The sequence below is a fragment of the Streptomyces coerulescens genome (assembly GCF_042657965.1).
Taxonomy (GTDB): domain Bacteria; phylum Actinomycetota; class Actinomycetes; order Streptomycetales; family Streptomycetaceae; genus Streptomyces; species Streptomyces coerulescens.
Genome location: NZ_JBHSKM010000008.1, coordinates 1 through 816,018, shown reverse-complemented (window position 1 = coordinate 816,018; position 816,018 = coordinate 1). Strand labels below are relative to the sequence as shown.

Annotated in this window: 748 protein-coding genes, 4 tRNA genes, 3 pseudogenes and 3 riboswitches; of the genes and pseudogenes, 480 read left to right on the top strand and 275 right to left on the bottom strand. The window is 70.5% G+C overall.

Going from position 1 to position 816,018, the window contains the following annotated elements; all coding sequences use genetic code 11:
• The first annotated feature begins 113 nt into the window (after nucleotides 1-113).
• The 9 genes from ACFPQ9_RS18075 to ACFPQ9_RS18035 all read left to right on the top strand — a co-directional run bounded on the left by ACFPQ9_RS18075 (nucleotide 114) and on the right by ACFPQ9_RS18035 (nucleotide 8,006).
• Complete coding sequence (locus ACFPQ9_RS18075; protein WP_380853886.1) at nucleotides 114-758, top strand: HAD family hydrolase; 645 nt, start codon at nucleotides 114-116, stop codon at nucleotides 756-758.
• 93 nt (nucleotides 759-851) lie between these two features.
• Entirely contained in the window at nucleotides 852-1,634 is a 783-nt protein-coding gene (locus ACFPQ9_RS18070; protein WP_380853884.1) for a VC0807 family protein, read from the top strand.
• A 66-nt stretch (nucleotides 1,635-1,700) separates the two neighbouring features.
• Nucleotides 1,701-2,924, top strand: coding sequence for an MFS transporter (locus tag ACFPQ9_RS18065; protein ID WP_380853882.1), 1,224 nt, complete (start codon nucleotides 1,701-1,703; stop codon nucleotides 2,922-2,924).
• Nucleotides 2,875-4,047: an acetoin utilization protein AcuC gene (locus tag ACFPQ9_RS18060; RefSeq protein WP_380853880.1), complete on the top strand. Its 1,173-nt coding sequence runs from the start codon at nucleotides 2,875-2,877 to the stop codon at nucleotides 4,045-4,047. Before ACFPQ9_RS18065 ends, ACFPQ9_RS18060 begins: the two co-directional genes overlap by 50 nt.
• Before the next feature lie 165 nt (nucleotides 4,048-4,212).
• Entirely contained in the window at nucleotides 4,213-5,028 is an 816-nt protein-coding gene (locus tag ACFPQ9_RS18055) for a phosphatase (protein WP_380853955.1), read from the top strand.
• A gap of 129 nt (nucleotides 5,029-5,157) precedes the next feature.
• Nucleotides 5,158-5,370, top strand: a complete 213-nt coding sequence (locus tag ACFPQ9_RS18050) for a helix-turn-helix domain-containing protein (RefSeq protein ID WP_004984898.1) — start codon at nucleotides 5,158-5,160, stop codon at nucleotides 5,368-5,370.
• A 157-nt stretch (nucleotides 5,371-5,527) separates the two neighbouring features.
• Nucleotides 5,528-5,626, top strand: a complete 99-nt coding sequence (locus ACFPQ9_RS18045; protein ID WP_003948845.1) for a 30S ribosomal protein bS22 — start codon at nucleotides 5,528-5,530, stop codon at nucleotides 5,624-5,626.
• A gap of 251 nt (nucleotides 5,627-5,877) precedes the next feature.
• Complete coding sequence (locus ACFPQ9_RS18040) at nucleotides 5,878-6,939, top strand: NAD-dependent epimerase/dehydratase family protein (protein WP_380853878.1); 1,062 nt, start codon at nucleotides 5,878-5,880, stop codon at nucleotides 6,937-6,939.
• A 14-nt stretch (nucleotides 6,940-6,953) separates the two neighbouring features.
• The gene (locus tag ACFPQ9_RS18035; RefSeq protein ID WP_380853876.1) at nucleotides 6,954-8,006 is read left to right on the top strand and encodes a lysophospholipid acyltransferase family protein; all 1,053 of its coding nucleotides are present in this window, start codon (nucleotides 6,954-6,956) and stop codon (nucleotides 8,004-8,006) included.
• A gap of 114 nt (nucleotides 8,007-8,120) precedes the next feature.
• On the opposite strand, the gene ACFPQ9_RS18030 is transcribed toward ACFPQ9_RS18035, so the two are convergent.
• The 3 genes from ACFPQ9_RS18030 to ACFPQ9_RS18020 all read right to left on the bottom strand — a co-directional run bounded on the left by ACFPQ9_RS18030 (nucleotide 8,121) and on the right by ACFPQ9_RS18020 (nucleotide 12,139).
• Nucleotides 8,121-9,368 carry a DUF5667 domain-containing protein gene (locus tag ACFPQ9_RS18030; protein ID WP_380853874.1) on the bottom strand — a complete coding sequence of 416 codons (1,248 nt, stop codon included), beginning with the start codon at nucleotides 9,366-9,368 and terminating at the stop codon, nucleotides 8,121-8,123.
• A gap of 251 nt (nucleotides 9,369-9,619) precedes the next feature.
• On the bottom strand, nucleotides 9,620-10,393 hold the full coding sequence (locus ACFPQ9_RS18025) for an ECF subfamily RNA polymerase sigma factor, BldN family (RefSeq protein WP_380853872.1): 774 nt from the start codon (nucleotides 10,391-10,393) through the stop codon (nucleotides 9,620-9,622).
• A gap of 816 nt (nucleotides 10,394-11,209) precedes the next feature.
• Nucleotides 11,210-12,139 (bottom strand): HAD family hydrolase, encoded by a 930-nt coding sequence (locus tag ACFPQ9_RS18020; RefSeq protein ID WP_380853870.1) that lies wholly within the window; start codon nucleotides 12,137-12,139, stop codon nucleotides 11,210-11,212.
• A gap of 131 nt (nucleotides 12,140-12,270) precedes the next feature.
• Between ACFPQ9_RS18020 and ACFPQ9_RS18015 the strand changes: the two genes are divergently transcribed.
• From ACFPQ9_RS18015 to ACFPQ9_RS17995, 5 genes are all read left to right on the top strand, one after another.
• Complete coding sequence (locus ACFPQ9_RS18015) at nucleotides 12,271-12,558, top strand: glutaredoxin family protein (protein WP_380853868.1); 288 nt, start codon at nucleotides 12,271-12,273, stop codon at nucleotides 12,556-12,558.
• 281 nt (nucleotides 12,559-12,839) lie between these two features.
• The gene (locus ACFPQ9_RS18010) at nucleotides 12,840-13,610 is read left to right on the top strand and encodes a redox-sensing transcriptional repressor Rex (protein ID WP_380853866.1); all 771 of its coding nucleotides are present in this window, start codon (nucleotides 12,840-12,842) and stop codon (nucleotides 13,608-13,610) included.
• Nucleotides 13,607-15,346 (top strand): glutamyl-tRNA reductase, encoded by a 1,740-nt coding sequence (locus tag ACFPQ9_RS18005; RefSeq protein ID WP_380853864.1) that lies wholly within the window; start codon nucleotides 13,607-13,609, stop codon nucleotides 15,344-15,346. Before ACFPQ9_RS18010 ends, ACFPQ9_RS18005 begins: the two co-directional genes overlap by 4 nt.
• Nucleotides 15,343-16,302, top strand: coding sequence for a hydroxymethylbilane synthase (gene hemC / locus ACFPQ9_RS18000; RefSeq protein ID WP_380853862.1), 960 nt, complete (start codon nucleotides 15,343-15,345; stop codon nucleotides 16,300-16,302). Before ACFPQ9_RS18005 ends, hemC begins: the two co-directional genes overlap by 4 nt.
• Nucleotides 16,299-18,005: a bifunctional uroporphyrinogen-III C-methyltransferase/uroporphyrinogen-III synthase gene (locus tag ACFPQ9_RS17995; RefSeq protein ID WP_380853860.1), complete on the top strand. Its 1,707-nt coding sequence runs from the start codon at nucleotides 16,299-16,301 to the stop codon at nucleotides 18,003-18,005. Before hemC ends, ACFPQ9_RS17995 begins: the two co-directional genes overlap by 4 nt.
• A gap of 71 nt (nucleotides 18,006-18,076) precedes the next feature.
• Here ACFPQ9_RS17995 and ACFPQ9_RS17990 read toward each other — a convergent pair whose 3' ends face one another.
• Nucleotides 18,077-19,465, bottom strand: a complete 1,389-nt coding sequence (locus ACFPQ9_RS17990; RefSeq protein WP_380853858.1) for an FAD-binding oxidoreductase — start codon at nucleotides 19,463-19,465, stop codon at nucleotides 18,077-18,079.
• A gap of 168 nt (nucleotides 19,466-19,633) precedes the next feature.
• Here ACFPQ9_RS17990 and hemB point away from each other — a divergent pair, with 168 nt between their 5' ends.
• A complete protein-coding gene (hemB, locus tag ACFPQ9_RS17985; RefSeq protein ID WP_380853856.1) occupies nucleotides 19,634-20,632 on the top strand; it encodes a porphobilinogen synthase in 999 nt (332 codons plus the stop codon).
• Nucleotides 20,633-20,653: 21 nt separating this feature from the next.
• On the opposite strand, the gene ACFPQ9_RS17980 is transcribed toward hemB, so the two are convergent.
• Entirely contained in the window at nucleotides 20,654-20,839 is a 186-nt protein-coding gene (locus ACFPQ9_RS17980) for a hypothetical protein (RefSeq protein WP_380853854.1), read from the bottom strand.
• A 305-nt stretch (nucleotides 20,840-21,144) separates the two neighbouring features.
• On the opposite strand from ACFPQ9_RS17980, the gene ACFPQ9_RS17975 reads away from it, so the two are divergent.
• The 3 genes from ACFPQ9_RS17975 to ACFPQ9_RS17965 all read left to right on the top strand — a co-directional run bounded on the left by ACFPQ9_RS17975 (nucleotide 21,145) and on the right by ACFPQ9_RS17965 (nucleotide 22,953).
• Nucleotides 21,145-22,353, top strand: a complete 1,209-nt coding sequence (locus tag ACFPQ9_RS17975) for an aminotransferase-like domain-containing protein (protein WP_380853852.1) — start codon at nucleotides 21,145-21,147, stop codon at nucleotides 22,351-22,353.
• Between the two features lie 79 nt (nucleotides 22,354-22,432).
• Nucleotides 22,433-22,648, top strand: a complete 216-nt coding sequence (locus ACFPQ9_RS17970; RefSeq protein ID WP_380853850.1) for a hypothetical protein — start codon at nucleotides 22,433-22,435, stop codon at nucleotides 22,646-22,648.
• A complete protein-coding gene (locus ACFPQ9_RS17965; RefSeq protein WP_380853848.1) occupies nucleotides 22,636-22,953 on the top strand; it encodes a type II toxin-antitoxin system PemK/MazF family toxin in 318 nt (105 codons plus the stop codon). The genes ACFPQ9_RS17970 and ACFPQ9_RS17965 overlap by 13 nt, the downstream gene beginning before the upstream one ends.
• A gap of 124 nt (nucleotides 22,954-23,077) precedes the next feature.
• Here ACFPQ9_RS17965 and ACFPQ9_RS17960 read toward each other — a convergent pair whose 3' ends face one another.
• From ACFPQ9_RS17960 to ACFPQ9_RS17950, 3 genes are all read right to left on the bottom strand, one after another.
• Nucleotides 23,078-23,899, bottom strand: a complete 822-nt coding sequence (locus tag ACFPQ9_RS17960; protein WP_380853846.1) for a DUF4253 domain-containing protein — start codon at nucleotides 23,897-23,899, stop codon at nucleotides 23,078-23,080.
• 323 nt (nucleotides 23,900-24,222) lie between these two features.
• Complete coding sequence (locus ACFPQ9_RS17955; protein ID WP_380853844.1) at nucleotides 24,223-25,155, bottom strand: helix-turn-helix domain-containing protein; 933 nt, start codon at nucleotides 25,153-25,155, stop codon at nucleotides 24,223-24,225.
• Nucleotides 25,152-26,054: a peptidoglycan-binding protein gene (locus ACFPQ9_RS17950; RefSeq protein ID WP_380853842.1), complete on the bottom strand. Its 903-nt coding sequence runs from the start codon at nucleotides 26,052-26,054 to the stop codon at nucleotides 25,152-25,154. The genes ACFPQ9_RS17955 and ACFPQ9_RS17950 overlap by 4 nt, the downstream gene beginning before the upstream one ends.
• 320 nt (nucleotides 26,055-26,374) lie before the next feature.
• Between ACFPQ9_RS17950 and ACFPQ9_RS17945 the strand changes: the two genes are divergently transcribed.
• Nucleotides 26,375-26,830, top strand: coding sequence for a peptidoglycan-binding domain-containing protein (locus tag ACFPQ9_RS17945; protein WP_380853840.1), 456 nt, complete (start codon nucleotides 26,375-26,377; stop codon nucleotides 26,828-26,830).
• A 74-nt stretch (nucleotides 26,831-26,904) separates the two neighbouring features.
• Here ACFPQ9_RS17945 and argS read toward each other — a convergent pair whose 3' ends face one another.
• Nucleotides 26,905-28,659: an arginine--tRNA ligase gene (gene argS, locus ACFPQ9_RS17940; RefSeq protein ID WP_380853951.1), complete on the bottom strand. Its 1,755-nt coding sequence runs from the start codon at nucleotides 28,657-28,659 to the stop codon at nucleotides 26,905-26,907.
• Between the two features lie 144 nt (nucleotides 28,660-28,803).
• On the opposite strand from argS, the gene lysS reads away from it, so the two are divergent.
• Entirely contained in the window at nucleotides 28,804-30,546 is a 1,743-nt protein-coding gene (gene lysS, locus ACFPQ9_RS17935; RefSeq protein ID WP_380853949.1) for a lysine--tRNA ligase, read from the top strand.
• A gap of 52 nt (nucleotides 30,547-30,598) precedes the next feature.
• Here the strand turns inward: lysS and ACFPQ9_RS17930 are convergent, their stop codons facing one another.
• The 3 genes from ACFPQ9_RS17930 to ACFPQ9_RS17920 all read right to left on the bottom strand — a co-directional run bounded on the left by ACFPQ9_RS17930 (nucleotide 30,599) and on the right by ACFPQ9_RS17920 (nucleotide 33,967).
• Nucleotides 30,599-31,903 (bottom strand): DUF2637 domain-containing protein, encoded by a 1,305-nt coding sequence (locus ACFPQ9_RS17930; protein ID WP_380853838.1) that lies wholly within the window; start codon nucleotides 31,901-31,903, stop codon nucleotides 30,599-30,601.
• 167 nt (nucleotides 31,904-32,070) lie between these two features.
• Nucleotides 32,071-32,970: a DUF3558 family protein gene (locus ACFPQ9_RS17925; RefSeq protein ID WP_380853836.1), complete on the bottom strand. Its 900-nt coding sequence runs from the start codon at nucleotides 32,968-32,970 to the stop codon at nucleotides 32,071-32,073.
• Between the two features lie 121 nt (nucleotides 32,971-33,091).
• Nucleotides 33,092-33,967: a DUF3558 domain-containing protein gene (locus ACFPQ9_RS17920; RefSeq protein ID WP_380853834.1), complete on the bottom strand. Its 876-nt coding sequence runs from the start codon at nucleotides 33,965-33,967 to the stop codon at nucleotides 33,092-33,094.
• Nucleotides 33,968-34,183: 216 nt separating this feature from the next.
• Between ACFPQ9_RS17920 and ACFPQ9_RS17915 the strand changes: the two genes are divergently transcribed.
• Nucleotides 34,184-35,377, top strand: a complete 1,194-nt coding sequence (locus ACFPQ9_RS17915; RefSeq protein WP_380853832.1) for an RtcB family protein — start codon at nucleotides 34,184-34,186, stop codon at nucleotides 35,375-35,377.
• Between the two features lie 54 nt (nucleotides 35,378-35,431).
• Here the strand turns inward: ACFPQ9_RS17915 and ACFPQ9_RS44690 are convergent, their stop codons facing one another.
• Nucleotides 35,432-35,665 carry a hypothetical protein gene (locus tag ACFPQ9_RS44690; RefSeq protein WP_465269576.1) on the bottom strand — a complete coding sequence of 78 codons (234 nt, stop codon included), beginning with the start codon at nucleotides 35,663-35,665 and terminating at the stop codon, nucleotides 35,432-35,434.
• Nucleotides 35,569-36,345, bottom strand: a complete 777-nt coding sequence (locus tag ACFPQ9_RS17905; protein WP_380853828.1) for an SDR family NAD(P)-dependent oxidoreductase — start codon at nucleotides 36,343-36,345, stop codon at nucleotides 35,569-35,571. The genes ACFPQ9_RS44690 and ACFPQ9_RS17905 overlap by 97 nt, the downstream gene beginning before the upstream one ends.
• Before the next feature lie 119 nt (nucleotides 36,346-36,464).
• Between ACFPQ9_RS17905 and ACFPQ9_RS17900 the strand changes: the two genes are divergently transcribed.
• Nucleotides 36,465-36,899, top strand: a complete 435-nt coding sequence (locus tag ACFPQ9_RS17900; protein WP_380853826.1) for an ester cyclase — start codon at nucleotides 36,465-36,467, stop codon at nucleotides 36,897-36,899.
• 27 nt (nucleotides 36,900-36,926) lie between these two features.
• Here the strand turns inward: ACFPQ9_RS17900 and ACFPQ9_RS17895 are convergent, their stop codons facing one another.
• Nucleotides 36,927-37,262, bottom strand: coding sequence for a YnfA family protein (locus ACFPQ9_RS17895; RefSeq protein ID WP_380853824.1), 336 nt, complete (start codon nucleotides 37,260-37,262; stop codon nucleotides 36,927-36,929).
• Between the two features lie 122 nt (nucleotides 37,263-37,384).
• Here ACFPQ9_RS17895 and ACFPQ9_RS17890 point away from each other — a divergent pair, with 122 nt between their 5' ends.
• Nucleotides 37,385-37,915: a hypothetical protein gene (locus ACFPQ9_RS17890; protein WP_380853822.1), complete on the top strand. Its 531-nt coding sequence runs from the start codon at nucleotides 37,385-37,387 to the stop codon at nucleotides 37,913-37,915.
• Between the two features lie 5 nt (nucleotides 37,916-37,920).
• On the opposite strand, the gene ACFPQ9_RS17885 is transcribed toward ACFPQ9_RS17890, so the two are convergent.
• Nucleotides 37,921-38,328, bottom strand: a complete 408-nt coding sequence (locus ACFPQ9_RS17885) for a winged helix-turn-helix transcriptional regulator (protein WP_380853820.1) — start codon at nucleotides 38,326-38,328, stop codon at nucleotides 37,921-37,923.
• Between the two features lie 129 nt (nucleotides 38,329-38,457).
• On the opposite strand from ACFPQ9_RS17885, the gene ACFPQ9_RS17880 reads away from it, so the two are divergent.
• The gene (locus ACFPQ9_RS17880; protein WP_380853818.1) at nucleotides 38,458-39,348 is read left to right on the top strand and encodes an NADP-dependent oxidoreductase; all 891 of its coding nucleotides are present in this window, start codon (nucleotides 38,458-38,460) and stop codon (nucleotides 39,346-39,348) included.
• Between the two features lie 139 nt (nucleotides 39,349-39,487).
• Here the strand turns inward: ACFPQ9_RS17880 and ACFPQ9_RS17875 are convergent, their stop codons facing one another.
• Nucleotides 39,488-40,309 carry a DUF6597 domain-containing transcriptional factor gene (locus ACFPQ9_RS17875; protein ID WP_380853816.1) on the bottom strand — a complete coding sequence of 274 codons (822 nt, stop codon included), beginning with the start codon at nucleotides 40,307-40,309 and terminating at the stop codon, nucleotides 39,488-39,490.
• A gap of 62 nt (nucleotides 40,310-40,371) precedes the next feature.
• Between ACFPQ9_RS17875 and ACFPQ9_RS17870 the strand changes: the two genes are divergently transcribed.
• The 8 genes from ACFPQ9_RS17870 to ACFPQ9_RS17835 all read left to right on the top strand — a co-directional run bounded on the left by ACFPQ9_RS17870 (nucleotide 40,372) and on the right by ACFPQ9_RS17835 (nucleotide 49,277).
• The gene (locus ACFPQ9_RS17870; protein ID WP_380853814.1) at nucleotides 40,372-40,962 is read left to right on the top strand and encodes a TIGR03086 family metal-binding protein; all 591 of its coding nucleotides are present in this window, start codon (nucleotides 40,372-40,374) and stop codon (nucleotides 40,960-40,962) included.
• A gap of 129 nt (nucleotides 40,963-41,091) precedes the next feature.
• On the top strand, nucleotides 41,092-42,186 hold the full coding sequence (locus ACFPQ9_RS17865) for an LLM class flavin-dependent oxidoreductase (RefSeq protein ID WP_380853812.1): 1,095 nt from the start codon (nucleotides 41,092-41,094) through the stop codon (nucleotides 42,184-42,186).
• Nucleotides 42,183-42,785 carry a CE1759 family FMN reductase gene (locus ACFPQ9_RS17860; RefSeq protein WP_380853810.1) on the top strand — a complete coding sequence of 201 codons (603 nt, stop codon included), beginning with the start codon at nucleotides 42,183-42,185 and terminating at the stop codon, nucleotides 42,783-42,785. Before ACFPQ9_RS17865 ends, ACFPQ9_RS17860 begins: the two co-directional genes overlap by 4 nt.
• Before the next feature lie 142 nt (nucleotides 42,786-42,927).
• Nucleotides 42,928-43,650: a response regulator transcription factor gene (locus ACFPQ9_RS17855; RefSeq protein WP_380853808.1), complete on the top strand. Its 723-nt coding sequence runs from the start codon at nucleotides 42,928-42,930 to the stop codon at nucleotides 43,648-43,650.
• Nucleotides 43,651-45,084, top strand: coding sequence for a sensor histidine kinase (locus ACFPQ9_RS17850; protein WP_380853806.1), 1,434 nt, complete (start codon nucleotides 43,651-43,653; stop codon nucleotides 45,082-45,084). It begins immediately after the preceding gene.
• 69 nt (nucleotides 45,085-45,153) lie between these two features.
• Nucleotides 45,154-46,419, top strand: a complete 1,266-nt coding sequence (locus ACFPQ9_RS17845; RefSeq protein WP_380853804.1) for an ArgE/DapE family deacylase — start codon at nucleotides 45,154-45,156, stop codon at nucleotides 46,417-46,419.
• Between the two features lie 111 nt (nucleotides 46,420-46,530).
• On the top strand, nucleotides 46,531-48,450 hold the full coding sequence (locus ACFPQ9_RS17840) for a serine/threonine-protein kinase (RefSeq protein WP_380853802.1): 1,920 nt from the start codon (nucleotides 46,531-46,533) through the stop codon (nucleotides 48,448-48,450).
• Nucleotides 48,447-49,277, top strand: coding sequence for an FHA domain-containing protein (locus tag ACFPQ9_RS17835; RefSeq protein ID WP_380853800.1), 831 nt, complete (start codon nucleotides 48,447-48,449; stop codon nucleotides 49,275-49,277). Before ACFPQ9_RS17840 ends, ACFPQ9_RS17835 begins: the two co-directional genes overlap by 4 nt.
• 89 nt (nucleotides 49,278-49,366) lie before the next feature.
• On the opposite strand, the gene ACFPQ9_RS17830 is transcribed toward ACFPQ9_RS17835, so the two are convergent.
• From ACFPQ9_RS17830 to ACFPQ9_RS17815, 4 genes are read right to left on the bottom strand one after another with little or no spacing between them, the layout of a single operon-like run.
• Complete coding sequence (locus ACFPQ9_RS17830; RefSeq protein WP_380853798.1) at nucleotides 49,367-51,010, bottom strand: glycoside hydrolase family 13 protein; 1,644 nt, start codon at nucleotides 51,008-51,010, stop codon at nucleotides 49,367-49,369.
• A gap of 50 nt (nucleotides 51,011-51,060) precedes the next feature.
• Nucleotides 51,061-51,897 (bottom strand): carbohydrate ABC transporter permease, encoded by an 837-nt coding sequence (locus ACFPQ9_RS17825; protein ID WP_380853796.1) that lies wholly within the window; start codon nucleotides 51,895-51,897, stop codon nucleotides 51,061-51,063.
• Nucleotides 51,894-52,940, bottom strand: a complete 1,047-nt coding sequence (locus tag ACFPQ9_RS17820; RefSeq protein WP_380853794.1) for a carbohydrate ABC transporter permease — start codon at nucleotides 52,938-52,940, stop codon at nucleotides 51,894-51,896. The genes ACFPQ9_RS17825 and ACFPQ9_RS17820 overlap by 4 nt, the downstream gene beginning before the upstream one ends.
• A gap of 13 nt (nucleotides 52,941-52,953) precedes the next feature.
• On the bottom strand, nucleotides 52,954-54,249 hold the full coding sequence (locus ACFPQ9_RS17815) for an ABC transporter substrate-binding protein (RefSeq protein WP_380853792.1): 1,296 nt from the start codon (nucleotides 54,247-54,249) through the stop codon (nucleotides 52,954-52,956).
• 312 nt (nucleotides 54,250-54,561) lie between these two features.
• Here ACFPQ9_RS17815 and ACFPQ9_RS17810 point away from each other — a divergent pair, with 312 nt between their 5' ends.
• Complete coding sequence (locus ACFPQ9_RS17810; protein WP_380853790.1) at nucleotides 54,562-55,635, top strand: LacI family DNA-binding transcriptional regulator; 1,074 nt, start codon at nucleotides 54,562-54,564, stop codon at nucleotides 55,633-55,635.
• A 326-nt stretch (nucleotides 55,636-55,961) separates the two neighbouring features.
• On the opposite strand, the gene ACFPQ9_RS17805 is transcribed toward ACFPQ9_RS17810, so the two are convergent.
• Complete coding sequence (locus ACFPQ9_RS17805; protein WP_380853788.1) at nucleotides 55,962-56,477, bottom strand: DUF4760 domain-containing protein; 516 nt, start codon at nucleotides 56,475-56,477, stop codon at nucleotides 55,962-55,964.
• A gap of 134 nt (nucleotides 56,478-56,611) precedes the next feature.
• Nucleotides 56,612-60,106 carry a type ISP restriction/modification enzyme gene (locus tag ACFPQ9_RS17800; RefSeq protein ID WP_380853947.1) on the bottom strand — a complete coding sequence of 1,165 codons (3,495 nt, stop codon included), beginning with the start codon at nucleotides 60,104-60,106 and terminating at the stop codon, nucleotides 56,612-56,614.
• Nucleotides 60,107-60,210: 104 nt separating this feature from the next.
• On the opposite strand from ACFPQ9_RS17800, the pseudogene ACFPQ9_RS17795 reads away from it, so the two are divergent.
• Both ACFPQ9_RS17795 and ACFPQ9_RS17790 read left to right on the top strand, forming a co-directional pair.
• Nucleotides 60,211-60,543 (top strand): annotated as a pseudogene (locus ACFPQ9_RS17795) (YdcF family protein); the annotation flags it as partial.
• The gene (locus ACFPQ9_RS17790; protein WP_380853786.1) at nucleotides 60,479-61,117 is read left to right on the top strand and encodes a WbqC family protein; all 639 of its coding nucleotides are present in this window, start codon (nucleotides 60,479-60,481) and stop codon (nucleotides 61,115-61,117) included. The pseudogene ACFPQ9_RS17795 and the gene ACFPQ9_RS17790, both read left to right, overlap by 65 nt.
• Here ACFPQ9_RS17790 and ACFPQ9_RS17785 read toward each other — a convergent pair.
• Nucleotides 61,062-61,499 (bottom strand): hypothetical protein, encoded by a 438-nt coding sequence (locus ACFPQ9_RS17785; RefSeq protein ID WP_003974483.1) that lies wholly within the window; start codon nucleotides 61,497-61,499, stop codon nucleotides 61,062-61,064. The two genes, ACFPQ9_RS17790 and ACFPQ9_RS17785, sit on opposite strands and share 56 nt — an antisense overlap.
• A gap of 605 nt (nucleotides 61,500-62,104) precedes the next feature.
• On the opposite strand from ACFPQ9_RS17785, the gene hemL reads away from it, so the two are divergent.
• The 10 genes from hemL (at nucleotide 62,105) to ACFPQ9_RS17735 (ending at nucleotide 71,979) form a co-directional block, all read left to right on the top strand.
• A complete protein-coding gene (hemL, locus tag ACFPQ9_RS17780) occupies nucleotides 62,105-63,439 on the top strand; it encodes a glutamate-1-semialdehyde 2,1-aminomutase (protein WP_380853784.1) in 1,335 nt (444 codons plus the stop codon).
• Entirely contained in the window at nucleotides 63,436-64,149 is a 714-nt protein-coding gene (locus ACFPQ9_RS17775) for a histidine phosphatase family protein (protein ID WP_380853782.1), read from the top strand. The genes hemL and ACFPQ9_RS17775 overlap by 4 nt, the downstream gene beginning before the upstream one ends.
• Before the next feature lie 195 nt (nucleotides 64,150-64,344).
• Nucleotides 64,345-65,646, top strand: a complete 1,302-nt coding sequence (locus ACFPQ9_RS17770; RefSeq protein ID WP_380853780.1) for a polysaccharide deacetylase family protein — start codon at nucleotides 64,345-64,347, stop codon at nucleotides 65,644-65,646.
• A 66-nt stretch (nucleotides 65,647-65,712) separates the two neighbouring features.
• On the top strand, nucleotides 65,713-66,318 hold the full coding sequence (locus ACFPQ9_RS17765) for a TlpA family protein disulfide reductase (RefSeq protein ID WP_380853778.1): 606 nt from the start codon (nucleotides 65,713-65,715) through the stop codon (nucleotides 66,316-66,318).
• Nucleotide 66,319: 1 nt separating this feature from the next.
• Nucleotides 66,320-67,093, top strand: a complete 774-nt coding sequence (locus ACFPQ9_RS17760) for a cytochrome c biogenesis CcdA family protein (RefSeq protein WP_380853776.1) — start codon at nucleotides 66,320-66,322, stop codon at nucleotides 67,091-67,093.
• A gap of 3 nt (nucleotides 67,094-67,096) precedes the next feature.
• Complete coding sequence (gene resB / locus ACFPQ9_RS17755; protein WP_380853774.1) at nucleotides 67,097-68,821, top strand: cytochrome c biogenesis protein ResB; 1,725 nt, start codon at nucleotides 67,097-67,099, stop codon at nucleotides 68,819-68,821.
• Entirely contained in the window at nucleotides 68,818-69,927 is a 1,110-nt protein-coding gene (gene ccsB / locus ACFPQ9_RS17750; protein ID WP_380853772.1) for a c-type cytochrome biogenesis protein CcsB, read from the top strand. Before resB ends, ccsB begins: the two co-directional genes overlap by 4 nt.
• A 77-nt stretch (nucleotides 69,928-70,004) precedes the next feature.
• Nucleotides 70,005-70,610, top strand: a complete 606-nt coding sequence (locus tag ACFPQ9_RS17745) for an RNA polymerase sigma factor (protein ID WP_380853770.1) — start codon at nucleotides 70,005-70,007, stop codon at nucleotides 70,608-70,610.
• Complete coding sequence (locus ACFPQ9_RS17740) at nucleotides 70,607-71,539, top strand: CU044_5270 family protein (protein ID WP_380853768.1); 933 nt, start codon at nucleotides 70,607-70,609, stop codon at nucleotides 71,537-71,539. Before ACFPQ9_RS17745 ends, ACFPQ9_RS17740 begins: the two co-directional genes overlap by 4 nt.
• Before the next feature lie 38 nt (nucleotides 71,540-71,577).
• Entirely contained in the window at nucleotides 71,578-71,979 is a 402-nt protein-coding gene (locus ACFPQ9_RS17735) for an SRPBCC family protein (RefSeq protein WP_380853766.1), read from the top strand.
• A gap of 13 nt (nucleotides 71,980-71,992) precedes the next feature.
• Here the strand turns inward: ACFPQ9_RS17735 and ACFPQ9_RS17730 are convergent, their stop codons facing one another.
• The 3 genes from ACFPQ9_RS17730 to ACFPQ9_RS17720 all read right to left on the bottom strand — a co-directional run bounded on the left by ACFPQ9_RS17730 (nucleotide 71,993) and on the right by ACFPQ9_RS17720 (nucleotide 74,951).
• The gene (locus ACFPQ9_RS17730; protein ID WP_380853764.1) at nucleotides 71,993-73,393 is read right to left on the bottom strand and encodes a condensation domain-containing protein; all 1,401 of its coding nucleotides are present in this window, start codon (nucleotides 73,391-73,393) and stop codon (nucleotides 71,993-71,995) included.
• Between the two features lie 120 nt (nucleotides 73,394-73,513).
• Nucleotides 73,514-74,509: an isopenicillin N synthase family dioxygenase gene (locus ACFPQ9_RS17725; protein WP_380853762.1), complete on the bottom strand. Its 996-nt coding sequence runs from the start codon at nucleotides 74,507-74,509 to the stop codon at nucleotides 73,514-73,516.
• Nucleotides 74,502-74,951, bottom strand: coding sequence for a nucleoside deaminase (locus ACFPQ9_RS17720; protein ID WP_380853760.1), 450 nt, complete (start codon nucleotides 74,949-74,951; stop codon nucleotides 74,502-74,504). Before ACFPQ9_RS17720 ends, ACFPQ9_RS17725 begins: the two co-directional genes overlap by 8 nt.
• A gap of 768 nt (nucleotides 74,952-75,719) precedes the next feature.
• Here ACFPQ9_RS17720 and ACFPQ9_RS17715 point away from each other — a divergent pair.
• Nucleotides 75,720-76,241: a hypothetical protein gene (locus tag ACFPQ9_RS17715; protein ID WP_380853758.1), complete on the top strand. Its 522-nt coding sequence runs from the start codon at nucleotides 75,720-75,722 to the stop codon at nucleotides 76,239-76,241.
• 52 nt (nucleotides 76,242-76,293) lie between these two features.
• Here ACFPQ9_RS17715 and ACFPQ9_RS17710 read toward each other — a convergent pair whose 3' ends face one another.
• Complete coding sequence (locus ACFPQ9_RS17710; protein ID WP_380853756.1) at nucleotides 76,294-76,626, bottom strand: PLD nuclease N-terminal domain-containing protein; 333 nt, start codon at nucleotides 76,624-76,626, stop codon at nucleotides 76,294-76,296.
• An 86-nt stretch (nucleotides 76,627-76,712) separates the two neighbouring features.
• Between ACFPQ9_RS17710 and ACFPQ9_RS17705 the strand changes: the two genes are divergently transcribed.
• Both ACFPQ9_RS17705 and mqnP read left to right on the top strand, forming a co-directional pair.
• On the top strand, nucleotides 76,713-78,170 hold the full coding sequence (locus tag ACFPQ9_RS17705; RefSeq protein ID WP_369171522.1) for a menaquinone biosynthesis decarboxylase: 1,458 nt from the start codon (nucleotides 76,713-76,715) through the stop codon (nucleotides 78,168-78,170).
• Nucleotides 78,167-79,069, top strand: a complete 903-nt coding sequence (gene mqnP, locus ACFPQ9_RS17700; RefSeq protein ID WP_380853754.1) for a menaquinone biosynthesis prenyltransferase MqnP — start codon at nucleotides 78,167-78,169, stop codon at nucleotides 79,067-79,069. Before ACFPQ9_RS17705 ends, mqnP begins: the two co-directional genes overlap by 4 nt.
• Before the next feature lie 80 nt (nucleotides 79,070-79,149).
• On the opposite strand, the gene ACFPQ9_RS17695 is transcribed toward mqnP, so the two are convergent.
• Entirely contained in the window at nucleotides 79,150-79,773 is a 624-nt protein-coding gene (locus ACFPQ9_RS17695) for a rhomboid family intramembrane serine protease (protein WP_380853752.1), read from the bottom strand.
• A 143-nt stretch (nucleotides 79,774-79,916) separates the two neighbouring features.
• On the opposite strand from ACFPQ9_RS17695, the gene ACFPQ9_RS17690 reads away from it, so the two are divergent.
• From ACFPQ9_RS17690 to ACFPQ9_RS17650, 9 genes are all read left to right on the top strand, one after another.
• Nucleotides 79,917-80,549 carry a UbiX family flavin prenyltransferase gene (locus tag ACFPQ9_RS17690; RefSeq protein ID WP_380853750.1) on the top strand — a complete coding sequence of 211 codons (633 nt, stop codon included), beginning with the start codon at nucleotides 79,917-79,919 and terminating at the stop codon, nucleotides 80,547-80,549.
• A gap of 101 nt (nucleotides 80,550-80,650) precedes the next feature.
• Nucleotides 80,651-81,106: an Lrp/AsnC family transcriptional regulator gene (locus ACFPQ9_RS17685; protein ID WP_030944826.1), complete on the top strand. Its 456-nt coding sequence runs from the start codon at nucleotides 80,651-80,653 to the stop codon at nucleotides 81,104-81,106.
• Nucleotides 81,107-81,153: 47 nt separating this feature from the next.
• Nucleotides 81,154-82,317, top strand: a complete 1,164-nt coding sequence (mqnE, locus tag ACFPQ9_RS17680) for an aminofutalosine synthase MqnE (protein ID WP_030944829.1) — start codon at nucleotides 81,154-81,156, stop codon at nucleotides 82,315-82,317.
• 103 nt (nucleotides 82,318-82,420) lie between these two features.
• Nucleotides 82,421-83,080, top strand: a complete 660-nt coding sequence (locus tag ACFPQ9_RS17675; protein WP_380853747.1) for a UdgX family uracil-DNA binding protein — start codon at nucleotides 82,421-82,423, stop codon at nucleotides 83,078-83,080.
• A gap of 16 nt (nucleotides 83,081-83,096) precedes the next feature.
• The gene (locus ACFPQ9_RS17670; protein WP_380853745.1) at nucleotides 83,097-83,633 is read left to right on the top strand and encodes a GNAT family N-acetyltransferase; all 537 of its coding nucleotides are present in this window, start codon (nucleotides 83,097-83,099) and stop codon (nucleotides 83,631-83,633) included.
• 75 nt (nucleotides 83,634-83,708) lie between these two features.
• On the top strand, nucleotides 83,709-84,020 hold the full coding sequence (locus ACFPQ9_RS17665) for a DUF4229 domain-containing protein (protein WP_380853743.1): 312 nt from the start codon (nucleotides 83,709-83,711) through the stop codon (nucleotides 84,018-84,020).
• Nucleotides 84,021-84,194: 174 nt separating this feature from the next.
• Nucleotides 84,195-85,877 carry an SPFH domain-containing protein gene (locus ACFPQ9_RS17660; protein WP_380853741.1) on the top strand — a complete coding sequence of 561 codons (1,683 nt, stop codon included), beginning with the start codon at nucleotides 84,195-84,197 and terminating at the stop codon, nucleotides 85,875-85,877.
• Nucleotides 85,874-87,214: an SPFH domain-containing protein gene (locus ACFPQ9_RS17655; protein ID WP_380853740.1), complete on the top strand. Its 1,341-nt coding sequence runs from the start codon at nucleotides 85,874-85,876 to the stop codon at nucleotides 87,212-87,214. The genes ACFPQ9_RS17660 and ACFPQ9_RS17655 overlap by 4 nt, the downstream gene beginning before the upstream one ends.
• A 57-nt stretch (nucleotides 87,215-87,271) precedes the next feature.
• A complete protein-coding gene (locus ACFPQ9_RS17650; RefSeq protein WP_380853739.1) occupies nucleotides 87,272-87,934 on the top strand; it encodes a TetR/AcrR family transcriptional regulator in 663 nt (220 codons plus the stop codon).
• On the opposite strand, the gene ACFPQ9_RS17645 is transcribed toward ACFPQ9_RS17650, so the two are convergent.
• Nucleotides 87,916-88,773, bottom strand: a complete 858-nt coding sequence (locus ACFPQ9_RS17645; protein ID WP_380853736.1) for a MaoC family dehydratase — start codon at nucleotides 88,771-88,773, stop codon at nucleotides 87,916-87,918. The two genes, ACFPQ9_RS17650 and ACFPQ9_RS17645, sit on opposite strands and share 19 nt — an antisense overlap.
• Nucleotides 88,773-90,068 (bottom strand): 3-oxoacyl-ACP reductase, encoded by a 1,296-nt coding sequence (locus ACFPQ9_RS17640; protein ID WP_380853734.1) that lies wholly within the window; start codon nucleotides 90,066-90,068, stop codon nucleotides 88,773-88,775. Before ACFPQ9_RS17640 ends, ACFPQ9_RS17645 begins: the two co-directional genes overlap by 1 nt.
• A gap of 157 nt (nucleotides 90,069-90,225) precedes the next feature.
• On the opposite strand from ACFPQ9_RS17640, the gene ACFPQ9_RS17635 reads away from it, so the two are divergent.
• The 3 genes from ACFPQ9_RS17635 (at nucleotide 90,226) to ACFPQ9_RS17625 (ending at nucleotide 94,962) form a co-directional block, all read left to right on the top strand.
• Nucleotides 90,226-91,536: an acetyl-CoA C-acetyltransferase gene (locus tag ACFPQ9_RS17635; protein WP_380853944.1), complete on the top strand. Its 1,311-nt coding sequence runs from the start codon at nucleotides 90,226-90,228 to the stop codon at nucleotides 91,534-91,536.
• Nucleotides 91,537-91,772: 236 nt separating this feature from the next.
• The gene (locus ACFPQ9_RS17630; RefSeq protein ID WP_380853732.1) at nucleotides 91,773-93,701 is read left to right on the top strand and encodes an AMP-dependent synthetase/ligase; all 1,929 of its coding nucleotides are present in this window, start codon (nucleotides 91,773-91,775) and stop codon (nucleotides 93,699-93,701) included.
• Between the two features lie 169 nt (nucleotides 93,702-93,870).
• Complete coding sequence (locus tag ACFPQ9_RS17625; RefSeq protein WP_380853942.1) at nucleotides 93,871-94,962, top strand: sugar ABC transporter substrate-binding protein; 1,092 nt, start codon at nucleotides 93,871-93,873, stop codon at nucleotides 94,960-94,962.
• Here ACFPQ9_RS17625 and ACFPQ9_RS17620 read toward each other — a convergent pair whose 3' ends face one another.
• Nucleotides 94,963-95,853 (bottom strand): LysR family transcriptional regulator, encoded by an 891-nt coding sequence (locus tag ACFPQ9_RS17620; protein ID WP_380853730.1) that lies wholly within the window; start codon nucleotides 95,851-95,853, stop codon nucleotides 94,963-94,965. It abuts the gene before it with no gap.
• A 282-nt stretch (nucleotides 95,854-96,135) separates the two neighbouring features.
• On the opposite strand from ACFPQ9_RS17620, the gene kstD reads away from it, so the two are divergent.
• Nucleotides 96,136-97,893 carry a 3-oxosteroid 1-dehydrogenase gene (kstD, locus tag ACFPQ9_RS17615; RefSeq protein WP_380853728.1) on the top strand — a complete coding sequence of 586 codons (1,758 nt, stop codon included), beginning with the start codon at nucleotides 96,136-96,138 and terminating at the stop codon, nucleotides 97,891-97,893.
• A gap of 6 nt (nucleotides 97,894-97,899) precedes the next feature.
• On the opposite strand, the gene ACFPQ9_RS17610 is transcribed toward kstD, so the two are convergent.
• The 4 genes from ACFPQ9_RS17610 to ACFPQ9_RS17595 form a co-directional block, all read right to left on the bottom strand.
• The gene (locus ACFPQ9_RS17610) at nucleotides 97,900-98,547 is read right to left on the bottom strand and encodes a class I SAM-dependent DNA methyltransferase (RefSeq protein ID WP_380853726.1); all 648 of its coding nucleotides are present in this window, start codon (nucleotides 98,545-98,547) and stop codon (nucleotides 97,900-97,902) included.
• A gap of 68 nt (nucleotides 98,548-98,615) precedes the next feature.
• Nucleotides 98,616-98,864: a glycine zipper domain-containing protein gene (locus tag ACFPQ9_RS17605; protein ID WP_380853724.1), complete on the bottom strand. Its 249-nt coding sequence runs from the start codon at nucleotides 98,862-98,864 to the stop codon at nucleotides 98,616-98,618.
• Between the two features lie 23 nt (nucleotides 98,865-98,887).
• A complete protein-coding gene (locus tag ACFPQ9_RS17600) occupies nucleotides 98,888-99,241 on the bottom strand; it encodes an AzlD domain-containing protein (protein ID WP_380853722.1) in 354 nt (117 codons plus the stop codon).
• Nucleotides 99,238-99,924: an AzlC family ABC transporter permease gene (locus ACFPQ9_RS17595; RefSeq protein WP_380853720.1), complete on the bottom strand. Its 687-nt coding sequence runs from the start codon at nucleotides 99,922-99,924 to the stop codon at nucleotides 99,238-99,240. Before ACFPQ9_RS17595 ends, ACFPQ9_RS17600 begins: the two co-directional genes overlap by 4 nt.
• Before the next feature lie 82 nt (nucleotides 99,925-100,006).
• Here ACFPQ9_RS17595 and ACFPQ9_RS17590 point away from each other — a divergent pair, with 82 nt between their 5' ends.
• A complete protein-coding gene (locus tag ACFPQ9_RS17590; RefSeq protein WP_380853718.1) occupies nucleotides 100,007-100,555 on the top strand; it encodes a helix-turn-helix domain-containing protein in 549 nt (182 codons plus the stop codon).
• Nucleotides 100,556-100,639: 84 nt separating this feature from the next.
• Here ACFPQ9_RS17590 and ACFPQ9_RS17585 read toward each other — a convergent pair whose 3' ends face one another.
• Nucleotides 100,640-100,843 carry a cold-shock protein gene (locus ACFPQ9_RS17585; protein WP_043442843.1) on the bottom strand — a complete coding sequence of 68 codons (204 nt, stop codon included), beginning with the start codon at nucleotides 100,841-100,843 and terminating at the stop codon, nucleotides 100,640-100,642.
• A gap of 356 nt (nucleotides 100,844-101,199) precedes the next feature.
• Here ACFPQ9_RS17585 and ACFPQ9_RS17580 point away from each other — a divergent pair, with 356 nt between their 5' ends.
• From ACFPQ9_RS17580 to ACFPQ9_RS17560, 5 genes are all read left to right on the top strand, one after another.
• Nucleotides 101,200-102,048 carry a menaquinone biosynthetic enzyme MqnA/MqnD family protein gene (locus ACFPQ9_RS17580; protein WP_380853716.1) on the top strand — a complete coding sequence of 283 codons (849 nt, stop codon included), beginning with the start codon at nucleotides 101,200-101,202 and terminating at the stop codon, nucleotides 102,046-102,048.
• A 60-nt stretch (nucleotides 102,049-102,108) separates the two neighbouring features.
• Nucleotides 102,109-103,938 carry a serine/threonine-protein kinase gene (locus ACFPQ9_RS17575; protein ID WP_380853714.1) on the top strand — a complete coding sequence of 610 codons (1,830 nt, stop codon included), beginning with the start codon at nucleotides 102,109-102,111 and terminating at the stop codon, nucleotides 103,936-103,938.
• A gap of 13 nt (nucleotides 103,939-103,951) precedes the next feature.
• The gene (locus ACFPQ9_RS17570; RefSeq protein ID WP_380853712.1) at nucleotides 103,952-104,683 is read left to right on the top strand and encodes a prepilin peptidase; all 732 of its coding nucleotides are present in this window, start codon (nucleotides 103,952-103,954) and stop codon (nucleotides 104,681-104,683) included.
• Between the two features lie 92 nt (nucleotides 104,684-104,775).
• Nucleotides 104,776-105,975 (top strand): cyclic dehypoxanthinyl futalosine synthase, encoded by a 1,200-nt coding sequence (gene mqnC / locus ACFPQ9_RS17565; protein WP_380853710.1) that lies wholly within the window; start codon nucleotides 104,776-104,778, stop codon nucleotides 105,973-105,975.
• 7 nt (nucleotides 105,976-105,982) lie between these two features.
• Entirely contained in the window at nucleotides 105,983-106,588 is a 606-nt protein-coding gene (locus ACFPQ9_RS17560) for a hypothetical protein (protein ID WP_380853708.1), read from the top strand.
• An 18-nt stretch (nucleotides 106,589-106,606) separates the two neighbouring features.
• Here the strand turns inward: ACFPQ9_RS17560 and ACFPQ9_RS17555 are convergent, their stop codons facing one another.
• Nucleotides 106,607-107,575: a chitinase gene (locus ACFPQ9_RS17555; RefSeq protein WP_380853706.1), complete on the bottom strand. Its 969-nt coding sequence runs from the start codon at nucleotides 107,573-107,575 to the stop codon at nucleotides 106,607-106,609.
• Nucleotides 107,576-107,708: 133 nt separating this feature from the next.
• Here ACFPQ9_RS17555 and ACFPQ9_RS17550 point away from each other — a divergent pair, with 133 nt between their 5' ends.
• From ACFPQ9_RS17550 to ACFPQ9_RS17535, 4 genes are read left to right on the top strand one after another with little or no spacing between them, the layout of a single operon-like run.
• A complete protein-coding gene (locus ACFPQ9_RS17550) occupies nucleotides 107,709-108,107 on the top strand; it encodes a hypothetical protein (RefSeq protein ID WP_380853704.1) in 399 nt (132 codons plus the stop codon).
• Between the two features lie 19 nt (nucleotides 108,108-108,126).
• Nucleotides 108,127-110,412, top strand: coding sequence for a bifunctional polysaccharide deacetylase/glycosyltransferase family 2 protein (locus tag ACFPQ9_RS17545; RefSeq protein ID WP_380853702.1), 2,286 nt, complete (start codon nucleotides 108,127-108,129; stop codon nucleotides 110,410-110,412).
• Nucleotides 110,409-111,647, top strand: coding sequence for an acyltransferase family protein (locus ACFPQ9_RS17540; protein ID WP_380853700.1), 1,239 nt, complete (start codon nucleotides 110,409-110,411; stop codon nucleotides 111,645-111,647). Before ACFPQ9_RS17545 ends, ACFPQ9_RS17540 begins: the two co-directional genes overlap by 4 nt.
• On the top strand, nucleotides 111,644-112,339 hold the full coding sequence (locus ACFPQ9_RS17535) for a demethylmenaquinone methyltransferase (protein ID WP_380853698.1): 696 nt from the start codon (nucleotides 111,644-111,646) through the stop codon (nucleotides 112,337-112,339). The genes ACFPQ9_RS17540 and ACFPQ9_RS17535 overlap by 4 nt, the downstream gene beginning before the upstream one ends.
• Here ACFPQ9_RS17535 and ACFPQ9_RS17530 read toward each other — a convergent pair.
• Both ACFPQ9_RS17530 and ACFPQ9_RS17525 read right to left on the bottom strand, forming a co-directional pair.
• Entirely contained in the window at nucleotides 112,326-112,640 is a 315-nt protein-coding gene (locus ACFPQ9_RS17530; RefSeq protein ID WP_380853696.1) for a PASTA domain-containing protein, read from the bottom strand. The two genes, ACFPQ9_RS17535 and ACFPQ9_RS17530, sit on opposite strands and share 14 nt — an antisense overlap.
• 155 nt (nucleotides 112,641-112,795) lie before the next feature.
• Complete coding sequence (locus ACFPQ9_RS17525) at nucleotides 112,796-113,329, bottom strand: GNAT family N-acetyltransferase (protein WP_380853694.1); 534 nt, start codon at nucleotides 113,327-113,329, stop codon at nucleotides 112,796-112,798.
• A gap of 71 nt (nucleotides 113,330-113,400) precedes the next feature.
• Between ACFPQ9_RS17525 and ACFPQ9_RS17520 the strand changes: the two genes are divergently transcribed.
• Nucleotides 113,401-114,705 carry a geranylgeranyl reductase family protein gene (locus ACFPQ9_RS17520; RefSeq protein ID WP_380853692.1) on the top strand — a complete coding sequence of 435 codons (1,305 nt, stop codon included), beginning with the start codon at nucleotides 113,401-113,403 and terminating at the stop codon, nucleotides 114,703-114,705.
• Nucleotide 114,706: 1 nt separating this feature from the next.
• Here the strand turns inward: ACFPQ9_RS17520 and def are convergent, their stop codons facing one another.
• Nucleotides 114,707-115,333: a peptide deformylase gene (def, locus tag ACFPQ9_RS17515; protein ID WP_380853690.1), complete on the bottom strand. Its 627-nt coding sequence runs from the start codon at nucleotides 115,331-115,333 to the stop codon at nucleotides 114,707-114,709.
• Between the two features lie 108 nt (nucleotides 115,334-115,441).
• On the opposite strand from def, the gene ACFPQ9_RS17510 reads away from it, so the two are divergent.
• Nucleotides 115,442-117,268 (top strand): FAD-dependent oxidoreductase, encoded by a 1,827-nt coding sequence (locus ACFPQ9_RS17510; protein ID WP_380853688.1) that lies wholly within the window; start codon nucleotides 115,442-115,444, stop codon nucleotides 117,266-117,268.
• A gap of 90 nt (nucleotides 117,269-117,358) precedes the next feature.
• Here ACFPQ9_RS17510 and ACFPQ9_RS17505 read toward each other — a convergent pair whose 3' ends face one another.
• On the bottom strand, nucleotides 117,359-118,192 hold the full coding sequence (locus tag ACFPQ9_RS17505) for a C40 family peptidase (RefSeq protein WP_380853686.1): 834 nt from the start codon (nucleotides 118,190-118,192) through the stop codon (nucleotides 117,359-117,361).
• Between the two features lie 713 nt (nucleotides 118,193-118,905).
• On the opposite strand from ACFPQ9_RS17505, the gene ACFPQ9_RS17500 reads away from it, so the two are divergent.
• From ACFPQ9_RS17500 to recQ, 15 genes are all read left to right on the top strand, one after another.
• The gene (locus tag ACFPQ9_RS17500; RefSeq protein ID WP_030950624.1) at nucleotides 118,906-119,265 is read left to right on the top strand and encodes an NADH-quinone oxidoreductase subunit A; all 360 of its coding nucleotides are present in this window, start codon (nucleotides 118,906-118,908) and stop codon (nucleotides 119,263-119,265) included.
• A 15-nt stretch (nucleotides 119,266-119,280) separates the two neighbouring features.
• The gene (locus tag ACFPQ9_RS17495) at nucleotides 119,281-119,835 is read left to right on the top strand and encodes a NuoB/complex I 20 kDa subunit family protein (protein ID WP_018528252.1); all 555 of its coding nucleotides are present in this window, start codon (nucleotides 119,281-119,283) and stop codon (nucleotides 119,833-119,835) included.
• Entirely contained in the window at nucleotides 119,832-120,593 is a 762-nt protein-coding gene (locus ACFPQ9_RS17490) for an NADH-quinone oxidoreductase subunit C (RefSeq protein ID WP_380853683.1), read from the top strand. The genes ACFPQ9_RS17495 and ACFPQ9_RS17490 overlap by 4 nt, the downstream gene beginning before the upstream one ends.
• Nucleotides 120,590-121,912, top strand: coding sequence for an NADH-quinone oxidoreductase subunit D (locus tag ACFPQ9_RS17485; RefSeq protein WP_380853681.1), 1,323 nt, complete (start codon nucleotides 120,590-120,592; stop codon nucleotides 121,910-121,912). The genes ACFPQ9_RS17490 and ACFPQ9_RS17485 overlap by 4 nt, the downstream gene beginning before the upstream one ends.
• Nucleotides 121,909-122,781, top strand: a complete 873-nt coding sequence (gene nuoE, locus ACFPQ9_RS17480; RefSeq protein WP_380853679.1) for an NADH-quinone oxidoreductase subunit NuoE — start codon at nucleotides 121,909-121,911, stop codon at nucleotides 122,779-122,781. Before ACFPQ9_RS17485 ends, nuoE begins: the two co-directional genes overlap by 4 nt.
• A complete protein-coding gene (gene nuoF, locus ACFPQ9_RS17475) occupies nucleotides 122,781-124,130 on the top strand; it encodes an NADH-quinone oxidoreductase subunit NuoF (protein ID WP_380853677.1) in 1,350 nt (449 codons plus the stop codon). Before nuoE ends, nuoF begins: the two co-directional genes overlap by 1 nt.
• Entirely contained in the window at nucleotides 124,127-126,631 is a 2,505-nt protein-coding gene (locus ACFPQ9_RS17470; RefSeq protein WP_380853675.1) for an NADH-quinone oxidoreductase subunit G, read from the top strand. The genes nuoF and ACFPQ9_RS17470 overlap by 4 nt, the downstream gene beginning before the upstream one ends.
• Nucleotides 126,628-128,004 (top strand): NADH-quinone oxidoreductase subunit NuoH, encoded by a 1,377-nt coding sequence (nuoH, locus tag ACFPQ9_RS17465; RefSeq protein WP_380853673.1) that lies wholly within the window; start codon nucleotides 126,628-126,630, stop codon nucleotides 128,002-128,004. The genes ACFPQ9_RS17470 and nuoH overlap by 4 nt, the downstream gene beginning before the upstream one ends.
• A complete protein-coding gene (gene nuoI, locus ACFPQ9_RS17460) occupies nucleotides 127,997-128,599 on the top strand; it encodes an NADH-quinone oxidoreductase subunit NuoI (protein ID WP_380853671.1) in 603 nt (200 codons plus the stop codon). The genes nuoH and nuoI overlap by 8 nt, the downstream gene beginning before the upstream one ends.
• Entirely contained in the window at nucleotides 128,596-129,438 is an 843-nt protein-coding gene (locus ACFPQ9_RS17455; protein WP_380853669.1) for an NADH-quinone oxidoreductase subunit J, read from the top strand. Before nuoI ends, ACFPQ9_RS17455 begins: the two co-directional genes overlap by 4 nt.
• Complete coding sequence (nuoK, locus tag ACFPQ9_RS17450; protein ID WP_107904232.1) at nucleotides 129,435-129,734, top strand: NADH-quinone oxidoreductase subunit NuoK; 300 nt, start codon at nucleotides 129,435-129,437, stop codon at nucleotides 129,732-129,734. The genes ACFPQ9_RS17455 and nuoK (ACFPQ9_RS17450) overlap by 4 nt, the downstream gene beginning before the upstream one ends.
• A 15-nt stretch (nucleotides 129,735-129,749) precedes the next feature.
• On the top strand, nucleotides 129,750-131,663 hold the full coding sequence (nuoL, locus tag ACFPQ9_RS17445) for an NADH-quinone oxidoreductase subunit L (RefSeq protein ID WP_380853666.1): 1,914 nt from the start codon (nucleotides 129,750-129,752) through the stop codon (nucleotides 131,661-131,663).
• A 5-nt stretch (nucleotides 131,664-131,668) separates the two neighbouring features.
• Nucleotides 131,669-133,240 carry an NADH-quinone oxidoreductase subunit M gene (locus tag ACFPQ9_RS17440; RefSeq protein WP_380853664.1) on the top strand — a complete coding sequence of 524 codons (1,572 nt, stop codon included), beginning with the start codon at nucleotides 131,669-131,671 and terminating at the stop codon, nucleotides 133,238-133,240.
• A complete protein-coding gene (nuoN, locus tag ACFPQ9_RS17435) occupies nucleotides 133,237-134,886 on the top strand; it encodes an NADH-quinone oxidoreductase subunit NuoN (protein ID WP_380853662.1) in 1,650 nt (549 codons plus the stop codon). The genes ACFPQ9_RS17440 and nuoN overlap by 4 nt, the downstream gene beginning before the upstream one ends.
• Nucleotides 134,887-135,052: 166 nt before the next feature.
• Nucleotides 135,053-137,095 carry a DNA helicase RecQ gene (gene recQ, locus ACFPQ9_RS17430; RefSeq protein WP_380853940.1) on the top strand — a complete coding sequence of 681 codons (2,043 nt, stop codon included), beginning with the start codon at nucleotides 135,053-135,055 and terminating at the stop codon, nucleotides 137,093-137,095.
• Here recQ and ACFPQ9_RS44620 read toward each other — a convergent pair.
• Together ACFPQ9_RS44620 and ACFPQ9_RS44615 are read right to left on the bottom strand one after the other, a co-directional pair.
• Nucleotides 137,092-137,532: a transposase gene (locus tag ACFPQ9_RS44620; protein ID WP_417803642.1), complete on the bottom strand. Its 441-nt coding sequence runs from the start codon at nucleotides 137,530-137,532 to the stop codon at nucleotides 137,092-137,094. The two genes, recQ and ACFPQ9_RS44620, sit on opposite strands and share 4 nt — an antisense overlap.
• Nucleotides 137,533-137,605: 73 nt before the next feature.
• Nucleotides 137,606-137,863, bottom strand: a pseudogene (locus tag ACFPQ9_RS44615) (maleylpyruvate isomerase N-terminal domain-containing protein); the annotation flags it as partial.
• A gap of 170 nt (nucleotides 137,864-138,033) precedes the next feature.
• Between ACFPQ9_RS44615 and ACFPQ9_RS17420 the strand changes: the two are divergent.
• The 3 genes from ACFPQ9_RS17420 to ACFPQ9_RS17410 all read left to right on the top strand — a co-directional run bounded on the left by ACFPQ9_RS17420 (nucleotide 138,034) and on the right by ACFPQ9_RS17410 (nucleotide 139,674).
• Nucleotides 138,034-138,936, top strand: coding sequence for a hypothetical protein (locus tag ACFPQ9_RS17420; protein ID WP_380853660.1), 903 nt, complete (start codon nucleotides 138,034-138,036; stop codon nucleotides 138,934-138,936).
• Between the two features lie 89 nt (nucleotides 138,937-139,025).
• Complete coding sequence (locus ACFPQ9_RS17415; protein WP_380853658.1) at nucleotides 139,026-139,184, top strand: hypothetical protein; 159 nt, start codon at nucleotides 139,026-139,028, stop codon at nucleotides 139,182-139,184.
• A gap of 16 nt (nucleotides 139,185-139,200) precedes the next feature.
• Nucleotides 139,201-139,674 carry an IS630 family transposase gene (locus tag ACFPQ9_RS17410; RefSeq protein WP_380853656.1) on the top strand — a complete coding sequence of 158 codons (474 nt, stop codon included), beginning with the start codon at nucleotides 139,201-139,203 and terminating at the stop codon, nucleotides 139,672-139,674.
• Between the two features lie 133 nt (nucleotides 139,675-139,807).
• Here ACFPQ9_RS17410 and ACFPQ9_RS17405 read toward each other — a convergent pair whose 3' ends face one another.
• Both ACFPQ9_RS17405 and fahA read right to left on the bottom strand, forming a co-directional pair.
• Nucleotides 139,808-140,746 (bottom strand): M56 family metallopeptidase, encoded by a 939-nt coding sequence (locus tag ACFPQ9_RS17405; RefSeq protein WP_380853654.1) that lies wholly within the window; start codon nucleotides 140,744-140,746, stop codon nucleotides 139,808-139,810.
• Nucleotides 140,747-141,145: 399 nt separating this feature from the next.
• Nucleotides 141,146-142,366: a fumarylacetoacetase gene (gene fahA, locus ACFPQ9_RS17400; RefSeq protein WP_380853652.1), complete on the bottom strand. Its 1,221-nt coding sequence runs from the start codon at nucleotides 142,364-142,366 to the stop codon at nucleotides 141,146-141,148.
• A 308-nt stretch (nucleotides 142,367-142,674) separates the two neighbouring features.
• On the opposite strand from fahA, the gene ACFPQ9_RS17395 reads away from it, so the two are divergent.
• Nucleotides 142,675-143,505, top strand: coding sequence for an HAD family hydrolase (locus ACFPQ9_RS17395; RefSeq protein ID WP_380853650.1), 831 nt, complete (start codon nucleotides 142,675-142,677; stop codon nucleotides 143,503-143,505).
• A 34-nt stretch (nucleotides 143,506-143,539) separates the two neighbouring features.
• Here the strand turns inward: ACFPQ9_RS17395 and ACFPQ9_RS17390 are convergent, their stop codons facing one another.
• Nucleotides 143,540-144,268, bottom strand: a complete 729-nt coding sequence (locus tag ACFPQ9_RS17390) for a LysM peptidoglycan-binding domain-containing protein (protein ID WP_380853648.1) — start codon at nucleotides 144,266-144,268, stop codon at nucleotides 143,540-143,542.
• Between the two features lie 5 nt (nucleotides 144,269-144,273).
• A riboswitch (cyclic di-AMP (ydaO/yuaA leader) is annotated at nucleotides 144,274-144,448 on the bottom strand.
• Between the two features lie 741 nt (nucleotides 144,449-145,189).
• Between ACFPQ9_RS17390 and ACFPQ9_RS17385 the strand changes: the two genes are divergently transcribed.
• The 5 genes from ACFPQ9_RS17385 to ACFPQ9_RS17365 all read left to right on the top strand — a co-directional run bounded on the left by ACFPQ9_RS17385 (nucleotide 145,190) and on the right by ACFPQ9_RS17365 (nucleotide 151,084).
• Nucleotides 145,190-146,200 carry a polyprenyl synthetase family protein gene (locus tag ACFPQ9_RS17385; protein WP_380853646.1) on the top strand — a complete coding sequence of 337 codons (1,011 nt, stop codon included), beginning with the start codon at nucleotides 145,190-145,192 and terminating at the stop codon, nucleotides 146,198-146,200.
• 195 nt (nucleotides 146,201-146,395) lie between these two features.
• The gene (locus tag ACFPQ9_RS17380) at nucleotides 146,396-147,421 is read left to right on the top strand and encodes a CHRD domain-containing protein (RefSeq protein ID WP_380853644.1); all 1,026 of its coding nucleotides are present in this window, start codon (nucleotides 146,396-146,398) and stop codon (nucleotides 147,419-147,421) included.
• A 328-nt stretch (nucleotides 147,422-147,749) separates the two neighbouring features.
• Nucleotides 147,750-149,018 (top strand): LolA family protein, encoded by a 1,269-nt coding sequence (locus tag ACFPQ9_RS17375; protein WP_380853642.1) that lies wholly within the window; start codon nucleotides 147,750-147,752, stop codon nucleotides 149,016-149,018.
• Nucleotides 149,019-149,070: 52 nt separating this feature from the next.
• On the top strand, nucleotides 149,071-150,147 hold the full coding sequence (locus tag ACFPQ9_RS17370) for an ABC transporter ATP-binding protein (protein WP_380853640.1): 1,077 nt from the start codon (nucleotides 149,071-149,073) through the stop codon (nucleotides 150,145-150,147).
• A complete protein-coding gene (locus ACFPQ9_RS17365; RefSeq protein ID WP_380853638.1) occupies nucleotides 150,134-151,084 on the top strand; it encodes an ABC transporter permease in 951 nt (316 codons plus the stop codon). The genes ACFPQ9_RS17370 and ACFPQ9_RS17365 overlap by 14 nt, the downstream gene beginning before the upstream one ends.
• A 3-nt stretch (nucleotides 151,085-151,087) precedes the next feature.
• On the opposite strand, the gene ACFPQ9_RS17360 is transcribed toward ACFPQ9_RS17365, so the two are convergent.
• From ACFPQ9_RS17360 to ACFPQ9_RS17350, 3 genes are all read right to left on the bottom strand, one after another.
• Nucleotides 151,088-151,672: a flavodoxin family protein gene (locus ACFPQ9_RS17360; RefSeq protein WP_380853636.1), complete on the bottom strand. Its 585-nt coding sequence runs from the start codon at nucleotides 151,670-151,672 to the stop codon at nucleotides 151,088-151,090.
• Nucleotides 151,673-151,940: 268 nt separating this feature from the next.
• Nucleotides 151,941-153,224 (bottom strand): amidase, encoded by a 1,284-nt coding sequence (locus ACFPQ9_RS17355; RefSeq protein ID WP_380853634.1) that lies wholly within the window; start codon nucleotides 153,222-153,224, stop codon nucleotides 151,941-151,943.
• A 295-nt stretch (nucleotides 153,225-153,519) separates the two neighbouring features.
• Entirely contained in the window at nucleotides 153,520-154,059 is a 540-nt protein-coding gene (locus ACFPQ9_RS17350) for a DUF6668 family protein (protein ID WP_380853938.1), read from the bottom strand.
• 282 nt (nucleotides 154,060-154,341) lie between these two features.
• On the opposite strand from ACFPQ9_RS17350, the gene ACFPQ9_RS17345 reads away from it, so the two are divergent.
• Nucleotides 154,342-155,859 (top strand): tetratricopeptide repeat protein, encoded by a 1,518-nt coding sequence (locus tag ACFPQ9_RS17345; protein WP_380853632.1) that lies wholly within the window; start codon nucleotides 154,342-154,344, stop codon nucleotides 155,857-155,859.
• 89 nt (nucleotides 155,860-155,948) lie between these two features.
• On the opposite strand, the gene ACFPQ9_RS17340 is transcribed toward ACFPQ9_RS17345, so the two are convergent.
• The 4 genes from ACFPQ9_RS17340 to ACFPQ9_RS17325 all read right to left on the bottom strand — a co-directional run bounded on the left by ACFPQ9_RS17340 (nucleotide 155,949) and on the right by ACFPQ9_RS17325 (nucleotide 158,959).
• Nucleotides 155,949-156,896 carry a M28 family metallopeptidase gene (locus tag ACFPQ9_RS17340; protein ID WP_380853631.1) on the bottom strand — a complete coding sequence of 316 codons (948 nt, stop codon included), beginning with the start codon at nucleotides 156,894-156,896 and terminating at the stop codon, nucleotides 155,949-155,951.
• 218 nt (nucleotides 156,897-157,114) lie between these two features.
• Nucleotides 157,115-157,591, bottom strand: coding sequence for a VOC family protein (locus ACFPQ9_RS17335; protein WP_380853629.1), 477 nt, complete (start codon nucleotides 157,589-157,591; stop codon nucleotides 157,115-157,117).
• Nucleotides 157,592-157,741: 150 nt separating this feature from the next.
• Entirely contained in the window at nucleotides 157,742-158,323 is a 582-nt protein-coding gene (locus tag ACFPQ9_RS17330; protein ID WP_380853627.1) for a DUF6082 family protein, read from the bottom strand.
• Nucleotides 158,324-158,551: 228 nt separating this feature from the next.
• On the bottom strand, nucleotides 158,552-158,959 hold the full coding sequence (locus ACFPQ9_RS17325) for a winged helix-turn-helix transcriptional regulator (protein WP_380853625.1): 408 nt from the start codon (nucleotides 158,957-158,959) through the stop codon (nucleotides 158,552-158,554).
• Nucleotides 158,960-159,048: 89 nt separating this feature from the next.
• Between ACFPQ9_RS17325 and ACFPQ9_RS17320 the strand changes: the two genes are divergently transcribed.
• From ACFPQ9_RS17320 to ACFPQ9_RS17310, 3 genes are all read left to right on the top strand, one after another.
• Nucleotides 159,049-159,903, top strand: a complete 855-nt coding sequence (locus tag ACFPQ9_RS17320; RefSeq protein WP_380853623.1) for an SDR family oxidoreductase — start codon at nucleotides 159,049-159,051, stop codon at nucleotides 159,901-159,903.
• A 237-nt stretch (nucleotides 159,904-160,140) separates the two neighbouring features.
• Nucleotides 160,141-161,094, top strand: a complete 954-nt coding sequence (gene rarD / locus ACFPQ9_RS17315; RefSeq protein WP_380853621.1) for an EamA family transporter RarD — start codon at nucleotides 160,141-160,143, stop codon at nucleotides 161,092-161,094.
• A 243-nt stretch (nucleotides 161,095-161,337) separates the two neighbouring features.
• Entirely contained in the window at nucleotides 161,338-161,520 is a 183-nt protein-coding gene (locus ACFPQ9_RS17310; protein WP_380853619.1) for a hypothetical protein, read from the top strand.
• Between the two features lie 78 nt (nucleotides 161,521-161,598).
• Here ACFPQ9_RS17310 and ACFPQ9_RS17305 read toward each other — a convergent pair whose 3' ends face one another.
• The 5 genes from ACFPQ9_RS17305 to ACFPQ9_RS17285 form a co-directional block, all read right to left on the bottom strand.
• Complete coding sequence (locus tag ACFPQ9_RS17305; RefSeq protein ID WP_380853617.1) at nucleotides 161,599-162,678, bottom strand: 2-oxoacid:ferredoxin oxidoreductase subunit beta; 1,080 nt, start codon at nucleotides 162,676-162,678, stop codon at nucleotides 161,599-161,601.
• Nucleotides 162,671-164,599 (bottom strand): 2-oxoacid:acceptor oxidoreductase subunit alpha, encoded by a 1,929-nt coding sequence (locus ACFPQ9_RS17300; protein ID WP_380853615.1) that lies wholly within the window; start codon nucleotides 164,597-164,599, stop codon nucleotides 162,671-162,673. Before ACFPQ9_RS17300 ends, ACFPQ9_RS17305 begins: the two co-directional genes overlap by 8 nt.
• Nucleotides 164,600-164,872: 273 nt before the next feature.
• The gene (locus tag ACFPQ9_RS17295) at nucleotides 164,873-165,532 is read right to left on the bottom strand and encodes a response regulator transcription factor (protein ID WP_280116610.1); all 660 of its coding nucleotides are present in this window, start codon (nucleotides 165,530-165,532) and stop codon (nucleotides 164,873-164,875) included.
• Between the two features lie 318 nt (nucleotides 165,533-165,850).
• Nucleotides 165,851-167,215 (bottom strand): sensor histidine kinase, encoded by a 1,365-nt coding sequence (locus tag ACFPQ9_RS17290; RefSeq protein ID WP_380853613.1) that lies wholly within the window; start codon nucleotides 167,213-167,215, stop codon nucleotides 165,851-165,853.
• Between the two features lie 130 nt (nucleotides 167,216-167,345).
• Entirely contained in the window at nucleotides 167,346-168,554 is a 1,209-nt protein-coding gene (locus ACFPQ9_RS17285; protein WP_380853611.1) for a sensor histidine kinase, read from the bottom strand.
• 367 nt (nucleotides 168,555-168,921) lie between these two features.
• Here ACFPQ9_RS17285 and ACFPQ9_RS17280 point away from each other — a divergent pair, with 367 nt between their 5' ends.
• From ACFPQ9_RS17280 to ACFPQ9_RS17220, 13 genes are all read left to right on the top strand, one after another.
• Nucleotides 168,922-169,344 carry an NADH-quinone oxidoreductase subunit A gene (locus tag ACFPQ9_RS17280; protein WP_107904177.1) on the top strand — a complete coding sequence of 141 codons (423 nt, stop codon included), beginning with the start codon at nucleotides 168,922-168,924 and terminating at the stop codon, nucleotides 169,342-169,344.
• Nucleotides 169,335-170,099, top strand: coding sequence for an NADH-quinone oxidoreductase subunit B (locus tag ACFPQ9_RS17275; protein ID WP_380853609.1), 765 nt, complete (start codon nucleotides 169,335-169,337; stop codon nucleotides 170,097-170,099). Before ACFPQ9_RS17280 ends, ACFPQ9_RS17275 begins: the two co-directional genes overlap by 10 nt.
• Nucleotides 170,096-171,736: an NADH-quinone oxidoreductase subunit C gene (locus tag ACFPQ9_RS17270; protein ID WP_380853607.1), complete on the top strand. Its 1,641-nt coding sequence runs from the start codon at nucleotides 170,096-170,098 to the stop codon at nucleotides 171,734-171,736. Before ACFPQ9_RS17275 ends, ACFPQ9_RS17270 begins: the two co-directional genes overlap by 4 nt.
• On the top strand, nucleotides 171,733-172,701 hold the full coding sequence (locus ACFPQ9_RS17265) for a complex I subunit 1/NuoH family protein (protein ID WP_030947592.1): 969 nt from the start codon (nucleotides 171,733-171,735) through the stop codon (nucleotides 172,699-172,701). Before ACFPQ9_RS17270 ends, ACFPQ9_RS17265 begins: the two co-directional genes overlap by 4 nt.
• A 2-nt stretch (nucleotides 172,702-172,703) precedes the next feature.
• Nucleotides 172,704-173,255: a NuoI/complex I 23 kDa subunit family protein gene (locus tag ACFPQ9_RS17260; RefSeq protein WP_380853605.1), complete on the top strand. Its 552-nt coding sequence runs from the start codon at nucleotides 172,704-172,706 to the stop codon at nucleotides 173,253-173,255.
• Nucleotides 173,252-173,977, top strand: a complete 726-nt coding sequence (locus ACFPQ9_RS17255; protein WP_380853603.1) for an NADH-quinone oxidoreductase subunit J family protein — start codon at nucleotides 173,252-173,254, stop codon at nucleotides 173,975-173,977. The genes ACFPQ9_RS17260 and ACFPQ9_RS17255 overlap by 4 nt, the downstream gene beginning before the upstream one ends.
• Entirely contained in the window at nucleotides 173,977-174,366 is a 390-nt protein-coding gene (gene nuoK, locus ACFPQ9_RS17250; protein WP_030947598.1) for an NADH-quinone oxidoreductase subunit NuoK, read from the top strand. The genes ACFPQ9_RS17255 and nuoK (ACFPQ9_RS17250) overlap by 1 nt, the downstream gene beginning before the upstream one ends.
• Nucleotides 174,363-176,357 carry an NADH-quinone oxidoreductase subunit 5 family protein gene (locus ACFPQ9_RS17245; RefSeq protein WP_380853601.1) on the top strand — a complete coding sequence of 665 codons (1,995 nt, stop codon included), beginning with the start codon at nucleotides 174,363-174,365 and terminating at the stop codon, nucleotides 176,355-176,357. The genes nuoK (ACFPQ9_RS17250) and ACFPQ9_RS17245 overlap by 4 nt, the downstream gene beginning before the upstream one ends.
• Nucleotides 176,358-176,363: 6 nt before the next feature.
• The gene (locus ACFPQ9_RS17240) at nucleotides 176,364-177,938 is read left to right on the top strand and encodes a complex I subunit 4 family protein (protein WP_380853599.1); all 1,575 of its coding nucleotides are present in this window, start codon (nucleotides 176,364-176,366) and stop codon (nucleotides 177,936-177,938) included.
• Entirely contained in the window at nucleotides 177,935-179,458 is a 1,524-nt protein-coding gene (locus ACFPQ9_RS17235) for an NADH-quinone oxidoreductase subunit N (protein ID WP_380853597.1), read from the top strand. The genes ACFPQ9_RS17240 and ACFPQ9_RS17235 overlap by 4 nt, the downstream gene beginning before the upstream one ends.
• 242 nt (nucleotides 179,459-179,700) lie before the next feature.
• Nucleotides 179,701-180,561: a zinc metalloprotease HtpX gene (gene htpX / locus ACFPQ9_RS17230; RefSeq protein WP_030947608.1), complete on the top strand. Its 861-nt coding sequence runs from the start codon at nucleotides 179,701-179,703 to the stop codon at nucleotides 180,559-180,561.
• Nucleotides 180,558-180,953, top strand: coding sequence for a YccF domain-containing protein (locus ACFPQ9_RS17225; RefSeq protein ID WP_380853594.1), 396 nt, complete (start codon nucleotides 180,558-180,560; stop codon nucleotides 180,951-180,953). The genes htpX and ACFPQ9_RS17225 overlap by 4 nt, the downstream gene beginning before the upstream one ends.
• Nucleotides 180,954-181,070: 117 nt before the next feature.
• A complete protein-coding gene (locus ACFPQ9_RS17220; RefSeq protein WP_380853592.1) occupies nucleotides 181,071-181,637 on the top strand; it encodes an SMI1/KNR4 family protein in 567 nt (188 codons plus the stop codon).
• Between the two features lie 12 nt (nucleotides 181,638-181,649).
• Here ACFPQ9_RS17220 and ACFPQ9_RS17215 read toward each other — a convergent pair whose 3' ends face one another.
• Nucleotides 181,650-182,921 (bottom strand): APC family permease, encoded by a 1,272-nt coding sequence (locus ACFPQ9_RS17215; RefSeq protein ID WP_380853590.1) that lies wholly within the window; start codon nucleotides 182,919-182,921, stop codon nucleotides 181,650-181,652.
• A 136-nt stretch (nucleotides 182,922-183,057) separates the two neighbouring features.
• On the opposite strand from ACFPQ9_RS17215, the gene ACFPQ9_RS17210 reads away from it, so the two are divergent.
• Entirely contained in the window at nucleotides 183,058-183,324 is a 267-nt protein-coding gene (locus ACFPQ9_RS17210) for a GlsB/YeaQ/YmgE family stress response membrane protein (RefSeq protein WP_030947618.1), read from the top strand.
• Nucleotides 183,325-183,441: 117 nt separating this feature from the next.
• Here ACFPQ9_RS17210 and ACFPQ9_RS17205 read toward each other — a convergent pair whose 3' ends face one another.
• Nucleotides 183,442-183,930 (bottom strand): YajQ family cyclic di-GMP-binding protein, encoded by a 489-nt coding sequence (locus tag ACFPQ9_RS17205; protein ID WP_380853588.1) that lies wholly within the window; start codon nucleotides 183,928-183,930, stop codon nucleotides 183,442-183,444.
• Nucleotides 183,931-184,155: 225 nt separating this feature from the next.
• Here ACFPQ9_RS17205 and ACFPQ9_RS17200 point away from each other — a divergent pair.
• Both ACFPQ9_RS17200 and ACFPQ9_RS17195 read left to right on the top strand, forming a co-directional pair.
• Nucleotides 184,156-184,237: transfer RNA gene (locus ACFPQ9_RS17200), tRNA-Tyr, on the top strand.
• Between the two features lie 86 nt (nucleotides 184,238-184,323).
• On the top strand, nucleotides 184,324-184,536 hold the full coding sequence (locus tag ACFPQ9_RS17195) for a hypothetical protein (RefSeq protein WP_380853586.1): 213 nt from the start codon (nucleotides 184,324-184,326) through the stop codon (nucleotides 184,534-184,536).
• A gap of 294 nt (nucleotides 184,537-184,830) precedes the next feature.
• Here the strand turns inward: ACFPQ9_RS17195 and ACFPQ9_RS17190 are convergent, their stop codons facing one another.
• The gene (locus ACFPQ9_RS17190) at nucleotides 184,831-185,487 is read right to left on the bottom strand and encodes an SDR family oxidoreductase (protein ID WP_380853584.1); all 657 of its coding nucleotides are present in this window, start codon (nucleotides 185,485-185,487) and stop codon (nucleotides 184,831-184,833) included.
• A gap of 201 nt (nucleotides 185,488-185,688) precedes the next feature.
• Nucleotides 185,689-186,951, bottom strand: a complete 1,263-nt coding sequence (locus ACFPQ9_RS17185; protein ID WP_380853582.1) for an amidohydrolase family protein — start codon at nucleotides 186,949-186,951, stop codon at nucleotides 185,689-185,691.
• A gap of 229 nt (nucleotides 186,952-187,180) precedes the next feature.
• On the opposite strand from ACFPQ9_RS17185, the gene ACFPQ9_RS17180 reads away from it, so the two are divergent.
• From ACFPQ9_RS17180 to ACFPQ9_RS17140, 9 genes are all read left to right on the top strand, one after another.
• Nucleotides 187,181-187,253, top strand: a tRNA-Thr gene (locus ACFPQ9_RS17180).
• A gap of 46 nt (nucleotides 187,254-187,299) precedes the next feature.
• Nucleotides 187,300-187,372 (top strand) — tRNA-Met (locus ACFPQ9_RS17175).
• Nucleotides 187,373-187,461: 89 nt separating this feature from the next.
• Nucleotides 187,462-187,626, top strand: coding sequence for a 50S ribosomal protein L33 (gene rpmG / locus ACFPQ9_RS17170; protein ID WP_003948671.1), 165 nt, complete (start codon nucleotides 187,462-187,464; stop codon nucleotides 187,624-187,626).
• Between the two features lie 161 nt (nucleotides 187,627-187,787).
• A complete protein-coding gene (locus tag ACFPQ9_RS17165; RefSeq protein WP_380853580.1) occupies nucleotides 187,788-188,252 on the top strand; it encodes an FAS1-like dehydratase domain-containing protein in 465 nt (154 codons plus the stop codon).
• Between the two features lie 3 nt (nucleotides 188,253-188,255).
• Entirely contained in the window at nucleotides 188,256-188,684 is a 429-nt protein-coding gene (locus ACFPQ9_RS17160; RefSeq protein ID WP_380853578.1) for a MaoC family dehydratase, read from the top strand.
• A gap of 112 nt (nucleotides 188,685-188,796) precedes the next feature.
• Nucleotides 188,797-189,360, top strand: coding sequence for a TetR/AcrR family transcriptional regulator (locus tag ACFPQ9_RS17155; protein WP_380853576.1), 564 nt, complete (start codon nucleotides 188,797-188,799; stop codon nucleotides 189,358-189,360).
• Nucleotides 189,361-189,461: 101 nt separating this feature from the next.
• Nucleotides 189,462-190,922 carry an MFS transporter gene (locus tag ACFPQ9_RS17150; RefSeq protein ID WP_380853574.1) on the top strand — a complete coding sequence of 487 codons (1,461 nt, stop codon included), beginning with the start codon at nucleotides 189,462-189,464 and terminating at the stop codon, nucleotides 190,920-190,922.
• Nucleotides 190,923-190,993: 71 nt separating this feature from the next.
• Complete coding sequence (locus ACFPQ9_RS17145) at nucleotides 190,994-191,374, top strand: DUF3291 domain-containing protein (protein WP_380853572.1); 381 nt, start codon at nucleotides 190,994-190,996, stop codon at nucleotides 191,372-191,374.
• 86 nt (nucleotides 191,375-191,460) lie between these two features.
• Nucleotides 191,461-192,516 (top strand): UDP-N-acetylmuramate dehydrogenase, encoded by a 1,056-nt coding sequence (locus ACFPQ9_RS17140; RefSeq protein ID WP_380853570.1) that lies wholly within the window; start codon nucleotides 191,461-191,463, stop codon nucleotides 192,514-192,516.
• 22 nt (nucleotides 192,517-192,538) lie between these two features.
• On the opposite strand, the gene ACFPQ9_RS17135 is transcribed toward ACFPQ9_RS17140, so the two are convergent.
• Nucleotides 192,539-193,171, bottom strand: a complete 633-nt coding sequence (locus tag ACFPQ9_RS17135) for an NAD(P)-dependent oxidoreductase (protein ID WP_380853568.1) — start codon at nucleotides 193,169-193,171, stop codon at nucleotides 192,539-192,541.
• A 117-nt stretch (nucleotides 193,172-193,288) separates the two neighbouring features.
• Between ACFPQ9_RS17135 and ACFPQ9_RS17130 the strand changes: the two genes are divergently transcribed.
• A complete protein-coding gene (locus ACFPQ9_RS17130; RefSeq protein ID WP_380853566.1) occupies nucleotides 193,289-193,885 on the top strand; it encodes a TetR/AcrR family transcriptional regulator in 597 nt (198 codons plus the stop codon).
• Between the two features lie 40 nt (nucleotides 193,886-193,925).
• On the opposite strand, the gene ACFPQ9_RS17125 is transcribed toward ACFPQ9_RS17130, so the two are convergent.
• Together ACFPQ9_RS17125 and ACFPQ9_RS17120 are read right to left on the bottom strand one after the other, a co-directional pair.
• Nucleotides 193,926-194,954, bottom strand: a complete 1,029-nt coding sequence (locus ACFPQ9_RS17125; RefSeq protein ID WP_380853564.1) for an adenosine deaminase — start codon at nucleotides 194,952-194,954, stop codon at nucleotides 193,926-193,928.
• Between the two features lie 123 nt (nucleotides 194,955-195,077).
• On the bottom strand, nucleotides 195,078-196,304 hold the full coding sequence (locus ACFPQ9_RS17120; RefSeq protein WP_380853562.1) for a pyridoxal phosphate-dependent aminotransferase: 1,227 nt from the start codon (nucleotides 196,302-196,304) through the stop codon (nucleotides 195,078-195,080).
• 284 nt (nucleotides 196,305-196,588) lie between these two features.
• Between ACFPQ9_RS17120 and ACFPQ9_RS17115 the strand changes: the two genes are divergently transcribed.
• The 54 genes from ACFPQ9_RS17115 (at nucleotide 196,589) to truA (ending at nucleotide 240,693) form a co-directional block, all read left to right on the top strand.
• Nucleotides 196,589-196,661 (top strand) — tRNA-Trp (locus tag ACFPQ9_RS17115).
• Nucleotides 196,662-196,769: 108 nt separating this feature from the next.
• Nucleotides 196,770-197,054, top strand: coding sequence for a preprotein translocase subunit SecE (gene secE, locus ACFPQ9_RS17110; RefSeq protein ID WP_380853560.1), 285 nt, complete (start codon nucleotides 196,770-196,772; stop codon nucleotides 197,052-197,054).
• An 81-nt stretch (nucleotides 197,055-197,135) separates the two neighbouring features.
• Nucleotides 197,136-197,954 (top strand): transcription termination/antitermination protein NusG, encoded by an 819-nt coding sequence (nusG, locus tag ACFPQ9_RS17105; RefSeq protein WP_030955319.1) that lies wholly within the window; start codon nucleotides 197,136-197,138, stop codon nucleotides 197,952-197,954.
• A 288-nt stretch (nucleotides 197,955-198,242) separates the two neighbouring features.
• Nucleotides 198,243-198,770, top strand: coding sequence for a hypothetical protein (locus ACFPQ9_RS17100; protein ID WP_380853557.1), 528 nt, complete (start codon nucleotides 198,243-198,245; stop codon nucleotides 198,768-198,770).
• A 259-nt stretch (nucleotides 198,771-199,029) separates the two neighbouring features.
• Complete coding sequence (gene rplK / locus ACFPQ9_RS17095; RefSeq protein WP_016645192.1) at nucleotides 199,030-199,464, top strand: 50S ribosomal protein L11; 435 nt, start codon at nucleotides 199,030-199,032, stop codon at nucleotides 199,462-199,464.
• Nucleotides 199,465-199,543: 79 nt separating this feature from the next.
• Nucleotides 199,544-200,269: a 50S ribosomal protein L1 gene (rplA, locus tag ACFPQ9_RS17090; protein WP_380853555.1), complete on the top strand. Its 726-nt coding sequence runs from the start codon at nucleotides 199,544-199,546 to the stop codon at nucleotides 200,267-200,269.
• Between the two features lie 131 nt (nucleotides 200,270-200,400).
• On the top strand, nucleotides 200,401-201,216 hold the full coding sequence (locus ACFPQ9_RS17085; RefSeq protein ID WP_380853553.1) for an SCO4651 family lipoprotein: 816 nt from the start codon (nucleotides 200,401-200,403) through the stop codon (nucleotides 201,214-201,216).
• A gap of 107 nt (nucleotides 201,217-201,323) precedes the next feature.
• On the top strand, nucleotides 201,324-202,175 hold the full coding sequence (locus tag ACFPQ9_RS17080; RefSeq protein ID WP_380853551.1) for an SCO4651 family lipoprotein: 852 nt from the start codon (nucleotides 201,324-201,326) through the stop codon (nucleotides 202,173-202,175).
• Nucleotides 202,176-202,459: 284 nt separating this feature from the next.
• Entirely contained in the window at nucleotides 202,460-202,990 is a 531-nt protein-coding gene (rplJ, locus tag ACFPQ9_RS17075) for a 50S ribosomal protein L10 (RefSeq protein WP_380853549.1), read from the top strand.
• Between the two features lie 122 nt (nucleotides 202,991-203,112).
• Entirely contained in the window at nucleotides 203,113-203,499 is a 387-nt protein-coding gene (gene rplL, locus ACFPQ9_RS17070; protein WP_380853936.1) for a 50S ribosomal protein L7/L12, read from the top strand.
• Between the two features lie 580 nt (nucleotides 203,500-204,079).
• On the top strand, nucleotides 204,080-207,565 hold the full coding sequence (gene rpoB / locus ACFPQ9_RS17065) for a DNA-directed RNA polymerase subunit beta (RefSeq protein ID WP_380853547.1): 3,486 nt from the start codon (nucleotides 204,080-204,082) through the stop codon (nucleotides 207,563-207,565).
• A 97-nt stretch (nucleotides 207,566-207,662) separates the two neighbouring features.
• A complete protein-coding gene (locus tag ACFPQ9_RS17060) occupies nucleotides 207,663-211,562 on the top strand; it encodes a DNA-directed RNA polymerase subunit beta' (RefSeq protein ID WP_380853545.1) in 3,900 nt (1,299 codons plus the stop codon).
• Nucleotides 211,563-211,737: 175 nt separating this feature from the next.
• Entirely contained in the window at nucleotides 211,738-212,355 is a 618-nt protein-coding gene (locus ACFPQ9_RS17055; protein WP_380853543.1) for a DUF1707 and DUF4190 domain-containing protein, read from the top strand.
• Between the two features lie 395 nt (nucleotides 212,356-212,750).
• Nucleotides 212,751-213,122: a 30S ribosomal protein S12 gene (gene rpsL / locus ACFPQ9_RS17050; protein ID WP_003948652.1), complete on the top strand. Its 372-nt coding sequence runs from the start codon at nucleotides 212,751-212,753 to the stop codon at nucleotides 213,120-213,122.
• Nucleotides 213,123-213,124: 2 nt separating this feature from the next.
• Nucleotides 213,125-213,595 (top strand): 30S ribosomal protein S7, encoded by a 471-nt coding sequence (gene rpsG, locus ACFPQ9_RS17045; protein ID WP_003992340.1) that lies wholly within the window; start codon nucleotides 213,125-213,127, stop codon nucleotides 213,593-213,595.
• A 39-nt stretch (nucleotides 213,596-213,634) separates the two neighbouring features.
• Nucleotides 213,635-215,761, top strand: a complete 2,127-nt coding sequence (gene fusA / locus ACFPQ9_RS17040) for an elongation factor G (RefSeq protein ID WP_380853540.1) — start codon at nucleotides 213,635-213,637, stop codon at nucleotides 215,759-215,761.
• Nucleotides 215,762-215,915: 154 nt separating this feature from the next.
• Nucleotides 215,916-217,109 carry an elongation factor Tu gene (tuf, locus tag ACFPQ9_RS17035; RefSeq protein WP_272112651.1) on the top strand — a complete coding sequence of 398 codons (1,194 nt, stop codon included), beginning with the start codon at nucleotides 215,916-215,918 and terminating at the stop codon, nucleotides 217,107-217,109.
• A gap of 198 nt (nucleotides 217,110-217,307) precedes the next feature.
• Nucleotides 217,308-219,509: a PQQ-dependent sugar dehydrogenase gene (locus tag ACFPQ9_RS17030; protein WP_380853538.1), complete on the top strand. Its 2,202-nt coding sequence runs from the start codon at nucleotides 217,308-217,310 to the stop codon at nucleotides 219,507-219,509.
• Between the two features lie 49 nt (nucleotides 219,510-219,558).
• Complete coding sequence (gene pqqA / locus ACFPQ9_RS17025; RefSeq protein WP_380853536.1) at nucleotides 219,559-219,699, top strand: pyrroloquinoline quinone precursor peptide PqqA; 141 nt, start codon at nucleotides 219,559-219,561, stop codon at nucleotides 219,697-219,699.
• 8 nt (nucleotides 219,700-219,707) lie between these two features.
• Nucleotides 219,708-220,607: a pyrroloquinoline quinone biosynthesis protein PqqB gene (gene pqqB, locus ACFPQ9_RS17020; protein WP_380853534.1), complete on the top strand. Its 900-nt coding sequence runs from the start codon at nucleotides 219,708-219,710 to the stop codon at nucleotides 220,605-220,607.
• Entirely contained in the window at nucleotides 220,604-221,341 is a 738-nt protein-coding gene (pqqC, locus tag ACFPQ9_RS17015; protein WP_380853532.1) for a pyrroloquinoline-quinone synthase PqqC, read from the top strand. The genes pqqB and pqqC overlap by 4 nt, the downstream gene beginning before the upstream one ends.
• A complete protein-coding gene (gene pqqD / locus ACFPQ9_RS17010) occupies nucleotides 221,338-221,610 on the top strand; it encodes a pyrroloquinoline quinone biosynthesis peptide chaperone PqqD (protein WP_380853530.1) in 273 nt (90 codons plus the stop codon). Before pqqC ends, pqqD begins: the two co-directional genes overlap by 4 nt.
• Nucleotides 221,607-222,743, top strand: a complete 1,137-nt coding sequence (gene pqqE, locus ACFPQ9_RS17005) for a pyrroloquinoline quinone biosynthesis protein PqqE (protein WP_380853528.1) — start codon at nucleotides 221,607-221,609, stop codon at nucleotides 222,741-222,743. The genes pqqD and pqqE overlap by 4 nt, the downstream gene beginning before the upstream one ends.
• 407 nt (nucleotides 222,744-223,150) lie before the next feature.
• Nucleotides 223,151-223,459, top strand: a complete 309-nt coding sequence (gene rpsJ, locus ACFPQ9_RS17000; protein ID WP_003948644.1) for a 30S ribosomal protein S10 — start codon at nucleotides 223,151-223,153, stop codon at nucleotides 223,457-223,459.
• Between the two features lie 17 nt (nucleotides 223,460-223,476).
• The gene (rplC, locus tag ACFPQ9_RS16995) at nucleotides 223,477-224,121 is read left to right on the top strand and encodes a 50S ribosomal protein L3 (protein WP_380853526.1); all 645 of its coding nucleotides are present in this window, start codon (nucleotides 223,477-223,479) and stop codon (nucleotides 224,119-224,121) included.
• Between the two features lie 8 nt (nucleotides 224,122-224,129).
• A complete protein-coding gene (gene rplD, locus ACFPQ9_RS16990; RefSeq protein ID WP_272112660.1) occupies nucleotides 224,130-224,786 on the top strand; it encodes a 50S ribosomal protein L4 in 657 nt (218 codons plus the stop codon).
• On the top strand, nucleotides 224,786-225,205 hold the full coding sequence (gene rplW, locus ACFPQ9_RS16985; RefSeq protein ID WP_380853524.1) for a 50S ribosomal protein L23: 420 nt from the start codon (nucleotides 224,786-224,788) through the stop codon (nucleotides 225,203-225,205). The genes rplD and rplW overlap by 1 nt, the downstream gene beginning before the upstream one ends.
• 40 nt (nucleotides 225,206-225,245) lie before the next feature.
• On the top strand, nucleotides 225,246-226,082 hold the full coding sequence (gene rplB, locus ACFPQ9_RS16980; protein WP_059192905.1) for a 50S ribosomal protein L2: 837 nt from the start codon (nucleotides 225,246-225,248) through the stop codon (nucleotides 226,080-226,082).
• Nucleotides 226,083-226,094: 12 nt separating this feature from the next.
• Entirely contained in the window at nucleotides 226,095-226,376 is a 282-nt protein-coding gene (gene rpsS, locus ACFPQ9_RS16975; RefSeq protein ID WP_019753092.1) for a 30S ribosomal protein S19, read from the top strand.
• A 44-nt stretch (nucleotides 226,377-226,420) separates the two neighbouring features.
• The gene (rplV, locus tag ACFPQ9_RS16970; RefSeq protein ID WP_053759515.1) at nucleotides 226,421-226,768 is read left to right on the top strand and encodes a 50S ribosomal protein L22; all 348 of its coding nucleotides are present in this window, start codon (nucleotides 226,421-226,423) and stop codon (nucleotides 226,766-226,768) included.
• The gene (gene rpsC / locus ACFPQ9_RS16965; protein ID WP_380853521.1) at nucleotides 226,768-227,589 is read left to right on the top strand and encodes a 30S ribosomal protein S3; all 822 of its coding nucleotides are present in this window, start codon (nucleotides 226,768-226,770) and stop codon (nucleotides 227,587-227,589) included. The genes rplV and rpsC overlap by 1 nt, the downstream gene beginning before the upstream one ends.
• A 5-nt stretch (nucleotides 227,590-227,594) precedes the next feature.
• Nucleotides 227,595-228,014, top strand: a complete 420-nt coding sequence (rplP, locus tag ACFPQ9_RS16960; RefSeq protein WP_009327094.1) for a 50S ribosomal protein L16 — start codon at nucleotides 227,595-227,597, stop codon at nucleotides 228,012-228,014.
• A complete protein-coding gene (gene rpmC / locus ACFPQ9_RS16955) occupies nucleotides 228,014-228,238 on the top strand; it encodes a 50S ribosomal protein L29 (RefSeq protein ID WP_007494763.1) in 225 nt (74 codons plus the stop codon). The genes rplP and rpmC overlap by 1 nt, the downstream gene beginning before the upstream one ends.
• Nucleotides 228,238-228,522, top strand: coding sequence for a 30S ribosomal protein S17 (rpsQ, locus tag ACFPQ9_RS16950; protein ID WP_018543912.1), 285 nt, complete (start codon nucleotides 228,238-228,240; stop codon nucleotides 228,520-228,522). The genes rpmC and rpsQ overlap by 1 nt, the downstream gene beginning before the upstream one ends.
• A gap of 101 nt (nucleotides 228,523-228,623) precedes the next feature.
• Nucleotides 228,624-228,992: a 50S ribosomal protein L14 gene (gene rplN, locus ACFPQ9_RS16945; protein WP_003998823.1), complete on the top strand. Its 369-nt coding sequence runs from the start codon at nucleotides 228,624-228,626 to the stop codon at nucleotides 228,990-228,992.
• 2 nt (nucleotides 228,993-228,994) lie between these two features.
• Complete coding sequence (gene rplX, locus ACFPQ9_RS16940; RefSeq protein ID WP_053674523.1) at nucleotides 228,995-229,318, top strand: 50S ribosomal protein L24; 324 nt, start codon at nucleotides 228,995-228,997, stop codon at nucleotides 229,316-229,318.
• Nucleotides 229,318-229,875 carry a 50S ribosomal protein L5 gene (gene rplE, locus ACFPQ9_RS16935; RefSeq protein ID WP_114254780.1) on the top strand — a complete coding sequence of 186 codons (558 nt, stop codon included), beginning with the start codon at nucleotides 229,318-229,320 and terminating at the stop codon, nucleotides 229,873-229,875. The genes rplX and rplE overlap by 1 nt, the downstream gene beginning before the upstream one ends.
• A gap of 5 nt (nucleotides 229,876-229,880) precedes the next feature.
• A complete protein-coding gene (locus tag ACFPQ9_RS16930) occupies nucleotides 229,881-230,066 on the top strand; it encodes a type Z 30S ribosomal protein S14 (protein ID WP_003948630.1) in 186 nt (61 codons plus the stop codon).
• A 212-nt stretch (nucleotides 230,067-230,278) separates the two neighbouring features.
• Entirely contained in the window at nucleotides 230,279-230,677 is a 399-nt protein-coding gene (gene rpsH / locus ACFPQ9_RS16925) for a 30S ribosomal protein S8 (protein WP_004984520.1), read from the top strand.
• A 24-nt stretch (nucleotides 230,678-230,701) separates the two neighbouring features.
• Nucleotides 230,702-231,241 (top strand): 50S ribosomal protein L6, encoded by a 540-nt coding sequence (gene rplF / locus ACFPQ9_RS16920; RefSeq protein ID WP_380853516.1) that lies wholly within the window; start codon nucleotides 230,702-230,704, stop codon nucleotides 231,239-231,241.
• Nucleotides 231,242-231,244: 3 nt separating this feature from the next.
• Nucleotides 231,245-231,628, top strand: a complete 384-nt coding sequence (rplR, locus tag ACFPQ9_RS16915) for a 50S ribosomal protein L18 (RefSeq protein WP_071364959.1) — start codon at nucleotides 231,245-231,247, stop codon at nucleotides 231,626-231,628.
• A 41-nt stretch (nucleotides 231,629-231,669) separates the two neighbouring features.
• Nucleotides 231,670-232,275, top strand: coding sequence for a 30S ribosomal protein S5 (gene rpsE / locus ACFPQ9_RS16910; RefSeq protein WP_015658456.1), 606 nt, complete (start codon nucleotides 231,670-231,672; stop codon nucleotides 232,273-232,275).
• A 2-nt stretch (nucleotides 232,276-232,277) separates the two neighbouring features.
• On the top strand, nucleotides 232,278-232,460 hold the full coding sequence (gene rpmD / locus ACFPQ9_RS16905; protein WP_003974250.1) for a 50S ribosomal protein L30: 183 nt from the start codon (nucleotides 232,278-232,280) through the stop codon (nucleotides 232,458-232,460).
• A 2-nt stretch (nucleotides 232,461-232,462) separates the two neighbouring features.
• Nucleotides 232,463-232,918, top strand: coding sequence for a 50S ribosomal protein L15 (gene rplO / locus ACFPQ9_RS16900; RefSeq protein WP_023547373.1), 456 nt, complete (start codon nucleotides 232,463-232,465; stop codon nucleotides 232,916-232,918).
• Between the two features lie 244 nt (nucleotides 232,919-233,162).
• On the top strand, nucleotides 233,163-234,476 hold the full coding sequence (secY, locus tag ACFPQ9_RS16895; protein ID WP_380853512.1) for a preprotein translocase subunit SecY: 1,314 nt from the start codon (nucleotides 233,163-233,165) through the stop codon (nucleotides 234,474-234,476).
• The gene (locus tag ACFPQ9_RS16890) at nucleotides 234,476-235,138 is read left to right on the top strand and encodes an adenylate kinase (protein ID WP_380853510.1); all 663 of its coding nucleotides are present in this window, start codon (nucleotides 234,476-234,478) and stop codon (nucleotides 235,136-235,138) included. Before secY ends, ACFPQ9_RS16890 begins: the two co-directional genes overlap by 1 nt.
• Before the next feature lie 138 nt (nucleotides 235,139-235,276).
• Nucleotides 235,277-236,113 (top strand): type I methionyl aminopeptidase, encoded by an 837-nt coding sequence (map, locus tag ACFPQ9_RS16885; protein ID WP_380853508.1) that lies wholly within the window; start codon nucleotides 235,277-235,279, stop codon nucleotides 236,111-236,113.
• Nucleotides 236,114-236,306: 193 nt separating this feature from the next.
• On the top strand, nucleotides 236,307-236,528 hold the full coding sequence (infA, locus tag ACFPQ9_RS16880; protein WP_003948620.1) for a translation initiation factor IF-1: 222 nt from the start codon (nucleotides 236,307-236,309) through the stop codon (nucleotides 236,526-236,528).
• A gap of 59 nt (nucleotides 236,529-236,587) precedes the next feature.
• The gene (gene rpmJ / locus ACFPQ9_RS16875) at nucleotides 236,588-236,701 is read left to right on the top strand and encodes a 50S ribosomal protein L36 (RefSeq protein WP_003998809.1); all 114 of its coding nucleotides are present in this window, start codon (nucleotides 236,588-236,590) and stop codon (nucleotides 236,699-236,701) included.
• 190 nt (nucleotides 236,702-236,891) lie between these two features.
• Nucleotides 236,892-237,272, top strand: a complete 381-nt coding sequence (gene rpsM, locus ACFPQ9_RS16870; RefSeq protein WP_020135802.1) for a 30S ribosomal protein S13 — start codon at nucleotides 236,892-236,894, stop codon at nucleotides 237,270-237,272.
• A gap of 70 nt (nucleotides 237,273-237,342) precedes the next feature.
• Nucleotides 237,343-237,747, top strand: a complete 405-nt coding sequence (rpsK, locus tag ACFPQ9_RS16865; protein WP_003956432.1) for a 30S ribosomal protein S11 — start codon at nucleotides 237,343-237,345, stop codon at nucleotides 237,745-237,747.
• Nucleotides 237,748-238,001: 254 nt separating this feature from the next.
• The gene (locus ACFPQ9_RS16860; protein ID WP_003966937.1) at nucleotides 238,002-239,024 is read left to right on the top strand and encodes a DNA-directed RNA polymerase subunit alpha; all 1,023 of its coding nucleotides are present in this window, start codon (nucleotides 238,002-238,004) and stop codon (nucleotides 239,022-239,024) included.
• A gap of 179 nt (nucleotides 239,025-239,203) precedes the next feature.
• Nucleotides 239,204-239,692: a 50S ribosomal protein L17 gene (rplQ, locus tag ACFPQ9_RS16855; protein WP_380853501.1), complete on the top strand. Its 489-nt coding sequence runs from the start codon at nucleotides 239,204-239,206 to the stop codon at nucleotides 239,690-239,692.
• Nucleotides 239,693-239,832: 140 nt separating this feature from the next.
• Nucleotides 239,833-240,693 carry a tRNA pseudouridine(38-40) synthase TruA gene (truA, locus tag ACFPQ9_RS16850; protein WP_380853499.1) on the top strand — a complete coding sequence of 287 codons (861 nt, stop codon included), beginning with the start codon at nucleotides 239,833-239,835 and terminating at the stop codon, nucleotides 240,691-240,693.
• 3 nt (nucleotides 240,694-240,696) lie between these two features.
• Here the strand turns inward: truA and ACFPQ9_RS16845 are convergent, their stop codons facing one another.
• Entirely contained in the window at nucleotides 240,697-241,575 is an 879-nt protein-coding gene (locus ACFPQ9_RS16845; protein ID WP_380853497.1) for a hypothetical protein, read from the bottom strand.
• A 137-nt stretch (nucleotides 241,576-241,712) separates the two neighbouring features.
• Here ACFPQ9_RS16845 and ACFPQ9_RS16840 point away from each other — a divergent pair, with 137 nt between their 5' ends.
• The 5 genes from ACFPQ9_RS16840 (at nucleotide 241,713) to ACFPQ9_RS16820 (ending at nucleotide 248,559) form a co-directional block, all read left to right on the top strand.
• Nucleotides 241,713-242,879 (top strand): CapA family protein, encoded by a 1,167-nt coding sequence (locus tag ACFPQ9_RS16840; protein WP_380853495.1) that lies wholly within the window; start codon nucleotides 241,713-241,715, stop codon nucleotides 242,877-242,879.
• Between the two features lie 211 nt (nucleotides 242,880-243,090).
• On the top strand, nucleotides 243,091-245,325 hold the full coding sequence (locus tag ACFPQ9_RS16835) for a HAMP domain-containing protein (RefSeq protein WP_380853493.1): 2,235 nt from the start codon (nucleotides 243,091-243,093) through the stop codon (nucleotides 245,323-245,325).
• Between the two features lie 7 nt (nucleotides 245,326-245,332).
• Nucleotides 245,333-246,922, top strand: coding sequence for a poly-gamma-glutamate synthase PgsB (gene pgsB, locus ACFPQ9_RS16830; protein WP_380853491.1), 1,590 nt, complete (start codon nucleotides 245,333-245,335; stop codon nucleotides 246,920-246,922).
• Nucleotides 246,923-246,985: 63 nt separating this feature from the next.
• Entirely contained in the window at nucleotides 246,986-247,468 is a 483-nt protein-coding gene (locus ACFPQ9_RS16825; RefSeq protein ID WP_019753111.1) for a poly-gamma-glutamate biosynthesis protein PgsC/CapC, read from the top strand.
• 17 nt (nucleotides 247,469-247,485) lie between these two features.
• On the top strand, nucleotides 247,486-248,559 hold the full coding sequence (locus tag ACFPQ9_RS16820) for a C40 family peptidase (protein ID WP_380853488.1): 1,074 nt from the start codon (nucleotides 247,486-247,488) through the stop codon (nucleotides 248,557-248,559).
• Between the two features lie 45 nt (nucleotides 248,560-248,604).
• Here ACFPQ9_RS16820 and ACFPQ9_RS16815 read toward each other — a convergent pair whose 3' ends face one another.
• Nucleotides 248,605-249,489 (bottom strand): hypothetical protein, encoded by an 885-nt coding sequence (locus ACFPQ9_RS16815; RefSeq protein ID WP_380853486.1) that lies wholly within the window; start codon nucleotides 249,487-249,489, stop codon nucleotides 248,605-248,607.
• 73 nt (nucleotides 249,490-249,562) lie between these two features.
• Between ACFPQ9_RS16815 and ACFPQ9_RS16810 the strand changes: the two genes are divergently transcribed.
• The 5 genes from ACFPQ9_RS16810 to ACFPQ9_RS16790 all read left to right on the top strand — a co-directional run bounded on the left by ACFPQ9_RS16810 (nucleotide 249,563) and on the right by ACFPQ9_RS16790 (nucleotide 254,299).
• On the top strand, nucleotides 249,563-250,843 hold the full coding sequence (locus ACFPQ9_RS16810; protein WP_380853484.1) for a glycosyltransferase family 87 protein: 1,281 nt from the start codon (nucleotides 249,563-249,565) through the stop codon (nucleotides 250,841-250,843).
• A 196-nt stretch (nucleotides 250,844-251,039) separates the two neighbouring features.
• Nucleotides 251,040-251,483, top strand: coding sequence for a 50S ribosomal protein L13 (gene rplM, locus ACFPQ9_RS16805; protein ID WP_356583574.1), 444 nt, complete (start codon nucleotides 251,040-251,042; stop codon nucleotides 251,481-251,483).
• A 42-nt stretch (nucleotides 251,484-251,525) separates the two neighbouring features.
• A complete protein-coding gene (rpsI, locus tag ACFPQ9_RS16800; protein ID WP_019754544.1) occupies nucleotides 251,526-252,038 on the top strand; it encodes a 30S ribosomal protein S9 in 513 nt (170 codons plus the stop codon).
• A gap of 235 nt (nucleotides 252,039-252,273) precedes the next feature.
• Nucleotides 252,274-253,632, top strand: coding sequence for a phosphoglucosamine mutase (gene glmM / locus ACFPQ9_RS16795; RefSeq protein ID WP_380853481.1), 1,359 nt, complete (start codon nucleotides 252,274-252,276; stop codon nucleotides 253,630-253,632).
• A 139-nt stretch (nucleotides 253,633-253,771) separates the two neighbouring features.
• Entirely contained in the window at nucleotides 253,772-254,299 is a 528-nt protein-coding gene (locus ACFPQ9_RS16790) for a hypothetical protein (RefSeq protein ID WP_380853479.1), read from the top strand.
• Here ACFPQ9_RS16790 and ACFPQ9_RS16785 read toward each other — a convergent pair.
• Complete coding sequence (locus ACFPQ9_RS16785; RefSeq protein ID WP_380853477.1) at nucleotides 254,296-255,243, bottom strand: DUF389 domain-containing protein; 948 nt, start codon at nucleotides 255,241-255,243, stop codon at nucleotides 254,296-254,298. The two genes, ACFPQ9_RS16790 and ACFPQ9_RS16785, sit on opposite strands and share 4 nt — an antisense overlap.
• 16 nt (nucleotides 255,244-255,259) lie before the next feature.
• Entirely contained in the window at nucleotides 255,260-256,228 is a 969-nt protein-coding gene (gene coaA / locus ACFPQ9_RS16780) for a type I pantothenate kinase (protein ID WP_380853475.1), read from the bottom strand.
• Between the two features lie 180 nt (nucleotides 256,229-256,408).
• Here coaA and ACFPQ9_RS16775 point away from each other — a divergent pair, with 180 nt between their 5' ends.
• From ACFPQ9_RS16775 to glmS, 3 genes are all read left to right on the top strand, one after another.
• Entirely contained in the window at nucleotides 256,409-257,422 is a 1,014-nt protein-coding gene (locus ACFPQ9_RS16775) for an ATP-binding cassette domain-containing protein (protein ID WP_380853473.1), read from the top strand.
• Nucleotides 257,419-258,228, top strand: coding sequence for an ABC transporter permease (locus ACFPQ9_RS16770; RefSeq protein ID WP_380853471.1), 810 nt, complete (start codon nucleotides 257,419-257,421; stop codon nucleotides 258,226-258,228). The genes ACFPQ9_RS16775 and ACFPQ9_RS16770 overlap by 4 nt, the downstream gene beginning before the upstream one ends.
• A 116-nt stretch (nucleotides 258,229-258,344) precedes the next feature.
• Complete coding sequence (gene glmS / locus ACFPQ9_RS16765) at nucleotides 258,345-260,192, top strand: glutamine--fructose-6-phosphate transaminase (isomerizing) (protein WP_380853469.1); 1,848 nt, start codon at nucleotides 258,345-258,347, stop codon at nucleotides 260,190-260,192.
• A 6-nt stretch (nucleotides 260,193-260,198) separates the two neighbouring features.
• Here glmS and ACFPQ9_RS16760 read toward each other — a convergent pair whose 3' ends face one another.
• The 3 genes from ACFPQ9_RS16760 to ACFPQ9_RS16750 form a co-directional block, all read right to left on the bottom strand.
• Entirely contained in the window at nucleotides 260,199-261,380 is a 1,182-nt protein-coding gene (locus tag ACFPQ9_RS16760; protein ID WP_380853467.1) for an FAD-dependent monooxygenase, read from the bottom strand.
• A 223-nt stretch (nucleotides 261,381-261,603) separates the two neighbouring features.
• Nucleotides 261,604-263,040 (bottom strand): NAD(P)H-hydrate dehydratase, encoded by a 1,437-nt coding sequence (locus tag ACFPQ9_RS16755; RefSeq protein ID WP_380853465.1) that lies wholly within the window; start codon nucleotides 263,038-263,040, stop codon nucleotides 261,604-261,606.
• 75 nt (nucleotides 263,041-263,115) lie between these two features.
• Nucleotides 263,116-263,487 carry a holo-ACP synthase gene (locus tag ACFPQ9_RS16750; RefSeq protein ID WP_380853463.1) on the bottom strand — a complete coding sequence of 124 codons (372 nt, stop codon included), beginning with the start codon at nucleotides 263,485-263,487 and terminating at the stop codon, nucleotides 263,116-263,118.
• Nucleotides 263,488-263,585: 98 nt separating this feature from the next.
• Between ACFPQ9_RS16750 and ACFPQ9_RS16745 the strand changes: the two genes are divergently transcribed.
• The 5 genes from ACFPQ9_RS16745 (at nucleotide 263,586) to ACFPQ9_RS16725 (ending at nucleotide 267,944) form a co-directional block, all read left to right on the top strand.
• A complete protein-coding gene (locus ACFPQ9_RS16745; protein ID WP_380853461.1) occupies nucleotides 263,586-264,494 on the top strand; it encodes a L,D-transpeptidase family protein in 909 nt (302 codons plus the stop codon).
• A gap of 56 nt (nucleotides 264,495-264,550) precedes the next feature.
• Nucleotides 264,551-265,717 carry an alanine racemase gene (gene alr / locus ACFPQ9_RS16740; protein WP_380853459.1) on the top strand — a complete coding sequence of 389 codons (1,167 nt, stop codon included), beginning with the start codon at nucleotides 264,551-264,553 and terminating at the stop codon, nucleotides 265,715-265,717.
• Nucleotides 265,718-265,880: 163 nt separating this feature from the next.
• Nucleotides 265,881-267,122: an alpha/beta fold hydrolase gene (locus ACFPQ9_RS16735; RefSeq protein WP_380853457.1), complete on the top strand. Its 1,242-nt coding sequence runs from the start codon at nucleotides 265,881-265,883 to the stop codon at nucleotides 267,120-267,122.
• Entirely contained in the window at nucleotides 267,088-267,630 is a 543-nt protein-coding gene (gene tsaE, locus ACFPQ9_RS16730; RefSeq protein ID WP_380853455.1) for a tRNA (adenosine(37)-N6)-threonylcarbamoyltransferase complex ATPase subunit type 1 TsaE, read from the top strand. The genes ACFPQ9_RS16735 and tsaE overlap by 35 nt, the downstream gene beginning before the upstream one ends.
• A 128-nt stretch (nucleotides 267,631-267,758) precedes the next feature.
• On the top strand, nucleotides 267,759-267,944 hold the full coding sequence (locus ACFPQ9_RS16725; protein ID WP_380853453.1) for a hypothetical protein: 186 nt from the start codon (nucleotides 267,759-267,761) through the stop codon (nucleotides 267,942-267,944).
• Here ACFPQ9_RS16725 and ACFPQ9_RS16720 read toward each other — a convergent pair.
• Nucleotides 267,941-268,495, bottom strand: coding sequence for a hypothetical protein (locus ACFPQ9_RS16720; protein WP_380853451.1), 555 nt, complete (start codon nucleotides 268,493-268,495; stop codon nucleotides 267,941-267,943). The genes ACFPQ9_RS16725 and ACFPQ9_RS16720 overlap by 4 nt on opposite strands.
• A 126-nt stretch (nucleotides 268,496-268,621) precedes the next feature.
• Between ACFPQ9_RS16720 and tsaB the strand changes: the two genes are divergently transcribed.
• From tsaB to ACFPQ9_RS16695, 5 genes are all read left to right on the top strand, one after another.
• Nucleotides 268,622-269,278, top strand: a complete 657-nt coding sequence (gene tsaB / locus ACFPQ9_RS16715) for a tRNA (adenosine(37)-N6)-threonylcarbamoyltransferase complex dimerization subunit type 1 TsaB (RefSeq protein WP_380853449.1) — start codon at nucleotides 268,622-268,624, stop codon at nucleotides 269,276-269,278.
• A gap of 26 nt (nucleotides 269,279-269,304) precedes the next feature.
• The gene (gene rimI, locus ACFPQ9_RS16710; protein WP_380853933.1) at nucleotides 269,305-269,778 is read left to right on the top strand and encodes a ribosomal protein S18-alanine N-acetyltransferase; all 474 of its coding nucleotides are present in this window, start codon (nucleotides 269,305-269,307) and stop codon (nucleotides 269,776-269,778) included.
• A complete protein-coding gene (gene tsaD / locus ACFPQ9_RS16705; RefSeq protein WP_380853447.1) occupies nucleotides 269,771-270,892 on the top strand; it encodes a tRNA (adenosine(37)-N6)-threonylcarbamoyltransferase complex transferase subunit TsaD in 1,122 nt (373 codons plus the stop codon). The genes rimI and tsaD overlap by 8 nt, the downstream gene beginning before the upstream one ends.
• Before the next feature lie 288 nt (nucleotides 270,893-271,180).
• A complete protein-coding gene (gene iscB, locus ACFPQ9_RS16700) occupies nucleotides 271,181-272,539 on the top strand; it encodes an RNA-guided endonuclease IscB (RefSeq protein WP_380853931.1) in 1,359 nt (452 codons plus the stop codon).
• The gene (locus ACFPQ9_RS16695; RefSeq protein ID WP_380853445.1) at nucleotides 272,536-272,820 is read left to right on the top strand and encodes a hypothetical protein; all 285 of its coding nucleotides are present in this window, start codon (nucleotides 272,536-272,538) and stop codon (nucleotides 272,818-272,820) included. Before iscB ends, ACFPQ9_RS16695 begins: the two co-directional genes overlap by 4 nt.
• A gap of 15 nt (nucleotides 272,821-272,835) precedes the next feature.
• Here ACFPQ9_RS16695 and ACFPQ9_RS16690 read toward each other — a convergent pair whose 3' ends face one another.
• Nucleotides 272,836-275,157, bottom strand: a complete 2,322-nt coding sequence (locus ACFPQ9_RS16690) for a beta-xylosidase/alpha-l-arabinosidase (RefSeq protein WP_380853443.1) — start codon at nucleotides 275,155-275,157, stop codon at nucleotides 272,836-272,838.
• Between the two features lie 121 nt (nucleotides 275,158-275,278).
• On the opposite strand from ACFPQ9_RS16690, the gene ACFPQ9_RS16685 reads away from it, so the two are divergent.
• The 4 genes from ACFPQ9_RS16685 to ACFPQ9_RS16670 all read left to right on the top strand — a co-directional run bounded on the left by ACFPQ9_RS16685 (nucleotide 275,279) and on the right by ACFPQ9_RS16670 (nucleotide 279,445).
• Nucleotides 275,279-276,412 (top strand): LacI family DNA-binding transcriptional regulator, encoded by a 1,134-nt coding sequence (locus ACFPQ9_RS16685; RefSeq protein WP_380853441.1) that lies wholly within the window; start codon nucleotides 275,279-275,281, stop codon nucleotides 276,410-276,412.
• Between the two features lie 140 nt (nucleotides 276,413-276,552).
• Nucleotides 276,553-277,617, top strand: coding sequence for an LCP family protein (locus ACFPQ9_RS16680; protein WP_380853439.1), 1,065 nt, complete (start codon nucleotides 276,553-276,555; stop codon nucleotides 277,615-277,617).
• 135 nt (nucleotides 277,618-277,752) lie between these two features.
• Entirely contained in the window at nucleotides 277,753-278,109 is a 357-nt protein-coding gene (locus ACFPQ9_RS16675; RefSeq protein WP_380853437.1) for a YciI family protein, read from the top strand.
• A gap of 46 nt (nucleotides 278,110-278,155) precedes the next feature.
• The gene (locus ACFPQ9_RS16670; RefSeq protein ID WP_380853435.1) at nucleotides 278,156-279,445 is read left to right on the top strand and encodes an RNA polymerase sigma factor; all 1,290 of its coding nucleotides are present in this window, start codon (nucleotides 278,156-278,158) and stop codon (nucleotides 279,443-279,445) included.
• Here the strand turns inward: ACFPQ9_RS16670 and ACFPQ9_RS16665 are convergent, their stop codons facing one another.
• Nucleotides 279,446-280,618 (bottom strand): THUMP-like domain-containing protein, encoded by a 1,173-nt coding sequence (locus ACFPQ9_RS16665; RefSeq protein WP_380853433.1) that lies wholly within the window; start codon nucleotides 280,616-280,618, stop codon nucleotides 279,446-279,448.
• A 112-nt stretch (nucleotides 280,619-280,730) separates the two neighbouring features.
• On the opposite strand from ACFPQ9_RS16665, the gene ACFPQ9_RS16660 reads away from it, so the two are divergent.
• The 4 genes from ACFPQ9_RS16660 to groL all read left to right on the top strand — a co-directional run bounded on the left by ACFPQ9_RS16660 (nucleotide 280,731) and on the right by groL (nucleotide 284,803).
• Nucleotides 280,731-281,741 carry a polysaccharide deacetylase family protein gene (locus tag ACFPQ9_RS16660; RefSeq protein WP_380853431.1) on the top strand — a complete coding sequence of 337 codons (1,011 nt, stop codon included), beginning with the start codon at nucleotides 280,731-280,733 and terminating at the stop codon, nucleotides 281,739-281,741.
• Complete coding sequence (locus tag ACFPQ9_RS16655; protein ID WP_380853429.1) at nucleotides 281,738-282,544, top strand: polysaccharide deacetylase family protein; 807 nt, start codon at nucleotides 281,738-281,740, stop codon at nucleotides 282,542-282,544. Before ACFPQ9_RS16660 ends, ACFPQ9_RS16655 begins: the two co-directional genes overlap by 4 nt.
• A gap of 206 nt (nucleotides 282,545-282,750) precedes the next feature.
• A complete protein-coding gene (groES, locus tag ACFPQ9_RS16650) occupies nucleotides 282,751-283,059 on the top strand; it encodes a co-chaperone GroES (RefSeq protein ID WP_003998759.1) in 309 nt (102 codons plus the stop codon).
• A 118-nt stretch (nucleotides 283,060-283,177) separates the two neighbouring features.
• Entirely contained in the window at nucleotides 283,178-284,803 is a 1,626-nt protein-coding gene (groL, locus tag ACFPQ9_RS16645; protein WP_380853427.1) for a chaperonin GroEL, read from the top strand.
• Between the two features lie 70 nt (nucleotides 284,804-284,873).
• Here the strand turns inward: groL and ACFPQ9_RS16640 are convergent, their stop codons facing one another.
• Nucleotides 284,874-285,566: an ester cyclase gene (locus tag ACFPQ9_RS16640; RefSeq protein WP_380853425.1), complete on the bottom strand. Its 693-nt coding sequence runs from the start codon at nucleotides 285,564-285,566 to the stop codon at nucleotides 284,874-284,876.
• A gap of 99 nt (nucleotides 285,567-285,665) precedes the next feature.
• On the opposite strand from ACFPQ9_RS16640, the gene ACFPQ9_RS16635 reads away from it, so the two are divergent.
• Nucleotides 285,666-289,328, top strand: a complete 3,663-nt coding sequence (locus ACFPQ9_RS16635) for a hypothetical protein (RefSeq protein ID WP_380853423.1) — start codon at nucleotides 285,666-285,668, stop codon at nucleotides 289,326-289,328.
• On the opposite strand, the gene ACFPQ9_RS16630 is transcribed toward ACFPQ9_RS16635, so the two are convergent.
• Both ACFPQ9_RS16630 and ACFPQ9_RS16625 read right to left on the bottom strand, forming a co-directional pair.
• Entirely contained in the window at nucleotides 289,291-290,064 is a 774-nt protein-coding gene (locus ACFPQ9_RS16630) for an SDR family NAD(P)-dependent oxidoreductase (protein ID WP_380853421.1), read from the bottom strand. The genes ACFPQ9_RS16635 and ACFPQ9_RS16630 overlap by 38 nt on opposite strands.
• Nucleotides 290,065-290,209: 145 nt before the next feature.
• Entirely contained in the window at nucleotides 290,210-290,878 is a 669-nt protein-coding gene (locus tag ACFPQ9_RS16625) for an MOSC domain-containing protein (protein ID WP_380853419.1), read from the bottom strand.
• A 79-nt stretch (nucleotides 290,879-290,957) separates the two neighbouring features.
• Between ACFPQ9_RS16625 and ACFPQ9_RS16620 the strand changes: the two genes are divergently transcribed.
• Nucleotides 290,958-291,854: a LysR family transcriptional regulator gene (locus ACFPQ9_RS16620; protein WP_380853417.1), complete on the top strand. Its 897-nt coding sequence runs from the start codon at nucleotides 290,958-290,960 to the stop codon at nucleotides 291,852-291,854.
• 85 nt (nucleotides 291,855-291,939) lie between these two features.
• Here ACFPQ9_RS16620 and ACFPQ9_RS16615 read toward each other — a convergent pair whose 3' ends face one another.
• Nucleotides 291,940-292,269, bottom strand: coding sequence for a WhiB family transcriptional regulator (locus tag ACFPQ9_RS16615; RefSeq protein ID WP_150500306.1), 330 nt, complete (start codon nucleotides 292,267-292,269; stop codon nucleotides 291,940-291,942).
• A 381-nt stretch (nucleotides 292,270-292,650) separates the two neighbouring features.
• On the opposite strand from ACFPQ9_RS16615, the gene ACFPQ9_RS16610 reads away from it, so the two are divergent.
• The 4 genes from ACFPQ9_RS16610 (at nucleotide 292,651) to ACFPQ9_RS16595 (ending at nucleotide 297,033) form a co-directional block, all read left to right on the top strand.
• The gene (locus ACFPQ9_RS16610; RefSeq protein WP_003948568.1) at nucleotides 292,651-293,262 is read left to right on the top strand and encodes a response regulator transcription factor; all 612 of its coding nucleotides are present in this window, start codon (nucleotides 292,651-292,653) and stop codon (nucleotides 293,260-293,262) included.
• Between the two features lie 294 nt (nucleotides 293,263-293,556).
• The gene (locus ACFPQ9_RS16605; RefSeq protein WP_190072542.1) at nucleotides 293,557-294,144 is read left to right on the top strand and encodes a sigma-70 family RNA polymerase sigma factor; all 588 of its coding nucleotides are present in this window, start codon (nucleotides 293,557-293,559) and stop codon (nucleotides 294,142-294,144) included.
• Between the two features lie 154 nt (nucleotides 294,145-294,298).
• A complete protein-coding gene (gene guaB / locus ACFPQ9_RS16600) occupies nucleotides 294,299-295,804 on the top strand; it encodes an IMP dehydrogenase (RefSeq protein ID WP_380853414.1) in 1,506 nt (501 codons plus the stop codon).
• Between the two features lie 104 nt (nucleotides 295,805-295,908).
• A complete protein-coding gene (locus ACFPQ9_RS16595; RefSeq protein ID WP_380853412.1) occupies nucleotides 295,909-297,033 on the top strand; it encodes a GuaB3 family IMP dehydrogenase-related protein in 1,125 nt (374 codons plus the stop codon).
• A gap of 553 nt (nucleotides 297,034-297,586) precedes the next feature.
• On the opposite strand, the gene ACFPQ9_RS16590 is transcribed toward ACFPQ9_RS16595, so the two are convergent.
• Nucleotides 297,587-298,795, bottom strand: coding sequence for a nucleotide sugar dehydrogenase (locus ACFPQ9_RS16590; protein WP_380853410.1), 1,209 nt, complete (start codon nucleotides 298,793-298,795; stop codon nucleotides 297,587-297,589).
• 262 nt (nucleotides 298,796-299,057) lie between these two features.
• Here ACFPQ9_RS16590 and ACFPQ9_RS16585 point away from each other — a divergent pair, with 262 nt between their 5' ends.
• Complete coding sequence (locus tag ACFPQ9_RS16585; protein ID WP_380853408.1) at nucleotides 299,058-300,764, top strand: glycerol-3-phosphate dehydrogenase/oxidase; 1,707 nt, start codon at nucleotides 299,058-299,060, stop codon at nucleotides 300,762-300,764.
• 73 nt (nucleotides 300,765-300,837) lie between these two features.
• Here the strand turns inward: ACFPQ9_RS16585 and ACFPQ9_RS16580 are convergent, their stop codons facing one another.
• Nucleotides 300,838-301,923, bottom strand: coding sequence for a serine hydrolase domain-containing protein (locus ACFPQ9_RS16580; protein ID WP_380853929.1), 1,086 nt, complete (start codon nucleotides 301,921-301,923; stop codon nucleotides 300,838-300,840).
• Nucleotides 301,924-302,132: 209 nt separating this feature from the next.
• Here ACFPQ9_RS16580 and ACFPQ9_RS16575 point away from each other — a divergent pair, with 209 nt between their 5' ends.
• From ACFPQ9_RS16575 to ACFPQ9_RS16540, 8 genes are all read left to right on the top strand, one after another.
• Nucleotides 302,133-304,334: a serine/threonine-protein kinase gene (locus ACFPQ9_RS16575; protein WP_380853406.1), complete on the top strand. Its 2,202-nt coding sequence runs from the start codon at nucleotides 302,133-302,135 to the stop codon at nucleotides 304,332-304,334.
• Between the two features lie 185 nt (nucleotides 304,335-304,519).
• Complete coding sequence (locus ACFPQ9_RS16570; protein WP_380853404.1) at nucleotides 304,520-307,534, top strand: protein kinase; 3,015 nt, start codon at nucleotides 304,520-304,522, stop codon at nucleotides 307,532-307,534.
• A gap of 152 nt (nucleotides 307,535-307,686) precedes the next feature.
• Nucleotides 307,687-309,309: a serine/threonine-protein kinase gene (locus ACFPQ9_RS16565; RefSeq protein ID WP_380853401.1), complete on the top strand. Its 1,623-nt coding sequence runs from the start codon at nucleotides 307,687-307,689 to the stop codon at nucleotides 309,307-309,309.
• A 173-nt stretch (nucleotides 309,310-309,482) separates the two neighbouring features.
• On the top strand, nucleotides 309,483-310,664 hold the full coding sequence (locus tag ACFPQ9_RS16560; protein ID WP_380853399.1) for a serine/threonine-protein kinase: 1,182 nt from the start codon (nucleotides 309,483-309,485) through the stop codon (nucleotides 310,662-310,664).
• A gap of 92 nt (nucleotides 310,665-310,756) precedes the next feature.
• On the top strand, nucleotides 310,757-312,433 hold the full coding sequence (locus ACFPQ9_RS16555; protein WP_380853397.1) for a serine/threonine-protein kinase: 1,677 nt from the start codon (nucleotides 310,757-310,759) through the stop codon (nucleotides 312,431-312,433).
• Nucleotides 312,434-312,471: 38 nt separating this feature from the next.
• Nucleotides 312,472-314,163: a serine/threonine-protein kinase gene (locus ACFPQ9_RS16550; RefSeq protein ID WP_380853395.1), complete on the top strand. Its 1,692-nt coding sequence runs from the start codon at nucleotides 312,472-312,474 to the stop codon at nucleotides 314,161-314,163.
• 131 nt (nucleotides 314,164-314,294) lie between these two features.
• Nucleotides 314,295-315,908, top strand: coding sequence for a succinic semialdehyde dehydrogenase (locus ACFPQ9_RS16545; RefSeq protein WP_380853393.1), 1,614 nt, complete (start codon nucleotides 314,295-314,297; stop codon nucleotides 315,906-315,908).
• 40 nt (nucleotides 315,909-315,948) lie between these two features.
• Entirely contained in the window at nucleotides 315,949-317,727 is a 1,779-nt protein-coding gene (locus tag ACFPQ9_RS16540) for a GMC family oxidoreductase N-terminal domain-containing protein (RefSeq protein ID WP_380853391.1), read from the top strand.
• Nucleotides 317,728-317,812: 85 nt separating this feature from the next.
• Here the strand turns inward: ACFPQ9_RS16540 and ACFPQ9_RS16535 are convergent, their stop codons facing one another.
• Complete coding sequence (locus ACFPQ9_RS16535; RefSeq protein WP_380853389.1) at nucleotides 317,813-318,817, bottom strand: LAETG motif-containing sortase-dependent surface protein; 1,005 nt, start codon at nucleotides 318,815-318,817, stop codon at nucleotides 317,813-317,815.
• Between the two features lie 246 nt (nucleotides 318,818-319,063).
• Between ACFPQ9_RS16535 and ACFPQ9_RS16530 the strand changes: the two genes are divergently transcribed.
• On the top strand, nucleotides 319,064-320,185 hold the full coding sequence (locus ACFPQ9_RS16530) for a hypothetical protein (RefSeq protein ID WP_380853387.1): 1,122 nt from the start codon (nucleotides 319,064-319,066) through the stop codon (nucleotides 320,183-320,185).
• A 504-nt stretch (nucleotides 320,186-320,689) separates the two neighbouring features.
• Here the strand turns inward: ACFPQ9_RS16530 and ACFPQ9_RS16525 are convergent.
• Nucleotides 320,690-321,109: a chorismate mutase gene (locus ACFPQ9_RS16525; RefSeq protein ID WP_380853928.1), complete on the bottom strand. Its 420-nt coding sequence runs from the start codon at nucleotides 321,107-321,109 to the stop codon at nucleotides 320,690-320,692.
• A gap of 191 nt (nucleotides 321,110-321,300) precedes the next feature.
• Between ACFPQ9_RS16525 and guaA the strand changes: the two genes are divergently transcribed.
• A complete protein-coding gene (gene guaA / locus ACFPQ9_RS16520; RefSeq protein WP_380853385.1) occupies nucleotides 321,301-322,875 on the top strand; it encodes a glutamine-hydrolyzing GMP synthase in 1,575 nt (524 codons plus the stop codon).
• Nucleotides 322,876-322,897: 22 nt separating this feature from the next.
• On the opposite strand, the gene ACFPQ9_RS16515 is transcribed toward guaA, so the two are convergent.
• Nucleotides 322,898-323,380 (bottom strand): pyridoxamine 5'-phosphate oxidase family protein, encoded by a 483-nt coding sequence (locus tag ACFPQ9_RS16515; protein ID WP_380853383.1) that lies wholly within the window; start codon nucleotides 323,378-323,380, stop codon nucleotides 322,898-322,900.
• A gap of 142 nt (nucleotides 323,381-323,522) precedes the next feature.
• Between ACFPQ9_RS16515 and ACFPQ9_RS16510 the strand changes: the two genes are divergently transcribed.
• Nucleotides 323,523-324,329: a class II aldolase/adducin family protein gene (locus ACFPQ9_RS16510; protein WP_380853381.1), complete on the top strand. Its 807-nt coding sequence runs from the start codon at nucleotides 323,523-323,525 to the stop codon at nucleotides 324,327-324,329.
• Nucleotides 324,330-324,343: 14 nt separating this feature from the next.
• Here ACFPQ9_RS16510 and ACFPQ9_RS16505 read toward each other — a convergent pair whose 3' ends face one another.
• Complete coding sequence (locus tag ACFPQ9_RS16505) at nucleotides 324,344-325,228, bottom strand: DUF4429 domain-containing protein (RefSeq protein ID WP_380853379.1); 885 nt, start codon at nucleotides 325,226-325,228, stop codon at nucleotides 324,344-324,346.
• Between the two features lie 329 nt (nucleotides 325,229-325,557).
• Between ACFPQ9_RS16505 and ACFPQ9_RS16500 the strand changes: the two genes are divergently transcribed.
• Nucleotides 325,558-326,838, top strand: a complete 1,281-nt coding sequence (locus ACFPQ9_RS16500) for a hypothetical protein (RefSeq protein ID WP_380853377.1) — start codon at nucleotides 325,558-325,560, stop codon at nucleotides 326,836-326,838.
• A 336-nt stretch (nucleotides 326,839-327,174) separates the two neighbouring features.
• Here the strand turns inward: ACFPQ9_RS16500 and ACFPQ9_RS16495 are convergent, their stop codons facing one another.
• Nucleotides 327,175-327,558, bottom strand: a complete 384-nt coding sequence (locus tag ACFPQ9_RS16495; RefSeq protein WP_380853375.1) for a VOC family protein — start codon at nucleotides 327,556-327,558, stop codon at nucleotides 327,175-327,177.
• A 235-nt stretch (nucleotides 327,559-327,793) separates the two neighbouring features.
• Between ACFPQ9_RS16495 and ACFPQ9_RS16490 the strand changes: the two genes are divergently transcribed.
• Entirely contained in the window at nucleotides 327,794-328,330 is a 537-nt protein-coding gene (locus ACFPQ9_RS16490; RefSeq protein WP_380853373.1) for a DoxX family protein, read from the top strand.
• 6 nt (nucleotides 328,331-328,336) lie between these two features.
• On the opposite strand, the gene ACFPQ9_RS16485 is transcribed toward ACFPQ9_RS16490, so the two are convergent.
• Both ACFPQ9_RS16485 and ACFPQ9_RS16480 read right to left on the bottom strand, forming a co-directional pair.
• Nucleotides 328,337-328,564 (bottom strand): hypothetical protein, encoded by a 228-nt coding sequence (locus tag ACFPQ9_RS16485; protein ID WP_380853371.1) that lies wholly within the window; start codon nucleotides 328,562-328,564, stop codon nucleotides 328,337-328,339.
• Nucleotides 328,551-329,984 carry a PspC domain-containing protein gene (locus ACFPQ9_RS16480; protein ID WP_380853369.1) on the bottom strand — a complete coding sequence of 478 codons (1,434 nt, stop codon included), beginning with the start codon at nucleotides 329,982-329,984 and terminating at the stop codon, nucleotides 328,551-328,553. Before ACFPQ9_RS16480 ends, ACFPQ9_RS16485 begins: the two co-directional genes overlap by 14 nt.
• A 180-nt stretch (nucleotides 329,985-330,164) precedes the next feature.
• On the opposite strand from ACFPQ9_RS16480, the gene ACFPQ9_RS16475 reads away from it, so the two are divergent.
• A complete protein-coding gene (locus ACFPQ9_RS16475; protein WP_380853367.1) occupies nucleotides 330,165-331,454 on the top strand; it encodes an ATP-binding protein in 1,290 nt (429 codons plus the stop codon).
• The gene (locus ACFPQ9_RS16470) at nucleotides 331,451-332,170 is read left to right on the top strand and encodes a LuxR C-terminal-related transcriptional regulator (RefSeq protein ID WP_380853365.1); all 720 of its coding nucleotides are present in this window, start codon (nucleotides 331,451-331,453) and stop codon (nucleotides 332,168-332,170) included. The genes ACFPQ9_RS16475 and ACFPQ9_RS16470 overlap by 4 nt, the downstream gene beginning before the upstream one ends.
• 29 nt (nucleotides 332,171-332,199) lie before the next feature.
• On the opposite strand, the gene ACFPQ9_RS16465 is transcribed toward ACFPQ9_RS16470, so the two are convergent.
• Nucleotides 332,200-333,255: a C40 family peptidase gene (locus ACFPQ9_RS16465; RefSeq protein WP_380853363.1), complete on the bottom strand. Its 1,056-nt coding sequence runs from the start codon at nucleotides 333,253-333,255 to the stop codon at nucleotides 332,200-332,202.
• 582 nt (nucleotides 333,256-333,837) lie between these two features.
• Here ACFPQ9_RS16465 and ACFPQ9_RS16460 point away from each other — a divergent pair.
• The gene (locus ACFPQ9_RS16460; protein WP_380853361.1) at nucleotides 333,838-334,191 is read left to right on the top strand and encodes a hypothetical protein; all 354 of its coding nucleotides are present in this window, start codon (nucleotides 333,838-333,840) and stop codon (nucleotides 334,189-334,191) included.
• Here ACFPQ9_RS16460 and ACFPQ9_RS16455 read toward each other — a convergent pair.
• The gene (locus ACFPQ9_RS16455; protein WP_380853359.1) at nucleotides 334,169-335,206 is read right to left on the bottom strand and encodes a tellurite resistance/C4-dicarboxylate transporter family protein; all 1,038 of its coding nucleotides are present in this window, start codon (nucleotides 335,204-335,206) and stop codon (nucleotides 334,169-334,171) included. The genes ACFPQ9_RS16460 and ACFPQ9_RS16455 overlap by 23 nt on opposite strands.
• 379 nt (nucleotides 335,207-335,585) lie before the next feature.
• The gene (locus ACFPQ9_RS16450; protein ID WP_380853357.1) at nucleotides 335,586-336,764 is read right to left on the bottom strand and encodes a C40 family peptidase; all 1,179 of its coding nucleotides are present in this window, start codon (nucleotides 336,762-336,764) and stop codon (nucleotides 335,586-335,588) included.
• A gap of 8 nt (nucleotides 336,765-336,772) precedes the next feature.
• A riboswitch (cyclic di-AMP (ydaO/yuaA leader) is annotated at nucleotides 336,773-336,942 on the bottom strand.
• A gap of 362 nt (nucleotides 336,943-337,304) precedes the next feature.
• On the opposite strand from ACFPQ9_RS16450, the gene pcrA reads away from it, so the two are divergent.
• Nucleotides 337,305-339,791, top strand: a complete 2,487-nt coding sequence (pcrA, locus tag ACFPQ9_RS16445) for a DNA helicase PcrA (RefSeq protein ID WP_380853355.1) — start codon at nucleotides 337,305-337,307, stop codon at nucleotides 339,789-339,791.
• 73 nt (nucleotides 339,792-339,864) lie between these two features.
• Here the strand turns inward: pcrA and ACFPQ9_RS16440 are convergent, their stop codons facing one another.
• Together ACFPQ9_RS16440 and ACFPQ9_RS16435 are read right to left on the bottom strand one after the other, a co-directional pair.
• Nucleotides 339,865-341,418 carry a M23 family metallopeptidase gene (locus ACFPQ9_RS16440; RefSeq protein ID WP_380853353.1) on the bottom strand — a complete coding sequence of 518 codons (1,554 nt, stop codon included), beginning with the start codon at nucleotides 341,416-341,418 and terminating at the stop codon, nucleotides 339,865-339,867.
• 270 nt (nucleotides 341,419-341,688) lie between these two features.
• Nucleotides 341,689-342,549 carry a lipase family alpha/beta hydrolase gene (locus tag ACFPQ9_RS16435; protein WP_380853351.1) on the bottom strand — a complete coding sequence of 287 codons (861 nt, stop codon included), beginning with the start codon at nucleotides 342,547-342,549 and terminating at the stop codon, nucleotides 341,689-341,691.
• 648 nt (nucleotides 342,550-343,197) lie between these two features.
• Here ACFPQ9_RS16435 and ACFPQ9_RS16430 point away from each other — a divergent pair.
• Complete coding sequence (locus ACFPQ9_RS16430) at nucleotides 343,198-343,620, top strand: cobalamin B12-binding domain-containing protein (RefSeq protein ID WP_380853349.1); 423 nt, start codon at nucleotides 343,198-343,200, stop codon at nucleotides 343,618-343,620.
• Nucleotides 343,621-343,706: 86 nt separating this feature from the next.
• Here the strand turns inward: ACFPQ9_RS16430 and ACFPQ9_RS16425 are convergent, their stop codons facing one another.
• Complete coding sequence (locus ACFPQ9_RS16425; RefSeq protein WP_380853347.1) at nucleotides 343,707-345,344, bottom strand: DUF5691 domain-containing protein; 1,638 nt, start codon at nucleotides 345,342-345,344, stop codon at nucleotides 343,707-343,709.
• Between the two features lie 105 nt (nucleotides 345,345-345,449).
• Nucleotides 345,450-346,808, bottom strand: a complete 1,359-nt coding sequence (locus ACFPQ9_RS16420) for an SWIM zinc finger family protein (RefSeq protein WP_380853345.1) — start codon at nucleotides 346,806-346,808, stop codon at nucleotides 345,450-345,452.
• A 166-nt stretch (nucleotides 346,809-346,974) separates the two neighbouring features.
• On the opposite strand from ACFPQ9_RS16420, the gene ACFPQ9_RS16415 reads away from it, so the two are divergent.
• The 8 genes from ACFPQ9_RS16415 to sucD all read left to right on the top strand — a co-directional run bounded on the left by ACFPQ9_RS16415 (nucleotide 346,975) and on the right by sucD (nucleotide 359,026).
• Nucleotides 346,975-348,105 carry an ATP-binding protein gene (locus ACFPQ9_RS16415; protein ID WP_380853343.1) on the top strand — a complete coding sequence of 377 codons (1,131 nt, stop codon included), beginning with the start codon at nucleotides 346,975-346,977 and terminating at the stop codon, nucleotides 348,103-348,105.
• Between the two features lie 351 nt (nucleotides 348,106-348,456).
• On the top strand, nucleotides 348,457-350,931 hold the full coding sequence (locus tag ACFPQ9_RS16410) for a DUF5682 family protein (protein WP_380853926.1): 2,475 nt from the start codon (nucleotides 348,457-348,459) through the stop codon (nucleotides 350,929-350,931).
• The gene (locus tag ACFPQ9_RS16405; RefSeq protein ID WP_380853341.1) at nucleotides 350,928-351,089 is read left to right on the top strand and encodes a hypothetical protein; all 162 of its coding nucleotides are present in this window, start codon (nucleotides 350,928-350,930) and stop codon (nucleotides 351,087-351,089) included. Before ACFPQ9_RS16410 ends, ACFPQ9_RS16405 begins: the two co-directional genes overlap by 4 nt.
• Nucleotides 351,086-352,279 (top strand): VWA domain-containing protein, encoded by a 1,194-nt coding sequence (locus ACFPQ9_RS16400; protein ID WP_380853339.1) that lies wholly within the window; start codon nucleotides 351,086-351,088, stop codon nucleotides 352,277-352,279. The genes ACFPQ9_RS16405 and ACFPQ9_RS16400 overlap by 4 nt, the downstream gene beginning before the upstream one ends.
• Before the next feature lie 291 nt (nucleotides 352,280-352,570).
• Nucleotides 352,571-353,779 (top strand): hypothetical protein, encoded by a 1,209-nt coding sequence (locus ACFPQ9_RS16395; RefSeq protein WP_380853337.1) that lies wholly within the window; start codon nucleotides 352,571-352,573, stop codon nucleotides 353,777-353,779.
• Nucleotides 353,780-354,086: 307 nt separating this feature from the next.
• Nucleotides 354,087-356,333: a hypothetical protein gene (locus ACFPQ9_RS16390; protein ID WP_380853335.1), complete on the top strand. Its 2,247-nt coding sequence runs from the start codon at nucleotides 354,087-354,089 to the stop codon at nucleotides 356,331-356,333.
• 599 nt (nucleotides 356,334-356,932) lie between these two features.
• On the top strand, nucleotides 356,933-358,114 hold the full coding sequence (gene sucC, locus ACFPQ9_RS16385; protein ID WP_380853327.1) for an ADP-forming succinate--CoA ligase subunit beta: 1,182 nt from the start codon (nucleotides 356,933-356,935) through the stop codon (nucleotides 358,112-358,114).
• A 27-nt stretch (nucleotides 358,115-358,141) separates the two neighbouring features.
• Nucleotides 358,142-359,026: a succinate--CoA ligase subunit alpha gene (gene sucD, locus ACFPQ9_RS16380; protein WP_030955580.1), complete on the top strand. Its 885-nt coding sequence runs from the start codon at nucleotides 358,142-358,144 to the stop codon at nucleotides 359,024-359,026.
• Nucleotides 359,027-359,148: 122 nt separating this feature from the next.
• Here the strand turns inward: sucD and ACFPQ9_RS16375 are convergent, their stop codons facing one another.
• The gene (locus tag ACFPQ9_RS16375; protein ID WP_380853325.1) at nucleotides 359,149-360,219 is read right to left on the bottom strand and encodes a sigma factor-like helix-turn-helix DNA-binding protein; all 1,071 of its coding nucleotides are present in this window, start codon (nucleotides 360,217-360,219) and stop codon (nucleotides 359,149-359,151) included.
• A gap of 147 nt (nucleotides 360,220-360,366) precedes the next feature.
• Here ACFPQ9_RS16375 and ACFPQ9_RS44685 point away from each other — a divergent pair, with 147 nt between their 5' ends.
• Nucleotides 360,367-362,643, top strand: coding sequence for a cell division protein PerM (locus tag ACFPQ9_RS44685; RefSeq protein WP_465269575.1), 2,277 nt, complete (start codon nucleotides 360,367-360,369; stop codon nucleotides 362,641-362,643).
• Nucleotides 362,644-362,676: 33 nt separating this feature from the next.
• On the opposite strand, the gene ACFPQ9_RS16360 is transcribed toward ACFPQ9_RS44685, so the two are convergent.
• Nucleotides 362,677-363,468: a hypothetical protein gene (locus ACFPQ9_RS16360; RefSeq protein ID WP_380853323.1), complete on the bottom strand. Its 792-nt coding sequence runs from the start codon at nucleotides 363,466-363,468 to the stop codon at nucleotides 362,677-362,679.
• Between the two features lie 283 nt (nucleotides 363,469-363,751).
• Here ACFPQ9_RS16360 and purN point away from each other — a divergent pair, with 283 nt between their 5' ends.
• Both purN and purH read left to right on the top strand, forming a co-directional pair.
• On the top strand, nucleotides 363,752-364,381 hold the full coding sequence (gene purN, locus ACFPQ9_RS16355; protein WP_380853321.1) for a phosphoribosylglycinamide formyltransferase: 630 nt from the start codon (nucleotides 363,752-363,754) through the stop codon (nucleotides 364,379-364,381).
• Nucleotides 364,378-365,967 carry a bifunctional phosphoribosylaminoimidazolecarboxamide formyltransferase/IMP cyclohydrolase gene (purH, locus tag ACFPQ9_RS16350; protein ID WP_380853319.1) on the top strand — a complete coding sequence of 530 codons (1,590 nt, stop codon included), beginning with the start codon at nucleotides 364,378-364,380 and terminating at the stop codon, nucleotides 365,965-365,967. Before purN ends, purH begins: the two co-directional genes overlap by 4 nt.
• Before the next feature lie 48 nt (nucleotides 365,968-366,015).
• Here purH and ACFPQ9_RS16345 read toward each other — a convergent pair whose 3' ends face one another.
• The 5 genes from ACFPQ9_RS16345 to ACFPQ9_RS16325 all read right to left on the bottom strand — a co-directional run bounded on the left by ACFPQ9_RS16345 (nucleotide 366,016) and on the right by ACFPQ9_RS16325 (nucleotide 371,961).
• Nucleotides 366,016-367,839 (bottom strand): protein kinase domain-containing protein, encoded by a 1,824-nt coding sequence (locus tag ACFPQ9_RS16345; protein WP_380853317.1) that lies wholly within the window; start codon nucleotides 367,837-367,839, stop codon nucleotides 366,016-366,018.
• 265 nt (nucleotides 367,840-368,104) lie between these two features.
• The gene (locus ACFPQ9_RS16340; protein ID WP_380853315.1) at nucleotides 368,105-368,710 is read right to left on the bottom strand and encodes an ALF repeat-containing protein; all 606 of its coding nucleotides are present in this window, start codon (nucleotides 368,708-368,710) and stop codon (nucleotides 368,105-368,107) included.
• Between the two features lie 179 nt (nucleotides 368,711-368,889).
• Nucleotides 368,890-370,449, bottom strand: coding sequence for a protein kinase domain-containing protein (locus tag ACFPQ9_RS16335; RefSeq protein WP_380853313.1), 1,560 nt, complete (start codon nucleotides 370,447-370,449; stop codon nucleotides 368,890-368,892).
• Nucleotides 370,446-371,195 (bottom strand): FHA domain-containing protein, encoded by a 750-nt coding sequence (locus ACFPQ9_RS16330; RefSeq protein ID WP_380853311.1) that lies wholly within the window; start codon nucleotides 371,193-371,195, stop codon nucleotides 370,446-370,448. The genes ACFPQ9_RS16335 and ACFPQ9_RS16330 overlap by 4 nt, the downstream gene beginning before the upstream one ends.
• A 154-nt stretch (nucleotides 371,196-371,349) precedes the next feature.
• Nucleotides 371,350-371,961 (bottom strand): hypothetical protein, encoded by a 612-nt coding sequence (locus ACFPQ9_RS16325; RefSeq protein ID WP_380853309.1) that lies wholly within the window; start codon nucleotides 371,959-371,961, stop codon nucleotides 371,350-371,352.
• Nucleotides 371,962-372,229: 268 nt separating this feature from the next.
• Between ACFPQ9_RS16325 and ACFPQ9_RS16320 the strand changes: the two genes are divergently transcribed.
• The 5 genes from ACFPQ9_RS16320 to ACFPQ9_RS16300 all read left to right on the top strand — a co-directional run bounded on the left by ACFPQ9_RS16320 (nucleotide 372,230) and on the right by ACFPQ9_RS16300 (nucleotide 377,349).
• A complete protein-coding gene (locus ACFPQ9_RS16320; RefSeq protein WP_380853307.1) occupies nucleotides 372,230-373,084 on the top strand; it encodes a bifunctional methylenetetrahydrofolate dehydrogenase/methenyltetrahydrofolate cyclohydrolase in 855 nt (284 codons plus the stop codon).
• Complete coding sequence (locus tag ACFPQ9_RS16315) at nucleotides 373,074-373,577, top strand: DUF3017 domain-containing protein (protein WP_380853305.1); 504 nt, start codon at nucleotides 373,074-373,076, stop codon at nucleotides 373,575-373,577. Before ACFPQ9_RS16320 ends, ACFPQ9_RS16315 begins: the two co-directional genes overlap by 11 nt.
• 209 nt (nucleotides 373,578-373,786) lie before the next feature.
• A complete protein-coding gene (locus tag ACFPQ9_RS16310; protein WP_380853303.1) occupies nucleotides 373,787-374,287 on the top strand; it encodes a helix-turn-helix domain-containing protein in 501 nt (166 codons plus the stop codon).
• Nucleotides 374,288-374,726: 439 nt separating this feature from the next.
• Nucleotides 374,727-375,980: a helix-turn-helix domain-containing protein gene (locus tag ACFPQ9_RS16305; RefSeq protein WP_380853301.1), complete on the top strand. Its 1,254-nt coding sequence runs from the start codon at nucleotides 374,727-374,729 to the stop codon at nucleotides 375,978-375,980.
• A 379-nt stretch (nucleotides 375,981-376,359) separates the two neighbouring features.
• Nucleotides 376,360-377,349: a malate dehydrogenase gene (locus ACFPQ9_RS16300; protein WP_380853299.1), complete on the top strand. Its 990-nt coding sequence runs from the start codon at nucleotides 376,360-376,362 to the stop codon at nucleotides 377,347-377,349.
• A gap of 70 nt (nucleotides 377,350-377,419) precedes the next feature.
• Here the strand turns inward: ACFPQ9_RS16300 and ACFPQ9_RS16295 are convergent, their stop codons facing one another.
• Together ACFPQ9_RS16295 and ACFPQ9_RS44680 are read right to left on the bottom strand one after the other, a co-directional pair.
• The gene (locus tag ACFPQ9_RS16295; protein ID WP_380853922.1) at nucleotides 377,420-377,953 is read right to left on the bottom strand and encodes a tetratricopeptide repeat protein; all 534 of its coding nucleotides are present in this window, start codon (nucleotides 377,951-377,953) and stop codon (nucleotides 377,420-377,422) included.
• Nucleotides 377,928-379,229 (bottom strand): AfsR/SARP family transcriptional regulator, encoded by a 1,302-nt coding sequence (locus ACFPQ9_RS44680; RefSeq protein ID WP_465269574.1) that lies wholly within the window; start codon nucleotides 379,227-379,229, stop codon nucleotides 377,928-377,930. Before ACFPQ9_RS44680 ends, ACFPQ9_RS16295 begins: the two co-directional genes overlap by 26 nt.
• Nucleotides 379,230-379,801: 572 nt before the next feature.
• On the opposite strand from ACFPQ9_RS44680, the gene ACFPQ9_RS16280 reads away from it, so the two are divergent.
• From ACFPQ9_RS16280 to ACFPQ9_RS16235, 10 genes are all read left to right on the top strand, one after another.
• Nucleotides 379,802-380,524 carry a Crp/Fnr family transcriptional regulator gene (locus ACFPQ9_RS16280; protein ID WP_380853297.1) on the top strand — a complete coding sequence of 241 codons (723 nt, stop codon included), beginning with the start codon at nucleotides 379,802-379,804 and terminating at the stop codon, nucleotides 380,522-380,524.
• Nucleotides 380,525-380,711: 187 nt separating this feature from the next.
• On the top strand, nucleotides 380,712-381,542 hold the full coding sequence (locus ACFPQ9_RS16275) for a nucleotidyl cyclase domain-containing protein (protein WP_380853295.1): 831 nt from the start codon (nucleotides 380,712-380,714) through the stop codon (nucleotides 381,540-381,542).
• Between the two features lie 5 nt (nucleotides 381,543-381,547).
• Nucleotides 381,548-384,208: a hypothetical protein gene (locus ACFPQ9_RS16270; RefSeq protein WP_380853293.1), complete on the top strand. Its 2,661-nt coding sequence runs from the start codon at nucleotides 381,548-381,550 to the stop codon at nucleotides 384,206-384,208.
• Nucleotides 384,201-385,901 carry a hypothetical protein gene (locus tag ACFPQ9_RS16265; protein WP_380853291.1) on the top strand — a complete coding sequence of 567 codons (1,701 nt, stop codon included), beginning with the start codon at nucleotides 384,201-384,203 and terminating at the stop codon, nucleotides 385,899-385,901. The genes ACFPQ9_RS16270 and ACFPQ9_RS16265 overlap by 8 nt, the downstream gene beginning before the upstream one ends.
• Entirely contained in the window at nucleotides 385,898-386,452 is a 555-nt protein-coding gene (locus tag ACFPQ9_RS16260) for a Pycsar system effector family protein (protein ID WP_380853289.1), read from the top strand. The genes ACFPQ9_RS16265 and ACFPQ9_RS16260 overlap by 4 nt, the downstream gene beginning before the upstream one ends.
• Before the next feature lie 178 nt (nucleotides 386,453-386,630).
• Nucleotides 386,631-388,931, top strand: coding sequence for a VWA domain-containing protein (locus ACFPQ9_RS16255; protein ID WP_380853287.1), 2,301 nt, complete (start codon nucleotides 386,631-386,633; stop codon nucleotides 388,929-388,931).
• A gap of 147 nt (nucleotides 388,932-389,078) precedes the next feature.
• A complete protein-coding gene (locus ACFPQ9_RS16250) occupies nucleotides 389,079-392,708 on the top strand; it encodes a tubulin-like doman-containing protein (protein WP_380853285.1) in 3,630 nt (1,209 codons plus the stop codon).
• Nucleotides 392,705-395,587 carry a hypothetical protein gene (locus ACFPQ9_RS16245; RefSeq protein ID WP_380853283.1) on the top strand — a complete coding sequence of 961 codons (2,883 nt, stop codon included), beginning with the start codon at nucleotides 392,705-392,707 and terminating at the stop codon, nucleotides 395,585-395,587. The genes ACFPQ9_RS16250 and ACFPQ9_RS16245 overlap by 4 nt, the downstream gene beginning before the upstream one ends.
• On the top strand, nucleotides 395,584-397,752 hold the full coding sequence (locus tag ACFPQ9_RS16240) for a hypothetical protein (protein WP_380853281.1): 2,169 nt from the start codon (nucleotides 395,584-395,586) through the stop codon (nucleotides 397,750-397,752). The genes ACFPQ9_RS16245 and ACFPQ9_RS16240 overlap by 4 nt, the downstream gene beginning before the upstream one ends.
• A complete protein-coding gene (locus ACFPQ9_RS16235; protein ID WP_380853279.1) occupies nucleotides 397,749-399,662 on the top strand; it encodes a hypothetical protein in 1,914 nt (637 codons plus the stop codon). Before ACFPQ9_RS16240 ends, ACFPQ9_RS16235 begins: the two co-directional genes overlap by 4 nt.
• 9 nt (nucleotides 399,663-399,671) lie before the next feature.
• Here ACFPQ9_RS16235 and ACFPQ9_RS16230 read toward each other — a convergent pair whose 3' ends face one another.
• The gene (locus ACFPQ9_RS16230; RefSeq protein ID WP_380853277.1) at nucleotides 399,672-400,559 is read right to left on the bottom strand and encodes a GNAT family N-acetyltransferase; all 888 of its coding nucleotides are present in this window, start codon (nucleotides 400,557-400,559) and stop codon (nucleotides 399,672-399,674) included.
• A 232-nt stretch (nucleotides 400,560-400,791) separates the two neighbouring features.
• Here ACFPQ9_RS16230 and ACFPQ9_RS16225 point away from each other — a divergent pair, with 232 nt between their 5' ends.
• The 5 genes from ACFPQ9_RS16225 (at nucleotide 400,792) to ACFPQ9_RS16205 (ending at nucleotide 407,992) form a co-directional block, all read left to right on the top strand.
• On the top strand, nucleotides 400,792-402,318 hold the full coding sequence (locus ACFPQ9_RS16225; protein ID WP_380853275.1) for an aldehyde dehydrogenase family protein: 1,527 nt from the start codon (nucleotides 400,792-400,794) through the stop codon (nucleotides 402,316-402,318).
• Between the two features lie 134 nt (nucleotides 402,319-402,452).
• Complete coding sequence (locus ACFPQ9_RS16220; RefSeq protein WP_380853273.1) at nucleotides 402,453-403,982, top strand: GMC family oxidoreductase; 1,530 nt, start codon at nucleotides 402,453-402,455, stop codon at nucleotides 403,980-403,982.
• Complete coding sequence (locus tag ACFPQ9_RS16215) at nucleotides 403,982-405,082, top strand: quaternary amine ABC transporter ATP-binding protein (protein WP_380853271.1); 1,101 nt, start codon at nucleotides 403,982-403,984, stop codon at nucleotides 405,080-405,082. The genes ACFPQ9_RS16220 and ACFPQ9_RS16215 overlap by 1 nt, the downstream gene beginning before the upstream one ends.
• A complete protein-coding gene (locus ACFPQ9_RS16210) occupies nucleotides 405,082-407,031 on the top strand; it encodes an ABC transporter permease (protein WP_380853269.1) in 1,950 nt (649 codons plus the stop codon). Before ACFPQ9_RS16215 ends, ACFPQ9_RS16210 begins: the two co-directional genes overlap by 1 nt.
• 1 nt (nucleotide 407,032) lies before the next feature.
• Nucleotides 407,033-407,992 (top strand): ABC transporter substrate-binding protein, encoded by a 960-nt coding sequence (locus ACFPQ9_RS16205; RefSeq protein WP_380853267.1) that lies wholly within the window; start codon nucleotides 407,033-407,035, stop codon nucleotides 407,990-407,992.
• A gap of 10 nt (nucleotides 407,993-408,002) precedes the next feature.
• Here ACFPQ9_RS16205 and ACFPQ9_RS16200 read toward each other — a convergent pair whose 3' ends face one another.
• The 9 genes from ACFPQ9_RS16200 to ACFPQ9_RS16160 form a co-directional block, all read right to left on the bottom strand.
• A complete protein-coding gene (locus tag ACFPQ9_RS16200) occupies nucleotides 408,003-408,737 on the bottom strand; it encodes an isocitrate lyase/PEP mutase family protein (RefSeq protein ID WP_380853265.1) in 735 nt (244 codons plus the stop codon).
• Nucleotides 408,734-409,246 carry a carboxymuconolactone decarboxylase family protein gene (locus ACFPQ9_RS16195; RefSeq protein ID WP_380853263.1) on the bottom strand — a complete coding sequence of 171 codons (513 nt, stop codon included), beginning with the start codon at nucleotides 409,244-409,246 and terminating at the stop codon, nucleotides 408,734-408,736. The genes ACFPQ9_RS16200 and ACFPQ9_RS16195 overlap by 4 nt, the downstream gene beginning before the upstream one ends.
• 87 nt (nucleotides 409,247-409,333) lie before the next feature.
• A complete protein-coding gene (locus ACFPQ9_RS16190; protein WP_380853261.1) occupies nucleotides 409,334-410,410 on the bottom strand; it encodes an Nramp family divalent metal transporter in 1,077 nt (358 codons plus the stop codon).
• Nucleotides 410,410-410,598: a hypothetical protein gene (locus ACFPQ9_RS16185; protein ID WP_380853259.1), complete on the bottom strand. Its 189-nt coding sequence runs from the start codon at nucleotides 410,596-410,598 to the stop codon at nucleotides 410,410-410,412. The genes ACFPQ9_RS16190 and ACFPQ9_RS16185 overlap by 1 nt, the downstream gene beginning before the upstream one ends.
• Nucleotides 410,599-410,677: 79 nt before the next feature.
• Nucleotides 410,678-411,661: a VOC family protein gene (locus ACFPQ9_RS16180; protein WP_380853257.1), complete on the bottom strand. Its 984-nt coding sequence runs from the start codon at nucleotides 411,659-411,661 to the stop codon at nucleotides 410,678-410,680.
• A complete protein-coding gene (locus ACFPQ9_RS16175) occupies nucleotides 411,658-411,903 on the bottom strand; it encodes a tautomerase family protein (RefSeq protein WP_380853255.1) in 246 nt (81 codons plus the stop codon). Before ACFPQ9_RS16175 ends, ACFPQ9_RS16180 begins: the two co-directional genes overlap by 4 nt.
• Before the next feature lies 1 nt (nucleotide 411,904).
• Nucleotides 411,905-412,705, bottom strand: a complete 801-nt coding sequence (locus ACFPQ9_RS16170; RefSeq protein WP_380853253.1) for a 2-keto-4-pentenoate hydratase — start codon at nucleotides 412,703-412,705, stop codon at nucleotides 411,905-411,907.
• 69 nt (nucleotides 412,706-412,774) lie between these two features.
• Nucleotides 412,775-413,575: a 2-keto-4-pentenoate hydratase gene (locus tag ACFPQ9_RS16165; protein WP_380853251.1), complete on the bottom strand. Its 801-nt coding sequence runs from the start codon at nucleotides 413,573-413,575 to the stop codon at nucleotides 412,775-412,777.
• Between the two features lie 131 nt (nucleotides 413,576-413,706).
• The gene (locus ACFPQ9_RS16160) at nucleotides 413,707-415,185 is read right to left on the bottom strand and encodes an aldehyde dehydrogenase (protein ID WP_380853249.1); all 1,479 of its coding nucleotides are present in this window, start codon (nucleotides 415,183-415,185) and stop codon (nucleotides 413,707-413,709) included.
• Between the two features lie 285 nt (nucleotides 415,186-415,470).
• On the opposite strand from ACFPQ9_RS16160, the gene ACFPQ9_RS16155 reads away from it, so the two are divergent.
• The 8 genes from ACFPQ9_RS16155 (at nucleotide 415,471) to ACFPQ9_RS16120 (ending at nucleotide 425,498) form a co-directional block, all read left to right on the top strand.
• The gene (locus ACFPQ9_RS16155) at nucleotides 415,471-417,033 is read left to right on the top strand and encodes an FAD/NAD(P)-binding protein (RefSeq protein WP_380853247.1); all 1,563 of its coding nucleotides are present in this window, start codon (nucleotides 415,471-415,473) and stop codon (nucleotides 417,031-417,033) included.
• A gap of 26 nt (nucleotides 417,034-417,059) precedes the next feature.
• On the top strand, nucleotides 417,060-418,622 hold the full coding sequence (locus ACFPQ9_RS16150; RefSeq protein ID WP_380853245.1) for a 4-hydroxyphenylacetate 3-hydroxylase family protein: 1,563 nt from the start codon (nucleotides 417,060-417,062) through the stop codon (nucleotides 418,620-418,622).
• Nucleotides 418,619-419,230, top strand: a complete 612-nt coding sequence (locus tag ACFPQ9_RS16145; RefSeq protein ID WP_380853243.1) for a flavin reductase family protein — start codon at nucleotides 418,619-418,621, stop codon at nucleotides 419,228-419,230. The genes ACFPQ9_RS16150 and ACFPQ9_RS16145 overlap by 4 nt, the downstream gene beginning before the upstream one ends.
• Nucleotides 419,220-420,455 (top strand): aminotransferase-like domain-containing protein, encoded by a 1,236-nt coding sequence (locus tag ACFPQ9_RS16140; RefSeq protein ID WP_380853241.1) that lies wholly within the window; start codon nucleotides 419,220-419,222, stop codon nucleotides 420,453-420,455. Before ACFPQ9_RS16145 ends, ACFPQ9_RS16140 begins: the two co-directional genes overlap by 11 nt.
• Nucleotides 420,456-420,485: 30 nt before the next feature.
• Nucleotides 420,486-421,166 (top strand): RraA family protein, encoded by a 681-nt coding sequence (locus ACFPQ9_RS16135; protein WP_380853239.1) that lies wholly within the window; start codon nucleotides 420,486-420,488, stop codon nucleotides 421,164-421,166.
• A 128-nt stretch (nucleotides 421,167-421,294) separates the two neighbouring features.
• A complete protein-coding gene (ahcY, locus tag ACFPQ9_RS16130; RefSeq protein WP_380853237.1) occupies nucleotides 421,295-422,764 on the top strand; it encodes an adenosylhomocysteinase in 1,470 nt (489 codons plus the stop codon).
• 130 nt (nucleotides 422,765-422,894) lie between these two features.
• The gene (locus tag ACFPQ9_RS16125) at nucleotides 422,895-424,181 is read left to right on the top strand and encodes an ATP-grasp domain-containing protein (protein ID WP_380853235.1); all 1,287 of its coding nucleotides are present in this window, start codon (nucleotides 422,895-422,897) and stop codon (nucleotides 424,179-424,181) included.
• A 63-nt stretch (nucleotides 424,182-424,244) separates the two neighbouring features.
• A complete protein-coding gene (locus ACFPQ9_RS16120; RefSeq protein WP_380853233.1) occupies nucleotides 424,245-425,498 on the top strand; it encodes an MFS transporter in 1,254 nt (417 codons plus the stop codon).
• 45 nt (nucleotides 425,499-425,543) lie between these two features.
• Here ACFPQ9_RS16120 and ACFPQ9_RS16115 read toward each other — a convergent pair whose 3' ends face one another.
• The 3 genes from ACFPQ9_RS16115 to ACFPQ9_RS16105 all read right to left on the bottom strand — a co-directional run bounded on the left by ACFPQ9_RS16115 (nucleotide 425,544) and on the right by ACFPQ9_RS16105 (nucleotide 428,746).
• The gene (locus ACFPQ9_RS16115; RefSeq protein WP_380853232.1) at nucleotides 425,544-426,800 is read right to left on the bottom strand and encodes an MFS transporter; all 1,257 of its coding nucleotides are present in this window, start codon (nucleotides 426,798-426,800) and stop codon (nucleotides 425,544-425,546) included.
• Complete coding sequence (locus tag ACFPQ9_RS16110; protein WP_380853230.1) at nucleotides 426,797-427,582, bottom strand: hypothetical protein; 786 nt, start codon at nucleotides 427,580-427,582, stop codon at nucleotides 426,797-426,799. The genes ACFPQ9_RS16115 and ACFPQ9_RS16110 overlap by 4 nt, the downstream gene beginning before the upstream one ends.
• 111 nt (nucleotides 427,583-427,693) lie before the next feature.
• Entirely contained in the window at nucleotides 427,694-428,746 is a 1,053-nt protein-coding gene (locus tag ACFPQ9_RS16105; protein WP_380853228.1) for an alkaline phosphatase family protein, read from the bottom strand.
• Between the two features lie 266 nt (nucleotides 428,747-429,012).
• Here ACFPQ9_RS16105 and metX point away from each other — a divergent pair, with 266 nt between their 5' ends.
• The 3 genes from metX to ACFPQ9_RS16090 are packed head-to-tail and all read left to right on the top strand — an operon-like array spanning nucleotide 429,013 to nucleotide 432,859.
• The gene (gene metX, locus ACFPQ9_RS16100; RefSeq protein WP_380853226.1) at nucleotides 429,013-430,182 is read left to right on the top strand and encodes a homoserine O-acetyltransferase MetX; all 1,170 of its coding nucleotides are present in this window, start codon (nucleotides 429,013-429,015) and stop codon (nucleotides 430,180-430,182) included.
• A 32-nt stretch (nucleotides 430,183-430,214) separates the two neighbouring features.
• The gene (locus tag ACFPQ9_RS16095) at nucleotides 430,215-431,603 is read left to right on the top strand and encodes an O-acetylhomoserine aminocarboxypropyltransferase/cysteine synthase family protein (RefSeq protein ID WP_380853224.1); all 1,389 of its coding nucleotides are present in this window, start codon (nucleotides 430,215-430,217) and stop codon (nucleotides 431,601-431,603) included.
• A complete protein-coding gene (locus ACFPQ9_RS16090) occupies nucleotides 431,600-432,859 on the top strand; it encodes an ATP-grasp domain-containing protein (protein WP_380853222.1) in 1,260 nt (419 codons plus the stop codon). The genes ACFPQ9_RS16095 and ACFPQ9_RS16090 overlap by 4 nt, the downstream gene beginning before the upstream one ends.
• A gap of 24 nt (nucleotides 432,860-432,883) precedes the next feature.
• On the opposite strand, the gene ACFPQ9_RS16085 is transcribed toward ACFPQ9_RS16090, so the two are convergent.
• The 10 genes from ACFPQ9_RS16085 to ACFPQ9_RS16040 form a co-directional block, all read right to left on the bottom strand.
• Nucleotides 432,884-434,137, bottom strand: a complete 1,254-nt coding sequence (locus ACFPQ9_RS16085; RefSeq protein ID WP_380853220.1) for an ATP-grasp domain-containing protein — start codon at nucleotides 434,135-434,137, stop codon at nucleotides 432,884-432,886.
• The gene (locus ACFPQ9_RS16080) at nucleotides 434,134-435,414 is read right to left on the bottom strand and encodes an ATP-grasp domain-containing protein (RefSeq protein ID WP_380853218.1); all 1,281 of its coding nucleotides are present in this window, start codon (nucleotides 435,412-435,414) and stop codon (nucleotides 434,134-434,136) included. Before ACFPQ9_RS16080 ends, ACFPQ9_RS16085 begins: the two co-directional genes overlap by 4 nt.
• Before the next feature lie 17 nt (nucleotides 435,415-435,431).
• On the bottom strand, nucleotides 435,432-436,763 hold the full coding sequence (locus ACFPQ9_RS16075; RefSeq protein ID WP_380853216.1) for an MFS transporter: 1,332 nt from the start codon (nucleotides 436,761-436,763) through the stop codon (nucleotides 435,432-435,434).
• A complete protein-coding gene (locus ACFPQ9_RS16070; RefSeq protein WP_380853214.1) occupies nucleotides 436,756-438,519 on the bottom strand; it encodes an AMP-binding protein in 1,764 nt (587 codons plus the stop codon). Before ACFPQ9_RS16070 ends, ACFPQ9_RS16075 begins: the two co-directional genes overlap by 8 nt.
• A gap of 32 nt (nucleotides 438,520-438,551) precedes the next feature.
• The gene (locus ACFPQ9_RS16065; protein ID WP_380853212.1) at nucleotides 438,552-440,465 is read right to left on the bottom strand and encodes an FAD/NAD(P)-binding protein; all 1,914 of its coding nucleotides are present in this window, start codon (nucleotides 440,463-440,465) and stop codon (nucleotides 438,552-438,554) included.
• A gap of 29 nt (nucleotides 440,466-440,494) precedes the next feature.
• Nucleotides 440,495-441,544: a helix-turn-helix transcriptional regulator gene (locus ACFPQ9_RS16060; protein WP_380853210.1), complete on the bottom strand. Its 1,050-nt coding sequence runs from the start codon at nucleotides 441,542-441,544 to the stop codon at nucleotides 440,495-440,497.
• A gap of 260 nt (nucleotides 441,545-441,804) precedes the next feature.
• Nucleotides 441,805-442,281 (bottom strand): transposase, encoded by a 477-nt coding sequence (locus ACFPQ9_RS16055; RefSeq protein WP_380853208.1) that lies wholly within the window; start codon nucleotides 442,279-442,281, stop codon nucleotides 441,805-441,807.
• 119 nt (nucleotides 442,282-442,400) lie between these two features.
• A complete protein-coding gene (dhaL, locus tag ACFPQ9_RS16050) occupies nucleotides 442,401-443,042 on the bottom strand; it encodes a dihydroxyacetone kinase subunit DhaL (RefSeq protein WP_380853206.1) in 642 nt (213 codons plus the stop codon).
• A 42-nt stretch (nucleotides 443,043-443,084) separates the two neighbouring features.
• Nucleotides 443,085-444,074 carry a dihydroxyacetone kinase subunit DhaK gene (dhaK, locus tag ACFPQ9_RS16045; RefSeq protein ID WP_380853204.1) on the bottom strand — a complete coding sequence of 330 codons (990 nt, stop codon included), beginning with the start codon at nucleotides 444,072-444,074 and terminating at the stop codon, nucleotides 443,085-443,087.
• 389 nt (nucleotides 444,075-444,463) lie between these two features.
• Complete coding sequence (locus ACFPQ9_RS16040) at nucleotides 444,464-445,240, bottom strand: IclR family transcriptional regulator (protein WP_380853202.1); 777 nt, start codon at nucleotides 445,238-445,240, stop codon at nucleotides 444,464-444,466.
• A 56-nt stretch (nucleotides 445,241-445,296) separates the two neighbouring features.
• Here ACFPQ9_RS16040 and dhaM point away from each other — a divergent pair, with 56 nt between their 5' ends.
• Complete coding sequence (dhaM, locus tag ACFPQ9_RS16035; protein WP_380853200.1) at nucleotides 445,297-445,689, top strand: dihydroxyacetone kinase phosphoryl donor subunit DhaM; 393 nt, start codon at nucleotides 445,297-445,299, stop codon at nucleotides 445,687-445,689.
• Nucleotides 445,673-445,951, top strand: a complete 279-nt coding sequence (locus ACFPQ9_RS16030; RefSeq protein ID WP_380853199.1) for an HPr family phosphocarrier protein — start codon at nucleotides 445,673-445,675, stop codon at nucleotides 445,949-445,951. The genes dhaM and ACFPQ9_RS16030 overlap by 17 nt, the downstream gene beginning before the upstream one ends.
• A gap of 28 nt (nucleotides 445,952-445,979) precedes the next feature.
• On the opposite strand, the gene ACFPQ9_RS16025 is transcribed toward ACFPQ9_RS16030, so the two are convergent.
• Nucleotides 445,980-447,044 (bottom strand): aminotransferase class I/II-fold pyridoxal phosphate-dependent enzyme, encoded by a 1,065-nt coding sequence (locus ACFPQ9_RS16025; RefSeq protein ID WP_380853197.1) that lies wholly within the window; start codon nucleotides 447,042-447,044, stop codon nucleotides 445,980-445,982.
• A gap of 1 nt (nucleotide 447,045) precedes the next feature.
• Nucleotides 447,046-448,326 carry a phosphopyruvate hydratase gene (gene eno, locus ACFPQ9_RS16020; RefSeq protein WP_380853195.1) on the bottom strand — a complete coding sequence of 427 codons (1,281 nt, stop codon included), beginning with the start codon at nucleotides 448,324-448,326 and terminating at the stop codon, nucleotides 447,046-447,048.
• Between the two features lie 191 nt (nucleotides 448,327-448,517).
• On the opposite strand from eno, the gene clpX reads away from it, so the two are divergent.
• Nucleotides 448,518-449,798, top strand: coding sequence for an ATP-dependent Clp protease ATP-binding subunit ClpX (clpX, locus tag ACFPQ9_RS16015; RefSeq protein ID WP_380853193.1), 1,281 nt, complete (start codon nucleotides 448,518-448,520; stop codon nucleotides 449,796-449,798).
• 22 nt (nucleotides 449,799-449,820) lie between these two features.
• Here clpX and ACFPQ9_RS16010 read toward each other — a convergent pair whose 3' ends face one another.
• The 5 genes from ACFPQ9_RS16010 to ACFPQ9_RS15990 all read right to left on the bottom strand — a co-directional run bounded on the left by ACFPQ9_RS16010 (nucleotide 449,821) and on the right by ACFPQ9_RS15990 (nucleotide 454,525).
• A complete protein-coding gene (locus ACFPQ9_RS16010; protein ID WP_380853191.1) occupies nucleotides 449,821-450,879 on the bottom strand; it encodes a diiron oxygenase in 1,059 nt (352 codons plus the stop codon).
• Nucleotides 450,880-450,923: 44 nt separating this feature from the next.
• On the bottom strand, nucleotides 450,924-451,208 hold the full coding sequence (locus ACFPQ9_RS16005; RefSeq protein ID WP_380853189.1) for a PqqD family protein: 285 nt from the start codon (nucleotides 451,206-451,208) through the stop codon (nucleotides 450,924-450,926).
• Entirely contained in the window at nucleotides 451,208-452,074 is an 867-nt protein-coding gene (locus ACFPQ9_RS16000) for a hypothetical protein (protein WP_380853187.1), read from the bottom strand. The genes ACFPQ9_RS16005 and ACFPQ9_RS16000 overlap by 1 nt, the downstream gene beginning before the upstream one ends.
• 14 nt (nucleotides 452,075-452,088) lie before the next feature.
• The gene (gene asnB, locus ACFPQ9_RS15995; protein WP_380853185.1) at nucleotides 452,089-454,281 is read right to left on the bottom strand and encodes an asparagine synthase (glutamine-hydrolyzing); all 2,193 of its coding nucleotides are present in this window, start codon (nucleotides 454,279-454,281) and stop codon (nucleotides 452,089-452,091) included.
• 115 nt (nucleotides 454,282-454,396) lie between these two features.
• Nucleotides 454,397-454,525: a hypothetical protein gene (locus ACFPQ9_RS15990; protein WP_380853183.1), complete on the bottom strand. Its 129-nt coding sequence runs from the start codon at nucleotides 454,523-454,525 to the stop codon at nucleotides 454,397-454,399.
• A 265-nt stretch (nucleotides 454,526-454,790) separates the two neighbouring features.
• On the opposite strand from ACFPQ9_RS15990, the gene ACFPQ9_RS15985 reads away from it, so the two are divergent.
• Nucleotides 454,791-456,602, top strand: coding sequence for a M28 family peptidase (locus ACFPQ9_RS15985; RefSeq protein WP_380853181.1), 1,812 nt, complete (start codon nucleotides 454,791-454,793; stop codon nucleotides 456,600-456,602).
• Here ACFPQ9_RS15985 and ACFPQ9_RS15980 read toward each other — a convergent pair.
• The 6 genes from ACFPQ9_RS15980 to ACFPQ9_RS15955 form a co-directional block, all read right to left on the bottom strand.
• Nucleotides 456,502-457,998 carry an amidase gene (locus ACFPQ9_RS15980; protein ID WP_380853179.1) on the bottom strand — a complete coding sequence of 499 codons (1,497 nt, stop codon included), beginning with the start codon at nucleotides 457,996-457,998 and terminating at the stop codon, nucleotides 456,502-456,504. The genes ACFPQ9_RS15985 and ACFPQ9_RS15980 overlap by 101 nt on opposite strands.
• Nucleotides 457,991-458,239, bottom strand: coding sequence for a hypothetical protein (locus tag ACFPQ9_RS15975; protein ID WP_380853177.1), 249 nt, complete (start codon nucleotides 458,237-458,239; stop codon nucleotides 457,991-457,993). Before ACFPQ9_RS15975 ends, ACFPQ9_RS15980 begins: the two co-directional genes overlap by 8 nt.
• Before the next feature lie 8 nt (nucleotides 458,240-458,247).
• Nucleotides 458,248-459,555 carry an LLM class flavin-dependent oxidoreductase gene (locus ACFPQ9_RS15970; protein ID WP_380853175.1) on the bottom strand — a complete coding sequence of 436 codons (1,308 nt, stop codon included), beginning with the start codon at nucleotides 459,553-459,555 and terminating at the stop codon, nucleotides 458,248-458,250.
• A 14-nt stretch (nucleotides 459,556-459,569) separates the two neighbouring features.
• On the bottom strand, nucleotides 459,570-461,627 hold the full coding sequence (locus tag ACFPQ9_RS15965; RefSeq protein WP_380853173.1) for an FAD/NAD(P)-binding protein: 2,058 nt from the start codon (nucleotides 461,625-461,627) through the stop codon (nucleotides 459,570-459,572).
• Between the two features lie 18 nt (nucleotides 461,628-461,645).
• Nucleotides 461,646-462,878, bottom strand: a complete 1,233-nt coding sequence (locus ACFPQ9_RS15960) for a tRNA lysidine(34) synthetase (RefSeq protein ID WP_380853171.1) — start codon at nucleotides 462,876-462,878, stop codon at nucleotides 461,646-461,648.
• 84 nt (nucleotides 462,879-462,962) lie between these two features.
• Complete coding sequence (locus tag ACFPQ9_RS15955) at nucleotides 462,963-463,175, bottom strand: hypothetical protein (RefSeq protein ID WP_380853169.1); 213 nt, start codon at nucleotides 463,173-463,175, stop codon at nucleotides 462,963-462,965.
• Between the two features lie 345 nt (nucleotides 463,176-463,520).
• Here ACFPQ9_RS15955 and ACFPQ9_RS15950 point away from each other — a divergent pair, with 345 nt between their 5' ends.
• From ACFPQ9_RS15950 to pdxR, 3 genes are all read left to right on the top strand, one after another.
• Nucleotides 463,521-464,471 carry a nucleoside-diphosphate kinase gene (locus ACFPQ9_RS15950; protein ID WP_380853167.1) on the top strand — a complete coding sequence of 317 codons (951 nt, stop codon included), beginning with the start codon at nucleotides 463,521-463,523 and terminating at the stop codon, nucleotides 464,469-464,471.
• 306 nt (nucleotides 464,472-464,777) lie between these two features.
• Nucleotides 464,778-465,779, top strand: coding sequence for a hypothetical protein (locus ACFPQ9_RS15945; protein ID WP_380853165.1), 1,002 nt, complete (start codon nucleotides 464,778-464,780; stop codon nucleotides 465,777-465,779).
• Nucleotides 465,780-466,337: 558 nt separating this feature from the next.
• Nucleotides 466,338-467,756 (top strand): MocR-like pyridoxine biosynthesis transcription factor PdxR, encoded by a 1,419-nt coding sequence (pdxR, locus tag ACFPQ9_RS15940; protein WP_380853163.1) that lies wholly within the window; start codon nucleotides 466,338-466,340, stop codon nucleotides 467,754-467,756.
• 300 nt (nucleotides 467,757-468,056) lie between these two features.
• Here the strand turns inward: pdxR and ACFPQ9_RS15935 are convergent, their stop codons facing one another.
• Complete coding sequence (locus ACFPQ9_RS15935) at nucleotides 468,057-468,884, bottom strand: hypothetical protein (protein ID WP_380853920.1); 828 nt, start codon at nucleotides 468,882-468,884, stop codon at nucleotides 468,057-468,059.
• A gap of 149 nt (nucleotides 468,885-469,033) precedes the next feature.
• Between ACFPQ9_RS15935 and ACFPQ9_RS15930 the strand changes: the two genes are divergently transcribed.
• Nucleotides 469,034-469,387 carry a hypothetical protein gene (locus ACFPQ9_RS15930; protein ID WP_380853161.1) on the top strand — a complete coding sequence of 118 codons (354 nt, stop codon included), beginning with the start codon at nucleotides 469,034-469,036 and terminating at the stop codon, nucleotides 469,385-469,387.
• 16 nt (nucleotides 469,388-469,403) lie between these two features.
• The gene (locus tag ACFPQ9_RS15925) at nucleotides 469,404-470,588 is read left to right on the top strand and encodes a glutathionylspermidine synthase family protein (protein WP_380853159.1); all 1,185 of its coding nucleotides are present in this window, start codon (nucleotides 469,404-469,406) and stop codon (nucleotides 470,586-470,588) included.
• 93 nt (nucleotides 470,589-470,681) lie between these two features.
• Here ACFPQ9_RS15925 and rocD read toward each other — a convergent pair whose 3' ends face one another.
• Nucleotides 470,682-471,896: an ornithine--oxo-acid transaminase gene (gene rocD / locus ACFPQ9_RS15920; RefSeq protein WP_380853157.1), complete on the bottom strand. Its 1,215-nt coding sequence runs from the start codon at nucleotides 471,894-471,896 to the stop codon at nucleotides 470,682-470,684.
• Between the two features lie 161 nt (nucleotides 471,897-472,057).
• A riboswitch (ZMP/ZTP riboswitch) is annotated at nucleotides 472,058-472,155 on the top strand.
• Between the two features lie 31 nt (nucleotides 472,156-472,186).
• On the opposite strand from rocD, the gene ACFPQ9_RS15915 reads away from it, so the two are divergent.
• Nucleotides 472,187-473,635 carry a glycine hydroxymethyltransferase gene (locus tag ACFPQ9_RS15915; protein ID WP_380853155.1) on the top strand — a complete coding sequence of 483 codons (1,449 nt, stop codon included), beginning with the start codon at nucleotides 472,187-472,189 and terminating at the stop codon, nucleotides 473,633-473,635.
• A 23-nt stretch (nucleotides 473,636-473,658) separates the two neighbouring features.
• Here ACFPQ9_RS15915 and ACFPQ9_RS15910 read toward each other — a convergent pair whose 3' ends face one another.
• From ACFPQ9_RS15910 to ACFPQ9_RS15895, 4 genes are all read right to left on the bottom strand, one after another.
• A complete protein-coding gene (locus ACFPQ9_RS15910) occupies nucleotides 473,659-474,384 on the bottom strand; it encodes a hypothetical protein (protein ID WP_380853153.1) in 726 nt (241 codons plus the stop codon).
• A complete protein-coding gene (locus ACFPQ9_RS15905) occupies nucleotides 474,381-475,145 on the bottom strand; it encodes a hypothetical protein (RefSeq protein ID WP_380853151.1) in 765 nt (254 codons plus the stop codon). The genes ACFPQ9_RS15910 and ACFPQ9_RS15905 overlap by 4 nt, the downstream gene beginning before the upstream one ends.
• Nucleotides 475,146-475,339: 194 nt before the next feature.
• Nucleotides 475,340-476,218: a hypothetical protein gene (locus ACFPQ9_RS15900; protein WP_380853918.1), complete on the bottom strand. Its 879-nt coding sequence runs from the start codon at nucleotides 476,216-476,218 to the stop codon at nucleotides 475,340-475,342.
• A 343-nt stretch (nucleotides 476,219-476,561) separates the two neighbouring features.
• Nucleotides 476,562-477,164 carry an RNA polymerase sigma factor gene (locus tag ACFPQ9_RS15895; protein ID WP_380853149.1) on the bottom strand — a complete coding sequence of 201 codons (603 nt, stop codon included), beginning with the start codon at nucleotides 477,162-477,164 and terminating at the stop codon, nucleotides 476,562-476,564.
• A gap of 89 nt (nucleotides 477,165-477,253) precedes the next feature.
• Between ACFPQ9_RS15895 and trpS the strand changes: the two genes are divergently transcribed.
• The gene (trpS, locus tag ACFPQ9_RS15890; protein ID WP_380853148.1) at nucleotides 477,254-478,267 is read left to right on the top strand and encodes a tryptophan--tRNA ligase; all 1,014 of its coding nucleotides are present in this window, start codon (nucleotides 477,254-477,256) and stop codon (nucleotides 478,265-478,267) included.
• A 182-nt stretch (nucleotides 478,268-478,449) separates the two neighbouring features.
• Nucleotides 478,450-479,028, top strand: coding sequence for a 2'-5' RNA ligase family protein (locus tag ACFPQ9_RS15885; protein WP_380853147.1), 579 nt, complete (start codon nucleotides 478,450-478,452; stop codon nucleotides 479,026-479,028).
• Nucleotides 479,029-479,194: 166 nt separating this feature from the next.
• Here ACFPQ9_RS15885 and ACFPQ9_RS15880 read toward each other — a convergent pair whose 3' ends face one another.
• Together ACFPQ9_RS15880 and ACFPQ9_RS15875 are read right to left on the bottom strand one after the other, a co-directional pair.
• The gene (locus tag ACFPQ9_RS15880) at nucleotides 479,195-479,950 is read right to left on the bottom strand and encodes a decaprenylphospho-beta-D-erythro-pentofuranosid-2-ulose 2-reductase (protein ID WP_380853146.1); all 756 of its coding nucleotides are present in this window, start codon (nucleotides 479,948-479,950) and stop codon (nucleotides 479,195-479,197) included.
• 80 nt (nucleotides 479,951-480,030) lie between these two features.
• Complete coding sequence (locus ACFPQ9_RS15875; protein WP_380853145.1) at nucleotides 480,031-481,386, bottom strand: FAD-binding oxidoreductase; 1,356 nt, start codon at nucleotides 481,384-481,386, stop codon at nucleotides 480,031-480,033.
• 133 nt (nucleotides 481,387-481,519) lie between these two features.
• Here ACFPQ9_RS15875 and ACFPQ9_RS15870 point away from each other — a divergent pair, with 133 nt between their 5' ends.
• The 4 genes from ACFPQ9_RS15870 to ACFPQ9_RS15855 are packed head-to-tail and all read left to right on the top strand — an operon-like array spanning nucleotide 481,520 to nucleotide 484,623.
• Nucleotides 481,520-482,062, top strand: coding sequence for a phosphatase PAP2 family protein (locus ACFPQ9_RS15870; protein WP_380853144.1), 543 nt, complete (start codon nucleotides 481,520-481,522; stop codon nucleotides 482,060-482,062).
• The gene (locus ACFPQ9_RS15865) at nucleotides 482,055-483,047 is read left to right on the top strand and encodes a decaprenyl-phosphate phosphoribosyltransferase (RefSeq protein WP_380853143.1); all 993 of its coding nucleotides are present in this window, start codon (nucleotides 482,055-482,057) and stop codon (nucleotides 483,045-483,047) included. The genes ACFPQ9_RS15870 and ACFPQ9_RS15865 overlap by 8 nt, the downstream gene beginning before the upstream one ends.
• On the top strand, nucleotides 483,041-483,535 hold the full coding sequence (locus ACFPQ9_RS15860; RefSeq protein WP_380853142.1) for a GtrA family protein: 495 nt from the start codon (nucleotides 483,041-483,043) through the stop codon (nucleotides 483,533-483,535). The genes ACFPQ9_RS15865 and ACFPQ9_RS15860 overlap by 7 nt, the downstream gene beginning before the upstream one ends.
• Nucleotides 483,523-484,623 (top strand): YhjD/YihY/BrkB family envelope integrity protein, encoded by a 1,101-nt coding sequence (locus ACFPQ9_RS15855; protein ID WP_380853140.1) that lies wholly within the window; start codon nucleotides 483,523-483,525, stop codon nucleotides 484,621-484,623. The genes ACFPQ9_RS15860 and ACFPQ9_RS15855 overlap by 13 nt, the downstream gene beginning before the upstream one ends.
• On the opposite strand, the gene ACFPQ9_RS15850 is transcribed toward ACFPQ9_RS15855, so the two are convergent.
• Nucleotides 484,571-485,854 carry a D-alanyl-D-alanine carboxypeptidase family protein gene (locus ACFPQ9_RS15850; protein ID WP_380853138.1) on the bottom strand — a complete coding sequence of 428 codons (1,284 nt, stop codon included), beginning with the start codon at nucleotides 485,852-485,854 and terminating at the stop codon, nucleotides 484,571-484,573. The two genes, ACFPQ9_RS15855 and ACFPQ9_RS15850, sit on opposite strands and share 53 nt — an antisense overlap.
• 91 nt (nucleotides 485,855-485,945) lie before the next feature.
• Between ACFPQ9_RS15850 and ACFPQ9_RS15845 the strand changes: the two genes are divergently transcribed.
• The 4 genes from ACFPQ9_RS15845 to ACFPQ9_RS15830 all read left to right on the top strand — a co-directional run bounded on the left by ACFPQ9_RS15845 (nucleotide 485,946) and on the right by ACFPQ9_RS15830 (nucleotide 489,827).
• Nucleotides 485,946-486,185, top strand: coding sequence for an SCO4848 family membrane protein (locus tag ACFPQ9_RS15845; RefSeq protein ID WP_380853136.1), 240 nt, complete (start codon nucleotides 485,946-485,948; stop codon nucleotides 486,183-486,185).
• 57 nt (nucleotides 486,186-486,242) lie between these two features.
• On the top strand, nucleotides 486,243-487,535 hold the full coding sequence (locus tag ACFPQ9_RS15840; protein ID WP_380853134.1) for a metallophosphoesterase: 1,293 nt from the start codon (nucleotides 486,243-486,245) through the stop codon (nucleotides 487,533-487,535).
• A 192-nt stretch (nucleotides 487,536-487,727) separates the two neighbouring features.
• Entirely contained in the window at nucleotides 487,728-489,278 is a 1,551-nt protein-coding gene (locus ACFPQ9_RS15835; RefSeq protein WP_380853132.1) for an ABC transporter substrate-binding protein, read from the top strand.
• A 96-nt stretch (nucleotides 489,279-489,374) separates the two neighbouring features.
• Nucleotides 489,375-489,827, top strand: a complete 453-nt coding sequence (locus ACFPQ9_RS15830) for an ATP-binding protein (protein WP_380853130.1) — start codon at nucleotides 489,375-489,377, stop codon at nucleotides 489,825-489,827.
• Between the two features lie 3 nt (nucleotides 489,828-489,830).
• On the opposite strand, the gene ACFPQ9_RS15825 is transcribed toward ACFPQ9_RS15830, so the two are convergent.
• Together ACFPQ9_RS15825 and ACFPQ9_RS15820 are read right to left on the bottom strand one after the other, a co-directional pair.
• Nucleotides 489,831-491,303, bottom strand: a complete 1,473-nt coding sequence (locus tag ACFPQ9_RS15825) for a sensor histidine kinase (RefSeq protein WP_380853128.1) — start codon at nucleotides 491,301-491,303, stop codon at nucleotides 489,831-489,833.
• On the bottom strand, nucleotides 491,300-491,989 hold the full coding sequence (locus ACFPQ9_RS15820) for a response regulator transcription factor (protein WP_380853126.1): 690 nt from the start codon (nucleotides 491,987-491,989) through the stop codon (nucleotides 491,300-491,302). The genes ACFPQ9_RS15825 and ACFPQ9_RS15820 overlap by 4 nt, the downstream gene beginning before the upstream one ends.
• Before the next feature lie 164 nt (nucleotides 491,990-492,153).
• On the opposite strand from ACFPQ9_RS15820, the gene ACFPQ9_RS15815 reads away from it, so the two are divergent.
• Nucleotides 492,154-494,565: an MMPL family transporter gene (locus ACFPQ9_RS15815; RefSeq protein WP_380853917.1), complete on the top strand. Its 2,412-nt coding sequence runs from the start codon at nucleotides 492,154-492,156 to the stop codon at nucleotides 494,563-494,565.
• Nucleotides 494,566-494,583: 18 nt separating this feature from the next.
• Here the strand turns inward: ACFPQ9_RS15815 and ACFPQ9_RS15810 are convergent, their stop codons facing one another.
• The 10 genes from ACFPQ9_RS15810 to ACFPQ9_RS15765 all read right to left on the bottom strand — a co-directional run bounded on the left by ACFPQ9_RS15810 (nucleotide 494,584) and on the right by ACFPQ9_RS15765 (nucleotide 502,395).
• The gene (locus ACFPQ9_RS15810) at nucleotides 494,584-495,372 is read right to left on the bottom strand and encodes a TetR/AcrR family transcriptional regulator (RefSeq protein ID WP_380853124.1); all 789 of its coding nucleotides are present in this window, start codon (nucleotides 495,370-495,372) and stop codon (nucleotides 494,584-494,586) included.
• A gap of 37 nt (nucleotides 495,373-495,409) precedes the next feature.
• Complete coding sequence (locus ACFPQ9_RS15805) at nucleotides 495,410-496,435, bottom strand: trypsin-like serine peptidase (protein WP_380853122.1); 1,026 nt, start codon at nucleotides 496,433-496,435, stop codon at nucleotides 495,410-495,412.
• Between the two features lie 189 nt (nucleotides 496,436-496,624).
• Complete coding sequence (locus ACFPQ9_RS15800) at nucleotides 496,625-497,146, bottom strand: thiol-disulfide oxidoreductase DCC family protein (protein ID WP_380853121.1); 522 nt, start codon at nucleotides 497,144-497,146, stop codon at nucleotides 496,625-496,627.
• Nucleotides 497,147-497,158: 12 nt separating this feature from the next.
• A complete protein-coding gene (locus ACFPQ9_RS15795) occupies nucleotides 497,159-497,566 on the bottom strand; it encodes a hypothetical protein (RefSeq protein WP_380853119.1) in 408 nt (135 codons plus the stop codon).
• Nucleotides 497,567-497,684: 118 nt separating this feature from the next.
• Nucleotides 497,685-498,095 carry a VOC family protein gene (locus ACFPQ9_RS15790; RefSeq protein ID WP_380853117.1) on the bottom strand — a complete coding sequence of 137 codons (411 nt, stop codon included), beginning with the start codon at nucleotides 498,093-498,095 and terminating at the stop codon, nucleotides 497,685-497,687.
• Nucleotides 498,096-498,224: 129 nt separating this feature from the next.
• The gene (locus ACFPQ9_RS15785) at nucleotides 498,225-498,986 is read right to left on the bottom strand and encodes a succinate dehydrogenase iron-sulfur subunit (protein ID WP_380853115.1); all 762 of its coding nucleotides are present in this window, start codon (nucleotides 498,984-498,986) and stop codon (nucleotides 498,225-498,227) included.
• Nucleotides 498,986-500,740, bottom strand: coding sequence for a succinate dehydrogenase flavoprotein subunit (gene sdhA / locus ACFPQ9_RS15780; RefSeq protein ID WP_380853113.1), 1,755 nt, complete (start codon nucleotides 500,738-500,740; stop codon nucleotides 498,986-498,988). The genes ACFPQ9_RS15785 and sdhA overlap by 1 nt, the downstream gene beginning before the upstream one ends.
• 22 nt (nucleotides 500,741-500,762) lie before the next feature.
• Nucleotides 500,763-501,245, bottom strand: coding sequence for a succinate dehydrogenase hydrophobic membrane anchor subunit (locus ACFPQ9_RS15775; RefSeq protein ID WP_380853111.1), 483 nt, complete (start codon nucleotides 501,243-501,245; stop codon nucleotides 500,763-500,765).
• A gap of 5 nt (nucleotides 501,246-501,250) precedes the next feature.
• The gene (sdhC, locus tag ACFPQ9_RS15770) at nucleotides 501,251-501,631 is read right to left on the bottom strand and encodes a succinate dehydrogenase, cytochrome b556 subunit (protein ID WP_380853109.1); all 381 of its coding nucleotides are present in this window, start codon (nucleotides 501,629-501,631) and stop codon (nucleotides 501,251-501,253) included.
• A 251-nt stretch (nucleotides 501,632-501,882) separates the two neighbouring features.
• Entirely contained in the window at nucleotides 501,883-502,395 is a 513-nt protein-coding gene (locus ACFPQ9_RS15765; RefSeq protein ID WP_380853107.1) for a 2-oxo-4-hydroxy-4-carboxy-5-ureidoimidazoline decarboxylase, read from the bottom strand.
• A 200-nt stretch (nucleotides 502,396-502,595) separates the two neighbouring features.
• On the opposite strand from ACFPQ9_RS15765, the gene ACFPQ9_RS15760 reads away from it, so the two are divergent.
• The 3 genes from ACFPQ9_RS15760 (at nucleotide 502,596) to ACFPQ9_RS15750 (ending at nucleotide 505,537) form a co-directional block, all read left to right on the top strand.
• On the top strand, nucleotides 502,596-504,215 hold the full coding sequence (locus ACFPQ9_RS15760; RefSeq protein ID WP_380853916.1) for a family 20 glycosylhydrolase: 1,620 nt from the start codon (nucleotides 502,596-502,598) through the stop codon (nucleotides 504,213-504,215).
• An 88-nt stretch (nucleotides 504,216-504,303) separates the two neighbouring features.
• A complete protein-coding gene (locus ACFPQ9_RS15755; protein ID WP_380853105.1) occupies nucleotides 504,304-504,807 on the top strand; it encodes a hypothetical protein in 504 nt (167 codons plus the stop codon).
• Nucleotides 504,808-504,925: 118 nt separating this feature from the next.
• On the top strand, nucleotides 504,926-505,537 hold the full coding sequence (locus ACFPQ9_RS15750; protein WP_380853103.1) for a hypothetical protein: 612 nt from the start codon (nucleotides 504,926-504,928) through the stop codon (nucleotides 505,535-505,537).
• Nucleotides 505,538-505,560: 23 nt separating this feature from the next.
• On the opposite strand, the gene ACFPQ9_RS15745 is transcribed toward ACFPQ9_RS15750, so the two are convergent.
• A complete protein-coding gene (locus ACFPQ9_RS15745; RefSeq protein WP_380853101.1) occupies nucleotides 505,561-506,091 on the bottom strand; it encodes a DUF1877 family protein in 531 nt (176 codons plus the stop codon).
• Between the two features lie 130 nt (nucleotides 506,092-506,221).
• Here ACFPQ9_RS15745 and ACFPQ9_RS15740 point away from each other — a divergent pair, with 130 nt between their 5' ends.
• Together ACFPQ9_RS15740 and ACFPQ9_RS15735 are read left to right on the top strand one after the other, a co-directional pair.
• Nucleotides 506,222-506,614, top strand: a complete 393-nt coding sequence (locus tag ACFPQ9_RS15740; protein ID WP_380853099.1) for a hypothetical protein — start codon at nucleotides 506,222-506,224, stop codon at nucleotides 506,612-506,614.
• Between the two features lie 40 nt (nucleotides 506,615-506,654).
• Nucleotides 506,655-507,107, top strand: a complete 453-nt coding sequence (locus ACFPQ9_RS15735; protein WP_380853097.1) for a DUF5959 family protein — start codon at nucleotides 506,655-506,657, stop codon at nucleotides 507,105-507,107.
• 55 nt (nucleotides 507,108-507,162) lie between these two features.
• On the opposite strand, the gene ACFPQ9_RS15730 is transcribed toward ACFPQ9_RS15735, so the two are convergent.
• On the bottom strand, nucleotides 507,163-509,823 hold the full coding sequence (locus tag ACFPQ9_RS15730; protein WP_380853915.1) for an FG-GAP-like repeat-containing protein: 2,661 nt from the start codon (nucleotides 509,821-509,823) through the stop codon (nucleotides 507,163-507,165).
• A gap of 240 nt (nucleotides 509,824-510,063) precedes the next feature.
• Nucleotides 510,064-510,954, bottom strand: a complete 891-nt coding sequence (locus ACFPQ9_RS15725) for a septum formation family protein (protein ID WP_380853096.1) — start codon at nucleotides 510,952-510,954, stop codon at nucleotides 510,064-510,066.
• A 276-nt stretch (nucleotides 510,955-511,230) separates the two neighbouring features.
• Here ACFPQ9_RS15725 and ACFPQ9_RS15720 point away from each other — a divergent pair, with 276 nt between their 5' ends.
• From ACFPQ9_RS15720 to ACFPQ9_RS15705, 4 genes are all read left to right on the top strand, one after another.
• On the top strand, nucleotides 511,231-511,848 hold the full coding sequence (locus tag ACFPQ9_RS15720) for an RNA polymerase sigma factor (RefSeq protein ID WP_380853094.1): 618 nt from the start codon (nucleotides 511,231-511,233) through the stop codon (nucleotides 511,846-511,848).
• 266 nt (nucleotides 511,849-512,114) lie between these two features.
• Entirely contained in the window at nucleotides 512,115-512,876 is a 762-nt protein-coding gene (locus tag ACFPQ9_RS15715; protein WP_380853092.1) for a hypothetical protein, read from the top strand.
• Between the two features lie 479 nt (nucleotides 512,877-513,355).
• Nucleotides 513,356-514,018 carry an RNA polymerase sigma factor gene (locus tag ACFPQ9_RS15710; protein WP_380853090.1) on the top strand — a complete coding sequence of 221 codons (663 nt, stop codon included), beginning with the start codon at nucleotides 513,356-513,358 and terminating at the stop codon, nucleotides 514,016-514,018.
• Nucleotides 514,018-515,118 carry a hypothetical protein gene (locus ACFPQ9_RS15705; RefSeq protein ID WP_380853088.1) on the top strand — a complete coding sequence of 367 codons (1,101 nt, stop codon included), beginning with the start codon at nucleotides 514,018-514,020 and terminating at the stop codon, nucleotides 515,116-515,118. The genes ACFPQ9_RS15710 and ACFPQ9_RS15705 overlap by 1 nt, the downstream gene beginning before the upstream one ends.
• A gap of 226 nt (nucleotides 515,119-515,344) precedes the next feature.
• Here ACFPQ9_RS15705 and ACFPQ9_RS15700 read toward each other — a convergent pair whose 3' ends face one another.
• Complete coding sequence (locus ACFPQ9_RS15700) at nucleotides 515,345-516,199, bottom strand: L,D-transpeptidase family protein (RefSeq protein ID WP_380853086.1); 855 nt, start codon at nucleotides 516,197-516,199, stop codon at nucleotides 515,345-515,347.
• Between the two features lie 213 nt (nucleotides 516,200-516,412).
• Here ACFPQ9_RS15700 and ACFPQ9_RS15695 point away from each other — a divergent pair, with 213 nt between their 5' ends.
• Together ACFPQ9_RS15695 and ACFPQ9_RS15690 are read left to right on the top strand one after the other, a co-directional pair.
• Nucleotides 516,413-517,993, top strand: a complete 1,581-nt coding sequence (locus ACFPQ9_RS15695; protein ID WP_380853085.1) for an acyl-CoA mutase large subunit family protein — start codon at nucleotides 516,413-516,415, stop codon at nucleotides 517,991-517,993.
• 91 nt (nucleotides 517,994-518,084) lie between these two features.
• Nucleotides 518,085-518,666 carry a Uma2 family endonuclease gene (locus ACFPQ9_RS15690; RefSeq protein WP_380853083.1) on the top strand — a complete coding sequence of 194 codons (582 nt, stop codon included), beginning with the start codon at nucleotides 518,085-518,087 and terminating at the stop codon, nucleotides 518,664-518,666.
• Here the strand turns inward: ACFPQ9_RS15690 and ACFPQ9_RS15685 are convergent.
• Entirely contained in the window at nucleotides 518,663-520,063 is a 1,401-nt protein-coding gene (locus tag ACFPQ9_RS15685; RefSeq protein WP_380853914.1) for an FAD-dependent oxidoreductase, read from the bottom strand. The two genes, ACFPQ9_RS15690 and ACFPQ9_RS15685, sit on opposite strands and share 4 nt — an antisense overlap.
• Nucleotides 520,064-520,149: 86 nt before the next feature.
• Between ACFPQ9_RS15685 and ACFPQ9_RS15680 the strand changes: the two genes are divergently transcribed.
• From ACFPQ9_RS15680 to ACFPQ9_RS15670, 3 genes are all read left to right on the top strand, one after another.
• Nucleotides 520,150-520,797 carry a TetR/AcrR family transcriptional regulator gene (locus tag ACFPQ9_RS15680; protein ID WP_380853081.1) on the top strand — a complete coding sequence of 216 codons (648 nt, stop codon included), beginning with the start codon at nucleotides 520,150-520,152 and terminating at the stop codon, nucleotides 520,795-520,797.
• Nucleotides 520,798-520,936: 139 nt separating this feature from the next.
• Nucleotides 520,937-521,920, top strand: a complete 984-nt coding sequence (locus ACFPQ9_RS15675) for a glycosyltransferase family 2 protein (protein WP_380853079.1) — start codon at nucleotides 520,937-520,939, stop codon at nucleotides 521,918-521,920.
• A complete protein-coding gene (locus ACFPQ9_RS15670; RefSeq protein ID WP_380853077.1) occupies nucleotides 521,917-523,260 on the top strand; it encodes an alpha-2,8-polysialyltransferase family protein in 1,344 nt (447 codons plus the stop codon). The genes ACFPQ9_RS15675 and ACFPQ9_RS15670 overlap by 4 nt, the downstream gene beginning before the upstream one ends.
• Before the next feature lie 65 nt (nucleotides 523,261-523,325).
• Here ACFPQ9_RS15670 and ACFPQ9_RS15665 read toward each other — a convergent pair whose 3' ends face one another.
• The 3 genes from ACFPQ9_RS15665 to ACFPQ9_RS15655 form a co-directional block, all read right to left on the bottom strand.
• Entirely contained in the window at nucleotides 523,326-524,474 is a 1,149-nt protein-coding gene (locus tag ACFPQ9_RS15665) for an acyltransferase family protein (RefSeq protein WP_380853075.1), read from the bottom strand.
• Between the two features lie 171 nt (nucleotides 524,475-524,645).
• Entirely contained in the window at nucleotides 524,646-526,004 is a 1,359-nt protein-coding gene (locus ACFPQ9_RS15660) for a polysialyltransferase family glycosyltransferase (protein WP_380853073.1), read from the bottom strand.
• On the bottom strand, nucleotides 526,004-526,984 hold the full coding sequence (locus ACFPQ9_RS15655; protein WP_380853071.1) for a glycosyltransferase family 2 protein: 981 nt from the start codon (nucleotides 526,982-526,984) through the stop codon (nucleotides 526,004-526,006). The genes ACFPQ9_RS15660 and ACFPQ9_RS15655 overlap by 1 nt, the downstream gene beginning before the upstream one ends.
• A gap of 198 nt (nucleotides 526,985-527,182) precedes the next feature.
• Here ACFPQ9_RS15655 and ACFPQ9_RS15650 point away from each other — a divergent pair, with 198 nt between their 5' ends.
• From ACFPQ9_RS15650 to ACFPQ9_RS15635, 4 genes are all read left to right on the top strand, one after another.
• Nucleotides 527,183-528,496, top strand: a complete 1,314-nt coding sequence (locus ACFPQ9_RS15650; RefSeq protein ID WP_380853069.1) for a DUF6716 putative glycosyltransferase — start codon at nucleotides 527,183-527,185, stop codon at nucleotides 528,494-528,496.
• 80 nt (nucleotides 528,497-528,576) lie between these two features.
• Nucleotides 528,577-529,836: a cytidylyltransferase domain-containing protein gene (locus tag ACFPQ9_RS15645; RefSeq protein ID WP_380853067.1), complete on the top strand. Its 1,260-nt coding sequence runs from the start codon at nucleotides 528,577-528,579 to the stop codon at nucleotides 529,834-529,836.
• A gap of 13 nt (nucleotides 529,837-529,849) precedes the next feature.
• Nucleotides 529,850-530,788 carry an N-acetylneuraminate synthase family protein gene (locus tag ACFPQ9_RS15640; protein ID WP_380853065.1) on the top strand — a complete coding sequence of 313 codons (939 nt, stop codon included), beginning with the start codon at nucleotides 529,850-529,852 and terminating at the stop codon, nucleotides 530,786-530,788.
• Between the two features lie 145 nt (nucleotides 530,789-530,933).
• Nucleotides 530,934-532,013 carry a hypothetical protein gene (locus ACFPQ9_RS15635; protein ID WP_380853913.1) on the top strand — a complete coding sequence of 360 codons (1,080 nt, stop codon included), beginning with the start codon at nucleotides 530,934-530,936 and terminating at the stop codon, nucleotides 532,011-532,013.
• Nucleotides 532,014-532,040: 27 nt separating this feature from the next.
• Here the strand turns inward: ACFPQ9_RS15635 and ACFPQ9_RS15630 are convergent, their stop codons facing one another.
• The 3 genes from ACFPQ9_RS15630 to ACFPQ9_RS15620 form a co-directional block, all read right to left on the bottom strand.
• Complete coding sequence (locus ACFPQ9_RS15630) at nucleotides 532,041-532,730, bottom strand: class I SAM-dependent methyltransferase (RefSeq protein ID WP_380853063.1); 690 nt, start codon at nucleotides 532,728-532,730, stop codon at nucleotides 532,041-532,043.
• Between the two features lie 74 nt (nucleotides 532,731-532,804).
• The gene (locus ACFPQ9_RS15625) at nucleotides 532,805-533,008 is read right to left on the bottom strand and encodes a DUF397 domain-containing protein (protein ID WP_380853061.1); all 204 of its coding nucleotides are present in this window, start codon (nucleotides 533,006-533,008) and stop codon (nucleotides 532,805-532,807) included.
• A gap of 8 nt (nucleotides 533,009-533,016) precedes the next feature.
• Nucleotides 533,017-533,868, bottom strand: a complete 852-nt coding sequence (locus tag ACFPQ9_RS15620; protein WP_380853059.1) for a helix-turn-helix domain-containing protein — start codon at nucleotides 533,866-533,868, stop codon at nucleotides 533,017-533,019.
• A 223-nt stretch (nucleotides 533,869-534,091) separates the two neighbouring features.
• On the opposite strand from ACFPQ9_RS15620, the gene ACFPQ9_RS15615 reads away from it, so the two are divergent.
• The 11 genes from ACFPQ9_RS15615 to ACFPQ9_RS15565 all read left to right on the top strand — a co-directional run bounded on the left by ACFPQ9_RS15615 (nucleotide 534,092) and on the right by ACFPQ9_RS15565 (nucleotide 547,891).
• Nucleotides 534,092-534,499, top strand: coding sequence for an ATP-binding protein (locus tag ACFPQ9_RS15615; protein WP_380853057.1), 408 nt, complete (start codon nucleotides 534,092-534,094; stop codon nucleotides 534,497-534,499).
• 307 nt (nucleotides 534,500-534,806) lie between these two features.
• On the top strand, nucleotides 534,807-536,027 hold the full coding sequence (locus ACFPQ9_RS15610) for a M20 family metallopeptidase (RefSeq protein WP_380853055.1): 1,221 nt from the start codon (nucleotides 534,807-534,809) through the stop codon (nucleotides 536,025-536,027).
• A gap of 371 nt (nucleotides 536,028-536,398) precedes the next feature.
• Complete coding sequence (locus tag ACFPQ9_RS15605) at nucleotides 536,399-537,451, top strand: BMP family lipoprotein (protein ID WP_380853053.1); 1,053 nt, start codon at nucleotides 536,399-536,401, stop codon at nucleotides 537,449-537,451.
• Nucleotides 537,452-537,661: 210 nt separating this feature from the next.
• Nucleotides 537,662-538,714 (top strand): BMP family lipoprotein, encoded by a 1,053-nt coding sequence (locus ACFPQ9_RS15600; RefSeq protein WP_380853051.1) that lies wholly within the window; start codon nucleotides 537,662-537,664, stop codon nucleotides 538,712-538,714.
• A 223-nt stretch (nucleotides 538,715-538,937) separates the two neighbouring features.
• The gene (locus ACFPQ9_RS15595) at nucleotides 538,938-540,503 is read left to right on the top strand and encodes an ABC transporter ATP-binding protein (RefSeq protein WP_380853049.1); all 1,566 of its coding nucleotides are present in this window, start codon (nucleotides 538,938-538,940) and stop codon (nucleotides 540,501-540,503) included.
• Nucleotides 540,503-541,627: an ABC transporter permease gene (locus ACFPQ9_RS15590; RefSeq protein ID WP_380853047.1), complete on the top strand. Its 1,125-nt coding sequence runs from the start codon at nucleotides 540,503-540,505 to the stop codon at nucleotides 541,625-541,627. The genes ACFPQ9_RS15595 and ACFPQ9_RS15590 overlap by 1 nt, the downstream gene beginning before the upstream one ends.
• Nucleotides 541,624-542,898, top strand: coding sequence for an ABC transporter permease (locus tag ACFPQ9_RS15585; RefSeq protein ID WP_380853045.1), 1,275 nt, complete (start codon nucleotides 541,624-541,626; stop codon nucleotides 542,896-542,898). Before ACFPQ9_RS15590 ends, ACFPQ9_RS15585 begins: the two co-directional genes overlap by 4 nt.
• Entirely contained in the window at nucleotides 542,895-543,302 is a 408-nt protein-coding gene (locus ACFPQ9_RS15580) for a cytidine deaminase (RefSeq protein ID WP_380853043.1), read from the top strand. The genes ACFPQ9_RS15585 and ACFPQ9_RS15580 overlap by 4 nt, the downstream gene beginning before the upstream one ends.
• 102 nt (nucleotides 543,303-543,404) lie before the next feature.
• Nucleotides 543,405-544,682: a thymidine phosphorylase gene (locus ACFPQ9_RS15575; RefSeq protein ID WP_380853912.1), complete on the top strand. Its 1,278-nt coding sequence runs from the start codon at nucleotides 543,405-543,407 to the stop codon at nucleotides 544,680-544,682.
• Nucleotides 544,683-545,430: 748 nt separating this feature from the next.
• Nucleotides 545,431-547,215, top strand: coding sequence for a group II intron reverse transcriptase/maturase (gene ltrA / locus ACFPQ9_RS15570; protein ID WP_380853041.1), 1,785 nt, complete (start codon nucleotides 545,431-545,433; stop codon nucleotides 547,213-547,215).
• A 91-nt stretch (nucleotides 547,216-547,306) separates the two neighbouring features.
• Nucleotides 547,307-547,891, top strand: a complete 585-nt coding sequence (locus ACFPQ9_RS15565) for a Uma2 family endonuclease (RefSeq protein ID WP_380853910.1) — start codon at nucleotides 547,307-547,309, stop codon at nucleotides 547,889-547,891.
• A 3-nt stretch (nucleotides 547,892-547,894) separates the two neighbouring features.
• Here the strand turns inward: ACFPQ9_RS15565 and ACFPQ9_RS15560 are convergent, their stop codons facing one another.
• Entirely contained in the window at nucleotides 547,895-548,815 is a 921-nt protein-coding gene (locus tag ACFPQ9_RS15560) for an AEC family transporter (protein ID WP_380853039.1), read from the bottom strand.
• A gap of 161 nt (nucleotides 548,816-548,976) precedes the next feature.
• Between ACFPQ9_RS15560 and ACFPQ9_RS15555 the strand changes: the two genes are divergently transcribed.
• A complete protein-coding gene (locus ACFPQ9_RS15555) occupies nucleotides 548,977-549,363 on the top strand; it encodes an STAS domain-containing protein (protein WP_380853037.1) in 387 nt (128 codons plus the stop codon).
• On the opposite strand, the gene ACFPQ9_RS15550 is transcribed toward ACFPQ9_RS15555, so the two are convergent.
• Both ACFPQ9_RS15550 and ACFPQ9_RS15545 read right to left on the bottom strand, forming a co-directional pair.
• Entirely contained in the window at nucleotides 549,247-550,266 is a 1,020-nt protein-coding gene (locus tag ACFPQ9_RS15550) for a sigma-70 family RNA polymerase sigma factor (RefSeq protein WP_380853035.1), read from the bottom strand. The genes ACFPQ9_RS15555 and ACFPQ9_RS15550 overlap by 117 nt on opposite strands.
• A 174-nt stretch (nucleotides 550,267-550,440) precedes the next feature.
• Nucleotides 550,441-551,709 carry an MFS transporter gene (locus tag ACFPQ9_RS15545; RefSeq protein ID WP_380853034.1) on the bottom strand — a complete coding sequence of 423 codons (1,269 nt, stop codon included), beginning with the start codon at nucleotides 551,707-551,709 and terminating at the stop codon, nucleotides 550,441-550,443.
• A 63-nt stretch (nucleotides 551,710-551,772) separates the two neighbouring features.
• Between ACFPQ9_RS15545 and ACFPQ9_RS15540 the strand changes: the two genes are divergently transcribed.
• Nucleotides 551,773-552,726, top strand: a complete 954-nt coding sequence (locus tag ACFPQ9_RS15540; RefSeq protein ID WP_380853032.1) for a LysR family transcriptional regulator — start codon at nucleotides 551,773-551,775, stop codon at nucleotides 552,724-552,726.
• A gap of 85 nt (nucleotides 552,727-552,811) precedes the next feature.
• Here the strand turns inward: ACFPQ9_RS15540 and ACFPQ9_RS15535 are convergent, their stop codons facing one another.
• Nucleotides 552,812-553,573 (bottom strand): alpha/beta hydrolase, encoded by a 762-nt coding sequence (locus ACFPQ9_RS15535; protein ID WP_380853031.1) that lies wholly within the window; start codon nucleotides 553,571-553,573, stop codon nucleotides 552,812-552,814.
• Nucleotides 553,574-553,707: 134 nt separating this feature from the next.
• Here ACFPQ9_RS15535 and ACFPQ9_RS15530 point away from each other — a divergent pair, with 134 nt between their 5' ends.
• Together ACFPQ9_RS15530 and ACFPQ9_RS15525 are read left to right on the top strand one after the other, a co-directional pair.
• Complete coding sequence (locus ACFPQ9_RS15530) at nucleotides 553,708-554,871, top strand: adenosine deaminase (RefSeq protein ID WP_380853029.1); 1,164 nt, start codon at nucleotides 553,708-553,710, stop codon at nucleotides 554,869-554,871.
• Between the two features lie 138 nt (nucleotides 554,872-555,009).
• Entirely contained in the window at nucleotides 555,010-555,414 is a 405-nt protein-coding gene (locus tag ACFPQ9_RS15525; RefSeq protein WP_380853027.1) for an ATP-binding protein, read from the top strand.
• Nucleotides 555,415-555,547: 133 nt separating this feature from the next.
• Here ACFPQ9_RS15525 and ACFPQ9_RS15520 read toward each other — a convergent pair whose 3' ends face one another.
• The 5 genes from ACFPQ9_RS15520 to afsQ1 form a co-directional block, all read right to left on the bottom strand.
• On the bottom strand, nucleotides 555,548-555,748 hold the full coding sequence (locus ACFPQ9_RS15520) for a PspC domain-containing protein (RefSeq protein ID WP_380853025.1): 201 nt from the start codon (nucleotides 555,746-555,748) through the stop codon (nucleotides 555,548-555,550).
• A gap of 109 nt (nucleotides 555,749-555,857) precedes the next feature.
• Nucleotides 555,858-556,409 carry a VanZ family protein gene (locus tag ACFPQ9_RS15515; protein WP_380853023.1) on the bottom strand — a complete coding sequence of 184 codons (552 nt, stop codon included), beginning with the start codon at nucleotides 556,407-556,409 and terminating at the stop codon, nucleotides 555,858-555,860.
• 437 nt (nucleotides 556,410-556,846) lie between these two features.
• A complete protein-coding gene (locus tag ACFPQ9_RS15510; RefSeq protein WP_380853021.1) occupies nucleotides 556,847-557,452 on the bottom strand; it encodes a hypothetical protein in 606 nt (201 codons plus the stop codon).
• Nucleotides 557,452-558,999 carry an ATP-binding protein gene (locus tag ACFPQ9_RS15505; protein ID WP_380853019.1) on the bottom strand — a complete coding sequence of 516 codons (1,548 nt, stop codon included), beginning with the start codon at nucleotides 558,997-558,999 and terminating at the stop codon, nucleotides 557,452-557,454. The genes ACFPQ9_RS15510 and ACFPQ9_RS15505 overlap by 1 nt, the downstream gene beginning before the upstream one ends.
• The gene (afsQ1, locus tag ACFPQ9_RS15500) at nucleotides 558,996-559,673 is read right to left on the bottom strand and encodes a two-component system response regulator AfsQ1 (RefSeq protein ID WP_041819431.1); all 678 of its coding nucleotides are present in this window, start codon (nucleotides 559,671-559,673) and stop codon (nucleotides 558,996-558,998) included. The genes ACFPQ9_RS15505 and afsQ1 overlap by 4 nt, the downstream gene beginning before the upstream one ends.
• Nucleotides 559,674-559,940: 267 nt before the next feature.
• On the opposite strand from afsQ1, the gene ACFPQ9_RS15495 reads away from it, so the two are divergent.
• On the top strand, nucleotides 559,941-560,687 hold the full coding sequence (locus ACFPQ9_RS15495; RefSeq protein ID WP_272112889.1) for a SigE family RNA polymerase sigma factor: 747 nt from the start codon (nucleotides 559,941-559,943) through the stop codon (nucleotides 560,685-560,687).
• Between the two features lie 193 nt (nucleotides 560,688-560,880).
• On the opposite strand, the gene ACFPQ9_RS15490 is transcribed toward ACFPQ9_RS15495, so the two are convergent.
• The 5 genes from ACFPQ9_RS15490 to deoC form a co-directional block, all read right to left on the bottom strand.
• Nucleotides 560,881-561,276 carry a DUF6281 family protein gene (locus ACFPQ9_RS15490; protein ID WP_380853016.1) on the bottom strand — a complete coding sequence of 132 codons (396 nt, stop codon included), beginning with the start codon at nucleotides 561,274-561,276 and terminating at the stop codon, nucleotides 560,881-560,883.
• Nucleotides 561,277-561,307: 31 nt separating this feature from the next.
• Nucleotides 561,308-561,943, bottom strand: a complete 636-nt coding sequence (locus tag ACFPQ9_RS15485; RefSeq protein WP_380853014.1) for a uridine kinase family protein — start codon at nucleotides 561,941-561,943, stop codon at nucleotides 561,308-561,310.
• A gap of 178 nt (nucleotides 561,944-562,121) precedes the next feature.
• Nucleotides 562,122-563,012 carry an aldehyde dehydrogenase family protein gene (locus tag ACFPQ9_RS15480; RefSeq protein ID WP_380853012.1) on the bottom strand — a complete coding sequence of 297 codons (891 nt, stop codon included), beginning with the start codon at nucleotides 563,010-563,012 and terminating at the stop codon, nucleotides 562,122-562,124.
• A complete protein-coding gene (locus ACFPQ9_RS15475; RefSeq protein ID WP_380853010.1) occupies nucleotides 563,005-564,441 on the bottom strand; it encodes an aldehyde dehydrogenase family protein in 1,437 nt (478 codons plus the stop codon). The genes ACFPQ9_RS15480 and ACFPQ9_RS15475 overlap by 8 nt, the downstream gene beginning before the upstream one ends.
• Before the next feature lie 5 nt (nucleotides 564,442-564,446).
• A complete protein-coding gene (deoC, locus tag ACFPQ9_RS15470) occupies nucleotides 564,447-565,406 on the bottom strand; it encodes a deoxyribose-phosphate aldolase (RefSeq protein ID WP_380853908.1) in 960 nt (319 codons plus the stop codon).
• A gap of 205 nt (nucleotides 565,407-565,611) precedes the next feature.
• On the opposite strand from deoC, the gene ACFPQ9_RS15465 reads away from it, so the two are divergent.
• Nucleotides 565,612-566,298 carry a PH domain-containing protein gene (locus ACFPQ9_RS15465; protein WP_380853008.1) on the top strand — a complete coding sequence of 229 codons (687 nt, stop codon included), beginning with the start codon at nucleotides 565,612-565,614 and terminating at the stop codon, nucleotides 566,296-566,298.
• 50 nt (nucleotides 566,299-566,348) lie between these two features.
• On the opposite strand, the gene ACFPQ9_RS15460 is transcribed toward ACFPQ9_RS15465, so the two are convergent.
• The 4 genes from ACFPQ9_RS15460 to ACFPQ9_RS15445 form a co-directional block, all read right to left on the bottom strand.
• Nucleotides 566,349-567,536, bottom strand: a complete 1,188-nt coding sequence (locus ACFPQ9_RS15460; RefSeq protein WP_380853006.1) for a hypothetical protein — start codon at nucleotides 567,534-567,536, stop codon at nucleotides 566,349-566,351.
• Between the two features lie 193 nt (nucleotides 567,537-567,729).
• Entirely contained in the window at nucleotides 567,730-569,361 is a 1,632-nt protein-coding gene (locus ACFPQ9_RS15455) for a phospho-sugar mutase (RefSeq protein ID WP_380853004.1), read from the bottom strand.
• 410 nt (nucleotides 569,362-569,771) lie between these two features.
• Nucleotides 569,772-570,596, bottom strand: a complete 825-nt coding sequence (locus tag ACFPQ9_RS15450) for a purine-nucleoside phosphorylase (RefSeq protein WP_380853002.1) — start codon at nucleotides 570,594-570,596, stop codon at nucleotides 569,772-569,774.
• A gap of 131 nt (nucleotides 570,597-570,727) precedes the next feature.
• Complete coding sequence (locus ACFPQ9_RS15445; RefSeq protein WP_380853000.1) at nucleotides 570,728-571,165, bottom strand: gamma-glutamylcyclotransferase family protein; 438 nt, start codon at nucleotides 571,163-571,165, stop codon at nucleotides 570,728-570,730.
• Nucleotides 571,166-571,261: 96 nt separating this feature from the next.
• Here ACFPQ9_RS15445 and ACFPQ9_RS15440 point away from each other — a divergent pair, with 96 nt between their 5' ends.
• Together ACFPQ9_RS15440 and ACFPQ9_RS15435 are read left to right on the top strand one after the other, a co-directional pair.
• The gene (locus tag ACFPQ9_RS15440; protein WP_380852998.1) at nucleotides 571,262-572,710 is read left to right on the top strand and encodes an NAD(P)H-quinone dehydrogenase; all 1,449 of its coding nucleotides are present in this window, start codon (nucleotides 571,262-571,264) and stop codon (nucleotides 572,708-572,710) included.
• Between the two features lie 166 nt (nucleotides 572,711-572,876).
• A complete protein-coding gene (locus ACFPQ9_RS15435) occupies nucleotides 572,877-573,833 on the top strand; it encodes a DeoR/GlpR family DNA-binding transcription regulator (RefSeq protein WP_380852996.1) in 957 nt (318 codons plus the stop codon).
• A 104-nt stretch (nucleotides 573,834-573,937) separates the two neighbouring features.
• Here the strand turns inward: ACFPQ9_RS15435 and ACFPQ9_RS15430 are convergent, their stop codons facing one another.
• Nucleotides 573,938-574,486 carry a TetR/AcrR family transcriptional regulator gene (locus ACFPQ9_RS15430; protein WP_380852994.1) on the bottom strand — a complete coding sequence of 183 codons (549 nt, stop codon included), beginning with the start codon at nucleotides 574,484-574,486 and terminating at the stop codon, nucleotides 573,938-573,940.
• 188 nt (nucleotides 574,487-574,674) lie between these two features.
• Complete coding sequence (locus ACFPQ9_RS15425) at nucleotides 574,675-576,447, bottom strand: acetyl/propionyl/methylcrotonyl-CoA carboxylase subunit alpha (RefSeq protein WP_380852992.1); 1,773 nt, start codon at nucleotides 576,445-576,447, stop codon at nucleotides 574,675-574,677.
• 361 nt (nucleotides 576,448-576,808) lie between these two features.
• Between ACFPQ9_RS15425 and ACFPQ9_RS15420 the strand changes: the two genes are divergently transcribed.
• Complete coding sequence (locus tag ACFPQ9_RS15420; protein WP_380852990.1) at nucleotides 576,809-577,315, top strand: hypothetical protein; 507 nt, start codon at nucleotides 576,809-576,811, stop codon at nucleotides 577,313-577,315.
• Here the strand turns inward: ACFPQ9_RS15420 and ACFPQ9_RS15415 are convergent.
• The gene (locus tag ACFPQ9_RS15415; RefSeq protein ID WP_380852988.1) at nucleotides 577,284-577,904 is read right to left on the bottom strand and encodes a Maf family protein; all 621 of its coding nucleotides are present in this window, start codon (nucleotides 577,902-577,904) and stop codon (nucleotides 577,284-577,286) included. The two genes, ACFPQ9_RS15420 and ACFPQ9_RS15415, sit on opposite strands and share 32 nt — an antisense overlap.
• 31 nt (nucleotides 577,905-577,935) lie before the next feature.
• Nucleotides 577,936-578,064, bottom strand: coding sequence for a morphogenic membrane protein MmpB (gene mmpB / locus ACFPQ9_RS15410; RefSeq protein ID WP_093747104.1), 129 nt, complete (start codon nucleotides 578,062-578,064; stop codon nucleotides 577,936-577,938).
• A gap of 129 nt (nucleotides 578,065-578,193) precedes the next feature.
• On the opposite strand from mmpB, the gene ACFPQ9_RS15405 reads away from it, so the two are divergent.
• A complete protein-coding gene (locus ACFPQ9_RS15405) occupies nucleotides 578,194-579,324 on the top strand; it encodes an SGNH/GDSL hydrolase family protein (protein ID WP_380852986.1) in 1,131 nt (376 codons plus the stop codon).
• Here ACFPQ9_RS15405 and ACFPQ9_RS15400 read toward each other — a convergent pair.
• Both ACFPQ9_RS15400 and ACFPQ9_RS15395 read right to left on the bottom strand, forming a co-directional pair.
• Entirely contained in the window at nucleotides 579,321-579,530 is a 210-nt protein-coding gene (locus tag ACFPQ9_RS15400) for an acyl-CoA carboxylase epsilon subunit (protein ID WP_380852984.1), read from the bottom strand. The two genes, ACFPQ9_RS15405 and ACFPQ9_RS15400, sit on opposite strands and share 4 nt — an antisense overlap.
• Before the next feature lie 17 nt (nucleotides 579,531-579,547).
• Nucleotides 579,548-581,170 carry an acyl-CoA carboxylase subunit beta gene (locus ACFPQ9_RS15395; RefSeq protein WP_380852982.1) on the bottom strand — a complete coding sequence of 541 codons (1,623 nt, stop codon included), beginning with the start codon at nucleotides 581,168-581,170 and terminating at the stop codon, nucleotides 579,548-579,550.
• Between the two features lie 110 nt (nucleotides 581,171-581,280).
• On the opposite strand from ACFPQ9_RS15395, the gene ACFPQ9_RS15390 reads away from it, so the two are divergent.
• A complete protein-coding gene (locus tag ACFPQ9_RS15390; RefSeq protein WP_380852980.1) occupies nucleotides 581,281-582,141 on the top strand; it encodes a biotin--[acetyl-CoA-carboxylase] ligase in 861 nt (286 codons plus the stop codon).
• 141 nt (nucleotides 582,142-582,282) lie between these two features.
• Nucleotides 582,283-583,413: an adenylate/guanylate cyclase domain-containing protein gene (locus ACFPQ9_RS15385; protein ID WP_380852978.1), complete on the top strand. Its 1,131-nt coding sequence runs from the start codon at nucleotides 582,283-582,285 to the stop codon at nucleotides 583,411-583,413.
• A 120-nt stretch (nucleotides 583,414-583,533) separates the two neighbouring features.
• On the opposite strand, the gene ACFPQ9_RS15380 is transcribed toward ACFPQ9_RS15385, so the two are convergent.
• Nucleotides 583,534-584,133, bottom strand: coding sequence for a hypothetical protein (locus ACFPQ9_RS15380; protein ID WP_380852976.1), 600 nt, complete (start codon nucleotides 584,131-584,133; stop codon nucleotides 583,534-583,536).
• A gap of 386 nt (nucleotides 584,134-584,519) precedes the next feature.
• Here ACFPQ9_RS15380 and ACFPQ9_RS15375 point away from each other — a divergent pair, with 386 nt between their 5' ends.
• The 3 genes from ACFPQ9_RS15375 to hutH all read left to right on the top strand — a co-directional run bounded on the left by ACFPQ9_RS15375 (nucleotide 584,520) and on the right by hutH (nucleotide 588,205).
• Nucleotides 584,520-585,329, top strand: coding sequence for an enoyl-CoA hydratase/isomerase family protein (locus ACFPQ9_RS15375; RefSeq protein WP_380852974.1), 810 nt, complete (start codon nucleotides 584,520-584,522; stop codon nucleotides 585,327-585,329).
• A gap of 92 nt (nucleotides 585,330-585,421) precedes the next feature.
• Nucleotides 585,422-586,570, top strand: coding sequence for a GGDEF domain-containing protein (locus tag ACFPQ9_RS15370; RefSeq protein WP_380852972.1), 1,149 nt, complete (start codon nucleotides 585,422-585,424; stop codon nucleotides 586,568-586,570).
• 96 nt (nucleotides 586,571-586,666) lie between these two features.
• Entirely contained in the window at nucleotides 586,667-588,205 is a 1,539-nt protein-coding gene (gene hutH / locus ACFPQ9_RS15365; protein ID WP_380853906.1) for a histidine ammonia-lyase, read from the top strand.
• 55 nt (nucleotides 588,206-588,260) lie between these two features.
• Here hutH and ACFPQ9_RS15360 read toward each other — a convergent pair whose 3' ends face one another.
• Together ACFPQ9_RS15360 and ACFPQ9_RS15355 are read right to left on the bottom strand one after the other, a co-directional pair.
• On the bottom strand, nucleotides 588,261-589,025 hold the full coding sequence (locus ACFPQ9_RS15360; protein WP_380852970.1) for a hypothetical protein: 765 nt from the start codon (nucleotides 589,023-589,025) through the stop codon (nucleotides 588,261-588,263).
• 42 nt (nucleotides 589,026-589,067) lie between these two features.
• A complete protein-coding gene (locus ACFPQ9_RS15355; RefSeq protein ID WP_380852968.1) occupies nucleotides 589,068-589,406 on the bottom strand; it encodes an LPXTG cell wall anchor domain-containing protein in 339 nt (112 codons plus the stop codon).
• A gap of 109 nt (nucleotides 589,407-589,515) precedes the next feature.
• Between ACFPQ9_RS15355 and ACFPQ9_RS15350 the strand changes: the two genes are divergently transcribed.
• The 5 genes from ACFPQ9_RS15350 to ACFPQ9_RS15330 all read left to right on the top strand — a co-directional run bounded on the left by ACFPQ9_RS15350 (nucleotide 589,516) and on the right by ACFPQ9_RS15330 (nucleotide 597,377).
• Nucleotides 589,516-589,869: a hypothetical protein gene (locus tag ACFPQ9_RS15350; RefSeq protein ID WP_380852966.1), complete on the top strand. Its 354-nt coding sequence runs from the start codon at nucleotides 589,516-589,518 to the stop codon at nucleotides 589,867-589,869.
• A 220-nt stretch (nucleotides 589,870-590,089) separates the two neighbouring features.
• The gene (locus ACFPQ9_RS15345; protein ID WP_380852964.1) at nucleotides 590,090-591,331 is read left to right on the top strand and encodes a L,D-transpeptidase; all 1,242 of its coding nucleotides are present in this window, start codon (nucleotides 590,090-590,092) and stop codon (nucleotides 591,329-591,331) included.
• Between the two features lie 133 nt (nucleotides 591,332-591,464).
• A complete protein-coding gene (locus tag ACFPQ9_RS15340) occupies nucleotides 591,465-592,937 on the top strand; it encodes an ABC transporter permease (RefSeq protein WP_380852962.1) in 1,473 nt (490 codons plus the stop codon).
• A gap of 241 nt (nucleotides 592,938-593,178) precedes the next feature.
• On the top strand, nucleotides 593,179-593,862 hold the full coding sequence (locus ACFPQ9_RS15335) for an ABC transporter ATP-binding protein (protein WP_380852960.1): 684 nt from the start codon (nucleotides 593,179-593,181) through the stop codon (nucleotides 593,860-593,862).
• Nucleotides 593,863-594,071: 209 nt separating this feature from the next.
• Nucleotides 594,072-597,377, top strand: a complete 3,306-nt coding sequence (locus tag ACFPQ9_RS15330; protein ID WP_380852958.1) for a S8 family peptidase — start codon at nucleotides 594,072-594,074, stop codon at nucleotides 597,375-597,377.
• A 24-nt stretch (nucleotides 597,378-597,401) separates the two neighbouring features.
• Here the strand turns inward: ACFPQ9_RS15330 and sigJ are convergent, their stop codons facing one another.
• Nucleotides 597,402-598,322: an RNA polymerase sigma factor SigJ gene (sigJ, locus tag ACFPQ9_RS15325; RefSeq protein WP_380852956.1), complete on the bottom strand. Its 921-nt coding sequence runs from the start codon at nucleotides 598,320-598,322 to the stop codon at nucleotides 597,402-597,404.
• Nucleotides 598,323-598,465: 143 nt separating this feature from the next.
• On the opposite strand from sigJ, the gene ACFPQ9_RS15320 reads away from it, so the two are divergent.
• Together ACFPQ9_RS15320 and ACFPQ9_RS15315 are read left to right on the top strand one after the other, a co-directional pair.
• On the top strand, nucleotides 598,466-599,005 hold the full coding sequence (locus tag ACFPQ9_RS15320) for a YceI family protein (protein WP_380852954.1): 540 nt from the start codon (nucleotides 598,466-598,468) through the stop codon (nucleotides 599,003-599,005).
• Nucleotides 599,006-599,053: 48 nt separating this feature from the next.
• Nucleotides 599,054-599,824: a group II truncated hemoglobin gene (locus ACFPQ9_RS15315; protein WP_380852952.1), complete on the top strand. Its 771-nt coding sequence runs from the start codon at nucleotides 599,054-599,056 to the stop codon at nucleotides 599,822-599,824.
• A gap of 9 nt (nucleotides 599,825-599,833) precedes the next feature.
• Here the strand turns inward: ACFPQ9_RS15315 and ACFPQ9_RS15310 are convergent, their stop codons facing one another.
• The 3 genes from ACFPQ9_RS15310 to ACFPQ9_RS15300 form a co-directional block, all read right to left on the bottom strand.
• Entirely contained in the window at nucleotides 599,834-600,610 is a 777-nt protein-coding gene (locus tag ACFPQ9_RS15310) for an SDR family oxidoreductase (protein ID WP_380852950.1), read from the bottom strand.
• An 88-nt stretch (nucleotides 600,611-600,698) separates the two neighbouring features.
• Nucleotides 600,699-601,082 carry a VOC family protein gene (locus ACFPQ9_RS15305; protein ID WP_380852948.1) on the bottom strand — a complete coding sequence of 128 codons (384 nt, stop codon included), beginning with the start codon at nucleotides 601,080-601,082 and terminating at the stop codon, nucleotides 600,699-600,701.
• Between the two features lie 221 nt (nucleotides 601,083-601,303).
• A complete protein-coding gene (locus ACFPQ9_RS15300; protein WP_380852946.1) occupies nucleotides 601,304-602,344 on the bottom strand; it encodes an NAD(P)-dependent alcohol dehydrogenase in 1,041 nt (346 codons plus the stop codon).
• 184 nt (nucleotides 602,345-602,528) lie between these two features.
• Here ACFPQ9_RS15300 and ACFPQ9_RS15295 point away from each other — a divergent pair, with 184 nt between their 5' ends.
• Complete coding sequence (locus ACFPQ9_RS15295) at nucleotides 602,529-603,461, top strand: helix-turn-helix domain-containing protein (protein WP_380852944.1); 933 nt, start codon at nucleotides 602,529-602,531, stop codon at nucleotides 603,459-603,461.
• 9 nt (nucleotides 603,462-603,470) lie between these two features.
• Here ACFPQ9_RS15295 and ACFPQ9_RS15290 read toward each other — a convergent pair whose 3' ends face one another.
• On the bottom strand, nucleotides 603,471-603,935 hold the full coding sequence (locus ACFPQ9_RS15290; RefSeq protein ID WP_380852942.1) for an SRPBCC family protein: 465 nt from the start codon (nucleotides 603,933-603,935) through the stop codon (nucleotides 603,471-603,473).
• Nucleotides 603,936-604,110: 175 nt separating this feature from the next.
• On the opposite strand from ACFPQ9_RS15290, the gene ACFPQ9_RS15285 reads away from it, so the two are divergent.
• The 7 genes from ACFPQ9_RS15285 (at nucleotide 604,111) to ACFPQ9_RS15255 (ending at nucleotide 608,510) form a co-directional block, all read left to right on the top strand.
• Nucleotides 604,111-604,530 carry a YciI family protein gene (locus ACFPQ9_RS15285; RefSeq protein ID WP_380853904.1) on the top strand — a complete coding sequence of 140 codons (420 nt, stop codon included), beginning with the start codon at nucleotides 604,111-604,113 and terminating at the stop codon, nucleotides 604,528-604,530.
• Between the two features lie 5 nt (nucleotides 604,531-604,535).
• Complete coding sequence (locus ACFPQ9_RS15280) at nucleotides 604,536-605,702, top strand: RNA polymerase sigma factor (protein WP_380853902.1); 1,167 nt, start codon at nucleotides 604,536-604,538, stop codon at nucleotides 605,700-605,702.
• Between the two features lie 69 nt (nucleotides 605,703-605,771).
• Complete coding sequence (locus tag ACFPQ9_RS15275) at nucleotides 605,772-605,990, top strand: hypothetical protein (RefSeq protein WP_380852940.1); 219 nt, start codon at nucleotides 605,772-605,774, stop codon at nucleotides 605,988-605,990.
• A gap of 33 nt (nucleotides 605,991-606,023) precedes the next feature.
• Nucleotides 606,024-606,452: a DUF6233 domain-containing protein gene (locus ACFPQ9_RS15270; protein ID WP_380852938.1), complete on the top strand. Its 429-nt coding sequence runs from the start codon at nucleotides 606,024-606,026 to the stop codon at nucleotides 606,450-606,452.
• 130 nt (nucleotides 606,453-606,582) lie between these two features.
• Nucleotides 606,583-606,945 (top strand): hypothetical protein, encoded by a 363-nt coding sequence (locus ACFPQ9_RS15265; RefSeq protein WP_380852936.1) that lies wholly within the window; start codon nucleotides 606,583-606,585, stop codon nucleotides 606,943-606,945.
• Nucleotides 606,942-607,445 carry a MerR family transcriptional regulator gene (locus tag ACFPQ9_RS15260; protein WP_380852933.1) on the top strand — a complete coding sequence of 168 codons (504 nt, stop codon included), beginning with the start codon at nucleotides 606,942-606,944 and terminating at the stop codon, nucleotides 607,443-607,445. Before ACFPQ9_RS15265 ends, ACFPQ9_RS15260 begins: the two co-directional genes overlap by 4 nt.
• 222 nt (nucleotides 607,446-607,667) lie before the next feature.
• On the top strand, nucleotides 607,668-608,510 hold the full coding sequence (locus tag ACFPQ9_RS15255) for a hypothetical protein (protein ID WP_380852930.1): 843 nt from the start codon (nucleotides 607,668-607,670) through the stop codon (nucleotides 608,508-608,510).
• 55 nt (nucleotides 608,511-608,565) lie between these two features.
• On the opposite strand, the gene ACFPQ9_RS15250 is transcribed toward ACFPQ9_RS15255, so the two are convergent.
• A complete protein-coding gene (locus ACFPQ9_RS15250) occupies nucleotides 608,566-609,087 on the bottom strand; it encodes an AAA family ATPase (RefSeq protein ID WP_380852927.1) in 522 nt (173 codons plus the stop codon).
• 264 nt (nucleotides 609,088-609,351) lie between these two features.
• Between ACFPQ9_RS15250 and ACFPQ9_RS15245 the strand changes: the two genes are divergently transcribed.
• The 4 genes from ACFPQ9_RS15245 (at nucleotide 609,352) to msrA (ending at nucleotide 611,262) form a co-directional block, all read left to right on the top strand.
• Complete coding sequence (locus ACFPQ9_RS15245) at nucleotides 609,352-609,576, top strand: hypothetical protein (RefSeq protein WP_380852924.1); 225 nt, start codon at nucleotides 609,352-609,354, stop codon at nucleotides 609,574-609,576.
• Nucleotides 609,577-609,667: 91 nt separating this feature from the next.
• Nucleotides 609,668-609,940: a hypothetical protein gene (locus ACFPQ9_RS15240; RefSeq protein ID WP_380852921.1), complete on the top strand. Its 273-nt coding sequence runs from the start codon at nucleotides 609,668-609,670 to the stop codon at nucleotides 609,938-609,940.
• 49 nt (nucleotides 609,941-609,989) lie between these two features.
• The gene (locus tag ACFPQ9_RS15235; RefSeq protein ID WP_380852918.1) at nucleotides 609,990-610,385 is read left to right on the top strand and encodes an amphi-Trp domain-containing protein; all 396 of its coding nucleotides are present in this window, start codon (nucleotides 609,990-609,992) and stop codon (nucleotides 610,383-610,385) included.
• Nucleotides 610,386-610,749: 364 nt separating this feature from the next.
• Entirely contained in the window at nucleotides 610,750-611,262 is a 513-nt protein-coding gene (gene msrA, locus ACFPQ9_RS15230; RefSeq protein WP_380852915.1) for a peptide-methionine (S)-S-oxide reductase MsrA, read from the top strand.
• Nucleotides 611,263-611,324: 62 nt separating this feature from the next.
• Here msrA and ACFPQ9_RS15225 read toward each other — a convergent pair whose 3' ends face one another.
• The 3 genes from ACFPQ9_RS15225 to ACFPQ9_RS15215 all read right to left on the bottom strand — a co-directional run bounded on the left by ACFPQ9_RS15225 (nucleotide 611,325) and on the right by ACFPQ9_RS15215 (nucleotide 614,391).
• Nucleotides 611,325-612,323: a MerR family transcriptional regulator gene (locus ACFPQ9_RS15225; protein ID WP_380852912.1), complete on the bottom strand. Its 999-nt coding sequence runs from the start codon at nucleotides 612,321-612,323 to the stop codon at nucleotides 611,325-611,327.
• Nucleotides 612,324-612,326: 3 nt separating this feature from the next.
• A complete protein-coding gene (locus tag ACFPQ9_RS15220) occupies nucleotides 612,327-612,995 on the bottom strand; it encodes a HEAT repeat domain-containing protein (protein WP_380852909.1) in 669 nt (222 codons plus the stop codon).
• 277 nt (nucleotides 612,996-613,272) lie between these two features.
• A complete protein-coding gene (locus ACFPQ9_RS15215; RefSeq protein WP_380852906.1) occupies nucleotides 613,273-614,391 on the bottom strand; it encodes a hypothetical protein in 1,119 nt (372 codons plus the stop codon).
• Nucleotides 614,392-614,545: 154 nt separating this feature from the next.
• On the opposite strand from ACFPQ9_RS15215, the gene ACFPQ9_RS15210 reads away from it, so the two are divergent.
• Nucleotides 614,546-615,700 carry a cystathionine gamma-synthase gene (locus tag ACFPQ9_RS15210; protein ID WP_380852903.1) on the top strand — a complete coding sequence of 385 codons (1,155 nt, stop codon included), beginning with the start codon at nucleotides 614,546-614,548 and terminating at the stop codon, nucleotides 615,698-615,700.
• A 46-nt stretch (nucleotides 615,701-615,746) separates the two neighbouring features.
• Here ACFPQ9_RS15210 and ACFPQ9_RS15205 read toward each other — a convergent pair whose 3' ends face one another.
• From ACFPQ9_RS15205 to ACFPQ9_RS15195, 3 genes are all read right to left on the bottom strand, one after another.
• A complete protein-coding gene (locus ACFPQ9_RS15205; RefSeq protein WP_380852900.1) occupies nucleotides 615,747-615,995 on the bottom strand; it encodes a hypothetical protein in 249 nt (82 codons plus the stop codon).
• On the bottom strand, nucleotides 615,992-616,504 hold the full coding sequence (locus ACFPQ9_RS15200; protein ID WP_380852897.1) for a sigma factor-like helix-turn-helix DNA-binding protein: 513 nt from the start codon (nucleotides 616,502-616,504) through the stop codon (nucleotides 615,992-615,994). Before ACFPQ9_RS15200 ends, ACFPQ9_RS15205 begins: the two co-directional genes overlap by 4 nt.
• A 251-nt stretch (nucleotides 616,505-616,755) precedes the next feature.
• A complete protein-coding gene (locus ACFPQ9_RS15195; protein WP_380853900.1) occupies nucleotides 616,756-617,262 on the bottom strand; it encodes a MarR family winged helix-turn-helix transcriptional regulator in 507 nt (168 codons plus the stop codon).
• A 163-nt stretch (nucleotides 617,263-617,425) separates the two neighbouring features.
• Here ACFPQ9_RS15195 and ilvA point away from each other — a divergent pair, with 163 nt between their 5' ends.
• The 3 genes from ilvA (at nucleotide 617,426) to ACFPQ9_RS15180 (ending at nucleotide 620,668) form a co-directional block, all read left to right on the top strand.
• Complete coding sequence (ilvA, locus tag ACFPQ9_RS15190) at nucleotides 617,426-618,655, top strand: threonine ammonia-lyase (RefSeq protein ID WP_380852894.1); 1,230 nt, start codon at nucleotides 617,426-617,428, stop codon at nucleotides 618,653-618,655.
• Between the two features lie 160 nt (nucleotides 618,656-618,815).
• Entirely contained in the window at nucleotides 618,816-619,814 is a 999-nt protein-coding gene (locus ACFPQ9_RS15185; protein WP_380852891.1) for an ATP-binding cassette domain-containing protein, read from the top strand.
• A complete protein-coding gene (locus ACFPQ9_RS15180; RefSeq protein ID WP_380852889.1) occupies nucleotides 619,811-620,668 on the top strand; it encodes an ABC transporter permease in 858 nt (285 codons plus the stop codon). Before ACFPQ9_RS15185 ends, ACFPQ9_RS15180 begins: the two co-directional genes overlap by 4 nt.
• Before the next feature lie 80 nt (nucleotides 620,669-620,748).
• Here ACFPQ9_RS15180 and greA read toward each other — a convergent pair whose 3' ends face one another.
• Together greA and ACFPQ9_RS15170 are read right to left on the bottom strand one after the other, a co-directional pair.
• A complete protein-coding gene (gene greA, locus ACFPQ9_RS15175) occupies nucleotides 620,749-621,249 on the bottom strand; it encodes a transcription elongation factor GreA (RefSeq protein WP_380852886.1) in 501 nt (166 codons plus the stop codon).
• Between the two features lie 211 nt (nucleotides 621,250-621,460).
• A complete protein-coding gene (locus ACFPQ9_RS15170) occupies nucleotides 621,461-621,859 on the bottom strand; it encodes a DUF4307 domain-containing protein (protein ID WP_380852883.1) in 399 nt (132 codons plus the stop codon).
• Between the two features lie 169 nt (nucleotides 621,860-622,028).
• Here ACFPQ9_RS15170 and mca point away from each other — a divergent pair, with 169 nt between their 5' ends.
• Entirely contained in the window at nucleotides 622,029-622,889 is an 861-nt protein-coding gene (gene mca, locus ACFPQ9_RS15165) for a mycothiol conjugate amidase Mca (protein WP_380853898.1), read from the top strand.
• Nucleotides 622,882-623,139 (top strand): hypothetical protein, encoded by a 258-nt coding sequence (locus tag ACFPQ9_RS15160; RefSeq protein WP_380852880.1) that lies wholly within the window; start codon nucleotides 622,882-622,884, stop codon nucleotides 623,137-623,139. The genes mca and ACFPQ9_RS15160 overlap by 8 nt, the downstream gene beginning before the upstream one ends.
• Nucleotides 623,140-623,161: 22 nt before the next feature.
• Here the strand turns inward: ACFPQ9_RS15160 and ACFPQ9_RS15155 are convergent, their stop codons facing one another.
• Complete coding sequence (locus ACFPQ9_RS15155) at nucleotides 623,162-626,362, bottom strand: tetratricopeptide repeat protein (protein ID WP_380852877.1); 3,201 nt, start codon at nucleotides 626,360-626,362, stop codon at nucleotides 623,162-623,164.
• A 232-nt stretch (nucleotides 626,363-626,594) separates the two neighbouring features.
• On the opposite strand from ACFPQ9_RS15155, the gene ACFPQ9_RS15150 reads away from it, so the two are divergent.
• The 5 genes from ACFPQ9_RS15150 (at nucleotide 626,595) to ACFPQ9_RS15130 (ending at nucleotide 635,365) form a co-directional block, all read left to right on the top strand.
• Complete coding sequence (locus ACFPQ9_RS15150; protein ID WP_380852874.1) at nucleotides 626,595-628,628, top strand: thioredoxin domain-containing protein; 2,034 nt, start codon at nucleotides 626,595-626,597, stop codon at nucleotides 628,626-628,628.
• Between the two features lie 191 nt (nucleotides 628,629-628,819).
• Nucleotides 628,820-630,109, top strand: coding sequence for a glycosyltransferase (locus ACFPQ9_RS15145; RefSeq protein ID WP_380852871.1), 1,290 nt, complete (start codon nucleotides 628,820-628,822; stop codon nucleotides 630,107-630,109).
• Nucleotides 630,106-631,755 carry an ArnT family glycosyltransferase gene (locus tag ACFPQ9_RS15140; protein WP_380852868.1) on the top strand — a complete coding sequence of 550 codons (1,650 nt, stop codon included), beginning with the start codon at nucleotides 630,106-630,108 and terminating at the stop codon, nucleotides 631,753-631,755. The genes ACFPQ9_RS15145 and ACFPQ9_RS15140 overlap by 4 nt, the downstream gene beginning before the upstream one ends.
• Nucleotides 631,752-632,954, top strand: coding sequence for a glycosyltransferase (locus ACFPQ9_RS15135; RefSeq protein ID WP_380852865.1), 1,203 nt, complete (start codon nucleotides 631,752-631,754; stop codon nucleotides 632,952-632,954). Before ACFPQ9_RS15140 ends, ACFPQ9_RS15135 begins: the two co-directional genes overlap by 4 nt.
• The gene (locus tag ACFPQ9_RS15130) at nucleotides 632,951-635,365 is read left to right on the top strand and encodes a galactose oxidase-like domain-containing protein (protein ID WP_380852862.1); all 2,415 of its coding nucleotides are present in this window, start codon (nucleotides 632,951-632,953) and stop codon (nucleotides 635,363-635,365) included. Before ACFPQ9_RS15135 ends, ACFPQ9_RS15130 begins: the two co-directional genes overlap by 4 nt.
• Nucleotides 635,366-635,367: 2 nt before the next feature.
• Here the strand turns inward: ACFPQ9_RS15130 and ACFPQ9_RS15125 are convergent, their stop codons facing one another.
• The 4 genes from ACFPQ9_RS15125 to trhA form a co-directional block, all read right to left on the bottom strand.
• Nucleotides 635,368-636,096, bottom strand: coding sequence for a Mut7-C RNAse domain-containing protein (locus ACFPQ9_RS15125; RefSeq protein ID WP_380852859.1), 729 nt, complete (start codon nucleotides 636,094-636,096; stop codon nucleotides 635,368-635,370).
• A 33-nt stretch (nucleotides 636,097-636,129) separates the two neighbouring features.
• Complete coding sequence (locus ACFPQ9_RS15120; RefSeq protein ID WP_380852856.1) at nucleotides 636,130-636,759, bottom strand: TetR/AcrR family transcriptional regulator; 630 nt, start codon at nucleotides 636,757-636,759, stop codon at nucleotides 636,130-636,132.
• A gap of 5 nt (nucleotides 636,760-636,764) precedes the next feature.
• Nucleotides 636,765-638,306, bottom strand: coding sequence for a DHA2 family efflux MFS transporter permease subunit (locus ACFPQ9_RS15115; protein WP_380852853.1), 1,542 nt, complete (start codon nucleotides 638,304-638,306; stop codon nucleotides 636,765-636,767).
• Nucleotides 638,307-638,417: 111 nt separating this feature from the next.
• The gene (gene trhA / locus ACFPQ9_RS15110; protein ID WP_380852850.1) at nucleotides 638,418-639,164 is read right to left on the bottom strand and encodes a PAQR family membrane homeostasis protein TrhA; all 747 of its coding nucleotides are present in this window, start codon (nucleotides 639,162-639,164) and stop codon (nucleotides 638,418-638,420) included.
• Between the two features lie 343 nt (nucleotides 639,165-639,507).
• On the opposite strand from trhA, the gene ACFPQ9_RS15105 reads away from it, so the two are divergent.
• Nucleotides 639,508-641,331: a phosphoenolpyruvate carboxykinase (GTP) gene (locus tag ACFPQ9_RS15105; protein ID WP_380852847.1), complete on the top strand. Its 1,824-nt coding sequence runs from the start codon at nucleotides 639,508-639,510 to the stop codon at nucleotides 641,329-641,331.
• Between the two features lie 238 nt (nucleotides 641,332-641,569).
• Here the strand turns inward: ACFPQ9_RS15105 and ACFPQ9_RS15100 are convergent, their stop codons facing one another.
• The 6 genes from ACFPQ9_RS15100 to ACFPQ9_RS15075 form a co-directional block, all read right to left on the bottom strand.
• Complete coding sequence (locus ACFPQ9_RS15100; RefSeq protein ID WP_380853896.1) at nucleotides 641,570-642,154, bottom strand: hypothetical protein; 585 nt, start codon at nucleotides 642,152-642,154, stop codon at nucleotides 641,570-641,572.
• A 4-nt stretch (nucleotides 642,155-642,158) separates the two neighbouring features.
• Nucleotides 642,159-643,697 (bottom strand): substrate-binding and vWA domain-containing protein, encoded by a 1,539-nt coding sequence (locus ACFPQ9_RS15095; RefSeq protein WP_380852844.1) that lies wholly within the window; start codon nucleotides 643,695-643,697, stop codon nucleotides 642,159-642,161.
• Entirely contained in the window at nucleotides 643,694-644,863 is a 1,170-nt protein-coding gene (locus ACFPQ9_RS15090; RefSeq protein WP_380852841.1) for a toxic anion resistance protein, read from the bottom strand. Before ACFPQ9_RS15090 ends, ACFPQ9_RS15095 begins: the two co-directional genes overlap by 4 nt.
• Nucleotides 644,864-644,879: 16 nt before the next feature.
• A complete protein-coding gene (locus tag ACFPQ9_RS15085; protein WP_380852838.1) occupies nucleotides 644,880-645,944 on the bottom strand; it encodes a hypothetical protein in 1,065 nt (354 codons plus the stop codon).
• Nucleotides 645,945-646,168: 224 nt separating this feature from the next.
• On the bottom strand, nucleotides 646,169-646,591 hold the full coding sequence (locus ACFPQ9_RS15080; protein WP_380852836.1) for an SCO4983 family protein: 423 nt from the start codon (nucleotides 646,589-646,591) through the stop codon (nucleotides 646,169-646,171).
• 97 nt (nucleotides 646,592-646,688) lie between these two features.
• Nucleotides 646,689-647,900 carry a pyridoxal phosphate-dependent aminotransferase gene (locus ACFPQ9_RS15075; protein ID WP_380852833.1) on the bottom strand — a complete coding sequence of 404 codons (1,212 nt, stop codon included), beginning with the start codon at nucleotides 647,898-647,900 and terminating at the stop codon, nucleotides 646,689-646,691.
• 248 nt (nucleotides 647,901-648,148) lie between these two features.
• Between ACFPQ9_RS15075 and ACFPQ9_RS15070 the strand changes: the two genes are divergently transcribed.
• Both ACFPQ9_RS15070 and ACFPQ9_RS15065 read left to right on the top strand, forming a co-directional pair.
• Nucleotides 648,149-648,808, top strand: a complete 660-nt coding sequence (locus tag ACFPQ9_RS15070; protein ID WP_380852830.1) for a hypothetical protein — start codon at nucleotides 648,149-648,151, stop codon at nucleotides 648,806-648,808.
• Nucleotides 648,809-649,045: 237 nt separating this feature from the next.
• Nucleotides 649,046-649,981 carry a S1 family peptidase gene (locus ACFPQ9_RS15065; protein ID WP_380852827.1) on the top strand — a complete coding sequence of 312 codons (936 nt, stop codon included), beginning with the start codon at nucleotides 649,046-649,048 and terminating at the stop codon, nucleotides 649,979-649,981.
• A gap of 3 nt (nucleotides 649,982-649,984) precedes the next feature.
• On the opposite strand, the gene ACFPQ9_RS15060 is transcribed toward ACFPQ9_RS15065, so the two are convergent.
• Both ACFPQ9_RS15060 and ACFPQ9_RS15055 read right to left on the bottom strand, forming a co-directional pair.
• Nucleotides 649,985-651,598 (bottom strand): N-acyl-D-amino-acid deacylase family protein, encoded by a 1,614-nt coding sequence (locus ACFPQ9_RS15060; protein WP_380852824.1) that lies wholly within the window; start codon nucleotides 651,596-651,598, stop codon nucleotides 649,985-649,987.
• A gap of 18 nt (nucleotides 651,599-651,616) precedes the next feature.
• Nucleotides 651,617-652,888: an amino acid deaminase gene (locus ACFPQ9_RS15055; protein ID WP_380852821.1), complete on the bottom strand. Its 1,272-nt coding sequence runs from the start codon at nucleotides 652,886-652,888 to the stop codon at nucleotides 651,617-651,619.
• 138 nt (nucleotides 652,889-653,026) lie between these two features.
• On the opposite strand from ACFPQ9_RS15055, the gene ACFPQ9_RS15050 reads away from it, so the two are divergent.
• The 5 genes from ACFPQ9_RS15050 (at nucleotide 653,027) to ACFPQ9_RS15030 (ending at nucleotide 657,581) form a co-directional block, all read left to right on the top strand.
• Nucleotides 653,027-654,193, top strand: coding sequence for a sugar kinase (locus ACFPQ9_RS15050; protein ID WP_380852818.1), 1,167 nt, complete (start codon nucleotides 653,027-653,029; stop codon nucleotides 654,191-654,193).
• The gene (locus tag ACFPQ9_RS15045) at nucleotides 654,190-654,951 is read left to right on the top strand and encodes an IclR family transcriptional regulator (protein ID WP_380852816.1); all 762 of its coding nucleotides are present in this window, start codon (nucleotides 654,190-654,192) and stop codon (nucleotides 654,949-654,951) included. Before ACFPQ9_RS15050 ends, ACFPQ9_RS15045 begins: the two co-directional genes overlap by 4 nt.
• The gene (locus ACFPQ9_RS15040) at nucleotides 654,948-655,358 is read left to right on the top strand and encodes a RidA family protein (protein WP_030952013.1); all 411 of its coding nucleotides are present in this window, start codon (nucleotides 654,948-654,950) and stop codon (nucleotides 655,356-655,358) included. Before ACFPQ9_RS15045 ends, ACFPQ9_RS15040 begins: the two co-directional genes overlap by 4 nt.
• Before the next feature lie 114 nt (nucleotides 655,359-655,472).
• A complete protein-coding gene (locus ACFPQ9_RS15035) occupies nucleotides 655,473-656,951 on the top strand; it encodes a GntP family permease (protein ID WP_380852812.1) in 1,479 nt (492 codons plus the stop codon).
• 54 nt (nucleotides 656,952-657,005) lie between these two features.
• Nucleotides 657,006-657,581 carry a hypothetical protein gene (locus ACFPQ9_RS15030; RefSeq protein ID WP_380852809.1) on the top strand — a complete coding sequence of 192 codons (576 nt, stop codon included), beginning with the start codon at nucleotides 657,006-657,008 and terminating at the stop codon, nucleotides 657,579-657,581.
• Here the strand turns inward: ACFPQ9_RS15030 and ACFPQ9_RS15025 are convergent, their stop codons facing one another.
• A complete protein-coding gene (locus ACFPQ9_RS15025) occupies nucleotides 657,582-658,931 on the bottom strand; it encodes a M14 family metallopeptidase (RefSeq protein ID WP_380852806.1) in 1,350 nt (449 codons plus the stop codon). It lies immediately after the preceding gene.
• A 401-nt stretch (nucleotides 658,932-659,332) separates the two neighbouring features.
• Here ACFPQ9_RS15025 and ACFPQ9_RS15020 point away from each other — a divergent pair, with 401 nt between their 5' ends.
• From ACFPQ9_RS15020 to ACFPQ9_RS15000, 5 genes are all read left to right on the top strand, one after another.
• A complete protein-coding gene (locus ACFPQ9_RS15020) occupies nucleotides 659,333-661,720 on the top strand; it encodes an ATP-binding protein (protein WP_380852803.1) in 2,388 nt (795 codons plus the stop codon).
• A 61-nt stretch (nucleotides 661,721-661,781) separates the two neighbouring features.
• Nucleotides 661,782-662,705: an anti-sigma factor RsbA family regulatory protein gene (locus ACFPQ9_RS15015; protein ID WP_380852800.1), complete on the top strand. Its 924-nt coding sequence runs from the start codon at nucleotides 661,782-661,784 to the stop codon at nucleotides 662,703-662,705.
• Between the two features lie 75 nt (nucleotides 662,706-662,780).
• On the top strand, nucleotides 662,781-663,137 hold the full coding sequence (locus tag ACFPQ9_RS15010; protein ID WP_380852797.1) for a hypothetical protein: 357 nt from the start codon (nucleotides 662,781-662,783) through the stop codon (nucleotides 663,135-663,137).
• A gap of 51 nt (nucleotides 663,138-663,188) precedes the next feature.
• Nucleotides 663,189-664,511 carry an Nramp family divalent metal transporter gene (locus ACFPQ9_RS15005; protein WP_380852794.1) on the top strand — a complete coding sequence of 441 codons (1,323 nt, stop codon included), beginning with the start codon at nucleotides 663,189-663,191 and terminating at the stop codon, nucleotides 664,509-664,511.
• 120 nt (nucleotides 664,512-664,631) lie between these two features.
• A complete protein-coding gene (locus ACFPQ9_RS15000; protein ID WP_380852791.1) occupies nucleotides 664,632-665,039 on the top strand; it encodes a hypothetical protein in 408 nt (135 codons plus the stop codon).
• A gap of 1 nt (nucleotide 665,040) precedes the next feature.
• Here the strand turns inward: ACFPQ9_RS15000 and ACFPQ9_RS14995 are convergent, their stop codons facing one another.
• Nucleotides 665,041-666,738, bottom strand: a complete 1,698-nt coding sequence (locus tag ACFPQ9_RS14995; RefSeq protein WP_380852788.1) for a chitinase — start codon at nucleotides 666,736-666,738, stop codon at nucleotides 665,041-665,043.
• 231 nt (nucleotides 666,739-666,969) lie between these two features.
• On the opposite strand from ACFPQ9_RS14995, the gene ACFPQ9_RS14990 reads away from it, so the two are divergent.
• From ACFPQ9_RS14990 to ACFPQ9_RS14915, 16 genes are all read left to right on the top strand, one after another.
• Complete coding sequence (locus tag ACFPQ9_RS14990; protein WP_380853894.1) at nucleotides 666,970-667,779, top strand: hypothetical protein; 810 nt, start codon at nucleotides 666,970-666,972, stop codon at nucleotides 667,777-667,779.
• Nucleotides 667,780-667,839: 60 nt separating this feature from the next.
• On the top strand, nucleotides 667,840-668,547 hold the full coding sequence (gene cpaB / locus ACFPQ9_RS14985) for a Flp pilus assembly protein CpaB (protein ID WP_380852785.1): 708 nt from the start codon (nucleotides 667,840-667,842) through the stop codon (nucleotides 668,545-668,547).
• 9 nt (nucleotides 668,548-668,556) lie between these two features.
• The gene (locus ACFPQ9_RS14980; protein WP_380852782.1) at nucleotides 668,557-669,822 is read left to right on the top strand and encodes a CpaE/TadZ family protein; all 1,266 of its coding nucleotides are present in this window, start codon (nucleotides 668,557-668,559) and stop codon (nucleotides 669,820-669,822) included.
• Nucleotides 669,823-669,872: 50 nt separating this feature from the next.
• On the top strand, nucleotides 669,873-670,196 hold the full coding sequence (locus ACFPQ9_RS14975) for a pilus assembly protein (protein ID WP_380853892.1): 324 nt from the start codon (nucleotides 669,873-669,875) through the stop codon (nucleotides 670,194-670,196).
• Between the two features lies 1 nt (nucleotide 670,197).
• Nucleotides 670,198-670,566, top strand: coding sequence for a TadE/TadG family type IV pilus assembly protein (locus tag ACFPQ9_RS14970; RefSeq protein ID WP_380852779.1), 369 nt, complete (start codon nucleotides 670,198-670,200; stop codon nucleotides 670,564-670,566).
• A gap of 12 nt (nucleotides 670,567-670,578) precedes the next feature.
• Complete coding sequence (locus ACFPQ9_RS14965) at nucleotides 670,579-671,916, top strand: CpaF family protein (RefSeq protein WP_380852776.1); 1,338 nt, start codon at nucleotides 670,579-670,581, stop codon at nucleotides 671,914-671,916.
• Nucleotides 671,917-671,923: 7 nt separating this feature from the next.
• Complete coding sequence (locus ACFPQ9_RS14960) at nucleotides 671,924-672,871, top strand: type II secretion system F family protein (protein ID WP_380852773.1); 948 nt, start codon at nucleotides 671,924-671,926, stop codon at nucleotides 672,869-672,871.
• A 16-nt stretch (nucleotides 672,872-672,887) separates the two neighbouring features.
• Nucleotides 672,888-673,781 (top strand): DUF5936 domain-containing protein, encoded by an 894-nt coding sequence (locus ACFPQ9_RS14955; protein WP_380852770.1) that lies wholly within the window; start codon nucleotides 672,888-672,890, stop codon nucleotides 673,779-673,781.
• Between the two features lie 231 nt (nucleotides 673,782-674,012).
• Nucleotides 674,013-675,218, top strand: coding sequence for a sensor histidine kinase (locus tag ACFPQ9_RS14950; protein ID WP_380852767.1), 1,206 nt, complete (start codon nucleotides 674,013-674,015; stop codon nucleotides 675,216-675,218).
• Nucleotides 675,215-675,964, top strand: coding sequence for a response regulator (locus ACFPQ9_RS14945; protein ID WP_380852764.1), 750 nt, complete (start codon nucleotides 675,215-675,217; stop codon nucleotides 675,962-675,964). The genes ACFPQ9_RS14950 and ACFPQ9_RS14945 overlap by 4 nt, the downstream gene beginning before the upstream one ends.
• A 133-nt stretch (nucleotides 675,965-676,097) precedes the next feature.
• On the top strand, nucleotides 676,098-676,295 hold the full coding sequence (locus tag ACFPQ9_RS14940; RefSeq protein WP_380852761.1) for a Flp family type IVb pilin: 198 nt from the start codon (nucleotides 676,098-676,100) through the stop codon (nucleotides 676,293-676,295).
• The gene (locus ACFPQ9_RS14935; protein WP_380852758.1) at nucleotides 676,292-676,918 is read left to right on the top strand and encodes a pilus assembly protein TadG-related protein; all 627 of its coding nucleotides are present in this window, start codon (nucleotides 676,292-676,294) and stop codon (nucleotides 676,916-676,918) included. The genes ACFPQ9_RS14940 and ACFPQ9_RS14935 overlap by 4 nt, the downstream gene beginning before the upstream one ends.
• 35 nt (nucleotides 676,919-676,953) lie before the next feature.
• Complete coding sequence (locus ACFPQ9_RS14930; protein WP_380852756.1) at nucleotides 676,954-677,532, top strand: hypothetical protein; 579 nt, start codon at nucleotides 676,954-676,956, stop codon at nucleotides 677,530-677,532.
• 8 nt (nucleotides 677,533-677,540) lie between these two features.
• Complete coding sequence (locus tag ACFPQ9_RS14925) at nucleotides 677,541-678,170, top strand: OmpA family protein (protein ID WP_380852753.1); 630 nt, start codon at nucleotides 677,541-677,543, stop codon at nucleotides 678,168-678,170.
• A 150-nt stretch (nucleotides 678,171-678,320) separates the two neighbouring features.
• Entirely contained in the window at nucleotides 678,321-679,271 is a 951-nt protein-coding gene (locus ACFPQ9_RS14920) for a sugar-binding transcriptional regulator (RefSeq protein ID WP_380852750.1), read from the top strand.
• 214 nt (nucleotides 679,272-679,485) lie between these two features.
• On the top strand, nucleotides 679,486-679,914 hold the full coding sequence (locus ACFPQ9_RS14915; protein WP_380852747.1) for an ATP-binding protein: 429 nt from the start codon (nucleotides 679,486-679,488) through the stop codon (nucleotides 679,912-679,914).
• A 43-nt stretch (nucleotides 679,915-679,957) separates the two neighbouring features.
• Here the strand turns inward: ACFPQ9_RS14915 and ACFPQ9_RS14910 are convergent, their stop codons facing one another.
• Nucleotides 679,958-681,184: a TolB family protein gene (locus ACFPQ9_RS14910; protein ID WP_380852744.1), complete on the bottom strand. Its 1,227-nt coding sequence runs from the start codon at nucleotides 681,182-681,184 to the stop codon at nucleotides 679,958-679,960.
• 654 nt (nucleotides 681,185-681,838) lie between these two features.
• Here ACFPQ9_RS14910 and ACFPQ9_RS14905 point away from each other — a divergent pair.
• The 11 genes from ACFPQ9_RS14905 (at nucleotide 681,839) to ACFPQ9_RS14855 (ending at nucleotide 692,791) form a co-directional block, all read left to right on the top strand.
• Nucleotides 681,839-682,429: a hypothetical protein gene (locus tag ACFPQ9_RS14905; RefSeq protein ID WP_380852741.1), complete on the top strand. Its 591-nt coding sequence runs from the start codon at nucleotides 681,839-681,841 to the stop codon at nucleotides 682,427-682,429.
• Nucleotides 682,430-684,273: 1,844 nt separating this feature from the next.
• Complete coding sequence (gene mycP, locus ACFPQ9_RS14900; protein WP_380852738.1) at nucleotides 684,274-685,479, top strand: type VII secretion-associated serine protease mycosin; 1,206 nt, start codon at nucleotides 684,274-684,276, stop codon at nucleotides 685,477-685,479.
• 147 nt (nucleotides 685,480-685,626) lie between these two features.
• Nucleotides 685,627-686,091, top strand: a complete 465-nt coding sequence (locus ACFPQ9_RS14895; RefSeq protein ID WP_380852735.1) for a hypothetical protein — start codon at nucleotides 685,627-685,629, stop codon at nucleotides 686,089-686,091.
• A 9-nt stretch (nucleotides 686,092-686,100) separates the two neighbouring features.
• The gene (locus tag ACFPQ9_RS14890; RefSeq protein WP_380852732.1) at nucleotides 686,101-687,942 is read left to right on the top strand and encodes an alpha/beta hydrolase; all 1,842 of its coding nucleotides are present in this window, start codon (nucleotides 686,101-686,103) and stop codon (nucleotides 687,940-687,942) included.
• A complete protein-coding gene (locus ACFPQ9_RS14885) occupies nucleotides 687,939-688,511 on the top strand; it encodes a hypothetical protein (RefSeq protein WP_380852729.1) in 573 nt (190 codons plus the stop codon). Before ACFPQ9_RS14890 ends, ACFPQ9_RS14885 begins: the two co-directional genes overlap by 4 nt.
• 228 nt (nucleotides 688,512-688,739) lie before the next feature.
• Complete coding sequence (locus ACFPQ9_RS14880; RefSeq protein WP_380852726.1) at nucleotides 688,740-689,114, top strand: WXG100 family type VII secretion target; 375 nt, start codon at nucleotides 688,740-688,742, stop codon at nucleotides 689,112-689,114.
• A 52-nt stretch (nucleotides 689,115-689,166) separates the two neighbouring features.
• Nucleotides 689,167-689,463, top strand: a complete 297-nt coding sequence (locus ACFPQ9_RS14875; RefSeq protein WP_380852723.1) for a WXG100 family type VII secretion target — start codon at nucleotides 689,167-689,169, stop codon at nucleotides 689,461-689,463.
• Nucleotides 689,464-689,655: 192 nt separating this feature from the next.
• On the top strand, nucleotides 689,656-690,795 hold the full coding sequence (locus ACFPQ9_RS14870) for a hypothetical protein (RefSeq protein WP_380852720.1): 1,140 nt from the start codon (nucleotides 689,656-689,658) through the stop codon (nucleotides 690,793-690,795).
• Complete coding sequence (locus ACFPQ9_RS14865; RefSeq protein WP_380852717.1) at nucleotides 690,792-691,970, top strand: hypothetical protein; 1,179 nt, start codon at nucleotides 690,792-690,794, stop codon at nucleotides 691,968-691,970. Before ACFPQ9_RS14870 ends, ACFPQ9_RS14865 begins: the two co-directional genes overlap by 4 nt.
• Nucleotides 691,971-692,051: 81 nt before the next feature.
• Nucleotides 692,052-692,282, top strand: coding sequence for a hypothetical protein (locus tag ACFPQ9_RS14860; RefSeq protein WP_380852714.1), 231 nt, complete (start codon nucleotides 692,052-692,054; stop codon nucleotides 692,280-692,282).
• Nucleotides 692,283-692,419: 137 nt separating this feature from the next.
• Nucleotides 692,420-692,791 carry a hypothetical protein gene (locus ACFPQ9_RS14855; RefSeq protein WP_380852712.1) on the top strand — a complete coding sequence of 124 codons (372 nt, stop codon included), beginning with the start codon at nucleotides 692,420-692,422 and terminating at the stop codon, nucleotides 692,789-692,791.
• Between the two features lie 340 nt (nucleotides 692,792-693,131).
• Here ACFPQ9_RS14855 and ACFPQ9_RS14850 read toward each other — a convergent pair whose 3' ends face one another.
• The 4 genes from ACFPQ9_RS14850 to eccD form a co-directional block, all read right to left on the bottom strand.
• Entirely contained in the window at nucleotides 693,132-693,443 is a 312-nt protein-coding gene (locus ACFPQ9_RS14850) for a hypothetical protein (protein ID WP_380852709.1), read from the bottom strand.
• Between the two features lie 185 nt (nucleotides 693,444-693,628).
• Nucleotides 693,629-694,885, bottom strand: a complete 1,257-nt coding sequence (gene mycP / locus ACFPQ9_RS14845; RefSeq protein WP_380852706.1) for a type VII secretion-associated serine protease mycosin — start codon at nucleotides 694,883-694,885, stop codon at nucleotides 693,629-693,631.
• Between the two features lie 16 nt (nucleotides 694,886-694,901).
• Nucleotides 694,902-696,449 (bottom strand): type VII secretion protein EccB, encoded by a 1,548-nt coding sequence (eccB, locus tag ACFPQ9_RS14840; RefSeq protein ID WP_380852703.1) that lies wholly within the window; start codon nucleotides 696,447-696,449, stop codon nucleotides 694,902-694,904.
• A 41-nt stretch (nucleotides 696,450-696,490) separates the two neighbouring features.
• Nucleotides 696,491-698,170: a type VII secretion integral membrane protein EccD gene (gene eccD / locus ACFPQ9_RS14835; protein ID WP_380852700.1), complete on the bottom strand. Its 1,680-nt coding sequence runs from the start codon at nucleotides 698,168-698,170 to the stop codon at nucleotides 696,491-696,493.
• 145 nt (nucleotides 698,171-698,315) lie between these two features.
• Between eccD and eccCa the strand changes: the two genes are divergently transcribed.
• The gene (gene eccCa, locus ACFPQ9_RS14830) at nucleotides 698,316-702,290 is read left to right on the top strand and encodes a type VII secretion protein EccCa (RefSeq protein ID WP_380852697.1); all 3,975 of its coding nucleotides are present in this window, start codon (nucleotides 698,316-698,318) and stop codon (nucleotides 702,288-702,290) included.
• A gap of 19 nt (nucleotides 702,291-702,309) precedes the next feature.
• On the opposite strand, the gene ACFPQ9_RS14825 is transcribed toward eccCa, so the two are convergent.
• On the bottom strand, nucleotides 702,310-702,693 hold the full coding sequence (locus tag ACFPQ9_RS14825) for a DUF192 domain-containing protein (protein WP_380852694.1): 384 nt from the start codon (nucleotides 702,691-702,693) through the stop codon (nucleotides 702,310-702,312).
• Between the two features lie 59 nt (nucleotides 702,694-702,752).
• Here ACFPQ9_RS14825 and ACFPQ9_RS14820 point away from each other — a divergent pair, with 59 nt between their 5' ends.
• Both ACFPQ9_RS14820 and ACFPQ9_RS14815 read left to right on the top strand, forming a co-directional pair.
• Complete coding sequence (locus tag ACFPQ9_RS14820; RefSeq protein ID WP_380852691.1) at nucleotides 702,753-703,631, top strand: LLM class flavin-dependent oxidoreductase; 879 nt, start codon at nucleotides 702,753-702,755, stop codon at nucleotides 703,629-703,631.
• A gap of 46 nt (nucleotides 703,632-703,677) precedes the next feature.
• On the top strand, nucleotides 703,678-704,154 hold the full coding sequence (locus ACFPQ9_RS14815) for a GNAT family N-acetyltransferase (protein WP_380852688.1): 477 nt from the start codon (nucleotides 703,678-703,680) through the stop codon (nucleotides 704,152-704,154).
• Here the strand turns inward: ACFPQ9_RS14815 and ACFPQ9_RS14810 are convergent.
• Nucleotides 704,139-704,636: a DinB family protein gene (locus ACFPQ9_RS14810; protein ID WP_380852685.1), complete on the bottom strand. Its 498-nt coding sequence runs from the start codon at nucleotides 704,634-704,636 to the stop codon at nucleotides 704,139-704,141. The two genes, ACFPQ9_RS14815 and ACFPQ9_RS14810, sit on opposite strands and share 16 nt — an antisense overlap.
• A gap of 52 nt (nucleotides 704,637-704,688) precedes the next feature.
• On the opposite strand from ACFPQ9_RS14810, the gene ACFPQ9_RS14805 reads away from it, so the two are divergent.
• Nucleotides 704,689-705,477: a methyltransferase domain-containing protein gene (locus ACFPQ9_RS14805; protein ID WP_380852682.1), complete on the top strand. Its 789-nt coding sequence runs from the start codon at nucleotides 704,689-704,691 to the stop codon at nucleotides 705,475-705,477.
• Nucleotides 705,478-705,594: 117 nt separating this feature from the next.
• Here the strand turns inward: ACFPQ9_RS14805 and ACFPQ9_RS14800 are convergent, their stop codons facing one another.
• The gene (locus ACFPQ9_RS14800) at nucleotides 705,595-706,782 is read right to left on the bottom strand and encodes a winged helix DNA-binding domain-containing protein (RefSeq protein WP_380852679.1); all 1,188 of its coding nucleotides are present in this window, start codon (nucleotides 706,780-706,782) and stop codon (nucleotides 705,595-705,597) included.
• Nucleotides 706,783-707,689: 907 nt separating this feature from the next.
• On the opposite strand from ACFPQ9_RS14800, the gene ACFPQ9_RS14795 reads away from it, so the two are divergent.
• The 4 genes from ACFPQ9_RS14795 (at nucleotide 707,690) to ACFPQ9_RS14780 (ending at nucleotide 712,877) form a co-directional block, all read left to right on the top strand.
• A complete protein-coding gene (locus ACFPQ9_RS14795) occupies nucleotides 707,690-708,463 on the top strand; it encodes an isoprenyl transferase (protein WP_380852676.1) in 774 nt (257 codons plus the stop codon).
• A 345-nt stretch (nucleotides 708,464-708,808) separates the two neighbouring features.
• The gene (locus ACFPQ9_RS14790; protein ID WP_380852673.1) at nucleotides 708,809-710,134 is read left to right on the top strand and encodes a PhoH family protein; all 1,326 of its coding nucleotides are present in this window, start codon (nucleotides 708,809-708,811) and stop codon (nucleotides 710,132-710,134) included.
• Between the two features lie 418 nt (nucleotides 710,135-710,552).
• On the top strand, nucleotides 710,553-711,248 hold the full coding sequence (locus ACFPQ9_RS14785) for an aggregation-promoting factor C-terminal-like domain-containing protein (RefSeq protein ID WP_465269570.1): 696 nt from the start codon (nucleotides 710,553-710,555) through the stop codon (nucleotides 711,246-711,248).
• A gap of 225 nt (nucleotides 711,249-711,473) precedes the next feature.
• Entirely contained in the window at nucleotides 711,474-712,877 is a 1,404-nt protein-coding gene (locus tag ACFPQ9_RS14780; protein ID WP_380852667.1) for an AI-2E family transporter, read from the top strand.
• On the opposite strand, the gene ACFPQ9_RS14775 is transcribed toward ACFPQ9_RS14780, so the two are convergent.
• Together ACFPQ9_RS14775 and ACFPQ9_RS14770 are read right to left on the bottom strand one after the other, a co-directional pair.
• Nucleotides 712,823-713,362 (bottom strand): alkyl hydroperoxide reductase, encoded by a 540-nt coding sequence (locus ACFPQ9_RS14775; RefSeq protein WP_380852664.1) that lies wholly within the window; start codon nucleotides 713,360-713,362, stop codon nucleotides 712,823-712,825. The genes ACFPQ9_RS14780 and ACFPQ9_RS14775 overlap by 55 nt on opposite strands.
• Nucleotides 713,363-713,367: 5 nt before the next feature.
• Nucleotides 713,368-713,922, bottom strand: coding sequence for a peroxiredoxin (locus ACFPQ9_RS14770; protein ID WP_272124337.1), 555 nt, complete (start codon nucleotides 713,920-713,922; stop codon nucleotides 713,368-713,370).
• Between the two features lie 152 nt (nucleotides 713,923-714,074).
• Between ACFPQ9_RS14770 and ACFPQ9_RS14765 the strand changes: the two genes are divergently transcribed.
• The 4 genes from ACFPQ9_RS14765 (at nucleotide 714,075) to ACFPQ9_RS14750 (ending at nucleotide 716,878) form a co-directional block, all read left to right on the top strand.
• Nucleotides 714,075-715,016: a LysR substrate-binding domain-containing protein gene (locus tag ACFPQ9_RS14765; RefSeq protein WP_380852661.1), complete on the top strand. Its 942-nt coding sequence runs from the start codon at nucleotides 714,075-714,077 to the stop codon at nucleotides 715,014-715,016.
• Between the two features lie 154 nt (nucleotides 715,017-715,170).
• Nucleotides 715,171-716,004, top strand: a complete 834-nt coding sequence (locus ACFPQ9_RS14760; RefSeq protein WP_380852658.1) for a MarR family transcriptional regulator — start codon at nucleotides 715,171-715,173, stop codon at nucleotides 716,002-716,004.
• Between the two features lie 54 nt (nucleotides 716,005-716,058).
• Nucleotides 716,059-716,445: a roadblock/LC7 domain-containing protein gene (locus ACFPQ9_RS14755; RefSeq protein ID WP_380852655.1), complete on the top strand. Its 387-nt coding sequence runs from the start codon at nucleotides 716,059-716,061 to the stop codon at nucleotides 716,443-716,445.
• Nucleotides 716,446-716,449: 4 nt separating this feature from the next.
• Nucleotides 716,450-716,878, top strand: coding sequence for a hypothetical protein (locus ACFPQ9_RS14750; protein WP_380852652.1), 429 nt, complete (start codon nucleotides 716,450-716,452; stop codon nucleotides 716,876-716,878).
• Nucleotides 716,879-716,934: 56 nt separating this feature from the next.
• Here the strand turns inward: ACFPQ9_RS14750 and ACFPQ9_RS14745 are convergent, their stop codons facing one another.
• The 5 genes from ACFPQ9_RS14745 to ACFPQ9_RS14725 form a co-directional block, all read right to left on the bottom strand.
• Nucleotides 716,935-719,271 carry an ABC transporter permease gene (locus ACFPQ9_RS14745; RefSeq protein WP_380852649.1) on the bottom strand — a complete coding sequence of 779 codons (2,337 nt, stop codon included), beginning with the start codon at nucleotides 719,269-719,271 and terminating at the stop codon, nucleotides 716,935-716,937.
• Nucleotides 719,268-719,957 carry an ABC transporter ATP-binding protein gene (locus tag ACFPQ9_RS14740; RefSeq protein ID WP_380852647.1) on the bottom strand — a complete coding sequence of 230 codons (690 nt, stop codon included), beginning with the start codon at nucleotides 719,955-719,957 and terminating at the stop codon, nucleotides 719,268-719,270. The genes ACFPQ9_RS14745 and ACFPQ9_RS14740 overlap by 4 nt, the downstream gene beginning before the upstream one ends.
• The gene (locus tag ACFPQ9_RS14735) at nucleotides 719,954-720,478 is read right to left on the bottom strand and encodes a PadR family transcriptional regulator (protein ID WP_030952544.1); all 525 of its coding nucleotides are present in this window, start codon (nucleotides 720,476-720,478) and stop codon (nucleotides 719,954-719,956) included. Before ACFPQ9_RS14735 ends, ACFPQ9_RS14740 begins: the two co-directional genes overlap by 4 nt.
• Before the next feature lie 105 nt (nucleotides 720,479-720,583).
• Entirely contained in the window at nucleotides 720,584-720,829 is a 246-nt protein-coding gene (locus tag ACFPQ9_RS14730; protein WP_380852644.1) for a type II toxin-antitoxin system antitoxin, read from the bottom strand.
• On the bottom strand, nucleotides 720,826-721,512 hold the full coding sequence (locus ACFPQ9_RS14725) for an SPFH domain-containing protein (protein ID WP_380852641.1): 687 nt from the start codon (nucleotides 721,510-721,512) through the stop codon (nucleotides 720,826-720,828). Before ACFPQ9_RS14725 ends, ACFPQ9_RS14730 begins: the two co-directional genes overlap by 4 nt.
• 235 nt (nucleotides 721,513-721,747) lie before the next feature.
• Between ACFPQ9_RS14725 and ACFPQ9_RS14720 the strand changes: the two genes are divergently transcribed.
• Nucleotides 721,748-724,138 (top strand): transglycosylase domain-containing protein, encoded by a 2,391-nt coding sequence (locus ACFPQ9_RS14720; protein WP_380852638.1) that lies wholly within the window; start codon nucleotides 721,748-721,750, stop codon nucleotides 724,136-724,138.
• Nucleotides 724,139-724,223: 85 nt separating this feature from the next.
• Here ACFPQ9_RS14720 and ACFPQ9_RS14715 read toward each other — a convergent pair whose 3' ends face one another.
• The 4 genes from ACFPQ9_RS14715 to ACFPQ9_RS14700 all read right to left on the bottom strand — a co-directional run bounded on the left by ACFPQ9_RS14715 (nucleotide 724,224) and on the right by ACFPQ9_RS14700 (nucleotide 730,527).
• Nucleotides 724,224-726,350: a SpoIIE family protein phosphatase gene (locus ACFPQ9_RS14715; protein WP_380852635.1), complete on the bottom strand. Its 2,127-nt coding sequence runs from the start codon at nucleotides 726,348-726,350 to the stop codon at nucleotides 724,224-724,226.
• A 277-nt stretch (nucleotides 726,351-726,627) separates the two neighbouring features.
• Nucleotides 726,628-727,323: a cytidylyl-2-hydroxypropylphosphonate hydrolase gene (gene fomD / locus ACFPQ9_RS14710; RefSeq protein WP_380852632.1), complete on the bottom strand. Its 696-nt coding sequence runs from the start codon at nucleotides 727,321-727,323 to the stop codon at nucleotides 726,628-726,630.
• Nucleotides 727,324-727,395: 72 nt separating this feature from the next.
• Complete coding sequence (locus ACFPQ9_RS14705) at nucleotides 727,396-728,781, bottom strand: class II fumarate hydratase (RefSeq protein WP_380852629.1); 1,386 nt, start codon at nucleotides 728,779-728,781, stop codon at nucleotides 727,396-727,398.
• Between the two features lie 78 nt (nucleotides 728,782-728,859).
• A complete protein-coding gene (locus tag ACFPQ9_RS14700; protein WP_380852626.1) occupies nucleotides 728,860-730,527 on the bottom strand; it encodes a fumarate hydratase in 1,668 nt (555 codons plus the stop codon).
• Between the two features lie 166 nt (nucleotides 730,528-730,693).
• Between ACFPQ9_RS14700 and ACFPQ9_RS14695 the strand changes: the two genes are divergently transcribed.
• Together ACFPQ9_RS14695 and ACFPQ9_RS14690 are read left to right on the top strand one after the other, a co-directional pair.
• Entirely contained in the window at nucleotides 730,694-731,377 is a 684-nt protein-coding gene (locus ACFPQ9_RS14695; protein ID WP_380852623.1) for a DUF1707 SHOCT-like domain-containing protein, read from the top strand.
• Between the two features lie 173 nt (nucleotides 731,378-731,550).
• Nucleotides 731,551-731,928 carry a WhiB family transcriptional regulator gene (locus ACFPQ9_RS14690; protein WP_380852620.1) on the top strand — a complete coding sequence of 126 codons (378 nt, stop codon included), beginning with the start codon at nucleotides 731,551-731,553 and terminating at the stop codon, nucleotides 731,926-731,928.
• Nucleotides 731,929-732,013: 85 nt separating this feature from the next.
• Here ACFPQ9_RS14690 and glpX read toward each other — a convergent pair whose 3' ends face one another.
• A complete protein-coding gene (glpX, locus tag ACFPQ9_RS14685; RefSeq protein ID WP_380852617.1) occupies nucleotides 732,014-733,051 on the bottom strand; it encodes a class II fructose-bisphosphatase in 1,038 nt (345 codons plus the stop codon).
• A gap of 146 nt (nucleotides 733,052-733,197) precedes the next feature.
• On the opposite strand from glpX, the gene ACFPQ9_RS14680 reads away from it, so the two are divergent.
• Nucleotides 733,198-733,719 carry a DUF4245 domain-containing protein gene (locus ACFPQ9_RS14680; RefSeq protein ID WP_380852614.1) on the top strand — a complete coding sequence of 174 codons (522 nt, stop codon included), beginning with the start codon at nucleotides 733,198-733,200 and terminating at the stop codon, nucleotides 733,717-733,719.
• 64 nt (nucleotides 733,720-733,783) lie between these two features.
• On the opposite strand, the gene ACFPQ9_RS14675 is transcribed toward ACFPQ9_RS14680, so the two are convergent.
• The 3 genes from ACFPQ9_RS14675 to xseA all read right to left on the bottom strand — a co-directional run bounded on the left by ACFPQ9_RS14675 (nucleotide 733,784) and on the right by xseA (nucleotide 736,041).
• A complete protein-coding gene (locus tag ACFPQ9_RS14675; protein ID WP_380852611.1) occupies nucleotides 733,784-734,374 on the bottom strand; it encodes a malonic semialdehyde reductase in 591 nt (196 codons plus the stop codon).
• A gap of 179 nt (nucleotides 734,375-734,553) precedes the next feature.
• Complete coding sequence (locus ACFPQ9_RS14670; protein ID WP_380852608.1) at nucleotides 734,554-734,799, bottom strand: exodeoxyribonuclease VII small subunit; 246 nt, start codon at nucleotides 734,797-734,799, stop codon at nucleotides 734,554-734,556.
• A gap of 9 nt (nucleotides 734,800-734,808) precedes the next feature.
• Nucleotides 734,809-736,041 (bottom strand): exodeoxyribonuclease VII large subunit, encoded by a 1,233-nt coding sequence (gene xseA / locus ACFPQ9_RS14665; protein WP_380852605.1) that lies wholly within the window; start codon nucleotides 736,039-736,041, stop codon nucleotides 734,809-734,811.
• 237 nt (nucleotides 736,042-736,278) lie between these two features.
• Between xseA and ACFPQ9_RS14660 the strand changes: the two genes are divergently transcribed.
• Together ACFPQ9_RS14660 and ppgK are read left to right on the top strand one after the other, a co-directional pair.
• Entirely contained in the window at nucleotides 736,279-737,295 is a 1,017-nt protein-coding gene (locus ACFPQ9_RS14660) for a 4-hydroxy-3-methylbut-2-enyl diphosphate reductase (RefSeq protein WP_380852602.1), read from the top strand.
• 29 nt (nucleotides 737,296-737,324) lie between these two features.
• Nucleotides 737,325-738,074, top strand: a complete 750-nt coding sequence (ppgK, locus tag ACFPQ9_RS14655) for a polyphosphate--glucose phosphotransferase (protein ID WP_380852599.1) — start codon at nucleotides 737,325-737,327, stop codon at nucleotides 738,072-738,074.
• On the opposite strand, the gene ACFPQ9_RS14650 is transcribed toward ppgK, so the two are convergent.
• Nucleotides 738,071-738,619, bottom strand: coding sequence for a DUF6542 domain-containing protein (locus tag ACFPQ9_RS14650; RefSeq protein WP_380852596.1), 549 nt, complete (start codon nucleotides 738,617-738,619; stop codon nucleotides 738,071-738,073). The two genes, ppgK and ACFPQ9_RS14650, sit on opposite strands and share 4 nt — an antisense overlap.
• An 803-nt stretch (nucleotides 738,620-739,422) precedes the next feature.
• On the opposite strand from ACFPQ9_RS14650, the gene ychF reads away from it, so the two are divergent.
• The 4 genes from ychF (at nucleotide 739,423) to ACFPQ9_RS14630 (ending at nucleotide 745,556) form a co-directional block, all read left to right on the top strand.
• Complete coding sequence (gene ychF, locus ACFPQ9_RS14645; protein ID WP_380852593.1) at nucleotides 739,423-740,511, top strand: redox-regulated ATPase YchF; 1,089 nt, start codon at nucleotides 739,423-739,425, stop codon at nucleotides 740,509-740,511.
• 137 nt (nucleotides 740,512-740,648) lie between these two features.
• The gene (locus ACFPQ9_RS14640) at nucleotides 740,649-741,470 is read left to right on the top strand and encodes an SDR family NAD(P)-dependent oxidoreductase (protein ID WP_380852590.1); all 822 of its coding nucleotides are present in this window, start codon (nucleotides 740,649-740,651) and stop codon (nucleotides 741,468-741,470) included.
• Between the two features lie 91 nt (nucleotides 741,471-741,561).
• Complete coding sequence (locus tag ACFPQ9_RS14635) at nucleotides 741,562-743,001, top strand: ATP-binding protein (RefSeq protein ID WP_380852587.1); 1,440 nt, start codon at nucleotides 741,562-741,564, stop codon at nucleotides 742,999-743,001.
• A gap of 305 nt (nucleotides 743,002-743,306) precedes the next feature.
• Complete coding sequence (locus ACFPQ9_RS14630) at nucleotides 743,307-745,556, top strand: DEAD/DEAH box helicase (RefSeq protein ID WP_380852584.1); 2,250 nt, start codon at nucleotides 743,307-743,309, stop codon at nucleotides 745,554-745,556.
• 66 nt (nucleotides 745,557-745,622) lie between these two features.
• Here the strand turns inward: ACFPQ9_RS14630 and ACFPQ9_RS14625 are convergent, their stop codons facing one another.
• The gene (locus ACFPQ9_RS14625; protein WP_380852581.1) at nucleotides 745,623-746,534 is read right to left on the bottom strand and encodes a LysR family transcriptional regulator; all 912 of its coding nucleotides are present in this window, start codon (nucleotides 746,532-746,534) and stop codon (nucleotides 745,623-745,625) included.
• 93 nt (nucleotides 746,535-746,627) lie between these two features.
• On the opposite strand from ACFPQ9_RS14625, the gene ACFPQ9_RS14620 reads away from it, so the two are divergent.
• Together ACFPQ9_RS14620 and ACFPQ9_RS14615 are read left to right on the top strand one after the other, a co-directional pair.
• Nucleotides 746,628-747,458 carry an oxidoreductase gene (locus ACFPQ9_RS14620; RefSeq protein WP_380852578.1) on the top strand — a complete coding sequence of 277 codons (831 nt, stop codon included), beginning with the start codon at nucleotides 746,628-746,630 and terminating at the stop codon, nucleotides 747,456-747,458.
• A gap of 173 nt (nucleotides 747,459-747,631) precedes the next feature.
• Nucleotides 747,632-749,209 (top strand): S8 family peptidase, encoded by a 1,578-nt coding sequence (locus ACFPQ9_RS14615; RefSeq protein WP_380852575.1) that lies wholly within the window; start codon nucleotides 747,632-747,634, stop codon nucleotides 749,207-749,209.
• Between the two features lie 90 nt (nucleotides 749,210-749,299).
• Here the strand turns inward: ACFPQ9_RS14615 and ACFPQ9_RS14610 are convergent, their stop codons facing one another.
• Nucleotides 749,300-750,511, bottom strand: a complete 1,212-nt coding sequence (locus ACFPQ9_RS14610; protein ID WP_380852572.1) for a serpin family protein — start codon at nucleotides 750,509-750,511, stop codon at nucleotides 749,300-749,302.
• A gap of 80 nt (nucleotides 750,512-750,591) precedes the next feature.
• On the opposite strand from ACFPQ9_RS14610, the gene ACFPQ9_RS14605 reads away from it, so the two are divergent.
• From ACFPQ9_RS14605 to ACFPQ9_RS14580, 6 genes are all read left to right on the top strand, one after another.
• Complete coding sequence (locus ACFPQ9_RS14605) at nucleotides 750,592-751,755, top strand: DUF4190 domain-containing protein (RefSeq protein WP_380852569.1); 1,164 nt, start codon at nucleotides 750,592-750,594, stop codon at nucleotides 751,753-751,755.
• Nucleotides 751,756-751,914: 159 nt separating this feature from the next.
• Nucleotides 751,915-752,667, top strand: a complete 753-nt coding sequence (locus tag ACFPQ9_RS14600; protein WP_380852566.1) for a GntR family transcriptional regulator — start codon at nucleotides 751,915-751,917, stop codon at nucleotides 752,665-752,667.
• A 375-nt stretch (nucleotides 752,668-753,042) separates the two neighbouring features.
• A complete protein-coding gene (locus ACFPQ9_RS14595) occupies nucleotides 753,043-753,234 on the top strand; it encodes an SPOR domain-containing protein (RefSeq protein ID WP_030967771.1) in 192 nt (63 codons plus the stop codon).
• A 30-nt stretch (nucleotides 753,235-753,264) separates the two neighbouring features.
• Nucleotides 753,265-753,663: a (deoxy)nucleoside triphosphate pyrophosphohydrolase gene (locus ACFPQ9_RS14590; RefSeq protein ID WP_380852563.1), complete on the top strand. Its 399-nt coding sequence runs from the start codon at nucleotides 753,265-753,267 to the stop codon at nucleotides 753,661-753,663.
• Between the two features lie 108 nt (nucleotides 753,664-753,771).
• Nucleotides 753,772-754,203 carry an ATP-binding protein gene (locus ACFPQ9_RS14585; protein ID WP_380852560.1) on the top strand — a complete coding sequence of 144 codons (432 nt, stop codon included), beginning with the start codon at nucleotides 753,772-753,774 and terminating at the stop codon, nucleotides 754,201-754,203.
• A gap of 308 nt (nucleotides 754,204-754,511) precedes the next feature.
• On the top strand, nucleotides 754,512-757,256 hold the full coding sequence (locus tag ACFPQ9_RS14580) for a SpoIIE family protein phosphatase (RefSeq protein WP_380852557.1): 2,745 nt from the start codon (nucleotides 754,512-754,514) through the stop codon (nucleotides 757,254-757,256).
• An 11-nt stretch (nucleotides 757,257-757,267) separates the two neighbouring features.
• On the opposite strand, the gene ACFPQ9_RS14575 is transcribed toward ACFPQ9_RS14580, so the two are convergent.
• Nucleotides 757,268-758,941, bottom strand: a complete 1,674-nt coding sequence (locus ACFPQ9_RS14575) for a hypothetical protein (protein WP_380852554.1) — start codon at nucleotides 758,939-758,941, stop codon at nucleotides 757,268-757,270.
• Nucleotides 758,942-759,037: 96 nt separating this feature from the next.
• On the opposite strand from ACFPQ9_RS14575, the gene ACFPQ9_RS14570 reads away from it, so the two are divergent.
• Complete coding sequence (locus ACFPQ9_RS14570) at nucleotides 759,038-760,174, top strand: glycoside hydrolase family 18 protein (RefSeq protein WP_380852551.1); 1,137 nt, start codon at nucleotides 759,038-759,040, stop codon at nucleotides 760,172-760,174.
• 10 nt (nucleotides 760,175-760,184) lie between these two features.
• On the opposite strand, the gene ACFPQ9_RS14565 is transcribed toward ACFPQ9_RS14570, so the two are convergent.
• Genes ACFPQ9_RS14565 through ACFPQ9_RS14550 form a run of 4 tightly spaced genes read right to left on the bottom strand, consistent with a single transcriptional unit; the run spans nucleotide 760,185 to nucleotide 764,067 of the window.
• Entirely contained in the window at nucleotides 760,185-760,961 is a 777-nt protein-coding gene (locus ACFPQ9_RS14565) for a succinate dehydrogenase/fumarate reductase iron-sulfur subunit (RefSeq protein WP_380852548.1), read from the bottom strand.
• Nucleotides 760,958-762,901, bottom strand: a complete 1,944-nt coding sequence (locus ACFPQ9_RS14560) for a fumarate reductase/succinate dehydrogenase flavoprotein subunit (RefSeq protein WP_380853890.1) — start codon at nucleotides 762,899-762,901, stop codon at nucleotides 760,958-760,960. Before ACFPQ9_RS14560 ends, ACFPQ9_RS14565 begins: the two co-directional genes overlap by 4 nt.
• 22 nt (nucleotides 762,902-762,923) lie before the next feature.
• Nucleotides 762,924-763,745 (bottom strand): hypothetical protein, encoded by an 822-nt coding sequence (locus ACFPQ9_RS14555; protein WP_380852545.1) that lies wholly within the window; start codon nucleotides 763,743-763,745, stop codon nucleotides 762,924-762,926.
• A 31-nt stretch (nucleotides 763,746-763,776) separates the two neighbouring features.
• Nucleotides 763,777-764,067 (bottom strand): hypothetical protein, encoded by a 291-nt coding sequence (locus tag ACFPQ9_RS14550; protein ID WP_380852542.1) that lies wholly within the window; start codon nucleotides 764,065-764,067, stop codon nucleotides 763,777-763,779.
• Between the two features lie 355 nt (nucleotides 764,068-764,422).
• Here ACFPQ9_RS14550 and ACFPQ9_RS14545 point away from each other — a divergent pair, with 355 nt between their 5' ends.
• The 7 genes from ACFPQ9_RS14545 (at nucleotide 764,423) to ACFPQ9_RS14515 (ending at nucleotide 775,332) form a co-directional block, all read left to right on the top strand.
• Nucleotides 764,423-766,639: an ABC transporter family substrate-binding protein gene (locus ACFPQ9_RS14545; RefSeq protein WP_380852539.1), complete on the top strand. Its 2,217-nt coding sequence runs from the start codon at nucleotides 764,423-764,425 to the stop codon at nucleotides 766,637-766,639.
• A 182-nt stretch (nucleotides 766,640-766,821) separates the two neighbouring features.
• A complete protein-coding gene (gene typA, locus ACFPQ9_RS14540; RefSeq protein WP_380852536.1) occupies nucleotides 766,822-768,729 on the top strand; it encodes a translational GTPase TypA in 1,908 nt (635 codons plus the stop codon).
• A 350-nt stretch (nucleotides 768,730-769,079) separates the two neighbouring features.
• Entirely contained in the window at nucleotides 769,080-770,114 is a 1,035-nt protein-coding gene (locus ACFPQ9_RS14535) for an ABC transporter permease (RefSeq protein ID WP_380852533.1), read from the top strand.
• 71 nt (nucleotides 770,115-770,185) lie between these two features.
• On the top strand, nucleotides 770,186-771,994 hold the full coding sequence (locus tag ACFPQ9_RS14530; RefSeq protein ID WP_380852530.1) for an ABC transporter substrate-binding protein: 1,809 nt from the start codon (nucleotides 770,186-770,188) through the stop codon (nucleotides 771,992-771,994).
• 99 nt (nucleotides 771,995-772,093) lie between these two features.
• Nucleotides 772,094-773,074: an ABC transporter permease gene (locus ACFPQ9_RS14525; RefSeq protein ID WP_380852527.1), complete on the top strand. Its 981-nt coding sequence runs from the start codon at nucleotides 772,094-772,096 to the stop codon at nucleotides 773,072-773,074.
• A 33-nt stretch (nucleotides 773,075-773,107) separates the two neighbouring features.
• Nucleotides 773,108-774,169, top strand: coding sequence for an ABC transporter ATP-binding protein (locus ACFPQ9_RS14520; RefSeq protein WP_380852524.1), 1,062 nt, complete (start codon nucleotides 773,108-773,110; stop codon nucleotides 774,167-774,169).
• 38 nt (nucleotides 774,170-774,207) lie between these two features.
• On the top strand, nucleotides 774,208-775,332 hold the full coding sequence (locus tag ACFPQ9_RS14515; protein ID WP_380852521.1) for an ABC transporter ATP-binding protein: 1,125 nt from the start codon (nucleotides 774,208-774,210) through the stop codon (nucleotides 775,330-775,332).
• Here the strand turns inward: ACFPQ9_RS14515 and ACFPQ9_RS14510 are convergent.
• Nucleotides 775,329-776,069, bottom strand: coding sequence for a class I SAM-dependent methyltransferase (locus tag ACFPQ9_RS14510; protein WP_380852518.1), 741 nt, complete (start codon nucleotides 776,067-776,069; stop codon nucleotides 775,329-775,331). The two genes, ACFPQ9_RS14515 and ACFPQ9_RS14510, sit on opposite strands and share 4 nt — an antisense overlap.
• A 50-nt stretch (nucleotides 776,070-776,119) precedes the next feature.
• Between ACFPQ9_RS14510 and ACFPQ9_RS14505 the strand changes: the two genes are divergently transcribed.
• On the top strand, nucleotides 776,120-776,509 hold the full coding sequence (locus ACFPQ9_RS14505) for a VOC family protein (RefSeq protein WP_380852515.1): 390 nt from the start codon (nucleotides 776,120-776,122) through the stop codon (nucleotides 776,507-776,509).
• 24 nt (nucleotides 776,510-776,533) lie between these two features.
• Nucleotides 776,534-777,091: a GNAT family N-acetyltransferase gene (locus ACFPQ9_RS14500; RefSeq protein ID WP_380852512.1), complete on the top strand. Its 558-nt coding sequence runs from the start codon at nucleotides 776,534-776,536 to the stop codon at nucleotides 777,089-777,091.
• A gap of 1 nt (nucleotide 777,092) precedes the next feature.
• Here the strand turns inward: ACFPQ9_RS14500 and ACFPQ9_RS14495 are convergent, their stop codons facing one another.
• Entirely contained in the window at nucleotides 777,093-778,154 is a 1,062-nt protein-coding gene (locus ACFPQ9_RS14495) for an amidohydrolase family protein (RefSeq protein ID WP_380852509.1), read from the bottom strand.
• A gap of 148 nt (nucleotides 778,155-778,302) precedes the next feature.
• Between ACFPQ9_RS14495 and ACFPQ9_RS14490 the strand changes: the two genes are divergently transcribed.
• Nucleotides 778,303-778,560 (top strand): hypothetical protein, encoded by a 258-nt coding sequence (locus ACFPQ9_RS14490; protein WP_380852506.1) that lies wholly within the window; start codon nucleotides 778,303-778,305, stop codon nucleotides 778,558-778,560.
• Nucleotides 778,557-778,937, top strand: a complete 381-nt coding sequence (locus ACFPQ9_RS14485) for a hypothetical protein (RefSeq protein WP_380852503.1) — start codon at nucleotides 778,557-778,559, stop codon at nucleotides 778,935-778,937. The genes ACFPQ9_RS14490 and ACFPQ9_RS14485 overlap by 4 nt, the downstream gene beginning before the upstream one ends.
• A gap of 103 nt (nucleotides 778,938-779,040) precedes the next feature.
• On the opposite strand, the gene ACFPQ9_RS14480 is transcribed toward ACFPQ9_RS14485, so the two are convergent.
• The 5 genes from ACFPQ9_RS14480 to ACFPQ9_RS14460 all read right to left on the bottom strand — a co-directional run bounded on the left by ACFPQ9_RS14480 (nucleotide 779,041) and on the right by ACFPQ9_RS14460 (nucleotide 785,153).
• A complete protein-coding gene (locus ACFPQ9_RS14480; RefSeq protein ID WP_380852500.1) occupies nucleotides 779,041-780,084 on the bottom strand; it encodes an ABC transporter ATP-binding protein in 1,044 nt (347 codons plus the stop codon).
• Nucleotides 780,085-780,114: 30 nt separating this feature from the next.
• Nucleotides 780,115-781,149 carry an ABC transporter ATP-binding protein gene (locus ACFPQ9_RS14475; RefSeq protein WP_380852497.1) on the bottom strand — a complete coding sequence of 345 codons (1,035 nt, stop codon included), beginning with the start codon at nucleotides 781,147-781,149 and terminating at the stop codon, nucleotides 780,115-780,117.
• A 49-nt stretch (nucleotides 781,150-781,198) separates the two neighbouring features.
• Entirely contained in the window at nucleotides 781,199-782,179 is a 981-nt protein-coding gene (locus tag ACFPQ9_RS14470; RefSeq protein ID WP_380852494.1) for an ABC transporter permease, read from the bottom strand.
• A gap of 106 nt (nucleotides 782,180-782,285) precedes the next feature.
• Nucleotides 782,286-784,046: an ABC transporter substrate-binding protein gene (locus ACFPQ9_RS14465; RefSeq protein WP_380852491.1), complete on the bottom strand. Its 1,761-nt coding sequence runs from the start codon at nucleotides 784,044-784,046 to the stop codon at nucleotides 782,286-782,288.
• A gap of 78 nt (nucleotides 784,047-784,124) precedes the next feature.
• Entirely contained in the window at nucleotides 784,125-785,153 is a 1,029-nt protein-coding gene (locus ACFPQ9_RS14460) for an ABC transporter permease (protein WP_380852488.1), read from the bottom strand.
• Between the two features lie 428 nt (nucleotides 785,154-785,581).
• On the opposite strand from ACFPQ9_RS14460, the gene ACFPQ9_RS14455 reads away from it, so the two are divergent.
• The 5 genes from ACFPQ9_RS14455 to ACFPQ9_RS14435 all read left to right on the top strand — a co-directional run bounded on the left by ACFPQ9_RS14455 (nucleotide 785,582) and on the right by ACFPQ9_RS14435 (nucleotide 791,325).
• Nucleotides 785,582-787,207: a peptide ABC transporter substrate-binding protein gene (locus ACFPQ9_RS14455; protein ID WP_380852485.1), complete on the top strand. Its 1,626-nt coding sequence runs from the start codon at nucleotides 785,582-785,584 to the stop codon at nucleotides 787,205-787,207.
• 7 nt (nucleotides 787,208-787,214) lie between these two features.
• Nucleotides 787,215-788,138, top strand: a complete 924-nt coding sequence (locus ACFPQ9_RS14450) for an ABC transporter permease (protein ID WP_380852482.1) — start codon at nucleotides 787,215-787,217, stop codon at nucleotides 788,136-788,138.
• On the top strand, nucleotides 788,131-789,111 hold the full coding sequence (locus ACFPQ9_RS14445; protein WP_380852479.1) for an ABC transporter permease: 981 nt from the start codon (nucleotides 788,131-788,133) through the stop codon (nucleotides 789,109-789,111). Before ACFPQ9_RS14450 ends, ACFPQ9_RS14445 begins: the two co-directional genes overlap by 8 nt.
• Before the next feature lie 212 nt (nucleotides 789,112-789,323).
• Entirely contained in the window at nucleotides 789,324-790,298 is a 975-nt protein-coding gene (locus tag ACFPQ9_RS14440; protein WP_380852476.1) for an ABC transporter ATP-binding protein, read from the top strand.
• A complete protein-coding gene (locus ACFPQ9_RS14435) occupies nucleotides 790,291-791,325 on the top strand; it encodes an ABC transporter ATP-binding protein (RefSeq protein WP_380852473.1) in 1,035 nt (344 codons plus the stop codon). The genes ACFPQ9_RS14440 and ACFPQ9_RS14435 overlap by 8 nt, the downstream gene beginning before the upstream one ends.
• 163 nt (nucleotides 791,326-791,488) lie before the next feature.
• On the opposite strand, the gene ACFPQ9_RS14430 is transcribed toward ACFPQ9_RS14435, so the two are convergent.
• Nucleotides 791,489-793,609, bottom strand: coding sequence for a S9 family peptidase (locus tag ACFPQ9_RS14430; protein WP_380852470.1), 2,121 nt, complete (start codon nucleotides 793,607-793,609; stop codon nucleotides 791,489-791,491).
• A 175-nt stretch (nucleotides 793,610-793,784) separates the two neighbouring features.
• Between ACFPQ9_RS14430 and ACFPQ9_RS14425 the strand changes: the two genes are divergently transcribed.
• From ACFPQ9_RS14425 to ACFPQ9_RS14390, 8 genes are all read left to right on the top strand, one after another.
• A complete protein-coding gene (locus tag ACFPQ9_RS14425) occupies nucleotides 793,785-793,979 on the top strand; it encodes a hypothetical protein (protein WP_019755516.1) in 195 nt (64 codons plus the stop codon).
• Between the two features lie 30 nt (nucleotides 793,980-794,009).
• Entirely contained in the window at nucleotides 794,010-794,873 is an 864-nt protein-coding gene (mshB, locus tag ACFPQ9_RS14420; protein WP_380852466.1) for an N-acetyl-1-D-myo-inositol-2-amino-2-deoxy-alpha-D-glucopyranoside deacetylase, read from the top strand.
• Nucleotides 794,870-795,277 (top strand): DUF6113 family protein, encoded by a 408-nt coding sequence (locus tag ACFPQ9_RS14415; RefSeq protein WP_380852463.1) that lies wholly within the window; start codon nucleotides 794,870-794,872, stop codon nucleotides 795,275-795,277. The genes mshB and ACFPQ9_RS14415 overlap by 4 nt, the downstream gene beginning before the upstream one ends.
• 160 nt (nucleotides 795,278-795,437) lie before the next feature.
• Nucleotides 795,438-797,918, top strand: coding sequence for a hypothetical protein (locus tag ACFPQ9_RS14410; RefSeq protein ID WP_380852460.1), 2,481 nt, complete (start codon nucleotides 795,438-795,440; stop codon nucleotides 797,916-797,918).
• Nucleotides 797,919-798,058: 140 nt separating this feature from the next.
• The gene (locus tag ACFPQ9_RS14405) at nucleotides 798,059-798,967 is read left to right on the top strand and encodes an ABC transporter ATP-binding protein (protein ID WP_380852457.1); all 909 of its coding nucleotides are present in this window, start codon (nucleotides 798,059-798,061) and stop codon (nucleotides 798,965-798,967) included.
• A complete protein-coding gene (locus ACFPQ9_RS14400) occupies nucleotides 798,964-799,704 on the top strand; it encodes an ABC transporter permease (RefSeq protein WP_380852454.1) in 741 nt (246 codons plus the stop codon). Before ACFPQ9_RS14405 ends, ACFPQ9_RS14400 begins: the two co-directional genes overlap by 4 nt.
• A complete protein-coding gene (locus tag ACFPQ9_RS14395) occupies nucleotides 799,701-800,867 on the top strand; it encodes a sensor histidine kinase (protein ID WP_380852451.1) in 1,167 nt (388 codons plus the stop codon). The genes ACFPQ9_RS14400 and ACFPQ9_RS14395 overlap by 4 nt, the downstream gene beginning before the upstream one ends.
• Nucleotides 800,864-801,478: a response regulator transcription factor gene (locus ACFPQ9_RS14390; protein ID WP_380852448.1), complete on the top strand. Its 615-nt coding sequence runs from the start codon at nucleotides 800,864-800,866 to the stop codon at nucleotides 801,476-801,478. The genes ACFPQ9_RS14395 and ACFPQ9_RS14390 overlap by 4 nt, the downstream gene beginning before the upstream one ends.
• 95 nt (nucleotides 801,479-801,573) lie before the next feature.
• Here the strand turns inward: ACFPQ9_RS14390 and ACFPQ9_RS14385 are convergent, their stop codons facing one another.
• Nucleotides 801,574-802,425: a transglutaminase family protein gene (locus ACFPQ9_RS14385; RefSeq protein WP_380852443.1), complete on the bottom strand. Its 852-nt coding sequence runs from the start codon at nucleotides 802,423-802,425 to the stop codon at nucleotides 801,574-801,576.
• A gap of 39 nt (nucleotides 802,426-802,464) precedes the next feature.
• A complete protein-coding gene (locus ACFPQ9_RS14380) occupies nucleotides 802,465-803,457 on the bottom strand; it encodes a GNAT family N-acetyltransferase (RefSeq protein ID WP_380852440.1) in 993 nt (330 codons plus the stop codon).
• Between the two features lie 140 nt (nucleotides 803,458-803,597).
• Here ACFPQ9_RS14380 and fdxA point away from each other — a divergent pair, with 140 nt between their 5' ends.
• Nucleotides 803,598-803,918, top strand: coding sequence for a ferredoxin (gene fdxA, locus ACFPQ9_RS14375; RefSeq protein ID WP_030961637.1), 321 nt, complete (start codon nucleotides 803,598-803,600; stop codon nucleotides 803,916-803,918).
• Between the two features lie 145 nt (nucleotides 803,919-804,063).
• Nucleotides 804,064-805,158, top strand: a complete 1,095-nt coding sequence (locus ACFPQ9_RS14370) for a bifunctional succinyldiaminopimelate transaminase/glutamate-prephenate aminotransferase (protein WP_380852436.1) — start codon at nucleotides 804,064-804,066, stop codon at nucleotides 805,156-805,158.
• Nucleotides 805,159-805,244: 86 nt separating this feature from the next.
• Here the strand turns inward: ACFPQ9_RS14370 and ACFPQ9_RS14365 are convergent, their stop codons facing one another.
• Together ACFPQ9_RS14365 and ACFPQ9_RS14360 are read right to left on the bottom strand one after the other, a co-directional pair.
• On the bottom strand, nucleotides 805,245-805,742 hold the full coding sequence (locus ACFPQ9_RS14365) for an ATP-binding protein (RefSeq protein WP_380852433.1): 498 nt from the start codon (nucleotides 805,740-805,742) through the stop codon (nucleotides 805,245-805,247).
• A gap of 374 nt (nucleotides 805,743-806,116) precedes the next feature.
• Complete coding sequence (locus tag ACFPQ9_RS14360) at nucleotides 806,117-807,064, bottom strand: VldE C-terminal domain-containing protein (RefSeq protein WP_417803481.1); 948 nt, start codon at nucleotides 807,062-807,064, stop codon at nucleotides 806,117-806,119.
• 96 nt (nucleotides 807,065-807,160) lie between these two features.
• Here ACFPQ9_RS14360 and dapE point away from each other — a divergent pair, with 96 nt between their 5' ends.
• Nucleotides 807,161-808,240 carry a succinyl-diaminopimelate desuccinylase gene (gene dapE, locus ACFPQ9_RS14355; RefSeq protein ID WP_380852427.1) on the top strand — a complete coding sequence of 360 codons (1,080 nt, stop codon included), beginning with the start codon at nucleotides 807,161-807,163 and terminating at the stop codon, nucleotides 808,238-808,240.
• Nucleotides 808,241-808,389: 149 nt separating this feature from the next.
• Nucleotides 808,390-809,148 carry an LOG family protein gene (locus ACFPQ9_RS14350; RefSeq protein WP_380852424.1) on the top strand — a complete coding sequence of 253 codons (759 nt, stop codon included), beginning with the start codon at nucleotides 808,390-808,392 and terminating at the stop codon, nucleotides 809,146-809,148.
• A gap of 132 nt (nucleotides 809,149-809,280) precedes the next feature.
• On the opposite strand, the gene folP is transcribed toward ACFPQ9_RS14350, so the two are convergent.
• Nucleotides 809,281-810,141, bottom strand: coding sequence for a dihydropteroate synthase (gene folP / locus ACFPQ9_RS14345; RefSeq protein ID WP_359405284.1), 861 nt, complete (start codon nucleotides 810,139-810,141; stop codon nucleotides 809,281-809,283).
• A 140-nt stretch (nucleotides 810,142-810,281) separates the two neighbouring features.
• Here folP and ACFPQ9_RS14340 point away from each other — a divergent pair, with 140 nt between their 5' ends.
• Both ACFPQ9_RS14340 and ACFPQ9_RS14335 read left to right on the top strand, forming a co-directional pair.
• Entirely contained in the window at nucleotides 810,282-810,638 is a 357-nt protein-coding gene (locus ACFPQ9_RS14340) for a DivIVA domain protein (protein WP_380852421.1), read from the top strand.
• A complete protein-coding gene (locus ACFPQ9_RS14335) occupies nucleotides 810,635-811,222 on the top strand; it encodes a DNA-3-methyladenine glycosylase I (protein ID WP_380852418.1) in 588 nt (195 codons plus the stop codon). The genes ACFPQ9_RS14340 and ACFPQ9_RS14335 overlap by 4 nt, the downstream gene beginning before the upstream one ends.
• A 93-nt stretch (nucleotides 811,223-811,315) precedes the next feature.
• On the opposite strand, the gene chcB is transcribed toward ACFPQ9_RS14335, so the two are convergent.
• Nucleotides 811,316-812,119, bottom strand: a complete 804-nt coding sequence (chcB, locus tag ACFPQ9_RS14330) for a 2-cyclohexenylcarbonyl CoA isomerase (RefSeq protein WP_380852415.1) — start codon at nucleotides 812,117-812,119, stop codon at nucleotides 811,316-811,318.
• Nucleotides 812,120-812,183: 64 nt separating this feature from the next.
• On the opposite strand from chcB, the gene ACFPQ9_RS14325 reads away from it, so the two are divergent.
• Entirely contained in the window at nucleotides 812,184-812,348 is a 165-nt protein-coding gene (locus tag ACFPQ9_RS14325) for a hypothetical protein (RefSeq protein WP_380852412.1), read from the top strand.
• A gap of 146 nt (nucleotides 812,349-812,494) precedes the next feature.
• Nucleotides 812,495-812,662 carry a DUF3117 domain-containing protein gene (locus tag ACFPQ9_RS14320; RefSeq protein WP_003966491.1) on the top strand — a complete coding sequence of 56 codons (168 nt, stop codon included), beginning with the start codon at nucleotides 812,495-812,497 and terminating at the stop codon, nucleotides 812,660-812,662.
• A 96-nt stretch (nucleotides 812,663-812,758) separates the two neighbouring features.
• On the opposite strand, the gene ACFPQ9_RS14315 is transcribed toward ACFPQ9_RS14320, so the two are convergent.
• On the bottom strand, nucleotides 812,759-813,457 hold the full coding sequence (locus ACFPQ9_RS14315; RefSeq protein ID WP_380853888.1) for an O-methyltransferase: 699 nt from the start codon (nucleotides 813,455-813,457) through the stop codon (nucleotides 812,759-812,761).
• Between the two features lie 235 nt (nucleotides 813,458-813,692).
• Between ACFPQ9_RS14315 and sigE the strand changes: the two genes are divergently transcribed.
• From sigE to ACFPQ9_RS14300, 3 genes and pseudogenes are all read left to right on the top strand, one after another.
• Nucleotides 813,693-814,391 carry an RNA polymerase sigma factor SigE gene (gene sigE, locus ACFPQ9_RS14310; RefSeq protein WP_125529651.1) on the top strand — a complete coding sequence of 233 codons (699 nt, stop codon included), beginning with the start codon at nucleotides 813,693-813,695 and terminating at the stop codon, nucleotides 814,389-814,391.
• Entirely contained in the window at nucleotides 814,388-815,359 is a 972-nt protein-coding gene (locus ACFPQ9_RS14305) for an anti-sigma factor family protein (protein ID WP_380852409.1), read from the top strand. Before sigE ends, ACFPQ9_RS14305 begins: the two co-directional genes overlap by 4 nt.
• A 312-nt stretch (nucleotides 815,360-815,671) precedes the next feature.
• A pseudogene (locus ACFPQ9_RS14300) lies at nucleotides 815,672-816,018 on the top strand (hypothetical protein); the annotation flags it as partial.

Sequence of the window (816,018 nt, the reverse complement as noted above, 5' to 3'; positions counted from 1 at the left end):
GCGCCGATGGTACTGCAGGGGGGACCCTGTGGGAGAGTAGGACGCCGCCGAACAAACTTTAGGGAAGGCCCACGCCGTATGGCGTGGGCCTTTCTGCGTTTAAGCTCGGTTGTATGCGCTACGACCTGGTGATCTTCGACAATGACGGTGTGCTCGTCGACAGCGAGCCCATTTCCAACCGACTTCTTGCCGCGTATCTCACCGAGCTGGGGCACCCGACGTCGTACGAGGACTCCATTCGGGACTACATGGGCTCGGCCATGCATCGGATTCATGACCTCGTGCTGGAGCGGACCGGGCAGCGGCTGCCGGAGGACTTTGATGACGTGTTTCATGCGCGGGTGTTCGCCGCGTTCGAGCGGGAGTTGAAGGCCGTGCCCGGTGCCGTGGACGTGCTGGAGAAGCTCGGTGGGGGCGGGGTGCAGTACTGTGTCGCGTCCTCCGGGAGTCATGAGCGGATTCGGGTGGGGCATCGGACGACGGGGCTCGACCGGTTCTTCGATGAGGGGCGGGTGTTCAGCTCGCAGGATGTGGGACGGGGGAAGCCGGCGCCGGATCTCTTCCTGCATGCGGCGGAGCGGATGGGGGCTGCGCCGGCGCGGTGCCTCGTTGTGGAGGACAGTCCGCTGGGGGTGCAGGCGGCCGTCGCCGCGGGGATGGACGTCTATGGGTTCACCGCCATGACGCCCGCCGCGAAGCTCGCCGGGGCCACTCAACTCTTCTCCGACATGGGCGAGTTGGTCGACCTGCTCGTGTGATCCGGGGCGGTGGTGCGGTGCTGACATTTGTCATGCGGAGGCCTGGACGATCGTTTCTACCGGAGACCCGGCGTCTGCCGCGAAGCTGAGGGCATGACGAACACGGGGAACACCAAGGGGAACAGCACCAACAGCACCAACCGTCGCCGCGGGCTGCGGGACTTCGCGCCGCTGCTCATCGATGTCGCGCTGCCGATGGGGGCGTACTACCTCCTGAAGAACGGTTTCGGGACGAGCACGGTGACGGCGCTCGCGGTGAGCAGTGTCGTGCCGGCCGTGCGCACCGGATGGGGCTTGCTGAAGTCGCGTGAGGTGAACGGGATGGCCGCGCTCATCCTCTTCGTGAACGTCGTGTCCCTGCTGCTGAGCTTCGTGGCCGGTGACCCGCGGCTGATGATCGCCAAGGACAGCGCCGTCAGCAGCACCATCGGGATCATCGTCTCCGTGGTGCTGGGCAAGCCGATGATGACTGCCGGTATGAAGCCCTGGGTGGTGAAGGGGGATTCCGGCCGGGAGGCCGCCTGGGCGCGGCTGCACGCCGGGTCGGCGCGGTTCCGGCGGGCCGAGCGGATGTTCTCGCTGGTGTGGGGTGTCGTACTGCTCGCGGAGTGTGTGGTGCGGATCGTGGGGGCCTACACGCTGCCGGTGGACACCATGGTGTGGGCCGGCAATGTGATCATGGTCGTCGCCATGGGCCTGGGCTTCGTGGTCGGCGGCGCGCTGGGCGCCGGTCCGATGGCCGCCATGGTCGTGGCGGAGGCCAAGTCCGAGGCGGAGGAGGGCGGGCGGAGCGGTGAGGTCCGTGCGGCCGGGCTCCCGGACCGCGAGCTCGCCCCCGTCGATCTCGCGCCTGCCGATCTCGCGCCTGCCAACTAAAGCTGAGGGAAATTCATCTTTGGCTGGATCTACCCACCGGTACACCGGGGCCCTACGCTCGCCGCCATGACTGATGTGCTGCGGCGCGGTAGGGCCTCGTTGGCGTTGAGCTTCTTCGCTCAGGGTGTTGCGTTTGCCCTGCTGGTGACGCGGATTCCGGCCATCCAGGACCGGTACGGCGTCTCCGACGCGCTGCTGCCCGCCTTCCTCGCGGCCGTACCCGTCCTCGCGGGCGTCGGCAGTGTCGCCACCGAGCGGCTGGTGAAACGAATACCGCCGAGCCGGGTGCTGCGGTGGTCCCAGCCCGTCGTGCTGCTGGCGCTGCTCGGGGTCGGCGCGGGGCAGACCGTGGTCGAACTGGGGGTGGCGCTGGCCGCGTTCGGGCTGGCCGTGGGGGCGTTGGACGCCTCGATGAACATGCTCGGGGTGAGCCTGCAGCGGTCGTACGGGCGCAGCATCATGCTCAGCTTCCACGCGGCGTACAGCCTGGGCGGGATCGTCGGGGCCTCGCTGGCGTGGGTGGGGGCGCACTGGGATCTGGCGCTGTTCGTGTCGTATCTGCCGGTCGTCGTGGTGCTGTTGCCGGCCGCGCTGGTGGGGAGTCGGTGGTACGTCGACGGCGGTGGCGGTGGCGGTGACGAGGTCGTGCCGGAGGCCCGGGGCGAGCGTGGGCCCGTCGTCTTCAAGGTGCTGCTGCCGCTGTGTCTGGTGATGACGTTCGCGTACATCGGGGATTCCACGGTCTCCAACTGGAGTGCGAAGTATCTCCAGGACGTGCTGGGCAGTTCGGAGCAGTTGGCGACAGTGCCGTACAACGTCTACATGGTGACCACGCTGGTGGGGCGGGCCCTCGGGGACTTCGGGGTGCGGCGGTTCGGGGCCGTGGTGGTCGTGCGGGGCGGGGCGCTGGTGGCGGCGGCCGGGTTCGCGGTGGTCGCCTCGGCGCCGGGGGCCTGGGTCGGGATGCTGGGGTTCACGCTGGTCGGGGTGGGGCTGTGCGTGCTGGTGCCGCAGACCTTCGCCGCGGCCGGGCGGCTGTTCCCCGGGGCTTCGGATACGGCCGTCGCACGACTGAATGTCTTCAATTACGTCGGGTTTTTGATCGGGTCGCCGTTGGTGGGGGCGCTGGGCGACGCCTGGAGTTATCGCGGGGCCATGCTCGTGCCGATGGTGTTGGTGCTGGTGACGCTCGGGTACGCCCGTTCGTTCGCCGCTCAACCGGACCGATACGGTGACGGGCATGAGCGGCCGCGCACAGCTGATGTGGGACGAGGCAGTAACGGGCTATGACTTCGGTCCGGAGCATCCGATGGATCCGGTCCGGCTTGCCCTGACCCGGAGGCTCGTCGAAGCCTTCGGGCTGGACCGGGAGGTGGAGGTCGTCGCGGCCAAGCCCGCCGGGGAGTCGACGCTGCGGCTCGTCCATCGGGAGGACTACATCGAGGCCGTGAAGGCGGCGTCGGCCGAGCCGGGGGCGGCGGACATGTCGTACGGGCTCGGCACGCTGGACGATCCCGCGTTCGCCGGGATGCACGACGTGTCGGCGATGATCGCCGGGCAGTCGGTGGGGGCCGCGGAGGCCGTGTGGCGCGGGGAGGCGCTGCACGCGGTGAACTTCGCGGGCGGGCTGCACCACGCGATGCCGGGCGGCGCCTCGGGCTTCTGCATCTACAACGACGCCTCGCTGGCCATCGCGCGGCTGATGGAGCTCGGGGCCGAGCGGGTCGCGTACATCGATGTCGACGTGCACCACGGGGACGGGGTCCAGGCCGCGTTCTGGGACGATCCGCGGGTGCTGACGATCTCGCTGCACGAGCACCCCCGCACCCTGTTCCCGCAGACCGGGTGGCCGGAGGAGACCGGGGCGCCGAGCGCCGAGGGGTCGGCGGTGAACGTGGCGCTGCCGGCCGGGACCGGGGACGCCGGGTGGGTGCGGGCGTTCCATGCCGTGGTGCCGGAGCTGCTCGCCGAGTTCCGGCCGCAGGTGCTGGTGACGCAGCACGGTGCCGACACGCACTTCGAGGACCCGCTGGCGCACCTGGCGGTGTCGCTGGACGCGCAGCGGGCCGTGCAGGTGGCGTGTCACGACCTGGCGCACGAGTACGCCGACGGCAGGTGGGTGGCTCTGGGCGGCGGCGGTTATGCCGTGGTGGAGGTCGTGCCGCGGTCGTGGACGCATCTCGTGGGCATCGCGGCGGGCCGGCCGATCGAGCCCGAGGCGATGATCCCGGAGAGCTGGCGGCAGGAGGTCTTCGCGCGGACGCGGCAGCTGGCGCCGATGCGGATGACCGACGGACGGTGGCCGGTCTCCTGGGCGGACTGGGAGTCGGGGTACGACCCCGGTGACCGGCTGGATCAGGCCGTACTGGCGGCCCGGCGGGCGGTGTTCCCGCTGCGGGGACTGCTGCCGTAGCGGGAACACCGCTGCGGGCTGCTGCCGTAACGGCGCCTGCGGCGCCGGGGAACGGGGCGTCGGCAGGGTCAGGGGCCGAGGTCCCGCGTGCTGTCGTTACGCCAACTGTGCGGTGTTTCGCCGTTCCGGCGGCGCTGGTCCGGCCATTCGGTCACCATCGCTGACGTGTTGAGCACCGGTGCCCTGCGCGCCCATCTCCTCGCCGCGCGTCTCGCCGGGCCCGTGGCCACTTCCCGTGAGGAGAGCCTCCGCAGTTACCGGCTCTTCGCCGCCCGGGATCCTCGCGTGCTGCTCGGGCTCGACCCCAGGGGGATCTGGGGTCAGCGCGAACTGATTGCGTTGATGGCAGAGAAGTGTGGTGTTTCGGCCGATCCACACCACACTTCCGGCCAGGATGTGATCGATCCTGAGCTGACTCTGACCGCTCTGGATGCCTTTGCGGAACGTCTCGCGGCAGTCGCCCAGCGCAGAGCACCTGTCCTGCTCGGTACCGGACACCCCCATCGACTGCTCGGGTTCTACGCCGCCCTGGCGGACGCCTTGTCGGCGGCGGGATGTGCCGTTCTCACCCCGGCGCATGGCCATAGTGTCGACATAACGACCCGGTTCGGCCTACGCACGTACAACCTTGCCTACGTACGAGGAGTCGCGCTGGTGCGGGAACCCGGCGCCTCTCGCCCCGGTTGTGAGCCCGGCGCACACACGCACTCACCCCTCCCGGTTCGTACCGCCCTGGCAGCGGCGGCCGAGGCCGGCGGGCCCATGCCGGAGTTGGTGATCGGGGATCACGGCTGGGTCTGCGGGGCAGGTCAGCTGGGGTTTGAGGCCATTGGTCCGGCCGATACGAATGACCCCGCGCTCTTTGTGGGGCAGGCCGAGGGGTCCGTGTCCGTCGTCGTTCCACTTGATGACGCTGTGCGGTCTGATTACTACCGACCGCTTACCCGCTACGTACTCAATCGAGCGTGTCTGTCACAGTAAGGCGCCGATGCCATCCCCTCTTCCCCACTCGCATCACCCGCCCCTACATTGGGGAGTGAGCACGCAGCGACGAAGAGTCACCGGAAGGGGAAGCCGGTGGCCGTCGAGTGCGGAAGGTTCAGGTGTGTCATGGCTGCAGCTGGCGAGAGGCCTCTGAACGAGGTTCAGTTCCTTACCGTGGCGGAAGTCGCCTCGGTGATGCGAGTGTCGAAGATGACCGTGTACCGGCTGGTGCACAGCGGTCATCTGCCCGCGATCCGTGTGGGGCGGTCGTTCCGCGTCCCGGAGCAAGCGGTTCACGAATACCTCCGCGAGAGCTACGTGGGGGTGGAAACCGCCTGACGGCAAAGGGCGAGAGGGGATCCTCAGGGCTGTTCCGGATTCCCCCTCGCCTCCTCGATTACGACCTCAGCGCTCGGGCGGGTAGGCTAGCCCCTCGTAGGTCGTGTGGGCCCATGGCGCCCAAACACCGAGTGATGAGAAGTGAGCGAGGGTAGTCGTGGGCTCTGTTATCAAGAAGCGGCGCAAGCGGATGGCCAAGAAGAAGCACCGCAAGCTGCTCAAGCGCACGCGCGTTCAGCGTCGCAACAAGAAGTGAGCGACGCTGCGAAAGCAGCGTGATTGTGGCCCCCCACCACCGGTGGGGGGCCACACGCATATCGGGGGCGATGTGCGAAGGGCCGAACCCTGTACGTATGCCTGGACAAATGACTGACCCGTCCGGTGGTATGCAGAGAATTATCGTCACTTCGTGCATTGGGCGGTCATCACAGCGCAACATCGAACCGCTAAGTTGGCCGCACACGGGGAACTCGGCAGGGGTACGAGTGCTGGAAGGAAGGCGCTGTCTTGGGCAAGGTCGTGCTCGTGACCGGAGTGGCCCGTCAACTGGGGGGCCGTTTCGTACGGCGGATCCAGCGTGACCCCCAGGTGGACCGGGTGGTGGCCGTGGACGCGGTCCCGCCCGAGCATCATCTGGGCGGTGCCGACTTCATCCAGGCCGACATCCGGCAGCCCACCATCGCGCGGGTACTGGCGGAGAGCGGCGCCGACACGGTCGTCCACATGGACGTGACCGGGACCGCGCTGGGCAGCGGCAGCCGGGCCACGGTCAAGGAGACCAACGTCATCGGGACCATGCAGCTGCTCGGCGCCTGCCAGAAGTCCCCCACGGTCAAGCGCCTCGTGGTGAAGTCCAGTACGAACGTCTACGGGTCCGCGCCCCGCGACCCGGCCGTCTTCACGGAGACCACCCCGCCCAAGTCCCTGCCCAGCGGCGGCTTCGCCAAGGACGCCGTCGAGGTCGAGGGGTATGTCCGGGGCTTCGCGCGCCGCAGGCCCGATGTAGCCGTGTGCGTGCTGCGGTTCGCCAACATCCTCGGCCCCTCCGCGGACACACCGCTCGCCTCGTACTTCTCGCTGCCGGTCCTGCCGACCGTGTTCGGCTACGACCCACGGCTGCAGTTCGTGCACGAGGACGACGTGATCGAGGTGCTGCGCATCGCCTCGCACGAGCCGGAGCGGGGCACGCTCAACAGCGGCACCTTCAACATCGCCGGCGACGGCGTCCTGCTGCTCTCGCAGTGCTCCCGGCGGCTGGGCCGGCCCACCGTGCCGCTGCTGCTCCCCGCGGTCACCTGGGCGGGCTCCCTGGTGCGTACGCTGGGTATGTCGGACTTCTCGCCGGAGCAGATCCGGTTGCTCACCCACGGCCGGGTGGTGTCCACGGACCAGATGCGAGAGACGCTCGGATTCAGGCCGAAATACACGACGGCGGAGACCTTCGCGGAGTTCGCACGCAGCCGCGGACCGGGTCTGCTGCCGCCGGAGGCCCTCGCGGGGGCCGTCGACCGGATCGCCGCGCTGCCCGTGCTGGGCGGCGGCCACCTCCCGACGCAGAGCGCCAACTGAGGAGCGCATCAACGATGGCGGACGCCAAGGTCATTCCGTTCGACGACGACCGGTCCCGCGGGAGCGCCGTTCAGCGGCCGTCGCGGCGCCGGAGCGCGGGAAGCCGGCGCAAGAACGGTGAATCCGCGCTGGTACGCGAGGTCCAGCCTCTCCCGGGACGGTCCTTCGCGCAGGATGATGTTCCTGTGACACGTGAGGAACAGCCGCCCCAGCAGCCCCAGGACGACAGCGGCCTGGAGCGGCGCATCGCAAGCGGCCTGGCCTTCCTGCGCCGCCGCCTCACCGGGGACTACGAGGTCGACGACTTCGGGTACGACGAGGAGCTCACCGACCAGGTCCTGATGTCCCTGCTGCGCCCGGTGTACGAGAAGTACTTCCGGGTCGAGGTGAAGGGCGTCGAGAACATCCCGGCCGAGGGCGGCGCGCTGATCGTCGCCAACCACTCGGGCACGCTGCCGCTGGACGGCCTGATGATGCAGGTCGCCGTCCACGACCACCATCCGGCGGGCCGGCACCTCCGACTCCTCGCGGCGGACCTGGTGTTCGTGCTGCCGGTGGTCAACGAACTCGCCCGCAAGCTGGGCCACACCCTGGCCTGTGCCGAGGACGCCGAGCGGCTGCTCGGGAAGGGTGAGCTGGTCGGGGTGATGCCTGAGGGCTTCAAGGGCATCGGAAAGCCCTTCGGCGAGCGCTACAAGCTGCAGCGCTTCGGTCGCGGCGGCTTCGTCTCCACGGCCCTGCGCAAGCGGACCCCGATCATCCCGTGCTCGATCGTCGGGGCCGAGGAGATCTACCCGATGATCGGCAACGCGAAGACGCTGGCCCGCCTCCTGGGCTTCCCGTACTTCCCGCTGACGCCGACCTTCCCGTGGCTCGGCCCGCTCGGCGCGGTGCCGCTGCCGACGAAGTGGACGATCCAGTTCGGCGAACCGATCCCCACGGACGGCTATCCCCCGGAGGCCGCCGAGGACCCGATGCTGATGTTCAACCTGACCGACCAGGTCCGGGAACAGATCCAGCACACGCTGTACAAGCTGCTGGTGCAGCGGCGGTCGGTGTTCTTCTGAACCGGTTCTTCTGGCCGATCCGGTTCTTCTGACCGGAGAAACGTTGGTACGACGACGGGGGCGCCCCTGGTGTGAGGGGCGCCCCCGTCGTCGTACTGCCGATTTCCCGTGGGGCTAGTTCCCGTCCTCGCCCTCGATGCCCAGGCCGGGCAGGAGGCCCGGGAGCAGGGGCGGGAGGGTTACGGCGGGCTCGGTGGTGGGGGTCGGGGTGGAGGACGACGAGCCCGAGCTGCCGGTGTCCTTCGGCGGGTCGAGGAGGCCGCCGGTGTTTCCGCCGAGCAGGCCCTCGCCCTCGCTGCCGGAGTTGTCCGCCGAGTTGCTCGGACGGCTGGAGCGATGGCCGTCGGAGGAACCGCTGCCGCCGGCGCTGGGCCGGGCCGACCGGTCGGAGCCGGACGTACCGGTGGAGGCCGATCCGGAGTCGCCGTGCCGCTTGCCGCCGCCGCTCTGGGCCGGCTGCTCCGGCAGGAGGGACTCCAGCGGGGCGACCTCTTCGTCTATGGCGTCGAACACCGACGACACCTGGTCGCCGACGTCCCCGAGCTGGAGGGGAAGCCGCTCGCGGAGGAGGCCCCACACCGCGCGGTGCGAGCGGGAGAAGGCGGACAGCGCCTGGATGGGGCCCAGGGAGTGCGGGTCGCGCTCATAGGCCTCGCGCAGCAGGCGGTGGCCCTCCGAGGCGTCGTGCCGCATGCCGTGCAGAGTGCGGCGGATCTCCGCCATCGACTCGTGGTCGAGCTGTCCGCCACGGTCGCGCTCCATCAGCCGCCGGGCCTCGCTCAGCCGGGTGGAGGCCTGGTCGAGGTAGCTGCGCCCGCGCTCGTCCTCGCCGTCGGCCAGGACGTTGAGCTTGAAGTCCTCGATGCCGCGCTTGAGGCCGTAGAGGGAGTCGCCGGGGAGGGCGTCGGAGCTCGCGGCGGCCACCCCGCCGAAGGCTCCGGCGGCGACACCGACACTGAGGCCGCCGGCGGTGAGGCCCTTGGCGAGCCGTGAGCGCGGACGCAGTTTGCCCAGTGGGGAAGCCCGGTGAGCCCCTCGTCCCCGTTGCGAACGCTGCCCGGGCAGGGCCGTGCCCGCCTCGGCGCCCGTGGTGCCCTCCTGGAGCATGGCCTCCATGGCGGCCACGAGCTGGGCCCGCTGGACGACCTTGACCTCGGGGTCGAGTTCGGGCCTGGGCAGTTCGGCGAGACTCTCGGTGAGGGCCAACAGGCGGCCCTGCTCGGTGTGTTCCGCAACAGCGTCTGCCGGTGCCGATCCCACGGGCTGCTCGGGCTGCTCGGCCGCCGAGCCCCGGTCGGTCAGCTCGTCCAGGGCCTGGGCGAAGGCGTTCGCCCGCCGGTGTGCCGATACGTTCGCGATCACTGGCGGCACCTCCTCTCGTGATGACGGTCGACTCCCCAGGGGGTCCTGAGGGTTGCACGCCCTGACCACTTGCACACGATCGAGTGATCGAAGTCGGCCAGGGGGTGACCACAGGGAGCCTGCATCCCGCACAACGAGCGGCTTGGCACTTGGGTTACGGACTGCGGATGAACGGACCGCGAAGTCAACAGACTTTCACCGAGGGTGAGTTGGAGGTTGCGGAGAGTGCTGGATCGGTGTCGGTGACGCGCTCAGCGAGCGTCGTCCGGCAGCAGTCGGGCGAGGGTGCGGACGGCCCGGTACTGGAGGGTCTTGATGGCACCCTCGTTCTTCCCCATGACGCGGGCCGTCTCGGCGACGGAGAGGCCCTGGAGGAAGCGGAGGGTGACGCACTCCTGCTGCTGGGGGTTGAGTCGCCGTACGGCTTCGAGGAGGGCGGCGTTGGAGAGGGACTCCAGGACGGAGTCCTCGGGGGAGCGCTCGACCTCGTTGGCGTCGAGCATCTCGCCGGTGGTGACTTCCAGCCGGAAACGGCTGGACTTGAAGTGGTCGGCGACGAGGTTGCGGGCGATGGTGACGAGCCAGGCGCCGAAGTCGCGGCCCTGCCAGGTGAAGGTGCCGATGCGGCGCAGGGCCCGCAGAAAGGTCTCGCTGGTGAGGTCCTCGGCGGTGGCCTTCCCGCCGACGCGGTAGTAGATGTAGCGGTAGACGGTGTCGCTGTACTGGTCGTAGAGCCGGCCGAACGCGTCGGCCTCGCCGGCCTGTGCGCGTTCGACGAGATCCATCATTCGAGCGCTGTCGCTGTCCGCGGCGGGTCGGCGCGCGGTCGTTGCGCCGGCCGAGCGTCCCCGTCTGCCGACTGCGGCGCCGCCGTCGGCGAGCGCGTAGCAAGGGCCTACGGGTGGGGCGGTTACGGCGAGGGCGGGGACGGCGTACGCGGTGGGGACGAAGCCGCGCAACAGGTCTTGGACCGTTGCGCGCAGCGTAGCCAGGCCCGAGGCGTCAACCCCGACGTGTGGGTACACGGGACTCCCAGAGGCAGAGCTTCCATCACGTGCAGTGCGGGACCATTCACCCGTCGTAGCGACGGAGAGGTACCGGTTTGCGTCTGAGGAGAATAACGCTTCGTGCAGGCACTGCTACGCCCAGTTGCTAAAATCACCGATTGCGTCTCTTCTGTAACCGATTGGCGACCCATCAAGTGCCGGAGAGTGACCGGTTGTTGAACGATTGCGTCCGTGTTCGGGCTGACTCCGGGGCGTGTTGTGGCCGTGTGCAGCCAAGGGGACTGGACAGGGAGTTGTGCGGGTATGGGGTGCGGATTGGCCTACGCCCCCGGGCGCGCCCCACCCCCGCATCGGCCTGAACGGCCTCCTCCTCAAGCGCCGGACGGGCTGAGAGCGCCGGACCGGCGTTGAGAGGTGCGGCCCCAGGGGTGGGTGGGGGTTGGGGATGGCGGGGTCTCTGCCTCGAATGCTGGACGCGCCGGGAGGTGTGGGCCGGTGTTGATGAGGCCCCGGCGGGTGGGTGGATGCGCCAGGGAGATGCAGGCTGCCGTACCCCCACGCGCCCGCAGTCGCCCGCGGCGGCAAGGGGCCGTGTCGGGGGTGTCCGCCCGCCGCGGCCGGCGTCAAGGGGCGGGCCTTTCGAGGTGCGGCGCACCGCCGGACCGAGGACGGACACCACCCGGCGCGGACCCGACCCACCCACTGGCGGAAGGCGCTACGCGAACCCCCACCCCGCAGCAACAGGCCGACGGATCAAGGCGGCGGACCCCATCGACGCAGACCCGACCCACGCGCCAGCCGAAGGCACCCCGCGGCAAACAGAACCCGCAAGCGTCAGCGGCGGCGTCGGTGGAGGGCGATTGCTGCTGCTGTGCCGCCGGCCACCGCGCCCACGCCCGCTGCTGCCGGGATGCCGACCTTCGCGGCCTTTCGGCCCGTGCGGTAGTCGCGCAGGCGCCAGTCCAGGCGGCGGGCGTGTTTGCGGAGCTTGGTGTCGGGGTTGATGGCGTAGGGGTGGCCGACCAGGGAGAGCATCGGGATGTCGTTGTGCGAGTCGCTGTACGCCGCGCAGCGCGCGAGGTCCAGGCCCTCCGCCGAGGCCAGGGCGCGCACCGCCTCCGCCTTTGCCGGGCCGTGCAGGGGCTCGCCCACCAGCTTGCCGGTGTAGACGCCGTCCACCGATTCGGCCACCGTGCCCAGCGCGCCGGTCAGGCCCAGGCGGCGGGCGATCACCTGGGCGATCTCCACCGGCGCCGCCGTCACCAGCCAGACCTTCTGCCCGGCGTCCAGGTGGGCCTGCGCCAGCGCCCGCGTGCCCGGCCAGATGCGCTCGGCCATGTACTCGTCGTAGATCTCCTCGCCGATCGACATCAGCTCCGAGACCCGATGGCCCTTGACGATGGACAGCGCGGAGTCGCGGGCGTCCTGCATATGTTCCGGATCCTCGACGCCCGCCAGCCGGAACCACGCCTGCTGCCAGGCGAACTTCGCGAGATCGCGGGTCTCGAAGAACTTCCGCTTGTACAGGCCCCGCCCGAAGTGGAAGAGGGCAGCACCTTGCATCACGGTGTTGTCCAGGTCGAAGAAGGCCGCGGCCTCCTCGTCGCCGAGCACCGGGAACTCCGGCTCGGCCTCCGAGGACTCCGGGACCTCTGTCGCCTCCTGCGAGGACTTGCGCGCGGCCTCCGCCGAGGCCTCGCCAGCCAACACGCTCCGCGCCGTGGCGGAGCGCCTACGGGGAGTGAGCCATCCGAGAGCGGCCATGACCGTGAGCATAGCCAGTTTGTTCGGTGCCTCCACACGCGCGAGGTTTGAACGGTGTGAACTCTCCGCGACCGCGCAGTTAAACAGCGTGGTCGGACGACGCCCGGTCATCCGGGCGCCGGCGCGCGAGAATGGCTGACATGAGCCCCCTCTTTCGTCGCGCCACGGCCAAGTCCCCCGGGGACCGGCTGGTCACCCTCATCGGCAAACCCGACTGCCATCTGTGTGATGACGCACAGAGCGTCGTCGAGAGGGTGTGCGGGGAGATGGGGGTTCCGTGGGAGTGGAGGGACATCACTCAGGACGCCCAACTCCACGACCAGTACTGGGAGCAGATCCCCGTCGTCCTCGTCGACGGAGCCCAGCACACCTTCTGGCGCGTGAACGAGGATCGCCTCCGCAAAGCACTGACCGAGTAGTCCAAAGTCTTCCGGAAACGGCTTAGGATCGACGGCGACTTGGTCTCGGGGGCGGGGATCGTTGAGGAGAGTGTGCGGTTTTGCCCCCAAGAGTTGAGGAACGGTGGTGCGTATGCGCCGGTTCCACACCAGTGCGCCGGGCGTGCGTGAGCCCGGTCACGTTGGGCGGGCAAATCGGACACCATCTTTGTGCACGCGTTCACAAAGACATAGCCTGCTTTCGACGGGGCGGTCTGGGTACGTGTGACCGCCTGCCCCCCGCTCTAACCCGCAGGAGCACCGTGGCAACTGGCCGAACTCACCGACCGGCGACCCGTAGCCGAGGGATTCCCGAGGCCACCGTCGCCCGGCTTCCGCTGTACCTCCGCGCCCTGACCGCACTGTCGGAGCGCTCGGTACCCACGGTCTCCTCCGAGGAGCTCGCGGCCGCGGCGGGGGTCAACTCCGCCAAGCTGCGCAAGGACTTCTCTTACCTCGGGTCGTACGGGACCAGGGGTGTCGGGTACGACGTCGAGTATCTCGTGTACCAGATCTCGCGTGAGCTGGGGCTCACCCAGGACTGGCCGGTTGTCATCGTCGGAATCGGTAACCTCGGCGCCGCCCTCGCCAACTACGGCGGGTTCGCCTCCCGTGGATTCCGGGTCGCGGCCCTCATCGACGCCGATCCGGCCATGGCGGGCAAGCCCGTCGCCGGGATTCCCGTGCAGCACACCGATGACCTGGAAAAGATCATCGACGACAACGGCGTGTCCATCGGCGTCATCGCCACCCCCGCCGGCGCCGCCCAGCAGGTCTGCGACCGTCTCGTGGCCGCCGGTGTCACTTCCATCCTGAACTTCGCGCCGACCGTGCTGACCGTCCCGGACGGCGTCGACGTGCGCAAGGTCGACCTCTCCATCGAGCTGCAGATCCTCGCCTTCCACGAGCAGCGCAAGGCGGGCGAGGAGGCCCACGCCGACGGCGCCGGACCGGCCGCCGTCACCCGTGAGGGGTCCGACGACTCCGCCGATCAGGGGCCCGACGGGGACGTACCCGCCGTGATGCCGGCATGAGTCTTCTCGTCGTCGGGCTGAGCCACCGCAGCGCCCCGGTCAGCGTGCTGGAGCGGGCCGCGCTGGGCGCGGACGCCCAGATCAAGCTGCTGCAGGACACGGTCGCCGCCGAGCCCGCCACCGAGGCCGCGGTGCTCGCCACCTGCAACCGCATCGAGCTGTACGCCGACGTGGACAAGTTCCACGCCGGTGTCGCCGAGCTGTCCACGCTGCTCGCCCAGCACAGCGGAGTGGGGCTGGACGAGCTCACGCCGTATCTGTACGTCCACTACGAGGACCGGGCCGTACATCATCTGTTCTCGGTGGCCTGTGGGCTCGACTCCATGGTCGTCGGGGAAGGCCAGATCCTCGGGCAGATCAAGGACTCCCTCGCCAAGGCGCAGGAGCTGCACAGCGCCGGGCGGCTGCTGAACGACCTGTTCCAGCAGGCCCTGCGGGTCGGCAAGCGGGCGCACTCCGAGACCGGGATCGACCGGGCCGGGCAGTCGCTGGTCACCTTCGGGCTTGAGCAGCTGGCCGAGGGCGCGGACGTCACCGCCTGGGCCCGCGGCAAGAAGGCGCTGGTCATCGGCGCCGGTTCGATGTCCTCGCTGGCCGCGGCGACGCTCGCGCGGGCCGGGGTCGCCGAGATCGTCATCGCCAACCGGACGCAGGACCGCGCCGAGCGGCTCGTGGCCCTGCTCGGAGAGCAATATGGGCAACGTCTGACCGACGGCACGGACGTGCCCGCCCGCTCGGTACCGATGGAGTCGGTGCCGGTCGAGCTGACACGTGCCGACATCGCCGTCTCCTGCACCGGCGCGACCGGCCTCGTCCTCGCGGCCGAGGAGGTCGCCGCCGCGGTGGAGGGCCGTACCGGGCAGCCGGCCGCCTTCACGGACGCGGGCTCGCCCGCCCCCCGGACGGGCGCCGACTCCACCGACGTACGGCAGACCCCGCTGCCGCCCACCAGTGTCGGCACCGACGAGAACTGCCCGCTCGACGTCGCCGCCGTGCAGGGAGGTTTCTCTGTGCTCGGCGAGGCCGCCGTCGCCGGGATGGACGCCGCCACCCTGGAGCAGCACGCGGCATGGGCGGCGGGCAGTGCCGTCGACCGGCGCGAGGCCGCCCGGCGCAGCCCCGAGGCCGACGCCGAGCTGATCACCGCGCTCGCCGCGACCGTGGCCACCGTCGGCCGCATCCCCGAGCGCCGCAAGCCCGAGCCCGTCATGGAGGTGCCCCGGCCCGCGCCGGCGCTGTGCCTGCTCGACCTCGCCATGCCCCGCGACATCGACGCGGCCGTGCACCGGCTGGCCGGGGTGCGGCTGGTGGACATCGAGTCGCTCGCGGAAGCCTCCGCCGACGCTCCGATGGCGGCCGACGTCGACCAGGTCCGCCGGATCGTCTCCGACGAGGTCGCCGCCTTCGGCGCCGCGCTGCGGGCCGCGCACATCACGCCCACCGTCGTCGCGCTGCGGGCGATGGCCGCCGATGTCGTGGCGAGCGAGATCGCCCGTCTCGAGGGCCGTCTGCCGGGCCTCGACGACAAGCACCGCGGTGAGATCACGCAGACCGTGCGGCGCGTGGTCGACAAGCTGCTGCACGCCCCCACCGTGCGGGTCAAGCAGCTGGCGGCCGAGCCCGGCGGCGCCGGGTACGCGGACGCCCTGCGGACCCTGTTCGACCTCGATCAGGAGACGGTGGCCTCCGTCTCCCGCGCCGAGGACAGCACCGAGAAGAACCGAGGCCCACGATGACTCAGCAGCCACTACGGCTCGGCACCAGGCGCAGCAAGCTCGCCATGGCCCAGTCCGGGCAGGTCGCGGACGCCGTGCGTCGGGTGACCGGACGGCCCGTCGAACTCGTCGAGATCACCACGTACGGCGATGTCTCGCGCGAGGCCCTCGCGCAGATCGGCGGCACCGGTGTGTTCGTCACCGCCCTGCGGGACGCGCTCGTCAGGGGCGAGGTCGACTTCGCGGTGCACTCGCTGAAGGACCTGCCGACCACGCAGCCCGAGGAACTGGCCCTGGCGGCCGTCCCCGAGCGTGAGGACCCGCGGGACGTGATCGTCGCCCGGGACGCCCTCAAGCTCACCGACCTGCCGCGCGGCGCGCGCATCGGTACGGGCTCGCCGCGCCGGATGGCCCAGCTGAACGCGTACGCCCGCAGCCACGGGCTGGACTTCGAGACGGTCGCGATCCGCGGCAATGTCGACACCCGGATCCGGTACGTGCGTGACGGCGAGCTGGACGCGGTCGTGCTGGCCGCGGCCGGCCTCAATCGCATCGGCCGTAGCGAGGAAGTGACCGACTTCCTGTCGGTCGACACGGTTTTGCCCGCCCCCGGCCAGGGGGCACTGGCGATCGAGTGCACCGCGGACAACGCGGACCTGATCGCCGCGCTCGGCGAGCTCGACGACCCGTTCACGCGGGTCGCCGTGAGCGCCGAGCGATCACTGCTCGCCGCCCTGGAGGCCGGCTGCTCCGCCCCTGTGGGCGCGCTGGCCGACCTTCTGGCCGACGGGCAGATTGTCAAGGAAATGCGCCTGCGGGGCGTCGTCGGCACGACCGACGGCACTCGCACGGTGCAGCTGTCCACCACCGGTCCCGTGCCCGAGACGCACGACCAAGCGCTGGCGCTCGGTCGCGAACTCGCTACCGAGATGCTTGCCCAGGGCGCGGCCGGTCTGATGGGGGAGCGAGCACATTGAGCCCCACCACCCTTCCCGCCGGCCTTGAACACGGGCACGTCACCTTCCTCGGTGCCGGACCCGGGGATCCGGGGCTGCTGACTCTGCGCGCCGTCGAGGCGCTGGCGAACGCCGACGTACTCGTCGCCGAGCACGAAGTGCTCGACGTCGTGCGCCAGCACGCCAGAGCGGGCGTAGCCGAAGTGCACACGGACACGGGTCCCGACGCGGACGCCGTCCCGGGCACAGGCACGCCTCAACTAGCGGTTGTTGACGGCGCGTCAACGACCGCTGGGCTACCCGCGGTGCGGGATGCCGCACATCTTGTCATGGAGGCCGCGCGCGGCGGCAAGCGGGTCGTGCGTGCGGTGTCCGGGGATCCCGGGCTCGACACCTATGCCACCGAGGAGATGCTCGCGTGCGCCGCGGCCGGTGTGCCGTTCGAGGTCGTACCGGGTGTCGCCGCGGCCGTGGGCGTGCCCGCGTACGCCGGAGTGCCGCTGCGCGACGCGCAGGGCGCGGACGTGCGGTTCGTCGACGCGCTCACCGCGTCCGACCGGTGCTGGACCGAGGTCGGCGCGTCGGACGGGACCGTGGTCGTCTCGACGACGCTGGACTCCGTCGGCGCGGCCGCCGGTGAGCTGGTGTCGGCCGGACGCAAGCCCGACACACCGCTGACGGTCACCGTCGCCGGTACGACGACGCGGCAGCGGACGTGGACCGCGACGCTGGGCACCATCGCCCAGACGCTGAAGCAGGCCAAGGTGCTGCCGTCGCCGGAGGGCGGGCGGCCGGTGATAGCCGTGGTCGGTGAGCGTTCCGCCGCAGCACAGCGCGACCAGTTGTCGTGGTTCGAGTCCAAGCCGCTCTTCGGGTGGCGGGTGCTCGTGCCGCGGACGAAGGAGCAGGCGGCGTCGCTCTCCGACCAGTTGCGGTCGTACGGGGCCGTGCCGCACGAGGTGCCGACGATCGCCGTCGAGCCGCCGCGCACGCCCCAGCAGATGGAGCGGGCCGTGAAGGGGCTCGTGACCGGGCGGTACGAGTGGATCGCCTTCACCTCGGTGAACGCGGTCAAGGCCGTGCGGGAGAAGTTCGAGGAGTACGGGCTCGACGCCCGTGCGTTCGCCGGGATCAAGGTCGCGGCGGTGGGGGAGCAGACCGCGAAGGCGCTCATCGCCTTCGGTGTGAAGCCGGACCTGGTGCCGAGCGGGGAGCAGTCGGCGGCGGGGCTGCTGGAGGACTGGCCCCCGTACGACCCGGTCTTCGACCCGATCGACCGCGTGTTCCTGCCGCGGGCCGACATCGCCACGGAGACCCTGGTGGCCGGGCTCATCGAGCTGGGCTGGGAGGTCGACGACGTCACGGCCTACCGGACCGTGCGGGCGTCGCCGCCTCCGGCGGAGACCCGGGAGGCGATCAAGGGGGGTGGCTTCGACGCCGTTCTCTTCACCTCGTCCTCCACGGTGCGCAACCTCGTCGGGATCGCCGGCAAGCCGCACAACGTCACTGTGATCGCCTGTATCGGTCCCGCCACCGCGAAGACCGCCGAGGAACACGGGCTCCGGGTGGATGTGATGGCTCCGGAGCCGTCCGTGCACAAGCTGGCCGAGGCGCTGGCCGACTTCGGGCTGCGGCGGCGTGCCGCCGCGGTCGAGGCCGGCGATCCGGTCACTCGGCCGAGCGAGCGGCGGCCGGGGGCTCGGCGGCGGCGGTCGACGACCTGAGGAGTGCGGGGAAGGCGGTCAGGGTGCGGGCCCGAGGGCTCTCGCCCCGCCTGCCCTGAACGGCCCCGTCCTCAGACGCCGGTCACCGTGTGGCCGAAGCTGAGCAGGTTGGCCGGGTCGTAGGTCGACTTGTCCTCGCGCAGGCGGTCGTAGACCTCCGGGCTCCAGGCCCGGGCCCGGTCGGACGCGTCGCCGGGCGTGCCATGAATGTTGATCATGGTGCGGCCGGTGCCGTAGGGGGCCATGGCCGTGTGCAGGGCGGCTGTCGTCCGTTCTATGGCCTCGGCCGCCGGTGGGGCGGCCAGGACGCCCACCGTCTCCAGGAGGTAGTTCGCGTCCCTGGAGCAGATCGCGTCCTCCAGGCGTGCGGGGCGTGAGAGGGCGCCGCCCATGTGGCGGAGCTCGACCAGAAGCAGGGGGCAGTCGGCGACCTCCGGGCCGACCTGCGACAGGAACGTGTGGATCGCCTCGGGCGTGAGGTCGCGCAGCAGCGCGCACGACTCCCGGGCGGGAAGCGGGTCCTGCGGCTCCATGTGGATACGGTCGATGGCCGCGTACGGCATCACCTCGACCGTGTCGACGGTCACCGGCGCCGCCGCGCGGATCGGGGCCAGCAGCCGTTCGCCCTCCGCCGGGTCCCCGGGCCAGGCGACCGCGACACGGGCCCAGAAGCCGCCGCGCAGCGGCTCGGGAATCTCCGGGATCGGCGGCAGCCGCAGGAGCGTGAAGGCGCTGCACATGTCGTCCGGGAGGGTGCGGGTCCAGTCGGCCCACGTCTCGAGCAGGGCCTCGGCGTGTTCGCCGGGGCAGTGGACACCGCCGCCGTAGAGCGCGGGGACGGGCAGCAGCTGGCAGACCATGGAGGTCACCACGCCCACGTTGCCCTTGCCGCCGCGCAGCGCCCAGAACAGCTCCGGCTCGTGCTCGGGGTCGCACTCGCGGAGCGTGCCGTCGGGTGTGACCACCTGGAAGGACAGGACCAGGTCGGATGCGTAGCCGTAGGCCCGGCCCAGGACCGGCAGGCCGCCGCCCAGGGTGTAGCCGACCGCGCCGCCGTCCGTGGACGAGCCGCAGAGCGCGGCGAGGCCGTGCGGTGCCGCCGCCTCCAGGACATGCCGCCACTTCGCGCCGGCCGCGACGGTCGCCAGGCGCCGGTCCGGGTCGATGTGGACGTCCGTCATACGTGCCGTGCTGATCAGCAGGCCGTGGTCGATGGGGAAGTTCGCGCCGTGGCCGGTCGCCTGGACCGCGACCGGGGTGCCGGTGGCCGACGCCCAGCGCAGGGCCGTGACGACGTCGTCGACGCCCGTCGCGCCCACGACCACTTCCGGGGTGTGCAGCGCGGCCAGGTTGAAGCCGGTGACCTCGTCGGCGTAGCCGTCGTCGCCGGGGCGCAGGACCGGGCCGTGGATCTCGGAGAGGGCGAACAGGTCGGGGGTGTTGTGCTGGGTCGCGGTCATCGCGTCCTCCCCCGCGGTGGGCGTACGGAGGGTCTGTTCGAGGAATCTCGGTGGTGTTCGAGTGCCTTTCTTCAGGATGGACCCGGCATCGTGGCCCTCGCATGCCGGGGCGCCGTCCCGACGGGACGTCGGCAAAGGTGCTGTCGGGGCGGGCGTAGCGTAGGTGGCATGACGACGTACGGATCCTTCCCCGGTACTCGGCCGCGGCGTCTGCGGACCACTCCCGCCATGCGCCGCATGGTCGCCGAGACCCGGCTGCACCCCGCCGACCTCATCCTCCCGGCCTTCGTGCGCGAGGGCGTCAGCGAGCCGGTGCCGATCGCCGCCATGCCGGGCGTCGTCCAGCACACGCGGGACAGCCTGAAGAAGGCGGCGCTGGAGGCCGTGCAGGCCGGGGTCTCCGGGATCATGCTCTTCGGGGTGCCCGAGGAGGAGAAGAAGGACGCCCTCGGGACGCCGGGCACCGACCCCGACGGGATCCTCCAGGTCGCCATCCGGGACGTGCGCGCCGAGGTGGGCGACGACCTCCTCGTCATGTCCGACCTGTGCCTGGACGAGACCACCGACCACGGGCACTGCGGTGTGCTGGACGCCGAGGGGCGCGTCGACAACGACGCCACCCTGGAGCGCTACGCCGAGATGGCGCAGGTGCAGGCCGACGCCGGCGCCCATGTCGTGGGACCCAGCGGCATGATGGACGGGCAGATCGGCGTCGTCCGTGACGCGCTCGACCAGATCGGGCGGGAGGACGTCGCGATCCTCGCCTACACCGTCAAGTACGCCTCCGCCTTCTACGGGCCCTTCCGGGAGGCCGTCGCCTCCTCGCTGCAGGGCGACCGCAAGACCTATCAGCAGGATCCCGCGAACGTCCGGGAGTCGATGCGCGAGCTCGCCCTCGACCTGGCGGAGGGCGCCGACATGGTGATGGTCAAGCCGGCCGGGCCCTACCTCGACATCCTGGCGCGGGTCGCCGACGCGGTCGACGTGCCGGTCGCCGCCTATCAGATCTCCGGCGAGTACTCGATGATCGAGGCCGCCGCCGAGAAGGGCTGGATCGACCGGGACCGGGCGATCTTCGAGTCGCTCACCGGCATCAGGCGGGCGGGCGCGCGCAACATCCTCACCTACTGGGCGACGGAGGCCGCGCAGAAGCTGGCCCGCCAGTAACCGCTGCCGTACGGGGGAGTGTCACCGTCCGTCGGACGTCGGCGGCGTCGTGGGGGACGTCGCCGAAGGGCTGGTCGGGGTCGACGGACCCTCGTCGCGCAGGCCGTGGCCGTCCTCGCACGCGGTGAGCGCGAGTGCGGCGACCGCGGCCAGCGTGGCGGCGAACAGCCGGGCCCGGGAGCGAGGGGGGTGTGCGGACGCGGACATGGTGCGGCCCTCTCCATGGGTGGGGGTCGGTGTCGGACTACAGCCTGCGTGATCACCCGTCCCGACCGCCAGCATGGGCCGCTGATTCGGGACGCCCGAGCGGTGGGACGGCCGCTGACCTGCGGGGACGACAGAACCTGACGGTCCGGCGTGGGACGCCGGACACCCTTGGAACCAGCGTCCGGACACCCTCCACCGGGTGGTGGGGTCCGCATCCCGGAAAGTCGCTTGTAGAGGGCACGCAGTTCTCTAGGCTGCCCGGCACGAGCCGTCGCCCCTGCCGCCGCAGCCCAAGGAGCCGTGTCATGACCGTCATCGAACCAGCGCCCCGGCCCGCCCCGGCCGCCCTGCCCCCGCTCGCGGCGCGGACCGGTTGCGTCGGCGGTTCGCCCGTGCGGGACATCCTCGCCGTCACCGCCCGGCCCGAGGTCATCAACTTCGCGGGCGGGCTGCCGGCGCCGGAGCTGTTCGACCGCGAGGGCATCGCGGCCGCCTTCCGCGACGTGTTCGCCGAGACACCGGCGCGGGCCCTTCAGTACTCCACCACCGAGGGCGAGCCGGCCCTGCGCACCGGGCTCGCCGCACGCATGTCGGCGCGCGGCCTGGCGACCGACGCCGACGACCTGCTCATCACCACCGGCTCCCAGCAGGGCCTGTCGCTCCTGGCGACCGCGCTGCTGGAACCCGGTGACACGGTCCTGGTCGAAGACCCCTGCTATCTGGCGGCACTTCAGGTCTTCGGCCTCGCGGGAGCCCGCGTCGTGGCCGTGCCCGGCGACCGGGACGGAGTGGACCCCCACGCGCTGGAGGAACTGGTCGCGCGGGAGCGGCCCAAACTCTTCTACACCGTGCCCACCTTCCAGAACCCGACCGGCCGGACCCTGCCCGCCGACCGCCGGGCCGCGGTCGCGCGGGTCGCCGCCCGCCGCGGGGTGTGGATCGTCGAGGACGACCCCTACGGCGAGCTGCGGTACGACGGCGAGCGCGTGCCCTGGATCGCCTCGTACCCGGGCGCCGAGGACCGGACGGTGCTGCTCGGCTCCTTCTCCAAGGTGATGGCCCCCGGGATGCGGCTGGGCTGGCTGCGGGCCCCGGCCGCGCCGCGGCGGGCCTGTGCGGTCGCCAAGCAGGCCGCCGATCTGCACACCCCGACCGTCAACCAGCTCGCCGCGGCCCGCTGTCTCGGCGGCCTCGACGCCCATGTGGCCCGCGTCCGGGACGTCTACCGCGCCCGCCGCGACGCCATGCTGGCCGGCCTGTCGGGGGCCCTGCCGGAGGGCTCGACCTGGGACCGCCCCGAGGGCGGCATGTTCCTGTGGGCCCGTCTGCCGGAGTCCTACGACACGACGGCCCTGCTGCCGCAGGTCGTGCGGCACGACGTCGCCTACGTCCCCGGGGCGCCCTTCTACGCCGGTGAGCCCGACCGGTCGACGCTGCGGCTGTGCTTCGTGACGCAGACGCCGCGGGAGATCGAGGAGGGGCTGCGGAGGCTGGGCGAGGGGCTGCGGGGCTGAGGCGGCGAGTTGCACACCATCGTGTGACGTACGCGGAAGCGTGGGCGCGGAGGGTCCAACCAGTGACACAACAACTGGTATGGCAACCAGTAAGCTCACGGTAAGCGTGCCGGACGACCTTCTACGAGCGGCACGGGACGCCGCTGACGGCAACTTGTCCGCCTATGTGGCCAGAGCCATAAGGGACCAACTCCTGCGCGACGCCATGGCGATGTACGCCGAGGACACTGCGCGGCTCGGCGACGACCTGGACGACCTCTACAGTGCGGCGGAGGACGACCTGTGCGACAGCTGAGGCGCGGGCAGGTGTGGACCGTGCCCACGGTCGGCCGGGACCGCATCGTGGTGATCGTGCAGAACGATCACGTTGCCGAGCTGCACCCTGGCGCTGTCCGCTGCGCCCTGCTCGATACGTCCGGTGACCGGCGCGAGTCGCTGGTCACCGTGCGGGTCACGACACCGGTCCGTGGTGTTGTGCTCGCGCCGGACCTGTACAACTTCCGGCTCACTCGCTTCGAGCAGGGCAAGTACCACGGAGACATCCTCGGCGATGAGATGGAGAGGGTGGACATCGCGTTGAGGGCGGTGCTGAATCTCTGAGGGCTGCAGGAGAAGCCCCGACTTCGACGTCAACGAGAGGCGGAGGCGCGGCGGCTGCTGGACGAGGAGTTCGGGATCGACGCCCCGGAGGGGATGACGCTGCTGCCCGGGTGAGGACGGGCCGTCAGTCCCACCAGAAGTGCCAGGCCGGCCGGCCCAGCAGACGGTTCTCGGCGTAGGCGCGGATGCTGGTGTCGTTGCTCTGGAGGAAGTTGTCCGGGCAGAACGCGAAGTGCTCGGCGGCGACGGCCTCCGCCTCGGCGAGGGTGGTCGGCGGGAACGCGACGGAGACGAGCAGATGGTCGAAGCCGAGCGCCACCACGCGTATGCCGAAGCGGTCCTCCCAGGAGCGGAGCACCGCGCTCAGACGGGCGGTGTCGCCCTCATGGTTCACCGGGCCCGACCAGCCGATCGCCGCCGGGATGTCCGCGCTGCGGCGGGCCGGTACGAGCGCGAGACGCGGCTCCTCCAGCAGGCCGCCGCTGCCCACCAGGTCGTCCGCGATGTCCATCGCCACCGCGTCCGGGTCCTCCGCGGAGCCGGAGCCCGAGCCGGGCTCGGGGTCGGCGGTGGCGTCGGCCAGGCCCGGCCACTCCTGCTGCGTCTCCCCGGCCGCGTACTCCTCCCAGAGGTCCGCCAGCACCTCGTCGGCGTCGTGATCCCCCGGATACGACACCGCGTCGGGCGCCAGCTCCCAGACCTCCGGGCCGCCGTGCCCCCCGCCCGCGTCGACGAGGACCGGCAGCAGGCCGGCCGTCCGCCGGGCCGGGGCCAGCGCGGCCCAGGCGCCGGGCACCGCCATGTCGTCCGCGAGCCACAGCAGAGGCTCGTGCCACTGGCCCTCGTCGGTCGCGTCGACGAGCCGCCCGGGCGGGAGTTGGAGTCCGAGAGCGGCACCCGTGGGGTCGCTCGTGAGCTTCGGCAGCGGATTGGGAAGAGTCGCCATGCCGGTGACTGTAGGGGGCGGCACTGACAACTCACCTCGCCACCCGGCGGCACTGACGTCCGACCTCGCCACCCGGCGGCACTGACGTCCGACCTCGCCACCCGGCGGCACTGACGTCCGACCTCGCCACCCGGCGGCACTGACGTCCGACCTCGCCACCCGGCGGCACTGACATCTGGCCTCGCCACCCGGCGGCACTGACGTCCGACCTCGCCACCCGGCGGCACTGACATCTGGCCTCGCCACCCGGCGGCACTGACATCTGGCCTCGCCACCCGGCGGCACTGACATCTGGCCTCGCCACCCGGCTGCACTGAGACAACTCACCTCGCCACCCGGCTGTCGAAGCACTCCTCCTCGCCGCCGCCGGCCGCCGGGTCGAAGCAGGCCCGGACGACGCTGCCCGGGTCGGCCGCGGTCATGGGGGTGTAGACGTAGGAGTCCGCGTCGACGCCGTTCTGGATCTCGACGCCGCGCACGCGACCGTCTCCGGTGCCGCCCCCGGCGCCTCCGGAGCCCCCGGTCGCCGACATCTCCAGCCGGTCGCCGACCCGCGTCCCCCACATCCGGGCCCAACTCGTCCCGCACTCCTGGCTGTAGCGCAGCTCCAGCGAGGCGCCGGTGGCCGTCCGGTACGAGGCGAGGGTCTGCGGCGCGCCCGCGCACTTCATCCGCATCGGGCTCTTGCCCTCACAGACCTCTCCCCGGCAGCGCGGCCCGGTCGCGGACGGGGGCGGTGACAGTGACGCCCCCGGCTCGCCGTCGCGGCCGGGCAGCAACAGGGCCGCCGCGGCGACGCCTCCGGCGGCCACGGCGGACACCGACGCGAGCACCGCGACGAGCGTGGCGCGGCGGTGGACGGAGCCCTGGTGGGCCGAGTTCTCCCGGCTGCCGTCCTCCCGGCTGTAGTCCTCCCGGCTGTAGTCCTCCCTGCTGCCGTCCTCGGCGGGCGCGGTCTCTTCGGGCGAAGGGCACGGTGGCGGGATCCGCGGCTCCTGCGCCGCCGCCCGTCCGCTCCCCTCCGACTCGGCGATCTCCCACAGCGCCAGACAGCGCCCCTCCGGCTCCCCGGCGAGGCGGCACAGCTCCTGCACCGCGTCGCGCGGCGGGAGCGTCCTGCCGTTGAGATAGCGGTCCCAGGACGACTTGCTGAACGCGGTCTTGGCCGCGAGACCGGCCAGGCTCAGGCCGGTGCGGCCCTTCAACTCCCGCAGCGCGGCGGCCAGTCGGGCGCGTTCCGGCGACGGCGTGGTCATCCGCGCAGTTCCTTCCAGGTGTGCGGCCCGATGATGCCGTCCATCACCAGGCCCGCCCGCCGCTGCACCTGCTTCACGGCGCGTTGCGTCACCGGTCCGAAGATTCCGTCGATACCGCCCGGCGAGAGGCCCGCCCGGCGCAGCAGACACTGCGCCTCGGCGACGTCCGGGCCCGCGTGGCCGGTGGCCAGGATGGCGTCCCGGGTGCGGCTGATGCCCGCGTACCAGTGGCCGTCGATCCGCGCGAGACGGCAGGTGTACACCGGTGCCGAGCGCTCGGCCGACGCGGACGGCGACTCGGCCGCGGACACGGCCGGAGATCGCGATACGCCGGTGGCGACGAGGGGCGCCGTCGGCTGTGCCCGCTCGCCGCCGCTCAGCCGTACGACGAGGAGGACGGCCGTGGCCAGCGCCAGCACCAGCGCCACGGCCCCCGCCACCAGGGCGATGTGCAGCGAACGGCCGGGCGAGCGGGTTCCGGTGTCCTCGGGGGCGAAGAGAATGTCCGGCGCCACGACTCGCTCCGGCACCCCCGGTTCGGGCGCCCCCCGCTCCGGCACCCCGGGTTCCGGCACCTCCCGCCCCGGCACCCCTCGCTCCGGCGCCCCCGGCTCCGCCGCGCCGGCGCGGCCGTTCCGCCAGGCCTCCGCGGCGACCTCGTGCAGTGCCAGCAACCGCGTCGGATCCTCGTCCACGGCCCCGGCCAGGGCCTCTACGGCCTCCCGCGGCGGCAGCGAACGGCCGCCCAGATACCGCTCCCACGACTTCTGGCTGTACCCCGTCCGCGCCGCCAACTGCCGCAGGCTCAGCCCGCTGTGGTCCTTCAGCCGACGTAATCGCACCACCAACTGCCGTACGCGCGGATCCAGTTCCGCGGGCAGCGCTGCCCAACGCGACATGTTCCCCCCAATCGCGTTCACGGTCCGGGCCCGCGGTCCGTGGTCAGCGGCCCCCGCGCCCCCGCCGCATTCTGCATCAGCATCCACGGCCCGCACCGGAAGTTGGTTCCGGCACCGGTACGGAATCGGCCACCGGCCCCGTCACGGGCGTCCCGCCACGTCGTCCGGACCCGAACCGTCCGTGCAGGTCAGCGGGTGGGACATCCCGCGATGACGTCACTTGTGCGGCGGCCCTGGCAACGCTCGCCGCCCGCCGCGCACTCTCGTTTCGCCAGCCGGCGGCATCGGCCGCCACCCGAACCAGAGCGAGAGGGAAACCCATGCGACCGAACATCTGGACGAAGACCCTCGTGAGCGTCGGCGCCGTCGTCGGCCTCGCCGCCGGGAGCCTCGCGACCGCGGGCACCGGCTTCGCCGCCTCGGACACGAAGCCGGCCGTGCGCTCCGAAGCCGGCGTCCTCGCGGTGAACAACCTCGGCCTGAGCACCACCCAGGCCCGCTACGTCCAGTGCTGGATCCAGGACTACTGGGGCTACACCGGTGCCCTCGACGGCCAGCTCGGCACCAACAGCTGGAAGGCGCTCCAGCGCTGGCTCAAGGCGCACTGGGGCTACAACGACAGCATCGACGGGATCGTCGGCCCGAACACCATCAAGGCCCTGCAACGTGACCTGAAGGCGCACCACGGCTACACCGGCGCGATCGACGGCATCGCCGGATCGGGCACCAAGGCCGCGTTCAAGGACTTCGCGGCCGACTCCAAGCAGTACTGCTGAGCCGTCGGCCCGGAACGACCGCGGCCCGTCCTCCCCGCGGGGGAGAGGACGGGCCGCGGTGTCACATCGGATGCTCAGAGGCGCTCGGGCGTCCGGATACCCAGCAGGGCCATGCCCTGGTGCAGCGTCCGGGCCGTCAGGTCGCACAGGAACAGACGGTTCTGCACCTGCTCGGGCGTCCCGGCCTTCAGCACCGGGCACTTGTCGTAGAACGACGTGTACAGCGACGCCAGCTGGTACAGGTACGCCGCCAGCTTGTGCGGGGCGTACTCCGCGGCCGCCTCGAAGACCGTGTCGCCGAACGCGTCCAGGTGCAGGCCGAGCGCCCGCTCCGCCGCGTGCAGTTCCAGCTCCGGGTGCGCGGCCGGCCGTACGTCTCCCGCCTTGCGCAGGATCGACTGGATACGGGCGTACGCGTACTGGAGGTAGACCGACGTGTCGCCGTTCAGCGAGACCATCTGGTCCAGGTCGAACTTGTAGTCCCGGTTGGGGGACGTCGACAGGTCGGCGTACTTCACCGCGCCGATGCCCACCTGTGCGGCCCGTTCCTGGATCTCGTCCTCGGTGAGGTCCTGCGCCTTCTCCCGCACGACCTCGGCGGCCCGCTGCACCGCCTCGTCCAGCAGGTCCTCGAGCCGTACGGTCTCGCCCTCACGCGTCTTGAACGGCTTGCCGTCCGCGCCCAGCACCGTGCCGTAGCCCATGTTGTGCGCGGTGACCTCGTCGGTCAGCCAGCCCGCCCGGCGGGCCGTCTCGAAGACCATCTTGAAGTGGAGGGACTGACGGACGTCCACGACATAGAGCAGGGACGTGGCGTGCAGGTCCTGGACCCGGTTGCGGATCGCGGTCAGGTCGGAGGCCGCGTAGCCGAAGCCGCCGTCGGCCTTCTGCACGATCAGCGGGACCGGCTGGTCGTCCTTGCCGCGGATCTCGTCGAAGAACACCACGAGCGCGCCCTCGGAGCGGACCGCGACGCCCATCTCCTCCAGGAGGCGGGCGGTCTCCGGCATGCCCTCGTTGTACGCGGACTCGCCGACGATCTCGTCGTCGCGGATCTCCATGTCGAGCTTCTCGAAGACCGAGTAGAAGTAGACCTTCGACTCGTCCACGAACTGCTGCCACAGTTCGAGGGTCTCCTTGTCGCCGGACTGCAGGGCGACGACCCGCTTGCGGGCCCGCTCCTTGAACTCCTCGTCCGCGTCGAAGACCGCACGCGAGGCCTTGTACACCCGGTTCAGGTTGCTCATCGCCTGCTCGCCGTCGACGTCGGCCGCGGGGGCCAGCTCGCCCGGGTTCTCGAACAGGTGCTGGATGAGCATGCCGAACTGGGTGCCCCAGTCGCCGATGTGGTGCCGGCCGATCGTCTTCTCGCCGGTGAAGTCGAGCATGCCGCGAAGAGCGTCGCCGATGACCGCGGAGCGCAGGTGGCCGACGTGCATCTCCTTGGCCACGTTCGGCTGGGCGTAGTCGATGACCGTGGTGCCCGCGTTCTCCTTCACCGGCACGCCGAGGCGGTCGCCGTCCGCGTGCCGCGCGGCGAGGTTCTCGGTGATCGCCCGGTCGGCGACGGTGATGTTGAGGAAGCCGGGCCCGGAGACCTCGACGTCCTTGATCACGTCACCGGTGACGATGTTGCCGACGACCTGCGTCGCCAGCTCCCGAGGGTTCGACTTGGCCTTCTTGGCGAGCGCCAGGATCCCGTTGGCCTGGAAGTCGGCCCGGTCGCTACGTCGCAGCAGCGGGTCGGCGTCGGCCTCCGGCTGGGTGGCCGAGAGGGCGTTCGCGAGACGCTGCTGGACTTGAGCGGTGAGCGACGTGACCGAGGTCATGGGATGGATGCCGTTCTCCTCGTGGGACTCGATGGGCACGCTCAGTATCCCATGGGGGGTAAAGCGGTTTTCCCGGGCGCGATGCCTTCTGGGAGAATGGTGCGTCAGCCGTTGACCGTACGGCTGCCCTGGAGAAAGAAGGACGTGCCGATCGTGGCTCAGAGCACCGAGACCACCGACTGGGTCTCCCGTTTCGCGGATGAGGTCATCGAGGAGTCGGAGCGTCGGGCCCCGGGCAAACCGGTCGTCGTCGCGTCCGGGCTGTCCCCCTCGGGACCCATCCACCTGGGCAACCTGCGCGAGGTCATGACCCCGCACCTGGTCGCCGACGAGATCCGGCGGCGCGGGTACCAGGTCCGGCATCTGATCTCCTGGGACGACTACGACCGCTACCGCAAGGTGCCCAAGGGCATCGCCGGCGTCTCCGACGAGAGCCACCTGAAGCACATCGGCAAGCCGCTGACCTCCGTGCCGGCCCCGCAGGGCTCGTCGTACCCGAACTGGGCCGAGCACTTCAAGGCCGCGATGGTCGAGTCGCTCGCCGAGCTCGGCGTGGAGTTCGACGGGATCAGCCAGACCGCGCAGTACACCTCGGGCGTGTACCGGGAGCAGATCCTGCACGCCATGAAGCACCGCGGCGACATCGACGCCGTGCTCGCCCAGTACCGCACCAAGCCCAAGGCCGCCGCCAAGAAGTCGCAGAAGCCTCTCGACGAGGCCGAGCTGGAGGCCGCCGAGGGCTCCGGCGCGGCCGGCGAGGACGACGGCAGCTCCTCCGCCGGGTACTTCCCGTACAAGCCCTACTGCGGCAACTGCGAGAAGGACCTCACCACCGTCACCTCGTACATCGACGACACCACCGAGCTGTCGTACACCTGCAACGAGTGCGGCTTCTCCGAGACCGTCCGGCTCAACGAGTTCAACCGCGGCAAGCTGGTCTGGAAGGTCGACTGGCCCATGCGCTGGGCCTACGAGGGCGTCGTCTTCGAGCCCAGCGGTGTCGACCACTCCTCGCCCGGTTCGAGCTTCCAGGTCGGCGGGCAGATCGTCGGGATCTTCGGCGGCGAGCAGCCCATCGGGCCCATGTACGCCTTCGTCGGCATCAGCGGCATGGCGAAGATGTCCTCCTCGCGCGGTGGGGTGCCCACCCCGGCCGACGCGCTGAAGATCATGGAGCCGCAGATCCTGCGCTGGCTGTACGCCCGCCGCCGGCCCAACCAGTCCTTCAAGATCGCCTTCGATCAGGAGATCCAGCGGCTCTACGACGAGTGGGACAAGCTGGACGCGAAGGTCACGGACGGTTCGGCGCTGCCCGCCGACGTCGCCGCGCACTCCCGTGCCGTGCGCACGGCCACCGGTGAGCTGCCGCGGACGGCACGCCCGCTGCCGTACCGGACGCTGGCCTCCGTCGCCGACATCACCGCCGGACACCAGGACCAGGCGCTGCGGATCCTCTCCGAGCTCGACCCGGAGAACCCGCTGAGCGCGCTCGACGAGGCCCGGCCCCGGTACGACAGGGCCGAGGCGTGGATCAACACGCAGGTGCCCGCCGACCAGCGGACCATCGTGCGCGACGAGCCCGACGGCGAACTGCTGAAGTCGCTCGACGAGGCGTCCCAGCAGTCGCTGCGGCTGCTGCTCGACGGCCTCGCCGAGAACTGGTCGCTCGACGGGCTGACCCACCTCGTGTACGGCGTGCCCAAGGTGCAGGCAGGGTTCTCCGCCGACGCCACGCCCAAGGAGCTGCCGCCGGAGATCAAGACCGCGCAGAGGTCGTTCTTCGCGCTGCTGTACCACCTGCTGGTCGGGCGGGACACGGGACCGCGACTGCCCACGCTGCTGCTGGCGGTGGGGCAGGAGCGGGTGCGGCGCCTGCTCGGGGAGTAAGCGGTGACACGGAAGGGGCCCTCGGATCGAGGGCCCCTTTCATGTGCGCCGGTCAGGCGATGTGCTCGTCCGTCAGTTCCGCGTTGTAGCGGTTGGAGAAGCGGTTCACCATGCGCTTCGCCTCGGACTCGTCGAGCGTGACGCCGTACGTCGCCTCGATGTCGGCGATGAGCCCGCGGTGGGTGGGGGCTCCGTTCCCGCTCTTTATCGACTCACGGAAGACCTGGTAGTAGTCCTCCTCGGTCGGCTCCGGAGGCTCCGGCGGGCCGCCGCCCTCGCCGAGCTGGCGGGTGCGGTTCGCGGTCACCGGGATCGGGAAGGTGCCGGTGTCCTCAGGAGAGGGCTCCTGGACCGGCGGTTCCTCCTGGTACTGGTCCTGGTACTGCTCCGCCCGGACCTGCTCCTGGTACCACTCCTCGTAGTGTCCCTGCGGGTCGTACGAGGCGTTGTAGCCGCCCTGGTACTCGACCTGGCGGGGCGTGTTGAACCAGTCCTGCACATAGTCCTGCTGCCCCGGCCCGGGCGGGCCCGCCGGCTCGGGGCGCTGCTCGCCGACGGGAGCCGTCTGCTGAGGGACGGGCGTCGGGGCGGTGGCGGCCGGCGCGGGCACGTCGGCCGCGGGCGCGGCGTCCAGGGCCGGCTGCGGTGCCGGCGGAAGCAGCGCGGGCTCGATGCCCGCCGCGGCCAGCCCCGCCGGAGCCGTGTTCGCCAGCGGAACGCCGTACCGCGCCAGACGCAGCGGCATCAGCGACTCCACCGGCGCCTTCCTGCGCCACGCGCGGCCGAAGCGGGAGCGCAGCCGGGCCTGGTACACCAGGCGCTCCTGCTCCAGCTTGATGACCTGGTCGTAGGAGCGCAGCTCCCACAGCTTCATCCGGCGCCACAGCAGGAACGTGGGCAGCGGGGAGAGCAGCCAGCGCGTGAGGCGGACGCCCTCCATGTGCTTGTCGGCCGTGATGTCCGCTATGCGGCCGATCGCATGCCGGGCGGCCTCCACGGCCACCACGAACAGGATCGGGATCACCGCGTGCATGCCGACGCCCAGCGGGTCCGGCCACGCCGCCGCGCCGTTGAACGCGATGGTCGCGGCCGTCAGCAGCCAGGCGGTCTGCCGCAGCAGCGGGAACGGTATTCGGATCCAGGTCAGCAGGAGGTCGAGGGCGAGCAGAACACAGATGCCCGCGTCGATGCCGATCGGGAACACATAGCTGAAGTTCCCGAAGCCCTTCTGGATGGCCAGCTCGCGGACGGCCGCGTACGAACCGGCGAAGCCGATGCCGGCGATGATCACGGCGCCGAACACGACCACGCCGATGAGAACGCGGTGCATCCGAGTCAGCTGCGGTGGCGCGGCCACTCGTACTCCCCTCCCATTGCGTGTTGTTGCGCGCAACAGAGTGGCACATCCGTACGGCGTACGTTCTCCGGGTACGGGCACGAGCCCGGACCGTTATCGGGCCGGGCTCGTGCAAAGGGCTTGGCTGAGCTGCGCGTTGTGACGCGGAGGTGGGCCGGGTGTGACGGTCAGCTCTTCTTCGCCGCTGACTTGGACGGGGAGCCGGACGGGGACTTCGAGGAGCTGCCGGACGGGGACTTCGACGCCGACTTCGAAGGGGCTCCGCTCGGCTTGCCCGCATCGCCGCCGTCGTTGGCCTCGGCCACCGCCGCGACGACCTCCTTGATCGCCTTCTGGGCGAGCTTGTTCAGGGTGTCCGCGCTCGGGGTCTTCTCACCGGCCAGACCGGCGCCGTTGTAGTCGAGCGTGACGACGACGTTCTCGGCGCGGGCCACGACCGTCTCCTGCTTGAAGGAACCCTCCTTCTTCTTCAGGTCGTAGCGCACCGCCGTCGCCTCGTCGCCCACCCCGGCGACCGGCTCCGACTTCAGGCTCTTCGCACCGGAGACCGACTTCGCGTCCTGCACCTGCGTCTCGTAGTACCCCTGCGCCAGCTCCGCGCCCGAGCCGCGGGTGACATCGGACTCAAAGCGCAGCAGCGAGACGTTGAGCCAGCGGAACTGCGAGCCCTTCACGCCGTTGTTGTCCAGGCTGCTCCAGGAGCAGGAGGCACGCGTCGACGCGTCGTCCGACGAGCCCTTCTTGCCGGACTTGGCCTTCGGGACCAGGTCCTCCAGGGTGTTCTTGCCCAGCACCTTGCACGCGTCCGGGATCGACTTGTACACCGCCGCCTGCACCGTCGGCGACGGACTGGCGGACGACGACGTCGAGCTCTTCGTGCCGCCGCTGCCGTCGGCGGACTTGTCGCCCGAACCGGAGTCCGAGGAGCAGCCCGCGGCGATCAGCATCACGGGGACTGCGGCCGCGCAGACAACGGCTCGGCGCAGGCCCCTCGCCCGCTGCTCGCGCTGGTCACGCCGGTCATGCTCGTCTCGCTTCACTGCTCGCTGCATGGTTCCTTCACTCATGACTGCCACTGTGGTTCCTGCGGTCGGATCGGGTCCGAGGGGCCACGGTACGCGGTGAAGAAGCTGTGCGGTCTCGTTTCGGTTACGTCGCACAAGGGCGTGGAGGTGTGAAGAACGGGCGCTAGTCCGCCAGCGCGTCCGCCAGTTGCGCGGCCAGTTTCTGGGCCCTGTCCTGCATTTCCTCGCTGTCCGGGACCGCGCCGACGGTCGCGGGCTGCTCCTCGTACTCGATGGTCACGATCACGTTGGACGTGCGGAACGCCACAGTCACCGTGCGCTGCTGAGCCGTCGAGCCGGAACCGGCGAGCTCGTCGTCGAGGAACGCCTCGTCGCCGAGGTCCTCCAGTACGCGGGGCTGGAGTTCGGCGGCCGCGGCATCGGTGGACGAGGATGCGGAAGGGGACGTCGAGGACGAAACGGACGGGGATGCGGAGTTCGAGGCCGAGGAGGAGGGCGAGCCGCTCGGGCTGCCGCCGCCGGCGCCGGCGGACGGATCGGTGCTCGCCCCGCCCTCGTCGCCCGCGGTCCCGCCGTCCGAGCTCACCGGCTCGGGCAGGTCCGCCGCCTCCTGCTTCGTCGCGAAGAGCCGCTCCGCCTCGCTGTCGTCGCTGACCGCGGTGTCGTACGACACGACGCGCTCGAAATTGACGAAGAGGTGATCGGTGGCGTCGGCCGACTCCACCTTCCAACGGCAGCCGATCCTGCGGTCGGTGTCATAGGTGAGCGTCGGGGTGCCCTCGTACGCCTTCTCCTGCTGGTCGGCGTCCGTGATCTCCTGGATGCCGGGCAGCAGCGAGTCGAGAGTGTCCTCGCCGACCACGCCGCACGGTTCGGGGAGCACGCGGTAGCGGCCGGGTTCGACCGTCGTGGCCGCAGTGCCGGAGTCGCCGGGGTTGGAGTCGTCACTCGTCGCGCCGCTGTCGGAGCTGCCGGTGCAGCCGGCCAGCAGCGCCGCGAGGAGTGCGGCGACGCCGGATACGTAGGCCTTCCGCTGCACGGTCAGGCTCCTCTCTACGGTGGCTGTGTGGTCGGTCCGCTGCCGGTCTCTCAGTGTCCCCGCTGGTTATTCGCTTGCCGCGCGGGGGCGCCCACTGGAGACAATGTGTATCGCACGCACTGCTGTGGACGCCGGTCCGTTGTCCCTTTTCATCGACCCTGGCGCCGGTTTTGCGATTTCAGACTTGTGTTTAGTTTCCGGGGGAATGAGGACGATATGTCGTACGTGGAAATGCCGGGCGCGAAGGTTCCCATCCGTATGTGGACCGATCCGGCCACGGTCGAGGACGTGGCGCTGCAGCAGCTGCGGAACGTCGCGACGCTGCCGTGGATCAAGGGCCTGGCCGTGATGCCGGACGTGCATTACGGGAAGGGCGCGACGGTCGGGTCCGTCATCGCGATGCGGGGGGCCGTGTGTCCGGCCGCGGTGGGTGTGGACATCGGTTGCGGAATGTCGGCGGTGAAGACGTCCCTGACGGCGAACGACCTGCCGGGGGATCTCTCGCGGCTGCGGTCGAAGATCGAGCAGGCCATTCCGGTGGGGCGGGGGATGCATGACAGTCCCGTCGAGCCGGGGCGGATGCATGGGTTCGCCACCGCCGGGTGGGACGACTTCTGGGGTCGGTTCGACGGGATCGCGGACGCGGTCAAGTTCCGTCAGGAGCGCGCCGGCAAGCAGATGGGGACGCTGGGAAGCGGCAACCACTTTGTCGAGGTCTGCGTGGACACATCCGGTTCCGTCTGGCTGATGCTGCACTCCGGTTCCCGGAACATCGGCAAGGAGCTGGCCGAGTTCCATATCGGCGTGGCCCAGAAGCTCCCGCACAACCAGGGCCTGGTCGACCGTGACCTCGCTGTCTTCGTGGCGGACACCCCGCAGATGGCGGCGTACCGCAACGACCTGTTCTGGGCGCAGGAGTACGCCAAGTACAACCGCACGATCATGATGGGGCTCCTGAAGGACGTGATCCGCAAGGAGTTCAAGAAGGCCAAGCCGGCCTTCGAGCCCGAGATCAGCGCGCACCACAACTACGTGGCCGAGGAGCGCTACGACGGCATGGACCTGCTCGTCACCCGCAAGGGAGCGATCCGGGCGGGCTCCGGCGAGTACGGCATCATCCCCGGTTCCATGGGGACCGGGTCGTACATCGTCAAGGGCCTCGGCAACGAGAAGGCGTTCAACTCGGCGTCGCACGGCGCGGGTCGGCGCATGAGCCGCAACGCCGCGAAGCGTCGCTTCTCGACGAAGGACCTGGAGGAGCAGACCCGGGGTGTGGAGTGCCGTAAGGACTCCGGCGTCGTGGACGAGATTCCGGGTGCCTACAAGCCGATCGAGCAGGTCATCGATCAGCAGCGGGACCTGGTGGAGGTCGTCGCGAAGCTGAAGCAGGTCGTGTGCGTCAAGGGCTGACGGATGGGTGAAGGCCCCCGGTCGACACCGGGGGCCTTCACCGCCGCACCGCCGCTACTTCGGGGCGTGGGTCACCGCGTAGATCATCACGAAGGCCACGATGTGGATGCCGAAGAGGAAATAGCCGAGCCACCACCACATCTGGCGTTCGTTGTGGGGGTCCTTGCGCCGGCTCTTGTCGCCGTCCGCCATCACAGCTCCCTGTGCACTTTGGTGTTGGACGCCTGGGCGCGGGGGCGGACCACCAGGAGGTCGATGTTGACGTGGCTGGGGCGGGTGACCGCCCAGGTGATGGTGTCGGCGACGTCGTCGGCCGTCAGGGGCTCGGCCACGCCCTCGTAGACCTTCGCCGCCCTGGTCTCGTCGCCGCCGAAGCGGGTCAGCGCGAACTCGTCGGTCCTGACCATGCCGGGCGCGACCTCGATCACCCGGACCGGACGGCCGACGATCTCCAGCCGGAGCGTCTCGGCGAGGACGTGCGCGCCGTGCTTGGCGGCGACATAGCCGCCGCCGCCCTCGTAGGTGCCGTGGCCGGCCGTGGAGGACAGGACGACCACCGTGCCGTCGCCGCTCGCCTCCAGCTTGGGGAGCAGGGCCTGGGTGAGGTTCAGGGTGCCGATGACGTTCGTCTCGTACATCGTGCGCCAGTCGGCCGGGTCGCCGGTGGCGACCGGGTCCGCGCCGAGCGCGCCGCCGGCGTTGTTGACCAGGACACCGATGCTCTTGAAGGCCGTCGCGAACTCGTCCACCGCCGCGCGGTCGGTCACGTCCAGCTGGTACGCCGTCGCGGCGTGGCCGGCCGCGTTGATCTCCTCGGCCAGCGCCTCGATGCGGTCCTTGCGTCGGGCGGTGAGGACCACCCGGTAGCCGGCCCCGGCGAGCCGGCGTGCCGTGGCGGCTCCGATTCCGCTGCTCGCACCGGTGACGACGGCGATGCGGGAGGCGGCGGACGGTGCGGCGGTGGGCATGGCTGCTCCTCGTACGGATCGATGCGGTGCGGGCCGGGTCGGGAGACCTGTTCGGCCAGGATAGGCGCGCGGTGCGGTGGGACAATGAGACGGGTGATCCCTCGGGCAGGAGGTGGATCATGGGACAGGCACGTGAGGTCATGGACCGGCTCACCACGGCGATCACCACCGGGAACTCCGACGCCATCGCCGGTCTCTACGCGCAGGACGCGGTCGCGGTCACCCCGGACGGCGGGGAGCTGCACGGACGCGACGACATCGCCGCGTACTGGCGGCAGATGACCGAGGCGGTTCCGGACGGCTCGTACCAGTCGGTGCACGCCTACGAGGTCGGCAACACCGCCATCGACGAGGGTGTGTTCACGGGTAAGAACACCGGGCCGATCCAGTTGCCGACGGGGGAGACGCTGCCCCCGACGCAGAAGGAGATCAGGATCCGTGGGGTGGACTTCGCCACGGTCGACGACGACGGGCGGATCGTGGACTACCGGCTCTACTTCGACGAGATGGAGTTCCTGGGGCAGCTGGGGCTGCTGCCCGACGAGCCGTCCTGAGCCGGGCCGGACGGATCCGTCCGGCGGTCAGTTCCCTCGCGGCGCGTACATGATCACCGCCATGCCCGCGAGGCAGATCAGTGCGCCCGTGACGTCCCAGCGGTCCGGGCGGTAGCCGTCGGCGACCATTCCCCAGGCCAGCGAACCGGCGACGAAGACACCGCCGTACGCGGCGAGGATCCGGCCGAATTCGGCGTCGGGCTGGAGCGTGGCGATGAAGCCGTACGCGCCGAGGGCCATGACCCCGGCGCCGATCCACAGCCAGCCGCGGTGTTCGCGCACGCCCTGCCAGACCAGCCACGCCCCGCCGATCTCGAAGAGCGCGGCGACGACGAAGAGGGCGGCGGAGCGGAGGATGAGCACGGCGATCAGCTTCGCACGCCCTCGTCGTGGGACCGCGGCCCGGTGTCACCTGTTGGACGGCGCCTGCCGCGCGCCGGGCGGGGGATACATCGCTACGACCACCTGGAGTGAGGAGTGGCGGTATGCGGCGGATGCGGATTGCTGCGCTGTGCGGCGCGGCCGTGGTGACGGCGGTCGGGGTCGGCGGGGTGACTCCGGCGGCCGGGGCGGTGCGCGGTGCCGAGGCGGTGCACAGGGCCGAGGTGCACGGGGCTGAGGCGGCGCACAGGGCCGAGGCCGATCTCGCCTATCACGGCTCCGTGGACATGGTCGGGGGCCAGGTCGACGTACGGTTCACACCGCACAATGAAGGGCCGGGCGCCGTGCCGCAGTCCGTGGTGCGGATCCGCTGGTCGGAGGCGCTGGAGGACGGGCAGACACTGCCCGCGAACTGTGCGCCGGAGGGGGATCGGGCGGTGCGGTGCCGGGTCGGGCCGCTGGGCGCGAACGAGATCGGTGAGCCGATCGTCCTGCGGGTACGGCTGCGCGAGGTGCCGTCGGAGGTGCTGCTGGAGTTCGATCCGGTGGGCAGCGGCGGGGTGGTCGACGAGACCCGGGCGGCGGAGCGGCAGCGGGTGCTGGCGCTGGACACCGGGGACACGTACTACTTCTGACGCCGTCAGTCGTCGGGGTTGCCGGCGTCGTAGGCTGCGCGGGACCGGTGGACCTCGTCGAAGTGGGTCTCCGCCCAGTCCTTCACGGCGGTCAGCAGCAGGGCGAGGTTCTGGCCGAGCGCGGTCAGTTCGTAGTCGACGCGGACCGGGACGGACGGGGTGACGGTGCGGGTGAGCAGGCCGTCGCGTTCGAGGGAGCGCAGGGTCTGGGTCAGCATCTTGGGGCTGACGCCTGCGATCCTGCGGCCGAGGTCGCTGTAGCGCATGGGGCCCGGGGCGAGGGCGGAGACGACGAGGCTGACCCACTTGTCGCTGATGCGGTCCAGGAGCTGGTTGGTCGGGCAGCTCTTGAGGAACGCGTCGTACTCGATCCGGGCCTGTTCGCGTCGCTGGGCCGCCGTCGTGGTCGCCATGGCTCACCTCTGGGGTACGTACGCACTCTCAGGTAACTACTTACCCAGAGATAGTAACTCTTCCTAGGGTTGTTCGCAGTGGACGGGAGATCGTCCCGCCCACACGCTGACGAACCGAGGAGAGTCGCTGTGCGTGCTGTTGTGGTGGATACGGTCGGTGGGCCCGAGGTCGTGCAGGTCGTTCGGACCGACGTACCGGAGCCCGGCGAGCGACAGATACGGATCAAGGTCGCGGCGGCCGCGCTGAACCCGGTGGACGCGGGTGTGCGGGCCGGGGTCTTCGGAGGGGTGGACGTGCGGACCGGGCTCGGCTGGGACGTCGCCGGGACGGTGGACGCGGTCGGGGCCGCCGGCCGGTGGAGCGTGGGCGACGAGGTGGTGGCCCTGCACTACGGCATGGTCAAGCCGCTCGGCACTCACGCGGAGTACGTCGTGGTGGACGCGGACGCCGTCGCCCCGGCGCCGACGACGGCGGACGCCGTGCACGCGGCCTCGCTGCCGCTGAACGCGCTGACCGCCGTGCAGGCCCTGGACCGCCTTGAGCTGACGTCCGGTCGGTCGCTGCTGGTGACGGGGGCGGCGGGCGCGGTCGGTGCGTACGCCGTGCAGCTCGCCGCGCGCCGGGGGATCAAGGTCACCGCCCTGGCCCGGGAGACGGACGAGGAGTTCGTACGGTCGCTGGGTGCCGCCGGTTTCACGGCGGGCGGTGCCGGGGCGGGCAGCTTCGACGCGGTGCTGGACGCGGCGGTCCTGGGCGCGCCGGCGCTGGAGTGGGTGCGGGACGGGGGTGCCTACATCGGCGTCATCCCGCACGCCGAGCCGGGACCGGTGCGCGGAGTGCGCACAGGCGCGGTCGAGGTGAGCCCCGACGGAGCACAGCTCGCCGAACTCGTCCGGCTGGTGGACGAGGGCGCGCTGACCCTCCGGGTGGCGGAGACCTACGCCCTGGACGACGCGGCGAAGGCGCACGCGCGGCTGGCGGAGGGCGGCGTCCGGGGGCGGCTGGTGCTGGTGCCGTGACCGGGTGCGGTGCCGTGACCGGGTGCGGTGCCGTGACCGGGTGCCGCGATGTGTCGTCGGTCGAGTGCGGCGCCGTCGTGGCTGGTCGCGCAGTTCCCCGCGCCCCTTGAGGGCGTTACTGCTCGGCGGCGTCATCGGGCTATCGGGGCTCGGCGCCCCGCGCGTACGCCGTTGGTGGTACCCCCACCGTCGTGGTGAAGTCCCGTACCAGGTGGGCCTGGTCGGCGTAGCCGAGGTCGGCTGCGAGGGTGGCCCAGTCGACGTCCGTGCGGGTGCCGGCGAGTTCCAGGGCCTCGTGGATGCGGTAGCGCAGGATGCACCACTTGGGACTGACGCCGACGTAGGTGGAGAAGAGCCGTTGCAGTGCCCGGACCGACATGCCCTGCGCCTGCGCGAAGTCGCCGACGCGCAGGACCGTGCGGTCGGCGCGGATGCGGCGGACGAGGCCGATCGCGAGGTCGGCCTGGGGGTCGGGGGTGAGGGGGAGCGCGAGGAGGAAGGCGTCCAGGGCGGCCACCCGGGCGCGGTCGTCGGCCCCGGTGACGATCGTGCGGGCGGTGTCGGCCGTGGCGCCCGGGAACACCTCGCCGGCGGGCAGCGCGCGGCCCGTCCACCGGGACACCGGCGCCTCGGGGGCGTACGGGCGGAATCCGCCGGGCCGGAACTTCACCCCGCAGACCCGGCCCCGCCCGGTCAGCTTCCTGGTGAACAGGCCGAGCGCGACGCCCGTGACCTCGGCGTAGGGCCCGCCCTCGTCCTCGTCCCACTGGAAGGTGAGGTTGACGGACGGGTGCGGGACGACGTGCGAGGCGTAGGGCTCGGGCAGGTCCCAGTCGATGAGCCAGTACCACTCGACGTACCGGCGCAGCGGCCCGGCGGGCTCGTGGCGGCGGAACCGCACACGGCTCAGCAGCCCGGACGGGTCGACGATCCCGCGGGTGTCGTGGCGGGGTGCCTCCATGGCCGGATCGTACGTCGCGTTTCTTCAAGAAGGGCAGCCGCCGCAGTCCCTACCGTCGAGGCATGGACACGAACGGTGTGAAGACGTACGGCATCGGTGAGCTGCTGGCGATGGCGCGCGAGCGGGCGGTCGTGGTGGTGCGGGGCATCCCCGACGAGGGGCTCGCCGCACCCACGCCCTGCACGGAGTACGACGTGAAGGCCCTGGTCAACCACCTCTACCAGGTGATCGTGCAGTTCCAGCGGCTGGCCGCGAAGGAGGCGTCCGACTTCGGCGACACCCCGGACCGGGTCACCGGGAACGGCGAGTGGCGCGAGGGTCTTGCCCGGGAGGCGGACCTGCTGGTGGCGGCCTGGTCCGCGCCCGGCGCCGAGGAGGGGCGGACCGGCGGGATGGACATGCCCGCGCGGCTGGTCGGCTCGATGGCGCTGCTCGATCTGACGGTGCATGTGTGGGACCTGGCGCGGGCGACCGGCCAGGACTACCCGGGTGCCGACGAGGCGGTCGTCGCGGAGCTCGCCGGCGCGGTCGACACCCTGGCGCCCACGGCCAGGAAGATGGGGGTGTTCGGGGAGCCGGCCCCGGAGCCGGAGGGCGCGTCACCGTTCGAGCGGCTGCTCGCGCGGACCGGCAGGGACCCCCACTGGGGCTAGCCGGGAAGAGGGCCGGCCGGGAAGCAGGCGGGTCGGGAAGCAGGCTGGTCGCGAGGGGCGGGAATAGTCCGCCCGGGGTCTCCGTTCTCCGGTATAGTTGAACCGTCAACAACCGGAGGGTGAGCGACCATGCAGTTCGGGATCTTCAGCGTCGGCGATGTGACGCCGGACCCCACCACGGGCCGTACGCCGACCGAGCGCGACCGCATCAAGGCCATGGTCGCCATCGCGCTGAAGGCCGAGGAGGTCGGACTCGACGTCTTCGCGACCGGTGAGCACCACAACCCGCCGTTCGTGCCGTCGTCGCCGACGACGATGCTCGGCTACATCGCGGCACAGACGGAGCGGCTGGTGCTCTCCACCTCCACCACGCTCATCACCACCAACGACCCGGTGAAGATCGCCGAGGACTTCGCGATGCTCCAGCATCTGGCCGACGGCCGGATGGACCTGATGATGGGGCGCGGCAACACCGGCCCGGTCTACCCCTGGTTCGGCCAGGACATCCGCCAGGGCATCAACCTCGCCATCGAGAACTACGCCCTGCTGCACCGGCTGTGGCGCGAGGACGTCGTGAACTGGGAGGGCAAGTTCCGTACGCCGCTCCAGGGCTTCACGTCCACGCCCCGCCCCCTGGACGGCGTGGCGCCGTTCGTCTGGCACGGCTCCATCCGCTCCCCGGAGATCGCCGAGCAGGCCGCGTACTACGGCGACGGCTTCTTCCACAACAACATCTTCTGGCCGGCCGACCACACCAAGCGGATGGTCGAGCTGTACCGGAGCCGGTACGCCCACTACGGGCACGGCACGGCCGAGCAGGCGATCGTCGGGCTCGGCGGCCAGGTCTTCATGCGCAAGAACTCCCAGGACGCGATCCGCGAGTTCCGGCCCTACTTCGACGTCGCCCCGGTCTACGGGCACGGCCCGTCGCTGGAGGACTTCATGGACCAGACCCCGCTGACGGTCGGCTCCCCGCAGCAGGTGATCGAGAAGACGCTCGCCTTCCGCGACTACGCCGGTGACTACCAGCGCCAGCTGTTCCTCATGGACCACGCCGGACTGCCCCTGAAGACCGTCCTGGAGCAGATCGACATGCTCGGCGAGGAGGTCGTGCCGGTGCTGCGCAAGGAGTTCGCCGCCGGGCGCCCGGCCGGGGTGCCGGACGCGCCGACCCACGCATCCCTGCTGGCCAAGAAGGAGTCGGAAGAGGTGACCGTCGCATGAAGCTCGTCGTCGTGTCCGCGGGGCTGAGCGTCCCGTCCTCCACCCGGCTCCTCGGCGACCGGCTGGCGGCGGCCGCCGTGGGGCAGGCCGTGGACTCCGTAGAGGTCGAGGTCGTCGAGCTGCGCGACCTCGCCGTGGAGATCGCCCACCACTTCACCAACGGCTTCCCCGGCCGGCAGCTGGCCGCCGCGATCGACGCGGTGACCTCGGCCGACGGACTGATCGTCGTCACGCCGGTGTTCTCCGCGTCGTACAGCGGACTGTTCAAGTCGTTCTTCGACGTGATCGAGAAGGACGCGCTGGCGGGCCTGCCGGTGCTGATCGCCGCGACCGGCGGCACGGCCCGGCACTCGCTGGTCCTGGAGCACGCGCTGCGTCCCCTCTTCGCCCATCTGCGGGCCGTGGTCGTCCCCACCGGCGTCTACGCCGCCTCGGAGGACTGGGGCGCCGAGGGCCTGGACGGACGCATCGGGCGGGCGGCGGGGGAGCTGGCGGGGCTGATGCAGGGCCTGTCGGGAGTCAGGGCTGTCGCGGACGACCTCGCGGTGGTGCCCTTCGCCGAGCAGCTGACCGCGCTGAACAGCCCGTCCGGCGTTTGAGGACGAGGCCGTCCAGGCCGAAACGGGGGTCTGGGGGCGGAGCCCCCAGAGGCGGCCGTGTGAGGGTGTGAGCCCAGTAAGAAGGGCAACAGCAGCGCGGTCCACCCGGCCGAACCGCCGGAGGCCTTGGCAGACTGAACGGGTGTCGCAGACTGTTCTCCTCGCCGAAGACGACCGCGCCATCCGCCACGCCCTGGAGCGCGCGCTGACCCTGGAGGGCTACCGGGTCACCGCGGTCGCCGACGGTGTCGAGGCGCTGGCGCAGGCCCACCGCACGCCCCCGGACGTGCTCGTCCTCGACGTGATGATGCCCGGCATAGACGGCCTCCAGGTCTGTCGGGTGCTGCGCGCCGAGGGCGACCGCACCCCGATCCTGATGCTGACGGCGCTCGTGGAGACCCAGGACCGCATCGCCGGCCTGGACGCGGGCGCCGACGACTACGTGGTCAAGCCCTTCGACGTGGAGGAGGTCTTCGCCCGGCTGCGCGCCCTGCTGCGCCGCACGAGCGAGGCGAACGGCGCCGCCGTCGACGTACCGAAGCAGCCCGCTCCCGAGCCGTCCGCCCGGCTGATCGAGGCGGCCGGGCTGCGGATGGACCCGCAGGCGCGCCGGGCCTGGCGGGGCACGCGGGAGCTGGAGCTGACGCGCACCGAGTTCGAGCTGCTGGAGCTGCTGGCGCGCAATGCCGGCATCGTCCTCGACCACGCCACCATCTACGACCGCATCTGGGGCTACGACTTCGGCCCCGGCTCCAAGAACCTCGCCGTCTACGTCGGCTACCTGCGCCGCAAGCTCGACGAGCCGGGTGCCCCGCAGCTGATCCACACGGTCCGCGGGGTGGGTTACGTGCTGCGGGAGGACTGAGTGGGCGGCCGGGTGCGATGCCGGTTCGCCCGCCTGCTGACCGGACGCCGGCGTACCGGGCTCGTCTCGCTGCGCTCCACCTTCGCCGTGTCCTTCGCGGCCGTCACCGCCGTCGTCACCCTCCTGGTCGGACTGCTGTCGTACACCGCCGCGGCCCGGCTGGTGCGGGTGGACCAGGAGTCCGTGTTCGACGAGGTCGTGCAGGACCTGCGCGGCGAGGTGACACAGCGGCCCATGCGGCCGGACGACTTCTCCTCCTCCGCGCCCGGCCACGATCTCGTACGGCCCGCCCGTACCGATGTGCAGGTGCTGGGCCCGGACGGCGCCGTCGTCGACCCGGGGCGCCCGGGGCTGCCGGTCACGGCCTCCGACCGGCGGATCGCGGCCGACGGGACGGCCGGGCGGATGATCCAGCACAAGGACGTCGACGTCGGCAGCGACGTCTACCGCGTGGCGACCGTCGCGCTCGGCGGCGGCCGGGGCGCGGTGCAGATCGCCCAGGAGTTCAGCGACACCGAGGACCTGCTGCGGGCGCTCCAGCAGCGGACGTTGCTGCTGATGGGGGCCGTGGTGGTCCTCGCGGGACTCTTCGGCTGGTGGCTGGCCCGGCGCATCACCCGCCGCCTGGTCGTGCTCACCGACGCGGCCGAGGATGTCGCGCGCACCCGGCGGCTGGGCGTCCAGGTGCCCGTCACCGGCTACGACGAGGTCGGCCGCCTCGGCCGGGCCTTCGACCGCATGCTGGGGCGGCTGGCCCAGTCGGAGGAGGACCAGCGGCGGCTCGTGCAGGACGCGGGGCACGAGCTGCGCACCCCGCTCACCTCGCTGCGGACGAACATCTCCCTGCTGCGCCGTATCGACGAGCTGCCGCCCGACACCCGTGACGAGCTGGTCGCCGACCTGGGCCAGGAGGCGCGCGAACTGACCGACCTGGTCAACGAGTTGGTCGACCTGGCGGCCGGGCAGTCCGACACCGAGCCGGCCCAGCGGGTGGACCTCGCCGACATCGCCGAGGAGGTCGCGGGGCTCGCCCGGCGCCGTACCGGGCGGCGGATCCTGGTCCGCGCGAGCGGCGATACGACGGTTCAGGGGCGGGCGGGGATGCTGCAGCGGGCGGTCACGAATCTCGTCGAGAACGCGGCGAAGTTCGACCGTGAGGGCAGTGGGCCGATCGAGATCAGTGTGGCCGGGCCCGCGCGGCCCGGGACGGTGCGGGTGGAGGTGCTGGACCGGGGGCCCGGGATTGCCGAGGACGATCTGATCCGGGTCTTCGACCGGTTCTACCGGGCTGCCGACGCGCGGTCCCTGCCGGGGTCGGGCCTGGGGCTGTCGATCGTGCGGGAGGTGGCGCTGGCGCATGCGGGGGCGCCGTTCGCCGTTCGGCGGGAGGGTGGGGGGACGGCGATCGGGTTCACGGTGGGCGGGGCGGGCTGAGGAATGGGCACCGTCGGTTCGCGCGGCGGGGCAGGCGTCGGGCTCGGGGGTCGTGGGGAGGACGTCAGGGTGTTGAGTGATGTGGAGCGTGCCGTACTGGCGGAGATCGACGAGGCCGGGATCGGGCGGACGCTGCTGGAGATGATCTCCGTGCCGAGCGTGACCGGGAGCGCGGCCGAGTCGGAGCTCCAGCATCTGCTGGCCGGGCGGCTGGAGCGGCTCGGACTGGACGTCGACCTGTGGTCCATGGACCTGGACGCGCTGCGCGCGGACCCGGAGTTCCCGGGGACGGAGGCCGAGCGGGCCGAGGCCTGGGGGCTGGTCGGGGTGACCGGGGACGGCGGGGACGGGCCCACCTTCGTCCTGCAGGGGCATGTCGACGTCGTACCGCCCGGGGACCCCGACGCCTGGAACGGCGATCCGTTCGTGCCCAGGGTCGTCAGGGACGTCGTGCACGGGCGCGGTGCCTGTGACATGAAGGCCGGGCTGACGGCCCACCTCGCCGCGCTCACGGCGATCCGGGCCGCGGGAGTGCGGCTGCGCGGACGGGTCGGCGTGCACTTCGTCGTGGGGGAGGAGGACGGCGGTCTCGGCGCCTTCGGCACGCTCAGGCGCGGCCACCGCGGCGACGTCTGCGTCATCACCGAGCCGACGGGCGGCACCCTCGTCACCGCCAACGCCGGCGCGCTGACCTTCCGTATCGCCGTGCCCGGCAGGGCGGCCCACGGCAGCGCACGCGACCAGGGCGTCAGCGCGATCGACGCGTATGTGCCGCTGCACGGGGCACTGGCCCGGCTGGAGGCCGAGCGCAATCGGGACGCGCATCCGCTCATGGCCGGGCATCCCATCCCCTACGCCCTGTCGGTGGGCACCGTGCGCGCCGGGGACTGGGCGAGCAGCGTGCCCGATCTGCTGGTCGCCGAGGGACGGCTGGGCGTACGGCTCGGCGAGGACCCGGCCGAGGCGCGGGCCGCCTTCGAGCGGTGCGTCGCCGAGGCGTGCGCCGCCGACCCGTGGCTGCGCGACCACCCGCCGACGGTGACCTGGCCGGGCGGGCAGTTCGCCAGCGGCCGGCTGCCCGAGGGCCACCCGCTGCCGGAGCTGATACGAGGCGCCCACGCCGACACGGGGGGAGCCGCGGACCCGCGCGAGTGCGGGGCGCCGTACGGCAGCGATCTGCGGCTGTACTCCGGGGCGGGGATACCGACGTTGCAGTACGGGCCGGGCGACATCCGGGTGGCGCACAGCGCGCGGGAACAGGTCGCCGTCGCCGAAGTGGTCGAGGTGGCAAGGACGTTGGCGGTGACGGTGCTGCGGACGGTCGGCACCAGGTGACCCTCCTCGAGAGGGCCCTGTGCTCGTCCCTTGAGAGGGTCCTGTGCTCGTCCGTATGAAGTCCCGTGAAAGCGGTCACTGCCGGGCCGTGGCTCCGTACACTCCGTGACCGTGTTGACGCCGAAGGCCGGGCACGAGGTCGCCGGCCGCTACCTCCTCAGGGAACCCGTCGGCAGGGGCGGGATGGGTGTCGTGTGGCAGGCCTGGGACGAGACGCTGAAGCGGACCGTCGCGGTCAAGTGCGCACGACCGGACGACGAACAGGCCGCCAGGAGACTGAAGAAGGAGGCGCAGTACGCCGCGCGGTTGCACCACCCGAACATCGTGCCGGTCTTCGACTTCGTCGAGGAGACGGACGCGGGATCCGGCGAGGCGACCTGCTGGATCGTCATGGAGTACGTCCCCTCCCGCAGCCTCGCCCAGCTGTTCGAAGCCGAGCTGCTGTCGCCCGAGGACGCCGGTTCCGTCGGCTGCCAGATAGCCGCCGCGCTGGCCAAGTCGCATGCTCTGGGCGTGGTCCACGGCGATGTGACCCCGGAGAACATCCTGGTCACCGAGGACGGTGTCGCCCGGCTCACCGACTTCGGCATCGCACGGGCCCTGTGGAGCGACGTCACCCAGACCCACACGGTCACGACCGGTGTGGTGCGGGGCAAGCCCAAGTACCTCGCGCCCGAGCTGGCCAAGGGGCGGCCCGCGGACGAGAAGGCCGACGTGTTCTCGCTCGGCGCCAGCCTGTTCGCCGCGGTCGAGGGCCACTCGCCGTACGGCCGGGTCGACCATCCGATGGCCTATGTCGCCCGTGCCATCGAGGGCCATCTCGAACCCGCCGAGCGTGCCGGGCTGCTCACCGACCCGCTGGCCGCGCTGCTGGAGCCGGACGCCCGGCGCCGCCCCGACGCCGCCGAGGCGTACCGGCTGCTGACCCGGGCCGCCCCGCCGCCGCCCGAGGTCCAGAGCCAACTGGCCGACCACAACACCCTGCACCTCGCCTCGCTCACCCTGCGACTGCCGCGTGCCGTACGGCGTCGACGGCGCCCCCTGGGCCTCGCGGCGGGGGCGCTGGCCGCGGCGATCGCGATCACGGCCGGGATCATCGGCCTGACGTGGGGCGGCGACGACAAGGGCCGAGAGCCCGACGCGAAGCCGTCCCCCACGGCCACGGTGCACGCCGGTGCGATCGGCGACGTCGTGACGGCCGACCCCTGCAAGCTGCTCGACGCCGCCTCGCTGAGCCGGTTCGGGGACACCGAACTCGACCCGGACTACGGTGAGTTGGACCGCTGCGATGTGCTGGTGCTCAGTGCCGACGGCGACGAACTGGCCGGCGTCGATCTCAACTTCTCCAGCGAGGACCAGGAGTTCGACGGCAGTGTGCCGGTCCGGCGGGTCGGCAACGTCGAGGTGGCGAGCCTGAGCCGCGACGGCGACGACTGCGAGCGGTTCATCTCGACCTCCGACGGCCGCGGCATCTTCGTCGTCGGCACCCGGCGGGAGGCCGCCGCGCCCGATCCCTGCGCTCTGGCCGACGCCGCCACCGACCACGCGGTCACGGTCCTCGACCAGGGGCCCGTGCCCCGGCGCTCGGGCCCCTGGCCCGCCACCTCCCTGGCCCGGCTCAACGCCTGCGATCTGCTCGACACCGCCGCGCTGAAACGGGTCCCGGGCCTGCGGACGAGGCCGTCGGACCACGGTTTCGCGGACTGGGAGTGCGACTGGTCGAGCCCGGACGGCGACCGGGCCTTCGTGCAGCTGTCGTTCACCCGGGACAACCAGCCGGCGGACAACGGGGAGCCGACGGCCGTCGGGGGCACGACGAGCTATGTGTCACCGGAGGAGGACGGCGAACGCAGCTGCGCCGTCTACGTGCCGCACCGCACGTACACCAACTCCGTCGGCGACGGCACGAGCGAGCTGTTCCGGCTGACCGTACGCGGGGAGCGGCCCACCGAGAAGGCGTGCGAGACGGCCGAGGAGCTGTCCGCCAGCGCGCTGAAGAACATCGCCGAGCGACTGCCGGAGGACAAGTGATCGTCGGCCACCGCCCCCACGACCACGCTCGCGACCGCACCCGGCCCGTCCCCGGTGGCGGCCGGGCCCTGCCGCCCACCCACGGCAGCCTCGCCCGCGGCGCCTCCGCGCCCGTACCCGGCACGCTCTTCGCCCTGGCGTTCGGCGGCGGTATGACGCTGGGCCCCGGCGAGGGCCGCGAGGTGCTGTTCGGGCGCAACCGGCCCGAGGTGCACATCTGTCTGGGCGAGGACGATCCCCAGGTCAGCCGCCACCACGGCACCCTCACCCATCTCGCCGGACGCTGGTGGCTGAGCAACAGCGGACGGCTGCCGATCCGGTGCGCCGGCGGCAGGCTGCTGTTCCGGGGTGAGGAGCCACTGCCCCTCGACACGGGCTACACCCCGCTGTTCGCCGGGGGTTCGCGGGGCCGTGAGCATCTGCTGGAGGTCTTCGTCACCGGCTCCGAGGGCGGGCAGCGACCACCCCGGCACGGGGACGTCACCCGGCCGCCCCGGGTGTGGACCCTCACCGACGCCGAGCGGCTCGCCCTGGTCGCCCTCGGCCGGCGCTATCTGCTGCACGAACCCCGCCCGCAGCCCCTGACCTGGCGGGAGACGGCCGCGCAGCTCGCCGATGTGCGGCCCGGGGAGGGCTGGACGGAGAAGCGGGTCGGGCACCTCGTCAACGCCGTACGGCTGCGGCTGTCCCGCGACGGGGTGCCCGGACTGACCCGGGAGGAGGTGGGCGAGCCGGTCGGCAACTCGCTGAACGACCATCTGATCCGGGCCCTGCTGGCCTCGACCACGCTCGTACCGATGGACCTGGTCCTGATCGACGGGGCGTGAGCCCGGGGATCCGTGAGACGGCAGACAGAAGCCCGGCGCGACATCCGAGTCGAGCCGGGCTTCCGGCCTGCGCACCCCAGGTGGGCCCGTCACACCGTCAGCCACACCGCCTGGTCCGGCGCCAGCGCGCCGCCCTCGACGGGGCCGCTCGCCAGCAGGACCGAGGTGTGGGCGGGCAGCGGGTACGGCTCCGCCGAGAGGTTGACCACGCAGACGAAGCCCGGATCGCGGCCGAACGCGAGGACGCCTTCCGGGGCATCCAGCCAGGTCAGGCTGCCGTCACCGAGAGCCGGGTGCTCGCGGCGCAGACGCAGGGCCGTCCGGTAGAGCTCCAGCATCGAGGTCTCGTCGCCGCTCTGGCCCGCCATGGTGCGCGCAGCCCAGTCGGCGGGCTGCGGCAGCCAGGGCGCCGCGCCGGCACCGTCGGGGCTGAAGCCGTACGGGGTGGCCGTGCCGGACCAGGGGATCGGGACCCGGCAGCCGTCGCGGCCGCGGTCGGTGTGGCCGGAGCGTTCCCAGACGGGGTCCTGCAGCACGGCCTCCGGGAGGTCCTCGACCTCGGGCAGGCCGAGTTCCTCGCCCTGGTAGATGTAGGCGCCACCCGGCAGGGAGAGCATCAGCAGGGCGGCGGCGCGGGCGCGCCGGGTGCCCAGTTCCAGGTCGAGGGGGCCCTCGGGTACGTACGTCTCGTTGGCGACCCAGCGCTTGGCGGCCTTGCGGCCGTAGCGGCTGGGATGGCGTACGACGTCGTGGTTGGAGAGCACCCAGGTGGCGGGCGCACCCACCGCGCCGAGCATTTCCAGGGAGCCGTCGATGACCTCGCGCAGGTCTTTCGGGTGCCAACTCGACATCAGGAAGTCGAAGTTGAACGCGGTGTGCAGACCGTCCGGCCGGACGTACGCGGCCAGCCGCTCCGGGGTGTCCGCCCAGGCCTCGGCGACGAAGGACCGGTCGCCGGGGAACTCGTCGGCCACCTTGCGCCAGGCGCGGTAGATGTCGTGGACCTCGTCGCGGTCCCAGTGCGGGTGGTCGACGTGCTGCCAGGGCTGCTCGGTGTCGGGGTCGCGGCGGGGCGGGAGGTCGGGCAGCTCCGGGTGCTTGATCAGGCCGTGGGCGACGTCGATCCGGAAGCCGTCCACGCCCCGGCTGAACCAGAACCGCAGGATCGACTCGAACTCGGCCCGCACCTCGGGGTGCTGCCAGTTCAGATCCGGCTGCTCGGGAGCGAAGAGGTGCAGGTACCACTGCCCGTCGGGCAGCCGCGTCCATGCGGGGCCCCCGAAGCAGGAGACCCAGTCGTTGGGCGGCACGGACCCGTCCTCGCCCCGGCCGTCCCGGAAGACGTAGCGCTCGCGCTCCGGACTGCCGGGACCGGCCGCCAGCGCCGCCCGGAACCAGGCGTGCCGGTCGGAGGTGTGGTTGGGCACGATGTCCGGGATGACGCGGATCCCGTGCGCGTGCGCCTCCTCGATGAGCCGCTCGGCCTCGGCGACCGTGCCGAACAGTGGGTCGATCTCCCGGAAGTCGGCCACGTCGTAACCGTGGTCGGCCATCGGGGACTTGTACCAGGGGTTGATCCAGATGGCGTCCACGCCGAGTGACTTGAGGTACGGCAGCCGGGAGCGGATGCCCGCGATGTCGCCGACGCCGTCGCCGTTCCCGTCGGCGAAGCTGCGGATGTAGACCTGGTAGATGACGGCGCTGCGCCACCAGGGCGCGGTGGTGGGGGACAAGGCTGCAAGCTCCTTGGTTGTCGGGGAGAGTCGATCGAGGAAGGGCGGTGTCACTTCGCCGCTCCCGCCGTGAGTCCGGCGACGATGCGGCGCTGGAAGAGCAGCACCATGACCACCAGCGGGACCGTGACGAGGACACCCGCGGCCATCTGGCTGCCGAACGGCGTCTCGTACGTCGTGGCGCCGGTGAACTTGGAGATGGCGACCGGCGCGGTCTGCATGTCCGGCTTGTTGGTCATCGACAGGGCGATGAGGAACTCGTTCCAGGCGCAGATGAAGGTGATGATCGCCGTGGTGAAGATGCCCGGCGCGGCCAGCGGGACGATGACCCTGCGGAACGCCTGGCCCCGGGTGCAGCCGTCGACCATGGCGGCGTGTTCCAGCTCGTCCGGCATCTGCCGGAAGAACGCGGTCAGGTTCCACACCGCCAGCGGCAGCGCGAAGGACATGCTCGGCACGATCATCGCCTGGTAGCTGTTGATCCAGCCGATGTCCGTGAACAGCTTCAGCAGCGGCACCACGATCGACACCACCGGGAACATGGAGGTGGCGATGATCAGGGTCAGGATCAGCCGCTTGAAGCGGAAGTCGAGCCGGGCCATCGCATACGCCGTGAAGGTCGCCAGCAGCAGCGCCAGGACGGTCGTGATGCCCGCCACGACCAGGCTGTTGAGCAGCGCACGCCCGAACCCCTGCGCGGGGTCGAACACCGCCCGGTAGTTCTCGAAGGACACCGGGGACGGGACGAGCGAGGTGTCGAAGATGTCCGAGGTTCGGCGCAGGCTGGAGACCAGCATCCAGTAGAACGGGGCCAGGCAGTAGGCCACGACCGCGACGACGCCCGCGTACACCAGGCCGCTGCGCCACTTCGCCGTGAGCGACGTCATGCCGTCACCTCCGTACGGCGGCGCAGTGCCGCGATCCGGCTGCCCCTGCGCTTACGGCCGCCCGGGCCGGCGTCTCCGATCAGGTCGGCCCCGAGCAGCCGTACGAAGGCCAGGGCGATGAGGAAGACGTAGAGGAAGAGGAGCACCGAGTACGCCGAGGCCGGTCCGAAGCGGACGTTGGACGCCTCGTTCTGCGCGAGCATCGACAGGGTCTCCACCGAGTGCTTCTGGGCGCCGATGAGGATGTACGGCAGGTCGAACATGCGCAGCGCGTCCATGCAGCGGAACAGCATCGCCACCAGCAGCGCAGGTTTCACCAGCGGCAGGGTGATGTGCCAGAACTGGCGCGGCGGGCTCGCCCCGTCGATGCGGGCGGCCTCGTACACCTCCTTGCCGATGACCTGCAGCCCGGCCAGGACCAGCAGCCCGATGAAGGGCGCCGTCTTCCACACCTCGGCGACGATGACCGCGACCTTGGCGTGGAAGCCCTCGGTGGTCCACAGGACCTGACGGCCGATCAGCGTGTTGGCGATGCCGTCGCTGTTGAAGATCCACCGCCACAGCAGCCCGGAGATGGCCGTGGGCACCGCCCAGGGGATCAGGATGCCCGCCCGGACCAGTCCGCGGCCCCGGAACGCCTTGTGCATGATCAGGGCCATCGCCACGCCGATGACCGTCTCCAGGGCGACCGTGACGACGGTGAAGAAGGTCGTGTTCCAGAAGGCGTTCCAGAACCGCTCCCCGGCCTCGCCGAAGATGTCGGCGTAGTTCCGCAGCCCGACGAACGGCTCCGTCGCGCTGATGAACCCGGTCTCCGGGTCCAGGCCCTTCGCCCCGTACAGCGACTCGTTCAGCGCCATCAGCGTCGGGTAGAGCACGACGATCGTCAGCACCAGCAGCGTCGGGGAGACCAGCAGGGCGGCCATCCGGGCCGTGCCCGCGGTCGCGCGGGACTGCCCTCGCGTACGGCGGTGGCGGCTCGCCGGCTCCCGGGGCTCCGGGTCCACCGCCGGCGCCGGGGGCGGGATCTTGGTGTCGGCCATGACGTCCCGCTCCTCACCGGCCGGTGGACTTCTGCAGGGCTTCCTGCAGGTCCTTCAGCGCCTGGGCGCTGCTCTTGCTCCCGGTCAGGGCGGCGTACGCCTCCCGCTGGACCGCCGCGGTGACGTCGCCGTACTGCACGACGCGCGGGCGGGGCACGGCGCGCAGGATGGACTCCTTGAGCACCGGCAGATACGGGTACTGCCCGATGAGTGCCTTGTCGTCGTACAGGGCGGCGTACGGCGGGGCGAGGGAGGCCTCCTTGAGGAAGGTGGCCGTGTTCTCCTCGCTGCTGAGGAACTTCATGAAGTCCAGCGCCGTGGCCTTGTTCTTCGCGTAGGTCGACAGGGCCAGGTTGTGGCCGCCGAGGCTGGAGGAGCCGGGGCCGTCCAGGCCGGGCAGCGGGGCGACGGCGTACTTGCCCTTGATGTCGCTCTTGCCGGCCAGGGAGTACACATAGGGCCAGTTGCGCAGGAAGATCAGCTTGCCGGACTGGAACGCCTGGCGGCCGTCCTCCTCCAGGTAGGTGATGCCCTCCTTGGGGATCGTCCTGTCCTTGACGGAGTCGACGAGGAAGTCCAGGCCCTTCTTCGCCGCCGCCGTGTCGACGTCCGGCTTGCCGTTCGCGTCGGTGACGACGCCGCCCGCGGAGTTCACGGCCTCGGCGAAGTTGACGGTCAGGCCCTCGTACTTCTGGAACTGCCCGGCGTAGCACGACATGCCCTCGGCCTCGGGCAGCTTCTTCACCTTGGCGCAGTCGGCCTTCAACTCGGCCCAGGTGGTCGGAGGTTGACTGACCCCGGCCTTCTTCAGCAGGTCGGTGCGGTAGTAGAGCATGCCGCCGTCGGAGCTGGCCGGGACCGCGTAGAGACCGTCGCGGTACTTGGCCGTCTCCACGACCGGCTTCAGCATCTTGTCGAGCGGGAACCGCTTCTCGGGCAGCTTGTCGATCCACTGGTGGGCGGCGAACTCCGACGTCCACACGACGTCGAGGGAGAGCACCGTATAGGCGTCGGACTTCGTCTCCGCGTTCTGGATCATCTGCTGGCGCTGCGCGTCCGCGTCCGTCGGCAGCTGGATGAAGGTGACCTTCTCCTTCGGGTGCAGCTTGTTCCAGTGGTCGAGCATCGGCTGCATCGAGCCCGTGGTGTCCTTGCCCGCCACGTAGGTGATGGGGCCGCGGCCCTCGAAGGTCCCCGGCCCGGCCTGCCCGGCGGCGCCCTCGTCGGACGAGCCGCAGGCGGTGAGGAGGAGGGCGCCGGCGGCGAGTGTGCCCACCCACTGAAACGCTCTGGTGGTTGTGCTTTTCACGGTGTCTCCTGGTCGTACGTCGTCGTACGTGGTCGTACGTGCTGGTACCGGTCGGGCTGGCCGTCTGTTCGTGCTCCAAGACCGCGTTGTCGCGGCTGTTGCTGAATGAAATATGCAGGTCAAGCCCGTTTGTGGCGGCTCGGCGGGAGTGGCTCACGGCCCGTCGTGACAACGCTTGCAAGCTAGGGGCGGTATTTGCCGGAAGTCAATGCGTTACTACGGAGTAATGCGTTGCCGAAGGTGCATTACGGTGCATGAAAGCGCTGTCAAAAACTGCCTCGGCGTCCGTGCCGTCTGTGCTACGGTCCGCTCATGCCACCAGCTCAGCGGCACCCCACGATGGCTGACGTAGCCGAACGGGCCGGGGTCTCCACATCCACCGTTTCGCGCACCCTGCGCGGCATGTCCACCGTCTCCGCCGAGGTCCGCGCGCGCGTCGAGCAGGCCGCGCGCGAGCTGAACTTCGCCGTGTCGCGGCAGGCTGCAAGCCTTGTCACGGGCCGGACCGGCAATGTGGCGGTGCTCGTGCCCACGCTCGACGCCTGGTTCATGGGAGCCGCCCTGTCCAGCCTGGCCCCGCTGCTGCGGTCGGCCGGCATGGAGTTGAACGTCTATGTCATCCCCGACATGGCGGAGCGCACGTCGTTCTTCGAACGCCTCCCGGCCCGGCGCAACGCCGACGCGCTGCTGGTGTTCTCGTTCGATCTCACCGAGGCGGAGACCGCGCGGCTGGACAGCCTCGGCATGCCCGTCATCTACGTCAGCCAGCATGTCGACGGCCGGCCCAGCGTCTACGTCGACGATGTCGCCGGCGCCCTGCACGGCACCCGGCATCTGCTCAACCTCGGCCACCGCCGGATCGCCTTCCTGGAGACCGTGGGCGCCAGTGGCTTCTCGTTCAGCTCCAACGAACGGCTGCTCGGCTACCAGCAGGCCCTCACCGAGGCGGGCATCCCCCTCGACGACGACCTGGTGGCCGGGACGACGCCCGGCGACAAACGCGGCACCGCCGAGGCGGTCGGCCGGCTGCTCAGCCTGCGCGAGCCGCCCACCGCGATCTTCGCCGAACAGGACGAGGTCGCGGTCGCGGTCATCCGGACCCTGCGCAGGTCACAGATCGCCGTCCCGGAACGGATCTCCGTCCTCGGCTTCGACGACCAGCCGCTCGCGGACTGGTTCGACCTGTCCACGGTGGCCCAGTCCGCCTCGGCCATCGGCCGCGAGGCGGGCGAACTGGCCCTACGGCTCATCGAGGACTCCCACGCGGAACACAAGCGACACGTGGTCCTGCCGACCCATATGATCCCCCGGGCCACGACGGCCCCAGCGCCTCACCCTCAGGACGAGCAGGAGCCGGGGGCGGCCGGGGGGACGGGGCGGGGGTGAGGGTGGCGCAGGACGAGGGCCCGGCCCAGACCGACAGGAAAGGGCGAGGCCCGAAGACCTCGCCCGACTCGCAAGAAACCCCAGCTCAGGGCTACACAAGGCAATACGGCTGATGTCCCGCCTCATGAAGACGATGGCTGAAGTCCTGCCACTCGTGCAGCAGTTGGGGGTGGGAGGGCGCTGATCTGGGGTTTCGCAAGGAATGTGTGTTGACCTGGTAAGACTCCTCTCGGTCGTTCTCACGGGTCAAAGCGGTTTCCCAGGCGCTCATGTGCCCTCGCGGGGTGGAGCGTTTGGCTAGCCATCACCGGTGCATGGGTCGATAGTCAGTGCTGCGGAAGCCGCCACAGATGCGTTCCTGCACGAGCTCGGTCCGCAGGAGTCTCGCGGACGAGGTGGTACAGGTTCTCGAAGTATTCCTGCCAGCGGTTCGGATCTGGCATGGCGTTCTGCGCCCTTTTCGCACGTTCCGCCTGCACCAGCGGTTGCAAGCTTTCCCAGACCGAGATCACCGAGCCACCGAGGTATCCGGAGACTGGTTCGATGTCCACCACCCCGTGGGCGACCAGAGCCCCGAGATTGTCGTAGAACCAGGCCAGTTCACGGACTAGATGCCGATCGTCCTCAGGCAGCCCAGCCAGTCCGGCTGACAGGTCACAGGCAGGCAGCCGCTCGTGCACGACCTGTCGCGCCTGCGCCAGCCGCACGCTTCGATGTTCGCGGAAGAGATCCACAAGCACCGGAAGAGTGTTGGCATGCTCGGTCAGTCGCAATTGCCGAAACGAGACGGCTCCGGTCACTCCCAGCGCTACCAGCGACACCACTAGGGCTGCGATCTCCAAGATGCCTCCGTTAGCAGTTGTTGTATCCCCGGTCCCAATCCGTGTCGCGTTGAAGCCGAGCGAAGAATCCGATGCAGCATCTGGCGAGGAAGCAGTCGTGGATGCGGTGTGGTACTGGCTGCTGGCGCCATCAATCAGCCCGGGCCGCGACGCCGTCGAGCGCGTGGGCCGGGGTGCACGGGTGAGTGTGGCTTGGGCTGCGTTGCATCCGCGGGGTCGTTCGGGAGAGACAGGGGGTCGACGGGGCCTGGTGGTTGGACATCGACTGTCTCCATGCCAGGCAGAAATGCGTGGTCGGGACCGGTGTGAGCGCGCTGGGCGCGCTCGGGTACCGGGAGGATGCGGCGGCGCGTGAGTTCAGCGATGTCGATTAGGGGCCCGGCGACGATGCGGTTGAGGAGTTCTTCCTGATGAGGTTCTAAGGAAGTGAGATGCCTCAGTACAGCGAGGATTTCGACGAGTTCCCGACTCCAATCGGGCTCCCAGCGCTCGGGGCGCTCCCGGTCGAGATCACTGCTTACTTTGCCGGCGGTGCGGTCGCTTCGGTAAGCGAGCCAGCTGTCGAGTACGTTGCGCCCGCCCGTGGTGTAGTTGCGCATGCGTGGAGTGACACCGGTGAAGATGCCGCCCTCGATGACAAGGTGCTGGCGTTCGCTGTCATAGCTGACGGCCGATGGCAGCGTGTCGGGCGTGACTTCTTGGGCGTACATGATCTCGGGGTATAGGTGCCGCCACCAGTTCGATTTGCCAGCCGGGCGGCCGTCTTCGGGGTTGATGCAGCGTGCGCCGAACGATGAAGCCCATAAGACATGCTGGCCCAGGCCGATGGCCTCGTGCCAGAGGCCACGATCGGCCGTCAGGGGGATACGCACGCCGAGCGAGTTGAGGTCGTCTGCGTAACGCTCAGTGAAGGCGGGATGGGCAGTGACGGCGGCGATATAGGCGAGCAAGTGCTCGGGGAGAACTTGCTGGAGGCCGTAGGAGTTGGCGAGGTGGGGTAACAGCCCTGGGGTGATGTTGGGGGTGCGGTCGGCGTGCATGAGCGGCAGAACGCGCCCGCCGTTTCCATTGAAGTAGTGCATGTCGGGGACGAGGGCCGTGAAGAGCAGTGCCGCGCCGGTCTGTAAGCGCTGGGTGTGCTGTTCGACTACGAAGATTTGTCCGTCGATGTCGGCCCGCCACAGCTCGGGGCGGGAGAAGTCGATGACGCGGCCGTCGGGTATGAGCCACTGGCGGTCCAGGGCTCTGCGGGCGATGCGTATCGGAGTGGGACAGGGGCCTTGCTCGACGCGCAGGAGCGTCGACGGGTGGGGATGTCCCGGGACCTGGAGGGCTTCCTTGTCCAGGGTGCGGTCGCGGGTCTCTTTGAACAGTTCCTGTTTCGTGGCGGGATCGCGTTCTTGGACAAGGCGGTTCCAGCGGCGGCGCAGGACGGCTTTGGAGGGGCTGATGACCCAGTTTCGGTTGGGTTTGATGCCCGGTTTGCACCAGGGCATTAGCTCGGTGAGGGCGGGGAAGGTGTCCCACCCGCTCTGAGAGGCGGGTGTGAAGGGGACGCGCTCAACAGGCCGGGAAGTGCGCCAGCCGGGACCGTTGATGTGCAGGTTGTGAAGTTGCTCCTCTTTGCTCTGGCGGGTGCCGTGAAGGGCCGTGTAGTGGACGGGCGCCAGTTCGTCATGCCGCTCGCCTTGTCGACGGACGAATATGGCGACGGCTAACTCCTGCTGGACTCCGGGGAAGAATCGGCTGTTGAGCGGGGGCCTCTTGGTCTCGGGTGTGAGGTCGATGACCCAGCCCTCCGTGCAGGTGCGCCGCAGGTAGGAGCGCATGCCCTGGAATCCGGCGCCGCGGATGAATCCGCCGGTGCTGACGAAGCAGACGACGCCGTGGCGGTGATCGCCGTGCTGGTCGAAGACTTTGTGCGTGGCCCAGCGCCAGAAGTAGGTGCACAAGCTCTTCAGTTTGTTTTCGTACACGCCTGCTGCACCGCGCAGCCGGAAGTCGTCCAGAGGCGGGGCACCGCGGCCCGTTGAGCCCTTCTCGATCCATCCGCCCTGGCCTTCTGCCTGTTCGCGGTGGGGAGGGTTGCCGATGACGACGGTGATGCGCTCGTTGCGCTGGATGGTGCTGGCCGCCTCGGCGTCGTCACGTAAAGGCCCCCACAAGGCGCCGTAGCGGTCGAAGAGTTCACTGGGCCGCCACGGATCGGCAAGAGTGTCGGCCAGGTGCAGGCGCATATCACGCAGCCGGACCCGGGCATTGAGGTGCCGCAGCATCTGCCCCACGCGCATCTGAGCGACGGCAAAGGCGCCCATCTGCTTTTCAAACCCGATCAGCCGGCTGGCGAGTTCTTGCACGGATTCGGCGCGGAAGCCGTCGTTGCCGCCCTCGGACTGTTTGCGTGCGACGAGGTCGATGATGCCGGTCAGGAAGGTGCCGGTTCCCATCGACGGATCGATGATGGACACGCCAGGGTCGGCGAATCCATCCGTGCAATCCAGCGTGTTGACCAGTACCTCGTCAACAAGGCGGATCATCTCCGTCACCAGCGGGGCCGGGGTGTAGTAGGTGCCGGAGTCCTTGCGTAGGTCGGCGTCGTACTCCTGCAAGAAGTGCTCGTAGAGGTGGATGTGGAATCCGGGTTCGCCGGTGAGGGAAATTCTCCAGTCGATGGCGTCAATGACGCGGACGAGCATGTCCAGGCTGTCGCGGAATTCTCCCTCGACCTGATCGGTGAGGATCTGCAAGGCGCGGCCCATGACGGAGTGCTCTGCCCCAAGGCGTCGGCCTACTTCGTGCAGGCTCATACCGACCAACGTCTTGTCGTTGCTGTCAGCGTTGTCGGAACTGGCCAGCAAGAGAGCGAAGGCGACGGACTGTGCGTAGCGGTCGGCGAAGGTCGCCCGTTTGTCCCGGTCATCTGTGGTCGGGAAGAGGTCAACCTCAAGCGTGGAGGCCAGATCGGTGAACGGGCGCTGGTGGCGTGGGAGGCTCGCTTCGGCATCGAGGCGGTCGTGAACAGCATCACGCAGAAGCGCGCACAGCGGGGCTACCTGGGCGACCACCTCACGCATCGACGTCAGTGGCTTGGGCTGCCAGCCGAAGAACGCGACGAGCATGGCCTCGAAGGCGGTCTCACTGGCGGTCGGCATCCGTAGGCGTGAGCCGGCGCTGCGCAGATCACCTTCGAAGTGGATGGTGTCGCCATACTGCCGACCGGAGCGGTACATGATCCATGTCTGACCGTTCGTGTAGATCAGGTTGGGCAGTTTCGCCATGCCTTCCCATTGCCGGCGGTCGCGCTGGTTCAGACCGCCAGGATGGATCACGCTCTTGTCGGGGCTCTTCAGCTCGACGTAGCCCACGATATTGCGCGGCAACTGTCCAATCCGCACCGCAAGGTCAGGGCGTATCCGATGCTCGGCGATGGCCACCTCAGCGTGTAGGACCGCTTGCAGCCCTAACACCCCTGCTGCGTCGACGAGAAGGGTTTCTACCGCTCGGCGGATCGCGGCTTCCCTTTGCCCGTGCACCAACGCCTGCTTACACGTCGCACCGAATTCGCTGACGATCCTCCGAAACCGGTCCTTGCGCTGCATCCTGCCCCCCAAGGCCAGCACAACCCGCATGTTTCTCAACTCACGGTAAGCGCAACATCACTCCTCGTCGAGAGTGCCGCCCAAGGTGTCGAGTCGAGTGTCCGTTCAACGGCGGCGGCATCGATGGAGGAAGCGCCCGCGAGCTGCTGGCCGACTCCGGCATCACGGTCGAGTCACTGCTGCTGATCTCCAAGCCGTACATGGAACGCCGCTCGTACGCGACCTGCCGCAAGCTGTGGCCCGAGGCGGAGATTGTCTGTGCGTCCGGGCTGCTGGAGTTGGACGACTACATCAAGTCCATCGGCGACGAGAAGCTCGTCGTCGACATGCTCGTTGGCGACCTGCAACGGGTGATCGAGTACCCGAAGCTCGGCTTCGCCGTCGAGCAGGACGTACCGGGGGATGTGTATGGCGCTTACGAGCGTCTCCTGGGCGCCGGCTTCGACAGCCGCCTCATCGGCAGCTGAGTCACCCCGCATCGGGTCACGGGCGGCGTGTGTGCCATCCACCAGCCGAACCCGTTTCCCGCGATCGTCCACGCCGACCAAAGTGCACGCCGCCGACCGGTGGATCGTCCTCGACGATGTCCAGTTCGCCCGACGCGACTACCGGCACCGGGCTCGGTCGGCGGCCCCGGACGAGCCCGTTCGGCCGCAGTGGCTCACGCTCCCGACTCATCTTCTCCACTGGTCGCCCGACGCTGATCGGCCAGGCGCGACTTGCCGACCCGGTCGCTCCCGTCGCACTGTCAGTCTGTTGATTCGGCTGGGCGAGGTACTGGGCAGCAGTTCGATCCCGACCCTAGAAGGCCACTCGGAGCGACTCGCCGACCTCGCTGCGGCCACCAGCGGCACCCACTACTTCTGCGGCACGGGCGGCCGGTACCTCGACACCCGGACGATGCGCAGCGCGAGCCTGACGCCCCTCCCGGCACACGACAAAGGCGGGGTCCGAAAACCCCGCCCGGAACCGGTGAAACCCCAGGTCAGGGCCAGACAAGGCAATACGGCTGATGCCCCGCCTCATGCAAGCGATGGCTGAAGTCCTGCCACTCGTGCAGCAGTTGGTACACATTGAACGCGTCCCGCGGGCCACCCCGGTCCGGCACCGTCGACCAGATGAACGCGGCCGCGCCGACCGCTTCCTCTCCTATGCCCCGCAGCGGGTCGACCACCGTCATCGGCAGCTTGACGACCGCGTAGTCGGGGTGCAGGACGACAAGCTCCAGTGGCGGCACCTTGTGCAGGGGCACGCCTTCGATGCCCGTCAGCACCATCGCCGCCATGGTCTCCGGCTTGATCTTGGTGAACATGCCGTTCATGCCGAGCTCGTCGCCGCCCAGCTCCTCGGGTCGCATCGAGATGGGGACGCGGGCAGCGGTGGCGCCGTCCGGCGCGCCGAAGTACTTGTACGTCACCCCCACCCGACCACCATTCCTGCTCCCCGCCCGAAGACGGTCGACCTGGCCGTCGATCCGCCGGTCGAACGGCTCGTGCTCACTCGGTACACCCGGTACACCCGTTGCGTCTGGCATACCTGGTACAACGTGTCCCTGGCGTGCTTCGTTCGAATCCTCCGCGTCGCGCCGGTGCCTGCCCCGCCGGGCACGTCGAGGACCCAGGTCATCAGTCCCCTCGCCCAGTCCGCCACCGCGATGCATATCTCCACCCGACTGCTTTTCTAGGACGCGCAGGCCCCGCCGCGCAACCCGATCATCGTGTCAGTGACCTCCCCCACGGCCGCCCGCCGAAACGTGCGCTGAAACACCTGTCCGCGGGATCTTTTCAGTCCCCGATCACCACGCCCCGCATGAGCTGTGTGTATCACGACCAGTCTCGCAGATTCCCGGAGAGGTGACGGCGGGTGAAGGGAGGGACGTCAGGGGAAGGAGAGGGCGGGGCGAGCGGTCCCCGCGTCGGTAGCGCCCCGCTGGCGTCGCCGCCCGCTGGCCTACCCTGATGAGGTCACTGGCAACCGGAGTCCGAGATCATCGGAGTAGGTCAGAGAAGGTCGGAGTAGTCGCAGGCCATGAGCGAAGCGCCCTCTTCAGGAACGCCCTATCCATACGATGCGCCTGCCTCGCAGGCTCTGTTCGACCGTGCGGCCGCCGTCACGCCGGGCGGCGTGAACTCCCCGGTGCGTGCCTTCCGCGCCGTGGGCGGTACGCCCCGGTTCATGGTGTCCGGCACCGGTCCGTACCTGACCGACGCCGACGGGCGTGAGTACGTCGACCTCGTCTGCTCCTGGGGACCCATGATCCTCGGGCACTCCCACCCGGACGTGATCGCCGCCGTCCGGGACGCCGTCTCCCGCGGCACATCCTTCGGCACGCCCGGGGAGGGCGAAGTCGCGCTCGCCGAGGAGATCGTCGACCGGATCGAGCCCGTCGATCAGGTGCGGCTGGTCTCCAGCGGCACCGAGGCCACCATGTCCGCCATCCGGCTCGCCCGCGGGTTCACCCGGCGCACCAAGGTGATCAAGTTCGCCGGGTGCTACCACGGGCACGTCGACTCGCTGCTGGCCGCGGCCGGGTCCGGCGTCGCCACCTTCGCACTGCCCGACACGCCCGGCGTCACCGGCGCCCAGGCCGGCGACACCATCGTGCTGCCGTACAACGACCTGGAGTCGGTGCACGAGGCCTTCCACCGTCACCCCGGCGAGATCGCCTGCGTCATCACCGAGGCCTCGCCCGGCAACATGGGCGTCGTCCCGCCGCAGCCGGGCTTCAACGAGGGGCTGCGGGACGCCTGCCACAAGAACGGCGCCCTGTACATCTCCGACGAGGTCATGACCGGCTTCCGCACCAGCCGCGCCGGCTGGTACGGCGTCGACGGGGTCAGGCCCGACCTGATGACGTTCGGCAAGGTGATGGGCGGCGGCTTCCCGGCCGCGGCCTTCGGCGGCCGGGAAGATGTCATGGCCCACCTCGCGCCCGCCGGGCCCGTGTACCAGGCCGGCACTCTGTCCGGGAACCCGATCGCCACCGCCGCGGGCCTGGCCCAGCTGCGGCTGCTCGACCAGGCCGCCTACGACAAGGTCGACGCGGTGTCGCAGACCGTCCAGGGCCTCGTCGCCGAGGCCCTCACCAAGGAAGGCGTCGCCCACCGGCTCCAGAACGCCTCCAACATGTTCTCGGTGTTCTTCACCGACCGCGAGGTCCGCACCTACGAGGACGCCAAGCGGCAGGAGTCCTTCCGCTTCACCGCCTTCTTCCACTCGATGCTGGCGCAGGGCGTCTATCTGCCCCCCTCGTCCTTCGAGTCCTGGTTCGTGTCCACGGCACACGACGAGCAGGCGGTCCAGCGCATCGCCGACGCCCTCCCGGCGGCGGCCCGAGCGGCGGCGGAGGCCACGGCGGAATGAGCAACGACATCAACAAGAGCGACATCAGCAAGAGCGAGAGCGACGTCACCGTCGTCCACCTCATGCGGCACGGCGAGGTCGCCAACCCGGACGGGATCCTCTACGGCCGTCTCGCCGGCTACCACCTCTCCGAGCTCGGGCGGCAGATGGCCGACCGGGTCGCCGAGCACCTCGCGCCCCGGGACGTCACCCATGTGTGCGCCTCCCCGCTGGAGCGGGCGCAGGAGACCGCGACGCCGATCGCCAAGGCGCACGGACTCGACCTCGCCACCGACGAGCGGCTCATCGAGGCCGGCAACGTCTTCCAGGGCAAGACCTTCGGCGTCGGCGACGGCGCGCTGAAGAAGCCGGCGAACTGGAAGCACCTGGTCAACCCGTTCCGGCCGTCCTGGGGTGAGCCGTACGTCGACCAGGTCGTGCGCATGTTGGGCGCGCTGGACGCCGCCAAGGACGCCGCTCGTGGGCACGAGGCCGTGCTGGTCAGCCATCAGCTGCCGATCTGGATCGTGCGCAGCTATGTCGAGCGGCGCCGGCTGTGGCACGACCCGCGCAAGCGGCAGTGCACCCTCGCGTCCCTGACGACCTTCACGTACCAGGGCGACAAGATCGTGTCCGTCGGCTACACCGAGCCCGCCCTCGATCTCGTGCCCGCCCATCTCCGTGCCGGCGCCCAGCCGGTGAAGGGGAAGAGCAAGGCTTTCGGCGCGTAGCCGCTCCGCTGGGAGCGCCGTGATGCGTCTGCGGCTCGGCGGGGGCTGGTCGCGCAGTTCCCCGCGCCCCTTTGGGGTGCTTGATGCACGCCTGTGACATTTGTTGCCGTTTCTCCGTGATCCGGAGGAACCTCCCCGTTCGTCGTGCCCTCTGACTGGGTGACCACCAGAGCAAGCACGACGGACGGGGCAGCAATGCGCAACTTCAGCCGAAGGGGAGCCATCGGACTCGGTGCCGGAGCGGCCGCCGGCCTCTCGCTCGCGGGGTGCGGCACCCTCACCTCGTCAGACGGTTCGAACGGGTCATCGGGTTCCGGGGACGGCTCGGCAAACAAGCCGGGCACCCAGACCGACCGCGCCCGCCCCATAGGCGACGGCTCCACCTCCTTCACCGGCAAGCAGCCCCATCAGCCGGCCAAGCCGGAGCCGTTGGAGCCGGGCCAGGAGCCGCCTCAGTTCGTCATCTTCTCCTGGGACGGTGCCGGCGAGGTCGGTAACGGTCTCTTCCCGCGCTTCCTCGACCTCGCCAAGGAGCACGAGGCGCACATGACCTTCTTCCTCTCGGGGCTGTATCTGCTGCCCGAGAGCAAGAAGCGGCTCTACGACCCGCCGAACAACCCGCGCGGCGCCTCCGACATCGGCTACCTCACCGACGACCACATCAAGCAGACGCTCAAGGGCGTCCGTCGCGCCTGGCTCGAAGGTCATGAGATAGGCACCCACTTCAACGGCCACTTCTGCGGCGGCACCGGCACCGTCGGCAACTGGACCCCGAAGCAGTGGCGCAGCGAGATCGACCAGGCCAAGTCCTTCGTCAAGGAGTGGCGGACGAACTCGGGGTGGACCGATCTGCCCTCGCTGCCCTTCGACTACGACAAGGAGCTCGTCGGCGGCCGCACGCCCTGCCTGCTCGGCCAGGACAACCTGCTGCCCACCGCCAAGGAGCTGGGCTGGCGCTACGACGCCTCCTCGCCCGGCGGCCGTCAGGTGTGGCCGGACAAGAAGCAGGGGCTGTGGGATCTGCCGTTGCAGCAGATACCTTTCCCCGGGCGTTCGTTCGAGGTCCTCTCCATGGACTACAACATGCTCGCCAACCAGTCGGTCAACTCCACGAACGCCCCCAGCCACAACTACCCGGCCTGGCGCGAGCAGTCGGCACAGGCGTACATCCAGGGCTTCAAGCGGGCATACGAGACAAACCGCGCACCCTTCTTCATAGGCAACCACTTCGAGCAGTGGAACGGCGGCATCTACATGGACGCCGTTGAGGAGGCCCTCAAGCACATCGCGCGGGAGAGGGAGAAGGGCGGCGACATCCGACTCGTCTCCTTCCGGCAGTTCGTGGACTGGATGGATGTACAGAAGCCGGACATTCTCGACAAGTTGCGTACTCTGGAAGTCGGCCAGGAGCCCGCGGGGGGCTGGAGCTCCTTTATGAAGACCGGCTCGACGGGCTCCTCCTCGACCTCCCCGACCGGCACCCAAAACGCTGCCTGAAATGCGGTTTTGCGCCCGGGAGGGGGGTGTGCAAGATCCCCGGAACGGGCATGCGAAACTTTTCACATGAGTGCCGCCAGCCGCTCCCGTAGCCGTATCGCCCTGCTCGCCACCACCGGCGCCGCCGCAGCCGCGCTGGTCCTGTCCGCGTGCACTTCGGGCGGTACGTCCGGTGGCGGCGGCGACACCAACTTCGTCACCGGCAACAACGGCGTCGACACCGTCGCCCAGGGCAAGCGCACCGCGGCGCCGGCGCTCTCCGGCGAGACCCTCGACGGCGAGCAGCTCGACACCGCCGACTACAAGGGCAAGATCCTCGTCATCAACGTCTGGGGATCGTGGTGCCCGCCCTGCCGCGCCGAGGCGAAGAACTTCCAGACCGTCTACGAGGACGTCAAGGGCCAGGGTGTCGAGTTCGTCGGCATCAACACCCGGGACACCAGCACCACCCCGGCGAAGGCCTTCGAGAAGGAGTTCGGGGTCACCTACCCGAGCCTGTACGACCCCACGGGCAAGCAGATGCTCCGCTTCGAGAAGGGCACGCTCAACCCGCAGGCGATCCCCTCCACGCTCGTCATCGACCGGGACGGAAAGATCGCCGCGCGGGCGCTGACGCCCCTCGGCGAGGACACCCTGCGCAGCATGATCAAGCCCGTCCTCGCGGAGAAGTGACGTGAGCGCGCTGTCCACGCTCGCCGAGGCCGCGGGCCCCAACCAGACGGTGATGAGCGGCGCTCTGCTGCTCGCCCTGCCCATCGCCCTGCTCGGCGGCCTCGTCTCCTTCTTCTCCCCCTGCGTCCTGCCGCTGGTCCCCGGCTATCTCTCCTACGTCACCGGGGTCACCGGTACGGATCTGGCCGAGGCCCGGCGCGGACGGATGGTCGCGGGCGCCTCCCTGTTCGTGCTCGGCTTCACCGCGGTGTTCGTCTCCAGCGGAGCGCTCTTCGGCTACTTCGGTGACTCGCTGCAGGACCACAAGGAGGTCCTGTCCAAGGTGCTGGGCGTGCTCATGATCCTCATGGGCGTCTTCTTCATGGGCCTGATGCCCTGGATGACCCAGCGCGAGTTCCGCTTCCACAAGCGGCCCGTGACCGGGCTGATCGGCGCGCCCTTCCTCGGCGCGCTGTTCGGCATCGGCTGGACGCCCTGCCTCGGCCCGACACTGACCTCGGTGATCGCGCTGTCCTACAACGAGGCGAGCGCGGGCCGCGGCGCCCTACTCACCGTCGCCTACTGCCTGGGCCTCGGCGTCCCCTTCGTGCTCGCTGCCGTAGCCTTCCGCAAGGCGCTCGGCGCCTTCGCCTGGGTCAAGCGCCACTACGTCTGGGTGATGCGCATCGGCGGCACCATGATGATCGTGACCGGTGTGCTGCTGCTGACCGGCGCCTGGGACCGCATCGTGCAGGAGATGCAGGTCTGGTCCAACGGCTTCACTGTGGGGATCTGATCGATGAGCAACACGACCGACAAGGCCGCCCCGGCCACCGGTGAGGAGGACCTGGGCGCCGCCGGCTCCCAGCTCTCCACCGCCCCCACCGAGGACGCGCCCAACCTGCCGTCCCTCGGCGTCATCGGCTGGGCCCGCTGGTTCTGGCGGCAGCTCACCTCGATGCGGGTCGCGCTGCTGCTGCTCCTGCTGCTGTCGCTCGGCGCGATCCCCGGCTCGCTCATCCCGCAGACCGGCATCGACGAGACGAAGGTCGCCGCGTTCCGCAAGACGCACGAGACGCTCGCGCCGATCTACGACAAGCTCGGCCTCTTCAACGTCTACAGCTCGGTGTGGTTCTCCGCGATCTACATCCTGCTGTTCGTCTCCCTCATCGGCTGCATCGTCCCGCGCACCTGGCAGTTCGTCGGTCAGCTGCGCGGCCGTCCGCCGGGCGCCCCCAAGCGGCTGACCAGGCTGCCCGCCTACACCACCTGGCGCACCGGGGCCGAGCCCGAGCAGGTCCGCGAGGCCGCGCTCGCCCTGCTGAAGAAGCGCCGCTTCCGCACCCACCTCACCGGTGACGCCGTCGCCGCCGAGAAGGGCTATCTGCGCGAGGTCGGCAACCTCGCCTTCCATATCGCGCTGATCGTGATGCTGATCGCCTTCGCCTGGGGCCAGCTGTTCAAGTCCGAGGGCAACAAGCTGATCGTCGAGGGCGACGGGTTCTCCAACACCCTCACCCAGTACGACGACTTCAAGTCCGGCAGCCTCTTCACCCAGGACGACCTGGACCCGTTCAGCTTCAACCTGAAGAACTTCACCGGCACCTACGAGGCGTCCGGCCCCAACAAGGGCACCCCGCGGATCTACAAGGCGGACCTCACCTACAGCGCGGGTGCCGACGGCAAGGATCAGAAGACCACCGTCGAGGTCAACGAGCCGCTGGAGATCGGCGACTCGAAGGTCTATCTCGTCAGCCACGGCTACGCCCCCGTCATCACGATCCGCGACGGCAAGGGCAACGAGGTCTTCCATGACGCCGTGCCCCTCCTTCCTCTCGACGGCAATGTCACCTCCACCGGTGCGATCAAGGTCATGGACGGCTACCGCAACGCCAAGGGCGAGCGGGAGCAGCTCGGCTTCCAGGCCTTCTTCCTGCCCACCTACGTCAAGGGCAACGAGCTGGCCTCGCAGTTCCCCGCGCTGCTGAACCCGGTCATCAACCTGGAGGCCTACCACGGCGACCTCGGGGTCGACGCGGGCATCCCGCAGAGCGTGTACCAGCTCAACAAGAAGAACCTGAAGGGCTTCAAGGACGCCAAGGGCGCCCAGGTCCGGGAGAACCTCAAGCCCGGCGAGTCCATGAAGCTCCCCAACGGCGCCGGCACGGTCACCTTCGAGAAGGAGATCAAGGAGTGGGCCGGGTTCCAGGTCGCCCGCCAGCCCGGCAGCGGCTGGGCCCTCGCCGGTTCCCTCGCCGCGATCTTCGGTCTCGCCGCCTCCCTGTTCATCCAGCGCCGCCGCGTGTGGGTGCGGGCGGTCACGGGCGACGACGGTGTGACGGTCGTCGAGATGGCCGGCCTCGGCCGCAGCGAGTCCGCCAAGGTGCCCGAGGAGCTCGGCGACCTCGCCGGGATCCTGTACGAGCAGGCGCCGGGGGCACCCGACCCCGACGACGACCCCGCAGATTCCGAAGCTTCCCCCGACCCCCAAGTCGCACCCGCCGAAGGGGCTGAGACCAAGTGACTCTCGCCGCCGCGACCGAGCTGGCCGCCGCCACCAACGAAAACCTCGCGAACATCAGCAACACGCTGATCTACTCGTCGATGGCCGTCTACACCCTGGCCTTCTTCGCGTACATCGCCGAATGGCTCCTCGGCAGCCGCAGCAAGGTCGGCCGCACCGCCGCCGCGCTCACCCCGGCGAAGGCCACGAAGGCGTCGAAGACCGCAGCGCCCGCCGTCACCGTGACCAAGGGCGGCTCCACCGCCGTACTGGAACGGCCGAAGGTCGTCGTGCGGGCCACGGCCGGGCAGCGGGACGTGCCGGACGGGCCCGGTGCGCACGGCGGTGACGAGCAGGGCGACCTCTACGGGCGTATCGCCATCTCCCTCACCGTCCTCGCGTTCCTCATCGAGTTCGGCGGTGTGCTCACTCGGGCCCTGTCGGTCGAGCGGGCGCCGTGGGGCAACATGTACGAGTTCAACATCACCTTCTCCACGGTCGCCGTCGGCGTGTACCTCGGGCTGCTCGCGCTGAAGAAGAACGTGCGCTGGCTCGGGCTGTTCCTGGTCACCACGGTCCTCCTCGATCTCGGCCTCGCCGTCACTGTCTTGTACACCGCCAGCGACCAGTTGGTTCCCGCCCTTCACTCGTACTGGCTGTACATCCACGTCTCCACCGCGATCTTCTGCGGCGCGGTGTTCTACGTCGGCGCCGTCTCGACGCTGCTGTACCTCTTCAAGGACAGCTACGAGAACAAGCTGGCGAACGGCGGCACGCCCGGCCGCTTCGCGAACTCCGTCCTGGACCGGCTGCCCGCCTCGGCGTCCCTGGACAAGTTCTCCTACCGCGTCAACGCCGCCGTCTTCCCGCTGTGGACGTTCACGATCATCGCGGGCGCCATCTGGGCGGGCGACGCCTGGGGCCGCTACTGGGGCTGGGACCCCAAGGAGACCTGGTCCTTCATCACCTGGGTCGCCTACGCCTGCTACCTGCACGCCCGCGCCACGGCCGGCTGGAAGGGCCGCAAGGCCGCCTACCTGGCCCTCATCGCCTTCGGCTGCTGGCTGTTCAACTACTACGGCGTCAACATCTTCGTCTCCGGCAAGCACTCGTACGCGGGCGTGTAAGTCCCGTGCCGCGAAGGCCGGTTCCTATGACTCAGGTCACAGGAACCGGCCTTTGTCGTGCGGACAGGTAGAGGGGCGTGGATACGAATCTGCGGAAACGCATCCGCGCGGGGGACCACGGCGCTTTCGGTGAGCTCTTCGACGCGTACGCACGCTCCGTCTACAACCATGCCTTCCGGCTCACGGGACAGTGGCCGGTGGCCGAGGACGTCGTCTCGCTGACCTTCCTGGAGGCCTGGCGGCTGCGTGAGCGGCTGGACGAGGACGGCGGTTCACCGCGCCCGTGGCTGCTCGGCATCGCCACCAACGTCACGCGGAACCTGCGCCGGGCCACCCGAAGACACGCAGCCGCCGTCGCCCGTCTGCCCCGCGACGAGACCGTACGGGACTTCGCCGACGAGGTCGCCGGCCGCGTCGACGACGCCGCGCAGCTGGCCCTCGTACGCACCGCGCTGGCCCGGCTGCGGCGCCCCGAGCGGGAGGTCCTGGCGCTGTGCGTCTGGTCGGGCCTCGACTACCGGGCCGCCGCGGACGCGCTCGGGGTGCCCGTCGGGACCGTACGATCACGGCTCTCCCGCGCCCGGACAAAGCTCGCGAAACATCTGGAACCACCGCAGGGGGGCGGACAGATGAGAGGTGACCGCACCACCGCGGTCAGGCCCCTCAGGGAGGGAAACCGATGAACCAGCTTCCCGAACACGACCTTCCGCCGGGCCGTCACCGACTCCTCAAGGAGCATCTGATGACAGAGATCCGGCGTGAGGACCGGCCCGCGACCCCGCGCGCCCGATGGCTGCGCCCCGCGCTCGCCGCTGCCGCCGTCGCCACCGCCGTGGCCGTCACCTTCGTCGTGCTGCCGTCGTCCGGGGGCGGCGCGAGCGCGCAGCGGCCGCCCGGCACCGCGACCGCGGCGCTGCTGGAGGACATCGCCCTGGCGGCCGAGGACGCCGGCGGCGGATACGGCGAGATCCGTGACGACCAGTTCGTCTACATCGACAGCAAGGTCTCCTACGCCTCCTTCGAGGAGGGGAAGAAGACCGAGATCCAGCCCCTGCACCGCTCCGAGCAGTGGACGTCCGTCGACGGCACCCGCGAGGGCCTGATCCGGGAGGAGGGACGCGGCCGGTGGACCACGGAGGCGGAGCCCGCCCCGGGCAAGCCGGGCTACGACGTCTCGACCAATTACCGGCACCTGTCGACCCTGCCCACCGACCCGGACGAGATGTACGAGTGGCTGCGCGAGGTGGGTCCCGAGAACAGCGGCCAGGTGACCGACCAGGCCATGTTCGTGCTGGTCGGCGATCTGATCCGGGACGCGATCGTGCCGCCTGAGCAGGCCGCTGCCCTCTATCGCGCGGTCGCGCGGATCCCCGGTGTGAAGGTCGTGCAGGACGTCGTGGACGCCGCCGGAAGGCAGGGCGTCGCGATCACCCGGGACGACCCCGACAACCCGACCCGGGACGAGTGGATCTTCGACGCGAAGACCCATGAGTTCCTCGGTGAGCGCTCCGTGGCCACCGAGGACTTCTCGGACATCAAGCGGGGCCAGGTCATCGGAAACACGGCGATCCTGGACAGGGCCGTGGTCGATCGCGCAGCTCAGCGCCCGTAAGGGGTGCACTTCGTCCCTGGCGGGGTCAGGCTGGTGTCATGACCGGTTCCATAGAGCAGGGCATCAGCCAGACCCACGGGAACACCCACATCCTGCACTTCCTGGTGCGGCTTCCCCGGCCCATGGACGCGGTCTGGCCGTGCCTCGCCACCCCGGAGGGGCTCACGTCCTGGTGCACGCCGGTCGACACCCTCGAACCGCGCCTCGGGGGCGAGGCCGACCTGCGTGACTTCGGCCGCGGGCAGATCACCGCCTGGGACGTGGACCGGGTCGCCGAGTACACGGTGGAGGGCGGCCGGATCCGGTTCCATCTGGAACGGGACGGCGAGACGGGCGCCGCGCTCCGCTTCACCCACGAGTTCCAGGGCGAGGCGGAGACGGAGCAGCGCTGGCGGGCCCGCTTCGAGCGGCTGATCGAGGTGCTGGAGGACGGCTCCTGACGGGCCTGCCCGCTTACGGGACGGTCGAGGCGATGACGTCCCGCAGCCGCTCCACGTACAACCGCATGTTCTTCTGCGCCACGTCGGTGTCCGGGTAACGGCCGGCGAACCACAGGCCCTCGTGCAGCCGGGTGACCCAGGCGCACACCTGGTCGCCGTACGACACCCTGATCAGCCCGTACGCCTTCTGCTCGGTCCACTGCCCGGATCCGGCGATGCCGCGGGTGTCGACGTAGGAGACGATCGAGTACAGGTCGGGCGAGGTGGGGCGGAAGTCCGTGCCCAGCAGGTGGAGCACCCGGGCGAGCGGCATACGGGCCAGATGCCGGGCGGCGTGCAGCGCGTCGCGCACCGTCCGCAGGGCACTGGGCAGGTCGTACGCCCGCTCCACGGGGATCTCGATGGGCGCGCCGCCGACGTACCAGCCCACGGAGTCGGTCCAGCGGGACTTCACCCGGGTGTGGAACGGCACCACGGTGCGGTAGACGGTCTGTCCGCCGAGGTCGTGGGCGATGAGGGCGGTGGCGGCGAGGATGCCGACCGAACTGCCGCCGTGGGGACGGCAGTACGTCTCGAAGGCAGCGGCGGTGTCCGGGTCGGTGAGTTCCTCGCGCAGCAGCTTCTGGGTGGGCAGCCCGGCCCCGGGGGCGAGGTCGTCGAGGCCGAGGTCGACGGGGAAGTTGGGCAGCCGGCCGTCGCAGCGGCGGATGAACTCCCGCCAGCGGGCCACGATCTCGTGCCGGTCGTCGATCCGGTCGGCGTCCGTGCGCTCGATCTCGCAGAAGTCGACGTAGCTGCCGGCGTGCGTCGGCTCCGGGGACTCGCCCGCGAGCCGCGCCGCGTACAGCTCGTGGATCTCGGCGGGGATGCGGTGGATGGAGTGGGCGTCGACGTTGCTGTGGTCGAAGGCCAGGTACACGCTGGTGGAGTCGTCCCGGAGGACGGCCGTGTAGATGAGGTTGGGCCAGCGCAGCGCGTCCGCTGTGGCGTCGAAGCGGTCCTGGAGGTGGCGGATCAGGTCGTCCGGGTCGGGGAAGTCGCCGACCACCGTGCGGTGCAGGGACACGGCGTCGGCGCCGAGCGTGAACCGGCGCATCCCGTCGCCGGACGCGCCGGACCAGCGGAAGCCGCTGCGCAGTGTCTCGTGCCTGAGCGTCCAGTCGCGCAGAGCCTCACCCAGTGCGTCGAGGTCGGCCCGGCCCGGGATGTCGAAGGCCGTACCGAGCCAGGTGGGCACGAACAGGCCGCCGTCCCGCACCGACCGGGCGGTCCTGATGTGCGACTCCTGGATGTACGCCGGGGGCCGTGCGTCCTCCGGCAGGTCTGCCGCCGCCGCGACGCTCGCCGGACTGAACGTCCATTCGACGAGCCGTCCGGGCCGGACCTCGCAGCGCTGGATGTCAGTCATTCGCACAGGCGGCTCCATTCGCGGCGGGGGACACACCCGAAAGGGTGGTATCCCGCCCAACGAGGCAACCCTTGCTCGGAAACGGTCCGGCGATCAGTCGGGCAGGCCGGCTGATCATCGGGCTGATCAGCCGGATCGGTCGACGGTGATCGAGTCCAGCTGCTGTCGCAGATACACATGCGAGTCGACCGGCGGGTGGGTCACCCGGCCCACCGGAGCGGGCACGGACTCCACGGTCGTGCCGGGCGTGCACTCCCCGAAGTACACGAGCGACATCAGCTCCTCGGCCGGCGCGTCCGCGGGCGGCGGCAGCACCCGGTGCCGCCCCGAACGCCACCGGTCACCGGTCCAACGGGCCATCAGATCGCCGATGTTGATGGTGAACGCCTCCGGGTCGTAGGGCGCGTCCTCCCAGCCGCCGTCGTCCGTGTAGACCTGCAGACCGCCCTTGCCGGCCTGCCGGTCGAGGATCGTCACCGTGCCGAAGTCGGTGTGCGGTCCGATGCGGAACTGACCCGGCTCCGGCTCCCCGAGGACCTCCCTGCCCGGGTACCAGTTGATGTTGAAGCCGTACGTCGGGTGGTCCATGTGCCGGGTGAAGAAGTCGGGTTCGAGGCCGAGGGCCTCGCCGAGCAGGGCGAGCAGCCGGTTCTCCAGTTCGCCCATCCGTGCGAGGTACTCCTCGACCAGTGGCCGCAGTTCGGGCACCTCGCCGGGCCAGACGTTCGGCGCGTACCACTCGGCGTTGACGACCGGGTCCTCGAAGGGTTCGTGTGTCGCGAAGCTCAGCGACTCCTTCAGGTCCGGCGGGGTCTCGGTGCCCTCCGCGTAGCCGTTGGCCTCCGCGCCCGGCCCGAGCCAGCCGCGTCCGCCGACCTTCACCTCGTACGCCTGCTTGGCCTCGGCGGGAAGCGTGAAGAAGGAGCGCGCGGCGGTGCGGATCCGGGCGCGCAGGTCCGGGTCCACGCCGTGCCCGGTGACCAGGAGGAACCCGGCGGTCCGCAGGGCCTCGTCGACGGTACGGGCGATGGTTCCGCGGGCCTCGGCGTCGCCGGTCAGCCAGGGCCGCAGGTCGACGGTGGGGATGCGGGGGGTGCCGGGGTTACGGCGTGGGTCACTCACCGATGTCCTCGTTCCACAGGTCGGGATGGTGCTGGATGAAGGCGCGCATCATGTCGATGCACTCGGGGTCGTCGAGCAGCACGATCTCCACACCATGCCCGGCCAGCCAGTCCTGCCCGCCCCGGAACGTGACCGCCTCGCCGATCACCACCCGGGAGATGCCGAACTGCCGGACCAGACCCGAGCAGTACCAGCAGGGGGAGAGGGTGGTCACCATGGTCGTGCCGCGGTACGACCGCTGCCGCCCCGCGGCCCGGAACGCGGCCGTCTCCGCGTGCATGGAGGGGTCGCCGTCCTGCACCCTGCGGTTGTGGCCCCGCCCCAGCAGCGTCCCGTCGGCCCCGTACAGCGCGGCACCGATGGGGATGCCGCCCTCGCCGAGCCCGGTGCGGGCCTCCGCGAGCGCGGTGCCGAGCCACTCGCGTGCCTCCGACTGATCCATGCCCTCACTCTCCAGGCACGGCCCCGCGCAGGCAACGGCGGGAAGGGGCGAGCGGGATCGGCGGCGAAGCGTGCCCCGGCTCTCGCCGTTGGAGGGGGCGAGGTGGGTCACTCTGGGCGGGTGCGCGGGTGCGCGGGTGCGAGGGTGCGAGGTGGGTCACCCTGCGTGGAGTGCGCGGGGGCGAGGTGGGTCACCCTGCGTGGAGTGCGCGGGGGCGAGGTGGGTCACCCTGCGTGGAGTGCGCGGGGGCGAGGCAGGTCACCCTGCGCGGGGTGCGCGGGGTGCGCGGGGGCGAGGGGTGTGCGGGTGCGAGGGGTGTGCGGGTGTGCGGGGGGCCGCGGCGCCGGGTGTGCGGAGGTCTGCGGGGGTGCGCGGGTACGCGGGGTGTCGTCCTCGGCGGGCGGCCGCCGTGCCCGCGCGGCGGACCCCTCGCCGCTGACGGCGAGGGAGGCACGGTGACCGCTCGCCTTGCTCGCCAGGGCCTCCGCGCGGCCGCGTCCTGGTTCCGGCTGCAGCGCGGGTTGCGAGGACGTCGCGAGGCCGTCGCGAGCTCGAGGACGGCGCGAGGGAAGCGTCGATGCTCGTGCCCTGAGCGAGTCCGGAACGTGCGTGCCGATGCGGGCCACAACAGGCCGCGCGGGCCACCGAAAAGAGGTCGCGGCCCTCCGCGCCGCCCCGCCCCGGTAATTCGGTGGCGGTGCGACGGCCGGCCCGTGTTGTGTGGCCGGGCCCGGTGATCACCAGGAACGCCGGGGGTGGGGAGGGTCGATGGTGTGGTGGGAGCGGGCTTGGCGGATCGCCGAGCTGCGGCAGCGGGGGGATGTGCTGGCGGCGTTCGTGGCCGCGTGCGGCGGTGCGGAACGGGCGTGGCAGGCACGGGAGTTGGCGGCGGAGGTGTGCGGGCTCGCGTACGCCGGGGGCGACCTCGATGCGGCCGAGGACGCCGTGCGGACGCTTCAGGCGTGGGCGGACGACCTCGCGGACCACCCGTACCGTCCCGGCGAGCCCCGACCGGACGCGGCGGACCGGCTGACGCGCGACCACTTCAAGGACGTGCTGCGCGAGACGCTGACGACCCCGGCCCGCGACTGGATGTCGGGCACCCGGCTCTCCCTGGACGTCCACTACCAGGCCCTGTGCCGGGCGCGTGGCCTGGACCCGCGGATCCGCGAGGACGCCCGCTACCTCTACGGACGCGGCACGATGGCCCTCGACCTCGGCCATCGCGCGGCTGCGCAACGCGAGGCGGCGCGGCTTCGGCAGCTGAGGGAGACCTGCGTCAAGTGGTGACGTCGGACTCCGCGCGTCAAGTGGTGACGTCGGACTCCGCGGCCGGGGCCGGTCAGGGCTCGTCGCGCTTGTTCTTGTCGTCGTCCTCGTCCGGCGACTTGTCGTCGTCGCCCAGGGACTTCAGGAACTCGGGGTTGTCGTCGGGCGCGACCCACTGGCGGCGTCCGCCGCGGTCCCGGACGCCGGACCAGCCCTCCGCGGCCGGGCTGCGCTTCTTGCCCGCGATCAGCCAGGAGATCGAGCCGACCAGCGGGAACACCAGCACGAGGATCGCCCACAGCGGCTTGGGCATATGGCGGATGTCGTCCTCCTTCGTGCTGATGCAGTCGATGAACGCGTACACGCTCAGCGCCAGTGGCACGAGGAACATCAGCACCCGGAGCATGGGCCCTCTCAGCGAAACGGTCGGCGGACCGGGGGCACGGCCCCCGGGGTAAGGGCCAGGGTAGCCGCTCGGGGATACTTGACCCCATGGCTTACGACGATCTTCGTTCCCTGCTCAGGGCGCTGGAACGCGAGGGCGACCTCAAGCGTGTCAAGGCTGAGGTCGATCCGTATCTGGAGGTCGGGGAGATCGTCGACCGGGTGCAGAAGTCCGGCGGTCCCGCGCTGCTCTTCGAGAACGTGAAGGGGTCGTCCATGCCCCTCGCGATGAACGTCTTCGGGACCGACCGACGGCTGCTGAAGGCTCTGGGCCTCAAGTCGTACGGTGACATCTCCGACAAGATCGGCGGGCTGCTGAAGCCCGAGCTGCCGCACGGGTTCGTCGGGGTGCGGGAGGCTTTCGGCAAGCTCGGCGCGATGACGCATGTGCCGCCGAAGAAGGTGAAGTCCGACAGCGCGCCGGTGCAGGAGGTCGTGCTGCACGGCGACGAGGTCGACCTGGACCGGCTGCCGGCCCTGTTCACCTGGCCCAAGGACGGCGGGTCCTTTTTCAACTTGGGGCTCACCCACACCAAGGACCCGGAGAGCGGCGTGCGCAATCTGGGCCTGTACCGGCTCCAGCGCCACGACAAGCGCACGATCGGCATGCACTGGCAGATCCACAAGGACAGCCGCAACCACTACCAGGTGGCGGCGCGCAGGGGCGAGCGGCTGCCGGTCGCCATCGCCTTCGGCTGCCCGCCCGCCGTGACGTACGCCTCCACCGCGCCGCTTCCCGGAGACATCGACGAGTACCTGTTCGCCGGCTTCGTCGCGGGCAAGCGGATCGAGATGGTCGACTGCAAGACCGTCCCGCTCCAGGTCCCCGCGCAGGCCGAGGTCGTGCTGGAGGGGTGGCTGGAGCCGGGGGAGATGCTGCCGGAGGGCCCCTTCGGCGACCACACCGGTTTCTACACCCCGCAGGAGCCCTTCCCCGCGCTGAAGATCGACTGCGTGACGATGCGCCGCCGGCCCCTGCTCCAGTCGATCGTCGTGGGCCGGCCGCCGACGGAGGACGGGCCCCTGGGGCGGGCGACGGAACGCTTCTTCCTGCCGCTGCTGAAGATCATCGTGCCGGACATCGTGGACTACCACCTGCCGGAGTCCGGCGGCTTCCACAACTGCGCGATCGTCTCGATCGACAAGAAGTACCCCAAGCACGCCCAGAAGACGATGCACGCGATCTGGGGCGCGCACATGATGTCCCTGACCAAGCTGATCGTGGTCGTCGACTCCGACTGCGACGTGCACGATCTGCACGAGGTGTCCTGGCGGGCCCTCGGCAACACCGACTACGCCCGTGACCTCACGGTCGTCGAAGGCCCCGTCGACCATCTCGACCACGCCTCCTACCAGCAGTTCTGGGGCGGCAAGGCGGGCATCGACGCGACGAAGAAGTGGCCCGAGGAGGGCTACACCCGTGACGGCGGTTGGCCCGACATGGTCGAGTCCGACCCGGAGACGGCGGCGAAGGTCGACCGCCGCTGGAAGGAGTACGGCCTGTGAGCAGCGCCTCCGCCGCGATTCCGCAGCCAGGACGCACGAAGGCGTTCCTCCGCCTCGTCATGATCGAGCACTCGGTGTTCGCGTTGCCCTTCGCGTACATCGCCGCGCTCACCGCGATGTTCCAGTGGGACAAGAACATCCACTGGGGCCGGCTGCTCCTTGTGACGATCTGCATGGTCGGGCTGCGGACCTTCGCGATGGCCGTCAACCGGATCATCGACCGTGAGATCGACGCGCGGAATCCGCGGACCGCGCACCGTGAGCTGGTCACCGGCGCGATGTCGGTACGGCACGCCTGGACGGGCGCGCTGATCGCCCTGGTGATCTTCCTGGGCTCGGCCGCCCTGCTGAACCCCCTGTGCCTGGCCCTCGCCCCCATCGCGGTGATCCCGATGGTGGTCTACCCCTACGGCAAGCGGTTCACGAACTTCCCGCAGGCCATCCTCGGCCTGGCCCAGGCGATGGGCCCGGTCGGCGGCTGGTTGGCCGTCACCGGTACCTGGTCCTGGGACGCGGTGATCCTCGGCCTCGCCGTCGGCATCTGGATCGGCGGCTTCGACCTGATCTACGCCTGCCAGGACGTCGAGACCGACCGCGAGATCGGCGTCATGTCGGTCCCGGCCCGCTTCGGCATCCCGGCGGCTATCTGGGGCGCGCGCGTCTGCCACGCGGTCACCACGGCCCTGTTCGCCTGGTACGCGTTCGCCACGGACGCCGGCGCCTTCTTCTGGCTGGGTCTGCTGATCGTGGCCGGCGCGTTCGTGTACGAGCACTCGATCGTCCGCCCCCATGACCTGTCCCGCCTGAACCGGGCGTTCTTCAGCGTCAACGGGTTCATCGGGATCGCCCTGTTCGTGTGCGCGCTGCTGGATCTGCTGGTGCGCGGGCTCACGGTCTGACGGAACCGAGGGGCCACAGTGCTCCGGCACTACAGGGGCCGCCAGTGCTCCGGCTTACAGGGCCCGCCAGTGCTCCGGCACTAGGCGATGAGCTCCTGGCCGGAGGCGGAGTCCGTCTTGCGGCGGCGGAACACGAACGCCGCCGCGACGCCCGCCACGAGCCCCAGCAGATGCCCCTGCCAGCTGACGCCGGACTGGGTCGGGGCGAGGCCCGCGAGGATGGAGCCGCCCCAGATCGCGGCCACCAGCAGGCCGGCCAGCACACCGAGCGGGCGCCGCTCGACGAAGCCGGTGACCAGCAGGAAACCGAAGAGGCCGAAGATCAGGCCGGAGGCGCCCGCGGTGTTGGTGCCGGACGGCGATATCAGCCACACCCCCAGCCCGTCCGCGACGACGATCAGCGCACAGACCGCGGCGAACCGGCGTATGCCCCCGAGCGCCGCGAGGAACCCCAGGACCAGCAGCGGCACGCTGTTCGCGGCGACATGGGCGAAGCCGAAGTGGATGAAGGCGGCCGGGACGACGTCCACCAGCTCCGACGGGGTGCGCGGGACGATGCCGAAGTCGTCCAGCGCATGCCCGCTGATCGCGTCAGCCACTTCCAGCAGCCACAGCAGCGCCACCCAGCCCGCCATCAGCTTGGCCGCGGTCAGCGCACGGTCACCCCGCGACACCTCGCGCCGCGCGTCCCACATGTCCGGCATGGCAACCCCCAGTGCCCAACTCGTCCCCAAACGGGAACGCCTGGCACCCCTTGGTCGGTTCCCACCCCGCCACGCCGGATAGGCTCGGTGTCGTGAACCCAGTCAAGCCAGGAGAGACGGCGCGTACGCCTTGGATCGTAGGGGTGTCCGGCGCTTCCGGCACCCCATACGCCGCCGCCGTGCTCCGCGCGCTCCTCTCCGCCGGGGAAAGCGTCGATCTGGTCGTCAGCCGGGCGTCGCGGCTCACCCTCCTCGACGAGACGGGGATCTCCTTCCGTGACGGCCACTGGCAGGACGACCTGCGGGAGTGGCTCGCCCGGGGCGCCGACGGCAAGCCCGGGACCTTCGAGGCGGACATCGAGGACGTCCGGTACTGGAACGCCGGGGACCTCGCCGCCGGGCCGTCCTCGGGGTCGTACGCCACCAAGGGCATGCTGATCGTGCCCGCCTCCACGGCCTGTGTCGCCGGAGTCGCGCTCGGGCTGTCCAAGGATCTGTTGCAGCGGGCGGCGAGCGTGACCCTGAAGGAGGGGCGCGAGCTGGTCGTCGCCGTCCGGGAGACGCCCCTCAACGGGCAGACGCTGCGCCACCTGGTGACACTGGACGACGCGGGCGCGACCGTCGTGCCCGCCTCGCCCGCCTTCTACGCGGGGGCCACGCACATCCAGGACCTGGTGGACTTCGTCGCCGGACGCGTCCTCGACGCGGCGGGCGTCGAGCACCGTCTCTACCGCCGCTGGAAGGGCGAACTGGGCGGCGGCGCCCGTTCCACCTGACCCGGCACACCACCGCATCACGCGGCGGCAGCAGCACTCATCACTTCAAGGCTCAGTTCAGCAAGTACGTCAGACCTCTTCAGCGGAAGGCTTTCAATCGCATGGACGCGGTGGACAGGCAGCTCATCCAGGCCCTGAGGGAGAACGGCCGGGCCTCGTACGCGGAGCTGGGGCGTCTCGTCGGCCTGTCGGGCCCCAGCGTCACCGACCGCATCAACCGGCTGGAGGCGGCCGGCGTCATCACCGGCTACCGCGCCACCGTCGACGCCGCCTCGCTCGGTCTCGGCGTCACCGCGCTGATCGGCATCTCGCTGTCCGACGCCACCGACCACGAGGACGTGGCGAACCGGCTGAGGGACCTCGGCGAGATCGAGGACTGCTGGTTCATCGCGGGCGACGACTCCTACATGCTCAAGGTGCGGGCGGCCGACGTGGACGGTCTGGAGAAGATCATCCGGCGGCTCAGCGGGACCACGGGCGTGTCCCGGACCCGTACCACCATCGTGCTCTCCACGAAGTGGGAGAACCGGGTGGGTGAGCTGCCGGAAGAGGTCTAGGGGGCTGGGCGTACGGTTGACGGAGTCTGATCGAGAGAGGTGCACGCATGGATGTCGGGCTCAAGCGCGAGCTGGAGGAGAAGGTCCGTTCCGGTGAGCGGCTGTCCCGCGAGGACGGCATCGCGCTGTACGAGTCGGACGACTTGGCGTGGCTCGGCGGACTCGCGCACGAGGTGCGCACCCGCAAGAACGGCGACGTGGTCCACTTCAACGTCAACCGCCACCTCAACATGACCAACGTCTGCACGGCCTCCTGCGCGTACTGCTCCTTCCAGCGCAAGCCGGGCGAGAAGGACGCGTACACGATGCGCATCGAGGAGGCCGTGAAGCTGGCCAAGTCGATGGAGGCGGAGAACCTCACGGAACTCCACATCGTCAACGGCCTGCACCCGAACCTGCCGTGGCGCTACTACCCGCGCTCGCTGCGGGAGCTGAAGGCCGCTCTGCCGAACGTCTCCCTGAAGGCGTTCACGGCCACGGAGATCCACCACTTCGAGACGATCAGCGGACTGTCCGCCTCGGAGATCCTCGACGAGCTCATCGACGCCGGTCTGGAGTCGCTGACCGGCGGCGGCGCGGAGATCTTCGACTGGGAGGTCCGTCAGCACATCGTGGACCACCGCACCCACTGGGAGGACTGGTCCCGTATCCACCGCCTGGCGCACGAGAAGGGCCTCAAGACGCCCTCCACCATGCTCTACGGCCACATCGAGGAGCCGCGTCACCGCGTCGACCACGTCCTGCGCCTGCGTGAGCTCCAGGACGAGACGAACGGCTTCCAGGTCTTCATCCCGCTGCGCTACCAGCACGACTTCGTCGACATGAAGGACGGCAAGGTACGCAACCGGCTCCAGGCCCGCACCCAGATGGCCACCGGCGCCGAGGCCCTGAAGACCTTCGCGGTCTCCCGTCTCCTCTTCGACAACGTCCCGCACGTGAAGGTCTTCTGGGTCATGCACGGCGTGCAGACCGCCCAACTGGCCCTCCAGCACGGCGCCGACGACATGGACGGCTCGGTCGTCGAGTACAAGATCACCCATGACGCGGACAACTTCGGCACCCCGAACAAGCTGACCCGCGAGGACCTTCTGGACCTGATCCGGGACGCGGGCTTCCGCCCGGTGGAGCGGAACACCCGGTACGAGATCATCCGGGAGTACGACGGTCCGGACCCGGAGCGCCGCGAGTCCCCGCAGCCGATGCGGGTCTGAGTTCGGCCGGGGGTGCGTGGGGGCCGGTCGCGCACCTCCTCGCGTACCTCCGCGCGCCCCTCGGGGTTGGGACGCTCGCCCCTGTCCGGGGTACCCGTCCGGCATGGTGACCACGAAAGCGCCCGAGGACGCCTACACCGCCGAGCCCTTCGTCCCCGATCGCGGCGGTCTGCCCGCCCTGCGCAAGGCCGCGGCCGACTGCCGCGGCTGCCCGCTGCACCGGGATGCCACGCAAACCGTCTTCGGCGCCGGGAAGGCGGGAGCCCGCGTCATGCTCGTGGGCGAGCAGCCCGGCGACCAGGAGGACCGGCAGGGCACGCCGTTCGTGGGCCCCGCGGGGAAGCTGCTCGACCGGGCCCTCGCGGAGGCCGGCATCGACCCGGGGGACGCCTACGTCACCAATGCCGTCAAGCACTTCAAGTTCATCCGCGCCGAGCCCCGCAAGCGCCGTATCCACAAGGCGCCGACCCTGCGCGAGATGACCGCGTGCGGCCCCTGGCTGGCCGCCGAGCTGGCCGTCGTGGACCCCGAGCTGATCGTGTTGCTGGGTGCGAGCGCGGGCAAGGCGCTGCTGGGGTCGTCGTTCCGGGTCGGCGAGGCGCGTGGGGCGGTGCTGGAGCGCGAGATCCACGGGCGGACGGAGAAACTGGTGGCGACCGTGCATCCGTCCTCGGTCCTGCGGGCCCGGGACGATGCGGACCGCAGGGCCGCGTACGACGGACTGGTCGCCGATCTGAAAGTGGCCGCACGAGCACTGACGTAATAGGTACCATGCTCGCGTGTCCCTTACCTTCACCCTTGACCCCGCCGTCACCCCCGCCCTGCGTGACGGCATCCTCGATCTGTGGACCGATGTCTCCAACCAGGGTGGAGCCGTCGGGTTCGTGCCGCCGGTGGGGCGGGAGGACGTGCGGCCGGAGCTGGTGCGGCACTTCGTGGCGATGGCGGAGGGGCGCAGCCGGCTGCTGGTCGGGCACGACGGGGCGGGCGAGGTCGCCGCGACGGCGTTCTTCACCTTCAACACGCACCGGCTGATGACCCACTGGGTGTGGCTGTACACGGTGATGGTGCATCCGAAGCACCAGGGCAAGGGCTACGGCCGCGACCTGCTGGCCACCGTCGAGCGCTCGGCCCGCGCCTTCGACGGAGTCGACGCGATCCGTCTCACCTGCCGGGGCGGCCTCGGCCTGGAGCGCTTCTACGGCTCCTGCGGCTACAAGGAGGTCGGCCGGATCCCGGACGCCATCCGGGTCGCGGCGGGCGACGACCGGGACGATGTGATCATGCTGCTGCCGCTCGACCGGTCCACCGGCTGACCCCCCTGCAAGATCGGCGGTCCGCCGTGCTTCACTGGGCAGTGGCCCTTTTTGGAATCGGAAGAGTGGATTGAGATGCTCCGCTACACACTGATGCGCCTCGGGATCTTCGTGGGCTGCCTCGTGGTCGTCTGGGGCCTTGTCTACTCCGGCCTCGCCCCGCGCGGCCTCGGCGACTCCAACGGCATGTGGATCGTCCTGCTCGCCCTGGTGCTCTCGGCCCCGATCAGCTTCGTCGTCCTGCGCAAGGAGCGGGACCGCGCCTCCGCCGGGATCGTGCAGCGCGTCGACCGCATGAAGGCCAATCTGGAGGCGAACCGCAGCCAGGAGGACGACGCGGTCGACGAGGCCGCTCGGGCGCAGGGCCAGGCTCCCCAGGCCTCGTAGGCCGCCGTACCGTCCCTTCCGGAACCCGGCAGCGAATACCGATCGGTAACTGTACGGGGCACCCCTTTACCCTTGTCCTGATCATGATGTGGGATGGCTGGAACCACATCGGGCCGACCGGTGTATCAGCAGTAGGACCTGCATCCAACGGGCATCGGAACACAAGGGGGAAGCGTGGCACGAGCGCGCGCGAAACAGGGCGCACGACGCGTCGCCGAGGCCGTGGCCTCCGGCACTGATCCGCGGACGGCCGCGCAGGAGGAACTGCGGCGGCAGGCAGGCGGACGAGGGACGCAGGGCGCGGGCGGCGGGGAGTACGACGCCCAGGGCCAGGGCATCGACCCGGCCGACTTCCCTGCCGCACGGGAACAGGGCGGCTCCACCGCCACCGTCATGCGGCAGAAGACGGTGCCGCTGGACGAGGCCGGGGAGGCGCTCGGCCGCAGCGAGCAGGTCCGCGAGGGCACCGAGACGGTGCACGCCATCTGCCCGATGGTGATCCCCAAGGGCCGCTCGATCATCTCCATGCTGCCGGTGCTGATGCTGCTCCTGCTCGGCGCGGCGGGCGCGGGCATCGTGGGGGCGTCCGGCGCGGACATGTTCACCAACCCCCTGTTCGGCGTGCACTACTGGGTCGTCTCGCTGCTCGCCGTCGCCTTCGTGTGGTGGCGTCAGGGCATGGTCATGGTCCCCGACGGCTGCCAGGCGATGATCACCCGCTTCGGCAAGCTGGAGAAGGTCGTCGGACCGGGCCGGATCGTGCTGCTGAGCCCGTGGAAGCGCGTGTCGTACATCGTCAACACCACGATCGAGTACCCGTTCAACGCCCCGGTGCGCGAGGCACCGACCAAGGGCGGCGTGAAGGCGTCGATCGACCTGTTCATCCAGTTCCGGATCAGCGACCCGACCGAGTTCGTCTACACACTCGGCGCGGTGCGCGGCTTCGAGGAGAAGCTGAGCAACGCGGTGAGCGAGACGATCCGCACCCTCGTCTACGAGCAGGAGGCCGCCGGCATCTACGACATGGTCGGCGAGGACACCGGCCGCCTGCTGGACCTGCTCAACCAGCAGTTCCGTCCGGCCGTCGAACTGACCAACGCCAACATCACCCACGCCGAGCCCTCCGACCAGCGCTACCGCATGGACCTCGCGGCGCCGGAGATGGTCCGCGTGGCCAAGGAGGCGTACACGCACGAGTACGCACTCCAGCTCCGCAAGGAGCAGGACGAGGGCGACCTCACCCGCGAACTCGCCTCCAGCCACGAGACGTTGTCCGCGATCCAGGCCGACATCGCCCAGTACCAGGCGCAGATGGACACGGCCGTGGAGCGCGAGACCAACCGCGCCGAGGCGCTCGCCCGGCAGCGCTACGTCCAGGCCGAGTCGGAGGCCAAGGCCAACGCGGCCCTGCTGGAGGCGCAGGCCCTCGACATCCGCGCGGTGACCGCCGCCGAGGCGCCGGAGATCCTGGAGTACCGCTACCAGCAGCAGGTGCTGGACACGCTGGAGCAGGTCGCCGACCACCTGCCGCGGCTGGTGCGCATCGGCGGCACGACGGACGGCGGCGGCGTCGCCGGCATCGACTTCCTGGAGCTGGCCCGCGAGTTGGTCGGCGAGCGCGGCACGGAACTGTTCACCGACGAGGACATGGCCGCCGTACGGGCGCGTCTGGGCGAGGTGTCCGAGCGGATCGCCGCGCGCGAGGCGGAGATCGGGGCGCTGCTGGCGGCCGAGCGGCCGACGGTGCCGCAGGTTCCCGACCAGCCCGCACCGGCCGACGGCGACGCCGACGACGCCCGCGACGCCGACGACGCCCGCGACGACAGCTCCGCCACCGCCGAGGAGGCCACCCGATGAGCACCGCCCGTTCCCAGCGCAGGTCGGTCATCTCCGAGAAGGTCGCCCCCTGGGCCGACATCGCGCGGCTGCTGCGCGGCGGCGAGGCCGACACCCTGATCCCGGTCATCATCCCCCGCCACCGGCGCCGACTGTGGTGGATGCTGCCGCTGTGGCTCGGCGTGTACGCCCTGTTCATGGGCGTGATGCTGTCCCTGAAGGAGGCGGACGCCGAGTCGGCCGCCGGGGATCTCGCCTACGGCACCCTCGCCGCCCTGTCCTACGCCGGCGGCGTCTTGCTGCTGCTGATGGGCGGGCTGTGGTGGTGGCGCTCCTCGATCGTGGAGATCGAGCAGGGCACCAACGGCGTGCTGACCCGCTACGGCGCCGTCGTGCGCACCCTGGACGCAGGCCGCCACTACCTGTGGCACCCGTGGTCCCGGGTCGACTTCGTCGTCGACACGGCCACCGAAATCCCGTACTCCGCACCGGTGATGGCCTGCCCCACGCAGGAGAACGTGCCGCTGCGGTCGATCGAGTTCTTCCTGAAGTTCCGCATCACCGACGCCGTGCTGTTCGTGCGCACCATCGGCGCGGGCAACTTCGACCTGGTGCTCTCCAGCGCCGTGCAGGACGCCATCCGCCAGCGCGCCCGCAAGATGCGCACCGAGCGGGCGTACGACCTGCGCGGTTCGGACGTGGCCGACATGCAGGAGCTGCTCAACCGCCAGCTGTCCGGCTACGGCGTGCGCATCACCGGCTCCAACATCCCGGACGTGCAGCTGCCGACGCAGTACCAGCAGCACCTGGCCACCCGCGAGCGGGTCGCCAAGGAGCGCACGGCCTACGACCAGGAGTGGGGCCTGATCCGCAAGCGCCGGATCGACCAGCTGGGCATGGACATCGAGCGGGCCAAGAAGGTGCGCGACGCCAGGATCGTCGAGGTCAAGGCGGCGCTGAACCGGGCCCGCGAGGAGGTCGCCCAGCTGCTCGAGCAGCAGGAGACCAACGCCCAGCGCGTGCGGTTCGAGATCGAGACACGGGGCCGCAGCGGTCTGATCGCCGCGGAGAACGAGGCCCGCGCCCAGCGTGCCCTCGCCAAGGCCTACCGCGACAACCGCGCCGTCCTGCAGTACGAACTGGCCCGGCGCCGCCTGGAGGTGGGCGCGAAGCTCGCGGGCCGGGCTCCGCAGCCGGTGGTCGTGCGCACCGACGGCACGAGCGCCGACACCTCGGCCCTGTCGACCCTGCTCACCGCGCAGTTGCTGCCCCGGCTGACGGCTCTGCCGGCCGTCGACGGTCAGGTGCTGACGGACCGGATGGCACGGTTCGCCGACGGGCTGGGCGGCGAGGAGTAGGCAGGCGTTCACGGCGGGCCGGGTGGGATCTCCCTCCCGGCCCGTACGCTAACGGCCATGGGTGCCGTGAAGACCAAACGGATGCCGCGGGCCGTCCGTGAGCAGCAGATGCTGGATGCCGCCGTGCGGACCTTCGGCAGGCGCGGGTACATGGCCGCGTCGATGGACGAGATAGCCGAACTCGCCGGCGTCTCCAAGCCGTTGGTGTATCTGTACCTGAACTCCAAGGAAGACCTCTTCACCGCCTGCATCCGACGCGAGGCCGCCGGGCTGGTCGCGGCCGTGCGCGGCGGCGTCCGGACCGAGCTGCCCGCCGACCGCCAGCTCTGGGACGGGCTGCGGGCGTTCTTCACCCACACCTCGCACTACCCGGACGCCTGGTCCGTGCTGCACCTCCAGGCCCGCACCCATGGCGAGCCGTTCGCGACGGAGGTCGCCGCGATGCGGGCGGAGATCGTCGACTTCGTGACGCAGCTGATCGTCGTGGCGGCCCGCGAGGCCCACCGTGACCCCGACCTCCCGGCGAGCGAGGTCGCCGGGATCGCCGAAGCCCTGGTGGGCGCCGCAGAGTCGCTCGCCGACTGGGCCAACACCACGCCGGGCGTGAGCGCGCGGCAGGCGGCGGCCACGCTGATGAACTTCGCGTGGGCCGGTCTGGGCAACCTCATGGACGGCAGGCCCTGGGCGCCGCCGGAGGCCGCTCATGAGGTGAGCGGATAGACCTCCCCGGTCAGATGGAGGCGGTCGTCGCCGCGCAGTTCGAACCGCCCGCCCTCCGCGGCGTATGTCACCGTCCCCGGTAGCAGCACCGGTGCCCGGAAGTCCGCCCGTACCCGCACCGCGTCCGGTGTGCCGTGGGCGGCGAGGCAACGGGCCACCGTCCACATGCCGTGCGCGATGGCGCGCGGGAAGCCGAACAGGCGGGCGGTGAGGGCGTGCAGGTGGATGGGGTTGCGGTCACCGGATGCGGAGCCGTAGCGGCGCCCGACGTCCCCGGCGATGCGCCACTGGGCGACCGGCGGGAGCGGCTTCGGTTCCTCGGCCGGCCGCGCAGCCGCACGGGCGTCCGTGCGGTGCGTGTGGTGCGTGCGGTGCCGGGCCAGATACCTGCTCGTCGACTCCCACACGACGCTCTCCTCCGACCGCACCTCGGTGACCACCACGGCCTCCGTGCCCCGGCGGTGCGCCATCAGCCGGTCGACGTGCACGGCGATCTCGTAGGCACCGGTCGCGGGCATCGCCGAGTGCCGGGTGATCTCGATGGACGTGTGGACGAGCCCGAGCAGCGGCAGCGGGAACGCCCGCTCGCTCATCAGCCGCATGGCCAGCGGGAAGCCGAGGACATGCGGATAGGTGAGGGGCAGCGCGTCGTCGCCGGTCGCGAATCCGCACACCCGCTCGTATGCCGCGAGCCGCGCCAGGTCGACGTGTACGCCGGGCAGCACGAGGCGGATGCGGGGGAATTCCGCGTCGGGACGCGGCCGTTTGAACGCGGAGAGCACCGCGCCGCGGGCGAGCAGCGCCGGAAGGGAGGGGGCGCCGGTGAGTACGGTCGTCATCAGGCCCCCAGCAGGCTCTGGCCGCACACCCGGACGACCTGGCCGTTGACGGCGCCCGACGCGGGATGCGCCAGCCAGGCGGTCGTCTCGGCGACGTCGGCCGGCAGCCCGCCCTGCGCGAGGGAGTTCATACGCCGGCCCGCCTCCCGGATGAACAGCGGGATCGCCGCGGTCATCGTCGTCTCGATGAACCCGGGCGCGACCGCGTTCACGGTCACCCCGTGCTCGGCCAGCGCCCGCGGCGCAAGTGAGCGGACCAGACCGACCACGCCCGCCTTGCTCGCGCCGTAGTTGGTCTGCCCGGCGTTCCCCGCCAGCCCGGCGATCGACGCCGTCGCCACGATCCGGCCGCCCTCCCGCAGCGTCCCGCTCGCCAGCAGGGCGTCCGTCGTACGCAGCACGCTCGCGAGGTTGACGTCCAGCACCGAACTCCAGCGCTCGGCCGGCATGTTGACCAGCCGCCGGTCCCTGGTGATGCCGGCGTTGTGGACGAGGACGTCCAGTCCGTCGGGCAGCGCGGCCGCGATGCGTGCCCCGGCGTCGTCGGCGGTGATGTCCAGCGCGAGGGCGGTGCCGCCGAGCCGTTCGGCCACGCGCCGCGCGTCCTGCTCGGCCTGTGGCACGTCCAGTACGACGATCCGGGCGCCGTCCCTGGCCAGCGTCTCGGCGACCGCCTCGCCGATGCCGCGGGCGGCGCCGGTGACCAGGGCGGTGCGGCCGGCGAGGGGACGCTCGGGGTCCTCGGGCGCGGTGACGTCCTGCGGGCCGACCTCGACGACCTGGCCGCTGACGTAGGCGGACTTGGGGGAGAGGAGGAAGGCGAGGGTCGACTCGGCGGCACACGCGTCCGTCAGCCGCACCAGGTTCACGGTCCTGCCGCGCCCGATCTCCTTGCCGAGCGAGCGCGTGAAGCCCTCCAGGGCCTGCTGGGCGGCCGCCTGGTGATGGTCGGCCGGGTCGAGGGGCGCGCCGAGGACGACGATCCGGCCGCTGCTCGCCACCGACCGCACGACCGGGTGCAGGGCCGCGTGCACCTCGGCGAGGGTCTCGACGTCCCGCACTCCCGTGGCGTCCAGCAGGACGGCGGCCGGATGATCGGAGGAAGCCGTCAGACCGAGGCCCGTCGCGTCGAGGTCCAGGTCCGACTTCCCGGCCGTGCGCAGCAGCCGGTCGCCCTGGAGCGTCGGCTGCTCGGGCGAGAAGCGTTTCAGTGCCGCGGGCTGGGGCAGCCCCAGACGGCGCGTGAGAAAGCGGCCGGGTGCGGTGCCGGTGAAGCTCAGATAGCGGTCGGCCATGTGCGACTCCCAGTGCGCTCCGGAACTGACTCTGGAGTAAGGTTACCGGAGGTAATCCCATGGTGGACGTGAGGAGTGGGTGGAGATGACCTCCGAGACGGGCTCCGAGAAGGGCTCGGCGGTGAGCTCCGGCGCGAGCCCCAGCACGAGCCCCAGCATGAACTCCAGCACAAGTTCCGGCAGGAACCGCCTGCCCACCCCCTCCGTCCGCCGCGTCGCGGTCATCGGCGGGTCCCGTATCCCCTTCGCCCGCTCCGACGGCCCGTACGCCACGGCCTCCAACCAGGACATGCTCACGGCTGCCCTCGACGGCCTGGTCGAGCGGTACGGGCTCGGCGACCCGGGCGCGGTCGGCGAGTTCGTCGCCGGGGCCATCCTCAAGCACGCGCGTGACTTCAATCTCGCCCGCGAGACCGTCCTCGGCTCGAAGCTGGACGCGCGCACCCCCGCGTACGACATCCAGCAGGCCTGCGGCACCGGTCTCCAGGCCGTCATCGCCGCCGCCAACAAGATCGCGCTCGGTCAGGCCGACGCCGCGATCGCGGGCGGTGCGGACACGGCCAGCGACGCGCCCCTCGGCGTCAACGACCAACTTCGGCGCATCCTGCTGGAGGCCCGGCGGGTCAAGTCGCTCGGCGGCCGGGTCAAGGCACTGGGCCGGGTACGGCCCTCCCATCTCGTCCCGGACATCCCCCGCAACGCCGAGCCGCGCACCAGGCTCTCCATGGGCGAGCACGCCGCCGTCACGGCACGCGCGTGGGGCGTCACCCGCGAGGCTCAGGACGAGCTGGCGGCCACGAGTCACCAGCGGCTCGCGGCGGCGTACGAACGCGGTTTCTTCCAGGACCTGGTCGTGCCCTTCCGGGGGCTGGACCGGGACCAGAACCTGCGCCCCGGTTCGACGCCGGAGAAACTGGCCGCGCTCAAGCCGGTGTTCGGCCTGGACGGGGACGACCCGACGATGACGGCGGGCAATTCGACGCCGCTGACGGACGGGGCGGCGCTGGTGCTGCTGGCGAGCGAGGAGTGGGCGGAGCGCCGGGGGCTGGAGCCGCTGGCCTACCTCACCGCCCACGAGACGGCGGCCGTGGACTTCGTGCACGGCGATGTGGCGGGTGGCGAGGACGGGCTGCTGATGGCACCGGCGTACGCCGTCCCGCGCATGCTGGAGCGGACCGGGCTCGGTATCGCCGACTTCGACCTCGTCGAGATCCACGAGGCCTTCGCCTCCCAGGTGCTGGCCACGCTGGCGGCGTGGGAGAAGCGGGGGCTCGCCCCCGTGGACCGTGCCCGGCTGAACGTCACCGGCTCGTCCCTGGCGACCGGTCACCCCTTCGCGGCGACCGGGGCCCGTATCGTGGCCACGCTGGCCAAGTCGCTTGCGGAGAACGGTGGTTCGGGGCGCGGGCTGATCTCGGTCTGCGCCGCCGGCGGGCAGGGTGTGACGGCGATTCTGGAGCGCGGGTAAGGATCCGGTGAGACGAAGCTGAGTGTCCCTCACATAACCCCCGAGGTTGCACATACCCGGCTCCGGATCATCGCCGAACCCGCACAGTGCCCACACGCGTGAGCCGTACGATCTCCTGCCTAACCAGCGGTAACCCCTTTCCGCCGGCCTCCGCAGGTGAACGCCACGGTGCGCGAGGCACGTACGTCATGCAGCCAGCAGATTTCCTCGCTGCAAGCCCGTCGCAGGAGCCGCCCGTGTCCACCTCGCTTCCGTCCTTCGCCCCCTCGGCCGCCTACGACGACGCCCCGGGACCGACCCTGGTGCAGCCGGAGACGAGGCGGTTGGACGGCGTCGTACGGGAGGCGTACGTACCGCCGTTCGCGCCGCCGGTCACCCATGGCTCCCTCGCGGACCTGCCCTTCGACAACGCGGACCAGGCTCCCGACGCCGTGGTCCTCAGCCGCAAGGGCGCGGACGGGCAGTGGATGAACGTGACGGCCGCGGAGTTCGCCGAGCAGGTGCAGTCGGTGGCGAAGGGGCTGATCGGCGAGGGCCTGGTGCCCGGGGACCGGATCGCCGTCATGGCCCGCACCTGCTACGAGTGGACGCTGCTCGACTTCGCCGCGTGGGCGGCCGGCCTGGTGACGGTCCCCGTCTATCCCACCTCCTCCGTCTTCCAGACCCGCTGGATCCTCCAGGACTCCGGCGCGGTGGCCCTGGTCACCGAGACCGCGGGCCAGGCGGCCGCGCTCGGCCCCGAACTGGACCGGGTGCCCGACCTGCGCCACATGTGGGTGATGGAGAAGGGCCATGTGGACCGGCTGGCGGAGGCCGGGGCCCAGATGCCCGACGGGGAAGTCGCCGTACGGCGGGGCATGCTGGTCCCGGACACGCTGGCGACCCTCATCTACACCTCCGGCACGACCGGCCGCCCCAAGGGCTGCGCGCTGACGCACGGCAACTTCTTCGCCGAGGTCGACAACGCCATCGAGCTGCTCTACCCGATCTTCAAGGCGCGGACCAGCGAAGAGGCGTCGGTGCTGCTCTTCCTGCCGATGTCGCACGTCTTCGGCCGGATGGTGGCGGTGGCCTGCGTACGGGCCAGGGTGCGCCTCGGCCATGCGCCGAGCCTGAAGGCGGAGGACCTGCTGCCGGACCTCGCGGCCTTCCGCCCGACCTGTCTGCTGACCATCCCCTACATGCTGGAGAAGGTCTTCAACTCCGCCCGCGCCAAGGCCGAGACGGGCGGCCGTGGCTCGTCCTTCGACCGCGCGGCGTCGGTCGCCGAACGCTACGGCGAGGCGCTGGAGGCCCGCGCGTCCGGGACCGGCGGCGGCCCGAACACGGCCCTCAAGACCGCCCGCGCCTTCTATGACCCGCTGGTCTACCGCCGTATCCGCAACGCGATGGGTGGCCGGGTGAAGTACGCGATCTGCGGCGGCTCGCCGCTCGGCCGGCGCCTGGCCGCCTTCTACGCCGGGGCGGGCATCGAGATCTACGAGGGCTACGGCCTCACGGAGACGACCGCCGCCGCGACCGTGACCCCGCCGCTCAAGCCCCGTCTTGGCACGGTCGGCTGGCCGCTGCCCGGCACTCGCGTCCGGATCGCCGCCGACGGCGAGATCCTGGTCGCCGGCGACCAGGTGCTGCGCGGCTACTGGGACCCGGCCGCCGGCGGCGTCGTCCCGGCGGCGGCGGACGGCTGGCTGCCGACCGGTGACATCGGCGCCCTGGACGACGACGGCTATCTGACGATCACCGGCCGCAAGAAGGAGCTCCTCATCACCGCCGGCGGCAAGAGCGTGGCCCCGGCACCGCTGGAGAACTGGCTGCGCTCGCACCCGCTGATCTCCCAGTGCATGGTCCTGGGCGACCGCCGCCCCTACGTCTCCGCGCTGATCACCCTCGACATGGACGGCGTCACCCACTGGCGCCGGATGAACGGCAAGCACGCCGTCCCCGCCGAACTCCTCGTGGACGACGCCGAGTTGCGGGCGATCCTGCAACGCGCGATCGACGAGGCCAACAAGCTGGTCTCCCGCCCGGAGTCCATCCGCCGCTTCGCGATCCTGCCGACGGACTTCACGGAGATGGACGGCCATCTGACGCCGTCGATGAAGCTGCGGCGGGACGTGGTGATGCGGGACTTCGCGGGTGAGGTGGAGGGGCTGTACGAGCGGTGACGCACCCGTGAGTAGCCAACGGTTGCCGTCTCGTTACGACAACCGCTTGACGTGACATGCCCTGTCCGCGTTGGCTACGGCCACCCGGGTAGCAACGCCGCTCCTCCGCTCGGAAGGCCCAGTAGTGAACGCTCGCACCCCCCACACCTCCGCCGTACGCCGTACAGGCATGGCCCTCGTCGCCTCCGCCTCGGCGATGTCGCTCGCCGCGTGCGGTGTCATCGACGGCATCGGGGGCGGTGACAGCTCGGCCTCGCCGGAGAAGGGTGACGACATCACGGTGGGGCTGCTGCTGCCCGACAAGGACACCGCCCGCTTCGAGAAGTTCGACTACCCGCTCATCAAGAAGGAAGTCGGCAACCTTACGGACGACAAGGGCAAGGTCGTCTACGCCAACGCCGAGGCGAGCCCGGAAAAGCAGAGCGAGCAGTTCCAGAAGATGATCGACGACGAGGTCGACGTCGTGCTGGTGGACGCGGTGGACGCCAAGGCCATCGCCCCCGAGGTGCAGAAGGCGAAGGACGCGGGCATCCCGGTCATCGCCTACGACCGCCTCGCCGAAGGCCCCATCGACGCCTACGTCTCCCACGACAACGAGCTCGTCGGCGAGGTGCAGGCCCGCTCGCTCGTCGAGGAACTCGGCGACAAGGCCGCGAGCAGCAAGGTCGTCATGATGAACGGCGACCCCGCCGACCCGAACACGGACCGGTTCAAGAAGGGCGCCCTCGCGGAGCTCGACGGCACGGTGAACATCGTCAAGAAGTACGACACGGCGAAGTGGTCGCCCGAGGCGGCCAAGGCCAACATGGAGAAGGCGATCGCCGCCGTCGGGGTCGGCGGCATCAGCGCCGTCTACTCGGCGAACGACGGCATGGCCGGCGCCGTGATCGACGCGCTCAAGGAGGCCGGCGCGAGCACGATCCCGCCGGTGACGGGGCAGGACGCGAACCTGGACGCGGTGCAGCGGATCGTCTCGGGCGAGCAGTTCATGACGGTGTACAAGCCCTTCCTGCTGGAGGCGACCAACGCCGCGAAGATGGCCGTGTACCGGGTGCAGGGCCGTGACCTGGAGTTCGACTCGCTGACCCAGGACTCGGTCGACAGCCCCACCCAGGACGACATCCCGGCCCAGCTGGTGACGGTGATCGCCCTGACGCAGGCCAATATCGAGAAGACGGTGGTCAAGGACGGTGTCTACACCGTCGACCAGATCTGCACCCCCGAGTACGAGGCGGACTGCGACCGGATCGGTCTGAAGTAGTCAAGCCCGGCGGTAGCTCTCCACCAGGTCCGCGAACGCCCTGGCCGGTGGGCTGAGCGCGTCCCACCGGCGCACGGCCCAGCCCACCGGCAGCGGACGCAGCGCGGGCAGCGGGATCAGCCGCAGATCGCCGTCGCCGGGGACCGCCAGCCCCGGCAGCGCGGGCACGACCGCCCGCCCGACCCCCAGCTCGGCCAGCAGCAGCGCCGTGTCCCAGTCGGCGACGCTGGTGTCCTGTGCGAACCGGACGCCCAACTCCGCGCAGGCGGCGTCCAGATGGGCCGCCGACGTGGAGTTCGGCGGCAGCCGGATCAACCGTACGCCCGCCATGTCGGCGTCGGCGTCGATGTACGGCCGCCCGGCCAGCGGATCGTCGGCCCGTACCGCCAGCACCCACGGCAGCTCCACCACCGGCCGCTGCTCGATACCGCGCACCGGCGGGCCGAGGGTGATCCAGGCCAGGTCCAGCGTGCCGTCGGCCAGCGCGTCGAAGCTGCCCCGCCCCGAACTGACCGTACGGAACTCCAGGTCGACGCGGGAATGGCGGCGCCGGTACGCGACCACCGCCTCCGACATGAAGTGCCGTACGGTCGTCGCCCCCGTGGCCACCCGCACGTACCCGCTCTCGCCGTCGAGCAGATCCCGCAGTTGCCGTACCGCCAGATCCAGCCCGGATATGCCTTCCGCGGCCGCCGCCTCCAGCACCCGGCCCGCCTGTGTCGGCACCACTCCCCGGGGCTGGCGCTCCACCAGCGCGACGCCGGTCTCCCGCTCAAGGCGCTTCACATGCTGGCTCACGGCCGACTGGGTGCAGCCCAGCTCCCGCGCCACCGAGCTGAGACTCCCGGCCCGGCACACGGCCACGAACACACGCAGGTCATCCAGAGTCATGAGACCCAAGTTAATGCTTGGGTGCGGCTACAAATCCCAAGGATTGACTGGGCTTTGCCCGATGGGCGACGATCCTGGACGGGCCCGGGCGGCAACCCGCTCCTCGCCCCCGTCGGAGTCCGGACCATGGCGGGGGAGGGAGCGGGTGCCGACCCAAGACGGGCGAGCGAGGGGGTCTCAACTCCCCTGCCCCGCCCTTGACTTCACAAGGCATCCGCGTCACATTCGCATTTCTGACACACCCTCAGAAATCGTGGAGCCGTCCAGGCGGGAGCTGCCCCCATGACCACCAGCGCGCACCCTTCCCGAAGACACGTCCTCGCCGCCGGTGCCGCGGGCACGGTCACGGCCTCCCTCGGGTCCGGCGCCGCCCACGCCGCCGACCTGCCCCTCCTCGGTACGTACGACGTCGTGGTCGTCGGCTCGGGCGCCGCCGGCATGACCGCCGCCCTCACGGCCGCGAGGCAGGGCCTGAGCTGTGTGGTGCTGGAGAAGGCACCCGCCTTCGGCGGATCCGCCGCCCGGTCCGGTGCCGGGATCTGGATCCCCAACAACTCCGTGCTGCTCGCCGCGGGTGTGCCGGACACGCCCGCCAAGGCCGCGGCCTATCTCGCCGCCGTCGTCGGCCCGGACGTGCCCGAGGACCGGCAGCGGGCCTTCCTCGCCCATGGCCCGGCGATGCTCTCCTTCGTCATGGCGAGCAGCCCCCTGCGCTTCCGCTGGATGGAGGGGTACAGCGACTACTACCCGGAGCTGCCCGGGGGCCTGCCGAACGGCCGCTCCGTCGAACCCGACCAGCTCGACGGCAACCTCCTGGGCGCCGAACTGGCGCATCTGAACCCGCCGTACATGGATGTGCCCGCCGGCATGGTCGTCTTCAGCGCCGACTACAAGTGGCTGGCCCTGGCCGCGGTGAACGTCAAGGGCGCGGCGGTGGCCGCGGAGTGTCTCGCGCGGGGCACGGCGGCGGCCCTGCGCGGGGAGAAGCCGCTGACCATGGGGCAGTCGCTGGCGGCCGGGCTGCGGCTGGGACTGCGCTCGGCGGGGGTGCCCGTGTGGCTCGGCACACCGCTGACCGACCTGTATGTCGAGGGCGGTGCCGTGAGCGGAGCGGTCGTCACCCGCAACGGCGCTCCCGGCCTGGTCCGCGCCCGCCGTGGCGTCATCGTCGGCTCGGGCGGCTTCGAGCACAACGCGGCGATGCGGGCGCGGTACCAGCGCCAGCCCATCGGCACGGACTGGACGGTCGGCGCGAAGGAGAACACCGGCGACGGCATCCGGGCCGGGCAGCGTCTCGGTGCCGCCCTCGGCCTCATGGACGACGCCTGGTGGGGCCCGGCGATCCCGGTCCCCGGCGAGCCGTACTTCTGCCTGGCCGAACGCACCCTCCCCGGCGGCCTGCTGATCGACGCCGGCGGCACCCGCTTCGTCAACGAGGCCGCGCCCTACAGCGACGTGGTGCACACCATGTACGACGTCAACGACACCGACCCCGCCATCCCGTCCTGGCTGATCGTCGACCAGCACTACCGCAACCGCTACCTCTTCAAGGACGTCCTGCCGACCCTGCCGCTGCCCGCCGACTGGTACGACTCGGGCGCCGCGCACAAGGCCTGGACCCTGGACGTGCTCGCGCGCTCGATCGGCGTCCCCGGGGCGGCCCTGCGTACCACGATCGACCGCTTCAACTCGCAGGCCCTGAGAGGGAAGGACCCCGACTTCCACCGGGGCGACAGCGCCTACGACCACTACTACACGGACCCGTCCGTGCTGCCCAACTCCTGTCTGGCGCCGCTCTGGCTGCCCCCGTACCACGCCTTCCGTATCGTCCCCGGCGACCTCGGCACCAAGGGCGGCCTCCTCACCGACGCCCGCGCCCGGGTACTGCGGGAGGACGGCTCGGTCATCCGGGGTCTGTACGCGGCGGGCAACGCGAGCGCGGCCGTCATGGGGCACAGCTACGCGGGCGCGGGCTCGACGATCGGCCCGGCGATGACCTTCGGGTACATCGCGGCGAAGGACATCGCCGGGAGCCTGTAGAGGGGGCTATGCGGGCTTTCTGACGATCAGGAACGCCTGCTGCGACGTCTCGTCGAGGGCCGGATCGGGTTCGCGGACGGTCCGGGAGACGAGGGTGAAACCGGCCGCCGTCAGCAGCTCGGCGATGTGCTCGGGCCGTCGTCGCTGGAAGGTCAGCGCGACCGGGTGGCCGAAGGGCCGGTCGTGGTGCCGGTGTTCGTCGCCGGCCTGGAAGGCGACGAGCAGCGGTGCGCCCGGGGCCAGCACCCGGTGGAACTCGGCGAAGAGGGCGGGCAGCCGGTCCACGGGTGTGTGGATGGAGGAGTAGAAGGACAGCGCGCCCGCCAGCGTCCCGTCGGGCAGGTCGAGCTCCAGCATCGAGCCCTGCTCGAACCGCAGCCCCGGGTTCTCACGGCGGGCGATCGCGAGCATCGACTCCGACAGGTCGACCCCGAACACGGGCAGGCCCAGCGCGGCGAGGCGCGCGGTCGTGCGGCCCGGCCCGCATCCCAGGTCCGCCACCGGCCCGTCCCCGACGACGAGTTCGGCGAACACCGCCAGAATCGCCCGCTCCAGGGGCCTGCCGGTGAGCTCGTCCTGGAAGAGCGCCGCGTAGTCCTCGGCGATCGCGTCGTAGAAGGTGCGGGTTGCGGTCAGGAAGTCAGCGTCGGTCATGGCCGGGGACCCTAGCGAAGGGCACTGACAGGGGCGTTGACCTGGGGCGAACCCGCGGAACCCACGGCCTACTCGGCGCCCCGCTCCCCGCCCCCGTCCCCGCCGCGTGTCCCGCCGGCCCCGGTCGCGCTGCCGACAGCGACACCCAGGCACAGGCCCAGGGCGAGCCCGAGGGCCAGATTGTCGAAGACGGTCAGTCCGAACACCAGACCGACGGCCGTGCCGAGGGCCAGGCCGACGGACAGGCCGGTCGCCAGTTTGTTGTCGGCGGAGGGCCCGCCCTCTTCCCCGTGGCTGTTCTCGTCACCGCTGGTCATCCGGCGATCCTCCCACGCGGTCCTCAGGACAGCCCCGCCGCCCGCAGCAGCGCGGTGGCCGCGGCGGCCCCCAGCACCACCACCGGGAACGGCGCCGGCTTCGACCAGACCCTCCGCTTCCCCCGGCCGAGAGGCACCCCCATCGCCAGCACGCCCCCGACCAGCACCCCGGCCGGCCGCGCCCACCCCGAGAAGCCGCCGCCCTCCGTCAGCGCCCCCGTCGCGAGCAGCGCCACCAGCAGCACGACGGCCGCGGCCGACAGCAACTCCTGCACCCGTGCCGGGAGTTCCACCCGTCCGTGCAGCGCCGGGCCGACGAGCCGGAAGGCGTACGTCCCCACCGCCAGTACCAGGATCACGGCGACCGTGGCGTTCACGCCGCCGACTCCTTACGGCCGTACCGGACCAGCCCCGCGAGGGCCAGCAGAACCGGTACCCCCGCGGGGACGGCCGGTGTCACCGCCAGCGCCAGCGCGGCGCCGAGCAGCGCGCACCGGCGGACGCGGGCGTCCGTGCGCAGGGTGGGCAGGACCAGCGCGACCAGGACGGCGGGGAAGGCGGCGTCGAGGCCGTACTTCGCCGTGTCGCCGAGCGCGGTTCCGGCCAGCGCACCGGCCAGGACGCCGGTGTTCCAGGCGGCGAACAGACCGAGCCCGTTCACCCAGAAGGCCGCCCGGCGCCGTACGGGATCGGACTGGGCGAGCGTGAAGGCCACCGTCTCGTCGGTGACGAGGTGGGCGCCGAGGAGGCGGGCGGGCCGACTGCGGCCGCCGAGGACGTCGGCGACGGCGAGGCTGAAGGCGGCCGTACGGGTGTTCAGCAGCAGCCCGGTGGCCGCCGCGGCGAGCGGCCCGCCCCCGGCCAGCAGCACGCCGACCGCGCTGAACTGCGCCGAGCCGGCGTACACGATCAGCGACATCGCCACCGGCACCCAGACCGGCAGTCCGCCGGCCACCGAGATCGCGCCGAAGGAGACGCCGACGACACCGCTCGCCAGCCAGACCAGCGCACTGTCGCGCACCAGAGGTGCCATCATCGGTGTTCGGAGTAGCGAACGCATGTTTCCCAGAATGAACAGATTGATGGCTGTTCGTCAAGCCGAACGAACGTACCTGTAGAGCGAACGACGGGAAGTGAACCGGATGAGCGAGCCCCTGACGTGGATCGCCGTAGCCCTGCGCCGCGAGCGCACCCGGGCCGGGCTGTCGCTGTCGGAGCTGGCCAAGCGGGCGGGGATCGCGAAGTCCACGCTGTCCCAGCTGGAGGCGGGTGGCGGGAACCCGAGTGTGGAGACGCTGTGGGCGCTGGGGGTCGCGCTCGGTGTGCCGTTCAGTGTGCTCGTGGAACCGCCGGCGCCGGCCGTACAGGTGATCCGCGCGGGTGAAGGGCCCACCGTCGCCTCGGAGCGGGCGGACTTCGTGGCCACCCTGCTCTCCGCCAGTCCGCCCGGCGCCCGCCGGGACATCTACCAGCTGCGCGCGGAACCGGGCACGCCCCGCGAGTCGGAGCCGCACATTCCGGGGTCCGTGGAGCACCTGATCGTCAGCACGGGACGGGTGAAGGCGGGCCCGCGGGGCGACGAGGTCGAACTCGGGCCCGGCGACTACCTGTCGTACCGCGGAGACGTGCCGCACTCCTACGAGGCGCTCGCGCCCGGGACGACGTTCTTGCTGGTCATGCAGCACATTTAGGGACTGCAAAGGCAGGAGCCCCGCTGCCTGACGGCGCGGGGCTCCTTGGGTACTGCTCTCAGGTCCGGATCAGAGACGCGTGTCTCAGATGGCGGTGACGTTCTCCGCCTGCGGGCCCTTCGGGCCCTGCGTGACGTCGAAGCTCACCTGCTGGTTCTCTTCGAGCGAACGGAAGCCGTTCGCGTTGATCGCGGAGTAGTGGACGAAGACGTCGGGGCCGCCGCCCTCCTGGGCGATGAAACCAAAGCCCTTTTCGGCGTTGAACCACTTCACGGTTCCGGTAGCCATAAGCCCTCCTTGGGCCCAAAGGGTTGCCCTGCTCCAGAACCTGCAAGTGTGAAAACTGATGCCCGCACATCTGCATACGTCTGAAAACGACTAGAGCCCGCGGTTACATGCTCCGCAGGCTCTGTACTGCAAGGGAAACCAAACTGCAACTTGCGGCGAGCCTAGCACGCGGGCAGGCGAAAGCAATAGAGGTCAAGATCACGTCACTCGGACGTTTGAAGGCCCGTTTCATGTTGACGGGACCGAAGCCCGTAGCGGTGACGGTGCGAATCCGACACTCGGGTGACGGGCGGCTGTGACGAGGGTGTCACGACCCTGAAGGCTGCACGCTACCTCATGGGGTCTAGTCTCGCGATGTGGACAATTCTCGCACTCGGCCGCGCGTAGGCCACATCCAGTTCCTGAACTGCCTGCCCCTTTACTGGGGGCTCGCGAGAACGGGCACCCTGCTCGACTTCGAGCTGACCAAGGACACGCCGGAGAAGCTGAGCGAGCGGCTGGTGCGGGGCGACCTCGACATCGGGCCGATCACCCTCGTCGAGTTCCTGCGCAACGCCGACGACCTGGTCGCCTTTCCCGACATCGCCGTCGGCTGCGACGGCCCGGTGATGTCCTGTGTGATCGTCTCGCAGGTCCCGCTGGACGAACTGGACGGCGCCCGCGTCGCCCTCGGCTCGACCTCGCGCACCTCGGTCCGGCTGGCCCAGCTGCTGCTCGCCGAGCGCTACGGCGTCCAGCCCGACTACTACACCTGCCCGCCCGACCTCAGCCTGATGATGCAGGAGGCGGAGGCCGCCGTGCTCATCGGGGACGCGGCGCTGCGGGCGAACCTGCTGGACGGGCCCCGCTACGGCCTCGAGGTGCACGACCTCGGCGCGCTGTGGAAGGAGTGGACCGGTCTGCCCTTCGTGTTCGCCGTCTGGGCGGCGCGCCGGGACTATCTGGAGCGCGAACCGGTCATCACCCGCCAGGTCCATGAGGCGTTCCTCGACTCCCGCAACCTCTCCCTGGTGGAGGTGAGCAAGGTAGCCGAGCAGGCGGCTCGCTGGGAGGCGTTCGACGAGCGGGTCCTGGAGCGGTACTTCACCACCCTCGATTTCCGGTTCGGCGGCCCGCAGCTGGCGGCGGTCGCGGAGTTCGCGCGAAGGGTGGGGCCGACCACGGGATTTCCGGCGGATGTGAAGGTGGATCTGCTGCAGCCGTAAAGCGCACGCTGATTGCGCACTAATCTGCTGACGGTTCCTACGGGGGAGGAGTGGACGCGGATGCAGCCGCTCGGAGTTGACGAGCCCACGGTCGTCGGGCCGTACCGGCTGCTCGGCCGGCTCGGTTCGGGCGGCATGGGGCGGGTGTACCTGGGGCGCAGCGCGGGCGGCCGCACGGTCGCCGTGAAGATCGTGCATCCGCACTTCGCCCTGGACGAGGAGTTCCGCGCCCGCTTCCGCCGCGAGGTGGAGGCGGCCCGCCGGGTGGGCGGCGCGTGGACGGCACCCGTCCTCGACGCCGATCCGGAGGCACCGGTGCCGTGGGTGGCCACGGCGTATGCGGCGGGTCCGTCGCTGACGTCCGCGGTCGCGGACTCGGGCGCGCTGCCGCCCCATTCGGTACGAGCGCTCGGAGCGGGCCTCGCGGAGGCGCTGGCGGCCGTGCACGAACTGGGCCTGGTGCACCGGGACGTGAAGCCGTCGAACGTCCTGCTGACCCTGGACGGCCCTCTGCTCATCGACTTCGGCATCGCCCGCGCCATGGACGGCACCGCGTCCCTGACCTCGACCGGCGTCTCGATCGGCTCCCCGGGCTACATGTCGCCCGAGCAGATCCTCGGCAAGGGAGCCACGGGAGCGGCGGACGTGTTCTCGCTGGGTGCCGTGCTGGCGTACGCGGCGACCGGGGAGCCGCCGTTCTCCGGGGACTCGTCGGCGGCACTTCTGTACAAGGTCGTCCATGAGGAGCCCGAACTCGACGCGCTGGACGGCGAGTTGCGCGAGCTGGTGGCGGCCTGCCTGGTGAAGCAGCCGGGCGCCCGGCCCGCACCGGGTGAGGTGGCCCGGCGACTGGCTCCGCAGGGTGCGGCCCGTCTGGTCGCGGGCGGCTGGCTGCCCGGGCCGCTGGTCGAGCAGGTCAGCCGCGGTGCCGTGCGCCTGCTGAATCTGGAGGCCGGGGACGACGTCTCGTCGGGGCCGGTGCGATTCGACCTGCCCTCGGTGGGGGCGGTGGACACGACGGCCGGCGGTGAGGCGGCCGGCCGGGCGACGGTGGGGGAGTTCGGCCCGCCGCCGGTGATGGGGGGTCCCGCCACGCCGACGTCGACGCCGCCCGCCGCCACGCCGATGCCGGTGACTCCCGCGCCGATGTCGACGCCGCCCGCTGCCATGTCGACGCCCCCCGCCGCCATGCCCGCTCCGCCCTCGGCCCCACCTTCGTCACCTGCGGGCACGCCCGCGGCCGTGCCCGGACCGCGTGACGCCCCGACCCCGCAGGACGCCGTCCCCGCCTCCGAGCGGCCGCCCGGGAAGTTCGCCGTCTCCGTCGCGGCGGCCTCGACGCCGGGGGAGGGCGGCCGTGGGCGCAGGATGAGCTGCACGGTGGCGCTGGCCGTCGCCGGCGCGCTGGCGGCCGTGACCGTGGGGTCGGTGTTCGTGTTCGAGCTGCTGCCCGGCGGGGAGAGGGACTCCGCGAGCGGGGATTCCGGAGCCGCCTCGTCCCAGGCGCCCCAGCAGTCCGCCGATCCGGCCGGGGACGCCGTACCCGCTCGCTACCTCGGCACCTGGGAGGGCAAGGCCACCGTCCTGGACGGTGCCCTGTCCGCCGGCACCTTCCGGCTCACCGTGCACAAGGCCGACGTCGGCGACGAGGTGGGCACCCTCCGGCAGACCGATCTGCTCGGCGGTGTCTGCAACGACGTACTGACCCTGAAGAAGGCCTCGGCCAAGGAGCTCGTCGTGACGTCGGTGGGCCGCAAGGGCAACCACGCCGGCTGCAACCCGACCCCGCACACCGTACGGATCGCCCCGGCCGGCGACGACCTGGTGTACCGGTCGGAGAGCGACGACGAGGGTAATCCCGAGGCGCGGTTGTCGAAGGTCCAGCGGTGACGGGCCCCTGGGAGTGAGCACGCTCGCCGTGGTCGTCGTCGCCGCGCTCTGGGGTCTCGCCGCGGGCCTCCTCCTGCCCCGGGCCGCCTACCGGTTCTCCGCGCCGGACGAGGAGGGGTGGCGGGAGCACTGCCCCGGCGGGCATCCGATACCGGGATGGCTCGGCCGGGCCCGGTGCGCGCGGTGCGAGGCGGACACCTCGTACGGCTCCGGTACCGCCGCGCTCGCCACCGCCACCGCCCTGGTCTGCGCCGCCCTCGCCGCCGCCACCGGCACCCGCCCCGAACTGGGCGTCTGGCTGCTGCTGGCACCGCTCGGCGTGCTGCTCACGGTGGTCGACCTCCGGGTACGACGGTTGCCCAATCCGCTGACGCTCTCCCTCGCCGGTGCCACGCTCGGGCTGCTCGGCCTGGTCGCCCTCGTCCCCGAGCACGCCGGCGACTGGCCGACTGCCGTGTGGGGCGCGCTCGCGCTGGGCGCCGGGTACTACGCGCTGCACCTGATCAACCCCGGCGGCATGGGCTTCGGCGATGTGAAGCTCGCCTTCGGTGTCGGGGCGGCGCTCGGCTGGTACGGGTGGCCGACGGTGATGCTCGGGACGTTCGCCGGGTTCCTGTTCGGGGCGCTGTACGGCTGGGGGCTCGTCGCGCTGCGGCGGGCCGGACGCAAGTCGGCGATCGCGTTCGGTCCGTTCCTGCTCGGCGGGGCATTCGCAGGACTGCTGATCGGGGCCTACGCGGCCTGACGTCGGTCCGCGGAACCGGCTGGCGTACGCTGGTTCGGTCCGCTGCCCACAAGGTGGATCAGTCCACAACCCTTGACGAAAGGGACGCCCCGGTGACCGAGAAGGCCGACCTTCAGTCCGTCCTCGACCGTGCCGCCGCGGGTGGGCGCATCACACCCGAAGAGGCGCTGGACCTGTACCGCGACGCCCCGCTGCACGCGCTGGGCGCCGCCGCCGACGCCGTACGCCGCCGCCGTTACGCGGGCACCGAGCACATCGCGACGTACATCATCGAGCGCAACATCAACTACACGAACGTGTGCGTCACGGCGTGCAAGTTCTGCGCCTTCTACGCCGCCCCCAAGGACACGGCCAAGGGCTGGACCCGCGACCTGGACGACATCCTGCGGCGCTGCGCGGAGACCGTCGAACTCGGCGGCACCCAGATCATGTTCCAGGGCGGACACCACCCGGACTTCGGCGTCGAGTACTACGAGAAGCACTTCGCGGCCATCAAGAAGGACTTCCCGCAGCTCGTCATCCACAGCCTGGGGGCCAGCGAGGTCGAGCACATGGCCCGGATCTCCGGTGTGTCGGTCGAGGAGGCCATCACCCGGATCCACGAGGCCGGCCTCGACTCCTTCGCGGGCGCCGGCGCCGAGCTGCTCCCGGCCCGTCCCCGCAAGGCCATCGCGCCCCTGAAGGAGAGCGGTGAGCGCTGGCTGGAGATCATGGAGGCCGCGCACCGGCTGGGCGTGGAGTCCACCTCGACCATGCTGATGGGCACCGGCGAGACCAACGCCGAGCGCATCGAGCACCTGCGGATGATCCGTGACGTACAGGACCGGACGGGTGGCTTCCGCGCCTTCATCCCGTACACCTACCAGCCCGAGAACAACCACCTGAAGGGCCGTACGCAGGCCACGCTCTTCGAGTACCTGCGGATGATCGCCATCGCGCGCCTGTTCATGGACAACATCGCCCACATCCAGGGCTCCTGGCTGACCACCGGCAAGGAGATCGGCCAGCTCTCGCTGCACTACGGCGCGGACGACCTCGGCTCGATCATGCTGGAGGAGAACGTCGTCTCCTCGGCCGGAGCCAAGCACCGTTCCAACCGGATGGAGATCATCGACCTCATCCGTAAGGCGGGCCGGGTGCCGGCGCAGCGCGCCACGACGTACGAGCACCTGGTCGTGCACGACGACCCGGCGAACGACCCGGTCGACGAGCGGGTCATGTCCCACATCTCGTCCACGGCGATCGCGGGTGGCACGGCCCACCCCGAGCTGAAGATCCTCGCCTCCAACTGACGTACTCGTGCTGACGATCCACGCGGACTCCAGGGGGCGGGCGCTCGCCGTCAGGGGCGCGTGGATCGCCGACGCCGGGCAGGTGGGGGACCTGGTCGCGGCTCATCCGGGGGCCCGAGTGCGTGAGTGGCCGGGCATCCTCACACCCGGCCTGATCAACCTCCACGGCAACGAGCTGCTGGAGGAGGCCTATCACCCCGATCCGCGCGAGGCCGACGAGCTGGGCACCGAGCCGCTGACCGGCGACGCGCTGGCGGCCCTCGCCATGGACGACGCCCGCTGGGGCGCGAGCGCCCGGCGCGGGGTGCAGCGGATGCTGGCGCACGGCACGGTCCGCGTGGCCTGCGAGGACCTGACCAACCGCGCGGTGCGCGACGCCGTGCACCGATCGGGCCTGGCGGTCATGGGCAGGATCGGCCGCCCGGGCGGAACACCCGCGCTCGACCCGTACGCCGCAGGGATTACGGTGGAGTTCGCCGAGCCGAGGGAGCGTGACTCGGCGGCCAGGTTCGCGGTGTTCGACGTACACGACGAGACCGAGCTGGCAGAGCGAGGGGCGTCGACGTGCGTGGCGACGGTGGTGGACGGCCGGTTGGTGTATCGGAGACGGTGAGGGGCTGCCGCCCCGGGCTCACCCCGAAAAGGCCTCCGCGAACGCCCCGTCCTCCTGATCCACACCACTGCATGTGGTCAGCGCGTCGTCCTCGGAGCCCTCACCACACTGCTGGTCCCGGAACGTCGCCCACATGGAGACCCACCCGATCCCCTTCTCGTCGGCGAACTTCCGCACCTGCGTAGCGTCATCCAGCGTGAACGTCTCGTTGTCGACGTCATTCGTACCGAGCATCGACGTCAACGCCATCGCTTTCCACGTGGCAGCGTCCGACGTACCGAAAATGTCCGTCAGCTGAGAATGCGCGGCCTTCGCCGAAGTGATCGCGTAGCCCCCCATGTCACCGTCATAGGACTCGCCGTAATTCATCGTCATGATGTTCACGGTGGAGACCTGAACGTCGTGCTCATTGGCGGACTGCAGCAGCGCCACACTGCCGTCGTCCAGCCCGGACGGCATCACCGGCAGCGTGAACGAGACCTCCACATCGCCGCGCTCCTTCTGGAGAAGGGCTATCGCCTCCGACCGCAGGTCCACCGAGTCGGAGTCGGTCAACTCGTCGCCCTCGATGTCGAAGTCGGCCTGCGAGGAACCCGCCGCGTCCAGCGCCTTCCCGTACGCCCGCGCCAGTTCGGAGGCGCTGTCGCAGCTCGCCGCCAGCTCCTTGCCGGAAGCCCCGCCGAAGGAGACGCGGACGGTGCCGCCGTCCTGAGTGAGCCCGGAGACACGGGACTTCACGGCGGAGTCGGAGAGGGCGGTGGTGCCGTTCCACTTCGGCGTGCAGTCGCTGCCGTCCGAGATGACGAAGGCCAGGTTGTACGTCACCGGAGAGCCGGCGGAGTCATGGGCGGAGGCCTCGGTGGCGCTGACGTAGGGGGCGTACGACGTGCTCTTCGCAGTGGATTCGGAGCCCGTGGAACACCCCGTGAGGACGAGTACGAACACGCAGGTGAGCCCGGCCGCCGATTTCCCTGAGTACGTATGCATGCCGGCAAATCTCTCATCCTTTCCCGGCCGTCACCGAAAACTCTCAGGCAAAGGACAGAATCAGTCGTTTCTCATATGCGTCTCACATGGAGAGCGAGTTCGGGGCACATAAAGGTTCCCTAGCGTGCGGGGAATGCAATCCGAGAACGCCACCGACATCCGTGCGGACATGCGTGGCCGGCGCCGCAGGCGCGGCAGGGCAGCCGCGGCGGGGCCCGTGTTCGTCGACAACTCCGGGCGCCGCTCCAAGCTGCTGCGGCGCATCGGCATCCTGCTCGGCGTCGCCTGCCTCGGTTACGCGGTGGTGCTGGGCATGGCCTTCATGGGCGTAGGCACCTCGCTCAACCCGTCCCAGCTGCTGCCGTTCGCGAACGGACAGGGCGGCCCCGGCGGGACGGGCCCGGGCGACCAGCCCCAGGGCGGCATCGGTAACCCGGTCTCCCCGCCCAGCGGCACCCCGTCGGCGCCGCCCTCGGGCGCCCCCACCCCATCCGTGTCCGCGGACACGTCCACCGACACGTCCGCCAACTGACCGGAGCGCAGCCCCACTCATGACCACGACGACGCCCTCACGACGCCGCCGTCGCGCCCCCACCCGCATGGAGCGGGTGGCCGGCAAGGCCGCGGCCCTGCAAAGGCCCCGGGTGATCCTCGCCGCGCTGCTGCTGCTCGCACTGACCAGCGTCATGCTGCTCGACGGCTATCTGCGCGCCGAGGTCGGCGGCGACCAGCGGGTGCGCACCGGGGCCAGCGCCGGCAAGGTGCCCGACAAGGTTCTCGACGGCGGTCCGATCCTCACCTTCCGGGGTGGTCAGGCCACCACCGTCTCCGTGCCGGACAAGACGATCGCGCTCACGTTCGACGACGGCCCGAACCCCACCTGGACGCCGCAGGTCCTGGCGATCCTGAAGAAGTACGACATCCCCGCCACGTTCTTCGTGGTCGGCTCGATGGTCTCGCGCTATCCGTCGATCGTCGCGGACATGGTCGACGAGGGAAACGAGGTGGGCATCCACACCTTCACCCATGTCGACCTCTCCTACCAGAGCGACGCCCGCGTCAACCGCGAGATGCAGCAGACACAGCTCGCGCTGGCGGGCGCGGCCGGCATCACGACGACGCTGTTCCGGGCGCCGTACTCGTCGGAGACGGACGCCATCGACAACTACAGCTGGCCCGTCTACAAGAAGCTCGGCGAGGACGGCTACACCAGCGTCTTCGTCGACACCGACAGCGACGACTGGAAGCGGCCGGGCGTCTCGAAGATCGTCAAGTGGGCCACTCCGGAAGACGGTGAGGGCGCGTCCGTCCTCTTCCACGACGCGGGTGGCGAGCGCTCGCAGACGATCAAGGCGCTGCCGACGTACATCGAGAAGATGAAGGCGAAGGGGTACACCTTCACCACGATCAGCGGCGCCATGCGGAAGGAGGGGGAGGCGAGCGGTCGGGCACAGACGGGTCAGGGCGGTCCGAACGGGCAGGTCGGCGCTGTCGGCGCGGCCGACGTCGGGTCCGGGACCTCGAACCTCCAGGCCGCCCACCGTACGGCCACCGGCGCGACCCTCTACGAGGGCAAGGCCCTGATCGGGGCGGTGGCCGTCGCCGAATGGACGGTGCCGGTGCTGTCGGTCGGCCTCCTCGTCGTCGGCGTCGCCGTCATGGGCCGCTTCGGCCTGATGCTGATCCTCGCCCGCCGCCACTACCGGCAGCGCAACAGACGCCGCTTCACCTGGGGACCGCCGGTGTACCGACCGGTGAGCGTGATCGTCCCGGCGTACAACGAGAAGGAGTGCATCGCCAACACCCTTCAGTCGCTGGCCAAGAGCACCCATCCGATCGAGATCATCGTGGTCGACGACGGCTCGACGGACGGCACGTCCGAGATCGCCCGCAACGCGGCCGTGGAACTCGGCATGACCAACGTCCGCGTCATCCGCCAGGAGAACTCCGGCAAGCCCGCCGCGCTCAACAACGGTGTGCGCAGCGCCCGTTACGACATCGTCGTGATGATGGACGGCGACACGGTCTTCGAGCCGGACACCGTACGGCAGCTCGTGCAGCCCTTCGCCGACCCCGAGGTCGGAGCGGTCGCCGGCAACGCCAAGGTCGGCAACCGCAACACGATCATCGGCGCCTGGCAGCACATCGAGTACGTGATGGGCTTCAACCTCGACCGGCGCATGTACGACCTGCTGCGCTGCATGCCGACGATTCCCGGAGCGATCGGAGCGTTCCGGCGGGAAGCGGTGTTGCAGGTGGGCGGCATGAGCGAGGACACCCTCGCCGAGGACACCGACATCACCATCGCCATGCACCGCGCCGGGTGGCGGGTCGTCTACCAGGAGCACGCGCGCGCGTGGACCGAGGCGCCCGGTTCGCTCAAGCAGCTGTGGTCGCAGCGCTACCGGTGGTCGTACGGCACCATGCAGGCGCTGTGGAAGCACCGCAAGTCGCTGACGGACAAGGGTCCTTCGGGGCGCTTCGGCCGGGTCGGTATGCCGCTCGTCGTGGTCTTCCAGATCGTCACGCCGGTCTTCGCCCCGCTGATCGACGTCTTCACCGTCTACTCGATGATCTTCGTCGACTTCACGGCGGCCCTGCTGGCCTGGCTCGCGGTGCTGGCGGTGCAGCTGCTGTGCGCGGCGTACGCCTTCCGCCTGGACCGCGAGAAGTACCGCTACCTGCTGATGATGCCGCTCCAGCAACTCGCCTACCGCCAGATGATGTACCTCGTCCTCATCCACTCCTGCATCACGGCCATGACGGGCGGCCGGCTGCGCTGGCAGAAGCTGAAGCGCACGGGTGAGGTCGGGACGCCGGCGGGGGCGGGCCGATGAGCTGGGAGCGGCAGCCGGGGCATCAGCAGGGGTACGGTCAGTGGTACGGGTACTCGGGTTACACGCATCAGCCGCCCATGCCGGTGGTGCCGCGGGAACCGGTGCCCCCCGCAGCCGCCGAGGCGGAGGAGGAGAAGCCTCCGCCTCGGCTCCCGGGCCGTGACCGCTACTTCGACACCCTCCGCGCCGTCGCCCTGATCCGCGTCGTCACCTACCACACCTTCGGCTGGGCCTGGGCAGGCATGGTCTTCCCCTCGATGGGGATCATGTTCGCCCTGGCCGGCACCCTCATGGCGAAGTCCCTGGAGCGCCCCGCGCTGACGGTGGTGCGCAGCCGGATGCGCCGACTGCTGCCACCGTTCTGGTTCTGGGGCTTCTTCGTGGTCGGGGCGATGCTGATCCACGACTGGATGCCGGGCCGGCAGATCGTCTACTGGATCGTGCCGCTGGGCGACCCGCCGGGCAACGCCTGGGCCGAGCAGGCCTGGGAGATCCTCTGGTACCTGCGGACGTACCTGTGGTTCGTCCTGCTCTCACCGCTGCTGCTACGGGTGTTCCGCCTGGCCCCGGTGCCGGTACTGCTGCTCTCCCTGGCCCCGATCGTCGTCTTCCGATTCGCCTGGCAGCCCCCGGACAATCGCCTCGGCAGCGCGCTGACCGACCTGGCCACCTTCCTGTTCTGCTGGATCCTCGGCTTCGCGCACCGCGACGGGGTGCCGGCCCGGCTGAGGCCGTTCGCCGTGGCCGTCCTGTCGCTCGCCGCGATCGGCTTCGGCGGCTGGTACGCCTTCACGCACCAGGCCGGGACGGGCTCGTACGACCTGGACGACATCCCGCTCGCCCAGGCTTTCTGGTCGGCGGGGTATGTGACGCTCCTGATGTGGGCGAAGTCGTACTTCGGGATCGACTTCGCGTGGCTGACCCGCTTCCGGCGGACCGACCGCATCGTCACGATCTTCAACTCCCGTGCGGTGACGATCTACCTCTGGCACGAGATCGCCCTGATCCTCGCCGTCCCGCTGATCGACCAATTCTGGAACGTGCCCGCGTTCGAGAGGTACCTGCCGCTGGAGAGCCAGTGGTTCCTGTTCGGCATCGGCTGGATCCTGATCGCCGTCTTCGTGCTGCTGTGCGGGTGGGTGGAGGACGTGGCCGGGAAGAAGAAGCCGACGCTTCTGCCGGGGGGAGGCCGTGCTGCGGCTCCGTGCGGCCGTACTGCCACAATGGGCCAGTGACCCGCGCATCCCTGGACAAGCAGCCGCACGAAGTCGCCTCGATGTTCGACAACGTGGCGGAACGGTACGACCTGACCAACGACGTGCTGTCGCTCGGCCAGGACCGCAGATGGCGCAGGGAGGTCGCGAAGGCCGTCGACGCCCGCCCGGCGCAGAAGATCCTCGACCTCGCCGCCGGCACGGCCACCTCCTCGCTGCCCTTCGCACAGACCGGTGCCTATGTCGTCCCGTGCGACTTCTCGCTCGGGATGCTCCAGGTCGGCAAGCGCAAGCACACCTGGCTGCCGTTCACCGCGGGGGACGCGACGAGGCTGCCGTTCAAGGACGACACCTTCGACGCCGTGACGATCTCCTTCGGGCTGCGCAACGTCCAGGACTTCGACGCCGCGCTGCGCGAGATGTACCGGGTGACCAGGCCCGGCGGCAGGGTCGTGATCTGCGAGTTCTCGCACCCGACCTGGGCGCCGTTCCGCACCGTCTACACCGAGTACCTGATGCGCGCCCTGCCCCCGGTCGCGCGCTCGGTGTCCTCGAACCCCGACGCGTACGTCTACCTCGCCGAGTCCATCCGCGCCTGGCCCGACCAGCCCGCCCTGGCGGAGCGCCTGCGCAAGGCCGGCTGGTCGAAGGTGGCGTGGCGGAACCTGACGGGCGGGGTGGTGGCCCTGCACCGGGGCTTCAAGCAGAGCTGACCACGGGGTAGGTGTCCTCTCCGGGCTCGTCCAGCTCGCGTTGCAGTCCACCCGAGGGCGGTCGCGGTATCCGTGGCTCGCGGATGCCTCCGCCGCCCTCGCCCTCGCCGAAGTCGAACCAGATGTAGACCATCGAGTCCCGCGGCACCTCGGCTCCGGGCTGGGGATACTGGCGTACGACGTAGTCGACGACGGTGAGATGGAAGTCCGGCCGGTCCGGGGCGTTGAGGAGAAGGCCGTGCGACTTCGCTGCCTCGCGCGCGTCCATGGCCATCAGTCCGACGAGTTTCGGAACTCGCACCTCGGGCGTTTTGGGTGTTATGCGCACAGATGTCACCCCCAGCGGTACTGGAAGGGTAACCGCCCAGGGGTGTCGTCCGGAAGCTTCAAGTACCTTTCTGTAACAGTCGGTTACTCAGTGTGACGAATCCGGAATTGAGGCTCACGGTTCTGCGGTCACAGGTCGAGCCGATAGCAGTGCGCCGTCCGTCCGGTGTCCGGGCCGGCGAACTCCTCCGCGAGCCGCATCCCCAGCCGCCGTGTCACCGCGATGGACCGTGCGTTGCCGGCGTCGACCATGGCGACCACGTCAGGCACCCCGGCCGCCCGCACCCGCTCCAGCGTCAGCTGTGCGGCGGCGGTGACGTACCCCTGTCCCCAGTGCTCCCGCCCGAGCCGCCAGCCGATCTCTATCTCGCCGGTGGGACCCCACGGGCGCTCCCATGGCTGGGCGCCGGTGAAGCCGAGGACCCGCTCCCGCTCGTCGAGCAGCGTCCACAGACAGAAGCCCCGCTCGGCGTCGTGCCGGCGCTGGCGGGCGGTGAGCTCCTCGTAGACGGACAGTTCGGCGGCCCTGCCGCCGTGGAACTCCATGACGTCCGGGTGGGCGAAGACCCGGTGCCAGGCGATCGCGTCCTCGTCGGTGGGCACCCGCAGCCTTACTACGGGGAGAGCTCGGTTCACAGGGCAGCCCTTCAGCCGGGTGATCAATTCTGCTGCATAGACTGCCCATGTCCAGTGCCGGTCGGCACGCAGATTTCGAACCCTGGGGAGATCCAGCCGTGACCGTCGTGACCGAGCCCCACTCCTCCCCTCTCTCCGAGAACACCGCCGATGTGATCGTCGTGGGCGCGGGGCCGGCCGGCTCCACGACGGCGTACCACCTCGCCAAGTCCGGCCTCGACGTACTCCTGCTGGAGAAGACCGAGTTCCCGAGGGAGAAGGTCTGCGGCGACGGCCTCACCCCGCGCGCCACCAAACAGCTCGTGGCCATGGGCATCGACATCTCCGAGGAGGCCGGCTGGCTGCGCAACAAGGGGCTGCGCATCATCGGCGGCGGCGTCCGCCTCCAGCTGGACTGGCCGGATCTCGCCTCCTTCCCCGACTACGGCCTCGTCCGCAAGCGCGACGACTTCGACGAGCAACTCGCCCGCCAGGCCCAGAAGGCCGGCGCCCGGCTCTACGAGCGCTGCAACGTCGGCGCCCCGATCATCGACGACCGCACCGGCCGGATCACCGGCGTCAACGCCAAGCTCGGCGAGGACAAGCGCGAGGTCACCTTCCACGCGCCCCTGGTGGTCGCCGCCGACGGCAACTCGACGCGGCTGTCGCTGGCGATGGGCCTGCACCGCCGCGAGGACCGCCCGATGGGCGTGGCCGTACGGACGTACTTCACCTCGCCCCGCCATGACGACGACTACCTGGAGTCCTGGCTGGAGCTGTGGGACCGCCGAGGGGCCGAGGACCGCCTGCTGCCCGGCTACGGCTGGATCTTCGGCATGGGCGACGGCACCTCGAACGTCGGCCTGGGCGTCCTCAACACCTCGGACTCCTTCAAGGAGCTGGACTGGCGCGAGGTCCTGAAGGCCTGGTGCGCCTCCATGCCGGAGGACTGGGGCTACACCCCGGACAACATGACCGGCCCGATCCGCGGCGCCGCCCTGCCCATGGCCTTCAACCGCCAGCCCCACTACACCAAGGGCCTGCTGCTGGTCGGCGACGCCGGCGGCCTGGTGAACCCCTTCAACGGCGAAGGCATCGCCTACGCCATGGAGTCCGGCCAGATCGCCGCCGACGTCATCGTCCAGGCCCACGCCCGCCCGACGCCCGCGAGCCGCGAACTCGCCCTCCAGCGCTACCCGCGCGTCCTGAAGGACACCTACGGCGGCTACTACACACTGGGCCGCGCCTTCGTGAAGCTCATCGGCAACCCGAAGGTCATGAAGATCGCGACCCAGCGCGGTCTGACCCACCCGATGCTGATGAAGTTCACGCTGAAGCTGCTCGCGAACCTCACGGACCCGACCGGCGGCGACGCGATGGACCGCATCATCAACGGCCTCAGCAAGGTGGCCCCCAAGGCCTGAACTAGCGGTTCAGCGCCTCGATGTTGGCGGCCCGGCGTGCGAACACCTCGTCGCGCCGGTCCGCCACCTGCCGTAGCGCGTCCTTGCGTTCCCGCTTGGAGAGCCGGTCCAGATAGACCCGGCCGTCGCAGTGATCGGCCTCGTGCGCCAGGCACCGGGCGAAGTACCCGGTGCCCTCGATCACGATCGGCTCGCCGTCCTTGTCGAGGCCGTGCACCACGGCCCGGTCCGGACGCGGTACGTCCATCGTGGCGCCGGGGACCGACAGACAGCCCTCGGCGTCGTCCAGGAGCCTTCTGCCGGCGGCGTCGAGCGGCTCCAGCACGGGGTTCACGACATGCCCGACATGCCGGATCCCGTCGTCGTCCGGGCAGTCGTATACGAACAGCCTCAGGCCCACCCCGACTTGATTCGCCGCGAGTCCCGCCCCGTCGGCGATGTACATCGTCAGGAACATGTCGTCGATGAGCGCGGCGAGATCGGGCCCGAACTCGGTCACGTCCCGGCACGGCTTGTGCAGCGCCTCCTCGCCCACCTCGGTGATCCGCCGCACCGAGCCACGCCGGGCCTCGGGTGCGAGCGGCGGATACGACTCCACGGGCCTGCCTTGCACGAAAACGCTGGGCATCGTCGTTCTCCCTTTCCGTCGTTGTGTCGTCGCGGGTTGTGAGGATGCTGTGGCCGGGCGCGAAACAACCTTCCGGCCTGCGCGGACCCTCCCTACCCTCCGGGTCTCATGACAACAGAACATGCGCACAAGCCCCAGGAGCAGACAGGTCACACACCGTCCGGCCACACCCGCAGACGCTTCCTGGCCGGCGCCGGCTCGGTGGCCGGCGCCGTCGCCTTATGGCCCGCCGGCCCCGCCCGGGCCGCCACGGGCAAACGCGTCGCCGTCCTCGGCGGCGGAGTCTCCGGTCTGAGCGCCGCCCACGAACTCGCCGAACGCGGCTACGCCGTCACCGTCTACGAGTACTACGACGCCCTCGGCGGCAAGGCCCGCTCGATGCCCGTCCCCGGAACAGCGGCCGGCGGCCGCGCCGACCTCCCCGCCGAGCACGGCTTCCGCTTCTTCCCCGGCTTCTACCGGAACCTGCCCGGCACCATGCGCCGCATCCCCGTCCCCGGCAACGCGCACGGCGTCCACGACAACCTCGTCAGCGGCACCGAGGCCCTGTTCGCCCGCTCCGGCGGCCGCGCCGACCTGCACTTCCCGCTGCGCCGCGCCACCACCCCGCCGCGCCCCGGCGACCTCACCCTCGGCTGGATCCGCGACCAGCTCCTGTCGGTGCTTGAGCTCGGCACCCGCCTGCCCTCCCACGAGGTCGCCTACTTCGCCGACCGTCTCCTGGTCCACCTCACCAGTTGCGACGCCCGCCGCGAGGAGCACTGGGAGAAGGTCTCGTGGTGGGACTTCATCCGCGCCGAGGACATGAGCGAGGAGTACCGGACCGTCCTCGGCATCGGCCAGACCCGCAATCTGGTCGCCACGCGCGCGGAGGTCGCCTCCACCCGGACCGTCGGCCGCGTGATCATCGAGGCCCTGCTCCTGTGGGGGCTGCTCGGCCGAGGCATGGACGGCGACGCCGACATCGACCGTGTCCTCGACGCCCCCACCAGCGAGGCCTGGATCGACCCCTGGGAGACCCACCTGCGCTCCCTCGGCGTCGAGTTCGCCCTCGGCACCCAGGTCCGCGAAGTCGGCTACGCCGGCGGCCGCGTCACCGGCGTCCGCGTCTCGGACCGCGACGGCGGCCACGAACGTACCGTCACCGCCGACCACTACGTCTCCGCCCTCCCCGTCGAGCACGCGCGCGGCACCTGGGGCCCCGCCCTTCGCGCGGCCGACCCGCAGCTGGCCCGCTGCGACGCCCTCCAGGCCGACTGGATGACCGGCGTGATGTTCTACCTGCGCACCCCCACCCCGGTCGTGCACGGCCACATCAACTGCCTCGACTCACCCTGGTCGGTGACCGGCGTGGGCCAGGCCCAGTTCTGGGCCGGACGGGACTTCTCCGGCGACTACGGCGACGGACGCGCCCGGGACTGTCTCTCCGCCATCGTCTCGGAGTGGGACAAGCCGGGCATCCTGTACGGCAAGACGGCCAAGGAGTGCACCAAGGAAGAGGTCGTCGCGGAGCTCTGGGCCCAGCTGAAGGACGGCCTCAACGACGCCGGCAAGACGGTGCTCCGGGACGAGGACCGCCTGGGCTGGTTCATGGACCCGGCGGTGACGGGTCTGGGCGGCCCCGACCCGCAGAACCGCGAACAGCTCCTCATTCACCCCACGGGCACGCTCTACAACCGCCCCACGGCCCGCACGAAGGTCCCGAACTTCTTCCTCGCGGGCGACTACGTCCGTACCGACGTCGACCTCGCGACGATGGAGGGCGCCAACGAGTCGGCCCGCCTCGCGGTCAACGCGCTCCTGGACGCGGACAATTCGGATACCGAGCGCTGTGAGATCTGGGAGCTGTACCGGCCCCCGGAGCTGGAGCCCCTCAAGCGGATCGACGAGGTGCGCTACAAGCTGGGCCTGCCCAACACCTTCGACCTCGGATAGCCATCGCGAGGGCGCCACGAACAGGACGGAGGGGCCGCTGCCCCCGAGCGGCTGCGGCCCCTTCCGTACGCCAGTGCTGTACGGCTCGCGTCAGAGCACGCGCACCGCACCCGACGCCGGGTAGCCGGACAGGTCCTGGATGACGACGCCCTTGGAGGGGTTGGCCGCGTCCAGGTACTGGCCGTTACCGATGTAGACGCCCACATGGTAAGCGGAACCCTTGCCGCCCCAGTAGAGGATGTCGCCGACCTGGACCTGCGAGAGCGGAATGTCGGTGCCGGACATCGACTGGTCCTGCGAGACGCGCGGCAGGTCGACACCGACCTGCTTGTACGCGGCCTGGACCAGGCTGGAGCAGTCCCACGCGTTGGGGCCGGTCGCGCCCATGACGTACGCGTCGCCCAGCTGCGCCTTGAGGAAGGCGATGACGGTGCCGACGCTGCCGCTGGCGGGAGCGGACACGTCCGTGCTGGTGCCCGCGGAGGCGGACAGGGTGGTCCGCTCGGAGCTGCGGGAGGCGGCCTCCTCGGCGGCGGCCCTGCGGGCCTCCTCGGCCTTCTTCTTCGCCTCGGCCTTCTTCTTGGCCTCCGCGAGGTCCTTCTTGGCCTCCTTGGCGGCCGCGGCGGCGGCCGCGTCACGCTCGGCGTCGAGCTCGTAGTTCGCCGCTGCCAGCTGCGTGGCGTCGGCGGACTGGGCGAGCTGGTCCGCCAGGTCACCCGTGAGGGTGGGCAGTTCGATGGTCTGCGTCACCGGCTCGGCGGCGTTCGCCGTGGCCGCTGCGCCAGCCGCTGCCATGCTGAGGACGCCACCGGCAACTCCGGCGCGCATCGCGATGGTCGACGTTGCGGTGCGGCGGGGCTTCCGGTGGCTGCGTATGTGAGCGGTGTGGGACATGAGAACAACGGGTATCAGGGGCTCCTCCATACCTTCAAGAAACGTGGGCTGCGCCACAGTTGTTCAATCGGCGGCCCGAAATTCGCCCGCGTCACCCTTTATTGACGCCGTAACGGACATTGCGGGCGCTCGTTTCCTGCCCGTGATCACGGGCTTTCATCATTAAGTCCGAATTGCTCTTCGCCTACCACCTGTTGGGACCGGTGGCCAAGCCCGGTTCTCAGAGGTCTCTCATCGATGTGGCGGAGGTCACGCAACGGTTACGAGTCCGTGCGCGTCCGGTGCGTGAATCGCGACCACCGTCGCTCGTGAACGCGTGCACGCGTCCACATCCGCTCCCGGCTCTCCCTCTGATGTGTGAACGGGGTCCTCTACCAACTCATCCGGTCCAGCACCAATTTGCATGCAAGAGAACTCTCTTGATATGGAGACGCCCCCTCCGAGCTGCACCGACGAGCGAAAATGTCACCTCTGGTGATCACTCGGACGCTTCTCGTGCGAAGATCACCGCTCATCCGTGTTCATGATCCTTCGTCAGGTGGTGGAGATCACAAAGCTTGTGCAATACCCCGTGTCGCAGATCACAGAGCGGCGGGCATAAGATGCGAGGCAGTTGGGCTTGTGACCTGCTTCACATGTTCTCGATCTTCGCCGGGACGAGCGGGGCTCGTGGGACCGGTGGGGCGGCTGTGAGCCCAGTGCAACCGCCAGCAGTCAGTGCCGACTGAGAGGAGCGAGGAGCGGTGAACGCCTATGCGCCCATCCTCGTACTGGGAGCCCTCGGGGCAGGCTTTGCGATCTTCTCCGTGGTCATGGCCACGCTGATCGGTCCGAAGCGGTACAACCGGGCCAAGCTCGAGGCTTATGAGTGCGGTATCGAGCCGACCCCCACGCCGGCCGGTGGCGGGCGCTTCCCGATCAAGTACTACCTGACGGCGATGCTCTTCATCATCTTCGATATCGAGATCGTCTTCCTCTACCCCTGGGCCGTCACCTTCGACTCCCTGGGGATTTTCGGGCTCGTGGAGATGCTGCTCTTCGTGCTCACCGTCTTCGTCGCGTACGCGTACGTATGGCGGCGCGGCGGCCTGGAATGGGACTGAGGGGCCTTTAAAGACATGGGACTCGAAGAAAAGCTGCCGAGCGGATTCCTGCTGACCACCGTCGAGCAGGCCGCGGGCTGGGTGCGCAAGTCGTCCGTCTTCCCGGCCACCTTCGGCCTCGCCTGCTGTGCCATCGAGATGATGACCACCGGCGCCGGCCGCTACGACCTGGCGCGCTTCGGCATGGAGGTCTTCCGCGGATCCCCGCGCCAGGCCGACCTGATGATCGTCGCCGGCCGGGTCAGCCAGAAGATGGCGCCGGTGCTCAGGCAGGTCTACGACCAGATGCCGAACCCCAAGTGGGTGATCTCCATGGGGGTCTGCGCCTCCTCGGGCGGCATGTTCAACAACTACGCGATCGTGCAGGGCGTCGACCACATCGTCCCGGTCGACATCTATCTGCCGGGCTGCCCGCCACGGCCCGAGATGCTGATGGACGCCATCCTCAAGCTCCACCAGAAGATCCAGTCCTCCAAGCTCGGCGTGAACGCCGAAGAAGCGGCCCGTGAGGCGGAGGAAGCGGCGCTCAAGGCCCTGCCCACGATCGAGATGAAGGGGCTGCTGCGGTGAGCGACGCGAACGGCACCAACGGGGCGAACGGGTCCAACGGGGTCAACCCCGAGAAGGACCTCTCCGCCTCCAACCTCCCGGGCCAGCGCGGCCAGGGCGGCGAGGAGATCCGCGTCCAGCGCGGTATGTTCGGCGCCAACAACGGCGGCGACACCTCCGGCTACGGCGGCCTCGTCCGCTCGGTCCGGCTCCCGGGCCCGGCGAGCCGCCCCTACGGCGGCTGGTTCGACGAGGTCGCCGACGAACTCGAGGGCGCGCTGGAGGAACAGGGCCTCCTGCCCGGCAACGCCATCGAGAAGACGGTCGTCGACCGGGACGAGATCACCTTCCACATCGAACGCGAGCACCTGCTCCGCGTCGCCCGCACCCTGCGCGACGACCCGGCCCTGCGCTTCGAACTGTGCACCGGGGTCAGCGGCGTCCACTACCCGAGCGACAAGGGCCGGGAACTGCACGCCGTCTACCACCTGCGCTCGATCACCCACAACCGGCTGATCCGCCTCGAAGTCAGCGCCCCCGACAGCGACCCGCACGTCCCGTCGCTGGTCTCCGTCTATCCGACCAACGACTGGCACGAGCGCGAGACCTACGACTTCTTCGGCATCGTCTTCGACGGTCACCCCGCCCTGACGCGGATCATGATGCCGGACGACTGGCAGGGCCACCCGCAGCGCAAGGACTACCCCCTCGGCGGCATCCCCGTCGAGTACAAGGGCGCCCAGATCCCGGCTCCGGACCAGCGGAGGTCGTACTCGTGAGCACGCAGTCAGCATCCGCCCGTGAGACCACCGAGGGCACCGTATACACGGTCACCGGTGGCGACTGGGACGAGGTCGTCGAGGCCGCGGCCCGTGCCGACGACGAGCGCATCGTCCTCAACATGGGCCCGCAGCACCCCTCCACCCACGGAGTGCTCCGCCTGATCCTGGAGATCGACGGCGAGACCGTCACCGAGGCCCGCTGCGGCATCGGCTACCTCCACACCGGCATCGAGAAGAACCTCGAGTACCGGACCTGGACGCAGGGCACCACGTTCGTGACGCGCATGGATTACCTGACGTCCTTCTTCAACGAGACCGCCTACTGTCTCGCCGTCGAGAAGCTCCTCGGCATCGAGGACCAGATCACCGAGCGCGCCAAGATCATCCGGGTGCTCCTGATGGAGCTGAACCGGCTCTCCTCCCACCTGGTGTGCATCGCCACCGGCGGCATGGAGCTCGGCGCCACCACGATCATGATCTACGGATTCCGTGATCGTGAAATGATTCTCGACATCTACGAGCTGGTCACCGGCCTGCGCATGAACCACGCGTACATCCGGCCCGGCGGACTCGCCCAGGACCTGCCGCCCGGCGCGGTGGACCAGATCCGCGAGTTCGTGAAGAAGATGAAGAAGAACCTCCCGGAGTACGACAAGCTCGCCACCGGGAACCCCATCTTCAAGGCCCGCATGCAGGACGTCGGCTATCTCGACCTGGCCGGCTGCATGGCCCTCGGCGCGACAGGCCCGATCCTGCGCTCCACCGGTCTCCCGCACGACCTGCGCAAGACGCAGCCGTACTGCGACTACGAGACGTACGACTTCGAGGTCCCGACCGCCGACACCTGCGACTCCTACGGGCGCTTCCTGATCCGCCTGGAGGAGATGCGCCAGTCGCTCGGGATCGTCGAGCAGTGCCTGGACCGGCTCCAGCCGGGACCGGTCATGGTCGCCGACAAGAAGATCGCCTGGCCCGCCCAGCTCGCCCTGGGCCCCGACGGACTCGGCAACTCCCTCGACCACATCAAGAAGATCATGGGCACCTCCATGGAGGCCCTGATCCACCACTTCAAGCTGGTCACCGAGGGCTTCCGGGTCCCGGCGGGACAGGCGTACGCGGCCGTCGAGTCGCCCAAGGGCGAGCTCGGTGTGCACGCCGTGTCCGACGGCGGCACCCGCCCCTTCCGGGTCCACTTCCGCGACCCGTCCTTCACCAACCTTCAGGCCATGGCAGCGATGTGCGAGGGCGGCCAGGTCGCCGACGTCATCGTCGCCGTCGCGTCCATCGACCCCGTGATGGGAGGCGTCGACCGGTGACCACCTCTTCTTCCGAGCGGGGCGTCAGCCTGGGCATGCCCGCACTGCCCGCGCCCGCGTACCCGGACGACGTTCGGGAACGACTTGAGCGTGACGCGCGCGAGATCATCGCCCGCTACCCGGACTCCCGTTCCGCCCTCCTGCCGTTGCTGCACCTCGTGCAGGCGGAGGAGGGCCATGTCACGCGCACCGGGATGCAGTTCTGCGCGGACGTACTGGAACTGACCACGGCCGAGGTCACCGCGGTCGCCACCTTCTACACCATGTACCGGCGCAAGCCGAGCGGTGACTACCAGGTCGGCGTCTGCACCAACACGCTGTGCGCGGTCATGGGCGGCGACGCGATCTTCGAGGAGCTCCAGGAGCACCTGGGCATCGGCAACGGCGAGACCACCGGTGACGGCAAGGTCACCCTGGAGCACATCGAGTGCAACGCCGCCTGCGACTTCGCGCCGGTCGTGATGGTCAACTGGGAGTTCTTCGACAACCAGACCCCCGCGAGCGCCAAGCGCCTCGTCGACGACCTGCGCTCGGGGCGGGACGTCGAGCCGACGCGCGGGGCGCGGCTGTGCACCTTCAAGGAGACCGCGCGGATCCTGGCCGGCTTCCCCGACGAGCGGCCCGGGGCCGTCGAGGAGAGCGGCAGTGCGGGACCGGCCTCGCTGGTGGGCCTCCGCCTGGCCAAGGGAGAGACCGCACCCGCGCGCGTGGTCCATCCGCGCGACGGCGGCCCGCACGACGAGCCGCAGGACAGGGCGGTGCACGAGCCCTCGCCGGCCGAGCACCTCAGTTCGCACGACGCGCCGCATGAGACGTCGGCATCCGACCCCGCCCACCCGGCAGGGCCTGTCGCCGAGGAGGGGGAGTGATGACGTTGGCACCAGAGCTGAAGGAAAACAGCCCCGAGAAGCTGCTCGCACCCGTGCTGTCGGCCTTCTGGGACGAGGACAGGTCCTGGACGCTGGACGTCTACCGAAGGCACGAAGGGTACGAGGGGCTCCGCAAGGCGCTCGCCATGTCGCCGGACGACCTGATCGCGTACGTCAAGGACTCCGGTCTGCGCGGGCGCGGCGGCGCGGGATTCCCGACGGGAATGAAATGGCAGTTCATTCCGCAGGGTGATGGAAAACCGCACTATCTAGTTGTCAACGCCGACGAATCGGAGCCCGGGACGTGCAAGGACATCCCGCTCCTCTTCGCGAACCCGCACAGCCTCATCGAGGGCATCGTCATCGCGTGTTACGCCATCAGGTCTTCGCATGCCTTCATCTATCTGCGTGGTGAAGTCGTCCCCGTGTTGCGGCGGTTGCACGAGGCCGTGCGCGAGGCCTACGCGGCGGGCTTCCTCGGCGAGAACATCCTGGGCAGCGGCCTCGATCTCGAGCTCACCGTGCACGCCGGCGCCGGCGCGTACATCTGCGGTGAGGAGACCGCGCTGCTCGACTCGCTCGAAGGCCGCCGTGGACAACCGCGGCTGCGTCCCCCCTTCCCCGCGGTGGCAGGTCTCTACGCCTGCCCGACTGTTGTGAACAACGTCGAGTCGATCGCGTCGGTTCCCGCGATCCTGCACCGGGGCAAAGAATGGTTCCGCTCGATGGGCAGCGAGAAGTCCCCGGGCTTCACGCTCTACTCGCTCAGCGGCCATGTTGCGAACCCCGGTCAGTACGAGGCCCCGCTCGGCATCACGCTGCGCCAGCTCCTCGAAATGAGCGGCGGGATGCGCCCCGGCCACCGCCTGAAGTTCTGGACGCCGGGCGGCTCCTCCACGCCGATGTTCACCGACGAACATCTCGACGTCCCCCTCGACTACGAGGGCGTGGGCGCCGCCGGTTCCATGCTCGGCACCAAGGCGCTGCAGTGCTTCGACGAGACGACCTGCGTCGTGCGGGCCGTCACCCGCTGGACCGAGTTCTACGCCCACGAGTCCTGCGGCAAGTGCACGCCCTGCCGTGAAGGCACGTACTGGCTCGTGCAGTTGCTGCGCGACATCGAGGCCGGCAAGGGCGTCATGAGCGACCTCGACAAGCTGAACGACATCGCCGACAACATCAACGGCAAGTCGTTCTGCGCCCTCGGCGACGGCGCCGCCTCGCCGATCTTCTCCTCGCTGAAGTACTTCCGCGAGGAGTACGAGCAGCACATCACGGGCCGTGGCTGCCCCTTCGACCCGGCCAAGTCGACGGTCTGGGCCGACTCCCGCACGGAGGTGAACGCATGACCGTGACCACCAACGCTCCCTCGGGCGGGGGAGAGGCGGCGGTCCCGCCGGAAGATCTCGTCTCGCTGACCATCGACGGCGTCGAGATCAGCGTGCCCAAGGGCACCCTGGTCATCCGCGCCGCCGAGCAGCTGGGCATCGAGATCCCCCGCTTCTGCGACCACCCCCTCCTCGACCCGGCCGGCGCCTGCCGCCAGTGCATCGTCGAGGTCGAGGGCCAGCGCAAGCCGATGGCGTCCTGCACGATCACGTGCACCGACGGCATGGTCGTCAAGACGCACCTCACCTCGCCGGTCGCGGAGAAGGCCCAGAAGGGTGTGATGGAGCTCCTGCTCATCAACCACCCGCTGGACTGCCCGGTCTGCGACAAGGGCGGCGAGTGCCCTCTGCAGAACCAGGCCATGTCGCACGGACACGCCGAGTCCCGCTTCGAGGGCCGCAAGCGGACGTTCGAGAAGCCCGTCCCGATCTCCACGCAGGTGCTGCTCGACCGCGAACGGTGCGTGCTGTGCGCCCGCTGCACCCGGTTCTCCAACCAGGTCGCAGGCGACCCGATGATCGAACTCCTGGAGCGGGGCGCGCTCCAGCAGGTCGGCACCGGTGAGGGCGACCCCTTCGAGTCGTACTTCTCCGGCAACACCATCCAGATCTGCCCGGTCGGCGCGCTCACCTCGGCGGCGTACCGGTTCCGCTCCCGCCCCTTCGACCTCGTGTCGTCCCCGAGCGTGTGCGAGCACTGCTCCGGCGGCTGCGCCACCCGCACCGACCACCGGCGCGGCAAGGTCATGCGCCGCCTCGCGGCCGACGACCCCGAGGTCAACGAGGAGTGGATCTGCGACAAGGGCCGGTTCGGCTTCCGCTACGCCCAGCAGCGCGACCGGCTCCAGACACCGCTGGTGCGCAACGCGGAGGGCGACCTGGAGCCGGCTTCCTGGCCGGAGGCACTGCAGATCGCCGCGCAGGGCCTGCTCGCCTCCCGCGGCCGCACCGGCGTGCTGACCGGCGGCCGGCTCACCGTCGAGGACGCCTACGCGTACAGCAAGTTCGCGCGCGTGGCGCTCGACACCAACGACATCGACTTCCGCGCGCGTGTGCACAGCGGCGAGGAGGCCGACTTCCTCGCCGCGCGGGTCGCCGGTCACGGCCGCGACCTCGACGGTACGGGTGCCACGTACACCTCCCTGGAGAAGGCACCGGCCGTCCTGCTGGCCGGGTTCGAGGCCGAGGAGGAGGCGCCCGGGATCTTCCTGCGGCTGCGCAAGGCCTGGCGCAAGCACGGCCAGAAGGTCTTCTCGCTCGCCACGCACGCGACACGCGGCCTGGAGAAGGCGGGCGGAACGCTGCTGCCGGCCGCTCCCGGCACCGAGACCGAGTGGCTGGACGCACTCGCGAGCGGCGTCGGCCTGGACGAGGCCGGCGCACAGGCCTCCGAGGCGCTGCGCACCGAGGGCTCGGTGATCGTCGTCGGCGAACGACTGGCGGCCGTCGCGGGCGGGCTCACCGCCGCAGTACGGGCCGCGACCGCGACCGGCGCCGAGCTGGTGTGGATCCCGCGCCGGGCGGGCGAGCGCGGTGCCGTCGAGGCCGGCGCGCTGCCGTCGCTGCTGCCGGGCGGACGTCCCGCGACCGACCCACGCGCGCGTGAGGAGGTCGCCGCCGTCTGGGGCCTGGCCGAACTCCCGCTGCGCTACGGCCGCGACACCGGCCAGATCGTCGAGGCCGCCGCGACCGGCGAACTCCAGGCCCTGCTGGTCGCGGGCGTCGAGGTCGCCGACCTGCCCGACCCGGCACGCGCGCGTGAGGCGCTCGGCGAGGTCGGCTTCGTGGTGTCGCTGGAACTGCGGCCCGGTGAGGTGACCGAACTCGCCGACGTGGTCCTGCCGGTCGCCGCGGTCGCCGAGAAGGCCGGCACCTTCCTCAACTGGGAGGGCAGGGTGCGCTTCTTCGAGGCCGCGCTCAAGCCCGACCAGATGACCCGCCGCCTGGCTCCGACCGACGCGCGCGTGCTGCAGATGCTGGCCGACGCCATGGACGTACACCTGGGCCTGCCCGATCTGCGCACCACGCGCGCGGAGATCGACCGGCTCGGACCCTGGGACGGACCGAGGGCCACCGAGCCCTTCCAGACCGCCGCCCCGTCGCCGCGGCCTGCCGCCGGCGAGGCCGTCCTCGCCGGGCATCGGCTGCTGCTCGACCAGGGCCGTCTCCAGGAGGGCGACGAGGCGCTGGCCGGGACCCGGCACGCCGCCCACGCGCGCGTGTCGGCCGCCACCGCCGCCGAGGCCGGGGTGAAGGACGGCGACGTCCTCGCCGTCACCGGCCCCTCCGGAGCGGTCGAACTGCCGCTGCGGATCACCGAGATGCCCGACCGGGTGGTGTGGCTGCCGCTGAATTCCGTGGGCGGCGGCGTCGCCTCCGACACCGGGGCGCTGCCCGGCTCACTCGTCCGCATCGGCCCGGCGACCCTCGCGTCCGAGGCCCCCGAGGAGGTGGAGGCATGAGCCCTTTCCTCGCCGCTGAAGACCTCTCGATGTTCGGCCGCGACCCCTGGTGGCTGGTCGTCATCAAGGCGGTGTTCTGCTTCGCCTTCCTGATGGTGACCGTGCTGTTCTCCATCGTCTGGGAGCGCAAGGTCGTCGCCTGGATGCAGCTGCGCATCGGGCCCAACCGGCACGGCCCCTGGGGCATGCTCCAGTCGCTCGCCGACGGCATCAAGCTGATGCTGAAGGAAGACGTCATCGTCAAACGCGCGGACAAGGTCGTCTACGTCCTCGCACCGATCGTCGCGGCCATCCCGGCCTTCATGGCGATCGCGGTGATCCCCTTCGGCCCGGCCGGCAACGAGATCTCGATCTTCGGTCAGCGCACCACGATGCAGCTCACCGACCTGCCGATCGCGATGCTCTACATCCTCGCGGTCGCCTCGGTCGGCATCTACGGCATCGTCCTCGCGGGTTGGAGTTCCGGATCCACCTACCCGCTGCTCGGTGGCCTGCGTTCCTGCGCGCAGATGATCTCCTACGAGATCGCGATGGGCGCCGCCTTCGCCTCGGTGTTCCTCTACTCCGGTTCGATGTCGACCTCGGCGATCGTCGAGGCACAGCAGGACCGCTGGTACATCGTGCTGCTGCCGGTGTCCTTCCTGATCTACATCGTGACCATGGTCGGTGAGACCAACCGCGCTCCCTTCGACATGCCGGAGTCCGAGGGCGACCTGGTGGGCGGCTTCAACACCGAGTACTCGTCGATCAAGTTCGCGATGTTCATGCTCGCCGAGTACGTGAACATGGTGACGGTCTCGGCGGTGTCGGTGACGCTCTTCCTGGGCGGCTGGCGCGCGCCGTATCCGGTCAGCACCTTCTGGGAGGGCGCCAACCACGGCTGGTGGCCGCTCCTGTGGTTCGTGATCAAGGTCCAGCTGCTGCTGTTCTTCTTCATCTGGCTGCGCGGCACGCTCCCACGCGTGCGCTACGACCAGCTGATGAAGCTCGGCTGGAAGGTCCTCATCCCGGTCTCCGTCGTCTGGCTGATGCTCGTCGCGACCGTACGGACCCTGCGCAACGAGAACTACGACTTCGCCGACATCGCCCTCTACGTCGGCGGCGGCGTCCTCGCGCTGCTCCTGCTCTCCTTCATCGCCGACATGTTCCGCGAGAAGGCGAAGGGCGCCGAGGGAGCCGCCGAGGAACCGGCCGCGTTCGACGCGATGGCGGGCGGATTCCCCGTACCGCCGCTGCCGGGGCAGGAGTTGCCGCCGGTGCCGCGCCGCCCCTCGCGCCGCGAGCGAGAGCTGATTGTCAGTGGTGGGCCCGATACTCAGAGTGACGGACCTCTGAGTGGTTCTACGGATGGAAAGGAGGCGTCCGATGGCTGAGGAACCCAAGGAGACCAAGCCCGGTTTCATGAACCCCGTCGCAGGCTTCGGCGTGACCTTCAAGGCCATGTTCAAGAAGCGGCTGACCGAGCAGTACCCGGAGCAGCAGAAGACCACCGCTCCCCGCTTCCACGGACGGCACCAGCTCAACCGCCATCCGGACGGCTTGGAGAAGTGCGTCGGCTGCGAGCTGTGCGCCTGGGCCTGCCCCGCCGACGCCATCTATGTAGAGGGCGCCGACAACACCGAAGAGGAGCGCTACTCGCCGGGCGAGCGGTACGGGCGCGTCTACCAGATCAACTACGCCCGCTGCATCCTGTGCGGTCTGTGCATCGAGGCGTGCCCCACGCGCGCGCTCACGATGACCAACGAGTTCGAGCTCGCGGACTCCAGCCGCGCCAACCTCATCTACACCAAGGAGCAGCTGCTCGCCGGTCTCGAGGACGGCATGGTCGACACGCCCCACGCGATCTACCCGGGGACCGACGAACAGGACTACTACCGGGGGCTGGTGACCGAGGCGGCTCCCGGTACGGAGCCCCAGGTCGCCGTCTCCAAGGGAGAGAAGCCCGAGGAACAGGAGGTGGAGGCATGACCGCGCAGCTCGCCGCCTACTCCACCTCCACCGGAGAGGCCGTCCAGTTCTGGATGCTCGGCACCGTGGCCGTCATCGGCGCCCTGTGCACCGTATTCATGAAGAAGGCGGTGCACAGCGCGCTGTGCCTGGCCGGGACCATGATCGTCCTGGCTGTCTTCTACCTCGCCAACGGTGCCTACTTCCTGGGCATCGTGCAGATCGTCGTCTACACCGGCGCGATCATGATGCTGTTCCTGTTCGTGGTGATGCTGGTCGGCGTGACGGCGGCGGACTCCCTGAAGGAGACCATCAAGGGTCAGCGCTGGCTGGCCCTTCTCTGCGGCCTCGGCTTCGGCATCCTGCTGATCGCGGGCATCGGGAACGCCTCCGTCACGGAGTTCAACGGTCTCGCCCAGGCGAACGCGAACGGCAATGTGGAGGGCCTCGCCGCCCTCATCTTCACCAAGTACGTCTTCGCCTTCGAGATCACCGGCGCCCTGCTGATCACGGCCGCCATCGGCGCAATGGTGCTCACGCACCGCGAGCGTACCGAGCGCGCCAAGACCCAGCGGGAGCTGTCCGAGGAGCGCATCCGCGAAGGCAAGCACGTGCCGCCGCTGCCGGCCCCTGGCGTGTACGCCCGGCACAACGCCGTGGACATCGCGGGCCTGCTGCCCGACGGCACCCCCTCCGACCTCACGGTCAGCAAGACGCTGCGCGAGCGCGGCCAGATCCGTGACGTCTCCACCGAGGCGCTCAACGATCTGCGGGCGCTGGAGCAGCGCGCGGAGGAGCGGCTGGAGCGGACCGCGATCGAGCCGTCGACCTTCAAGCGGCCGGAGGAGGCGTCGAAGTGAACCCGGTCAACTACATCTACCTCGCGGCCCTGTTGTTCACGATCGGCGCCACCGGCGTGCTGATCAGGCGCAACGCGATCGTCGTGTTCATGTGCATCGAGCTCATGCTCAACGCCTGCAACCTGACGCTCGTCGCCTTCTCCCGGATGCACGGCAATCTCGACGGCCAGATCATCGCCTTCTTCACGATGGTCGTGGCCGCTGCGGAGGTCGTCGTCGGGCTGGCGATCATCGTGTCGCTGTTCCGTTCCCGCCACTCGGCCTCGGTCGACGACGCCAGCCTGATGAAGCTCTGAGGGGTCGGAAGAAACGTGGAGAACCTGATTGCGCTGCTGATCGCGGCGCCCTTGCTCGGAGCGGCCGTACTGCTGTGCGGCGGCCGGCGTCTGGACGCCGTCGGCCAGTGGCTCGGCACGCTCCTGTCCTTCGTCTCCTTCGCCTTCGGCGTGGTCCTCTTCGCCGACCTGCTGGGCAAGGACCCCGAACAGCGGACCCTGACCCAGCACCTGTTCAGCTGGATCCAGGTCGAGAGCTTCCAGGCGGACGTCGCCTTCCGCCTGGACCAGCTGTCGATGACGTTCGTGCTGCTGATCACCGGCGTCGGCTCGCTGATCCACCTGTACTCGGTCGGGTACATGGAGCACGACGAGCGGCGCCGCCGCTTCTTCGGCTATCTGAACCTGTTCCTCGCGGCGATGCTGCTGCTGGTCCTCGCCGACAACTACCTGCTGCTGTACGTCGGCTGGGAGGGCGTCGGTCTCGCCTCCTACCTGCTGATCGGCTTCTGGCAGCACAAGCCCAGCGCCGCCACCGCCGCGAAGAAGGCCTTCCTGGTCAACCGCGTCGGCGACATGGGCCTGTCCATCGCGATCATGCTGATGTTCCTGTGGTTCGGCACCTTCGCCTTCGGGCCGCTGCTCGGCGGCGAGGGGGAGCCCGGCATGGTCGGGGACGCCAGCGAGGGCAAGCTCACCGCGATCGGCCTGATGCTGCTGCTCGCCGCGTGCGGCAAGTCCGCCCAGGTACCGCTGCAGTCCTGGCTCGGGGACGCGATGGAGGGCCCGACCCCGGTCTCGGCCCTCATCCACGCCGCGACGATGGTGACCGCGGGCGTCTACCTGATCGTCCGCTCCGGCGCCATCTTCAACGCCGCGCCCGACGCACAGCTGGTCGTCACGATCGTCGGCGCCGTCACGCTCCTGTTCGGTGCCATTGTCGGTTGCGCGAAGGATGACATTAAGAAGGCGCTCGCCGGCTCGACCATGTCGCAGATCGGCTACATGGTCCTCGCCGCCGGCCTCGGCCCGATCGGCTACGTCTTCGCGATCATGCACCTGGTGACACACGGCTTCTTCAAGGCCGGGCTGTTCCTCGGCGCCGGTTCGGTCATGCACGGCATGAACGACGAGGTCGACATGCGCAAGTACGGCGGCCTGCGCAAGTACATGCCGGTCACCTTCGTCACCTTCGGCCTCGGCTACCTCGCGATCATCGGCTTCCCCGGTCTGTCCGGCTTCTTCTCCAAGGACAAGATCATCGAGGCGGCGTTCGCCAAGGGCGGCACCGAGGGCTGGATCCTCGGCGGCTGTGCGCTGCTGGGCGCCGCGATCACCGCGTTCTACATGACGCGCGTGATGCTGATGACGTTCTTCGGCGAGAAGCGCTGGCAGCCGGACGAGAACGGCAACGAGCCGCATCCGCACGAGTCGCCCAAGGTCATGACGATCCCCATGATCGTGCTGGCCGTCGGGTCGGTCGCCGCCGGCGCGTTCTTCAGCATCGGCGACCGCTTCATCCACTGGCTGGAGCCGATCACCGGGCACGACCACGGCCACGCGCCGCTCAGCGCGGGAGCCATCACCGGCGCGACCGTCGCGTGCATGGTCATCGGCGTCGCCATCGCCTACGGCCAGTACGGCCGCCGCCCGGTCCCCGCCGTCGCCCCGCGCGGGTCGGTGCTCACCCGGGCCGCCCGGCGCGACCTGTACCAGGACGACTTCAACCACGTCGTCCTCGTCCGTGGCGGCGAGCACCTCACGCGGTCCCTGGTGTACGTCGACCACACCCTGGTCGACGGCGTCGTCAACGGCACGGCGGCCTCCGTCGGCGGCCTGTCCGGACGGATGCGCAGGCTCCAGAACGGCTTCGTGCGGTCGTACGCGGTCTCGATGTTCGGAGGTGTGGCGATCCTCATCGCCGCGACCCTGCTGATGAGGGCGGTCTGATACCGATGTCCTTTCCTCTGCTGACAGCCACGGCGGTGCTCCCGGCGATCGGGGCGATCGCCACGGCCGCCGTACCGGCCGCGCAGCGTACGGCAGCCAAATGGCTGGCGCTGCTCGTCTCGCTCGGCACACTCGCCCTCGCGATCACCGTCCTGGTCCGCTTCGACCCCGACGGCGACCGCTACCAGCTCACCGAATCCCACTCCTGGATCGCGGAGTTCGGGGTCCGCTACGAACTCGGGGTGGACGGCATCGCGGTCGCGCTGATCGCGCTGACCGCGCTGCTGATCCCGTTCATCATCCTCGCGGGCTGGCACGACGCCGACCCGCTGGAGACCGGCAGCAAGCGGTGGCGGCCCACCCAGGGCTTCTTCGCCCTGATCCTGGCCGTCGAGGCGATGGTGATCATCTCCTTCGAGGCCACCGACGTCTTCCTCTTCTACATCTTCTTCGAAGCCATGCTCATCCCGATGTACTTCCTCATCGGCGGCTTCGGGGACCGTGCCCACGAGCACGGCGAGAAGGCGGCGTCGACGCAACGGTCGTACGCGGCGGTGAAGTTCCTGCTCTACAACCTGGTCGGCGGTCTGATCATGCTGGCCGCGGTGATCGGCCTGTACGTGGTCGCCGGGAACTTCAGCCTCCAGGAGATCGCCGAGGCCCGTGCCAACGGCACGCTGGACATGGCGACCAACACCGAACGCTGGCTGTTCCTCGGCTTCTTCTTCGCCTTCGCGGTGAAGGCGCCGCTGTGGCCGCTGCACACCTGGCTGCCGAACGCGATGGGGGAGGCCACCGCTCCGGTCGCCGTCCTCATCACCGCGGTCGTCGACAAGGTGGGCACCTTCGCGATGCTCCGCTTCTGCCTCCAGCTGTTCCCCGAGGCCAGCAAGTGGGCGACGCCCGCGATCCTCGTCCTGGCGCTGATCAGCATCGTCTACGGGGCGCTGCTCGCGGTCGGCCAGCGGGACATGAAGCGCCTGATCGCGTACGCGTCGATCTCGCACTTCGGCTTCATCATCATGGGCATCTTCGCGATGACCAGCCAGGGCCAGTCCGGCGCGACGCTCTACATGGTCAACCACGGGATCTCGACGGCCGCGCTGATGCTGGTGGCGGGCTTCCTGATCTCCCGGCGCGGCTCGCGGCTCATCGCCGACTACGGCGGTGTGCAGAAGGTCGCCCCGGTGCTCGCCGGCACCTTCCTGATCGGCGGCCTCGCGACGCTGTCGCTGCCGGGACTGGCGCCGTTCGTCAGTGAATTCCTGGTCCTGGTCGGCACGTTCACGCGCTACCCGGTGATCGGAATCATCGCCACCTTCGGCATCGTGCTCGCCGCGCTGTACGTCCTCGTCCTCTACCAGCGGACGATGACGGGCCCGGTGAAGCCGGAGGTCTCCGCGATGCCCGACCTCAGGGTGCGCGAGCTGGTGGTCGTCGCCCCGCTGGTCGCACTACTGATCTTCCTGGGCGTCTACCCGAAGCCCCTCACGGACATCGTCAACCCGGCGGTCCAGCAGACCATGTCCGACGTTCAGAAGAAGGATCCTCAGCCCGAGGTGGAGGCGGCCAAGTGAGCACATCAGCCGTCCACAGCCTGTGGACAACCGCGGCCGACCCGATCTTGAAGATCGACACGCCGAAGATCGAGTACGGACAGCTGTCGCCCACCTTGATCGTTGTCGGTGCGGCGGTCGTCGGCGTGCTGATCGAGGCCGTCGTGCCGCGCAAGGCGCGCTACCACTCCCAGGTGTTCGTCTCCGTCGTGGCGCTCGTCGCCGCCTTCGCCGCGGTCGTGGCGCTGGCGGCCGGCGGATACGCCACGACCAAGTCGGGCATCGCCGCGATGGGCGCGATCGCCGTCGACGGACCCGCCCTGTTCCTCCAGGGCACGATCCTGCTGGCGGCCCTGGTCGGCCTGTTCACCTTCGCCGAACGGCGGCTCGATCCGGCGGCGCACGGCAACCGGGTCGACTCCTTCGCCGCGCAGGCGGCGTCCGTGCCGGGCAGCGACAGCGAGAAGGCCGCGGTGAAGGCCGGGTTCACCACCACCGAGGTGTTCCCGCTGCTGATGTTCGCCGTCGCGGGCATGCTGATCTTCCCGGCGGCCAACGATCTGCTGACGCTGTTCATCGCCCTGGAAGTCCTCTCGCTGCCGCTGTACCTGATGTGCGCGCTGGCCCGGCGCAAGCGCCTGATGTCGCAGGAGGCCGCGGTCAAGTACTTCCTGCTGGGTGCCTTCGCCTCCGCGTTCACGCTGTTCGGCATCGCCATGCTGTACGGGTACGCGGGCTCCGTGTCGTACGCGACGATCGCGCAGGTCGTCGACGGCACCGTGCCGGACGTCACCCCGGCGCTCGCGGACACCATGGGCAATGACGCGCTGCTGCTCGTCGGCGCGGCGATGATCGTGATGGGCCTGCTGTTCAAGGTGGGTGCGGTCCCGTTCCACATGTGGACGCCCGACGTCTACCAGGGTGCGCCGACGCCGGTGACCGGGTTCATGGCGGCGGCGACGAAGGTGGCCGCCTTCGGCGCCCTGCTGCGGATCCTGTACGTCGTGCTGCCCGGCCTGCGCTGGGACTGGCGGCCGGTCATGTGGGGCGTCGCGATCGTCACCATGCTGGGCGGTGCGATCGTCGCGATCACACAGACCGACATCAAGCGCCTGCTGGCGTACTCGTCGATCGCGCACGCGGGGTTCATCCTCGCGGGTGTCATCGCGACCACGCCGGACGGGGTGTCGTCCGTCCTCTTCTACCTGGCCGCGTACTCGTTCGTGACGATCGGGGCCTTCGCGGTGGTGACGCTGGTGCGCGACGCCGGCGGTGAGGCGACGCACCTGTCCAACTGGGCCGGTCTGGGACGCCGATCACCATTGGTCGCGGCCGTGTTCGCGGTGTTCCTACTGGCCTTCGCCGGCATCCCGCTGACCTCCGGCTTCGCCGGGAAGTTCGCCGTGTTCAAGGCGGCGGCGGAGGGCGGGGCGGGACCGCTGGTCGTGGTCGGTGTGATCTCGTCCGCGATCGCGGCGTTCTTCTACATCCGCGTGATCGTCCTGATGTTCTTCAGCGAGCCGCGGCCCGAGGGCCCGACGGTCGCCGTTCCGTCGCCGCTGACGATGACGGCCATCGGCGTCGGTGTCGCCGTCACGCTGGTGCTGGGTGTGGCGCCGCAGTACTTCCTGGACCTGGCGAACCAGGCGGGAGTGTTCGTGCGCTGACGCGACACCCACGTGCACGACGGCTGCGGCCCGGCATCCCTTCCGAGGGGTGCCGGGCCGCAGTCCTGCCGAGGGAGGGGCGAGCCTGTGGATAACTCCGGCGCTGTCGGTCCTGGCCCCTATCGTGGATGCAGTGGTCGAGGGACGACGTACGGGGGACATGGCGATGGGTGCGACGGGTGGGATCAGGGAGATGCCAGGGGTGACCGAGACGGCGCAGACCGGTGGCAGTGAGGCGCTGGCCGCGCTGCACCGGGTCTTCGGATACGAGGCCTTCCGCGGAGAGCAGGAAGCCGTCATCGAGCATGTGGTGGCGGGCGGCGACGCCGTCGTGCTCATGCCCACAGGTGGCGGAAAGTCCCTCTGCTACCAGATCCCGTCCCTGGTCAGACCCGGTACGGGCGTGGTCGTCTCCCCGCTCATCGCGCTCATGCAGGATCAGGTGGACGCACTGCGGGCGCTGGGCGTGCGCGCCGGGTTCATCAACTCCACGCAGGACTTCGACGAGCGGAGGGTGGTCGAGGCGGAGTTCCTGACGGGCGAGCTCGACCTGCTCTACCTCGCACCGGAGCGACTGCGGCTCGACTCGACGCTGGAACTGCTCTCCCGCGGCAAGATCTCGGTGTTCGCCATCGACGAGGCGCACTGTGTCTCCCAGTGGGGCCACGACTTCCGGCCCGACTATCTGGCCCTCTCCCTGCTCGGCGAGCGTTGGCCGGACGTACCGAGGGTCGCGCTCACGGCCACGGCCACCCGGGCCACCCACCAGGAGATCACCCAGCGCCTGAACATGCCGGATGCCCGGCACTTCGTGGCGAGCTTCGACCGGCCGAACATCCAGTACCGGATCGTGCCGAAGGCCGATCCGAAGAAGCAGCTGTTGAACTTCCTCAGGGACGAGCACGCGGGCGACGCGGGGATCGTGTACTGCCTGTCGCGCAAGTCCGTGGAGGCCACGGCCGAGTTCCTGTCCCGCAACGGCGTCGAGGCGGTGCCGTACCACGCCGGGCTGGACGCGGGCACACGAGCGGCGCACCAGTCCCGGTTCCTGCGGGAGGACGGCCTGGTCGTGGTGGCGACCATCGCCTTCGGCATGGGCATCGACAAGCCGGACGTGCGCTTCGTCGCCCACCTGGACCTGCCCAAGTCGGTCGAGGGCTACTACCAGGAGACGGGGCGCGCCGGCCGCGACGGCCTCCCCTCCACGGCCTGGATGGCCTACGGCCTCAACGACGTCATACAGCAGCGCAAGCTGATCAACTCGGGCGAAGGCGACGAGGCGTTCCGGCGCCGGGCCGCCTCGCACCTAGACTCGATGCTGGCGCTGTGCGAGACGGCCCAGTGCCGGCGCGGCCAGCTGCTCGCCTACTTCGGCCAGGACCCCGAGCCGGTCGGCTGCGGCAACTGCGACACCTGTGTCACGCCGCCGGAGACGTGGGACGGCACGGTCGCGGCGCAGAAGGTGCTGTCGACGGTGGTGCGGTTGCAGCGCGAGCGGGGACAGAAGTTCGGGGCGGTGCAGATCGTCGACATCCTGCTGGGACGGCGTACCGGCAAGGTGATCCAGTTCGATCACGACCAGCTGTCCGTGTTCGGCATCGGCGAGGACCTCAGCGAGGGTGAATGGCGGGGCGTCGTACGGCAGTTGCTGGCGCAGGGGCTGCTCGCGGTCGAGGGGGAGTACGGGACGCTCGTGCTGACGGAGGCCAGTGGGTCGGTGCTGCGGCGCGAGCGGGAGGTGCCGCTGCGGAAGGAACCGAAGAAGCCGGTGACCTCGCGGTCGGGGTCGGGTTCCGGAGGTTCCGGGCGTGGAGAGCGCAAGGCGAAGGCCGCGGTGGCCGAGCTGCCCGAGGAGCTGGCGCCGGCCTTCGAGGCGCTGCGGGCCTGGCGTGCCGAGCAGGCTCGGGAGCAGGGCGTCCCGGCGTATGTGATCTTCCATGACGCGACGCTGCGGGAGATCGTGACCGTGTGGCCCGCGTCCGTGCGGGAGCTCGGGAGCGTCAGCGGGGTCGGCGAGAAGAAGCTGGCCACGTATGGCGAGGGTGTGCTTGAGGTGCTGGCCTCGGAGCGAGGCGAGTCCGGGCCCGGGTCGCAGGCCGGGGCCGAGTCCGAGTCCGGGGTGGCGGCCGACGCGGCTCCTGAGGCCGATCAAGGGATGGACGACTGGCCCGAGATGGAGCGGGAGCCGGAGCCGGAGGACTGGGCCTAGTGTCCCGGTCCGGAGATCCTGTCGCAGTAGCGGCAGTAGCGGCAGTAGCGGCAGTAGCGGCAGTAGCGGCAGTAGCGGCAGATGCGGTCGATGATCTGATCTGCGGTCTTGGTCCACTTGAAGGGCCGAGCCTGTTCGTTCCAGGTCTTGATCCACTCTTCGAGCCCGGTCTTCAGTTCATCAAGTGAGCAGAACACCCCGCGTTCGAGGCAGCGTCGTTCCAGCTCCGCAAACCACCGCTCGACCTGGTTGATCCAGGACGAGTAGGTCGGGGTGAAGTGCAGGCGGAACCGGGGATGCGCAAGCAGCCACTTCGCGAGATACAGCCCGACAACGTCACGGATCTTGTCGACCAGCAGCGGGTCCGGAGAGATCTTGAAAGTTTCCGTGCGCCAGGGCTGCAGTGGTTGCAGGTCAGGAACGCCTTCGGTCTTCATAGACCTGGAGGCGGGGGTTGGCGACCAGCGCGCGTAGTTCGCGTTTGCCGAGGTAGGTCCCGGCGTGGCGGTCCTCCTCGGCACCGTCGTCGACGAAGGAGCCCGGCGACACCAGCGCCTTCTCCACCAGGACGTGGAAGGCGTCCGTGTCGGTCGCGGCCAGCAGCGCCGAGTGGTCCGTCCAGGCGAGATGCGCGATCTGGTGGGCGACGCTCCAGCCGGGCGCCGGGGTGGCGAGCGCCCACTGCTCGGCGCTCAACTCGGCCACCAGCCGGTCGAGTTCCTCGCTCTCCTCGCGCAGGTCGTCGAACACGGGCGTCGGATCGGACACGGGACGCTCCCCTCGGGCATGGCAGCGCCGAAGAAAACAAGCAAGCATGCTTGCAGAATTGCGGCCGTTCGGTGCACGACCCGGGGCGAGGGCTGCGCGGACCCTGTGTGCTCAATACACTCGGCGATCGCGCCCATCGCGGCGCACACTCGCATATCGGGGGACGAACGATGAGCAACTGGAACCCGGGCGGACAGCCGCCCCAGGGGCCGCAGCCCTACCAGCCGCAGCCACCTCAGCCCTATCCGCACCAGCCCTACGTGCCGCCACAGCCCCAGCCGCCCTACCCGGGGCCTCCGGTGCCGCCGCCGGGCGGGCCGATCACCCGGCTGCGGCGGCGGATCGGCCCCATCCACACCGCACGCAGGGTCTTCACCCCGTCACGGCCGGGCATCGTCTCGGATCCTGAGGTGGCGCGGATGCGGAAGATCAGGACCCTGGTCGGCGTGGGCGCGTTCCTGTGGATGTCCTACGCCTACAAGCTCGCCCCCAAGCTCAGCGATGCGGCGGACGAGCAGGTCGACAAGTCGTGGACCAGCGCCCTCGTGTTGGCGGCGACCCTCCCGGTCGTCGTCGGCGTCCTGTACGGCCTGGCCGCTCCGGCGGCGCGACGGGACCTGCTGCGCCGGGCGGGGCGGTGCTTCGGCGCGATCGTGGCCATGATGGCGGCGGCCTCCGTCTTCCCGACCATCGTGCTCTCAGGGTTCTTCGAGGGCCAGGAACCCCTCGTGGAGGGCCACTTCACCGTGACGAAGGGCCTCATCCTCGCGTTCACCCTCTTCGTCCTCTTCTGGGTGACGCCGTTCGTCGTCTGGGGCGTGGGACTCGCCGTCCAGCACGTGTTCCGCACCGCGGACATCCACGAGACGGTGCCGCCGCTGCTGATCATGGCGTTGGCGTGGGAGATGGCACTGATCGACATGTTCACCGGCGCCCACGAAGGCGTGCCGACGGTGATCCGGTACGTGTTCATCCTGGGCGCCCCGCTCTCCGTCACGGCGGTGGGCCTGTGGGAGCTGCACCGGCTGCGCGTGCACTACGGGCTGGGGATGCGGGGACTGCTGATGCGCTAGAAACGGCGCCTCGGAGGACCGCTACGCCGGGACCTACCTCGGCAAACGCGAACTACGCGCGCTGGTCGCCAACCCCCGCCTCCAGGTCTATGAAGACCGAAGGCGTTCCTGACCTGCAACCACTGCAGCCGTGGCGCACGGAGACCTTCAAGATCTCACCCGACCCGTTCCTGGTCGACAAGATCCGCGATGTCGTCGGCCTTTACCTTGCCCCGCCGGCCAATGCCGTCGTCTTCGCGATGGACTAGAAGCCACAGATCCAGATTGAGCGGACTGCACCGGTCCGTCGACCTGTTCGCCGCACTGAACACCGCCACGGGCAAGATGATCACGAAACTGTCCGCCCAACACCGGGCCGTCGACTTCCTCGACTTCCTCGACGAGATCGACCGCCAGACCGACAAGAGCCTGGCGGTCCACGTCATCTGCGACAACCTCTCCGCCCACAAGGCGCCCGTGGTGCACAAGTGGCTGCTCGCGCACCCCCGCTTCCAGCTCCACTTCACCCCGACCTACTCGTCCTGGATCAACCAGATCGAACGGTGGTTCGCCGAGCTGGAACGACGCTGCCTCACACGCGGAGTGTTCTGCTCACTCGACGACCTCAAGACCGCACTCGAAGAGTGGATCAAGGTCTGGAACGAACAGGCTCGGCCCTTCAAGTGGACCAAGACCGCCGACCAGATCATCGACCGCATCTGCCGCTACTGCGACAGGATCTCCGAACCAGATCACTAGGGGAGGGCGGCCACCCGGCGTCTGCCGGTCACCCGGCGTCTGCCGGTCACCCGGCGTGGGGCAGTCATCCAGTGGCGGTCGACGTCCTCAGTGGTCGGGAGCCCGACGGTCCGGAACCCGGATCATGCCCGGATCACGCCAGTGCCGTCAGCCCGGGTGCGAACGTGATCAGGAGCGGGAGCAGTGGCACCAGTGCCGCCAGCGTCGTCGTGAGCGCGCGGTCGCGACGGCCCAGGCGGGGCGGGGGCTGCAGGAGGCGGTCCACGCGTTCGCCCAGGAGGCGGTGGGTGGAGGCGCAGGACAGGACGCCTCGGTGCTGGTTGAGCTCGATCAGGGCCAGGGCCGTCGTCAGGTGACCGCAGCGACGGGACGCCGTGTCGTCGGCGGCCAGTTCGACCAGGCGGTGGGTCTGGTCGCAGAAGTGGGCGAACAACGGGATGCGGGGGAATCCGGTGGCAAGCGCGGTGGAGAGGTGCAGCAGCCAGTCGTGGTGGGCGCGGGCATGGCCCCGCTCGTGGGTGAGGACGGCGTCGAGCTGGTGGTCGGTGAGGCGGTGCAGGGCACCGGTGGTGACGATCAGCTGGGCCGGGCTGCCCGGCATCCACCAGGCGTCCGGGTACTCGTCCTCCAGCACCAGCAGCGGGCCGCGCGTCGAGCCCAGGCCCGCGGGCAGGTCAGGGGCGCGTTCCCGCAGATGGGCCCTGGCCACGCCACGTCGCCGGCGCGCCTCCACGGTCTCGCGGGCCAGCATCGCGGTCGTCCAGGCCGCACCGCAGGCCAGCAGCAGGGTGAGGGCGGCCGCCCAGACCGGTGCGGCCGAGAGGTCGTACGCCTCCGTCACCGACGGCGGGGCCGGAGCGAAGAGCTGGGCGCGCACCGTGCCGAAGACGGCGGCCGCCCCCAGGGACAGGGCCGTCAGGCAGGACAGCAGGACGGTGGCGACCAGGCACTGCCACACCCAGAGCGCGACCACGGGGTCCCGTTCCGGCCAGGTGGCCCGGGTCAGCGCTCGGGGGACGGGTACGGCGGCCGTCAGGGCGACGATGCTCAACAGGAGCATGCAGACGGTCATGCCTAGGTCTCCGGATCCTGGACAGGAAGGTGCGGGGGCGGCCGTGCTGGGCGGCGGGCCGCGAACACCGGAAACGGCGCGCGTCCCACCGCCAGTCAGTATGACGGTCACCGTCGGCGGAGCCAGGGGGAAAGACGCGACGAATACGCGGTCAGGGCGGCCGACCGCGCCGCTGTCCGGCGCCGACGCCGAGGGCGCGAAACGTCCTGCGGAATCAGCGAGTTGGCCCCGACTAGGACGCCGGACCGGATGCCGGCCCGGACGCCGGTCTGGACGCCGGACCGGATGCCGGCCCGGACGCCGGTCTGGACGCCGGACCGGACGCCGGCCCGGACGCCGGTCTGGATGCCGACCTCGACACCGACCACGCCCCCGGCCGCCCCGCCTCCGGTCCCCGCGTCATCCCGCCACGATGCGCCCCGTGACCTCGCCCAGTCCCACCCGGACCCCGCCGGGCCCCGGTGCCCAGGCGGACAGCGTCACCACGTCGCCGTCCTCCAGGAACGTCCGCTTGCCGTCGGGGAGTTCGAGCGGGTCGCGGCCGTTCCACGTCAGTTCCAGCAGTGAGCCGCGCTCGCGTTCCGTCGGGCCGCTGATCGTGCCGGAGCCGTACAGATCGCCGGTGCGCAGCGAAGCGCCGTTCACGGTCATATGGGCGAGCTGCTGGGCGGCGGTCCAGTACATGGTGGAGAACGGCGGCTCGGAGATCACGTGGCCGTTGACGGTCACCGAGACACGCAGGTCGTAGCCGCCGGGTTCGGTCTCGGAGCCGGAGTCGTCCAGGTACGGCAGCAGGGGGTGGGTGCGCTCAGGCGGTGCCACCCGCGCGTCGTCCAGGGCGTCCAGCGGGGTGATCCACGCCGACACCGACGTGGTGAAGGACTTACCGAGGAAGGGGCCGAGGGGGACGTACTCCCAGGCCTGGATGTCGCGTGCCGACCAGTCGTTGAGCAGGCACAGGCCGAAGACGTGCTCCCGGTAGTCGCCCAGCGCCACCGGCTCACCCATCCGCGACGGCGTGCCGACCACGAAGCCGACTTCGGCCTCGATGTCGAGGCGGACCGACGGTCCGAAGACCGGCGCCGGATCGGTGGGGGCCTTGCGCTGGCCCGACGGGCGTACGACATCCGTGCCGGACACGACCACCGTGCCGGAGCGGCCGTGGTAACCGATCGGCAGGTGCTTCCAGTTGGGCGTCAGGGAGTCCTCGGCGTCGGGGCGGAAGATCTGGCCGACGTTCCGGGCGTGGTTCTCGGAGGCGTAGAAGTCGACGTAGTCGGCGACCTGGAAGGGGAGGTGCAGGGTCACCGAGGACAGGGGGTGGAAGAAGTCGCGGACGGCGTCCTGGTGCGCGGGCACCGTCAGCCATGCCGTCAGCGCGCGCCGCACGTCCGACCAGGTGGTGCGGCCGGCGGCGAGCAGTGGGTTGAGGGAGTCCTGGGCGAGCAGCGGGGCGTACGGCGAGCCGAGTGCGTGGGCCGCCCCGCCCGCGTCGAGGACGTGATCGCCGAGCCGGACGCCGACCCGTCGTGCGGAGTCCGAGCCGGGAAGGGAGAAGACGCCGTACGGAAGGTTGTGCGTGCCGAAGGGGTCGCCCTCGGGGAGATCGAAGGGGGGCATGGGGTGCTGCCTCACTCTCATACGCTCCGTATGCCATGTGGTCGGTCGGGCCACACGTTACGTGTGAGCCGCCTGCCTTGGGCAGTGAGAAAACCCGCGTCGCGAGGACCGGTGGAACGGCAGGCCGTCACCCTCGGCGGGGCCCCGGGCGCACTGCGCGGCCCCGTCGGAGTGAAATCACAGAGGACGGAAGGCAGTTGTGGGCGCAATAGCACAAATGGAACCGGAACAGGTGTCAACACATGTGAACCCAGCAGCCGTCCGGTTCAGGTCGAGTCGATGGGGCTTCCTGTCCGTATTCTCTGATCATGGCCCCACCCATCGCATATTCACTCATCGCCACTGACCTGGACGGGACGCTGCTCCGAGGTGACGACACGCTCTCCGACCGGACCCTCGGCGCGCTCGCGCGGGTGGCGGCGGCCGGTGCTCAGCACCTCGTCGTCACCGGCCGGCCGGCGCCCAGAGTGCGGCCGCTGCTCGACGTCCTGGGCAGTACGGGGCTCGCGGTGTGCGGACAGGGCGCGCAGCTGTACGACGCCGGCGCGGATCGTCTGCTGTGGTCCGTGACGCTGGACCGGGAGCTGGCGGAGACCGCCCTCGGCAAGATCGAGGCCGAGGTGGGGCAGGTGTACGCGGCGGTCGACCAGGACGGCGTCGACGGGCTCACGCTCATCGAGCCCGGCTATCTGATGCCGCACCCCACGCTGCCCGCCGTACGCGTCAGGCGTCGCGACGACCTGTGGTGCGAGCCGATCAGCAAGGTGTTGCTGCGCCATCCGACGCTGTCGGACGACGAGTTGGCGGCGACGGCGCGTTCGGTGGTGGGTTCGCTCGCGACGGTCACCATGTCGGGGCCCGGCACCGTCGAACTCCAGCCATGCGGCATCACCAAGGCGACCGGACTCGCGCTCGCGGCCGAGCATCTCGGCCTCGGTCCGCGCGAGACCATCGCCTTCGGGGACATGCCCAATGACATCCCCATGTTCGACTGGGCCGCCCATGGGGTCGCGATGGCCAACGCGCATCCCGAACTGAAGGCGGTCGCCGACGAGATCACGGAGTCGAACGAGGACGACGGCATCGCCGTCGTCCTCGAGAGACTGTTTGCGGGCACCTTGGCACACATCGTCCGTTAAGGGGTGATATGCGCCAATAGGTGACTTGCTTCGCCTAGTAGGGCCCGTTCACGTTGTCGATCGAGCCGTAGCGCGCGGCCGCGTAGTTGCAGGCGGCCACGATGTTCGCGACCGGGTTGTAGGGGTCGTACACGGTCCCCGGCACGTGGTAGGCCGCGAAGGTGGGGTCGATGACCTGGAGGAGGCCCTTGGACGGGGTGCCGGCCACGGCGTTGGAGTCCCAGTTGTTGATGGCCAGCGGGTTGCCGGACGACTCACGCATGATGTTGCGGTGAATGCCCTCGTACGACCCGGGGATTCCGTTCTGCCCCATGATGTGCAGGGCGTTGCGGATCCAGCCGTCGAGGTTGTCCGGGAACGTCTTCACGGAGGACTGGGTGGCCTGCGCCACGGAGGACTTCTTGGCGGGCGCGGCGGCCTTGTCGGCCGTCTTGCTCGGCGTGCTGACCTTCTTGGTCGCCCGGACCTTGAGGTCGGTGCCCGGGTGGATCAGCCGGGGGTTGTCGCCGACCGCCTTGCGGTTGTCCTTGTAGAGCTGCTTCCAGCCGCCCTGGACGTCGTACCGGTCGGCGATGCCGTAGAGCGTGTCGCCCTTCTTGGTGGTGTACACGACGGACCCGACCTTCGCCGTGGCGGGCTCTGCGGCGCTCGCGGCGGTCGCGCCCAGGAGGGGGAGGGCGAGAGCGGCGGTGCCGGTTCCGGCGATGACGACTCGGTGGGTGAGCGGGGTGGTGCGGGGGCGGCGGTGCTTGCCTCGGGGCATGGCGCTGTTCCTCTCCGACGCCTGCGAGGTGAGCTGTCGGGTTCGGGCGGGAGATGCCCGGCCGGGCCACCGTGCGGCAGCGCGACTTCACCCCTAGCCGGTCCGGTGCGCCATCAAGGCGTCCGGTCCGGCGGCTTACCTGGGTCCCCCGCTCCTGCCGTGCGTGTGTGAGTTACGTGGGTGGATGACTCGGGCAGCGGCAGGATTAGGCGTCCGCCCGACGAGCGGGAACGTATGCGAGAGCACATGCCCGGAACAAGTGCCGAGGGCACCTGTTGCGCAGTTTGACCATGGTCTGGTTCGTTTGGGCCGCTTGATCCTTTGCGGTTGCCAATCCTCAACTTGCTTTCGGGGCAAGGAGGGAAGGGGGTGTGGCGGGCCGGGTGCGCGACCCGGCGTGAGTGACCCAACTCACTGGTGGTCGCAAGAGCGGCAAATCGGGCAATGCCTCCAACTCGCCTTTAACTGCCTGTCCGTGGAGTCTGTTTTTCCCGTGTCCGACGGAAAAGCGCCTGTTCGCCCGCGAGTTCACGGGCTCCGGGTCGAGGCTCGCCGCCGAGTCGTGCGTGGCGTGGGCGGGGGAGGGTGAGGGGTCGCGGAGGGAGGTGGCGGGGGGTGGGAGGAGGCGGGAGGGGGTGGGGTTCGGTCGACATGTCCATGTCAGTGAAGGTGGTGCCGCTCCCCGGGCTGAATGGCGACCTCGGTTCAGGACACGGTCCGCTACTTCCTTATAAGTCGATCGATATCAGGCCTTATCAGGTGATCAAAAACATACCGGCTGTGATCCGATACCGCCCGGGGTGGACGGGTGGGCGGCATCGGTGATCGAAACGCGACCGGATACGCTGACTTGAGTGGTGGCAGCGACCTATCGACAAACCGTGTAACCGCCAGTGGACACCAGCAGACAGGAGACCCCTCGTGACCGTCGTCGGGCCGTTCGGGCTGAGCGTGCGGGACCAGGCTCTGGAGGCCGATGTCCAGGCCGGATTGGCGGCTGTCGAGGAGGGGTTGCTCGAAGCCACCAAGAGTGAGGTCCCCTTCATCACCGAGGCCGCCCAGCACCTGGTGCGGGCGGGTGGGAAGCGGTTCCGGCCGCTGCTGGTGATGCTCGCTTCCCAGTTCGGGGACCCGTATGCGCCGGGGGTCGTCCCGTCGGCCGTCGTGGTCGAGCTCACCCATCTGGCGACGCTGTACCACGACGACGTGATGGACGAGGCCGCGGTGCGGCGCGGGGTCGACAGCGCGAACGCCCGCTGGGGCAACTCGGTCGCCGTACTGACCGGCGACTTCCTCTTCGCGCGTGCCTCGCACATCCTCGCCGACCTCGGGCCCGAGGCGGTACGGGTGCAGGCCGAGGCGTTCGAGCGGCTGGTCACCGGGCAGATCCTGGAGACGGCGGGCCCGCAGGACGGGCGCGACCCCGTGGAGCACTATCTGGACGTGCTCAGCGGGAAGACCGGGTCGCTCGTGGCGGTGTCGTGCCGGTTCGGGGCGATGATGTCGGGCGCCGACGAGACGGTCGTCGATGTGCTGACGCAGTACGGGGAGCGGCTGGGTGTCGCCTTCCAGCTGGCGGACGACGTGCTGGACATCGCGAGTGACTCGCACGAGTCCGGCAAGACGCCGGGGACGGATCTGCGTGAGGGCGTTCCGACCCTGACGGTGCTGCGGCTGCGGGAGCGGGCCGCGCGGTTGGGGCTGGCCGAGGACATCGCGCTGTGCGAGCTGCTGGACTCCGACCTGAGCGACGACGCGCGGTTGGCGGAGGCGGTGGCCGGGCTTCGGGAGCACCCGGCGCTGGAGCAGGCGCGCCGGGACACGGTCCGGTACGCGGAGGATGCGCGGGCCGCGCTGGCGCCGTTGCCGGACATGTATGCCAAGGCCGCGTTGATGGAGCTGTGCGACGCGGTGGTGCATCGGGCCGGCTGAGAACAGGCCGCCCCAAACGAATGGGCCACCCCAAACGAATAAGCCCCCAAAACGAGCAAGCCGCCCCGAACCCGGGCGTGTGATGCACGTCACAAATCTGGACTGAGTCCAAACTAAGATCTCCTCCGTATGAATGCCCAGAAGCTGACGCAGGGGGCGTCAGCCGCATTACGGGGAGAAAACAGAATCATGGGCATGAAGACGACGTTCTCGAAGCGCCGTAAGAGCCTGATCGTCACCGCTGTCGCGGTGGCCGCCGCCGGTGGTGTCGCCGCCGCGGTGATTCCCGCCTTCGCCGCCGGAGGTGACCGCGCCGACCACGCGGGACATGCCGGAAGTGACGCGCAGGGGATCGTGAGCCAGAGCGGGACAGGCGGCGCGGGCGTCCGCGGGGGCATCGGCGGGGGCACGATCCTCGCCGCCAGTCTCCGCGGGGCCAACGAGGTGCCCGTCGAGGGCGGGCCCGCCGTCGGGGACAAGGACGGTGCCGCCCTGGAGTTCGTGAAGGTCAAGGGCGACAAGGTGTCCGTCGCCGTCACCTGGCGCGGCACCGGAAAGCCGACCGCGCTCCACATCCACCAGGGTGCCAAGGGCACCAACGGCGGTATCAAGGTCGACTTCGGCGGCCTGCTCGGCAAGCACAAGGGCCACAGCCTGACCGGCACCGTCCAGGTGAAGGACCCCGTCCTCCTCAACGCCCTCAAGACCGACCCGAGTTCGTTCTACGCCAACCTCCACACGGCGGAGTTCCCGGGCGGGGCGGTGCGGGGGCAGCTCCACAAGGTCACCGTCGCCGCGTTCGACTTCCGGGACGCGCTCGACAACTTCCAGGCGTCCGTCATCAAGGGCAAGCAGATCTACGAGTGCAAGCCCGCCGAGGGTGGTGGGTACGCGTTCGCCCAGCGGGACGTCAGCGCCGTACTCGGCGGCCGTATCGCGCACTCCTTCGTGGCACCCAACTCCGGTACGCCGCAATGGATCGCGCGGGACGGCAGCGCGGTGACCGGGGCCGTCATCTCCAGGACCCCGAACGGCGACAAGAACATCCCTGAGCTCGATCTGAAGGCCACTCAGTCCGGCAAGCGGCACGGCCTGCTCGCCGGCACCGCCGAGATCCTGCGGCTGAACACCGTCGGCGGCGTGGCCCCGGCCGGCTCCTGCACGCCGGGCGCGATCGTCGGTGTGCCGTACCAGGCGGACTACGTGTTCATCAACGGCTGATCCGCGGCCCGGCTGCTGCGGCTACCGCGGCCTTCGCGGGGCTGTCGCGGCCGTCCGGGCGGTGCGTACCCGGCGGCGTCTCCCCCAACCCCTACGGGTCGGGGGAGGCGCCGCCTCCGCGTGTCATACCGGAGGTGTACGTCGAGTTGGCTCCGCAGGCTGACGAATCGCCCTGGCCGATTTGGTCAGATGGAGACCACGGAAAACACCACTCCTCACCGATTCGGGTGAGAATGGCGGCTACGGGGTGGGCGAGTGCGGGGTCTTAGGACTCGCGAGCGAGGAATTGAGACGGACAGCCGCCGCCGACGACGGAGGTAAGGCACACATGGCACCGTACGAATCCGAGGACAGCACGACCGCAGGGGAGGCCGTCGACCTGCGCGCGGGCCGTCGCAAGGCCGCGCGGTACGTCGTTCCGGTCGCGGTCGTGGGCATCGCGGCGGCGACCATCGGGCTCGTCCCGGCGATCGCCGACTCCGGCGACCCCGACCTGCCGGAGATCACCGCGCAGCAACTCATCGAGAAGATCGCCAAGTCGGACGTCGACCAGCTGTCCGGCACCTTCAAGATCACCACCGACCTGGGTCTGCCCGACCTCGGCGGGCTGGGGGCCGGCTTCGCCTCCGGCGCCATGGCGTCGGGTTCGGGTGACGGATCGTCCGCCGACCCCACGGCCAAGCTGACCGAGCTGGCGTCCGGCACGCACACCCTGCGCCTCGCCGTGGACGGCGACGACAAGCAGAAGCTCTCCCTGCTGGAGAACGCCTCCGAGTACAGCCTCATCCACGACGGCAAGGACATCTGGGGCTACGACAGCAAGTCCAACGAGGTCTACCACGGCACCGCCGACGAGGCGCAGGCGGACAAGGGCAAGGGCGAAGAGGTGCCCGCCACGCCCAAGGAGTTCACCGAGGAGGCCCTGAAGGCGGTCGACGACACCACCTCCGTCACCGTCGACGGCACCGCGCAGGTCGCGGGCCGGGACGCCTACCGGCTGCTCATCAAGCCGAAGCAGTCCGGGAGCACGGTCGGCGCGATCACCGTGGCCGTGGACGCCAAGACCGGCATGCCGCTGAAGTTCACGCTGACCCCGTCGAGCGGTGGCGCGGCCGTGATCGACGCCGGCTTCACCCAGGTCAGCTTCGCCAAGCCGGCCGCCTCGACCTTCGACTTCACCCCGCCCAAGGGTGCGACGGTCACCGAGGAGGGCGAGCTGGACAAGGCGGCCGGGGAGCACGGCGGCGCGAAGTCCGAGGACGAGCTGGGCAAGGAGCTCGAGAAGGAGTTCGGCGGCCCGCTGACCGGGGGCGCGCTGGGCAAGGGCGCCGAGGGCGGCCCCGAGGTCATCGGCGAGGGCTGGAACTCCGTGGCCGTCTTCGACACCGGCGGCGAAGGCGTTCCGTCCGGCAGCGAGGTCGGCGGCGACATGGGTGGCTTCCTGGACTCCCTGGGCGACAAGGTCGACGGTAAGTTCGGCTCGGGCACGGTCTTCAAGACGCGCCTGATCAACGCCCTCGTCACGGACGACGGCAAGGTCTACGTCGGCGCGGTCACCAAGGACGCGCTCGTGAAGGCGGCCGACTCGGGCAAGTAGCCCGCCACCGACCGCCCCACCCGCACCACGAACCGAGGAGCCCGAGGCGCCGATGGAGGAACCGCCCGCCGGGAAGACCGACGAGCCGGACCGGACGGATGAGCCGGTGCGGACGGATGAGCCGGTGCGGACGGATGAGCCGGTGCGGACGGATGAGCCGGTGCGGACCGATGAGCCGGATCGGACCGACGACGCCGCCCGTGCCGTGATCGCCACCCACGGGCTCACCAAGCGCTATCGCGGTGGGCAGCTCGCCGTGGACGGCCTCGATCTGGCCGTCCCGGCGGGCAGCGTCTTCGGCTTCCTCGGTCCGAACGGCTCGGGCAAGACCACCACCATCCGCATGCTGATGGGCCTGATCGAGCCCACCTCCGGTACCGCGCGCGTGCTCGGGCAGCCCATGCCCCGGGCCGCGCGCGCCGTACTGCCGCACGTCGGCGCGCTCATCGAGGGGCCGGCCCTGTACGGCTTCCTCTCCGGCCGCGACAACCTCGTGCGGTACGACGCCGCCGACCCCACCGCCGATCCGCGCACCCGGCGCACGCGTGTCGCGGCGGCGCTGGACCGGGTGGGCCTGACGGCCGCCGCCAGCAAGAAGGCCAAGGCGTACTCGCTGGGTATGAAGCAGCGGCTCGGGCTCGCGGCGGCGCTGCTCCAGCCGCGCAGGCTCCTCGTCCTCGACGAGCCGACCAACGGCCTCGACCCACAGGGCATGCGCGAAATACGGTCACTGATCCGGGAGCTGGCCTCCGACGGCACGACCGTCTTCCTCTCCTCCCACCTCCTCGACGAGATCGAGCAGGTCTGCACCCACGCGGCCGTGATGGCCCAGGGCCGGCTGATCACCCAGGGCGCGGTGGCGGAGCTGGCGGCCGGTGCGCGCGGTCGCCTCGTCGTGACCACACCTGACACCGGGGACGCGGCCCGGGTGCTCAAGGAACAGGGTGCGGGCGACGTCGTCGTCACCGACGACCGGGTGACCGCCGAGCCCCCGGACCGTGATCTCGCCGACGTCAACGCGGCGTTGGTGCAGGCCGGGGTCCGCGTCCGCGGCTTCGGTGTCGAACGGGCCTCCCTGGAGGACGCGTTCGTGGCGCTCACGGGGGAGGGGTTCGATGTCGCGGGCTGAAGCCGTCGAGCACGGCGACGCGACCGGAATGGACGCGACCGGAGGCGACGCGGCCGGACGCGATGTGATCGAAGGGGGCCGGAGGCCCAGCCCCCTGTGGACCTTCGGTCTCTTCCGCAGCGAACTCCTCACGACCTTCCGGCGCTGGCGCACCCTCGCACTGCTCGCCGTCCTGGCCGCCGTGCCGATCCTGGTCGGCATCGCCGTGAAGATCGAGACCGGCGACGGTTCGTCGGCGAGCGGCGCCGGACCCGAGCACGGCGGTGGCCCGGCGTTCATCTCGCAGGTCACCAACAACGGCCTGTTCCTGGTCTTCACCGCACTCGCCGCGACGCTCCCCTTCTTCCTGCCGATGGCGATCGGCGTCATCGCGGGCGACGCGATCGCGGGCGAGGCGAACGCCGGCACCCTCCGCTATCTCCTCGTCGCCCCCGCCGGTCGCACCCGCCTGCTGCTCACCAAGTACGCGACCACGATGACGTTCTGCCTGGTGGCCACCCTGGTGGTGGCGGTCTCGGCGCTCACCGTCGGGGCGTTGCTCTTCCCACTCGGCGAGCTGACGACCATCTCTGGCACCCGGATCAGCTTCGGCGAAGGACTGGCAAGGGCCCTGCTGATCGCCCTGGTCGTCGCCGCGTCACTGATCGGCGTGGCGGCGCTCGGCCTGTTCGTCTCGACGCTGACCAACAGCGGCATCGCGGCGATGGCGACGACGGTGGGCCTGCTGATCACCGTGCAGATCCTCGACCAGATCCCCCAGCTCCACGCGCTCCAGCCGTACTTCTTCTCCCACTACTGGCTGTCCTTCGCCGACCTCATGCGCGAACCCGTCTACTGGGACGACCTGGTCAGGAACCTGGGTCTCCAGAGCCTCTACGCGGCGGTGTTCGGCTCGGCGGCGTGGGCGAGGTTCACGGCGAAGGACATCACGGCGTAGAGGTCAGTCGGTCTCGTACGGGAAGCGCGCGAGCGGCGCCTCCTGGGCGAAGAACGTCTTCGCCCGGGCCAGAGCCTCGGTGTCCGCGAGGACGTCGCCGGGCTTGCTGCCGTTGCCGAGCAGCACCCCGCCGAAGCGCATCTTCATGTACGCGGCGGAGTTGCTGAGCGTCCCGACCAGCGGGTCGGCGACCTCCTGCTCCTCGTGCGCGAGCGCGGTGACGCCCCACAGAGTGCGGTCGGCCATGGTCGCCTTGAAGTCGACGCCGGGGGTGCGCAGCCAGCCCGACCAGTAGTCGAGGTAGCGCTTGACGTGAGCGGACACCGAGTACCAGTACAGCGGCGAGACGATCACGATGTCCGTCGCGGCGAGCGTGGCGTCGAACAGCAGGGCCACGTTGCCCTGCGTCGGGCGCACATGGTCGCTGTCGTGACGCAGGTCCTCGAAGTCGGGCAGCGGATGTGCGGCCAGGTCGATCCACTGCTGCTCGACATCCTCGGGCAGCTGCTCGGCGGCCCTGCGGGCCAGGAGCTCGGTGTTGCCGTCGGAACGGCTGCTGCCGAGGACGAACAGGAAGCGGCGGGTCATGGTTCCCCCAAACAGTCGGCCTTCACAAGGGCCAGATGGTCGGCGTACGACAATTAATCGCATCTGCATTATATGCGTACGCATGTAGATGTCCAGGGATCCGGGAGGGGGCCGGGGGCCTGAGGATCCGCGGGGCTTGGGCAGGGCCCGGGGGATCAGGAGCACCAGGGGGATCAAGGAGGCTTGGGGGCGCCAGGGGGATCAAGGGGACAGGGGATCCCGGCGGGCCCGGCGGGCCCGGGGGCCCCGGGGGCCCGGGGTGCTGTGTTCACCAGGGGCCGAGGTGCCTCTCGGCGATGCCCGCGACCCCGAGCAGCAGTGCCTCTTCTCCGTGTGCCGCCACCAACTGGAGCCCGACCGGGCAGCCGTCCGGCCCGAACCCCGCCGGGATGCTGATCGCCGGATGCCCGCTCAGGTTGAACGCCCAGGTGAGCGCGGTGGAGTAGCGCTCGCCGGGACCGTCGTGACCGTGCGGCGGGGTGGGGGCCGTCGGCGTCAGCAGCAGCCGGGCGTCGGCGAAGAGTGCGGCCAGCCGGCTGTCGTTCGCGGCCCGGACGCGGCGGACCTCGGGGATGGGCCCGACACCCGGCGTCCGCAGGGCCAGCCATGCCTGGGCCGGGTCGAGCATCCTGAGCGCGGCTCGCGGACGCGTCAGCCGCAGCACACCGGCCTCGGCGAGCCGGACAGCGGCGGCGTGGGCGACGGCGACGACGTCCGGGTCGGGGGAGTCGAAGCCGAGGTCGGGGGACCATACGGCGGTCGGGCGGGGGTCCGACACGGGGTTGGAGCCCAGGCCGGGGCCCAGGCCGGGGCCCCGGCCTGGGACTGGGTCTGGGTCTGGGACCGGGACCGGGCCTGGGCTGCCGGGCCCCGATGTCGCGGCATCCCGGGACATCACCCGCCAATAAGCCGCCGCATCCCCCACCCGCCGCGCGAGCACTCCCGGCACCATGAGCCCGGTGCGGTCGCTCGACGGAAGCCGCCCGTTGCCGACCTTCAGTCCGACGACACCGCACCACGCCGCCGGGATCCGTACCGACCCGGCCCCGTCGTTCCCGGTCGCGAGCGGCACCAGTCCCGCCGCCACCGCCACCGCGGAACCGGCCGAGGAGCCGCCCGGAGTGCGGTCGTGGCGCCAGGGATTGACCGTGAGCCCGAACCGGCCGAGTCCCCAGGTCTGCCAAACGGTTCCCGGCCCCGGGACGGACGTCGCCCCCACCGCCACGCACCCGGCTTCGAGCAACGGGCCCGCCGTCCCCAGACCGCGCCGCCCCTTGACCGCGATCGGTACGCCGGCCAGCGGCAGCCGCTCGCCGGCGTCCACCCGCGCGTCCACCTCGCCGGCCCGCCGAAGCGCCTCCTCGGCCCACACCTCGATGAAGGCGGACAGAACCGGGTCGGCCCGCTCGATGCGGTCGAGGGCCTCCGCGACGACAGCGACCGCGCGCAGGGACCTCGAGCGCACGGCGGAGGCGATCTCCACGGCTGAGAGGGCGTCAGGATCAGGGGTGGGCGTGGGTTCGGCACCGGGGCGGTCGGGAGTGTGCGTCATACAGCGATTGTCCGGCCGACGGCCCGGACATCGGCCCGCCCGACCCGCACCACCGCCACGCGCGGCCACACCCGACGCTCCCGACCTCCCAGAGAGGGCCCGGTCAGCCGCGCGAGCACGTCTCTGCTCACCGGTACTCGCTGACCACGGACGACCGACGCTCCCGACCTCACCCGAGACGGCACGGTCGGCCGAGCCGGCTCCTGATCGCGACCACCCGCGTTCCCGAGCTCACCGAGGCGGCCCGGTCAGCCGAGCCGGCGTCTGATCACGACCACCCAGGCTCCGACCTCACTCACCGAGACCGCCCGGTCAGCCGCGCCAGCGCCTCCGTCTCCCTCGGCGGCTGTCCGTTCAGATCGCCGAGGCGCCAGGACGGTACCCACGGCACCCGGTACACGTCGATCACCGACTCGATGACCTTGACGCGGTCGGCGAGTGGTCGTGGAAGGCGGCCGGGCGCGTCCGCGACCAGGACGACGGCGTCGAGGTCGAGCCCGTGCGGAGCCTCCCCGCGCCGGAAGACCTCCAGGGCGTTGAGCGCGGCGGTCAGCCCGGCCGCGTGGGTGCGGGCCACGAGCAGTACCGACGGCGGATCGGCGGGCCCGGGCCACTCGCGTCCGCTGTCGTGGCCGCCGTAGACCGAGGCGAGCGTGGAGACACCGGCCCCGCCACACACCCCGACCCAGGAGTAACGCCGGGGCCGGAAGGCGCCGGGGGAGGGCGGGGGTTCCTCCGGCAGGGCCACGGGCCCGCGGATCCAGATCTCCGGCCCGAGCCCGAGCTCGGGCCCCGGCCCCGGCCCCGGCTGTGGCCTGCCCTGCTGTACGTGCATGTCAGTCCGCATGCCCGCACTCCTCCCTCGTCACGCCACCGATCTTCGCGCCAGGTATGAGAACGCTGTGACGTGGCACAAGCTCCTGGAACGAGTCTGTGACGTCACGGTGACGTCCGCACCGTGCGCGGCCGGAGAGACTCGAGAGTACGTGTACGACGTGTCCGACCTGTACGACCGGACCTGGACGCCGGGGAAGCGGAACCCTACGGCGAGAGGGAGCACCATGGATCCCGAACGCGCCGTCCGCGCACTCCCCGACGCATGCGAGTGAGGGAAGCGATGCCTCGACTGAGCCGCGCGAAGAAGCGGGAACAGAAACGCGCCGCCGCCACGGCCCATGTGGCCGCGCCGATTGACGTGCATGTCCCCGTCGCCGGTCCGGGCGCGGGCGGCGCCTCCATCGGCGGCGTCCCCGTCACGGCGGCCCCGGGCGAGGAGATCCAGCACGTCGTCCTGGCCCACCTCCAGCGCATCGCCCTCGCCGGCGGCCACCCCGTGCACGCCACCGTCCACGACGAGCGCATCGGTTACATCGTCCCGCTGCTGGTCGAGGAGGACGGCTCCAGTCGCTTCACCGCAGAGCCCGTACGCACCGGTCCGCCCCCGGCGCCGACAGGGCCGACGGGACCGATGGGGCAGGCGGCGCCGGGGAACGCCGTAGCCGTGGCGCCTCCGGCGGAGCGGCCGGCGCCGCCTGCCCCTCCGGTGAGCGGCGACCCGGCCCCGGCGCCGGGCAGCGAGCCGCACCGTGACAAGCCCACCCATGTCCTACGACCGTTGCCGGGCCCATCGCGGGACGCCTCGTCCACCTTCCCACTGCACGCCCTGCCCGAGCCTGTGCGGGACACCCCACCCGGCACGGTCGCGCCACCGCTCGGGGAGTTCGGCCCGCCGCCAGTCATGGGCCAGCCCACGGACGCACCCACGGCACCCACGAACGCACCCATGGGCCAGCCCACGGACGCACCCGTCGACACGCCGGTGGGCGCCCCCCAGGCCCCGAAACCGGCCCCGAAACCGGAGGAGCCGAAACCGGAACCGGCGGACACGCCACCCCACTCCACCCGTATCCCCGTCTCCGAACCAACCCCTCTACCGGTCCCGACCCCGGCCGCCAAGCCGACCCCGGTCTCCGCCCCGCACGCCCACTTTCACCCCCACCCCCACCTTCACTCCGACCCCCACTCCCTTGTCCAGCCTCATCCCGACCCCGTTTCGGACCCCGTCTCGGACCCCGACCCCGATCCCAAACCCGCCCCGCCCCGCGGCTTCGACGCGGTCGCCGAGGCCGTTCTCGGGGACGCGGTGTCCGAGGCCACCGCCGATGCCTCCCCCTTCGCCGAACCGAGGGGGCGGATCAACGACGCCGTGAAAGCGGGGCGTACGACGGAGGCGGCGGAGCTCGCGGAGCGGACCGTGGCGGAGGCGTCGGCGGTGCTCGGGCCTCAGCACCCCGAGGTGCTCCGGATCCGTGAACTGGCCGCCTACATCGCCTACTTGGCGGGCGACCCGGAGCGGGCCTTCGCTCTCGCCCTGGACGTGGCGCGCCGGCACCACAGCGCCCGCGACGCGGAGGCGGCGTACGGCAGTCTGCACGGCGCGGCCACGGCCTGGCGCGCCGTGCGGGACCCGGCGCAGGGACTGCTCCTGGGCCGGGACCTGCTCGGGCTGTGGGACGAGCTCACGGCCGAGGGCGGTCCGGCCGCCGACGATGTCGAGGAGCTGGAGTCGGCCCGTGCCCGCATGGACCGCCTCACCGCCCGAGCCGCCAAATCGGCCGAACCGCCCAGCAGTTGAACGTCCGCCAGCCGCCAGCCGCCAGCCGCCAGCCGCCAGCCGCCAGCCGCCAGCCGGTGGCATTGGGCCGGTGCCGGCGGACCGGTGTACTACTCCGACAGCTCCCACACCGCGTAGGCGGCGGCGTCGCTGTTGCGGTCGAGGGCGGTGTCGTTGATGTTGGACGTCGTGTCGCAGGACGAGTGGTAGCAGCGGTCGAAGGACTGCCCGGCCGTACCACCCCACTTGGCGACCTGCGCCGCGGTCTTCGTACGGCTGGCGCCCGTGAACAGGCCGCCCACCGGCACGCCGGCGCTCTTGAACGGCGCGTGGTCGGAGCGGCCGTCGCCCTCGGTCTCGATCTCGGTCGCGACGCCGAGGCCGGCGTAGTAGTCCTTGAAGGTCTTCTCGATCGCGGGGTCGTCGTCGTAGACGAAGTAGCCGGGGTTGGGCGAGCCGATCATGTCGAAGTTCAGATAGCCGCTGATCTTCGCGCGGTTGGCGGAGGAGAGGTTGTTGACGTAGTAGCGGGAGCCGACGAGCCCCAGCTCCTCCGCGCCCCACCAGGCGAACCGCAGATGCTTGGTGGGGTGGTAGCCGGCCCGTGACACGGCGAGCGCGGTCTCCAGGACCGCCGCCGAGCCGGAGCCGTTGTCGTTGATGCCGGGGCCGGAGGAGACGCTGTCGAGGTGGGAGCCGGCCATCAGGACCTGGTTGGTGTCGCCGCCGGGCCAGTCGGCGATCAGGTTGTAGCCGGTGCGGCCGGAGGACGTGAACTGCTGGATGGACGTCGTGTATCCGGCGGCGTCCAGCTTGGCCTTCACGTAGTCGAGGGATGCCCTGTAGCCGGGGCGGCCGTGGGCGCGGTTGCCGCCGTTGGCGGTGGCTATGGACTGGAACTGGGTGAGGTGGGCCTTGACGCCGGCCACGGGGATGTCGGGCGCGGCGGCCAGGGCCTCGGCTCTGGGCGCCGCGCCGACTATGGATCCGCTGGTCAGGAGAGTGGCGGTCGCGACGGCGGCTACCGCCGACGCGCGCCAGGAGACGGAGAGCTTCATGGTGGGGGGCTCCGAATTCCTTGGGGAATCACCGGGATTCCTCAGTGAATGGGGTGCCTGGATGGTGAGGGTGAGCTTGACTCTCCGTCAAGAGCGCTATTCGGACGGAATGTTCGTATAGGGAAAACCCTGAGTCCCCGAGCCCCCGAGTCCCTGAGCCCTTGAGTCCTTGAGCCCTTGAGTCCTTGAGTCCTTGAGTTTTTGAGTCCTCCTGGGGTTCAGTGCACGCAGAACTCGTTGCCCTCCGGGTCCGCCATCACCACCCACTCCCCGGACGGCTCCCGCATCTGCCGCAGCACTCTCGCCCCCAGCCCTTCCAGCCGCTGGACCTCGCTCTCGCGTTCCCCGGCGGCCGTGTGCACATCGAGATGCAGCCGGTTCTTGACGGTCTTCTCCTCCGGAACGCGCTGGAACAGCAGCCGCCGCCCCAACCCGGTGCCGCTGTCCTTGTCGTACGGGTCGTCGGGATGCCGTACGGCCACCAGGTCCCGGAAGGCCAGCCGGGCGTGGAACTCGACGACGGCCTCGCGCGGCAGCGCACCGAGCTCCAGCAGCCGGTCGATCAGGGCGTTGTTGTCCTCGACCTCGTAGTGCAGCACGGCGGCCCAGAAGTCGGCCTGGGACTGGGGGTTGGCGCAGTCGATGACGAGCTTCCAGTGCAGGGGCGCCGGTGCGGTCGCGGGTTCCTGAGTCATGCGACCACTCAAATGGGGCGAGGGAGCGGGGCGCAACAGGAATCGCCGGGCGGTGCATCTCGGTCCCAGTCCCAGTCCAGTGCCAGTACCCCGCACGCCGGTTCTGGTATTTCAGCCCGTCAGAGAACGCCTCGCGGAAGGTGACGGCCGTCAGGAGCCGCCCGACCCCCCGGAACGCCCGGACGACGACGGCCCCACGATCCACCACTCCTCCGGATCATCGGCCAACTCCTCGATCATCACGTCGACGACGGCGCCGACACGCGCCTCGATCGACTCCGCGGGCAGAGACCTCCGGTGCTCGACCGTGCGGTCCCAGTACTCGGCGAACAGCTTGTTGCGGCACAGCACACGAAGGTGCCCTTTGAGTTCCTCCCAGTCGTACAGGCCGACCCGGTGAGCCATCAGCAGGCTCCCGTACTCCCGATTGGCGAAGATCATCTGGCGGCGCTTGGCCACCGGGAGGCCGGTCAGCGTGCTCCCCGCGTCGGCCAGCGAGGGGTCGTCGATCGCCCGGTCCATCTGGTCGAGGGTGAGCCGGTACTGCTGAATCAGGTTCGCCCGGTGAATCTCCTCGGTCATCAGCGTGAGCTGCCGGAGCAGGTCCAGCAGGATCTCCTCCTGGCGTCGGCGCCGGGTGCCACGGGCGAAGAAGGCACGCACCAGGCCGAGTCCCGCCACCAGCGCAGAACCGATCCTGCTGGCCCGCGCGGCCGGAATCTGTGTGGCCATGTCAAGTAATCCCCCTGGATCCGGTGACCGCGCACCGAAGGAGGAGCGTGGGCGGGTGCGCGGTTGGGCGTAGCACTCCGCCTCCACATTGCCCGCCGGTCAAAGGTGGCGCGGGAGGCGGAGAGGGGGCGCATGGAAGGACGTGTCTCGCATGTCGACCAACGCCCTGACATATGTGTGCCCCCAGGCGCCGTACACATTCCTGCCGACGAAGCCCGGGGAGTCACATCACCCCTGATCAGAGCCGCCTTTTCGCGCGTCGTACACCTCTCGCGCCTTCTGTACCTCCGCCATCCGCACCTCGGTCCACAGCGCAAGCCCCCGCACCTGTTCCGCCGCCTCACGGCCCAGGTCGGTGAGGGAGTAGTCGACCCTCGGAGGGATCACCGGCTTGGCGTCGCGGTGGACGAAGCCGTCGCGTTCCAGAGTCTGGAGTGTCTGGGTCAGCATTTTCTCGCTGACCCGGCCGATCGCCCGGCGCAGTTCGCTGAAGCGGTAGGGGCGGTCCAGCAGCTCGATCAGGACCAGAACACCCCACCGACTGGTGACGTGCTCCAGCACCAGTCGGTGCGGGCACATCTGCTCACCGGTGTCGTATTTGCTGGCGGTCACGCCCAGCACGTCACTTACTGCCATGTCAGTACCTTACTTCAAAGTGGGTACTTTCGATGAGTTAGCGCACCTCCTAGGGTTAGTGCCACCGCACCCCACAAGGAGTTCTGATCATGAGCATCGTCGTCACCGGAGCCACCGGACACCTGGGCCGCCACGTCGTGGAGCAGCTGCTGGAGAAGGTCCCGGCCGACCAGGTGACCGCCGTCGTCCGCACCCCCGAGAAGGCCGCCGACCTGGCCGAACGCGGCGTGCGCCTCGCCGTCGCCGACTACAGCGCCCCCGAGACCTTCGACGGGCTCTTCGCGGCCGGCGACAAGGTGCTCCTCATATCCGGCAGCGAGGTCGGCAACGACCGCGTCGGCCAGCACAAGGTCGTCATCGACGCCGCCAAGTCCGCCGGCGTCGCCCTGCTCGCCTACACCAGCGCTCCCGGCAGCCTCACGGCCGCCCTCGCCGACGATCACCGGGGTACCGAGAAGGCGCTGCTGGAGTCCGGCCTTCCGTACGCCCTGCTGCGCAACGGCTGGTACCACGAGAACTACACCGAGAACCTCGCCCCGGTCCTGGAGTACAGCGCCGTCACCCACGCCGCCGGCGCGGGCCGTGTCTCCTCCGCCTCCCGCGCCGACTACGCGGCCGCCGCCGTCGCCGTACTGACCGGCGAGGGGCACGAGAACCAGACGTACGAGCTGGGCGGCGACACCGCCTGGAGCTTCGCCGAGTACGCCGCCGAGCTGAGCCGGCAGACCGGCAAGGGGATCGCCGAGAACCCCGTCACCGTCGAGGTCTTCACCGGCATCCTGGCCGGCGCCGGGCTTCCGGAGCCCGTGGCCGCGATCATCGCGGGCGTGGACGCCTCCGTGGAGAAGGGCGAACTGGTCGTCGACAGCGGAGACCTGTCCCGTCTGGCCGGCCGCCCGACGACGCCGATCTCCGAGGCGATCGCAGCCGCGCTGAAGGGCTGACCCAGCCTCTTCCGGACCTCTCCCGGGCCTCCCATCGCGCCGGAATTCACGGCGGAATTCACGGCGGAACTCGCGGCGGATCGGCCCGGGGGAGCCGGCTCCCGCCCCCGCCGGGCGCTCCCACCTCCGCATGTCATGACCGTATGGCGATACGGGCATGACATGCGGGGGCTTTCGGCGTTACCTTCGTGCGAGCCGACGTAGGGACGCGGCCATGTGAGGGGTGAAGGAGGGGCCGTGACCGGAAAGTCCAGGGGCGAGCGGCACATAGGTCTGCTGAACGGCTTCGCGGCGTACGGGATCTGGGGGCTGTTCCCGCTGTTCTGGCCGCTGCTGGAACCCGCTGGATCGGTCGAGATCCTCGCCCATCGGATGGCCTGGTCCCTCGTCTTCGTGACGGCCGTACTCCTCGTCGTTCGTCGCTGGGCCTGGGCGGGTGAGCTGATCCGGCAGCCGCGGCGGCTGGCGCTGGTCGCCGTGGCCTCGGCCGTGATCACCGTCAACTGGGGCGTCTACATCTGGTCCGTGAACTCGGGCCATGTCGTCGAGGCATCGCTCGGATACTTCATCAATCCGCTCGTCACCATCGCCATGGGCGTGCTGCTCCTGAAGGAACGGCTGCGGCCCGTGCAGTGGGCTGCGGTCGGCGTCGGCGTCACCGCGGTGATCGTGCTGACAGTCGGGTACGGCCGGCCGCCGTGGATCTCCCTCGTCCTCGCCTTCTCCTTCGCCACCTACGGGCTCGTGAAGAAGAAGGTCAATCTCGGTGGCGTGGAGTCGCTGGCCGCGGAGACCGCGATCCAATTCCTGCCCGCGGTCGGGTACCTGGCCTGGCTGACGGCGCAGGGGAACTCGACCTTCGCCACCGAGGGGTTCGGGCACGCGGCGCTGCTCGCGGCCGCCGGTGCCGTCACCGCGCTGCCGCTGGTCTGCTTCGGCGCGGCGGCGATCCGAGTGCCGCTCTCGACACTCGGATTGCTGCAGTACCTGGCGCCGGTCTTCCAGTTCCTGATCGGCGTCGTGTACTTCCACGAGGCCATGCCGGCCGAGCGGTGGGCCGGGTTCGCGCTGGTGTGGCTGGCGTTGACGCTGCTCACGGCGGACGCGTGGCGCAACGCGCGGCGCTTGAGGGCCGCCGAGATCAGGGTGCCGAGGGTCGAGAAGCCGGCGCCGACCACGGTGGACGTCTGACCTGGGGCTGCGGGCCCCACACTCCCGCTTCGGTCCTCAACGGGCCTCGTCCTCGAACGCCGGGGATGTTACCCGTTCGGGTGGCCTGTGTGGCGGGACGACGGTGCTTTCCCCCGGGAGGAGTAGCTCGAAATCGCAGACGCCGAGGCCCCGAGCTGAGAGCATGATCCAGTGCCGCGATTCCCCGCTCTCAGCGTCGTCCGTCGTCTCGGAGATCCACCCAAGCTGCGGGGCAGCGGGACCATGGAGACATGTCCGGATATCTTCGAGCTGAGCGACGGAAACTTCGCCGTCATCGGCACCGAGGCCACTGATGACCTGGACGCCCTCCTCCCTCCGGGTGTGACACGGGCCGACGGCGAGCGCATCGTCGTCATCACGCGCGAGACCATCGTCCGCGCCAAGCGGGACATCCCCGAGCACTGACGCGGAAGGCCCTGCGGCGTGCAACGCGGAGGGCCCGGATGCCGTGGCACACCTGGGCCCTCATAGGTCGGTCGGCGGTCAGCCCACGACCGTCCACGTGTCCCCGCCCGCCAGCAACTGCGCCAGGTCCCCTTTGCCGTTCTGCTCGATCGCGGAGTCCAGCTGGTCGGCCATCTGCGTGTCGTACACCGGACGGTCCACCGAGCGGAACACCCCGATCGGGGTGTGGTGCAGGGTGTCCGGGTCGGCCAGGCGGGACAGGGCGAAGGCAGTGGTCGGGGACGCGGAATGGGCGTCGTGGATCACGATCTGCGACTCGTTCTCCGGGGTCACCGTCACGACCCTCAGATCACCCGTCTGCGCATCGCGCACCACACCGCGCGAACCGTCCGTACCGAAGCGGATCGGCTGCCCGTGCTCCAGCCTGATCACCGCTTCCTCGGCCTGCTGTTTGTCCTTGAGGACCTCGAAGGCGCCGTCGTTGAAGATGTTGCAGTTCTGGTAGATCTCGATCAGCGCCGTGCCCCGATGGGCCGCCGCCTCTCGCAGCACCTGCGTGAGGTGCTTGCGGTCGGAGTCGACCGTGCGGGCCACGAAGGACGCCTCGGCGCCGATCGCGAGCGACACCGGGTTGAAGGGCGCGTCCAGGGAACCCATCGGCGTCGACTTGGTGATCTTGCCGACCTCGGAGGTCGGGGAGTACTGGCCCTTCGTCAGGCCGTAGATCCTGTTGTTGAACAGCAGGATCTTGAGGTTGACGTTACGGCGCAGGGCGTGGATCAGGTGATTGCCGCCGATCGACAGCGCGTCGCCGTCACCCGTGACCACCCACACCGACAGATCCCGGCGCGAGGTCGCGAGCCCCGTCGCGATCGCCGGGGCGCGGCCGTGGATGGAGTGCATCCCGTACGTGTTCATGTAGTACGGGAAGCGGGACGAACAGCCGATGCCCGAGACGAAGACGATGTTTTCCTTGGCCAGGCCCAGCTCCGGCATGAAGCCCTGGACCGCCGCGAGGATCGCGTAGTCACCGCAGCCGGGGCACCAGCGCACTTCCTGGTCGGACTTGAAGTCCTTCATGGACTGGCGTGCCTCGGCCTTGGGGATGAGCGAGAGTGCCTCGATCGTGCCCGTGCCTTCCGTGGACGTCTCAGGCATCGATGGCCTCCTTGAGAGCCTTGGCAAGCTGTTCCGCCTTGAACGGCATGCCGTTGACCTGGTTGTACGAGTGGGCGTCCACCAGGTACCTCGCCCGGATCAGAGTGGCGAGCTGGCCGAGGTTCATCTCGGGGATCACCACCTTCTCGTAGCGTCCGAGTACCGCGCCCAGGTTGCGCGGGAACGGGTTCAGATGGCGTAGATGCGCCTGCGCGATCGACTCGCCCGCGGCGCGCAGACGGCGTACGGCGGCGGTGATCGGGCCGTACGTCGATCCCCAGCCCAGCACCAGCGTCTTCGCCTCGTGCGGGTCGTCGACCTCCAGGTCCGGCACCTCGATGCCGTCGATCTTGGCCTGGCGGGTGCGGACCATGAAGTCGTGGTTGGCCGGCGCGTAGGAGATGTTGCCCGTGCCGTCTTCCTTCTCGATGCCGCCGATGCGGTGCTCCAGGCCCGGCGTGCCCGGGATCGCCCACGGCCGGGCGAGGGTCTGCGGGTCGCGCTTGTACGGCCAGAAGACCTCGCTGCCGTCGTCCAGGGTGTGGTTCGGACCCTGCGCGAACTGCACGGTCAGGTCCGGCAGCTCGTCCAGCTCGGGGATCCGCCACGGCTCGGAGCCATTGGCCAGATAGCCGTCCGACAGCAGCATCACCGGTGTGCGGTACGTCAGCGCGATCCGCGCCGCCTCCAGGGCCGCGTCGAAGCAGTCGGCCGGGGTGCGCGGGGCGACGATCGGCACCGGCGCCTCGCCGTTGCGGCCGAACATCGCCTGCAGCAGGTCCGCCTGCTCGGTCTTGGTCGGCAGGCCGGTCGACGGCCCGCCGCGCTGGATGTCGATCACCAGCAGCGGCAGCTCCAGGGAGACCGCGAGGCCGATGGTCTCCGACTTCAGCGCCACACCCGGACCGGACGTCGTCGTCACCGCGAGCGAGCCGCCGAACGCCGCGCCCAGCGCCGCTCCGATGCCCGCGATCTCGTCCTCCGCCTGGAAGGTCCGTACACCGAAGTTCTTGTGCCGGCTCAGCTCGTGCAGGATGTCCGAGGCCGGGGTGATCGGGTAGGAGCCCAGATACAGCGGCAGGTCCGCCTGCCGGGACGCGGCGATCAGTCCGTAGGACAGGGCGAGGTTCCCGGAGATGTTGCGGTAGGTGCCGACCGGGAAGGCCGTCGTCGCCGGTGCGATCTCGTAGGAGACGGCGAAGTCCTCGGTCGTCTCGCCGAAGTTCCAGCCCGCGCGGAAAGCGGCGATGTTGGCCGCCGCGATGTCGGGCTTCTTGGCGAACTTCGACTTCAGGAACTTCTCGGTGCCCTCCGTCGGACGGTGGTACATCCAGCTCAGCAGGCCCAGCGCGAACATGTTCTTGCTGCGCTCGGCCTCCTTGCGCGTGAGGTCGAACTCCTTCAGCGCCTCGACCGTCAGGGTCGTCAGCGGCACCGGGTGGAGGCTGTAGCCGTCGAGCGAGCCGTCCTCCAGAGGCGAGGCGTCATAGCCCACCTTCTGCATCGCCCGTTTGGTGAACTCGTCCGTGTTGACGATGATCTCCGCGCCGCGCGGCACATCGCCGAGGTTGGCCTTCAGGGCCGCCGGATTCATCGCCACCAGCACGTTCGGCGCGTCGCCCGGGGTCAGGATGTCGTGGTCGGCGAAGTGCAGCTGGAAAGAGGACACACCCGGCAGGGTTCCGGCGGGGGCCCGGATCTCGGCGGGGAAGTTCGGCAGCGTCGACAGGTCGTTGCCGAAGGTCGCCGTTTCCGACGTGAAGCGGTCGCCGGTGAGCTGCATACCGTCGCCCGAGTCCCCCGCGAATCGAATGATCACTCGGTCCAGCCGGCGGACGTCCTTCGTCCCTGCCGGTTTGCGCTGCTCTCCCACGACGGCTTCGTCGGCCTGCTCCGATGGGCTACTGACCTGGCTGGTCACTGAACTGGACCTCCTTCGAGGCGGCTGTCTGGGCCGGCCTTCCCGCAAGCCTTCCCAGGATCAACCCTACGTCCGCAAAGGTCGCCCTCCCTGGGCCATTCGCATGACGGACACGGATTTGAGCCGGATGGCCACCCTGATGTGTCACCTCTTACACGCCCCCTGCACTGCTCTTGAAGACGCTCCCTGTTGTTTGTTCGGTTGCCGTGTTCGCGTCCGTCCGGTGGACGCCCGCGGCGCGGTCACCCACTTCACTGACACGGGGTCAGCCCGTCAGGAGTTCAGGTAGGTGAGGACCGCGAGCACGCGCCGGTGGTCCCCGTCGCTCTGGGACAGCCCGAGCTTGAGGAAGATGTTGCTGACGTGCTTCTCCACGGCGCCGTCGCTCACCACCAGCTGCCGGGCGATGGCCGAGTTCGTCCGCCCCTCCGCCATCAGTCCCAGGACCTCCCGCTCCCGTGGGGTGAGCCCCGCGAGCACGTCCTGCTTGCGGCTGCGGCCCAGCAGCTGGGCGACGACCTCCGGATCGAGCGCCGTACCTCCCTGGGCCACCCGCACCACCGCGTCCACGAACTCCCTGACCTCGGCCACGCGGTCCTTCAGCAGATAGCCGACGCCCCGGCTGGAGCCGGCCAGCAGCTCCGTGGCGTACCGCTCCTCCACGTACTGCGACAGGACGAGTACCCCGAGACCGGGGTGTGCCTTCCTCAGCAGCACGGCCGCCCGCACTCCCTCGTCGGTGTGCGTCGGCGGCATCCGTACGTCCGCGACCACCACGTCCGGCAGCTCGCCCTGGCCGTCCAGCTCCGTGATGGTCTTGACCAGCGCCTCGCCGTCTCCGACCCCCGCCACGACCTCATGCCCACGGTCGGTCAACAGCCGGGTCAGCCCCTCCCTGAGCAGCACCGAATCCTCGGCGATGACCACCCGCACCCTGTCCTCCACGATCCTCGGCCCCCCGAGCCTTGGCGTTCGGCCGAGCGCGCCCCGGCCCTGTCGTCCCTAGCGACCTCAGTATCCCGCGATCGGCTCTTCCGTACCGGGCCTGTGGATAACCTGCCCGCCGCGGTTCGGATCGCGTGGGCACAAAGGGGGCGACTTCGGGGCGCGTGCTCCGGGAGTGCTTGCAAACGAACGAAAAACCGGCACACGGAAATCCGGCCCCGAACCAACCGGAGCCGGATCCCACCTCACCGGACGCACGATCAACGGGCGCCCTCCGCAGCAACAGCAGCTGTAACGACTACTCCCTTACACGGTCCGCCAGGGCAGCTCCGCCGTGACCCGGGTCGGCCCCCCGACCGGCGAGTCCACGACGAGGATCCCGTCCACCGCGTCCAGCCGTTCGGCCAGCCCCGACAGGCCCGAGCCGTCGGAGGTGGCCGCGCCGCCTATGCCGTTGTCCACGACCTGCAACATCAGCCGGTTCTCCACTCGCCACACATCCACGGCCGCCCACGTGGCCCGCGCATGCTTGCTGATGTTCTGGAGCAGCTCCGACACCGTGAAGTACGCGATCCCCTCGATCGCCGGAACCGGCCGCTCCGCAAGATCCACCTGGACCTCCACCGGCACCGTGCACCGCGAGGCCACCGCCGACAGGGCCGCGTCAAGACCGCGGTCGGTCAGGACCGCAGGGTGGATGCCGCGCGCAAGATCACGCAGCTCCTGAAGCGCCGTCTTCACCTCGCCGTGCGCCTCGTCGACCATCCGGGCCGCCGCCTGCGGGTCCTCCGCCAGCTTCTCCTTGGCGAGGCCCAGATCCATGGCCAGGGCCACCAGCCGGGCCTGGGCTCCGTCGTGCAGGTCGCGCTCGATGCGCCGCAGGTCGGCAGCGGCCGTATCGACCACGACACCGCGGTCGGACTCCAGCTCCACCACGCGCGTGACGAGCCGGGACGGCCCGAGCAGACCGTGCACCATCAGCCGGTCCACCGTCGTCAGCGCCCGCACGATCCAGGGCGTGGCCAACGTGAACAGCAGGCCCACCAGTGCGGTGACCGTGATCTCGAAGGGGTTGTCGAGGTAGATCTGGTGGGTCTCGTCGCCGAACACCTGAAGGCCGTCCTGACCTGCCCACATCGGGAAGACCCAGAACCACAGCGGATACGTCAGCAGCGCCCAGCCGTACACCCACACGTTCAGGGCGACGACGAACGAGAACACCGCCCACGGGAAGTGCAGCACCGCGTACAGCAGGGACCGCCACGACGCCCCGCTCTTCAGTACGGCGCCCATCCACGCCATGAAGCCGCGCCGGCGCATCCGCAGCGGCTCCGGGTCGGCCACCTCCAGGTCCAGCAGCGCACGCGCGCGTACCCGCTCCAGCGCCCCGAAGCCGCGGCAGCCCGCCAGGCCGGCCGCCAGCACCGGGATGCCGAGGAACGTGACCAGAAGGCCCGCACCCAGCGACACCATCGTGATGGCGTACACGAACAGCAGGATGCTGATCGGCAGGCTCAGCAGCACATAGCCGAACTCGCGCCAGCTGCGTGCCTCGAACGGCGCCCGAAGCCCGGCCGGCAGCCGGTGCCGTCGCTCGCCGTCGTGCTCGGGAAGGCCGCGCTCGGGGAGACCGAGCCCGTGCCCGTAACCCTGTCCGTACTCCGTGGCCATCGGCGTCGTCCGTTCTCCTCGTCCCGTCAGCCCCGGTCGTCGCCGGGGCCGTGCCGTCGTACCTCCACCCTCCTCGACCGCAGGTCGACGGAACATGGAGGCCGTCGGCCTCTTGAACGGGGGGTTTTCCCTACCCCTGCCCGGGGGTGCGGTCCCGCCAGGGCAGCTCGGCCGTCACGGTCGTGGGGCCGCCGCGCGGCGACTCGATGACGAACAGCCCGTCCACCGCGTCCAGCCGGTCGGCGAGCCCGCGCATGCCGGTACCGCCGTCCAGGCTCGCGCCCCCGCGCCCGTCGTCCCACACCTGGATGAGCAGCCGCTCGTCCGACCGCCACACATCCACCGACGCCGACTTCGCCATGCTGTGCTTGCTGACGTTCTGAAGCAGCTCGGAGACCGTGAAATAGGCGATGCCCTCGATGGCCGCGACCGGTCTGGACACCAGATCGACGGTCACCTTCACCGGCACCGTGCAGCGCGAGGCCACGGCCGACAGGGCGGCGTCCAGGCCCCGGTCGGTCAGGACGGCCGGATGGATGCCGCGGGCCAGATCACGCAGTTCCTGGAGCGCGAGCTTCACCTCGCCGTGCGCCTCCTCGACCATCGAGGCCGCCGCGTCGGGGTCCTCCAGGAGCTTCTCCTTGGCCAGACCCAGTCCCATGGCGAGGTTCACCAGCCGGGCCTGCGCGCCGTCGTGCAGATCGCGCTCGATGCGCCGCAGATCGGCGGCCGCCGTGTCCACGACGACCCCCCGGTCCGACTCCAGTTCGGCGATACGGCGCTCCAGCTCGTCGGAGGGCGACAGCAGGCCGCGCACCATCGCCCGGTCCGCGTTCGCCAGGCCCCGCGCGATGAACGGCAGCACCGGCCACAGCACGAACAGCGAGGTCAGCGCGATGACGAAGGTGAGAATGCCCCAGGGCAGGCGAATGAAGTCGTACAGGATCGTGCGCCAGCCGACCGGGTCCTTCAGCGCCAGCCACAGTTGCGAGAAGAAGCCGTCCTTGCCACCGCGCAGCGGCAGCGGGCTCGGCTCTGCCACGTCCACGTTCAGCAGCGCACGCGCGCGTGCCCGCTCCAGCTTGCCCAGCTGCCGCGCGCCCACCAGGCCCGCGGCGAGCAGCGGGAAGCCGATCACCGTCAACGTCAGCAGGGCGCCGGTGAACAACACCACCGCGACATAGGTGAAGCCGAGCAGGGCCACCGGAAGGTTCGCCAGTAGGTGGGCGATCTCCTTCCAGGTCTGCCGGTCATAGGCGAAACGGGCCGGTGGCAGCGGCTGCTGCTCGCGTTCGGACCGCCGGGAGGCGTCCCTCGCAGGGCTGGGGCGTTCGGTCATATGGGCTAGCGTGCCGCGCGGCGGGCCACCGCGCCATGGAGCGGACCGCCGCGATATCCGGGGGAAAACCCCACCCCGGGTCCGACCGGGCGCACCGCTCGCACACCGCTCGCGGACCGCGCCGCAGCGCGTCGCGCGTCTCGACGAGATCTCAAGGCGTGACGGGCTGCTTACGGTCTCTTTAGCAGGGCCTAGACTCCCGTGCGTACAGATCGTCGAACAGTGTCGTTTCACGTGGAACGGGTTCAACGGGAAACACGGGTTCAACGGGAAACAGTGGTGTTCGCGAGATCACATATCGCAGGACACTGGTCCCAGGGCCTGTTCCTGGGGCATCGGTCACGAGGTCAGGGAGCGAGGGGCGGACGTGTCGGATCAGACCGTCGTCGTCGCGGCGGATGCGCACAACGTCGTCGTCTCGGCGGACTACTTCCAGTCCTACTCGGTCGTCGGACTGCTCGCCGTCATCGGCGTGCTGTTCGTCGCCGTCGCCTTCGGGGCGGGCCGCCTGCTGCGGCCCGTGGTCCCCACACCCGAGAAGCTCATGACGTACGAGTGCGGCGTCGACCCGGTCGGCGAGGGCTGGGCCCACACCCAGGTCCGCTACTACGTCTACGCCTTCCTGTACGTGATCTTCGCCATCGACTCGATCTTCCTGTTCCCCTGGGCCACGGTCTTCGCCGACCCGGGCTACGGCGCGACCACGCTCGTCGAGATGTTCGTCTTCCTCGGCTTCCTGGCCGTGGGCCTGCTCTACGCATACAAGAAGGGCGTTCTGGCATGGACGTGACGCCAGACACCGAAGGGCAGCAGCCGGTTCTGCTGCCGGAGCCGAAGCGCCTCGGCGCATTGGCCCGCCTCGCACCGGAGCCGATGAAGGTGATCCTCAACTGGGGACGCCGCTACTCCCTCTGGGTCTTCAACTTCGGCCTCGCCTGCTGCGCGATCGAGTTCATCGCCGCGTCGATGGCCCGCCACGACTTCATCCGCCTCGGCGTGATCCCCTTCGCGCCGGGCCCGCGCCAGGCCGACCTCATGGTCGTCTCGGGCACGGTGACGGACAAAATGGCCCCGGCCGTCAAGCGCCTGTACGAGCAGATGCCCGAGCCGAAGTACGTCATCTCCTTCGGGGCGTGCTCCAACTGCGGCGGCCCGTACTGGGACTCCTACTCCGTCACCAAGGGCGTCGACCAGATCATCCCCGTCGACGTCTACGTCCCCGGCTGCCCGCCACGCCCCGAGGCGCTGCTCCAGGGCATCCTGAAACTCCAGGAGAAGATCGCCCGCGAATCCCTGGGGGAGCGGTACGGCAGCGGGTCGACGCGACCGTCGGCGGCGGCACTGCAGAGCGGGTTGGTGCGCGGGCCGCAGGCGCCGGGGGCCGACGGCGCGGGCGTCGACGGTGCGGGTGCCGACGGTGCAGGTGCCTCCGGGGCTGATACCCCCGGTTCTGATGTCTCCAGTTCTGATGCCTCCAGTTCTGAGGCCGCCGGTCCTGCTGTTTCTGGTCCCGATGACTCCGGCGCGGGGGAGGCCGCCCGATGACGACGATCGGCTGGCTGCCCGCCCCCGTCGAGGACCTCTTCGGCCCCGAGGCCACGGCCGAGGAGTCGTACGAGGTCCTGACGGTCGACGTACCCCCGGCCTCCTGGATCGCCGCCCTCGAGGCGGCCCGCGACGAGCTGGGCTGCACCTATTTCGACTGGCTGAGCGCGGTCGACGAACCGGGCACCGGCTTCCGCGTCGCCGCCCACGTCGCGGCCCTGTCGCCGGTACGGCGCCTGCTGGTCCGTACGACCGTCCCGCACGAGGCGCCGACGCTGCCCTCGGCGGTCGGCGTGTACGCGGGCGCGGCCTGGCACGAGCGCGAGACGCACGAGATGTTCGGCGTGGTCTTCGCCGACCACCCGGCCCTGGACCACCTGCTCCTCCCCGAAAACTTCGAGGGCCACCCCCTCCGCAAGGACTTCGTCCTGGCGGCCCGCGTCGCCAAGGCCTGGCCCGGCGCCAAGGAACCCGGCGAGTCCGAACACGGCGGCCCCAAGCGCCGCCAGATGCTCCCACCGGGCGTCCCCGACCCGAACGAATGGGGCCCCCTGAAGGGCCAACTCCCCCCTGCCCCGGCCCGCCCGGCCCGTGGCGCGTCCCGAGCAGCGGGAGACCGCCCTGCCCGAGCGACGGGGGACCGGCCGACACGAGCGGCCGGAGAGCGACCAGTGCGAGCGGCCGGGGAGCGACCGGTGCGGCGTGCTCGTACGGCGGCGGAGGGCTCGGCCAGCCAGGCGGTGCCCGAGGGCACGGCGGAGGGCGCGGCGGGTGGTGTGGCTCCGGCGCGGCGTGCTCGTACGGCGGCCGAGGGTTCGGCGAGCCAGACGGCTCCGGCGGCTGGAGCGGCGGAGGGCGTGGCTCCGGCGCGACGTGCTCGTACGGCGGCCCAGGGTTCGGTCAGCCAGGATGCTGGTGCTGCCGGGGCCGAGACTTCGGGCGAGGCGGGCGAGTCCGAGGGCTCGGCGCCGCAACGTCCGGCGTCCGGAGCGGCCCCGTCAGGCCCCCGTCGTTCCCGCAGTGCCTCGCAGGGCTCGGCGAGCCAGAGGGCCACGTCGGATGCGGAGGCACCGGAACCTGCCGTGTCTGATGGGCGGGCCGCCGACCGTGCCGTGTCTGACGGCTCGGCATCCGAAGACGCCACCCCCGAGAAGTCGGCGTCCGCCTCCGACGAGTCGGCGCCCCCCAAGGCCCCCCGCAGCTCGGACGCCCCCTGGCACCACGCCCGCCCCGCCTTCGACGAGCCGGAGCCCAAGCGCCGGGCCGAGCCCGAGCGGCAACCGGAGTCCGCGGCCGAGCCGCAACAGGGGTCTGCGGCCGAGCCGCAATCGGAGCCCGCCGCCGAGCCGCAACAGGGGTCCGCGGTCGAGCCGCAATCGGACCCCGCCACTGAGTCGCAGCCGGGGCACGCCCCCGAGCCGCAGCCGGAGTCCGCCCCCGAGTCGTCCGAGCACGGCGAGGCAGCCAGCGCCGCCGAGCCCGCACCCGAAGCCGATCGGGCTGCCACTCCCGATCAGTCCCCGGAACCCGACGGCGACTCGGCAGATCGTGCAGAGCCCGAGACCACGGATCGTACGGACCCGGCAGACCCTGAAGAACCCACAGACCGCCCTGACTCCGCAGGAGGCCCGCAGTGAACGACGCGCTCGACGTCACCCTGCGACTCCTGATCGTCTTCGTCGTCTTCCTGACGTTCCCACTGATCATCGGCCAGACCGAGCACAAGGTGATGGCCCACATGCAGGGCCGCCTCGGCCCGATGTACGCCGGTGGCTTCCACGGCTGGGCCCAGCTCGTCGCCGACGGCGTGAAGTTCGCGCAGAAGGAAGATGTCGTCCCGGCCGGCGCGGACCGCCGTATCTTCCAGCTCGCCCCCGCCGTGGCGCTGCTCCCCTATCTACTCGTCCTCCTCGCCATCCCCATCGGCCCGAGCGAGGGCGCGGTCGGCGAGGTCATCGACGCGGGCATCTTCTTCGTCCTCGCCGTGATGGGCGTCGGCGTCCTCGGCTCGCTCATGGCCGGCTGGGCCTCCGCCAACAAGTTCTCCCTCCTCGGCGGCCTGCGCACCGCGGCCCAGCTCCTCGCCTACGAACTCCCGATGCTGCTCACGGCCGCCTCCGTGGCGATGGCGGCCGGCACCGTCTCCCTCCCCGGCATCCTCGACGCCTTCGAGTGGTGGTGGCTGCCCTGGCAGATCGTCGGCGCGATCGTCTTCTTCGTCGCCGGACTCGCCGAACTCCAGCGTCCGCCCTTCGACATGCCGGTCGCCGACTCGGAGATCATCTTCGGCGCCTACACCGAGTACACCGGTCTGCGCTTCGCCCTCTTCCTCCTCGCCGAGTACGCCGGAATCGTCGTCCTGTGCGGCCTGACCACCGTCCTCTTCCTGGGCGGCTGGCACGGCCCCTGGGGCGCCGACGGCCTCGGCTGGGTCTGGACCCTGCTGAAGACGGCCGTCCTCGCCTTCATCGTGATCTGGCTCCGCGTCACCTATCCCCGACTGCGCGAGGACCAGCTCCAGAAGCTCTCCTGGACCCTCCTCGTCCCCCTCTCCCTCGCCCAGATCGCCCTCACCGGCGTCGTCAAGGTGGTGATCCAGTAACCATGGCCCCCATTCCTGGCAGCGGCCTGGCCAAGGGCCTGGCCGTCACCCTGCGCACGATGACGAAGAAGTCCGTCACCGCGCAGTACCCGGACACCCAGCCCGACCTCCCGCCCCGCACCCGCGGTGTGATCGGCCTGTTCGAGGAGAACTGCACGGTCTGCATGCTGTGCGCCCGCGAGTGCCCTGACTGGTGCATCTACATCGACTCCCACAAGGAGACCGTCCCGGCGGCGACCCCGGGCGGCCGCGAGCGCAGCCGCAACGTCCTCGACCGCTTCGCCATCGACTTCTCCCTGTGCATGTACTGCGGTATCTGCATCGAGGTCTGTCCTTTCGACGCGCTGTTCTGGTCCCCGGAGTTCGAGTACGCCGAGACCGACATCCGCGAACTCACCCACGAGCGCGACAAGCTCCGCGAGTGGATGTGGACGGTCCCGGCCCCGCCCGCCCTTGACCCCGCCGCGGAGGAGCCCAAGGAGATCGCCGCCGCCCGCAAGACCGCCGAGAAGCTGGCGGCCGCCCAGGCGGAACCGCGGGAGGGAGAGTCGTGAGCCTTGCCGCAGCCGCCGCGACGGCACACGCCACGACCACGATCACGACCACCACCGCAGCGGAAGCACACGGCTTCCTCTCACCGACCGGTGTCGAGATCACCTTCCTCCTCGTCGGCCTGGTCACCTTCGGCGCCGCCCTGGTCACGGTCACCACCCGGCAACTGGTGCACGCCGCCCTGTGGCTGGTCGTCGCGCTAGGCGGCCTCGCCGTCGAGTACCTCCTGCTCACCGCCGAGTTCATCGCCTGGGTGCAGGTCCTCATCTACGTCGGTTCGGTCGTCGTCCTCCTTCTCTTCGGCCTGATGCTCACCAAGGCCCCCATCGGCCGCTCCCCGGACGCAGACTCCGGCAACCGCTGGGCCGCCCTGACCGTGGCCGTCGTCGCCGCGGCCACCCTGGTCTGGGTGGTCGTCGACGCCTTCCGCACGACCTGGATCGATCTCGACGGCCCCGCCGCCGGCTCCACCCGCGCCACCGGCGAGAGCCTCTTCCAGAACTGGGTCCTCCCCTTCGAGGCCCTCTCCGTCCTCCTCCTCGCCGCCCTGGTCGGCGCGATCGTCCTGTCCCGCAAGGCGAAGGCGGAGTCGAGCTCTCCCCCTGTGAACTCCCGAGCAGCGACCGGCAGTTCCCCATCCGTCCCGGATTCCCGCAATCACCCGATCGAGGGGAAGGGCCGCGGCGAGGGAACCAGCCCGGCCGAGCAGGAAGGCGCCCGCTGATGCATCTCGCCTATCCCGCCGTACTCTCCGCCCTCCTCTTCTGCACCGGCCTGTACGGCGTCCTCGCCCGCCGCAACGCGATCCTGGTCCTGATGTCGGTCGAGCTGATGCTCAACGCCGTCAACCTCAACCTGGTCGCCTTCGACGTCTGGCTCAGCCGCGCCGCCGAGGAGACCCTGCACTCCGGCCAGGCCCTGACCCTGTTCACCATCACCATCGCCGCCGCCGAGATCGGCATCGGCCTGGCGATCGTGCTCGCCGTCCACCGCAACCGCGGCACCTCGGACATCGACAAGCTCCGCGACACCGCCGAGGGCCACGAGCCCGACGGCCCCGACCACGACGCCCTCACCGCCGGGCAGGCCGAGAAGGCTGAGGCCACCGCGTGACCACGACCACCCTCGCCGTACTCGTCCCCCTCCTTCCCTTTCTCGGCGCCGCGGCCGGCCTGCTCCTGGGCCGTACGGCCCCCGGTTTCGTCCGCCCGCTCGCCGTCCTGCCGACGCTCGCGTCGCTCGTGCTCGCCGCGGTCGTCGCTGTGCGCCAGGGCGGCGGCCAGGCGATCAACTCCGCCACCGAACTCACGCCCACCGGCTCGGTCCCGATCGAACTCGCCCTGCACATCGACGGCTTCGCCGCCCTGGTCGCCGTGCTCGTCGGCGTCGTCGCCACCTGCGTGCAGATCTACTCGACCGGCTACCTGCGCGAGGACCCCCGCTACCCCTCCTACGCCGCGCTCGTCTCCCTGTTCACCTCCGCGATGCTGCTCGTCGTCTACTCCGGCGACCTGATGGTGCTGCTGGTCGGCTGGGAGATCATGGGCATCTGCTCGTACTTCCTGGTCGGCCACTACTGGGAGACCCCGGAGGCCCGCGCCGCCTCCATCAAGGCCTTCCTGGTGACCAAGCTCGGTGACGTCCCCTTCCTCATCGGCCTGTTCGCGCTGGCCACCGACGCCGGGTCCTTCCGCATCACCACGATCCTCGACACCGTCGCGGACGGCGGACTCGACAACCCGACCCTGATCGCCCTGCTCCTTCTCGCGGGTGTGGCGGGCAAGTCGGCGCAGTTCCCGCTGCACACCTGGCTCCCCGACGCGATGGCGGGCCCGACGCCCGTCTCCGCGCTGATCCACGCCGCGACGATGGTCGCCGCCGGTGTCTACTTCGTCGCCCGTCTCCTCCCGGTGTTCGAGGCGTCCCGGGCCGCGATGATCGTCCTCGCCGCGATGGCCGCCGTCACGATGATCGGCTCCGGACTCGCCGCGCTCGCCCAGGACGACATCAAGCGCGTTCTCGCCTACTCGACGATCGGTCAGCTCGGCTACATGACCGGCGCCCTCGCCGTCGCCGACCGCGGTGCCGCCGTCTTCCACCTCCTGTCGCACGGCGCCTTCAAGGCGCTGCTGTTCCTCGCGGCCGGCGTGATCATCCACGCCGCCGGCACCAACTCGCTGGCCGCCATGTCCCGCATGGGCCACCTGCGCGACCGTGTCCCGGACGCCTTCTGGACGATGACCGTGGCGCTTCTCGCGCTCGCCGCGATCCCGCCGTTCAGCGGCTTCTTCTCCAAGGAGTCCGTCCTCGGCGCCGCCGAGCATGTCGCCACCGGCCACACCGAGCACGCCCCCGCCGCCACGGGCTGGCTCGTCCTCGTCTCCGGCCTGGTCACGGCCCTGCTCACCGCCGCTTACGCGATGCGCCTGTGGCTGCTCGCCTTCCGCGGCCACGGTGCCAAGGCCCCCGACCACGGCAGGCAGCCGCTGACCATGACCGTCGTGCTGTGGGTGCTCGCCGTGCCGTCCCTCGCGGTCGGGGCGTTCGCCTACCGTGTGCTGCCCGACTGGTTCGACGGCCGCGACCTCACCCCCACCCTCACCACCTCCGTCCTCGGCACGGGTGTGGCTCTGGTCGGCGGCATCGTCACGTACGCGGCCTGGCGGCACACCACCTCGGTCGCGGCCCGCGTCCCGCTGGGTGCGGTCGCGGCCCACCCGGAGGGCGACGCCGCCCAGGTCGAGGCCGAGGCCATCGCCAGCCACGCGCCCGTGTACGGGGGAGTGGCCTACGCACCGGACCCGGCGGACCCCGGCCGGTTGCTGCTCGGCCCGCTGCACCGACACGCGGCCGTCGGCTTCCACCTCGATGCCGTGTACAGGGCGTTGTTCATCCGCCCGGTCCAGGGCGGCGCGAGTCTCGTCCGGTTCCTCGACCGCGAGGTCGTCGACACCTACGTACGCGGCGCCGGCGCCCTACCCCGCTGGCTCGGCATCGCCGTCCGGCGCGCCCAGACCGGCAATGTGCAGACCTATGTGAGCGCGCTGCTCGCCGGCACCGTCGTCCTCGCGGTCGCCGCCGTCCTCGTCGCCACGGGAGCGTGAGCAGGCGTGATCGATATCAACGAGTCCGTGATGCAGTTCCTTCTGGCGTTCGTCGTCGTCGGCCCGCTTCTCGGTGCCGCCGCCGCTCTGCTGCCCGCCCCGCCCGGGCTGAAGGGGAAGTCGCCCGAGCAGGCCGTGCTTCGGCACGGGGTCACCGTCACCGGTGCCGTGCTCATCGCGGCGATCGTCCTCGCGCTCGGCTTCGACCACGACCAGCCGTCGAAGATGCAGGCCAGCACGGACATCAGCTGGATCCCCGCACTCGACGTGCGCATCCACCTCGGCGTCGACGGCATTTCCCTCCCCCTCGTGGTCCTGACCGCGCTGCTGACCTTCCTCTGCGCGCTCTACAGCTACTTCAAGATGCCCGCGGGCCCGACCCCGAAGGCGTTCGTCGCACTGCTGCTCGTCCTGGAGTCCGGCACCCTCGCCACCTTCGCCGTCCTCGACCTGCTGCTGTTCTTCCTCGCCTTCGAGATGGTCCTGATCCCGATGTACTTCCTCATCGCCCGCTGGGGCGGCGAGGGCAGGACAGCGGCCGCCTGGAAGTTCATCCTCTACACACTGCTCGGCTCCGTGGTCATGCTGCTCGGCCTGCTCCTGATCGGAATCAAGGCGGGCACATTCGACATGGTGGCACTCGCCACTGACAACGGCCGGTCACTGACCACATCCGTGCAGGTCATCGCCGTTCTGGCGATCGGGATCGGGCTCGCCGTCAAGACCCCGATGTGGCCGCTGCACAGCTGGCTGCCCGACGCCCACACCGCCGCCCCGACCGTCGGCTCGGTCCTGCTGGCCGGCGTCCTGCTGAAGATGGGTACGTACGGGTTCGTCCGCATTCTGCTGCCGATCACCCCGGACGGCTTCGCCGACTTCGCGCCCTACCTCGCCGCCTTCGCCGTCGTCGGGATCATCTACGGATCCCTGGCCTGCCTGGCCCTCGCCAAGCAGGGCGCGAAGGGCGACCTCAAGCGCCTCATCGCCTACTCGTCCGTCGGCCACATGGGCTTCGTCCTGCTCGGCATCGCCACGATGACCCCGACCGGTGTGAACGGCGCCCTGTTCGCCAACATCGCCCACGGCCTCATCACCGGCCTGCTGTTCTTCCTGGTCGGCGCCCTGAAGGACCGCACGGGCACCACCGATCTCGACGCCCTCGCCGAGCAGACCGGCGCCGCGCTGTACGGCAAGGCCCCGCGCCTCGGCGGCCTGCTCGCCTTCGCCGCGGTCGCCTCGCTCGGGCTGCCCGGACTCGCCGGGTTCTGGGGCGAGATGCTCGCGCTGTTCGGCGCGTTCGAGCCCGCCCCCGAACTCAGCCGCCCGGCCTTCCTCACCTTCATGGCGATCGGCGCCTTCGGCACTCTGCTCACCGCCGCGTACCTGCTCGTCGTGGTCCGCCGCGTCTGCATGGGCGCCGCACCGCAGGACGCCCCGAAGCTCGCCGATGTCCAGAGCTACGAGTTCGCGGCCTGGACCCCGCTCGTCGCCCTCACCGTCGTCGCCGGACTCTGGCCGAAGACCCTCCTCGGCCTCACCGACCCGGCCGTGCAGCAGCTCCTCTCAGGAGGCACCCGATGAGCTCCCTGGCCCAGCCACTGGCCGCGAACCTCGTCCAGTCCGTCGACTGGCTCGCCATCGCGCCGCCCACCGTCGCGGCGGTCGTCGCCCTCGTGGTCCTCGTCGCCGACCTGTTCATCGCGGAGCACAAAAAGGCGGTGCTCGGCTGGACGTCCGTGGCGGGCCTCGCCGCCTCCGCGCTTCTGCTGCTGCCCCTCCTGGACGGCGACCGCTCCGCCTTCTGCCTGGCAGGCGACGACGCCCTGTGCAGCTACACCGCCGACCGCTTCACCCTCGTCATCCAGTTCCTGGTCCTCGGCGGCGCCCTCCTGGCGGCCCTGCTGTCGGTCACCGCGCTCAAGGACGCCAACAAGGGACTCCCCGAAGGGGAGTTCTGGTTCCTGCTGCTCTCCTCCGCGGCCGGCGCCGCCCTGCTGCCTGCCTCCCGGGACCTCGCGACCCTCATCGTCGCCCTGGAAGTCGCCTCTCTGCCCGCCTTCGCCCTCGTCGGCCTGCGGCACGGCGACCGCAAGTCCTCCGAAGCGGCACTGAAGTTCTTCCTGTCCTCGGTCACCGCGACCGCGGTCAGCCTCATGGGCATCAGCTTCGTCTACGCCTCCACGGGCACCCTCTATCTCACGCAGATCGCCGACCGCATCCAGGACGTCGACGGACAACTCCAGACCCTCGTCCAGACCGGCGTCGTCCTGACGCTGATCGGTTTCGCCTTCAAGACGGCCGCCGTGCCCTTCCACTTCTGGGTGCCGGACACCTATGTAGGGGCGCCATTGCCGGTCGCCGCCTACTTGTCGGTCGTCGGCAAGGCGGTCGGCTTCACCGGACTGATCCTCGTCACGGTCATCGCGCTGCCGTCGTACGCAGACGTCTGGGGCCCGGCCATGGCCGCGCTGGCCGCCCTCACCATGACCGTCGGCAACGTCGGCGCCCTGCGCCAGCAGGCCACGCGCGCGTACAGCGCGGTACGCCTGCTCGCCTGGTCCTCGGTCGGACAGGCCGGCTACCTGCTGGTGCCGATCGCCGCCGCCGCGTACTCCGACGACGCCGAGCGCTCCATCGGCTCCACCGTCGCCTACGCCCTCATGTACGCCGCCGTGAACCTGGGTGCCTTCGCGGTGGCCGCACTCGTCGGCCGTACGAAGAGTCTCAACCGCATCAGCGACTACCGCGGCCTGTACGCGCGCAACCCGCTGTCCGCCCTGGTCCTGGCCTTCTTCCTGCTCTGCCTCGCCGGACTCCCGCCGGGCATCATCGGCCTCTTCGCCAAGGTCACCGTCTTCTCCGCCGCCGTCGACGCCGGGCTCGGCTGGCTGGCGGTGATCATGGCCATTAACGTGGTGATCGCGCTGTTCTACTACCTCCAGTGGACGGCCCTGCTGTTCCGCGCCCCCGAGGGCGAGCCCGTCCGGCACCTGGCCCCCGCACCGGTCACGGCCGCGCTGGCGCTCACCGGAGTCGTCGGCATCGTCCTGTCCGGAGCCCCCCAGCTGATCCTGCGGTTCACCGACACCGGCCTCTTCTGAGCCCAGGGGCGGAGCCTGGGGGGCGTTCCGTACGCGCGCGTGGGACAACCCGTCTCCCACGCGGGCGCGGGCGCGTTCACCCGTACGGCCCACGCCCGCCGCCGCACGCACCAGGGAACCCGTGGCCCTCGCCTGGCGTTGACCAGTACAGAAGGGTCCACTGGACGTGACACCACGGCACCGGTGGCATCGCAGATCGACCAGTAAAGGGTTCCCCTGCCGCACCACTTGGAGGGCGTACCGTGCACCGCCGGCACAACGGGCTCAGGACCGCAGTCCTCCTCGGGGGACTGTCCGCAATCATCATCGTCATCGGCAGTTTCTTCGGCCGCATGGGGCTCGTCATCGCGGTGGTCATCGCGCTGGGCACGAACGCCTACGCGTACTGGAACAGCGACAAGCTGGCGCTACGCGCGATGCGCGCCCGGCCGGTCAGCGAATTCGAGGCCCCCGGGCTGTACCGCATGGTCCGCGACCTCTCCACCCAGGCCCGCCAGCCCATGCCACGCCTGTACATCTCACCGACGGAGGCCCCGAACGCGTTCGCGACGGGCCGCAACCCGCGCAACGCCGCCGTGTGCTGCACCGAAGGGATCCTGCGCATACTCGACGAGCGCGAACTGCGCGGCGTCATCGGCCACGAGTTGAGCCACGTCTACAACCGCGACATCCTGATCTCATCGGTCGCCGGTGCCCTGGCTTCGGTGATCATGTTCCTGGTCAATTTCGCGTGGCTGATCCCGATCGGCCGCTCCGATGACGACGACGGCCCCGGCATCCTGGGCCTGCTGCTGATCATGATCCTCGGGCCGCTCGCCGCCTCGCTCATCCAGCTGGCGATCAGTCGCTCCAGAGAGTACGAGGCCGACGCGTCCGGCGCCCAGCTCACCGGCGACCCCCTCGCTCTCGCCAGCGCGCTGCGTAAGCTCGACGCCGGTACCAAGCAGCTCCCGCTGCCGCCCGAGCCGCGCATCGAGACCGCCAGCCACATGATGATTGCCAACCCGTTCCGCCCAGGTCAGGGGTTCTCCAAGATGTTCTCCACACACCCGCCCATGGCGGACCGAATCGCCCGGCTCGAGAGGATGGCTGGTCCTCGGTGAAAACCATCCTGAACGTCATCTGGCTCGTCCTGAGCGGCTTCTGGCTGTTCCTCGGCTACCTGGCCGCGGGCCTGCTGCTGTGCATCACCATCATCGGCATCCCGTTCGGCATCGCCGCGTTCCGCATCGGCGTCTACGCCCTGTGGCCCTTCGGGTACACGACGGTCGAGCGCCACGACGCGGGAGCCCCGTCCTGCGTCGGCAACGTCCTGTGGCTGGTCCTGGCAGGCTGGTGGCTCGCCCTCGGCCACATCGTCACCGGTCTGCTGCTGTGCGTCACGATCATCGGCATCCCGTTCGGCATCGCCAACTTCAAGCTGATCCCGGTGTCGCTGTTCCCCCTGGGCCGCGAGATCGTCCCGACCGACAGGCCGTTCGCGGCGGGCTGGTAGGCGGACCGGGCGGAGGAGGGGCCGCGCCTGACCCGAGTGGCAGCCGAGGGTTTTCCACAACCCGGCGGTTGTCCACAGGCCGGCCCCATTGTCAGTGGCGGCTTGCATCATGAACGCATGACCGAGAACGAGCAGTTGCTGACGAGGGTGGCGGACAAGGCACGCAACACCCGACCGTGGGGCTGGACTTCACTGCCCGAGCCAGTGGACGGGGCAACCGTGGCCCGTGCCGAGGCCGCCCTCGGCTTCCGTCTGCCGCCGCTCCTCGCCGACCTCTACCTCCGTATAGGAGACGGCGGATTCGGCCCGGAGTACGGCCTGTTGCCCCTGCTCGACAGCCCGCCGTCCGGCGAGCCCGCCGCCGTCACCCAGTACCTCGCCAATCTCAAGAGCGCCCGCAAGGACCCCGACTGGCCCTGGCCCGAGGGCGTCCTGCCGATATCCCACTGGGGCTGCGCGATGTACGCCTGCGTCGACTGCCGCACCCCCGAATCCACCGTCCTGCTCTTCGAACCGAACGCCGACGACTCGGACCACGCCTGGTACGTGGATGCCCCGAGCCTCGCCGACTGGCTGCGCGCCTGGGTCGACGGCACGGGGTGGTACGAGGAGATGAACGAGGAGCTGGAGATGGCCCCTTGGGCCGACTTCCGCATACGCACGGCGCCAGCACCCGCGTCCTGACCCACCGGTCGGCTAACGCCCCCGCGCCCCCGACCGAGCCGTCACCCACCGCCGTACGCCGTACGCGACGACGCCCACCACCAGCACCCCCGCACCCACCGCCACGGAGACCCCTGGAAGGGAGAAGGCAAGCACGACGCACCCGAGCAGCCCAACCGCGGGTACGACGCGTGACGCCGGGGCCGAGTCGAGCGTCCAGGCCGACGCGTTGGCCACCGCGTAGTACGCCAACACGCCGAAGGAGGAGAACCCGATCGCGCCTCGCACGTCCACCGTGGCGGCCAGGACCGCGACCACCGCGCCCACCGCGAGTTCGGCCCGGTGGGGGACCTGGAACCGCGGATGCACGGCCGCCAGAGCGCCGGGCAGATGCCGGTCACGGGCCATGGCCAGCGTCGTCCGTGAGACACCCAGGATCAGCGCGAGCAGCGAGCCGAGCGCGGCGACGGCGGCGCCCACCCGTACGACCGGTGCCAGCCCCGGCACCCCCGCCGCCCGCACCGCGTCGGCCAGCGGCGCGCTCGCCCGCCCGAGGCTCTCCGCCCCCAGAACAGAGAGGACAGCCACCGCCACACACGCGTACACCACCAGCGCGATACCCAGGGCCAGCGGAATCGCCCGAGGGATGGTCCGCGCGGGGTCCCGCACCTCCTCGCCCAGGGTCGCGATCCGCGCGTACCCGGCGAACGCGAAGAACAGCAGCCCCGCCGCCTGAAGCACCCCGCCGAAGCCGTCCGACGCCCCGATGTCAAGCCGCCCGGCATCGGCCTCCCCGGACCCCAGACACACGACCACCACACAAGCGAGGACAGCGAGGACCACCGCCACGATCGCCCGGGTCAGCCAGGCGGACTTCTGGACGCCGCCGTAATTCACCGCGGTCAGCGCCACCACGGCCGCGACCGCCACCGCGTGTGCCTGCTCCGGCCAGACGTAGGCGCCCACGGTGAGCGCCATCGCCGCACAGGAGGCCGTCTTACCGACGACGAACGACCAGCCCGCGAGGTACCCCCAGAACGGGCCGAGCCGTTCGCGCCCATAGACGTACGTGCCACCAGAGGCGGGATACAGGGCTGCAAGGCGTGCCGACGACGTGGCGTTGCAGTACGCGACCACGGCCGCGACCGCCAGCCCGAGCAGCAGCCCGGTGCCGGCCGCGCGTGCGGCGGGTCCCAGCGCGGCGAAGATCCCGGCCCCGATCATCGAGCCGAGTCCGATCACCACGGCGTCCCCGACGCCCAGGGTGCGCCGCAGCTCGGGGGAGCCGGAGCTGGACTGTGTCATGGCCGGAACCCTACTGATCGCTGCAACCGAGGCGTGCCGCTGTGACGTCCTGCTCATCAACAGAGCACGAACAAGCGCGCCCGAGATCACAGTGCCGGGAAAGTGCAGGCACAGCGCGGAAGGGCAGGTTCAGGGCATGACGATCATCAGCTGGATCATTCTGGGGCTGTTGGCCGGAGCCATCGCCAAGTTCCTGCTGCCGGGCCGGGACCCGGGCGGCTTCATCGGTACGACGCTCATCGGCGTCGCGGGCGCGTTCATCGGCGGATGGATCTCGTCCCGCTGGCTGGACCACCCGATCACCAAGGACTTCTACGACGGTGCGACATGGGCCTCGGCGATCGGAGGCTCTCTCGTGCTCCTGATCGCCTATCGCATCCTGTTCGGCCATTCCCGCAGCTGAGCGGGCTCAGCGGCAGCGCGACACATCCGGACCGCAGCCAGCAGGCGAGAAGGGTGGGCACCCACAGCGGGATGCCCACCCTTTCTCGTAGTCCTGAGGACTCACATACTCGAGGACTTACCGGTAGTTCACAAACTGGAGCGCGAAGTCGAAGTCCTTGCCCTTCAGCAAGGCGATGATGGCCTGGAGGTCGTCCCGGCTCTTGGAGCTGACTCGCAGTTCGTCGCCCTGGACCTGGGCCTTGACGCCCTTCGGGCCCTCGTCGCGAATGATCTTCGCCACCTTCTTCGCGTTCTCCTGGGAGATGCCCTCCTGGATCGACGCGAAGATCTTGTACTCCTTGCCCGAGAGCTGGGGCTCGCCCGCGTCCAGGGCCTTCAGGGAGATACCCCGCTTGATCAACTTGGACTGGAAGACGTCGAGGACGGCGTTCACCCGGTCCTCGGAGTTCGCCTCCATCAGGATCTTCTCCCCGGACCACGAGATCGAGGCACCCACGCCCTTGAAGTCGTAGCGCTGGGAGATCTCCTTGGCGGCCTGGTTGAGGGCGTTGTCGACCTCCTGCCGCTCGACCTTCGAGACGATGTCGAAACTGGAGTCGGCCATGTCCTGTGGCTCCTTGTATCGGGGTGCGTGTGGGTGCGATCGGCGGGCGTCGGGGCGGCCGCCGAGCCCGGGGCAGGCCCCGGACCGCATCCGGACAAGCCTAGCCACCCCGCGCCCTCCGGGAGGCGATCAATCGGGTGGCGAAGCACCCCTCGGCATCGGGTATTGTTTACGTCGTTGCCAGGGAGCACCGCCACAAGAGCGGTTCGAACGGCAGCAAACCCCGGCGGTGTGCCCGAGCGGCCAAAGGGAGCAGACTGTAAATCTGCCGGCTCAGCCTTCCCAGGTTCGAATCCTGGCGCCGCCACACTGGGGAAAACCCCTCCAATCCACGGAAACGTGGAGCGGAGGGGTTTTCGCGTTCCCGGGATGTGCCCGGGGCACACTGACCCCATGAGCACGCGTCGCAGAAGTTGCCCCGAGTGCCGGCGGGAGATCGCCGTCGTCGCCGGACGGTTCGCACGGCACGACCCGCCGGGCGCTCGGGAGCACGGAGAGCTCGTGTCGTGCCCCGGATCGCGGCGGCACGCGGAACTCGGGGCAGCCCAGCCCGCGTTGGACGGGTACGTCGTGCCCGACTTCCCCGGCCAGCTTCCGCTGTTCTGAACCCCGGGTCCGCCCGCCCCACGCGGCCGTGAACTGCCGTGCCAGGTAGTCCGGCGGCCCCGTAGCCCAGTAGCCCAGCAGTCCGGCGGCCCCGTAGCCCAGTAGCCCAGCAGTCCGGCGGCCCCGTAGCCCAGTAGCCCAGCAGTCCGGCGGCCCCGTAGCCCAGTAGACCTATAGCCCGGCGGTGGCTCCCAGTAGCCGGTTTGCCCCGTAGCCGCGTACCGACTCCGGGCCCCTGCGGTGGACCCGTTCAGATGTCGCCGGGGTCGCGTCGGGCCCCGGCGGCGTCCATCGTCAGTTCCCCGCCACCGACTTCACGGCAACCGCCACCGGCGCCGAGCCGCTGATGAGTTCGAGTGTCAGGCCGTGCGTGGCCGGAGTGTCGAGCAACTCCGCGAGTACGGCCGCCACGTCGTCGCGCGGGATCGGACCGCGGCCGGTGTGGGCCTCCAGGCGCACCTGGCCGTTTCCGGCGTCGTTCGTCAGCATTCCGGGGCGCAGGATCGTCCAGTCGAGGGCGTCCAGGCCGCGGACGTACTCGTCGGCGGCGCCCTTGGCGCGCAGGTAGACGTCGAAGATCTCGTCACCCTCGTGCTGCGGGTTCGCGCCCATCGACGACACGACCAGGAAGCGCCGTACGCCCGCCTGGACCGCCGCGTCCGCGAACAGGACGGCCGCGCCCTTGTCCACCGTGTCCTTGCGGTCCGTTCCGCTGCCCGGGCCCGCGCCGGCCGCGAAGACCGCCGCGTCCGCGCCCCGGAGATGAGAGGCGACCTCCTCGACCGAGGCCGACTCCAGGTCCAGTACGACGGGTTCGGCACCGGCCGCCCGCAGATCGTCGCCCTGTTCGGCCTTGCGGATGATCCCCGCGACCTCGTCCCCGCGCGCGGCGAGCAGCTTCTCCAGCCGCAGCGCGATCTGACCATGACCACCAGCGATGACAATGCGCATGATTCCGACCGTACGCCCGGACGGCCGCATCCGCCGCACGACTTCAGCCACGCCCCAGTGCTTTCGAGGCTCGCGCATCATGCGTAGGCGCCGGGGGCGCGAGTCGCGGGCGCGTGGATGTGAATCACGCGCCCGACTGTGCGCCCCTCAGTCGGCCCACACCAGCCCGCGCGGGCTCAGTTGTCCTGAGCCCGCGCGGCCTCAGGACAACTCCCCCCGCCCCTGCCGGGGCAGCCCCAACTCCGCGGCCACGGCCGAGTTGCAGTACTCCCGCACCGCGCTCGTCCGCGCCACCACACGCCCGCGATGCACCACGATGCGGCTGTACGCCAGCGACAGCGCACCCGACAGCCGGTTCCCGCGGACCGCCAGCAGTTCGGCCGGGAAGCCCGCCTCCACCCGCACCTCGGGCAACCCCATCACCGCACGCGTCGAGGCGCTGACACAGTCGTAGGCGTCCTCGGGGCGCAGCCCGTGGCGGGAGGCCAGCAGGTACGCGGCCTCCAGTGGGTCCCCGCGGCCGACCGGGTTCGACACGTCCCGCAGGGCGCCGCTGCCGGCCGCGACGCGTACGCCGGCGGAGCGCAGCAGTCGTACGGGCGCCGTCGCTCGCCTTTCCACGCCCCCGCAGCCGCCCTGCGGAAGGCACACGACCGTCACGCCTGCCGCGGCGAGCTGGTCCGCGGCGCGGGAGGCCACCTGGGCGGGCAGCCGCCCCAGACCGCCGCACGGGCCGAGCGTCACGCCCGGGCGCAGTCCGCCCGCCATCGCCGCGACACGCGAGAGCCGCGCCGGGTCGGTGGCGTCGGTGTGCAGGTCGACGGGGCAGCCGTGCTCGGAGGCGACGTCCAGGACGGCCTCCACATAGCCCGTGGGGTCCGGGTCGAGGTCGGGACAGCCGCCGACCACCGATGCGCCCATCTTCACGGCGTCCCGCAGCATCGCGAGCCCCTCGGCCCCGGCCACACCGGTCAGCAGCCGGGGCATCGCCACGGTCGTCAACTCGGTGAGCCCGCGCAGCGAACGCCGTGCCTGGAGTACGGCGGCGAGCGCGTTCAGCTCCTGGATCTCGTCCACGCGCACGTGTGCCCGCAACGCGGTCGCCCCGTGTCCGAGCTGGAGCAGGGCGGCCTCGGTGGCCCGGCGCTGCACGTCATGAGCGTCGTAGGAGACAGGACCGCCCTCGTCGGCGGAGAGCGCGGTGTCGCCGTGGGCGTGCGGTTCGGCCGGGGCCGGCAGGAGCAGATAGCCGCCGAGGTCCACGCGCGTCCCGCACGCGCGTGTGCCGCCCGCCAGGCTGCCGGCCGTGCCGACCGCCTCGATGCGCCCGCCGTCCAGCCGTACGTCCACGGTCCGGCCGTCGGTGAGCCGCGCCCCGCACAGCAGCAGAGCACCCGGGTCGGCCGGTCCGGAGGAGCCCGACGAGGACGACGAATGGGGCGGCTGGGGGTGGCTGTCGGGCATCGCACTCCAGAGGCAAGATCACGCAGAGTGAGTCGAGCCTAGGGTGGTGCGGGGGCACTCGAGCGCAGGAGCGCAATAGTCGTACCGGTGTGGTCCGCCGAACGGGACCGTGTCCGCGGTGCCGCCGTGGCCTGCGAGGCGTCCGTGCGGTCCGCCGATCGGCCGCAGAAGCGGGCCGCGAAACGGATTTGGGTGAACGGCGGCTGAGCGTGTAATGTCTTCATCGCTCGCCCCAATAGCTCAGTCGGTAGAGCGTCTCCATGGTAAGGAGAAGGTCTACGGTTCGATTCCGTATTGGGGCTCTGGTGTGAGAGGTTCCCGCCGCGAGGCGGGAACGGATCACATCACAGCGGTGTAGCTCAGTCGGTAGAGCAAGCGGCTCATAATCGCTGTGTCACCGGTTCAAGTCCGGTCACCGCTACTGACAGTAGCCGATTGCGGGGTCGGTCCTTCGATCGGCTACTCTTCTATGCGTTAAACCATCCCATCCGTTCGTCAAGGAGCACTCACGTGGCTGCCACCGACGTCCGCCCGAAGATCACGCTGGCCTGCGTGGAGTGCAAGGAGCGGAACTACATCACCAAGAAGAACCGGCGTAACAACCCGGACCGTCTTGAGATGAAGAAGCACTGCCCGCGTTGCAACGCGCACACCGCGCACCGCGAGACGCGATAAATCAGGCTCGTACGCGAGGCCGCCCCCCACAGTGGGGGCGGCCTCGCGTCGTTTCGGGCCCAGTTACCGGCCGGTTCCGGTCGGCCCGGACGCGTCAGCCAAGCGCATCAGTCAGGCGAACCAGCAGGTCAACCGCAGCAGACAGCAGGAGGTGCCGAGCCATGGCGCTCGACCAGTCCTTCGTGGGGCGGAGCTACCCGCCCACCGAGCCCTATGAGGTGGGCCGGGAAAAGATCCGTGAGTTCGCGGAAGCCGTGGGGGACATGAACCCGGCGTACATCGACCCGGAGGCCGCCAAGGCGCTCGGCCACCCGGATGTGATCGCCCCGCCGACCTTTGTCTTCTCCATCACCTTCAAGGCGGCGGGACAGGTCATCGAAGACCCCCAGCTGGGGCTGGACTACAGCCGGGTCGTGCACGGCGACCAGAAGTTCGCCTACACGCGGCCGGTACGCGCAGGTGACCGGCTGTCCGTCACCTCGACCATCGAGGCCGTGAAGTCCATGGCCGGCAACGAGATCGTGGACATCCGCGGCGAGGTCCACGACGAGGCGGGGGAGCACGTCGTGACCGCCTGGACGAAGCTCGTGGCCCGTGGGGCGGGCCCCGAAGAAGGGCAGGCCTGAGCGGTGACCGCGAAGATTGCGTACGGCGACGTCGAGGTCGGCACCGAACTGCCCGCCCAGAGCTTCCCCGTGACCCGTGCCACGCTCGTCCAGTACGCGGGCGCCTCCGGGGACTTCAACCCGATCCACTGGAACGAGAAGTTCGCCAAGGAGGTCGGTCTGCCGGACGTCATCGCGCACGGCATGTTCACCATGGCCGAGGCGATCCGTGTGGTCACCGACTGGACCGGCGACCCGGCGGCGGTCGTCGAGTACGGCGTCCGCTTCACCAAGCCCGTCGTCGTACCGAACGACGACAAGGGCGCGATGATCGAGGTCAGCGGCAAGGTCGCGGCTCTGCTCGAGGACAACAGGGTCCGCGTGGACCTGACCGTGGTCAGCGAGGGGCGCAAGGTGCTCGGCATGTCACGGGCGGTCGTACAGCTCGCGTGAACGGCACGCGCGTGCTGTGAGGTAAGGGGCGTTCTCCATGGTGGGGCGCCCCTTACGCGTTTCCGGTCGGCACCCCTTGACCTAGTTAGTGATTGAGTACTAACTTAGCTTCATGGTCAGGATGAGTGCAGAGGAGAGGCGCGAGAGCGTCGTCCGTGCGGCGATGACCGAGTTCGCCCGTGGCGGCTACTACGGCACGTCCACGGAGGCGATCGCCAAGCGGGTCGGTGTCTCGCAGCCGTATCTCTTCCGGCTCTTCCCGGGCAAGAAGGCGATCTTCCTCGCGGCGGCCCAGCGCTGTGTGGAGGACACCATCCGGATGTTCGAAGAGGCGGCCGAAGGGGTGGAGGGCGAGGAGGCCCTGCGCGCCATGGGTGACGCCTACCGGAAGGTCGTCTCGGAAGAGCCCGAGCGGCTGATGCTGCAGATGCAGATGTACCTCGCCGTCGCGGCCGCCGAGCAGGAGGGTGACCACGAGTTCGGCGAGGCGGTGCGGGCCGGCTGGATCCGACTGTGGGACACCGTTCATCTGCCGCTGGGGGCCGACGTCAACGAGACGACGACCTTCATGGCGTACGGGATGCTCATCAACTGTCTGGTGGCCATGGGTTTTCCGCCGGATCACCGGGTCTGGGCGGGGATGGAGCCGGAGGAGCCGGACGAGAAGCGGCCGTAGGGGGTGGGGGTGGCGAGGGTCACCCCTGCCTTTTTATGACCGCCAAAGTTAGTGATCGATAACTATCCATGTAAGCGGAACGCATCACCCCAGGGGGAGCGATGTCACACCACACCGATCAGAACGCGCGGGCGGCCCGCCCGGGCGGGGCCGTATGGGCCCTCGTCATCACCAGCGTCGCCGGGTTCATGGCCGCGCTCGACAACCTCGTCGTCACCACCGCCCTGCCCTCCATCCGCGAGGACCTGGGTGGGGCGCTGCACGACCTGGAGTGGACGGTGAGTGCGTACACACTCACCTTCGCCGTCCTGCTGATGTTCGGCGCGGCCCTCGGTGACCGCTTCGGCCGCCGCCGGCTCTTCCTCGTCGGCATCTCGATCTTCACCGTCGCGTCCGGCGCCGCGGCCCTCGCGCCCGGCATCGACTCCCTGATCGCCGCCCGCGCGGTGCAGGGGGCAGGCGCGGCGATCATGATGCCGTTGACGCTGACCCTGCTGACGGCGGCCGTGCCCGCGGCCAAGCGCGGGATGGCGTACGGCATCTGGGGCGCCGTCAACGGGCTCGCGATCGCGTCCGGGCCGCTCATCGGCGGCAGCCTCACCGAACACATCTCCTGGCAGTGGATCTTCTGGCTGAACGTTCCCCTGGGCATCGCTCTGTTGCCGCTCGCCCGCCTGCGGCTCGCCGAGTCCTACGGCACCGGCGCCCGGCTCGACATCCCCGGCACCCTGCTCGCCAGCGGCGGACTCTTCGGGATCGTGTACGGCCTGGTGCGCGGCCCCGCCGACGGCTGGACCGGACGTCTGGTCCTGACCGGCCTGTTCGCCGGCGGCGCGCTGCTCGTCGGGTTCGTCCTCTACAGCACCCGCGCCAAGAACCCGATGCTGCCGATGCGGCTGTTCCGCAGCCGGGCGTTCTCCGGGATCAACGCCGCGAGCATGCTGATGTTCCTCGGCATGTTCGGGTCGATCTTCCTGCTCAGCCAGTACATGCAGATCGTGCTCGGCTACTCGCCGACCGAGGCGGGGCTGCGGATGCTGCCGTGGACCGGCATGCCGATGCTGGTCGCGCCGATCGCCGGCCTTCTCGCCGACCGCATCGGCGGGCGGCCCGTCGTCGCCACCGGCCTGTTTCTGCAGGCCGCCGGGCTCGCCTACATGGCGTCCGTGGTCACCGCCGACGTCTCCTACGCCGCCCAGCTGCCCGGGCTGATCATCAGCGGCATAGGCATGGCCCTGTTCTTCGCCCCGGCCGCCCACCTGGTCATGTCCAGCGTCCGGGCCTCGGAACAGGGCATCGCGTCCGGTGCCAACAACGCCCTGCGCGAGGTGGGCGGGGCGCTCGGTATCGCGATCATGGGGTCGATCTTCTCCGCGCAGGGCGGCTACGAGACCGGCCAGACCTTCGTCGACGGCCTGCGGCCCGCCCTGGTCACCGGCGCCACCGTCGTCGCCCTGGCCGGCGTCGCGGCCCTGATCATCCCGTCGCGGCGGCGGGGCGAAGCGGCCGTGAGCCCCGCCGAGCAGGCCCCGGAGCGGGTGCTGGAGACGGCCGCCGGCTGAGCCCTCCCGGCCCACCCCACACACGGCACCCGATCCGGAACCACGAGGACCCGAGGACACGAGGAGCAGTCATGCCCACCCTTCCCTGGACCGTCCCCAACCCCGCACCGCCCGGCACCGAAGCGCACGTCTTCGCCTCGCGCTTCGAGACCCGCACCCTCTGGGGAGCGCTCCGCTTCCTGGCTCGCACGCCGGGCGTGTGGTGGCAGGTGAGCCGGGCGCCCGGCGCGTACGGCGCCACCCTGAAGGCCGAGCCCTTCAACCGAACCTTCTGGACGCTGTCCGCCTGGGAGTCGCCCGCGGCGCTGAAGGACTTCGCCCGCTCGGGCACCCATGCCCCCACCTCGCGAGGTCTCGCGGGGCTGATGAAGGATGCGAAGTTCGCCACCTGGCAGGTGCCGAGCGACGATCTCCCGCTCGACTGGACGGAGGCGTTCCGGCGGCTGACGTGAACGGCACGCGCGCGTGGAGCGCGTATCGGCCCCGGCACTCCACAGGGGTGCCGGGGCTGTCGGTGCCGTCTCGTAGTCTTGAGCGCGTGCAGGAACTCCACGACGCCCCCCTCGCCCCCTTCACGACCTTCCGGCTGGGCGGCCCCGCCACCCGTCTGGTCACCGCCACCTCCGACGCCGAGGTGATCGACGTCGTGCGCGAGGCCGACGCCGCCGGGAGGCCGCTGCTGCTCATCGGCGGCGGATCGAACCTGGTCATCGGCGACAAGGGCTTCGCGGGCACCGCGCTCGTCATCGCCACGAAGGGCTTCGAGCTGGACGGCACCACGCTCGAACTGGCCGCCGGCGAGGTGTGGACCGATGCCGTCGCGCGTACCGTCGAGGCCGGGCTCGCCGGAGTCGAGTGCCTCGCCGGAATCCCCGGCTCCGCGGGCGCCACGCCGATCCAGAACGTCGGCGCCTACGGCCAGGAGGTCTCCTCGACGATCACCGAGGTGATCGCGTACGACCGCCGGGCCGGCGAGACGGTCGTCATCCCGAACGCCGACTGCGCGTTCTCCTACCGCCACAGCCGCTTCAAGGCCGACCCCGAGCGCTATGTCGTCCTGCGCGTCCGCTTCCGGCTGGAGGACGCCGACGGGCTCTCCGCGCCGGTGAAGTACGCCGAGACGGCCCGCGCCCTCGGCGTCGAGGTCGGCGACCGCGTGCCCCTGGCCGCCGCCCGCGAGACGGTGCTGAAGCTCCGTACGGGCAAGGGCATGGTCCTGGACCCCGAGGACCACGACACCTGGTCGGCCGGATCGTTCTTCACCAACCCGATCCTCACCGACGAGCAGTTCGCGGCGTTCCACGCGCGCGTGCGCGAGCACCTCGGCGACGGCACCGAGCCCCCCGCCTACCCGGCGGGGGAGGGGCACACCAAGACCTCCGCGGCCTGGCTCATCGACAAGGCGGGCTTCACCAAGGGCTACGGCACCGGCCCCGCCCGTATCTCCACCAAGCACACCCTCGCCCTCACCAACCGCGGTGAGGCGACCACCGAGGACCTTCTCGCGCTCGCCCGCGAGGTCGTCGCCGGTGTCCGCGAGACCTTCGGCATCACGCTGGTCAACGAGCCGGTGACGGTCGGCGTCAGCCTGTAGCGCGTTCGGGGCGCGGCCGGTCTCAGTAGGCGACGCCCACGCCCTGCTTCACCGTGGCCCGGTCGCCGACCGCCGCCAGCATGGCGTGCGCCACGTCGGCGCGTCCCAGGAAACGGCCCCGCACCGGGAATCCGCCCACCACCTTCCGGTACGAGCCGGTGAGCGGCTTGTCCTGGAGGCGGGGCGGCCGTACGGACGTCCAGTCCGTGGCGCTGCGGGCCAACTCGGCCTCCATCTCCCGCAGATCGGTGTAGATGTCCCTGAGGACCGCCGAGACGATGCGGCGCGCCGACCGGTCGACGAAGCCGTCGCCCTCGGGCTCGGGCCCGACCGGTGCCGCGCTCACCACGACCAGCCGCCGCACTCCCTCGGCCTCCAGGGCGCCGAGCACCGTACGCGTCAGACGCGCCGCGATCCCCGCGTCCTTGCGGCTGCGGGCGCCGAGCCCGGACAGCACCGCGTCCCGTCCGGCGACGGCGGGGCGCAGCTCCTGCGGGTCGGTCAGATCCGCGCGGAACACCTCCAGCCGTTCGCCCGTGACGGGGAAGCGCGCGGGGTCCCGTACGACGGCCGTGACCTCGTGACCGACGTCCAGCGCCTGGCGGACGATCTCCTTGCCGGTGCCCCCGGTGGCACCGAAGACGGTGAGTTTCATGAGGTCTCCCGTATGGATGAGGCTCGGTCGGGTCGGGGTGGGTGAGTATTCACTCACCCCTGTCTCCTCTAGCGTGAGTAAGTACTCACCCACCCGTCAAGGGCGATTGGACGATTCATGGAGAACCGACCCACCCGCGTCCGACTGCTCGACGCCGCCCACGACCTGATGCTCAGCGTCGGGCTGGCGCGGGCCACGACGAAGGAGATCGCGCGGGCGGCCGGGTGCTCCGAGGCGGCGCTCTACAAGCACTTCGCCGGCAAGGAGGAGCTCTTCATCCAGGTGCTCACCGAGCGGCTGCCCCCGCTGCGCCCACTGCTGAGCGGCCTCGCGGCCGAGCCCGGCCGGCACTCCCTTCAGGAGAACCTCACCGAGATCGCCCGCCAGGCGGCGCTGTTCTACGAGCAGAGCTTCCCGATCGCGGCGTCGCTGTACGCGCAGACCGAGCTCAAGAAGCGGCACGACGACGCCGTACGGCAGATGGGGGCCGGCCCGCACGTGCCGATCATGGAGCTCGACACCTACCTGCGGGCCGAGCAGGAGCTGGGCCGGGTCCGCACGGACGCGGACACGTTCGCGGCGGCCTCGCTGCTGATGGGGGCGTGCGCGCAGCGGGCGTTCGCCTACGACGCGACGAGGGAGGCGGTACGGCCGCCGGTGGACGAGTTCGCCGCACGGCTGGCACGCACGCTGCTCGCCGGCATCGCCGAGTGACCGCCGGTCGCGAGGGCCGGGCGAACGGGTCCGGCGACGACTAGGCGAGCCAGTCGTCCACCCCCGCCAGCAGCTTGCCCTTCACCTCCTCCGGCGCGGCCGACGCACGCACCGACTGCCGGGCCAGTTCCGCCAACTCCTCGTCCGTGAAGGCGTGGTGGCGGCGCGCGAGGTCGTACTGGGCGGCGAGACGCGAGCCGAAGAGCAGGGGGTCGTCGGCGCCGAGGGCCATCGGCACACCGGCCTCGTACAGAGTCCGCAGCGGGACGTCCTCGGGCTTCTCGTAGACGCCGAGGGCGACGTTCGAGGCGGGGCACACCTCACACGTCACGCCCCGGTCGGCGAGGCGCTTCAGCAGCCGCGGGTCCTCCGCCGCCCGCACCCCGTGCCCGATCCGGTGCGCGTCCAGGTCGTCCAGACAGTCACGGACCGAGGACGGGCCGGTCAGCTCGCCGCCGTGCGGGGCCGACAGCAGGCCGCCCTCGCGGGCGATGTGAAAGGCGCGGTCGAAGTCCCGCGCCATGCCCCGGCGTTCGTCGTTCGACAGCCCGAAGCCGACGATGCCGCGGTCGGCGTAGCGCACCGCGAGCCGCGCCAGGGTGCGGGCGTCCAGGGGGTGCTTCATACGGTTCGCGGCGACCAGGACGCGCATCCCGAGGCCCGTGTCCCGCGACGCCGTCTCCACCGCGTCCAGGATGATCTCCAGCGCCGGGATCAGACCGCCCAGCCGGGGCGCGTACGACGTCGGGTCGACCTGGATCTCCAGCCAGCCCGAGCCGTCCCCGAGGTCCTCCTCCGCGGCCTCCCTGACCAGCCGCTGGATGTCCTCCGGCTGCCGCAGGCAGGAGCGCGCCGCGTCGTACAGACGCTGGAACCGGAACCAGCCGCGCTCGTCCGTAGCCCGCAGTTTCGGGGGTTCCCCACTGGTCAGCGCGTCGGTCAGGGCCTCGGGCAGGCGCACACCGTACTTGTCGGCCAGTTCCAGCACGGTCGTCGGCCGCATCGAGCCGGTGAAGTGCAGGTGCAGATGGGCTTTCGGCAGTTCAGAGACATCACGTACACGCTCCATTCCAGGATCCTGCCGCACGCCCGCGCCGTCCCGGTAGCGGTTTCCCCTTTAGTGGTCTTGCTCGCACAAACAAATGGGGCCACCTCCGAAACCGGAGGTGGCCCCATGGGCGGAAGGCGGACGTCAGTCCCTGGCCTCCGCGAGCAGCTTCTGGATCCGGCTCACGCCCTCGACGAGGTCCTCGTCGCCGAGCGCGTACGACAGCCGCAGATAGCCCGGCGTACCGAACGCCTCACCCGGGACGACCGCGACCTCGGCCTCCTCCAGGATCAGCTCGGCCAGCTCGACGCTGCTCTGCGGGCGCTTGCCGCGGATCTCCTTGCCGAGCACGGCCTTCACCGACGGGTACGCGTAGAAGGCGCCCTCGGGCTCCGGGCAGACCACGCCGTCGATCTCGTTGAGCATCCGCACGATCGTCTTGCGGCGGCGGTCGAAGGCCTCACGCATCTTCGCGACCGCGTCCAGGTCGCCGGAGACGGCGGCGAGAGCGGCCACCTGCGCCACGTTCGAGACGTTCGACGTCGCGTGGGACTGGAGGTTGGTCGCGGCCTTCACCACGTCCTTCGGACCGATGACCCACCCGACCCGCCAGCCCGTCATGGCGTACGTCTTGGCGACACCGTTGACCACGATGCACTTGTCGCGCAGCTCGGGGAACAGCCCCGGCAGGGAGACCGCGGCGGCGTCGCCGTACACCAGGTGCTCGTAGATCTCGTCCGTCAGCACCCACAGGCCGTTGTCGACGGCCCAGCGGCCGATCGCCTCGGTCTCGGCCTCGGTGTAGACGGCGCCGGTCGGGTTGGACGGCGACACGAAGAGGACGACCTTCGTCTTCTCCGTGCGCGCGGCCTCGAGCTGCTCCACGGAGACGCGGTAGCCGGTGGTCTCGTCGGCGACGACCTCGACCGGGACACCGCCCGCGAGGCGGATCGACTCCGGGTACGTCGTCCAGTACGGCGCCGGGACGATGACCTCGTCGCCCGGGTCGAGGATCGCGGCGAAGGCTTCGTAGATGGCCTGCTTGCCGCCGTTGGTGACGAGGATCTGCGAGACGTCGGGCTCGTAGCCGGAGTCGCGCAGCGTCTTCGCGGCGATCGCGGCCTTCAGCTCGGGCAGACCGCCGGCGGGCGTGTAGCGGTGGAACTTCGGGTTCTTGCAGGCCTCGATGGCGGCCTCGACGATGTAGTCCGGCGTCGGGAAGTCGGGCTCACCGGCGCCGAAGCCGATCACCGGACGCCCGGCGGCCTTGAGGGCCTTGGCCTTGGCGTCCACGGCGAGTGTGGCGGACTCGGAGATCGCGCCGACTCGGGCAGAGACCCGGCGCTCGGTCGAAGGGGTTGCAGCGCTCATGGGACCCATCGTTTCAGACAGGAAACGCGCGCGGCACGCGGGTTTCACGGACTGAACATCGGCTGAACATCCGTCCGGATCCCGCCCGCGGCCTGGGCGATCTTGCGTCGACACCCCGCCGAACCCGCGGCGATCTTTCGCCCATCAAGCCCCCATCGGGCGCTTTCTGTTCGACGGCGCGCCCAGGACCACGTACACTCTCACCTCGTTGGCCTTCAGCAGCCCGCAGCCGCACGGTGCACAGCGAGCACTCGACCGGATGCGGTACGTTGGGGAACACACAAAGGGTCGTAGCTCAATTGGTAGAGCACTGGTCTCCAAAACCAGCGGTTGGGGGTTCAAGTCCCTCCGGCCCTGCTACACACACCTTCGCCAGGATGTGTGCGCATGTACGTACAGCATTGCAACGCCGTGCGGCTCAGACCGGGCGCGGCACGGCCACGACCCGGGATCAGGTGAGGACGGATGGCGGACGCCGTGGGCTCCATCGATACGCCTGACGCCCAGGATGAGGCGCAGGAAAAGAAGAAGTCCCGCAAGGGCGGCAAGCGCGCGAAGAAGGGTCCGCTGAAGCGGCTCGCCCTCTTCTACCGCCAGATCGTCGCGGAGCTGCGCAAGGTCGTCTGGCCGACGCGCAATCAGCTGACGTCGTACACCACCGTGGTGATCTTCTTCGTCGCCATCATGATCGCCCTGGTGACCGTGATTGACTATGGGCTCGACCACGCCGCCAAGTACGTCTTCGGCTGAGCCAAGAGCGAAGGGCGCCGTGGTTACCGGCGCCCCTTTTCGCATGTTCCACCCCTATGTATCCAGGAAGAAGCAGCCACCGTGTCTGACCAGAACCTGAACGACGCCGTCGAGCCGGACGAGTCCGTGGAAGACGAGCTCGACATCGTCGAGGGCGCGGACGAGGACCTGGACGAGGTCGAGGTTGCCGACGCCGAGGCGGGCGAGCCGGCCGAGGAGGCCGCGCTGCACGTCGAGGACGCCGAGGACGCGGAAGAGGCCGTCGAGGAGGAGACCGAGCCGGTCGACCCCATCGCCGCCCTGCGCGAGGAACTTCGCACGCTGCCCGGCGAGTGGTACGTCATCCACACCTACGCCGGTTACGAGAACCGCGTGAAGACCAACCTGGAGCAGCGCGCCGTCTCGCTGAACGTCGAGGACTACATCTTCCAGGCCGAGGTGCCGCAGGAAGAGGTCGTCCAGATCAAGAACGGCGACCGCAAGACGATCAAGCAGAACAAGCTGCCGGGTTACGTCCTGGTCCGTATGGACCTCACCAACGAGTCCTGGGGTGTCGTCCGCAACACCCCCGGCGTCACCGGCTTCGTGGGCAACGCCTACGACCCGTACCCGCTGACCCTGGACGAGATCGTCAAGATGCTCGCCCCGGAGGCCGAGGAGAAGGCCGCCCGCGAGGCCGCCGAGGCCGAGGGCAAGCCCGCGCCGCAGCGCAAGGTCGAGGTCCAGGTGCTGGACTTCGAGGTCGGCGACTCGGTCACTGTCACCGACGGCCCGTTCGCCACGCTCCAGGCCACGATCAACGAGATCAACGCCGACTCCAAGAAGGTCAAGGGCCTCGTGGAGATCTTCGGTCGGGAGACGCCGGTCGAGCTCTCCTTCGACCAGATTCAGAAGAACTAGCGGCACAGCAGCTCTGCACGAAGGGCCTCCGACCGGCGGATTCCGCTGGTGGGAGGCCCTTTCGTCGTATGCGCCGGTGTGGATGCCGACCGCGTTCCTGATGCCTCCTCAATAAATGTGTGCTGCACCACAACCATCGGACGCCCCTGCTGGTCTGACTTGATGACCGAAACGCGTGGACAGCGTTCTTCACGGTGATCTCCAACTCTTTGTGGCGGTTTGCCCTGTGCTGCCCGCTGCCCGCTGCTCGCTGCCCGCGCACCGACCGAGAAGTGGGGGAATGTCCTCATGCGCACTCGCACCATCCTGGTCATGGCGGCCGCGTCCGCCTGCGTCCTGCTGCCGACGACCTCCGCGGTCGCCGGCACCGGACCCGCCCCGTCTCCCAACAAGCAGAACCTGAGCGCCCGTTCGGCCGCCCCGTCCGAGGCGGGCAACCCGCTCAGCGCCAAGGCGCAGGCGGCCGGCGTCTGTTCCGACGCCTACCAGATCGGCGCCACCGCCTACATCAACCGCGGTGGCGCGCACGCCGCCTCGGTCAAGCAGTTCTACTCGCCCAGGTGCAAGGCGAACTACGGCTACGTATGGGTCTGGCAGAGCTTCCGCGACAAGATCAAGGACTATGACGTCAGCACCGGCGTCTACAGCTACGCCCGTGACGAGGTCGTCGGCCAGGACTGGTGGAACGCCACCAACAGCCAGGAGTTCTGGTCCTTCCCCGCCGACACGGTCAGCGAGTGCACCTCGGCCATCGGCACGCTGCGGGCCCCCGGCGACCCCGTGCCGGGCCAGGCCACCACGGCCAAGCGCTGCTGAGGCCGCTCTCGCCCCCTTGCGGGCCCCGGCCGACGCGCGGCGGCCGGGGCCCGTTCCTGTCCGGGGCACGGGCCACCGGGGCCGACCGCTGTCAGGGGGCGGGCGACCGGTGGCCTGAGCTGCCGGTTTTGGCCCTGACGCGTTACCCGTTATCGTTGTGCGGTATGCCTCCATCCGGATGATCCGGACGTTCACCGTTCAAGGTGGCCCACGGTACGGATGGCGGCGGAACACCTCTCACTAAGGACCCGGAGAGAGCATGCCTCCCAAGAAGAAGAAGGTCACGGGGCTCATCAAGCTCCAGATCCAGGCCGGTGCGGCCAACCCGGCTCCGCCGGTCGGCCCCGCGCTGGGTCAGCACGGCGTCAACATCATGGAGTTCTGCAAGGCCTACAACGCCGCGACCGAGTCGCAGCGCGGTTGGGTCATCCCGGTGGAGATCACGGTCTACGAGGACCGTTCCTTCACCTTCATCACCAAGACCCCGCCGGCCGCGAAGATGATCCTCAAGGCCGCTGGTGTCGAGAAGGGCTCCGGCGAGCCGCACAAGACCAAGGTCGCCAAGATCACCGAGGCGCAGGTCCGCGAGATCGCCACCACCAAGATGCCCGACCTCAACGCCAATGACCTGGACGCCGCGTCCAAGATCATCGCCGGCACCGCCCGTTCCATGGGCATCACGGTCGAGGGCTGACCTCAACCTCCCCAGCAGAAGTGAGTGGCGGGGCCTGCTCGGCCCGGACCACAACTCCTAAGACAACACAGGAGCAGTAGTGAGCAAGCGCAGCAAGTCTCTCCGCGCTGCGGACGCCAAGGTCGACCGGGACAAGCTCTACGCCCCGCTCGAGGCCGTCCGTCTCGCCAAGGAGACGTCCACGACCAAGTTCGACGGCACCGTCGAGGTCGCCTTCCGCCTGGGTGTCGACCCGCGTAAGGCCGACCAGATGGTCCGTGGCACCGTGAACCTGCCGCACGGCACCGGCAAGACTGCCCGGGTCCTGGTCTTCGCGACCGGTGACCGTGCTGCGGCCGCGGAGGCCGCGGGCGCCGACATCGTCGGCTCCGACGAACTGATCGACGAGGTTTCGAAGGGCCGCCTGGACTTCGACGCCGTCGTCGCCACCCCGGACCTCATGGGCAAGGTCGGCCGCCTCGGCCGTGTCCTCGGCCCGCGTGGTCTGATGCCGAACCCGAAGACCGGCACCGTGACCCCGGACGTGGCCAAGGCCGTGACCGAGATCAAGGGCGGCAAGATCGAGTTCCGCGTCGACAAGCACTCGAACCTGCACTTCATCATCGGCAAGGCGTCCTTCGACGACACCAAGCTGGTGGAGAACTACGGCGCCGCGCTGGAGGAGATCCTCCGTCTGAAGCCGTCCGCCGCCAAGGGTCGCTACATCAAGAAGGCCGCCATCACCACCACGATGGGCCCCGGCATTCCGGTCGACCCGAACCGTACCCGCAACCTCCTCGTCGAGGAGGACCCGGCCGCGGTCTGAGCCACCGGCTCACCAGGCTCGACGACGGGCCCCGCACCCCTTCCCGGGTGCGGGGCCCGTCCCCTTTCCCGCCCCCGTTTGTCAGTGCCCTGGGTTAGCGTTCATTCACGGGATTCGCACAGGGGGGACGAATGACGAGCACGAGGGCGCTCCGGTCGGCGTTCTGGACCGCGCTGCTGACCGCGCTGACGGCCCTGGCCGCCTGCACCTCCGCCGACCGCTCCGAGGAGCGACAGCGCCCCACACCCTCCCGCGCCGTGACGGCCGCGCTGCGCACCGTGGAGCGGTCCACCGACGGTGCCGAGTCCGCGCGCGTGCGCTCCACGACCACGGTCGGCTCGGCCCTGTCCATGAAGGCCCACGGCACCCTCGCCTGGCACGACGGCCTCACCGGCGCCCTGACGATCACCTACACCGGCGGCACCACGGCCGAGACGATGCGCCGCCTCGGCACCACCTCGATGCAGGCCCGCTATCTCCCCGACGCCTACTACGCCCGCATGGGAGAGGCGTTCGCCGAGAAGACCGACGGCAAGCACTGGATCAAGTACGCCTACGACGACCTGGAGCGCCTCGCCGGCAGCTCCGGAGCCGATCTCGCCGACCAGATGCGCGGCACCGCCCCGCACACCTCGGTGAAGCTGCTGCTGTCCTCCCCGGACGTACGCAAGGTCGGCGAGGAGACGGTGAGCGGCGAGCGCACCACGCGCTACTCCGGCACGGTCCGGGCCGCGGGCGTCACCTCGCAGACCGTCGACATATGGGTCGACGACCGGGACCTGCTGGTCAAGAAGGTCGAGAAGGGCCGCACGGCCACGGGGCAGCTGACCCAGACCGCGTACTACAGCGACTACGGCGTGAAGACCGCGGTCGAGAAGCCTCCGGCGGGGGACACCGCGGATCTGGAGGAGCTGCTGAAGGAAGGGACCCTCGGCGGCACCTCGTGAGTCCGCGCGCACAAGTATGCGGAGGACCGTGCGGGTTTCCTGGGCTACGCTCCCGATCTTGCTGTGCGCCCCTCGCGCGCCGGCCAAGCGTTCCTTGGGGGGAACCGATGAGCCTTTCCATACGTGCCGCCGCGCGGACCGCCGTGCCGGCCGCCGTGCTGCTCCTCGCCGGCTGCGGCACCGGAGCGGGCGCCGATCAGGCCGCCGCGGGCTCCTCCGCCGCCGACGCCGTCGCGCGGGCCGTGGAGAAGACCGAGGGCGTCACCTCGCTGCACTACAAGGTGACCGGCCGCTTCCCGGAGCGGGGACGCATAGCCGACGAGGGAACCGTCCGCACGAAGCCGCTGACGGCCGGCCTCACGACGGCCAACCTGAGCGGCGAGGAGCAGGGCGAGACCGAACTGCGCCTGGTCGACGGGGTGCTGTACGGCAGCGCGCCCGGCGACATGGTCGAGAAGATGGGCGGCCGCCACTGGATCAGCTACGGCCCGGCCGCGGACCTCACCACCGACAGCGGCCTGCGCATGGACGTCGGCGCCCTGCGCGACTCGGTCGGCCGTAACCCGGCCCGGGAGGCCGCCTTCCTGGCCGGCGCGCCGGATGTGAGGCGGGTCGGCGAGGAGAAGATCGACGGGGCCGGGACCACGCACTACACGGGCACGGCCGCCGTCGACGAGCTGCGCGCCTCGATCGAGGATGTCGAGGACAAGACCACCCGAGCGGGCCGCGACCGCAGCCTCGACCAGTACGAGAAGGCGGGCGTGGACGAGCTCACCCTGGACGTCTGGGTCGACGGCCACGACCGCGTCAGACGGCTGCGCACCCAGGGCTTCGGCCGGCACGGTGAGCTCGATCTCACCGTCACCTTCCTCGACTACGGCAAGCCGGTGACGATCCGCGCACCCCGTCCGGAGGACACCGCTGACCTGCGGAAGCCGCTGGAGAAGAAGGGGAGCTGACGGCCGTGGGGGACCGATTTGCCTGACGGTGACCGCGTCCCGTACTCTCCTACAGAAGCCAAAGACCGCTGGTCGTTGCCGTGCGCTCGCAAGAGAGCGCGGTGGCCGAAGGATCCGCTGAACCGCGGACGACCCGCGCAGGTGACTGTGGAAGTGCTCCCGGAGTTCGCTGCTCACGTTGCGAATGCCCGGTCGAGCTACGCCCCGTGCGCCTGCGCCGGGGCGTTTCGTTTACCCCAGCCCCTTCCGAGCGGTCCCATCACCCGGAAGGAGGCCGACGCTCTATGGCAAGGCCCGACAAGGCTGCCGCGGTAGCCGAGCTGACGGAGCAGTTCCGCAGCTCGAACGCCGCCGTGCTGACCGAGTACCGGGGTCTCACCGTGGCGCAGCTCAAGACGCTGCGTCGTTCGCTCGGTGAGAACGCCCAGTACGCCGTGGTGAAGAACACGCTGACCAAGATTGCGGCCAACGAGGCCGGGATCAACACGCTCGACGACCTGTTCAACGGTCCGACGGCGGTCGCCTTCGTCACCGGTGACCCGGTGGAGTCGGCGAAGGGTCTTCGTGACTTCGCCAAGGACAACCCGAACCTCGTCATCAAGGGCGGTGTCCTTGACGGCAAGGCGCTGTCCGCCGACGAGATCAAGAAGCTTGCGGACCTCGAGTCCCGCGAGGTTCTGCTCGCCAAGCTGGCGGGCGCCCTGAAGGGCAAGCAGACCCAGGCTGCTCAGGTCTTCCAGGCGCTCCCGTCGAAGCTCGTCCGCACTGTGGACGCGCTTCGCGCCAAGCAGGACGAGCAGGGCGGTGCCGAGTAACTCGGCTCGCGAAATGACCGCCGCCTGAGGCGCTCCGCCGCAGGCAGAGGTCGTAGCGGGCCGAACGTACGCCCGCCAGACATGTACATCCGGCACCAGCCGAAATTAGTGGAAGGAAAGCCATCGTGGCTCTCACCCAGGACGAACTGCTCGCCGAGTTCGAGGGCATGACCCTCATCCAGCTCTCCGAGTTCGTGAAGGCGTTCGAGGAGAAGTTCGACGTCACCGCCGCCGCCGCGGCCGTCGCCGTTGCCGGCCCCGCCGCCGGTGGCCCCGCCGCCCCGGCCGAGGAGGAGAAGGACGAGTTCGACGTCATCCTCACCGGCGCCGGCGACAAGAAGATCCAGGTCATCAAGGTCGTGCGTGAGCTGACCTCCCTGGGTCTGAAGGAGGCCAAGGACCTCGTGGACGGCGCCCCGAAGCCCGTTCTCGAGAAGGTCGCCAAGGACGCCGCCGAGAAGGCCGCCGAGTCCCTCAAGGGCGCCGGCGCCTCCGTCGAGGTCAAGTAACACCTCTCGGCCGAGTACGGCCGTAGCGCTGCAGAATCCGGCCTCCTGAGGCTGTAACGCAGTCGCACCGAAGAGCGATCATCCATTCGGGTGGTCGCTCTTCGGCGTTCCTGGGGGCGCGGCCACGGTTGCCTTGCGCCCGCTACGGCGGGGGGTATGGTGATCTTCGTCGTGTCTCCGGGCCCCCAAGGGTTCGGGCATGGGGGCCTTGACGAACCGCACGCAGCGCGCAATTCTCAGGACGCGTCGCCACAAGGATCCGAATCCGAGGCATGGATCGGCGACGAAGAGGGCAGTATCAACGTGCATTGAGGGCAAGCATGCCGAGGGCGTTGAGAACAACGAGGGTCGCGAAAAACCCGCACTGGACATCAGTGTGCCAAGTGGCTACACTGACCCTTTGCGCTGCCTGTTAGCTGTCCCCTGCCCGTCACCAGGGGCATGCCCTCGCTTGAGCATCGAAGACCGGACCGTCCTTGACCTGGCCATTCTTTGGTCGGAGAAGGAAACACCTGTCTCTGTGCGCCGGTGAGGGGCCGGTACGCGCGTAGTGAGTCCGAGCCCTCGGAAGGACCCCCTCTTGGCCGCCTCGCGCAACGCCTCGACCGCGAATATGAACAACGGCGCCAGCACCGCCCCGCTGCGCATCTCCTTTGCAAAGATCAAGGAGCCCCTCGAGGTTCCCAACCTGCTCGCGCTGCAGACCGAGAGCTTTGACTGGCTGCTCGGCAACACCGCCTGGCAGAGTCGGGTCGAGGAGGCTCTGGAGTCCGGTCAGGACGTCCCCACCAAGTCCGGCCTCGAGGAGATCTTCGAGGAGATCTCCCCGATCGAGGACTTCTCCGGGTCGATGTCGCTGACGTTCCGCGACCACCGCTTCGAGCCGCCGAAGAACTCGATCGACGAGTGCAAGGAGCGCGACTTCACCTACGCCGCCCCGCTCTTCGTGACGGCGGAGTTCACCAACAACGAGACCGGTGAGATCAAGTCCCAGACGGTCTTCATGGGCGACTTCCCGCTCATGACGAACAAGGGCACCTTCGTCATCAACGGCACCGAGCGTGTCGTGGTGTCGCAGCTGGTCCGTTCGCCCGGTGTCTACTTCGACTCCTCCATCGACAAGACGTCCGACAAGGACATCTTCTCGGCCAAGATCATCCCGTCCCGGGGTGCCTGGCTGGAGATGGAGATCGACAAGCGCGACATGGTCGGTGTCCGTATCGACCGCAAGCGCAAGCAGTCCGTGACCGTCCTCCTCAAGGCCCTCGGTTGGACGACCGAGCAGATCCTGGAGGAGTTCGGCGAGTACGAGTCCATGCGCGCCACCCTGGAGAAGGACCACACCCAGGGCCAGGACGACGCGCTGCTCGACATCTACCGCAAGCTGCGTCCGGGCGAGCCCCCCACGCGTGAGGCCGCGCAGACGCTCCTGGAGAACCTGTACTTCAACCCGAAGCGCTACGACCTCGCCAAGGTCGGCCGCTACAAGGTCAACAAGAAGCTGGGTGCGGAGGCTCCGCTCGACGCGGGCGTCCTGACCGTCGAGGACGTCATCTCGACGATCAAGTACCTGGTCAAGCTGCACGCCGGTGAGACCGAGACGGCCGCGGACAACGGCCAGACGATCGTCGTCGAGACCGACGACATCGACCACTTCGGAAACCGTCGTCTGCGCAGCGTCGGCGAGCTCATCCAGAACCAGGTCCGCACCGGTCTGGCTCGTATGGAGCGCGTCGTGCGTGAGCGCATGACGACCCAGGACGTCGAGGCGATCACGCCGCAGACCCTGATCAACATCCGGCCGGTCGTCGCCTCCATCAAGGAGTTCTTCGGCACCAGCCAGCTGTCGCAGTTCATGGACCAGAACAACCCGCTGTCCGGGCTGACGCACAAGCGTCGTCTGTCCGCGCTCGGCCCGGGTGGTCTGTCCCGTGAGCGGGCCGGCTTCGAGGTCCGTGACGTGCACCCGTCGCACTACGGCCGTATGTGCCCGATCGAGACCCCTGAAGGCCCGAACATCGGTCTGATCGGCTCGCTCGCCTCCTACGGCCGGGTCAACGCGTTCGGCTTCGTCGAGACGCCGTACCGCAAGGTCGTCGACGGCCAGGTCACCGACGAGGTGGACTACCTGACCGCCGACGAGGAGGACCGCTTCGTCATCGCGCAGGCCAACGCCACGCTCAACGACGACATGCGGTTCGCCGAGGCGCGCGTCCTGGTCCGCCGCCGTGGTGGCGAGGTCGACTACGTCGGTGGCGAGGACGTCGACTACATGGACGTCTCGCCGCGCCAGATGGTGTCGGTCGCGACCGCCATGATCCCGTTCCTCGAGCACGACGACGCCAACCGTGCCCTCATGGGCGCGAACATGATGCGTCAGGCCGTGCCGCTGATTAAGTCCGAGTCGCCGCTCGTCGGCACCGGCATGGAGTACCGCTCCGCGGTCGACGCCGGCGACGTGGTCAAGGCCGAGAAGGCCGGTGTGGTCCAGGAGGTCTCCGCGGACTACATCACCACCGCCAACGACGACGGCACGTACATCACGTACCGCCTGGCCAAGTTCGCCCGCTCCAACCAGGGCACCTCGGTCAACCAGAAGGTCATCGTCAACGAGGGCGACCGGATCATCGAGGGCCAGGTCCTCGCCGACGGTCCGGCCACCCAGAACGGCGAGATGGCGCTGGGCAAGAACCTGCTCGTGGCGTTCATGCCGTGGGAGGGTCACAACTACGAGGACGCGATCATCCTGTCGCAGCGCCTCGTGCAGGACGACGTCCTCTCCTCGATCCACATCGAGGAGCACGAGGTCGACGCCCGTGACACCAAGCTCGGCCCCGAGGAGATCACCCGGGACATCCCGAACGTCTCCGAGGAGGTCCTCGCCGACCTCGACGAGCGCGGCATCATCCGCATCGGTGCCGAGGTCATCGCCGGCGACATCCTCGTCGGCAAGGTGACCCCGAAGGGTGAGACCGAGCTGACCCCCGAGGAGCGCCTGCTGCGCGCGATCTTCGGTGAGAAGGCCCGTGAGGTCCGTGACACCTCGCTGAAGGTGCCGCACGGCGAGACCGGCAAGGTCATCGGCGTCCGCGTCTTCGACCGCGAGGAGGGCGACGAGCTTCCCCCCGGTGTGAACCAGCTGGTGCGCGTGTACGTGGCGCAGAAGCGCAAGATCACCGACGGTGACAAGCTCGCCGGCCGTCACGGCAACAAGGGTGTCATCTCGAAGATCCTGCCCATCGAGGACATGCCGTTCCTCGAGGACGGAACTCCGGTCGACATCATCCTCAACCCGCTGGGTGTGCCGTCCCGAATGAACCCGGGACAGGTCCTGGAGATCCACCTCGGCTGGCTCGCCAGCCGCGGCTGGGACGTCTCCGGTCTGGCGGAGGAGTGGGCGCAGCGCCTGCAGGTGATCGGCGCCGACAGCGTCGAGCCCGGCACCAACGTCGCCACCCCGGTCTTCGACGGTGCGCGTGAGGACGAGCTCGCGGGTCTGCTCCAGCACACCATCCCGAACCGCGACGGCGAGCGCATGGTGCTCCCGACCGGTAAGGCGCGGCTGTTCGACGGCCGTAGCGGTGAGCCGTTCCCGGACCCGATCTCGGTCGGCTACATGTACATCCTGAAGCTGCACCACCTGGTCGACGACAAGCTGCACGCCCGCTCGACCGGTCCGTACAGCATGATCACCCAGCAGCCGCTGGGTGGTAAGGCCCAGTTCGGTGGCCAGCGGTTCGGCGAGATGGAGGTGTGGGCGCTGGAGGCTTACGGCGCCGCGTACGCCCTCCAGGAGCTGCTGACCATCAAGTCCGACGACGTCACCGGCCGCGTGAAGGTCTACGAGGCCATCGTCAAGGGCGAGAACATCCCCGAGCCCGGCATCCCCGAGTCCTTCAAGGTGCTCATCAAGGAGATGCAGTCGCTCTGCCTGAACGTGGAGGTGCTGTCCAGCGACGGTATGTCCATCGAGATGCGTGACACCGACGAGGACGTCTTCCGCGCTGCGGAGGAGCTCGGCATCGACCTGTCCCGGCGCGAGCCGAGCAGCGTCGAAGAGGTCTGACGGGAGTCCGGCGGGGCCCTCACCCACAGGGCCCCGCCGACCCCCAGGCCCCCGTTTCAGACCAAAGACTCACGACCCTGAGAGGGATTGACGCATAGTGCTCGACGTCAACTTCTTCGACGAGCTCCGGATCGGCCTGGCCACCGCTGACGACATCCGTCAGTGGAGCCACGGTGAGGTCAAGAAGCCCGAGACCATCAACTACCGCACCCTCAAGCCGGAAAAGGACGGGCTCTTCTGCGAGAAGATCTTCGGCCCCACCCGGGACTGGGAGTGCTACTGCGGCAAGTACAAGCGCGTCCGCTTCAAGGGCATCATCTGTGAGCGCTGTGGCGTCGAGGTGACTCGCGCCAAGGTGCGCCGTGAGCGGATGGGCCACATCGAGCTGGCCGCGCCCGTCACGCACATCTGGTACTTCAAGGGTGTCCCGAGCCGGCTGGGCTACCTGCTCGACCTGGCTCCCAAGGACCTCGAGAAGGTCATCTACTTCGCGGCGTACATGATCACGTACGTCGACGAGGAGCGTCGTACCCGCGACCTGCCCTCCCTGGAGGCGCACGTCTCCGTGGAGCGTCAGCAGGTCGAGAACCGCCGGGACGCCGACCTGGAGGCCCGCGCCAAGAAGCTCGAGACCGACCTGGCCGAGCTGGAGGCCGAGGGCGCCAAGGCCGACGTGCGCCGCAAGGTGCGCGAGGGTGCCGAGCGCGAGATGAAGCAGCTGCGTGACCGTGCGCAGCGCGAGATCGACCGCCTGGACGAGGTGTGGACCCGGTTCAAGAACCTCAAGGTCCAGGACCTCGAGGGCGACGAGCTCCTCTACCGCGAGCTGCGTGACCGCTTCGGTACCTACTTCGACGGCTCGATGGGTGCCGCGGCGCTGCAGAAGCGCCTGGAGTCCTTCGACCTCGACGAGGAGGCCGAGAAGCTCCGCGAGATCATCCGCACCGGCAAGGGCCAGAAGAAGACCCGTGCGCTCAAGCGCCTGAAGGTCGTCTCCGCGTTCCTGCAGACCAGCAACAGCCCCAAGGGCATGGTGCTGGACTGCGTGCCGGTCATCCCGCCGGACCTTCGCCCGATGGTGCAGCTGGACGGTGGCCGCTTCGCGACCTCCGACCTGAACGACCTGTACCGCCGTGTGATCAACCGGAACAACCGACTGAAGCGCCTTCTCGACCTCGGTGCGCCCGAGATCATCGTGAACAACGAGAAGCGCATGCTCCAGGAGGCCGTCGACGCGCTGTTCGACAACGGTCGTCGTGGTCGCCCGGTCACCGGTCCCGGTAACCGTCCGCTGAAGTCCCTCAGCGACATGCTGAAGGGTAAGCAGGGTCGATTCCGTCAGAACCTGCTCGGCAAGCGTGTGGACTACTCCGCGCGTTCCGTGATCGTCGTCGGTCCGCAGCTGAAGCTGCACCAGTGCGGTCTGCCCAAGGCAATGGCCCTGGAGCTCTTCAAGCCGTTCGTGATGAAGCGCCTGGTCGACCTGAACCACGCGCAGAACATCAAGAGCGCCAAGCGCATGGTGGAGCGCGGCCGCACGGTCGTGTACGACGTCCTCGAAGAGGTCATCGCCGAGCACCCGGTGCTGCTGAACCGTGCTCCCACCCTGCACCGCCTCGGCATCCAGGCCTTCGAGCCGCAGCTGGTCGAGGGCAAGGCCATCCAGATCCACCCGCTCGTCTGCACCGCGTTCAACGCGGACTTCGACGGTGACCAGATGGCCGTGCACCTGCCGCTGTCCGCGGAGGCGCAGGCCGAGGCCCGCATCCTGATGCTGTCCTCGAACAACATCCTCAAGCCCGCCGACGGTCGTCCGGTGACGATGCCGACCCAGGACATGGTCCTCGGTCTGTTCTTCCTCACCACCGACTCCGAGATGCGCAACGTCAAGGGCGAGGACCGCTCCTTCGCGTCCGTGGCCGAGGCGATCATGGCCTTCGACGCGGGCGAGCTCTCGCTCCAGTCGAAGATCGACATCCGCTTCCCGGTCGGCACCATCCCGCCCCGCGGCTGGATGCCGCCGGCGCAGGAGGAGGGCGAGCCGGAGTGGCAGCAGGGTGACTCGTTCCGGCTGCGGACGACCCTGGGCCGTGCGCTCTTCAACGAGCTGCTGCCCGAGGACTACCCGTTCGTCGACTACGAGGTCGGCAAGAAGCAGCTCTCCGAGATCGTCAACGACCTCGCCGAGCGCTACCCCAAGGTCATCGTGGCGGCGACGCTCGACAACCTGAAGGCGGCCGGCTTCTACTGGGCGACCCGTTCCGGTGTCACCGTCGCCATCTCCGACGTCGTCGTTCCCGAGGCGAAGAAGGAGATCGTCCGCGGCTACGAGGCGCAGGACGAGAAGGTCCAGAAGCAGTACGAGCGCGGTCTGATCACCAAGGACGAGCGCACGCAGGAGCTCATCGCGATCTGGACCAAGGCGACCAACGAGGTCGCCGAGGCGATGAACGACAACTTCCCGAAGACCAACCCGATCTTCATGATGGTGAACTCGGGTGCACGAGGCAACATGATGCAGATGCGTCAGATCGCCGGTATGCGTGGTCTGGTGTCGAACGCGAAGAACGAGACGATCCCGCGTCCGATCAAGGCGTCGTTCCGTGAGGGTCTGTCCGTGCTGGAGTACTTCATCTCCACGCACGGTGCCCGTAAGGGTCTGGCGGACACCGCCCTGCGTACCGCCGACTCGGGTTACCTCACCCGTCGTCTGGTCGACGTCTCCCAGGACGTCATCATCCGCGAGGAGGACTGCGGCACCGAGCGCGGTCTGAAGCTGCGGATCGCCTCGAAGGACGCCAACGGCGTGCTGCAGAAGGCGGACGACGTCGAGACCAGCGTCTACGCCCGCATGCTCGCCGAGGACGTCGTCATCGACGGCAAGGTGATCGCGCCGGCCAACGTGGACCTGGGCGACGTGCTCATCGACCAGCTGGTGCACCACGGTGTCGAGGAGGTCAAGACCCGCTCGATCCTGACCTGCGAGTCCCAGGTCGGCACCTGCGCGATGTGCTACGGCCGCTCCCTGGCCACCGGCAAGCTGGTCGACATCGGTGAGGCGGTCGGCATCATCGCCGCCCAGTCCATCGGTGAGCCCGGCACCCAGCTGACGATGCGTACCTTCCACACCGGTGGTGTGGCCGGTGACGACATCACCCAGGGTCTGCCGCGTGTCGTCGAGCTCTTCGAGGCCCGTACTCCGAAGGGTGTCGCCCCGATCTCCGAGGCCACCGGCCGCGTGCGGATCGAGGAGACCGAGAAGACCAAGAAGCTCGTCGTCACCCCGGACGACGGCAGCGACGAGACGGCGTACCCGATCTCGAAGCGTGCCCGACTCCTGGTCAGCGAGGGCGAGCACGTCGAGGTGGGCCAGAAGCTCACCGTGGGTGCCACCAACCCGCACGACGTGCTGCGCATCCTGGGCCAGCGTGCCGTCCAGGTCCACCTGGTCGGCGAGGTCCAGAAGGTCTACAACTCGCAGGGTGTGTCGATCCACGACAAGCACATCGAGATCATCATCCGGCAGATGCTGCGCCGAGTGACGATCATCGAGTCCGGCGACGCCGAGCTGCTGCCCGGTGAGCTGGTCGAGCGCTCGAAGTTCGAGACCGAGAACCGTCGTGTGGTGCAGGAGGGCGGTCACCCGGCCTCCGGTCGTCCGCAGCTCATGGGTATCACCAAGGCCTCGCTGGCCACGGAGTCCTGGCTGTCGGCGGCGTCCTTCCAGGAGACGACGCGAGTCCTCACAGACGCGGCGATCAACGCCAAGTCCGACTCGCTCATCGGCCTCAAGGAGAACGTCATCATCGGTAAGCTCATCCCGGCCGGTACGGGTCTGTCCCGCTACCGCAACATCCGGGTCGAGCCGACCGAGGAGGCCAAGGCCGCGATGTACTCGGCCGTCGGCTACGACGACATCGACTACTCGCCGTTCGGCACCGGCTCCGGCCAGGCCGTTCCGCTGGAGGACTACGACTACGGTCCGTACAACCAGTAAGCGAGCGTCCGCTTGACGCGCTGAAGGGCGGTCACCTCTCGGGGTGGCCGCCCTTCGGCGTTCTCCGGGGAGCGTCGGGGAGCGTCGGGGTTTTATCGGGGTGGACCCCGATGCCTGGAATGCCGGTTCGGAGCATGATGGAGAGACGCCGACCAGTACGGGGGAGGTGCTCTCCATGGCGCAACCGTCGTGGCAGCCCTGGCAACCGTGGCAGCCGGGGCAGGGGAGCGGCACACCGCGGCCTTGGCACACCGAGGGTGTCCCGCAGCCCTGGCAGGGCGGCGGTCCCGCGCAGCCGTGGCCCGGCCCAGGCTCCGGCGCCGCGGCGATGCTCGCCTCGCACGCCGACCGCGAGCGGGCCGTGGACGTGCTCCGGGCCGGCTATGGCGAAGGACGGCTGGAGCAGCCCGAGTTCGAGAAGCGGGTCACGCGCGCCTACACGGCCCGTACGGTGGGCGAACTGGCCCTGCTCGTCGCCGATCTGCCGCAGGGCCCGATGCCGCTGCCGGCACCCGTGACGCCCGTGCCGCGGACCTTCATGCCCCTCGCCCGGCCGCAGACCAACGGCAAGGCGGTCGGCTCCGCCGTCTGCGGGGTGCTGTGTCTGGTGAGCTTCGGGCTGACCGGCATCCCGGCCGTGGTGCTCGGGCACGCGGCGCGTGCGGAGATACGGCGGACCGGGGAGGGTGGGGACGGGCTCGCGCTGACCGGGCTTGTGCTCGGGTGGCTGTCCAACGTGGCGTGGGGGATCCTGGTGACGTTGATGCTGGTGGCTGCCGCCGTTTCGGCGTAGGCGGGGCCGTTGGTCCGGTGCTGGCCCGTTGTGGCTGGTCGCGCAGTTCCCCGCGCCCCTTCGGGGCGTTGCCGAACCGCTGTCGACTTCGCCGGGAGGCGGATTCGAAGATCAAAACCGCCGCGCGGTCTTGACATCGGCCGTATAGCGATGCGGGCAAGGCCCATTTGTTTTGACCGTAGCGTTTGAGGTAGGTACGCTCAGACCTTGTGCCTGGGGTGTGCCCTGGCTCTCGTGCGTGCCTTCAAACCGCATAGCGAGCTGTGAGCGGCCACCGCAATCTGTGCTCTTTTCGCCTCGCGGCGGGAGTCCGCCGGATTCGACACACCCGACCGCGTGGGTCGGCGACGTTCCAGGTTAGCTTCACCATTCGGCACACAGAAACCGGAGAAGTAGTGCCTACGATCCAGCAGCTGGTCCGCAAGGGCCGGCAGGACAAGGTCGAGAAGAACAAGACGCCCGCACTCGAGGGTTCCCCTCAGCGTCGTGGCGTCTGCACGCGTGTGTTCACGACCACCCCGAAGAAGCCGAACTCGGCCCTGCGTAAGGTCGCGCGTGTGCGTCTGACCAGCGGGATCGAGGTCACCGCTTACATTCCGGGTGAGGGACACAACCTGCAGGAGCACTCCATCGTGCTCGTGCGCGGCGGCCGTGTGAAGGACCTGCCGGGTGTTCGCTACAAGATCATCCGTGGCTCCCTCGACACCCAGGGTGTCAAGAACCGCAAGCAGGCCCGTTCCCGCTACGGCGCCAAGAAGGAGAAGTAAGAATGCCTCGTAAGGGCCCCGCCCCGAAGCGCCCGGTCATCATCGACCCGGTCTACGGTTCTCCTCTGGTCACGTCGCTCATCAACAAGGTGCTGCTGAACGGCAAGCGCTCCACCGCCGAGCGCATCGTCTACGGCGCCATGGAGGGTCTGCGTGAGAAGACGGGCAACGACCCGATCATCACGCTGAAGCGCGCGCTGGAGAACATCAAGCCGACCCTCGAGGTCAAGTCCCGCCGTGTCGGTGGTGCGACGTACCAGGTTCCGATCGAGGTCAAGCCCGGTCGTGCCAACACGCTCGCGCTGCGCTGGCTGGTCGGCTACTCCCGCGCCCGTCGCGAGAAGACCATGACCGAGCGTCTGCTCAACGAGCTTCTCGACGCCTCGAACGGCCTCGGTGCGGCCGTGAAGAAGCGCGAGGACACCCACAAGATGGCCGAGTCCAACAAGGCCTTCGCGCACTACCGCTGGTAGTCGCAGACCCCATCGAGACCGAGAGAAGACTGAAGCCTTATGGCTACCACTTCACTTGACCTGGCCAAGGTCCGCAACATCGGGATCATGGCCCACATCGACGCGGGCAAGACGACCACCACCGAGCGGATCCTCTTCTACACCGGCGTCAGCTACAAGATCGGTGAGGTCCACGACGGCGCTGCCACCATGGACTGGATGGAGCAGGAGCAGGAGCGTGGCATCACGATCACCTCTGCTGCCACCACCTGTCACTGGCCGCTCGAGGACAACGACTACACGATCAACATCATCGACACCCCGGGCCACGTCGACTTCACGGTCGAGGTGGAGCGCTCGCTGCGCGTCCTCGACGGTGCCGTCACGGTGTTCGACGGTGTCGCCGGTGTCGAGCCGCAGTCCGAGACGGTGTGGCGTCAGGCCGACCGTTACGGCGTGCCGCGCATCTGCTTCGTGAACAAGCTGGACCGCACCGGTGCCGAGTTCCACCGCTGCGTCGACATGATCTCGGACCGCCTTGGTGCGCAGCCGCTGGTCATGCAGCTTCCGATCGGTGCCGAGGCCGACTTCAAGGGCGTTGTGGACCTGGTCCGCATGAAGGCGCTCGTGTGGTCCGCCGAGGCCGCCAAGGGCGAGATGTACGACGTCGTCGACATCCCGGCCACGCACACCGAGGCTGCCGAGGAGTACCGCGGCAAGCTGATCGAGGGCGTCGCCGAGAACGACGAAGAGATCATGGAGCTGTACCTGGAGGGCCAGGAGCCCACCGAGGAGCAGCTGTACGCCGCGATCCGTCGCATCACCATCGCGTCCGGCAAGTCCAGCGACACCACGGTCACCCCGGTGTTCTGTGGCACCGCGTTCAAGAACAAGGGCGTCCAGCCCCTGCTCGACGCGGTCGTGCGCTACCTGCCGACCCCGCTCGACGTCGAGGCCATCGAGGGCCACGACGTGAAGGACCCCGAGCTGGTCGTCAAGCGCAAGCCGTCCGACGACGAGCCGCTGTCCGCGCTGGCGTTCAAGATCATGAGCGACCCGCACCTCGGCAAGCTCACCTTCGTCCGGGTCTACTCGGGCCGCCTGGAGTCCGGCACCGCCGTGCTGAACTCCGTCAAGGGCAAGAAGGAGCGCATCGGCAAGATCTACCGCATGCACGCGAACAAGCGTGAGGAGATCGAGTCGGTGGGCGCCGGCGACATCGTCGCCGTCATGGGCCTGAAGCAGACCACCACCGGTGAGACGCTGAGCGACGACAAGAACCCGGTGATCCTGGAGTCCATGGACTTCCCGGCGCCGGTGATCCAGGTCGCCATCGAGCCCAAGTCCAAGGGTGACCAGGAGAAGCTGGGTGTCGCCATCCAGCGTCTCGCGGAGGAGGACCCCTCCTTCCAGGTCCACTCGGACGAGGAGACCGGCCAGACCATCATCGGTGGTATGGGCGAGCTGCACCTCGAGGTGCTGGTCGACCGTATGCGCCGTGAGTTCAAGGTCGAGGCCAACGTCGGCAAGCCGCAGGTGGCCTACCGCGAGACGATCCGCAAGGCCGTCGAGCGCGTCGACTACACGCACAAGAAGCAGACTGGTGGTACCGGCCAGTTCGCCAAGGTGCAGATCGCGATCGAGCCGATCGAGGGCGGCGACGCCTCGTACGAGTTCGTGAACAAGGTCACCGGTGGTCGTATCCCGAAGGAGTACATCCCTTCGGTCGACGCCGGTGCGCAGGAGGCCATGCAGTTCGGCATCCTCGCGGGCTACGAGATGACCGGCGTGCGCGTCACGCTGATCGACGGTGGCTACCACGAGGTCGACTCCTCCGAGCTCGCGTTCAAGATCGCCGGTTCGCAGGCCTTCAAGGAGGCCGCGCGCAAGGCCAGCCCCGTGCTGCTCGAGCCGATGATGGCCGTCGAGGTCACCACGCCCGAGGACTACATGGGTGAGGTCATCGGCGACATCAACTCCCGCCGTGGCCAGATCCAGGCCATGGAGGAGCGGGCGGGTGCTCGCGTCGTGAAGGGCCTCGTGCCCCTCTCGGAGATGTTCGGTTACGTCGGCGACCTGCGCAGCAAGACGTCCGGCCGGGCCAGCTACTCCATGCAGTTCGACTCCTACGCCGAGGTTCCGCGGAACGTCGCCGAGGAGATCATCGCGAAGGCCAAGGGCGAGTAACGCACCGCGTTCACACGCTTTAGGCTTGACTCCGGAGCCTGGAGGGGCATTCACCCGCATTCGTGGGGGAATGCCCTCGGGCCCGGGCTTTCCAGCAAAGATCACCTGGCGCCGATGAAGCAAGGCGTTCAGAACCACTCCACAGGAGGACCTCGTGGCGAAGGCGAAGTTCGAGCGGACTAAGCCCCACGTCAACATCGGCACCATCGGTCACATCGACCACGGTAAGACGACCCTTACGGCCGCCATTACCAAGGTGCTGCACGACGCGTACCCGGACCTGAACGAGGCCTCGGCCTTCGACCAGATCGACAAGGCTCCCGAGGAGCGCCAGCGCGGTATCACCATCTCCATCGCGCACGTCGAGTACCAGACCGAGACGCGTCACTACGCCCACGTCGACTGCCCCGGTCACGCGGACTACATCAAGAACATGATCACCGGTGCTGCCCAGATGGACGGCGCCATCCTCGTGGTCGCCGCCACCGACGGCCCGATGCCGCAGACCAAGGAGCACGTGCTCCTGGCCCGCCAGGTCGGCGTTCCGTACATCGTCGTCGCCCTGAACAAGGCCGACATGGTGGACGACGAGGAGATCCTGGAGCTCGTCGAGCTCGAGGTCCGTGAGCTGCTCTCCGAGTACGAGTTCCCGGGCGACGACGTTCCGGTCGTCAAGGTCTCCGCGCTCAAGGCGCTCGAGGGCGACAAGGAGTGGGGCCAGTCGGTCCTGGACCTGATGTCCGCCGTCGACGAGGCGATCCCGCAGCCCGAGCGTGACGTCGACAAGCCGTTCCTGATGCCGATCGAGGACGTCTTCACGATCACCGGTCGCGGTACGGTCGTCACCGGCCGTATCGAGCGTGGTGTCCTGAAGGTCAACGAGACCGTCGACATCATCGGCATCAAGACCGAGAAGACCACCACCACGGTCACCGGCATCGAGATGTTCCGCAAGCTGCTCGACGAGGGCCAGGCCGGTGAGAACGTCGGTCTGCTGCTCCGTGGCATCAAGCGCGAGGACGTCGAGCGCGGCCAGGTCATCATCAAGCCCGGTTCGGTCACGCCGCACACCGAGTTCGAGGCCCAGGCCTACATCCTGTCCAAGGACGAGGGTGGCCGCCACACGCCGTTCTTCAACAACTACCGTCCGCAGTTCTACTTCCGTACGACGGACGTGACCGGCGTCGTGACCCTCCCCGAGGGCACCGAGATGGTCATGCCGGGTGACAACACCGAGATGAAGGTGGAGCTCATCCAGCCCGTCGCCATGGAAGAGGGCCTGAAGTTCGCCATCCGTGAGGGTGGCCGGACGGTCGGCGCCGGCCAGGTCACCAAGATCAACAAGTAATTGTCGATCTGACCTGGTAGCTCCGAGCGCGAGCTCCTGAAGGGGCCCGTACGACTTCGGTCGTACGGGCCCTTTCGCTGTTTCTGAGGGAGTGTCACAAGTGGTGGGCCGGTCGCGGCCTCACCCTGGCGGCTCACCCGAGTGGCATGCCGATCACGCCTCGCAAAGATTGCTGTGAGGAACAAGAAAGGTGTCGGCATGGCACATTCAGGCCACTGGGTGCGGTATTCGTCCCGGTTCTGCATAACCTCCCTCACCGGCGCGGCCGCCCTGCTGGCCGGCATGGTGCCCGCGACGAACGCCGCGGCCACGGACCTCGTTCCGCGGCCCGCCGTCGACGTGGCCCGGTTCTCCACGGGCTGGTCGAATCCGTGGGCCATCTCCTTCCTGCCGGACGGGCGCTCGGCACTGGTGACGGAGAACGAGAGCGCCCGGGTCTACCGCCTGCGCGACAACGGCGGCAGGACCCTGATCGGCACGGTGCCGAAGGTCGCCGTCCGCCGGCCCGGTGACGCCGCCAAGGGCGGGCTCCTGGGCGTCGCCCCGTCCCCGACCTGGGACGGCAGGAAGGACAAGCAGGTCTTCTTCATGCACACCACGGCGACCGGAAGCCGGGTGGTGCGGATGAACTACGACGGAAAGTCGCTGAGCGGCTACACCGTCGTCCTCGGCGGCCTCAAGCGGGGCTCCAACCACCACGGCGGCAAGATCGCCTTCGGCCCCGACAAGTACCTGTACGTCGCGACGGGCGAGGCCACGTACGCCGGGCTCGCGCAGGACAGGAAGTCGCTCAATGGCAAGATCCTGCGGATCACGAAGTCCGGCAGGCCCGCGCCCGGCAACCCGTTCGGCAACCGCGTGTACAGCTACGGCCACCGCAATCCGCAGGGCCTGGCCTGGGACCGCAAGGGCCGGCTGTGGTCGGTGGAGATCGGGCAGGAGGCCAAGGACGAGCTCAACCTGATCACACGCGGCGCCAACTACGGCTGGCCCACGTGCGAGGGCGTGTGCTCCGCCAAGGGCATGACGAACCCGAAGGCCACCTGGGACCACACCACGGCGCCCGCCCAGGTCGCCGTCGTGGGCGACGATCTCTACGTGTCGTCGCTGCGGGGCTATCAGCTCTGGCGCGTCCCCATCACCGCCGCCCTCCAGGGCAAGGGCGACAGCGCGAAGACCAAGGTCTTCTCGGGCTACGCGCTGCGTGCCCTGGCGAAGGTCCCCGGCAGGAACGAGCTCTGGCTGGGCACCGCGCGACAGGCGGGCGGCGACCGGATCCTGCGCGTGAAAGTCGGCGCGGAGGGGCGGGCGGTTGGACAACGCCCTGAAGGGGCGCGGGGAACTGCGCGATCAGCCACGACGGCGCCGCGGACGAACAACAACATGACCCGGCACTTCCATCCGACCGTGCCCGCCGACGGCGGCGCACCGGCAGGCGCCAAGACGCTGTCGAAGGGGTGGCACACCCCCTGGGGTATCTCGTTCCTGCCGAACGGCCGGACCGCCCTGGTGACCGAGCGCCTGTCCTACCAGGTCTACAGCCTGGACCGGAACGGCACCAAGAAGCGGGTCGGCGAGGTGCCGTACACCGTCCCGGAGCCGTACGCCGAGGGCGCCGGCGGGCTGCTGGGCGTGGCTCCGTCGCCGACGTGGGACGGCAGGAAGGACAAGCAGGTGTTCTTCATGCACACCACGAAGAGCGAGACCCGGGTCGTCAGGATGGACTACGACGGCAGATCGCTGCGCAACTACAAGCCGATCCTCACCGGCATCCGGCGGGGCGGCGATCACAACGGCGGCCGGATCGCGTTCGGACCCGACAAGTACCTGTACGTCGCCACCGGCGAGGCCCTCCGGCCCAAGCTCGCGCAGGACAAGTCCTCGCTCAACGGCAAGATCCTGCGGATCACGAAGTCGGGGAAGCCCGCGCCCGGCAACCCGTTCGGCAACCGTGTCCACAGCTACGGTCACCGCAATCCGCAGGGCCTGGCCTGGGACCGCAAGGGCCGACTGTGGTCGGTCGAGATCGGTGACCAGACCCACGACGAACTGAACCTGATCAAGCGCGGCGCCAACTACGGCTGGCCCACGTGCGAGGGCGTCTGCTCCGCCAAGGGCATGACCGGCCCGAAGGCCGTCTTCAGCCCCGCGAAGGGCGTCCCGGCCCAGCTCGTCGTCGTACGCAACGTGCTGTACGTGTCGTCGCTGCGCGGGCAGCGGCTGTGGCGCGTCCCGATCGACGGCAACAGCGAACGCCTCGGCACGAAGCGCGCCTACTACCCCGGCACCTACGGCCGGCTGCGCGCCCTCGCCAAGGTGCCCGGCGCGAACGAACTGTGGGTCGGCACCAGCGACTTGGGGTACGGCAACGACAAGATCCTCCGTGTCCCGATCAGGTGAACCCGGCCCTTCCCCCTCACGTGACCCCGACAGAAGGGACGTACGACCGATGCACGAGACCAAGGAACCGCTGAAGCCGATCGAGCAGAACCCCTCGACGCAGCCGGACGACACCACCTGGCAGACCCCGTCGTTCGAGGTCGTCGACACGGCCCTGGAGGTCACCGCCTACTCGCTCAGCACCCGCTAGCGGCCGCCATGCTGCTGCTGGTACTCGGCACCGCCGCCGGCGGCGGCATCCCCCAGTGGAACTGCGCGTGCCCCGGGTGCTCCGGGGCACGCGCCCACCCGCACCGGCGCCGCCGGCACGCCTCGCTGGCCGTACGGACCGGCGAGGGCCGCTGGTACGTCGTCAACGCGACCCCCGACATCGGCGACCAGATCGAGGAACGGCCCGAGCTCCACCCGGGGCCCGGCCCCCGCGAGACCCCGCTCGCCGGAGTGATCCTCACCGACGCCGAACTCGACCACACCCTGGGCATCGCCCGGCTGCGCGAGGCCGACGGCTTCCAGGTGCTGGCGACGGCCCCGGTCCGCCGGGCGCTGCTTGACCGCCTGCGTCTCGGCGAGGTCCTGGCGCCGTACACCGACGTGACCTGGCGCGAGCTGCCCTGGCGCGGCGCCGAGCCGCTGGACGGCACGGCCTGCGGTCTGCAGATCAGCGGCATCCCGGTCTCCGGCAAGCGCCCGCGGTACGCCGCCGACGCCCCGGACGACGAGGCCTGGGTCGTCGCGCTCAGGCTGTACGACCCGTCGTCCGGCGCCTCGGTTCTCTACGCCCCGGCGCTGGCCGCCTGGCCGGACCGGCTCCAGCACGCGGCCGCCGAGGCCGACTGCGTCATCGTCGACGGCACCTTCTGGGACGACGAGGAGCCCCGCCGTACCGGCATCTCCTCACGCACCGCCACCGGCATGGGCCATCTGCCCATCGACGGCCCGGGCGGCACCGCCGAGCGGCTGGCCCCCCTCGCCGCCCGGTGCCTGTACACGCACCTCAACAACACCAACCCCCTCGTCGACCCGGCCGCACCCCAGCACAAACGGCTCGCCCGGCTGGGCATCGAGGTGGCGCACGACGGGATGGTGATCGAGCCATGAGCACGGCCGCTGTGAACACGAGCCCGGCCCCTGTCGAGGAGCCCTGGAGCCCTGCGGAGTTCGAGGCACGACTGCGTGCGGTGGGGGAGCAGCGCTACCACCACCTGCACCCCTTCAACATCCGGATGCACGGCGGCGACCTCGGCCCGGAGGAACTGCGCCGCTGGATCGTCAACCGCTTCCACTACCAGCGCCACATCCCTGTCAAGGACGCCCTGATCACCGCCAAGCTGCCCACCTCGGAGCTGCGCCGGATGTGGCTGCGCCGCATCCAGGACCACGACGGGGCGCGGAGCGGCGAGGGCGGCATCGAGCGCTGGCTGCGGCTCGGCGAGGCGGCCGGCCTGGACCGCGAGACGCTGCTGAGCGGCGACTCGGTGCTGCCGGGCGTACGGCTGGCGGTCGACGGATACGTCAACTTCTGCCGGCTGCGCCCGGTCCTCGAAGCCGTCGCCGCCTCCCTCACCGAACTGTCCGCCCCGGATCTGATGCGCATCCGCATCGACGCCTTCGAGCGGCACTACCCGTGGATCGACGCCGACGGCCTCGCCTACTTCCGCACCCGGGTCTCCCAGGGCCGGCGCGACAGCCGCGAGGCGCTCGACCTGGTGCTTCGCTGGGCCGGGACCCGTGACGACCAGGAGCGTGCCGTGGCCGCGCTGCGCTTCAAGTGCGACGTGCTGTGGTCGCTGCTGGACACCGTGGACGCGGCGGGCCGCGGGGAGCGGCAGTGAGCACGCCGCCCGGCACCGACTGGCGGCCCGCCCTGGCCCCCGCCGCCGTGCGCCGCCACGACCCCGTACGGGACGCGGACCTGCTGCTGCTCCCCGAGCGCGTCGGCGTCCTGACCGGCTCGGCCGGTGCGGTGCTCGGCCTGTGCGACGGCACGCGCGGCGTCGGCGACATCGTCGCGGAGCTGACCGCGCGTTTCCCCGACGCGCCGGTGGCCACCGACGTACCCCCGTTCCTGGAGCGGCTGCGCAAGGAGGGCTGGCTGCGATGACCCCGCCCGATCCGCCGCCCGGCCCGGCCCCGGCGCCCGCCCGCCCCTGGGCGCTGCTCGCCGAGCTCACCCACGCCTGCCCGCTGCACTGCGGCTACTGCTCCAACCCCCTTGAACTGACGCGCCGTTCCAGCGAGCTGACCACCGAGCAGTGGACGGACGTACTGCGCCAGGCGGGAGAGCTCGGCGTCGTCCAGGCCCATCTGTCGGGCGGCGAGCCGCTGCTGCGCCGTGACCTGGCGGAGATCGTCGCCGCGGCCGAGACCGCCGGCATCTACACCCAGCTGGTCACCAGCGGCGTGGGCCTGGGCGAGAAACGCCTCGCCGCGCTGGTCTCCGCCGGTCTCAGGAGCGTCCAGCTCTCCGTCCAGCACGCCGACCCGCGCGTCTCCGACCGCATCGCCGGACGCCGGTCGTTCGCCGAGAAGGAGCGGGCCGCCGAGCTGGTGCGGGCCGCGGGACTGCCCCTCGGCCTGAACGTCGTCCTGCACCGTGAGAACCTCGACGTCCTCGACGGCCTCGTCGAGCTGGGCGTGTCCTGGGGCGTGGACCGCATCGAGCTCGCCAACGTCCAGTTCTACGGCTGGGGCCTGCTCAACCGCGCCGCCCTGTTGCCCACCCGGGAGCAGCTCGCCGGGGCGCAGGAGGCGGTGCGGCGGTGGCGCGGGCGGCTCCCGGCCGGGCCCGAGCTGGTCTGGGTCGTCCCCGACTACTTCGACGGCGTCGCCAAGCCCTGCATGGGCGGCTGGGGAGCGGTCTCGCTCACCGTCACCCCCGACGGCACGGTGCTGCCCTGTCCGGCCGCGGCCGCGCTGCCCGACCTGGACCCCCCGAACGTCCGTGATCACCGGCTGGACTGGATCTGGGGCCACTCGAAGGCGTTCACCCGCTACCGCGGCACCGAATGGATGTCCGACCCCTGCCGCAGCTGTTCCCGCCGTGAGCAGGACTTCGGCGGCTGCCGCTGCCAGGCCTACGCGCTCACCGGCGACGCCACCCGTACGGATCCCGCCTGCGGGCTCTCTCCCGACCATGGACTGATCCGAGAGGCGGTCGAGGCCGAACCGGACGGAACGGTACAGATCAGGCGCCGTGTGCCCGGTGGGGTCGAGGGCCCCGCCGCCCGGGTTTGACCTGCGTCACCCTCGGGGTATTCTCTCCGGCTCGATTGGCGGACCCCCTGCCCCATATGGCAGACTGTCCGAGTTGCTCGGTCGAGTGTTGATGCTGCGCGCCTCCCGCCGGGAGGACCGGAAGCGAGTCCCACAGTACTCGTCGCCCTAACTGCCGTAAGGCAGCGCTGGGGCGGACGTACGGGAATCTTCCGGGAAGTGTCAGTGCGGCACCGGCCAGGCACCCGGTGGACCTCCTAGTCCCCGGCTTGCGGTTCCGGAAGGGCCGTGCTCCCAGGCAAGGGATGTTCGAACAAGGGGCATCTGTGTCAGCGAGAGCGCGACACGCCCGACCGCGTGGGTCGGAGAGCAGGAGACAGGAACACCGGGTTCCAGAGCGTTACGAGACAAAGGACTACTGAGTAGCCATGGCGGGACAGAAGATCCGCATCCGGCTCAAGGCCTACGACCACGAGGTCATCGACTCCTCGGCGAAGAAGATCGTCGAGACGGTGACCCGCACTGGTGCGTCGGTCGCGGGCCCGGTGCCGCTGCCCACTGAGAAGAACGTGTACTGCGTCATCAAGTCGCCGCACAAGTACAAGGACTCGCGCGAGCACTTCGAGATGCGCACGCACAAGCGCCTGATCGACATCCTCGACCCCACCCCCAAGACCGTTGACTCTCTGATGCGACTCGACCTCCCGGCCGGTGTCGACATCGAGATCAAGCTCTGAGGGTCGGTGATCTGAGAATGGCTAAGCAGATCAAGGGCATCCTGGGCGAGAAGCTCGGCATGACGCAGGTGTGGGACGCGAACAACCGTGTTGTTCCGGTCACCGTCGTCAAGGCCGGCCCGAACGTCGTCACCCAGGTCCGTACGAACGACGCCGACGGCTACGAGTCCGTCCAGATCGCGTTCGGCGACATCGACCCGCGCAAGGTGAACAAGCCCCTCAAGGGCCACTTCGCGAAGGCCGACGTCACCCCCCGTCGTCACCTCGTCGAGATCCGCACCGCGGACGCCGCCGAGTACACCCTCGGCCAGGAGATCACCGCTGAGGTGTTCGAGGCCGGCGTGAAGGTCGACGTCACCGGCAAGAGCAAGGGCAAGGGCTTCGCCGGTGTCATGAAGCGCCACAACTTCCGTGGCCTCGGCGCCGGACACGGTACCCAGCGCAAGCACCGCTCTCCCGGTTCCATCGGTGGCTGCGCCACCCCGGGCCGTGTGTTCAAGGGCCTCCGCATGGCGGGTCGCATGGGCAACGAGCGGGTCACCACCCAGAACCTGACCGTCCACGCCGTTGACGCGGAGAAGGGTCTGCTGCTCATCAAGGGCGCGGTTCCCGGTCCGAACGGCGGCCTCGTCCTGGTCCGCACCGCGGCCAAGGGGGCCTGAGGTAACCGATGAGCACTGTTGACATCCTTTCGCCGGCGGGCGACAAGGCCGGTTCCGTCGAGCTCCCCGCGGAGATCTTCGACGTAGAGAAGATCAGCGTTCCGCTGCTTCACCAGGTCGTCGTCGCGCAGCTGGCCGCTGCCCGCCAGGGCACGCACAAGACCAAGACGCGTGGCGAGGTCCGCGGTGGTGGCAAGAAGCCTTACCGCCAGAAGGGCACCGGTCGCGCCCGTCAGGGTTCGACCCGCGCGCCGCAGTTCGCCGGTGGTGGCGTCGTGCACGGTCCCGTGCCGCGTGACTACTCGCAGCGGACCCCGAAGAAGATGAAGGCCGCGGCCCTGCGCCACGCCCTCACCGACCGGGCCCGCAACAACCGCATCCACGTCGTCTCCGGCGTCATCGAGGGCGAGACCCCGTCCACGAAGGCCGCCAAGACGCTGTTCGGCAAGATCTCGGAGCGCAAGAACCTGCTCCTGATCGTCGAGCGCGCCGACGAGGCCGCGTGGCTGTCCGCCCGCAACCTGCCCCAGGTCCACATCCTGGAGCCGGGCCAGCTGAACACGTACGACGTTCTCGTCTCGGACGACGTGGTCTTCACCCAGGCCGCTTTCGAGTCCTTCGTGTCTGGCCCCAAGGCCGCTGACACCGAAGGGAGCGAGGCCTGATGGCTACGCGTCACCCGAGCATTGCCTCCAAGGCTGCGAAGGCCGCCAAGGCCGCGCGCGTCGCCAAGGCGCGTCGCCACGCCGCCGAGGGCAAGAACACCGTCGAGACGCCGCTGAGCAAGTCGTACACGGACCCCCGTGACGTCCTGCTGAAGCCGGTCGTGTCGGAGAAGAGCTACGCGCTCCTGGACGAGAACAAGTACACGTTCATCGTCGACCCGAACGCCAACAAGACCCAGATCAAGCAGGCCGTCCAGGCGGTCTTCGACGTCAAGGTCACTGGGGTCAACACGATCAACCGCCAGGGCAAGCGCAAGCGGACCCGCACCGGCTTCGGCCAGCGCGCGGGCACCAAGCGCGCGATCGTGACCCTCGCCGAGGGCGACCGTATCGACATCTTCGGCGGTCCGACCGCCTAAGGGCGGTCCGGATCGTCCGATATCGGACGAGGACTGAGAAATGGGAATCCGCAAGTACAAGCCGACTACGCCGGGCCGTCGTGGCTCCAGCGTCGCCGACTTCGTCGAGGTCACGCGGTCCACGCCGGAGAAGTCGCTGGTCCGCCCGCTGCACAGCAAGGGCGGCCGTAACAACGCCGGTCGTGTGACCGTTCGCCACCAGGGTGGCGGACACAAGCGCGCCTACCGAGTGATCGACTTCCGTCGTCACGACAAGGACGGCGTGCCGGCGAAGGTCGCGCACATCGAGTACGACCCCAACCGCACCGCGCGCATCGCGCTGCTGCACTACGCCGACGGCGAGAAGCGCTACATCCTCGCCCCGCGCAACCTGCAGCAGGGTGACCGCGTCGAGAACGGTCCCGGGGCCGACATCAAGCCGGGCAACAACCTGGCGCTGCGCAACATCCCGGTCGGTACCACGATCCACGCGATCGAGCTCCGTCCCGGTGGCGGTGCCAAGTTCGCCCGCTCCGCCGGTGCCTCCGTGCAGCTGCTCGCGAAGGAGGGCCAGATGGCTCACCTCCGCATGCCCTCCGGTGAGATCCGCCTGGTCGACGTGCGCTGCCGCGCCACCGTCGGCGAGGTCGGCAACGCCGAGCAGAGCAACATCAACTGGGGCAAGGCCGGCCGTAAGCGCTGGCTGGGCGTTCGTCCGACCGTTCGCGGTGTGGCGATGAACCCGGTTGACCACCCCCACGGTGGTGGTGAGGGCAAGACCTCCGGTGGTCGCCACCCGGTCAGCCCCTGGGGTCAGAAGGAGGGTCGTACTCGTTCGCCGAAGAAGGCTTCGAACAAGTACATCGTCCGCCGCCGCAAGACGAACAAGAAGCGCTAGGAGCGGGTTTAGATGCCGCGCAGTCTCAAGAAGGGGCCCTTCGTCGACGACCACCTGATCAAGAAGGTGGAAGCCCAGAACGAAGCCGGCACCAAGAACGTCATCAAGACCTGGTCCCGTCGCTCCATGATCGTGCCGGCCATGCTCGGCCACACGCTCGCGGTGCACAACGGCAAGACCCACATCCCGGTGTTCGTCACCGAGTCGATGGTCGGCCACAAGCTCGGCGAGTTCTCGCCGACGCGCACCTTCCGGGGCCACGTCAAGGACGACCGGAAGTCGAAGCGCCGCTAGTAGCGGATCGCATTCAGACACGTAAGTAACTGAGAGGGACAACCATGGAAGCCAGGGCCCAGGCGCGGTACATCCGCGTTACGCCCATGAAGGCCCGCCGCGTGGTGGACCTTATCCGTGGCATGGATGCCACGGAGGCTCAGGCTGTTCTGCGATTCGCTCCGCAGGCAGCCTCCGTGCCCGTCGGCAAGGTGCTCGACAGCGCCATCGCCAACGCCGCGCACAACTACGACCACCCGGACGCCTCCTCGCTGTTCATCAGCGAGGCGTACGTTGACGAGGGTCCGACCCTGAAGCGGTTCCGTCCGCGTGCCCAGGGCCGTGCCTACCGGATCCGCAAGCGGACCAGCCACATCACCGTGGTCGTCAGCAGCAAGGAAGGAACCCGGTAATGGGCCAGAAGGTTAACCCGCATGGGTTCCGGCTCGGTGTCACCACGGACTTCAAGTCCCGGTGGTACGCCGACAAGCTGTACAAGGACTACGTCAAGGAAGACGTCGCCATCCGTCGGATGATGACGTCCGGCATGGAGCGCGCCGGTATCTCGAAGGTGGAGATCGAGCGCACCCGTGACCGCGTGCGGGTGGACATCCACACCGCTCGTCCGGGCATCGTCATCGGCCGCCGTGGCGCCGAGGCCGACCGCATCCGCGGTGACCTCGAGAAGCTCACGGGCAAGCAGGTCCAGCTGAACATCCTCGAGGTCAAGAACCCCGAGACCGACGCTCAGCTGGTTGCCCAGGCCGTTGCCGAGCAGCTCTCCTCCCGCGTCTCCTTCCGCCGCGCCATGCGTAAGAGCATGCAGTCGGCGATGAAGGCCGGCGCCAAGGGCATCAAGATCCAGTGCGGTGGCCGCCTCGGTGGCGCCGAGATGTCCCGCTCGGAGTTCTACCGCGAGGGCCGCGTGCCCCTGCACACGCTCCGCGCGAACGTGGACTACGGCTTCTTCGAGGCCAAGACGACCTTCGGCCGCATCGGTGTGAAGGTCTGGATCTACAAGGGCGACGTCAAGAACATCGCCGAGGTCCGCGCCGAGAACGCTGCGGCCCGTGCGGGTAACCGCCCGGCCCGTGGTGGTGCCGACCGCCCGGCCCGTGGTGGCCGCGGTGGCGAGCGGCGCGGTCGCAAGCCGCAGCAGGCTGCCGGCGCCGAGGCCCCCAAGGCCGAGGCCCAGGCGTCCGCTCCGGCTGAGAGCACCGGAACGGAGGCCTGACCGACATGCTGATCCCCCGTAGGGTCAAGCACCGCAAGCAGCACCACCCGAAGCGCTCCGGCGCTGCCAAGGGCGGTACGCAGGTTGCGTTCGGCGAGTACGGCATCCAGGCGCTGACCCCGGCGTACGTGACGAACCGTCAGATCGAGGCCGCTCGTATCGCCATGACGCGTCACATCAAGCGTGGTGGCAAGGTCTGGATCAACATCTACCCGGACCGTCCCCTCACCAAGAAGCCTGCCGAGACCCGCATGGGTTCCGGTAAGGGTTCTCCGGAGTGGTGGATCGCCAACGTCAAGCCCGGACGCGTGATGTTCGAGCTGTCGTACCCCAACGAGAAGATCGCCCGTGAGGCTCTGACTCGCGCCGCCCACAAGCTGCCGATGAAGTGCCGGATCGTCAAGCGCGAGGCAGGTGAAGCGTGATGTCGGCCGGTACCAAGGCGTCCGAGCTGCGCGAGCTGGGCAACGAGGAGCTTCTGGCGAAGCTCCGCGAGGCCAAGGAAGAGCTGTTCAACCTCCGCTTCCAGGCGGCGACCGGTCAGCTCGAGAACCACGGCCGTCTGAAGGCGGTCCGCAAGGACATCGCGCGGATCTACACCCTGATGCGCGAGCGTGAGCTGGGCATCGAAACGGTGGAGAACGCCTGATGAGCGAGAAGAACGTGACTGAGAACGCAGAGGCGCGCGGTTTCCGCAAGACCCGTGAGGGTCTCGTCGTCAGCGACAAGATGGACAAGACCGTCGTCGTCGCCGTCGAGGACCGTGTGAAGCACGCGCTGTACGGCAAGGTCATCCGCCGTACGAACAAGCTCAAGGCGCACGACGAGCAGAACGCCGCGGGTGTCGGCGACCGTGTCCTCCTCATGGAGACCCGGCCGCTGTCCGCGACGAAGCGCTGGCGCGTCGTAGAGATCCTCGAGAAGGCCAAGTAATTCCTGCGGGGCACACCCCGCAGGTCAGTTCCGCCAGGCTCCGGGCGGGTGTGTGACGTGCACACCCGCCCGGGGAACCGGCAGACACACAGGAGATAGACGTGATCCAGCAGGAGTCGCGACTGCGCGTCGCCGACAACACTGGTGCGAAGGAAATCCTTTGCATCCGTGTGCTCGGTGGCTCCGGTCGCCGCTACGCGGGCATCGGTGACGTCATCGTCGCCACCGTCAAGGACGCGATCCCCGGCGGCAATGTGAAGAAGGGTGACGTCGTCAAGGCGGTCATCGTTCGCACCGTCAAGGAGCGCCGCCGTCCGGACGGCTCGTACATCCGCTTCGACGAGAACGCCGCCGTCATTCTGAAGAACGACGGCGACCCTCGCGGCACCCGTATCTTCGGCCCCGTCGGCCGTGAGCTGCGCGAGAAGAAGTTCATGAAGATCATCTCGCTCGCGCCGGAGGTGCTGTAAGCATGAAGATCAAGAAGGGCGACCTGGTCCAGGTCATCACCGGTAAGGACAAGGGCAAGCAGGGCAAGGTCATTGCCGCTTACCCGCGCGACGAGCGTGTCCTGGTCGAGGGTGTCAACCGGGTCAAGAAGCACACCAAGGCCGGTCCGACCGCTCGCGGTTCGCAGGCCGGCGGCATCGTCACGACCGAGGCGCCGATCCACGTCTCCAACGTCCAGCTGGTCGTTGAGAAGGACGGCAACAAGGTCGTCACGCGTGTCGGCTACCGCTTCGACGACGAAGGCAACAAGATCCGCGTTGCCAAGCGGACGGGTGAGGACATCTGATGACGACCACCACCACTCCGCGTCTGAAGCAGAAGTACCGCGAGGAGATCGCGGGCAAGCTGCGTGACGAGTTCAAGTACGAGAACGTCATGCAGATCCCCGGCCTCGTCAAGATCGTGGTCAACATGGGTGTGGGCGACGCCGCCCGCGACTCCAAGCTGATCGAGGGCGCCATCCGCGACCTCACCACGATCACCGGTCAGAAGCCGGCCGTCACCAAGGCCCGCAAGTCCATCGCGCAGTTCAAGCTGCGTGAGGGCCAGCCGATCGGTGCCCACGTCACGCTCCGTGGCGACCGCATGTGGGAGTTCCTGGACCGCACCCTGTCGCTCGCGCTCCCGCGCATCCGCGACTTCCGTGGTCTGTCCCCCAAGCAGTTCGACGGCCGTGGCAACTACACCTTCGGTCTCACCGAGCAGGTCATGTTCCACGAGATCGACCAGGACAAGATCGACCGCGTCCGGGGTATGGACATCACCGTGGTCACCACGGCGACCAACGACGCTGAGGGCCGCGCGCTCCTTCGTCACCTCGGCTTCCCCTTCAAGGAGGCGTGAGCGAGATGGCGAAGAAGGCTCTGATCGCTAAGGCTGCTCGCAAGCCCAAGTTCGGTGTGCGTGGCTACACCCGCTGCCAGCGCTGCGGCCGCCCGCACTCCGTGTACCGCAAGTTCGGCCTGTGCCGCGTGTGCCTTCGTGAGATGGCTCACCGTGGCGAGCTGCCGGGCGTGACCAAGAGCTCCTGGTAATCCCCCTAATAAGGGATTCCGGAGTCTCTCGGTAAGCATCTGGGTGGACAGGGGCCCCTCCCCGCATGGCTTAGGCTTGTGGGGTTGGGCGCCTGTCGCGCCCGTACGACTTACTACGCCGTAGGTCCACCGCGCCGCACCCGTCCCGTCTCGGATCGGGGAGAGGGATGGCGCATCAGGAAACCCCGGCGAGAGAGGCCGAAGGCCAATTCATGACCATGACTGATCCGATCGCAGACATGCTTACGCGTCTGCGGAACGCGAACTCGGCGTACCACGACTCCGTGGCGATGCCGCACTCGAAGATCAAGTCGCACATCGCGGAGATCCTCCAGCAGGAGGGCTTCATCACGGGCTGGAAGGTCGAGGACGCCGAGGTCGGCAAGAACCTCGTCCTCGAGCTGAAGTTCGGCCCGAACCGTGAGCGCTCCATCGCGGGCATCAAGCGGATCTCCAAGCCCGGTCTCCGGGTGTACGCGAAGTCCACCAACCTGCCGAAGGTGCTCGGCGGCCTCGGCGTGGCGATCATCTCCACGTCCCACGGGCTCCTCACCGACAAGCAGGCCGGCAAGAAGGGCGTAGGCGGAGAAGTCCTCGCCTACGTCTGGTAGCAGAAGGGAACGGAGGAAACAGCTATGTCGCGCATCGGCAAGCTCCCCATCGCGGTTCCCGCCGGCGTGGACGTCACCATCGACGGCCAGACGGTCTCGGTCAAGGGCCCCAAGGGCACGCTGACCCACACCGTCGTGGCGCCGATCGAGATCGCCAAGGGTGAGGACGGCGTGCTCAGCGTCACCCGCCCCAACGACGAGCGTCAGAACAAGGCCCTGCACGGCCTGTCCCGCACGCTGGTGGCGAACATGATCACCGGCGTGACCCAGGGTTACGTGAAGAAGCTCGAAATCAGCGGTGTCGGTTACCGCGTTGTCGCCAAGGGCTCGAACCTGGAGTTCTCCCTCGGTTACAGCCACCCGATCCTGGTCGAGGCGCCCGAGGGCATCACCTTCAAGGTGGAGGCCCCCACGCGCTTCTCGGTCGAGGGCATCGACAAGCAGAAGGTCGGCGAGGTTGCGGCGAACATCCGCAAGCTGCGCAAGCCCGACCCGTACAAGGCCAAGGGCGTCAAGTACGAGGGCGAAGTCATCCGCCGCAAGGTCGGAAAGGCGGGTAAGTAAGCCATGGCATACGGGCAGAAGATCCTCAAGGGCGACGCCTACAAGCGCGCCGCGATCAAGCGCCGTCACATCCGGATCCGCAAGCGGATCAACGGTACGGCGGAGCGTCCCCGTCTGGTCGTTACCCGTTCTAACCGGCACATCGTGGCCCAGGTGATCGACGACCTCAAGGGTCACACCCTTGCGTCGGCGTCCACCCTGGACACCTCGATCCGCGGTGGCGAGGGCGACAAGTCCGCGCAGGCCAAGCAGGTCGGAGCCCTGGTCGCCGAGCGCGCCAAGGCCGCCGGCGTCGAGGCCGTCGTATTCGACCGTGGTGGCAACCAGTACGCCGGGCGCATCGCCGCCCTGGCGGACGCCGCCCGCGAAGCCGGGCTCAAGTTCTGAGCCGCTTCCGTAGCTAGCGGAAAAAGAGAGAGGTAATTCCAATGGCTGGACCCCAGCGCCGCGGTGGCGGTGCCGGTGGCGGCGAGCGGCGGGACCGGAAGGGCCGTGACGGCGGCGCAGCTGCCGCCGAGAAGACCGCTTACGTTGAGCGCGTTGTCGCGATCAACCGTGTCGCCAAGGTTGTGAAGGGTGGTCGTCGCTTCAGCTTCACCGCGCTGGTCGTGGTGGGCGACGGTGACGGCACCGTGGGTGTCGGTTACGGCAAGGCCAAGGAGGTGCCGGCCGCCATCGCCAAGGGCGTTGAGGAGGCCAAGAAGCACTTCTTCAAGGTCCCCCGTATCCAGGGCACCATCCCGCACCCGATCCAGGGTGAGAAGGCTGCCGGCGTCGTGCTGCTCAAGCCCGCGTCGCCCGGTACCGGTGTTATCGCCGGTGGTCCGGTGCGTGCCGTGCTCGAGTGCGCCGGTATCCACGACATCCTGTCGAAGTCGCTCGGCTCCGACAACGCGATCAACATCGTGCACGCGACCGTGGAGGCCCTCAAGGGCCTGCAGCGTCCCGAGGAGGTCGCGGCCCGCCGCGGTCTGCCGCTCGAGGACGTCGCCCCCGCGGCGCTTCTCCGTGCGCGTGCCGGGGCGGGTGCGTAATCATGGCGCAGCTCAAGATTACGCAGGTCAAGTCCTACATCGGCAGCAAGCAGAACCACCGTGACACCCTGCGCTCCCTTGGTCTCAAGGGCATCAACACGCAGGTCGTCAAGGAGGACCGCCCCGAGTTCCGCGGCATGGTGCACACCGTCCGCCACCTCGTGACGGTCGAGGAGGTCGACTGATCATGGCGGAGCAGAACCCGCTCAAGATCCACAACCTCCGTCCCGCCCCGGGCGCCAAGACCGCCAAGACCCGTGTCGGTCGTGGTGAGGCGTCGAAGGGTAAGACGGCCGGTCGTGGTACCAAGGGCACGAAGGCCCGTTACCAGGTTCCGGAGCGCTTCGAGGGTGGCCAGATGCCGCTCCACATGCGTCTCCCGAAGCTGAAGGGCTTCAAGAACCCGTTCAAGACCGAGTTCCAGGTCGTGAACCTCGACAAGCTGGCCGCGCTCTACCCCGAGGGTGGCGAGGTCACGGTCGAGGGTCTGGTGGCCAAGGGTGCCGTTCGCAAGAACAGCCTCGTCAAGGTCCTCGGCCAGGGCGAGATCTCCGTGGCGCTGCAGGTGACGGTCGACGCCGTCTCCGGCTCCGCCAAGGAGAAGATCACCGCCGCCGGCGGTACCGTCACCGAGCTCGTCTGAACACAACAGGCATCTCGATGACCTGAGCGATCCCGACCGGGGATACCCCACAAAAGGGGTATCCCCGGTTGGTCGTTCCAAGGGGGGCGGTCTCGCCGGTAAGGTGGCCTGCACTGCCCACTTTTACTTAGTGCTTCTTGTGAGGCACTCTGAGCGGCAGTTGACCGTTAGCCAAGCGTTCCTATTAGTCGAACCTCAAGACCGTCACCCTTGACGCAGTTGCGCGGGGGTCGCAGGAGGCACCGTGCTCACCGCGTTCGCCCGGGCGTTCAAGACGCCCGACCTGCGCAAGAAGCTGCTCTTCACTCTCGGCATCATCGTGGTGTACCGGGTTGGTACCCACATTCCGATCCCTGGCGTCGACTACTCGGCCGTCCAGACCTGTATCGACCAGGCGAGCACCAACCAGGGCATCTTCGGCCTGGTCAACATGTTCAGTGGCGGCGCGCTGCTCCAGATCACGATCTTCGCGCTCGGCATCATGCCGTACATCACGGCGAGCATCATCCTGCAGCTGCTGACTGTGGTGATCCCGCGCCTGGAAGCCCTGAAGAAGGAGGGGCAGTCAGGTACGGCGAAGATCACGCAGTACACCCGTTATCTGACGGTGGCGCTCGCCATTCTGCAGGGCACCGGCCTGGTGGCCACCGCCCGCAGCGGCTCGCTGTTCCCGAACTGCCAGGTGGCCGGCCAGATCGTCCCGAACCAGTCGATCTTCACGACCATCACCATGGTCATCACCATGACGGCCGGTACGGCCGTCGTCATGTGGCTGGGTGAGCTCATCACCGACCGCGGCATCGGCAACGGCATGTCGATCCTGATGTTCATCTCGATCGCCGCCACCTTCCCGTCCGCGCTGTGGGCCATCAAGCAGCAGGGTTCCCTGGCGGGCGGCTGGATCGAGTTCGGCACGGTCATTCTCGTCGGCCTGGTCATGGTCGGTCTCGTGGTCTTCGTCGAGCAGGCCCAGCGCCGTATCCCGGTGCAGTACGCGAAGCGCATGATCGGCCGCCGTTCCTACGGCGGTACTTCGACCTACATCCCGCTCAAGGTGAACCAGGCGGGTGTGATTCCCGTCATCTTCGCATCGTCGCTGCTTTACATCCCCGCACTGATCGTGCAGTTCACGAACTCGAATGCGGGATGGTCGACCTGGATCCAGCAGAACCTGGCCAGCCCGTCGGCGCCCGTGCACATCACTCTCTATTTCTTCCTGATTGTCTTCTTCGCGTTCTTCTACGTGGCCATCTCGTTCAACCCCGAGGAAGTCGCGGACAACATGAAGAAGTATGGTGGCTTCATCCCGGGCATCCGGGCTGGCCGACCGACCGCTGAGTACCTTTCCTTTGTGCTCAACCGGATCACTTGGCCGGGCTCGCTGTACTTGGGCCTGATCGCTCTCGTGCCGACGATGGCGTTGGCTGGTTTCGGGGCAGACCAGAACTTCCCGTTCGGCGGGACCAGCATCCTGATCATCGTGGGTGTCGGTCTCGAAACGGTGAAGCAGATCGAGAGCCAGCTCCAGCAGCGCAATTACGAAGGGTTCCTCCGCTGATGCGTATCGTCCTCGTCGGGCCGCCGGGTGCCGGCAAGGGAACGCAGGCCGCGTTCCTCGCCAAGAACCTGTCGATCCCGCACATCTCCACGGGCGACCTGTTCCGCGCCAACATCAGCCAGCAGACGGAGCTCGGGAAGCTCGCGAAGTCCTACATGGACGCGGGCAACCTGGTGCCGGACGAGGTCACCATCGGGATGGCCAAGGACCGTATGGAGAAGCCGGACGCCGAGAACGGCTTCCTGCTGGACGGTTTCCCGCGCAACGTGTCCCAGGCCGAGGCACTGGACGAGATGCTCCAGTCCGAGAGCATGAAGCTGGACGCGGTCCTGGACCTGGAAGTCCCCGAGGAAGAGGTCGTCAAGCGGATCGCCGGGCGGCGGATCTGCCGCAAGGACTCCAGCCACGTCTTCCACGTGACGTACAGCAAGCCGAAGGCGGAGGGCGTCTGCGACGCCTGCGGCGGCGAGCTGTACCAGCGTGACGACGACTCGGAGGAGACGGTCCGCAAGCGCCTCGAGGTCTACCACACGCAGACCGAGCCGATCATCGACTACTACAAGGCGCAGGGGCTGGTCGTCACCATCTCCGCGCTGGGCAAGGTCGAAGAGGTCACGGGGCGTGCCATGGAGGCGCTCAAGCGTGACGGGGACGGCCGGTAGTAGCGTTCTCAGCTCGTACGCAGCACAGGCCGCGGTTCCCTTCGAGGGGACCGCGGCTGCTGCATGGGGCGGGGCGTCACGACTCCGCCCTTATGGTTGAAGCAGTCCCTCCACCCGGCAGGAAAGGCCCCCGTCCCCATGGTGCAGATCAAGACCCCCGAGCAGATCGCCAAGATGCGTGAGGCGGGGCTGGTCGTCGCCGCCATTCACGCGGCCACGCGCGAGGTGGCGGTGCCCGGGGCCAGCACCAAGGATCTGGACGAGGTCGCCCGCAAGGTGCTCGCCGAGCACGGCGCCAAGTCCAACTTCCTCGGCTACGGCGGCTTCCCCGCGACGATCTGCACCTCGGTGAACGACGTGGTCGTCCACGGCATCCCGTCCGAGGACGTCGTCCTGAAGGACGGCGACATCATCTCCATCGACTGCGGCGCCATCATCGACGGCTGGCACGGCGACGCCGCCTACACCGCCTTCGTGGGCTCCGGTCACGCTCCGGAGCTGATCGAGCTCTCCCGGGTGACCGAGGAGTCGATGTGGGCCGGCATCGCGGCCATGAAGCAGGGGAACCGGCTCGTCGACGTCTCGCGTGCCATCGAGACGTACATCCGCCGCCAGCCGAAGCCCGGCGGCGGCCGCTACGGCATCATCGAGGACTACGGCGGCCACGGCATCGGCACCGAGATGCACATGGACCCGCACCTGCTGAACTATGTGGAGCGCCGGCGGGGCAAGGGTCCCAAGCTGGTCCCCGGGTTCTGCCTGGCGATCGAGCCGATGGTGTCGCTCGGCACTCCGAAGACCGAGGTCCTCTCTGACGACTGGACGGTCATCACCACCGACGGCACCTGGTCCTCGCACTGGGAGCACTCCGTCGCGCTGACCGAGGAGGGCCCGCTGGTGCTGACGGCTCCCGACGCGGGCAAGGCGAAGCTGGCCGAGTTCGGCATCGTCGCCGCGCCGGACCCGCTGGCCTGAGCGCCCCCTTCCGCGGACCTGGTGCTTAATGATCTGCCGGGCAGGGCAGGATTCCCCGATTCGTCTTTCCGGGTGCGCTGACGTAGACTGACTCGTCGGCTCTCGTGCACCCGCATGTCCGCATGCGCCTGTAGCTCCAAGAAACAGGAAAGCACAGGAGTCGATCAAGGTAGTCGATTCCGAAGGGCGAAGCGTGGCCAAGAAGCAAGGTGCCATCGAGATCGAGGGCACTGTCGTCGAGTCTCTGCCGAACGCCATGTTCAAGGTCGAGCTCCAGAACGGCCACCAGGTCCTGGCACACATCAGCGGCAAGATGCGTATGCACTACATCCGTATCCTCCCTGACGACCGGGTCGTGGTGGAGCTGTCTCCGTACGACCTGACGCGTGGCCGGATCGTCTACCGCTACAAGTAGATCTTGCCCGCATTCCGCTTCGGCGGGGTGGTGGCACTGACCCGGAGAACCTCAATCCCATGAAGGTCAAGCCGAGCGTCAAGAAGATCTGCGACAAGTGCAGGGTGATCCGCCGTCACGGTCGGGTCATGGTCATCTGCGAGAACCCGCGCCACAAGCAGCGCCAGGGCTGACGCACGACCGATCCCTCTGCACAGATCGCAGAGATTCGCGCGACGCAAGCTGAATATGTTCATACGCAGGACCCAGGCGAACCTTCGCCTGACACCCCCGGTTCGGAGGCCGGGGACTCAGTTCGTACCTCGTACGGCGGCTGGGACTCGGTTCTGCGGAAGACCTCCGAAGATCACCAGGAGCCATTGAATGGCACGCGTTTCCGGTGTTGACATCCCGCGCGAAAAGCGCGTGGAGGTCGCCCTGACCTACGTGTTCGGCATCGGCCGGACGCTCTCCCAGCAGACGCTGGCCGAGACCGGCATCGACCCGAACACGCGCGTTCGCGACCTCTCCGAGGAGCAGCTCGTCGCGATTCGTGAGTACGTCGACAACAACATCAAGACCGAGGGTGACCTCCGTCGCGAGATCCAGGCCGACATCCGCCGCAAGGTCGAGATCGGCTGCTACCAGGGTCTCCGTCACCGTCGCGGTCTGCCCGTCCGCGGTCAGCGCACCAGCACGAACGCCCGTACCCGCAAGGGCCCGCGTCGCGCCATCGCCGGCAAGAAGAAGCCGGGCAAGAAGTAGTCCTCAGCGGACAACGCTTCATCAGCGGTCTTCGCTGTAGGACCGACCACCTCCCCGTAGGAGTTAGTAGATGCCCCCCAAGGGTCGTCAGGGCGCTGCCAAGAAGGTGCGCCGCAAGGAAAAGAAGAACGTCGCTCACGGCCACGCGCACATCAAGAGCACGTTCAACAACACGATCGTCTCCATCACGGACCCGTCCGGCAACGTGATCTCCTGGGCCTCCGCCGGCCACGTCGGCTTCAAGGGCTCCCGGAAGTCCACGCCGTTCGCCGCGCAGATGGCCGCCGAGTCGGCTGCCCGCCGCGCCCAGGAGCACGGCATGCGCAAGGTCGACGTGTTCGTGAAGGGCCCGGGTTCCGGTCGTGAGACCGCGATCCGTTCGCTCCAGGCCACGGGCCTCGAGGTCGGCTCCATCCAGGACGTCACCCCGACCCCGCACAACGGCTGCCGTCCGCCGAAGCGTCGTCGCGTCTGACGCGCCGGTCTACGGCGGCTCGGCTTCCGGCTGGGGGTGTGGGGGTTATCCCCCACATGTCGCAGTACGGCTGCCGTCCGCCGAAGCGTCGTCGCGTCTGACGCACGGCTGCTTCGAGCAGGCTTCGGGTTCGGGCGGTACGGCTCTGTTGGGCCGTATCGCCCTTACCCTTGCAGTACCCGCACTTTTCATGGGTGCGGTTTCCGTCGGACGTCAAATAGCGGGCGTCCACGAAAGAAGGATCTGATCCACACATGCTGATCGCTCAGCGTCCCTCGTTGACCGAAGAGGTCGTCGACGAGTTCCGCTCCCGGTTCGTGATCGAGCCGCTGGAGCCGGGCTTCGGTTACACCCTCGGCAACTCCCTGCGCCGGACCCTCCTGTCCTCGATCCCGGGTGCGGCGGTCACGTCCATCCGTATCGACGGCGTGCTGCACGAGTTCACCACCGTGCCGGGCGTCAAGGAGGACGTCACCGACCTGATCCTCAACATCAAGCAGCTGGTCGTCTCCTCGGAGCACGACGAGCCGGTCGTGATGTACCTGCGCAAGCAGGGCCCGGGTCTGGTCACCGCCGCCGACATCGCGCCCCCGGCCGGTGTCGAGGTGCACAACCCCGACCTGGTCCTCGCCACGCTCAACGGCAAGGGCAAGCTGGAGATGGAGCTCACGGTCGAGCGTGGCCGCGGTTATGTCTCCGCCGTGCAGAACAAGCAGGTGGGCCAGGAGATCGGCCGTATCCCGGTCGACTCCATCTACTCGCCGGTTCTGAAGGTCACGTACAAGGTCGAGGCCACGCGTGTCGAGCAGCGCACCGACTTCGACAAGCTGATCGTCGACGTCGAGACCAAGCAGGCGATGCGTCCGCGTGACGCCATGGCCTCCGCCGGTAAGACCCTGGTCGAGCTGTTCGGTCTCGCGCGCGAGCTGAACATCGACGCCGAGGGCATCGACATGGGCCCGTCCCCCACGGACGCCGCCCTTGCCGCCGATCTGGCGCTGCCGATCGAGGAGCTGGAGCTCACCGTTCGGTCGTACAACTGCCTCAAGCGCGAGGGCATCCACTCCGTGGGTGAGCTCGTGGCTCGTTCCGAGGCCGACCTCCTCGACATTCGTAACTTCGGTGCGAAGTCGATCGACGAGGTCAAGGCGAAGCTGGCCGGCATGGGCCTGGCCCTGAAGGACAGCCCGCCCGGATTCGACCCGACCGCCGCTGCGGACGCCTTCGGCGCCGACGACGACGCGGACGCGGGTTTCGTCGAGACCGAGCAGTACTAAGCGCTCGGGACCGACTGCCGGTTCCTGGCTGCGGGTGCGCTGTGCTTGATCGCGCAGTTCCCCGCGCCCCTTCCGGGGCGCCCCTTCGGGGACGCCCCGGATCTCCGACAGGCGACCGCTTGCTCGGATACTGACCCCGGTACCTGATACGGCCGGGGCAGACACACAGGAGAAGAACAATGCCGAAGCCCACCAAGGGTGCCCGTCTGGGCGGCAGTGCCGCGCACGAGAAGCTGCTTCTCGCGAACCTCGCGAAGGCGCTCTTCGAGCACGGCCGGATCACCACCACCGAGGCGAAGGCCCGCCGTCTGCGGCCCTACGCCGAGCGTCTGGTGACCAAGGCGAAGAAGGGCGACCTTCACAACCGCCGTCAGGTGCTCCAGGTCATCACGGACAAGAGCGTCGTCCACACGCTCTTCACCGAGATCGGCCCGCGCTACGAGAACCGTCCGGGTGGCTACACCCGCATCACCAAGATCGGTAACCGCCGTGGCGACAACGCGCCCATGGCTGTCATCGAGCTGGTCGAGGCGCTGACGGTCGCGCAGCAGGCGACGGGTGAGGCCGAGGCCGCCACCAAGCGTGCTGCCAAGGACGCCGAGGTTGCCGAGAGCACGGTCGACACCACGAAGGCCGATGAGGCTGCCGAGGAGTCGAAGGACGCCTAAGCGTCTGCCGGGGGCTGTTCGGCTTGCGGCTGCGGCTTCGTCGTGGCTTGTCGCGCAGTTCCCCGCGCCCCTTCAGGGCGTTGGCGGGTCCGTTCCTTTCGAGGGGCGGGCCCGCTTTTTGTTGCTGAGAGGATCTCTGTGTGAGTGACGAAGTAGAGCCGGGCCATGTGCGTGTGCGCCTCGATCTGTCCTACGACGGGACCGAGTTCTCCGGGTGGGCCAAGCAGGCCGGTGGGCGGCGGACCGTGCAGGGGGAGATCGAGGACGCGCTGCGGACCGTCACACGGTCGGGGAGTACGACGTACGAGCTGACCGTCGCGGGGCGGACGGATGCCGGGGTGCATGCGCGGGGGCAGGTCGCGCACGTGGATCTGCCCGAGCGGGTCTGGCGCGAGCACCACGAGAAGCTGCTGAAGCGGCTCGCGGGGCGGCTGGCGAGGGATGTGCGGGTGTGGGCGCTGCGGGAGGCGCCCGCCGGGTTCAACGCGCGGTTCTCGGCGGTGTGGCGGCGGTACGCCTATCGCGTCACCGACAACCCCGGCGGCGTGGACCCGCTGCTGCGGGGCCATGTCCTGTGGCACGACTGGCCGCTCGACGTCGATGCCATGAACGAGGCCGCGCGAGCGCTGCTCGGGGAGCACGACTTCGCCGCCTACTGCAAGAAACGGGAGGGCGCCACCACCATCCGCACGCTTCAGGAGCTCAGCCTGGTGCGGGGGGACGACGGGATCGTGACCGCGACCGTGCGTGCCGACGCCTTCTGCCACAACATGGTGCGCTCGCTCATCGGGGCGCTGCTGTTCGTGGGGGACGGGCACCGGCCCGCCGACTGGCCGGGCAAGGTGCTCGCCGCCGGTGTCCGGGACTCCGCCGTGCATGTCGTACGGCCCCATGGGCTGACGCTCGAAGAGGTCGGGTACCCCGCCGACGAGTTGCTGGCCGCGCGCAACAAGGAGGCGCGGAACAGGCGGACGTTGCCGGGCGGCTTCGGCTGCTGCTGAGCCTCAGTCCCGGGACCACGTGCGCAGCAGGTCGCCGAGGGCCTCCTCGGTCTCGTCGGCGTCGCGCCCGTCGTCGCGGGCGTCGGGGGCCAGTTCCACATGCAGGAAGCCGGCGTGCCGGTGCTCGGCCGACCTGCCCTGGACGTTGGTGGTGCCCTCCAGCGGGCAGCGCGCGGACCAGCCCCGGCACACCCGCAGGCCTTCCCCCTCCAGTCGGTCGGCCAGCGCCGACGCCTCGCCCGATGTGCTCTGGGCCGAGCCGCCGGAGACGACGGCCTCGTAGGGGCGCTCGGACGACTCGCCGAAGCCGTGCAGTTGGAGACCGGGCACCCCGCGCTTCTGGAGTTCCACGACGATCGTGTGGAACGCGCTGTCCTCGCGGTGGGCGACGTCGGCGCTGTCCGAGCGGCCCGCCCGGCGGTGGGCCCCGGCGACGACCAGGGAGCCCGAGGGCGTGTTCTCCAGCAGCCGGACGCCGAGTTCCTCGGTGTCGCGGTCGGAGACCGGGTGCGGGACCTGGACGTTCCAGCGCACATCGGAGTCGGCGGTCAGGTAGAGGCGGCCCCAGCGGGCGGCCTCGCCGTTCGGCCGCAGGGCGGCGATCTCGTCGTAGCGGCGGCCGGAGTCGGTGTCGGTGAGGCGGGTGACGCCGAGGCCGAGGGGGGCGAGGACGCGCTCGGCCTCCGCCGCGTCGCCGTCCAGGAGGTGGCCCACTCCGCGCGCCAGTTCCTCGCGCCGGCTGTCGCCGGGCGGGGTGTAGGGGTCGTCGGGTCCGAAGCCGGCGGTGTAGGTGAGGATCCGGTCGCGCAGGTCGACGAGTTCGCGGGCCTGCGGAACCGAATGTTCCGACGCTTCGGGCGATGTCGTGTCACAACCGGCCAACGCGAGGATCAAAACCGTTGGGGCAAGAATGCGAGCGAAACGTGACGTTCTTGTGATGGTAGAGACAGGTGGGGATGTGAGTGGCGTGTGAGTATGTCGCGGTGACATTCCGTAAGTCTCTCCGTATAGGTCGCTCGGTGGCGGTTCTGGGGGCTTTGGCCGGCCTCCTCGCCGGCTGTACCTCCGAGCCGTCCGGGGCCCAGGTGAAGCCTGGTGGGCGCTCGTTCACCGTCGCCGCCGCGGGTGATGTGCTCATCCACCCCGAGCTGGTCGAACAGGCGGCCAAGGACGCCAAGAAGACCGGTGAGGGACAGGCCGGGCTGGACTTCGGACCGCTGATGGCGGGCGTGAAGCCGATCATCAGCAAGGCCGACCTGGCCATCTGTCACATGGAGACGCCGGTCGGAACACCCAAGGGCCCCTTCGAGGGCTACCCGGAGTTCCTTGTTCCACCGCAGATCCTCACGACCCTCAAGGACGTGGGTTACGACACCTGCTCGACGGCCTCCAATCACACCTACGACCACGGCCTCAAGGCCGTGAAGCGCACCCTCGACGCCATGGACAAGGTGGGCCTCGGGCACACCGGGTCCTTCCGCACGCCCGACGAAGCAGAGCAGATCAACATTCGGGACGTCAACGGCGTCAAGGTCGCCCACCTGTCCTTCTCCTGGGAGTCCTTCCTCAATCCCACGCCCGAGAAGGAGCGCTGGGCCTTCAACCGGATCGGTTTCGACGCCGTGAAGAAGGCCGAGTCGCAGGCCCGCAAGAAGGGCGCCGACGTGGTGATCCTCTCGGTCCACTGGGGTCTGGAGCACTACAACGAGGCGAGCGTCCCGCAGCTCCGGCTCGCGGATCGGATCACCAAGGAGACCGGGATCAACCTGGTGATCGGCCACCACTCGCACGTCGTGCAGCCGATCCAGAAACTCAACGGCACCTGGGTCGCCTACAGCCTCGGCAACCAGGTCGCCCGGCACTCCTCGCCGACCGGCCTCACCGAGGAGGGGGCGATCGGCTGGTTCGAGTTCAAGGAGACGACCGACGGCTGGGACGTCAGCGCCCGCTACCGGACCACGCTGGTCGACATCCCGCCGGAGCTCGAGGAGGGCGAGAAGGCACCGGAGGACGCCGTCGAGGACCACCGTGTGGTCGACGTGCAGGAGGCGCTCGACCACCCCGGCGAGCTGTCCGAGGACCGGCTCGCCCGCTACCGGCTGGCCGCCGACCGCACCCGCGGCTTCCTCTACAACCGCGGCGCCCCGGGCGGCGACGGCCTCGAGCAGCTCGATCTCGGGACGTGACGAGGGACACAGGAAGCTGTTGCGCCCCGGAACCCAACCCCGGCGCGTGTCGGCAGTCTTCTAAAGGGACGGCGTCTCATGCCCGCGTCAGCGGTGGCTCCAGCGAGCGCCTGAGTAGTGAAGAGGCGAAGGAAAACCACCGGTGACCCCAACTCAAGGCGCTCGGCGTCCCGCACGGGGCGGACGCAGACGCTCGCGAAGACGCGCGGACATGCCGCTGCTGGGCGGCATCCGTCCGCCGATCGCGCTGCTGTGCCTGCTGATCCTCGCCCTGGCCGGCCTCACGGCCAAGGTGCTGGGCCCGGCCGGCGACCCGGTGGTGCCGAAGGCGGTGCTGGGTTCCCAGCAGCACTTCGCGGAGGACGGCGCGATCGCCCTACGCGCGTCGATCGACGAGCGCGTCACCGACCTGAACCGCACCGCGGCCGCGCTGAACGCCGGTGCGCCGGCCGACCCCGAGCGGGTGCTGTCGGACCTGAGCACCACGTACCAGAAGTGGACCGGCACCACGGTGCTGGACCTGGAGAGCGGCAAGGTGCTCGCCGCACGGGGCGAAACGATTCCTCTGGCCTGGCTGGACAAGGACGTCCTGACCGGAGAGCACGCCCTGACCCCCCGTATGGTCCGCCTGGAGACCGGCGACGTACGGCTGATGACGATGGCCCTCCTCGACTTCGAGGACCGTCCGCAGCAGCTGCTGATCGCCTCCAACAGCCTCTCCGTGCCCGCCATCAACCTGGGCCCGTTCCGCTCGATGGCGGTCGTGGCCCGGGGCGGCGAGGTCCTTGCCACCGCCGGTTTCGAGCAGGCCGAGGCGCTCAACTCGGACGCCGAACGCGACGAGCTGTCCTTCCTGCAGAAGCAGATGACCCGGCTGTCCGAGCGCAGCGCCAAGGAGACCGAGGAGGACCCCGTCAGCGCACGGGAGCCCGGCTCCCGCGGCTACCCGGGCGTCAGCGGCACGCTGCTCGGCGACTCCTACAACGGCCGTATCGCCACCGCCGGATACGCCTCCCTCGCCTCCGCCGACCCCGAGCAGCGCGAGAGCGTCGGCGCGGGCCTCGGGCTGACCGTCGTGGCGATGCTGCCGGTCGTGCAGGAGCACGCCGTCGGGCAGGAGCGGGAGCTGTACGGGCTGATCGCGGCCGGTGTCCTGGTGGTGTTCGGTCTGGTGGCGGCGGCCCTGCTGTGGCGGGCGGTGCAGCGGCCCCTGCTGGCGCTGTTCCTGGAGTCGCGCCGGCTCGCCCGCGGCGATCTGACCCGCCCCGTCGAGGTACCCCGCTGGGGCGAGACCGCCCGCGTCGGCGCCGCCCTGGAGCGGCTGCGGGCGCAGCTGTCCGGTGGGGACGCGGAATCCCACGGCAAGGGCCGCAGGGGCCGGCTCGGACTGCGGGTGCCGCTGGCGCTCACCGCCGTACTGCTGTTGCTGTGGTGTGTGCCGGTCGGGCTGCTGCTCAACCGCACCGACGCTTCGGTGAGCGTGCCCAGCACCATGGTCAACGACCAGCGCGACCGAACCGACCTGGTCGCCGACCGAGTCCGCCGCGCGCTCAACGAGGCCCAGGCCGACCTCGTCTCCATCACCCGGCTGATCGACGCGGACGACCCCGACGCCACCACGGGTGTGCTGGACGACGCGCTGAAGAAGCACACCCGCTACGAGTCCCTGTATGTCGTCGACAAGGGCGGCGACGTCCTGGCCCGTGCCGGAGAGGAGCCGCACGCCGACTGGGGCGGAGGCGACGTCATCCGGGTGGCCGGCGAGGGCGGCAAGAAGCCGGTCGTCCAGGCCGGGGCCGCCGTACCGGAGCACAAGGGCCTGACCCTGGTCGGCGAGATCCGGGTGGAGTTCCTGAACTCGCTGCTGGCCCGGCCCGGTCTCGGTGAGGTCCGTGTGGTCGACACGAAGGCGCGCACCATCGCCGGCAGCAACGGCTTCCTGGCCTTCGAGAGCCTGCCGCGCGAGTCGCTCACCGACCTCGTGCGGGCCGGCGGCGTCAAGGTCGGCGCCGGACCCGTGGAGAACGGGCTGCTCATCCGCGAGGGGCGCTCGGTCACCGTCGCCGCGGCGGCCCCCTTCTCCGGCGGCGGTGTCGCGGCCGACGTCGGCTGGACCGTGATCAGCTGGCAGAACGCCAAGCACTTCGAGATCGCCCCGTACGAGCGCGAGGACCGCAGTGTGCTCGCCGGGATGCTCGGTCTCGCGCTGATCGTGGTGTGCCTCGGCTGGATCCACCTGGTCGTGGTCCGGCCGCTGCGCGCGCTGGCGACCAGCGCGGAGAAGCTGGCCGACGGCGACCTCAAGACCGTGCTGTACCCCCGCTACCACGACGAGGTCGGGGCCGTGGTCCGCAGCCTCGAACTGGTCCGCCAGCAGTTGCAGGCCCGCAGGCAGAACCAGGCGCGCCGGAGTGCCGAGCCCCGGCTCGGCGCCGGAGGAAGGTGACCGGCCCGTGCTCTACCTCTACTTCGTGCTGCTGATCGGCTCGGTGTTCCTGCTGATCGCGGGCATCATCGAGCAGCGCAGGCACTACGCCGCGCTGCACACCATCCCCTCCCGGGTGCTGGTCAACGGCATCCGCGGCAAGTCCTCCATCACCCGGCTGTGCGCCGGTGCCCTGCGCGGCGGTGACCTGGTCACCGTGGCCAAGACGACGGGCACCGCGGCGCGCTTCATCCACCCGGACGCGACCGAGGAGCCGGTCTACCGCAAGTTCGGCATCGCCAACGTGGTGGAGCAGATCGGCATCGTCCGCCGGGCCGCGACCTACCGTCCCGACGCCCTCGTCATCGAGTGCATGGCGGTCATGCCGGCCCTGCAGGAGGTCAACCAGAGCAAGCTGATCCGCTCGACGATCGGCGTGCTGTGCAACGTCCGCGAGGACCACCTCGCCGAGATGGGGCCGACCCTGGACGACGTGGCGCGCTCGCTGTGCCGCTCGATGCCGGAGGACGGCATCTGCGTCACCGCCGAGAAGGAGCGCTTCCACATCCTCCAGGAGGAGGCGGACGCCCGTAACTGCCAGTTGATCTACGCCGATCCGGAGACCGTCACCGACGAGGAGCTGCGCGGCTTCAGCTGGTTCACCTTCAAGGAGAACGTCGCGATCGCGCTGGTCGTGGCCGACCTGCTCGGAGTCGGGCGCGAGGTCGCGCTGCAGGGCATGTACGACGCCCCGCCCGACCCGGGCGTGCTGTCCGTGGAGAAGTACGTCGCCCCCGACGGCCAAAGGCTCGCCTTCGCCAACGTCTTCGCGGCCAACGACCCCGAGTCGACGCTGATGAACATCAACCAGCTGCTCGACCTCGGCGCGATCCGCCGCCCCCTGAACGTCGTGATCAACTGCCGCCCCGACCGGGTGGAGCGCAACGGGCAGATGGGCGAGATCATCCCCGACCTCCGGCCCGACAACGTCTTCGTCATCGGGCACCCCGCCAAGAGTGCCATCGACGCCATCCCCACCGACTGGCGCGACCGCGCGGTCGACCTCGGCGGCGAGCGCCGCTCGGCCGACGAGTTCATGCCGACCCTGCTCGGCCGGATGTCCGACGGGTCCTCGCTGGTCGCCATCGGCAACATCCACGGGCAGGGCGAGGAACTCCTGGAGTACCTGGCCGAGCTCCCGGCGGACGAGAGCGAGCCGGAGGGGGCGGGGGCGGCCGGTGACGCGGTCGCCGCGGCGCCGCACCAGCCGCAGCGCCTGGATCCGTACGCCTCGTACCCCACCGCCTATGAGGAGCGGTACCAGGCGTCGCAGACGCAGGAGATCCCGGTGATCACCATTCCGGCCCCGGTCCAGGCGCCGCAGCGGTACGCCGAGGTGCCCCAGCAGTACCCCGGGAACCAGCAGTACGCCGGGACCCAGCAGTACGCCGAGGTACAGCAGTACGGCCAGGCCCCGGCGCAGTCGCCGCACGGGGCCGGGCAGGCGGAGGTCTCGGCCTGGTTCCGCACCGCGCGACCCGCGGCGCAGCCGTACGGCGAGGACCCCTTCGGCCGGCCGGCGGACGACGACGGAGGGGGACACCCGCCGCGCGCCTGACCCGCCCGCCGGCCATCGCCCACCTCGCCGCCCGCACCTGTATTCCTTCGTCCGGAGACCCCGTTGACCACCGCCGCCCTGACCCCCGAGATGGCTGCCCTCGGCATCGCCATAGGCCTGTTCTTCTCGCTGCTGTGCTATCTCACGACCAACCTGTCGCCCGGCGGCATGATCACCCCCGGTTGGCTCGCGCTCACCCTCATCGAGGACCTCCAGCGCGCGGCCATGGTCGTGGGAGTCACGGCCCTGACCTACGGCGGCACCAAGATCATGCAGCGGCTGGTGATCCTGTACGGCAAGCGGCTGTTCGCCGCGGTGGTGCTGCTGGGCGTGCTGCTCCAGGCCACGGTGATGATCGTGCTCTCGATCGAGTTCCCGCTGCTGTACGGCAACCAGACGCTCGGCTTCATCGTGCCGGGCCTGATCGCCTACCAGATGGTGCGCCAGCCCAAGGGGGCCACGCTGCTGGCCACCGGCACCGTCTCCCTGATGGCCTACATCGTCGTCGCCGCCGGCCTGCTGCTCGGCGTCATGCCGACCGTCTGAGAACCGAGGAGCAAACGATGGCAGGGAAGAAGAAGTCGCGGCCCGTCGTCACCGGCCTGGTGCTGCTGACGCTCGTCGGCGCCTCCGGCTACCTCACGGTGGAACTGCGCAAGCAGGACGAACAGGGTGTCACCGAGGTGCGCAACGTCGGCGTCCTGGAGGGCGGCCGGAGCACCGCCGCCACGGAGAGCGGCAAGGAGACCTGGTCCCGCCTTGAGAACCCGGCGCGGTCCGTGCTGCGCGGCTCCGACGGCCAGATCAAGGCCGTCTTCACGGACGGCGCGCGCACCGCGACGCTGACCGGGCCCGCCCGCACCTTCCAGGAGCCGACCTCGACCGCGTCCAAGGTCAGCACCACGGACTGGGTGCGGCTGATGCCGGAGCCCTGGAAGAAGGGCGCGGAGTCCAAGAAGTGGTTCAAGGACTGGTACGCCGAGTTCAAGGACAGCAAGAAGGACGACATCTTCGCCTTCGCCTTCCAGTACGTGGCGGGCGCACCGGTGAAGAAGGACGCGCAGGGCACCGTCTACGCCGGTGACGCGAACTTCGGTCCGCTGAACACGACCGGGGCCGAGGGCGGCGACCTGCGCCTGGAGCAGTCCGACTTCTACGACTACCTCGGTGTGCAGTACCCGTTCCGGGACGGGACCGTCGGACAGCCGGAGGGCATGCGGGCCCGCTCCGTGGACTGCTCGGGCTTCATCCGCATGGTGCTGGGCTACCGGGCCCGCTACCCCCTGATGTCCTCGGACGCCTCCGGCGACGGACTGCCCCGTACCGCCAACGGCATGGCCCGCTCCAAGGAGGGCGTCGACATCCTGCCGCTGGCCGGTATCTCGGCGCAGGACAGGCCCGCCGCGATCGACCAGCTCCAGCCGGGCGACCTCGTCTTCTTCAAGCTCGACACCCGCACCGGCCAGCGCCTCGACCACGTCGGCATGGTCCTCGGCCACGACACCGAAGGGCATCTGATCTTCGTGTCGAGCCGCGAGGAGGTCAACGGGCCCACCATCGGCGACGTCGGCGGTGTGTCCCGGCTCGACGGCAACGGCTACTACGCCAAGACGCTGCGCAGCGCCAAGCGGCTGTAGGGGACGCCGGGCCCGGGGACACCGGGCCCGGGGGCGGCGTCCGCCCTACTCGCCGGCCGCTGCCGAAGCCTGGATCTGGCCCCGCCTGAGGATCTGCTGGAACGTGAACTCCTCCAGCTCGTCACTGACCTGGAAGGCGGTGGTGTCCTTGTCCGTCATGTCCTTGCCGCTGGTGAAGCCGGTGATGGTGAAGTAGGCGTAGCGGCCGTAGGAGTTGGACGTCGACAGGCAGACGGACGAGGTGCAGAAGTCCTTGACGCCCTTGCCGGACAGCGACCGGATGATGTCCTTCTTGGTGTTCACCTGGCCCTTGACCTTGGTGGCCTGCGCCGCGTTGTCGAAGACCGCCACGCCGACCGTCACCGCGATGCCGTCCTTCACGTACGAGACGCGCATGAAGCGGGTGCAGTCGCTGTTGGTGAGGATCTTCGGCAGGCCGCCCTTGGTGACCGCCGAGCAGCTCTTGGTGTCGTCCGTGGCGCCCTTCTTGTACACCTTGCCGCCGACGGTCAGCTGGGTGCCCGGGAAGAGGGTCTGGACGCCGAGCGGGGCGGTGTCCTTGCTCTTGCTGGAGATGAAGTCCTTCGGATCCAGCGGCGGCGGAGCGCTCGTCGGCGCGAACGACGGCGCGGCGCCCGACTCGCTGGGCAGGTCCGCGGTCCCGGGCAGCGAGGAAGACGGCTTGTTCGACGCGGAGTTGCTGCCGTTCGCGGACACCACGGCCACCGCCACGGCGGCACCGATGGCGACCGTCGCCAGTGCGCCGCCGCCGATGAACAGCAGCCGGCGCCGCTTGTTGCGGGTCTCCGAGGCCTCGGCGAGCGCGGCCCAGTCCGGAGTCTGATCGGCGCCGTCGTTCCACGGCTGCTGGGAATGCGGTTTCCAGGGATCCCACTGGGACTGGGGTCCCCCCTGCTGCCCGTAGCTCATGGGGCGCATCTTAGACGGCCCCGGGGTGTGCCGGTCCGCCCCAAGAGGCGCACAGGCCCCTAGCGTTCAGTCGATGAGCGAGCACAAAAGCGACATCTCCGGGTGGTTGGTACGACGGGCCTCATGGCATCTGTGGGTGGCGCTCGGGGCCGTGCTGGTGGCCCTCGTGGCGCGTACGGCCCGGCTGACCTCGAACGGAGGGATGGACAACGCGATCGTCGTGCGGGCGGCACGGGTGTGGCTGGCCGGTGGATCGCCGTATGACGACCCCCACTTCCTCTATCTGCCGAGCGCGGTCGTCGCCGCGGCTCCGTGGACGGCGGTTCCGCGCGGTGCGCTGAGCGTGCTGGTGCCGCTGATGGTGACCGGGTGTCTGGTCGGGGGCTGGGTCTGCGCGCTGCGGCTGCACGGTGTCCCGCCGCGCAGCCGTTTCGCGGCGCTCGGCCTGATCGGTCTGGCGGTCGGGTTCGCGCCGTTCGCCCATCTCGTGCTGCTGGGGAACTGGACGGCGACCGCGGCGCTCGCGCTGCCGCTCGCGGTGCTGCTGGTGGGGCGCGGGCGCTGGGTGGCGGCGGGGCTGGTGCTCGGAGCGGCGGTCGCGCTGAAGCCGCTGCTGGCGCCGGTGGGGCTGCTGTTCGTGTTCGCGCGGCGGTGGCGGGGCCTGGCGTGGCTGGCCGGGGTACCGGCGGCGACCTCGGCGGGCGCGGCCCTGCTGCTGCCGGATCCGGCCGGGTTCTTCACCCGCACCCTGCCCTTTCTCCTGCGGGGCGACGACGGTTTCGTACGGCTCTATGAGGCGTCGCCGCTCGCGGTGCTGCCGCGGATGGGGGTGCCGGGGGTGTGGGCCGCGCTGCTCGCGTTCGCGATGGCCGCGGCCGGGGTGGCGTGTGCGTATCGGCGGTGGCGGGCCGGGGACGCGGGCCCGCTGCGGCCGGCGGAGACGGCGGCGCTGCTGATGCTCTCGGCGTTCCTGGTGTCCAGGCCGTCGTACGACCACTATCTGCTGGTCGTCGTGCCGCTGCTGCTGGCCGGGGCGCTTCAGGAGGGGGCGGTGACCCGGCGGCCCTGGTTCTGGCTGGCGCTGGTGCCGCAGCTGCGGGGGGTGACCTGGCCGTATCTGGAGGCGGGGGAGCGGCGGGCCTTCCGGGACGCCGTCACGTTGTGTGTACTGGCGATGACGCTGGCGGTGCACTGCCGGAGGGGCGGCGGAGATCGGCCCGTCCGGCGTTCGAGGACGAGGCCCCTCGAAGTCGATGCGGGGGTCCGGGGGTGGCAGCCCCCAGGGCCGCGGGCGGATACCCTGGGTGCAGAGCAGGAGCCGCGGCCCCCGGCGACCCGTTTTGACCCGGCCTAGGCGCCGCAGGTATCCTGCATGTTCGTTGTGTATTGGCTTGCTCATTCTCACGGGACGGGCCCTTACACCGGTCCACCGGGCCGATATGACCAGCGACCCCACGTACGCGGTATGCGTCGCCGCAGTGCGGTCCAGGCTGTCGTGATCGTTTCGGTGACCTGTCAGGACCATTCACTCGAAGCGAAGGCTACGAACCGTGCGTACGTACAGCCCCAAGCCCGGCGATGTGACGCGCCAGTGGCACGTCATTGACGCTCAGGACGTCGTCCTGGGCCGTCTCGCCAGCACCGCCGCCTCCATCCTGCGGGGCAAGCACAAGCCGATCTACGCGCCCCACGTCGACACCGGTGACTTCGTCATCATCATCAACGCCGACAAGGTGCACCTCTCCGGCAACAAGCGGACCCAGAAGATGGCGTACCGCCACTCCGGCTACCCGGGCGGTCTGCGCTCCGTCCGTTACGACGAGCTCCTCGACAAGAACCCCGAGAAGGCCATCGAGAAGGCCGTCAAGGGCATGCTCCCCAAGAACTCCCTGGGCCGTCAGATGCTCTCGAAGCTGAAGGTCTACAAGGGTGACCAGCACCCGCACGGCGCGCAGCAGCCGCAGCCGTACGAGATCACCCAGGTCGCGCAGTAAGTCCGGCCACCCCCTAAGACCGAACAGAATCTGAGGAGAATCGTGGCCGAGACCACTGCCGAGCAGCCGCTCGAAGAGCTTGACATCGACAGCTACACCACCGAGTCCGAGGTTCCGGTGGAGGGTGAGTACACCTCCGAGTCCCTCGCCTCGCGCTTCGGTGAGCCCCAGCCGGCCGCCGGCCTGGGCCGTCGCAAGAACGCCATCGCCCGCGTCCGGATCGTTCCGGGCACCGGCAAGTGGAAGATCAACGGTCGCACCCTCGAGGACTACTTCCCGAACAAGGTGCACCAGCAGGAAGTCAACGAGCCGTTCAAGGTCCTCGAGCTCGAGGGCCGTTACGACGTCGTCGCCCGCATCGCCGGTGGCGGTGTCTCCGGTCAGGCCGGTGCGCTGCGTCTCGGTGTCGCCCGCGCCCTGAACGAGGCCGACGTCGACAACAACCGCGGCCCGCTGAAGAAGGCCGGCTTCCTCAAGCGCGACGACCGTGCGGTCGAGCGCAAGAAGGCCGGTCTCAAGAAGGCCCGCAAGGCCCCGCAGTACAGCAAGCGCTAAGCGCAAGCTGCCTCTGCTCGTACTCCGGTACTCCGAACGCCCCGGCGGCACGCCACCGTGCCGCCGGGGCGTTCGTCTTATCCCCGGGCTCGGGCGTATAACGGCACAAGACGTTCAAAGGCTTGTGTGATCCGATGCCCAGGCATGGAATGCCCGGAAGCGGGAGCCCCCGGCGGTCTGCGCGCGAGCGTGCGCCGGCTCCGCGACCGGAACTGATGTTTCCTCAGGAGGACAAGTGGGACGACTCTTCGGCACGGACGGCGTGCGTGGTGTCGCCAACGCGGATCTGACGGCCGAGATGGCGCTCGGTCTCTCCGTGGCGGCGGCGCACGTACTGGCCGAGGCGGGCACCTTCGAGGGCCACCGGCCGACCGCGGTGGTCGGAAGGGACCCGCGCGCGTCCGGGGAGTTCCTGGAGGCCGCCGTGGTCGCGGGCCTCGCGAGCGCCGGTGTGGACGTCCTGCGGGTCGGCGTTCTGCCGACGCCCGCGGTCGCCCACCTGACCGGCTCGCTCGGCGCCGACCTCGGTGTCATGCTCTCCGCCAGCCACAACGCCATGCCCGACAACGGCATCAAGTTCTTCGCCCGCGGCGGCCACAAGCTCGCCGACGAGCTGGAGGACCGGATCGAGGCGGTGTACGAGTCCCACCGGCACGGCGAGCCGTGGGAGCGGCCGACGGGTTCCGGGGTCGGACGGGTGCGGTCGTACGAGGCCGGGTTCGGCGAGTACGTCACCCACCTCCTGAGCGTGCTGCCCAACCGCCTCGACGGCCTGAAGGTCGTTCTCGACGAGGCGCACGGCGCCGCCGCGGGTGCCTCGCCGGAGGCGTTCACGCGGGCCGGGGCCGAGATCGTCACCATCGGGGCCGAGCCGGACGGGCTCAACATCAACGACGGCTGCGGGTCCACGCACCTGGAGAAGCTGAAGGCCGCGGTCGTGGAGCAGGGGGCCGACCTCGGCATCGCGCACGACGGTGACGCCGACCGCTGCCTCGCCGTGGACCACACCGGTGCGGAAGTCGACGGCGACCAGATCCTCGCCGTGCTCGCGCTCGCGATGCGGGAGCGGTCCGAGCTGCGGTCCGAGACCGTCGTCGCGACCGTGATGTCCAACCTCGGGTTCAAACTCGCCATGGAGCGCGAGGGCATCGCGCTGGTGCAGACCGCGGTCGGTGACCGGTATGTACTGGAGGAGATGAAGGAGCGCGGGTTCGCCCTGGGCGGCGAGCAGTCCGGGCACGTCATCATCCTCGACCACGCCACCACCGGTGACGGCACGCTGACCGGGCTGCTGCTCGCGGCGCGGGTCGCGCAGACCGGTCGTACGCTCAAGGACCTCGCGTCCGTCATGGAGCGGCTGCCGCAGGTGCTGATCAATGTGCCGGACGTGGACAAGTCGCGGGTGAAGACCTCGGCGGAGCTGGCGTCCGCGGTCACCGAGGCCGAGCGGGAACTCGGGTCCACCGGGCGGGTGTTGCTGCGTCCGTCGGGCACGGAGCCGCTGGTGCGGGTGATGGTCGAGGCGGCCGACATCGATCAGGCCCGGTCCGTCGCCGGACGTCTGGCCGATGCGGTGAAGTCGGCGCTGGGGTAAGCCGGCGCGGACGTGCGCGGATCACTCGATCGTACGTCACAAAATGTGCACACTTGATGACTGATTGTTTCACTTTTGTCGAGGGGGGCTCTACGCGGCGTCCCGCCTCGACGAAAGTGAGAGACCCAGCATGAAGATCGTGAGCACCACCCTGAAGCGAGCGGTCGGTCCGGCCCTGGCGGCCGGTCTCGTCGTGACCGCGCTCGCCTCGCCGGCGGCGGCCCAGACCCCCGGCTCCACCGCGTTCCGTCTGTTCGGCACTGCCTTCCTCAACGCGCGTGCCGGTGTGGCGAACCAAATGACGGCCAGTGTCGTCGGAGGTCGTCTGATCTTCGAGGACATGACCGGTGTCGCGGTGGGACCGGGGTGCAGACGACTGACCGCCACGAGCGCCGACTGCGGCGTCGCCACCACCGTCGGAGGGCTTGCGATCCAGATGGGCGACGGCATCGACACCTACCAGGGGCTGGTCGGGATGCGCACCGTCGTCGAAGGCGGTCCGGGCGCCGACACCGTGGAGACCGGCGCCGGCAACGACACGATCGGCGTGAGCGGCGACATGACCGTCGACACGGTGGTCTCCTGTGGCGGCGGCTCCGATGTGGTGTTCCGGGACCCCGGTGACCTCTTCCTCAACCCGGCCACCTGCGAAAGGCGCATCCCCTAGACCCCACCCGCCTTCGCCGGACGCTCGCGCTGCCTGGCCCACAGCCATTTCTGGGTCAGCAGCGTGAGCGTGCCGGCCAGGACGATGCCCAGCAGGTTCAGCAGGAGCTGTTCCGTGGAGCCCCAGGCCTGCTTGTACTCGCTGTAGCTGAAGGCCACCGCCGCGTTCGCGGCCGCCGGGACCGTGGTCACCGAGATGGCGACTCCCACCAGAGCGCCCGACTTGGCCGAGGTCAGGGACAGGGTGCCCGCGCAGCCCGCCAGGACGGCCACGACGAACGAGAACCAGTCGGGCCGGTAGATGAAGTTGGTGTTGGGGCGTTCGGCGTCCAGTTGCCCGGCGCTGAACAGGCCCACCGCGTCCATGAAGTGGCTGAAGCCCACCGTGACCACCATCGCCGCCGCGAAGCCCACCAGCAGCGCGGTCAGCGATCGCAGCGCCAGGCGCGGCGCCCGCTGCACGATCGCCGTGCAGAAGCCCGCCAGCGGCCCGAACTCCGGGCCGACCGCCATCGCGCCCACGATCAGGATCGCGTTGTCGAGCACCACACCGCAGGCCGCGATCATCGTCGCGAGTGTGATGAAGGCGAGGTAGGTGACCGACAGGGTCGACTCCTCGTGCGTCGCGTCCGCCAGATGCTCCCAGAGCACCGCGTCCGCACCCTCACCGGGAGCCTCCGCCTCGGCCTTGTCGGCACGCTTGGACAACGACAGATCGATGTTCTCCACGGCGATGGAGCCGCGCTCCTCGATGCCCAACTGCTGGAGGCCGGTGAGCAGTTCGTCACCGGCCTCCCGCGCCACGTCACACAGCACCAGATCGCCCGCCGGGTTGCGGGCGGCGCCGGGCAGGACGGCGAGATGGGTCGTACCGACCGTCCCCTCGATCAGACGGAGCACGTCGTCCGTCCTGTCGGCCGGTGTGATCAGGCGCAGGTGCAGCATGGCGGCAGACTAGCCGTCACAGCTTGCGCAGGCTCAGCCGCTGCACCTTGTGGTCCGGGCCCTTGCGTACGACGAGGGTGGCCCGGCCGCGGGTGGGGGCGATGTTCTCCACCAGATTGGGCTTGTTGATGGTCCGCCACATCGTGCGGGCGTAGTCGAGAGCCTCGTCCTCCGACACCTGGGTGTACTTGCGGAAGTACGAGGACGGGTTCTGGAAGGCGGTCTCGCGCAGCCGCTTGAAGCGGTTGAGGTACCAGGTCTCGATGTCCTCGGTGCGGGCGTCGACGTACACGCTGAAGTCGAAGTAGTCGGCGAGGCCGACCCGGGTGCGGCCGTCCTTGCCGGGCAGGGCGGGCTGGAGGACGTTCAGGCCCTCGACGATCAGGATGTCCGGGCGGCGGACGGTGAGCCGCTGGTCCGGGACGATGTCGTAGATCAGGTGGGAGTAGACGGGGGCCGTGACCTCGTCCTTGCCCGCCTTGATGTCGGCGACGAAGCGGGTGAGCGCGCGGCGGTCGAAGGACTCGGGGAAACCTTTCCGCGACATCAGGCCGCGGGCCTGGAGCTCCTTGGTGGGCAGCAGGAAGCCGTCGGTGGTGACCAGCTCGACGCGCGGGTGCTCGGGCCAGCGGGAGAGCAGGGCCTGGAGGAGCCGGGCGACCGTGGACTTGCCGACGGCGACGGAGCCGGCGACCCCTATGACGAACGGGGTGCCGGACTGGGAGCCCTGTTCGCCGAGGAAGGTGTTCAGGGCGCCGCGCAGGCCGTCGGTGGCGCCGACGTAGAGGTTGAGCAGGCGGGACAGCGGGAGGTAGATGTCCCGCACCTCGTCGAGGTCGATGACATCGCCGAGACCGCGCAGCTTCTCGACCTCCTCCGCCGTGAGGGGCAGGGGGGTCTTGTCGCGCAGGGCGCTCCACTCGGCGCGGGTGAGGTCGACGTAGGGAGTCGCCTCCGGCCGTTGCCGGTGGGCGCTCCGGGGCATCGAGGAGACCGGAGAGATCACAGTCCATTGTTACGGGAGTACGAACGGACGGCGGGGTGGGATCCGTCACGCGATGGCTTTTGGGGGAAATCCCGACAAGACGCGGAATGTCAGTGGCGTGCGTCACAGTTGTGGAAGAGGTGGGCCCGGGCCGGGTCCACGAACCCCGAGGGGTGGCCCATGACGACGTATGCGATAGAGGCGGAAGGCCTGGTCAAGCGGTTCAGGGAGACCGAGGCGCTGGCCGGGGTCGACCTGGCGGCCCGCAGGGGCTCGGTGCTCGGGCTGCTGGGCCCCAACGGCGCGGGGAAGACGACTGCGGTACGGATCTTCGCGACGCTGCTCCGGCCCGACGGGGGCCGGGCGCAGGTGGCCGGGCACGACGTGGTCCGGGAGGCCGGGGTCGTCCGCGCCATGGTCGGGCTGACCGGGCAGTACGCGGCGGTCGACGAGAACCTGACCGGCACGGAGAACCTGCTGCTCATCGGGCGTCTGCTGGGGCTGCCACGACGGGAGGCGCGGGCCCGGGCCGCCGAGCTCCTTGAGCGGTTCCAGCTCTCGGACGCGGCCGGCCGGGCCACCAAGACGTACTCCGGGGGCATGCGCAGACGCCTGGACCTCGCGGCCAGCCTGGTGGGCCGGCCCAGCATCCTCTTCCTCGACGAGCCGACCACCGGCCTGGACCCGCACAGCCGCGGTGAGCTGTGGGACCTGCTGCGCGGGCTGGTCGCGGACGGGGCGACGGCCCTGCTGACCACGCAGTATCTGAACGAGGCCGATGTGCTGGCCGACGACATCGTGGTGATCGACAAGGGCCGGGTGATCGCCGAGGGCACCCCGGACCAGCTGAAGTCGCAGGTCGGCGGGCAGGTGCTGGAGCTGCGGCCGGTGCAGGCGGACGATCTCGCGCGGGTGCACGCGCTGGTGGCCGAGGCGGCGGGACCGCAGACCCAGATCGAGGGCGAGACGATCACCGCGCCGGTGAAGGACCCCCAGCTGATGCCGGCCGTCGTGCGCACGCTGGACCGCGAGGGGATAGCGGTGGGCGAGCTCGCGCTGCGCCGCTCCTCGCTGGACGAGGTGTTCCTGGCCCTGACCGGGCACCGGGCCGAGCCCGGCGAGCCGGAGGGGGACGGTGGTGCGGCCGTATCGGAGGACGGGAGTGAGCTGGAGAAGGCGGTGAGCCGGTCATGACCGCCGCAGGCATCAGTGTGCCGATCACCAGGTCGGGGCGGGTGCGACCGCTGGACGGACTGCGGCAGACGTTCACGATGGCTTGGCGGAGCCTGGTGGCGGTCAAGCACAACCCGCTCGAACTGGTCGACTACAGCATCACGCCGATCATGTTCGTGTTCCTCTTCACCTATGTGCTGGGCGGGCAGATGGCCGGGTCGCCGGAGGCGTATCTGAAGTACGCGCTGCCGGGGATCATCGTCCAGAACACGCTGTTCATGACGATGTACACGGCCATGGCCCTGAACACCGACCTCACCAAGGGCGTCTTCGACCGTCTGCGCAGCCTGCCGATCGCCCGCTCCGCCCCGCTCATCGGCCGTATCACCGCCGACCTCGCCAAGCACCTCTGGGCGCTGCTGCTGATGATCGGCCTCGGTCTGCTGCTCGGCTTCCGGGTCACCGGCGGGCTGGGCGGGTTCCTGCTCGGGACGCTGCTGGTGATCGTGTTCGCTGCCGCGGTGTCCTGGAGCGCGGTACTGATCGGGATGCTGGCGGGGGACGCGGAGAAGGTGCAGGCCTTCGCGTTCACGATCATCTTCCCGATCACCTTCACCAGCAGCGCGTTCGTGATGGTGGACACGATGCCGGGGTGGCTGCAGGCGTGGAGCGACGTGAATCCGGTGACCCATCTGTCGGACGCGTTCCGGGGGTTGCTGCTGGGCGGGCCGGTCGCCGAGCCGGTGCTGTGGTCGCTGGTGTGGGCCGCGGGGATCGCCGTGGTGTTCTATCCGTTGGCCATGCGGGCGTATCGGGCGAAGACCTGAGGGTCCGTCGACCGGGCGGAAGGTGCCGGTCCGGGCGTTCGTACCACCGTAGGAATTTCCGAAATCGGGCACGCTACGGCCTTTTCTGGACGGAGTTCGGTCGTAGGCTGCCGCGCATGTGCGGAATCGTGGGATACGTGGGGTCGCAGTCGGCGCTCGAGATCGTCACCGCCGGGCTGAAGCGGCTGGAGTACCGGGGATACGACTCGGCGGGGGTCGCCGTGCCGGCGGACGGGGGGCTGGCCGCCGCCAAGAAGGCGGGGAAGCTCGTCAATCTCGAGAAGGAGCTCAAAGAGCGGCCCCTGCCCACCGGGACCACCGGGATCGGGCACACGCGCTGGGCCACTCATGGAGGGCCCACGGACGCGAACGCGCATCCCCATCTCGACAACGCCGGGCGCGTCGCCGTGGTGCACAACGGGATCATCGAGAACTTCGCCGCGCTGCGGGTCGAGTTGGCGGAGCGGGGCCATGAGCTCCGTTCCGAGACCGACACCGAGGTCGTCGCGCATCTGATCGCCGAGGAGTTCTCGGGCTGTGCCGATCTCGCCGAGGCCATGCGGCGCGTCTGCCGGCGGTTGGAGGGTGCCTTCACGCTCGTCGCCGTGCATGCGGACGAGCCCGATGTGGTGGTCGGGGCGCGTCGGAACTCTCCGCTCGTGGTGGGTGTCGGGGAGGGGGAGGCCTTCCTCGCCTCGGACGTCGCCGCGTTCATCGACCACACGCGGTCGGCGATCGAGCTCGGGCAGGACCAGGTCGTGGAACTGCGGCGGGACGGGGTGAGTGTCACCGGGTTCGACGGGCGGCCCGCGGACGTGCGGTCGTACCACGTCGACTGGGACGCCTCGGCCGCCGAGAAGGGCGGCTACGACTACTTCATGCTCAAGGAGATCGCCGAGCAGCCCAAGGCTGTCGCCGACACCTTGCTGGGGCGCATCGACGCCGCCGGGTCCCTGACGCTGGACGAGGTGCGGATCAGCGCCTCGGAGCTGCGCGAGGTCGACAAGGTCGTCATCGTCGCCTGCGGTACGGCCTTCCATGCCGGACTGATCGCCAAGTACGCCATCGAGCACTGGACGCGGATCCCGTGCGAGGTGGAGCTGGCCAGCGAGTTCCGCTACCGGGATCCGATCCTCGACCAGCAGACCCTCGTCATCGCCATCTCCCAGTCCGGCGAGACCATGGACACGCTCATGGCGCTGCGGCACGCCCGTGAGCAGGGCTCCAAGGTGCTGGCGATCTGCAACACCAACGGGTCGACCATCCCGCGCGAGTCCGATGCGGTGCTGTACACCCACGCCGGGCCGGAGGTCGCGGTCGCCTCGACGAAGGCGTTCTTGACGCAACTGGTGGCCTGCTATCTGGTCGCCCTCTATCTCGGGCAGGTGCGGGGCACCAAGTGGGGGGACGAGATCCATGTCGTCATCCGCGATCTGTCGCACATCGGCAGCGATGTCGAGCGGGTCCTGGAGACGATGGAGCCCGTCCGGGCGCTGGCGCGGTCGCTCGCCCACAAGAACACGGTGCTCTTCCTCGGCCGGCACGTGGGGTACCCCGTTGCCCTGGAGGGCGCGCTCAAGCTGAAGGAACTCGCCTACATGCATGCCGAGGGGTTCGCGGCGGGGGAGTTGAAGCACGGGCCGATCGCCCTCATCGAGGACGACCTGCCGGTCGTGGTGGTCGTGCCCTCACCCCGCGGGCGTTCGGTTCTGCACGACAAGATCGTGTCCAACATGCAGGAGATCCGGGCGCGCGGAGCGCGGACCATCGTGATCGCGGAGGAGGGGGACGAGGCGGTGGTGCCGTACGCGGACCATCTGATCCGGATTCCGGCGACTCCTACCCTGCTTCAGCCCATGGTGGCCACGGTGCCGTTGCAGGTCTTCGCCTGCGAGTTGGCCACCGCCCGGGGGAACGAGGTGGATCAGCCGCGGAATCTGGCGAAGTCGGTGACCGTGGAGTGAGGCCGCTCAAAGGTCCGGCTTCGCCTGCCGGACGTCCACCCTCCACGCCGACGCCTGCGGCATGAACCGGTGCGCCGTCGCGTGCCTTGCCATACGGGTGTTGCGGGCCGCCGCCTCCGGCCCGTCCGGGAGGTGGAACTCCCCGCCCGCCCGGGACGAGCGGGACTGCATGCTCGTGGCGGCCGCCAGGCGGCGCCGGACGAAGTCGTCCAGGGCGCCCGGTACTTCGCTCGGCGTCGCCGTGCTGAGCGCGTCGCCCAGTACCGCCGCGTCCAGGATCGCCTGCGCCGCGCCCTGCGCCTGGAACGGGACCATCGCGTGGGCGCTGTCGCCGAGAAGGGCCACTCGGCCGAGGTTCCAGCGGGTGAGCGGGGTGCGGGTGTAGATGCCGTAGCGCAGGACCTGGCCGGCGCGTTCGAGGACCGTACGGACGCGGGGGTCCCAGCCGGTGAACGCGCGCAGCGGTTCGCCGGGTTCCGCCTGCGCCGTCCAGGACTCCTGTGCCGCCGCCTCGGTGGTGAACACGGCCACCACGTTGAGCAGTTCGCCGCGCCGCACCCAGTAGTGGACGAAGTGGCGGTCCGGGCCGAGCCAGGCGGCGAGCGGGGGGAGACCCAGGTCGGCCACCTCGTCGGCGGGGAGCAGGGCACGGTATGCGGCCGTTCCCGAGAACACCGCCTCGTCCCTGCCGAAGAGCCACTGGCGGGCCGAGGAACGGATCCCGTCGGCCGCGACCACGAGGTCCGCCGCCAGGCGCTCACCCGTCGCGGTCGTCACCCGGGCGGCCCCCTCGTCCTGGTCGACGGCGACGACCGTGGTGTCCAGACGCACCGACTCCGGGGGCACCGCCGCGGCCAACGCGCTGTGCAGATCGGCCCGGTGCACCACCAGATACGGCGCCCCGAACTCCTCCTCGGCATCCCGGCCCAGCGCGTACCGGCAGATCTCCGAACCGTCCGACCAGGTACGGAAGCTGACATGCGGCGGGTGGGCGGCCCGTGCGGCGACCACGTCCAGCACACCCAGCCGGCGCAACTCCCGTGTGGCGTTGGGTGCCAGCTGGATTCCGGCGCCGATGTCCGTGAACCGCTGCGCCCGCTCCACCAGCGTCACCTCGACGCCGGCGCGCCGCAGGCTCAGCGCCGCCGCCAGTCCCCCGATGCCCGCCCCCACGACGATCGCCCGCATCCCACGACCTCACTTCGCCGGACCTGCCCGCCCGTTCACGTCAACCTCGCGGAGTGGGGAGCGCGGGTCAAGGGGAGGGTGGTGGCGGCGCGTAACCGTCCGCGGTGGGCGGGGGCTGGTCGCGCCCACGCGGCGGAGCCGCATATTGATACAGCCCCGCGCCCCTGGTCAGTTGCGGGTACGCCGGTTCATCGCCGCGCCGCGTGAGAGTGCTCCCGTCCTCCTAACCCCGCACATCCCGCCAAGCCTGAGGGATCCCTTCTGCCACGTCGTGCGCCCCCAACGGCGCCCCGTCCGCCGCGAATCTCGCCGAGAGGCCGTGGAGGTACGCCGCCACACTTGCTGCGTCGGCCGCCGGGAGTCCTGCCGCCAGCAGTGATCCGCCGAGGCCCGACAGCACATCGCCGCTGCCGGCCGTGGCCAGCCAGCCGGTTCCCGTCGGGTTGACCCGGACCGCACCGGTGCCGCCCGCCCGGGCCACCAGCGTCGTCGAGCCCTTCAGCAGCACGGTCGCCGCATACCGCCGCGCCAACTCCCGTACCGAAGCCAGCCGGGCCCCCTCGACCTCCTCGCGGGAGACACCGAGCAGCGCCGCCGCCTCCCCGGCGTGCGGGGTCATCAGGGTCGGTGCCCCGCGGTCCCGTACCGCCCCGGCGTCCGCCAGTCGCAGCCCGTCCGCGTCCAGCAGCACCGGTACGTCCGTCGCCAGCACCTCCGCCACCGTCGCCGCGTCGTCCCCGGCGCCCGGGCCGACCACCCACGCCTGCACGCGGCCGGCCTTCTTCGGTCCCCGGTCCGACACCAGCGTCTCGGGGAACCGGGCGATCACCGCGTCCGCGGCCGGACCGACGTAGCGAATGGCTCCTGCCCCGCCGCGCAGCGCGCCCGCCACGGCCAGGACCGCCGCGCCCGGGTAGCGGGCCGAGCCCGCCGCGATGCCCACCACGCCCCGCCGGTACTTGTCCGTCTCCGCCGAGGGGAGTGGCAACAGGCGCGCCACGTCCGCGTGCTGGAGTGCCTCCAGCTCCGTCGCGTCCGCCGGCAGCGCCAGTCCGATGTCCACCAACCGGACCACACCGGCGTACTCCCGCGCCGGGTCGATCAGCAGGCCCGGCTTGTGCGTGCCGAAGGTGACGGTGAGGTCGGCCCGGATCGCCGAGCCACGCACCTCACCCGTGTCGGCGTCCACCCCGCTCGGCAGGTCGACGGCGACCACCGCGGCCCGGGACCGGGCCGCCGCGTCGGCCAGCGGCGCCGCGTCCGGCCGTAGCCCGCCCTTGCCACCGATGCCGACGATGCCGTCCACGACCAGGTCCGCGCGCTCGATCAACTCCTCGGCACCGGCGACCCCCACCGACCGGCCGCCCACCCGCCGCAGCGCCGCGAGGCCGCCCGCGTGCGCCCGCTCCGGCGCCACCAGCACCGCCGTGACGCCCGCTCCGCGCCGGGCCAGCCGGGCACCGGCGTACAGGGCGTCGCCGCCGTTGTCGCCGCTGCCGATCAGCAGCACGACCCGGCTGCCGTACACCCGGCCCAGCAGATCCGCGCAGGCCGAGGCGAGTCCGGCCGCCGCCCGCTGCATCAGCGCCCCGTCCGGGAGCCGTGCCATCAGCTCCCGTTCGGCCGCCCTTACCGTCTCCACGCTGTACGCAGTCCGCATGCGATCGAGTCTCCCGCACGGGGCGGGGCGCGTCGCCTCCGTCCCACCCGGCCGGCACCCGCGGACCGCCGTGGCTCAGCCCTCCGCCACCACCACCGCCGAGGCCACCCCGGCGTCGTGGCTCAGCGACACATGCCAGGACCGGACACCGAGTTCCGCGGCACGGGCCGCCACCGTGCCCGTCACCCGCAGGCGGGGCTGGCCGCTGTCCTCCACGCAGACCTCGGCGTCGGTCCAGAGCAGCCCAGCCGGGGCACCCAGCGCCTTCGCGAGGGCCTCCTTCGCGGCGAAGCGGGCGGCCAGTGAGGCGATGCCCCGGCGGCCGCCTCCGGGCAGCAGCAACTCGCGCTCGAGGAAGAGCCGTTCGGCCAGCCCGGGGGTGCGTTCCAGCGCCGCCCCGAATCTGTCGATCTCGGCCACGTCGATGCCGACCCCGATGATGCTCATGCCGAGCACCCTAAGGGCCCCGGGAAATGGTCCTCAAAAAGAGTGACCCCGCCGCGCGGCGTCCGCGCGCGAGCGGGCCCTCACGCTTCTCTGTGCGCATGATCAGCAGACGTATCGCACGCCGGAGCGTCGCCGTGCTGCTCGCCGGGGCGGCCATGCTGCCCGTCGGCGGCGCCTCGGCGGACTCACTGGACTCCGCGGACCCGGTGCCCCCGACGTTTGGACCGCAGGCTGCCAGGCTCGTGCCGGGCATCCCCCTGACCCTGCTTCCGCTCTCGCAGATGGACACACCCGACCAGGCGTTGACGCCGAAGGTGTACAAGCCCAGCCGGCAGGAGGACGCCGTCGAGCCCCGGGACGCCCCGGAGGAGGCGTACGACCTGGTGGAGTACGTCGATCCCATGGACTCCTTCGGGGACGTGACGTGCAGCGAGGAGGACGGGCTGCGGCAGCGCGAGGTCGAGCGGTGGCTGAAGCGACCGGTCGACGGAGAGCAGTCGACCGGAGACTGCCGGGCCATCCGCACCTTCCAGAAGAAGCACGGCATCAAGCCCGCCGTCGGGTACGCCGGTCCGACGACGTGGGCCACCATGCAGCTGGTCTCCGCCCGCAAGAACCCGAACGCCGACAAGAAGTGCCCGGTGCGCAAGTACCGGGTCGCCTGTGTCGACCTCGACCGGCAGCTGGCCTGGGTGCAGCACAACAAGCGCATCGTGTTCCCACCCGTGCCCATCCGGAGCGGCCGGGAGGGGTACGGGACGCGCACCGGATGGCACACGGTCTACTGGCGGCACAAGAACCATGTGTCGACGCTGTACAAGAGCCCCATGCCGTACTCCCAGTTCTTCAGCGGGGGCCAGGCCTTCCACGGCGTCTACGGCAACATCTTCACCCCCATCGGCTCGCGGGGCTGCGTCAACATGACGCTGAGGGACGCGCGGAAGCTGTGGGGGGTGCTGAAGAAGGGCGACCGGGTGTACGTGTGGGGCTACCGGCGAGAGGAATAGTCCGTGGCTCCCGGCGCGGCGGCGGTGTCGGACCCCTCTGAGACACTGGGGGCGCGATGACAGAGACAACAGCCCTGCGGACCGCGCCCCTGCGCGCCCGCGCCGAGATCGATCTGGCCGCCCTGCGGGCCAATGTGCGGACCCTGCGCGCCCACGCACCGGGCGCCGCCCTGATGGCCGTCGTGAAATCGGACGCGTACGGCCACGGGGCGGTCCAATGCGCCCGCGAGGCGGTCGAGGCGGGCGCCACCTGGCTGGGTACGGCGACCCCCGAGGAGGCCCTCGTGCTGCGGGCCGCCGGGCTGCGCGGCATGCGGATGATGTGCTGGCTGTGGACGCCGGGCGGGCCCTGGCGGGAGGCCATCGAGGCCGACCTCGACGTCTCCGTCAGCGGGATGTGGGCCCTGAAGGAGGTCACCGAGGCCGCCCGGCGGGCCGGCGCCCCCGCGCGTGTGCACCTCAAGGCCGACACCGGGCTCGGGCGCGGTGGCTGCCAGCCGGGTGACGACTGGACCGAGCTGGTCCGCGAGGCCCTGCGAGCCGAGGCCGACGGGCTCCTGAGCATCACCGGGCTGTGGTCGCACTTCGCCTGCGCCGACGAGCCCGGGCACCCCTCCATCGCCGCCCAGCTCGCCCGCTTCCGGGAGATGGTGGCGTACGCCGAGGCACAGGGAGCGCGGCCCGAGGTGCGGCACCTCGCGAACTCGCCCGCCACGCTCACCCTCCCGGACAGCCACTTCGACCTGGTGCGCACCGGCATCGCGACGTACGGCATCTCGCCCAGCCCGGAGCTGGGCAGCCCCGCCGACTTCGGGCTGCGGCCCGTGATGACGCTGTCGGCGTCCCTGGCCCTGGTCAAGCATGTGCCGGGCGGCCACGGCGTCTCCTACGGCCATCACTACGTCACCCCCGGCGAGACCACCCTGGGCCTGGTCCCCCTGGGCTACGCCGACGGCGTCCCGCGGCACGCCTCCGGCGCCGGGCCGGTGCTGGTCGGCGGCAAGTGGCGGACGGTCGCGGGACGGATCGCGATGGACCAGTTCGTCGTCGACCTGGGCGGGGACGAACCCGAGCCGGGTGCGCGGGCCGTGCTGTTCGGGCCCGGGGACGGCGGCGAGCCCACCGCCGAGGACTGGGCGCAGGCGGCGGGGACCATCGCGTACGAAATCGTCACCCGGATCGGAACACGCGTTCCACGCGTCTATAGGAATGCGTCCATGTGATGCGGCGCTGTGATGCGGGCTATGTGATGCGTCCATCTGTGTGCGGCTAAGTGAATGTGGAACGAGACGGGTAACCCGTAGCGGGACGCATGATCGAAACACCGGCACCAGCCACCACCCACGTCACAACGGCACCACCAGACCCAGCGAAGAGGAGCGGTACGTGAGCGAGAGCAGTGCGGAGGCCGTCGCGGCCGTCGCCTCCGCCACGGGGGCGGCCGCGAACTGGCGCAGGGCGACCGGTATCGCCGGAGCGGCGATAGGCGTGATCGCGGCGGGCGCCGCGGCCGGCGTCGCCATAGAGCGGATGACCGTGGGCCGCGGCATGCGGCAGAAGGCCAGACTCGCCCTCGACTCGGCGGGACCGTACGGCTCGCTGCGCGGCACACCCGGCAAGGCGTACTCCGACGACGGCACCGAGCTGTACTACGAGGTCGACGACATCGACCCCGAGGCCGCGCCCGCCCTCAGCCCGCGCCGGCGACGGCTCTTCGGGCGCAAGGCACCCGCCCCCGTCACCGTCGTCTTCAGCCACGGCTACTGCCTCAGCCAGGACTCCTGGCACTTCCAGCGGGCCGCGCTGCGGGGCGTCGTCCGCACCGTGCACTGGGACCAGCGCAGCCACGGCCGCTCCGGGCGCGGCGTCGCCCAGACGCAGGAGGGCAGGCACGTCGACATCGAGCAGCTCGGGCGCGACCTGAAGGCCGTCATCGACGCGGCCGCGCCGCAGGGGCCGCTCGTGCTGGTCGGGCACTCCATGGGCGGCATGACCGTCATGGCGCTGGCCGACCAGTACCCGGACCTGATCCGCGACCGGGTCGTCGCCACCGCGCTCGTCGGTACGTCGTCCGGGAAACTCGGCGAGGTCAACTTCGGGCTGCCCGTCGCCGGGGTGAACGCGGTGCGGCGGGTCCTGCCCGGAGTGCTCAAGGCGCTGGGACAGCGGGCCGAGCTGGTGGAGAAGGGGCGGCGGGCCACCGCCGACCTGTTCGCGGGGATCATCAAGCGGTACTCGTTCTCGTCCCGGGACGTCGACCCGGCCGTCGCCCGGTTCGCCGAGCGGATGATCGAGGGCACGCCGATCGACGTGGTCGCGGAGTTCTACCCGGCCTTCGCCGACCACGACAAGACCGAGGCGCTCACCCTCTTCACGGACATGCCGGTGCTCGTCCTGGCCGGCGTGGGCGATCTCGTCACGCCCAGTGAGCACAGCGAGGCCATCGCCGACCATCTGCCCGAGGCCGAACTGGTCCTGGTGCCGGACGCCGGGCACCTGGTCATGCTGGAGCACCCGGAAGTGGTCACCGACCGTCTGGCCGACCTCCTCACCCGGGCGGGTGCCGTACCGGCAGGGGCTACGGTTAGTGGCTATGGAAGCACCAGCAGCACCGCACAACGCCGGTGACCTTCAGCTGACCGTCACCTCTCCCGACCAGATGCGGGAGCTGGGCCGCCGCCTCGCCAAGCTGCTGCGCGCCGGCGACCTGGTGATGCTCAGCGGGGAGCTCGGCGCGGGCAAGACGACGCTGACGCGCGGGCTCGGCGAGGGGATGGGGGTACGGGGCGCGGTCACGTCCCCGACCTTCGTGATCGCCCGTGTGCACCCCTCCCTCGGCGACGGGCCGCCGCTCGTCCACGTCGACGCCTACCGGCTGTCCGGCGGCCTGGACGAGATGGAGGACCTCGATCTCGACGTCTCGCTGCCCGACTCGGTGATCGTCGTGGAGTGGGGCGAGGGCAAGGTCGAGGAGCTGACCGAGGAGCGGCTCCAGATCGTGATCCACCGGACCGTCGGCGCCGGGTCCTCCCAGGGGACCCCCGGGCCCCAGGAGACCGACGAGGTGCGGCAGGTGACCGTGACCGGGCTCGGGGAGCGCTGGGCGGCTGTGGACCTGAGCGTGCTGTCCGCCTGAGCCCGATGAACATTCCGACAAGGCGTCGGCAAAATATTGCGTTCGTGGTCTTGGGCGTGTTCACATGGTACCCAGCCCGTAGTTAGGTGTGCCTAACTACGTCCGCCCCCGGCCCCCAGGAGGCGTCCATGCCGGCATCGGAGAACAAGGCCCAGCAGCGGCCGCAGGCGGTCGCCGGGGTCTCCATGCATGACCTTCTCGCGGCCGGCGCCGCGGCGAGACTGATCTCGACTCCGCCACGCGATCCGGCGGCCGGGCAGCAGGGGGCCGGACGACCCGCGCGCGGGCACCGCGAAGCCGCCCAGGCCGCCTAGCGGATCACCACGATCGCCCGGCCGATCGTCGCGAAGTCCCACATCGCCTCGCCGTCCGCCCGTGACTCACGGATACCGCCCGTCTTCAGGGCCGGGTCGGGATGCGCCGTGGCGCTTCTGACGGTCGCGCTGAAGCCGATGGTGACGTCGTCCACGCTCGCGAACCGCACGACGTGCTCGATGGAGGCGCCGTCGGTGCCGGTGGCCGTGTTGGAGCGGGAGGTGACCGCGTACATGCCCGGCAGGGGGTCGACCGTTCCGGGGTTCACCCGGAACGTGCGCTTGACCTCGCTGCCCTCGTCGACCAGCCACACCCGGTCGTCGTCCACCGAGTACACGACCCGCTCACCCGCACCGGATCCGTCGGGCAGCGCACGGGGGTCGTCGCGGTCGCGGGGCGCCTTGGAGGTGCTCACCCCCGGTGCGTCCCCGATCCGCGGCCTCGCCAGGTCGGCCGGGACGGTGGCCGAGGCCTGGAAGGCGAGGAAGCCGACGGCCGCCAGGGCAGCCGTGGTCAGCCCCGCCACGATTGAGGAGCTGCTGCCTGCCACCCTCGCCCACCTCAGCGTTCGTGTCCCGGATCGTGATCCGGTCCGACCGTAGCAGGCACCCGGTGGGTGAACGGGCCGTGCAACGCGGCGGCACTTCCCGGGGCGCGGGCGCCGTAGGCTGTTTGCGTGCTCTTGCTCGCTCTGGATACCGCCACCCCCGCCGTCACCGTCGCGCTGCACGACGGCACGGACGTCATCGCCTCCTCGAGCCAGGTGGACGCGCGCCGGCACGGCGAGCTGCTGCTGCCGGCCGTCGACCGCGTCCTCGCCGAGGCCGGACTCAAACTCGACGCCGTCACCGGCATCGTCGTGGGCATCGGACCCGGCCCCTACACCGGGCTGCGCGTCGGCCTGATGACCGCCGACACCTTCGGGCTCGCCCTCGGCGTCCCCGTGCACGGCCTGTGCACGCTGGACGGCCTCGCCTACGCGGCCGACATCGAGAAGGGCCCGTTCGTCGTCGCGACCGACGCCCGGCGCAAGGAGGTCTACTGGGCGCGGTACGCCGACTCCCGCACCCGGCTGACCGACCCGGCCGTCGACCGGCCCGCCGATATCGCCGACCGGGTCGCCGGGCTGCCGGCCGTCGGCGCGGGCGCGCTGCTGTACCCCGACACCTTCCCCCGCGCCCATGAGCCCGAGCATGTGTCGGCGGCGGCGCTCGCGGCGCTGGCCGCCGAGAAGCTGGCGGCGGGCGAGGAACTGCCGGCCCCCCGGCCGCTGTATCTGCGCCGGCCCGACGCCCAGGTCCCCAAGAACTACAAGGTGGTCACCCCCAAGTGACACAGGCGACAGTGGTGCTGCGCGAGATGCGCTGGTGGGACATCGACCGCGTGCTGGAGCTGGAGAAGGCCCTGTTCCCCGAGGACGCCTGGTCCCGCGGCATGTTCTGGTCCGAACTGGCCCACTCGCGCGGGCCCGAGGCGACCCGGCGCTATGTCGTCGCCGAGGCGTCCGACCGGGTCGTGGGCTACGCCGGCCTCGCCTCCGCCGGGGACCTCGCCGACGTCCAGACCATCGCGGTCGCCCGTGACCACTGGGGTACGGGCCTCGGCGGCCGTCTCCTCACCGAACTCCTGCGCGCCGCCAGCGACTTCGAGTGCGCCGAAGTGATGCTGGAGTGCCGGGTGGACAACGTCCGCGCACAGAAGCTCTACGAGCGCTTCGGCTTCGAGGCCATCGGCTTCCGACGCGGCTACTACCAGCCGGGGAACGTGGACGCCCTGGTGATGCGACTGACCGCCCCCGAAAACTCCGTACAAGGAACCGAGATCAATGGCTGACTCGCGGGACGAACCCCTCGTCCTCGGTATCGAGACCTCCTGTGACGAGACCGGTGTCGGTATCGTCCGCGGCACCACCCTGCTCGCCGACGCCGTCGCCTCCAGCGTCGACGAACACGCCCGCTTCGGCGGTGTCGTGCCGGAGGTCGCCTCACGGGCGCACCTGGAGGCGATGGTCCCGACCATCGACCGCGCGCTGAAGGAGGCCGGGGTGAGCGCCCGGGATCTGGACGGCATCGCGGTCACCGCCGGTCCGGGCCTGGCCGGCGCGCTGCTGGTGGGTGTGTCGGCGGCGAAGGCGTACGCCTACGCGCTGGGCAAGCCGCTCTACGGCGTCAACCACCTCGCCTCGCACATCTGCGTCGACCAGCTGGAGCACGGCGCGCTGCCGGAGCCGACGATGGCGCTGCTGGTGAGCGGCGGCCACTCCTCCCTCCTGCTCTCGACGGACATCACCTCGGACGTACGGCCGCTCGGCGCGACCATCGACGACGCGGCCGGCGAGGCCTTCGACAAGATCGCCCGGGTGCTGAACCTCGGCTTCCCCGGCGGCCCGGTCATCGACCGCTACGCCCGCGAGGGCGACCCGGGTGCCATCGCCTTCCCGCGCGGACTGACCGGCCCGCGCGACCCGGCGTACGACTTCTCCTTCTCGGGACTGAAGACGGCCGTCGCCCGCTGGATCGAGGCCAAGCGCGCGGCGGGGGAGGAGGTGCCGGTGCGTGACGTTGCGGCCTCCTTCCAGGAGGCGGTCGTGGATGTCCTGACCCGCAAGGCGGTCCGCGCCTGCAAGGACGAGGGCGTCGACCACCTGATGATCGGCGGCGGCGTGGCCGCCAACTCCCGGCTGCGGGCGATGGCGCAGGAGCGGTGCGAGGCGGCCGGTATCCGGCTGCGGGTGCCGCGGCCGAAGCTGTGCACCGACAACGGCGCGATGGTGGCGGCCCTGGGCGCGGAGATGGTGGCAAGGAACCGAACATCGTCGTCGTGGGATCTTTCGGCGGATTCTTCGCTTCCTGTGACGGATACGCATGTGCCGGGGCATCATCGACATGACCACGTACATGAGGTCAGCAAGGAGAACCTGTACTCGTCACCCGCTCCCCGCCTCTAGGGACGGGGGGTTTGTCTGCTGAAAGCACGACGGCCCGTGGGTGACCAGACCCAGCCATCTCCATGAGGAGGTGACCAGATGGCTACGTTTCACGTAGGACAGCAGACCCACCAAGTTGTGCTTCCTCAGCAGCTTGCTCTGGAATTCGCGTCAGCAGACACCCCCGGGAGCAGGGACGAAACGGGGCGCGAAGACCACACCGACGGTGTGGTACCCGGCGTGGAACATGGTCGAGGGGAGACCGGGAAGGGCGTCACCGAGTCCGACCGGCGTCACCCCGGCGCTTCGGTGCCGGGAGAGGGCCTTGCGGCCCGTCTGTCTAATCTGCCTCATCCTGTGGTGTTCGTCCGGGACCGGCATGGACAGCCATTGCAGCCGACTAGCCCTGCCAGGGCACGCAAGCTACTGAAGGTGGGCCGGGCGGTCGTTGCCCGGCACACGCCGTTCGTCATCCGTCTCAAAGACCGTACTGTCGCCGAATCGGTGGTGGACGGCGTGGAGTTGGGCATCGACCCTGGCAGCAGATACACGGGCCTCGCAGTGTTCGCAGCTGCCGAGGACGGCGTACGCCGGGGCCTGTACCATGTCGAACTCCAGCACAGGGGCAGTCAGATCCGCGACAAGCTCACCGCGCGTGCTGCCCACCGGCGCGGACGGCGAACCCGCAACCTGCGCTACCGCGCACCCCGTTTCCACAACCGTGTGCGCCCTGAAGGATGGCTCGCGCCGTCCCTACGCCACCGGGTGGGGACCACCATGACGTGGGCCACTCGGCTGGCCCGTTGGGCGCCGGTCACCGCCGTCCACGTCGAGCTGACGGCATTCGATACTCATCTGCTGGCCTCCGGAGACGCATTGGTGGGGGTCGAGTACCAGCACGGCACCCTCGTGGGCACCGAAGTGCGCGAATACCTCCTCGCCAAGTGGCAGCGGAAATGTGCCTACTGCGGTGCTTCCGGCGTGCCGCTGAACATCGACCACATCGAGCCGCGAAGCCGTGGCGGCTCCGACCGCATCAGTAACCTTGCTGTGGCCTGCATCCCCTGTAACCACGCCAAAGGCAGCACCTCCATTGAGGAATTCCTCAAGCACAAGCCCGCACTGGCTGCGTGCATCCGCGCGCAGGCCAAGAAGCCACTGCGAGATGCTGCTGCGGTCAATGCCACGCGCTGGGCCCTCTGCCGTGCCCTGGATCCAGTCTTTACCCGTGTGCGTATCGCGACGGGCGGACGTACGAAATGGAACAGACAACGTGTGGGTCTTCCCAAGTCACACACGCTGGATGCCCTCTGCGTCGGAGTTCTGAGCACGGTCACCGTGCATCCGCGCAGGGTCTTGACCGTCGCTGCCAGTGGACGTGGCCGGTATCGCCGAACCGACCTCGATCGCCATGGTTTTCCACGCAAGACCAACCCACGCGCCAAGGCCGTCTTCGGTTTCCAGACCGGGGACTGTGCACGTGCCGTGATTCCCACCGGTCGGTATGCAGGGACACACGTGGGCCGGATCGCAGTGCGTACTAGTGGCAGGTTCAACATGCGTACCCGACACGGTCTCATCCAGGGCATCCATCATCGGCATGTGCGACTTCTTCAACGGGCCGACGGTTATGCCTACGCGGCGCGTGACGAGGCGGGAGTTCGATGACTGTTGCGCTGATGTGGGAGGCACGGGCCATCGCGGGGCGCGGCGAGGAACTGCTGGCCTGGGCAAAGAGCCAGGTGCTGGAGCGCGAGCCGGAGCGCCGCGAGACGTTCCGTGCGCCGCAGGACCGAGTCCTCGTCATCACTTGGTGGGAGGCGGCGTACGATGCCGATCTCCCCGAACTCCCGAACCCGGACCCGGGGTTGGTGACTCGCGCCGTGCATCGGTGGCGATTCGAGTCGATGGGGGCCGCCGACCGAACAGGGTGCCGGCCCCTCCCGTAGCGTACCCGACCAACGTCACCCAACCCTTGATACATCCGCCGGGCACAGCAGGCGCCGGTCGGTGCCCAACGTCCGTGCCGGTCCCACGAGGTGCAGGCATGCTGCATGCCGTACGTCCGCGCTCGAAACCCCCAACCGCAACTCCAGCACCCCGGGTTCGACCACCCTCCGCCCCGAGCGGTCCGTGAACGCCGAGAGGTCCGCGTGGAAACGGAAAGTCACCCGCGCCGCCTCTCCCACGTCCAGCTCCACCCGCTGATACCCGATCAGCCGCACGTCCGGCCGCGTGACCGACGCCACCGGATCGTGCAGATACAGCTGGACGACATCGGCGCCCGCCCGCTCGCCCGTGTTGCGGACGGTGAGTGAGAGGTCGTACGTGCCGTCCGTCGTGATCTCCGGGGCCGTCCCCCGGAAGTCCTCCCAGGAGAACTCCGTGTACGTCCCGCCGTGCCCGAAGGCGTACAGCGGTGTCGGATCCAGGTTGCTGACCTCACCCGCCAACCCCAGCGGCGGCTGAAGGTATGTCCAGGGTTGGCCTCCGGGCTCCCGCGGCACGCTCACCGGCAGCCGCCCCGAAGGGTTCACGCGGCCCGACAGGACGCCCGCCACCGCCGGCCCGCCCTCCTCGCCGGGGAAGAAGGTCTGGACGACCGCTGCCAGTCGACCGTCCCAGCGGCCCAGTGCGTACGGGCGGCCCGTCAGGAGGACCAGGACCACCGGGACGCCCGTCGCCACCAGTGCGTCCAAGAGCGCGGCCTGTACGCCGGGCAGCCGCAGGTCGGTCACGTCGCAGCCCTCGCCCGAGGTGCCGCGCCCGAACAGGCCCGCGCGGTCGCCCAGTACCGCCAGGCACACATCGGCCTCGGACGTCCGCGCCACCGCCTCCTCGAAGCCGGCCGTGTCGGGGTCCAGGACGTCGCAGCCCTCCGCGAACGTCACCTTGGCGTCGGGGAGTTCGGTGCGCAGCGACTGAAGGATCGTCGGGATCTCCATGCCCATCGGCACCTCGGGGTGGTGCGTGAGGACGTGGGACGGGAAGGAGTAGCAGCCGAGCATCGCCAGGGCGTCCGTCGCGCGTGGGCCCACCACCGCGATGCGGGCGTCGGGGGACAACGGCAGCACTCCGTCCGGGTTGTCCAGCAACACCACCGACTCCTCGGCCACCCTGCGGGCCAGCGCGCGGTTTTCGGGGGAGTCCAGGTCGATCCGGGACCCCGTCGCCTCCGGGGTCCAGTCCTCGTCCAGGAGGCCCAGCTCGCACTTCTGGCGCAGGACCCGGCGGGCCGCCCGGTCCACCAGTTCCTCCGGGACCTCGCCCGCCCGGACGGCTTCTACCAGCGGCTCTCCGTAGCACTTCAGGGTCGGGAGTTCCACGTCGATGCCCGCCGCCAGCGCCAGGTGCGCCGCCTGTGCCGGGCTGCCCGCCACCCGGTGCAGGGTCTCCAGGAAACCGATGCCGAAGTAGTCGGCGACCACGGTGCCCGTGAAACCCCACTCCTCGCGCAGAAGTTCGGTCAGCAGGCCCGGGTCCGCCGACGCCGGCACCCCGTCCGTCTCGTTGTACGCCGCCATCACCGACCGCGCCCCGCCCTCGCGCAGTGCCATCTCGAACGGGGGGAGCGTGATGTCCGCGAACTCGCGGACGCCCGCCCGCACGGGTGCCAGGTTGCGCGCGCCCGCCGAGGACGCGTACCCGGCGAAGTGCTTGAGCGTCGCGATGACGCCCGCCGACTGAAGGCCCCGGACGTACGCCGTGCCGATCGTGCCGGTCAGATACGGGTCCTCGCCGATCGTCTCCTCGACCCGGCCCCAGCGCGGATCGCGTACGACGTCCAGGACGGGGGCCAGTCCCTGGTGGATGCCGACCGAGCGCAGGTCCTCGCCGATGCGGTGGGCCATCTCCTCGACGAGCGGCGGGTCGAAGGTGGCTCCCCAGGCCAGCGGGACCGGGTAGGCCGTGGCCTGCCACGCCGTGAAGCCCGCCAGGCACTCCTCGTGGGCCACCGCCGGGATGCCGAAGCGGCTCGCCCCGGCGATACGGCGCTGCGCGCGGGCCAGTGCCCGCGCGCCGAGTGCCGGGTCCACGGGGGCGGTGCCGAAGGACCGGGTGAGCTGGCCCAGGCCGAGGGCGATCAGCTCGTTCCAGTCGTAGTCGGCGGTCATGTCGTGCTGGTGCGGGGCGACTCCGTCGGTCCGTGCCTCACCGTCCGTGGCGGCGCCCACCCATACGCCGTACAGCTGGGCGGTCTTCTCCTCCAGGGTCATCCGGGAGAGGAGGTCGTCGACGCGGACGGCGGCGGGCAGGGCGGGGTCGCGCCAGGGGGCGGTGGTCATGAAACTCCTGTCGGGGCGATGGCCCACTCGCGAATGTTTCGTTATTCACCTCGAATGTTCCGGAACCTAGGTGTGGCGAGAAGGGTTCGTCAAGAGGTCGCGCAGGGATACGATCGCCGCCATGACAGCCCGTGAGCCCGCTGAAGCCCGGACGGCAGAGTCGGAAAGCCGGCCGACAACGTCGGAAACCCGGACGACCACGACGACGGCGCCGACGACCGGCCGGTCCACGCAGACCGCGACGCTCGCCGAGATCGCCCGTGAGGCCGGTGTGTCCGCGCCGACTGTTTCGAAGGTCCTCAACGGACGAGCCGACGTCGCCCCGGCCACCCGCACCCGCGTCGAGGAGCTGCTGCGCGCCCACGGCTACCGGCGCCGGCGGGCCGAGGCCGGCCGCTCGCCCCTGATCGACCTGGTCTTCCACGAGTTGGAGAGCGCGTGGGCGATGGAGGTCATCCGGGGCGTGGAGAACGTGGCCCGTGACGCCGGGCTGAGCGTGGTGCTGAGCGAGAGCGCCGGGCGGCTGACCCCGGGCAGGACCTGGGCCGACCAGGTCGCCGCCCGCCGCCCGCACGGCGTGGTCCTCGTACTGTCCGGCCTCGACGAGTCCCAGCGCGCCCTGCTCACCAGCCGCTCGATCCCGTTCGTGGTGATGGACCCGGCGGGCGACCCGGGCGCCGACGTGCCGTCCATCGGCGCCACCAACTGGCAGGGCGGGCTCGCCGCGACCCGGCATCTGGTCGAGCTCGGCCACCGCAGGATCGGCGCGATCACCGGGCCGTCCCGCATGATGTGCAGCCGCGCCCGCCTCGACGGCTACCGCGCGGCGCTGGAGACGGCCGGGCTGCCGGTCGATCAGGACCTGGTCCGGCCCGGCGACTTCCACCACGAGACCGGCTACCGGCAGGGCCTGGAACTGCTGCGTCGCCCGGACCGGCCGACCGCCGTCTTCGCCGGCAACGACCTCCAGGCGCTCGGGCTGTACGAGGCCGCGCGCGAGCTGGGGCTGCGGATCCCCGAGGACCTCAGCGTCGTCGGCTTCGACGATCTGCCGGTCGCCCGCTGGGTCGGCCCGCCGCTGACGACCGTACGGCAGCCGCTGACGGAGATGGCCGAGGCCGCGGCGAGGCTGGTGCTGGATCTGGCGCGGGAGACGGGGACGCCGGCGACCCGGGTGGAGCTGGCGACCAGCCTCGTGGTGCGCAGCAGTACGGCGGAGCCGCCGTCGAACACCGCGCCGAAGCAAGTCGGTTGACGATCCGAAACTTTCGAGTGTTCGGCGGTGGCCATGGCCTGGGCGGGACGGGGCCGGTTCGGTCCGGAAGTCTGAGAATTTCCGAAGAAAAGCGGCCCTGGCGTCCCTGGCCGTAATAATTCGGACGTACGTTCCTGCCTATGACGGGACTTGGCGCGAACGGGCGGGATACGGACGGGGACGACGTCATACACACGGGCCGGCGGTCGACAGCGCTCAAGACCGTCGGCCTCCTCCTCGCCGGTCTGCTGACTTCGGCCGTCGCCGCGGGGAGTTGGGTCTACTGGCACCTCAACGGCAACATCGAGAGCGTCGACATCGACAGCGCGCTCGGCGACAACCGTCCGCCGCGAGCCATGACGACCCCGGCGCCCGCCGCCTCCGCCTCCCCGCTGCCCACGGGCTCCCTGAACGTCCTGGTCCTCGGCTCGGACTCGCGCGCCGGCGAGGAGAACAAGGAACTCGGCGGCGGCAGCAGCACCGGCGCCCGCTCCGACACCGCGATGGTCGTGCACATCGACGCCGGCCGCACCGGGGCGACGGTCGTCAGCATCCCGCGCGACACCCTCGTCACCCGGCCGTCCTGCCCGCTGCCGTCGGGTGGGTCGACGGAGGTGGCCTACAACTCCATGTTCAACAGCGCGTATGCGGTCGGCGGCCCCGTCTGTGCCGTCAAGACCGTCGAGTCGATCACGGGCATCCGCATGGACCACTACATCGAGATCGACTTCTCCGGCTTCGCGAAGCTGGTGGACGCGCTGGGCGGCGTCATCGTCACCACGGACGAGGACATCGACGACGAGGACAGCCATCTGACCCTGGAAGCGGGCACGCACCACCTGGACGGCGAGCAGGCCCTGGCCCTCGCCCGCACCCGGCACGGTATCGGCGACGGCAGCGACCTCGGCCGTATCGACCTTCAGCAGACCCTGGTGAAGGCCCTCCTGGACCAGATCTCCGCCACCTCCCTGCTCACCGACCCCGCCAGGCTCTACCGGGTCGCCGACGCGGTGACGGCCGGCCTGACCACCGACACCGGCCTGGACTCCCTGACCGAACTGGTGAGCCTCGGCCGCAGCCTGAGCGGTCTGACGTCGGACACGGTGCGGACGGTCATGATGCCCGTCGTACCGGCGGCCTCGGACCGCAACCGGGTGGTGGCCGAGGAGCCGGAGGCGGGGGAGCTGTGGGAGTCGCTGCGCTGAGGGGGGCCAGGTGCGGGAAGCGGCCGGAAAAATCCTGGGAGAAAATCCGGGGAGCGTGTCGATCGGGCGGCCCGCCGTTCGACGCAGGGGTGAGAGACCGGGAAGGACCCGGTCCCGTACCACCGAGGAGCCACCATGCCCCGCTACCTGTCGCTCGTGAAGATCGACGAGTCCACCGCCCCCGCCGAGGGCCCGAGCCCCGAGATGATGCAGCGGATGGGCGAGCTCCTGGAGGAGATCACCAAGGCCGGCGTCATGCTCGACACGGCCGGACTGACGCCCTCCGCACAGGGCAGCCGCGTGCACTGGGAGGGCGGCAGCATCTCCGTCACCGACGGGCCGTTCACCGAGTCCAAGGAGGTCGTCGGTGGCTACGCGCTCATGCAGTGCAAGGACATGGCCGAGGCCCTGGAGTGGACCAAGCGGTTCGTCAAGGTGCACGGCGAGGAGTGGACCGTGACCTGCGAGGTGCGGGAGATCGCCGAGGGCTGAGCCGGTTCCTTGGCTCCGTGGCCGTACGGGTGTCTGATGGTGGGCTGTGGAACCACAGCCCCAGCCCACCGCAGCCGCCGGCCGTGCCCCCGCCGGCCCGGCCGCGACCGTCGAGACCGTCTTCCGTATCGAGTCGCCGCGCGTCATCGCCGCCGTCGCCCGCATGGTCCGCGACGTCGGCATCGCCGAGGAACTCGCGCAGGACGCGCTGGTCGCCGCGCTGGAGCAGTGGCCGCGCGACGGCGTGCCCGACAACCCCGGCGCCTGGCTCATGGCCGCCGCCAAGCACCGCGCCGTCGACCTGATCCGCCGCCGCGAGAACTACGCCCGCAAGCTCGCCGAGATCGGCCGCGACCTGGAGACGACGGCACCTCCCGAGGAGCCGTCCGACCCCGACGACATCGACGACGACCTGCTCCGCCTGGTCTTCACCACCTGCCATCCGGTGCTGTCGCCGGACGCCCGCATCGCCCTCACCCTGCGCCTCCTCGGCGGCCTGACCACCCCCGAGATCGCCCGGGCCTTCCTGGTCCCGGAGCCGACGGTCGCCCAGCGCATCGTCCGCGCCAAGCGCACGCTCGCCACCAAGAACGTCGCCTTCGAGGTCCCCTACGGCCCCGACCGCGAGGCCCGCCTCGGCTCCGTCCTGGACGTCATCTACCTGATCTTCAACGAGGGGTACGCCGCCACGGCCGGCGACGACTGGCTGCGCCCGGGGCTGTGCGAGGACGCGCTGCGGCTGGCCCGGGTGCTGTCGGGGCTGATGCCGAAGGAGCCGGAGGTGCACGCCCTGACGTCCCTCCTGGAGTTCCAGGCGTCCCGCGCGGCGGCCCGCACCGGCCCGTCCGGCGAGCCGATCCTGCTGAAGGACCAGAACCGCGGCCGCTGGAACCGCATGCTCATCGCCCGCGGCATCACGGCCCTGTCCCGGGCCGACGCCACAGCCACCGGCGGGCCCGGCCCGTACGCCCTCCAGGCGGCCATCGCCGCATGCCACGCGCACGCCTACACCTACGAGGAGACCGACTGGAAGACCATCGCCACCCTCTACGGCCTCCTCGCCGCCCGAGTGCCCTCCCCGGTCGTCGAGTTGAACCGCGCGGTCGCCGTGTCGATGGCCGAGGGCCCGGAGCCGGCGCTGGAGATCGTGGACTCCCTCGCCGCCGAACCGGCGCTGCGGGACTACCACTTGCTGCCGAGTGTCCGCGGTGACCTGCTCCGGCGCCTGGGCCGTACGGCGGAGGCGCGGGCGGAGTTCGAGCGCGCGGCGACGCTGACCCGCAACGAGCCGGAGCGGGAGATGCTGCTCAGGCGCGCGGCGGACACCGGGGTGTGACTACGCGGGCCGCCCCACCAGCATCGTCGGCGCCCCCGCCACCCGGGTCAGGAACACCGTCGCCGCGTTCGGCCCCTGCGGCTTGACCTTCCTGCGCAGCTCCTCCGGCTCCACGGCGGAGCCGCGCTTCTTGACGGTCAGGACACCCACCTCGCGCTCCCGCAGCAGCGCCTTCAACTTCTTGACGTTGAAGGGGAGCCGGTCGGTGATCTCGTAGGCCGTCGCATACGGCGTCTGCCGCAGCTCGTCGGCCGTGATGTAGGCGATGGTCGCGTCGACGAGCCCGCCGTCCAGGTCCTCGGCGACCTCGGCGACCAGATGGGCTCTGATGACGGCGCCGTCGGGCTCGTACAAGTACCGCCCGACGGGACGGACTTCGGGGTCGGGCAGACCGCGGGAGAGCAGGGTGCGCGGGCCCGGCAGCAGGGTGGCGCGAATCGCTCCGGGGGCGGTGCCGAACCACAGCACGGCCTCCTTCACGTCCCCGCCGTCCGAGATCCACTCGGCCTCGGCGTCGTCGGGGACCGCCTCGTGGGGGATGCCGGGCGCGATCTTCAGAGCGGCGTGCGGGGCCTCGCGTGCCGCGTCGACGGCCCAGGACAGTGGCGGCGAGTACGCCTCGGGGTCGAAGATCCTCCCGCGACCGCCGCGCCGGGCGGGGTCGACGAACACGGCGTCGTAGCCGCCGGTGTCCACCTCGGTGACGTCCGCCTCCCGCACCTCGATGAGGTCGGCGAGCCCGAGGGCCTCGGCGTTCGCCCGCGCCGCTGCCGCCGTCGCCGGATCCCGGTCCACCGCCAGCACCCGGATCCCGGCCCGCGCCAGCGCGAGGGCGTCGCCCCCGATCCCGCAGCACAGGTCGGCGACCGAGCCGATGCCGAGCTCCCGCATCCGCCCCGCCCGGTAGGCGGCCACACTCGCGCGCGTCGACTGCTCGACCCCGTTCGGCGTGAAGAACATCCGCCCCGCGTCCGCCGCCCCGAACTTCGCCACCGCCCGCTGCCGCAGCCGCGCCTGCCCGAGGGCCGCCGACACCAGCTCGGCGGGGTGCTCGCGACGCAGCCGGGTGGCGACGGCGAGTTCGTCGGCGGGGTCGGTGTCCCGGACGACGTCGAGGAGGGCGCGGCCCTCGGGGGTCAGGAGCAAGGAGAGGGAGGCGAGGTGGTCGTTCACCGGGACATTGTCGACCAGGTGCCACCCCGCTATCGGCCAGTCGGTGGATGGTCCGTCGGCTGCCGCGGTGTCGGCGCGGGTTCGGGGCGGGTGCCTGCCAGGATCCGGCTCCATGCGACTAGTAGTACAAAATGACAAAAGCCTCGGAAATGGGGCGGTCGCCGTAGGACGCCGTCAGCGGACGGCCCGGCGTGCGCGCGTCCACGGCGTCATGGCCGTGCTCGTCGCGGCCGCCATCGCCTCCGGCTGTGCGCAGCCCGGCGGATCCGGGACCCCAGCCGTACCCGGGGCGGGAGACGGATCCGAGACCGCGGGCTCCACGACGAGCCGGCCGCCGCTCAAGGCGCCGCCGCCGGCCGTCCACCCGCAGGCCAAGAAGCTCAAGTCGGCTCAGGAGGCCCGCGCCGCCCGGATCGCCGCCGCCCGGCGCTGGCGCCTGGACGGCATCCCGCTCACGCCCCCGCCGCCCCCCGCCAGGAAGCCGCGGATCACCACCCGCGAGGGATTCGAGGTCGACGGCCACGAGGAACTCGGCCTGCCGCCCGTTTTCACCACCATTCCGACCAAGCAGCGGGTCGTCTTCCTCACCATCGACGACGGCGCCGAGAAGGACCCGGCCTTCCTGCGGATGATGAGCGATCTTCAATTGCCGTACACCGCCTTCCTCAGCAACTACGTGATCGAGGACGACTACGGCTACTTCGGGCGGATGCAGCGCTCCGGCGTGGTGCTGAACAACCACACCCTCCACCACCCCTACCTCCCGGCCCTCTCCTACCGCGGCCAGCAGCACGAGATCTGCCGTATGCAGGAGATCATCGAGGAGCGCTACGGCAAGCGCCCGCTGCTCTTCCGCCCGCCCTTCGGCAACTACGACGGGGCCACCCTGCGCGCCGCGAAGTCCTGCGGCATCAAGTACGTCCCGCTGTGGAACGAGGAGGTCTTCGTCGACCACTGGGAGTACCGCGAGTGGGACCGGAAGATCCGACCGGGTGACATCGTGCTCACTCATTTCCGGGGCCGGAACGACTGGAAGGGCACCATGCCCGACATGATCCGCCGGTTCCTGAACAAGGTGACGGCCGAGGGGTACGCCGTGGCCCGGCTGGAGGACTACCTGTGAGGCCGCCGCCGGGGGTGCGGGCGCTCGCGGCCGTGGTCCTGGCGTCCGCCCTTCTCGCCGGCTGTGCGACCGGTCCGGCCGACCCCCGCGAGCAGACGGCACGGTCGGCGAAGAATCCGACGCACACGAGCCGGCCGTACCGCCACTGGGGCCTGACCGCCCCGCTGCCCGCGCCCCCGTCGCCACCCGCCCGCCGGCCACCGCACCCGGCCGGCGGCCCGCTGCCCGTCGTGCACCACGTCCCCACCCGCGACCGGGTCGTCTTCCTCACCTACGACGACGGCGCCGAGAAGGACCCCCGCTTCGTCGACATGGTCCGTGAGCTGCGGCTGCCCGTCAGCATGTTCCTCACGGACAGCGTGGTCGGCCCGGGCTACGGCCACTTCGCCCGGCTGCGCGCGGTGGGCGCGTCGATCCAGAACCACACCCTCGACCACGCCGCCCTGCGCGGCCTGCCGTACGCCGGACAGCGCGCCGAGATCTGCGGCCAGCAGAACAAGCTCCGCGCCCGCTTCGGCATCCGCCCCCGCCTCTTCCGCCCGCCCTACGGCACGTACGACACCACCACGCTCCGGGCGGCGGCCGACTGCGGGGTGACGGCGGTCGTGCTGTGGCGGGCGGCGATGGGGGGCGACGGCGGGCTGACGTATGCGAAGGGCCCGGCCCGGCTGCGGGCCGGCGACATCGTGTCCGTCCCTTCGGGTGAGCCGGCCGGGCTGAGTCTGCGGGAGCGCACGACACGCCTGCTGCGGGAGATTCAGAAGTGTGGCCTGGCGGTGGGGCGCCTGGAGGACTACCTGTAGCGGCACCGCCGCGATACGCCGCGCCGTGGTGAATTAGCAGTCCGCTTGACCGAGTGCTAATCACGGTCATAGTCTCGGGTCTGGCACTCCCCACTGGAGAGTGCCAACTACGCGACGGGCAGGTCCGGCACCCGCGACGACGGATCCACCTGGTCGCCACCTCAGACAGTTAACCCCGTGAGATCTCCGAAGGGGGAGGTCGGATCGTGACGACCACCAGCTCCAAGGTTGCCATCAAGCCGCTTGAGGACCGCATCGTGGTCCAGCCGCTCGACGCCGAGCAGACCACCGCCTCTGGCCTGGTCATCCCGGACACCGCCAAGGAGAAGCCCCAGGAGGGCGTCGTCCTGGCCGTGGGCCCGGGCCGCTTCGAGAACGGCGAGCGCCTGCCGCTCGACGTCAAGACCGGCGACATCGTGCTGTACAGCAAGTACGGCGGCACCGAGGTGAAGTACAACGGCGAGGAGTACCTCGTCCTCTCGGCTCGCGACGTGCTCGCGATCATCGAGAAGTAAGCACCACCTCAGAGTTTTTCCAGCTGCGCCCCTGGCCCCCGCGACCACTTAGAGAAGCCGGGCGCCCGGGGCGCAGTGTCTTTTTGAACCCACAGATTTCGAGAGGGCTCCCGCTGTCATGGCGAAGATCCTGAAGTTCGACGAGGACGCCCGTCGCGCCCTCGAGCGCGGCGTCAACAAGCTGGCCGACACGGTCAAGGTGACGATCGGCCCCAAGGGCCGCAACGTCGTCATCGACAAGAAGTTCGGCGCGCCCACCATCACCAACGACGGTGTCACGATCGCCCGTGAGGTCGAGGTCGAGGACCCGTACGAGAACCTCGGCGCCCAGCTGGTGAAGGAGGTGGCGACCAAGACCAACGACATCGCCGGTGACGGCACCACCACCGCCACCGTGCTGGCCCAGGCGCTGGTCCGTGAGGGCCTGAAGAACGTCGCCGCGGGTGCCTCCCCGGCCGCGCTCAAGAAGGGCATCGACGCGGCCGTGGCCGCCGTCTCCGAGGACCTCCTGGCTTCCGCCCGCCCGATCGACGAGAAGTCCGACATCGCCGCGGTCGCCGCGCTGTCCGCCCAGGACCAGCAGGTCGGCGAGCTCATCGCCGAGGCGATGGACAAGGTCGGCAAGGACGGTGTCATCACCGTCGAGGAGTCCAACACCTTCGGTCTGGAGCTGGACTTCACCGAGGGCATGGCCTTCGACAAGGGCTACCTGTCGCCGTACTTCGTGACGGACCAGGAGCGCATGGAGGCGGTCCTGGAGGACCCCTACATCCTCATCAACCAGGGCAAGATCTCCTCCATCGCGGACCTGCTGCCGCTGCTGGAGAAGGTCATCCAGGCCGGTGCCTCCAAGCCGCTGCTGATCATCGCCGAGGACGTCGACGGCGAGGCGCTGTCGACCCTGGTCGTCAACAAGATCCGCGGCACTTTCAACGCGGTCGCGGTCAAGGCCCCCGGCTTCGGTGACCGCCGCAAGGCGATGCTGCAGGACATGGCGACCCTCACCGGTGCCACGGTCATCTCCGAGGAGGTCGGCCTCAAGCTCGACCAGGTCGGCCTGGACGTCCTGGGCTCCGCCCGCCGCATCACCGTCACCAAGGACGACACCACGATCGTCGACGGCGCCGGCAAGTCCGAGGACGTCCAGGGCCGCGTCGCCCAGATCAAGTCCGAGATCGAGAACACCGACTCCGACTGGGACCGCGAGAAGCTCCAGGAGCGCCTCGCGAAGCTGGCCGGCGGCGTGTGCGTGATCAAGGTCGGCGCCGCCACCGAGGTGGAGCTGAAGGAGAAGAAGCACCGTCTGGAGGACGCCATCTCCGCGACCCGCGCCGCGGTCGAGGAGGGCATCGTCTCCGGTGGTGGCTCCGCGCTGGTCCACGCCGTCAAGGTCCTCGAGGGCAACCTCGACAAGACCGGCGACGAGGCCACCGGTGTCTCCGTGGTCCGCAAGGCCGCCGTCGAGCCGCTGCGCTGGATCGCCGAGAACGCCGGCCTCGAGGGCTACGTCATCGTCTCCAAGGTGGCCGAGCTGGAGAAGGGCAACGGCTACAACGCCGCGACCGGCGAGTACGGCGACCTGGTCAAGGCCGGCGTCATCGACCCGGTCAAGGTGACCCGCTCCGCCCTGGAGAACGCCGCCTCCATCGCCTCCCTGCTTCTGACGACCGAGACCCTGGTCGTCGAGAAGAAGGAAGAGGAGGAGCCGGCGGCCGGTGGCCACGGCCACGGGCACGCCCACTGAGCACTGAGGCCCGCCTCACACGAAGAAGCCCCCGCTGCCACGGCAGTGGGGGCTTCTCCCTTCGCGGGCGTCACTGACCGAGTACCCCGAGCTGCTCCAGCAGCCCGGCCCGGTCGTACATCCAGTGTCCCTCGCAGATCCTGCCGTCCCGGAACCGCTGCCAGGTCATGCCCTGCATGGTCACGTCCTGCCCGGTCGCCGTGATCCCCAGGAACTCACCCGTGTGCCGGGCGCTCCACGTCCAGCGTGTGCACACCTGGTCGTCCTGGGCCAGCTGGTCGTCGATCCGGAACGCGAAGTCGAAGGCGGCACGCCATCCGGCGTACTGCTCCCGGATCCCCTCGACGCCGTGCACCGGCTCCGGATACGACGGATCGTGATCCACGTAGTCGTCGGTGAGATGCCCCCCGATGGCCTCCGGCGCCATCCTCCCCATGTCCTCGAAGAAGCTCCGCGCGGCCAGGCAGTTCAGCTGCTCGTCCCGCACGACGTCGAGATCGGTGAACGTCGGCGTCTCGTCGCAGAGCGCGACCATCTCCTGGAAGATCCGGTCGGTCTCGGGAAGGTTCGAGTTGCGCATCGCGTCCTCGTACGACGCGAACTCCACGATCTCGATGAAGTGTCCCGAGTCGGAGCGGTCCTTCCCGATGACGTCGTGCGTCGCCGTCCGCTTCCCCTTGGTCTGCTCGACCCACCTGTCCATCAGCCGGTTCATCTCGTCGAACCGACTGGTCCTGCAATCGATCAGCTGCACGAAGGTCATGACGTCGTCGCCTCCCGGTACCCCTGGGTGCGGCCGGACACCACCATTGTCCTCGCCCGCGCCGCCCTGTGCCTGTCGGCGCTTTGGCATCATGAGCGCATGCGCTGGTGGGGGAAACAGCGGTCGGTGGCCGCGGGGCAGGACATCGGGCTCGCCGTCACCGGCGACCACAACCGCATCCTGCTCGCCTCGCCGGTGCGCTCCGCCTACTGGGAGCAGGTACGGCGGATCGCCCCGCCGCAACTGGTCGGCAGGGACGACGAGTTGGCGGCACTCGCCGACTTCTGCACCGCCGAATCCGGTCCGGTCTACGCCTGGTGGCGGGCACCGGCGTGGGCGGGGAAGACGGCCCTGATGTCGCGGTTCGCACTGAACCCGCCGCCGGGAGCCCGCATCGTTCCCTTCTTCGTCACGGCCCGCCTCGGCGCCCAGAACGACGTCGTGGCGTACGTCGACGTCGTACTGGAGCAGCTGGCGGAGCTGGCCGGCGAGGACCTCCCCGCCCATCTGACCGAGGCGACCCGCGAAGCCCACCTCCTGCATCTGTACGGGGCGGCCGCGCGGGCCTGCGCGGCGCACGGCGAGCGCTTGATCCTGCTCCTCGACGGCCTCGACGAGGACCGCGGCGTGACCACAGGGCCCGATGCCCACAGCATCGCCGCCCTGCTGCCGGCCCGCCCGGACGCGGGCATGCGCGTCCTGGTCGCGGGCCGCCTGAACCCGCCGCTCCCCGGCGACGTACCCGACAACCATCCGCTGCGCGATCCCGCGATCGTGCGCACCCTGTCCCCGTCGCCGTACGCCCGCGCCGTCCGCACCGAGGCGGAACGGGAACTGAAGCGGCTGATCGAGGCCGGCGGCCTGGAGTACGACCTGCTGGGGCTGGTGACGGCGGCGGGCGGTGGCCTGACCGCCGAGGACCTGGCCGCGCTGACCGGGGCGGTGCCCTACGACGTACGGGATGTGCTGCGCACCCGGGCGGGGCGCACCTTCGGAGTCCGGGCGAGCGTCTATCTGCTGGGCCACGAGGAACTCCAGTCCCAGGCCGAGGAGATGCTGGGTGCGCGGGAACTCGACCGGTACCGGGGAGAGCTGCACGCGTGGGCCGAGGAGTGGCGGGCGCGGGGCTGGCCGGCGGACACACCGGAGTACCTGCTGCGCGGGTACTTCCGGATGCTGCGGGGCCGGCGGGATCTGCCGCGCATGGTCGGCTGTGCCGTGGACGAGACACGGCACGACCGCATGCTCGAGGCCACCGGAGGCGATGCGGCGGCGCTGACCGAGATCCGGACCACCGAGGATCTGCTGGTCGAGTCGGGGACGCCCGATCTCCTTGACGTCACCCGGCTCGCGCTGCGGCGTGAGGAGCTGGAGGGCCGTAACGACCTCCTGACCAGGGCGTTGCCCCGGGCGTGGGCAGCTCTCGGGCGCACCCGTCGGGCGGAGGCGCTGGCGCGCAGCATCCCTGATCCGGGCGAGCGGGTGCACGCGCTGGTCGATGTCGCCGGGGAACTCGCGAACCACGGTGACGCGGACGGCGCCGTGCGGCTCCTGGAGGAGGCGGAGGCCGAGGCCGGGCCCGGCGGCCGGGTCGAGGAGCGCGACCGGCGATGGGTGCTGACGGACACGTTCCGCGGTTGGCTCCACCTCGGGCTGCCCGACCACGCCGACGATCTCTTCCACGCGGAGCCGGAGGCGTTCTCCCTCCCGCGCGCCCATTTCGTGTGCGAACTGGCCCTGTCCTGGGCGCAGTCCGGAGATCTCGACCGGGCCGAGGCCCTGTGCCTGGCGGAGGAGGAGATCAGCGCGCGCGCCCTCGGCGCCGCCGGCGTGGCCTCCGTCTGGGTACGGCTCGACCGGCTCGACCGGGCCGAGTCACTGGCCCGCGCCGCCGGCCCCGGGGCCGAAGCACTGGTGCTGCTCTGGACCGCCCACGCACTGCGGCTGACCGGCCGGGAGGACGACGCCCGAAGGTGCTTGGCGCGTGTGGACGAGACCATGAGCGCGTCGCCCGCGCTGTGGTACCTCGTCCGGGACCTGGTGGACATGGGGGAGTACGCCAGGGCCGAGGCGGCGGCGTCGCTCCTGGAGAGCGACAAGGACCGGGCCTGGAGCCTGTGCCGGGTGGCGGGCGGGTGGGCCGGCGCCGGTGAGATCGACCGTGCCCGGGCGCTCGCCGAGCGTATCGAGCAGCCCGAACCGGGGTCCCTGGACCGGGACGTCAGAGCCGAAGCGCTGCGCGGCGTGGCGAAGGGCCTCGCGGACTCGGGGGCGTACGAGGAACTGGAGCGACTGGTCCGGGACCACCCCGACGGGGCGGAACGGGCGCGGGCCCGTGCCTCGCTGGTCGAGGTGCTGACGGCGGCCGGCGACCTCGACCGGGCCGAGGCCCTGGCACGCGAGGCACCGAACCGGATGTTCGACGGCTACCCCCTGCACGGGGTCATCGAGGCACGGGCCCTGGCGGGGGACTTCGACCGGTCACTGGAGCTGGCGCGGCTGTCCTTCGCCGCGACCGACCGCCATGATTCCGTGAAGGGCTACGAGGCGCTCCTGCGCGGTGCCGTGGCCGCCGCGGCGAACGACTCCGGCACAGCCGAGCGCGTGACGCGTCTGGTCGCAGGGGTGGAGGCCGAACTGCGCAGACCGAGCCGGGGCGGCAGTCTCAAGGCCGCGCTCTCGGTACGGATCCTCGGCCGGCAGGGCGAGACCGCCGCGGCCGAGGCCGTGCTGGCCCAGGTCGAGATCCCGGAGATCCCCGGACCCGACAGCGACGAGGCCCCGGACGACCGCGACCTGGAGTTCCGGGTGGCGGAGGTGGCCGAGGCATTGGCCTGGACGGGGCGGTTCGACGAGGCCGAAGACCTCGTGCGCCGGTTCCGCGCCGCTCCCAGGGACCGTTCCAGGGGCTTCTACTTCTACCCGGAGGAGGTCCTTGTCGAACCGCTCTGTGAGCGCGGGCAGTTCGACAGGGCGACGGCGCTGACGGAGGCGGTGTACGGCGAGACCCGCGACCGCTTGCGTACGACGATCGTCGACAGGGCGCTCCGAGCGGGGGACGCGGCGCGTGCCCGCGCACTTGTCGCCGAGTTGACCCGCGGTCAGTACCGGGCCCGTGCCCATGCCCTGCTCGTGCTGTCCTTGGCGGCCTCGGGTGACGCGGCGGGCGCGGCGCGGGCCCATGCGGACGCCGAGGGGGACTTTCAGCGGGGGACCTACGCGTCGGCGGTCGGTGATGTGCTGCGTGCTTATCTCGCGGTGGGGCAGGACGCGGCCGGTGCGCGGCTGCTGGCTCGCGTGATCGACCGCCCCCGGCACGACCCCGCGGACAGGTGGTCCGTCCTTCGGGGGATGGTGGTCATGAAGCAGTACGACCGTGCTCTGGAACTGGTGCGGACCGAGTCGGGCGACGACGGGTCCGCAAGCCGGCCGCATCTGCTCCGCGCCCTGATCGAAGCCCTGGTGAGCACCGGCGAGCACACCCGAGCCGAGGAACTCGTCCGCACGGCAGAGCGGTCCGGCACCGTCCCGGGCGCCGACCGGGCCCGCTTCTGGCAGCTCCTCGCCCCCGGCACGGATCCCGCCCGCGGCCGGCTGCTTCTCGCCCGGGCTCTGCGGTACCTGTCGCTCCAGGACGTGCTGCCCACCCTGATCCGGGTCGAGCCCGGCACCGTCCCGCTGATCGTCGACGCACTGGCCGGCCGGGCGGCGGCCGGCACCCCGCCTACTGCGGCCCGTACTTCCGCCCGGTCCGGGAGCTGATCCCGCCGAGCATCCCCCGAGGCACCAACTTCGCCGCCCCCAACAGCACCTTGTACCGGGGATCCGGAATCGACACGGCCTTCCCCCGCGCCAGATCCCCCAGCGCCGCCGCCACCAGCTTGTCCGCGTCCAGCCACATCCACCCCGGAATGTTGTCCGTCCCCATTCCGGCCCGCTCATGGAATTCCGTGCGCACGAACCCGGGGCACAGCGCCATCAGCCGCACCCCGCTTCCGGCCAGATCCCGCGCCGCCCCCTGTGTGAACTGCACGATCCACGCCTTGGACGCGCCGTACGTCCCGCGCGGTACGAAGGCGGCGACCGACGCGACGTTGACGACGCCGCCGCGCCCGCGCTCCCGCATCGCCTCGGCCGCCGCCGATGTCAGGCGCAGCACCGCCTCGCAGTGCACCTTGAGCATCTTCAGCTCGTCGGCCATGGAGACGTCGAGGTAGCGGCCCTTGTTGCCGAAGCCGGCGTTGTTGATCAGCAGGTCGACGGGGTTGCGGCGGTCGCCGAGGCGGGCGGCGACCTTCTCGATGCCGGTGTCCTCGGCGAGGTCGGCGGTCAGCACCTCGGCCTCGATGCCGTGCCGGTCGTGCAGTTCGGTCGCCTGCTCGCGCAGCCGCTTGGTGTCCCGGGCCACCAGGACGAGGTCGTGCCCGTCGGCGGCCAGCCGCCGTGCGAACGCGGCGCCGATACCCGCGGTCGATCCCGTAATCAATGCCGTTGTCATGGCGCAAGATTAGTGACCCGGACCACGTGCATCCGTTTGCTGCACAGGCCCTCCCGATCGGTGAAGCCCGGACGAAGACGGCCGTCGAGAGGACCTGTCGGCGGATGCGTGACCGTGAGGTCGCGGGCCATTGAATGACATACCGTCAGGCGCCGTGCTGTGCCACGTACTTGTGCGCCGCCTCCAGCGACTCCGGGTGCAGCGCCTCGCCGGCCGCCAGCAGTCGCGGCAGCAGCCCCCGCTCCGTCGTCACCGCCCGGAACTGAAGAGTCACCGTCACGTCATGGTCGGGACGGTGCACGATCTCCACCGCGTCGCCCGCCCGGATCTCACCCGGCTCGATCACCCGCAGATACGCGCCGGGCGCACCCTTGGCCATGAACCGCTTCACCCACTGTCGCTCACCCACATGGCCCTGGAAGGTGCGACAGGGAATCCGGCCGCTGGTGACCTCCAGCACCACCTCGGACCCGATCCGCCAGCGCTCCCCGATCAGGGCGCCGGACACGTCAAGGCCCGATGTCGTGAGGTTCTCGCCGAAGACGCCGTTCGCCAGCGGGCGCCCCAGCTCGCGCTCCCAGTCGTCGAGGTCCTCGCGCGCGACCGCGTACACGGCCTGGTCGTCACCGCCGTGGTGACGCAGGCTGCACACCTGGTCCCCGGCCACGCCGCTGCCCCCGGTCCCCTTGGGCCCGGGCGCCGCCACCCGCACCGGCCCCTCCACCGGCTGCTTGTCGATCCCGGTCACGCCTTCGGGGTGATCGGTGTAGGGCACGTACTTCCGGTGGCCCAGGTTCACAGACAGAAGCTTCATGACCGCACGGTAAGCGACGGCGATCAAAGCGTCCACGCATAATTCCTCGCCGTGCCCAAGGCTCGCTTATACTCAGGGGGTGATCGAGGCTCGGCATCTCCGTGTGTTGCGCGCTGTCGCCGCCACCGGTTCCTTCTCCGCGGCGGGGCGCGAGCTCGGCTGCACCCAGCCCGCCGTCAGCCAGCAGATGAAGGCCCTGGAGTCGTCCGTCGGCACACCCCTGCTGGTCCGCAGCGGGCGCGAGATGCGGCTGACCCAGGCGGGTGAGGCGCTGGTGCGGCACGCCGCCGGGATCCTCTCGGGGCTCACCGCCGCCGAGGAGGAGGTCGCCGCGATCGCCGGACTGCGCGCCGGGCGGGTACGGCTCGTCTCCTTCCCCAGCGGCAGCTCCACCCTCGTCCCGACCGCCCTCGCCGCCCTGCGCGCCGCGCACCCCGGCACCCGCGTCTCGCTGGAGGAGGCGGAGCCGCCGAAGTCCGTCGAGATGCTGCGCGAGGGCGACTGCGACGTGGCACTCGCCTTCCGCTACGAGGGCGCGCCCCAGGAAGGGGAGTGGGACGACCTCGTCGTACGTCCCCTGCTGACGGACCGTCTCGTCGGCCTCGTACCGGAGCGGCACCGGCTGGCACGCGCGCGGTCCGTCTCCATCGGCGAGCTCGCGGCCGAGCCGTGGATCGCCGGGTGCCCGCGCTGCCGGGGTCAGTTGGTCGAGGTGTGCGAGGGCGCGGGCTTCACGCCCCGCATCGACTTCGCCACCGACGACTATCCGGCGGTCGTCGGCCTGGTGGGCGCCGGTCTGGGCGTGGCCGTCCTGCCGCAGCTGGCCGTCGAGTCCGTACGGCCACGGGGTGCGCGCATGCTCACGCTGGAACCGGCCGTGCGGCGGGAGATCGTCGCGCTCACGCTGAGTGATCTGGCGCAGGTGCCGGCCGTCGCGGCGACGCTGGAGCAGCTGGCGCGCGCCGCGGCCCGCTAGCGCGGCGCACGGCGAGCGGTCGCCCGCCGGCCGGCGCAGAAGGAAGGGCACGCACCCGCGTGCCCTGGTGTGCAGAAACGTTCCTTCAGGTGTGCGGACCGGCGTCGCCGCTGGTCGTCGATGCCGACACCAGCCGGTTGCGGGCCCGCCCCATGAGTTCCTCGCGCTCGTCCTCGGTCAAGCCGCCCCAGACGCCGTACGGTTCGCGTACCGCCAGCGCATGCGCCGCGCACTGCGCGCGCACCGGGCACCTCATGCAGACCTCCTTGGCCGAGTTCTCTCGAGCGCTCCGGGCCGCACCGCGCTCGCCCTCCGGATGAAAGAAGAGCGAGCTGTCCACCCCGCGGCAAGCAGCCAGCAGCTGCCAGTCCCACAGGTCCGCGTTCGGTCCGGGAAGGCGGGAGAAATCTGCCATTGCGTGACCCCTTGTAGCCGTTCTGGGCGGATACGGTGTCTACGACCGTACATCTACGATCTAAGGAGATGAAAATATGACTCATTGCGAATCTAGCTCCAAACGCCAAGAAACGGGAAGAAAAAGGGCTGAATGGGGCATGGGTTGTGATGAAACATTGTGGGTCGGCCCTGCATGTCTGCCCCGTGTCCGTCCCCTCACGTAGAGTGCCGAAGACGGCGCATGCCCCCGTAACTCTTTCGAGTGACCGTCGTTGAGAGGGCGGAGGCGGTTGAAGCAACAAGCGCTCGGGCAGGCGTCCGAGACGGTCGACCGCACAGGTGACGATTTCGTACCAGCCTGGAGGCTCAAGGTGACGTGCATCAGCTGCGGAGGGCGGCCATGACATCCGTCCTCGTCTGCGACGACTCCCCGCTTGCCCGAGAGGCGCTCCGCCGCGCGGTCGCGACCGTGCCCGGCGTCGAGCGCGTGACGACCGCGGCCAACGGCGAGGAAGTCCTCCGCCGCTGGGGCGCGGACCGTTCGGACCTGATCCTGATGGACGTACGCATGCCCGGACTGGGCGGCGTAGAGACCGTGCGGCGGCTGCTGTCCGCCGACCCCGGCGCGCGCATCATCATGCTCACGGTCGCCGAGGACCTGGACGGCGTGGCCCTCGCGGTCGCCGCCGGGGCGCGCGGCTATCTGCACAAGGACGCCTCGCGCGCCGAGTTGCGGGCCACGGTGACCCAGGCGCTGGCCGACCCGACCTGGCGTCTTGCCCCGCGCCGACTGCGCTCCGCAGAGATGGGCGCCGCGCCCACGCTCACGGCGCGTGAGATCCAGGTGCTCGAAGGCATGAGCCACGGCCGCTCCAACGCGGAGATCGGGCGGGAGCTGTTCCTGTCCGAGGACACCGTGAAGACGCACGCCCGGCGACTGTTCAAGAAGCTCGGCGCCTCGGACCGGGCACACGCCGTGGCGCTCGGCTTCCGGTGGGGTCTGGTTCGCTAAGAGCTCGGTCCATCGGTCCGTTGCCGTGTGCGGGTCGTTTGTGGCTGGTCGCGCAGTTCCCCGCGCCCCTTTGGGGGCGCGGCTGCGGGGTCGGTCAAGGGGTCCTGTCGGTGCCCGCTGCTCGTTTCGGCGCGGATGCCGCATCCTTGAGGTGTGGAGTCTCTCGGGGACGAGTCGGTCGAGCGGAAGGGGAGGGCGCAGGGGATGAGTTCCGGCGCACCTGCTCATAACGCTTCGGTGCACAACATCGGGCGCGATGCCACGGAGCACACGGCCGCAAGGCACGATGGACCGATGCGCGACGACGAGGCGGCCAAAGCCGCAGGGGCGATCGGTGCACTCGTCCATCGCGCCGTGGACGGGGACGAGCAGGCCACGCACGATCTGCTCGCGCATGTCCACCCCCTGGCCCTGCGCTACTGCCGCACCAGGCTGTCCCGCCTCCCGGGCGACGCCCGGCACTTCGTCGAGGACCTCGCCCAGGAGGTCTGTGTCGCGGTCCTCCTCGCGCTGCCGCGCTACCGGGACACCGGACGTCCCTTCGAGGCGTTCGTCTTCGCCATCGCCGCACACAAGGTCGCCGACCTGCAGCGGGCGGCGATGCGGCACCCGGGTTCCACCGCGGTCCCCTCGGACGAGATGCCCGAGCGCCCGGACGACTCCCTCGGCCCGGAGGAGCGGGCGCTGCTCAGCAGCGACGCCGAGTGGGCCAAGAAGCTGCTGGCCAACCTGCCCGAGAACCAGCGCGAGCTATTGCTGCTGCGGATCGCCGTGGGGTTGACCGCGGAGGAGACCGGACAGATGTTGGGAATGTCACCCGGAGCAGTCCGGGTGGCGCAGCACCGGGCCCTGAGCCGGCTGCGCGCGCTCGCCGAGCAGTAGTGCTCCCCTGGGCGCGCCCCGAAATGAACGGGCTCCCCTTCGATTCCGTACGAACATACGAAGCCCGGAGCCATACAGAACCGTGGAATTTGCTGGCCACGCTTCCCGTTAGCATGGACATCCGCACCGATCAAGGCCATTTGGGGAAGGTGTCATGACTGCCAACGTCGACGGAGTGCCCGGTAAATTCGCGACTCTCGGGCTGACCTACGACGACGTGCTGCTGCTGCCGGGCTCGTCGGACATGGCACCGGACGAGATCGACACCGCCTCGTACGTCTCCAAGAACGTGCGGGTCAGCATCCCGCTGCTGTCCGCCGCCATGGACAAGGTCACCGAGTCGCGCATGGCGATCGCGATGGCCCGCCAGGGCGGCGTCGGCGTTCTGCACCGCAACCTCTCCATCGAGGACCAGGCCAACCAGGTCGACCTGGTGAAGCGCTCCGAGTCCGGCATGGTGGCCAACCCGATCACCATCCACCCGGACGCCACGCTCGCCGAGGCCGACGCGATGTGCGCCAAGTTCCGCATCAGCGGCATCCCCGTCACCGACCCGGCCGGCAAGCTGCTGGGCATCGTCACCAACCGTGACATGGCCTTCGAGAGCGACCGCAGCCGCCGGGTGCGCGAGGTCATGACGCCGATGCCGCTGGTCACCGGCAAGGTGGGCATCTCCGGCGTCGAGGCCATCGAGCTGCTGCGCAAGCACAAGATCGAGAAGCTGCCGCTGGTCGACGACCACGGCGTCCTCAAGGGCCTGATCACCGTCAAGGACTTCGTCAAGGCGGAGAAGTACCCGAACGCCGCGAAGGACGCCGAGGGCCGTCTGATCGTCGGTGCCGCGGTCGGTGTCGCCGGTGACTCCTTCGAGCGCGCCCAGGCGCTGATCGAGGCGGGCGTCGACTTCATCGTCGTCGACACCGCGCACGGCCACTCCCGCCTGGTCGGCGACATGGTCGCCAAGATCAAGTCGAACTCCTCCGGCGTCGACGTCATCGGCGGCAACATCGCCACCAAGGACGGCGCCCAGGCGCTCATCGACTCCGGCGTGGACGGCATCAAGGTCGGCGTCGGCCCCGGCTCCATCTGTACGACCCGAGTGGTCGCCGGCATCGGTGTCCCGCAGGTCACCGCCATCTACGAGGCCTCCCTCGCCGCCAAGGCGGCCGGCGTCCCGGTCATCGGCGACGGCGGTCTGCAGTACTCCGGCGACATCGCCAAGGCCCTGGTCGCGGGCGCCGACACCGTGATGCTCGGCTCGCTGCTCGCGGGCTGCGAGGAGTCCCCGGGCGAGCTGCTGTTCATCAACGGCAAGCAGTTCAAGTCGTACCGCGGCATGGGCTCGCTCGGCGCCATGCAGACCCGCGGCGACCGCAAGTCGTTCTCCAAGGACCGCTACTTCCAGGAGGGCGTCGCCTCCGACGAGCAGCTGATCCCCGAGGGCATCGAGGGCCAGGTGCCCTACCGCGGCCCGCTGTCCTCCGTCGTCCACCAGCTGGTCGGCGGTCTGCGCCAGTCGATGTTCTACGTCGGCGGCAGCACGGTCCCCGAGCTCCAGGACAAGGGCCAGTTCGTGCGGATCACCTCGGCGGGCCTGAAGGAGAGCCACCCGCACGACATCCAGATGACGGTCGAGGCGCCGAACTACAGCCGTAAGTAGGCAGCACGCCTTATGGGGCGGCTCCGGAAGCATCCGGGGCCGCCCTCGTCGTGCCCGTCGGCGATACTGGAAGACGCTGAACGCATCAGGGAAAGGCCACAGACGTGACTGAGATCGAGATCGGGCGCGGCAAGCGCGGCCGCCGGGCGTACGCCTTCGACGACATCGCCGTCGTCCCCAGCCGCCGTACGCGGGACCCGAAGGAGGTCTCGATCGCCTGGCAGATCGACGCCTACCGCTTCGAGCTGCCCTTCCTGGCCGCCCCCATGGACTCGGTCGTCTCCCCGGCCACCGCGATCCGCATCGGCGAGCTCGGCGGCCTCGGCGTGCTGAACCTCGAAGGACTGTGGACGCGGTACGAGGACCCGCAGCCGCTGCTCGACGAGATCGCCCAGCTGCCCACCGAGGCCGCCACGCGCCGCCTCCAGGAGGTCTACGCCGCTCCCATCAAGGAGGAGCTGATCGGGCAGCGCATCAAGGAGGTGCGCGACTCGGGCGTGGTCACGGCCGCCGCGCTCTCCCCGCAGCGCACGGCCCAGTTCTCCAAGGCGGTCGTCGACGCCGGCGTGGACATCTTCGTCATCCGCGGCACGACGGTCTCCGCCGAGCATGTCTCGTCCTCGCACGAGCCGCTGAACCTGAAGCAGTTCATCTACGAACTCGACGTCCCCGTGATCGTCGGCGGCTGCGCCACGTACACCGCCGCCCTGCACCTGATGCGGACCGGCGCGGCGGGCGTCCTGGTCGGCTTCGGCGGCGGCGCCGCGCACACCACGCGCAATGTCCTGGGCATCCGTGTCCCGATGGCGACGGCGGTGGCCGACGTGGCCGCGGCCCGCCGTGACTACATGGACGAGTCCGGCGGCCGGTACGTCCACGTGATCGCCGACGGCGGCGTCGGCTGGTCCGGCGATCTTCCCAAGGCGATCGCCTGCGGCGCCGACGCCGTGATGATGGGCTCCCCGCTGGCCCGCGCCACGGACGCCCCGGGCAAGGGGAACCACTGGGGCATGGAGGCGGTCAACGAAGATCTGCCGCGCGGCAAGAAGGTCGACCTGGGCACGGTCGGCACCATCGAGGAGGTGCTGACGGGCCCGTCGCACACCCCCGACGGCTCGATGAACTTCTTCGGCGCCCTGCGTCGTGCCATGGCCACGACCGGCTACAGCGAACTGAAGGAGTTCCAGCGGGTCGAGGTGACGGTCGCGGACTCGCAGCACACGCGGTAGTCCCTACGACGCCTTCGTCGAGGAAGGGCCGGTCACCCCGGGTGGGGTGACCGGCCCTTTGTGTACCCAAGTGGGGCTGAGTGGGGGCGCGTTGGGCGGGTGGGGGCGCATGGTTGTGTTTCGGGCGAATGCGGGCTGAATGGGTGAGCGCAGTCGGTAATGTCGGTGATCGGCGACCCAAGCTCTCTGGGGCGCCCCCTTCCAAGGAGATGTTCCGGACCCCGGCCCTCGGACCCCGGCCCGAGCTCCGGACGCACCGCCTACCGGGTCTATGGGCGGCATCGTGGAAGGGGGCGCGCCCATGGGCCGTCACCGCAAGCCCATCCGCTGGGATCGCACTTGGCTTCGGCTGGTGAAGTTCCGGTGGAGGTGCATCTTGTGGATTTACGGCTGGTGAGCGGCCGCCCCTATAGAGACTAGGGGCGGACACCCGTGAATCAGCTCGGAGCCCGCTGCAGCACCCACTGCGGTGGGCTCCACCTCTCCATACGGTACCGGCGCGGAATTTCCCACGCCACCAACCCCGGAGGCTCGCGCACCCCGTGCGCCCCCTTCACAACCGATGCGCCGCCCCCGTAGGCGCTGCCCCCCGCGTATCGAGCAATAGCTGCGCCTTCACCGACAGCCCCTGAAGGTCGTACGTCCGATGCTGCTGGAGCAGGATCGTCAGATCGGCCTCCGCGACGGCCTCGTACAGGGCGTCCGCGCGCGGGACCGGGCGGTCCAGGACGCTCCAGGAGGCGATGTAGGGGTCGTGGTAGCTGATGGACCCGCCCAGCTCCAGCAGCCGGGTGGCGACCTCCTGTGCGGGGGTGGACTGCTGGTCGGCGAGGTCGGGCTTGTAGGTGACGCCGAGCAGGAGGATGCGGGCGCCGCGGGCGGACTTGCCGTGCTCGTTGAGGAGGGCGGCGGCGCGCTGGACGACGTAGCGGGGCATCTGGCTGTTGACCTGCTGGGCCAGTCCGACCATGCGCAGGGTGCGGCCGGCGGGGCCTGCGAGGTCCTGCGGGACGGCGTGGCCGCCGACGCCGGGGCCGGGGCGGAAGGCCTGGAAGCCGAACGGCTTGGTCTCCGCGCAGCGGATGACGTCCCACAGGTCGACGCCCAAGTCATGGCAGAGGACGGCCATTTCATTGACGAGGGCGATGTTGACGTGCCGGAAATTGGTCTCCAGGACCTGCACGGTCTCCGCCTCGCGCGTGCCACGCGCGCGTACCACCTTGTCGGTGAGACGGCCGTAGAAGGCGGCCGCCGACTCGGTGCACGCGGGTGTGAGCCCACCGATGACCTGGGGCGTGTTGGCGGGCGAGAAGTGTCGGTTGCCGGGGTCGACGCGGCTGGGGGAGTACGCCAGGTGGAAGTCGCGGCCGGCGCGCATCCCCGAACCCTCTTCGAGGAGCGGACGCAGCACGTTCTCGGTGGTGCCCGGCGGCACCGGCGACTCCAGGATGACGGTGGTGTGCGGGCGCAGCTGTCCGGCCAGGGTGCGGGCGGACGCCTCCATCTGGCCCAGATCGAGCGAGCCGTCCGCGCCGCGCGGGGTCGCGGGGCAGATGACGGCGGTGCGGACCCGGCCGAGTTCGGCCGGGTTCGTGGCGTGCCGGAAGCCCCCCGAGAGCATCCGGCGCAGTTCGGCGGGACTGAGAGAGCCCGCCTCGGGCCCGGTCCGGTAGCCGAGCGTGGGGATGCCGGCGGCGACGGCGGCCTTGGCCAGCGGCAGGCCGTACGGGCCCAGTCCGATGACGGCGAGATCTGCGGGCATGGCGTGGGCCGTCCTTCCCAGTAACCGAAGCGGGGCAGTTGCGCAACCCCTGTGGACAGGACGAGGGAGCGCAATGTCAGACTAGGAGTAAATATGACCGATTTGCGGCATTGAATGATCGCGTTTCCGGGAGTGTTGTCCACAGGCCCGGGGTGAGTGGTGGCTGAAGTCGGGCAACCCGGTCAGAATTTTGGGCATGGGGGTAGGAACCAGGCTTCGCCCGACGGGTGCGGCCCACCCGACCGATGAGCGGGAGGCAGCGGTGAGGACAGCGACACTGGGGCCGGCCGAGCGCGCCGAGTCACTGGCGGCAATGGCCGAGCGCGAGCTGGACCTACTGGTCGTGGGCGGTGGTGTCGTGGGCGCGGGCACAGCGCTCGACGCGGTGACCCGCGGACTGTCCACCGGACTGGTCGAGGCCCGCGACTGGGCCTCGGGCACCTCCAGCAGGTCCAGCAAGCTCATCCACGGCGGCCTGCGCTATCTGGAGATGCTCGACTTCGTCCTCGTACGGGAAGCCCTCAAGGAACGCGGGCTGCTGCTCGAGCGGCTCGCCCCGCACCTGGTGAAACCGGTGGCGTTCCTGTACCCGCTCCAGCACAAGGGCTGGGAGCGGCTGTACGCGGGCTCGGGCGTCGCGCTCTACGACGCCATGTCGATGGCCCGCGGGCACGGGCGCGGCCTGCCCCTGCACCGCCATCTGACCCGCCGTCACGCCCTGCGTGTCGCCCCGGCCCTGCGCAAGGACGCGCTGGTCGGCGCGTTGCAGTACTACGACGCCCAGATGGACGACGCCCGCTATGTGGCCACCCTCGTGCGCACGGCGGCGGCCTACGGCGCGAAGGCCGCCAACCGCGCGCGCGTGACGGCGTTCCTGCGTGAGGGCGAGCGGGTCGTCGGGGCCCGGGTGCAGGACGTCGAGGCCGGCGGGGAGTACGAGGTCCGCGCCAAGCAGATCGTCAACGCCACCGGTGTGTGGACCGACGACACCCAGTCGATGGTGGGGGAGCGCGGGCAGTTCCACGTCCGCGCCTCCAAGGGCATCCACCTCGTCGTGCCCAAGGACCGCATCCACTCCTCGACGGGGCTGATCCTGCGCACCGAGAAGTCCGTGCTGTTCGTCATCCCCTGGGGTCGACACTGGATCGTCGGCACCACCGACACCGACTGGGACCTCGACAAGGCCCACCCGGCCGCGTCCAGCGCGGACATCGACTACCTGCTGGAACACGTCAACTCGGTGCTCGCGGTACCGCTGACCCGGGACGACGTGGAGGGCGTGTTCGCCGGACTGCGGCCCCTGCTGGCCGGCGAGTCGGACGCCACCAGCAAGCTCTCGCGCGAACACACCGTGGCACACCCCGTGCCCGGCCTGGTCGTCGTGGCCGGCGGCAAGTACACGACGTACCGCGTGATGGCCAAGGACGCGGTCGACGCGGCGGTGCACGGGCTCGACATGCGGGTCGCCGAGTGCGTCACGGAGGACATTCCACTGCTGGGGGCGGAGGGATACCGGGCCCTGTGGAACGCGCGTGCGCGGATCGCGGCGCGGACGGGCCTGCATGTGGTGCGCGTGGAACACCTGTTGAACCGGTACGGATCGCTCGCGGAGGAGGTGCTCGAACTCATCACCGCCAATCCGGCTCTGGGCGAGCCCCTCGGATCCGGCGACGACTATCTGCGCGCCGAGATCGTGTACGCCGCCTCGCACGAGGGGGCGCGCCATCTGGACGACGCGCTGACGCGGCGCACCCGGATCTCCATCGAGACGTTCGACCGTGGCACCCGGTGCGCGCGCGAGGCGGCCGAGCTGATGGCACCGGTGCTTGGCTGGGACAAGGACCACATCGAGCGCGAGGTCGAGCACTACCAGAAGCGGGTGGAGGCCGAGCGGGAGTCGCAGCGTCAGCCGGACGACCTCACGGCGGACGCGGCACGGCTGGGGGCGCCGGACATCGTGCCGCTGTAGCAGCCGAGAAGGTCGGAGAACGTCACCCGAACGGGTGGCCGGAGATGGGATCTCTGCGCGAACCTCGGCCGTTCTACCTGGTGCCAGGGCAGAACTCGGCGGCGAGCAGCCGGGGTTCGAGGCCGGGATCTGCGATCGCCGTCGTGTTCACCCGGAACGTCATGACACGACGCCCGTCGACGGTGGCCGCGGAGCGCACGTAACTGCCGGATATGCGCCCGCTGTGGCCCCATACGACGGTGCCGCAGCGCAGTTTCACGGGAAAGAGCCCCATGCCGTACAAGCCGTGTGCGGCACGGGTGTCCAGCATCTCGCGCAGCCGGGGCGGGGGCAGCAGCCGGCCGCCGAGCAGGGCGGCGTAGAAGCGGTCGAGGTCGGCGAGCGTGGTCACCAGCTCACCGGAGGCGCCGGCCACCCGCGGGTCGAGTTCGGTGACATCGGTCCCGTCGGTGGCGTAGGCACGGCCGTGCGGGGAGGGCAGCGAGGTGCGGGAACCAGGAAAGGAGGTGCCGGTCAGACCCAGCGGGGCGATGATGCGCTGCTCGGCCTCGGCGGCGTAGGAGCGGCCGGTGACCTGCTCGACGACCAGGCCGAGCAACACGTAGTTGGTGTTCGAGTAGGAGAAGTCGCCGCGGGCGGCAGGGGGGTGGGCGAGCGCTATTCGGACAGCTTGAAGCGGCGTCACGGGCAGAGCGCCCCTGGTCGCGACGGCGAAGTCGTACAGGCCGCTGGTGTGGGTCAGCAGGGAACGAAGGGTCAGCGCGCGCCCGTCGTTGCCCGCCCCGCGCACCAGGCCCGGAAGGTGCCGCTCCACCGTGTCGGACAGGGACAGCCGTCGCTCCGCGGCCAGTTGCAGGACGACGGTCGCGATGAAGGTCTTCGTCATGCTGCCGGCGCGGAAGTGGTCGGTGCGGGCTATGCCCTGACCGGCGCGGGTGTAGTGGGTGCCGGTCTCCTCGCGGGCCAGCAGGGCCGCAGCGGGGGCCTTTCCCCGGGTGACGAGCCGCGCGAGCAGGGTGTCCGTCGCCGGAGCCCCGGATGCCGACGAACTGGTCAGAGCCGGCCGGCCGGTCGGGGACAGGCCCAGGAGCGACGGGGACACGAGGCCGAGAAGCGTCAGGAGCACAGGGAGGGCCAGTAGTGTCCGAAGCAGTGGCATCACAGGTCGCGCCATGCGGGTTCCCTCCCCTCACCGCGGCTCATCATGCCGGGCGCTGTTACGCGCGGTACACCGGGCCCCGGGTGAGAGCGGGTCCGGGCACCGCGCCGTGCGGGCGGGTGGCCGTGCGAGGGGCACCCTGGGCGTCGGGCACTTGTCGGGTGAGAGACAATGGAGGCTCTGTCAGGGCGGGTTGTATGAGGGGACGCATGTCGGAGGCGGAGCGGGCGGGGACATCTCGTCAGGACACTCGTCAGGACGACCGTGAGCGTCTCCTCGCGGGGCGGTACCGGCTGGGCGGTGTGCTCGGCAGGGGCGGCATGGGCACGGTGTGGCGTGCCGTCGACGAGACACTGGGGCGCACCGTCGCCGTCAAGGAGCTGCGGTTCCCGTCGAACATCGACGAGGAGGAGAAGCGGCGCCTGATCACGCGCACCCTGCGTGAGGCAAAGGCGATCGCCCGGATCCGCAACAACAGCGCGGTCACTGTGTTCGACGTGGTCGACGAGGACGACCGGCCCTGGATCGTGATGGAGCTCGTCGAGGGCAAGTCGCTCGCCGAGGTCATCCGGGAGGACGGCCTGCTGGAACCCAAGCGGGCGGCCGAGGTGGGCCTGGCCGTGCTCGACGTGCTGCGGTCCGCGCATCGCGAGGGCATCCTGCACCGCGACGTGAAGCCGTCGAACGTCCTGCTGGAGTCCGACACCGACCGGGTCGTGCTCACCGACTTCGGTATCGCCCAGGTCGAGGGCGACCCGTCCATCACCTCGACCGGCATGCTCGTCGGCGCGCCCTCCTACATCTCCCCGGAGCGGGCCCGCGGCCACAAGCCGGGCCCCGCGGCCGACCTGTGGTCGCTGGGCGGGCTGTTGTACGCGTCGGTCGAGGGTGTGCCGCCGTACGACAAGGGCTCCGCGATCGCCACGCTCACCGCGGTGATGACCGAGCCGATGGAGGAGCCGAAGAACGCGGGTCCGCTGCGGGACGTCATCTACGGTCTGCTCACCAAGGACCCCGAGAAGCGGCTCGACGACGCCGGTGCGCGGGCGATGCTCAACGCCGTCATCCACGCGCCCGAGCGCAAGGCCGAGCCGGAGCCGGCGGACGCCACGAAGGTCGTGCCCCTGCCGCCGCAGCCCGACGGCCGGGAGAGCAAGGGGCGTTCGGGTGCCGGGTCCGCGGGGAAGCGGGGCGAGGAGGCCGGAGAGCGGTTGCGCGGCGCGTTGCGTTCCGTGCGCAAGGCCGCTGTGAGCGCGGGGACGGCGGCGGCTGCCACACGGGGCAAGTCCGGGAGTGAGAAGGCCGATTCCGGCTCCGTCGCGGGCGGTGGAGCGACCGATGAGTCGCCCACCGCGGCGGGCGGGACCGGCACTTCGGCGGGTGCCGGAGGCTCCGGTAGGGGTTCCGGTTCCGAGGGCGGCGGCGCGGCCGGCGGGTCGGGCGCGGGTGCCGGCGGCAAGAATGGTGCTGGTGCTGGTGCTGGTGCTGGTGCTGGTGCTGGTGCTGGTGCTGGTGCTGGTGCTGGTGCCGGTGCCGGTGCCGGTGAGCGGGACGTGACGACCGGGAACGGGCAGAGCGGGGGACGGAGTTCGGGCTGGCCCGTCATGCCGCCGCCGGATCTGCCGGAGCGGTCCGTACCCAGGGCGCCGCTCACCGATGTGGTGCCGAAGCGGACGCTGGTGATCATCGCGGTGATCGTGGCGCTCGCCGTGCTCGGCGTGGTGCTGGCGATTGCCCTGCGCGGCGGCGACGACTCGACCGGGGCGGCGGGCGACGGCGGGGCCAAGGCCTCCACCAAGGCGAGCGCGAGCTCCGACACCGAGCGGGACGACGAGGGGGACCGTGCGGACGGGGAGAAGTCCTCGTCGGCGACGAGCGGTTCCGGTTCGGGTTCCGGATCCGGTGACGGGAAGACCCCGAGCGCCGAGGCGAGCGCCACCGGGGGGAGCGGCGCCGAGGCGGGGTCCGGCGGTGACAGCGGGGCCGTCTCGACCTACGACGGGAACCAGGGGTACTCGATCGGGCTGCCCAAGGGCTGGAAGTACGAGACCACGGGATCATCGGGGGACCGGTTCACCGGGCCCGACGGACAGAAGCTGCTCGTCGCCTGGACGTCCACGCCGCAGGACGACCCGGTGGCGGACTGGAAGAACCAGGAGCGGTACATGCAGCGCTCGCAGTACGACCGGATCCGCATAGAGAAGGTGGACTACCGCGGCTGGAACACGGCCGACTGGGAGTTCACCTATGTCGACGGCGGGACGAAGTACCGGACGATCGACCGTGGGTTCGTCGTGGACGGCCGTCGCGGCTATGCACTGATGTACACCGCGAAGGCCGCCGATTGGGGCAGTGATCTCCGCAAGGACACCTGGAAGACACTGACCGGTTCGTTCCAGCCGAAGTCATGAGGTGAGCAGGTCCCCGCAAGGGCTCGCGAAGGCCGGGTTCGAGCCGTGAGATACGACAACCTCTCTTTGTGGGTTGCCTCCGGCACGTATCGTGAATGCTTGCGGACCGTGCGCATCCAGTCGCGTGCTCGGAAAGCGACGCAAGGCGAACGGAATTGACCAACCGGGCGGCCGGGGGAGGCAACGTGGACGACTATGCGGGTCGGGTGCTCGCCGACCGCTACCGCCTGCCGCTGCCACCCTCCGACGAGTACGAACTCACCGAGACCCGCGCCTTCGACACCTACAGCGGACAGGAAGTCCTGGTCCGGCAGGTGCCGTTGCCGGAGGTCGTCGAGGCGGAGGTGCTCGACGCCGAGGGGCTGCCCGAGGGCTTCACCGCGCGGGACGCACGCGAGCGTGGGGCGGGGCGGCGGACCTCGGCGCGGTCCGGCACCCGCCGGCCCGGTGATCCCGCCGTGCGGCGGGCGGTCGAGGCGGCCCAGGCCACGGCCCGGATCCCCGACCATCCGCGGCTGGACCAGGTCTTCGACGTGTTCGCCGAGGGCGGCTCGCTGTGGATAGTGAGTGAGTTCGTGGCCGCGCGCCCGCTGGCCGCACTGCTCGCCGAGAAGCCGTTGACGCCGTATCGGGCCGCCGAGGTCGCCTCCGACGTCCTCATGGCGTTGCGGGTGCTGCACGCGCACGGCTGGGTCCACCGGAACATCACCGCCCGCACGGTGCTCGTCTGCGACGACGGCCGGGTGATGCTGACGGGGCTCGCGGTGGGGGCCGCAGAGGAGGCGCTGTGCGGGTACGACCCGGTGCCGGTGGAGGACGGTGACGGTGACGGTGTCGGGGGGCCGACTCCGGGGGGCAGTGTCGGTGGCCCGGGACACCTTGCAGGAGGCTCAGGCGCGGGTGGCGCGGGTGGCGCGGGTGTCCCTGCTGGCCCTGGTAGCCCTGGAGCCGTTGGGCCGGGTGCTGGTGGAGCCGGCGTCGGTGGCGCCGACCCCGAGGCCGCCAGGCGGGCCGCGATAGAGGCGCGGGCGGCCGGTGGGCTGCCGTTGCCCACGGCCGACGGAGCCAACGGGGCGGGGGCCTCGGGAGGGGCACCGAGCGCTGCTCCGGAGACCGGCGGCGACATCAGGGCCGCGCGGGCCGGGGCGATCGCCGCGTATCGGGCCGGCGCCCGGGCCGCGGCCCGAGTGCAGGAAGGCCGGCAGAACGGACACGCCGCACTGCCGGGGGCCCGTCCGGCGGCCGAAGGGGACCCCGCGTACCAGGCCAACGGCGCGACGCAACAGCCGTATCCCTCCGGCGACGGCGTCGCGATGCCGCCGGGGCAGATCGCCGACCCGTACGGCGTGCAGGCCACGCCCTGGCACGGCGCCGCGCCCCGTGGCGGGACCGGCGGCACACCACAGGAGGCGGGCCGCGACCGCGCCGCCCTGCCCCCGGCGGGCCAGGGCGCCCAGGATGGCTACGGCACGCCACCCGGCCAGACCGTGCCCGGGGCCGGCGCACCGGTTATCGGGCTCGGTGGTTCCCCTGTGCCGGGCACTCCCGGGCCTGGTGCCGGCGCACCGGGCTCCGGCGCTGACGGTTTTCCCGTGCGGGGCACCCTTGCGCCTGGCGGGGGCGCATCCCTCCCCGGCGGTGGCGGATTCCCTGCCCAAGACGCCCCCGGACCCGACGTCGGCACCTCCGTTCCCGGCGTCGCCGGTTACCCCGCGCAAGGCCCCCCGGCACCCGGCAGCCTCGTGCCCGCGCCCGGCACCGCCGTGCCCCCTCCCGGCGTCCCTGCCCCCATGCCTGCCGCCGGCGCCCCGGCGCCCGGCACCACTCCCGTCCCCGCCCCCGGGGCCCTCACCCCCAGCAACTCCCCCCACCCTCCAGCCCGCTGGGACGACCTCGCGAAGGGTGGTGTCCCCGCTCATCGAGGCCCCACCACCGCGCTCGCCGCGGAGCGGGCCCGGCAGGCTCGGATGGCTGTTGTCGGGCCCGTGACCGAGCGGTGGGCGCCGGAGCAGGCCGGGCCCGTGCATGAGAACTGGCGGCTCGCCGCGCCGATCGGGCCCGCGACCGACCTGTGGGCGCTGGGGGCGCTGCTGTTCCGGGCCGTGCAGGGGCACGCGCCGTACCCGGAGGAGTCGACGGCCGAGCTGGTGCAGATGGTGTGCGCGGAGCCGCCCGCCTTCGCCGAGGAGTGCGGGCCGCTCAGGCCCGTCGTGGAGTCGCTGCTGCGTCAGGACCCCACCGAACGCCTGGACTTCGAGGAGCTGCGCGGCTGGCTGCGCTCGCTGGTGCGGTCCGCGCCAGAACCGGAGGCCGGTGCGCATGTCGTCGCCGCCCCGCCCGTCGACCCGAACCGGCTGCCGATCGTGCGGCGCCGGGGCGAGTTGGTCCGCCGTCGCAGGGCCGGTCTGCCCGCGCATCACGGGCGGCACAAGCGGGCCAAGCGGGCCAGGCAGGAGACGGCCTCGCCGCGCAGGCTGGGACGTACGTTGTTGCTGCTGGTCCTGCTCGGCATGGCCGCGGCGATCACGTACGCCATGATGTTCATGCCGAAGGCCGACCAGGGCAACGCCGGTACGGCGGGCGGGGATCGCACCGGCTCCGCCGGCCAGGCCGGAGACGCGGACACCGGCGAGTCCGCTGAGGCGAGCAGCGAACCGCGGCCCGACCAGACCTCCCCGGAGCCCGGCAACGGCCCCTCGGAGTCGGCCGGTTCCGACGACGAGCCGCAGAGCGACGACCCCGAGGTCCCGGACGGCTTCACGCTGCGCAAGGACGACGCCGGTTTCCAGGTCGCCGTCGCCAACGGATGGGACCGCACGCCGAAGAACGGGCGCGGGCAGGTCGTGTACTCGCACGGCGACTTCGACCTCTTCGTCGTGCCGGGCCGTGACAGCACCGACCAGTACGGCGGCGACCCGATGGTCTACCAGCGCGAGCACGAACGGGAGTTGCAGCCGTACCGCGATTCCAGCTGGGCCTCCTCCAGCGGGCTGAAGTCCATTCAGGTCGGCGAGCGGAGCATGGCCGAGGGGCAGTTCACCTGGACCGACGACGAGGGACGCGAGTTGTTCGTACGCAATCTCGCGATCCTGATCGACGGGCGGTACCACGTGGTGCAGGTGCGCGGGCCGGAGGCCGAGCGGGACGAGGTGACCCGGCTGTTCGAGCAGGCGTCGGCGACGTACCAGGTCACCGGGTGATTGCGCCCGCGGACCCTGGGTGATGGTTGCTTCCCGACGCCGAAAGCGACAACCATCACAGTGCGGTCTCCTTGGCACCCCCGTGGTTCCGGTCGCGTCGGCCGATCCTTAACCTGACCCTGTCAAGAACATTGCGGGGCAACGTGAATCAGATGCAGGGCCAGCTCATTTCGGGCCGCTACCGGCTCGCCGACGCGATCGGCAGCGGCGGTATGGGCCGTGTCTGGCGTGCGCACGATGAGGTGTTGCATCGGGCCGTGGCGATCAAGGAGTTGACCGCCGCGCTCTACGTCTCCGAGAGCGACCAGGAGCGGCTGCTCGCCCGCACCCGGGCCGAGGCGCGGGCCGCCGCGCGCATCAACCACTCGGCGGTCGTCACCGTGCACGACGTGCTGGAGCACGACGGCCGGCCGTGGATCGTGATGGAGCTGGTCGAGGGGCACTCGCTGGCCGACGCGGTCAAGGAGCGCGGACGCGTCGAGCCCACCGAGGCAGCCCGGATCGGGCTGTGGGTGCTGCGGGCGCTGCGCGCCGCGCACACCGCGGGGGTCCTGCACCGCGACGTCAAGCCCGGCAACGTCCTGCTCTCCGAGGACGGCCGTGTCCTGCTGACCGACTTCGGTATCGCCCAGATCGAGGGCGACACCACCATCACCCGCACCGGGGAGGTCGTCGGCTCCGTCGACTACCTCGCCCCCGAGCGGGTCCGCGGCCACGACCCCGGCGCCGCCTCGGACTTGTGGGCGCTCGGCGCGACGCTGTACACGGCCGTGGAGGGCCGCTCTCCCTTCCGCCGCACCTCGCCGCTGGGCACCATGCAGGCGGTCGTGGACGAGGAACCCGCCGAGCCGCAGTACGGCGGCTCGCTCACGCCCGTGATCACCGCCCTGCTGCGTAAGGATCCGGCCACCCGGCCCGACGCGGCCGAGGCCGAGCAGATGCTGGCCGAGGCGGCGGAGGGACGCAGGCCGAGCGCGGCGCAGGTGTATGTGCCGACGCAGCGCGCCGCCGTGTACGAGCCGGAGGTGCGCACGGGACCGGGGACGGTCGCGAGCACTCCGTATCCGCCGATGACGAGCGGGCCTGTGCCCGCCCCCGCACCCATGCCCGTGCCCGTGCCGCCGAAGCGGCACCGCCTGCGTACGTTCGCTCTTGTCGTCGCCCTCGCGGCGATCGTCGGCGGGGGTGTCGCGGTCACGCTGCAGCAGTTCGGCACGGGCGGCCCCGGTGACTCCGCCTCTGAATCGTCGACTCCGAGTACGAGCTCCACGCCGGGCGACGAGGGCGGTCAGGGTGCGGTTCCCGACGGTTGGGAGCGGCGCGACGACCCGGTGGGCTTCAGCATCTCCCTGCCCAAGGGGTGGAAGCGGTCCGTCTCCATCGACCAGGACGGTCTCCGGCAGGTCGACTACTCGCCCGACAAGGGCAAGCACCTCGTGCGGGTCGCCGTCGACACCGCACCGGACTTCCGCACCTCGTACGAGCACATGAGCAACCTGGACCAGCGGATCTCGCAGCGGCTTGTGGACTACCAGCAGCTGAGCCTCAAGGAGGAGCTGTTCCGCGACCAGCCGGGCGCCCGCTGGGAGTACGCGTGGAACGCCCTGGCCAAGGACGCGCCGCACTACTTCCCGGGGCCCTATCGTGCGATCGACGTCGGGTACATGGACGATGACGGCACCGAGTACGCCATCTACGCTTCCGCGCCGACCGACGACTGGGCCACCACGAGAAAGCAGTTCGACTGGATCCTGCGGAGCTTCCAGGAGGGCTGATCCGAGCTGCCGGTCCTGTTCACGGAAAGCGGTCGTGTATCGGCCCATGAAAATCGCGTGGGCCGATACGTCGCGGTGTGGCGTCGAGCGGCTTTTGAAGTCGTTTGCTCCTTTGCATAGTTGGCCGATCGGCATCCCGGAGTCGGTCCGTCCGGTGCGGCATGATGGGGCGCATGGGGACCGAGGGGGCCAACTTCCGTGTGATCGCGGGGCGTTACCGCCTTGACGCGAGGGTCGGCCGCGGCGGCATGGGTGTCGTATGGCGGGCGACCGACCAGTTGCTCGGGCGCAGGGTGGCCGTCAAGGAGCTCCCCCTCGACGAGACGCTCTCCGCGGCCGAGGCCCGGCACCAGCGCGAACGGACGTTGCGCGAGGCGCAGGCGGTGGCGCGGCTCAGCCACCCGCATGTGATCGTCGTCCATGACGTCGTCGAGGACGACGAACGCCCCTACATCGTCATGGAGTTGATCGACGGCGACTCCCTCGCCGACCGGATCGCGGCCCACGGGCCCGTTGACGCCCGGGAGGCCGCCCGGATCGGCGCCGACCTGCTGAGCGCGCTGCGCACGGCCCATGCCGCCGGTGTGCTGCACCGGGACATCAAACCGGCCAACGTGATCATCGAGGACGGCACCGACCGCGTCGTCCTCACCGACTTCGGCATCGCCCAGGTGCCGGGCGCCTCCACGCTCACCGAGTCCGGGTCCTTCGTCGGCTCGCCCGAGTACACCGCGCCCGAGCGGATGTCCGGCGCCGGGACCGGCCCGGCCTCCGACCTGTGGTCGGTGGGCGCGCTGCTGTGTGCCGCCCTGAGCGGTGAGTCGCCGTTCCGGCGCGACTCGCTGAGCGGCGTGGTGCTCGCGGTGGTGTCCGAGGAGATACGTCCGCCGGCGCAGGCGGCGCCGATCCTGCCCGTCGTACAGGGGCTGCTGGAGCGGGATCCGGGGCTGCGGCTGGACGCCGTGGGGGCGGAGCGGATGCTGCGGGAGTTCCTGGACACGGGGCTCACTCTTGTGGCGAAACGGTTCGGCAGGGCCGATCACACCTACTCGCCGCGCAGTGTGCTGGCCACCGTGGTGCTGGTCGCCGCGATGGCGGTGGCGGGGGTGTCGGCGGCGGCGCTGCTGGTGAAGGGGGGTGGCGACGGGGGTGTCGTGCCGAGCAGTTCGACGCCGGGTACATCCGTGTCGACCACGCCGCCCCTGCCGACCACGCCGTCCGTGTCGACGCGGCCCACCGGCCCGCCCGGGAGGTCGCCTTCACCGAGCCCGTCCACCTCTTCGAGCGCGGCTCCCTCTCCGAGCCCCACCCCCTCGTCGAGTACGTCGGCCCCCGTACCCGCCAACTCCGAATAAAGGGGAGATAAGGAGCACCCCGAGTCACGGCTCTGTGACCGGAAAGCGTTCCCGCTGGCTCCCCAACGGCCTGCCGCGATATGCATGGAGCCATGAGCAGCAACGGGGGAGCCCCTTACCGGTCCGACGAGCCGACGAGCTTTGACCTGCAACCACCGCAGCCCAATCCGCAGGGCCACGTCCCGCACCCGGACAATCCATACGCGGCCCCCACCCCGCAAACGGCCGCCCCCGCTCCGCAAACTGCCCCTGCCCCGCAAACGGCCGCCGCGCCGGCTCCTGACCCCGGCACCGGTCGGCTGATAGCCGGCCGCTACCGGCTGCTGGCCAAGCTCGGGCACGGCGGTATGGGCACGGTCTGGCGGGCCAAGGACGAGACGGTGGACCGCGAGGTCGCGGTGAAGGAGCCCCGCGTACCGGATCACCTTCCCGAACGGGAACGCGCCAACGCCTACGAGCGGATGCGCCGCGAGGCACGCGCCGCGGCCCGGCTCGACCACCCGGCCGTCGTCAACGTCCATGACGTCGCCGTCGTGGACGGCCGGCCATGGATCGTGATGGAGCTGGTCCAGGGCCGTTCGCTGGGCGACGCGTTGCAGGAGGGCACGCTCGGGGCGAGGGACGCGGCGAGAATCGGCCTCGAGGTGCTCGGCGCGCTGGAGGCCGCCCACGCGGCGGGCATCCTGCACCGCGACGTCAAGCCGGACAACGTCATGCTCGGCCGCCACGAGCGCGTCGTCCTCACCGACTTCGGCATCGCCCAGATCGAGGGCGAGACCAATCTGACCGACACCGGCGGCTTCGTCGGTTCGCCCGAGTACATCGCGCCGGAGCGGGTGCTGGGCCAGCGCCCCGGACCGGCCAGCGACCTGTGGTCCCTGGGCGTCGTGCTGTACGCGGCGACGGAGGGCGTCTCGCCGTTCCGCCGCAGCAACACCCCGGCGACCCTCCAGTCGGTCCTGAACGCCGTGCCCGCGGCGCCCGCCTCCGCGAAGGGCCCGCTCGCCGAGGCCATCAACGGCCTCCTCCAGAAGGACCCGGCCCGCCGCCCGAACGCCGCGCAGACGCGTGCGCTGCTGGAACAGGCCGCCAACCCGCCGGTGCAGGCAGCCACCCAGGTCGTACGGATACCTGACGGCGTCAAGTCCGGCATCCATCTCGGGCCCAAGGCACTGCTCGGCATCGGGGCGGCGATCGTCGCCGGGGCGGTGGCGGCGTATCTGGTGGTCGCGGATCCGTTCGCGGGGTCCACGCCGGACGGCTGGACGCAGCGAGCGCACCCGAAGCTGGGTGTGACCCTGAAGGTGCCCGCGGCCTACCAGCTCACCAAGCCGGACGCCGACGACACCGACAAGAACTGGGTCACCTACTCCGACTGGAGCGGCAGCATCTGGATCGGTGTGAAACTGGCCCGCAAGTCCGAGGACACATCGAACCAGATCAAGAACTCCGCCGCGGCCGAGATGTACGCCGACAACGAGGTGTTCAAGGAGCAGGGCAGCTACGACCTCGCCATGCCCGAAGGCCCTCGGACCGACACGAAGCAGACCACGTACCAGGGCAAGCAGTCCGCAGAGAACACGGTCGTGTACACCACCGAGGACTCCCAGAACCCGCGCCCTCGCGAGCTGAAGATCTTCTACTACAAGACCACGGCGGGCGACATGTACAAGGTGACGATCAGCTACCCCGGCAAGGGCGACTTCACCGACCGCGGACGCGAGGTCGCGCGGACGGCCATCGCGAACCTGGAGATCGGCAAGCTCTGAACTGGCGAAGTGCCCACCTCGCAAGGTAGGCATGGGACATGAGCGAAGACGGTGGCCGCACCGGATCCAACGGGCGTGTGATCGGGGGGCGTTACCGCCTGGTCGAACGCATCGGCTCCGGCGGCATGGGCACCGTCTGGCGGGCGCTCGACGAGCTTGTGGACCGCGAAGTCGCCGTCAAGCAGCCGCGGTTACCCGGAGACCCCGAGGACGCCGCCCATCAGCGGGCCGCCAACCGGCTCTACCGCGAGGCCCGCGCCGCCGCACGGGTCGACCATCCGGCCGCCGTCTCCATCCACGACGTCGTCGTGGAGGAGGACGGACTGCCGTGGATCGTCATGGAACTGGTCCGGGGCGAGTCCCTGCACGAGGTCCTCAAGCGCGGCCCCGTGGAGGCGCCCGAGGCGGCCCGCATCGGCATCGAGGTCCTCGGTGCCCTGCGCGCCGCGCACACCGTCGGCATCGTCCACCGCGACGTCAAGCCCGCCAACGTCCTGCTCGGCCCGCACCGCCGGGTCGTCCTCACCGACTTCGGCATCGCCCACATCCAGGGCGAGGAATCCCTCACGGTCAGCGGCGAGTTCGTCGGCTCCCTGGAGTTCATCGCCCCCGAGCGGATGTCCGGCCGTGGCGCAGGACCCGCCTCGGACCTGTGGTCGCTGGGCGTGCTGCTGTACGCCGCGGTGGAGGGCTGGTCGCCCTTTCGCCGTACGACCCTGGAGTCGACGCTCGCCGCGATCCTCGCCGCCGAACCGCCCGAGCCGAAGCAGGCGGGGCCGCTCGGGTCCCTGATCGTGCGCCTGCTGGTGAAGGACCCCGGGCAACGGCCCGACGCGGACGAGGTCGGTGCGGCTCTGGAGGCGGTCGTCAAGGGCTGGCCGGTGCCGGAGCCCTCCGGGGCGGCGGCCGCGTCGGGACCTCAGGACGCCTCCGCGCTACGGGAGTTCTCCGAGGACGCCGGGACCGTACGGCTGACGGGCGAGTCGGCAGCGGAGCCGAGGTCCGACGCCGTACCCACGCCCGAGACCGAGCCGGACGGGGCTGAGCCCGCCCCCGAACCGGCGGCTGCCAACTCGGCAACCACCTCCACCCCCAACGCGAAACCCCCACGCCGCTCCCGCCTCCTGCGCCCCGTCCCCGTGGCCGTCCTCGGTGTTCTCCTCGTCGCTGGCACCTGGTTCACCGCTGCCTCCTTCCGCGTCGACAACAGCGGTGAGGCCAAGGAGATGAACCCCACCTACAACTCGGCCCCGGCGGCCCCGGCGACGACGCCCGCCCCCGGCGGCTGGACCGAGCACCGGGAGCGGGACATGGGCGCCGTGCTCCACCTGCCCGCCGAGTACAAGGAGGCCGCGCGCCAGGGCAGCGCCACCGACCAGCCCCGGCTCGTCGTCTACGACATCGGCCTCGTCCAGGTCCGCCTCACTCAGTGGGACAAGTCGCCCCGCCCCCTCCTCGACCAGGCACAGGAGGCGCACGAGACCTGGGACAGCTACAACCACGACGCGAGCACCCAGTCCACCCGCACCACCTTCAAGGGCTATGACGCCGTCCTCTCCGACACCACGTACGACATGGCGGAGTCCCCGAGCCGCGTCATGCAGCTGATCATCGTCACCGGCGACGACCGCATGTACGAGCTGCGTGTCGACATGCCCAAGGGCACGCCCACGGAGAAGAAGGGCACCGCGGTCTTCAAGGGCGCCCGTGACCGACTCGAGATCGAGTGATCCGGCGACGCCGTGGCAACGCCCTGATCAGTGCGTTTGTTGCCAGTGGACACTGGCGTCATGTGAGCACTCGGTGAATCCCCGTTACCGACGGGTACACAAAGCCCCGGCTCCGGCATACTCTGCGCCTCATGACGGACGCGCAGGCCCCGGCCAAGACCGGCACCAACCCCCTCGCCCCCGCCCCGCAGGGCGCCCGTACCGCCGCCGACGTGGTCACGCCGGAGCTGGTGGCCCAGCTCACCAAGGGCGTGGCCGGCTCCGGCCGTACCGCGAACCACACGCCGTTCACCGGCGAGAAGCTGGCCGACCTGCCGGAATCCACGCCCGAGGACGTGGAGCAGGCCTTCGAGGCGGCCCGTAAGGCGCAGGCCGTCTGGGGCCAGGTCCCGGTGCGCCGGCGCGCCGCCGTCCTGCTCCGGTTCCACGACCTGGTGCTGGAGCGCCAGGCCGAGGTCCTCGATCTCATCCAGCTGGAGACCGGCAAGGCCAGGCTGCACGCGCACGAGGAGGTGCAGGCCGTCGCCGTCGCGGCCCGCCACTACGGCCGTAAGGCACCCGCGTATTTGAAGCCCAAGCGGCACGCGGGCGCCATGCCCACGCTCACCCGTGTCACCGAACTGCGCCACCCGCGCGGCGTCGTCGGCCAGATCGCCCCCTGGAACTACCCCCTGGAGCTGTCCGTCGGTGACGCGCTCCCGGCGTTCGTCGCGGGCAACGCGGTCGTCATGAAGCCCGACACCGAGACCTGCCTGACCGCCCTGTGGGCCCGTGACCTGCTGATCGAGGCCGGGCTGCCCGCCGACGTCTTCCAGGTCGTCCTCGGCGAGGGCCCGGTCGTCGGCCCCGAGGTCGTCAAGCACGCCGACTACGTCTCCTTCACCGGCTCCACCCGCACCGGCCGCCAGGTCGCCCAGGGCGCGGCCGCCCGGCTGGTCGGTGTCTCCCTGGAACTCGGCGGCAAGAACGCCATGCTGGTCCTTGAGGACGCCGACATCGAGAAGGCCGCCGCTGGCGCCGTCCGCGCCTGCTTCTCCTCCGCCGGCCAACTGTGCATCTCCATCGAGCGGTTGTACGTCCACGAGTCGATCGCCGACGCCTTCGTGGAGCGCTTCGCCGCCCGCACCAAGGCGATGCGGCTCGGCACGTCCCTCGCCTACGGCGCCGACATGGGCTCCCTGGTCGGCGAGCGCCAGCTGGAGACCGTCACCCGGCATGTGGAGGAGGCAGTGGCGAAGGGCGCGAAGCTCGTCGCCGGCGGTGTGGCACGCCCCGACATCGGCCCGTACTTCTTCGAGCCGACGATCCTCGACGACGTCGCGCCGGAGATGAGCGTCTGCGCCGAGGAGACGTTCGGCCCGGTCGTCTCCATCTACCGCTTCAAGACCGAGGACGAGGCGGTCGAGCACGCCAACTCCACGCCGTACGGCCTCAACTCGTCGGTCTGGACGAAGGACGGTGGCCGCGGCCGCGCGGTCGCCGCCCGCCTGCGCACCGGCACGGTCAACGTCAACGAGGGCTACGCGCCCGCGTACGGCAGCGTCCAGTCGCCCATGGGCGGCATGAAGGACTCCGGCCTCGGCCGCCGCCACGGCTCCGAGGGCATCCTCAAGTACACGGAGGCCCAGACGGTCGCCCAGCAGCGGCTGCTGCCGATGGCGCCGTCGCTGGGCATGGACGACGAGAAGTACGCGCAGTTCATGAGCCGGAGCCTGCGGCTCATGAAGGCCCTGCGCTTCAAGTAAGAACCGCGTTCAAGAACCCTGTTCTCAACGAGGAGAGCACGTGCCACAGGACACCTATGACTACGACGTGATCGTCGTCGGCTCCGGCTTCGGCGGCTCCGTCACCGCCCTGCGTCTCACCGAGAAGGGCTACCGCGTAGGCGTCCTGGAGGCCGGCCGCCGCTGGACCCGCGAGGCCCTGCCCAAGAACTCCTGGGACCTCAAGAACTACCTCTGGGCGCCGAAACTCGGCATGTACGGCATCCAGCGCATCCACCTGCTGGGCAACGTCATGGTCCTGGCCGGCGCGGGTGTCGGCGGCGGTTCCCTCAACTACGCCAACACCCTCTACGTACCGCCGAAGGCCTTCTTCGACGACCCCCAGTGGCGGGCCATCACCGACTGGCAGGAGGAGTTGAAGCCGTACTACGACCAGGCGCAGCGCATGCTCGGCGTACGGCTCAACCCGACGATGACCCCCTCCGACGTCCATCTGAAGTCGGCCGCCGAGAAGATGGGCGTCGGTGACAGCTTCCACATGGCGCCGGTCGGCGTGTTCTTCGGGGACGGCAAGGACGCCGAGGGCGAGACCCAGGTCGGGCCGGGGCAGGAGGCGGCCGACCCGTACTTCGGCGGAGCCGGCCCGGCGCGCAAGGCGTGCACCGAGTGCGGTGAGTGCATGACGGGCTGCCGGCACGGCGCGAAGAACACCCTGAACGAGAACTACCTCTACCTCGCCGAGAAGGCCGGCGCGGTCGTCCACCCCATGACGACGGTCGTCTCGATCACCGACGACTCGCAGGGCGGCTACGCGGTGGCGACCCTGCCGACCGACGGGAAGAAGAAGGGCGAGGACAGGCTGTTCAAGGCCCGCCGCGTAGTGATCGCGGCCGGTACGTACGGCACCCAGACCCTCCTGCACCGTATGAAGGCGGGCGGTCAACTCCCGTACCTCTCCCCGAAGCTGGGCGAGCTGACCCGCACCAACTCCGAGGCCCTGGTCGGCGCGCAGACCGACAACCGGCGCTACCGCAAGGCCACGGGCGAGGCGAAGGTCGACTTCACGCGCGGCGTCGCCATCACGTCCTCGATCCATCCGGACGAGAACACCCACATCGAGCCGGTCCGCTACGGCAAGGGCTCCAACTCGATGGGCGGCCTGTCGATCCTCCAGGTCCCCTACGCGGAGGGCTCCTCGCGGGTCGCGGGCTGGCTGGCGAACGCGGTCCGGCACCCGATGATGATGCTGCGCTCCCTGTCCAACCGCCGCTGGTCGGAGCGGACCATCATCGGCCTGGTCATGCAGTCGCTGGACAACTCGCTGACGACGTATCTGAAGCCGGACGGCGTCGGCAAGGGCCTGCTGACCGCACGCCAGGGCCATGGCGCCCCCAACCCCAAGCAGATCAAGGCCGCTTCGGAGGCCGCGTCCGCGATCGCCGCCGACATCAACGGCTTCGCCGGCTCCAACGTCGGCGAGCTGATGGGCACCCCGCTCACCGCCCACTTCCTCGGCGGCTGCCCGATCGGCGACTCGCCGGAGACCGGCGTCATCGACCCGTACCACCGGCTGTACGGCCACCCGGGCATCTCGGTCGTCGACGGGGCTGCGGTGTCGGCCAACCTCGGCGTCAACCCGTCGCTGACGATCACGGCGCAGGCCGAGCGGGCGATGTCGTACTGGCCCAACAACGGCGAGGCCGACCAGCGCCCGGCACAGGGAGCGGCGTACGAGCGCCTCAACCCGGTCGAGCCGAAGTCCCCCGCGGTCCCGGCGGAGGCGTTCGGCGCGCTGAAGCTGCCGTTCCTGGGGATACCGGCGGTGCCGCCGAAGAAGTAGCGACTCAAGGAAAAACCGAGAAGGACCTGCACCCCCCTCCGAGCGCAGGTCCTTCTCTGTTTCTTGCGTGCAGCTCTGCTGAGGCTTACGCCTCCGCGCCCACCTTGCGGCGCTTCATCGCGAACACGACGCCGGCGCCGGCGACGATGGCGATGCCACCGATGGTGCCGATGACCGGAAGGTTGGAGCTGGAGCCGGTCTCGGCGAGGTTGCCGGTGACCTCGGGCGTGTTGCTGCTCGGCTCCTTGTCCGTGACAGGGGCCTTGCCACCCTCCTGCGGCTTGGTGCCGTCCGTGTCGGTTCCGGCGGCCACGATCTGGAACTTGTACGCGACATCGCCGAAGCCGACGCACTCGCCCTCGGCATCGCCGTAGATGGTCGCGCCGAGCGTGAAGCCGGCGCCGACCGGGGCGCTGGACTTCACGTTGATCCGCATCGGGATGTTGACCTCGTAGTCGGGCTTGAGCTCGTCGGTGTAGCCGACGTAGCCGACCGCGTAACCGTCCTCGCTGAGGGTCACCCAGACCTTGTTCTGGGGGTCCCAGGCCTGGAGCTCGACCTGCTTGCTGCGGAACAGCTCCATGCCGTCCGCGTCGGAGGAGGCCCCGGCGAAGAAGTCGAGGTCCTGCAGGGCCGAGTCGGAGCTGTTGAGCACGTTCAGCGAGAACTTGTGCCAGCCGCTGCCCGCGGCGATCTTGCCGGGCAGGCCGCTGTAGCTGACGTCGACCTTGGAGTCCTCGCACACCGACGGCTCGGGGTCGGGGGTCTCCGACTCCTCCGGAGCGGTGGTGCTCTCCTCGGGGGCCGGGCTGGTCTCGCTCGTCTCCGGGGCGGGCGTGCTCTCCTCGGCGGCGGGGGTCGACTCCTCGGCGGCCGGCGTGCTCTCCTCCGCGGCCGGGGTCGACTCCTCCGCGGCGGGCGTGCTCTCCTCGGCGGCGGGGGTGCTCTCCTCCGCGGCCGGCGTGCTTTCCGACACCGTCGGTGTCGAGGTGGTCTCGTCCGTGGCGAACGCGGCCGGTGCCGACAGCAGGGCGATCGGCGCTATGACGGCCGTCGTGGCCGCGGCGGCCAGTGCACGGCGAAGCTTCATGAAGACCTCGGAAAGTCCGGAGTGCTGCGACACCGCAGCACGCGCTATCAGGGAGGCCTCCGCGTGTGGGGCGCGGCTGTGGCCCTTGAGTCGCAGGGTTTGATCGGTGACAGGGGTGAAAGGTTGTGCGCTCACTAACAGATTTTTTATGTGGCCTGAGTCACAGGCGAGGGCCTGATCTTGGGGGCTCGGAACTGACGTACGCTCAGCCGGCCGACAGCCCACTGAGAGGAAGCGCACACCGCCGTGACCGACAAGCCGTCCGAGGACTCGTCCATATCCGACGAGGCTTGGCAGAAGTTCGTCCAGGACGCCGAGCGCGACCAGCGCGCCGCTCCGAAGGAACCGTCCGCGCGGGCCCGGATGGTGACCGAACGACTGCGGCAGCAGGACGCCCGGGGCGAGGAACCCCCAGGCTGGCGCACCGGCCCCGCCTGGCAGGAGATGAACGGCCGCGCCGCGCGCCGCCGCAAGGTCTGGAGCGCACTCGGCGTCCTGCTGGCCGTCGGGGTGGCCGTCATCGCCCTCAAGCCGTCCGCCGTCCTGCCCGGCGGTTGGGGCTCCGAGCCGGCCGGGCCCCCGGCCTCGCCGCTGGCCCCCGAGACGAGCCGGCCCAGCGGCGCGCCCGCCGACGCCGCCGGACTCCCCACCCGGCAGCGGCCGTTCACCGGCTCCCCGGCCGACCGCTGGGCCTCCGGCGCGGCCGCCATCGAGGTCCCGAAGGCCAAGGCCGTCGGCGGTGTCTCCGCCGAGCGGATCGAGGCGGCCCTGCGGAGGACGAAGGAGTTCGTGGTCGCCTCCAACCTCGACCGCGAGGTGCTGTACGGCGCCGAACCGAAGACCGCGCTGGGGCTCGTCGACCCGCTGCAGAAGGACTACCTGGCCGACCTGCGCTCCGCGCTGCGTCATCCCACGGTGAAGAACGACCCCACCTGGACCTTCACCCGCTTCGACCCCGATGAGGTCGAGCTCGTGGGCACCGAGGTGAAGGTCCGCGGCAGGATGACCGTCGAACCCGGTGACACCGCCGGCAAGGCGCTGATCCGGGCCGACTACACCTTCGTGTATCCGCTGGCCAAGGCCGGTGGCGGCACCGAGATCTCCCGTGCCATCGTGCGCCGGATCGTCGAGGTCGACGTCTCGGACCCCGCCAAGTACCAGGGCACCGACGGCCGTATCTGGGTGTACGCCATCGACGGTGAGATCTCAAACGACGACTGCCGGCTCGGTGACGGCATCATCCGCCCGCAGTTCCAGGCAGACCTGATGTCCGGCCCGGAGTCCTCCGGCGAGGCGTTCGATCCGTACGACCGCAGCAGGGAACTGAACGGGGCCGAGGAAGACTGCGGCACCGTCTCACGCACCTGAGAACGCCCGACGGGCGGCACGAGCCGACCGGGTGGAACGGACCTGCATGAACCGTCCGGCATGAGAAGGGCCCCGCGGGGCGGAGCCGCGGGGCCCTTCCTTGGTCAGCACCGACGTCAGGGCAGCGTCGGTGCCTGGGAGCGGCGCCGGGGGGTTGCGCCGCTGGTCCTGGTGGCCGCGTTCCGGTTGTCCGCGGCGGGATCCGAAGCGGTGAGGCCGTGGTCGACGGGGTCGGCGGTGGGACTGCTTCCCGCCCCTTCCGCCGGCCGGCCCCGGGCGTCCCCGGAGCCGACCGTTCTCTGGGGTGACCGGGCTGCTGTCCCCTGCCGTCCGGTCACTTTCCTGGAGCGAGGTCCCACGGCGCACGGCGTGATCCGTCCGCCTCATCGCTCCAGCGAGCCACGCGTGGTTCTGTCGGGCCCGCCCCTGGCTGGCACGGACACCGATACCAACGAAGCGGTACGGGGGGCGTCACGCGCCGTACGGGTGAGAGGGCGGCCGAACTCAGATGCGACCGCGGCACAGCTCCAGCAGTGTCATGGCCAGGGCCGTGCCCGGCTTGCCCAGGGCGTCCCTGTAGTGGCCGAGCACGTCCATCTCCCGGGAGAGGTTCACGCGCCGGCCGCCGGAGGCGATCCGCGCCTCCTGGATCACGGCCGACACGGCCATGCGTTCCTGGATCAGACCGATGATCCGGTCGTCCAGTGAGTCGATGCGCTCGCGGGCGCCGGTGATCACGTCGGCGGCCTCGGGGGTACGGGCACCGGTCACATCGGTCGCGGTCATGGGGGCTCCTCGTCGGTCTCGTGGTGCGGCGGTGGGAGCCCCGGAGCGACAGGACCCGGAAAACGACAGGCGCCCCGGGCCTTGTCGGCCCGGGGCGCCTGGGAAGTCGCTTGTCAGTCGCTCAAGCGGCACGACCATGGCAGCCGGCGGGCCGGGTGCCATAGGTAAAGAGGAAGGTCGTGTGCGTGAGCATGGGGTCAGTATGCCGCGCGGCGCGCGGGTGTCCAAGCCGGTTCGGATCCTGAGACAGGGCTTGCCCCGAGGGCGGCCCGGCGGATCCCGGTAGACTCGGCCCCACACACACCTCGCTCAACGCCGGAAGGCAACCCGTGTCATCAGCGAACCCCGCCGCCCCCGACACCGTCCTGGTCGTCGACTTCGGCGCGCAGTACGCCCAGCTCATCGCCCGTCGCGTCCGCGAGGCCCGGGTCTACAGCGAGATCGTGCCGAGCACCATGCCGGTGGCGGAGATGCTCGCCAAGAACCCGGCGGCGATCATCCTCTCCGGCGGCCCCTCGTCCGTGTACGAGGAGGGCGCCCCCGGCCTCGACCGCGAGATCTTCGAGGCCGGCGTCCCCGTGTTCGGCATGTGCTACGGCTTCCAGCTGATGGCGCGCTCCCTCGGCGGCACCGTCGACAACACCGGCGCCCGTGAGTACGGCCGCACCGACCTGCATGTGTCGAAGTCGTCCTCCACCCTGTTCGAGGGCACGCCGGACGAGCAGCACGTGTGGATGTCGCACGGCGACGCCTGCTCCGCCGCCCCCGAGGGCTTCGCCGTCACCGCGTCCACGGACGTCGTCCCGGTCGCGGCCTTCGAGAACGACGAGAAGAAGCTCTACGGCGTCCAGTACCACCCCGAGGTCATGCACTCCACCCACGGACAGCAGGTGCTGGAGCACTTCCTGTACCGGGGCGCGGGCCTGAAGCCGGACTGGACGACCGGCAACGTCATCGAGGAGCAGGTCGCGGCCATCCGCGAGCAGGTCGGCGACAAGCGCGCCATCTGCGGCCTGTCCGGCGGCGTGGACTCCGCCGTCGCCGCCGCCCTCGTCCAGAAGGCCATCGGCTCCCAGCTGACCTGCGTGTACGTCGACCACGGCCTGATGCGCAAGGGCGAGACCGAGCAGGTCGAGAAGGACTTCGTGGCCGCGACCGGCGTACAGCTGAAGGTCGTGGACGCCGAGGAGCGGTTCCTCAAGGCGCTGGCCGGGGTCTCCGACCCCGAGGAGAAGCGGAAGATCATCGGCCGCGAGTTCATCCGCGTCTTCGAGCAGGCGCAGCTGGAGATCCTCCAGGAGGAGGGTCCCGAGGTCGCCTTCCTCGTGCAGGGCACCCTCTACCCGGACATCGTCGAGTCCGGCGGCGGCACCGGCACCGCCAACATCAAGTCCCACCACAACGTGGGCGGCCTCCCCGACGACATCGAGTTCGAGCTCGTCGAGCCGCTGCGCCAGCTGTTCAAGGACGAGGTCCGGATGGTCGGCCAGGAGCTCGGGCTCCCGGAGGAGATCGTCCAGCGCCAGCCGTTCCCCGGCCCCGGCCTCGGCATCCGCATCGTCGGCGAGGTGAACAAGGAGCGCCTGGACCTGCTGCGCGAGGCCGACGCCATCGCCCGCGAGGAGCTCACCGCGGCCGGCCTCGACCGCGACATCTGGCAGTGCCCGGTGGTCCTGCTCGCGGACGTCCGCAGCGTGGGCGTGCAGGGTGACGGGCGGACCTACGGCCACCCGATCGTCCTGCGGCCCGTCTCGTCCGAGGACGCGATGACCGCCGACTGGTCGCGACTGCCGTACGACGTCCTCGCGCGGATCTCGACCCGGATCACCAACGAGGTGCGGGACGTCAATCGTGTCGTCCTCGACGTGACCTCGAAGCCGCCGGGCACCATCGAGTGGGAGTAGGCCCTCAGGGCTCTCCTGTGCCCTAGGTGCGCTTGATCGTGCGCAGGGGCACGCCGGGCTGCCAGATCTGGACGACCAGGTACTTGTCGTCCTCGACGTAGGTCCTCACGACCTCGGTGAGCTCGGTGCGGAAGAGGTGGAACGGCTCGGACGACTCCGGGGGTTCCACCTCTTCGGTGTATGCGGCCCTCAGCGCCGGGTCCTCGACCTCGATCGCCCGCCCGGCGATCCGCACGTCGCCGCCGCCCATGGACTGGCCCTCCCCGGGGTTCGCCTGCAGCGCGAAGCGCGGGTCGCGGCGCAGGTCGAGGGCCTTGAGCGAGTCCGGCATCATGCCGAGCCACAGCTCGCCGTTCAGGAAGCGGACCTCCAGACCGGTGGTGCGGGGCGAGCCGTCCTTGCGGAGGGTGGCGAGGACGTGGTGCGTGAAAGCGCCGAAGCGTTCCTCGGCGGTGCGGGCGAGGTCAGGTTCCGCCGCGGTGAAAGCTGCCCAGTTCACTGTCATACGGCCAGTCTGGCGCCCATACCCGACATCTTCTGTCCGGTTTCCGCTGTGCGGGGGATGGGATCTTTACCGAACATCTCTGTTCTCCTGCACTGACCGACGGTAACTTCCGCCCCGTAAGCAACCCAGTGCTGGAGGACAGATGCACGGGACGCCCCTCGGGCCCATTCCACCGTCGCCGCTGCCGACCGACCAGCTGCGGTTCGCGATGCCGCCCATGCACGAGTCGGTCGAGGACGAGCGCCGGCATCGCAAGGAGCGGCTCGCGGGCGCGCTGCGGATCTTCGGGCGGCTCGGGTTCGAGGACGGGGTCTCCGGACACATCACCGCACGCGACCCCGAGTTCAGCGACTGCTTCTGGGTCAACCCGTTCGGGATGCCGTTCCGGCACGTCACCGTCAGCGACCTGGTCCTCGCCAACTCCGAGGGCCAGGTGATAGAGGGCCGCTATCACGTCAACCAGGCGGCGTTCACCGTGCACTCCCAGGTCCACGCCGCCCGTCCCGACGTCGTCGCGGTCGCCCACTGCCACTCGGTGCACGGCCGGGCCCTCGCGGCGCTGGGCGACCTGCTCGACCCGATCACCCAGGAGAGCTGCGCCTTCTACGAGGACCACGCGCTCTACGACGCCTACACCGGCGTCGCCGTCGACGCCATGGAGGGCAGGCGCATCGCGACCGCGCTCGACTCCCACAAGGCGCTCGTCCTGCGCAACCACGGGCTGCTCACCGTCGGCGACTCCGTGGACGCGGCGGCCTGGTGGTTCCTGTCGATGGAACGGTCCTGCCAGGTCCAGCTGACCGCCAGGGCGGCGGGGCGCCCGGTCCTGATCGAGCATCGGCAGGCCGTCGCGACCCGGGAGCAGCTGGGCGGGGATCTGGTGGCGTGGATCAACTATCAGCCGCTGTGGCAGGACATCAGCCGCAGTGAGCCGGATCTGCTGAGCTGACCGGCAGGCGCTGATCAGAAGCCTCGCAGGACCACGGCCTTCGTCATCGCGAACTCCTCGTCCGTGAGGACGCCGTCGCGATGCAGCTCGCCCAACTCCCGGAGCCGGCGCAGGAGTACGTCGTGGTGATCGGCCGGAGGCGGTACGGCTGCCGCGAGCTGGGGGCGGTCGGTGCGGTCGATGCCCGTGCGGGTGGACGGGTGCGGCAGCCGGGCGGTGATCGCGGTGGCCACCAGGGCCGTCAGCAGGTCGCGGCGGGCGCTGCCCCACAGATCCAGGGCGTACGGGTCCTTCTCCGGCGGCAGTTTGGAGAACACCGTCTCGCGGGTCACGAAGCGCAGGAAGCCGTCCTCGTAGCCGGAGTTGGGCAGCCACTCGATCTGGACCAGGTCGCCCACGTTGATGATCCGCGGGCCGGTCGCCCGTTTGACCCGGTCGGAGGTGTCGGACCAGTCGATCCGCACCTGTGTGCCGTCGAAGGAGACCGTGCCGTCGGAGGAGCGGACGGAGACCGGCACCGGTGGGCCGGGAAGGAGATAGGCCCGGGTCGGGTCCTTGGGGATCTGGTCCAGGAGCAGCGCGCGGCGGATCTCCTCGGCGACGTACTCGGCGACCCCGGCACGGTCGATGTCCACCGCCAGCCGGTACGGATCCGCCGTGTCCGGCAGCCTGCCACCGGTCGCGTGGAGCAGCGGGTCGGCGCCCTCGCGCAGCCGCATCCGCAGCCGGCCGCGCTTGCGTTCGGGCTCGAAGACGATGCTCGCGACGGCTTCGAGGGGCACGGCGATCTCTCCGTACGTCTGCCGGAACAGGGGCACGGAGCGGTGGAGGCCCGGCGTGATCCGGACCGTTGTGCCGTCGAAGGCCCAGGTCCCGTCGCGCTGGATGATCTCGGCCATGGAGAAATTCTCGCAGCCGGGTCAACACGGGGGGTGTTCTCATCACCCGCGTCGACCGGACCTGCCGGGCGGGTGGCGGGTGGCGTACGGCACAATTCGCTGTCGTCGTACGGGAGTTGTGGGCTTCGATGGTCCGCGGTGCGGGCGGTCGGCGGAATCGGCGGTGGCCGGTATGTGAGATGCGGCTGCCGGTGGTGGGGTTGTGGGTTATAAGGCCATGAGGTCAAGGGGACCCTTGCGACCGCGCGGTGGTCAGGTTGTGGCATGCGGGCTGTGGGTCGGGGAATTCTCGGGAAGTTCTCGGGAATCGAGGAAGGCGGGCGTCGGGCGTGGCGGTGCAGGAGGCTGGACAGGGCGGCGCGGTGACGGGCGCGCACGGGGGCGGCTGCACCTGTGGGGACTGTCCGCACGGGGCACGTGCGGGGCATCGGCGGGCGGTCGCCGAATTCCTGCTGAAGCGGGACGGGTTCGCCGCCGGGCAGGGGCTGCCGGCCGCGGTGGCGCACTCGGTGTCGGCCTCCCGGCAGTGGGTGTCCGAGGAGCTGACGCAGTCGGCGGAACTCGTTGCCGAGCGCGGGCGGGCCGAGGGCGACGCGTGGCTCGCGCGGCTGTGGTGGCGTACGGCGTGCGTGGTCTGGGGACTCGTGGTCGCGCTGCTGCTGGTGCAGGCGCTCACGGCGATCGGCGCGGGGTGGACCGCGGCGCGTACCGCCGGGCTGCTGGCGGCCGTGGTGACGGCCGGGGCGCTGACGGCGGCGTCGTGGTTTCACCGGGCGCGCGGTGGTGCGCTGGCGCCGGTGATCGGTGAGGACAACCGGCTGTCGACGTCGCGGGCGGTGGCCGGGGCGTGGGTGCTGTTCGTGGCGTACGCCGTGCTCGTGCTGGTGGGGCGGTTGGCCGCGGCGTCCGGGCACGAGGAGCGCGATGCGCTGCTCGCGGGGCTCGAACTGGCGCGGGGGGCGGGCGTGGTGACCGTGCTCGCCGTGGTGTGTGCGATCGCGGTGCTGGTGCGGCGGGTGGTCGGGGTGCGGGTGCTCGGGCAGCGGTTGCAGAAGGTACGGGCGCATCGGCCCCGGGCGGCTGATCTGCTGACGGATGACGCGGGGCGGGGATCGTTCGCGGACATTCAGTACGTGGTGATCGGCGGGGTTGCGCTGCTGTTCGCCGCGGTGCGGTTGGGGCGGCGGCCGGATCAGTTGCCGGATCTGCCGTGGGGGTTGGCGGTGGTGGTGCTGGTGTCGGCGGCCACGTATCTGGCCGGGAAGTATGCCGAGGGGGGTCGGCCGGTCATTCTGTCCGTGGTGCGGGCGCGGGAGGCGGGCGATCTGGACGCGCCGATCCGGACCGGGGACGACATCGAGATCCGAGGGGCCGGGTTTGTGCCGCCCGGGGCGCAGGGGGCCGATCGGCTGTCGCGGATGGTGGTGCGGATCGGGGCGGTGCATGTACATGTGCCGTTGGTGCCGGTGGCCGGGGGGTTCAGCAATCCGACGGATGCGGTGCTGACGGTGCCTGTGCCGGCGGATGTGGAGCCGGGGAGGGTTGAGGTGCAGGTGGTTACCGCGGTGGGCGTCGAGACGAATCGGTACGTGATCGATGTGACCGAGTGAGAGGCGTGCCTGCGGCGGCCTGTGCGGGTGCGGTGGGGGTGCGGATGCCTGCGGCGCCTGTGCGGGTGCGGTGGGGGTGCGGATGCCTGCGGCGCCTGTGCGGGTGCGGTGGGGGTGCGCCTAGCGCCTGCGGGTGCATTGTGGGTCGGGGCCGTGCCGGGGGGTGTCCGTCCTCGGTCCGGCGGTTGCTGTGGCTCGGGCGGTGCTGCTTTTTGACGCCGGCCGCTGCGGGCGGACACCCCCCGGCACGGCCCCTTGCCGCCGTGGGCGGGTGCGGGTGTGTGGGGGTGCGTCCGTCTCCGGTCTGCATGCGGCTGTCCGGTGGGGGGTCTGGTCTCAGGGGGACGTCGCGGCGCGGTCGGACTCGCTGCGCAGGACGCAGAACTCGTTGCCTTCAGGGTCGGCCAGGACCGCCCAGCCTGCGCCGTTGGGCTCTCGGAGGTCAGTGACCAGGGTCGCTCCGAGGGTCATGAGGCGCTCGATCTCTTCTTCGCGCGAGGTTGTCGGACGCAGGCACAGGTGGAGGCGGTTCTTGATCGTTTTTGGTTCCGGCACCTGGTTGAAGTACAGCATTGGGCCCTCCGGAAGCATCACCTGGGTTTCCCGGTCGCCCTGTCTGGTCTGCGGATGCAGCGGACAACCGGTCACCTCACTCCAGAAACGGGCCAGCTCATAGGGATCCGAACAGTCAATCGCCACGTTCTGCACCACCGAGACCATGCAGGTCAGCCTGACTGAGCGTGATGTGGTTCGCCATCGGAATCGTGCAAGTCACGTCGACCGTCGTTGCGTCGGTCGGGGGCGTGGGATTTTGGTGAGGTTGGTGGGGGCGCGGGGTTTTCAGCGGGGGCGGGGCGGCGGAGAATACGGGCTGCATGGTTGAGCGGCGCGGCGATTGCGTACGTATCGTCGCTTGAGGGGTCACGGCACGGCGGGCGAGAGGCGGCTACGGGCGATGACTCACGGTATGCACACGGACACGCACCCCCCTTACCTCGACGGCGACCGGGGCTGGCGGGACACCGCCACCCGTTACGCCCTGCTTCCGCTCCGCATCTTCCTCGGCGTCACCTTTATCTACGCGGGGCTGGACAAGCTCACGGACAGCGCCTTCATGAAGGACTCCGGGGCGGGCTCGATCGGCGACATGATGCGTGCCGTCCGGGACTCCTCGGCCATCCCGGCCATGGTGGACATGGCCCTGGACAACCCGGTGGCCTTCGGTTACGCCATCGCGTTCGGTGAGCTGGCCGTCGGGATCGGCACTCTCATCGGGCTGTTCGCCCGTCTGGCGGCGCTCGGCGGGGCGTTGATCTCCCTGAGTCTGTGGCTGACGGTGAGCTGGGCCTCCGATCCGTACTACTACGGCAATGACCTCGCCTATCTGATGGCTTGGCTGCCGCTCGTGCTCGCGGGTGCACCCCTTCTGTCGCTGGATGCCGTGTTGCGGGGGCGGCGACGGCAGCGGTTGGGTGGGGGCGGATACCGGTAGGTCTCGTCAGGGGCGTGGGGGTGGTGGGGTTTGGGGGGATCCGCGGTGCTTGCGTATGGACCGGGCCAGTAGTGCTGTCGCGCCTGCCAGGCACAGGCCGCCTATGACCAAGGGGATCACCGTGAACCACGGGGTCTCCCAGGCGTCGCCCGCGTCTCCGGCGTAGACGATGCCCGCGATGGTCAGGAAGGCGCCGGCCACCAGCCTTCCGGGCTGGAACTCATGACGTAGCACGGCTCACCTCCGCCTGTCCGACGCCGACGCTCAGATCGATGTCCAGCGTGCCCGCGCTCTTGGTGCCCGTGGGCGGGTTCAAGGTCAGCTCCTTGTGCTTGCCCGGTGCCACGTCCACGTCCTCCTTGTTCTCGCCCGGCAGCTGGATGTCTCCCACGCCCACGTCGATGCTCACCTTCACGGTCGCGTCCTTCGGGACGATCACCTTGAGTCGGCCTACGCCCACGTCGGCCCGCGTCGTGACGGTTTGTGTCTTCGACAGGTTCAGCCGGGTCAGGTCGAGGGTGCCCACACCGGTGCCCAGGTCGTACTTGTTCTGTACGTCCGCCACGGCCGCGGGGCGCCAGTCCTTTTCGATCCAGTGGGTGCCGATGTCCTTGGGCAGGGCGGCCGAGGCGGCCAGCAGGCCGGCGGTGATGATCGCCAGGAAGACGGAGCCTGCTCCCGTGCGGCCCAGGAACGCGCTGATCGCGATGCCCAGACCTATGACCAGCAGCGCGCAGGCCAGACCCGTCTGGAGGCTGGTGCCGAGCGCCTGGTCCTCCCAGGTGGCGCCCGTGCCGAGGGCGCCGGCGAGGAGGGCCAGCAGGAACACCCAGCCGCCGATCCAGCGGGGGCCCCGGGGCTTGGGCTGCGGGGAGCGGCGGGCCTGTATGTCCTGGCGGCTGCTCCAGGCGCCGCCGAGGCCGATATTGACGGCCGCCGCGATGTCGCGTTCGCGGGAGTCGCGCGGGCCCCAGAGATAGCCGGTGCCGCCCTCGTGCGTGCCGTCCTTGACGATCGGGTCGCGCCACCAGGAGGGGTAGGCGGCGGGGACCGGCGGAGCCTGCGCCTCCGGCGGGGCGTCCGCGACGGCCTGGGCGGCGAGCGGGTCCGGGTCGGGGGTGCCGCGGTGCCGTGACCAGTAGCCGGCGCCGGCCACGAGGAGGGAGAGGACGACGGCGAAGGCCAGCACACCGCCGTTGTTCAGCAGCGTCAGGAACACGCCGCAGCCGACCAGAGCGAACAGCACGGCGGTCAGCGCCTGGCCGTCGACGCGGCCGGTCAGCAGCTTGCGCACCTCGTTCTCGTCCTCGTCGTCGTACGGGACGAAGAGCCAGGCGAAGCCGTAGAAGATGAGGCCTATGCCGCCGGTCGCGGAGAGCACGGCGAGGGTGATCCGGAAGAACACCGGGTCCATGTCGCACTGCCGGCCCAGGCCGGCACAGACGCCGGCCAGCATCTTGTTCCGGCGGTCGCGCCGGAACCTGTGCGGCGGGGCGAGTGCGCCCGCTTCGTCGGGCGCCGCTGTCTCCGCGCCCGCCTGTGCGCGCGGTTCCTCACCCGCGGCGCTCGCGGGTGCCGGGCCGGTCGGCGTGCCCGCGGTGGGCGCGTCGTCCGGCTCGGGCACGGAGTCCGCGGCGTGCTGGTGATCAGTCATGTGTCCATGGTGACGGGCGGGTCGGCTCGGCGGGAGTCGGTATGACCCTGGTCGGACCCTGATATCGGCCCTGAGGTGAGGGAGGGGGGAAGCGTGCGAGGCTGCGGGGGCCGAAGATCAGGGGAGTCTAGGGGGTCGACCCTGATGCTCTGCTCGGCCGGGCGTGTGAACATCGATGGCATGCCGGAAGCCGCAGCAGCGCCACTCGCCGAACCGCGGCCGCCGCGCAAGCTCTACCGCAGCAGTGACGGACGCTGGCTCGGGGGCGTGGCGCGGGGGCTCGCCGGGCATCTCGGCCTGCCCGTCATCTGGGTGCGGCTCGTCTTCGTCGGCCTGTTCATGGCGGACGGCCTCGGTGCGCTGCTGTATGCCGCGTTCTGGTTCTTCGTGCCGCTCGGCCTCGGCGGGGTCGACGCGCAGCGGCCGCCCCCCTTCACCACCGAGACCGCGTCCGACGGCCGCCGCAGACTCGTGGCCCGCAAGCCGGACAAGGGACAGATCGTCGCGCTGCTGCTCATGGTGGCCGTGGCGATGGTCTTCGTCGGCAGCGTGGATCTGGGCAACGGCGCCAAGGCCTATCTGCTGCCCGCCGTCCTCGTCGGCGCCGGCGTCGCCCTGGTCTGGCGACAGGCGGACAACGCCAGGCGGGCCCGCTGGATGGAGGTCGGACGGCGCCGGCGCACCCTCAGCCTGCTGCGGGCAGCGGGCGGCGTCGTCCTCGTCACGGCCGGCGTCTCCGGCATCTTCGTCCTCCAGGGCTCCGCCGCCCACCTCGGCTCCGTCCTCCAGGCGGCGCTCGCGGTCCTCGTCGGTATAACACTGCTCGCGGGGCCGTACCTGGTCCGGATGACCCAGGACCTCTCCGAGGAACGCCTGATGCGCATCCGCGCCCAGGAGCGCGCCGAGGTCGCCGCCCACGTCCATGACTCTGTGCTGCACACCCTGACCCTGATCCAGCGCAACGCCGAGAACGCGAACGAGGTCCGCCGCCTCGCCCGCGCCCAGGAGCGTGACCTGCGCACCTGGCTGTACAAGCCCGAGGGCACCGGCAAGGACGAGGCCGACGAACCCGCCAACCTCGCCGACGCGGTGCGGCGCAACGCCGCCGAGGTGGAGGACAAGCACGGCGTCCCCATAGAGGTCGTGGTCGTCGGCGACTGCCCCCTCGACGAGAGAATCGCCGCACAGATGCAGGCCGCGCGCGAGGCGATGGTGAACGCCGCGAAGTACGGTGGCGAGGGCGGCGCCGTGCAGGTCTACGCCGAGGTGGAGGGAAAGACCGTCTTCGTGTCCGTCCGGGACCGCGGTCCGGGCTTCGACCTCGATTCGATACCCGCCGACCGCATGGGCGTCAGAGAATCGATCATCGGCCGCATGGAGCGCAACGGCGGCACGGCACGGCTGCGGGCGGTGCCCGACGGCGGCACGGAGGTCGAGCTGGAGATGGAGAGGGCGGAGAAGACGTCATGAGCGACCCGACCGAGGCGAGCGAGCCCGTGGAGTCGACCGGCGGGAGCGCTGCCGACCGGCATGTACGCGTGGTCCTCGTCGACGACCACCGCATGTTCCGTACGGGAGTCCAGGCCGAGATCGGCCGGACCGAGCAGACCGGTGTCGAGGTCGTCGGCGAGGCCGCGGACGTCGACCAGGCGGTCACGGTCATCACCGCGACCCGACCCGAGGTCGTCCTGCTCGATGTGCACCTCCCCGGCGGCGGCGGGGTCGAAGTGCTGCGCCGCTGCGCCCCGTTGATGGCGGACGCCGAACAGCCCGTCCGCTTCCTCGCGCTGTCCGTCTCGGACGCCGCGGAGGACGTCATCGGAGTGATCCGGGGCGGTGCGCGCGGATACGTCACGAAGACGATCACCGGGACTGATCTGGTCGACTCCATCTTCCGCGTCCAGGACGGCGACGCGGTGTTCTCGCCGCGCCTCGCCGGGTTCGTCCTGGACGCGTTCGCGTCCACGGACGCGCCGCCGGTCGACGAGGACCTCGACCGCCTCACCCAGCGCGAGCGGGAGGTGCTGCGGCTGATCGCGCGGGGGTACGCGTACAAGGAGATCGCCAAGCAGCTGTTCATCTCCGTCAAGACGGTCGAGTCCCATGTGTCGGCGGTGCTGCGCAAGCTCCAGCTGTCGAACCGGCACGAGCTGACGCGGTGGGCGACGGCACGGCGGCTGGTCTGAGGGCGGGGATCGGTCAGGCCACCCGAGTGTCAGGCCACCCGCGTGGCGCCTGCGAAGGGCATCTCGTCCAGGGGTGCCACCCGGACCGGTGCGGACGGGTTCGGGGCGTGGATCATCTGTCCGTTGCCGATGTACAGGCCCACGTGGCTGATGCCGGAGTAGAAGAACACCAGGTCGCCCGGGAGCAGTTCGGAGCGGGAGACGCGGCGGCCCGCGTCGATCTGGGCGTAGGTCGTACGGGGCAGGGAGACGCCGGCTGCGCGGTAAGCGGCCTGTGTGAGGCCGGAGCAGTCGAAGGCGTTCGGGCCGGTCGCGCCCCAGACGTACGGGCTGCCGAGTTTGGCGTAGGCGTAGGAAACGGCCGCCGCCGCACGGGCGTTGGGGGCCTGGGCGGTGGCGGAGCCGGGGGCGCTCAGGGCGTCGCGGGCGCCGGACAGGGAGGAGCGGGTGGCGCGACCGTCGAGGCGGGCCTGTTCCTCGGCGGTCAGTCGGGTCAGCAGGGTGCGGGCGGAGCCCAGCTTCCCGGTGATCGTTTTCTTGTGCCGCTTCAGCTCGGCCTGGCGGGACTTCAGTGAGGTCAGTTCGATGTGTGCGGCGCCGCGCAGTTGCTCGATCTCGCGCAGCTGCCGGCGGACGCTCTCGACGGACGAGGCCTGCCGGTTGCCGGCGCGTTCGGCGAACTCCGCGCCGTCCAGGTAGCGGTCGGGATCCTCGGAGAGGGCGAGCTGGAGGGCCGGGTCGATGCCGCCGTCGCGGTACTGGGCCGCCGCCATCGAACCGAGTGCTTCTCGCGCGGAGTTGAGCTTCTCCGTCTTGCGGGCGGCCTGGTCCTGGAGTGTTCGGATCTGATTCCGGGCCGCGTCCGCCTGCTCCTTCGCGCCGTTGTACTTCTCGGTGGCGACCTCCGCCTCCTGGTACAGCTTGTCCACCTTCGCCTTCACCTGCGCCGGTGTCAGCTGCGGCTCTGCGTGTCCGGTCCCGTCGAAGCCGGTCGCCGTCGCCGCGCCCGCCAGTGCGATCGTCCATGCCGTGCGGGCCGTGTTGCCGCCGGCCGAGCGCTGACGGGGCTTTCGGTGCGCTGCCACGTGGACTGCACGTCCTTTCGTCCGCCCGCCACGTCCCGTACGTCCGCCAGGGCGGCGCCGGGCGTACTCCGCCCCGGAGGAGCGGCGGGTGTACGACCGCCTGGGGGGAGCGGACGTACACCCGCACGGGGCGGGTCACGCGTCCGGCGGCGGCCCGCACAGGGGGAGCGGGCCGCCGCCGGACCTTTCTCGGCGGTGGTGTCCGACTGCCGCCCCTGGCCCGGGCGGCGGTGGGGAGCCGGCCACCTGGTGAAGGACGCTAAACCTCTCCGTGTCGGGTCGGTGACGGGTTGTGCGGAAGTGCTGGGAGCGGACCGCGGGTGACCGTAAGTGAGCGTGATCCCGGGATGGGGGCGCCTGGTTCACGCTGTGTGCTGACCGAAGTGGCGATTCGGGGGTGGCTGGGGGTGGCGGGGTGCTATGGCGCGCATATATGCGCGGCGGGGAAGGGGAGCGGGGAGGCGGAAGAGGAGCGGGAGGGGGAGGGAGGGGAGTGGGGGGATCGGGGAGCGGAGTGGGGGAGTGGGGAGGGGTGTAGGGCGGTGGGCGGTGGGTTTTTCGTGGTGGTTAGGCTCCGGGGCCATGGACGTACTCATCCATTTGTTCGTCGGGCTGCACATCATCGGCATCGCCGCGTTGCTCGGTGGTTTCTTCACCCAGATGAAGGCGATGGGGCAGGGCACCGCCCGGTTCGTGCCCGCGATGCTGCACGGCGCGCTGACCATGCTGGTCACCGGGGTGATCCTCGTCGGCCTCAATCAGGCGGACGACCAGTCCGTCGACAACATCAAGATCGGTGTGAAGCTGGCGCTGCTGATCGTGATCCTCGGGCTCGTCTATGTGAAGCGGGACGAGGAGACCGTGGACAAGCGGCTGTTCGGGGTGGTGGGGCTGCTGACCGTGGCGAACGTCTTCATCGCTGTGTTGTGGACGTGACGTCGGTTCCGGGGCCGGGGGGACGGGTGGTTCCGGGACCGGGGCGGTGGCTGTGGTTGGTGTAGTTCCAGGCCGCGCCCGCGGCGACCGCCAGCCATGCCGCGACCGCGATCCACGTCAGGGCCTCGCCCGGAGGCTCCAGCCATGAGACGTCCACGGCGGTGCCGACGGAGAGCGTCGCCGCCGCCGTCATGCCCATCGGGAACACCGTCGCCCAGCGGCGGACGTCGTACCGCAGGCGGGGCCAGGCGAACTCGGCGAGGAGCAGGACGGCGTACCAGGCGAGGTCGAGTACGAGCAGCGCGATGGTGACCGTGCGCAGGACGCCGTAGTCGTCGTCGTTCCAGAGGTACAGGCCGGGGCTGTCGGCGGCGAGGAGTTTCGAGCCGGCCAGTGCGGAGATGGCGAGGGCGCCGCCGGCCACCCATTGGTCGCCGGCGCCGCGGGCCAGCTGGCCCGGGTCGAATCGGGGCAGGGCCACGACGTAGAGGACCAGGCCGAGCCAGAAGAACACGAGTGCCGTGTGGGCGAGCCATGCCGTGGCCTCGGCGGCGGCCAGGGTCGCGCCCAGGACCGCCAGGCCCTCTGCGGCCACGCAGCCCAGGAAGACCGCGCCGGGCATGTGCCGGCGCCAGTGGCGCAGGACGGTGAGGAGGAGGCCCGGCCAGAGCAGGGTGGCCAGGGCCAGGAGGGCCTCGGCGAGGGTTACCCAGCCGAGGGTGGTGAAACGGGTGCCGAGCACTGTCGTCGCGGCGATGGCGGTCAGGGCGGCGGGGGTGGCCGCCTCCTTCAGCCATCTCCGGCGGTCCAGGACCAGGCGTGCGGTGAAGTCGCCGGCCAGGGCCAGCCAGGCCGCGCAGGCGAGGGCGAGGGCGATGCGGGAGAGGGTTTCGTAGCCCGTCTGGTGCAGGGCTACCGAGACGATGCCGGTGGCCATGACCGCGGCGCCGGCTGTGGGGGGTCGCTGCGACCACCAGGTGTGGAGGGGGGAGGTGGGGGTCGTGGGGCCGGGCATGGGGCGATGCTATGGAGCGGGGTGGGGGATGAGTGTCCGGCGCGCGCTTGGGTGGGGTGAAATCGCCCGTTGCAGGGGGGTGGGGGCGTGATGCCTGCGGCGGCCCGCTTGTGTGCGGTGGGGGTGCGTGTAGCGCCTGCGGTGGTGTGGTGGGTCGGGGCCGTGCCGGGGGGCGTCCGTCCTCGGTCGGGCGGTTGCCGTCGGGCAGCGAGGCGGGCGTCCGTTGACGCCCGCCGCTGCGGGCGGACACCCCCCGGCACGGCCCCTCACGCCGGAGGGCGACTGCGGCCACGTCTCGATGCAGGCCCACTGCAACGGCCCTTAGGGGCGCGGGGAACTGCGTGACAAGCCGCCACTCGCCGCGTGGCTGTCGTGGGGATCAGGCCGGGCGGACCACGCTGTGGATCGACGACTCGCCGTCGTAGTAGATCGACTCCTCGCGGACGTACGCGCCGGGCTTGGGGGCGTGGATCATCATGCCGTTGCCGATGTAGATGCCCACGTGGGTGACGTCGTCGTAGAAGAAGACCAGGTCTCCGGGCTGGGCGCTGGAGAGGGGGACCGTGGTGCCCGCGTTCACCTGGTCGTAGGTGACGCGGGGGATGTCCACGCCGGCGGCCTTCCAGGCGGCCTGGGTGAGGCCGGAGCAGTCGTAGGAGTCGGGGCCGGTGGCGCCCCAGACGTACGGCTTGCCGATCTGGGAGCGGGAGAAGGCCAGGGCCTTCTCCGCCTTGGCGGCGTAGGAGGAGTCGGCGGTGTCCGAGGACGATGAGTCCGCGCTGCCCGAGTCGGCGGGCGGCTGGGTGCTCTCCTGCTGCTGGGCGGCGGCTTCCTGGCGTTGGCGTTCGGCCTCGGCCTGCTGGCGGGCCAGCTCGGCTGCCTTGCGGGCGGCCTCCTCCTGCTTGCGCTTCTCGATCGCGGCGAGGCGCGCCTTCTCCTCGGCCGTCAGCTTCGAGAGGAGTTCGCGTGCGTCGGAGAGCTTCTGCTGGACGGTGGCCTTGGCGGACTTGAGGTCGTTCTGCGAGTCGGTGAGCGTCTCGAGACTCTGCGTGGCCTCCCGGCGCTTCTGCATCGTCTCGGACTGCTGGGTGAAGTAGTCGTCGACCGACTCCTTCTGACGGCCGGTCATCCGGTCCATCAGCTGGGTCTGGTCGAAGTAGTCCTGCGGGCTGTCCGCCAGGAGGAAGGTCGCGGTGTCGGGGGCCGCGGCACCGGTGCGGTACTGGGCGGCTGCGTTGCGGCCGAGTTCCTCGCGCGCTTCGTTGAGCTTCTGGGTGCGCTGGGCGACGTCGTCGAGGAGGGTGTCGACGCGCTTGCGCTGCTTCGCGGTCTTGTCCTTGGCCGCGTTGTACTTCTCGGTCGCCGACTCCGCCTGGCGGTAGAGGTCGTCGACCTTCTTCTCCACCTCTTCGAGGCTGGGCTTGTCGTCCGTCGACGGGCTGGCGTTGGCCGTCTGGGACAGCAGGGCCACGGAGGTGAGGGCGGCCGTGGCGAGGGCGGGGGTGCGTATGCCTGCTATGCGCGTACCGGCGGGACGCGACTTGCGGTGCGACGCCAAGGGAGGCGACTCCTTCCATGCTCCGCCTACCGAGTTAGCTGTCGGGTTCGGGCGGGTGGTTCGGAAGGGTTGCCCTACGGCCGTTCCCGGGAAGGGAAGTCGGGCCGATTCACCCCAAGTTCGGTGGGTCCCCGGTTCCGGTCACCGTTGGGTGCGCCGGACTCGGCGGAGGCCGTGCGGCCCGGCGACGTTCGCCGGTGGGGGTCGTACGGCCTGCCCGGCACGGTAGCCAACTCGTGTGGCCCCTGTGAAGGTTGATGTTCGATATGCCCGATACATTTTCGTGACCTTGGTTCTGAACGGCGGAGGTGGTGGCTGGTTCGGGTGAGTGTGCGGGGGCTTGGGTTGTGTGGGTGGGGTGGGTGGATTGTGTTGGTTTGGGGGATGGGGAGGTGGTCTGGGGTGGCCGGTTGCGGATTGTGATGGGGGTGTTACGAGGGGTGGTGAGAGGTGGTCGATGGGAGGATCGTTGGGTTGGGGCCGGCGATGTTCCGAGGGTGGGGGCGGGCTGTCAGTGGGGCGGCCTAGACTCGGAGAGCGATGAGCAGCCTCTTTGACGACAGCTTCCTGGCGGACCTCCAGGCCCCTCGGGCCCACGAGGAAGAGCACCCGCCGCCGCCCGAGGACGACCACGCTCCGGAACCGGTTCCGGACGATCTGTTCGGTGGGAAGTTCGACGTGCCACCGGACCGGGACGGTCACTACCGCGACGGCGCCCCGCGGCCGGTCATCGACGCCGCCGCGCTGCTGGAGGGGCTGAACGACAACCAGCGCGCCGCCGTCGTCCACTCCGGCACCCCGCTGCTCATCGTGGCCGGTGCCGGATCCGGCAAGACGCGTGTGCTCACCCATCGCATCGCCCATCTGCTCGCCGAGCGGAATGTGCATCCGGGGCAGATCCTCGCGATCACCTTCACCAACAAGGCCGCGGGCGAGATGAAGGAGCGCGTCGAGCAGCTCGTCGGCCCGCGCGCCAACGCGATGTGGGTGATGACCTTCCACAGCGCGTGTGTGCGCATCCTGCGCCGGGAGAGCAAGAAGCTCGGGTTCACCTCGTCGTTCTCGATCTACGACGCCGCCGACAGCAAGCGGCTCATGGCGCTCGTGTGCCGTGATCTGGATCTCGATCCCAAGCGGTATCCGCCCAAGTCCTTCAGCGCCAAGATCAGCAACCTGAAGAACGAGCTGATCGACGAGGAGGACTTCGCCGCCCAGGCGACGGACGGCTTCGAGAAGACCCTCGCCCAGGCGTACGCCCTGTACCAGTCGCGGTTGCGGGAGGCCAATGCCCTCGACTTCGACGACCTGATCATGACGACGGTCAATCTGCTGCGGGCCTTCCCGGACGTCGCCGAGCACTATCGTCGGCGGTTCAGGCATGTCCTGGTGGATGAGTACCAGGACACCAACCACGCCCAGTACGCGCTGGTGCGCGAGCTCGTCGGGACCAGCGAGCACCCCGTCGACGTGCCGCCGAGCGAGTACGACGTCCCGCCCGCCGAGCTGTGTGTGGTGGGTGACGCCGACCAGTCCATCTATGCCTTCCGGGGTGCCACCATTCGGAACATCCTCCAGTTCGAGGAGGACTACCCGGACGCCACGACGATCCTGCTGGAGCAGAACTACCGGTCGACGCAGACGATCCTGACCGCCGCCAACGCCGTCATCGAGCGCAATGAGTCCCGCAGGCCGAAGAACCTGTGGACCAACGCGGGCGCGGGCGCGCGCATCACGGGGTATGTGGCGGACACCGAGCACGACGAGGCGCAGTTCGTCGCCGACGAGATAGACCGACTGACGGACGCGGGCGACGCGAAGGCCGGCGACGTCGCCGTCTTCTACCGGACGAACGCCCAGTCCCGTGTCTTCGAGGAAGTCTTCATCCGTGTCGGGCTGCCCTACAAGGTCGTCGGCGGGGTGCGCTTCTACGAGCGCAAGGAGGTCCGGGACGTTCTCGCCTATCTGCGGGTGCTGGCCAATCCCGAGGACTCCGTGCCGCTGCGGCGGATCCTGAACGTGCCCAAGCGGGGCATCGGTGAGCGCGCCGAGGCGATGATCGACGCACTGTCGCAGCGGGAGAAGATCAGCTTCCCGCAGGCCCTGAAGCGCGTCGACGAGGCATACGGCATGGCCGCGCGGTCCACCAACGCCGTCAAGCGGTTCAACACGCTGATGGAGGAGCTCCGTACGATCGTCGAGTCGGGGGCCGGACCGGCGACCGTCCTGGAGGCGGTGCTCGAACGGACCGGCTATCTCGCCGAGTTGCAGGCCTCCACCGATCCGCAGGACGAGACCCGCATCGAGAACCTTCAGGAACTCGCCGCCGTCGCCCTGGAGTTCGAGCAGGAGACGGGTGAGGGCGAGGCCGCAGGAGGGCTCTCCGACTTCCTGGAGCGGGTCGCGCTGGTCGCCGACTCCGACCAGATCCCGGACGAGGAGGAGGACGGCTCCGGCGTCATCACCCTGATGACCCTCCACACCGCCAAGGGCCTGGAGTTCCCGGTCGTCTTCCTCACCGGCATGGAGGACGGCGTCTTCCCGCACATGCGCGCCCTCGGCCAGACCAAGGAGCTGGAGGAGGAGCGGCGGCTCGCGTACGTCGGCATCACGCGCGCGCGTGAGCGGCTGTATCTGACGCGCTCGTCGATGCGCAGCGCGTGGGGGCAGCCGTCGTACAACCCGCCGTCCCGCTTCCTGGAGGAGATCCCGGCGGCGCACGTGGACTGGAAGCGTACGGGGGCGACCGCGCCGGTCTCCTCCGGGCCCGCGTCCGGGGTCGCGGCCTCGCTGTCCTCGTCCCGCTCGCGTTCCTCGGCGTCGGGTGCGTCCGGGTTCGCCACGCGCCGCACCTCCGAGAAGCCGGTCGTCCAGCTCGCCGTCGGTGACCGTGTCACGCACGACCAGTTCGGGCTCGGCACGGTGACGGGTGTGAAGGGCACGGGGGCGAACGCCGAGGCGACGATCGACTTCGGGGACACCAAGCCGAAGCGGTTGCTGCTGCGGTACGCGCCCGTGGAGAAGCTCTAGCAACTGTTCCGACAAGTGTGCCCCCGCTGCTGCCGTTGCAGGGCGGGGGCGCGTGCTCAGGCCGTGGCCTCGCCTACGACGGGTCGACCCCGTGGCTGCGCAGCCAGGACAGCGGGTCTATCGCCGAGCCGCCGCCGGGCCGGACCTCGAAGTGCAGGTGCGGGCCCGTCGAGTTGCCGGAGTTGCCCGAGTACGCGATCGGGTCGCCGGCCTTGACCGTCGTACCGGAGGCGACGCGGTAGCTGGAGAGGTGGCAGTACCACGTCTCCGTGCCGTCCTTCGCGGTCACGATCATCATGTTGCCGTAGGCGCTGTTCCACTGCGTGCGGACGGTGCCGTCGGTCGCGGCCATCACCGTCGTGCCGTACGAGACCGGGAAGTCGATGCCGGTGTGCACGGACATCCAGTTGATGCCGGACTGACCGAAGTAGGCGCTGAGGCCGTGCTGGGCGACCGGAACCGCGAACTTCGGGCGCAGCCGCTCCTTGCGGGCCGCCTCCTCGGCGGCCTTGCGCTTCTCGGCCGCCTGCTGCGCCTTGAGGTCGATGCGCTCCTGCGTACGGCTGGCCCGGTCGGCGAAGTCGTCCGCGCCGGCAGAGAGGCTCTCGAGCTGCGTGTCCAGCTTGTTGTTCGCGGTGGACGGCTTCACGGCCTCGCCCTCGGAGGCCAGCGTGGACGCGTCCTTGTCGTCGGTCAGATTGCCGACGGAGGCGGCGGCGATCCCCGCGACGCCCATCACGCAGACCGAGGGCACGGCGATCGTCAGCAGCGCGGAGCGCTTCGGAGGCGTACGGCGGCGGGAGCGCGCCCCGCTGCGGGAGCCGGCGCGGGGGGAGGGGGCCGGTGTGGTCTCCTCCTGGTCGTCGAGGAGGGGGGCCGCGGCGGGGAGTTCACCGGTGGTGGTCAACTCGGCTTCGTGCGGGGCCTGGTCGTCGTACGGGGCCTGGTCGTACGACGTGTGCTCGTCGTACGAGGGGTGCTCTTCATAGCCCGTGTGCTCTTCGTAGGCCGCGTGCTCGTCGTACGCAGGGGCGGTGCCGTGCTCGATCTGGTCGAAGTGCGCGGTCGCCTGCTGGTCGAAGGATTCTGCTGACTGCTCGAAATCGTTGGTGGCCTGCGCCGCGGTGCCGTCGGAGTTCCACTGGGTGGCGTCGTACGCCCCGGTGTCGAAGGCCGCCGTGCCCCACTCCCAGTGCTGGGTCTGGTCGGGCTGGGGGGCGGACTGGTCGGGCTGGAGCCAGGCGTTCGCGTCCCACTGGCCGGAAATGTCATGGCCGTTGGCCTGCTGCGGGACGTAGGCGAGCCGCTCGTGGTCGGTGCCCCAGGCCGCGGTCTCGTACGCGCCGGTGTCATAGGCGGCCTGGTGCTGGGCCGCGTAGGCGTCGTAGTGCGCGGTGTGGTGGCTGCCCGTGGACCACTGGGTGGCGTCGTACGTGCCCGTGCCGTCGCCCGGGAGACTGCCGAACAGGGGGTCCGCGTCGAAGGTCGGGGCGGCGTGACCGGCGGTGGCAAAACCAGTGGCGTCGTAGGTGCCGTAGGTGGTGGAGTCACCGTAGTGGGCTTCCTGCGTGCCGTACGACGCGTAGTGCGCCGAGGCGGCGTCAGGAGCCGGAGTCGGAGACGTCATGGTCCCCGACGGGTGACGATCGTTCACCAACTTCTCTCTCGCCTCGACTACAGGGGCTGCCAGAGCAGTGCGGCGACTGTACCCGGCAGTACGCGGGCACGACAATCTTCGGCAGGTTTTGCGCGCGCAGGAAACGGGCATTCGGCCGTGTTTTGGCGGACTGCGGGCGCGATGTTGGCCTTGTGTTCGAAGATTGTTCGATGTCGGACCGCTGTCCTGAGGCTGTGCGGAGGCGGGTTCGCGGGGCGGCGGCGGGTGTCGCCGGGGTGGTTACGCCACTGTCATGCCGTCGGTCTGGGCGACCGCCGCGGCTCCGGTGCGAGGTGAGTCGAGGGCCTGCCGTATCCCGGTCGCGACGGCGGGGTGCACCGGCAGGGCGAGGTGGCCGACGCCGCTCACGCGGACGTTCTGCGCCATCAGGTCCGGGTGGGCGATGCAGGCCGTCTCCAGCGGGTCCATCAGATGGTCGAGGTCGCTCCAGAAGCTCACGAAGTGCGTACGGCAGCCCGGTGCCGGGCGGGCCAGCTCCTCGAGGATGGGCGAGCCGGGGCGCATCTGGCGCACGATGGGGTGCGCGTTCGCCAGCGGGACGACACTTGTGCCGGAGTGTGGCGTGCCGAGGGTGACGAGGGTGCGGACCCTGTGGTCGCCGCCGAGGCGCTGCACGTAGTAACGCGCTATCAGCCCGCCGAGGCTGTGTCCGACGACGTCGACCTGCCTGCTGCCGGTGCGCTCGCAGATCCCCTCTATGTGCCGGCCGAGCAGTTCGGCGGCGGTGCGGATGTCGCAGGTCAAGGGGGAGTAGTTGAGGGACTCGACCTGGTGCCTGCCGTGCTGGGCGAGGTTGCGGCGCAGCAGGACGAAGACCGAGCGGTTGTCTATGAAGCCGTGCAGCAGGACGACGGGCGGATTGGTCTCCGTCGGCAGCTTGGCGGTGTCCGGGGAGGGGAGCGTGGGGGTGGCGCGGCGCTCCTGGGCGATGCCGGAGGGGTAGAGCAGGAGATGGCCGGCGAGGATCGCGATCTCCAGGGCGGTCGCCTTCAGCAGGGCCAGGGAGAGGCCGGCGAGCCTGCTCGGGAGCAGGCGCCGGTAGAGCGGGAGAAAGGGGAGTGCTGTCCCGGTGACCTTCATGGCCGACCTCCTTGTGGCACGCAGGAGGACGGCTCCGGCCCCCGTGTGCCCTCGTGGGAAGTCGCGGCCGAGGCGGCCGGTGGGGTAGGGCAAGGGCGCGTGGGGCGGGCGAGGCGCGCGGTGCGCGGGCCGGCCCTGGTGGCCGTGGTGCGCCGATGACCCGACGGGGCTCCCTGCCGGTGTGACGACGAGGCTTCCCCGCTGTCGTGCCTTACCTGCCCTACGTGCCCTTCGTACCACCGTCGACCCGCCGCACCGCCACGTCGCGCGGCCTGCGGCGCGGTGGTGCGGCGACCTCGTTGCGGCTCCCGTTGCGCTTGGTCCCGCTGCGACGCGTGCACCGCAGACTCCTGCGGCCCGTGTGCCGCAGAGATATGGAACGGTGCGCGGCGAACGTGTCCCACCGTGTGATTTCCCCCTCGGTCTGCACCGCGAAACTGCCGGTTGCGGGATGCTGGCGATAACGTTCGTTCACTTCTCCGGGCGGCGTGGCCCGGGGCGTCCGTACCGAGGGCGCGTCCGACGCGGTGAGCGGCGGAAATGTGCGATAGGCGCACCATGTATGACATGTGTCGTGAGTGCGGCATAACTCATACATGAGCAGTTCCTGTCGGTACGGATGGATGTAGTCGCTTCATGGAGGCAGTGATGGGTGTGGCAGCCGGTCCGATCCGCGTGGTGGTGGCCAAGCCGGGACTCGACGGCCACGATCGTGGGGCCAAGGTGATCGCGCGGGCGCTGCGCGACGCCGGTATGGAGGTCATCTACACCGGGCTTCACCAGACCCCCGAGCAGATCGTCGACACGGCGATCCAGGAGGACGCCGACGCGATCGGTCTGTCCATCCTCTCCGGGGCCCACAACACTCTCTTCGCCGCCGTGATCGAGCTCCTCAAGGAGCGCGAGGCGGAGGACATCCTCGTCTTCGGCGGCGGGATCATTCCCGAGGCGGACATCGCCCCGCTGAAGGAGAAGGGAGTCGCGGAGATCTTCACGCCGGGCGCCACCACGCAGGCGATCGTGGACTGGGTGCGGGCGAACGTGCGTCAGCCGGCTGCCTCCGGCGGCTGAGCCGATTTCCTGTGCGGGTGAGTGGGGGCGGCCGGTGTCCGGGGGCTTCGCCCCTGGACACCCGATCGGCCTGAACGACCGCGTCCTCACCCGCCGGACGGGTTGATGTCGCCCAGCTCCTCGATCATGGCCGCCCGCATCCGCAGCGTCGTCACCAGCCGCTGGAACGCCTCCGCCCAATAGCCTCCGGCCCCCGGCGACGCGTCCTCGGGTTCGTCCGGTACCGCCAGCAGGCCGTCCAGCCGGCTCGCCTCCGCCGGGTCGAGGCAGCGCTCGGCCAGGCCCATCACTCCGCTGAAACTCCATGGATAACTCCCCGCGTCCCGGGCGATGTTGAGCGCGTCCACGACCGCCCGCCCGAGCGGCGCGGCCCAGGGCACCGTGCACACCCCGAGCAGCTGGAACGCCTCCGACAGACCGTGCGTCGCGATGAACCCGGCCACCCACTCGGCCCGCTCGGCCGAGCTCAGCGTGCCCAGCAGCTTCGCCCGCTCGGCCAGGGACACCGCCCCCGGACCGCCGGCCTCCGGGGCGGAGGGCGACCCGAGCAGTGCCCTGGCCCACTCGGCGTCCCGCTGCCGTACGGCCGCCCGGCACCATGCCGCGTGCAGCTCGGCCTGCCAGTCGTCGGTCACCGGGAGTGCCACGAGCTCCCCGGGCGTACGTCCGCCGAGCCGCCTCGCCCAGGTGCCGAGCGGTGTCGCCTCCACCAACTGGCCGAACCACCAGGACCGTTCACCCCGGCCCGCCGGAGCCTTGGCCACCACGCCGTCGCGCTCCATGCCCGCGTCGCACTCGTGAGGTGCCTCGACGGTGATCGTCGGCGCCTCACTCGTGTGATCCAGCGCCACGCAGGCCCCGGCGCGCACCGCCATCCGGGCCGCGAGCGCCGAACCCGGCAGCGCCGACAGCAACTCCGCCGCCGTGGCTCGGACATTACGGCTCCGGTCGGTCAGGGCCTGCTCCAGGAACGGCTCGTCCTGCGGGCGGAGCCCCATGCGCAGCGAGTCGAGGAACATCAGCCGGTCCTCGGCCCGCTCCGTCGCCCACGTGGTGATGAGCAGCTCTCGTGCGGCTTCGGGATCACGGGCGCGTATCGCGGCGAGCAGGGCGACCCGCTCCGCGAACAGGCCCTCCTGCCAGAGCTGTCGGACCTTGGCCGGGTCGTCGAGATGCGGCAGCGCGGCGCCCCCGCCCGGGCTCGCGCGCAGGGCGAAGCGCCAGTCCGGGTTGAGGCGGGCCAGCCACACCGCGCGCGGGCCCGCGAAGGTCAGCGCCGCCGGGCGCAGATCCGTACGCCCACGTGCCGCGTCCAGCAGCGCGGGCAGCACCTCGGGAGGTGGCGCGAGACCACGGTCGTTCGCCCGCGCGAGCCACTCCGGCAGCAGCTCCACGAGGTCCGGGGCGGTGCCTCTGCGGCCGCCACCGCCCGCACCGGGACGGTCGGCCAGCAGCATCGCCAGCCTGCGGGCGGCGGCAGGGGGAAGCGTCGGCCGGGCGTCCTCGGGGGCCTGCTGCGGCCGCTCGGCCGCCCGTGCCGGTCGCAGCCCCGCCCGCCGCCGTACGGTCTCCACGGCCGCCGCGTCCAGCAGTGCCACCGGCGCCTCCCGGCCCGGCGGACAGCCCGGCGGCGTACGCCGGTCCGTCCCGAGCAGCGCCGCTGTGACGAGTTCCTCCCAGGCGCTCGGCGCGGGTGAATCCACGGGAACGGAGGGACTGTTCATGAGGTTCGTTCCTCTCTGCCTTCGTGTGCTGGGCGCCGTCTTCGTGTGCTGGGAGTGCCGTGGAGTGAGCGGGGGTCGGGAGGGTAGAGAGGCTTCGCTCGGTGATCAGCTGAGCTGTACGGCCTCGCCCGCCCCCTCCGGCCAGGCCGTGAGCGGGGTGAAGCCGCGGTGGCCGCACTCGCCGAACACCTTCACCGGCGCGCCGCCCGACAGCGCGACCAGACGCCACAGGCCCGGGCGGGCGCGTGCGGCCGGGGTGAGCGGCAGCGCGGTGTCCGCGTCGGCGTCCGCCAGCTGCCACGAGCTGCCGTCCGGCGCCGGTATGACCCGGTCCAGGGTCACCGGGACGGAGTCCAGCCATGGATCGTCGCGGAGCGCTTCGCCGTAGCGCGCGGTCGCCTCGGCCGTCGTCACGCCGGGCGGCCGTATCGACGCGGGTGCGGGCGGTGCGAACTGCTCGCCCAGGGACGCCCGCGACTGGCCCGCCCCGGGGTACGCCGACAGCTCCGCCTCCAGGGCCAGACCCACCGGAAGCGTCAGCTCGGGGGCACGGCCGGCCGCGCCGTACGAGAGGAGCAGCGCGGTACGGCCCGAGTCGGCGCCGTGCAGCCAGATCCGGCGCGTCGTGAGCTTCACGTCGGCCGTGTCGTACTGGGCGAGGACCAGCCAGCGGTCCCGGACCGGCGGGCCGACCGCCGATGCGGGCAGGCCGATGCGGGAGCGGACCGTGTCCGCCAGGCCGTCGGGCAGCCCCTCGCGGCGCAGCCAGCCCTGGTCGAGGAGATGGAGCAGGGCGCACTCCTCCAGCAGACGCACCGGCCAGCCGGGACCGGACGCCGGGATCGCCCCCAACTCCCGTACGCGCGCCGCCAGTCCCGGCGCCTGGGCGTCGACCATGCGGGCCGCCGTCTCCTCCCACAGCCCGTACCCCGCCTGCTCGGCGCCGGCCAGGCCGCCGCGCAGCAGGTCCGTCAGGCGCTGCTCCAGCTCCGTCGCCCCCACGGTGACGCGCACGGCCCGGCGCTCCGCCCTGCGCCGCGCCGCCTCCGGATCAGCGGACGCCGACGAGGAACCGGACGCTCCCGCCGTCCCCTTCTCCTCGGCGCGCTGCCTTCTCCCCTTTATCCACTGCTCCGCCCAGTCCGGTGGCCCCGCCGCGGTCGGCACCGCGCCGTCCCCGCCCGCCCAGAGCAGCAGCAGCCCGAGTGCGTGCTTGCACGGGAACTTCCGGCTCGGGCAACTGCACTTGTACGCGGGCCCGGACGCGTCCGCGATGTCGATGACCGTCTGATACGGCTTGCTGCCACTGCCCTTGCACAGCCCCCACACCGTCCCTTCGTCGGCACTCCCCGCCTCGGACCACGGCCCCGCCGCTCCGAGTTTGCTTCCCGCTTTGCGTGACGCGGCGTCAGGCGCCAGTGCCAGCACCTGGTCCGCAGTCCAGCGCACCCCCTGCTGAGTCATGTCATCGAAGGTAGATCCCCCCACTGACAATCGGCCGGGGCGGCGGCCCCGGCGGCGGAGCCGTGAGGGCGTTTGCGCAGGTCGGAACGCATTGTCAGTGGCGTGGTGCACCGTGGTTGCCAGATCCGAAACGGCTGAACCGGCCGAGCTGGAGGGGGACTTTGCCATGCCTGTGTCCGTAGAACCGACATCCGCCGAGATGAGGGGCACGGAACCGACCGAGGCGTTGCGACCGCATGCCGAGGACGCCTTCGCCCATGAACTCGCCGCGCTGGCCGCGCAGGACGACCGCCCGCGTCCGGCCCGCTGGAAGCTGTCGCCGTGGGCCGTGGCCACGTATCTGCTCGGCGGCACCCTGACGGACGGCACGGTGATCACACCGAAGTACGTGGGCCCGCGCCGCCTCGTCGAGGTCGCGGTCACCACACTCGCCACCGACCGCGCCCTGCTCCTGCTCGGCGTCCCCGGTACCGCGAAGACCTGGGTCTCCGAGCACCTGGCCGCAGCGGTCAGCGGCGACTCGACACTGCTCGTGCAGGGCACGGCCGGCACCCCGGAGGAGGCGATCCGGTACGGCTGGAACTACGCGCAGCTGCTCGCACACGGTCCGAGCCGTGACGCCCTCGTGCCCAGCCCCGTCATGCGGGCCATGTCGGAGGGGATGACGGCCCGGGTCGAGGAGCTGACCCGTATTCCGGCCGACGTGCAGGACACGCTGATCACGATCCTGTCGGAGAAAACGCTGCCGATACCGGAGCTGGGACAGGAGGTGCAGGCGGTCCGCGGCTTCAACCTCATCGCCACGGCCAACGACCGCGACCGCGGGGTCAACGACCTCTCCAGCGCGCTGCGCCGCCGCTTCAACACGGTCGTGCTGCCGCTGCCGGCCAGCGCCGAGGCCGAGGTGGACATCGTCTCCCGCCGCGTCGACCAGATCGGCCGCTCGCTCGACCTGCCGACCGTGCCCGACGGCATCGACGAGATCCACCGTGTCGTCACCGTCTTCCGCGAGCTGCGCGACGGGGTCACCTCCGACGGCCGCACGAAACTGAAGTCGCCCAGCGGCACGCTGTCGACGGCCGAGGCGATCTCCGTCGTCACCAACGGCCTCGCCCTGGCCGCGCACTTCGGCGACGGGGTGCTGCGCCCCGGCGACGTCGCCGCGGGCATTCTCGGCGCCGTCGTCCGCGACCCCGCCGCCGACCGCGTCATCTGGCAGGAGTACCTGGAGGCAGTGGTGCGTGAACGGGACGGCTGGACCGACTTCTACCGGGCCTGTCGAGAGGTGAGCGCGTGAACGACGAGGACGACCTCGGTTGGGGCCGCCCGGGCGGAGGCTCGGGCGGGAGCGGGTCCGTTGCGGTGGCGGAACAGCGGAAGGCCGCGACCGTGATCGACGACGGATCGCGGTGGCCGAACGGCTGACGGGGGAGGGGGCGCGGTCCGGCGGCCCTGTCGGAAGGGTCGCCGGACCGCGGCGGGCGGTGACGACGGGGGAGACGTGAGCGATGGCGGTGGAGCTGTGGGACAGGGGGTCGATGTGAACGGCGTTGAGAGCACCGGCAGTCGCGGACCGGACGCGGTCACCGGCGGGGCGGGCGGCGGCGCCGAGCCGGGCGGCTCGGCCGGCTCGGCGGCGGCCTGCCCGGTGACGAAGCCGGCGGGTCCGTTGCTGCTGGGGGTACGGCATCACGGGCCCGGGTCGGCGCGTGCGGTGCGGGCGGCGCTGGACGCGGCGCGGCCACGGACGGTGCTGATCGAGGGGCCGCCGGAGGCCGACAACCTGATCCCGCTCGGCGCTGACGAGGCGATGCGGCCCCCGGTCGCGCTCCTCGCCCACGCAGTGGACGAGCCCGGCCGCTCCGCCTTCTGGCCGCTGGCCGAGTTCTCCCCGGAGTGGGTCGCGATCCGCTGGGCGGTGGAGCACCGGGTTCCCGCCCGGTTCATCGACCTGCCGGCCACGCACACGTTGGCGTGGGGGAAGCAGGACGAGACCGCGTTGGATACGGAGGCGGGTGAGGGGAGCGAGCCTGCCGCTGACGCCGACGAATCCGGTGACGGCGCCAACGGCTCTCGGGCCGAGGAGAGCGACCCCCGCGCGGCCGTCCGCGTGGACCCCCTCGCCGTACTCGCGGATGTCGCCGGCTACGACGATCCCGAGCGGTGGTGGGAGGACGTCGTCGAGCACCGGGGGACGGGGGACGGGGACGCGTTCGCACCGTTCCTCGGGCTCGAGGAGGCCATGGGGGCGCTGCGGGAGGCGTACGGGAGCGGGGGACACGACCGGGATCTCGTCCGCGAGGCCTATATGCGGCTCCAGGTGCGGGCGGCGCAGCGGGAGTTCGGCGACGACGTGGCCGTCGTGTGCGGGGCCTGGCATGTGCCCGCGCTGCGGCAGAAGAGCACCGTCGGTGCCGACAAGGCGCTGCTGAAGGGGCTGCCCAAGGTCAAGGCCGACATGACGTGGGTGCCGTGGACGAACCGACGGCTGGCCCGGGTCAGCGGCTACGGGGCGGGGATCGACTCGCCGGGGTGGTACGGGCATCTGTTCAGCGCGTCGGACCGGCCGGTCGAGCGGTGGATGACCAAGGTGGCCGGGCTGCTGCGGGACGAGGACCGGATCGTGTCCTCGGCGCATGTCATCGAGGCGGTGCGGCTGGCGGAGACGCTGGCGGCGATGCGCGGACGCCCGCTGCCGGGGCTGAGCGAGACGACCGACGCGGTGCGGGCGGTCATGTGCGAGGGCTCCGACGTGCCGTTGGCGCTGGTGCAGGACCGGCTGGTCGTGGGGGACGTGCTGGGGGAGGTGCCGCGGTCGGCACCGGCGGTGCCGTTGCAGCGGGACCTCGACCGGATCCAGCGCCGGCTGCGGCTCAAGCCGGAGGCGCTGGAGCGGGAGTTGGAGCTCGACCTGCGCAAGGAGAACGACGCCGAGCGCAGCAGGCTGCTGCACCGGCTGCGGCTGCTGCGTGTGGAGTGGGGCGAGCCGGTCGCGTCGCGGGGGAGCACGGGGACGTTCCGGGAGACGTGGCGGCTGCGGTGGGAGCCGGAGCTGTCGGTGCGGGTCGCCGAGGCCGGGGTGTGGGGGACCACCGTGTTCGCCGCGGCGACCGCCAAGGCCGAGGCGGACGCCGTCTCCGCGCCGGGCCTCGCCGATGTCACCGCCCTCGCCGAGCGCTGCCTCCTGGCCGAACTGCCGGACGCCCTGCCCACGGTGATGCGGATCCTCGCCGACCGCGCCTCACTCGACACCGATGTCGGCCATCTCGCCCAGGCCCTGCCCGCGCTGGTCCGCTCCCTGCGGTACGGCGATGTGCGCGGCACGGACACCGGGGCGCTCGCGGAGGTCGCCGCGGGCCTCGCCGAGCGCGTCTTCGTCGGCCTGCCCCCGGCCTGCGCCGCGCTGGACGCGGACGCCGCCGAGGAGATGCGGCGGCATGTCGACGCGGTGCACGGGGCGATCGGGCTGCTGGGGGACGTCGTGGCGCCCGCCCGGGGGACGTCGACAGAGCGGGGCGCCTCGGACGGCCCGTCCGCACCGGGCCACGGCGAGCTGCGCGAGCGCTGGCACGCCGTGCTGCGGGTGCTGGTGGTGCGGGACACCGTGCCCGGTGTCATCAGGGGCCGCGCGGTGCGGTTGCTGCTGGACGACGGGGAGTTGGCGCAGGACGAGGCTGCTCGGGCGATGGGGCTCGCGCTGTCGCCGGGGACGCCGCCGGGGGACGCGGCAGCGTGGATCGAGGGGTTCGTCGGGGGTGGCTCGGGCGGCGGAATGCTGCTCGTGCACGACGAGCGGTTGCTCGGGCTCGTCGACGCATGGCTGACGGGGGTGTCGGCTGAGGTGTTCACGGATGTGCTGCCGCTGCTGCGGCGCACCTTCTCGGCGTATGAGCCAGGGGTGCGGCGGACCCTCGGGGAGCTGGTTCGGCGTGGGCCGGGGGAGCGGGGCGGCGCCGGGACCGGTGGGTCCGGGATACCCGGGTTCGCGGCCGAGTTCGATGCCGACCGGGCGGACGCCGTGGTGCCGGTGGTGCGGCTGCTGCTCGGGCTCGATCTGGTGGAGATGGGCGGGGGCGCCGACAGCGGCCTCGGTGACAACAACCTTGTGGGGGCGACGGGATGACGACTGACGTGGTGACGGAACCGGGGGAGCGAGCAGCGGCGGCGGGCGCCGGGAGGCAGCCGCACGGATTCGCGGCGCAGGGCGGCGGCCGGCCGTTGACGACGACCGTGCCGGTGCTGCCGCTGTGGGAGCGGCCTCGCGAGGGCGCGTGCCGATGACGACCGAGACGACCGAGACGACCGATACGACCGAGGCGACGGGGCCGGCGCGGGAGCGGCTGCGGCGCTGGCGGATGGTGCTCGGCGGGGACGACGCCGACGGCACCGGGTGCGCGCTCGCCGGCAAGGACGCCGCGATGGACGGGGCGTTGACCGCGCTGTACGGGAAGGGGGACAAGGGGACGCAGTCGGGGCGGGACCGTTCGGCGGGGCTCGGGGCGTCGGCGCCGTCCGTGGCGCGCTGGCTCGGGGACATCCGGACGTACTTCCCCTCGTCCGTCGTCCAGGTCATGCAGCGGGACGCCATCGACCGGCTCGGGCTGTCGACGCTGCTGCTGGAGCCGGAGATGCTGGAGGCGGTGGAGGCGGACGTGCACCTCGTGGGCACGCTGCTCTCGCTCAACCGGGCGATGCCGGAGACGACGAAGGAGACGGCACGGGCCGTCGTGCGCAAGGTCGTCGAGGACCTGGAGAAGCGGCTCGCCACCCGCACCCGGGCCACCCTCACCGGCGCCCTCGACCGCAGCGCCCGGATCAGCCGGCCGCGCCACCACGACATCGACTGGAACCGCACCATCGCGGCCAACCTCAAGCACTATCTGCCGGAGTACCGGACGATCGTGCCGGAGCGGCTCATCGGGTACGGGCGGGCGTCGCAGTCCGTGAAGAAAGAGGTCGTCCTCTGCATCGACCAGTCGGGGTCGATGGCGGCGTCCGTGGTGTATGCGTCGGTGTTCGGGGCGGTGCTGGCGTCGATGCGGTCCATCAACACGCGGCTGGTCGTGTTCGACACCTCCGTCGTCGATCTCACCGACCAGCTCGACGATCCCGTGGACGTCCTCTTCGGCACCCAGCTCGGCGGCGGCACGGACATCAACCGGGCCCTCGCGTACTGCCAGTCGCAGATCACCCGGCCCGCGGAGACGGTGGTCGTGCTGATCAGCGACCTGTACGAGGGCGGCATACGCAACGAGATGCTCAAGCGGGTCGCCGCGATGAAGGCGTCGGGGGTGCAGTTCGTGACCCTGCTGGCGCTGTCGGACGAGGGGGCCCCGGCCTACGACCGGGAGCACGCGGCCGCGCTCGCCGCGTTGGGCGCACCGGCCTTCGCGTGTACGCCCGACCTGTTCCCGGAGGTGATGGCGGCGGCCATCGAGAAGCGGCCGATCCCCGTGCCGGACGCGGTCTGAGGAGGAAACGGCTCTGTGGCTCCGTGAAGGTGACCGCGACGGTGACGGCTCCGAGGGTGTAATGGCGAGGAATTACCGGTGATTTGTCGACCTAGTGATGACCGACTTCGGCCAGCAAAACGGACATGAGTGCGCATCGGTGGCGGGGGGCTTGCGCGACGGCAGGAGGGGCGTGCAAGGATCGACGCCTGCTTGGTGGTGCGCCGTCGCGCCGCCCGTCCGTACCGCGTCCAGTCGACTCGACGCCCGTCACGTGTACTTCGTTCCGCCGCACGGAGGGACCACCCCGTCTTGACCTGGCCAGCCACTTTGCCCGGTGCCGCTGTGCGCGTCCTGCGCATCGCGGCCGGGCGGCGTGCGCTGCAACTGGTCCTGGTGACCGGCGGTCTGTTGGCGATCGGGCTCCTCTGCGGGGAGCGCGCGTACGCGGCGGACGGGTCGGACGGGGTGCCGGCGGGTGCTTCGTCGCTGTCGACGGCGTCGGCAACGTCCTCGTCCTCGGTCTCGGTAGCGTCCTCGGTTTCGGTAGCGTCCTCGGCCTCGGCAGTGTCCTCGGTCTCGACCGCGGCGTCGGACGAACTCCGGTCGTCGGCACTGAGCAGGATCGAGCGGCTCCTGACCCTGCCCGGCACGCACGACGAGCCGACGGCGCCGTCCGCCGAGTCGGCGCCTCCCCGGAGCTCGGCCCCGGAGCAGCGGATTCCGCAGCCTGAGGTTCCTCCGAGCCAGAGCCAGGCCCCGAACCAGCCTGGCCCCAGCCAGTCGGCCCAGAGCCGGCCCGCCCGGACGCAGGCCCCCTGGGCCCACGCCCCCCACCCCACACCCCACGGCCGGATGCTCACTCCGGTGACCGAGCAGGTGGGACGAACCGTCGACGCTCAGGTCGTGCGTCCCGTCGGCGGTGTCGCGCGGACGGTGACCCAGGATCTGGCCGCGGGTTTGGCCGAGGTGCGGGCGAAGGTGCCGGGGTTGGCGGCCTTGCCCTCGTTGCCGACGGGGCCCGAGACGACATGGCCGAGCTGGCCGGGGTGGGAGCTCCCCGCCATTCCGGGGATCCCGGACCTGCCGGGCGCCGATGTGCCCGCGCTGCCCGGGCAGACGTTGCCGGCTCCCGTCACCGGGACGCCCCAGCCGGGGTCGGACGCGCCCGGATCAAGTGACGGACGCGCCGCCAAGGGACGTACCGGCAAGGAGACGACCGGCGTCCACGGCACCCGTCTCGGAGTCGACGGCACCGAGTTCCACGCTCCGGCGGCCGGCCATGTGCACCGCACCGCGCCGTCCGTCCATGCCCCCGCCCATCAGGCGCCGGCCGATCACCCGGGTGGTGCGGTGGGCAACCACGCGGTGGGCGACAGCGGTACGCCGAGGCACGGGGACGCGCACGCGGTCTCGTTGAGCCGGCGTGTGGCGATGCGGCTGGTGCCCGGCGCCGCCGCCCGTGCGGAAGCGGATTCGATCCAGGACAGGCACCGGGACATTCCGGTTTCCCCCGCCTAGGAACCCTGAGCCGCAAGGCCCCTGAGCCTCCAGGCCCGTAGGCCGGCCTCCCCGCCGTAGACCTGCCGCGCGGGGGCGGAAACAGGTCTGCCCGTCCGTCCGGACACCCCCCAGTTCCCGGATGTCCAGTGACGTCCCCCGGACGGAAGCCGCCGGAGCCGTACCCGGTCCCGCCGGTCCACAACTCCCCGGACCGCGACCGTGATCGGCGCCGGAATGTCCCCAAAACCGTCCGAAGTCCCGGAGCTTCACTTCTCCGTTGCTCCGGGGGCCTTCGGAGCCCCAGACATAGGGATCCGACGCACGTATGAACAAGAACATCCGCCGTTCGATCGTCATAGCCGCAGGTGTCACCGGCGCCTGGGCGCTCGGTTCGACCGTCGCCAGCGCCGACGAACTGCCCGCATCCACCCTCTCCGTCCCGGACGAGGCCACCGACGTGACCGACACAGCCGACAGCGCCGACGCCCCCGGCCTCCTCGGCGGTGTGACCGACACGGTCAACGGCGTCGTCTCCGGCGTGACGGACACCGTCACCGGTGCCACCGAGGGCGCCACCGGCGAGGTCGCCGACACCGCCAGGACCGCGCCCGCGAACACCGCCGATCAGGCCCGCCGTTACGTGGACGCCGACGTCACGGTCCCGTCCGCGACGAACACCGCCACCTCGGCCGCCGACAGGGCGACCAAGGCAGCCGAGGCAGCCAAGGCCAAGGGCGCGGCGCAGGTCATCCAGGGCGCCAAGGCCGCCCGCGCGGACCATGCCGCGGCACACGCGACCGCGCAGGTCACGGCCCATGCCGAGGCCCATGTCTCCGGGGCCGTCGGCGACGCCCGCGGCCTCCCCCACGACATCCCGCAGCACCCCGGCAGCATCGACTACCTCTTCGGCCCCCTCGCCGCCTTCGCCCCCGAGCTGGAGCAGGCTCTCGCCGCCGCGCAGACGAAGGTGCAGGGCGTGCAGGCGGCGGCGCGTTCGCAGGCGCAGGGTGTCGAGGGTGTCGTACGGACGAAGGCGCAGTACGCCGTCGCCGGAGCGGGCCGCACCGCTGCGGCCGCCGGTGACGTCGCGCACGCCGCCGTCGCGCACGCCGACGGCAGGGTCACGGACACGGCGACGACCGCCACCGGCCGGGTCGGCGCCGTCACCGCGGCCGCGCAGGCCTCCGTCTCCGCGGTCCCGGGCCATGTCACCGGCACGGTCGGCGGCGTGGAGCAGCGGGTCGTCGGCACGGTCGCCGCGGTTCCCGGCACGGTCACCCCGGTCGTGGCCGCGGTTCCCGGCACAGTCACCCCGGTCGTGGCCGCGGTTCCCGGCACGGTCACCCCGGTCGTGGCGCAGACCGCCGACGCGGCCGTCCCGTCGGTCGTCACCGAGGCCGTGCACGGAGTCGTCCCGGTCGCCGGTCGCGCCGTCGAGGGCGTCGTGCCGACCGCCGGGCACGCCGCCGCCGGTGTCGTCCCCGCCGCGACCGGCACCGTGGCCGGGGTGACCCCGGTCGCCGGGCACGCGGTGGACGGCGTCCAGCCGGTGGTCGGAGGCGCCGTGCACGGGGTGACCCCGGTCGTCGGCCGGACCGTGGACGGCGTGGTTCCGGTCGCCCACGGTGCCGTCGCCGGAGTCGGCCGCACCGCAGGCCACACCGTCGACGCCGCGACCGCGCTCGCGTACGGCGTGGTCGCCGACGTCGCCCCGGTGGCCACCGAGGCCGTGGCGGGCGTGCAGCCGGTGGTCGGCGGGGCCGTCCACGGGGTCCGGCCGGTTGCCGACGGGGTAGTCCAGGGTGTACCGCCGGTGGCCCACGGCGCGGTCGGCGATGTCCGGCACCTTGCGCACGGAGCCGTCGCCGATGTCCGGCCCGTGGCCTCGGGCGCCGTCGACGACGTACAGCCGGTCGTGCACGGCGTCGCCGCAGACGTACCCCCGTACGCCACCGGTCTGGTCGGTCATGTCGCCGGCGACGTCACCGGTTCGGCCCTGCCGCCGGTCGCCGACACGGCCGTGCACGGCGTCGTGCCGGTCGCCGGACAGGCCGTCGCCGACGCGGGCGCGCTGGCGTACGGCGTCACGGACGACGTCCGTCCCTTCGCGGGTGGTGTCGTCGGTGAGGTCGGCCCGTTCGCGCACGGTGTGGCCGGGCAGGCCGGGCCCTTCGTCGGCGGTGTCGCGGAGGAGGTGACGCCGTTCGCCTACGGCGTCACCGGTGCCGTGCGGCCGGTCGTCGACACGGTCGTGGACACCGTCCGGCCGGTCGTGGACGGCGTCGGCGGCAGCGCCACGAACCTGGCGTACGGCGTCACGGACGACGTCCGTCCCTTCGCGGGTGGTGTCGTCGGTGAGGTCGGCCCCTTCGCGCACGGTGTGGCGGGGCAGGCCGCGCCCTTCGCCGACGGCCTGACCGGGACCGTCCGGGACTCGGCCGGTCCGCTCGCGGGCAACGCCGTCACCGGCGTCCAGGGCGTCGCCCGGTCGGTCACGCCCGGCTACGCGCACGAGCTAGGTGACCAGGTCCGTCACGACCTCGGTCAGTACGGCGGCACCCACCGCATCTGACCGCACCCCAACCGCCGGGCGAGCGTGATCACCGCCAGTGATCACCGCCGGTCACCGTCACCGGTGATCACAACCCTTGATCACCGGCCCCGGCACCGACGACTCCGCCAGGCCCCCGGCCCCGGACGGCCGAAAGCCATCGGCCCCATCCGGTCGGGGCCTCGCGGACCGGACGGGTGGTCCCCATTGGGGTGGGGATCACCCGTCCAGAGCCCTCAGGGGCGGCTCATTCGTGCCCCTCCGGGCAGTTCGAGGGGCCTCACCGGGTCAACCCCAGCCCGGTGAGGCCCTTGCCCGTCATAGAGGTCCTCGCCCGTCATAGCGGTGTCCCTCATGTCACCGCCGCATCACCGGCACCTCACCCTCGGCACGCCGTGCCAGTGATCACCCCTGTTCGCGGCATCATGTGACAGGTATCACCGCTCAGGTGTGACCCTCGATTTAGGGGCCCTCCGCAAGCAGCGATAACCTGCGAGACGGACATGCCGCGCGCTCGGACACCGTGTGCGCCTCCCTAGTGACAGCGGACGTCACGTTGCCCTTCGCGGCACGCCCACGCATCCAACGAACCGCGAGATCACTGATAGGGACGGAAGCGCGTGGACCTGTTCGAGTACCAGGCGAGGGACCTCTTCGCCAAGCACGATGTACCGGTGCTGGCCGGTGAAGTCATCGACACGCCTGAGGCGGCCCGCGCAGCCACCGAGCGCCTCGGCGGCAAGTCTGTCGTCAAGGCCCAGGTGAAGGTCGGCGGCCGCGGCAAGGCCGGCGGCGTGAAGCTCGCCGCGAACGCGGACGAGGCCGTCGCCCGGGCGACCGACATCCTCGGCATGGACATCAAGGGCCACACGGTCCACAAGGTGATGATCGCCGAGACGGCCCCGGAGATCCTGGAGGAGTACTACGTCTCCTTCCTCCTCGACCGTGCCAACCGCACCTTCCTCTCCATCGCCTCGGTCGAGGGCGGCATGGAGATCGAGGAGGTGGCGGCCACCCGCCCGGAGGCCGTCGCCAAGATCGCGATCGACGCCATCGACGGCGTGGACGAGGCCAAGGCCCGCGAGATCGTCGCGGCCGCGAAGTTCCCGGCCGAGGTCGCGGACAAGGTCGTCAACGTCCTGATCACGCTGTGGGACACCTTCATCAAGTCGGACGCCCTCCTCGTCGAGGTCAACCCGCTCGCGAAGGTCGCCTCCGGTGACGTCATCGCCCTCGACGGCAAGGTGTCGCTCGACGAGAACGCCGAGTTCCGCCACCCCGAGTACGAGGAGCTCCACGACAAGGACGCCGCCAACCCGCTCGAGGCGGCGGCCAAGGAGAAGAACCTCAACTACGTCAAGCTCGACGGTGAGGTCGGCATCATCGGCAACGGTGCGGGTCTCGTCATGAGCACCCTGGACGTCGTCGCGTACGCCGGTGAGAACCACGGCAACGTCAAGCCCGCCAACTTCCTGGACATCGGCGGTGGCGCCTCCGCCCAGGTCATGGCGAACGGCCTGGAGATCATCCTCGGCGACCCGGACGTCAAGTCCGTCTTCGTCAACGTCTTCGGTGGCATCACCGCGTGCGACGAGGTCGCCAACGGCATCGTCCAGGCCCTCAAGCTCCTCGAGGACCGCGGCGAGAACGTCACCAAGCCGCTCGTCGTCCGCCTCGACGGCAACAACGCCGAGCTCGGCCGGCAGATCCTCACCGACGCCAACCACCCGCTGGTCCAGCGCGTCGACACCATGGACGGCGCGGCCGACAAGGCCGCCGAACTGGCTCACGCCGCCAAGTAAGCACTCAGGACGAGGACACAACACACCATGGCTATCTGGCTCAACAAGGACAGCAAGGTCATCGTCCAGGGCATGACCGGCGCCACGGGCATGAAGCACACCAAGCTCATGCTCGGTGACGGCACCGAGGTCGTGGGCGGCGTGAACCCGCGCAAGGCGGGTCAGACCGTGGACTTCGACGGCACCGAGGTACCGGTCTTCGGCACCGTCAAGGAGGCCATCGAGAAGACCGGCGCCAACGTCTCCGTCATCTTCGTGCCGGAGAAGTTCACCAAGGACGCGGTCGTCGAGGCCATCGACGCCGAGATCCCGCTGGCCGTCGTGATCACCGAGGGCATCGCCGTGCACGACACGGCCGCCTTCTGGGCGTACGCCGGCAAGAAGGGCAACAAGACCCGCATCATCGGCCCGAACTGCCCCGGCATCATCACCCCGGGCCAGTCGAACGTCGGCATCATCCCGGGCGACATCACCAAGCCGGGTCGTATCGGCCTGGTCTCGAAGTCCGGCACGCTGACGTACCAGATGATGTACGAGCTGCGTGACATCGGCTTCTCGACGGCCGTCGGCATCGGTGGCGACCCGATCATCGGCACCACGCACATCGACGCGCTCGCCGCGTTCCAGGCCGACCCCGACACCGACCTGATCGTCATGATCGGTGAGATCGGCGGCGACGCCGAGGAGCGCGCGGCCGCGTTCATCAAGGACAACGTGACCAAGCCGGTCGTCGGCTACGTCGCGGGCTTCACCGCGCCCGAGGGCAAGACCATGGGCCACGCCGGCGCCATCGTGTCCGGTTCCTCCGGTACGGCGCAGGCGAAGAAGGAGGCCCTGGAGGCCGCCGGCGTCAAGGTCGGCAAGACCCCGACCGAGACGGCGAAGCTGGCCCGCGAGATCCTGGGCGGCTGAGTGCAGTCACGGCTGTGAGTAGTGAGCCGGTGGGCCCGTTCCCCGTGTGGGGGCGGGCCCACCGGCGTTCTCGCCCGTAGGCCGGGGCCAACGGCGTTCTCGCCCGCCGTCCGTCCCGCTGCTCATGTGCCTTGCGGTACGAGCCGCTCCGGGCCGGACTGCATCTGCGTGCGCAGCTTCTCGCGCAGCTCCAGATCCATCTCCGACAAGGGCCCCGGCGCCATCCTCGGCGGCACCCCCCGCACCGTCGCCCCCGGCGGCACCGCCGGCTCGTACTGCGTGGGAGCCGTGCGCAGCGTCAGTGCCGTCGTGCCGATGAGCGCCACCGTGAAGGCGATCGCGGCCCGGGTCCAGAAGCGGGCCCGGCGTTCGCCGCCGTCGCGTACCTGGACCGGTTTGGCCGCGCGCAACCGCTCCGTGGAGGCCAGTTCGGCCAGGCACCGGTGGAGTTCGGTGGGGTCGGACAGGTCCGGCAGGCGGGCGGCGACCGCGGTGCGCGCGTCCAGGAGGCGGTTGGCCGCCGCCGGTGTGCTCGCCTCCGTCTCGGCCGCCGTCTCGGGCAGGTCCAGGCCGACACCGTCGTAGAGGACGAGCGTGCGGCGCTGGGTCGGCGGCAGCTTGAGGAGGACCTCCAGCAGGGCGCGGTCGAACGCGTCGGAAGGCGGCGGTTCGGGGTGCCGGTAGCGGGGGCGGAACCGGTGCCAGGGGGAGAGCGCGAAGTCGTAGGCCGCCGCCCGCACCCAGCCCGCCGGATCGCGGTCCCGGGCCACCTCCGGCCAGCGCTGCCAGGCGTGCTGGAAGGCCCGCTCGACCGACTCACGGGCGAGCTCGCGGCGCCCGGTGAGCAGGAAGGTCTGCCGTACGAGGGCGGGGGCGCAGAAGGCGTAGAGCGCGTCGAAGGCCTGGGCGGGGGTGAGCGTCCGCGCGCTCTCGACCGTGGACTGAAGTGCCGTCATGTCCTGTGCTTCCTCGGGTTCCTGACCCCCCGTCCTGTCGACTACGGCCCGCAGCAGTTGTGCGTATGTCTCCCTCGTTCGGCCCCGCGGTGTCGTGCGGCCGCTCTCCCACGCCTGCACGGTCTCGAGGCTGACGCCCACCCGTTCCGCGACCTGAGCCTGCGTCAATGCACCGGCCTCGCGCAGGCGTCGGCGCTCGTCGGGCGGAGGGAGCGGGGCTGCGGGGGTCTGCTTCACCGGACGCCCTTTCGTACGAAAAAGTACATAAACATATATTGAGCGACACATCGGAGGTTCGCCTGTTACGACGGGAAAGCGCGTGTCGTTGGGAGCATGGCGAGCGTGATCGAGATGACCGCTCGTCGAACGCCCCTCCTTACCCGCATGCGCCGCCATTCGCCCGGCCTGGGCGCCAGCCTCTTCAGCGGTGCGGTGGCGGCGGGGCTGGGGCTCGGTGTGTTCGCCGTGGTGGTGATCGCGCTGTGGATCAGCTCGCCGTACCCGGACAGCGGACCGGGCGGCGCCCTGCGGATCGCCTCCGTGCTGTGGCTGCTGGCGCACGGCGCCGAACTGGTCCGCACCGACACGCTCTCCGGCGTCCCCGCACCGGTCGGTGTCACCCCGCTGCTGCTGCTCGCCCTGCCGGTGTGGCTGGTGCATCGGGCGGCCCGGGACGCGGCGGCCGACGGGGGCGAGGGGGTGCCGCTGGTGTCGATCCGTACGGCGTGGGGCGGCGTCGTCCTCGGGTACCTCGGAGTCGGCCTGGCGGCCGCCGTGTACTCGGCCGGGGGCGAGTTGCAGCCGTCCTGGCTGTGGACGGTGCTGCGGGTGCCCCTGGTCACGATGGCGGCAGCGGCCGTCGGGGTGTGGACGGCGTGCGAGCGGCGGCCCGAGGTCGTCGACGGTCTGGTGCTCGTACTGCCGGAACGGGTACAGCGCCTGGTGCCCGGGGCCGAGGGACGTGCCCGGGTCGCCACCGCTGCCCGGGCGGCGGGGGCGGGGGTGGCGGCACTCGCCGGGGGCGGGGCGGTGCTGGTGGGCGGGGCGCTGGTGTGGAACGGCGGTGCCGTACGGCAGTCCTTCCTGGACCTCGCGCAGGGATGGTCGGGGCGGTTCGCGGTGCTGCTGCTGTGCGCGGCGCTCGTGCCGAACGCGGCGATGTGGGCGGCGGCGTACGCGCTCGGGCCGGGGTTCGTGCTCGGGGCGGGGCACGCGGTGGGGCCGCTGTCCTCGGCACCGGCGCCGTTGCTGCCGCCGTTCCCGCTGCTTGAGGCGGTTCCGGAGGCGGCCGTCGTCGGGCCGCTGCGGTGGGGGGTGGCCGTGGTGCCGATCGTGGCGGGCCTGGTGGTGGGGTGGTTCGCCGCGGGGTGGGGGGACGGGCTCGGCGAACGGTCCGGCGGCGGGGACGCGTCCGCGACGGTTCGCAGTCGGACCGGTGACGGAGGTACATCCGCGACGCTGCGGATCCGGTCCGGCGGTGGAGATACGTCCGCGACGCTGCGGATCCGGGCCGGCACCGGGGACACGACTTCGCCGGCACGGAATCAGGCCGGAAGCGGGGACACGTCCGCCACGGCTCGGACCCCGGCCGGACAAGGGCAGGCCACGGGCCCATCGGGTGCCGGGCAGGGGCCGGCGACGAGCCCCTCGCGCACCGGGCAGGGATCTTCGACAGGCCGGTTCCAGGTGGGGGAGGCTTCCCCGGCCGCCGCCCGCTCCGGGCGCGGGCCGGCATCCGCTGTGCCCTGGTCGCCGGGGCTGACCGCCGTCACGGCCGTGGTGGGGGCCGTGTTCTGCGCACTGGCCGTCGCCGTGCTGGCCACGCTGTCGGGCGGCCCGCTGGGCGTGGGGGCGTTGGCGCAGTTCGGGCCCGTGTGGTGGCAGACGGGGTTCGCGACGCTCGGGTGGGTCGCGTTGGTGGCCGTTCCGGTCGCGGTGCTGGTGCGTGGCTGGCGGTGCTGGACGGGGCGGCACCGGGCGGAGCCGGTGAGCGACACGCAGGGCGCACGGATCGGCAGGCCCCGGTTGGGGGCGCCGGAGGAGGGCGGCCCGGCCGCGGAGGAGCGCCCGCTGCGGGACCGGTTGCCACTGGGCGGCGAGTGGTCGCCGGCGGCGGCGGAGCCGGGCGACTCCGGGAAGTCGGGGAAGTCGGGGACGTCGGGGAAGTCGAGCGGATCCGCGGACGCCGGGGCGGGCGAAGACGGGCCGACGGATACGAAGACGCGGCCTCCGGCGCACGGGCGCAAGACGTCGGCCCAGGACCGGAACAGTGCGGCCCACGCGAACGGAAAGGGGCCGGATCACGCGAACGAAACGGGCGCGGACGCGAACGAGAAGGGCGCTCAGTCCACGGCCTACGGCGAGGACGCTCGGTACGAGGCGCTCACGCAGCACCTCCCGTACGCGACGTACGACCACGACACGACCTTCGAGCCGGAGGACTTCCCGCTCACGGGCGCACCGTCGGTGCCCCCGCCCCCGCCCACACGCTCGGCCTGGCAGGACGACAAGGACGTACCGAACCCGTCGGACGTACCGGAGGGCCAGAAGCGGAACGCGCCGGTCGCACCCGCCACAGAGAAGGCACCGGAACCTGCCGCCTCCGAAGAGACACCGGACCGGTCCGCCCAGGACACTCCGGACTCACCGAACGCCGAGTGAGGTCATCCCCGCGGCCCGACCCCCCTGCCGGCGTCAGCTCTCCGCGCCCAGAACGCCCCGCAGTTCCTTCGGCAGATGCTCGTTGCACGACTGCTTCGCCGCGTTGGTGAGCGCGTCGTCGCGGCAGGTGTAGTAGTCGCTGTAGACGACCTGCGCCGCGAACCCGGCCGCGACCACCGCGATGGCGAGGGACGCCGTGACCAGGCCGCTCACCGCCGCCGTCGTCTGGGGACGGCCGCTGTTCTGCGGGGCCGGGGTGTCCGGGTCCGGGGTGCGGGGCTTGGCCCGGAGGCTGCTGATGCCCCAGTACAGGGCGAGCGCGCCCAGGAGCAGGGCCATGTACGGCCAGCTGAACAGGGCGAAGAAGAAGGCCCACATGCCGGACAGCAGGGCGTAGCGAGCCCGGCGCTGGGTCGGGTCGGTCGGGTCCCAGCGCATGCCGTTGCCCGGGCCGCCGTTTCCTCCGGGGCCGTCCTGGCCGCCCCGGGGTTTGTCGCCGAACCCGCCGGAGGAGCGGCCCGGCTGGCGGTCGCTCCACTGGTTGCCCCACGGGGAGTTGGCGTTGCCCTGGTCGGAGTCCTGCGAGCCGTCGTCGCCGGACGGGCGGCGCGGCTGCCACGGGCGGTCAGGCGTGCCCTCCGGCGGCGGGGCGAAGGGGTTGTCGTCCTGCCCCTGGCCGCCGCTGCCCTGCTGGTCGCCGTTCTGTCCGCCCGAGGGGGCGTCGGGCGGCGAGGCGGGGCGCTCTCGCAGCAGCACGCCGCTGTGCTCCCCTCCCGGCAGGGACTGCGGGGGGAACGTGAGGAGTCGCAAGCTGCGGTCCGGCATCAAGTGAGCGTCTTCCCCTTGGTGAATACGCACGGCGGCGAATACGAACGATGGCGAGCAGGAACGAACGGGTCGAGCTGTCACTCCGTGAACGCATCGCACACCGACCGCGTTCCCGAGCCCGCTCCCAGCAGACGCTACCTTCCGGCCATGCCCCCGTCCCATGGGGGCTGCCCGGTGTGCCGGTATCGTTGCTGACGGTCGGCTGCTTCGTAGACTTCCCCGTATTCGGGGGCGCGATGCATTCGTATGAACATACAACCCTCCGAGAAAGGGCCCCACCGTGGCCGCCAAGCCCGTGGCCAAGCGCCTCGTCGTGCTGGTCTCCGGATCCGGCACCAACCTTCAGGCGCTGCTCGACGAGATCGCCGCCGTCGGACCCGAGGCGTACGGCGCCGAGATCGTGGCCGTGGGCGCCGACCGCGAGAACATCGAGGGGCTGGCGCGGGCCGAGCGTGCCGGGCTGCCGACCTTCGTGTGCAAGGTCAAGGACCACCCGGGCCGTGCGGAGTGGGACGCCGCCCTGGCCGAGGCCGTCGCCGCTCATGAGCCCGACCTCGTGATCTCCGCCGGGTTCATGAAGATCGTCGGCAAGGAGTTCCTCGCGCGCTTCGGCGGCCGGTTCGTCAACACCCATCCGGCCCTGCTCCCCAGTTTTCCCGGCGCCCACGGCGTCCGTGACGCCCTCGCGTACGGCGCCAGGGTCACCGGCTGCACCGTCCACTTCGTCGACGACGGCGTCGACACCGGGCCGATCATCGCTCAGGGCGTGGTCGAGGTCCGGGACGAGGACGACGAGAGCGCTCTGCACGAGCGCATCAAGGAAGTCGAGCGAAGGCTGCTCGTCGAGGTCGTGGGGCGGCTCGCCCGCAACGGCTATCGCATTGAGGGACGAAAGGTAGTTATCCAGTGACCGCCGAGAGCAACAAGCGGCCCATCCGACGGGCGCTCGTCAGCGTCTACGACAAGACGGGTCTGGAAGACCTCGCGCGCGGGCTGCACGAGGCGGGCGTGGAGCTCGTCTCCACCGGGTCCACCGCCGGCCGTATCGCCGCCGCCGGTGTCCCCGTCACCAAGGTCGAGGAGCTCACCGGCTTCCCCGAGTGCCTGGACGGCCGCGTCAAGACGCTGCACCCGCGCGTGCACGCCGGCATCCTCGCCGACCTGCGCCTGGAGGACCACCGGCGGCAGCTGGCCGAGCTGGGCGTCGAGCCGTTCGACCTGGTCGTCGTCAACCTCTACCCGTTCCGCGAGACCGTCGCCTCCGGCGCCACCCCCGACGAGTGCGTCGAGCAGATCGACATCGGCGGCCCGTCGATGGTGCGCGCCGCCGCGAAGAACCACCCGTCGGTGGCGGTCGTCACCAGCCCGGCCCGCTACGCCGACGTCCTCGGGGCCGTCCGCGACGGAGGCTTCGACCTCGGCACCCGCAAGCGGCTCGCCGCCGAGGCGTTCCAGCACACGGCGGCCTACGACGTCGCGGTCGCGAGCTGGTTCGCCTCCTCCTACGCCCCCGTCGACGCTGCGGCTGACAGCGGCTCCGCCGCGGGTCAGTTCCCCGACTTCCTCGGCGCCACCTGGGAGCGCGAGAACACCCTCCGGTACGGCGAGAACCCGCACCAGCCGGCTGCCCTCTACGTGGACGGCGAGGGCGCAGGCCTGGCCAAGGCCGAGCAACTGCACGGCAAGGAGATGTCGTACAACAACTACACGGACACGGACGCCGCCCGCCGTGCCGCGTACGACCACGCCGAGCCCTGTGTCGCGATCATCAAGCACGCCAACCCGTGCGGTATCGCGGTCGGCGGCGATGTCGCCGAGGCGCACCGCAAGGCGCACGCCTGTGACCCGCTGTCGGCGTTCGGCGGCGTGATCGCCGTCAACCGCCCGGTCAGCAAGGCGATGGCGGAGCAGGTCGCCGAGATCTTCACCGAGGTCATCGTCGCGCCCGACTACGAGGACGGCGCCCTCGAAGCCCTCGCCAAGAAGAAGAACATCCGCGTGCTGCGCTGCCCCGAGGGCCCCGGCAACCCCGTCGAGATCAAGCCCATCGACGGTGGTGCCCTCCTCCAGGTCACCGACCGCCTCCAGGCCGACGGCGACGACCCGGCGAACTGGACCCTCGCGACGGGCGAGGCGCTCTCCGCCGACGAACTGGCCGAGCTCGCCTTCGCCTGGAAGGCCTGCCGGGCCGTCAAGTCCAACGCGATCCTGCTCGCCAAGGACGGCGCCTCGGTCGGCGTCGGCATGGGCCAGGTCAACCGCGTGGACTCCGCGAAGCTGGCGGTCGAGCGGGCCGGCGCCGAGCGTGCGCAGGGTTCCTACGCCGCCTCCGACGCCTTCTTCCCCTTCCCCGACGGCCTGGAGATCCTCACCCGGGCCGGTGTGAAGGCCGTGGTCCAGCCCGGCGGTTCGGTCCGCGACGAGCAGGTGGTCGAGGCCGCGAAGAAGGCGGGCGTCACGATGTACCTCACGGGGACGCGGCACTTCTTCCACTGAGCCGTACCCGTTCCGGGGGCCCGTCGTTCGGTGAACGGCGGGCCCGCCTCATGTCGAACTGCGCAGCGCAGCCCAGGTGTTGGGGCCGACCTCGCCGTCGACCTCCAGGCCCTTGGCCCCCTGGAACTGCTTCACGGCGGCCAGCGTGGCGTCGCCGAACTCGCCGTCCACGCCCGACGCACCGACGCTGTAGCCGCGCTTGGTGAGCATGCACTGCACCTGGACCACGCGCTGGCCCCGGTTGCCGCGAACGGTGAGCTCGGTGCCGGAGTAGTACGTGCACTGGGAGTTCCAGGGCGGGGTGGCGGGCGTGGTGGGGGCCGTCGGGGTGGGGGTCTCGGCCGGGGTGCTGCCGCCGCCCGAGCCGTTGCCGGACGTGGCCGAGGCTTCGCCGCCGGGCGTCGGCCGGGTTCCGCCCGCGCCCGCGGCGGATGTCGCGCTCGCGCTCTGGGAGGCGGCTTCCGGCTCCCGCGGCTCGGCCTTCCGCGACTCCTTCTTCTTGCCGGAGGGCGAGACGGACGCGCCGGGCGGCGCGGCGGTCCGGGCGCCGCCCGGGGCGGCGCTGTCGGTCGCCTTGGGCGCGGCCGAGGCCGTCTCGCCCATGGACGGCCGGGTGAGCAGGAAGGCGCTCGCGGCGACGGCGCACACGGCGAGACTCGCGGCGACGGCGAGAAGAGCCTTGCGCTTTCTGCGCGAGCCGCTGCCGACGGGGGCAGGAGCGGGGTCCTGCCAGGGCGGCGAAGGCGATGTGGGCGGTGTCGGCGATGTGGCCGGCGTGGGGTGCCCGAACACCGGGCCCGGGACGGGAGTGGGGCCGGCGCCGGCGCCGGGGCTGGGGAACATGGGCGGCGCCACCGGCGTGCGCAGCTGCACGGTCTCCTCGACGGCGACCCGCTCCAGCACCTCGCAGGCCTGCTGCCGGTCGAGCAGCCGGGCGGCCAGCGGCTCGTGCCAGGCGGGCGGGGTGCCGTGTGCGTGCCCGGCGGCCGTGGCGGCCTCGATGAGCTGCCGCGGAAGGGGCCGGGCGGCGGGATCCTTGGCGAGACAGGCGGCCATCAGCGCGGCCAACGCGGGGTCCACGGCCGTCAGTTCGGCCATGATGTCCTGCTTGGGTTCCTCGAACGCCACCCGGTGCATCACGTCCACGCCCGTGCCGTCGCCGAACGGGGCGTGCCCGGTGGCGGCGTAGATCAGGCTCCCGGCCAGCGAGAAGACGTCCGAGGCGGTGTCGCAGTGGCCCTCGCGCAGATACTCCGGCGCCATGAAGGCGGGCGTGCCGACCCGGCTTCCGGTCGAGGTGATGGCGCTGCCGTCGGCCGCCTGCGCGATACCGAAGTCGATGACGTACACGCCCTGCAGGGACAGCACCACGTTGGACGGCTTGAGGTCCCGGTGCACGACGTCGGCGGCGGCCAGCGCGGCCAGGGCCTGCCCGAGCTCCGCGACCAGCCGCCACACCCCGGCCCGCTCCAGCCGGCCGCACTCGCGGACCGCCTCGGCGAGGTTCAGGCCGGGCAGGAACTGCGTCGCCATCCACAGCAGCGAGTCGTCGAACCCGGTGCCGAGCAGCTGAGGCGTACGCGGGGTGTGCACCCGGGAGTGCACGGCTGCCTCCCGCTCGAAGCGCCGTCTGAACCGGGCGTCCTCGGCGTACTCGGGGCGGATCACCTTGACGGCCGCGAGCCCGGCGGCGTTGTCGCCGGGCCGCGCGAGATAGACGTGCCCCATTCCCCCGCTGCCGAGCAGCCCGAGCGGGATGTACGGCCCGATGCGGCTGGGGTCGGACGGCCGCAGCGGCGTGGCACCCGCCTGCGCCAGGGCGGCGTCGGCCGACGCGGGAGAGTGTGGCGGCGTGGGCCGCTGCTCCGACATGGAACCCCCGATGTACCGATGTCCCGACACGCGGGGTTGTTCACCCCGGTCGACGAGAGGCTATCGCGGGCTCGGACGCCACGTGCGCCCAGTTCGTTTCAGGGGCGGGCCAGTTCGCACCACACTGTCTTGCCGACGCGCGTCAGCCACACGCCCCAGCGCCGGGCGACAACGTCGAGCAGCAGGAGGTTTGCGACTCCAAGAACCCAGAGGGCCCGGCACTGGTGTTCCCCACCCGTGTCCGAGCCCTCTTCGTCAAGTCGCTCTAGTCGACTTCGTACTGCCCGACCTCGATGAAGTACCGCAGTTCCTCCGGCGTTCCGTCGATCACGGTCTCCGCCGCCGCCCGCAGGGCGTCGCTGATCGTCGGGTCGGCCAGGATGCGGGCGACGCGGACGCGGTCGTCCTCGGCGACGGCCAGGCGGTAGCCGGTCTCCAGGAATGCGCGCAGGGCCTCCGGGGTGTCGGCGTCGAGGGCTTCGTTGGCCTCCCGGATGACCGCCTTGTCGGTCTTCGGGTCGGCGGAGCCGAGGATCCGGAGGATCGCGACCCGGTCGTCCTCGGCCTGCGCTGTCCAGCGTCCCGTCTCCAGGAAGTACCGCTGATCCTCGATCGTGCCGTCCATGGCCTTCTGCGCGGCGGCGTAGACGGCCCTGCCCGTGTCCGGGTCGCCGATGATGCGCATGATCGCGACGCGGACGTCGTCGTCGGACATGTCGTCGACGCCGGTCGCGGCGGCTGTCGCGGCGGCTGCCGCCACGGTGGTGGCGGGCGCCGACGCCGCGCCGGCGGCGAAGGCCGGGGTGGCCAGCAGGAGGGCCGGGGCCAGGGCGGTGGCCACGAGGGTCAGGGCGGCACGGGCAGGTCTCACGTGGAACCTTCCTTGTCTGCGGCATGCGCGGCGATCCGCGGCATGTGCGGGTGCGTGTATCTTCCCGCCATCCCCGGCCGCGATCACCGTAATAAGCAAGCACCCTTCAACCAGGCGCGGTTGCCGGGCCCTGGCAGTCGAACCATCGGCGCGTCGCGGCAACCTCGGAACTCTCAGGGTCACTTCTTGCCGGGCGGCGTGTACTCCTTGAGGTAGTGGGCGACGCGGGCGGCGTAGTCGCGGTACTTCGGGGGAACTCCGCCCGCGTTGTTCACGACCTTGGTCGAGGTGCGGTAGGCGGCCGCCAGCAGGACCCGGCGGTCGCCGGACAGACCGCTCGGGCGCAGGCGCGGTTCCATGTAGCAGAGGTAGCGGCCCACGGCCGGGATGGACTCGGCCGGGGTGAGGGGCGGCCGGGGAGTCTCCTCCGCGGCGACGCCGTCCGAACGGATCCACCAGCGCAGCAGGCTCGGCGTCCAGCGGGCGATGCCGTACTCGCCCTCCTTGCCCGCGGACGGGTCGGACAGGTCCGGGTCGAAGTTGCTCTCCGCCTTCAGCAGGGCGGCGATCAGCGCGGGAGTGACCTCCCGCTGGACGCAGTCGTGCGCCGAGTCGACGATGAGGCGCCGGTAGGCAGCCGGGATGCCCTTGTCCGTACGGAGTTCGGCGGCGCCGTAGGTCGCGGGCGTCACCTTCTCGGTCTCGCCGCCCGTGCCACCGGTGTCGGCCCAGGTGTTGATGCCGTAGCCGAGCGCGGACATCGCCACCACGGCTGCCGCGGCGGCCAGCACCGACGTACGGCGGGAGCGGCGGCGCGACAGGAGTGCCCGGGGCAGGCGGGGCGAGCGGGCGGTGCCGGCCGCGGCCTCGACCCGGCGCAGCAGGTCCTGGGTGCCGACGCGGGCTTCGTGCGTACGGGACAGACAGTCGCGGACGATCTCCCGCCAGACGTCCGGGAGTTCGGGGGACAGCCGCAGGTCGTCGGTGCCGCGCGCATAGGCGGCGGCCGCGTCGCGGCGGGCCGTCGGGGTGCCGCCGGGCAGCGGGAAGGAGCCGGTCAGCAGGAGATGCGCCAGGACCCCGAAGGCCCAGACGTCCGCCGACGGGCGGATACGGCGGCCCCGCTCGCCGATCTCCGACCACAGCAGCTCCGGCGGCGTGTAGTCGGGGGTGGAGAACGCGGGCGTGTACGCGTGGGTGCCCTCCAGTTCGGCCGCCATGTTGAAGTCCGCGAGCCGGGCCGAACCGTCCGCCATCAGCAGCACATTGGCCGGTTTGAGGTCGCCGTGCACCCAGCCCGCGTGATGCAGCTGCGCCAGCCCTTCACAGATCTGTGCGAGCAGGGCGGGACCGGCGGCGGGGGTCGGGTCGGCCGCCAGCAGTGCGGCGAGCGAGCCCTGCGCCTTCTCCAGCACCAGGACGGTGGCGCCGTCGAGCGGGGGGTGCGCCGGGTCGTCGACGACGAGGGTGTCGTACATCCGGATCAGCCGCGGCTGCTTCAGCCGGCGGTGCAACTCGACCTCGCGCTCGACGAGTTCGCGCAGGTGGGTGAGTTGGCGGGGGGTTCCGGTGCCGGTGGGCAGGAACTTCAGGGCCGCGGTCCGCGGCAGGTCCTCGGCGTCGCCGGTGCGTCTGCCCTCGTACACGCTCCCGAACGCCCCGGTGGCGATCGGCTCCCGCACCTCCCACTCGCCCACCCGGTACCCCCTGGGCACGGGTACGGCGTAGGGCTCGGTCACCGGGCGGCCCGGCCGGTCGCGGTCTCCCGGAGCACGACGAGGTCGTCCTCCCGTACGAGGTCGAACCGCAGCGCCAACGACACCAGGGACTCCTTCTTGCCGTTGAGGCGCGGGCCGGTGTCCGCCGTCTCCGGGCCGGGCTTGAGGCGCAGTTTCACGGCGAGGTAGTCGATGTTCCACTGCACCGAGGTGCGCGACGCCGCAGGCCACGTGGGGCGCAGCCGGTCCACGACCTGGTCGACGGTGGGCAGCGCGGCGTGCGGTTCACCGCGCAGACGGGGTTCGCACAGGGCGGCGAGCACCGCGAAGTACCGCTTCGTACGGTCCACGGAGAAGGCCGGTGCGGTGGTCGCCCCGTCCAGGCTGCCCTCGGAGCCGATGTAGTCGTGGCGCGGCGCCCACACCTCGATCGCCAGCAGATCGCCGGCCGCGGGCAGCACGATCCGTGAGAACTCGAACGGGATCGGCGCGTCCAGCCGTCCCGGCCCCACCTTGATGTGCTCGCCCGCGCCTTCCGGGTTCTCGACGACGTACGTCTGCTCCCGGCTGAGGTTGCTCAGTATCCAGAAGGCGCCCTGCGCGGTGATCACACCGGCTCTGCGGGACACCCCGTCGTGCGTGATCGCGAGGCCGTTGCCGGAAACGGATCGCCCGAAGCCGAGCCGCTCGCCGGGCGCCAGCCGGTGCTGGGTGGGTCGGTTCTCGTCCTCCGTGGTCGGCGGAGGTACCACGATGATGCTGTACAAGGTGCGTCTCCCCGTGCCTGACGGCTACCCACGTCAGGGTAGGGGGACGCGGCCGGGCCGTGTCCCCCTCGAACAGGTGAGACACGGCCCTCGGCGGTGATTGGCGTGAAACTGTGCCCCGGCTACTGCGGTTTCCGTGAAGGTCCGGTGTGCGTCAGTAGCGAGGGCGGCTGAACCACGCGGACGCCGCGCTGTTCACCATCGAGGCGAGGATGATGCCGGCGATGGCGAGGGAGATCAGACCGCCGAAGGTGGAGGAGCCGCCCCCGCCGTTCACGGTGTTGACGAGGCCGCCGAGGATCATCAGCGAGGCATACACGATCGTGGTGACGCGGATGCCGCTGCCGCCGTTCTTGAACTTCACGCCCAGGAAGATGGAGAGTGCTCCCAGGCCGATGAAGAGAGCCGCGAGCAGGAAGCCGAGGCCGGCCAGGGTGTCGGTGTCGTCACCCGAGCCGACACCGTTGGAGACGTCCTGGAGGGCGCCGACGGCGATACCCGCGAAGAGGCCGCCGAGGATCTGGAAGCCGGCGAGGATGAAGAGGAAGACACGGGCCGTCTTCATCAGGCCCGGCATCTCCATCGGCATCATGGCGCCGCCCGGGTAGCCGGGGTAGGCCGGCTGACCCTGCGGGTAGCCGTAGCCGGGCGCCTGGGGCTGCTGCGGGTAGCCGTAGCCGGGCTGGCCCTGCGGCTGCTGCGGCGGGTAACCGGGCTGGCCCTGGGGAGGCGGGCCGTAGGGGTTGTTCGGGTCGCCGAAACTCATGGCGGTCTTTCCTCCGTTGTCCGAGTGCGGGGACGCGCGGCACGGTGCGGAGGAGAGTTGACTGGTGCGGTTCGTCCCCCCGGTACAGCCCGCGGCACTGCAGTCACATCGTTCTTTAGTCGGCTCTTACTTGTCCAGCCGCATTCCCTATGTGTTGTGCAAGTGCAACATCGCTGATCATGGGCGGATACGGGCGCAGATGGGGTGACGGAGGCCACGTGGGACCCGGATTGGAACCGGGAGGGCGTCATCCAGGAAGATGGGAGTCATGACCGCCCAGATTCTCGATGGCAAGGCCACCGCAGCCGCGATCAAGTCGGACCTGACCGCCCGCGTGGCGGCGCTGAAGGAGAAGGGCGTCACGCCCGGACTCGGCACGATCCTGGTCGGGGACGACCCCGGCAGCCAGAAGTACGTCGCCGGCAAGCACCGCGACTGCGCCCAGGTGGGCATCGCCTCCATCCAGCGCGAACTGCCCGCCACGGCGACCCAGGAGGAGATCGAGGCCGTCGTCCGCGAGCTGAACGAGGACCCGGCCTGCACCGGCTACATCGTCCAGCTGCCGCTGCCGAAGGGCATCGACGAGAACCGCATCCTGGAGCTGATGGACCCGGACAAGGACGCCGACGGTCTGCACCCGATGAACCTCGGGCGGCTGGTGCTGAACGAACCCGCCCCGCTGCCCTGCACCCCCAACGGCGTCCTCACCCTGCTGCGGCGGTACGGCGTCGAGATCAAGGGCGCCGAGGTCGTGGTCGTCGGCCGCGGTGTCACCATCGGCCGGCCGATGCCGCTGCTGCTGACCCGGCGCAGCGAGAACGCGACGGTCACGCAGTGCCACACCGGGACCCGCGACCTGGCCGCGCACCTGCGCCGCGCCGACATCATCGTGGCCGCCGCGGGCTCGGCCCATCTGGTCCGCCCCGAGGACGTCAAGCCCGGCGCGGCCGTCCTCGACGTCGGTGTCTCGCGCAACGCCGAGGGCAAGATCGTGGGCGACGTCCACCCCGGTGTCGCCGAGGTGGCCGGCTTCATCTCCCCGAACCCCGGTGGTGTGGGCCCGATGACCCGGGCGCAGCTGCTGGTCAACGTGGTCGAGGCGGCGGAGCGCGGTGTCGGCTGAGCCGGGCGCCGGAAAGGCGGAGGAGATCCAGGACATCGAGGTGACCGACGACATCGAGGTCCGGGATCCGGTGAGCGCGCCCGACGCGCAGGGCAGGTCCCGGCGGACCACCCGTCGCTTCCCGCTGTTCACCCGCGACACGGCACGTCCCGAGGGCGGCGGTCGCGCGGCGTCGGGTGATCTGCCGGCGCCCGCCCGGCAGTGGCCCGTCCTCGTCGTCCTCGGACTGGTCGGGGTCGGCCTGCTGATCACCGCGCTCGATGTGTTCCGCGTCGGCACCCTGTTCATCGGCGGTGCCCTGCTGGCCGGTGCGGTGATGCGCTGGCTGCTGCCGAGCGTCGGCATGCTCGCGGTCCGCTCCCGATTCACCGACATAGTGACGTACGGCGTACTGGGCCTGACGATCGTGCTGCTGGCGCTGATGGCGCAGCCGAAGCCGTGGCTGCAGGTCCCGTTCCTCAAGGACGCGCTGCACTTCACGGTGGAGAACTAGAAGCGTTCGGTGTGACGGCGGCCCGTCCTCTCCCCCGAGGAAGGACGGACCGCCGTCTGCGTCAACCCTCGGGCACGGCGAAGGCGCTGTTCAACGCCTGTCAGTGCGCTGTGGCACGGAAGTGACCGTTCCGCTACGTCGGATACGCCGGGGGAACCAATGCGGCATGTCATGTCGTCACCCGATCGGGTTCGGTTCGGAGGTGAGCGATGGGTGCGTGGCAGCCGCTGCCCGACGATCTGCCGTCGGAGGTGCGGCACTTCGTGGAGCAGTTGCGGCAGCTCAAGGACCGTACGGGCCTGAGCCTGGTCGCGCTGGGCGCGCGCACCGCGTACAGCAAGTCCTCCTGGCAGCGCTACCTCAACGCCACCCAGCCCCCGCCCCGGCAGGCGGTCGTCGCGCTGTGCCGCGTCGCCGGGATCGACAAGGACGAGGCGGAACGCTTCGGGGTGCGGTGGGAACTGGCCGTGCAGGCATGGCCGAAGCCGGTCACCGTGCCGGAGAAGTCCGAGGACGTGACGCGGGCCGTCGACGGTACGGGGATCGAGAACGAGGAGAACGGCGAGTACGAGGACGATCCCACCCTGCCCTGGTGGGACGCGCCGCCGAAGGCGTCGCAGCCGCCGTCGCGCCGGCTGCTGACGGTGGCCGTAGTGCTCGTCGTGGTGCTGGTGCTGGCGGCCGTGATCGGGGCGGTCGCGCTGGGGTGAGCCCCCCGGGACGGACGCGTCCGACTTGCCCGAATGCGGTTCATGTGGCGTGAGTGATCTTTTATGTGCTTTCTGTGTGTCGATGTGTTGACAAGTTCGCGGATTTGCCAGGAATTCGTTCAGTAAGCGGGCTAGCGTGGTCGATCGGGACGTCCGGGGCGTCCCGCTGGTGTGTAAGGGCTTACTGCCAGGGTTGTGTCTGCCGGCGAGGGAGGCCGGTGGAACACTGGACGCGGTCCTACGGGCGTGCGACGGTGCATGCCCACGGTCCCAATGCTCCCGTGCGCCCCCACCCCGGGAACTGAGATCCTTATTGGGCGCATCCCTGTGGGTAGCCACATCGGGGACTCGGCAGAGGGCACCACGCGCGGGGGAAACGCGAGAAACACCAGCACGAACCGGGGGGAAGAGGGGGGAAGCAATGCCTCGTTGGAGGGCCTTGCCGGATGAACTCGATCCGCAGGTCAGGGAGTTCGCGAGCCAGTTGCGTCGGCTCGTGGACCGCAGTGGTCTGAGCATCGCGGCGCTGGCCGACCGCACGGGATACAGCAAGACGTCCTGGGAGCGGTACCTGAACGGGCGGCTGCTCGCGCCCAAGGGCGCGATCGTGGCGCTCGCCGAGGTCACCGGTACGAATCCGGTCCATCTGACGACGATGTGGGAGCTCGCCGAGCGTGCCTGGAGCCGCTCGGAGATGCGCCACGACATGACGATGGAAGCGATCCGGATCTCCCAGGCCCGCGCGGCGCTGAGCGAGTTCGGCGCGCCTCCGGCGAACGCCAAGGGCAGCGCGAAGGCGGGCAAGGGCGCACACCGCGGCGGCAGCGCCACGACCGCGCCCAAGCCCGGGGTGGCCGGTCCGGCCGGTGTGGCACCCACCGTGCCGCCCTCCGTGCCGGTGCAGCCCACCGCGCCGGAGACGCGCGACTCCGCGGTCCGCGACGCTCCGGTACGGGGCACCGGCGGGGACGACGTCCGGGACGGCGCGGACTCCGGAGGCAACTCGTGGGGCCTGGCGGGGTATCGAGGGCCGTCGCCGACGGGAAGCGGCGGTCGCACGACGGGGAGGTCCGGGACGTCGGGTGTGTCCGGGCCGTCCGCCGCGGAGTCGGGAGCCGCGTGGACGCCGGGGACGCCGAGTCCGTACGGCGAGCCGCCGCAGGGGCCGCGTCCGGGTGCCGCGTCCTCCGGCGGGGGCGGGGGGAAGCGCCGGCTGACGATGTTCCTCGCGGGCGTCGTCGGCGTGCTCGTCGTGATCGCGGCGGTGTTCTACTTCACCGACGGCGGCAGCGGCAAGAAGGACGAGGAGGCCGCCAAGTCGCCCTCGCCGTCCGCCTCGGCCGACACCGACCTGCCGGCCGGTGTGAAGTGCAGCGGCGCCTCCTGCACCGGCAAGGACGCGGAGGCCATGGGATGCAGCGGTGACCTCGTGACCACCGCCAAGACCGCGACCGTCGGCACGGCCGTGGTCGAGGTGCGCTACAGCGAGACCTGCGGCGCCGCGTGGGGACGCATCACGCAGGCCGCGCAGGGCGACGAGGTGGCCGTGACGGCAGGCAAGGCGAAGGAGACCGGGTCGATCACGGTCACCGGCGACACGATCGCGTACACGCCGATGGTGGCCGTGAAGGACGCCGGCGAGGCCATCGCCTGCGCGACGCTGGCCGCCGGTCCTGAGGGCTGCACGCAGTAGCGCGACGAGGCCGATCAGCACGGTGACCGAGGGGGCGCGGCCCCTTCGGTCACCGTTCTCGTTCCGGGCGAAAAGAATTCCGGTGGGGCAGGAGTGCGGCGGCGCAAAGTGGGCACGCGCACCGTACCCCCACGGGAGTCCGGCATCGGTACCCCCACAGGCGGCCGCCCGGGTTCCCTCTCCCGAACCGGGCGGCCGCCCCCTTTTGTGGCACTCGTGGTCGTTCTGTGGGGTGGGCCACACGGACCCGGCCGTGCGGGATCCCGGAGGCGCGATAGCCTGACCGGTGGATCTCTCGACGCCAAGAGATCGATCATCTCTACATCCCGCACCCCGGGGGCAGAGACGCCCCACCGCCAGCTGTCATACGGAGAACGCCATGACCCGCACTCCCGTGAACGTCACCGTCACCGGCGCGGCCGGCCAGATCGGCTACGCCCTGCTCTTCCGCATCGCCTCCGGCCAGCTGCTCGGCGCGGACGTGCCGGTCAGGCTGCGACTTCTCGAGATCACGCCGGCGCTCAAGGCGGCCGAGGGCACGGCCATGGAGCTCGACGACTGCGCGTTCCCGCTGCTTCAGGGCATCGACATCAGCGACGACCCGAACGTCGCCTTCGACGGCGCCAACGTCGCCCTCCTCGTCGGCGCCCGCCCCCGCACCAAGGGCATGGAGCGCGGTGACCTCCTGGAGGCCAACGGCGGCATCTTCAAGCCCCAGGGCAAGGCCATCAACGACCACGCCGCGGACGACATCAAGGTCCTCGTCGTCGGCAACCCGGCCAACACCAACGCGCTCATCGCCCAGGCCGCCGCGCCGGACGTACCGGCCGAGCGCTTCACCGCGATGACCCGCCTGGACCACAACCGCGCGCTGACCCAGCTCGCGAAGAAGACGGGCTCGACGGTCGCCGACATCAAGCGTCTGACGATCTGGGGCAACCACTCCGCCACCCAGTACCCGGACATCTTCCACGCCACCATCGCCGGCAAGAACGCCGCCGAGGTCGTCAGCGACGAGAAGTGGCTCGCCGAGGACTTCATCCCGACCGTCGCCAAGCGCGGCGCGGCGATCATCGAGGCCCGCGGCGCCTCGTCCGCGGCCTCCGCCGCCAACGCCGCCATCGACCACGTCCACACCTGGGTCAACGGCACCGCCGACGGCGACTGGGTCTCCATGGGCATCCCGTCCGACGGTTCCTACGGCGTGCCGGAGGGCCTCATCTCCTCCTTCCCCGTCACCACCAAGGACGGCAAGTACGAGATCGTCCAGGGCCTGGAGATCAACGAGTTCTCCCGCGCCCGGATCGACGCCTCCGTCGCCGAGCTGGCGGAGGAGCGCGAGGCGGTCCGCGGCCTCGGCCTCATCTGAGCCGACCTCGGCAGTGCAGCGGGCCGCGGGCTCCGCACCGGTTCCCTCCGGCGCGGGGCCCGCGGGCGTTCTACTCCGCCGCGGGCACGCCGACGTCCGCGAAGATGTCCAGGGCCTGCTGCCGCATACCGAGGATCAGCAGCGTGCGGGCCTCGCCGAGGCGGTGGCCGGTGCGGCGGTGGACGGCCAGGGCCTCATGGCCGAGTTCTCCGGCCGTGGCGTCGGCCCCTTCCCGCTGTGCCGTTGCCGACAGGGCGGTCAGGGCCTGGCCCTCCACCACACCGAACGCATGGGTGCGGGCCAGACCCAGCGCTTCCTCGGCGTGGGCGCGGGCCTCGTCGTACCGGCCCAGCCGACGATGGGTGACGGACACGCCCAGCACGCAGTCCGCCTCGGTGCGCCGGTATCCCGACGCGCGGGCCAGGGCCAGCGCCCGACTGCCCGCCCGCAGAGCGCGGTCGAGGTGGCCCCGCTCTCGGTGGGCGGCGGCGATCGTGTTGAGGATGCCGGCCTGGATCCAGCGCCGCCCTCGGTCCTGTCCCGCGGCGAGGGCGCGCTCGGCCTGTTCCAGCGCCTCGTCATGGCGGCCGAGCTCGATGTTCATCCTCGCGACGGCGTCCAGCATCATGGCGCGGTCGTTGCGGTAGCCCCCCTTGCGCGACGGGTCGACCCAAGGGCCGAGGGCCTTGAGACCCTCGGTGAGTCTCCCGAGTTCCCAGTACACCCAGCCCAGGTTCTGCAGCGCCAGGCTGTGGTCGTTCCAGCCGATCTCCTGGTTCCGGACGAGGGCCGTTTCGAGGTGTTCGGCGGCCTCGTCCAGCCGACCCAGGTCCCGGCAGGTCACACCGAGGACGACCAACCCCCCCCGTGAGGGGCGGCCTGTCATGGTCGAAGCCGTGCAGGTTGACGTACAGCTGGCCGTCGGGGAAGCGAGAGCGCACCTGATGCGCCCAGTGCACCGCCAGCGCGGTCTTGCCGATGCCGGCGGCGCCGCCGATCGCGGAGATGACCACCGTGTTGCCCTGTTCGGGCGGGAGCAGCGCGTGCAGTCGGGCGAGTTCGTCGGTGCGGCCCGCGAAACCGGCGGCGTCGTGCGGCAGTTCGGCGGGGACACCGGAGCGTTTCGGGGTGGGGGCGGCCAGCGTCGGGTCGTTGGTGAGGATGAGGTGGTGCAGTGACTGCAGTTCGGGCGAGGGGTCCACGCCCAGGTCCTCGGCCAGGCGCTTGCGGATGCCGTCGTGGTGCAGGAGGGCCTCGGCCGCAAGACCGCACCGGTACAGGGCGGTGAGCAGGAGTCCGGCGAGGCGTTCGTCGAGCGGGTGGGCGGCGGCCAGTTCCCGCAGCCGGGGGAGGACCTCCTCGTGGCGTGCCCGGCGTAACTGCGTCTCGTGATACCGCAGCGAGGCGTCGAGCCGTTCCCGCACGAGACCGGCCCGGGTCGCCTCCGCCCAGGTGCCCGTCACCGCCGACAGCGGCTCGCCGCGCCACAACTCCAGGGCTCGCTCCAGCAGTTCGGCGGCACGGTCGTCGTCGGCTGCACGGGCGCGGGCGATCAGGTCGCGGAACCGGTACAGGTCCACCCGCTCGTCCGGCACCCGTAGCTCGTAGCCCCCTGACACCCGGTTCAGGCGCACGTCGCTCGCCGCCGGGCCGCAGTCACGGAGCGCGGCCCTGAGGCGGCCTATGTAGCCGTAGACCACGTTGCGCGCCGAAGCCGGTGGATCGTCTCCCCACACCCGGTCGATCAGCGTCTCCATCGGTACGAGGCGGTTGGCCTCCATCAGGAGCACCGCCAGCACACACCGCTGACGCGGGTGGCCGAGGCCGACCTCCGAGCCGTCCGCCCACGCCTGCACCGGCCCCAGCAACCGGATCTCCACCGGCCCGTCCCTCCGTCACCGCCCTGCTGTCCGACCGGCCATGGTCCAGTGCGCGCGATCCGCGCGTACAGGTTTCCTCAACATTCCCGCGACTCCGCCCCGGAAGGCTGACGGCAGTGAACCCGAGCCCGACCGTCGAGACGAGCCCCACCGTGTACCCGATCACCGCCGTGAAGGTCTCGAACCCTTCCTGTCCCACGCCCCCCGACCGACGCACCGTCCCCTCACCTCGCCACCACCACGCCATCACCGCTCTTGCAGCCCAAACCCGAGTTTTCGCCAACTCTCCATCCGCTGACCGAATCCCGGCGTCGGCAGGACCCGTTGTTCGAGCGTCGGGTCTGACCTCACGGTCGTTCCCCCGGATGCGGGCGCGGCGGGCGCGATCCGTCGTGGTCGCCGGGGGGCGGGGTGCGGCGGAGGGGTGCGGTGACGGGGCGACCAACCTGGCATTCCGTAACTACCGGCCAGTACCCCTGGTATGGCGCAATCCGCTCGGCCCGGACCTTCGCCCTGCCACCATCGACACCCATCGAAAATCCAGGCGTCAGGACTGCGGCGGGGGACTGGCCATGGGGCTGCTCGGAAATGAGCTGGCGTTCGCACAGACGCTGACTCCCCAGGAGCACGAGGGCGTCATGGCCCTCGGTCATCACAAGCGATATCCGGCCGATGCCCATCTCCTCACCGAGGGCGACCGGTCCAGTCACGTCGTGATCATCATTCGGGGGTGGGTGACCGTGTCCGTGGCCACGGACCGTGGGGCCACCCGGCTGATACTCGGCCTGCGCGGCCCGGGTGAACTGCTGGGCGAGATGGCCGCGCTGGACCAGCATCCCCGCAGCGCCACCGTGCGCGCGCTGGGTCCCATAGAGGCCCAGGTCATATCCGGGGACGCGTTCCGCCGCTTTCTCGCCCTGCACCCGCGGGTGAGCGGTCTGGTGATACGCCAGCTCACCTTCCGGCTCCGCAGCGCCGACCAGGAGCGGTCCGCACTCGCCTCGCTCACCGTGCTCCAGCGTCTGGCCGGCCGGCTCATCGAACTCTCCGGAGCCGACACCTCCGGCCCCTACGCCCCGCCCGCTGCCGCCGCTTCGAGCGGCACCGCCCTCTCCGGCCCCGTCGTCCAGCTGGCCCAGGACGAGCTGGCCGCCACGATAGGGGCCACCCGGGAGGCCGTCGCCAAGGCCCTGCGGCTGCTGCGCACCCAGAACATCGTGCGCACCGGCAACCGGATGGTGGAGATCCTCGACCCCGCGCTGCTCACCCTCCTCGCGGACGGTCATCAGGAGTAGACCCACGCCCCGCCGTGTGTAAACGGCTACAGACGCCTCTTCGTCCGGCACCGACCCTGAGGGGACGGACCCTTTGGCCGACGACCCGTCACGGGCCGTCCGGACGGTCGTCGCCGAGGCTCCTCGGCGCCACTCATCAGCACGAACCACCTCTTCGGCAAGCGAACAGATCATGCAGGGGGCACGGGTGAACCACGACGTACCGGAACTCACCGAGGCGCACTACGAGTTGGTGATCAGCGTCGACGCCAGACGCTCCGGCGAGTACGACGACGTCGACAAGGCGCGGATGCGCGCCCGGATCTACCGGGTGCTGGAGACGGCCTTCACCCACGCCAAGGTCGCGCGGGACGCCGTACACCTGGAGGACCGCGGCGACGGCGTGCTGGTGTCGGTCGCCGGGCGGATCGCGGCGAGCCGGCTGCTCGGGCTGTGGCTGGTCGAGGTGCACGAGAAGCTGCGGGACGAGAACCGTGACCTGGCCGTCCCGCTCGGGCTGCGCATCGGCATGCACGTCGGCCCGGTCCGGCACGACGAGCGGGGCATCAGCGGCCGTGCCGTCGACCTCGCCTGCCGGCTGGCCGACTCCTCCGTCGCCAGGCGACTGCTGGACGCCGAGAAGGCGGACCTCGTGCTGGTGACCTCACGGTCCCTGTACGAGGACGTGGTCAGCGCGGGCGGCAAGTTCATCGAGCCGGCGCACTACGCCCCGGCCCGGCTGGAGCTCAAGGAGGGCGAGGTCACCGCCTGGTTCCAGCTGCCCGGGCGGCCCGCCCCGGTGATCCCCGAGGCCACGCCCGTACCGACACCGACCCCGTCGCCCTCCGGCGCCGACGACCTCGACGAAGGCGACGAGGACGACTTCGAGGCCGTGGACATGGACGGCCATCGGCCCGGTCACGTCGGCATTCAGCAAGACGTCGGGCGCGACGCCTTCCACAACGAACACAACGTCTACCACGGCACCGTGCAGATGGGCGGGTCCGGCAACCGGGCCACCGAGCAGGGGAGGGGCTGAGCCGAGTGAGCGACGACGAGCAGGGCGGCGCGGCCGACGACGCCCCCGACGAGCCCGCCGGGGGACGGTCGTCCGACGACGGCAGGAAGGGCGGGGACGACAAGAAGGGCGGCGACGACCGCAAGCGCGACCGGGAGGACCGTAAGCAGGAGCGGGACGACCGCAAGCGGGAACGGGGCGGCAGGAAGAGCGGGGGCGACCGCAAACAGGACCGCGATGACCGGGACCGGGACGACGAGGACGACTCCGACGAGGAGAAGTCCGCCGAGGACGAGGAAGCGGAGAAGGAGAAGGAGCGGGAGAGGGAACGCGAGCGCGCCGCCGGCCGGTTCAAGGAGCGCACCCGCGACCCCCTCGCCGACGACCAGGGCGAGGAGGGGCCCACCGACCTCGCCGCCGCGGCCCGCACCCGCCGGGCCACCCGGCAGCTCTTCGACGTCCACCGGGACCTGATCAGCTTCGCCCACTCGCGGCTCCAGAGCGCCCACATCGGCGACAACATCAACCTCATGCTGGGCGCCCGCCGCCCCGGCGCCGGACTGCGCGGAGGCCCCGTCCCCGAGGAGGAACTGCGCAGGCTGCGCCGGGCGCACGTGCCGCCGGAGGGGTACGTACGGCTGCGCAACGCGCTGCGCGCCCGGCGCCTGCTGGTGCTCGGTGCCGCGCCCGGCACGGGACGTACGAGCACGGCGCTCTCGCTGCTCGACGAGGTCACCACCTCCGGGGCGGACGGCACCGACGCCGAACGGGTGCGCCGGGTCGGCCTGGACGGCAGCATCCGGCAGCTGGCCGAGACGCTCGACGGCGAGGGCGGCGAGGCGTTCCACGGCATCGGCCATCTGCTGGAGCTGTCCCTGACCCGGCCCGACGCGCTGCCCCCGGACGAGATGGACCTCGACGAGCTCGCCGCGGCGCTGGCCCGCCGGGAGGCCTTCGCGGTGATCGTCGTCACCGTCGGCTCGGCGGTGAACCCGCTGCTCGCCGGGCGGTACGGCATGCTCTGCCCGCCCGCGCCCACCGACGAACTGCTCACCACCCGGCTGCGCGAACGCCTGGAGGAACGTACCGCCGAGGCCCGCGACGGTGACGCGTCCCTCGACGACCTGCTGGCCCGTGCCGCGGACCTCGCGGCCCGGGACGAGGTCACGGAGGCGGTCGGCCTGACCGATCTGCGGCCCGCGGAGACCGAGTTGCTCGCCTCGCTGCTGGCCGGGCATGTGCTGGGCGACGTCTCCTACCACGACCTGCTGTCCGGCTGCCGCAGCATCGCCGCCGAACAGGCCCAGGAGTGGTTCGCCGGTGTGGACCGGGCCCTGACCGCGCCGACGGCCGAGCCGGAGCGGCCGGACCGGGCCCGCGTGCGCTCGGGCACCGCGACCCTGTTCCACCCGGTGGCCTTCCGGATCGCGCTGGCCGTGCTCGGCGGTGCCTCGCACAGCGCCGTGGCCGCCGCTGCCCACCTGCTGACCTGGGAACTGTCGGTGCAGTCCGACCCGGACAACACCCCGGCCCGCCCGCTGTTCTGCGACGACCCCGAGGCCGACGTGGCGCTCTCGCGCGCCGAACTCACCGACGGCAAGGTCGAGGTGGACGGCCACGACGTGCCCGCGCGGCTGATCCACTACCGGGGCAGCGCGCTGCCGTCCGCCGTGCTGACCGAGCTGTGGGACCGGCACTTCCCGGTGCGGGCGCCGGTCGTGCGCTGGCTGCGGCTGCTCGCGGACGACCCCCGCTCCCAGGTGTGGATGCGCGCCGCGGTCGCCGCCGGAGAGCTGTGCGTACGGGACTTCGACCACGGCTACACCGAGCTGGTCCGCCCGCTCGCCGAGGCCACCACGAACCGCCGGCTGATCTTCGCGGCCACCACGCTGGACCAGGCCGCCGGACACGACTCCCACCGCAAGGCCGTGCACAAGCTGGTCGGCGACTGGAGCAGGAAGGGCACCGCCTCCCACCGCTGGACCGCGGCCTGGGCGCTGGGCTACGGCAACGCCGCCGCCACGACCGACGACACCCTCGACGCACTCGCCAGGATCGGGGTCCGCGACGACGGGGAACTGGCCGGCGTCGCCTCCCACAACGTCGTACGGCTGCTGGTGCTGCCGGACGCGGCGGAGGTGCTGGAGCGGATGGCCGAGTGGACCCACCACAAGCGCGAGCCGTACCAGGACCTGGGGCTCGCGGCCACCGTGCGGCTCGCCCTGACCACGGTGGACGAACTGCTGATGGACCCCGACTCGCTGGTCGAGGACAGCGACTCCCCGTGGGGGGACCGCGGGGACTGGCCGGTACTGCTCGCGCTCGCCGCGCTCCGGCCCGAACTGGTGCCCGCGATGGCCGACTTGATGTGGACCGCGCTGAACACGGCGCGGTCGAAGGACGTGGCGATGGACTCGCTGGAGGAGCTGCTGCGCTCGGCCGAGCGCAAGAGCGGCGCCGAGTGGACCCGGCCGGGGCTGGCGGCACTGCTGCCCGCGCTGTCGACCGAGGAGCACGACCGGCGGCGGCTGGACTGGCTGCTGCGCCGAATGATGAACGACCCGGAGAAGCCGCTCCCCGAGCCGAAGGCGCGCGACCTGTGGTGGCTCGCCGTGGAGCCGGAGGACAGGCCGCGCCAGGCAGGGCCGCGTCGGGACAGGACGCGGGAGGAGGAGAGGTATGGCTGAGAACGAGAACACCGACCCGGACGAGGCGCCCGAGCCGGAGGAGAGGGAGAGCCCCGAACCGACGACGCCCGCGGGCCCGTTCGTCCGGGACTTCAACCCGCTGACGGACGGCTATCCACGGGTGAGTCCGCGCTCGGCGGTGGTCCAGTTCTACCGGAACGGCGGCTACACGGTGAAGCGGGCCGCCGGGGTCCAGCACGTGGACAAGCCGATGCTGGCCCGGCCGCACAGCATCTGCGAGATCGCGCTCGGCACCTATGTGACACCGCTCGCGATGGAGCTGCCGGCCGCCGGCGGCACCACCTTCTTCAAGGCCGAGGTGGACATCGAGTGGGCGGTGACCGATCCCCATCTGGCCGCGCTGGCGGTCGTCACCGACGTCGCCAACCGGCTCACCTCCCCGGTCCTGGAACGGCTGCGCGAGGTCACCACGACCTACCGGGTGACGGAAGCCGAGCAGGCCAACCGTGCGATCACCCGTGAGTGCGCGGGCGGGCGCTGGGCCGACCTCGGCTCCGAACTCGGCCTGCGGGTACGGCTGTACGTCCGGCTGCGGGTGGACGACCGGACCATCGAGCACGCCGACGAGGAGCGGGACGCGCACGCCCAGGCCAAGGTGATCCGGCTGCGGCAGGAGTCGTACCGGCGCATGCTGCAGGGCGGCGAGCTGGAGCAGCTCAGCTTCATGCTGGCGGCCGACCCCGAGGGCGCCAAGGACTTCCTGGAGAAGATCCGCCAGGAGGGCAGGCAGGACGAGAAGGACCGGGTCGCCCGGCTGTTCGCGATGGCCGCGCGCGGCGAACTGGCCACCGTGGACGTGGAGACACAGGTCCTGAACCTCCTCAACCAGGGCGACGGACGGCCCATGGTCGGGCCCATCGGAACGGTGCCCGCACGCCGCCCCCGGGAACTGGAGGAGTCCACCGGCCGACCCTTCAACCCGGACTGGGCGTCGGACGAACCGCCGAGACGGCCTTCCCGTCGGGCGACGCCCTCCGGGGGCGGCGAGTCGGGGCGGTACGGAAGCGATCGGTACGGGAGCGATCGGCGCGCGCCCGGCCGTGGCGGCCTCGATCGTGGAGGTTCCGGCCGCGCCGAGCCGTACGACCCGCGTGACGACGCCGAGTTCGACGAGCCCCGTGCCGGATCCCGTGGGCGGACGTACCGCCCGGAGCCGTACGCCCCCTACGGGGATCACGACGACGAGCCGCGCGCTCGGGACGGCCGCCGGGCACACCGCCCGGCCCCGTCCCCGGACGACGACGAGCCGTCGCGCTATGGCGACCGGTCCCGGACCTACCGGCCGGGCTCGCCCCCGGACCATGACGACGAGTCGTCGCGCTACGGGGACCGGCCCCGGACCTACCGCCCCGGTTCGCCCCCGGACCACGACGACGAGCCCCGCTACGGAGACCCTTCCCGGACCCACCGGTCCGAGCGTCACCGTGTCGGCGATGACGGTGGTTACGACGAACCCCGGGCCGACGTACGGCGGTTGCCGCGGCGGCCCGAGCTCGGGGCCGCGGGACCGGTCCCCGGGGGCGGGCCCGAGGATGGGGCGCGCTCCGGGGAGCGGCCCCGGACCTACCGGCCGGAGCCGTACTACCCGGACGACGAGCGGGAGTGGGAGCGGTCGCGTCGCCGCAGACGTGCCGAGGACGACGGCTGGTCCTGGGCGGAGGAGGACCGATGAGCGCCGAGGGCGGGGCACGCACCTCCCCCGACCCGGTCGTGCCGGTGCCGGACGGGGGTCGGCACTGCAACGACCGGGCGGGGGAGCGCATCGTCGCCGAGCGACTGCTGGCGACCGTGCGGGAGGACCTCGGCCGCGCCGACTCCAAGGCGGCCGTGCTGCTCTCGGGGACGCTGGCGCTGCCCGCGTTCCTCGCCGGGTGGCGCGGCGCCCCCGGCTGGGACGGGCTCGCCGACCTGACGCTGGTCCTGTCCGGTGTGCTCTGGGCCGTCGCGGTGGCCGCGCTGGTCGCGGCGCTGATGCCGCGCACCGGCACGGTCCGTGGCGGGGACGGGGTGACGTACTTCGGGGACCTGGTGGGTTCCCACGACCTCGCCGGGCTGTCCGCCCGGGTCGGCGAGGCCGGGCGCGACCCGGCCGGATGGCTCCTCGTCCAGGCCGTGGACGTCAGCTCGATCCTGTCCGCCAAGTACCGGGCGATCCGCTGGGGGGTGGGCACGCTCGCCCCCTCCGCGGCCCTCGCCGTCGTCTGGGGACTGACCTCGGGCTGATCACGAAAGGGCGCACGCGCGACGGGTGTACCACCGGGCACACCCCGACGCACCGCCGCGCCCGGCACTCACGCGCACCAGCGGCGACGCACACGCGTCACCACCTACACGCCACAAGTGAATCAAGAACCTCCAGATCGAACTTCAGGCACGTATGTCGAAGACCAAGGGGACGACCGTGGGAAGAGTCACGGGAAGACGGCAGACAGGAAGGCCACGGGCGCGCCGGGCCGCGGCCTCGGTGCTCGGCGGCACCGCGGTGCTCGTGTCCCTGCTGGCACCGGCCGGTCAGGATCCGGTGCCGGCGGCGGACTCCACGCCCGCGTTCCCGGCCGTCAACTACGCGGTGGCCGTTGACGAGTCGGCCAGCCTCGCACCCGAGGACATGAAGGCCGAGAAGGCCGCCGCCAAGCGGATCGCGCTCGGCGACGTGTCCTCGTCCTCACAGGTCACCGTGTTCGGTTTCGCCGCCGCGGAGAAGGCCGGCCAGCGCGTGGTGGACCCGGTCTGCCCGCGGACCACGCTGGACGCCGCCGGCCGCGAGGAGGTCGGCAAGTGCGTGGACGAACTGCGCGGCCGCAAGAAGAGCGAGGGCACCGGAACCGACCTGCCGACCGCCATCCGGCAGGGCGTGGACGACCTCACCGACGGCTCCGACGCCTCGGTGCCCCGGGTGCTGTTCCTGCTGACCGACGGGAAGATGGACGTCGAGGACAGCTTCAAGTACGGCGACCCCGCGCACCGTACGGCCGAGGGCGAACGCCAGCTGAAGGCGGCGCTGAAGGAGGCCGCCGCGCAGAACGTGCAGATCTGGCCGCTGGGCTTCGGACCCGACCCGGACAAGAAGCAGCTCGACCAGATCGCCGCCGGCGGCTACCGGAAGGGCTGTGTCGAGCTGCCCTCCGCGACGCCCAGGGCGTACAAGGTCGACGGGGCCAAGGACGTCGGCGGCACGCTGGAGCGGATCTTCGCCGCCGCGCACTGCCTGCGCCACGAGGAGGGCCCCAGCAAGCGGCCCCCGGCCACCCTGGAGATCGGCATCTCCCCGCTGGCGACCGTCGGCAGCATCGTCGTCGACAAGGGCGACCCCGAGGTGAGGATCAGCTACATCGACCCGGCCGGCGACAAGATCCCCACCACGTCCGGGCGTTACAAGGGATCCCGCTTCGAGCTGGCCGGCGGCACCGGCACCGTCGAGGCGCTGAAGATCGTCGACCCGCTGCCCGGCGTCTGGAAGGTGAAGGCCGAGGCCCCGGAGGGCCACCGCTCGCTGCCCGTCGCCGTCAGCGTGCTCTGGCAGGGCGAGCTGCGCGGCGCCATCACCATGGACCCGCCCTCGCCCCAGGCCGGCGAGAAGGTCACGGTGACCATGCGGCTGCAGACGCGTGAGGGCTACGAGATCAAGAACCCGCGCGACTACGAGGGCCTGCGCGTGCGCAGCGAGCTGACCGGCGACGGCTTCTCCGCGCTGGCGCTCGACCTCGCCGACAACGGCAAGGGGCCCGACCCCGACGCCAGCGACGGCTCCTTCACCGGCACCGTGACGATCCCCGAGGACGCCGACGGGGCCCTCACGGTGAGCGCCACGCTGACCGCCTCGGGACTGAGCGCCGACACCCGCAGCGAGACCGGCGAGGTCGCGCCCGGCGAACTCCCCGTCAAGGCACCGCTCGAACTGCCCGCGGGCAGCACCCACCCCGGCGGCACCGTCACCGGCACGCTCGACGTCAGCAACACCACCGACGCTCCGCACACCCTGCGGCTGTCCGTCGCCGACGTGAAGGACGGGCTGCTCTCCGTCGAGCCGAAGGAGATCACCCTCAAGCCCGGTGAGCAGGGCACCCGCGAGGTCACCGTCCGGGTCTCCCCGAAGAGCGCCTTCGGCGACCGCCTCGGCGACGGCCTGGACCTGTCCGGCACCTTCACGGTCGTCGACACCACCGACGACCTCCGGACCCTGGAGCGCGCCCCGGTCTCGGTACGGGTCACTCCCGAACCCGGGCTCTGGGACAAGTACTGGTGGGCGTTCGTGGCGGGCGCCGCCGCGCTCGCGCTGGCCGTCGCCGCGGCCGTCGCCTGGCTGGGACTGCGCCGCCGCCGGCGGGACCCGTCCGGGCTGATCCTGCAACTGGTCTCCGCGGACGGCACCGTCGTCAACGAGCACCGGGCCGGCCACGGCAACAACAAGCAGTGGTACGAGTTCGCCGTCGCCGAGGCCCACCGCAGCCCGCGCATCGAGCGGCGCGCACACGGCCCGTACGCCGTCCGGCGCAGGCGGGAGGGCGGCGCGGTGGTGCGCAAGGGCGGCAGCCGCATCCCGCTGCCCACCCACGGCCAGGTCCAGCTGACCGACACGCTGAGCCTCGCGCTGGGCGGGACCCCGGGGCAGGGGCCCCGGCCGACGCAGGGCGCCTTCGCCGGCGGCCCCGACCCAAGGCCGTCGGCCCCGAGCGGCGGCGCCTACGACGAGTTCCTGTGACCCGAGGGGCGGGCCGGACCCGGCACCCCCGGCCCGCCCCTCGTCCCACCGCATCGCACCGCCGCGCGGCCGGCCCGCCGCGCGGCATCACCGACGTACCCAGCACAGACCTGCGGCCCCCGTCGGCCGTACAGCGGGGAGGAAACCATGAAGATCTTCCAGCCGATGCTCTTCGTCGGCCTGGGCGGCACCGGCGGGCTCGTCGGCGCCGAACTGGAACGCAGACTGCGCGCCGAGCTGTGCGGACCCGACGGCATGGCGCTGCACCGGCAGAGCGGCCACGCCCCGTTCCAGCTGCCCGACTGCCTGCAGTTCGTGTACGCCGACTACAGCGAGAGCGACCTCCAGCGGCTGCCGCAGTTCAACGTGGACCCGTCCCTGCGGGCCGCGTACGCCCGGACCTCCCGGGCCACCCACAACCTGCTGCCGAACTTCGACGCCTCCCCGGAAGTGACCAAGATGCTCCGGGCGGTGCTGCGCGACGAGGTCGCCGACTGGCTGCCGCCGCGCATCGACGAGCCCAAGGTCACCCCGCTGCACGCCGGCGCCGGCCAGCTGCCGACCGTCGGCCGGGCGGCCCTGTTCGCCACGCTCCGGCACGGCCTCGGGCCGGTCCTGGAACCGCTGCTCCAGGCCATCGACGCGATCGCCAAGTCGGCGGGCGAGCTGAGCGAACTCGGTGGCGGCAAGGTCAACGGCTGCGACGTGTTCGTCGCCTTCTCGGTGGCCGGCGGCACCGGCGCCGGGATCTTCCTCGACTATCTGCACCTCATCAACCACGCCTTCCAGCTGCGCCGCTTCGACGGCGTGAAGATCTACCCGCTGGTCGTCATGCCGTCGTCGTTCTCCGCGGCGACCGGCGGCGGACGCGAGGCGGAGCTCAACGCCGCCCGCTCCCTCGTCGACCTGTTCCGGCTGGTGGACACGCAGAACGCGCCCTCCGAGGGCCACGAGATCGGCGACCTCGACCAGGAGCTCGGGCTCGGCGTCCGCTACCCCGGCACCACGCCGATCCGGCTGCGCACCGGCATCCTGCCCACCGCGTTCCTGTTCAGCCCCACCGCCGGCATCCGCGCCGACGACCTGCGCCGCTCCATCGTCTCCCTGGTGATGTCGCTGATCGGCACCGAACTGGGCGACGGCCGCGCCCGGGGCCGCAAGATGGCCGCCGACGACGACTTCACGACCTTCGCGGCCAGCTTCATCAACCGGGGCGTGCAGCGCAGCGCCGTCTCCCCGACCGGCATCGGCCGGCAGGGCGTGTCCACCAGCCTGGTCGCCTCCATGACCGCCCCCATGGACCAGCTCGCCGACCTGGTGGCCGGGCGGCTGCTGCGGCTGGCGGTCACCGACCTCGTGGAGGCGCCGCGCGCGGCGCTGCGGGACGAGGCGGTGCCGATGATCCGGCAGCTGTTCGCCGACTCCCACCTCGAAGAGCTGTGGGAACGCAGGCAGTTGCCGGTGCCCGAGCCCGATCCGCTGCCGCGCGGGGGCCGCAGCATCGAGCAGGCGCTCGGTGAGCGCGTCGCGGACATGCAGCGGCTGCTGTCCGACCTGCGGTCCGAGGCGGAGCGGTCGGCCATCGCCATGGCCGACCGGTTCGCCCCCCGCCCCGCCATCGACAAACTGCTGCAGACCGTGGACCCCTTCCTCGCCGAACGCATCGTCCGGGGCGTCCCCGACAGCGAGGAACCCATCGCCCGGCTCGGCTTCCTCGGCATGCTGGACCATCGCGCCCGCACCCCGCAGCGCCCGCCCGGGGTGACCGAGCAGCCGCCCAAGATCCCCCGGATCAAGGGCCAGTTGGGGGGCCTGGCGCCCGCCCGCTGGGGCGACGACGACGTCCAGGCCGCCATCGAGGAACAGAACGCCTGGTACCAGTGGCGCTGCCGGCTGGTGTGGCACGAGGCGTGGCGCGAGCAGCAGATGCACTGGCAGCCACAGGCCGACGCCGCCGGCACCGACCTCGGCCGGCTGGTCAGCGCGTTTCGCCGGCACAGCGACCAGGAGCGCAAGAGCGCCCAGCAGAAGGGCCTCGAACTGTACGAGGACCGCACGGGCATCTCGTATCTGCTGCCGCCGCAGCGCACCCTCAACCACTTCTACGAGGACGTCGTCACCCGGCTGATCCGCCGGGAGGGGCTGCGTGAGAACGACGACGAGTCGGCGCTGCTGCTCAAGCTGGTCGACGGCGACACCTGGCGGCAGGTCCACGGGCTCAGCCGGCGCGACCCCGAGGGCGCGGTGGCCCGGGTCAAGGGACAGCTGGAGGCCCGTATCACCCGCCTCTTCGCGGAGAGCGGGGCACACCTGGAGGAACGGCCGCTGCTGCCGTCCATGGGCACGCTGCTGGCCGCGGCGGCCGGTGACGCCGAGGCCAAGGACCAGGTCAGCAAGGAGGCCCTGGACCTGTTCGGCCGCAAGCTCGCCGGACTGCTGCCGGTCGGGTTCACCCCCGAGGGCACCGGGCTGCTCCGCGTCCTGGTCACCTATCCACGGGTCCAGGCCGTCGAAGAGGTGCAGGAGTTCCTCGGCAAGACGCTGCGGCTGCCCGCCGACGCGAAGAACTCCGTGGAGTACCGGGGCGTGGACAGCGACTCCATCACCGTCGTCCTCTTCCGCAGCGAGATGAGCCTCACTCAAGTGCCCGAGGCCCGCAAAGTGCTGCGCCAGTGGGCCCGCGCCAAGGACTCCGAGCAGGCCCAGGACGTGCTGCGGTGGCGGCAGCGGCTCGGCTACCGCGACAGCTGGATGGTCAGCAGCGAGGAGGACCGGCGCGTCATCCTGCACCGGCTGCTGTGCTGCATGTGGAACGGCCAGGTCGACGTCGTCGACGGCGACCCCGCCTCGCCGGACCGGATCCGGCTGCGGCTGCACCCCGAGAAGGGCCCGCACGTCCCCGGCGTACGGCTGCGGCTCGGGGACTTCCCCGGCGGGGTCTCCAGCTGGGCCGAGCTGATGCGGGCGTACGAGCGCTGGACGGTCCTGGACGACGAGCGGATCGTCGAGGACTACTGCCGTGAGCTGATGGGGGCCCAGCCGGTCGGCCTGGCCCGGGCCGGCAGCGAGCCGCACCCGCTCTTCGTCGACCTGGTCGAGAAGGTCGCCCCGCGCCAGCTGGAGCTGCTGGCGGAGCGCCGGGAGCAGGGCGGCGAACGGGTCGAGGGCTGGGTGCGCCCGCTGTGGGAGTTCTGGGCGGAGACCCTGCCCGCCGCCCTGGACACCGAGTTCGGCGACCAGCGCGCGGTCCAGCCGACCCTGCGCACCCTGCTGGAACACGTCCGCGGCGGCACCCCGGCCGACCCGCGCACCCGCGAGGACTACGCGCCACCCCGCCGCCCGGCCCCCGACGAGGACGACTGGGGCACGACACCGGTCCCGCCGGGCGGGAGCCGGGAGGAGTACGGCCGGTCCGGCGGCCGCGAGGAGTACGTGCGGTCGGGCGGCGAGCGTGAGGAGTACGGCCGTTCGGGCGGCGAGCGTGAGGAGGACGGGCGCGCGGCCGGTGACGGTGGCGGCTACGGCCGGTCCGGCGAGGACTACGGCCGGTCCGGTGACGCCTACGGCCGGTCCGGTGGCAGTCGTCGGCGCGACGACTACGTCGATCCCGACCTCGACGACCGCCGGGGTGCGGACGGGCCGGGTGGCCGGCGGCGGGCGCCCTGGGACGAGGACGAGGGTGCCGACCCGCGCCGGGGCGGCACCTGGGGTGCGGGTGCCGAGGACGGGTCCGGCGACTCCGGCCGGAGCAACCCCTGGGACGGTGACGCGCAGTGAGCACGCCGCAGGCCTTCCGCACCGTCATCCACCTGGACCTGCGCGCCGGGGCGGCGGCGCTCCACGACCCCTCGGCGCTGCGGGCCAGGGTCGCCCAGGAGCTGGGCCGTGCCGGGCTGCCCGAGCCGGACGACCCGCTGTTCCTGGTGGTCGACACCCCGGCGGGGCTCAACGACCACCAGACGCAGTACGAACTGCTCACCGCCTACCGGGCGGTGGGCGAGGTCCGGCTGCTCGTCCTGCTGGTGGGCAGCGCGCCGGGCTCGTTCGCCGGCGAGGAGGGCGGCTTCCAGCCCGACCGCCGGCTGCTGCGCCCCGCGGTGCTGCGGGTCTCGGGCAGCGGCCTGCTGTGGGCCGGCGATCTGCGTTCCGCCCGCACCGCGCTGGAGCAGCCCGCGCCCGACGACCCGGACGCGCTGTCGGTCCTGGTGGACGTGCTGTCGGTCCCGGACGTCTACCTGGGCGTGCTGGACGGCGTCCAGGCGCTGCCCGGGGCCGTCGCCGCGCCCGGCGTACGGCTGCTGGAGCAGGACCTGCCGCCGGAGGTGCGCGACCGGGCGTGGCGCGACGCGCTGACACGGTTCGCCGGAGCGGACGACGAACTGGCGCCGGACGTGGTACTGACCGCCTCCTCCGGAGCCGATCTTCCGGAGCCGCTGAGGGGGTTGGTGGCCGGACGCCGGGACCGGGACCTGGGACACCGGGAACCGGGAGGCATCGCCGACGACGCCTACCGCGCCTGCGCCGACGCCCTCGACTACGCCGACGACGCGATGGCCGGGCTGCGCACCCTGCCCGGTCTGCTGCGCGCCTCCCGCCGGGAGACGTTCGAGGCGGAGGTCGACCAGGCCCGCCAAGCGCTCGACAACTACCGGGACCTCGTCGCCACGGCCCTGCGCAGCGGCGGCGGCACGGCTCCGTCCGCCGCCGAGTCGACGACCCGGCTGGCGGCGCTGGGGCTGCGGGTGCCGTCGGCCGAGGGCATGGGGGAGCGGATCGGCGAGGGGCTGCGGGAGTTCGCCCTGAAGCTGCTGGGTCAGGGGCTCGCCCTGCGCTCGGTGGCGCAGCGCTTCACCGGACTCGCCGGCCGCGTGGAGCCCCTGCCGGGCTCGGCACTGCTGCCGAAGCTCGCCCCGCACTCCGCCGAGGCGGTGGCCCGGCAGACCGCAGGCGCGGCCGGCACCGAGGTCCCCGGGCTGCCGGTGGCCGGACCGCTCACGGCAGCCGGCGCGGGCCTGCTCGGCGCGCTGTGGTCGGGGCCGTTCCTCGCCCTCGCGGTCCTCGTGCCGCTGCTGGTCGTCGGCATGGCGACCCTCGGGGCGGTCCGCCTGCGCGGCGCGGGGCGGCCGGGCCGCTGGGCCGTGGCACCGAGGGTCGCGGCGTTCTGCGGTGCCGCGGTCGGTGCGGGCGTGGGGTACGCGACCGACTCCCCGGTCTGGATGGGCACCATCGGGCTGCTGACCGGGCTCGGGATCGCGGTGGAGACCGTACGCCGACTGTGGCGGGCGGCGGCCACCGCCTGGGCCCCGGGCCACTCGACTGCCGTGCTGCGCCAGGCCCTTGACGGTCTGGACGGCCTGCTGGCCGAGGCGGTCCGCGAGCACTGGGCCGTCGAGGAGCGCCTGTACTGCGCCGACGCCGCCCGTTCCGTCGCCGGGATGCTGCGGGCGACGGCCGCCGCCGCCGAGGCGGAGGCGGTGCCCGAGCCGGCGCGCCTCGCGGCCACCTCGGCGTCCTGCGCGTCCGGTGCCGGCGCGCACGCCGACGACGACTGGCTCTCCAGCGACCCCGACCTTGAGCCGGACGACGCCGGGTCCGACGCCGGGGACGCCGACTGGGCGAGCATGTACGCCTGGGAGGACGGCGAGTCGTGGGACGAGACCGGGGAGGACAAGGACCGGCAACGGGAACAGGACGGGGGCCGGGACCGGGACCGGGACCGGGCGAAGAGGTCGGGGCCGGCCTGGGGGGAGCGCCCCAAGGAGGTGCCGCGCTGGCTGGAGCGGGAGAGCGGTGAGGGCGGCCCTGAGCTGGTCGCCACCCTGTCCGCCGATCTGACGGACGCGGCCCTGGAGGCCATGAAGCACTACTGGGGCGCCGTCGAGCGCGGCCAGGCCGGCGCACGTGCCGTGCGGCGCACCGAGGAACGGGTCCGCGAACTGCTGTCCACGGCCCGCCATCACCTCCAGCACAACGGAGTCCTGGCCCCGCCCCCGTTCGCCGCCCCGCGCCGCGTCCGCGCCACCTCGGCGAACCTGCTCGGCACCGACCCGTACGGACTGGCCGAACTGGTCGGCGCGGACGCGGACCGGCAGGCGGTGGTGCAGCTGTCCACACCCGAACAGGGCACGCTGCTCAGCCGCGACCCGGCGTCCGCGACCTGGCTCAGGTTCGCCCCCGGGGCCGTACGCGACGAGGTCGAGAAGTCCTGGCGGGCCAGCGGTTCGGTGCACCCGGAGCAGGTCGTGTGGACGTCGTCGGGCCGCTACGCCGGCCTGGTGCGGCTCACCCCGCTGCGGATGGGCGTGGTGCACACCGTCCGTTCCCGCCACGGCTCCGGACCCGACGGGACGGACCCGGACGGCGCGAGCACGGAGCAGTACGGCACGGAGAACGCGTACGGCACGGAGAACCCGTACGAGCGGACGGACGCGTACGACCGGGCCGACACCTATGACCGGGGCGACACCTATGACCGGGGCGACACCTATGACCGGGGCGAAGTGACGACCCCCTACGACCGGACGGACGCCCACGACCGCACGGCCTCATACGACAACGACCTCACCGATTCCGATGACTGGCTGGCCTCGGACGACTGGTCCGGGTCCGACCGGCCAGGGGGCGGCGGCGAGCGAGAGGACGGCGATCGCCGGTGACCAGCACCACGCATCCCCGTCCGCCGGGGCCGGGCGGGCCGTCTCCGGACAAGCTCGGCTTCACCGTGCCGTCGGGGCGTCGGCGCGTCACTCCGGTGCGGGTCGGCCGGGAGTTCCGCCGCGACCGGCTGCTGCCCCAACTCCTGCGCAAGGCCGTTCTCGACGACGAGGGCCAGCAGTGCGTGCAGGTCCGGCTGAGCGCCAAGGACGCGGCGAACCCGGCTGCGCGCGCCCTGCTGGACACCGAGGCGTCCGCCGCCGTGCAGCTGCTCCAGGTGCTCGGCGACACGGAGTACGCGGCTCTCTTCCCACGGCTCATCGGGCACGAGCTGGACACGGCCGAGCCGTTCCTGCTGTACGAACCGCCGCGCGGTACCGCCGTCTCACGGATCCATGTGATGGGCGCGGCCGACCAGGAGGTCTTCACCCGCGACCTGATGCTGGCCCTGTGTCTGCTTCAGGGCCAGGGCCTGGTGCCGCGCGGCATCTCGCCCGCGTCCGTGCTCTGGGACGGCGCGAAGGTCCAGCTGTGGGGGCTGGAGTCGGTGACCCGGATCGGCCGGCCGAGGCGCCCCTGGGGCCGCTCGCCGTTCTGCCCGCCCGAACAGCGCGGCGGCGAAGGGCTCGCCGACCCCCGGGACGCGGTGTGGAGCGCCGCCCAGGTGCTGTACCGGCTGGCGACCGGGCGGCCCGGCCCCGCCGACCGGCCGCCCCCGGACCTGGCCGATCACCGCAAGCTGGACCGGACGCTGCGGGACGCCTTCGCCCCTAGGGCGGCCGACCGGCCGACGCCCGCGCAGGTGCTCGACCTGGTGGCGCCGGGTGCCGCCCGCCGCGTGCGGCTCGCGGTGCCCCCCGACGAGACCCGCCCGCACCACGACGCGTTCGAGGAGGCGCTGCGGCTCAAACGGCAGGCGCCCACCGCCCGTTCCCGCGGTGGATCGGCGTCCGAGCAGGCCGGCGCCGAGGTGCTGTGCCCGTACTGCCTGGAGTCCATCCGGCTCGACCTCGGCAAGCTGTTCGTCACCGACAGCCGCATGCAGTACAAGCCGCTGGACGTCAAAGGCATCAACAACCCCGTGCGGCGGAACGACATCATGCGCGGCGCGGTCCAGAAGTGCACGGCGGACCCGGAGTTCCCCGCGCACTACATCCCGGTGCCCTATCTGACGTACGGCCGTCCGCTGACCGTCGCGATGGTCGGCCAGTCCTCCACCGGCAAGAGCCATCTGCTGACCCAGATGATCGCGGCGATCACCGACGGCGGCCTGGAGCCGTTCGGTCTGAAGTGGCAGTCCGTCAATCCCGAGCAGCACGCCCGGTTCGTGCGCGACCGGGTGCAGCCGCTGCGCAGCGGCAAGGTCCTGGACCACACCCCGGCCCTCGGCATGGACGACTTCGCCCGCTTCGTGGAGTCGCTGCTGATCACCGACGCGCGCGGGCAGGTGCGCCCGGTGGCCTTCTTCGACCTCGGCGGCGAGGACCTCGTCCGCACCGACGCGGCGCTGCGCTTCCTGCTCGGTGTCGACGCCCTGGTGTTCGTCGTCGACCCGGCGCTGGCCCTGCCGCTGCCGCAGCTCGACCACGCCAGGGAGCGCTGGGGTGTGGAGGTGAACCGGGACGGCGACCTCGCCTTCGGCACGGTCCTGGACCGGTTGCCGAAGAACGGCGGATATCTGGACGTGCCGGCTGCGATGGTGCTCGGCAAGGCCGACCTGCTCAGGTTCCAGCCGCCCGTCGACCGCTGGCTGACCCGGCCGCCCGCCACCTCGCTCGACCCGGCGCTGACCCGGGAGGAGAGCCGGGACCTGTACGGGCTGCTGCGCCGGCACGCGGGCCAGGCGTGGCTGCGCCCCTTCGACGCGATCCGCCGGTGCACCCTGCACATCGCATCGGCCACCGGCGGCCAGGAGGACCAGGGCCGCTATCCCGCGGGGGCCGGACCCCGGCGGGTGCTGGAGCCGCTGCTGTCGCTGTTCGCCCTGCACGGGCTGATCCAGGTGCCGGGCGGCGCCGACGCGCTGGCGGTGGGGGAGGCGCCCGCGCTGGAGGCGGTGCCGTGGGAGGACGCCGGACGGGACGAGCGGGCCGAGCGGGCCGAGGGATTCGAGACGCCGGACGGGACCGAGGAGCCCGAGGGGGACGAGGGAGGGGAACTTCAGTGAACGACTTCCAGGGCCGGGGCACGGTCCATCAGGTCGTCTACCGCTGGGACGGCAACCACGGCCGTCAGGGCACCGGCATGAACGCCGTAGCCCATTCCTGCGACGCCGAACGCGCCGAGGAACTGGGCCGTGAACTGGGCCCGTTGCTGTGGGTGTCCGGCGGGGCCACCCGGCCGAGCGTCGTGCGCACGTTGTCCGGCGACGGTGCCGTGCTGCTCGTCCAGCGCTGGCCCACCACCGACCGGGCCGGCCGGCCCAGCACCGTCAGCCATGTCCTGGTCGGCGACCGCGGCACGCTGAAGGTGCGGCAGTGCCTCGGGCTCGCGTACGGCGGCTGGGGCAGCCGGGAGAAGGCCGAGACGGCCGGCGGGAAGCAGGACCCGATCGAGAGCGCGAAGCTCGACGCGCTGGCGCTCAGGCGGTTGCCGGACATGCTGGACCGGCTGCCGTCGGTCAACCACGCGCTGACCCTGACCGCGGCGGAGTGGCTGGTCGATCCCACCCGGCGGCTCTCGCTGCTGATGGAGGAGAAGGGACACCCCGGCTGGCCGGACCGGGACGAGGTACCGCTGGTCTACCTCGGGCTGTTCCTGCTCTTCGGCCCCTGGCTGGAGCGGCAGTGGACCTTCGCCACGTACGACACGGTGGACAGCCACCCCCTGCGGCTGATGTCCGTCCCGCGCTGGGATCCGGACAGCGGCGGCCCCGGCACGCTGGGCCGGGTCAGGGGCGGCCGGCCGGCCAACTCCAGGTTCGAGCTCTGGGCGGGCTCCGAACTCGTACGGCACCTGCTCGCGCATCCGGAGGCGGACCCGGGCGTGCCGCAGCTGGTCGACGAACTGCGCGGCGGCGCGGCACTGGACTGGGAGCGCCGCCGGGCCCGCCTCAAGCAGATCCTCGGCGCCGACCGCACACCACCGAACGGCACCCGCATCCCGGCGCTCACGCCGACGCCCCGGCCCGCGGATCAGGTCCGGCCGGTGGATCAGGTCCGGCCGGTGGATCAGGTCCGGCCGGGTGATCCGGTCGGTCCAGTGGATCCGGTCGGTCCGGTCGACCTCGTCGGTCCGGTCGACCCTGTCGGTCCGGTGGAACCCGAGAAGCCGGAGGAGGGGCCGGCATCCGTCACCCCGGAGCCGTACACGCCGTCGTATCCGGCGGGGTACCCGCAGCTCGGCTCCCTCCACCGGGACCTCCGCGGCCACCGGCGCGGCGACGGCATGGGGCAGAGCTTGCTGCTGGCGGAGTTGCGCAGACAGCCGGACGAGGTGCTGCTGTCCGAGCTGCGGTCGGGCGAACTCCCGGCGGAGTCCGTGGAGTTGCTGCTGGACGTGCTCGGTGAGCCGCATCGCGTCCAGACGCGTCCCCTGCGGATGCGGCACGAGCTGTGCACGGAAGTGCTGCACAACGGCCTGTACTTCACGCCGCACGGACCGGGCGCGAACGGCAGATCGGGAGCCGACCGGGCCTCGCGCGCGGCGCATCTGTTCACCTGGGCCGTCGCACCACTGGCCAGGGACGAGCGTCATCAGCGCCCGCTCCAGGAGCTGTTGTACCGGATGAGCCGCGATCCCCATCCGACCACGGGCAACTGGCTCCGGCAGAGCATCATCGAGCCGCCGAACCACCAGGTCCCCGATCTGCCGCCGGTGGTGTGGAGCCGGCTTCTGGCGAACGCGCTGATGCGGGGCGGCATGCCGCCGCACTCCGCGCCGCCGGTACCCGAGGCGCCGCCTGCGCACTCCGTCACGGCACCCATGGCGCCGCCCCCGCAGCCGCCGGCCGTCGCGCGGCAGTCGTTCCTGGCCGGGCTCACCGGCCGGTACGGCACCGCGGGCTGTCTGCTCGCGGGCGGCCTCGGCTTCTGCGTGATCGCCATGATCATCGTGATCGGATGGTTCGTCAGCTGACGGGTCCGTTCAGGGCGCCAGCCGCTTCTCGAACCAGTGGCTGGCGTAGACGTTGTCGTCGTACGCCGGGATGGCCGTGTACCCGCACGCCCGGTACATCGCCTGCGCCTCGGTCAGCGCGGCGTGGGTGTCGAGGCGTACGACGGTCAGCTCGCGGGCGACGGCCTCCTGTTCCAGCGCGTCGAGCAGCCGGCGGGCGAGGCCGAGGCGGCGGGCGGCGGGGTGCACCCAGACGTGGCGGATCTCGCCGACGCCGGGTTCCAGGCGCCGCAGCGCGCCGCAGCCCACCGGCCGGTCCTCCTCGTAGGCGACGAAGAACGCGCCGGCCTCGCCGGACACCTCGTGCGGCCGGACGAGGTCGTCCTTGTCGAACCCCTCGGGGAAGCGCTCGTCGATGTCGGCGGCGTAGCCGTCCAGGCAGGCCCGGGCGTCCGGGGCGGCGCCGTCGACGAGGGCGACGGTGATGCTCGCGAGGCGCAGCAGGCGCTGCGCGGTGGCCATGGCCCCGGCCAGCTCGGCCTGCTGCGGTTCGCTGAGGCCGTCGAGCAGCCCGGCGACGACCACGTTCGCCCGCCGGTTCTGCTCCTTGACCTCCACCCGCCCGGCCGGCGTCAGCTCGATCATGCGCAGCCGGGTGTCCTCGGGGTGCGCACTCAGCGTGACCATGCCCTGGGCCTGCAGCGCCTTGGCCATCCGGCTCAGATATCCGGCGTCCAGACCGAGCCGGGTCCGGAGCTCGCGCAGGGACATCCCGTCCCCGATCTCGAACAGCAGCCGCGCCTCGCCGAGCGGGCGGTTCTGGCCGAGGTAGTGGTCGTCCAGTACGCCGATACGGCGTGTGAAGTACCGGTTGAAGCGGCGGAAGGCCGTCACATGGTCCGTCGATACTGGCTCCATATTTCTTTGACTTTAGTCAAAGGTTCCGTCGGAGTCCATGGTTCCGGCGACTTCTCGCCGCCATGACCCATGGTCGATTTCCTCCCGGTTTGCCCGCATGTTCAGTGACGCATCCCACTTTCGGCCAGGGATCGCGCATGCATCGGCATGCCGGGGGCAGGCGCACTCGGTCCCCTGGGTGACACCTGTGTCACCCAGGGGCTCTGAACAGGAACGGAAGGCAACACCGATCATGGCGGACAGTACGGAACTGCAGGCGCGCGGCACCATCCACGTGGGAGGGGAATGGCGGTCGGCCGTCTCCGGCGCGACGCGCGACATCCTCGACCCCGCGGACGCGACGCCGTTCGCCGTGGTCGCCGAGGGTGACGAGAAGGACACCGACCTGGCCGTGGAGGCCGCTCGCCGTGCCTTCGACGGCGGTCAGGGCGCATGGCCGCTCACGCCCGTCGCCGAGCGTGCCGCCCTGCTGCGCCGCGTGGCCGACCTGCTCGTGCGCGACCGCGAGAAGCTCGGCCTGCTGGAGAGCCGTGACGCCGGCAAGACCCTCGAAGAGGGCCGGGTCGACATCGACTGCGTCGCCGACGCCTTCCGCTACTTCGCCGGCCTCGTCGCCGCCGAGGCCCCCGGCCGGGTCGTCGACGCGGGCTCGCCCGACATCCACAGCGTCGTCGTCCACGAGCCGGTCGGCGTGTGCGCGCTGATCACGCCCTGGAACTACCCCCTCCTCCAGGCCAGCTGGAAGATCGCGCCCGCGCTCGCCGCAGGCAACACCTTCGTCGTCAAGCCCAGCGAGATCACCCCGCTGACGACGATCGCCCTGATCGAACTGCTCGTCGAGGCGGGCCTGCCGGCCGGCGTCGCGGGCATCGTCACCGGCCCGGGCCACTCGGTCGGCGCCCGGCTTTCCGACCACCCCGACGTCGACCTCGTCTCCTTCACCGGCGGCCTGGTCAGCGGCACCAAGGTGGCCCAGGCCGCGGCGCCCTCCGTCAAGAAGGTCGCCCTCGAACTCGGCGGCAAGAACCCCAACGTCGTCTTCGCCGACGCCTGCGCCACGGAGGAGGGCTTCGACACCGCCGTCGACCAGGCCCTGAATGCCGCGTTCATCCACAGCGGCCAGGTCTGCTCGGCGGGCGCCCGCCTGATCGTCGAGGAGTCCGTCCGGGACCGCTTCGTCGCCGAACTGGCCCGCCGCGCCCAGCGGATCCGCCTCGGCCGCGGCACCGCCGACGGCGTCGAGTGCGGCCCGCTCGTCTCCGAGCAGCAGCGCGCCAAGGTCGAGGCGTACGTCGAATCCGCGCTCAAGGAGGGCGCCGTGCTCCGCTCCGGCGGCAAGCGCCCCGAGCCGTCGGCCGACCGGCCGGAGAGCGGGTACTTCTACGAGCCGACGGTGCTCGACCACTGCCACCGTGAGATGCGTGTCGTCCGCGAGGAGGTCTTCGGTCCTGTCCTCACCGTCGAGACCTTCCGCACCGAGGACGAGGCGATCGCCCTCGCCAACGACACCGAGTACGGGCTCGCGGGGGCCGTGTGGACCGCCGACGCGGGACGGGCGCGGCGGGTCGCGGGGCGGCTGCGGCACGGCACGGTCTGGATCAACGACTTCCACCCCTACCTGCCGCAGGCGGAGTGGGGCGGGTTCGGCAAGAGCGGGGTGGGGCGGGAACTCGGCCCGGCGGGGCTTGCCGAGTACCGCGAGAGCAAGCACGTGTATCAGAACCTTGCGCCAAGGCCGGTGCGCTGGTTCGCAGGCTGACTGCAGCCAACCAAGGGGCGCGGGGCTGTGTTGATGTGCGGCTACCGCCGCGTGGGCGCGACCAGCCACGACGAAACCCGCACCCGTATGACCACAGGCCCTCCCACGGCGCCACACCCCTGGAGTAACACCCCATGTCCCAGAACCCCCCTGTCTACGACTACGTCGTCATCGGCGGCGGCACCGCAGGTTCCGTCATCGCCTCCCGGCTGACCGAGAACCCCGACACCACCGTCGCCGTGATCGAGGGCGGCCCCAGCGACGTCGACCGCGACGACGTCCTCACCCTGCGCCGCTGGATGGGCCTGCTCGGCGGCGAGCTGGACTACGACTACCCGACCACCGAGCAGCCCCGCGGCAACTCGCACATCCGGCACAGCCGCGCCCGCGTGCTCGGCGGATGTTCGAGTCACAACACCCTCATCGCCTTCAAGCCGCTGCCGTCCGACTGGGACGAGTGGGAGGAGGCCGGTGCCAAGGGCTGGGGCGCGGTCCCGATGGAGGCGTACTACGCGCGCCTGCTGAACAACATCGTCCCGGTCGACGAGAAGGACCGGAACGCCATCGCCCGCGACTTCGTGGACGCCGCGCGGAGCGCGCTCGGCGTGCCGCGCGTCGAGGGCTTCAACAAGCAGCCCTTCACCGAGGGCGTCGGCTTCTTCGACCTCGCCTACCACCCGGAGAACAACAAGCGTTCCTCCGCGTCGGTGGCGTATCTGCACCCGGTGATGGACGAGCGGGACAACCTCACGATCCTGCTGGAGACCTGGGCGTACCGGCTGGAGCTGAACGGCACCCGCGCCGAGGGCGTCCACGTGCGCACCAAGGACGGCGAGGAGCGGCTGATCCGCGCCCGGCGCGAGGTCGTCCTGTGCGCCGGCGCCGTCGACTCGCCCCGGCTGCTGATGCACTCCGGCATCGGCCCGGAGAAGGACCTGACCGCGCTGGGCATCCCGGTCGTCCACGACCTGCCGGGCGTCGGTGAGAACCTGCTCGACCACCCCGAGTCGGTGATCGTGTGGGAGACCGACGGGCCGATCCCGGAGAACTCCGCGATGGACTCCGACGCGGGCCTGTTCGTGCGCCGCGACCCCGAACACCCGGGCCCTGACCTGATGTTCCACTTCTACCAGATCCCGTTCACGGACAACCCGGAGCGACTGGGCTACCGGCGGCCGGAGTTCGGCGTCTCCATGACCCCGAACATCCCCAAGCCCAAGAGCCGCGGCCGGCTCTACCTGACCAGCGCCGACCCGTCCGTGAAGCCCGCGCTCGACTTCCGGTACTTCACCGACGAGGACGACTACGACGGCCGCACCCTCGTCGACGGGATCAAGATCGCCCGTGAGATCGCCAAGGCCGAACCGCTGGCGAACTGGCTCAAGCGCGAGGTGTGCCCCGGCCCGGAGGTCACCGGCGACGAGGAGCTCAGCGAGTACGCGCGCAAGGTCGCGCACACCGTGTACCACCCGGCCGGCACCTGTCGCATGGGCGCCGCCGACGACGAACTGGCCGTGGTCGACCCGCAGTTGCGGATCCGCGGCATGCAAGGAATTCGTATCGCCGACGCCTCCGTCTTCCCGACGATGACCGCCGTGAACCCGATGATCGGGGTGCTCATGGTCGGTGAGAGGGCCGTCGACCTGATCGGAGGTGAGGCGTGATGAGTACGACGACCCACAACGCGACCCCTGAGACGCCCGAGACCCGCAAGCCCCCGACGGAGCAGCCGGTCTTCTCCGTCGAGGGACTGTGGAAGGTGTTCGGCCCCAAGGCCCACCGTGTCCCCGCCGACCCGGAGCTGACCGCGCTCGACCCCGCCGCACTGCGCGAGCGCACCGGCTGCACGGCGGCCGTGCGCGACGTCTCCTTCGACGTCCGCAAGGGCGAGGTCTTCGTGGTGATGGGCCTGTCCGGCTCGGGCAAGTCCACCCTGGTCCGCTGTCTGACCCGGCTCATAGAGCCGACGGCCGGCACCATAGCCATCGACGGCGAGGACGTCCGCGCCATGGACAAGACCCGGCTGCGCGAACTGCGCCGGCACCGCGCCGCGATGGTCTTCCAGCACTTCGGCCTGCTCCCGCACCGCACCGTCCTGGACAACGTGGCCTACGGCCTGGAGATCCAGGGCGTCGGCAAGGCGGAGCGCCGTGAGCGGGCGGCGCAGGTCGTGGCCAAGGTCGGTCTGGAAGGCATGGAGCACCGCAGGCCGGGCCAGCTCTCCGGCGGTCAGCGTCAGCGCGTCGGCCTCGCGCGGGCGCTCGCCGTGGACCCGGAGGTCCTGCTCTTCGACGAGCCGTTCAGCGCGCTCGACCCGCTGATCCGGCGGGACATGCAGGAGGAGGTCGTGCGCCTGCACCGCGAGGAGGGCCGCACGATGGTCTTCATCACCCATGACCTCAGCGAGGCCCTCAAGCTCGGCGACCGCATCGCCCTGATGCGCGACGGCCGTGTCGTCCAGCTGGGCACGCCGGAGGAGATCGTGGGCTCGCCGGCCGACGACTACGTCCGCGAGTTCGTCCGCGACGTCCCGCGCGAACAGGTCCTGACGGTCCGCACCGCCATGCGCGCCGCGTCCGCCGACGAGGCCGGCAGCGGCCCCGCCCTCGCGCCGGACGCGACGGTGTCCGAGGCCATCGAGGCCGTGGCGCGCACCGGTGCCCCGGCCCGGGTCATGGAAGGGGGACGTTGTCTGGGGGTGGTCGACCACGAACGGCTTCTCGGCGTCGTAGCGGGGACGGAGCAGCGCAAGGAGGTCGTGTGATGGCCACTGTCACCGCCACCGCGCCGCGCACGGCCCTGCCCGGCTTCCTCAAGCACTCCGTCGTCCGCAAGCTGCTGCTGCTCGCGCTCGTCGCCGCGGTCCTGGTGCCGCTGGCCCACGCCCGCTGGGCGAGCGGAGCCTGGCCCGACGCGCTGACCGTCGACGTGTCCGAACCGCTGACCAAGGTCAGCGACTGGATCGTCGACAACCGTGACAGCCACCCGCTGTTCCTCTACTTCCTCGGGCACGTCAGCAACGCGGTCGTGATCTGCGTACGCGCCGTGTACCTGGTGCTGCTCGCGGCCGGCTGGGCGGGCGTCACCGCCGCCGCGTCCCTCGTCGCCTGGCGCGTCGCAGGACCCCGGCTCGCCGCCGGAACCGGTGTCGCGTTCCTGGCCTGCGGGTTCCTCGGCATGTGGGTGCCCACCATGCAGACCCTCGCGCTGATGGTCGTCGCGGTCCTCGCCTCGGTCGTCGTGGGCGTACTGCTGGGCCTGGCCGCCGGTCTGTCCGACCGGCTGGACCGGATGCTGCGCCCCGTCCTGGACACCATGCAGGTGCTGCCGGCCTTCGCCTATCTGCTGCCCGTCGTCCTGGTCTTCGGCATCGGCGTCCCCGCCGCCGTCCTGGCCACCGTCGTCTACGCGGCCCCGCCGATGGCCCGCCTCACCGCCCTCGGGCTGCGCGGCGCCGACAAGGAGGTGCTGGAGGCGGTCGAGTCGCTCGGCACCACCGCACGGCAGCGGCTACTGACCGCCCGCGTCCCGCTGGCCCGCAAGGAACTCCTCCTCGGCCTCAACCAGACGATCATGATGGCGCTGTCGATGGCCGTCATCGCCTCCGTCATCGGCGCCGGCGGCCTCGGTGACCGCGTCTACCAGGCCCTGGCCTCGGTCGACGTCGGCGTCGCGCTCGCGGCCGGCATCCCGATCGTGCTGCTCGCCGTCGTCCTGGACCGGGTGACCGGCGCGGCGGGGGCGAAGCTCGGCGAAGAGCCGCAGCCGAACGGCCGCAGGCTGTGGCTGTACGCCCTCGCCGGCACCGCGGCCGTCGCCGTCGCCGGACGTCTCGCCGGCCGCCTCGACTGGCCCGACGCCTGGGCCCTGAACATCGCCGAGCCCGTCAACCGTGCCGTGGACTGGATGACCGACCACCTCTACTCCGGTGTCCCGGTCGTCGGCGGCACCGCCGACTGGGCGGCCCACTTCACAACCTGGATTCTCGACCCGGTGCGTGACGGCCTGCTGTGGCTGCCCTGGTGGTCGGTCCTGCTGATCGTCGCCGCCCTGGCCTGGCTGATCGGCACCTGGCGCACCGCGCTGACCGCCGTGCTCGCCATGGCCGCGATCGGCGCGCTCGGTGTGTGGAAGCCGTCCCTCGACACGCTCTCCCAGGTCCTCGCGGCCGTCGCCGTCACCCTGGTGCTGGGCTTCGCGACCGGTATCGCGGCGGCGCGCAGCGACCGTGTCGAGCGGGCGCTGCGCCCCGTCCTGGACGTCTTCCAGACGATGCCGCAGTTCGTGTACCTGATCCCGGTGGTGGCCCTGTTCGGCGTGGGCCGTGCCCCGGCCGTCGCGGCGGCCGTCGTCTACGCGCTGCCCGCCGTCGTGCGCATCACCACCCAGGGCCTGCGCCAGGTCGACCCGGCCGCCCTGGAGTCGGCCCGCTCGCTCGGCGCGACCCCCGCCCAGCAGCTGCGGCAGGTCCAGCTCCCGCTGGCCCGCCCGGCGCTGCTGCTCGCCGTGAACCAGGGCGTGGTCCTGGTCCTCGCCGTCGTCATCATCGGCGGCCTGGTCGGCGGTGGCGCGCTCGGCTACGAGGTCGTCGCCGGCCTCGCCCGGGGCGACCTGGCGACCGGTCTGGTCGCCGGTGCCGCGATCGTCTGCCTCGGCCTGATGCTGGACCGGGTGACCCAGCCCACCGAACGCCGCGCGAAGAAGGGAGCGTGACATGCGCATCCGTACCACCACCGCCGTAGTGGCCGGCGTGTCCTCGCTGGCCCTGCTGACCGGCTGCGGCGCCGCCGACATGACCAAGCAGGCCTCGCCCTTCGCGGGCGCGCAGGGCGCGAAGACCGTGACGCTGTCCGTACAGTCCTGGGTGGGGGCACAGGCCAACGTGGCCGTCGCCCAGTACCTCCTGGAGCACGAGCTCGGCTACCGCGTCGACACCGTCCAGGTCGACGAGATCCCCGCCTGGGACGCACTCAGCCAGGGCCGGGTCGACGCGATCATGGAGGACTGGGGTCACCCGGACCAGGAACAGCGGTACATCGAGGACAAGAAGACGATCGTGCCCGGCGGCGACCTCGGGGTCACCGGACACATCGGCTGGTACGTCCCGACGTACTTCGCGAAGAAGCACCCGGACGTCACCGACTGGAAGAACCTCGACAAGTACGCCGAGCAGATGCGCACCGCGGAGAGCGGCGGCAAGGGCCAGCTGATGGACGGCTCGCCGTCCTACGTCACCAACGACAAGGCGCTGGTGAACAATCTGGACCTGGACTACCAGGTGGTGTTCGCCGGGTCCGAGGCCGCGCAGATCACGCAGATCAAGCAGTTCGCCAAGGCCGAGAAGCCCTTCCTGACGTACTGGTACGAACCCCAGTGGCTGTTCAAGAAGGTCCCGATGACCGAGGTGAAGCTGCCCGCGTACAAGGAGGGCTGCGACGCGGACCCGGAGAAGGTCGCCTGCGCCTATCCGCACACCCCGCTGCAGAAGTACCTCAACGCGGACTTCTCCAAGAACGGCGGCGAGGCGGCGACCCTGCTGAAGAAGTTCAAGTGGACGACCGAGGACCAGAACGAGGTCTCCCTGATGATCGCCGACCAGAAGCTGTCGCCCGAGGAGGCGGCGAAGAAGTGGGCGGACAGCCACGAGTCCACGTGGAAGGCGTGGCTGTCCTGAGCCTGGTCCGCTAGCGCAGGGCCGCGGCGAGCCCGTGCAGCGCCCGCGCGGTCTCGCGCTGCAGTCCCGGTCCGAACGTGATCCGGGTGGCCCCGAGTTCGCCGAGCGCGGTGGGCGAGGGGTCCCCGGCCACGGTGCCGTGCACATTGACCGGCCCCTGGATGCCGGACCGCAGCAGCGGCAGTACGTCGACGGGGGCGCCGATCGGATACACGCAGTCGGCGCCCGCGGCGACGTAGACCGCGGCCCGCTCGATGGCCTGCTCGGTGGCCTGCTTGGGGTCGGTGTCGCCGGGGGCCCGGATGAAGGTGTCGATCCGGGCGTTGACGAAGAGCCGGTCGGCGGCGGCGTGCCGCACCTCGGCGAGCCAGTCGGCGTGCGCGCGCGGGTCCTTGAGGACGCCGCCCTCGGAGTCCTCCAGATTGCAGCCCACCGCGCCCGTCTCCAGCAGCCGCTCCACGAGCTCACCGGGCGCGATCCCGTATCCGCCCTCGATGTCCGCCGACACCGGCACGTCGACCGCCCGGACGATCCGTGCGACCGCCGCGAACATCTCCTTCGCCGGGGTGTGTCCGTCCTCGTACCCGAGACTGGCGGCGACGGCCGCACTGGGCGTCGCGAGCGCCGGGAACCCGGCCTCGACGCAGACGCGAGCGGAGGCGGCGTCCCAGGGGCCCGGGAGGACCAGCGGGTCGCCGGGCGCCTTGCGGCGGTGCAGCGCGCGGAAGGTCTCGACCCCGGTCACCGGAACTGGCCCGGCTGGTAGTGCCCCGGAGTACGCCGGCATGTCACTCCGAACCGGTTCCACGCGTTGATCACGCTGATCGATGCGATGAGCTGCGCCAGTTCGGCCTCCTCGAAGTGCCGGGCGGCGCGCTCGTAGACCTCGTCCGGCACGAAGCCGTCGGTCAGCACGGTCACGGAATCCGTCAGCTCGAGCGCCGCGAGCTCCCGCTCGGTGTAGAAGTGCCGCGACTCCTCCCACGCGCTCAGCTGCACGATCCGCTCGACGCTCTCCCCCGCCGCGAGCGCGTCCTTGGTGTGCATGTCGAGGCAGAACGCGCAGTGGTTGATCTGCGAGGCACGGATCTTCACCAGCTCGCGCAGCGCGGGGTCCAGCCCGCGTCCGGCGGCCGCGTCGAGCCGGACCATGGCCTTGAAGACGTCGGGGGCGAGGGCGGCCCAGTCAAGGCGCTGGGCGGCCTCGGGGGCGTAGGGCGTGGTCGTCGTGGTGCGCTCTTCCGTGGCGGTCATGATCTCGACCCTAGGAGGGAAGCAGCCCAGGAGTGTGGGCCATTCCCCCACGCGGTTCCTGGGCCACTTCCGAGGGCGGGGCCGGGCTCAGCCGAACAGCAGCTGACTCAGCAGATACAGGTTCAGCCCGGACAGCACCAGGCACACGGCCACCCCGGTCCAGGTGGTGAGCGGGCGGTTGGCCAGGTCGCCCATCAGATCCCGGCGGCGGGTGAAGAGGACCAGCGGGAAGAGGGCGAAGGGGATACCGAAGGACAGGACCACCTGGGAGACGACCAGGGCGTTGTCCGGTGAGAGGCCCGTGCCGAGGATGACCAGCGCCGGCGCCATGGTCAGCCCACGGCGCAGGAAGAGCGGGATACGGCGGCGGATGAACCCCTGCATCACGACCTGCCCGGCGAAGGTGCCCACACCGGACGAGGACAGACCCGAGGCGAGCAGCGCCACCGCGAAGGCGAGCGCCGCCGCGCCGCCCACCAGCCGGCCCAGGCTTTCGTGCGCACCCTGCAGGCTGCCGTCGAAGCCGCCGCCGACGCCGTGGAAGAGGACCGCCGCGATGCAGATCATCGTGAGGTTGATCAGGCCCGCCAGGCCGAGTCCCGCGAAGCAGTCGATGCGCAGCCCGCGCAGGGCCGCCCGCTTGGCGAAGTCGTCGACCGGCCGCTTGCGTTGGGCGGTGACCGCGGAGTGCAGGTAGATGACGTGCGGCATGACCGTGGCACCGATGATGCCCACGGCCAGGGTGAGGGACTCGGTGCCCGCGAGGCGGGGTGCGAGGCCGGAGCCGACGCCGGAGACGGACGGGCCGCCGACCGCGAAGATCTGGTAGAGGAAGCCGAACCCGATCACGCCCAGCAGGAAGGTCGTGGCGAGCTCGAACGGGCGGTAGCCGAGGCGCTGCAGGGCGAGGATCGCGAAACTGATCACGGCGGTGGCCAGCCCGGCGGGGAACAGCGGAACCCCGAACAGCAGGTTCAGGGCGATGGCGGCGCCGACGAACTCGGCCAGGTCGGTGGCCATCACGACCAGTTCGGCCTGCACCCACAGAAATCCCGCCACCGGCCGGGGCAGATGGCGCCGGCACAGGGTCGGCAGGTCCTGCCCGGTCGCCAGACCCGTCTTGGCCGACAGGTACTGGACGAACATCGCCACGACGTTCGCCATCACCAGCACCCACACCAGGAGATAGCCGAAGCGGGCCCCGCCTGGAAGTTCGTCGCGAAGTTGCCGGGGTCCACATAGGCCACCGCGGCCACGAACGCCGGACCGTAGAAGGCGCGCCGGGCCCGCCGCACCTCGATCCGGGCCGGGGCGGCGACGGCGGTCGCCTGCTCCAGGGCGGGGGTCGTCATTCTGGGTTCCCTTCGGGCCGTGAAGTGGGACGTGGTGCCGCGCACCTGCCGCGCGGCACCACGTGAGGCAGGGGGACCGCTACTGCGCGTCCTCGTCGGGGTCCGGGTCGACGGGCGGTGTGCCGTACGTGAAGTAGGTCTCCTGTGGCAGGTTGGTCCCGCCGATGGCCGTCCCCGTGTCGATCTGGTCCATGGTCCAGGTACGGGTCTCGAAGTCCGGCTCCAGGATCAGCATCCCGGGGTCGCCGAACAGCTCGATCCGGTTGCCTCCGGGCTCGAACACGTACAGGAACGAGCTCTGTGTGATGCCGTGCCGGTCGGGGCCGGCCTCGATGGTGATGTCGTAGTCGCGGAACATCTCCGCCGCGTCCACCGTGTGCTGCTGAACCCCGTAGTAGAAGGCGACATGGTGCAGCCGGCCCTGGGCGCCGCGGGCGTCGCGCATCACCGCGACGTCATGGCTGAGCTGGCTGCTGCTCATCCACACCCCGGCCTCCACCTCGCCGTCCACAACGCGCTCGTTGGTGCGCAGCCGCAGATGCCGCTCGAAGGAGTCCTTCACCGGAGTGACGTCGCTGGCCAGGAGGTTGAGGTGGTCGATGCGCTTGATGGGCAGCCCCTGCAGGGGCTTTTTCGAGGGCCGGCTGAGGATCTTGCTGCGCAGCTCCTCGGGCGCCCGGTACTTCTCGGCCTCCCACAGCAGGTTCATCTGGTGTCCGTCCGGCGTGATGAACTCGTACGTCTTGCCGTAGCCGAACTCGTCCTCGTGCCAGGTGCCTTCGTAATTGCCGTCCTGCAGCGAGCGCACCCGGCGCTCCAGGGCCTCGGGGGACGTCGTCCGCAGCGCCGCGTGATCCATGCGCGCCACCGGACCCTCGGTGATCTTCAGGCTCCACTGGTACGGGTCCTCGTAGCCGCGCAGATAGACCGACTGGCCCTCGCGCTGGGTCTCGTACATGCCCAGCAGATCCTTGAAGAACCACAGGGTGCCGTCCGGGTCCGGCGTGTGGAGTTCGATGCGCGCGAGGTGCGCGATCTCGTGCCGATACTGTTCCTCGCTCATGTGTCGGTGCCTTTCCGGGCCGGGGCGACGGATCGACCGTTCGCCGTCTGCTGGGCGTTGCGTTCCTCGACGGTCACGTCGCCCGCCGCCCAGTGCGCGGGCTCGACCTCGCGAATGACGACCCGGATGCTCGCGAGCGGGGCGCCCACGGCACGGTGGGCCGCCTGGGTGAGCTCGTGGATGAGGGTCCTGACCTGCTCGGGCGAGCGCCCGGTGCCCAGGGTCACGTCGATGAACGGCATGTCAGCCTCCCGCGATGGTGATGGTGCCGAGGGTGGAGAAGTGGGCGCGGACACTCGCGCCCGGACGCACATGGACGGCGTCGGTCATGCCGCCGGTGAGCACGATCTGGCCCGGTTCCAGGGCGAGTCCGCGCGCACCGAGCGCGTTCGCGGCCAGGGCGAGGGCCTCCGCCGGGTGACCCTGGACGGCGGCGCCGGTGGCGGAGTCGACGACCTCGCCGTCGACCTCCAGCAGGGCCGCCTCGTGCGCGAGGTCCAGCTCTTCCGGGCGGCGGGCGACGGGGCCCAGCACGAACAGCGCGGAGGAGCTGTTGTCGGCCACCGCGTCGGCGAGGGTGAAGGAGAAGTCCTGGAACCGGCTGTCGATGATCTCGACGCCGGCGTGGACCCGGTCCACGGCGCGCAGCGCGGTCGCCGCCGTGACGCCCGGACCGGCCAGCCGCTCGCCCATCACGAACACGATCTCCGGTTCGGCGCGGGGGTGGATCAGCCGCTCACGCGGCACGGGTACGCCGGCCGGCAGCACCATGGCGTCCGTCAGCCAGGCCAGCGACGGCGAGTCGATGCCCATCCGGATCTGCTTGGCGCGCGACGTGAGACCGAGCTTGACGCCGATCAAGGTCTCGCCCCGCCGCATCCGTTGCTGCAGTGCCTCGTACTGCACCGTGTAGGCCCCGGCCAGATCCAGGTCGGGCCACTGCTCGGTGATGGGCCCTCGGGCGACCGCACGACGCTCCGCCTCCAGCAGAACCTCGGCGGCACGCCGTGTGTCACCGGGACGGATTTCGAGTGCCTCGGCCATGGGAGGCTGCCTCCTCTTTCATTTCGGGGCGGAGCGAGTGCCGCGGCCACCGCGGCGAGTCGGGGGTGTTCAGCGCGTGCGGACGGCGGTCACCGTGCCCAGGCCGGCCAGGGAGGCGGTCACGGTCGAGCCGGGGTCGAGCGGGACCGGGGGAGTGAGCCCGCAGACGAGGACCACGCTGCCCGCCGTGAGGGTGAACTCCGTGTGCTGCCAGGTGTTCGCCGCCCACACCAGCGCCTCCAGGGGCGAGCCGAGTGCCATGCCGCCGGCGCCGGTGGCGGCGACCTCGCCGTCGCGGTGGAGGACGACGCCGGCGAGCCGGAGGTCCGTGCCGGACGGCGCCGCCGGTGTCGTGCCGAGGATCACGGTGTGTCCGCCGGCGTTGTCGGCGACCAGGTCCGGGGCCGAGGCCGGGCCGTCCTCGATCCGGGAGTCGGCTATGTCCAGGGCGGGCAGCACACACTCCACCGCCCGGACGGCATCCGCTGTCGTGACACCGGGCCCGCTCAGCGGTGCGCCGAGGACGAACGCCAGGGCGGCGCCGATCTGAGGGCGGATCAGCCCGGGGGCGTCCAGCGGGCGATGTCCGGAGAGGAACATCCGCGCGGTCAGATGGCCGAGCACCGGCTCCGCCGCGTCCAGGGCGCGGCGTGCGGCCACGGACGTCAGCGCCACCCTGAGCCCGCGCACCGACTCGCCCTGGGCGATGCGCAGTTGAAGCAGTTCCGTCTGGACCCGGTAGGCATCGGCGAGCGTGGTCACCGTGCCGTCTCGGGTGGGGGAGGGCACGGGCTTGCCGGTCCGGTGGGCTTCGTGCAAACGCGTGGCCGTCCCGCGCAGCGCTTCGGCGACAGGAGCGGAATTCGGCATGGCTGGGCTCCTTGGTTTCCTTCGTCATCGGGGCATTCGCAGGGATGGGGCAGCCGTAAGAATTACGGCTGGGCGATTCCGGCACTTCCAGGAATGTCGTGCCGGTGAATGGAAGCGGTGAACGGAGCGAGTCAGCGAATGCGCAGCACCACGGCACGCGGTTCCGTGAAGAATTCCCGGGAGAACTGCCCGCCCTCCCGGCCCACCCCGCTGATCCCTTCGCCCCCGAACGGCATACGCAGATCACGCTGGAAATAGCAGTTCACCCACACCGTCCCGGCCTTCCAGCGGGCCGCCATGCGGTGGGCGCGGTCCAGGTCGGTGGTGAAGAGGATCCCGGCCAGCCCGTACCGCGTGGTGTTCGCCAGCCGCAGGGCCTCCTCCTCGGTGTCGAAGGGGATGACCGTCTCCACCGGGCCGAAGATCTCCTCCTGGGCGGTGCGGGAGTCGTTGTCCAGGCCGGTGATCACGGTGGGCGGGTAGTACCAGCCGTCGGCCAGCGGCCCGGCGGTGAGCTGTGCCCCGCCGGTGATCACGGTGCCGCCCTCCTTCCGGGCCAGCTCCACATAGCCGTGCACCTTCTCCAGGTGCCGTCGTTCGATGAGCGGGCCCATCGCGGTCCCGTGCTGTCGCGGGTCGCCGACCACGAGCTTCTCCGCCTCGGCGACGAAACGCTCCAGGAACTCCGGGAGTACGGCACGCTGCACCAGCAGCCGTGACCCGGCGAAACACACCTGGCCGCTGCCGCCGAAGATCGCCCTGACCGACTCCGGCACCGCGACGTCCAGATCCGCGTCGGCGAAGACGATGTTCGCGGACTTGCCGCCCATCTCCGCGGAGACCGGCGTCAGATGGGCCGCGGCGGCCCGCATCACGGCCGCCCCGGTCGCGCTGGAGCCGGTGAAGGTGACGCGGTTGACGCGGGGATCCCCGGTCAGCGGCCCGGCGACCTCGTCGCCGCCGAAGCCGTGCACGACGTTGAGGACGCCCTCCGGCAGCCCCGCCTCCAGCGCCAGCTCACCGAACCGGGACGCGGTCAGCGGGGTCTGCGGCGCCGGCTTGAGCACGACCGTGTTTCCGAAGGCGAGCGCGGGTGCCACCTTCCAAGTGGCCAGCATCAGCGGGGCGTTCCACGGGCTGATCGCGGAGACGACGCCCGCCGGAGGCCGCAGCGAATAGCCGAGGACCGGCCCGTCCGGATAGGCCTCGTCGGTGGCGAGAGCGGCGTAGTCGGCGAAGAAGCGCAGGTTGTGCGCCACACGAGGCATCTCCCCGTGCAGCGACTGCCGGATGATCTTTCCGCTGTCCAGCGTCTCCAGCAGCGCCAGCTCCTCGCGGTGCGCGTCCACCGCGTCGGCCACGGCGTACAGGATCCGGCGCCGCTCGGTCGGCGTCATCTGCGGCCACGGGCCCTCGTCGAACGCCTGCCGTGCCGCCGCGACCGCCCGCTCGCCGTCCCGCGTGGAGCCGCGCGCCACCGTGCCGAGCAATGAGTCGTCGTGCGGATTCCTGGTCTCGAAGGTGCGTCCGTCCACGGAGTCGACGGACCGGCCGCCGATCAGATGGTGAACGCTGCGCGTGTCCGTCGCGGCTGCGGCGCCGAGCGACATCTGAGAACCCCCTGGAAGCGGATGAATCATGTAGTCGCGGAATTTGGCCTCATCCTCCAGGGGGGTTGTGAAGGCAGTCAAGGGAGCGATTTTTTATTGACGAAGTCTTGGTGCTTGTTTCGCGTGGGTCCATTTTGTTTGACTCGCTGATCTGGGCCTGGGTAGCGTCGAGTGACCAGTGATGATGCAGGCGGAATTAGAGCGGCCTGCTCGTTTTATCGAGCGTTTGGCGGCGTTCACTTTCCGCTTTATTTCCCGTGGCTCGTTTAGGGGGACTTGTCAATCATGGGCTCAAGCCATCCGGCTGGACATGCCGACATAGGCATCATCGGGGGAGGAGCGTCCGCGGTCTGTCTGCTCGACGCGCTGGCCGAGGCCGGCCCGGCCCCGGGCGACGTCACGGTCTTCGAGCCCGACCCGCATCTGTGGCGTGGTCGGCCCTATCAGCCCGACCTCGACACGGTGCGGGTGAACATCCCACCCGAGGGCATGTCCGTGCGGTTCGGCGACCGGGAGCACTTCCCGCGCTGGCTCGCCGCGCGCGACGCGGTACTCGGCATGGCGGAGCCCGACTTCGTGGATCCGCTGAACAACCTCCGCTTCGTGCCCCGCGCCACCTACGGCGCCTATCTCGAGCAGTCCGCGCGCGATGCCGTGGCCCGGCTGCGCGCCACCGGCCGCCGGGTCGACGTGGTCCGCGCCCAGGTGACCTCCGCCGAACCGGCCGCCGACGGCCGGGTGACGCTGTACTACGGCGACGGGGAACGGCACACCGTCGGCCAGGCGGTGCTGTGCGTCGGACGTGGCCGGCCGGGCGACCCGTACCGGCTGGCGGGGCAGGAGGGATTCGTCGCCGACGCCTACCCGTTGGCGCGCACACTCCAGGAACTGGACCCCGACGACGACATCGGCGTCATCGGGGCGGGGCTCACCGGTGTCGACGTCGTCCTGTCGCTGCTCGCCCGCGGCCATCGCGGCAAGGTGCTGCTGGCCTCGCGCAGCGGCGTGCTTCCCCTGGTGCGGCAGACACCCCGCCCGCACACCCTGCGCCACTTCACCGCCGAGCGGTTCCAGGCGGCGGCACGTCGGCGCGAGACGGTGACGCTGGCACAGCTGACGGATCTGATGCGGGCCGAATTCGCCGAGGTGGGCGAGGACCTGAGTGCGGTGGCGCGGGAGATCACCGCACTCAACGAGGAGGATCCGGTACGGCGGCTGCGCCGGCATCTGGCCGAGGTGGACGCGTCCGGCATCGGACTGCGCATCCTCCAGCACGCGGTGCCCGCCACCGGGCCCGACGTGTGGCCGCTGCTGCCGCGGCACGAGAAGAACGCCGTGCTGCGCACCCACTACCGCGTCCTGATGAGCCTGTGCTGCCCGATGCCCGCGGCCACCGCGACCGCCCTGCTGGGCATGGTCGACAGCGGCCGGCTGGAGATCGTCCCCGATGTGCGCGGCATCAGGGCACGGCCGGGGGGCGGCTTCGTGCTGCACACCGGTGAGGACGGAGCCGGACATCACGCCGACCGTCTGGTCAACGCGGTGAGCCCGGCACCCGGCGGACTGCCGGCCCGCGCGCACGGGCTGATCACGTCCATGACCACGGCCGGGCTGGCCGAGCCGCACCCGCGCGGCGGTGTCCGCGTCGAGCGGGCCACCAGCCGCCTGGTGACCGCGGGTTCCCCCCACCCCGGCCTGTACGCCCTCGGGGACCTCGCGGCGGGCAGCCTCTTCTTCACCTTCGGGCTGCCCTCGATCGTCGACCGCGCCTACGACATCGCGCGCACGATCCACGCCCGCACCGGTGGCGCCTCACCCGCCGAGGACGACGCCCTGCTGAATGCCTGACGACCACCCTTCGCCCGGAGGAGACCATGACCACCGTTCCGCTGCCCGAGCAGACCGGCCTGCCCAACGACGTGCGCCCGATGACCGGCGAGGAGTATCTGGAGTCGCTGCGCGACGGCCGGGAGATATACATCTACGGGGAGAGGGTCAAGGACGTCACCCAGCACCCCGCCTTCCGCAACAGCGCCCGCTCGATCGCCCGGCTCTACGACGCACTGCACGCCCCGGAGGCGGAAGGCGTGCTGCGGGTGCCGACCGACACCGGCAACGGAGGCTTCACCCACCCGTTCTTCAAGACCCCGCGCACCTCCGACGACCTGGTCGCCGCCCGTGACGCCATCGTCGCCTGGCAGCGGCTGGTCTACGGCTGGATGGGCCGCACCCCCGACTACAAGGCCGCCTTCCTCGGCACGCTCGGTGCCAACGCCGACTTCTACGGCCCCTTCAAGGACAACGCGCTCTCCTGGTTCAAGCGCGCCCAGGAACGGGTGCTGTACTTCAACCACGCGATCGTGCACCCGCCGATCGACCGGGACAAGCCGGCCGACGAGACCGCGGACGTGTGCGTGCACGTCGAGGAGGAGACCGACGCCGGACTCGTCGTCTCCGGCGCCAAGGTGGTGGCCACCGGCTCGGCCCTGACCAACGCCAACTTCGTGGCCCACTACGGCCTGCCGCTGAAGGACAAGCGCTTCGGCGTCGTCTTCAGCGTCCCCATGGACACCCCGGGCCTGAAGCTGCTGTGCCGGACCTCGTACGAGATGACCGCCCAGGTGATGGGCAGCCCGTTCGACTACCCGCTGTCCAGCAGGCTGGACGAGAACGACGCCATCATGGTGATGGACCGCGTCCTCATCCCGTGGGAGAACGTCTTCATGTACGACGCGGAGGCGGCCAACTCCTTCGCCAACGGCTCGGGATTCGTGGACCGTTTCACCTTCCACGGCTGTGCGCGCCTCGCCGTCAAGCTCGACTTCGTCGCCGGCTGCGCCATGAAGGCGGTCGAGATGACCGGCACGGCGGGCTTTCGCGGGGTGCAGGCGCAGATCGGCGAGATCCTCAACTGGCGGGATCTGTTCTGGGGTCTGTCCGACGCCATGGCCAAGTCCCCGGTGGCCTGGACGGGCGGCGCGGTGCAGCCCAACGTCCGCTACGGGATGGCGTACCGGACGTTCATGGGGATCGGCTACCCGCGGATCAAGGAGATCCTCCAGCAGACCCTCGGCAGCGGCCTGATCTACCTCAACTCGCACTCCAGCGACTTCAAGAACCCCGAGATCCGCCCCTACCTCGACCAGTATCTGCGCGGCTCCGGCGGCGTCCAGGCCATCGACCGGGTCAAGCTGCTGAAGCTGCTGTGGGACGCGGTGGGCACCGAGTTCGGCGGCCGGCACGAGCTGTACGAGCGCAACTACGGCGGTGACCACGAGGCGGTCCGCTTCCAGACCCTGTGGGCCTATCAGGGCTCCGGCGAGGCCGACGCCCTCAAGGACTTCGTGGACGAGTGCATGGACGAGTACGACCTCGACGGCTGGCGGCGCGACGACCTGTTCAACCCGGGCGAACTCTCCTTCGTCCAGGGCCGATGAACCGCCCCTCGCAGGGCGCCGCGGCCGACGGCGACACCTGCCGGGACGCCGGCCCGCAACGGCTGCGCCGGGCACTCGGCCACTTCGCGAGCGGTGTCACCGTGGTGACGACGACGAGCGGGGGCCCCGAGCGGCCGCAGGCGCACGGCATGACGGCGAACGCCTTCACCTCGGTCTCCCTGGAGCCGCCGCTCGTGCTCGTCTCGATCTCCGAGCAGGCCCGCACCCACGAGCGCATCGCACGGACCGGACGGTACGGCGTGTCCATCCTGCGCGGCGAACAGGAGTCGCTGTCGTACCACTTCGCGGGCGGTGCCCAGAGCCCCGAGCTGCCGCGTTTCGTGTGGCGGGACGGACTGCCCCTGCTCGCCGGAGCGCTGGTGCACCTGTCCTGCCGGGTCCGGCAGACCCACCGGGCCGGCGACCACACGCTGTTCATCGGCGAGGTGGAGGGCCTGTGGTGCGGTTCAGGCGCCCCGCTGGTGCACTACCGGCGCGGGCTGCACACCCTCGCCGTCGACCCGGCCGACCCGGAGACGGGCGTCCCGCGGACGACCGTCGCCCCGACCGACACCGCACAGACAGGAAGGCCCATCCATGTCCGCTGATCTCGGAGCCAGGTCCTGGGACCAGCTGTTCGCCCGGCATGTCGCGGGCGACACCGGCGACCAGATCACCGCCATCCTCAACCAGTCCGGCGCGACCGACGCCATCGCCCTGTCCGGCGGCTTCCCGCACCCGCGGACCTTTCCGGCCGACGCCCTCGCGGAGAGCTTCGCCCGGGTCGTCGGGCAGCCCGCCGCTCTCCAGTACGGGCCCACCCAGGGGCTGCCCGGTCTGCGGGACTGGTTCGCCGGCTGGCTCGACCGCAACGAGGGCCGCCGGCCGGCGGAGGACGAACTGCTGGTCACCAGCGGTGGCATGGAGGGCCTGGGCCTCATCACCCGCAGTCTGCTGGACCCCGGGGACCGGGTCGTGGTGGAGGGCCCGACGTTCTTCGGCGCACTCGTCGGCTTCCAGCGCCAGCTGGCCCGGGTCGACACCGTGCCGGTGGACGCCGACGGCCTCGACGTGGCGGCCCTGGAACACCTCCTGAGCGACGGGTCCGCACCGGCCCCCAAGCTGGTGTACGTCATCCCGGACTACCAGAACCCGAGCGGACTGAGTCTGTCGCCGGAGCGCCGGCACGCCCTGGTCGAGCTGGCCCGCCGGCACGGCATGCTCATCGTCGAGGACGTCGCCTACCGGGAGCTCGGCTTCGACGGTGAGCGGCACCCCAGCCTGTGGGCGCTCGCGCCCGACGTGGTGGCGCAGGTCGGCACCTTCGCCAAGACCTTCACCCCGGGCATCCGCATGGGCTGGGTCACCGCCCCGGCGCGGCTCGTCGCCCAGCTGGCGCGGGCCAAGCAGAACACCGACCAGTGCACGGGACCGCTGGGCCAGCTGCTGCTGGAGGACTACGGGCGCTCCGGCGGCTTCGACGAGGGCATCGCGTTCTCGCGGGCCTTCTACCGGCAGCGCCGGGACGTGATGCTGGACGCCCTCGCGGAACACCTCCCCGAGGGAGTGACCTACACCCGTCCGCACGGCGGCTTCTTCAGCTGGCTCACGCTGCACGGGCGGCCGGGCGGGGTGGACACCGTCGCGCTCCAGCGGCGGGCGCTCGACGCCAAGGTCAGCTATGTGCCCGGCCGGGCCTTCTACGCCGACGAACGCGGTGGCGACAGCCTGCGCCTGGCGTTCAGCCGGGTCCCCGACGAACAGATCGCCGAGGGCGTGCGCAACCTCGCCGGGGTGCTCGCCGAGGCCGCCACCGGACACCGGGCGCGCTGACCGCCGCACCGACGACGAAGGACACTCACCATGCAGACCGTCTACAACGACCTGATCCGGCCGCCCGAGGCGCAACTGGCCGCCTTGCGCGAACTGCTGCTGCCCGAGTACAGCCCCAGCTGCCTGGCCGCCGACGCCGGGCCGCGGATCGCCGCGATCGGGGGCCTGAGCACCGTCGTGCGGGAACACCGGGTGATCGGGCCCGCCCTCACCGTCGACCTGCCCGAGGACCATCTGGTCGACATCCTGCCCGTGCTCGGCACCGCACGGCCCGGTGACGTCGTGGTCCTGGCCTGCCACGGCAATCTCCGGATGGCGATGTGGGGCGGCCTGATGGCGACTTTGTCTCAACTGGCGGGCATCGCCGGTGCGGTCGTCGACGGTGCCGTGCGCGATGTCGACGAGATGCGTGACCTGGGCTTCCCGGTCTGGTACCGGGCCGCGATGCCGCGCCGCTGCCCGCCCGCCGCGCCCCCTGGTGCCGAGGGTCCGGTTCAGGTCAATGTGCCGGTGGTCATCGACGGGGAGACCGTGCGACCGGGGGACATCGTCGTCGCCGACGAGAACGGGGTGGCCGTAGTGCCGCCCGCGGCCGTCGATGACGTGGTGACCGCCACCCGGGGGCTGCTCGACAAGGAACGCACCATCCGTGACCTGATGAACGGCGGCGCCACACTCGACGAACTTTTGGGACAGTTCGGACATCTGTGACGGAGAGACTAGTGGTGTCGCCTGCGGCCGGATGGCATGCTCGAGCCCGTGCCACGTGCGAAAGTGGGTCGACAGCGAAGTCAGTTGACGTCACGTCATCACGATGACCGGGCAAGGAGATTGACAGCATGGCAGTAGACCTGACCGCCGACAGTGCGGGATCGGTCGCCGATTTCAAGGTTGCCGACCTCTCACTCGCCGACTTCGGCCGCAGGGAGATCAAGCTGGCCGAGCACGAGATGCCCGGTCTGATGGCCCTGCGCGAGGAGTTCGGCCCGCAGCAGCCGCTGGCGGGCAAGAAGATTGCCGGCTCGCTGCACATGACCGTACAGACAGCGGTGCTCATCGAGACCCTGTCGGCGCTCGGCGCCGACGTCCGCTGGGCGAGCTGCAACATCTTCTCCACCCAGGACCACGCGGCCGCGGCCGTCGTGGCCGGTCCCGAGGGCAGCGCGGACGACCCCAAGGGCAGCTCGGTCTTCGCCTGGAAGGGCGAGACGCTCGAGGAGTACTGGTGGTGCATCGAGCAGCTGCTGACCTGGCCGGACGGATCCGGCCCGAACTCCATCGTCGACGACGGCGGTGACGCCACCCTGCTGGTGCACCTCGGTGCCGAGTACGAGGCGGCCGCCGCAGTCCCCGAGGGCCTGCCCTCGGACGCCGAGGAACACCTCATCGTCCTCGACGTGCTGCGCCGCTCGCTCGCCGACAACCCCGGCAAGTACACGGAGATGGCGAAGTTCATCACCGGCGTCACCGAGGAGACCACCAACGGCGTCAACCGCCTCTACCGGCTCGCGCGCGACGGCAAGCTCCTGTTCACCGGCATCAACGTCAACGACTCGGTGACCAAGAGCAAGTTCGACAACAAGTACGGCATCCGCCACTCGCTGATCGACGGCATCAACCGCGGCACCGATGTGATGATCGCCGGCAAGCTCGCGGTGATCTGCGGCTACGGCGACGTCGGCAAGGGCGCGGTGGCCTCCCTGCGCGGACAGGGCGCCCGGGTCGTGGTCACCGAGGCCGACCCGATCTGCGCGCTCCAGGCCGCGATGGACGGACTGAAGGTCGTCACCCTCGACGAGGTGGTCTCCTCCGGCGACATCTTCATCACCACCACCGGCAACCGCGACATCATCATGGCCGACCACATGGCCGGGATGAAGCACAACGCCATCGTCGGGAACGTCGGTCACTTCGACAACGAGATCGACATGGCGGGCCTGGCCAAGGTGCCGGGCATCCGCAAGACCGAGATCAAGCCCCAGGTGCACGAGTGGGCGTTCCCGGACGGCCACTCCATCATCGTGCTGAGCGAGGGGCGGCTGCTCAACCTGGGCAACGCGACCGGACACCCGAGCTTCGTGATGTCCTGCTCGTTCGCCAACCAGACCCTTGCGCAGATCTCGCTGTACGACCCGGACCAGGTCTACGGCCTCGACGTCTACACGCTGCCCAAGTACCTCGACGAGAAGGTCGCCCGGCTTCACCTGCCGGCGCTCGACGCCCACCTCACCACGCTGACCAAGGTGCAGGCCGACTACATCGGTGTCGAGGTCAGCGGCCCCTTCAAGCCGGACCACTACCGGTACTGAGCCGGGCGATCCGCTGTCACGGGCGTCCGCTCCCGGCCCACGGGTGCGGGCGCCCGCGACCGCACCACGCCCATGAACAACACACCCGTGGACCCTCCACGGGAGTCATCGACGGAGTGGGGGAACTCCTGTGCTCGACCTCGCGCGCGCCCGTGCCAACGACGACCGCTATCTGCTTCTGCTCGGCTCCGACATCCTGCTGCGCGAACGCGGCATCGTCTCGGCGCTGCGCACCTATCCCGGCCCGGTCGTCGGGATGAGCGAGACACCGGCCGCCGCGCCCGCCAACCGCTTCTTCGACCACGTGCTGAAGGCCGACTACTACGACGAGCGGCAGGCCCTCGAGGCGGTTCAGGACTTCGAGCGCGAGACGGGCCTGCGCCCGGGCGCGGTCGTCCCCATCATCGAGATGACCGTGCATGTCTCCGTCGCCGTGGCCCGCCACTACGGGCTGCCGCGGCTGTCCGAGGACTGCCTGGCCCGGGTCCGCGACAAGCACGCCATGAAGGAGGCCTTCGAGGCCGCCGGCGTGCCCTGCGCCCGCCACCGCCTGTTCGGCACGCTGCCGCAACTGCGCGAGGCAGCCAAGGAGTTGACGTTCCCGCTGGTGCTCAAGCCGCGCGACTTCGCCGGCAACGTCGGCACCATCAGGGTCAACGGCCCCGACGAGCTCGACGAGGCGTTCGTCTACTGCCGGGAGTCCCTGCTGGAGATCGCGCCGCTCTACGGCTTCGAGGACGGCCGCTTCCAGGCCGAGGAGTACGTCTCCTCCACCCACGAGGTCTCCGTCGAGGTGCTCAACCACCGCGGTCGCCGGACCGTGGTCGCCGTGACGGACAAGTCCAAGGCACCCGCGCCCTACTTCTCGGAGAAGGGCCAGCTGGTGCCGAGCGCCGACTCCGGTAACCAGACCCTGCGCCAGGTCGCCCTGGACGCCTGTGCCGCCCTGCAGATCGAGCACGGCCTCGCCCATGTCGAAGTCCTCGTCGACGGCGACCGGTTGAGCGTCGTGGAGGTCGCGGCCCGACCGGGCGGCGACGGCATCATGGACCTGATCTCCCGGGTGTACGGGTTCAACCCCTACGACCTGCACATGGCCTCCTACACCGACACGTTGGACGGCGTGCCGGAGCTCACCGGCGAACCGGCCGGCATGGCGGCCACCGCCTTCCTCAAGGCGCCCGCGGGCACCATCACCGAGGTGAAGCCCGTCCACGACCTCACGCCCGAGGAAGTGGGCCTCTACATCACGGCACAGGTGGGCGACTGGTCCCGGCCGCAGACCTCCTACCTCGCACGGGACGGCGTGCTGGAGTGCTTCCAGCGGGGCGAGAGCGACCAGAAGGCGTTCCGGGCACGGGTCGACGAACTGGCACGGCAGCGCACGGAGCAGATCTTCACGGTCACGGATTCCTGACCGAACCCCGTCCGCCCTGCGGACGGTTTCTGAATGACGGCATACGGGGGAGTAGCGCCGCGCATGATCATGAGTACGTTCCGCACGGTCGCCGGCCTCAACCGGGACCTGCGCACCCTGTTTGTGAGCACCCTGCTGTTCCGGGCCGGGACGATGGCGTTCCCGTTCCTCGGCGCATACCTGCTGGGCGAGAACCGCTACGACGCCGGTGAAGTCGGCCTGGTGGTCGGCGCGTTCGGTGTGGGGGCACTGCTGGCCGACGTGGGCGCGGGCCTGCTGCTCGGCCGGCTGCGCCCGGTCACGGTGATGCTCGGCGGCTCGATCGGCTATGCCCTGGTCCTCACCGTCGTACCACTGCTCTCCGGCGTACCGGCGCTGCTCGTGGCCACGCTCGTGTGGGGCATGGCGTTCGAGATCTTCACCCCCGCGGCCTACTCGCAGGTCGTGGCCAGTTCCTCGCCCGAGCAGCGCAAGGTCGCCTTCTCCTGCAACCGGCTGGCGATCAACCTGGGCATGGGCGTGGGTCCGGCGGTGGGCGGCGTGCTGTTCACACTGGCGCCCCAGGCGCTGTTCTACGTCAACGCCGCGTGCGTGCTCGCCTCGGCGGTGGTGCTGCGTCTGCGCGGCCCGTCGTCCACCGCGAACGACAGCCTGTCGGCGGGCCCGTCCCGGCTGGTCTCTCCCACACTCCGCGACGAGTCCCGGTTCTGGACCCTGTTCGTCCTGGCGCTGCCCATACACATCGCCTACGCGCTGCCGCCCATCCTGCTGAGCACCTACATCATCGAGGGCGTGGGCCTGCCCGCCTACTGGACCAGCGTGGTCTTCGTGGTCAACGCCGCCGCGATCGTGCTCTTCGAAGTGCCCCTGAACAAGGCCATGGCAGGGATGTCGCATCTGCGCTCGCTGCTGATCGGCTATGTGTTCACCGCCGCGGGCTTCGCCCTGACCGGCCTGACGTCGAGCGGTCCCCTGCTGGCGCTCATCGCCCTGATCTGGACCACGGGGGAGATGATCGTCTTCCCGGCCCTGCTGAGCTATGTCACCCATCTCTCCGACCCGTCGATCACCCATCGCAACGTCAGCCTGTACTCCGCGGGCGTCAACGTCGGGTTCATCACGGCCCCGCAGATCGGGGCGGCCCTGACCGCCGGCCGCTCCGCCGGCACCCCCTGGCTGGCCACGGGCGCGGCGGTGGCCGTGGCGAGCGTGCTGATGCTGGTGGCCCGCCGGGGTTCCGCCACCTGGCGTCCGGACGAACCGGAGGCGCGGGAGCGGGAGGCGGCCGAGCAGGAGACCGTGAGGCCGGCCGGCTGACGGTGCGGGCCCCGGACGGGGCCTCGCACCGAACTCACCGCCGGGTCAGGTGAGGTCGCGCATCCGCCGGATCGGGCTGGTCCACACGGCGACGGGGGCCAGGAACGCGAGGGCGCAGATCAGCCACAGCGAGCCCCGGTTGCCGGCCGCCGTCGCCACGGCGCCGGCCGTGAGCGCGCCGAAGGGCACCGCGCCCCAGGACACGAACCGCACCGTGGCCATCACCCGCGGCAGCAGATCGGGCGGTGTGACGGTCTGCCGGTGCGTGCGGGTGAGGATGCTCAGCACGACCACGCTCGCCCCGAAACCGATGTTGCCCAGCGCGAACAGCAGCAGCCCCCAGCCGCTCGTGGACAGCGGCATCAGCAACGCCACCGAGGCGCCGAACAGGGTGGTGACCAGCAGGGTGCGGGCGCTGCCCAGACGCTCGGCGAGACGGGGGGTGAGCGCCGCCCCGATGAGACTGCCGAGGCCCTCCGTGGCGATCAGCACGCCGACCAGGGCCACGGGTGCGTCGAGCGTGCGCACCAGGAAGACGGGCAGCAGTGCCATGAAGGCACCGCAGGTGAAGTTGACCAGGGTCGCGGCCGCCACGCAGGGCCGGATCGCGGGGTGCCGGGCCACGTACCGCCAGCCCTCCTTGATCAGGTCCAGCGTCGACTCGCCCCGCTCGGGCTGCTTCGCGGGGGCGGGCCGCGGGAGGCTGCGCAGCAGCACGGCGGAGGTGAGATAGCTGACGGCGTCGAAGAGGAGGCTGGCGGCGCCACCGAACAGCTGCACCAGCACACCGCCCAGTGACGGGCCGCCCAGCTGGGTGGCCGAGACCGAGGCGGAGGTCAGGCTGTTGCGGGCGGTCAGCTCGTCCTTGCTGACGATCGACGGCAGGAAGGTGGAGTTGCCCACGTCGAAGACGACGGTGGCCAGCCCGATCACCAGCGCCACCAGGACGAGCTGGGCGAGATGCAGTACGTCGAAGGCGGCGGCCACCGGCACCGACAGGACGGCGACCGCCCGTACGAGGTCCATCGCGACCTGCGTGCCACGCAGCGGCAGACGCTGCACGATGACTCCGGCCGGCAGACCGATCACGATCCACGCGGCGTACTGTGCGGCGGTCAGGAAGCTGACCTGAAGGCTGGACGCGTGCAGGACGGTCACGGCCACCAGCGGCAGGGCGACCGTAGTGATCGCGTCGCCGACGCTGCTGATGGTGGAGGCCGTCCAGTACCGCCAGAAGGCGGACGCCGAATTCCGCCGGTCGCCGGCCGAGGAGCCCGGCCGCACGTCCTGAGGCGCCGTCAAGAGATCTCCACCTCCAGCGTCAGGTCCTTGCAGCGCTGCACGACGAGGCTCACCCAGGCCTGCGGGGCGTCCGGGTCGAAGGAACGCATGGTCTCCAGCGCCCAGTACTCCCCGAACGACAGGGCCTTGGGCTGGGTCTCCCGGAACCGGCGGGCCCGCCATTTGGGGGTGCGCGAGCCGAAGTTGCCCTCGCTCTCCAGCAGCGCGTCCACGGTGTGCCCGAGTGCCTTGCGCGCGGACAGCACCGCGCTGTCGAGATCCTGGGCCGCCAGCTGTCCGACGGCGTCCTCGATGGAGGCGTCGGCCTCCGCGAGCGAGCGCGTCGTGACGAAGGCCCGGAAGGCGGAGGCCTCGACCTGCCGCCTGCACTCCTCCGCCCAGGAGGAGCCGCTGAGGGTCAGACAGGTACTCATCCGCTCCAGGAACAACTCCTCGGCGTCCACCAGCGCCTTGGCGGTGGTGTTGTCCGCCTCGAACTGCTCCCAGGTGACCTTGTCGAGCATCTGGCGGACCTGGCTGTCGAGCCAGTACTTGATCTCCCAGCGACGCCCGTCCACATGCAGGACGAACGCGGGGACGACGGCCGGAGTCAGCGGCACGGGGATGTTGCGGGCGCCCTCGTGCGTCCAGGGGGTCGTGGAGATGATGTTGAAGTCGTAGTCGCTGCTGTCGTTGGACCATCCCCGCGCGACCGAGCCCACACAGCACACCGCGAGGCAGCCGTCCGGTATGAGCCCTCGGCGATCCATTTCCTCCAGGCAGCCGGTCAGGCTCGCACTCATGGTTCTACCTCCCCGTTCAGACCTCGGCTCAGAGTTCAACACAATGCAGAGGGCGTCAACTGCCACGTGAGACACGGGAGTCGGGGCGGCGGGGGCCGCCGCGGCCGCCCGTCAGAGCCAGACCGACAAGGGGGTGTCGGTCTCCTCCGGGGCGAAGGACCCGTGGTCGTAGCGGTACTCCGGATCAGTGAGGAAGGCCTCCCCCTCCGCCACCAGGAGCACGTCCCCGACCCGGGCCCGGCCGGGTGAGCCGGGCCGGAGGAGCTCGTCCGCGGACAGGACCCGGATGTCGTCCGGGAGTTGCCCGCGCACCCGTGCGGCCAGCTCCGGGCCGCTGCCGCGCCGTGGGTAGAGCCAGCGGGTCCGCCCGGCGCCGCCCATTGCGAAACCGTGCCGTTGTCCCAGGTCGTCGAGCAGGCCGGCGAGGGCCGGGTCGTGCCGGGTGGGCACCAGACCGTGATCGGCATGGGCCACGACCAGGACGTCGCGTGTGGTGAGATCGGCGGCGAACTCTCCGAGGGCGGTGAGGACTTCGGTGGTGTGGTCGTCGTATCCGGACCGGTGCACATGCTGGTCGACCTCGACGTAGCACCAGAGGAGACAAGGCTGCCGCGTGCCGTGCCGGGCGAGTGTCTCGTCGATCGCCGTCCTGATCCGTTCGGCCACCTCGGCGGCCGGGCGAGGGCGGTAGGTGCCGTGTTCGGTGTAGAAGCGGTGGCCGGTGACCGGCCTGGCGTGTGCCAGCAGTGCGTCGCGCCAGGAACAGACGTAGTGCTCCATGTCGCCGAGCACCGCCAGCGGAGCTCGGCCGAGGCGGGCCGCGTCCGAGAAGACGTTGTCCGAGACGGGCGTCAGGTCCGGGCCCCGGTGGTCGAGGAAGTTGACCAGACCGCCGTCGCCGGAGGGGTCGGAGAAGACCACGCCGGGAACCGCGTGGTCGGCCACGTCCAGACCGGACAGGGCGCTGAGCCAGCAGGCGGAGGACGTCGTCGGAGCCACGGAACGCATCAGCCGGGTCCGCGCCGAGTGCCAACAGGCCCGCGCGGCGCTCAGGTTGACCCCGTCGAGGGCGAGCACCACGACATGACGGGTGTCGTACGCGGCCATCAGACCGGCGAGTTCGGCACGGAAGTCGGTGACGGACAGGGGCGGAGGGGAGTGCACCGGAGACGACCCCTTCCTGGGCCGGGCCACGGGGACGGGGCATCGAGCCTAGGACCCCCGGGCCCGGCCACGTCAAGATCGGCCGAAGCCCCGACCTGCCCCGGGCCCCCTCCTGTTGCCGCCTTGCGGAGATAGGAACCCCGACCCGGCTGGACCCCGGGCAGGTGGCCGGAAAAGGCTGGACGGCGAGCCTCACCGGCTCACCGCGGCTCGCACCGCCGCCCTTTGTCAGCCGTCGGCACGTCAGGACGTCAAGAGAGGTCACCATGGAGCAGGCCCTCGACCGCAGCCGGACCGAGACGGTGCACGGGGCCGGCACCCGGCCGGTCACCGGTGCCTGGCTGCCGGGACAGCCGGCCGGGCGCCGCTCCTGGTTCGAACTGCCCGAACCGCTGAAGCTGGAGTCCGGCGAGACCCTGCCCGACGTCGCCCTCGCCTTCGAGACCTGGGGGACCCTCGCGCCCGACGGCTCCAATGCGGTGCTCGTGCTGCACGCGCTCACCGGCGACAGCCACGCGGCGGGCCCGGCGGGCTCCGGACACCCCACCCCCGGCTGGTGGGACGCCTGCATCGGCAGGGGCCGGCCCCTCGACCCCGCGCACTGGTTCATCGTCGTCCCCAACGCGCTCGGCGGCTGCCAGGGCAGCACCGGGCCCTCCTCCACCGCCCCCGACGGCCGGGCCTGGGGCAGCAGGTTCCCCGCCGTGACGCTCCGGGATCTGGCGAGTGCCGAGGCGGCGCTCGCCGACGCCCTCGGTATCTCGCGCTGGGCGGCCGTGATCGGCGGCTCGCTGGGCGGGATGCGGGCCCTGGAGTGGGCGGCCGACCATCCCGAGCGGGTGGCCCGGCTCGGTCTGCTCGCCTGCTCGGCGGTGGCGTCCGCCGACCAGATCGCCTTCTCCGCCGCCCAGGTGCACGCCATCACCGCCGACCCGCACTGGCACGGCGGCGACTACTACGACGCCCCCGCCGGCCGCGGCCCGCACCGCGGCCTCGGCATCGCCCGGCGCATCGCCCACCTCACCTACCGCAGCGCGCCCGAGCTGAACGGGCGTTTCGGGACCCGGCCGCAGGGCGACGAGGACCCGCTCGACGGGGGACGGTACGCCGTCGAGTCGTATCTCGACCACCAGGCCGACAAGCTGCTGAGCCGCTTCGACGCGGGCAGCTATGTGACGCTCACCCGCGCCATGAGCAACCACGACGTGGGCCGGCACCGGGGCGGTGTGCGGGCGGCGCTGCACCGGATCCAGGCGCCCACCGCCGTGGCCGGCATCACCAGCGACCGGCTCTTCCCGCTGTGGCAGCAGCGTGAACTCGCAGAAGGGCTGCCCGACTGCCGCCAGTTCCGGGTGATCGGCTCCGCCCAGGGCCACGACGCCTTCCTCACCGAGACCGAGCAGGTCGCCGCCTTCCTCACCGACCTCCTCGGCTGAGCACCGCACGACACGACCCCAGGGAACCCAGCATGGTCAGTCACACCGCCGACGGCGCCACCGACCCCGAGGCCCGCACCGGGCACCGGCCGGAGTGGTCCTTCGAGACCCGTCAGATCCACGCGGGCTCCGCTCCCGACCCCACCACGGGCGCCAGGATCGTGCCGATCTTCCAGACCGGCTCGTACGTGTTCGACGACGTCGACCACGCGGCCCGGGTCTTCGGTCTGGAACAGCCCGGCTACATCTACTCGCGCGTCCAGAACCCCACCAGTGAGGCCCTGGAGAAGCGGCTCGCCGACCTCGAAGGCGCCCTGGAGGCCGTGGTGTTCGCCTCCGGCCAGGCGGCCATCACCACCTCGCTGCTCAACGTCTGCGGCACCGGCAGCCATGTGGTGGCGAGCGCGGCCCTGCACGGCGGCAGCTACAACCTGCTCCGCTACACCCTGCCCTCGTACGGCATCGAGACCACGTTCGTCGACGACCCGGACGACATGGACGCCTGGCGCGCCGCGATCCGTCCGACGACACGGATCGTCTTCGGCGAGACCGTCGGCAACCCGCGCAGCAACCTCCTCGACATCCCGGCCATCGCCGACATCGCGCATACCGCCGGTGTCCCGCTCATGATCGACAACACGGCGCTCACGCCGTATCTGCTGCGCCCGCTGGAGCACGGCGCCGACCTGGTCGTGCACTCCACCTCGAAGTACCTCTCCGGGCACGGCACCCTCATCGGCGGCGTCCTGCTGGACGGCGGCAGCTTCGACTTCGGTGCCGCCCCCGAGCGGTTCCCCGAGTTCAACGACCCCGACGCCAGCTTCCACGGGCTGCGCTACTGGCCGACGTACGGACCCGGCGCCTTCGCCAAGCGGCTGCGCACCCGGCTGATGCGTGACATGGGACCGACCGCGGCGCCGATGAACAGCTTCCTCGTCCTGCAGGGCGTGGAGACGCTGTCGCTGCGCATGGCCCGGCACGCCGACAGCGCGCTGCAACTCGCCGCCTGGCTGGAGAGCCGGCCCGAGGTGAGCGCGGTGCACTACCCCGGACTGCCGTCCAGCCCCTGGCACGGGTTGTCCCGGCGGCTGGCTCCGCGCGGCGCCGGCGGGGTCGTGGCCTTCGACCTGGCCGGCGGCATGGAGGCCGGCGCACGCTTCGTGGACGCACTCGAGCTGATCAGCCATCTGGCCAACCTCGGCGATGTGCGCACCCTCGTGGTGCACCCGGCCAGCACCACCCACTACCAGCTCACCGACGAACAGAAGCTCGCCGCGGGCGTCACGCCCGGTCTGATCCGGCTCTCCGTCGGCCTCGAAGCGGTCGAGGACCTCAAGGCGGACCTGGCCGCGGGCCTGCGAGCGGCCGGTACCGGAACGGCCGAGGAGCCGCAGGCCGTACCCGTGGGACGCGCCGTATGACCGTCCTGGTGCTGCACCGCGGCGCGCTCGCGGACAGCCCGTACCACGAGTGGCTGGCCGGCTACTACGGCCGGATCGTGCTGCTCGCCTCCGCCGGACATCTCGCCCCCGGCGAGACGCTGCCGTGGGAGCACGAGGCGTACGCGCACGTCGAGGCGTTCGACGACTACGACGACCATCCCGACGTCGAGCGACGGGCCCTCGAACTCGCCGTCAAGTTCGGCTGCGGGTATGTGGTGGCCTGTGCGGAACGCGACCTGGAGCGGGCCGCCCGGATCCGGGCGGCGCTCGACCTGCCCGGCGCGCGCCCCGCGGCCGTCCTCCCGTTCCGCGACAAGTGGGAGATGAAACGCGTCGCGGCCCGATCGGGCCTGCCGGTGGCCGCGCAGGCCCTGCTCACCGGGGGCGGTGTCCTGCGGGACTTCGTCGCCCGGCACGGTCTGCCGGTCGTGGTGAAGCCGCGCCGAGGCGCCGGATCCGTCGGTGTGCGGGTGCTGTCCGAGCCGGCCGAGGCGGAGGCGTACGACGCCGCGCCGGTGGCCGCCGCGGCGGACGGGGAGCCGGCCGAACTGGTCGAGGCCTTCGTGCCGGGCGAGATGTTCCACGTCGACGGGCTGGTGCTCGACGGACGGATCGTCACCATGTGGCCGTTCGAGTACCTCTTCCGGCTCGCGTCCTTCCGCGTGGACCGGGGCTCACGGCTCGACCTGTCGCTGGACCCCTCCGACCCGCTCACGGCCCGGCTGCTCGACTTCGCCGAGCGGGTCCTGGCGGCCCTGCCCCGCCAGCGCCACCACGCCTTCCACATCGAGGTGTTCCGTACGCCCGATGACGAACTGGTCCTGTGCGAGGCGGCCTGCCGTCCGCCCGGCGCCGCCCTGCGGCATGTGCACCGGGCGATGTACGGCTTCGACCCGGCCGAGGCCGCCGTACGCGCCGAACTGGCTCTGCCCGCAGCGCCGGGCGCGGCACTCACCGGGGAGCGGCTCGCGCCGCAGGCCATGGCGGGACAGCTGCTGATCATGAAACGGCCCGGACGGGTACGGCGGTTGGCGCACGGAGTGGCGGAGAGCAGCGGGGTGACCTGGCACCGCACCAACGCGGAGCCCGGCGGTCTGCTCACCGCGCCGAAGGCCTCCAGCGACGTGCTGACGGCCACCGTGGTCCGGGCCGCGGACCGGGCCGGGTGCGAGAGCAGGATGCGGGCGCTGGGCGCCCGCATCCTGGCGGAGACGGAGATCGTCCCGGAGGGCTGAGCCACTCCGGGACGACCCGCGTATTCAGGCCACCGCCTCGTCCGCCCGGGTGCGCAGGATCAGCTCCTCCTCGATCAGCTTGGCGCAGTGCGCGAGGGCCGTGTCGGTGTCCGGGGCGGTCACCGCGAGATGGCCCAGCCGGTCCCAGTTGTCGCGCAGCGGGCGGACCCGGTCGCCGGGCCGTACCGAGATCTCCGCGGCGAGGACCTCGGGGCGCTCCGCGAGGGCCTCGACGCCGCCGACTTCGGTGACCACGCCCGGTGCCCGGTGGACGAAGAGCGTGCAGGCGGCGGCGATGGGCGTGAGCCGGTCGGGGAGTTCGGGGACCAGGCGCAGCGGCCAGCCGATCGCGTGGGAGGCGAGGTCGACGCCGTAGGCGCTGTGCACCAGCTCGTTGATGCAGCCACCGCCGATCCGGTTGTGGGACTCGATGACGACCGGCCCGTCGGGGCCGAGCCGCACCTCGGTGTGGGTGGGTCCGTCGGTGAGCCCCATCGCGTCCAGGAACGCCGACATGGTCGCCCTGATCCGGGCGTGGACGTCCTCGGTGACCCGGGCCGGCACCGCGTGCCCCAGCTCGGCGAAGTGCGTGTCCGACACGGTCTTCTCGGTGACGGCGACGACGACGTGGCGCCCCGCGAAGCTGAACGTCTCCACGCTGAACTCCGGCCCGGGCACCAGCGCTTCCATCATGAAGCCGTCCAGTGTGAACATCCGGGACTTGCGGTCGCTGCGGCTTCCGTCCAGCTCCCGCACCCGCCGCCACACCTCCGCCGTGTCCTCGGGGCCGTTCACCCGCATCACGCCCAGTCCGGCGGCCCCGTTGCGCGGCTTGACGATGAACGGATGGCCGGCCCGCTCGCCGAAGGCGCGCAGGCTCGCCTCGTCCGTCACGGCGCCGAACGGCAGCGCGAGCGACGGGAAGGCCGCCAGATGCTCGCGCATCCGCTGCTTGTCGCGCAGCCGGGTCACCACCTCCAGCGGCGTCCCGGGCACCTCGTACAGCTCACACAGGCGCGCGGCGGGTTCGAGGCCCGCCTCCGTCAGGGACACGATCGCCTCGGGCCGCCACCTGCGGAACGCCTCCTCGGTCAGCCGCAGCGCGGTAGGCCACTGGGTGTAGTCGTCGACCAGGACGCAGTCGGCCAGGGCCTGCTGATACGCGGTCATCCGCTCCGGGTGCTGGATCAGCACCACCCCGAGGCCCAGCGCCTTCGCCTTCTTGACGGTGGCGTCCTTGCCGCCGAGCAGCAGCACCACACGGTCGATCGTGCTCACCGGTCACTCCCCTCCGGGCCCTCGGCCGCGGGGTCGATGTCGAGTGCGTCGAGGAACCACCGGCTCACCTCGTGCAGCCGGCTCTCCACCTCCGCGCGCGTGTCGCCGTACGCGACCATGGCGGCCATGAAGTCCGCGGAGGCCGCCGGGCCCGGGCTCCACATGCCCGGACGCAGCGGTGTCTCGTACTTGGTGACCCAGGGGAAGGGCACCTCGTCCGGGATGGCCCGCACCAGGCCGCGCCGCTTGAGGAAGGTGACCTCCCCGGCCAGCCGGGCCGGCTGCATACGGCCGCCGTCGCGCGGGACGGGCACCGGCGCGTCGCAGCTCGCCCGCACCCACGCCTCGGGGAAGTGCACGCCGAACATGGTGCGCAGCACGACGGAGATCAGCGCGCCGCCGTTGCGGCTGGCGATCTCGCACAGCACCAGCCGGTCGTCGGGTGTGTGGAACATCTCCGCGTGGAACGTGGTGTGCTGCGGCGTGGGCAGGGCACGGATGACGTCCTCGGTGAAGTCCATGACCCGCTTGCCCATCGGGTCGTCGCGGTCCAGGGCCACGTCCAGCCGTGGGCCCGGCGTCAGCGCGAAGTCGCCGAGGCGGTAGTGGTAGACGGAGGGCCACGCGGCGGCGATGCGCCCGTCCAGGACGATGCCGTCCACGTGGTACATCGTGCCCTCGACGAAGCCCTCGGCGAGCATTCCCACCCCGCCGGTACTGATCCGCCAGGCCTCCGGATCGGCGATCAGCGCCTCCACGGCGGCCGTGTCCCGCAGGACGCGTACGCCCACCGAACCCGCGCTGTCCCGTGGCTTGACCACCAGCGGCAGGCCGTGTCCGGCGGCGAACTCCCGCAACTGCCCGGCGTTTTCCACCGGACGGTGAGGGGCGACCGGAATGCCGCCGGCGACGGCGTGCCGCTTCATCACGAGCTTGTCGCGGAAGGCACGGGCGCTGTGCTCGCTCTGACCGGGCAGACCGAGCCGGTCGCGCAGCCGTCCGGCCAGCTCCAGATCCCGTTCCTGTGAGGCGACGACGTACTTGAAGCCGAACGTCTCGTGGAGCTCCAGGGCCCGGTCGAACAGCGGGCCGCCCTCTTCGTATCCGGCGACCGACTCGGTGTGCACATACCCCTGTCCGGGTTCCGGGAGGGTGTCACCCGTCTTCTTAAGCGACGCCTCGGAGGCCAGCAGCACCAGCGGGTCCGGATGATCGCGCAGCCACTCGGCATAGGGCCGCCTGGCCAGCGGTCCGCGGTTCAGGATGAGGATGGACATGGTGGGACGTCGATCTCCTATCGGCTGGGTCGGGAAGGGACTGCGGACGCGACGGCCGCGGCGTCCTGTGCGTCCCGGCGCTCCTGCCGGACCCGGACCGGCGTGCGCAGCAGCAGCGCCGCGCAGGTGCCGAGGACGCCGAAGAGCAGGGCCATCCCGGCGGGCGGCACCACCGATCCGACGATGACGCTGAGCGAGGCGGTGAGTCCGGCGGCCCGGGTGCGCAGGCCGTACAGGGCCATGTACTTGGACCGGTGGTCGGGATGGACCAGATCGGCCATCAGCGCCTGCCGGACGGGCACGTGCATCAGCTCGCCGATGGTGTACGTGAACGACATCGCGATCAGTACCCAGGCGCTGCCGGTGACGGCCATGCCCATGAAGCCGGCGATGAACAGCCCGATCCCGACGTACATCCGCACCGTCTCGGGCACCTGGCGCAGCAGCCGGCCGACGACCAGCGCCAGGACCACCACCAGCACCGTGTTGAGCGTGCGCAGCAGGCCCAGCATCCCTACGCCGTCGAGGCGGGCCTCCCAGGAACCGAGGTGCAGCAGGGTCTGCGGGCGGAAGTGGGTGGCCAGATGGATACCCAGGTAGTACGTGAGCTGCTGTTCCACGGAGGTGATGAGGATCGCCGCCAGGACCAGGCGCAGGAAGACCCGGTCGGCGGCGGCCCGTGCGTATCCGGTGAGCGCGTCGCGCCATCCCCTGCCGGCCGGGGGCTTGCCGTCCGCCGGCTCGGGTCTGGTCTCGGTGAGGACGGCGAGCGTGGTCACCCAGGTGGCGGCGGACAGGACCAGGCCGAGCAGCAGCAGCGCGTCGAAGTGGGCGCCGTAGAAGAATCCGCCGACCGCGGCGCCGGAGGCGAACGCCAGGTTCATCAGCCAGTAGTTGATGGTGTACAGCGCCGCCCGGGTGCCGGGAGTGGCGATGTCGGTCATCACCGCGTCGGCGGCGGGGAAGCCAAGGCCGCTCATGCAGCTCTGCAGCAGGAAACAGGCGAAGCTGGTCTCCGGACTGTCCCACCAGGGGGAGTTGGCGAGGAACAGACCGGCGTACGCCACCACCACCCCGCCCTCCGCGAGCAGCAGGGTCGGCCGCCGGCCCCGCGCGTCGGACAGATGGCCGCCGACGAACGTGCACGCGATGGTCGCGACGACCACCGCAAGCAGCAGCAGACCGGCGGTGGCGGCCCCGTAGCTCGTGGCGAGGAGGATCGCCATGAGGGGGGTCAGCATGAAGGTGAGGAACCGGCTGACGAAGGCCACGGCCAGCCGCACCCGGATGAGGGGATGCGCCCGCCACGCGCTGACGGGCGCGTCGCCCTTCGCCCGGGGCTCAGTCATGGGCTCCCGCCGCACCGGAGCCCACGGGCGCGGTGAACTCGACCAGCGGTGAACGCAGTTGGGCGCGCAGTGCCTCGCGGTAGATCTTGCCGGACTCGGTGCGGGGCAGCTCGTCGGCGAACTCCACCACCGAAAGACCGGCCATGCCCGCACCACCGGACGCGTGCCGCAGCAGCGCCTGCGCGGTCACCGGCCCCGCGTTCCAGCCGGCGGCCGGCACCACATGGGCCTTGGCCACCAGAGGCGTCGTCGCTCCGGCGGGCGCGTCGGGCGTCGCCGGCACGGTGACGACACCGACCTCATGGACCGCGGGATGCTCCAGCAACGCCGCCTCCAGCGCGGCCGGCGCCACCAGCGTGCCGTCCTCGGCGCGGAAGACGTCCTTGATACGGCCGATGAAGGTGAGCGAGCCGTCGCTCTCCCGGCGGGCCAGATCACCGGTGCGGTACAGCCGCAGGGACGCCGGTGCCGGCTCGATGCGCTGCCCGTCGTCGTCGAGGTAGCCGTGCATCAGACCGGCCGCGCCCGCCGTCAGGTCGAGACAGACCTCGCCCTCCTCGCCGGGCGTCTCGGTGCCCACCGGGCACAGCACGATCTCGCAGCCCGGCAGCGGCCTGCCCAGGGAGCGCGGGTCGTCGGTGCCGACGGGCAGGACGCCGGTCATCGCGGTGACCTCCGACTGTCCGTAGCCGTTGCGCACGCTCACGCCCCAGGCGTCGCGGACCGCCGTCACGATGTCCTGCGTGAGCGGCTCACCCACGCTCATCGCCTCCCGCAGCACGATGTCCCGGCCCGTCAGCCCTGCCCGCACCAGCGCCCGCCAGATGCTGGGCGGGGCGCAGAACGTGGTGGCGCGGGTGCGCTCGAGCGCGTCGAGGAGGAACTCCGGGTCGGCGTGCCGGGTGTCCACCGACACGATCGTCGCCTCGGCGTTCCACGGGGCGAAGAAGGAGCTCCACGGGTGCTTGGCCCAGCCGGGCGAGGAGACGTTGAGGTGGACGTCGCCCGGCCGGAACCCGGCCCAGAACATGCCGGTGAGGTGGCCGACCGGATAGCTGCGATGCGTATGGGCGACCAGCTTGGGACGTGCGGTGGAGCCGGACGTGAAGAAGCAGCTCATCACCTCGTCCGCGGGGGTCGGCCCGGGGGCCGGACACCCTCCGGAGTGCATCCGTGAGCGCTCGTAGGGCTCCCAGCCGGGCAGTTCGCCGCCCGTCACGACCCGCACACCGGGCACCTCGGCCCCGCCGACCGGTCCGGCGGCCGACGCCGAGGCCACCAGGTGCCGGGCCCGGCTGCGGCGCAGCCGCTCCTGCACCTCGTCGGGGTCCAGCGTGGTGAAGACCGGGACGGCGACCGCCCGCAGCTTCATCAGCGCCAGCAGCACCTCCCACACCTCGACGCCGTTGTCGAGCAGAAGCAGCACCGCGTCGCCCCGCCGCACGCCCAACTCCGCCAGCCAGCCCGCCACTTGATCGGAACGGGCCGACAGTGTCGCGAAGTCGGCCTCCTGATCGCCCTCGGGGGTCAGCACCCGCAGTGCCGTCGCCCGGTTCTCCGCGGCGATCACGTCGAACCAGTCCACGGCCCAGTTGAAGTGCTCGAACCGGGGCCAGGCGAACTCCGCCCGCGCGCGCCGCGGGTCCTGCGCATGCCGCAGCAGCAGGTCCCGCGCGGCGCGGAACGCGGTGTGCCCGGTCGAGAGGGCGGGCACCTCGGGGACCGGCGACGGCCCGCCGACGGTTTGGGACGTCATGGTGAGACTCCTCGTGGGGGGTGCGGGTGGACTCAGTCCTGGATGTGGCGGCGTACGACGTCCAGGGCGAGGGCGTCCGCCTCGCGATGGAAGGCGGTGCGGCTGCCGGGGCGGCCGTTGCCGATCTGGGTGAACCAGCGCAGCCCCTCGGTCGGGATGCCGGTGGCGTACAGGCCCTCGGCGGGGCGTCCGGACGGGTCGAGAAGGCGTCCGGTGGCCGCACCGACCCAGAGCCCCGCCGCCGCGTTGCCCGGGTCGCCGTACCGTGCACCGTCGGATCGTCCGGCGCTCCAGGTGGCCGCGACGCCGTCGGCGACCAGTCGGCCCAGCAGCGGATCGCCGCCCTGGCCGTGCCGGGGCGCCGGGATACGGGTGTCGACCACGGCCTGGACGTGCCGCAGCGAACCGGTGACCGCGTCGGACTCGACGGTGAACAGCTCACGCTCGGCGTCGAAGCCGAACCGCACGCCGGGGCCGACCACCCGGACAAGACCCGCGCGGGACAGGGCGAGGAACTGCTCGGTGCGTAACGGCGGCGGCCCGGTGGAGATCAGCGACAGCATCGGCGCGATGTCCCGGAAGAAGTCCTCTCCGGGCGAGCCCGGTGTCAGGCCGTCGTACTCCACGGCGGCCCGCAGCAGGTCGCGGGCGTCCCGGATGACGTCGAGCCCGGCCTTGAGCGGCCCGCGGGCGTTGCCGAGCCGCGCCTCCGCCAGGTCCTCCGCCAGGAACGCGTGCACCGCCCGCGTGTACTGCTCGGGCGAGGCGAACTGGCGGCCCGCGAACGGCCGGGCCAGCCGCTGAAGGTCCAGCGGGGCCGCGTCCGCCGCGCCGTGGGCGGCCAGCACCGTCGGCCAGGTGCTCCGGTCGGGGCCGGCCGCGACCAGAGCCGCGGCCAGTCGCCGGGCCGCCTCCTCGCCGTCCCGCTCCCGCACCAGGGTCTCGTAGCGCACGAGGTCGATCTCGGCGCGCAGCAGCGGCAGCACCTCGGCGGCGAAGTCCAGCCGCGCCGAGCCCCGTTCGTGGATCGCCCTCTCCCGCAGCCGGGCCAGCGTCCGCTGGGTGAACAGCCGCGGCCGGAAGCTGCCGCCGGCGGTCTTCTGGTTGTGGCCCCGGGTGCCGATCGGCACCCCGCTGCGCGAACCGGCGTACAGCACCGGCTCCTTGCCGCTGGGCTCGTACTCCAGCACACCGTTGCGGCGGCGGAACTCGCCGCCGCGCCCCACGCTGAGCGACAGCAGCAGGTCGTAGAAGGAGAGCCCGAGGCCGAGGACACCGACGTCGGCCTGGGCCGGAATCGCGTCGAGTTCGAACTCGGCGACGGCGTCCCCCGCGAAGTGCAGCAGCCACGGGTACGCCTCGGCGACCCGGGCCAACTCGCCCACGCGGTCGCGCGGTACGGCCGGGCTGTGCCCGGTGGCCAGGACGACGGCGTCGGCCTCGACCTGCCAGGTCGCGTCGTCGGCGCCGACCTGGAGCTCGTACCGGTCGCCGGTCCGGGTCAGTGCCGTGACCCGGCCGACCGCCTCGGTGACATCGGCGTGCTCGCGCAGCGCGTCCACCACCTGTGCGTACACGTGCCGCAGATACTCGCCGTAGATCCGGCGCGGCGCGTAGTCGTCCGGTCCGAGTTCCGTGTACTCGGGCCCCGAGCGGCCGCGCAGCCAGGCGGAGAACGACGGCAGCGGGCACACCGAGTCGCCCTCGGGCGCCATGGTCAGCTCGCCCACCACCGTGTTCATCAGCAGCCACGGCGGCTGGTCGGTGCGCCAGACGCGCCCCGCGCCCAACTGCGTTCCGTCCAGCAGCACCACCCGGGGGCGCCGGGCCCGGACACCGCGGGAGAGATGGTGCGCGAGCCGTTCGAGCACCGCGATGCCGCGCGGTCCGGTCCCTACGATCGCCACCGTCGCCACGGCACCGTCCTTTCCCTCGAAGGCAGCCATCGGCCGGTCATCCGTCCGCTGACGTCGCATCAGCCCGCGGCCCTGCCCTGCAGGGTCAGCGCCCGCCGGTGCAGCAGATATCCGGCGTGCAGCCGGTTGCGGGCACCGAGGCGGCGCATGATCTCGGAGATGTGCCGCTGGCAGGTGCGCAGCGAGATGCCGAGCCGGCGGGCGATCACCTTGTCCTCCACCCCGTCCACGAGGAGGCTGATGATGGTCTCCCTGACCTGCTCGGTGGTCTCCTCCACGACACCGGGGTCGTACTCCGTGCCGAACACCGTGCCGCCCGCCCAGACCTGTTCGAAGGCGAGGTGGGCGAACGCGACCACGCTCGGCTCCCGGACCAGTACCGCGCCGTCCGGCACGTCCGGCAGCTCGATCACCGCGGTCCGCCGGTCGAAGACCGTCAGCCGGGTGAAACCGCCGCTGACGGTGCGTACTTCGGCGCCCCGGGCGGTGAGCCGGGCGACCTCGTCGACCGTGCGCCGATGGAAGCGCGCCGTGTGCTGGTACAGCGACCGCACCCGCACCCCCCGGGCCAGCAGGTCGTCCACGACCGGCCGTGGCTCCTGCGGTGCCGGCCCGCTCTGTGCGCCACCGGGCCGCGAGACGACGAGCTCGTCGGTGACGTCGCGGGCCAGCGCGGTCAGCGCCGAGCGCACCGCCTCGGCGCCGTGCAACTCCTCCAGGGCGATGGGGCGGCCGGGGCGCAGCATGCTGCCCTGGTACACGGTGGCCAGATCGTCGTAGAGGAGCCGGGCCAGGTCCAGTTCCTGCTGCATGCTGTCGAGTTCGCGGACCGCCGGGGCCAGCACCCGCAGCCGGGCCGTGTCCGGCGAGACGGCCGCGAGCCGCTGCGACTCGGTGTCCACGGACAGCAGCCCGAGGCTCAGCAGCCGGCGCAGCGCGGCGTCAACGGTGGCGCGGCCCAGCCCCGACAGCCGGCGCAGTTCCTCGCCGGAGAGCGGGGCACGGTGGTCCAGCGCCAGTGCGTACAGCCGTCGCTCCTCGTCGCCGAGCGTGGACCTCGGTCCCTGCCGGCGCGGTTCTTCTTTTCGTTCGCTCGGCAGAACTGACACCTTCGGTTCCCTTTCCCCCTGACTTTCACATAATTCCCGCCAGACACTAATGAGCGGCGAATTACAACAGCAAGCCAAGGGTTGGTAATACGCCCTGCATGGAGGCCGTTTGCGCTGGTCGCGAGGGGTGCTGACACCGTCTCACGTGGCCGGTGTTGTCTCCACTGGTCGTGTTTTCCTTTTCCCTGGCCAGGGCATGGGAAAGGGCGCCTTTGGACATGTCGGCTTGTCCAAAGGCGCCCGTCGGCAGCCCGGTCGAATTACTGGGCCTGGCGCAGCGCCCGGCTCTGCTGCCGCTCCGTGGTCCGGCCCGGCCCGAACAGGCGGACGGTGAAGTCGCCCGGCTGATGCACCCTGATGCCGGGGTTGAGGCCCGTACCGCGCCCGGTGGCCACCGTGGGGCGCTCCACCGGAGGCGCCGTGCGGTGCAGCCGCTCCTCGGCCAGCTCACCGATCATGTCGGCCCACTGCCGCATCTGCACCGGCATCTGCTGCCGGCGGGACGACTCGCGGATACGGTCCCACAGCCCGGCCTCGCTCCACTGGGTGAAGCGGCGGTGGGTGTTCTGCCAGGACACGGCGAACGTCTTGGGCAGCGCCCGCCAGGGCACGCCGCTCACCAGCACGTACACGATCGCGGCGAACATCGCCTCGTCGTCGGCGCGTTGGGTGCCGCCGCCCTGTGGCCGCTGCGCCGGGCGCGGCAGATAGTGGCGGGCCAGCGGCCACAGCATCATCGGGGTCAGCCAGGCGAAACGTCCGGCACCGGGCGCGGTGGCCTGCGGCGTCTGTGGTTGTCGGGTCGCTGAGGAAGCGCTCCTGCGGCGGAGTGGGGGTACCGTCTGCGGGCGCTGGGTCACTTGGCCTCCAGGGCATTCACGAGTGCGCGGAAGATCAGTGCGAGTGAGGCCGCGCCCGGGTCCTGATGGCCCACGCTGCGCAGTCCCAGGTAGGAGGCGCGGCCCCGGCGGGCCTGCATCGGCTCGGTCGCTCGTACGCCCTCTTCCGCGGCGTCGGCCGCGGCGCGCGCGGCGAGAGCGAGACCGCCGCCGGATCCGGTCGCCCGGGCGAAGGCCTCGGAGGCCGGCCGGTACACGTCGTACATGGTCTTGTCGCCGGGTTGTGCGGCGCCCAGCCGGTGGATGCTGTCGCTCGCCGCGGTGAGCGCCTCCGCGAACCGGTGGCCCTCGTCCTCGGGTCCGGGCCCGTCCAGGGTCTTGCCCAGGGCCCGGAAGGAGCTGCCGAAGAGCGGCCCCGAAGCCCCGCCGATGCTCGACACCAGGGTGTTGCCCGCGCCGACGAGTAACTTCCCCGCCGTCATGTCTCGTTCGGTGTGTCTCTGGTCCAGTTCGGCCGTCACTGCCAAAAAGCCCCGGTGCATGTTCACGCCGTGATCACCGTCGCCGATGGCCAGATCGAGCCGGGTCAGCCGGTCCTTCTCCCGGTCGATGAGAAGAGCGGCGTGGCGCAGCCATATCCGCGTGGTTGCGGAGTCCAACGGTCCTCCCGTTTTTCGTGTTCTGCGGCTCGTGCTCACCCGTCAGCACCCCCACCGCAGGGCGGGGGTGTCCACCGGGGTCGTCCAGAGGTCGAGCAGGCCGGAGTCGACCCGGCAGACGGTGAGGGAAACGCCGGCCATGTCCAGTGCCGTGACGTAGTTGCCGACCAGGGAGTGCGTGATCGTCAGGCCGGCTTTCCCCAGTACGCCGGCGGCCTCACTCAGTACGACGTAGAGCTCCTGCAAGGGGGTTGCTCCCAGACCGTTGACCAGCACGAGGATCGAGGGACCGCCCGGCGGGAGTTGGGCCAGCAGTGGCTCCAGGGCTTGGGACACGAGCTCATGTGCGGGGCGCAGCGGCTCTCTGCGCAGGCCCGGTTCGCCATGGATGCCGACACCGAACTCGATCTCGTCCGGACCGAGTTCGAAGCCGGGGCGGCCGACCGCCGGTGCCGTGCAGGGGGTGAGCGCGAGGGCGATGCTGCGGGAGGCGGCGTTGACGCGTTCGCCGGCCTCGGCCACGGCCGCGAGATCGGCGCCCTGTTCGGCCAGCGCGCCGCAGATCCGCTCCACGAACACCGTGGCACCGGTGCCACGCCGGCCCGTGGCGCTGTCGGAGGTGGCGACGTCGTCGTCCACGACGACCGTGCGTACCGTGCGGCCCTCGTCCTCGGCGAGTTCGGCCGCCATGGCGAAGTTCAGCCGGTCACCGCTGTAGTTCTTGACGATCTGGAGGACGCCGGAGCCGGAGTCCGCGGCGCGCAGCGCCGCCAGGACGCGGTCCGGTGTGGGAGAGGTGAACACCTCGCCGGGTACCGCGGCGTCGAGCATGCCGCGGCCGACGAATCCGCCGTGCAGCGGTTCGTGCCCCGAGCCGCCGCCGGAGACCAGGCCGACCTTGCCGGGCACCGGGCCGCCCGCCCTCGTGACGATGCGGGTCACGGGGTCGACACGGATGCCGGGATGCGCGACCGCCATGCCGTGCAGCGCGTCGGTCACCAGGCTGTCGGCAGAGTTGATCAGTTTCTTCATGGTGGCCACCTCCCCCGTGGGCCGCTGGGCCGAGGACCGGCCCGCCATGCTCCGTTCAGTCGAACGCCGTTTCTGTCTAACACAGATGGCGCGAACGTTGTTCTTTATTGGAGAACACTTGCCGGAAAATTAGGGTCCGCTAACCGGGCTCGTCAAGGGGTGGGGCCGACAAGGACTAGACCTGCTCAAGCTGACGGCACCGTTCCGGGGTTGGGTGCCGACGCGGCGGGGTAGTGTCGAGCGTAATGCCGTCGAGCGTGTGTTCTCGACAGAAATTCTTCAGGCCACGGGCACCGCGGAGTGACCGCCCGGTGACAGTGTGGCCGGCGACGGGGGAGTCGTGGTGTGGGACCGTTACGGGCCTGGTGTGGCCCGGAGAAACATCCAGGTCAGGCCGGAGACGGGCGTCCGCCGACGCGTAGGGCGCCCAGTTCGCGAGAGAGGTTCCGGGCGGTCTCGCGGGTCGTGATCGCGTATGTCTGCCGCCGCTCGTCCTCCAGCAGCCGTTCGACGGGACCGATCACACCTATGGCGCCGGCGACGGCACCGGAGCGATCGAAGACGGGGGCCGCGATCGCCGCGTCGCCCAAGGTCGCCTCCTGGTTCTCCAGCGCATAGCCCACCTCTGTGACCTGCTTCAACTGCGCCGCGAGCGTGGCCTGTTCGGTGATCGTCCGCCCGGTCAGCGCGGCCAGGGGGCCGGCCAGCAGGCGCTTTTGCAGCTCCTCGGGGGAGAAGGCCACGACGGCCTTGCCGAGGGCGCTGGTGTTCCAGGGCAGGGTGGCGCCGGTCTCCAGGGTCTGCACCACGCCCTCGGGACGGAAGGCGTGGTGGACGACCATCACCTCGTCATCCACCAGAACGCCGACCCAGACCGCCTCGCCGGTTCGTGCGGCCAGCAGGTTCGACCAGGTCACCGCGCGTGTGCGCAGCTCGTGCGTGTCGAGATAGGCGTTGCCGAAGGTGACCAGGGCGGGGCCCAGTTGGTACTTGCCGGACTCGGCGTCCTGGATCACGAGGCCGTCCGACTCCAGCGTGCGCAGCAGCCCGTGGATGGCTGACTTGGAGATGCCGACGCGCTCGGCGAGCTCGGTGACACCGAGCCGGGGCGCGGCTCCGGTGAGCTCCTGAAGGATGCGGACAGCGCGTTTGACCGACTCGACCACTATTTACCTCTGTTCGGTATTGCTGAACGCTGTTCTTGTATCTAATCTACCTGTTCATGAACCAGTCCGTAGGCATCGTACTGGTGTCACACAGCGCTGAGCTCGCCGCGGGAGTGGCCGAGTTGGTCGGACAGATCGGGGCGGCGAACGTGCCCGTGGCCGTCGCAGGGGGCGACGACCGGGGCGGCATCGGCACCAGCTACCGCCTCATCCGGGAAGCCCTGGAGAAGGCGGACTCGGGGGCCGGTCTCGTCGTCGTACCCGACCTGGGCAGCGCCGTGCTGATGACCCGTACCGTTCTGGAGGACCATCCGCGCCACGACGCCGTCATCGCCGACGTGCCCTTCGTGGAAGGCGCCGTCGCGGCCACCGTCGCCGCGGCGGGCGGGGCCGATCTGGCCACCGTGCTCATGAGCGCAGAGGAGGCCCGCAGTGTCCGCAAGTTCTGAATCCCCCTCCGGCTGCCGTGTGTCCGTCGTCCTGCCGGAGGACCTGCACGCCCGCCCGGCGGGCCGCATCGCCACCGCCGCCGCACGTTTCACCGGCGTGGTCCGCATCGAGCACGAAGGCCGCTCGGCCTCCGCCACCAGCGTCCTGGCCCTCATGGCCCTGGGTGCCCGGGCCGGCTCGTCCGTCCACCTCGTCGCCGAGGGCCCCGACGCGACCGAGGCGACCGAGGCCCTCTCCGAGATCCTGACGACGACGCCATAGCCACGAGGAGGGCCTGCCGCACGGCGGTTCAACGGTCCGTGTCGCCGCCCAGGCGGGTGCGCAGACCGCGCAGTCTGTCCTGGCGCAGGGGCACGCTCATCCGCCCCACCTCGGTGAGCCGCCCCGTCCGCGCCGACCACACCGGCTGGACCTTCGCCTGGACGCCCCGCTCCCCGAGCAACCGCACGGCCTGTTGCGGACGGTGCGGGAAGAGGATGTACGGCAGCCCGGTCGCCGCCGGGACCGGATCCGGGATACCCGCCCCGGCCAGCAGACCGCGCACGAGCGGCTTGGCCCGGGCGATCTCGGCACGCAGCGCGGAGGTCACATCGCCGAGGGCGAGGACACCGCGGGCGATGCGCAGCGACAGGGAGGACGGGCCCAGCGGGCACACCGCGTCCCGGACGGCCTCGGTCATGGCGGCGGAGGCCACGCAGTAGCCCAGCCGGACACCGCCGAGGCCGTACGCCTTGGACAGTCCGCGCACCACGATCAGATTGGGCACCTCGGGGCAGAGGTTCGCGGCGCTGAAGTCCGGCGGGAGGTAGTTGGCGTTGGACTCGTCGACGAGCACCGCCGCCCCCTGGTCCGCCGCCGCCGTGCACAGGTCCCGCACCGCGTCGAGACCGGCGAACCGCTCGTCGGCGAGCGCGGGCCGCTCCAGCAGCAGCACATCACCCCGGTGACCCGAACCATGGGGCACACAGCGGCCCCTGGCCCGGGTCACCCAGTGCGGGTAGTCGGGGTAGACGTCGGTCACGACCTCCACGGTGCCGCCCGCGGCCAGCAGGCTCAGCCCGTGCAGCAGCGGCCCGACCCCGGCACCGCAGGTCACGGACGCCGCCCAGCCCGGGCGGCCGAAGAACTCCGCGACCGCGGTGCCGAGCACCGCCTCGCCATAGGGATCCTTGACCAGGTAGTCACCGACGAACGGCAGTTCCTCGGCGACCTCGCCCGCCAGTTCCGCGGACACCGTCGCCATGACGTCCACGGTCAACAGGTCCCGCTCGTCCTGCGTCCAGGCCAGGTTCAGCAGGCCCGAACCGTCGGACAGATCGGGCACCTTGTCGTAGGAGCCTATGGCGAGGGGCACGTCAGCGCACGCGCAGAACGCTGTTGCCCGGGTAGATCGCCTGCGCGCCGAGCTCCTCCTCGATCCGGATGAGCTGGTTGTACTTGGCGGTGCGGTCCGAGCGCGACAGCGAACCCGTCTTGATCTGCCCGCAGTTGGTGGCCACCGCCAGGTCCGCGATCGTGGTGTCCTCGGTCTCGCCGGACCGGTGCGACATCACCGCGGTGTAGCCGGCCTTGTGCGCGGTCTCCACGGTGGTCAGGGTCTCGGTGAGCGAGCCGATCTGGTTGACCTTCACCAGGATCGAGTTGGCGTAGCCGCCGCTGATGCCGTCCTTCAGACGCTCCACGTCGGTGCAGAAGACGTCGTCTCCGGTGAGCTGGATCTTGCCGCCCAGCTCGCGGGTGACCTGCTTCCAGCCGTCGATGTCGTCCTCGGCCATCGCGTCCTCGATGGAGGCGATCGGGTAGCGCGAGACGAGCTCACCGAGGTACGCGATGTGCTCCTCCACGGAGCGCTTCACGCCCTCGCCGGCGTAGTCGTACACCCCGTCGCGGAAGAACTCCGACGTGGCGGGGTCCAGGACCAGACAGATGTCGTCGCCGGGCGTGTAACCCGTCTGCTCGATGGCGCGGACGACGAAGGACAGCGCCTCGTCGGCCGAGCGCAGGTTGGGGGCGAAACCGCCCTCGTCACCGACGTTGGTGTTGTGCCCGGCGTCGGAGAGCGCCTTGCGCAGGGTGTGGAAGACCTCCGAACCCATGCGCACGGCCTCGGCGAAGTTGTCCGCGCCCACCGGCGCGATCATGAACTCCTGGAAGTCGATCGGGTTGTCGGCGTGCGCACCGCCGTTGACGATGTTCATCATCGGCACCGGCAGGACGCGGGCGCCGACCCCGCCGACGTAGCGGTACAGCGGCAGACGGTGCGCCGCGGCGGCCGCCTTCACGGTGGCGAGCGAGACACCGAGGATCGCGTTGGCGCCGAGAGCGCCCTTGTTGCGGGTGCCGTCCAGCTTGATCATCGTCTCGTCGATCAGCGGCTGGTCCTCGGCGTCGAGACCGCGCAGCGCCTCGGCGACGGGTCCGTTGACCGCGTCGACGGCCTTGCGTACGCCCTTGCCGTGGAACCGGCCGCCATCGCCGTCCCGGAGCTCGACCGCCTCATTGGCGCCGGTCGACGCGCCGGACGGCACCGCGGCCCGGCCGAACGAGCCGTCCTCCAGCGTGACATCGACCTCGACCGTCGGATTGCCACGACTGTCGACGATTTCACGAGCAACGATTCCCGATACGGCGGTCATGCGACTCCTCGAACACATTGATTCGGTCGCCCTCATCCTGCCATGGTTGCGGCAGCGACGCGAAGGGTGTCTCACTATTCAAAGCGCTTACCCATACGTGCGATTGAGCGGTGTGTTACTCAATTGATCCGTGCCGTCCGCCGGTTCGGCGCGCACGAAGATTTCACCAACCGTTCGGAGGGATTCACCAGATGACCGTCGCGGGCTCGCTCGGCTCCCAACTCACCTGCTCCTTCTGCGAGAAGAGACAAGACGAAGTCTTTAAGCTCGTTTCCGGACCGGGCGTGCACATCTGCGACGGCTGCGTCGAACTGTGCGCCGAAGTCGTCACCGAAGCAAGAATAGGGAAGGGTGCGGGAGGCCTCGCCGGAGGACTTCCCAAGCCACGTGAGATACGGGCCTTCCTGGACACTTATGTGGTCGGCCAGGAACGCGCCAAGCGGTCCCTTTCCGTCGCCGTGTACAACCATTACAAGCGAGTGCGGCCCACCGTGCCGGCCGACGACGACGTCGAACTGGCGAAGTCCAACATCCTGCTCCTCGGCCCCACGGGCTCCGGCAAGACCCTGCTCACCCAGACCCTGGCCCGCATCCTCGACGTGCCCTTCGCCATCGCCGACGCCACCGGACTCACCGAGGCCGGGTACGTGGGGGAGGACGTGGACGCGATGCTGCTGAAGCTGATCCAGGCCGCCGACCACGATCCGCGCAAGGCGGAGACGGGCATCGTCTACATCGACGAGATCGACAAGATCGCCCGCCGCGGGGAGGGCCCGGCCGTCTCACGTGATGTCTCCGGCGAGGGGGTCCAGCAGTCGCTGCTGAAGGTCCTGGAGGGCTCGGTGATCACGGTGTCGCCGCCCAACCGGGGAACCGGAGCGGTCGCCGGCAGCCGCAGCCGCACCGCCCAGGAGGGCATCCAGATCGACACCTCCCACATCCTCTTCATCGTCGGGGGCGCCTTCGCGGGACTTGAGAAGATCATCGAGGCACGGACGGGGGCGAAGGGCATCGGCTTCGGCGGCAGCGTGCGCTCACGGCAGGAAGCCGCGTCGGACGACCTCTTCGACCAGGTCACTCCCGAGGACCTGGTGAAGTTCGGGATGATCCCGGAGCTGATCGGCCGGCTGCCCATGATCACCTCGGTGGGCCTGCTGGACCGCGAGGCCCTGCTGCGCATCCTCACCGAACCGAAGGACGCACTCGTGCGCCAGTACCGCAAGCTGTTCCAACTGGACGGTGTGGCCCTGGAGTTCGAGACGGCGGCGTTGGAGGCGGTCGCCGACCAGGCGATCAGCCGCGGCACCGGCGCCCGGGGCCTGCGGGCCATCCTCGACGAGGCGCTGATGTCGGTGATGTACGACGTGCCGTCCCTCGCGGACGTGGTCCGGGTGACGGTGACCGAGCGCACGATCCTCAAGGGCGAGGACCCGCTGCTGATCCGCAAGGACGGCTCGGTGAGCGGCGATTGAGCCGTGGCACGCGCCGGCGGCGTCAGTCGAGCAGGCCGTACGCCGCCAGCTCCGACTGCGCCACCGGGTCGTCGAAGGCACCGAGGTCCCGGAAGTAGCGGCGGGTCTGCTGGGACGTCGCCCGCGAGTGATCGGCGAGCACCTCGGGCGTGTACACCTCGGCGACGATCTGCTCGACGTCGTCCTTCGACAGCCCGTAGCCGGCCAGTTCCGCGCGCAGCGCGTCGAGGTCGGGACGCAGGAAGGCATCCATCAGCCGCGGCACCAGCCGGCCCGCGACGCACCGCTCGGCGGGACCGAGCGACGCCCACAGACGCTGCAGGAAATGGGCGAAGTAGGCATGGTGCCGGCCCTCGTCCATCGCGTGGTCACGGATCGTCCCGGTGACCGCGGGCGCCACCTCGTGCCGCTGCGGAACATCGGCGAGGCTCGCGGAGATCAGGGTCTCCGAGACGATCACGAACAGCAGCTCCGCCAGCGGCCGGTCGGCCGTCGGCAGCTCGTCGAGGATCTCCTCCAGCCGGCGCAGGAAGAACGGCCGGTCGGGCAGCCGGGGGCGGATGCCGGTCGCCTGTCGCACCTGGACGGCGAGGTCCGCCGAGAACAGCGCGTGGTACGCCTCGTCGCAGTACATCTTGTACGCGTCCAGGCGCATCGCCTCGGGGACGACGACCCCGACCGAGCCGTGCGCGATGCCGAGCACCGTGCGGTTGACGACGAGGTACTCGAGCTTCGCGGTGAAGTCGAGGTACCGGTAGAGATGCTGGACCAGTACCTCCTGGAACAGTTCCTCCGGCAGCGCGCGCACCAGCGGATGCCGGGTCACGGGCACCAGATCCGGCGGGAACAGCCGCAGCCCCCGTTCACCGTCGTCGTCTAGCATCCGCCGCGGGGCGCTGCGCACACTGGAACGCTCGTACCAGTTGCGGAACGGGCTGCGGTACTCCGGCTCGTCGGCCGTCTCCTCCTCGCCGTCCTGCCCTTCCTCGGCATCGGCGGTGCCGTCGGGCCCCCGCAGCAGCCGACGCGGACAGTACGACAACGCCGAGCAGCCGACGAACATCCCCACGGTCCCGCACATGCCGTCTCCCTCTCACAACGGCCGACGGCCGGGAACGCCCTGTATCACCGAACGACCTCCACGACGCCGTGCTCCAGCAGCTGGGCCGCGAAGTCGACGGTGTCGCCGGTCGCCTCGTCGGTCGGGACGCCGTACTCCTCGGCGAGCTCGGCCGCGATCTCCCGCAGCGTCGAGACGCCGTTGATCCGGCGGAAGATGCCCTGCGCGACCTCGTCCAGTTCCAGCGCCTGGTCCTGCACCGCGACGTACAACTTGCCGCGGTACTTGCGCGCTCGGGCCTCCACCCGGCGCTGAAGCACGCTGCCCGCGGTCAATTCCAGTTCCCCCATCAGTGAATCTCCACCTCGATCGACAGGTCCCTGCACCGCTGTACGGTGCGTTTCACCCAGGCGCCGGGCGCCCGGGGGTCGAAGTCGCGCATGGTCTCGACGGCCCAGTAGTCCTCGTACGGCAGTTCTTCCGGCCCCACCTCACGCAGCCGCCGGGCACGCCACTTGGGGATCGGTGAGCCGTAGGCGCCGTGGCTCTCCAGCAGCGCGTCCACCACATGACCGAAGGCCTTGCGGGCGGACAGCACCGCGCTGTCGATGTCGTCGGCGGCGAGTTGCCCGAGCGCGTCCTCGATCGAGGAGTCGGCCTCGGTCAGCGACCTGGTCGTCACGAAGGCCCGGAACGCGGTCTTGCTCAGCGCCTGCCGCCTGCTGCGCACCCACGACAGACCACTCAGCGTCAGACAGGAGGCGAGCCGTTCCAGGAACAGCTCCTCGGCGTCCGTCAGTGCGCGGGCCGTCGAGGCGCCCTCGTCGAACCGGTCCCAGGCCACCTTGGCGAGCATCTGGTCCACCTGGACGTCCAGCCAGTACTTGATCTCCCAGCGCCGCCCGTCGACGTACTCCACCACCGCCGGTACCCACGCCGGCCACAGCGGGACGGGGATGGTCCGCACGCTCGGGCCCTGCCAGGGGCCGTGGGCGATGACGTTGAAGTCGTAGTCGCTGCGGTCGTTCGCCCAGCCGCGGGCGACGGAACCGACACAGAGCACGGCGACATGATCGGCCGGCAGCAGGTTGCGGTTCTCCAGCGCCTCCAGACAGTCGAGCAGTGTCGTGCGCAGTGCGGACGTCTCCCACGGGCCGTGCACCAGGGTGTCCCCGGGCTTGGGCACCGGGGTCTGTCGCGCGGTCGCCTTCTCCACCGAACCGCACCCCGTCATCCGGTGGGAACCGCCGGCGCGAGCAGCCCCAGCTCCAGCGACTCGGCGACCAGCGGCGCCACCTCGGCGGCCGGGATCCCGAGGCCGGTGACGAGATCGCCGTAGGACTGCTTGCCGTCGAAGGCGTGCAGCAGCCGCAGCCAGGCGGGGTTCTCGACCTCGTCGAGGACGTACTCGATGCTGCCGTCGACCACGAGGTACCAGAGGGCCGGCTCGTCCGCGGAGTGCAACAGCAGGACGTTCTCGGCGAGTTCGAGCACCTGCTCCGGCGCGACCTCCGGGCGGCGCAGCACCCGGGCCTCGACGGACTCGCGCTCGGCCGCCCAGTCCGTGACGGGCACGCCCTGCGGCACCGGTGCCTTGACGGTGTCGACGAGCGGGGTGGGCAGATCCGCCGTCATGCGCTCCAGCAGCCCGAGGTTGACCACGCGCAGCAGCAGCTCCACATGACCGGCGGACGGATCGCGCTCCAGCCGGCGCAGCTGGGCACGCATCCCGTCGGCGTCCAGGTGGTGACGTGCGGCGTCGGAGTCGAGTGCCTCCTCGAGCAGCCGGTCGCCGTGCTGGGTCAGCATCCTTACGAAGGTGCGGTAGGTGTGGTGCTCGCCGTCGCCGTAGAAGAAGGGGCCCTTGGGGCGGTTGACCATCTCCGGCGGCAGGATGCCGACCATGGCACGGCGCAGGATCTGCTTGTCCCACACCAGGCTCGCCCGCAGCCTCTCGGGCACGGCCGCCACCAGCTCGATCAGCCGGTGGTCGAGGAACGGCACCCGTGCCTCGATGCCGTTGCCCGCGGCGGTGCGGTCCTCGTGCCAGCAGTTGTAGAGCTGGACGTCGCGGTACTTCCAGCGGAACAGGGCGTGGTACGGGTCGCTCGCCTCCCCGCCGGCCGCCTCGCGCAGATAGCGGGCGCTGATGGGGGACTGGCCCGAGCCGTCCCACCAGGCGCCGAGGTCGGGACGCCGGGCGCGGTCGCGGGCGATGCCCAGACCGGCGACGTTGCGGACGAAGTCCGGCCACTCCCCGCCGCCCGCGATGGTCTTGGAGTAGCCGCCGTTGAACTCATCGGCCCCGCCGCCCAGCAGCATGGCCTTGATCTGCGGAGTGTGGGCGCCGACGTAGCGGTACATCTCGTACTTGTAGAACGTCTCGGGGCCCGCGAGCGGTGTCTCCAGCAGCCACAGGTGCCGCTTCCACTCCTCGACGTCCGGAGTGTGCGAGGTGTCCAGCAGGACCTGATGGTTGCGCAGGCCCAGCGCTGCCGCGATGGAGTGCGCGGACTCCGCGTCGCCGTTGGCGAGGGTGGAACCGTTGAGGGCGGTGTACGTCTGCGGCTTGACGCCGGCCAGCGCGGCGACGGCGGCCGAGTCGATGCCGCCGCTGAGGAAGAGGCCGATCTCGACGTCGGCCATCTGGGTGTCCTCGACGCTCTCGGCCAGGAAGCGGCCGTAGTCGGCGACGAGCTGGGACTCGGACGCGGCCGAGTCGCCGCTCTCGAAGGAGGGGAAGTCCCAGTAGCGGTGCGTGGAGGTGGCGCCGTCGTTGAGATCGATGGTGACGATCGAGGCGGCCGGCACGAGTTCGATGCCCTTGAACCAGGAGTGGGCCGGGCCGTCCTCCGTCACCGGCGCCATGCTGAGCAGCTGGTCGCGCAGTGCGGTGTCCCAGTCGAGCTCGCGCGGGCAGGACGGGTCCTGGAAGAGCGCCTTGATCTCGGAGGCGAAGACGACGCGCTCGCGGTCCAGGTGGTAGAAGAGCGGCTTGATGCCGAACCGGTCACGGGCGAAGACCAGCCGGTCGTGGTCGCGGTCCCACAGCACCAGGGAGAACATGCCGCGCACCCGGTCCAGGAAGCGCAGCCCGTCGCGCCGGTACAGATGGAGCAGCACCTCGCAGTCGGAGCGGGTGCGCAGCCGGGTGCCCGCGGGCAGCCCGGCGGCGAGCTCGCGGTGGTTGTAGATCTCGCCGTTGGCGATCAGGACCAGTGAGCCGTCATCCGTGGCGAGCGGTTGCGCGCCACCTTCCGGATCGACCAGCGAGAGCCGCACGAAGCCGAGGCCCAGCGGGCCGGAGCGGAAGTACGTCTCGTCGTCGGGCCCACGATGAGCCAGGACGCGAGCCATGCGGTTCAGCAGCGCGTCCGCGCTCTCGTCCAAGGGCCGGCCGTCGACCCGGGCTGTCCCGGACAAGCCACACATACAACTACCTCGCTCGCTGCGGAGACGGATCGTCAGGAAGGGGATCGGCAAGGAGGGCCGCGCCCGGTCGGTGCCGGGCGCGGCGGGCAGTGCTTCCGAGCAGGGCTCAGACCACGACCTTGAGGACGGTGCCGGAGGTGACCTCCTTGGCCGCCGGCTTGGTGTACTTGCGCATCGCATTCACCTCCCCCTGGTTATTGCGAATGACGAAAAGCGGGAATCCGCAGTCGCGCATTCATCGATTCCGACGACTGGAATGCAACAGGGGGGTGTCCGCCCCGTCAAGGTCCACATGAGACAGCTCAACGTTCAACCAACGTAGGGGAGTTGACGTGTCGGCAGGTGGGCGGCGTGTGACGGGAGAGCGTGGCGATCGAAACGGTGTCGGAGCGAGCGACGACATGAGACAGATTCGCGATTGTCGCTACGCCCGGAGGGCGGTATAGATGTCGGAACAATCCTTTGCACAGCGGTCGGATCGAAATTCCGGAGTGACTCCAGTGGCTGATTCACCGGTATCGCAATTGCTGCCCTTTCTGCGGATCGACGACATCATGGGCCACGTCGAGCGCGTGAGCGCCCACGACCGCTACCAGGCGTCGCTCGGCCTGGAGCGGGCCGCCGAGGCGGTGGCCGAGGCGGCCGCCTCGGCCGGTCTCCAGGACGTCGGCGTACGGCGCTTCGCCGCCGACGGGCGCCCCCAGTGGTGGACGTTCCGGGCGCCCGTCTCCTGGACCCCGCTGACCGCACGTCTGGCCGTGCTCGCCGGCCCCGGTCCTCACCCGCCGGAGGTCTGGAGCGTCGACCACGCCGAGCAGCCCTTCACCGTGGCGACGTACTCCGCGCCCACACCCCACGGCGGGTCCACCGCACCCCTGGTGCCCCTCGGCGCCGACGACCCCGTCGGACCCGCCATGACCGGGGCCGTCGCCCTGGTGGACAGGGCCGCCTTCGTACGGGGTTCGCTGCTGCCGGAGCTGACGGCTGCCGGAGCGCTCGGCCTCGTCACGGACGCGCCGTGCAAGGGCGACGAGCCGGACCCGTACGTCGGCCGCATCGAACTCCCGCCGGACAGCGCGCTGTTCGGCTTCAGCGTCACCCCGGCGATGTTCCGGTCGGCGCGAGCGGCGGCGGAGCGGGGCGCCGTGGCCCGCGCCGAGGTCATCGTGGACCGCACGGCCGCGATGCCCGTGGTCAGCGGAGTGCTCCCCGGCGACGAGGAGGCCGGGGAGATCTGGCTGACCGGCCATCTGTGTCATCCGCGCCCGGGCTCCAACGACAACGCCTCCGGCGTGGCCGCCCTCCTCGGCGTCGCCGCGACCCTGGCCAGGGCCCGGCGGGCGAGCACCCGTCATGGTGCGCGGCGGCCGATCCGGTTCTTCTGGGGAGCGGAGTTCCTGGGCAACGCCGCGGTGCTGCACGAGAGTTCCGCACCGGGAGGCCGCGGACTTCCCGACGCGCTGATCAACCTCGACATGGTGGGCGAGGACCAGGCACGTTGCCGCTCGCCGTTCGTCGTCGAGCGGCCTCCCGAGACCACGCCCACCCTGCTCGGGCCGCTCGCCGAGCATGTGGTGGAAGAGACCTTCGCGGCCACCGCGGACAGCCCCGGCACCTGGAGCACGTCACCGTTCCTCGGCTTCTCCGACCACGCGCTGTACGCCGATCCCTCGGTGGACCGGCCGGCCGTCCAGTTCTGTCACCCGGCGGACCGCTTCAACCACTCGGCGGGCGACTCACCCGACAAGGTGTCTCCGGTGGAGATGGCGCGCGCCACCCTCGCCGGCGCCGCGCTGGCCCAACTGCTGGCGTCGGACGGGCCGGACGCGGCCACCCGGTCCGCGATCGTGGACCGGTGGTGCGAGCGTGAGCGGCAGGCGGTGACCGAGCTGCGCCGGGGAACCCCGCACACCTGGGGGAGCGGCCTGGCCGACCATGTGGCGCGCCAGGGCACGGCGCTGCGCGCGCTCGCGGCCGGCGCCCCGGTGGCACGGGCCCGGGAGCTGACCGAGTCCGCCGCCACGAAGCCCGTCGGCCGCGCGGTGCACCGGCGCTGGCAGGGCCCGCTGAACCTGAGGGCGATGCTGGGCGAACTCCCGCCCGCCACCCGGATCGTCCTGGGCGGCATGATCGCCGAGGACAAGCACCATCTGTCCGTCCTGTTCAACCTGGCGATCCGGGCGAACGGCCACCGCGACCGCGACCGGATCGTCACGGAGACGTCCTACGGGCTGCGCCGCCCCCTGGACCCGGACGCGACGGCCCGTCTGTTCGACGCGCTGCTGGAGTCGGGCTGGCTGAGGCAGGCCTGAGCCGCGGATGCCCGGTGATCGCCTCCACCGCCGCACCCACCCGCAACACCGTCATCTCGTCGAACGCCCGGCCCGCGATCTGCATGCCCAGCGGGAGACCGGCGCCGGACAGCCCCGTCGGCAGGGCGAGGGCGGGATGGCCGGTCACATTGAAGGGGATCGTCTGCATCGCCGTCAGCTGCCTCGGTGGCGGCCAGTCCGTCGGGAACGCGTCCAGCCGCGGCGCCGGGGACAGCCCGGTGGCCGTCACCAGCACGTCGTACCGGTCGAAGACGATCCGCTGCACGGCGTCCGCCAGTTCCTGCCGCAGCCGGAACGCCTGCACCAGGTCCGCCGCGCTCAGCCCGGCCGCGGGGGCGATGCGCTGGTAGGTGTAGCGGCCGTAGGCGGCAGGCCGCTTCCGCAGCTCCGCCTCGTGGATCGCGTACGCCTCCGCGGCCATGATGACCCGCCCGCACGCGTTGAACCGGTCGTACGGCGGCAGTTCCACCTCCTCGACCAGGGCGCCGCGCTCGCCGAGTTCCGCCAGGATCCGCTCGATGGCCCGCGTCACCTCCGGCGAGGTAGCCGGATCGTCCCGGAACCAGCCCGGCGCATAGGCGATGCGCAGCACTCGTACGCCCTGCCCGAGCCCTGCCGCCGGGTCCGCCGCCGGACGCCGTACGCTGCCCGGGTCCAGCGGATCGTGTCCGGCGATGACCGCCGTGGCGAGCGCGGTGTCCGCCACGGTCCAGCCGAGCGGGCCGATGTGGTCCAGCGCGTACGACAGCGGGAACGCGCCCCGCCGGGAGACCAGTCCGTACGTCGGCTTCAGCCCGACCGTGCCGCAGTGACAGGCCGGCCCGCGCACCGAGCCGCTGGTGTCCGAGCCGATCGCGACCCGCACCAGACCGGCCGCCACGGCCGCGCCCGCCCCCGAGGAGGACGCGCCGGTGAAGTGCTCGGTGTTCCAGGGATTGCGGGCGGGCGGGAAGGGCAGCTCGGGGCTGGGTCCGCCGAGCGCGAACTCGTGGGTGGCCAGCTTGCCCACCAGCACAGCGCCGCCGCCTCTGAGCCGGGACTCGACCTCGGCGTCCTCGTCCGGCACATGCTCGGCCATCAGCCAGGAGTGGCTGGTGGTCCGGATGCCCCGGGTGTCGAAGATGTCCTTCAGCGCGTACGGGATCCCGTGCAGCGGCCCCCGGTCCAGACCCGACCGCAGCTCGTGGTCGGCGCGGTCCGCGTCCTTCAGGGCGCGCTCCTCGGTGACCGTCACGAACGCGTGCAGCACCGGGTTCAGCGCCTCGATCCGGTCCAGGGCGTGTCGGGTCAGCTCGGCCGAGGTCAGGGCGCCGGAGCGGAGCAGGGCACCGGCCTCGGCGACCGGCAGTTCGTGCAGCTCGCCCGGGTCAGCCATCGCTCGTCCCCACGTCGCCGCCCTCCCGCATCCGGTACACGGCCGACGGCTCGCTGCCCACCGGCCGGTCCGCCGGGCGCAACAGCGCGGTGAGCGCCATGAGTTCGGCGTACGACGCGACCGCTCCGGCTCGCCAGTCGGCGGGCACCGGCAGCCCCGCGCGCGCCATCACCAGGTCGAACTCGGCGTCGAGACCCGGTCCGTCCGGCCCGCTCACCGGCCCGCTCACCGGCCCGCTCACGCGCCCGCTCACCGGCCCGGCCTCGCAAGGCCGAGGTGGTCGCGCAGCGTGGTCCCGGTGTACTCGCCGCGGAACAGACCGCGCCGGCGCAGCTCGGGCACCACGAGGTCGGCGAAGTCGTCCAGACCGCCCGGCAGATACGGCGGCATCACGATGAAGCCGTCCACCGCCCCGTCGTCGAACCAGTCCGCCAGCTCGTCGGCGACCGACTCGGGTGTGCCGACCACCTGCCGGTGCCCCCGGGAACCCGCCACACGCTTGTAGAGCTGCCGGACCGTCAGACCTTCCTCCCGCGCCATCCGCACCAGCAGATCACGCCGCGACCGGCCGGAGTTGGAGACCGGGATGTCCGGTAGCGGACCGTCGAGGTCGCAGCCGTCGAGGTCGACATGACCCAGTTCGCTGGAGAGCAGCCCGAGCCCCACCTGCGGATCGATCAGATCCTGCAGCCGCTCGACCTTGTCCTCCGCCTCGGCCCGGGTCCGGCCCACGAAGGGGAAGACCCCCGCCATCACCTGCAGGGCGTCCGGATCACGGCCGAGCTTCTCGGCGCGTGCCCGCACGTCCTCGCTGAAGGCCCGCGCCTGCTCCTTGGAATGCTGCGCCGTGAACACCACGTCGGCGGTGGCCGCCGCCAGATCGCGGCCGGCCTCCGAGGACCCGGCCTGGATTGTCACCGGCCTGCCCTGCGGCGAGCGCGGCATGTTCAGCGGCCCGCGCACCGAGAAGTGCTCCCCGCGGTGGTCCAGGGGGCGCACCCCCGCCGGGTCGAAGAACACCCCGGCCGCCTTGTCCCGTCGCCACGCGTCGTCTCTCCAGGTGTCCCACAGCCCGCTCACGACCTCGGCGAACTCGTGCGCCCTTGCGTACCGGGCGCCGTGCTCGGGGTGTTCGGGCAGCCCGAAGTTGTAGGCCTCGTACGGGTTCTGCGAGGTGACGAGGTTCCAGCCGGCCCGGCCCCGGCTGATGTGGTCGAGCGAGGCGAGCATCCGGGCCGAGTGATAGGGCTCGTTGTAGGTGGCGGAGACCGTGGCCGTCAGCCCGATCCGCTCGGTGACGGCGGCCAGCGCCCCGAGCAGGGTGAGCGGTTCGAACTGGGCGACGTACCGGATGGCGGTGCGGCTGAGCTCCGCCATGTCCTCGCCGCGCATGGCCGAACTGTCCGGCAGGAACAGGAAGTCCATCTTCGCGCGCTCCGCGGTGCGCGCGAGCTCGGTGTAGTGCGCGATGTCCACACCGGCGCCCGCGGGCACATCGGGGTGCCGCCACGCGGCGACGTGATAGCCGGTCGGGTAGAGGAAGGCCCCGAGTCGCATATGAGGGTGCCGGGTCAACGTGGGGTCCGCCCTTCGTGGTCGGAGGCTGTGGGGCTGAGGAGCGCGGCGTGCGGGGCCGGAACCACCGCCACCGGATCCACCGGGCGGGGCATGCGCCGGACCGCCTCCTCGGCCCAGTCCGCGGCGACGGCGAGGACCGAACTGTTGGAGTGGGGCCGGGCGGCGCTCTGCTGGAAGACCCGCAGGCCCTCGGCGGGAGCGCCGAGGAAGGTGAGCCGGGGTTCGGCCGAGCCGTCCGCGAGCACGGGATGGAACCGGTCCGTGAGATCCAGCGCGCCCGGCACGTAGTCCTCGCTCCGCGCGGAGCCCCGGTTGCGCCAGAGCCGTACCAGACCGGCGTCCAGCAGCGAGCGGTACAGCGGCAGTACGTCACGGCGCGGGTCGAAGGGATGGACCCGGCCCTCGACCACGGCGCGCACCGACCGGACGACGCCGGTACGGGTGCCGGACACGGTGAACGCACCGCTGTCCGCACCGGCCGGGCGCACCACGGGCTCCGGCCCGACCGACAGATCGAGCAGCCCGGCGTCCAGCAGCGCCAGCACCTTGCGCATCGGTTCCAGCCCCGCGCCGTTGGAGAGCCGGTTGTAGTGGCGCAGATGGGTACGGACGAACCGCCGGTGGGAGTCGGGGGTCAGCCCGCCGAAGTCCACCGCTTCGCCGAAGACGGCCCGCAGGTCCCGCCACACCCCGTCGCAGGCGGCCTTGACCGCGTTGAGCAGGTTCCCCTCCAGGGCGTCCCGGTGATCCCGGCGCAGGAACTCCTCGACCCGACGGGCCCAGTCGGCACCGTCGTCTCCGTGTACGGCCGAACCGGCGGGCAACGGATCGAGCAGCGCACGCGGGTCGAAACGGGCGGACGGTGACCGCACGTCGTCCAGGGGCGTCTCGAAGGCCCGGATCAGAGCGTCCGCGCCCTTCTCGCCCCAAGGACCCCGGCCCGCCAGGAAGTCCGCGTACGCCGGTGCCACCGCGTCCTGGAGCCGGCTCATGGCCGCCTCGCCGCGCAGGGTGCGATGGTGCACCCAGGCCATCTCCAGGCAGACGAGCGGGAAGAGATGCCGGTCGAAGTCGAGTGGGCGGCGGCCGTCCGCGAGGGGCTCGGCGACCCGGGAGCGCAGGGCGCGTACCGCGTCGACCGTGAAGTAGACGCCGGTGTGCTCGAGCCGGGCCGGGTCGCCCACCTTGGCGTTCAGCGGCCGGCCGGAGACCGGCACCCCGCTGGGGCTGACCGCGACGATCACCGAGGGCTCGCGGCCGGACGGCACATAACGCAGCCCGTGCGGCGCCCGGTCCGGGTCCGGGACGAAGGCACCGCCCCGCCCCTCGGTCAGCTGCAGGAAGACATCGATGGCGGTCAGTCCGAGCCCGCGCACCGCCACCGGCAGGCCCGCCCGAACGGCTCCCTCGTCCAGCCGCTCGGCCAGGGGATACGGCGTCGGCACATATCCCGCGTGCGTCGCCAGCCGTTCCTCCTCGCTGCCGGCCGCCGGTGTGTTCCAGGAGTGGCCGGTGACGAACAGGATCTCGTCGGCGCCGAGTTCACCCCCGTCGGCGGACCGCAGCGCGAAACGGCCGCCGGTCCGGGTCACCGCCGTGACCTCGGTGTCGCGTATCTCGACGTCGACCATCGGCACGTCCCGCAGTCGCTCCACGTACCGCAGGAACAGCTCGCGCAGCGCCAGCCCGTGGACATAGCGCCGGGGCACCTCGTGCGGCAGCAGCGCGAAGTCGGGGTCACCGGTGCGGGCATGACGCTCGGCGCACCACTCCTGGAAGGTGGGCCGCAGCCGGGCGGGCAGCAGCTTGCGGGGCGGGTCGCTCGACTCGTCCGGGGCGAAGGCGATCTGCCCCGCCACCCGGTTGAGGTAGCCGGTCGGCGGCTGCCTGTCGCTGTGCACCTCGCCCGCACCGGCGCGACCGCCCCGCTCGAAGACCACGATCCGCACCGGCGCGGCCGGCGGCTCCTGCGGAAGCACGGCCGCCAGATGCGCCAGCGCGTAGGTGGCCATGGGGCCGCCGCCGACCACGACGACGCAGTGCGCGCTCATCCGGCCCGCCCCGCCCGGTCAGCCCGCGGTCGGCTGCGCGCCGGCGAGCATCTTCTGGAACCTGCGCAGCAGCGGGAAGGGCACGGTCCGCTCGACGTGGAAGCCCAGTTGTTCGTTGTACGTGTACTCGACCGGGTCCTTCATGCTGAGCTGCGACAGGCCACGGGCGACCTGTTCGAGGTAGCCGGGGAACTGCGACTGCAGCGAGTACACCACGCTGTAGTAGAGGTTGCGGCCGAGCGAGAAGCACGGGTAGCGGGCGTCGTAGTTCTCCAGCGAGAACTTCGGGAAGCAGCCGTCGATGATGCGCTTGGGGCACAGCCACAGCGGCAGGACCAGCGTCGTGTCACCGATCTGCCGCTTGGGGAAGGCGGCGGGCTTCAGTCCGGTGGTGACCCGGTAGAGGTTCTCGCAGACGATGTCCTCGAGGTTCACTCCGGTCGCGATGTACGACGTCCCGATGTCCCGTGCCGCCTTGGACAGCGCGAGCCGGATCAACAGGGTGCCGAGGAACTCGAAGTCGTCGCCCTGGAATTCACGCTCGAAGCGGTCGATCAGATCGACCGAGTCGGCCGGAATGCCCAGGAGTTGCTTCACCTCGTCCGCCTCGATCACGGTCAGTTCGAGGCCGTACTTCTCGCACAGCGCCTGCGCGCGCGGTACGCCGGCGTCCCAGTCCGGAATCCCCTTGAGGATCACCGGGTGGATGGTGATGCCGTGGTCGGAGAGCTGACTGAGGCCGTAGAGCAGGGCGTTGCTGTCGCCGCCGCCGCTGACGCCGACGACCAGGTCCGCGCCGGCGGGCACGCTCGCGCGGATGGTGTCGCCGACCCGGTCGGCGATGATCTGCCGGCACTCCTCGGGGCTGAGCTTCTTCAGGAAGGACTCCGCCGTGCCGGTCTCGTTGTCGAGGCGCTGGTAGACGTACTCGGTCGCCTCCGAACCCGGGTTGTCGCTCTCGATCGTCTTGAAGTCCTCGATCGAGAAATTGAAAGGGTTCACGTTTCGGTTGAAGTAGAGAAGAATTTCCGAGGCGTCCTCGAACTCGGCCAGAGTGCGGTCGAGCGAGGGGGAGAGCCGCGGATCTCCGCCGGATTCCGGAATGACATATGCCGCGACCGCGGACCACGGGACGCGATGGCGGTTGAGAATGTCGATGAGGCGCTCGTCGGCTGCACCGGACAGCGGCTGCCGGCCGTGCGAGGTCACAACAGAAACCGTGGGCAGCGCGCGGGACGAAGTATCGGTCATGACCTTTTCCTATCCAGCAGTGAGAGGTGGGCGAACGTGCCGGGTGGGAACGCCGACGAATCGGCTTTCCCACCCGGCGTTTTATTACTGGGCGCCGGTCTCGCAGCTCGCGCCGGTGATGACCTCGAGGCCGTGCTTCGAGGCCGGCACGAAGGAACCGGCGGCACGGAAGGCCTCCAGCTCGCGAACGCCCAGTACGGCGCGCTCGGCGGCAACACCGGAAGGAATGAGCTCGACGACCTCATTCTTCAGGTTGAAGTTGCTGCTCTGCACAGCGGTGGAAACAGCTTCACGCATGTTGACCACCCTCCTTAATTCGATGAGCGGGAGGAATTTCCCGCTGTCGGAGGTTAACCGGATGGCGGTCGAGGCCGTCAAGAGTGACAGGAAGCGCCGGTACCCGGCTTACCTGGACGGTTTCTTTACTCAGTACTGACTTGACCAGGTGAAACCCTGTCCAAATTGACCAGAATGCCCTTACCTGGCGGGGCTCGACGATGTATATCGCGGCACATCTGTCTCGGCTGGAGGAGGGGCCGGGGTGCGATTTCCAAATCGCGTCTCATGTGATTCGGTCGGTAATTGCCGACCTGCTAGCATCCGGGCGACGGCAACACCGGGTACCGGCACGGGGAAGGTCCGATGGCAACGCTCGACTGGTCGATGCTGACCCGCGGTCAGACCAAAAGGGATCTGTACGCCCGCGAGACCTACTTCCGCGAGGGCCTGTGCGATGCCGAGGAGGTGCTCGGCACGGCCGCCCTCGCCACCGTACTGCGCGACTCGGCCCTGCTCATGGTCAAGCCGGACGGACTGGCCGCGGGCAAACTGCCGCCGGTCCTGGAGTACCTGACCGAGCACGGGTTCACCCCCGTCGCCGTACGCGAGTTCCGCTTCCAGCCCTTCCACTGGCGGGAGTTGTGGCGGTACCAGCTCACCTCGGCCACGCTCGACCGGCTCGCGGTCAACGAGTTGCTCCTCGGGGCCGGCCCCGCGCTGCTGCTGCTGTTGCGCAGCGAGCCCGGGCACGAACTCCCGGGCACGGTACGGCTCTCCACCCTCAAGGGCTCGGCCACCCTGGAGGCCCAGAAGCCCGGCACCCTGCGCAGCCTGCTCGGCCAGCCGAACCGGGTGCTCAGCTATGTCCACGTCGCCGATGAACCGGCCGATCTGCTACGCGAACTCGGCCTGCTCTTCGACGGCCCGAGCCGCCGTGAACTGCTCGACCGCGTGGCCGCCAGCGCCCTGGCGGCCCGGGACAAGGACGCCCTCGACCAGGCTCTGGAACGCTTTGCCCGCCCCACCCGCTCCCTGTCGTCGGCCGACGCGCTGAGCGGCGTGGCGCGGTCGCTGACGGCCGCGGCACCGGGCCCGGCCACCGAGTCGGCCCGCCATGGAGTGGACCGCATGGAACGGGGCGAACGCATCGACTGGCGCGCGTTCCTGACGGACCTCGACGCGGCGGGAGCCCACCCCGAGCGTTGGGACCTCGCGGTGCTGGGCACGTACTTCATCGTGTACGACGAGCCCGGGCACCCCAAGATGCTGACGAATCCCGACCCTGAGTCCTGGAGGCCGGACTTCGGAGGGTGAGGGATCGCCGGGCGTCTTCTACATCTCCGCATCTCCGCATCTCCGCATCTCCGCATTCCCGCGAGGCCGGATGCCGGACGGTGACGGTTCGCCGGACGTTTCCACGAAGCCGGATGACGGCCAGAAGCCGGATGACGGCCCGAAGCCGGTGTCCGCAGAGTGCCGCAAGACAGCAGCAGGCCGGAGCTCAGCAGCAGGCCGGAAGACAGCAGCAGGCCGGAGCTCAGCAGCAGGCCGGAAGACAGCAGCAGGCCGGAGCTCAGCAGCAGGCCGGAAGACAGCAGCAGGCCGGAAGAGAGAGGCAGCATGACCAGCGCACCCGCCGCACGCGACAGCCGGATGCCGGGCGAGGCCCTGTGGCCCGCCCTGACCGTCTCGGCCACCAAGTCCGAACTCTTCTCCGAGGACCTCTACTTCCGTGAGTGCTGGTCGGATGCGCTGGACATCCTGGGCGCGGCGAACGGTTCCGGCGCCGAGGAGGCCGCCGCGGCGACCGCCACCGCGCTCGCACCGCTCGGCCTGCTCAGCTTCAAGTGCGACGGCATGGTCGCCCGCCGGGCCGACCGGACCCTGCGTTACCTCGCCGACCAGGGCTTCAGCATCCTCGGCAGCTCCCGCATCCGGCACAACCGGCATTCGATGCGCGAACTGTGGCGCTACAACTGGCACGTCTACACCACCGACCGGCTCGCCCTGATGACGATGATGCACAGCGTCAGCGAGTCGCTGCTGCTGATCGTCCGCGACGACCGGTACGACCCCGCGGTGCCCGGCGCGGTGCGGCTGGCCGACCTCAAGGGTTCCGCCGACCCCGAGGCACGCGGCCCCGAGCACCTCCGTACCGTGCTGGACCCACCCAACAAGATCATCAACTTTGTCCATGTGGCCGACGAGCCTGCCGACATCGTCCGTGAGGTCGGCATCTTCCTGGACCGGCCCGAGCGCCGGGCCCTGCTCGCCGACGTCCGGCGGGCCGACACGGCGACGGCGAGCAGGCGCGCCTTCGAGGAGGTCGGCCGGCTGGAGGCCGAGATCCCGGCGAACGACTTCGACCTGGAGGCCGCGCTCAAGCGCGCCGAGGCGGCGGCCGCTCCGGAGGCCCTCGCGCGCATCCGGTCCGCCGTCACCACCGGAACCCGGCTGTCCTGGGACGAGCTGAGCATGCTCCTCGACCCGACGGACCCGGCCGTCGGCACATGGGACTTCGTCCGCATCGCCACCGAGGTACTCGACGCCGACCGCCCCGCCTCGGCGGACCTGCTGCCGCCGAGCTCGGCGACAGAGTGGCGCACGGCTGCGGGCAACTGACGGGCTGTCGGCCGCCCGCATCCGTCTACGAGCCCGTCGTCGGCATCCGTGGGCCGTTCGCGGCCGTATGCGTGCCGGGTTGTCGGTGGCGGTCTGTTGTCCGCGGTCGTACACGTGCCGGGTTGTCGGTGGCGGTCTGTCGCCCGCGGTCGTACACGTGCCGTTCGTTCGTCGGCGTCCGTCTGCCGTCCGCACCACCTGTGCACTGCCGTTTGCCGCGTCCGTCTGTGCTCCGTCCGCACCACCTGTGCACTGCCGTTTGCCGCGTTCGTCTGTGCTCCGTCCGCACCACCTGTGCACTGCCGTTTGCCGCGTTCGTCTGTGCTCCGTCCGCACCACCTGTGCACTGCCGTTTGCCGCGTTCGTCTGTGCTCCGTCCGCACCTGTCCACGTGCCCTTCGGCGGCAGACGTCGGCCGCCCGCATCCGTCCACGAGCCCGTCGTCGGTATCCGTGGGCCGTTCGCGGCCGTCGCGCGTGGGTCGGGTGTGTTCGTGTGTTCCCCTCCCGCCGGTGACCAGGTCGGCGGGGCGGTGCCCCTGGAGTAGCGTCAGCGTCCATGACGGAACACGGAGCAGCTTCACCAGCGGGCCGGACGGCAGGCGGCGCGCTCGGTGTCGACCTCCACCTCGAGCCGGTCGGCCCCGGCCTGCGCCGAGGTCTCACCGATGCCCTGCGCGAAGCGGTCCGCACCGGGCGGCTCACGCCGGGCACTCGGCTGCCGTCCTCCCGCTCCCTCGCCGCGGACCTGGGCATCGCCCGCAACACGGTCGCCGAGGCCTACGCCGAACTCGTCGCCGAGGGCTGGCTCACCGCCCGCCAGGGCTCCGCCACCCGGGTGGCCGACCGCACGGTGACCCCGCCGACGGGCACGACCGCCGCACCCCGCCCCGAGCGCCCGCGCCCCGCCTACGACCTGGTCCCCGGCACGCCCGACCTGGCCGCCTTCCCCCGCGCGGAATGGCTCAAGGCGGCCCGCCGCGCTTTCCTGGCCGCCCCGAACGGGGCCCTCGGCTACGGCGACCCGCGCGGCCACGCAGAACTGCGCACCGCCCTCGCCGGCTACCTCGCCCGAGCGCGGGGCGTGCGCGCCGACCCGGGGCGCATCGTGGTGTGCTCGGGATTCGTACACGGCCTCCAACTGCTCGGCAGGGTGCTGCGGGCGCGCGGCCTGCGCACGGTGGCGGTGGAGTCGTACGGCCTCCCGCCGCACTGGACCCAGCTGACGGCGGCAGGCCTGACCACACGGCCACTCCCGTTCGACGAACTGGGCACGAACCCGGCGGAGTTGACCTCCCAGGGAGCCGTGCTCCTCACTCCCGCCCACCAGTTCCCGATGGGCCTGCCGCTGCACCGCGACCGCCGCGCGACGGTGGTGGACTGGGCACGCCGCACCGGCGGACTGGTCCTGGAGGACGACTACGACGGCGAGTTCCGCTACGACCGCCAGCCGGTCGGCGCGCTCCAGGGCCTCGACCCCGACAACGTCGTCTACCTGGGCACCGCCAGCAAGTCCCTCGCCCCCGGCCTGCGCCTGGCCTGGATGGTGCTGCCGCCGACGCTGGTGGACGAGGTCACGGCGGCGAAGGGCGGCTCGGACACCTGCGGCGTCCTGGACCAGCTGACCCTGGCCGAGTTCCTGACGTCCGGCGCCTACGACCGCCATGTCCGGGCCGCCCGCCTGCGCTACCGGCGCCGCCGCGACGCCCTGGTCCGCGCCCTGTCCACGCACGCTCCCCATCTCCGGGTCACCGGCATCGCCGCCGGCCTGCACGCCGTCCTGCGGCTCCCACCCGGCACGGAACGCTCCGTGGTCCAGGCCGCGACCTGGCAGGGCATGGCCCTGCACGGCCTGACCGCCTACCGCCACGAGAAGGCGACGACGGACCCCCTGGACGCCTTGGTCGTGGGCTACGGAACCCCGCCGGACCACGCGTGGGCGGGGGCGCTGGAGGCGCTGTGCAGGGTGTTGCCGTGACTCGTCCGGGTCGGTTCGGCGTTCGGGACCGAGCCGGTCCTTGCCCTTCAGCTCAGGCCGGCGGGTGAGACCTCTCAGCCCGTCCGGCGTTTGAGGACGAGGCCGTTCAGGCCGATGCGGGGGTCTGGGGGGCGGCAGCCCCCAGGGGTGGCCGGGGTCGAAGGGGCAGCGCCCCTGGAGGATGGGACGGGTAGGGGCGGCGGGGGCGAGAAAACCCGACGGGCGAGAAAACCCGACCTCAGCCACGACCCACCCTCACCCTTCAGCGGACCCACCCTCACCCTTCAGCCACGACCACCCTCACCCTTCCTCCCCCGGCGCCTCCCCGAACCGCGCCAACGCCAACGCCCCCGCCACCGACACCACAAACCCCAGCACCGCCAACCACACCAACCCCTCCCGCGTACGGTCCCCCAGCCACACCACCCCCACCACCGCCGGCCCGACCGTCTCCCCGATCACCATCGCCGCCGTAGCCACCGTCACCGACCCCCGCTGCAACGCCGAAGTCAACGCCAGAAACGCCGCCCCACCCCCCACCAGCAGCGCATACGTCGCCGGATTCCGCAGCACCTCCGGCACGGCCACCGAATCGATCAGCCGCACCGCCACCTCCACCACCCCGAACCCGAACCCGGCCGCCAGCCCGAGCACCAGCCCCCGCCCCCGCTCCGGCAACCTCCCACCCGCCAGCCCCACCCCGAGCACGGCCAACGCCACCCCCAGCATCGAGAACTTCAACGCGTCCGACCCACCGGTGTCCCCCTCCGTCCCCGCCGAGAGCCCCAGCATCGCCAACCCGGCACAGACCACCCCCACCGCGCCCCACTCGGCCCGCCGCAACCGCACCCGCAGCAGCCGCGCCGCGACCACCGCGGTCACCGCGAGACTGGACGCCAGCGCCGCCCCGACGGCGTAGATGGGGATCGACCGCAGGGCGAGGACCTGGAACACGAACCCCAGCCCGTCCAGGCCCAGTCCGGCGAGATAGCGCCACTGCCGCAGCGCCCGCAGCAGAACCCCCGCCTCGCCACCCCGGCCACCCTGCGCACTCGCCGCCCGCGCGGCCATCGCCTGCAACACGGTCGCCGTACCGAAGCAGACCGCCGCAGCCAGCGCACACAACATCCCAAACAGCACAAAGCGACTGTAGGCGAGCGGAAGAACGCCAGCCCCCCGACAGCCGGACCCGCACCGATCTCTAGGCTGTCTGCCTGACGAACCACGGACAACCAGGTTCGGCAACCGGCTCATCAAGAACATCGGGGGAGACACACATGGCGGAAACACGGCGAAGGCTGCGCTCCAGCACGGTCGTACTCGGCGGCATGGGAGTCATCGCGGCAGCGCTGACCTCGTGCAGCTCCGACCCCGACCGCCGCTGCGTCGACCGCGACAGCTACACCTACGAGGGCTACAAGGTCGTCGCGGACAAGAACTGCAAGTCCGGCTCCAGCTCCGGCTCGTCGTACGGCAAGGGCGGCAAGAGGAAGACCGGCAGCTCCGACGCCGCCTGGTACTACGACTCCGACGTCGACCGCGGCCGCGCCGACTACGGCACCTTCAGCCGCAGCGAGGCCGTCGACCGGGGCGGCTTCGGCTGCTCGGGTTCCGGCAGCGGCGGCGGCTGAGCAGGACCCGTACACCATGGAGCGCCGCACGATCGAACCCCGCCCCGACTGGCAGCAGACCGTCGAGGAACAGGGGCTCATCTACCCGCTGACCCGCCACCCCGACGACTCCCTGCGCCCGTACTGGGACGAGAGCGCGTACTACGTGTTCTCCCTCCCGGAGGTCGAGGCGCTCGAGGAGACCGTCGAGGAACTCCACCGCATGTGCCTCGCGGCGGCCGACCACATCGTCTCCGCAGGCCGCTTCGCCGACCTCGGCATCACCGACCCGCGCATCGCGAACGCGGTCGCCGAGGCCTGGCACCGCCGCGTCGAACTGCCCTCCGTCTACGGCCGCTTCGACCTCCACTACGACGGCACCGGCCCGGCGAGGCTGCTGGAGTACAACGCCGACACCCCCACCTCCCTGGTCGAGGCCGCCTCGCCCCAGTGGTTCTGGATGGAGGACCGCTTCCCCGGCGCCGACCAGTGGAACTCCCTGCACGAACGCCTCGTCGCCGCCTGGAAGAAGCAGGCAGCCCTGCTCCCGCCGGGCGCCCCGCTCCACTTCGCGTACTCCTCGGCCGACGAGCTCGGCGAGGACTTGATGACGGTCGCCTATCTCAAGGAGACCGCGGAACAGGCGGGCCTGGACACCGGCTGGATCTCCATGGAGGAGATCGGCTGGGACCGGCTCTCCGGACGCTTCGTGGACACGCAACTACGCTTCATCCGCAGCTGTTTCAAGCTCTACCCCTGGGAATGGCTCACCACCGACCGCTTCGCCGACCACGTCCTGGACACCCTCGACAACGGCGGCGGCACGGGGACCACCCTGTGGATCGAGCCCGCCTGGAAGATGCTCCTCAGCAACAAGGCCCTCCTCGCCATCCTCTGGGAGCTCTACCCGGACCACCCGAACCTGCTCCCCGCCTACCTCGACGGCCCCCGGGAACTGGCGGACACCACCGGCTATGTCGCCAAGCCCCTGCTGGGCCGCGAGGGCGCGGGCGTGACCATCCACGAACCCGGCGCCGAGGCGGTCGTCCGCGACGAACCCTGCTGCTACCAGTGGCTGGCCCCCCTGCCCGCTTTCGACGGCAACCACGTCGTCCTCGGCGCATGGGTGGTCGAGGACGAGTCGGCCGGCCTCGGCATCCGCGAGTCCTCCGGCCTGATCACGGACGAGTACGCCCGCTTCCTGCCGCACGTGATCCTCTGAGCAAAGCAATACGATACGTCTCGAATCGTAACGTGCTTCCCTCGCGAGGCCGGGTCATCGCCCACTCCGCCCTCCGCCGAGCCGACGGCGCACTCACACCCCGAGCACAGCCCGCAACTGGGCGAGCCCCCAGTCCAGATCCTCCTTCCCGATCACCAGGGGCGGCGCGATCCGGATCGTCACCCCGTGGGTGTCCTTCACCAGCACGCCCCGGTCCATCAGCTTCTCGGACACCTCCCGCCCCGTGCCGTACGCCCGCGCGATGTCGACCCCCGCCCACAGCCCGCGACCCCGCACCTCCGTCACCCGCCCCGTCCCGGTCAACAGGCCCAGCTCCCGGTGCAGATGGGCACCCAGCTCGGTCGCCCGGGCCTGGAACTCGCCCGTCCGCAGCATCGCGATCACCTCCAGCGACACCGCACACGCCAGCGGATTCCCGCCGAACGTCGACCCGTGCTCCCCGGGCCGGAACACCCCGAGCACCTCGGCCGACGACACGACCGCCGACACCGGCACGACCCCGCCCCCGAGCGCCTTGCCCAGCACATACGCATCCGGCACGACCCCCTCGTGCTCGCACGCGAAGGTACGTCCCGTCCGGCCCAGCCCCGACTGGATCTCGTCGGCCACAAACAGCACGTTCCGCTCCCGCGTCAGCTCCCGCACCGCCGGCAGATAACCGGCCGGGGGCATGAGCACCCCCGCCTCGCCCTGGATCGGCTCCAGCAGCACGGCCACCGTGTTCTCCGTCAACGCCTCCCGCATCGCCGTCAGATCCCCGTACGGCACGATCTCGAAGCCCGGCGTGTACGGCCCGAAGTCCGCCCGCGCCTCCGGGTCGGTGGAGAAGCTGATGATCGTCGTCGTACGGCCGTGGAAGTTGTTGCCCGCGACCACGATCTTCGCCATCTCCGCCGGCACACCCTTGACCCGGTAACCCCACTTCCGGGCCGTCTTCACGGCCGTCTCCACCGCCTCCGCCCCGGTGTTCATCGGCAGCACCATCTCCATCCCGCACAGCTGTGCGAGCTGATCGCAGAACGCGGCGAAGCGGTCGTGATGAAACGCCCGAGACGTCAGCGTCACCCGCTCCAGCTGCGCTTTCGCCGCCGCCAGGATCCGCCGGTTGCCGTGCCCGAAATTGAGTGCGGAATACCCGGCCAGCAGATCCAGATACCGCCGTCCCTCCACATCCGTCATCCAGGCCCCGTCCGCCGTCGCCATCACGAGCGGCAACGGGTGGTAGTTGTGCGCACTGTGCGCGTCGATCGCGGCGATCTGCGATGCGGTAGTGCTCGACGTAGTCACGGGGCTCTCCGTTCCGCCGCCGCGAGGGCTCGTGTCCCGGCAGTCACGAGGCTCACGGCCACTGTCCATTTCCTGCCTCACGCGTGTTGTGCCGCCCCCTCCTATCGTGGCTCGCATGGTGGACGCGCGGCCATGGCGCGCCGGCCTGCCCGGTAGGCTGATCGACGGGCCGTGACTGGCGCGCTGGGATGGACCAACCATCGGGGAGCGGCCCCTGGACCGAAGTCCAGACCGAGTGCCGTGCGCCTGGGCCGTACCGTGATCGCTGCACACGACGTCCGGAGGTCCCCATGCCCGCCGAGCCCCTCTCCACCGAGTCCACCGCCTTCCGTTCCGCCCTCGACGTGATCCGCGCCGTCGAGCCGCGCGTGGCCGACGCCATCGGCCAGGAGGTCGCCGACCAGCGCGAGATGCTCAAGCTGATCGCCTCCGAGAACTACGCCTCCCCGGCCACCCTCCTCGCGATGGGCAACTGGTTCAGCGACAAGTACGCCGAGGGCACCGTCGGCCGCCGCTTCTACGCCGGCTGCCGCAATGTCGACACCGTGGAGTCCCTCGCCGCCGAGCACGCCCGCGAGCTCTTCGGCGCCCGCCACGCCTATGTCCAGCCCCACTCCGGCATCGACGCCAACCTCGTCGCCTTCTGGGCCGTCCTCGCCCAGCGCGTCGAGGCCCCCGCCCTGGAGAAGGCCGGTGTCCGCCAGGTCAACGACCTCTCCGAGGCCGACTGGGCCGAGCTGCGCGGCGCCTTCGGCAACCAGCGCATGCTCGGCATGTCCCTGGACGCCGGCGGCCACCTCACCCACGGCTTCCGCCCCAACATCTCCGGCAAGATGTTCGACCAGCGCTCCTACGGCACCGACCCCGCCACGGGCCTGATCGACTACGAGGCGCTGCGTGCCTCGGCCCGCGAGTTCAAGCCGCTGATCATCGTCGCCGGCTACTCCGCCTACCCCCGTCTCGTGAACTTCCGGATCATGCGTGAGATCGCCGACGAGGTCGGCGCCACGCTCATGGTCGACATGGCCCACTTCGCGGGTCTCGTCGCCGGCAAGGTCCTCACCGGCGACTTCGACCCGGTCCCGCACGCCCAGATCGTCACCACCACCACCCACAAGTCGCTGCGCGGCCCGCGTGGCGGCATGGTCCTGTGCGACGACTCCCTCAAGGACCAGGTCGACCGTGGCTGCCCGATGGTCCTCGGCGGCCCGCTCCCGCACGTCATGGCCGCGAAGGCCGTCGCCCTCGCCGAGGCCCGCCGGCCCTCCTTCCAGGACTACGCCCAGCGCATCGTCGACAACTCCCGCGCGCTGGCCGAGGGCCTGATGCGCCGCGGCGCGACCCTGGTGACCGGCGGCACCGACAACCACCTGAACCTGATCGACGTCGCCTCCTCCTACGGCCTCACCGGCCGCCAGGCCGAGGCCGCGCTTCTCGAGTCCGGCATCGTCACCAACCGCAACGCCATCCCGGCCGACTCCAATGGCGCCTGGTACACCTCCGGCATCCGCATCGGCACCCCCGCCCTGACCACCCGCGGCCTGGGCACCGCCGAGATGGACGAGGTCGCCGCCCTCATCGACCGCGTCCTCACCACCACCGAGGCAGGCACCACCAGCAAGGGCGCACCGTCCAAGGCGCAGCACGTCCTCGACCCGAAGGTCGCCGACGAGATCTCCCGCCGTGCCACCGACCTCGTCACCGGCTTCCCGCTGTACCCGGAGATCGACCTGGGCTGACGCCCGCCATCTGCGCCGACGGCCTAGAGATCCAGGTCGATCAGCTCCTGGCGGGGCACCTGTCGCGGCGGTCCGGCTTCCTGCCGGGCCGCCGCGCGGCGTATCAGCAGCGTGCCGCCGACCCCCGTCGCGAACCCGACGGCCAGCCCTGCCAGCGCCCACTCGGCGTCATCCCACACCGCACCCGGCCGGTCCTCGGCCGCCGCGCCCACGGCACTCCCGGCGAGCTCGTCCCCCGTTTCCCCGAGCAGCGCCGACAGGTCCAGCCGCTCGAAGACGGAACGGGGTGCCCGATGCCAGCGGATGTCGTCGTCCTCCAGGTCCGGCGCGAGATCCGACCGCACCCAGGGGGTGCCGTCCCCGGCCAGGAACAGCTGGTCCTGCCGCTCCATCGCCACGTCTCCGCCCGGCGCCCGATGCGTCTGCGGCCAGCCTCCGACCCCCGTCAGTCCCCAGAGCACCGTGAGCCTTATCGGAGGATGACGCCCGTCCGCCCAGCCCTCCGGCACCCGCTCCGTCCCGACGTATGTCGGCTGCAACAGCTGCCAGAGGCGGGCGAAGTCCGGCTGGCCCGAGTGCAGTGCGATCGTGCGTCCCGTGCCGCCCGCGACGACCATCGCCACGTCGGGTACGTCCCGCGCCTGTGCCGGGGTGGCCCGCGCGGTCGCGCCTGTTCCCCACAGGGCCAGGGCCGCCGACGCCGCCACGAGCAGCGCGAGCCGCAGTTTTCCGCTCAGGTCCGCCCTCATACGTCCCGCAGCTCCTGCCTCGGCCCCGGCTCGCCGCGCAGGCGGTCCAAGGGGAGTCGCATGGCGATGGGGCGCAGGGCGAGTGCGAGCAGTGCTCCGGCCGCCGCGCCCGGCAGCGCCCACCACCAGTCGGTGCCGTCACCCGATCCCGACGCGGCCGAGGGTGTCGCGTCCGTGGCCTCGGCAGCCGCGGCGGCGGACGGGTCCTGCGCGCCGGCGTCCGTCCCGGATACCTCCTCGTCCGGCGGGAAGATCGCCGCACCGCCCTCGGAGGAGGTCTCGCCCATCAGTCCCAGCTTCGAGAGCAGGGCGCGCAGCTGGGACGGTCGGTCGGCTCGGTGCCAGGTGCCGTTCGTCGTGCTGCCCAGGTTCGCCGCCGTGTGGATCCAGACGTCCTTGCCGTCGTCGACCGGATAGACCCGGTCGAGGCGCCAGGGCGACACGTCATGGACCATCCAGGTGACGTTGATCTGGCGAGCTGCCGTCAGACCGGCCTCCGGTGGCTTGTCCCGCGTGCCCTTGCCAGCTGTGCCGAGCAGTCGCTCCAGCTCTTCGTACTCCTTGTCGGAGTAGTACAGCGAGGCCGTCTCCGTGCTTTCCGGAGAAACCAGGAGCACGCTCGTCGGTCCGCCGGCCGACGCGGGGGCGGCAGCGCCCCACAGCAGCATTGCGAGCGCCGCCGCCAACGCGCCGGCCAGCGCAGCGAGTTCACGACACCGGCCCCTCCAACTGCCCCAGCGGCCGACTCCAATTCCGCCCATCCGAACCCCCAACCCGAGCGATCCCCGTGCGGCCCGTCCCGAGCCGCGTGTCACTTCTGGTACACCGCCCGACCCGCCTGGGTTCCCACCCCGCACCCACTTTGTCCGGACCGTGCTTTTCGGGCCATGGTCCGGACCGAAATCCCCGGACCGGCTGTTTCGGGGGCCTCCCTGATGGCCCCCTTCGAGGGGGGCTAGCGCGCCGCCTTCTCGACCGACCGTGCGATCGCCACGGCCCGCTCCTTCGAGGCCACCCCTTCCAGCCGCAGCGCCGCACTCTCGCCCTCCGCGCCGTGGGTCCACAGCAGCGTCGGACCGGCCGTCCGCTCCTCGCGTGTGAAGCGCTCCCCGCTCGTGTCCACCAGCCAGAAGGTCAGCAGATGCGGGCGGGGGAACCACAGGGCCTGGTTGTCCGCCGTACTGTTCGACGCGCCCGGGTCCAGCACGATCCACTCCGGAGGTTCGCGGACCGTTTTGGCGAAGCCGATGTCCAGGCTCGCCGGCCGCTCGTCCAGTCGTATCGTGCGCCCGTCCTCGCGCCAGCACAGGCTCACCAGGAACCGTCCTCGTGGCTCCCCCGTCACCGCGACCGCGTCCGGGGCGCCGAGTTCCTTCGGCACCAGCGGTGCGAAGCCGGCCCGGCGCTCGGCCTCGGCGAGCGACACCGGGGCTTCGCAGCCGGGGACCGCGGCGCCGGGGGAGGGGGCCGCCGACGGGTCGTACCGCACTCCCACTCCCGCGAAGTCGAACCAGTCGAGGACCGCCGCCCGCACCGGGGGCGTGAGCACCAGCACCGTCAGCAGGCCGCACAGCGCCGCGGTCAGCGAACGCCACCGCACCCGCGTCCAGCGCCGCACGGCCCGCAGCCGCTCGGCCGGGCCCGGCGGCTCGGCCACCGGCACGGGCACCTGCTCGGCGAGGAGCTGTCCCAGCACCCGCTCGACCATGGTCTCGGCGCCGTCCGCCGCGCCCGGCGGGTCCAGCGAGCGCCCGAGCGCCCGCAGCTCCTCCGGCAGGCGTGTCGGGTCTCCTCGGCGACCGCGATCACCGGGACCTCGCTCTTCGGAACGCAGACCGTGATCACCGGGATCCCGCCCTTCGGAAGGCCGACCTCGATCACCGGGACCCCGTTCTTCGGAACGGCGACCGCGACCACCTGGCCCCCGCTCCTCGGAGCCACCCCGACCACGATCCACCGGCCCTCGGCCGCCGGCACCTCGTTCATGATCACCGACACGCCGGTGACCGACACTCCGATCGCCCCCGTCGGCACTCGCGTCACCCCCGGTGTCTCCCCGTCCGTCCCGCCCCGTCCCACCGGCGCCCTCGTCGCCCGCGGCGCCTTCGCTCCCGTACGCGCGCGGCCCGTCGCTCTCGAGCGCCCCCTGGCCCTCGTCGTCGTAATGCTTCCGTTCGTCATTCATGCTCATCACCCCCTTCCCGAGGCTGGAAATCCGGCAGCAGACGACCCAGCTTCCGCAGCGCGCGGTTCAGCCGGGACTTCACCGTGCCTCTGGGCCAGCCCAGGGCCTGGGCCGTCTCGGACTCGTCCATCTCCAGGAGATAGCGGTAGGTCACCACCAGGCGGTGCTCCTCGCTCAGCTGCTCAAGGGCGCCTTGGAGCGCAGCGCGGCGCTCTATCTCCAGCGCGGCGACCGCCGGGTCCGCCGATTCCGGTATCAGGGGCTCCGCCTCCACGTACGCCGCCTCGCGCCCGGCGAGCGTGCGCTGGCGGGCCGCCGTACGCACTGTGTTCCTCGTCTCATTGGCCACGATCGCCAGCAGCCACGGCTTGAACGCCGCGCCGTCCTTGAACCGGCCCAGTGAGCAGTACGCCTTGACGAAGGCCTGCTGCACCACGTCCTCCGCGTCCGCACCCGCCCCGAGCGCCGCGGCCGCCCTGAGCGCGATGCCCGTATGGGCCCGCACCAGCTGCGCGTACGCCTCCGGCTCCCCGGCGCGTACACGTGCGATCACCGCGGCCTCATCGACGATGCGGCCCCCCTCCCGCGTCCTCACACCTTTGTTACACCGCCGGGGACGGATCGGTTCCCATCTGTTTCCCGCCAGTTCCGAACCGGCCCCCGAGACCTGAGAGAATGATGAGCATGGCCTCTGACCGACCCCGTGTGCTCTCCGGAATCCAGCCCACCGCAGGCTCGTTCCACCTCGGCAACTACCTGGGCGCCGTCCGCCAGTGGGTGGCTCTGCAGGAGTCCCACGACGCGTTCTACATGGTCGTCGACCTGCACGCGATCACGATCCCGCAGGACCCGGCCGAGCTGCGCGCCAACACCCGGCTCGCCGCCGCCCAGCTCCTCGCGGCCGGTCTCGACCCCGAGCGCTGCACGCTCTTCGTCCAGAGCCACGTCCCCGAGCACGCCCAGCTCGCCTGGATCATGAACTGCCTCACCGGCTTCGGCGAGGCCTCCCGCATGACCCAGTTCAAGGACAAGTCCGCCAAGCAGGGCGCCGACCGGGCGTCGGTCGGCCTGTTCACGTACCCGATCCTGCAGGTCGCGGACATCCTGCTGTACCAGGCCAACGAGGTCCCGGTCGGCGAGGACCAGCGCCAGCACATCGAGCTCACCCGTGACCTCGCCGAGCGCTTCAACGGCCGTTTCGGGCCGACCTTCACCGTCCCGAAGCCGTACATCCTCAAGGAGACGGCGAAGATCTACGACCTCCAGGACCCGGCGATCAAGATGAGCAAGTCGGCGTCCACGCCGAAGGGCCTCATCAACCTCCTCGACGAGCCCAAGGCCACCGCCAAGAAGGTCAAGAGCGCGGTCACCGACACCGACACCGTCATCCGCTACGACGCCGAGAACAAGCCCGGTGTCAGCAACCTGCTCACCATCTACTCGACCCTCACGGGGACGGGAATCGCGGAACTTGAGCAGAAGTACGACGGCAAGGGCTACGGTGCGCTCAAGACGGACCTCGCCGAGGTCATGGTCGAGTTCGTGACGCCCTTCCGGGAGCGCACCCAGCAGTATCTGGACGACCCGGAGACGCTGGACTCGATCCTGGCCAAGGGCGCGGAGAAGGCGCGCGCCGTCGCCGCGGAGACCCTCTCCCAGGCGTACGACAAGGTGGGCTTCCTGCCCGCCAAGCACTGAGCCCGCACCACGGCAGGCGGCCGGAACACGGCCGTACCACCGCACAGCGCTGCACATCACTACGGTTGCGCCTGCCCGCAGCACAGTCGTGGCCGTACAGTCGATAGCCGGGTGGCCGCAAAGGCGGCCGCTCGCGCTCACCAACAGGGCGAGAGCTCACAAGAGAGACGACAGGAGACGACGTGGGGACCGTAACGATCGGCGTGTCGATCGCGGTCCCGGAGCCTCACGGCGGCCTGCTCCAGGAGCGGCGCGCGGGCTTCGGCGACGCCGCGGCTCACGGCATCCCCACGCATGTCACGCTGCTGCCGCCGACAGAGGTCGACGCCTCGCTGCTGCCGGCGATCGAGGCGCACCTCGTCGAGGTCGCGGCGGCCGGGCGGCCCTTCCCGATGCGGCTGTCCGGCACCGGGACCTTCCGGCCGTTGTCGCCGGTCGTCTTCGTCCAGGTCGTCGAGGGCGCCGAGGCCTGCACCTGGCTGCAGAAGCAGGTCCGCGACGCCTCCGGCCCGGTCGCACGCGAACTGCAGTTCCCCTACCACCCGCATGTCACGGTGGCCCACGGCATCGACGACGAGTCGATGGACCGCGCCTTCGAGGAGCTCGCCGACTACGAGGCCCACTGGCCCTGCACCGGCTTCTCCCTCTACGAGCAGGGCGCCGACGGCGTCTGGCGCAAGCTGCGGGACTACGCCTTCGGGAGCGCGGTCGTGCCGCCGCAGGCGGGGCGTGTGGAGCGCGGGTCGATCCCGGCGAGTTAGCTCCGCGGTGCGCCGCAATGCGGGGTGCGGGGTGCGCCGGGATGTGGGTTCCGGGGCAGGTCGTTTTTCGTCTGCGGCCCCGACGTGGCTGGTCGCGCAGTTCCCCGCGCCCCTGGCGGCGCTGCCGTGCGGCAGCGCCGATACGGCGCGCTTCTCACGCCGGGACCTACACCGGCAGACGACGCAGCAGCGCCCGCGGTGCGTGTCGTAGGGCCGACATCACCAGCCTGAGTACGCCCGGTACCCACACCGTCTCCGAGCGGCGGCGCAGGCCCAGCTCGATGGCTGTCGCGACCGCTTCCGGGGTGGTCGCGAGCGGTGATTCCTCCAGGTCGGCGGTCATCTTCGAACGTACGAATCCGGGGCGTACGACCATGACGTGGACGCCGGTGCCGTGCAGGGCGTCACCCAGGCCCTGGGTGAAGGTGTCGAGGCCGGCCTTGCTGGAGCCGTAGATGAAGTTGGCGCGGCGGGCCCGCTCGCCGGCGACGGACGACAGGACGACCAGCGAGCCGTGGCCCTGGGACTGGAGCGCGCCCGCGCTGACCAGAGCCGCGGAGACGGCGCCCGTGTAGTTGGTCTGCGCGACCCGCACCGCGTTCAGCGGCTCGCGCTCGTCGCGGGCCTGGTCGCCGAGGATCCCGAAGGCGAGCAGCACCATGTCGACGTCGCCCTCCGCGAAGACCTTGCCGAGCACCGTCTCGTGGGACTCGGGGTCGAGCGCGTCGAAGGCGACGGTGCGTACCTCGGCCCCCAGGGCGCGCAGATCGGCCGCGGACTGCTCCAAGGCGGGCGACGGACGGCCCGCCAGCCACACCGTGCGGGTACGGCGCGCGATCAGGCGGCGTGCGGTGGCCAGCGCGATCTCGGACGTACCGCCGAGGACGAGCAGGGACTGGGGGATGCCGAAGGCGTCCTTCACGTCAGCTCCTAGAGGTCTGAGAGGCCGGGGCCCGATGGGGGCGGGGGATCTGGGAGTCCGGGGGAGACGAATGCCGGGTGCTACAGGCCGAGGCGGCGGGACAGGTCCGAGACGAACACCCCGCGCGGGTCGACCTCGGCGCGCAGCGCGCGGAACTCGTCCAGACGCGGGTACATCGTGGCGAGCAGGTCGGGCCGCAGCCGGGAGTCCTTGGCGAGGTAGACCCGTCCGCCGGCCGAAGCCACGTCCTGGTCCAGTACGTCCAGGAGGGCGCCGAGGCCGGGCAGGCAGGCCGGGATGTCCAGGGCCAGCGTCCAGCCGGGCACCGGGAAGGAGAGCCAGCCGGGGTCGGCGTCCCCGAAGCGCTTGAGGACCGCCAGGAAGGACGGGCAACGGTGCTCGGAGACGCGCCGCACGATGCCGTGCAGGGCCTCCTCCTGGCCGAGCCCGACGACGAACTGGTACTGCACGAAGCCGCCCCGGCCGTAGATCCGGTTCCAGTGGGGCACACCGTCCAGCGGATGGAAGAACCGGGTGAGCGACTGGAGTTCGCCGGTACGCGCGCGTGGCGCCCTTCTGTACCAGAGCTCGTTGAACCAGCCCACGGTACGGCGGCTCAGCAGGCCCTCCGGGAGGAGTGCGGGCGGGGCGGGCAGGCGGGCGGGACGGAAGGCGAGCGGCTCCTTACGCGCGCGTGTCCCCTCGCGCAGCGCCTCCAGGGGCGCGTGATCGCCACGGGTGAGCACCGCGCGGCCCCTCGCCGACCCGCGCGCGAGCAGGTCGATCCAGGCGACCGAGTAGCGGTAGTTGTCGTCGGTGGCGGTCAGGCGGGCCAGCAGGTCGTCGAGGTCCCGCGCGCGCTCGGTGTCGACCGACATCAGCGAGGTCGCCACCGGCTGGAGCTGGATCGTCGCGGTGAGGATCACGCCGGTCAGACCCATGCCGCCGGTGGTGGCGTCGAACAGGGGCGTGTCGCGGGCGACGGCGCGCACCTCGCCGTCGGCGGTGAGGAGTTCCATCGACAGGACGTGGCGCGAGAAGGAGCCCGACACATGGTGGTTCTTGCCGTGGATGTCCGCTCCGATCGCACCGCCGACCGTCACCTGGCGGGTGCCGGGCGTCACCGGCAGGAACCAGCCGAGCGGGAGCAGCACGTCCATCAGCCGGTGCAGGGAGATCCCCGCGTCGCACAGCACGATGCCGTTGTCGACGTCGATCGCGTGCACACGGTCCAGAGCGGTCATGTCCAGCACGGTGCCCCCGGCGTTCTGCGCCGCGTCCCCGTACGCCCGCCCCAGGCCCCTCGGGATGCCTCCGCGGGCCCCGCAGTCCCGGACGGCCGTCGCGGCCTCCGGATACGTCCTGGGGCGGATCAGGCGGGCGTTGGTGGGGGCGGTGCGGCCCCATCCCGAGACGGACACGGTGTCGGCAGACATGTCGGCGACCGTAGCGCCCGTATGAGGGTGATCAGTTATGAAACATTCTCTTCCTCCCCAAAATGGGTGATTAATGGGATGTCGCCCAATATTGTCGTAGTTCTGGCTCGTTGGGCGTGAACAGTGAGTCCGTATGGACCACTTCGACGACATGGACCACCGAAGCCTCAGGGGTGTCGACCGGCGAATCCTTTCGGCGGTCCACGCCCGCGGCTGTGACCCGCGTGTCGTCGGCGTCGCGCGCGCCCTGTCCCGGGCGGGCGAGCACGGTGCGCTGTGGCTGGCGGCGGGCCTCGCCGGGGCCGCCGTGGACGGGCGCCGACGCGGCGCCTGGGTGCGCGGCACGGCGCTCACCGCGGGCGCGCACCTCGTGAGCATGGGGGTGAAAAGGGTGGTGCGCCGCCCACGCCCGGCGCATGTCGAACCCCGGGTGCACACCCTGGGCCGGCACTCCTTCCCCAGCTCCCACGCGGCCTCCGCCACCGCCGCCGCGGTCGCCTTCGGCGCGCTCGGCGCCTACGCGATCGCGCCGCTGGCCACCGCGATGTGCCTGTCACGCCTGGTCGTCGGCGTGCACTACCCCTCCGACGTGGCGGCGGGCGCGGCGCTGGGCGCATTCACCGCGCGCGTGGGGGCGAGCTGGATGCGGAGTGGGGGCGGGCGCGCCCATGCCTGAGACCGCGCACCTGACAAGTGCCGCACGCATCCGGGAAACAGCGCTCCACCAGCAGCGCACGCCCCCTCGCCACGCCGCACCACCGCCCCGCAAGCGCGGCCCCGGCGCGCTGCTCGGCGGCCTCGTCAGGACCGCGCGCCCCAAGCAGTGGGTCAAGAACGTCCTGGTCGTCGCGGCTCCGGCCGCCGCAGGCCGGCTCTTCTCCACCCACGCGGCGATCCAACTCGCCCTCGTCTTCACGCTCTTCACCGCCTGTGCGGCCGCCGTCTACCTGATCAACGACGCCCGCGACGCCGACGCGGATCGCGCCCACCCGACCAAGCGGCACCGCCCGGTCGCCGCCGGACAGGTCCCCGTACCGGTCGCCTACGCCGTCGGAGGCGCCCTCGGCATGCTCGCGCCGGCCGCCGCGGCCCGGCTGACCTCGCCCCTCGTCGCGGCCCTGCTCACCGCGTACCTCGGCATGCAACTGGCGTACTGCGTCAGCCTCAAGCACGTCCTGGTCGTCGACCTCGCCGTCGTCACGACGGGGTTCCTGATGCGGGCGATGGCCGGCGGGCTCGCGCTCGGCATCCCGCTGTCGCGGTGGTTCCTGATCACGACCGGGTTCGGGGCCCTGTTCATGGTGTCGGCCAAGCGCTACTCCGAGGCCGTGCAGATGGCGGGGAAAGCGGGCGCCACGCGCGCGCTGCTCACCGAATACACCGCCGGATACCTGCGCTTCGTCTGGCAGTTGGCGGCCGGCGTCGCCGTCCTCGGCTACTGCCTGTGGGCCCTGGAGGAGGGCGGCGTCCCGCACACCGGGCTGCTGCCCTGGCGACAGCTGTCCATGGTCGCCTTCATCCTCGCGATCCTGCGCTACGCCGTGTTCGCCGACCGCGGCACCGCGGGCGAACCCGAGGAGGTCGTCCTGCGCGACCGCCCGCTCGCCGTCATCGGGGTGGTGTGGCTGGCCATGTACGGCCTGGCGGTGGCCAATTGGTAGGCACACGCGCGTGGCGGAGCCGACGGGGCGGCCCGGAGAACACCCATGAGGAAGTCACCGGCCCGAGATCCACCCGCCGAGAAGTCCTCGCCTTCGCCGCCGTCGGCCTTCTCGCCTACGCCGTCGACCTCGCCCTCTTCACCTGCCTGCGCGGCCCCGCCGCCCTCGACCCCCTCACGGCCAAGGCCGTCTCCTTCGTGGCCGGCTGCACGGTCGCGTACGCCGGGAACGCGCACGGCACCTACCGCCACACCCACCGCCGCGGCCCGCGCCCCTACGCCGTCTTCCTCGCGGTGAACGTCGCCGGAGCCGTCGTACAGCTGCTGTGCCTCACCGTGAGTCACTACGGCCTCGGGCTCACCTCCCAGCTGGCCGACACCGTCTCGGGGGCGGGTATCGGCATGGCGCTGGCTACGGTCCTGCGATTTTGGGGCACTCGGACATTCGTCTTCCCTGCGGAGGGCAGAGTCGGATCATGGACTGGCTGAAGAAACTTCCCGTCGTCGGGTCCGCGGTGACCCGGCTGATGACCACGCACGCGTGGCGGTCGTACGAGCGCATGGACCGGGTGAAGTGGACACAGCTGGCCGCCGCGATGACCTTCACCAGCTTCATCGCCCTGTTCCCGCTGCTCACGCTGGCCGCGGCGATCGCCGCCGCGACGCTCAGCCAGGAGCAGCAGGACAAGCTCGAGGACAAACTTGCCGACCAGGTCCCCGGCATCGCCGACCAGCTCAACATCAGCGGCCTCGTCGAGAACGCCGGCACGGTCGGAGTCATCGCGGGTGCCCTTCTGCTGTTCACCGGCATCGGCTGGGTCACCTCCATGCGCGAGTGCCTGCGCGCGGTGTGGGAGCTGCCCGACCCCGAGGAGAACCCCGTCCTGCGCAAGGTCAAGGACGCGGGTGTCCTGGTCGGATTCGGCGGCGCCGTACTCGTCACGCTCGCGGCGTCCACCGTCGCCTCCGCCCTGGTCGGCTGGATCACCCGTCAGCTGGGCATCGACGAGGGCGGCTGGGGCGGGGTCCTGTTGCGGATCGCCGCGTTCCTGGTCGCCGTACTCGCGGACTTCCTGCTGCTGCTCTACGTCCTGACCCTGCTGCCCGGCGTCGAACCGCAACGCCGTCGCCTTGCGGTGGCCGCGCTGATCGGCGCGGTCGGGTTCGAACTGCTGAAGCTGCTGCTCAGCGGCTATATGCAGGGCGTGGCCACCAAGAGCATGTACGGCGCGTTCGGCGTGCCGGTCGCCCTGCTGCTGTGGATCAACTTCACCGCGAAGCTGGTGGTGTTCTGCGCCGCCTGGACGGCGACGGGGCACAAGGAGACCGACGACGAGACCGACGGCGAGACCGAGGACAAGGCCGGGGACAAGGCCGACGTCGAGGCCGAAGACGAGCACCAGACCGAGGACGCGACGGCCGCAGCCGACAGCTCGGCGGCCGGAACCGAGGACTCGGCGGCCGGAACGCAGGGCTCGGCGGCCGGAAGCGAGGGCTCGGCCGCCGAATCCGCGAAACCCGGGGTCAGGAGCGGCCCCGACGGCGCACCAGGTCGGGCAGCGGCCAGCGGCGGTTGATCAGGAACGCGCCGGCCGCGAGCAGCACCAGTGCCCCGCCGGTGATCCCGAGCGCCACCCCGATGCCGCTCGAACCGCTCGCGGCCGAGGCGCCCACCGCCGACTTCGAGGACTTCTCGCCGTCCCCTGCGCCACCGGCCTGCCCGGAGTCGTTCGCACCCGGCTGTGCGCTGGCCTGCGCCGCGCTCCTGGGCGGCACCAGCTCACCCACCGGCTGCACCTTCCCGGCCGCCTGGAAGCCCCAGTCGAAGAGCCGCGCGGTCTCCTTGTAGACCTCGTTGTGCTCGCTCTTCTCCGGGTTCATGACCGTGACGAGCAGCACCTTGCCGTTGCGCTCGGCGACGCCCGTGAAGGTGGCGCCCGCGTTCGTGGTGTTGCCGTTCTTGACGCCCGCGATGCCCTGGTACACGGGGATGTCGCTGTCCCCGGCCAGCAGCCGGTTGGTGTTCTGGATCTCGAAGGACTCGCGGACGGACTTGCCCTTCTTCTTCGACGTCGAGCCCGGGAACTTCGCGGTGACCGTCGAGCAGTACTCGCGGAAGTCCTTCTTCTGCAGCCCGGACCGGGCGATCAGGGTCAGGTCGTACGCCGAGGAGACCTGGTGGGGAGCGTCGTAGCCGTCCGGGGACACGGCGTTCGTGTCGAGGGCCTGGAGCTCCTCGGCGTGCGCGTTCATCTCCTTGACGGTGTTGTCGATTCCGCCGTTCATCTTCGACAGCACGTGCACGGCGTCGTTGCCGGAGCGCAGGAAGACCCCGAGCCACAGATCGTGGACGCTGTACGTCTCGCCCTCCTTTATCCCGACCATGCTGGAGCCGGACCCGACGTCCGCGAGATCGGACGGCACGACCTTGTGCTCGACGCTCTTGGGGAACTTCGGCAGCACCGTGTCGGCGAACAGCATCTTCATGGTGCTCGCGGGCGGGAGCCGCCAGTGCGCGTTGTGCGCGGCGAGCACATCGCCGGACTCGGCGTCGGCGATGACCCAGGAGCGCGCGGTGAGGTCCTTGGGCAGCACGGGGACCCCGCTCGCGAGGTTCACCTGGGTGCCGGCCTGTCCCAGTCGCTCGCCGCCCACGGTCGACATGTTCGCCGGGGGAGTGGCCGAGGGGCTCGTACTCGGTGACGGCTTGGGGGCCGCGTGGGAGACGGGCGCGGTCAGCGCGAGGGACGAGACGACGGCGGAAGCGACCAGCAGGGCACGCCTGGCGGTCTTCTTGGGTGCGGGCACGACGGAGAACGTACATGCCGTTGCCATGGAAGTCCCGCTTCTGTCCCCACCCCGCCCGAAGGACCCGGCACTCGGCGTTGATACTGAACTCATGAAGCTCAGCCGACCGGTCTCCTGGTTCCTGCTCGCCTTCGGGGTGTGGAGCTGGGTCATCTGGGTCACTTTCGTCAAAAATTTGATCAAGGACAGCAGCGGGCTGGCGTTCGACGACGGTCACCCGACGGCGTATTTCTGGGTGCACTTGCTGCTCGCCGTCGTCTCCTTCGTATTGGGGACGGTCGTCGGAGTCATTGGGTTGCGTTCGGTGCGCGCACTGCGCCGGATGTCATAGGAACTCGGCCACCGCCCGGGACGTTCACTCGTCACGCAAGGGAAAGGGAACGTCCGCGTGGTCATCGTCTTCGCGCTCGTCGCGCTGCTTGTGCTGTCCGTCGTGGTGGCGGGCAACTGGTGGATGTGGCGGCGTCTGTTCCGCGACACGACGCGCGCTCCCGGCCTCGTGCGCCGGGCGGGCGTCGTGGTGATCGCCGGCGGCTGGGCCCTGACGATCGGTGGTCTGGTCGCCGAGCGCACCGGTGCGCCCTTCTGGCTCCAGCGGGTCCTGGCCTGGCCGGGCTTCCTGTGGCTGGCCCTGGCGATGTACCTGATGCTGGGGGTCCTGGCCGGTGAGGTCGTACGGCCCCTGCTGCGCCGCGGGCTGGAGAGACGGGCGCGCGTGGGGGAGGCCGAGGCCGTACCGGCACCGGAGCCCGAGCCGGTGCCCGTGGCCGCCGCGGGCCCGGCCGACCCGCCCCCGCCCTCGGCGACCGACACGCCAGTGGACTCCGCGACCCCGCCCGGCGGCCCCCTGGCGACCCCCACCCGCCGCCTCTTCGTCTCCCGGGTCATCGCCGGGACCGCAGCCGCGGCCGCCGTGGGGACCGTCGGCTACGGCACCTACGGCGTTCTGCGGGGCCCGCGCGTCAAGCGGGTCACCGTGCCGCTGGCCAAGCTCCCGCGCGCGGCGCACGGTTACCGGATCGCGGTCGTCAGCGACATCCATCTGGGCCCCGTCCTCGGCCGGGGCTTCGCGCAGAAGGTCGTCGACACCATCAACGGCACCCAGCCCGACCTCATCGCGGTCGTGGGCGACCTGGTGGACGGCAGCGTGAAGGACCTCGGCCCGGCGGCGGCCCCGCTCGCCGGGCTCCGGGCGCGGCACGGCGCGTACTTCGTCACCGGCAACCACGAGTACTTCTCGGGCGCCGAGCAGTGGGTCGAGGAGGTACGCCGCCTGGGCCTGCGCCCGCTGGAGAACGCCCGCAGCGAACTGCCCCACTTCGACCTGGCCGGCGTCAACGACGTCGCGGGGGAGAGCGAGGGCCAGGGCCCCGACTTCGCCAAGGCCCTCGGCGACCGGGACAGAGCACGCGCGTGCGTGCTGCTCGCCCATCAGCCGGTCCAGATCCACGACGCTGTCGACCACGGCGTCGACCTCCAGCTCTCCGGCCACACCCACGGCGGCCAGCTGTGGCCAGGCAACCTCGTCGCGGGCCTGGCGAACCCGACCCTGGCCGGGTTGGAGCGGTACGGCGACACCCAGCTGTACGTCAGCCGCGGCGCGGGCGCCTGGGGCCCGCCCACACGCGTGGGAGCCGAGTCGGACATCACCGTGATCGAGCTGGCATCCCGTCAGGCCTGACCGCCATCCCAAGTCTGTGAACTGCCTGTGAAACCTGCCGGAAACACCCGTAGGTAAGTTCTTTCTCATGTCGCCAAAATCCTCTTCCCCCCGGTGAAAACCGTGTGATTAGGTGTGCCCGCCACTTAGGGGAGTGGTGCATTCCAAAGCTCATGCGGGGGCCCGTCGAGGGCCCGGGGAGAGGGCACACCCATGCGTTCCATTCGCATGCGGATTCTCGCGACGTTGCTCGTGCTGGCGGCCGTGGGAGTGGGCGGCTGGCAATTATTGCCGTCGCAGCAGGACGACGGCAGAACCATCACGGTCGGCACGACGGACGGCGTCACATCGCTGGATCCGGCCGGCGCCTATGACGCCGGTTCCTGGGCGTTGTTCAGCAATGTCTTCCAGTCGTTGCTGACGTTCGAGCCGGGTGGCGTGACCCCCGTGCCCGACGCGGCCCGGAGCTGTGACTTCGAGGGCACCGATCTGACCACCTACCGCTGCGAGTTGCGCGAGGGACTCACCTTCCCGAGCGGGCGCGCCATGACCGGACAGGACGTCAAGTACTCCTTCGACCGGATCAAGCGGATCAAGTCGGACGTCGGTCCGGCCGCGCTGCTGGACACCCTCCGCTCGGTGAGCGCGAGTGGCCGGACGGTCACCTTCCATCTGTCCTCGCCCGACGCCACGTTCCCGCTCAAGGTGGCCACCGGCGCGGGCGCGATCGTCGACAGCGAGAAATATCCGGCCAGAGCGCTGCGCTCGGACAACGGTGTCGACGGCACCGGCCCGTACACGCTGACCGGATATGCGAAGGACAAGCAGGCCGCCCTCGCCCCCAACCGGCACTACCAGGGCGCCCTCAGCGGCATCGGCCGCCCGGTCGAACTGCGGTACTTCGGCGACGGGAAGGCCCTGGAGAAGGCCTGGAAGGACAAACGGGTCGACGTCGCCACGCGCACGCTGCCGCCCGAGGTCCTCGCCGGCCTGAACGCCTCCGACCCGGATCAGCGTGTCTCCGAGGCCGACAGCTCCGAGATCCGCAACCTCTACCTCAACACCCGCAAGGCCTCGCCCCTGCACGATGTGCGGGTCCGGCAGGCCATGGCCTGGCTGATCGACCGCGAGAAGCTGGCCGCGACCGTGTACCAGGGGACCGTCGATCCGCTGTACTCGCTGATCCCGACCGGTATCACCGGCCACACCACGTCGTTCTTCGACGCCTACCCGGAGTTGAGCACGGCCAAGGCGCGCGCCCTGCTGACCGGCGCCGGCCTGCCCGTCCGCTTCACCTACGGCTATGCCACCGGGCGCGGTTCCGGGGCCGAGGAGGCCGCGGAGATCAAGCGGCAACTGGAGGCGACCGGCCTGTTCAAGGTGACGCTCAAGGGCTACGAGTGGACCGACTTCCAAAAGCGCTGGGCGAGCGGCGAGCTCGACGCCTACGCCGTCGGATGGGTCGCCGACTTCCCCGACCCGGACACCTACGGGGGCCCGCTGATCGGCACGAACGGCACCATGAGCACGGGATACAGCGACCGGGCCGTGGACCAGCTGATCACGGCCAGCCAGCAGTACGCCGACCGCAGCGAGGCCACCAAGGACTTCCGCGCGCTCCAGGAGGCCGTCGCCCGCGATGTCCCGGTGATCCCGCTGTGGCAGGCCAAGGAGTACGTCGTCTCCAGCGAGGAGGTGGGCGGCGGCCAGTACCTCTCCGACGGTACCGGTGTCTTCCGGCTCTGGCGCCTCACCTGGATCTGACGCGATCCCGCCGCCCCGGCCGTACATGCGGTGGTGCAGCCGGGGCACCCGCCGCTGCACCATGTGAGGGAGGTGTGCGTGGGGTGAGGAGCGAACGTGTTGAGACGCAACGCCTTCCGGCTGCCCCTGCATCCGGCATCCGTCGGTCTCGCACGGCGGCGGGCCCGGGACCACCTCGCCGACTGGGGGCACGGACCGCGGGATCCGGCGCTTCAGGACGCGGAGCTGCTGGTCTCCGAACTTGCCACCAACGTCGTCCGGCACGGCTCCTCCCCGGGCGGTCCGGGCAGGGAGCACCACCCCCATCCGGAGCGTGAGTTCGAGGTCGCGGTCACCGCGCTCGCCGACGGCTCCTGTCTGATCGAGGTGTCGGACGAGAGCCACTTGGCGCCGCGGCTGCGGACGGTGGGGGAGTGGGAGGAGGCCGGCCGCGGCCTGCACCTGGTGGAGAACCTGGCCGCCGCGTGGGGGGTGTGGTGCCGGGGACGGCACGGCAAGACGGTGTGGGCGCTGGTCCTCGCCGACGTGGGCCCCTGGGAGGCCGCGTGACGGTTACGACCGTGAAGCAGCCCCCGTCGTCAGGATCACCGTGACGGCCAGCCCCTCACCCGGCGCCGTCCGCACCGCGACCTCGCCGCCGTGCGCCTCCACCACGCCCTGCACGATCGCCATCCCGAGTCCGCTGCCCGCACCCCCGCCGGCCCGGAAGAACCGGTCGAAGATCCGCGCCGCGTCCTCCTCGGCCAGCCCCTGCCCCTTGTCCTCGACACACAGCCGTACGACGCCGTCGGCCCGCTCAAGCCCCAGCCGTACCGGCACATCGGCGGGCGTGTGCGTGCGGACGTTGCTCAGCAGATTGCCCAGCACCTGGCGCAGCCCCGACTCGTCGGCGTGCACCAGCAGCGTGCCGTCGGCGTCGACCGTGATCGGCCGCTCGGGCTGCTGGACCCGCAGATCCTCCGCGGACTCGCGCACCAGCCGGCTCAGATCGACGTTGCGGAAGCGCAGTTCGGGCCGCTGGTCGAGCCGGGCGAGGGTGAGGAGTTCGTCGACGAGCCGGCCCATGCGGTCGACCTCCCCGTTCATCCGGTCCCAGACGCGCTTGCGCTCGGCGGGCTCCGGCAGCATCCCCCGGTCGTACAGCTGGAGATAGCCGCGTATCGCCGCCAGCGGCGTGCGCAGCTCGTGCGAGGCGTCGCCGACGAACCGGCGCAGCTGGGCCGTGCTGCGCTCGCGTGTGCGGTACGCCGACTCCACCTGGTGGAGCATCGAGTTCAGGGCCACCCGCAGCTGTTCCACCTCCAGCGTCGGGTCGCTGTTGGAGGGGATGCGCCGGGTCAGATCGCCCTCGGCTATCGCCGACGAGGTCTCCACCATGTCCTCCAGCGGCCGCATCCGGCGCCGCACACTGAACATGGTCAGACAGCCGAGCAGCGCCAGCAGCAGCGTGCCGACGGCCAGGTCCATCCTGAGGGCCTTGCCCATGCCCTCGTGCAGGCCCTCGGTCGGGACGGCGATCAGCACGATGGTGCCGTCCGACAGCTCCGTCCCGACCATGCGGTACCGGTCGCCCTCGACCCGTACGTCCCGCGGATCCTCGTCCGCCGCGAGGGCCACCGGGTCCTGCGCGGCGGCGGCCAGGGCGTGCTGGCGGGGTGTCGGCGTCAGCGGGCCCAGGGCGACCGGCTTCCCGGCGGAGTCGACGGCGACGTACACCATGCTCGGGCTCGGCAGCGGATCGGTGTCGCGGGCGCCGCCGTCGTTGAACTTGTCCAGCGCGACGCCCAGTTCGCTCAGCGACTCGATCTGCCGCAGGGTGAACCCGGCGTGCCCCAGGGTGGAGCGCGCGCTCTTCAGCTCGCTGTCGACCTTGTCGAGCAGATAGAACCGCGCGGTGACCAGGCTGACGGCGGTCGCGACGACGATGCCCACGGCCAGCAGCGCCACGTTCGCCAGGGTCAGCTTGCCGCGCAGGGAGTGCATCCCGCGCGGGCGGCCGACGCGGGAGATCCAGGGGAGCCTCATGCCAGCCCGTATCCGACACCCCGCCGCGTGGTGATCACCGGCGGTCCCAGGGCGTCCAGCTTGCGCCGCAGATAGCTGATGTAGGTCTCCACGACGGTCGACTCGGGCGGCGTGTGTTCGTACTGCCAGACATGGCGCAGCAGCTGGTCCTTGGGCACGATCCGGCCGCCGTTGCGCACCAGGAAGCGCAGCAGGGCGTACTCGGTGGGGGTGAGCTCGACGGTGCGGCCCGCGCGGCGCACCGAGTACGTCGTCTCGTCCAGCTCCAGGTCGCCGTATCTGAGCGGTGGACGCTGCGGCAGGACGTCGGCGGGGCGGGTGCGGCGCAGCACGGCCGTCAGGCGGGCGACGACCACGTCGACGTCGAACGGCTTGGTGATGTAGTCGTCGCCGAAGCCGAGGGCGCCGACGATCTCCGCGGGCGCGTCGCGTGCGGTGAGGAAGACCAGCGCCAGGTCGGGGCGGCGCACCCGCAGTTCGCGCCCCAGCGCACGGCCGTCGCCGTCGGGGAGCATGACGTCGAGCAGCGCCGCGTCCGGGCGGGTGCGCTCGGCGAGACACAGCGCGTCGCGGACGGTGCCCGCGGTCATGACCTCGAAGCGGTGGTAGCGCAGGGCGATGGCTAGAACGTCCGCGATGGACTCCTCGTCCTCCACCACCAGCACCGTGCCTGATCCCGTCGTCATGCCCCCAGTATCGGCGGGCCCACTGACAACCGGGCCGGTTCTGCTTTGGAGTTCCTTGAGAGTCATGGCCTTCGCCTGCCCACGCGTGTGTGCCGCCGCCAATGCTGTTGCCCAGGACCTGGGGGACCGACCGAACCGAATAAGGAGCGTTGAGCGTGGCGGCATTGGCACGGTGGTGCTATCGGCATCGGCTGGTGGTCCTGTTGCTGTGGTTGGGGGCACTGTTCGGACTGGGCTCGGCGAGCGCCGGCGCGGGGACGAACTACGCGAACGTCTTCTCCCTCCCGGACACGGACTCGGCGACCGCGTACGACCTGATGGAGAAGGCCTTCCCGGAGCGCGCGGGCGACACCGACACGGTGGTGTGGAAGGTGGACGAGGGATCCGTACGGGACGAGTCCGTACGCTCCCGCATCGAGCCCGCCCTTGAGGAGATCGGGCGGATGAAGGGGGTCGGTGAGGTCACCGACCCGTACGCGGCACAGGGAGCGGCGCAGATCAGCAGGGACGGGCGGATCGCCTACGCCCAGGTCACCTTCAAGGAGCAGGCGAACGCCGTCCCCAAGGAGCTGATCGAGGACGTCGTCGACAAGGCGCAGGCAGCGGAACGCGTCGGGCTCCAGGTCGAGCTCGGCGGCCAGGCCGTCGCCCGCACCCAGGAGCCGCCGCAGGGCATCGCGGAGGCGGTCGGCATCCTCGCGGCGGCCGTCGTGCTGTTCCTCGCCTTCGGCTCGCTGTTCGCGATGCTGCTGCCGATCGTCGTGGCGATCGCGGGTGTCGGCACCGGCATGATCGCGACGATGCTGATGAGCCATGTCACGGACGTGCCCGAAGTGGCCCCGCTGCTCGGCTCGCTGATCGGTCTCGGCGTCGGCATCGACTACGCCCTGTTCATCGTCACCCGGCACCGGCGCGGCATCCTGCGCGGGATGAAGCCGGAGGACGCGGCCGTGACCGCCCTCAACACCTCCGGACGCGCGGTGCTGTTCGCGGGCGGCACGGTGTGCATCGCGCTCGCCGGCATGCTGGTGATGAACATGCGGTTCCTGGACGGTGTGGTCGTCGCGACCTCGCTCACCGTCGTCCTCAGCGTGCTGGCCGCGATCACCCTGCTGCCGGCCCTGCTCGGCCTGCTCGGCATGCGGGTGCTCAGCCGCAGGCAGCGGCGCCGGCTGGCCGCGGCGGGGCCGGAGCCGGCCGAGGCGAGCGGGCTCGCGGCGCGCTGGTCGGCGTACGTCCAACGCCGTCCGCGGCCGGTCGCGGCGATGGCCGTCGTCGTGATGGCGGTCCTCGCGATCCCCGTGCTGTCGCTGCGCCTGGGCGCCACCGACCAGGGCAACCACCAGGAGTCGACCACCACCCGGCAGGCCTACGACCTGCTCGCCGAGGGCTTCGGACCCGGCTTCAACGGCCCGCTCCAGGTGGTCGTCGAGGGCGACGCCCCGACCGGCCTGGTCAACGGCATCAAGTCCGCCGAGGGCGTCGCCCAGGTCGCCGCCGTGCCGCCCGCCAACGGCGTCACGGTCATCCAGGTCGTGCCGACCACCTCGCCCCAGTCCGAGCAGACGGACGACCTGATCGACCGGCTGCGCGACGATGTGATCCCGCAGTCCGGGGCCGAGGCCCATGTCGGCGGTGTGACGGCCGTCTTCAAGGACTTCGCGGCGGTGACGGCGGACCGGCTGCCGTACTTCGTCGCGACGATCATCGCGCTCGGCTTCCTGCTGCTGATGGTGGCCTTCCGCTCGCTGGTGGTACCGCTGACGGCCGCGCTGATGAACCTCATCGCGGCGGCCGCGTCGTTCGGCGTGCTGGTGGCGATCTTCCAGTGGGGCTGGGGCACCGAGCTGATCGGCGTCGGCAAGGAGGGCCCGATCACGTCCTTCCTGCCGGTCATCATGCTGTCCCTGCTGTTCGGCCTCTCCATGGACTACCAGGTGTTCCTGGTGAGCCGGATGCACGAGGAGTGGGTGCACACCAAGGACAACGCGCGCGCGGTCCGCGTCGGCCTCGCGGAGACCAGCCGGGTCATCAACTCCGCCGCCCTGATCATGATCTGTGTGTTCAGCGCGTTCGTGCTGAGCGGCGACATGGAGGGCGCCATGGCCGGCATCGGCCTCGCGGCGGCCGTCGCCCTGGACGCCTTCATCCTGCGTACGGCCCTGGTGCCGGCCGCGATGCACATGCTGGGCAACGCCAACTGGTGGCTGCCGGCCTGGCTGGAGAAGCGGCTGCCGCATCTGGCGGTCGAGCCCAAGGAGGACCCGGTGGCCGAGGAGCCCGAGCCGGCCGTCGCGGGGCGGACGTCGGTCGTGCACGGCTTCGTGCGCACCGCCGACGGGACGCCCGTCGACGGCGCCGCGGTGACCCTGCTGACCAAGGGCGGACGTCAGCTGGACCGGGTGAGGTCCCTGGCCGACGGCTCGTACATCGTCTCGGTGCCGGCGCCGGGCACCTATCTGCTGGCGACGTCCGCCGAGTCGTACGCCTCGCGGGCCGGGCAGGTCGTCGTGACGGAGGGGCCGCTCGTGTACGACGTCGAGCTGGCCGAGGGCGGCGTGGACGCCGTCAACTGACGCTCGCCGAAGCCGGTTTCAGGGGCGCTCGTCCTCGGCGGGCGCCCCCTTGCCCGGGGTGGCCTTCTTGCCCGTCTGGCGCTTCGCCGGATCCGGGATGGCGTTCGTCATGCCCGGCAGGAAGTCCGTGAACAGCTCGTGCACCTCGCGCACCAGTGGGCGCAGCACCCGGAACCGGGCCAGTGAGACACCCCGCGCGGTGAGCTTGGCACCGCGCTCGGCGAGCCGGTAGCTGCGCTCGCGGCCCTCGGTCCGGTCGAAGATCCAGTACAGGACGAGCCCCATCTGGGAGAGCCACATCAGCTCCGGCAGGATGTCCCTGAGCTCGTCGGGCACCTTGCTCTTCGTCGCGCCCGCCAGCACCTCCTTGTGGATGGCGATGGCCTCCACGCGCGCGTGCTCCGACTCGGGGGAGAACGGGCTGAGCGGGCTGTCGGGGTCGGCGGCGTTCTTGAAGAACTGCACCGCGAACTCGTGGTACGGCGTGGCGATGTCCAGCCACACCTTCAGCACACCCGCGAGCCGCGCCTCCAGCTCCCTCTCGCGGGCCAGGACCTCCCGGACCGCCGCCCGGTGCTCGGCGGCGATCCGGTCGTAGAAGCCCTGGATCAGGTGTTCCTTGCCCTCGAAGTAGTAGTACGCGTTGCCGACGGAGACTCCGGCCTCCTGGGCGATGGCCCGCATCGTCGTCTTGTCGTAGCCGCGTTCCTGGAACAGCCGCATGGCCGTCTCCAGGATCAGGGCACGGGTCTGCTCGGACTTGCTGGGCGCGTCGCCCTGTTCAGGGCTGTCGTTCTTCGAGGACACGGAACGAGAGCCTAACGAGTGGTGTTTCGGCGGACGGTCAGGAGGCCTGTGCCGTCTGGTACAGGTTCTGGGCGTCGGCGCCGAAGTACGGGCCGTACATCCGGTTCGGCAGGAAGTTGTACTTGAAGCTGTTCACCGAGGACAGCAGACCGGTGCCCGTGGACTCGTTGAACTGCGTGAACCAGGGGCCGCCGCTGGAGCCGCCCGTCATGTTGCAGTTCATGCCGTGGTCGTTGGACAGCAGGAAGTCCCGGTTGGTGGTGCCGCTGCAGTAGATGAACTTCTCGCCGTCGTACGGGGCGGCGGCCGGGAAGCCGAAGGAGTACATGCGCAGGTTGTAGCCGGTGTTGAAGGCCAGCCCCTGTCCGCCGACGACGTCCGTGAGGAGCTTGCCGTCCAGCGGGGCGACGACGGCGGCGCCGACGTCGTAGTTAATGTCCTCGCTCGCCGTCCACTGGGGTGTGGACAGGGTCTTCGACGCGCTCCAGCGGCCGTAGGGAGCCTGCCCGTCGTGGTAGCCGGGCACGAACACCCAGTTGGTGTGCCAGGCGCCCTCCAGCTTCACGCAGTGGCCGGCCGTGATCACGGTGCTCTTGTTGTTGCTGGTGACGGCGTTGCCTGAGCAGGACGCCGTACGGCCCTGGTAGCTGAAGAACACGCGGCCCGCGGTGTTGACGACGGCACCGCCGCCGGACCACTGGCCGCCGGCGTTGGGGAAGGCCATGAGGCCGACGTCGGTGACGGCCTTGCCGACCGCCGCGGCGGGGGAGGTGGGCGCGACGGTGGCCGCCGGGCCCTTGCGGGGCGCCACGCCGCCGTCGATGTGACCGTTGACGCCCACCAGGTCGAGCGGGGTCGCCGCCCGCATGCGCTCCGGTGTCCAGAAGTCACGGGCCTGCTGCTGCGCTCCGGCGGAGACCGGGCTGACGGTGGTGGGGGTGTCGGGCCTCGGCGCGGCGCCCGCCGGTGTGGCGAGGGCGCCCGCGGTGAGCAGCGCGGTGACGCCGACCAGGGCGCCGAGGACGGGGCGGGGTATGCGGATGACGCGGGGTATGCCTCTCACGCGTACTCCTTCTGCGATGGGGGGACCGGACGGCCAGGTGGCCGCCCGGCAACCGACAGTCGGTGCGAGTGCGGAGTGGAGAACCGGGGGCAGCGTGCCAACCCGAGCGCGGTTTTGGAAGGGTGCATGCCAGAAACCGAGTTCCGGGAAACGCCCTTCGGTCCGACTCGGCCCGGTTTGTCGCTGCCGTCACCGCGAGGCGGCACAGCTGCCGTCGGTGCACCCCGGTGGGTTGTACGTCCACCCCCAACTCGGGTCGTACGACCAGCCGTCCCCGCGTCGGTAGGCCCGTCCGCCCCACTTGCCGTCGCCCTGCTTCGTGCCGCCCCACTGCGACCCGCGCCACTTCGCGGCGGCGAGCACGGCCCCCTTGGCGAGCCGCGCCCCCGACGGGGTGCTGAGGCGATGCGCGAGTCCCCTGTGCTCGCGCAGCGCCCACAGCGTGACGATCCAGGCGGCGCCGGCGCGGTAGACCTGCCCGGCGTCGCCGACGACGGTGATCTCGTCGAGCGTCGCGCCGTGGTCCAGTCCGGGGAAGCGCCGCCGGGCCTCGTCGGACCCGGCCGGCACCATCTCCAGTGGCACCAACTGCGGCTGCCGTGCCAGCCAGTCGCGCAGGAAGGTGCACAGTGAGCACTGGGCGTCGTAGAGGACGGTGAGGCCGCGGACCGCGACCTCCGCCGCCCTGCCGCCCGTCGGGTCGGCCGTCATGCCGGGCCCCGCTCAGGCCCCGGCCGAGGGGGCGACCCAGTCCTGCGGTGCGACCGGGGGCACCTGCTCGCGCTCCATCACCCCGCGCCGCCGGATCTTGTTGAGCACGTAGACGTTGCCCAGGTGCATCACACCGAGCACCAGAAGCACCACGCCGAGCTTGGTCGACAGGGCCTCGAAGATGCCGCGGGTGTCGAGGACGGTGTCGTCGTCGCTCAGATACAGCGCGACGAAACCGAGGTTGACGAGATAGAACCCGACCACCAGCAGATGGTTCACGGCGTCGGCGAGCTTCTCGTTCCCGCGCAGCACGTCGGCGAGGAAGATCCGCCCGTTGCGGCTGAGAGTGCGGGCCACCCAGACGGTCAGGGCGATGCTGACGACCAGGTAGATGACGTAGGCGATGACCGTGCGGTCCATGGCCTCCCCCTTCTTGAACGCGTTCAAAACGCTGACAGGGATGACTGTAGGCCCTGTCTTTGAACATGTTCAACTCAATAGAGGTGAGGCCTCCGTCACGTCCCCGCCCAGGGTGGCGTCAGGGTCTGCGCCCGAGCTCCGGCCGTTTGCAGTAGTCCGTGAACCCGACGACGTTCCCCCAGGGGTCGGCGATCTCGACGGTCCAGCCGGTCGCCACGGAGAAGGGCGCGTCGATCGGTTCGACGCCGGCGCCGCGCAGCGTCCGTGCCGCCGCCCGTGCGTCCGGCACCTCCAGCCATACGCGGGGGGACGGCCACGGCGGCGAACGGTGCGCGAGGGCCTCCTCCCGCCGCAGCAGCAGGCCCGGTGTCTCCCCGCCCACCTTCAGCTGCGCGATGCCGGCCTCGTCGAGCCGGAACCCGACCGTGAACCCGGCCCGCTCGTAGAACCGGACGGCCTCGCCGAGGTCTCCGACCGGCAGCAGCACGTTGTCGAACCCGAGCAGTTCGTACGACTCGTCATCTGACATACCGTCAGGGTAATTCCTCGTCCTCGTGTGGGCGGCTGATGCCACCAGTCGGCGGCGAGCCGCCCGGAAACGCCTCGGGGCCCTGTTCCCAAGTGGTGGAAACAGGGCCCCGAGGCGCGGGCGAGAAGGTCAGAACCGGCGCGTGATCAGCGCCTTCTTGACCTCGGCGATCGCCTTGGTGACCTCGATGCCGCGCGGGCAGGCGTCCGTGCAGTTGAAGGTCGTGCGGCAGCGCCACACGCCGTCCTTGTCGTTGAGGATCTCCAGGCGCTGCTCCCCGGCCTCGTCACGCGAGTCGAAGATGAAGCGATGCGCGTTGACGATCGCGGCCGGACCGAAGTACTGGCCGTCGTTCCAGAAGACCGGGCACGAGGAGGTGCAGGCGGCGCACAGGATGCACTTCGTCGTGTCGTCGAAGCGCTCGCGGTCCTCGGCGGTCTGCAGACGCTCACGCGTCGGCTCGTTGGTGTCCTTCGTGATCAGGAAGGGCATCACGTCGCGGTACGCCTGGAAGAACGGCTCCATGTCGACGACGAGGTCCTTGAGCACCGTCAGGCCCTTGATGGGCTCGACCGTGATCGGCTTCTCGGGGTTGATGTCCTTGATGAGGGTCTTGCAGGCAAGACGGTTCTTGCCGTTGATCCTCATCGCGTCCGAGCCGCAGATGCCGTGGGCGCACGAGCGGCGGAAGGTCAGCGTGCCGTCGATGTCCCACTTGATCTTGTGGAGGCCGTCGAGGACGCGCTCCTTGGGGTCGATCTCCAGCTGGAAGTCTTCCCACACGGCTTCTGCGGAGACTTCCGGGTTGAAGCGGCGGACCCGGAACGTGACCGTGATGTACGGGGAGGCCGCGGACTCCGCCTCGACCTTGTCCATAACGGGGGTTGCCATCAGTACTTACGCTCCATCGGCTGGTAGCGGGTCTGGACGACCGGCTTGTAGTCGAGACGAATGGACTCCGTGCCGTCGTCGCCCACCTCGCGGTACGCCATGGTGTGGCGCATGAAGTTGACGTCGTCGCGGTTCGGGTAGTCCTCGCGGTAGTGACCGCCGCGGGACTCCTTGCGGGCCAGGGCGGACACGGCCATGACCTCGGCCAGGTCGAGCAGGTTGCCCAGCTCGACGGCCTCCAGCAGGTCGGTGTTGAACCGCTTGCCCTTGTCCTGGATCGCGACGTTCTTGTAGCGCTCGCGCAGCTCCGCGATCTTCTCGACCGCCGTCTTGATCGTCTGCTCCGTACGGAACACCATGACGTTGGCGTCCATGGTCTCCTGGAGCTCCTTGCGGAGCACGGCCACCCGCTCGGTGCCGGTCGACGTGCGCAGGCGCTCGACCTGGTCGATCACCAGCTGCGCCGGGTCCTCCGGCAGCTCGACGAAGTCCGCCTTCTGGCTGTACTCGGCGGCGGCGATACCCGCACGGCGGCCGAACACGTTGATGTCCAGCAGGGAGTTCGTGCCGAGCCGGTTGGCGCCGTGCACGGACACGCAGGCGACCTCGCCGGCCGCGTACAGGCCCGGGACCACCGTGGTGTTGTCGCTGAGGACCTCACCCTCGACGTTCGTCGGGATGCCGCCCATGGCGTAGTGCGCGGTGGGCTGGATCGGGATCGGGTCCGTGTAGGGCTCGATGCCGAGGTAGGTGCGCGCGAACTCCGTGATGTCGGGCAGCTTGGCGTCCAGCTGCTCCGGCGGGAGGTGGGTGAGGTCCAGGTAGACGTGGTCTCCCTCGGGACCGCAGCCGCGGCCCTCGCGGATCTCCGTGTAGATGGAGCGCGAGACGACGTCACGGGACGCGAGGTCCTTCATGACCGGCGCGTACTTCTCCATGAAGCGCTCGCCGTCCTTGTTGCGGAGGATGCCGCCCTCACCACGGGCGCCTTCCGTCAGCAGGATGCCCATGCGCCAGATGCCGGTCGGGTGGAACTGGAAGAACTCCATGTCCTCCAGCGGCAGACCCCGGCGGTACACGGCCGCCTGGCCGTCACCGGTCAGCGTGTGCGCGTTCGACGTCACCTTGAAGAACTTGCCGGTGCCGCCGGAGGCGTAGATGACCGCCTTCGCCTGGAACACATGGATCTCGCCGGTGGCCAGCTCGTACGCCACGACACCGGCCGACTTCTTGACGCCGTCGACCTCGGTGATCAGCTGGTCCAGGACGTAGAACTCGTTGAAGAACTCCACGCCCTCCTTGACGCAGTTCTGGTACAGCGTCTGGAGGATCATGTGGCCGGTGCGGTCCGCGGCGTAGCAGGACCGGCGCACCGGGGCCTCGCCGTGGTTACGGCTGTGACCGCCGAAGCGGCGCTGGTCGATGGTGCCGTTCGGGGTGCGGTTGAACGGCAGGCCCATCTTCTCCAGGTCGAGGACGGAGTCGATGGCCTCCTTCGCCAGGATCTCGGCGGCGTCCTGGTCGACCAGGTAGTCACCGCCCTTGACCGTGTCGAAGGTGTGCCACTCCCAGTTGTCCTCCTCCACGTTGGCCAGCGCGGCGGCCATGCCGCCCTGCGCGGCGCCCGTGTGGGAGCGGGTGGGGTACAGCTTGGTCAGCACGGCGGTGCGGCTGCGCTTCGTGGACTCGATGGCCGCGCGCATGCCCGCGCCACCTGCGCCGACGATGACGGTGTCGTACTTGTGGATCTTCATGGTGGTTGCCTCAGCCCCGTGCCTAGCGGATGTTCGGGTCGAAGGTGAAGATCACCAGCGTGCCCAGCAGGATGGTGAACACCGTGGCGGTGTAGAGCAGGCCCTTCAGCCACAGCCGGGTGTTCGCGCGCTCCGCGTAGTCGTTGATGACCGTGCGCAGGCCGTTCGCGCCGTGCAGCATGGCCAGCCACAGCATCAGCAGGTCCCAGACCTGCCAGAAGGGGCTCGCCCAGCGGCCCGCCACGAAGGCGAAACCGATCTTCGACACGCCGCCGTCCAGCACGAGCTGGATCAGCAGGTGCCCGATGACCAGGACGACCAGCACGACGCCGGACAGGCGCATGAACAGCCATGCGGCCATCTCGAAGTTGCCCCGGGTGGACTTCGGGGTCTTCTTCGTGCGCTTGCGCGGGGCCTCGATGTACGGGGCCGGATTGTCGACGTTGTAGAGGGAATCGCCCTCGACCGGGCCGATACCGGTGGCGGTCTTCTCAGTGGTGGACATACGCGTCAGCTCCCGAACAGTTCCTGAGCGGCGTGGCCGAGAACGGGGTAGATCGCCCCGAGCATCAGCACCAGCCAGAGGCCGACGACGGACCAGAGCATCTGCTTCTGGTAGCGCGCGCCCTTCGACCAGAAGTCGACGGCGATGACACGCAGGCCGTTGAGCGCGTGGAACAGGATGGCGGCGACGAGGCCGTACTCCAGCAGCGCGACGATCGGCGTCTTGTACGTGGCTACGACCTTGTCGTAGTCCTCTGGGGAGACACGGACGAGAGCGGTGTCCAGCACGTGAACGAACAGGAAGAAGAAAATGAGGACGCCGGTGACTCGGTGAGCCACCCAGGACCACATTCCTTCCCGGCCGCGGTACAGCGTTCCAGCCGGCACGGAAGTTCCTCCGGGAGCGGGGATTGGGGCCGCGCCGGCTTGTGCTGTCGGTCGGGCCCGGCCGGGTACGGTCCACCGGCCCTCAGCATCGTATCCAGGTTGCGCTGTGCGGCTTAGCGGGGGTGTGGGTATGTGATCAAAGTGGCACGCGGATGGGTTATTGGCGGCTAATGGGGTGGTGTGCGCCGTCATTTGCCGGGTGCGGCCGCGTTGGGGCTGGTCGCGCCCACGCGGCGGTAGCCGCAAATCGACTACAGCCCCGCGCCCCTGAGCCGGCTGACCAGACGCCCCCTTGCCAGGCGCCGTAGTTCCTCTGCCGCCACCACTCGTTCGTCCTCCGGATCGTTTGCCAAACGTGATCGGATCCCGGCCAGTACCTGGTCCAGGCTCTCCGTCTGGGACAGACCGTCCAGGCAGATGATGAAGGTGTGCCCGAATTTGGCCTCGTATGCGGCGTATGCAGCACTCAGTGCCGTGTGGGCCGCCGAATAGGCGCCCTCCGGCAGGACCGGCATCGTTTCTTCCCTCAAGGCCTCGGCCAGATCCGCGGGCGCCAGGTCGTAGGCCGCCTCGTCGGACGCCGCCAGCAGGGAGTCGACGTCCGGGAAGGGGCGGTGGGCGGTCAGGCGGTCGGCCCAGCGGCTGCTGCGCAGACAGTCCAGGAGGACCTTGCGGGCGTCGTCGGCAGGCGCGATGTTGAAGGCGTCCAGGACGGAGGGCAAGGACGGTATGGCCACTCGGCCGGGAAGGTGTGTGGGCGTCACGTGGGTTTCGGCAGGGGAATTTGGGGGAGGAGTGGCGCCACGTTACCGAGTGTGGGCATGAGGTGTCCGACGGATGCCCGAATTTCAGCCGAACGGGAGAGTTTCGGAACGTGTGGTGGACGGTTGTTGATCTTCACAGGCCCTAGGTTGGCGCCGTGAGTCAGCACAAGCACAGGCGCCGGGCACCTGCCAAGAGGGCGCTGAAGCAGACGTGGGTCCTGATCGTCGCCGTGGTGGTCGTGACGGTCGCGGCCGGGGTGAGCCTCGGCCTCCTGGTCTCCGGCGGCGACGGAGGAACGGCCGGATCCGAGCAGCAGCGGTCCGCGCCGGGGACCTCCGAGGGCGCCGACCCCGGCTCCGCGGCCCAGCCGACGCCGTCGCCGACCCGGTCGTACCCGCTCTCCAAGGCACCACAGACGATCCCGGCCGTGCGTTCCCACACCGCCGCCCGCGGGCCCGGCTGGCGTCCGGCCGACAACAAGCGGGTGGTCGTGAGCGACGCGGAGCTCGCCGACGAGGGGCGGCTCATCGCCGGTGAGCTGGGGCTGACGTACGGGGGACGGAAGAACGACGCGCGTGCCGGGGACGTACGGCTGGCGCTGAGCGACGACGAGGGCGCGAACCCGGAGTCGTACACGATGACCGTGCGCGGCGGGCATGTCGCGATCAGCGGGGGCGGGGAGGCCGGGGTCTTCTACGGGACCCGGACCCTCAAGCAGGAGGTGCACGACGGCGGTACGGCGCCGGAGGGCGTCGTACGCGACGAACCCGCCAAGCCGGTGCGCGGGTTCATGCTCGACATCGCCCGCAAGTACTTCACCGCGGGCTGGATCGAGGACCGGGTGCGCGAGCTGGGCGACCTGAAGTACAACCAGCTGGGCCTGCACTTCTCCGACGACCAGGGCTTCCGCATCGAGTCCAAGTCGCATCCCGAGATCGTCTCCCAGCAGCATCTGACCAAGGCGCAGGTCCAGAAGATCGTCAGGCTCGCCCGGAGCCGGCACATCCAGATCGTGCCCGAGATCGACTCGCCGGGACATCTGGGCGCCGTCATCGCCGCACACCCCGACCTGCAGCTGCGCAACGTCAACGGGGTCGCGACCCGGGGCGCCATCGACATCTCCAAGCCCGAGTCCGGCGAGATCGTCGACGACCTGCTGAACGAGTACGCCGGTCTCTTCCCCGGCGACCAGTGGCACCTCGGCGGCGACGAGTACCAGGCGCTGGTCGTCTCCGACCCCGAGGCGTCCTACCCGCAGCTCGCCGCCGCCGCGCGGGAGGCGTACGGCTCCCGCGCCACCGTCGCCGACCTCGCCACCGGCTGGCTCAACGACCGCTCCGACACCGTCCGCGCCCATGACCGCACCCCGCGGGCGTGGAACGACGGGTTCTTCCGCGACACCACCGTCCAGCCGGACAAGGTGATCCAGGTGGCGTACTGGACGGGCAAGGAGATCGGAGCCCGGGAGCCGCTCGCGTACCTCAGCGCCGGCCGGAAGGTCATCAACTACAACGACGAGTTCCTCTACTACGTGCTCGGCGAGCCGCAGACCTTCGTCTACCCGACCGGTGAGCGGATCTACGCACAGTGGACGCCCCGGGTCCTGCGGGGGACGACGGCGGTGCCCGCCAAGTACGACCCCCAGATCCTCGGCGGGTCCTTCGCGGTCTGGTGCGACCTGGCGAACTCCCAGACCCAGGCCCAGGTGGCGGCCGGGATCCGGATGCCGCTGCGGGCGACGGTGCAGAAGCTGTGGGACCCGGGTAAGCCCTCATTGACCTGGGCCGAGTTCAGGGCGCTCGCGGACCGGCTGGACTGAGCTGTGGATTGACCCATATGCCTGCGAACCCCTGTACGACTGTGGTGTATTCGGCCCGAGCCGAACCGATCAGCCAGGGGGAACCGGGATGGGCTACTGGGGGTACTTCGTCGTGGGCCGCGGGGAGCGGCCGCTGGCGGAGCTGGACGCGCTGGCCGGCGTCGAGGGGATGACCCTGCGCGCCGAGGCGCCGGACGGCTGGCAGGTGTGGGAGTACCCGAGCGGGGACGGCGAGGTCGGCAACATGAACGACCTCGCCGGCGAGACCGGGGCGCCCGCGCTCTTCGGCTACGTCATGGACAGCGCGACGGTGGTCGTGGAGGCGGCGGCGCCGGAGAGCGGGGCGTGGACGACCTGTCTCGCGCGGGCCGCGATGGCCGGGTACATCGGCGCCTCGGACGAGGGACTGACGCTGGAGGACTACTTCCTCGAACCCGGTGACGCCGCCGAACGGGCCGTCGCCTGGGCCGCCGAGGCCGGGCACGACGTGAACGCCGAGTCGGTGGTCGACGTACTCACCGCCGAGGCGGATCCCTTGGCCGAAAACCTGTTCTTCCGGCTGCTCGACCGGCTCGGTGTCGTGCCGCTGTGACACTCCCGGGTCGTCGCACGCAGTAAGGGGAGGTGCGGGCTCCGTTAGGTGACGGTGCCCGCCAGGGGCCTGTGCGGGGACCCCGACCCTCTTAATCGACCCGCTATGGGAGGCGTGGATGAGCCTGGTGGAACTGATCGCTCAGGCCGACGAACGCGGACTGGCCGCCAGCGGGTTGGCTTGTTTGGATCGATGCGTGCCCCTGCTCGGCGGCGACGACGAGGCGCTGCGGCCGCTGTGGGCGAATCTGGCGAGCGGCGGGGACCCCGCCGAGTGGGGCGAGCTGCTGGAGCAGGTGCGCGGGAAGCTGGGCGTCGCGGAGGTCGTGGACGACACGGACATCGAGGACGAGGCCGCGCTGCTCGCCCGGCGGATGCTGGCCGCCGCACCCGCCGTACGGTCCGCCGCCGAGGCGCGGATCTGGGCCGACGCCTGCTCCGTCGCCTCCCTCCAGATACACCGGCTGCTCGACCCCGCCGAGGACGACACGGCCTCCGCCGACGGTCCGGCCGAGGCCCTCGACTCCGTCCGGGCGAGCGGGGCGCCCGGGGCGGGCCGCCCGGAGGGCATGTCGCCGCTCGTCGCCGCCGAACTGCGCCGCCAGGTCAGCGTCCTGGAGCTGCTCGCCGGGCACGGCGCCGGCGGTCTGCGCCGGGCCCTTGAGGTGTCGACCGAGGGGCGGCGGGTGCTGCGCGCGGTCGTGTCGCGGCGGGCCCGGGGGCGCGGCTGACCCGCCGGCCGACCCGGGTGTTCTCAGGCCACCAGCCATTTCACCACCGCGTCGCCGTAGTCCGCGGTCTGCTCGTAGAACGCGGTCAGGTCGCGGTGCGTCGCCGCGAACATGCCGCGTACCTCGGGCTCCAGCTCCGGTATCTCGTACGGTCGCAGCAGTCGCGGGCGCGCGTCGCGCCACAGGCCGTCGAAGTCGGTGTCCTTGAGGTATCCGGCGACCCTTCCCACCTGCGATGCGGTGAGCAGCAGGAACGGGGGCAGGGCCGGGTCGTCGTGGAAGACCGGGCGGCCGCCGAGCACCACGTTGGTGCGGGGGCCTTCCGACGCGTGGTTCGGGGGGATGCCGCAGTAGAGGAGTTCGACGTCGCCGTACAGCTTGTCGAGCACCTCCTCGCGATGGCGGCCGATCCGCTCCCGCACGGTGTTCCAGTCGTCCTCGAACAGACGCTGGAACCAGGGGGCGCTGTTGCGCAGTGCCGGGGGCGGTACCGCGCGCAGATGGAAGTACATGCTCATCAGTGACTGGAGCGGATGGGAGCGGCGAAGCGTCACTCCCGCCCAAACCTGAATCCTGGGGGAGTCCTGTGACCGTCTTCGGAGCGAGCTGGGGCGGTCCTGCGCCGGTCCGGGGAATCCGGCTGATCCGAGTGACGAATCACCGGTCGAACGCGCTCTCCAGGATGTGACGACTCAGCAGGAGACCAGGCCCCCAGCTGCGGCGAAGCCGGTGCGGTGGGCGGCGGACGCGGTGGCGACGATGCGCGAGGGGGCGCGGCTGCGACTCGACTACTCGGCGCAGAGCCTGTGGCGGGTCGACCGGATGATCGAGGAACTGCGCCGCGAGCGGACGCCGTACGCCGCCGTGGAGAACACGCTGCGCGGTCTCGGCGCGTACGCCGGTGAGGTGATCGCCCGTCAGACCGGCGCCGAGTGGTGGGCGTCGGGCGGCGACCACTGGATCCGCACGCCCGACGGCCGCCTGTGGGATCCGATCGACGAGGCCCGCCGCTGCTTCGCGGGCGACGGCTCCCTGCGGTTGCTGTGCCGGGACGCGACGAGCGGGGTAGCCGGGTAGCCGGGTGGCGAACCTGCGAACGGCCCGGAAGGGACGAACGATGAGTCAGGGGCCGATCGACCTGGTCCACCTGGCGGGGGAAGGCAACAGCGTCGTCCTGCGGATCACGGGGAGCAGGACCCGGCGGAGAGGTGAGCGCACGGTCGACGTGCTGACGAGCGAGTTCGTGGTCGACACGCCGTTCGTGAGGGGAACCCTCGCTGCCTCGTTGTTCCCCGCCGACCTGGCCGAATGGCAGGAGTGCCTCGACGCGCTCGACGCCGGAGCGGCCATCACCTGGCGCGACGCCGCACGCGGCCCCACGCTGTCCATCGAACGCGACGAGTCCGACGAAAGACTCCGCGTCACCCTCAGGGACGACGTGAGCACGTTGACCACCGTGACCGTGACGGTGCCCCTGGCCGACTCCTGGTTCGACGACGCCTACGACCGTCTCGAACAGGTCAGGAACATCTTTCCTCCGGCTACCCCACCCGTTTCGTCGGACCCATGACCCGGCCGGGGACCCCGTGCAGTGGGCGGGGTCCCCGGCCGGGTGTGGGTGGGGGTCAGGGCGTCAGGGTCTGGCCCAGGTGGGCGTCCGTCGGGGTGCCCAGGGCCGTCTTGCTGTGGATGACCGCCTGGGTGTAGCCGAGGCCCGTGCTGTTGCTCGGGAGGTACAGCACGATGCCGTCCGTGCCGTCCTCGCCCTCGGCGCCGAGCGTCAGGTCCGCACGGCCGTAGCCCGACAGGTCCGTCAGCGAGACGGCGGAGCCGAACAGGTCGCTCGTCTCGGCCGAGCCGGGGACGCCGGTCGTGTCCTGCGAGACGCGGACCGAGCCGGTGCCGGTCAGGCCGGACGCCGTTCCCTTGGCCAACAGCACGTCACCCGCGTTGGACTGGTTCACGCCCGCGCGTGGGAAGTCCTCGCCGGGGATGCCGGTCAGGGCGTCGGCGTATCCGTCGGCGTTGTAGTCGCCGACCGAGACGGAGGCGCCGAACAGGTCGCCGGACTCGTTGCCGCCCGCGACGTTCGCCGTGTCCTGGTGGATCGTCGTCATGCCGGTCGTGGTGAAGCCCGTCGAAGTGCCCGGGACCATCGTGATCTGGCCGCCCGAGAGGCCGCCCGACTCCGACGCGACGGGCTGTCCGATGACGATGTCGTCGTAGCCGTTGCCGTTGATGTCGCCCGCGGCGAGGGAGCGGCCGCCCTTGACCGAGATGACCCCGGCCTTGGTCAGGCCGGTCGCCGAGCCCGCGAAGCGGAGCACGCGGCCGATGCCGCCGGTGTCGCGGTAGTTGAGGGCGACGTCCGCGTAGCCGTCCCGGTTGAAGTCGCCGGTCGCGGCGTCCAGGTAGGCGACGGCGCCGGTGGCCGTGGTGAGCGTGCCGGACGTCGTCGCGCCGCCGGTCAGCCGGACGTGCCAGTTGCCGCCCTTGCCGGTGCCGGCCGCGAACACGTCCGCCTTGCCGTCGCCGTTGAAGTCGCCGACGGTGACCGTGGAGCCGAGCTTGGCGCCGGTCGCCGTGACACTGCCGGACGTGGTGTACGAGAAGCCGGTGTTCAGGGCCGGGCCGTACATGACGACGACCTGGCCCCGGTCCGCGTGGCCGCTGGTGTCGTCCTCGCCGGGCGCCCCGATCGCGAGGTCGGCGTAGCCGTCGCCGTTGACGTCGCCCCACGCGGTGGCGGCGCCGAAGTTGTCGCCGGACTCGTGGGAGCCGGGCACGCCGGTGCTGTTCTGGGTGAGGGTCCGCCGCGCGGCCGGGACCGGGCCGTCGAGGCCGCCCGGGACGACGGTGAGGGTGCCGCCGTTGCTCAGCGCGCGGGGCGTGCCGGCGACCAGGTCGTCGATGCCGTCACGGTTGAAGTCCGAGGTGGCCAGGGCGTGCGAGATGCCCGGGGTCTTCGCGGTCTGGGCGATCCGGGTGAGCTTGGGGTAGAGGTTCGCGCCGGGGCAGGCCGTGGAGTTGGTGTCCCGGTGGCCGAAGACCCGCGGCAGGGTGACCGAAGTGCCCTCCGGGATCTTGTTGCCGCTGTAGCCCTGCGGGACGCCGGAGGTCAGCGTGACCTTGCCCGTCGGGTCGATGCCGTACATGCCGAACTTCCAGGCCACGATCCGCGCGATGGCGTCCAGCCCGGCGTGGCTGGGCTTGGCCGACTCGAAGTTGCCGATGTAGGAGATGCCGACCGTGTTGGTGTTGAACCCGGCGTCGTGCGCGCCGATCACCGGCAGGTCCACGCCGCCGCTGCGGCCCTCGAAGATCTGGCCGCACTTGTCGACGACGAAGTTGTAGCCGATGTCGAAGTAGCCCTGGCTGAAGTGACCCTGCTGGATGGTGCGCATCCGGGCCCTGGACTCGGCGCAGGACAGGCCGTTGTCGCTGTCCACGCCGGTGTGGTGGACGACGGCGGCCTTGATCTCGGTGCCGTACTCCGGAGTGCCGTCGTAGTCCGTGGACGCGCCCCACTCCGCCTGGGTGATGACCGGCGGCTTGACGACCGTCGAGGGACGGGGCGCGGGGACCGTGGGGGTGGGGGAGGCGGTCGGGGAGGCGGACTCGGTGGGCGTCCCGGTGGCCGTCGGCTCGTCCGTGGGCGTCGGGGAGTCCGTGGACGTGGCCGTCTCAGTGGCCGTCGCCGTCTCTGTGGGGGTGGCCGGGTCAGTGGGGGTGGCCGGGTCCGTCGGGACGGGGGTGTCCGTCGCCGGTGCCGTGGTCTCCTCCGCCGCGAAGGCGGCCGGCCGTATCCTGCCCTTGGGGTCCGTGCCCGGGTCGAGCAGCTTGACGTCCATTCCGGCGGGCTGTCCCGCCGCCTCGCTGCCGTCCGCGCCCACGACCCGCACCTCGATGCCGTCGGAGTCGCCCGTCCACACCGACTCGGTGCCGCCGCGCAGGGCCGCCCGCGTGCCCTCCTCGCCGTCCGCCTGGCTCGGCTCGACGGTGACCTTCTGCCAGCCGGACCACTCGCCGGTCTCGATGTCCCGGGTGCGTACCTCCGGCGTGCCCTTGGCCTTCGCCTCGGGGTCGGTCCAGGTCAGCACGACCGCGCTGAAGCGGTCGGTGTCCTGCTTGGCCAGACCCTTGCGGCCCGAGCCGCGGTCCTTGAGCTTGAGCGTGTGGACGGCCGGTGCACGGGTCTTCGCCTTGGCGTCGGCCGGCGCGGACGGATCCGCGATGGCATACGTCACGACGCCGGCGCCGCTCAGTGCGACGGCTCCCACCGTCAGCCACGCACGTCTCTTGAGGCTGAGCGGTTTGTACGCATGGGTCCTGCGAGGACTCAACTGTCCCACCCCTAGTAAATGGTCACGACTGCATCACCTGTCACACAGGTGGCACATACAGACAGCGCACAGGTGGCTGGAACTGTCACTCTCGGGCGAGTTCCGAACGAAGAACGTCATTCAGCGTCAACAAGCAAGCGGGGCCGGTCCCTTGACGGACCCGGCCCCGCTGCCCGAAGCGTGTCAGGCCGCCCAGACCTCGGCCTCGTCGGCCGGGACGGTGGTGGCCAGGCCCAGCTCCTTGCGGGCGGCGACCGACTTGTTCGGGTCGATGCCGCCGAAGGCCGAGTCGTAGGCGATGTAGAACGCGTCGGCGTCGGCGGCGCTCGCGGCCTTCCGCCAGGAGTCCGCCGCCTTCGTCAGCTGCTCGCGCAGCTTGCCGACCTCGGTGCCGTCGATGCCCTTCAGGCCCTCGAGGTGCGTGTCCAGGGCGGCGGCGACGGCCTTGGCCTGCGCCTTGTAACCCGGCAGGTCCTCCTCGACGGTGTCCTTCTCGGGCTGGGTCGCCCACAGCGCGTCGTAGACGCCGTTCGAACCCTTCAGGTACGTGGTCTGCTCCGGCTTCAGCGACTTGACGTCGGGGTTCAGCTCGCCGGTGAAGGTGCCCGACTCCTTGGTGTAGGTGCAGCTGACGGCGCGGTCGCCCGTCGCCCAGCTCTCCTTGGTCGGGGTGTAGTAGAAGATCGCGACGCCCTTGGGGAGCGCCCAGGTGTCCGGGGCGAACTTCGCCGCCTCGACCGGGCATCGCTTGTCGGCGATCGCCGAGACCGCCTCGTCGCCGGGGTACGCCTTCTCCTCGGTGATCGAGAACTCACCGGCGACCTGCCCCTCGTGCGCCTCGGCGCACGGCACGATCTCGACGGTGTAGGCGGTGCCCTCGCTCTTGCCGTTCGGGTTGTAGCAGTCGCCGACGTCCAGCGAGTACACCGAGCGCTGGCGGGCCACCTTCTTGGCGCCGTCCGTGGCGCTGTCGACGGCGTCCGAGACGTCCGAACACCCCACCGCACCGATCGCGAGCAAGGCGACTACGGCAGATATGCCGCGAAGAGAACGATAAGGGGCATCAATGGCCATGACGTTTACATCCTCTTAAGTAATCTTCTTAAGTGATCTTTATGGGGGGCGCGCGCATCGTATGCCATCCCTGTGGCATCGCTGTGCGAAGGCCCCTGTCCCGCCACGGCGTCTCTGACTCGCGACGGCCCGCAAGGGTTGTAGGCCGGCCGCTCCGGGCGGCCCCTGTGACACTTCTGTGAGCTCAGGCGCTGATGTGCGTGGAGGGACGTGGGCAAGGGTGGCCGCGCCGCAAGGTGCGGATTCGCCACGAACCGGTACGGACGAGGACAGTTCTTGGGCCAGGGAGGGGAACCCCGCCGCGTGCGCGCGCACGACGGGGAATTGGGCGCGGCCGTCGCGCGGGCCCAGGAAGGCGACGAGGCCGCGTTCGCGGTCGCGTACCGGCTCGTGCAGCCCGGACTGCTCGGTTATCTGCGCGGGCTGGTCGGGGACGACGCGGAGGACGTGGCGTCCGACGCCTGGCTGGAGATCGCCCGTGACCTCGGGCGGTTCAAGGGCGACGGGGCCGGGTTCCGGGGCTGGAGCGCGACCATCGCCCGGCACCGGGCGCTGGATCATCTGCGTCGGCAGAAGGTACGGCCCCGGGCGTCGGCTCTGGAGCAGGACGTACTGGAGCTGCCCGGTCCGCACAGCACGCACGACCAGGCGCTGGAGTCGATCTCCACGGAGCACGCCCTGGAGCTGGTCGGCGGGCTGCCGCGGGACCAGGCCGAGGCGGTGCTGCTGCGGGTGATCGTCGGCCTCGACGCCCCGGCGGCGGCACGCGTCCTGGGCAAGCGCCCGGGGGCGGTCCGCACGGCCGCGTACCGGGGGCTGAAGCGTCTGGCCAAGCAGCTGGGCGTACAAGGTGTGACGGATGACGGCCCCCGGACGCTGGGGGAATCGAAATGAACAGTGAGGGTGACGACGGCGGCAGGGCGACTGTCCCGCCGAACAGCCGTCGCTGACCGGTCGACGAGCGGGCGCGTGAGTCGTACGGGGCCTGATGTACGTACAGGCTCTACGAACTCGTAAGTCACAGCTGTCACATTGATTACGTAGGCCACATGGTCATCGCGACCACATGGGCCCAAGAGCCATAGGGGCCGGACGGGATGTGTGCGACACACACGCCCGGCAGGTCGATCGAGTGAGTCGGACAGGGACGGAAAACGGACATGGGTGAACAGCAGAACGGCGGTGGGGCCCTCGGCCGTCGGCGTGTGCACCCTGGTGGCATCGCCTCCGCCCCGGACATGGCGTCCGGCGAGGAGGCCCTCGAAGCCCTCCTCTCCGCCGCGGTGCTGCGCGGACACCGTCTGGACGCCGACGGCGAGCAGCGGGCGGTGGCCGCGTTCCGGGCCGCCCGGGACGCCGGCGCGCACCGGGCCCGCACCCGGCGCCGCGACGACTGGCGGCCCCGCGAGCAGCGGCGGCTGGCGCTGTCGGTGAAGACCACGCTCTCCGTGTTCGTCGCGAGCCTCACCCTCGGCGGAGCCGCGTTCGCCGCGATCGGCACGTCCGGCTTCGGGGACGACCCCGCCCACGACAACGGCAGACCCACCCCGGCCGGCAGTGCCCCCGACCGGTCGGCCGGCAAGTCGTCCGCGGCGTCCGGCGCGGGCTCCGCCAGGCCCGGCCACCCGACCACGGCCAAGGACACCGAGGCCAAGTGCCGCGCCTACGAGCAGGTCAAGGACAACGGCAAGGCTCTGGACTCGACGGCCTGGGAGCGCCTGGTCGCGGCGGCGGGCGGTGCCGACGACGTGGCCGCGTACTGCGCCGAGCAACTGGCGGCGGCGAAGAACGGGCCGACCGGGAAGGCCACCGAGCCGACCCGGAAGACCGACGGGGGCCCTGCCACCGGCAACGGCCAGAGCCGGGACGGCAGCACGAACGGGAACGGGAACTCCGGCAAGAGCGCCGGGAAGAAGGACTGACTCGGCGGCCACGAAACCGCTCGGGCTCCGGGCTGGGGCCAAGGGGCCGATTCGAGGACCGGGGCGCCGGTCAAAGGGGAGAGGCCCGGTCAAAGGGGAGAGGCCCGGTCAAAGGGGAGAGCTCTGGTCAAAGGGCAGAGCCCCGATTCATGGTGAGGGCTTTCGGCTTCCGAGCCGCGGACATGCCCCTCTGACGCGCACCGAGGCAACGGCCGGGGCCGCCACCCCCCACAGGAGAGGCCCCGGCCGTCGCGCGGCACGGGCCGCGCGGCGGCCCGTACTCTCTACAGCGCCATGACTGCGTTTTCTGTCACACCTGGACGGACAGAACGCGGATTCCCGGGTAGTTGCATGTTGTACGGACATGGACGGGCAGCGGTTTCAGGCCGTAACGTGCCTTTCGCGCCGGACGCGGAGGGTGTAAGACCACCGCAACGACCTGCGGTCTCGGCACCGCAACCACCAATTGAGGTAATTCAGTGCTGGGGGACGACGCGGAGCTGACCGCCGCGGTGCTTGCGGCACAGGACGGGAACGAGACCGCGTTCCGGACTGTGTACCGATCCGTGCACCCGCGGCTGCTCGGGTACGTGCGCACGCTGGTCGGCGACCCGGACGCCGAGGACGTCGCCTCGGAGGCGTGGTTGCAGATAGCGCGCGACCTGGAGCGGTTCAGTGGCGACGCGGACCGGTTCCGCGGCTGGGCGGCCCGGATAGCCCGAAACCGCGCGCTCGACCACATACGCATGCGCGGCCGCCGTCCCGCGATCGGTGGCGACGAGACGGAGCTGACCGGGAAGGCCGCCGAGTCCGACACCGCGGGCGAGGCCATGGAGGCCCTGGCCACCGACGGCACCCTCTCCCTCATCTCGCGGCTGCCACAGGACCAGGCCGAAGCCGTCGTGCTGCGAGTGGTCGTGGGGCTCGACGCCAAGACGGCCGCCGAGACGCTCGGCAAGCGTCCGGGCGCCGTACGGACCGCCGCGCACCGGGGTTTGAAGCGGCTCGCCGAGCTGCTCGGCGACGATCCGGAATCGGCCGGGGTGCTCGACGCCCTTCCTCCCCAGCGAGAACCGCGCCGCAACGCGGTGACGTCCGCGAGTGTGACGCATATGCGCGCGCGGACGCAGAAGGATGTGTGATGGCCGACGAGCAGTACAGGTGGCTGGACCGCGAAACGGCGGAGCGATTGCTGCGCGGAGAGTCACTCGAAGCTGTCGACCCGGCCGACCGCGACCAGGCCGAACGCCTCGCCAAGACGCTTGAGGCCCTGACCGTCGAAACCCCTCGGACCAGCGACGAACTGCCCGGAGAGACCGCCGCGTTGGCCGCGTTCCGCGCCGCGCGCGAGGGCCGCGACGCCGCCTCCGGCACCGTCGGCGAGAGCCTCGGACGCCCAGCCTCCGCGGCCGCGGACGTCGGGCTCGTCCGGCTCGGCAGCCCTGCCCGCACCGCCCGCCGCCCCCGCTGGACCCGTCCCGTACGGCTCGGTCTCGCCGCCGCGCTGGCCGCCGGCATGGTCGGCGGAGTCGGGGTCGCGGCCGGAACCGGAGTCCTGCCGACGCCGTTCGACCGGAACGAACCGGCCCGTCCGGCCGCCACGGTCTCCGCGCCCGTCCCCCCGGAACAGCCGCTCATCTCGCCGTCCCCGCGGACCGGTGGCGAGGAGGAGCCCACGCCCGACGGCGGCTCCCGGCCCCCGAACGCCTCCGGCGCTCCCGAGGACACGGTGGCACCCGGCGGCGGCCCGGCCGCAGACCACGACGCCGCCTCGAAGGACGGCGCGAAGTCCGACGGATGGCGCAAAGCCGTCAGGTCCTACTGCCGTGACGTACGCGACGGCAGACCCCTGCCCCCGGACCGCCGCCGCACCCTGGAGGGCGTGGCCGGCAGTTCCGCCCGCGTGTGGAAGTACTGCAAGAGCGTCCTCGGCGGCGCCGGTGAGAGCACCCGGTCCCAGCGCGACGGGGGCGAGGACGAGGGCGACGACAAGGGCCGCGGCAAGGGCGACGACGATCAGGACAAGGACAGAGGCAAAGGTCAGGGCAAGGACAAGGGCAAGGGCGACGGTCACGGCAGGGGCCGGGGCGACGACGAGGACCGCTCCCGTGGCGACCGCGACGGCCGCCTTGAGGGCAGAGCTTCGCGCACCACGTCGACCGTGACCGGCCTCGTGTCCGACGGCGCCGGGCCGGCCGCCCCCGCGCTCCTGTCGCCCGGCCCGTCCTACCGCACCCTCTGATCAGGGCGTACGCCCGCACCCTCTCTCGCCTGAAGCCTCTGACCTGGGGTTTTATGAATCCGGGAAAATTCTTCGGCGCAAGAGTGACGTTTTCGGCCGCCATGGCGCTGAACTGAGTGAGCCGACTGGTCATCGGCCAAGCACAGAGCCGGGGTTCCCCCCGTACCTGCGGCTCGTGCATCGGCGCGGGCGGGACACGTTCCCCCGGTCCCGCCCGCGCCCCACATCACCAGTGGACGACGACCTTGTCGCCGATCCTCACCTCGGCGAACATCTGCCCGATGGCCCGCTCGTCACTCACGTTGACACAGCCGTGCGAGGCCCCGGCGTAACCCCTGGCCGCGAAGTCGGACGAGTAGTGCACCGCCTGGCCGCCGCTGAAGAACATCGCGTACGGCATGGAGGAGTCATAGAGCGTCGACACATGGTTCCGTGACTTCCAGTAGACGGTGAACTCGCCCTCCCGCGTCGGCGTGTACTGCGAGCCGAACCGCACCGGCATCTCCACGACCGTGCGCCCGTCGACCATCCAGCGCAGCGTCCGGCTCGACTTGCTGATGCACAGCACCCGGCCGGTCAGACACCGCGCGTCCGGGGCGTCGGCCGGCTGACCTCCCATCAGATACAGGTCCCACATGCCGGGTTCACGGGTCATCTTCAGCAGCCGGTCCCAGGTGGCCTGGTCGGTCCTGCCCGTCTCGGGCAGCCCGCGCTTGCCCTGGAAGCCCTTGACCGCCTGCGCGGTGAGATCGTCGTAGGTCCCGGTCGGCCCGTCGAAGAGCCAGGCGACCTGCCGCAGCCGCGCCTGGAGTTCGCGTACGTCCCGGCCGGTGTCGCCCGACTGCCACAGCACGACGGGCGCCGGGGCCGGCGCCTTCGAGGGCGGCTTGTCGTCGGGCGCGTCCGACTTCGGAGACGGTGTACCGCTCGGGAGCTCTATGCGCACCGGCGAGTGCCGTTCACCGTCGGCGGTCTGCACGGTACAGCCGCTGAGCACGGCGAGCGTGGCGCCGGCGGCCAGCACCGCCGTGGATCTGCCCTTACCTCTGGTACGCACCTTCCCCGTATCCCCGATACGCATCCTCGCCATGCCCCTGATACGCATCCGGCCCCCCTGCGTCTCATCGCGACCCCCCGACCGGCCGACCGGCCGCTCGATGTCACCTGAGATGTTCCCCTCGGGTGACCCGTCGCGAACTACGCGGCATGGTGGGAGACGGAGTGGGACCCGGAGGCGGCCGCCCCTGCCGGGGTGTACTGGCAGACAACAGGCACTGCAACGCGGAGGCACACCATGGCGCGCGAGTCGGAGTCGGGACTGCCCATCGAGCCGGTCTACGGGCCGGACGCGCTGACCGGCTGGGACCCGGCCGAGAAGCTGGGCGAGCCGGGCTCATACCCCTACACCCGCGGCGTGTACCCCACGATGTACACCGGCCGGCCCTGGACGATGCGCCAGTACGCCGGCTTCGGCACGGCGACGGAGTCCAACGCCCGCTATCGCGACCTGATCGCACACGGCACGACGGGCCTTTCGGTCGCCTTCGACCTGCCCACCCAGATGGGCCACGACTCCGACGCCCCGATCGCGCACGGCGAGGTCGGCAAGGTGGGCGTGGCCATCGACTCGATCGACGACATGCGGGTGCTGTTCGGCGGGATCCCGCTGGGCGAGGTGTCCACGTCGATGACGATCAACGCGCCGGCCGCGCTGCTGCTCCTGCTGTACCAGCTGGTCGCCGAGGAGCAGGGCGTCACGGCGGACCGGCTCACCGGCACCATCCAGAACGACGTGCTGAAGGAGTACATCGCGCGCGGCACGTACATCTTCCCGCCCAAGCCGTCCCTCCGGCTGATCGCCGACATCTTCAAGTACTGCAGGGCCGAAATCCCGAAGTGGAACACGATCTCGATCTCCGGCTACCACATGGCCGAGGCGGGCGCCTCCCCCGCGCAGGAGATCGCCTTCACCCTCGCGGACGGCATCGAGTACGTCCGCACGGCGGTCGCGGCCGGTATGGACGTCGACGACTTCGCGCCGCGGCTGTCCTTCTTCTTCGTGTCCCGTACGACGCTCCTGGAGGAGGTCGCCAAGTTCCGTGCCGCCCGCCGTATCTGGGCGCGGGTGATGCGCGAGGAGTTCGGCGCGCGCGACCCCAAGTCCCTGATGCTGCGCTTCCACACACAGACGGCCGGGGTGCAGCTGACGGCCCAGCAACCGGAGGTGAACCTGGTGCGCGTCGCGGTGCAGGGCCTCGCGGCGGTCCTCGGCGGCACCCAGTCCCTGCACACGAACTCCTTCGACGAGGCCATCGCGCTGCCCACGGACAAGTCGGCCCGCCTCGCCCTGCGCACCCAGCAGGTGCTGGCCTACGAGACGGACGTGACGGCGACGGTCGACCCGTTCGCCGGCTCCTACGTCGTCGAGCGGATGACGGACGACGTGGAGGGCGCGGCCGTCGATCTGATGCGGCGGGTCGAGGACCTCGGCGGCGCGGTCGCGGCCATCGAGCACGGTTTCCAGAAGGGCGAGATCGAGCGCAGCGCGTACCGGATCGCCCAGGAGACGGACTCCGGCGAGCGGGTGGTCGTCGGAGTCAACCGCTTCCAGCTGCACGAGGAGGAGCCCTACGAGCCGCTCCGCGTCGACCCCGCCATCGAGGCCCGGCAGGCCGAACGTCTGGCGAGCCTGCGCGCCGAGCGCGACTCGCGGGCGGTGGAGGCGGCCCTGACCGCCCTGAAGAAGGCCGCCGAGGGCGAGGACAACGTCCTGTACCCGATGAAGGAGGCGCTACGGGCCAGGGCGACCGTGGGCGAGGTGTGCAACGCGCTGCGGGAGGTGTGGGGGACGTATGTCCCGTCGGATGCCTTCTGAGCTGGGCGAATACTCCGTATGAGTGATCACGGGCTGAGTCCGCCGGTCTCCGGTTACTCTCGTTGCAGAGTGGGCCCCAAAAGGAGGAGCCATGGCCGTGATGCAGCAGGAACTGACCCTGGGTGAGGCTGCCGACCAGCTTGCCCGTGCACTGCCTGGCCACCGCGTGGAGATTCTCCAGGGGAGGCTCACTGTGACACCGCCGCCGGATGGCTCGCACGCTCTGTCGCTCACGAAGCTGGGCAGGGCTTTCGACCGCGCGGGACTCGTTGAGGCGGGGTACGAGTACGTCCAGGGCGTCGGGCTCCGGCTGCCCACGTTGCCCGAGGACTTCGCGATCCCTGACTTCTCGATCGTCGACAAGGACTTCCGCGACGCCCATGTCACGAAGAACTGCTACGCCCCGAGCGTCTTCCGCATGGTCGTGGAAGTGACGTCGTCCAACTGGTCCGACGACCTTCATGTCAAGGTCGAGTGCTATGCCCAGGCCGGTATCCCCGCCTACCTCATCGCCGACCGCAAACACGACGAGGTCCTGCTCTACACCGACCCCGCCGACGGCAAGTACTCCGACCCCGTCCGTTACAAGCGAGGCCAGACCGTCCCCGTCCCCGAATCCGTCGGCGTCTCCCTCGAACTCTCCGTCGACACCCTCCTCGACGGCGACGACTAGCGAAGCCCGAACCGGCCCAGATAGTCCATGAGCCCGACTTCCCGGCTCCCGGCCCAGCCCACATAGCCGTCCGGCCGCACCAGGAACAGGCCCGTCCCGTACGACTTCTGCGCGGCGCCACGGACCACCTCGACCGAGCCGGGCAGCTCCGGCGCCGCCACCCCGACCGCGAGCAGCGTCCAGTGCGGACCCCGGAAGGCGTCGAAGAGGCGTACGCCGTCCAGCCTTCCGTCCGGCGCGCGGTCGCCCGCCCGCACGGCCCCCGGCACCACCCGGGTCTCCTCCGTCAGGGTCGACTCCCGGTACCCGAGGCCCAGCTGACGCGTCGCCTTCCCGCGTCGCACCTCACCGCGGTGCACGCTCGTCGACAGTCCGAGCATGTCCGCCGCGATGGGGCGCCGTTCCTCCTCGTACGTCTCCAGCAGTGCCTCGTCCACCCCGTCCCGCAGGACCGCGCCCAGCTTCCAGCCCAGGTTGTAGGCGTCCTGCACGCTGGTGTTGAGCCCCTGCCCGCCGGCCGGTGAGTGGATGTGCGCGGCGTCGCCGGCGAGGAACACCCGCCCGTCGCGGAACCGGTCCGCCAGGGCCGCCCGTGGCCGGAAGTCCGAGGCCCAGCGCACCTCGGTCACGTCCTGGGGCGCCAGATGCGAGCGCGCGGCGACGACCTTGCGCACACCCTCCAGGGAGAGGTCCACCGCAGAGCCCTCCGGGAACTGGGCCGTGACCTGGAAGTCCTCGGTGCCCGCGAGGGGGCAGATCGCCAGGAAGCCGTCGCCCTCGCCGCGGGGCGGGAAGATGTGCCAGTTGTCGCGGTCCAGGCCGGTGATCCTCACGTCCGCCACCAGGGTCGGCTTCGGGTCGACTCTCTCGCCCGTCATGCCGATGCCCAGGGCCCGCCGCACGGCCGAACGGCCGCCGTCGGCGGCGACGACGTACCGGGCGCGCACGCTCGGGCCCACCGCGAAGCGGACCGTCACCCCGTCCTCGTCCTGCTCGATCCCGACCGCCTCCCGGCCGAAGGCGACCCTCCCGCCGAGCTCTTGGAGCCGCGCGAAAAGGATCCGCTGCGTCCGCCACTGCGGGACCATCCACGGTTCGTCGTACGGGGAGTCCTCCGTCGCCTCGGACGGATCGAACATCCGGTGCTCGCCCACCCGCTGTCCGTCCTGCCAGATCATCCCGACCGGGTAGCCGCCGCCCGCCGCATGGATCGCGTCGAGGACGCCCAGGTCGTCGAAGACCTCCATCGTGCGCGGCTGGATCCCCTTGCCGCGCGAGCCAGGGAACAGTTCCGCGGCCCGCTCCACGACCAGCGCGTCCACGCCGCGCCGGGCGAGGTCGATGGCCTGCGTGAGCCCGGTCGGGCCCGCGCCCACGATCAGCACGTCCGTGGACATAACGTCTTCGTTCATGTCATTCCCCCTTAACGTTGTTAAGTTCCTTCGGGCACGAGAGTGCCCTTAACGTCGTTAAGCTGTCAAGCGTGACTACCGAACGACGAACGCCGCTCGACCGCAGGCGCGTCGCGGACGCCGCCCTCGCGCTGCTGAACGAGGTCGGCCTGGACGGTCTGACCCTGCGCGCCATCGCCAAGGAGCTCGACGTCAAGGCACCGGCCCTGTACTGGCACTTCAAGGACAAGCAGGCGCTGCTCGACGAGATGGCCACCGAGATGTACCGCCGCATGATCGCCGGGACGCCCCTCGACCCCGGCGACACCTGGCAGGAGCGGCTGCTCAAGGCCAACCGCGGACTGCGCGCGGCGCTGCTCGGCTACCGCGACGGGGCCAAGGTCTTCAGCGGCTCACGCTTCACGGGCATGGTGCACGCCGAGCAGATGGAGGACACCCTGCGCGTCTTCACCGCCGCGGGCTTCTCACTGGCCCACGCGGTCCGCGCGACCTCGACGACGTACCTCTACACCCTCGGCTTCGTCACCGAGGAGCAGGGCGTCGAGCCACTGCCGGGCGAGCGTCGCGAGGGCTACGACATCGACGAGCGCGCCCGACGGATGGCCGACTTCCCCTTGTCGGCCCAAGCGGGCGCGGAGATCTTCGCCGACTTCGAACGGCACTTCGAGGAGGGGCTGGCCCTGGTGATCGCCGGGATCGAGGCGCGGTACGGAAAGTGAGGCGGACGCCGGGCGCCCCGGAAAAGGAGGGAGGGCCGTTACTTTTCGTTCACCTGATGGCCGCCGAGGGGACAATGTCCGGCGTCGAACGTCTCCTACGGTCGCAGGGATCCGCCCCGGAGAGAGCCCAGGTGTACGCGTGACCAACCCCCCGACACTGTCCGTGATCGTCCCTTGCTACAACATCGAGTCGTACGTACCCGAGACGGTGACCAGCCTGGTCAACAACGAACGGGACGACTTCGAGTTCATCTTCGTCGAGGACCGGTCCACCAAGGACAAGACGTACGAAGCGCTGCTGACGCTGACGAAGAGACTCAAGAACAGCAGGGTGATACGGCACGAGAAGAACGGCGGACTGGCCACCGCGCGCAACACCGGCATCGACGCCTCGGAAGGCCGCTACCTCACCTTCCTCGACGGCGACGACTGGCTGGCCCCGGGCTATCTCGCGGATCTGACGAACGCCATCGAGCGGCTCGACGTCGACTTCGTACGCACCGACCACGTCCAGGTCACCGGAATCGAACGGACCGTGCACCGCGCCCCCGAGGGCCGCCGGCACACCCCGCTCGATCCGCGCACCTCGATCCTCCCCGTCGACGACACCACCATGGTCGACTACCCCTACGCCTGGGCCGGCATCTACCACCGCCGCCTCCTCGACCAGGGCATGCTGCGCTTCCACGACGGACTGAAGACCGCCGAGGACCGCCCCTGGATCTGGGACCTGCACCGCAGGGCCGACTCCTACGCCGTCGCCAGCCTGCGCGGCGTCTTCTACCGCCGGGGCGTCGCCAGCTCGCTCACCCAGATCGGCGACGTCCGCCAGCTGGACTTCTTCCGCTCCTTCGATCTGGTCCTCGGCGAACTCGCCGACGACCCCGAGGTGGGCAAGCTGCGCAAGAAGGCGCTGCGCAACTACTGCGTCGTCATCGCCCACCAACTGCTCAGCCGCGGCCGATTCGAACGCAGCATCGCCGCCCGCCTGAAGCAGATGGCCGCCGAGGCGCTGGGCAGGATGTCGGAGGACGAACTGGAGGAAGCCCTGGTCGGGATGGGCGAGGAGCGCGTGTACATGCTGCGCCGGATACGGGGCGGCATGAAGGGAGTGGCGGCATGATCCAGATCTTCTTCTCGGCCACGCAGTACGCGGCCGCGACCGTCACCGCCGCCATACGGGCCGGCCAGTTCGGCCCGCGCGAGGGCGTCCGCCGCATCCTCGTCGTCAGCAACACCGCCGCCGTCCCCGAGGTCGGCACCCCCCTGGACCGGATGGCCGGCTTCGAGAAGCTGCGCCCCGAGTTCGACGAGGTGCGCTCCTGGAACGACTTCATCTCCCCGCACCACCCGGCCGGCTGGTCCCCCCGGGGCCAGGACACCCTGCTGTGGGAGAAGGCCGTACGCCTCGCCTGGAACCTGGGCGACCAACCCGTCGAGATAGCCTGTGAGTCGATCCAGGCCAACCCCTCCCGCGCGGTCGCGGACATCTTCGCGGACAGCCCGATCCATGTGTACGCGGACGGCCTGATGAGCTACGGCCCCACCCGCAACCGCATCCCGCACGGCATGAGCAGCCGCATCAAGCGCGTTCTGCACCTGGATCTGGTGCCGGGCCTCACGCCCATGCTGCTGGCCGAGTACGGCGTGACCCCGGAGGCCGTCCCCAACGACGCGATCGTCGACGTCCTCGCCCAGATCGGCGAGTCCGGCGCCGGCATCCTCGCCGAGCGCCTCCCGGCCGACAACCCGCCCACCGCCGTCCTGCTCGGCCAGTACCTCTCGGCCATCGAGCTGATCAGCCAGGACGAGGAGGAGGAGCTGCACATCCGCTTCCTCCGCGCCGCCGCCCGCGCCGGTCACCGGGACGTCCTGTTCAAGCCGCACCCGAGCGCGCCCGCCGTCTTCAACGAGTCCCTTGAAGCGGTGGCGAAGGAACTCGACGTCCAGCTCACGGTGCTGAACGAGCCCGTTCTTGCCGAGACCGTCTTCGCCTATCTGAAGCCGAAGCTCGTCATCGGCTGCTTCTCGACGGCACTGATGACCGCCGCCGCCTTCTACGGCATCCCGGTCGCCCGCGTCGGCACGGATCTGCTCCTCGAACGCATCACGCCGTACGAGAACAGCAACCGCATCCCGCTGACCATCATCGACGCGGCCCTGCCCGACGCCGAGAACGCCGAGCTTGGCTCCCCGCTCGAACTCGCCGGGATGGCCGAGGGCCTGGCCCCGCTGGTGCGCAGCGTCGGTTTCTGTATGCAGTCCCGCAAGCACCACGCCCTGCGCGCCGAGGTCACCGCCTGGCTCGGCGCCAACCTGGACCGGTACCAGCGCTACTTCAAGCGCCGCCGCCTCACCAGCCTTCGCCTGCCCGGCGGCAGCCCGGTCCGCGCCGAGGCGCTGCGCCGGCACCCGGCGGTCCGCAGGGCCGTGCGGCAGCTGCGGCAGACGACGCGGAAGTAACGAGCGGCACAGCAAAAGCGGTTGGGGCGCCCCGGTTCACGGGGCGCCCCAACCGCTTTCCGGCTTCAGAACCGTACGGCCGGCAGTGCTCGCTTCAGCTTCGGCCCGAACGGCTTCTCCACGAACCGGTGCATCAGCCAGGCGAGCCCCAGCAGGCTCAGTATGGACAGGGCCAACGTCTCGTAGGAGCCCAGCCCGAGCCCCCGGTGCAGCACCCGGATGAAGAACCAGCCCAGGTGCTCGTGGATCAGATAGAAGGGGTACGTCAGTGCCCCGGCTATGGTCAGCCAGTTCCAGTTGGCCCAGCTCGTCCAGCCCAGCGCCACCACCGCGACGGCGGCGAACGCGCAGAACACGATGGCCTGGATGACCAGCGGGTTGCGGTGGAACTCGCCCTGCGCGCCCGGGTGCCACAGCGCCATCACCGAGTAGCGCTGGCCCAGCAGGAAGGACATGCCGACGATCCCCCACAGCAGCAGGTCGCTGCCGAACCGGTGGATCAGGTAGAGGGCCAGGCCGCCGATGAAGAACGGGGCGTGGTCGCGCATCACCAGCTCGTCGGTCAGCGGGTTGTCGGCGACCCGGGCGAAGGCACTGGCCAGCGTCCACAGGATGCAGAAGGTGACGACCCTCTTGTAGGAGACGCCCTTCCAGATCACGAACAGGGCGAAGAGCACGTAGAACTTCAGCTCCACCCAGAGCGTCCAGCACACGCCCAGGACCCGCGGCACACCCAGCGGTTGCTGCATCATCGTGAGGTTGACCAGGAACTCGTCCGGGCGGACCGGGTGGACGACGACCGGCAGCAGCACCGCGGCGCCGGTGACCATGACGATGGCCACCCAGTACGCCGGGTAGAGGCGGGAGATCCGGGAGCGGAAGAAGTCGCCGAGGCTGCGGCCCCAGCTGCTCATGCAGATCACGAACCCGCTGATGACGAAGAAGAACTGGACACCCAGGCTGCCGTAGGTCGAGAACTGCGACAGCGTCGGGAACATCTCCCCGGGGGACTGGCGCCAGGAATTGGCGACCTCGCCGTTCTTGCCGCTGAAGTGATACAGGCAGACCATGAGCGCGGCCACCAGCCGCAGTCCGTCCAGGGCGCGCAGCCGACTCGCAGACCGGGGCCGCACGGGAGGCCGCTCGGCGAGGACCTGGTTCAGCCGGGGTGCCGCCGGCACCGGCGGTGCCGTGGCCTGGTCAGCCGCGCTCATCCTGGGGCCCTTCTCCTGGGAGTCTCGAGGTGCGTTCAGTCGTACGTGATGGACGGTGCCATTTCATACGACGACCGAACGCTATGTCCCTCGGACGGGTGAAAGGTGAGTGACGGCTGACGCTCAGGGAGCGCAGAGATGTCACACGGATGAACGACCACCCCTTCTTGGTTACTTTCGGCCGGCCACCTGCTTCAGCGCACGGGCCCGCCGAGCCAGTCGGCGCACGGTGGCGTTGCGCGGGATGAAGGAGAGCTGGGCCGGCACGGCTCCGGGCAGGGCCAGTGCGGTCAGGCGCTTGCGCTTGAAGTAGCGCCAGGTGTGCGGGTTCAGATGCTTGGAGAGGTAGGCCTCGGCCGCGGCGCGCAGCCCCGGGTAGATCTTCGGCTGCATCGCGAAGCCGACCGCCGCAAGCAGCGCGGCCAGTTCGTCCACCCGCTCGCGCGGGGGCATCGTCCAGCCGTTCACCGCGGACGCGTCCGCGATGTCCGGCAGCAGCGCGTCGACGATGGTCAGCGGCACCCGGTTGCTGTTCTGGTACGGCGTGAGCCGGGCCAGCACGGCGTCGGTGCCGACCCGCGCGACCGGGAGGCCGTAGAGACCCGCGGCGGTGAACAGCGCGGTGGAGAAGCAGCCGACGACGAGGGCGGGCCGCAGCCGCTGGAAGGCGACCTCGGCGAGCACGGGACGGTCCAGCAGGGTGAGCTCGGCGCCCAGCTTCGTCGCCTCGTCCTCCAGCAGCTTCGACCAGCGGGCCGGTGCGACGGGGTGCGGCTTGAACACCAGCTTGCGGTGGCCGAGTCCGACGGCGCCGCGCACCATGTTCAGGTGCAGGTCCTCCTCCTCGGCGTCGGTGAGGATGCCGAGCGCGGAGAGGTACTGGCCGAGCAGCAGCGCCGGCGGTTCGCCCCCGGACGGAGCGGGCAGCGCGACCTCCGCCTCGGTGAGCTCGCCGAGCACCTTGAGGAACACCTCGGACGGCACCAGTTCGGACGGCACGCCGAACTCGGTGAGCAGCAGCGGGGTGAGGCCCGGGACGAGATCGAGATGCAGCAGCCGGCCGACACGGGTGCCGACCAGCGGGTCGATCTTGTCGCGCGTGGGGCCATAGCTTATGAGGCCGTCCGCGTAGACCTCGACCGGGGCGCCGGTGAACAGCTGGCACAGCGCGAGCGCCGGATTGACCTGGACGGACTCCACGGCCAGCTGGATCTCGTCGTCGCCGAGGTTCCACAGCAGCCGTACGTACCGCTCCCACATGGGGATGTCGTCCGCGCGGGGGGACCAACCGCTCGGGTGGAACGGGGAGATGGTCGCGTTCCAGGACAGCACCTCGTCGAAGCGGCCGCGCAGCAGGTCGAAGCCCGGCATCGCGTCCACGGACGGGGTGATCTCGGGGTTGGTCGCGTTGTTGGTGACCAGCAGCAGCCGGCGGTCGGCCGGTTCGAAGAGCCCGGCGTCCAGGGCGGCGGCGAGCGTCGCGGCGCCGTACAGCGTCGAGGCGCAGAAGATCTGGGTCGTGCGAGGCATCAGGCGGCCACCGTCCGGGCCCCGACCGCCCTGCGGCGCACCCGCCGCAGCCGGGCAGCGCGCTGCGCGTCCATCGAGTCCATTACCTCCGCGAGCACGTCCTGCGGCATTCTTTTCAGAGCGGCGGCGCTCATCGAGCGCAGTTTTCGAGCCACGGCGGGTTCGAACCTCTCGATTTGTCCGAGATGATGAGCCATGATCGCGCAGTAGGTGCGCACGGCTTTCGGAAGCAGTTTATCTGCTTCCGGGTCACGCGCCGTTTCCTCGATTACCTGGTCGAACGCGCGAATGAAATCGAGTTGTCGAACATCACCGATCTGGGTGAGTGAAGACGCCACTCCGCGCCGGTAGTAGACACCGAGCAGTCCCACCGCCGCGAAGGATTCCGCCTCCCGGTGCAGTTTCCAGATCCACGGCCGGTCCTCGGCGGTGCGCAGCCCATGGGTGAACTGCAGGATTCCGCGGTCGACCAGACGGCGGTGGTAGATGCCCGCCCATGCGTACGCGTAGTCCACGGACGTCGAGCGGTCGGCGGGCAGGATCGCCTCGCGCGGGTTCATGACCGTCCAGCGCCGGCCGTGCGGCACCCGGTGGATGCTGCGCGCCCGCCCGGTGGACTGCACATGGTCGGTGCGTACGAAGTCGCACCCCAACTCCTGGATGGCGGACAGCAGCTGCGGGAAGTAGCCCGGAGCGAGCCAGTCGTCGCCGTCCAGGAACGTCAGGTACTCGCCGCGCGCCTTTTCGATTCCGGTGTTCCGCGCGGTGGCCAGCCCTCCGTTCTGCTCGTGTCTGACGAGCACGGCGCCCGGCAACTCGCGCTCCGCACGCGCGAGGATGTCCGGTGTCCCGTCCGTCGAGCAGTCGTCGACGAGGATGAATTCGAAGTCCTCACGTGTGTTCGCACGCAGGCTCTTCAGGGTGTCTGGCGCGTATTGCTGCACGTTGTAGAACGGCACGATGACGGAGAGCTTGACCACGTGAGGGACGTTAGGGGTCGGTCCGGCATCCGTCTTTACTCGCAGCTTGATGTCAGGTGAACGACACGTGGCGATGCAGTGAACCAGGCTTCTTTTCAACGACTTCAGGCCTCGCTTCGTCGTTAGTCGATGTGCTGTTAACCGTTTGTTGCATTCTGGTTGGTGAGAACCTTGAAATCGCTTCCTAGCGTCAACGACGTGCCAGCAAGTGCGATGAAGACCCGACGAGTGGCCGTACTGGCGGATTCCGACACCCGGTGGAAATGGGGCGCGCTCACCGCGAACCGTATCGCTCCGGAGGATTCGGACATCCGTCTGGACGGTTACCTCCTGCGTGGCCGGGCCACCCCGACCGCCCGTCAGCTCCAGGAAGTCGGCGTGCGCGCCGACTCCCTCAGCGAGGTCACCGGTGTCGAGTTCCTGCGCGCCATGGCGAAGGAGCAGTACGACGTCCTGGTGCTCGCCCTCGTGGGCGGCGGCGTACAGGCCATGCTGCACGGCCTGAAGCGGGTGTGGGAAGGCCGCACCGACCGGCCCGTCGTCGTCACCGGCTACGTCGGCGTCGTCTACGAGAAACTCGCCGACGGCCTGCTGCTGCGGCACGGCGCGGACCTCGTCCTCGCCAACTCCCGGCAGGACGCCGAGCGCTTCCGCGCGGTGTACGAGGGGGTCGGCGCCGACTCCTCCTCGGTGACCGAGGTCGCCCTGCCCTTCCTCGGCGGGGAGCCCTACACCGGCGAGCACGACCCGTACACGGTCGTCTTCGCGGCCCAGCCCTCCGTGCCGGACAGCCGCAAGGACCGTACGTACCTGCTGAACCGCCTCATCCAGCACGCCCGCAAGCACCCCGAGCGCGAGGTGCTGCTCAAACTGCGGTCCAAGCCGGGCGAGCACACCACGCACATCGAGGAACTGCCGTACCAGAAGCTGGTCCAGCGGCTCGAACCGCCGGCCAACTTCGCACTGGTGTACGGCAACATGGGCGAGGTCCTCGACCGCACCGACCTGATGGTCACCATCAGTTCCACGGCGGCGCTGGAGTCGCTGCACCGCCGTATCCCCACCGTCGTCCTCACCGACCTGGGCGTGCGCGAGACGCTCGGCAACCACCACTTCGTGGGCTCCGGCTGCCTTGCCTCCTGGGACCAACTGGACGAGGGACACCGGCCGGTGCCCGACGAGGAGTGGGTCTCCCGGCAGGGCGTGTGCGCCGACGGCTCGTACGCCACCGCCTTCGACCCGGCCCGTGAGCGCATCGCCAAGCTGCTGGAGCGGCCCGGCGGACTGCCCGCCCTCACGCCGTACTACACGCCGGCCACCGCGCCCGGCTATCTGCCCGGCATCCTCGCCCGCCATCACCTCGGCCCGGACGGCAGCCCGCTGCCCGGCGCCCCCGCCCATGACAAGGACCCCGGCCCGGTCCGCCAGATAGTGCGCCGGGCGGCCCGCGGCGCCTACCGGCACGGCGTGCAGCGCGTGGCGCCCGTCATCCGGCGGATGGGGGAGCTGTGAGCGACCAGACGACCGATACGGGGACCGGGGCGCCGGGACGCGCCCCGAAGTCCCTGCAAGGAGCCCAAGGAGTGGAGCCCATGTCCAACTCGGAAGCAGGCCAAGGCACTTCGGTGCCACGGGTGCTCGCCGTGATTCCCGCGCGCGGCGGCTCCAAGGGCGTGCCCGCGAAGAACCTGATGCCCGTCGGCGGTGTGCCGCTCGTGGCCCGCGCGGTGCGCGAGTGCCGGGCCAGCCGGCTGGTGACCGACGTCGTCGTCTCCACCGACGACCAGGGCATCGCGGCCGCCGCCCGGCAGGCCGGCGCCGAGGTCGTGCTGCGCCCCGCCGCCATCGCCGGTGACACCGCCACCTCCGAGGCGGCCGTGCTGCACGCGATGGACGCGCACGAGACGCTGCACGGCGCGAAGGTGGACGTGGTCCTGCTGGTGCAGTGCACGAGCCCGTTCATCATCCGCGAGGACATCGACGCCGTGGTCAAGGCGATCGTCGCCAACGGCGCCGACACCTCCCTGACCGTCGCGCCCTTCCACGGCTTCGTGTGGCGCCACGGCGACGACGACGCGGCCGCCGCCGAGAACGAGCGCGCGGCCACCACCGGCGGCTACGGCGTCAACCACGACAAGTCCTTCCGCCCGCGCCGCCAGGACCGCCCCCAGGACTTCCTGGAGACCGGCGCCGCCTACGCGATGGCCGCCGGCGGCTTCCGCGAGCACAAGCACCGCTTCTTCGGCCGTACGGAACTCGTACGCACCGACCCCGCCCGGGTCCTGGAGATCGACGATCCCCACGACCTGGCCCGCGCCCGGGCGCTGGCTCCGCTGTTCGACGCGGACCGTCCCGGCGCCCTCCCGACCACGGACGACATCGACGCGGTCGTACTGGACTTCGACGGCACCCAGACCGACGACAGGGTGCTGATCGATGCCGATGGAAAGGAGTTCGTCTCCGTGCACCGCGGAGACGGACTCGGCATCGCGGCCCTGCGCAAGAGCGGGCTGAAGATGCTGATCCTCTCCACGGAGCAGAACCCGGTCGTCGCCGCCCGCGCGCGGAAGCTGCAGATTCCCGTGCTGCACGGCATCGACCGCAAGGACCTCGCCCTCAAGCAGTGGTGCGAGGAGCAGGGCATCGCGCCTGAGCGCGTGCTCTACGTCGGCAACGACGTCAACGACCTCCCGTGCTTCGCCCTCGTGGGCTGGCCCGTGGCGGTCGCGAGCGCCCACGACGTCGTGCGCGGCGCCGCACGCGCGGTCACGGCCACACCCGGCGGTGACGGCGCGATCCGAGAGATCGCCAGCTGGATCCTCGGCCCCTCTCTCGACTCCCTCACCAAGTAAGGACATCTCAGCCATGAGCACCTACTCCCGCCTCCGCAACTTCGGCGCCCGCGAGGTCGGCCCCGGCAAGCCCGTCTACATCTGCGGCGAGATCGGCATCAACCACAACGGTGAGCTGGAGAACGCCTTCAAGCTCATCGACGTGGCCGCCGAGGCCGGCTGTGACGCCGTCAAGTTCCAGAAGCGCACCCCGGAGATCTGCACCCCGCGCGACCAGTGGGACATCGAGCGCGACACCCCCTGGGGCCGGATGACCTACATCGACTACCGCCACCGGGTGGAGTTCGGTGAGGTCGAGTACCGCCAGATCGACGAGTACTGCAAGGAGAAGGGGATCGCCTGGTTCGCCTCCCCGTGGGACACCGAGGCCGTCGCCTTCCTGGAGAAGTTCGACGTCCCGGCCCACAAGGTCGCGTCCGCGTCCCTGACCGACGACGAGCTCCTGCGCGCGCTCCGCGCCACGGGCCGCGCGGTGATCCTGTCCACCGGCATGTCGACCCCGAAGCAGATCCGCCACGCGGTCGAGGTCCTCGGCTCGGACAACATCCTGATGTGCCACGCCACCTCGACGTACCCCGCCAAGGCCGAGGAGCTCAACCTCCGCGCGATCAACACGCTGGAGAAGGAGTTCCCGAACGTCCCGATCGGCTACTCCGGCCACGAGACGGGCCTGCAGACGACGCTGGCGGCGGTCGCGCTGGGCGCGGTGTTCGTCGAGCGCCACATCACCCTCGACCGCGCGATGTGGGGTTCGGACCAGGCCGCCTCGGTCGAGCCGCAGGGCCTGACCCGCCTCGTCCGCGACATCCGCACCATCGAGGAGTCCCTCGGTGACGGCGTCAAGAAGGTCTACGACTCCGAGCTCGGCCCGATGAAGAAGCTGCGCCGCGTCGCCGGTGTCGTCGCCGAGGCCGAGATCGCCGCGGCCGCGGGCGAGCCGGTTCAGGTCTGACCCGAACGCACCGAGTTCCAGTAGTGCGCCGAGTCCGAGTGCCCCGTTCCGCGGGCGCTCGGACTCGGCGCCCCTCAGTGCTCCGTCCACACGAGCTGAATACGAGCGCCGCATGAGCGCCTTACGACGGGTAGGTCGTACGTCGATGAGCCCCCGAGCCGGGAACACCGGCCCCCACACTCTCGCCTTCGTCGAGAGCCCGGTACAGCTCCTCAACGTGCTGGAGTGGGCACACGCCCGCGAGCACACCCTCGGCGCGGGACTCACCCTCGTCGTCCTCTCCCCGATCGACCCCATGACCCGCGGCCAGCTGCGCCGGATGGCCGAGCTGGCGCGCGAGGACGGGCACGAGGTGCGCTGGGAGGAGGCGCGGGGCGGCGCGGCCGCGCCCTTCCACACCATCGGGGGCCTGACCGGCCGGCTCCGCAGGGCCGATCGGGTGGTCCTGGGCGACCCGTTCTCCCGCTATGTGCAGTTGCTGCTGACCATCACTCGCGCCCGCGACCTCGTCGTCGTCGACGACGGCACCGCGACCATGGAGTTCGTCACCCAGCTCGCCCGCGGTGAGCGCCTGGTGCGCTGGCACCGCAAGGGCGGCCGCCCGGGCCCCCGCGACCTGGTCTTCGCCCCCGTCTCCTCCGCCGCGCGCAAGCGGCTCACGCCGAGCGAGCGCCGCCGGGTCGAGATCTTCTCCTCGATGCCGATGGACGTGACGCCCGAGGGCGTGACCGTCACCGCCAACACCTTCGCCTGGACCCGCGACCGTTTCGGGCCGCCCCGTATCACCAAGGGCGCGGACATGGTCGGCACATCCCTCGTCGAGACCGGCGTGGTCGACGGCGACCGCTATCTGGAGGCGGTCCGCTCGCTGGCCAAGGCGCACGGCGCCACCCGCTACTTCGCCCACCGCCGCGAGAGCGCGGAGAAGCTGCACCGGCTCGCGGTGGAGACCGGCCTGGAGATCGTGCGCCCCGACCTCCCGCTGGAGCTGATCGCCCGCCGCGGCCCCATCGGCCGCACGATACTGAGCTTCCCGTCGACCGTCGTGCACACCTTGCCGCTGGCCCTGACCGGCACGGACGTACGCGTCGCGGTGTGCGACATCGACCCGGCCTGGCTCACGGAGAACGCCTCACCACGCGCACAGGGCTTCCTGTCCGGGGTGACGGGGACGGCGCGGGATGTGCACCGACTCCAGGCGGTGGGTCCGGTCCAGCCGGCCTAGCGGCCTCATTCGGGAGATCGCCCGCCCTCACGCCGCCTTCCGGGCCAGCACGAACGCCCGGGGGCGCTTCTCCTCGTCCTGTGGTTCGCGCAGGACACGGGCCTGGAGTCGGAGACCGGCCTTGGTCAGGGCGCCGGTGACGGTTTCCGGGGTGCGCCAGTGGTAGTCGAGGGCGATCTCCTGGCCGAAGCGTTCGGTCAGATGGAGGCGGTCCTCGGTGTCGCCGGACTGGAAGCCCAGGAGGAGCGGGGCGCCGGGGCGCAGGACTCGGTGGAATTCGGCGAACGTCGTGGGCAGGTGGTCGTCCGGGACGTGAATGATCGAGTACAGCGCGAGGATTCCACCCAGTGTCTCGTCCGGCAGGTCCAGAGACGTCATCGAGCCCACGTGGAAGCGGAGTTCGGGGTGTGCGCGGCGTGCCAGTGCCACCATGCGGGGGGAGAGGTCGACGCCGAAGACCGGCAGGCCGAGGGCGTGCAGATGGGCGGTGATGGTGCCGGGGCCGCTGCCGAGGTCGGCGGTGGGGGCCGGGGCGTGGTCGCGGGCCAGTTCGGCGAAGGCCGCGACGACGGAGCGGTCCAGGGGATTGCTCTCGGCCGGCCAGTCGGAGAAGGCCTCCGTGTAGGCGGGGGCGATGGCGTCGTACGAGGCTCTGGTGGCTTCCAGGAAGTCGGCGTACTCGGTGATCGTGGGGGTCTGAGGCTTCTCGGCGGTCACGGAGCGGACCCTAGTGCGACCGGCGAACGGGCGCCGGGGAGTTCACCGGGGTGGTGCCGAGAGTTCGCCGCTTCCTACGGCCTTGCGGCGCGGTCGGGGGCCTTCACTGCCTCTATGAAGAGGGCGAACGCACAGGTCGGGAAGGTGAGTATCGCCCCGGTCGGGACCTTTGAGTCGCGGATGGCTATCCGGGTGTGGCGGTCTGAGATTTCCACGCAGGCGTTGCCGTCGCCGCCGCCGGAATGTGACGACTTGCGCCAGCTGTCGAGGGTGTTCACAGCGTGCCTCACAGCTCTTTGGTCAGCTTGTGGATCAGTTCACGCGATGGCCCGGGATCGAGCGACGCGGCTTCTACTCTACGGAAGAGCGTTCGAAAGACACCGAGTTGGGCCTCGGAATCGATGAACGTCGTGCCGTGAGGTCCGTCGCGCACCACGGTGTCCAGCTTTGGAACGCTGCCGCCCGCGTAGATCATGGCGCTGCCGGTGTCGTCGAAGCGGTCCAGGGCGAAGGGGATGACACGGACGGTGATGTGGTCCGCCTCGGAGAGTTCCAGGATGCGGGCGAGCTGAGCCCCTGCAGCGGCTTGGCCGCCGACTCTGATGCGCAGGGCCGCCTCGTGGATTACCGCCTTGTACGGGATCGGCGTGTCTCCCTCGATGATCAGGTGTCGCTGCATGCGATGCCGAACGCGCAGCTCCAGCTCGTTCTCGGGAAGTTCCGGAATGCGGGTCGAGAAGAGCGCTCGTGCGTAGTCCTCGGTTTGCAGAAGGCCGGACACGTGGATCAGATCCAGATCCCAGCGGAACGTGGCGTTGTGCTCCAGCTCGGACAGGTCCAGGAACGATGTGGGCAGGTGCCCCCGGTACTCCTCCCACCAGTTACGTGTCCGGTCGGTCGCCATCGCCACCAAGGCGCTGACGAACTCCTCGTCCGTGCAGGCGTAATGTCCTGCCAATTGGCGTAGTCGCTGCTCGCTCACGCCCGAGGTGCCGAGTTCGATCTGACTGATCTGGACGGAGTTAACGCCGAGCAGCGCCGCCGCCTCGCGGGCGCTGAGCCCTGCCGCTTCGCGGAGTCTGCGCAGTTCGACCGCCAGTCGCAACTGCCGCGCTGTGGGCTCGCGCTTGGTCACCATCGACCGCTCCTTGGCTCAACGCGCTTGTGAGCGCGACTCGTTCGGGGGTCAGGTTACGCGATTGGCTTGCCGTTTCTTAAATCTAAGGTCTACCGTCGGTGACGCGACGCACACGCTGCGAAACGCCGGGACCCCGGAAGCGCACCGCCCCGTCCTGCCATGACGGCTGCGGCACTGCCACCGCCCGCCGACCGCAACCCCACCACCCGAACGGAGCTCACGCATGTCCGAAGCAGAGCCTTGGGAGTACACCCTCTACATCCCGAACGACGTCCGAGCCGTCACCGTCTCCCGCCGCACCCTCCGGCTGATCCTCACCCTGTACGGCCTCATCGGACTGGTGGACACCGCCGAGCTGCTCGCGACTGAGCTGGTTGCCAACGCCGTACGTCATACCAAGGGCCCGGCCGCGCTACGGGTGCGTTGGGCGGCCGGTGTGCTGCGGATCGGGGCGTGGGACGCGGATCCCGAACCGCCGCAGCCGCCGAAGGAGCTGAGGCTGCTCGAGGAGGCGGAGGAGGGGCGGGGGCTGGCGCTCGTGCGGGCGTGTGCCGATCTGTGGGGGTGGCAGCCGCTGACCAGGTACGGCAATCGAGGCAAGTACGTGTGGTGCGAGCTGGCCGCCGCTTAGGCGTGGCCTGCCCGGCCTGTGGCTCACCCGAGGGTGCTCCTGCGGCGTTCGCGATCCCGACAGGTGAACACAACCGACGGTTCTGTCCGCGGCGTGGTATCCGTGGAGTGTGGAGGGTCGGCATCGTCACTCTCCGTTCGCGTCGATTTCATGATCGACTCGACGGAAGGGCGGGCGAGTTTACCCACCCAAACCGATACCTATGCGTCGGGCGGCCAGATTTTCTTCCCCAAACGGGTTGAACTTTTGTTGATCGAGGGTCAGTTGGCCACCTCGGCGTCCTACCCTTCAGAGGGTGAACCAACTGATGTCGCCAGAGTCCGAGGCCGATCAACCAGGGGAAGCGTTCCTCCCCGGCGCCCTGCCGGAGGCGCTCCGTGCCGAACTCATCGAGTTCCGGCGCGACTTGCACATGCACCCCGAGCTCGGCAACCAGGAGTTCCGTACGACCGCCGCGATCAAGGCCCGCCTGGAGAAGGCCGGTCTGAAGCCGCGTGTGCTCGCCATCGGAACCGGGCTCATCTGTGACATCGGAGAGTTCGACGGCGGCCGGCCCATGCTCGCCCTGCGCGCCGACATCGACGCCCTGCCCATCCCGGACACGAAGAGTGACTGCCCGTATCGCTCCACGGTGCCGGACCGGGCGCACGCCTGCGGTCACGACGTCCATACGGCCGTCGTCCTGGGTGCCGGGCTGGTCCTGGCCGACCTGCTCGCGCGCGGCGAGCTGCCCCGGCCGGTCCGGCTGATCTTCCAGCCCGCCGAGGAGGTGCTCCCCGGCGGCGCCGCAGACGTCGTCGAGTGCGGGGTGCTGGAAGGGGTGGGGCGGATCCTCGCCGTGCACTGTGATCCGAAGGTGGACGCCGGGAAGATCGGGCTGCGGCAGGGCGCCATCACCTCCGCCTGCGACCGGCTGGAAATCTCCCTCGACGGGCCCGGCGGCCACACCGCCCGCCCCCATCTGACGACCGACCTCGTCACCGCCGCCGCCCGGGTCGTCACCGACGTGCCTGCGCTGGTCGCCCGGCGCACCGACGCCCGCAGCGGCCTCGCGGTGACCTGGGGACGCATCGAATCCGGCCATGCGCCCAACGTCATCCCGCAGCACGCCGAGCTCTCCGGGACCGTGCGCTGCCTGGACCTGGATGCCTGGCGGCAGGCGCCCGACCTCGTCGTCGCCGCGATCGACGAGGTGGCCAACCTGCACCGGGCCAAGTCGGAGATCAACTACATCCGCGGTGTCCCGCCCGTGGTCAACGACCCGGCCGCGACCGAACTGCTGCACGAGGCCATGACGGCCCGCCGCGGCGCCGACTCCGTCGAGTCCACCGAGCAGAGCCTCGGTGGCGAGGACTTCTCCTGGTACCTGGAGCACGTCCCCGGTGCCATGGCCCGGCTCGGGGTGCGGATGCCGGAGGACAGGGTCGGGCGCGACCTCCATCAGGGTGACTTCGATGTGGACGAGTCCGCCATCGGGGTGGGGGTGGAGATGTTCACCGCTGCGGCTCTTCTCGACGCGGGGGATTGAGCCCTTCGCCGTGGGGGTGCGGTGGTGTGGCGGCTGCGGGCCACTTGTGGCTGGTCGCGCAGTTCCCCGCGCCCCTTGGGGCGTTGCAGTCACCGGCGCTGCCACCCGTACCCCTGCTCCGGTTGCGGCCCCTGTGCAGCCGGGGGAGTCTTGGCGCATGTCGGGCGGTCCTGAGTGCCGGCGTGGCGGAGGCACCCTTGGTGCAGGCGCCCCATGCGTGCCTTTCGATCCGGTGGTTCACAAGGCCGTAACCGGACATCGGCACGAATGGATAACGGCAGGACGAAACCCCGTTCCCAGGAGTGTCTACGCGCGTTAATGTGCGCCGAACTCAGCACCCACTGCGGGGCTTGGAGAATGGGGACTACACGATGCGTCGGACATCCAAACTGACCCGTGTCGCGGTGGGGGTCGCGTCGATCGCGCTCGCCGCCACGGCGTGCGGTGGCACCAGCAGCGACAGCGGCGGCGACAGCGACGGCAGCGGCGACACCAAGGGTCTCGCCATCGCGTACGACATCGGCGGCAAGGGCGACCAGTCCTTCAACGACGCCGCGTACGCCGGCCTGCAGAAGGCCGCGGACGAGTTCGGCTACAAGACCGCCGACATCGAGCCCACCGAGGGCGAGACGGACGCCGACAAGGAACAGCGTCTGTCCTCCCTCGCCAAGCAGGGCTACAACCCGGTGATCGGCGTCGGCTTCGCATACGGCCCCGCGATGGAGGCCGTGGCGAAGAAGTACCCGAAGACCACCTTCGGCATCGTCGACTCCGTCGTCGAGGGCGAGAACGTCGCCTCCCTCGTCTTCGCCGAGCAGGAGGCCTCCTACCTCGCCGGCGTCGCGGCGGCCAAGGCCACCAAGACCAACACGGTCGGCTTCGTCGGCGGCGTGGACGTTCCGCTGATCCACAAGTTCGAGGCCGGCTACAAGCAGGGCGTCCAGGACACCAACCCCAAGGTCAAGGTCCTGTCGCAGTACCTGACGCAGACCGCCGAGGAAGGTGGCTTCTCCAGCCCCGACAAGGGCAAGGCCGCCGCCGAGGGCCAGATCGAGAAGGGCTCCGACGTCGAGTACGCCGCCGCCGGTCTGTCCGGCCAGGGCGTGATCGAGGCCGCCGCCAAGGCCAAGGTCTGGGCGATCGGTGTCGACTCCGACCAGTACAAGCAGGCGGCGCTCGCCAACTACAAGGGCTCCATCCTGACCTCCGCCCTCAAGGACGTCGGCGGCGCGGTCTACACGCTCGCCAAGTCCGTCGAGGACGGCAAGCCGCTGACCGGCACCCAGACCTTCGACCTGAAGGTCGATGGTGTGGGCCTGTCCGAGTCGAACCCGGAGTTCGCGAAGATCGCCGGCCTGTCCGAGGCCGTGGCGAAGGCCAAGGAAGGCATCATCGACGGCTCCATCAAGGTCAAGACCGAGTAGTCACGGTCGTACACGAAGCGGGCGGGCAGCCAAGGGCGCCCGCCCGCTTCGCGTTCGCGCACGGAGTTGAACACGGGCGGATAACAAGGTGGACAGAAGGGGTTTCCCGGTAGGTCTACGCGCGTTACTCTGCGACGAAAGCCAGCGCCGTTGCTGCACGCTGTCCCGAGCTGTACTTACCCGGCGCTTGTACGACAGGAGTCACCACACATGCGCCGGATTTCCCGGATCACGGTCGCAGGCGCAGCGACCGCCTCTCTGGCCCTCGCGCTCTCCGCCTGCGGCGGCACCTCGACCGAGGCCTCCTCCTCGGACTCGAAGGGCGGCGACAAGGGTCTCGCCATCGCGTACGACGTCGGCGGCAAGGGCGACCAGTCCTTCAACGACGCCGCGTTCGCGGGCCTGGAGCAGGCGAAGAAGGAGTTCGGGTACGCCACGCAGGACGTCGAGCCCACCGAGGGCGAGACGGACGCCGACAAGGAGCAGCGACTGGTGTCGCTGGCCAAGCAGGGCTACAACCCGGTCGTCGGCGTCGGCTACGCGTACGCCACCGCCGTCAAGGGCGCCGCGGAGAAGTTCCCGGACACCACATTCGGCATCGTGGACGACTCCACGGTCGAGGCGAAGAACGTCGCGGACCTGGTCTTCTCCGAGGAGGAGGCCTCGTACCTGGCCGGCGTCGCCGCCGCCAAGAGCACCAAGACGAACACGGTCGGCTTCGTGGGCGGCGTGGACATCCCGCTGATCCACAAGTTCCAGGCCGGCTTCGAGCAGGGCGTCAAGGACACCAACCCGCAGGCCAAGGTCCTGACCCAGTACCTCACGCAGACCGCGGAGGAGGGCGGCTTCTCCAGCCCCGACAAGGGCAAGTCCGCCGCCGAGGGCCAGATCGAGAAGAAGGCCGACGTCGTCTACGCCGCCGCCGGTCTGTCCGGTCAGGGCGTCATCGAGGCCGCCGCCGCCAACAAGGTGTGGGCCATCGGTGTCGACTCCGACCAGTACAACCAGGAAGCCCTTGCCAAGTACAAGGACTCCATCCTGACCTCGGCGATGAAGGACGTCGCCAAGGCGGTCTACAACCTGGCGAAGTCGGTCGAGGACGGTAAGCCCGGGACCGGTATCGTTCGTGGCGATCTGAAGACCGGCGAGGTGAGCCTGTCGAACTCCAACCCGAAGTTCGCGGACGACGCCGAGGTCCAGGAAGCCATCAAGACGGCCAAGGAGAAGATCATCAGCGGCGAGATCAAGGTCAAGACCAGCTGATTGCAGTAACACCCTGAGCAGCGGTAACCCCGGGGTTACGTCCGCTCGACGGGGTACGGGGAGACTCTCCCGGCGGGAGCCCTCCCCGTACCCCGTTGTTCGCGGTGCGTCGACCCCTTTCAGGCCATAGGGGCGCTACGCGCGTAGACGACCCCCGTCTCCAGGAGAGTGCGCCATCAACGCGTCCAGCAGCCCTCCGGCCGGCGCGGCGGTCAACGGTCAGGTGACCGCCGTCGAACTCGCCGGGATCACCAAGCGTTTCCCGGGTGTCGTGGCCAACCACGACATCCACCTCACCGTCCGCAAGGGCACCGTCCACGCCCTAGTCGGCGAGAACGGCGCCGGCAAGTCGACGCTGATGAAGATCCTCTACGGCATGCAGAAGCCGGACGAGGGCACCATCGCGGTCGACGGCCGGACGGTCACCTTCGGCAGCCCCGCCGACGCCATCGTCCGCGGCATCGGCATGGTCCACCAGCACTTCATGCTCGCCGACAACCTGACGGTGCTCGAAAACGTCGTGCTCGGCAGCGAGAAGCTGTACGGCATCGGCGGCAGGGCCCGCCGCAAGATCAAGGAGATCTCCGAGCGCTACGGCCTCGGCGTGGAGCCCGACCGCCTGGTCGAGGAGCTCGGCGTCGCCGCCCGCCAGCGCGTGGAGATCCTCAAGGTCCTCTACCGCGGCGCCACCACGCTGATCCTCGACGAGCCGACGGCCGTCCTGGTGCCGCAGGAGGTCGACGCGCTCTTCGACAACCTGCGCGAGCTGAAGGCGGAGGGCCTGTCGGTCATCTTCATCTCCCACAAGCTGGGCGAGGTGCTCTCCGTCGCCGACGAGATCACCGTCATCCGGCGCGGTACGACCGTGGGGACGGCCGTACCCGCCGAGACCACGCCTCGTCAGCTCGCCGAGATGATGGTGGGCAGCGAGCTGCCGACGCCCGAGACCGCCGAGTCCACGGTCACCGACCGCCCGGTCATCACCGTCGACAAGCTGCGCCTGGAGGCGGCCGGCGGCAAGGCCCTGCTCGACGACATCACCTTCACCATCCACGCGGGCGAGGTCCTGGGCATCGCCGGCGTCGAGGGCAACGGCCAGACCGAGCTCGTCGACGCGCTCATCGGCCTCAAGGGCGCCGACTCCGGCACGATCAGCCTCATCGACGAGGAGATCACCGGCTGGTCCACCCGCAAGCGCCGCGAGCAGGGCGTCGGCTACATCCCCGAGGACCGCCACCGCCACGGCCTGCTCCTGGAGGCGCCCCTCTGGGAGAACCGCATCCTCGGCCATGTCACCGAGGAGCCCCTCGCCAAGGGCGTCTGGCTGAACCCGAAGGCCGCGCAGGAGGACACCCGCCGCATCGTCGAGGCGTACGACGTCCGCACGCCCGGCATCGACGTCACCGCGGCCTCCCTGTCCGGCGGCAACCAGCAGAAGCTGATCGTCGGCCGCGAGATGAGCCACAAGCCGCGCTTCCTGATCGCCGCGCACCCCACCCGCGGTGTGGACGTCGGCGCGCAGGCCGCCATCTGGGACCACATCCGCGAGGCCCGCCGTGAGGGCCTGGCCGTGCTGCTGATCTCCGCCGACCTCGACGAGCTGATCGGCCTGTCCGACACCCTGCGCGTGATCTACAACGGCAAGCTGGTCGCGGACGCCGACCCGGCCACCGTCACGCCGGAGGAACTGGGCTCGGCGATGACGGGTGCCGCGACCGGGCACCTGGAACACGAAGAGACCCCCGAGATCCGTAAGTCGCCCGAGTCCGGCGAAGACGAGGCCCGCTGATGAAGAAGTTCGACAAGGAGCGCGTGCTCCTCGCGGTGGCAGGACCGGTCATCGCGCTCGCCGTGGCCTTCGTGCTCAGCGCGATCGTGCTGCTCGCCTCGGGCAAGAGCCCCGTCGAGCCGTACGCCCTGATGTTCGAGCAGCTCAGCTTCTCCGACATCCAGGTGCTGATCATCAACCAGGCCTCGCTGTACTACATCGCGGCCCTCGCGGTGGCCATCGGCTTCCGGATGAACCTGTTCAACATCGGTGTCGACGGCCAGTACCAGCTCGCCGCCATGATGGCCGCCGTCGTCGGCGCCCACGCGAACCTGCCGGCCGCCCTCCAGGTCCCGCTGCTGATCCTCACCGCGGTCTGCACCGGCGCCTTCTGGTCCGGTATCGCCGGTGTCCTCAAGGTCACCCGAGGCGTCAGCGAGGTCGTCGCGACGATCATGCTGAACGCGATCGCGACCTCGGTCATCGCCTACCTGTGGCTGCCCAACGTCTTCGGCGTCAAGGTCGGCAACAACAACACCACCGGCGAGATGCACGAGTCCGGCTGGGTCCCCGGCATCGACATGGGCGACGCCGGCGAGATCTACGGCCTGGTCTTCCTCGCCGTACTGCTCGGCATCGCCTACTGGGTCGTCCTCAACCGCACCCGCTTCGGCTTCGACCTGCGCGCCTCCGGCGCCTCCGAGACCGCCGCCGCGGCCAGCGGTGTCGACCCCAAGCGGATGGTGCTCACCGCCATGCTGCTCTCCGGCGGCATCGCGGGCATGGCCGGTCTGCCGATCCTGCTCGGCGACACCCACACCTACAGCCTGAACTTCCCCACCGGCATCGGCTTCCTCGGCATCGGCATCGCGCTGCTCGGCCGCAACAGCCCCGTCGGCATCGCGTTCGCCGCCCTGCTGTGGGCCTGGCTCGACAAGGCGTCGCCCGAGCTGGACTTCCACGGCTACGACAAGGAGATCGCGGTCATCATGCAGGGCCTGATCGTGCTCTCGGTCGTCGTCTCCTACGAGGCCGTACGCGAGTGGGGCCTGCGCCGCCAGCAGCGCCGGGTCGGCGCGGAACTGGCAGCCGGTCACGTCCTCGGCGCCGACAACAACACCACGAAGGAGGTGGCTGGCCGATGACTGCCCCGACCTCAGCGGTTGATGTCAACCAGCCCTCGCTGCAGCCCGCGGCGCCGACCGGCCGCCGCCTGTCCTGGCAGATCCTGCTGCTGGTCATCGCCGGAGCCCTGGCGCTGACCTCGATCGTCCGCATCATCACCGGCGCCGACGGCATCACCAACGTCAGCCAGATGTCCACCGCGCTCCAGCTCGCCGTGCCGATCGGCCTCGCCGGTCTCGGCGGTCTGTGGGCCGAGCGGGCGGGCGTCGTCAACATCGGCCTCGAAGGCATGATGATCCTCGGCACCTGGTTCGGCGCCTGGGCCGGCTTCCAGTGGGGCCCGTGGACCGGTGTCGTCGTCGGCATCCTCGGCGGCTGCATCGGCGGCATCCTGCACGCCATCGCCACCGTCACCTTCCGGGTCAACCACATCGTCTCCGGTGTGGCGATCAACATCCTCGCCCTCGGCATCACCCGCTATCTCGCGCCCCTCGCCTTCGAGGGCCACGCGGGCGGCTCCGCGAAGCAGTCCCCGGCGGTCGACTCCCTCGGCCACTTCACCGTGCCGGGTCTGTCCGACGGCCTGCGGGACCTGAACAACAACGGCTGGTTCTTCATCTCGGACATCGCCGGTCTGCTCGGCGGCCTGGTCACCAACGTCTCCTGGCTGACCGTGATCGCGATCGCGCTGATCCCCGGCACCTGGTGGATCCTGTGGCGCACCGCCTTCGGCCTGCGGCTGCGCTCCTGCGGTGAGAACCCGATCGCGGCCGAGTCCCTCGGCGTGAACGTCTACAAGTACAAGTACATCGCCGTGATCATCTCCGGCGGCCTGGCCGGTCTCGGTGGCGTCTTCCTCTCCATCGTGGCCAACCCCTTCTATCTGGAGGGCCAGGTCAGCGGCCGCGGCTACATCGGTCTCGCCGCGATGATCTTCGGCAACTGGATGCCGGGCGGCCTCGCCCTGGGCGCCGGCCTGTTCGGCTACACCGACAGCCTCAACCTGCGCGGCGGCTCCCAGAACGTCCACGCCCTGCTGCTGCTCGGCGCGCTGCTGCTGATCATCGGCGCCATCTGGCTGGTGATCACCAAGAAGTACGCCTCCTCGGTGATCACCGCGGTCGTCGGCGCCCTGGTGTACGCCTGGTACGCCACCACCAACGAGGTGCCCAACCAGGTCGTCTCCGCCACGCCGTACGTCGTCACGCTCGTCGTCCTCACGCTGTCCGCGCAACGCCTGCGGATGCCCAAGGCGGACGGCCTGCCCTACCGGAAGGGCCAGGGCAAGTGACCCCGGCCGCCTCCCACGACGTCGACTGGGACAAGCTGCGCACGGCGGCGCTGGACGCCATGTCCCGCGCGTACGCCCCGTACTCCGGCTTCCCGGTCGGCGTGGCGGCCCTGGTCGACGACGGGCGCACGGTCACCGGCTGCAACGTCGAGAACGCGTCGTACGGGCTCTCGCTGTGCGCCGAGTGCGGACTGGTCTCGGAGCTGCAGAACACGGGGGGCGGCCGGCTGACGCACTTCACGTGCGTCGACGGCAAGGGCGACGTCCTCGTGCCGTGCGGCCGCTGCCGCCAGCTGCTCTTCGAGTTCGGCGGCCCGGAGCTCCTGCTGCAGACCCCGGAGGGCATCCTGCCGCTGTCGGAGATGCTGCCCCAGGCCTTCGGGCCGGGTCACCTGCGCAAGTAACTCCCGTACGGCCCCTCCGCGTCGCGTCGTGCGACCGGTTCGGAGGGGCCGTATCACTTCTGGAACTTCTGGAACCTTCGGAAGGAAAGCCAAGCCATGGCCATGGACGCCATCTCCGTCATCCGCACCAAGCGGGACCGCGGTGAGCTCAGCGACGAGCAGATCGACTGGGTCATCGACGCGTACACCCGCGGGGAGGTCGCCGACGAGCAGATGTCCGCGCTCGCCATGGCGATCCTGCTCAACGGCATGAACCGCCGTGAGATCGCCCGCTGGACGGCCGCGATGATCGCCTCCGGCGAGCGCATGGACTTCTCGTCCCTGTCCCGCCCGACGGCCGACAAGCACTCCACGGGCGGCGTCGGCGACAAGATCACGCTTCCGCTCGCGCCCTTGGTGGCCGCGTGCGGCGCGGCCGTTCCGCAGCTGTCGGGCCGGGGCCTCGGCCACACCGGCGGCACCCTGGACAAGCTGGAGTCGATCCCCGGCTGGCGTGCGCTGCTGTCGAACGAGGAGATGCTGCACGTCCTCGACACCACCGGCGCGGTGATCTGCGCAGCGGGCGACGGCCTGGCCCCCGCGGACAAGAAGCTGTACGCGCTGCGGGACGTGACGGGCACGGTCGAGGCGATCCCGCTCATCGCCTCCTCGATCATGTCGAAGAAGATCGCGGAGGGCACCGGCTCGCTGGTCCTGGACGTGAAGGTCGGCACCGGCGCCTTCATGAAGACCATCGAGGACGCCCGTGAGCTCGCCTCGACGATGGTGGGCCTGGGCACCGACCACGGTGTGAAGACGGTCGCGCTCCTCACCGACATGGCGACCCCCCTCGGCCTCACGGCCGGTAACGCGCTGGAGGTCCGCGAGTCCGTCGAGGTCCTGGCTGGCGGCGGCCCGGCCGATGTGGTCGAGCTGACGATCGCCCTGGCCCGCGAGATGCTGGACGCGGCCGGAGTGAAGGACGCCGACCCGGCGAAGGCCCTGGCCGACGGCTCGGCGATGGACGTCTGGCGGCGCATGATCGCGGCGCAGGGCGGCGACCCGGACGCGGAGCTGCCGGTCGCGCGCGAGCAGCACGTGGTCACGGCCCCGTCCTCCGGTGTCCTGACCCGCCTCGACGCCTACGACATCGGCGTCGCCGCCTGGCGTCTCGGCGCGGGGCGTGCCCGCAAGGAGGATCCGGTGCAGGCGGGCGCCGGCATCGAGATGCACGCCAAGCCCGGCGACACGGTCACCGAGGGCCGGCCCCTGCTGACCCTCCACACCGACACCCCGGAACGCTTCGACTACGCCCTCCAGTCGCTGGCGCGGTCGTACGACATCGCGGCGGCCGGAACCGACTTCACGGCTTCGCCGGTGGTGCTGGAACGTATCGCCTGACCAGGCGGTTTCCCTTTCGGGTGAACGGGATCGGTGGACCTCCGCCGGTCCCGTTCGGCATGCTGGGATCGGTGACGCACCGATAGGAGACCGCCAGTGCGACACGAAGTCGCTCCACCCAAGTGGATGACTTGCAGGAGGAAAGAAGGTCATGAGCAGGTCATCCCGGACCAGTGTCCAAGGTCCGTTCCCACTTCCGCATGCGTCGCTGGCAACGGCGGGGTGTGAAGCCGGAAGCGTAAGCCCAAGAGCGGCACGGCCATCGGGCCGCAACAGGCGAGGGGAAGACCGGACGGGCTAATGCGAATGAACCCTTGACGAAATCTCGTAACTCCTATGCCGCGTCGATGGTGAGCTGTCGGCGGCAGATAGGCCCTTGCGCGGAAGAGCGCACGACGACCCCGGAGGATTGGCGCCGAAGGGGGAGGACACCGTCGGGCCCGGGATTAAGAGGGAGCCCACCCCGGCCGCATCTTGTGGGAGTGGAACGTGGAAACCCCGTTGGAGTCCGGGAGTTGATCCCGGTAAGCCGGAGGTAACGAAGGACCAAGCCTCCAGCGGGACAGGATGATCCGAGAAGCGAACGCCGACAGGGCGAAAGCCCAGAGGAAAAGGACGCGGAAACCTCAGCCGCGTCCCATAACTCGTCGGATACGAGGCGATGCCCCGGCCCGAAAGGGAGCCCACGCGGATCAGGTAGGCCCGTGAAGAAGAACTGCGAAGAACCCCGAACCGAAGGACAAGTTGGATGCCGAAGGCAGGTGTGGCAGTGGCCGCTACGGTGGCGATGCCTCCCACGACGGCGAACGGACCGGAGGACTACGCCCAGACCTGGCACAGCATCGACTGGGCCAAGGCGGAGGCGTCGGTACGGCGACTGAGGCAGCGTATCTTCACAGCCGCGCAGGAAGGGGACCTGAAGAAGGTCCGGAACTTGCAGAAGCTCATGCTGCGGTCCCACTCGAACACGCTCGTGAGCGTGAAACGGGTGACGCAGCAGAGCACAGGCCGTCGGACGGCCGGGATTGACCAGGAACGCGCGCTCACTCCGATCGCGCGAGGGCGGCTGGCCGCTGAGATCACAGCGGAACGCTCGCCTGGAAAGCCCCTGCCCGTCCGGCGCGTGTACATTCCCAAAGCCAACGGAAAGCAGCGCCCCTTGGGCATCCCAGTTATCCGTGACCGGGTCCGCCAGGCCCGCGTCAAGAATGCACTGGAACCCGAGTGGGAAGCCCGGTTCGAGCAACGAAGCTACGGCTTCCGCCCCGGCCGGGGCTGTCATGACGCGATCGGCGCCATCTTCAATATCGCGGGCCAGAGACGGGCCAAGCGGTTATGGGTGCTCGATGCTGATCTGACAGCGGCGTTCGACCGTATTTCGCACGACCACCTGATGAGCCTCATCGGTACTTTCCCGGCGCGGGAAGCGATCCGGGGATGGCTCAAGGCGGGAGTGATGGACTGCGGACGATTCTCGCCCACCGATGAGGGGACCCCTCAGGGTGGTGTGATCAGTCCGCTGCTGCTCAACGTGGCCTTGCACGGCATGGAGACGGCGGCCGGGCATCTCACAGAAGGACGTTCCCACAAGTCCCGACGAGATGCTCCGGTCCTGGTCCGGTACGCGGATGACTTTGCGGTGTTCTGCCACAGCGAAGACGAAGCGCACCAGGTCAAGGGGCAACTGGCTGTCTGGATGGCCCCGCGCGGGGTCGCCTTCAACGAGGAGAAGACATCCGTCCTCCACCTTGAAGAAGGATTCGACTTCCTCGGGTTCAACATCCGCAGGTACAGGGGAACTCTGCTGATCAAGCCGAGCAAGGCGGCTGTGAAAAGGGTCCGGGAACGACTCCGCAGTGAAGTGATCGGCCTGCGAGGGGCGAACGCCGGAGCTGTGGTGAGGAGGCTCAACCCGATCATCAAGGGGTGGGCCACCTACTACCGGACGGTGGTGTCCAAGGAGACCTTCAAGTCCCTGGACTTCTACGTGTGGACGCTCACACAGAAGTGGGTCAAGCACTCCCACCCGAACAAGCCGAAGAGCTGGCGACTGGCCAAGCACTACGGCGTCTTCAACTCGACCCGGAAGGACCAGTGGGTATTCGGTGACCGGGACACCGGCACCTACCTCTACAAGTTCAACTGGACCAGAATCGTCCGGCACGTGATCGTCAAGGAGGGCAACTCCCCCGACGATCCCTCGCTGGCCGACTACTGGGCGAGCCGCCGACGCAAAAGGGTGCCCGGGACCGCCGACAGGTGGACCATCACCCTCGCATCCCGCCAGAAGGGGATCTGTCCGCTGTGCAAACAGCCGTTGATCCCTGACGCCGAGTACACACCGGACAACCCTCGCGAGTGGGCCGCGTGGTTCTCGGCATCGATGAAGCCGCTGCACAAGCACCACTTCATCTATCGGCGCGACGGCGGCACGGACGAGCGGACGAACCTTCGCCTCGTACACGCTGACTGCCATCGCCAGCACCACGCCGGCGATCACAGAAGGGCCAAGCAAGATGACCGATCCGCGTGACTCCAGGGGCCCGCTTGAGCCGGATGCGGTGAACAGCCGCACGTCCGGTTCTGAGGGGGCCGGGGGGCGGCAACGCCCTCCGGCTACCCGACTGAGCGCACTCACCGTGAGCCAGGACCCCGACCAGAACTGGGACGACCTCGTCCGGTACTGGGAGGAGATGGAATGGCCCGAGGGCAGCAAGGTGGAGATCATTGAGGGGATCATCACCGTGTCACCTGCTCCCGCATCCCGCCACAACGTGATCGCGGCCCGTATTCAACGCCGCCTCTACTCCGTGATCCCCGAGGATTGGGAGATCTTCCAGACACTGGCGATCGCCGTGCCCTCACGGCTGGGCATGCTCATCCCTGACCTGCTCGTGGCTCCTCTGCAGGAATGCGAGGAGGCAGAATCCCACATCCCGGCTGCCCTGGCCGAACTTGTCGTCGAGGTGACCTCCAAGTCCAACGCCCAGCACGACCGCGTCAGCAAGCCCGCCGCTTACGCCACCGCCGGGATCCCGCTGTACCTGCTGATCGACCGTTGGGCCCCCGGCGGCCCCACCGCCACGCTCTTCGGCGAGCCGAAGGGCGATGTCTACCGCGTACTGAGCGCCGTGAAGTTCGGTGACCCCATCAAGCTGCCGGACCCGTTCGGCGTGACGATCGACACCGGTGAGTTCCCGGTCGATTGACCGTCAGCCCAGCAAGGCGGCGACGGCCACCAGCACCGGCACCGAGATCACCGTCGACAGCAGGATCGAGTCGCGGGCCAGACGTTCGGCGACGCGGTAGCTGGAGGCGTAGGTGTAGAGGTTCTGGGCCGCGGGGAGGGCCGAGGTGACCACCACGTCCAGCAGGGGGGCGCCGCGCAGGCCGAAGACGCCTGCCGCCAGTGCCCACGCCGCCGCGGGCTGGCCGACCGACTTGAGGGCGACCGAGAGGAACACCGGCAGACGGTCGGGCCCCCGGCCGGGCATCGTGCTGCCGCACAGGGAGATACCGAAGGCCAGCAGGACCGCCGGGACCGACATGCCGCCGATCAGGGTCAGGGGGTCCAGGACGGGCGCCGGTATCCGCAGTCCCGTCGCCGACACCGCCACGCCGGCCAGTGAGCCGACCGCGATCGGATTGCGCAGCGGCGTCAGCAGGCGCCGCCACAGGGAGCCCTTCTCACCCCTGCCGGACAGGTCGAGGATCGTCAGGGCGACGGGGGTGACGCCGACGAGCTGGAACAGCAGGACCGGCGCCACGAGCGAGGCGTCGCCCAGCACATACACGGCGATCGGGATGCCGAGGTTGCCGGAGTTGACGTAGCTGGAGCACAGCGCGCCGATCGTCGTACGGCCCACTCCCCAGCGCCTTGCGACACCGACCGCGACGAAGACCCCGGCCGCCGCGGCCGTGCTCAGCGCCGTCACCAGCAGGCGGCTGGAGAAGATCACCGAGAGGTCGGTCTGCGCGAGCGTGGTGAACAGCAGGGCCGGGGACGCCACATGGAAGGCCAGCTTGGTGAGGACCTCGCGGCCGTGCTCGCCGAGGTAGCCGCGCCTGCCGATCGCATAGCCCACCCCGATGACGACCGCGATCACCGCGAATCCCGTCAACACCCCTTGCACGGGGCCTCCTTGGCGGGAACGAGACCGCGGGGTATTCGGGGACGCGCTGATACATGGGGCATACAGCAAACCCTCCGGGGAGGAGGGGACCGGGTCAATGTGATCCCGGTCCGCGGACACCCGGGCGACGCCTCGACGGCAGGACCGGGTCGCGCGCTGCGATGAGTTATCCGCCCCCGTCCGGTCTACCGCTCGTGGACGCCATGACACCCGCTGTACTCGTGCTGGCCGGCCCCGTCACCCGGGACGAGGTGGCGGGGCTGTGCGACGACGTACGGGCCCGGCTGGAGGCCGGCGGGGCGAGAGTCGTGGTGTGCGATGTCGGTGGGCTCGGGCCGCCGGGCCTGGGTGTCGTGGATCTGCTGGCGCGGCTCCAGCTCGCCGCGCGACGGGCCGGGGGACGGATCAGGCTGCGCGACGCGGATCCCGCCCTACACGCCCTCCTGGACCTGGTCGGTCTCCGCTTCGAGGTGGAGGGGGAGCCCGAACAGCGGGAACCAGCGCTTGGTGTCGAGGAAGAAGTGGAACCCGGTGAGCCGGCCGTCTGAGATCTCCAGGACCTGCACCGCCCACGGTGTGTAGCCGCCCGCCTCGGGGTCCGGCTTGTACTGGGCGAAGCCCGGCAGGCCGTTCACCTGGACCGGCACCAGCCGTGAGCCCTCGCAGGCGGAGCCCAGCGTGGTCATGAAGCCGCTGATGTCGTCGTGGCCGGTCAGCCACAGGTCGAACGGCGGCATCGTCATGATGGCGTCCTCGTGCAGCAGGGCCGTCAGCGCCGTCATGTCATAGCCCTCGAAAGCCGCGACATAGCGGTCCAGGAGCTTTCGCTGCTCGTCGTCCAGCGGGTCGGAGACGGTGGCTTCGGCGCCCGGCTGCTGCTGCTCGGCGAGGGTCGCGCGGGCCCGCTGGAGGGCGCTGTTGACCGAGGCGACCGTGGTGCCGAGCAGCTCGGCGACCTCGTTCGCCTTCCAGGCCAGCACCTCGCGCAGGATGAGCACGGCCCGCTGCTTGGGCGGCAGCTGCTGCAGGGCGGCCATGAAGGCGAGCCGCACCGACTCCTTGGCGACCGCGGCCTCCGCCGGGTCATCGGTCGTCGGCAGCACGCGGCTGTCCGGCATCGGCTCCAGCCAGGTGTTGTCCGGGCGGGGTGAGAGCGCCGCCTGGGCCAGCGGTGTCGACTCCGTCAGGTCCATCGGCCGGGCCCGCTTGTTGCCGGCCGTCAGCATGTCCAGGCAGACGTTCGTCGCGATGCGGTACAGCCACGAGCGGAGACTGGAACGCCCCTCGAACTTGTCGTAGCTCCGCCAGGCCCGGACCATCGTGTCCTGCACCGCGTCCTCGGCCTCGAAGGACGAGCCGAGCATGCGGTAGCAGTATCCGGTCAGTTCGACGCGGTGTTTTTCCAGCCTGACATCGAGGTCCGTCGTCTGTGTCGCCGTGCCGTCGCTCATCGTCCACCCACCCCTGCGGCCGTGCTGTGTCGCGCCTTTGCGCCCAGTACTTGGAAGCTACCGCAGCCCACTGACAACGGCCCCCGGAGCGGACGAACACCCAGGTGAGAGGCGTACAAAAGCCGTTCCCCCCGACCGGCCGACCCCGGTCGGGGGGAATGAGGACCGTGCGACTCAGACCGTCGCGAGCCGCTGCTGGGCCCGAGCCGCACGCGTTCCGAGGACGGTGATCGTCACGACGCCGGCCACCGCCAGCAGGCCGACCCCGACCGTGCCGGTCCAGCCGCCCGCGTGGAAGGCGATCGCGCCGATGGTGCTGCCCGCGCTGGAGCCGACGTAGTAGGCCGACTGGTACAGCGCGGCGGCCTGGGCGCGGCCCGTCGTGGCCGTCTTGCTGACCGCCGAGGACGCCACCGCGTGGCCCGCGAAGAAGCCGCCGGTGATCAGGACCAGGCCGAGCAGGACCAGGGGAAGGGAGCCGGCCAGGGACAGCACCAGGCCGGTCGCGGTGGTCGCGCCCGCCGCGTACAGGGCGCCACGGCGACCCAGGCGGCCCACCAGACGGCCCGCCGTCGACGCCGACACCGTGCCGACCAGGTACACCAGGAAGATCGAGCCGACGATGCCCTGGGGCAGCGAGAACGGCGCCTCCGTGAGGCGGTAGCCGATCACCGTGTACACGCCGCCGAACACCGTCATGAACAGCGCGCCGATCGCGTACAGACGGCACAGCAGCGGGTTCGAGAGGTGGTCGCGGACCGTGCGGGCCAGGACCCGCGGGCGCAGCGAGCCCGCCTTGAAGTGGCGCGGCGCCGGGAGCAGCAGACGGAACGCCACCGCGCAGGCCACCGCGAGCGCGCCGATCACGCCGACCGCGACCCGCCAGCCCCACTCCTGGGCGACCCAGCCCGTGATCACCCGGCCGCTCATCCCGCCGATGCTGTTGCCCGCCACGAACAGACCGATCGCCGTGATCAGCGCCCGCGGACGGACCTCCTCGGCCAGATACGCCGTCGCCGACGCCGGCAGACCCGCCAGCGCGGCACCCTGCACAGCCCGCAGTACGACCAGAGTCGTCAGGTTCGGCGCGAAGGGCACCGCCAGCCCGACCGTCACCGCGACCGCCAGCGACGCCGTCATGACCGTACGGCGTCCGAACCGCTCCGACAGCGCGCTCATCGGCAGGACGAAGAGAGCCAGCCCGCCCGTCGCGGCCGCCACCGTCCAGCTCGCCTCGCTCGCCGCCACCCCGAACTCGCCCGAGATCAGCGGGAGCAGGGCCTGCGTGGAGTACAGCAGAGCGAACGTCGCGACGCCGGCGAGGAAGAGGGCGAAGCTCATCCGGCGGTAGCCGGGGCCGCCCGGGGCCATTCGGGAGTCGACGACAGGGACTGCGGGTGCGGCGGCCACGGTGGTGGACGCCCCGGTACTGGCGGGAGACATGCCTCGAAGTTACGTACGGACCTTTTCATCCGTCCAATGCATGGATTCGTCATAATCGTTCCCATGGAGCATCAGCAGAGGTCACAGGCTCGTCTGTCACCGTCCAGTGACACAGAAGACATGACGATGTTGCTCGCCCCGCGCCTGGCCCACTTCGCCGGGGTCGCCCGCACCGAGCACGTCACCCGCGCCGCCCAGGAGATGCGGGTGCCGCAGTCCACGCTCTCGCGCGCCATGGTCCGCCTCGAACAGGACCTGGGCGTCGACCTGTTCGCCCGGCACGGCCGCACGGTCTCGCTGACCCCGGCCGGCCGCACCTTCCTCGTCTCCGTCGAACGTGCCCTCGCCGAGATCGGACGCGCCGCCGAGGAGGTCCGCGCCGACGCCGACCCGGCCACCGGCAAGGTCGCCTTCGGGTTCCTGCACACCATGGGCGCCGAGACGGTACCCGGCCTGATCCACGCATTCCGCGCCGACCACCCCCGCATCCGCTTCAGCCTCGTGCAGAACTACGGCGAGGCGATGATCGAGCGGCTGCGGGCCGGCGAGCTGGACCTGTGCCTGACGTCCCCGGTGCCGGACGCCCCCGACCTGGTGGGTCGCCGCCTGGACGAGCAGAAGCTGCGCCTCGTGGTGCCCGCCGACCACCGCCTGGCCTCACGCAAGCGTGTCCGGCTGGCGGAAGCGGCTGACGAGACGTTCGTGACGCTGGAACCGGGCTATGGCATGCGCCGGATCACCGACGACCTGTGCCAGCAGGCGGGCTTCAAGCCGCGCATCGCCTTCGAGGGGGAGGAGGCGGAGACGCTGCGGGGTCTGGTGGCGGCGGGCCTGGGGGTGGCCCTCCTGCCCCCGCCGGCCGTGCCCCGCCCGGGAGTGGTGGAGCTGACGGTCACGGCTCCGAGAGCGGCCAGGGAGATCGGCGTGGCCTGGCTGGCCGACCGGCCGGACACCCCGCCGGTGGCCGCCTTCAAGAGGTTCCTCCTGTCGAGGAGGGGCAACTTGCTGCCGGCCTAGGGGCGGCGCCGCAAGGGGCGCGGGGAACTGCGCGACAAGCCACGACGGCGCCGCACACACCTACGAACCGAGCACCCCGACGTCGCTACCGCCGCAGCGACTTCCCGAACCCCGAAGCCAGCGGCATCCGCAGCCCCAGCGGCGGCGGAGCCGCGAACGCGTCCGCCAGCGGCCGCGAGAACGCCCTGCCGAACAGCACCCCCATCACGAAGTCCTGGGCCAGCGCCAGGACTTCGTCCCGGTGCTGATGCAGCCCGTGCCGGTCGGAGTGCACCTCGAACCGGCACACGTCCCGGTTCGCCTTCTTCGCCCGCTCCGCCAGCCGGAACGACAGTTCGGGGTCGGTCCGCTCGTCGTTCGTGCCGTGCACGAACAGCACCCGCCGCCCCGCGAGCTGTTTCACCGGTTCGGGTGCCGCCGCCATGTCCTCCTCCGGCAGCCAAGGGGCGATCGCCAGTACGGAGTTGACGGCCTCGTGGCCACCGGCGTGCAGCGCCGCCCGGGCGCCCATGTCGATCCCGACCAGGCACACGGGCACGTCCCCATAGCGCCGTACGGTCTCGTCGGCCGCCCACAACGCGTCGCTCGCGAGGTTCGCGGCAGTGCCGTTCCAGCCCCGGTAGCGGTAGCGGACGACGTGCGTGGCCAGGCCGTCGTCACGTCCCGCCCGCGTCAGCCGACGGCCCAGAGTCCGCACGTAGGAGGTCGCCAACAACGGTGCCGGCTTGCGATGTGAGACCTCGTCACCTCCGGGAAGCAGGAGGACGACCCCGCTCACCGCCGTCGGCTCCGGCCCGATCGCCTTGCCCAGCCGGACCCTGCGCACCGGCGTCGCTTGCTGTGCCATGACAGAACAGTGTCAGAAGCATGGGTGTACGCGACCCGTCCTCGGGGTCACCGTTACGTATCGACGGATTCGTACAAGCGGGAAAATGGGGTGTTCAGCGGGTGATCTACGCGCGTAGGCGTTATGGTGCGGAAATGACGAGCGAGACTGCCCAGAAGGCGAACACCCCGAGTTCGGACCAGATCCGCAGGGCGCCGAAGGTTCTGCTGCACGATCACCTCGACGGCGGGCTCCGCCCCGGCACGATCGTGGAGCTGGCCCGCGAAACGGGCTACGCGCACCTCCCCGAGACCGACCCGGACAAACTCGGCGTCTGGTTCCGGGACGCCGCCGACTCCGGATCCCTGGAGCGGTATCTGGAGACCTTCTCCCACACCGTCGGCGTGATGCAGACCCGCGACGCCCTCGTGCGGGTCGCCCGCGAATGTGCCGAGGACCTCGCCGAGGACGGGGTCGTCTACGCCGAGGTGCGCTACGCCCCCGAGCAGCACCTCGAAGGCGGGCTCACCCTCGAAGAGGTCGTCGAGGCCGTGAACGAGGGCTTCCGCGAGGGCGAGGCCCTCGCGCGTCAGAACGGCCATCGCATCCGCGTGGGCGCCCTGCTCACCGCCATGCGGCACGCCGCCCGCGCGCTGGAGATCGCCGAACTCGCCAACCGCTACCGGGACCTGGGCGTCGTCGGCTTCGACATCGCCGGCGCCGAGGCCGGGCACCCGCCGACCCGGCATCTCGACGCCTTCGAGTACCTCAAGCGCGAGAACAACCACTTCACCATCCACGCCGGCGAGGCCTTCGGACTGCCGTCCATCTGGCAGGCCCTGCAGTGGTGCGGCGCCGACCGGCTGGGGCACGGGGTGCGCATCATCGACGACATCCAGGTGCACGCCGACGGCACCGTGAAGCTCGGCCGGCTCGCCTCGTACGTACGGGACAAGCGCATCCCGCTGGAGCTGTGCCCGAGCTCCAACCTCCAGACGGGGGCCGCCGACTCGTATGCCGCGCACCCCATCGGGCTGCTGCGGCGGCTCCACTTCCGTGCGACGGTGAACACCGACAACCGGCTCATGTCCCACACCAGTATGAGCCGGGAATTCGAGCACCTTGTCGAGGCGTTCGGTTACACGCTCGATGACATGCAGTGGTTCTCCGTCAATGCGATGAAATCATCGTTCATTCCTTTCGATGAACGGCTCGCGATGATCAATGACGTCATCAAGCCCGGATATGCCGAACTGAAGTCCGAGTGGCTGTTCCGGCAGACCTCATCTACCAGCGACTCTGCGGGGGAACAGGGCTGACCTGGGATCCTTCGGTCACACGGAATGCGGGCGGCATTCACAATCCATCCTCATTTCGATGTTTGCGGCCGGGTGCGGGGCGTGTTTACGGTCGAGGACCGCTTACATCCCCGTAACCAATTTTCGAGGACGCATTTCATGAAGCAGTCTGCTGCCAAGACCCTCGGTGTCGCCGCTCTCGGTGCCGCCTTCGCCGCCGCGGGTGCGGGTGCCGCGAACGCCGCGCCGGTCGCGCCGGACGCCGCCGGTTCGGCGCTGGACAACGTCACCCGGACGCTCCCCGCCGAGAACCTCGCCCAGTCGGCGCCCGGCGCGACCGGCGCGGGGCTGGCCCAGGGGCAGGAGGCGCTGGCCACCGGGCTGTCGGCCGCGCAGCCGGCCGCCGAGCAGGCCGTGGCCGGCGGGCCGACCGGCGTGGTCGCCGGGCTGCTCGGTGGGCTGCCGGTGCAGGGGGCGCCGACCGAGGGGCTGCCGGTTCAGGGTCTGCCGGTGCAGGGGCTGCCCACTCAGGGGCTGCCGGTGAACGGCCTTCCGCTCGGCTGAGTTCGGTCCGGCCGGGTGTCGGATCGGTCGGAACTCGCAGCTGGGGCGCACCCTTTGGTAGGGGGTGCGCCCCAGCGGCTTTGTGCGTGGAGGCGGAGATGGGGGAGGTGGAGATGGTGGTGGAGGGGGTTATCTACCAGGCCGTGCGGGTCTTGCTCTCCGAGGGGAGGAGGATCCACATCGCTATGTAGAGCAGGAACTGCGGGCCCGGGAGCAGGCAGGAGACCAGGAAGATCACGCGCATCGTCGTCGCGGAGGTGCCGAAGCGTCGTGCCAGCGCGGCGCACACTCCGCCGATCATGCGGCCGTTGGTGGGTCGGGCGAGCGCGGTCATGGTGCGGCTCCTTCGCGAGCGTCGGTCGAAGGCCTTCCTAGTGGGGCCTTTCGAGTGGGTGCCTCATCTGACATCCACGCTACGCAGACGAACCGGGCAAAGCGTCACTCTATGGAGCTATACCGACCCTGGGAATCGTCGGGGTACGACCCTGAGAGGGCTCATCCTGGGGGGTGGTGGCCCGGTCGGCGCGCTCGGACCTGCGGCGTAGGTGGATGCGGGCCGCCGGGACGATCGCCGCGTGGGTGAGGGCCACGCCGAGGGTGTTGAGGAGCAGCGAGTCGACGTCCACGACCTGGCCGGGGACGCCGGTTTGCAGCAGCTCTATGCCGAGGGAGATGAGGGCGCCTGCGGCTACCGTGCGGACCAGGGAGCCGAGGGGGGAGGCGGTGAGGCTGCCGTGTGCCGTCGGGATGAGGAGGCCGAGGGGGGCGAGGAGGGCCAGGCCCTCGGCGATGCGGCGGGCTCCCTCCTGCCAGCCGAGGGCGAGGTCGGCTCTGATGCCGGCGAAGGGGTGCAGGTTGGCGGGGGTGACCCAGGGGACGTCCAGGGGGCGCAGGGTGAGCCAGGCGACGAACGCGAGGTGTGCGACCAGGAGGACGCCTCCCGTCACACGGATGCGGATCGCGGCGCTGCCGCCGATGGAGCCTTGACGCTGCACGCCCCCCAAGACGCGCCCCCCGGCGGGATCGGTTCCGGGGTGGGGGCTTGTGGGGTGAGGTGTCTGCCACATGGGGGCTGGCGTGTGATGCCTGCGGCGGCCCGCTTGTGTGAGTGGGGGTGTGTGTAGCGCCTGCGGTGGTGGGGTGGGTCGGGGCCGTGCCGGGGGGTGTCCGTCCTCGGTCGGGCGGTTGCTCTTCTCAGGAGGGTGCTCTGCGTTGACGCCCGCCGCTGCGGGCGGACACCCCCCGGCACGTCCCCCTGCCGCCGTACGCGGCTGGGCTGCAACCCCCTGTCCTTCAGGGGCGCGGGGAACTGCGCGAACGGTCGTGACGGCCGCGGCCACGTCGTGACACAGGCCCACTGCAACCCCCTGCCTTCAGGGGCGCGGGGAACTGCGCGACCGGCCACGGCGCAGCCGCAGTCGACGTCCGGGCGTCAGCCGTCTGTGACTTCGGTGGACGGGGGCTCGTTGCTGCCCGGTCTTGTGCGGACCTCGTCCGTGCACTCGTAGCGGCGTGGGGAGGCGGGGGTGGGGCCGCCCAGGATTACCGAGCCGTCGCCCTCCGCCGCTGAGGAGTCGGAGAAGGTGCAGACGATCTGGGCCAGGGCGTACGACGTGAGGTCGTTGGGGGGTGTGCTCAGGCGCAGGGTCTCGTCGGGGTCGTCGGGGCGTGGGCCGGTGACTCCCATGGCGCCTCGGACGTCCGTGGTGTAGCCGGCCTCCTTCTCGGCGGTCGACGGGGTCGCCTCCAGTTCGTCCAGGAGGCCCTGGGCCACCAGGACGCGGCGGGCGGAGTCCGCCGTGCCGTCGGGGACGCGTACGGTGCGGTCCACCGCGACCAGTTGTGAGCCGCACAGGAGGAACACCTGGACCGGCAGGCCGCGCTCGGCCTGTGTCGAGATGTTCGGTTCCGATAGTGAGCAGTGAACGCGGGAAGGGGCGGGACCGAAGTCGGTCGGGACCTCCGTGGAGCGTATGCCGCATGCCGTGAGGACGGTGGCGGAGAGGGCGGTGAGGGCCAGGAGACGGCGGGTGTGCATTACGCGTCTCCCTTCTTCTCGTCGTCCGTGCGGCCGGTCAGGTCCCTGGGCAGGCGCAGGGTGAAGACCGCGCCGCCCTCGGGGGAGTTGGCGGCCGTGATCTCGCCGCCGTGGATGTGGGCGTTCTCCAGGGCGATGGAGAGGCCGAGGCCGCTGCCCTCGGAGCGGGGGCGGGAGGCGCTGGCCTTGTAGAAGCGGTCGAAGACGTGCGGGAGGACGTCCTCGGGGATGCCGGGGCCGTGGTCGCGTACGTCGATCACGACAGAGTCGTCCTCCACCCGGACGGTGACGCGGACCGGTGAACCGCCGTGCTTGAGGGCGTTGCCGATCAGGTTGGCCAGGATGACGTCGAGGCGGCGGGGGTCGAGGCGGGCCATGATGCCGCGCTCGGCGTCCAGGTCGACCGCGTCCAGCCAGGCGCGGGCGTCGATGCAGGCCGTGATCTGGTCGGCGATGTCCACGTGGTCGAGGACCAGGCGGGCCGTGCCCGCGTCGAAGCGGGTGACTTCCATGAGGTTCTCGACCAGGTCGTTCAGGCGGCGGGTCTCGCTGACCACGAGGCGTACGGCCGGCTCGATCATGGGGTCCATGGAGCCGGACTCCGCCTCCAGCTCTTCTTCGAGGACCTCGGTCACGGCCGTGATCGCCGTGAGGGGGGTCCGGAGTTCGTGCGACATGTCGGCCACGAAACGGCGCGACGACTCGTCCCGGGACGCCATGTCGGCGACCCGCTTCTCCAGCGCGGCGGCCGCGTTGTTGAACGTCCGGGACAGGTCGGCCAGTTCGTCCGTGCCCGACACGCGCAGGCGGGTGTCCAGCTTGCCCTCGCCGAGGCGGCGGGCGGCGACACCGAGGCGCTGCACGGGCTTGAGTACGGTCGTGGCGGCGGCCTGCGCGAGCAGCGCGGAGCCGATCAGGGCCAGGCCGGTGGCGATGCCGAGGGACCAGGCCAGGGAATTGAGGTCCTTCGCCTCCTGCTCCAGGGACTTCAGCATGTAGCCGGTCGGACCGCCGCCGTTGACCTTGGTGCCGGCGATCAGATACGGGGTGTCGTCCTCCACTATCCGCTGCCAGTACAGGTGGTACTCCGACGGGGAGGAGGAACTGGTCTGCTGCTTCTCGCTCACCGCGGTGCGCAGGGACTTCGGTACGTCCGCGAGGGTGAAGCCGTCCAGGCCGCCGGAGCTGCCGTAGGCGGGAGCGCCGTCGGCGTCCTGGGCGACGAGGAGCACGCTGAAGCGCTGGCTGCTGTTGGCCATCTGGCCGGCGGTGTGCTGGAGTTCGTCCTGGGTCGGGTTCTCGGGCAGCAGGCCCGCGCGGTTCTGCATCTCCTGCTCGAAGTCGCGCAACACCGCGTCCTGGGTGCGGGTCAGCACCGCCTCGCGGTTGAGCCAGTAGGCGATGCCGGACGCGGACACGGCGGCCGTGAGTGCGACGAGGCCGAAGACCACCACGAGCCGCAGGCGCAGGCTCGTGAAACGCAGCCTCGACCACACTCCCTTGCGAGCCGCGACCCAGCCGCGGAACCCCCCTTGCGCTTCTGTCACTGAGGCGCGTCCAGGCGGTAGCCGACACCACGGACGGTACGGATGAGCGTGGGGGAGGACGGGACGTCCTCGACCTTGGCGCGCAGGCGCTGGACGCAGGCGTCGACGAGGCGGGAGTCGCCGAGGTAGTCGTGCTCCCAGACGAGGCGCAGCAGCTGCTGGCGGGACAGGGCCTGGCCCGGGCGGCGGCTCAGTTCGAGCAGCAGGCGCAGCTCGGTCGGGGTGAGCTGGAGATCCTCGCCGTTCTTGGTGACGGTCATGGCCGCGCGGTCGATGACCAGGCTGCCGAAGGCCGCCGCGTCGTTCGACTCCCGCTCCCCGCGCCGCAGCACGGCTCGGATCCGGGCGTCGAGGACGCGCCCCTGGACGGGTTTGACGACGTAGTCGTCGGCACCGGACTCCAGTCCGACCACCACGTCGATGTCGTCGCTGCGCGCGGTCAGCAGGATGATCGGCAGCTGGTCCGTGCGCCGGATGCGCCGGCACACCTCGAACCCGTCGATGCCGGGCAGCATCACGTCCAGCACGATCAGGTCGGGCCGCTGTTCACGCAGCAGTTTGAGACCGTCCTCGCCGGTGGCAGCGGTGGCCACACGGTGTCCCTGGCGCGTCAGTGAGAGCTCCAGGGCCGTACGGATGGCGTCGTCGTCCTCGATCAGCAACAGGGAAGGCACGGGGGTCATTCTGGCCCATGCGGGGGTGGTCTTTCGACTCCTGTACGAGCAGTAGGGATACGTGCGCGTAGCGCTGCTGACTGTGCGCGCGCTGTGGCGACGCTGGGGGCGAGCTCTGGCACAGGCCCCTGTGACAGCTCTGTGACAGTCGGCGGACACGGCCATGAAAGTGCCCGGGCAAGCTTTTCGGCACAGGCAGGACAGCAGGACGCAGGACAGCAAGCAGTACCGAGCAGAACACCGGAAGTCCACGACGGGGGGCGCGAGATGAACACGCTGCACGGCACCAGCACCAGCGCAGTGATCACGCGTCTGCACGACGTGAACGGGGGCCGGGGTTCGGAGAAGTCCGGTGCCGTGAGCGGGCGGGGGTGCGCTCGCGGCACCGGGCGTCAGCACACCGCGTACATGACGGTGGTTGACGGTTTCACGGGGGAACCGCACGGGGGAGCCGCGTACAGGGAGGACTCGGGGGAGCGTCGTCGCTCGCTGTCGGAGGCGGAGTTCACCGCCTACGTCCAGGAGCGCCGCGCCTCCCTGTACGCAACCGCCTACCACCTGACCGGTGACCGCTTCGAGGCCGAGGACCTGCTGCAGAGCGCGCTGTTCTCGACGTACAAGGCATGGGACCGGATCAGCGACAAGGCGGCCGTCGGGGGTTACCTGCGGCGGACGATGACCAACCTGCACATCAGCGCGTGGCGCCGCCGCAAGCTGAACGAGTACCCGACCGAGGAACTGCCGGAGACGCCCGGTGACACGGACGCGATGCGCGGCACCGAACTGCGCGCGGTCCTGTGGCAGGCGCTGGCCCGGCTGCCCGAACTCCAGCGGACGATGCTGGTCCTTCGTTACTACGAGGGCCGCACCGACCCGGAGATCGCGGACATCCTCGACATCAGTGTCGGCACGGTGAAGTCCAGTATCTGGCGGTCGCTCCGCCGGCTGCGCGAGGACGAGGTCCTCAGCTTCGGCCGTGACGAGGAGGACGCCTTCGGGGAGCTTGTCGCCTGAAGGTCCGGGGGGACCGCGGGGGAGCGGTAACAAGTGGGGGGACCACGGGGGCTGGGGGGCCAACGGGGGACCCGCCGAGGGGGGAAGCACGGGGGAACGGGGGGTGCTCCGCCACGGGGGACGTGGGCGGAGCACAACGTGAGCGGGGCTGGAGGGCCGGGGGGTCCGTCCAGTCCCGCTTCGCTGTGTCCCCTCAGCGGGCCTTCATCAAGGTCGCCTCGGCGGGCGTGTCGCCCACGGCGATGGCGACGGCCGGATCCGTCCCCTCGACCTCGTACGCGCTCACCCGGTGTGCGGCGACGGTGTCGCCGGGGTCGTTCGGGGTGTCGTCGCACGCCGGGACGGTGGCGGTGCCCAGCTTCTCGCCGACGGTGAAGTCGCCCTCGCCGGTGTCCAGGTAGGTCCGGTCGGCGTACGTCACCACATACGCGCAGGAGGCCGCGGCGGCGCCGTCGGGCTCCGCGGCGCCCCCTTCGGCGCAGCCGGCGGCAGTCAGGACGAGCAGGACGGCCGGGAGCAGTCGTCGGGCGGTTCGGGGCGCGTCGGGTATCGGCTTGCTTCCCCACGGGGACACAGGAGCGTTCTTCACGGTCCTACGACGGTGTGGGTGCCTGCTTCGTTCAGGCGGCGGGTGTGGCGGTCGGGCAGCGGCCCGAGGCGGCGGCCGTGAGGCGGACCAGGGCCTCGTCGCGGTCGCAGGCGTGGGCGCCCAGCGAGGTCTGGTGGGCGATGATCGAGCGCTCCAGGCGCATCAGGCGCCAGCCGCGGCGCAGGAGGAAGGGCACCGACTTGCGGCCCTCCTTGAGGTCGCGGACGAAGCGGCGGCGGAAGGTCTTCACCGGGCCCCGGCTCAGGCACAGCGCGTCGGCCAGGACGCCGAGTTCACGGCAGCGGTTCACGATCTCGGCCGCGAAGATGCCCTCCGCGATGAACAGCGGGGTGCGGCCGATGTCGACGGACTCGGCGCCGGTGCGGGCGCTCAGCGAGATGTCGTACAGCGGCACGTCCGTGCGGCCCGTACGGCACAGCTCGGTGATCGCCGTGACGGCCGTGTCGGCGTCCCAGGAGCCGGGGTGGTCCCAGTCGATGTCGGAGCTCCCCGGGACCAGGGGCAGGGTCGGGTCGTCGCCCTCTTTGTAGAAGTCGTCGAGCCGCAGGACCGGAAGGCCGGAGCGGGCGGCGAGAAGGGACTTGCCGGAGCCGGAAGGGCCGCAGAGCAGCACGACTCGCGTCGGTATGGGCGAAGGGGAACTCACGGGACACCAGTGTGAGGCATCGCAGGGCCCCTGAACGACCCGGCGGACCGCGTTTGATGCGCGGATCACACCTCGACTGCACGTGGCGTTCACCCGGCCACCCGTGCCCGCGCACGGCAGAGAGCCGCGCCTCCCCGGGACGGCGGGAAAGCGCGGCTCTCCGGTCTGTGAGCCTGTCTCAGTACGACGAGCCGGACGCGCCCAGCGAACCCGTCGGGTGCCAGACCGTCTTGGTCTCCAGGAACGCCGTCATGCGGTCGATGCCCGGAGCGGCCGTGTAATCCACAGGCTGTGGACGCAGGACGCGCTTGAGGTTGTCGGCCGCCGCGATCTCCAGCTCCTTGGCCAGGTCGTCGTCGGCGCCGGCCAGGTCGATCGCGTTGACGTCCTGGTGGGCGGCGAGCGGCGTGGCGATCTCCGCCGTACGGCCCGACAGGACGTTGACGACTCCGCCCGGCAGGTCGGACGTGGCCAGGACCTCGCCCAGGGACAGGGCGGGCAGCGGTGACTTCTCCGACGCCACCACGATCGCCGTGTTGCCCGTCGCGATCACCGGGGCGACGACCGAGACCAGGCCCAGGAAGGACGATTCCTGCGGGGCCACGATCGCGACGACGCCCGTCGGCTCGGGGGAGGAGAGGTTGAAGAACGGACCCGCCACCGGGTTGCCGCCGCCCACGACCTGGGCGATCTTGTCCGTCCAGCCCGCGTACCAGACCCAGCGGTCGATCGCCGCGTCGACCTGCGCCGCCGCCTTCGACTTCGACAGGCCCTCGGCGTCGGCGACTTCACGGACGTACTGCTCGCGCCGGCCCTCCAGCATCTCCGCGACGCGGTAGAGGATCTGGCCGCGGTTGTAGGCGGTCGCGCCGGACCAGCCGCCGAACGCCTTGCGCGCGGCGACGACGGCGTCACGGGCGTCCTTGCGGGAGGAGAGGGGCGCGTTCGCGAGCCACTTGCCCTTGGAGTCGGTCACCTCGTACACCCGGCCGCTCTCGGAACGCGGGAACTTCCCGCCGACGTACAGCTTGTAGGTCTTGAAGACGGAGAGTCGGGTCGTGTCAGACATCGAGGTACGCCTCCAGGCCGTGGCGGCCGCCCTCGCGGCCGAAGCCCGACTCCTTGTAGCCGCCGAACGGCGAGGTCGGGTCGAACTTGTTGAACGTGTTGGACCAGACGACACCGGCCCGGAGCTTGTTCGCCACGGCGAGGATCCGCGAGCCCTTCTCGGTCCAGATGCCCGCCGACAGGCCGTACGGGGTGTTGTTGGCCTTGGCGACGGCCTCGTCCGGGGTGCGGAAGGTCAGGACCGACAGGACAGGGCCGAAGACCTCGTCGCGGGCGATGCGGTGCGCCTGGGTGACGTTCGTGAACAGCGTCGGGGCGAACCAGTAGCCGCTCTCCGGGATGTCACAGACCGGCGACCAGCGCTCGGCGCCCTCCGCCTCGCCCTGCTCGACGAGCGAGGTGATGCGGGTCAGCTGCTCCTCGGAGTTGATCGCGCCGATGTCGGTGTTCTTGTCCAGCGGGTCGCCGAGGCGGAGCGTGGACAGGCGGCGCTTGAGGGAGTCCAGCAGCTCGTCCTGGATCGACTCCTGGACCAGCAGGCGGCTGCCCGCGCAGCAGACCTGGCCCTGATTGAAGAAGATGCCGTTGACGATGCCCTCGACGGCCTGGTCGATCGGGGCGTCGTCGAAGACGATGTTGGCGCCCTTGCCGCCGAGCTCCAGGGTGACCTTCTTGCGGGTGCCGGCGATCGTGCGGGCGATCTCCTTGCCGACGGCCGTGGAGCCGGTGAAGGCGACCTTGTTGACGTCCGGGTGCGCGACGACCGCGGCGCCCGCGTCGCCGTATCCGGGAAGGATGTTGACGACGCCCTTGGGCAGGCCCGCCTGGCGGCAGATGTCGGCGAAGAAGAGCGCGGAGAGGGGGGTCGTCTCGGCGGGCTTCAGGACGACCGTGTTGCCGGTCGCGAGCGCCGGGGCGATCTTCCACGCCAGCATCAGCAGCGGGAAGTTCCAGGGGATGACCTGGCCCGCGACGCCCAGCGGGCGCGGGTCGGCGCCGAAGCCGGCGTGGTCGAGCTTGTCGGCCCAGCCCGCGTAGTAGAAGAAGTGCGCGGCGACCAGCGGGAGGTCCGCGTCGCGGGTCTCCTTGATCGGCTTGCCGTTGTCCAGGGTCTCCAGGACGGCCAGCTCACGGCTGCGCTCCTGGATGATCCGGGCGATGCGGAAGAGGTACTTCGCGCGCTCGGAGCCCGGCAGCGCCGACCACTTCTCGAACGCCTTGCGGGCGGCCTTCACGGCACGGTCCACGTCCGCCTCGCCGGCCTGGGCGATCTCGGCGAGGACCTCCTCGGTGGACGGCGAGACGGTCTTGAAGACCTTGCCGTCGGCCGCCTCCACGAACTCGCCGTCGATGAAGAGGCCGTACGACGGCGCGATGTCGACGATCGAGCGGGACTCGGGGGCCGGTGCGTATTCGAATACCGATGCCATGGTGATCAGTCCACCGTCACGTAGTCGGGGCCGGAGTAGCGGCCGGTGGCCAGCTTCTGGCGCTGCATGAGCAGGTCGTTCAGCAGCGAGGAGGCGCCGAAGCGGAACCAGTGGTTGTCGAGCCAGTCCTCGCCGGCGGTCTCGTTGACCAGGACGAGGAACTTGATCGCGTCCTTGGAGGTACGGATCCCGCCGGCCGGCTTCACACCGACCTGGATGCCGGTCTGGGCGCGGAAGTCCCGCACCGCTTCCAGCATAAGGAGGGTGTTCGCGGGAGTGGCGTTCACGGCGACCTTGCCGGTGGACGTCTTGATGAAGTCGGCGCCGCCCAGCATGCCGAGCCAGCTCGCCCGCCGGATGTTGTCGTACGTCGACAGCTCGCCGGTCTCGAAGATGACCTTGAGGCGGGCCGCCCCGCAGGCATCCTTCACGGCGACGATCTCGTCGTACACCTTCAGGTAGTTCCCGGCGAGGAACGCGCCCCGGTCGATGACCATGTCGATCTCGTCGGCACCGGCGGCGACGGCCTCACGGACGTCCGCCAGCTTCACCCCCAGGGGCGCGCGGCCCGCGGGGAAGGCGGTGGCGACGGAGGCGACCTTCACGGTCGACCCTGCGACGGCCTCCTTGGCGGTGGCCACCATGTCGGGATAGACGCAGACGGCGGCCGTCGGCGGGGCCGTGCGGTCGGTCGGGTCGGGACGGACCGCCTTGGCGCCCAGCGCCCGGACCTTGCCCGGGGTGTCCGCGCCTTCCAGCGTCGTCAGGTCGACCATCGAGATGGCGAGGTCGATGGCGTACGCCTTGGCGGTCGTCTTGATGGAACGGGTACCGAGGGACGCGGCCCGCCCCTCCAGGCCGACCGCGTCGACACCCGGCAGCCCGTGGAGGAAGCGGCGCAGCGTGCTGTCGGACGCGGTGACGTCCGTGAGTGCGTGAGCTGCGGCAGATGCATTGGTGGGCATGGTCACCAGACGAGCATATCTACGCGCGTAGCGGCTGTACACCCCAAGGGGGCGGATGACTGGAAAGTCCAGAGCCGTCACCCCCCAGGGGCGCGGGGAACTGCGCGACCGGCCCCACTCCACCCGCACGCGCGCACCGGACAAGTATCCCCACGGCGAAAGGGCGATCGGCCGAGCGCCGCAGGCATGCGGCACAATCGGCCCCATGACGTCCCCTGAGCACCCGTCCCCCACCCCGGACCCCACGTCGAAGGACCGGGTGTACCGCTCACCCATGGGCATCGTCGGCGGAGTCGCGCTGCTGGTCATCGTGGTCTGGCTCGGCGTCGACGCCCTGCTGCGCGGTGAGGGACGCACCCAGTGGCTGGCCCTCGCGGCGCTCATCCTGATCGTGCCGCTGGTGACGGCGTTCACGCTGCGTCCCGCCGTCCACGCCAACGGGGACCGGCTGCGCATCCGCAACCCGCTCCGGGTGATCGTGCTGCCCTGGGGGCAGGTCGCCGCGCTGCGCTCCAGTTACTCGAACGAGGTCGTCGCCAAGTCCGGCACCAAGTACCAGCTCTGGGCGGTCCCGGTCTCCCTGCGGGCCCGCAAGAAGGCGGCGCGGCGTTCGGCCCGCGCGGCCGCAGGCCGCGGCGACCGCGGCGGCCGTACGGGTGCGAGCGCGGGATTCGGCGGGCTCGGCTTCGGCGCGCCGCGCGGGGACGTCGACGCGGACGGCCCGATGCGTGCCGAGACCGACAAGGTCATGGACGACCTGCGGGAACTGCTGGAGCACGGGGAGCACGCGGAGTCGGCGCAGGGCGAGGTGACCGTGCGCTGGGCCTACGAGGTGGCGGGACCGGCTCTCGCGGGCGCCGTCCTGCTGGTGATCCTGCTGGCGATCGGCTGAGCGGAAGGCTGAACGCGGGCCTGCGCGCCCGCTGCACGGCCCGCCGCACCTCAGGGCGCCCGCGACCACACCAGCGTCATGTACGCGCCCCCGTACACCGAACCGGCCACCGCCACCGTGAGCGCCAGCGCCCGGTAGCGGCGGGAGGCACGGGACAGGTGCAGGGCGACCGGCAGCAGCAACGGGAAGGCGGGCAGGAGGAAGCGGGCGCGCGGGAAGTAGACCCCGCCGCTGCCCAGGACGATCGCCAGCAGCACCGCCGTGAACACCAGCAGCGCCGCCGGCTGCCGGTCCCACACCGCCAGCCCGAACAGCACCACGGATGCGATCAGCGTGCACGTCACCATCACCAGGAACAGCTCGGGCGTCGGGTCGCGCACCAGCAACTGCCGTATCACCCGCAGGGTTTCCCGGCCGCCGTCCCACTCGTTGTGCCACAGCCGCTGTACGGCGAAGTAGCCGTCCCAGCGGCCCACGCGCAGGCCCACCCAGCCGACGTATCCGCACCAGCCGAGCGGCGCGATCACCGCGGCCGCGGCGATCCGCGGGCGGAAGCGGCGGCGCAGGGCGAGCAGGGCCGCCACCGTGACCGCCGCGGCCACCGCGACGCCGGTGGGGCGGGTGACGCCGGCGAGCACGGCGAGCCAGGCGGCGGTGAGGAAGCGGCCGGTGAGCACGGCGTACAGCGACCAGGCCGCGAGCGCGGTGAACAGGGACTCCGTGTAGCCCATCCACTGCACCAGGCCGACCGGGAGCGCGGCCCACAGGGTGGTGAGGAGGACGCCGACCCTGCGGCCGTACAGACGGTCGCCGACCGCGAAGACGCCCCACGCGGCGGCCAGGGAGGCGAGGACCGCGAGGGCCGGCGCGGTGGTCGCGCGGCTGCCCGGGGTGAGTGCGGCGGCGGCCTTGATCAGGACCGGGTACAGGGGGAAGAAGGCGAGGTTGTTCGCGTTGTACGCGGTGCCCAGCTCGTCCGCGTAGCCGTGCTCGGCGATGCCGACGTACCAGTCGGTGTCCCAGGCCGTCACCGGCATCGGCCAGCCGGTGTGGTGCCGGCGGTGCGCCCAGACGGTGAGGAACAGCAGACCCGTGCCGCGTACGGCCAGATGGGCGAGCAGGGCGGGGGCCGCGTGGCGCAGGGCGCGCGCTGCTCGCGGGAGGCGGGAGCCCGGGTGGACGTGGTCGCCGGGCGGGGCGGTCGCTCGGGGGGTCGGCCGGGATGCGGTCGTGGACACGGCGCGGCTCCAGGCGGGTCGGCGGCGGACTGTCCCGTCCACCGTTGCCCGGGGGCCGGGGCGGGCCGTGGAGCGCGGGTCGACCGGCCTGGGGAAAACGCCCGAAAGGGTGCCTCCGCATGGGGGGCACCCTTTCGGGACGATCAGGAAGGCGGTGTACGGCGGTGTAAGGCGCTGTACAGCGGTGTACGGGTCAGATGCCCGCCGCCGTCGACAGGTCCCGCTTGATCGTCGCCAGCAGGCCGGCCGCCTCGGCCCGGGCCGCCGGGAGGCCGGCGTGCGTCGCCACCGGGACGACGACCTCCAGGTAGCACTTGAGCTTGGGCTCGGTGCCGCTGGGGCGGACGATGACGCGGGCGCCTTCGAGGGTGTAGCGCAGACCGTCGGTGGGCGGGAGCGTCTCGGTGCCCCGGGTGAGATCCTCGGCGCGGGTGATGGCCAGGCCGGCCAGCTCCGTCGGCGGCCGCTCGCGCAGCCGGCGCATGGCGTCCGCGATGACCGACAGGTCCTCGACGCGCACCGAGAGCTGGTCCGTGGCGTGCAGGCCGTGCTCCACGGCGAGGTCGTCGAGGAGGTCGAGGAGGGTGCGGCCCTCTTCCTTGAGGGCGGAGGCCAGCTCGGTGATCAGCAGGGCGGCCGTGATGCCGTCCTTGTCGCGTACGCCCTCGGGGTCGACGCAGTAGCCGAGGGCCTCCTCGTAGCCGTAGCGCAGGCCGTCGACGCGGGCGATCCACTTGAAGCCGGTGAGGGTCTCCTCGTAGGGGAGCCCCGCCTTTTCGGCGATACGGCCGAGGAGGGAGGAGGAGACGATCGACTCGGCGAACGTGCCGCGTGCTCCGCGGTTGACCAGGTGGGCGGCGAGCAGAGCCCCTACCTCGTCGCCGCGCAGCATGCGCCAGGTGTTGTTCTCCTTTACTGCCACTGCGCAGCGGTCGGCGTCGGGGTCGTTGGCGATGACGAGGTCCGGGTCCGTCTCGCGGGCCTTGGCGAAGGCCAGGTCCATCGCGCCGGGCTCCTCCGGGTTGGGGAACGCGACGGTGGGGAAGTCCGGGTCGGGGTCGGCCTGCTCGGCGACCAGGGCGGGGGCGGGGAAGCCGGCGCGCTCGAAGGCGGCGACGAGGACGTCCTTGCCGACGCCGTGCATTGCCGTGTAGACGGTGCGGGCGGTGCGGGGGGAGCCGGGCGCGAGGACCTCGTCGGTGCGGGCGAGGTAGGCGTGCAGGACGGCGTCGTCGAGGGTCTGCCAGCCGGAGTCCGGGCGGGGGACGTCGTTCAGGGACCGTACGGCGTCGATCTCGGCGGCGATGTCCGCGTCGGCGGGCGGGACGATCTGGGAGCCGTCGCCGAGGTAGACCTTGTAGCCGTTGTCGCGGGGCGGGTTGTGGCTGGCGGTGACCTCTACGCCGGCGGCCGCGCCGAGGTGCCTTATCGCGTACGCGAGGACCGGGGTGGGGAGGGGGCGGGGGAGTACGGCGGCGCGCAGGCCGGCGCCGGTCATGACGGCGGCCGTGTCGCGGGCGAAGTCCTCCGACTTGTGGCGGGCGTCGTAGCCGATGACCACGAGGCCGTCGGTGTGGCCCTGCTTCTTGAGGTACGCGGCGAGGCCGGCGGCGGCGCGGATGACGACCGTGCGGTTCATACGCAGGGGGCCGGCGCCGAGTTCGCCGCGCAGGCCGGCGGTGCCGAACTGGAGGGTGCCGCTGAAGCGGGCGGCGAGCTCGTCGACGTCCGCCGCGTCGATGAGGCCGGCGAGCTCGTTGCGGGTGTCCGGGTCCGGGTCCTCGGCGAGCCATGCCTTGGCCCGGGCGATGAGGTCGTCGTGCACGTCGGGTCAGCCTCTCGTTGTCGGTCGTGATGCCTGCGGCGGCCCGCTTGTCCGAGTGGGGGTGCGCGTAGCGCCTGCGGGCGGTGGGTGGGTCGGGGCCGTGCCGGGGGGTGTCCGTCCTCGGTCGGGCGGTTGCTCTTCTCAGGAGGGTGCCCTGTGTTGACGCCCGCCGCTGCGGGCGGACACCTCCCGGCACGTCCCCCTGCCGCCGTACGCGGCTGGGCTGCAACCCCCCGTCCTTCAGGGGCGCGGGGAACTGCGCGAACGGTCGTGACGGCCGCGGTCACGTCGTGACACAGGCCCACTGCAACCCCCTGCCTTTAGGGGCGCGGGGAACTGCGCGACCGGCCACGACGCTGCCGCAGCCGCCGGACCACCTGCCGAGGCGCCCCCGTAGGCGCGGCCTCTTCCTACAGGCGGCCGAGGACCTGCGCCAGCAGGGAACCCATCTGTGTCGCGCTGTCCCGGCCCGCCTGGAGGACCTCCTCGTGGTTGAGGGGCTCGCCCGTCATGCCCGCGGCCAGGTTGGTCACCAGGGAGATGCCCAGCACCTCCGCGCCCGCCTCGCGCGCGGCGATCGCTTCGAGGACCGTCGACATGCCCACCAGGTCCGCACCGATCACGCGGGCCATGCGGATCTCGGCCGGCGTCTCGTAGTGCGGGCCGGGGAACTGGGCGTAGACACCCTCCTCCAGCGTGGGGTCGATCTCCTTGCACAGGGCGCGCAGGCGGGGGGAGTAGAGGTCGGTGAGGTCGACGAAGTTGGCGCCGATGATGGGCGAGGTGGCCGTGAGGTTGATGTGGTCGCTGATCAGGACCGGCTGGCCGGGGCGCATGCCCTCGCGCAGGCCGCCGCAGCCGTTGGTGAGGACGATCGTCTTGCAGCCGGCCGCCACCGCGGTGCGGACACCGTGGGACACGGCGGCCACGCCGCGGCCCTCGTAGTAGTGGGTGCGGCCCAGGAAGACCAGGGCGCGCTTGTCGCCGATCCGGTACGAGCGGATCTTGCCGCCGTGCCCTTCCACCGCCGGCGGGGGGAACCCGGGCAGCTCGATGACCTGGAACTCGGCCTCGGGTGCGCCGAGGGCGTCCACGGCCGGAGCCCAGCCGGAGCCCATCACGAGGGCGACGTCGTGGGTCTCGGCGCCGGTGAGTTCGCGCAGGCGCGCGGCGGCGGCGTCGGCGGCGGCGTGCGGGTCGCCCTGGATGTCGTCCGGAAGAAGAGATGCGTTCACGCGACTGAGGGTAGCCGGTTTGGGCCTACGCGCGTAGATGACAGAGCTCACGGGATGGCGATCGTTGTCTTGTCGTTTCCAACGAAACCTGTGAGCGCGGGGACTGGAGGGATGGGTGGGGCTCACGAGCCTCAGCAGGGGCGCTTGCGCAGCTCCATCACATAGTCGTGGGGCGCCCCGGCCGACTCCGCGGCGTCCGCGATCTCGCCCAGGTAGCGGGCCGACGGCAGCCCGCCCTCGTAGGCGTTCAGGACGTACACCCAGGCCGGCTCCTCGCCCTCCAGCGTGTGCACCCGGACCCGGAGACGGCGGTATATGCCCAGCCCCACGCCCTCCCAGCGGTCCAGGGACTCCTCGTCCATCGGCGCGATGTCGTACAGCGCGACGAAGACCTGCTCCATGGGGTCCTCGACGAGCGTCGCCAGCGCGCCCTCCCAGCCCAGCTGCTCGCCCCCGAACGTCAGCCGCCATCCGTTCAGCCAGCCCGTGGCACGCAACGGCGAGTGCGGGGCGCGGCGGGTCATCAGCCGCGCGTCGAGATTGCCGGCGTACCCGGCGTAGAGCGACATGGAGTGAGGGTACGGCAGGTGCATCGTGTGGCTCTCCCGTAACGGTGGTGTCTCGGGCGGGGCCCCAGGCGGTACCACGGTGATGCGTGCGGGACAATGGAGTACGTGACTCGGATCGTGATCATCGGTGGCGGACCCGGCGGATACGAGGCGGCCCTGGTGGCCGCCCAGCTCGGCGCGGAGGTGACCGTCGTCGACTGCGACGGTCTGGGCGGGGCGTCGGTGCTCACCGACTGCGTGCCGTCGAAGACTCTCATCGCCACGGCCGAGGTGATGACCACCTTCGACTCCTCCTACGAGGAGCTGGGGATCATCGTCGCCGACGACACGCCGCACATCGACACACCCGCGCGCGTCGTGGGCGTCGATCTGGGCAAGGTCAACCGGCGTGTGAAGCGGCTCGCGCTCGCCCAGTCCCACGACATCACCGCCTCGGTCACGCGCGCGGGTGCCCGTGTGATGCGCGGGCGCGGCCGACTGGAGGGCATGCAGGGGCTCGACGGGTCCCGGAAGGTCGTCGTGCGGGCCGCCGACGGGAGCGAGGAGACACTCGTCGCGGACGCGGTTCTGATCGCCACCGGCGGTCATCCGCGTGAACTGCCCGACGCCCAGCCCGACGGCGAGCGGATCCTGAACTGGACCCAGGTCTACGACCTCAACGAGCTGCCCGAGGAGCTCATCGTGGTCGGCTCCGGTGTCACCGGTGCCGAGTTCGCCGGTGCCTACCAGGCGCTCGGTTCGCGGGTCACCCTGGTGTCCTCGCGCGACCGCGTGCTGCCCGGCGAGGACCCGGACGCCGCCGCCGTGCTGGAGGACGTCTTCCGGCGGCGCGGCATGAACGTCATGGCGCGGTCGCGCGCCGCCGCCGCCAAACGGGTCGGCGACCGGGTCGAGGTCACCCTCGCCGACGGGCGCGTCATCAGCGGCACCCACTGCCTCATGGCCGTCGGCGCCATCCCGAACAGCGAGGGCATGGGCCTGGAGGAGGCCGGCGTCAAGCTGCGCGACTCCGGGCACATCTGGACCGACAAGGTCTCGCGCACGACCGCGCCGGGCGTGTACGCCGCCGGCGACGTCACCGGAGTCTTCGCGCTCGCCTCGGTCGCGGCGATGCAGGGACGTATCGCCATGTATCACTTCCTCGGTGACGCAGTGGCCCCGCTGAACCTGAAGACCGTGTCGTCGAACGTCTTCACCGACCCCGAGATCGCCACCGTCGGCTACTCGCAGGCCGACGTGGACGCCGGCAAGATCGACGCCCGGGTCGTCAAGCTGCCGCTGCTGCGCAACCCGCGCGCGAAGATGCAGGGCATCCGGGACGGCTTCGTCAAGATCTTCTGCCGTCCGGGCACGGGCATCGTGGTCGGCGGTGTGGTCGTCTCGCCGCGCGCCTCGGAACTCATCCACCCGATCTCGATCGCGGTCGACAACAACCTGACGGTCGAACAGATCGCGAACGCCTTCACGGTGTACCCCTCCCTTTCGGGCTCGATCGCCGAAGTGGCGCGGCAGTTGCACACCCGCAAGTCCGGTGGTGAACTCTGACGGCCGGATGTGACTCCTCGCTGGTCACGGGGAGTTGTCGAGCATGCGTACGGCATAGGCGGCGCGACTAGGCCCTATACCACTTCTCGCCTCTGCGTACGAACAACTTCTGTTATTCGGCGCAAACTGCTGAAACCAGACGGTCGTTGGGGTTACTGTCAGTTTCGTGTTCGCTGCAGAACGTCGCCAATTGATCCTCGAAATGGTGCGAGCGAACGGGGCCGTGTCGCTCCGTGAGCTCGCCCGCGTCGTCCAGACCTCCGAAGTGACCGTACGGCGGGACGTGCGCGCACTGGAGGCAGAAGGACTCCTCGACCGCCGGCACGGCGGTGCGGTATTGCCGGGCGGGTTCACGCGGGAGTCCGGCTTTCCGCAGAAGTCACATCTCGCGACCGCCGAGAAGACGGCCATCGCCGACCTCGCCGCGAACTTCGTGGAGGAGGGCGAGGCGATCGTCGTCGGGGCCGGGACCACCACCCAGGAGCTGGCACGCCGCCTCGCGCGCGTGCCCGGACTGACCGTCGTCACGAACTCGCTGCTGGTGGCACAGGCCTTGGCCCATGCCAACCGGGTCGAGGTCGTCATGACCGGCGGCACGCTCCGCGGGTCGAACTACGCCCTGGTCGGCAGCGGTGCCGAGCAGTCGCTGCAAGGGCTCCGGGTGTCCCGGGCCTTCCTGTCCGGCAGCGGCCTGACCGCCGAGCGCGGGCTGTCCACGTCCAACATGCTCTCGGCGTCCGTCGACCGGGCCCTGGTGCAGGCGGCCGCGGAGGTCGTCGTCCTCGCCGACCACACCAAGCTCGGCACCGACACGATGTTCCAGACCGTGCCCACGGATGTCATCACGCGGCTGGTCACCGATGAGCCGCCCGCCCATGACGACCGCGCCCACACCGAGTTGCAGGCCCTTGCCGACCAGGGGGTGCAGATCGCTGTCGCCGGGGCGAGCGGAGCGTCGGGGGGTGACGAGGTCCCGGCGCGGCGTCAGCAGCGCGCGCTGCCGGGGCCACGGCGGGGGCCCTCCGCGGGTGGGCCGGGGTTGCGGCCCGCCGGCGCGGCGGTGCTCGGCGAGCAGGGGGCCGAGCGGGAGCGGGCGCGGGTCGCGGATCTGCGGCGGCGGTAGGTCGCCCATTCGCCGTAGGGCCTTGGAATGTGGGGCGCGTGCGGGTCCCTCGTGGCCGGTCGCGCCCACGCGGGGGAGCCGCATATCGGTTGAGCCCCGCGCCCCTAGGCAGGCTTCAGGCCTCGGAGTGTCAAGTGCAGCAACCTGTCCGCCAGCTCCGGGTCCCCCGGGGTCTCCTCCGCCGCCAGCGCGATCGCGTGGGTGAGCTGGAGCAGGTCGGTGATCGCCACGTCCGGGCGGACGGAGCCGGCCTCCTGGGCCCGTGACAGCAGCGCGCCGCCCGCCTGTCTGATGGGGTCGCTGCACCGGGCCAGGGCCGAGGTGCCGTCGTAGGAGACGGACATCAGGGAGCGGGCCAGGCCGCGGTACTCACCCGCGTGCGTGACCATCTCGCGCAGCCAGGTCACCAGGGCCGCGCACGGCTCCGGCGAGTGCAGGAGTTCCTGGGAGCGGTCCAGCAGGTCGCCGGCCGCCTCCTCGAAGACCGCGCTCAACAGGGCCTCGCGGGTCGGGAAATGACGGTAGAGAGTGCCGATGCCGACGCCCGCTCGGCGGGCCACGTCCTCCAGCGACGCGTCCGTGCCGTGCTCGGCGAAGGCGGAGCGGGCCTCGGTGAGCAGGCGCTCGTGATTGCGGCGGGCATCGGCGCGCATGGCACGGGGTGGGGCCGGCGGTGCCGTCGCGCTCCCGCTTCCCGCGGCCTCGCTCGAAGGCGCGCCCGTCATCGCTCTCACCTGCCCTCTCGCCCGCCGGTGTGCTTCCACGATGCCACCGAGCATAGAGCGAGGCGCCCGGCGGACTGTCTGCTCCAGTCCGCCGGGCGCCTCGGCCGCCGTATGCGTCAGTCCTTGATCTCGCAGATCGCGGCACCCGAGGTGAGGGAGGCGCCGACCTCGGCGGACAGGCCCTTGATGGTGCCGGACTTGTGCGCGTTCAGAGGCTGTTCCATCTTCATGGCCTCAAGGACGACGACCAGGTCGCCCTCCTTGACCTCCTGGCCCTCCTCGACCGCGACCTTGACGATGGTGCCCTGCATCGGGGAGGCGAGGGTGTCACCGGAGGCGACCGGGCCGGACTTCTTCGCGGCGCGGCGCTTGGGCTTGGCGCCGGCGGCGAGGCCGGTGCGGGCCAGGGTCATGCCGAGCGAGGCCGGCAGAGAGACCTCCAGGCGCTTGCCGCCGACCTCGACGACGACCGTCTCCCGGCCCGTCTCCTCCTCCGCGTCGGTGTCGGCGGGGGCGGCGAAGGGCTTGATGTCGTTGACGAACTCGGTCTCGATCCAGCGGGTGTGGACCGTGAATGGGTCGGCGGAGCCGGTCAGTTCCGGTGCGAACGCCGGGTCCTGGACGACCGCGCGGTGGAAGGGGATGGCGGTGGCCATTCCCTCGACCTGGAACTCCTCCAGCGCGCGGGAGGCACGCTGCAGCGCCTGCTCACGCGTGGCGCCGGTGACGATCAGCTTCGCGAGCAGCGAGTCCCAGGCGGGGCCGATGACGCTGCCGGACTCAACGCCCGCGTCCAGCCGGACGCCGGGGCCGGTCGGCGGGGCGAAGAGGGTGACGGTGCCGGGGGCGGGCAGGAAGTTGCGGCCCGGGTCCTCGCCGTTGATACGGAACTCGAAGGAGTGTCCGCGCAGCGGCGGGTCGTCGTAGCCGAGCGCCTCGCCGTCGGCGATGCGGAACATCTCCCGGACCAGGTCGATGCCGGCGACCTCCTCGGTGACCGGGTGCTCGACCTGCAGGCGGGTGTTGACCTCCAGGAAGGAGATCGTGCCGTCCGCGCCGACCAGGAACTCCACGGTGCCGGCGCCGACGTAGCCGGCCTCTTTCAGGATCGCCTTGGACGACGAGTACAGCTCCGCGACCTGCTCCTCGGACAGGAACGGCGCGGGGGCCTCCTCGACCAGCTTCTGGTGGCGGCGCTGGAGCGAGCAGTCACGGGTGGAGACCACGACGACGTTGCCGTGGCTGTCGGCCAGGCACTGGGTCTCGACGTGGCGGGGCTTGTCGAGGTAGCGCTCGACGAAGCACTCGCCCCGGCCGAACGCGGCCACCGCCTCGCGGACCGCGGACTCGTAGAGTTCGGGGACCTCTTCGAGGGTGCGGGCGACCTTCAGGCCGCGTCCGCCGCCGCCGAAGGCGGCCTTGATGGCGATGGGCAGGCCGTGCTGCTCCGCGAACGCGACGACCTCCTCCGCCCCGGAGACGGGGTCGGGCGTGCCGGCCACGAGCGGGGCGCCGGCGCGCTGGGCGATGTGCCGGGCGGCGACCTTGTCGCCGAGGTCGCGGATGGCCTGCGGGGGCGGGCCGATCCAGATCAGGCCGGCGTCCAGGACGGCCTGGGCGAAGTCGGCGTTCTCCGACAGGAAGCCGTAGCCGGGGTGGATCGCGTCCGCGCCGGACTCGCGTGCGGCCTTCAGGACCTTGTCGATGTCCAGGTAGCTGGTGGCCGGGGTGTCACCGCCCAGGGCGAACGCCTCATCCGCGGCGCGGACATGCAGAGCGTCGCGGTCCGGATCCGCGTAGACGGCCACGCTCGCGATCCCCGCGTCCCGGCAGGCCCGGGCCACGCGGACAGCGATTTCGCCACGGTTGGCGATGAGCACCTTGCGCACGATTGAGGCTCCCTCCTTGAAACAAGCCGAGTTTAGGGACTGCCGACACGACACTTCGACCCGTCCCCAGTGGTGAGCTTGCCCACACGGAGCGTGATTCCAGGCTCGCCCGACCCGCGAAATCCCTTGTCGCGCCACGGTACGCAGGTCTCTCCCGGAAAACCCTAGCTCTCCTCTGTGGTCAAGGTCTCTGTCATCACGTGCTGCGGGCCACTCGGTTTCTTTGTGGAATCCCTACGAATGGCCCAATGCATCTTTGCCATCTCCCGAACCCTTGTCCCCGGGTTTACCCGTTAGTAGCGTTCGCGATGTCTCGAACGTACTTTGGGTAACCGAACGGCTCGGAAGTGGGTGGGGACCGGTGGTGCGCAGGCCGGTGGCGTGGGTGGTGGCGGTCTTGCTCTTCGTCGAGGCGTTCGGCATCGCCGCGGTGAACTGGTTCCTGGGTGTCGTGGTGGACCGTCAGGACATGTCCCTGGCCGGGCTGGATCCTGACGTGATGTCGGTGTCCTCGAAGATCGGCGGGCTGGTCTTCGGCGGCTACTTCGCGCTGTGCGGCCTGGTCGCGCTGCTGGTCGCCCTGCGCGACCGCGCCCCGGCCGGCCTCGGGCGCATCCTGCTGATCAGCGCGGCCGTGGTGCACGGCCTGCTGGGCGCGTTCGCCTGGGGGCTGGTCGGCTGGACCGCCTTCGGTTACATGATCGTCGTGCTCGGCCTGATAGTGCTGCTGCTGATGACCTACGACGGCCAGGCCGCGCCCGATGCAGGCAAGGGCGGCGACGGCTCCCCGGCCGACGGCTCACCTGCCTCGGACTCCCCGGCGGACGGCTCGCCCGTCACCCCTCCGCCGGCGCCCACAACTCCGTGATGCCGATGCCCAGTTGGGCCAGCAGCCGCCGTACCAGCGGCAGGCTGATGCCGATCACGTTGCCGTGGTCGCCGTCGATGCCGTCGATGAACGGGGCCGAGCGGCCGTCCAGGGTGAAAGCCCCGGCGACGTAGAGGGGTTCGCCGGAGGCGACGTACGCGGCGATCTCCTCGTCGGTCGGCTCGCCGAAGCGGACGACGGTGGAGGCGGTGCCGGAGGTGTACCGGCCGCTGACCGTGTCGTAGACGCAGTGGCCGGTCTGGAGTGTGCCCGCGCGGCCGCGCATCGACTTCCAGCGGGCGGTGGCCTCCTCGGCGTCGGCCGGCTTGCCCAGGGCCTCGCCGTCCAGATCGAGGACCGAGTCGCAGCCGATCACGATCGCGCCCTTGACCTCGGGCCGCGCCGCCACGACGGAGGCCTTCGCCTCGGCCAGGGCCAGGGCCAGCTCGGCGGGGGTGGGCGCGCTCACGGCGTCCTCGTCGACGCCGCTCACGACGACCTCGGGGGTCAGCCCCGCCTGGCGCAGCAGATTGAGGCGCGCGGGGGACTGGGAGGCGAGGACGAGCCGGCGGCGGGGCTGATCAGTCATGCCGTCAGCGTATCGGCGGGCCCGGCCGGACTCATCTCAGTCCCAGCACGATCATCGTGAGCACCATGGCCAGCGCCATGAGAACGCCCAGCCGCCGCAACATCTCCTGCATGTCACGCAGTTCTTTGGGCGGCTCGTTCTCGGGGTCGGACCACAGCATGCCTTCCATCGTCGGTCGGGGATCAGGGCCGGCGCCTGAGTACGCATACTCAACTTCTCTCCAAACGGTGCTACGGTTTCATTAACTAAAGGGGCTTCGGTTCCGTTTGGGATTGCTGGAGGGTGTGTCATGTTCACTGCTGCCTGGTCCGCGTCGCCTCAGCGCCCCAGTGAGGGCTTCACGCCCAACTGGTCCCGCGAGGGCTTCTGGCGCCAGTCGCTGCGGCAGGTCGTCCGATTGTCGGCAGGCGGCGGCCGGGTGCGGGTGCGGCTCTCCAACGCGTACGGTGCCTCGCCGGTCCGGATCGCGGGCGCGAGCGTCGGGCGCGCGGGCGAAGGGGCGGCCGTGCGGCCGGGGTCGCTGACGCGGCTCACCTTCGGGGGCGCCGACGGGGTGGCGATACCCGCGCGGGGCGAGGTCGTCAGCGACGCCGCACGACTCGCCGTCGCCGCCGGGGAACCGGTGGCCGTCACGCTGTTCTTCGACGCCGCCACGGGCCCCGCGACCTTCCACGCGCAGGCCTTCACGGCCGGCCACCGGGGCGAGGGCGACCTGACGCGGGCGTCCGGCGGCGAGGGCTTCGACGCCGTGAGCGAGTCCTGGTACTTCCTGACGGCGGTGGAGACCGACGCCGGCCGCACGGACGCCGTCGCGCTCTTCGGCGACTCGATCACGGACGGGTTCGGTTCCACGGTGGGCGCCGACCGGCGCTGGTCGGACGCGCTCGCCGAGCGCACGGGGCGGCCCGTCCTCAACGCTGGCATCGGCGGGAACCTGCTGCTCAACGACTCGGCCTGGTACGGCGACGCGGGCGTGGGCCGATTGCGCCGCGATGTCCTCGGCCTGCCCGGAGTGGACACGCTGGTCGTTCTGCTCGGGCTGAACGACATCGGCTTCAGTGAGACGGACGAGCAGCCGACGTACAAGCCGGCACCGGTGGTGGAGGCGGCGGAGCTGATCGCCGGGCACCGGGAGTTGCTACGGCGGGGCAGGGCGGCCGGGCTGAGGGTGATCGGCGCGACTCTGCTGCCGTTCGAAGGCTCGGACCACTGGGGCGAGCACGCGGCCAAGGTGAGTCACGAGCTGAACGAGTGGATCCGGTGCTCGGGGGAGTACGACGCGGTGGTCGACCTGAACCGGGCGCTGGCCGATCCGGAGGACCCGGATCGGCTGCGACCGGCGTACGACTTCGGCGATCACCTGCACCCCGACGACGCGGGGTACGCGGTGATGGCCGACGTTCTGGCGAGCGCTCTCTAACCGGGCCAGTACGTGCGGGCCCATGTCGCCGGGCCCGGCTGCGGCAGCCGTTGGCGCGCGATGCGGGACGGGTCCGACCACCCGTCCCGCGGCTTGGGTGCGCCGGGCGGGACGGCTGCCTCCGCCGCGGCGCGGGCGCGGACCACCGCCAGTGCGGCGGCCAGCTCCTCCGCTGTCGGGTTGCCCCGTAGGACCTTGATGTTCATGGCGGCTCCCAGCGGGCCTAGAGGGGGATGTTGCCGTGCTTCTTCGGAGGCAGGGATTCCCGCTTGGTACGCAGCTGACGCAGACCGCGGACGACATGGCGGCGGGTTTCGGACGGCATGATCACCGCGTCGATGTAGCCGCGCTCGGCCGCGACGTAGGGGTTGAGGAGGGCGTCCTCGTACTCCTGGATCAGCCGTGCGCGCACCGCCTCCAGGTCCTCGCCGTTCGCCTCGGCCTCCGCGAGGGTGCGCCGGTGCAGGATGTTGACCGCGCCCTGGGCGCCCATGACGGCGATCTGGGCGGTGGGCCAGGCGAGGTTGATGTCGGCGCCCAGGTGCTTGGAGCCCATGACGTCGTAGGCGCCGCCGAAGGCCTTGCGCGTGATGATCGTGATCAGCGGGACCGTGGCCTCGGCGTAGGCGTAGATCAGCTTGGCGCCGCGACGGATGATGCCGGTGTGCTCCTGGTCGACACCCGGGAGGAAGCCGGGGACGTCGACGAAGGTGAGGACCGGGACGTTGAAGGCGTCGCAGGTACGCACGAAGCGCGCGGCCTTCTCGGACGCGTCGATGTCCAGACAGCCGGCGAACTGCATCGGCTGGTTGGCGACGATGCCGACGGGGCGGCCCTCGACCCGGCCGAAGCCGGTGATGATGTTCGGCGCGAACAGCGGCTGCGTCTCGAAGAACTCGGCGTCGTCCAGGACGTGCTCGATCACCGCGTGCATGTCGTACGGCTGGTTCGCGCTGTCCGGCACCATCGTGTCCAGCTCGCGGTCCTCGTCGGTGAGGGAGAGGTCCGCCTCCTCCTCGAACACCGGGGGCTCGGAGAGGTTGTTGGACGGCAGGTACGACAGCAGCTGCTTGACGTACTCGATGGCGTCCTTCTCGTCCCCGGCCATGTGGTGCGCCACACCGGAGGTCGAGTTGTGGGTGCGGGCGCCGCCCAGCTCCTCGAAGCCGACGTCCTCGCCGGTGACCGTCTTGATGACGTCCGGTCCTGTGATGAACATGTGCGAGGTCTGGTCGACCATGACCGTGAAGTCGGTGATGGCCGGGGAGTACACCGCGCCGCCCGCACAGGGGCCGACGACCAGGCTGATCTGCGGGATCACACCGCTCGCATGGGTGTTGCGGCGGAAGATCTCGCCGTAGGCGCCGAGCGAGGCCACGCCTTCCTGGATGCGTGCGCCGCCGGAGTCGTTGATGCCGATGACCGGGCAGCCGGTCTTCAGCGCGAAGTCCATCACCTTGACGATCTTCTGGCCGTAGACCTCGCCCAGCGCACCGCCGAAGACGGTGAAGTCCTGGGAGAAGACGGCGACCGGACGGCCGTCGACGGTGCCGTACCCGGTGACGACGCCGTCGCCGTAGGGGCGGTTCTTCTCCAGCCCGAAGTTGGTGGAGCGGTGCCGCGCGAACTCGTCGAGCTCGACGAAGGAGCCCTCGTCGAGGAGGAGCTCGACCCGCTCACGGGCCGTCAACTTGCCTTTGGCGTGCTGCTTTTCGACGGCGCGTGCGGAGCCGGCGTGCGTCGCTTCCTCGATACGGCGCTGGAGATCCGCGAGCTTGCCCGCGGTGGTGTGGATGTCGATCCCAGAGGACTCTTGGATCTCGTGACGCTCTTCCGGCTCGGACATCGGGATGTGGCTCCCTGCCTGCTCAAAAGGGGGGACGGTTACTCATCCGTAGAGTAGTGGGGTGCCTACCAATCGGCAGTGCGGCGTTTACCACACCTAGGGTGGCTTGCATGACGCCGCGAGATGCATCAGACGACAGCCGTTGGTCGGATCTGGAACGGCCACCGCTCAACAGCGCCGCGCTGCGGCGCGGGCTCGTCCGGGAGGGCGGCCTGTGGCGCCGGGTGGAGGTGGTGGAGCGCACCGGCTCCACCAACACCGACCTGGTGGACCTGGCGACCTCCGGCAAGGCGGAGGAGGGCACCGTCCTGGTCGCCGAGGAGCAGACGGCCGGCCGGGGACGCCTGGACCGCGACTGGACGGCCCCGCCCCGCTCCGGGCTGTTCTTCTCCGTCCTGCTGAACCCCTACGAGGTGCCGGTGACCCGGTGGGGATGGCTGCCGCTGCTCACCGGGGTCGCCGTCGCGACGGGGCTGTCCCGGGCGGCCGGCGTCGACACGGCACTCAAGTGGCCGAACGACGTGCTGGTGACCGTCGGCGGCGAGGAACGCAAGACCGGCGGCATCCTCGCCGAGCGCGCCGGGGAGGCCGGCGTGGTCATCGGCGTCGGCATCAACGTCACCCTGCGCGCGGACGAGCTCCCGGTGCCGCAGGCGGCCTCCCTCGCGCTGGCCGGGGCGGCCGGCACGGACCGGGACCCGCTGCTGCGGGCGATGCTGCGGTCCCTGGAGGAGTGGTACGGGCGTTGGCGGGCCGCGGTGGGGGACCCGTTGGTCAGTGAGCTCCAGGAGACGTATGCGGCGGGGTGCGCGACGCTGGGGAAGATGGTGCGGGCCGAGCTGCCGGGCGATCGGGCGATCACCGGGGAGGCGGTCGCGATCGACGGTGACGGACGGCTCGTGCTGGCGACGGAGGAGGGCGTGCAGGAGCCGGTGGGGGCCGGAGACATCGTGCACCTGCGTCCGGCGTGAGGAGTGGCCCCGCACAGGGCACCTCACCAGCGGTAGTACGGCATTGTCGGCTTTCCCATACGGAGTGAGCTGGCGCACACCTGCCGTAAAGTGAAGGGCCGGTCGAAGACCGACCGCGGCAGATCGGAAGGGCAGCTAGGCGTGACCGTCGACGACACGGGCTCCGGCGCGGGCGCGGACGGCCGGGTGGACCCCCACGCCGCCGACCCCGGCGAGGATCCGCTCGCCCTGCGCCTGGAACAGCTCATCCTCGGCGCGGAGCGGCGCTACACCCCGTTTCAGGCGGCTCGCAGCGCCGGGGTGTCCATGGAGCTGGCGTCCCGCTTCTGGCGGGCCATGGGCTTCGCCGACATCGGGCAGGCCAAGGCGCTGACCGAGGCCGACGTGCTGGCGCTGCGGCGCCTGGCCGGTCTCGTCGAGGCGGGCCTGCTCAGCGAGGCCATGGCGGTGCAGGTGGCACGCTCCACCGGGCAGACCACCGCCCGGCTGGCGGAGTGGCAGATCGACTCGTTCCTGGAGGGCCTGACCGAGCCGCCGGAACCGGGGATGACGCGCACCGAGGTGACGTACCCGATCATCGAGCTGCTCCTGCCCGAGCTGGAGGAGTTCCTCGTCTACGTCTGGCGCCGCCAGCTCGCCGCCTCGGCGGGCCGGGTCATCCAGGCCGCCGACGACGAGGAGATGGTCGACCGGCGGCTCGCCGTGGGCTTCGCCGACCTGGTCGGCTTCACCCGGCTGACCCGGCGCATGGAGGAGGAGGAACTCGGCGAGCTCGTCGAGGCCTTCGAGACCACGGCGGCCGACCTGGTGGCCGCGCGCGGCGGACGGCTGATCAAGACCCTCGGCGACGAGGTGCTGTACGCGGCCGACGACGCCGGGGTCGCCGCGGAGATCGCGTTGCGCCTCATCGAGACGATGGCGGGCGACGAGACGATGCCCGAGCTGCGGGTCGGCATCGCGTTCGGCACGGTGACCACTCGTATGGGCGATGTGTTCGGTACGACCGTGAACCTCGCCTCCCGGCTGACGTCGATAGCTCCGCGGGACGCCGTCCTCGTCGACAGCGCGTTCGCGGAGGAGCTCATCCGAACGGGTGAAGCGCCGGCGTCCGAGGCGGAGGCGGCCGAGGCCGCGGCGACCGCCGAGAAGGAGGGCGAGGAGCCCCCGGTGTACCGCTTCGCACTCCAGCCGATGTGGCAGCGGCCGGTCCGAGGACTGGGTGTGGTGGAGCCGTGGTTGCTGACGCGGAGGGCCGCCGCGGACGGGGAGTGAGCGTCGGAGGATGAGCGCCGGGGGGTGGGGTTGTTTTTGGCTGCGGGTTCGTCGTGGCTGCTCGCGCAGTTCCCCGCGCCCCTGGGGCGTTGCAGTGGGCGGCGTTGTCCGGGCAGCGCTTCAGTCACTGAGGGGCAGTGGGTCCACGCACAGGCCGATGATCGGGATGCAGACGGAATTGTCGTCGGGCCGGGGCTGCTGAGTGGGGGTCGGGCTCGTCGGTGGCCCGCCCGGTGTCTCGGGTGCGGGTGCGGTCGCGCGGGGTGTCGTCGCCGTTGGTTCGGGGGTCGGCGTGCCCGGTCCGGCGGCCGGCGGCGTGGGGGCCGGGGCGCCACCAGGGCCGTGCGGTGCGGTGGTGGTCCGAGCCGGGGTCGGTACGGCGATCGAGTCCGTCGTCGGTGCCGTGCCCAGGCCGCCCATCGCCGAGGTCGCCGAGGGGGTCGCCTTCGGGGCGTTCGGCGTGAGGGTGGCTGCGGCGTTCGTCGAGCGGTCCCGTTCGGCGTCCGTGCCGGGGGCCGGGGCCGGCCCCGACTCGGTCGCGCCGAGGCCGCTGACACCGGAGTCGGGTGACATGCGTACGAGGCTCAGAGCACCGGCGGCCAGCGCGAGGCCACCCGCCGCGAGGAGGACCTTGCGGGGGCGGGGACGACGATGCCGGCCTCGGGAGCCGAAGAGACGGGTGGCGGCGGGGTTGTCCGGCGGGGCCTCCGCAGTGGTCACCTTCGCTTCCGGGCGTGTCTTCGTAGCCGCCCTTGCAGTCGGCTCCTGCACCGCCTCCTCAGACGCGTCCCCGGCCGGCTTCGCAGCGGGTTCCGCCCCCGACGCCCCTTTCGCGTCCCGTTCCGGCTCCGCCGTCCTCGGTTCTCGTGCCGTCACAGTCATCACGCCCTCCCCATGCCTCCCCATGCGCTCGCGCCCCCAATGCGCCGTGGCGTCGCGCACGTTATGCGGTGCGATGGGCGGTCGGGCGAGGGTTGGGCGGGATGTCACTCGAACGGGGTGTCGGACCTGGACAAGGGAACCGGTCATGGTGGCCCTTTCCCCGGCGGGGTCCGGCTGCGATGATCGGGGCGAGTGTTGTTAACCCGCGTTAACCGGAGGGTGTCATGACGGAGGAGCGGTACGGGGAGTTCGTGCTGGTGCGGCGGCACGGCGACGGGGGTGCCGGGCAGGTCGCGGAGCTCGCCCTCGACCGGCCCAAGGCCATGAACGCCGTCTCCACGGAGATGGCCCGCTCGATCGCGGCGGCGTGCGCCGCGCTGGGCGCCGACCGTGACGTACGGGTGGTGGTGCTGACCTCGACGCACGAGCGGGCGTTCTGCGTCGGGGCGGACCTGAAGGAGCGCAACTCCTTCAGTGACGCGGAGCTGGTGCGGCAGCGGCCGGTGGCGCGGGGTGCCTACACGGGGGTGCTGGAGCTGCCGGTGCCCACGATCGCGGCCGTGCACGGATTCGCGCTGGGCGGCGGCTTCGAGCTGGCGCTGTCGTGCGATGTGATCGTGGCCGACGGTACGGCCGTGGTGGGGCTGCCCGAGGTGTCCGTCGGGGTGATCCCGGGCGGCGGCGGGACCCAGCTGCTGCCCCGCCGGGTCGGGGCGGCCCGCGCCGCGGAGCTGATCTTCACGGCGCGCCGGGTCGAGGCCGCCGAGGCCCGCGAGCTGGGGCTGGTGGACGTGCTCGTGGAGGACGGGCGGGACCGGGAGGAGGCCCTGGCGCTGGGGGCCCGGATGGCCGCGAACTCGCCGGTGGGCCTGCGGGCCGCCAAGCGTGCCCTGCGCCTGGGGCACGGGCTGGATCTGCGGGCCGGCCTCGAGGTCGAGGACGCGGCGTGGCGTGCGACCGCCTTCTCGGGCGACCGGGCAGAGGGCGTGGCGGCCTTCAACGAGAAGCGGAAGGCCGAGTGGCCGGGGGAGTGACGGCGCCGGCCGAGCGCGGCCGAATCCCCCTTGACCTCCCCGTTTGCCGCACCAACGCCCCAAATCATGGCAAAGCTCCCTAACCTGGAGTAATGGGTGAGGACGGACGGCTCACGGCCGTGGTGGCGCTGGCGCAGGGGATGGCGGCGGCGCACACCCCGCGCGAGTCCTGGCGGGCGGCGGCACTCGGGGCGTGCCGGGCGCTCGCCGGGAGCTTCGCCGCGCTGTCGGTGTGGGAGCGGGAGCTCGGGCGGCTGCGGGTCCTGGTGAACGTGGGGGACCGCGCCCGCGGCGAGGAGGAGTTCCCGGGCGACGAGACCTATCCCGTGCACCAGTTCCCGGAGATCACCGAGTTCCTGCACGAGCGGTGGGTCGCCGGCGGTGAGCCCAACGCCTGGGTCGAGACGGCCGAGGGGCCCGCCGCCGGGCACCCCGGGTACTGCCATCAGCGGGTCGCCGCCCTCCGGCGCCGTGGCCGGGGGTGCTGTGTCGTCGCGCCGATCGTGCTCAACGGGCGGGCCTGGGGCGAGCTGTATGTGGCCCGGTCCGCCGGGGCGCCCGTCTTCGGCCGCGGGGACGCCGACTTCGCGACCGTGCTCGCCTCCGTCGTGTCCGCCGGGCTGGCGCAGAGCGAGCGGCTGGAGGAGGCCCGGCGGCTGGCGTTCACCGACGCGCTGACCGGGCTCGCGAACCGCCGTGCCGTCGACGTACGGCTGGAGGAGGCGATCGAACGGCATCGCGACCAGGGGGCCGTCGTCAGTCTCGTGGTCTGCGACCTCAACGGGCTCAAGCATGTCAACGACACCCGCGGACATGCCGTCGGGGACCGGCTGCTGGAGCGGTTCGGGTCGGTGCTGTCGCTGTGCGGCGCGATGCTGCCGGGGGCCCTGGCGGCCCGGCTCGGCGGCGACGAGTTCTGTCTGCTGGTCGTCGGGTCGCCGGCCGACGACGTGGTGAAGGCCGCGGACGAACTGTGCCGTCGCGCCGGGGAGTTGGAGCTCGGGGAGGGAGTGGCGTGCGGGGTCGCCTCGACGGAGGACCCCATCGGGCCGGTGCGCTCGGCCCGGCGGTTGTTCCGGCTCGCCGACGCGGCGCAGTACCGGGCCAAGGCGGAGCGCGCCGACCGGCCCGTGGTGGCGGGGCGCGCGGGGCCGGACGATCCGGTGGTGCGGCTCGCCGACGCGGAGCCGTCGGGGGAGGACGCCGTGGAGCGGCGGCGCTTCCGGGGCCGGCTCCCGTGACACAGGCTCTGGTCGCGCCTCCGGCGCTGTAAGGGGTGTACCGCTCACCCACTAGTGACATCTTCGTCTTCACTGCGTACGCTCCTGAATATGGATATGCACACTGTGGTGGTGGGGACGTCCGGGGTCACCGCGTCCGACGTTCTTGCCGTGGCGCGGGGCGGGGCCCGCGTCGAGCTGTCGGCCGAGGCGGTCGCGGCGCTCACCGCGGCCCGCGAGATCGTGGACGCGCTGGCGGCCAAGCCCGATCCCGTCTACGGCGTCTCCACCGGCTTCGGCGCCCTGGCGACCCGGCACATCAGCCCGGAGCTGCGGGCGCAGCTGCAGCGCAACATCGTCCGTTCGCACGCCGCCGGCATGGGGCCGCGCGTGGAGCGGGAGGTCGTACGGGCCCTGATGTTCCTGCGGCTCAAGACCGTCTGCTCGGGACACACGGGCGTGCGGCCCGAGGTCGCGCAGACCATGGCCGACGTGCTCAACGCCGGCATCACCCCCGTCGTCCACGAGTACGGCTCCCTCGGCTGCTCCGGCGACCTCGCCCCCCTCTCGCACTGCGCGCTGACGCTGATGGGAGAAGGGGACGCAGAGGGTCCGGACGGGGTCGTACGGCCCGCCGGTGAGCTGCTCGCCGCGCACGGCATCGCGGCCGTCGAGCTGCGCGAGAAGGAGGGGCTCGCCCTCCTCAACGGCACCGACGGCATGCTCGGCATGCTGATCATGGCCCTCGCCGACCTCGACACCCTCTACAAGTCCGCCGACGTCACCGCCGCCCTCAGCCTCGAAGCGCTGCTCGGCACCGACAAGGTGCTCGCGCCCGAGCTGCACGCCATCCGGCCGCACCCCGGGCAGGGCGCCTCGGCCGCCAACATGCTCGCGGTGCTGAAGGGTTCGGCGCTGACCGGGCACCACCAGGACGACGCGCCCCGGGTGCAGGACGCGTACTCGGTCCGCTGTGCACCGCAGGTCGCCGGCGCAGGACGGGACACCATGGCGCACGCCCGGCTGGTCGCCGAGCGCGAGCTCGCCTCCGCCGTCGACAACCCGGTCGTCCTGCCCGACGGCCGGGTGGAGTCCAACGGCAACTTCCACGGGGCGCCCGTCGCCTACGTCCTCGACTTCCTCGCGATCGCCGCCGCCGACCTCGCCTCCATCGCCGAGCGCCGCACCGACCGGCTGCTGGACAAGAACCGCAGCCACGGGCTGCCGCCGTTCCTGGCAGACGACGCCGGTGTCGACTCCGGCCTGATGATCGCCCAGTACACGCAGGCCGCGCTGGTCAGCGAGCTGAAGCGGCTGGCCGTGCCCGCCTCCGCCGACTCGATCCCGTCCTCGGCGATGCAGGAGGACCACGTCTCCATGGGCTGGTCCGCCGCCCGCAAGCTGCGCACGGCCGTGGACAACCTCACGCGCGTCCTCGCGATCGAGCTGTACGCCGCCACCCGCGCCATAGAACTGCGCGAGGGACTCGCCCCGGCCCCGGCCTCGCAGGCGGTCATCGACGCCGCGCGTGCCGCCGGCGTCCGCGGCGCGGGACCGGACCGCTTCCTGGCGCCCGACCTCGCCGCCGCCGACGCGTTCGTGCGGGCCGGCGAGCTCGTCACCTCTGCCGAGAAGGTCACCGGACCGCTCCGGTGACACGGAAGGGGCCCTGCCGTACGACCGACAGGGCCCCGATGCGTTCAGGTGCGGGTTACTTCAGCTTGGCGGCCTGCGCGTCGATGACGGCGGCCGGGACGTCGTACGGCTTGTCCGTGATCATCAGACCGAGGTTCATCGTGTAGTACGTGGCGATGGTGCTGCCGTGCCGCACCACCTCGACGTGCGAGGTGGCCACGTCGCCGTCCTCCGCGTCGCTCTTCACGGTGAACCCGACGGACTCGTCACCGCTGCCGGACCCCTTCTCGGCGGCGATCGCCGTCACCTTCTGGTCCGTGCCCTGCATGGTGACCGGGAAGCCCGCGGAGCAGCTCTTCACCGCGTCCGACACGGACTTGAAGGTGTTCTCGGCGCCGTCACCGTCGTACGAGGAGAGCCCGACGACCGTCAGGGTCATGTCCATCGCACTGGTGAGGGAGTCCTCGATCTCGCCCTCCGTGAGGTCCTCGATGGACTTGGAGGGGTTGTCGGTGGGCTTCTTCTTCTCCTGCGTCACCATGACGGCCGTCTCCGAGGCGGCCTCGCCCGGAGCCCGGCCGCCCATGGCGTAGCCCAGCGGAGCGCACTTCTCGTCGTCGCTCTTGACCTGGTCCTTGGACTTCGGCAGCTGCTTGCCGCCCGCGTCCACCTGGTAACCCTCGACATCGCCCTGGGCGATGATCGACTTCTTCAACTCCGCGGCGCTGAGCGCCTTCGCGTCGGAACCGCCGGAGTCACCCCCGCAGCCCGTGACAAGGGCGAGCGACAGCGCGCTCACGAAAAACGTGGCGGCTACACGCACGCCCGATGATCTCTTCATGGGCGGACTATGAAGCCCAGGTCAACGGGACGTCAAGCAGATTTAGAAGCCCAGGCGTTCGCGGCGCACCGAGTAGGCGATGAAGCCCGCGCCGAGGGAGAGGAAGAGCGTGCCGCCGATGACGTACGGCGTGGTGTCGAAGCTTCCGGTGTCGGCGAGCCGGGTGGCGTCCGCGGTGGTGCCGTCCGTACGCTCCGAGGAGGCCCGCGCCTGCTGGGTGACCTGCGTCGTGGGCGTCGCCGAAGGCTCGCCTCTCGCCGGCTCCTCGCCCGTCGCGTTGGCGGAGGGCACGAACCACAGGGCGCCGAGCAGGGCGCCCGCGGCGGTGGCGGTCAGCAGCGATCGGCGTGCGGTGGACGACGATCGGTGAGCGGCGGACACGGAATATCGATCCCCTTGTGGTGCTGGCGAATTGGCCGTGTGGGGCGATGTTAGTGAAAGTCGCGGGTCACGGGAAAGTCACGGGAGAAATGCGCCTTACTCTCCGGGTATGAGTACTCCAGAAACATCACGTTTTGTGCGGCTTCGCGTGGAACTCGTCCTGGAAGTGGACGACGCGGACGCCGTCACCAAGGCCGCGCTGCTGAGGATCGCCGGCGACAGCACCGTGCCGGTCGACGAACGAGTCCACGCCGAAAGCGCTGTGACGGAAGACACTGCCGAGGCCGTCGCGTATCTGGTCGATCCGTTCGACCTGGTCAGTGAGGTACCGGGGGTGGAGCTCGCACAGGCCTCCTGGTCCAGCGAGCGCATCGAGTACGACCCGGATTCGCCGGACTGGGACCTCGACGAGGATGATGGCGAGGAGGACTTCGACGGCGAGGGGGCCGTACGGGCCGGCTGAGGCGTCTTGGGGAATTCGTGACCCCGGACGGCAACCGCCGTCCGGGGTTTCGTCGTCTCATGGGGGGCACTGGCCGACATCCGCACCATCCGCCCCGGCGAACGTGGTGTGCCCCACACATACAAGGGATGTGGAACGGGACGAACCGGTCGTAGCGTTGAAGATTCTTACGGGGACTCTCGGGGTTTTTGGGGATTCGGGAAAGATGGAGAAGCGTGTGATGACGAACAGTAGGCGGCGCAGGGGCCTGACGGCCGCGTCCGCACTGCTCGGCGGTGTCCTGGTGCTCTCGGCCTGCTCCGGGGGAGGTGACGCCTCCGCGAGCGACGGTGACACCGCGCAGTCCAAGGTCGACGAAGCGGCGGCCAAGAAGACCTCCGAGGCACAGATCAAGATCACGCCGGAGGACGGCTCCGACAACGCCTCCATCAACAGCTCCGCCGTCACCGTGAGCAAGGGATCGCTCACCGAGGTGACGATGACCAGCGCCGACGGCGCCGCCGTAGAGGGCGAGATATCCGCCGACAGGACCAGCTGGAAGCCCAGCGCGCAGCTGGACCGCTCCACGACCTACAAGGTCTCGGTCACGGCGAAGGACTCCAAGGGCCTGGAGGCCCACGAGAACGCCTCCTTCACCACCGTCTCCCCGGACAACAGCTTCCTCGGCTACTTCACGCCGGAGGACGGCTCCACGGTCGGCGTGGGCATGCCGGTCTCGATCAACTTCGACAAGTCGATCAGCAACAAGGCGGCCGTCCAGAAGGGCATCACCGTCACCTCGACCAGCGGCCAGGAAGTCGCCTGCCACTGGTTCAACGAGACCCGCATGGACTGCCGGCCCGACGAGTACTGGCAGGAGGGTTCGACCGTCACCCTGAAGATGGCCCTGGACGGCGTCGAGGGCGCCAAGGGCGTCTACGGCGTCCAGGAGAAGACGGTCACTTTCAAGATCGGCCGCAACCAGGTCTCCTACGTCGACGCGAAGACCAAGCAGATGAAGGTCACGCAGGACGGCAAGACCATCAAGACCATCCCGATCTCCGCCGGGTCTCCCGAGAACAAGACCTACCAGGGCGTCATGGTGATGTCCGAGAAGTTCAAGGAGACGCGCATGAACGGCGCGACCGTGGGCTTCACGGACGACGACGGCAAGGGCGAGTACGACATCAAGGACGTGCCGCACGCCATCCGCCTGTCCAGCTCCGGCACCTTCATCCACGGCAACTACTGGGGCGCCAAGTCCATCTTCGGCAGCGTGAACACCAGCCACGGCTGCGTGGGCCTGTCCGACACCAAGGGCGCCAACGACAAGGGCACCGCGGGCTACTGGTTCTACAACAACTCCATCGTCGGTGACGTCGTCGTCGTCCAGAACACCGGCGACAAGACCATCGCCCCGGACAACGGCCTCAACGGCTGGAACATGGACTGGGCGCAGTGGAAGGCCGGTTCGGCCGTCTGACAGCTCCCGCACAGCCAACCCGATGCCGCCCCCAGGGGCGGCATCGGTGTTTCCGGGTTCCGTGCCCGCCTTCTCATCCTCCTCTTATTCCGGCCTTATCCCTTCATCACGCGCCCTCCCTAGCTTGCGGCGCATGTTCTTCACCTACCTGAGGCGCGAGCTGCGCCGCCGCAGAAAGGCGGCCCTCGTCGTCGCCTCCGGACTCGCGCTGGGCATCGCGCTGGTCATCGTGGTCAACTCCGTGTCCTCGGGCATGAGCAAGGCCCAGGACAAGGTCCTGCAGTCGCTGTACGGCCTGGGCACGGACATGACCGTCACCAAGGCCGCCGAACCCGCGGCGAGTTCCTCGGAGCGCCCGCGCTTCCAGTTCGACGCGCGGGCCGACGGCTCCGACGAGGAGCAGTCCACCGATCGCGTCATGGTCCAGGGCTTCCAGACGCTGTCGAGCTCGACCGTGACGAAGGTCGGCTCGCAGAGCGGTGTCTCCGACGCCGTCGGCGGTCTGAGCCTGCAGGTCATCAAGGTCAGCGGGCAGTTCACGCGCGGCGAGTTCCAGCAGGACCAGAGCGGTGGCGGTCAGCAGGGCGGCCCGGGGCAGGGCGGCGGCACCGGGCAGCCGCAGGGCGAAGTGCGCGGCGGCGGCGCCGACTTCGACGTCAACAACTACTCCGTCTACGGCGCCGACGTCACCAAGCCGGCGCTCGGCCCGCTGACGTCGTCGAAGATCACCAGCGGCCGTACGTTCAAGTCGTCGGAGACCGACGCCGAGGTGGCCGTCGCCGACACCTCCTACGCCAAGGAGAAGAAGCTCAAGGTCGGCTCGACCGTCACCGTCAAGGGCACCAAGTTCAAGGTGATCGGCATCGCCACGCCCGACAGCGGGGACGCGGCCGCCAACCTCTACATCCCGCTGAAGCAGGCGCAGACGCTCGCCGACGCCAAGGACAAGGTCACCACGATCTACGTCAAGGCGACCGACTCCCAGCGGATCGACTCCGTCAAGTCGGCCATCCAGAAGAACGTCTCCGGTACGACGGTGACGACCTCCGCGGACCTCGCGGACACGGTGTCCGGCTCCCTGTCCACGGCCTCCTCCCTCGCGACGAGCGTCGGCAAGTGGCTGTCGATCGCGGTGCTCGTGGCCGCGTTCCTGGTCGCCGGCCTGCTCACCTCCTCGGCCGTCTCCCGCCGGGTGCGGGAGTTCGGCACGCTGAAGGCACTGGGCTGGAAGTCGGGCCGGGTGACCCGGCAGGTGGTCGGCGAGGCGGTCGTCAACGGACTGCTCGGCGGCGCGCTGGGCATCGCGATCGGCCTCGCGGGCGCGTACGTCGTGACGGCGATCAGCCCGACGCTGGAGGCACAGCTGGGCGGCGGCGGGGGTGGCGGCACGGGGGGCGGCCCGGGTGGTGGCGGTTTCGGGGGCGGCGGCCCCATGCGGCAGACGGCGAGCTCGACCCTGGACGTCGCCCTGACGGCACCGGTCAGTCTGACGACGGTCGCGCTCGCGGTGGGCCTCGCGGTCACCGGTGGGCTGATCGCCGGCGCGTTCGGCGGCTGGCGAGCGTCGAGACTGCGACCGGCGGACGCACTCAGGCGTGTCGAGTAGCTGACGTCGGCTGCGGCTGGGGCGTCGCGCAGCCCGGCGCTTACGGGGTGCCGCCTCTGTGGGACGGGCGCCGCCCCAGGCGGCACGCATGCCCGCGGCTTATGGGCACGCCGACACCGACGTTGCAGCGGGCGTGAGTGGCCCTACCCAGGGGCGCGGGGAACTGCGCGATCAGCCCCCACCCACCCGCGGACGACCAACAACTTGCACCACCCACGAACCCTTCCAGGAGCCACCCGCCATGTACGAACTCAGAAACGTCACCAAGCGCTACACCCGGGGCAAGGACACCATCAACGCCCTCGACGGCATCGACCTCACCATCGCCGACGGCGACCGCCTCGTCATCCAGGGTCCCACCGGCGGAGGCAAGTCCACCCTCCTCCAGATGCTCGGCGGCCTCGACCGCCCCACCTCCGGCGAAGTCGTCCTCGACGGCACCGACCTGGCCAAGCTCCCCGAAGCCCGGCTCACCAGGGTCCGCAGCGAGAACATCGGCTTCGTCTTCCAGTCCTTCAACCTGATCCCGACCCTCACCGCCCAGGAGAACGTCGAGACGGCCCTCGTACCGCTGGGCATGAAGACGAAGGAGCGGCGCGAACGAGCCGCCGAGGCGCTGACGTCCGTCGGCCTCGGCGAGCGCCTCGCACATCTGCCCTCCGAGATGTCCGGCGGCCAGCAGCAGCGCGTCGCCATCGCCCGCGCGCTCGTCAAGCAACCGAAAGTGCTGCTGGCCGACGAACCCACCGGAAATCTCGACGAGTCGATGCGCGACGAGATCATGGACGTGCTCGAACGCATGTGGAAGGAACTGGGACTGACCTTCATCATGGTCACCCACGACTCCGCGATCGCGAAAAAGGCCCCGCGGCTGGCCACCATCCGCAAGGGCCGCATCAGTGTCAAGGAGAACGCGGGGGCGTAACCCGGCGACTGCGTAACGGAGTTCGCGCCGTCGCGTAACAGACGGCGGGCGCGCTCCTCATCTTCCTCTCATCTATTGAGGAGCCTGATCACCCCTCGGCATACTTCGGTTACCGGGGGGTGCACGTACGTCTGTGCAGGACCACCCCCGGCCGGGTGAACGGGGAAATTCACCCGGTACATCAGCAAGGGGGAATTTTGCGCAGACAAGTGAAAAGGGCATGCGCGACCACCGTCGCCACGGCAGCCGCCGTCGCCCTCGCCGCCGGCATGACCAGCCCGGCCTCGGCGAAGCCCGAGCAGCGGACCGACTCCGCCGCCCAGCTCTCCGCCCACCACCGCATCACCCTCATCACGGGTGACCGGGTCGCCGTGAACGCCAAGGGCCAAGTCGTGGGCCTGGAGCGGGCGAAGGGCCGTCAGCACATACCCGTTCAGGTCCGCAAGGCCGACGGGCACACGCTCGTCATACCGGCCGACGCGGCCCGGCTGATCGCCGCCGGAAAGCTCGACCAGCGCCTCTTCGACATCACTGAGCTGGGCAAGTCCGCGACCCGCACGTCGCACGCCAAGGGCCTGAAGGTGATCGTCGGCTACAAGGGCGCCGCCACCGGCACCAAGGCCGACGTCCGTGAGTCGGGCGAACTGCGCCGCACCTTGAAGTCCCTGAACGCGGACGCGGTGCAGACGCCGTACGCCGAGACACCGGACCTCTGGGACGCCGTCACCAACGGCGACAGGACCGCCTCCGGCATCGCCCACATCTGGCTCGACGGCACCCGCAAGGCCACGCTCGACAAGTCCGTGGCCCAGATCGGCGCCCCGAAGGCCTGGTCGGCGGGGTACGACGGCAAGGGCGTCAAGATCGCCGTGCTGGACACCGGCGTCGACGCCAACCACCCGGACCTCAAGGACCAGGTGATCGCCGCCAAGAACTTCACCCCGGCCGCCACCGCCGAGGACAAGGTCGGCCACGGCACGCACGTCGCGTCCATCGCGGCGGGCACCGGCGCGAAGTCCGGCGGCACGTACAAGGGCGTGGCGCCCGGCGCCCAGGTCCTGAGCGGCAAGGTCCTCGACGACACCGGCTCGGGTGACGACTCCGGCATCCTCGCCGGCATGGAGTGGGCGGCCGAGCAGGGCGCCCAGGTCGTCAACCTCAGCCTCGGCGGCATGGACACCCCCGAGGTGGACCCGCTGGAGGCGGCGGTCAACAAGCTGTCCGCGGAGAAGGGCATCCTGTTCGCCATCGCGGCGGGCAACTCCGGCCCGGAGTCGGTCGGTTCGCCGGGCAGCGCGGACGCCGCGCTCACCGTCGGGGCCGTCGACGACAAGGACGAGCTGGCCGACTTCTCCTCCACCGGTCCGCGCCTCGGCGACGGCGCCATCAAGCCGGACGTCACCGCGCCCGGTGTGGACATCACCGCCGCGTCCGCCAAGGGCAGCCTGATCGAGCAGGAGGTCGGCGAGAAGCCGGCCGGCTACCTGACCATCTCGGGTACGTCGATGGCGACGCCGCATGTCGCGGGCGCCGCCGCGATCCTGAAGCAGCAGCACCCGGAGTGGACGTACGCCGAGCTCAAGGGCGCGCTGACCGCGTCCACCAAGGGCGGCAAGTACTCGCCGTTCGAGCAGGGTTCGGGCCGGATCCAGGTCGACAAGGCCATCAAGCAGACCGTGATCGCCGACCCGGTGTCGGTGAGCTTCGGTGTGCAGCAGTGGCCGCACACCGACGACACCCCGGTCACCAAGAAGCTGACGTACCGCAACCTCGGTACCCAGGACGTCACGCTGAAGCTGGCGGCGACCGGCACCGATCCCAAGGGGCGGCCGGCTCCGGCGGGCTTCTTCAAGCTGGGCGCCACCACGGTGACCGTCCCGGCGGGCGGCAAGGCCTCCGTCGACATGACGGTCAACACCAAGCTGGGCGGCACCCTGGACGGCGCCTACTCCGCGTATGTCACGGCGACGGGCGGCGGGCAGAGCGTCCGTACGGCCGCGGCGGTGCAGCGCGAGGTGGAGTCGTACGACCTCACGGTGAAGGCCATCAACCGTGACGGCACCCCGTCCGAGTACTGGAGCGCGTTCCTGCTGGGCGTCTCGGGTCTCGCCGAGAACCGGACCTTCTTCCCGTACGACGCCGACGGCACCGTCACGGTCCGTGTCCCCAAGGGCCAGTACATCCTCGACTCCAGCATCTCCGTGGACGCCGAGGACCCCGCGAAGGGCATGGACTGGCTGGCCCAGCCCAAGCTGAGCGTCACCAAGAACACGACGGTCACGCTGGACGCCCGTACCGCAAAGCCGGTGGACATCACCGTGCCGGACGCGAACGCCAAGTCGGAGTTCGCCGCCCCGGGTTACGACCTCCAGGTGGGCGACTCGGGCTATGGGTTCGTCTGGTTCCTGGACAGCTACGCCAACTTCCGCACCAAGGGGCTCGGTCCGAAGATCACCGACGGCTCGCTGACCCAGCAGTGGGACGGCCACTGGAGCAGCGGTGACAAGGCCGAGTACAACACCGTCGCCGGAGGCAAGGTCCAGCAGCTCGCCACCGGTTACACCAAGCACTACAAGGCGAGCGAACTGGCCACGGTGAAGGTCGGCATGGGCGCCTCGTCCAGCGGCAAGAAGGGCTCCGTCAACGCCGTGGGCTGGCTGCCCGGTGCCGGCGGCGCCTCCTCCATCGGCATCCCGCAGAAGCTGCCCAGCACTCGCACGGTGCACGTGTCCACCGGCTCCGGTGTGCAGTGGGAGATGGACTTCGAGCAGATCGGCGGGGTCGACGCGGACGGCTTCCCGATCACCGAGGCGTACTACACGCTCGGCGCCGCGCAGACCTTCAAGGCCGGCAAGACCTACTCGAAGACGTTCAACACGGCCGTCTTCGGCCCGCATCTGAACGCCGACTTCGGTCTGTTCCGCGAGGGCAACAACATCTACGGTTCCCTGCCGCTGTTCGCGGACGGCAAGGCACACGCCGGTTCCTCGGAGTTCAGCTCGGTCAACACCACGCTGTACCGCAACGGCACCAAGCTCGCCAGCAACGACGACCCGCTGTTCGGCGAGAAGCAGTTCAAGGTCCCGTCCGCCGAGGCCGAGTACAAGCTGACGACCTCGGTCAAGCGCAGCGTCAAGGTCGCCGCCGCCTCCACGCGGATCGATGCGAGCTGGACCTTCCGCTCCAAGAAGTCGGCGGCCGATCAGGTCAAGCTCCCGGCCTCCACGGTCCGCTTCAACGCCAAGACCGGGCTGGACAGCCGGGTCTTGGCCGACAAGAAGGTGACGTTCCCGGTCACCGTCGTGGGCTCGGCCGCGGGCGCGAACCTCAAGTCGCTGCACGTGTACGTGTCGTACGACTACGGGCAGACCTGGAAGAAGCTCGAGGTCAAGAACGGACAGATCACCGTGAAGAACCCGGCGAAGGGCAAGGGCATCTCCTTCCACGCCAAGGTCGCCGACAAGCACGGCAACAAGGCGACGGTGTCGATCTACAACGCGTTCTACGGCAAGTAGACCGCCGAGCGAAGGCCCTGGGCGTCAGCCCGTCGTCCAGGGCCGGAGCTTCTCCGGGTTGCGCACCGCCCACACATGCGTGATGCGGTCGTCGCCGGAGATCTCGAACGCCAGCACCGACACGGTGCTGCCGTCCTGCTGCACGACCAGGCCGGGCCGGCCGTTGACCGTGCGCTCCAGGACCGTCACCTCGGGTGCCAGGTCGACCAGGCCGACGAAGTAACGGGCGATCGACTCGCCGCCCTCGACCGGGTGCGGTGCCGCGCTGACCAGACCGCCGCCGTCGCCGACCGCCGTCGCGTCGGGGTCGAGGAGCTTGATCAGGGCGTCGACGTCCTTGGCCTGCCACGCCCGCTTGAAGTCCCGCACGACGTCGGCGCGCCGGGCCGCCGAGGCGGCGGTCGCGCCCGCGGGCGGCTCGGAGGCGTGGACCCGGCGGCGGGCCGAGGACGCGAGCTGACGGCAGGCCGCCGGGGAACGGCCGACGACCTCGGCGACCTCCGCGAACGAGTAGCGGAAGACGTCGTGCAGGATGAACGCGACGCGCTCGGCCGGGGTCATCGATTCGAGCACGACGAGGAAGGCCATGTTCACCGACTCGTCGAGGGTGACACGGTCGGCCGGATCCGCCGGGCCTGCGCCGCGTCCCCCCTCGATCCACTCCGAACGGTCCGGCAGCGGCTCCGGGATCCATTCGCCGACGTAGCTCTCCCTCCGTACCCGCGCCGAGCCCAGCAGATCGAGGCAGATCCGGCTCGCCACCCTGGTCAGCCAGGCGCCGGGGGAGCGGATGGCCTCCTGCTGCGCCGGGGTCATGGCGTACCAGCGGGCGTACGTCTCCTGCACGACGTCCTCGGCGTCGGCCAGCGACCCGAGCAGCCGGTACGCGACGTTGATCAGCCGGCGCCGCTCGCTGATGACCTCGCTCAGCTCCTGATCGCTCATGGTGGCGCCACTCCTCGCTCGCGTCGCTTCCCTCACTTCTTCGACGAGACAGCGCACCGGAATGTGACGCCGGAACGGCACCTCACATTCCGGATGCCCGTGTCGTCGTACCGGTGAGACCGAAGGCCGAGGAGTGACCCAGCATGACGACCACCACCACACTGAGCGAGCTGACCGGCGACTACGTCATCGACGCCGCCCGTACCCGGATCGGGTTCGTGGCGCGGGCCGCGCTGGTCAGCAAGGTACGCGGACGGTTCGACGACTTCGAGGGCACCGCGCACCTGGACGGCGACGACCCGTCGAGGTCCGGCGTCGGCCTGGTGATCCGGGCCGGCAGCATCGCCACGGGCACGGACAAGTGCGACGACCATCTGCGCAGCGGCGACTTCCTGGACGTCGAGGAACATCCGACGATCACTTTCGCCTCGACGGAGGTGGCGCGGCTCGACGGGACCAGGTTCCGGGTCACCGGCGACCTGACCGTGCACGGCGTGACCGCCCCGGCCACCGTTCAGTTCGAGCTGACCGGCGCCGGGAGCGACCCCCGAGGGGACTTCAGGGTCGGCTTCCGGGGCAGCGCGGTGATCAGCCGGCGGGACTGGGGCGTCAGCTGGGGCAGGTTCCTGATCGCGGACAAGGTGGCGCTGGAATTCGAGGTCGCGGCGACCCGGCGGCCCTGAGCCGGCGGAAGACGAGCGTCCGGTCGGATTTCGTGTTTCGGTGAGGCCATGACGGCTCACACGGTCGAATACATCAGGTACCGCATCCCCGAGCAGAAGTCGGCGGAGTTCCTGGCCGCCTACACCCGCGCCGCGGCGCAGCTCGCCGCCTCACCGCACTGCACGGACTATGAACTCGCGCGCTGCGAGGAGGATTTCGAACACTTCATCCTGCGCATCACCTGGACGTCGACGGAGGATCACATCGAGGGCTTCCGCACGTCGGAGCTGTTCCCCGACTTCCTCGCCGAGATCCGCCCGTACATCTCGCACATAGAGGAGATGCGCCACTACAAACCGACGGCGGTCCGCGGCACGGGCGCCTCGGTGCCCACGCTGTACGCCTGGGCGGGCGGCGCGGAGGCGTTCGGCCGGCTGACGTCGGCCTTCTACGACAAGGTGCTCAAGGACGACCTCCTGGCCCCGCTGTTCGAGGGCCTGGACCCGCATCACGCGGAACATGTGGCGCTCTGGCTTGGCGAGGTCTTCGGCGGTCCGCCCGCCTACTCCGAGACCCAGGGCGGCCACGGCCACATGGTCGCCAAGCACATGGGCCGCGGGATCACCGAGCCCCAGCGCCGCCGCTGGGTCAACCTCATCCAGGACGCGGCCGACGAGGCGGGCCTGCCGACGGACGCGGAATTCCGCTCGGCCTTCCTGGCGTACGTGGAGTGGGGGACCCGCCTCGCGGTGTACTTCTCCGGCCCGGACGCGGCGCCGCCCGCGGAACAGCCGGTGCCGCGGTGGAACTGGGGGGCGGCGCCGCCGTATCAGGGGTGACGGCCCCGCTCACGCGGTACGTGCCCGGTGCTGCTCCGCCAGGAACTCCTCCCACGTCACCTTCCCCACCTCGGCGCCCTCCAGCGTGAGGTTCGCCCCCGCCCGGTAGGCGCGCCCCGCCTTGCCGGGGACGCGGATCGGCAGGGACGGGCGGCGGCGCCTTCCGCCGAGCTCCAGGTACGGGCGGACCAGCCCGGGGAGGTCGTACGGCTTCGGGCCGGTGATGTCGGGGGCCAGGCCGGACGGTGCGGCGAGCGTCAACTCGGCCAGGCGGGCGGCCACTTCGCGGGAGTCCACGGGCTGGAGGCGGAGACCGCCGGGGGCGGGGAGGAACGGCAGCCGCGCCAGTTGCCGCACCGTCTTCAGCATCAGGTCGTGGAACTGGGCCGCCCGCAGCGTCGTCCACGGAATCCCGGAGTCGGCCACCGCCCGCTCCGCCGCCAGTTTCATCCGGAGCCAGGCCAGAGGAACCCGGTCCGCGCCGACGACGGAGATGTACACGAGGTGTCCGACGTCGGCGCGGGCCGCCGCGCGCACCAGATTGCGCGTCGCCGTCTCGTCGCCCTTCGGGCCGCCCGCGAGATGCAGGATCGTCGAGGCGCCCGCCACGGCCGCCGCGACGCCCTCGTCCTTCAGGAGATCGCCGGTGACGTAGGTGATGCCGGGCTCGGGTGCGCGCTCCCGGCGGCTGAGGACGCGTACCTCGCGGCCCGCCGCCCGCAGCAGCGGGACCACATGCCCGCCGAGGGTGCCCGTACCGCCGGTGACCAGGATCGTCGATGTCATGACCGCTCCGCTTCCGTCGTGCCGTGATGTGCCTGCGCCGGTATGACGCCGGGCGGAGCGGAGATGTGACGGGCGGCCCCCGAGTGCGTCAGCCGCCGCTGCCGTACGGCCTCGTCAGGATCTCCAGGTTGTGGCCGCTGGGGTCCTCGAAGTACGTGCCGCGGCCGCCGTCGTTGTGGTTGATCTCGCCGGGCCGGCGGTGGTACGGGTCGGCCCAGTAGGTCAGGCCGGCCTCCCGTATCCGGCCGAAGATCGTGTCGAAGTCGTCCTCCGACACCAGGAACGCGTAGTGCTGTGGCGTGATCGCGTCGGACGAGTCCAGGTAGTCCAGGGTCACACCGTTGGGGATCTCGACCGGGATGAAGGGGCCGAACTGCGGGCTCACCTCCAGGCCCAGGATGTCGGCCAGGAACCGGGCCGACTCCTTCTTGTCGCGCGCGGCGACGATGGTGTGGTTGAGCTGGACGGTCATCGGGGCTGCCTCCTCGTGTGCACGGTTCGGACTGGCTCCTTCGCACTTCACGCTAGACAGCGCCGCCGCACGGCACATCGGTCGCAGGGAGGGGGCCGCGCTACTCCTCCGGTACTCCGTCCACCCCGTACCGGAACGGGCCGAGGGCCCCGGAGCAGTGCGGCTCCGGGGCCCTCGGTGCGTGGGCCGCCGTACGGGAGGCGAGGGCTGCCGCGGCGGGATCAGATCGTCGCGGTGTCGATCACGAAGCGGTACCGCACGTCGCTGCCGAGCACCCGCTCGTAGGCGTCGTTGATCTCGTCCGCGCCGATCAGCTCGATCTCGGCGCCGATCCCGTGCTCCGCGCAGAAGTCCAGCATCTCCTGGGTCTCGCGGATGCCGCCGATGCCGGAGCCGGCGAGGGTCTTACGGCCCATGATCACCGAGAACAGGTTGAGCGCGACGGGCTCCTCGGGGGCGCCGACGTTCACGAAGGCGCCGTCCGTCTTGAGCAGGGACAGGTACTGGTCCAGGTTCAGCGGCGCCGACACCGTGGACAGGATCAGGTCGAAGCTGCCGCGCAGCTCCCGGAAGGTCTGCTCGTCGCTGGTGGCGTAGTAGTGGTCGGCGCCCAGCTTCAGGCCGTCGTCCTTCTTGCGCAGGGACTGCGACAGCACCGTCACCTCGGCGCCGAGCGCGTGCGCGAGCTTCACGCCCATGTGGCCGAGGCCGCCCATGCCGAGGATCGCGACCTTCTTGCCGGGGCCGGTGTTCCAGTGGCGCAGCGGCGAGTACGTGGTGATGCCGGCGCAGAGCAGCGGCGCGGCGACGTCCAGGGACAGGCCTTCGGGGATCCGCAGGACGAAGCTCTCCGCGACGACGACCTTCTGCGAGTAGCCGCCGTAGGTCGGCTCGCCGTCCTTGCCGACGCCGTTGTACGTCGGGATGTTGCCCTTGAGGCAGTACTGCTCCAGGCTGGCCAGGCAGTTCTCGCACTCACGGCAGGAGTCGACCATGCAGCCGACGCCCACGCGGTCGCCGGCCTTGTACTTCGTCACGCCCGGGCCGACCTCGGAGACGATGCCCGCGATCTCGTGGCCGGGGACCATCGGGAAGATCGCCTCGCCCCAGCCCTCACGGGCCTGGTGGATGTCGGAGTGGCAGATACCGGCGAACTTGATGTCGATCAGGACGTCGAACTCGCCGACCTCACGGCGTTCGATGGTGGTGCGCTCCAGCGGAGCCTTTGCGGCGGGTGCTGCGTATGCGGCAACGGTGGTCATGCCGGGGTTCTCCTAGCGGGGGTTTCGCGCCCGGCTGCCTTCTGGTCCTGCTTTCCGTCCGGGCACGTTTTTCACCCTGCCGAGGAGCGCTCCGGCCACCCAGACCTCAGTCGTACGTACGTTCGCGGGTCCTACTACTGACGGGGACAGGCTGGTGTGCGTACGACGGGGAATACTCGAAGGCATGGAAGAACGGCCCGGTCACCTGACGGGACCCGCAGCGGACAGCACCGCCGACCCCCGGGCCGGCCTGGACCGGCGTGCCGAACTCAGTGAGTTCCTGCGCACCCGGCGGGCCCGGCTGAAGCCGGAGGACGTCGGCCTGCCCGACTACGGGCGGCACCGCAGGGTGCCGGGGCTGCGGCGCGAGGAACTGGCACAGCTGGCCGGGGTGTCGGTGGCGTACTACACGCGCCTGGAGCAGGGCAATGGGCGCAACGTCTCGGCGGAGGTCCTCGACGCCATCGCGCGGGCGCTGCGCCTCAGTGACGCCGAGCACGCACACCTCACGCACCTGGCGAAGCCGAAGAAGCACAAGAAGAAGTCGGCGACCCGCACGGAGCAGGTGCGTCCGGTGCTGCGGCAGCTGCTGGACTCGATCGACGGCGTCCCGGCGTACATCACCGGACGGCGGTCGGACATCCTCGCCTGGAACGCCATGGCGGCGGCCGTCTTCGGCGACTGGGCGGAGCTGCCGGCGCAGGAGCGGAACTGGGCGCGGCTGGTGTTCCTGCGGCCGGCGTACCGCGAGCTGTTCGTGGAGTGGGACCAGAAGGCGTCCGACATCGTCGCCTTCCTGCGCATGGACGCCGGCTGCCACCCGGACGACCCGCGGCTGTCCGCCCTGGTCGGCGAACTCTCCGTCAAGAGCGAGGAGTTCCGGCGGCTGTGGGCCACCCACGACGTCAAGGAGAAGAGCTACGGCGTCAAGCGCCTGCGGCATCCCCTGGTGGGGGAGCTGACCCTGAACTTCGAGTCGTTCCGCCTGACCGACGGCACGGAACAGAGCCTTATCACGTACCACTCCGAACCCGGCTCGCCGTCGGCGCAGGCACTGCGGCTGCTGGCCAGCTGGGGGGCGGACGCGACGAGGGCGGGGACCAGCGCGTCGGCCTGACCGACCGGGTCAGCGGGCCCGGCCCTCGACCGCCGCGGCGATGTCGTCCAGGTCCTTCGCGATGGCCTTGGACACGGCCCGCGAGCCGATGCCGCCGAGGATCCTCGCGAGCACTCCCGCGACACCGCCGGAGGTCACGCCGGTGAACGTCATCCGGACCGTCGTCGCCGACGGCCCGTCCGGCCGCAGCGCCCATTCCGAGACGTAGTGGGTGCCGTGCGACTCGGCCTCCACCACATAGCGCTCGGGCGGCTCGCAGAGGGTCACCCACATCTCCTCGGTGGCCTCCTTGCCGAACATCCGCCGCGTCTCCCGCCACCGCGTGCCCACGCCGAACGCACCCTCGGTGAGCACGTCGACGCCCGACACACCACTGAGCACGTGCACCATGCCCCTCAGATCGGTCAGGGACTCCCACACGCTTCCCTGACCTGCGGCGATACGCCGCTCCACGACGACGCTGGTCCTGGCCATGCCCCCATGAAAGCAGCAGCCACCGACAACCGCCCGCCGTCGGCCGGCCCCCTCCGCGGACCGCTGCCGGAAATCCCGAAAAGAAATCCGCGGGCGATGTCGAGAACCCGCGCCCGGCTCCGTCCCAGAGGTGAACGCGACCACAATGGGTCGCACCCTCACCGAGGAGAAGACGATGGCCAAGTACCTGCTGCTGAAGCACTACCGCGGCGCCCCGGCACCGGTCAACGACGTGCCCATGGACCAGTGGACGCCGGAGGAGATCTCGGCCCACGTGCAGTTCATGAACGACTTCGCGGCCCGGCTGGAGAAGACCGGCGAATTCGTCGACGGCCAGGCGCTGGCCCCCGAAGGGTCGTGGGTCCGCTACGACGGCGAGGGGCGCCCGCCGGTCACCGACGGCCCGTTCGCCGAGACCAAGGACCTCATCGCCGGCTGGATGGTGATCGACGTCGACAGTCACGAGCGGGCCGTCGAACTCGCCGGGGAACTGTCGGCGGCCCCCGGCGCGGGCGGCAAGCCGATCCACGAGTGGCTGGAGGTGCGCCCGTTCCTGAGCGCCGAGCCCAGCATCACGGAGTGCACCTTCAAGTGACCCGGATGGACGAGGCCCTGCTCAGAAGCCTCACGCCGAGCGTGCTCGGCACCCTCGTCCGCCGCGGAGCCGACTTCGCGGCGGCCGAGGACGCCGTGCAGGACGCGCTCATCGAGGCGGTCCGCGTATGGCCGGCCGACCCGCCGCGGGACGCGAAGGGATGGCTGGTCACCGTGGCCTGGCGCAAGTTCCTCGACGCGAGCCGCGCGGACGCCGCCCGCCGTCGGCGCGAGGACATCGTGGACGAGGAGCCCGCGCCGGGCCCCGCGCCCTCGGCCGACGACACGCTCCAGCTCTACTTCCTGTGCGCCCACCCCTCACTCACCCCGGCGTCGGCGGTCGCGCTCACCCTGCGCGCCGTCGGCGGACTCACCACCCGGCAGATCGCGCAGGCGTACCTGGTGCCCGAGGCGACCATGGCGCAGCGCATCAGCCGCGCCAAACGCACCGTCTCCGGGGTCCGCTTCGATCAGCCCGGTGACGTCGCCACCGTGCTGCGCGTGCTCTATCTGGTCTTCAACGAGGGCTACTCCGGCGACATCGACCTCGCCGCCGAGGCCATCCGGCTCACCCGGCAGCTCGCGGCCGCCATCGACCACCCCGAGGTGGCGGGGCTGCTCGCCCTCATGCTGCTCCACCACGCCCGACGCGCCTCGCGGACCGCGCCCGACGGCGGCCTCGTCCCGCTCGCCGAGCAGGACCGCGGCCGCTGGGACCGCACCCTGATCGCCGAGGGGATCGAGATACTCCAGGCGGCCCTCGCCCGCGACCGGCTGGGCGAGTTCCAGGCCCAGGCCGCTGTCGCGGCCCTGCACGCGGACGCGCCGACCGCCGCGGAGACCGACTGGGTGCAGATCGTCGAGTGGTACGACGAGCTCCTGCGCCTGACCGACAGCCCCGTCGTCCGGCTCAACCGCGCGGTCGCCGTGGGCGAGGCCGACGGCCCGCGCGCCGGCCTGGCGGCACTGGCGTCCCTGGACACGTCGCTGCCCCGCCACACCGCGGTCGCGGCCTACCTCCACGAACGCGACGGCGACCTGCCGACGGCGGCCCGCCTCTACGCCGAGGCCGCGCGGAAGGCTTCCAACCTCGCCGAACGCGACTATCTGACGCGTCAGGCGGCCCGGCTGAACATGCGTGGGAGCGGGAGCGGGGGCGGGGGTAGCGCGTAGCGGCCGGTGACCGGTGACCGGCCGGGTCGGTGATGGCGCAGAAAATCGAACACATGATTGAATCGGGGTATGCGATCGTTCCCCGACGACCTCGTCCAGGCACAGCAGGAGTGGAGCGCGACTTACCACCGGCTGGCCGACGGGCCGGGCCGAACCGAGCTGCGCCGCCGTCTGTACCGGCTGTCGACCGAGGTGCTGTTCCACCCCTTCTGGCGGGAAGGTGGCCGTACGCCTGCGGCCTGGGCGGAACTGCGTGAGCTGGGGCGGGGAGGAAGGAGCCGGAGGTGACCGGCTTCATCCCGCACGAGGGCGATGCGGGTCATGGCCGAGCTACCGCCTGACGCACGACGGCTGCGGGCGATCCTCGCGTACCTCGACGAACAGATCGCCGGTCACGAGACCGTCGGCATCTACCTGCGTCTTCAGCGCGAAGCCGTCCGGGCGGCGCTGACGCGCGTCGAGAACCGCCGGGCCCCCGAGCCGCCGAAGCCCCCTCGGTCGCAGTCGCCCTCCGCCCTGTCGCCGTTCGCGCCCTCCCCGGAGATGCGGCAGTCGACGGGCTTCGTCGTCCAGCAGAAACGCACGCCGAACGGTCCCGAGCCCGCCGTGATCCACACCGGCGACTGCACGATGATCGAGGGCACGCCCCACCGGATCGGCGACCACGACGCCCGCGCCGCCCTCACCGACCCCAACATCGAACCGTGCGCCTTCTGCCGCCCGGACAGCGAGCTGGGGATCTTGGACTAGGCGGCTCCGCTGGCTTGCAACCGGTACCCAGGTACAGGTTTACCGTCGGAAGTGTTCCCGGACTGGAGCCATGTACCGCAGACATGGGGAACGCCGGGGCGATGACTCGTGACGAGGGGGAGGGTGAGTGATGACGGGAGTGGAATCGGTGACCGGACCGGAATGGGTACCGCAGGCGTGCACTCTGCCGACCGAGGAGCAGCCGTTGCGGCTGGCCGAATGGGACGCCCTGTTCGCCGCGCAGACGGCGGCACCGCACCGGCCGGAGCCGCTGCGGGTGCGCCTGGAACTCCCGGCGGGGGCGGAGTGCGAGGAGCGGACCCGCGACCTGGCGGAGCGTGAGAACGGCTGCTGCTCGTTCTTCGACTTCACCGTCACCGGCGGCCCGGAAGGGGTCGTGCTGGACATCGCGGTGGGGCGAGAGCACGAGCCGGTGCTGAGGTCCCTCGCCGCGCGGGCGGACCGAGCGGCCGCGTCGGGAGGGTTCCGGTGAGTGGTGTGACCGGTGTGAGCGGCGTGACCCAGGTGGGCGGCGTGGCCGAGGTGGGCGGCGTGGCGCTGCGCAGTGGCCAAGTGGCCCAGGAAGCCGGGGTGAACATCCAGACCCTGCGCTACTACGAGCGTCGCGGACTGCTGCCCGAACCGGACCGCAGCCCGGGAGGTCACCGCCTGTACGGGGGTGAAGCCGTGACCACCCTGCGGATCATCAAGGCCGCCCAGCGCCTGGGCTTCACGCTGGACGAGGTGGCCGAACTGCTGGAAGCGGGACGCCATCGCCACGGCCGCCCCGTCCCCGGTCTCCAGGAACGCGCGGCGGCCAAGCTCGCCGAGGTCGACGCAAGGATCGCGGACCTCACGACGATCCGTACGGCACTCGTGGCCGCCGTGGACGCCGGGTGCGACGACCTGACGGAGTGCGCCGCGAGCTCCTGCTGCCCGATCCCCTTCACCGACCTCGCCGAGGAGAACCGCCATGCCGGCCCCTGCTGCTGATCAGCGCCGCCGCCGGGGTACCGGGAAACTGACCGGCGCCGCTGTTTCCGCCGGCTGAACGGGCGGCGCATGCAGACCCGTCCACTGACCTCGGAACCGATCGGCAGGGCGGCGACGGTGGCAGGCCGGCTTCGAACTACCGGCGGTCGTAGTCCTTTGGGCGCGGCCACCGGCGGCGTTTCGCTTCGGGAGCCGGAACGGTGGGCGATCTAGTCTCGGCCCGTGGGACAACCCGAGCAACGCGCCGAGGGCGCGGGACCGTTCACCACCCGGCTCACCTGGCACCCTCCCGGTGGCGGCACCGCAGTATGGGAGTCACGGCTCGCCCGTCGGCGTGGAGTCATCGCCGTCCGCTCGCCCGGGGCGGCCACCGGCCGGCACGCCAGAGCCGACGAGGTCGCGCTGCGCCGCCTGCGCCGGCTCAACACCACGGCGGCGACGGCGTTCATCATCGGCGGGGCCCTGTTCGCGGCGGGTGCCGGCGTCGCCCAGTTCGGTTCCGGCGATGCCACCACCTGCGCCTCGATCTACTTCGCCGGCGGCCTCTTCTTCAACACCGGCGGCTACGTCTCACTGCTCCAGGTCATCAACGCTCCCCGCCACGTGCCCGGCGGCGAAGGCCGTCTCGTCACCCACCCCTGGCGCTGGTGGAGTTACGAGCCCTCGCGGGTGGACTGGCTGAGCGCGGTCGTCCTCTTCGCGGGCACCCTGGTGTTCGCCGTCGACCTGCTGGACTCCTTCCTCCAGGGGCTGAGCGTCCAGCAGATCAACCGGCTGATCTGGGCCCCGGACGTGATCGGCTGCGTGCTCTTCCTGATCTCGGGCCACCTCGCGTTCGTCGAGGTCTGCCACGGCAGGTTCTGCATCCACCGCCGTAGCCTCGGCTGGTGGATCGTCGCCGTGAACCAACTGGGTTCGGTCCTCTTCATGGTCTCGGCGATCGCTGCTTTCACCCGTCCCACGACCGGCAGCCAGATCAACGCCGACATCGCCAACTGGGCCACCCTCCTGGGCGCCGCCTGCTTCTCCGCAGCGGGCGTCCTCCAGCTCTACGAACGCCCCTGACGCGCTGGATGCCAGGCGCTGCCGACGGCCCACCGGGCGACCGCCCGGAACGCTCTCACCTGCTCACGGCCTCCGCGATCCGTTCGGCGGCCTGGGCCGGCGTCAGATGCGTGGTGTCGACGACCTCCGCCTCTTTGTGCAGCCAGGTGCGAGCCGCCTCGGCATAGGGCTCGAGGTAGGTGAGGCGGAACGGGGAGGGGCCGAGCACGGTGTCCCCCTCGATGCGCCCGCGGAGGGTTTCCTGGTCGGCGTGGAGGACGAAGTGGCGTACCGGGATGTCATGTTGGGCGAGGCCCGCGCTGATCTCGCGCCAGTACTCCTCCACCAGGACGGTCATGGGCATCACCAGGGTGCCGCCGGCGTAGTCGAGCACCCGGCGGGCGGTCTCGACGACGAGTGGCCGCCACGGCGGCCAGTGCTGGAAGTTGTCCGTCTCGGGCAGTCCCGGCGTGATGTCCATGAGTGTCTCGCCGACCTTCTCGGCGTCGAACACCCGTGAATCCGGGATCAGTTGCTGCACGAGCGCGCTGGTCGTCGTCTTGCCCGCGCCGTGGGTGCCGTTGAGCCATACGATCATGGGACCCGATGCTAGGCCCGCGGGAACGGGTCCCGGTGAGATCCGGTACGGCTTCGGGAGGGCAAGTCCGGGGCTCACGGCCTGCGGCAGTGGCCGTAGAAATCGAACACGTGCTTGAATTTGGACCATGCAAACGTTCCCCGACGACCTCGCCCGGGCACGGCGGGAGTGGAGTACCGCCTACCGGCGTCCCGCCGAACTGCGTCGGCGTCCGCGATGACGCCCCGGCATGCGGGGGCGTATGACCCGGATGATCCTGAAGGCATGGCCGGACCGATACGCGTGACCGTGCATCCGCCGTCACCCTCGGGCGGTCGACGCGTGCGCGTGGACGGCGAGATCCTCGGGCTGGCCCACAACACGGCCGATGTCGCCGAGTTCCTTCGCCGCGCCGGGCTGGAGATCGACGCGGCGGACGTGGCGGGGGTGCCGTGGATCGACTGGCGCGGCGTGGGGCCCGAGCGCTGGGGTCCGGAGACAGAGGGCTGACCCGCCGAGCGCTCCGGACCGCGGTCGGCGCTTCGGCGTGCGCGCGTTGCTTCGGCGTGCGCTCGTTGCGGGGGAACGGGACATTGGACCCGTGGCCTTGTGGATGACTTGGGAACTCGAAGAGGTCGGCACAGCCGCGCAGTCCGTGGAGAACGTGGACGAGGCCGCGCGGTGGCTGGTCGGCTCGGTCGAGCGTTCCAGGCGTGCCTTCGAGGCCGAATGGCGCTGGCGGCGGCTCATGGCCTCGGCGCTTCGGGTACGCGCCCAGATGCTCGACGAGGGGCGCGAGACCGTGGAGCACGGCGCGTCATGGAGCTCCGCGGACGAGGGTGTGCAGGTGCGGCTCTCCGTCCGGGACCAGTGAGGCCGAGCACGGCGCGGTCCTCGACCGCTTCACCATCGGAGGGCACCCCATGAAGGACCTCAAGTTCGAGCAGAAGCGCTCACTGACCCGCCAGGAGGCCGCTGACCAGCTCACGGCACTCGCGGACGCACTGCGGGAAGGAGGGGACGCCGAAGTGGAACTCGGCCCGGGGACACTGAGCCTGCGGATCCCCGACGACCTGCGCGGCGAGATGGAGGTCGAGATCGGGGGCGGGGAGGTCGAGCTGGAGATCGAGTTCAAGTGGCCCACTGCGTCGACGCGGGCAGCGCCATCGGAGACGCAGGAGACGCGGGAGACGCATAAGACGCAGGCACCCGCAAAGAAGCCCCCGCGACGGAAGAACGCGTCCGCCGGTGCGGCGCGGAGCGGTACGGGCACCAAGAAGGGCAGCAGCGCGAAGCGGTCGGCCACGAAGACGGCCTGAGCCGCCGTCCAGCGGCTGGTCACCCTCCCGTCGGCCCGGCGGCAGCCGGCGAATCCGGCTCGGAACCCCGCCCGGCGCCCTGGCTGCCGTCCGTGCATGAACAGGTTTGCCCCGGCGTTCTCCCTCTCCCGGCGATCTCGGCATCAGATGGGGTGGGTTGTGGGCCTGACCCCGTTCGCCGTGGGCGTTCCGTGGGTGCTGCTCGCGGGCCCGTGCCTCTGAGCGGCCTCGGGGGCCGTACGGCCCGGTGGGCGGGCGTGGAATCGGCGGGCACCCCCGAACGTTGAGGAGGGTGGGCTTGGACGCCGGTGTGTGCGAGCGGAGTAGCCCGAGTGACCGAGCTGACAGAAATTGGAGGGCCGTGATGGCTGCGCAGACGCAGAGGGCCGTGCTGGCGGGCGGATGCTTCTGGGGGATGGAGGAACTGATCCGCCGACTTCCCGGCGTGACGGCGACCCGGGTCGGATACACCGGGGGTGACGTGCCGAACGCGACGTACCGTAACCACGGCACGCACGCGGAGGCCATCGAGATCCTCTACGACCCCTCGCAGACCGACTACCGCGCGCTCCTGGAGTTCTTCTTCCAGATCCACGACCCGAGCACGAAGAACCGCCAGGGCAACGACATCGGCCTCAGCTACCGCTCGGCGATCTACTACGTGGACGACGAGCAGAAGCGGATCGCCGAGGACACGATCGCGGATGTGGACGCCTCCGGCCTGTGGCCCGGCAAGGTCGTCACCGAGGTGGAGCCGGTGGGCCCCTTCTGGGAGGCCGAGCCCGAGCACCAGGACTACCTCCAGCGATACCCGGACGGCTACACCTGCCACTTCCCGCGCCCGGGATGGAAGCTGTCGGCCCGCGCCGAAGGCTGACCGAGCGGCACTCCACTGGAGAGGCGGCACTCCCTGGAGAGCGGCACTCCACTGGAGATACGTCAGCGTGCCTCACGTAGCCGAAGAAGGTACGTCGCGGTCAGCGCCACGGCGCGGTCCGTGTCCTGCGACAGGCCCATGAGGGCATGTGAGGCCGTGTCGCCCGGGATGTCCGCCAGCGACTGGGTCAGCCGTACGCGGGCCGACGCTTCGGTGGCGTCCTGGGCGAGACGGTCCACGAGCCCGGTGGCGATCCGGTCCGCCGTGGCGTCGTCGCCGGCCAGCACGCCGAGCGCATCGGCCGCGTCGGTGTCGTTCCTTCCGGCCACGATCATGTCGATGAGCGCCGGGACCGCGTCGGCCACGCCACGCGTCCCGAGCGCCAGAGCGGCATGGCCGCGGACCACGGCATCGGCGTGCGCGAGGGCGTCCCGCAGCGGGGCGGTGGGCTCGTCACCGGGCAGCTCGGCGAGAGACCGGACGGCACGCTCCCGGACCGCGGCCACCGGTGAGCCGAGGCCCTTCGCCAGCAATGCCGTGCCCTCGGCGCCCGAGCGGGCCAACGCCCAGCGAAGGGCTCCGGCGACATTCGGCTCCGGCTCCCTGAGCACCGCCTCGACCAGGGCCTCCACCGGCACCTCGTCGCCGGCGGCCAGAGCCGCGCGCTGACGTGCGGCAGGGCTCTTCGACCCCAGCGCCTGCAGGACCGCGACGACCTGGAGTACGTCCTCCCAGCCGGCGGGCTCCGCGGCATCGATCCGGCGCAGCCGTGTGAGCAGATCGGTCTCGGCCGCGATGCGTTCCCGCGTCTGCCGGATGAGGTCGTCGACCAGCGCCGAGGGTGTGAAGCCGGGATCGTCGAGCGCGCGCCCGATCTCCCGCAGCGACAGGCCCAGCGACCTCAGGCTCTCGATGTGGAAGATCCGCCGGATGTCCGCACCGGAGTACTCCCGATAGCCGGAGCCCGTACGCCCCGACGGCCGCAGCAGGCCGAGCGACTCGTAGTGCCTGAGCATCCGGGCACTGACCCCGGACCGTCGCGCCACCTCACCGATCAACACGTCCTACTGTCCCTCCCGGCCCGACCCGCCGAGCGCCACGGCACGCTTCGCCTCCTCGATCGCGCCCTCGAAACCGGCATCCGGATCCCGCAGCAGCCGCTGCGTGGCGAGCGCGTGCGTGCGCACCCGCCGGTCGGCGGCCGTCGTCGCGGCCCGCAGAGCCGGTACGACCACCTCGCCCAGCGCGACCAACGCCCGACTCAGACTCAGCTGTGTGTCCCGCCCGCCGCGCCCGAGCTGCGTCGCCAGCACCGCGGCCAGCTCGGGTTCCTCGCCCTCCGGCACGAGGACGACCGCGGCCCGCCACGCGCTCCGCGCCACCTCGTCGTCGGCGTCGGACAGCAGCGCCCGCGTGATCGCCGGCCACGCCCGCCGGTCCCCGATCTTGGACAGTGTGTGCAGCGCCTGACTCCGCGCCTGCGCACGCTCCGAGCGGACTTCGCGGAGCAGCCCCGGGAGCGTCACGGCCACCGGGTGACGGGTGAGCGCCCAGGTCAGCATGTCGCGTACGAAGAAGTCCGGCTCGACCGCGCACCGCTCGATGAGTTTGCCGACGAAGCCCGGATCGGGCGCGCTGCCGACCGCCAGAGCCGACCGCAGCCGCACGGACGAACGGCCGTCCTCCAGACCCTGGAGCGCACCCGTCGCATCCGTGTCCTGTCTCGTGGTCATCGGGACCACCTCCTCGGCAGGCAGTGAACGCCTTGTCACCGTGTCAAGGTCAAAGGCCCGCGAGGCGATGACTTCACTCCGGTGCGAGCGTGTGGCGCGCCATGATGTCGAAGAGCAGCTCCACACGACTTCGGACCCGGCCGTCCACGGTTCCCCGGACACACACGGACACCTCGTCGCCGTTCACGGATCGGGCGATCCGGAATCGACCCGATCACGCCCGACGAGGGGGTACGTGTACCAGTCCGAGGGCGGTCGGTCGTCGTCCCACGTCGGCTCAGTGCGGCAGTGTCGCCGGGCTGCCGCCGTTCGCCTCGTAACCCGCCACCGCCAGCGCGCGGTAGACCGCGAACTCCGCGGCGGGGTCGGCGGACAGCGTCCACGGGAGGGCGCCGACATGGCCGTCGACGTGTATCAGCTGGTCCATGGCCTCCGCCCAGCGCTCACCGCGAACCAGGAAGAAGACCAGCAGATGACGTACGTGCGCCAGCATCGGGTCGTCCGAGCGGGCCGAGTGCACCGCGAACAGCGCGCCGTGCATCGCCTTCGTCACGACCTCGCTCTGGTAGAAGCCGCTGACCAGGTTCACCTCGGGCAGGTGCTCGAAGACCGCGAAGAGCGGCATGGCGGCGAGCAGGGAGCCCTGGGGGGCGCGGGCCGCCGCCGCTTCCGCGAACTCGTTGGCCAGCTGACGCGAGCCGTGCCACTTCTCGCACCAGTAGTGCAGGGCCGCCAGGTGGGCGCCCATGTGGGCCGGGGCACGGTCCAGGATCTTCAGCCAGAGCTGCTCGAACTCCGGGCGGGGATAGGCCAGTCCACGGGCCACCGACAGCTCGATGATGTACGGGATCGGGTCACCGGGGGCCAGGAGGGCCGCCTCGCCGCAGGCCGACCTCGCCTCCTCCATGATGATCCGGAACTCGTCCGTGCCCGGAGTCGCCGTACGCCACGCCTGCTGCACCAGGAACTCCGCGTGCACGGCCGCGCCGCCCGCGTCCTTGGGTTGCTCGGTCCGCCACACCCGCAGCCACTGGCCGCCGGGCGCCTCGCTGACGCCGCCCGGGCGCTGCTGCAGCTCCAGCGCGGCGGCCCCGGCGAAGGCCTGGACCCGCTGCCAGCGCTTCTCGCCCTCCGCCTCGGTGCCGGCCAGGAGCTGTGAGGCCGCGCGGTAGTCCTGGGTGCGTTGCACCAGGTCCAGGACGTCCAGCAGGTCCTGGTCGGGGCCGGGCATGCGGATGTCCAGCTCCTCCTGCCGTACGAAGCCGTAGTTCGCCGGGTCCGCGGCGTCCGGGTGGCCCGGCGGGACCTGCTCGATCATGCCTCGCCTGCGGCGTATGAACGGCACCACGACAAAGCCGATCATGACCAGCGCGACCAGGACCCAGAGAATTTCCATGCCTCCAGCGTTCCAGACGCCGCCGACAAATGGCCAACGAGGTGGGGAGCCTGTGGAAAAAGGGTTCTGTGGGGGTGCGCCAAGCCCGGCCCGCGTTCGTCAGGTGATGCCGGCGTCAGGCATCAGGACCGTTCGCGCACTACGCTCGTTGCCCATGAGCGACAGGCACATCAGTCAGCACTTCGAGACCCTCGCGATCCACGCGGGCAACACCGCCGATCCCCTCACCGGCGCGGTCGTCCCGCCGATCTATCAGGTTTCGACCTACAAGCAGGACGGCGTCGGCGGCCTGCGGGGCGGCTACGAGTACAGCCGTAGCGCCAATCCGACCAGGACCGCCCTGGAGGAGAACCTCGCCGCCCTGGAGGGCGGCCGTCGCGGGCTTGCGTTCGCGTCCGGACTGGCGGCCGAGGACTGCCTGTTGCGTACGCTGCTCAGCCCGGGCGATCACGTGGTCATCCCCAATGACGCCTACGGCGGCACGTTCCGGCTGTTCGCCAAGGTCGTAGCCCGGTGGGGGGTGGAGTGGTCGGTCGCGGACACCAGCGATCCGGCCGCCGTGCGGGCCGCCATCACCCCGAAGACCAAGGTCGTCTGGGTGGAGACCCCCTCCAACCCGCTGCTCGGCATCACCGACATCGCCGCCGTCGCGCAGATCGCCCAGAGCGCGGGCGCGAAGCTGGTCGTCGACAACACCTTCGCCACGCCGTATCTCCAGCAGCCGCTGTCGCTGGGCGCGGACGTGGTGGTGCACTCGCTGACCAAGTACATGGGCGGTCACTCGGACGTCGTCGGCGGAGCGCTGATCGTCGGTGACTCCGATCTGGGCGACGAACTGGCCTTCCACCAGAACGCCATGGGCGCGGTCGCCGGGCCCTTCGACTCCTGGCTGGTGCTGCGCGGCACCAAGACGCTGTCGGTGCGCATGGACCGGCACAGCGAGAACGCCACGAAGATCGCCGACATGCTGACCCGGCACGCGCGCGTGACGCGTGTGCTGTACCCGGGCCTGCCCGAGCACCCCGGTCACGAGGTCGCCGCCAAGCAGATGAAGGCGTTCGGCGGCATGGTGTCCTTCCAGGTCACGGGCGGGGAGGAAGCCGCAGTCGAGGTCTGCAACCGGGCCAAGGTGTTCACGCTCGGCGAGTCCCTGGGCGGCGTCGAGTCCCTCATCGAGCACCCGGGCCGCATGACCCATGCCTCGGTGACCGGCTCGGCCCTCGAAGTGCCCGCCGACCTCGTTCGTCTGTCCGTGGGCATCGAGAACGTCGACGATCTGCTGGAAGACCTTCAGCAGGCGCTCGGCTAGAGAGCGGGCCCTGAAGAACTGGAGGGCGAGCCCTGAAGAAGGGGCTTCACCAGCCCGTCAGGGGTGGAGTCGTCTCCGACGGCGGCTCCACCCAGGGGCGGGCCATCAGCGCCCACACCACGAACGCCACCGTCGCCGCGAACAGCAGCAGGTACATCAGCCGTAGGGTGATCTTCCTGCGGCGCAGCATGTGGCCGCCGCGTCGGACGACCTCCGCGTACAGTTCGGGCGGCACCGACGGCGGCGTGTGCTCCATGATCTGCCGGGCGGCCCCTTCCCGTTGGGCGCGGTTCACGGTGACACCGCCTTCGCCCCCAGCACGGCCGGTGCGGGTCCGCGCGGCGGATGCAGCAGCGTCGCCGTCGCCCGGTCGCAGATCGTGTGGACGCGCTCCCTGGGCAGGCCGAGCAGCGCGGCCGTCTGCTCCTCGGCCACCCCCTCGTACAGCCGCAGGACCAGGATCAGACGTTCCTGCGGAGTGAGGCTCGCGAGCGGGCCGGCGGCGTGGGTGCGTGAGCGGCCCAGGGCGCCCAGGCCGCCGTACTGGTGCCAGGCGGCGCGGGAGAAGCGGGTCGCCAGGTACTGGCGGGTGCGGTCGTAGGGGTCCTCGCCGCGCAGCCGGTCCCAGTACGCGTATGTGTGCGCGAGGGACAGCGTCAGCAGGCGCCGCGCGCGCGGGTTGTCCTCCCGCGGCTCCGCCGTGAGCAGGGTGGCGGCATGCAGCAGCCGCCCGGCCGCGCCCGCGACGAAGGCCTCGAACTCCCGGTCCCGGCGGGCGTCCTGGACCGCCTTGCGTCGTCCCACCGCCCCTCCCGCCTGACCGCGCTCCGAGGAACCGGTCCCCGGCCCCGCGCGTGACGCGACGGTCGCGCACGAGGAGGACCCGGTTTCATATGAGGCCAGCGACGGCCCGGGGTCAAGAGCCGGGAGCGGATCATCCGTGCACGCGCGCGTGCCGGTCGTGGAGCGCGGGCTGCACGCGTGCGTGCCGTTCGGGGAGTGCGGGCCCGCCTCGGACGGCCGCAGGGCGCGCTCGCGCGTTCCGCCGGTCCGGCTCAGGACCCCGGATTCGGCTCCGTGCCCGCGATTCCCTGCGCCGCCATCCGTGAGGAGAGCGCGACGTTGAAGCGGGTGAGGAGCGCGCAGAACGTCTCGCGCTCCTCCGGTGCCCAGTCGTGCGTCAGCTCGGCCATCAACTGACGTCGCGACGATCGCACTTCCTCCAGCCGCGACTGCCCGCGCGGCGACAGCTGGAGCACCACCGCCCGTCCGTCCTCGGGGTGCGAGGTCCGCTTGACGAGCCCCGTGTCGACGAGCGGTGCCACCTGCCGGGTGACCGTCGACGAGTCGATCCCCATGCTCGCGGCGAGCGCCTTGACCCCCATGGGGCCTTCCTTGTCGAGGCGGTTGAGCAGCAGGTATGCGGCGCGGTCCATGGAGTTGCGCACCTGCCCGACACCACCGAGCCGGGTCTGTTCGGCACGGCGGGCGAACACCGCCACCTCGTGCTGCAGCGTGTCGAGGAGACCGCTGTCAGCGACGGTCGTCATGTCCATCGACATTTCAGGTGTTGTGGGCATGGCCGGGGGCTCACTTCATGAAGGGGGTGCTGGGTTGGGGGACAGGGTACGCGGCCCGGGGGCGGGGTGTACCGGCGCTGCGGAAACCCATCTCGGTGCTTGGTCACACCCGGGCCTTGCGCCTGTGAACTGCGAGACTTGTGTCATGAGCTACCGCACGGCTGACTCCTTGCCTCCCGTCACGCTCGACGACGTACGGGGCGCCCAGAAGATGCTCACGGGCGTGGCGCGGGTGACGGCGATGGAGGGCAGCAGGCACCTGTCCCAGCTGGTGGGTGCGCCGGTGCACCTCAAGTGCGAGAACCTCCAGCGGACGGGGTCGTTCAAGCTGCGCGGCGCGTACGTACGGATCGCGGGGCTGCTTCCGGAGGAGCGCGCGGCGGGGGTCGTCGCGGCGAGCGCCGGCAATCACGCGCAGGGTGTCGCGCTGGCGTCGTCGCTGCTCGGCGTGCGTTCGACGGTGTTCATGCCGAAGGGTGCGCCGCTGCCGAAGATCAGTGCGACGCAGGACTACGGCGCCGAGGTGCGCCTGCACGGGCAGGTGGTCGACGAGACGCTGGCGGCGGCGCAGGAGTACGCGGCCGAGACGGGCGCGGTGTTCATCCACCCCTTCGACCATCCCGACGTCATCGCAGGTCAGGGCACGGTCGGCCTGGAGATCCTCGAACAGTGCCCGGAGGTGCGCACGATCGTCGTCGGCATCGGTGGTGGCGGGCTCGCGGCGGGTATCGCGATGGCGGTGAAGTCACTGCGGCCCGATGTGCGCATCGTGGGTGTGCAGGCGGCCGGCGCCGCGGCGTACCCGCCCTCGCTCGCCGCCGGGCACCCGGTCGCCGTCGACAACCCGGCGACGATGGCCGACGGCATCAAGGTCGGCAGGCCCGGTGACGTGCCGTTCCGGATCATCGGCGATCTGGTGGACGAGGTCCGCACGGTCTCCGAGGACGAGCTGGCCACCGCCCTGCTGCTGTGCCTGGAGCGGGCCAAGCTGGTCGTCGAGCCGGCCGGGGCGAGCCCGGTCGCGGCGCTGCTGAGCGACCCGGGCGACTTCGAAGGCCCGGTCGTCGCGGTGCTGTCCGGCGGGAACGTCGACCCGGTGCTGCTGGAGCGCGTCCTGCGGCACGGCATGGCCGCGCAGGGCCGCTACCTGGCCGTACGCCTGCGGTTGACGGACCGGCCGGGTGCGCTCGCGACGCTTCTCGGGGTGTTGTCAGTGGTGGACGCTAACGTCCTCGATGTGAGTCACGTACGGACCGATCCACGGCTCGGACTCACGGAGGCGGAGGTCGAGCTGCACCTGGAGACGAAGGGCCCCGTGCACTGCGTCGAGGTCGGCCAAGCCCTGCGCGAGGCGGGCTACACGGTCATCGACTGAGGGCGAAAGCCCAGGTCGGAAGCCCTTTGTCACTCATTCGGGCAAGTCCATTGAGAGACGCGATACATCGCGTTATGGTGTGTCTCGTAAATCCGCAGCTGAGACGAACGAAAAGTGCAAACCTGTTCTTCCGAAGCTTCCCGATGACGTGGAGACTCATATGCCAGGCGCCATCTATGCCGAAGGCCTGGTGAAGACCTTCGGCGACGTAAGGGCTCTGGACGGCGTGGACCTCGATGTCCCCGAGGGCACCGTCCTGGGTCTGCTCGGGCCGAATGGCGCGGGCAAGACGACGGCCGTCCGCTGCCTGACGACCCTGCTGCAACCGGACAGCGGCTCGGCGGTCGTCGCCGGCATCGATGTCCTGAAGAACCCCGACGCCGTCCGCCGCTCCATCGGCCTGTCCGGCCAGTTCGCCGCGGTCGACGAATACCTCACCGGCCGCGAGAACCTCCAGATGGTCGGCCAGCTCTACCAGATGAAGGCGAAGGCGGCCAAGGCCCGCGCGGGCGAGCTGCTGGAGCAGTTCGACCTCGCCGACGCCGCCGACCGGACCGCGAAGACCTACTCCGGAGGCATGCGGCGCCGACTCGACCTCGCGGCGGCCCTGGTGGTCTCACCTCCCGTGATGTTCATGGACGAGCCGACCACCGGCCTCGACCCCCGCAACCGCCAACTGCTGTGGGAGGTCATCAAGCAACTGGTCTCGGGGGGCACGACCCTGCTGCTGACCACCCAGTACCTCGAAGAGGCCGACCACCTCGCGCACGACATCGCCGTCGTCGACCACGGCCATGTCATCGCCAAGGGCACCTCCGACCAGCTCAAGGCCCGCACCGGCGGCGAGCGCGTCGAGGTCGTGGTGCACGAGCGCGACGACATACAGGCCGCTTCGGAAGTACTGCACGGCTTCGGCAAGGGCGAGACCACGGTCGAGGACCACATGCGCAAGCTCACCGTGCCCGTGACCGGCGGCGCCAAGCTGCTCGCCGAGGTCATCCGGGAGCTCGACACCCGCGGTATCGAGATCGACGACATCGGGCTGCGCCGCCCCACCCTCGACGACGTGTTCCTGTCCCTGACGGGCCACCTCGCGGAGGTCAAGAACGAGGAGAACGGCAAGCAGGACAGCCGCGAGAAGAAGGAGGCCGCGAAGTGAGCGCCGTCACCGACGCCGTGCGGGTCGCCCCGGCCACGAACCCGTTCAGCCAGTCCGTCCGGGACTCGATGGTCGTTGCGAAACGCAATTTGATTCGCATGTCCCGGATTCCGGAGATGATCATCTATGGGCTGATTCAGCCCATTATGTTCGTCGTGCTGTTCACCTATGTCTTCGGCGGCTCCATGCAGATCGGCAACAGCACCAGCGCCGCCGACTACAAGAACTTCCTCATGGCGGGCATCTTCGCGCAGACCGTCACCTTCGCCACCGCAAGCTCCGGCGCGGGCATCGCCGACGACATGCACAAGGGTCTGATCGACCGTTTCCGCTCGCTGCCCATGGCGCGCGGCGCGGTGCTGACCGGGCGGACCTTCGCCGACTCCGTGCAGACGGCGCTGACGCTGGTCGTGCTGGCCGTGGTCGCGCTGCTGGTCGGCTGGCGGGTGGGCTCGGACGGCAGCACCAACGCCGGCAGGGTGCTGGGCGCCTTCGGCCTGCTGCTTCTGCTCGGATACGCGTTCACCTGGATCGGCGCCCTGATCGGTATGTCCGTGAAGACCCCCGAAGCGGCCACGTCCAGCGGGCTGATCTGGCTGTTCCCGGTGACGTTCATCTCGAACGCGTTCGTGGACACCAGCCACATGACCCCGTGGCTGCGGCACATCGCCGAGTGGAACCCGTTCAGTGCCACCGTGCAGGCCTGTCGGGTGCTGTTCGCCAATCCGGGCCAGTCGCAGTCGGACGCGTGGCCCATGCAGCACCCGGTGTGGGCCTCACTGATCTACTCGGTCCTGATCATCATCGTGTTCCGCACCCTGGCGGTACGGAAGTACCGCTCCGCGACCGCATGACGAGGCCCCCGGCGCCGTAAGGCGGCCGGGGGCTCGTGGAAGACCGGTGCTGAAGGTCCTGGGGGCGGCCTCAGGCGGCGTCAGCCGTTGTAGGGCTCGGCCTTGAGGATCTTCACCGAGGCCGTCTTGCCGTTCGGCAGCTCGTACTCGGCGTCCTCGCCGACCTTGTGGCCGATCACGCCGGAGCCCAGCGGGGACTGCGGCGAGTACGTCTCGATGTCGGAGCTCGCGTACTCGCGCGAGGCGAGCAGGAAGGTCATCGTGTCGTCCTCGTCACCGTCGAAGGCGATCGTCACGACCATGCCGGGCGCCACCGCACCGTCCGCGGACGCCGGCGCCTCGCCGACCTGGGCGTTCTCCAGGAGCTGGGTCAGCTGGCGCACACGGAGCTCCTGCTTGCCCTGCTCCTCCTTGGCCGCGTGGTACCCGCCGTTCTCGCGCAGGTCGCCCTCCTCGCGCGCGGCCGCGATCTTGGCGGCGATCTCCGTGCGCGCAGGACCAGACAGGTACTCCAGCTCGGCCTTGAGCTGGTTGTACGCCTCCTGGGTCAGCCAGGTGACGTTCTCGCTGGTCTGGGTCACAGGTGCTCCTCGTCGGTACTGGGAATACAAAGCATCGCCCTACCCAGAAGGATGTTCCCTCATGGATGGGCGAAACCACGAGCCTAACAATTCAAAGGCCGAAGGGGGAGGACATAAGCCATCAGAATCACATCAACGCAGGTCAGCGCCTACGCATTGCGGACCGATCCGGTCGATGTCGGCCAAGCTCGGTCGGATTCGGGCGGTCGGATCAGTCGGAGTGGCAGCCGAGCAGTTCGGCCGTCGTCCCCTGGGACGTCGTACGCAGCGTGACGACCTTGTCGATCCGGGTGGCGTCGCCGTCGAAGCGGAAGTCGGCCCGGCCCACCTCGGCACCGTTCTCCGCCTGGGAGCGCACGGTGCAGTAGCCGGAGGCGCCGGCGTCCTTGCGGACCTCCAGATGCACCTTCACGGCGTCCTTCTGGGCGTCGAACTCGATCACCTCGGCGCTGATCTTGTTCTGGCCGACGTAGTAGTAGGCGAAATAGCCGATCAGCGCCAGCAGCAGTACCCCGAGGACACCGCCGACGATCTTCAGCGTGCGGTCGGCGCGCGCGTCCGAGGAACGGCCGTAGCGGCCCTCGGGCAGCCGCGTGCTCGCCGTGCTCATGATCGTCCTCTCCGCCGGGGCGGGACCGATGTCCGGAAAGAGGGGCCTGGGGGCCGTACCCCGGAATTATCCGCCCTCCGATTCGGTCACTATAGAAGCCGCCGATAGCACCGGGGCACACCGGGGCGCCGACTACGAGGATTGAGTCTTGACTGACCAGCTGCGACTGATGGCCGTCCACGCCCACCCCGACGACGAGTCGAGCAAGGGCGCGGCCACCATGGCGAAGTACGTGTCCGAGGGGGTGGACGTGCTGGTCGTGACCTGCACGGGCGGGGAGCGCGGCTCCATCCTCAATCCGAAGCTCCAGGGCGACAAGTACATCGAGGAGCACATCCACGAGGTACGCAAGAAGGAGATGGACGAGGCCCGCGAGATCCTCGGGGTCAAGCAGGAGTGGCTCGGCTTCGTCGACTCCGGCCTGCCCGAGGGCGACCCGCTGCCGCCGCTGCCGGAGGGCTGTTTCGCCCTGGAGGACGTCGACAAGGCGGCCGGTGAGCTGGTGAAGCAGATCCGTTCGTTCCGTCCGCAGGTGATCACCACCTATGACGAGAACGGCGGCTACCCGCACCCCGACCACATCATGACCCACAAGATCTCGATGGTCGCCTTCGAGGGCGCGGCGGACGCCGAGAAGTACCCGGAGGCGGAGTTCGGCCCGGCGTACCAGCCGCGGAAGCTCTACTACAACCAGGGCTTCAACCGCCCCCGCACCGAGGCGCTGCACAACGCGCTGCTGGAGCGCGGTCTGGAGTCGCCGTACGGGGACTGGCTCAAGCGCTGGAGCGAGTTCGAGCGCACCGAGCGCACGCTGACCACGCATGTGCCGTGTGCGGAGTTCTTCGAGATCCGCGACAAGGCCCTGATCGCCCACGCCACCCAGATCGACCCCGACGGCGGCTGGTTCAAGGTCCCGATGGAGATCCAGAAGGAGGTCTGGCCGACGGAGGAGTACGAGCTGGCGAAGTCCCTCGTCGATACCTCCCTCCCCGAGGACGACCTCTTTGCGGGCATCCGCGACAATGCCTGACATGAGCGCAAGCGCAAGCCTGGCAATGACACAGCTCGCCACCCTCGCCAAGGAGGTGGACGAGGACAAGGTCACCCCCGGCGTCCTCGGTTTCGTCGTCTTCGCGGTGATGGCACTGGCGGTCTGGGGCCTGATGAAGTCCATGAACCGCCACATGAACAGGGTCGAGTTCACGGAGGCCCCGGATCCGAAGGCAGATTCCGGGGACTCCGCCGAAGCGACCGGCGCGGCGAAGCCGCAGCAGGGCTAGCGCGGACAGCCCCCGGCGCACATCAGTGCCGGGCGGCCGTCGCCACTCCCATCACCTCGCGTGCGTGGCGGTTCGGCACCATGCCGAGCCGCCAGGCCTGCCAGCCCTCCTCCAGGTTCACACCGCGCTCCAGCAGCAGCTGGAACGCCTCGACATAGCCGTCCAGCTTGGTGTCGCGCAGGAGGTGACCGGTGTGGGAGAGCTGGGCCAGTTCCTCCTGGGCCACCGCCGTGCCGACCTCCACCCCGCCGGGGGCGGCGTACGGCAGCAGGGTGCCGCGCAGGAAGCGCGCCCAGTCGTCGCCGCGGCGGTCGCCGTACGACGCGAACAGACCGATCGCCTCGTCGCACAGCCCCAGCGCCTGCTGGGTGCGGGTGTTCCCGGCGTCCACCACCGCCAGCTCCAGGCAGGTCCATGCCTCGCCGTGTGCGACGCCGATGCGCTGGAAGTCGGCGCGGGCGTCGACCAGCAGCTGGCGGGCGAATCCGGAGTTGCGCAGGGAGCCCGTCTGCGCGGCCCGCTGGTCGCGGGTCACCCGGGCCGAGTGGTGCCGGGCGCAGGCGAGCCCGTACACGTCGCGCATCCGCGAGAACATCGTCCGCGAGCGTTCCAGCTCGCGTACCGCGAGGTCGAGGTTGCCCGTCTCCTCCAGGGCCTGGCCCAGGTAGTACAGGGACCACGCCTCGCCGCGCGCGTCCTCGTTGTCACGGTGGCGTGCGGCCGCCTGGCGCAGGCCGTCCACGGCCGGGGACGGATCGCCGGCGACCAGCCGGGCCCGGGACAGCTGGGTCAGGGCCCAGGCCTCGCCGCGGGCGTCGCGGGTGCGGCCGTACAGCTCCAGGGCCGCCCGTAGATCTTCGTCCGCGCGCGGTACGTCGCCCATCCGCAGGCCCAGCTGGCCCAGCTGGAAGTGGGCCCATGCCTCGCCGTGCAGGGACTCGCCGGCCCGGTGCAGGGACAGGGACTCGGTGAGCAGGTCCAGGGACTCGGCGACACGGCCCCGGTCGCGTTCCACCGCCGCCAGCGCATGCATCGTCCAGGCGCGGTCCGTCGCCAGCTCGGGCGCCGACTGGAGGTCCATGGCCTCACGGAGCTTCGTGGCCGCTTCGGTGAGGTTGCCCTGGTGGTGCAGGGTGATGCCCAGCGAGCACAGAGCACGGGCCGCTCCCGCGTCGTGCTGGGCCTCCATGTAGAGGTCGACCACCGAGGTCAGGGTCGCGCGGGCCTTGTCGAGTTCGCCGAGCTGACGGGCCGCGATGCCGGTGCGCCACTGCACCGAGCGGACCAGCAGCCCCTTGTCCACGGCCTGCGCGAGCTCGCTGATCTCGCCGAGGCGGTAGAGGTCGCCGCGCAGCAGGCAGTAGTCGCACAGGGCGCCCAGCAGGTTCAGCACCGCCGCCTGGTTGGCGTCCTCCGCGTGTCTGAGGGCCGCCGTGATGAAGCTCGACTCGTCGTCGAGCCAGCGCAGCGCGTCGTCCAGCGATGTGAAGCCGTGCGGGCCGAAGCGGTCCGAGCGGGTCGACATGTTGCCGTCGACCAGCCGCAGCACCGAGTCGGCGAGATCGGCGTAGTTCACGATCAGCCGTTCCTGCGCCGCCGTGCGCTCCGCGGGCTCCTCCTCGTCGAGGAGGCGGGCCTGGGCGAAGGCGCGGACCAGGTCGTGCAGGCGGTAGCGGTTGCCGCGGACATGGTCGATCAGGCCCGACCGGGACAGTGCCTCCAGGTGCCGGGTCGCCTCCGCCTCGTCGGTGGCCAGCAGCGATGCGGCCGCTGCCGCGCCCAGCGAGGCCCGGCCCGCCAGCGCGAGCCGGCGCAGCAGGCGCCGCGCCGCATCCGACTGGTCGGTGTAGCGCAGCCACAGCACCCGCTCGATCGGCTCCACCGGGCCGTACGCGCCCAGGTCCGTCGCCAGTGTGCGCGGTGAGCGCGGGCCCAGTGAGGAGCCCGCGACGCGCAGCGCGAGCGGCAGGCCGCCGCACAACTGCCGGATCCGGTCGGCCGATTCGGCGTCGTAGGGGCCCGAGGAGTCCTGGGCCGCCGCGGCCAGCAGCTCCTCGGAGCCGGCCGCGTCCAGTGCCTCCACCGGGAGGTGGTGCACCCAGGCGGCGAGGTCGGAGGGCAGGTCGAGGGGTTCGCGGGCGGTGACCAGGACCAGGCTGTCGGAGCGCTCGGGGACGAGGGTGCGGACCTGCCGGGCGTCCGAGGCGTCGTCCAGGACGACCGTGACCGGCAGGCCGGTGAGGTGTTGGTGGTAGAGGTCGCTGAGCCGCTTGACCTGCTGGTCCGCCGATGAGCGCTCACGGAAGAGGAGTTGCTCGCGCGGGGCGCCCAGCCGGTTCAGCAGATGCAGCAGCGCGTCTCTCGTCGACAGCGGAGGCTCCTCCGCGGTGTCGCCGCGCAGGTCCACCACGCACGCACCCCGGAACTGGTCCTTCAGCTCGTGGGCCGCACGGATCGCCAGTGCGGTACGGCCGCTGCCGGGCGGGCCGTGCAGCACGACGACCGTCGGCCTGGTCTCCGTACTGGCGCGTGCCGCCTGCACCCACTGCCCGATGCGGGCCATCTCCTGCCGACGGCCCGCGAACGGACCGATCGGCTCGGGGAGTTGGCCGAACGACTGCTCCAGCACACTGCGCCCCCGGGCCGCCGCGCTCTTGTCCGCGCCCTTCAGCCTCGGCCCCGCCTGCTTCGGGCCGGTGGACGCGCTGAGCACCCGCTGCTGGTCGAGGAAGGGCCGGATGCCGCGGACCTCCAGCGCGGTCAGCCACTGCAGACGCAGCTGCTGTGGGCCGCCGGGCTGGCCGACGGCGCCCGCGCGGTGGTGCGCGGCGGGCAGATGCGTGCCGGCCACCTTCACGACCGTCGCCGCCGCGCCGACGACGCCCACGGTCACCCCCGCGCCCACCGCGGTGCTGGTGCCGGTGCCGAGCGCCAGGTCGGAGACGATGGCCGCGACCGCGGCCACGGCGGCCACCATCAGCGGCGTACCGCCGCCCTCCCGCGCGAACCGCTGGCCGAACGTCAGCCGGCCGGCCTCCGCCTCGTCCAGTGCGCGCGTATACGCCTCGTACTCCTCGGCCGCCGCCTGCGCCATGGAGTCCAGTGCCCCGCGCGCCCGCGACAGCAGCACCTGTCCGTCGATACGGCCGCCCGAGCGCCGCACCTCCTCCTCCACGGCCCGGGCCAACAGCCGCTCGGCATCGGTCCGATGGCTGTCCCGCATATGGCGTCCCCCTCCGGCGGCAACTGGCTCTCCGGGTCCCTTCCCGGATTTCCGTCGGTCAAGTCCGCTGCGCACGAGGCGCCGCGGGGAGAGGGCCGGGGGCGGTGAGGCAAGGGCGGAGGAAGGGTGCCCGCGGGGGTGGCATCCGGTGGTCGGCGGGAACGGCGGCACGTCGGCGCACAGAACCATGTGCTGTGCGGTGTATCGCGGGTACTGCGGCAGGATGGACCCCATGCCGAACCGACTGGCTCACGAGACGTCCCCCTATCTGCTCCAGCACGCGGACAACCCGGTCGACTGGTGGCCGTGGTCGGCCGAGGCCTTCGAGGAGGCCCGCAAGAGCGACAAACCGGTCCTGCTCAGTGTCGGTTACAGCAGCTGTCACTGGTGCCACGTCATGGCGCACGAGTCCTTCGAGGACCAGGAGACCGCCGATTACCTCAACGCCCACTTCGTCAACATCAAGGTGGACCGCGAGGAGCGCCCCGATGTCGACGCCGTCTACATGGAGGCCGTCCAGGCGGCCACCGGCCAGGGCGGCTGGCCCATGACGGTGTTCCTCACCCCCGGCGCCGAGCCCTTCTACTTCGGCACCTACTTCCCGCCCGCCCCCCGCTCCGGCATGCCGTCCTTCCGTCAGGTCCTTCAGGGCGTGAGCGCCGCCTGGACCGACCGGCGCGACGAGGTCGCCGAGGTCGCCGGGAAGATCGTGCGGGATCTCGCCGGGCGGGAGATCTCCTACGGCGGTCCCGAGGCCCCGGGCGAGCAGGAGCTGGCGCAGGCACTGCTCGGGCTCACCCGGGAGTACGACCCGCAGCGGGGCGGATTCGGGGGCGCACCCAAGTTCCCGCCGTCCATGGTGATCGAGTTCCTGCTGCGGCATCACGCGCGCACCGGCGCCGAGGGTGCGTTGCAGATGGCCCAGGACACCTGCGAGCGGATGGCCAGGGGCGGGATCTACGACCAGCTCGGGGGCGGGTTCGCGCGCTACTCCGTCGACCGGGACTGGGTCGTGCCGCACTTCGAGAAGATGCTGTACGACAACGCCCTGCTGTGCCGGGCCTACGCCCACCTCTGGCGTGCCACCGGCTCCGAGCTCGCCCGGCGCGTCGCCCTGGAGACCGCCGACTTCATGGTGCGTGAACTGCGCACCGACGAGGGCGGGTTCGCCTCCGCGCTCGACGCCGACAGCGACGACGGGACCGGCAAGCACGTCGAGGGCGCGTACTACGTGTGGACGCCGGAGCAGTTGCGCGAGGTCCTCGGCGACGACGACGCCGACCTCGCGGTGCGGTACTTCGGCGTGACGCGGGAGGGCACCTTCGAGCACGGCTCCTCCGTCCTCCAGCTCCCGCAGCAGGACGAGCTGTTCGACGCCGAGAGGATCGCGTCGATCCGTGAGCGTCTGCTCCAGCGGCGCGCGACGCGCCCCGCGCCCGGCCGGGACGACAAGATCGTCGCCGCCTGGAACGGCCTGGCCATCGCCGCCCTCGCCGAGACCGGCGCCTACTTCGACCGTCCCGACCTGGTGGACGCGGCCCTCGGCGCCGCCGACCTCCTCGTCCGGCTGCACCTCGACGAGCAGGCCCGTATCGCCCGTACCAGCAAGGACGGCCAGGTCGGCGCGAACGCGGGCGTGCTGGAGGACTACGCCGATGTCGCCGAGGGCTTCCTCGCGCTGGCGTCCGTCACCGGCGAGGGCGTCTGGCTGGAGTTCGCCGGGTTCCTGCTGGACCATGTGCTCGCCCGGTTCGTGGACGACGAGTCCGGCGGGCTCTACGACACCGCCGCCGACGCCGAGCGGCTGATCCGCCGTCCGCAGGACCCCACCGACAACGCCGCCCCCTCGGGGTGGAGCGCGGCGGCCGGCGCGCTGCTGAGCTACGCCGCCCAGACCGGCGCCGAGCCCCATCGCACCGCCGCCGAACGGGCGTTGGGCGTCGTGAAGGCCCTGGGTCCGCGTGTGCCCCGCTTCATCGGCTGGGGGCTCGCGGTCGCCGAGGCGAACCTCGACGGGCCGCGTGAGGTCGCGGTGGTCGGGCCGAGTCCGACTGACGAGGGCACAAAAGCTCTGCACCGTACGGCGCTTCTGGGCACCGCCCCGGGCGCAGTCGTGGCCATGGGGACTCCGGAGAGTGACGAGTTTCCGCTCCTCGCCGACCGGCCGCTGCAGCAGGGTGAACCCGCCGCCTATGTCTGCCGCAACTTCACCTGTGACGCCCCGACCACGGATCCCGACCGGCTGCGCACCGCGCTGAGCAGGTGAAACACCCGCCATAACGGGGCACTTACGCAAGCTGTGTTCGAATCGTTCACTCTCGGGTCTCGTTGTGATGAAACGCGCTCTTCATCAAAACAGCCTGCGGACTTCACAGATCCCACTTAATCTCTGCACAGTGCCGCGACAGGTGTAACTCACCGTCGCGCCAGGGGGCATTGGGGATCTGGGGGGATCTGTTGCTGACGTCTGTCTTCATAGCCGTCGTCTCGCTGGCCTTGTTCTGGATGGCGGCTTTCACCCTGTGGTGGCAGATGCACGCGTGGCGTACGCCCGAAGTGCTCGCCTCCACCCGGTTCAGCAGACCGGACGGGGACGAGCATGTGTCGTTCTCGCTGCTGCTTCCGGCACGGCACGAACAGGCCGTGCTGGACCACACCATCCAGCGACTGCTGGAGTCCACACACACCGACTTCGAGATCATCGTCATCGTCGGGCACGACGACCCGGAGACCACCGAGGTCGCCGAGAAGGCCGCCTCGCGTGATCCGCGCGTGCGCGTGGTCGTCGACACCCACGAGAAGAAGAACAAGCCGAAGGCCATGAACACGGCGCTGCCGCACTGCCGCGGCGACGTCGTCGGGGTCTTCGACGCCGAGGACCAGGTCCACCCGGAGCTCCTCGCGCATGTCGACCACGCGTTCCGCACGACCGGAGCGGATGTCGTCCAGGGCGGCGTCCAGCTGATCAACTTCCACTCCAGCTGGTACAGCCTGCGCAACTGCCTGGAGTACTTCTTCTGGTTCCGTTCGCGGCTCCATCTGCACGCGCAGAAGGGGTTCATCCCGCTCGGCGGCAACACCGTCTTCGTACGCACCGATGTGCTGCGCGAGGCCGACGGCTGGGACCCCAACTGCCTCGCCGAGGACTGCGACCTGGGCGTCCGTCTCTCCAGCGTCGGCAAGAAGGTCGTCGTCGCCTACGACTCCGACATGGTGACCAAGGAGGAGACGCCCGGCAGTCTGATGTCGCTGCTGAAGCAGCGCACCCGCTGGAACCAGGGCTTCCTCCAGGTCTACCGGAAGAAGGACTGGAAGCAACTGCCCACCTTCGGACAGCGGTTGCTCGCCCGGTACACGCTCATGACGCCGTTCATGCAGGCCTTCACCGGGCTCATCATCCCGCTCAACATCGCGATCGCCGTGTTCCTCGACGTTTCCGTGACCGTCGCCTTCATCACCTTCCTGCCGGCCGTCACCGCGCTCGTCACCTTCGTCTTCGAGGTCGTCGGACTGCACGACTTCGGCAAGCAGTACGGGCTGCGCGTCCGCTTCGTCCACTACCTGAAGCTGATCGTGGGCGGCCCCTTCTACCAGGTGCTCCTCGCCGGGGCCGCCGTCCGCGCCGTGTGGCGTGAGCAGCGCGGTCAGAACGACTGGGAGCTGACCAGCCACGTCGGCGCGCATCTCGCCGATGCCGAAGCCGGTGCCGGAACGACCCGAGACCTCCGAGAGGACGTCCCCGCGTGACCTCCACCCTTCCCGCGGTGACCACTCCGAAGGTCCCCGCGCAGAGACAACCTGTCCCGGCGGAGCGTTCGACGGGTCGAACGCCGCCGCCGCTCCGTCTCCGCTCCTCCCGCCCCGACCTGATCCTGTGCGGTGTACTCCTCGTCGCGATCCTCGTCGTCCAGGGCTGGAACATCGCCGACTACCCGACCCTCAGCGACGACGAGGGCACCTATCTCGCCCAGGCCTGGGCGGTCCAGGAGGGCCGGGGTCTCGCCCACTACACCTACTGGTACGACCACCCGCCGCTCGGCTGGATCCAGCTCGCCCTGCTGACCTGGATACCGGCCGCGCTCAGCCCCGAGTCGATGACCGTCGGCACCATGCGCGCCGCGATGCTGGTCATCAGCGCGATCAGCGCGGTCCTGGTCTACGTCATCGGACGGCGGCTGTCGCTGCCGCGCTGGGCGGCCGGACTCGGCATGGTCCTGTTCGGCCTGTCGCCGCTGTCGGTCGTGCTCCAGCGGGAGATCTTCCTCGACAACCTCGCGGTGATGTGGACACTGCTCGCGTTCGCCCTCGCCGCCTCGCCGAGCCGGCACCTGTGGCACCACTTCGGCGCCGGAATCGCGGCCGCGACGGCCGTACTGACCAAGGAGACGATGCTCTTCGTCCTCCCCGCGGTCCTCATCACCATGTGGCGGCACAGCCACCGCGACACCCGCAAGTTCGCCCTCACCGGCGCGGTCACCGCGTGCGCGCTGATCGGCCTGTCGTACCCCCTGTTCGCGCTGCTGAAGGGCGAACTCATGCCGGGCAGCGGGCATGTCTCGCTCTGGGACGGCATCAAGTACCAGATGACCAGACCCGGTTCGGGCTTCATCCTCGACCAGGGATCGGGCTCGTGGGGCGTCCTGCAGTCCTGGCTCTACTACGACCGTGTCCTCATCGTCGGCGGCCTCGCGGGCGGCCTGCTGCTCCTGGTGACCTGGCGCTGGTCGGTCACCGCCCGCGCCCTGGCCGGACCGTCGTTCGCGGTGGTCATCCTCGCGCTGGTGGCCATGCGCCCCAGCGGCTATCTGCCCGCCATGTACGTCATCCAGGCACTGCCGTTCCTCGCCCTGGTCCTCGCCGGCGGCACCGCCTCCGTCGCCCACGCCGTGCTGCGGCGATGGCGGTCCGAGGCCGAGCACCGGTATCTGACCGGCGGACGGTACGCGCTCGCCGCCGTCCTCGCGATCGCGGCCGGTGCGTACGTCGTCCCGCGCTGGTACGACGGCGACCGCACCGCCGTCACCGCCGACGCCAACGCGCCCTACCAGGCCGCCTCCAAGTGGCTGTCCACCGAGGTGGCGGACCCCGAGGACACCCGCGTCCTCGTCGACGACGCGCTCTGGCTGGACCTGGTGCACGCCGGGTACAAGCCAGGGCTCGGCGTCATCTGGTTCTACAAGGCCGACCTCGACCCGGCCGTGACCAAGACCATGCCGCGCGGCTGGAAGGACCTCGACTACGTCGTCGCCTCCCCGACGGTCCGGCGCGACGCGGTCGACCTGCCCAACGTCAAGGCGGCCATCGAACACTCGAGGACGGTCGCCGTCTTCGGCAGCGGCGAGGACCGCATCGAGATCCGCCAGATCCAGACAGCCGCCGGAGGCGTGCGATGACCCACGAGTACACCGCCCCCGGAGAGCTGGGCGATCCGTCCGTAGAGGCCGTGGAAGTGCCCGAGCCGGGCGCCGTCACCATCGTCGTGCCGACCTTCAACGAGTCGGCGAACGTACGGCAGTTGCTGCACCAGATCACCGAGTCGGTACCGTCCCGGCTGCCCTGCGAGGTCGTCTTCGTGGACGACTCCAGCGACGACACCCCGCAGGTCATCAAGGAGGCCGCGCAGGACTGCCCGTTCCCGGTCACCGTCATCCACCGGGACGAACCCGTCGGCGGGCTCGGCGGCGCCGTCGTCGAGGGGATGAAGGCGGCCGGGTCGGACTGGATCGTCGTGATGGACGGCGACTGCCAGCACCCGCCGTCCCTGGTCCCGGAGCTGGTGGCCACCGGCGAGCGCGCGAACGCCGGGCTCGTCGTCGCCTCCCGGTACATCAAGGGCGGCAGCCGGGCCGGGCTCGCGGGCAGCTACCGCGTGGCCGTGTCGCGGCTGGCGACCTGGCTGACGAAGTCCCTCTTCCCGCGCAGGCTGCACGGCATCAGCGATCCGATGAGCGGCTTCTTCGCGATCCGCCGCAGCGACATCACCGCGGAGGCGCTCAAGCCGCTCGGCTACAAGATCCTGCTGGAGCTGGCGGTCCGCAGCCGTCCGCGCAGGGTCACCGAGGTGCCGTTCGTCTTCCAGGAGCGGTTCGCGGGGGAGTCCAAGTCCACCGCGGCGGAGGGGCGGCGCTTCCTGCGCCACCTCGCCGGGCTGCGCACGGCCGACCCGCTGTCCCGGATGGTGGTGTTCGGGCTGATCGGGCTCACCGGGTTCGTGCCGAACCTGGCCGCGCTGTGGGCGATGACGCAGGCGGGGCTGCACTACCTCCCCGCGGAGATCGTCGCCAACCAGTTCGGCGTGGCCTGGAACTTCCTGCTCATCGAGAAGCTGCTGTTCCGCGACCGGCGGCAGCATCGGCACTGGGCCGACCGCACGATCCGGTTCGCGCTGCTCGCCAACGCCGACCTGGTGCTGCGCATCCCGCTGATCGCGCTGCTGGTGGGCCAGTTCGGCCTCGCCGTGCTGCCCGCGACCGCGCTGGCCCTGGTCATCACGTTCGTCCTGCGCTTCGTCGGAACCGAAGCGCTGGTCTATCTGCCGCGCCGTCGTTCAGGTCGGCGGCACGGGAGCCGCACCGCAAGGAGAGCCGCATGAAAAAGCGCCTCGTCGGCACACATCGAAGAAGGACCGCACTGGTCGGGGTGGGCGCCCTGACCGCCGGTCTGCTCCTCACCTCGCCCCAGTCCGCCTCCGCCGCCAACCTCGTCAAGAACCCCGGCTTCGAGACCGCCGGCACCGACGACATGCCCTACTGCTGGAAGAAGTCCGGCTGGGGCGACAACGACTTCACCTTCGAGACCGTGGCCGACGCCCACTCGGGCTCCAAGGCCATGAAGGTCACGCTGACCCGCCGGGTCGAGGGCGACCGCAAGGCGCTCATCACCGAGTCCGCCGAGTGCGCGCCGGTCGTCACCCCGGGCAAGCAGTACGACCTGGGGCTCTGGTACAAGTCGACCACCCCCGACACCTCGGTCACCCTCTTCCGGCACGACGCGACGGCGGGCTGGCAGTACTGGACCGACCTCAAGACCCTGGAGATGGCCGGGAGCTGGACCGAGGCGACGGTCCGCACGCCCGAGGTGCCCGCCGGCACCGACCGGATCGCCTGGGGCGTCTCCGTCTACGGCACCGGCTCCGTCACCACCGACGACTACACGATGGACCAGGTCGCCGACGCCGTCCCGGACCCGGTGTGCACGGGCACGGCCGAGGAGTGCGCCAACGGCCGCTGGGACGTGCTGCCCACCCAGAACCCGGTCCGCTCCATGCACTCCGTCGTCCTCAACAACGGCAAGGTGCTGCTGATCGCGGGCTCCGGCAACAGCGAGCAGATGTTCGAGGCGGGCACGTTCACCAGCGCGGTCTACGACCCCGAGAACGGCACGTACAAGCAGATCCCCACGCCGAAGGACATGTTCTGCGCCGGGCATGTGCAGCTGCAGGACGGCCGTGTGCTCGTGATGAGCGGCAACAAGGGCTATCCGTCGGCCGACGGCACGATCGGCTACCAGGGCTACAAGGACTCGTACATCTTCGACCCGGTCACCGAGACCTACAGCAAGACCAACGACATGAACGACGGCCACTGGTACCCGTCGGCCACCGTCCTCGGCAACGGTGACGTGATCTCCTTCGGCGGTCTGAAGGAGGACTCCACCGGCTCGGTCACCGCCGAGCTGTGGTCGGACGCCGAGCAGAAGTGGCTGGAGCTCTGGAAGGTCAACCAGACCTGGTCGTACTGGGGCCTGTACCCGTCGATGATCCTGATGCAGGACGGCCGCCTCTTCTACTCCGGCAGCCATGTCTTCGGCAACAACATCCCCGGCACGGGTTCGGCGATCTACGACTACGGCGCCAACACGGTCACCCAGATCCCGGGCCTGCAGAACAAGGACGAGCGCGACCAGTCCGCCAGCGTGCTGCTGCCCCCGGCCCAGGACCAGAAGGTCCTCACCATCGGCGGCGGCAACATCGACTCCAACCCGGACGCGAACCGCCTCACCGACGTCATCGACCTCAAGCAGCCCAACCCGTCCTACGTGGCCGGACCGCCGCTCCCGCAGGGCACCGTCGACCTCGGCGGCGGCAAGGTCCCGCAGACCGGCAACCAGGGCAAGATGTACGTCTCCGCGGTGCTCCTGCCCGACGGCAAGGTCCTGGAGACGGGCGGCGCCCTGCACAACCGGGCCGACCCCGTGTACGAGTCGTCGATCTACGACCCGGCGACGGGCACCTTCGACCCGGTGGCGGCGGACCCGGAGGAGCGCGGCTACCACTCGTCCGCCTTCCTGCTCCCCGACGGCCGCGTCATGGCGACCGGCGACAACCCGGGCAACGGCAGCTGGAACCACGACGTGTCGATCTACACCCCGCCCTATCTCCTCAAGGGCGAGCGCCCGACGATCACTTCGGTGATCGACACGGAGTGGACGTACGGCGACACCCAGCGGATCACCGTCGACCGCCCCATCGCCAAGGCCGAACTGATCCGTCCGGCCGCGGTGACCCACTCCTCGGACCCCAACCAGCGGTTCGTGGATCTGCCCCTCTCCGTCGACGGCGACAACATCGACCTCAACGTCACGAGCAACCCCAACCTGGCCCCGCCCGGCTGGTACATGCTCTTCGCGGTGGACGCGAACGGGGTGCCGTCGGTGGCCAAGTGGGTTCACCTGCAAGGCCCTTCGGCCCTGAGCGCCACGGAGGCCCACGTCCACGACTTCGCCGACGACCTCAAGGGCAAGGTCACCGGCCCCGGCAAGAAGCGCACCTCGCAGAAGGTCAGCCCGACCGTCTCCGGCTGCGACCGCCACTACGGCTCCGTCAACGTCTGCGTCCCGACGGACTTCCCGCCGACCGTGAAGGCGACGACGAAGTCCCGCTGCGACTGGCTGAAGAAGAACGACTACGGCCGCCTGAAGGTCAACGGCAAGGACGACCCGCTGCGGCTGGACCCGAACAGGGACGGGACCGCCTGTGGAAAGGGTGATGTGAGCAGGCGTTAGTCTCAGCTCGCGTAGTCGGCGAGGGCGCGTTCCACGATGGCGACCAGCTGCTCGTGGTGCGCGCCCTTCCAGTACGCGCGCCCGCACTCGATGCACTGCGCGAAGACGTCGTACGACCGCTGCGTCCCGCCCTCCAGCTGGTCGGCGACCTCCTCCTTGGTCGTCTCCTGGAGCAGGCCGTTGCAGGCGGTGCACCGGGTCCAGGGCCGCAGCTCGGGCCGGAACCGGTCCAGGATGTCACGGAGTTGGTCATCGGGACGGGTGCTGTAGACATACGCCCCGGCCCACAGCTCACGGCGGCGCAGCAGCCCCCGGTCCCGGCTCAGCATGACCCGCTGCTCGGCGGCCGAGAGCGCGGCCAGCGCCGGGTCGCCGATGTCGGTCGACTCGTACGCCGTGTCCACACCGAGCAGCCGCATCCGGCGGGCGAGGGTGCCGAGGTGAACGTCGAGCAGGAAGCGCAGGGGAGCGCCGGGCACCCGCTGGGGGCGGGCGACGGGCCGTACCGACACGGTGGCGCCCGTCGTCGGGACGTACGACACCGGCATCTCGCGGCCGTCCACGACCACGGCACCGACCTCGGTCAGCGGGACGCCGAGGGACTCCACGACATGGCCGAGCGTCGAGACACCGTCGGTGGCGGCCCGGGCGGCACCGTCCCGGCGCCGGCCGTTGGGCAGGAACACCCGCAGTTCGGGGGCGAACTCGACATGGATCTCGGGACCGTTCACCCGGCCAGGATGTCACGGACCAGAGCTTCGGCCTCAGGCCTTTTTCGCGGGGAGGCCGTGCTCGATGACGTCCAGGGCCCGGTCCACCAGATCGCGGAGCTCGTCCTGGCAGTCGTTCTCCGCCCAGGTGATGTTGGCCTCCATCAGGCCGCCGACCAGGGACATCGCGTAGACCCGCACTTCGAGGGAGTCCGGGGCCAGACCGTGGCGCTCGGCGATGGCGCCCCGCAGCAGGCGTCCGGTCGCCGACATGCTCTCGATCATCCGGGCGCGGACGGCGGGGATCTGGACCGCCAGATGGGCCCGGATCCGGACCGCCTCGGGGTCCTCGGCCAGCAGCGCGTCCATGGACCGGTGCATCACGTACCGCACCGAGTCCATCCAGGACTCCGACGCGGGCCGGGCGCGCAGTTCCTCCAGCATCATCGGGTCGTACTCGTCCGTGAGGACGATGTCCTCCTTGGTCGGGAAGTAGCGGAAGACCGTGGACGGCGACACCTCGGCGCGCTCGGCGATCTGCTCGACCGTGGTGGCGTCGTAGCCCTGCTCCTTGATCAGCGCGTACGTCGCGTCACGGATCGCCGTCCGGGTCTTGATCTTCTTCCGCTCACGAAGCCCCAGCTGGGGACGGTCGGTCAGGGGAGAGGAGTGTGCGGGGGTCATGGGGCTCATTGTCGGGCATCGGCCCGCTCGGCAGCCATGTCCGGGGCCTCGGGCGTCTCCGGATCGGGTGTGCTCGGCAGGAACGCCGCCGCCAGCAGCGCGGAGACGAGGGCCGCGATCCCGCACACCAGCAGCACGACGCCCATGCCGTGGACATACGAACTGTTCGCGGATGCCGCGAGCTCCGCGGAGCCGGTCCGCCCGGCGACGAGGTGCGCCGCGACCACGGACTCCCCGGCTGTGTCGGCCGCCCGCGCGGGCAGTCCGGTGACGTCGAGCCGGTCCCGGAAGGCGCCGGCGAGCAGACTGCCGAGCAGGGCGATGCCGATCGCACCGCCGACCTGACGCAGGGTCATCAGCAGCCCGGAGCCGCTGCCCGCGCGGTCGCGGGGCAGGGCGCTGAGGCCGCCGTTCATGGCGGGGATGAGCGAGAGACCGAAGCCGAGGCCGGTGATGGTGAGCCACAGCGCGACGAATCCGTAGCCGGAGTCCACGGTCGTACGGCTGCCGAGGAGCCCGGCGAAGGCCAGCACCACCAGGCCCGCGCTCACCGCGGGACGGGCACCGAAGCGGGAGACGACCTTCGGGGCGAGCCGGGAGGCGACCAGCAGTCCGCCCATCATCGGCAGCAGTCGCACGCCGGTGCCCAGGGCGTCGTGGCCGAGGACGGCCTGGAGGTAGGGCGGCAGCACGAACAGCAGGCCGGTCAGGATGAACGTCACCAGGGTGGCGGCGACGGTGTTGAACAGGAAGCCGCGGTGGGCGAGCAGGGTCATGTCGAGCATGGGGCGCTCGACCCGGCGTTCCCGCAGGACCAGGGCGGCGATCAGGACGACCGCGGCGGTGAGCATGCCCAGCACCAGCGGGTCGCCCCAGCCCCGGGTGGGCGCCTCGATGATGCCGTAGACGAGGGCGCCGAGTCCGGTCGCGGCCAGCGCGGTGGAGACGGTGTCGACCCTGGGGGAGGCGGGGTCCTTCGTCTCGGGGAGCAGGAAGACGCAGGCGGCGATGCCGATCGCGGCCATCGGGACGTTGATCAGGAAGACCGAGCCCCACCAGAAGTGGTTCAGCAGCCAGCCGCCGATGATCGGGCCGAGCGGCAGGCCGAGCGCGGAGGCGGCGGAGGTGATGCCGACGGCCTTGGTGCGCTCCTCGGGGCCGAAGAGGGTGGGCAGTACGGACAGCGAGAGCGGGGTGACCAGGGCCGCGCCGACGCCCATCACGGCTCGGGCGACGATCACCGCGTTCACGTCGCCGGCCAGGACGCCGACCAGCGACCCGGCGAGGAAGACACCGAGCCCGGCGACCAGCATCCGGCGGCGCCCGAACCGGTCGCCGAGCAGGCCCGCGGGGAGCATCAGAGCCGCGAAGACGATGACGTACGCGTCCGCCATCCACTGCTGCTGGCCGGTGTCGGCGCCGAGGTCGGCGGCCATGGTCGGCAGGGCCACATTGAGGATCGTCATGTCGAAGCCGAGCGTGAGCATGCTCGCGACGAGGGCGGCGAGCGCCCACCAGCGTCGGGGATCTGGAGTGACAGTAACCATGAAATGAGAGTAACTCTCAAAAGCGTGGAGCTGTCAATGTCGGATGGCGTGAAAGAGGGCATGAAAAAGGGCCACGGCTTGGAAGCCGTGGCCCTGAAGGGGGGCGGGGCGCTACGCGTGCTGGTACGCCACCAGCGAGATCCCCACGTAGTGCACGACGAACGCCGCCAACGTGAAGGAGTGGAACACCTCGTGGAAGCCGAACCAGCGCGGTGACGGGTTCGGGCGCTTGATGCCGTAGATCACGCCGCCCGCGCTGTAGAGGACGCCGCCGACGATCACCAGGACCAGCACGGCGATGCCGCCCGAGCGCATGAAGTCCGGCAGGAAGAAGACCGCCGCCCAGCCCATCGCGATGTAGCAGGGGGTGTAGAGCCAGCGCGGGGCGCCCACCCAGAAGACCCGGAACACGATGCCGGCCAGCGCGGCCGCCCAGATGCCCCACAGCAGCCACTGGCCCTTGGTCTCCGGCAGGAGCAGCATCGTCAGCGGCGTGTACGTGCCCGCGATGATCAGGAAGATGTTGGCGTGATCCAGTCGGCGCAGGATGCCGTCCATGCGCGGGCTCCAGTTGCCCCGGTGGTACAGCGCGCTCACGCCGAACAGCAGGCAGGCCGTGAGGACGTAGATCCCGCAGGCGAGTCTGCCCCGGGGCGAGTCCGCGAGGGCCGTGAGCACCAGACCGGCGACGAGCACCGCCGGGAACATACCGAGATGCAGCCAGCCCCGGAGCTTGGGCTTGATCTCCTCCGAGAGCTGCTGAGCGTGGTGCGCGATCTGGTGCGGCAGCGAGGGCGCGTCGGAACCGCGGCCGGCGGCCGGCGTGTCCGTTGGCGCGTCGGGGACGGGCGCAGTCATGCGGGGCATCGTACCTACGGAACCGTAAGTTACGCGTCAGAGTGGCCAGATGGGCGCCCTTAAGTGGCCATCGTCTCACGGGGTACCCGCAAGGGGCGCACCCGGGGTGAAGCGGCGGTGACGCATCGAAAACATCTGGATGAGTGGCGATGCTCACGCCGCTCACCTGTGACGCCCTCTGGACATATGCGCAGACGCGTCGGATGATCAAATGAGTGCGGTCGGCACCGGATGAGCGCGGATGGTCGGAACGGCCGATTCGATCCGCGAAGCATCCGGGTCGCGGCCCCCACGGGGCATACAAGGGCATATTCAGGACAAAATCCCTCATTTAGGAGCAACCGTGGCGCGCGACAACGCGGCTCCCCCCGTCGTTCCCACCAACCACCGCGAACTGGTCTCGTGGGTGAACGAGATCGCAGAACTGACGCAGCCGGACAGCGTGGTCTGGTGTGACGGATCCGAGGCCGAGTACGAGCGTCTGAGCGAGGAACTCGTCGTCAAGGGCACGTTCCGCAAGCTCGACCCGATCAAGCGCCCCAACTCGTACTACGCGGCCTCCGACCCGACCGACGTCGCGCGCGTCGAGGACCGGACCTTCATCTGCTCCGAGAAGGAGGAGGACGCGGGCCCGACGAACCACTGGATGGACCCCGCCGAGATGCGGGACGTCTTCTCCGGTGAGAAGGGCGTCTTCCGCGGCTCGATGCGCGGCCGGACCATGTACGTCGTCCCGTTCTGCATGGGCCCGCTCGGCTCCAAGCTCTCCGCCATCGGCGTCGAGATCACCGACTCCGCCTATGTCGCGGTCTCCATGCGCACCATGACCCGTATGGGTCAGGCCGTCCTCGACGAACTCGGCGACGACGGCTTCTTCGTGAAGGCCGTGCACAGCGTCGGCGCGCCCCTGGAGGCCGGCGAGGCGGACGTCCCGTGGCCCTGCAACCAGACCAAGTACATCTCCCACTTCCCGGAGAGCCGCGAGATCTGGTCCTACGGCTCCGGCTACGGCGGCAACGCCCTGCTCGGCAAGAAGTGCTACGCCCTGCGCATCGCGTCGGTGATGGCCCGCGACGAGGGCTGGCTGGCCGAGCACATGCTGATCCTGAAGCTCACCCCGCCGCAGGGCGAGTCCAAGTACGTCGCCGCCGCCTTCCCCTCCGCGTGCGGCAAGACCAACCTCGCCATGCTGGAGCCCACGATCTCCGGCTGGACCGTCGAGACGATCGGCGACGACATCGCCTGGATGCGCTTCGGCGAGGACGGCCGGCTGTACGCCATCAACCCCGAGGCCGGCTTCTTCGGCGTCGCGCCCGGCACCGGTGAGCACACCAACGCCAACGCGATGAAGACCCTGTGGGGCAACTCCGTCTTCACCAACGTCGCCCTCACCGATGACAACGACATCTGGTGGGAGGGCATGACGGAGGAGACCCCGGCCCATCTGACGGACTGGAAGGGCAACGACTGGACGCCCGCGTCCGACGTCCCGGCCGCCCACCCCAACGCCCGCTTCACGGTCCCCGCCTCGCAGTGCCCGATCATCGCGCCCGAGTGGGAGGACCCCAAGGGCGTGCCGATCTCGGCGATCCTGTTCGGCGGCCGCCGCGCCACCGCCGTACCGCTGGTGACGGAGTCCTTCGACTGGAACCACGGCGTCTTCCTCGGCGCCAACGTGGCCTCCGAGAAGACCGCCGCCGCCGAGGGCAAGGTCGGTGAGCTGCGCCGCGACCCGTTCGCGATGCTGCCCTTCTGCGGCTACAACATGGGCGACTACATGGCCCACTGGGTCGACGTGGCCAAGGACAAGGACCAGGCCAAGCTGCCGAAGATCTACTACGTCAACTGGTTCCGCAAGAACGACGAGGGCAAGTTCGTCTGGCCCGGCTTCGGCGAGAACAGCCGCGTGCTGAAGTGGATCGTCGAGCGCCTCGACGGCAAGGCCGAGGGCGTCGAGACCCCGATCGGCATCCTGCCGGCCAAGGGCGCCCTGGACACCGACGGCCTCGAACTGGCCGAGTCCGACCTCGACTTCCTCCTCACCGTCGACAAGGAGATCTGGCGCGAGGAGGCGGCGCTCGTCCCCGACCACCTCAACACCTTCGGCGACCACACGCCGAAGGAGCTGTGGGACGAGTACAACGCGCTGGTGCAGCGCCTGGGCTGAGCACAGCCCTCCGAAACGCCGCGGCCGGCTCCGATCGTGCCCTGACCAGCAGTATCGTCACGGCCGGCCGCGGTGAGGTACGGCGAGGCCGCGCACAACGGCGTGTGTGGCCCTGGGCCTGCCGTTGTCCCTTCCGTCCGCCCCGACGGGGAGTGGGACAGCGGCAGGTCTTCGCCGTTTTCGGGTGCGGCGCCGTGGGGGTTGCTCGCGCAGTTCCCCGCGCCCCTGGAGGGGCGCGTTACTGTGAGCGGTCTTCCAAGTAGCGGGTGTGGGTCTCCTGGCGTCTTGCCTCCGTCTCTCGTAGGGCCGTCGCCATGGCCTCCGCCTCCTTCTTCAGCAGACCCAGCTGTCGCTCCAGATGCAGCTCCGGTGAGTCCGTGCCCGGTGTCATTCGGGTCCACCAGCGTGTTCGTACGAAGCTGTCCACGGCCTCGGGAAGATCACGCCGCACGATCCGGGAGAGGACGTGCACGCCCTCCGGATCGTGGGCGAGGAGTTCGGCGACCCAGCCCTTGTCGAGCAGTGCGGTCAGCAGCTCGGTGAGTTCGCGGAGACGGGCCGCGGCCGTGACCGACAGTTCGACGTCCGTCAGATAGCCGCGCAGCTTCTCGAAGTCGCCGCGCAGTTCGTCCAGCTGGGCCGAGGGGTCCGGGAAGTCGGGCGGCGCGGGCCGCTCCGGCGGGGCGATCAGCGCGCCCGCGCCGTACAGGCCCACGACCACGACCGGCCAGTACGGTCCCGCCACGCCCGTGAACGTCAGCACCAGGCCGACCAGCCCGCACCCGCTCCCGGCGATGTTCTTGCGGGACTCCAGATACGCCACTGCCCTATTGGTAGCCACGGATCTCCTCGAAGGCGCCGTCCAGCGACCCCTGCTGGGCGTCGAAGAGCCGGCCGCCGGTCAGCTCGGCGATGTACTCCAGCTCGGACTTGCTGGAGTCGCCGAAGAGGATGGGGAAGACGGGCGTCGCCCGGCGCTCGCGGTCCAGGCCGATGTAGAAGGCGTGGAAGCCGGCCGAGTCGGTGCCCGCGGTGTTCTCGCCGTCCGTCATCAGCACGATCGAGGTGAACGTGTCCCCTCCGGAGCCCAGATGCTCGTAGGCCGCCTCCAGCGAGGTGTAGATCGCGGTGTCGCCCTCGGCGGTGAGCGCGTCGGTGTCCCGGCGGATCCCCGCGAGACCGGACTTCGGGTCGGACGGCTCCACGACATGGGTGCGCACGCTCTTCACCCCCGACCCGAACGGCATCAGCGTGACCTCCTCGCGCTCGCGGAAGTCCCCGGTGAGGTCGGTGAGCGCCTTCTTCAGCTGCTCCAGACGCTCGCCCTCCATCGAACCGGAGGTGTCGAGGACGTACACCGTCCTGGACGGGCGGCGCAGCTCGTTCTCGTACGAGTCCAGCAGTCCGTCGGCGACGGAACGGCTGCCCGGGAAGGGCAGTTCGCGCCGCCGGCCGGTGTCGAGGCCGGGCGCGGGCTCGACGGAGGCGACGACCGGGCGGCGACGGGTGCGCTCGGTGATCAGCCGCTGCATGGCGTCGGTGCGCAGCGCCTCGGTGAGGCGGCGGACGTCCTCGCGGGTCGCGGCGTTCGTCGACGCGAGGGAGGAGAGCGGGTAGTCGGCGGTGACGACGCCGTCCTTGGGGCGGATCACGGTCAGGCCCGGGATGCCCTTGAGGACGGACTCGTAGTTGAGCAGCGCGTCGACGTTCCCACGCCGCTTGTAGGCCGTCGCCAGCCAGCCCGACGAACCGGACGTCAGCTTCTGCCCCTTGAAGAACTCCTTCAGCCGCGGGGTCGCCTTGTCGACGTCCGCGTCCGTCAGGGCGGACTGGGCGCCGGACAGGGCGGAGGCGACGGAGACGAGGGTGGCGAAGCCGGAGTTGGAGCGGGCCGGGTCCGTCATGCCGTAGGTGAGCCTGCCGTCCCGTACGGCCTGTTCGATCTGCGACCAGGTCACGTCGTCCGGCTGCCAGCCCAGCTCGCCCAGGGTCGCCGGCTTCACCCCGACGGCGACCGGGCTCGACATGACCGGCGTCTCCGACACGACCTTCTTCGCCGCTTCCGGCCGCAGTCGCAGATAGTCGTTGGAGGACAGCCACAGCGCGTCGTACCGCCCGTCCGCCTTGCCCTTCGCCAGCATCTCCACGGCGTCGAGTGTGCCCATGTAGGTGGGCCGGACCTCGATGCCGGTGTCGTCGGCGATCCGGTCCAGGATCGGGGTCATGTCGCCGAGCTCGCTGGAGGCGAGGACGCGCAGCGAGCCGGGTCTCGGGGCGTTGTCGGGCTCGTCGGCCGCCTTCTGCGAGGTGCAGGAAGTCAGCAGCGCCAGCGCGGCGAGCGCCGGCGCGAGGATGCGTGCTCTCATCCGAGACCACCCTCCAGCGCGCCCTGCGAGCGGCTGCGCTCCAGATAGCCGCTCGCCTGCTGGAGTTCGGCGGTGAGGTTCTCCACCGTCGCCGCCATCGCCTCGGTCGCCTGGACCTTGTAGGAGTCGATGGCGTCGAGCGTGCGGTAGATCTGCTGGAAGGCGCTGCGCAGGGTCTCCGCTCCCACCGCCGGGTCGGCGGCGATGCGCTGGATCTCCCCGCTCTGCGTGGCGAGCATCTCCGCGTTGCCGCGGATGAGGTCCTCGGTGGTCCCGCTCAGGGCGTTGACCTGCTCGATGACCTTCTTCTGGTTGTCGAGCGCGGAGGCCAGCATCACGGAGATCCGCAGCGCCGAGACGGTGGTCGTGGCCGCCCGGTCGACGCCCTTGATGAGCTCCTCGTTGTTGCGGCGTACGACGTCCATGGCGAGGTAGCCCTGCGCGCACACCGCGAGCTGGGTGAGCAGGTCCTGGTGCTTCTGCCGGACCGGGAAGAGGATGTCGGCGCGCAGACCGTCGGCCTGCTGCGGGTCGACGACCTGCGCGATGTGCTGCTCGACGGCGGTGTCCAGGGCCTCCGTCAGCACGACGTATTCCTGGAGCTTGCCCATGGTCTCCCACAGCCGCACCCGCTCGGTCTGGAGCGCGGCGTTGTCGCGCCGCAGCTCGTCCTGTCCGCCGCGAAGCGACCCCACGATCCTGTTCAGGGTGCCTTGTGCGGAGGCGTACTTGGCGACGTGGTCCCGCAGCTTGTTGCCACCGGGCAGTCTGGAGAGGAACTTGCGTCCCTTGGAGGCGGGCAGATCCCGCGGGTCCAGGTCCTCGACCACCCTCCGCAGTTCGACCAGCGAGCCCGCGACCTGCGACTGGGCGTCCCCGCTCTTGTCGGGCAGGCTGCGGATGGTGCGCTCCAGCATGCGGTTGGACTGCGCGGCCGCCGTCCGCATCTCCCCGGCGCCGAGCGCGGTGATCTCACCGACCTTGCCGGCGAACTCGGGGGAGCGGGCGTCGAGTCCGGCGAGCCCCTCCACATAGGCGGACGCCTTGCCGGCCATGTCGCTGCGGACACCGTCGTCGACCGGGACGAGTCCGCCGGCCTTCTCGCGCGGCACGGCGGCCACGGGCTCCGGCGGGGTCAGGACGAACGTGTCGTCGTTGGTGCTCATTGTGCTGTTGCCCCCCTTATCCGCGCGCCCGTCGCGCCAGCTCGTGCAGCACCTTGGAGGTGGGCACGGCGGCCTGGTGGACGCCGGTCAGTTCCTGCTTGAGATACGTGGTGTCCGAGGCGAACCCGGTGGCCTCGCCCTGCGGACGGAACCCATGCCGGACCTCCAGCTCGCGCAACGCCGGGTCCGAGGACAGGAGTGCGGCGACGGCCTTGCCGTCCTCGGTCAGCGGTACGACGGTGTGGTCGCTGTTGACCGTGGTGTCCGGGTAGAGGACGACCAGGTCGTCGGGCCGCTGTCCCTGGGCCGCCAGGGAGGCGACCTGGGACTCGTAGACCACGACGAGCGGATTGCCGGCGCCGCTGACGAAGTCCCGGAACACCGCGTCGCTGCCGGACTGCTGGGCGCCCTGCACGCTGATCAGCTTGTGCAGCAGCGGTGTGGTGCGGTCGATCTCGGCCGCTCCGGCGACGACCTTGCCGCCGTTCTCGACGTAGGAGGCGGCGGCCAGATAGAGGGCGCCGGAGTTGGAGGTCTCGGGGTCGGTGCTGGACAGGTAGACCGTGCCGGTCAACTCCCCGTGCTTCCTGGCGCCCTTGAGCTGCTGCCAGGTACGGCCGGCGCGCGCCGCGTCCAGATAGGCGGCCATCCTCAGGGTCCCGCGGTGCGCCTCGTCCAGCGTGGCGAGCCCGTTGTCCGCGAGCACCTCGGCGGCGTTCTTGTGCGCCACTACGACGAGGGGCGAGTAGAAGGGGCGGGGGAGCGTCCCCGTCACCTTGTACTTCGCGGCGAGTTCACGGGCGGGTGCCTGGCTCGACGGGAGCGCGAAGTCGTACCCCTTGAGGTCCAGCCCTTCCATGGCCCAGGACCCGGAGGTCTCGGCCTTCACGGTGTAGCCCTTGGCGGCGAGGGCCTTCACCACGTCGGGATCGGCGAAGAACTCTGCCTTCTCCGATCCGATCACTGCCTGCACGGTCTTCGTTGCCGTGCCGTTGTCCCCATTGCTGCGGCCCGCGACGACGGCGACCACCACGCCACCGATCAGCAGCACCGCGAGGATGATTCCAGCGATACGTCTCACGCCGAGGAGATTCCTCACGGAACCCAACGTTCCCCGTCAACGGGGGTGAACGGCAGGTGTCATACCGGTCCCGTTACAACACGGGGGAGCGTCAGTGCCGCCAAGGGGCGCGGGGAACTGCGCGACCAGCCCTCACAACCGTCAGCCGCCACCCAGCAAACTGAGGCAACCCGGTCCGCGCGGGCTGCGGGGCACACACGCACCGGGGCCGTTCAAGGGGGGTTTCAGCCGACGCCGGTCAGTTCCTGCGGCTCGGCCTGCGCGGCAGCGTGCGCATCCATCCGCTCGGCGGCGAGAATCGCGGCCGCGGTATCGGCACGAGACGCGGCGACCACCAGCGCCCGCCCGGCAAGGGCATGCGCGCGACGATGCAGCGCCGCGAGCTTCGCCTGACCACCGGAGGCACCCGCGCGGGCCGGTGCCTGCCCGCCCCGCAGTCGGCTCACCTCGGCGGCAAGACGCTCCGCCGCGACGTCCAGGTCCTCAGAGGGCGCCGACGCACGCAGCTCGTCCGTGACACCGAGCAGCGCGGCGAGATGGCCGGCGAGCTGGATGTCCAGCTCCTCCTCGCGCGAGCGGTGCGGGAAGTCGGTGGTGTTGCCGGCCATCGTGCTGTGGACCGACTTGGTTCGGATCGGTTCGTACATGGGGATGGCCTCCTGTGCGCTGACAGGAAACCATCCTAGCTTAGATTCTGTCTAAAGTTGAGCGGTTCACAAAAGAGGACCGTCCGTACACGCAGGGTCACGGCTGGCCGTAGCCGTCGAGGAACCGTCCGATCCGTCCCATCGCGTCCCGCAGGTCGGTGACCGTCGGCAGGGTCACCACCCGGAAGTGATCCGGCTCCGGCCAGTTGAAGCCCGAGCCCTGGACGACCATGATCTTCTCGCGCCGCAGCAGGTCGAGGACCATCTGCCGGTCGTCCTTGATCTTGAAGACCTTGGGGTCGAGGCGCGGGAAGAGATACAGCGCCCCCTTCGGCCGTACGCAGGTGACGCCGGGGATCTGCGTCAGCAGCTCGTAGGCGACATCCATCTGCTCCTTCAGCCGCCCGCCGGGCAGCACCAGGTCGTTGATGGTCTGCCGCCCGCTGAGCGCGGCGACCACTCCGTGCTGGCCCGGCATGTTCGCGCACAGCCGCATGTTCGCGAGGATCGTGAGGCCCTCGATGTAGGAGTCGGCGTGGGCGCGCGGGCCCGAGATCGACATCCAGCCCACCCGGTACCCGGCGACGCGGTACGCCTTCGACATGCCGTTGAAGGTGAGCGTGAGCAGGTCGGGGGCGATGGCGGCGGTCGGGGTGTGCGTGGCGCCGTCGTAGAGGATCTTGTCGTAGATCTCGTCGGAGCAGACCAGGAGGTTGTGCCGGCGGGCGATGTCCGTCAGCCCCCGGATCATGGCCTCGTCGTACACCGCGCCCGTCGGGTTGTTCGGGTTGATGATGACGAGGGCCTTGGTGCGGTCGGTGACCTTGCGCTCGATGTCCGCGAGGTCGGGCATCCAGTCGGACTGCTCGTCGCAGCGGTAGTGGACGGCGGTGCCGCCGGACAGCGACACGGCGGCGGTCCACAGCGGGTAGTCGGGTGCCGGGACCAGCACCTCGTCCCCGTCGTCGAGCAGGGCCTGCATGGCCATGACGATCAGCTCGGAGACGCCGTTGCCGATGAAGACATGCTCGACGTCGGTCTCGACGCCCAGGGTCTGGTTGTGCATGACGACGGCGCGGCGCGCCGCGAGCAGGCCCTTCGCGTCGCCGTAGCCATGGGCCGACGACACGTTGCGGAGGATGTCCTCCAGGATCTCGGGCGGGCACTCGAAGCCGAACGCGGCCGGGTTGCCGGTGTTCAGCTTGAGGATCCGATGCCCCGCCGACTCGAGCCGCATCGCCTCCTCGAGCACCGGGCCCCGGATCTCGTAACAGACGTTGGCGAGCTTCGTCGACTGGATCACCTGCATGTCAGGAGCTTACGGCCCGGTAACGGCCCTTGGGTCGTGTTTTCCGACACGTGAGACGCGGGGGTTTGGGCTGTTATCCGCGGTAACTGTCCCAGGGGCCTCTCCCGTCTCTAGAATGCGCGCTCATGTCCAGCCCTTCTGAGCGCGAAAACGGGATGTATGGAGCGAGCGGCGTGAATCACTCCGCCGCCACTCCCCCCGTTCAGGGTGTGGGCCCGGAGGGCGATGGATTCCAGGCTCCTCCGAACGTGTATCACCCATATGGCGAGTCGGCTCCCGTATACGAGGAGTACATCGACCCCGCGGCCGCCCACGGTTGGCAGAACGCCTACGACGAGACGACCGAGCTGCCTCCGGTGGTCGATGGGGCGGCCGGCGCCCGTGAGGGCGATGCCTACGACTACGTCTACGAGGACGGCTACGACTACGCCGACGACTCGAACAAGGGACGCGGCCGTCGCAGGGCCCGGCGCAAGCCCGGCGTCTGGCGTTCACCCCGCTTCGTGGTGGCCGCCGGCGCGGTGGGAGCGGCGTCGGCGGCGGCGCTGATAGCCGGGTTCGCCCTGTCCGGGTCCCCCTCGGAGGGCGGTACGCGGACCAAGAGCGACCGGACGAGCACGACGCCCGACGACCTGCCGGTGCCGGGAGGGCCCTCCGCGGGCGCGTCGGCAGGTGACCGCACGCCCGAAGGTGCCGACCCTTCCCGAAGCCCCTCGCCGGGCGACTCGGCGAGCCCGTCCGCGTCGGACGGCGCCGGCTCCGGCAGCGGCACCGCACAGCCCTCGGCCGATCCGACCGCCACGGGCACCGGCCCGTCCGCGCCGACGGCCACCCCTACCGCGAACGGCCCGGGCAACTCGGGCAACAACCCCGGACGAGGGCAGGGCAGCACCAAGAAGCCCGGTTGAAGGCCGGGCAAGGGATAGCACTCACGCCGACTGTGGTGATCTCATCACCCTCTCGTGAACGTCCTGCGCGGTCCGGCCGGAGTCCCGCACACGCCGTGATAGGGAAACCCCTACGGCCCGAACTCACCGGTAATCAACTCCTTGTCCGCACCCCCCTCTTGCGTGACAATGCGCATGACAAAAGTGCGGGTGACCGGAGATTCTTCGGTCACCCTCCTCGTATGAGGGGACCCCCACATGAGAAAACCGCTCGGCGCCGCCCTCCTCGCCCTGGCGATAGCCGGGGCCGGCGCCGCACCCGCGTCCGCGGCCGACGTGGACACGGCCCAGTCCTTCGGCAAGGGTGTCGACACGAACTCGGTCACCTCCGTGGTCCGGGACACCGTCACCTCCGCCACGGAGAGCCTCGGCCAGGTCCTGCAGCCCAAGCCCAAGGCCAAGGCCGTCAACTTCGCGGGTACCGTCGCGCTCAGCAACTGCTCGGGCTCGGTCGTCCGGTTCCCCGCCTCGGAGGACAACGACCCCGCGCTGGTGATGTCCAACGGCCACTGTCTGGAGACCGGCATGCCGGGCCCCGGCGAGGTCGTCGTCGACCGGGCCTCCAGCCGGACGTTCAGTCTGCTCAACGCCTCCGGCAGCAAGGTCGCCACGCTGCGCGCCAACAAGATCGCCTACGGCACCATGACCGACACGGACGTGTCGATCTATCAGCTCACCACCACGTACGCGCAGATCAAGAGCTCGTACGGGATCGACGCGCTGACCGTGGCCGACAGCCACCCGACCGCCGGCACGGCCATCACGGTCGCCTCCGGCTACTGGAAGCGGCTGTACAACTGCAACATCGACGGGTTCGCCTACCGCCTCAAGGAAGGCGACTGGACCTTCAAGGACTCGGTCCGCTACACCTCCGCCTGCAACACCATCGGCGGCACCTCCGGCTCCCCCGTCATCGACCAGGCCACCAACAAGGTCGTCGCCGTCAACAACACCGGCAACGAGTCCGGTGAGCGCTGCACGGTCAACAACCCGTGCGAGGTCGACGAGAGCGGCAACGTCACCGTTCGCCAGGGCATCAACTACGCCCAGGAGACCTACCAGATCCCCGCCTGCTTCGGCGTCGACAACAAGCTCGACCTGAACGCGAGCGGGTGCGTGCTGCCCAAGCCGTAGCCGTCACGGGGCGGGCGTTCTCCGGATCGCGCGTCCCGCCAGTACGTCCGTGCGGCGGCCGTCCTCGATCACGAAGCGGCCGTCGACGAGGACGTACGGGATGCCCGTCGGTAGCGTGCGCGGCTCCTCGAAGGAGGAGCCCGCCGCTACCGTCTCCGGGTCGAACAGCACCAGGTCCGCCCGGTATCCCTCGCGGACCAGCCCCCGGTCCGGCAGGCGCAGCCGCGCCGCCGGGCGCGAGGTCAGATGGGCCACGCACTCCTCAAGGGACAGCACCCCCAACTCCCGTACGTAGTGGCCGAGATAGTGCGGGAACGTGCCGTACGCCCGCGGATGGGGCTTCGTGCCCTGGAGGATGCCGTCCGAGCCGCCCGTGTGGACGCGGTGCCGCATGATCGTGCGCACGTTCTCCTCGTGGCCCACGTGCTGGAGGATCGTCGAGCCCAGCCGGTCCTGGAGGAGCAGACGGCGAGCGGTCACCCAGGGGGCCTCGCCCCGGGCGTCCGCCGACTGCCGGACGGTGCGGCCCACGTGGTCCACGAGGTCCGGGTCGCTGACCCCCGAGATCTCGATCGTGTCCCACTCGATGGGCACACCGTGGCAGCCGTCCGCCCCGATGACCTCCATGTGGTGCCGGATGCGCTCGGCGGTGCCGTCGTCCGACAGACGGGCCAGGATCGCCTCCGGACCGCCCTCGCTCGCCCAGCTCGGCAGCATCGCGACGAGTGTCGTGCAGCCGGGCGTGTAGGGGTAGGTGTCCAGGCTGATGTCGGCGCCCTCGGCGAGCGCCTTGTCCAGCAGGGTCAGCAGTTCCGGCGCCCGGCCCTTGTTCACGCCGAAGTTCATGGTGGCGTGGGCCAGGTGCAGGGAGCAGCCCGCCTCCCGGGTCAGGGCCACCATCTCCTCGTACGCCTCGAGGGCCCCGGCGCCGTAGGAGCGGTGGTGCGGGCAGTAGTAGCCGCCGTACGACGCCACCACCCGGCACAGCTCGGTCAGTTCCGCGTCCTTGGCGTACATGCCCGGCGTGTACGTCAGCCCCGACGACAGGCCGACCGCGCCCTGCTCCAGACCCTCCGCGACCAGCCGGCGCATCCGGTCCAGCTCGTCCGGGGTCGCCTCCCGGTCCTCCCAGCCGACGGCGAGCGCACGGACCGTGCCCTGGGGGATGAGGTACGCGGCGTTGACCGCGATGCCCCGGTCGAGCCGGTCCAGGTACTCGCCCACCGTCCGCCAGTCGAAGTCGATGTCGTCGCCGTTGCCGTTCCAGCCGGTGATCGCGCGGCGGACCTCGGCGAGCGTGCGGTCGTCGACCGGGGCGTACGACAGCCCGTCCTGGCCGATGACTTCGAGCGTGACGCCCTGTGCGGCCTTGGCGCTGTGATCGGGGTCCCGCAGCAGCGCCAGGTCGCTGTGGGCGTGCATGTCGATGAAGCCGGGGGAGAGGACGAGCCCCTCGGCGTCCAGCTCCCGCCGCGCCTTCGGCCGCTGACAGCCGGCCGCGGCCGCCTCCTGCACGATCGACACGATCCGACCGCCGTCCACGACGACATCGGCCCGGTAGGACGGACCGCCACCGCCGTCCACGACATCGGCGTCCCGAATGACTAGCTCTTCCACGACAGCCACCCCTCGGACTCAGAAGAACGTACGGATGTAGTCGACGACCGTCCCGTCCGCCTCGGCGAGAGGGATCAGCTGCCACTTGTCGAACGACGTGCACGGGTGCGACAGCCCCATGCCGAGCCAGTCTCCGACCTCCAGGTCCGCCTCCCCGGTCGTCGCCAGCCACGCGTGCTGGTCGGACAGGGCGGTCACCGAGATGCCGGTGGCCGGGCGCTCGGCCCCGTCGCGACGGACCACCTGCGCGAACGGCAGATCGAGGTCGTAGGCCGCGTCCCGCTTGCCCGCGTTGACGAAGGCCTGCTCGGGGGAGGGGCGGGAGACGACCTGGGCCCACAGCCGGAAGGCCGGTTCGAGGGCGCCCTCCTGCGGGACCCGGTTGAAGGGGGTCAGCTTGCGGTAGTGGCCGTCGTCGTGCGAGACGTACGCGCCCGAGCGCAGCAACTTCAGTACGGGGACGGAGAGTTCGGGGATCTCGGCGAACACGTCGGCCACCGCGTCGAACCAGGCGCTGCCGCCGGCGCTGACGACGATCTCCTCCAGCCCCGCGAACCGGCCCGCCTTGTCGAACTCGACGGCCAGCGTCACCAGCCTGCGCAGCCATGCGTGCACCCGCTCCGGGTTCGCCTGCGGGACCTCGCCCTCGTAGCCCGCGACACCGGCGAGCCGCAGCGTCGCGACGCCCGCCACCGCGTCCGCGACGGCCGCGCACTCGGCCTGAGTGCGGACCCCGGTCCGGGCGCCCTCGCCGGCCGCCAGCTCGACCACGACGTCCACCGGCCGGGTGGCCCCGGCGTCGCGAAGTGCCGCGTCCATCAGCTCCACGCCGCGCACCGAGTCGACGTAACAGACGAGACGGAAGGCCGGATCGGCGGTGAGCTCGGCCGCGATCCAGCGCAGGGCCGCCGCGTCCACCAGTTCGTTCGCCAGGAAGATCCGCTCGGTGCCGTACGCCCGCGCCACCCGCACCTGGTGCGGCACGGCGAGCGTGATGCCCCACGCGCCGTGCTCGATCTGCCGCTGGAAGAGCTGCGGGGCCATGGAGGTCTTGCCGTGCGGGGCGAAGGCGAGGCCGTGCCGGGTGGCGTAGGTCTCCATGAGGTCGAGGTTGTGCTCCAGGTGCTCGGCGGAGAGCGCGAGCACGGGTGTGGCGAAGCCGTCGGTGAACAGGTTGCGGCGCTGGGCCGCCAGCTCGGCGACGGTCAGGCCGTCGGCGTCCGGGGGGAGGCCCTTGAAGCGGTGGTCGACGCGTTCCTCGGCCAGACGGGCGAGCGCCTCGTTGCGCATGGAACCTCCCTGATCAGCGGTGTTGCACTTACTGCAACACCCATTGCGTATATCGCTTACCGCTGTCTAACATCTCGGCCAACCGCGGGTCAACGGAGCCGCCGATCCACCCGCACAAGCCCTGGAGCCACGACGATCGTGACCATCACCGGACCCTGCAATGCCCCCGACGGCGTGGATGTCGTCGCGCTCGGCGAGTCCATGGTCACGTTCCTGCCCACACGGCCCGGGCGGCTCGCCGACGTGCCGTCGTTCGAGCGGGGGATCGGGGGCGCGGAGTCCAACGTCGCGTGCGGGCTCGCCGCCGCCGGGCACTCCGTGCGATGGGTGAGCCGCGTGGGCGCGGACGGGTTCGGCGACCATCTGGTCGAGGCCATCGGGGCGTACGGCGTCGATGTCTCGGCGGTGGGGCGGGATTCCGCGCGTCCGACCGGTGTGTACTTCCGCACGGCTGGGGACCGGGCCACGGACGCCCATGAGGTGGCGTACTACCGGGCGGGGTCGGCGGCTTCGGCGATGTCCGTGGAGAACGTGGACCTGAGAGCGGTGCGTTCGGGGCGGGTGCTGCATCTGTCGGGGATCACGGCGGCGCTGTCGGAGGACTGTCTCGGCCTGATGCGAGAGCTGACCGCTCCGCGTGCCGGGCGCCCCCTTGTGTCCTTCGACGTGAATCACCGCTCGGGGCTGTGGCGAGACGTCGACGGTCCGCGGGTGCTGCTGGAACTGGCGCGTGGTGCCGATCTCGTGTTCGTGGGGGAGGACGAGGCGGAGGAGGCCTGGGGGATCACGGGGGGACCGGACGCCGTGCGTGATGCGTTGCCCGAGCCGCATGTGCTGGTGGTGAAGCAGGGAGGAGTGGGGGCTACCGCATTCGTGTCGTCCGCGGGTGGTGGCGGGCTGGTCGCGCAGTTCCCCCCGCCCCTCGGGTCGGCCGGCGACCGCCCGTCGCAAGCCGTGCACAGCGCTGCGCCCAGCCGCCTCCCCCAGGCTGCGGGCAATCGTTCGACCACATTCGAACCCGCACCCGCTGTGGACGTCGTAGCGAGCACTGGCGCCGGTGACGCTTTCGCCGCCGGCTTCCTCTCCGCGACCCTGCGTGAACTGCCGCTCCCCGACCGCCTGCGCCACGGCCACCTCTGGGCGGCAGCCACCCTCACCGCCCCCGGCGACCTCGCCGCACCCCCCGCCCGCGACACCACCGACCGCCTGACCGCCCTCGACGACGCCGCGTGGGAGAAACTTCGACTCGGCCCCGGCTGGACGCAAGCCATCGAGCGGGCCGACGAGGAGGTACGTACGCCATGAGCCAGACCGTCGACCGGGCGCTCAGCATCCTGCCGCTGCTCGCCGAGGGCCCCGCCGACCTGGGCCAGGTCGCCGACCGCCTCGGCGTCCACAAGTCCACCGCGCTGCGCCTGCTGCGCACCCTGCATGAGCACGGCATGGTCTACCGCCAGTCCGACCAGCGCTACCGCCTCGGCGCCCGCCTCATCGCCCTCGCCCAGGAGGCGATGGAGAACCTCGACATCCGCGAGATCGCCCACCCCCATCTCGTACGGCTGAACGAGCAGTGCGGACACACCGTCCACCTCGCCGTGTACGAGGAGGACGAGGTGCTGTACATCGACAAGGTCGAGAGCCGCTACCCGGTGCGGATGTACTCGCGGATCGGCAAACCCGTCGCCATCACCGTCGCCGCCGTGGCGAAGCTGCTGCTCGCCGACCTGCCCGAGCACGAGCGCCGCCCCCTCGCCGAGAAGCTCGACTACCCCATGTACACGGCCCGTTCGACCCCGAACCCGGAGGCCTTCCTCCGGGAGCTGGCCAAGGTGCGCGAACAGGGCTGGGCCACCGACCTCGGTGGCCACGAGGAGTCCATCAACTGCGTCGCCGCGCCGATCCGCGGCGCCGACGGCCGCGTCGTCGCCGCGATGTCGGTCTCCGCACCGAACGTCGTCGTCACCGCCGACGAACTCCTCACCCTGCTGCCGCTGGTGCGCCGTACGGCGGGCGACATCAGCGGCGAGTACTCCGGCAGAACCTCAGCGAAGGGCACCGCATGACCGAGAAGACCGCACTCACCCCGAAGACCCACACCACGCCGCCGGCGAAGTTCTCCCACGGGGTGAAGAAGGGCAACATCCTCCAGGTCGCGGGCCAGGTCGGCTTCCTCCCCGCGGTCGAGGGACAGCCCCCGACGCCCGCCGGACCGACCCTGCGCGAGCAGACCCTCCAGACCCTCGCCAACGTCAAGGCGATCCTTCAGGAGGGCGGTGCCTCCTGGGACGACGTGATGATGATCCGCGTCTATCTGACGGACGTCGCCCACTTCGCCGAGATGAACGACATCTACAACACCTACTTCGAGGAGCAGGGGCTGACCCAGCCGCCCGCCGCCCGCACGACCGTCTACGTCGGTCTGCCCGCGGGTCTGCTCATCGAGATCGACGCGCTGGCCGTACTGGGCTGACGCCTCCTCACCCCCCGCACGCCGTGAACGGCATGGCCGCCCGCACCCCCCTGGGCGCCATGCCGCGATCGCCCCTGCCCGAAAGCTTCATGTACTTACCCAGAGGACCCCCAAATGCCCCATCCGCTCGCTGCGGCCGCCGCCCCCGAGACACCACCCCACACCGGCGGACTGCTCCTCCTCATCGACGGTACGGCCGGACTGCTCACGGTCGCCGCCATCGGCATCGCCCTGCTGCTCTTCCTGATCATCAAGACCCGGCTCCAGCCGTTCGTGGCGCTGCTCGCCGTCTCCATAGTCGTCGGCCTGATGGCCGGTCTCTCCGTCACCGAACTCTTCGGCACCGTCCAGCGCTCGGACGCCGTGTCCACCATCGAGTCCGGCATGGGCGGCATCCTCGGCCATGTCGCGATCATCATCGGCCTGGGCACCATGCTCGGCGCGATCCTCGAAGTCAGCGGCGGCGCCGAGGTGCTGGCGTCCCGCCTGCTCAACCTCTTCGGCGAGAAGCGCGCGCCGCTCGCGATGGGCCTCACCGGCCTCATCTTCGGCATCCCGGTCTTCTTCGACGTCGGCATCTTCGTCCTCGCGCCGCTCGTCTACGCCGCCGCCAAGCGCTCCGGCAAGTCCGTTCTGCTGTACTGCCTGCCGCTGCTGGCCGGCCTGTCGATGACCCACGCCTTCCTGCCCCCGCACCCCGGTCCGGTCGCGGCGGCCGGACTGCTCCACGTCGAGCTGGGCTGGGTCATCCTCATGGGCATCGTCTGCGGCATCCCGGCGGTGCTGGCCGCGTGGGTGTTCTCGGCCTGGATCGGCAAGCGCATCTTCGTCGCCGTGCCGCAGGACATGGTCGAGGCGGCCGCCGAGGCGAAGCTCGCCGTCATCAACGAGCAGCGGGAGGCCGGGGTCGAGCCCCAGGAGAAGCCGGTCCCGCTCGGCACGGTCCTCGGCATCATCGGTACGCCGCTGGTGCTGATCCTCGCCGCCACGTTCTCCTCGATCGCCCTGGACCCCTCCACCCCCCGTTCGGTGATCGAGTTCTTCGGCAACCCGTTCGTGGCCCTGACGATCGCCCTGCTGCTCGCCTACTACCTGCTGGGCATCCGCCGCGGCTGGTCCCGCAAGTCCCTGGAGACGGTGTCGACGTCCTCCCTGAAGCCGGTCGGCAACATCCTCCTGGTGGTCGGCGCCGGCGGTGTCTTCGGCGCCGTCCTCAAGGCCAGCGGCGTCGCCCAGGCCCTGTCCGACACCTTCAACGACGTGGGCCTGCCCGTGATCGTCCTGTCGTACCTCATTTCGGTGGTCCTGCGGGTCGCCCAGGGCTCGGCGACGGTCGCCATCGTCACGACGGCTGGCATCGTGGCTCCGCTGCTCACCGGAGGCGACCACTCCCAGGCCTTCGTCGCGCTGGTCATCATGGCCATCTCGGCCGGCTCGATCTTCGCCTCGCACGTCAACGACGGCGGCTTCTGGATAGTCGCCAAGTACTTCGGCATCAGCGAGCGTGACACGTTGAAGACGTGGACCGTGCTGGAAAGTGTCCTGTCGGTGGCCGGGTTCGTCGTCGCGGCGGTACTGAGCCTGTTCGTATAACGATGCGGGGGCTGGTTGCGCGGGACACAGGGTTGTCGACCATACTGCTCGGCTGTGGAGCAGCGCATAGGTTCAGGCAGCCAGCCCCTGGAGGGCGCCGGGTTCGACCCGGCCTTCATCCCCGGTCTCACCTCGCCCGCGTCCGTCGCGCCGAAGGGCGCGAAGAAGGAGGACGCGGCCGAGGAGGCCGACGCGGAGGAGACAGCCCTCGATGACGCCGACGAGCCCGGGACGGAGGCCGCGGACGACGTCGAAGACGTCGATGAGGAAGACGTTGACGACGAGGACGCCGACGACGTCGATGGCGACGCGGAGGACGCCGAGGACGAGGCCCCCGTCGACGGGCCCGTCTTCGAGGCCGCCGACCGCCGGGCCAGAATCGTCGCCGACCACAAGGGCGTTCGGCTCACCCTCGACGACCAGGAGTGCGAGTTCCGCTGGGACGAGATCGGCGCGGTCGAGACCGAGTCCCCACGCTTCGGCAAGCGCTACACCGTCACGGTGCACACCCCTGACCGCCGCTGGTACCCGATCGAGATCGAGGCGACGGCCAGGGCGCGCTTCAAGGACTGGGACGAGCAGTTGGACGCGGTGCTGGACGCCTACTTCGAGGAAGCCGGCGCCGAATAGCTAGCTGCAGTACTGGGCTTCCTTCCCGATCGACCGGTACATACAGTCCGCGTTCTCCAGCAACTGCAGCACCGCATCCCTGTTCCGGGACGTCTCCCGCTCGATGACCTCGTCGGGCGGGTAGAACCCGCCGCCCCCGGACCTCGGGTACATCTCGAAGGTGTACGAGAAGATCTTCTGGTTGCCCCACAGCCAGTCGTCGATCGACCCGTCGGTGATGTACAGGTCGCTGGCCTGCTCCGGCGTGTAGCCGTTGCTCGCGGCCATCTTCTGCCCGACCGCGGCGAACGCGTTGCGGTCGTCGGCCGTCATGCCGGGCGCGGTGTCGGAGTACGTGTACCCGTACGGCCACAGCACCAGCTCGCTGTAGGTGTGGAAGTCGATCCCGGCGGTGATCTGCTGCTTGCCGCCGACGACCCGGCCGCGCACGAAGTTCGCGACCACCTTCACTTCGGGCGCCGACTCGGCGGACGCGCCCCGGTACGTCTCCGAGGACGTCGACCCCGACGAGCCGCCGCAGCAGCCCCACCGGTAGGCCCAGTTGCGGTTGAGGTCGGTACCGACGGCCGACGAACCGGAGTTGGGCTGGCGGTTCTTGCGCCAGGACCGGTAGGAGCCGGTGGCGATGTCGTACTCGCCGCCGTCCGGGTTGAGGTCGGGCACGATCCAGATCTCACGGTTGTTCACCAGGGAGGTGACCCGGGAGTCGCTGCCGTAGTCGGAGGTCAGCTCGCGCAGCAGATACAGCGCCATCTCGACGGTGAGGTGCTCACGGGCGTGCTGGTGATGGGTGAACAGCACCTCCGGCTCGGCCTCGTCGGTGCCGACGTTGTCGCTGATCTTGATGGCGACGATGTTGCGGCCCTGGTACGACGTACCGATGACGCGCTGGCTCGCGATGGAGGAGTTGGCCGAGACGATCGAGTTGATCTCGCTCGTCATCTCCGCGTAGTTGTGATAGCGCGAGTCGCCGGACGGGAAGTCGTAGAGCCGGACGTCGTCCTCGCCGGCGGACCGGTCGGGGACCGCGCCGAGCGGGGTGACGTCGTAGCCGAGCGACCTGAGCTTCTTGATCTGGTCGGCCCGGCCGGAGACGACGACACCGTGGTCGTCGGTGGCGTCCACGCTCACGCCGGTGCGCTGAAGTGCCGTGCGGGCCTCGGCACCTCCGTGCAGCCGGACCTCGTACTGGCGGATGTCGTCGGCCGAGGAGGCCGCCTTGGCGGCGCTGTCGGCGTTCGCGGACACATTCGCCGAGAGCGGCGCCGCGAGGGCGAGGGCGAGCAGACCGGCGAGGGCGGCGGTACGTCTGCCGCTCCGGCCGCCTGAGCCGCGTATCCGAAGTCGCATGAATTCTCCTTGTGGGAGTGGGGGGTGGGGTTCATTGCGACGTACGTAGGTGATGGGGGTCCCCCCGCTCGAGCGAAGCCGAGAGTGGGGGAGGGTGTGGCGCTCATGGTGCGGCGGTGGCATGGACAGGTCAAGGGTGCGAAGGGTCCTGGCGGTGTGAACCATCCGAAAATCGGCCGCGCAGTGTACGCGCGCGGCCCGGGTGCCGAGTGGTCCCCGATGAACTCCACCCGGGGGTGTGAGCCGGGCGTGCGGGACGGAGCCGGGCGGGGGAAGTGTGGTGACCCGCGCAAGGGGGGAACGGCGGGAGCGGCGGCTTGGCGGGGACCGGCGCACCCGCCGCCTCCCGGCCGCGGACTTTCCGGCTCCCTTCGTCCATCACCCCGGAGGAACGGCTGATCATGGGCGGATCAGCGCCTGGACGGGACCGGCGGCTGCCGGTCGAGACGACGAGCTTCGTCGACCGGCGCGGCGAACTCGCCGCCGGACGCGAGCTGCTGTCCAGGGCCCGGCTCGTCACGCTGACCGGGCCCGGCGGTGTCGGCAAGACCCGCCTCGCCGCACGCCTCGCGGCCTCCCTGCGGCGCACCTTCCCGGACGGCGTGCGCTTCGTGCCGCTCTCCGGCCTGGACGACCCGGCGCTCGTGCCGCTCGCCGCCGCCGGCGCGCTCGACCTGCCCGACCACTCCGCACGGCCGCCGCTCCAGGCCCTGGTGGAACAGCTGAGGGACCGTCGGCTGCTCCTGCTGCTCGACAACTGCGAGCACCTGCCCACGGCCTGCGCCGAACTCGCCGCGGCCCTGCTGCACGGCACGACCGGCGTACGGATCCTCGCCACCAGCCGCCACCGCCTCGGCCTCACCGAGGAACACCTCCTGGACGTACGGCCCCTGCCGGTGCCCGACCCGGACGGCGCCCTCGGCGCACTCGAGGGCTCCCCGGCGCTCGCCCTGTTCACCGACCGGGCCGCCGCGGTGGTCCCCGGCTTCCGCCTCACCGCCGCCAACCGGGCCGCCGTCGCCCGCCTGTGCCGCCGCCTCGACGGCCTCCCCCTCGCCATCGAACTCGCCGCCGTCCGGATGCGCGTCCTCGACATCGACCAGCTCCTCGACCGCCTCGACGACCGCTACCGCCTCCTCACCGGCGGCAGCCCCGCCTCCCTGCCCCGCCACCAGACCCTGCGCGCCGCGGTCGACTGGAGCCACGAACTGTGCACCGGACGCGAGCAGTTGGTGTGGGCACGGCTTTCGGTGCTGGCGGGGAGCTTCGACCTGGAGACGGCGGAAGCGGTGTGCGCGCCGGGCACGGCGACGGGCGCGCCGGGCGGCGAGGGAGAGCGGGCGACCCTCCACCCCCACGACGTCCTCGACGCCGTGACCGGCCTGGTCGACAAGTCCGTACTGTCCCGGGAGTCCGGACCCGACGGCGTCCGCTACCGCCTCCTCGACACCCTCCGCCACTACGGCCTGGACCGACTGCGCGCCCTGCCCGGCGAGGAGCCCGCCGCTCGCCGACGCCAGCGCGACTGGATGCTGCGCCGCGCCGTCGCCTGCGAGCGCGCCTGGTTCGGGCCCGGCCAGCGCGAGATCGTGGCCCGGCTGCGGGCCGACCAGGACAACCTGCGCACCGCCCTCGACTTCAGCCTCACCACCCCGGACGAACGCCTCGCCGGCCTGCGCCTGGCCGGCACCCTCTGGTTCTACTGGCACGCCTGCGGCGCCCCGCGCGAGGGCCGGCACTGGATCGACCGCGCCCTCGCCGCCAACCCGGAACCCACCCCGGAGAGAGCCCGCGGCCTGTGGATCGCCGGGCTCCTCGCCGCCGCCACCCACGCCCTCGCCGCGGGTCTGGCCCTCGCCCGCGACGCCCACGTGCTGGCCGAGGACCTCGACGACGCGGCGGAGGCGGCACACGCCGAGTACGTCATCGGTGTCATCACCCTGTTCATGGACGACCTGCCGACCGCGCTCAGGCACTTCGAGACGAGCGTCGCGCGCGGCCCCGTCCCCGGCCAGCACCTCAGCCTGCACGGGCTCGACCAGGTCGAACTCGCCTGCGCCCTGGGCTTCCTCGGCGAGGCCGACCGTGCCGTCGAGGTCTGCGAGCGCGCCCGCCGGATGTGCGAGCGGCACGGCGAGGAGTGGGTGCACTCCTACGTCCTGCGGATGCTCGCCCTCGCCCACACCGTGCAGCGCGACTGGGCGCGGGCCGAGCACCACGCCCGGCAGGCCCTGCGGCTGAAGATCGCCGTGCACGACGTCATCGGCATCGCCCTCACGCTCGACCTCCTGGCGCGCACCGCCGTCGAGCAGGGCACCCACGAGCGGGCGGCCGCCCTGCTCGGCGCCGCCGACCGCACCTGGACCGCCATCGACCGCGACCGCTGGGGATCGGCGACCCTCAAGTCGGCCCGCCGCGACAGCGAGGCCCGGGCCCGTGAGGGACTGGGCCCGTCCGACTACCAGCGGTCCTACGAGCGCGGCGCCGCACTCGACCTCGCCCGGACCGTCGAGTACGCCGTCGGCGACACGACCCGGCCGCGCCGGCCCACGCCCGCCCGCAGGACGAACGGCCGCCACAGGTCCGCTCCTTCGGCACCCGGGGTCCGCCTCACCCGCCGTGAGAGCGAGGTCGCCGAACTCGTCGCCCAGGGACTCGCCAATCAGCAGATCGCCGACCGCCTGGTCATCGCCCGGCGCACCGCGGAGGGCCATGTCGAACGCGTCCTGCGCAAGCTCGGCTTCCACAACCGCAGCCAGATCGCCGCCTGGGTGGCGGCGCAGCGCTGACACCCACGGCTCACAAGGCCGACCCACGCCATCGACCCGTATCCGAGGGGAGTCCGTACCGATGACCACCCGACCAGCCCCGTCCACCCCGCCGCAGGACTGCTTCGACCACCGCATGGCGGTGTTCCACAGCGACGACGAGTTCCTCGCCGCCGCCCTGCCCTTCCTCACCGTGGCCCTGGGGGCGCCCGACGAGCCGCCGCCCGTGGCCATCGCCGCGCCCGGCAACCTGGACCTCCTGCGCGACGCCCTCGGCGACGCCGCGAAGGACGTCGTCCTCGTCCCGCACACCGAGTGGTACACCGGCTCCGCCGCCAACGCCATCGCCCGCAGCGCCGGCCACCTCGCCGCCCACGCCGGCCCCGGCGGCCGTATGCATCTGCTCATGGAACCCGTCTGGGGCGGACGGGCCGGGCGCTCGCCGCGCGAGACCGCCGAGTGGATCCGCTACGAGGCGCTCGCCAACCTCCTCTTCGCCCCGTTCGCCACGACCGCCCTGTGCGCCTACGACTACCGGGTCGCGGGCCACGCCATCGTCGCCGCCGCCCGCCGGGCCCACCCCGACTCCGGCGTCTACGTGGACCCGGTCCGGCTCGCCACCGAACTCGACGCCGTGCCGCTGCCCGCGCCGCCCGCGGACGCCGAGCGGCTGCCCGGTCCGGCCCCCGCCGCCGACGCCGTGCGCACCTGGGCCACCGTCCAGGGACTGCCCGCCGCCGACGTGGAGCTGTTCACCACCGCCGTCGCCGAGGCGGCCGCCGCGCTCGGCCCGCTTCAGGGGGCCCTGCTGTGGGGCGAGGCCCCGGCGTGCGTCTGCGAGCTGCGCGTCGCGCGCCGCGTCGACGACCCGCTGGCCGGCTTCGTACCGCCGCCACGGGTGGAACCGGAACCCGGGCAGGGGCTGTGGTTCGCCCGCCAGGTGTGCGCGTATGTCGACGTCCGCGACGAGCGGGAGGGGGCGAGCGTACGGCTCCAGTACGGGTAGCGGAGTCCGCACGCAGGTAGGGAATCGGGTATTTCTCCCCCTGCGGCCGCACCCCGGCCCCGCCATCCTGGACCCATGCTGTACGGCTCTTATCCCCAGCCGCCCCTGGGGGCAGGTCATCTGAGCGTCGAGTACGACCCCCGCCCCGCCGCGGTCGGTCAGGCCCGTGCGGAGGTCCGCCGGCAGCTGGAGGGATGGGGGCTCGCGGACCTGGACGACCTGGTGGACATGGCGGAGCGACTGGTGAGCGACCTCGCCGCGAACGCCCTGCGGCAGGCGGCGAGCCGCTTCCGGCTCACGCTGTCCGCCGCGCACGGGATCCTTCGCTGCGAGGTACGCGACGGGGTGGGCAAGACGCTGTGGTTCGAGCTCGGCACATGCCGGTGTGCGCCGGGGCTGGTCGTCGGCGGGTCGTTCCGCGGCACGGACTGATCCGTTCCCGCCCCCTTGCCGGTTCCGCCTCTTTACGCTTTCTTGATCTGCATGGCGGACACCACAGGAAACCCCACGGACACTGAGGCATCCTCCGACGACAACCCCCCACTCGGTAAGTCCCGTTGGCGCTACATCGGGCCCGGCATCGTCGTCGCCGCGACCGGCGTCGGCGCCGGTGACCTGGTCGCCACCCTCATCGCGGGCAGCAACTTCGGGTACACCCTGCTGTGGGCCGCGGTCATCGGCTGCCTGGTCAAGATCTCCCTCGCCGAGGCGGCCGGACGCTGGCATCTGTCCACCGGCCGCACCCTGTTCGACGGCTGGGCCAGCCTCGGCCGCTGGACCATCTGGTTCTTCGGCGTCTACGCCGTGATCTGGGGCTTCGTCTACGGCGCCGCCGCCATGTCCTCCAGCGCCCTGCCGCTGCAGGCCCTGTTCCCGGACGTGATGGACCTGGAGTGGTGGGCCATCGCCTGCGGACTGGTGGGCCTGGTCTTCGTCTGGTTCAACAAGTACGCGGTCTTCGAGAAGGTCATGACGGTCCTGGTGGGCGTCATGTTCGTGGTCACGGTGTATCTCGCGATCCGCGTCACGCCGAACCTCGGGGACGCCTTCGCCGGACTGCTGCCCGTCCTGCCCGACGAGAAGGACTCCGTCCTCAACACCCTCGGCCTGATCGGCGGCGTCGGCGGCACCATCACCCTTGCCGCGTACGGCTACTGGGTCAACGCCAAGGGCTGGACGAGCACCGGCTGGATGAAGGTGATGCGGCTCGACAACCGCGTCGCGTACATCACCACCGGGATCTTCGTGATCGCGATGCTCTTCGTCGGCGCGGAGCTGCTGCACTCGGCGAACGTGGCCATCGCGAGCGGCGACAAGGGACTGCTCCAGCTCAGCGACATCCTGGAGGAGGAGTACGGCACGGCGACGGCCAAGTTCTTCCTGATCGGCTTCTTCGCCACCTCCTACACCTCCCTGATCGGTGTCTGGCACGGCGTGAGCCTGATGTTCGCCGACTTCGTGGCCCGGTTCCGGGGCCAGGGCGAGCAGAAGGGCGAGGCGGTCGCCTCCGGCGCACGCGAACGCTCCTGGCCGTTCCGCGCGTACCTGCTGTGGCTGACCTTCCCGCCCATCGTCCTGCTCTTCCAGGACCAGCCCTTCCGCCTGATCATCATCTACGGCGTCCTGGGCGCGGCCTTCCTGCCGTTCCTCGCCGGCACCCTGATCTGGCTCCTCAACTCCTCCCGCACCCCCGTGCAATGGCGCAACGGCGCACTCAGCAACGTGATGCTGGCGATCGCCGGACTGCTGTTCCTGGTGCTGTGCGTGAAGCAGGTCTGGGACCAGCCCTGGTCGGAGTTCTTCTAGCGGACTCCCCTCCCGGAAGGGAGGGGAGCATTCGATGACGCGGTGAACCGGGGAGAATGTGTCACCGCAGCACCGAGAAGTTCACCGCGAGCACGAGAACCAGGACCCAGGACCTCACGGATGACCCAGCAGCCACCCCCACCCGGACCGGGCTTCGGCCCGCCCCCGCCGCAGTACGCGCCCGCGCCACCCCCGTACGCCCCCGCACCGCCCGCGTACGCCCCGGTCCCGCCGCAGCCGGCGCCGGCGGGTCCGGATTTTCTGGCCGTCGACAAGCGCAACGCCGTCGTCGTCGACGCGTCCGGCGTCGCCTTCGAGCTGTCCGGCTACACGCTGGAGTTCCGCTGGCCGGAGATCCACGGTGTGCACTACAAGCCGAGCCCGGACGGCAAGGCCCTGATGGTGGCCGTGGTCCAGTTGGACGGCCGGTTCCACGAGTGTGTGGTGGAGGCCAAGCCCCGGGCCCGGCTGCAGGAGTGGCTCGCGCAGCTGGCCTGGGTGCTCGGCCACTACCGTCCTACGGGGTGAGCTACGGCAGCGCGTGCACGTGCGGGCCCACCGCGTTCGACCAGGCGTTGCCCGCCGTCGCGTCCCAGTTCGTGGACCAGGTCATCGCGCCCCGCAGGTCGGGATAGGTCCGCGAGGGCTTGAAGGAACCGCAGCCCGTGCCCTTGGCCAGGCAGTCCAGGGCGTTGTTCACGACGGACGGGGCGACGTACCCGCTGCCCGCGCCCCGGGTCGAGGCCGGCAGACCCAGGCCGACCTGGGACGGGGCCAGGCCGCCCTCCAGCTGGATGCAGGCCAGGGCGGTCAGGAAGTCCACCGAGCCCTGGCTGTAGACCTTGCCGTCACAGCCCAGCATCGAACCGCTGTTGTAGTACTGCATGTTGACGACCGTGAGGATGTCCTTGATGTTCAGGGCCGTCTGGAAGTAGGAGTTCGACGTCGACTGCATGTCGATGGTCTGCGGCGCCATGGTGATGACCAGGGACGAGCCGGCCTTCCCGGACAGCGAGCGCAGCGCCTGCGTCATGTAGGTCGCGTTGAGGCCGTTCTCCAGGTCGATGTCGACGCCGTCGAAGCCGTAGGTCTGCATGAGCGAGTACACCGAGTTCGCGAAATTCGTCGCCGACGTCGAGTCGTTCACGGACACCGTGCCGCGCTCGCCGCCCACCGAGACGATGACCTTCTTCCCGGCGGCCTGCTTGGCCCTGATGTCCGCCTTGAACTGGTCGACGGTGTAGCCGCCGAGGCCGGCCGAGTCCAGGTTGAAGGTGACCGCGCCCGGCGTCGAGGTCGCGTCCGCGAAGGCGACCGCGATGATGTCGTACTGGGACTGGACGTCGGCGAGCTTCTGCACCGTGGCGCCGTTGTTGAAGTTCTGCCAGTAGCCGGTCACCGCGTGCTTGGGCAGCGCCGGACCCACCGGACCGGCCGTGGTCGTACCCGTCACCGTCGCCGACTTCGGCGACTCACCGGCCGCGTTGGTCGCCGTGACCTGGAAGGAGTACGACGTCGAGGCCGAGAGCCCGGTCACGGTCGCGGAAGTGCCGGTCACCGCGGTGACCTTCGTACCGGCGCGGTAGACGTTGTAGCCGGTCGCGCCCGAGACGGTGTTCCAGGCCAGGGAGACGGACGAGGAGGTCGTACCCGAGACGCTGAGCCCGCTCGGGGAACCGGGGATCGTCGGCGTCGGGTCGGTGCCACCGCCGCCGTCGGGGCCGTACACCGACAGGTCGTCCGCGTAGTAGGCGGCCTGTCCGTACCAGCCGTGCGTGTACACCGTGACCGAGGTCGTCGAGGCGCCGGTGGTGAAGGTCGTCGACAGCTGTTTCCAGGCGGAGGAGTCCGGGGTCCAGGTCGACACGTCGGTGGTGCCCGTGCCCGTCACGCCCAGGTAGGTGTAGCCGCCCTGGACCCAGGCGCTCAGCGTGTACGTCGAGTTGGGCTTGACGGCCACGGCCTGGGTGCAGCGGGCGTTGTCCTGCCCGGCCGGGGTCGCCTTCAGCGCGGTCGCGCCGCCGTGCACCGGGGAGGAGACGGTCGTGCCGCTGTTCGCGGAGCACGTCCAGTTGCTCAGGCCGGCCTCGAAGCCGGCGTTCTTGGCGTTGTTGACGTCCGCGGCGGACGCGTGGCCCGCGCCGAGGAAGGTGAGGGAGAGGGCGGTGGTGACGGCCGCCGCCCAGAGGCGTGCCGTGCGGGGCCTCTGTCGTCTGTTTGTGAACATGTCAAATAAGTTGGTCCAGACCAATCCCGGTGTCAAGGTGTTCCGGACGTGGAGAATTGGTGTGCGTAACCTGCCCCGTTTTGGCGTGAGTTGTGTGAGTGGAGTTGCTTCTCCGCTGGAGAGAAGCTGTTCTCCGGCCGCGGAGCCGTGGATACAGTGCTCAAATAGTCACGCAATGAAGTCATCGGGGAGCTGCGCGTGCCAACTGCCATTGCCGTGACGAGCGCCGACATGGCGCTGCCGGCGCAGGACGAGCGAACCGTGCCCGCCGTCGTGCTCCAGGACCTCGAACACGAGCCGCTGGAGCGGTCACTGGCGGGCATGCAGACGCTCGTCGAGCAGCACGGCCATGTGATCGTCGTCTGCTCGACCGCGGCCTCCCGCGCCGTACGGCAGCGGCTGCACACCGTACGGTCCCTGCTGGAGAGCGACCGGATCGCCGTCTTCCGGCCCGAACTGCCCCCGCTCGCACTGGCCGTCCTGGCCCGCCAGCTGCGCCAGCTCGCCTCCTGCGACCTCAGCCCCGGCGTCCTGGCCTCGGCCGGCCGGCTGCTCACCCACTACCTGCACGCCGGGGCGCTCCTCGGCTCCGTCACCCGGCTCGACCGCGTCCCCGTCGACCTCAAGTCGCACGCCAAGTCCTGGATGCCCGGCAGCCAGTTCGGCGTCCTCGCCCATCCGGCCCCGTACCTCGCGCGCATGGCCCCCGGAGTCACCCTGCCCGGCCCGGAGTTCAGCACGTCGATGCTGGTCGCCCAGGGACAGCTCCAGTCCGACTGGGTCACCGCGACCCTGGCCAAGTCCTGGAACGCACAGGGCCTGCGTGAGGTCGTCCTGCCCGCCGAGTCGGCCACCTGGTGGGGGACAGCCAAGCTGATCGAGTTCTGTGCCTATCTGCCCGACCTGTCGGTGCTTTACCAGCTCGTCACCTCCGTACGGCAGAACTCCTGTCACTGGTGCGGCATCGACGTCATAGGCGACCGCTGCGTCTTCTGCTCCGCCACCCCGCCCGTCCACGAGCAACCGGCCCGCGCAGGCTGACCGGACCCGAGCCCCATCCGACCGCCCCCGACCGATTCCCCCAATGAGGTTGCACGGTTCATGAACTCCCGTCAGCGCCGCGGCGTGATACTCCTGCTCCTGTCGATCGTCTGCGCCCTCGGCGCCTTCGCCGGTGTCCTGTCCGTCATCAACGACGTGAAGTCGAAGGTCGGCCCGGAGGTCACGGCCTACCGGCTCAAGAGAGAAGTGGCTCCCTACACACCGCTCACCGCGGGCCAGTTCGAGAAGATCCAGATGCCCGAGCGGTGGCTGTCGAAGAACGCCGTCACCAGCCTCCGCGAGATCCAGGGCAAGATCGCCGTCACGACCCTCAAGCCGGGCTCCCTGCTCCAGAGCGACATGATCGTCGACCAGCCCGCCCTGCAGACCGGCGAGCAGGAGCTCGCCATCATGATCGACGCGGCGACCGGCGTGGCCGGCAAGATCACCCCGGGCTCCAAGGTCAACGTCTACGCCACCTTCGAGGGCGCCCGCGACTCGGACCCCGACCAGTCGCGGCTGATCGTGGAGAACGCCCGCGTGATCGACGTGGGCGAACTGACCTCGCTGAAGCCCGACGAGGACGACCGGCGCCGGGAGCCCACCGAGGCCGTCCCGATCACCTTCGCGCTGGAGCCGATCGACGCCCAGCGCCTGACGTACGCCGAATCGTTCGCCGACGAGGTCCGGCTCGCCCTGGTGGCACCCGGCTCCGACTCCGACATCCCCGCGACGAACCGCACGTACGAACTCGCCAAGGACAAGTGAGAGGCCCCCATGCCCACGAGGATCCTCCCGGCCGTCGGCGACGCGGACGCGGTCCGGTCCCTCACGACGCTGCTCAGCCAGCTCCCCGACGCCGAGCCGGTCGCCCCGGTCACCGACTCCACCCAGCTCGTCGACACCCTGGCCCGCCTGGCCGCCGAGTCCATCGACGAACTCCCCGAGGTCGTCGTCGTCCACGAACGCATCGGCCCCGTCCCGGCCCTGGAACTCATCCGCGACGTGGCCCTGCGCTTCCCCGCGGTCGGCGTCATCCTCGTCACCTCCGACGCGAGCCCCGGCCTCTTCCAGGCCGCCATGGACTACGGCGCACGCGGTCTGGTGGCCCTGCCCCTGAGCTACGAGGAACTGGCCAGCCGGGTCAACGCGGTGGCCCAGTGGTCCATGGGCGTACGGCGTCATCTGGGCGCCGGCGGCGATGTCTTCAGCGGCGTCGGCGGCACCGTGGTGACAGTGAGCGGCGCGAAGGGCGGCGTGGGGGCGACCCTGACGGCCATCCAGCTGGCGCTGGCCGCGCAGACGTCGGGCCGCGACGCCGCGCTGCTCGACATGGACCTCCAGACCGGCGACATCGCCTCCTACCTGGACATCCAGTTCCGCCGCTCGGTCGTCGACCTCGCCGCCATCAACGACATCACGCCGCGGGTCCTGGCCGACGCCGTGTTCCGGCACGACTCGGGCGTGGCGCTGCTGCTCGCCCCCGGCGACGGCGAACGCGGCGAGGAGGTCACCGACCGCGCCGCCCGCCACATCGTCAGCGCCCTGCGCTCCCGCTACGAGGTCGTCGTCATCGACTGCGGCTCCCAGCTCTCGGGCGCGAGCGCCGCCGCCGTGGAGATGGCCGACACCGCCCTGCTCGTCACCACGCCGGACGTGGTCGCGGTGCGCGGTGCCAAGCGCACGGTGCGGATGTGGGACCGCCTCCAGATCCGCAAGGCGGAGGAGACGATGATCGTCGTCAACCGCCACACCCGCAGTGCGGAGATCCAGCCCGCCCTGATCCAGCGCATCACCGGCACCGGCATCGCCGCCACCGCGATCCCCGCCAACTTCAAGGAGCTCCAGGGCGCCGTCGACTCGGGCCGGGTGCACGAACTGGACCCCAAGAGCACGGTCAAGCAGGCACTTTGGGGTCTCGCGGGGGAACTGGGGCTGGTCAAGGGCACCGAAGGGGCGGCCCCGCAGCGCCGCGACGGCCGGGCACGCGGCACGGACCGGGCGGCGCTGACCTTCCGGAGGCGGAAGGAGATAGGGCGGTGAAAGGGCGGCCCGGGGACGACCGGGGTCAGGTGACCGTCGAGTTCCTCGGAATGCTGCCGACGATCATCGTGACCCTGGTGCTGCTGTGGCAGTGCGTGCTGGTGGGGTACACGTTCACGCTCGCGGGGAATGCTGCGGACGAAGCGGTACGGGCGGGCACGGCCACCGAGGGGCAGGCGGGGTGCGAGGAGGCAGGGCTGCAGCACCTGCCCGAGGCATGGCAGGGGGACGCCGAGGTGGGGTGCGCCGCGAGTGGTGGATTCGTCACGGCCGATGTGACCCTCCAGGTGCCGGTCCTGTTCCCCGGGGCGATCGGCTTCCCGTTCACGGTGGAGGGGCACGCCGGGGCCGTCCAGGAGGAGAAGGGGGACTGAGATGGGGACCGAGATGTCGTACGACACGAAGGTCCGAATCCGTGACCGCGGTCAGGTCGCCATCGAGTACCTCGGGTTCATCCCGATCCTGATCCTCGTCGCCCTGGCCGGTGTGCAGGTCGGGCTGATCGCCTACGCCGCCCAGCAGGCCGGTACGGCGGCCCGGGCTGGGGCGCGGGCGGCCTCGTTGGAGGAGAGCGCGCAGGACGGATGTGCGAACGCGGTCAGCGACTGGCTGAACGTGACCTGCGTCCCCGAGGAGGGAGGCGACTCGGTGACCGTCACCGCCACCGTCGAGATCCCGTCGCTCGTCCCCGGCTGGAACTTCGACGACGCCCAGAAGACCGCGACCATGCCGCTCGACCGCTGAACGAGGATCCACATGAGCCTGAGGTCACGCATCAACACCCCCGAGGAGCACGGCAGCCGGGGCGAGGACGGGCATCTCGTCGCCTCGTACCGGGCCAAGCTGCTCGAGGAGATCGACCTCGCGGAGATGAGCTCGCTGGCGGCGGCCGAGCGCCGGGCCCGCCTCGAGCGGGTGCTCGGGCACATCATCAGCCGCGAGGGCCCGGTGCTGTCGACGGTCGAGCGCTCACAGCTGATCCGCAGGGTCGTCGACGAGGCGCTCGGCCTGGGCATCCTGGAGCCGCTCCTGGAGGACGCCTCGATCACCGAGATCATGGTGAACGGCCCGGACGCGATCTTCGTGGAACGCGGGGGCCGCGTCGAGCAGTTGCCGCTCCGCTTCCCCTCCCACGACCAGCTGATGCAGACCATCGAGCGGATCGTCTCGACCGTGAACCGGCGGGTCGACGAGTCCAACCCGATGGTGGATGCCCGGCTCCCCTCCGGCGAGCGCGTCAACGTGATCATCCCGCCGCTGTCCCTGACCGGCGCGACCCTCACCATCCGCCGCTTCCCCCGCTCCTTCACTTTGCACGAGATGACCGGCCTCGGCTCGCTCGACGAGCCCATGGTGTATCTGCTGGCCGGGCTGGTGCAGGCGAAGTTCAACGTCATCGTCTCGGGCGCGACGGGCACCGGGAAGACGACCCTGCTGAACGCCCTGTCCGGGCTGATCCCCGAGACCGAGCGCATCATCACCATCGAGGACTCCGCCGAACTCCAGCTCCAGCAGTCCCACGTCATCCGCCTGGAGTCCCGCCCGCCGAACGTCGAGGGCAAGGGCCAGGTCACCATCCGCGACCTGGTCCGCAACTCCCTGCGCATGCGCCCCGACCGGATCGTCGTCGGTGAGGTCCGCGGCGGCGAGTCCCTCGACATGCTCCAGGCGATGTCGACCGGCCACGACGGCTCGCTGGCCACCGTGCACGCCAACAGCGCAGAGGACGCCCTGATGCGGCTGAAGACCCTCGCGTCGATGTCGGACGTCACGGTCCCGTTCGAGGCGCTGCACGACCAGATCAACAGCGCGGTGGATGTGCTGATCCAGCTGACGCGGTTCCCGGACGGAGCGCGCAGGATCACCGAGATCGCCATCCTGGACAGCCATGGCGCGGAGCCGTACCGCCTCGTCACGGTGGCCCGCTTCAACGCCCAGCCCATGACGCCGGACGGCCGCGTCCACGGCGCCTTCGCCTACTTCCCGCTGCCACGCCGCACCGCGGACCGCCTCTACATGGCGAGCCAGCCAATCCCGCAGGCCTTCGGCGTCGCCCAGTCACCGCTCGAGCTCGCCACCCGAGAAGCCAGGTAGGACCCCCATGGACCTCGATAGCCGCATCACGCTCACCACCGGCATCGCGCTACTGACCTGCGCGCTGGCCGTCGTGGGCGTGCACGCGTACGCCGCAGGACGGGCCCAGCGCCAGGCCCTGGTCGACCGGCTCTCCGCCACCGGCCAGCTCTCCGGGGCGGGCGGCCGGCGGCGCCGATTCGCCGACCTGGACCGGCGGCTGCGCCGTACCCGGCCGGGCAAGCAGCTGGAACTGCGGCTGGTGGCGACGGGCCTGGACGTCACCCCCGGCGAGTTCTTCGTCTACATGCTGGCGACGGTGGCCGGGCTGTGGCTGATCGGCCAGGCCGCGCTGGCCCCCTTCTTCGGCCCGATCGCCGGCCTGCTGGGTGTGGGGGCGGCGGTCCAGTTCCTCAACTGGCAGCGCCAGAAGCGCATCGAGCGGTTCATCAACCAACTCCCCGAACTGGCCCGCATCCTCGCCAACGCAGCCCACGCCGGGCTCGCCCTGCGCACCGCGATCGGCCTGGCGGCGGAGGAGCTGGAGGCACCGGCCGGCGAGGAACTGGCCAAGGTCTCCAACCAGCTGGCGCTGGGCGCCTCGATGGACGACGCCCTCGGCGAGCTCGCCGAACGCCTCCCCTCCCGCGAACTGGTCGTCCTGGTCACCACGCTGGTGCTGTCCAACCGGGCCGGCGGCCAGGTCGTCAGCGCGCTGCGGAACCTCACCGAGACGCTGGAGGAGCGCAAGGAGACCCGGCGCGAGGTCCGCACCCAGCTCTCGCAGGTCAGCATGACGTCGTACGCCGTCCCGGTCCTGGGCATCGGGTCGTTGTTCCTGATGAACGGCGTGCAGGACGGCGCCCTGGACCGGATGACCGGCTCGCCGCTGGGCCAGGCGGCGGTGCTCATCGCCTTCGGGCTGTACGCGGTGGGCTTCATCCTGATCCGCCGTATGTCGCGGATCGACGTCTGAGGGGCGGGGAAGGCTGATGGGAATCGGAATCCTCCTCGCGACCGTCATGGCCCTGGGCGTCGGGGGCGTCTTCGCCGCCATCCGTCTGTACCGGTCGGAGACCAGACTGCCCAGCGATCTCGCGCTGGCCCTGGAGGTCGGCGCGACCCGCACCGGCGCCGTGGACTCCCTCGTCGACCGCATGGGCATGCGCTACGCGCCCGCCGTACTGCGTCTGATGGGCCCGAAACTGGTCGCCAAGTACCGCCGCAAGATCGACCTCGCGGGCAACCCCGGCGGTCTGACGATCGACCGCTATGCCGCACGGCGCGCGGTGTACGGCTTCCTCGGCGCGGTCGGCTTCCTGGTGTTCCTGCTGCGCGGCCAGGTCCTGGTCGCGCTGCTGCTGCTCGCGTTCGGCGCGTTCTGGACGGAGGTCGGCATCTGGTCGGCGATCCGGATCAGGAAGGACGAGATCGAGCGCACCCTGCCGGACTTCCTGGACGTCCTCGCGGTCGTCGTCAGCGCGGGCCTGGGCTTCCGCCAGGCACTCGACCGGGTCGCCACCAGGTACGAGGGCCCCTGGGCCGACGAACTGCGCATCACCCTGCGCCAGATGGACCTCGGCATGAGCCGCCGCCAGGCCTTCGCGGAACTGCGGCGGCGCAACGACTCCGAACAGGTCGCCATGTTCGTCACCGCCCTCCAGCAGGGCGAGGAGCTCGGCGCGCCGATCGTCGACACCCTGGTCGCCCTGGCCAAGGACATGCGCCGCACCGACGCCCAGAACGCCCGTCGCAAGGCGGCCCGCGCGGTGCCCAGGGCCACTCTGATGATCACCACGTTCATGGTTCCGGCGACCATGCTCCTGCTGGGGGCGGGGCTGCTGCTGGGGTCGGGCACGGACTTCGGGTCGCTGACGGGGGAGTAGGGGGGAGAGCGGATGGCACTGACGGTGCACAGGCCACGGCGCGGTCGGCGGAAGGCGGCGGACGGCGCGCGGAAAGCCGCCGATGGTGCTCGGGCACCCCAAGGGTCACCCGCACGTGGCGATGAAAGCCGCACCGGTGGTGCGGGTGGGAACGCAAGCCCGGCCGAAGGCCGGGCGCACCCCCGCCCGCCCGCGGTGAAGCCCGCACCGGAACGCAACGCCCTCCAAGCCATGTGCCGCCAGGTCTTCGGCTTCCGACTGGCCATGATCGCTCTCGCCGCCCCCGCCGCCCTGCTCAACGCGGCCCCCGGCCTGGGCTCCCGCCTCGTCGGCGCGGCGGTCGTGGTCACGTTCATGGGCTCCTACGTCCTGTTCCGCGACTGGGAACGCTTCGGCCCGCTCCTCCTGCGCCACCCCACCCTCCTGGCCGCGGACACCCTCTTCACCTCACTCCTGCTGATCTCCGCGGGCCCCGACACGACCTTGGCCTACGTCAGCGTCTGCACCCCGCTCCTGGCCGGCATCGTCTACGGCTACCGGGGCGCGGCGGTCTTCGCGAGCGCGCAGTCCCTGATCCTGCTCCTGGCCTACGCGATCAACACGGACGCGAGGTCGGCGAGCCTGGCGGACAAGCTGCTCCTCCCGGGCCTGTGCGTCATCACGGGCGCGCTGGGATCGTCTCTGCGCCACCTCATGCTCCGCTTCGGCACGGCCACCCAGGCCCTGACGACCGTCCAGGCCCGCCTCGCGGTCACCGAGGCGGTGAGCGCGGAACGGGCCCGGCTGGCCCGCGAGATGCACGACTCGGTCGCGAAGACGTTGCACGGAGTGGCGCTGGCTGCGGACGGCCTGGCCATCTCGGCGAGGACCACCCCGATGGACCCGGCCCGCATCGCACAGCAGGCGGAACTGGTGTCCCGCTCGGCCCGAAGAGCCGCGGCGGAGTCCCGGGAACTCCTCGCGGACCTGCGCCGCGAGTCCGACCCGGACCGGATGGCGGACGTGACCCCCGAACTGACCCGACAGACCGACGACTTCACGGCCCGCACGGGCGTACCGGCGACGTACGGCCCCACGGGCGACGCCCCCGCGCCTCCCGTTCCGCCCGCCGTGGCCCGCCAACTCCTCATCATCACCGCGGAGGCCATGGAGAACGCCCACCGCCACGCGAAGCCGACGAGGGTCGACGTCCGGGCCGGCGTCCGGGGCGACGTGCTCTGCCTGACGATCCAGGACGACGGTGAGGGCCTGCCGCCCGGCACCACCCTCGAACAACTCCGCCGCACCGGCCACTTCGGCCTCCTCGGCATGGCCGAGCGAGCCGCCTCGATAGGAGCCCGCATCCACTTCGGCAAGGGCACCCACACCCGTGGCACGGAGGTCCGCCTGGAACTGCCGCTGGCGGCCCTCACGACGACGAAGGCGACCACCCCATGAAGACGGCCCAGTCACCCCCGCCCGACCCGCCCCTGCGCCTGGTCGTGGCCGACGACAACCCGGTGGTCCGCGCGGGCCTGACGGCCCTGCTCTCCGCCCACGCGGACATAAGGGTCGTGGCCGAGGCGACGAACGGTCACGAGGCCCACGAGGCGGCCCGCGAACACCGCCCCGACGTGATCCTGCTGGACGTACGGATGCCGGGTACGGACGGCATCACCGCCCTTCCGCATCTCGTACGGATCGCGCCGGTGATGATGCTGACGTACAGCGGAGAGTCGGAGACGGTCCGCGAGGCGCTGAGGCTGGGGGCTTCCGGTTATCTGGTCCACGGTGAGTTCACGACGGACGAACTGATCGAAGCCGTACGGGAGATCAGGGCGGGCCGGACCCGGCTCACGCCCACGGCGGCCGCTGCGGCAACGGCTCCGCTCGCGCAAGCAAATGATGAACTCCCAACTGTTACAGGGAGTTCTCCCGAACTGCTTTCGCAATCGCAATCAAATGTGGGACAGTCATCCCCATACAGGTCACGGTTCCTGTTGAGCAGGAGGGAGGCGGAGATCATGGACCTCATCGCGGCGGGCATGAACAACCAGCAGATCGCCGCCACCTGCTTCATCAGCGAGAAGACGGTCAAGAACCACATCAACCGCATCTTCGCCAAACTCCACAGCACGAGCCGGGCGGAAGCCGCCGCCAAGTGGCTGGGCACGGCCCCGGGTTCACACCCAGGACGGAGCTGACCGGCGATGACGGACCGTCGGTTTTCGGCCGAGGCCCGGAATTGGGCCCAGGGACCCTCTGGTGTTCGGGGAATTCCCGCTTACTTTTCTCCCGAGACTTCTCGCAGCACCTTGCAGCCCGGAGGGGAACACCATGAGCAACTGGATCAACACCACCGTCACCCACCTGCGCTCGCGCGCCACGCGCGACGACAGGGGGCAGACGGCGGTGGAGTATCTGGGCATCATCGCGGTGGTGGTGGCGATTGTGTTGGCCATTACGGGGACCGATATCGGGCAGACGATCTACAACGCGATCACGGACAAGATCACCGAGGTCACCGGCGGTTGACGAGACCCCGACGGCACGACGACGCAGGGCAGGCCTTCCCCATCTACATCACGGTGGTGGCAGGTCTGCTCTTTCTCGCGTTCGCGTACCTTGCGGTCGGCCAGGCCGCGGCAAACAGGAACGGAGCCCAGACGGCCGCTGACGCGGCCGCGCTCGCGGCGGCACAAGAGACCAGGGACCGACTCGCGGGGGACTGGTTGGAGGTCGTGGGCGACCCGACGAAGTGGCAGGACATCCTCGACGGTGACACCGCACTGTTCGACGGCTGCTGGAGGGCCGACGAACTCGCGGCTCAGAACGACGCCGGTGTCCAGTACTGCGGGCGGGAAGGGCTGTTGGGCTACAAGGTGGACGTCAAGACCGACAAGTCTGTCGGCGACTCCATCGTCCCTGGCACGGAGGACAAGCACTCGACGGCGTCAGCCATCGCCGTGATCAAGCCTCTGTGCACGTTCGATCCTCCCGGCGAGGACGCCGATGAGGGCGAGGGCGAGGGTGACGGGAACGACACACTCCCACTGCCGCAACTCACTTGCGACGACGTGGGCTGGGACCTCGACCCGGACGATCCGACGACTCTTCCGGACCCCGAGGACCTCTTCGACGTCCACCTGGCCGACTGACAAAGCGAACGACGAGTGACGAAGGAAGCAGAGGCATGAGCATTCGGTTCACCACGAAGGCCCGTAGGGGGATGGTCGCGATGACCGTCGCGGCCGGACTGGCCCTCGGTGCGGCCGGCTGCGGCAGTGGAGGCGACGACGGGAAGCCGGAGTCCTCGCCGTCCGCCACGAAGAGCGGTGGGTCGGGTCCGAGTGCCCAGGAGGGGCAGTCGGGTGACCCCTTGGCCGAGTTGAAGGGCCCCAACGGTCTGCTGCTCCAGATCACCTCTGCCGCCCGGGACACGGGCGGATTCATCACGGTCAACGGCGAACTGAAGAACGACGGCGACAAGACGCTGACCATCCCCGCGCAGCTGAGCGGCAACGAGACGGAGATCATCAGGAACGGCCGGTCGCTGGGCGGAGCCACGCTGGTCGACTCCAAGGGCAAGAAGCGCTACTACGTCCTGCGGGACACGGACGGCCGCCCCCTCACCACGACAGGCATCTCTTCCATCAAGTCGGGCGAAACCATCCCCGTGTTCATGCAGTTCCCGGCGCCGCCCACGGACACCGCCGACGTGTCGTTCCAACTGCCCCTGTTCGCGCCGGCCGACATCACGATCTCCGGGTGAGGCCCCCCATGACCCGCACCCCCCGCCTCACCCTGACCCTCACCGCGGCCGCCCTCATGGTCGCCGCCAACCTTCTCGGCGCCACCACGGCCGACGCGGACGACGACCCCAGCGTGCCGCCCGGGACCGAGGCCACGGCCGCCGCGCCCGTCGAGGTGGACGCCAACGACCCCGACCTCAAGCTCCCGGAAGGCGCGACGCTGGCCGAAGCCAAGGTTCTGGACATCAAGCAGGTCGTCGAGGACCAGACCGGTGAGGAACGCCGGGAGGACACCAACGCGGACGTGAAGTTCGCGCTCCAGGCCGAGGTCCTGTTCCCCAAGGACAGCGCGAAGCTGACCGGCGAGGCGAAGGCGCGTATCGCGTCGATCGCGGAGGAGATCGAGAAACAGAACGCCACGCGGATCCGCGTCTTCGGTTTCACCGACAACCTCGGTTCCTCGGCCCACGGCGACGTGCTGTCCAGGAAGCGCGCCAACGCCGTACAGGGAGTCCTGGACGCTGAACTGAACGACTCCACGGTCACCTACGAGGTGCGGGGCTACGGCGAGCAGTACCCGATCTCCTCGAACGAGACGGAAGAGGGCCGTAAGAAGAACCGTCGGGTGGAGGTGTCCTTCCCGCGCTCGGAAAGCTGACACGCCCCACGAACGACTCCGTAGGTATCGGCGGCGAGACGCGTTGACAGTCCCCTTCGTGGCGCTTTAATGGGAGAAACAGCGCATATGAGACCGACCTGCTCATCCGAGCATCGTCGCCGAAGCGCCCTTCCGAAAGGCCAGGCTGTCATGCGCGCACATCACGCCGGCCCGGAATACCTGGTGCAGACGGCGGCGATGGCCCGGCGGTTCTATCTCGAGGGCAAGTCCAAGATGGAGATCGCCGAGGAATTCGGGATCAGCCGTTTCAAGGTCGCCCGGACCCTGGAATCGGCCCTGCGCGACGGCCTGATCCGGTTGGAGATCCGCATCCCCGCCGAACTCGACGCCGATCTCTCCGACGCGCTGCGCAGCCGCTACGGCCTGCGGCATTCCATCGTCATCGACGACCGCCCCGACGTCCTGGAAGACGCGGTGCAGGCCACCCGCCGCCTCGGCGCGGTCACCGCCGACCTCCTCGCCGAAATCGTCACGGACAACGATGTCCTCGGAATGGTCTGGGGTCCCGAGATCGAGGCCGTAGGCGTCGGACTGACCACACTCGCCCGATGCACGGTGGTCCAGCTGTGCGGAGTGACCCCGTTGCGCCCCGTGGACGCGACGGCCGTGGAGGCGGTACGCCGGGCCGCCACGATTTCGCGGGGAGTCGTCTACCCCATTTACGCACCCCTGTTGCTGCCCGATGCCACGACCGCCCGGATGCTGCGGGAACAGCCCGGAATCGTGGACGCCGTGAGCCGTTTCGACCAGGTGACCAAAGCCGTGGTCACCGTCGGCGCATGGGGGCCGGGGCTCTCCACCGTGTTCGACGCACTCGGTGAGGCCGAGCGGGAGGAATACCGGGGCCGTGGAGTGTGCGCCGAAGTCGCCGGGCAACTGCTCGACGCCGAAGGGCGCACCATCGCCCCGGAACTCGCCGAGCGGGTGATCGCCATCGGATTCGAAGAACTGCGCAAGGTGCCGGAAGTGCTCCTCATGGCCGATGGCGTCCAACGCGCGACCGCCACCGCGGCGGCCCTCAGGACGGGCCTCTTCAACGGAATCGTCACCGACGCCGGGGTCGCCAGAACGCTGCTCTGACCAACCAAGGACCGCCACCGGGCGTCATGCGGTAAGCGCATGGCGTCACCCGGTTCCACTCTGTTCCCTCTCCTTCTGCTCGTCTGAGCAGGAACTGCTCATGTTTTCCCTGGGGATCCCGATTCCTATTGACATCGACTTTTGCGGATCTTTAATGGAATGCACATCGGCCATATGAGCTCCCGCTGCTCATCCGAGCGAAAGTCGCAATGCAATGGCTGCTACGACTGAAATAGCCATCCCCCGAATTGCCGAGCCGACGACCGCGTCGCTCACCATGCCGGCAGCACTGCACTCCGCCCGGAAGGCGCGGACCTTCACCGCCCAGGCGATGCGCCGGTGGGGCGGAGCGGAGGACATCGTCGAAGCCGCTGTGCTGATCGTCTGCGAACTGACCACGAACGCCATTCGCCACGGAAGCGGACCGGTCACGCTCCGACTGCTGCTGAAACCCCATGCACTCCACATCGAGGTGCACGACGGATCCGTGCTGCCCCCGGTGAAGCGCACGGCCCGGCGCGACGAGGACAGCGGGCGCGGCATGCTCATCGTCGACGCACTCGCCGACACCTGGTCATGCGGAACGGCCCCCGAGGGCGGCAAGTGGGTCCGCGCGACCGTGGCGCTGCGCACGACCGGGTAGTGCGCAGCGCGCGAGCGCGACTCTTTTAGCTGCAGCTTCAGCTTCAGCGCATGCGACGGACGAACACGTCCATCACGCCGTTCGTATCACCCGGCACGAACCGCTCGCCGTCGAACCCCGAGAAGGCAACGGTCCCCGCGCGGGCGTCCATCCGAGCGTCGATGGCGTTCCCGGCCTTGCCGTCCTGGTTCGGGGAGGCCAGGGCATCGGCGCCCGTGCGCAGGTCACGGACGTAGGCGGCGTCCTCGGTGGTGAGGACGGCCCAGACGTCGAGCAGCACCTTCGTGCCGTCGGCGGAGACGGCGTCCACGGACAGCACACCTTCCGCACCGGGCACCGTCGCTTCGACGCGCGTGAGGGCGCCGGTGCGCAGGTCGCGTACGAACGGGTTGAAGCTGGCGTTCGGGTCGGGCCCAGGAACCAGGTTGGAGGCGGCGGAAGTGAAGGCGAGGGTGGAGCCGTCGGCGCTGAGGAGCGGACCGGTGGCGGCCTTGTCGGCCGGGCTGCCGTCGTACGTGGTGTCGCCCTGGACCGTACGTCCGGTACGCCGGTCATGGACGTACAGGTCACACCAGTCACCGCGCGGCGGGGTGCCGGTCACGTCCTCGAAGGCGACCTTCCGGCCGTCGGCGCTCAGGGACGGGGCACGGAAGGTGTGGCCGGGCCCCATGTCGCGGCTGATCCGCTCGGTGCGGTGGGCACGCAGGTCGCGTACGTAGACGGCGCCGGCGCCCTCGCTCTCCACCCCGTACGCGGCGAACGCGACGGTGCGGCCGTCGGCGGAGAGGGCGGGGGTGTGCGCGCCGCGGTGTTCGGGGTCGAGGCCGACGTCGGCGCGCTCGGTCCGCCCGGTCCTCAAGTCCCGTACATACACGGCTGATTCACCGTCACCGCCGTTGAGCCCGTTGACCCCATAGGCGACGTATCGACCGCTCGCGCTGAGCACGGGGAAGTAGATGTCACCGCCGTCGGCTGCCACGCGCTGAAGGGTTCCGGTGCGCAGGTCGCGGACGAACAGGTCGGCACGGTCGTTGGTGTCGCCGGGCACGAGGTTGGTCGCGTGCGAGGTGAACGCGACGACGTGGCCGTCGGCACTGACGACGGGACGGCCGGAGGAACCGTTCGCCTGGGTGCCGTCGGCGGCGACGCTGATGCGCAGGGTGTCGGTGGGAGCGACGGCGGGTGCGGGCGTGCCGGCTTGCGCCGCGACGGCCGAGGGGAGGGCGGCGGCCGCCGACAGCACCACAGCGAGCGCACCAACACCCGCCACCCGTAAGGCTCTTCCCCGCTGCTCAGTTCTGGTCATGTGTTCCCCCTGGAAGGTCAGGTGCCCCGGCCCGGTGCCAGGACCTTCAGGGGATGCAAGCGCACCTCGGACGCAAGGGCAATCCGCAGATATACTCACAACCTGGACGGGCTTCCGAACGTCTGCGCGGCACCAACTCCCGCGCCCCCGCGCTGCTTTCTCTGGGCGGCCCTACTCCCGTACGGCATTGGACACTCCGCACCCACACCGCATTCCAGCCGGTACGCATGTGGACGGGAGGGTGGGCCACCTGCTCTGAGGTGGTGCCTCCTTTCGGGCGCCTCGGGTGTTCGCATCGCGAAACATGAGGTTGGGCGGGGTGGAATGCCGGGCTCGGGTTGCAGACGGGGCTCCTTCGCGATGCTGGCCGGTTGGCCGGGTCGTGGTGCGGTATGGCTGATTCCGCCTGCCGAGGTCACCGGCGGTTGGGCGGGCTTTTCGGCCATCGGTGGCGTCGGTGGTGGGAGTGTGTGTCACTGTTTCGTGACGTTGGGTTGTGACCGGCTGTGCCCAACTTGCCCGGATACACGCCTACTTGCGGGCGCAAAGAGGGTGTACGAATTGTCAGTGCCCGTAGCTAAGGTGACAGCTGACGCTTTGGCTAACGGGGAGGACGCTGTGGCGGACGAGGGGCCGATCGACGTACCTGTGGCGGATCCGGATGCGTGGGCGGAGGGCTTGCTGGGGGGAGCGGCCGCCGGGTGGGGCGCGGATGCGTTCGGCGTCGGCGGAGCCTTCCGGGCAACGGCTTCGGCTGCCGGTGATGTCGTCACCGAGCTGCAGTCGTTCACGAAGTTCCGGGACCGTATTGATGCGCTGCTGCGGGAGTTGCGGGAGGGTCCGGCGGGCCCGAAGCAGGTGGGGCAGGATGCGATGGTGCGGGCCAGTTTCGGTGGCGGGGCCGGCGGCTGGGGTGAGGCGGCCGGTGTGTTCACCGCGTACGAGACGGTGATCTCGGAGCTGGAGAAGCTGTCCGGGATGCTGACGGACTCGATCGAGGGGATGAGCATCGCGGTCCTGGCCTCGCACAAGGGCTACGAGAACGTGGATGCGGAGACGCGCGGGCGGATGCTGGCGATCAGCACGGGCACGGCGAAGCACTACGGCGGAAGCTACGAGCCGCAGATTCCGAGTGCGCCTGGTGGAGCGACCACGAAGCCGGGCGATATCCCGGGTGGTGGCGACACGTCGGGTGCGTCGGGCTTCTGAATCGACGGCCGGTCGCGCGTGACGGGGACACACACGGGGAGACGAGATGGGCGAAGCGGGCAAGGGCGGCGGCAGGACGTCGTTCGAAGGCATGAGCCACGAGGAGATGCTGGCTTGGTTGGATCAGGCCGACGCAGGCGCGGTGGTAGCTGCCGCGGCCAAGCTGAAGAAGGTCGCTGCGGAGATTGAGAAGGCCGGGCAGGAGCTGAAGACGCGTCCGCAGTGGGTGGCGTGGAAGGGTGAGGGCGCGGATGCGTTCCGCACTTGGGGCTCCGACCTGGCGAATGCGACGTTGCGTCTGGCGGAGTACAGCGCGGGCGCGGCGAAGTGGCTGGACCAGGCCGCCGGCACGATCGCGAATGTCCAGGCGGCGATTCCCCGGGACACGAAGTACGGCCAGTCCCTACTGAGCACGGCGCAGGCGAACCTGGAAGCAGCGAAAGCCGCACCCAAGGACCCCGACTCGGCTTCCGTGACCCGTGATTCCACCAGGGACATCCAGGCGGTGCTGGGCCAGCGGGAGGCGGACCGGCAAGAGGCTGCTCAGCAGATGAGGAAGCTCGGGGAGTCGTACACGCTGTCTGCGCAGCAGATGGACTCGCTGGAGAGGCCGAAGTTTCCGCCGCCGCCCAAGGCTGTGCAGCCGCCGAAGGACATCATCACAAGTGAAGGTCTCGCGCGTTCTGGTGGTGGCGCTGGCACAGATGGAAGCGGCACTACCGGATCGGCTACTGGCGAACGTGACTATGGCTCGGTGAGCCCAGGTAATGGAGCTGGTGGGTCGGTTGACGCTCCCGAGAACTCCGGCCATGCTCCAGGAGCCCCTGCCGGAGGAACTCTGCGCCCGCATCCTCCCACGGGAGTGGAGATCGACAGCGTCGCTACCTTGCCCGAGGCGCCAGCTGCGCCGTCGGGGCCGCCGAGTGGCCCGCCACTCGCAGGAGGACGGCCGGATGGACCGGCGACCATGCCTCCCGGAGTTGTACCTCCCGTGGTCGGAGGCACGCAAAGGCCGACCAGCCCTTCAGCTGGGGCAGGCCGCCCCACTCCTGGATTCCGGCCCCCGGTGGCCCCTGGGCAACGTCCGATGGGCACCGGGCCTTCCGCCCAGCGCCCCACAGCAGGAGGAGGCATCACGGGCGGGCGGCCAGTGCCTCCGTCTCCAGGACGGGCCAATGGCGGCATCCCTCGGGGCACGGTGATCGGCGGTGAGGGTGTGACCGGTCGTGGGCCGGCGGGCCAGCCCGTCGGTACAGGAAGGCCTGGGGCCGTTCAGGGCGGATCGGGCAGTGGCCGTCGCGTCGCAGGACAGCCCGAGGGCATTGTTGGTGGTCGCCCGCAGGGGGCGGGCGGCGTGAACGCCGGCCCCGTCAGTGCCGGCGGCTCCAACACGGCACGTGGCGCGACTACCTCCACTCCAGGCGGCGGGACAGCTGGTCGCCGCTTCGCCCCGGAAACTGGAGGCATCGTCGGCGGCCGTCCTCAGCAGGCTGGGACGGGGAGTGCGCGTCACTTCACCCCGGGCGGCTCTGGAGCGGTACACGGTGCTCCCGGCGACAGCAGGCGCCCTGCAAGCCCTGCAGCTCAGGACGGAACGCGCGGCGAACGGGCAGCCTCAAGCGCGGCACGCCGGCCAGGCGAGCCACAGCAGGGGGCCGGACCGGTTGGCCGTGGCGGACATGCGGTGCCGCCGGGCTCTCGCCCCACCGAGTCGCGTCGTGAGGATCGCCGAGGCGAGCGCCCCGACTACCTCACCGAAGACGAAGTGACCTGGCAGCAGGGTGCTCGTCGCGCGACACCGCCCGTCATTGACTGAACCCGTGAGGACCGTAAGAAGAATGCCGATGCCCACCAGCAACACGCAGCGTCTCACTCACAGGACCCTGATCCCGGGAGTACTGGCAGCCCTGCTGGTGGGCACCGCCGCCGCGCCGTCCCATGCGGAGTCCATCCGTTCCAAGCAGTGGCATCTGACCGCCATGAAGGCGGAGGAGATGTGGAAGATCACCAAGGGGGAGGGTGTCACCGTCGCAGTCATCGACAGCGGGGTCGACGACAAGAACCCCGATCTCCCCGGCCGGGTGCTGGAGGGGAAGGACTTCGCGCTAGAAGCGCCGGGCGATCAGCACACCGACTACCGCAGCCACGGGACAGGCATAGCTGGATTGATCGCCGGAACCGGCGAGAGCGGAGCCGGGGATGGAGCTTTCGGCCTCGCCCCAGGGGCGAAGATCCTGCCCATTCGGGTACCCCTGAACGCCACCGTATTCGCCAAAGCGATCAGGTACGCCGTCGACGCAGGGGCCAAGGTCATCAACATTTCCATGGCGGGAGGAGGAACCGCCGTGTGGAATCCAGAGAGCGAGGCTGTGAAGTATGCCTTGAGTAAGGGAGCTTTGATCTTCGCAGGCGTCGGCAACGACGGAGACTCTTCTCTCGCTTACCCTGCCGCCACTCCAGGAGTCGTCGGAGTAGGGGCGATCGGCCAAGATCTCCGCAGGACCGCCGAGTCACAGTACGGTCCCCAGGTGGACCTGACCGCGCCGGGCACCGAGTTGGTCCACGCTTGCCGCTACAAGACGGGCCTGTGTAACTCCCATGGCACGAGTGGCGCCACCGCCCTTGTCTCGGCAAGCGCGGCTCTCATCTGGTCGAAACACCCTGACTGGACCAACAACCAGGTCCTCAGGGTGATGCTCAACACCGCTGGCGGACCAACGAGCGGCGCGAAGCGGAACGACTCCATCGGCTACGGAATCGTGCGTCCACGGATCGCCCTGACGACTCCTGGCGATCGCGGTCCAGCCGACGAGTACCCTCTCCCAGACCTTGCCGCTGCAGACGCCAAGTCCCCGTCCCCACAGGCCTCTGAGCCCGCAGGTAACAAGAACGAGGAAGATAAGCAGTCCGCCGTCCCCGCACGCGACGATGACAGCGACCCGGCGCTCTGGATCAGTCTGGGCGTAGGCGCCGCCGCCCTGTTCGGCGCCACAATCGCCACCCTCGTAGTGCGCACCCGACGCCGCAACACGACGTCCACCGCTCACTGAGTACAGATACTCAGACGCTCTGGTGGCAGATACGGATGGGGCACGTGATGCAGTGCTACTACCGTACTTCGCGACCACCGCAGCATCGCGGGCCGCACGTTCACAACCGTTCGACGGCTTACGACAAAACACGGGGAGGGACCACGCATGGCGTGGGAGGAGTGGGAGCAGCTCAAAGCCGCGGTGGCCGAGCGGCACGCCGCGCAGATGCAGCTCAACCAGTTGCCGGCCGATGCAGGAGGCGGCGGCTCAAGCGGTGGCGGCGTTACCGGCAAGGTGAGGTCAGACAAGGCCGCGTGGTCCAAGGCGGGAAAGGACGTCAGCGACCTGCGAGACAACGCCGGTAAGGCGCTGACCAAGCTGAAGGACGGCCAGACGGGACTCGGCAAGGATCCGGGGTGCTTGACCGCAAGGGCCCAGCAGGGCGTGTACCACTCCTGGGAGCGCCGGATCAGGGACATCAGTGAGCTGTGCGGTGGGCTCGCCGGCGTGCTGGAGAAGACGGGCAACGACCAGCTGAGGACCGACGAGGCAATCAAGTCCGAGATCGCGGGCCTGAAGGTCCGCTCCGAGGATGCACCGGCTGCCGGCAGCGCGGGCAAGGGCTGGTGATCTGGAAGCATGGATCTCAAGACGCTCAAGGCCATCAGGCCGTCCGAGTACACGGACGCGGCGGACGGGTACCGCGCGGCGAGTGACATGGCCGATGCGGCCAAGGACCGTATCGACAACCAGATCACCAAGGTCATTGAGGGTGCCAATGAGGGCGAAGCGGCGAAGGCGGCGCTCAGGCAGCTGAAGAAGCTGTCGGAGAATTTCCACTACGCCCAGGTCGAGTGTGGGCTGGTCACCGGGGCTCTCAACGGCTTCTCATCCGAGATCGCCAGCCCGAGACGCCGCCTGCTTGAGGCGCTGGAGGATGCTGAGGCGCTGTCGTACACCGTTGGCGCGGACGGGAGCGTCGCATATCCCGCTGGTGGGAAGAACGAGCTGACCGATAACGAGATCCTCGGCGGAACGATCACGGGCAACAATGGCCGGTATACCCCCGGACTGGGCCCGGACACCTCGGGCCTGCACAGCGCCAACCCGCACCGCGCGAAGGCCCAGTACATCGCCGACCGGATCGCTCACGCCGTCCAGGAAGCAACGGAGATCGACGACCGGTACAGCAAGGCGCTGGCGAAGCTCAAGGCGGCACCGGGACTGACTGTCAGTACCAAGACCTGGGCGAATGTGGCCTCCGATCTCGATGCCGTCAGCTTGGCCGCGAGTGAATACCTCCGGGACAACATCCCGCTGGACAAGTCGCCTGCCGATCGCAAGGAGTGGTGGGACGGCCTCAGCGATGAGGAGCGCGATGAGTACAAGAGGGCATTTCCGGAGATCATCGGCAACTTGGACGGAATTCCGGCTGCGGTGCGAGACGAGGCAAATCGCGAGAACCTGCCCCTGCTCATAGCATCGCTGGAGGGGAAGGACGACGAGACCTCCCAGGCCAAGCTCGGCGGCCTCAGGCGTATCCAGGAAAGGCTTGACACGGTCAGTGTCCCGCCGATGTACCTCCTCGGTATCGGCAACGAGGGCAACGGACGGGCGATCATCTCGTTCGGCAATCCCGACAAGTCCAAGAACGTCTCGGCGTACGTTCCCGGCCTCGACACGAAACTCGATGAGGAATTCGCCAACGGCACCGTGAACCGCGCCTTCTACACCGCCAAGCTGGGTCGGGACATGGATCCCTCGACGGCCTCGATCGTCTGGCTTGGGTACGACGCGCCGCTGATGACGCCCGGCGAACTGGTCTCTGGCTCCAGTGTGGCGCTGACGAGCAACGCCGAGCACGGGGCGCCGGCCTACAACAGCTTCATGGGTGGCATCGCGGCCACCAATGAGAACGCCGACACGCATATCACTGCGATCGGCCATTCGTACGGATCGCTGACGGTGGGGACCGCCGCCAGACAGGCCGGCGGAATCCCGGGCGTCGACGACATCGTCCTGGTCGGCAGTCCTGGCGTTGGCGTGGACAAGGCCAGTGACCTTGGCATCGGCAAGGAGCACGTGTGGGTCGGGTCCGCCGAGAACGACGTCGTGACCAAACTGCCGTCCATGAAAGAGAATGGCGGCGCGCTCCTCGGCGGTGGCATCGGGCTCATCGCGGGCGGTCCACCAGGTGCGCTGATTGGCGCCGCCGCTGTCGGTAGCGTGAGCGACTCCGACAACAACGATCTCTGGTTCGGTAAGGACCCGGCGAGCTCGGAGTTCGGCGCGAACAGGTTCAAGACGCTGCCCGGTCCAACGCTCGTCTCCGCGCCGGACGTCTGGAACTCAGGCCTGACGATCGATGCGCATTCGAACTATTTCACCCCGGAGCCAGGGAAAGACCAGGTGTCCGCGAGGAACATTGCCGCCGTCGTCGCTGGCGAGCCTGGGTTCGTATCAAGGGAGAAGCCCCGATGAGAAGTGTGGCGCTGGCGGTCGCGGCGATGGCTCTGCTGCTCGCCGGATGCGGGTCCTCTAACCCCGGAACTTCCTCTACGGAGCAGGACGTAAAGATGAACATGCAAGAGGCGGCCGACCGTGCGGACACCCTCCTCGACGGAACGTTCGCAGCGATCAAGCCCGCCGTCCAGTGGACGCCCACCTACACCGTGCCGGCCGAGTGCTACGTGGACCGCGACCGGACGGTCATGACGATCATCTCGGAGCAACGGCGCGCGGCGTTTCTGGGGGTGGTGGAGCGCTATTGGAAGAGCAAGGGATACGAGCTGGTCGACGTCAGCGCGAACGGGCTGGCGGCCAACTTCAAGACCGAGGACGGGTTCCAGCTGCAGGTGCTCGTCGGTGCGCACGGTCAGGCGCACTTCAGTGTGACCACGCCCTGCGTGGAGGAATCCGACGTGTCCGCTCCAAGTAGTCCGCCCGCTGGCCCTGACTATTCGCAGCAGGAGGTGCCAGCTCCAAACGTTCATTCGGACTTCTGGTCGGCCAGCGAACCAATCCCTTCCTCCTCCCCAAGTCGGACGTGACTAAGGGAACAGGCAGGCTAACAAGGCCGTCCTCGAAAACTTGACATCGCGCGGACGAGGCCGAACTGTCCTGCCTCTTGCGGGGTATTTGCCGTGTGTCTCATTGCTTCGTCCGCACCCGCAGTGCGGCGGATCCGCCTCCGGCTGCGGCCACGCGCCGTTCACCACACGGCCTCTCCAAGCTGCCAGACCCACCACAAAACCGGTAGGCACGAGAAGGGAAAACAGATGGCAGGAACCCAGAAGGTCACAGATGACGTACTGCGGCAGTTCGAGCAGGAGCTCAACGAGCGCTTCGGTTCGGTGAAGCAGCAGTTGCAGCAGCTGCACGCCGTGATCGACAGCGTGGAGGGCAAGTGGCAGGGCCAGGGTGCCGTGTCCTTCGACCGCAAGCAGACCGAGATCAACGAGCGGATGGCCAACATCGGCAACCTGCTCGTGCGTTTCCAGAACGCGGTCAACGACAACCGGCGCATCGCCGGCAGCACCGACGAAGAGATCTACCAGGCGCTGGCGGGCATCGACGCGGGCGGCTCCGGTTCCGGCTCGGCGGCGGGCGGTGCGCCGGCCGTGGGCAGGACGTCGGCGTTCTCCGGCATGTGACGCAGGATCATCCTCCACAAACACCCTCACATGGAAGGCAGTTGAGGAATCCATGGCAGTAGACAACGGCACCATGCTCGTCACCTATGCGGAACTCGAACGAGCCGCAGGGGACATCACCGCCCAGGCCAAGAAGCTGGACACGGACCTGGAAGCCCTCCAGAAGCGGATGAAGGACCTCTCCGCCTACTTCGAAGGCGAGGCCAAGACCGCGGCCGACGGCCTCCACCGCGAGTGGGACATCAAGGCCCGCGAGATCCACCAAGCCCTGAACTCCATCGCGCGCGCAATCCGCGAGGCGAGCGCGGCGTACAGCGCGGCGGACCGGAAGGCCGCGGCGAACTACTGACGCGGCAGTTCTGGTTGAGGTCGGGTTGGGCACGCACGGGAGGTGCCCACCCCACCTCCGGAACAGACGCTGTTTGGTGTGCCCGCGGGTTCGTGTGTGGTCACGGCAGGGGCGCATGTGGGTGTGGTCACGGCAGGGGCGCATGTGGGGGCCGATTCACGACTCCCTCCTGCGCCGGAGGGGGATCACGGGGTGAGTGAGACAGGCGAGGCGCCCGCGGCGCCCGGTCGGCTGCGCCGAGCACTGCCACGCAGCAGGCGCGGCCGGTTGTTGCTGATATCCGGGCTGGTGCTCGCGCTTGCAGGCACCGGGCTCGGCACATGGGCGACGGACACCTGGCCTTGGCCGAAGGACCGCTACTGCTGGGGCGCATGGGAACAGGACAGCGGCCCGGACTTCCTCGGCGACGAGGCCTTCGGCGACGATGACGACGGGTCACGCACCAGCAAGGAGACGGCGCCCACCCGCGAGCGCTCGAACGGCAGCTGCGTGGTCACCATCGCCAGCGACTACAAGAGCGGTTACGACGGCGACAAGGTCTCCATCGACCAGCAGGTGTCCGTCAAGTACGGCCCGGTCCCCAAGGCCGCGGAGGCCCGGCTCGCCATGGTCCAGGACGAATTCCTGGGCGGCGACATGGTCCCGCTCCCGGACGGCCTGCCGGGCACGGTGAACGGGCGTGGCGGTCTGCTGGTGCTCCCCAAGTCCTGCGATACACCGGATGGCCGGCCGACCGTCGTTACCATGGACGCGTCCGGCACGTACGCCAGCGGCCCCTCGTACAGCCAGAACGACCCAGCCGATCTCGGCGGCGCCCAACAGACGGCGGTGCTGCTTGTCGCGGCGGCCAACCGTGGGATGGCGGCGGCCGGTTGCGCGCCGGACGAGCCGCTGAGGGTCAGCTCGCCGATCTACGACCTGCCGGGTGAGCCGGAGCGCATCTTCAGCGCCTCTGAAGACGTCTGTGGGATCCGCGGTCTGCGCCTCGGCCTGGAAGACATCGAGGACCAGACCGGCGCGGTCACCAGCGACCTGCAGACCTGCAGCGTCCGTGGCAACGGCGTGGCGTACCTGGACCTGGCGATGGTCGCGCAGCCCCGGCTGGCTGCGCTGTTCGACGGAATCACCGGCGAACGGCCCGTCGCCCGCGGCTGGCGCGGCAAGGGCGCCATCGGCGAGCAGCACGCGATCGTACGAGCCGACTGCGCCGGCCGACCCGCCACGTTCCTCATGGGCGCCTCCACCGACGCCGAATACCTTGCCGCCTTCGCCAACGCGGCCGCCGCCCGCCTGGGTTGCGCCCCCATCGCCCCCAAGGGAGCCGCCCGGTGAGCACCACCGCGGACGAGCCGAACCGATACGACCAGCCCCTGCCCGCCGACCGGGAACTGCTCAGCGAGCGGCGCAAGCGCAGACTCCGGTGGTGGCATTGGCGCAGAGTGCTGCGCGGCCGGGTCCGGCCGCTGGTGGCCGCGGGGCTCGCCGGGGTGCTGCTCGGCGTCGGCGGCACGGCCTGGCAGACGCAGGCCGGGCCGTTCGCGCCGGACGAGGTGTGCTGGGGCGCGCTGTCCCGCGATGACCTCGCCGCGACGTTCCGCGAGCCCGAGGACGTCAAGGCGGTCGAGGCTCCCGTGCTGCACGGCAGGCGCTCCATGGACGGCCCCACCGGCAGTTGCCAGTTGACGAACAGCGACGGCGACGAATGGGCGTTCACTGCCCGGGTGCACCGGCTGGACGGCTGGGCCGGCGACGACGGCAAGTGGGCTGATGAGTTCTTCTCCGCCCGTCTCACCCCGCTCGGCGGCGGCCTCCTGGGCATGGCCTCGGACAACCGCGCCTGGCTCGCCATCCCGGACGGCTGTCTGGGCCGCACCAGCGACTTCGACGGACCGATCGTCGTGGACATCGCCCAGGGCAACCGGATCACCGACTTGGAGCCGCGCACCGAGGAGCGGGACGCGATGGCCCGCATGGTCGTGAAACTCGTCAACAAGGTCAGCGCGGACCTGGACTGCACCGGCACGATCGCCGATCCGGTCGAACACCTGCCGGAGGCCGCCCGCTACACCCGTACGGAGAAGCCGGACGCGCTCTGCGGCATCAAGGGGCTGACGCTGGGCAAGACACGCAAGCCGAGCAAGTACCCCATGATCACCGACGGGCACGGCCCGGTACGCACCTGCGACCGGGACATCACCGGCTCGCGACCGAAACAGCGCCTGATGACCGTCGAGGACCCGCGGCTGGCCGCGATCTTCACGGGGATGACGCTGAACGAGGGCGACCGGGTGCGCTCCGCGGTCGGCTATGGCGGTCTCGGCCCCAACCTCGGTGCCTTCGGGGCCCGTTGCCAGGCGGGCGCAACGGTGTTCCTCGTACAGGCCAACGACGGCGACATGAGCGCGGACCTGCGCACCCTCTTCCCCCGCTACGTCGAGGCCGAGGCCGCCCGCCTCGGCTGCGGCCCACTGAAGCTGACACTGCCACGCCCGGGCGGGAGCCACTGACTCCGCCCGGCCGCCGCGCCGCAACGATGCGAAACGCCACGCCTTCGGCAGCTCGAATGCCGGGGTGTGGCGTCCTCGTGGGTGGCTGTCCGGGAGGTCACGTCCTACGAGGAGGCCAGGAAGGCCAAGGACTGGCACCTGTCCGTCCAGCGGGCCGACGGGGATGAGCGGATGTGCTTCTCGTACCCGGACCGGGAGTGCTTCACCGCTGGCGCCAATGTGCCCTGCGCCTGGGACCCCGAGTGGGAGACCGGCGACACCGGCCCGTACGGGGAGGGCCAGAGGCCCCCCGTCCTCGGTGTCGCGCAGTAGGGCTGAACCCGGTCCCAGGAATCCGTGGGTGACACGTCCAGTTGAGTACGGGTCCGCTTGAGGTGAGTATCCGCCCCCATGCCGTGGCGCTGTCTTCCCGACGAAGATCGTGCACACCTCACATGGAAGGACCGACGGTGAATCTGAGCACCAAGGCCTACACCGCCCTGTACAGCCCCTATCGGCCGACACACCGACCCAGCCGCGGCGAGACCGTCGTCGTCCTGCTGGCGGGCGGACTGTGGACCCTCACTCTCGCGTCACTTGCCTGGTTGACGTTTCTAGTGGGCATGGTGGCGGTCTGGGGCGCGGCGGCAGGGCAACCGATCGGAGACCTCCTGCGACCGTTCTTCCTAACAGTCGCCGCTGCTGCCGCCACGCTGATCGCCCTCGCCTTCGCACCCGGCATTCGCCGTCTCGCGCCGGCGACTCGTCTGCTCCTCTTGGGCGCCCTGGCATGCCCGGTGCCCACCTGCCTCGCGATCCTGACCTGGCCCCAGACCAGCTGACTGCGCCCCAGAGCGACTGACCTGTGTCACCCGACGTCGCATTGCAGCCGGGTCCGGTCGGTCGTTGAGTGGTTCGACGCCATGCTGCCACCGCGGGGGCACGCGTCCGCAGCGTCACAGTCGAGCGCTTGAGCACAGCACGAAACTGTTCGGCGATGCCCGACGGCGCACTCGCCTGTAGCTCCCTACCGGTGTGGGCGATCAAGGCGGTCCTCATCCGCAGAAGGTCTCAGTCTGACGCTCGACAGTTCCAGCAGACTCACCTACTCAGCGGGAGAGGTAACGCCGACTGGAGTTCGAGTACGTCGCGCTGAGCGCCGAGCAGGACCACGGGCGGGGTTCATGACGTACCCGTCCGGGAGTCCCCTGACTCGACCTCTGGCTTGTTTTGGCGGGCCAGGCGGAACAGGACCTGGGAGTACACGATGGTCATTGCCCCAACGATCGTCGGGATGACCGCGAGCGCGAGTATGCCCACCAGCGCGTGGCTGTCTTCGGCGTAACTGCCGAATCTGCCGTATTCCCGGTCGTCGTCCATCAGCCACCGATAGCCGAACCACCCCCACATCGCCAACGACAGCAGCATCCACCCGATCGACCACTTCTCGATCTGATGCGCGTCTCGGCGGAACTTGTCTATGTCGACTGTCATCTTCCTCCCCGTTCGCTGGTGATCAGTGGCCAGCTCACCAAGGCGCGTATGTGATCGGGGCCGAGCCCTCGCAATTTACGTCGGCGCCCGTTCACCTCTGGTGGTGCTGCGCTGTCATGAAGGCCGTCACTCCAGCCCTTTGATCTGCGACTTCAAGTCGCCGGAGGCTCACTGCGCTCGCCGGGTCAGAAGCTGATACCACCCCGCGAGCCGCCGACCCTCCTCCGGCCGTCCCGCACCGCCACCGCCCCACCCCCGATGACCACCACCAGCACCAAACTGCCCACCACCGCATACGTGCCGAGGCGCACCGCCCGCTCCTGCGGGGTTTCTCCGAGCGGGAGTTGGGCCACCTGAGGGGCCTTGGCCCGACCCGCGCCCGCATTGCCCGACACCGGCTGCTCGATCGGCTTGTCGTCCTCCGTCAGGGCGCGGACCGGGTCGACGACGCCCCAGCCGACCAGGCGGTCATGGCCGGGGATGGAGCGTTCCGCGGTCTGCTTGATCTGGGCGGTGATCTGCTTCTGCGTCCAGGTGGGGTGCTTGGCCTTGATCAAGGCCGCGACCCCCGCCACGTACGGCGCGGAGAAGCTCGTACCGTTGTCGGCGCAGTGCCCGCCGCCGGGGACGGTGGAGACCATGTCGACGCCGGGGGCCGCCACGCCCACGAACTCGCCGGACTGGGAGAAGTACGCCCGCTCGTTGTTGCGGTCCGCGGCCGCCACCGCCAGGACGCCGTCGTACGACGCCGGGTAGGTCTCCTTCACGTTCCCCCCTAGGCCGTCGTTGCCCGCCGAGGCCACGACGACGACGTCCTTGGCCAGGGCATTGTCCACCGCCCTTTTCAGCGTGGAGGTGGAGGCGATCGGGTTGACCGTGTCCTGGGAGATGTTGATGACGTCGGCCTTGGCTTCGTTGACGGCGTAATCGATGGCCTTGGCCAGGCTCGACGTGTCACCGTGGCTCTCCGCGTCGTTCTGCTGGATCGGGATGATCGTCGCCTTGGGGGCCAGGCCGACGAAGCCCGTCCCCTTCGCCTGTCTGGCCGCGATGATGCCCGCGACCTTCGTGCCATGGCCGACCACGTCGGTCGTGCCGTTCTCGCTGCCGCGCTCGATCTTGTTGCCGTTGTCGTCCTCGAGGTTCTTCGGCAGGAAATTACGGCCGCTCCTGGCATCCACCGCCGGGGTGAGCTGGCGGTTCTTGACGTCCACGCCCGTGTCGATGACCGCGACGCGCACACCCTCACCCATGGACTGCTTCCACAGCTCGTCCAGCAGCACCCGTTGGAGCGCCCAGGGGCGGCCCGCGTACATCTTGCCGCCGAACGTGCACTGGTCGGCTGCGCGGGCGGTTGGAGCCAGCGGTAGGCCGATGAAGATGAATACGAGGGTGACAGCGGCCGTTCCTGTCAGGAAGCGCAACCTGTGATGCCCACGCATCTCTCGCCTCGCCCCCTCACGACCCCTGCGGCTGCCGCGCCGCCCCCGTCGACAGCCGCGGCCCCGTCGGAAGGAACGCCGACCAAGCCGCCGGGATCGGAGCCGGCGTCACATCCTTGTAGCCGAGCCGGTTCTGCGCCTGCTGGGCCTCCCTCAGCGCCACCTCGCGCTGTTTCCGTCGCTCTGTGGCCGAGCCCGAGGAGCCGATGCCCGCGTCGTCCGTCTCGCTGTCGCCGTTGGACTGCATCGCATAGCGCAGGCCCGTGTCGGTGACCAGGAAGAAGAAGCCGGAACGGGTCGACGAGCCCGTGAACTGGCGGTAGAACTGGCCCGATCCGGGGGTGACGTACGCGCTGCTCGAACCGGTGGGAAGAGGCGCCGGGAAGTCCTTGCCCGCCCAGGTGCTCAGGGTCGTGGCGCCCTGCCGATCGTCGTCCACCTCCCGCAGGACATTGCACACCGTGTTACGGCTGCCCTCGTCCGTGCTCGCCGAGTTGACCGGCTCCGGCTCTCGCTGCGGCCAGGTCTTCTCCGCGCCGAAGGGCGCCCCGGGCGTGAAGCTTCCGGCGCTGACGGGCAGTGCCCGGCCCGCCTGTCCGAGGGTGGTCAAGTCCTTGCTGCTGAGCAGGAGCTTCGCCGTGAGGTCGGAGACCGGGGCGACGCGCCCCCGCAGGACGACGTACTTCTGCATCCTGGTCCCGGACGGCGCCTCCAGCACCATGCCCACCTTGTTCGCCGCGGCCGGCAACTGACCCCGGATCCCGGCGTCGGTGCCCGGCCGGTCCGGGATCTCCGGGAAGGCGATGCGGTCGCCCTCGTGCAAGGTCTCCAGCCAGCCGGCCGACACCCGCTGGGGCTCCTGGTCCGCGCCTACGACCGTGCGCAGCAGCAGTTCCTCGTTCGGTACCGGGTACGCCGTTCCCTCGGCGTCCACGACGTAGCGGGTGCGGTCCGGGCCCGGTCCCTCCACGTACATCAGCTCGCCGCCGCGCAGCCGTTCCGCGCCCTCGGTGCGGTCCAGGTCGCGCTGGGCGAGGATGAAGGCCGCCTTCTGGATGGCACGGCCGCCCTCACCGGGCCGCTCGCAGACCGCCCACCGCTTCTTCGAACCGGCTTCGTCGGCGTCGGGCAGACGGTCGGGGGCGTAGGGAATGCCGAGGGTCGGGCCGTGCGGGATCTTGCCGTTGTCGAGGACCGATTCATCCACGTTGATGATCTTGCCCTTGTCGGGCGTCAGCAGGAGTTTCGCCGAGGACATGTTCAGCACCGGGTGCAGCTGTGTCTTGCCGTCGGTCGTCAGGATCACGTACCGCGTGGTCGACTTGCTGGAGATGATGACGTTCTCCCCGGGCTTGTCCCAGCCCTGCGGGGCCGCCGGTTTGAACATGCCCCAGGCCCCGAAGCCAGCCAGGACGACGGTCGCGACGATCGCACCCGGCACGACCGCACGCAGCGGGCGTGGCCAGCCCTCCTCCGTGCCGTTCGGGCTGGGCTGCAGGAACTGCCCCACCAGGCGCCGTCGCGCGAAGGTGTAGGCGTTGAGCTCATCCCGCCGTGATGCCATCGTTCCGCTGCCTCTTTCCCCCGCTGATTGATCCGGTCTGGCTATGAAGAGAGCGAGCGCATCGCGTGGTACGCGCCGAACACCGCAAGACACAGCGGCAGCAGCGTCAGCAGTACGAAACTCTCCGCGATCTCCAGGAATCGGCCCCAGAACGGGGTGACCCCCTTGTTCGGCACGATCAGCGCGATCGCGGCCGACGCCCCGGCGACGACGGCCACCGCGACCGACAGCCAGACCAGCCTGATGTCGAGCGCCGAGCCGTCTCCCCGCAGCGCCTCCAGGACCATCCATCCGGGCGGGTTGAGGGACAGGCCGAGGCCCAGGAGGACCAGCGCGGCGAGACCCGCCGCGAGTGTGCAGGCCACCTGGACCGTGTGCCGGAACAGATGGGCGCGCATCAGCAGGGCCAGGCCCGTGGCGAGCGCGAGCAGTTGAGCCCATACGTCGTCGGAGAACCCGAGCACCGCGGCCCCGCCCGCCGCGACCAGCGCACACCCGCCGACCAGGCCGAGCAGCAGCTCATGGCCGCGCCGGGCCTGGGTGGCGATGCGGTCGGCGTCGATCGCGGCGGATGCCCCGCTGCCGTCGTCCTCGCTCTCGCCCTCGTCGTAACCGCTGCCGACGGCGGTGCGCGGCGGGTCGAAGCCGATGGGGAGGCGGGCGAAACGCGTGGCGAGGCCAGGCAGGAAGGCGAGGGTGCCCAGGGCGAGGGGGGAGCACAGCGCCGCGGTCTCGACCGGGCGCAACTCGGCGAGGATCGACACGAACGTCAGCAGCATGCCGACGGCCGAGGCGAACACGAAGGCGACGAAGGGGCCGTCGCCGATCGGCGTGAGAATCACCAGCACGACCGACGCCACCAGCACGGCGGCGCAGGCCAGCAGGAACTGCAGCTTGCCGATGCCCTCTCCGGCCGGCAGCGCCGCCAGTCCGCTGCCCGCGACTCCCAGGTTGGCGAGGGAGCCGATGCCGAAGGCCACGGACGAGCCGCGGTCGCCGTACACCCGGGCGCGTACGGCGGCGATCGCCAGGAGCACCAGGCCCGAGACCGCGGCCACGATGCCCGGGAGCCCGTGCATGTCATGGCGGATGTCGGAACTCCAGGCCACGAAGGCGAGCAGCAGCAGGAGTACACAGCCGCCGAAGAGCCCTGCGGTGCGCAGGAGTTCGTCGTTCCACAGTGCGCGGTCGCGGGTGACGGCGCTGGCCGTGGCATGCGAGACGTCGTCGAACACCGCGGGCGGGAGGGAGTCCGAGAAGGGGCGCAGGAGGAGGAAGTCGCCGTCGGCGACGCGCTGCGCGGCGAGTGAGCGTGCCTCGTCGAGCACCGTCCCGTCGCGGCGCACCAGGTGGTAGCCGACCGGGGCACCCGGGGCCGGACTCTGTCCGGACAGGCGCAGGATCTCCGGGTACAGGTGCGCGAGTGGAATGTCGTCGGGCAGCGCCACATCGATACGGCTGTCGGGTGCCGCGACGATGATCCGGCGGAAGCCGGTGCTGCGCGTGGTCGGCGCCCCCGGTCCCCAATGGTGCCCCGGTCCCGGATGGCCCCCTGGTCCCGGGTGACCGCCGGTGCTTCCTGCGTTCCCTGCCGTTCGAACTGTCGCAGGCACGTACTGCTCCCCCTCGCGGTGCTTCTCAACTCGCGGGCCGCGCCCCTGTCCTGTTGGCGCGTCCGCTCTCACTCCGGTTCCGAATGGCCTGAATGACCCTGAATCCATTGATTATTCGCGGGTGCGCACACGCGTGACCGTTACCCTACCGTCCGCAATGTCAGTGCCCGCCAGTAGGATCCGATCCGGATGAAGTCGGCGCCACGGGGGTGCGGACAGGGGCTCTTCAGTCCGCGAGGGGGACGGGTCAGCTTTGAGCCAGATCGTCGTCAAACGGCCACCGAGGGCCTTGCCTGCCGAGGTGCCCGCCGATCCAGTGCAGTTGCAATCCCCGCCCGAATTGCCCAGAGGGCAGCAGGAGGGCGCGCTGATGCAGCTGCTGCCCATGCTCGGGATGGGCGGCTCGGTCGTGTTCTTCTTCATGACGCCGAATCCGGTCATGCGCATCATGGGCATGGTGATGATCGCGTCGACGATCGCCATGGGCATCGCGATGCTGGTCCGCTACCGACGCGGCAACCAGGGCCAACTCGCCGATATGCGACGGGACTACCTGAAATATCTGGCCAAGACTCGTCGTGCCGTGCTTCGTACGGCGCGGCTGCAGCGGGACGCCCAGTTCTATCTGCATCCGGCGCCCGAGCAGTTGTGGGCGCTGGTCGCCGAGGGCAGCCGCGTGTGGGAGCGGCGGATCAGTGACGACGACTTCGGACAGGTGCGGATCGGTCTGGGCGGCCAGCAGCTCGCCACCCCGCTGGTCGCGCCCGAGACCGCTCCGGTGGACGAGCTGGAGCCGCTCACCGCCGGAGCCATGAAACAGTTCCTCACCGCGCACAGCACCATCGAGGGCCTGCCCATCGCGATCTCGCTGCGGTCCTTCTACCACCTCACCATCAGCGGGGACCACGAGAACCACGTCCGGGCGACGGCGCGCGCCCTGGTGGCCTCCCTGGCCGCGCTGCATTCTCCCGACGATCTGGTCGTCGCCGTCGCTGCCGGGCAGGCCGCAGCCCCGCACTGGGAGTGGGCCAAGTGGCTGCCCCACGTCCAGACCGACGGCAGCGACGGAGCGGGCAGCCGTCGTCTGATCACCACGAGTGCGCAGGAGTTGGAGCTGCTGCTGAAGGAGCAGCTCGAAGGACGCCCCCGGTTCCAGGCCGGCGGCCAGGCCCTGCTGGAGCAGCCGCACATCGTCGTCGTACTCGACGGGGAGGCGCTGTCGCCGTTGTCGGCGCTGGCGGCGGCCGAAGGGCTGCAGGGTGTCACGATCGTCGAGGTCGTGCCGGGCCGGCTCACCGGGGCACGCGGCGGACTCTCGGTCGTGGTGCATCCGCACTCGTTGCGCCTGGAGTCCGGCGACGGTCTGGCCTATGAAGGGTCGCCCGACCGCCTGAGTCCCGAGGCCGCCGAGGCGCTCGCCCTCCAGCTCGCCCCCCTGCACCTGACCTCCGGCGGCGACTCCGACGAACCACTGCTCGCGAATCTGGAGTTCACCGATCTCCTGGGCCTGGACGACGCGGACTCCGTGGACGTCAGCCGCACCTGGCGCCCACGCTCCCGCACCGATCGCCTGCGCGTCCCCATCGGCGTCGGTGAGGACGGCGCCCCGGTGATGCTGGACCTGAAAGAGGCCGCGCAGGACGGCATGGGCCCTCACGGCCTGTGCGTCGGTGCCACCGGATCCGGCAAGTCCGAGCTGCTGCGCACCCTGGTGCTCGGGCTCGCCGTGACCCACTCCTCGGAGACGCTGAACTTCGTCCTCGCGGACTTCAAGGGCGGTGCCACCTTCGCCGGCATGGCGGACCTGCCGCATGTCGCCGCGGTGATCACCAACCTCGCGGACGACCTGACCCTCGTGGACCGCATGGGCGACTCCATCCGCGGCGAGCTCAACCGCCGCCAGGAACTGCTCCGCAAGGCGGGCAATTTCGCCAACATCCACGACTACGAGAAGGCCCGCTCGGCAGGCGCCGCCCTCGAACCCATCCCCTCCTTCGTCCTGGTCATCGACGAGTTCAGCGAACTCCTCGCCGCCAAGCCCGATTTCATCGACATGTTCGTCCAGATCGGCCGTATCGGCCGCTCCCTGGGCGTCCACCTGCTGCTGGCCTCGCAGCGTCTGGAAGAAGGCCGCCTGCGCGGCCTGGAGACCTACCTGTCGTACCGCGTCGGCCTGCGGACCTTCTCCGAGTCCGAGTCCCGCGCCGCCCTCGGCGTCCCCGACGCCTACCACCTGCCGAACATCCCCGGCTCGGGCTATCTGAAGTACGGCACCGACGAAATGGTCCGCTTCAAGGCGGCCTACGTCTCCGGTGCGCACCGGCCCGTCAACGCCCGAGCCACGACAGGGGGCACGTTGCCGGTGGACCGCCGACCCGTGGCCTTCACCGCCGCCCCCGTGCCGGTCCAGTACGTTCAGCCCGACCCCCGCGCACAGGTGCCGGACCCACGCGCGGGCGACGCCGATCCGCAGGCCGACACCGTCCTCGACGTCATAGTGCGCCGGCTCACCGGGCAGGGCCCGGCTGCTCACCGCGTATGGCTGCCGCCCCTGGACAACCCGCCTTCGCTGGACGTCCTGCTCCCCGGACTCGCCGGCGTGGACGGCCGGGGCCTGACCAAGCCGGGCTACGAGGGCGCCGGCCGTCTCGTCGTCCCCCTCGGCGTCGTCGACAAGCCCTTCGAGCAACGGCGCGACACGCTCTACCGGGACTTCTCCGGCGCCGCGGGCCATATGCAGATCGTCGGCGGCCCGCAGTCCGGCAAATCAACACTCCTCCGCACGATCATCTCGGCCTTCGCGCTGACCCACACCCCGCACGAAGTCCAGTTCTACGGCCTCGACTTCGGCGGTGGCGGCATGTCATCCGTCTCCCCGCTGCCCCACGTGGGCGGGGTCGCCTCCCGCCTCGACCCGGAGCGGGTGCGGCGCACGGTCGCCGAGGTGTACGGCATCATGACGCGCCGCGAGGAGTACTTCCGCAGCGCCGGTATCGACTCCATCGCCACCTTCCGCAAGATGCGGGCCCGTGGTGACATCGCGGTGGCGGACCAGCCCTGGGGCGACGTCTTCCTGGCCATCGACGGCTGGGGCAATTTCCGCACCGAGTACGAGGGTCTGGAAGCGGCCGTCCTGGACATCGCCTCGCGCGGCCTCGGCTACGGCATCCACCTGGTCCTCACCGCCTCCCGCGCCATGGAGGTCCGTGCGAATCTGAAGGACCTGCTGATGAACCGCCTCGAACTGCGGCTCGGCGACCCCATGGACTCCGAACTGGACCGCAAGGCGGCCGGAAACGTCCCGGCAGGTGTCCCCGGCCGGGGCGTCACTCCCGAGACACTGCACTTCATGGCGGCGGTTCCGCGCATCGACGGTGTGCACTCCGACACCGACCTGTCCGAGGCGACCGCCGCCATGAGCCGGGACGTGACCCGCCACTGGACAGCGCCCGGTGCGCCCGCGGTCCGGCTCCTGCCGCTGGAACTGCCCCTCGCGCACCTGCCTGCGCCCGGCACCCAGCCGGACCGCGGCGTGGCCTTCGCCCTTGACGAGAACAACCTCGAATCCGTTCACGTCAACTTCGACCAGGACCCCTTCTTCCTCGTCTTCGGCGAGAGCGAGTCCGGCAAGTCGAACCTGCTGCGCCTCCTCATCAGGCAGATCACCGATCTGCACGACGGCGACTCCTGCAAACTCTTCGTCATCGACAACCGCCGCTCCCTCCTGGACGCTGCCCCGGCCACCCACCTCGCCGAATACGTGCCCATGTCCAATGTCATGGACCACCACGTCGAGGCCCTGGCCGACCTCATGCGGCGCCGCACACCTCCGCCGGACGTCACGACTGACCAGTTGCGGGCCCGCAACTGGTGGAGCGGCCCGACGATCTACGTGGTCGTCGACGACTACGACCTGGTGTCGACGTCCGGCGGCAACCCGCTCGCCCCGCTCACGGAACTCCTCCCATTCGCCCGCGACGTGGGCATCCGCTTCATCGCCGCCCGCAACACCGCGGGCGCCGGCCGCTCCTCCTACGAACCCTTCATGCAGCGCATCAAGGAGCTGGGCGCGCAGGGCGTCGTGCTCTCCGGCGACCCGAACGAGGGAGACATCCTCGGCAACGTACGCCCGCGTCCGATGCCGGCCGGGCGGGGTGTCTTCGTCTCACGGAAGCGGGGGAACGTGCTGGTGCAGACGGGACTCGTGAGTGACGAGGAGCAGCGCTGACGAGGTGACCTGCTCATGGTCACCCGCCCTCGATCGTCACCCGCACCCCTCTCCGCAGCCCCCACCCCGCCATCACCCCGGCCTCTGCCTCCAGTACATGCCGTGAGCGGAGGCGGGGCAGGCCCAAGCGGCCGGGTTTCATGGTGTGTAGGGCGATGACGTGCAGGCCGCGGTCGAGATGGGCGACGTCGATGGGCATGCGCATCCGGAACGTGTGCACCCCGCCGGCGGGCGTCAGCAGCATCGCCCCGTCGATGCCGTCCCGCCCGAGGAGCCCCCTCGTACGGGCCCGGTACGACGCGGCGATCTCCAGGGGCACCCGCACCTCACCCTCTTCCCCATCACCTTCCCCTTCCCGGTGAACGACCAGCACCCCCCGTCCATCACTCAGGCGTCGCGCCATCCTCAGCCACCTCCAGGATTTCTGTTGTCCGTCGCGTGCTGCCCGGGTAGGAAGGCCCCATGACCGGACTCGGCGCAGTATTCCGTCCCCAGCTGGCCCCCGAACGACTCCGATCCGTCGCCACGATCGCCGACGAGGCGGGACTCGAAGAGCTCTGGCTCTGGGAGGACTGCTTCCGGGAGGGAGGGATCTCCACCGCGGCGGCCGCCCTCGCCTGGACCGAGCGGATCAAGGTCGGCGTCGGACTGCTGCCCGTGCCGCTGCGGAACGTCGCGATCACCGCCATGGAGGCCGCCGGTCTGTACCGGATGTTCCCGGGGCGGCCGATCCTCGCCGTGGGGCACGGCGTGCAGGACTGGATGGCGCAGGTCGGGGCGCGGGTCGAGTCGCCGGTGACGCTGCTGCGGGAGCATCTCGACGCGCTGCGAGCCCTGTTGCGCGGTGAGCGGGTGACCGTCGAGGGCCGGTACGTCAGGCTCGACGACGTCGCTCTCGACTGGCCGCCCACCGAGCCGGTGCCGATCGTCGCCGGGGTCACCGGGCCGCGCTCGCTGCGGCTGGCCGGTGAGGCGGCCGACGGGACGCTGCTCACCGCTTCGACCTCACCGGAGGGTGTGCGCAAGGCGCGGCAACTCATCGACGAGGGACGCCGGACGGCCGGACGCGGCGATGCCGAGCGGCACGAGATCGTCGTGTATCTGCTCACCGCCACCGGGCCCGACGGGGCCGCCCGGCTGAAGGCCGAACTCGCCGCCGAAGGGCTCGGATCCGTGCCCGACCTCGGTGTCGCCGGGGACGCGGGTGCCGTCGCGAAGGCCGTGCAGCGGCTCGCGGACGCCGGCGCGGACACCGTCGTGCTCCAGCCGACGGGCGACGAGCCGGACCCCGAGGGGTTCGTGCGGTTCGTGGCGGAGGAGGTCCGGCCGCTGGTGCCGTAGGCTGCACCCGGAGGCGTTGTCAGTGGTGCCTGCCAGACTCCTGAAGATGAGCGACGACACCGCAGACGTACGCATCCGGGACGTGGTGGACTCCGACCTGGAGGCGTTCCTCGCCTACGAGCACGACCCGGAGGCCCTCCGGCGGTCGAGGTTCACGCCCCGGCCGCGGGACGCCTTCATGAAGCACTGGCGCACGAGCGTGCTCGGCGACGACACCTGCCTCGTGCGGACGGTCCTGGCCGACGGCGAGGTGGCCGGGAGCATCGTCTCCTGGTGGGAGGCCGAGCGCCGGTTCCTCGGGTACTGGCTGGGGCGGCCGTACTGGGGGAGAGGCATCGGCACCAGAGCCCTCGCTCTCTTCCTCGACACGGAGCGGGTCCGTCCCCTGTACGCCGACCCGTTCCATGCCAACACCGCTTCCGTGCGCCTCCTCGAACACCACGGCTTCCGGCGGGCCGGAATCGTCCGGCACGGCGACGACGAGCATGTGCTGCTCGTGCTCGGCGTTCAGCCTCGCGGCTGATCCCCCGTCGCCCCGTCGAGCAGCTCCCGCAGGATGTCCATGTGGCCCGCGTGCCGTGCCGTCTCCTCGATCATGTGGACCAGCACCCAGCGCAGGGACACCTCGCCGTCCCGCCATGCCGGCCGCCCCAGGTCCGTCAGCGCCCGCTCGGTGATCACCCGGTCGGCCGCGGCCCGCGCACGGCCGTAGAACTCGACGATCTGCCGCGTCGTCTCGCCCTGGTCGGCCCGCATGTCCTGGTCGCTGTACGGGTCGAACCACAGCGGCTCCACCTCGCCGCCGAAGCTCGACACGAACCAGCCGTACTCCACCGAGCCGAGGTGCTTGACCAGGCCCAGCAGGTTCGTGCCGGTCGGGGTCATCGGCCGGCGCAGTCCCTCGTCGTCGAGGCCCTCCAGCTTCCACAGCACCGCGTCCCGGTGCCGGTCCAGGCTCGCCCGGAGCGTTTCCTTCTCACCCGCTGTGTACGTCGAGTCCGTCATGGCGCCGAAAACTAGCAGCGGTCGCCGACGGCCGCCTGCGATCATGCCCGTCATGGGTGGTCAGGACAGCAGGTCGTTCGAGGAACTCCTCGCCGAGGGCGTCGCCGTGCCCACCGAGGGCTGGGACTTCTCCTGGTTCGAGGGGCGGGCCACGGAGGCGCGGCCCAGCTGGGGGTACGCCGTGTCCCTGGCCGACCGGCTGGCCGCCGCGACCGCCGCGCTCGACCTCCAGACCGGGGGAGGGGAGGTCCTGGAGTTCGCCCTGGGCCGGGCCACGAAAGCGCCCGTGCTCACCGTCGCCACCGAGGGCTGGCCGCCCAACGTCGCCAAGGCCACCGCCCTGCTCGCCCCGCGCGGAGTCGCGGTCGTCGCCTCGCCCGAGGACGCGCCGCTGCCGTTCGCCGACGGGGCGTTCGACCTCGTCACCAGCCGGCACCCGGTTCAGGCGCCCTGGCCGGAGATCGCCCGGGTGCTCCGGCCCGGCGGCACGTACTTCGCCCAGCACGTCGGACCGCACAGCGTCTTCGAACTCGTCGAGTACTTCCTCGGCCCTCAGCCGGAGGAGGTCCGCAGCGGCCGCCACCCCGAGCGGGAACGGGCCGACGCCGAGGCCGCCGGCCTGGAGGTCGTCGACCTGCGTGCCGAGGAACTGCGCATCGAGTTCCATGACATCGCCGCGGTCGTCCACTTCCTGCGCAAGGTCATCTGGATGGTCCCCGACTTCACCGTCGAGGCCTACCGGCCCCAACTCCGTTCCCTGCACGAGCGGATCGCGTCCGACGGCCCCTTCGTCGCCCACAGCACCCGCCACCTGTTCGAGGCCCGCAGGCCGGACGCCTGATCCCGACGCGGGCGCGCCGGGCCGGCCCTACGGAATGGCGCGTGCCTCCGCCGACTCTCGTCCGCCTCCCGCCGACCCCTGCAGACTCCGCCCGACCCCCCAGCCCCAGCCCCCGCCCTACGCATGCGGCCCCACACTCACCTCCCCGCCCACCAACTCCGCCTTCGCCTCCAGCACTTCCCCCACCCGCTCCACCTGCTCGCCCAGCTCCCGCTCCTGGCGTGCCGTCAGCCGGCGTCCGACCGGCTCCACCGTGACGGTCGTACGACGGCCCTGGCGTCGCTGGTGCCAGACCCCGGCCACCACGCCGTCCACCAGGAGCACCGGGAAGTTCCCCGCCTGCCCGCCGGCCAGCGCCCGCTCGTACGCCTTCCCGGGGAACAGGGACCGACGCGGCTGCGCGGCGATGGCGTACGCGTCGAAGTACGGCAGTAGCCGCACCCTCCGCACCCGCCCCTCCGGGAACTCCGTGTCGCCCGACGCCACCCAGGCCGCCGCCCCCTCGAAGGCGACCTCCTCGATCTCCCCGGCCTCCGCCAGCTGCAGGAACAGGGCGGTCGCCCAACTCGCCGGTGCCGCCAGCCACTTGGCGAAGTGCTGGGGTGTGGCCGGGCCGTACGCGCGCAGATACCGCCGTACAAGTTCCCGCAGAGCCGACTCGCCGGGCATCGGGGTGAAGGGCGGTGGACGGGTGTACGTCACCTTCCGGCCCCTGTTCGGGCCGGCGCACAGGGCGCCCGACTGGCCGGCCCGGTGCATCACCTGCCGCCAGCGCGGCCACAGGTCCTGGAAAGCGGGCATCACCAGGTCACCGGCCCACGCGCCGGTCCGCGCCACGACCTCCTCGCCCAGCTCCTCCACGGTCAGGCACACCCCGTCGAGGGCGTCTCCGATCGCTGCCACGATCTGCTCCGCCTGTTCCTCCGTGACCCGGATGTCCGGCGGGAACGGGCTCGGGCCGGTCGGGACCGCCGTCAGCGCCCCGCACCACTGGGGCAGTTCGGCGGCCGGGAGCAGATGCACGGTGCCGCGTGGACCGAACGTCTTCACCAGCGAACGGTCCTCCCACAGCGCGGCCCGGACGTCCGCCCGCGTCACCCCGGCGGCCCGCACCCCCACCGACACCTCGGCCGCCGACAGCACCTGGGCGTGCGCGCCCAGCATCGCGCCGACGACCTCCGCGACGGGAGTGCCGGGCGCGGCGGGACGGGTCAGGAACTGTCGCTCCAGCCGTCGCGTACTCACCTCGTCCCAGGTGATCGTGCCGCCCGCGCCGCCCGTCCCACTGCCCGACTTCGCTGTCATGGGGCGACGGTAAGCCGGACCTAGGTCGGAAGCTGTCCGCTTACCCCCGTCACCCGGGAGGGAAGCTGACCGCGTATCCCCGCTCCCTCGGATCCACGCGCCCGCATCGTGCAAACCGTGCATCCAAGCGCGAAGCCCCTTGAGCCCCTATGCATCCAAGGAAGGCTCACCTTCTCCACATTGTTATGACGGCCGACTCGATTTCCTCCCCACCCTCACGTAAGTTCAGACCAAGGTAATTCGCGTACGCAAAGCTGCGCGGCGGCACCGCGCAGTGGAGGGGGCTGCGCGGTGCCATGCCCTCGACCGGCTCCCTGCTGGACGCGCGTCGCGGTGCCCTTCGCCGATCGCCGTCGGCTCTCGCGGACCGTCAAGCGGGCGTTCGCGGTCGGGGTCACCCGGGCGGGGGAAGCGCGGACAAGTCACCAGCCAGGCCGCAAGAACCGCCAAACCCTCTGGATCCGGCCGCATCCCACGCGTTTCCCCTGGAAAACAGGCCCGATCTCGCCACGAATCCGCCATGAGAGGGCCCTCTCATGGCCACCGGGCCGTCGCCGAGCGACTTCGGAGAGTAGTTGTGGCACGCCGATGCGCGCAGCATCCCTTACGAAGGGTTATGGTGGAAACCCCCCCTCGGGCCGGTCCGTCTCCCCCCCCACGGACCGGCCCGTTTTATTGCCCCGCCCAGCGGCATGTGAGCAACGGCCACTGCCCGCGCCGGGCGGCATGCGAGCTACGGGACCGCAACCTGATGAGGGGGGCGGGGAACTGCGCGACCAGCCCCCACCGAACCCGCATGCGCCAACCCACCCCCAACCTCACCCACCGCACCCCACAACCACGGCCCAAGCCCCGCAGGGGTAGGCTTCGCCCCTGGGGACCGCCGTACGGAGGGGCTGACGAACACGTGAACCTGCGCGACAAGCTGCGCGGCCTGCTGGTCAGGCTCTACGCACGCCGGGTGGAAGGTCACCTGGACCACGCTCAGGTGCCCAAGCACATCGGCGTCATCGTGGACGGCAGCCGGCGCTGGGCGAAGGCCGCCGGATCCACCCCCGTGGACGGTCACCGTGCCGGCGCCGAGAAGATCGAGGAATTCCTCGGCTGGTGCACCGAGACGGACGTCGAGGTCGTCACCCTCTGGCTGCTGTCGACGGACAACTTCAACCGCCCGCCGGAGGAACTCGGCCCCCTGCTCGGCATCATCGAGGACGTCGTACGAACCCTCGCCGCCGACGGCCGCTGGCGCGTGCACCACGTCGGCACCCCCGATCTGCTGCCCTCTGCGATGCAGATGGCGCTGAAGGAGGCCGAGGAGTCCACGGCCCACGTCGACGGGATACTGGTCAACGTCGCCATCGGCTACGGCGGCCGTCAGGAGATCGCCGACGCCGTCCGCTCCATGATCGTCGACGCCCATGACAAGGGCACCTCGATGGAGGACCTCGCCGAGTCGGTCAGTGTCGACCTGATCGGACGTCACCTCTACACCGGCGACCAGCCCGACCCCGACCTCGTGATCCGCACCAGCGGCGAGCAGCGGTTGTCCGGATTCATGCTCTGGCAGACGGCCCATTCGGAGTACTACTTCTGCGAGGTCTTCTGGCCGGCCTTCCGCAAGGTGGACTTCCTGCGGGCCCTGCGCGACTACGCGGCGCGCCATCGGCGCTACGGCGGCTGAGCGCACTTCCGGCGCTGTCGTGGCCGTATCGCGGCGCGACAAAACCAACCCTCTCCGGGACAGAAGTAACAAGGAGTTCACCAGCGCGCCGTCATATGCGCTGGCATGGCACCGCATGTTCGAGGGCATAAGCCAAGCAGGTCGACACCCGAACCACGGGTGTCGTATCTCAGCGGGCGGCGCCGGAGCCGTCCGCCCGGGAGGCCCTTTGCACCAGCCCCACCGTGCGGTCACGGCACGGAAGAAGACGCGGGGGGCCGGTTTTCGGCCCGTGCACTGCGGCCGACGACCGGTCCAGCCCCACTCCGTCGCTCCCCGACCTCATCCGAGGGGGTACGTCCTTCCGTGGTGACCAGCACAAAGCGCCACAAGCCAGACCGGCGCACCTACGTTCTCGACACCAGCGTCCTGCTGGCCGACCCGAACGCCCTGAACCGCTTCGACGAGCACGAGGTCGTGCTCCCCATCGTCGTGGTGACGGAACTGGAGGCCAAGCGGCACCATCCCGAACTCGGCTACTTCGCCCGGCAGGCGCTGCGTCTGCTGGACGAGTTCCGGGTGAGGAACGGCCGTCTCGATGCCCCCATTCCGATCGGGGACCTCGGCGGGACCGTCCGTGTCGAGCTCAACCACTCGGACCCCAGCGTGCTGCCCAGCGGCTACCGCCTGGGGGACAACGACTCCCGCATCCTCGCGGTCGCCCGCAATCTCCAGGCCGAGGGACTCGACGTCACCGTCGTGTCGAAGGACCTGCCGCTCAGGATCAAGGCCTCGTCGGTCGGTCTCCTCGCCGAGGAGTACCGCGCCGAGCTCGCCATCACGGACTCCTCCGGCTGGACCGGAATGTCCGAACTGACCCTGCCGGGCGAACAGGTGGACATCCTCTTCGAGGAAGGGCACGTCTACGTCCCCGAGGTCGCCGACCTGCCCGTGCACACCGGGCTGACGATCCATTCCGAGCGCGGCAAGGCGCTGGGCCGGGTCACGCCCGAGGGCAACGTCCGGGTGGTGCGCGGCGATCGGGAGGCGTTCGGCATCAAGGGCCGCAGTGCCGAGCAGCGGATCGCGCTCGACCTGCTGCTCGACCCGGACGTCGGGATCGTGTCGATGGGCGGCCGGGCCGGCACCGGCAAGTCGGCGCTGGCGCTGTGCGCGGGTCTGGAGGCGGTCCTGGAGCGCCGTCAGCACCAGAAGGTGATGGTCTTCCGGCCGCTGTACGCGGTGGGCGGACAGGAACTCGGCTATCTGCCCGGCACCGAGGCCGAGAAGATGAGCCCCTGGGCGCAGGCCGTCTTCGACACGCTGTCCGCGGTCACCAGCCGCGAGGTCATCGAAGAGGTCACCGCGCGCGGCATGCTCGAGGTCCTTCCCCTGACCCATATCCGCGGGCGTTCGCTGCACGACGCCTTTGTGATCGTGGATGAGGCGCAGTCGCTGGAAAGGAATGTCCTGCTGACGGTTCTGTCCCGAATTGGTGCTAATTCACGGGTGGTTCTGACCCATGACGTGGCCCAGCGGGACAATCTGCGGGTCGGGCGCTACGACGGTGTCGTGGCCGTCGTGGAGAAGCTGAAGGGACACCCGCTCTTCGCCCATGTGACCCTGACGCGGTCCGAGAGGTCCCAGATCGCGGCCCTTGTGACCGAAATGCTGGAAGACGGGCAGATCTGACCCAAGTGCTCAACTTGCGGTAGCTACTCGTTGGTTGGCGCCGTTCGGAAAGGCAGTGAGCCTATCCGGGCGGCGCCTGGGCGTGTGCGGCTTTCCGGAAATCCCCAGGGACAAACAAGGTGTGAGCTTTCACACGCAACACAGAATTGCCTTGCGGCGTCCGGGTGCGGCAGAGTCTCACTCCTGTCAGGCCCCGCATACGACACACCTGTACCCCCAGCGGTACGGAACCACAGCAGCACCACCACCAACTGCATAGCGACGTCGTATGCCGCCCGAGTCACCACGCGGCGCTCCCCTCGCGGGAGTTGCCCACCGGGTCCGCGCCTCCCGTGACCCCGCAGTTGGGAGGCCAGAGCCAGGGGCACGATTGCGTCCGCCAGGGTCACCGAAGCGGGCGATGCTGGAAGGAAACCGTGTGAGTCCGATTTCGGTCAGGGGATTCGCAGTGGCCTCTGCCACCGCGGTCACCGCTGTCGGAAGCGTCGTCGGCGTTGCCTCGGGCAGCACCGCGCAGAACAACGACGCCGAGGCGACGGCTGCCGATTCGACGCTCCTCGCGGACATACCCGCGGGCCAGCAGGCCCAGGTGCAGACCGAGTCCCTGTCGGCGCAGGCGGATGTCCAGGCCATCGCCGCCGACGTGAGCGCAAAGAAGGACGCCGAGGAGGCGGCCCGCAAGGCTGCCGCCCAGAGCGCGATCGAGAAGAAGGAAGCCGCCGAGAAGGCAGAGAAGGCGGCGCAGGAAGCCAAGGAGCGCGAAGAGGCCGAGGCCAAGGCCTCCCGGTCCTCCGCCGCGGACTTCCCCGTCCAGAGCTCGTACAGCATCTCGCAGATCCAGTCGATGGCGCGTTCGATGGTGCCCGGCGACCAGTTCCAGTGCTTCAGCAACATCGTGGACCACGAGTCCGACTGGAACTACCAGGCCGTGAACCCCTCCTCCGGTGCCTACGGCCTCTTCCAGGCTCTGCCCGGATCCAAGATGTCGTCAGTCGGCGCCGACTGGCAGACGAACCCCGCCACGCAGATCAAGTGGGGCCTGAACTACATGAACGACCGCTACGGCAGCCCTTGCGGCGCCTGGGACTTCTGGCAGGCCAACAACTGGTACTAGGCGCTCCGCTGGTTCAGCCGAGATAGGACGTCGCTCGTCTGCGGCGCCGCTGTGGCTGGTCGCGCAGTTCCCCGCGCCCCTAAAGGGCGCGTCTCTCAACCCTGCGTTGCCCCTCACCGTCTTTTGGTGAGGGGCTTTCGCTGTTCCCCGTGTGGTGGCATGTACGGTCGGCATCAACGACTCCAGGGAGGAGTGGTGGGGAGAGACGGGGGAAGAGGACGGATCATGTCGCGAGTGCCAGGGTGGCTCGGCCGGGTCGGTGCCGGTCTGACCGAGATGAGTGAGCGGTTGGACGAGCGCCGGGCCGCGGTGGAACGAGAGAGCGCCGAGCGCGAGCCGGTGGGGCGGACCACCGTCGCCACCGAACCGCCCCCGGGCGCGGACCCGCCGCCCGCCGACCATGTGCCACGGCCCCCCGACTACGCGCCCGCCGCCCCGCCGCCGCGCCCCGACCCCGCACAGGTCGTGCCGTGGGGCGTACGGGTCGCCGCGGAGGCCGGCTGGCGGCTGCTGGTGCTGGCCGGCACCGTCTGGGTCCTGATGCGGGTCATCAGCGCCGTCCAACTCGTCGTACTGGCCTTCGTCATCGCGCTGCTGCTCACCGCGTTGATGCAGCCCTCGGTGGCCTGGCTGACCAGGCGGGGCGTGCCGAGCGGGCCGGCGACCGCGCTGACCGCGATCCTCGGGTTCGTCGTCATCGGGCTGATGGGCTGGTTCGTGACCTGGCAGGTCATGGAGAACATCGACAATCTCTCCGACCAGGTCCAGGACGGCATCGACGAGCTGCGCAACTGGCTGCTCAACAGCCCGTTCCACGTCACCGACAAGCAGATCAACGAGATCGCCGAGAACCTCCGGGAGGCGATCGGCGCCAACACCGACGAGATCACCTCGGCCGGCCTCGAAGGTGTCACGGTCATCGTCGAGGCGCTCACCGGCATCCTGCTCGCGGCCTTCTCGACGCTGTTCCTGCTCTACGACGGCAAGCGGATCTGGCAGTGGACCCTGAAGCTGGTCCCGGCCGCCGCCCGTCCGGGAGTCGCGGGTGCCGGGCCGCGGGCGTGGGCGACGCTGACGGCGTACGTACGCGGCACCGTCCTCGTCGCGCTGATCGACGCCGTGTTCATCGGCATCGGCATCTACTTCCTCGACGTACCGATGGCCGTCCCGCTGGCCGTCTTCATCTTCCTGTTCTCCTTCATCCCGCTCGTCGGTGCGGTGGCCTCCGGTGCGCTGGCCGTCGTCGTGGCGCTGGTGACGCAGGGCATCTTCACCGCGGTCATGACCCTTGCGGTCGTCCTCGCGGTGCAGCAGATCGAGGGCCACATCCTCCAGCCGTTCATCCTCGGACGCGCGGTCCGTGTGCATCCGCTGGCGGTCGTGCTGTCCGTGGCGGCCGGCGGCATGGTGGCCGGGATCGGCGGAGCGGTGGTGGCGGTGCCGCTGGTGGCGGTGTCGAACACGATCGTGGGGTATCTGCGGGCGTACTCCCAGGAGGCGGCGGTGCCGAGACTCCCGGAGACGCGGGAGACCCCGCCCACCGAGGGTGAGCGGGGTCCACAGGGCGACGGCGACTACTCGACGTCGGCCAGTACGGCCTCGGCGTCCAAGGCGGAGCCCACGGCCTGAATCACTGAAGCGATCTTGAAGGCCTCCTGGACCGTCTCGCGGTCCACGCCGGCCTTGCGCAGCACCTGCTCGTGCGAGTCGAGGCACAGGCCGCAGCCGTTGATGGCGGACACCGCGAACGACCACAGCTCGAAGTCGACCTTGTCGACGCCGGGGTTGCCGATGACGTTCATCCGCAGGCCGGCGCGCAGGTTGCCGTACTCGTGGTCGGACAGCAGGTGCCGGGTCCGGTAGAAGACGTTGTTCATCGCCATCACGGCGGCCGCGGACTTCGCCGCGGTGTACGCCTCCGGCGAGAGGTTCGCCCTGGCCTCCGGCGCCAGCTCGCGCAGCACGATCGGGGAGCGGGAGGCGATCGCCGTGGCGAGCACCGTGCCCCACAGCTGCTGGGCCGGCAGGTCCGAATTGCCGATGACCGAGCCCAGGTTGAGCTTCAGGTCCTTGGCGTAGTCCGGTATGCGGGACTTCAGGGAGTCGAGCGACATGGGGGTCACTCTCCCGCGAGCAGCTTGACCGGGTCCAGGGTGTCCTCGCCCTTGCTCCAGTTGCACGGGCACAGCTCGTCCGTCTGGAGGGCGTCCAGGACCCGCAGGACCTCCTTGGGGTTACGGCCGACGGAGCCGGCGGTCACCATGGAGAACTGGATCTCGTTGTTCTGGTCGACGATGAAGACGGCGCGCTTGGCGAAGCCGTCCTCACCCTCGATGCCGAGGTCGCGCATCAGCTCGTGCTTGGAGTCGGCCATCATCGGGAACGGCAGGTCGCGCAGGTCGTCGTGGTCCTTGCGCCAGGCGTGGTGGACGAACTCCGAGTCACCGGAGAAGCCGAGGACCTGGGCGTCACGGTCGGCGAACTCCTCGTTCAGCTTGCCGAAGGCCGCGATCTCGGTCGGGCAGACGAAGGTGAAGTCCTTCGGCCAGGCGAAGACGATCTTCCACTGACCCTCGTAGGTCTTGTGGTTGATCGTCTCGAACTCCTTGCCCTTCTCCAGCGAGACGCAGGCGGTCAGTTCGAACTCGGGGAACTTGTCACCGACAGTGAGCACACGCTCTCCTTGCAGCGAGGAGGCACCTGATCGGTACAGGTGTCTCCCTTGGGTTGGACCTTACCGATCCTGGCACAGGCTGCATTGATACAAGAAATAGCTACACTCGGTCCGGTTGATCGGAGAGTGCTATCAGTGACCGTGAGTGAGACGTGAGCAAGAGAAGACTTCCCAGTCTCGCCCAGCTGCGGGCCTTCGCCGCCGTCGTCGAGCACCTTCATTTCCGGGACGCCGCCGCCGCGATCGGCATGAGCCAGCCCGCGCTGTCCGGTGCCGTCTCCGCCCTGGAGGAGTCACTCGGAGTGACACTGCTGGAGCGCACCACCCGCAAGGTGCTGCTGTCGCCGGCCGGTGAGCGTCTGGCCGTACGGGCCAAGGCGGTGCTGGCGGAGGTCGGGGCGCTGATGGAGGAGGCCGAGGCGGTGCGGGCCCCGTTCACCGGGGCGCTGCGCCTCGGTGTCATCCCCACGGTCGCGCCGTATCTGCTGCCCACCGTGCTGCGGCTGGTCCACGACCGCTATCCGCAGCTCGACCTCCAGGTGCACGAGGAGCAGACCGCGAGCCTGGTCGACGGGCTCACCACCGGCCGACTGGACCTGCTGCTGCTCGCCGTTCCCCTCGGGGTCCCCGGAGTCGCCGAACTCCCGCTGTTCGACGAGGACTTCGTGCTCGTCACCCCGCTCGACCACACGCTCGGCGGCCGCGAGGGCATCCCGCGCGAGGAGCTCAGGGCGCTGAACCTGCTGCTCCTCGACGAGGGGCACTGCCTGCGCGACCAAGCGCTCGACATCTGCCGGGAGGCCGGCCGCGAGGACGCACCGGTGACCACTACGGCCGCAGGTCTCTCGACGCTCGTGCAGCTCGTCGCGGGCGGCCTCGGCTGCACGCTGCTGCCGCGGACGGCCCTGAAGGTGGAGACGACCCGCAGCAGCCAACTGCTCACCGGCTACTTCGCCGACCCCGCCCCCACCCGCCGGATCGCCCTCGCGATGCGGGCGGGAGCGGCCCGAGGAGGGGAGTACGAGGAGCTGGCGGCGGCCCTGCGGGAGGCGCTGCGCCCGCTGCCCGTAACCGTGTGCCAATCGGTCAAATGAGCGCCGAACACAGTTCTTTGAGCCGCCCGGAAACTCAACTTCCGTCAACTAGCGACAGGACGGATATCCGCCTCCGGAATATGCGCCCGGACTGATACACATTCCCCCCTCAGCGCTATGCGTCAGGCGTGTGTGCGAAACGACGAGGGGTGTGATGTCGGGCTACGAACACCTGGCGCGGGCCCTCGCCGTCTGCGCGCGTGACGGCTTCACCGGAGAGCTCAGGGTCACCGGAACGCCGGGCGGCACGTTCCATCTCGGCGACGGACGGGTGGTCGCCGCCGAGTCCCCCGGAGCACCGGGCGCCGAGGCGCTGCTGCTGCGCTCCGGGCGGGTCAGCGGCGAGCAGTGGGCCGAACTGATGCGGGAGTCCGGGGGCGCGCGCTGGCCGGCGACCGCCCTCATCGCACGCGGGTACGCGGGGGCCGCGCAGCTGCGGGTCGTGTGCGCGATGGCGCTGCACGACGCCGCGTTCGCGATCGCCGCCGGCCGGGTCGACGACTGCGAACACGTCCCCACCACCGAGCCGTTCGCCCAGGTCCCGGTGGGGGAGCCACCGCTGGGCCTGCTCCAGGGAGCGGCCCGCAGACTCGCCGCGCTCACCGCGCTGCCGCACCCCGTCCACCCCGACCGCGAGCGGCCCGTGCCCGCACCGGCACCCGTCGACACGGCCACCCCGCTCACCGCCCTGCGGCGTGAGCTGCTCACCCACGCCGACGGCCGCCGAACCGCCCGGGACCTCGCCTTCCGGGTCGGGAGGGGCGTCTACGCCGTCACGGTCGAAGTCGCGCGGATGCTCGGCGACGGGCTGCTGGTCTGCGCCGAGGCGCCCGCGCCGATCCCTGTCCGCCCCCTTCCGGACGGGCACGCACTACGCCCCCGGGAACCGGCGCCCGTCGAGCCGCCGCCCCCGCCCACGGCCCCGACCGCTCTGCCCCGCCGAAAGCCCGGCAGCTTCTTCCGCTTGCGGAACGGAATTACCAGATGAGTCCGAAATGAAGCAGCCGATCAGAAGTGAAAAGAAATGAGGAGAGTCGCGTACATGGATCACAAGGCCCTGGCACTGGAAATGCGTGGCCTGCGCGAACAGGTCACCGGGATCACCGACACCGCGGTCGCCGCCGCCGACGGCCTGCTCATCGCCGCGGACACCGCCGACTCCATCGACCCGGAGGGCCTCGCGGCCCTCGCCGCGGCCGGTCTCGGTCTCGCCAGGCGCACCGCCGACGCCACCGCCCGCGGGGCCCTGCGCCGGACGGTGACGTACGGCAGCCATGGTTGTGCCGCCTTCTACGCCGTCGGCGACACCGCCCTGATGGTCGTGCTCGGCGACGAGGGCATGGACGTGGACCACCTGAACCGGGCGACCCAGTCCGCCCTGCGACGTATCGATCTGATCCTCACCGACAAGGCACCAGAAGGAGTTTGAAGGGATGGCGACGAAGCGCATGACCTCAGGTTTCTCCGACCAGGTGATGAGCCTGGTCAAGCACCTTCGCACCGACGCCCCGGACTGCGTGGCCTCCGGCGTGGTCGACATGTCCACCGGAATGCTGCTGTCCTACGAGACCGTCGAGACCCATCCGCCGGAGGTCCTGGACCTGCTGGCGGGCGCGACGCTCGATCTGTTCCAGGGGCGCACGGTCGTGATGATCGAGGACGTCTTCAAGGAGCGTCGCGGGATCACCAGTGACAACCACTTCTTCCAGGAGATCCTGGTCAACAGCGAGAACCTCACGCACCTGTTCGTGCGGCTGAACGAGCAGCAGGACGTGGTGGCCGTCGTCGTCTGCCGCAAGTCGGTCAACGTGGGCATGCTGTTCGCCCAGGTCCGGCGGGTCGTACGGGAGTACAGCCTCTGAACGCGACGGCGGTGGGGCTCCCTCCGGGGAACCCCACCGCCTCGCCGTACGCCGTCCTACTCGGTGCGCAGCCCGTCCGGCCGCATCAGCCGCAGCAGCGGCGGCAGGCTGAGGACCGTCACCACGAGGACCACGCCGGCGCCGATGCCGGTCATCGACAGCACGCTCACCCAGTCCACGCTCACGGTGGCTTCGACCATGTTCAGCAGCACGGCGCCCAGTGTCAGTCCCACCGCCGACGCCAGCAGCAGCCCCAACGCGATCGGGATCGCCGTCTGCCACAGCACCGACAGACTCAGCGTGCGGCGCCGGGTGCCGAACGCGACCAGCGACGACAGCAGCTTCTTGCGCTCACGCAGCTGCTCCAGCTGGGAGACCAGCAGGCTCGCGCCGATCAGCACCAGGACGCAGGTCGCACCGACGAAGAGACCGTTGCGGATCGCGCGGAACTCCTCGGTCTGGCGGCTGGCGGCCAGGGCGTTCACGTCCGTCAGCGGGTCGATCCGCGCGGCGGCGTTGCGCGCGAACTCGGCGGCGTCCGGCACCGACTTGTCCAGCGAGAGGTACACCTTCTCGTACATGCCGGCCCCCGCGCCCTCGGGCAGTGCGCCCGGGGTGAACAGCAGGCCGCCGCGCTCGTAGCCGGTCGGGTCCTCGCGCGGCCCCGCCTTCTTGATGTCGGCGGGCACCTTCCAGGACTTCGTGTGGCTCGGCGACCCGGGGTAGGCCGGGTCGAAGTACAGGGTCCCGCCCGCCTTGGTGAGCTTCTCCGTGTTGCCTTCGTCGTACTCGCTGCCGAGAACCCGGAAGATGTCGCCGTCCCGGCACGACTTCAGACGTGCCACCTCGCGCAACTCGGCACAGTTGCCGACGGCCGCCTCCACCGAGCTGTCGGGCTCCTTGGCCCGGTCGCCGAGCGAGCCCTCGGAGAGCGCCGTCGCGTGGGCCACGCCCTCGGTACGTCCCAGCTGCCCGGCGACCTCGCTCAGGGAGACGTCCTCCCGCACGTACAGCGTCAGCTGAGCCCGGCTCGGGTCGTTGCCCGTCTCCTTGGTGTAGTCGGACTCGACGCCCGCGAACAGCATCTGCAGGGCGATCGCCCCGGCCACGGCGACCGCGATGCCGTTGACCATGCGGGCGGCCGTGCCACTGCTCAACTGCAGCCTGCGCACGGCCAGTTGCCAGGAGACCGAGCCCGAGTTCAGCCGGGCCACCACGGCCTCGACGAGCCACGGCAGCAGCGCGGTGACTCCGACCAGCAGCAGCACGGTGCCGCCGATCACCATCCACTCGTTGAAGTTCCCGTTGCTGTTGCCCTGACCCATCATCGGGTACAGCAGCGCGAGGCCGGCCAGCGGCAGCAGCAGCCGCCACCACAGCCGGCGGCGCGGGGGCTTGGCCGCACGGACCACGCCGAGGGGCTCGATGACGACCCCGCGCAGCGCGAACAGTGTCACCAGCACGGCGGCGGCCGGCACGGCGACCGCCACCAGCAGGGCGAGAGCGGGCGACGGATTGAGGTCGCTCGGGAACACGCTGATGTCGCGCACCTTCAGCAGAGCCGCCAGTTGACGCCCCGCCAGGAAGAATCCGGTGCCGAGGACCAGCCCGAGCAGCGCCCCGGCGAGGGCCTCGCCGCCCGCCACCCGGCGTGCCATCCTGCCGTCCGCGCCGACCAGCCTGAGCGCCGCGAGCCGACGGTCCCGGCGCTCGCCGCCGAAGCGCACGGCCGCCGCGATGAACACACCGACCGGCAGCAGCAGCACCACAAAGATGATCATGACGAGCAGGATCAGGATCGGGTCCAGCTCGTCGTCCGGCGCCCCCGAGGAGGGGCCGAAGTAGTCGATGCGCTCGATGGAACCGTTGCTCAGATGGTCCGCCATGCCCGAGCCGCCCGCGTAGTAGGCGAGTTCGGCGGGCCCGATGAGTCCGGACTCCTGGATGGTGCCGGTGACCCGGTAGGGGATGCGTTCGCGCAGCAGCTTGCCCGAGTCGGACTCCAGCAGGCGCTTCAGCGCGGGCGAGGCGACCATCTCGCCCTTCGCCGGGAACTTCTCGACGCCCGGCGGCAGCGCAGCCCGCGAGCCTTCGGGCTCCAGGAGCCGGCCACGTACGTCGTCGTTGCGGAAGGTCGTGTCGACATCCGCGATGATGAGCGTGTCGTCCGCCTTCTTCAGGGTCTGCGCGCCGTACGTGAAGTCGTCCCGGGCACTGGCGCGGTGGTCACGCTCGGTCAGCGCGCTCGGGACGGCGGTCGTCAGCAGCAGCAACGCCACACCGAGGCCGACGCCGACGGCCGTCAGCAGGGCCCGGACCCATCCCTCGCGTCCGCCGGCGAAGGCGAACCGGACACCCAGGGCCAGATCCTTGCCCCACTGGCCGACGCTCATACGACCCGCTCCATGTCCCGGGACTTGCCGTCGCGTACGACGATCTCGCGGTCGGAGTAGGCCGCGACCCGGGCCTCGTGCGTGACGAGGACGACGGCGGCGTTGGTGGAGCGGGCGGCGTCCGTCAGCAGCTCCATCACACGCTCGCCGTTGAGGGAGTCGAGGGCGCCGGTCGGCTCGTCGGCGAACAGCACGCGCGGGCTGGTGACCAGCGCGCGGGCGACGGCGACGCGCTGTCCCTGACCGCCGGAGACCTCGCCCGGCCGCTTCTTGCGCAGGTCGTCGACCTCCAGCCGCTCCATCCAGGTGAGGGCGGTGCGCTCGGCCTCCTTGCGGGAGGTGCCGTTGAGCCGCAGCGGCAGGGCCACGTTCTCCACACAGGTCAGTTCCGGCACGAGCTGGCCGAACTGGAAGACGAACCCGAACTCCGAGCGCCTGAGCGCGCTGCGCTGGGCGTCGCCCATGGTGGCCAGCTCGCGCCCGTTGTAGGTGATGGACCCCGAGTCGGGCGGCACGATGCCGGCGAGACAGTGCAGCAGCGTGGACTTGCCGGAGCCGGACGGCCCCATGACGGCGACGACCTCGCCGGGGTGGATGGAGAACTCGGCGCCGTCGAGGGCGAGGGTCGGGCCGTATGCCTTGCGCAGATTCTCGGCCGCGAGCAGGGAACCGGGAGGCGGAGTCACTTGGTCACCACCTCGGCCAGCTTGTCGAGACGCGCGGCGGTCAGTTCCAGCCAGCGCAGGTCGGCTTCCAGATGGAAGAGGGCGTGGTCGCAGATCAGCTGGTCGGCCAGGTCCCCCTTCCGCTTGCGGTCGGTGAGGATGCGCATCATCCGCAGGTGCTCGGCACGCTGGGTGTCGAGGATGTCGGCGGCGTCGCGCCGGGTGAGCAGGGCGAGGACGACCTTGGTGTACAGGGTCGACTGGAGGTACGGCTCCGGCTTCTCGGGTGTCGCGAGCCACCTCTGTACGTCGGTGATACCGGCGTCGGTGATCGCGTACCGCTTCCGCTCGGGGCCGCCGCCGGGCTCGATCCCGTCGACCTCGACGAGACCGTTCTTCAGCAGCCGGGACATCGTCGAGTAGACCTGGCCGTAGTGCAGCGGCCGGTCGTGACCGAACTTCTCGTCGAAGGCCCGCTTGAGGTCGTAACCGTGGCGGGGGCCCGACTCCAGGAGCCCTAGAAGGGTGTGACCGATGGACATGGCCAGGACTCTACACGGGGTGTATACGCCTCATGTATACGCGGAGTGTGTAGATCATGGCGGTGGGTGTGAAGGCCCAGGTGGGGGCCGATTGTCACGGTTCTGCTACTGCGACTCGGGTGGCTTCGCCGGGGGACGGCCCCTGCGGGGGATCGGCTTGGTGTCGCCGGGCAGCCGGCCCGCCTCCGCGAGCGCGCGGCGCAGCAGGAACTCGATCTGTGCGTTGGCGGACCGCAGTTCGTCGCCCGCCCACCGCGCGAGTGCCTCGTACACGGCCGGGTCGAGCCGCAGCAGCACCTGCTTGCGCTGCGGTCGACCTTGAGGGCCCGAGCCCCCGGCGGGGGCCGTCACTGGTAGAGCGTCCCGGTGTTGAGGACCGGCTGCGGGGCCCGGTCGCCGCACAGCACCACCATCAGGTTCGACACCATCGCCGCCTTGCACTCCTCGTCCAGCTCCACGATCTCCTGCTCGGAGATCCGTGCGAGCGCTGCCTCGACCATGCCCACCGCACCGTCGACGATCTGCCGCCGGGCCGCGACGACCGCTCCGGCCTGCTGGCGCTGGAGCATCGCGGAGGCGATCTCGGGAGCGTACGCGAGATGCGTGACGCGTGACTCGATGATCTGCACTCCGGCCGCCTCCACGCGCGCGTGCAGTTCGACGGCGAGCTTCTCGGTGATCTCCTCGGCGTTGCCGCGCAGCGACAGGTCGCCCTCGTCATGGGCGTCGTACGGGTACTCGAGGTTCACCCAGCGCAGGCCGTCCTGCCGGATCGTCCCCCGGTACCGCCCGAAGAGCTGGATGACACGTGCCTCGCCCGGCGCGACCATGTTCAGCCCGCACATGGCGAGGACCGAGGCGACGATGACCAAAACGCCCGTGACGGCCGGGGCGACCTGGCCGCCGACCGCCGGGGCGGCCCCGCCGCCGACGCTGTGTGCCCGGAACTCGCGGACGTGCGGTGCGGGCATCTCAGGTATGTCGGCGGTCGCGGGCGTGGTGCGGTCGTTCGGCAGGGCGGCTCCCCGTTTCATCAAGCCTCGGTCTATCTTTGATCTATCTAAGTGATAACACTTTACCCGGCCTGAGCAACCCTACGCACCCCTCAGCCGTCGGTTCCGGTAGCGCAGGTGCTGATTGTCACGTCCGCAAAAGACCGGATCGACAGGCCTTTGTCACATCTTCCGGTGTTAGCTTTCTGAGCTGACCTGAGCGGCGAACCTGTGTGGCAGCAGTGCACACAAGAACGAAGCGGAGCGGAACGGACCCATGGGACGAGCGGAAGAGAGACGAGCACGGCAGCGCGGTGGCCGCCGCGCCGCGCCCCGGCGTTCGTCCGGGACGCCGTCGAACGCGGGAGCCGGCGAGTCGACCACCGTGATCGGGAGCCCGTCGGCAGCCGGCGGCCGGGCCGCCGCCCGGCGCGCGGCCAGGGGCGGGGGCGGTGCCGGCAAGGGCCGAATACGCCGGCTGTTCACATGGAAGAAGATCCTCGGCACCTTCCTCGGCTTCTGCCTGCTCGGCATCGGCGCCTTCATCGCGCTCTACCTCGCGGTGGACGTGCCCGACGACAACGCCGCCGCTCAGGCCGCGCAGCGTCAGAGCAATGTCTACAAGTACAGCGACGGCTCCACCCTCGCCCGCGACGGCGAGGTCAACCGCGAGATCGTGGACCTGTCCAAGGTCCCCAAGAAGGTCCAGAAGGCCTTCGTCGCCGCCGAGAACAAGTCGTTCTACAACGACAACGGCATCGACCTGAAGGGCACCGCCCGCGGTGTGCTCAACACCCTGATGGGCAAGGGCGCTCAGGGTGGTTCGACGATCACCCAGCAGTACGTCAAGAACTACTACCTCAGCCAGGAGCAGACGGTCAGCCGCAAGCTCAAGGAGATGGTCATCTCCCTGAAGGTCGACCGCCAGATGTCCAAGGACGACATCCTCGCCGGCTACATCAACACCAGCTACTACGGCCGCGGCGCCTACGGCATCCAGGCCGCCGCCCAGGCCTACTACCGCAAGGACGCGGAGAAACTCTCCGTCGAGCAGGGCGCGTACCTCGCCGCGCTGCTCCAGGCACCCAGCCAGTACGACTGGCACGCCGCCTCCGACACCGGCAAGCGGCTGGTCACCAACCGCTGGAACTACGTCCTGGACAACATGGTCGAGGAGGGCTGGCTGGACCGGTCCGATCGCCAGGACATGACGAAGCTCCCGGTGCCCGAGGAGCCCAAGCCCACCGCGGGCCGGGAGGGCCAGAAGGGCTATCTGATCGAGCTCGCCAACCGTCAGCTGGAGGACCAGCTGATGAAGGAGCAGGGCCTCACCCGCTCCCAGGCCGAGGCCGCCGTCGTCGACCAGGGCTGGACCATCACCCTGAACGTCGACAAGAAGAAGCAGGCCGCGCTGGAGAAGGCCGTCAAGGCGCAGCTGACCGGCAAGCTGGACACGAAGAAGCGCAAGGTCGACGCGAACGTCCAGGCCGGCGCGGTCTCCGTCGATCCCGAGACGGGGAAGATCGTCGCGATGTACGGCGGCGTGGACTACTTCAAGCACTACACGAGCAACGCCACCCGCACCGACTACCAGCCCGCCTCCACCTTCAAGCCGGTCATCCTGGCCGCCGCCCTGGAGGAGGCCGCCGAGACGCAGTCCGGCAAGCCGATCGGCGCGAGGACCGTCTACGACGGCACCAGCAAGCGGCCGGTCGTGGACGCGAACGGCGACGAGGTCGGGTTCGCGCCGGAGAACGAGGACGACCAGGACTACGGCGACGTCACCGTCCAGACGGCGATGAACAAGTCCATCAACTCCGTCTTCGCGCAGATGGGCGTCGACGTCGGCATGAAGAGCGTCATGGACGTCGCCGGCAAGCTCGGCATGGACACCGAGAACGAACAGGCCGTCCCGGCGCAGACCCTGGGCACCATGGGGGCGAGCCCGCTCCAGATGGCCGGGGTGTACGCCACCCTCGACAACCACGGCAAGAAGGTCACGCCCGGCATCCTCAAGAAGGCCGAGCACAACAGCCGTACGGTCGCCATCCCCGATCCGATCGGCGAGCAGGTCATCAGCCCCGAGGCCGCGGACACCGTGACCTCGGTCCTGACGGGCGTGGTCGACGACGGTACGGCCCGGCAGTCCGTGGCGAACAACCCCAAGCGCGACGGCCAGAAGGTCGCCGGCAAGACGGGCACCTCCGACGACAACAAGTCGGCCTGGTTCACCGGCTACACGCCCGACCTGGTCACCTCGGTGGGCCTGTTCGGTGAGGACGCCAAGACCCACGCGCAGGCCAAGATGTACGGCGCCGGCGGCTTCGACCGCGTCAACGGAGGGGGCTTCCCGGCGCAGATCTGGGCGGCGTACATGTTCGGGGTGACCGACCCGGACGCCAGGTTCGACCTCGACACCGACCAGGGCGCGGCCGTCCAGCCGACGTGGACCCCGACCCCGACCGAGGAGCCGACGACCGAGGAGCCGACGGAGGAGCCGACGACCGAGGAGCCGACGGAGGAGCCGACGACCGAGGAGCCGACCGAGGAGCCGACGACCGAGGAGCCCACGGAGGAGCCGACGACGGAGGAACCGACGGAGGAGCCCACGGACGAGCCGACGGGCGACATCACGTTGGACCCGGCCAGACCAGGAAACGAACAGTAGGAAAGCGCCCCGAAAGGGGCGCGGGGAACTGCGCGATCAACCACAACGCACCCGCGGCAGGCGACGCGCAGTTCCCCTACGGCGACTAGCCCCGATTCAACTCGAACCAGACGACTTTCCCGGTACTCAACCGCGTGGCCCCCCACCGCCGAGCAAGCCGATTGACGAGATACAGCCCCCGCCCACCCTCATCCGTGGCACGAGCCTGCCGCAGCCGCGGCAACTGCGGCACATCATCGCCGACCTCGCACCGCAGCACATCGGTCCGCAGCAACCGCAGCGTCACCGGCCGCGAGGCATACCGCACGGCGTTCGTGACGACCTCGCTGACCAACAGTTCGACGGAGTCGCTGAGTTCCTCCAGGCCCCAGCGGGCCAGCGCACGCCGCGCCAGCCGCCGGGCACGGCCCGGCGCCGCGTCCTCGGGCTCCAGGAACCAGTACGCCACATCGCTCGGCGCGATCCCGTCGAAGCGGGCGGCGAGCAGCGCGATGTCGTCGTCGCGGTCACCCGGCCCGAGCATGTCGAGCACCTCGTCGCACAGCGCTTCGAGCGGCGGCGGATGGTCGGGCCCGGTGAGCTGGGCGGTCGCGGCGAGCTTCTCGCGCAGCTGCTCTATGCCGGTCCAGACGTCGCGCAGCCGCGACTCGACCAGGCCGTCGGTGTACAGCAGCAGGGTCGCCCCGGCCGGAGCGTCCAGTTCGACGGCCTCGAAGTCGACGCCGCCGACACCGATCGGTGCGCCCGCGGGCACGCGCAGCACCTCGGCCCGGCCGCCCAGGTGCAGCAGGACGGGCGGCGGATGACCGGCGTTGGCGATGGTGATGCGGTGCGAGACCGGGTCGTAGACGGCGTACAGGCAGGTCGCCATGCGGTCCGTGCCCAGGCGCTGGGCCTGCTCGTCGAGGTGGTGCAGGACCTCCTGCGGCGGCAGGTCGAGGCCGGCGAGGGTCTGGGCCGTCGTCCGCAGCTGGCCCATGATCGCCGCCGAGGTCATCGAGTGGCCCATGACGTCGCCGACCACCAGCGCCACCCTGCTGCCCGGCAGCGGGATCGCGTCGTACCAGTCGCCGCCCACCCGGGCCGTCTCGGCCGCCGGGAGATAGCGGGAGGCCAGGCGTACGCCGGTCGGGCGGGGGAGTGTCTCGGGCAGCATCGTGCGCTGGAGCTCGTCGGCGATGTACGCCTCACGGCCGTACAGGACCGCCTTGTCGATGCCGAGCGCGCTGTGTGTGGCGAGCTGGGCGGCGACCAGGAGGTCGTCCGGCTCGAAGGCGAGGCGCTCCGGGCGGCGCAGGAAGACCGCGGCGCCGATGACACGGCGCCGGCCGCGCAGCGGGGCGAGGATCGCGCGCTGGCCGTCGGGGATGATCAACTGGCCGTCGTCGCCGAGCAGCTCCGGCAGGGCGGCACGGGCGGCGGGCGCGTCGGCGAAGACGGGACGCACCCCGCGCAGCACCTCCGCTAGCGCGCCGCCCGGCCGCACCTCGCACAGCTCGGCGGTCAGGGAGGACAGTTCGGAGAGTTCCGTCGGCTCGGGCTGCTGCTGGGCGGGCAGGAAGCCGTTCTCGCTGTCCCGTTCCTCCGGGATGCGGTCGGTGCGGCGCAGCCGCAGCACGACGGGCCCGGTGGGCCGCTCGTCGCCGACCGGCAGCGGGTCGCGCAGATAGACGAGGATCGCGTCGGAGAAGGTCGGCACGGTCGCCCGGCACAGCCCCATCACGATCTCGTCCAGGTCTATGCCGCGGGCGATGCGCCGGGTGGCGGCGCCCACGAAGCGCAGCCGGTCGCCGTCCCGCCGCATGGGCGTGGGCCGGCCGGGCTGCACGGTCTGTCCGCTGCGCCGCTCGGCGGAGGCCGACGGCTGCTCGGTGCCGGGCTGGGGCGGGATGGCCTCCGGAGCGGGCCGCGGCCGGTGTGTGTCGGGCTCGGCGGCGACGGAGGGCTGCGAGTGCTCGGGGCCGTTGCCGACGATGACTGGGGGCTCCTTGCTCGGGCCGGACGGTGCGGTGCTGCCCGGCGTGGAGGGGGTGTCTCCGGTGCGCGCCTGCGCGGGTAAGGCGGTGCCGCCGCCGGCGGTGTGGGGCGGTGTGGAGTGCGATGTCGACGGTGTCGAGGTACGCACGAGCGCCCCGCGGGACTCCGCGGGGTCTACGCCCGTCTCGGGGCGTTCGAAGGAGGTCGGCTGCTCCGTCACGCCTTTCGAATCCATCCGTCCGGGGCTGCGCGCCGCGCGTGCAGTTCGTCCCGCCGAAACTCCGATACCCGGAATACGTGTCCCAGGAACGGAATTGCCGCGTGGCCAGAGGCAGTTCCTGTGCCACCGGTGCAGGACCGCCCACGGTCCGTACCGGCCTGGTAACCCTCGCTCACGTCCTGCCGCCCCTCGGTGACGATCGGTCAAGCCCGGCGCGCACTCCGGTAGTTGCCCTTGCGCGCCCTTGCGGAGGACGATCCTACGTTTGTAGCCCGGGGGCGCATCAAGGGTCTCATGAGGACATGTGCGCGGGCGTGCGATCCCAGTCCTCAGGCAAAGAAGGTACAGCCCAGGAGGGATCAGGGCGCCAGTGCTGCCATCCGTCCCGGAACGGCGGCCCCCAGGCGCTGATCACCTCCACCGCCGAGTGGCCCGCCCGGCGCACCCGCGCGGCCAGCTGTTCGTCCATCAGTCCGTCCCGCCGGGCCTGCGCGAACTCGTCCTCGTCGCGCCAGTGCCAACTGCGGTCCGGATGCACGGAGATGTCGAGGAAGTGGTCCTCGGAGTCCACTCCGCCCGCCCAACGGGCCAGCGGCTCCTCAAGGTTCACGTACCAGTTCTTGAACCGCCATCCCGGCTCCCAGAACAGCCACACTGACCACGGCTCACCGGGCCGCGCGAGCTTGAGCACACCGGTCCCGAACCACCGGTCGTGCTGGACGGAACGCGGCTTGGTGTACCGGGTCTCCAGGGGTTCCTGGTGCACGGGCGTGCCGTCGGCGAGCACCGGCCGTACGCACTCCGTTCCCGGAGCGAGCCACACGGCGAGGATCTCCTGGTCGTCGCGGACGACGGTGACGGGGCGCGCGATGTGGAAGCGATGACCGGCGTTCTCCCGGTACCGCCACAGGATCCGCGTCCCGGGCGCCCAGTGGCCCGTCGATCCGCCCGCTTCCACTTCCGTCGTCATCGCTCCACCCTCTGCCATGAACAGATATTAGGTGCCCCAGGCATACGACGCTGCGGTGCCCGTCACGGTTCACGCGGCCGTGACCGCTCGTTACGGCCGTGTCATCCGCAGCACGTCGAGGGCCTCGTCGAGCTGCTCCAGGGTGAGGTCGCCGCGCTCCACGTACCCGCCGTCCAGGACGACTTGGCGGATCGTCCTGCGCTCGGCGAGGGCCTTCTTGGCGACCTTGGCGGCCTCCTCGTACCCGATGTACTTGTTGAGCGGAGTGACCACGGAGGGTGACGACTCGGCGTACTCGCGGGCCCGCTCCCGGTTCGCGGTGATGCCGTCCACGGTCTTGTCGGCGAGCAGCCGGGAGACGTTGGCGAGCAGCCGGATCGACTCCAGGACGTTCTTGGCGATGACCGGCAGCATCACGTTGAGCTCGAAGTTGCCGGCCGCTCCGGCGACGGCGACGGTGGCGTCGTTGCCGGTGACCTGGGCGGCGACCATGAGGACGGCCTCGGGGATGACCGGGTTGACCTTGCCCGGCATGATCGACGAACCGGGCTGCAGGTCGGGCAGGTTGATCTCGGCGAGTCCGGTCCGGGGGCCGGAGGACATCCAGCGCAGATCGTTGGCGATCTTGGTCAGACCCACGGCGATGGTCCTGAGCTGCCCGCTGGTCTCGACGATGCCGTCCCGCGCGCCCTGGGCCTCGAAGTGGTCGCGGGCCTCGGTCAGCGGCAGCCCCGTGACGCGGGCGACCTCCGCGATGACGGCGGCGGAGAAGCCGGGCGGGGTGTTGATGCCGGTGCCGACCGCGGTGCCGCCCAGGGGCAGCTCGGCGAGCCGGGGGAGGGAGGCGTGCAGCCGCTCGACGCCGTACCGGATCTGCGCGGCGTAACCGCCGAACTCCTGCCCCAGCGTGACGGGAGTGGCGTCCATGAGGTGGGTGCGCCCCGACTTCACCACGTCGGCGAACTCCTCGGACTTGCGCTCCAGGGAGGCGGCGAGGTGCTCCAGGGCCGGGATCAGGTCCCGGGTGACGGCGGCGGTCGCGGCGATGTGGATCGAGGACGGGAAGACGTCGTTGGACGACTGCGAGGCGTTGACGTGGTCGTTCGGGTGGACGTCCCGGCCGAGCCGCTCGGTCGCGAGGGTGGCGACGACCTCGTTGGTGTTCATGTTCGACGACGTGCCCGAACCGGTCTGGAAGACGTCGATCGGGAAGTGCGCGTCCCAGTCCCCGCGGGCGACCTCCCGGGCCGCCTCCTGGATCGCCTCGGCGATGTCCTTGTCGAGCACGCCCAGCCGCGCGTTCACGTTGGCCGCGGCGCCCTTGATACGGGCGAGCGCCTCGATGTGGGCCCGCTCGATGTGCCGGCCGGAGATCGGGAAGTTCTCGACGGCACGCTGGGTCTGGGCCCGCCACTTGGCGTCCGCCGGGACGCGGACCTCGCCCATGGAGTCGTGCTCGATGCGGTATTCGCTCATGCCCGGTACAGCGAGCGAGAGGGCCCGGATGTTCCGGGCCTTGCGCCGATCGCGCGATCGGCGCAAGGCGCGCCGGGCTTACGCCAGGCCGGGGCCGCGCACCGGAATGCTGGTGAACGTCGGCGCGGGTGCCGGGTCCTGGAAGAAGTCGTTGCCCTTGTCGTCGACGACGATGAACGCCGGGAAATCCTCGACCTCGATCTTCCAGACGGCCTCCATGCCGAGCTCCTCGTACTCGACGACCTCGACCTTCTTGATGCAGTCCTGGGCGAGGCGGGCGGCCGGGCCGCCGATGGAGCCGAGGTAGAAGCCGCCGTGCGCGTCGCAGGCGTCGGTGACCTGCTTGCTGCGGTTGCCCTTGGCGAGCATCACCTTGGAGCCGCCCGCGGCCTGGAACTGCTCGACGTAGGAGTCCATACGGCCGGCCGTGGTCGGACCGAAGGAACCGGACGCGTAACCCTCGGGGGTCTTCGCGGGACCGGCGTAGTACACCGGGTGGTCCTTCAGGTACTGCGGCATCTCCTCGCCCGCGTCCAGGCGCTCCTTGATCTTGGCGTGCGCGATGTCACGGGCCACGACCAGCGGGCCGGTGAGCGAAAGCCGGGTCTTGACCGGGTACTTGGTCAGCTCGGCGAGGATGTCGTCCATCGGCTGGTTGAGGTCGATGCGGACGACGTCGGAGGACTCGTCGAGGTGCTCGTCGGTCGTCTCCGGCAGGAACCGCGCCGGGTCCGTCTCCAGCTGCTCCAGGAAGACGCCCTCGGCGGTGATCTTCGCGACGGCCTGGCGGTCGGCGGAGCAGGAGACGGCGATGGCGACCGGGCAGGACGCGCCGTGCCGGGGCAGGCGCACCACGCGCACGTCGTGGCAGAAGTACTTGCCGCCGAACTGCGCGCCGATGCCGATCTTCTGGGTCAGCTCGAAGACCTTCTCCTCCAGCTCCTTGTCCCGGAAGCCGTGCCCGAGCGGCGAGCCCTCGGCCGGGATCTCGTCCAGGTAGTGCGCGGAGGCGTACTTGGCGGTCTTCAGCGCGTACTCGGCGGACGTGCCGCCGACGACGATCGCCAGGTGGTACGGCGGGCAGGCCGCCGTACCGAGCGAACGGATCTTCTCCTCCAGGAACTTCATCATGGAGGCCTCGTTCAGGACGGCCTTCGTCTCCTGGTAGAGGAACGACTTGTTGGCGGAGCCGCCGCCCTTGGCCATGAACAGGAACTTGTAGGCGCCGCCGTCGGAGGCGTACAGCTCGATCTGGGCCGGCAGGTTGGAGCCGGTGTTCTTCTCCTCCCACATGGTGAGCGGAGCCATCTGCGAGTAGCGCAGGTTGAGGTTGAGGTACGCGTCGTAGATGCCGCGGCTGAGGGCAGCCTCGTCGCCGCCCTCGGTCAGCACGTTCTGGCCGCGCTTGCCCATGACGATCGCCGTGCCGGTGTCCTGGCACATGGGGAGCACGCCGGCCGCCGCGATGTTCGCGTTCTTCAGCAGGTCCAGCGCCACGAACTTGTCGTTGCTCGACGCCTCGGGGTCGTCGATGATGCGCCGCAGCTGGGCCAGGTGCGCGGGCCGCAGATAGTGCTGGATGTCGTGGATGGCCTCCTCGGCCAGCTTGCGCAGCGCCTCCGGCTCCACCTTGAGGAACGTCCGCCCGTCGGCCTCGAAGGTGGAGACACCCTCGGAGGTCACCAGCCGGTAGGGGGTGGTGTCCTCTCCCATGGGGAGCAGATCGGTGTACGCGAACTCAGGCATCTCGCCCATTCCTCACTCGACAGACAGCGGCCGGCCTCCATTGGCAAGCGTCCACCAGCGTAGAACCTGCCGCCGACGGCGAGCTTGTGAGGTAAGGCTCAGTTCGACGGCCCTGAGATCCCTCCGGGGGCTATCGCGATCTATCGTGTTTGGGTACGCTGCTGTCGTGGACCTTGAGAAGCGCACCGCACCCGCTGCCGCCACCGAGCTCCGGGCCTCCGATGCCGATCGCGACCGGATCGCCGACATCCTGCGCGAGGCCCTGGCCGAAGGGCGCCTGACCGCCGACGAGCACGCCGAGCGGGTCGAGGGTGTCCTGGCGGCCAAGACGGTCGGTGAACTGGAGGTGTTCATCCGGGACCTGCCCGCCGCACAGCGGCGCCGGGATCCCTACGTCCCCGCCCCCAGCCGCCCCGCCCCGGGCGCGATCCCGGCCGAGCCCGACGACAACGTGGTCGCGGTGTTCAGCAGCGCCGTCCGCAAGGGCCGCTGGCGCGCGGGCCGCCGGATCCACGCGTACGCGATCTTCGGCAGCGTGGAGATAGACCTCAGCGAGGCGCTCTTCCAGTACCAGCACGTGATGATCCGGGCGATCTCCGTCTTCGGCAACGTCGAGGTCCGGGTCCCGGAGAACGTCTCGCTGCGCGGCGCCGGCGGCGGTGTGCTCGGCAACTTCGAGGTGGACCACCTCGACGCGGAGGACCCCGAGGCGCCGGTCGTCCATGTCGACGGCTGGGCCGTGCTGGGCAACATCGAGGGCAGGCCGAAACGGGGCAAGCTCGTCGCGGACATACTCGATCGGGTTCAGCGCAAGGTCGACAAGAGTTTGCGCAAGCATCTGGATCGTTGACGGTTGTGAATCGGACCGCCCGACTCCGGCTCCGCGGCCGCTGAACGGCCGTGCGGCGGTGCGCGGGACGACCCGAAATCCAGCGGTTCGGAACTCACTGCATAGGCGCGCGCACAGCGGGTAGACCTTGCTGCATCGTCTCTCGCTCGCGAAGCCGTCGTCAGGAGTAGACCGTGCTGCAACCGCCGCATTCGTCCCTGCAGGTAGCTGCCGTTCCGGCCCAGCGGGTGCCAGCGCGAGACAGGGATCAAGACGCCCCGTGGCATACGGAGGCCGTGTGCCGCCGTGACGAGGCCGGCCTGTTCTTCGCCCCCTCCAAGGAACCCACCGCGGCCCGCCTCTCCCGTGAGGAGGCGGCCAAGCGGGTCTGCGCGCGCTGTCCCGTCATGGTCGAGTGCCGCGAACACGCCCTTCTCCAGCCGGAGCCGTACGGCGTCTGGGGCGGCCTGACCGCGGCCGAGCGCCGCGTCGTCCTGGCCAGGCGCCGCCGCCGCGACATGGAGCTGAAGAAGGCGGCGCGGGCGGCGAACCGGATAGCGCAGGCGGGCTGACAAACGAGAAACAGGGCGTCCCCTCCGCACCGGGGGCGCCCTGTCGGCTTCACGTCTCAGCGAGGGGCGGGTGACCGCCCCGCTCTCACTTCGCCCTGTCGAAGTCGATCGCGCTGTAGGCCCGCAGCTTGCTCAGCCGGTGCTCGGAGTCGATCCGCCGCACCGTCCCCGACTTCGACCGCATCACGATCGAGTCGGTCGTGGCGTTCTCCGACCGGTAGCGCACGCCGCGCAGCAGTTCGCCGTCGGTGATGCCGGTCGCAACGAAGAACACGTTGTCCCCGGCCACCAGGTCGTCGGTCATCAGCACCCGGTCCAGGTCGTGCCCGGCGTCGATCGCCCGCTGCCGCTCCTCGTCGTCCTTCGGCCAGAGCTTGCCCTGGATGGTGCCGCCGAGGCACTTCACGGCACAGGCCGAGATGATCCCCTCGGGCGTACCGCCGATGCCGAGCAGCATGTCGACGCCGGTGCCCTCGCGCAGCGCGTAGATCGACCCGGCGACATCGCCGTCGGAGATCAGCTTGATGCGGGCGCCCGCGTCCCGGATCTCCTTGATGATGCCCTCGTGCCGGGGCCGGTCCAGGATGACGACGGTGACGTCCTCGGGCGTGGAGCGCTTCGCCTTCGCGACCCGGCGGATGTTCACGGCCACCGGCGCGTCGATGTCGACGAAGTCGGCGGCCTCGGGGCCGGTGACCAGCTTGTCCATGTAGAACACGGCGGACGGGTCGAACATGGCCCCCCGGTCCGCCGCGGCGAGCACGGAGATCGCGTTCGGCATGCCCTTCGCGGTCAGGGTGGTGCCGTCGATCGGGTCGACCGCGATGTCGACCTCGGCCCCGGTCCCGTCGCCGACCCGCTCCCCGTTGAAGAGCATCGGCGCCTCGTCCTTCTCGCCCTCACCGATGACGACGACGCCGTTCATCGACACGGTGTGGACGAGGGTCCGCATGGCGCGCACCGCGGCGCCGTCGGCGCCGTTCTTGTCGCCGCGCCCCACCCAGCGGCCGGCGGCCATCGCCGCCGCCTCGGTCACACGGACCAGCTCCAGGGCGAGGTTGCGGTCGGGGGCTTCGCTGGGTACTTCGAGCTCGGACGGCAGATGATGATGATTCTCGGTCATCGAGGCGCACCTTTCTGATACGACGACGGCCGGATGAGGGTTCGGCCCTGACTCTATCCTCGGGCGCGCGGAATGAGCAGAGGGACCCCACGGATGAGCAGGGGACCCCACGGATGAGCAGGCGGGGCACCTGCGACGATAGGGGCGTGGCAGGTTCGAACGGTAAGCAGAAGTCGGTCCGCAACATGGTGCTCTCGCTCGGAGTGACCGTGCTCGCGGCAGGAGTCATCTATCTTTTCGTCCCCCGTGACGACAGCGCTCCCGACCTCCCGCGGATCGACTACCGCGTCGAGCTGCTGACGGCCCGGCGCGCGGCGTCCTACCCGGTGGCCGCGCCCGAGGGCCTGCCCGAGAGCTGGAAGGCGACCTCCGTGCGCTTCAAGGGCGACGACTTCGACGCCTGGCACCTCGGCTTCCACACCACCGGCGGGGAGTACCTCCAGGTCGAGCAGTCGGCCGAGAAGCCGGCGACGTTCCTGGAGAAGGCCACCCAGGGCGGCCGGGCGAGCGAGGTCACCGAGAAGATCGGCGAGCGGACCTGGACGCGGTACACGGGCGGCCGCTACGACGCCCTGGTGCACCAGGAGAAGGGCGCGACGACCGTGGTGGCGGGCACGGGCTCCTTCGAGCAGCTCACGCAGCTCGCGAAGGCGCTCAGGGCGGAGTGACACCCCAGGCATGACGAAGGGCCCCCGGCCGGGATGCCGGGGCCCTTCGTCATGTGCGGTCGGTTCAGACCGTGGTGACGACCTGGTCGAAGTCCAGGCGCGGGGAGCGCGGGTACCAGGCGTCGGCGCCCGGCTTGCCGATGTTGACGACCATCAGCGGGGTGTGGTCGTCGTCCAGGAACTCCTTGCGGACGCCCTCGAAGTCGAAGCCGGTCATCGGGCCGGCGGCCAGCCCGGCGGCGCGGACGCCGACGATGAAGTAGGCGGCCTGAAGGGCGGCGTTCATCCCGGCGGCGCTCTCACGGGCCGGGCGCTCGCTGAAGAAGACGTCCTTGGCCTGCGGGAACGCCGGGAACAGGGTCGGCAGCTCCTCGTGGAACTCGTTGTCCGCGGAGAGGATCGCGACCAGCGGGGCGCTCGCGGTCTTGGCCTGGTTGCCCTCGGACATGTGCTGCACCAGACGCTCACGGGCCTCGGTCGAGCGGACCAGGGTGATGCGCAGCGGGGTCTGGTTGAAGGCGGTGGGGCCGTACTTGACCAGGTCGTAGATCGCCTGGACCTGCTCCTCGGTCACCGGCTTGTCGGTGAAGGTGTTCGCGGTGCGGGCCTCGCGGAACAGCAGGTCCTGGGCGGCGGGGTCAAGAACGAGAGACATGCGGGAACCTTCTCGGGTTGTGCGTGCGCTTGTGCGTGTGCGTCGTGCGTAAACGGACCGGGGCCCGTTTACGATGACGACAGTACGGCAGACAAGTTCAAGGTTCAACAAAAAGCGGGGCGTGGTGATCCGCTTCACAGCCTGATCAGGTGTGGCGGTCCCCGGCGGGTGCGGCCGCCCTAGGACTCGTCCTCGGCGTTCTCCTGCGCGGCCTCCGCCTCGGCCTCCTCGGCCAGGGCCGCGTCCAGCCGCGCCCGCGCCCCGTCCAGCCAGCGCCGGCAGACCTTGGCCAGCTCCTCGCCCCGCTCCCAGAGCGCGAGGGACTCCTCCAGCGTCGTACCGCCCGCCTCCAGCCGCCGGACAACCTCGATCAGCTCGTCCCGGGCCTGCTCGTACCCGAGCGCTTCTTCCACCTTGCCGGTCATTCGCCCACCCTATGCATCGGCCTGTGCGTCGACTCGCGCGTCGACCCTTACGGAGAACTCGCCCTCGGCGACCCGCGCCCGCAGCGCCTCGTCCGCGGTCACCTCGCCGGGGTCGCGGACCACATGCCCGTCGGCCCGCTGGAGCACGGCGTACCCCCGCTTCAGGGTCGCGGCGGGGGAGAGGGCCACCACGCGCGCGTGCGTGTGCGTCAGCTCGGAATCGGCGCGGTCGAGGTGATGGCGCAGGCAGCGGCGGCCGCGGTCGAGCAGGGACGCCACATGGTCGGCCCGCTCGTCGATCATCCGGTGCGGATCCTCTATCGACGGCCGCGCCAGAGCGTGCGCGAGCCCGCGCTCCTCGCGCTCGACGAACCCCTCGACGCACCGCCGGGCCCGGTCGCGCAGCATCCGCACGCGCTCGTACTCCTCGCCCACGTCCGGTACGACCTTCTTGGCGGCGTCGGTCGGGGTGGAGGCGCGCAGGTCGGCGACATGGTCGAGGAGGGGGTTGTCGGGCTCGTGCCCGATGGCGGACACCACCGGCGTACGGCACGAGGCGACGGCCCGCACGAGCTGCTCGTCGGAGAAGGGCAGCAGATCCTCCACGCTGCCGCCGCCGCGGGCGACGATGATCACGTCCACGTCGTCGATGTCGTCGAGATCCTTGACCGCCTGCACGACCTGCGGCACGGCGTGCACGCCCTGCACCGCGACATTGCGCACCTCGAAACGGACGGCGGGCCATCGGTGCCGGGCGTTCTCCAGGACGTCCCGCTCGGCGGCGGAGGCACGTCCGCAGACCAGGCCGATGAGCTGCGGAAGGAAGGGGAGCGCCTTCTTCCGCTCCGGCGCGAAGAGCCCCTCGGCGGCCAGGGACTTCTTCAGCAGCTCCAGCCGGGCGAGCAACTCGCCCACGCCGACCGGCTTTATCTCGGTGGCACGCAGGGAGAGCTGGCCGCGCGGGGCGTACCACTCGGGCTTGGCGAGCACGACGACCCGGGCGCCCTCGGTCACCACGTCGGCGACGGCGTCGAAGACCTGCCGGTAGCAGGTCACGCTCACGGAGATGTCGTACGACGGGTCCCGCAGCGTCAGGAACACCACGCCGGCACCCGGCCGCCGCGACAACTGCGTGATCTGCCCCTCGACCCACACCGCCCCGAGCCGGTCGATCCACCCCCCGATGAGCCGCGACACTTCACCGACGGGCAGTGGGGACTCCGGGGTCGTGTTCACAGCCATGCGGCGAGCGTAACGGCCGCCACCGACAACGCCGGCCAGCCGGACGGGGCGTCGGCACGGACGGCCCCGGCCGCGCGCGGTCCGTCATCGGGCGTACGGTCCGCCGTCCCGGACAGCGCCCTCCCGCCTCCACCCGCCCCGCCCGTCACGCCGCTCCCCACCCTTCACAACCCCGTGCCCGTCTCCTCGTCAACCCGTCACCCACGCGATCTCCGAGCCCTCGAACGCACCCTTACGATGGGACGCATGACTGCTTCGCCTGGCCGCCGTGTCCTGCTCGCCGCCCCCCGTGGCTACTGCGCGGGTGTGGACCGCGCCGTGATCGCCGTCGAGAAAGCGCTGGAGCAGTACGGCGCTCCGGTGTACGTCCGGCACGAGATCGTCCACAACAAGTACGTCGTGCAGACCCTGGAGAAGAAGGGCGCCATCTTCGTCGAGCGCACGGAGGAGGTGCCGCCGGGCAACATCGTGATGTTCTCGGCGCACGGCGTGGCCCCCGTCGTCCACGAGGAGGCCGAGCGCGGCCGGCTCGCCACCATCGACGCGACCTGCCCGCTGGTCACCAAGGTCCACAAGGAAGCGGTCCGCTTCGCGAACGACGACTACGACATCCTCCTGATCGGGCACGAGGGCCACGAGGAGGTCATCGGTACGTCCGGTGAGGCCCCCGACCACATCCAGCTCGTCGACGGCCCCGGCGACGTCGCCAAGGTCGAGGTCCGCGACGAGTCGAAGGTGGTCTGGCTCTCCCAGACGACGCTCTCCGTCGACGAGACGATGGAGACCGTCGACGCGCTGAAGGAGAAGTTCCCGCAGCTCATCTCCCCGCCCAGCGACGACATCTGCTACGCCACGCAGAACCGTCAGCTCGCGGTGAAGCAGATGGGCGCCGAGGCCGAGCTGGTCATCGTGGTCGGCTCGCGCAACTCCTCCAACTCCAAGCGGCTCGTCGAGGTCGCCAAGCTCGCCGGCTCCCGCGAGGCCTACCTCGTGGACTTCGCCAGCGAGATCGACGAGGCCTGGCTGGAGGGCGTGACGACGGTCGGCGTCACCTCCGGCGCCTCCGTCCCCGAGATCCTCGTCGAGGAGGTCCTGGAGTGGCTCTCCCAGCGCGGCTACGGAGACGTCGAGCTCGTCAGGGCCGCCGAGGAGTCGATCACCTTCTCGCTGCCGAAGGAACTGCGCCGTGACCTGCGCGAGGAGGCCGCGGCCCTGATCGCCGAGCGCAAGGGCTCCGGCGACTCCGGGGAGTGACTGTCGGTCCCGCGTCGTAACGTAGGGCCATGCAGATCTTCGGCTTGGACATCGGTGGATCCGGGATCAAGGGCGCCCCGGTGGACCTGGACAGGGGTGACCTCGCGCAGGAGCGCTTCAAGGTGCTCACTCCGCACCCGGCCACACCCGACGGGGTCGCCGACGGCGTGAAGCAGGTCGTCGAGCACTACGGCTGGACGGGCCCGGTCGGGCTCACCTTCCCCGGCGTGGTCACCGACGGCTCCACGATCCGTACGGCGGCCAACGTCGACAAGAGCTGGATCGACACCGACGCGCGCACGCTGTTCAGCGACCGGCTCGGCGGCCACCCGGTCACGGTGGTCAATGACGCGGACGCGGCCGGCGTCGCCGAGATGCACTTCGGCGCGGGCCGCGGCCGCAAGGGCACCGTGATCCTCCTCACCTTCGGCACGGGCATCGGCAGCGCCCTGTTCGTCGACGGCCGCCTGGTCCCCAACACCGAACTGGGCCACCTCGAACTCCACGGCCACGACGCCGAGAAGCGCGCCTCCAGCAAGGTCAAGGAGGACGAGGAGCTGTCCTGGGAGCACTGGGCGCACCGCGTGCGGAAGTACCTCGCCCATGTCGAGATGCTGTTCTCGCCCGAGCTGTTCATCATCGGCGGCGGGGTGAGCCGCAAGTCCCAGAAGTTCCTGCACTACCTCGAGGGCATCAAGGCGGAGATCGTGCCCGCCCAGCTCCAGAACAACGCCGGGATCGTGGGCGCCGCGATGCACGCGGCGGAGAGCGACAGCTAGCCGCCGCCGACGCCCGCCCGGCGTGTCGCCGTGCGCCGGGCGATCAGACGGACTCTGCGGACGAGCACGACGAGACCGGCGGTCAGCGTCCCCAGGTACAGCCACCCGGCCTCCGTGGCGAGGGCGCTCACCAGCCCCATCAGATGGCCGCCGAACCCGCCGCCGCCCTCTGCCAACGGCAGCAGCCCCACCGCGAACGAGATCGGCACGACCACCGGTGCGGTCAGCAGATCGCCCTCGCGCACCCAGACGGCCGTCAGCACGCACACCGGCAGGAACAGCACGCTGTACAGCGTCAGCGACCCGAACAGCAGCGAGTCGAGGTAGCCGAGCACCAGCATCACGGCCGCGCAGAACAGGCCGCTGCCGAGTCCGGTGAGCCGGGGGTCGGGAAAACGGCGTACGGGCTGCGGCGCCGGGGCCGGCCCGGGGCGCCGTACCGCCGCCGCGGCCTGCTCCGAACGCGGCCGGCGCTGCGGGCCGGGGCGGGTGGAGCGGGCGGGCCGGGGGGACGCGGCGTCCCGGGCGGCCCGGGCCTTCGCCATCCGAGCGGCTCGGTCGGCTTTGGCGGCTTTGGCGGCCGCTCCGGCGTCATCGGCCGGGGCGGGGGCGCGGGTCGATGCCCGGGATGATGCCCGGGCAGGCCAGGAGCCGGACAGCCCCGCACCGCCCACGGTGCCACCACCGCCTCCGGTGCCACCACCGCCTCCGGTGCCACCACCGCCCCCGGTGGTTCCGCCGCTCCCGTTGTTGCGACCACCGCCGCTGTATCCGCCGCTCCCGCTGGTGCGACTGCCCCCGCTGTATCCGCCGCTCCTGCTGTTGCGGCTGCCCCCGGTGCTTCCGCCGCCCCCGCTGACGCGACCACCCCCCTTGTATCCGCCACCCCCGCTGTTGCGACTGCCCCCGCTGCTGCCCTCTCGCAGGAATTGGCCCTCGTCGTGCCCCGTACGACCTTCGCCCCGCTCCACACTGTCCCCGTCCGGCGGAAGACCGCCATCGCCCGGCGCGAACCGGCCCGCCTTCGTGCGAGCCGGCCCTCACCCCGCGCGACCCCCGTTCCCGTTCCCGCTCCGCCTCGCGGCGCGGCGCGTGGTCGGCAGGTCGCGCCCTGCCTTGCTTCACTCGACCAACCTAGGTCGGTTCCTGTGGCGAATCGGCCCTCAGACACGCCCGGGAGCGAACCTTGGCCAGGTGTTCGACAGGACGCCGGGGCCGGACCCGGTACGCCGTAGACTGGTGGATCGGCCCGTGCATCTGCGTCGAAGATCTATCGGCATCGAAGATCGAAGAAGGACCGGGCCCCAGCCCAGCCCATGAAGTCCTCTCACGTACGGGAAGTCGCAACGTGTCGCTCACGATCGGAATCGTCGGTCTGCCGAATGTCGGCAAGTCGACCCTGTTCAACGCCCTGACCAAGAACGACGTGCTGGCGGCCAACTACCCGTTCGCCACGATCGAGCCGAACGTCGGCGTGGTCGGCGTCCCGGACGCCCGGCTGGCCAAGCTGGCCGAGATCTTCGGCTCGCAGCGCATCCTCCCGGCGACCGTCGACTTCGTCGACATCGCGGGCATCGTGCGCGGCGCCTCCGAAGGTGAGGGCCTGGGCAACAAGTTCCTCGCGAACATCCGTGAGTCCGACGCGATCTGCCAGGTCATCCGTGCCTTCAAGGACGAGAACGTCGTCCACGTCGACGGCAAGGTCTCGCCGAAGGACGACATCGAGACGATCAACACCGAGCTGATCCTCGCCGACCTCCAGACGATCGAGAAGGTCCTGCCCCGGCTCCAGAAGGAGTCGCGGATCAAGAAGGACATCGCGCCGAAGGTGAAGGCCGTCGAGGAGGCCAAGGAGATCCTGGAGAAGGGCGACACCCTCTTCTCGGCCGGCATCGTCCAGGGCTCCGGCAACGAGGAGCTCCTGCACGACCTGCATCTCCTCACCACCAAGCCCTTCCTCTACGTCTTCAACGTCGACGAGGACGAGCTGGTCGACGACGACTTCAAGGCCGAGCAGCGCGCCCTGGTCGCCCCCGCCGAGGCGATCTTCCTGAACGCCAAGCTGGAGGCGGACCTCGCCGAGCTCGACGAGGAGGACGCGATGGAGCTCCTGGAGTCGGTCGGCGCGGAGGAGCCCGGTCTCGCCACCCTCGCCCGCGTCGGCTTCAACACCCTCGGCCTGCAGACCTACCTCACGGCCGGCCCCAAGGAATCCCGGGCCTGGACCATCAAGAAGAACGCCACGGCCCCCGAGGCCGCCGGCGTCATCCACACCGACTTCCAGAAGGGCTTCATCAAGGCCGAGGTCATCTCCTTCGCCGACCTGGTGGAGACCGGCTCGGTGGCGGAGGCCCGCGCGAAGGGGAAGGCGCGGATGGAAGGCAAGGAGTATGTGATGCAGGACGGGGATGTCGTGGAATTCCGCTTCAACGTGTAGCGGTTGATCCAGTTCAATGGGTAGCGGGTGATCCAGTACGCGATCGCTGATCCGGCACCTGTGCGGGTCAGGTGGGGTCGGGCCCAAGGGGGTCCGGCCCCGTTCTCGTGGGTGACGAAGAAGGGGCCGGAACAGCAGTGACGGACGAGCGAGTGGTCATCGTGACCGGCGGCGGTTCGGGCATCGGGGAGGCCGCCGTACGCCTGCTGCGCGAGGGAGGTCACCAGGTGGTCGTCTCCGGTCGCCGGAGCGAGCCGTTGCGGCGTCTCGAACGGGAAACCGGCGCACTCGCGTATCCGTCCGACGTGGGGGACCCCGAGGCCGCGGACGGTCTCGTCCGGGCAGCCCTGGTCGCGTACGGACGACTCGACGGAATCGTGCTCAATGCCGGCATCGGGCGCGGTGGCACCGTGGGCGACTTGTCGTTGGAGGACTGGGACGAGGTGATGCGCACCAATGTCACCGGCCCGCTGCTGCTCCTGCGTGCGGCGATCCCGCACCTGCTGGAGACGAGAGGAGCGGTGGTCGCCGTTGCTTCGGTGTCCGCGCTGCGCAACGGCACGAGCAACGTCCCGTACGCCACGTCCAAGGCGGCCCTGCTCCAGCTCTGCCGTTCCGTCGCCGTCGACTACGGGCGTCAGGGGGTGCGGGCCAACATCGTGTGTCCGAGCTGGGTGAAGAGCGAGATGGCCGACCGCCGCATGGCGCGCTTCGCCGCGGAAGCGGATCTGCCGGGAGACGGCGTGGCGACCGCCTATGAGGAGGTGACCAGACTCCTGCCCCTGGGCCGGCCGGGTGAGCCGCGTGAGATCGCGGAGGCGATCGGCTGGCTGCTGTCCCCGGCGGCGTCGTATGTCAATGGCGCGGTGCTCACCGTCGACGGCGGGGCGACGGCCCTTGATCCCGGGGCGCTCGCGTTCGACTTCCATGTCTCGCCACGCGGCGACGAGGTCTCCTGACACTCCTCACCGGACCGGCCATTGGGATCGGAGGCAAAGTAAGATGGAATCTACGTAATAATCGATCTACCTTTGCTGCCTGGGGTGCGTCATGGAGTTCCAAGGCCGGGCCGGAGATCTCGAACTGCTGGCGGAGCAGTACCGGGCCGTGGCCGAGGGGGCTGGAGCCACTCGCGGGCGGGCGGTGATCATGACCGGGCGGCGCCGGGTGGGGAAGTCGCGACTGGCGCAGGAGTTCTGCGACCGGTCCGGGGCGCCGTATGTGGTCTTCCAGGCCACCCGGGGGCGCAACCCGGTGACGGAGCGTGGCGACTTTGCGGCGGCTCTCGCGCAATCGCTTCTGCCGGGGGCCGAGCTGGTCGCCGGCCTCCAGGCCCAGGACTGGAACCAGGCCCTGCGCTCGTTGGCGCTCGCGGTGCCCGATGACGTACCCAGCATCGTGGTGATCGACGAAGTGCCCTGGCTGGTCGAGCAGGATCCGGAATTCGAGGGGGCACTCCAAACGGTCTGGGACCGTCATCTGTCGTCGAAGCCCCTGCTTCTGCTGCTGGTCGGCAGCGACACATCGGTGATGGAGGCGCTGCAGTCGTACGGGCGCCCGTTCTTCGGGCGGGCGGCCAAGATGACCGTCCACCCCCTGAACCTGGCCGATGTGCGGGCCATGACCGGGCTCGATGCCGCAGAAGCCGTCGACGCCCAGTTGATCACCGGCGGATTCCCCGAGATCGTGCAGTCCTGGCGACCGGGCATGGGGCGCGGGGACTTCCTGCGGGCTTCGGTCGCCAACCCTCTCTCGCCTCTGCTGGTGGCCGGTGAACTGTCACTGCTGGGGGAATTCCCCGAGGCTTCGCACTCACGGGCGGTGCTGGAGGCGGTCGGCAACGGTGAGCGCACCTTCAGCGCGATCGCAGCGCAGGCCGGCGGCGCCGGGGCACTGCCGTCCGGCACGCTCTCGCCGCTGCTGGCCTCGCTGCAGGCCAAGCGGGTCCTGGCCGCCGACCTCCCCCTGTCGGCCAAGCCGGACAGCAAGAACAAGCGCTACCGGATCGCCGACCCCTATCTGCGGTTCTGGCTGGCCTTCCTGGCGCGCGCGATCCCCCTCATCGAGCGCGGCCGCGGCGACTTGGCACTGGAACGCATCGAGCGGTCATGGACCACGTGGCGCGGCCGAGCGGTCGAACCACTGGTCCGTGAGTCCTTGTTGCGGCTGATGCCCGATGAGGAGTGGCCGGAGACCGAGGCCATCGGCGGTTGGTGGAACCGTCAGAACAACCCCGAGATCGACCTGATCGGCGCGGACCGCGAACCGGTGGCCCGGCAGGTGCACTTCGTCGGGTCGGTCAAGTGGCTGGAGAACCAGCGGTTCGGCCGCCATGAGTACGACTCCTTGGTACGTGACATGCTCGCCGTCCCCGGCACCACCCCGGACACCCCACTGGTCGCCGTCTCCCGCTGCGGTGCGGCCGATGACCTGCCGCTCACGGCGCACTGGGGGCCGGAGGATCTCGTACGGGCCTGGCAGCCCCGCTAGTCGAGACGCTCACGCGCGAACACCGAGTTCCGCCGGGCGCGCCGTCCTCTACTCGGCTGCCTCCGCGTGAAGTTCCAGGCTGACTGCCATAGACGGCATACGACAGACGCGGAGGGGCGGGGGCGGTGGCGGGGGCGGAGGGCATAGGGCTGACGCCGCACGCGCACGCCGCACGCCAGACGGCAGGCGGCGGACCCGCCTCGGGGCGATGGCGGCAGCCGGGGCATACCGGCGGGCGACATTCGTCGTCCCATGGATGGCAGGATGCGGGGACGCGGTGGGAGGGGCGAGAGGGGCGGGGCGGGATGGGGCGGAGCGAGCGGGAGGCGGTGGCGAGGGCCAGGCGGCTGTTCGAGGCGGCGCGGGCCGTCGTCGACGATCACGCGCGGGCCGTCGAGGCCGTACGCGCCGCCCTGGAACCGATCCATGACGACCTGGCCCGCAGCGAGCTGGACGCCATCCCGGTGGCCCGGCTGAAGGACCTCACCGAGGGCAGGCTGCGGCTGGGCGAGGTGGAGAAGGGCGGGTTCCGCACGGTCGGGCAGGTCCTGGACGCCGGCCCGTACCGGCTGCGGCAACTGCCCGGCGTCGGACAGCAGACGGCCGACCAGACGGTGGCCGCCGCCCGGCGGATCGCCGACGCCGTACGCGAGACCATCGCCGTGCACATCGACGTGGACCGCCCGGAGCCCCGCACCACCGCACTGGTCGTCGCCCTCAACGTCCTGGTGGAGGCGGGCCCCGAAGCACGCCGGGCCGTCGACACGGCCGGCACGCTCACCAAGCGGCTCGAGCGGCCGCTGGCCGACGCGGCACCGACGTCCGGACGGCTGCGCATGCTGTTCGCGGGCCGGGCGGGACGGGAACGCGCGCTGACGGCCCTGACCGAGGTCCGCGCCCTCACCGAGCAGGCCGACCGGGACGAGGTGCCGCGACTGCTCGCCCAGGCCTCGGTCGACCTGCTGCGCCGCCCGGAGTCCGAGGTGGCCGCCCTGATCGACTTCGAGCTCCGTTCCGCCGAGTACTACGGCCTGCTCGCCGAGCTCTCGGGCCGCGCCCCCGACCCGGCGGCGGCCGAGGGTTTCCTGCCGGACGAGGTGGCCGAGCGGGTCAGGAACCAGACGCTCGACGACACGCACCGCCGGGTCTCCCTGCGCGGCTACCAGTCCTTCGGCACCCGCTTCGCGCTCGCCCAGCGCCGGGTGATCCTCGGCGACGAGATGGGACTCGGCAAGACGATCCAGGCCATCGCCGCGCTCGCGCACCTCGCGGGTGAGGGACAGAGCCACTTCCTGGTCGTCTGCCCGGCCAGCGTGCTCATCAACTGGACCCGGGAGATCGAGAAGCGCAGCGCACTGCGGGTGACGCCGCTGCACGGTCCCGACCGGCAGGAGGCGTTCGCCGACTGGAAGGGGCGGGGCGGCGTCGCGGTCACCACCTTCGACGCCCTGCGCGGCTTCCCGGTGCCCGGCGGCGGCGAGCCGGTCATGCTCGTCGTGGACGAGGCGCACTTCGTGAAGAACCCGCAGACCCGCCGCTCGATGGCCGTCTCCGAGTGGGCCGAGCACTGTGACCGGGTGCTGTTCCTGACGGGTACGCCCATGGAGAACCGGGTCGAGGAGTTCCGCAGCCTGGTGCGGATCCTCCGGCCCGAACTGGCCGAGAGCGTCGACGAGCACGACGGCGTGGCCGGCTCCAAGGCGTTCCGGAAGGCGGTCGCCCCGGTCTATCTGCGCCGCAACCAGCAGGACGTCCTCACCGAACTCCCCGCGCTCCAGCACACGGACGAGTGGGAGGAACCCAGCGCGCAGGACGAGGAGGCCTACCGCGAGGCCGTGCGCGCCGGCAACTTCATGGCCATGCGCAGGGCGGCGTACGCGCGTCCGGAGCGGTCGGCGAAGCTGGACCGGCTGCGCGAGATCGCCGCCGAGGCCGCCGAGAACGGCCTGAAGGTCGTCGTGTTCTCGGCCTTCCGCGACGTTCTGGGAGTGGCGCGGCAGGCCCTCGCGGCCGGCACGGCTCCGGCAGCGGTGGACGGAGCTGACGACCCGAGCGAGGACAGCCCGCTCAACGGCCATGACCGGAAGAACCCCCGGCAGGTCTTCGGCCCCATCTCCGGCAGCGTGCCGCCCGCCCGTCGTCAGCAGCTCGTCGACGACTTCGCGGCCGCACCCGGCCACGCCGTCCTGCTCGCGCAGATCGAGGCCGGCGGCGTGGGCCTGAACATGCAGGCCGCCTCCGTCGTCATCCTCTGCGAGCCACAGCTCAAGCCCACCGTCGAACACCAGGCGGTCGCCCGCGCCCACCGCATGGGCCAGGTCCGCTCGGTCCAGGTGCACCGCCTGCTCTGCACGGGCGGAGTGGACGAACGGCTGGTGCGGCTGCTGGAGAACAAGTCCCGCCTGTTCGACGCCTACGCGCGCCGCAGCGCCGTCGCGGAGGCGACCCCGGACGCCGTCGACATCTCGGACGTCTCCCTGGCCCGCCGTATCGTCGAGGAGGAACAGGCACGGCTGGCCACGACACCGGCCACACCCGCGCCGGAACGGGCGTGAACGGGAACACCTTTCCGCATACGGCCGTACCGCATCGGGCGGCCGTACAGCACACGGCCATACAGCTCACGGCCCTCCCGCCACACGCCGGCAAGCCTCGGCATACGCCTGTACGACAGGCCGCCGGGCGTCCTCCCGCCGCCACGCCAGCGCGTACCGGCTCGGCGCGAGCCCCCGCACCGGGCGCGTCACCACTCCGCCCAGGGTGACCAGCGGAGCGTTGCCCGTGGCCACCAGGCAGACCCCAAGTCCCGCGACCAGCGCCTCGTACGTCTCCTCGGTGCCGGCGATCTCCGCCCCGATGCGCGGCGGACGACCGCCCCGCTCCTCCAGGGCCAGCCAGTAGTCGCGCAACGGCCCCGCTCCGGCCGGCAGGGCGAGGAACGGCTCGTCCATCAGGTCCGTGAAGTCGATCTCCGGGCGGGAGGCGAGGCGGTGGGTCTCGGGGAGGGCGACGAGCCGGGGCTCCTCCGCGACGACCGTCCAGCCGTAGCGGCCGGAGTCCGGCAGCGGCAGCCAGACGAAGGCGATGTCGGCGTCGCCGTCGGCCAGCCCGGCGGTGGGGTCCTCCCAGCTCACCTGCCGCAGCCGCAGGACCGTCTCCGGGTGGTCGGCCGTGAAACGGGAGCGGATCGCGGGCAGCAGGCCGCCCCGGCCGGGGCTGGTGCTCATGCCCACGACCAGCGTGCGGCGCGCCGCCGCCCGGGCGGCCTCCAGCGCCGCCGACCCCTCCGACCAGGCCTCCAGCACCCGGTGGGCGTGCGGCAGCAGCGCCGCGCCCGCCGCGGTGAGCGTCACGCCCTGTGGATCGCGGCGGAACAGCTCCACGCCCAGCTGCCGCTCCAACGCGCGCACCTGCTTGCTGAGCGCGGGCTGGGAGACGTACAGCCGTTCGGCCGCACGGGTGAAATGCAGGTCCTCGGCCACCGCCACGAAGTAGCGCAGGTCCCGTACATGAACGTCCAATGCCATAACCATCGGTTATCAGCATGGGTCTTGGACGGGCAACCGCATCCGCAGCCAGGGTGGTCCGTGCAAGCCCTTCCGCACGAACCACGACGAGGAGTTGGCATGAACAAGGTGTGGCTGATCACTGGTGCGAGCAGCGGTTTCGGCCGTGCGGTGGCGGAAGCGGCCCTGGCCGAAGGCGATGTGGTGGTGGGCGCGGTGCGGCGTCCCGAGGGGCTGGACGACCTCGTGGCCGCCCACCCCGACCAGGTGGAGGCGCTGCGGCTGGACGTCGGTGACACGGGGGCCGCCGAGGCCGCCGTGCGGGATGTGATCGCCCGGCACGGCCGGATCGACGTCCTGGTCAACAACGCGGGCCGTACGCACGTCGGCGCCTTCGAGGAGACCACCGAGCAGGAGCTCCGCGAGCTGTTCGACGTGCATGTCTTCGGGCCGGCCGCGCTCACCCGGGCCGTGCTGCCGCACCTGCGTCAGCGCCGCTCGGGAGCGATCGTGCAGATGAGCAGCATGGGCGGGCAGATGTCCTTCGCGGGCTTCTCGGCGTACAGCGGAACCAAGTTCGCGCTGGAGGGCCTGTCCGAGGGGCTCGCGGACGAGGTCGCCGAGTTCGGCATCAAGGTGCTGATCGTCGAGCCCGGCTCCTTCCGCACCGCGCTGTTCGAGCCCGGGCGGGCCGGCACCAGCACGGACAGCGGCCTGTATCCGAAGGTGAGCCAGACGCGCGGTTTCGTCTCCGGCGGCGACGGCACCCAGCCCGGCGACCCGGCGAAGGCGGCGGCCCTGATCCTCGCCGCCCTCAAGTCCGAGAACACCCCGCTGCGGCTGCCGTTGGGCGACGACGGCGTCGACGCGGTCCTCGGCCACCTCGACCAGGTCCGCACGGACGTCGCGGCGTGGGAGAAGCGCGCGCGGGCGACGGGTTTCGACGACTGACCGCGTCAGGTTCGCCCGTGCAGGGCCCTTGTGTAATTCCTGTGGAGCCCTCAATCTTTCGGCTGGTGCACAGGTGCGACACAGCAATTTGACATGTCCCTGTCCAAATTGCCGTTCCTTCTCGCCCCGTGCTCCCCCCACCGACGCACCACCGATTGAGGAGGACCCCTCAGATGGCAGTGATGCGTAATTCCCGCAGAGACAGCAGGCGAAGACTCGCCGTCCTCAGCCTGACGGCCACCGCGGCGCTCGCCGCGAGCCTCGTCTCCGCACTCCCCGCGGCGGCCGCTCCCGAGGGCCGCGTCCAGTACGCCGGCGCGGCCAACGCCGTCGCCGACAGCTACATCGTGACGCTCAGGGCGGACCACGCCCGCTCCGGCTCCCAGGCGGGACGCGCCCTCGTCGAGCGATACGGCGCCGGCATCGAGCGGACGTACAAGAAGGCCCTGAACGGCTACGCGATCGAGGCCTCCGCGACCGAGGCGAAGCGGCTCGCCGCCGACCCGGCGGTCGCCTCCGTCGTGCAGAACCGCACGTTCAGCATCGACGCGACCCAGACCAACCCGCCCTCCTGGGGCCTGGACCGCATCGACCAGAAGAACCTGCCGCTCAACAGTTCCTACACCTACCCGGATTCGGCCGGGCAGGGCGTGACCGCGTACGTCATCGACACCGGCGTCCGCATCACCCACAGCGACTTCGGCGGCCGTGCCTCCTACGGCTACGACGCCATCGACAACGACAACACCGCCCAGGACGGCCACGGCCACGGCACCCACGTCGCCGGCACGGTCGCGGGCAACGCCTACGGTGTCGCCAAGAAGGCCAAGGTCGTCGGCGTCCGTGTGCTGAACAACTCCGGCTCCGGTACGACCGCCCAGGTCGTCGCCGGCATCGACTGGGTCGCCCAGAACGCGGTCAAGCCGGCCGTCGCCAACATGTCCCTCGGCGGCGGCGCCGACACCGCCCTCGACACGGCCGTACGCAACGCCATCGCCTCCGGCGTCACCTTCGCCGTCGCGGCGGGCAACGAGTCGACCAACGCCTCCACCAGGTCCCCCGCGCGCGTGACGGAGGCGATCACGGTCGGCGCCACGACCTCGTCCGACGCCAAGGCGAGCTACTCCAACTACGGCTCGGTGCTCGACCTGTTCGCGCCCGGCTCGTCCATCACCTCGGCCTGGAACTCCGGCGACTCGGCGACCAACACCATCTCCGGTACGTCGATGGCCACCCCGCACGTCGCGGGCGCGGCGGCGCTCTACCTCGGCGCCAACCCCAGCTCCACCCCGGCCCAGGTCTCCTCGGCCCTGACGTCCGCCGCCACGACCGGCGTCGTCACCAGCCCCGGCTCCGGCTCGCCCAACCGGCTGCTGTACGTCGGCGGCGGTACGACCACCCCGCCCGGCCCGCGCTTCGACAACACCGGTGACTACGCCATCGCCGACAACTCCACGGTCGAGTCCCCGGTGACCGTCTCCGGAGTCTCCGGCAACGCGCCCTCGGCCCTGGCCGTCGAGGTGCACATCGTGCACACGTACATCGGCGACCTCCAGGTCCAGCTGATCGCCCCGGACGGCACGGCGTACACGCTGAAGTCGTACGGCACCGGCGGCAGTTCGGACAACATCGACACCACGTACTCCGTGAATGCCTCGTCGGAGGCGGCCAACGGGGTGTGGAAGCTGCGTGTGAGTGACAACGCGCGGTTGGACACCGGGCGTATCGATGCCTGGGCGCTTCAGTTCTGAGCCGGTAGCGCCGCGCATGGCCGTCTGCGGCTGTGTCGTGGCTGGTCGCGCAGTTCCCCGCGCCCCTGAGGGCGTGGCTGAACGCGGCGTTCAGTAGTTCCCCTCGTCCTCGCGGTACGGCTCCGGGTCCGTCACCCAGCCTGCCGCGAGGACGAGCCGTGAGTGGCGGTGCAGGGCGAGGAAGCCGAAGGGGCGGTCGAAGGTGGCCTCGATGGTCGTGGTCGTCCAGCGGAGCTGGGGTGGGCCCGCGCCCGCCGCGCCGAAGGCCGTCACCGCTGCCGCCTCGAAGCCGCGCGCGTCGAACCGGGCCATGGCCGACTGCCGGGCCCCTTCGATGTACAGGGGGAAGCCGCCGATCCCGGGGAAGTGGCCGGGCGGCTGCTCCAGCATCGCCGTCGTGAGCCCGAACACCGGGTGGTGATCGAGCAGATCGTGGCTCGAGCGCACCTCGTACGCCACGGTCCGCACGTCCAGCGTCGGCGGCTCGGGCGTCGCGGCGCGCTCCTTCACGACGCGCAGGCCGGGACCCACATCGCCGTAGGGGAGCCGGGATCCCGGGACGACGGGACAGCCGCCGGCCAGGACGTCCACGCCCGCGCCGAGCACCTGCCCGGGCGTCATCCTCTCCTCGCCCAACAGCAGATGGACGTCAGCGGCGTTGTCGCCCAGCACCTTCAGCTCGGTGACCTGCCCGGCGGGCGTGTCCGCGACGCCGACCCGGTCCAGCAGCGCGCTCTCCCGGCGCAGACCCACCAGCTCCCGCCCGCGCCAGGGGCCGGTCTCCGGCATCCACGGCCACTCGTGGAAGGGCCGCAGCCACTTCGTCCGCAACGCCAGGGCACTGGCCAGCACCAGTTCGGTGTCCTCGGTCAGCGGGACGGGCATCTCCCCGATCAGCCCACCCGTCCGCTTCGCCGCCCACGCGTCCAACGCCCCTTTGTCGGCCGCCGGATCCCCCGTGAGCACCCCGTGCGCCGCCGCGGGCAGCCCCGCCCGCCACCCCTCCCGCAGCTCCAGCGTCCGCTTCGTCCACAGTCCGAGCGCCGAGTCCAGCCCCCGCATCTCGCCCATCGCGCCCAGCAACTCCCGTGCCGCGCCCGCCGCATCGTCCGCCGGGAGCCCGACCGCGTCGGCCAGTTCCGCCCTCGCCGGGCCGCCCGCGCCGTCCGCCAGGAAGGCGAGCAGCGGCCACACGCCCGCCGCCGAGAAGACCGTGCCGCCGGCCGCGGCGGGTCCCGACGCCTGTGCCCAGCGGGCGGTCAGCTCGTTCACCGTCCGGATCGTCGCCTTCGTCACCGGCATGACCATCCCCCTCGTTCCCCGCTTACCATTCGCCCAGTCGTACGCCCGTTCCCGCCGCCCGAACCAGGAGCACGGTACTCGTGTCCATACCTCCGCCTCCCGGACCGCACCAGCCACCAGGGCCCCCGGAGCACGCCCAAGGGCCGTACGCGTACCACCCCTACGGGGCCTACGGCCCGTACGGCCGTCCCGTGCCCGTCAACGGCGTCGCCATCGGCGCCCTCGTCCTCGGCATCCTCTGCTTCGTGCCGGCCGTGGGCCTGGTGCTGGGGCTGATCGCGCTGACGCAGATCAAGAAGCGGGGCGAGCGCGGCAAGGGCATGGCGATCGCCGGTTCCCTCCTGTCGACCGCCGGGCTCGTGCTGTGGGGGCTGGCGCTGTCCACGGGCGCCGCGTCCGACTTCTGGGACGGCTTCAAGGGCGCCGCGAGCGGCGAGGGCACCACCTACGCGCTCGCCACGGGCGACTGCTTCGACTCGCCGACCGGCAACCTGGAGGGCGAGACCTACGACGTCACCGAGGTGCCCTGCTCCGGCGAGCACGACGGCGAGGTCTTCGCGATGGTCGGACTGCCGGACAACACCTACCCCTCCTATCCCGGTGACGACGAGATCTCCCGGATCGCGGACGACAAGTGCTACGGGCTCCAGGACCGTTACGCCATGGACACCTGGGCCGTACCGGACGACGTGGACGTGTACTACTACATGCCGTCGAGGCAGAGCTGGCGCCTCGGTGACCGCGCGATCGTCTGTGTGTTCGGCAGCGCGGAGGAGAACGGCAGGCTGACCGGTTCGCTGCGCAACGACGCCATGCTGCTCGACACCGATCAGATCGCCTACCTCTCCGCCGCCAACGCCGTCGACATCGCCCTGTTCGAGGAGCCCGAGGAATACCCCGAGGAGGATCTGGCGGCCAACCGGGCCTGGGCGAAGGACGTCCACGCCGTCCTCGGCGAACAGCTGGAGTCGCTGCGCGGGCACAGCTGGCAGGGGGAGGCCGAGCAGCCGCTCACCGACCTGATCGACGAGATGGAGGACGCCCACCGGGAGTGGGCGAAGGCGGCCGCCGCGAAGGACGTGGACACGTACTACGCGCACTACGACAACGGGTACGAATACATCGACGGCCCCACCACCGTCACCGCGCGCAAGGCTCTGGGCCTGGACACCACCGCGCCGACGTACGAGGACGACTCCACAGGCGGGGGCGAGAGCGCCGGTAGCGGTGGTCTCGATGTGTGAACCGAGGTGTGAGCGCGGCTATAGCGGGGAGAAAGTGCCTGCGTAAAGGCCTCGGGGGGCACAAGTCATCACATCGAGTGATTCTCTGGCCTTTGCTTGCGTGAGACAACTCATGGTTGCCAGGCTGTTGCTGTCTGTACAACCTGATGGGAGCGGCCAGTGACTTTCGGTGAGCAGCCGGCCTACCTGCGCGTCGCGGGTGATCTCCGCAAGAAGATCGTCGACGGTTCGCTGCCGCCCCACACCCGCCTGCCGTCCCAGGCCAGGATCCGCGAGGAGTACGGAGTCTCGGACACCGTCGCGCTGGAGGCCCGCAAGGTGCTGATGGCCGAGGGTCTGGTCGAGGGCCGCTCCGGCTCCGGGACGTATGTGCGGGAGCGGCCCGTGCCCCGCCGGGTCGCCCGCTCCGGCTTCCGTCCGCCGCACGGCGCCACACCGTTCCGCCAGGAGCAGGCCGACGGGGAGACGCGCGGCACCTGGGAGTCCAGGAGCGAACAGGCCGAGGCCGGCGTCGCCGTCGCCGAGCGGCTCGGCATCCGGCCCGGCGACCGCGTGATGTGCACGCGCTATCTCTATCGGGACGCCGGCGAGGCGATGATGCTGTCGACCTCCTGGGAGCCCCTGGCCGTCACCGGCCGCACGCCCGTGATGCTGCCCGAGGAGGGCCCGCTGGGCGGCATGGGCGTCGTCGAGCGCATGGCCGCGATCGACGTCGTCGTGGACAACGTGACCGAGGAGGTGGGCGCGCGCCCCGGCCTCGCGGAGGAACTGCTGGCGCTGGGCGGCGTCCCGGGGCACGTGGTTCTCGTCATCCAGCGCACCTACTACGCGTCGGGCCGTCCGGTGGAGACGGCGGACGTGGTCATCCCCGCGGACCGCTACCGGGTTTCGTACCACCTGCCGGTGAAGTGACGCGCCCTCCGGTGAGGTAGCGCACACCTTCACGGCAGTTGCCGCCGACAGAGCCTCAACTCCCGCCCCTTCCGCCGCCGTTGGAATCTGGCCGTTCTCGCAGGTCGCCCCAGGCGTGCGCGGCATGCCCGTGACCGGAAGCACCGAGGTCCCCGCACGGCGCATTCAATGCCGTGCGCCCCCTACGACTTGGCTGGTTGCGTACCTCTTTGTGAAAAGGCGTATTCGCTGCGTAAAGGTTAGGCGTAGGCTCGGGCATATGCGGATTGCGGTTTCCTTAGCGGGCGGGGCACGGCACACGCCGCGAGCAGCACTCGGGCGGCGGGGGGCGGGAGCGAGCGGCCGGTCGAGGGCGGGAAGGAGCAGTGGGGCGCGATGAACGACAGCACGATCACTCTTCCCTGGCTCGTCGTCCGGCAGGACGACAACGGCAACCGCTATCGCGTGGGCCGTTACGCGACCCGGGCCGAGGCCCAGAAGATCGCGGACAGCCTCGACAGCCGGGGCCACAAGCAGCTGTACTGGGTCGAGCGGATCGCGCAGAACGGCGACAGTGCGGACAACTGACTCCCCCTGAGCTCCCGTAGGCTCCGGCGCATGACGGAACGGATCGTGGTCGGCGCCGCCCTGATGGACGGAGAGCGCCTTCTCGCCGCGCGCCGCAGCGCGCCCGAGGAGCTCGCCGGGCGCTGGGAGTTGCCCGGAGGCAAGGTCGAGCCCGGCGAGACGCCCGAGGCGGCGCTCGTACGCGAGCTGCGTGAGGAACTCGGCGTGGACGCCGAGGTGATCGAGCGCGTACCGGGGGCATGGCCCCTGAAATCCCCCTACGTCCTGCATGTGTGGACGGCCCGACTCCTCCCCGGAACGGGTGAACCGAGGCCCATCGAGGACCACGATGCGCTGCGCTGGCTGGGCCCCGGGGAACTCTGGGACGTGGACTGGCTGGACCAGGACGTGGCTGCCGTCCGGGAGGTGGCGGCGCGGCTGCGGCCCTGAGGAACGTCCCGGAACTTCCCGGATTCCTGACGTGTCCTCCACGTTTCGCGCGGTACCGCCCCATGAATATCGGGTATGTGGTCATTAACCCTGCGAAACCGGACATGGGTGAACCCATTGGCCTGGGAAGTGATCGGCGTGATCGACACCGAAGGCGACTGCGCCGAGTGGAGCTTTCCCGCGGAGCCGGGCGCCGTACGGGCGGCACGGGTCGCCGTTCGGGACAGGCTGCGCGACTGGGGCCTGGACAGTCTCGCCGATATCGCGGCGCTGCTGGTCAGCGAGCTGGTGACGAACTCCCTTCGGCATGCCACGGGCCCCATCGGCGTACGCCTGGTGCGCCCCGCCCGCCTCGGTGACGTCCTGCTGGTCGAGGTCTCCGACCCCCTCCCGGACCCGCCTCGCGAACGCGTCGCCCACCTGGAGGACGAGAGCGGGCGCGGACTCCAGCTCGTGGCGCACTCCTCGCGCCGCTGGGGCACCAGGCCGGGACGGAACATGGGCAAAACCGTGTGGTTCGAACTCGCGGTGCCGGAGTGACCCCGCGGGTTTCGCGTGGTGTTCCCCGGCCCTGTACAACCCGTCAGTAGGCGTCCATGGCGGTGTACGCGGCCCCTCGCCCTGTCGAACGAATGGTTCAGGCCAGTGGCAGTTGCGCAACCGCGTGATTCGACTGCGTGTCCGCTGGTTAGAAGTCTGGAAGTGTTTTCTGCGGCCGGGACCGAAAACCATCGGGACCGTGCTGTGATCGTGAACACCGTGTTGTGCGGGGCCGTAGTGCTGGATACTGCGGGCAGCCGCCGCCGGTGACCGGTGCCGGACGCGGTGAGCTGGAGGGGACGGTTCGCGTGAGCGAGATACCAGCGAAGGCGACGGAGTCCGAGGACCCGTCGGACGGCGCGAGGACGGGGGCCGCGGGACAGCGGTCCGACGGCATACGAGCCTCGCGAGCCTCTCAGGTCACACGGGCCTCTCAGGACACACAGAACCACGGCGGCGTATCCAACTCCCGTGACGCGCAAGCCGCCGACGACGGACCGGCCTCCGACCTGGGGTTCGCGTTCGACGAACCACGGCCCGGCGACTCCGTCTGGCAGAGCAGCCCGCCCGGTTCGATCTACGACTACATCAAGGCCGCTTCCTTCTCCATCGGCCCCGACGGCCTGGTCGACCAGTGGAGTCTGCGCGCCGAGCAGATATTCGGCATCCCCGCCGAACGCGCCGTCGGCATGGACCCCATCGAGGCGTTCGTCGACCCCGACCTGCGCGACCACGGCCAGCGCAAGATGGCGGAGATCCTGGACGGGCGGGAGTGGACCGGTGTGGTCCCCTTCCGGGTGCCCGACGACGCCGACGGCCGGCCCGGCCAGGACGGCCTCGCCGAGGTGTACGTCATGCCGACGCGGACCGAGGACGGCGAGAAGGCCGCCGTGTGCATCGTCGTGGATGTGCGCACCCTGCGCCGGATGGAGACCGACCTCGCCGCCTCGCAGGCGATTTTCGGTCAATCTCCCTTCGGCTTCCTGCTGATCGACCCCGATCTGCGGGTACGCCGCGCCAATCAGCGGTTCGCCTCTCTGTTCGGCGGCCGCCCCGACGACCACCGCGGCAAGGACGTCCACGACTACCTCTCGCGCCCCGAGGCCGAACGTGTCTCGGCCACCCTGCGCCGCGTCCTGGAGAGCGGCGACTCCATCACGGACATGCACGTCACCGGGTTCCTGCCGGGCTCCGACGAGCGCCGGCACTGGTCCGTCAATCTCTACCGGGTGCACAGCGGCAGCGGCCGCCCCATCGGCATCGCCTGGCTCGGAATCGACATCACCGCGCGCCGCGCCGCCGCCCGCGAGGCCGCCGCCGCCCGGCGCAATCTCGCCCTGCTGAACGAGGCCGGTGCCCGCATAGGCAACTCCCTCGACCTGGAGACCACGGCCCGCGAACTCCTCGACGTCGTCGTCCCCGGCTTCTGCGACCTCGCCACGGTCGACCTCTACCAAGGACTGCTGGCGGGCGACGAGGCCCCGCCCGGCCTCGCCGACGGCAGCGCGGAACTGCGCCGGGTCGCCTTCGCCAGCGCCGTCTCCGACGCGCCCTTCGTCGGCGGCGGCGTCCCCGTCGCGGTCGGCGCCGTCCACCACTACCCCTTCAACTCGCCCTGCGCGGACGCCCTGCGCACCGCCCGGCCGCAGCACGTGCCCGGCGAGGAGGGCGGGCTCGTCCAGTCCACGCTCGCCGTGCCGATGGTCGCCCACGACACGGTCGTAGGACTGGCGCAGTTCGCGCGGACCAAGGGCAGCGAGCCGTTCGGCGACCGGGACCGGGACCTGGCGGTCGAACTCGCCGCGCGCGCCGCGGTCTGCATCGACAACGCCCGGCTTTACCGGCGCGAGCACGAGCGGGCGCTGATCCTGCAACGGTCCCTGCTGCCGCCGGGGGACCCGGTCGCCTCGGGCCTGGACATCGCGTGCCGCTATCTGCCCGGCAACTCCTCGGCGGACCGGCCCAGCGAGGTCGGCGGCGACTGGTTCGACGTCATCGAACTGCCCGGCCACCGCACCGCGTTGGTGGTGGGCGACGTGATGGGCCGCGGACTGCGTGCCGCCGTGGCGATGGGCGAACTGCGCTCCGCCGTCCGCACGCTGGCCCTGCTCGACCTCGAACCTGCCGAGGTCCTCTCCGCCCTGGACGAGATCGCACGCGGCCTCGGCGCACCCGGCGGCGTCCAGCAGGCCACCCGCGCGGCCCGCCGCCCCCGGGAGGCGGACCTGTCGGAGGTGTACCTGGCGACATGCGTGTACGCCGTCTACGACTCCGTCACGCGCCGCTGCACCTTCGCGAACGCGGGCCACCTTCCGCCCGTTCTCGTCGAGCCCGGCGAGGACGCGCTGATGCTCGACGTGCCGCCGGGGATGCCGCTCGGCGTGGGCGGGGAGCCGTTCGAGGAGGTCGAGGTCGAACTGCCGGAGGGCGCGCTGCTGGCGCTCTACACGGATGGACTCGTGGAGTCCCGCGACCATCCGCTGGACGAGGGCCTGCAAGCGTTCGTCGGCGCGCTCACCGACCCCACGCGTCCCCTGGAGGACGTCTGCGACCACGTCCTCAACACCCTCGACACCCACCACGGCGAGGACGACATCGCGTTGCTGATGGCACGTGTCCAGGGGCTGCCCGCCGACTCGGTCGGCGACTGGACCCTGCCGCGCGAGCCCCGCAGCGTGGGCCGGGCCCGCGAGTACGCCCGCGGCAGGCTGCTGTCCTGGGACCTCGAACCCCTGGTCGACACCACGGAACTCCTCGTCAGCGAACTGGTCACCAACGCCCTGCGCTACGGCGAGGGCGAGATCAGACTGCGCCTCCTGCTTGACCGCACCCTGGTCTGCGAGGTCTGGGACTCCGGCCTGGTCCAGCCCCGTCGCCGCCGTGCCCGCGACACCGACGAGGGCGGCCGGGGCCTGCAACTGGTCGGCCTCCTCAGCGCGGCCTGGGGCTCCCGCCGCACCCCCCGCGGCAAGACGGTGTGGTTCGAACTCCCCCTGCCGGACGGCGAGCACGGCCTCACGGATCCGGCGGAGGCATTGCTCAGCCTGTTCTGAGGCGCTGAGCCTCAGCCTGCTGCCGCCGGGCGGCGGCCCCTGGTGCGGGGGCCGCCGAAGCTGGGCGGCGGGCCGCCGGGGGGCTCGGTGGACAGGAGGATGCCGCCGAGGACCGCTCCGGTGAGGCCACTGATGTCGTGGCCGGGGTCGTCGACGGGGTGGCCGTGCAGGCGGATGTCCTGTTCGGCCAGTTCGCGGGCCTGCTGGGCCAGGGTGTCGGCCGAGACCAGGTCGGCGAGTTCCTCACGCGGGCCCCGCCCGGCCGGCGCCGGCACCGGCGGAGCGAGCAGTCGCCGCGCCTCGGCCAGCCGGGTGCGCGCCTCGCAGCTCACCGCCGCCCGATGCGTCGCGACGACGTCGTCCGCACCGCCGACCGCACTGCGAGCGCACACCACCGCGGCCGCCGGGATCACCCCGGCCCGCCCCGCCGCGAGAGGAGCAACGCCCCGCACGATCCGCCGCAGCAGGTCCAGCGGGTCGTACGGCCGCCCGGAGGCCAGCTCCTCGCGTACGCCGGCCAGGGTGACGTCGGCGTGGCCGACCCGGGCGCGCAGTTCGCCCGGCGGGATGTCGGCGTACGGGGCACCCACCGCCGCCGGCACCGGCTCGCGCGCCCCCGCGATCTCCACCTCCCCGCCGGTCAGCGCGGCCGGAACCATCGCCGCGGCCGTGGCGAGCTCCCCGGCGAGCCGTTCGACGCCGTCGACGAAGACGGCGGCCTGGGCGATGGCACCCTCGGCGGCGCGCAGCCGGCCGCCGGCTCGTTCGTTGTCGCCCAGATCGGCCGACTGGCGGGCGTGGTTGAGCTGGGTCGTGGCGAACACCAGCCGGTCCTTGGCCTGCTCGACATGGCCCGTGACGGCGGCGGTCGCGGAGGGGGCGTAGCGCTCGCCGAGCTCGCCCAGCACCGTGTCCGCACCTCCGGTCCGCCAGGTCAGCTCACGGAACCGGCCCTCGGCGACGACCAGGGCATGCCCAAGGCCCCCGCCCAGCCCCTCCTCCAGCCCCCGTGACTGATCGAACGCGGCTGCCTGTCCGTCCAGCAGCCGCCCCACCTCCTCGCACCGCCCGACGATCCCCGCCAGCGCGTGCCGACGGGCCGCGGCTTCCGCCGGCACCCCGCCCTCGTACTGCCACCGCATCCGGAACGCCACCGCCAACTCGCCCCGCGCGTCCCGCAGAACCCGAGTGAAGGGCTCCACATGCTCGACGTCCTCCACCCCGAACCGCCCCGCGACGAACGCCAGCTCCTCCTCGCTGACCCGCACCGAGTCGTCGGCCTCGACCAGCGCGGTCCGCGCCCGCTCGTCGAGCTCGTCGGCGGGCGGTTCCGCGGCCTGGACGGGCGCCCCTCCGGGAGTCGTACGGTCCCGTGTCCGCCGCCTGCGCCGAATGAACCCGTATCCCGCGAGGATCCCGGCCACGAGCACGGCCACCATGGGCAGCACGTAGTCGGCGGCAGAGGTGTTCCCGCCCTGCGCGTCCCCCGCGCCCTGCCGCTGCTCCATCGCCCCCGCGACGGGCCGGTCCGTGCCGCCCGCAACCGTGCCCCCATCGCTCGTCGTCATGCCGGGCAACACCAGCCACACCACCCCGACCAGACCGCCCACCACGGCGTGCGCCACCCGCACCGATATGTGCGAGCGCCCACGCCGCGACCGGCCCCGGATCAAGGATGACGTCACATTTCGGAGCGTATGAGCAGCAATGCCCCCGCGCGACCGGGATGCGTCCAGGGTGGTGTGCAGGGACACAGGGCAACGGATGAGGGGAACCCGGCGATGGAACGACAGGGCAACGACCACGCACCTACCGACTCCGAGCCGGAGGAGCGGGAGCGGTCAGCCCCGGCCGAGGGGGAGGGCGAGGGCGAAGGCGGAACAGGGGCGCGGGCGGACACCGGACGCCGTGCCCGCCGCCGTCGCCTCCTGCGCCGCACCGCCCTCACCCTCGCCCTGCTCCTCCTCGTCCCCGTCCTGAGCGCCGCGCTCGCCCTGCGCCTGAACTACACAGGCGACCTAGCCGAAGGCACCCACACCAGAAACCGGGACGCCATCTGGCTCGGCCACGCCTGGGTCGACGGCCGCAAGAAGGACGCCGACGTCGAGGCCCTGGCCCGCCGTCTGCAAGGCACCGGCATCCGCGACCTCTATGTCCACGCGGGCCCCCTGGAACACGACGGCACCCTCCCCGCCTCGGCCTATCCCAAGGCCCGCTGGCTCATAGAGGCCGTACACAGACAGATCCCGGCCGTCCGTGTCCAGGCATGGCTCGGCGACAAGCTGGCGACCGAGGACGACGACGGCATGCGCCTGAGCCGTCCCGCGACCCGTCAGGCGGTCGTCGAGTCCACCCGCCGGATCCTCACCACCGGCTTCGACGGGGTCCACTTCGACCTCGAACCCCTCCACTCAGGCGACCGGGACTACCTCACCCTCCTCGACGCCCTCGGCCGCCTCACCCGCGCCCAGGACGTCCCGCTCTCCGTCGCCGCCCACCAGATCGACCCGCTCCCGGCACTGCACTCCGTCGCCGGCGCGCTCACCGGGCACCCCAAGTGGTGGTCGCAGGAGTTCTTCGGCGAGGTGGCCCGCCGCGTCGACCAGATCGCGGTGATGTCGTACGACACGGCCATGCCGCTGGAGAGCCTGTACGGCGGCTATGTCGCCCAGCAGACCTCGCTCGCCCTGGAGGCCACCCCGCCCGGCACCGACCTCCTGATGGGGCTGCCGTTCTTCCACGACAACAAGATCGGTCACCGGGCGGCGGCCGAGACGGTCCCCGCCGCCGTCCGCGGCGTCCGCCTCGGCCTGTCCCGTACGGACGCCGACCGGGCGTGCTTCGGCGTCGCCCTCTACGTCGACTTCGCGGCGACAGAGGGCGACTGGACGGCGTACGAAGAGGGCTGGGTCCGCTGACGACCGGGGCTCACTCCGCCGAGGAGCGCCTCCTGATCTTCGAGCCCAGCCACACCAGCGGGTCGTACTTGCGGTCCACGGCCCGTTCCTTCAGCGGGATCAGCGCATTGTCGGTGATCTTGATGCCCTCGGGGCAGACCTCCGTGCAGCACTTGGTGATGTTGCAGTAGCCGAGGCCGTGTTCGTCCTGGGCGGTCTTCTTGCGGTCCAGTCCGGTGTCGGAGGCCGCGTCCAGGGGGTGCATGTCGAGTTCGGCGACCCGCATCAGGAAGCGGGGGCCCGCGAACGCCGGTTTGTTCTCCTCGTGGTCACGCACCACATGGCAGGTGTCCTGGCACAGGAAGCACTCGATGCACTTGCGGAACTCCTGCGAGCGGTCCACGTCCTCCTGCATCATCCGGTACTCGCCCGGGCCCAGGTCCGCCGGCGGCACGAAGGCCGGCACCTGGCGCGCCTTCTCGTAGTTGAAGCCGACGTTCGTGACCAGGTCCCGGACCACGGGGAAGGCGCGCAGCGGGGTGACGGTGATCGTCTCCTCGCGGGTGAACACCGACATCCGCGTCATGCACAGCAGCCGCGGCCGCCCGTTGATCTCGGCGGAGCACGAACCGCACTTGCCCGCCTTGCAGTTCCAGCGGACGGCGAGGTCGGGCGCCTGGGTGGCCTGGAGGCGGTGGATGATGTCGAGGACGACCTCGCCGTCGTTCACCTCGACCTTGAAGTCCTCCAGGCCGCCGCCCTGCACATCGCCCCGCCACACCTTGAAGCGGGCCTCGTAGCTGCTCACTGGTAGAGCTCCTCTTCGGGGAGGTACTTGACCAGCTCTTCCTTGTCGAAGAGAGCCAGCAGGTCCTGGCGGACGGGTTCGGTGGTCTCACGTACGAGATCGATCTGGCCGCGCTCGGGGTCGGTGGCCGCGAGGCCGCCCGTCGGGTCGGCCAGGTGGCACAGCAGGTTGATGCTGCGCCACTTGCGGTCCATCGTCGGATGGTCCTCACGGGTGTGGCCGCCGCGGGACTCCGTGCGCTCCAGCGCGGCCCGCGCCACGCACTCGCTGACCAGCAGCATGTTGCGCAGGTCGAGCGCGAGGTGCCAGCCCGGGTTGAACTGCCGATGCCCCTCGACGCCGGCCCGGCGGGCCCGCACCCGCAGCTCGGCGAGCTTCTCCAGCGCCCGCTCCATCTCGCCCTCACGGCGGATGATGCCGACGAGGTCGTTCATCGCCTGCTGGAGTTCCTGGTGCAGCGTGTACGGGTTCTCCGGCGGGCGGCCGTCGTCCTCGGTGCCGGGCGGGCCCTCCGCCGAGAACGGGCGCAGCGCCTCCGCGGCCGAGGTGTCGATCTCCAGGTCGCTGACCTCGGGGCGTTCGAAGGCCCGTGCCGCCGCGTGCTCGGCGGCGTGCCAGCCGGCCCGGCGGCCGAACACCAGCAGGTCGGACAGGGAGTTCCCGCCGAGCCGGTTGGAGCCGTGCATGCCGCCGGCCACCTCGCCGGCCGCGAACAGCCCCGGCACCCCACGTGCCGCCGCCGTGTCCGAGTCGACCGCGATGCCGCCCATGACGTAGTGGCAGGTCGGCCCGACCTCCATCGCCTCGGCTGTGATGTCCACGTCCGCCAGCTCCTTGAACTGGTGGTACATGGAGGGCAGCCGGCGCCGGATGACATCCGCCGGCATCCGGGTCGACACATCCAGGAAGACCCCGCCGTGCGGGGAGCCGCGGCCCGCCTTCACCTCGGAGTTGATCGCGCGGGCCACCTCGTCGCGGGGGAGCAGCTCGGGAGGACGCCGGTTGTTGTCCGGGTCCTCGTACCAGCGGTCGCCCTCCTCCTCCGACTCGGCGTACTTCTCCTTGAAGACGTCGGGGATGTAGTCGAACATGAACCGCTTGCCCTCGGAGTTGCGCAGCACCCCTCCGTCGCCGCGCACCGACTCCGTGACCAGGATCCCCTTCACGGAGGGGGGCCAGACCATCCCCGTGGGATGGAACTGCACGAATTCCATGTTCAGCAGCGGCGCACCCGCGAGCAGCGCCAGCGCATGCCCGTCGCCCGTGTACTCCCACGAATTCGACGTCACCTTGAAGGACTTGCCGATCCCGCCGGTCGCGATGACCACGGACGGGGCCTCCAGGACGAAGAAGCGGCCCGTCTCGCGCTCGTAGGCGAAGACCCCGGAGACCCGGCTGCCGTCCTTCAGGACCCGGGTGACCGTGCACTCCTGGTACACCTTCAGCCGGGACTCGTAGTCCCCGGTCTCCTTCTTGTCCTCCTGCTGCAGCGCCACGATCTTCTGCTGCAACGTGCGGATCAGCTCCAGACCGGTGCGGTCACCGACGTGCGCCAGACGCGGGTACTCGTGCCCGCCGAAGTTGCGCTGCGAGATCCGGCCGTCCTTCGTACGGTCGAAGAGCGCGCCCCAGGTCTCCAGCTCCCAGACCCGGTCCGGCGCCTCCTGCGCGTGCAGCTCGGCCATCCGCCACTGGTTGAGGAACTTGCCGCCGCGCATGGTGTCGCGGAAGTGGACCTGCCAGTTGTCGTGCTCGTTGGCGTTGGCCATGGCCGCCGCGATGCCGCCCTCGGCCATCACGGTGTGCGCCTTGCCGAACAGCGACTTGCAGATCACGGCCGTACGGGCGCCTCGCTCCCGTGCCTCGATCGCCGCCCGGAGGCCCGCGCCCCCCGCGCCGATCACGACGACGTCCCACTCCTGCCGTTCGACCACGGACATCTGTTCAGTCCCCACTCACGAATTAGAAGAAGCGCGGATCGTCGAAGACCCCGGACGCGACGAGATAGACGTAGAAGTCGGCGAGCGCCACGCTCACCAGCGACGCCCACGCCAGCAGCATGTGGCGGGCGTTGAGCTTCCCGATCCACTGCCACATGCGATAGCGCACGGGGTGTTTGGAGAAGTGCTTGAGCTTGCCGCCCACGATGTGCCGGCACGAGTGGCAGGACAGGGTGTACGCCCAGATCAGCACGATGTTGGCGAGGAAGACGAGGGTGCCGAGGCCCATGTGGCCCCACTCGTAGTTCTCGTCGCGGAAGGCGAGCACCGTGTCGTACGTCAGGATCCCGGCGACCAGGAGCGCTGCGTAGAAGAAGTACCGGTGGATGTTCTGCAGGATCAGCGGGAAGCGGGTCTCACCGGAGTACTTCTTGTGCGGCTCCGCCACCGCGCAGGCCGGGGGCGACATCCAGAAGCCGCGGTAGTAGGCCTTGCGGTAGTAGTAGCAGGTCAGGCGGAAGCCGAGCGGGAAGATCAGGATGATGATCGCGGGGGAGATGCCCCACCAGCTGCCGAAGAGCTCCCAGTTCGGCCCGGCGCGCATGGGCTCGCAGTTCTCCGCCAGACAGGGCGAGTAGAACGGGGAGACGTACGGCGCCGCGTAGTAGTCCGCGTTCGCGAAGGCCCGCCAGGTCGAGTAGACGATGAACGCCAGCAGACCGGCCGCGGTGGCGGCCGGGGCCAGCCACCAGCGGTCGGTCCGCAGGTGCGGGGCTTCGATCGCGGCGCGCGTACCCGTTCGTACGCCGCCGCTGTTCAGATGGGGTTCCGTACCAGTGGCCAATGCATGACTCCGGTCGGTTCAGGTGGAGGGATCAGGGGGCGCGGCGGTCCCTGGCGCCGAGACCCTCGTCGTCCGTGTCGATCCACAGAGAGTCGTCGTACGGCGTGTCGGGGATGGTGACGAGCTCCGGCCTGCGCTGCGCGCCCGGTGACGCGGCGGATTCCCGCAGCAGCGCCACGCTCTCGCGCAGGTGGTCGGCGTCGGTGCGCACACGGCGCATCTCCAGCCCGCCGGTGCCCAGCTGCTGTTCGAGGCGGCCCACGGACCGGGCCAGGTCGTCGAGACAGCGCTGGACAGTTGTCAGGTCGTCTTGCACGGACATGACGTGACCTCACTTCCGTGGGCCCTTCGGCCCTGGGTGGCAACGTTCATGCGCCTGCGAGTGTTGCGCGTCACACCTATCGCTGTGAAGGGATGTGCAGCGATTGGCGGATTGCACGCCTCCGACGCGCGCTCGCACGCGCTCTGTGTACGCCGGTGAGCCGAAGGAGCGAGAGGGGGGTGCCTTACTCCGGACGGGTGGGCTTGCCCGCCCCCGTCGCCGTGTCGTCTCCGCCGGGCGAACCCTTTCCTCTTCAGTGGGGGGCCATAGATCTGATCAACTCCAAAATACCGCCAAATGTGATCAGAACGCACAAATTGTAACCGGCGGGAGCCGCTCCACGGAGGTACCAGAGATGTCCCACGACGGCATCGCCACCCGCTCGGTCATGCGCTCGGTCGCCTTCCTCGCAGCGAGCGCGCTCGCGATGTCCGTGCTCGCCGGGTGCAGCGACCCCGACCCGGCCGGCAAGCCGCTCGCCGGCCAGGACATCGCCGCCGCCGACCGGTCCCGGATCGCCGACGGAGGCACGCTGCGCTGGGCCGTGGACGCCGTACCGGAGACGCTGAACACCTTCCAGTCGGACGCCGACGCCGCCACGACCCGGATCGCGCAGGCGACGCTGCCTTCGATGTTCCGGTTCGACGCCACCGGGCGCCCGGAGCGCAATCCGGCCTATCTGGAGTCGGCCAAGGTCGTCGAGACCGAGCCCAAGCAGGTCGTCCTGTACAAGCTCAACCAGCAGGCCGTCTGGAGCGACGGCCGGGAGATCGGCGCCGCCGACTTCGCCGCCCAGTGGCGCGCCCTGTCCGGCAAGGACAGCGCGTACTGGACCGCCCGCAACGCCGGCTACGACCGGATCGAGAAGATCCAGCGCGGCGACAACGACCTGGAGGTACGGGTCACCTTCGGACAGCCCTACTCGGACTGGCGGTCGCTGTTCTCGCCGCTGTATCCGAAGGAGGTCATGGGCACGCCGGACTCGTTCAACGACGGGGCGCGGCGCAAGCTCAAGGTCAGCGCCGGACCGTTCACCGTGAAGTCGATCGACCGCAAGGGCAACGAGGTCCGCCTCACCCGCAATCCGCGCTGGTGGGGCGAGCCGGCCAAGCTGAACGAGATCCTGCTGCGGGCCGTGCCGCGCGACCAGCGGGCCGCCGCGCTGGCCGCCGGGGATCTGGACCTGGCCGAGGTCGACCCGACCGCGGCCAAGCGCATCGCGCTCGCCGCCCCGCCGCGTCCGCAGTCACCGTCGCCCGGCGCGTCCGGCACCCCGCTGATGGGTCCGGACCGGCGCACGCTGACCGCCGGGCAGAAGCGCGACAAGGCGAGGTTCCGGGGCTTCGAGGTACGGAAGTCGCTGGAGCCGGCGTACACCCAGCTCGCCCTCAACGGCGGCGACGGTCCGCTCGCCGACGAGCGGGTGCGGCGCGGCCTGGCCCGCGCGCTCGACCGCGAGGAACTGGCGAAGCTGGTCCTCTCCCCGCTCGGACTGCCCGCCGAGCCGGTCGGCAGCCATCTCGCACTGTCCGGCCAGGCCGCCTACGCCGACAGCAGCGGGGCGATCGGCGGCCAGGACAGGGCCGAGGCGCAGGCGCTGCTCGCGGACGCGGGCTGGGTGCAGGGCGGTCCGATCAAGGAGAAGAAGGAGAAAAAGGGGGAGAAGAAGGGGGAGAAGGCGGCCGGCAGCGAGGCGGACAAGTCCAAGAAGGGCTCCGAAGGGGAGAAGTCGAAGAAGGACTCCAAGAAGGACTCGGCCGAGGAGGCCGACAAGAAGAAGTCCGAGAAGGAGTCCGAGAAGAAGTCCAAGAAGGAATCCGACGGCGGTGACGACGGGACGTACATCGTCGGGGAGGACAACAAGCCGGGCGACGACGAGGGCCGCACCGGCGAGCACCTCGCCCAGGACGGCAAGCAGTACGGCAGCAAGCAGCTCCAGCAGGGCGGGGTGCCCGGCGCCTACGCCCCCCGCGGCACCGCGGCCCCGGCGGGCACGGCGGTGCGGACGCTGGCGAAGGACGGCAAGGCGCTGACGCTGCGGTTCGTGGTCCCGGCAGGGGAGGGCTCGCAGTCGCTGCGGGCCGTGGCCGACCGGATCGCGATCATGCTGGAGCGGGTCGGTATCCGTACCGTGATCAGCAAGGTCCCGGACGAGAGCTACTTCAAGGACCACATCGCCTCCGGCCAGTACGACCTCGCGCTCTACTCCTGGCCGACGTCCGCCTACCCCGCGACCGACGCCCGCCCGATCTACGCCAAGCCGGTCCCGGCCGCCGACGGCTCCCTGAACGTCGAGCAGAACTACACCCGCGTCGGCACCGACCAGGTCGACCAGCTCTTCGACCAGGCCATCGCCACGCTGGACGAGTCCGAGTCCCGCTCCCTGATCCGCAAGGCCGACTCCCGCATCTGGGCGGCGGCCGGCTCGATCCCGCTCTACCAGCGCCCCCAGCTGACCGCGGTGCGGACGAGCATCGCCAACGTGGGCGCCTTCGGCTTCGGGACGCCGGTGTACGAGGACATGGGCTTCCTGAAGAAGGGGGCGGCCGCTCCGGCGCCCCAGGCTTCGTAGGCCGACCCCAGGCTTCGTGGCCTCGGCCCCTGCCGCCGGGGGCCGAGGGTCGGCCCAGCGAGCCCCTCCCGCGGCGGGCACGTACCATGGGGTGAGGCCGTGGCATGTACAGCCCGGCAGGGTCCGCGTAACACAGACGTACGCGCCGGCCCCTTCCTCACACTCCGGGAGTACGCCGCAATATGGCCACGCGCCACGACATCCGCAATGTCGCCATCGTCGCCCACGTCGACCACGGCAAGACCACCATCGTCGACGGGATGCTGAAGCAGGCCGGTGCCTTCGCCGCCCACCAGCTCGACTCCGTCGACGACCGCATGATGGACTCGAACGACCTGGAGCGTGAGAAGGGCATCACGATCCTCGCCAAGAACACGGCGGTGAAGTATCACCCCAAGGACGGCGGGGACCCGATCACGATCAACATCATCGACACCCCGGGCCACGCCGACTTCGGTGGCGAGGTCGAGCGCGGTCTGTCGATGGTCGACGGTGTCGTGCTGCTCGTCGACGCCTCCGAGGGCCCGCTCCCGCAGACCCGCTTCGTGCTGCGCAAGGCCCTGCAGGCCCGGCTGCCGATCATCCTGTGCATCAACAAGACGGACCGTCCGGACGCCCGGATCGACGAGGTCGTCAACGAGACCTACGACCTCTTCCTCGACCTGGACGCCGACGAGGAGCAGATCGAGTTCCCGATCGTCTACGCGTGCGGCCGTGACGGCATCGCTTCCCTGACCAAGCCGGACGACGGCACGGTGCCCTCGGACTCCACCAGCCTGGAGCCGTTCTTCTCCACGATCCTGGAGCACATCCCGGCCCCGACCTACGACGAGGGCGCCCCGCTCCAGGCCCACGTCACCAACCTGGACGCCGACAACTTCCTCGGCCGTATCGCGCTGCTGCGCGTCCACCAGGGCGAGCTCCAGAAGGGCCAGACCGTCGCCTGGATGAAGCGCGACGGCTCGGTCACCAACGTGCGCATCTCCGAGCTGATGATGACCGAGGCGCTCACCCGCAAGCCCGCCGAGAAGGCCGGCCCGGGTGACATCTGCGCCGTCGCCGGTATCCCGGAGATCATGATCGGCGAGACCCTGGCCGACACCGAGAACCCGGTCCCGCTGCCTCTGATCACGGTCGACGAGCCCGCGATCTCCATGGTCATCGGCACCAACACCTCCCCGCTGGTCGGCCGCGGCGGCACCGGCAAGGGCGCCGACGCCAAGTCGGCCGTCAAGGACCGCAAGGTCACCGCCCGCCAGGTCAAGGACCGCCTCGACCGCGAGCTGATCGGTAACGTCTCCCTCCGCGTGCTCGACACCGAGCGCCCGGACGCCTGGGAGGTACAGGGCCGCGGTGAGCTCGCGCTGGCCATCCTGGTCGAGCAGATGCGCCGCGAGGGCTTCGAGCTGACCATCGGCAAGCCACAGGTCGTCACCAAGGACGTCGACGGCAAGGTCTACGAGCCCGTCGAGCGCATGACGATCGACGTGCCCGAGGAGCACATGGGCGCCGTCACCCAGCTCATGGGTGTCCGCAAGGGCCGTATGGACAACATGTCGAACCACGGCTCCGGTTGGGTGCGCATGGAGTTCGTCGTGCCGTCCCGCGGCCTCATCGGCTTCCGGACCGAGTTCCTGACCCAGACCCGCGGTACGGGCATCGGGCACTCCATCCACGAGGGCCACGAGCCCTGGTTCGGCGCGCTGCAGACCCGCAACAACGGCTCGCTGGTCGCCGACCGTTCCGGTGCCGTCACCGCCTTCGCGATGACGAACCTGCAGGAGCGCGGCGTGCTGTTCACCGAGCCCGGCACCGAGGTGTACGAGGGCATGATCGTCGGCGAGAACTCCCGCGCCGACGACATGGACGTCAACATCACCAAGGAGAAGAAGCTCACCAACATGCGGTCGTCCACGGCCGATGTGGCCGAGTCGATCGTCCCGCCGCGCAAGCTCTCCCTGGAGCAGTCCCTGGAGTTCTGCCGCGACGACGAGTGCGTCGAGGTGACCCCGGAGGCCGTCCGCATCCGCAAGGTGAACCTGGACGCCCGCGAGCGCGCCCGCGCCGCGAGCCGCGCCAAGCACGGCTGATTCCCGGACACTTGAGCCCGGGCTCCCCCACACAGGGGGAGCCCGGGTTTTTGCAAGCCGTTTTTCACTGGCTGAGAATCGCCCCCATGTCCGAAATGCGGAGATCCTCGCACGATACCCATGTAACACGTCCGTTTCGCGCCCTTCTCCCCGCAAACAGTTTGTCCGGATTTTGGAAGATCGAGGCGCGAGCTGTGACTGAATTGAGATTTAAAGACGGTAGTCGGTAGTTGGCGCATGGCAGATAGTTAGCGGCACCAGGGGGGCGGCTGAATCCCCCTACGCGCGTCCGGCTGCGGACTTCCGTACGCCTCGCTTTGGCATACTCATACCAGCGAAACGGGCGAAACGTGACAAGTCGTATCGGTATTGAGGGTGGCGGTACCTCGGTCGTCGCGGACGGTGAACCACCGGCCGTGGTGAAGGCCGAGGACGAGGAGCTCATCGGCCGGTCTCCCGGCCAACTGATGTGGATCCGCTTCAAACGCGACCGCACCGGCGTGATCTCGGCCTATGTCGTCCTCTTCTTCTTCCTGATCGGCCTGCTCGCCCCGGTCATCTCCTGGCTGTACGGCAAGAACCCGTACACGGTCTACGCCGACGAACGCCCCGAGCTCTTCGACAGCGCGGGTGTGCCCGTGCAGCCCAACGGCGGCATCAGCGGCGAGTTCTGGTTCGGCCTCGAACCGGGCAACGGATACGACGTCTTCACCAAGTTGCTCTACGGCATCCGCACTTCGCTCGGCATCTCGGTCGCCGTCACGCTCGCGACCGTCCTCACCGGCATCCTCCTGGGCGTCACCGCCGGGTATCTCGGGGGCAAGGCGGACTACTGGATCAGCCGGGTCATCGACTTCCTGCTCGCCTTCCCGGCGCAGCTGTTCTTCATCGCGAGCATGCCGGTCGTGGTCTCGCTCTTCGTCAGCCCGCGCGACGAGACACCCGTCTACGTCCGGGTGGTCGCCCTCATCCTGGTGATGTGGTTCCTGGGCTGGATGAGCCTCGGACGGATCCTCAGAGGCACCACACTCGCCCTGCGAGAACGGGAGTTCATCGAAGCGGCGAAGGTCAGCGGGGCCCCGCCGTGGCGGATCATCCGCAAGGAGATCCTGCCGAACGTGGTCACGCCGATCCTCGTACAGGGCACCTACATGCTCCCCAACTTCGTCACCGCCGAGGCCGGTCTGTCCTTCCTCGGCGTGGGCATCGTCGAACCGACGCCGGACTGGGGGCAGATGTTCTCCAAGGCGTCCACCGAACTCGTGATGCAGAACGACATCACGTACATGTTCTTCCCCGGCATCTCGATGATCATCTTCATCGTCGCGTTCAACCTGCTCGGGGATTCCGTCAGAGACGCCTTCGACCCCAAGACGGCGCGCTGACGCACTGGTTGGCACTTGGCACTTGGCACTTCCTTGGCACTGGTGACACACAGATGGGTGGGAACTGAGTGATGAGCAGGGGCGGACGCCACACATACGCGGCAATCTCGGTGCTCGCGGCCGGCGCACTGGTGCTGACCGGGTGCAGCGAGGGCGGCAGCAAGGGCGGCGGAAACGACAAGGAACAGAAGGAGAACGCCGAACGGCAGCAGGCTGCCATCAAGTTCGGCGACGAGGCGGCCTCCAAGGGACCCGCGGCGGAGGTCCCCGGAGCCAAGCCCGGCGGCACCATCTCGGTGCTGGCCCGCGACAGTTACGCCCACCTCGACCCCGGACAGATCTACGTCCAGGACGAGATGGCCGTGTCCCAGCTGTTGCACAGAGGACTCACCGGCTACAAGGCCACCAGCAACGACGGCAGCAAGCACGAGGTCGTAGGCGACCTCGCCACCGACTCCGGCACCACCACGGACGGCGGCAAGACCTGGAAGTACACGCTCAAGGACGGCATCAAGTTCGAGGACGGCTCCGCCATCACCTCGGCCGACGTCCGCCACACCTTCGAGCGGCAGTTCGCGGCCTTCGTCAACCAGGGCCCGCCGTACATCCAGCAGTGGCTGGCCGACACCCCCGGCGCCGACTACCGCAAGCTGCTGCCGGACGGCCCGTTCAAGGGCAAGCACCTGCCCGACAGCATCATCGAGACCCCGGACGACAAGACGGTCGTCTTCAAGTTCAAGCAGCCGCACGCCGACCTGCCGTACGCCCTCGCCATGACGGGCTACGCCATCGTCTCCGAAAAGGGCGACACCAAGGAGAAGTACGACAAGAAGCCGGTGGTGACCGGGCCGTACAAGATCCAGGAGTTCAAGTCCGGCAAGTCCATGGTGCTCGTGAAGAACGAGAACTGGGACCCGGCCACCGACCCGCTGCGGCACCAGTACGTCGACAAGTTCAACATCACCTTCAACCAGCAGTACGAGGACTCCACCAAGGCGCTCCTCGCCGACAGCGGCACGGACCAGACCGGCGTCAGCTTCAGCAACCAGGTCGACGCGGGGAACCTGTCCAAGGTCCTGAACGACCCGAAGATGAAGTCCCGCACGGTCTCCGGCTTCCAGCCCTACGTCGGCCAGATGAACATCAACCTGGCCCACCCGGAGATGAAGGACATCAAGGTCCGCCAGGCCATCGCCTACGCCCTCCCGGTCACGCCGTTCGTGCGTGCCTACGGCGGCACCGACGCGATGGAGGTCGCGGGCGGCATCATCAGCCCGACCGTCACCGGCTACGACCCCGACTTCGACCCGTGGGGCAAGAAGAAGAAGCCCGCGGGTGACCCGGCCAAGGCCAAGGCGCTCCTCGAAGAGGCCGGCAAGACCGGTCTCAAGCTGACCTTCGGCTACATCAACACCCCCGAGGGCCAGCAGTACTCCACCGCCATGGCGGCGGGCCTGGAGAAGGCCGGCTTCGACGTCCAGCGCCAGGAGATCCCGGCCGAGACCTTCTACGACCAGGTCAGCAAGCTGGACAACAACTACGACATCTTCCACACCGCGTGGGGCGCCGACTGGCCGTCCGCCTCGACCGTGATCCCGCCGCTGTACGACGGCCGCGCGATCGCCGAGGGCGCGCAGAACTACTCACAGGTCAACGACTCCAAGGTCAACAGCGAGATCGACCGCATCAACAAGATCACCGACCCGGCCAAGGCGTCGGCGGAGTGGGGCAAGCTCAACGAGTACCTGGTCAAGGACGTCGTCAACGTCGTCCCGACCGCGTACTACAAGCAGACCCAGATCGCCGGGACCAAGGTCGGCGGACTCGTCTACGACGACATCATCGCCGGCGTCGACCCGCGCCGCCTGTACGTCAAGTAACCCCGCCCGCCCGGCACCCGGCGCGCCCGTCCCGTGACGGCCGCGCCGGGTGCCGCCGGAGGGGCTCCAGAGCCCGCCGACGTCTGAGAGCTGCCTGCCATGCTGCGCTTCCTGCTCCGCCGGTCCCTCGGCGCCGTGATCATCCTCTTCCTGCTCAGCATCGTCGCGTTCCTGCTGTTCTTCGGGATGCCGCGCGACCCGGCGCTCCTGATGTGCGGCAAGACGTGCACCCCGGCCAACCTGGAGAACCTGCACCGGGTCCTCGGCCTCGACAAACCGATCCCCGAGCAGTACTGGATCTTCCTGACCAACCTCTTCACGGGCAGCGACGACTTCGCCCAGGGCCCCTGCCCCGCCCCCTGCTTCGGCTACTCGTACCACTCCAACGAGCAGGTCTGGGGCACCCTGATGGACCGGCTGCCCACCACCGTCTCGCTCACCCTCGGCGGGGCCGTCTGCTTCCTGATCGTCGGACTCGGCACCGGCCTGATCGCCGCCTGGAAGCGCGGCACGCTGGTCGACAAGACCTTCACGGCCGGCGCGATGGTGATCAGCTCGATGCAGATCTACTTCCTCGGCCCGCTGGCCCTCGCGATCCTCGTCTATCAGACCCATGTCTTCGACAAACCGGCCTACAACCCGCTCACCGAGAACCCGGGCGCCTGGTTCACGGGCCTGATCATCCCCTGGGTCGTCCTGTCCACGATCTTCGCCTCGCAGTACACCCGTATGTCCCGCTCGTCGATGATCGAACAGCTCCAGGAGGAACACGTCCGCACCGCCCGCGCCAAGGGCATGTCCAGACGGTATGTCTTCTTCCGCTACGCCTGGCGGGGTTCGCTGATCCCCATCATCACCATCTTCGGCATCGATCTCGGCTCACTGCTCGGCGGCGCCATCATCACCGAGTACACCTTCGGGCTTCCCGGGCTCGGGCGGCTGGCGGTGGAGTCGGTGTTCTTCAGCGATCTGCCGCTCCTCTTGGGCGTGATGCTGTTCTCCGCCACCATGATTCTGCTGTGCAACATCGTCGTCGACGCCACGTACGCCTTCATCGACCCGCGTGTGCGGCTGGCCTAGGCCGCGCTGAGGAACAGGCTGAGGAGCACTGACGTGACCACTCTGACCAAGGAGGCCGGCGCCCCGGTCCCGGCCGGCGAGGGCGCGTTCCTCTCGGTGCGGGACCTGCACGTCAGCTTCCGGACCGAGGACGGCGTCGTACGGGCCGTGGACGGGCTCTCCTTCGACCTGGAGCGCGGCAGGACGCTGGGCATCGTGGGCGAGTCGGGCTCGGGGAAGTCGGTGACCAACCTGACGATCCTCGGCCTGCACAACCCGATGTTCACCACCGTCGAGGGCGAGATCCTGCTGGACGGCAAGGAGTTGACCACCGCCCGGGAGTCCGAGCTGGAGAGGCTGCGCGGCAACAAGGTCGCCATGATCTTCCAGGACCCGCTCACCGCGCTGTCGCCGTATTACACGGTGGGCCGGCAGATCGCCGAGCCGTACATGAAGCACATGCGCGCCTCGAAGAAGGCCGCCTGGGAGCGGGCGGTGGAGATGCTGGGGAAGGTCGGCATCCCCAACCCGCGGCAGCGGGCGAAGGACTATCCGCACCAGTTCTCCGGCGGTATGCGCCAGCGCGCGATGATCGCGATGGCGCTGGTCTGCGACCCCGACCTGCTGATCGCCGACGAGCCGACCACCGCGCTGGACGTCACCGTCCAGGCGCAGATCCTGGACCTGCTGAAGGACCTCCAGCAGGAGTTCGGCTCGGCGATCATCTTCATCACCCATGACCTCGGGGTGATCGCCGACATGGCCGACGACATCATGGTGATGTACGCGGGCCGCGCTGTGGAGCGGGGCACGGTCGACGAGGTGCTGCGGTCGCCGCAACACCCGTACACCTGGGGCCTTTTGAACTCCATGCCCCGGCTGGACTCCGACCCGGACACCCCGCTCGCGCCCATCCCGGGCACCCCGCCGTCGCTGCTGCGGCCGCCCTCCGGCTGCCGTTTCCACCCGCGCTGCACCTTCCAGGACCGGGTCGGCGGCACCCGTTGTGTCACCGAGGTCCCGCTGCTCGGCCCGGACCGCGACTCGGCCTGCCATCTCACGGCGGACCAGAAGCGGACCATCTTCGCCGAGGAGATCAAGCCCCGACTCGGTTAACGCCCCCTGATCAGCCACGTCTGAGGAGGACTACGGCTATGACAGAGGACCTCGTCCTCCCGGCTCCCCGCGAGGCCGCCGCCGACGCGCCCGGCGAACCGCTGCTGGTGGTGGACAAGCTCGTCAAGCACTTCCCGGTCAAGGGCGGCTTCCCGATCCGCCGTACGGTCGGGCAGGTGCAGGCGGTGGACGGTATCGACCTGACCGTGCACGTCGGCGAGAGCTTCGGTCTGGTGGGGGAGTCGGGCTGCGGCAAGTCGACGACGGGCCGGCTGATCACCAAGCTGGTGGAGCCGACGAGCGGCAAGATCTCCTACCGCGGCCAGGACATCACGCACGCCTCGCGCAGACAGCTGGCGCCGATCCGGTCCGAGATCCAGATGATCTTCCAGGATCCGTATTCCTCGCTGAACCCGCGGCAGACGGTCGGCAAGATCATCTCGGGACCGATGGAGATCAACGACGTCAACCCGGCCGGCGGACGCGAGAAGCGCGTCCGTGAGCTGCTGGAGATCGTCGGCCTGAACCCCGAGCACTTCAACCGCTTCCCGCACGAGTTCTCGGGCGGCCAGCGCCAGCGCATCGGCGTGGCACGGGCGTTGGCCCTGGAGCCGAAGCTGATCGTGGCGGACGAGCCGGTCTCGGCGCTGGACGTCTCGATCCAGGCGCAGGTCGTGAACCTGCTCCAGAAGGTGCAGCAGGAACTCGGCATCGCCTTCCTGTTCATCGCCCACGACCTGGCGGTGGTCCGCCACTTCTCCCAGCGCGTGGCGGTCATGTACCTCGGCAAGGTCATCGAGGTCGGCGACCGCGACTCCATCTACACCCGCCCCCGGCACCCCTACACCCACGCCCTGCTGTCGGCGGTGCCCGAGGTGAACGTGGTCGGTGAGGAGGCGGCCCAGCGGGAGCGGATCCGGCTGGCCGGTGACGTCCCGTCCCCGATCTCACCGCCCTCCGGCTGCCGCTTCCGCACCCGCTGCTGGAAGGCGCAGGACAAGTGCGCGACGGAGGAACCACCGCTGATCCAGATCTCCGGCAATCACACGGGCCATCTGACGGCCTGCCACTTCCCGGAGGAGCCGACGATCGAGGCCCGGGACGAGGACATCGTGCTGGACCCGGCGCTGGCGGCGCTGGAGGAGGCGACGGACGACGACTAGGGCCCGGCCTCGGCCACGGTGATGATCTCGGAGGCGGCCGGGGTGAGCGGGCCTCCCTCCCAGTCGCCGTACCGGTCGACGACCGTGAACCCGGCCGCGCCGAGGAAACGGTTCACGTTGTCGGGGCCGAGGAAGCGCAGGGTGGTGCGGCTGACACGGGGCCGTTTCCAGGTGTCGCTGTCGAAGGTCTCTGTGAACGTCACACGGTCCCCGAGGACGGGCCGCTCCACCTCGTGCCACACCCGTACGGCGCTTCCTTCCGGGTCCGTCACCTCCCGGACCCGCTCGGGTGTCCAGCCCTCCCACGCGCGCGCGTTGGGGTTCCGGGTCTCGAACACGAACCGACCGCCTGGACGCAGAGCACCGCGCACCGCCTCCAGGGCCGCACGCAACTCCTCGTCGCAGACCAGCACTTGGAAGACATGCCCGGTCATCACGACGAGATCGAACTCCCCGGCCCAGTTCCGCGTCCGCAGATCACCGAGCACCCACTCGACCCCGTCGGCACGCTGCCGGGCCTGAACGAGCATGGCGGCGGCGGGATCCAGCCCGACGAGCCGCCCACGATGCCCGTCACCCCGGGCCCGCCGCAGCAACTGCCCCGTCCCGCACCCGACATCGAGCACGGCGTCGGCACGCATCACGAACCCGAGGTAGAAGTCGTCACCCGGTCCCCACGGGTTGAGGATGTCGTACAACGCGGCAAGCGAGAGATCCGCGAACGAACGATCGACCACGCGCGGAAGTCTGCCACACGGAAGCGCAACGCGAAGGAGGGGCGGGGGAGTTGCTTCATCATGTCGAACTGTGGGTGCCGGATCTGGGACGAGCCGTGGCGTCGTGGGGGTGGCTGCTGACGCGGCTGGGCCATGAACCCCACCAGGTGTGGCCGACGGGGCGCAGTTGGCGCGCGGGGGAGACCTACATCGTCGTCGAGCAGTCACCGGCGATGGCGGTCGGCCAGCACGACCGTATGCGTCCCGGGCTCAACCACCTGGCCTTCCACGTACCCGGTGACCGCGCCGACCTCGACGCGCTGGTCGAGACGGCGACCGAGCACGGTTGGCGGCTCCTCTTCCCGGAGCGGCACCCCTATGCGGGCGGACCGGGGCACTGCGCGGCGTATCTGGAGAACGCGGACGGGTTCGAGGTGGAGCTGGTGGCGGGGAGCGGATGACGGGGCGTTCCATATGATCGCGTGATGATCGAAGGCAAGCTTGTGCGGCTTCGGGCGTTGGGTTCTGGGGATCTCGAGCATCATGTGCGGTGGCGCAATGATCCGGAGGTGGTGTACTGGGCCACCGGAGGGGATCCGTTGTTCGGGCCGGTGAGCCGGGAGGCCGTGGCGGGGTTTCATGAGGCGCGGTTGCGGGACAACCCGCGCAGCGAGGCGACGTTCACCGTGGAGGATCTCGCCGACGGGCGGGCGATCGGGATGGCCGACTACCGGGACCTCGACCCGTTCACGGGACAGGCGACGGTCGGCATCACCATCGGGGAGCGCGACCGCTGGGGCGGCGGCTACGGCTCCGAGGCGCTGGAACTCCTGGCGGGCCATCTGTTCGGGGCCTGCCGCCTCCGCAGGATCGAGCTGGAGACCTGGAGCGGCAACGAACGCGCGATGCGGGCCTTCCGCCGGATCGGGTTCGTCGAGGAGGGGCGACGACGGGCCGCGGTACGGGTGGGGGAGCAGTGGTACGACGGCGTGTTGTTCGGGATGCTCCTGGAGGAGTGGACGGCGCGCACCGGACGGACCTGAGTCAGGCGGCCGTCTCCGGGCTCCGGCTCAGGACGCGGCCCCGCAGCACGATCCGGCGCGGGTGCCGCAGTACCGCCGGCTCGCGTCGCGGGTCCGCGTCGTACACCGTGACGTCGGCGAGGCCGCCCTCGGTCAGGCCCGGCAGGCCCAGGAAGTCCCGGGCCGTCCAACTCGCCGCGCCGACCGCCACGTCGGCGGGCAGTCCGGCGGCGATGAGGTGCTCGACCTCGGTGGCGACGTTTCCGAAGGGAGCGGAGTCGGTGCCGGCCAGGACGGTGACGCCGGCGTCATGGGCCTCGCGCACCCGGCGGATCATGATCGCGTGGCCCTCGTGCCAGAGCCGGCCGCGCGGGTTGTCGATGATCTGCGGCGCCCGGCGGGCGAAGGCGGTGAGGGTGGGGACGTAGCTCGACCCGTGCGCGGCCATCAGCTCCACGCACTCCTGCGGCATCGCCATCCCGTGCTCGATCGAATCGACGCCCGCGCGGGCGGCGTTGAGCACGCCCTGGGCCGACTGACAGTGCGCGGCGACCCGTCCGCCCGCCGTGTGCACCGCGTCCACGACCGTCCGCAGAAGGTCGTACGGCACCGGGTCCGCCTCGAAGTCCCAGTCGCCCATGAGCTTGCACCAGCCGTCGTGCGCCTCGGCCTCCGCGACCGCGGCGGCGACGAGGTCGTCGGTCACCAGGTGGAAGTCGGCGTTCTTCGACAGCCCGGCCCATGCCAGCCAGCGTCCGGCCGTGATCATGCGGGGCGTGTCCGGCGCGTCGCGCAGGCTCTTCGGGATCTCCCCCAGCAGACCCGGGAACCGCAACGCCGTCGTCCCGGCGTCCCGGTGCGCGGCGATCTGCTCGCCGAACGCGTCGAGGTCCCAGCGCGGCTCATCCTCCGACGCGGACCCCGGGTGCGTGTGCACATCGACCAGCCCCGGCAGCAGAAAACCACCGTCGGCCACCGTCTCCGCCTCGACCGAGGGCCGGTCGAAGGTGATGCGGTCGCCGAGGATCCACAGATCGCGGACGATGCCGTCGGGGAGGAGGGTGCCACGCAGGTGAAGGGCCATGGCGAGGCAGTCTTGCCGCCTGGGCTCGCTCGCGGCAAGCCCTCATGCCGGCTTCACATGAGTTACGTGGCTTGTGGCTCTGGTCAAACTGTGCACGGGTACGTGTGCGTACCCGTACCCTGGGTGGACGAGTGAAAGGGGCTCCGTCGTGACTGACGCCAACATCCGCATCCCTGCCGAAGCCCGCGACCGGCTTGCCGAGATAGCGGCTGGTGAGGGCCTGTCTCTGCGTGCCTACCTGGCCCGGCTGGCGGACTCCATACTCACTCCCGCCGAGCGTGCCGAGCGGGCCGAAGGCGCTCGTGCTGTCCTGAGGGAATGGAACGGCTATGACCCGAGCGACCGTGAACAGGCCGACCTGGATGCGGAACTCGACCGCCGGCTGGCCGAGGCGGCCGCCCCGTGACCGACGCGCTCCACGTGATTCTCGATGACACGGCCATGGTCGCCGCAGGCTCGGGCAACATCCTGGCCTCCCGCCTGATCCACCGGGCACACGCGACGCAGGGATGGTTCCTGTACGCGCCCACTTGCGCGCTCGTCGAGGCCGACCGGACCCGGCGTGGAACGGCTGAGCACATCGTCGCGCTGCCCGGTGTGATCGTCCTGGACCTGGACCTGTCTTCCGCCCTCGCCGTCGCCCGCGACGCGGTGTGGGCTCCGGCTCATGTCGAGTGCGCCGCTCGACCGACGCCGGAACGGCCCGACGGGGCCGTGGTCGCCACAGTCTCTCCAGAGCAGTGGAAGAGACGGCCCGTGCGGATCCTCGACCTCAACCCGTGAGCACCGGGATCTGCTGACGTCGGTGCATCACATGCAAAGCGAGGGCCCGCGCCAGGCAGGCGCGGGCCCTCTCCTTCGGAACCGAGCGGAACCGGACGTCGTGTCAGGCCGCCGGCTGGGGGTCCTTGGCCAGACGCGGCGCGGGGACCGTGTCGTCGGTCTCCGGGTAGTGGCAGGCGGTCAGGTGACCCGGCTTGTTGCCCTCGACCTGGACCAGCGGAGGCGCCTCGCTCGCGCACTTGTCCGTCGCCTTCCAGCAGCGGGTGCGGAAGCGGCAGCCGGAGGGCGGGTTGATGGGGGAGGGGACGTCGCCCTGGAGGCGGATGCGCTCACGGGGGGTCTCGTCCACGGTCGCCTCGGGCACGGCGGACAGCAGCGCCCGGGTGTACGGGTGGCGCGGGTTGCCGTACAGGTCGTCCCGGTCGGCGATCTCGACGATCTTGCCGAGGTACATGACCGCGACGCGCTGCGAGAAGTGCCGTACGACGGCGAGGTCGTGGGCGATGAAGACGAAGGCGATGCCGAGTTCCTGCTGGACCTTCTGGAGCAGGTTGACGACCTGCGCCTGGATGGAGACGTCCAGGGCGGAGACCGGCTCGTCCGCGACGATGAGCTTCGGCTCCAGGGCGAGGGCGCGGGCGACGCCGATGCGCTGGCGCTGGCCGCCGGAGAACTCGTGCGGGAAGCGGTTGAAGTGCTCGGGGTTCAGGCCGACGATCTCCAGCAGCTCACGGACGCGCTTCTCGCGTCCGCCGGCCGGGTTGATGTCGTTGATCTCCATCGGCCCCGAGATGATCTTGCCGACCGTCTGGCGGGGGTTCAGCGACGCGTACGGGTCCTGGAAGATCATCTGGATCTCGGACCGGATCGGCGCCAGCGCCTTGCGGCCCGCGTGCGTGATGTCCTGGCCCCGGTAGGAGACCTTGCCGCCCGTCGGCTCCAGGAGCCGGGTGATCAGCCGGCCCGTCGTCGACTTGCCGCAGCCCGACTCGCCGACCAGACCGAGCGCCTCGCCCTCGGCGACCTGGAAGTCGAGCCCGTCGACGGCCTTGACGGCACCGACCGTGCGTTTGATCGGGAAGCCGCCCTTGATGGGGAAGTGCTTGGTCAGACCGCTGACGTCCAGGAGCGGTTGCGCGTTGCTCATGATGGTGAAGTCCCGTCTCGTGTACGTCAGTCAGTGCCGGGTACCGGCGTAGTCGGCGAAGAGGTCCTTGCGCTGGTCCGGCGCGAGGTGGCAGGCGGAACCCCTGCCCTCCACGACCTCCAGCAGCGGCCGCTCACTGGAGCACAGCCCGCCCGACACCTTGTCGGTGAAGGCGCACCGCGGGTGGAAGCGGCAGCCCGTGGGCGGGTTCAGCAGCGACGGCGGGGAACCCGGGATGGGCGACAGCGGCACGTCGACCGGGCCGTCCAGGCTCGGCATGGAGCTGAGCAGACCCAGGGTGTACGGGTGCTGCGGCCGGCGCAGCACTTCCTGCTTGGTGCCCCGCTCCACACAGCGGCCGCCGTACATCACCAGCACATCGTCCGCGATGTCGGCGATGACACCGAGGTCGTGGGTGATGAAGATGATCGCCGTGCCGAACTCCTGCTGGAGGTCCTTGAGCAGGTCCATGATCTGCGCCTGGACCGTCACGTCGAGGGCCGTCGTCGGCTCGTCGGCGATCAAGAGCTCGGGGTCGCAGACCAGCGCCATCGCGATCATCGCGCGCTGGCGCATACCGCCGGAGAACTGGTGCGGATAGTCGTCCACCCGCATGTCCGGCTGCGGGATCCCGACCCGGCGCAGCATCTCGATCGCCCGCGCCCGGGCCTCCTTCTTGGAGGCGCCGGTGTGCTTGCGGTAGGTCTCGCCGATCTGCGTACCGATGGTGTGGTACGGCGACAGCGAGGCCAGCGCGTCCTGGAAGATCATGGACATCTTGTTGCCGCGCAGCCGCTCCAGCTCGCGCTCGGAGGCGGTGAGCAGCTCCTTGCCGTCCAGCAGGATCTCGCCGTCGATCTTGGTGCGGTGGGGGTCGTGCAGGCCCAGGATCGTCAGGTTCGTGACGGACTTGCCGGATCCCGACTCACCCACGATGCCGAGCGTCTGGCCCTTGGCGAGGTCGAAGGAGAGCCCGTCGACGGCCTTGACGATGCCGTCCTCGGTGGAGAAGTGGACCTGAAGGTCCCTGACGGAGAGGAAGGGCTGCTGATCGGTGCTCGTCACGGGGACGCTCCTGAGGGGGTGATGCGAGAGGTCGGGGGTGGGGCGGAGGTCAGGCGAGCCGGATCCGCGGGTCGATGAGGGCGTAGACGGCGTCGACGATGATGTTCGCGAAGACGATCGCGCCGGCCGCCAGGAGGGTCACCCCGAGCAGCATCGGCAGGTCGCTCTGGTCCACGGACTTCACCGCGAGCCGGCCGATGCCCGGGAGGCTGAAGGTCGACTCGGTGATGATGGCGCCACCGATCAGCGTGCCCAGGTCGATGCCGAACACGGTGACGATGGGGCCCATCGCGCCGCGCCAGGCGAACCGGAAGAAGACGTTCGACCGGGACAGACCCTTGGCGCGGGCCGTACGGACGTAGTCCTCGCTGAGCTGCTCCACGAGCTGGGAGCGGGTCATACGGGTGTAGTTGGCCGTGAAGATGATCGCCAGGACCAGCCAGGGCAACAGCAGTCCGGAGAACCAGGCGCCCGGGTTGTCGGTGAGCGGAGTCCACTGCGGCTGGTCGAGCCACCCGAGCTGCGCGACGAAGAAGAACATCGCGATGTAACCGACGAAGTAGATCTGGAGCGAGGAGCCGAGCAGCGAGGCCGAGCTGGCGAACTTGTCCAGGAACTGGCCCTGCTTGAGGGCCGCGATCATGCCGGCGCCGATGCCGAGGATCAGGAAGACGACGGCCGCACCGAAGGCGAGCGACAGGGTCGTCGGCAGACGGTCCATGATCGTGCCGAAGACGGGCTCGTTGTTCGCGAAGGAGTAACCGAGGCAGGGGGCGTCGCAGTAGCCCCAGGTGCTGTAGTCGCGTCCGGCGAAGACGCCGACGAGCCACAGCCAGTACTGCACCGGGATCGGCTTGTCGATGCCCAGGTTCTGCCGGATCTGCGCCAGGTTCTCGGGCGTGCAGTTCTTGCCGCAGGACATCATCGCGGGGTCACGCGGCACGGCATAGAAGAGCCAGAAGGTGATGGCGCTGATGATCAACAGAATGACCAGCGCGCCGGTGACTCGGCGGACAAGGAAGCGGAACATGAGGCGTGACTTTCCGGACGGGGCGCCGTCGCCGGGAGGGAAGTAGAGGGGGGTGGGCCGCAGGGGCGGCCATACGGGATGGCCGCCCCCAAGGGGTCGTGCTCGCTTACTTCTTGGCGTAGAGCTTGGTGAGCGCGACGCAGGTGTTGCCGGCGTCCCAGATCACGTTGCCGACCTTGGAGCCGTACAGGTAGTTCCGGATCTTGTGGTAGTCCGGGACGACCGCGGCGAGCTCCATGATCATCTTGTCGACGTTGCCCCAGGCCTTGTTGGCCTCCTCCACGTCCGCGATCTTGCCGGCCGCGTCGATGGCCTTGTTCACGCTCGGGTCGTTCAGCTGCGCGTAGTTGCTGCGGCCGTCGCCGATGTTCTTGCCGCTCCAGCAGGGGTAGAACTGCGAGTAGCCACCCGGCCAGTCCGGGCTCCAGCCCGCGGCGAACAGGTCGAAGTCGTTGTCGATCTTGCCGATCTGGGTGTAGAACGTCGACTTGTCGACCTGCTTGTTGACGACCTGGAAGCCGGCCGCCTCCAGCGCGTTCTTGATGGCCACGGCGGTCTTCACCGCGGTGTCCGACTGCTGGTAGGCGATGACCAGCTTGTAGCCCTCCTTGCCGGCCTCCTTCAGCAGCGCCTTGGCCTTGTCGGGCTGGCCGCCGGGCTTCTTGTCGACGCCGTACAGGTCGAACTTGGTGTAGCCGGGCGTCACCGGGGCGAAGATCGTGGTGGCGATCTCCTGGGACGCGGCACCGCCGCCGATGGTCTGGAGCTGCTGGTGCGGCCAGGCGTAGTTGATGGCCTGGCGGACCTTGAGGTCCTTGACCCGGGTCATGTTGATCGGCCAGTAGTAGGTGACCGTGTCGACCGCGGTGAGGACGCGCTTCTTCAGCTCGGGCTTGGTGAGCACCTGGGCGAGACGCTCGGGCGCGACCTCGTTGAAGATCGGCACCGCGTACTGGTCGTTGCCCTGGTCCGCGATCCAGCGGTCGGTCGAGGCGACCAGCTCGTAGCCCATCTGGAAGACGAACTTGTCCGGGTAGGCGTTGCGGATCGGGTCCGTCTTCGCGTCCCAGTGCTCGTTGCGCACGAAGGTCATCGACTTGCCGATGCTACGGCTCTCGACCTTGTACGGGCCGCAGGAGACCGGCTTCTTGTCGTACTTCTCCTTGGTGTCGTGCTTCTTGGGCACCAGGGAGTAACCACGCATCGCGAGCGTGTAGTTGAAGTCGACGCGGGCTTCCTTGAGACGGAAGGTGATGGTCTTGCCGTCGATCTCGATGGAGTCGAGGCTCTTGCCGTCGTAGGGGCCCTCGTACTTGTCGCCGCCCTCCAGGAACTCCTGGACGTAGACCGGGCCCTCGGTGATGAAGCTCGCGAAGAGACGCTCGAAGGTGTGGCGGACGTCGTCCATGGAGAGGTCGGCGCCGTCCTCCCACTTGATGCCGTCCTTGAGGGTGAAGGACCAGGTCTTGCCGCCGTCCTTCATCGTGCCGGGGTCGGTCGCGGCGTCGCCCACCAGGGTGGCGTTGCCCTTGTCGTCCAGCTTGTAGCCGGTCAGACCACGCATGATCGGGACGGTGATGGCGCCCTCGGTCGAGACGTAGATCTGCGCCGGGTCCATGTGGTCCATGTCGAACTGCTGGAGCGAGTAGATCGTCCCGCCCTTGACCGCGCCCTTGACCTCGGGGGCCGGGCCCGTGGAGTCGGCCTTGGTGCCGACCGGGATCTCGGTCGTCTTGGAACCGGTGACCTTCGGGGCGTCGTTCGAAGACGAGCCCCCCTCGCTGCCGCTGCTGCACGCGCTCAGCACGGAGGTCGAGGCCGCGGCCACGCCGGTGGCGATCAGGAAGTTTCTACGCGAGAAGGACATCGCATCCTGCCTTGAAGTGGGTTGATGAGAGTGATCCGGCACCCGGCACTCGGGCCGTGGTCCTGAAGAGAGCCGGAGTCAGCGCTTGGACTTCGGGTCGAGCGCGTCACGGACGGAGTCGCCGAGAAGGTTGAAGGCGAGCACGAAGATCACCATGGACATGCCCGGGAAGAGCATGAAGGTGAGGTCCTCCGTGTAGAACTGGGCGCCTCGCTGGATCATGACGCCCCAGTCCGGGGTCGGGTCGATCATGCCGACCCCGAGGAAGGCGAGGCCCGCCTCCGCGGTCACGAACGCCGGAAGCATCAGCGTGGACTGGATGATGATCGGCGTCCACAGGTTGGGCAGCAGTTCCTTGAAGACGATACGCCGCGGTGATGCGCCCGTGACCTTGGCCGCTTCGACGAACTCCCGCTCGCGCAGGCCGAGTACCTGGCCACGCAGCAGACGGGCGATGGAGGCCCAGCCGAAGGCGGAGAGCACGATGATCAGGCCGGCGGCACGCAGCCAGGTCGGGATGTTCTCGTCGGGAGCGACGAAGAGCCCGTAGACGACCGGCATGAAGGCGATGAAGAAGAGGGTGGACGGAAACGACAGCAGGATGTCGATCACACGGCCCACGAAGTAGTCCGTCTTGCCGCCGAGGTAGCCCGCGGTGACGCCGATGACCACGCCGAGCGTCACGGTCAGCAGGGTGGCGGCGAAGGCGATGCCCAGCGAGTTGCGGATCGCGTAGAGCAGGAAGGTGAAGACGTCACGGCCGAGCTGCGGCTCGACACCGAACCAGAACTCCGAGCTCATGCCGCCGTTCGGACCCGCCGGGTACGCGAAGGCGTTGAGCAGCTCGGGGCGCTGGCTCGCATAGGTCGTGTACGGGTCCTTGCCGTACAGCTTGGCTATGAGCGGAGCGCCGAGTGCGACGACGAAGAAGAAGATCACGACGTACGCCGATATGACGCCCGTGCGGTCCCGCTTGAAGCGGTTCCACGCCAGCCGTCCAGGCGAGCGGCTCTCGTTGCCCTTATGGGTGGAGGGCGAAGGCGACTTCTCGATGCTCTCGTCAGTCGCCTCAAGCGGGGCAGCCGCGGATGGAGTTGGGGGGGTCATGGTGCTCCTGGCCCAAGGGAGGGTCTGATGACTCCGCAGGGCACGCTCCCCTACGGGCTACGCCGGACTTTTTCAACGCAATTCATTCAAGGTCAATAAATTCTCGGCCGACTTGGTTGTCTCTTTACGTTCTTTACCCTGCCTTGACCATTCCGTAGCTACGCGGGTAGCGCAACGTGATGGAGTCGTGCCTTGACTCGGACCAACTGGACTATTCGGGCAACGAGTTCGATATGCGGATGCTCCAGTGCCGAAATGTGTACATCCCTAGGTCCTAATCCAACGGTTCGGCATCGGATGGCGAAGATCCATTGCGTAGATGCGTGCATCCGGATGGCACGTAGCTCCATTGGGTGGAGCCCATGTGCGATATGTGCCCTTTGGCTCGATATTGGCCCGTAATGGATCAGTATCTGAGGAGGCATTCCATGCCCGGAGCCACGCACGCCCGATGGGCCGCCTGCGCGATGGTGGTTGCCCTCACGGCGACGGCCTGCGGTGGCGGGGGTGAGGGCACCGGCGCCGGCGGCGCGGTGCTGAGCTCCTCGTGGACCGATCCGCAGAACCCGCTGGAGCCGGCCAACACCAACGAGGTGCAGGGCGGCAAGGTGCTCTACATGATCTTCCGGGGTCTGAAGCAGTACGACCCGAAGACCGGCGAGGCCGAGGACATGCTCGCGGAGCGCATCGAGACCTCCGACTCGCAGAACTACACGATCACCGTCAAGGACGGCTGGACCTTCAGCAACGGCGAGAAGGTCACCGCCCGGTCCTTCGTGGACGCCTGGAACTACGGGGCGAGTCTGAAGAACAACCAGAAGAACGCCTACTTCTTCAGCTACATCGACGGCTACGACCAGGTCCACCCCGCCCGGGGCGAGCAGAGCGCCGACACCATGTCCGGCCTGAAGGTCGTCGACGACCGGACCTTCACCGTCCGGCTCAGCCAGAAGTTCTCCAGCTTCCCCGACACCCTCGGCTACAACGCCTTCGTCCCGTTGCCCCGGATGTTCTTCGAGGACCACGCCGCCTGGCTGTCCAAGCCCGTCGGCAACGGCCCCTACACCGTTCAGTCGTACATCAAGGGCTCCGAGATGCAGCTGGCGAAGTGGGGCGCCTACCCGGGCGAGGACGCCGCACGCAACGACGGCGTCACCCTCAAGGTCTATACGGACAACAACACGGCCTACACCGACCTGATGGCCGGCAACCTCGACCTCGTCGACGACGTCCCCGCCCAGCAGCTGAAGAACGTCCGCGGCGACCTCGGCGACCGGTACCTCAACACCCCGGCCGGCATCATCCAGACCCTGTCCTTCCCCCACTATGACAAGGAGTGGAGCAAGGCCGGCTCGGTCAAGGTCCGTCAGGGGCTGTCCCGGGCCATCGACCGCGAGCAGATCACCCGGACGATCTTCCAGGGCACCCGCACCCCCGCCACCGACTGGACCTCGCCCGTCCTCGGCCCCGAGGGCGGCTACAAGGCGGGGCTGTGCGGCAAGTGGTGCGAGTACGACGCCGCGGCGGCCAAGAAGCTGATCGCGCAGGGCGGCGGGCTGCCCGGCGGCCAGGTGAAGATCACATACAACGCGGACACCGGCTCCCACAGGCTGTGGGTGGACGCCGTCTGCAACTCCATCAACAACGCCCTGGACAACGACCGGGCCTGCGTCGGCAACCCGATCGGCACCTTCGCCGACTTCCGGAGCAAGTCCACGACCCAGCAGCTCTCCGGTCCCTTCCGGGCGGGCTGGCAGATGGACTACCCGCTGCCCCAGAACTTCCTCCAGCCGCTCTACTACACCAACGCCTCCTCCAACGACGGCAAGTGGTCCAACGAGGAGTTCGACAGGCTCATCGACCGGGCGAACGCCGAGACCGACGTCGCCAAGGCCGTCGAGGCCTTCCAGAAGGCGGAGGAGGTCGTCCGGGACAACATGGCGTCCGTCCCGCTCTGGTACCAGAACGGCAGCGCCGGCTGGTCGGAGCGGCTGTCGAACGTGGCGCTCAACCCGTTCAGCGTCCCCGTCTACCACGAGATCAAGGTCGGCTGAGCCCGTCATGGGCGGGTACGTGGTCCGGCGCCTGGTGCAGATGGTCCCGGTGTTCATCGGGGCCACCCTGCTGATCTTCCTCATGGTGAACGTGATGGGCGACCCCGTCGCGGGCCTGTGCGGCGACCGGCAGTGCGACCCGGCGACGGCCGCGCAGCTCAGGCGGGAGTTCGGCCTCGACAAGCCCGTGTGGCAGCAATACCTGACCTACATGGGGAACCTCTTCACCGGGGACTTCGGCACGGCGTTCAACGGCCAGGAAGTCACCGAGCTGATGTCCACGGCCTTCCCCGTCACCATCCGGCTCACGATCGTGGCGATCGTCTTCCAGGTCGTCATCGGGATCACCCTCGGCGTCGTCACCGGCCTGCGCCGCGGCCGCCCCGTCGACACCGGCGTTCTCCTGCTCACCCTCGTCGTCATCTCCGTCCCCACCTTCGTCACCGGCCTGCTGCTCCAGCTGCTGCTCGGCGTGGAGTGGGGCTGGATCCGCCCGTCGGTCTCCCCGGACGCCCCCTTCGACGAACTGCTCGTGCCGGGCCTCGTCCTCGCGTCGGTCTCCCTGGCCTACGTCACCCGCCTGACCCGCACCTCCATCGCGGAGAACCGGACCTCGGACTACGTCCGTACGGCGATCGCCAAGGGCCTGCCCCGGCACCGGGTCGTCACCCGGCATCTGCTGCGCAACTCCCTCATCCCCGTGGTCACCTTCATCGGCGCCGACATCGGCTTCCTGATGGGCGGGGCGATCGTCACCGAGCGGATCTTCAACATCCACGGCGTCGGCTACCAGCTCTACCAGGGGATCCTGCGCCACAACACCCAGACCGTCGTCGGCTTCGTGACGGTCCTCGTCCTCGTCTTCCTGCTCTGCAACCTGGTCGTCGACCTCCTGTACGCCGTACTCGACCCGAGGATCCGCTATGCCTGAGCCGCCGTTCGAGCCGGAGGGCGCCGTCGCGGGAGGCCTCGCGATGTCCGCGGCGGAGACACTGGAGCAACGGCCGCCGGCGGCCGACGGGACAGGGCCGGCCGCCGGTGGTACGGAGCCCGCGGGCCGCCCCCGCTCCCTGTGGTCCGACGCCTGGCGCGACCTGCGCCGCAACCCGGTCTTCCTGCTCTCCGCGCTGATCATCGTCTTCCTCGTCGTCATCTCCCTGTGGCCCTCCCTGATCGCCTCCGGCAACCCGCTCCAGTGCGACCTCGCCAAGGCCCAGCAGGGCGCCGGACCGGGCCATCCCTTCGGCTACGACGGACAGGGCTGCGACGTCTACACCCGCACGGTCTACGGCGCCCGTACGTCCGTCTCGGTCGGCGTCTGCGCCACGCTCGGGGTCGCCCTGCTCGGCTCGGTCCTCGGCGCGCTCGCCGGCTTCTTCGGCGGCCTGGGGGACTCGGTCCTGTCCCGGATCACCGACGTCTTCTTCGCCATCCCGGTCGTCCTCGGCGGCCTGGTCCTGCTCTCGGTCGTCACCAGCAACAGCGTCTGGCCGGTCATCGGCTTCATCGTGCTGCTGGGCTGGCCGCAGATCTCCCGCATCGCCCGCGGCGCGGTCATCACCGCCAAACAGAACGACTACGTCCAGGCGGCCCGCGCCCTCGGCGCCTCGAACTCCCGGATCCTGCTGCGCCACATCGCCCCGAACGCGGTGGCCCCGGTGATCGTGGTCGCGACCATCGCGCTCGGCACGTACATCGCCCTGGAGGCGACCCTGTCCTACCTGGGCGTGGGCCTGAAGCCCCCGAGCGTCTCCTGGGGCATCGACATCTCGGCGGCGTCCCCGTACATCCGCAACGCCCCGCACGCCCTGCTGTGGCCCTCCGGAGCGCTCGCGGTCACCGTCCTGGCGTTCATCATGCTCGGCGACGCCGTGCGCGACGCGCTGGATCCGAAGCTGAGGTGAGGAAGTGACGGTTGTGTCAGCGCCCGAAGGGACGCGAGGCCGCGTCGATCTGCGGCTCCGCCGCGATGGGGGTCCCCCCGCCGGAGCGAAGCCGAGAGTGGGGGAGCGACCAGCCACGACGAAGCGGCGGACGACCGACGGCCTGTCGCGGCAAGCCCCGGCGGAGCGCATCGTGCGCGACGCCCTCGACCCGAAGCCGAGGTGAGCCGCCGATGCTGCTCGAAGTGCGTGACCTGCAGGTGGAGTTCCGCACCAGGGACGGGGTCGCCCGGGCCGTCAACGGGGTCGGCTTCGGCGTGGACGCGGGCGAGACCCTCGCCGTGCTCGGCGAGTCCGGGTCCGGGAAGTCGGTGACCGCCCAGGCCGTGATGGGGATCCTCGACATGCCGCCCGGCCGGATCACCGGGGGCGAGATCCTCTTCCAGGGGCGGGACCTGCTCCGGCTGAAGGAGGAGGAGCGGCGCAAGGTCCGCGGCGCCGAGATGGCGATGATCTTCCAGGACGCGCTGTCCTCCCTCAACCCCGTGCTCTCCGTGGGGGACCAGCTCGGCGAGATGTTCGTCGTGCACCGGGGCCTGTCGAGGAAGGACGCGCGGGCGAAGGCCGTGGAGCTGATGGACCGCGTGCGCATCCCGGCCGCCAAGGAGCGGGTGAGGCAGTACCCGCACCAGTTCTCCGGCGGCATGCGCCAGCGCATCATGATCGCGATGGCCCTCGCCCTCGAACCGGCGCTCATCATCGCCGACGAGCCGACGACCGCTCTCGACGTCACCGTGCAGGCCCAGGTCATGGATCTGCTGGCGGAGCTGCAGCGCGAGTACGCCATGGCCCTGATCCTCATCACCCACGACCTCGGCGTGGTCGCGGACGTCGCCGACCGGATCGCGGTGATGTACGCGGGCCGGATCGTCGAGTCGGCCCCGGTCCACGACATCTACAAGGCGCCCGCCCACCCGTACACCCGCGGCCTGCTCGACTCCATCCCCCGCCTGGACCTCAAGGGCCGGGAGCTCTACGCCATCAAGGGCCTGCCGCCCAACCTCATGGACATCCCGCGCGGCTGCGCCTTCCACCCGCGCTGCCCGATGGCCCAGGACGTGTGCCGCACCGACGTGCCGCCCCCGTACGAGGTCGCCGAGGACCGGCGCAGCGCCTGCCACCTGTGGAGGGAGTGCCTGAATGGCTGAGGCGATTCTGGAGGCCCACGGGCTCGTCAAGCACTATCCGCTCACCCGGGGCGTCCTGTTCAGAAAGGAGGTCGGCTCGGTGAAGGCGGTCGACGGCGTCGACTTCACCCTGCACCGCGGCGACACCCTCGGCATCGTCGGCGAGTCCGGCTGCGGCAAGTCGACGGTCGCCCGGATGCTGGTCAACCTGGAACGCCCGACGGCCGGCTGCATCAAGTACAAGGGCGAGGACATCACCCGGCTCTCCGGCCGCGCCCTGAAGGCCGTACGGCGCAACATCCAGATGGTCTTCCAGGACCCGTACACCTCCCTCAACCCCAGGATGACGGTGGGCGACATCATCGGGGAGCCGTACGAGATCCATCCCGAGGCGGCCCCCAGGGGAGACCGGCGCAGAAGGGTCCAGGAGCTGCTGGACGTGGTCGGCCTCAACCCCGAGTACATCAACCGCTATCCGCACCAGTTCTCCGGCGGCCAGCGCCAGCGCATCGGCATCGCGCGGGGCCTGGCCCTGCGCCCGGAGGTCATCGTCGCCGACGAGCCGGTCTCCGCGCTCGACGTCTCCGTCCAGGCCCAGGTCATCAATCTGATGGACCGCCTCCAGAGCGAGTTCGACCTCTCCTATGTCTTCATCGCCCACGACCTGTCGATCGTCCGGCACATCTCCGACCGGGTCGCGGTGATGTATCTCGGCCGGATCGTCGAGAGGGGCCGGGACACCGAGATCTACGACCATCCCACGCACCCCTACACCCAGGCGCTGCTCTCCGCGGTCCCCGTCCCCGACCCTGAGGCCCGGGAGCGCCGCGAGCGGATCATCCTCACCGGCGACGTCCCGTCCCCGACGAACGTGCCCTCCGGCTGCCGCTTCCGCACCCGCTGCTGGAAGGCGCGGGACGTATGTGCCGAGGAGGTGCCGCTGCTCGCGGTGCCGGCGCGGCTGCGGGAGCCGGGCGGGCCCGCTGGGCACGAGTCGGCGTGCCACTTCGCGGAGGAGAAGCAGGTGGTCGCGGCCGAGGCACGGTGACCGGCACGGCCATAGCCGTACAAAGGGGCATGAACTGCGTTAACACGCAGGCAACTTGACCGACCCGATTCCGATATACGGACGCGTCAGGGTGTACAGCGTACGGCCGTGCGGGTGCCGTAAGCGGACCGGGGTGCGCCATGTCACCCCGGTCCGCTGCCGTCTAGGCGAGCCCCAGCGACCGCTTGAGGAAGTCGAGCTGGAGCAGCAGCAGGTTCTCCGCGACCTCCTCCTGCGGGGTCATGTGGGTCACCCCGGACAGCGGCAGCACCTCGTGCGGGCGGCCGGCGGCGAGCAGGGCCGAGGACAGCCGCAGGGAGTGGGCGACGACCACGTTGTCGTCGACCAGCCCGTGCACGATCATCATGGGGCGGTGCGGCTCGGCCGGCTCCACCAGGCCCGCGTCGTCGATCAGCGAGTTGCGCCGGTAGACCTCGGGCTGCCGGTCGGGGTGTCCGACGTAGCGCTCCTGGTAGTGGGTGTCGTACAGGCGCAGGTCGGTGACCGGGGCGCCGACGACGGCCGCGTGGAAGACGTCCGGGCGGCGCAGTACCGCGAGCCCCGCCAGATAGCCGCCGAAGGACCAGCCGCGGACGGCCACCCGGGACAGATCGAGCGGGAACCGCTCGGCGAGCCCCTGCAGGGCGTCGATCTGGTCCTGCACCACGACCGCCGCGATGTCGTCCTTGACCGCCTTCTCCCAGGCGGGCGAGCGCCCCGGCGTGCCGCGGCCGTCCGCGACGATCACCGCGAAGCCCTGGTCGGCGAACCACTGCGAGGTCAGATGCGGGTTGTGGGCGGCCACCACCCGCTGGCCGTGCGGTCCCCCGTAGGGATCCAGCAAAACCGGGAGTGGGGTGTCGCCGGCGTAGTCCCGAGGCATAAGCACGGCGCACGGGATGTGGCGTGCGCCCCCTGTGGTGAGGGTGAGGCGCGGGGACAGACCCGGATCCTCGGCATACGAGCGGACCAAGCCAATCTGCTTTCCGTCCCGCAGCACTTGGACCTCGGCCCCGGGCCGGTCGGGCGTATGGGACACCAGCACCGTCACCCCGCCGGCGCGTACCGCCGCATGCACACCGGGCTCCTGCGAGACGCGCTCCACGCCGAGCTCGTTCACCCGATACACATGCACTTCGCCGATCTCGGGCTCGTCCGCGGCCTCACCCGCCGACGCCGAGATCAGTACGTCGTCGGAGGTCACGTCCAGCACGGCCCGGACATGCAACTGCGGTCCGGTCAGCGGGCGTTCGCCCACCGCGAGGACCCGCGCACCGCCTTCGTCGGCGATCCGCACCAGATGCCCGGCAGGGCTCCAGCACGGCACACCAGGGAACAGTTCCAGCCATTGTGGATCTTCGTCGGCGTGCACCATCCGGGTCGCCCCCGTCGCCGGGTCCACGGCCAGGAACAACTGGCTGAGCTGATCGCGCGCCTGTACGAGCAGCAGCGGCGCACCCGCCGCTGACCAGTGCACTCGCGCCAGATACGGGTAGCGGGCCCGGTCCCAGGACACCTCCGTGCGGACCCCGTCCAGCCCGATCACGAACAGCCGGACGTCCGCGTTGGGCGTGCCCGCGGCCGGGTACGCCACCCGCTGCGGCTCCCGCTCCGGACGCGCCGGATCGGAGATCCACCACCGGCGCACCGGCGTGTCGTCCGCGCGCGCCACCAGGAGCCGGTCCGACTCGGGGCTCCACCAAAAGCCCCGATAGCGCGCCATCTCCTCGGCCGCGATGAACTCGGCCAACCCGTAGGTGACCCCGTCCGACTCCGGCTCGGCGAGCGCACGGTCGCCCTCGCCCTCGGCGCCCACCACCCGCAGGGCGCCCTGCGCGACGTACGCGATGTGCCGTCCGTCGGGGGAGGGGCGAGGGTCGATCACCGGCCCGACGACGGGGAGTTCGCGAGCCGTCCCGGCTTGCAGCTCGGCCGTGAAAAGCCGCCCTGACAAGGCAAAAGACGCCAACTCGACGGCGTTGTCGGTGGCGTGGCCGACGATGCCGGCACCGCCCTCACGGCTGCGCTCGCGCCGCGCCCGCTCCTCGGGCGAGAGGTCCTCCGAGGCGCCGCCCAGGAGGGCGCGCGGGTCGGCGGCCACGCGCTCCTCGCCGCTCGGTGTGTCGAGCACCCACAGCGAACTCGCCGGGTCCGTACCGGAGGTGGAGCGCAGGAACACGACACGGGAACCGTCGGGCGACACCGCGAACGCGCGCGGCGCGCCGAGCGTGAACCTCTGGGTGCGGGCGTGCCGTCGGGGGAAGGACACAGGCTCGGTCGTCATGCCCCGACCATATTGGCCAGTGCGCCCCCTTGTGCGGCTGTGCGCCGATCGATGCGCACGTACGGATAGTTATGATCACAACCGCATAGTGGGTATGAACCTGCTGGCTCCTCGATGGATTTATCTGCCCCCATAGTCCGACCCCCGCGCTTGGGATTCTTGGAGGTGAGCCGCCGTGGCACTCTCGATTTCGGCGGTGGTGCTGCTGGCGATCATCGTCTTCCTTCTGATCAAGAAATCAGGGTTGAAGGCCGGACATGCGGTGGTCTGCATGCTGCTGGGCTTCTATCTGGCGTCCTCGACCGTCGCTCCCACCATCAGCGAGCTGACGACGAACATCGCGGGCATGATCGGAAGCATCAAGTTCTGAGCTCCCCGGCCGCCTCGTAGGGTGGGGTCCATGACGGAACTCCCCGACCGGCGACTTCTCCTGGTGCACGCGCACCCGGACGACGAGTCGATCAACAACGGCGCGACCATGGCCAGGTACGCGGCCGAGGGTGCCCGGGTCACCCTGGTGACCTGCACCCTCGGCGAGCACGGCGAGGTCATTCCCCCGGAACTCGGGCATCTGACCGGCGCCGAACTGGGTGCACACCGCCTGGGCGAGCTCACCGCCGCGATGCGCGAGCTCGGCGTCGAGGACTTCCGTCTCCTCGGCGGCAGGGGCCGTTACGAGGACTCCGGGATGATGGGCCTCGCCGACAACGACGACCCCGCGAGCCTGTGGCAGGCCGACCTCGACGACGCCGCCCGCGCCCTGGTCGAGGTCATCCTGGAGGTACGCCCCCAGGTCCTGGTCACCTACGACCCCGACGGCGGCTACGGCCACCCCGACCACATCCAGGCCCACCGGGTCGCCATGCGCGCGGCCGAGCTGGCCGTGGACGCCGGGTGGGAGATCCCCAAGATCTACTGGAACCGGGTCCCGCGTACCGCCGCCGACGAGGCGTTCGCCCGGCTTCAGGCGGATCTGCCCGGACTGTCCTTCGGCAAGGCGGCCACGGTCGCCGACGTACCGGGAGTCGTCGCCGACGAGCGGATCACCACCGTGATCGACGGCACCGCGCACGTCGCCGCCAAGGCCGCCGCGATGCGCGCGCACGCCACCCAGATCGAGGTGGCCGAGCCGTATTTCGCGCTGTCCAACGAGCTCGCACAGCCCCTGTTCAGCACCGAGTACTACGAGTTGGTGCGCGGCGAGCCGGGGGCGCGGCCGGAGTCCGACCTGTTCGCCGGTCTCACCTCCGGGGAGGCGTCATGAGCTCGATGCTCGCCCAGCCGCTGAAACTGAAGCGGCCCTCCGCCCTGCGGGCCCTCGCCTACCTCGGCCTCTTCGTGCTCGGCGCGGTGGTCGGCGTGGCCGGCGCGCTGATGCAGCCCGCGTGGTTCCCGGGCGGGCTGCTGCTCGCCATCGCCGGCGAGGCCGGGCTGCTGCTGGGCGCCGCCCGGGCGATGGGCGGCCGCGCCGGAGCCGTCGCACCCGCAGGCGGCTGGATGATCTCCGTCATCCTGCTGACCGCCAGCCGTCCGGAGGGCGACTTCCTGTTCGGCACAGGAGCCTCCTCCTACCTCTTCCTGCTCGGCGGCATGGCTGTCGCTGTGATCTGCGCCACCCTCGCGCCCTTGCGGCAACCGGGTGGCGACGGCGTCCGACTTGGCAAGTGACGTACCACTTCTCCACGACGTACTCGTGCGAGTCCCGTGTGGGTTTCCCAGGCGGTCGTGGGATACGTGCCAGAGGTGGCCAGTATGGTGGTGCGCGCCGCCGAGCCGCCCGCAGCAATGAGGTCGAAACGGGCGGTGGAGCCAACCGGGAGAACCTGCCTTGAGTCGTGAAACTGACACTCCGTCCTCCGGGCCCAACGGGCGCGGCGGAGCCGCATACCCCTCGGGCACGCCGCCGTACGGGACCCCCATGGCTTCCGACAGCGGTGCGGACGCGGGCCGTTCGGCCGCGCAGCCGGAGGAGCGCAAGACCGAGACGACGCTGACGACCCGGATCCGGATCAACATCCCCGGATCGCGGCCCATTCCGCCGGTCGTCGTCCGAAAGCCCGTCCCCGACGCCGAGAACCCGGGCGACAGCGCCGACACCGAGGCACCGCCGCCCGCCGGCGCCACCGCCGCGGCCACGGGCAACGTCGAGCCCCCGGCCGAACCCGCCCCACAGCCCGGAGAGAAGACGAGCGACTGGTTCGCACCGCGCAAGTCCTCCGGCGGCAAGGGCGGTCAGGGCGGCCCGGCCACCAACGGTGCCGGTACGCCCACCGGTTCGGGTCCCGCCGCGAGCGGCGCCCCCGGTACCGGCGCACCCGCCGGACCCGGGCGGCCCGGCGGTGTCGTCGGCTCGATGAACGTGCCCGGCGGTTCCCGTCCCGGTGGCCCGAACGGCGCACGGCCGGACGGCGGCTCCCGTCCGGGCGGCGCGGGGCTCCCCGGCGCGACCGGCGGACCCGTGGCTCCCGGGCACGGCGGCGGCACCGGCTCCTTCGACGTCACCGAGGCGCTGGCCGCGGGCCCGCTGGGCAACGGCAGCGGCGCCCGCCCCGGCGGCGAGGCACGCCGCGACGACCTGCCGTACTTCGCCGACAACGGCACCGGCGGCCCGAACGGACAGAGCGGACAGGGCGGGCAGAACGCTTTCGGCGTCCAGGGCGCGCAGAGCGGCCCGAACGGCCCCGGCGGCTATGGCGCCCAGGGCGGCCCGGCCGGCTTCGACCCCGCCGCCGACTTCAACGCCCCGGGCGACTTCGGTGGCTCCAGCGACTTCAACGGCCCCAACGGCCGAGGCGGCCGAGGCGGCCCGCAGGGTCCCGCCGGCCCCACGACCGGCCCGGCCACCGGCGACGGTCCGGCGGTGCCGCCGGTCGCCGGCGGCGGACAGGGCGGCCGGAGCGGCCCCGGCGGCCGCGGCCCGGCCGGAGCGGGCGGTCCCGGCAACCGCGGTCCTGCCGGACCGGGCGGTCCCGGCGCACCCGGCGGTTCCGCCATTCCCGGCATCAACGTCGGCCCGGCAGGACCCGCGGGCCCGGGCGCCCCCGGCAACGGCCCGACCGGACCCGGTCCGAACGGCCCCGGCGCCGCCTTCAACGCCCCGGGCCACAGCCCCGGCGGCGGTATGAGCGACGACACCGCGATCCTCACCCCGCAGAAGCCGGCTCCCGAGCCCGGCGGCCCGAACTACGGCGTCGCCGACAACGTCTCCAGCCACACCGTCACCAGCGGCATCCCGGTCGTACCCGGCGGCGCCCAGGGCGGCCCCTTCGGGCCGGGCGGCAGCGACGCGCCGTCCGGGCCGCACACGCCCCCGAAGCTCCCCGAGCCGTCCTCGTCGAGCTCCTCGTCCTCCCGCGCACCGAAGAAGAAGGGCCGCAACAAGCTGGCCCTGGTCGGCGGCGGCGTGGTCGTCCTCGCGGGCGGTCTGTACTGCGCGGGCCTGCTGATGAACCACACCGACGTGCCCAAGAACACCACCGTGCTCGGTGTCGACATCGGCGGCGGCACCCGTGACGACGCGGTCCGCAAGCTCAACGACGCCTTCGACGATCGGGTCGTCAAGCCGCTGAAGCTGTCCGTGGGCGGCAAGACGGTGGAGTTGCAGCCGGACCAGGCGGGGCTCCAGTTCGACATGGCGCAGACGGTCAGCACGGCCGCGAGCAGCGACTACAACCCGGTCTCCGTGATCGGCTCCCTCTTCGGGCAGCAGCGGGTCGTGGACCCGGTCATGCCCACCGACGAGGAGAAGCTGCAGGCCGCCCTGGAGGACGCCTCCGGCGGCTCCGGCTCGGTGACCGAGGGCTCGGTCTCCTTCAAGACCGGCAAGGCGGTCGCCGTGTACGGCAAGGCCGGCCAGGGCATCGACGTCGCCGGGTCGACCACCGCGGTCGAGGAGGCGTACCGCACCCAGGTGGAGACGGGTACGTCCACCCCGGTGAAGGTCGCGACGACCACCCGGGAGCCTACGGTGACGAACGCCGAGGTCGACCGGTTCATGAAGGAGTTCGCCCAGCCGGCGATGGCCAACAAGGTCACGGTCCAGACGGACGCCGCGCACAGCATCCCGTTCGGCTCCCTGTCGCTGCCGAAGATCCTCGGGGTCAAGGCCGTCGACGGCAAGCTCGTCGACACGTACGACCTCGAGGCGCTCAAGGAGGCGTACGGCGCCACCTTCGACGGCGTGCAGATCAACGGCGCGAGCGGCAAGCGCGACGTCCTTCCACAGGATGTCGCCTCCGCCCTGCGCAAGGCGCTGCGCGGCAAGACGGCGGCGGAACGCGTCGCGACCATCGACACCAACCCGAACTAGGGCCTGGCGCAACCGCTCGGACCAAGGGGGCACCCGGCACTCGCCGGGTGCCCCCTTGGTCGTCGTATGACATCTGTCATCCGGCAGTCAGGACCGCCGACACTGCCGGGGCGGCACCCCACGCGGCCAGGCTTGAGCGCATGACAACGACAGCGGTCGGATTCGACCGGGTGAGCAAGACCTACGGGAACGTGCGGGCCGTCGACGGGCTGACACTCGCGCTGCACCCCGGGGAGACCGTGGCCCTGCTGGGCCCGAACGGGGCCGGCAAGTCGACCACGCTCGACCTGCTGCTCGGCCTCAAGCAGCCCGACAGCGGCACGGTGAGCATCTTCGGCACCACGCCGCGCGAGGCCATCGTCGCCGGGCGGGTGGGCGCCATGCTGCAGAGCGGCGGGCTGATGGACGAGGTCACCGTCGCCGAGCTGGTGCGGCTCGCCTGCGCTCTGCATCCGAGGCCGTACCAGGTCTCCGACGTGCTGGCCCGCGCGGGCGTCTCGAAGATCGCCGACCGCAAGGTCGACAAACTCTCCGGCGGCCAGGCCCAGCGCGTGCGCTTCGCCCTGGCGACCGCCGGCGACAGCGACCTGATCGTCCTGGACGAGCCGACGACCGGCATGGACGTCACGACCCGCCACGCCTTCTGGGCCACCATGCGCGAGCAGGCCGACCAGGGCCGGACCGTCCTGTTCGCCACGCACCACCTGGAGGAGGCCGACGCCATGGCCGACCGCGTGCTCGTGCTGCACCGCGGCCGGCTGCTGGCGGACGGCACGGCTGCCGAGATCAAGGCGAAGGCCGGAGCGCGGCGCATCTCCTTCGACCTGCACGCCACGGACGTCGACGAGAGCGCGCTGCGGGCACTGCCCTTCCTGACGCACGTGGACGTATCGGGTCACACCGTCCGCATCCAGTCCTCAGACGCCGACGCCACCGTCCACGCCCTCTACGGCCTCGGCCTGTACCCCCGCAATCTCGAAGTCGCCGGGCTAGGCCTGGAGCAGGCGTTCGTCGCCATCACCGAGGCCGAGGAGGCCCGTACGCCATGAACGGTCTGATCAAGCTCGAACTCACCCGCGCCCTGCGCAACCGCAAGTTCCTGTTCTTCTCCGTGCTGTACCCGTCGCTGCTGTTCCTGCTCATCGCGGGCAGCGCCGACAGCACCACGAAGATCGACGGGACGGGCCTGACGCTGCCGACCTACATGATGGTGTCCATGGCGTCCTTCGGCGCCCTCACCGCCGTCCTGATGGGCAACAGCGAGCGCATCGCCAAGGAGCGGGAGGGCGGCTGGGTACGGCAGTTGCGGCTGACGACCCTGCCCGGGCACGGCTACGTGCTCGCGAAGACGGCCGGCTCCGCCGTGGTCAGCCTGCCGTCGATCGTGATCGTCTTCGTGGTCGCCGCGGCCGTGAAGGACGTACGCCTGGACGCCTGGCAGTGGCTCGCCCTGACCGGCTCGATCTGGGCCGGCAGCCTCGTCTTCGCGGCGCTCGGCGTCGCCCTGGGCTACCTCGCGAGCGGGGACGCGGTCCGCCCGATCACGATGATCACCTACTTCGGGCTGTCCATCCTCGGCGGCCTGTGGATGCCGACCACTTCCTTCCCGGGCTGGCTCCAGGACATCGCCAAGTGGGTGCCGACACACGCGTACGCTGCCCTCGGGCAGGCGATCGAACAGAGCCGGGCACCGCACGCCAAGGACCTCGTCGTCCTCCTGATTTCCTTCGCCCTGTTCACGGGCGGCGCGGCCTGGCTGTACCGGAAGGACACGTTGAAGGCGTGAGCGGCACAGGCGTCGGGCTCGGGCAGCGCCCGGAGAATCGCAAGCAACGCTTCGTCAAGCTCCTGTGGACCGGCATCTGGCTGGTGTACCTGAGCGCACCGGCCAACGACCTGCTGCACGGCGGGCACAGCACGGGCGTGCGGATCCTCGGCTGGCTCGGTCTCGCGGCGTTCGTCACCTGGTACATGCTGCTGCTCTTCCGCACGGGCCGCGGCGAACGCAACAGCGTCGTCCTCGCCTCGCTCGGCGTCCTCGCCGCCCAGTCCACGCTCCTCGCCCTCACCCTGGGCCGCGAGTGGCTGGTGCTGTTCGTGTACGTCTCGATCGCGTCCGGCGCGGCCCTGCCGCTGCGCATGGCCCGCTGGACGATCCCCGGCGCGTCCGCGCTGATGACCGTGATCGCGTTCGCGACCCCGGGCGGCAAGGCGTTCCTGGCCGGGCTGCTGATCCCGGCCCTGCTGGGCGGCTTCGCCATGACCGGCGTACGCGAACTCGTGCGCACCACGATCGCGCTGCGCGAGGCCCGTGCCACGGTCGCCCAACTGGCCGCGAACGAGGAGCGGTTGCGCCTGGCACGCGACCTGCACGACCTGCTCGGCCACTCCCTGTCCCTGATCACCATCAAGAGCGAACTCGCGGGCCGTATGCTCCCCGGTCAGCCGGACAAGGCGGCCCAGCAGGTCGCCGACATCGAGCAGGTCAGCCGACAGGCCCTGGTCGACGTCCGCGAGGCCGTCTCGGGCTATCGCCGCCCCCGCCTGGCCGCCGAACTGGCGGGCGCCAGAGTCGCCCTGACGGCCGCCGAGGTGAGGGCCGAGCTTCCCGCCGAGCCCGACCTCAGCGGCGTCCCCGAGGACAGCGAGACGGCCCTGGCCTGGGCGCTGCGCGAGGCCGTCACCAACGTCGTACGGCACAGCGGCGCCCGGCGCTGCACGGTCGAGCTGCTGCGCCGCCAGACCCTCGACGGCCTCGTCCTGGAACTCTCCGTCGAGGACGACGGCTCCGGCGACCAGGGCGGCGGCCCCGGCCACGGTCTGACGGGCCTCACGGAACGCCTCACCAAGGCCGGCGGCACCCTGGAGGCGGGCGGCACCCGGCACGGCTTCCGCCTCACCGCCCGCGTCCCGGTGGCGGCCTCGGCGCACGTAGGATCCGCGACATGAGCCCCACGATCAAGGTCCTCCTCGCCGAGGACCAGTCGATGGTCCGCGAGGCCCTGGCCGCCCTGCTCGGACTGGAGGACGACATCGAGGTCGTCGCCCAGGTGGCCCGCGGCGACGAGGTCCTGGCGGCGGCCCGCGAGCACGCCGTGGACGTGGCGCTCCTGGACATCGAGATGCCCGGCGCGACGGGCATAGAGGCGGCGGCGCTCCTGCACGAGGAGCTGCCGTCCGTGAAGCTGGTCGTCCTGACCACCTTCGGCCGCCCCGGCTATCTGCGCAGCGCGATGGAATCCGGCGCCGACGCCTTCCTGGTCAAGGACGCCCCCGCGGCCCAACTCGCCGAAGCGGTCCGCAAGGTGCTGGCGGGGGAGCGCGTCATCGACCCCACCCTGGCGGCAGCGGCCCTCGCGGAGGGCGCCAACCCCCTGACCGACCGCGAACGAGAGGTCCTGCGGGCGGCGGAGGACGGCTCCACCAACGCCGAACTGGCAGCGGCCCTGCACCTCTCCCAGGGCACGGTCCGCAACTACCTCTCCACAGCCATCCAGAAACTGGCGGTACGGAACAGAGCGGAGGCGGTACGGATCGCGAGGGAGAAGGGCTGGCTCTAAGGCCCTGCTTTTAGGGGCGCGGGGAACTGCGCGACCAGCCACAACGCACCCGCACTCGCACGACAACACAACCCCCACGGCGATTGGGCGAACCCTCAGTTCAACATCGCCCGAGCCGCCCGAGCCTCCCCCCGCACCCGCTCAGCCGCCCCTTCATCCACCTCACAGATCAACTCCGCGTACTCCTCCAACTCCACGGCCCCCGCGACGAAATCCCCCCGCTGCACGAGCAACTGCGCCCGCTCGAACCGCAACCGGGCCGGATGCGAGGGCAGCGACAGCGACAACTCCACGGCCCACAGGGCGACATCCGTCCGCTCGGGCCGGGCCGACGCCCACGCCCGTACGTTGTTCAGGATCCGCAGCACCACTTCCAGCGGATCGGCCGGCGTCAGCATCGACGGCTGCAACGGCGCCCCCGTGGCCCCCGCCACCAGCAGCTCCGCGTCGCCGCCCGTCAGCACCCGCCCCCCGTCGAAGGGATCGGCCAGCACCTGATCGTCCGCGGGCCCGAACCCCACCACGAAATGGCCGGGCAGAGCGACCCCGTACACGGGCGCACCCGCCCGCCGGGCCACCTCCAGCCACACCACCGACAGCAGGATCGGCAGCCCCCGCCGCCGCCTCAGCACCTCGTGCAACAGCGACGACTCCAGCCGCTGATAGTCCGCGGCACAGCCACGGAACCCGTACCGCTCCCCGAGCAGCTCCCGCAGCGCGACGGCCCACGCCCGCGGCCCGCCGGGCCGGTACGGCAGCTGTCCGGCGAGTTCGTCCAGGGCCACCTGCGCGGAGTCCATCCCCGCCTCGTCCAGCGCGCCGTCGGCCTCGGCTCCCACCAGCAGACACAGCATGGACAGGTCAGGCCGCTCGGACCGCGCCTCTTCGGCGAACCGCCGCCGCAGCTCGGCGGAGCGTTCGGGAGTCGGGGGGTGGAGGGGACGCATAGCTGGCTCGTGCCCTTTCACGGCGATCGGTACCGCTGATCAAGCTGATCGATAGTGGTGGTACGCGTGATGCGCGACGAACCCCATGCCGGTGTACAGCCCGCGGGCGCCCGCGTTGTCCGCCTCGACCTGGAGCCACGCCGCCGACGCACCCTCCTCCAGGGCCCGCCGGGCCAGCGCGGCCATCACCCGCGTGGCCAGCCCCCGCCGCCGCAGCGCCGGGTCCACCTCCACCGCGGCGAAACCGGCCCACCGCCCGTCCACCACACACCGTCCGATGGCGGCGGGAACGCCACCGCCGTCGCCCGGAACCGTCGCGAACCACACCGAAGGGCCGCTGCCCAGCACCTTCAGGGCCACCTCGCTCACCCCCTTGCGCTGATACCGCGTAAGCCAAGCGTCGTCCGCCTCCCGGGACAGCACCACTCCGGCGCCCTCGTCCCGGTCCGCGACCGGCGCCAGCGCCCCGATCCACAGCTCGGCGGAGACCTCCCGGGTCCAGCCCAGCCGCTCCAGCTCCGCGCACAGCAGCTCCTGCGTGCCCTCGGCGCCGGTCGCGGTCTGGACGTACGCGGGGAGCCCGCGATCGCCGTACCAGCGCCGTACGGCATCGAGCGCGGCCGGCAGCGGGAGTCCAGGGTCGCCGAGCGGGAGCGCCGAGTTGGCGCGGCGGGTGAACCCGGAGGCGGCCCGCAGCTCCCACTCGCCGAGCCGTTCGCTCTCGACGGGCCGCCACGCGCGCGAGGAGACGTGCGCGAGCTCCTCGTAGGAGGCGGCGGGGCCGCGGCGGCGGGCCGGAGCGGGTGGCACGACCTTGCCCGCGACCAGTGAGGCTTCCGGAATGTGGACGGTCTCGCCACTCTTCCGTGTGATCAGCAGCACACCGTCGTCCCATGATGCGAGAACACCCACCGTGTCGGTGAACTTCTCACCCTCGCTCGCAGGATCGTCCAGGCGGCGTACGGAGACCCGTTTGCCCACGTCAGCAGCGGTGATACGGACCTCAAGGCGCCCCGTCGCAGATATTTCCACAGGTCAGTTCACCCCTCCTGTTCGGATCATGCCCAAGAACGGAGATACTAGGGGCGGGCATCGACGACGCCGCGCTCCCGCGCGCCAGGCGGCGGAGCCTGAAGAGGCCCGCCAGCGCCCTATCGAGGAGGAACGACAGCGTGACCTACGTCATCGCGCAGCCTTGTGTCGACGTCAAGGACAAGGCGTGCATCGAGGAGTGCCCGGTCGACTGCATCTACGAGGGCTCCCGGTCCTTGTACATCCACCCGGACGAATGCGTCGACTGCGGAGCCTGTGAGCCGGTCTGCCCGGTCGAGGCGATCTTCTACGAGGACGACACTCCGGAGGAGTGGAAGGACTACTACAAGGCGAACGTCGAGTTCTTCGACGAGCTCGGCTCCCCCGGCGGCGCCAGCAAGCTGGGTCTGATCGAGCGGGACCACCCCTTCATCGCCGCCCTGCCGCCGCAGGCCGAGTAGTCCTCACGGCGACCCGCACAGCGTGCCGCCTCGGTCCCGTACGGCCTGATCGCCTTGATCACCGTACGGGACCGAGGCGTTGCCGTATCCGGCAGTACCCCTGACACCGGAAGTACCGGCAGTACCAGAAAGTGAGCCAGATCCCGTGTCCGCAGTCTCCGACCGCCTTCCGACCTTTCCCTGGGACAAGCTGGAGCCGTACAAGAAGACGGCCGCCGCGCATCCGGACGGGATCGTCGACCTCTCCGTCGGCACGCCGGTCGACCCGGTCCCCGAGCTGATCCAGAAGGCCCTGATCGACGCGGCGGACTCCCCGGGCTATCCGACGGTCTGGGGCACCCCGGCGCTGCGGGACGCGCTCACCGGGTGGGTGGAGCGCCGCCTGGGCGCCCGTGAGGTCACCCACCGGCACGTCCTGCCGATCGTCGGCTCCAAGGAACTGGTCGCCTGGCTCCCCACCCAGCTCGGCCTCGGCCCCGGCGACCGCGTGGCCTACCCGCGGCTGGCGTACCCGACCTACGAAGTGGGTGCCCGTCTCGCCCGCGCCGACTACGAGGTGTACGACGACCCGACCGAGCTGGACCCGCGCGGTCTGAAGCTGCTCTGGCTGAACTCGCCGTCCAACCCCACCGGCAAGGTCCTCTCCCAGCAGGAGCTGACCAGGATCGTCGCCTGGGCCCGTGAGCACGGCGTGCTGCTCTTCTCCGACGAGTGCTACCTGGAGCTGGGCTGGGAGGCCGACCCGGTCTCGGTCCTGCACCCGGACGTCAACGGCGGCTCCTACGACGGCATCGTCGCGGTGCACTCCCTGTCGAAGCGCTCGAACCTCGCGGGCTACCGGGCGGCGTTCCTGGCCGGCGACCCGGCGGTCCTCGGCCCGCTCCTGGAGATCCGCAAGCACGGCGGCATGATGACGTCCGCCCCGACCCAGGCAGCGGTCGTCGCGGCCCTCGGCGACGACGAGCACGTCCGCGTCCAGCGCGACCGCTACGCCGCCCGCCGCGCGGCCCTGCGCGAGGCACTCCAGGCCCACGGCTTCCGCATCGAGCACAGCGAGGCCAGCCTCTACCTCTGGGCCACCCGCGACGAGTCCTGCTGGACCACGGTCGCCCACCTGGCCGACCTCGGCATCCTGGTGGCCCCCGGCGACTTCTACGGCGAGGCCGGCGCCCGCCACGTACGGGTGGCCTTCACGGCGACGGACGAACGAGTGGAGAAGGCGGTCCAACGCCTGGCGTGATCACCCCGCCGGCGTAGGAACGCAAAAGCCGACGGGGCCAGGGAACTCCCTGAACCCCGTCGGCTCGAGCCGGACGCGGTCGACCGTCAGCCGACCGGAAGACCCTGCACCGGCAGCGAACCGGTCGCCGGCAGGCCACCCTGCGTGGCCGACCCCGCCGCGTCGCCGAGAACGGCACCGACCGAACCGGCCACGCCACCCGCGGTCTCCTGCGCCGCGGCGGCACGCTCCTTCGCGACCTTGCCACCGGTCTTCGTCACCTTGCCGCCGGCCTTGGTCGCGGTGGGCACCGCCTTCTTCGCGGCCTTGCCACCGGTCTTCGTCACCTTGTCGCCGGTCTTGGCCGCGGTCGGGAGCGCCTTGTCGACCGCGGTGTCGACGGCGCCGCCCGCGAGCCCGGCGGCGTTCTGGGTCGCGCCGTCGACGACGGTCGTGCCGTCCAGGGCGGTCAGTCCGCCGACCTGGGGGGCCTCGGGCAGTCCGGGGGCCGCGCCGGCGGAGCCGGCCGCACCGACCCCGGCAGCCGCTCCCGCAGCGACGAGCAGCGCGGCACGGGCGATCCGGCGGGTCAGGGGGAGGGACATGATGCTCCTTCGACGGTCTGTCGGATGAGAATGATGAAGTGTCCGACCACGCCCGGCAGTTGAGCCGACTCAACTCGGCGACTGACGGTGGACCGACTGGCTGTTGATCTCCGGGCTCGGACGCAGTGACTACCGCTCGAAGCCCGCGAAGGTTGCGGCGCGCCAATGTAAAGAGTTGGCAATGCGTCGCATTATCGCCTGCGGATAAAAACGGGCAAAGTGCGACCCGCTCGAAAGCCCGCGGAATCCTTACAGCCCTTTGTTCTCAAGGCTTTTGACGGATTCCGCAGGAGTCGCGCGAAAACCTGCCCACACCGTCGCCGCCCGACACTTCTACCAACCCGTGAGAGTGATCCGTCGAACTGCCGGGCGTACTACGGACCCGTGACGATCCGGACCGCGCCCGCGCCGTTCCCGGCCTCCGGGGCACCCGGCCCGGTGATCGCGCGCCACTCGCTGTCGGTGTTCCCGGCGGTCCACTGCCGCCCCGCGTACGACACGCGCTTGATGTGCAGATCGGAGGCGTTGGCCACGGCCCAGTGGGCCAGTTGCCAGCCGCGCTCGCCGGCGGGCACCGGCAGCAGAACGGTCCGGTCGTCCTTCTTGATCACGGACGGGGTCGGCGAGGGCGTCGCCTTCTCGCCGCCCACCTCGGCCGCGGCCGGCTGGAGCGCGTCCCGTCCGAAGTCCCGCAGCAGCGCGTCCCGTACCGAGTCCGCACCCGCGGCCCGAGTGGCTCCCGGACGCCCCTCACAGGTCAGCGTGGCCGCCGAACGGCCCGTGAGAGCGGCGGCGAGCAGCGAGGCGTCCGGCTCGTGCTTGGCGTACGCCTCAGGGAAGCCGCTGCGCTGGACGCGCTGGGCGGCGACGGTGAGCGGCAGACGTGTGTAGCCGGGGACCTTGACCAGGTGTTCGTAGAACTCGCCCGCCGAGTAGATCGGGTCGAGGATCTCCTCCTCGGTGCCCCAGCCCATCGACGGCCGCTGCTGGAACAGACCGAGCGAGTCGCGGTCGCCGTGGCCGATGTTGCGCAGGCCCGACTCCTGGAGCGCAGTGGCCAGCGCGATCGTGACGGCTCGCTCGGGCAGCCCGCGGCCGGTGCCCACGGCGGCGATCGTCGCCGCGTTCACCGCCTGCTCCGGCGTGAACTCGTAGCCGGCGCCGTCTCCCTTGCCCGACACCACGTCGCAGCCGGGTGTCCCCGTGCCCCCGGTGACGTACTGCACCGCGAGGTAGCCCGCGACGGCGAGCAGGACCATGAAGGCCGCTCCGCGACGGAGGAGGCGGCCACGACGTTTGGGGGAAGGCGACGGCTCTGGCACGTCGTACAAGGTAGCTGAGGTTACTGAGGGGTACCGGCGCAGTTGAAAATCGGTGGGAAAAGTGAGGTGAGGGCACGGCGCGTTAGGGTCGGCCCCATGGCCGACACCTCCCTTGACCTCACGCTGGACGCCGCGAAGCTCACCGCGCAGCTCGTCGACTTCCCCTCCGTCAGCGGCACGGAGAAGCCCCTGGCCGACGCCATCGAGACCGCCCTGCGCGCCCTGCCGCACCTGACGGTCGAGCGCTACGGCAACAACGTCCTCGCGCGCACGCACCTGGGCAGGCCGGAGCGCGTGATCCTCGCCGGTCACATCGACACGGTGCCGATCGCGGACAACGTCCCCTCGCGCCTCGACGAGGACGGCGTCCTGTGGGGCTGCGGCACCTGCGACATGAAGTCCGGCGTCGCCGTCCAGCTCCGCATCGCCGAGACGGTCGTGGCCCCGAACCGCGACCTGACCTTCGTCTTCTACGACAACGAAGAGGTGACCGCCGAGCTCAACGGCCTCAAGCACATCGCCGAGAACCGCCCGGAGTGGCTTCAGGGCGACTTCGCGGTGCTCCTGGAGCCGTCGGACGGCGAGGTCGAGGGCGGCTGCCAGGGCACGCTCAGGGTCCTGCTGAAGACCAAGGGCGAGCGCGCCCACTCCGCGCGCGGCTGGATGGGCTCGAACGCGATCCACGCCGCGTCGCCGATCCTGGCGCGCCTCGCCTCGTACGAGCCCCGGTACCCGATCATCGACGGCCTGGAGTACCGCGAGGGCCTGAACGCGGTCGGCATCTCCGGCGGCGTCGCGGGCAACGTCATCCCCGACGAATGCGTCGTGACGGTCAACTTCCGCTACGCCCCGGACCGCACGGAGGAGGAGGCCGTCGCGCACGTCCGCGAGGTCTTCGCCGACTGCGGGGTCGAGGAGTTCGTGGTGGACGACCACAGCGGCGGCGCGCTGCCGGGGCTGTCCCATCCGGCGGCAGCGGCGTTCATGAAGGCGGTCGGAGGCACCGCCCGCCCCAAGTACGGCTGGACGGACGTCTCCCGCTTCTCCTCCCTCGGTATCCCGGCGGTCAACTACGGCCCCGGCAATCCGCATTTGGCCCACAAGCGGGACGAACGGGTGGAAACCGCCAAGGTTCTGGCGGGTGAGGAGCGGCTGAGGGCGTGGCTCACGGCGTAGCGGTCGCGGGACAGGGGGGTGCGGGGCGGGGCGTGGACCTCGGGATCGCCCTGGTGGCGCTTCATGGCGGACATGCTCACGTCCCCCCTCCGTAACCCGCCTGGATCTACGCTGAGGTGGAAAGACCTGGCAAGCGGAGGGAGCGCTACATGGCTACCGGCAACCCCGAGGGCAAGAAGCAGCCACCGGAGGAGCAGCGCCTGGGACCGGTCCTGAGGCGGCGCGACCAGGTGACCGCGAGCACCACGGACCAGCGGCTGCTCGACGCGGGCGGCCCGTCGGACTGGGTCCACACCGACCCCTGGCGCGTCCTGCGCATCCAGTCGGAGTTCATCGAGGGCTTCGGCACCCTCGCCGAACTCCCGCCCGCCATCAGCGTCTTCGGCTCGGCCCGCACGCCCGTGGACTCGCCCGAGTACGACGCCGGCGTCCGCCTCGGCCGCGGCCTGGTCGAGGCCGGCTGGGCCGTGATCACGGGTGGCGGCCCCGGCGCCATGGAGGCGGCGAACAAGGGCGCGCTGGAGGCGAAGGGCATCTCGGTCGGCCTCGGCATCGAGCTCCCCTTCGAGCAGGGGCTCAACCCCTACGTCGACATCGGCCTGAACTTCCGGTACTTCTTCGTCCGCAAGATGATGTTCGTCAAGTACGCCCAGGGCTTCGTGGTCCTCCCCGGCGGCCTCGGCACCCTCGACGAACTCTTCGAGGCCCTCACCCTCGTCCAGACCCAGAAGGTCACCCGCTTCCCGATCGTCCTCTTCGGCAGCGCCTACTGGGGAGGCCTGGTCGACTGGCTGAACAACACGCTGGTGGCCCAGGGCAAGGCCTCGGAGAAGGACCTGCTCCTGTTCCACGTCACGGACGACGTGGACGAGGCGGTCGCCCTGGTGTCGAAGGAGGCGGCGCGCTAGCTGTACTCAGCCTGCCGGGCGGGTCTTTCAGCCCGTCCGGCGTTTGAGGACGAGGCCGTTCAGGCGCAGCGGGGGTCCGGGGGCGGCAGCCCCCGGGATGCGACGGGTAGGGGCGGCGGGGGCGAGAAGGCGTTACGCCAGCCCCCGCCGGGCCACCGCAGGCGGCCGATGCCCCGCGATCGACGCCACCATGTCCAGCACCTGCCGGGTCTCCGCCACCTCGTGGACCCGGTACACCTGCGCACCCAGCCACGCAGACACCGCGGTCGTCGCCAGCGTCCCGACCACCCGCTCCTTCACGGGCTTGTCCAGGGTCTCCCCGACGAAGTCCTTGTTGGACAGGGAGACCAGCACCGGCCAGCCCGTCTCCACCATCTCCCCGAGCCGCCGGGTCGCCTCCAGACTGTGCCGGGTGTTCTTCCCGAAGTCGTGCCCGGGATCGATCATGATCGACTCGCGCGGCACCCCCAGCGCCAGCGCCCGCTCGGCCAGTCCCACGGTCACCCGCAGCACGTCGGCCATGATGTCGTCGTACGTCACCCGGTGCGGCCGCGTCCGGGGCTCCGCGCCGCCCGCGTGCGTGCAGACCAGCCCCACTCCATAGCGCGCGGCGACCTCAGCCAGGCCGGGGTCCACGCCGCCCCACGCGTCGTTCAGCACATCGGCACCGGCCTCGCAGACCGCGGCGCCCACCTCGGCCCGCCAGGTGTCCACGCTGATCACGACGTCCGGGAAGCGCCGCCGCACCTCGGCCACGAACCCGACCGTGCGCCGTGCCTCCTCCTCGGCGGTCACCTCTTCGCCCGGCCCGGCCTTGACCCCGCCGATGTCGATGATGGCGGCCCCCTCGGCGACCGCCTGCTCCACGCGCGCGAGGGCCGGCTCGTCGCGGAACGTCGCTCCCTGGTCGTAGAAGGAGTCCGGGGTCCGGTTCACGATCGCCATGATCACCGGCTCGTGCGCGTCGAACTCACGCCTGCCCAGCCTGAGCATCCCCTGTGACCTCTCCTTGAGCGTCCTGGTACGTCCTGGCCTTTCGGCCGCCTGCGACCTTAACTGTCAGAGTCGCATGGCACGATCGGACCCTGACACACTCGACCGCACGCATTCACCGGACCGTGGGGGCCACAGCGATGGTTATGTTCCTGTTCCTGGTCGTCGCGCTGGCCGTCGTGGTCGCCGCGGTGACGCTCGCCGTGGTGGGCGGCGGCGAGGGCGGCGGCCCGCTGCCGGAGGCAGCGCCGGAGCGCCTCCAGGACCCGCTGCCCCCGGACCGCCCGGTCGGTCGCGCCGACATCGACAGCCTCCGCTTCCCGCTCTGTGCCCGCGGCTACCGCATGGCCGACGTCGACGACGCCCTCAGCCGCCTCGGCGCCGAGCTCGCCGAGCGCGACGCCCGGATCGCCGACCTGGAGTCCGCCCTGGCCGGCGCCCGGACCGCGCCCGGCCATGTCTCCATGGACAAGCCCGCCCCGGAGGACCAGCAGTGAGTGACGGCGAGGCGGTCGCGGGCCCCGACGGCGCCCTGCGCTGCCCCTGGGCCCTGTCCACGCCGGACTACGTGACGTACCACGACGAGGAGTGGGGCCGCCCGGTCCACGGCGACGACGCCCTCTTCGAACGCCTCAGCCTGGAGGCCTTCCAGTCGGGCCTGTCCTGGATCACGATCCTGCGGCGGCGTGAGGGCTTCCGCGCCGCCTTCGCGGGCTTCCAGATCACCAAGGTCGCGACCTTCACGGACGCCGACAAGGACCGTCTCCTCGCGGACGCGGGCATCATCCGCAACCGGGCGAAGATCGAGGCCACCATGGCCAACGCACGCGCGCTGGCCGAGTGGACCCCCGGTGACCTGGACGAACTGATCTGGTCCCACGCCCCCGACCCGGCCACCCGCCCGGCCCCCAAGACGCTCGCCGACATCCCCGCGGTCACGCCCGAGTCGACATCGCTGTCGAAGGCGTTGAAGAAGCGGGGCCTCCGCTTCGTAGGCCCGACGACGGCATACGCGCTGATGCAGGCGTGCGGCCTGGTCGACGATCACTTGGCAGCTTGCGTCGCGAGAAACGCCGCCTAGGGGCGCGGGACTGTATCGATTTGCGGCTCCGCCGCGTGGGCGCGATCAGCCCCCACGCACCCGCAGCACCCGACGGCGCGGCAGTCTCCGGACCTAGCGGCCCAAATACTTCGGCTTCTCCTTGTTCACAAACGCCTGCACGGCGATCGCATGGTCCTCAGAGGACCCGGCCCGAGTCTGGAGCTCATCCTCCTTCTCCAGGGTCTCCTCAAGGGAGTGCGACAGCCCGAAGGCCACGGCCTCCTTGATCGCCCCGTACGCCACCGTCGGCCCCTCGGCGAGCGCCCGCGCCACCTTCTCGGCCTCCGCGCGCAGCTCACCCGCGGGCACCAGCCGGTTCGCGATACCCAGCTCGTACGCCTCCTGCGCCTTGATGTTCCGCGGGAAGAGCAGCAGGTCGGCGGCGCGGCCCGGGCCGACCACCCGCGGCAGCGTCCAGGAGATGCCGGAGTCCGCGGTCAGCGCGACTCCGGCGAAGGACGTGTTGAACGCGGCGGTGTCGGCCACGACCCGGTAGTCCGCGGCCAGCGCGAATCCGAAGCCCGCCCCGGCCGCGACCCCGTTCACCCCGGCCACCACCGGCTTCGACATCCCGGCCAGCGCCCGCACGATCGGGTTGTAGTGCTCCCGCACGGTGCTCATGGTCTGCCTCGTCCCGGTCTCCCGGTCGGAGATCAGCAGCCCGATGTGCTCCTTGAGGTCCTGGCCCACGCAGAACGCCCGCTCCCCGGCCGCGGTCAGCAGCACGGCGCGTACGGCGTCGTCACCCGCCGCGGCCTGGACCGCCTCCCGCAGAGCGACCTTGGCCGCGACGTTGAGCGCGTTCATCGCCTCGGGGCGGTTCAGCGTGATCGTCGCGAGTCCGTCGCTCACCTCGTAGAGCACGGTGTCGGCCATGGCGTATCCCCTCCGGTGTCGCGGCTCGGTCGTACCAGTCGGTACGCGATTGTCTGAGGACAGCATGGCGGAGATCACCGACAACCGGTCTGACCGGACGTGTGACCTGCGTCAAAGAATTTGTGTCCGGTTCCGTTCGGCCGAAGTGCGCGCGGTGGCGCAGTATCGCAGTCACATCGCCGAATTGAGTGGTTTTGGTCGCGTGCGTTGCCCAAGCGATGCCGACTGATGTTGGTCATCGGGTCCTGAGATGCGGGATAATGGCTTGGAAGCAATGTGTTCGATGCCGGTGTCGCGCGTCTCATGCCTGACGCGCGTGCCCTCCATGGGGCCGTCGGCTTTGACGATGAGCTGGTTTCAGGAAGGGGAACGAGCATGGCGGCCATGAAGCCGCGGACGGGCGATGGCCCGCTCGAGGTGACCAAGGAGGGGCGGGGCATCGTCATGCGCGTTCCGCTCGAAGGCGGCGGTCGGCTCGTCGTCGAGCTGACCCCTGACGAGGCCGACGCGCTCGGCGACGCCCTCAAGAAGGTCGTCGGCTGACGCGGCAGCGACCCTACCCTTTCGGCGGCCCCGGCATCGCACATGGTGCCGGGGTTGCTGCGTCTGCGGAGCCGGCCGATCCGCGGAGTCAGGCGCTCAGCGCTTGACCGCGCACAGCAGCCCGTCGCCCACCGGCAGCAGCGAGGGCACCAGGTCCTGGCTCTCGCGCACGGCGCGCAGCAGCTCCCGGATGCGTATGACCTCGGTGGGCTGGGGGCCCGAGTCGACCGTGCGGCCGTTGGTGAAGACGCCCTCGAAGACGACCAGACCACCCGGACGCAGCAGGCGCAACGATTCAGCGAGATAGTCGAGGAACTCCAGCCGGTCGCCGTCGCAGAAGACGAGGTCATAGCCGGCGTCCGCGAGCCGCGGCAGGACGTCCAGCGCGCGGCCCGGGATGAAACGGGCACGGTTGCTGGCGAAACCGGAGGCGCGGAAAGCCTGGCGGGCGAACTGCTGGTGCTCCGGCTCGGGGTCGACGGTGGTCAGGACGCCGTCCGGGCGCATGCCGTGCAGGAGGTGGATCCCGGAGACGCCGGTACCGGTGCCGATCTCCGCGACCGCCTTGGCGTCCACGGTGGCGGCGAGCATCCGCAGCGCGGCGCCCGTGCCGGGCGACACCGAGCGCAGCCCCGCCTCACGGGCCCGGTCACGGGCCCAGCGCAGGACGTCGTCCTCGGCGACGTAGGCGTCGGCGAACGCCCAGCTCGTCTGCCGGTTGCCGGTAATGACCCTCTCCTGTCCCCGTGGTTGCCTGGGCGTGACTGTATCCGTTGCGGCCGGGAACCCGCAGATGGGACCAGGCGTTTAGAGGGGTGGGAAGACGAGCGGGGGGACACAGTTGGATCACGACGACGAGCAAGGCCGCGAGCAAGTGCTGACGCAGGCGCACCAGCCGTGTCAGCCCAGATCAAATTCTCGTAAAACCGCTTATCCGGAGCTAACGGGCGAGGTGGCTATGGTAGGGGCTCCACTGGACACCACCAGAGCCGACAGGGGAGGTGCGGCTGCGCCTGTGGATCGGGGAGGAGTGCTGCGGCGCTTCCTCGGATCGGCGGGCAGGCCGAAATCCGTGAACGACACCGCTGACCACAGTCACGCCGGCGACTTCGCCCAGACCGCGACCTTCTCCACCGACGCGGACGGGCAGGCGTGGACTCCGCCCACCTGGGAGGAGATCGTCAGCACGCACAGCGGCCGCGTCTACCGACTGGCGTACCGCCTCACCGGCAACCAGCACGACGCCGAGGACCTCACCCAGGAGGTCTTCGTCCGTGTCTTCCGGTCCCTGTCGACGTACACGCCCGGCACCTTCGAGGGCTGGCTGCACCGCATCACCACCAACCTCTTCCTGGACATGGTCCGCCGCAAGCAGCGCATCCGCTTCGACGCGCTGGGAGAGGACGCGGCCGAGCGGCTGCCCAGCAAGGAGCCCACGCCGCAGCAGGTCTTCAACGACGCCCACTTCGACGCGGACGTCCAGCAGGCCCTCGACACCCTCGCACCCGAGTTCCGGGCCGCCGTCGTCCTGTGCGACATCGAAGGACTGTCCTACGAGGAGATCGCCGCGACCCTCGGCGTGAAGCTCGGCACGGTCCGCTCCCGTATCCACCGGGGCCGCTCGCAGCTGCGCAAGGCCCTCGCCCACCGCTCGCCGGAGGCGCGTGCCGAGCGCCGCTCCTTCGTGCCGCGTGTGGCCGCGCTGGGGGGAGGGGGCGCGCCCGCGTGAGTGGCTCCCGACCCAATCCGGCCGAACGACTCCTGGCCGAGCAGCACCTAGGCGACCGACTCTCCGCCCTCGTCGACGGAGAGCTCGGTCATGACACCCGCGAGCGGGTCCTCGCCCATGTGGCGACCTGCGCCAAGTGCAAATCCGAGGTCGACGCGCAGCGCCGGCTGAAGAACGTCTTCGCGGAGGCGGCCCCGCCGCCTCCCTCCGAGAGTTTCCTGGCCCGCCTTCAGGGCCTCCCCGGTGGAGGTGACCTCGACGGCGGCGGCTCGCCGCTGGGCGGGGGAGGACTCGGCGGACTGTCCGGGCGACCCGGCGCCACCGGGGCCTTCGGCGTGAAGCGCGGCGAGCGCTTCGAGTTCGGTTACGTCCCCGCGGGCCCGCACGCCCCGGCGCTCCCCGCCTCCGACCGTGGCTTCCGCACCCACCCCGTGGGCCGTCCCGACACCGATCGCTCCGCGTCCTCGCGGATGCGGTTCGCGTTCGTCGCGGCGGGCGCGGTGTCGCTGGCCGCGATCGCGCTGGGCGGCGTGACGAGCAGCGTGCCGACCGACACGGAGGCCCGCGGCGGCTCGGGCGGCAGCAATGTGACGCCGGCGCGGACACAGGGCACCGGCGCGGCGACCGCACCCGAGAACCAGCGCCGTCGTGGCGCCGGCCCCCTGCTCGCGCAGGGACAGGGCCAGCGCACCCTCGGCACGCCGACGGCCTCGACCGAGGTGTCGGCTCCGCTGCTGCCCGGGATGCCGGCCCAGGGCGCCGACCAGGAGATGCACACTCTGACGGCTCCCGTGGTGGCCGGCGCGGCCGCCATGTCTCCGCTGATACGCCCGCTCAGCGCGACCCCGCCCCTCACCCTGACCGCCTGGTCCTCGGACACCGGGATCACCGCGGCCCCGGGTCCGTTCGCCGCACCCGTCCCAGACGCGACGTCGTCCCCCTCCGCCTCCTCGGCCACCAACCGCTGACCGGCCTCTGCGCAGCGGCCCATGAACCTGGTTGAATCCAGGGTGGGCCGCGCGCCGTGCCCTGCGGGCCGGGGCGCGGAGTCGAGGAACCGCGGTCGCCGTTGTCGCCGCGTGCGGGTGGGGGAGGTAGCACGAAGTCGCCGGTTTCCCGAGGGAAGCCGAGCGCGACAGCGCAGTGTCGAGTAGGCATTCGGGCGCCGGGACATCTCCGGTGGCGGCCTGCGGAGGAACCAGGGATCGCGTTCGGGCGGGGTTCTTCGGAAGGCCCGCCTCCTACTCGAGCATCGGTCGGCAGCGAGTAGGAAGCAGAACATGAACGAGGGGAAGCCCGCGAAGGCGAAGTGGTGGAACCGACCTCGACCGCAGGAGGCCTCGGGCCGGCCGGACGAGACGGCACCCGCGCCGGACGAGACGGCACCCGCGCCGGACGAGACGGCACCTGGCGACGTCGGCGCAGTGGACGGCGACTTCGAACTTCGCCCCGCCGCCACAGGCAGCGGCGCCCCGACCGCCGCGGACGGCGACTTCGAGCTGGCGCGGCCGGCGGCGAACACGGTCGGGGACGGTGGGGCTTCGGTCGAGGGTGGCTTCGGAGATGGCGGGGCTTCGGGCGGCGGTGGCTTCGGGGGTGGCGGGGCTTTGGCCGACGGTGATTTCGG

Excerpts from the sequence above, each read along its gene's own strand:
- ACFPQ9_RS18075 (WP_380853886.1), top strand. The coding sequence starts at position 114 with ATGCGCTACGACCTGGTGATCTTCGACAATGACGGTGTGCTCGTCGAC.
- ACFPQ9_RS18070 (WP_380853884.1), top strand. The coding sequence starts at position 852 with ATGACGAACACGGGGAACACCAAGGGGAACAGCACCAACAGCACCAAC.
- ACFPQ9_RS18065 (WP_380853882.1), top strand. The coding sequence starts at position 1,701 with ATGACTGATGTGCTGCGGCGCGGTAGGGCCTCGTTGGCGTTGAGCTTC.
- ACFPQ9_RS18060 (WP_380853880.1), top strand. The coding sequence starts at position 2,875 with ATGAGCGGCCGCGCACAGCTGATGTGGGACGAGGCAGTAACGGGCTAT.
- ACFPQ9_RS18050 (WP_004984898.1), top strand. The coding sequence starts at position 5,158 with ATGGCTGCAGCTGGCGAGAGGCCTCTGAACGAGGTTCAGTTCCTTACC.
- ACFPQ9_RS18035 (WP_380853876.1), top strand. The coding sequence starts at position 6,954 with ATGGCGGACGCCAAGGTCATTCCGTTCGACGACGACCGGTCCCGCGGG.
- ACFPQ9_RS18020 (WP_380853870.1), bottom strand. The coding sequence starts at position 12,139 with ATGGCCGCTCTCGGATGGCTCACTCCCCGTAGGCGCTCCGCCACGGCG.
- ACFPQ9_RS18015 (WP_380853868.1), top strand. The coding sequence starts at position 12,271 with ATGGCTGACATGAGCCCCCTCTTTCGTCGCGCCACGGCCAAGTCCCCC.
- ACFPQ9_RS18005 (WP_380853864.1), top strand. The coding sequence starts at position 13,607 with ATGAGTCTTCTCGTCGTCGGGCTGAGCCACCGCAGCGCCCCGGTCAGC.
- hemC (WP_380853862.1), top strand. The coding sequence starts at position 15,343 with ATGACTCAGCAGCCACTACGGCTCGGCACCAGGCGCAGCAAGCTCGCC.
- ACFPQ9_RS17990 (WP_380853858.1), bottom strand. The coding sequence starts at position 19,465 with ATGACCGCGACCCAGCACAACACCCCCGACCTGTTCGCCCTCTCCGAG.
- hemB (WP_380853856.1), top strand. The coding sequence starts at position 19,634 with ATGACGACGTACGGATCCTTCCCCGGTACTCGGCCGCGGCGTCTGCGG.
- ACFPQ9_RS17980 (WP_380853854.1), bottom strand. The coding sequence starts at position 20,839 with ATGTCCGCGTCCGCACACCCCCCTCGCTCCCGGGCCCGGCTGTTCGCC.
- ACFPQ9_RS17975 (WP_380853852.1), top strand. The coding sequence starts at position 21,145 with ATGACCGTCATCGAACCAGCGCCCCGGCCCGCCCCGGCCGCCCTGCCC.
- ACFPQ9_RS17970 (WP_380853850.1), top strand. The coding sequence starts at position 22,433 with ATGGCAACCAGTAAGCTCACGGTAAGCGTGCCGGACGACCTTCTACGA.
- ACFPQ9_RS17960 (WP_380853846.1), bottom strand. The coding sequence starts at position 23,899 with ATGGCGACTCTTCCCAATCCGCTGCCGAAGCTCACGAGCGACCCCACG.
- ACFPQ9_RS17955 (WP_380853844.1), bottom strand. The coding sequence starts at position 25,155 with ATGACCACGCCGTCGCCGGAACGCGCCCGACTGGCCGCCGCGCTGCGG.
- ACFPQ9_RS17950 (WP_380853842.1), bottom strand. The coding sequence starts at position 26,054 with ATGTCGCGTTGGGCAGCGCTGCCCGCGGAACTGGATCCGCGCGTACGG.
- ACFPQ9_RS17945 (WP_380853840.1), top strand. The coding sequence starts at position 26,375 with ATGCGACCGAACATCTGGACGAAGACCCTCGTGAGCGTCGGCGCCGTC.
- argS (WP_380853951.1), bottom strand. The coding sequence starts at position 28,659 with ATGACCTCGGTCACGTCGCTCACCGCTCAAGTCCAGCAGCGTCTCGCG.
- ACFPQ9_RS17925 (WP_380853836.1), bottom strand. The coding sequence starts at position 32,970 with ATGAGTGAAGGAACCATGCAGCGAGCAGTGAAGCGAGACGAGCATGAC.
- ACFPQ9_RS17915 (WP_380853832.1), top strand. The coding sequence starts at position 34,184 with ATGTCGTACGTGGAAATGCCGGGCGCGAAGGTTCCCATCCGTATGTGG.
- ACFPQ9_RS17905 (WP_380853828.1), bottom strand. The coding sequence starts at position 36,345 with ATGCCCACCGCCGCACCGTCCGCCGCCTCCCGCATCGCCGTCGTCACC.
- ACFPQ9_RS17900 (WP_380853826.1), top strand. The coding sequence starts at position 36,465 with ATGGGACAGGCACGTGAGGTCATGGACCGGCTCACCACGGCGATCACC.
- ACFPQ9_RS17890 (WP_380853822.1), top strand. The coding sequence starts at position 37,385 with ATGCGGCGGATGCGGATTGCTGCGCTGTGCGGCGCGGCCGTGGTGACG.
- ACFPQ9_RS17885 (WP_380853820.1), bottom strand. The coding sequence starts at position 38,328 with ATGGCGACCACGACGGCGGCCCAGCGACGCGAACAGGCCCGGATCGAG.
- ACFPQ9_RS17875 (WP_380853816.1), bottom strand. The coding sequence starts at position 40,309 with ATGGAGGCACCCCGCCACGACACCCGCGGGATCGTCGACCCGTCCGGG.
- ACFPQ9_RS17870 (WP_380853814.1), top strand. The coding sequence starts at position 40,372 with ATGGACACGAACGGTGTGAAGACGTACGGCATCGGTGAGCTGCTGGCG.
- ACFPQ9_RS17865 (WP_380853812.1), top strand. The coding sequence starts at position 41,092 with ATGCAGTTCGGGATCTTCAGCGTCGGCGATGTGACGCCGGACCCCACC.
- ACFPQ9_RS17860 (WP_380853810.1), top strand. The coding sequence starts at position 42,183 with ATGAAGCTCGTCGTCGTGTCCGCGGGGCTGAGCGTCCCGTCCTCCACC.
- ACFPQ9_RS17825 (WP_380853796.1), bottom strand. The coding sequence starts at position 51,897 with ATGACGTCGCTCACGGCGAAGTGGCGCAGCGGCCTGGTGTACGCGGGC.
- ACFPQ9_RS17820 (WP_380853794.1), bottom strand. The coding sequence starts at position 52,940 with ATGGCCGACACCAAGATCCCGCCCCCGGCGCCGGCGGTGGACCCGGAG.
- ACFPQ9_RS17810 (WP_380853790.1), top strand. The coding sequence starts at position 54,562 with ATGCCACCAGCTCAGCGGCACCCCACGATGGCTGACGTAGCCGAACGG.
- ACFPQ9_RS17800 (WP_380853947.1), bottom strand. The coding sequence starts at position 60,106 with ATGCGGGTTGTGCTGGCCTTGGGGGGCAGGATGCAGCGCAAGGACCGG.
- ACFPQ9_RS17790 (WP_380853786.1), top strand. The coding sequence starts at position 60,479 with ATGTGTATGGCGCTTACGAGCGTCTCCTGGGCGCCGGCTTCGACAGCC.
- hemL (WP_380853784.1), top strand. The coding sequence starts at position 62,105 with ATGAGCGAAGCGCCCTCTTCAGGAACGCCCTATCCATACGATGCGCCT.
- ACFPQ9_RS17775 (WP_380853782.1), top strand. The coding sequence starts at position 63,436 with ATGAGCAACGACATCAACAAGAGCGACATCAGCAAGAGCGAGAGCGAC.
- ACFPQ9_RS17770 (WP_380853780.1), top strand. The coding sequence starts at position 64,345 with ATGCGCAACTTCAGCCGAAGGGGAGCCATCGGACTCGGTGCCGGAGCG.
- ACFPQ9_RS17765 (WP_380853778.1), top strand. The coding sequence starts at position 65,713 with ATGAGTGCCGCCAGCCGCTCCCGTAGCCGTATCGCCCTGCTCGCCACC.
- resB (WP_380853774.1), top strand. The coding sequence starts at position 67,097 with ATGAGCAACACGACCGACAAGGCCGCCCCGGCCACCGGTGAGGAGGAC.
- ACFPQ9_RS17740 (WP_380853768.1), top strand. The coding sequence starts at position 70,607 with ATGAACCAGCTTCCCGAACACGACCTTCCGCCGGGCCGTCACCGACTC.
- ACFPQ9_RS17735 (WP_380853766.1), top strand. The coding sequence starts at position 71,578 with ATGACCGGTTCCATAGAGCAGGGCATCAGCCAGACCCACGGGAACACC.
- ACFPQ9_RS17720 (WP_380853760.1), bottom strand. The coding sequence starts at position 74,951 with ATGGATCAGTCGGAGGCACGCGAGTGGCTCGGCACCGCGCTCGCGGAG.
- ACFPQ9_RS17715 (WP_380853758.1), top strand. The coding sequence starts at position 75,720 with ATGGTGTGGTGGGAGCGGGCTTGGCGGATCGCCGAGCTGCGGCAGCGG.
- ACFPQ9_RS17710 (WP_380853756.1), bottom strand. The coding sequence starts at position 76,626 with ATGCTCCGGGTGCTGATGTTCCTCGTGCCACTGGCGCTGAGCGTGTAC.
- ACFPQ9_RS17705 (WP_369171522.1), top strand. The coding sequence starts at position 76,713 with ATGGCTTACGACGATCTTCGTTCCCTGCTCAGGGCGCTGGAACGCGAG.
- ACFPQ9_RS17695 (WP_380853752.1), bottom strand. The coding sequence starts at position 79,773 with ATGCCGGACATGTGGGACGCGCGGCGCGAGGTGTCGCGGGGTGACCGT.
- ACFPQ9_RS17685 (WP_030944826.1), top strand. The coding sequence starts at position 80,651 with ATGGACGCGGTGGACAGGCAGCTCATCCAGGCCCTGAGGGAGAACGGC.
- mqnE (WP_030944829.1), top strand. The coding sequence starts at position 81,154 with ATGGATGTCGGGCTCAAGCGCGAGCTGGAGGAGAAGGTCCGTTCCGGT.
- ACFPQ9_RS17675 (WP_380853747.1), top strand. The coding sequence starts at position 82,421 with ATGGTGACCACGAAAGCGCCCGAGGACGCCTACACCGCCGAGCCCTTC.
- ACFPQ9_RS17665 (WP_380853743.1), top strand. The coding sequence starts at position 83,709 with ATGCTCCGCTACACACTGATGCGCCTCGGGATCTTCGTGGGCTGCCTC.
- ACFPQ9_RS17655 (WP_380853740.1), top strand. The coding sequence starts at position 85,874 with ATGAGCACCGCCCGTTCCCAGCGCAGGTCGGTCATCTCCGAGAAGGTC.
- ACFPQ9_RS17650 (WP_380853739.1), top strand. The coding sequence starts at position 87,272 with ATGGGTGCCGTGAAGACCAAACGGATGCCGCGGGCCGTCCGTGAGCAG.
- ACFPQ9_RS17645 (WP_380853736.1), bottom strand. The coding sequence starts at position 88,773 with ATGACGACCGTACTCACCGGCGCCCCCTCCCTTCCGGCGCTGCTCGCC.
- ACFPQ9_RS17640 (WP_380853734.1), bottom strand. The coding sequence starts at position 90,068 with ATGGCCGACCGCTATCTGAGCTTCACCGGCACCGCACCCGGCCGCTTT.
- ACFPQ9_RS17635 (WP_380853944.1), top strand. The coding sequence starts at position 90,226 with ATGAACTCCAGCACAAGTTCCGGCAGGAACCGCCTGCCCACCCCCTCC.
- ACFPQ9_RS17625 (WP_380853942.1), top strand. The coding sequence starts at position 93,871 with ATGGCCCTCGTCGCCTCCGCCTCGGCGATGTCGCTCGCCGCGTGCGGT.
- ACFPQ9_RS17620 (WP_380853730.1), bottom strand. The coding sequence starts at position 95,853 with ATGACTCTGGATGACCTGCGTGTGTTCGTGGCCGTGTGCCGGGCCGGG.
- kstD (WP_380853728.1), top strand. The coding sequence starts at position 96,136 with ATGACCACCAGCGCGCACCCTTCCCGAAGACACGTCCTCGCCGCCGGT.
- ACFPQ9_RS17610 (WP_380853726.1), bottom strand. The coding sequence starts at position 98,547 with ATGACCGACGCTGACTTCCTGACCGCAACCCGCACCTTCTACGACGCG.
- ACFPQ9_RS17605 (WP_380853724.1), bottom strand. The coding sequence starts at position 98,864 with ATGACCAGCGGTGACGAGAACAGCCACGGGGAAGAGGGCGGGCCCTCC.
- ACFPQ9_RS17595 (WP_380853720.1), bottom strand. The coding sequence starts at position 99,924 with ATGCGTTCGCTACTCCGAACACCGATGATGGCACCTCTGGTGCGCGAC.
- ACFPQ9_RS17590 (WP_380853718.1), top strand. The coding sequence starts at position 100,007 with ATGAGCGAGCCCCTGACGTGGATCGCCGTAGCCCTGCGCCGCGAGCGC.
- ACFPQ9_RS17585 (WP_043442843.1), bottom strand. The coding sequence starts at position 100,843 with ATGGCTACCGGAACCGTGAAGTGGTTCAACGCCGAAAAGGGCTTTGGT.
- ACFPQ9_RS17575 (WP_380853714.1), top strand. The coding sequence starts at position 102,109 with ATGCAGCCGCTCGGAGTTGACGAGCCCACGGTCGTCGGGCCGTACCGG.
- ACFPQ9_RS17555 (WP_380853706.1), bottom strand. The coding sequence starts at position 107,575 with ATGCATACGTACTCAGGGAAATCGGCGGCCGGGCTCACCTGCGTGTTC.
- ACFPQ9_RS17550 (WP_380853704.1), top strand. The coding sequence starts at position 107,709 with ATGCAATCCGAGAACGCCACCGACATCCGTGCGGACATGCGTGGCCGG.
- ACFPQ9_RS17545 (WP_380853702.1), top strand. The coding sequence starts at position 108,127 with ATGACCACGACGACGCCCTCACGACGCCGCCGTCGCGCCCCCACCCGC.
- ACFPQ9_RS17540 (WP_380853700.1), top strand. The coding sequence starts at position 110,409 with ATGAGCTGGGAGCGGCAGCCGGGGCATCAGCAGGGGTACGGTCAGTGG.
- def (WP_380853690.1), bottom strand. The coding sequence starts at position 115,333 with ATGCCCAGCGTTTTCGTGCAAGGCAGGCCCGTGGAGTCGTATCCGCCG.
- ACFPQ9_RS17510 (WP_380853688.1), top strand. The coding sequence starts at position 115,442 with ATGACAACAGAACATGCGCACAAGCCCCAGGAGCAGACAGGTCACACA.
- ACFPQ9_RS17505 (WP_380853686.1), bottom strand. The coding sequence starts at position 118,192 with ATGGAGGAGCCCCTGATACCCGTTGTTCTCATGTCCCACACCGCTCAC.
- ACFPQ9_RS17495 (WP_018528252.1), top strand. The coding sequence starts at position 119,281 with ATGGGACTCGAAGAAAAGCTGCCGAGCGGATTCCTGCTGACCACCGTC.
- nuoF (WP_380853677.1), top strand. The coding sequence starts at position 122,781 with ATGACGTTGGCACCAGAGCTGAAGGAAAACAGCCCCGAGAAGCTGCTC.
- ACFPQ9_RS17470 (WP_380853675.1), top strand. The coding sequence starts at position 124,127 with ATGACCGTGACCACCAACGCTCCCTCGGGCGGGGGAGAGGCGGCGGTC.
- nuoH (WP_380853673.1), top strand. The coding sequence starts at position 126,628 with ATGAGCCCTTTCCTCGCCGCTGAAGACCTCTCGATGTTCGGCCGCGAC.
- nuoI (WP_380853671.1), top strand. The coding sequence starts at position 127,997 with ATGGCTGAGGAACCCAAGGAGACCAAGCCCGGTTTCATGAACCCCGTC.
- ACFPQ9_RS17455 (WP_380853669.1), top strand. The coding sequence starts at position 128,596 with ATGACCGCGCAGCTCGCCGCCTACTCCACCTCCACCGGAGAGGCCGTC.
- ACFPQ9_RS17440 (WP_380853664.1), top strand. The coding sequence starts at position 131,669 with ATGTCCTTTCCTCTGCTGACAGCCACGGCGGTGCTCCCGGCGATCGGG.
- recQ (WP_380853940.1), top strand. The coding sequence starts at position 135,053 with ATGGGTGCGACGGGTGGGATCAGGGAGATGCCAGGGGTGACCGAGACG.
- ACFPQ9_RS44620 (WP_417803642.1), bottom strand. The coding sequence starts at position 137,532 with ATGAAGACCGAAGGCGTTCCTGACCTGCAACCACTGCAGCCCTGGCGC.
- ACFPQ9_RS17420 (WP_380853660.1), top strand. The coding sequence starts at position 138,034 with ATGAGCAACTGGAACCCGGGCGGACAGCCGCCCCAGGGGCCGCAGCCC.
- ACFPQ9_RS17415 (WP_380853658.1), top strand. The coding sequence starts at position 139,026 with ATGAAGACCGAAGGCGTTCCTGACCTGCAACCACTGCAGCCGTGGCGC.
- ACFPQ9_RS17405 (WP_380853654.1), bottom strand. The coding sequence starts at position 140,746 with ATGACCGTCTGCATGCTCCTGTTGAGCATCGTCGCCCTGACGGCCGCC.
- fahA (WP_380853652.1), bottom strand. The coding sequence starts at position 142,366 with ATGCCCCCCTTCGATCTCCCCGAGGGCGACCCCTTCGGCACGCACAAC.
- ACFPQ9_RS17395 (WP_380853650.1), top strand. The coding sequence starts at position 142,675 with ATGGCCCCACCCATCGCATATTCACTCATCGCCACTGACCTGGACGGG.
- ACFPQ9_RS17390 (WP_380853648.1), bottom strand. The coding sequence starts at position 144,268 with ATGCCCCGAGGCAAGCACCGCCGCCCCCGCACCACCCCGCTCACCCAC.
- ACFPQ9_RS17380 (WP_380853644.1), top strand. The coding sequence starts at position 146,396 with ATGAAGACGACGTTCTCGAAGCGCCGTAAGAGCCTGATCGTCACCGCT.
- ACFPQ9_RS17375 (WP_380853642.1), top strand. The coding sequence starts at position 147,750 with ATGGCACCGTACGAATCCGAGGACAGCACGACCGCAGGGGAGGCCGTC.
- ACFPQ9_RS17370 (WP_380853640.1), top strand. The coding sequence starts at position 149,071 with ATGGAGGAACCGCCCGCCGGGAAGACCGACGAGCCGGACCGGACGGAT.
- ACFPQ9_RS17365 (WP_380853638.1), top strand. The coding sequence starts at position 150,134 with ATGTCGCGGGCTGAAGCCGTCGAGCACGGCGACGCGACCGGAATGGAC.
- ACFPQ9_RS17360 (WP_380853636.1), bottom strand. The coding sequence starts at position 151,672 with ATGACCCGCCGCTTCCTGTTCGTCCTCGGCAGCAGCCGTTCCGACGGC.
- ACFPQ9_RS17355 (WP_380853634.1), bottom strand. The coding sequence starts at position 153,224 with ATGACGCACACTCCCGACCGCCCCGGTGCCGAACCCACGCCCACCCCT.
- ACFPQ9_RS17350 (WP_380853938.1), bottom strand. The coding sequence starts at position 154,059 with ATGCACGTACAGCAGGGCAGGCCACAGCCGGGGCCGGGGCCGGGGCCC.
- ACFPQ9_RS17345 (WP_380853632.1), top strand. The coding sequence starts at position 154,342 with ATGCCTCGACTGAGCCGCGCGAAGAAGCGGGAACAGAAACGCGCCGCC.
- ACFPQ9_RS17340 (WP_380853631.1), bottom strand. The coding sequence starts at position 156,896 with ATGAAGCTCTCCGTCTCCTGGCGCGCGTCGGCGGTAGCCGCCGTCGCG.
- ACFPQ9_RS17335 (WP_380853629.1), bottom strand. The coding sequence starts at position 157,591 with ATGACTCAGGAACCCGCGACCGCACCGGCGCCCCTGCACTGGAAGCTC.
- ACFPQ9_RS17330 (WP_380853627.1), bottom strand. The coding sequence starts at position 158,323 with ATGGCCACACAGATTCCGGCCGCGCGGGCCAGCAGGATCGGTTCTGCG.
- ACFPQ9_RS17325 (WP_380853625.1), bottom strand. The coding sequence starts at position 158,959 with ATGGCAGTAAGTGACGTGCTGGGCGTGACCGCCAGCAAATACGACACC.
- ACFPQ9_RS17320 (WP_380853623.1), top strand. The coding sequence starts at position 159,049 with ATGAGCATCGTCGTCACCGGAGCCACCGGACACCTGGGCCGCCACGTC.
- ACFPQ9_RS17310 (WP_380853619.1), top strand. The coding sequence starts at position 161,338 with ATGGAGACATGTCCGGATATCTTCGAGCTGAGCGACGGAAACTTCGCC.
- ACFPQ9_RS17305 (WP_380853617.1), bottom strand. The coding sequence starts at position 162,678 with ATGCCTGAGACGTCCACGGAAGGCACGGGCACGATCGAGGCACTCTCG.
- ACFPQ9_RS17290 (WP_380853613.1), bottom strand. The coding sequence starts at position 167,215 with ATGGCCACGGAGTACGGACAGGGTTACGGGCACGGGCTCGGTCTCCCC.
- ACFPQ9_RS17285 (WP_380853611.1), bottom strand. The coding sequence starts at position 168,554 with ATGACCGAACGCCCCAGCCCTGCGAGGGACGCCTCCCGGCGGTCCGAA.
- ACFPQ9_RS17275 (WP_380853609.1), top strand. The coding sequence starts at position 169,335 with ATGGACGTGACGCCAGACACCGAAGGGCAGCAGCCGGTTCTGCTGCCG.
- ACFPQ9_RS17270 (WP_380853607.1), top strand. The coding sequence starts at position 170,096 with ATGACGACGATCGGCTGGCTGCCCGCCCCCGTCGAGGACCTCTTCGGC.
- ACFPQ9_RS17260 (WP_380853605.1), top strand. The coding sequence starts at position 172,704 with ATGGCCCCCATTCCTGGCAGCGGCCTGGCCAAGGGCCTGGCCGTCACC.
- nuoK (WP_030947598.1), top strand. The coding sequence starts at position 173,977 with ATGCATCTCGCCTATCCCGCCGTACTCTCCGCCCTCCTCTTCTGCACC.
- ACFPQ9_RS17235 (WP_380853597.1), top strand. The coding sequence starts at position 177,935 with ATGAGCTCCCTGGCCCAGCCACTGGCCGCGAACCTCGTCCAGTCCGTC.
- ACFPQ9_RS17220 (WP_380853592.1), top strand. The coding sequence starts at position 181,071 with ATGACCGAGAACGAGCAGTTGCTGACGAGGGTGGCGGACAAGGCACGC.
- ACFPQ9_RS17215 (WP_380853590.1), bottom strand. The coding sequence starts at position 182,921 with ATGACACAGTCCAGCTCCGGCTCCCCCGAGCTGCGGCGCACCCTGGGC.
- ACFPQ9_RS17210 (WP_030947618.1), top strand. The coding sequence starts at position 183,058 with ATGACGATCATCAGCTGGATCATTCTGGGGCTGTTGGCCGGAGCCATC.
- ACFPQ9_RS17205 (WP_380853588.1), bottom strand. The coding sequence starts at position 183,930 with ATGGCCGACTCCAGTTTCGACATCGTCTCGAAGGTCGAGCGGCAGGAG.
- ACFPQ9_RS17195 (WP_380853586.1), top strand. The coding sequence starts at position 184,324 with ATGAGCACGCGTCGCAGAAGTTGCCCCGAGTGCCGGCGGGAGATCGCC.
- ACFPQ9_RS17190 (WP_380853584.1), bottom strand. The coding sequence starts at position 185,487 with ATGCGCATTGTCATCGCTGGTGGTCATGGTCAGATCGCGCTGCGGCTG.
- ACFPQ9_RS17185 (WP_380853582.1), bottom strand. The coding sequence starts at position 186,951 with ATGCCCGACAGCCACCCCCAGCCGCCCCATTCGTCGTCCTCGTCGGGC.
- ACFPQ9_RS17165 (WP_380853580.1), top strand. The coding sequence starts at position 187,788 with ATGGCGCTCGACCAGTCCTTCGTGGGGCGGAGCTACCCGCCCACCGAG.
- ACFPQ9_RS17155 (WP_380853576.1), top strand. The coding sequence starts at position 188,797 with ATGGTCAGGATGAGTGCAGAGGAGAGGCGCGAGAGCGTCGTCCGTGCG.
- ACFPQ9_RS17150 (WP_380853574.1), top strand. The coding sequence starts at position 189,462 with ATGTCACACCACACCGATCAGAACGCGCGGGCGGCCCGCCCGGGCGGG.
- ACFPQ9_RS17145 (WP_380853572.1), top strand. The coding sequence starts at position 190,994 with ATGCCCACCCTTCCCTGGACCGTCCCCAACCCCGCACCGCCCGGCACC.
- ACFPQ9_RS17135 (WP_380853568.1), bottom strand. The coding sequence starts at position 193,171 with ATGAAACTCACCGTCTTCGGTGCCACCGGGGGCACCGGCAAGGAGATC.
- ACFPQ9_RS17130 (WP_380853566.1), top strand. The coding sequence starts at position 193,289 with ATGGAGAACCGACCCACCCGCGTCCGACTGCTCGACGCCGCCCACGAC.
- ACFPQ9_RS17125 (WP_380853564.1), bottom strand. The coding sequence starts at position 194,954 with ATGGAGCGTGTACGTGATGTCTCTGAACTGCCGAAAGCCCATCTGCAC.
- ACFPQ9_RS17120 (WP_380853562.1), bottom strand. The coding sequence starts at position 196,304 with ATGAGCGCTGCAACCCCTTCGACCGAGCGCCGGGTCTCTGCCCGAGTC.
- secE (WP_380853560.1), top strand. The coding sequence starts at position 196,770 with ATGGCGGACGCCGTGGGCTCCATCGATACGCCTGACGCCCAGGATGAG.
- ACFPQ9_RS17100 (WP_380853557.1), top strand. The coding sequence starts at position 198,243 with ATGCGCACTCGCACCATCCTGGTCATGGCGGCCGCGTCCGCCTGCGTC.
- rplK (WP_016645192.1), top strand. The coding sequence starts at position 199,030 with ATGCCTCCCAAGAAGAAGAAGGTCACGGGGCTCATCAAGCTCCAGATC.
- ACFPQ9_RS17085 (WP_380853553.1), top strand. The coding sequence starts at position 200,401 with ATGACGAGCACGAGGGCGCTCCGGTCGGCGTTCTGGACCGCGCTGCTG.
- ACFPQ9_RS17080 (WP_380853551.1), top strand. The coding sequence starts at position 201,324 with ATGAGCCTTTCCATACGTGCCGCCGCGCGGACCGCCGTGCCGGCCGCC.
- rplJ (WP_380853549.1), top strand. The coding sequence starts at position 202,460 with ATGGCAAGGCCCGACAAGGCTGCCGCGGTAGCCGAGCTGACGGAGCAG.
- ACFPQ9_RS17055 (WP_380853543.1), top strand. The coding sequence starts at position 211,738 with ATGGCGCAACCGTCGTGGCAGCCCTGGCAACCGTGGCAGCCGGGGCAG.
- rpsG (WP_003992340.1), top strand. The coding sequence starts at position 213,125 with ATGCCTCGTAAGGGCCCCGCCCCGAAGCGCCCGGTCATCATCGACCCG.
- fusA (WP_380853540.1), top strand. The coding sequence starts at position 213,635 with ATGGCTACCACTTCACTTGACCTGGCCAAGGTCCGCAACATCGGGATC.
- ACFPQ9_RS17030 (WP_380853538.1), top strand. The coding sequence starts at position 217,308 with ATGGCACATTCAGGCCACTGGGTGCGGTATTCGTCCCGGTTCTGCATA.
- pqqA (WP_380853536.1), top strand. The coding sequence starts at position 219,559 with ATGCACGAGACCAAGGAACCGCTGAAGCCGATCGAGCAGAACCCCTCG.
- pqqB (WP_380853534.1), top strand. The coding sequence starts at position 219,708 with ATGCTGCTGCTGGTACTCGGCACCGCCGCCGGCGGCGGCATCCCCCAG.
- pqqC (WP_380853532.1), top strand. The coding sequence starts at position 220,604 with ATGAGCACGGCCGCTGTGAACACGAGCCCGGCCCCTGTCGAGGAGCCC.
- pqqE (WP_380853528.1), top strand. The coding sequence starts at position 221,607 with ATGACCCCGCCCGATCCGCCGCCCGGCCCGGCCCCGGCGCCCGCCCGC.
- rpsJ (WP_003948644.1), top strand. The coding sequence starts at position 223,151 with ATGGCGGGACAGAAGATCCGCATCCGGCTCAAGGCCTACGACCACGAG.
- rplC (WP_380853526.1), top strand. The coding sequence starts at position 223,477 with ATGGCTAAGCAGATCAAGGGCATCCTGGGCGAGAAGCTCGGCATGACG.
- rplD (WP_272112660.1), top strand. The coding sequence starts at position 224,130 with ATGAGCACTGTTGACATCCTTTCGCCGGCGGGCGACAAGGCCGGTTCC.
- rplW (WP_380853524.1), top strand. The coding sequence starts at position 224,786 with ATGGCTACGCGTCACCCGAGCATTGCCTCCAAGGCTGCGAAGGCCGCC.
- rplB (WP_059192905.1), top strand. The coding sequence starts at position 225,246 with ATGGGAATCCGCAAGTACAAGCCGACTACGCCGGGCCGTCGTGGCTCC.
- rpsS (WP_019753092.1), top strand. The coding sequence starts at position 226,095 with ATGCCGCGCAGTCTCAAGAAGGGGCCCTTCGTCGACGACCACCTGATC.
- rplV (WP_053759515.1), top strand. The coding sequence starts at position 226,421 with ATGGAAGCCAGGGCCCAGGCGCGGTACATCCGCGTTACGCCCATGAAG.
- rpsC (WP_380853521.1), top strand. The coding sequence starts at position 226,768 with ATGGGCCAGAAGGTTAACCCGCATGGGTTCCGGCTCGGTGTCACCACG.
- rplP (WP_009327094.1), top strand. The coding sequence starts at position 227,595 with ATGCTGATCCCCCGTAGGGTCAAGCACCGCAAGCAGCACCACCCGAAG.
- rpmC (WP_007494763.1), top strand. The coding sequence starts at position 228,014 with ATGTCGGCCGGTACCAAGGCGTCCGAGCTGCGCGAGCTGGGCAACGAG.
- rpsQ (WP_018543912.1), top strand. The coding sequence starts at position 228,238 with ATGAGCGAGAAGAACGTGACTGAGAACGCAGAGGCGCGCGGTTTCCGC.
- rplX (WP_053674523.1), top strand. The coding sequence starts at position 228,995 with ATGAAGATCAAGAAGGGCGACCTGGTCCAGGTCATCACCGGTAAGGAC.
- rplE (WP_114254780.1), top strand. The coding sequence starts at position 229,318 with ATGACGACCACCACCACTCCGCGTCTGAAGCAGAAGTACCGCGAGGAG.
- ACFPQ9_RS16930 (WP_003948630.1), top strand. The coding sequence starts at position 229,881 with ATGGCGAAGAAGGCTCTGATCGCTAAGGCTGCTCGCAAGCCCAAGTTC.
- rpsH (WP_004984520.1), top strand. The coding sequence starts at position 230,279 with ATGACCATGACTGATCCGATCGCAGACATGCTTACGCGTCTGCGGAAC.
- rplF (WP_380853516.1), top strand. The coding sequence starts at position 230,702 with ATGTCGCGCATCGGCAAGCTCCCCATCGCGGTTCCCGCCGGCGTGGAC.
- rplR (WP_071364959.1), top strand. The coding sequence starts at position 231,245 with ATGGCATACGGGCAGAAGATCCTCAAGGGCGACGCCTACAAGCGCGCC.
- rpsE (WP_015658456.1), top strand. The coding sequence starts at position 231,670 with ATGGCTGGACCCCAGCGCCGCGGTGGCGGTGCCGGTGGCGGCGAGCGG.
- rpmD (WP_003974250.1), top strand. The coding sequence starts at position 232,278 with ATGGCGCAGCTCAAGATTACGCAGGTCAAGTCCTACATCGGCAGCAAG.
- rplO (WP_023547373.1), top strand. The coding sequence starts at position 232,463 with ATGGCGGAGCAGAACCCGCTCAAGATCCACAACCTCCGTCCCGCCCCG.
- ACFPQ9_RS16890 (WP_380853510.1), top strand. The coding sequence starts at position 234,476 with ATGCGTATCGTCCTCGTCGGGCCGCCGGGTGCCGGCAAGGGAACGCAG.
- map (WP_380853508.1), top strand. The coding sequence starts at position 235,277 with ATGGTGCAGATCAAGACCCCCGAGCAGATCGCCAAGATGCGTGAGGCG.
- rpmJ (WP_003998809.1), top strand. The coding sequence starts at position 236,588 with ATGAAGGTCAAGCCGAGCGTCAAGAAGATCTGCGACAAGTGCAGGGTG.
- rpsM (WP_020135802.1), top strand. The coding sequence starts at position 236,892 with ATGGCACGCGTTTCCGGTGTTGACATCCCGCGCGAAAAGCGCGTGGAG.
- rpsK (WP_003956432.1), top strand. The coding sequence starts at position 237,343 with ATGCCCCCCAAGGGTCGTCAGGGCGCTGCCAAGAAGGTGCGCCGCAAG.
- ACFPQ9_RS16860 (WP_003966937.1), top strand. The coding sequence starts at position 238,002 with ATGCTGATCGCTCAGCGTCCCTCGTTGACCGAAGAGGTCGTCGACGAG.
- rplQ (WP_380853501.1), top strand. The coding sequence starts at position 239,204 with ATGCCGAAGCCCACCAAGGGTGCCCGTCTGGGCGGCAGTGCCGCGCAC.
- ACFPQ9_RS16835 (WP_380853493.1), top strand. The coding sequence starts at position 243,091 with ATGCCGCTGCTGGGCGGCATCCGTCCGCCGATCGCGCTGCTGTGCCTG.
- ACFPQ9_RS16820 (WP_380853488.1), top strand. The coding sequence starts at position 247,486 with ATGGCAGGGAAGAAGAAGTCGCGGCCCGTCGTCACCGGCCTGGTGCTG.
- ACFPQ9_RS16815 (WP_380853486.1), bottom strand. The coding sequence starts at position 249,489 with ATGAGCTACGGGCAGCAGGGGGGACCCCAGTCCCAGTGGGATCCCTGG.
- ACFPQ9_RS16810 (WP_380853484.1), top strand. The coding sequence starts at position 249,563 with ATGAGCGAGCACAAAAGCGACATCTCCGGGTGGTTGGTACGACGGGCC.
- ACFPQ9_RS16785 (WP_380853477.1), bottom strand. The coding sequence starts at position 255,243 with ATGCTGCACCTGCGCCTGATCACACCGGCCGACAGGACGGACGACGTG.
- coaA (WP_380853475.1), bottom strand. The coding sequence starts at position 256,228 with ATGCCCCGGAGCGCCCACCGGCAACGGCCGGAGGCGACTCCCTACGTC.
- ACFPQ9_RS16775 (WP_380853473.1), top strand. The coding sequence starts at position 256,409 with ATGACGACGTATGCGATAGAGGCGGAAGGCCTGGTCAAGCGGTTCAGG.
- ACFPQ9_RS16770 (WP_380853471.1), top strand. The coding sequence starts at position 257,419 with ATGACCGCCGCAGGCATCAGTGTGCCGATCACCAGGTCGGGGCGGGTG.
- glmS (WP_380853469.1), top strand. The coding sequence starts at position 258,345 with ATGTGCGGAATCGTGGGATACGTGGGGTCGCAGTCGGCGCTCGAGATC.
- ACFPQ9_RS16760 (WP_380853467.1), bottom strand. The coding sequence starts at position 261,380 with ATGCGGGCGATCGTCGTGGGGGCGGGCATCGGGGGACTGGCGGCGGCG.
- ACFPQ9_RS16755 (WP_380853465.1), bottom strand. The coding sequence starts at position 263,040 with ATGCGGACTGCGTACAGCGTGGAGACGGTAAGGGCGGCCGAACGGGAG.
- ACFPQ9_RS16750 (WP_380853463.1), bottom strand. The coding sequence starts at position 263,487 with ATGAGCATCATCGGGGTCGGCATCGACGTGGCCGAGATCGACAGATTC.
- ACFPQ9_RS16745 (WP_380853461.1), top strand. The coding sequence starts at position 263,586 with ATGATCAGCAGACGTATCGCACGCCGGAGCGTCGCCGTGCTGCTCGCC.
- alr (WP_380853459.1), top strand. The coding sequence starts at position 264,551 with ATGACAGAGACAACAGCCCTGCGGACCGCGCCCCTGCGCGCCCGCGCC.
- tsaE (WP_380853455.1), top strand. The coding sequence starts at position 267,088 with ATGGAAGCACCAGCAGCACCGCACAACGCCGGTGACCTTCAGCTGACC.
- ACFPQ9_RS16725 (WP_380853453.1), top strand. The coding sequence starts at position 267,759 with ATGCCGGCATCGGAGAACAAGGCCCAGCAGCGGCCGCAGGCGGTCGCC.
- rimI (WP_380853933.1), top strand. The coding sequence starts at position 269,305 with ATGCGCTGGTGGGACATCGACCGCGTGCTGGAGCTGGAGAAGGCCCTG.
- tsaD (WP_380853447.1), top strand. The coding sequence starts at position 269,771 with ATGGCTGACTCGCGGGACGAACCCCTCGTCCTCGGTATCGAGACCTCC.
- ACFPQ9_RS16695 (WP_380853445.1), top strand. The coding sequence starts at position 272,536 with ATGACTGTTGCGCTGATGTGGGAGGCACGGGCCATCGCGGGGCGCGGC.
- ACFPQ9_RS16690 (WP_380853443.1), bottom strand. The coding sequence starts at position 275,157 with ATGACCACCGCCCCCTGGCGCGACCCCGCCCTGCCCGCCGCCGTCCGC.
- ACFPQ9_RS16685 (WP_380853441.1), top strand. The coding sequence starts at position 275,279 with ATGACAGCCCGTGAGCCCGCTGAAGCCCGGACGGCAGAGTCGGAAAGC.
- ACFPQ9_RS16680 (WP_380853439.1), top strand. The coding sequence starts at position 276,553 with ATGACGGGACTTGGCGCGAACGGGCGGGATACGGACGGGGACGACGTC.
- ACFPQ9_RS16675 (WP_380853437.1), top strand. The coding sequence starts at position 277,753 with ATGCCCCGCTACCTGTCGCTCGTGAAGATCGACGAGTCCACCGCCCCC.
- ACFPQ9_RS16660 (WP_380853431.1), top strand. The coding sequence starts at position 280,731 with ATGCGACTAGTAGTACAAAATGACAAAAGCCTCGGAAATGGGGCGGTC.
- groL (WP_380853427.1), top strand. The coding sequence starts at position 283,178 with ATGGCGAAGATCCTGAAGTTCGACGAGGACGCCCGTCGCGCCCTCGAG.
- ACFPQ9_RS16640 (WP_380853425.1), bottom strand. The coding sequence starts at position 285,566 with ATGACCTTCGTGCAGCTGATCGATTGCAGGACCAGTCGGTTCGACGAG.
- ACFPQ9_RS16635 (WP_380853423.1), top strand. The coding sequence starts at position 285,666 with ATGCGCTGGTGGGGGAAACAGCGGTCGGTGGCCGCGGGGCAGGACATC.
- ACFPQ9_RS16630 (WP_380853421.1), bottom strand. The coding sequence starts at position 290,064 with ATGACAACGGCATTGATTACGGGATCGACCGCGGGTATCGGCGCCGCG.
- ACFPQ9_RS16625 (WP_380853419.1), bottom strand. The coding sequence starts at position 290,878 with ATGAAGCTTCTGTCTGTGAACCTGGGCCACCGGAAGTACGTGCCCTAC.
- ACFPQ9_RS16615 (WP_150500306.1), bottom strand. The coding sequence starts at position 292,269 with ATGGCAGATTTCTCCCGCCTTCCCGGACCGAACGCGGACCTGTGGGAC.
- ACFPQ9_RS16610 (WP_003948568.1), top strand. The coding sequence starts at position 292,651 with ATGACATCCGTCCTCGTCTGCGACGACTCCCCGCTTGCCCGAGAGGCG.
- ACFPQ9_RS16605 (WP_190072542.1), top strand. The coding sequence starts at position 293,557 with ATGCGCGACGACGAGGCGGCCAAAGCCGCAGGGGCGATCGGTGCACTC.
- guaB (WP_380853414.1), top strand. The coding sequence starts at position 294,299 with ATGACTGCCAACGTCGACGGAGTGCCCGGTAAATTCGCGACTCTCGGG.
- ACFPQ9_RS16590 (WP_380853410.1), bottom strand. The coding sequence starts at position 298,795 with ATGCCCGCAGATCTCGCCGTCATCGGACTGGGCCCGTACGGCCTGCCG.
- ACFPQ9_RS16580 (WP_380853929.1), bottom strand. The coding sequence starts at position 301,923 with ATGCCACTGCTTCGGACACTACTGGCCCTCCCTGTGCTCCTGACGCTT.
- ACFPQ9_RS16575 (WP_380853406.1), top strand. The coding sequence starts at position 302,133 with ATGTCGGAGGCGGAGCGGGCGGGGACATCTCGTCAGGACACTCGTCAG.
- ACFPQ9_RS16565 (WP_380853401.1), top strand. The coding sequence starts at position 307,687 with ATGCAGGGCCAGCTCATTTCGGGCCGCTACCGGCTCGCCGACGCGATC.
- ACFPQ9_RS16560 (WP_380853399.1), top strand. The coding sequence starts at position 309,483 with ATGGGGACCGAGGGGGCCAACTTCCGTGTGATCGCGGGGCGTTACCGC.
- ACFPQ9_RS16555 (WP_380853397.1), top strand. The coding sequence starts at position 310,757 with ATGAGCAGCAACGGGGGAGCCCCTTACCGGTCCGACGAGCCGACGAGC.
- ACFPQ9_RS16550 (WP_380853395.1), top strand. The coding sequence starts at position 312,472 with ATGAGCGAAGACGGTGGCCGCACCGGATCCAACGGGCGTGTGATCGGG.
- ACFPQ9_RS16545 (WP_380853393.1), top strand. The coding sequence starts at position 314,295 with ATGACGGACGCGCAGGCCCCGGCCAAGACCGGCACCAACCCCCTCGCC.
- ACFPQ9_RS16535 (WP_380853389.1), bottom strand. The coding sequence starts at position 318,817 with ATGAAGCTTCGCCGTGCACTGGCCGCCGCGGCCACGACGGCCGTCATA.
- ACFPQ9_RS16525 (WP_380853928.1), bottom strand. The coding sequence starts at position 321,109 with ATGGTCGTGCCGCTTGAGCGACTGACAAGCGACTTCCCAGGCGCCCCG.
- ACFPQ9_RS16515 (WP_380853383.1), bottom strand. The coding sequence starts at position 323,380 with ATGACAGTGAACTGGGCAGCTTTCACCGCGGCGGAACCTGACCTCGCC.
- ACFPQ9_RS16510 (WP_380853381.1), top strand. The coding sequence starts at position 323,523 with ATGCACGGGACGCCCCTCGGGCCCATTCCACCGTCGCCGCTGCCGACC.
- ACFPQ9_RS16505 (WP_380853379.1), bottom strand. The coding sequence starts at position 325,228 with ATGGCCGAGATCATCCAGCGCGACGGGACCTGGGCCTTCGACGGCACA.
- ACFPQ9_RS16495 (WP_380853375.1), bottom strand. The coding sequence starts at position 327,558 with ATGGTCTCGGTGGTGCAGAACGTGGCGATTGACTGTTCGGATCCCTAT.
- ACFPQ9_RS16490 (WP_380853373.1), top strand. The coding sequence starts at position 327,794 with ATGACTCACGGTATGCACACGGACACGCACCCCCCTTACCTCGACGGC.
- ACFPQ9_RS16480 (WP_380853369.1), bottom strand. The coding sequence starts at position 329,984 with ATGACTGATCACCAGCACGCCGCGGACTCCGTGCCCGAGCCGGACGAC.
- ACFPQ9_RS16475 (WP_380853367.1), top strand. The coding sequence starts at position 330,165 with ATGCCGGAAGCCGCAGCAGCGCCACTCGCCGAACCGCGGCCGCCGCGC.
- ACFPQ9_RS16470 (WP_380853365.1), top strand. The coding sequence starts at position 331,451 with ATGAGCGACCCGACCGAGGCGAGCGAGCCCGTGGAGTCGACCGGCGGG.
- ACFPQ9_RS16460 (WP_380853361.1), top strand. The coding sequence starts at position 333,838 with ATGGACGTACTCATCCATTTGTTCGTCGGGCTGCACATCATCGGCATC.
- ACFPQ9_RS16455 (WP_380853359.1), bottom strand. The coding sequence starts at position 335,206 with ATGCCCGGCCCCACGACCCCCACCTCCCCCCTCCACACCTGGTGGTCG.
- pcrA (WP_380853355.1), top strand. The coding sequence starts at position 337,305 with ATGAGCAGCCTCTTTGACGACAGCTTCCTGGCGGACCTCCAGGCCCCT.
- ACFPQ9_RS16440 (WP_380853353.1), bottom strand. The coding sequence starts at position 341,418 with ATGACGTCTCCGACTCCGGCTCCTGACGCCGCCTCGGCGCACTACGCG.
- ACFPQ9_RS16435 (WP_380853351.1), bottom strand. The coding sequence starts at position 342,549 with ATGAAGGTCACCGGGACAGCACTCCCCTTTCTCCCGCTCTACCGGCGC.
- ACFPQ9_RS16430 (WP_380853349.1), top strand. The coding sequence starts at position 343,198 with ATGGGTGTGGCAGCCGGTCCGATCCGCGTGGTGGTGGCCAAGCCGGGA.
- ACFPQ9_RS16425 (WP_380853347.1), bottom strand. The coding sequence starts at position 345,344 with ATGAACAGTCCCTCCGTTCCCGTGGATTCACCCGCGCCGAGCGCCTGG.
- ACFPQ9_RS16420 (WP_380853345.1), bottom strand. The coding sequence starts at position 346,808 with ATGACTCAGCAGGGGGTGCGCTGGACTGCGGACCAGGTGCTGGCACTG.
- ACFPQ9_RS16415 (WP_380853343.1), top strand. The coding sequence starts at position 346,975 with ATGCCTGTGTCCGTAGAACCGACATCCGCCGAGATGAGGGGCACGGAA.
- ACFPQ9_RS16405 (WP_380853341.1), top strand. The coding sequence starts at position 350,928 with ATGACGACTGACGTGGTGACGGAACCGGGGGAGCGAGCAGCGGCGGCG.
- ACFPQ9_RS16400 (WP_380853339.1), top strand. The coding sequence starts at position 351,086 with ATGACGACCGAGACGACCGAGACGACCGATACGACCGAGGCGACGGGG.
- ACFPQ9_RS16390 (WP_380853335.1), top strand. The coding sequence starts at position 354,087 with ATGAACAAGAACATCCGCCGTTCGATCGTCATAGCCGCAGGTGTCACC.
- sucD (WP_030955580.1), top strand. The coding sequence starts at position 358,142 with ATGGCTATCTGGCTCAACAAGGACAGCAAGGTCATCGTCCAGGGCATG.
- ACFPQ9_RS44685 (WP_465269575.1), top strand. The coding sequence starts at position 360,367 with ATGCGCCGCCATTCGCCCGGCCTGGGCGCCAGCCTCTTCAGCGGTGCG.
- ACFPQ9_RS16360 (WP_380853323.1), bottom strand. The coding sequence starts at position 363,468 with ATGCCGGACCGCAGCTTGCGACTCCTCACGTTCCCCCCGCAGTCCCTG.
- ACFPQ9_RS16345 (WP_380853317.1), bottom strand. The coding sequence starts at position 367,839 with ATGTCGGAGCAGCGGCCCACGCCGCCACACTCTCCCGCGTCGGCCGAC.
- ACFPQ9_RS16325 (WP_380853309.1), bottom strand. The coding sequence starts at position 371,961 with ATGAGTTTCGGCGACCCGAACAACCCCTACGGCCCGCCTCCCCAGGGC.
- ACFPQ9_RS16320 (WP_380853307.1), top strand. The coding sequence starts at position 372,230 with ATGACCGCCCAGATTCTCGATGGCAAGGCCACCGCAGCCGCGATCAAG.
- ACFPQ9_RS16310 (WP_380853303.1), top strand. The coding sequence starts at position 373,787 with ATGGGTGCGTGGCAGCCGCTGCCCGACGATCTGCCGTCGGAGGTGCGG.
- ACFPQ9_RS16300 (WP_380853299.1), top strand. The coding sequence starts at position 376,360 with ATGACCCGCACTCCCGTGAACGTCACCGTCACCGGCGCGGCCGGCCAG.
- ACFPQ9_RS16295 (WP_380853922.1), bottom strand. The coding sequence starts at position 377,953 with ATGAACATCGAGCTCGGCCGCCATGACGAGGCGCTGGAACAGGCCGAG.
- ACFPQ9_RS16280 (WP_380853297.1), top strand. The coding sequence starts at position 379,802 with ATGGGGCTGCTCGGAAATGAGCTGGCGTTCGCACAGACGCTGACTCCC.
- ACFPQ9_RS16265 (WP_380853291.1), top strand. The coding sequence starts at position 384,201 with ATGGCTGAGAACGAGAACACCGACCCGGACGAGGCGCCCGAGCCGGAG.
- ACFPQ9_RS16260 (WP_380853289.1), top strand. The coding sequence starts at position 385,898 with ATGAGCGCCGAGGGCGGGGCACGCACCTCCCCCGACCCGGTCGTGCCG.
- ACFPQ9_RS16250 (WP_380853285.1), top strand. The coding sequence starts at position 389,079 with ATGAAGATCTTCCAGCCGATGCTCTTCGTCGGCCTGGGCGGCACCGGC.
- ACFPQ9_RS16230 (WP_380853277.1), bottom strand. The coding sequence starts at position 400,559 with ATGGAGCCAGTATCGACGGACCATGTGACGGCCTTCCGCCGCTTCAAC.
- ACFPQ9_RS16225 (WP_380853275.1), top strand. The coding sequence starts at position 400,792 with ATGGCGGACAGTACGGAACTGCAGGCGCGCGGCACCATCCACGTGGGA.
- ACFPQ9_RS16220 (WP_380853273.1), top strand. The coding sequence starts at position 402,453 with ATGTCCCAGAACCCCCCTGTCTACGACTACGTCGTCATCGGCGGCGGC.
- ACFPQ9_RS16215 (WP_380853271.1), top strand. The coding sequence starts at position 403,982 with ATGAGTACGACGACCCACAACGCGACCCCTGAGACGCCCGAGACCCGC.
- ACFPQ9_RS16210 (WP_380853269.1), top strand. The coding sequence starts at position 405,082 with ATGGCCACTGTCACCGCCACCGCGCCGCGCACGGCCCTGCCCGGCTTC.
- ACFPQ9_RS16205 (WP_380853267.1), top strand. The coding sequence starts at position 407,033 with ATGCGCATCCGTACCACCACCGCCGTAGTGGCCGGCGTGTCCTCGCTG.
- ACFPQ9_RS16195 (WP_380853263.1), bottom strand. The coding sequence starts at position 409,246 with ATGACCGCCACGGAAGAGCGCACCACGACGACCACGCCCTACGCCCCC.
- ACFPQ9_RS16190 (WP_380853261.1), bottom strand. The coding sequence starts at position 410,410 with ATGGCGAACGTCGTGGCGATGTTCGTCCAGTACCTGTCGGCCAAGACG.
- ACFPQ9_RS16185 (WP_380853259.1), bottom strand. The coding sequence starts at position 410,598 with ATGACGACCCCCGCCCTGGAGCAGGCGACCGCCGTCGCCGCCCCGGCC.
- ACFPQ9_RS16180 (WP_380853257.1), bottom strand. The coding sequence starts at position 411,661 with ATGAGCGAGGAACAGTATCGGCACGAGATCGCGCACCTCGCGCGCATC.
- ACFPQ9_RS16175 (WP_380853255.1), bottom strand. The coding sequence starts at position 411,903 with ATGCCGTTCATCGACGTGACCCTGGGCACCGGGCGCTCGCCCGAGCAG.
- ACFPQ9_RS16170 (WP_380853253.1), bottom strand. The coding sequence starts at position 412,705 with ATGGCCGAGGCACTCGAAATCCGTCCCGGTGACACACGGCGTGCCGCC.
- ACFPQ9_RS16165 (WP_380853251.1), bottom strand. The coding sequence starts at position 413,575 with ATGCCGAATTCCGCTCCTGTCGCCGAAGCGCTGCGCGGGACGGCCACG.
- ACFPQ9_RS16160 (WP_380853249.1), bottom strand. The coding sequence starts at position 415,185 with ATGTCGCTCGGCGCCGCAGCCGCGACGGACACGCGCAGCGTTCACCAT.
- ACFPQ9_RS16155 (WP_380853247.1), top strand. The coding sequence starts at position 415,471 with ATGGGCTCAAGCCATCCGGCTGGACATGCCGACATAGGCATCATCGGG.
- ACFPQ9_RS16150 (WP_380853245.1), top strand. The coding sequence starts at position 417,060 with ATGACCACCGTTCCGCTGCCCGAGCAGACCGGCCTGCCCAACGACGTG.
- ACFPQ9_RS16145 (WP_380853243.1), top strand. The coding sequence starts at position 418,619 with ATGAACCGCCCCTCGCAGGGCGCCGCGGCCGACGGCGACACCTGCCGG.
- ACFPQ9_RS16140 (WP_380853241.1), top strand. The coding sequence starts at position 419,220 with ATGTCCGCTGATCTCGGAGCCAGGTCCTGGGACCAGCTGTTCGCCCGG.
- ACFPQ9_RS16135 (WP_380853239.1), top strand. The coding sequence starts at position 420,486 with ATGCAGACCGTCTACAACGACCTGATCCGGCCGCCCGAGGCGCAACTG.
- ahcY (WP_380853237.1), top strand. The coding sequence starts at position 421,295 with ATGGCAGTAGACCTGACCGCCGACAGTGCGGGATCGGTCGCCGATTTC.
- ACFPQ9_RS16120 (WP_380853233.1), top strand. The coding sequence starts at position 424,245 with ATGATCATGAGTACGTTCCGCACGGTCGCCGGCCTCAACCGGGACCTG.
- ACFPQ9_RS16110 (WP_380853230.1), bottom strand. The coding sequence starts at position 427,582 with ATGAGTGCGAGCCTGACCGGCTGCCTGGAGGAAATGGATCGCCGAGGG.
- metX (WP_380853226.1), top strand. The coding sequence starts at position 429,013 with ATGGAGCAGGCCCTCGACCGCAGCCGGACCGAGACGGTGCACGGGGCC.
- ACFPQ9_RS16095 (WP_380853224.1), top strand. The coding sequence starts at position 430,215 with ATGGTCAGTCACACCGCCGACGGCGCCACCGACCCCGAGGCCCGCACC.
- ACFPQ9_RS16090 (WP_380853222.1), top strand. The coding sequence starts at position 431,600 with ATGACCGTCCTGGTGCTGCACCGCGGCGCGCTCGCGGACAGCCCGTAC.
- ACFPQ9_RS16080 (WP_380853218.1), bottom strand. The coding sequence starts at position 435,414 with ATGTCCATCCTCATCCTGAACCGCGGACCGCTGGCCAGGCGGCCCTAT.
- ACFPQ9_RS16075 (WP_380853216.1), bottom strand. The coding sequence starts at position 436,763 with ATGACTGAGCCCCGGGCGAAGGGCGACGCGCCCGTCAGCGCGTGGCGG.
- ACFPQ9_RS16070 (WP_380853214.1), bottom strand. The coding sequence starts at position 438,519 with ATGACGTCCCAAACCGTCGGCGGGCCGTCGCCGGTCCCCGAGGTGCCC.
- ACFPQ9_RS16065 (WP_380853212.1), bottom strand. The coding sequence starts at position 440,465 with ATGGCTGCCTTCGAGGGAAAGGACGGTGCCGTGGCGACGGTGGCGATC.
- ACFPQ9_RS16055 (WP_380853208.1), bottom strand. The coding sequence starts at position 442,281 with ATGATGCTGTGGCCGCTGGCCCGCCACTATCTGCCGCGCCCGGCGCAG.
- dhaK (WP_380853204.1), bottom strand. The coding sequence starts at position 444,074 with ATGAAGAAACTGATCAACTCTGCCGACAGCCTGGTGACCGACGCGCTG.
- dhaM (WP_380853200.1), top strand. The coding sequence starts at position 445,297 with ATGAACCAGTCCGTAGGCATCGTACTGGTGTCACACAGCGCTGAGCTC.
- eno (WP_380853195.1), bottom strand. The coding sequence starts at position 448,326 with ATGACCGCCGTATCGGGAATCGTTGCTCGTGAAATCGTCGACAGTCGT.
- clpX (WP_380853193.1), top strand. The coding sequence starts at position 448,518 with ATGACCGTCGCGGGCTCGCTCGGCTCCCAACTCACCTGCTCCTTCTGC.
- ACFPQ9_RS16010 (WP_380853191.1), bottom strand. The coding sequence starts at position 450,879 with ATGTGCGGGACCGTGGGGATGTTCGTCGGCTGCTCGGCGTTGTCGTAC.
- ACFPQ9_RS16005 (WP_380853189.1), bottom strand. The coding sequence starts at position 451,208 with ATGGGGGAACTGGAATTGACCGCGGGCAGCGTGCTTCAGCGCCGGGTG.
- ACFPQ9_RS15990 (WP_380853183.1), bottom strand. The coding sequence starts at position 454,525 with ATGCGCGACTGCGGATTCCCGCTTTTCGTCATTCGCAATAACCAGGGG.
- ACFPQ9_RS15980 (WP_380853179.1), bottom strand. The coding sequence starts at position 457,998 with ATGGCTGACCCGGGCGAGCTGCACGAACTGCCGGTCGCCGAGGCCGGT.
- ACFPQ9_RS15970 (WP_380853175.1), bottom strand. The coding sequence starts at position 459,555 with ATGCGACTCGGGGCCTTCCTCTACCCGACCGGCTATCACGTCGCCGCG.
- ACFPQ9_RS15965 (WP_380853173.1), bottom strand. The coding sequence starts at position 461,627 with ATGAGCGCGCACTGCGTCGTCGTGGTCGGCGGCGGCCCCATGGCCACC.
- ACFPQ9_RS15960 (WP_380853171.1), bottom strand. The coding sequence starts at position 462,878 with ATGACCGATACTTCGTCCCGCGCGCTGCCCACGGTTTCTGTTGTGACC.
- ACFPQ9_RS15955 (WP_380853169.1), bottom strand. The coding sequence starts at position 463,175 with ATGCGTGAAGCTGTTTCCACCGCTGTGCAGAGCAGCAACTTCAACCTG.
- ACFPQ9_RS15950 (WP_380853167.1), top strand. The coding sequence starts at position 463,521 with ATGGCAACGCTCGACTGGTCGATGCTGACCCGCGGTCAGACCAAAAGG.
- ACFPQ9_RS15945 (WP_380853165.1), top strand. The coding sequence starts at position 464,778 with ATGACCAGCGCACCCGCCGCACGCGACAGCCGGATGCCGGGCGAGGCC.
- pdxR (WP_380853163.1), top strand. The coding sequence starts at position 466,338 with ATGACGGAACACGGAGCAGCTTCACCAGCGGGCCGGACGGCAGGCGGC.
- ACFPQ9_RS15935 (WP_380853920.1), bottom strand. The coding sequence starts at position 468,884 with ATGTTGTGTGCGCTGGCTGCGGCGGTCTGCTTCGGTACGGCGACCGTG.
- ACFPQ9_RS15930 (WP_380853161.1), top strand. The coding sequence starts at position 469,034 with ATGGCGGAAACACGGCGAAGGCTGCGCTCCAGCACGGTCGTACTCGGC.
- ACFPQ9_RS15925 (WP_380853159.1), top strand. The coding sequence starts at position 469,404 with ATGGAGCGCCGCACGATCGAACCCCGCCCCGACTGGCAGCAGACCGTC.
- ACFPQ9_RS15915 (WP_380853155.1), top strand. The coding sequence starts at position 472,187 with ATGCCCGCCGAGCCCCTCTCCACCGAGTCCACCGCCTTCCGTTCCGCC.
- ACFPQ9_RS15910 (WP_380853153.1), bottom strand. The coding sequence starts at position 474,384 with ATGAGGGCGGACCTGAGCGGAAAACTGCGGCTCGCGCTGCTCGTGGCG.
- ACFPQ9_RS15905 (WP_380853151.1), bottom strand. The coding sequence starts at position 475,145 with ATGGGCGGAATTGGAGTCGGCCGCTGGGGCAGTTGGAGGGGCCGGTGT.
- trpS (WP_380853148.1), top strand. The coding sequence starts at position 477,254 with ATGGCCTCTGACCGACCCCGTGTGCTCTCCGGAATCCAGCCCACCGCA.
- ACFPQ9_RS15875 (WP_380853145.1), bottom strand. The coding sequence starts at position 481,386 with ATGTCTGCCGACACCGTGTCCGTCTCGGGATGGGGCCGCACCGCCCCC.
- ACFPQ9_RS15870 (WP_380853144.1), top strand. The coding sequence starts at position 481,520 with ATGGACCACTTCGACGACATGGACCACCGAAGCCTCAGGGGTGTCGAC.
- ACFPQ9_RS15865 (WP_380853143.1), top strand. The coding sequence starts at position 482,055 with ATGCCTGAGACCGCGCACCTGACAAGTGCCGCACGCATCCGGGAAACA.
- ACFPQ9_RS15855 (WP_380853140.1), top strand. The coding sequence starts at position 483,523 with ATGGACTGGCTGAAGAAACTTCCCGTCGTCGGGTCCGCGGTGACCCGG.
- ACFPQ9_RS15845 (WP_380853136.1), top strand. The coding sequence starts at position 485,946 with ATGAAGCTCAGCCGACCGGTCTCCTGGTTCCTGCTCGCCTTCGGGGTG.
- ACFPQ9_RS15835 (WP_380853132.1), top strand. The coding sequence starts at position 487,728 with ATGCGTTCCATTCGCATGCGGATTCTCGCGACGTTGCTCGTGCTGGCG.
- ACFPQ9_RS15825 (WP_380853128.1), bottom strand. The coding sequence starts at position 491,303 with ATGAGGCTCCCCTGGATCTCCCGCGTCGGCCGCCCGCGCGGGATGCAC.
- ACFPQ9_RS15820 (WP_380853126.1), bottom strand. The coding sequence starts at position 491,989 with ATGACGACGGGATCAGGCACGGTGCTGGTGGTGGAGGACGAGGAGTCC.
- ACFPQ9_RS15800 (WP_380853121.1), bottom strand. The coding sequence starts at position 497,146 with ATGACGGCCGACCCGACGGGCGGCAGGGCGGCGGAGGTCGCGGTCCGC.
- ACFPQ9_RS15795 (WP_380853119.1), bottom strand. The coding sequence starts at position 497,566 with ATGGACCGCACGGTCATCGCCTACGTCATCTACCTGGTCGTCAGCATC.
- ACFPQ9_RS15790 (WP_380853117.1), bottom strand. The coding sequence starts at position 498,095 with ATGTCAGATGACGAGTCGTACGAACTGCTCGGGTTCGACAACGTGCTG.
- ACFPQ9_RS15785 (WP_380853115.1), bottom strand. The coding sequence starts at position 498,986 with ATGGCAACCCCCGTTATGGACAAGGTCGAGGCGGAGTCCGCGGCCTCC.
- sdhA (WP_380853113.1), bottom strand. The coding sequence starts at position 500,740 with ATGAAGATCCACAAGTACGACACCGTCATCGTCGGCGCAGGTGGCGCG.
- ACFPQ9_RS15775 (WP_380853111.1), bottom strand. The coding sequence starts at position 501,245 with ATGTCCACCACTGAGAAGACCGCCACCGGTATCGGCCCGGTCGAGGGC.
- ACFPQ9_RS15755 (WP_380853105.1), top strand. The coding sequence starts at position 504,304 with ATGGGCTACTGGGGGTACTTCGTCGTGGGCCGCGGGGAGCGGCCGCTG.
- ACFPQ9_RS15750 (WP_380853103.1), top strand. The coding sequence starts at position 504,926 with ATGAGCCTGGTGGAACTGATCGCTCAGGCCGACGAACGCGGACTGGCC.
- ACFPQ9_RS15735 (WP_380853097.1), top strand. The coding sequence starts at position 506,655 with ATGAGTCAGGGGCCGATCGACCTGGTCCACCTGGCGGGGGAAGGCAAC.
- ACFPQ9_RS15725 (WP_380853096.1), bottom strand. The coding sequence starts at position 510,954 with ATGGCCATTGATGCCCCTTATCGTTCTCTTCGCGGCATATCTGCCGTA.
- ACFPQ9_RS15715 (WP_380853092.1), top strand. The coding sequence starts at position 512,115 with ATGGGTGAACAGCAGAACGGCGGTGGGGCCCTCGGCCGTCGGCGTGTG.
- ACFPQ9_RS15705 (WP_380853088.1), top strand. The coding sequence starts at position 514,018 with ATGGCCGACGAGCAGTACAGGTGGCTGGACCGCGAAACGGCGGAGCGA.
- ACFPQ9_RS15700 (WP_380853086.1), bottom strand. The coding sequence starts at position 516,199 with ATGCGTATCGGGGATACGGGGAAGGTGCGTACCAGAGGTAAGGGCAGA.
- ACFPQ9_RS15695 (WP_380853085.1), top strand. The coding sequence starts at position 516,413 with ATGGCGCGCGAGTCGGAGTCGGGACTGCCCATCGAGCCGGTCTACGGG.
- ACFPQ9_RS15690 (WP_380853083.1), top strand. The coding sequence starts at position 518,085 with ATGGCCGTGATGCAGCAGGAACTGACCCTGGGTGAGGCTGCCGACCAG.
- ACFPQ9_RS15685 (WP_380853914.1), bottom strand. The coding sequence starts at position 520,063 with ATGTCCACGGACGTGCTGATCGTGGGCGCGGGCCCGACCGGGCTCACG.
- ACFPQ9_RS15670 (WP_380853077.1), top strand. The coding sequence starts at position 521,917 with ATGATCCAGATCTTCTTCTCGGCCACGCAGTACGCGGCCGCGACCGTC.
- ACFPQ9_RS15665 (WP_380853075.1), bottom strand. The coding sequence starts at position 524,474 with ATGAGCGCGGCTGACCAGGCCACGGCACCGCCGGTGCCGGCGGCACCC.
- ACFPQ9_RS15660 (WP_380853073.1), bottom strand. The coding sequence starts at position 526,004 with ATGCCTCGCACGACCCAGATCTTCTGCGCCTCGACGCTGTACGGCGCC.
- ACFPQ9_RS15645 (WP_380853067.1), top strand. The coding sequence starts at position 528,577 with ATGTCCAACTCGGAAGCAGGCCAAGGCACTTCGGTGCCACGGGTGCTC.
- ACFPQ9_RS15640 (WP_380853065.1), top strand. The coding sequence starts at position 529,850 with ATGAGCACCTACTCCCGCCTCCGCAACTTCGGCGCCCGCGAGGTCGGC.
- ACFPQ9_RS15635 (WP_380853913.1), top strand. The coding sequence starts at position 530,934 with ATGAGCCCCCGAGCCGGGAACACCGGCCCCCACACTCTCGCCTTCGTC.
- ACFPQ9_RS15620 (WP_380853059.1), bottom strand. The coding sequence starts at position 533,868 with ATGGTGACCAAGCGCGAGCCCACAGCGCGGCAGTTGCGACTGGCGGTC.
- ACFPQ9_RS15615 (WP_380853057.1), top strand. The coding sequence starts at position 534,092 with ATGTCCGAAGCAGAGCCTTGGGAGTACACCCTCTACATCCCGAACGAC.
- ACFPQ9_RS15610 (WP_380853055.1), top strand. The coding sequence starts at position 534,807 with ATGTCGCCAGAGTCCGAGGCCGATCAACCAGGGGAAGCGTTCCTCCCC.
- ACFPQ9_RS15605 (WP_380853053.1), top strand. The coding sequence starts at position 536,399 with ATGCGTCGGACATCCAAACTGACCCGTGTCGCGGTGGGGGTCGCGTCG.
- ACFPQ9_RS15600 (WP_380853051.1), top strand. The coding sequence starts at position 537,662 with ATGCGCCGGATTTCCCGGATCACGGTCGCAGGCGCAGCGACCGCCTCT.
- ACFPQ9_RS15590 (WP_380853047.1), top strand. The coding sequence starts at position 540,503 with ATGAAGAAGTTCGACAAGGAGCGCGTGCTCCTCGCGGTGGCAGGACCG.
- ACFPQ9_RS15585 (WP_380853045.1), top strand. The coding sequence starts at position 541,624 with ATGACTGCCCCGACCTCAGCGGTTGATGTCAACCAGCCCTCGCTGCAG.
- ACFPQ9_RS15575 (WP_380853912.1), top strand. The coding sequence starts at position 543,405 with ATGGACGCCATCTCCGTCATCCGCACCAAGCGGGACCGCGGTGAGCTC.
- ltrA (WP_380853041.1), top strand. The coding sequence starts at position 545,431 with ATGCCGAAGGCAGGTGTGGCAGTGGCCGCTACGGTGGCGATGCCTCCC.
- ACFPQ9_RS15555 (WP_380853037.1), top strand. The coding sequence starts at position 548,977 with ATGAGTTATCCGCCCCCGTCCGGTCTACCGCTCGTGGACGCCATGACA.
- ACFPQ9_RS15550 (WP_380853035.1), bottom strand. The coding sequence starts at position 550,266 with ATGAGCGACGGCACGGCGACACAGACGACGGACCTCGATGTCAGGCTG.
- ACFPQ9_RS15545 (WP_380853034.1), bottom strand. The coding sequence starts at position 551,709 with ATGTCTCCCGCCAGTACCGGGGCGTCCACCACCGTGGCCGCCGCACCC.
- ACFPQ9_RS15540 (WP_380853032.1), top strand. The coding sequence starts at position 551,773 with ATGGAGCATCAGCAGAGGTCACAGGCTCGTCTGTCACCGTCCAGTGAC.
- ACFPQ9_RS15535 (WP_380853031.1), bottom strand. The coding sequence starts at position 553,573 with ATGGCACAGCAAGCGACGCCGGTGCGCAGGGTCCGGCTGGGCAAGGCG.
- ACFPQ9_RS15530 (WP_380853029.1), top strand. The coding sequence starts at position 553,708 with ATGACGAGCGAGACTGCCCAGAAGGCGAACACCCCGAGTTCGGACCAG.
- ACFPQ9_RS15525 (WP_380853027.1), top strand. The coding sequence starts at position 555,010 with ATGAAGCAGTCTGCTGCCAAGACCCTCGGTGTCGCCGCTCTCGGTGCC.
- ACFPQ9_RS15520 (WP_380853025.1), bottom strand. The coding sequence starts at position 555,748 with ATGACCGCGCTCGCCCGACCCACCAACGGCCGCATGATCGGCGGAGTG.
- ACFPQ9_RS15510 (WP_380853021.1), bottom strand. The coding sequence starts at position 557,452 with ATGCACACCCGCCGTCTCCTGGCCCTCACCGCCCTCTCCGCCACCGTC.
- ACFPQ9_RS15495 (WP_272112889.1), top strand. The coding sequence starts at position 559,941 with ATGAACACGCTGCACGGCACCAGCACCAGCGCAGTGATCACGCGTCTG.
- ACFPQ9_RS15480 (WP_380853012.1), bottom strand. The coding sequence starts at position 563,012 with ATGTCTGACACGACCCGACTCTCCGTCTTCAAGACCTACAAGCTGTAC.
- ACFPQ9_RS15475 (WP_380853010.1), bottom strand. The coding sequence starts at position 564,441 with ATGGCATCGGTATTCGAATACGCACCGGCCCCCGAGTCCCGCTCGATC.
- deoC (WP_380853908.1), bottom strand. The coding sequence starts at position 565,406 with ATGCCCACCAATGCATCTGCCGCAGCTCACGCACTCACGGACGTCACC.
- ACFPQ9_RS15465 (WP_380853008.1), top strand. The coding sequence starts at position 565,612 with ATGACGTCCCCTGAGCACCCGTCCCCCACCCCGGACCCCACGTCGAAG.
- ACFPQ9_RS15445 (WP_380853000.1), bottom strand. The coding sequence starts at position 571,165 with ATGTCGCTCTACGCCGGGTACGCCGGCAATCTCGACGCGCGGCTGATG.
- ACFPQ9_RS15440 (WP_380852998.1), top strand. The coding sequence starts at position 571,262 with ATGGAGTACGTGACTCGGATCGTGATCATCGGTGGCGGACCCGGCGGA.
- ACFPQ9_RS15430 (WP_380852994.1), bottom strand. The coding sequence starts at position 574,486 with ATGCGCGCCGATGCCCGCCGCAATCACGAGCGCCTGCTCACCGAGGCC.
- ACFPQ9_RS15415 (WP_380852988.1), bottom strand. The coding sequence starts at position 577,904 with ATGACTGATCAGCCCCGCCGCCGGCTCGTCCTCGCCTCCCAGTCCCCC.
- mmpB (WP_093747104.1), bottom strand. The coding sequence starts at position 578,064 with ATGCTGTGGTCCGACCCCGAGAACGAGCCGCCCAAAGAACTGCGTGAC.
- ACFPQ9_RS15405 (WP_380852986.1), top strand. The coding sequence starts at position 578,194 with ATGTTCACTGCTGCCTGGTCCGCGTCGCCTCAGCGCCCCAGTGAGGGC.
- ACFPQ9_RS15400 (WP_380852984.1), bottom strand. The coding sequence starts at position 579,530 with ATGAACATCAAGGTCCTACGGGGCAACCCGACAGCGGAGGAGCTGGCC.
- ACFPQ9_RS15395 (WP_380852982.1), bottom strand. The coding sequence starts at position 581,170 with ATGTCCGAGCCGGAAGAGCGTCACGAGATCCAAGAGTCCTCTGGGATC.
- ACFPQ9_RS15390 (WP_380852980.1), top strand. The coding sequence starts at position 581,281 with ATGACGCCGCGAGATGCATCAGACGACAGCCGTTGGTCGGATCTGGAA.
- ACFPQ9_RS15375 (WP_380852974.1), top strand. The coding sequence starts at position 584,520 with ATGACGGAGGAGCGGTACGGGGAGTTCGTGCTGGTGCGGCGGCACGGC.
- ACFPQ9_RS15370 (WP_380852972.1), top strand. The coding sequence starts at position 585,422 with ATGGGTGAGGACGGACGGCTCACGGCCGTGGTGGCGCTGGCGCAGGGG.
- hutH (WP_380853906.1), top strand. The coding sequence starts at position 586,667 with ATGCACACTGTGGTGGTGGGGACGTCCGGGGTCACCGCGTCCGACGTT.
- ACFPQ9_RS15360 (WP_380852970.1), bottom strand. The coding sequence starts at position 589,025 with ATGAAGAGATCATCGGGCGTGCGTGTAGCCGCCACGTTTTTCGTGAGC.
- ACFPQ9_RS15350 (WP_380852966.1), top strand. The coding sequence starts at position 589,516 with ATGAGTACTCCAGAAACATCACGTTTTGTGCGGCTTCGCGTGGAACTC.
- ACFPQ9_RS15345 (WP_380852964.1), top strand. The coding sequence starts at position 590,090 with ATGACGAACAGTAGGCGGCGCAGGGGCCTGACGGCCGCGTCCGCACTG.
- ACFPQ9_RS15340 (WP_380852962.1), top strand. The coding sequence starts at position 591,465 with ATGTTCTTCACCTACCTGAGGCGCGAGCTGCGCCGCCGCAGAAAGGCG.
- ACFPQ9_RS15335 (WP_380852960.1), top strand. The coding sequence starts at position 593,179 with ATGTACGAACTCAGAAACGTCACCAAGCGCTACACCCGGGGCAAGGAC.
- sigJ (WP_380852956.1), bottom strand. The coding sequence starts at position 598,322 with ATGAGCGATCAGGAGCTGAGCGAGGTCATCAGCGAGCGGCGCCGGCTG.
- ACFPQ9_RS15320 (WP_380852954.1), top strand. The coding sequence starts at position 598,466 with ATGACGACCACCACCACACTGAGCGAGCTGACCGGCGACTACGTCATC.
- ACFPQ9_RS15315 (WP_380852952.1), top strand. The coding sequence starts at position 599,054 with ATGACGGCTCACACGGTCGAATACATCAGGTACCGCATCCCCGAGCAG.
- ACFPQ9_RS15310 (WP_380852950.1), bottom strand. The coding sequence starts at position 600,610 with ATGACATCGACGATCCTGGTCACCGGCGGTACGGGCACCCTCGGCGGG.
- ACFPQ9_RS15305 (WP_380852948.1), bottom strand. The coding sequence starts at position 601,082 with ATGACCGTCCAGCTCAACCACACCATCGTCGCCGCGCGCGACAAGAAG.
- ACFPQ9_RS15300 (WP_380852946.1), bottom strand. The coding sequence starts at position 602,344 with ATGACCACCGTTGCCGCATACGCAGCACCCGCCGCAAAGGCTCCGCTG.
- ACFPQ9_RS15295 (WP_380852944.1), top strand. The coding sequence starts at position 602,529 with ATGGAAGAACGGCCCGGTCACCTGACGGGACCCGCAGCGGACAGCACC.
- ACFPQ9_RS15290 (WP_380852942.1), bottom strand. The coding sequence starts at position 603,935 with ATGGCCAGGACCAGCGTCGTCGTGGAGCGGCGTATCGCCGCAGGTCAG.
- ACFPQ9_RS15285 (WP_380853904.1), top strand. The coding sequence starts at position 604,111 with ATGGCCAAGTACCTGCTGCTGAAGCACTACCGCGGCGCCCCGGCACCG.
- ACFPQ9_RS15280 (WP_380853902.1), top strand. The coding sequence starts at position 604,536 with ATGGACGAGGCCCTGCTCAGAAGCCTCACGCCGAGCGTGCTCGGCACC.
- ACFPQ9_RS15275 (WP_380852940.1), top strand. The coding sequence starts at position 605,772 with ATGCGATCGTTCCCCGACGACCTCGTCCAGGCACAGCAGGAGTGGAGC.
- ACFPQ9_RS15270 (WP_380852938.1), top strand. The coding sequence starts at position 606,024 with ATGGCCGAGCTACCGCCTGACGCACGACGGCTGCGGGCGATCCTCGCG.
- ACFPQ9_RS15265 (WP_380852936.1), top strand. The coding sequence starts at position 606,583 with ATGACGGGAGTGGAATCGGTGACCGGACCGGAATGGGTACCGCAGGCG.
- ACFPQ9_RS15250 (WP_380852927.1), bottom strand. The coding sequence starts at position 609,087 with ATGATCGTATGGCTCAACGGCACCCACGGCGCGGGCAAGACGACGACC.
- ACFPQ9_RS15245 (WP_380852924.1), top strand. The coding sequence starts at position 609,352 with ATGGCCGGACCGATACGCGTGACCGTGCATCCGCCGTCACCCTCGGGC.
- ACFPQ9_RS15235 (WP_380852918.1), top strand. The coding sequence starts at position 609,990 with ATGAAGGACCTCAAGTTCGAGCAGAAGCGCTCACTGACCCGCCAGGAG.
- msrA (WP_380852915.1), top strand. The coding sequence starts at position 610,750 with ATGGCTGCGCAGACGCAGAGGGCCGTGCTGGCGGGCGGATGCTTCTGG.
- ACFPQ9_RS15220 (WP_380852909.1), bottom strand. The coding sequence starts at position 612,995 with ATGACCACGAGACAGGACACGGATGCGACGGGTGCGCTCCAGGGTCTG.
- ACFPQ9_RS15215 (WP_380852906.1), bottom strand. The coding sequence starts at position 614,391 with ATGGAAATTCTCTGGGTCCTGGTCGCGCTGGTCATGATCGGCTTTGTC.
- ACFPQ9_RS15210 (WP_380852903.1), top strand. The coding sequence starts at position 614,546 with ATGAGCGACAGGCACATCAGTCAGCACTTCGAGACCCTCGCGATCCAC.
- ACFPQ9_RS15195 (WP_380853900.1), bottom strand. The coding sequence starts at position 617,262 with ATGTCGATGGACATGACGACCGTCGCTGACAGCGGTCTCCTCGACACG.
- ilvA (WP_380852894.1), top strand. The coding sequence starts at position 617,426 with ATGAGCTACCGCACGGCTGACTCCTTGCCTCCCGTCACGCTCGACGAC.
- ACFPQ9_RS15185 (WP_380852891.1), top strand. The coding sequence starts at position 618,816 with ATGCCAGGCGCCATCTATGCCGAAGGCCTGGTGAAGACCTTCGGCGAC.
- ACFPQ9_RS15170 (WP_380852883.1), bottom strand. The coding sequence starts at position 621,859 with ATGAGCACGGCGAGCACGCGGCTGCCCGAGGGCCGCTACGGCCGTTCC.
- mca (WP_380853898.1), top strand. The coding sequence starts at position 622,029 with ATGGCCGTCCACGCCCACCCCGACGACGAGTCGAGCAAGGGCGCGGCC.
- ACFPQ9_RS15160 (WP_380852880.1), top strand. The coding sequence starts at position 622,882 with ATGCCTGACATGAGCGCAAGCGCAAGCCTGGCAATGACACAGCTCGCC.
- ACFPQ9_RS15155 (WP_380852877.1), bottom strand. The coding sequence starts at position 626,362 with ATGCGGGACAGCCATCGGACCGATGCCGAGCGGCTGTTGGCCCGGGCC.
- ACFPQ9_RS15150 (WP_380852874.1), top strand. The coding sequence starts at position 626,595 with ATGCCGAACCGACTGGCTCACGAGACGTCCCCCTATCTGCTCCAGCAC.
- ACFPQ9_RS15135 (WP_380852865.1), top strand. The coding sequence starts at position 631,752 with ATGACCCACGAGTACACCGCCCCCGGAGAGCTGGGCGATCCGTCCGTA.
- ACFPQ9_RS15130 (WP_380852862.1), top strand. The coding sequence starts at position 632,951 with ATGAAAAAGCGCCTCGTCGGCACACATCGAAGAAGGACCGCACTGGTC.
- ACFPQ9_RS15120 (WP_380852856.1), bottom strand. The coding sequence starts at position 636,759 with ATGACCCCCGCACACTCCTCTCCCCTGACCGACCGTCCCCAGCTGGGG.
- ACFPQ9_RS15115 (WP_380852853.1), bottom strand. The coding sequence starts at position 638,306 with ATGGTTACTGTCACTCCAGATCCCCGACGCTGGTGGGCGCTCGCCGCC.
- trhA (WP_380852850.1), bottom strand. The coding sequence starts at position 639,164 with ATGACTGCGCCCGTCCCCGACGCGCCAACGGACACGCCGGCCGCCGGC.
- ACFPQ9_RS15095 (WP_380852844.1), bottom strand. The coding sequence starts at position 643,697 with ATGAGAGCACGCATCCTCGCGCCGGCGCTCGCCGCGCTGGCGCTGCTG.
- ACFPQ9_RS15090 (WP_380852841.1), bottom strand. The coding sequence starts at position 644,863 with ATGAGCACCAACGACGACACGTTCGTCCTGACCCCGCCGGAGCCCGTG.
- ACFPQ9_RS15080 (WP_380852836.1), bottom strand. The coding sequence starts at position 646,591 with ATGTACGAACCGATCCGAACCAAGTCGGTCCACAGCACGATGGCCGGC.
- ACFPQ9_RS15075 (WP_380852833.1), bottom strand. The coding sequence starts at position 647,900 with ATGCAGGTGATCCAGTCGACGAAGCTCGCCAACGTCTGTTACGAGATC.
- ACFPQ9_RS15065 (WP_380852827.1), top strand. The coding sequence starts at position 649,046 with ATGAGAAAACCGCTCGGCGCCGCCCTCCTCGCCCTGGCGATAGCCGGG.
- ACFPQ9_RS15055 (WP_380852821.1), bottom strand. The coding sequence starts at position 652,888 with ATGCGCAACGAGGCGCTCGCCCGTCTGGCCGAGGAACGCGTCGACCAC.
- ACFPQ9_RS15045 (WP_380852816.1), top strand. The coding sequence starts at position 654,190 with ATGAGCCAGACCGTCGACCGGGCGCTCAGCATCCTGCCGCTGCTCGCC.
- ACFPQ9_RS15040 (WP_030952013.1), top strand. The coding sequence starts at position 654,948 with ATGACCGAGAAGACCGCACTCACCCCGAAGACCCACACCACGCCGCCG.
- ACFPQ9_RS15035 (WP_380852812.1), top strand. The coding sequence starts at position 655,473 with ATGCCCCATCCGCTCGCTGCGGCCGCCGCCCCCGAGACACCACCCCAC.
- ACFPQ9_RS15025 (WP_380852806.1), bottom strand. The coding sequence starts at position 658,931 with ATGCGACTTCGGATACGCGGCTCAGGCGGCCGGAGCGGCAGACGTACC.
- ACFPQ9_RS15020 (WP_380852803.1), top strand. The coding sequence starts at position 659,333 with ATGGGCGGATCAGCGCCTGGACGGGACCGGCGGCTGCCGGTCGAGACG.
- ACFPQ9_RS15015 (WP_380852800.1), top strand. The coding sequence starts at position 661,782 with ATGACCACCCGACCAGCCCCGTCCACCCCGCCGCAGGACTGCTTCGAC.
- ACFPQ9_RS15010 (WP_380852797.1), top strand. The coding sequence starts at position 662,781 with ATGCTGTACGGCTCTTATCCCCAGCCGCCCCTGGGGGCAGGTCATCTG.
- ACFPQ9_RS15005 (WP_380852794.1), top strand. The coding sequence starts at position 663,189 with ATGGCGGACACCACAGGAAACCCCACGGACACTGAGGCATCCTCCGAC.
- ACFPQ9_RS15000 (WP_380852791.1), top strand. The coding sequence starts at position 664,632 with ATGACCCAGCAGCCACCCCCACCCGGACCGGGCTTCGGCCCGCCCCCG.
- ACFPQ9_RS14995 (WP_380852788.1), bottom strand. The coding sequence starts at position 666,738 with ATGTTCACAAACAGACGACAGAGGCCCCGCACGGCACGCCTCTGGGCG.
- ACFPQ9_RS14990 (WP_380853894.1), top strand. The coding sequence starts at position 666,970 with ATGGCGCTGCCGGCGCAGGACGAGCGAACCGTGCCCGCCGTCGTGCTC.
- cpaB (WP_380852785.1), top strand. The coding sequence starts at position 667,840 with ATGAACTCCCGTCAGCGCCGCGGCGTGATACTCCTGCTCCTGTCGATC.
- ACFPQ9_RS14980 (WP_380852782.1), top strand. The coding sequence starts at position 668,557 with ATGCCCACGAGGATCCTCCCGGCCGTCGGCGACGCGGACGCGGTCCGG.
- ACFPQ9_RS14975 (WP_380853892.1), top strand. The coding sequence starts at position 669,873 with ATGCTGCCGACGATCATCGTGACCCTGGTGCTGCTGTGGCAGTGCGTG.
- ACFPQ9_RS14970 (WP_380852779.1), top strand. The coding sequence starts at position 670,198 with ATGGGGACCGAGATGTCGTACGACACGAAGGTCCGAATCCGTGACCGC.
- ACFPQ9_RS14965 (WP_380852776.1), top strand. The coding sequence starts at position 670,579 with ATGAGCCTGAGGTCACGCATCAACACCCCCGAGGAGCACGGCAGCCGG.
- ACFPQ9_RS14960 (WP_380852773.1), top strand. The coding sequence starts at position 671,924 with ATGGACCTCGATAGCCGCATCACGCTCACCACCGGCATCGCGCTACTG.
- ACFPQ9_RS14955 (WP_380852770.1), top strand. The coding sequence starts at position 672,888 with ATGGGAATCGGAATCCTCCTCGCGACCGTCATGGCCCTGGGCGTCGGG.
- ACFPQ9_RS14950 (WP_380852767.1), top strand. The coding sequence starts at position 674,013 with ATGTGCCGCCAGGTCTTCGGCTTCCGACTGGCCATGATCGCTCTCGCC.
- ACFPQ9_RS14945 (WP_380852764.1), top strand. The coding sequence starts at position 675,215 with ATGAAGACGGCCCAGTCACCCCCGCCCGACCCGCCCCTGCGCCTGGTC.
- ACFPQ9_RS14940 (WP_380852761.1), top strand. The coding sequence starts at position 676,098 with ATGAGCAACTGGATCAACACCACCGTCACCCACCTGCGCTCGCGCGCC.
- ACFPQ9_RS14930 (WP_380852756.1), top strand. The coding sequence starts at position 676,954 with ATGAGCATTCGGTTCACCACGAAGGCCCGTAGGGGGATGGTCGCGATG.
- ACFPQ9_RS14925 (WP_380852753.1), top strand. The coding sequence starts at position 677,541 with ATGACCCGCACCCCCCGCCTCACCCTGACCCTCACCGCGGCCGCCCTC.
- ACFPQ9_RS14920 (WP_380852750.1), top strand. The coding sequence starts at position 678,321 with ATGCGCGCACATCACGCCGGCCCGGAATACCTGGTGCAGACGGCGGCG.
- ACFPQ9_RS14915 (WP_380852747.1), top strand. The coding sequence starts at position 679,486 with ATGGCTGCTACGACTGAAATAGCCATCCCCCGAATTGCCGAGCCGACG.
- mycP (WP_380852738.1), top strand. The coding sequence starts at position 684,274 with ATGCCCACCAGCAACACGCAGCGTCTCACTCACAGGACCCTGATCCCG.
- ACFPQ9_RS14895 (WP_380852735.1), top strand. The coding sequence starts at position 685,627 with ATGGCGTGGGAGGAGTGGGAGCAGCTCAAAGCCGCGGTGGCCGAGCGG.
- ACFPQ9_RS14890 (WP_380852732.1), top strand. The coding sequence starts at position 686,101 with ATGGATCTCAAGACGCTCAAGGCCATCAGGCCGTCCGAGTACACGGAC.
- ACFPQ9_RS14885 (WP_380852729.1), top strand. The coding sequence starts at position 687,939 with ATGAGAAGTGTGGCGCTGGCGGTCGCGGCGATGGCTCTGCTGCTCGCC.
- ACFPQ9_RS14880 (WP_380852726.1), top strand. The coding sequence starts at position 688,740 with ATGGCAGGAACCCAGAAGGTCACAGATGACGTACTGCGGCAGTTCGAG.
- ACFPQ9_RS14875 (WP_380852723.1), top strand. The coding sequence starts at position 689,167 with ATGGCAGTAGACAACGGCACCATGCTCGTCACCTATGCGGAACTCGAA.
- ACFPQ9_RS14850 (WP_380852709.1), bottom strand. The coding sequence starts at position 693,443 with ATGACAGTCGACATAGACAAGTTCCGCCGAGACGCGCATCAGATCGAG.
- mycP (WP_380852706.1), bottom strand. The coding sequence starts at position 694,885 with ATGCGTGGGCATCACAGGTTGCGCTTCCTGACAGGAACGGCCGCTGTC.
- eccB (WP_380852703.1), bottom strand. The coding sequence starts at position 696,449 with ATGGCATCACGGCGGGATGAGCTCAACGCCTACACCTTCGCGCGACGG.
- eccD (WP_380852700.1), bottom strand. The coding sequence starts at position 698,170 with ATGGATTCAGGGTCATTCAGGCCATTCGGAACCGGAGTGAGAGCGGAC.
- ACFPQ9_RS14825 (WP_380852694.1), bottom strand. The coding sequence starts at position 702,693 with ATGGCGCGACGCCTGAGTGATGGACGGGGGGTGCTGGTCGTTCACCGG.
- ACFPQ9_RS14820 (WP_380852691.1), top strand. The coding sequence starts at position 702,753 with ATGACCGGACTCGGCGCAGTATTCCGTCCCCAGCTGGCCCCCGAACGA.
- ACFPQ9_RS14815 (WP_380852688.1), top strand. The coding sequence starts at position 703,678 with ATGAGCGACGACACCGCAGACGTACGCATCCGGGACGTGGTGGACTCC.
- ACFPQ9_RS14810 (WP_380852685.1), bottom strand. The coding sequence starts at position 704,636 with ATGACGGACTCGACGTACACAGCGGGTGAGAAGGAAACGCTCCGGGCG.
- ACFPQ9_RS14805 (WP_380852682.1), top strand. The coding sequence starts at position 704,689 with ATGGGTGGTCAGGACAGCAGGTCGTTCGAGGAACTCCTCGCCGAGGGC.
- ACFPQ9_RS14800 (WP_380852679.1), bottom strand. The coding sequence starts at position 706,782 with ATGACAGCGAAGTCGGGCAGTGGGACGGGCGGCGCGGGCGGCACGATC.
- ACFPQ9_RS14780 (WP_380852667.1), top strand. The coding sequence starts at position 711,474 with ATGTCGCGAGTGCCAGGGTGGCTCGGCCGGGTCGGTGCCGGTCTGACC.
- ACFPQ9_RS14775 (WP_380852664.1), bottom strand. The coding sequence starts at position 713,362 with ATGTCGCTCGACTCCCTGAAGTCCCGCATACCGGACTACGCCAAGGAC.
- ACFPQ9_RS14760 (WP_380852658.1), top strand. The coding sequence starts at position 715,171 with ATGTCGGGCTACGAACACCTGGCGCGGGCCCTCGCCGTCTGCGCGCGT.
- ACFPQ9_RS14755 (WP_380852655.1), top strand. The coding sequence starts at position 716,059 with ATGGATCACAAGGCCCTGGCACTGGAAATGCGTGGCCTGCGCGAACAG.
- ACFPQ9_RS14750 (WP_380852652.1), top strand. The coding sequence starts at position 716,450 with ATGGCGACGAAGCGCATGACCTCAGGTTTCTCCGACCAGGTGATGAGC.
- ACFPQ9_RS14745 (WP_380852649.1), bottom strand. The coding sequence starts at position 719,271 with ATGAGCGTCGGCCAGTGGGGCAAGGATCTGGCCCTGGGTGTCCGGTTC.
- ACFPQ9_RS14735 (WP_030952544.1), bottom strand. The coding sequence starts at position 720,478 with ATGTCCATCGGTCACACCCTTCTAGGGCTCCTGGAGTCGGGCCCCCGC.
- ACFPQ9_RS14725 (WP_380852641.1), bottom strand. The coding sequence starts at position 721,512 with ATGAAACGGGGAGCCGCCCTGCCGAACGACCGCACCACGCCCGCGACC.
- ACFPQ9_RS14720 (WP_380852638.1), top strand. The coding sequence starts at position 721,748 with ATGGGACGAGCGGAAGAGAGACGAGCACGGCAGCGCGGTGGCCGCCGC.
- ACFPQ9_RS14715 (WP_380852635.1), bottom strand. The coding sequence starts at position 726,350 with ATGGATTCGAAAGGCGTGACGGAGCAGCCGACCTCCTTCGAACGCCCC.
- fomD (WP_380852632.1), bottom strand. The coding sequence starts at position 727,323 with ATGGCAGAGGGTGGAGCGATGACGACGGAAGTGGAAGCGGGCGGATCG.
- ACFPQ9_RS14705 (WP_380852629.1), bottom strand. The coding sequence starts at position 728,781 with ATGAGCGAATACCGCATCGAGCACGACTCCATGGGCGAGGTCCGCGTC.
- ACFPQ9_RS14700 (WP_380852626.1), bottom strand. The coding sequence starts at position 730,527 with ATGCCTGAGTTCGCGTACACCGATCTGCTCCCCATGGGAGAGGACACC.
- glpX (WP_380852617.1), bottom strand. The coding sequence starts at position 733,051 with ATGACCGAGAATCATCATCATCTGCCGTCCGAGCTCGAAGTACCCAGC.
- ACFPQ9_RS14675 (WP_380852611.1), bottom strand. The coding sequence starts at position 734,374 with ATGTCTCTCGTTCTTGACCCCGCCGCCCAGGACCTGCTGTTCCGCGAG.
- ACFPQ9_RS14670 (WP_380852608.1), bottom strand. The coding sequence starts at position 734,799 with ATGACCGGCAAGGTGGAAGAAGCGCTCGGGTACGAGCAGGCCCGGGAC.
- xseA (WP_380852605.1), bottom strand. The coding sequence starts at position 736,041 with ATGGCTGTGAACACGACCCCGGAGTCCCCACTGCCCGTCGGTGAAGTG.
- ACFPQ9_RS14660 (WP_380852602.1), top strand. The coding sequence starts at position 736,279 with ATGGGACGCATGACTGCTTCGCCTGGCCGCCGTGTCCTGCTCGCCGCC.
- ppgK (WP_380852599.1), top strand. The coding sequence starts at position 737,325 with ATGCAGATCTTCGGCTTGGACATCGGTGGATCCGGGATCAAGGGCGCC.
- ACFPQ9_RS14650 (WP_380852596.1), bottom strand. The coding sequence starts at position 738,619 with ATGGCGAAGGCCCGGGCCGCCCGGGACGCCGCGTCCCCCCGGCCCGCC.
- ACFPQ9_RS14635 (WP_380852587.1), top strand. The coding sequence starts at position 741,562 with ATGGAGTTCCAAGGCCGGGCCGGAGATCTCGAACTGCTGGCGGAGCAG.
- ACFPQ9_RS14630 (WP_380852584.1), top strand. The coding sequence starts at position 743,307 with ATGGGGCGGAGCGAGCGGGAGGCGGTGGCGAGGGCCAGGCGGCTGTTC.
- ACFPQ9_RS14625 (WP_380852581.1), bottom strand. The coding sequence starts at position 746,534 with ATGGTTATGGCATTGGACGTTCATGTACGGGACCTGCGCTACTTCGTG.
- ACFPQ9_RS14620 (WP_380852578.1), top strand. The coding sequence starts at position 746,628 with ATGAACAAGGTGTGGCTGATCACTGGTGCGAGCAGCGGTTTCGGCCGT.
- ACFPQ9_RS14615 (WP_380852575.1), top strand. The coding sequence starts at position 747,632 with ATGGCAGTGATGCGTAATTCCCGCAGAGACAGCAGGCGAAGACTCGCC.
- ACFPQ9_RS14610 (WP_380852572.1), bottom strand. The coding sequence starts at position 750,511 with ATGCCGGTGACGAAGGCGACGATCCGGACGGTGAACGAGCTGACCGCC.
- ACFPQ9_RS14595 (WP_030967771.1), top strand. The coding sequence starts at position 753,043 with ATGAACGACAGCACGATCACTCTTCCCTGGCTCGTCGTCCGGCAGGAC.
- ACFPQ9_RS14590 (WP_380852563.1), top strand. The coding sequence starts at position 753,265 with ATGACGGAACGGATCGTGGTCGGCGCCGCCCTGATGGACGGAGAGCGC.
- ACFPQ9_RS14570 (WP_380852551.1), top strand. The coding sequence starts at position 759,038 with ATGGAACGACAGGGCAACGACCACGCACCTACCGACTCCGAGCCGGAG.
- ACFPQ9_RS14560 (WP_380853890.1), bottom strand. The coding sequence starts at position 762,901 with ATGTCCGTGGTCGAACGGCAGGAGTGGGACGTCGTCGTGATCGGCGCG.
- ACFPQ9_RS14550 (WP_380852542.1), bottom strand. The coding sequence starts at position 764,067 with ATGTCCGTGCAAGACGACCTGACAACTGTCCAGCGCTGTCTCGACGAC.
- ACFPQ9_RS14545 (WP_380852539.1), top strand. The coding sequence starts at position 764,423 with ATGTCCCACGACGGCATCGCCACCCGCTCGGTCATGCGCTCGGTCGCC.
- typA (WP_380852536.1), top strand. The coding sequence starts at position 766,822 with ATGGCCACGCGCCACGACATCCGCAATGTCGCCATCGTCGCCCACGTC.
- ACFPQ9_RS14530 (WP_380852530.1), top strand. The coding sequence starts at position 770,186 with ATGAGCAGGGGCGGACGCCACACATACGCGGCAATCTCGGTGCTCGCG.
- ACFPQ9_RS14525 (WP_380852527.1), top strand. The coding sequence starts at position 772,094 with ATGCTGCGCTTCCTGCTCCGCCGGTCCCTCGGCGCCGTGATCATCCTC.
- ACFPQ9_RS14515 (WP_380852521.1), top strand. The coding sequence starts at position 774,208 with ATGACAGAGGACCTCGTCCTCCCGGCTCCCCGCGAGGCCGCCGCCGAC.
- ACFPQ9_RS14500 (WP_380852512.1), top strand. The coding sequence starts at position 776,534 with ATGATCGAAGGCAAGCTTGTGCGGCTTCGGGCGTTGGGTTCTGGGGAT.
- ACFPQ9_RS14495 (WP_380852509.1), bottom strand. The coding sequence starts at position 778,154 with ATGGCCCTTCACCTGCGTGGCACCCTCCTCCCCGACGGCATCGTCCGC.
- ACFPQ9_RS14480 (WP_380852500.1), bottom strand. The coding sequence starts at position 780,084 with ATGAGCAACGCGCAACCGCTCCTGGACGTCAGCGGTCTGACCAAGCAC.
- ACFPQ9_RS14470 (WP_380852494.1), bottom strand. The coding sequence starts at position 782,179 with ATGTTCCGCTTCCTTGTCCGCCGAGTCACCGGCGCGCTGGTCATTCTG.
- ACFPQ9_RS14465 (WP_380852491.1), bottom strand. The coding sequence starts at position 784,046 with ATGTCCTTCTCGCGTAGAAACTTCCTGATCGCCACCGGCGTGGCCGCG.
- ACFPQ9_RS14460 (WP_380852488.1), bottom strand. The coding sequence starts at position 785,153 with ATGACCCCCCCAACTCCATCCGCGGCTGCCCCGCTTGAGGCGACTGAC.
- ACFPQ9_RS14455 (WP_380852485.1), top strand. The coding sequence starts at position 785,582 with ATGCCCGGAGCCACGCACGCCCGATGGGCCGCCTGCGCGATGGTGGTT.
- ACFPQ9_RS14450 (WP_380852482.1), top strand. The coding sequence starts at position 787,215 with ATGGGCGGGTACGTGGTCCGGCGCCTGGTGCAGATGGTCCCGGTGTTC.
- ACFPQ9_RS14445 (WP_380852479.1), top strand. The coding sequence starts at position 788,131 with ATGCCTGAGCCGCCGTTCGAGCCGGAGGGCGCCGTCGCGGGAGGCCTC.
- ACFPQ9_RS14440 (WP_380852476.1), top strand. The coding sequence starts at position 789,324 with ATGCTGCTCGAAGTGCGTGACCTGCAGGTGGAGTTCCGCACCAGGGAC.
- ACFPQ9_RS14435 (WP_380852473.1), top strand. The coding sequence starts at position 790,291 with ATGGCTGAGGCGATTCTGGAGGCCCACGGGCTCGTCAAGCACTATCCG.
- ACFPQ9_RS14430 (WP_380852470.1), bottom strand. The coding sequence starts at position 793,609 with ATGACGACCGAGCCTGTGTCCTTCCCCCGACGGCACGCCCGCACCCAG.
- mshB (WP_380852466.1), top strand. The coding sequence starts at position 794,010 with ATGACGGAACTCCCCGACCGGCGACTTCTCCTGGTGCACGCGCACCCG.
- ACFPQ9_RS14415 (WP_380852463.1), top strand. The coding sequence starts at position 794,870 with ATGAGCTCGATGCTCGCCCAGCCGCTGAAACTGAAGCGGCCCTCCGCC.
- ACFPQ9_RS14405 (WP_380852457.1), top strand. The coding sequence starts at position 798,059 with ATGACAACGACAGCGGTCGGATTCGACCGGGTGAGCAAGACCTACGGG.
- ACFPQ9_RS14400 (WP_380852454.1), top strand. The coding sequence starts at position 798,964 with ATGAACGGTCTGATCAAGCTCGAACTCACCCGCGCCCTGCGCAACCGC.
- ACFPQ9_RS14390 (WP_380852448.1), top strand. The coding sequence starts at position 800,864 with ATGAGCCCCACGATCAAGGTCCTCCTCGCCGAGGACCAGTCGATGGTC.
- ACFPQ9_RS14385 (WP_380852443.1), bottom strand. The coding sequence starts at position 802,425 with ATGCGTCCCCTCCACCCCCCGACTCCCGAACGCTCCGCCGAGCTGCGG.
- ACFPQ9_RS14365 (WP_380852433.1), bottom strand. The coding sequence starts at position 805,742 with ATGTCCCTCCCCCTGACCCGCCGGATCGCCCGTGCCGCGCTGCTCGTC.
- dapE (WP_380852427.1), top strand. The coding sequence starts at position 807,161 with ATGGCCGACACCTCCCTTGACCTCACGCTGGACGCCGCGAAGCTCACC.
- ACFPQ9_RS14350 (WP_380852424.1), top strand. The coding sequence starts at position 808,390 with ATGGCTACCGGCAACCCCGAGGGCAAGAAGCAGCCACCGGAGGAGCAG.
- folP (WP_359405284.1), bottom strand. The coding sequence starts at position 810,141 with ATGCTCAGGCTGGGCAGGCGTGAGTTCGACGCGCACGAGCCGGTGATC.
- ACFPQ9_RS14340 (WP_380852421.1), top strand. The coding sequence starts at position 810,282 with ATGGTTATGTTCCTGTTCCTGGTCGTCGCGCTGGCCGTCGTGGTCGCC.
- chcB (WP_380852415.1), bottom strand. The coding sequence starts at position 812,119 with ATGGCCGACACCGTGCTCTACGAGGTGAGCGACGGACTCGCGACGATC.
- ACFPQ9_RS14325 (WP_380852412.1), top strand. The coding sequence starts at position 812,184 with ATGGCGGAGATCACCGACAACCGGTCTGACCGGACGTGTGACCTGCGT.
- ACFPQ9_RS14320 (WP_003966491.1), top strand. The coding sequence starts at position 812,495 with ATGGCGGCCATGAAGCCGCGGACGGGCGATGGCCCGCTCGAGGTGACC.